Source organism: Micromonospora sp. WMMD558 (assembly GCF_049315255.1).
Lineage (GTDB): Bacteria > Actinomycetota > Actinomycetes > Mycobacteriales > Micromonosporaceae > Micromonospora.
This window is the reverse complement of record NZ_CP186061.1, coordinates 3973606-4885310: the sequence shown is the minus strand read 5'-3', so window position 1 is coordinate 4885310 and position 911705 is coordinate 3973606. Positions and strand designations below refer to the sequence as shown.

The window sequence follows — 911705 nt, the reverse complement described above, 5'->3', positions numbered from 1 at the left end:
TGGTGGAGGACGGGCTGATCGAGTGCGGGTACGGCAGCTGGGAGGGGCAGCCGCTGAAGAAGCTGGCGAAGGAGCCGCTGTGGCCCGTCGTCCAGCAGCATCCCAGCGCGGCGGTCTTCCCCGGGGGTGAGGCGATGGCCGCCATGGCGGCGCGGGCGGTCGCCTCGGTACGGGCCTGGGACGCCCGGGTGACCGCCGAGCACGGCGCCGAGGCGGTGTGGCTGGCCTGCACCCACGGCGATGTGATCAAGGCGATCGTGGCCGACGCGCTCGGCGTACACCTGGATCTCTTCCAGCGCATCGTCGCGGACCCGGCGTCGGTCACGGCGATCCGTTACACGCCGTTGCGGCCGTTCCTGGTCCGGCTCAACGACACCGGCGGCGACCTGGCGGCGCTGGTCCCGCCGCCGCGGAAGCGGCGCCGGCGGACGCCGCGCGCGGCCGACTCGGACGCGGCGGTCGGCGGGGGAGCGGGAACGACCGCGCGGTGACGGCCCGCCGGGGCGGCCGCGCACCGGGGACGCGCCCGAGCCCCTCGTGTGCCGCGCTGGGCGATTCGGGTCGGTGGGGTGCGCGCTGCGTGGGCGCGCCGGATAGGGTCGAGGCATGACCCACCAGGTGCACGCCTTCGAGCCGCCGGAGCGGTTCGTCGCCGGGACCGTCGGGCCGCCGGGGGATCGGACGTTCTTCCTCCAGGCGCGCGGCGGCGGCCGGCTGGTCAGCGTCGCGCTGGAGAAGGTCCAGGTCTCGCTGCTGGCCGAGAAGCTGGAGGAGCTGCTCTCCGAGGCGCAGCGCCGGTTCGGGGTGAAGGTTCCCGAGCCCAGCGCCACGCTCGGCGACAACGACCCGCTGGACACGCCGGTCGACGAGGAGTTCCGGGTCGGCACGCTGGGGCTGGCCTTCGACGTCGACACCGAGACGGTGGTGATCGAGGCGATCGCCGTCGGCGAGACCGAGGCCGAGGTCGAGCTGGGCGAGCCGGACGACGAGGAGTCCGACGACGACGAGGAGCCGGACGACGACCTGGACCGGCTCCGGGTGCGGCTGACGCCGGAGGCGACCCGGCAGTTCATCGAGCGCGCCCGGCGGGTGGTCAACGCCGGCCGTCCGCCCTGCCCGCTGTGCGGCCAGCCGCTCGACCCCGCGGGTCACCTCTGCCCGCGCCACAACGGTTACCACCGGTGACCTCGTCCGACCTGCAACCCCGCCAGGACGGCGACGCCGCGCTCCGGCTGCTCCGGGACGGCATGCTCGACCTGGAGGGCCGGCTGGTCGACGCGTCGAACACCACGCTGCGGGGCGTGCTGACCCTGGACGGGGTGACCGCCCGCTGTGTCTACAAGCCGGTCCGGGGTGAGCGCCCGCTCTGGGACTTCCCCGACGGCACCCTCGCCGGCCGGGAGGTCGCCGCGTACCTGGTGTCCCGTGCCACCGGATGGGATCTGGTGCCGCCGACGGTGCTCCGGGACGGCCCGCTGGGCCCGGGTTCCTGCCAGCTCTGGATCGACGAGCCGGCCGAGGGTGAGCCGTTGGTCGGGTTCGTGCCGGTTGACGCGCTGCCGCCCCGCTGGTTCCCGATCGCGGCGGCCCGGGACGACGACGGCACCCCGTACGCCCTCGCGCACGCCGACGACCCGCGGCTGGCCCGCCTCGCCGTGCTCGACGCGGTGATCAACAACGGCGACCGGAAGGGCGGCCACGTGCTGCTCGGCGCGGACGACCGGATCTACGGGGTGGACCACGGTGTGAGCTTCCACGTGGAGGAGAAGCTGCGGACGGTCCTGTGGGGCTGGGCGGGTCGAGAGTTGCCGCCGGACGTGGTGGAGGTGCTCGACGCGCTCGCCGGCCGGGTCGCCGGTGATCTCGGCGAGGAGTTGGGCGAGCACCTCACCCTCGGCGAGGTCGCCGAACTGGCCGCCCGGATCGAGCGGCTGCGCGCCACGGGCCGGTTCCCGCAGCCGCCGCAGGACTGGCCGGCGGTGCCCTGGCCGCCCATGTGAGCGATGTCGCCTTGATCACCGGTGGCGCGGCCCGGGGCTGCCCGTCGGCTGGTTAGGCTGGCGGTCATGGAGTCTTGGGTGGGGCATGAGGTGCCACGGCTGCCCGGCAGGGGCGGCCCGCTGTCGTTGTTCGACTCGGCGCGGCAGGGCGCGGCGCCCAGCACCCCGACCGGCACAGGCACGATGTACGTCTGCGGCATCACCCCGTACGACGCCACCCACCTCGGCCACGCCGCCACCATGATCACTTTCGACCTGGTGCAGCGGCTGTGGCGGGACGCGGGGCTCGACGTCACGTATGTGCAGAACGTCACCGACATCGACGACCCGCTGCTGGAGCGCGCCGCCCGGGACGGCGAGGACTGGAAGGTCCTCGCGATGCGGGAGACCGCCCTGTTCCGGGAGGACATGGAGGCGCTGCGGATCATCCCGCCGGCGCACTACGTCGGGGCCGTGGAGTCGATCCCGGACATCGCCGAGAAGGTTCTCGTCCTGCTCAAGGAGGGTGCCGCGTACCGGCTGGACGACGGCACCGGTGACATCTACTTCGACATCTCCGCCGCGCCCCGCTTCGGGTACGAGTCCAACCTGACCCGGGAGCAGATGCTGGAGATCTTCCCCGAGCGCGGCGGCGACCCGGACCGGGCCGGCAAGCGCGACCCGCTCGACCCGCTGCTGTGGCGCGGCGCCCGGGAGGGCGAGCCGTCCTGGCCCGGCGGTGACCTGGGCCCGGGTCGTCCCGGCTGGCACATCGAGTGCGCGGTCATCGCGCTCAACCTGCTCGGCGACCGGATCGACGTGCAGGGCGGCGGCAACGACCTGATCTTCCCGCACCACGAGTGCTCCGCCGCGCACGCCGAGCGGCTGACCGGCGAGGCGCCGTTCGCCGGCCACTACGTGCACGCCGGCATGATCGGCCTGGACGGCGAGAAGATGTCGAAGTCCCGCGGCAACCTGGTCTTCGTGTCCCGGCTGCGGGCCGACAAGGTGGATCCGATGGCGGTCCGGCTGGCCCTGATGAGCGGACACTACCGCAGCGACCGGTCGTGGACCGACGACCTGCTCGCCGTCTCGCAGGAGCGGCTGGCCCGGTGGCGGCGGGCCGCCGCCGCGCCGTCCGGGCCGTCCGGCGCGGCCCTTCTGACCGGGGTACGCGAGCGCCTCGCCGACGATCTCGACACCCCCGGTGCGCTCGCTCTGGCCGACGCCTGGGCCGATCAGGCGCTCGCCGGCACCGGCGACGACCCGGCGGCCCCGGCCCTGTTCACGCAGACGGTGGACGCCCTCCTCGGCATCCGGCTGTAGCCGTCTGCGGGCCGGCCGCCCTCGCGCCGCCCGGGCCTCAGCCGAGGACCAGGCCGGGGTCCGGGTCCGGGTCCGGGTTCGGGGCGGGGACGCGGTACTCCTCGGTCAGCGTGGTGACCGGACCGGGCCAGGTCGCCTGGGCGACCTCGATCGGTCTGTGGCGTCCGTCGTAGGCGACGTGCAGCAGGTGCAGCACCGGTGTGTCGGGGCGGATCTGGAGGATCTCCGCCTCCTCCCGGCTGGGTTGGCGGGCGCTGATCGTGTCGGTGGCGGTGACGTACCGCCGGCCGGTCGCCTCCTCGGCCTCCTGGTAGAGCGGCCGGCCGAACGCCTCGGCCCGCTCCAGCGAGGTGCCGGCGGTGTCGGCGGGCAGGAACCAGGAGGCGCCGACCTCGACCGGGGAGTCCTCGGTGCGGACCAGGTGCCGGCGGCAGAGCAGGTCGGTGCCGTCGGCGACCCCGAACGCGTCGGCGACCTCGGGCGGGGCAGGAGCCCGGCCGACGGAGAGGAGCTGCTGCCGGTACCGGGCGGCCAGGTCGGTGTGGTAGCCGCGGAAGCCGCCGTACCGGCCCCGGGAGAGGCGGTTGAGGCGGCGCCGGGTGCCGCGGACGTACGTACCCGAGCCGGGTTTGGTGATCAGGATGCCCTCGACGCGCAGCTGGTCGACGGCGCGCTGCACGGTCTGCTTCGCGACGCCGAACATCTCGGCGATGGCCGGGATGGACGGCAGCCGTTCGCCCGGCCCCCAGTCGCCGCGGCGCACCTGGGCCTTGAGCTGCGCGGCGATCTGCCGGTGCGGGAACTCGGCCGCGCCGGGGTTGATCTGCATACCCGCCTCCTCGATCACAGCTAGGTTCCTAGGATGCCCTACGCGGTGTGAGCCGCGCCACCCGTGACACACGCTGTGCGGCCCGCCCGCCCCGACCAGGGGGAGCAGCGCGCAGACGAACCGGTGGCAGGGAACGAAACGGGCCCCGGAACGGATCCGGGGCCCGGTCAGCGGACGAGCGTCACCAGGAGCCGGCGGTGGGGCCGGCGGAACCGCCACGGCGGCGCAGGTACTTCTCGAACTCCTGGGCGATCTCGTCCCCGGTCAGCGGGGTGATGCCGGCGTCGCCGACCCGTTCCTCCAGCTCGCGGACGTACTCGCCGAGCTCGGCGTCCTGCTCGGCCGCGCTGCGCACCCGCTGCTCCCACTCGGCGGCCTCCTCCGCGAGGTCGGCCATCGGGACCGGCAGGTCGAGCACCTCCTCGACGCGGTGCAGCAGGGCGAGGGTGGCCTTCGGGCAGGGCGGGTTGTTGGCGTAGTGCGGCACGTGCACCCAGAACGACACCGCGTCCACCTCGGCGCGGGTGCACGCGTCGTGCAGCACCCCGACGATGCCGGTCGGGCCGTCGTAACGGGTGGGCGTGAGCTGGTAGCGCTGGGCGGCGTCCTTGTCGGAGGCGCTCCCGCTGATCGGCAGCGGCCGGGTGTACGGCACGTCGGCCAGCAGCGCGCCGAGCAGGACCACCCGCTCGACCTCTAGGCTGTGGCAGATCTCCAGCACCTGCTCGCAGAAGGTGCGCCAGCGCATGCTGGGCTCGATGCCCCGGATCAGCACCACGTCCCGTTCCGTGCCGGCCGGGCTGGCGACCATGAAGCGGGTGGTCGGCCACTCCACCCGGCGGGTCTCCCCGTCCGACATGGTGATGGTGGGACGGCTGACCTGGAAGTCGTAGAAGTCCTCCGGGTCCAGCTCGGTGACCGGCCGGGCCTGCCACACCTGCTCCAGGTGCTCCACGGCCGCGGTCGACGCGTCGGCGGCGTCGTTCCAGCCCTCGAAGGCGGCGATGGCCACGGGGGACCGCAGCACCGGCAGTCCGTCGAACTCGGTCATGCCGTCACCTCGCCCTGCTCGTCGGGGACGGCGCCGGAGTGGTTTCCGGCCGGCCGCCCGCCGTGCACGGTGGTGTCGCTGTAGTCCCTCACGTCCGTCAGCCTACGTGCCGGGACCGGACCCGGCCCGTCGGCCGCGCCGGTCGTGCCCGCCGCCGGCCGGCCATACCGTAACGAACCGGTCCGGGGTGATCCCGGTGACAGTATGTGGGACCGGCGAGCCGGGTTCGACCACGCCGCGACCGGTCGCACTAACCTGAACCTGTGCGGATCTCTTTCCTCGACGCCCTGGCGGACCGGATCCTGATCGCCGACGGGGCGATGGGGACGATGCTGCACGCGGCGGACCTGACCCTCGACGACTTCGACGGCCTTGAGGGCTGCAACGAGATCCTCAACGTGACCAGGCCGGACGTCGTCCGCGGGGTGCACGAGGCGTACCTGGCCGCGGGCGCGGACTGCGTGGAGACCAACACCTTCGGCGCGAACCTGCCGAACCTCGCCGAGTACGGCATCGAGGGGCGCATCCGCGAGCTGTCCGAGGCGGGCGCCCGGCTGGCCCGCGCGGCCGCCGACGGGTACGCCACGCCGGAGCAGCCCCGTTTCGTCCTCGGCTCGATCGGCCCCGGCACGAAGCTGCCCACCCTCGGGCACGCCGCGTACGCGTCGCTGCGGGACGCGTACCAGGAGAACGCCGCCGGTCTGATCGCCGGGGGCTCGGACGCGCTGATCGTCGAGACCTGCCAGGACCTGCTCCAGGTCAAGGCGGCGGTGGTGGGCTCGAAGCGGGCGATGGTCGAGTTGGGCCGGCAGGTGCCGATCATCTGCCACGTCGCCGTGGAGACGACCGGCACGATGCTGCTGGGCAGCGAGATCGGCGCGGCGCTGACCGCGATCGAGCCGCTCGGTGTGGACCTGATCGGCCTGAACTGCTCGACCGGCCCGGCGGAAATGGGCGAGCACCTGCGCTACCTGTCGCAGCACGCGCGGGTCCCGCTGTCGGTGATGCCGAACGCCGGCCTGCCGGTGCTGACCTCCGAGGGCGCGTACTTCCCGCTGACCCCGGTCGAGATGGCCGACGCCCTGGAGCGCTTCGTCGCCGACTACGGCGTCTCGCTGGTCGGTGGCTGCTGCGGCAGCACCCCGGAGCACATCCGGGTCCTCGTGGAGCGGCTGCGTGGCCGTACGCCGGTGGCCCGGGAGCCGCGGCCGGAGCCGGGCGTCTCGTCGATCTACCACCACGTGCCGTTCGCGCAGGACGCCAGCGTGCTGATGGTGGGGGAGCGGACCAACGCCAACGGCTCCAAGGCGTTCCGGGAAGCGATGATCGCCGGTGACTGGCAGGCGTGCGTGGAGATCGCCCGCGGCCAGGCCCGGGACGGCTCCCACCTGCTGGACCTCTGCGTCGACTACGTGGGTCGCGACGGCACGCGGGACATGCGGGAGCTGGCCGGCCGGTTCGCGACCGCCTCCACCCTGCCGATCATGCTCGACTCCACCGAGCCGGGGGTGGTCGAGGCCGGGTTGGAGATGCTCGGCGGCCGGTGCGTGGTCAACTCGGTGAACTTCGAGGACGGCGACGGCCCCGACTCCCGCTACGCGCGGGTGATGCCGGTCGTCAAGGAGCACGGGGCCGCCGTGGTCGCGCTGCTCATCGACGAGGAGGGCCAGGCCCGCACCCGGGAGTGGAAGGTCCGGGTCGCCTCGCGGCTGATCGAGGACCTGACCGGCCGCTGGGGGATGTCGCGGTCGGACATCCTCATCGACGCGCTGACCTTCCCGATCGCCACCGGTCAGGAGGAGACCCGCCGCGACGGCATCGAGACGATCGAGGCCATCCGGGAGATCGCCGCCCGGTACCCGGGGGTGAACTTCACGCTGGGCATCTCCAACGTCTCGTTCGGTCTCAACCCGGCGGCGCGGCAGGTGCTCAACTCGGTGTTCCTGCACGAGTGCGTGCAGGCCGGGCTCACCTCGGCGATCGTGCACGCCAGCAAGATCCTGCCGATGTCGAAGATCCCCGAGCAGCAGCGGGAGGTCGCGCTCGACCTGGTCTACGACCGGCGCCGCGAGGGGTACGACCCGGTGCAGCGCTTCATCGAGCTGTTCGAGGGCGTCGACGCCGCGTCGGCGCGCGCCAGTCGGGCGGAGGAGCTCGCGGCCCTGCCGCTGGACGAGCGGCTCAAGCGGCGGATCATCGACGGGGAGCGCAACGGCCTGGAGGCCGACCTGGACACGGCCATGGCCGAGGGCCGGTCGCCGCTGTCCATCATCAACGACATCCTGCTGGACGGGATGAAGGTCGTCGGTGAGCTGTTCGGCTCCGGCCAGATGCAGTTGCCGTTCGTGCTCCAGTCCGCCGAGGTGATGAAGACCGCGGTGGCCTACCTGGAACCGCACATGGAGAAGGCCGACGACGGCGGCAAGGGCCGCATCGTGCTCGCCACGGTGAAGGGCGACGTGCACGACATCGGCAAGAACCTGGTGGACATCATCCTGTCCAACAACGGCTACGAGGTGGTGAACATCGGCATCAAGCAGCCGATCAACGCCATCCTCGACGCCGCCGAGCAGCACCGCGCCGACGCGATCGGCATGTCCGGGCTGCTGGTCAAGAGCACGGTCATCATGAAGGAGAACCTGGTCGAGATGGCTTCGCGCGGGGTCGCGGAGCGGTGGCCGGTCCTGCTCGGCGGGGCGGCGCTGACCCGGGCGTACGTGGAGGACGACCTGCGGTCGATGTTCCCCGGGCAGGTGCACTACGCGCGGGACGCGTTCGAGGGGCTGTCCCTGATGGACCGGGTGATGGCGGCGAAGCGTGGTGGCGCGCCCGTGGTCGACGCGGAGCGGGAGGCCGCTCTCGCCGCCCGCCGGGCCCGCCGGGAGCGGCAGCGGGCCGTCGTCACCGAGTCGCTGCCCGAGCTGCACGACTCGTCGGTCCGCTCCGACGTGGCGGTCGACGTGGAGGTGCCCACCCCGCCGTTCCTCGGTACGCGGGTGGTCAAGGGCGTTCCGCTGGCCGACTACGCGGCGCTGCTCGACGAGCGGGCCACGTTCCTCGGTCAGTGGGGGCTGCGCGGCGCGCGGGGCGGGCAGGGGCCGTCCTACGAGGAGCTGGTGGAGACCGAGGGCCGGCCGCGGCTGCGCTACTGGCTGGACCGGCTGATCGCCGACCAGGTCCTCGAAGCGGCCGTCGTGTACGGCTACTTCCCGGCGTACTCCGAGGGCAACGACCTGGTGGTGCTGGACGAGAACGGCCACTCCGAGCGGGCCCGCTTCTCGTTCCCCCGGCAGCGGCAGGAGCGGCGGCTCTGCCTCGCGGACTTCTTCCGCCCGCGGGGCGACGAGTTGGACGTGGTGGCGTTGCAGCTGGTCACCGTCGGCCAGCCGATGAGCGAATACACGGCGAAGCTGTTCGCCCGCAACGAGTACCGCGACTACCTGGAGGTGCACGGCCTGTCCGTGCAGCTCACCGAGGCCCTCGCCGAGTACTGGCACCGGCGGGTCCGCGCCGAGCTGACCCTGCCCGGCGGGCGTACGGTGGCCGACGACGACCCGGCGGACCTGGCCGGGTTGCTGCGTACCGACTACCGCGGCTGCCGGTACGCGTTCGGCTACCCGGCCTGCCCCGACCTGGAGGACCGCGCCAAGATCGTGGACCTGCTGGGGGCGGAGCGGATCGGTGTGCAGCTGTCCGAGGAGTTCCAGCTCGTCCCGGAGCAGGCCACCGACGCGATCGTGGTCCACCACCCGGAGGCGAGCTACTTCAACGCCAAGTGACGCCGTCACCCTTCCTGGACTGCGTCAACACCTCCGGCTAGCTCGTACGAGCGGCAGTTGCGCCCAAGGCCTTTCCTCGGTCACGTTGCTCCGCCAGGCTTGCGCCGGGCGGGGGCTGATCGACGGACCGCCAGCCGTCAGTCACACTGAGGGGCGCGTGCGGAGGCCGCTAGGCGATGGTTGGGCGATCGAGATGTCCGGTGCGTGGACGCGGGAGCGCACCGAAGACGGTGTCGCGACGTGGCGGGCGCCCGGCCGCACGATGCGGGTCTCGCCCGGAGCTCCGTGGCGGTGCGCCGACGGTGCCGACATCATCGCTTCGCTCGATGCCGAACTTGCCGCCGAACCCTCGATAACTCGATCCAGCGCAGGTTGCGACCGTACGATGCGTCGGTGATCCAGCAGACGAAGCGTCACCGCCGCGCCCGGTGTTGGCGGCGCTGACGGTCCTGGTCGCGGGCTACCCCACGGCCGTAGCTTGTGGACGGTGGACCGACGCCGCTGGCGTCACCGCCAGCCTGATCGCCGCAGCCATTGCCGCCGGGTTGACATGAATAGGACCGTCGGGGATATTCCTAGCGGCATGCCGGCGTACGGGGCGGAGAAGGCGAAGCCTTGGAAATCCACCCGGACACCGGCCTCCGCGTCGTAGGTACGGACGAGGTTTGGACACATGATCAGTCGCACCGTCGATTTCGCCAAACACCACACTCCCAATTCGATGCGTATCGTGGCGCGACGGGCGCAGCTCGAAGCACGCAACGCCAAAGTGCGGCTCACCGTCCCAGTGGACACCCGATGCGAGTATGACAACGTTTATCACTGCACGGTGCGCAAGACGGGCAGCCAGTGGATAAAGGCCCTCTTCAGCGATCCCACGGTGTATCGCTACTCCGGCTTGTTGCCCTACGATCCGCGCTTCTACAAGCGCCGATCCCTGCCTGTCGTCCCGCCTGGACGCGCGGCCCTGGCCCTCTTCCACTCCTACCCACGCTTCCAGGACATTGCGAAGCCCGGTACCTACCGCGCGTTCTTCGTGATCCGGGACCCGCGCGACATCGTCGTTTCCAGCTACTTCTCCCTTCGGAACTCCCACGCGCCGATGGGCGACATACCGCAGGCGCGGAAGATTCTGCAGGAGAAGCCGATGAAGGAAGGGCTGCTGTTCGTCATCAGTCGCCTCTCCGAGAGATACCTCTTCAAGCAGCTCCGGTCGTGGGCGGTTGCTCCGAGTTCCGAGACCTTCCGCCTGTTCCGGTATGAAGACCTGACCGGCGAGCGTCAGCTCGACGAGGTGGATCAGCTGATGCGGCACTGCGGGATCGCCCTGCCACCATCCGAACTGGAGGCCCTCGTCTCCCGCTACAGCTTCTCGAAGATGCGGAAGGACCGGCAGAGTCCGGGGCGGATCTCCCACTACCGGAAGGGTAAGGCCGGCGATTGGCGAAATCACTTCGATGACGAGATCCATGAGGCCTTCACCGCGGCGACGGGCGATCTCGTGGAGGTTCTTGGCTACCCTGCGCGTGACCGCTCTTCGTGAGCCGGCGCCGATGTGCGCGAGACGCCCTACAAGCGAGGGTCGCTACCAGCGGTCGCCCTTCGTCGGCCAGGTGGCCAACGCCGCCAGGACGGCACATGGAAACAGGCAGCCCAGCAGACAGCACAGCGGCATGGCGACCATCCAGAACAAGCCCTCCACGAGCTGGATGCTAGCGCTCGCTCAAGGAGCTGCGGCGCCTACCCGCATGGGTGGTATCGCCGGTGCGGGCGGCGGAACCGTGACGCCCCGGCGCGGATCGTGCGCTTCGCACGCCGGCGTCGGGGCTCGTACGGCTGCGCTACACCGGGCGTCAATCGGACGTGACGTCGACGTGCTTGACGTCCGCCATGTAGCGCGCGGCGGCCGCGGCGGCCTCGTCCGGCGTGCTGCCCTCTTCGCGGGCGTGCATGTACGCGGCGTACCAGTCCCACCAGTCGTGCGGTGGCGCGGCCACCTCGAACGAGCCGTGACGATCGGCTGCCTCGTGCAGCAGCGTCGCGAGCGAGTCGATGTCCATGGTCAACCGTCCTGTTCCCGACCCGGTGGCCGGGTCGTGATCTCCTGGAGCAGCCAGCGTCGGGCGGGGGGCGTACTTCGCTCGGCCGGAGGATGGACGGTTCGTGGAGCTCAGCTCCCACCCTGACCTGGCAGCCATCCTGGCGCAGCTCGGCCTGATGCCCTGACGCCGGTACGGAAGCGGCGCCGCGGGCGCTGACGCCGGCCTCATCCGACGAGGACGAGCGCGTCGCCCTTCCGGCCCTCGACGCCCTCCGCCGTCCGCCTCGGCGCCCGGTTGGCGAAGTGGTCCGTCAGGGCCGAGCGGACCTGCGAGAGTACCGGGAGGTACGGCTCGTGGCCCGGGTCGGCCCGGTCGACGTCGACCGGGTCGAAGCCGGCCCAGCTGACGAAGGCGGTGAAGCTGACGTCGGGCACGGGAATCCGGGCCGGATGGGCCGCCAGCGGGATGCCCTCCCCGTCGCAGAGCACCAGCTCGGTGCCGAAGCCCGCGCTCCACTCGACAATCTCGAGCGTCGGGTCTCCGGCGGGGTGCGGGCGGTCCAGCGGGATCTCGCGGGTATGCCTGTCCGCCTCGAAGGTCATGGAACGCCTGCCTCGGTTGCTGTCTGGTTTGTCCGGTTTATCAAGCCTCCGTCATCACCCGGTCCAACTCGCCGAGAAGTCCCCGCGTCACTCGTTCGGGGGACGCCCCGGGGACGCGGTGCGGCGGCCGGATGGTGGCCGGCAGGACCTCGGCGACGGGGAGTCAGCTCCCAGCGGCGGCCGGGAATTCACGCCCCCGACCAGTGGGCACATGATCAAATTTGCTGGCAGTGTTGACGGCATGACCGCGCTGCGATCCCGCCTGACCGACTGGACCGTCGCCGTACCGTTGCTCGCGGTCCTGGTGCTCACCCTGACCTGGAACCGCAAGCTCGCGGGCCCGCTCGTCCTGGTGGTCGCGGTGCTGCTGGCCGGCGCGGTGCTCGCGGCCGTCCACCACGCCGAGGTGGTCGCCCACAAGGTGGGGGAGCCGTACGGGTCGCTGGTCCTCGCGGTGGCGGTGACCGTGATCGAGGTCGCCCTGATCGTCACGTTGATGATCAGCGGCGGGGAGCAGGCCCAGTCCCTCGCCCGGGACACCGTCTTCGCCGCCGTCATGATCACCTGCAACGGGATCCTCGGCCTGTCACTGCTGCTCGGCGCGCTGCGCCGACGGGTGGCGGTGTTCAACTCCGAGGGCACCGGCGGGGCCCTGGCGACGGTGGCGACGCTGGCGGTGCTCAGTCTCGTCGTGCCGAACTTCACCACCAGCCGGCCCGGCCCGCAGTTCAGCCCCGCCCAGCTCGCCTTCGCCGCCGTGGCGTCCCTGGCGCTCTACGGGCTGTTCGTGATGGTGCAGACCGGCCGGCACCGCGACTACTTCCTGCCGGTCACCGCCGACCGGCGACCGGTCGACGCCGACGGGCACGCCGAGCCGCCCTCCACCCGCACCGCCCTGCTCAGCCTCGGCCTGCTGCTCGTCGCCCTGGTCGCCGTCGTCGGCGACGCCAAGACCGTCTCGCCGACCATCGAGGCCGTCGTCGCCCGGGTGAACCTGCCGCAGTCCTTCGTCGGTGTGGTCATCGCGCTCCTAGTGCTGCTCCCCGAGACGCTCGCCGCGACCCGCGCCGCCCGGCGCGACCGCGTGCAGATCAGCCTCAACCTGGCGCTGGGCTCGGCGATGGCGAGCATCGGCCTGACCATCCCGGCGATCGCGCTCGCGTCGATCTGGCTGGAGGGGCCGCTGCTGCTCGGCCTCGGCGGCACCCAGATGACCCTGCTCGCCCTCACCGTCGTGACCGGGGTGTTGACGGTCGTGCCCGGCCGCGCCACCGTGCTCCAGGGCGGCGTGCACCTGGTGCTGCTCGCCGCGTTCGTCTTCCTCGCCGCCAGCCCCTGATCCGGGCGCCGGGCCGGGGCGCGGCGCTGTCAGGGCGTGCGGCGGTCGGCGCGGGCGTGCAGGTAGCGCTGCTGCGCCAGGTTCGTCGACCGTTCCGCCGCCGACAGGTACGCCGCCCGGGCGGCGTCGCGGTCGCCGAGCATCTCCAGCAGGTGTGCGCGGACGGCCGGCAGCCTCGGGTCGTCGCCCAGCCGTCCCTGCGCGGCCAGCGCCTCCACCCGCGACAGCCCCTCCCGAGGGCCGCGGCTCATCGCCACCGCCACCGCGTGGTTCAGCGCCACCACCGGGCTGTCCGACATCCCCGTCAGCACCTCGTACAGGGCCGTGATCTGCGCCCAGTCGGTGTCGGCCGCGCTCGGCGCCTCGTCGTGCAGGGCGGCGATCGCGGCCTGCACCTGGTACGGCCCGACCGGCCCGCGGGGAAGCGCGGCACTGACCAGGGCGACCCCCTCGGCGATCTGGTCGGCCCTCCACCGGCTACGGTCCTGCTCCGCCATCGGCACCAGCTCGCCGGCCGGCCCGACCCGCGCGGGCGCCCGCGCGTCGGTCAGCAGCATCAGCGCCAGCAACCCCGCCGCCTCCGGGTCGTCGGGCAGCAGCCGGTGCAGCAGGCGGGCCAGGCGGATCGCCTCGGCGCAGAGGTCGGTGCGCAGCAGAGCCGGCCCGGTCGTGGCCGCGTACCCCTCGTTGAAGATCAGGTAGAGCACGTGGCGGACGGCCGCGAGCCGGGCGTCCCGCTCGGGCCCGGCGGGCATCCGGAACGGCACGCCGCTGTCGCGGATGCTCTGCTTCCCACGGCTGATCCGCCGGGTCATCGTGGCCTCCGGCACCAGAAACGCACGGGCCACCTCGGCGGTGGTCAACCCACCCACCGCCCGCAGCGTCAGCGCGATCTGCGACGCCGGCGACAACGCGGGATGGCAGCAGAGCAGGAGCAACACCAGCGTGTCGTCGCCGCCGGCGGCATCCGTGTCCGCGGGCGGTGCCAGCCGGTCGGCGGGCAGCACCCACCGCGCCACCGCGTCCTCGCGGCGCCGGCGCGCCTGCTCGCGGCGGAGCAGGTCGGTCAGCCGCCGCGCGGCCACCGTGACCAGCCAGGCCTTCGGATCATCGGGTACGCCGTCGCGCGGCCACCGCTCCGCGGCCGCGATCAGCGCCTCCTGGGTGGCGTCCTCGGCGGTGTCGAAATGACCGAACCGGCGGACCAGCGCGCCGAGGACCTGCGGCGCCAGGCTGCGCAGCAGGCCCTCGGCGGGCTCGCCGGTCACCGCGCCCACCTCAACCGTCGAGATCCTCGATGCCCTCGGCGACCGGGCGGACGTCCACGTACTCGCCGGGGGCGTCCGGGTTCACGAACTGGGCGGCGATCTCGATCGCCCGGTCGAGGCTCGCGCAGTCGACCACGGTGAAACCGGCAAGCACCTCCTGCGTCTCCGGGTACGGACCGTCGGTCACCACCGGCACACCGCCGTCGAGCTGGACGCGGCGGGCGTGCGCGGGCGCGACCAGGCCCTGCGCGTCGACCAGCTCACCGGACGCGACCAGCTTCTCGTGGACCGCCCCCATGTGGGCGTGCATCGCGGCGACCTGCTCGGCCGACATCGGCGGCCTGCCACCCGGCCGGCCGGCCATCGCGTCGTAGTCCTGCTGCGAGCCGTACAGCAGAATCATGTACTTCATGGTGTCTCTCCTCGCCCGACGCCGGTCGGCGCCGCTCACCAGAGACGTCGAAGCCGCCGCCGCCGACCGGACATCGGAGACGGTGGTCGCCGAGGGTACGGCACCACGGCCGCGACCGGTGCCGTCCGGCGCGGGTCGCTGAACCGTCCGGGCGCCCCCGGCGTAGATACCTGCGATCGGCATGACGCGCGTACCGCCGGGGTACAGCACGCCGCATCGCCGACGCCGGGGAGGGCGCAGTGACGACGCGGACGGGACGACGGCGCGGACCCTCGCTGGTGGGCCTGACGGTGGCCCTGGTGGCGTCGGCCGGCTGCGTGGTGGGCGGAGCCTCCGAACCCGGGGGAGCGCCGCCGCCCGAACGGCCCGCATCATCGGGTACGCCCGGCGCGCAGTCCACCCGCGCCGACGGTACGACCAGCGTCGAGGAGTTCCAGCAGGACGTCGCCGACGCACGGAGCATCGCCGAACGGTACTGGTCGGCGCAGTTCCGCGCCTCGGGGCAGGCATTCCAACCGATCCGCCGCGTCCTCCCGTACCGCCGCAGCGGCGAAGTGAGCTGCGGTGGGCAGGAGATCCCCCGCAACAACGCGGTCTACTGCTCGGCCAGCGACTACATCGCGTACGACGTCAACTGGTCCCTCGGCGCGTTCCGCCAGATCGGCGACGCGTTCGTGTTCTACCTGCTCGGCCACGAGTACGCCCACGGCATCCAGACCCGCCTCGGCATCCGCTACAACTTCACCATCCAGCAGGAACTGCAGGCCGACTGCATGGCCGGCGCGTTCCTCGGCGACTCCGTACGGTCGGGGACGCTGCGCCTCGACGACGGCGACCTGGAGGAGTTCCGGGAAGGGCTGCTCGCCGTCGGCGACGACCCGAACCAGCCCTGGTTCGCCGAGGATTCCCACGGCACCGCCGAGCAGCGCACCGACGCGTTCTTCCGCGGCTACGAGAAGTCCCTGGACGCCTGCGACCTGACGTAGCGGCGGCACGGTGGTGACGCCGGGGTGCCGGCCAGCGGCGTAGGTCACTGCAGGCGTGGACCGTCGGCGCCGGCCGGGCGAGGGCTGCAAGGATCAGCGGGTACGCCGACCTGTGAGGAGCCCCCACTGAGCAGCCACCACCCCGCCGCCGTGCTCTTCGACATGGACGGGACGCTGGTCGACAGCGAGAAGCTGTGGGACGTCGCGCTGCGGGAGCTGGCGGCCGAGTACGGCGGGGTCCTGTCCGCGCCGGCCCGCCTGGCGATGGTCGGCACCAGCATGGCCGCGTCGATGAGGATCCTCCACGACGACCTGGGCCAGCCGGAGCGCGACCCGGAGGCGAGCGCCGCGTGGATCAACGCCCGGATCCTGGAGTTGTTCCGCACCGGGCTGCGCTGGCGGCCGGGCGCGCTGGCCCTGCTGGGCGCCGTCCGTACGGCGGGCATCCCCACCGCCCTGGTCACCTCGAGCGGCCGGGCGCTCGTCGAGGTCGCGCTCGACACCCTCGGGCGGGACAGCTTCGACGCCGTGGTGTGCGGTGACGAGGTGGACGCCGCGAAGCCGCACCCGGAGCCCTACCTGACGGCGGCCCGGCTGCTGGACGTGCCGATCGAACGATGTGTGGCGATCGAGGACTCCCCGACCGGCGTCGCCAGTGCCCTCGCCGCCGGCGCGGCGGTGCTCGCGGTGCCGGCGGAGGCGCCGCTGGAGCCGCGCGACGGCGTACACCAGCTGGAGAGCCTGACGGCCGCGGACCTGGAACTGCTCGCGGCGCTGCTCGGCGAACCGCCGGCCTGACGCGGCCCGCGCCCCGTCCACCGGACCGTGCAGCGGGAAGGGCCCCTGCTCCACCAGACAGGCGGAGCGGGGGCCCTTCCTCGGTGCCTCAGTCGTGGGCGATGGCGCCCAGGACGTCGATGCGGGCGGCGCGGATGGCCGGCAGGACGGCGGCGACCACCCCGACGACGGCACCGAGGCCGAGCATCACGCCCATGTCGCCCCACGGCAGCACGAGGTCGGTGATGCCCTCGTCCCGCAGCGCCTCCACCACGGCGGCGCCCAGGCCGGTGCCGACGGCGATGCCGAGCAACGCCCCGAACACCGAGATCACCACCGCCTCCACGGTGATCATCCGCATGGTCTGGGCCCGGCGCAGGCCGATCGCCCGCAGCAGGCCCAGCTCGCGGGTGCGCTCCAGCACCGACAGCGCGAGCGTGTTGACGATGCCCAGCACCGCGATCACGATGGCCAGCGCCAGCAGGATCTGGATCATCCTGAGCAGCCCGTCGAGCTGACCGGTCTGCTGCTCGATGAACGCGTCCCGGTCGGCCACCGACACCTCCGGGCTGTCCGCCAGCAGCGTCTCCACCTGCGGGAGCACATCGGCGCTCGCGGTGCCGGGGGAGAGCTGGATGAAGCCCATGATCGGCTGCGGGACGGTGAAGTCCCGCGTCGCCTCGACCGGCAGCGTCACCGGGTCGAGGAACTCGGCGCTCTGGTAGATGCCGCTGACCGTGTACGTCCGCGGTTCGCCCCGGGCCAGTTGGACCGGCACGGTGGACCCGACCGTGAGGTTGCGGGACTTCGCGACGTCCGAGCTGACCAGCATCTGGTCCGGCCCGAGCCGGCTGATGTCGCCGGCGGTGGCCTTGGCCTCGAAGATCGGGCCCAGCGCCGCCACGTCGCTGCTCGCGCCCACCCAGGTGCGCTCGTCGCCGACCTGGGCCATGTCGCCGTACGTGCCGTCGACGAGCGTCACCCCGGGGATCGCCTTGATCTTCTCCAGGACGGCGGGGTCGAAGCTCGGCGGCCGGGGGCCGCTCTGCGCCCCGGCGATCACCAACTCGGCGTTGATCGTGTCCTGGGCCAGCTTGCCGATGCTGCCCTTCGCCGAGTCGAGGATCACCGTGACCCCGGTGACCAGGGCGATGCCGACCATCAGCGCGGCGGCCGTGATCGCGGTGCGGCGCGGGTTGCGCCCGGAGTTCAGCCGGCCCAGCTTGCCCGGCACCGACCAGGAGAACAGCGCGCCGAGCAGGCTCACCACCGGCCGGCTGATCAGCGGCGTCAGCAGCGCCACCCCGATGAAGGCGAACAGCACACCGCCGAGGATGGTGGCGAGGGTGTTGTCGCCGGCGTGCCCACCCAGACCGACGAACAGCAGGGTGGCACCGATCGCGGTGACGGCCGAGCCGGCCACGGTGACCTTGGTGAGCGGCCGGTCCGGTGTCGCCACGTCCTGCATCGCGGCGATCGGCGGGATCCGCGACGCCCGCAGGGCCGGCAGCAGCGCCGCCACCACGGTGATGACCAGACCGACCCCGAACGCGCCGATCACGGCGGCGGCCGGTACGCCGATCCCGGCGAGGGTGAGCCCACCGGCGAGGTTGCCGAACAGGTACGCCAGCAGCGCGCCGATGCCGATGCCGGCGCCCAGGCCGAGCACCGAGGCGATCAGGCCGACCGCCACCGCCTCCAGGACCACCGAACCGATGATCTGCCGGCGACCGGCGCCGATGGCCCGCATCAACGCCAGCTCGCGGGTGCGCTGCGCCACGATGATCGAGAAAGTGTTGAGGATCAGGAACGTGCCGACCAGCAGCGCCACCGCGGCGAAGCCGAGCAGGATCCGGTTGAAGAAGGACAGGCCCTCCTTCAGCCCCGCGGACGCGTCGGCGGACAGCTGCTCACCGGTCTTCACCTCGTAGCCGGCGCCGAGGGCGGTCGCGACGTCGTCGCGCAGCTTCTCGGCCGACACGCCGTCGGCGGCGGTGACCGTGATGTTGGTGAACACGTCCGGCGCGCCGAGCATCAGCCGCTGCGACACCGGCGTCGTGAACATGACCTCGTTGACGCCGCCGATGGAGTCGCGGCCCCCGCTGTAGCCGAAGACGCCGACCAGGGTGAACTCCTGCTTCGGCTGAAGGGTCAGCACGCCGACCCGGTCGCCGACGGACACCCGGGCCGCCTTGGCCAGGGCGGCGTTGACGACGATCTCGTTATCCGCGCGCGGCTCCCGGCCTTCGCGAAGCTGCACCAGGTCGCTCTCGCCGACCCAGTTCTCACCGAGCTGAGGCGGCCCGAACGAGGCGACGACCTTGCCGTTGCTGCCGATCAGCCGCGCGCCGTCGGCGGCCACGATCCCGGTGGCCTCGTCCACGCCGGGCACCGCCCGGACCCGCTCCACCGCCGAGGCCGGCACCGGCGCCGCCACCTGCTCGCCCTCGAACTCGCTCAGCTCCACCTTCGGCTTCGCGGCGACGTTGACGTCCACCCCCTCGTACGCGTCGGCGAAGACCGCGTCGAAGGACCGGCCGAGGGTGTCGGTGAGCACGAACGCGCCCGAGACGAACATGACGCCGAGCACCACCGCCAACCCGGACAGGATCAGCCGGAGCTTGCGCGCCAGCAGGCTCTTGAGGGTTGCCCGGAACATCAGTTGCCCACCTCGGCCGGGGTGTCCAGCTTCTTCATCGTGTCCAGCACCGTCTCCGCGGTGGGCTCGACCAGCTCGGACACGATCTGCCCGTCGGCGAGGAAGACCACCCGGTCGGCGTACGCGGCGGCCGTCGGGTCGTGGGTGACCATGACGATGGTCTGCCCGTACTCGCGTACCGAGCGGCGCAGGAAGCCCAGCACCTCCGCGCCGGCCCGGGAGTCGAGGTTGCCGGTCGGCTCGTCGGCGAAGATCACGTCGGGCCGGGCGACCAGCGCCCGCGCGCACGCCACCCGCTGCTGCTGCCCGCCGGACAGCTGCGCCGGCCGGTGCCCCAGCCGGTCCCGCAGGCCCACCGTGTCGATCACGGTGTCGTACCAGGCCGGGTCCGGCTTGCGGCCGGCGATCGACAGCGGCAGCAGGATGTTCTCCTTGGCGGTCAGCGTCGGCAGCAGGTTGAACTGCTGGAAGATGAACCCGACCTTGTCGCGGCGCAGCTTCGTCAGCCCCGCGTCGCCGAGCCCGGTGACCGTGGTGTCGCCGATCGACACCGTGCCCCGGGTCACCGAGTCCAGCCCCGCCAGGCAGTGCATCAGCGTCGACTTGCCGGAGCCGGACGGGCCCATGATCGCGGTGAACCGGCCCCGCTCGAACTCGCAGCTGACCCCGCGCAGCGCGATCACCTGCGCCTCGCCGCTGCCGTACACCTTCCACACGTCGCTCGCGCGGGCCGCGGCCTGCGCCTGACGGCCTACCGTCGCGGTCACGTCATCTTCCTCTCGTCGTCCGAAACGCACCGCCCCCGCTGGTCCGGCGCGTAACCAATCTTCGGCGCTCTCCGCCGCGGGTCCGTCCGACTCCGGGTGGAGCCGTGGCGGATTTCGGGCTGCGGGTGCCCCCGACCGCCACTCAGGGTTGCCCCTGATCCGGTGACCGGTCGAGCCGATTTCCCGGCGGTCGAGACCGATCCTGAACAGTGACGTCGCGTGAGGGTCAACCCCGCCGCGCCGTCGTTGGTCACGGTAGGTGGCGACCGCAACGTCGCCGTCCCGCCGGTGGACCCTCACCGGTACGCCGGTCACCCGCCCCGGGCGGACCGCCCGCTACGCGCGGGGACGAACCAGACCCGACTCGTACGCGAGCACCACCGCCTGCACCCGGTCCCGCAGACCGAGCTTGGTCAGCACGTGACCGACGTGCGTCTTGACGGTGGTCTCGCTGACCGACAGCGCCCGGGCGATCTCCGCGTTCGACAGGCCGCGGGCGACCTGCACCAGCACCTCGCGCTCCCGGTCGGTCAACGTGTCGAGCACCCGCGGCGGGGCCGCCGCCGGGTCGGGCAGCAGACCGGCGAACCGGTCCAACAGCCGGCCGAGGATCCGCGGGGCGACCACCGCGTCCCCGGCGGCGACCGCCCGGATCGCCGACACCAGGTCCGCCGCCGGCACATCCTTGGCCAGGAAGCCGCGCGCCCCCGCGCGCAGCGCGCCCACCACGTACTCGTCGAGGTCGAACGTGGTGAGGACCAGCACCCGCACCGGCAGCCGGGACTCGACGATGGCGCGGGTCGCGGACACCCCGTCCAGCCGCGGCATCCGCACGTCCATCAGCACCACGTCGGGCAGCAGCCGGCGGGACAGCTCCACCGCCTCCACGCCGTCGCCGGCCTCGGCGACGACGTCGAAGTCCTCCTCGGCGCCGAGCACCATCCGGAAACCGGTGCGCAGCAGCGGCTGGTCGTCGGCGATCAGGATGCGCACCGGCCGCCGTACCGCGGCCTGCCGCCCCGGGTCGGTGCCGGCGGCGCCGGAGGCCGTCACTCGTCCGCACCCGGCGGCGCCGGACGGGACCGGGCGTCGCGCAGCGGGTCGGCGGCGGCCGGGGCGGCCGGGAACGGCGGCGGCGTGCCCCCGAAGCTGGGGCACAGCGCCTGGTGGTTGCACCAGTCGCACAGCCGGCTCGGTCGAGGGCGGAAGTCCTGCGCGGCGGTGGCCGCCTCGATCGCCCGCCACAGCGCCACCACCGTGCGCTCGAAGCGCACCAACTCGTCGGCGTCCGGCGCGTAGTCGCAGACCTCGCCGTCGCGCAGGTAGAGCAGGCGCAGCACCCGCGGCACCACCCCGCGGGTGCGCCACAGCACCAGGGCGTAGAACTTCAACTGGAACAGCGCCCGCGCCTCGAACGCCTCCCGCGGCGCGCCACCGGTCTTGTAGTCGACCACCCGCAGCGCGCCGTCCGGCGCCACGTCGAGGCGGTCCAGGTAGCCCCGGATGAGCAGTTCCTCGTCGACGACCGCGGAGATCAGACTCTCCCGCTCGGCCGGCTCCAGCCGGCGCGGATCCTCCACCGCGAAGTAACCCTCCAGCAGCGCCGCCGCCGACCGGAGGAACCCCGACCGGGCGGCCTCGTCGCCGTCGGCGAACAGACCGGCCAGCTCCGGCTGCTCGGTGACCAGCCGCTCCCACTGCGGGGCCACGAGGTCGCCGGCGGCGGCCGGGGTGCGCCCGGCCGCCGGCAGGTCGAACAGCCGCTCCAGCACCGCGTGGACCAGCGTGCCCCGCGCCTGCTCCACGCTGGGCCGCTCGGGCAGCCGGTCGATGCTGCGGAACCGGTAGAGCAGCGGGCAGGTCTTGAAATCCGCCGCGCGCGACGGGGACAGCGACGCCCGCACCGTGGCCGGCACCTCCGCCGGGAGCGGGGGCTGCTGCGTCGTCACCGGATCCGCCGTCATGTCCGGAAAGGGTAGGGCACCGGTCCGACACCGCCGCCGTCGCCGCTCCGGCACATGATCCGCGCCGCGTAGCATCGGGCCGGTGGAGCAGAAGACGCGACCGTCCCGCCGGCCGGACGGGCGCCTCGGGCTGACCGTCGGCCGGGTGTTCGGGGTGCCGCTGCACCTCAGCGCGTCGATGGTGCTGCTCGCGCTGGTCGTCACCGTGCTGTACGCGGAGTTCGCCCGCGACCAGCTGCAGCTGTCGCAGGCCGGCGGCTACCTCATCGGCCTCGGTTTCGTCGTCTCCCTGCTCGGCTCGGTGCTGCTGCACGAGCTCGGCCACGCCCTCACCGCCCGGCGGTACGGCATCGGCGTACGCGGAATCACCCTGGAACTGCTCGGCGGCTACACCGAGATGGACCGCGACGCCCCGTCGCCCCGGGTCGACCTGCTGGTGTCCCTGGCGGGGCCGGCCGTCTCCGCCGTGCTCGGCGCGGCCGCCGTCGCCGCCACCCTGGCCCTGCCCGACGGCACCCTGGTCAACCAGCTCGCCTTCCAGCTCGCGGTCAGCAACGTCATCGTCGCGGTGTTCAACATCCTGCCGGGGCTGCCGCTCGACGGCGGCCGGGCGCTGCGGGCCGCCGTCTGGGCGGTCACCCGGGACCGGCACCGGGGCACCGAGGTGGCCGGCTGGGTGGGGCGCGCCGTCGCCGTCGGCACCGCCGCGCTGGTCGCCCTGCTCACCCTCACCCGCCAGCTGGCGCCGCTCGCCCTGCCGTTGATGCTGCTGGTCGCGTTCACCCTGTGGCGGGGCGCCGGGCAGTCCATCCGGGTGGCCCGGGTCAGCCGGCGGTTCCCGCTCATCGACCTGTCCCGGCTGGCCCGGCCCGTCGTCACCGTCCCCACCGGCACGCCCCTCGCCGAGGCGCAGCGCCGCCGCGACGGCACCGACCCGGGCGCCGCGCTGCTCGTCACCGACTCCGCCGGCCGCCCGCTCGCCCTGGTCGACCCGGCCACCGCGGCGGCCGTACCGACGGAACGCCGTCCCTGGGTGGCGGTCGACACGGTGTCCCGCTCGCTGGCCGGCCTGCCGGCCATGCCGGTCGGCCTCGACGGGCACCAGGTGATGGAGACCGTCCAGCACCACCCGGGCGCACAGTACGTGGTGACCTCAGGCGAAGATGTCGTCGGCATCCTGCACATCGTGGATCTGGCTCAGCTGCTCGAACCTCACCGGAAGATGAACACGTGACCGCAACTCCCTCCGCCGTACCCGCCGACCAGCACACCCCGACGCCGCCCCCGGTCCACCGCGGGCCGTTCCGGCCCGGCGACCGGGTGCAGCTGACCGACCCGAAGGGGCGGATGCACACGGTCACGCTGGAACCGGGCAAGGAGTTCCACACCCACCGCGGCATCCTCAAGCACGACGCCCTGATCGGCCAGCCGGACGGCAGCGTCGTCACCACCGCCGGCGGCGGCACCGCCTTCCTCGCCCTGCGGCCGCTGCTCGCCGACTACGTGCTGTCCATGCCCCGCGGCGCCCAGGTCATCTACCCGAAGGACTCCGCACAGATCGTCGCCATGGGCGACATCTTCCCCGGCGCCAAGGTGCTGGAGGCGGGCGCCGGTTCCGGCGCGCTCAGCTGCTCCCTGCTGCGCGCCGTCGGGCCCACCGGCGAACTGCACTCGTGGGAGCTGCGCGACGACTTCGCCCAGATCGCCCGGCGCAACGTCGAGGCCTTCTTCAACGGCCCGCACCCGGCCTGGCGGCTGCACGTCGGCGACGTCGCGACCAACCCGGAGACCGGCTTCGACCGGATCATCCTCGACATGCTGACCCCCTGGGAGACCCTCGACATGGTCGAGCGGGCCCTGCTGCCCGGCGGCGTGTTCATCGGGTACGTCGCCACCACCCCGCAGCTGTCCGAGCTGGTGGAGGCGCTGCGCGAGCGCGGCGGCTGGACCGAGCCGCGGGCGTGGGAGTCCCTGGTGCGGGACTGGCACGCCGAGGGCCTGGCGGTCCGCCCCGACCACCGCATGATCGCCCACACCGCGTTCCTGGTGTCCGCGCGTAAGCTCGCCCCCGGGGTCACCGCCCCGCCGCGCCGCCGCAAGCCCAGCAAGGGCACCGAGGCGTACGTCCAGCGCCGCACGGCACTGCGCGAGGCGGAGGCCGCCCGGGCCGCGGCCGCCGCCCAGGCCGCCGGAGCGGAGCCCCGCCAGGCGGAGACGGAGCAGCCGTGACGGCGGCGGCGGGCGGCTGGGAATGACGGAACGGACGCCGGTCGGTGCGGACCGGCGCGAGTGCGGGGAGGCGGTATGAACCGGCCGGGCTTCGGCGGCGGCGACCTGCCGGCGGTGTTCCCGGACTGGTCGCCGTACCAGGACCTCGAGTCCGCCGCCCGGGCCTACCTGCGCGACCCGGACATCGCCCTCGAAGCGCTCGGCGGGGTGCTCCGCGGCGCCTCCGTGCTCGGGTTCACCCTGGAACGCTTCGTCAACGAGGTCAACGGCGTCTGGCAGGAGGTCGTCGTCTGCGACGGCAGCCGGCTGATCCTCTGGCACGGCGAGGACGTCCCGCCCGGCGAGGGCCCGCCCGGCTCGATGACGTCGTCGCTGCGGGTGGTGCCGGTCTCCTCGGTCACCGAGGTCGGCTGCCGGCGCCGCCTCACCCGCGACGAGGACGGCACGGTGCGCGTCGACAGCATCGACGTCTACCTGCTGCTGACCTCGCTGGACGAGTCGCCGGCCAGCGAGGAGGCGACCGGCGCGCCCCGGCACGACGCACTGCGCTTCGGCAAGACCCTCGACGACGGCGGAGCCGGGCAGATCGCCCGGCTGGAGGAGTTCGCCCGGCTGGTCGCCTCGGTGGTCGGCCGGCCGATGCTCTGAGGCGTACCTCCTCGGTCTGCGGTGACCCGGACCGGAGCGGACCCGGTCACCGCGGGCGCCGGCGTCAGTCCTCGGCGTCCGGGCCGGCCACCTCGACGCCGTCGCTGCCGCGCACGACGTGGATGCACTCGCCCGGGCACTCCTTCGCGGAGTCGATCACCTCGAGACGCAGGTGCTCCGGCACGTCCACCCGGCCGCCCGGGGCCTGCACCAGCTCACCGTCGGGACCCTTGACGTACGCAAGGCCGTCGATGTCGAACTCGAACACCTCCGGGGCGTACTGCACGCACAGCCCGTCGCCCGTGCACAGGTCCTGATCAACCCAGACCTGCAGCTGGTCGGTCGCGACCTCGGCCACCGGCGCACCCCCCATGTTCTCCCGTCCCACGCCTCGACGGTACCCGAACGCCCGGACCGGCCCCCGCGCCCACCCTTGGCGATCAAGGTTCGGTGACGAGGGCGTTGCGTGGGACCGAATCGGCCTCATAGCGGCTAGTGTTAGGTCAGAACGTTCAAGCCCCCCGGGGAGGTGGGACGTGGCACGCAGCGACGACGCGGACTCGCGCGCCGCACGGTGGGAGAAGGAGGCCCACGATCTCTCCACGCAGGTCGCGTTCCTTCAAGAGGAACTCGCTCTGGTGCGGCGCAAGTTGACCGAAAGCCCCCGACACGTCCGGCAGCTCGAAGAGCGGCTGGCGGCCACCCAGGCTCAGTTGGCGCGGCTGACCGAGAACAACGACCGGCTCGTGAGTACCCTCAAGGAGGCTCGCGCGCAGATCGTGACGCTCAAGGAGGAGATCGACCGCCTCGCCCAGCCGCCGAGTGGCTACGGGGTCTTCCTGGCGCGGCACGACGACGGCACGGTGGACGTGTTCACCGGTGGCCGCAAGCTCCGGGTGGCCGTCTCACCCTCACTCGACGTGGACGAGCTGCGCCGCGGGCAGGAAGTCCTGCTCAACGACGCCCTCAACATCGTCGACGCGTTCGGCTACGAGCGGGTCGGCGAGGTCGTGATGCTCAAGGAGGTGCTCGCCGGCCCCGGCGGCACCGCGGGCGACCGCGCCCTCGTGGTCTCCCACTCCGACGAGGAACGCATCGTGCACCTCGCGGAGACCCTGATCGGCACCTCGATCCGGGCCGGCGACTCGCTCATGATCGAGCCACGCTCGGCGTACGCGTACGAGCGGATCCCGAAGAGCGAGGTCGAGGAGCTGGTCCTGGAGGAGGTGCCCGACGTCGACTACACCGACATCGGCGGCCTCCACGCGCAGATCGAGCAGATCCGCGACGCGGTGGAACTGCCGTTCCTGCACGCCGACCTGTTCCGCGAGCACCAGCTCCGGCCGCCGAAGGGCATCCTGCTCTACGGTCCGCCCGGCTGCGGCAAGACGCTGATCGCCAAGGCGGTGGCCAACTCGCTGGCCAAGAAGATCGCCGAGCGGCGCGGCGAGGAGAAGCACACCAGCTTCTTTCTCAACATCAAGGGCCCGGAGCTGCTCAACAAGTACGTCGGCGAGACCGAGCGGCACATCCGGCTGATCTTCCAGCGGGCCCGGGAGAAGGCCGGCGAGGGCACGCCGGTCATCGTGTTCTTCGACGAGATGGACTCGGTGTTCCGCACCCGCGGCTCCGGTGTCTCCTCGGACGTGGAGAACACCATCGTCCCGCAGCTGCTCAGCGAGATCGACGGCGTCGAGGGCCTGGAGAACGTCATCGTCATCGGCGCCTCCAACCGGGAGGACATGATCGACCCGGCCATCCTGCGCCCCGGCCGGCTCGACGTGAAGATCAAGATCGAGCGGCCGGACGCCGAGGCGGCCAAGGACATCTTCTCCAAGTACATCCTCCCCGGGCTGCCCCTGCACCCGGACGACCTGGCCGAGCACGGTGGCGACCCTCAGGCCACCGTGGCGGCGATGATCGACGCGGTCGTCCTGCGGATGTACTCGGAGACCGAGGAGAACCGCTTCCTCGAGGTCACGTACGCCAACGGCGACAAGGAAGTCCTCTACTTCAAGGACTTCAACTCCGGCGCGATGATCCAGAACATCGTCGACCGGGGCAAGAAGATGGCCATCAAGGAGTTCCTCACCTCCGGTCGCAAGGGCCTGCGCCTGCAGCACCTCCTCGACGCCTGCGTCGACGAGTTCCGCGAGAACGAGGACCTGCCCAACACCACCAACCCCGACGACTGGGCCCGCATCTCCGGCAAGAAGGGCGAGCGGATCGTCTACATCCGCACGCTCGTCTCCGGCGGCAAGGGCGCCGAGGCGGGCCGGTCCATCGAGACCGCCAGCAACACCGGCCAGTACCTCTGACAACGGCACGACGAGGGCCCGGGGCGCGCGAGCATCCCGGGCCCTCACCCGTCACCGGGCGCGCCCACGCCGGACAGCCGCGTCACCATCGGTGGTGGCGCCGACTACGCTCGACTGCGGGACCGGTCGGGCGAGCGAAGCAGGTAGGTCGATGAGCGTAAGACGGATCATGGGCACCGAGGTCGAGTACGGCATCTCCGTGCCCGGCCAGGCCGGGGCCAACCCCATGGTCACCTCCTCCCAGGTGGTCAACGCCTACGGGGCGCGCCCGGAACTCAACCGGGGCGGCCGGGCCCGCTGGGACTACGAGGAGGAGTCCCCGCTGCGCGACGCGCGCGGCTTCACCTACTCCGGCGCCGCGTACGACCCCGCCGAGGCCCTCGCCGACGAGGACCTCGGGCTGGCCAACGTGATACTCACCAACGGCGCGCGGCTCTACGTCGACCACGCACACCCCGAGTACTCCACCCCCGAGGTCACCAACCCTCGGGACCTGGTGCGCTGGGACAAGGCCGGCGAGCGGGTGATGGCCGAGGCCGCGCGCCGCGCCGCCACCATCCCCGGCACCCACCCCATCCACCTGTACAAGAACAACACCGACAACAAGGGCGCCAGCTACGGCGCCCACGAGAACTACCTGATGCGGCGGCAGACCCCGTTCGCCGACATCGTCGCGTACCTGACGCCGTTCTTCGTCACCCGGCAGATCTTCGCCGGCGCCGGCCGGGTGGGCATCGGGCAGGACGGCGGGCAGAGCGGCTTCCAGATCTCCCAGCGCGCCGACTTCTTCGAGGTCGAGGTGGGCCTGGAGACCACCCTCAAGCGGCCCATCATCAACACCCGGGACGAGCCGCACGCCGACGCCGACAAGTACCGGCGGCTGCACGTCATCATCGGCGACGCCAACCTGTCGGAGATCTCGACGTACCTGAAGGTCGGCACGACCGCGCTGATCCTCACCATGATCGAGGAGAAGGCGCTCGGCCCCGACCTCGGCATCGCCGACCCGGTCAGCGAACTACGCGCCGTCAGCCACGACCCGTCGCTCACCCACCTCATGCGACTGCGCGACGGCCGGCGGCTCACCGCACTCGACGTGCAGTGGGCCTACTACGAGCGGGTGCGTTCCTTCGTGGACGACCGGTACGGCGCCGACGTGGACGAGCAGACCGCCGACGTGCTCGCCCGCTGGGAGAGCGTCCTGGACCGGCTCGGCCGGGACGTCATGCTCTGCGCCGACGAACTCGACTGGGTGGCGAAGCTGCGGCTGCTGGAGGGCTACCGGGAGCGGGAGAAGCTCGGCTGGGGCTCCCACAAGCTGCAACTGGTCGACCTGCAGTATTCGGACGTCCGGCCGGAGAAGGGCCTCTACCACCGGCTGGTCTCCCGCGGCGCCATGAAGACCCTCCTGCCGGAGGAGGAGACGCGGACGGCGATGACCGAGCCGCCGGAGGACACCCGCGCCTACTTCCGGGGCCGTTGCCTCGCCCAGTACGCCTCCGAGGTCGTCGCCGCGAGCTGGGACTCGGTCATCTTCGACGTCGGCCGCGAGTCGCTGGTGCGGGTGCCGATGATGGAGCCGGAACGCGGCACCCGCAAGCACGTCGGCGCGTTGTTCGACCGCTGCGAGAGCGCGAAGGATCTGCTGGAGACCCTGACCGGCGGCTGAGCCGTCACCGCCGTGCTGCCCGAAAGCCCGTCGTGTGCCGCGAGCCGGCGCGCGACGGGCTTTTCGTCGCCCGCGCGAGGTAAGTTTCTCGCAGACGATCGTGGAGGAGGCAGCCATGGCCACTCGTGACAGCGGCGGGCAGTCGCAGACCGGGAAGTCCCGGCAGGGCGAGGAGATCGAGGACGTCGCGACCGAGGCGAACCCGGAGGTCGCCGAGCGGCACGCCGAGATCACCGAGGACGTCGACGACCTGCTCGACGAGATCGACTCCGTCCTCGAAGAGAACGCAGAAGAGTTCGTGCGAGGTTACGTACAAAAGGGAGGCCAGTGATCATTTAGGGTAAATCGGACATGCCGCTTTCCTCGGATGATCAGGACGGGCGACGGCGCTGCCGTGACTGCGGGGAATGGAAGCCGCTCGCGGACTTCTGCGCGAGCAGCAAGCGCCCCAGCGGTCGCGGTAGCTACTGCAAGCCGTGCTTCAACCAACGCTCCAAGGCCAGCTATGCCAAGCGGGTGAAGGCGAAGCAGGGCCGAGATGTGAAACAGGCCCGGGAAGTCCCGGAAGGGCATCGCTTCTGCGCGGACTGTGGAACTGTCAAGCCCGTGGTCGACTTCCCCCGCAATCGATCGGACAGCTCGGGCTACGCCACCTACTGCAAGCCCTGTCACAACAGCCGCACCCGGGAGGTCAGGCAGCGGCTGTACGGCGGCAGCCGGGAGTACCACCTGCGGCGCCGCTACGGGGTCGGGCAGAAGGAGTTCGACGAGCTGCTCGCGGAGCAGGGCGGGGTCTGCGCCATCTGCGGCGTGGAAGATCCGCAACACCTGGACCACGATCATCGCACCGGATGGGTGCGCGGGATACTCTGCTTCAACTGTAATGGTGGTCTTGGCCAGTTCCGGGACAGTCCGGAGAGGCTGGCCAGGGCGATCACGTACCTGAGAGGAACCACGTGGCAGCGGGTTTTGATCCATCCGGGCGTCTTCCAGATGTGTTCACCAACGCGGGGACGTCCTCCTTCACAGCGTTCCTGAGCAAGGTGGCCCCCGAGATGCTGCCCGGTCGTCGGCCGCTGCCGCCGGGCATGGCCGCCGACCTGGCGCCGCACGCCACCACGATCGTGGCGATCTCGGCGGTCGGCGGCGTGGTGATGGCCGGCGACCGGCGCGCCACGATGGGCAACCTGATCGCCCAGCGGGACATCGAGAAGGTGCACCCGGCGGACGCGTACTCGCTGGTGGGCATCGCGGGCACCGCCGGCATCGGCATCGAGCTGATGCGACTGTTCCAGGTGGAGCTGGAGCACTACGAGAAGATCGAGGGCGCGATGCTCTCGCTCGACGGCAAGGCCAACCGGCTGGCGTCGATGATCCGCGGCAACCTGGGCGCCGCGATGCAGGGCCTGGCCGTGATCCCGCTGTTCGCGGGCTTCGACCTGGCCGCGACCGACCCGGCGAGGGCGGGCCGGATCTTCAGCTTCGACGTGACCGGCGGCCCGTACGAGGAGACCGGCTACGACGCGATCGGCTCCGGCTCGCTGTTCGCGCGGTCGGCCCTGAAGAAGCGGTTCCGGGCCGGGCTGTCGATCGACGACGCGGTCCGCCTGGCGGTGGAGGCGCTGTACGACGCGGCCGACGACGACACCGCGACCGGCGGCCCGGACCTGACCCGGCGGATCTACCCGGTGGTGATGACCGCGACGGCGGAGGGCACGCACCGGCTCACCGACGCCGAGACGGCGGCGATCGCCGAGAGCGTGGTCTCCGGCCGCATGGAGAACCCGGGCGGCTGAGGCCGTCCCACCCGACAGCAGTCCCCAGCACAGCGCCGTAAGGAGAACCGCCGCCGTGGCCATGCAGTTCTACGCCTCGCCCGAGCAGATCATGCGCGACCGCTCCGAGCTGGCCCGCAAGGGCATCGCCCGGGGGCGCAGCGCGGTGGTCCTGAGTTACGCCGGCGGGGTGCTCTTCGTCGCGGAGAACCTGTCCAGCGCCCTGCACAAGGTCAGCGAGATCTACGACCGGATCGGCTTCGCCGCCGTGGGCCGGTACAACGAGTTCGAGAACCTGCGGCGGGCCGGCGTACGGATGGCCGACCTGAACGGGCTGAGCTACGACCGGCGGGACGTGACCGGCCGGGCGCTGGCGAACGCGTTCGCGCAGACCCTCGGTGCGATCTTCACGGAGCAGTCGAAGCCGTTCGAGGTGGAGATCTGCGTTGCCGAGGTCGGCACGACGCCGGAGGACGACGAGCTGTACCGGCTGACGTACGACGGCTCGGTCAACGACGAGCCGGGCCGGATGGCGATGGGCGGGCAGGCCGAGGCGATCACCGGCGTGCTGAAGTCGAACCACCGTCCGGACATGTCCCTGGGCGAGGCGGTGAAGGTGGCGGTGCAGGCGCTGGGCAGTGTCGGCGGTGAGGGCGGGGCGTCGCGCACGATCGCGGCCAACCAGCTGGAGGTGGCGGTCCTGGACCGCAGCCGGGTGGGGCGAACCTTCCGGCGGATCACCGGGGACGCGCTGACCGCCCTGCTCGACGGCGGCAAGGCCGAGGAGCCGCCGGCGCGGCCGGAAACCCCGACGGTGCCGACCGAGGCGGCGCACAAGCCGACCACCTCCGCGGGTTCGGCCGACCTGGAGGGCCAGGAGCCGGAGCGCCCGGAGTCCTGAGCGTCGACGCGGGGGAGCGGCGGCCGGGTACGGCGCGCGCAGCCCGGCCCGGCGCGGTCCGCGCACAACCTGGCCCCGCGCCGTCCGCGCGCAGCCCGGCCGCGCACAACCCGGCCCCGCGCAGCCCGGCGCGGTCGCGCAGGCCGGCGCGGTCGCGCAGGCCGGCGCGGTCGCGCAGGCCGGCGCGGTCGCGCAGGCCGCGTGTGCTCACGCCTTGACGAGCGGCTCCCACCAGGCCCGGTTGTCCCGGTACCAGTCGATGGTCGCGGCGAGCCCCGCGTCGAAGTCGACGGTGGGCGCCCAGCCGAGCTCGCGGCGGCTGGTGGTGGTGTCGAGTGCGTAGCGCCGGTCGTGGCCCTTGCGGTCGGGCACCGGCGTCACCCGGTCCCAGCCGGCGTCGAACGCGGCGAGCAGCCGCGCGGTGAGGTCGCGGTTGCTGAGTTCGGTGCCGCCGCCGAGGTGGTAGACGCCGCCGGGTCGGCCGGCCTGCTGGGCGCGGACGATGCCGTGGCAGTGGTCGTCGACGTGCAGCCAGTCGCGGACGTTGCCGCCGTCGCCGTACAGCGGCAGCGGGCGGCCGTCGAGGAGGTTGGTGACGAAGAGGGGGATCACCTTCTCCGGGTGCTGGTAGGGGCCGTAGGTGTTGGCGCCGCGGGTGATGACCACGTCGAGGCCGTGGGTGCGGTGGTAGGCGAGGGTGAGCAGGTCGGCGGCGGCCTTGGAGGCGGAGTACGGGGAGCTGGGGTCCAGCGGCGCGGACGGCGGCCAGCAGCCGTGGTCGATGGAGCCGTACACCTCGTCGGTGGAGACGTGCACGAACCGGTGGGTGCCGTGCCGCAGGGCGGCGTCGAGCAGGGTCTGGGTGCCGACGACGTTGGTGGTGACGAAGGGCGCTGCGCCGGTGATGGAGCGGTCCACGTGCGACTCGGCGGCGAGGTGGACGATCACGTCGTGCCCGGCGACGATGTCGTCGACGAGGTCGGGGTCGCGGACGTCGCCGTGGACGACGTGCAGCCGGGGGTCGTCGCGGACCGGGTCGAGGCTGCCGTCGGTGCCGGCGTACGTGAACGAGTCGAGCACGGTGACCCGGTCCGGCGGCAGGGTGGGCTCGGCGCCGTCGAGCAGGCGCCGCACGTACGCCGAGCCGATGAACCCGGCGCCGCCGGTGACGAGGATCCTCACGGTTCGCACCGTACCTCCGGGGCGGGGGTGGCCCGGACGGAGCCGGCGGACGCGGGCGGGCGCCGCGTGGGACGGGCGTGGCGAGCGCTGCCCATGTGGGGCGTCGGGCGGCTAATGTCTCATCATGGAGCGGCGAATCTTCGGCCTCGAGACCGAGTACGGCGTCACCTGCACCTATCGCGGGCAGCGCCGGCTTTCCCCCGACGAGGTCGCGCGGTACCTGTTCCGGCGGGTGGTGTCGTGGGGCCGGTCGAGCAACGTGTTCCTGCGCAACGGGGCCCGGTTGTACCTGGACGTGGGTTCGCACCCGGAGTACGCGACGCCGGAGTGCGACTCGGTGGTGGACCTGGTCGCGCACGACCGGGCCGGTGAGCGGATCCTGGAGGGGCTGCTCGTCGACGCGGAGAAGCGGCTGCACGACGAGGGCATCGCGGGCGAGATCTACCTGTTCAAGAACAACACCGACTCGGCCGGCAACTCGTACGGCTGCCACGAGAACTACCTGGTGTCGCGGCACGGTGAGTTCGGCCGGCTGGCCGACGTGCTGATCCCGTTCCTGGTGACCCGGCAGTTGATCTGCGGGGCGGGGAAGGTGCTGCAGACGCCGCGCGGGGCGGTGTACTGCCTGTCGCAGCGGGCGGAGCACATCTGGGAGGGTGTGTCCTCGGCGACCACCCGCAGTCGTCCGATCATCAACACGCGGGACGAGCCGCACGCGGACGCGGAGCGTTACCGGCGGCTGCACGTGATCGTCGGCGACTCGAACATGAACGAGGTCACCACGCTGCTGAAGGTCGGCACGGCGGACATCGTGCTGCGGATGATCGAGGCCGGCGTGGTGATGCGGGACCTGACGCTGGAGAACCCGATCCGGGCGATCCGCGAGGTGTCGCACGACATCACCGGGCGGCGGAAGGTGCGGCTGGCGTCCGGCAAGGAGGTCAGCGCGCTGGAGATCCAGCAGGAGTACCTGGCGAAGGCGACGGAGTTCGTGGAGCGGCGCGGCGGCGACCAGCCCGCGAAGCGGGTGGTGGAGCTGTGGGGCCGGGTGCTGCGGGCGGTGGAGACCGGTGACCTGGAGCCGGTGGCCCGGGAGATCGACTGGGTGACGAAGCTGCGGCTGATCGAGCGTTACCAGCGCAAGCACGACCTGCCGCTGTCGCACCCGAGGGTGGCGCAGATGGACCTGGCGTACCACGACCTGCGCCGTGGTCGGGGCCTGTACGGGCTGCTGGAGCGGCGGGGCGAGGTGGACCGGGTGGCGACGGACCCGGAGATCTTCGAGGCGAAGGAGACGCCGCCGCAGACGACGCGGGCGCGGCTGCGGGGCGAGTTCATCCGGCACGCCCAGGAGAAGCGGCGGGACTTCACCGTCGACTGGGTGCACCTGAAGCTGAACGACCAGGCGCAGCGCACGGTGCTGTGCAAGGACCCGTTCCGGGCGTACGACGAGCGGGTGGAACGGCTGATCGCCAGCATGTGACCGGTGGCGGGTCGGTTCGGGACGGTGTGCGTGGTCCCGGGCGGCCCGCCGGGTAGGCTGTCGGCGCCATGATGCCTACCGAACCGGCCGGTCCGGGCTCCGAGAAGCAGAGCTGGGCCGAGCGCCGCCGCCAGAAGATCCGCGAGGAGATCGAGCGTAACCGTCGCGGGGAGTACACGGTGCCCACCTGGGTGCTGGCGCTCGCGCTGGCGTTGATCGTGGGCGCCTGGGTGGCGATCGTGGTCTTCGCCTGATTCGTCCTGCGGGCAACTCACTTCACCCGGCAGGCGCCGGGCGCTCAGTCCAGCAGACCGGCGGCGTGGCGGCCGGCCGCGGCCGCGGCGAGGAAGTAGGCGCGGTCGGCGTCCAGGCCCCGGCCCATCGTGGACAGCGGCACCGGGCTCGCCCGCAGGGCGGCGTCGAGCCCGTCGACCGGCACCCGGACCACGGCGTGTCGGGCCGTGAGGGGCGCCAGCGCCGCGTCGACCGCGCCGGCCAGCGCCGGGTCGAGGCCGTCGGGCACGATCAGCTCCGCGCGGGCCAGGGCCACCCGACCGTACGCGGTGAGGCTGTGGTGGGACACGCCGAGGTGCCGGGGTCGGGGGTCGGCGTCGGAGATGCGCAGCGACCCGATCGGCCGCCCGCCCAGCGCGGCGACCGCGTTCACCGCCTCGCCGACGGCGACGCCGGAGAATCCCCAGCGGGTGCCGGTACCGAGGTTGCCCGGACCCTGGGCGACGACCGCCACGTCCGCGCGCAGCACGTGCCGGGCGGCGAGCAGCCCGGTGTGCAGCGTGCTGGCCTCCAGGTCCCCGCCGAACGCCTGCCCGACGCTGACCGTGCCGGCCAGGCGGCCGCGCAGCCCGGCGAGGGTGCGGGAGAACCAGGCCGGCAGCGCGCCACCATCGGTGAGCAGGTACGCCACCCGGGCGTCGGGGGCGTCGGCGTGGATCCCGGCGAGGACCGCCGGTAGGGCGGAGTGCAGGTCGGCGGTGACCACCGGCAGCCCGGCCAGGTCGTCGGCGTCGGCCAGGACCGCCCGGTGCGGCGACGCCTCCTCGTCCACGCCGAGCAGGATCGGCTGCAACGGCGTGTAGCGGGCCTTGACCAGGTGGCCGGCGTCGCGGTTGTCGGCCGGTGCGGGCGGGTCCGGCGGCAGCCGGTCGGGCAGGGCCACGACGAGGGCGTACCCGCCGGTGCCGAGGCCCATCAGCAGCGCCCCGGCGTTGAGCAGCACGCGGTCGCCGACCTGCGGCCGGCCGACCAGGTCGGGGTACGCGAGGGCCCGCATCGCCGTGCCGTCGCCGAGCGCGACGTCCAGCTCGACCGCGCCGGTCCACTCGCGCCGCAGCGCCGTCACGGTTCCCGCCCGCCATCGCACCATGCGGTGGACGCTAGCGGTCACGGTCGGGGTGACCGGTGCCCGGGGTGGCGGTCGGGTCGGTGAAGGCGTAGCGGATCTCGGTCCCGCGCTCCGGTGCCGCCACGCGGTCACCCGGCTGCGGTCACACGTCGGGTGACGACCGTGACGCGCGACGCGTGGGGTACACGTGTTCGGCGTGCCGGCTGCTAGCGTCTACCGCGTGTCGCGGACCCGCACCGAACGCCTGGTCAACCTGGTGATCTGTCTGCTGTCCACGCGACGGTTCCTGACCGCCGCGCAGATCGCCGCGACCGTGCCCGGCTACGAGCACGATCCGCACGACGCGCGGGACCACGAGGCGTTCCAGCGCAAGTTCGAACGGGACAAGGCCGAGCTGCGTGAGCTGGGCGTCCCGTTGGAGACCGGGACGGCCAGCGCGTTCGACGTCGAGCCCGGCTACCGGATCGCCCGGCGGGAGTACGCGCTGCCCGACATCCCCCTCGAACCGGACGAGGCCGCGGCGGTGGGCATCGCCGCGCGGCTCTGGCAGCACGCGGGCCTGGCCGCCGCGGCCTCCTCGGGGCTGGCGAAGCTGCGCGCCGCCGGCGTCGACGTGGACCCGCAGGCCACCCTCGGCCTGGAGCCGATGGTGACGGTCGACCCGGCCTTCGCGCCGCTCACCGCCGCCGCGCGGGACCGCCGCGAGGTGAGCTTCGACTACCGCGTCCCGGACCGCGACGAGCCGTCCCGCCGCCGGCTGCAGCCGTGGGGTGTGGTCTGCTGGCGGGGCCGGTGGTACGTGGTTGGCCACGACCTGGACCGGGCGGCGACCCGCTGCTTCCGCCTCTCCCGGGTGGTGGGAGCGGTGCGGGTGACCGGCCGTCCGGGGGCGTTCGAGCCGCCGGCCCGGGTCGACCTGATCAGTCACGTCGCCCGCTGGTCCGGCCCGGTCGAGCGCACCGGCCGCGCCACGGTCCTCGCCGCCCCCGGCCGGGCCGCCGGGCTGCGCCGCTGGGCGGTGGGGACGAGCTCCGGGCCGGACGGTGACCGGCTGGTCCTGCCGTACGCCGACCCGGACTTCCTCGCCAACCAGCTCGTCGGGTACGGGCCGGACGTGCGGGTGCTCGACCCGCCGGAGGTGCGGGAGGCGGTCATCCAGCGGTTGAAGGAGATCGCCGCCCGCCACGACGACGTGGCCGTCGCCGGGGGTGCCCGGTGACCCGGCCCGCCGCCCGCGGCGGCTCCCGCACGTCCGCCGACCGGCTGGCCCGGCTGCTCAACCTCGTTCCGTATCTGCTGGCCCGCCCGGGCATCGCGATCGCCGAGGCGGCCGCCGACCTGGGCGTCACCGAGCGGCAGCTGCGGGAGGACCTGGAGCTGCTGTGGGTGTGCGGGCTGCCCGGGTACGGCCCGGGTGACCTGATCGACATGGCGTTCGACGGTGACCGGGTGACGATCACCTACGACGCGGGGATCGACCGGCCGCTGCGGCTCACCCCGGACGAGGCGCTCGCCCTGGTCGTGGCGCTGCGGATGCTCGCCGAGACGCCGGGCGTGGCCAACCGGGAGGCCGTGGAGCGTGCCCTGGCCAAGATCGAGAACGCGGCGGGTGACCTGGTGGGCGCTCCGGTGGCCGTACGGCTGCCGGCCGACACCCGCAAGGTGGCGGAGCTGCGGGCGGCGGTGGAGAGCGGTCGGGCGCTGCGGATCACCTACTACACGGCCGCGCGGGACGAGACGACCGACCGGGTGGTCGACCCGTTGCGGATGCTGATGGTCGGTGGCCGGGGGTACGTGGAGGCGTGGTGCCGCCGGGCCGAGGGGATGCGCCTGTTCCGGGCCGACCGCATCGACGCGGTGACGCTGCTGGACGAGCCGGCCCGGGTGCCACCGCAGGCGCGCCCGCACGACCTCACCGAGGGCGTCTTCCGGCCCTCGCCGGACCTGCCGCTGGTCACCCTGCGGATCGGCCGCGGCGAGCGGTGGATCACCGAGTACTACCCGTGCGAGCGGGTCGAGGAGGGCGACGGGGACCAGTGGCTGGTGTCGCTGCGGGTCACCGACCTGGCCTGGGCGCGCCGGTTCGTGCTGGGCCTCGGCCCGGACGTCACCGTGGTCGCCCCGGCCGAGCTGGCCACCCAGGTGCACGCGGCGGCGGTCGCGGCCCTCGACGCGTACGCGACGCCACCGCCCCCGCGGGACCCCGCCGACCCGCCGGCGGCCGACCCGGCGGTGGCGGCCCCCACCCAGTAGGCTGGCCGCCGTGGTGACGTGGATCGTGGTCGCGCTGGTGCTGGTCCCGCTCGTGCTGTTCGGCCTGGCCGTCCGCCCGGTCGTGGCCCGGCTGCCCCGGCTGCGCCGCGCCGCCCTCGCCCTGCAGCGACGCGCCGGTGAGGCGGAGGCCCTCCAGGAGGCCGCCGAGGCTCTCCAGGCCCGGGCCGAGGCGCTGCAGGAGCGGCTGGACACCACGCAGCGCCGGCTCGCCGTGATCAAGGCGAAGCGCGGCGGCTGATCGATCTTTGCCGCGATCCTGCACGATTGCGCCCTGTTCCGCGCACGGATTGGCACGTTCCGGCGGTTGACGGGACATCGTGGGTTGGTCAAGACTTCACCGGGCCGGGACGATCCCTCACCGCCCGGCGGGTGGCAACGTCCCACGACGCACGTACGATGGGCTGCGGTACCACCCCTGCCCGACACAGAGCGACTGGAGCTTCCCATGGGTGCCCTCAAGCCGTGGCACATCGCCGTACTCGTGGTCGTGCTGATCCTGCTCTTCGGCGCGAAGCGGCTCCCCGACGCGGCCCGTTCGCTGGGCCGTTCGCTGCGGATCATCAAGGCCGAGACCAAGAGCCTGCAGGACGACGACCGCGACCTGGCCGAGAAGGCCGACGCGCAGGCCGGCTACCAGCCGCTGCCGCCGCAGGCGCACCAGGCGCCGCAGGCCCAGTACGGTCAGCAGGCCCAGTACGGTCAGCAGGCGCCCCACCAGGCCCCGCCGCAGCAGCCGGTCGTCGACCCGGTGCAGCGCGTCCGCGACCACTGACCGAAGGCCCCGACCACCGTGGCCTTCGCCCTGCGCAAACGCGGCCCGAGCAAGTTCGAGCGGGCCGCGGACGGCTCGATGACGCTGATCGAGCACATCCGTGAGCTGCGCAACCGGCTGTTCCGGGCGTCGCTGGCGATCCTGGTCGGCTTCGGCTTCGGCATCTGGCTCGCCGGCCCGGTGCTCAACATCCTCAAGAAGCCGTACTGCGATCTGGACGCGGCGCGCCTGACCAACGGGGCGTGCAACTTCGTCCAGCTCGGCCCGGCCGATCTGTTCCTGCTCAACCTGAAGATCGGTCTCTGGGTCGGCCTGATCATCGCCGCGCCGATCTGGCTCTACCAGCTGTGGGCGTTCATCGCGCCCGGTCTGCACCGGCACGAGCGGCGGTACGCGTACGTCTTCACCGGGCTGGCGGCGCCGCTGTTCGCCGCCGGCGCGGTGCTGGCGTACTTCGTCACCGCCAAGGGCCTGGAGTTCCTGCTGGACATCTCCGGCAGCGATATCAACACCACCCTGGACATCACCCGGTACGTCTCGTTCGTCACGAACCTGATCCTGCTGTTCGGGGTGGCGTTCGAGTTCCCGCTCATCGTCCTGATGCTCAACTTCGTGGGCATCGCCAGCGCGAAGCGGCTGCTGAGCTGGTGGCGGGTGGCGGTGTTCGTCTTCTTCGCCTTCGCGGCGGTGGTGACTCCCACCCCGGACCCGTTCGGCATGACGGCGCTGGCCATCTGCCTGTGCGCGCTGTACTTCGCCGCGGTCGGCGTCGCGTTCCTCAACGACCGGCGCAAGGGACGCGGCAAGGAGGTCTACGCCGGCATCGGCGACGACGAGGTGTCGCCGTTGGAGTTCGACGCCGCGCCGGTCGAGGCGGGGCAGCGGGTCGAGGCGAGCGCCCCGATCGCCGCCCCGGAGCCGATCGCGAAGCCGACACCGATCGACCGCCGCTACGACGACATGACCTGACCGCGCCGGCGGCACCGGTGACGACACGAGCCCCCGCCCGGGGCTCGTGTCGTTTTCGTTGGAGAAGGCCGTGGTGCCCTCGACGCGTGGCGGTTGGGTCCATAGCGCAGCAGCGCTCCGCCGTCAGCCATCAGTCGGCAATCCGTCACGAGGCATTCGCAAGCCGCCACCGGGTTATCAGGTCACTACGATGTGTCGACGTGCCCGACGAGGGAGGTCACCCACGTGCGTCGTTGGACGTTCCGCCCTCCGTCCGTCACCGCGCGGGCCGCACCCGCACCGCTGCGGCGTGGGTTGCCCGTCGCCCGGATGGCCGTGCTGCTGGGTGCCGCCGCCGGGGCCTTCTTCCTGAGCGCGCTGCTCGGCGCCGACCCGGCCACCGCCGGGGACCGGACCGGCGCCACCCCGAACACCATTCCCACGCCGGCCGTCGCCACCCTGCTTGAACGAGCCGTGGACGCGGTCGACCCGCCCGGCCCACCTCCCGCACGGCGCGGAACCGGCAGACCGCCGACGGAGGCCGGCGAAGGGGACCGGGACCGCGTCCTGACCTCGACCGGCCGGCGGGGCCGGTCGCCCGGGCGTGCGGGCGTCGCCGGGGCCGACCCCGCGACGGCCACCGACCTTCTCGCCGCCCGGGCGGCCCGGGTGACGCGGGGCCTGCCCAGGGACCGGGACGACGCGCGCGGCCAGCGCCGCGGGGACGAGCGGAAGCGGGACCGGTCCGGGGCCGGCGCGGTACCCGTGGAGGCGTCGGCCGTCGTTCGGCCGGTGACCACGAAGGCGCGAGCCGTCCTGAAGCCCGCGGTCACCGGGGGAGCGACCGTCGTCGGACCGCTGGTGCACACGGCCCGGTCCACGACGGCCGGCGTGCTGACCCGGGTCACCGGGGTGGTCGGCGTCGCCGTTCCGGTTCTCGCCACGAGTCCCGTCCACCCGGGAGAACCCTCGTCGCCTCGCGTCACCGTCCCGGACGCGCCGACTCCTGCCGCCGCGTCGGGTGCGGTGCCGCCCGCCCTCCCGGGCCCGGCGCGGCCCGCCGCGGGGACGACCGGACCGGAGGGTGCCGCGCACCGTCCGCCGCGGGTCGCAGGGTCCCCGCTCGCCCCCGCGCCGGCCTCGGACGGGGGGACGTGGTGCCCCGAGCCGTCCGGCGAGACGTCCGCCGGGACGGTGCCCCGCCCGGCGGCCCCGCCGCCCGGCGCGCCGACCGCTCCGGACGACGACTGCGCCACCACCACGGACGGCGGCGGGCCGGCGTCCCCGCCGGCTGTCGCCGCGGAGCGCCCGACGCGAGCCGCTCGCGCGCCCGTACGCCCGTCGGTGGCGCCCGGTGACCGGCTCGCGGGAACGGACGCGCGGCCCGGCTGAGTCCCGGCGGACCCGCCCGTGCGGTCGTTGCGGCCCTCCGGCCGCTCCGCCCGGTGCGTGGTCGCTCAGGTCCCGTGACCGTCGTGACCGTCGGCGTGTCGCGGGACGGGACCCAGTTCGTCCGCGCGGCTGCCCGAGCGGTCCCGTCAACGGGACCGACCGGTTGCCGCGCAACCCCGAGATCGGAGCTTGCGTTGATCCGCGTTGTCGTTTCGGAGGCGATGGGCCTGCTGCGCACCGCGCTGTGCGCCGCCCTGTCCAGTGAGGAGGACATCGAGGTCACCGCCGAGGTGACCGACGTGGCGGACCTGCCCGGCGTGGTACGCCGGCACCGGCCCGACGTGGTGCTCGTGGACCTGGCGCCGGACGTACCGCCGCCGGTCGAGGTCGTCGCCGAGATCACCGGGGTGGCGCCCGACACGGCGGTGCTGGCCATGGACAGCCGGTGGAGCCCGGCCTCGGTCGGGGACCTGCTGGCGGCCGGCGCGCGGGGCCTGGTGGGCAAGGACACCCCGTTGCCGGCGCTGGTCGGTGCCGTCCGCGAGTTGGCGGCCGGGGGGAAGGTCATCGACGCGGCGGCTGCGGTGACGGCGCTGCATCCACCGTCCAGCCCGCTGACCCGTCGGGAGGTGGAGGTGCTGCGGGTGGCCGCGGAGGGGCTGCCGGTGAAGGAGATGGCTCGCCGGCTCTATCTGGCGCACGGCACGGTGCGCAACCACCTGTCGGCGATCATGCGGAAGACCGGCGCCCGGAACCGCATGGAGGCGGTGTGGCGGGCCCGGCGCGACGGCTGGATGTAGCGGTCCGGTCAGCGGTCCGGGCGGGACCGCCCGGACCGCGGCCCGCACCGTCCGGATGGGACGGTGCGGGCCGCGTCACCGAGCGGTACCCGGCGGTACGTGTTTGAATGCTGACGGCCCGTGATCGACCAGACCATGCTCGGGAGGCCCGGTGATCCGAACGCTGCTCGCGCTCGACGGTGCCCTGGTCCGGGGTGCGCTGTCACTCGTGATCGCCGCCGAGGAGGACATCAGCGTGGTGGCGGAGCTGGACCGGGGCGACGACATCTCGCCGGCGGTCCACGCGCAGCGCCCCGATGTGGCAGTCGTCGACCTCGACCTCGTCACCGGGGCCGCAACGGTGGGGCAGTGCCCCCTGCTGGTGCTCGCCGACCGCCGCCGCGCGGCCAGCCTGCACCGGGTCCTCGTGCCGGGGCGGACCGTCGGCATCCTCGGCTGCGACGTCGCCCCGCAGCGGGTCGTGGACGGGATCCGGCGGCTGGCCCGGCGGGAGTCCGTCGTCGACGCCGACCTGGTGCTGGCCGCGCTCACCGCGGACAGCCCGCTGACCATCCGGGAGACCGAGATCCTGGATCTCACCGCGGCCGGGGCGCCGGTCGTGGAGGTCGCCCGGGCACTCGGCCTCGCCCCGGGGACCGTACGCAACCACCTCCGGCGGATCACCCGCAAGGCGGGCGCGCGGACCAGGGTGGAGGCGGTACGGGTGGCCCGCGAGGCCGGCTGGATCTGACGGCGCTGGGGCGGGTCAGACCCGGCCCAGCGCGACGTCGGCAGCGGGCGCCACGTCCTCCCAGTGACCGACCAGTTCCCGGTAGGCGGGCGAGCGCCGCAGCAGGTCGTCGTGGGAGCCCACGAGCGGCCGGTCGCCGTCGAACACCAGCACCCGGCGGGCCCGGGTCGCCGAGCTGATCCGGTGCGCGACGACCACCAGGGTGCCGGGCCGACGGGCGAAGGCGTGTTCGACGGTCGCCTCCAGCGTCGGGTCCAGGTGGCACGTCGCCTCGTCGAGGATCACCAGCGGCGCCGGGGCGAGGTAGGCCCGGACCGCGGCGACGAGCTGCCGTTCCCCGGCGGACAGGGCGCCCGGGTCGATGTGGGCGGCGAGGCCGCCGAGGCGGGTGACCAGGGGACGGGCCCCGAGGGCGTCCACCGCGGCCGCCACGGTCGCCTGGTCCGCCTCCGGGTGGAGGTAGCGGAGGTTCCCGGCCAGGGAGCCGCTGCGGACGTACGCCTCCTGCGGCACCAGCACCCGCAGCCGGGCCAGCGCGCCGGGCGGGGTGCCGGCGACCGGCACGCCGGCCAGGTGCACCGTGCCGGACTCCGGCGGCACCAGGCCGGCGACCAGGGCGGCCAGGGTGGACTTGCCGGCACCGCTCGGGCCCACCACCGCCAGGTGCTCGCCGGTGGCCACCGTGAGGCTGAAGTCCGCCAGGACGGGTCGGGCGTGCGGGCCGTACCGGAAGGTCAGGCCGCGGAGCCGGATCGCCGGCGGCGCGGCGGCGTCGACGGCGGAGCACGGCGCCGGGTCGGGCCCGGCCGGGGTCCCGCCGGCGGCCGGCGGCGCGGGCGCCGACCGCGGCAGCGGGCAGGTGCGCAGGATGCGGTCCAGGGTGACCGCGTAGCGCAGGCCTCCGCCGCCGACGCCCTGCACCACCGCGTGCAGCGCGGGTTGCAGGCCGGTGGTGACATAGACCAGCGCGCCCAGTACGGCGCCGGTGCTCAGCCCCTGCCACACCAGCCAGGGAGCGGCCAGCACCAGCACCGCCACCGGCAACCAGCCGCCCAACCCGAGGCTGAGGCTGCGCAGCGCCGCCATCCGGGCCAGCGTCCGTTCCGCCCCGGCCAGCGCGGTCACCCGCCGGTCCACCCCCGCCACGACCCGGTCCTGCGCGCCGCAGGCGACGACGTCGCGGTGACCGGCGAGCGCGGACGCCGCCGACCGGCCGAGTTCCTCGCCGGCGGTCACCTGGGCCCGCTGGTGTGCCACCATCGCCGGCAGCGCCGCCCCGAACACGGCCAGCCCGGCCACCAGCGGCACGGCCACCGCCGCGGCCAGCGGCGGCGCCAGGGCGAGCAGGCCGAGCAGGGCGGCGCCGGCGGTGAACAGGAACCCGCGGACCACCAGCACCAGCCCGCCGAAGGTGTCCCGGACGACCTCCACCTGGTGGGTCAGCCGGGCCACGGCGGCGCTGTCCGGCCGGCCGCCGGCCCGCGTGGCGTCGTGCAGGGCGGCGTCCACGACCCGGGCGGCCAACTCGTCGCGGAACGGTTCCACGACCGCGCCGAGGCTGCGGTACACCCGTCCGGTGGCGGCCGCGCCGACCAGCACCGCCACGGCGAGCCCGCCCAGCCAGGTCAGGCCGGTCGCGAACTGGCCGGCCAGGAAGCCGCGGTCGACGGCGCGGGCCACGAGCAGCCCGCCGAGCAGCGCCGGCAGCGACTCCACCACCGACCAGGCGGCGAGCCGGCCCAGCGCCCGGCGTCGGGCGCGCAGCGCCGCCCAGGTCGTCACCCGCACGCCGGAGCGGCTCACCGGGCGTTCCCGCCGGGTGCGAACACCGCCCGGTAGTCCGGGTCGGCCCACAGCCGCCGGTGCGGTGCCAGCGCACGGAGCCGGCCCCCGTCGAGCCAGGCGACCAGGTCGGCCGCCGCCGCCGTCCGCGCCCGGTGGGTCACCACGAGTCGGGTTCGGTCGCCGCCGCCGTCCGCCACCGCCCGGGCGATCCGGTGTTCCGTGGCGGTGTCCAGGCTGGACGTCGCGTCGTCGAGGACGAGCAGCCGTTCGGCGGGGTACGCGCGGGCCAGCCCGAGCCGTTGCGCCTCGCCGCCGGACAGCGGCGCGTCCACCAGCCGGGTGCGGTACCCGTCGGGCAGCCGGGCGACCACGTCGGCGACCTGCGCCGCACGTGCCGCGGCGAGGACCGCCGTCGTGGCCGGGGCGCCGCCGTCGGGCGGTCGTGCCGACGCGCCGGGCAGGGCGAGCCCGATCGCGTCGTGCACCGTCTCGCCGACCAGGGCCGGACGGTCGAAGGCGTGCCCGACGGCCCGGCGCAGCGCGGCCCGGCGCAGCCGGCGCAGCGGCACCCCGTCGAGCAGCACCTCACCGGCGTCCGGGTCGTACAGCCTGCCGGCCACCGCCGCGAGGGTCGACTTGCCGGCGCCGGACGGCCCGACGACGGCCACCATGGCGCCGGCCGGGACGGTCAGGTCCACGCCGTCCAGGACGGGGCGTCCGTCCTCGGTACGCACGCGGACGTCCCGCAGCCGCAGTTCCCCGCGGCCGGGTGGCAGCGGGTCGGGGCCGTCGAGGCGTACCGGGTGGGCCAGCGGCTCGGCGATCCGGCCGGCCGCCGCCCGGCTGCGGACCAGCCGGTGCAGGGTGGCCAGCACCGCACCCAGCCCGGCACCGAGGGCCGCGTACTGCACCGCGGCGACCAGTTGGCCGGGGGTGAGCCACCCGGCGGTGAGCGCGTACCCGCCGGTGGCCACGACGGCCACCTGCAGCAGCGGCCCGACGGCGGCGGTGCGGGCGCTCGCCCTGGCCAGCAGCCGCCAGCCGAGCAGGCCGTACCCGTTCAGTTCGGGTAGGGCGGCCAGCACGCGGGCGCGTTCCCGGTCGACGGTGGCGGCTGCGGCGATGGTGCGGGCGCCGGTGAGCGCCTCCAACAGCCGGCCGGCGATCGTCCCCAGCACCCGCTGGTAGCCGGCGACGGCGGCGGAGGCGTCGGTGACGAAGGCGCGCATGAGGACCGTGAGCAGGGCCAGCCCGGCGAGCAGGGTGACACCGAGCAGCGGTTCGATGAGGGTGAGCGCCACCACGCTGCCGAGCGGGGGCAGGAGCGCGACCACGCCCAGCACCACCGCGGGGCCGGCCTGCCCGGCGTCCGCGGCCTGGGAGACGAGCCGGCCGACCAGGTCGCCCACCGGGTACCGGCGGACGGTCCGTACGTCGGCGGCGAACAGGTGGCGCAGCAGGCGCCGGCGCAGCAGCGCGGTGGCCCGGGCCGTGCCGTACCCGGTGCCGAGGTCCCCGACGGTGTCGGTGACCATCAGGACGGCGACCAGGCCGCAGGCCACGGCCGGCCACCAGGCGGAGCCGTCTCCGCCGACGGCGGCGTCGACGGCGAGCCCCAGCGCCGCGGGGAGCGCCAGTTCGGCGGCGGCGCCGGTGAGCGCGACCGCCCCGAGCACGACGGTCCACCCGCCGCCGTCGCGGACGACGCGGCGCAGCAGCCGGTCGGCGCCGGTCGGCGTCGTCCCCATCGGACCCTCCCTTTCGTACGTGCGGCCCTGGACGGGTACGTCTACCCGTCCAGGGCCTCGCGTGTCGACCTGGTCAGTTGCAGGTCGTGACGGACAGCGAGCTGTCGCCGCAGAGCAGCAGGCTCGCCCGGCTACCGCCACCGGTGCGGTCGGCGGGGGCCATCTCCAGGCCCTGGAGGTCGAGGAGCGCCATGTCGTGTCACCTCCTTCCGTGCTGGTCGGTCGGGTCGGTCACCCTCGTGGTGACGAGGGGGTCTGGGGCACGCCCGCCAGGGGCGTGAGGAACGGCAGGGCCGCCGGTGCGTAGCGCCGCGCGGTTGCCAGCGCCAGCAGCACGCCGGCCGTGCCGGTGCCGAGGTCCATGGACAGGCGCAGCAACTGCTCGCCGGGGAACGCGGTGCCGTCCCGGAAGGGCAGGGCGTGCCACGCGAGCCGCTCCACCTGGGCGTCCGTCTCGCGCCGCCGCTGCGGATCGTCGGGGTACGCCGCGAGGTAGGCGACGATGCCGGCTCGGCCGGCGAAGAGGCCCGACTGCGCGTAGAACGGGGACCGGGCGGCGCGGCGCACGCCGGCGCTGGCCTCGGCGAACCGCTCGTCGGCGCGGTGCCGCAGGAACTGGTCGAGCACGAGCCCGATGCCGACGCTGCCCTGCCCGAGGTAGGGCATGGTTCGCCAGCCCTCGTTGACCTCCAGCGCGCCGTCCGGCCGGACCACGCAGCGGCGCAGGTCCTGGCGTAGGGCGGTCGCGGCGTGGTCCAGCAGGGCCGGGTCGCCGGTCAGCTCGTGGAGCCGCACCATCAGCAGCGCCGGCCCGGTCCGGCCGCGCAGCAGCCCGGCGTACGGGTGCCGCCCGCCGCTGACGTCCGGCCCGGGATCGTCGGCGAGCCGGTCGACGACCCGCTCGGCGGCCTGCCAGGCCGCGTCGCGCAGCGCCGGCTCGCCGGTGCGGCCGGCCAGTTCGGCGAGGTTGAGCGCGATCCCGGACAGGCCGCTCGCGAGGCTGTGGTCGAGGCCGGTCAGCGGCTCGCGGAGGCAGATGTCGAGCACGTCGAGGGCGTCCTGCCGGCGGCCGAGCAGTTCCAGGGCGTACGCGACGCCGTGCAGCCCGTCGTAGAAGCCGCACCGGGTACCGGGCGCGGGAGCCGTGGCCCGGCGGACCAGCCATCGCTCGTGGTCCGGCCGGCGTCCGGCGCCGCTGACGTGCAGCGCGTAGAGGACCCCGGCCGCGCCATGCGCCAGGTTGAGGCCGCCGCTGCGGAACTGCTCGATGTCGCCGGGGAAGAGTCGGTCGTCGCGGTCCGGTGTCGCGCTGGCGAGGACCGCCCGGGCGAGCCGGTGCCGATGGGGCGCCTCGACGCCGACGGTGAGGTCCGGTGCGTCGTCGGTGGCGGCGGTGGGCCCGCCGAGGATCTCCGCGACCGCGGCGTCGAGGCGGTCCTTCGGCACCGGGAAGTGCGCGGCGATGACGTCGGCGAGGTGCGCTGCCTTGCCGGGCGCCAGGCGGACGAGTTGGGTCAGCGGCAGGAACAACGCCAGGTGCAGGCAGGCCAGGGCGTACCGGTCGACGGCCGGTCCGGTCCGGTCCCGGGGTGCGGCGAAGCCCTGGTTGCGCAGGCCCGGCCGGCGGTGCCCGTCGATCGGGGCGGCGACCTCGAAGTCGACCAGCGCGATCCGGTCGTCCGGGCGGACCATGACGTTGAACAGGTGCAGGTCGCCGTAGACGAGGCCGCGCTCGTGGATGGCCCGGAGCACCTCCTCGACCTGCCGGTGGACGTCCAGCGCCCACCGGGTGTAGTCGGCGCGGTCGGCGTCCGTGGCGTCGGCGTCGATCAGCGGGTACCGGTCGACCAGGACCTTGTTCAGCGGGCGGCCCTCGATGAACTCCAGGGCGAGGAACCGGTGCTCCCCGAGGGTGAACTCGTCGTGCACCCGGGGCACCTGTGGCAGGTCGGCGAGCCGGCGCAGCGCGTCGGCCTCCCGGGCCAGTCGGGCGACCGCGTCGGTGCCGTCGGCGTCCAGGCCGGCGTGCGGGCGGGCCTCCTTGAGCACCACCTGCGTGTCGGTACGCAGGTCACGGCCGACGTAGAGCCCGCCACCGTTGGAGAAGTGGATGACCTTCTCGATCCGGTACGGCACCTCGTCGGTGCTGGTGGCGTTGCGCGCGGCCAGGTGCGGGCCGAGGAACTCGGGCAGCGTCACCCAGGACGGCACGTGGAAGACGGGGTCCCGGCGGTCGGGGACGAGCGTGCCGGTGTCGTCCTCGATCGCGGGGACCACCTGACCGTCGGGGGAGTGGCAGTATCGGGCGGCGAAGCCGCCGTAGCGCACGTACACCGGGCCGGTGCCGTGGCGCAGGTCGCTGAGGATGTACGGGCCGGTTTCGCCGGCGAGCAGATCGTCGAGTTCCTTGCAGACGAGTTCCAGCTCCGCGTCGTCGCGGGGGTAGACGGTGACGAACTTGCCGCTGGCCGCGCGGGAGGCGTACTTGGAGTTGCGCAGCAGCAGGGTGCGTGGGCCGCGGAGGAACTTGAAGGACAGACCGCGCGGGACACAGTAGTCCCACACGGTGTCGAGCACGCGCTCGGCGTTGGTCAGGGTCGCCGTCACGTGGATCTTCCAGCCCTGCTGTGGCAGCGTGCCGCCGTCCGGGGCGTAGATCAGCCAGTCGTCCAGCGACTCCGAACGCCAGCCGTCGGGCACGGGCCGTCGGGCCGCGGTGAAGGTGGGCTGCTCGACGGCGCTGCCGAGCGTGTCGTAGAACAGCCGGTCGGCGGCGCAGTAGCTGTCGTAACGATCGTCCACCGTGACCACTCCCTCCGCTGTTCGGCCGATCCCTCGGTTCTGCTGGCGGATATGAGTCTGTCCGTTCGGGGAATGGCGGATCCAGTGCGATCGGTCATGACGATGGATGCGTGCCGCACGGTCGGTCGTGACAAAAGTCAGATGCGCGTGGGACAGCGGCACGTACGCGCCAGTCACCGATCCCGGAAGCGGCGCCGGCCCGGCAGGCGACCCCCGTACGGCGATGCCCGGTCGGCCGGCCGGCCGGCGCGGAGGGCCCGCACCGGCGGGTACGGTGCTCGCCGTGACCGCAGCCGATCACCCATCCGCCGCCGACGGGCCCGTCGCCGTCCTCGCCAACCCCACCGCCGGCCGGGGACGCCACCGGGGGCTGCTGCCCCAGGTGCTGGAGCGGCTCGCGGCCGCCGGGCGGCCGGTGCGGGTGCTGGACGCGCGCAGCGCGGTGCAGGCGCAGGCGGCCTGTCACGAGGCGGTGGGGGAGGGGGCGTCGGCCCTGGTCGCGGTCGGCGGCGACGGCACCGTCCACCTGGCCCTGCAGGCGGTGGCCGGTACGTCCGTGCCGTTCGGTGCGGTGCCGGCGGGAACCGGCAACGACTTCGCCGTCGACACCGGCTTCCCGGCCGACCCGCTCGCGGCGGCCGACCTGATCGCGGCGGCGGTGCGCGAGAGGCGGTCCCACCCGGTCGATCTCGCCCGGATCGCCGCCGCCGACGGCACCCACCGCTGGTACGGGGCGGTGCTGGCGGCGGGCTTCGACGCGATCGTCAACGAGCGGGCCAACCGGATGCGCTGGCCGCGCGGCCCGCGCCGCTACGACCTGGCGATCCTGCTGGAACTGGCCCGGCTGCGGCCCCGCCGCTACACGCTGCGCCTGGACGGGGAGACCCACGAGACCGACGCCGTCCTGGTGGCCGTCGGCAACTGCCCCACGTACGGCGGCGGTATGCGGATCTGTCCCGCCGCCGACCCGACCGACGGGCTGCTCGACGTCGTGGTGGGCGGGCGGTTCGACCGGCGCACCCTCATGCGGGTCAAGCCACGCATCTACGAGGGCACACACGTCGAGCACCCGCTGGTGCGCAGCTACCGGGCGCGGACCGTGGAGGTGGCCGCGGAGGGCATCACCACGTACGCCGACGGCGAGCGGGCGATCGACCTTCCGGTGACCATCACCGCGGTGCCGGGTGCGGTGCGGCTGCTGCGCTGACCCGGACCGCGCCGACACTGGCCGCGATCACCAGGCCGATCGCCAGCACCTCGGCGACGGTCAACGCCTGCCGCAGCACCAGCCAGCCGGCCAGCGCGGCGATGGCCGGACCGAGGCTCATCAGCACGGCGAAGGTCGCGGTGGGCAGCCGGCGCAGGGCGAACAGCTCCATGGTGTACGGCACCACCGAGGAGAGCAGCGCGACCGTCCCGCCCAGCGCCAGCACCACCGGGTCCAGCAGTGCGGCACCGGCGTCGGCCACCCCGATCGGCAGGGTGAGCAGGGCGGCGACGGTCAGCGCCAGGGCCAGGCCGTCGGCGCCCGGGAAGCGGCGCCCGACCCGGGCGCTGAGCACGATGTAGGCCGCCCACATGGCGCCCGCGCCGAGCGCGAGAGCGGCGCCGACCGGGTCGAGCCGGTCGAAGCCGCCCTGGCCGAGCAGCGCCACCCCGGCGAGGGCGAGCAGCGCGCAGGCCCAGCTGGCCGCACGGCGGGCGGTGAACACCGACAGCGCCAGCGGGCCGAGCACCTCCAGGGTCACCGCCGGGCCCAGTGGGATGCGTTCGATGGCCTGGTAGAACAGCGAGTTCATGCCGGCCAGCGCCACACCGAACGCGGCGGCCGCCGCCCAGTCGCCCCGGCCGTGCCCGCGCAGTCGGGGCCGGCACACCGCCAGCAGCAGCACGGCGCCCACGGTCAGCCGCAGCGTCACCGCCCCGGCGACCCCCGAGCGGGGGAAGAGCAGGGCGGCGACGGCCGACCCGAACTGCACCGACAGCGCCCCGCCGAGCACCAGTCCCACCGGGCCGAGGCCGCCGCGCGGCCGGGTGGGGACGTGGCCGGGCGTCGGCCGGTCGGGGAGCAGCGTGTCGGTCACACCTCCGACGCTAGGAGCCGCCGGCGGCGTACGGAAATGCCGGTCCGGGTCTGCTTATGCTTCCAGGTCATGACCGTGGAGCTGCGTCACCTGCGGGCCTTCCTCGCCATCGCCGAGGAGGGCAGCATCACCCGCGCGGCGGTGCGGCTCCGGGTCACCCAGCCCGCGCTGTCCCGCACGCTGCGCCAGCTCGAAAACCACCTCGGCGTACGCCTGGTCGACCGCTCCACCCACCACCTGGAGCTCACGGCCGTGGGCCGGGCGTACCGCGACCGCGCCGCCGCGGCGGTGGCGGGCGTCGACGACGTGCTCGACCCGCTCCACGTCGGCGGCCGGCCGATCCGGCTCGGGCACGCCTGGTCGGCGCTGGGCGAGCACACCGTCGCCCTGCTGCGCCGGTGGCGGAACGCGCACCCGGAGACACCGCTGGAGCTGCTGCGCATCGACGAGCGCAGCGCCGGCCTGGCCCAGGGCAGGGTCGACGTCGCCGTGCTGCGGCAGCCGGTCGACCTGCCCGGTGTGCGGGCGCTGCGGCTGCTCTCCGAACCGCGGCTCGCCACCGTGCCCGCGGACAGCCCGCTGGCCGGGCGGGCCAGCCTGACCCTGGCCGACCTGGTGGACCAGCCGATCGCGGTGAACGTCGAGACCGGCACCACCACGCTGGACCTGTGGCCCGCCGGCCACGCTCCCACCGCCGTGGTCCAGGTCGCCAACACCGACGACTGGCTGGCGGCGATCAGCGCCGGCCGGGCCGTGGGGGTGACGACCTCGGCGACCGCCGCCATGTACCCCAGCCCGGCGGTGGCCTACCTGCCGTTGACGGACGCTCCGGAGGTGACCGTCCTGCTGGCCTGGCGCGAGCCGCCCGGCCACCCGGCCGTTCCCGACCTGGTGGCGCTCGCCGGGGAGACCGTGGGCGGGTGAGCGCCCGCCGGGGCCTCGGGCGACGCCGCCGCAGGGGCCAGCGGCCCGGTGCACCGCCGACGTCGACGCGAGCAGCAGCCCGGCTCCGGTCCGGCCGCTGCCGGCGCGGGCCTCAGCCGGGGCCGGCCAGGTCGAGCACCGCGCCGAGGCCGTTGCGGCGGCCGGCGTCGGCGGCCGGGAGCACCAGCACCGCACAGCCGGCGGCCACCGCGCCGGCGTCGGCCGGGGTGTCGCCGACCATCAGGGCGCGCTCCGGGTCGACGCCCAGCATCCCGCACGCCCGCAGGAAGATCCCCGGGTCGGGCTTGCACCGGCCCACCTCGTACGACAGGGCGAACGCGTCCACGAGGTCGGTGAGGTCCCAGGCGTCGAAGAGCGGCCGGATGTCGAACCCGATGTTGCTGACCACGCCCACCCGTACCCCGGCGGCCCGCAGCGCGGCCAGCGTGGGTGCGGTGTCCGGATACGGCACCCAGCCCTCGGGCACCAGCAGCCGCTCGTAGAGCGCGTCGGCGAGCCCGTCGATGCCCGCGTCGACGGTCGCCGCGAGACCGGTGTACGCGCCACGGTGTGCGTGCGGGTACAGGTCCCGGTCGGCCCACAGCTCGGCCAGCGCGGGCGGCACCCGGGCCGGCAGCGGGCCGCCGGCCCGCCCGGCGGTGAGCAGCCGGTCGGCCAGCGCGGTCGCCCGGACCCGGTCCAGCGTCACCCCGCACGCCGAGGCCGCCGCGGTCACCCAGTCGCGGGCCTCCTCCACCTGGGCGAGGGTGCCGTGGAAGTCGAAGAGCACCCCGTCCACGGGCCGGCGGGACGCCGCGCGGTCGTCGGCGCTGCCCGGGGCGGGTGTCTGGGCGGGTTCGGTACGGTCCGGCACGCCGTGCACCCTACCCATCGCCCCGGAGGGCCCCGGACCGGACGGCCTTGTCGGGTGTCCGGCGACGGCACGCACTAATCTTGGTCACATGTCGAGCCCCGCCGAGCGGTACGCCGCGGCGCGCCGCCGGGCCGCGCAGGCCTCCCAGTTCCCCGCGCTGGGCGAGTTCGCCCTCGACCTGGGGTTCGACCTCGACGACTTCCAACGGGAGGCGTGTCAGGCGTTGGAGCGCGGCAGCGGCGTGCTGGTGTGCGCGCCCACCGGCGCCGGCAAGACCGTGGTGGGCGAGTTCGCCGTCCACCTGGCGCTGCGCGGCGGGCCGGCGGCGTCCGGCGGGGGCGCCGAGGGTCCCGCCCAGCGGAAGTGCTTCTACACCACGCCGATCAAGGCCCTGTCGAACCAGAAGTACCACGACCTGGTCGACCGCTACGGCGCCGAGCAGGTCGGGCTGCTCACCGGCGACAACGCCATCAACGGCGACGCGCCCGTGGTGGTGATGACCACCGAGGTCCTGCGCAACATGCTCTACGCCGGCTCGACCACCCTCGAGGGCCTGGCGTACGTGGTGATGGACGAGGTGCACTACCTCGCCGACCGGTTCCGTGGCGGCGTGTGGGAAGAGGTGATCATCCACCTGCCCGCCTCGGTCACCCTGGTCTCGCTGTCGGCGACGGTGTCCAACGCCGAGGAGTTCGCCGACTGGCTGGTGACCGTACGCGGTGAGACGGCGGTCGTGGTCAGCGAGCACCGGCCGGTGCCGCTGTGGCAGCACATGCTGGTCGGCAAGCGGATGTTCGACCTGTTCCACGACGCCGACGCCGCCCGCAAGCACGACGTGCACCCGGAACTGCTGCGCTACACCCGGGACACGGTGCGCCGGCTCGAGCTCGGCGAGGGGCGCAGTGCCGGGCCGGGCGGGGGTCGCCGCGGGCCGCGCTGGCGGGGGCCGCTGCGCCCGGACATCGTCGACCGCCTCGACCGGGAGGGCCTGCTCCCGGCCATCCTGTTCATCTTCAGCCGGGCCGGCTGTGACGCCGCCGTGCAGCAGTGCCTCGCCGCCGGGCTGCGGCTCACCAACCCGGAGGAGCGGGCGGAGATCCGGCGGGTGGTCGAGAGCCGGGTCACCGCGATCCCCGGCGAGGACCTGTCGGTGCTCGGCTACTGGGAGTGGCTCGACGGGCTGGAGCGGGGCCTCGCGGCGCACCACGCCGGCATGCTGCCCGCGTTCAAGGAGGTCGTCGAGGAGCTGTTCGTCCGTGGCCTGGTGAAGGCGGTGTTCGCCACCGAGACACTCGCGCTGGGCATCAACATGCCGGCCCGGTGCGTGGTCCTGGAGCGGCTGGTGAAGTACAACGGCGAGGCGCACGTCGACCTCACGCCGGGGGAGTACACGCAGCTCACCGGCCGTGCCGGCCGTCGCGGTATCGACGTGGAGGGGCACGCCGTCGTGGTGTGGTCCCCGGAGACCGACCCCCGGCACGTGGCCGGTCTGGCGTCGACCCGCACGTACCCGCTGCGGTCCAGCTTCCGGCCGTCGTACAACATGGCGGTCAACCTGGTCGGGACGGTCGGCGCGGAGCCGGCGCGGGCGCTGCTCGAGTCGAGCTTCGCCCAGTTCCAGGCGGACCGGTCGGTGGTCGGCCTGGCGCGGCAGGTGCAGCGCAACACCGAGACCATCGAGGCGTACGGCGCGGAGGCGGCCTGCCACCACGGCGACTTCGACGAGTACTTCGCGTTGCGCGTGGCGATCGCCGACCGGGAGCGCGCCCTCGCGCGGCAGGGGCAGACCCAGCGCAAGGCGGCGGCGGTCGCGTCGCTGGAGCGGCTGCGGGTCGGCGACGTGATCCGGGTGCCGTCGGGCCGGCGGGCCGGCCTCGCGGTGGTGCTGGACCCGGCGACCGGCGGCTTCGGCGAGCCGCGCCCGCTGGTGCTCACCCAGGACCGGTGGGCCGGCCGGGTCAGCCCGGGCGACTTCACCACCCCGGCCGAGGTGCTGGCCCGCATCCGCGTCCCGAAGCACTTCAACCACCGCTCGCCGGCCGCGCGGCGGGACCTGGCCGCCGAGGTCAGCGGCACCGGCCTGGATCGGCACGCCGGCCGCCGGGGCGGCCGGTCCCGGCAGGCCACGGGGGACGACGACCGCCTCACCCAGCTCCGCGCCGAGCTGCGGCGGCACCCCTGCCACGCCTGTCCCGACCGGGAGGAGCACGCCCGCTGGGCGGAGCGCCGCCGGCGGCTCGAGAAGGACACCGAGGAGCTTCGGCAGCGGGTGGCCGGTCGGACCGGTTCACTCGCCCGCACGTTCGACCGGATCGTCGCGCTGCTCACCGCCCGCGGGTACCTCGCCCCCGACGGGACGGTCACCGACGCGGGCCGGATGCTGGGCCGGATCTGGACGGAGGCCGACCTGCTGGTGGCCGAGTGCCTGCGCCGGGGCGTCTGGGACGGGCTCAGTCCGGCCGAGCTGGCGGCTGCGGTGTCGGTGGTGGTCTTCGAGGCCCGCCGCGACGTCGACGAGCGGGCGTCGTTGCCCCGGGGCGCGGTGGCCGAGGCGGTCGACGCGACGCTCAAGCTGTGGAGCGAGATCGAGGCCGACGAGGCGGCCCGGGGCCTGGCCGTGACGCGGGAACCCGACCTGGGCTTCGCCTGGCCGATCTACCGGTGGGCGCGGGGCGAGGCCCTGGCGAAGGTGCTCGCCAGCGGGCACGAGATCGACGGCGAGATGCCGGCCGGCGACTTCGTCCGCTGGGCCCGGCAGGTGGTGGACCTGCTCGGCCAGCTCGCCGACTCCGGTGGCGCGTCGGCGGAGGTACGGTCCACCGCCCGGCAGGCCATCGCCGCCGTCAACCGGGGTGTGCTGGCCTACCACGCCAGGGCCTGACCGTCACGCCCCGTGGTTGCCTGCTGGCAATCGACGCATCGCTGCGTCACTGCGGCGGCACCGCGCGAAGTGTCCCGTCATCGATGTTGCGGCTGGTGGGGACGGTCCCCGATCATGGCCGGAGGCGCTAAGTTACGCGCCGGTATCCGGTCTGGGGGGCGACGGGCGTGGCGGAGATCAACCACTTCGAGTACGGGTGGATCACACCCGCCCTGAGTTACGCGCTGTCCGTGCTGGGCTCGTTCCTCGGCCTCGTCTGCGCCGGTCGGATCCGGACGGCGGCCACCGTGGGCCAGCGGGCCTGGTGGGGCACGCTCTCCGCCTTCGCCCTCGGCGGCACGGCGATCTGGACGATGCATTTCATGGCCATGCTCGGCTTCGCGGTCGAGGGCACCCGGATCCGGTACGACGTGCCGATCACCGCGGCGAGCGCCGCCTTCGCCGTGGTGGCCGTCGGCATCGGCCTGGCCATCGCCGGCACCGGGCGGGCGTCCGCGCCACGGATCCTCGCCGGCGGCCTGTTCACCGGCGCGGGTGTCGCGGCGATGCACTACACCGGCATGGCGGCGATGCGGCTCAACGGCCGGCTCGGCTACGACCAGCCGCGTGTCGTGGCCTCGGTCGTCATCGCTGTCGTCGCGGCGACCGTCGCGCTGTGGCTGGCCGTGACGGTGCGTCGCACCCTGGCGCTCATCGCCTCCGCGCTGGTCATGGGCGCCGCCGTGAACGGCATGCACTTCACCGGGATGAGCGCCCTCTCCGTGCACCTGCACGACACCCAGCGCGAGGTCGCCGGCGCGGAGGTGGGGACGCTGCTGGTGCCGATCGTCCTGGCCGTGGTCCTCGTGGTGGTCGGCCTGGTGTACGCGCTGCTCGCCGCCCCGACCGACGAGGACCGGGCGGCGACCGCGTACCTGGACGCCCGCCGGGCGCCGCGGGCGGAGCCGGTCGGAGCGGAGTCGACGGTGACGCCCGACCCGGTGGGCCTACGGGCGCGCTCCACGCTGGCCCGGCCGGGCACCCCGTTCCCGTCCCGCCGGGACCGCGGCCCGCGCTGACCGCCTGGTCGACGCGCCGGCCCGTCGACAGGCCGGCGCACCGGCACATCGGCGGCCCGGCGCGACCGGCGACCCGGGGGCCCGGCCCGGTCAGCCGGTGCGGGTGGCGAGGGCGTCGACCAGCCGGCGGGCGGAACCGGCCAGATTCCACCGCTCGGCGAGCTCGAGCAGTCGCTGCGGATCGGCCGGCGCGGACGGCAGGTCGGTGGGCAGGTCGGGCAGCGGCACGTCGAGGGCCACCCGGACCACCTTCGGGGCGACGGCCAGGTAGTCCCGGGCGGCGGCGAGCTTCGTCCGCAGCCCCGGCGCGAAGCCGGAGCCGGGGTCGGCCAGGGCGGCGAGGATGCCGTCGATGTCGCCGTACCGGTCGACGAGGCGGGCGGCGGTCTTCTCCCCGACGCCCGGCACGCCGGGCAGCCCGTCGCTGGGGTCGCCGCGCAGGGCGGCGAAGTCGGCGTACCGGGCGGCGGGCACCCCGTAACGGGAGCGCACGGCGGTGTCGTCGCAGTCCTCCAGTTTGGCCACGCCCCGCCCGACGTAGAGCAGCCGGACACCCCGGGCGTCGTCGACCAGCTGGAACAGATCCCGGTCGCCGGAGACCACCTCGACCGGGCCGGGCTGGGTGACCGACAACGTGCCGAGCACGTCGTCGGCCTCGTACCCGGCGGCGCCGACGGTGGTGATGCCCAGGGCGTCGAGCACGTCGAGGATCACCGGCACCTGCGGGGTGAGGGTGTCGGGCACCACCTCGCCGCCCTCCGGCGCGACCCGGTGCGCCTTGTACGACGGCAGCAGCGCCACCCGCCAGTCGGGTCGCCAGTCGTGGTCCATCGCGCAGACCATCCGGCCTGGCCGCCGGGTGCGGATCAGGGACGCCAGCATGTCCAGGAAACCGCGCACGGCGTTGACCGGCTGACCGTCGGCGGTGGTCGCGGCGGACTCGGGAATGCCGAAGTACGCCCGGAAGTAGAGGCTGGGCGAGTCGACGAGCATGATCGGGGCTGTCACGCCCGACAGCGTGGCACACCGCACCGACGTCCGGGCGGACGCCGGCGTCGGTGGCGGGTCAGCCCCGGTCCCGGTAGAGGGTGTCCCGCCGGGCCACGTACTGCACCCCGTAACTGGCCAGCAGCAGCAGGAGGGCCACCACCACCTCGACCCAGGCGGCGACGCCGTCGGCGATGGTGAGCCCGATGACGAGCAGCACCAGACCGGCGAGGGCGAGGACACCGGACCAGAGCAGCCGCCGCCGGCGCGTCTCGGCGCGGTCGCTGCCTGCCACGGTCGTCACTCCCTTCGTCCGGTCACGGTCTGTCCCGAGGCTATCGGCGCCCCGGCACCGGCGTGCCGGAACGCGCCAAGGTCGCCGCGCCGGCCGGCCACCGCCGTCGGTGGGGCTGCGGCACCCGCTGCGGACGGGCAGAATCGGCCGGGTGAGTGCGCCGCGTCCCCGCCTGCGATTGACCACGGTCAACCTGGACACGCCCGATCCGGCGGCGCTCGCCCGGTTCTACGCCCGGCTGCTCGGTTGGGAGACCGCCGTCGAGGAGGCGGACGACGTGGTCCTCCGCGCCCCCGACGGCGGGGTGGGCCTCTCGTTCCAGCGGGAGCGCCGCTACGTGCCGCCGACCTGGCCGGCCGAGGCGGGCCGGCAGCAGATGATGGCGCACCTGGAGATCGGGGTCGACGACCTGGCGGCGGCGCAGGCCCACGCGGTCGCCTGCGGCGCGACGGTCGCGCCGTGGCAGCCGCAGGACGACGTCCGGGTCTGCCTGGATCCGGACGGTCATCCGTTCTGCCTGTGGCTGATGTCGTGATCCCGCGCCGACCCGCCCGGCCGCGGCCGGGCTGAGCCGAACGAGCGTTAAGCTGAGCGGGTGGGAATCGACGAGCTGTACCCGCCGGCCCGGCTGGCCGCCGCGCAGCGCGCCACCGCCGCCGCCGGCCTGGACGCGCTGCTGCTCAGCCCCGGGTCGGACCTGCGCTACCTGACCGGCTACGACGCGCACGCCGGTGAGCGGCTGACCCTGCTGGTGCTGCCCGCCGAGGGGGAGCCGACCCTGATCGTGCCCACCCTGGAACGCCCCGCCGCCGAGGCGTCCCCGGCACCGGCCACCGGCGTCCACATCGTCGACCACGCCGACGGCACCGACCCGTACCCCCTCGTCACGGCCGCCCTCGGCGGGCCGGTCGCCGCGGTCGGCCTGGCCGACCGGATGTGGGCGGAGCAGGTCCTGGCGCTGCGCGCCGCGCTCCCGGGCGCGAGCCAGCGGCTCGCCTCCGAGGTGCTCCGCGAGCTGCGCATCCGCAAGTCCCCGGCCGAGGTGGCGGCCCTCGCCGAGGCCGGCGCCGCGATCGACGCGGTGCACGAGCGGATGGGGGAGTGGCTGCGGCCGGGGCGGACGGAGAGCGAGGTGGCCGCCGACATCGCCGCGGCGATCCGGGCGGCCGGGCACGTCACCGTCGACTTCGTCATCGTCGCCGCGGGCCCGAACGGCGCGAGCCCGCACCACGGCACCTCGGACCGGCCGGTCGGCGCGGGCGAGCCGGTGGTGGTGGACATCGGCGGCACGATGCCGTCGGGGTACCGCTCGGACTGCACCCGCACCTACGTCGCCGGCGGGCCCGCCCCGGCGGAGTTCACCGACTACTACGCGGTGCTGCACGCCGCCCAGCGTGCCGCCGTCGCCGCGGTACGCCCCGGGGTCAGCGCCGAGGCGGTCGACGCCGCCGCCCGCGACCTGATCGCCGGCGCCGGCTACGGCGACGCGTTCCTGCACCGCACCGGCCACGGCATCGGGCTGGACGGCCACGAGGAGCCGTACGTGGTGACCGGAAACAGCCGGGCGCTGGAGCCGGGCATGGCCTTCTCGATCGAACCCGGGATCTACCTCGCCGGGCGGCACGGCGCCCGTATCGAGGACATCGTCGTCTGCACGACGGACGGCGTACAACGGCTCAACACCACACCAACGGAGCTCACCGCGCTTTGACATCGTCCACCGCTCTGAAGGGCGGGGATCCCCTCGGTCACCCGTGGGGGTTCCTGCTTCACCGGGTCGTGCCTTCACCGCTTACGCGGGCCGGGTCTTACCGTCCCTCCACAGGCGTTTTACCTCTCCGCCAGCCCGGCGGCGAGGATGTTCCTGGCGGCGTTCACATCTCGGTCGTGTACGGCATTGCAGCCGGCGCACGTCCAGGCGCGGACGCTGAGGGTGAGGGTGGTGTTGATCCGTCCGCATGCCGAGCAGGTCTTGGACGAGGGCAGCCACCGGTCGACGGCGATCAGCGTCCGCCCGTACCAGGCAGCTTTGTACTCCAGCATGCTTCGCAACTGCGACCATCCCGCGTCGGAGATGGCGCGGGCCAGGCTGTGGTTGCGCATCATGTTGCGCACGCTGAGGTCTTCGATCACGACCGTTTGGTTCTCGCGGACGAGTCGAGTGCTCAGCTTGTGCAGCTGATCCCGTCGCCGATCGACGATACGGGCGTTGATGCGGGCGACCTTGAGGCGGGCTTTGGCCCGGTTCGCGGAGCCCTTCTGCTTGCGGGCCAGCGCCCGCTGCGCCTTGGTCAGCTTGCATCGGTCGGCGCGTTCGTGCCGCGGGTTGGCGATCTTCTCGCCGGTGGAGAGGGTTACCAGGCTGGTGAGGCCCGCGTCCATCCCGACCGCGACATCCGTGACAGGCAGGTGTTCGACGGTGGTCTCGACCAGGATGGACACGAACCAGCGGCCGGCGGAGTCGCGGGACACGGTGACTGTGGACGGCTGCGCCCCTTCGGGCAGGGGCCGGGACCACACGATGTCCAGTGGCAGGGCCATCTTGGCGAGGGTGAGGTGCCCGTCCCGCCAGCGGAACGCCGAGCGGGTGTACTCGGCCGACGCCCGGGACTTGCGTTTGGACTTGAACCGCGGATACCGCGCCCGCTTCTCCCAGAACGCCACGAACCCGGTTTGCAGGTGCCGCAACGCCTGTTGCAACGGAACGGAGCTGACCTCGTTGAGGAAGGCCAGATCGTCGGTGCGTTTCCACTCGGTCAGCCACGCCGACGTGTGCACGTATGTGGTGCGCTGCCGGTCTACCGTCCACGCCCGGGTGCGCGCCTCCAACGCCCGGTTGTACACCAAGCGCACACAGCCGAACGTCCGGATCAGCTGTTCGGCCTGCTCCGGCGAGGGATAGAAGCGGTACTTGTATGCCCGCTTCACCACCTCACCCACACCTCACATTCTAACAATCGTCCATACAGAACGATCACTGAAGGGAGGGAGCGGCGTTTCCTCCCGCGCCTCAAGGCGAGGGGATCCACGCCGCGCCCCCGATGACTGTCGACCGGATCCTCCCCACCGACGAGGCCCACGACCTGCTGGACCTCGCCACCGAACTCGCCGACCGGGAACTCGCCCCCAGGGCCGCCGGCTTCGAGGAGCGCGCCGAGTTCCCCCGGGAGGTGCTGCGCACCCTCGGCCGGGCCGGCCTGCTGGGCCTGCCCTACCCGGAGGAGTACGGCGGCGCCGCCCAGCCGTACGAGGTGTACCTCCAGGTGCTCGAGATCCTGGCCAGCCGGTGGCTCGCGGTCGCCGAGGCGGTCAGCGTGCACACCCTGTCCTGCTACCCCCTCGCCCAGTTCGGCACCGACGAGCAGCGCAAGCTGCTGCCCGACATGATCGGCGGGGAGCTGCTGGGCGCGTACTGCCTGTCGGAGCCGCAGGGCGGGTCGGACGCCGCCGCCCTGACCACGAAGGCCGTGCGCGACGGCGACGCGTACGTCGTCACCGGCACCAAGGCGTGGATCACGCACGCCCGCGTCGCCGACTTCTACAACATCTTCTGCCGCACCGGCGGTCCCGGGCCGAAGGGCATCTCCTGCCTGCTCGCCGACCGGGCCACGCCCGGCATCCACCCGCAGGCGGCGGAGCGGACGATGGGCCTGCACGCCTCGCCGGTGGCGCAGATCGCCTTCGACGACGCGCGGGTGCCCGCCGACCGGCTGCTCGGCGGGGAGGGGGCGGGCTTCACCATCGCCATGTCCGCGCTGGACTCGGGCCGGCTCGGCATCGCGGCGTGCGCGGTCGGTCTCGCCCAGGCGGCGCTGGACTACGCGGTCGGGTACGCGAAGGAGCGGCACCAGTTCGGCCGGGCGATCATCGACTTCCAGGGGCTGGGCTTCACGCTCGCCGACCACGCCACCCAGATCTCGGCCGCGCGGGCGCTGATGCTGGCCGCGGCGCGGCTGCGCGACGCCGGCCGGCCGTACTCGATCGAGGCGGCCAAGGCGAAGCTGTTCGCCACGGACGTGGCGATGCGGGTGACCACCGACGCGGTGCAGGTGCTCGGCGGCGCCGGCTACGTCAGCGACCATCCGGTCGAGCGGTACATGCGCGAGGCGAAGGTGCTCCAGATCGTCGAGGGCACCAACCAGATCCAGCGCCTGGTGATCTCCCGCGCGCTGGCGAAGGGCTGACGGAAACCCGGGGGCCGGCGGCCTGCCGACCCCCGGGTTCGCCCTAGGCGGCGGCGCTCCGCTGCTCCATGGGTCGGCGGCGGAGCGTGGGATCGGCCACCGCGGGCCGGGGGAAGGCGGCGTTCGGGCGGTACAGGTCCAGGCCCGGGGGCACGATCTCGTCGATGCGGTCCAGGACGGCGTCGTCCAGCCGGAGTGACGCCCCGGCCAGCAGGTCGTCGAGTTGCCGGCGGGTTCGCGGCCCGAGGATGGCCGAGGTGACGCCCGGGTGGGCGACGGTGAAGGCGACGGCGAGCTGCGGCAGCGTGCAGCCGATGTCGTCAGCCAGCTCGACGAGTTGCTCCACCGCGTCGAACTTCGCGGCGTTCTGCGGATTCGACGGGTCGAACTGAGCCGGCCGCAGCGCGGGACGCCCGGACGAAAGATCGACCGCCTGGTCCCGGCGGTGCCGGCCGGTGAGGAAGCCGAAGGCCAGGGGACTCCAGACGAGGACGCCCATGCCGTACCGCTGGCACACCGGCAGCACGTCGGCCTCGATGCCCCGGGCCAGGATCGAGTACGGCGGTTGCTCGGTGCGGAACCGGTGGAGCGCGCGACGCTCGGCGACGTGGTGCGACTCGACGATCTCCTCGGCGGGGAAGGTCGAGCAGCCGAAGGCGCGGATCTTGCCCTGGCGGACGAGGTCGGTGAGCGCGGACAGCGTCTCCTCGACATCCGTCGTCGGGTCTGGTCGATGGACCTGATACAGGTCGATCCAGTCGGTCCGCAGACGCCGCAGGCTCTCCTCGACGGCCTGCATGATCCACCGCCGGGAGTTGCCACCCCGGTTGACGCCTTCACCCATCGGGAAGTGCACCTTGGTGGCGAGCACCACGTCGTCGCGCCGGCCCTTCAACGCGGTGCCGACGATCTCCTCGGACTCGCCGGCGGAGTACATGTCGGCGGTGTCCACGAAGTTGACGCCCTGGTCGAGGGCGGCGTGGATGATCGCGGCACAGTCGGCATGGTCGGGGTTTCCGACGGCGCCGAACATCATCGTTCCGAGGCAGTGCACGCTCACCTTGATGCCGGTGCCACCGAGCGGTCGGTATCGCATGGTCATGACGGCGGACGGTAGAAGCTGGAGTCGGCTCTAGGTCAAGCTCGCCGCAGCTTCTATGCTCGTCGCCATGTCCGCCGCCTCCCCGAGCCTGAGCATCGGCCAGGTCGCCCGGCGTACCGGGCTGAGCGAGCACACGCTGCGCTTCTACGAGCGGGAGGGCCTGTTCCTCAGCCCGATCCGCCGCAGTTCCCTTGGTCGACGGGTGTACGGCGAGGACGACGTGGAGTGGCTGACGGTCTGCACGATCCTGCGCGCGTCGGGGATGCCGCTGCCGGTGATCCGCCGATACACGGACCTGGTGCGGCAGGGGACCGGCACCGAAGGGGAGCGGCTGGAGCTGCTGCGGGATCACCAGGAACGGGTCCGCGCGCAGGTGAGCCAGTTGGACCGGTGCCTGGACCTCATCCGCTTCAAGATCGGGGTGTACGAGGACCACCTGGGCCGGCAGGTGGCCACCACCGCGGACGAGCGGGAGGCCGGGTGACGGCGGCGGCCGGGCGAACGGCGCTCCCGATCGCAGACCCGGTCCATGTAGGTTGACTGCCGTGGAGGAGATCGACCGTGCCATCGTCGCCGCGCTGACCGCCGACGGCCGGCTGTCGTACACCGACCTTGCGGAGAAGGTGGGCCTGTCGGTGTCCGCCGTGCACCAGCGGGTCCGCCGGTTGGAGCAGCGCGGTGTGATCAAGGGGTACGCGGCCCGCGTCTCCTTCGAGGCGCTGGACCTGCCGTTGACGGCGTTCGTGGCGATCCGCCCGTTCGATCCGTCGCAGCCGGACGACGCGCCGGAGCGGCTGGCCCACCTGCCGGAGATCGACTCCTGCTACTCGGTGGCGGGGGAGGACTTCTACCTGCTGCTGGTGCGGGTGGCCGGCCCGCAGGACCTGGAGCGGGTGCTTCAGGAGATCCGCACGTCGGCGAACGTGACGACCCGTACGACGGTGGTGCTGTCCACGCCGTACGAGAACCGGCCGCCGAAGATCAGTGGCGAGCCGCCGTCTCGGCCGCGGGCCCGGGTGGCGGGGGAGGCGGCTGGTTCCACCGCAGGATGACCTGCCGGCCGTGCTCGTGACCGAGGACGCTGACGGTGGCGGTGTCGAGCCGCAGCCGGCCGCCGGCGACGGGCGGCAGGCCGATCCACCGGGCGCCGGCGACGCGCAGGCTGTGGGCGTGGCCGACGAGCGCGACCGGGCCGTGGTCGAGCAGCGGGGTGACCCGCTCGAGGACCCGGTCCAGCCGGGCGGCCACCTGGTCGGGTGACTCGCCGCCGGGGGCGCCGTCGGTCCAGATCGACCAGTCCGGCCGGTCCTCGCGGATCTCGGCGGTGGTGCGGCCCTCGTACTCGCCGTAGTGCCATTCGGCGAGGTCCTCGTCGACGCGGGTGCCGGTGAGGCCGGCGAGCTGGGCGGTGCGCAGGGCCCGGGTGCGCGGACTGGTGCGCACCGCGGCGAACCGCCGGCCGGCGAGGAGTTCGCCGAGCGCGCGGGCCTGCCGCTCGCCGTCGGGGGTCAGCGCGAGATCGGTGTACGAGGTGTGCCGGTGGCTGGCGCTCCAGGTCGTCTCGCCGTGCCGGATGAGGAGGATCTCGCCCATTCGTCCAGTCAACCACTCGTTCCGGCAGGTGCGCACCGCGACGCTATCAAACTATCTTCCTAGGATGCCCTACGCGGGGTGCGGCCGGTCACGACGACCCGGCATGTCCACGGCGACGGCGGGAACCCGCTATGGAAGGCCGGACTCGACCGAGGGGAGCGGACGATGGGCTTCACCGACAAGGCCAGGAACAAGGTCGACGAGATGACCGGCGTCGCGAAGGAACGCATCGGCGACGCGACGCACAACGAGCGGATGCGTTCCGAGGGCGCCACGCAACAGGACGCCGCGCGGGCCCGGCAGACGGGCGAGCAGGCCCGGCCGGCGGGTCGCGACATCAAGGAGTGACGACGAGCAGGATCAGGCCGGGCGCGACGGCGCGGCCACCCGCTGACGCGGGGCACGGCGGACCCCGGGGCGACGTCCCGGGGTCCGTCGTCGTGTCCGAGGTACCCGGACGCCGGCTCACCGTCGGGCGGTAGGGTCGCTGTCCGTGACCGTGGCGCGTTCCCTGGTGTTGTTCGTGCTGGCCGCGTTGGCCGAGATCGGTGGCGCGTGGCTGGTGTGGCAGGGCTGGCGGGAGCACCGGGGCCTGTGGTGGGTGGCGGCGGGGGTGCTGGCGCTGGGCGCGTACGGGTTCGTGGCGACGTTCCAGCCGGACCCGCACTTCGGGCGGATCCTGGCCGCGTACGGGGGCGTGTTCGTGGCGGGTTCGCTGGTGTGGGGGGTGCTGGTGGACGGGTTCCGCCCGGACCGGTGGGACCTGGTGGGCGCGGCGATCTGCCTGGTGGGTGTCGCGGTGATCATGTACGCGCCGCGGGGCTGACCGGCACGGCGGGGCGGTGCCCGTCGATCCGCAGCATCACGATCATCAGCACGATCACGACGGCCAGGTGCAGGGCGGAGTTGACGGCCGCGCCGACCGGGGTGGTGGCCAGGACCAGCGCGGCGGTGGCGAGGCGGCTGCCGGTACGCGCGACGCCGAGGCTGTGGCGGATGTCGGCGATGGCGGTGAGGAACAGGGCCACGCCGGCGGTGAGCGCGAGCGCGGCGGGCCAGCCGGCGGGGTTGTCGGGGTGGGCCACCACGGCGTGCAGGCCGGTGGCGGTGGCGATGATGCCGAGCAGCAGCACGAAGTGGGTGAGGATGTAGGCGCGGGCGGACATGCGGCTTCGGGCTGCCTCGTCGGCGCGGTCGAGGGCCGCTTCGCTGGCTGCGGTGTCGGTGAAGTAGGTCCACCAGAGCGCGGCGGGGAGGGCGAGGGCCATCACGACGGCGCCGGCGATGGCGGGGCTGATGTGGTCCAGCGGGGCGCCCATGCCGATGGCGGCGACGGTCTCACCGAGGGCCACGATGACGAGCAGGCCGTGCCGTTCGACGAAGTGGGCGGGGCGGATGTGGAAGCTCGCGGCACTGCCGAGCCAGGAGTGGCCGGGCAGCAGGTAGGGCAGGACGGTCTGGGTGAAGATGGCGGTGACCCACAGGATCGGCACGATCGGCCCGGTGAGCAGGCCGGCGGCGAGGATGAGCGCGGCGCCGCCGAGGTTGTAGGGGGCGAATCGGCGGACGGCGGGCCGGGCGGTGCTACGGCTGAACAGGCCGACGTGGACGCTGACCACGATCAGGTAGCCGATGCCGAAGAGCAGGCCGCTGCCGGCGAAGGCGTCGGGGACGGCGATGGCGGTGAGCAGGAAGCCGCCCATGCCGCCGAAGAGGAGGAGCTTGCGGGCGGGGCGGTGGGGTGGGACGTGGTTGGTCAGCCAGACGTAGCCGCTGTAGAGGTACCAGAGCAGGCCGAGGATCAGGACGGTCCGGCCGGCGCCGGTCCAGTCGAGGTCGTGTTCGAGCAGGTTGGCGAGCTGAACGACGGTGAGGACGAAGACGACGTCGAAGAAGATTTCGACGGGGGTGGCGCGCTCGGCGGTGTCGGTGTCCCGGGGTTGGTTCCCCATGGCGCGACGCTAACGGCTGGTGGGGCCTCCGGCGGTGGAAATGGCGTCACCCCCGGGCCGGCGGTGGGCTCGGGGGTGACGGGTGGTGCGGTTCAGTCGTTGCGGTGGGCGTGCCACCAGGCCTGGCCGGCCTCGGGCAGGGTGTCGATCGGGTCGTAGTAGGCGTACCGCTTGTTGAGGGCCTCCAGGTCGGCGGACTCGATGGAGGTGCGGTAGTTCTTGGTCCAGTAGGAGATGCCGCGGTCGCGGTCGTACTCGGTGAGCATGTGGACCCAGCGCTTGCCGACGAAGGGGACGTCGCAGACGATGCGCGGGGTGGCGTAGCCGGGCAGGTAGCCCATGATGTCGTGCTGGAGTTGCTGGGCGTGCCAGACGGGGACCCGCCAGTGTTCGGCGTTGGGGATCATGTCGCACATGTAGAAGTAGTACGGCAGGATGCCCGCCTCGCCTTGGAGGGCGAAGCAGAGGTCGAGCAGGTCGGGGGCGGTGGCGTTGACGCCGCGCATGAGGACGCCCTGGTTGCGGACGTCGCGGACGCCGACGTCGAGGGCGGTCTGGGCGGCCTTGGCGACCAGCGGGGTGAGCGACTGGGCGTGGTTGACGTGGGTGTGGATGGCGAGGTTGACGCCGCGTCGGGCGGCGGTGCGGGCGACCCGTTCGAGGCCCTCGACCACGTCGGGCTGGAGCCAGTGCTGGGGGAGGCCCATGAGGGCCTTGGTGGCGAGGCGGATGTCGCGGACGGTCTCGATGTCGAGGAGCCGCATCAGGTAGGACTCGAGGTTGCGCCACGGCACGTTGGCGACGTCGCCGCCGGAGACGACGACGTCGCGGACGCCGGGGTGGGCCTTGAGGTAGGTGATGTGGGCGTCGTAGCGGTCGACGGGCTTGAGGGTGAGTTTGAGCTTGTCGACGGCGGGGGTGGAGTTGCCGACGAGGTCCATGCGGGTGCAGTGGCCGCAGTACTGCGGGCAGGTGGAGAGCAGTTCGGCGAGGACCTTGGTGGGGTAGCGGTGGGTGAGGCCTTCGGCGACCCACATGTCGTGCTCGTGGAGGCTGTCGCGGCTGGCGTAGGGGTGTGAGGGCCAGTCGGTGCGCCGGTCGGAGGCGACGGGGATCATGTAGCGCCGGATGGGGTCGGCGTAGAGGGCCTCGGTGGTCATGGGCGCGAACGGCACCATGGTGTTGAGCATCTGGGGTGGCACCAGCATGGACATGGTGGCCAGGTTCTTCTGATCGGTCTCGAGGTCGGCGTAGAAGGTCTCGTCGACGAGGTCGCCGAGGACGGCGCGGAGCTGCTTGATGTTCTTGACGCAGTTGACGCGTTGCCACTGCGCGCTCTCCCACTGGTCGCGGGTGATGTGGCGCCAGCCGGGGAAGCGGGTCCAGTCGGGTTCGACGAGGGGGGCGCGGCGGTACTCGTACGGCTGGCCGGCGGTGGGGGTGGGTGCCGGCGCGTGCTGGGGCGCGGGGATGGCCTCCACCGGGTGGGTCTGGGTCACGGCCCCTCCTCGTGGGTGTGGTGCGGGCGATCAGTGGTCCCGTACGCTACTGGAAAATATCCGGTCAACAAACTAGTCTGCCGGAAGTTTTCCCGCTACGCGAGCCCTGTCCGGGGCTTCGAGCGGCCGGACAGGGAGGTCGGCGTGACGTCACCGGTGGGTCTGCACCGCGTTCTGGAGCCGGCGGGGGTGCTGCCGCAGGCGGCGTGGCGGCTCGACGCGAGTCCGCAGATCGCGCCGAACGAGGTGCGGATCCGGGTGCAGCGGCTGAACCTGGACGCCGCGAGCTTCCGGCAGTTGTCGGAGAAGCACGGCGGGGACGGGGAGAAGGTCCGTGCCGAGGTGCTGGAGATCGTGTCGACCCGGGGGAAGATGCAGAACCCGGTGACCGGGTCCGGCGGCATGCTGATCGGCACCGTCGACGAGGTGGGCCGCCGGTCGCCGCTGGGCCTGCGGGCGGGGGACCGGGTGGCGACGCTGGTGTCGCTGACCCTGACGCCGCTGACCATCACCGACGGGCTGGCCCGGTGGGACGGGCGCAGCGAGCAGGTGCCGTGTGACGGGTACGCGATCCTGTTCGCCCGGTCGATCGCGGCGGTGCTGCCGGCTGATCTGCACCCGGAGCTGTCCCTGGCCGTGCTGGACGTGTGCGGGGCGCCGGCGCTGACCGCGCGGGTGGTGGAGGGGTACGTGGCCGGCCGGGCGCGCGAGGGGGATGCCCGGCCGGTCAGCGTGGCGGTGATCGGTGGTGCCGGTAAGAGCGGGTCGCTGTCGCTCGCGGCGGCGCGGCGGGCCGGCGCCGGCCGTACGGTCGGGGTGGTTCCGGTGGACGCGGAGCGGGACGCGCTGGCGGCGGCCGGGGTGGCGGACGTGGTGGCGGTGGCCGACGCCCGGGATCCGGTGGCGTTGTCGACGGCGGTGACGTCGGCGCTGGCGGCGCCGGCGGACGTGACCGTGGTGTGCGTGGACGTGCCGGGGTGCGAGCACGGGGCGGTCCTGGCGACCGCCGACGGCGGCACGGTGGTGTTCTTCTCGATGGCGACGAGTTTCGCGGCGGCGGCGTTGGGCGCGGAGGGTCTGGCGGCGGACGTGACGATGCTGGTGGGCAACGGGTACGTGCCGGGCCACGCGGAGTTCGCGCTGGATCTGCTGCGTGCCGAGCCGGGGGTGCGCCGGCTGTTCGAGGCGCGGTTGGCGGCAGACTGAGTGCCATGACGAACCCCTCGACTCTGTACCGCGGCGGTGTGCTGCACTGCCCCGCCGACCCGAGCGCGACGGCTCTGCTGGTGTCCGGTGGCCGGATCTCCTGGTTGGGGTCGGACGCGGACGCGCCGTCCGCCGACCGGGTGGTGGACCTGGCGGGGGCGTTGGTGACGCCGGCGTTCGTGGACGCGCACGTGCACGCCACGGACACGGGGCTGGCGTTGTCGGGGCTGGACGTGTCCGCGGTGCGTTCGGCGGCGGAGCTGCTGGAGGCGGTGGCGGCGTTCGCGGAGGGGCTGCCGGCGGACGCGGTGGTGCTGGGGCACGGCTGGGACGAGTCGAGGTGGGCGGTGCCGCGGCCGCCGGACGCCGACGAGGTGGACCGGGCGGCCGGTGGGCGGCGGGTGTACCTGTCGCAGGCGTCGATCCATTCGGCGCTGGTGTCGCGGGCGTTGCTGGCGGCGTGCCCGGAGGTGGTGGCCGCGGCGGGGTACGACGGGTCGGGGTGGCTGCGGCGGGACGCGCACCACGTGGTGCGGGCGGCGGCGTTCGGGTCGGTGACGCGGGCGCAGCGGGTCGCGGCGCAGCGGAGGGCGTTGGAGCACGCGGCGTCGTTGGGCGTCGCGGCGGTGCACGAGTGCGGGGGGCCGGAGATCTCCGACGAGGAGGACTTCACCGGTCTGCTGGCGATCTCCGGTGCGGGGGTGCCGGAGGTGTACGGGTACTGGGGTGAGCTGAGCGGCGCGGCGCGGGCGCGGGAGCTGGGTGCGGTGGGCGCCGGTGGGGACCTGTTCGCGGACGGGGCGTTGGGGGCGCGGACGGCGCACGTGTCGGCGGCGTACCGGGACGGTGACGGGTGCGGGCACGGGTACCTGACGGCCGGGCAGGTGCGTGACCACCTGCTGGACTGCGCGGCGCACGGCCTGCAGGGCGGGTTCCACGCGATCGGGGACGCGGCGATCTCGACGGTGCTGGACGGGTTCGCGGCGGCGGCGGAGAAGCTGGGCACGGACCGGGTGCGGGCGGCGCGGCACCGGGTGGAGCACGCGGAGATCATGAGCAAGCGGCTGATCGCCGGGTTCGTGGAGTACGGGGTCGTCGCGTCGATGCAGCCGGCGTTCGACCGGTTGTGGGGTGGGGCGGGCCGCATGTACGAGTCGCGGTTGGGCCTTGCCCGGTCGCTGGAGTCGAACCCGATGGGGGCGATGCACTCGGTGGGGGTGGCGTTGGCGTTCGGGTCGGATTCGCCGGTGACGCCGCTGGACCCGTGGGGGTCGGTGCGGGCGGCGGCGGCGCACCACAACCCGGCGCAGCGGATGAGTGTGCGGGCGGCGTTCGCCGCGCACACCCGCGGCGGGTGGCGGGCGGTGCACCTGGACGCCGAGGGGGTCCTCGCGTTGGGTGCGCCGGCGACGTTCGCGGTGTGGGACACCCCGGTCGGGGTGGAGCGGGGGCTGCCGGTGTTGCAGTCCGACGACCCGGAGGCGCGCGGTCCGGAGGACCCGACGCCGCTGCCGGTGTGCCGGCGCACGGTGCTGCGCGGTGAGGTGATCTATGAGGAAGGGTCGTCGTGAGTGAGGGAACCACCCGTCGTGCCGGCGCCGAGCGGAGCGAGGTGACGGCGTGACGTCCAAGCTTGATCTGGATCCGGCGCTGGTGGCGCGGGCGCGGACCCTCGCGGCCCGCGCCGGTGCGCCGGTGGTGGAGCTGGCGCGCAGCCACACGACGGTGTCGGTGGAGCGGGCGGTGCTGCGGCTGGCCGGGGTGGCCGGCGCGGACCCGGACGGCATCCCGTGGGTGAACCGCCTGGTGGACGCGGTGGTGGCCGACGTGGGTCTGGGGCACGGGGTGGCGGTGCCGGTGTTCGACGCCCTGGCCCGGGAGCAGATCACCGACGTGACGCTGCTGGCGCAGAAGGCCGCCGCCGGGTCGGTGCGGTTCGCGGTGCCGACCGGGAGGGCGGCCACCGCCGCGCGGCGGGCGGCCCGCCGGGCGGTCGCCGCGGGGATCCGGCGGATCGACCGGCGGCGGGCCGAGCGGGACCGCCTGGTGAAGCGGTACGGGGATCCGGCGCAGCGGCCGTGGATCTACCTGATCGTGGCGACCGGGGACATCTACGAGGACATCCCGCAGGCGCAGGCCGCCGCACGGGCCGGGGCGGACGTGATCGCGGTGATCCGGTCCACCGGGCAGTCGCTGCTGGACTACGTGCCCGAGGGCGCGACCCGGGAGGGGTTCGCCGGCACGTACGCGACGCAGGAGAACTTCCGGCTGATGCGGGCGGCGCTGGACGAGTCGTCGCGGGAGCTGGGCCGGTACGTGCGGCTGACGAACTACGCGTCGGGGCTGTGCATGCCGGAGATGGCGACCCTGGCCGGTCTGGAACGCCTCGACATGATGCTCAACGACTCGATGTACGGGATCCTGTTCCGGGACATCAATCCGATCCGGACGTTCGTCGACCAGCGGTTCTCCCGGCAGGTGCACGCCCGGGCGGGGATCATCATCAACACCGGTGAGGACAACTACCTCACCACCGCGGACGCGGTGGACGAGGCGCACACGGTGACGGTGTCGCAGCTGCTCAACGAGTACTTCGCGCACGAGGCCGGGTTGGCGGACTGGCAGTTGGGGCTGGGGCACGCGTTCGAGATCAACCCGGACCTGCCGGAGTCGTTGCGGTTGGAGTTGGCGCACGCGCTGCTGGCGCGGGAGCTGTTCCCGGACGCGCCGCTGAAGTGGATGCCGCCGACGAAGCACATGACCGGTGACGTGTTCCGCGGCAACCTGCTCGACGGGTTCTTCAACCTGGTCGGCACCATGACCGGGCAGGGCATCCTGCTGGTCGGCATGATGACCGAGGCGGTGGTGACGCCGTGGTTGTCCGACCGGGACATCGCCCTGCAGAACGTGCGCTACGTGCTGGGCGCGGCGGGCGGGCTGCACGAGGACTTCGTCCCCGCGTCGGGCGGGTTCATCCAGCAGCGCGCCCACCGGGTCCTCGGCGAGGCGGTGGACCTGCTGGAGCGCATCGGTGAGCAGTCGCTGCTCACCGCGATCGCCGAGGGCACGTTCGGGATCATGAAGCGGCCCGCCGACCGGGGCAAGGGCCTCGACGGGGTCGCCCGGCACGAGGCCGACTACTACAACCCGGCCACCGACATCCTGGAGGCGGCGGCGTGAGCGCGGCTGCGGAGAAGAAGGTCGTCCGGCCGTACGGGGACACCACCGGCGACGGCATGGTGCAGGTGTCGTTCACGCTGCCGGTGCCGCACGACAAGCGGGCCGAGGGCGCGGCGGTCCAGCTCGCCGGGAAGATGGGCATCGACCCGGCGATGCTGGTGCACGCCAAGCAGATGGGCGACGGGTTCACCTTCTTCGTCGTGTACGGGCGGGTGAACCACCTGGTGGACCTGTCCGCGGTGCAGGTGATGGAGCGCGACTACCCGCTGCTGTCCGCGAAGGACGTCAACGCCGTCGTCAAGGGGAAGCTGCGGCGCAAGCTGTCGGTGGTGGGGGCGTGCATCGGCACCGACGCGCACACCGTCGGCATCGACGCGATCCTCAACGTCAAGGGCATCGCGGGGGAGAAGGGCCTGGAGTACTACCGGGAGCTGAAGGTCACCAACCTCGGCGCCCAGGTGAGTGTGCCGGAGCTGGTGGAGGCCGCCCGCGCCGAGCGGGCCGACGCGGTGCTGGTGTCGCAGGTGGTCACGCAGCGCGACGCGCACCTGCACAACACGCGGGAGATGTCGGCGGCGTTCCGGGAGGCCATGCCGGCGGGGAAGCGGCCGCTGCTGATCGTCGGCGGGCCCCGGTTCGACGAGACGATGGCCGGTGAGCTGGGTGTGGACCGGATCTTCGGTCGGGGCACCACCCCGGGCGAGGTGGCGTCCTACCTGGTCCACGCGTTGATCGAGAACAGGACGGTGAAGGCATGAGCGACCCTCGGCTCGGGGTGACGGTGACGCACCGGCGGTACGTGCCCTACTCGCACGCCCACTACGCGGGGAACCTGGTCGACGGGGCGTACGCGCTGGGCCTGTTCGGGGACGTCGCGACGGAGGTGTGCATCCGCACCGACGGCGACGAGGGCCTGTTCGCCTCCTACTCGGACGTGCAGTTCCGGGCGCCGATGCGGGCCGGGGACGTGCTGGAGGTGACGGCCACGGTGACCCGGGTGGGGACCCGCAGCCGCACCATCGACTTCGCGGCGCGGGTGGTGTGCCGGGGCCGCCCCGACCGGGGCGAGTCCGCGGCCGAGGTGTGCGACCCGCCGATCGTGGCGGTCACCGCCACCGGCACCGTGGTCGTCCCCCCGGCGGCGTGAACGTCGCCGTCTGCGCCGACGTCGGCTCCACGTACACGAAGGTGGCGGTGGTCGACCTCGACGGCGGCCGGCTCGTCGCGGCGGCGGCCGCCCCCACCACCGTCACCAGCGACGTGCTGCACGGCCTCGACGCGGCCGTCGCCGCGGCCACCGCCGGCCTGCCCGCCCGCGACGCGCCTTGGTACGTCTGCTCGTCCGCCGGTGGCGGGCTGCGGCTGGCGGTCGTCGGGTACGAGCACCTCGTCACCGCGCAGGCGGGCCGGCGGGTCGGCCTGTCCGCCGGGGCGAACGTGGTGCACGTGGCCGCCGGCCGGCTCGGCGCCGCCGACCTGGCGGCGCTGCGGGCCGCAAGGCCCGACGTGGTGCTGCTCGTCGGCGGCACCGACGGCGGCGACGCGGACACCCTCACCCACAACGCGACCCGGCTGGCGAAGGCCCGCTGGCGGGTGCCGGTGGTGCTCGCCGGCAACGTCGACGTCCGCGACGACCTGCACGCCCTGCTCGCCGCCGCGAAGGTGCCGGTCACGGCCGCCGACAACGTGCTGCCCCGCATCGGGGTGCTCGCGCCCGCCGGCGCGCGGGCGGCGATCCGGGAGGTGTTCCTGCGGCACGTCATCGGCGGCAAGCGGCTGTCCCGCGGCCCCCGCTTCCCGCGGCTGGTGCGGGCCGCCACCCCCGACGCGGTGCTCACCGGGGTGGAGGTGCTCGCCGACACCCTCGGCGGGGACCTCGCCGTCGTCGACGTCGGCGGCGCCACCACCGACGTGTACTCGGTGCTCACCCCCGACGAGCGGGAGTCCGGCCCGGCGCGGCAGGTCGCCGGCAGCCTGTGGCGGGCCCGCACCGTGGAGGGTGACCTGGGGATGCGGTGGAGCGCCCCCGGGGTGGTGCGGGCGGCCGTGGAGGAACGGCTCGTCGACCCGGCCGAGGCGGACGGTCTCGCCGGCGCCGCCCACGCGCGGGCGGCCGATCCCGGTTTCCTGCCCGGCGACGCGGCCGAGCGGACGGTCGACGCCCGGATCGCCGCCCTCGCGGCGACGGTGGCCGTCCGCCGCCACGCGCGCGGCGCGGCCACCGGGGAACGCGCCGGCCGGGACCTGCGGGAGGTGAAGCTGCTCGTCGGCTCCGGCGGGGTGTTGCGGCACGCCCCGGCCGCCGACGCCGCCGCCGTGCTGGCCGCGGTGCTCGCCGACCACGCCGGCGGGTGGCCGCTGCCGCGCGCCGCCCGGCCCGTCGTCGACGCCGACTACGTCCTGGCCGCCGCCGGGCTGCTCGCCGCCGACCACCCGGCCGCGGCCCGCGCCCTCGCGCTGCGGGTGCAAGCAGGGGCCCCCTGTTAACGCCTGGCGTTGTACAAGGGGCCCCTGTTAACACCCGGCTGGCCCGGCGGTCAGCTCCGTCCGCCGGGCGGGCCCGTCACAGCGAGCCGCGCCGCCACGGGCCGGTGATCGCGAACGTGATGCCGGGGCTCTGCACGTTGACGAACAGCCAGTTGCCGTTCTTCGGTTCGAACGTCGACCCGCACCACTCCGACCCCGAGTAGTCGCCGGCCGGCACCGACTTACCGGCCACCCCGCCGGCCGGGACCACCACCTGGTTCAGGGCGAACGGGAAGATCTCCCCGTCGGTGGTGAGGCCGTGCAGGTACTCGCCGGAGCTGCCGTCCTCGCACAGCACGATCCCGCCGCGGGGGCTGACGCAGATGTTGTCCGGGTTGTTCAGCACCGCCGCGTCGGGGGAAGCGAACAGCACCCGCATCCGCTCGGCCGCCGGGTCGTACTCGAACACCTGCCCCTGCCCGGCCGGGCCGCCGCTGGTCGACACGATGTAGACGCGCTCGTTGCCGTACCAGGCGCCCTCCAGGCGGCGGAACACCGCGGCGCCCTTCGCCGCACCCTGCAGCACCGGCGGCACCTCGCCCGGCGCGTAGTCCGGGTTGTCGATCGTCACCCACGTCAGGTCCCGGTACTGCGTGCCGGTGCCGTCGGCGTACGTGGAGTACGAGGAGCCGTCGGCGGTGGGGATCACCAGCATCTGCAGCACCCCGCCCGCGGCCAGCTCGCCCCGGCTGGCGGGCAGGAACCGGTACAGGCCCGACGGGGTGGCGTCCTCGGTGAGGTAGACGATGCCGGTCGCCGGGTCCACGGCCACCGCCTCGTGGCTGAACCGGCCCATCTGCCGCAGCGGACGCGGGTCGCCCTTGCCGGTGTGCGGCACCTCGAACACGTACCCGTGGCGGGTGCCGTCCGGGCCGACCTCGGTGGTCTCCTCACACGTCAGCCACGTCCCCCACGGGGTGGGACCGCCGGCGCAGTTGCGGATCGTCCCGGACAGCGTCGCCCACGAGCCGAGGAACTGCCCGGCGTCCGGGTCGAACACCACCGTGGTCGTGCCGCCGGTGGCGGCCGGGTTGTAGGCGGGAGTGGTGAACGCGCCGGTGTAGCCGCCGCGCTCGTGGTTGCGGACCAGCGACACGAGGCCGTCCGGGCGGCGGAACGCGGCCATGCCGTCGTGCGCGCCGGGCGTGCGGATGCCGTCGGACATCAGGTCACCGGTCCAGCCGTAGCTCACGTACTCGAAGCCGCGGGGCAGGCGCAGCAGCTCCAACCCGGTGGCGGCGTCCTTCACCGGGTACAGCGGGCCGTAGTCGGGGCTGGCGGGCAGCTTGGACAGGGGGGCGGCGCCGGCGGTGCGGGCGCCGAGGGCGTCCAGCGGGCCGAGCGCCGCCAGCGCCGCGGCGGTCACCCCGCCGCGCAGCAGTCCCCGCCGGTCCGTTCCGTGCACAGGTGTCACATCGACCTCCAGTGTTCGGGTGCGTCGGCCCCGACGCTAGGAGCGGCGGCGACGGCCGTCACCGGATGCGGTGTGAACCTCAGCTGAACGCCACCCCAGCGCCGGGCGACGGGACTCGCCGACACGACACGCCGGTGTGGCCTCCGCGACTCGTCGGGGGTGGGTTGACAGCGCCCCGGGGGGAGCACGTACCGTCTTTGAGTCCTACTACGGGAAGCGGCTGTTGTTCGCTTCGTCCCTTCGTCCGCTGGCCGAGCGACACGAGCATTTCGTCGCGGCGGCCAGGTCCAGCGGGCGGGGGTCGGCGGGGCGGCGCGAACCGGCCGCGGTTACCGGTGTACGGGCAGGATGAGGGGCACGGCCAGTAGACAACGGCCAGGCGGGGGCAGCCAGTCCAGCGCCGGGTCGGTCCGAAGGTCGGCGCGCCGCATCCTCGCCCCACCGGCCGGGAAGGGCCTGGGAGCATCGGGGCGCGGCGCGAGCCGCGCCCCGATTTCGTTTCTCCGGGCAACCGGTCGGCCGGGACGTACGCGACACCCACCGCCACGGACTCCGAGTGGATCAACATGGGCGGGTAGCCTTCGGCCCGTGATCGTGGTGAGGTGCCGGTGACGACCGTGGAGACGACCCAGGAGCAGGCCGCGCGGACGCGTCCCGCCGTGGCGCCGCCCCGCCCGCTGCCGCTGCCGGTGGCCGTGGCGGCGGCGGTCGCCGGGGGAGCGGCGATGCTGGTCGCGTTCCCCCCGTACGGGCTGTGGCCGCTCGCGCCGCTCGGGGTGGCCCTGCTGGCCGCGGCGGCGCACCGACGGCGGTTGCGCGCCGGCGCCGGGCTGGGCTTCCTGACCGGGGTGGCGCTGTTCGCGCCGATGCTCAGCTGGACCAACCTGCACACCGGCTACCTGCCGTGGGTGCTGCTGTCGCTGCTGCAGGCGGGCTACCTGGCGCTGCTCGGCGCGGCCACCGCCTGGGTGTCCCCCCTCGCCGACCGTGTCCGGTGGGCGTGGCCCGCGCTGACCGGGTTGCTGTGGGTGGCGCAGGAGGCGCTGCGCGACCGCACCCCGTTCGGCGGGTTCCCGTGGGGCCGGCTGGCGTTCAGCCAGGACGACTCCCCGCTGTTGCGGCTGGCCGCGCTGGGCGGCGCGCCGCTGGTCACCTTCGCGGTCGCGCTGACCGGCGGGTTCCTCGTCGCCGCCGCCTGGTGGTGGCAGGAGCCGCGCCGCCGGCCGGCCGGCGAGCGGCGGTGGGCGCCGGTCGCCGTGGTGGCCGCCGCCGCGCTGGCCGTACCGGCCGGTGGGCTGCTCGTGCCGGTCGGCGCCGCCGCTGGCGGCGACCCGGTGACCGTCGCGATCGTGCAGGGCAACGTGCCCCGGCTCGGGTTGGATTTCAACGCCCAGCGCCAGGCGGTGCTCGACAACCACGTCGACGCCACCGTCGACCTCGCCGCCCAGGTCACCGCCGGCGCCCGGCCCCGCCCCGACCTGGTGGTGTGGCCGGAGAACTCCAGCGACATCGACCCGCTGCGCGACGCGGGCGCCGGCGCCCGGATCCAGGTGGCCGCCGACGCGATCGACGCGCCGATCCTCGTCGGCGCGGTGCTGCGCGGCCCCGGTCCGGGGCAGGTGCGCAACGCGGGGCTGCTGTGGCGGCCGGGCACCGGCCCGGACCTGGAGCAGCTGTACACCAAGCGGCACCCCGTGCCGTTCGCCGAGTACGTGCCCATGCGCGACCTCGCCCGCATGGTCAGCGAGCAGGTCGACCGGGTCCGGTCCGACTTCGTGCCCGGCAGCACGCCCGGCGTGCTGCGGACCGGTCCCGCCGTGCTCGGTGACGTCATCTGCTTCGAGGTCGCCTACGACGAGGTCGTCCGCGACACCGTCACCGCAGGCGCGCAGCTGCTGGTGGTGCAGACCAACAACGCCACCTTCGACGTGGCCGAGGCGCGCCAGCAGTTGGCCATGGTGCGGCTGCGGGCCGTCGAGCACGGCCGGCCGGCGCTGATGGCCTCCACGGTCGGGGTGTCCGGGTTCGTCTCCCCGGACGGGCGGGTAAGCGACGCCACCGGGTTCAACACCCGCGCGGTCGTGGTGCGCGAGCTGCGCCTCGCCGACGGGCGCACGCCGGCCACCCGGGTCGGACTGTGGCCGGAGGTGGCGCTGACCGCCCTGGCGGTGGCGGCCCTCGCGGTCGCCGGGACACGGCGCCGGCGGGAGCGCGCCGCGGGCGACTGACGCCCCGGGCCGGCTGACGCCCCCGGCCGTGGCCGGGGCGGCGGCCGGAACCCCGGCGGAGGGGGAATGCGACGGTGGGCGACGAGACCGGTCACCCCGGGGTGGGGCGGGTGCTCGTGGTGATCCCGACCTACAACGAGGTGGACAACCTTCGTCAGGTCGTGCGGCGGGTGCGCCGGACGGCGCCGGCGGTGGACGTCCTCGTCGCCGACGACGACAGCCCCGACGGCACCGGGGCGGTCGCCGACGCCCTCGCCGGCACCGACCCGCGGGTGCACGTCCTGCACCGGCGGGGCGAACGCGGCCTCGGCGCGGCGTACCTGGCGGGTTTCGCGTGGGCCCGCGAACGCGGCTACGACGCCGTGGTGGAGATGGACGCCGACGGTTCCCACGCCCCGGAGGACCTGCCGGCGCTGCTGGCCGCCGCCCGCGACGCCGACGTGGTGATCGGGTCGCGGTGGGCCCGCGGGGCGCGGGTGCTCAACTGGCCGCTGCGGCGGCTGCTGCTGTCGCGCGGCGGCAACCTGTACGCGCGGCTGGCCCTGGGCGTGCCCGTGTCCGACGCCACCGGCGGGTACCGGGTGTACCGGCTCAGCGCCCTGGACGCCATCGACCTGGGGTCGGTGTGTTCGCAGGGGTACTCGTTCCAGGTGGAGCTGGCCCACCTCGCCCACCGGGCCGGTGTCCGCATCGTGGAGGTGCCGATCACGTTCGCCGAGCGGGAACACGGCAGCAGCAAGATGAGCCCGCGGATCGTGGCGGAGGCGCTGTGGCGGGTCACCCGGTGGGCGGTGGCCGACCGGCGGCAGGCCGTACGCCGGGGACTGCACGGCACCCCCACCGGCCAGGTGCGGTGGCCGTAGCGAGCCCGGGGCGGCGGTCGCCGGGTCCGTGGCGTGCGTGTCATGCTGGATGGGCGTGGACGACGCCCCCGGGGCCGGGCGACAGCCGGCGGAGACCGACATTCGGGGGTGCCGCTACCGAGCGGGTGAGGTGAGATGCGCCGAGGACTGAGGTTCGTCCCGTTGGCCCTGTTGCTGGCGGTCGTCGCGGAGCTGGCGGTGTTCGTGGCCGTCGGGCGGGCCGTCGGGTTCGGAGTGGCGGTGCTGGCGGTGTTCGCCGCGTCGCTGCTGGGGTTGGTGCTGCTGCGCCGCGAGGGCATGCGCGCCTGGCGGGGCTTCCGGTCCGCCGCGCAGGCCGCGCAGCCGCCGGGCCGGCAGGTCACCGACGGGCTCGTCGGCCTGGCCGGTGCGCTGCTGCTGGCCACGCCGGGCCTGCTCAGCGGCGCGCTGGGCCTGCTGCTGCTGGTGCCGCCGGTGCGGCGGCTGGCCCGGTCCGGGGTGCAACGCGCCACGGAGCGCCGGGTGTCGTCGATGGTCGCCGGTGACCTGTTCGGCCCGCGCCGGGTCCGGGTCCACCGTGGCACGCCGCAGCCGCCGCCCACCGCCGAGCCGACCGTGGTCGACGGCGGGCGGGCCATCGAGGGGGAGATCGTCGAGCCCCGCCAGGGCTGACCGCACACGAAACGGCGCCCCCGGGGGATTCCTCCCCGGGGGCGCCGTGTGTCCGGTGCCGCTCAGGCGCGACCGCGGCGGGTGCGGACCTCCTGCAGCCGCTCGGCGAGGATGTCCTCCAGCTCGGCGATCGACCGCCGCTCCAGCAGCATGTCCCAGTGGGTACGCGGCGGCTTGGCCTTCTTCTGCTCCGGCTCGCTGCCGTCGACCAGGCGGGCAACGCTGCCGTCGAACTTGCACTCCCAGGTCGTGGGGACCTCGGCGTCGACGGCGAACGGCACCTCGAACTGGTGGCCCTTGGCGCACAGGTACTCGCGGGTCTGACGCGGCGCGAGCTCCGTGTTGCGGTCGGACTCGTAGCTGACCGCCCCGAGGCGGCTACCGCGCAGCATGCGCTCGCCCATGATCGTCTTCCCCTCGTTCGTGGTGCTGTCTTCTGGTGTAACGGTTCGTGTCCGCCGGGCCATTCCCGCCCGCGGCGCGGTGCCGGGTCGCAGGCGGGCCGGTCCAAGGGTAGCCGGCCATGACGACCGCCCGGCGGGGTCGTCCCCGGCCGGGCCGAAACGGTGGAGTGTTTCCGCTGTCGACGGGGATGTTAGCCGCCCCAGCGACTGCGGAGGATGTCATGGCCCGTGACACGCCGGTCGCCGCCCGACCACCCGCCGGGCGGACCTTCCTCGGTCACCCGCCGGCCCTGGCCACGCTGTTCCTCACCGAGATGTGGGAGCGGTTCAGCTTCTACGGCATGCGGGCCATCCTCGTGCTCTACCTGACCGCGTCGCTCGCCGACGAGGGGCAGGGCATGGGGGAGTCCACCGCCAACGCCGTCTACGGCACCTACAACGCGATGGTCTACCTGATGGCGCTGCCCGGCGGCTGGGTGGCCGACCGGCTCATCGGCGCCCGCCGCAGCGTGCTGTGGGGCGGCGTGGTCATCGCCGCCGGCCACTACGTGATGGCGATCCCCACCCGGTGGAGCGTCTTCGCCGGCATGACCCTCATCGTGCTCGGCACCGGCCTGCTCAAACCCAACATCTCCACCATGGTCGGTGACCTGTACGACCGGGACTCGCCGCGCCGCGACGCCGGCTTCGCCATCTTCTACATGGGCATCAACCTGGGCGCGTTCATCGCGCCGCTGATCTGCGGGTTCCTCGGCGAGAAGGTCAACTGGCACCTGGGGTTCGGGGCGGCGGCCGTCGGCATGACCTTCGGTGTCCTGCAGTACGTGCTGGGCCGACGCGGCCTCGGCGACGCCGGCGCCCGTCCGGCCGACCCGCTGCTCGGCGCCGACCGCCGTCGCGCCCTGACTCGCATCGGCATCGCGGCCGCCGGCGTGGCGCTGGTGGTGGCCGCGCTCGCGCTGGCCGGGCTGTTCACCGTCGACACCGTCGTCAACCTGCTCACCGCCGTCACCGTGCTCGTCACCGTCGGCTACTTCGCCCGGATCATGGTCGACCGGGAACTCAGTCCCACCGAACGCAGCCGGATGAAGGCGTACGTGTGGCTGTTCGTCTTCGCCGCCGCGTTCTGGCTCATCTACGACCAGGCCGGATCGGTGCTCAACGTCTTCGCCGCCGACAACACCGACCGGACCGTCGCCGGGTTCACCTTCCCCGCATCCTGGCTCCAATCGGTCAACCCGATCCTGATCATCATCGGGGCGCCGCTGGCCGCGCTGCTGTGGACACGCCTCGGCCACCGCGTCTCCACCCCGCTGAAGTTCGCCGTGGGCCTGGTGCTCAACGGTCTGTCGTTCGTGCTGATGGCCGCCGCCGCGCAGGCCGCCGTCGGCGGCGACCTGGTCTCGCCGTGGTGGCTGGTGGCCGTGTACGCGATCCAGGTCGCCGGTGAACTGGCGCTGAGCCCGGTCGGTCTGTCCGCCACCACGAAGCTGGCGCCGGTCAAGTACGCCAGCCAGATGATGGGCCTGTGGTTCCTCGCCACCGCCGTCGGCGACGCCATCGGCGGTCAGGTCGCCCGGCTGGCCGAGACGTGGGCGGCGCCGACCTACTTCCTGACCTTCGGACTGGCGTCGGTGGCCCTCGGTCTGGGCGCGGTCATGTTCACCCGGCACATCCGCGGCCTGATGGTCGGCATCCACTGACCCCGCCCGGGCCGCCGCCCGGTCAGCGGGTCGGGGTGGGCGGCAGCGGCAGCGGCAACCCCGGCAGCCCGTCGATGCTGGTCGCCACGTGCTCCTTGCCGGTGAAGTAGGCGTCCAGTGAGGCGTCGTCCTCCCGGGCGAACCGCCGCGCATGCAGATCCCGGTCGGCGTCGTACGTCATGAACGGCACCGCGTATCCGCACGTGTCCCGGATCAGTTCCGCCCGCACCACGATGATCGCCCGCAGCCCGTGCAGCGTGGTGTCGATGTCGGGGAAGTGGCCGATCAGGTCCCGCCACCGCGGGTCGTCGCGGAACACCGGCTCGCCCCGCCCGTGCACCCGCACGATGTTCGGCGGGCCGGTGAACGCGCACCACATCAGCGTGATCCGGCCGTTCTCCCGCAGGTGGGCGACGGTCTCGGCGTTGCTGCCGGCGAAGTCCAGGTACGCCACCGTGCGCTCGTCCAGGACGGCCCACGAGCCGCGCAGCCCCTTCGGGGACAGGTTCACCGTGCCGTCGGCGGCCAGCGGCGCGGTCGCCGTGAAGAACATCGGCTGGTCCTCGATGAACGTCCGCAGCCGACCGTCGATGCGCTCGTACGTCTTTCCCATGCCGCCATCGTCCTCCCCGCCGGTCGGGCCCCGCTGCCCCGCCGGTCGTGACGCCGGTCGCCACCGGCCGAGGGCTTCGCGTTCCGCGCCGACCACCGTCCACCGGCGGACGACGGTCAGCCGGCCGGTGTCGCGGCCTCGCGGCGGGCCAGGGCGGCGGCCAGGTGGCCGACCTGGTCGGCCAGCTGGGCGACGCGCCGGTGCGCCTCGTCCCGGTCGGTTTCGGCGGCGCGCAGCCGTACCGTCAGCTCCTCCAGCCGGCCCTCGGCGGCGGCCGCGGCCTGCCGGGTCGCGGCCAGCTCGGCGCGCAGCGCCTCCCGCGCCTCGGCGAGCGCCGCCGCGTCCGCGCGGGCCCGCTCGGCGTCCGCCGCCACCTGCCGGCGCTCCGCCTCGGCCCGGTCCCGGTCGACCACCGCCCGCTCGCGGACCTGCACCGCCGCGTCGGCCTCGGCTCGTGCGCGCCCGGCCTCCGTCCTGGCCCGGTCCGTGTCGGCCCGCGCCTGCGCGACCTCCTCCCGGGCCTGTGCGGCCTGCTGGCGCGCCTGCGCCCCCTCCTCCCGGGCCTGCGCGGCCTCCGCGCGGTGGTGCTGCGCCGCCTCGACCGCCTCGGCCGCCGCCCGGGTGGCCCGGTCGGCGTCGGCGCGGGCGGCGTCGCGTTCCCCGGCGAGGTCGGCGGCGCGCCGCCGCTCGGCCTCCAGGTCGGCGCGCAGCGTCCGCAGCTCCGCCCGCGCGGCGTCGCGGTCCCGCTCCGCCTGGACCCGCAGCGCCTCGGCGGCGCCGGCCTCCCGGCGCGCGGCGTCCCGAGCCTGCTCGGCCCGGTCGGCCCGCGCCACGGCCGCGGTGGCCTCCTCGGCGGCCCGCCCGGCGTCGGCGCGGGCGGCGTCCCGCTCGGCCGCGGCGGCCCGCGCCGACTCCCGGGCGCGGACGGCGGACGCGGCGGCGTCCTCCGCGTCGCGGCGCGCCTCGTCCCGCTCGGTCTGCGCCGCCGCCACCTGCGTGGCCGCGTCGGCGCGTGCCTGGGCGAGCTGCCGCTCCACCCCGACCGGCGACAGTTCGGCGTGCAGCGCCTCGGTCAGGGTCTCCACGATCTGGTCGAGCCGGTCCACCGCCTCCCAGGTGCGGGCCACCTGCCCGGGCAGGCCCGGGGCGTTGCGGTGGCGCATCCGGCCGTTGCGGGCGGCCCGCTGGCAGGCGCCGTCGTTGTCCCGGCAGTAGCGGAACGGCCGGCCCGCGCCGGCCCGCTGCGGCACCTGCCGACCACAGTGGGCGCAGGGACGGGTGTCGGTGAGGGCGGCCTGCTCGTCCATGGGACCGGAAGTGTAGTCCGGCCCGGCGGTCACGCCCGTGCGGTGGACGCCCCCGGCGGTCGCACCGGGCGTACCGCCGGCACGCGGCGTCCCGCGCCCGGTCCCGGAGCGGGCGGAGCCGGCCGCCGGCCCGGGCGCCGGTGCGACGACCGGGCCGGCGGGCCGCTCACACCACTTCGAACTGCGCCATCATGCCGGCCTGGGCGTGCTCCAGGAAGTGGCAGTGGTAGACGTAGCGGCCGGTGAACCCCGTGAAGGTCGCCTGCACGCGGACGGTCGACCCGGGCGGCACCGCCACCGTGTCCTTCAGCCCGGCCTCGCCGGGCCCGGGCGGCACACCGTCGCGGTCGAGCACCCGGAACTGCACCAGGTGCAGGTGCAGGTTGTGGGTGATGCCGAAGGCCGTGTCGGCGTTGGTGACCCGCCAGATCTCGGTGCTGCCGAGGGGGATCCGGGCGTCGACGCGGGCCGCGTCGAACACCTGGCCGTTGATCGTGAATGTGGTCGAGCCCGGGTTGAAGCTGAGGGTCACGTCACGGACCGTGGTCGCCGTGCCCAGTGGCGGCAGCGCGCGCAGCCGGTCCGGCAGCCGGCTGTCGTCGTCCGCCTCGGCGGCCACGTCGAAGGCGAGCACCGGACCGGACGTGTCCTCCAGCACCAGCCGGGTGCCGACCGGCTGCTGCCGGAAGTCCACGACGATCTCGGCGCGTTCCGCCGGGGTCAGGGACAGCTCGGACCGCGGCACCGGCGCCGGCAGCAACCCGCCGTCGCTGGCGATCTGCACCAGGTCCGCGCCGGCCAGGGCCAGGCGGAAGATCCGGTGCGCGGAGGCGTTGAGCAGCCGCAGCCGGTAGCGGCGGGCGGCCACCCGCAGCACCGGCTGGGGCTTGCCGTTGACCAGGATCGTCCGCCGGTCGGCCCACCGCGCCGGGTCGAACACCAGTGTGCCGTCGTCGCCCACCAGCGCGTCACGCAGCATGATCGGGATGTCGTACCGGCCGGAGGGCAGCCGCAGGTCCCGCTCGGCGTCGTCGTCGATCAGGTAGAACCCGTGCAGACCACGGTAGACGTGCTCGGCCTCCATGTGGTGGCTGTGGTCGTGGTACCACAGCGTCGCCCCACGCTGGCGGTTCGGGTAGTGGTAGGCGCGCCAACCACCCGGCGTGATCGCGTCCGACGGGTGTCCGTCGCTGGACGCGGGCACGACACCACCGTGCAGGTGCACGTTCGTCGCGTGGTGCATCTCGTTGCGTACGCGCACCACCGCCGGCCGTCCACGCCTCGCGCGGATGGTGGGGCCGACGAACCGCCCGTTGTAGCCGAGAACCGGGGTGGTCAGCCCCGGCACGATCTCCGTCGTGGTGTGCCGCACGGCCACGTCGTAGACCTCCATTCCGCCTAGGACGGCGGTCGGGCGCAGCACCGGCGGCACCGGCATCGGGACGGTGAACGGGTCGACCGCCGCCGCCCGACCGGCTCCGCCGCCACCGGCGCCGTGGTGGTGGTGCGCGGTGTGCGTGGCGCGCCCGGACGTCGTCCGGCCACCGCAGCCCGGCAGCAGGACCGCACCCCCGGCGGCCAGACCACCGAGGGTGATGAGGCGTCGTCTGTCCACTGTCTGCTCCTCCCCCTGGGTGCCCGGCACCCGCTCACGATGAGGCGCCGGTCGGGCCGGTGGCTCCCGGCTCGACCGGCCGCGGGCGATGCAACCAACCGGCGCCCGTTGCGCACTCGACGCGCGCTCGGGCTCGCTGCTGGAGCGGTACGCGCCCGGCTCCCGGGACCGCGTCCCGCCCGCCCCACCACGTCCCGCCGCGTCCCTGCCCCGCCGTGTTCGCGGTCCGCCCTGTTCCCGGCCTGCCGGCAAGGGCCGGCTGACCCTCGGTGTCGAGGCGCGCCGCCTCCCGCGCCCACGCGCCGTCGGTCCTGCCTCGGCGTCGTGGAATCCTCCCGGGCCGCGTGGTTTGTCCAGGTGACAATCGCAAGATCGACGAGGGTGGGGCGGGTTGCGGCTGGACGGGGACCGCGCGCGTGCGCGCTACCGTGGTCGGGGAGGTGGGGCCGGGTGGAGGCACGGTGGGAGGCGACGGTCGAGGCGCAGATCCGCGCCGCTCAGGAGCGGGGCGAGTTCGACAACCTGCCCGGCGCCGGCAGGCCCATTCCCGGCCGCGACCAGCCGTACGACGAGTCGTGGTGGATCAAGAGCTTCCTGGAGCGGGAGGCGCTGCCCACCGACCTGCTGCTGCCGACGCCGCTGCAACTGCGCCGCCGGATCGAGCGGGTGCCCGACGAGGTGCGGGACCTGCCCACGGAGGAGGCGGTCCGCGGGTACGTCGGCGCGCTCAATGCGCAGATCGTCGCCTGGCTGCGCACACCCACCGGCCCGCAGGTCGTCGTGCGGCCGGTCAACGTCGACGAGGTGGTCCGCCGCTGGCGCGCGGAGCGGCAGCAGGCCGCCATCCGTCCGGCGCCGCCGACGGTGGCCACGGCCCGGGCGCGGCCGACCCGACGGTGGTGGCGCCTGCCGTGGCGCCCCCGCGCGGCAGCCTGACGACGCCTCGGCGAACTGCGACGGAGCGGCCCGCTGCGGGACGGGCCCGCGCCCGTCCCGCAGCGGTTCCGGTCACAACTGCCGGTAGTAGACCGCGATCGGAAGCTCCGTGCAGCCGAGCCGCTCGTACAGAGCCCGCGCCGGCGCGTGGAACGGGTCGCTGCCGGTGCCGATCTCGACCACCTCGGCACCCAGGGCCCGCAGCTCGTCGAAGGCGTGTTCGCAGAGCGCCGTGCCCAGGTGGTGCCGGCGGTACGCGGCCGACACGGCGAGGATCGTGACGGTCCCGTTGCGCCGGGCCGGATCGACGCTCCAGGCCACGTACCCGGCGATGGTTCCGTCGATCTCGGCGACCGCGACGTGCCGGTGTTCCTCGGGGGCGTGCAGCCCGGCGAGTTGCGTTCGGTAGTCGTCCCGCCAGGCACCGTGCTGGTTGGCGAAGATCACCTCGCCCACCAGGGGACGGAAGTAGTCCTCGTAGAACGGCCGGAACGTCTCGATGGTCAGGTTGGTCAGGGGTGCCAGGTCGTCCTGGCGGAACGCGCGGATGCGCATGGAAGTGCACCTCGTCACTGGAGGAATGAAGCCGGACAGAAAGGCGTCATCCGGGCCCCGCGCGGCCGGTCACAGCGGCGCGCGGCGGCCCTCAGCGGCGGGTACGCCCGGCGGCGAAGCACTCCATGCGCGCCAGTCTACGGGACGGCGGCGGTGCCGCTACCGGCTCCGTACGGCCATCCGCACGCCGTACCCGACGGCGGCGAGGACGAGCACGGCGCCCAGGAGCTGGAGGCCCGGCGAGTCGTCGGACTCCCCGTAGACGACCGCGGCGACGCCGATCGCGACGGCGAGGATGGCGAGGAGGTACTTCATGGGGTGCCCCTTCGAAAGACCGGCGCGCAGCGACGCGGGATGCATCACACGCATATATCGACTATCACCCGTTACCTATCGAATGTCAATCGATTCCGTCATCCCTGAGGCGTACGCGGCGGTCGGTGATGCCGTCGCGGAACCGGAGACGGTCAGCTCCGGCGGTCCGCGCGGGAGCCGTAGGCCGGGCCGAACACGACCAGGAGCGTGAGGTCCTCGGTGACGTCCACGAAGCGGTGTTCCTCGCCGGCCGGGACGAAGATCACCGCGCCGGGACCGACGTGCGCCTCGCCGTCCGGCGTCACGATCCGGGCCCGCCCCGCGGTCACCAGGTAGATCTCGTCCTCGGTGTGCGGGCTCTGGTCGTCGACACCGCCGGCCGGGATGCGGTACGTACCGACGGACAGGTCCGGCACCCGCAGGTGCTCGGCCCAGTCGTTGGCGGCCGCCTCAGCCGGCTCCGCCCACTCACCGGCACCTTTGATGATCTGCATGGCGGCGACCCTATCCACCGGTCCGCTCCGGCCGCGCCGGCCACCGACGCACCGGTGGTCTGCGGTGGACGGACCCTCCACAGGCACCAGACGGCGGCAACGGCACCGAAGGGCGTGGGGTCACTGCACGGCCGCGCGCCAGGTCCACGACGTGCGCCGGGGCCGTCCCGGCAGCTCACCTCGCCCGGTGCACCACAGCAGCACCTGCGGCGCCGGCCCGTCCGGGGCGTCCGGGAAGAGGCGGTGCAGCACGGCCCTGCTCAGGTCCTCCGGTGGCATCCACGGCACCCCGAGCCCGCGCGTGAGGTCGTAGGTGTGCAGGACGGTCTCGGCCACTCCCATCGCCGCGAAGCCCTCCGGGTCGCACGGCCCCCAGTGCCAGGCCCGCACCTGCGGCCCGGCCGTCTCCACGGCGGCGCGCAGCAGCGCCCCGCAGGCCGTCACCACCGCCAGGACCTCGGCCGGGCCGGCGGCGGGGGAGACCAGCAGGTCGTACGGCAGGTAGCTGGAGTGCGGGCGGCCGGCGACCTGACCGGCGTACGCCATCAGGTCGTGCGCCACGTGAGCGGCGGTCGTCCAGCAGCTCCACTCGAGGTCACCGGCGCGAACCGACCAGTCCCTGTCGGTGTGCGGGCCGAGCAGGGCGGTCATCTCCGCCACGGCGCGGGTGACGTCGGTGCCGGTTGTCACGATCACCGCCCGACCGTGGCACAGCGGCGCGGGACCTGCAATCCGTCGTGCCGGCCGGCATCATCCACTGCGGACTCCGGCACGGCCGGGGTCGACCCGCCGGGGTCGGGACGACGCGACGGGGCTGCGCCGCACCCGGTGATCCGGGTAGCCTCGGCCCGTGACTGCCGGGTCGGCCTTTGGCCACGAGCGGACAGGGCACCCGGCGATTCGATGACGCCGGGGCGGGCCCGCGCCCCGCCCGATCTCCCCGCCACCCTCCTGGGTTCTCCGCGTACCAGTTCGTCTTCGCGCCGCCGAAGCGGCGCCGCTCCTCCGTGCCCGCCGACGGATCGGCCGGCACGCCATGTCCGCTCAGGAAAGCAGCGTATGCCCAACGACTTCAACCAGCAGATCATCGACGAGTTCCGGACCAACGCCGGCCGGGTGCGCGGGCCCTTCGAGGGCGCCCGCCTGATCCTGCTCACCACCACCGGGGCGCGGTCCGGCGCCCCGCACACGACCCCGGTCGGCTACCTGCCCGACGGCGGGGAGCGCATCCTCGTGATCGCCTCCGCCGGCGGCGCCGACCGCCATCCCGACTGGTTCCACAACCTGGTCGCCGACCCGACGGTCACCGTCGAGGACGGCGTCTTCACCTATCCTGCCCGGGCCGAGGTGCTCACCGGCGTCGACCGGGACCAGGTCTTCGCCCGCGCGGTGGAGGCCGATCCGGGCTGGGCCGCGTACCAGGCGAAGACCGAGCGGGTCATCCCGGTGGTGGCCCTCCACCCGCAGGACGCCGGTCCGCCGGCAGCGGCGTCCTGGGGCGCGGCGCTGCGGCTCATCCACGACGCGTTCCGGCGCGAACTGGCGCTGATCCGCGACGAGGTCGAACGGTCCGGCGCGACGCTCGGTGCGCAGCTACGGGTGAACTGCCTGACCCTCTGCGGGGGCCTGCACGCCCACCACACGCACGAGGATGCCGGCATGTTCGTCGGCATCGGCGCGCAGCGCCCCGACTTGGCCGACGTGCTCGACCGGCTCCGCACCGAGCACCGGCGGGTGGCCGAGCTGGTGGGCGAACTCCAGCAGGCGGTCACCACCACGGTCACCGACCGCGACGAGGTCCGCGAGCGGGTCGCGCGCCTCGTGGCCGAAGTGGAGGCCCATCTGGCGTACGAGGAGGAGCAGCTCATCCCCGTCCTCGACACCGCTTGACCACTCCGTCGCCCCGGAACCCGAGGAGGCCTGCCCGAGGGGGCAGGCCTCCTCGGTGTTTCACCCGAGCCGGGTTCCGTCGGCCCGCACCCGGTTTATCGAAATACCGGCAACATCAATCCGACAAACACCCGGGACAAAAGGGATAGATTCGCCGTACATCATAATGTCTGTTCTTGTGCATAAGCCCGCAGGCTGGTGTAAGCGCGGGCCCGTCGCGGGGCGCGGCTCAACACGGTGGTCAGGCGGGCGCGGCGGCGTCTTTCGGCCGGTCGGCGCCGATCAGGAGAAAGTTCGCCGCCCGCTGGTGGTAGGCGTCGAGGAACGCCGCCTCGATGCCCGTGCGGTGCTGCGAGTGGGTGCGCAACTCCCAGTAGGGAATGGCCTCGGCGGTGAGGTCGACGACCCGGTACGGGACGAGCCCGTTCGCGGCCAGCGCCGCGAAGTAGGTGCTGCGACGGTGCATGTGGCAGCCGTAGTGGCGGTCGATGCGCGCGGTGTCCGCCGTCGGCCCGGTCAGGTCGTCGACGCACCAGGTGATGAGGACGTACCGGCCGCCGGGGCGCAGGATCCGAGCGAACTCGCGGTACAGCTCGAACAGGTCGACGTACATGGTGGTCTCGTTGGTCACGATCGCGTCGAAGGACGCGGAAGGCAAGCCGGTGCGCAGCATGTTGCGCAGGTGGAAGCGCACGCTGTCGGCGCAACCGCGCCGCTGCGCCAGGTGGGTGGCGAACTCGACCTGGTAGCGGGAGATGGTCAGGCCGTCCACCTGGCAGCCGAACCGGTCGTGCAGCATGAAGGCGGTGCCGCCGCGGCCCGACCCGCCGTCCAGCAGCCGATCCTCGGCGCAGACCGGGGCCAGGGTGTCCAGGATGCGCTCGGTCTGCTGGTTCTCCAGCCGGTGCAGTTCGGCGAGGACGGCGGTCTCGCGGTCCGCTGCCGGCAGGTCGAGGATCGCGCGGTCGAAGTCGCCCACGCCGTAGTGGTGGTGGATCACGCCGTCCTCCGCGCCGAGGAGCAGGTTGATCTGGTCGTCTCGTTTGGTGTCCCAGTACCGGGCGACGGCGGCCTCGTACTCGGTGACGATGGCCGCGGGGGGATCGGTCAGCGGTGTCGACATGGTTACTCCTTCGAAGGTCCGGATTCCCGGCGAAGGAGCGCCGATGCCGTGTCGTAGTCGCTGACCTCGTACATGTTCCACACGAAGAGCGTGTGCGCCCACAGGAAGCGGGTCAGCGTGGCGAGCGCGGACGGTGCCGTTCGCCGGGCAGCGTCGAGGTGCGCGAGATCGGCGGCGCAGGTCTCGCGGAGGCGCTGGCGGGCGGCCTGTTCGGCGGCCGCGTCGCCGAGGCCCCGGGCGGTGAGGTCACGCTGCAGCAGCCAGACCGCGTTGAGCGTGCCCTCCTCCCGCTCGCGGGCGGCCGACCGCAGGTCGTTGGCCAGCCGGAAGCAGCGCGCCGCGGTGTCGATCACCGGATCGAGCGCGGCGAAGCTGTCCGCCGCGGCCGGCTCGTCGGCGAGGATCGCCGCCGTGACGGTGTACGGGCGTACGGAGATCGTCGTCATGCCGTTGCGCAGGTACGTGTCGTAGCCGGGCTGGTCCGCCGGTGTCCCGGCGGCGCTCCAGCGCCGCTCCCGCAGCATCCCCCGGACGATGTCCGCCATCCCGGCCCGCCACCGGCGCGCGAACCGCGGGTACAGCGGGTAGCGGCTCAGGTCACCGCGGATCGACCCGTACGCGGCCAGTAGCGCGTCGTCGTCGGCCGGGAGTTGACCCGCGAAGCGACGCGCCCAGGTGTCGACCCGCTCGTCCGGAACCGCCCGGTCGTCGAAGACGTCGTCCACTCCGAAGATCCACAGCCACCATCGCGTCAGGAGCCCGAGTTCGGTGACGCGCAGGTGGGGCATGGCGACGGTGGAGACCAGCGCGCAGGCGGCGGTGACGGAGGGGCGGCGCACGATCGGGTACTCGGTCAACCAGGCGTCACAGCGCGCGGTCACCTCCCGCGCACGGTCGAGGAGGCGTCCGTGGTCGGCCACCGGTACGAATGCCAGCAGACCGCTGGCCAGCTGCGGCACCACCGCTCCTCGACGCTGGCCCGGCCGCGCCCGGCGACCGGGCTGTTCATCCGCCGGTCCTCAGTCTGCGCGCCCGGACCGCCCGGCTCAGCCCCCCGAACGGTCACGCTCCGTCGCCGTACGGCCGTGCCGGTCGGGGATCGCGCACCAGCTCGAACGCAGACCGGCCGGGTGGCGCGGCGCCCGGTGCCCACCGAGGGTCAGCCGCCGGCCCGCCCCTCCGCGACCAGGGCAGCCTGGCGCTCGCGCCAGCGCCGCTGCGCCGCACGGTTGCAGATCCGGCAGACCCGGCGGTAGCGACCCGTCCCCGGGTCGGTCTCCCGGTCGTGTCCGTTGCGGCACTGCGGCCGCTGGGTGCGTTCGCGGCAGTTCTGCGCATGGCTGAGCTGGCGGAGATGGGTCGGCTCGATGCAGTCCGGCACCGCGCAGTCGTGGCGGACCTCGAGCGTGGGATCGTAGTCGCCGACGAACACCACGTACGCCGCGACGTGCGCCCAGGCCCGGCCGGCGAGTTTCTGGTACACACCGCGTCGGCTGCCGTAGCCCCGCACCACGAGACACCCGTTGTCGAGACGGACGGCGCGGTTCAGCAGGTACGCCCGGAGGGTGTCCTCGGTGAAGTGTCGGGAGAGGCCGTTGATCTGGGACAGCACAGCATCAGGGTAGGAGTCGGGGACGACGATCGGCGCTCAGGTGCGGGCGCCGCCGAGGCCGAGCAGCACCGCCAGCCCCAGGGCGGAACGCGGGGCGTACGGGACCCGCCACAGCCCGCCGTGCGCGGCCGCGTACGCCTCGTCCTGCCACGGATGCGAGTGGGTGGGGCCGCCGCCGGTGCGCAGGTCGTGCACGAGCAGCGCGGCCATCAGCGTGTTGCTCGTCGCCGGGTCGAACACCTCGATGCCGAACCGGTGGGCGCCGGCGTAGGCGGCGGCGAGCGCCCGGTTGCGCAGCACCGAGCGGGTGCGCGTGGGCGGGGCCACGGTGAACGACACGGTCGTGCCGGCGTCGCGCGCCACCGCGGCCCGCCAGCGTTGCAGGCGCTTGGCGAGGGCGTAGTTCGGGCCCTGCTGCGGCACGAGGCTGTCGTTGACGCCCGGGTCGGCGTCCGGGGGGTAGTTGCGGTGCAGCAGGCGCCCGCCGGAGGCGACCCGCAGCGCGCGGCGCGCCACACCCCGCCGTGCGTAGCCGCGTTCGGCGTGGGCGACCGCGTCGCCCGGCACCGCGAACACGTCGGTCGGGGTGGCGAGGAACGCCAGCGCCAGGTCGGGGCGCCGCTGGTGGAGGTGGCGGGTTAGGGCGTCGACGGCCATCGCGACCCGGACGTTGGTCGCCCCGTCGGCGTACACGTAGTTGCCGAGGACGAGCCGGCCGTCGACGCCGTCGAGCCACCGCGCGACCTGCGGGAGCCGGTGCAGCAGGTCGAGGCCCGCGCCGGCGGCGAGGGCGGTGTCGTCGTCGGCGTCGGTGCCGGGCCGGACCGGCAGGTGCAGCCGCCCGCCGTGGCGACGGGCCGTCGCCAGTACGCGTCGCCAGAGTTCCGGGCGGGGCAGGTCGACCGCCACCACGTCGCCGCCCCAGCGCAGCACCGACGGCAACGGGCCCATCTCGGCGCCCGCGCCGAGCACCACGATCCGCTGGTCGCGCAGGTCCAGCCAGTCCGGGTTCGCGAGCACCGCGCCGACGGCCTCGGCGCAGGACGGCTCGATGACGCCGGCGCCCACCCAGGCGTCGAGGCGGCGGCGCAGGTCGTCGCCGCGCAGCCGCCCACCCCGGTACGGCAGGGAGAACTCCCGTTCCACCGGGCCGCCCCCGGTCACCGTGGCGGTCTGCGGCGGCTCGTGGTCGTCGGGTGCGACGGCGGCGTCGTCCAGGCTCGTCTCGTGGCCGTCGGGGTCGACGTACCGCATCCGCTCGTGCAGGGACGCGAGGCCGTCACGGGCGATGGTGAGCGCGGCGTCGCGGCTGAGCAGCCCGGCCTCGACCAGGCGGCGGAAGTGGACGAGGTAGCCGTGCCGCCAGTTCGTCTCGTGTTCGGCCGCGCGGGCCCCCACCGGGTCGACGGCGCGCAGCGCGTCGGCGACGACCGCCCGGCCCAGGGCCGAGGTGCTGCGCCCCGCGCCGGTACGCGGGAAGACGACCCCGGTCGGACCCTCCACGGACACGGCACCCTCCCTGCCTCGGTCGCCCGGCGGGCACCGGGCACGGGTGCCACTCTGCCGCATACGACCGCGGCCCGCCGGAGCGGGACCGCCGGCGGGAGCGGACAATGAGCCGGTGACCCTTCCGTTCCCATCGCCCACCGTGCCGGCCGCGGACCGCCGTGAGGTGTTCCTGCGCTACCTGGACTACTTCCGGGAGAGCCTGATCGCCAAGGTCGAGGCGCTGCCCGGGCCGGAGCTGCGCCGCAGCCGGGTCGCGTCGGGCTGGACGCCGCTGGAGCTGGTCAAGCACCTTCGGCATGTGGAGCGGCGGTGGATCGAGTGGGGTTTCCAGGGCCGCGCGGTGAACGAGCCGTGGGGCGACCGGCGCGACGACCGCTGGTACGTGGCACCGGAGGAGGACCGCGACGGTCTGGTCGCCGGGCTGCGGGACCAGGGCGCGTACACCCGCGCGGCGGTCGAGGCCGCCGATCTGGACGCGGTCGGAGCGCCCGGACCGCGGTGGGACGGCGCGGAGCCGGCGACGCTGGAGCGGGTGCTGTTCCACCTGGTGCAGGAGTACGCCCGCCACCTCGGGCACCTCGATATCGTCGCCGAGATCGCCAGCGGGCCGGTGGGGGAGTGACGGTCGGCTGACCGGCGCGGGCGACGCGCGGTCAGCCGGCGTGGCGGACCTCGGCGTCCCAGCACGGGCGCGGTCGAGCCGGGCACGCACCGCAACGACAGCAGGGGCAACCTGGTCCGACGAACGACCCAGGGCAGCACGGTATGAGGTTGTGAAGACATGATCTCTCTGGACCTGACACGAGGCCGAAGGACGCGCGGCCTCGAACGCTGTAGGACCGGGCGCACGAGGGCAGCCCGGCAGAACCGACGGGAGCGTCGGCTACCGGTGAGCGGAAGAAGGTGTCAGGTCTGGAGAGCAGGCGGGGTCACGCGGTTCGTCCTCTGTCCTCACTGTGACGGGCCGCGGGCAACCTACGGGAACGCGGAAGGACGGCTCAAACGGTTTTCCGACCGAACGCCGGTGAGCCGGCAAGGCTCCGCGTCAGCCGGGGGTCAGGACGCAGAACTCGTTGCCCTCGGGGTCGGCGAGGCACGTCCACGGCACATCGCCCTGGCCGACGTCGACGCCGGTGGCCCCGAGAGCCGTCAGCCGGGCCACCTCGGCCGCTTGATCATCACCGGGGTGCGGCATCAGGTCGAGATGGACGCGGTTCCACACGGTCTGCACGCCGGACGTGCGAAGGAACTCCAGGTACGGCCCGACACCCTTGGCCGACCGCAGCCGCGCATGGTCATCGGTCACCTCGTGCAGCGCCCAGTCCAGCGTCTCGCCCCAGAACCGGGCCATGGCCCGCGGATCCGCGCAGTCGACCACCACCGCGGCGATCGGCCCGGTGTCCCGGTAGATCTCCCGAGGCTCCAACACGCAGAACACGTTGCCCTCCGGGTCGGCCAGGACCGTCCACGGGACATCGCCCTGGCCCACATCCGCGGGCGTCGCACCGAGATCCTTCAGGCGCGCGACCAACTCCGCCTGGTGGGCCGCCGAGGTGGTGGCGAGGTCGAGGTGCACGCGGTACTTCACCGTTTCGGGGTCCGGGACGGTGACGACGTCGACGCAGACGGCGGCGGGGTCGGGCCAGGTGAAGCCCACGGGCTCGACGTTGGTCACCCCCGGTCCCTCGCGGGAAACACCCCAGCCCAGCGCCTCCGCCCAGAACCGGCCGAGGGCTGAGTCGTCCCGGGCCTTGACATTCACCTGAACGAGTCGCAGCGCCATGCCACCCACCCTATGCCCAGGTGGACGAGGTCACCGACAGCGAGCGGCCGGGGCGGGCGTCGCTGGCGCCGACTGTGCACCATGGGGCGATGAGCAACGAGCCGATCGACCTGGCGACCGCGTTCGCCGCCTTCGACCAGCTGTGGAGCCCGCGCATCGTCACCCGCGTCAACGACTACGACGTCCGGATCGCGAAGGTGGCGGGGGAGCACGTGTGGCACGCCCACGACGACACCGACGAGTTCTTCCTCGTCCTGGACGGCGAGTTGCGCATCGCGCTGCGCGACGGCGAGGGTGGCGCGGAGCGGGAGGTGGTCCTGCGCACGGGCGCGGTGCACGTGGTGCCGCGGGGGGTGCAGCACCGGCCGTCATCGCCGGGCGGCGCGTCGATCCTGATGTTCGAGCCGACGGGGACGTCCAGCGTCGGGGACCGGCACGACCCGGTGCCGGACCACGTCGACGCCACCACCGGCCACGTCCTGTAGGGCCGGTCACCGCGCGGCCGGCCGGCGCCGGCCGCGCGGCACCGACGGGGGTGTCCACGTCAGACGCCGTACGCCCGGCACCACGGCGCTGCCGAGGCAGGCGAGCGCGACGAGTCCGGCTGCGGTCAGCAGGGGGGCGCCGGGTCCCCAGGCGTCGGCGGCGAGCGGTGCGAGGGCGTATCCCAGCGGCACCGCACCGAGGGACGCGAGCCAGTCGTAGGAGGTGGCGCGGGCGAGCACGCGCGGTGGAAAGTGGGCCTGCACCACGGTCGCCCACACCGGGTTGAGGTAGCCCAGCGCGGCCAGCGCGACGCCGTAGGCGGCGATGACCAGCGGGGCCGGCGCGGCGGCGGCGAGGAGCACGAGCGGGATGGCGTAGCTGGCCAGGCCGACGTTGGCGGCCAGCACCGGCCGGCGCGGCCGTACCCGGGTGGCCAGTAGCGACCCCGCCAGCATCCCGACCGCCCCGGCCTGCAGCAGCAGGACCCAGACGTGTTCGCCGCCGAGCTTCCGTACGGCGATCGCCGGGCCGAGGGTGGTCAGGACGGCGGCGGCGCCGTTCCAGGCGCCGTGGCCGACGAGACTGACGACGAACCAGTCGCGGGCGCGCACCTCGCGCCACCCCTCCCGCAGGTCAGTCAGGACCGACCGCCGGGGCGCCGTCACGTGCGGGACGCGGGCGGCGGCGAGTAGGAGCGCACTGAGCCCGAATGTGGCGGCGTCGAGGACGAACGCCCAGGCCGGCCCGGCAGCCCAGATCAGCGCGCCGGCCAGGGCCGGGCCGGCGAGCCGGCTGGCGTTGCCGGTCGCCGCGAGCAGGGCGTTGGCCTGCTGGCGCTGCGCCGGCCCGACGGCGCCGGCGACCAGGGGCGCGGCGGTGGGCAGCGCGAATCCCCCGGCGGCGCCGCTCGCCGCGGCCGCTGCGGCGATGGTGGTCAGCGACGGATCGGCGGCCAGTTCCAGGGCGACAACGAGCTGCGCCGCGCCGCGGACGACGTCGGCGAGGACGGCCACCCGCCGCGCGTCGAACCGGTCGGCGAGTACGCCGCCGACCGGGAGCAGGAGCAGCCGGGGCAGCATCGCGCACGCCAGGACGAGGGCCAGCGCCGCGGCGGACCCCGTGGCGCGGAGGACGGCGAGGGCGAGGGCGGCGGGGACCACGGCGTCGCCGACCGCGGAGACGGTACGAGCGAGGAAGATCAGCCGGAACGCGGGCTGTCGCAGGGGGTGGCTCACACCCGCCGACGATATTTCGTCGTCGAACATTTCGACAGCGAATATTTCGTCGTTGACGTACGCTGTGCGGCGTGACGCCTGAGGACGGTATCGACCGGCACGTGCGGCGGTGGATGGGCGTGCTGCCCGACATCGATCCGGACGTCGAGGGCCCGGTCAGCCGCATGCAGTTCCTCACCCGGCACCTGCGGTCGGTCAAGGAACGAGCGCTGGCGGAGCGGAACCTGCAGGGTCACGAGTACGACACGCTGCACGCCCTGGCCGGCCGCGGGGGCCGCGCCGCACCGTCGGATCTCGCCCGCGATCTGGCCGTGGCGCCCGCCTCGGTCACCGCTCGGGTGGACGGGTTGCTGCGGCGGGGGTTCGTGCGCCGCGTGCCGTCCGACACGGACCGCAGGCGGGTCGACGTCGAGCTGACCGACCCGGGCCGCGCGGCCTGGCTCGGCGCCATGGCGGTGCGCGGGGGCGAGGAACGCCGCCTGCTCGGCGCCCTCGACGCCGACGAGCGACGGGTCCTGTCCGATCTGCTGCGCCGGGTGGTGCTGCGGGCCGAGGAACCGCCGGCCTGAGCGGCGCCGGCGATATCGCCTGGCGGGACGCGTACGCCGCTGGCAGGGTGACCGGCATGACTGCGCAGGTGCTGGCGGGGGCGCTCGCCGACGACGGACGACGACGCGTGTTCGCGGCGATCGTGCTGGGGGCCACGGACCGCGCGGCGGTCGCGGCCCGCAGTGGGCTGGCCGGCCGGGAGGTCGTCACCGCGCTGCGCCGGCTGCGCGACGCGGGCCTGGTCACCGGCGACGACGGCGACCTGGCGATCGACGGCGGGTGGCTGCGGGAAGCGGCCCGGAGCGCACCACCGCCGACGGACGCCGAGCGGCCGGTGGCGGCGGGCGAGCGGGTCCTGCGGACCTTCCTCCGTGACGGCGTCCTGGTCGGACTGCCGGCGCAGCGGAGCCGACGTCGGGTGCTGCTGGAGCACATCGCCGGGTCGTTCGAGCCGGGGGAGCGGTATCCGGAGCGCGCGGTCGACGAGGCGCTGCGCGGCTGGTGCGCCGCGGGCGGGTCGGACCACGTGACGCTGCGGCGGTACCTGGTCGACGAGGGGCTGCTGGCGCGGGAGCGGGGCGTGTACTGGCGGGCGGGTTGACCGTCAGCGCGGAAGATGATCCCGCTCGGGATGGTCTTGTTAGCCTCGGGGAATGTCCTCGTGCTCGCCGGACGGCGCCCCCGACCTGTTGTTCCTGCTCTCCTGGGCGACCCACGCGCTGCTGGCCGAGCAGGCGGAGGGCCTGGCGGAGCTGGGCATCTCACCGCGGGCGCACCTGGTGCTGTTGCGCGCCGGGTCGGGGAAGCTGACCCAACGCCAGATCGGCGAGCTGTGCGGTATCGACAAGACCACGATGGTGGTGACGCTGGACCAGTTGGAGGCGGCCGGGCTGGCCCGGCGGCGCCCGTCGCCGACCGACCGGCGGGCGCGCCTGGTGGAGGTGACGCCGCAGGGCCGGGCGGTGCTCGGCCGGGCGCAGGAGATCGCCGCCGGCATCCAGCGGGACGTGCTCGCCGGCCTGCCCGAGGCGGACCGGGCGGCGTTTCTCCGGTCGATCGAGGCCCTGGTGCGGGGACGGCTCGCGGCCGCCGGACCGTGCGGGCCGGGTAGCCGCCCCGATTGGTTGGGCAGCAGATAGTCCTGCACGAGACGATCTGCTACGGTCGCGTTGTCTCGTCACGTCGACCGAGGAGCCGCCATGAGCGCCACCGCCCGTCCCGCGATCGCCGCCCTGTCCACCACCCGCCGCCGCGGTCTCGCCGTCGCCGCCGCCGTCGCCGCCTGCGTCCTGATCTGGCTCGTCGGCCGCCTGTCGGGCGTCGACTTCACGGTCAAGAACCCCGGCCAGCCGGAGATGGTCATCGGGCTCGCGCCGGTGGTCCTCGTCTCCTTCCTGGCGTCCCTGCTCGGATGGGGCGTGCTCGCGCTCCTGGAGCGCCTCACGCGCCGCCGGGCCACCGTGGTCTGGACCGTTCTCGCGGTGCTCGTCGCCCTGGTCTCGCTCGCCCCGGTGGCCGCCACCGACGCCACGGCCGGCGCGAAGGTCACCCTCGGCGCGATGCACCTCGCGGTGGCGGCGGTGCTGGTCGCCCTGCTGCCGAGCCGGGCCCGCTGACCCTCCCACCCGGCAACTGTTCCTGGGCGACACCCTCGACACCGACAAACTGGAGGCCGGGTACGACAACGGCGTCCTCACGCTGCGCATCCCGGTGGCCGAGCGGGCGAAGCCGCGCCGGGTGACCGTCACCGCCGGCGGCAACGGCCGCAAGCAGATCAGCGCCTGAGCCGGGCGGGACACCAGCGGGACGGCCGTCCGGGCCGTCCCGCTCGCGTGTGTGCGACGACACCGGCAGGGCGCGCCTCCGAGCGTTTCCCCGGCCGTGCTGAGAACCTTTCGCACATGCTCCACTCCGACGCCCCGGTGCGGCACCGACCGTCGCCGCGACCGGCACTGCCCGCCGGCCCGGCCGACTTCACCGAGGCGTGGCTGCGTAACCGGCGGCTGAGCGAGCACACCCGCGACGCGTACCGGCGGGACGTCGCCAGTTGGCTCACCTGGTGCGCCGAGCGCGACCTGGATCCGCTGCGCGCGACGTTCCTGCATGTCAACGAGTACGCCCGCACACTGGAGTCGACCCTCGCCGCGCGCACCGGTAAACCGCTCACCCCGGCCACCGTCGCCCGCAAACTCTCCGCCCTGTCCAGCTGGTACGACTTCCTGGTCAAGCTGCGTGCCGTCGACGCGAACCCGGTGGCCGGCGCGGACCGGCCCCGCATCGACCGGGACCACTCGGCGACGGTCGGGCTCACCCCGGAGGAGGTCGACGCGCTGCTCACCGCGGCCGAGGCCGCCACCGGCCCGACCGCCGCCCGCAACCGGGCGGTGATCGCCCTGCTCGCCGACCTCGGACTGCGGGTGGGGGAGCTCGTCTCGCTGGACGTCGCCGACCTGGGCGCCGAACGCGGTCACCGCAGCGTCCGGTTCGTCGGCAAGGGGGGCAAGGCCCGCCGCCGCGCGCTGACGCCGGGCACCGCGTACGCGGTGGACGTGTACCTGGCGCAGCGGGCGGCCGGCCACGGCGTGCCGGTGCACCAGCTGACCGGCCCGCTCCTGGTCACCGCGACCGGCGCCCGCCTCGACCGGCACTCGGTGTTCCGGCTGGTGCGCCGCCTCGCCCGGGAGGCCGGCATCGCGGCCTGGGCGCGGCTGTCACCGCACTCGCTGCGGCACTCCTTCGCCACCACCGCCCGCGCCGAGGGTGTGCCGCTGGAGGACGTGCAGGACGCGATGGGCCACGCCGACCCGCGTACCACCCGCCGCTACGACCGGGACCGGTACAACCTCGACCGGGACCCCGCGTACGTGATCTGGGCGGCCCGCTCCCGCCGCCGCGGCTGACGCCGGCCGGGCGACGCACGGGCCCCCGTCAGCCGCGACCGTCGAGACGCCACACGGTCACCCGCCCGTCGACGCGGCACACCAGGCGGGTCACCGCCGCACGGCACTCCCGGGTCCCCGGCGGCAGCACACCGCGTACCCGGGGACCGTCCGGGCCGACCACACCCACCAACAGCCGCTCCCGGTCGGCGGCGGGACGCAACAGCACCAGCGGCTCGGCCGGGCGCCGCCCCGGCACGGCCCGCCACGCACCGCCGTCCGGCCACGTCCACGCCGGCGCTCCGGTGTCCGGCCGCAGCGCCCACCGCGTGCGCCCGAGGTGCAGGCAGAGCAGGCCGGCGCAGCGGCGCACGGTCAGCTCGCCGCCGGGCAACGGCCGCTGCCAACGGGCCGTGAAGGCGGGCAGGTCGAAACCGGTCAGCACCGGGCCCGCCGCGGTGGGATGGCGCAGGACGAGCCGGCCGCCGACCACCTGCGGGTTGTCCGGGGCGTAGTCGGCCGGCGGCAGGCGCCCCTCACCCAGCGCGGCGCCGCCGCGCGCGTCGTGCACCCGGGCCAGCCCGCTGTCGTGCACCAGCAGCACCCGCGCCGGCGCCTCCGGCAGCACCGTCACCACCGCGGTGGACGGGACCGGCACGGTCCACCGGGTCCGCCCGGTGGCCGGGTCGACGCCCCGCACCGCGCCCTCGACCCGCCGGCCCGGCTCGATGGCGCTGCGGACCTCCGTCACCGCGATCGCCTGGTCCCCGGCGGCGTACACCCGGTCGGGGCGCCGCCAGCGCTGCTGCCCGGTGGCCGCGTCGCGGGCGGTGGTGGCGGTGGCCTGCCCGACCTGGCCGCGTTCCACGATCAGCAGCAGCCCGGCGGTGGACTCGGCGGACCAGCCGGCGGCGACGGACACCCGCGCGCGCCAGCGGGGTGCCCGGTCCGGGGCCGCGGCGTCGTACGCGGCCAGCTCCGGCGGGTCCACCACCAGCACCGAATCCCCGGCGACCAGCACGGTGCCGCTCACCGGCACCGGTGGCCCGACGGCGGACGGCAACGCCGCCACGGGAGCGGCCGGCCCGAGCAGCAGCAGGCAACCGGCGGCCACCGCCAGCGCCGACTCCCCCCGGTGGGGCCGGGCCCGGCGGGGGACGTCCGCACCGGGCGCGCCCCGCTCGTCGCCCAGCTCGATCAGCGCCGCCACCGGGGATCCGCTCATCGTCGCCACCCCCGGCGCGCCTCGGACCGCGGCCGGCGTGTGCCGGACGGGCGCAGCCGCCGGTCCGGTGTCGGCGGGGTGCCGGACGGGCACCGCTGCGCGGGGCGGCTCATCGGCGGGCTCCTGGGCACGTGTCCGGGGCTTGCGCCGACGGTAGACGATCCGGTGACGACCGCGACAGGGGCCGACTTCCTGCGCGCGGGCCGGCCCGTTGCCTACGGTCGACGGGTGGGCGCTGAGCAGCCGTGGAGCCGGCCGGCCCGGCCGCGCCGACCGGTGCGCGCCGGGCTGGTGTTTGCCGGTGTCGGCGTCGCGCTGTGCTGCGTCGGCGTCGCCGGCCTCGGCGCCCGGAACCTGCAGGTGGTCACGCAGGCCAGCGGCCCGGTGCGGGAGACCGCCGACGGATTCCTGCGGTCGGTGACCGCCGGCGACACCGACGGCGCGTACGACCGGCTGTGCGCCGACGCCCGCACCCGCTGGAGCCAGCTCGGTTTCACCAGCTGGGTCCGCACCCCGCCGACGGTCAGCGACTACGAGATCCTCGACGTGTCGGTCGCCACCCGCCGCGGCCGTCCCCAGGGCACGGTCACCGTGCGGCTCACCCGCGACAGCGGCACCACCGAGCAGCGGGAGATGACCGTGGTGAAGGAGGACGGTGGCTGGCGGGTGTGCGGCGACCCCTACTGACGCGGCCGGCCCGGCACCGGCTGCGCGGTCAGGCCGGCACCGGCTGCGCGGTCAGGCCGGCACCGGCTCGCCCGCCTCGACCAGCCGGCCGTCGCGCAGCACCAGCACCCGGTCGGCCAGCTCCATCAGCGTCGGGTCGTGGGTGGCCACCAGAGCGGTCATCCCCCGGGCGTGCACGAGCGCCCGCAGCAGATCCATCACCGACCGGCCGGTCTCCGAGTCGAGCTGACCGGTCGGCTCGTCGGCGACCAGCAGCGGCGGGTCGTTGGCCAGCGCGCGGGCGATCGCCACGCGCTGCTGCTGCCCGCCGGACATCTCGTACGGGCGCTGCGCCGCGTGCCCCCCGAGGCCGACCAGTTCCAGCAGCACCGCCACCCGCTGCTCCCGTTCGGCGGCGGGCACCTTCGCCAGGCGCATCGGCATCCCGACGTTCTCCGCCGCGGACAGGATCGGGATCAGCCCGAACGACTGGAACACGAAACCGATGGTGTCCCGGCGCAGCTCCAGCAGTTCCCGCTCGCCGGCGGAGGTCACCTCGTGCCCGGCGACGTGGATCCGCCCGGCGGTGGGCGTGTCCAGGCCGCCGATCAGGTTGAGCAGGGTCGTCTTGCCGGCGCCGGAGCGGCCCCGGATGGCCACCAGCTCCCCGCGGCCGGCGGTGAAGGACACCTCGCGCACGGCGTGCACCACCCGGTCGCCGCTGCCGTAGTCGCGGCTGACCCCCTCGACGCGTACCAGCTCGTCGCCCATCACTTGTCCTCCGTCCTCGGGTCCACGCCGGGCCGCACCTGCACGTGGTCCGGCTCCAGGTTGAGCCGCACCCGATCGCGCAGCGCCAGGGCGTCGACGAACGCCGCCGGCAGCTGCATGCGGCCGGCCCGGTCCAGCACCGCGTACTCCTCGGTGACCAGTTCCTCGACACCGTCGGCGCCGATGCGGGACGAGCGGTGCACCTCCGAGGCGGTGCGGCCGTCGCGGATCGCCACCGTCCGGCGGACCTGGGAGGCGACCTGGTGGTCGTGGGTGACCACCACGATCGTGACGCCGAGCTCGGCGTTGATGGTGCGCAGCGCGGCGAACACCTCCCCGGCGGTCGCCTCGTCCAGCTCCCCGGTCGGCTCGTCGGCGAACAGCACCTCCGGGTCGTTGGCGACGGCCACCGCGATCGCGCAGCGCTGCTGCTCACCGCCGCTCATCTGCCCCGGCCGGCGGTCCGCGCAGTAGCCCACCCCGACCAGGTCCAGCAGCTCGTCCGCGCGCCGGCGCAGCCCCCGCCCGCGCCGCCCGGCCAGCCGCATCGGCAGCTCCACGTTCTCCCGCGCGGTCAGGTACGGCAGCAGGTTGCGTCCGGTCTGCTGCCACACGAACCCGACGGTGTGGCGGCGGTAGCGCAGCCGCTTCTTCGCCGACATGGTGAGCAGGTCGTAGCCGGCGACGCGGGCGATGCCGGCGGTCGGCACGTCCAGCCCGGACAGGATGTTCAGCACGGTCGACTTGCCCGACCCGGACGCGCCGACGATGGCGACCAGCTCGCCCCGGTCGACCACCAGGTCCAGCCCCTGCAACGCGACGACCTCGACGCCCTCGGTGGTGAAGATGCGGACCAGCCCGTCGCAGACGATGTGCCCGCGCAGCCGGTCGGCGCCACCGGCGCGGGCGGCGGCGCGTTCCGCCGCCCGCCGTTGCAGCGTCGCGAGGTCCGGTGCCTTCTCCTCGACCGCAGTCATGAGTTCTCCTCTCCCACCCGGAGCACCTCACCGAGACGCATCCGGCGGTTCGCCAGATTCTCCACGGCCAGCCCGGCCAGCAGGCCGACCGCCACCAGGGCCAGCACCCCGCCCACCACCAGCGGGTCCAGGTGGTCCCGCACGGCCACCCCGGGGGTGAACGCCGACAGCCCGAGGGAATCCCCGAGCAGTCGCGGCAGCGCCACCCCGACCGTCGCTCCGGCCACCGCCGCGACGACCACCAGCGGCACGAGTTCGTACACCAGCAGCCGCCGCCCCTGAGCACCGGACAGCCCCATCGTGCGCAGCCGGGACAGCACCCGGCCCCGGCCCGCGGCGTCGGCGACCACCGCGAACCCGACCGCGAGCAGCGCCAGCGCGGTGCCGCCGGCCGCGCCCGCCGCGAACGCCAAGGTGAGCACCTCGTTGGCGCCGGTGCGGTCCAGCCCTTCCCGGTACGCCTCCCAGGTCTGCAGCCGCGCCGGCAGCTCCGGCCGGTTCACCTCGGCGCCGAGCACCGCCGCCTGCCAGGATCGCTGCTCGTCGTCGGCGACCTGCACCAGCCGGGACACGTCGATGTCCGTCCCGGCGATCAGATACCGGTTGGGAACGATCGGGGTGGCCGCGTACTCGGGCAACGCCTGCCACGGCAGGACCACGAACCGTTCGCTGCCCAGCCCCACCCCGGGGAACTGCTCCGCCACGGCGGCGACGCTGAACTCGTAGAGCCGGTTCTGCACGTCGGCCGCCCCGCCGCCGGCGAGCAGCTTCGCGACCTGCGGGGAGACCACCGCCGGCACCGGCCCGTCGCCGCGTGCGGCGGCGCGCAGCGCGGCGGGCACGTCGACGTCAACGCCGCTGCGCTGCGCCACCCGGGCGAACGCGGGCGCGTCGACCACCAGCACCCGGGCCTGGCCGAGCAGCCGTGCCCGCGGGCCGGCGTCCGAGAGCACCCGCCGGTTGGACTCCGCCCACACCCGCGCCACCTCCTCCACACCGGACACGCGAGCCAGCCGCTCGGCGCTGTCCGGCGCGAAGGCGTACCCGGTCAGCCACGCGTCGCCCGGCACGGTCAGGGTGCTGGCCCGGTCCCGTGCCTCGTCCACGGTGGTGGCCACCACCGCTCCGAACACCCCGGTGCTCACCGCGACGATCAGCACCGCGAGCGGTCCGAGGGTCACCGGCGCGCCCCGGCCGGCGCGCGCCGCCCCGAGGAACAGCAGGGCACCGCGGGCCCGTGCGGCCACCCGATCCACCAGCCGCAGCGGCCACGGCAGCACCCGCAGCGCGACCAGCGCCGCGGCGACCGCCACCAGCACCGGCACCGAGGACAGGTAGGCGTCCACGCCGTCGGCGGCGATGAGCCCGCGGCGACGCAGCAGCAGCACCCCGGCCACCGCCACCAGCAGCACGGTCGCCTCCACCGTCAACCGCCGCGCCGACGGCCGGGCCCGGGTCAGGTCCTTACGCGCGGCGACGACGCCGATCCGCCGGTGCCCGGCCATCGCCAGCACCGGCACCACCCCGGCGGTGAGCAGCGCCAGCAGCAGCAGAAGCGGCCAGGTGACGCCGTCGGCCCGGCCCGGCACCTGGGCGCCGACGAGGACGCCGGCCAGCACCGCGACGGGTTGCACGAGCACCGCCTCGGCCAGGGTCCAGCCGCCGATGCCGGCCAGCGCGGCGCCGCGGGCACGCAGCAGCGCCAACTCGTCGTGGCGGCGTTGCACCGCGAGCCGGGCCGCCAGGACGATGAGCCCCAGCAGGCTGGCCACCAGGCCGGCCTGCACGACGGCGAGCAGCCCCCGCGCCGAACGCAGCTGCTCGGTGAACCGGGTCAGTACCACGTCCAGCGAGGTGGCCACGGCGCTGGACCGCTCGAACTCGGTGCGCCGGGCCTGGCCCACGGCCGAGATGACCGCCGGGAGGTCGGACGCGTCCAACCGCCGCTCGTCGATCCGGTACCGCCAGCCGTAGCTCACCTCGGTGGTGTTCTGCCTGGCCACGGCGTCGATGCCGGCCCAGTCGGTGACCGCGACGGCCAGGTACGGATCACCGTCGTTCTGTGGCGCCACCGGGTCCAGGGCCAGCTTCAGACCTTCCCAGGCCGGGTCGCTGCCGTCGCGGGCGGCGAAGACTCCGGACACCACGGCCTGGGCGGGTGTACCGCCCCGGGAGCCGGTGAACCGGATCGGCGTGCCGGGCCGCAGGGCGAGCAGCTCGGCGACCGGCTCGGAGACGGCGACCTGGGCCTGCCCGCGGGTGGAGGCGGGCCACCGCCCGGCCCGCAGCACCGCGGCCTCCTGCAGGCCGGTCTGGGCGTACAGGCCGATCTGTTTGGGGGCGCCGCCGTTCATCGGCGGGCTGTCGCCGGTCGCGATCAGGCGGTCGGGGTTGAACGCGGCGAAGTACCAGCTCGGGCCGACCAGCCGGGGTAGCGGCTGCGGCAGGGCGGCCGCGTACCGGTTCAGGTCGCGCTCACCGGCGGCGGCGGCGAACGAGCTGTCCGGCAGCGTGGTGGTGACGATCGACAGATCGCGGACCAGGTACGGCTCGGCGGCGACGTCCGCGCGCAGCGCCCGGTCGGCGTAGTGGTTGACCAGCCGGGGGGTGGCGGTGAGCAGCACCGCCGCCACCAGCCCCAGCCCGGCCAGCAGGCCCGCGTGCGCGGCCAGCACCCGCAGCCGCCGCACCACCCTCCCCGCCATCATCGCTCCTCCCCGATGCGCAGCTGGCTGCCGGCCAGGCGGCGTCGCATGGTCAACGAGACGGCCGCGCTGAAGGCCAGCGCGAGCAGCAGCAGGCCGACGCCGGTGGCGACGATCGGCGGCCAGTCCACGTGCAGCAGCGGCGGCGGGTCGGGTCGCTGCGCCGCGGGGGTGAGGATCACCAGCGGGGCCATCGTCGCGGCGACACCCACCCCGACGAACAGGCCGACCAGCACGCCCATCCCGGCCAGGAGCCCCTGTTCGGCCAGGAGCGAGCGGGCCACCAGGCGGTGTCCGGCGCCGAGCGTGTGCAGGACCGCCAGTTCGGTGGCGCGCCGGCGGGCGGTCGCACTGACGTCCACGGCGACGCCGACCGCGGCGAGCAGCACCGCGGCCAGGGCCGCGGCGAACAACGCCCCCCGCGCGCCGACGCCGAACGGTTCCCGTGCCAGCTCGGCGGTGATCCGCCCCCGGTCGAGGACGGTCAGGCCGCCGAGCGCGCCGACGGCCGTCGCCGCCTGCTCGCGCTGTGCCGGCCGGACCGTCAGCCACCACTCCTGCGGTGATCGGACGAGGCCGTTGCTGTGGAACACCCGGGTGCTCAGTGACGGTAGGTCGACCAGGAAGGCGGCCCTCTCGGTGCCGCCCGGAACCGACTCCGCGACGTCGACGAAGCGGACGTCGACCTCGGTGCCACCGAGGACGAGCCGGGTCTGCGCGCCGACGTCGAGCCGCAGAGCGGCGAGCGCCGGCGGGGTGGCCACCACGGGCACCGGCTTCGCCGCTACGGGCGGTGCGATGGCGAACTGGACCGCCGACAGGCCGCCGATACTCCACGCGCCGGCCTGCGCGCTGCGCGTGTAGTGGACGGTCAGCCCGTCACCGTCGGCGTTGTAGCTGGCGACGGGCCCGCCCCGGTTCAGCACCTGCCACCTCCCGGCGCCGCCGAGGTCGACCCTGGTGCCCGTCGTGGCATCGGTGCCGGCCCGGAGGTCGGTCAGCCGCCAGTCCACGGACGCCGCCGGGGAACCCACCGTCTCGGCGGTGAAGCCGGCCAGCCGCCACGGGCCGGCACCGGCCGGAAGGTCCACGGAGAACCGGACCGGCTCGCCGGCCGGGACGTCGGCGAGCAACAACCGCCGGTGCCCGCCGTGCGGCTCGACGAGCACGGCGTGGCTGCGCACCCGCGCGGTCAGGTCGCTGCCCTGCACCAGCAGCTGGCCGGTGAGCGTACGGGCGCCGGCGGGCAGTTCGGCGTGTGGGGCGGTGACCCGAGCCCGCCCGAGGTCGCCGAACAGCTCGGTGGCCGAACCGCCGGCCAGGTCCGGGCGCATCCGCACCACCGGTTCGGCGGCGCCGGCGTCCCAGGCCACCACCGACGCCGGCGCGTTGTCCGGCCCGATCCGGATCGTCTCCCGCCAGGTCGCCAGGACCGCCTCGACGCCGGGTACCGCGGCGAACTGGTCGGCCCGGTCGTCCGGGGCGGACCCGTTGAGCTCGGTCAACCGCAGGTCGGCGCCGACGCGGTGGCCGGCCTGGTCGTCGAGCGACTGCTGCGAGGTGCTGCTGAGGGTCCAGGCGAGGGTGGCGACCGCGACGGCGAGGGCGAGCAGCAGCACCGGGCCGGCGTGCGGGCGTCGCCCCGCCTGCCAGGTGCCGAGGATGGTGGCGGTCCAGGGTTTGCGGTCCACCCACCGCTCGGCCAGCCGGGTCAGCGGCGGCAGCAGCCGCAGGGCGAGCACCGCGCCGGCCAGCACGCCGATGGTGGGCGCGGCGGCCAGCAGCGGGTCCACGTCCAGGGCACCGGAGCGGCTGCGGGACAGCGGCGACGAGTACTGGCGCAGCTGATACCAGCTCAGGACGGCCAGTGCCACCAGTACGACGTCGACGCCGGCGCGCTGGACCAGGCCGCGGCGGCTGGGCCGGGACCGGCTGGCCAGGTCGGCGACGTAGGTGCCGCCGCCGCGCAGGCTGGGCACCAGCATGGCCACCAGGCAGCCGGCGGCGGCGAGGGCCGCGACCGGCCACAGCGGGCCGGTCAGGGTGGCGCCCGGCCCCGCCGACACCGCGGCCAGGGCGGGCACCCGTTCGGCGTACGCGAGCAGCCGCGCCGCCAGCGGGGGTGCCAGCACGGCGGCGGGCAGGACGACCAGCGCCGCCTCCCGGGCGGCGAGCCCGGCGAGTTGGGCTCGGGCGGCGCCCCGGGCGCGCAGCAGCGCGGTCTCCGCACGGCGGTGCTCGGTGAGCAGCAGCGCGACGAGCAGCAGCGCGTACCCGCCGAGCACGACCACCAGCAGCATGGGGGTGACCAGGGCGGACCGCCCGACCAGGGTGGCCCGTTGCAGGCGCTGCACCAGGTCGTCGAGGGTGGTGAGGGCGGTGCCGGAGTCGCCGAGGCCGGCCTCGCGGGGCGCGGTGGCGGCGACCCTGGTGACGCCGTCGGCGAGCCGGTCGAGGGCGGCGCCGCCGGTGACACCGCGCAGGTCCGGCTCGACCAGCCACCCGGCGGAGGCGTTGGTGCGGAAACCGGCGAGGAAGTCGTCGCGGTGCACGGTGAACGGTCCGTACGTGGCCGACTGGGGCAGGGTGCCGGTGGCCGCCTCCGGAGCGAGCCGCCAGTACGTGTCGGCCGGGTCGATGGGCGTGAACAGGCCCACCACGGTGACCTGGGTGACCCGGCCGGTGAAGCCGTCGGTGACCGGAACCCGGTCGCCGACGTCGACGCCCAGCACCGCGGCGGCGGGCGCGGCGAGGGCGGCCTGCACCGGGCCGGCGCCCGGTTGCGGCCAGGCGCCGGCGGTGAGCCGGGCGTGCGCGGCCAGGTCGTCGAGGAACATCACCGACGCGTAGACGGTTCCGCCCGCGTCGCCGACCGCCGAGCCGGTGTCGCCGCGCAACTGGCGGCCGGCGGCGTACCCGGCGGCGGTCACCGTCGGGTCCAGGCCGGGCAGGTGCGCGGTGACGTGCTCCCGCAGGGTGGTGTCCCGCTCCCGCAGGGCCTCGGCGGTGCCGCCGGCCGGGCCGCGGACCAGGATCGACCGTTCCTCGGCGGTGGCCTCGGTCAGCACGCTGGCGGTGCCGGAGGCGACGACGTCGTCGTTGTAGGCGGCGAGGCCGGTGAGGGCGGCGGTGGCCACCAGGGTCGCCCCGGCCGCGGCGAGGAGCAGTCCCCTGGCCCCGCGGGCCCGTCGTAACGCGAGCCTCATGTCGTGGTGTACCCCCCGTACGCGCAGGGCGGGGCGGCGCCGGTCGCCGTCCCGTCGTGCGTGAGAGGGGCGAGGGTTCCGGAAAGGTTCGCGCCGTGATCAAACCGTGTCCAACGCGGTCCGCCCCGGCGCCGGGTCAGCGCGGGCCGAGGTCCCCCGCGCGGTAGTGGCGGCGGCAGAGCACCTGGTAGCGGACCTCGGCGGTGTCGACGGTGTCGCCGATGACGACCTGGGCGCCCTCCCGGACCACCCGGCCGTCGACCACGCGGGCGTTGAGCAGCCCTTCCCGGCCGCACCAGCACAACACCTCGACCTGGATGCGGGCCACCTGGTCGGCGAGTTCGAACAGCCGCTGCGCGGCGGGGAACAGGCACGACCGGAAGTCGGTGGCCAGGCCGAACGCGTACACGTCGACGTCGTAGCTGTCGACGAGCTCGGCCATCTGCTCGACGTGCGCGACGCTGTAGAAGCTCGCCTCGTCGCAGATGAGGTAGTCGACGCGGACGCCCTCGGCCCATGTGTCGCGTACCAGGGTGCGCAGGTCCAGGTCGTCGGTGACCTCGACGGCCTCGTGGGCCAGCCCGATGCGGGTGGTGACCTGCGGGCCAAGCGACCGGTCGATGCGGGTGGTGACGAGGCCCCGGCGGCCCTGCCGGGCGTGGTTGTGGTTCATCTGCAACGCCATGGTGGACTTGCCGCAGTCCATCGGCCCCCAGTAGAACCGCAGCGCCGCGGCGTGCAGCGGGCGCCCGTCGACGGCACGGGCGGCGGCGCAGCTGGCGGGTTGCTCGTCGGGGCCGGGCAGCGGGCGTGCCAGGCAGGTCGGGGCAGCGGCGTCGTCGGTCACGGTCGGGCAGCATAATCCATCGACGGTCCTCGTTCGGCCGCATGATCCAGTTCGGGCCGCGCCGGGGTGCGGTCCGCGCGGGTCCGGTCCCGGTCCTCCGTCTGCCCCTACAGCACGCGCGGCGGCGTGTTCCCGGCGGCCACGATCGCCCGGCGCATCGGCACCGCCAGCAGCAGTACGAACCCGACCACGAAGAAGATCAGCAGGGAGACCAGGCCCACCCGGTAGGAGTTGGTGAGCTGGAACACCAGGCCGAACGCCAGCGGCCCCAGCCAGCTCGTGCCCTTGTCGCTGATCTCGTAGAAGCCGTAGTACTCGCCCTCCCGGCCGGCGGGGATGAGCTGGCTGAACAGCGACCGGCTCAGCGCCTGGCTGCCGCCGAGCACCAGGCCGATGGCCGCGCCGAGGGCCATGAACGGCAGCGGCGCCTCGGCGGGCAGCCGGAACGCGCCGAGGATCACGCCGGTCCACAGCACCAGGCTCAGCAGGACGGTCTTCCACGCGCCGATGCGCCGGGCGAGCGCGCCGAGCAGCAGCGCGCCACCGAAGGCGAGGAACTGCACCAGCAGGATGGTGACGATCAGCGTGCTCTGCCCCAGCCGCAGCTCCTCGGTGCCGTACTGGCTGGCCAGGGCGATCACGGTCTGGATGCCGTCGTTGTAGACCAGGAACGCCAGCAGGAAGAACAGCGTCAGCGGGTACGCCTTCAGCTGCCGCAGCGTACGCCCGAGCTGCCGGAACCCGTCGGTGAGGACGTTGCCGCCGCCGTGCAGCGCGGCCGGCGTGGGGTGCTCCCGCAGCCAGCGCAGCGGTACCAGAGTGAACAGCGCCCACCACAGCCCGGCCGACACGATGGACCAGCGGGCCAGGTCCAGGGTGCGTTCCGGCTGCCCGTTGTCGAGGCTCTGCACGGCGACCAGGTTCAGCGCGAGCAGCAGGCCGCCGCCGAGGTAGCCCAGGGCCCAGCCGCGGCTGGAGATGCCGTCGCGGTCGTCGGGGCCGCCGAGTTGCGGCAGGAACGAGTTGTAGACGACCACGCCGGCGCCGAAGGCGATGTTGGCGACGAGGAACAGGGCGCCGCCGAGCAGGTACCGGTCGCCGGTGACGAACAGCATCGCCACGGTGGCGCCGGCGCCGGTGAACGCCGCCGCGGCCAGCAGCCGCTTCTTGTGCACCGACCGGTCGGCGACCGCCCCGACCACCGGCAGCACGAACACGGTGAGGAACACCGACAGCGACACCAGGTACGGGAAGTACGACCCGGCCGCCACCTTGATCCCCAGCGGGTACACGTGCCCGGAGCAGGTGTCCGCGCCCAGTTCGCAGCCGGCGGCGAGCTCGGTGACCGTGGTGAGGAACGGCCCGAGAAACACGGTGATGACGGTGGTGGAGAACGCCGACATCGCCCAGTCGTAGAAGTACCAGCCGGTGCGTTCGCGACGGGTGCTCGACGGTGCGGGAACGTCGTCCACGGTGGTGGCGGGGAAGGTGGCCATCGCGGTCCTTCGGGCGGGTCAGGCGGCCCAGTGGCCGCGGCTGCGGTAGACGTCGCGCAGCACGCCGACGTGATCGGTCATGATGCCATCCACGCCGAGGTCCAGTAACTCGTGCATCTCGGCAGGTTCGTCGATCGTCCAGACATGCACCTGCAGCCCGATGCGGTGGCAGTAGGCGAGGAACCGCCGGTCGGTCACCCGTACCCGCCCGTACCGGACCGGCACCTGCGCGGCGACCACCGACTCCGGCAGCCGCAGCGGCCGGCCGGTCAGTGACGCCATGCGCAGCCGGGCCACGCCGCGCATGCCGAGGCTGGTGGCCACCCGTCCCTGCGTGAGCGCCCGCATCCGGGTCAGTCGGGCGTCGCTGAACGAGGCCAGCAGCACCCGGTCCGCGGCGCCGGACCGGGTCACGGTCGTCACGGCCGGCTCGACGCCCCGGTCGGCCTTGACGTCGACGTTGAACCGCACCTGCGGCCACGCGTCGAGCACCTCGTCCAGCCGCGGCACCACCGCCTCCCCGCCGACCCGCACCGTCGCCAGGTCGGCCCACCGCAGGTCGGCGATGCGGCCGGCCTCGCCGGTGACCCGCCGCAGCGTGGCGTCGTGGAAGATCACCGCGACGCCGTCGGCGGTGGCGTGCACGTCGGTCTCGACGTACCGGTAGCCGAGTTCGACGGCCCGGGCGAACGCCGCGGCGGTGTTCTCGTCGCCGTCGGCGGCGCCGCCGCGGTGGGCGAACGCGAGGGGCGCGGGCGCGTCCAGGTAGGGGTGCGGGGCGGTCAACACGCGAGGGAGTATGCCGGGCGCCGGCGGCGCGCCGGTGACCGGCCGGCGGCCGGGACGTGACGCCGCGGCCGCCGCGGTAACTGCCGCATGTCGGACAGTAACGATCACGATGGCTGCGCCGCCGACGATGATGGGCGCATGGTCTCGTGGACGCCGTCCGGGCCGGGCCGCGCGGAGCCGCCGACCCCACCCGGCCCGCTCACCAGAGCACCGCTGGATCCGCTGCCACCGCCCGCGGTGCCACCGGCACCGCCGCCGGGCGGCGGGCTCCCGCTCGCCGCCCGGGTGGTCGTGCTGCTGGTCCTGGCGGCCGGCAACCCGTGGGTGTCCCGGCCGCTGACCGAGTGGCGCTTCGACCTGTCGGACGCCGAGGGCTTCGCCGCGCTCGTCGCCGCCCCGGGCGAGATGATCCTGTCCGCGCTGCTCGCACTGCGCTGGGAGGTGCGGATCACCGACGACCGCCAGCTGCCGTTCTGGCTGGCGCAGAACGCCCGGACGCTGGTGTTCGTCCTGGTCACGGTGTGGCTGCTGCGCCGGCTGGCCGCCGCCGTACCGGCGCCGTCGCCGGTGCACCGCGCGCTGGCCGTGTTCGCCGCGCCGGTGGCCGGCGGCGCGCTGGCGGCCGCCGGCGGAGTCGTCCTGCTCGTGCTGCTGGGCGCGGGTGACGTCTACGGCTACGACCGGCCGCAGTACGTGCGGGGCGCGCTGGCCGACGGGGTGCACGCCGGCTTCGTGCTGGGTGTGTTCCTGGCGTGGGTGCTGCCCCTGTTGCGGCCGGCCCCGACCGGTGACCCTGCGACAGTGGAACGGAGGTGACGCGCATGCTCCGGGAGGACGTGCGGCCGAAGCGGACGGCCGCTGCGCCGGAGGCGGGCAGTGAGGCGACCCGCTACCTGTGCGCGGCCGCGCACACCGACGAGGCCTTCGCCGAGCGGGCGCTGGCCGAGGTGCTCGAGGACGACCTGCGCGCCGTCGCGCCGTCGGTGGGTTTCGACCTGACGTCGGTGCTGCGGCACTGCCTGCACGCCCGCGGTCGACGCGTCCGTCGGGACGGGTGGCTGCTGCTCGCCGGCGGCGCCGCGGTGCTGCTCTCGCCGCTGTGGACCCTGCTGGCCGGCGCGGCGATGGTGCTCGGCACGCGGCTGGCCCCGTTCCGGCCGACCCGGCAGGGTGCGCTCGGGCCGGTGCTTGCCCTGGTCTCGGTGGCGTTGATCGCGTTGATGTTGCTGGTGCAGCTGCAGGGCGTGGCCGGCGCGGAGCAGGAGCGGACCGGGCTGCCCGGTTGGCTGGTCGGCCGGCCGGTGCTGGCCCTGCCGTTCGGCGTGGTCGCCTACCTGGTGGTCGTGGTCCACCTGCTGGGCACCCGGCGGCTGCTGGTGACCCGGCTCCGGCGCGGCCGGTTCCGCCCGGCGTCCCCGGACACCTCCCGCGACGGCCGGTACGCCGCCCGGCTGGCCGCCGTCGACGAGGCGCAGCGGGGCAACGTCACGGTCTACAGCGGGTACGTCCCGTTCGTGGGGCACGGCACGCCGGTGGCCGGGTGGTCGTTCGCCCTGCCGATCGTGCCGGCCGGGCCCGGGTCGGTGCTGCCCGCTGCGCCGGCCGGGGCCGCCGCGGCGGACGAGCCGGTGCCGTTCGCGGTGCTGGACCTGATCGACCATGTCCGGTCGCGGCTGGCGGCGGTGGGGCGGGACGGCCCGGACGCCGACCGGCTGCCGGACCTGCTGCTGGAGGACCGGATCTTCGTCGGGGGGCGGATGCTCACCGACGACGCGCGCCTGCTGCCCGACCGGGAGCGGACGCCGCGGCAGCACTGGACCGACGAGGAGGTCCGCCGGGTGGCCGCCCGTCCCCGGGGCGCGGCCCGGCACTACCTGTGCGCGCTGGTGCCGTCCTGGGGCGGCGAGGTGGTGGCCGGCACCTTCCTGCACTTCTCCACCGACGGCCGGGTGCTCTACCTGGAGTGCGCACGCACTCTGGTGGAGCCGCCGAGGTGGGAGCACCACGACGTGGACCGGCTGACCGAGTGGCTGCCGGCGAGCCAGTTCGCGCAGCTGCTCGCCAGCGGCGCGGAGGGGCTGCTGCGGACGGCGCTCGGCGCGCCGCTGCGGTTGACCGGGGACGCGGTGCGGGTGCTGCGCCACCACCGCAGGCGGGCGCGGGCACGGCGGCTGGCCCGGGAGGATCTCGGCTACGACTACGGGGCCCGGGCCGGCGTGCGGGAGTTGGCGGCCGGGTCCGGCTACCACAACTACTTCCAGGTGCTGGACGCCGCCAAGCACCTGAAGGTGGTGGAACGGCACGTGCTGGCCGCCATCGTGGACTTCCTCGACGAGCGGGGCGTGGACACCGCCGAGTTCCGCAGCCGGCAGACCATGATCCTCAACCAGGGGGTGATCCAGACCGGCGGGCTCAGTGTGGTCGGTAACCAGGCGGTGGGCACGGGAGCTCGGGCCGAGCAGCGGGCGGAGCAGGTGCCCGCGCCGCGCGGTGGGCGGCCCCGCAGCGAGTGAGGACGGGACATGACGGAGATCAACTACGGGATCCAGCAGTCGGGCGGGGTCAGCCAGGTGGGCAACCAGGCGGTCGGCCCCGGGGCGTACGCGTCCGGGGGGAGCCTGCACGCCACGGCGCCGGCGGCGGTCGACGTGGCGGCCCTGGTGCGGCAGCTGGTGGAGCTCGTCGACCGGCACCGCGGTGACCTGCCGGAGCCGGCCGTGGCGGTGGCGGCGCAGGTGCGCGAGGAACTGTCCCGCCCGGATCCGCGGCCGGCGCGGGTCGAGGCGTTGCTGCACCGCCTCGCCGCCCTCGCCGCGCCGGTCGCACCGGTCGCGGCTGCCGTGACCGAGGTGGTCAGGGCGGTCCAGGCGGCCTGAGGGCGAGCCGGTCCACGCCGGCCGCGAGCCGCGCACGCCGGGCCACCGGCAGGAAGGTGGACGGCGGTCAGCGGCGGCGGCGGTGGGCGCGGCTGGTGTCGACGGGCCGCCCGGGGTCGACGTGGCGGGGCCGGTCGGGCTCGTCCGGCCGCAGCGGCGCCAGGATGTCGGTGATCGCGTCGATGATCCGGTCGGTGCCGCGGCGGGCGGCGCCCGGCGTGCCGTACGTCAGGTCGGTGAGCACGACCGGCGCGCCGAAGTGCACCCGCACCACCGGCCGGCGCAGCAGAGCCCGGGCGATGCCGGGCAGCAGGCCCTTCGGGGTGCGGTAGGGGAGCACCTCGTGCGAGCCCCACTGGGCGACCGGGAGCACCGGTGCGCCGCAGGCGAGGGCGAGGCGGGCGACGCCGGTCTTGCCGCGCTCGGGCCACAGGCCGGGATCCAGGCCGATCCGCCCCTCCGGGTAGACGAGGATCGCCGATCCGCCGGCCACCGCCGCGGCGGCGTCGTCGAGGGCCTTGTGCACGGCGCTGGTGCCCCGTTCGACGCGGATGTGCCCGGCGCGGCGCATCGCCGCCCCGACGACCGGGGCGCGGAACAGCCCGCCGGTGGCCATGAACCGCGGGGCGACGCCGGCGGCGCGGGTCGCGGCGGCCAGCACGATCGGGTCGAACGGGCTGATGTGGTTGGCGGCCAGCACGAGGGGGCCGCGGCGCAGGTGCGCCGGCACCTCCCCGGTGACCTCCAGCCGGGCCAGGGCGCCGACCGCGGCGCGGGCGAGCAGTTGGGCGGCCCGCCAGATCAGTGGCGGGCGCCAGCGGGAGTGCGTGGTGTCCATCAGCGCGCAATGGTCGCACGCGAGGGGGTGAGGACGGGTCCCGCCCCGGGCCGACCGGCCGGGGTGATCAAGGTCATTGGTCCCGGACCGCTTCGGGCCCCTCGACCCTGCCGAAACGCCTACGACGAGCAGTAGTATTTACTACGTCTCGTAGTACGCATGGCTGGGGGTTTCCAGGTGGACGCGTTGGACGTCGCCCGCTGGCAGTTCGGTGTCACCACCGTCTACCACTTCCTCTTCGTCCCGCTGACCATCGGCCTGTCCGTGCTGGTCGCCATCCTCCAGACCCTGTGGCACCGCACCGGCGACGAGAAGTACCTCAAGCTCACCAAGTTCTACGGCAAGCTCTTCCTGATCAACTTCGCGATGGGCGTGGTCACCGGCATCGTGCAGGAGTTCCAGTTCGGCATGAACTGGAGCGACTACTCCCGCTTCGTCGGCGACGTCTTCGGCTCGTTCCTCGCCATCGAGGCCCTCGTGGCGTTCTTCCTCGAGTCCACCTTCATCGGCCTGTGGATCTTCGGATGGGACCGGTTGCCCAAACGGCTGCACCTCGCCAGCATCTGGGCCGCCGCCATCGGCACCAACCTGTCGGCGTACTTCATCCTCGCCGCGAACTCGTTCATGCAGAACCCGGTCGGCTACCGCGTCAACCCCGAGTCCGGCCGCGCCGAGCTGACCGACTTCGTCGCCGTGCTCACCAACAAGGTCGCCCTGATCACCTTCCCGCACACGATCGCCGGGGCATTCCTCGTCGCCGGGTCGCTGCTGGTCGCCGTGGCCCTGTGGCACCTGATCCGCAACCGCGGCTCCGCCGACACCCCCGCCTACCGGTTCGCCGCCAAGTTCGGATCCTGGGTGACGCTGGTCGCCGCCGCCGCGGTCGTCATCACCGGCGACATCCAAGGCAAGATCATGACCCAGGTGCAGCCGATGAAGATGGCCGCCGCCGAGGGCCTGTACGCCACCGAGAGCCCCGCCTCGTTCTCCGTGCTCACCGTCGGCAGCCTCGACGGCACGCGGGAGCTGTTCGCCATCAAGATCCCGTACCTGCTGTCGTACCTCGGCACCGGCGACCCCAACGGCACCGTGCAGGGCATCAACGACCTGCAGGCCCAGTACACCGCCCAGTACGGCGCCGGCAGCTACACCCCGATCATCCCGGTCACCTACTGGAGCTTCCGGTTCATGATCGCCTTCGGGTTGGCCGCCGCCGCGATCGCCCTGCTGGTGCTCTGGACGCACCGCAAGGGCCGCACCCCCACCAGCCGGTGGCTGCTGCGCGCCGGCCTGGTCATGCCGCTGCTGCCCCTGGTCGCCAACTCCTTCGGCTGGATCTTCACCGAGATGGGCCGCCAGCCGTGGATCGTCTTCGGCGAGATGCTCACCCGCGACGGCGTCTCCCGCAGCGTGTCGCTGGCCGAGGTCCTCACCTCGTTCACCGCCTTCACGCTCATCTACGCCACCCTCGCCGTCGTCGAGTTCAAGCTGCTCGTCCGCTACGCCCGGGCGGGCGTACCCGACCTGACCCCGGCCCCCGAGCCCGACGACACCGACGACGCCGAGCGCCCGCTCGCCTTCGCCTACTGACCCGGAGCCCCACGTGGAACTGACGACCGTCTGGTTTCTCCTCGTCGCCGTCCTCTTCACCGGCTACTTCATCCTCGAAGGCTTCGACTTCGGCGTCGGCATGCTGCTGCCCGTCCTCGGCCGCGACGACCGCGAACGCCGCGTCCTCATCAACACCATCGGCCCGGTCTGGGACGGCAACGAGGTGTGGCTGATCACCGCCGGCGGCGCCATGTTCGCCGCGTTCCCCGAGTGGTACGCCACCCTGTTCTCCGGCTTCTACCTGCCGCTGCTGCTCATCCTGCTCGCCCTGATCGCCCGCGGCGTGGCCTTCGAGTACCGCCACAAGCGCCCCGAGGCGTCCTGGAAGCGCCGCTGGGACGCCGCCATCTTCTGGGGCTCCCTGCTGCCGGCGGTCCTGTGGGGCGTCGCGTTCGCCAACATCCTGCGCGGCGTGCCGCTGACCGCCGACCACGAGTACGCCGGCGGCCTGTTCGATCTGCTCCACCCGTACGCCCTGCTCGGCGGCGCCACCACCCTCGCGCTGTTCCTCACCCACGGCGCCGTGTTCATCGCCCTCAAGACCGTCGGCGACGTCCGCGAGCGCGCCGGCGCCCTCGCGGTGCGCCTCGGCGTGGCCACCGCCGTGCTCGCGGTCGCGTTCCTCACCTGGACGCTGACGATCCGCTCCAGCGCCGCCGCCGTCGTCCTCGCCGTCGGCGCCGCCCTGGCGCTGGTCGGTGGTCTCGCCGCCGCCCGGGTACGCCGGGAGGGCTGGGCCTTCACCGGCACCGCCGTGGCGATCGGCCTGGCCGTGGCGACCCTGTTCGCGGCGCTGTTCCCGAACGTCCTGCCCTCCACGCTGGACGCCGCCGGCACGCTGACCGCGGCCAACGCCGCCTCCACCCCCTACACCCTGAAGATCATGACCTGGGTGGCGGTGGTGTTCACCCCCGTCGTGCTCGCCTACCAGGGCTGGACGTACTGGGTGTTCCGCAAGCGCATCGGCGTCGCGCACATTCCGCAGCACTGACCGAACGCCCCGGCCCGCCACGGCGGCGGGCCGGGACGCTCGTCGCGGCGGCAGCGGCCTGGGAGGTGTCCGCCGGGCCTACGCTGGGGCGGTGAGCGGGGACGTGTGGACGGACTTCGTCAGCGGTGCGACGCCGGTCGTCGGCGCGCCGATGGCCGGGGGCGCCACCACGTGCGCCCTGGTGTCGGCCGTCGCGGCGGCCGGCGGCTTCGGCTTCGTCGCGGCCGGCTACAAGACCCCCGAGGCGGTCGCCGCCGAGCTGGCCGAGCTGCGGGCGGCCGGCACGCCGTGCGGGGTGAACCTGTTCGTGCCCGGCCCGCCCGAGATCGGCGAGGCGGAGTTCCGCCGGTACGCCGGCCAGATCGCCGCCGAGGGCGGACCGTACGGCCTCGACCTGGCCGCCGCCCCGCTGCTGCACGACGACGACCACTGGCGCGACAAGATCGACCTGCTGCTGGCCGACCCGGTGCCAGTGGCCAGCTTCACCTTCGGCCTGCCCGACCCGGCGCACCGACGAGAGCGGAGCGAGCCGCACCCACCGCGACGCCGTCGCCGACGCGGCCCGCACCACACCGTGATCACCCGCGCCTTCACCGGCCGGCCCGCCCGGGGCCTGCGCAACGGCTTCGTCGAGCGGTACGAGGCCACGGCGCCGCTGGGCTACCCGGCGGTGCACCACCTCACCCGGGGCATGCGGGCGGCCGCCGCCGCGGCGGGCGACCCCGACCGGCTGCACCTGTGGGCCGGCACCGGCTACCGCAGCGCCAGCACCGGACCGGCCGGCGCCGTCGTCGACCGGCTCGCCGCCGCCCTCTGACCCCGGTGGTCGTCTCCCGGCCGGCGGCATCGCGGCTGCCCGGAGCGCCGATCGACCCGATGCCAGCGGCATCGGGTCGATCTTCCGGACCGGGGACGTCTGGTGGCCCGTCACACCGGCCCGGCAGACTGGGCCCATGCGCGAGCACCACTACCGCACCACCGTCACGTGGGCCGGCAACCGCGGCACCGGCACCAGCGGCTACCGCGACTACGACCGCGACCACCTGGTCACCGCGGACGGCCCGCCGCCCATCCCCGGCAGTTCCGACCCCACCTTCCGGGGCGACCCGGCCCGCTGGAACCCGGAACAGCTGCTCGTCGCGTCGCTGGCCCAGTGCCACATGCTGTGGTACCTGCACCTGTGCGCCGAGGCCGGTGTCGTCGTCACCGACTACACCGACACCGCGTCGGGCACCATGGCCGCAGGCCGGTTCACCGACGTGGTCCTGCGTCCCACGGTCACCGTGGCACGGCCGGACATGGTCGAGACCGCCACGGCGCTGCACGCCGACGCCCACCGCGCCTGCTTCATCGCCAACTCGGTGAACTTCCCCGTCCGGCACGAGCCCGCCGTCACGGCAGCGGCCTGACCGGATGGGCGGCGGGCAGGCCCACGTCAGCCCCCGACGGTGCCGAACTCCGGCGCGCCCGCGTGGTCGTAGGTCAGCATCGTCACCCCGCTGCCGGAGGTCCGGCTGTCGGTCAGCCACAGCCCGGCCGGCGGCACTGCGTCGGCGAACAGGCGCCGGCCGCGTCCGAGCACGACCGGGAAGATGAGCAGACGGTACGTGTCGATCAGCCCCTCGCGCATCAACGACTGCGCGAGGGCGCCGCTGCCGTGCACCTGAAGCTCCCGGCCCGGGCGGCGCTTCAGGTCGCCGACCGCCGTCGCCAGGTCGCCGGTCAGCCGCTGCGTTCCCGGCCAGGTCAGCTCGTCGCCGCGGGTGGTGGCGACGTGCTTGGGCAGCCGGTTCAGCGGCCCGGCGATCGGGTCCCGCGGGTCGGTGACCTGCGGCCACCAGGCGGCGAAGATGTCGTACGTGCGGCGGCCGAGGAGGAACCCGTCGGCGTGGGTGAAGACCTCGCCCATGTACGCGCCGAGCGAGTCGTCGAAGAGCGGCGCCCCCCAGCCGCCCAGGTCGAACCCGCCGCTGCGGTCCTCGTCCGGCCCACCCGGCGCCTGTATGACGCCGTCCAGGGTCAGGAACGTGGTGATCGTGAGTCGCATCGTGACGTCTCCCTCGGGATCGGGCCGGCCCGCGCCGGCTCTCACCTTCCCGACGGCTGAACGAGCCACGAACCGACATCAACGCCGGTGACTCACGTCACAACGATCCGTCGCCGTGCCGCGCACGCTGTCGTCAGCCGGCCTCCCGCAGCTCCGCCAGCCGCGCCTCCACCTCCGCCAGCTCCGCCCGCAGCTTCTCCGCCTGCCGCTCCGCGTCGGCCCGCTCGGCCGCGAGGATCTGCTCGACCGCCTCGTGTACACCCGGCACGTCCACCAGCGCGACCATGCGCAGCGCCTCCGCCGGCTTCACCACGTACGGCTTGGCGAGGACCTTCGCGCCCTGCTGCGCCGCGACCGTCCACTCGCCCTCGGCGTACGCCAGCGTCACCGTCAGCCCCGCGGGCCCCTTCGGCTTGGCGGCCTTCACCGCCCGCCGCGCCGGCTTCGCCGCCTCCACCTGCGGCGCCGCCTCCGGCTCGGCGCGACGCGGCGCCGGCGGCGCCGGAGTGTCCAACACGAACTCCGGCTCCGCCGGCGCCGCCGGCTCCTCGGTGGGCTTCGGCTCCGCCGCCTTGCGGCCCGCGCCGCGCGGCGCCACCGCCAGGTCGGCGGGGGAGAAGGGCAACTCGTCGCGCCCGAACCGCACCACCACGAACTCGTCCGACACCGCCGGGTCGGTCAACGACACCACCTGACCCACCTGCCCGGCGATCTGACCCGCCGCCGCCGTGAACACCACCCTCGGCTTCCGGCCCGCGGCCAGCGCCTCCCGGATGCCCGCCACCTCCTCGGTGGACAAACCCTGCCCTGTCATCACGCCCTCTTCCGTACACCTGTCCGACAGCAGCCCTTGATACCAGCCGGCTGCGACAGGCCGACGATCAACCCCCCAGCGCCCGCAACGCCCGGTCCGCGTGGTCGTTCATGCTGACCTCCGAGTGGATCACCTCGATCACCCGCCGGTCGGTCCCGATCACGAACGTCATCCGCCGCGTGCTCAACGGGCCCAGCGGCAGCCGCCGCCGCACCCCGAACCGCCCCGCCACCGCACCGTCGACGTCCGACAACAGCGGATAGTCGAACCCGTGCAACCGGGAGAACTCCGCCTGCCGCGCCACCGGATCCCGGCTGATCCCCACCCGCTGCGCGCCCACCGCGGCGAACTCCGCCGCCAGGTCCCGGAAGTGGCAGCTCTCCGCCGTGCACCCGCGCGTCATCGCCGCCGGGTAGAAGAACAGCACCACCGGCCCGGACGCCAGGAACTCCGACAGCCGCCGCATCCGACCCGTCTCGTCCGGCAGTTCGAAGTCCTCGACCACCTCACCGACCGCGACCACCACACCCACCTCCACCCAATAGCCGTCCACGCGAGCCTAGGCGATCATCCCCACACCGCCGCCACCTCGTCGACCACCGCCGCCGCCTGCGCCCGTCCCGCCCGCGCCGCGCCGGCCCGCCGGGCCGGGTCCAGCACGTTGCGGCCGATCGCCGTCCGGGCGCCCGCGTCCGGCATCACCACCGCCACCTGCGCCCCGTCCGCCCGCAGCGCCGCCACCTGAACCGACAACCGCGGCATCGGCCCGAACGCCGCCGCCATCGGCGCCAGCACCACCACCCGTTCCGCGCCCGCCGCCAGGTCCGCGTTCACCGCCGACCGCATGCCCCCGTCCATGTACCGCCGCCCGCCGACCGTCACCGGCGGCCACACACCCGGCACCGCACAGCTCGCCCCCACCGCGTCCACCAGCGACACCCCCGAATCGGCGTCGAACACCACGAACTCGCCCGTCGCCACGTCCACCGCCGTCACCAGCAACCGCCGCGGCGGCCAACCACGCGTCGGCAACCGAGACTCGATCACCGCCCGCCGGGACTGCTCCGACGGCGTACGCGCCGCGACCGCCATCGCCCCGATCCGCGCCCGCGCCGCCACCGGATCCCGGGTCACGCCGCCCGCCCACACCAGCCGCGCCAGCGCCGGCCACCCCAGCCGCGCCGCCACCTCACCGCCGGCCGGGCGCAGCTGCGCCGCGTACAGGTCCTCGACCGGTACGCCCGAGCACACCTGCGCGCCCACCACCGAGCCCGCCGACGTCCCCACCACCAGGTCGGCCGCGGCCACCTCGACGCCCCGCTCGGCCAACCCGGCGAGCAGCCCGAGCTCCCACGCCACCCCGGTGACCCCACCGCCGCCCAGCACCAACGCCCGTGACACGCGCCACCTCCTCCGCAAGCTGCCGGTCACGGTAACGTCGGGCATCCGCGCGGACCAGGGGAGAGGGCATTGAATCCCGTCACCGTCATCACCGGCGGCAGCCGCGGCATCGGCGCCGCCACCGCCCGCCGCCTCGCCCACGCCGGCCACCACGTCGCCTTCTCCTACCGCCGCGACCGCACCGCCGCAGAGAAGGTGCTCGCCGACCTGCACGCCACCGGGGTACGCGCCGTCGCCATCCCCGCCGACACCCGCGACCCCGACCAGATCACCGCCCTGTTCGACGCCGCCGCCGACCTCGGCCCGGTCACCGGCCTGGTCAACAACGCCGGCGTCACCAGCCCCATCGGCCCCTTCGTCGACCTCGACCCGGGCGACCTGCGCCACGTCGTCGACGTCAACCTCGTCGGCTACATCCTCGCCGCCCAGCAGGCCGCCCGACGGATGAGCACCGGCGGCGCGATCGTCAACGTCTCCTCCGTCGCCGCGACCCTCGGCAGCCCCGGCGAGTACGTCCACTACGCCGCCGTGAAGGCCGCCACCGACACCCTCACCGTGGGCCTGGCCAAGGAACTCGCCCCCCGCGGCATCCGCGTCAACGCCGTTGCCCCCGGCATCATCCGCACCGAGATCCACGCCCTGTCCGGTCAACCCGACCGTCCCGACCGCGCCGCCGCCCGCATCCCGCTCGGCCGCCCCGGGGAACCCGACGAGGTCGCCGCCGCCATCGCCTGGCTGCTCGGCCCGGACGCCAGCTACACCACCGGCACCGTCCTGCGGGTCGGCGGCGGCCTCTGACGGGCGGCAGTCCCCCTCTTCGTTCTCGCCCGGGTTGGCGGTCGCGCCGACGTCGGGTGACCCACGTCGCCCCCATGGCATTGCAGTCGCATCGTGAACCGGATACGGTCAGATGCAGTGCAGTCGTATTGCAAAATTCTGGGGGAGGCGTCCCATGCAGGTCGTTCCGCTGTCCGACATCACCGCCGACATGGCGGACCTCGTCGGCGGCAAAGCAGCCGGCCTGGGGGAACTGATCCACCACGGCGAACACGTCCCACCCGGCTTCTGCATCACCACCGACGCCCTGACCGGCGACCTCCCGGCCGCGGAGATCACCGACGCGTACCGCCACCTCGGCGGCGGCCCCGTCGCCGTACGCTCCAGCGCCACCGCCGAGGACCTGCCCGACGCCAGCTTCGCCGGCCAGCAGGACACCCTCCTCGACGTCACCGGCGACGCCGGCCTCCTCGCCGCCGTCGACGCCTGCCGGGCCTCCCTGCACGGCCCCCGCGCCACCGCCTACCGCGACGCCCACCACATCGACCACGACACCGTCCGGATGGCCGTCGTCGTGCAACGCATGGTCGCCCCCACGGTCTCCGGCGTCCTCTTCACCGCCAACCCGCTGACCGGCAACCGCACCCAGATGCTGGTCGACGCCGCCCCCGGCCTCGGCACCGCCGTCGTCGACGGCGCCACCACCGTCGACCACTACCTCCTCGACGGACCCGACCACCACGACACCGGCTGCCTCACCCCGGCGCAACTGGCCGAACTCCACGCCCTCGGCCAGCGCCTCCAGCACCACCTCGGCAGCCCACAGGACGTCGAGTGGGCGTACGACCACGACGGCACCCTCTGGGTGCTCCAGTCCCGACCCATCACCACCCTGTTCCCACCGCCCCCACCCACCGACAAGCCCGAACCCCGCGTCTACCTCGAATTCGGCCACGTCCAAGGCATGCTCCAGCCCGTCACCCCGATGGGCATGTCGTCGCTCAAGGCGGTCATCGCCGCCATGCTCGCCGCCCTCGGCGTCCGCGTCGACATCGTCGACATCGGCGGGCGCCTCTACGGCGACCTCACCGACCAGGCCCGCGACCCCGCCACCCGCAAACGGCTGGTCAAACTCCTGGCCGTCGACTTCGGACCCCGGGCCCAGGCCGTCATGCAACACGTCCTCGCCGACCCCCGCTTCGCCCCGCAACCCCGGCGCACCCGCACCGCCGGCGGCCCCACCGCCCGCACCGCCGGCCGCGCCGCCAGCGGCGTCCTGCGGGCCCTCACCCGCCCCGACACCGCCCGCGAACGCATGCTCGACGCCATCGACCGGATCCGCCGCACCTGCGCCGCGCCCACCGACCTGACCACCCCCGCCGACCGGCTCCGCTTCGTCCGCGACCAGGACACCACCGACAGCCCCAACGAGATCATCTGGCCCATCATGGCCGGCATGCTCGCCGCCGCCCTGCCCCCGTACCTGCTCAAGGGCATCGCCGCACCCGGCGAGATCCACACCGTCCTGGGCGGCATGCCGCACAACGTCACCATCGAGATGGACCTCGCGCTGTGGCACGTCGCCCAGCACGCCACCGACCACCGCCGGCTCCTGCTCGACACCCCACCGGCGGAACTCACCGCCCGCCACCGGCAGGGCACCCTGCCCGACATCGGCCTGGACCGGTTCCTCGACACCTACGGCCACCGCGGCGTCGCCGAAGTCGACCTCGGCGTGCCCCGCTGGGAGGAGGACCCGACACCCGTCTTCGCCATGCTCGCCAACTACCTGCGCCTCACCGACCCCGACCAGGCCCCCGACCGACGGTTCGCCCGCGCCGCCGCCACCGCCGAGGCCACCCTCACCGACCTCGCCACCCGCGCCCGCCGCCGACGGCCCGTCCGCGGCCGCCTCGCCGTGTTCCTGCTGCGCCGCGCCCGCGCCCTCGCCGGCCTGCGGGAGGCCGGCAAGTTCGCCGGCCTCTACCGCCTCCGGGAGATGCGCCGGCAACTGCTGCACATCGGCGCCGACCTGACCGACGCGAAACTGCTGGACCGGCCCGACGACGTCATGTTCCTCACCCTCGACGAGGTGCACGACGCCGTCCACCACGGCACCGACCACCGGGACACCGTCACCGCCCGCGCCGCCACCCACCGCCGCGAACTGCGCCGCCGCACCATTCCGGTGGCGCTGCTCTCCGACGGCACCGACCTGGAGACCGTCCTGCCGGCCGCCCCCGCCGCCGAAGGCACGCTGCGCGGCGTCGGCGCCGCACCCGGCCGGATCACCGGCCCCGCCCGCATCGTCCACGACCCGGCCACCGCCCGCATCGAACCCGGCGACGTCATCGTCGCCGCGACCACCGACCCCGGCTGGACGCCGCTGTTCCTCACCGCCGCCGGCCTGGTCACCGAGACCGGCGCCGTCATGGCCCACGGACCCACCGTCGCCCGCGAGTACGGCATCCCCGCCGTCATCTGCGTCCCCGACGCCACCCGCGCGATCACCGACGGGCAACTCGTCACCGTCGACGGCGCCGCCGGCACCGTCACCGCGCTCCGTCCCGGTGCGACCGCACCGTGAAAGCATCGACACCATGCCGAAGAAGGTGGACCCCCGGCAACGCCGGACACTCATCGCCGACGCGCTGATGCGGGTCGCCGCCGAGCAGGGACTGGAAGCCGTCAGCCTGCGCCACGTCGCCGCGGCGGCCGGCGTCTCGGCCGGAATGGTGCAGCACTACTTCCGCACCAAGGACGAGATGATGACCTTCGCCCTGTCCGTCGTCCGCGACCGCAGCCAGGCCCGGGTGACCGACGCGGTCACCGCCCTCGGCGACCGACCCGCACCACGGCACCTGCTCCGGGCGATGATCTCCGCGCTGCTGCCGCTCGACGAGCAGTCCCGCGACGACGGCCGCGTCGCACTGGCGTTCCTCGCCTACACCGCCGTACGGCCGGAGACCGCCGCGACCCTGCGCGAGGACAACGCGCAGATGGTCGCCTTCGTCGCCGGCCTCCTCCCGAGCCCGCGCGCCGACGACGCCGCGGCCGGCCTGCTCGCGCTCATGGAGGGCCTCGGCGTCCAACTCCTCAGTGGCAACTACACCCCGCAGCAGGCGCTGCGCGCACTGGACCACCACCTCGACCTGATCTTCGAACCGGCGGCAGGGGAGAGGCACCCGATCAGCCCGAGGTGAGGAAATCCCGCCCCACCGCGCCGCTCACCGTCCTGGGGGCACAGCGTCATCCGGTCCTGGCGCCGACCCGGGCCACCCGCTCACCGCCGGCCGACCCGGCGTCGACCAGAACGCCGGGATTCAACACCCAGGACGGGTCCAACGCGGCCTTCGCCGCCCGCAGCGCCAGCGCCACCGGATCCGGGCGCTGCCGGTCGTACCAGGGACGATGGTCGCGGCCGACCGCGTGGTGATGGGTGATCGTGCCGCCCGCGGCGAGCAGCGCCTCGGACACGGCGTGCTTGATCTGGTCCCACTGCGCGAGCATGCCGTCCCACCGGCCCGCCGCGTAGACACCGAAGTAGGGGGCCGGCCCGTCCGGGTAGACGTGCGTGAACCGGCAGGTGACCACACCGGTCGCGCCGACCTCGGCCAGCGCCGCGCCGGCCGCGTCCAGCACCGCCGCGCGCAGCGCCGGGTAGCGGTCCCAGGTGCAGGCGGTCTCGAACGTCTCCACGATCATCGACCGCGCGGCGAGCGCGTCCCGCTGGTACGGCATCCGCAAGAACGACGACCGCCACGTGTCCACGGCGCCGCCACCCCGCCCACCGGACACGTCGCCGTGCCGGGGCGGCTCCGGCAACGTCCCGCCGTGGTCGCGGCACAGCTCGACAGCCCGGTCCAGCGCCGCTGCGACCGGATGGTCGGCCGACTCGAAGCCCAGCACCAGCACCCCTCCGCCGGTGGCGGCGCCCGCGTTGAGCAGGGCCTCCGCCGGGTCGAGCAGCCGGCAGTTGCTCGGGTGCAGCCCGGACTGGGCGACCGCCCGGGTGGCCCCGACCGCCGCATCGTGGTCGTCGAAGTGCACCGCCGCGTCCGCCCGCCAGCGCGGCCGGTCCTGCAGGCGCAGCCACGCCTCGGTGACGACCCCCAGCGCACCCTCCGAGCCGAGGAAGAGCCGGTCAGGTGACGGCCCCGCGCCGGAGGCGGGCAGCCGCCGGGACTGGCTGACACCCGACGGGGTGACCACCCGCAGCGACTCCACCAGGTCGTCGATGTGCGTGAGGACGGTCGCGTAGTGCCCGCCCGCCCGGGTGGCCAGCCAGCCGCCCACCGTGGAGAACTCGAACGACTGCGGGAAATGCCGCAACGTCACGTCGTGCGGGCGTAGCCGCTCCTCCAGCGCCGGGCCGAACACCCCGGCCTGGATGCGCGCCGCCCGGCTGGTCCGGTCGACCTCCAACACCCGGTCGAGCCGGCCGAGGTCGAGACTGACCGCGCCGGAATAGCCGTCGTGCACCCGCGGCTCCACACCGCCCACCACCGACGAGCCGCCCCCGTAGGGGATCACCGCGACCCCGTCCCGCGCGCACCAGTCCAGCACGTCGACGACGTCCTGTTCCGACGCCGGGCGGACGACCAGGTCCGGTGGGTGCCGCACGTCGCCGTGCAGGTTCCGGACGACGTCCCGGAACGCCTTGCCGTGCGCGTGGGCGGCCCGGTCGGTCGGCTCGGTCGAGCACAGACGCGCCAACGACGCCGGCGGGACGACCCGGGACGGCCGCAGACCCAGCTCCGCCACCGGCGGCGGATCGTGCCGGGTCAGATCGGCCTCGGGCAGCACCGCGCGCACCCGGCCGGTCAACGCGTCGGCCTCCGCGCCGCTCACCGCGTCCTCGACGTGGCCCCAACCCCACCACGAACGGTGCTTGCCGACCATCCGGCCTCCCCGCCGTCAACCAGCCCGACTCGCCGTAACCTACTCGACCGACGGCGCAGCCGGTGGCCGCGTCTCCGGCGGCAGGAGCGGTGTCAGACCACCTCGAGGTTGGCCATCATGCCCATGTCCTCGTGTTCGGCGTTGTGGCAGTGGAAGAGGTAACGGCCGCGGTAACCGTCGAAACGGGTGATGATCTCCGCCGATTCGCCCGGCCGCAGCGCGACGGTGTCCTTGAGGCCCGCGTCGTGGGGCAGCGGCGGCCGGCCGCTGCGCGAGAGGATCCGGAAGCCGACCAGGTGCAGGTGCACGGGGTGGTGGACGTCGGCGACCAGCCGCCACACCTCCACCTCCCCGAGACCGACGGTGACGTCGGAACGAGCCGGGTCGAACGGAATCCCGTCGATCACCCATCCATGATCGCCGTGCAGGCGACCGGCGCGGAAGGAGAAGTCGCGCACCCTGACGGCGTCCGACCGCCGCCAGGCCGGCAGATCGCCCGACAGGACGCGGGGGATGCGGCTGCCGTCGGCGGCCTTGCGCGCCACCCGGAAGGCCATCACCTCGCGGGTACGCCCGGAGCCCAGCCGGTTGACCACTCTGACGCGACCGCCGACCGGGACACCGGAGAAGTCGATGACCACGTCGTAACGCTCGGCCGGCGCGATCGGCAGCACACGATGGGTGACCGGCGCCGCCAGCAGCCCCTGGTCGGCGCCGACCTGGACGAGATCGAGCCGACGCCCGTCGTCGCTCACCGCTTCGAGCTCGTAGTGCCGGGCGTTGGAGGCGTTCAGGATCCGCAACCGGTAGCGAACCGCGTCCACCTCGTGCACCGGCCACGGGGCGCCGTTGACCAGGATCACGTCACCGAGGACCCCGCCGAGATAGGGCTCGCGAACGCCCAGCCGCCCGCGCAGCGTCGGGTCGAGGGCGGGGTAGTCGAGACCGCCGTCAGCGGCGAACGAACGGTCCATGATCACGAGGGGCAGTTCGCGCCGCCCCGCGGGCAGACCGAGCGCGTCCTCGGCGTCGTCCCGGACGATCTGCAGCCCGGCCAGCCCCCGCCAGATCGCGGGAGCGGTGAAGTCCATCCGATGGTCGTGGTACCACAGCAGCGCCGGCCGCTGCTCCAACGGGAAGGTGTAGTCGCGCGTCAGCCGGGTCACCACGGCCCGCGGATCGTGGTGCATGCCGTGCCCGCTGCCGTGCCCACCGTGGCCGCGGTGGTGCCCGCCGTGGCCGGGATCCGGCCAGCCCTCGGGAAGGACCAGGTCCGTCGGATACCCGTCGGACGCCGCCGGGGTGCGTCCGCCGTGCAGGTGCACGACGGTCGGCACGGGCAACTCGTTGCGGTGGGTCACGGTGACCGGCCGGCCGCTGCGCGACTCGATCGTCGGCCCCGGGAAGGTCCCCTCGTACGTCCACACCGGCGTCCTGACACCCGGCAGGATCTCCACCGTCGCCTCCCGCTGGGTGATCTCGTAACGGTCGGCACCGCCCGCCGTGCTGACCGGCTTCAACACGGCGGGAATCGGCAGCGGCACCTGGAACGGCGGCGGTAGCGGTATGGCGCTGCGCAGCAGCGCACCCGTGACCGCCGGCCGGCGGGCCATCGCGGCCGACGCCGACAGCCCGGTGACCGCCATCAACCCGAGCGTCCCACCGATGCCCAGCATCCGCCGCCTGGTCATGCCGGAGCCCACGTCGTGCTCACCCATCGCGGGCCTCCCGCCGCAGGAGGGGCCGACGCCAGACCGCGATGAACTGCACGACGAGCGCGGCGACGGTCATCACGCCCAGCGGGATGTGCAGCCACAGCGCGCCGTCCAAACCGGCGAGATACTGCCCCGTCTCGGCCGCCACCACCGCCGTCGTGGCCAGGAACGGCCAGACCTGACGCAGCCGCACCCACACCACGACCGCCGCGATGACCTGCAGGTAGCCGATGGAGGTGACCACGTCGGCGCCGACCACGTGCCAGCGCAGGCTGTCGAAATCACCGGTCAGATACACCCCGGCGAACACCGGCTGGCCGACGATCGCCACCACGTGCGCGCTGACGACGGCCCGCAGCACCCACCCGGCGCGGCCCGTCCGACCGACGGCCTCCGGCCGAGCCGGCGCGACCGGGCGGAACCTGTTGGCCGCGGTGGCCATGGGATGTCCTCCTCACGTTGTCCTCGATGCGGGAACACCACCACGTTATGACCTGGAGGGTTATCCTGCCCAAGACGAATATTGCTATGACGTTATGTCGTTGGAGGCATGACGGACACGACGGCGGGCACCGCCGCCACCCGGGACGCGCACGAACGAGGAGAGCCGTCATCGACCTGCACACGCTCAGGCAGTTCCTCGTGGTGGCCCGGCTGGAACACCTCAACCGCGCGGCCGACGAACTCCACGTCGCCCAGCCGTCACTGAGCCGCACCATCGCCCGGCTGGAGAGCGAGCTCGGCACGCCCCTGTTCGACCGTGCCGGCCGGCTCCGGCTGAACGACGCCGGCAAACTCTTCCGCGACTACGTCGAACGGTCCCTCGGCGAGCTCGACGCGGGGCGGCGGGCCGTCGCCGAGGCCGCCAGCGAGGGCCTCGGCACCGTGCGACTGGCGTCGGAGACCTTCCTCGCCCTCGCCCGGCCGCTCGCGGCGTTCCGGCGGGCCCACCCCTCCATCGAGGTCGAACTGCACCAGATGGCCGCCGGTGACATGGCCCGCCACCTGCGCGCCCAGGACGTCGACCTCTGCGTCGCCACCCAGCCGATCCCCGCCGAGGGCCTGCAAGCGGTCCAACTGCTCGACGAAGCGGTGTGGCTGGCCACGCCGCTCGACCACCCGCTGGCGGCGCGCACCTCGGTCGGCGTCGACGACCTCGCCGACCAGCCCTTCATCACCACCCGCCAGGGGCACTGGCAACGCCGGCTCCTCGACCACCTCTTCGCCGCACGGGGCCGCACACCGAAGATCGTCTGTGAAGGCGACGAGCCCGCCGCCATCCAGGCCCTGATCGTCGCCGGGCTCGGCGTCGGTCTCGCCCCCGCCATCGCCCGCCGGGCCCCCAGTTCTTCCACCGTCGCCTGGGTGGCCGTCGACAGCCCCGACTCCCGTCGCACCCTCACCCTGCTCTGGGGGACCGGCAACCATCTCTCGACCGCCGCCCGCCTGATGCGCAGCACGATCACCGGCTGGGACTGGATCGCCGGAGAACCGTGAGCTGACCCGGACGGGTGTTCCCGGCCGGTCGGGCGCGCCGGTCGGCCAGCCGCCGACCTGCCGGTCGAGGACGGGTTCCGCCTGAACGACCTCGACCCACTAAGCATTCGATAATGTACATTATGTCAAGTAAACCGGATCGGCCCTCCCTCAGGGAGCGGTACGTGCGGTGCGACGACCGGCAGCCAGCGGTCTTCCTTGGCGACCGCCGCCACGTGACCGTCGGCGCTGGGTAGCCGCACGGCGAACTCGTCGCCGAGGCGGAACGTGCGGTTGTCCCAGCCCTGCCGGGCGACGGGTGTGACCGTCAGGTCGCTCCACTGCGGAAACTGCGCCCGGACGAGGTCGCGTACGAGTTCCCCGTCGATGTCGACCATGGCTGGAGTCGTCCGGCTCGACTCGGACGTCCAACCGTTTGCGCCGCGCCTCGGCGGGGCGCTGCCGGAACCGTCTGCTCCCCTGCCCGCTCCCTCCCGAACGCGAAAACCATGCATAATACTGCTTATGCATGACAAAGCGGACGAACCGGTAATGCGGCTGATCGAGGAGTTCCTGACCGACCGCACCACCCGCAAGCCCTCCCCGCACACCCTCGAGGCGTACCGTCGGGACCTGCGGACGGTGGCGGCCCTCGCGGTCGAGGAGGCCACCCCTCCCCTCCCCCTCGACGTCCTGCCCGTCGCCGCCCTCACCCCCCGGGTCCTGCGGGCGGCGTTCGCGCGGTTCGCCGCTCCCCGCTCCGCCGCGTCGGTGCACCGGGCGTGGTCCACCTGGAACAGCTTCTTCTCGTTCCTGGTCGCCGACGGGATCGTCGCCGGCAATCCGATGCCGGCGGTGGGGCGGCCCCGCGCACCGCTCCCCCGGCCCAAGCCGCTGCGCGGCGCGGACACCCCGGAGCAGTTGCTGGCGGCGGTGGCCCGGGCCGACGGGCGGCAACGCGACCCGTGGCCCGAACGGGATCTGGCGGTGCTGGCCCTCGCCCTGTGCGCGGGGCTGCGGCTGTCCGAGCTGCTGGCGCTGCGGGTGGCGTCGCTCGCCGGGCGGGCCGGTGAGCGGCGGCTCGACGTGGCCGGCAAGGGTGGGCGGCCGCGGGTGGTGCCGGTGGAGCCGGAGTTGGACGTGGTGCTGGCGGACCATCTGGACAGTCGCCGGCGCCGGTTCGGCGCCCGCAGCGTACGCCCCGACTCGCCGTTGCTGGTGGACCGGCGGGGTGAGGCGTTGCGCCGGGGTGGGTTGCAGTACCTGGTGGACTCCTGTTACCGGCGGGCGGGGATCGGTGACCGGGTGCCGCGGGGGGCGCGGCTGCACGCGTTGCGGCACACGTTCGCGACGCGGTTGGCGGAGGACGGGGCGAGCGCGGCGGAGATCATGCGGTTGCTGGGGCACGCGTCGTTGGCGTCGTCGCAGGCGTACATCGAGGTGACGGCGGGTCAGCAGCGGGCGGCGGTGCGGGCGAACCGCACGTACCGGGCGTTGGCGGGGTTGCTGCCGGCTCAGGACGGGGGCGGCTGAGCGGATCGCCGGGAGGATGGTGGTGGCGGATGCGCTGGCCGGGCGGGGTGTGGCAGGCTGGGCCCGGACGCGACTGGCGGCACCGGGGATGGGAGTGACCATCGGGGAGCTCGTCGCGGAAGGTCGACCGCCTGGGCCTTCCGCGGGGCGAGGTGACCCATGTCCCGATCGACGACGACGGCCCGGCTGTTGCCGGGTGGGCCGGTGGCGGATCAGGTGCTGGCCGAGGTGGCCGGGGATGTGCGGGCGTTGCGGGCGGTGGGGGTGACGCCGTCGTTGGCGACGGTGCTGGTCGGTGACGACGACGCGAGCGCCGGCTACATCCGGATCAAGCAGCGGCAGGCGGCGGAGTTGGGGTTCGCGTCGCCGCATGTGCATCTGCCGGCGTCGGCGTCGCAGGCGGACCTGCACGCGGTGTTGGCGGACTTCAGCGCCGACCGGGCCGTGCACGGGGTGCTGGTGCAGCATCCGATCCCGGCGCGGTTGGACTACGACCGGGCGGTGGAGGTGCTGGACCCGGACAAGGACGTGGACGGGATGCACCCGGTGAACATGGGGCGGCTGGCGTTGGGGTTGCCGGGGCCGTTGCCGTGCACGCCGGCGGGCATCGAGGCGTTGCTGGCGTACCACGGGGTGCCGGTGGCGGGCCGGGAGGTGGTGGTCCTGGGCCGGGGTGCGACGTTGGGCCGGCCGCTGGCGATGCTGCTGGCGCAGAAGCGGCCGACGGCGAACGCGGCGGTGACGGTGGTGCACACCGGGGTGGCGGACTGGCCGCGGTACACGCGGCGGGCGGACATCCTGGTGGCGGCGGCGGGGGTTCCGGGGATCGTGCGGCCGGAGCACGTGCGTCCGGGTGCGGTTGCGGTACGAGGGGCGGCGGTTGCTGCCGGATGTGGACGAGTCGTGCGCGGAGGTGGCGGGGGCGATCACGCCCCGGGTCGGTGGGGTGGGGCCGACGACGGTGGCGATGCTGTTCCGCAACGCGGTGCGCGCCGCCCGCCGGGCCGCCCGGCCGGCCACCGCGGGTTAGCCGAGGTCGACCACGAGTGGCCGGTGGTCGGAGATGGTCGACAGGGGTGTGCGGACGGCGGTGACCGGCGGGAGCAGGTCGAGGCCCTGCCGGTCGGCGAGGACGTGGTCGAGTTGGACGCGGGGCTGGCCGGCCGGGTAGGTGGGGCGGCGGCCGAGGGGGCGCCAGCCGCTGATCAGGCGGGCGGCTCCGGCGGGCAGGTTGAGGTCGCCGAGGAGGATCCGCGGCGCGGGCAGGGTGCGCAGCGCGCGGACGGTCTGCCGGAGCTGCCTGGCGTTCCAGCCGGGGACGAACGACAGGTGGGTGGCGGCGACGGTGAGCGGGCCGCGGGGGGTGTCGAGGACGGCGGCGAGCACGACGCGGGGTTCGTCGTGCAGCAGGACGAGCCCGCCGCCGGGGCCCGGCACGTACACCGGTGAGCGGACCGGCGCGGGTTTCAGGCGGGTGACCCGCCACTTGGTGACGGGGTGGCGGCTGACCAGGCCGATGCCGTAGCAGGGTTCGCCGTGGCCGTCGTCGTCGTGGGTGAGCGGTCGGAACTGTTCGCCGGGGGTGCCGACGACGGCGGCGGCGAAGCGGTGTTCGGGGGCGCCGAGGGCGCGGGCGGCGATGGCGGTCAGGTCGAGCTTGCCGCTGCGGCTCTGGTCGCGGTCGACCTCCTGCAGGGCGAGGACGTCGGCGTCGAGGGCGTTGACGGCGGCGGTGAGCCGGTCGGGGTCGACCAGCCCGTCGGTGAGGGACCGGCCGTGCAGGAGGTTGAAGGTGGCCAGGCGCACCTGGTCACTGTATGCCGCCGTGGCATGGTTGCCGGGTGCTGAAGGTGCTGGTGTGTTCGGGGCTGGTGTTCGTGGCGGTGGGCTCGGTCGGGGTGTGGTTGCGGCGGCGTCGCGGCCGGTGACGGGGCCCGCGGGGGGGCGGTGAGGCTGGCCACAGCGGTTCCGCGTCGTGGGGCGGGGGTGGGCAGAATGGCCGCCCGTGGACCTGGACCCCTTTTCGCTGACCGCCCTGCTCGCCGTCGCCGCGATGGCGGGGTGGGTGGACGCGGTGGTCGGTGGTGGGGGTCTGTTGCTGTTGCCGGCGTTGCTGGTGGGGGCGCCGGGGATGCCGGTGGCCACGGCGTTGGGTACGAACAAGCTGGCGGCTGTCGCGGGGACGGCGACGGCGGCGGTGACGTACGCCCGGCGCACGAAGCTGGACTGGGCGGTGGCGGGCCCGGCGGCGGGCCTGGCGGTGTTGTGCGCGGGTGTGGGGGCGGCGTTGGCCGGGGCGGTGCCGGCGTCGGCGTACCGGCCGGTGGTGCTGGCGGTGCTGGTGGCGGTGGCCGTGTTCGTGGTGGCGCGGCCGCGGTTGGGGGTGGTGGCGCAGCCGCACCGGCGTACCCGGGCCCGGATGGTGGTGGCGGTGGCGGTTGCCGGGGTGGGCATCGCGCTGTACGACGGTCTGGTGGGGCCGGGGACGGGCACGTTCCTGGTGTTGGCGTTCACGGCGCTGGTGGGCGCGGACTTCGTGCACGGGTCGGCGATGGCGAAGATCGTCAATGCGGGCACGAATCTGGGTGCGCTGGTGGTGTTCGCCGCGACCGGGCACGTGTGGTGGCTGCTCGGGGCGGCGATGGCGGTGTGCAACATCGCCGGGGCGGTGCTGGGGGCGCGGATGGCGCTGCGCCGCGGGTCCGGGTTCGTGCGTGGGGTGCTGCTGGTGGTGGTGCTGGCGCTGGTGGGCAGGCTCGGGTACGACCAGTGGTTGGCGGGCTGAGCGGCGGGGCGGGCGGTCGCTGACCCGCGCCGGGTGGCCGGGCACCGGGCGTGTGATCATCGGCGGGTGGCGGTGCGGGCGGAACACGACCGGGCGGTGCTGGCGGACCTGCTGGGCGCGGATCCGGTGTTGCACGCGTACCAGTTGGGTGATCTGGACGACTTCTTCTGGCCGTACACGTCGTGGTTCCGCCGTGGGGAGGCGGTGGCGCTGCTGTACCACGGGGCGGTGCCGGCGACGTTGCTGGCGTTCGCCCCGCCGGCGGGGTTGGCGGGGCTGGCGGCGCTGCTCGGTGACCTGGCGCCGGTGTTGCCGGCGCGCTTGTACGCGCACCTGTCCCCCGGTCTGGAGGCGGCGTTGGCGGGCGCGTTCACGGTGGGGGCGAGCGGCGGCCACCTGAAGATGGCGTTGACCGACCCGGTGCGTCTGGCGGCGGTGCCGCCGGCCGGGGTGGTGCTGGGCGCGGCGGATCTGCCGGCGCTGCGGGCGCTGTACGCGGAGGCGTATCCGGGCAACTGGTTCGATCCCCGGATGGTGGACACCGGCCAGTACGTGGGGGTGCGCGACGGCGGTGGCCTTGTCGCGGTGGCCGGGGTGCACGTGTGGTCGCCGCGCTACCGGGTGGCTGCGGTCGGGAACGTGACCACCCATCCGCGGGCGCGGGGTCGGGGCCTGGGGGCGGCGGTGGTGGCGGCGTTGTGCCGGCGGCTGCGGTCCTCGGTGGAGCATGTGACGTTGAACGTGCGGGCGGACAACGGGCCGGCGGTGCGGTTGTACGAGCGGCTCGGTTTCACCCGCGTCGCCGACTACGGGGAGTTCACGCTGACCGGGCGTTGACGCCCCGCCGGGTGGGTCGTGGCCCGGCGCCGGGGGTCGTGTGCTACCGGCGCGCGTCGAAGCGGCCGGCGCGGATCTCCCGCAGGGCCCGGCGGCGGGTGTCGCCGCGCAGCGTGTCCACGTAGAGGCGGCCGGCGAGGTGGTCGGTCTCGTGTTGCAGGGCGCGGGCGAGGAACCCGGAGCCGGTGATGGTCAGCGGTTCGCCGTGCTGGTCGACGCCGTGCGCGGTGGCGTGCATGGCGCGCGGGGTCGGGAAGTACAGGCCGGGGATGGACAGGCAGCCCTCGTCGTCGTCCTGGAGTTCCTCGGACAGTTCCAGCGTCGGGTTGATCAGGTGGCCGCGGTGCCCGTCGGCGTCGTAGACGAACACCTGGGCGCTGACGCCGATCTGCGGGGCGGCGACGCCGGCCCGGCCGGGCGCGCCGAGCAGGGTGTCCATCAGGTCGGTGACCAGGGCGCGCAGTTCGGCGTCGAAGGTGGTGACCGGCTCGGCGGGGGTTCGCAGCACCGGGTCGCCGATGATCCGGATCGGGCGCATCGTCATGCGGGCAAGGTTATCGGTCGGCCCCGGCGGCGCTCGCCGGCCCGCCGCTGTCGGTGGGTCGGTGGCGGACGAGGACCTCGATGCCGTCGAGGATGCGGGCCAGGCCGAAGTCGAACGCCCGCTGCGGGTCGCCGGCGGCCTGGTACTCCTGCCCCGCGGCGGTGCCGACGCGGGCGGCGAGCGGGAACCGGCGCGGGTCGAGGGCCTTCTCCAGGTACGGGGCGTGCGCCGCCCACCACTGCTGCTCGGTCATGCCGGTGCTGGCGGCGGCCTGGGCGGCCTCCACGGCGCTGCGGACCGCGCCGTGGACGAACCCGTCGACGAGGGTGACGACGGCGTCCATCTCCAGGTCGGTCAGGCCGATTCCGTCGACCGCGCGCAGCTCCTGCTCGTAGCGGGCGATCAGGTGTGGGCCCAGCGGGGGGCGGGTGGTGGCGACCTGCAACAGCCACGGGTGCCGCAGGTAGCGGGCCCAGTTGTCCCGGGCGACCCGCTCCAGGCGGGCCCGCCAGCCGGCGCCCGGGTCGTCGGTCGCGGCGTCGACGGTCTCCCCGTGGACGGTGTCGAGCATGACGTCGAGGAGTTCACCCTTGCCCGGCACGTACGTGTAGAGGCTCATCGTGCCGACGCCGAGGCGTTCGGCGACGCGCCGCATGGACAGGGCGGCGAGCCCTTCGGTGTCGGCGACGTCGATGGCCGCCCGGACGATGCGGTCGACGGACAGGTCGGGCCGGCCCCTGCGGCTCACCCGCTCCCGGGTCCGCCACAGCAGGGCGAGGCTGCGGGCGGGATCGCCGGTGCCGCTGTACTCGGTCGTCACGCCGATCACCCTACCGTCCGCCGTACCGTATGATGTACCGTACGGCGTACGGAAACCGAGGATCGGGGGTGCGGATGCCAACGGCGATCGACGCGCAGGGGCTGCGCAAGCGGTACGGCGACACGCGGGCGCTGGACGGGCTGGACCTGACCGTCCCCGCCGGCGGGGTGTGCGGGCTGCTCGGCCCGAACGGGGCGGGCAAGACCACGACGGTGCGGATCCTCACCACCCTGCTGCGCCCGGACGCGGGCCGCGCCACCGTCGCCGGCGCCGACGTACTGCGCCACCCCGACCGGGTCCGCGCGCGCATCGGCCTGGTCGGTCAGCACGCCGCCGTCGACGAGGTGCTCAGCGGCCGGCAGAACCTGGTGCTCTTCGCGCGCCTGCACCACCTGCCGATCTCCCGGGCGCGGGCACGGGCGGCGGAACTGCTCGACCGGTTCGACCTCGCCGACGCCGCCGACCGGCCGGTCGGCACGTACTCCGGCGGCATGCGCCGTCGGCTCGACCTGGCCGCCGGGCTGATCCTCGACCCGCCGGTGCTCGTCCTCGACGAGCCCACCACCGGCCTGGACCCGCGGGCGCGGGCGCAGGTGTGGGACGCCGTGCGCGGGCTCGCCGCGGCCGGCACCACCGTGCTGCTGACCACGCAGTACCTGGAGGAGGCCGACCAGTTGGCCGACACCCTGCGGGTCGTCGACCGGGGCCGGGTGATCGCCGCCGGCACCCCGGACGAGTTGAAGACCGCGCTCGGCGGTGACCGCGTCGACGTGGTGCTGTCCCGCCCCGACGATCTGGACCGGGCGGTACGCCTCGTCGCCGTCGCCGTCGGCGCGGCACCCGACGTCGACCCGGCGGCGCTGCGGCTCAGCGTGCCCGTCACGCGGCGGGTCACGGCTCTCGCCGCCGTGCTGCGGGCGCTCGACGACGCGGGGCTCGCCGCGGCGGACGTCGCGGTGCGCCGCCCCACCCTCGACGAGGTGTACCTGCGGCTCACCGCCCGGGACGCCCCCGACACCGACCGGACGGTGACCGTGTGACGACCCTGCCCGCACAGCGGCTGCGCTTCGCCGTCTCCGACAGCCTGGTGCTCACCGGCCGCGCGCTCGCACACGCGGTCCGCCAACCGGTGCCGGTGCTGGTCGGGCTGCTCTTCCCGGTGCTGCTGGTGCTGATGTTCGGCTACCTGTTCGGCGGCGCGATGACCGTGCCCGGCGGCGGTGACTACCGGGAGTTCCTGCTGCCCGGCATGTTCGCCATGACGATGGTCTTCGGCATCGAGGCCACCTACACGGCGGTGGCCACCGACGCCGCCCGAGGCGTCACCGACCGGTTCCGGACGCTGCCGATGGCGCCGTCGGCGGTGGTCACCGGCCGGGCCGCCGCCGACCTGCTCCACTCGGCGGCCGGCCTGGCCGTGATGCTCGCCTGCGGGTTGGCCGTCGGCTGGCAGTGGCGGGCCGGGCCGGCGCGGGCGCTGGCCGCGGTGGGACTGCTCCTGCTGCTGCGCTTCGCGCTGATCTGGGTCGGCATCCACCTGGCGTTGGTGCTGCGCCGCCCCGAGTCGGTGGTCGCGTTGCAGATCCTGGTGTGGCCGGTCGGGTTCACCTCCAACGCGTTCGTGGCACCCGACACGATGCCGGGCTGGCTCGCGGCGCTCGCCGGGTGGAACCCGCTGTCGGCCACCGTCGCGGCCTGCCGGGAGTTGTTCGGCAACCCGGGCTGGGGCGGCGACACGTTCGCCGCGCAGCACGCCGTCGCCCTCGCCGTCGCCTGGCCGCTGCTGCTGATCGCGGTGTTCCTGCCGCTGTCCGTGCGCCGCTACCACCGGTCGGGCCGGTGACGCGACGGCATGCCGCCCGCCGACCGCGACGGCGACTTCGCCGACGCGTACGCGCGCCTGGAACTGCTGGAGGCTGCCGGCCACGGCACCGGCCCGGGCATGGCCGACGGGGTCCGCGCCGCCCTGGACGAGTTCGCCCTGGACGAGTTGGCCCGGCCGCGCTGAACGGCGCTCCCCGCCGCGACGCCGGGTGCCGTCACGGCCGCTATGGAGCTGAGCCGTCGACGACATCACAGCCGAGGCGGCCCGAACCGTTCACGACATCAGTTCCACAGCGGGCCGGGCCACGGGTCCGTCCGGGAACGGCGCCGACGGACCTGCGCCGGTGAGACGGCGTGGAACCGGCGAGGGCGCCACCGGCCGGCAAGGGCGTCACCGGCCGGCGAGGGTGGCGCGGACCGGTCCGGTCTTGGCGGCGGCCTCGGCGACCTCGGCGTCCGGGTCGCTGCCCCACGTGATGCCGCCGCCGGCCCACACGTGCAGCCGCTCGGCGTCGGCGGCGGCGGTGCGGATGGTCAGGCCCAGGTCGACCCGGCCCGCGGCGACCCAACCCAGCGCGCCCATGCTGGCGCCCCGACCGACCGGTTCCAGGGCGGCGAGGTGCTCCAGGGCGGCGAGCTTCGGCGCGCCGGTGACCGACCCGCCGGGGCAGACGGCCCGGAGCAGGTCGGCCAGGCCCAGGCCGTCGGCGACGGCCGACGACACGGTGGACTCGGCCTGCCACAGGTCGCACCAGCGGCGTACGGCGAACAGCTCGTCCACCCGGACGCTGCCGGTGCGGGCGACGCGGGCCAGGTCGTTGCGTTCCAGGTCGACGATCATGACGTGTTCGGCGCGTTCCTTCGCGCTGGCCAGCAGCTCGGCGCGGCCGGCGGCGGTGGCCGGGCGGGTGCCCTTGATGGGTCGGGTGAGCACCCGTCCGCCGGTGACCTCCACCAGGGTCTCCGGGGAGGCGCAGCCGATCGCCCAGCCGGCGCCGGCCAGGGTGCCGCCGTAGCGGGCGCCGGGCAGCGCGCCCAGGCGGGCGAGGGCCGGCAGCGGGTCGCCGGTGTAGGGGGCGGCGGCGTGCCCGACGAGGTTGACCTGGTAGACGTCGCCGCGGCCGATGGCGTCGCGGACGGCGCGGACGGCGTCGGCGTGCTGCCGCGGCGTCCAGCTCTCCGCCCACGTTCCGAGCCACCAGCCGGCGGCCGGCCGGCGCGCGGGGGCGGCGGCCGCGGCGTGCCGGTAGACGACGACCGCGACCTCGGGCAGCGCCGGGGCCGGGTTCGGGGCGCCCACGGCGCCGCCGGCGATGGCCGCGCCGGCGGCGGCGGAGACGTACAGGGCGGCCCCGCACACCCCGCCGGGGCGGTGGGCGGGGGCCGGGCGGGCGAGGTCGTCCAGGTGGAGGCCGTGGGCGGCGAGGAAGGCCTGCGCGGTCGCGGCCGGGTCGCCGCCGTCGGCGGGCCGCCATTCCCAGCGGGCCGACTCGACGAGGGTACGGCGACAGCCGGCCGGCGCCCCCGGCACATCGACCACTACCCGTGGGAGCGTTTCCACGCCGTCTGGCCCAATCTGCCTCGTCCGTTCAGCGGATTTCGTGTCTCGCACGCGCGTACCTGCTCGATGCCGGCCACTTTCGCTTGGTACTGTGCGTCACTGGTCATGTGAACCATGACACAGTGCCCCCACAGTCCGGAGAACCCGATGTGCCAGCACCAACCCACCTGCCCCTCCGCTGAAGCGACCGACCGGGACGCCGCCAAGGCCATCGCCTGTTTCCCTGAGCAGGGCTGGAGCCTGCTCTGCAACGGGGTCATCGTCTTCGAGGACACCGGCGAGCTGCTTCCCGACGGCCGCACCATCGCCCCGCACCGCGGCCCCGCCCGCCACGCCCTCGTCGCCTGACCGACCACTCAGCGTAACGTTCCTGTTCACGCCGGCTTCAGGCTAGTCCCCCGGTCCGGGACCAGTGGCGGCGGAGTCGACGTGAGCGGCCGGGGCGGCCCACGACCGCCCCGGCGGCACCCTCGTCAGCTCTCGAACGCCTCCGGCGCCGGGCACGAGCAGACCAGGTTCCGGTCGCCGTACGCGCCGTCGATACGACGCACCGGCGGCCAGTACTTCCCCGCCCGCTCGGCGGCCGGGTAGGCGCCCACCGACCGCGGGTACGGGTGCGGCCACTCGTCGGCCGACACCATCGCCGCCGTGTGCGGCGCGTTCGCCAGGGGGTTGTCCCCGGCCGGCCACTCCCCCGACCCCACCTTGTCGATCTCCGCCCGGATCGCGATCATCGCGTCGCAGAACCGGTCCAGCTCGGCCAGGTCCTCGCTCTCGGTCGGCTCCACCATCAGCGTCCCCGCCACCGGGAACGACATCGTCGGCGCGTGGAACCCGTAGTCGATCAGCCGCTTCGCCACGTCGTCGACGCTCACCCCGGTCGCCTTCGTCAGCGGCCGCAGGTCCAGGATGCACTCGTGGGCGACGAGGCCCTTGTTGCCCGCGTACAGCACCGGGAAGTGCCCGCGCAGCCGCGCCGCCACGTAGTTCGCCGCGAGCACCGCCACCCCGGTGGCCCGGGTCAGCCCGGACGCGCCCATCATCCGCAGGTACGCCCACGGGATCGGCAGGATGCCCGCCGACCCGTACCGGGCCGCGGAGATCGCCGGCCGGCCCTCGGCGGCGGTGAGCGGGTCGCCGGGCAGGAACGGCGCCAGGTGCGCCCGCACCGCCACCGGACCCACCCCGGGGCCGCCGCCGCCGTGCGGGATGCAGAACGTCTTGTGCAGGTTCAGGTGTGACACGTCCGCGCCGAACGTGCCCGGCTTGGCGAACCCGACCAGGGCGTTGAGGTTCGCCCCGTCCACGTACACCTGGCCGCCGGCGTCGTGGACCTTCGCGCACAGCGACGCGATCCCCGTCTCGTACACGCCGTGCGTCGACGGGTACGTCACCATGATCGCGGCGAGCGCGTCCCGATGCTTGTCGATCTTCGCGTCGAGGTCGACCAGGTCGACGTTGCCGTCGGCGTCGCAGCCGACCACGACCACCCGCATGCCCGCCATCACCGCCGACGCGGCGTTGGTGCCGTGCGCCGATGACGGGATCAGGCACACCTCCCGGTGCCCCTCGCCGCGGGAGCGGTGGTACGCGCGGATCGCCAGCAGCCCGGCCAGCTCACCCTGCGAGCCGGCGTTGGGCTGCACGCTGACCGCGTCGTAGCCGGTCACCTCGGCCAGCCAGCCCTCCAGCTGGGCGATCATCTCCCGGTAGCCGGCGGTCTGCGACGGCGGCGCGAACGGGTGGATGTGCGCGAACTCCGCCCAGCTCACCGGCTCCATCTCGGTGGTGGCGTTGAGCTTCATCGTGCACGACCCCAGCGGGATCATGCCCCGGTCCAGGGCGTAGTCGAAGTCGGCCAGGCGCCGCAGGTAGCGCAGCATCGCCGTCTCCGAGTGGTGGGTGCGGAACACCGGGTGGGTGAGGAAGTCACTCGTGCGGGACAGGCCCGCCGGCAGCGCCGCGTCCAGGTCGCCGGTGAACGCCGGCACCCCGAACGCCGTCCACACCTGCTCCAGGTGGCCGGTCGTGGTGGTCTCGTCGCAGGAGATCCCGACCCGGTCGGCGTCGACCAGCCGCAGGTTCACGCCGCGCCGCGCGGCGGCCGCGACGACGTCGGCGGCCCGGCCGGGCACGGTCGCGGTGACGGTGTCGAAGAACGCGACGTCCGCGACGCCGACGCCGCCGGCGCGCAGCCCGGCCGCGAGCCGCGCCGCCATCTCGTGGGTACGCGCCGCGATCGCCCGCAGCCCGTCCGGGCCGTGGTACACGGCGTACATGCCGGCCATCACCGCGAGCAGCACCTGCGCGGTGCAGATGTTGCTGGTCGCCTTCTCCCGCCGGATGTGCTGCTCACGGGTCTGCAACGCCAGCCGGTAGGCCGGGTTGCCGTCGACGTCCCGGGACACGCCGACCAGCCGGCCGGGCAGCACCCGCTCGAGGCCCGCGCGCACCGCCAGGTAACCGGCGTGCGGCCCACCGAACCCCATCGGTACGCCGAACCGCTGGGTGGTGCCGGCGGCGATGTCGGCGCCGATCTCGCCCGGCGGGCGCAGCAGGGTCAGCGCGAGCAGGTCCGCGGCCACGGTCACCAGCGCGCCGGCGGCGTGGGCGGCGTCGACCAGGCGGGAATGGTCCCGTACCGCCCCGGACGCGCCCGGGTACTGCAGGTGCAGGCCGAAGAACTCCGCCGGCAGCTCCTCGGTGTCCAGGTCGACCACGCGCACGTCGATGCCGAGCGGCTCCGCCCGGCCGGTGATCACCGCGACGGTCTGCGGCAGGGCGTCCGCGTCGACCACGTACACCGGGCTGGTGCTCTTCGAGGCGCGGCGGGCGAGGGTCATCGCCTCGGCCGCGGCGGTGCCCTCGTCGAGCATGGAGGCGTTCGCGGTGGCCAGCCCGGTCAGGTCGGTGACCATCGTCTGGAAGTTCAGCAGCGCCTCGAGGCGGCCCTGGCTGATCTCCGGCTGGTACGGCGTGTACGCCGTGTACCAGGCCGGGTTCTCCAGCACGTTGCGGCGGATCACCGCCGGGGTGCGGGTGCCGTGGTAGCCGAGCCCGATCATGGACACGGCGACGGTGTTGCGGGCGGCCAGGGCGCGCAGCTCGGCGAGCGCGTCGTGCTCGCTGGCCGGCGCCGGCAGGTCGAGGGTGCCGTGCCAGCGGATCACCTCGGGGATCGCCGCGTCCATCAGCTCGTCGACGGAGCCGTAGCCGACGACCTCCAGCATCCGGCGCTCGTCGTCCGGGTCGGGGCCGATGTGGCGGGCGGCGAACTGCTCTGCGGTCATGGGCTGCGCTCCCGGGGGGCGAGGTCGACAGGTCGCCCTCCCCCTCTGTCGCGCCCACGGGCGCTCCACAGTGCCTGCCCACGCGGTCCTTTTGCCTGAGAGGTTCCGGGGAGGATTTGCCCCTTCGGCGCCGCCCCGGGTGGTTGCGGGCGGTCTCTCCCACGTGGGTGCTACCGGCATGGTCAACGCTACCAGCGGGCAGGAATCCCGCGCCCGCGTCCCCCGGCCGCCGCGCCCCCGGGCTAGGACGCGACGGGCGTCACACCCGCCGGCGCGGGCGTGGCGGCGCGGTCGGCGAGCGCCGGCAGCAGCCGGCCCAGCGGCGCGTCCACCGTCAGCGCCGCGTACGCGTCGCCGCGGGTCGGGCCCTGGTTGACGATCGCGACCGGGATGCCCAGCTTCGCCGCCCGCAGCACGAACCGCCGCCCCGACATCACCGTCAACGACGATCCCAGCACCAGCAGCAGCCGCGCGGACTCCACCAGCGCGAAGCAGCGGGCCACCCGCGGCGCGGGCACCGTCTCGCCGAAGAACACCACGTCGGGTTTCAGCATGCCGGTGCGGCACACCGTGCAGTCGACGGTCCGGAACCGGGTCACCGCCGCGTCGGCGAGGTCCACGTCACCGTCGGGGTTGACCGCCGCCACCCGCGCGTCGAAGCCCGGGTTGGCCTCGGTCAGCCGCCGATCCACCTCCTCCCGAGAGGTGCCGTTGCCGCAGTCCAGGCAGACCACCTCGTCGAGGCGGCCGTGCAGCTCCACCACCCCGGCGCTGCCCGCCGCGGTGTGCAGGCCGTCGACGTTCTGGGTGATGATCCCGTCGACCAGGCCGGCGTGCTGCAGGCGGGCCACCGCCCGGTGGCCGTCGTTCGGGGCGGCCCGGGCGATCGTCCGCCATCCCAGGTGGCTGCGCGCCCAGTAGCGCCGCCGCGCCGCCGGGTCGCCGGTGAACGCCTGGTACGTCATCGGGGTGTGCCGGCGGGCCGCGCCGCTGGGCCCCCGGTAGTCGGGGATGCCCGACTCGGTGGACAGGCCCGCCCCGCTGAGCACCACCACCCCACCGCCGCCGACCAGGCGCGCCAGGGGGTCGACCATCTCCTGCGTCACGCACCAATGCTGCCTCACCAGCCGCTCCGCCGCCCACGCGCGGCCCGGCCGGTCAGGACGCCCGGCTGCGGGCAACCCCGGCGCCGGCCCGCGCCGCCCGGTTCGCGCCCGAGTTGAGGGTTCAGCCCTCCGCCACCCGCAAACCACCGGCAAAAGCCTCAAAAAGGAGTTCAATGAGAAACTTGAAGGTGTGAACGCCGACGAGATGACCCGCCACATCCTGGACACCTGCGACGGTGTCACCGCCCTCGAAGCCACCGGTGACCGGTTCTTCGTCTACGACCCGCGCGGCGACCTTCCCCCCGAGCGGCAGCTTCCGTTCGCGACGATCGTCACCGGCGACCACTACGACACCGTGTCCGACCTGAGCCGGCCGGGCGCCTACCGGCTCAACATCGGGCTCACCCGCGCCGGCTACTCGGCGCTGTTCGGCGCCGCCCCGTCCCGCCGCGACGAGCGGGGCGTCCTGGACACCGGTGCCGACCACGCGGCGACGGACACCCTGATGCCGCACCCGATCTACGCCTCCCAGCACTGGGTGAGCGTGGTCGACCCCGGCGAGGCGACCCTGCCGGCGGTGCGGACGTTGCTGGCCGAGGCGTACGCCTTCGCCGCCCGCAAGTACGCCAACCGGCGAACCCGACGCTCACCGGCCTGACGCCGGCCCCGGCGTGGGGGCCGGCCTGACGCCGGCCCCGGCGTGGGGGCCGGCCGGACGCCGGACCCCACGCCGGATCACCGCTGACCGTGGCGGGGCAACGCACCCTGCCCGGCACCCGCGGCGACCGCCGGGGCGTCCTGCGCCAGCCGCTGCATCGTCCGCGCCAGGTGCTCGCTGCCGTCGTCGAGGTGCCGCGCCGCCGCCTGCATGTGCGAGATCATCATCTCGCCGTAGATGCGCAGCGCCTCCCGGGCCGCCACCGAGTCGTCGAAGCTCGCACCCGCCGACGCGCGGTACTCCTGCACCGCCCGCTCCGCCTCCTGCCGGGCCTCCTCCGCCGCCGCCCGCACGTAGCTCTCGTACTGCGTCCGGGCGTACTCGGCGACCCGCCGGGCGTAGTCGTGCGCCTGGGCGATGATCTGCTCGGCCTCCCGCTGCGCCGCCGACAGCAGGTTCACCTCCTTGGCCGCCGGCACCGCCGCCGCCCCCGCGCTCGGCAGCACCCCGTGCCGGTGCAGCTCCAGGTGGTCGTTGAGCCGCTCGTTCTCCGCCCGCAGGTGCGCGATCTGCGACGCCAGCAGATCCAACTCGTCGGCCACCTGCACCCGGAACCGGTCCACGTCGGCGTTGTCGTAGCCCCGGCGGGTGAACGAGGCGGAGCCGAACTCCCACCGCCGCACCCGGTCCGAGGTCATCCGCACCTGCACACCACCGGCGACGTGCACACCGTCGTACCGACTGATCTGGCTCGTGCTCACCGTACCCGCCCTTCGTTCGTCACTGCGGGGCTCGCGACCGCACTCCTCGGGCTCACGGGACCTGCCTCCCATCGCCGGCCGCCGGGGCCGCCGCCTGCTGCACCGCCGTCCGCCACGACGGGCCGTACCAGTGCGCGCCCAACCCCTCGTGGTGCAGCTGCCCGGCGTGGTAGCCGGCGCGGCCCAGGGCCGTCACCGCGTGCGACACCATGTCGTCGGAGCCGCACACGAACACGTGCCGGGACCGCCAGTCGCCGTCCGCGAGAGCCCGGTCCACCGGGTACGTGAACGCCTCCGGCCGGCGCACGTCCATGCCGACCACGTAGGTCACCGACAGCCACGGATGCGACGACGCCAGCTTGTCGATGGCGTCGCTGTCGTAGAACTCCGTCCGCGACCGCGCCCCCACGTACAGGTCGACCCGCCGCCGGGAACCCTCCGCCGCGACCTGCTCCACCAACGCCTTCACCGGCGCCCAGCCGGTGCCGCCGGCCAGCAGCAGCAGGTCCGCCGACCCCGCCGAGGCCAGCGTCAACCGGTCACCGACCGGCGACGACAGGTGGATCTGGTCGCCGGTCGTGCACCCGTACACCAGACGGGACGACACCGCGCCACCTGGCGCGGCCCGCACGTGCAGCTCCACGGTGCCGTCGCTGCGGGGGGCGTTCGCCGGCGAGTAGTACCGCCACGACCGCACCGACGGGTGCGACACCCCGATCGACTGCCCGGGATCGAACGGCAGCAGGTACTGCGGACGCAACGTCAGCACCGCCACGTCGAACGCCCGCCGCTCGTGGGCGACGATCTCCGCCACCCACCACGGCGGGTTCACCGCCTCCGCGGCCTGCGCGCCGTCCATCATCACCTTCGACACCAGCCCGTACGCGCCGGCCCAGTCCTGAGCCAGCTCGTCGGTCCACTGGTCGGCCAGGAAGTGCCGCAACGTGGCCAGCAACGCCTCACCCACCGCCGGGTAGTGCTCGGCGCGGACGGCGAACTTGCGGTGGTCCGCGCCGAGGTCGGTGAGGAACCCGACCAGCCGGTCCACCTGGTCCACGTTCGACACGACGTGCCCCAGCGCGGTCACCAGCCGGTCCCGCTGCCCCGCCATGTTCGTCGGGAACATCTGGCGGGTCTCCGGATGCGCCAGGAACAGTGTGGAATAGAAGTAGAGCGGCACCTGGTCGCCGTGCGCGGCGACCAGGGACCAGCTCTGCTTGAGCCGGGCGACGTCCACGCTCAGACGCTCGCCCGGGTCCCGCCGGCCACCACCTGGTTCTTCACCTGGGCCAGCACCGCCTGCACGTCGGCGATGATGTCGCCCGGCACACCCAGCTCGGTCAGCGTGTCGGTGAGGTGGCCACCCACCAGCGCGTAGTGCGCGGACGGGATGTTCAACGGCTGGTGCGCCTCGGCCAGGCCCCGCCCGGCGTACTCGTTCGGCCCGCCCAGCACCACCGTCAGCATCAGCACCATGTGCCGCCGCTGAGCCGGCATGTCCACATCGGTGAAGTAGCCGGCCAGCTCCGGGTCGGCGAGAACCTTGTCGTAGAACAGATCCACGGCCGCCTTGACCGAACCGGCACCGCCGATCCGCTCGTAGTGGGAGGTGGGGGCGGTCTCTTCGGTAACCGTCACGGTCGATTCCTTCCGTGGTGAGGGGCGCGCGCTGGGGTCGGCGCGTAAGGGGTCACGCCCGCCCGCTCCGGCGCGTCGTCCACAAACGGCGCCCGGCGCCAAGGTGGGCCGTGACGGACCATAGCGCGTCGCACGCGCGCGGTCACGGCCGCCCTATCGGATTCCCGACAACAGGCGGCCACACAGCGTGATATAACGCCCCACGAACAGTCGACAATGGGCGATCACCCGCACGCGGACCGTCACCGCCCCGCGCCGCCCTCCACCCTGGACATGACAATCCCGTCGACCGCAACTCGCGGCGTCACCGGCGGTTCTCTCCACCGGCCAGCACCCACCGACCGCCCCACCCACACCACCACCACGCCGACCCGCACACCCGCCGACGACAACCCGCAGTAGTCACCAGACACCAAAACGCCCGGGCGCGTCACACCCGCCCGGGCCCACCACCACAACCGCGGAAACCGTCAACCCGCCCGACGCCGCGCCCGGCGCGCCGCCAACTCGTCACCCACCACGTCCGCCGCCGCCGGCGCCGCCGGCTCCACACCCACCGGCTCCCCGCCGGCCGGCTCGGACGGCAGATGCGACAACGACCCCAGGATCTCCTTGAACGCGCCACCGATCGCGATGCCGAACACCCCCTGACCGCCCTGCAACAGGTCGACCACCTCCTCCGGCGACCGGCACTCGTACACCGTCGTCCCGTCCGAGATCAACGTGATGCCCGCCAGATCCTCCACACCCCGCGACCGCAACGCCTCGATCGCCTTCCGGATGTTCTGCAAGGACACCCCGGCGTCCAGCAACCGCTTCACGACCTTCAGCACCACCAGGTCCCGGAACGAGTACAACCGCTGCGTCCCCGAACCCGACGCGTCCCGCACACTCGGCACCACCAGACCCGTCCGAGCCCAGTAGTCCAACTGCCGGTAACTGATGCCCACCGCGTGGCACGCCGTCACACCCCGGTAGCCCACCGCGCCGTCACCGTCCGTCGCCGACAGCGGCGCACCCTGCTCCGTACCCGAATCGGGATCCCGCGGCTCCTGCATCCGGACAACCTCCCCGCCCGTGCGGTGACACGTCGATTCCGGGACGCGCACCCCTCGATACGGCAACCCTAACGCCGCACCGGACGGTTACCACGCAACAACAGCCCCGACACGCCGCAGCCACCACACCACCACACCTGTCGTCACACACCGTGACGACAGGTGGTCGCGGTCAGCCGGCGAAATCCTCCGGACGCACCTGCTCCAGGAACTCGCGGAACTTCTCCACCTCGTCCTCCTGCTCGTCCGGAATCACGATCCCGGCCTCACTGAGGACCTCCTCGGCACAACGAATGGGAGCACCCACCCGCAACGCCAACGCGATGGAATCACTCGGCCGCGCCGACACCCGCACCCCGTCACCGATCAACAGGTCGGCGTAGAACACGTTCTCCTTCAACTCCGTGATCTCCACCGCCCGCAACGGCGCCTTCAACGCCGCCAACACATCCCGCAGAAGATCATGCGTCAACGGGCGCGCCGGCTTGACCCCCTGCTGCTCGTAAGCGATCGCCGTCGCCTCGACCGCGCCGATCCAGATCGGCAGATAGCGGTCCCCCTCGACCTCCCTGAGCAGGACGATCGGCTGGTTGCTCGGCAGCTCCACCCGAACCCCGACCACGCTCAGCTCGCGCACCGCCGCCTCCGTGTCGTTGTCACCTACGCCGCACCGCGCCCTTTCCTGCACGGTACACGGACCGCGACACGGCCGTCCCACGCGCTGCAAGCGCCACGCCCGCGCCAGAAAGGGGTTACCCCGGCAAGCCTACGGCACGCTTCCCCGCACAGATCTTTCCGCACGGACCCCGCTCACCGGCCCAACGTCGACCGCAACCCCACCCGCACCAACGCCGCATGCAACTGCTGCGACAACGCCACCAACTCCCGCGCCGTCTCCGCCGCCCGCGCCCGCGCCGCCGGATCACTCTGCCGCGCCAACGGCGCCACCAACTGCGCGAACAGACCCACCTCACGGTCCGCCGCCGACCGGTACCCCCGAAGGTGCCGCGGCTCCAACCCGTACGCCGCCAGACCCGCCACCGCCCGCGCGATGATCAACGCGTCCCCGTCGTACCAACCCGGCGGATCCGACACCACCACACCGAGCCGCTCCAACTCCACCAACGTCGACTCGTCGAGCCCGCTGCGCGCCACCAACTCGGCCCGGCCCAGCCGCACCCCCGGCGACTCGACCTCCGGCTCCCGCCCCGGCACCTCACCACCGGGACCCACCGCCACCAACTGCGGCCGCGACCGACCCGGCGACTCACCCGTCGCGTCCCACTCCGCCAACTGATCACGGATCACCCGCAACGGCAGGAACTGGTCCCGCTGCGCGGTCAACACGAACCGCAGCCGGGCCACATCGTCCCAGCTGTACTTCCGGTACCCCGCCGCCGTCCGCTGCGGCTCCACCAGGCCCTCAGCCTCGAGGAACCGCAGCTTCGACAACGTCGTGTCCGGAAAATCCACCCGCAACTGGGCCAGCACCTCGCCGATACTCATCAACGGCTGCGTACGGGCCGACCCCGGCGCGGCGGACGCCGCAGGCTCGTTCACCCCCGGCCGGCCTCCTCCGGCCGCGGACCGGCGATGAACACCACCCGGAACTTACCGATCTGCACCTCGTCACCGTTGCTCAACGTGGCCGCCTCGACCCGCTCACGATTCACGTACGTGCCGTTCAAGCTCCCCACGTCGCGCACCGTGAACGTCCCACCATCCCGGTGGAACTCGGCATGCCGCCGCGACACCGTCACGTCGTCGAGGAAGATGTCACTGTCCGGATGCCGCCCACTCGTCGTCACATCGTGGTCCAACAGGAACCGGGCACCCGCGTTCGGACCCCGCCGGACCACCAGCAGCGCCATCCCCGGCGGCAACGAACCCGACATGCGGCTCGGCACCACATCGGTGTCCGGCCCCTCCAGGACCTCGTCGAGCGAACCGAGATTGAGCGTCGAAGTGACGTCGAGTGGGGGGAACTCGTCGTCTGGGCGCGTCATGGGACCACCTCACGGATCAGTTGCGTCGGCGTACGGGAATGGCGGGTCTGGCCGCCGGGCAGTCTCTCACCCGGCGGCTGGCTCCCCGTGCCAGGGAAGGCAATTCCGCAACGCTCAACTATCGGATTCTCGGTCGACTGGGCGAGCCTAGCCAGCGCCGAAATGCAGGGCAACCGGACGCGCGGACCAACCGCCGCACCGGCAACGGACACCCTCAGCTCTCGGTGAGCTCGCGGTACCCGCTCGCCGACAGCAGCCCGTCCACCGCCGCCGGATCGTCCGGGGTGATCTCCACCAGCCAACCCGCACCGTACGGATCAGTGTTGACCACCTCGGGAGTGTCGCCGAGCGCCTCGTTGCGCGCCGACACCGTCCCACTCAGCGGGGCGTAGATCTCCGACACGCTCTTCGTCGACTCGATCTCACCCAACGACTCGCCAGCCGTCACCACCGCCCCCACCTCGGGCAGCTGGACGTACACGATGTCACCCAGCGCGTCCTGCGCGAAGTGCGTGATGCCGACCCGGACAGCGCCGTCGCCACCACCCGCCACCCACTCGTGCTCGGCGGTATACCGCAGATCCTCAGGAATCACCAGACGCGTCCTTCATCCCATCGGTGCACCGGCCCCCGCGGGGAAACCGGCGCCGGCCGCGCCGGTCAGGAGACCGGACGGGCGTGTTCCAGCTTGATCGGCGCGTGCAGCGCCGAAACCTCGGCGACCTCACGATCCTCGACGATCACCGTACCGCCGTCACCCGCGACCGTCGCCACCACCCCGCCCGGAATGTTCAACGCCGTACGCATCGTCGCCGGATCCCCGATCACCGTGATCGTGTACGGGCCCGTCAACCGCCGCCCGTCCACCACCAACGACCCGTTCTCCCCGTCCAGGAAGAACGTCGACGCGATGATCCGCACCGTCGCCCGGTCCCCACCGGAGATCTGCATCGCCTCCGCGCCCGCGCCACGCAACTCCTGCACCGCGTCCAGCACCCGCGATGCCGAGATCGGCTTCCCGCCACCGGCCTGGAACCGCACCGACAAACCCGGCCCCGTCGCCGGCAGCGTCCCCGCCAGGATCCCCAGCTCGTCCGCCCGCCGGCCCGCCTCCGCCAACGCCGCCTGCCGACCCTGCTCACCCGAACGCAACTGCCGCTGGCTCTCCTCCAACGTCGCGATGTCCTGCCGCAGCCGAACCTCCCGAGCGTTCAGGTCGTACAGGATCCGCACCAGGTCCTCCTGGCGCGCCGCCGACGTCGTCGGATCCGCCGACGTCGTCCGCAACTGCTCCACCAGCGTGAACCCCAGCAACGCCAGCAGCACCGCGATCATCAGCGTCGCCGAACTCACCCGCCGCCCCGCACCGGCCGCCCGGTCACCCCCGGCCGGCTCCGCCGCACCCGCCGCCGACAGATCCACCGTCAGCTCGTCACCGCCCGACGCCGCCGGCTCCTCCCCCGGCGCCACCTCCCGCTCCGGGGCGGCCTCCGGCACCAACGGGCTCAACTCGTCCGGATCCGGCGCCTCCGGCCGCGGATCCGGCTCCCCCGCCGGACCCGACGGACGCCGCGGACCCGCCGGCTGCGGCCAACCGGTACCCGTCTCGGTGTGCTCGTCGCTGCTCATCACCAACAACCTACGCCCGGAACAGGTGCCGGCGGATCGCCGCCACGTTCCCGAAGATCCGCACCCCCAGCACGACCACCACACCCGTCGACAGCTGGCTGCCCACGCCCAACTGGTCCCCCAGGTACACGATCAGACCCGCCACCAGCACGTTCGAGATGAACGACACCACGAACTGCTTGTCGTCGAAGATCCGGTCCAGCTTGGCCCGCACCCCGCCGAACACCGCGTCCAACGCCGCCACCACGGCGATCGGCAGGTACGGCTGCAGCGCCGCCGGCACCGTCGGGTCGAGCCACAACCCGAGCCCGACACCCGCGAGCAACGCCAACACCGCGATCATCGACTACCTCCGGAGGGGCTGGGAGACGTCCCCGAACCGGACGCCCCCGGACTGACCGACCGACCCGACGGCGTCGGACTCGGGCTGGGCGGCGGCTGCGCGTAGCGTAGCCGCGGCTCCGGAGCGGCCGGCAACGTGAGGTCCTCGGCGTCACGGATCCCGAACGACAAGCCCGTGTCCTCGGCCACCTTCCGCATCGTCGACGCGCTCCGGCCCCGCTCGTACCGCTCCCGCATCTCCTCCGGCCCGATCGCCGACACCTCGTACGGCCCCGTCACCGGCCGGAAGTCCACCAGGATCGCCTGCCCCGCCTGCCGGATCGTCGACGTCGCCGTCAACCGCTGACCGTTGATCGCGATCGCCTCCGCGCCCGCCGCCCACAGGTCGTTCGCGACCCCCTGCAGGTCGGTGTAGATCACCTTCGACGGCCCCACGTCCGCGTCGGGCACCGCGTCCTCGTCCGGCGGCGCGTCGGCCAGCCGCACCACGACGCCGTCACCACGCACCCGGCCCATCCCCGTGCCCGCCTCGAGGTTGCGCAGCCGCGCCGCCTCCGAACCGCCCAGCGCCGCGGCCCGCAACCGGGCCACCTCCGCCCGTAGCTCGTCGGCCCGCTCGGACAGGCCGTCGGTCTCCGTCTCCCGCTGCTTGATCTGCTGCACCAGACCCTCCCGGGCCTGGGTGCGCCCCGGCGCCTCCGCCACCGTCTGCCGGTACGCCACCGCGAACAGGAAACCCAGCACCAGCAGGACGACCACAGCCACCGACCGCGCCGACCAGTCCCGCCACCCCGCCGGCGACGCCTCCCGCCGGCGCTCCGCCGCGTCCGCGTACCCCGGATCGAGCGGGTTGCGGAACAGTTCGGTCAGGAAGTCCGGCGCGTACACCCGCGCCGTGCGCTGCGGGCTCTCCGTCGGCGTGCCGGTCATCGCCTCGCCTCCCGCACCAGCCGGCTTGCCTGCACCACGTACATCCCGCCGGCCACCCAGTAGAGCACCAGGCCCCACCATGCCAGCCCCCAGCCGATCGCGCCGGCCGCCGTCGCCGCGGCCGGTACCGCCGCCGCGAGCAGCAGGATCGGGAACGCGGCCAGCAGCAGGAACGTGGCCGTCTTGCCGACGTAGTGCACCGGCGGCGGCCCGTACCCGTGACGCCGCAGCACGGCGAGCGACCCCACCAGAAGCAGCTCCCGGGCCAGCAGCGCCACGGTGAACTGCCACGGCACCACCTCGCGGGCGGTGAACGCCAGCAGCGTGGCCAGGATGTAGAGCCGGTCGGCGAGCGGGTCCAGCAGCTCGCCCAGCCGGCTCACCTGGCCGAGCCGGCGGGCGATCCAGCCGTCCACCCAGTCCGTGGTGCCGCCGACGGCCAGCACCACGATCGCCGCCACGTCGGCGCGCGGCACCAGCAGCAGGTACAGGAACAGTGGGACACCGAGCAGCCGGACGAAGCTGATCAGGTTGGGCAGGGTGAGGATTTGGTCGCCCGCACCGGCGGAGGCTCGCGGATGCCCTGCCCGAGCCGGCCGACGCGACACCGAACCTCCTCCGCGACGCGCTCCGGCGCCCGGCCGGGACCGGACGGTGCGGAGGCTCGTACGCGCTCTCGGGCCGGCTGCGACCGGCTCCCCCTGCGGCCCCGGGCCCGGGGCCGACTTCCGACGCGGCCCGTGATCACGTGGGATCACGGGCCGGGTGAGTTGCGCTGCCACTATATCTGCCCTGTCGCGCCCGTTCGGGTCTCCGGTGCCGGCCCTGTCGCGCGCTCGTGGGTGTGGTGGGCGCCACATCGCGTAGAGCGTCCTAGGACGGTAGTCGAGGATGGGATCACGCCGAGCGGACGGCTACCTCCGGTGCCGGCTCGGCGGCCGACGCCGCCGCCCGGCTGAACGCCAGCAACGCGACGAGCAACTCCTGCTGCACCCGGCCCGGCATCCGGTCGAGCACCGCCTGTACGGCTCGGTGCCGGCGGTCCCGCACCTCGCACAGCAGCGCCTCCGCCGCGGGCGTCGGCACCAGCCGCACCTCCCGCCGGTCGCGCGGGTCCCCCACCCGCCGCAGCAGGCCGGTGGCCTCCAGCCGGTCGCACAGCCGGCTCGCCGACGACGGCACGACGTCCAGCAGCTCCGCCAGCCCGTTGACGTTGGTGTCCGGTCGACTGCTGAGCAGCGACAGCACCCGCAGCTGCGTCGGCGAGACGGTCAGCTGCTGCCGGGAGACCGCCGAGTCCAGCACACCCACGAGGGCTTCCGCCGCCCCGTCGATGGCCGCCGCCAGATCCGGAGAACGCTCCACCCGCTGTCTCCTGCGATTGTCCCGCTCGGGTCGGCGCCACCGGCGCGGCGCCCGCCCTCATTCCACGTCCCGACTGCCGAACCCGCGCCAGTCCAGGCAGACCACCACCGCGTCGTCCCGCAGGGCCGCCTCGTCGTGCCACCCGCGCAACTCGCGCATCACCGTACCAACCGCCTCCGGTGGCGGTTGCAACCGCGCCGCGCGCATCGCCCGGCCCATCTCACGGTCCCCGTACCGGCCCCGCCCGGCCGGATCGGCCGCCCACACGCCGTCGCTGACCACGAACAGCCGGTCCCCCGGTTCCAGGTCGACCTCCTGCACGTCGTAGCGGGTCTCGCCGAACATGCCCAGCGGCAGCTGCTGCTCCAGGTCGATCCGGGAGAGCGTGCCGCCGCGCAGGCGCAGCAGGTGCGGCGAGCCGGCGTCGACGGCCCGCAGCCGGCCGGAGCCGGTGTCCAGCTCCAACAGCAGCGTGGCGACGTGCCGCAGGCCCCGATGCTGGTGGAAGACGGTGTCCGAGGCCAGCTCCGCCTGCTCCACCAGACCCTCGCCGGAGCGGCGCGCGTTGCGCAGGGCGTTCACCGTCACGGCCGTGAGCACCGCCGCCGCGAGTCCGACGCCGGAACCGTCCAGCACCGTCACGGTCAGCCGCTCACCGTCCACCGACCAGTCGAAGTGGTCACCGGCCACCGTGTACGCCGGCTCCAACTGGCCGGCGAGCTGGAACGCGTCGTGGGTCACGCTGCGGCCGGGCAGCAGCTCCCACTGCAACTCGGCGGCCATGCTGAGGCGCTCGCGCCGGCGGACCCGGTGGTAGCGGTCGGTGCCGCGGTCCGCAGCCCGCAGCGCCGTCGCCAGCTCACCGGCGATCTCCGACGCCTGGTCGACCACCCCCGGCCCGACCGGGCCCGGCAGCTCGACCAGCAGCACCCCGACCCGCTCCCCCCACGCCGTCAGCGGCAGGTACCACCGGCACCGGCCGGCCGCGTCCTGCTCGCTGATCGCCTGCTGGCTGCTGAAGCACCGCCGCACCAGACCCCGCCGGTCGGGTGGGCCGCCGTCGCCCACCGGCCACAGGCCGCCCAGCCGGTAGTCCGCGATGAACACGGCCGTCCGCGTCGCGCCGAGCCCGGAGCGGATCGCCCGGTCGGCGGCCTCCACCAGCCCGTCCGGCCGGGCGGCACGGAGCGCGCGCGACACCAGGCCCAGCGGGTCCGACATGGTTCCCTCCGAACAACACTTGCAGCAGGGCAAGCATCATACGGAGACGGCGACCCGCCGCGGTGCCCGGTATCGGCGTGGCCGGCCGACACCGTCACCACCTGCGTCAGTCCTCGCCGCGCACGGCCACCCCGCCGTGGAAGGCGTCCGGCACCGCCGCCGGTGTTCCGTCGGGCCGCCAGTGCGTGATCGGCACGATCCCGTCGGTGGTGGGCGTCCACCGGCCGAGCAACGGGCGGAACGCCGCCGGCGCCCGCATCCGGAAAGCCGGCCCCATCATCGCCAGGGCCCGGGGGTACCCGGCCAGCTCCTCGGTGTCGAAGTCCACCGCGAGCAGGCTGCCCGGTGGCGTCGCCTCGTACAGCTCGTCGAGGGTGCGGGCCAGCGTCTCGTCGTCGAGGAACGCGGCCAGGCCCAGGAAGACCACGCCGACCGGTCTGCGTCCCCACCCCGGCACGAACCGGTGCAGCTGCGCCGGGTCGACGGTGCCGATGTCCGTCGCGTCGCCGAAGCCGTAGCCGGCCCGGTCGCTGTCGGCCAGGATCCGCTGGCCGAGCCGGATGGTGACCGGGTCGACGTCGGTGTAGAGCACCGTCGCGTCCGGGGCGGCCTCGTGTACGTTGCCCCTCGTGGGCACACCCGCCCCGAAGACCAGGAACCCGTCCACCCCCTCGGCGGCCATCGACCGCACCGCCCGGCCGAGGAAGGCGCGCAGCTCCCGGAACACCGGCGCGCACGGCCCGTACGCCGACTCGAAGGCCCGGGCGGCGGCGACGTCGACCGGGAAGTGGTGCTCCCCGCCGAGCCAGTGGTCGATCATCCGTGCGGTGCTCGGCTGGTCGGGTTCCTCAACCATCGACGACGCTCCCTCCCCGGTGGTCGTCGCCAGCGTACCCACCGTCCGGTCTGGGCGGTATCGCCGCGCGACCGTACGGTGACGGCGATACTGGCCCCGGAGGTGAGCGGGTGAACTCGGCCAACAGCGCGGCGGTGGTGGTCGGCGTGGACGGCTCGGAGCCGTCCCTACGCGCCGTCCGTCTGGCGGCCGTCGAGGCGGCCCGCCGCGACCGCCCCCTACGCGTCGTCCACGGATTCATCTGGCCGCTGCTGAACGTGCCGGTGGACGCGCCCGCCGGCGGCCCGCCCGGCGCGGGAATCCGCCACCAGGCCGAGCAGCTGGTCGCGGCGGCCGTCGCCGAGGCCAGGGCGGCCGTGCCGGACCTGCGCGTGTCCGGCGAGATCATCGACGGGGAAGCCGCCGCGGTCCTGGTCGGCGAGTCGCCGACCGCGGTGATGATCGTGCTGGGCGACCGGGGACTCGGCGGGTTCACGGCCCTGGTGGTCGGCTCCGTCGCGGTGCAGGTCGCCACGTACGCCGACTGTCCGATCCTGGTCGCCCGCGGCAGCGACCGCTCCGACGGACCGGTCGTCGTCGGCGTGGACGGCTCCGAGGTGTCCCGCCTGGCCGTCGAGTTCGCGGCGGAGGAGGCCGCGCTGCGCGGCGCCGAGCTGGTCGCGCTGCACGCCTACCGGCACCCGGTCTCCACCGGCCCCGGCGACATGCAGCCCCTGGTGTACGACGAGAGCGACCTGCGCGACGAGGAGAAGCGGGTGCTCGCCGAGTCCGTCGCGGGGCTCGGCGACCGGTGGCCGGACCTGACCGTCCGCCGGGCCACCGCCCACGGCCGCCCGGCGCGGATGCTCACCGAGGCGTCCCGGCAGGCGCAACTGCTCGTCGTCGGCGGGCGGGGCCGCAGCGAGTTGAGCGGCCTGCTGCTGGGCTCGGTGAGCCACTCCGCGCTGCACCACGCCGACTGCCCGGTCGCCGTCGTCCGCGCGCCACACTGACCGGTCCGGCGCCGCGACGTCGGCACCCGCCCGGGCACGGTTGACCGGCGCACCGACGGGTAGACCAGCCCGGTACGCCAACGGCGAGGACGACCGGAGGAGGCAGCGATGCCAGGACCACGGCCGGGCAGCAACGCGTACGACAAGCAGCGCGCACGCATGCGGAACGCGATCGACGATTCCGGACGGCGGGTGTCGGACCAGAAGGCGGACGACGTCGCCAACCGGATCCTCCAGCAGGACCGGGGCCAGCGAGGCGTGGTCCGCGGCGAGCGGATCTACGGGCCGAAGAGCGAGCGGGAAGCCGGCGACCCGACGTGAGGGCGGCGGACCTGGCCGACGGGGCGATCGCCGGCGCGGTCGGCAGCACGGCCCTGAACGCGGTCACCTACCTGGACATGACGCTGCGGGCCCGGCCGGCCAGCAGCAGCCCCGAGGAGAGCGCCCGCCGCGTCGCCCAGGTGGCGCACGTCGACCTCGGGCCCGAGGCCCGGGCGGCCAACCGCCGCTCGGGCCTCGGCGCCCTGCTCGGCTACGGCCTGGGCGTCACCGCCGGAATCGGGTTCGCTCTGCTGGCCCGGGGCCGGCGCATGCCGCTGCCACTGGCCAGCGGGGTGCTCGGCGGCGGGGTGATGACCATGTCGGACGGGTCGTTGGCCGCGCTCGGCGTCACCGATCCGCGCACCTGGAGCCGGACCGACTGGCTGTCCGACCTCATCCCGCACCTGGCGTTCGGTCTGGCGGCGGCGGCCACCTGGAACCGGCTCCGGTCGCCGCGCCGCTGACCGGCCCGGAATCGCCCGCGCCGCCCGTCCCCAGCTGGGAGCGGGCGGCGCGGGTGTGTGCCGGCGGTCAGCTCTCGTCCTCGGCCACCGGTTCCGCTGCGGGGCCGTACGGGGAGATCTGCCCCTTGGGCACCGGACGTCCCTCGTCACCCCGCGAGGAGCCCCGGTTGAGCGGGTGGCCCTTCGGCCCGGGCCCCTTGTTGTCCTGGACGTTCGAGCCCCGGGCGTTGCGCCGGAACTCCTGCTGCTGCGGGTTCGTCACGGGATGTCTCCTTCCGCGTGGGCGGCGGCGCACGGCGTACGCCGCCTCCCCGACCGGGTACCCGCCGCCACCGGCGCCATTCCGGTCCCGCCGTCCCCCGGCAGGGCTAACGCCGCACCGGCCGGGTACCCCCGCGCGATGGGCGATGACCGCAGGACGGCACGGGTGCTGCTGGAGCGGGGCGGGCGCACGTACGCCGAGGAGGCCGGTGTCCGACTGGCCGACCGGCCGGGGCCGCTCTACCAGTTGCTGGTGCTGGCCACCCTGCTCAGCACCCGGATCCGGGCGTGCGTGGCGGTGGCCGCCGCCCGGGAGCTGTTCGCCGCCGGCTACCGCACCCCGCAGGCGATGCGGGCGGCGAGCTGGCAGGACCGGGTCGACGCCCTCGGTCGGGGCCACTACCGCCGGTACGACGAGCGGACCGCCACGATGCTCGGCGACGGCGCACGGCTCTGCCTGGACCGCTGGCACGGCGACCTGCGCCGGATGCACCGCGAGGGGCAGGGGCAGCCGGCCCGGTTGCGCCGCCTGCTGACCGAGTTCCCCGGCATCGGGCCCACCGGGGCGGACATCTTCCTGCGCGAGGCCCAGGCGGTGTGGCCGGACCTGCGCCCGTACGCCGACCGGCGCGCCCTGAGCGGGGCGCGGCGGCTGGGCCTGCCCCACGACCCGGAGCGGCTCGCCGGGCTGGTCGACGACGGGGACTTCGGCCGCCTCGCGTCGGCCCTGGTACGGGTGGCCCTCGGCGAGGAGCCCGCCGGCGAGGTCGCGCGGGCGGCGGGCCGGTGAGCTGCTGCATGGACGCGGGGCGGCTCACTTCGCCGCGTTGTTCCCCGGCTTGGTCAGGTGCCACACGAGCAGGGCCGCGAGCACGGCGAGCACCACCAGGCCGCCGGAGATCCCCTCCCCGTCCTCCGCGTCGCTGCCGCTCATGCCGAAGTAGATCACCGCGAGGCCGGCCAGCACGGTGAGGGCGGTGCGCAATCCTCGGTCCTTCACATTCAGCGACGGTAGACCGGTAGCGCGGGCGTACGGGGTTGAATGCCGCAATTCACCCCGATCGGGGGTCTCAGTCGACCTCCAGGTCGTCGAGAGAGATCTTGTGGCTCATCAGCCACCGGGCCAACGCCGTCATCCCGAACAGCCACAGCGGCGCGGACTCGGTGGTGCCGTTGGTGGCGAAGATGGCGAAGCGCAGGTCCGGCGCCCGGTACGCCTCGATCCGCCACTTGTGCTGCTTGTCCCGCCAGACCGCCGAAGGGTCCATGGCCCGACGCTAGGCGACTGCCACCCCCGGCGGGGCCGGTTACGCCCGCTCCGCCGTCGGCCACGCCGCTACCGCCCGACGACGATGCGGCTGTCCCCCGGCAGCCGCCGGGTCACACCCCGCCGGTCCAGCAACTCCAGCAGGGGCACGGCCACCCGCCGGGTCGTGTCCAGCGCCTGCCGCGCGGTGCTGAGCGTGAACGGCTGCGGCAGCCCGGCCAGCACCCGGACGGCGTCGTCGAGCGCGCCGGGCGGCAACACCACGTTGTCGGCCAGCCGCAGCAGCGCCCCCGCCCGCACGGCCGCGCCGATCTCCCGCGGCCCCAGCCCCAGATCGGCCAGGTGGTCCGCCTCCGGGGCCCGGAACGGGTGCCCGGCGTACGCGGCGCGCACCCGCGCGACGGCACGCGCCACCGGCTCGGGCAACACGTCGGCCGCCGCGGCGGTGACCCGCCCCGCGTGCAGCCGCAGCGGGGGCCGCACCAGGGCCGCGACCAGCGCCCGCTCGGGCAGGTCGAGGCGCTGCCGCAGCAGCTCGACCGGGGCGCCCGGTTCCAGTGGGTGCGCGGTCGCGTACCGGTCGACCTCCTCGGCCAGGCGGGTGCCGAGCCGCCGCCAGTGCGCCGGGTCGGCGTGCCAGTCCCCGGCGACCGGCCGGCCCGCCGGTGCGACGCCCATCCGGGTGAGGTCGCCGGCCCGGGCCAGCTTGCGGCGGCGCAGCTCGCCGGCGAGGTCGGGCCGACCGTCCAGGCTGGCCAGTACGGCCGCCCGCGCGGCGGCCGCGCCGCGACGGGCCAGCGGCGGGGGCGCCACATCGAGCACGGTCACGCCGCCGGCGACGTGGTGGCGGCCCGGATCGCGCAGCAGCGCCCGGTCGCCGACCAGCAGCGGCAGCGGGCGGGCCAGCCGCAGCCGGGCGGTGTCCGTACCGAGCGGGCGGACCCGGGCGGGCACGGCGGCGGAACCGACATGCAGGGTGAGGGTGGCCGGCAGGCCGGCGGCCGGGTCGCCGGTCACCCGGACGTCGAACAGGTCGGTGCGGTGGAACCGGCCCGCCGCGAGCAGCGCGTCGCCCCGGCCGAACCGCTCGCGGGGCGTGCCGCGCAGGTTGACCGCCACCCGGGCGACGGCGGCGACCTCCGCGCGGGCGACGCCGAGGCAGTGCAGCCCGCGGACCCGGACCGCCTCACCGGTCGCCGCGCATTCCAGCTCGTCCCCGACGGCGAGCCGGCCGGCGCCCAGGGTCCCGGTCACCACGGTCCCGCTGCCCCGGACGGTGAAGCTGCGGTCCACCCAGAGCCGCACCGGGGCGTCCGCCACCGGGGCGGGGAGGGCACCGGCCAGCCGGTCCAGGGCCGCCCGGAGCTCCGGCAGCCCGGCGCCGGTCACCGCGCTCACCGCCACCGCGTCGACGGCGCGCAGCGACGTGCCGGCCAGCTGGTGCCGCGCCTGCGCCAGCGCCGGCCCCGGCTCGGCCAGGTCCGCGCGGGTCACCACCAGCAGCCCGTACGACACGCCCAGCGCGTCCAGCGACGCCAGGTGCTCGGCCGACTGGGGCATCCAGCCCTCGTCGGCGGCGACGACCACCAGCGCCGCCGGCACCGGGCCAACCCCGGCGAGCATGTTCGGCACGAACCGCTCGTGCCCGGGCACGTCGACGAACGCGACCGTCCGCCCGGACGGCAGGGCGGTCCACGCGAACCCGAGGTCGATCGTCATGCCCCGCCGGCGCTCCTCGGCCCACCGGTCCGGCTCCATCCCGGTCAGTGCCCGCACCAGCGTGGACTTGCCGTGGTCGACGTGCCCGGCGGTGGCCACCACGAACATGGTCAGCCGTCCGTGGGGACGCGCAGCACGGCGGCGCGGACGGTGTCGTCGGCGTCGGCGGGGACGCAGCGCAGGTCCAGCAGCAGCCGGCCGTGGGCCACCCGCCCGAGCACCGGCGGCTGCCCGGTGCGCAGCGGGTACGCGTACGACTCGGGCAGGCTCAGCGCCCACGAGGCCAGCTCCACGCCGGGAGCGCCGCCCCCGCCGACCACGGCGACGGCCGGTACCACCTCGGCCTTGCACCCGTCGGCGGCGAGGGCGTCCCGTAACCGCTCGGTGCGGGCCCGCAGCGCCGCCGGCTCGGCGTGCAGCGCCGCCCGGGTGGGTGTCACCGGGTCGGCGAGGGTGGCGCCCAGCGCCGCCAGGGTCACCTTGTCCACCCGCAGTGCCCGGGCCAGGGGGTGGCGGCGCAGCCGCCGCACCAGGCCGGCGTCGCCGAGCAACAACCCGGCCTGCGGCCCGCCGAGCAACTTGTCGCCGCTGGCCGTCACCAGCGCCGCTCCGTCGCGCAGCGTGGACGCGGCGTCCGGCTCGTCGGGCAGCAGCGGGTCGGGGACGAGCAGGCCGGAGCCGATGTCGGCGACGACCGGCACCCCGAGGGTGGCCAGCGCGCGCACCGGCACCGTCGAGGTGAAACCGCTGACCTGGAAGTTCGACGGGTGCACCTTGAGCACGAAGCCGGTGTCCGGCCCCAGCGCGGCGGTGTAGTCGTCGAGGTGGGTACGGTTGGTGGTGCCCACCTCGCGCAGCCGCGCGCCGGTGCTCACCAGCAGGTCCGGCAGGCGGAAGCCGTCGCCGATCTCCACCAGTTCGCCCCGGCTGACCACGATCTCCCGGCCGGCGGCGAGCGCGGTGGCGGCGAGCACCAGCGCGGCGGCGCCGTTGTTGACCACGTGCACCGCCCCGGCGTCGGGGACCGCGGCGGCGAGCGCGTCGAGGGCGTCCCGGCCGCGCCGGGCCCGCCGGCCGGTGGCCAGGTCGAGTTCGACGTCGGTGTGCCCGGCGGCGGCCACCACCGCGGCGACGGCCGCCGGCGACAGCGGCGCGCGGCCGAGGTTGGTGTGCAGCACGACCCCGGTCGCGTTGAGCACCGCCCGCGGCGCCGGGGCGGGGAGAGCCGCCAGCGCGGCGTCGCGTACCCCCTCGGGGGTTGTCTCGCCCCGCCGCGCCTGCTCCTGCGCCCGGCGCACGGCCGCCTTCACCCGGTCCCGGCCGTGGGTGGCGACGGCGGCGGCGACCCGCGGGTCGGCCAGCAGCGTGTCGGTGCGCGGCACCCGCCGGCGTGGATCGGCGCTGCCGTCGGCTGTCACGTCAACTCCCACCGTGCTTGGCGGAGACGGACGGGAATCGAACCCGCCTGGCCCGGGTCCCGGACCACACCGGTTTTGAAGACCGGGAGGGGCACCAGCCGCCTGAACGCCTCCACGCAGCATTTGACCACAGCGCGGCCCGCCGCGGCCCGCCGGGCGGCGGTGCCCGCCCGAGCGGACCGTCGCAGCCGGCCGTCCGGGCCGCACCGGCTCGGCGGGCTACCGTCGGCGAACTCGCACTGGCCGGGCGGCCGTCACCGGCTGGGCGTGTCGGCACTGGCTCGGCGGGCCGTCACCGGTCGGCGTCGCCGGTCTCCGCCCGCCGCCGCGCGACCCGTTCCCGCTGCGGCACCACCGTGTACTTCGGATCGCGCGCCGAGGCGACCCCGCCGTAGAAGATCCCGAACCGGGTGGCCACCGACCCGGCGAGCAGCGCGACCCCGGACGCCACGGAGGCGATCCGGCTGCGCCGGCCGAGCAGCGCCCCGGCAGCCCCGGCGACGGTCAGCGCCCGCGCCGCGCGCAGCAGCCGGCCGGGCCGGCCCGTCGTGTAGGGCTCGCTGAGCAGCCCGAGCCGTGTCTCCACGCGGTGCGAGCCGTACAGTTCGAGGGCCGCGCCGGCCACCGCCAGCCGGCGGGCCGGGCCGGCCTCGTGCGGCGGCGCGGCGACCAGACCGACGCCGGCACCGCTGGCCAGGGCGCTGCCCGCGAAGATGACCGGCAGTTCCGGGTACGCCTCGTGCCACGACGGCACGGCCGTGTCGGCGAGCAGCACCCCGGTGTACGTGGCCAGGGCGGGCGCCGTCGCCGCCGCGGCCAGCCCGGCGGCGTGCCCCACCGGCGGCAGCACCCGGCGCACCACTCCGGGAACCCCGCGCCGGGGCAGCCACGGGGCGGCCTCGGCGACCGCCGCGAGCCCGGCCGCCGGCCCGTACGCGGTGAGGATCCACGTGCCGACCGACATCGGCGAGGTCGGCTTCGCCACCCGCAGCATGTGGTGGAACCGCTCCGGCCGGCCCAGGTCCTTGACGAGGAAGACCGCGCTGGCGGTGACCGCGGCCAACGCGGTGACCCGCCCGGCCCGCCGTAGCACCGGCCGGCCGGTGAGCTGCCCGCCGGCGGCCAGCAGCGACGACCCGGCCGCCACGCCACCGGTGAACAGGTACGCGGCGATGTCCCACGTCCACACCGGCGGCTTGAGGATGGGCCGGCCGTAGTAGGAGGTGAACTCGGCCTCCGGGACGGCCAGGTCCCGGTAGCGGCGGAACCGGTCACCGACCGGGCGGTCCGGACTCACGAGGACCCTCCGACGAACGCGGCGACGGCCGCCGCCGCCATGGCCAGGGCGGCCAGGCCGGCCCGCTTCCACATCCGCGGCAGGTCCCGCGTCGTCACCACCGGGTCAGGAGGCAGCCCGTACACCTCCGGCTCGTCCAGCAGCAGGAAGAACGCGCCGTCGCCGCCCACGCCGTCGGTCGGGTCGTGCCCGTAGAGCCGCGCCTCCGGCACCCCCCGCTCGTGCAGGGTGGCGACCCGGGCGGCCGCCCGCTCCCGCAGCTCGTCCAGCGGGCCGTACTGGATGGACTCGGTGGGGCAGGCCTGGGCGCAGGCCGGGGTCTTCCCGGCGCCGATCCGGTCGTAGCAGAGCGTGCACTTCCACGCCCGACCGTCGTCCTTACGCCGGTCGATCACCCCGTACGGGCACGCCGAGACGCAGTAGCCGCAGCCGTTGCAGATGTCCTCCTGCACCACCACCGTGCCGAACTCGGTGCGGAACAGCGCGCCGGTCGGGCAGACGTCCAGGCAGCCCGCGTGCGTGCAGTGCTTGCACACGTCGGACATCATCAGCCAGCGGAAGTCGGTACGCCCCTCGGCGCTGCCGGTGCGGCCGGGCGGGCGCGCCGCCGGCATGCCGAGGAACCGCGTCCCGTGGCGCTCCGCCCCACCGGCCCCGCTGCTCGTCGCCATCCGGGCGGCCGCCTCGGACGAGCCCGGTGGCACGCCCGGGTCGGTGCCGGTGTCGTTCGGGCTGCCGGCGGCGACGGCCGCCGACGCGGAGCTCACCGCGGCCCCGGTCGGGTTGCCCGCGAACGGCGGCGTCCGGTGCCCGGCCGGCCGGGGCTGCTCGATGAACGCCACGTGCCGCCACGAGTTCGCGGTCAGCGCGCCGGTGTTGTCGTACGACATGCCGAGCAGGTCGAAACCGGATGCGGGCACGCCGTTCCACTCCTTGCAGGCCACCTCGCAGGCCTTGCAGCCGATGCAGACGCTCGTGTCGGTGAAAAAGCCCATCCGTGGTGGCGCCGCGGTCCACCCGGCGTCCGCGGCGGGGTCGAGCGGCCCGTGGAGGCTGTCGCCCTCCAACATCGTCATACCTGCCCCCCGTCCGTGCCGGCGTCGGTGGTGACGATCGGCACGCTCCGCTCCCCGGTCAACCCGGCCCGACGCTGATACTCGGCGACCAGGTGGAGCAGCGGCGGCCCGGTGGGCCGCCGGCCCGGTCGGATGTCGCAGGTACCCACCTTGCTCTCCTGGATGAGCACGTTCGGGTCGAGGCTGATCCCGAACAGGTCGTTGACCGAATCGCCGGTCACCATCCCCTGACGGCCGAAGTGGTACGGCAACCAGACCTGGTGGATCACCCGGCCCTCGACCCGCAGCGGTGTGAGCCGGTCGGTCACCAGCACCTTGGCCTCGATCACCGCGCGACCGCTGACCAGGTGCGCCCAGCTCAGGTGCGCCAGCCCGACCTCGACGGCCAGCTCCGGCGACACCTCCACGAACATCTCCGGCTGCAACTCGGCCAGCGGCCGGACGAACCGGCTCATCCCACCGGCGGTGTGGTGCTCGGTGAGCCGGCTGACGGTGAACACGTACGGGTAGACCTGGCTGTGCGGCTCCGGCGGGCTGGGATTGATCCGGTTCACCGGATGGTGGTAGATCTTGCGCATCGGGTTGCCCTGCTGCCCGTACATCAGGTTGCGCATCGGCGACTCGGGCGGTTCGTAGTGCGTCGGCAACGGCCCGTCGAGGACGCCGCTGGGCGCGTACAGCCAGCCCTTGCCGTCCCCCTGCATGATGAACGCGTCGTCGCCGGAGATCGCCTCCACACCCGCGGCACCCGGCGGCGGCCGGTACGACGGCGGCTTCGTCCGCTCGAAGTCCGGCACGTCGTAGCCGGTCCACTCGCCCTTGCCGGCGTCCCACCAGACGTACTTCTTGCGCTCGCTCCACGGCCGACCCTCCGGGTCGGCGGAGGCACGGTTGTAGAGGGTGCGCCGGTTCGCCGGCCAGGCCCAGCCCCACTCGGCGGCCACCCAGTCCTGCTCGTGCCGCGGCTTGCGGCGCGCGGCCTGGTTGACCCCGTCCTGGTAGACGCCGGTGTAGATCCAGCAGCCGATCGCGGTGGAACCGTCGTCGCGGGCCTCGGTGAACGACGGCAACAGACGGCCGGTGGCCACCTCGTACCCGTTGATCTCGCGCAGCACCGCGTCGGCGCTCGGCTCCGCGTGCGGACCGTGCGTGGGGTAGTCCCACGCGAGGTCCAGCAGGGCCCGGTCGCGCGGCTTGTCGGAGCCGGCCAGCCGCTCCCGCAGCCGCCGCCCCAGGTGGTAGAAGAACCACAACTCCGAGCGGGCGTCACCCGGCGGCTCGACCGCCTTCTCCCGCCACTGCAGCACCCGCTGGGTCTGCGTGAAGGTGCCCTCCTTCTCCACATGCGACGCGGCCGGCAGGAAGAAGACCTCGGTGCGGCACTCCTCCGGCACGATCTCACCGGTCTCCACCTCCGGGCTGTTCCGCCAGAACGTCGCGCTCTCGATCATGAACAGGTCGCGGACCACCAGCCAGTCGAGGTTCGCCATGCCGAGGCGCTGCGCCTTGCCGTGCGCCGAGCCGACCGCCGGGTTCTGACCGAGCAGGAAGTACCCCTTGACCTTGCCGTCGATCATGTTCAGCACCTGCTGGTACGTGCCGTGATCGCCGGTCATCCGCGGCAGGTAGCCGTAACAGAAGTCGTTCTCCGGCGTCGCCGCGTCCCCCCAGTACGCCTTGAGCAGGCTGGCGGCGTACGCCCGCGCGTTCGCCCAGTAGCCCTTCTGCCCCGGGTGGCGGATGCTGTCCACCCACTGCTGGAAGGTGGGGTGACTGGCGTGGTGCGGCATCGGCAGGTAGCCGGGAAGCAGGTTGAACAGCGTCGGGATGTCCGTCGAGCCCTGGATGCTGGCGTGCCCCCGCAGCGCCAGGACGCCGCCACCGGGTCGCCCCACGTTGCCCAGCAGCAACTGGATGATCGCCCCGGTACGGATGTACTGCACGCCGACACTGTGCTGCGTCCAGCCCACCGAGTAGACGAGCGCGCCGGTCCGCTCCCGCCCGGAGTTCTCCGTCCAGGCCCGGGCCAGCTCGAGGAACTTCTCCTGCGGGACGCCGCAGACCCGCTCCACCATCTCCGGCGTGTAGCGGGCGAAGTGACGCTTGAGGATCTGGTAGACGCAACGCGGATGCTGCAACGTCTCGTCCCGCATGGCGACGGCCGCCACCGGCATACCGTGCGACTCGTGGCGCAGGCCGGCAGCGCTGTCCCGCTCCCGGCCCGTGTCCTCGATCCCGCCGTCCCGCTCCTGGCCCGCGTACTGCCAGGTGGTCTGGTCGTACGCGCGCGTCTCCCGGCTGAAGCCCGAGAAGAGCCCGTCCAGGTCCTCGGCGTCGACGAAGTGCTCGCTGACGACCGTCGCCGCATTGGTGTAAGCCAGCACGTACTCCCGGAAGTCAAGCTCGTTCTCCAGGATGTAGCGCACCACCCCGCCGAGCAGGGCGATGTCGGTGCCCGCGCGGATCGGCAGGTACGTGTCGGCGAGCGCGCTGGTGCGGGTGAACCGCGGATCGACGTGGAAGACCTTCGCGCCGCGCTTCTTCGCCTCCATCACCCACTGGAAGCCCACCGGATGGGCCTCGGCCATGTTCGAACCCTGGATGACGATGACGTCAGAGCGCGAGAGCGCCTGCTGGAAATCCGTCGCCCCACCGCGACCGAAGCTGGTCCCCAGACCGGGGACGGTGGCGGAGTGTCAAATGCGCGCCTGGTTCTCGATCTGGAGCGCCCCCATCGCGGTGAACAACTTCTTGATGAGGTAATTCTCCTCGTTGTCCAGGGTCGCCCCGCCCAGGCTGGAGATGCCCAGCGTCCGGTTCAACGGCCGGCCCTCGCTGTCGACGTCCTCCCAGGTCTGCTCACGGGCGGCGAGGACCCGGTCGGCGATCATGTCGAGCGCGACGTCGAGATCCAGATCCTCCCACTCCGTGCCGTACGGCCGGCGGTAACGGACCTTCGTCTCCCGCAACGGACTCGTGACCAGGCTCTTGCTGGCCGAACCCTTCGGGCAGAGCCGGCCGCGGGAGATCGGGCTGTCCGCGTCGCCCTCGATCTGGACGACCTGCTCGTCCTTGACGTAGACCCGCTGCCCACAGCCAACCGCGCAGTACGGACACACCGAGCGGGCCACCCGGTCCGCGGTCTCCGTGCGGGCGGTCAGCTCCGCCGATCGCTTCGACTGCGCCGCGGCACCCCGGCCGAGCGGATCGGTGCCGGTGAGCTGCCGGTAGACCGGCCAGCCCTCGATGAAGGTCCGCAGACCCACCGCGCCACCCCCTCCCGGCGCCGACCCCGACCCCTCGAACCTTAGGGCAGCCGACCGACACTCGCGACCCCGACCACCGCGATTACCTCGGATACCGGGACCGCCCGGGCCGGGCGGGGTTTCCTGCTGTGGAGGCAGTGCCGCCCCCGAGCCCGGTGTGGGCTCGGGGGCGGCGCTGGGGTGTCGGTGTGCAGGTCGCCTCTCGGCGAGTGGCGCGTGGCGGCTCCAGCCGGACTGGTATTCCGCGACGGCATTTAAGGTGAGGCCCGGGGACACTGGACACACCGACACCCGACTCAACACGCTACCCCGCCCTCCTGTTCCACCCACCCCGGTGACCACGACCACGTCCGGCGCGGGGGTGCGGATACACCGCTGGCCGGCACCCGGATTTCGGGTGCCGGCCAGCGGCTTGGTTCCCCCTGTCGAGGAAAGACTGTGGGTCAGTTGTTCCAGTGCTCGGCGACGAGGTCGGCGGCCTGGGTCTCCCACTGGGCGTAGTGGAACGGGTAGGCCGACACCTGCACCGTCTGGGCGGCCTTGGTCAGCGGCATGTCCTGCCAACCGTCGACCTGCTTGAGACCCTTCAGGAACGCCAGCGTGGAGTACTCGGGGTCGGTGATCTGCTCGACCGTGCCCCACCCGCTGGACGGGCGCTGCTGGAACAGGCCCTGCGAGTCGTGGTCGTTGCGCTCACCCAGGTGACCCAGGTTGACCAGCTTCGACTCCTGCAACGCGGTGGCGATGGCCACCACGGCGGCCCGCTCGTCCATGTCGGCCTTCTTCGTCGCCGCGATGATCGCCTTCACATTCGCGACCTGCTCGTCGTCCAGGTCGACACGCGACTGCTTGCCCTGCACACCGTGCGGAATCAGCTTGCCGGTGTCGGGCTTGTCGGCCAGCACCGTGGCGGCGACCGGCTTCGACTCCACCACGGGGGCGGCGTGAGCGGGGCCGGCGAACACACCGGTGGCGAACGCCAGACCAGCAACACCCAGAACGCTCTTACGCAGCATCGTGTTCATCACCAAGCTCCATTCGGGGGATCGACACCACCACCACGAGGGGGACCACGGCGGGGTGCGAGCACCACTCAGGCACTCGAAAGACTTCGGGGGATCCCGTCCACGGCCCAGGGGGTGGACCAGACGGGGTGCAACCAAGACCGGCAACCCGGGGGATCCGCAGGCCACACCCTGCGGGGTGGGCGGCGCTCGTGATGCCGGGACCAGATGTAACGACCGCCGGCCCGCCATCATTCCGGGGCCGCTCGCCCTGCCATCAAGGCGGGGCGCTGCTCGATCGTCCAGGTGATGTAACGACCCCGCCCCCGCCCCCATTCCACCCCCACCATGCCGCCGACCACCCCCAAACCAGACACCCGGGCCTGACACGGCACAGACCAACCGGACATACCACCCAGCCGGCGCAGGGGACGCATCGAGATCATGGAAGAATTCGGCCCCTCCAGGGGCCAAACCCTTCCAAGATCTCGCCACGGAACAGGGCTGAGCCGACACCACCCACCCGGCCAGTCTGGCGTTACGCTGACACCATGCAGGGCCTCTCCCCCACGGCAGCCGGCGTGCCCCATCAGGCACGGCCCGGCCGACCCGCTGTGGTGGCCCGTACGCTCGCCGAGCTGGCCGGCCCGACCCGGGGCGTCGTCGAGCTGCCGGTACGGCTGATGTGGTGCCCGGACCGCCGCTTCGACCTGGGCGACCCGGACCAGTTGCTGTGGATGTACGAGAACGTCCTGCGGGAGACCACCCGCACCGACGATCTTCGCGATCTGATCAACGGCCGGACGTTGCGACGGGTGTGGCGGTTGCTCAACCTGCCGCGAGGCGTACGCCAGGCGTGGGAGAGCCGTCACCCCGGTCTCCGTACGGCGTGACCACCGCGCACCTGCACGGGTTCTACCGGGAGGTGGCCCGGCTGGCTCTGTCGGCGGCCGGGCCGCACCGGTTCGTGCTGGGCGGTGGCGTGGCGTGGGCGGCCCACGGGCTGGTGACCCGCCCGACCGAGGACGTGGACCTGTTCGCCGACGTCGAGGGGGCCGCCGCGGCAGCGGCCGGGGACGTCCGGGTGGCGTTGGAGCGCGCCGGTTTCGTCGTGGAGGACGCGGATCCGGACAGTGAGCTGGCCGGGCTGTTCGACGGCTTCGACCGGGATCTGCGGGACTTCGTGGTGAGCCGGGACGGGCGGCAGCTGCGGCTCAGTCTGGCCCGCCTCGACCGGCACCGCAGCCCGGTCGTGATGGACCTCGGCCCGGTGATGGACGTCCGGGACCTGATGGCCAGCAAGACCGCCGCCCTGGTGAACCGGCGCGAGGTCCGGGACTACATCGACGTGGCGGCGGCCCTCGACCGGCACGACGTCGCCGAGTTGCTGGCGCTCGCCTGGCAGCTCGACCCTGGCCTGGACCCGGCGGACGTCCGCGACGCCGGCCGCTACCTCGACCGGCTGCCGGACGCCCGCTTCGCCCGCTACGGCCTGGGGGCCGCCCGCGTCGCGCACGTCCGCAGCCGCTTCACCACCTGGCCCCGCTGACCGTCCACCCGCGTCGGCCAGCGCCAACCTGACGCCGCCCACCGCACCCGGGAGCCGCAGACCCGAGGACGCGGCGGTCGGCGTCCTCCTCCTCGCCGAGGTACGAGCGGCTCCGGGGTCATCTCCCCTACCCTGGCCGGCCGGCCGGCCGGCCGGAAACGGATGACGGGAGCACCGAGGGAGCCGCCCCGCCGCGGCTCGGGTCAGGCGCCGTGCCGCAGGTCCCAGCGGTGCGGGTCGTCCGGCTCCGGGCGGTCCCGACGCGGCTCGGTCTCGGTCAGCTCGACCCGCTCCTCCGGGCGGGCCGCCGGGGGCAGCTCGCCGAACCGGGCGTGCCGCAGGAAGGTGTACTCGTCGTCGGTGAACGGCGGCTCACTCATCGGGCGCCTCCCTCGTCGGCATTCATTCTCCGCCCGTCCCTGGTCGCCTGGCCAGCCGTGATCCCGGGCGCTGGCCAGGCGGTGAATTCCTGCCCCGTCACACCGCGTAGAGCGTCCTAGGATCCTATGGGAAAGGAGCGTGCGGGGAGGCGGTCCACCAGCGCCAGCGCGGCCCGCACCGGCATCCGGGCCAACGTCTCGTCGAAGCTCGCCCGCCCCTGACAGAACCGCACGAACATCCGCCAGCCCGGTGGAGTCGCGAGCAGCGCGTGGAAGACCTCCGGCCGGCGGGTGAACGCGTCGAGGAGGCGGTGCCCGGCACGCATCGACGGCACCAACACCTCGGCGACCCCCCGCTCGTACCCCGGCAGGTCGTCGGCGACCACCGCCGCGCCGGCCAGCGCGCCGGAGCGCAGCGCGTAGCTGATGCCCTCCCGGCTCCACGGCTCCAGCAGACCGGCCGCGTCACCCGCCACGAGCACCCGCCCCCGACGCACCGGCGAATCCTCACGGCGACAGCGGGTGAGGTGGCCGGAGTCGTGCACCGGCTCCACACCCGACAGACCCAGCCGCTCCACGAACGACCGCAGGTACGCCCGGGTCCGCTCCCCCGCCCCCCGCGCCGCGATCACCCCCACCGTGAGCAGATCGCCCTTCGGGAACACCCACGCGTACGAGCCGGGCAGCGGCCCCCAGTCCAGCAGCACGCGGCCCCGCCAGCGCGCCTGCTCCGCCGGCGGCACCGGCAGCTCCAACTCCAGCCCCAGGTCCACCTGCCGGTGGCGGACACCCACGTGCCGGGCGGTCACCCCGGAGGACCCGTCGGCGCCGATCACCGTACGGGCGGTCACCGCCTCCCCGCCGGCGAGCCGCAGGCGTACCCCCTCGGGAACCTCCTCGACCGCGCGGACCGCGACCCGCTGGCGCAGCTCCGCCCCGGCGGCGACCGCGGCCGCCCGCAGCCGGTCGTCGAACTCCTCCCGGCGCACCATCGTCACCAGCGGCCCCTCGTCGTGACGGCGGGTGAACCGGCTCCGCCCGTCCCGGGTGAACGTCACCCGGTCCACCCGGTCGTGCGCCGGCACCTCTACCCGGTCGCCCACCACGGCAAGGGACGTGCCGATCAGGCCGCCGCCGCAGGTCTTGTACCGCGGATGCGCGGCACGCTCCACCACCAGCGTGCGGACACCCGCGCGGGCGGCCACGTTCGCGGCGGACAGGCCCGCCGGACCCCCGCCCACCACCGCGAGATCCCAGAAGGTCACCGCTGCAGCCTAGGGCCTGTCCGGCCGATCATGTCGAGCCGAGGCGAGGTCGAAACGGCCCGTCACACGGGACCGGCGCGGCACCCCACACCGCCCGATCGGGTGGGCATCTTCGGTCACCCGCCGGGTAACCGCGGCGCAGGCCGCCTGCACCGTGGGCGGGTACCGAAGGAGGACGACATGCAGCAGGTGCAACTGTCGGAGGTCGAGGAACGGGTGTACGACGCGGTCGCGACCCTCGAAGCGCGTGGCCAGGTCCCCTACCCCGACCTCATCGCCGAGGAGACCGGGCTGACCGAGGAGCAGCTCCGCGCACCCCTGCACCAGCTCACCCAGAAGAACCTCCTGCACCGCGAGGACTCGCCCATGGCCGGCCTGGACTTCGGCCCGCGGTTCTGCGCGCAGCAGCTTGCGTGACGCTTCACCACCCGGGCTCGGGGTAGCGGTCAGCGTATGCGTGATCGTCCGTCTCCGGGCCCGACGGCACGCCCCGCCGGCGACCCGCCACCCGGGCACCGGCGGCGCTGGCCGGCCCTCGGAGTCGGTCTCGTCGCCGCCTTCATGACACTGCTCGACGTCAGCATCGTCAACGTCGCCGTCCCGTCGATGGAGCGCGCACTCGGAGCGTCCCCGAGCGACCTCCAGTGGGTGCTGTCCGGGTACGCGCTGACCTTCGGGCTGGTGCTCGTGCCCGCCGGCCGGTTCGGCGACGCGCACGGCCGGCGTACCGCCTTCGTCGTCGGCATCACCCTGTTCACCGTCACCAGCGCCGCCGCCGGCCTGGCACCCTCCCCCGCCTGGCTGGTCGCCGCCCGCCTGCTCCAGGGCGCCGCCGCCGGGGTGGTCAACCCGCAGGTCACCGGGCTGATCCAGGAACTGTTCCAGGGCCCCGAACGGGCCCGGCCGTTCGGGCTGCTCGGCGCGACCATCGGTATCTCCACCGCCGTCGGCCCCCTCCTCGGCGGCCTGCTCATCCACGTCGGCGGCACCGAACACGGCTGGCGGTGGGTGTTCTTCGTCAACGTGCCCGTCGGCGTCCTCGCCGTCGCCCTCGGCTGGCGGCTGCTCCCCCACCGACCGCGGGGCCGCCCCGACCACCGGCGGCTGGACCCGTTCGGCGTGGTGCTGCTCGGGATCGGCGTGCTGCTCGTCCTGCTGCCCCTGGTACAGCAGCAGTGGCGCAACCCGGCCAGGTGGCTGCTCGTACCGGCCGGGCTGCTCGCGCTGGCCGCCTTCGCCGGATGGGAACGGTGGTACGCCCGCCGCCGCGAGCCGCTGTTCGACCTGCGGCTGTTCGGCGTCCGATCGTACGGGCTGGGCGCGCTCATCGCGCTGATCTACTTCGGCGGCTTCACCGCCATCTTCTTCGTCTTCACCCTGTACCTCCAGAACGGCCTCGGCTACAGCGCGCTCGTCGCCGGCCTGGCCATCACCCCGTTCGCCCTGGGCTCGGCCGCCGCGTCCGCCATCGGCGGCCGGATCGTCAACCGGTACGGCCGACCCCTCGTCGCGGTCGGGCTCCTCGCCGTCGTCGGCGGCCTGCTCAGCGTCGTCCTCGCGCTGGACCGGGTCCCCGCCGGCGTACCCGTACCGTGGTGGACCGCCGCACCGCTGCTGCTGGCCGGTCTCGGTAGCGGCCTGGTGATCGCGCCCAACCAGACCCTCACCCTCTCCCAGGTCCCGGTCCGTCAGGCGGGCAGTGGAGCGGGCATGCTCCAGACCGGGCAACGCATCGGCTCCGCCGCCGGCATCGCCGCCGTCGGCTCCACCTTCTTCTCCGCCCTCGCCGCGAGCGGCGGCGACTGGTCGGTCGCCTTCCGGAACTCACTGCTGATCGCCAGCGGCACCATCGCGCTCGCGCTGGTCGCGGCCCTCGTCGACATCCTCCGCAGCCGCCGGGGCTGAGCTCTTTCCGGGGGTACGCCGGCCGGCCGGTTCAGCTCTTCAGGGGTACGGGCGGGGTTTCCTGCTGTGGAGGCAGTGCCGCCCCCGAGCCCGGTGTGGGCTCGGGGGCGGCGCTGGGGTGTCGGTGTGCAGGTCGCCTCTCGGCGAGTGGCGCGTGGCGGCTCCAGCCGGACTGGTATTCCGCGACGGCATTTAAGGTGAGGCCCGGGGACACTGGACACACCGACACCCGACTCAACACGCTACCCCGCCCTCCTGTTCCACCCACCCCGGTGACCACGACCACGTCCGGCGCGGGGGTGCGGATACACCGCTGGCCGGCACCCGGATTTCGGGTGCCGGCCAGCGGCTTGGTTCCCCCTGTCGAGGAAAGACTGTGGGTCAGTTGTTCCAGTGCTCGGCGACGAGGTCGGCGGCCTGGGTCTCCCACTGGGCGTAGTGGAACGGGTACGCCGACACCTGCACCGTCTGGGCGGCCTTGGTCAGCGGCATGTCCTGCCAACCGTCGACCTGCTTGAGACCCTTCAGGAACGCCAGCGTGGAGTACTCGGGGTCGGTGATCTGCTCGACCGTGCCCCACCCGCTGGACGGGCGCTGCTGGAACAGGCCCTGCGAGTCGTGGTCGTTGCGCTCACCCAGGTGACCCAGGTTGACCAGCTTCGACTCCTGCAACGCGGTGGCGATGGCCACCACGGCGGCCCGCTCGTCCATGTCGGCCTTCTTCGTCGCCGCGATGATCGCCTTCACATTCGCGACCTGCTCGTCGTCCAGGTCGACACGCGACTGCTTGCCCTGCACACCGTGCGGAATCAGCTTGCCGGTGTCGGGCTTGTCGGCCTGCACGGCGGCGGCGAGCGACGTGGTGCCGACCGTGCCGGCGGTGGTGGTGTCGTGGTTCAGCGGGCCGGCGGCGAGACCACCGGCGACGGCCAGACCAGCGATACCGAGAACGCTCTTACGCAGCATCGTGTTCATGATCAAGCTCCATTCGGGGGAAGACGCCACCCGCCACAGGGGGATCGGGCGTGGTGACGCAAGCACCGTCCGGCGCTCACAGACATTCGGGGGATGATCACCAGTCCCAAGGGGGGCGGGCAGGTGGTGCCGGGACCAGATGTAACGACCAGGCGGCCGCCATCATTCCGGCCGGCCCGAGGGGCCGCATCCACCCGCTCGGGGCGGGGCCCTGCTCGATCGTCCAGGTGATGTAACGACCCCGCCCCCGCCCCCATTCCACCCCCACGATGCCGCCGACCACACCCCCAAAACCCGACACCCGGCCTGACACGGCACAGACCAACCGGACACACCGCCCAGCACGCGCAGGTGACGCACCGAGATCACGGAAGAATTCGGCCCCTCCAGGGGCCAAACCCTTCCAAGAATCCCACCCCGCGGAACTGCACCACCCACCGCAACCGCCTAGCCGAGCCGAGCGAGGAGCGCGACCGTCCAGAGCAGACGGACGCCGGACACGGCAATTACGAACCCCGATGGAAAGACTGGAGAACACTGGCCGTGCGGGGCAGCGGACGGGGCGTACTTGACGGTAGACACATAGACCATGACGAACACCCTCGACCGTCGTACCCTCCTGCGTGTCGCCGGCGCCTCAGCCGGCACGGCCGTGCTCGCCGGCGCCACCCTCGCCGGCCCGGCCCAGGCCGCCGGCGGCGCGTTCCGACACGGCGTGGCCTCCGGTGACCCCCTGCCCGACGGCGTCCTGCTCTGGACCCGGCTCACCCCCACCGAGGAATCGCAGCCGGGCTCCGGTGTCGGCCCGGACGTCACGGTGGCCTGGCAGGTGGCCGCCGACCCGGACTTCGCGTCGGTGGCCGCGCAGGGGACGCTGGTGACCGGTCCCGCCCGTGACCACACCGTCAAGGTGGCGGTCAGCGGGCTGGCGGCGGCCACGACGTACTGGTTCCGCTTCGGCTACGCCGGAGCCTGGTCGCCCATCGGTCGCACGATGACCGCCCCGGCGGCGGACGCCGAGATCGACCGGCTGCGACTGGGCGTGGTGTCCTGTTCGAACTGGGAGGCGGGGTACTTCGCGGCGTACCGGCACCTGGCCGAGCGGGGCGACCTCAACCTGGTGGTGCACCTCGGCGACTACCTGTACGAGTACGGCACCGGTGAGTTCGCCGCCGGGGACACGGTGGTGCGGCCGGTCCGTCCGGCGCACGAGACCCTGACGTTGCAGGACTACCGGATCCGGCACGCGCTCTACAAGAGCGACCCGGATCTGCAGGCCCTGCACGCGGCGGTGCCCTGGGCGATCACCTGGGACGACCACGAGGTGGCCAACGACCAGTGGTCGGGTGGGGCGGAGAACCACACACCGGGCACCGAGGGCAGCTTCACCGACCGGGTGGCGGCGGCGCGCCAGGCGTACACGGAGTGGATGCCGGTGCGCACCGGCGCGGACGGTGCCATCTACCGGCGGCTGCGCTTCGGCCGGCTCGCCGACCTGTCCATGCTGGACCTGCGTACGTACCGGTCGCAGCAGGCCTCGGGGGTGGCGGTCGACGACCCGCGGCGGACCCTCACCGGCGACGCGCAGATGGCGTGGCTGAAGGCGGGCCTGGCGTCGTCGGACGCGCGCTGGAAGCTGGTCGGCAACCCGGTGATGATCTCCCGGCTGGACGTGGGCGCCCTGCCGGCGTGGCTGTTGGGGCCGCTGGGCACGCTGCTGGGCATCCCGCAGAACGGGGCGGTGCTCAACACCGACCAGTGGGACGGGTACAACGCCGACCGCAACGAACTGATCGACCACCTGCGGTCGAACGGCACGAAGGACGTCGTCTTCCTGACCGGTGACATCCATACGTCCTGGGCGAACGAGGTGACCACCAGGTCGACCGGGCTCAGCGACCCGGCCGCCGCCGAGTTCGTGGTGCCGTCGGTGACCAGCGACAACGTCAACGACTTCCTGGGCCTGCCGGCGGGTAACGCGCTCAGCGCCCTGGGTGCGGGCCTGATCCGCTCCACCAACCCGCACGTGCGGTGGACGGAGCTGGACGGGCACGGCTACGGCGTGCTGGAGGTGACCCGGCAGCGCTGCCGGATGGACTGGTACCACCTGGCCGACCGGACGCGCGCCGCGACCGGTAGCCGCTGGGTGGCGGGGTGGTCGGTGGCCGCCGGCTCGGCGCGGCTGCGCCGGGAGAGCGCGCCGCTGGTCTGACGACGAGGACATGACGAACCGGCCGGCCCCGTTCGGGGACCGGCCGGTTCGTCATGCGGTCGTCACCAGTTCTGGGCGACGATGTCGGCCGCCTGCTCCTCCCACTGCGCGTAGTGGAAGGGGTACGCCGAGACCTGCACCGTCTGCGCGGCGGTGGTCAGCGGCAGGTCCTGCCAGCCGTCGACGTTCTTCAGCGCCTCGAAGAACGCCGTGGAGGCGTACTCCGGGTCGGTGATCTGCTCGGGCGAGCCCCAACCCGACGACGGACGCTGCTGGAACAGGCCCTGCGAATCGTGGTCGTTGTACATGCCCAGGTGGCCCAGGTTGTACAGCTTCGACTCCTGCAGCGCGGTGGCGATGCCGATGACCGCGCCACGCTCGCCGACGCCGGTCTTCTTGGCGACCTTGATGATCTCCTTGGCGTTCTCCCGCTGGGCGCCGTCGAGCGGTACGCGCGACTGGGCGCCCTGCACGCCGTGCGGAATCAGCTCCTCGCGGGTCGGCTTGCCCGCCCGCGGCTTGTCGGTGGTGCCGCCGGTCGTCAGGCCCGACTCGACGGGCACGTCGGACGTGCCCGGCCCGGAGTCGCCCGGCTTGGCGCTCTTGCCGGTGGCCAGTTCGATGGCGGCCACGGCACCCGCGTGCGGGCCGCTGGTGATGGGTGCGGCCACTGCCGACGGGGCGACGGCCAGGGCGCCGATGGCGGCGACGCCGGCCACGCTGAGCGCGACCTTGCGGTTCGGTTCCTTCGTGATGGCCGGAAGCCATCCGGCGATCTTCTGGTGCGAGTCCTTCGCGATGGCCGGGAGCCATCCAGTGAAGTCGTACTTCACGATGTGCCCTTTCGGTCAGGCGAAGCGCTCCGGAATGAGCACTCCATGGGGGAACTGCCACGCCGGAGGGGTTTGAGTTCCGGCAGTACGGGGGACACAACCCGGTTGGGCAGGTGGTCATTCCGGGGAACCAGCTTCGGCGACGGGTCTGCGGTCCAGGTCACGCCGAGTTTCCGACATCCGGTCGGCGACGGCGCAGAGGACGACAGACCGGCCGGGCGCAGGCCTCACCGGCCATCACGCCCGAGGGTGGGTCGGAACCGGACACCGAGCGCGCCCGTGCCGAATCGGGGCGGGAGTGTACCCGGAACCGGTGCTCCCGGACGGCCTCCGAGCACCGCCGAACGCCGGGGCTAGAGTGGGGACTCGACCGGGAGGCGAGGACGGTGACCACTGGGGCCGTGGTCGGCCAGGTCGACCTGGGTGACCACATCTGCTGGACGCACGACGACGAGACCAGCGGTCTCGACGCCGTGGCCTGGTTCGTCCCCACCGGTCTCCCGCGGGACCAGAACGTCCGCTGTCTCCTCGGTGCGCCCGGCCCGGGGAGGGTCCTGGCCGCCGTACGCGAGCGGGGCGCGGGGATGGCGTCGTGACGGGGACGTTGCCGGCTCAGGACGAGTTCGTCCACGAGGGGTTGTTCTACCGCGACACCGACGCGCTGGTCGCCGGCCTGGTGCCGTTCGTCGCCGGCGGTCTGGCCGCCGGGGAACCGGTCCTGGTGGCGATGCCCCGCGCCCACCTGGACCTCGTCCACGACGCCGTCGCGGAGCCGGACGCGGTGTGCTGGGCGGACATGGCCGACGCCGGGCGCAACCCGGGGCGGATCATCCCGTGGGTGTTGCAGGCGTTCGTCGACCGGCACCCCGGCCGGCGGGTACGCATCGTCGGCGAGCCGATCTGGGTCGGGCGCAGCGCCGCCGAGTACCCGGCGTGCGCCCAGCACGAGGCCATGATCAACCGGGCCTTCACCGGCCGAGCCGCCACGATCCTGTGCCCGTACGACGCGGCGGGCCTCGACGACACCGCCCTGGCCGACGCGTACGCCACCCATCCGGTGCTCGTCGACGCCGCCGGCCGCCGGTCGAGTCCCGCGTACGCCCCGTCGGACGTGGTGGCCCGCTACAACGCGCCGCTGCAGGCGCCGGCCGAGCCGGTCGACGTCCGCGCGTACCACGTGGACACGCTGCCCGAGCTGCGCCGCTTCGTGGCTTCCCGGGCGGCGGTGGCCGGCCTCGCCGCGGACCGGGTGGCGGACCTGCAGATCGCCGTCACGGAGCTGGCTGCCAACAGCGTCGCCCACGGGGGCGGCAGCGGTGTGCTCCGCGTGTGGACGAGCCCCGAGCACCTGGTGTGCGAGATCCACGACGGCGGCTGGCTGAGCGATCCCCTCGCGGGCCGGCTGACCCCGGCGAGCGACGGCATCGGCGGCCGGGGTCTGGTGATCGTCCACGCCCTCTGTGACCTGGTACGCGTGCACACCACGCCGGCCGGCACCTCGGTACGCCTGCACATGCGGCGCCCGCTCTGACGCCGGCGCCGGAACGCCCCGGCACACCCGCGACCGCCGCGCCGGAACGCCCGGCCACGGCCCGCGACCGACGCGTGTGCCGTTCAGTGCCCGCGGGCCACCCACTCCTCCAGGTGCGGTGCCTCGGCCCCGACGGTGGTGCTCGCGCCGTGCCCGGTGTGCACGATCGTCTCCGGTGGCAGCGTGAACAGCAGGTTCCGGACCGAGCGGATGATCGTGCCGAAGTCGCTGTACGAACGCCCGGTGGCGCCCGGCCCGCCGGCGAACAGGGTGTCGCCGGTGAACACCACGCCGAGCGCCGGCACGTGGAAGCTGCACGCGCCGGGGCTGTGCCCGGGGGTGTGCAGCACGAGCACACTGGTGCCCGCCACCTCGACGGTCGCACCGTCGCGCAGCTCCCCACCCGGCGGCTCGTCCGGGTGCACGAGATCCCACAGGACCCGGTCGGCGGGGTGCAGGAGCACGGGCGCGCCGGTCGCCCGGGCCAGCGCAGGCGCCACGCGGACGTGGTCGTCGTGCGCGTGGGTGGCGAGGATGGCCCGCACCCGGCGATCGCCGACGACGGCGAGGATCGCGTCGACGTCGTGCGGCGCGTCCACGACGACGCACTCGGTGTCGTCGCCGAGCACCCACACGTTGTTGTCGACGTCGAACGTCTGCCCGTCGAGGGAGAAGGTGCCGGCGGTGACGGTGTGGTCGACCCGGGCGGCCATCAGAAGACCACCACCGAGCGGAGCACGTCACCCCGGTGCATGCGGGCGAAGGCCTCCTCCACCTGGTCCAGTGCGATCTCCTCGGTGACGAACGCGTCCAGGTCGAGCCGGCCCTGCAGGTAGAGCTGGGTGAGCGTCGGGAAGTCGCGGCTCGGCAGGCAGTCGCCGTACCAGCTGGACTTGAGCGCGCCGCCGCGTCCGAACACGTCCAGCAGCGGCACCTCGACCGTCATCTCCGGGGTGGGCACGCCGACCAGCACGACCGTGCCGGCGAGGTCACGGGCGTAGAACGCCTGCTTCCACGTCTCCGGCCGGCCGACCGCCTCGATGACCACGTCGGCGCCGACACCGCCGGTCGCGGCGCGGATCGCCTCCACCACGTCCTGCTTCGTGGCGTCGACGGTGTGGGTGGCGCCGAAGCGGCGGGCCCAGTCGAGCTTCCGGGCGTCGGTGTCCACCGCGATGATGGTGGTGGCGCCGGCCAGGGTGGCCCCGGCGATGGCCGCGTCGCCGACGCCGCCACAGCCGATCACGGCCACGGAGTCGCCGCGGGTGACGCCGCCGGTGTTCATCGCCGCACCGAGGCCGGCCATGACGCCGCAGCCGAGCAGGCCCACCGCCGCCGGCCGGGCCGCCGGGTCGACCTTGGTGCACTGTCCCGCGTGGACGAGGGTCTTCTCGGCGAAGGCGCCGATCCCGAGGGCCGGGGCGAGTTCGGTGCCGTCGGTGAGCGTCATCCTGCGGGTCGCGTTGTGGGTGGCGAAGCAGTACCACGGGCGACCCCGGCGACAGGCCCGGCACACCCCGCAGACGGCCCGCCAGTTGAGCACCACGAAGTCGCCGGGCGCGACGGAGTCGACGCCGGCACCGACCTGCTCGACGATGCCGGCCGCCTCGTGCCCGAGCAGGAAGGGGTAGTCGTCGTTGATCCCGCCCTCGCGGTAGTGCAGGTCGGTGTGGCAGACCCCGCAGGACAGGACGCGGACCACCGCCTCGCCCGGCCCGGGATCCGGCACCACGATCGTCGTCACCTCGACCGGCGCGCCCTTGCTGCGGGAGATGACTCCCCGGACCTGCTGGCTCACGATCTCCTCCTGCTCCGCGGCGTCGCCCGCCGCCGGTCGACAGACGCGGTGCCCCGGCACCGCCGATCACGCTTCCGGGTGAAAATACCGCCGAAGTTCCCGATCGTCGTGGCGGCGCGGGGGTTAGCGCCACCGGTGCGGGGTAGGCGGGCGCACGGTTCGATCGTCCGACGGGAGTGGGCCATGAAGGTCAGCCATGTGCCGCTGCGGGTCAGCATCGGCGCGTTCATCCTCAACTCGGGGTTGAGCAAGCGGGGACTGGAGGGCGAAGCCGCTCAGGGCATGCACGGGATGGCCGTGGGAGCCGTCCCGCAGCTCCGGCAGCTCGACCCGGACCGGTTCGCCCGGCTGCTCTCCCGGGCCGAGACCGCGCTGGGGGTCGCACTGCTCACGCCGTTCGTCCCGTCGGTGCTGGCCGGTCTGGGTCTGGCCGCGTTCGGCGCCGGCCTGGTGCAGCTCTATCTCAAGACGCCCGGGATGCGCGAGGCCGGCAGCCTGAAGCCCACCCAGCAGGGCATCGGTCTGGCCAAGGACTCCTGGCTGCTCGGGGCCGGCCTGACCCTGGTCCTCGACGACCTCATCCTCCGCCGCCGGTTCAGCTGAGCACCGGACCGGACGCATCCCTGCCGGCCGCCGGTCAGGAGGTCGCCGGCGCGACGGCCGGCGCCGGGGCGGCCTGCTCGGCGGCGTGGCGACGCCGGGCGGCGTTGCGCCAGCGCAGCACCTGCACCGCTCCGAGCGCCCAGAGCGCGTACTGCACGCCGAAAGCCCAGCGGAACGCGGTCAGGTCGGGTGTGCCGCGCCCGCCGGGAGTGGCCAGGTCGAGAACCACGCCGACCGCGAGGACGAGGCCGATCGAGGCGACGAAGCCGCCGACGTTGACGATGCCGGCGGCGCTGCCGATCCGGTTGACCGGATTGAAGGTGCGGGCGTAGTCGAAGCCGATCATCGAGCCCGGGCCGTTGACGGCCAGGACCAGTACCAGGGTCACCAGCAGCCAGTCCGGCGCGCGGCCCGGCCAGGCGAGCACGACCGTCCAGACCGCCGCGGTGGCGCCGGTGATGGCGAAGACCAGCACCGAGCGACGGTACGGGTGCCGGGCGCACAGGTGCGCGATCACCGGCCCGGACAGCAGCGTCGCGACCGTCATGAGGGTGAGCAGCGAGGCGGCCGCGGTGGGGCTGAGGCCCTGTCCCTGCACCAGGAACGGATACCCCCAGAGCAGGGCGAACACCGCGCCGGAGAACTGGGTGACGAAGTGCGTCCAGAGCCCGAGTCGGGTGCCGGGCTGGGCCCAGGCCGCGCCGAGCTCCCGGCGCACGGCGGCGAGGGTGGGGGTCGGGCCGGTCGCGGTCTCCCGGTGCGGTGTGTCCCGGACGGCGGCGACCACCATCACCAGCACGGTCGCGCCGACCGCGGCGGCGACGAGGAAGGCGGTGGTCCAGCCCGCGCGGTGCAGCAACGCCACCAGGGGTACGGCGCCGAGGATCGCCCCGAGCTGCCCGAGCGTGCCGGTCAGCTGGGTCACCAGCGGGTTGCGGCGTCCGGGGAACCAGAACGCCACGATCCGCAGCACGCTGATGAAGGTCGTCGCGTCGCCCAACCCGACCAGCATCCGGGCCAGCACCGCGAGGCGGACGTCGGTGGCGAGGGCGAAGCAGAGCTGACCGGCGAGCATCAGCGCACCACCGGCGATCAGCAGCCGGCGGGAGCCGAACCGGTCGAGGAGCACCCCGACCGGCACCTGCATCGCCGCGTACACCGCGAGCTGGGCGACGGAGAACGTGGCCAGCGCCGCGGCGTTGATGTGGAACCGTTCCACGGCGTCGACGCCGGTGACCCCGAGCGAGCTGCGGTGGAACACCGCCGCCACGTACGCGGTCAGGGCCACCCCCCAGACCAGCGCGGCGGAGCGACGGGGCACGACCGGGCCGGCGGCGACCGGCAGGATCACCGCAGTGTCCGCGCGATCTCCCTCGGGCGCCGAGGGATGCGTCATGCCTCCATGATGCGGCCGGGTCGTCCGTCGAGGTACGCCGCCCACCGGGACGGTGGCTCAGGCCACGCCGGTGCGCGGAGCGGCCCGTCCGACGGCGACGTCAGGACGGCGCCGTTTCCCGCACGAGCAGTCCGTCCGGGTCGACGGCGACGGGGCCGGCGAAGGGTGCGCCGAACCCGCCGAGCAGGTCGGCGAACCAGCGGGCGTCGTCCGGGCCGGCGCGCTCCAACCGCAGCCGCCGCATCCGCACCGGGACGGCCCGCAGTCGGCGCAGCCGGCCGGTCGCCCAATCGAGCGTGGGCAGCCACAGCAGGCGCAACTGCGGCCGGTACGCCTCGTACCCGCCGATGCCCTCGTAGTCGTCGACGAGGTCGCCGCAGCCGTAGAGGACGAGGCGGTCCCGGTACACCTCGACGGGGCGCGGGTGGTGGGAGGAGTGCCCGTGCACCACGTCCACGCCCGCGTCGACGAGGCGGCGGGCGAAGGCCACATGTTCGGGCGGCACGTCGTACCCCCAGTTGGTGCCCCAGTGCACGGAGACCACGACCCGGTCCCTGGGCCGCGCTTCGGCGGCGATCCGGGCGGCCAGGGCTTCCGCCGACGCGGCCGACACCTCGGGCAGGTACGCGACGCCCGCCCGGTCGTCGCTCGCCGCCCAGTGCGGCGGCACGCCGCTCGACGGCGCGGCCACGGACCAGACCAGCAGGCGGCCGTCGGTGCGGCGCACCACGGCGGGCCGCCAGGCGGCGGTGGCGTCCGGCCCGGCGCCGGCGGTCGCCACCCCGGCTCCGGCGAGCGCGTCCAGGGTGTCGGCGAGACCCACCGGCCCGAAGTCGAGGCAGTGGTTGTTGCCCAGCACGCAGACGTCGAGCCGCGCGGCGGTCAGTGCGGCGACGTTCGCCGGGTGCATCCGGTAGTGGACGCCCTTCGTCGGGTCGTGCGTCCCCCGCCCGGTCACGGCGGTCTCCAGGTTGACGATCCGCACGTCCGGGGCCGCCGCGTCGAGCAGGCCGAGCGCGTCCCCCCAGAGCCGGTGCGGTGGCGCCGGCCTCGGGACGGGTCCGTTGGCGGCCTCGGCGAGGGCCACGTACTCGCGGGCGTCGCGCACCGCCGCCTCCCGCAGATCCGGCGGGGCCGGCCGGGCCAGGACCGCGTCGACGCCGCGGCCGGTCATCACGTCGCCGCCGAGCAGCAGCGTCAGGTCGCCCATCCGGTCCGTGTTCCCCGCCCGGCCGCGCCCTCACCTGCCGCATGGACACGTCGCCCGCGCGGTGGCAGGGCCGCCGATTCGCCCGTCACCTGCCGCTGCCGGCGGGCCGGAACCGGGCCGGGCGGCACCGGATCGAGGCGCGCAACCGGGTGCTGACCGCCGCCCTGCGACGCCCCACCGGCATGGTGCTGCGCGCGGCGGCCGGCGCCTCGCGGGACCCGGCCGGCGAGCGGGCAGCGGTCGCCGCGGCGGCGCCGGCGGCGAACTGACCCGGCGCGTCGGCGGGCCGCCGTAAGGTGGGGACGGAGCGTCGGCAGCGCCGGGCCCGCCGCGGCCTCGTCCGGCGCGCCCCGCACGCCGGACCGCCCGACGCTGTCGGCGGCGGGGCCGCCCGGCGCTGTCGAACCGTAGGGCCGGGGCCCGCAGTACCGCGAGGAGACCGGGGTGACCACGACGGGCACGCTGCGGCCGTGGTACCGGCCGATGCGGGCCCGCCGGCGCGAGGAGGAGCACCGCGGGACGACCCCGCTGGAGCTCTTCTTCGACCTCTGTTTCGTGGTCGCGGTGGCCCAGGCCGCGGACAACCTGCACCACGACGTGTCGGCGGACCACGTCGGCCACGCGGTGGGCAGCTACCTGATGGTGTTCTTCGCCATCTGGTGGGCGTGGATGAACTTCACCTGGTTCGCCTCCGCGTACGACACCGACGACGACGTCTACCGGATCACCACCCTGGTGCAGATCAGCGGTGCGCTGATGCTGGCCGCCGGGGTGCCCCGGGCGTTCACCGAGGGCGACTTCAGCACCATCACGTACGGGTACGTGGTGATGCGCCTCGCGGCCGTCTCGCAGTGGATGCGGGCGGCGGCCGGTGACCCCGGCCATCGGGCGGCCGACCTCCGGTACGGGATCGGCGTCAGCCTGGTGCAGGCGGGCTGGCTGCTGCGGCTGCTGCTCCCCGACGACCTGCGGGTGGCCTCCTTCGTCGTGCTGACCGCGGCCGACCTGCTCGTGCCGGCGATCGCCGAGCGGCCCGGCATGACGCCGTGGCACCCCCGCCACATAGCCGAGCGGTACGGGCTGTTCACCCTGATCGTGCTGGGCGAGGTGGTGCTGGCGACCTCGCTGGCCGTGCAGACCGGGGTGGACGCCGGTGACACGGGGCTGTGGCGTCTCGCGGCGGCCGGCGCGGTGATCGTCTTCGCGCTGTGGTGGCTCTACTTCGACCGCGAGATCCAGGTGCCCACCCGGTTGTCCCGCAGCTTGACCTGGGGCTACGGCCACTACCTGATCTTCGCGGGCATCGCCGCCGTCGACGCCGGGCTCGGGGTGGCCGTGGACCACGAGCGCCACCTCGGGAACGTCGGCGGGACGATGGTGGGGTACGCGGTGGGCGTGCCGGTGGCCGTTTTCCTGGTCACCGTCTGGATGCTGCGCATCTGGGGGCAGCAGCGTGCCGCGGTGGTGGTGGCGTTCCCGGTGACCGCGGCGCTGGTGCTGCTCGTCCCGCTGGCTCCGGGATCGGTCTACCTGGTGGCGGCGCTGCTCGTCGGGCTGGTCGCGGTCACCGTGCTGGTCCGGCAACGGGAGATCCGGGCAGCGTCATGACCGGGCGGCGTCGCTGTCGCCCGGGGCCTCGGCCGGGGAGCCCTCCGCCCAGAAGTCGACCAGCAGGCGGTGGAACTCCTCCGCGCGTTCGATCTGCGGCATGTGCCCGCAGTCGTTGAACAGGTGGGTGCGGGCGCGGGGCAGGCGCGTCCGGGTGTGGGCTCACTCCGCGGAGGGTGCCGAGGTGGTGCGCGGTCTCCAGCATCACCCGCGCGGCGTGCGGCTGGCGGGCGACCTCCAGGGCGTACGCGATGCGCTCGGCGGTGGCGAACGCCGCATCGTGGAAGAGGGCGCGTTCGGCGCGGCGGGCCGACCACCGGCTGGGTCGCAGCAGAAGCCGGCCGAACGGGCGCAGCGCGAGCAGCCGCAGCAGGATCGTCACCTCCTTGCCGAAGCCGAGGCTGGCCACCCGGGCCGGTTCGGTGGCCGCGAACTGCATGGCCACCGCCCCGCCGAGGGAGTTGCCGACCAGGTGCACCGGCCGGTCGACGCCGACCACGTCCAGGTAGCGGCCGACGAAGCCGGCCAGCTCGGGCAGCGTGTAGGGCGCCGTCATCGGCAGCGAGCCGCCGTACCCGGGCAGGTCGACGCTGTGCACCCGGAACCGCTGCGCGAGCCGTTCGTGCAGGTCGTCGAAGTCGCGCATGGTCCGCCCGATGCCGTGCAGCAGGAGCACCGGCGGGCCGTCACCGTCGACGCGGTGGCAGACCCGCCGTCCGGCGACGGTGACGTGGCGGGGGCGGGGGCGGGCCGGGGAGGCGGGTTCCGTGGTGCTCACGCGCGGTCTCCCGCCGGGTCGGTCGCCGGCGCCGCCTCCGGTTGCCGGGCGGCCGGGACCGGTGGGGACGACGTGGTGAGGCGGCGGGCCGGGTCGCCGGCGGCGCGGTTCAGCCCGACCCGCAGGAACTTCCCGTGTGCGGCCGGCGCGATCCGGGCCAGCAGGTCGGGCAGCTTCGCCGACCAGCCGATGAGGACGCGGCCGCGGCGCCGCTCGACGCCGCGCAGGATCACCTCGGCGGCCTTCGCGGGCGGAATGCTGAGCAGCTTGTCGAACTGCCGCCGGCCCTCCTCGTACTCCTCGACAGAGACGCCGCTGCCGACGCGGGCGTTCTCGGTGATCCGGGTGGCGATCCCGCCCGGGTGCACGGAGGTGACGCCGATGCCGTCGTCGGCCAGTTCGTGACGCAGCACCTCGGTGAAGCCGCGCACGGCGAACTTGCTGGCCGAGTACGCGGCCTGGCCGGGCGGCCCGATCAGCCCGAAGAGGCTGGAGACGTTGACCAGGTGGGAACCGGGCTCCGCCTTCAGGGCCGGCAGCAGCGCGTGGGTGAGCTGCACGACCGCCCGGAAGTTGATGTCGACGACCCACTGGAACTCGTCCAGGGTCACCTGGTCGAAGCGGCCGCCCAGGGCGACGCCGGCGTTGTTGACCAGCAGCCGGATCCGGGGGTGCCGGGTCCGGACGTCCTCGGCCACCCGGGTGGTCGCGGCGGCGTCGGCGAGGTCCACGACGTGCGTGTCGACCTGCCGGTCCGGGTGGGCGGCGCGGATCGCGGCCACCACGGCGTCGAGGCGCCGCGCGTCGCGGTCGAGCAGGACCAGGTCGCTGCCGCGGCGGGCCAGCCCGTGGGCGAGCGCCTCGCCGATCCCGCTGGCGGCGCCGGTGACCACGGCGGTCGCGGCGGTGAAGTCGAACCTACGCACGGACGGTGCTCCTCTCCGGCGTGCCGGCCCTGGAGAACCGGACGCCCTGGTCGGTGAGCCGGCCGTACCGCATCAGCAGCACGTCCCGGGGGTAGTTCTGGTACAGCCGCCACGGCGCCCGGGCCCCCTGCCTGGGCAGCGCGTCGACGCTGCGCAGCACGTACCCGGCGGTCAGGTCGATGATCGGGTGCAGGTCGCCGTCGGGCGGCGGCAGCGGCGTGACGACCTGCTGGCCGGTGCGGTCCAGGTGCGCGAGCAGCCGGCACACGTACGTGGCGACGAGGTCGGCCTTCAACGTCCAGGAGGCGTTGGTGTAGCCGATGGTCATCGCGAAGTTGGGGACGCCGGAGAGCATCATGCCCTTGTAGGCCACGGTGGCGGCGGGGTCGACGTCCTCGCCGTCCACGGTGAGCACGGTGTCGCCGAGGGCGAGCAGGTTGAGCCCGGTGGCGGTGACGATGACGTCGGCCGCGAGCTGCTCCCCCGACGCGAGCCGGACGCCGGTCTCGGTGACGGTCTCGATGGTGTCGGTGACGATGGACGCCCGGCCCCGCCGGATCGCGGCGAACAGGTCGCCGTCGGGCACCACGCACAGGCGCTGGTCCCACGGGTCGTAGCGGGGCGAGAAGTGCCGGTCGACGTCGTACCCCACCGGCAGCCGGCCCCGCGCGGCCCGGCGCAGCAGGCGCTTCACCAGCGTGGGCGCACGGCGGCTGAGTTGGAAGTTCGCGGTGGCGAGCAGGACGTTCTTCCACCGGACCAGCGGGTAGACGGCCCGCTCGGGCAGGACGCGGCGCAGCGCGCCGGCGACCACGTCGCGCGAGGGCAGCGCCATGACGTACGTGGGTGAGCGCTGGAGCATGGTGACGTGGGCGGCCTGCTCGGCCAGCGCGGGCACGAGCGTCACCGCCGTGGCGCCGCTGCCGATCACGACGATCCGCTTGCCGGCGTGGTCGAGGTCGTCGGGCCAGTGCTGCGGGTGCACGATCCGCCCGGTGAACCGGTCCGCGCCGGGAAGGTCGGGGGTGTAGCCCTCGTCGTAGCGGTAGTAGCCGGCGCAGGTGTGGAGGAACGAGCAGGTCAGCCGGACGTCCTCGCCGGTGTCGGTGCGGTGCGCGTGGACGGTCCAGCGGGCGGTGGTGCTGTCCCACTCGGCGCGGACCACCCGGTGGTGGAACCGGATGTGCTCGGTGACGCCGTACTCGCGGGCGGTCTCCCGGACGTACTCGCGGATGGCGGGCCCGTCGGCGATCGCCTTCGGGTTGGTCCACGGCCTGAACGAGTAGCCGAGGGTGAACATGTCCGAGTCCGACCGGATGCCCGGGTAGCGGAACAGGTCCCAGGTGCCGCCGATCGCGCCTCGGGCCTCCAGCACCGCGTACGTCTTCTCCGGACAGTTGCGCCGCAGGTGGCACGCGGCGCCGACGCCGGAGAGGCCGGCACCGACGATGAGCACGTCGACGTGGTCGGTGGTGGCCATGTCGTCTCCCGTGACGAGGCGGTGGTGCCGGACACTATCCACCGGCGTCGACACGCGTCAACACCCCGTTGAGAACAATCGACACCCTGTCGAGCGGGTGTAACATCCACGGTCATGACGCCCATCGCGACCTCGTCCCCCCGGGGTCGCCGCACGGCGCGGTCCGCCGGGGACGACCGGGAGTCGGCCATCCTCGCCACCGCCGAGCGGCTGCTCGGTGAGCGGCCGTTCGCCGACATCTCGATCGACGACCTGGCCCGGGGCGCCGGGATCTCCCGGCCCACCTTCTACTTCTACTTCCCGTCGAAGGACGCCGTCCTGCTGACCCTGCTCGACCGGGTCATCGAGGAGGCCAACGCGGCCGCCGGCCACGTGCTGGACCGGCTCGCCGAGAACCCGCGCGCCCGGTGGCGGGAGCTGATCGACCGGTTCCACGAGACGTTCGGCGGCCACCGGGCGGTGGTGCTGGCCTGCGCCCAGGTGCGCGGCACCAACGGGGAGGTGCGCCGGCTCTGGGCGACGGTCATGGAGGGATGGGTCCAGGCCATCGAGGCGGCGATCGACGCGGAACGGAAGCGCGGCGCGGCCCCGGACGGGCTGCCCGCCCGGGACCTCGCCATCGCGTTGAACTCGATGAACGAGCGCGTCTGGTACGCGACGTTCGCCGGCGACGGCCCCGCCGTCGCCGAGCCGGACGTGGTCGCCGTCCTTCTCGACGTCTGGCTCGCGGCGATCTACCGCAACGCCACGCCCCCGCCCGCCGGAGGCCCGACGCCCAGCGGCGGACTCAGTCCGACGCCCGGGTGAGGTCCAGGAAGTCGAAGTCGCCCATCACCACCCCACCGTCCCCTCGGCCCGCGTGTCGGCGACGTACGCCTCGACGTCCGGCCGGTCGGGCGCGAGCACGTGCCGGATCCAGGCGGCCCGCTCGTGCTCCAGCATCCCCAGCTCCCACACACAGCCCACCACCGGACGGCGCATCTCCACGAAGTGCGTCGGGTCGTCGTCCGGGCAGCCGATCGCCGGTTGGCCCGCCTCGGCGACGTGCGCCTCCACCACGTTGTCGAAGAACCAGGTGTACGCGAGCAGGTAGGCCCCGGTGTCCGCACCCCGGTGCAGCACCACCCAGCTCACCGGTGGGGTCCCGTCGGCGCCGGCGGGCGGCAGCAGGCGGGGCAGGAAGGCGTACGCCGCCCGCTCCACCTCCGGTTCGAGCGGGCGTTCCGGCTGATCGATGTGGTAGCGCTTGACCCGCCGCCCGGCGACCGTGATCGGTGCCGGCACGCGGAGTTCCTTGTCGCGAAATGCCATGCCGGGACGGTACGAGGGGTCCACTGACACGTACTGTCAGTGGAGTGCGGGCCAGTCGACTCCTCTCCCTGCTGTTGCTGCTCCAGACGCACGGCCGGATGACCGCCGCGCAGCTCGCGAAGCGGCTGGAGGTCTCCGTCCGCACGGTCTACCGCGACGTCGAGTCCCTGCACTCGGCCGGCATCCCGCTGTACGGGGAGGCCGGGCACGCCGGGGGCTACCAGCTCGTCGACGGGTGGCGCACCCGGCTGACCGGGCTGACCGCCGAGGAGGCGGAGCGGCTCTTCCTGGCCGGCCTGCCCGGGCCGGCGGCCGAGCTGGGCTACGGAGCGGTGGTCGCCACCGTGCAACGGAAACTGCACGCCGCCCTGCCGTCCGCGCTGGCCGACCGCGCGGCGCGCCTTCAGCAGCGCTTCCACCTGGACACGCCCGGTTGGTACGCCGACGGCGACGGCTCGCCGCACCTGGCGGAGGTGGCGGAGGCGGTGTGGCGGCAGCGCCGGGTGGCGGTGCGCTACCGCAGCTGGAACGGGGAGGCCGAGCGGACGCTGGAGCCGTACGGCCTGGTCCTCAAGGGCGGCCGGTGGTACGTGGTGGCCGCCCGCCCGGGGCGGGACGGTGCGGCCACCTACCGGGTCAGCCAGATCCTCGCGCTGACCCCGCTGGACGAGGAGTTCGACCGGCCCGCCGGGTTCGACCTGCCGGCCTGGTGGCGGGCGCACGTGGTGCGCTTCCGGGCCGGGCTGCACCGCGACGAGGCCACGATCCGGCTCTCGCCCCGCGGCCGGGAACGGCTACGGGAGATCGCCAGCGACGTGGTGGTCGCCGCCGCCGAGGGGTCCGCCGGCCCGCCGGACGACGCGGGCTGGGTGACCGCGACGGTGCCGATCGAGTCGCTCACCCACGCGCACGGTGATCTGCTGCGCCTCGGCGCCGACGTGGAGGTGCTGTCCCCGCCCGAGCTGCGGGCCCGCCTGGCGGCCACCGCCGCCGAGCTGGCCGCGCTCTACGCCACGAGCATCGGGGCGGCCGTCGTCACCGGGTCGGAGATCCGGGCGGCCGTCACCGGGTCCTCCGTGGCCGGCTGACGCCGGGCGACGCCACTCCGGGCCGGGTCAACCGAGCGGCACCTGGACAGCGACGTCGTGCTTCGGATAGTTCTGATCCACCTGGTCCGGGCCGTACTTCGCGCGGAACATCGCCACGATGTGCTCGACCCGGTCCGGGTCGGTGATCGGCGTGGCCGGACCGTTCACCGCGGTGCCGTTGGCGGACACCTCGATCATCGGGGTCTTCCGGACGTTCTTGTACCAGTCGCTGTCCGACCCGGTGATCGGCACCAGGAACATGCTCTGCTCCTCCTGCACGAACCACACCGGGTGGGAGATCTGCCGGCCGGTCTTCCGGCCGGTCACGGTGATCTCGACCTCCTGCTCGCCGGCGAAAGCGTCCCTGGCCGCCTCCATGCTCACGCTGGCTCTCCCGTCCTCGGACCTGCTCCTGCTGCCAGGCTATGGACCCGGAGTCCCGGTTGCCGGCGAATCCGTGCCGCTGGCATCGCGGATTCCCCGGCCCGGAAGACCCCGGTGCCCCCCGGCACGGGGTTGATCACACGCCAGCAGTCGATCATCAGCGCGAACGGAGGACATCACCGAGGACGGCGAGGCCCTCCTCGATGGCGGTGGCCGGGTTGGCCGCGTACCCGAGGACCAGGCCGGGCGGGCCGGGTCGCTGCCGGTGCCAGGAGAGCGGCTGGACCTTGACGCCGCGCTCCAGCGCCGCGGTCGCCAGGTCGGTGTCCGGCACGTCCCCGGTCAGGGTGACGGTCAGGTGCAGCCCGGCCGCCGCGCCGTGCACGGTCGCGCCGGGCAGGTGGCGAACGATCGCGGCGATCATCGCGTCCCGCCGCCGGACGTGCCGGCGGCGCAGCAGCCGCAGCTGCCGCTCCAGCGCGCCGGAGGTCATCAACTCGGCGAGCACGAGCTGCGGCAGCACGGCGTTGCCCAGATCGGCGTTGCGTCTCGCGTCGACCACGTCCGCCCGGTGGCGGGCGGGCACGAGCAGCCAGCCGATCCGCAGCGCCGGGGCGAGCAGCTTCGACACGCTGCCGGCGTAGCAGACGCTCTCCGGCAGCGCCGCGCGCAGCGCCGGCACGGGGGGCCGGTCGTAGCGGTGCTCGGCGTCGTAGTCGTCCTCGATGACCAGACCACCGTCCCGCGTCCAGGCGGCGAGCTGCCGGCGGCGGTCCCCGTCCAGCACCACCCCGGTCGGGAACTGGTGGGCCGGGGTGAGCATCACCGCCGGCGCGCCACAGGCGACCAGGTCGGCCACCCGCAGGCCGGCCGCGTCGACCGGGACCGCCGGGGTCTCCACCCGCCAGTTGTTGAGGTGCTGGCGGACGCCGAGCGACCCCGGGTCCTCCACCGCGACCCGGGTGATGCCGACGTCGCGAAGCGCCTGGGCCAGCAGGCCGAGCGCCTGCGAGACGCCGGTGGTGACGATGACGTCGGCCGGGTCGACGGTGACACCCCGGTAGCGCGCGAGCCAGGCGGCGACGGCCCGCCGCAACGCCGGCGCGCCGCGCGGGTCGCCGTAGCCGAAGTCCGACGCGACGAGGTGCCGCAGCACGGCCCGCTCGGCGCGCAGCCAGGCCGCACGGGGAAAGGCGGCCAGGTCGGGTACGCCGGGCGTCAGGTCGATGCGGGCGGGTGCCGCGCGTACCGCGTCGAAGATGTCCGTGCCGGGAGCCGGCGGGAACGGTCGGGCCGGGACCGGCGCGGCGGCCGGGACCGGGGTCGGCGGCACGGCCGGCGCCGCGACCACCACCGTGCCCGCGCGCCCCCGGCCGGCCACATGCCCCTCCTCCACCATCCGCTGGTACGCCTCGACGACGACGCCCCGGGAGACACCGAGGTCGGCGGCGAGGACGCGGGTGGCGGGAAGGCGACCGCCGACGGGGATCCGCCCGTCGGCGATGGCGGCGCGCAGCCGACCGGCGAGCCAGTCCGCGCGGCCGCCGGGCGGGGCGTCAGTGACGTCGAGGTGCAGGAAGTCGGAGCCGGCGACGGACGAATTGGTCCTTCCGTCGAGGGCCGGTTTGGCTCTGCTCACCGGACCATCCTGCCCGGCAGGGTGGGCACATGACCATCGCCTTCCTGGTGACCACCCTGGTCGTGGTCGCCACCCCCGGTGCCGGGGTGCTGTTCACCCTCTCCGCCGCGCTGTCCGGAGGCCGCCGCGCCGCCCTGGTCGCCGCGTTCGCCTGCACGGTCGGCATCGTGCCGCACCTCGCGGCGGCGGTGACCGGGCTGGCCGCCCTGCTGCACTCCAGCGCGCTCGCCTTCGCGCTGCTGAAGTACCTCGGCGTCGCGTACCTGCTCTGGCTGGCCGTCGCGACGCTGCGCGACCGGGGCGCGATCGCCGCCACCGGGCAGCCGGTGCCCCGGTCGGCGGCCCGGATGGTGGGGTCGGCGGTGCTGCTGAACCTGCTCAACCCCAAGCTGACGATCTTCTTCGTGGCGTTCCTGCCGCAGTTCGTCGACCCGGACCGGCCGGGGGCGGTGCCCGCGATGCTCGGGCTGAGCGCCGTGTTCATGCTGGTGAGCCTGGTCGTGTTCGCGGCCTACGGGCTCTGCGCCGCCGCCGTCCGCCGGCACGTGCTGGACCGTCCCCGCGTCGCCGACTGGCTGCGCCGGGGCGTCGCCGGCTCCTTCCTCGCGCTGGGCCTGCTGCTGGCCCGCGCCGACGCCTGACCGGAGGTTCACGGTGTACTTCCAGCACTCGCCGCGGATCCGGGCGGAGCACCCCGACCTCGTCGTCGGCGTCCTGTACGCGGAGGGCGTGGCCGGCGAGCCGCGGGGCGACCTGCCCGTCGCCGACCTGCACGCGCGGGCGCGGGAGCGGCTCGCCACCGGGAGCGAGGGCGGCTTCCCGGAGATCCAGGCGTGGCGGCGGGCGTTCGCCCGGATGGGCCTGGCCCCGACCCGCTACCGCTGCGCCTCGGAGTCCCTGCTGCGGCGGCTGCGCACCGAGGGTGCCCTGCCCGTGCTGCACCCACTGGTGGACCTGGGCAACGCGGTGTCCGCGGCGTACGCGATCCCGGTCGGGATCCTCGACGTCGACCAGGTCACCGGCGGCATCGAGGTGCGGCACGCCCGGGGCGACGAACGGTACCTGACGTTCACGGGGGTCGAGGAGCACCCCGACCCGGGTGAGGTCGTCTTCGCCGACGAGATCGGGCGGGCGCACGCGCGGCGCTGGACCAACCGGCAGAGCGGCTGGTCGGCGGTGCGCGACGGCACCGGCCGCGTCCTCGTCGTGGTCGAGGCGATGCACGACGGCGCCGACCGGGACGTGCCCCGGCTGCTGGACACCCTGGCCGGGGAGCTGGCGCGCGGCTGGGGCGTGGCGGCACGGCGCGCGCTGCTCAGCGCGGCGACGCCCCGGTTCGCGGCCTGACCGCCAGGGCCGGTGTGATGACGGTCGCACCGCCGTCGACCGGGCCGTCCGCGGGACCGCCGGCGGCCGCCTCGCGGAGCAGGTCGAGGTGACCGAGGTGGCGGGCGGTCTCGGCGACGAGGTGGTGCAGGATCCACCGCAGCGTGTGCCGGCCGTTCGCCGCCACGTCGTCCAGGCCGTGGGCGGCGACCACCTCGTCGCAGCGGCGCGACTCGGCCACGTACGCCTCCACGAGCTCGGGCAGCGGCACCCGGTCCGGGGTGGGTGGCACACCCAGGTCGTCGGTGTCCAGGCCGAACGCGGCCAGGTCCTTCTCACCGGCGAACCACCGTCGCAGCCAGCACCGCTCGACGTCACGCAGGTGGCAGACCAGCCGGGGGACGGTCAGGCCGTTGGGCGTGGCGACCCGGCGGGCGTCCTCCGGGAAGTCGGCGACGCCGCACACCACCTGGTCGCGCTGGCGTTGCAGGAAGACCAGCAGCATCTCCCGCTCGTCGGCCGCGTACGTCCTCAGCGACATGTCACTCCTCCTCGGGTGGGATCGATTCGCCGGGTCTCCGGCACCGGTAGCCGGGGACGGTCTCACCGAACCAGCCGTTGACGCTGGCCAGCCCCCGGTCGTTGAGCTGGGCGTCGTGGATCGCGACCGTGCGGGCCGCGCCCGCCGCGACCGCGAAGTCGATCGCCTCGGTGAGCTTCAGCCATGACGCCTGCGCGGGAACGAGCAGCGTGTGCACCGGCCGGCCGGGCGGGTGCAGCGAGTCCCCCGGGTGGTAGACGGCGTCCTCCACCAGGTAGCCCAGGTTGGCGCAGGCCGGCTGGCCACCGTGGATGGTCGCGTGCCGGCCACCGGTGGCGGTGACTGCGAACCCCGCCGCGTCGAAGCGCTGCCCGGCGCCGACCCGGGTCACCGGCAGCGGCGTGGACGCGGGCAGCCGGGCCCCCTCCGGGGCGAAGACCGGCACGCCCAGGCCGGCCAGCCGCAGCACGTCGATGTGGTCGGTGTGCTCGTGGGTGACCAGCACCGCGTCGGCGCCGGCCAGCGCCACCGGCTCGCTCCAGGTGCCCGGGTCGATCACGAGCACCCGCCCGTCGTGCTCGATCCGGACACAGGAGTGGGTGAACTTGGTGATCCGCATCGGCCGACCGTACGCCGCCGCGGCGCGGTGGCCGGCGCGGGCCGCGTCAGCCATGCCCGGCGTGGGCGCTGTGCGCGGGCGGGCGGCCCGGTCGCTGGCCCGGCTCGACGACCACGAACTGGCCCATCATCCCGGCGTCCTCGTGGTACAGCAGGTGGCAGTGGTACATGTACGGCACGTCCGGGTCACTGTGGTCGGTGAAGCGCATCGCGACCCGGACCGGTCGCTGGGGTGCCAGGTAGACGGTGTCCTTCCAGCCGGCGAGTTCCGGCGGCGGGGCCGCCCCGGCGACGGAGAGCACCTGGAACTGCACGTCGTGGACGTGGAAGTTGTGCGGGGTGCCGTCGATGTTGACCACCTCCCACACCTCGGTGGTGTCCCGGGTGGCGGCGAAGTCGATGCGGTCCATGGACATCGACTGGCCGTTGATGGCGCGGCCGGCGAACTCCAGGCGGCGGGTCACGCTCGCCGAGCCGGGGTCGATCCGTTCCATCGGGACCAGCGTGCCGGGCACCGCCGGTGACGGGGTGAGCCGGTCGGCGGCCCGCAGTTGCAGCACGTCGAAGCGGTCCCGGCCGCCGGCGAACCGGTCGGCGAGAAAACCGGCGCCCAGGTCCGGGGCGATGCTGCGCAGGGTGACCCGCTCCCCCGGCTCGACGGTCACCACGATCTCGGCGCGCTCGCCGGGCGACAGTTGCACCCGGGTGAGCCGGGCCGGGCGGGCCAGCAGCCCGCCGTCGCTGGCGATCAGGTCGAACGGCCGGTCGTCGGCGAAGCCGAAGTTGTACAGCCGGGCGGTGGAGCCGTTGAGCAGCCGCAGCCGTACCCGCTCGGTCGTCACGTCGAGGTAGGGCCCGACCGTGCCGTTGACCAGCAGCGTGTCACCGAGCACCCCGATCGCGTTGATCATGTTGCGGGTCTTGCGGAACTGCCCGTCGCCGGAGAAGCTCCGGTCCTGCACGATCACCGGGACGTCGTCGACCCCGTAGCGCCGGGGCAGCGGCAACGCGGCCTCCCGGTCGTCGTCGACGAGGAACAGGCCGGCGAGGCCGCGGTAGACGTGGTCCTCCGTCTCGCCGTGCGGATGCGGGTGGTACCAGAGTGTCGCGGCCGGCTGGTCGACCGTCCACGTGGGCGACCAGGTGGCGCCGGGCCGGATCATCTGGTGGGGACCACCGTCCATCCGCGCCGGCAGGTGCATGCCGTGCCAGTGCACGCTGGTGCGGCCGGTCAGCCGGTTGACCACGTTGACCACGACCTGCTCGCCACGCCGGGCGCGCAGGGTGGGCCCGAGGTAGTCACCGTCGAAGCCGGCGGTGCGGGTCAACCGGCCGTCACCGTGGAAATCCCGTCGCCCGTCGCGGGCGAGCAGGTCGAAGACCCGCCGCCCGCGCTCGTCGACCCGCGACTCGGCGAGGGGCGGGACGGCCAGCGGCCGGGTGAACTCGACCTGGTCGACGGTGTCGGTGCCGGCCCGGCTGTACGCCCAGCCACCGGCCGCCACCCCGCCGCAGCAGAGGACGAGACTGACGGCGAGCAGGCCGAGCAGGAGCCGGACCAGGGGTCGTCGTCGGGCGGCCACGATGGCACCTCCAGTAGCGTCGGTACCTGTAGTCTCCCTTCCTATCCGCCGGACGGCCAGCCCATCGGCCCGAAATCCGGGGTTCTCTCCGGGATGCCCCGGAGGGCAACCCGCCCCACCGGGCGTCGGGGTGCCGGATGATCGGGGTGTGGATTCCCGACCGGAGCACGGCCACCGGTGCGTCCCGCACACCGCGGACGTGCGCATCGAGGCGTGGGCACCGACCCGGGAGACGTGCGTGGCGGAGGCGGTCACCGCCCTGGTGGACAGTTTCACCGACCCGGCCGCGGCCCTCCCGGAGGCCGAACGGGAGTTCCACGCCCCGCCCGCCGACGACCAGGACCTGCTGGTGGACGTGCTCGACGAGGTGATCTTCCGGATGGACACGGTCGGGGAGCTGCCGCTGCGCACCGAGGTCACCGACGACGGCGACGGCGGGTTGCGGGTGCGCTGGCACACGGTCAGCACCGACGGGGTGGAGTTGATCGGCGCCGTCCCCAAGGCGGTCGCCCTGCACGAACTGCGGTTCGGCCCGGACGGTTCGGGCTGGTCCTGCGCGGTGACCCTCGACGTGTGAGGCGCCGCGCGACCACCCACCGGCGGTACGAGAACCCGCCGGTCAGCCCTTGACCACGCCGATCGGGACCACGCGGGCCACCTTGCGGCACAGCCCCGCCCCCTCGGCCGCCGCGACCACCGCCGACACGTCCTTGTACGCCGCCGGCATCTCCTCGGCCAGCCCACGTCGGGAGGCACCGCGTACCGCGATGTCCTGGTCCTCCAGCTGGCGGCGCGGGTCGTGGCCGCGCTCGGCCTTGACCGCCTGCTTGCGGCTCTGCACCCGGCCCGCGCCGTGGCAGGTGGACGCGAACGCGGGCGAGCCGGCCACCCCGGTGAGGACGTACGAACCGGTGCCCATCGAGCCCGGAATCAGCACCGGCTGCCCGGCGTCCCGCAGGTCGGCCGGGAGTTCCGGGTGCCCCGGCGGCAACGCCCGGGTCGCGCCCTTGCGGTGGACGCAGAGGCGCCGGGAGTCCCCGTCGGTCCCGTGGGTCTCGATCTTCGCGAGGTTGTGCGAGATGTCGTACACCAGGTCGAGGCTGCTGCCGGTGACCCGGCGGAAGACCGTACGGGCGGCGTGGGCGAGCAGTTGCCGGTTGGCCCGCGCGTAATTGGCGGCGGCGGCCATCGCGCCGAGGTAGGCGCGTCCCTCGTGGGAGTCGACCGGGGCGCAGGCGAGCTGGCGGTCCGGCACGTGGATGCCGTGCTGGCGCATCACCTTCTCCATCCGCCGGACGTAGTCGGTGCAGATCTGGTGGCCCAGGCCCCGGGAGCCGCTGTGGATCATGACGGTCACCTGGCCCGGCCGCAGGCCGAACGCGGTGGCCACCGTTTCGTCGTAGACCTCCTCGACCGCCTGCACCTCCAGGAAGTGGTTGCCCGACCCGAGGCTGCCCACCTGGCGCGCGCCCCGCTCGATGGCCCGCTCGCTCACCTGCGCCGGGTTCGCGTCGTCCACCGCGCCGTAGTCCTCGCAGCGCTCCAGGTCCCGCTCCACACCGAAGCCGCGCTCGACCGCGTACCGGGACCCGCCGCGCAGCACCGCGTCGAGTTCCGCACCCTTCGACAGGTGCCACACCGCGCCCTTGCCCATCCCGCGCGGGGTCGACTCCCCCAGGCCGTCCATCACGGCGTCGAGCTTCGGGCGCAGCCCGGCGAGGTCGAGGTCGGCGGCGAGCAGCCGGACGCCGCAGGAGATGTCGAAACCCACCCCACCCGGCGAGACCACCCCGCCGTGCTCGACGTCGGTGGCCGCGACCCCGCCGATCGGGAAGCCGTAGCCCCAGTGGATGTCGGGCATGGCGTACGAGGCGTCGACGATGCCCGGCAGGGTGGCGACGTTGGCCACCTGCTCCAGCGACTTGTCCGCCCCGGCGTCGGGCAGCAGCGACTCGGACGCGAACACCACCCCCGGCACCCGCATCGGGTCGTGCCGGTCGATGCGGAAGCGGTACGGCGACTCCTCGACCAACTCCATCCGCGCGACCTACCCGGTGCGGCGGGTGTTACACGCCGGCAGGACGGCCGGTCAGGCGGGGTCGACGCGGGTGACGGCGACCGTCTGGGCGAGGTCCTCCCGGTCTCCGCAGCCGGCCGGGAGCGGCGCGATCGTGCCCCGCACGGTCACCCGGGCGCCCGGGCGCAGCGCCGCCGCGGCGTCGCCGCTCAGGGCCCACCGCCGCTCACCGACCAGCAGCATGGTGCACTCGCCGGCGCGCTCCACCGTGCCGGTGAGGGTACGGGCGCCGAAGGGCAACGGGCCGGGCAGCTCACCCGTGCCGGACGGGACCGGCGCGGCTGACGGACCGCCGGGCGGCCCGGACGGTCCGGGTCGGGCGGTGGCGGCCGGGCCGGACGGGGCCGGGGGCGTACCGGCGGCCGACGGGCCGGACGCACCGGGCTGCGGGACATCCGGTGCGGACGAGCAGGCGCTCAGCCAGCACAGCAGGCCGACGGCGGTCAGCAGGACCGATGTTCTTCGCATGACGTCAACCTCCGCCACATGGGACGCGCTGGCAACCCGGGCGGTTCCCGCCGGTCAGAGCCGGTAGAAGCCCCGGTACCGGCGGACCAGCCGCCACTGCACGACCACCGCCGCCACGGTCAGCAGGATCATCACCAGCGTCGCGGCGGCGGCGTAGCCGTAGCGCAGGTACTCGAACCCGGTGCGGTAGATGAACAGGGACAGGTACGTGGTGGCGTACGGAGGTGGGCCGCCGTCGGTGACCACGAACGCCGGCACGAACGAGAAGTGCAGGCTCGCGACGGCGTCCCGCACCGCCAGCAGGGCGAGCACCGGCGCCATCAGCGGCAGCGTGACCCGACGGAACACGTCCCAGCCGGTGGCGTCCTCCAGCGCGGCCATCTCGTACACGTCGCGGGGCAGCGCCCGCCGGGCGGCCAGCAGCACCACGAACGTCTCCCCCATCGTGAAGACGCTCATCAGGATGATCGCCGCGCGGGCGTCGGTCGGGTCGGTCAGCCACTGCGGCGGCGTGCGGCCCAGGGCGGTCAGCCCGTTCTCCCCGCCGACCCGCAGCACCTGGTTGATCGGGCCGTACAGGGGGTTGAACAGCCACAGCCAGAGCAGGCCGTACGCGATCTCCGGCACCGCGGTGGGCAGCACGGCGGCCGCGCGGGCGGTGCCGACCCCGAACGCCCGGCGGTGCAGCAGCAGCGCCAGGCCGAGGGCGAGCAGCACCCGCAGGGGTACGGCCACCAGCGCGAACACCAGCGAGTTGGTCAGCGACACCCGGAACACCGGGTCGTCGACCAGCGCGACGAGATTGTCCAGCCCCACCCACCTCGGCGGGTTCACCAGGTCGTACTCGGTGAACGCCAGGGCGAGGGTGACGGCCGCCGGCAGCAGCACCAGCCCGACCAGGCCGACCAGGTACGGCGCCAGCATCAACGCCAACTGCCGCCGGGAGCGGGTGTCCGGCCGAGCCCGCCGCGCCCGCGAATCCGGCTCGCTCCGGGCGCTCACCGTGCCGTCCTCGCTCGTGACCGCCGGGCTCACCAGCCCCGGCTCACTCGGCGCGCTCACGGGGCGTACCGGAGACCGGAGTCGGCGTGGAAGACGTGGGTGTCCGCCCAGTCGACCCCGACCTGGACGGCCGCGCCCCGCTCGGGGCGGCGGGCGGCCGGCACCCGGGCGACCACCGGCTGCCCCGACGCGAGGGTGAGGTACGCGTACGCGTCCTCGCCGACCACCTCGACCCGGGCGACGGTGGCCGCCGCCCCCTCCGCCGGGTCGAGGGCGACCGCCTCGGGCCGGAACCCGATCTGGAGGCCGCCCGCCGGCACGCCCGGCGGGGCGTCCCCGGCGGGGCGGACCGGGCCGTCGGCGGGAAGCAGGTTCATCGCCGGGGAGCCGACGAACCGGGCCACGAAGGTGCTCGCCGGGGCCCGCCAGATCTCGTCGGGGCTGCCGACCTGCTCGACCCGGCCGTCGCGCAGCACCGCGATCCGGTCGGCCAGCACCAGCGCCTCGGTCTGGTCGTGGGTGACGTGCACCATCGTGGCGCCGAGCCGGTCGTGCAGGGCGCGCAACTCGGCGCGCATCTCGACGCGCAGGGCGAGGTCGAGGTTGGACAGCGGCTCGTCGAGCAGGAAGACGTCCGGCTCGCGCACCAACGCCCGGGCCAGGGCGACCCGCTGCCGCTCCCCGCCGGAGAGCTGCCCCGGTCGCCGGTCCAGCAGTCCGGCGCAGCCGACCGTCTCGGCCGCCGCCCGGGCCCGCTCCCGGGCCACCGCCCGTGGCGTGTCCCGGACCTCCAGGCCGAAGGCGATGTTCTCGGCGACCGTGAGGTGTGGGAAGAGGGCGTACGACTGGAAGACCATGGACACGTTGCGCCGGCCGGGACGGTCGGAGGTGACGTCCCGGCCGGCGATCCGGACGCGGCCGGCGGTGACCGGCTCCAGGCCGGCCACCACCCGCAGCACCGTCGACTTTCCCGCCCCGGACGGGCCGAGGACCACGAGGAGCTCGCCCCGGGCCACGGTCAGGTCCACCTCGTGCAGGACGGTGGCGCCGCGGTAGGCGGCCGACACCCCGTCCAGGGTCAGACCGGGTTCGCTCACCCGTGCTCACCGCGGGCGAACAGCGGGCGGGTCTGCTGGTCCAGGTCGCGGATGACGTCGTCCAGCCGGTCGCCCCGGTACAGGGCGTTCTCCAGGATCCCGTACGTCACGTCCTCGATCTCCGGCCAGGTGGAGACGGTGGGCAGGGCCCGGACGGTGGGGATCGTGTCGAGGAACACCTTGGCGCTGCGCGGCGGCTGGGACGGGCCGAGGAACGCCGGGGACTGCGACACGCCGATGTGCGACGGGACGGTCCGGCCGGTGGCGGCGATGATCCGCTGTCCCTCCTCGGAGATGGCGAACTCCAGGAACCGCCACGCGGCGTCCTTCCGCTTCGCGCCCCGGGTCATGCAGTACGCGTCGGAGTGCAGCACCCCGACCTGCTTCTGGTACACCGGCAGCGGGGCGACGTCCCACTCGAAGTCGGTGATCGAACGGAACGTGGTGGTGGAGCGGCGCGACGACATCAGCATCGCCAGCCGCCCGTTGGCGAAGCGGGACTCGTCGTCCTCGGCCTCGACCTCCTCGTCGGTGGGCACCACCCCGTACGCCTGGCGGAGGTCCACCAGGTTCTTCAGCGCCTCCCGGGCGACCGGGGTGTCCAGGGTGAGCCGGGTCGGCTTGTCGGGGTCGTCGACGATCTCACCGTTGGCGGACCAGACGAACGGGGCGACGCGGATGATCGACGGCTCGATGCCGAGCCCGTGCACGGCCGGCCGGGCGGCGGCGCCCTCGCTCTCGGTGCCCTTGACCACCACGCCCCGGGAGTCACGGGTCATCGCGATGGCGGTGCCGACCATGTCGTTCCAGGTCCAGCCGGCCTTGGGCTCGGGCACCCCGTACTTCGCGAACAGGGTGCGGTTGTAGTAGACGGCCAGGCTCGAAACGTTCTGCGGCAGGCAGAGCTGCTTGCCGCCCCACTTGAAGGCGTCCATCGCCACCGGGTAGTAGTCGGCCGGGTCGATCGCCTCGGAGCCGGCGATGCGCTCGTCCAGCGGCTCCACCACGTTCTTCGCGGCGAACTGGCCGTAGAAGCGGTAGTTCATCAGGAACAGGTCCGGCGGAGCGCCCCCGGCGACCGAGGTGGCGAGCCGGGCCAGCAGGTCCTTGCGGTCGCTCGCCTCGACCAGCTGCACGTCCGTGCCCGGGCGGGCCTTCCGGTACGCCTCGGTGAGGGTGCGGTACGCGGCCAGCTCCTCGGGAGCGCCGAAGACGAGCAGCCGCACCGGACCCGACTCGTCCTTCGACGATCCGGAGCCGGTGCCGCAGCCGGTGGCGAGCAGCGTGCCGGACAGCAGCAGGGCGAGCAGCGTCTTCGGTCTCATGGGCGGTCCCGTCCCGTCGGATCGTCGTGGTGCAGGAAACGGCGCTGGGCGAGCACGAACACCAGCAGGGCCGGCACGGTGGCGAGGACCGCCCCGGCGAGGAACACCGGGAAGTTCGTCGGGTCCAGCACCGACAGCGAGCGCAGCGCCAGCGGCAGGGTGAACAGGTCGCGGTCGTACACGTAGATCAGTGGGTCGAGAAAATTCGACCAGGTCAGCACGAAGGTGAGGGCGGTGAGCGCGGCGGTGACCGGGCGGACCAGCGGGAGGGCGACCCGCCACCAGATTCGCATGGGTGAGAGGTCCTCCACCAGGCAGGCGTCGTACAGGTCCCGCGGCAGTGCCCGGAAGGCCAGGTAGTAGACCAGGACGTACAGCGGCGAGGTGCCGAGCAGCGCCGGGGCGATCAACGGCACCAGGGTATCGGTCAGGCCGAGCGCGCGGAAGATCGCGAACCGGGGCACGAGCAGCGCGGTGGCCGGCACCATCAGGGCGACCAGCGAGGCGGCGACGACGGTGGCGGTGGTGCGCGGGGCCAGCCGGGCCAGCGCGAACCCGGCGAGCGCGGCCACGAGCACGCTCAGCGGCACGGCGACGACCGCGACGAGCACCGAGTTGAGCGAGGCGCGCAGCAGCCCGCCGATCTCCAGGGCCTGTTCGTAACCGGCGGTGGAGACCGGGTCCGGGACCAGCCGCGGCGTCGGTGACGGCGGCAGACCGGGCTCGGTGAGCGAGCCGGAGAGCAGGAGCAGCAGCGGCGGGACGAACACGAGGATGACGAACGCCGCGCCGAGGGTACGCCAGGCACGGCCGGCCGCCCCGGGCAGCGGTGGGGGGCCGCTCGCGCGGCCCCCCACCCGGTTGGTGCCTTTGATGGTCTACCTACTTCAGCTTGAGCTGCCAGGCGCCGAGACCGTGCGAGGCGGCGTAGAGGATCCGCTTGCCCGGCACGATGGTGAGCCCGGCGACCTCGACGTTCGGCATGCCACCGGCCGCCTTGGTCCAACTGGTCGAGCCCTTGGCCAGGCGCAGGACCCCGAAGTCGGTGGACGCGTACAGGTCACCGGTGACGTCGTCCCGGACCAGGTCGGTGATCGGCTGGTCGCCGAAGTTGTACGACCGGTCGGTCCAGGTCGCCGTCGCACCGGCCACCTTCACCTCGAACGCGTGGCCGAGCGTGGTCGGGGTGTTCGAGTTGAAACCGCTGTAGGACACCCACGCCCGGGCCGGGTCGGCCGGGTCGACGTGGATGCTCGTGACGAAGCGGCCCGGCGTGCTGGCGTTGTCGATCCGGGTCCAGGTCACCGCGGAGGCCGGCTCGGCGTCGACGTTCTGGGTGACGAAGACCCGACCGGTGCTGGTGGCCGCGTACGCGGTCGACGAGTTGGAGTCGACCCGCTGCACCACCGAGACGGCACCGCCGGCCCGGTCGCCCCAGGCGGCGTCGGTGAGCCGGGTGGTGCCCAGCTCCGCCCAGTCACCGCACTGGGCCTCGAAGGTACCGGTCCAGGTGTTGCAGATCCGGTTGGCCTCCTCCAGGGTCCGGTCACCCAGGCCGAAGGTCTTGGTGCGGTAGACGGTCCGGGCGGTGCCGGCGAACATCGTGCCGCTGACCTTCGGGTCGGAGATCACCGGGGCGTAGAACAGGTTGCCCGGCTGGCCGTAGATCGGGTCCGCGGTCCAGATCCAGTCGGCGATGTCACCGTTGTCGAAGTTCACCTCGGGCGACACGTCGAAGAAGGTGTGGAAGCGGAACTCCGGCTTGCCGACGTCGAAGCCGGAGGCGCCACCGTCACCGATCATCGTGTTGACCCAGCGCCGGCGCTCGCCCTTGTTCTCCCAGGTGCCGTTGTCCTGCGTGCCACCCTGGAGCAGGTTCACGTCGTGCGGACTGACCGACAGGCTGATGAACTGCAGCGTGTTCATGCCCTTGTTGACGCCCTCCAGCTTGGCGGGGATCTTCGAGAGCATCTGCTTGCAGCGGTCCTTCTGGGCCTGGGTGGTGAGGTTGCGGTCCGGGTTGTCGCACCAGGCCGAGCGGTCGACGAACTGGCCGGTGGAGCGCATGATGCCGCCGTCGTTGGCCTCGAAGAACTGGAACGGGTTGCGCGGGTTGGTCACCAGCGCGTGCTGGTCCGGGTGCAGGCCGTTCGGGTGCAGCTCGTCGGTGCCGTCGTAGGTCATGTCGGTGCCGCTGACTCCGGCGTCGGTGGAGAGGATGACCGCCCGCTTGTGGGCGACCGTCTCGCCGTAGACGTAGGAGCCACCGGTGTAGACGACGTCGGGGTGCCCGGCCGGGGTGTGCACGAACACGTCGTACCAGCACTGGCCGGTGCACTGGTTGTAGGTGGCGAAGCCCGGGTCGGCCGGGTTCGAGCTGGTCAGGTCGGTGAAGGTGGGCGCGCCGGCGGCCACGTCGTCGCTGCGGAACAGCCGCGAGTACGGGTTGCCGATGTTGCCCTCGTAGACGTACATCCGGGTCTTGCCGTTGGGCAGGGCGGTGACGTCGATCGCGGCGCGGGTCTGGAAGACCGCCGGGTTCAGCGAGGTCTTGATCTGCGTCCAGGTGGCGCCGGCGTCCGGGGAACGCCAGACACCGCGGGCGTACGACGAGGCGTACACGATGTTGGAGTTCTTCGGGTCGAGCTTGACGTAGCGGACGCCGCGCGGGGAGCAGGCGGCGGTGTTCGCGTACTCGGCGGCGCTGCCGGTGCAGTCGGCGGCGTTGGCCGAGCCGTTGTGGAGGAAGGTCCAGTTCTTGCCGCCGTCGGTGGTCTTGTACAGGCCCCACTTCTCGGCGTCCGGCACCGGCCGGGTCACGCCGGTGCAGCAGGAGCTGGACATGCCGCGCAGCGCGATGGTGGTGGCGACGTACATGGTCTTCGGGTCGCCCGGCTTGATGGTGATCTCGGCGATGCCCTTGCCGGAGAGCACGTCCTTACCGAGCGGACTCGACCAGGTCAGACCGCCGTTGGTGGACTTGTAGAGGCCGACGCCGGCGACGCAGCCGGAGCCGCAGGTGTTCGCCTCGCCGGTGCCGACGTAGATCGTCAGGCCGGTCTTGTCGTTACGGTCGATCTTGACCGAGCCGGCCGCGTTGATCCCCAGCGGGCCGCCCAGATAGAACCACTTCGGCTCGGCGGCGAGAATGTTCAACGTTCCCCAGACACCGCCGCCGGCCGGGGTCGCGTACGCCCGGCAGAGCAGCTGGTTGCAGTCCGGGCTGATGTCCAGCGAGGTGACCCGCCCGCCCGCCACGTACTCGTTGGGCACGTAGTTGAAGGCGTTGCGGAACTCGGTGAACGGGTACAACGCCTCGCTGGGGCCGACGCTGGTCCAGCGCTGGCTGCCCCGGAACCGCTTCTCCGCCGCCGCGTACGCGGCCTTGGCACGATCCACCTCGGCGATGCTGATGTCGTTCGCCGGGTATGCCCGCTCCAGGAACTCCTGCTGGGCGGCGCCGCCCGGGCCGTCCGGGGACATGCCGTCGTTGCCGGGCGCCGCCCGCCGCAGCCGCTCCAGATGGGCGCCCAGGGCGTTGGGCATCTCGCCGTCCCCGACCGCCGCGGCGGCCGGCACCTCGGCGCCGGTGAAGTGGATGCCCGCGGCACCCGTCGTCGCCACGAGAGCGGCGACCGCTAGTCCTGCGAGTAGATGGCGACGTCTGCGCTTCACGAGGGTTCCTCCAGGAAAAGAGGCGTCGCCGCAGCGCGGCACCCAGGATTGGCGACCGTCGCTGGCAGCGTCCATGCAGGAGAATGTCAGAGGGTGATCGGGGACACAATCCTCTGCGTCGATTGAGTTCACAAATGATTGTCGTCGGGCCCGCGGCCCGGCGTGCCGGTGGGACGGCCCGGGGACGCGCGGGAGGTCGCCGCCGTGGTCGAGCCCACGTAACACTCCGTTACGCGGCGGGTTCACAGTGTCCACCTAGGGTGGTCGGCGGCCCGGTCACACGACGGCCGGGCCGACGACCGGCCCCTACCCGGGGCCTCGACGGAAGGACACACGATGCCCCTCGCCCAGCGGATCGCCGCGCTCTCCGCAGCGGCCGTCCTCGGCACGACCGCGCTCACCGTCGCGGCCACCCCCGCCCACGCCGCCCCCACCGGGCAGACCACCTCCGTGCTGCTGCTGAGCGTCGTCCCGCACACCACCGGCGCGCCCCGGGCCGCCGCGCTGCGGTGCGAGCCGACCGGCGGCACCCACCCGTACGCCACGTCCGCCTGCCAGGACGTCGCCGCGGTCGACGGCGACCTGGCCGCGCTGAGCGTCAACACCGGCCTCTGCACCCTGGAGTACGCCCCGGTGACCGTCCGGGCGGTCGGGTTCTGGCGGAACCGTCCGGTGTCGTACGCCGAGACCTTCGGCAACCGCTGCGAACTGCTGCGCGAGACCGGTTCCCTCTTCGCCTTCTGATTCCCGCCGCGCGGCGCCCGCTCCCCCGGGCGCCGCGCGGCCCCTCCCGGGCCTGACCTCAAGCACCGTGCAGGTCGCATGGCGGCATGACGGCCCCGGAGGGAGCCGCGCTCTTCCACGATCTCCCGACGTCCGTCCAGGTCCCGCCGAGTGGGAGAATGGGGCGTTCGTTCGGCAACCCTCAGCAGGAGAAGACGGTCAGCGTGTCGGAAACCGGCCCGGAGAGGCTGCGCGCCGACTGTTCCCGGTGCGTCGGGCTCTGCTGCGTGGCCCCGGCGTTCGCGGCCTCGGCGGACTTCGCGATCGACAAGCCGGCCGGCCGGCCCTGCCCGCACCTGGGGTCGGACTCCCGCTGCGGCATCCACGCGCACCTGCGCGACCGCGGCTTCCCGGGCTGCACCGTCTTCGACTGCTTCGGCGCCGGCCAGCGGGTGACCCGGGTGACGTTCGGCGGACGGGACTGGCGGGACGACGCCGCGACCGCACGGGCGATGTTCGACACCTTCGCCGCCGTACGACCGCTGCACGAGCTGCTCTGGTACCTGACCGAGGCGCTGGCGCTGGACCCGCCACCGGACCTGCGCGCGGCGCTGGCGGACGCGCTCGCCGAGACCGACCGGCTGGCCGGCGGCGACCCGGACACGCTGCGGGCGCTGGACGTCGACGCGCACCGGGGACGGGTCAACCCGTTGCTGTCCCGCGCCGGGGACCACGCGCGCGCCCGGGGCGGCCGACCCGGCCCGGACCGGCGCGGGGCCGCCCTGTTCGGCGCGGACCTGCGGACCGTGAACCTGCGGCGGGCGAACCTGCGCGGGGCGCTGCTGATCGGTGCCGACCTGCGGGGTGTGCACCTGGGCGGCGCCGACCTGACCGGCGCGGACCTGCGCGGAGCCGACCTGCGCGGGGCCGACCTGTCCGCGAGCCTGTTCGTGCACCAGTCCCAGCTCGACGCGGCACGTGGTGACCGGCACACCGTCCTGCCACCGGGGCGTACCCGCCCCGCGCACTGGACGGCGCTGCCGCTGACCCCGGTCCCCCGCCGCCGGCCGACCGCGGCGCGGCGCCGCCCTCGCTGACCGCCCCCACCGCGACCGGTCGACGTCCACGTTTCCACCGGGAAGGGCCGGGTAGGCGGTGCGGGACACGGTCACCATCGCCGACGGGGAGGCACGGGCGTGGGATACCGAGTGCGGCAGGGTGAGCAGCCGGTCGATCCGGAGCACGCCGAGGACGAGGCCGGTCAGGCCCGGCTGGTCCAGGTCGACGCGGACACCGACGTGCCGCCGCCGGACGGGACGACGACGAAACCGGACATCGTGACCGAGGACGACGGGTCCGGCGTGGCCGGGGGGTCCTCGGGCAGCAGCAGCGGCGGGTCCGGCATGCCGGGCCACCCGGACGCCGCCCGCTGACGTTTCCGTCGAGCCTGACGGGGCAGGAGAGCGCCATGACCGACCAACACCGTTTCGACCTGGCCGACACCGACGAGCCGGACGGCGCCACCGCGATGGAGGCGTCGCTGCGGCCGCCGGGTGAGTCCCTGCACACCACCGAGGACGTCGGCGACGACTTCGAGGACCTGCCCGCCGAGGACCGGCGGTCGGCGCGGGAGGTCAGCCGCGCCGGGTACGACGTGGCGGAGGTCTCCGGCACCACCGACCCGAACCGGGAGTGAGGCCGGGCCGCGCGGCGCGGCCCGGCTCAGCGCCCGGTGTGACAGAGGAGGCAGGTCACCCGGCCGGCTCGGTCGCGGGACTCGCACCGGCCGGGGCCGCCGTTCCGGCGACCGGCGCGGGCTCGCCGGGAGCGGTGAGGGGTCCGGTTTCGGGGAAGTGGCAGGCGGTGGCCTGCCGGCCGCCGTCGCGGGGGGTGAGGTCGGGTTCCTGGGTGGCGCAGATGTCGCGGGCTTTCCAGCAGCGGGTGCGGAAGCGGCAGCCCGACGGCGGGTCCAGGGGTGTGGGCACGTCGCCGGACAGGCGGATGCGCCCGGCCGGGCCGAGCCGGGTCACGTCCGGGATCGCCGACAGCAGGGCCCGCGTGTAGGGGTGCTGGGGGCGTTCGTAGATGTCGGTGCGGTCGCCGATCTCCACCACCCGGCCCAGGTACATCACCGCGACCCGGTGGCAGAAGTGCCGCACCACGGCCAGGTCGTGGGCGATGAACACGAACGCCAGCCCCAGGTCGCGTTGCAGGTCACGCAGCAGGTTGACCACCTGCGCCTGGATCGAGACGTCCAACGCCGACACCGGCTCGTCAGCCACGATCAGCCTCGGCTGCAACGCCAGCGCGCGGGCGATACCGATGCGCTGCCGCTGCCCGCCGGAGAACTCGTGCGGATACCGGTTGTAGTGCTCCGGGTTCAACCCCACCAGTTCCAGCAGCTCCCGCACCCGGGCCCTGGTCCCGCCGGGCGGGGTGATCCGGTTGACCTGCAACGGCATCGCCACGATCCGCCCCACCGTGTGCCGCGGGTTCAACGACGCGTACGGGTCCTGGAAGATGATCTGCAGCTGCTGCCGCAACGGCCGCAACCCACGCCGACCCAGATGCGTGATGTCCCGCCCCGCGAACTCGATCGACCCGGCGGTCGGCTCCAACAACCGCACCAACATCCGACCCGTCGTCGTCTTCCCACACCCGGACTCCCCCACCAGACCCAGCGTCTCCCCAGCCCGCACCTCGAAGTCCACCCCGTCGACCGCGCGCACCAACCCCGCCGCCCGCAACCCCGTCCGCACCGGGAAATGCTTGGTCAACCCCCGCACCCGCAACAACGGCTCCTGGTCCTGCGCCACCCGCACGACCTGCTCCGGCACGCTCATCGCGCCACCCCCACCTCGGCGACCTCGTCACGGTAGATGTGCTGCCGCTCGGCCTCCGGCAAGTGGCAGGCCACCAGGTGCCCCCGCTCCCGCACCTGCCGCAGCTCCGGCACCTCGCTGAACGAGCGGTTCCCGTTGCGGCCCGCGTAGCGGCAGCGGGGATGGAACGCACACCCCGACGGCAGATTGATCAACGACGGCGGATTGCCCGGGATCGGCACCAGGTCCGCCGCCGCGTCACCGTGCAACGACGGCACGCTCGACAACAACCCCCACGTGTACGGATGCTGCGGCCGCCGCAACACCTGCTCCACACCCCCGTGCTCCACCCCCCGACCGCCGTACATCACCAACACCTCATCCGCCACCTGGGACACCACCCCCAGGTCATGCGTGATCAAAACGATCGCCGACCGGAACTCCGCCTGCAGATCCGCGAGGAGATCCAGAATCTGCGCCTGCACCGTCACATCCAACGCCGTCGTCGGCTCATCCGCGATCACCAGATCCGGATCGTTCACCAACGCCATCGCGATCATCGCCCGCTGCCGCATCCCACCCGAAAACTCATGCGGGTACTGCTCGAACCGGCGCCCCGGCTGCGGAATCCCCACCCGGCCCAGCATGTCCACCGCCCGCCGCCGCGCCTCCCGCCGCCCGGCATCCGGATGATGCACCCGGTACGCCTCAGCGATCTGCCGCCCCACCGAGTAGTACGGATGCAACGCCGACAACGGATCCTGGAAGACCATCGCCATGTCCCGGCCCCGCAACCGGCGCACCTCCTCTTCGGACATCCGCACGAGGTCGCGTCCGGCGAGCAGGATCCGCCCGGAGAGCCGGGTGCGGCGGGGGTCGTGCAGGCCGAGGATCGCCAGGGACGTCACGCTCTTGCCGGATCCGGACTCGCCGACGATGCCGAGGGTGCGCCCCTGCTCGACGGCGAACGACACCCCGTCGACCGCCCGGACCACGCCGTCGGCGGTGTCGAACCACACCCGCAGGTCCTCCACCTGGAGGTAGGGGCCGGACCGGTGGCCGGCCGGCACGGTGCTGGTGGTCATTTGGTCTCTCCTCGTCAGCTCAGTCGCACCCGTGGGTCGATGACCGCGTACAGCACGTCGACGACGATGTTGGCGATCACGATGAAGATGGCGGCCAGCAGCACGGTGGCCATGACCACCGGCAGGTTCAGGTACTGCACCGCCTCGACGGTGGCCTTGCCGAGCCCTTGCAGGCCGAAGATGGTCTCGGTGATGAACGTGCCGCCCAGCGCGGTGCCGATGTCGAGGCCGGCGATGGTCACGATCGGGGTGATCGCCGCCCGCAGGGCGTGCCGGGTGTGCACCCGGCGCAGCGGCAGGCCCTTGGCGCGGGCGGTCCGGACGAAGTCCTCGGACAGGGTCTCCAGCATCTGCGCCCGGGACAGCCGGGCGTACAGCGCCGAGTTGAGGAAGCCCAGGGTCATCCAGGGCAACAGGAGGCCGAGCGCCCACTTCGCCGGGTTCTCGGTCAGTGGCGTGTAGGTCGGGAAGGGCAGCAGGCCGGTCGCGTACACGAGCAGGTAGAGCAGGATGAGGCCGAAGAAGTAGACCTGCATGGAGGCGCCGGCGAGGCTGACCCCGATGGCGAGGCGGTCGAAGACCGTGCCGCGGCGCAGCGCGGAGATCATGCCGAGGGTCACGCCGAGCAGGATCCAGATGGCGGCCGCGCCGAAGACGATGCTGAAGGTGACCGGGGCGCGCTGGGTGACGATCTCGGTCACCGGCTGGTCGTTGCGGAACGAGTACCCCAGGCAGGGCGCCGGGCACTCGCGTTCGAAGTCGCCCGAGCCGAAGGTACGGCCGACGAAGATCCCGCTGACGAAGTTGGTGTACTGCTCCGGCAGCGGGTCACGGATGCCCAGCCGCTCCTCCACCTGGGCGATGTCCTCGGCGGTGCAGTTCTTGCCGCACATCACCTTGGCCGGGCTGCTGGGCACCGCGAAGAAGAGCCCGAAGGTGACCAGGCTGATGACGATGAGGGTGACGACCGCGACGAGCAGCCGCCGGACGATGAAACGGAGCATCCGTCGAACCTCTCGGGCTGCGGGTGGGGAGCGGACGAGCCGCTCCCCACCCGGGATGTCACTGCTTGACGTGGATGGTGTTGACCTGGATGGCGCCGAAGGCGTCGCTGAGGAAGGCGTTGCCGACCTTGGAGCCGTGCAGCACGTACGTGGCGTCGTAGTAGACCGGGATGACCGGCACGAACTCACGCATGATCTTTTCGTCGAGCTTCATCCACTCCGCGTCCTGTTCGGCCGCGGGCAGCTTCCGCACCCGGTCGATCTCGGCGCTGATACCCGCGTCGTTGAGGTAGGACAGGTTCTGGTTGCCCTCCGGCCCGATCTCCCGGCCGTCGTACAGCGGCGGGATGATGGTCGAGCCGGTCGGCCAGTCGGAGCCCCAACCACCGAGGTACAGGTCGTACGGGTTGTTCTTCCGGCCGACCTCGTCGTAGTAGCTCGACGACTCGATCGACTTCATGGTGATCTTGAAGCCCCGCTCGGTGAGGCTCTTCCGGATCGCCTCGGCCTGCTGGGTGCGCAGCTCGGTGTTGGCGTGTGCCAGCACCAGCTCCGGCGTCCGCCCGCCCAGCAGATCCTTCGCCTTCTGCGCGTCACCGGTGGGCGGCACGCCGAAGGCGTCGTACTGCTTGAACCCGGCCGTCGTGGGCGACATGAGCGTGGTGGCTGGCGTGCCGGCGGCCTGGCCGCCGATCGCCTTGAGCGCCGCGTCCTTGTCCACCGCGTAGTTCAGCGCCTTGCGGATGTTGAGGTCGGTGACCCGCTGGGTGTTGATGTTGAGCACCCAGGTGTACTGCGTCGGGCCCTTGACCACCCGCTCGGCCACCGGGCCGGTCGTGGTCCGGGACAGCACCGCGGGCGGCACGTCGGTCCAGGTGAACGCGGTCTGGTCGGCGGGGGCGTCGGCGACGAGACGCTCGGCGATCTGTGCCGCCTCCAGGCCGAACGTGAACCGGAAGCCGTCCGGGTACGCGGTGCGCAGCGGGTCGCTGTCCGGGTCCCAGTTCGGGTTGCGCTCGAGCTCCAGCGCCACGTCCCGCTGGTAGGACTTCACCTTGTACGGCCCGGAGGAGAAGGGCCGCAGGTCGTAGTTGGTCTTCGTGTCCTTCGCCGCGGGCACCGGCGCGGTGGTGGCCATCGCGGCGGCGTACGGCATGTCGCAGTGCGGCTCGGGGAAGGTGAACCGGATCGTCTTGTCGTCCGGCGTCTCCACCCCGTCCGGCGCCGGTTTGCCGCCGTCGTACGGCCCCTTGTAGGTGGCGTTGTACTCGCCGCCGGGGTAGAGCCACTGCTGGATGTAGTGGGGTCCCTCGTTGAGCTGCGGGGCGAACGACCGCGCGACACCGTGCGCGACGTCCTTCGAGGTGACCGGCGAGCCGTCCTCGTACTTCAGCCCGTCGCGGAGGGTGAACTCCCAGACCTTGCAGTCGCCGTTGACGTCCTTGCCGGGATCCCGGGCCAGGTCGCCGACGAGGAGCATCTCGCCGGTGCCGTTCTCCTTGTAGCCGGTCAGGGACCGGTAGATGAGGCCGGTGGTCAACTGCTGGACGTTGACGTAGTTGCGGGCCGGGTCGAGGTGCTCGAAGTCGAATTCCCGCAGGACGGTGATGGTCCCGCCCTTGGTGGCGCCCTCGACGGCCTTCGCCGGGCCCTGGTTGTCGGCCGCCTCGTACGAGATTGAGCCGGTCTGGGTCTTCGCTTCCTCGTTGCCGTTGCCGGTGCCGCCGTCCTCGGTGGTCCGGGTGCATCCCGTGGCGACCAGCGCCACGGACAGGACACCGATCGACAGTGTCCGGATCTTTCTACGCACGGTGCTTCTCCCTTCTTGCCCGGCCCGGGCCGCGCGAGGCCCGCCGTCCGCCGGGCGAACGGTTGGTGATCGGATTTCGGTTACCGGGTGGACCGGGGGTCCAGGGCGTCCCGCAGCGCGTCACCGAAGAGGTTGAACGCCAGGACGAGAATGAAGATCGTCAATCCGGGAAAGAGCGTGTACCACGGGTCGCTCGCCACGTAGCCGATGCTGTTGTAGATCATGCGACCCAGGTCCGGGGTGGGTTCGGTGACGCCGATGTTGACGAACGCCAGGGCCGCCTCGATGGCGATGAACTGCGGCACGTTCAGCGACAGCGTGACCAGGATCGGCGCCCAGATGTTCGGCAGGAACTGGCGCAGCAGGAGGTGGCCGGTCCCGGCGCCGGCGGCCCGCGCCGCGTCGACGAACTCCCGCTCCCGCAGCGAGATGACCTGGCCACGAACCAGCCGCGCCGTGTACGTCCAGCTGAACAGCCCGAACGTGGCCACGATGAGGGCGATCCGGAAACTCGGGGGCGGCGCCTCCCGCTCGGTGAAGAAGCGGTCCTCGACGATCGGGATGACGGCGAGGGCGAAGATGAGGAACGGAAAGGCCAGGGTCACGTCGATGAACCAGTTGACGAGACCGTCGAGCCAGCCCCGGGCGTACCCCGCGACGACGCCGACGGCCACCCCGATCAGCGACGCCAGCAACGCCGAGACGAAAGCGATGAACAATGACGTACGCAGGCCGTAGACCAGTTGCATGAGGATGTCCCGACCGCTGCCCGGTTCGAGTCCGAGCAAATGGTCGGCACTGATCCCGCCGGCGTAACCGAGCGGCATCCCGAAATCGTTCAACCGGTCGACGAACTTGTCCGTCGGATCGATGCCGGTGAGCCACTTCAGCAGCGGGGCGGCGAGCGCCACGACCATGGCGACGACCAGCGTGACCGCGCTGAGCAGGGCGGTCCGGTCCCGCTTGAGCCGGAGCCAGGCGAGCTCGCCGGGTGAACGGCCGACGATGTCACGGTTTGCGGCGCCGGCCGGGGTGTCGGCGGGCGAGTTCACCTCCGCCACCGGCTCGGTCGGCTCCCCCGCCAGGGAGAGGGACGGCGGGTGGGACATGTCGCTCATCGCGGGCCCCTTCGTCTGCGGAACTGCCATCTGCGCCGACGATAAGCGAATTCGAAAGGGCGAAAAGAATCGTTCGGATAACGGCCGGATCGGTTGTCATGCATCCACAACGGTTTGGCAACGGCACCGGCTCCTTGCCGTAACGGGGCCCTTCCGTTGTCATCCGTTCGGTCAGATCCGGGTCAATGCGCAACGCGACGACCACGGCAGCGGTTGTCATCCGCGCATTTCATTTCCATGTCGGTTCCTCGACGCCGGGCCGCGGGAAAGCCGGCCGACGACCACGAGGGCCGGCGACGGTGTCAGCCGTCGGAGCGGGAGGCCCGGATCGGCGGGGCGCCCGTGACGGGCGGAGGTACGGTCCACGTCGCCCGGCGGCGGGACGGCACCAGGCGGTCCCGGAGCCGGGCGGCGGCGTCACCGGCGGTCGCGGCGACCATCGGCAGCAGGCGCGTGGAGCTCATCACCGCGACCTCCTCGGCCGGCGTGGTGGCGCCGTCGAGGAAACGCAGCACCCGCTCCGGCGGGTTGCGGTCGAACAGCCGGTCGAAGAAGTCGGGGCCGCCCACGCCGCCCCGGTCCAGCGCCCGCAGCGCGACCGCGTCCATCCACAGGTGACGGCGGGGGTACGCGGGCGCCGGCACCGGCGGCCGGCCGGCGCCCAGCGCACGGGCCACCTGGTCGGCCTGGCGGTGCATGGCGGAGAACGTGAAGCCGGTGGACGGGCGGGTGGCGCCGCCGGCGGTGCCGAGGCGTACCACCCGGAGCGAGGGCCGGGGCTCGAACGGGCCGTCGGTCATCGGGATCACCCCGTTCTCGACCTCCCGCACGGTCAGCCGGGCCGGATCCAGGCCCAGCAGATCCCGGTACGCCACCAGCGCCGCGTCGTAACCGGAGTCGGTGAGCAGGCCGGGGGTGAACTCGGTGTACTCCACGAGCGCGTACCGGTCACTGACCGGAAGCACGTACCCGAAGGAGACGCCCCGCGCCGGCTGCGGGGTGCGGAAGTCCATCAGCACCGCCCGCCGCGGGTCGAACACCGGCCGGTCGGCCGCCACCCACCACCCCCGGAAGTGCTGGAGCCAGTTGGTGCGCCCCGGCCGCCGGGGCGGGCGGGGCCGTGAGTCGAGCACCCAGGACGCCCGGAACGTCGACCCGGCCGCGTGCACGGTGACGCGTTCGCCGTCGTCGTCGAGGGCCTCCGCCGGGGCGACGACGCGGATCACGTCGAGGCGCTGCTCGGCGGCGGCAGCCCGGTCGTAGACCGGGCCCGAGCGCAGCATGGCGTACCGCAGCGGGGTGAGGTCCAGGACGCGGCGCCGCGCCGGCGTCGCCACCTCTACCTGCGACCAGCTCGCCGCGAGCAGCGGATCGAGGTCGTCGTCGGGCCGGCCCCAGAACGCCCAGGTGCGGTCCTGGCCGCGGCGGTGCACCGGGTCGACGACCGCGACCCGCAGGCCGCGCACGCGGTGCCGGTCGAGGGCGGCAAGCACGAGCGACGCGGCGCCCCCGCCGCCGACCAGGGCGAGGTCGACGTCGACGGGCGCGGCGGTGTGCACCCGTCCACGCTGCCACACGGACGCCGGGGGCCGACCGACGGCCTTGGTCCACTCGATGCCGGCGGCTTCGCGCGGTCCGGCGGTACCGACACCGCCGGGCCGGCGGCATCGGGTCATTCCGGGCCATCGGCCCACGGGTGACCGCCCGGCCCCGGGCGGCATCGACCGGAGCAAGCCACGCGCACGCCCCGTCCCGGCATATCCGCTGCTGCCTCCGCCTCGCGGGTGGACACGTGACGGCAACGAGGATTTCTCATTTTCACCGGATCGAGGGCCCAACCCTCCTAGTGTTGGGCACACCGGTGCTAGTCGCGGAGTTGGCCACCCGAACGACGTCCCACCCAACTGCGGACGAAGAGTGAGGGAAGACGCGTATGAAGGCGAAGACAGTCCTCGTGTCGGCGGCGGTCGGCGTCGGCCTCGGCACGCTCCTGCTGCCCGGCGCCGCGTGGGCGGAGACGACCGTGTCGCCGGCCACCACACCGGCGGGCGGGACGATCGTGTCGCCGGCCACCACCCCGGTGGGCGGAACGGTCATCCTCACCGCCACCACCTGCAACCCGAAGTCCGGCGACGCGATCTTCCGCGTCACCGGCCCCAACCGTGACATCAACGTCCGCTCCACCACGGCCGCGGCCGGCGGCGGGCTCAGCGCGGAACTCTTCACCGCCGGCTTCACGCTCGGCACGTACACGGTGACCGCAACCTGCGGCGACGGAAGCGCCGCCGGCACGGCCACGTTCACGGTCACCCCGATCGGCGGTGCCCAGGCCGGGGGCGGCACGCCCGGTGACCGCACCGGCTCCGTCGCCGCGGGGGTCGCGCTCCTCGGCTCCGCGGCCGGCGGCGCGCTCATCCTGGCCCGCCGCCGCCGGCACGCGGTCACCGCCGCGACCGGCTGAACCGGGCCCGTCCATCCCTGGATACGGGTGCCCGCCCGGCGAGCCGCCGGCGCGGGCACCCGGGCGACGCGCGTACGGAGGTGGGAGGTGTCCCGACGCCGGCCCGGCTGGGCGGTCCGAGTCGTCGCCCTGCTCGCCGCCGCCGGACTGGGCCTGCTGACCAGCGGACTTCCGGCGTCCCCGCCCCGGCCCCGGCCGGGCGACGCCCCGGCCGGCGCGCGCCCCGCGACCCCGCTGCCGCCCCTGCCCCGGGCCGAACCCGTCGAGGTCCGCATCCCGTCGATCGGGGTGCGGGCGCGGCTCGTACCGGTCGGCGCCGACGCCCGCGGGGAACTCGAGGTGCCGCCGCTGGACCGGCCGGGCATCGCCGGGTGGTACCGACACGGCGTCACGCCCGGCGAGACCGGCAACGCCGTCGTCGTCGGCCACGTCGACACCACCGCCGGTCCGGCGGTCTTCTTCGACCTGGGGCGGCTGCGCCCCGGTGACACCGTCCGGATCGCCCGCGCCGACCGGAGCGTCGCCACCTTCGCCGTCGACGGCGTCGCCGCGTACCCGAAGGAACGGTTCCCCACCGCCCTGGTCTACGGCCCGAGTACCGCCGCCGGCCTGCGCCTCGTCACCTGCGGCGGCCGCTTCGACCCCGACCGCCGCAGCTACGTCGACAACGTGATCGTCTCCGCCACCCGGGTGCCGTGATCCGGAGCGGGCCCTCCCCGCCCAACGGCCTCAGTCGTCGTCCTTCTCCTCGTCCTGCTTCTCGTCGTCCTTGTCGTCCTTTTTGCCATCCTTCTTGTCGTCGTCCTTCTCGGCCGGGGTGTTCTGGCCGGCCACGGAGAGCACGGAGCCACAGGTCGCGCCGTCGAGCTGGAACCGGCCCGGCAGGGAGTTCACACCCCGGTAGGTCCCCTCCACGGTCGCCGTACGGGACGTCGCCGCCGGCAGCTCACCGATTCGCGCCTGCACCGAGTTGCCCGCCTGCCGCCAACCACCGGGTGAGCCCCGTAGGAGCCGCTGTTCACCGGGGAGGGCGAAGGTGAGCCGGCCGGCGCGGAACGGGACGGTTCCGGTGTTGGCGACGCTGACCGCCGCGGCGAACCGGCCGTCGGCGGCCCGACGGACGGTGTATTCGACGGTGCACTCCGGCGCGCGCTCTCCCAGCGCCGCCACGGCCGCCGGCGGGGCAGCCAGCGTCCGGTCTGCCCGGCCGGTGTCAGCCGAGAACGGCGCCGCCACCACGACGCCGGCGGCCACCAGGGCGGCGGCACCGGTGCCCGCGACAGCCGCCCGCCGGGCGGACGGCATGTGCCGCCAGCGACGCAGCGGCGCGTCCAGGGGGCGGCCCGCCCACCAGGCCGCAGCGGCGGCGACCCGGCCCGGCAGGTCCACCGCGGTACGGGTCCGGGTGGCCGCACCGGCGTCGCCGGCCTGGGGCAGCAGGAGGGTGGCGGGAGCCAGGCCCGCCACGGAACCGAGGGCCTCCGCGACGTCGGCCGCCAAAGGGCGCCGGTCCGGGTCCTTGTCCAGGCATCGCCGGCACAGGTCACCCACCTCGGGCGGCAGGTCGGCGATCCCCGGCAGTGGCGCCGGCTCCTGGTAGCGGTGGGCGGTCAGCATCTGTGTGGTGGTGGCGGCCTGCCACGGCAGCCGGCCGGCCAGGGCGCGGTACAGCAGCAGGCCGAGGGCGTACACGTCGGTGGCGGGCCGTACGGCGCCGCGCTCCAACCGCTCCGGCGCCAGGTACGCCGGCGTGCCGTACAACTGGCCGCCGGCCTCGGACTCCCCCGACGTCGCCGAGATGCCGAAGTCGACCAGCCGCACCCCGGCGCCGGCGACCACCACGTTGCCGGGTGTGACATCACGGTGGACCACACCCTGTTCGTGTGCCGCGGCGAGCGCGGCGGCGACCTGGGCGCCGATCAGCACGGCCACCCGCCACGGCAACGCGCCGCCGGTGAGCAGCTCCGCCAGCGACCGCCCCTCGACCACCTCCATCACCACGTACGGCAACGGGGCACCGTCGCCGGTCGCGTCGCCGTAGTCGTACACGGCCACGATGTTCGGATGGCGCAGCCGGGCGGCCGCGCGGGCCTCCGCGCGAATGCGGTCCAGCAGCTGCGGGTCGGCGGCCAGGTCGGACGAGAGCACCTTGACCGCGACGTCCCGCCCCAGCACCTCGTCGTGGGCCCGCCAGACCACCGACATGCCGCCCGCGCCCAGCCGCTCCCGCAGCCGGTACCGCCCGCCCAGCAGAGATCCGGTGTCCATAATCCGTAGCGATGCCCACCGGGCACCTGCGGAAAACACCGGCAGCCGCCGGCTACCCGGGACGACCACGCCACCCCTGGCCGGCCACGCTCTCCTCCGCGCGGAAAGATGACCACCATGGCGAAGCGTGGAGAGCGGGCCGGCCCGGTCGGAACCTGCCCGTGCGGCTCGGGCATGCCCTACCCGGAGTGCTGCGGCCGGCTGCACCGGGGCGAGGTCGACGCGCCGACCGCCGAGACGCTCATGCGCTCCCGCTACTCCGCCTTCGCGGTCGGGGACGCCGCGTACCTGCTGCGCACCTGGCACTCCTCCACCCGCCCGGCGCGGCTGCGGCTGGACCCGGACGAGCGCTGGACCGGCCTGGAGATCGTCGACACCGAGCGGGGCGGCCTGTTCGACACGACCGGCACGGTGGAGTTCCGGGCGCACCACCGGGAGCGCGGCCGGCCGGGCACGCTGACCGAGCGCAGCCGGTTCGTCCGGGAGGACGGCCGCTGGGTCTACCTGGACGGCGAGACGCGCTGACGGCCGGGAAGTACACGGACCCGGGTGGTGCGGCGACGGGTGTCCGACCACCCGGTCGGGGCGCTAGGATGGGGCCGGCGCCGTCCTGCGCCACACCTCCCTCCCGGTGCTCACGCCACCGGCCTCGCGGAGGCAAAGGGGGCCTGAGCCCTCGGGACGCACCACCACGTGCCCCACTCCGGCGGGGTCGGCGGGAGCGTGAGTCCCTGCGACCGTGCCGTTGACAGGGAGCATGTGATGACCAATCAGCGCGCCTTCAAGGCCCGGGTCCGCGCCCGGATGGACAAGACCGGCGAGAGCTACACCACCGCCCGCCGGCACCTGCTGGCCCGGATGCCCGCCGCCCCGGCCGAACCGCCCGCCGTCGTCGCACCCGGAACCGAACCTCCGGCCGTCGACCTTGGCGGCGAAACCCCGGCCGTCGAACCGCCTGCCACAGCGCCCGCCCCCGGCAGCGCCGCCGGCGGGCCGGCCGAACCGCCGGCCACGCCGGTCGAGGCAGCGCCGGCCCGTGCCGGCACGGCCGGGCAGGTGGCCCGGATCCCGGACGCCCTGCTGCGCGAGCGCACCGGGCGGGGCTGGGAGGAGTGGTTCGGCCTGCTCGACGAGTGGGGCGGGACCGAACACACCCACACCGAGATCGCCCGCTGGCTGGTGGCCGTCCACGAGGTGCCGGGCTGGTGGGCGCAGACCGTCACCGTCGGGTACGAGCAGTCGCGCGGCCTGCGCGCCCCCGGCCAGCAGCGCGGCGGCGCGTACTCGGCCGGGGGCAGCCGCACGGTGGCCGTGCCGGTGGACCGCCTGTTCGCCGCGTTCGCCGACGAGACGCTACGCCGCCGCTGGCTGCCCGACGTCGACGTGCGGGTGCGTACCGCCACCGCGCCGAAGACGTTCCGCGCCGACTGGGCGGGCGGCCCGACCCGGATCGTGGTCGGGTTCGTGCCGGCCGGCGACACGAAGTCCCGGCTGTCCGTGCTGCACGAGAAGGTCGGCAGCGCGGAGCGGGCGGCGGAGCTCAAGGCGTACTGGCGGGAGCGGCTCGACGCGCTCAAGCAGCTCCTCGAGACGGAGGGAGACCGACGGTGACGCGCGGGCCGGCCGCCGGTCAGCCGGCCCGCGCCACGGTCAGCCGACCGGGCGGTCAGCGGGCCCGGGTGGTGGGCGAGGCTCGCCGGGCCCGATCGGCCGCCATCAGCAGGGCCATGACGAGGTACGGGCCCGCGGCCACCGCGAACGCGACACCGTTGCCGGCGGCGGTGGCGAGCAGCCCGTACGTGGCGTAGACGGCGATGATCGTCACGTCGGTCGCCATGCCGGCCAGCGACGTGACCGTCGCCCGGCTCGGGCCGGTGATCCGGGCCTGGAGCCGGGCGTCGGCCAGCACGGTCGCCAGTTGGAAGCCGCCGAAGGCGGCACCGACCAGCACGAACCCGACCGGCTGGCCGAGCAGCGCGCCCACGGCCAGCGCGGCGGCCGACCCGGCGAGCAGGCCGCCGTAGCCCCGGCGGCCGAGCCGCTCCCCCGCCGGGGCGAGCAGGCCACCGACCGCCACCCCGACCCAGGTGAGCAGGAGCAGCAGCGGCACGACCGGCTCGGACACACCGGTGTCCCGGGCCAGCAGGGGGGTGTACTCGTCGAGCGCGCCCCACACCGCGGCGACCGCGGCGACGAGCAGCACCGCCGCCCGGACCCGCCGGTCGGCGTGCGCCTCGGCGAGCCCGGCCCGCAGGCTGCCCCACCAGCCGAGGTCATCGTCGCAGTCCGTGCCGCCCGACTGGCCGGACCGGCCGAAACCGTCGGAACCACCGGAGTCGCGGGAACCGCCGGAACCACCGGCAACGCCGGAGCGGGCGGAACCGCCGGGCGGACCGGAGCCGGCGTGGTCGGCACCGGGGTCGCGGTGCTCCGGCAGGCGGGTGGCGACCGCGGCGGCGAGCAGGCACGCGAGGACGCTCGCCGCCCCCACGGCCGGGTAGCCGCCGACGGCCAGCACCGGCGCGGCCAGCACGATGGACGCCAGCACGCCGACGGTCTCCGCGGTGCGGGCCCGGCCGATGACGCGCGCGTACCGGCCGGCCGCGCCGAGGTGGTCGAGTTCGGTGTAGACCAGCGCCTCCAGCGCGCCGGAGGCGAGCGCCCCACCGGCGCCCCAGAGCAGGAAACCGGCGGCGAACGCCGGGTACGACGGGACGAGCACCCAGAGGGCGAACCCGGCGGCGGTCACCAGCGGCGCGAGACTGAGCAGCAGCCGCCGCGAGAGCGCGTCCGCGAGCGCGCCGGAGGGGACCTCCAGCAGGATGCCGCTCGCCGACCAGATGACGAACAGGGTGGAGATCTGCCAGACCGACAGGCCGGTGTCGGCGAAGAGCAGCGCGTAGACCGGATAGAGCAGCACGAGGTCGCGCAGGCCCGCGTACGCGTAGAGGGTCGCCGCGAGCCGGCGGACCCGGCGGTCGGGCCGCCGGACGGTGATGGGGGTCATGGAACCTTCCCGTGGGGTGAGAGTGGACGCCGGACGTACGGCGGCCACGGCGGCCCACGGGACGGGCTCTCAGCGGTGGATCAACATCGCCACGTCATGCCGGTGATGCTAGACGGCCCCGGCGCGGGCGACCACACGGTTCGGGGCGGGATCCGTCGTGGATCCCGCCCCGAACACCGGCCGGTCAGCGGCGGAACTTCTCGCTGTCCGCCGGCGGGATGACCACCGTCGCCTCGACGTCGTCGGCCGCCGGTTGCGCCGGTCGCGACGGGACCGGGGTGGCGTCGGCGTCACCGGCACGCGGCACGGGCACGGTTGGGTCGGCGTCGGTCGTCGCCCTCGGCACGACCTGCGTGGCGTCGGCACCGGCACCCAGGTGCGCCTCGGTGTCCCGGCGTCCCGCCTGGTAGGCGCGGGCGTGGGTGGCGATGGCGTGGGACTCCTGCTCCGCCCGGGTCAGCCACGACTCCCAGCGGCTCTGCATCGGACGGACCAGGCCGCCGCCGACCCCGACGACGAGAATGCCGCCGACGGTGGCGAGCACGGCCACGAGCACCGGGGTGGTGATCGCGGTGGCGACGCCGATCTGGTTCAGCGCGGCGATCACGCCGAGGCCGAGGATGAAGACGTACGCGATGGTGGCCAGGATCCGCCCGTACGACAGGCCGCCCAGGGCGCCGCTGACGATGTCGCGGACCGCGTTGGCGATCGCGGCCGCCACCACCACGATCACGATCGCCACGAACGCCCGCGGCAGCCAGGCGATCACGCCGGCGATCAGGTCGGAGATCGGGTTCGGGCCCCAGATGCCGAAGGCGATCTGGAGCGTCACCAGCAGGATCGCGTAGTAGACGAGCTTGGCCACGAGGTCGCTGGCGTCGTAGCGGGAGCGGGCGAGCGCGCGGCGGATGCCGCCACGCTCGACGGCCCGGTCGAAGCCGACCCGCTCCAGCACCTTGTCGACGATCTTGAGGGCTGCCTTGGCGACCAGCCAACCGACCACCAGGATGGCCACGAAGGCGAGGGCCTTGGGCAGGAAGAGCAGCACCGAGCGGAGGGCGTCCCCCGCCGCGTCACCAATGTTCTCTCTCATCGAGTTCCTCCAGGGGCATGCGGTTCGTCCGCCCGACCTACCCCTGGCGCCGACGCGAGAAACCCCGGCGTCAGCGGCGGCAGGCGTAGCTGACCTCCGTCCGCGCCTGCGCCGGCGCGGGCTCGGTGATGTTGACCGTCGCCGTCTCGGTGGTGCGGCCGACCCCGGCGAACGACCACCGCAGCGTCAGGTCCACGGTGCGCTGGCCGCGGCCGACCCGTTCGGTGAGCACCGCGCCCGGCGCGCTGCCGGAGCGCAGCCACTGGTAGCGGATCTCGCCCGCCCGGCCGTTGGTCGTCACCGTGGCGACCACGTCGACGGTGACGTCGCAGCGGTCACCGGCCGGCTCGGGCACCGCCACGGTCACCCCGTTGATCTCCAGTGGACGGAACTGCTGCCACAGGTAGAGCCCGACGACCGCCACCAGCACCAGGGTGAGCAGGGCGGACAGCACCGACGTCACGCGCCGCCACAGCGGGCGGCGGCGCGGCGGTGGCGCGGGCGACGGCCAGGCCGGGGCGGACAGCGGCGCGGCGGGCACACCGGGGCCGAACCGCACCTCGCCGCCCGTCGGGGACGGCCGGGTGTCCGGGGTACGCGCGCCGCCACGGGAGGCGGGCCGGCCGGTGCGCCCGCCGAAGACGGTTCCCGGTCCGGTGGCTGCGGTGCCCTCCCCCGCCGCGGTGGCGGTCGACTCCCCACCCGGTGCCGCAGCGGTCGAACTCCAGGTGGCCGCGGCGGTCGTCGGCTCCCACGTCGGCGCGGCGGCGGTCGTGGTCTCCCAGGTCGGGGCGGCGGCGAGGTGGACCGTGCGCTCGTCGGCCGGTTCCGGCGCGCGCAGGTGCACGGTCGCCTCGCCCTGGTGCACGGTCGCCTCGCCGTCGTACGCGGTCCACCCGCCGGCGCGCAGATCCGTCGTCGGCTCCTCGGGAGGCCGGCGCGCGGCGGGCGGGGCGGCCGACAGGTGCAGGGTCAGCTGACCCTCCGGGCCCGGCGCGGGGACGAACCGGGTCGTGGCCGCGTCCGGCGCCAGCCGGGCCGTGGCCTCGTCGCCGCCCAGGCGCACGGTCGCGTCCGCCGCGTCGAGGTGGGTGGTCGGCTCGTCCGGCGCGGGTGGACCGCCCAGGTGCACGGTCGCGCCGTCGTCGGGTGTCCACCCGCCCGGCGTCGTCCGGTCGTCCGGCTGGGTCACGGCAGCCCGCCTCCTGTCGGTGTGCCGGGCGTCAGCCCGGGGTGCAGTACGGGTAGAGCGTCACGTACACCGGGCCGCCCTCCGCCGAGGTGTTACCGGCCCGGTCGGTCGCGACCACCCGGACCGGGATGCGCGTGCTGTCGGCCGGCCGGGGCAGGTCGCCGAGCACGCCGGTGAACACGCCCCGCCCGGCGGCGCTCATCGTGACCTCGGTGGTGCGGTTGTCCAGCGTGTACCGCAGGCGTACCCGCAGGTCCCCGGCGGCGGTCCGGTCGTCGGAGGCGGTGGCGGTGACGGTGCTCGCGGTGGGCCCGTACGGGCAGCCCTTCGGGTCGAGCTGGGTGGGGCTGGCGCCGACCTTCCCGACCGTCGGGGCGGTCGTGTCCGGTGGGGGCGGCGGGCTGGTGGACGTGGTGGGCGGGGGTGCCGGCGGGGTGGTCGCCGGGGCGGTCGTCGCCGGGGCGCCCGGCGTGGTCGGGTCACCCGGCGCGCCCGGGGTGCCGGTCGCGCCACCGGTCGGCGCCGCCGTCGTGGGGCCGGCGGTCACCGTGGAGGTGGCCGTCGGGTCGGGCGTCGCGGTCGGCGCCCCGGGCGCGGCGCCCGGAGCCGTCGTGACGACGGTGTCGGCGGTGGGCTTCGCGTCGGCCGTCGCGCCGGGCGCCGAGTCCTCCCGGGCGGCGTAGCTCAACCCGGCACCGCCCAGCACGACGGCCGCCGCCACGACGCCGGCCACCAGGGCAGGGCGGGCCCGGCCGCCGCGCAGCCACCCCCACCGGCCGGTGCCCGAACTCAACGTCGTGGTCGCCACGCTGGTGGCGCCGCCGGTGCCGTCGCGGAACGGGAAGAGCGCGGCGAGCAGGGCGGCCCGGCGGGCCAGCTCGCGCAGGCCGCGCTCCTCCCACTCCGGCCCGTACGCGTCCGCCGCCACCTGTTCCAGGGCGGCGAGGAAGACCTCCGCCGGCTGGGGACGCTCGTCCGGGCGCTTCGCCATGCCGTGCCGCAGCAGGTCGTGCACCGGCGCCGGGGCCGGGTCGGTGGGGATCGGCTCCTCCGCGTGCTGCCGGCGCAGCGTGAACAGGTCCCGCCCGTCGTACGGGGGCCGGCCGGTCAGGCACTCGTAGAAGGTGGCGGTCGCGGCGTAGATGTCGCAGGCCGGGCTGGCCGGCGCGCCGGTCCACTGCTCAGGCGCCATGTAGCGGGGTGTCCCGGAGACGGCGGCGCCGGAGCCGGTGCCGGCCGGCAGGGCGATCCCGAAGTCGGCGAGCTTGCTGGCGCCCTCGGCGGTGACCAGCACGTTCTCCGGTTTGTAGTCCCGGTGCACCACGCCACGGGCGTGCGCCGCGCCGAGCCCCGCCAGGGATCCCTTGAGGACGACCAGCGCCGCCTCGGGCGTGGTGGCGCCGTTGGCGCGCAGCATCTGGCGCAGGGAGACACCGTTGACCAGTTCCATGACGATGGCCGCGCCGCCGGGCGACTCGACGTACTCGTAGAGGCGCGACACGTGCGGGTTGTCGATCTCGGCCAGCACGCGGGCCTCGGTGCGGAACGCGTCCCGGAACGACGGGGCGTCGCCGACCGCGCCGGTCAGGTACTTGATCGCCACCGGCGTGCCCGTCGCGTCGTGGACGGCGAGGTCGACCCGCCCGGACGCGCCCACGCCGAGCTGCCGCACGGGCGTGTAGCCGGAGACCTGCCAGCCGGTCACGCCAACCCCTCCTCCGACCCGGCAGGACGGGTCACCCGCCCGCCCCGCTGCTCATTGTGGTCGGGCCGGCGGGCCGGGCCATCGGCGCATCGGTTGCTTCCCCGGCCCGGACGTCGGGCCGGGGCCGCCCCGGGGACCGGGCTCCCGGGATCATGGTCGGTTACGGACACGGCCCAGTGGTAGCAGGTACCCGCAAGCTCACCGGCCGGTGACCGGGGTGGGACGGCGCGCGTCGTACCTCCACGGCGGGGGCCGGGAGTGACCCGTCGGACCCCGCCCGCCCGGTCTACCGGCGCGGGCCGCCGTCGCCGCGGTGACCGTCGCCGGGCAGCGGGCCCACCGGCTCCGCCACGACCTCGCCCTGGTCGGCGGACGTGGTACGCGCGTACTTGTCGAAGAAGCGCAGCAACTCCACCGGGAACGGCATCACCAGCGTGCTGTTCTTCTCCGCGGCCACGTCCGACACGGTCTGCAGCAGCCGCAACTGGTACGCCCCCGGGGTGCCGGCCATCATCCGGGACGCGTCGGCCAGTCGCCGGGACGCCTGGTACTCACCGTCGGCGGCGATGACCCGCGCCCGCCGGTCCCGCTCGGCCTCGGCCTGGCGGGACATCGAGCGCTTCATCCCCTCCGGCAACGCGACGTCCTTGACCTCGACCCGCTCGATGTTCAGCCCCCACGGCTCCTCGGTCGGGGCGTCGATCACCGACTTGAGGTCGGCGTTGACCCTGTCCCGGTCGGAGAGGAGGATGTCCAGGTCCACCTTGCCGATGACCGACCGCAGCGCGGTCTGCGAGATCTGCAGCACCGCCGCCGGGTACTGGCGCACGTTCACCAGGGCCTTCACCGGGTCCACGACGCGGTAGTAGACCACCGCGTCCACGGTGACGGTCACGTTGTCGCGGGTGATGACGCCCTGCGACGGCACGTCGATCACCGTGGTCTGCATGCTGACCCGGACCATCCGGTCCGCGACGGGGATGATCAGCCGTAGGCCGGGCTGCCGGACGGGCTGCACCACGCGGCCGAACCGGAACACGACACCGCGCTGGTACTGCTGCACGATCCGGATGCTCAGCACGCCGAGCAGCACCAGGACCGCAAGCGCGATCACCACGCCGATGACACCGCCTACCATGAAACCCCCGATCGGTACGCCTCCGCGGCGGCCCTTTCCCGCTGCGGGGCGGAATAGTCCTCGGGAAACCGGCCGGGTCACGCGTGGGAGTCGAGCAGCCGGTCGAGGTTCACGGCGGTGCTGATCAGCGACAGGTGGCTGAAGGCCTGCGGGAAGTTGCCGGTCTGCTCGCCGCTGGCCGCGATCTCCTCGGAGTAGAGGCCGAGCGGGCTGGCGTAGGTGAACATCTTCTCGAGGGTCAGCCGGGCGTCGTCGAGCCGGCCGGACTCGGCGAGGGCCTGGACGTACCAGAACGTGCACATGGTGAAGGTGCTCTCGCTGCCGGCCAGGCCGTCCAGTGCCGCCTCCGGGTTGTAGCGGTAGACGAGGCTGTCGGAGACGAGCTCGGCGTCCATGGCGCGCAGGGTCGACTGCCACATCGGGTCGGTCGGCGACACGAAGCCGACGGCGGGCATGGCGAGCAGCGCCGCGTCCAGCACCTCGGTGCCGTAGTGCTGGACGAACGCCTGGCGGCCGGGGCGGAACCCCCTCGCCATGATCTGGTGGTAGATGTCGTCGCGGACGGCCGTCCAGCGGTTCGTGTCGCCGGGGCGTCCGTGCCGGTGCGCGAGCCGGACGGCCCGGTCGAGGGCGACCCAGGACATCAGCCGCCCGTACGTGAAGTCGTGCCGGCCACCGCGGGTCTCCCAGATCCCGTCCTCGGGCTGGTCCCAGTTGTCGCAGAGCCAGTCCACCAGGCGCGCGGTGTTCCGCCAGCCCTCGTGGCCCGGCTGCAGTCCCTGGCCGTCGGCGACGTGGAGAGCGTTGAGCGCCTCCCCGTAGATGTCGAGTTGCAGCTGGTTGGCGGCACCGTTGCCCACCCGCACCGGCGCCGAGCCGCGGTAGCCCTCGAAGTGGTCGAGCATTTCCTCGGCGAGGTCCGGTGAGCCGTCGACGCGGTACATGATCTGCAGTGGTCGATCGCTCTCCCCGGCGTCCCGGACTCGGTCGTTGACCCAGCGCATGTACTGCATCGCCTCGTCCTTGAAGCCCAGGCACAGGAGCGAGTGCACCGAGAAGGACGCGTCGCGGATCCAGGTGTAGCGGTAGTCCCAGTTGCGGACGCCGCCGATGTGCTCGGGCAGCCCCGCGGTGGGGGCGGCGATCAGCGCCCCGGTGGGCGCGTACGTCATGAGCTTGAGGGTCATCGCGGACCGCTCCACCATCTCCCGCCAGCGGCCGGTGTACCGGGAGCGGCCCAGCCAGCGCCGCCAGAAGTCGCGGGTCTCCTCGAGCAGCTCCCGCGCCTCGCCGGGGCTGTAGGCGCCGGGCGGATCCGGCGATTCGCCGGTCTCCAGGTGGATGCCCCCGGCCTCGCCCTCGTGCAGGGTGGCGATGAGACACAGGCCGTCCTCGCTGCGCCGGCGTTCGTGCTCCTCGGACAGCCGTTCCGCGTAGCGGATGGGACTCAGGGCGAGGGAGAGCGTGGAACTGCGCAGGATGCTGCCGTTGGGGTGCACCTCGAGCTGGTAGGCATCACGGCCGTAGTTGAACCGGGGCCGGCAGTCGAGCCGGAACCGCATGCTGCCCCGAACCATGCGGAGCAGCCGCACCAGGCGGTGCCGGTCGGTCGGTCGGTCTCCCGCCACCGGCATGAAGTCCACCAGCTCACCCACGCCGTCCGCGCTCATGAACCGGGTGATCAGGATCGCCGTGCCGGGCAGGTAGAGCTGCTTGCTCACGTAGTCGACGCCGTCCGGCACGATCTGGAAGTAGCCACCCCGGTGCCGGTCCAGCAGTCCGCCGAAGATGCTCGGCGAGTCGAACCGCGGGGCGCAGAACCAGTCGATCGTGCCGTCCATGCTCACCAGCGCCGCGGTCTGCAGGTCGCCGATCAGCCCGTGCGCCTCCACGGCAGGGTACGAGTCCACCCGACCTCCCCAGGTCCCTTTCCGACCGCGCGACTACCCCCGACCTCGCCCGGCACACCTCGCATCGGGTCCGGGCACGGAAGCCGGCGCGAGCCGGTCCGGGCTCGGGCCAGCGGCCGGAGATTGGATCTCGCTCCGCCACCGCTGTCCGTCCCTACGATGGGTGCTCGACCGCCCCGAGGGAGGACGTCGGATGCCGGAGCCGTTCACCGACCTGTCCACGCCGCTGGTGGCCGACGCGTGCGTACGGCTGGGGGTGCCGCTGCGGGCCGCGCCCGCCGGGATCCGGCCGGTCGTCGCCGGCCAGCGCCTCGCGGGGCGGGTGCTGCCGGTCCGCCACCACGGAAGCGTGGACGTGTTCCTGGAGGCGTACACCCGGGCGGCGCCCGGTGAGGTGCTGGTGATCGACAACGCCGGGCGGACGGACGAGGCGTGCGTGGGTGACCTGGCGGTGCTGGAGGCCGCGGCGGCCGGGGTCGCCGGGCTGGTGGTGTGGGGCCTGCACCGCGACACCCCCGAGCTGGTGGAGATCGGCGTGCCGGTCTTCAGCTACGGCGCCCTGCCGCTGGGCCCGATGCGACTCGACGACCGGGATCCCGAGACGCTGACCAGCGCCCGGGTCGGCCCGCACGTGGTCGACGGCGCGGACCTGGTGCTGGCGGACGACGACGGGGTGCTGTTCGTCCCGGCCGCCCGGGCCGAGGAGGTGTCCGCGACCGCCGAGCGGATCCGCCGCACCGAGCGCGTCCAGGCCCAACGCATCCGGGCCGGCGAGACGCTGCGGGAGCAGACCGCCTTCGCGGAGTACCTGGCCCGCCGCGACGCCGACCCGGGGTACACGTTCCGGGCGCACCTGCGCCGGGTCGGCGGGGCCATCGAGGAGTGACGAATCCGCAGGCCCGGCGGCACGTGAGGGTGGTCATAACGGCTGGACGGCGGATCGTCACGCGCTGCTAGTGTCGGTCCAGGTCATGAGCGCCAGCGTGAAGCCCCGGCTTGCTGGCCGGCAACCCTCGTCCACGTAGGGGTGCCCCGGGTGAGGACCGGGCACCGGAGCGGGCTCCGGTGCAAGCGTGGCCTGGCACCCCAGGTCAGCACCGACCTGGAGGAGAGCCGTGTCCGTCCGCACCGTCGCCCCGCCAGCCCTGACCCGGCGTCGTCACGTCGACATGATGCGGGTCTGCAGCGCCGCGTGTAGCTGAGCGCCCCACTCCCTCGCACCGAACCATCCCAGCGGTCCGCCCACCGGCGCACCGCCGGCGGCGCACGCCCGTGCCCGCCCGGACAACCCTCTCGGAGACACCTGTGCGATTCCTTCCTGCCCTGACCCGGGCCGCCGCCCTCGCCGTCGCCGCCGTCCTCGGCGCCGCCACCCTCACCGCCTGCGGCGGTGACGACGCCACCGGCTCGGCGAACAACCCGTACGGCCTGCTCCAGCCCGGCGTGCTGCGGGCCGGCACGCTCACCGACGCACCGCCGAACGTCTACCTGAAGGACGGGACGTTCACCGGTTTCGACAACGACCTGCTGGTCGCGGCGGCCGACCGGATCGGCCTGAAGGTGGAGTTCGTCGGCACCGACTTCTCGGCGCTGCTCGCCCAGGTGGCGAACCGCAAGTTCGATGTCGGAAGCTCGTCGATCACCATCACCGAGGCGCGGAAGAGGACCGTCGACTTCGGCAACGGCTACGACTTCGGCTACTTCGGACTCGACGTACCGGCCGGCTCCACCATCACCGGCTTCGACCAGCTCGAGGGCAGGCGGGTGGTGGTCGTCCAGGGCACCGTGCAGGACGACTACGCCACCCGTAAGGGCCTCGACCCGGTGCGGGTGCCGGACTACAACGGCGCGATCAACCAGCTCAAGGCGGGCACCGCCGACGCGTGGATCGCCCCGGCGGAGATCGGCGACGCGTCCGCCGTGGAGAGCAACGGCAAGATCAGGGTGGCGGCCAAGGAGCTCAGCCCGGCCCCGACCGCGTACGCGTTCGCCAAGGACAACGACAAGCTGCGCGCGGCCCTCGACAAGGCGCTCGACGAGGTCATCGCCGACGGCACCTGGAGCCGGCTGCAGCAGCAGTACTACCCCGGCCGACCGATCCCGCCGGACTTCAAGCCCGGCAGCGGCACGGTACCGGTCGGCTGACAAGGAAGGGCCCCTTGTTAACGCCTGGCGAGGTGAAGGGGCCCCTTCTTAACAGGAGAGAGCGAGCGGGGCGGTAGGAGAGGCGACTGATGGATCCGTTGAGCACCCTGTGGGAGACCTTCTTCGACTGGGACTCCATGCGCGAGGCGCTGCCCGAGATGCTGACCGTCGGGCTGCCCAACACGCTGATCCTGGCGGTCTCCGCCGCCCTGCTCGGCTCGGTGCTGGGCATGCTGCTGGCGGTCGCGGGCATCTCGCGTACGCGATGGTTGCGCTGGCCGGCCCGCGTCTACACCGACGTCTTCCGCGGCCTGCCGGCGGCGGCGACGATCCTCCTGATCGGCGTCGGGCTGGCGCCACTGGGGATGGAGGTGTGGGGCCCGAACCCGTACCCGCTCGGCATCCTGGCGCTGTCGCTGATCGCGGCGGCGTACATCGGGGAGATCTTCCGGTCCGGCATCCAGTCGGTGGAGGCCGCCCAACTGGACGCCGCCCGGGCCCTCGGCTTCTCGTGGGCCGAGGCGATGCGGGTGGTGATCATCCCGCAGGGCGTCCGCCGCGTGCTGCCCGCGTGGGTCAACCAGCTCATCGCGCTGATCAAGGACTCCAGCCTGGTGTACTTCCTCGGCCTGCTGGCCAGCCAGCGGGAGCTGTTCCGGATCGGGCAGGACTACGCGGCGAACACCGGCAACCAGTCGGCGCTGCTGCTGGCCGGCCTGTTCTACCTGGCGCTGACCGTGCCGTTGACCCATGCGGTCAACTGGATCGACCGGCGGCTGCGGCACGGGCGTCCGGCCGGCCCACCCGGTGACGAGGACGGCGACCTGGCGCCCGCCGGCGCGGTGGAGGGGAGCCCCCGATGAGTACGTCGGTCAGTGTGAGCCTCCGCGACGTGCACCTCGCGTTCGGCGCGAACCGCGTGCTGCGCGGCGTCGACCTGGATGTGCCGCGCGGGGCGACCGCCTGCGTGATCGGCCCGTCGGGCTCCGGCAAGTCCACGTTGCTGCGGACGGTCAACCGGCTGATCGAGCCGGACCGCGGTGACGTGCTCCTCGACGGCCGCAGCGTGCTGGGCGACGACCCGGACCGGTTGCGGCAGCGGGTCGGCATGGTGTTCCAGCAGTTCAACCTGTTCCCGCACATGAGCGTGCTGCGCAACGTCACCCTCGCGCTCCGGCGGATCCGGAAGCTGTCCGAGGACGAGGCCGTCGCGGTGGCCCGGCACGAGTTGGACCGGGTCGGCCTCGCCGCCAAGGCGGACGCGCGGCCGGCGCAGCTCTCCGGCGGGCAGCAGCAGCGGGTCGCCATCGCCCGCGCGCTGGCGCTGCAGCCGCAGGTGATGCTCTTCGACGAGGCGACGTCGGCGTTGGACCCCGAGCTGGTCAAGGGCGTGCTGTCGCTGATGGCGGAGCTGTCCGCGGGGGGCATGACGATGGTGGTGGTCACCCACGAGATGGGCTTCGCCCGCGAGGTGGCCGACACGGTGGCCTTCATGGACCGGGGCGTGGTGCTGGAGGCGGGGCCACCGGCCGCGGTGTTCGATTCCGCCCGGCATCCGCGCCTGCGCCGGTTCCTCTCCCAGGTCCTCTGACGAGGGTCCGATCGGCACAGGACCTAGCGCTGCCGGCGTCCTGGCAATATTCTCCACCTCACGCCCGGCCTTTGGAGCTGGTTTTCACGCGGCTCACTCCCACCCCCGCGTGCCGGGCGCGGAGGAGATGCCATGCACGTCGAGCAGAGCGAACTGGACCGACGCACGCTGCTGCGGGCCGGCCTCGGCGCCGCCACCGTGGCGGTCGTCGGCAGTGAACTCGCCTTCCCGGCCACCGCCCACGCCGACCCGGGCGCCGACCTGGACTGGATCTACAGCTGCGACGAGTGGGGCGCCCGGCCACCCAAGGACCCCCTGGTGGTCAGCGCGATCCCGACCAACAAGATCATCGTGCACCACATGGCGTTCCCGAACGTCACCGACTACAGCGAGGCGCAGGCCATCAAGCTGGCCCGCGACTGCCAGAACCTGCACATCGACGGCAACGGCTGGTCCGACACCGGCCAGCATTTCACCGTCAGCCGCGGCGGGTACGTCCTGGAGGGACGGCGGGGCAGCCTGGAACGGCTCCAGGCCGGTGACCGGCAGATGGTCTCCGCGCACTGCCCGGGCGAGAACGGCCGCGCCATCGGCATCGAGAACGAGGGCACGTACGTCACCGAGACGCCGCCCGAGGTGCTGCTCGACTCGCTGGTCCGGCTCTGCACGACCATCTGCCGGCAGTACGGGCTGCACGCACACGACATCTTCGGCCACTGGGACTTCCGCAACACGCTGTGCCCCGGCGCCGCCTTCTACCGACAGTTCCCGATGCTGCGCCGCCGGGTCTTCGCCGAGCTCGGCACCGACCTGGCCGACGTGCCGGCCCGCCGCTGGCCGGACCTGTGGCGGTTCGTCGGGTCGCCGTCGGTGCGGGTGGTGCAGTACCTGCTCGCCCACCGCGGGTACGCGGTGACCCCGACCAGCGTCTTCGACGCGGCCACCGTCGCCGCCGTGCAGGACTGGCAGGCACGCAACGGCATCCCGGTCGACGTCGACGCCACCCTCACCACGCCCACCTGGGAGACCCTCGCGCCCGAGCTGGACCAGCACGCCGCCGGCCTGCCGGTCGCCGCGGTGCAGTTCATCCTCAACGCCAAGGGGTACGCCGAGGTCACCGTCACCGGCGAGTTCGACCACGTCACCAGGAAGGCCGTCAAAGACGTGCAGGGGCTGCACCGCCTGCCGCACAACGGCAAGGTCGACACCAACACGTGGTGCGTGCTGGTGGGCGGCTCGGTCCGCCAGTCCTACCGCTGACGGCCTCCGCTCCGCGGTGGAGGTGGTCGACCACCTCCACCGCGCCGGCGGCGACGCGAGGGGCGCACGCGTCGTTGCCCGGTACCCGGTCGTTGCCACGGTGAGGCTGGCTACGACCTAGGAGGGTGTGCCCGTGCAGACCAAGCTGAACCCGTACCTCAACTTTCCCGGCACGGCGCGGCAGGCGATGGACTTCTACCAGAGCGTCTTCGGCGGGAGCCTGAACCAGAGCACGTTCGGCGAGTTCGGCAACGACGACCCGGCGCTGAAGGACAAGATCATGCACGCCATGCTGGAGGCGTCGAACGGCATCACGCTGATGGCGTCCGACATCGCCCCCGGGATGGAACACCAACCCGGCACCAACATCGCCATCAGCCTCAGCGGCGACGACGGTGACGAGCTGCGCGGCTACTGGAACAAGCTGTCGGCCAGCGGCACCGTCACCATGCCGTTGGAGAAGCAGGTGTGGGGCGACGAGTACGGCATGTGCGTGGACGGCTTCAGCATCGGTTGGATGGTGAACATCACCGCGCCGACGCCCTGACGGTCCGCCGTCCGCCCGAATCGCAACCGACGTCAGGCGATCTTCCCGGAAGGAGATCGCCTGGCGTCGTTCTACCCAAACGATTGTTCCGCCGAATTCAACCAAGTGTTCGGCGTACGCAAGCTCGGGCTCCCCCAGCTCTTCACGTACGTCCACGGTGAGGTGGCGCCGACCGGTGCCGAGGAGCCACGGCTCTGGGCGATCGGCCCGCTGGTGCTGGTCTTCCTCATCACTGCAGGCGGCCAAACGCATCAGCCGGACGCTGGAGCTGGTGGGAGGGCCATCCGCGGGTTCTTCACGCCCGCCGCACCGTCGGCCGGCATCACGGCGACCCAACTCGGCGGGCTCCGGCTTCACCGCCCTCGCCTCCGGCGATGAACTGGTACGGGATCAACGGCCGAGCCCTACGCTGGACGCCATGCAGGACGCCGCCCCCCACGGTGCCGAGGTGCCCTCCCGCGAAGCGATCCTCGACGCCGCCACGGCACTGATGGCGCAGCTCGGCTACGCCGGTACCTCCATCTCGAAGATCTCCGCCGCCTCCGGGTCACCGGCCAGCTCGATCTACTGGCACTTCGGCAACAAGGACGGGATCTACCTCGCCGTGCTCCGCCGCGCCCGCCAGCACCTCGTCAACTCGCTTCCGGGAACCCCGGCCGGCGACACGGTGGACGAGCGGCTCACCGCGTTCCTCGACGGCGCCAGCGCCGCGTTCGAGCAGCACCCACACGACCTACGGATACTGCTCGATCTCGGCATGCTGGAGCAGGGCACCGGCGCCGCGGCCATCGCTGAGCTAGGGCAGTACCGGCTTGCCCTGCGGCAGTGGGCCGCCGAATCGCTCGGCCACGTCTTCGGCGTCGCCGACCGCCCGGCCGTCGCCGAGGAACTCGCCCGTTTCATGCTCAGCGTGGTCGGCGGGACCGCGATCGCGCGCTGGTTCGACGGTCCGGTGACGTCGCTGCCCGTACCGCAGCTGCGCGTCGCCCTGCTGGCCCTCGCCCGCCATCACCGACTCCCAGGGTTGGACGAAGGTCCGCCGTAGGCGGAGCCGTTGGAGGCCCAACCACGCGCGCAGCCACCCGACCGGTCGTAGAACACGGTCGAGTGTCGGGCGTCCATGGTCACCTGCGCCGCATTGGGCTTCGGAGTCGTGGCCAGTGCCCCTGGCGGTTCCTCCCGCCGAACCGCGACGCCTCACATCCATTGACATCAGTCGTTGCGCTGGCCATCCTGAACGAGCAGGTTACTGAACGGTCACTATCCATACGCGTCCGCATATGGACCGATTTTGTCAGCAGGACCGGCCCAACGAAGGAGGACACGATGTTCCTGCGCAGACTGACGCTGACGGTGGCCGCTGCGGTCGCCGTCGCCGGCACCTCGGTCGCCGGCATCCCCGTGGCGAGCGCCACGGACAGTGGCGAGCAGCAGGCCGCGGTGACCGAGACGAGGACCATCCGGTACCAGGTGAACAGCGTGACCGACGCGCCGGACAGCGCCCCCGGCGACGGACGCTGCCGGGCCGACAACGGTGGCTGCACCCTTCGGGCCGCGGTGATGGAGGCCAACGCCACCTCCGGATCGACCATCGTGATCCCGGCCGGGCGGTACACCCTGAGCATCCCGCCGCGCGGCGTGCCGTTCACCGACTACACGCTCGCCGACGCCGCACACGGCAACCTCAAGGTGATGGCGCCGACCACCATCGTCGGCGCCGGCCTCGACAGCACGGTCATCGACGGTGGTCGCATCGACCGGGTCTTCACCGTGCGCCGCCCGGCCACGATCTCCGGTCTCACCGTCACCGGCGGCGTCGCGACGCCGCTCGCCGGGGCCGAGAGCTACTCCGCTGGCGGGGGCGTGCTGAACACCTCCGAGCTGACGATGGAACGGGTGCGGGTCACCGGGAACACCGCGGGCTTCGGTGGCGGCGTCTTCAACACCCCGACCAGCTCGTTCATCCTGCGCGACAGCCTGGTGGACCTCAACGAGGCCGGTGAGGCCGGCGGCATCCGGTTCGATTCAGACGGGCTGGTCGAACGGGCGACGATCACCCGTAACCGGGTCGTCAACCCGCACGATCCCACCCGACCCGGCGAGCTGGCCGGCCTCGGCGGCGGCATCGACGTACGTGGTCCCGGGATCACCGTGGTCGGCTCGCGGGTGACCGACAACTACGCCGAGGACGGGGGAGGCGGCATCAACATCACGCTCGCGTACGTACCCGGTCCGGAGGTGCCGGTGGGCCCTGGCCGGGTCGAACTGCAGGACTCCGTCGTCACCGGCAACACCCGCGCGGGCGGGCCGAGCGACTGCCGAGCGGTGCTGGCCAGGATCGTCGACCTTGGCGGCAACACCGACTCCGACGGCAGCTGCACCTGATACGACGAGCCGCCGCGCCCGGCCGATCCGCAACGCACGGCTCGACCGGCCCGCCAGGTTCAGCCGGGCGTGGCGCCACCGATCGCTTAGGCAGCCTGGAGCGACTCCCGCACCCTGCGTCTGCCGTCGGGCGAGGTGAAGGCGAGCGTCCGGTCGATCGCGTCGCGCAGGTCGAGCTGTCCGCCGATCGCGTTCTCCCAGAGCGGCGTGTTGGCGTCCTCGTGGTCGGCGAGCCACACCGTGGCGCCCGAGTTGCGGGCGTTGATCGTCATCTTCGCGTCGGTCGGGCAGTCCACGGGACGCTGCCGTCGACTCCAGTTGCGCGGCCGGCGGACCGCGAGTGGTGGGCGGTCGGACCCGCACCCCCGTTTGACCGGGCACGATCGCGGAAAGAGTGGCGGGCATGAACTGGGCCCGTCGAGCCGTACCCGCCGCCGTCACCGCCGTGGCCGCTCTCGCCGCGCGCGACCTGCTGCAACGTGACCACGCGCTGCTGCGGAACTTCCCGGTCCTCGGTCGCGCCCGCTACCTGCTGGAGTCGATCGGGCCGGAGCTGCGCCAGTACATCGTGGCCGGCAACAACGAGGAGCGGCCGTTCACGCGCGACCAGCGACGCTGGGTGTACGCGTCGGCGAAGGAGCAGAACAACTACTTCGGGTTCGGCACGGACAACGACATCGAGTACACCCCCGGGTACCCGATCATCAAGCACCGCACGTTCGGCCGGGCGGTGCCGCCGTCGTCCCCCGGCGCCGGGCACGACGTCACGCTCCCCTGCGCGAAGGTGCTCGGCGCCGCCCGGGGCCGGGCCCGCGCGTTCCGTCCGGAGTCGGTGGTCAACATCTCCGGCATGAGCTTCGGCTCCCTCTCGGGCAGGGCGGTCGAGGCGCTGAACCGGGGCGCCGCCCTGGCCGGCTGCCTGCACAACACCGGTGAGGGCGGGCTGTCGCCGTACCACCGCAAGGGCGGTGACCTGGTCTTCCAGATCGGCACCGCGTACTTCGGCTGCCGCGACGAGCACGGCCGGTTCAGCCTGGAACGGCTCAAGGACCTGGTCGCCGGCGCGCCGGTCAAGGCGCTGGAGATCAAGCTCAGCCAGGGCGCGAAGCCGAGCCTCGGCGGCCTGCTGCCGGCGGCGAAGGTGTCCGCCGAGATCGCCGCGACCCGCGGAATCGCCCAGGGTCGGGACTGCGTCAGCCCGTCGCGGCACGCCGAGTTCTCCGACTGCGACAGCCTCCTGGACTGGGTGGAACTGCTCGCCGCCGAGACCGGCCTGCCGGTGGGCATCAAGTCCGCGGTCGGCGACCTCGGCTTCTGGGAGGAGCTGACCACGCTGATGCGCGACACCGGGCGCGGCGTGGACTTCGTGACGGTCGACGGCGGCGAGGGCGGCACGGGCGCCGCGCCCTTGATCTTCACCGACTCGGTGTCGTTGCCGTTCCAGCAGGGCTTCTCGCGGGTCCACCGGGTCTTCGCCGAGCGGGGCCTGCACGAGCAGGTCGTCTTCGTCGGCGCGGGCAAGCTCGGCCTGCCGGACAACGCCGTGGTGGCGTTCGCCCTCGGCGCCGACATGGTGAACGTCGGCCGTGAGGCGATGCTGGCCATCGGCTGCATCCAGGCCCAGAAGTGCCACACCGACACCTGCCCCACCGGCGTCGCCACCCAGAACGCGTGGCTGGCCCGGGGCCTCGACCCCGCCCGCAAGTCGGTGCGGGCCGCGAACTACATCCGTACGTTGCGGCGCGACCTGATGAAGGTGGCCGAGGCGTGCGGCGTCGAGCACCCCGGGCTGATCGACACGGGCTCGGTCGAGGTCCTCGACGGGCGTACCGCCTCCACCCCGCTGGACCAGGTGTACGGGTACCGCCCCGGGTGGGGACTCCCGTCGGCCGCCGACCGGGCCGAGATCGTCCGGCTGATGACGGCCGAGGCGCCGCAGGGCAGCAGCGCACCCCCCTCCCCGACCGCGGTGGGCTGACCACGAAAAATCGCGGGCGCCGCCGGGCGGGTCTCGCCTACGGTGACGCGGTGCTGATCCGACGTGAGTCCCCCGCCGACATCGCCGCCATCCACGCCGTACACGCCGCCGCGTTCGCGGACCCGCAGCGGCCGGACGCCGTACCGGTGGAGGCCGCCCTGGTCGACGCGCTGCGCGCCGACGCCGGCTGGCTGCCGGCGCTCTCCCTGGTCGCCGTCGTCGACGGCGAGGTGGTGGGGCACGTCGTGGCCACCCGTGGGCACGTCGACGGCGAGCCGGTCGCACTGGGGCTCGGGCCGCTCGGGGTGCTGCCGGTCCGGCAGCGGCGCGGGGTCGGGTCGGCGCTGATGCACGCCGTGCTCGGCGCCGCCGACGCGCTCGACGAGCCGCTCGTGGTGCTCCTCGGCCACCTCGACTACTACCCGCGGTTCGGGTTCCGCCCCGCGGTCGACCTGGGCGTCACCCCGCCGGTGCCGGCGTGGGGCGCCCACTTCCAGGCCCGCCCGATGACGGCCTGGCGGGACACCATCAAGGGCGAGTTCGCGTACGCGGCTCCGTTCGCGGACCTGTAGGCCCCGGCTCCGCGCTCCGCGCGGCTTCCGGGCGCGTGGTCCGGGCCCCTACAGTGGACGGTGCCCGGTCGGACACGGGCGGTCGTGGAGGGCTGGATGCGTCCGGAGTCGGACCGATCTCTGCTGGTCGACCTCGCCAGGCCGGTCGTCGACCGGTTCTCGCCCGGCGAGACGGAGCTGTTCCCACTGCTCAGCGAGGCGCACTTCGCCGATCCCCGTGCGTACGCCGAACCGGAACGGCGCGGTGGCCCGCTGACGTTCGGGGTGCCCGAGGTGCTCGTGCTGCTGACGCCGGTCGCCCTGGCGGCGATGACCGAGGCGGTGCGGTACGTCGCGGAGCGCGCGATGCGCAAGGGGCACCAGGTCACCTCGGCGGCACTGCGGCGGGTCTTCCGGGGCCGTCCCGACGGGCCGGCGGAGGCGCCGCCGCTGGAGTTGACCGCGCAGGAGTGGGCCGAGGTGCGGGGGATCGTCGAGCGGGTCGCGGTGCGCGGTGGCGTCGAGCCTGAACGCGCCGCCATGATCGCCGACGCCGTGGTCGGGCAGGGACGGCTCGGCGGCGAGACGCGCTGACCGCCGTGGCGCCCACGACCGGTCACCGTGTGGCCCCCGGCGCGGCGGCCGTGTACTTCGCCCTGCTGGTGGGCGCGGTCCTCGCCACCAGCGTGGTCGTCTTCTTCAGCGTCGCCCTCTCCCCCTCGATCCGCATGGAGGCCGTCCAGGCCCGTCTGGCCGAGTGCGCGGCCACGTTGGACGCCGACGCCGCCCGACTCGCCGCCGAAGGCACGCTGGACGCGCCCGGGCAACGCGAGGCGCTGACCGCGGACTTCCGGTCCTGCCTGCGGCCGGCGTACGCCGCACCGCTCACGGCGGTCGCCGCCGGGCTCGGGCTGCTGACGGTGGTGGCCCTCACCCTCTACCTCGCCCATCCCTGGTGGATCGTGCGGCGGGACCGCTCGACGCGGCTCACGCCGGACCTGGTTCCGGGACTGGCGCACGACCTGGCGCGGTTGAGCCGGGACCTGGGGCTGGCCCGGGCGCCCGAGTGGCGCCTCGTGCCGCACCGGGGCGCGCCGAGCGGCCAGGCGTTCGGTCTACCGGGCCGGCGGCGGATCCACCTCGGCGCTGGACTGCTGGTGCTACGGGCCACCGATCGGCCGGCGTTCCGTGCCGTTGTGGCACACGAGCTTGCGCACCTGCGTAACCGGGACGTGGACCTGACGTACCTGACCATCTCGATCTGGCGGGCGTTCCTGTTCGTGGCGGTGCTGCCGCCGCTGCTCGTGCTGCTTCTGTTCACCACGTCCCGTGGGTGGACGTGGCGCAGCCCGGTGGACGCGCTGGCGGGCAACGCGCGCCTGCTCGGCGCGATGCTCGCCCTCACCTGCCTGGTCTACCTGCTGCGCAACTCCGTGTTGCGGGCACGTGAGACGTACGCCGACGCGGTGGCCGCCTCCGTCGGCGGAACGGGCGCCGCGCTGTCCGCCATCCTCCAACGCCAACCGGCGCCGCGACGGTGGCTCGCCCGGTGGGGCACCCACCCGCGGCCCCACGACCGGCTTCGCGCCATCCGTGGTCCGGCGACGACGCTGACGTCCACACACTGGGACCTGGTCGCCGCCGGTCTCCCCTCGGGAGTGCTGACCGCGAACCTGGTTGCCGTGGCGGGCGGCGCGCTGGGGCTCGATCCGGTGCTCGGCACCGCCCTGCTCGCCCTGGTGGTCGGTTCGGTGCTGGCAGCCCTGCTCGCCCTGACGGTCTGGCGAGCGGCACGAGGGACGACCGTGGGAACCGGGCAGTCACGTCGGGTCCCCTTCTGGTTCACCAGCGGGACGGTCCTGGCCGGGTCCTTCATGGCGGGCACACAGGTGTCGGTGGTCGCAGTGACCGGGACGCCGGGATCGATCGGCGGTTCCGGCCTGGCTTCCACGCTCGTCGCAGGACTGTTGCTGACGGTCGCGGCGGTGGTGCTGGCCGCGTGGGCCGACTCGACCTCCCGCGCAACGTGGCTCCACGCGACGGCCCACCTGGCCGATCCCTCCGTCGAGGCGGCCGCGAGCGACGCCAGCGTGGCCGGAGCGAATCCGAGGGCTGCCTCGGTCGGCCCCGGCCGGCCGGCACGCTGGGCGTTGGCGGCGACGCTGGCCGCTGCCGGGTTGGCCGGTGCGGCGGCACTCGCCGTCTGGCTGCCGTTCAGCACGGTGCGCTTCGGGTTCGCGATCGACTGGGGACCGCCACCGGCCGACGGTGCCGGCTGGTACGCGACGGTCGGGCGGCTGAGCACCGCCGATCTCGGTCCGGCGTACCGGTTCGTGTACAACCCGCTCACCCTGCTGGCCCTGACCGCGCTATGGCTGGTTCCGGCGACGCTGGCAGGACGCGCCGGCCGGGGGACGATTCTGTGGCGGTCCGGGCTGGTCGGGCTCGGCGGCGGCGCGGTCGTGGCGGTCGTGGGCGCGGTGCTGCCGGTGGCCGCCGGAGTGGTCGTTCCGGTCGGCGTGCGCCAGGCTGTCCCGGAGCCCGACGAGATCTCGTTCGGCGCGGTCGTGGACAACTCCACGATCGCGGTCGGCTCCCTGGTGGTGGCGATCGCGATGGCGGTGGTGGTGGCCGGCCGGGGTCCGCTGCGACCGGCCCGCGCGCTGCTCGCCGCGACGGTGGCCACGGCGGCCGCCACCGCCGCGATCTGGTGGGTGGCGGGCCCCGTGCGCTGCCTGACCGGCGTAGGGCTGTGCCGGGAGGCGGTGGATCTCGACGCCATGTCCCGGACGGCGCTCTGGATCCTCGTGCAGGGGCTCCTCGTGGCGGTGCCGCTGGTGCTGGCGGCGGCCGTGGCCGGTGCTCGCCGCCGGGCACCCGGTGGCCCGACGCCACCGGCGACGACCGGCGGCGACCCGCCGACGGCACCGGCCACGACGGGTAGCGACGCGCCGGCGGGGCACCGCCGGACCGGGACGGCCAGGGTGGTCGCCCTGCTCGTCCTGCTCGCGGTGATCACCACGCTGGTCTGGGGCATCCGGACGTCCGCCTACGAGACGTGGTTGCGCGGCACCTTCGGCTGACCCGCCCCCGCCGATCCGACCGGCACCCGCCCGACCGGTCCCGCCCCAGCTGGGAGACTGGACGGGCGTCTGGAGGTTCCGGGTGCTGGCTGTCGGGAGGTCGCCGTGGCGGTGGACGTGGTGTCGGAGGTCGTCATCGACCGTCCGGTCGCCCGGGTGGCGGCGTTCGCCGGCGACCCGGCGAACGCTCCGGCCTGGTACGTGAACATCGGGTCGGTGGAGTGGCTGACGCCCCCGCCGCCGCGGGTCGGCTCGCGGGTGGCGTTCGTGGCGCAGTTCCTCGGCCGTCGGCTGGCCTACACGTACGAGATCGTCGACCTGGTGCCCGACGACCGGTTGGTGATGCGCACGGCGGAGGGCCCCTTCCCGATGGAGACCACCTACCGCTGGGAAGCGCTGGACGGCGGCCGCACCCGCATGACGCTGCGCAACCGGGGCGAGCCGAGCGGTTTCGCCTCGATCGCCGCCCCGGTGCTGGCCGGGGCGATGCGCCGGGCGAACCGCAAGGACCTGGCACGGCTCAAGGGCCTGCTGGAACGACCGGAGCGGTGAGCGGCGGCGTACCGGCAGGTCGCTGCACGAATTAGCACATGCGTGCGAACATGGGTGCGTGTCGACCGAGGCCACCGTCCTGCACGCCGATCTGGACGCGTTCTACGCGTCGGTGGAGCAGCGGGACGACCCACGCCTGCGCGGCCGGCCGGTCATCGTCGGCGGCGGCGTGGTGCTCGCCTGCAGCTACGAGGCCAAGGCGCGGGGTGTCCGCAGCGCGATGAACGGCCGGCAGGCCCGCCGGCTCTGCCCCGACGCGGTCGTGGTGCCGCCCCGGATGGCGGCGTACACGGCGGCCAGCCGCGCGGTGTTCGAGATCTTCCGGCACACCACGCCGCTGGTGGAGGGGCTCTCGGTCGACGAGGCGTTCCTCGAGGTGGGCGGCCTGCGCCGGCTGGCGGGTCCACCGGCCGACATCGCCGTCCGGCTGCGCCGGGAGGTCCGCGAGCAGGTCGGCCTGCCGATCACGGTCGGCGTCGCCCGGACGAAATTCCTCGCCAAGGTGGCCAGCGGCGTCGCCAAGCCCGACGGGCTTCTTGTCGTTCCACCCGGGCAGGAACTGGCGTTCCTGCACCCGTTGCCGGTCGAGCGGCTGTGGGGCGTGGGCCCGGTGACGGCGGCGAAGCTGCGCGAGCGGGGCGTCTGCACCGTCGGTCAGGTGGCCCGGCTCGGGGAGGCGACGCTGGTGACGCTGCTCGGCGCGGGAGCCGGCCGGCACCTGCACGCGCTGGCGCACAACCGCGACCCGCGGCCGGTGCAGGTGGGGCGCCGGCGGTCGTCGATGGGCGCGCAGCACGCCCTCGGCCGCGGCCCGCACTCCCCTGCCGACCTGGACGCGATCCTTTCCGGCCTGGTGGACCGGGTGACCCGCCGGATGCGGGCGGCCGCCCGCTCGGGGCGGACCATGATGCTGCGGCTGCGCTTCGCCGACTACACGCGGGCGACCCGCTCGCACACGATCGGCAAGGCGACGGCGGACACGGCGCCGCTGCTGGCCACCGCGCGGTCGCTGCTGCGGGCGGCGCTGCCGGAGATCGAGCGGCGAGGCGTTACGCTGATCGGCGTCTCGGTCGGCAACCTGGACGACGCCCCGGTCCAGCCGCCGTTGCCGTTCGACCGCGACCCGGGAGCCGACCTGGACGCCGCCGTGGACGCGGTGCGCAGCCGCTTCGGCTCGGCCGCGCTGACCCGGGCGACCCTGCTCGGCCGGGACCCCGGCGTGGAGATGCCGCTGCTGCCCGACTGACGGTCAACGGGCAGGCCGGGCGGCAGACTGAGGTCATGCCGCGATCGGCCGGCCCTTCCGACAGCGATCCCGCCCGTCCGCCCCTGTCGGCGTGGCGGTTCGTGCTCTGGTTCGGTGTCGTGGCGATGCTCGCCGACATCGTTTACGAGGGCGCGCGGTCGATCACCGGCCCGCTCCTGGCCGGCCTGGGGGCGAGCGCACTGACGGTGGGCGTCATCACCGGCGTGGGCGAGGCGTCCGCGCTGGTGCTGCGGTTGGTGTCCGGGCCGCTGGCGGACCGTACCGGCCGTTTCTGGGCGTGGGCCCTCGCCGGGTACGGGCTCACCGTCGTGAGCGTCCCGCTGCTGGGCGTCGCCTCGGTGGTCTGGGTGGCCGGGACGCTGGTCGTCGCGGAACGGGTGGGCAAGGCAATCCGCCAGCCGGCCAAGGACACGCTGCTCTCCCACGCCGCCGCCGTGACCGGTCGCGGTCGCGGTTTCGCGGCGCACGAGGCACTGGACCAGGCGGGAGCGCTGGTCGGGCCGCTGGCCGTGGCCGCCGTGCTGGCGGCGAGCGGCGGCGACTACGGGCCGGCGCTGCTCGCGCTCGCGGTGCCGGGAGCGCTCACTCTCATCGTCCTGGTGTGGTTGCGGATGCGGGTTCCGCACCCGACCCGCTACGAGAGCGGCGGGCCCCCCGAGCGGCCGCGACGGCGGGACCGGGCGGCGCCGCGGGAGGCGAGCCGACTGCCGGGCAGGTTCTGGGTGTACGCCGCCTTCGCGGGGCTGACCATGACCGGCTTCGCCACGTTCGGGGTGCTCTCCTTCCACCTGGTGGAGGCGGACCTGCTGCCCGCGACGGCGGTGCCGGTGCTCTACGCCGCCGCGATGGTCGTTGACGCGGTCGCCGCCGTCGCCACCGGGTGGGCGTACGACCGGTACGGCGCGCGGATCCTGGTCGTCCTGCCGATCGTGGCCGCCACCGTCCCCGCGCTCGCCTTCTCCCCCACGGTCGGGCCGGCGGTGGCCGGCGTGCTGGTGTGGGGCGCCGTGCTCGGCGTGCAGGAGTCGACGTTGAAGGCCACCGTCGCGGATCTGGTGGGTCCGGGCCGGCGCGCGACGGCGTACGGCGTCTTCGGAGCGGTGGTCGGCGTCGCGGCGGCCGTGGGTGGCGCGCTGACCGGCGGGCTGTACGAGACGTCCGTGCCGCTGCTCGTGGCGGTGACCGCGACGGTCCAGGCGGTCGCGCTGGGCGTGCTGGTGACCGTCCTGCGCCGGGACCGGGTCGGCTCGCCGCGCCGGGGCGGTGTCGGAGGTGCGGGTTGACGTGCGGACGTGACCGGACCTGGGGATGTCCCGCCCGAGCTTCTCGACCGGCTGCGACAGATCTGTCTCGGCCTGCCCCAGGCGTGCTGCCCGGGTGCCACCCCCGGTGCCTCCGGGCGACCCCGCCCGCTGAGGCAGCGGGTGGCGGGGGCTCCGATCGACGCGCCCGCGACGGCGGTCGGTCACGGTTCGTACGCCGTCAGGCGGCCGACGGTCCCCCAGTCGGTCGGGCTTCCGGCCCGTGTGTCGTACCGCCGGAACCCCGCCGTGTCCGCTCTCGTTACGTGACCGCGAGCCCCGGCCGCCCTCCCGGCGGCGACGCTCGGCGGAGGTGAGCGGTGTCGGAACGTCACGATCCGGTGACTCCCGCGTGGGTATGCCGGGACTGCGGGCAGAGTTGGCCGTGCCCGACCCGCCGCCAGTTGCTGCTCCGGGAGTACGGGCCGCAGCCGGCCAACCTCAGTGTCTACCTGGCGGCCTGCCTGACCGCCGCCACCGCGGACCTGCGGTCGCCGCCGGCCGCCCTGCGGGAGCGGTTCCTCGGCTGGATCCCGCACCCGCGCCACCGCGCGTTCTGAATTGTCGGTTCCCGGTCGGGCGCCTGCTGAACAACCACGATGACCGTGCCCGCCGACGGGTACCGGATTTGTCACACAACCGTCATGCGGCCGAAGGGTGACCGCGAATCCGGGCCGGCAGGTTGTGGGCTGAACGGAAGCGTCGCGGGCCCGACGGAGGCGGCGACACCGTACCCGGTGAGCCCGCAGCTGAAGGAGGGACCGGCACGATGACGGTCGTCCGGGGCGACGAGCGAACGACACTGGTCTGCGACATCTGCGGGGACACGGTCGTCGAAACGGGAGGCGGCCCGGCGGACGGTGGCGTGGTCTGGACCATGGTCGCCGACCACGGCTGGAGCGGCTCACCCCTCGCCGACGGCCCCCACCGATGCGCCCACTGCACCATGGCGGCGAGGTCCGGCCACGCGGTGCCGGACGGGCCGGGGACCGGCGGGATCCTCGGAATCGACCACCGTGGGGACGCGACCGTGATCACGTGCGCGGGCGACATCGACGTCGACGGCGAGGACACCATGCGCACCGCCCTGCGCCACGCGACCGACATGGGCGGGCACGTCGTCGTGGATCTCACCCACGTGCACCTGATCGACTCGACCGGGCTGGGCCTGCTGGTCCGCGCGCACCGCGACGCCGCCGCCCGCGGCGCCACCGTGAGCCTCGCCGCGCCGTCGCCGTTCCTCCGCACCGTCCTGCGGACGCTACGCCTCGACGGGATGTTCCCGGTGTACGACAGCCGCGCCGAAGCGGTCGCCCAGCTGAGCGGGCGGGCCGGGTCCGCGGCGTCCGGGGGCCGGCCCTGATCCCGAGCAACGAGCCCCGCTTCGGCCTGGAGGTCCCCGTGGCGTCGATGTCGATCACCGTGACCATCCTGTCCGCCGGCGTCGTGGTCCTGGTACTACGGGGCGGCATGCGCGGCGCGGACGTCGACACCCTCCGCGACGCGCTGCACCGGGTGCTGCGCGACCGGCCCCGGGAGGTGCACCTCGACCTCTCCGGCGTGGTCGACGTCGAGCCGTCCGCCGCCGCCGCCGTCACCGCCGCCGCCCTCGAGGCGGAGCGGACCGGGACGATGGTGCGGGTCGTCCATGCCTCCCCGCCGGTACGGCAGCGGATGACGACGGCCGGCGCGGACGGTCTGCTGCGCTGACGGTTTGCCGGCGGGACGGGCGGGAACGCCAGGGTCCGGGCGGCACGAGCGCGTCCTTGTGCCGCAGCCGACACGGGGAGGGTGACATGGGTGACCGCGAACGGCTCCACGACCTGCGCCAGAAGGCCCACGACGCGGGCATCGAGGGCAACTCGAAGATGACCGAGGACCAGCTCCGCGACGCGTTGCGCCGGGTCGGCAGGGGCGCCGACCCGCAGCTGGCCAAGCAGCAGGCCAAGCGCTGACGGTACGGCACGTCCCGCGCCGGTCCGGTACCCGAGGCGGCGCGGGACGTCGTGCCCGGATCAGCTCATCGTCGCCAGCAGGTCCCGGCATGCCTGCTCGCAGGCGCGGCAAGCGTCGGCGCAGATCCGGCAGTGCTCGTGCCGGTCCGCGTGCCGGGCGCACTCGTCGCCACACGCCCGGCAGGCGGTCGCGCACGCCTCCAGCAGGCTGCGGCTGATGTTCGCGTCGTACCCGGTGTGCCGGGACAGGACCCGTGCCGTCGTGGTGCACACGTCGGCGCAGTCCAGGTTGGTGCGAACGCACTTCGCCAGTTCGGCGACCATGTCCTCGCTCAGGCAGGCGTCGGCGCAGGCGGTGCAGGCCTGCGCGCAGTCGTTGAGGGCGTCGATCACCGCGGCCAGCTTCTTACGGTCCAGGTTGATCGACTTCGGGTAACTCTCCAGCATCGGCATGGTGGTGCCGGTCATGGCTTCTCCTCTCGGGATCGTCGTCTCAACGTCGTACCCCTTCCCTCACGCCGCACTCCCGGACGTCCGGGAGCCCCCAGCGGTGACGGACGGCTCGACCGACGTCGGTGGCAGCGCGGGCGGTGGGGGCTCGGCAGCTTCGGACGACGTGGTGGTTCGCGGGGTGGGCGTCGGTTCCGCCGTCACCGGCGGCTCGGACGTGGCCGACGGCTCCGCCGTCACCGGCGGCACCGACGTGGCCGGCGGATCCGACGGCGGCGGATCGGACGGCGGCGGCCCACTCGTCGGCGGCGCGGTGGTCGGCGGGTCCGACGGCGGCGTCGGCGTCGGCGCGGCGCCGGACGGAGTGGTCACCGACGGTGACGGCGGCACGGGCGCCCCGCCCGCTCCGCGACCACTGCTCCGGGCGCCGCCCGCCGGTGGCCCGCCGGCGGAGCCCCGGCCGGCCGTCTCCGTCGGCGCCGCCGCCGGGACGGCCGCGACGGACGGGAGCACGGACGTCCGGACGTGCGTGCCCGTGCGGTCGCAGACGACGTCGCCCACCGTGAACCGGCGGGGTGGCTCGTGTCCACCGGTGTCCGCCCGGCCGTGCAGCGTCGCGGTCAGGTCCCCTCCCGGTACGGGCGGCTCGGCGAGGCGGAGCGTCACCCGCCGCTCGTCCCGGGTCCAGGCGGCGCCGACGACGTCGAGGAGCCGCTGCCCCTCCGGAAGGGTGAAGGTCAGCGTGCGGTGCTGCGTGCCCGGACCGCCGATACCCGTCACGGTGATCCGTGCCGTGAAGCCGCCGTCGGCTCCCTGCTGCGCCAGGTAGCGGGTTCGACAGCCGGCCCCGGACGGGGCCGGGTCGGCGGATCGGTCCTCGGCGGTGACCAGTCCCGGCAACAGCCCGGCGAGCGCGGCGGCCGCCGCGGCGGGAGCCGCGAGGCGAACGCCACGGCGTACGCCTCGCGCCGGCCGGCTCGCGACCCGCGGGCGCGCGCGCCGGGTGGGGCCCGGGACGGTCCGGGCGGGCACCGCGGGTCGGGCACCACCGGCCGTCGGGTCCACCGCCACGGTCGTCCCGGTGAGCGGCCCGAGCGCCGCCGCCAACTCCGCCGCTGTCGGCCGCCGGCCGGGATCCGTCTCCAGGCACGCGCGGACCAGCTCCACGTGGGGCGCCGCGAGCCCCGGGAGGGCGACGCTGGCTGCCGGTTCGTGGGGGGCCCGCTCCGGCACCTGACCGGTGAGGCACTCGGCGAGGACGACGCCGAGCGCGAACACGTCGCCCGCCGGTGCCGCCTCCGCGCCGGCCGCCTGCTCCGGCGGCAGGTAGGCCGGCGTACCCCAGACCAGCCCGTCCGGGTCCGCCACGTCCTCGCCCACGCCGGCGGCGATTCCGAAGTCGACGACCTTCACCCCGCTTCGGGTGAGCATGATGTTGCCGGGCTTGACGTCGCGGTGCACCACGCCGTGCGCGTGGGCGGCGGCGAGGGCCGCCGCCACCTGCCGACCGGCCCGCAGCACCTCCGGTGCCGGGAGCGGCCCGTCACCGCGGAGCCGGGCGGCCAGGGTCCGCCCGTCGACGAACTCCATCACCAGGAACGGAGTGGGGGTGCGGGTCAGGTGCCACTGCTCGCCGTAGTCGTAGACCCGGGCGACGTTCGGGTGGTCGAAACGGGCGGCGGCCAACGCCTCATGGCGGATCCGGTCCCGGGCCGCCGGGTCGCCCAGCAACGCCGACGACAACAGCTTCACCGCCACGGTACGCTGCAACCGCAGGTCGTAGCCGCGCCAGACGGTCGCCATGCCTCCCCGGCCGACCGGCTCGTCGAGCCGGTAACGCCGTTGCAGACAACGCACCGCCCTGCCCCCTCCCGGTCCGGCACCCTCGCGGGCGCCGTGTCGCTGTCGGTCGACATCGGAGCCGGAGCCCCGGTCGACCATCGCGCTACCCGGCCCCCGGCCGGCGAAAACTCCGATCGGGAGCCCGCCCGGTGTTGTCACACGACCGTCACGTTGCCGCGCGACGGCCGTCACACCTCGGAGCGTTCCTGGTGACAGGAGCACTGTCGACGGTCACGACGAAGGCAGGTGATCACCATGGTCGGGCAGCACGGCGTCCGCCGCGCGGCGATCGCCGCGGGACTGGTCGCCGCCCTGCTGTCGGGCGGCTGCTCCCGGGACCCCGGCCCCGAACCGCCGCAGCGGCCCTCCAGCACCAGCCCGCCGAGCACGCTCGCCCGTGCCGCCGTCGGCGACCGGCTCACCGTGACCGCCGCCGTCGAGCGGGTCATCGACGAGGGCGCGATCGTCGTCCGGGACGTCGACCTGAGCGACGGCCCACTGCTCGTGCTGACCCGGCAGGCCGTCGAGGCGACGCCACCGCAGCTGGTCACCGTCGAGGGAACCGTCATCCTGTTCTCGTCCGGCGACCTCGCCGCGGAGTTCGCCCCGCACCCGTACCGCGCGTTCGACGGAAAGAAGGCGCTGGCGGCCGGGACCGTCACCGTGTGGCGGTGACGATCCGTCTCCGGCGGCCACTGCTCCCGAGCCCGTCATCCGTGCCAACCGGCCCTGCCCGCAGCGGGCCGACCGACGGCACGCGCGACACCCGATGGCGTCGCAGACGGCGGATTCCCGCGCCGGGCCCCCGGGCGGGGCATAGCGTGGGCAGGGACGCGACCGGACCGGAGGGAGAGTGCCGTGACCGAGCCGGAGGAGGGCCGGGAGAAGAGCCCGAAGACCGACCGGGTGCTGTTCTCGCCCGACGGAGACCCGCACCACACCGTGGCCCAGGCACCCCAGCCGGACGAGCATCTGGAGGTGACGGTCACGCACGACGACCGCACCGACGTCGTCGACGACGAACAGTCATGACGGTCACGCGTCCGGATGCTTCTCCAGCGTCGACGCGGAGTAGTGGATGGTCTGCGCCACCGGCAGGCCGTCCGGCCGACTTCTGACCGAGCCGGTCAGCGCAGGCGGTCGGCTGTGGTGAAACCGCCCCTGGGCCAGCATCGCGGACGGAAACTGACCGGGTGAGCGTTCCGCCGCCCCTCCGCCGCTCGCGGTGGCTCATGCCGGTGGCACCCGGCAGCCGGGTCACCCGGCTGGAGCTGTTCTACGACCTGATCTTCGTCTTCGCGTTCCTCAACGTGACCGGTCTCGTGTCCCGGGAACTGACCCCCGTCTCCGTGCTGTCCGGCACGATCGTCCTGGCGCTGCTCTGGTTCTGCTGGACCGGGTTCGCGTCGCTCGGCAACGTCGTCCGCGCCGACCACGGGTTCCTGCCGCCGCTCGGCTTCGGCATCATGGCGGCGGCGTTCATCCTGGCGATCACCATTCCACAGGCGTTCATCGACCAACCCGACGACCTGCCCGGCCCGGTGGTGTTCGCGGTCTCCTACCTGGCCGTACGCGGCCTCACGTCGGCCGGGTTCCTCTACGTGCTCAGCCGGGCGGGCCGTTCCCGCCGGCAACTGGTCGTCATCACCGCCCCGGCGGTGCTGGCCGCCCTGCTGGTCGGGCTGGCCGCCACCGCGCCCTGGTGGGTTCCGGCCGACGCGGTCCTCGCCGCACGCCTGACGTTGTGGGGCGCCGCCCTGCTGGTCGAGTACTCGGTCGGCCTGTTCCTGCCGTACGCCCGCTGGGGGGTCGCCTCGGCGGGACACTGGGCGGAGCGGCACGCCCTGATCATCCTGATCGCCCTCGGTGAGGCGGTCATCGCGCTGGGGCTGGGACCGGGCCGCTTCGACCGGCTCGCCCTGACCGGGCCGGTCATCACCGGCTCCATCCTCGGCATCGCGTTGCTCGCCGCGATGTGGTGGTTGCACTTCGACACCCTCGCGCCCAGTGTCGAGCATGCGATGCACGGCACCCGGGGCCCGAGCCGGATACCCCTGGCCCGGGACGTCTTCACCTACCTGCACCTGCTGGTCCTGGTCGGAATCGTGATGACCGCGCTCGGGCTCAAGCTCGTGCTCGAGGAGGTCGCCGCGCCCGGCGTCGAACCGCTGCCGGGGCCCAGCGCCGTCACCCTGTACGGCGGCGTCGGCCTCTTTCTCCTTGCCGACGCGCTCGTCGCCGCGCGCACCTTCCGCCGGTTCCGGCGCTCCAATCTCGTCGCCGCGGCGGCACTGGCTGTGCTGGTCGTGCCGGCGACCCTGGTCACCCCGCTCATCGCGCTGGGCGTGCTCGTCGTCTTCTCCGGCGTCGTCGCCCTGGTCCAGCGGTTCACCGGAGCGGACGCCCGCGAGCGGATCAAGGACTCGGTCCGCCAGGAGGAGCGGGTGACCGAGAGGGCGCTCAGCGAGTGGCGCTGCCAGCATCTCTGACCGCTACCGCCCCTCGTCGCGCACATCGGCGAGACTGCTGCCGTCGCCGAGGCCGCTGCGGGTGATGACGCTGAGGCTGCCGTCCGTCTCCAGGACCACCGCCGCGAGTTGACCGAGGTCGCCGGCGCCCTGGCTGCGGGCGGCCTGCCGGATCTCACTCTCCGCCACCCGGACCCGGCGCATGGTGTCGTACCGTGGCCGCCCGTCCCGCAGCAGCATGGTCGGCCGGGCCTTCAGCAGCCGCTGCGACGGGGGCCAGCGGACGGCGAGCAGGGCGACCGCGTACTGCAACGCCACCAGCAGGGCCAGCGCGAGGATCCCCTCGACCAGCGAGACGTCCCGCGACAGCAGTATCGTCGCCAGCGTCGAGCCCAATGCCACCGTGACGACGAGGTCGAACGCGTTGAGCTTGGACAGTGTCCGTTTCCCGGACACCCGCAGGATGACCACCAGTGCCGGATAGAAGAGCACGGCGACGAGGAGCAGGCGCAGCAGGTCGGCGGGGTTCTTCAACACCATCCCCGGGAGCTACCCCACACGTGCGGCGGTATCCGCCCCACGCGCCGGATCCGGTCAGCCGGTGGCCCACGCGGAGGTCGGCTGCAGGACGGCCTCCCGCAGGGCCTCCGTGCGCCACCGGGTCACCTCCTGGTACTCCGGATCGGCGACCATCCGGCTGAAGGCCGTACGGCTCGGGTAGCGCACCAGCAGCACCGCGTCCCAGGCCTGGCCCTCCTCGGCCACCAGGGCCGGGCCACCGTCTCCGGCGTAGAGCACCTCGCCGCCGTACCGCGGCAGGAACGTCTCCCGCAGCGCCGCGGCGTACCGCTCGTACGACTCCCGCCCGCCGTCGGCGAAGCGCAGGAGGTTGAGCATCACCACCGGCTCTTCAGGGGTGGCTGCCAGGAACTGCTTCAGATCGCGACCGGTCGGGTCGACTGCCATCAGTGCGCCTCCAGTCCGCTGTCCGGGTGGCGATCATCAGACCACAGGTCACCGGCGGTCGAAAAGGGAGCCGGCGCGGTGGTTGTCGGCCCCCCGATGACGGGTAGGGCGGACGGAGCAATGCCTCCACGTGCCGGATGAAACTCCTATATCGTCGCAAATTAGTGCTGCCACTGACCGTGCCCGGAAGACGAGGAAACCATGGCAGATCGAGGGCGCCGGAGTTTCGCCCGCCCCTGGAAGCGCCGTCCCGCCGGCCGCGCCGGGCGACGGTTCGGAGCCGTCGTGCGGATGGTCGCGGCGCTGGTGCTGGCCGGCGGCGCGTACACGGTGTTCGCGCCCCAGGCGCAAGCGCAGGAGGAGCCGCGGTTGAGTGCCGCCGCGGCGGAGGGTGAGGCGCTGTTCGAGGTCGGCTGCATCACCTGCCACGGTCGCTCCGCCGGCGGCGTGGAGGGACGGGGACCGAGCCTGATCAACGTGGGTGGGGCTTCGGTGGAGTTCCAGGTGGGCAGCGGCCGGATGCCGCTGGCCCGGCAGGAGGCACAGGCACAGCGCAAACCCGAGCTGTACACCGACGAGCAGGTGCGCCAGCTGGCCGCGTACATCGACTCGCTGGGGGTCGGCCCGGTGGTGCCGGACGACGTGGACGCCCTGGTCAAGGACGCGAACCTCGCCCGCGGCGGTGAGCTGTTCCGGATCAACTGTTCGCAGTGCCACGCGTTCGGTGGCGGTGGCGGGGCCCTGTCGTCGGGCAAGTACGCGCCGAGCCTCTACCCGGCGAGCGACCGGATCATCTACGCGGCGATGCTCAGCGGGCCGCAGAACATGCCGGTGTTCGGCGACACCACGCTGACCCCGGACCAGAAGGCGGACATCATCGCCTACATCCAGCAGGTGATCCAGACCGACACCGACCCCGGCGGGTTCGACCTCGGGCGGTACGGTCCCTCCACCGAGGGCCTGGCGGTCTTCCTGGTCGGCATCGTCGCGCTGGTCTTCGCCAGCCTGTGGATCGCGGGCAAGTCGTGAGCGAGCACGTGACCCAGCAACAGCGGGGGGCGGTCGACGTCAACGACCGGTCGCTGTCGCGCTTCGACATCGTCCGGGAAGGCGCCCGCCGCGACGACATCGAGATCGTCCACTACGAGCCGCAGGTCGTGTCCGGCTCGAAGGCCGAGCGCCGGCTGGTACGGATCGTCGCGGCGCTGTTCCTGATCGCCGGGCTGGCGGCGACCGCGTTCCTCGCGGTCTACATCTGGTGGCCGTGGCGCTACCGGCTGGTCGCCGACATCGAGGAGTACTACACGCCGCTGCTCGGGGCGACCCTGGGCATCGCGCTGCTGGGTGTCGGCTTCGGCGTTCTCGTGTGGGGCAAGAAGCTACTGCCCAAGGAGGTGTCCATCCAGGACCGGCACGAGGGCGCCGTGTCCCCCGACGAGCAGCGCATCACCGGTCAGACCATGCTCTACATGGCCGACGAACTCGGCGTGCGGCGTCGACCGCTGCTCGGAGTCTCGCTGCTCGCCGGGCTCGTCCCCGTCGGCGCGGTCGTCGCCGCACCACTGGTCGGCGGCCTCATCCGCGACCCGCACACCGGCCGGGAGCTGTACCAGACCGGCTTCGCGCCCGCCGACGAGCAGGGCGCCATCACCCGCGTCCGCCTGGTCCGCGAGGACGGGCGTCCCGTGCGCCCCTCCGACCTGCTCGCCGGCGGCCAGGTCACCGTCTTCCCCGGCATCCCGCACGGCGTCAGCAACCAGTACGCCGACTCGGTGACGCTGCTCATCCACCTGCGCGCCGAGGACGCGATCACCGCCCGCCTCAACAACCGCGACGCCGGCAAGGTCGACTGGATGTGGGGCAACTACATCGCCTACTCGAAGATCTGCACCCACGCCGGCTGCCCCGCCAGCCTCTACGAACAGCAGACCAACCGGCTGCTCTGCCCCTGCCACCAGTCCCAGTTCCTCATCACGAACAACGCCGAACCCGTCTTCGGCCCGGCCAACCGCCGCCTGCCCCAACTCCCGATCGAGGTGGACGAGGAGGGTTTCTTCGTCGCCACCGCCGACTACCAGGAGCCGATCGGCCCCGACTTCTGGGAGCGCCCCTGACCGCGCCGCCGGCCGGCGGCCGGCGGACGTCCGGCGCCGGTCACCCGTCCGGTGGGCACAGCCGGTTGCTGACGTCGTGGACGTCCGCGGCACCCCAGGCGAGGGTGTGGGCGTGGGCGCTCACGTCGGCCGAGCTGACCGTCCCCTCCAGGATGACCACCCGGTTCTGCACCTCGATGCAGATGCGCTCGTGGCGCAGCACCGGATCCCGCTGCATCTGCTCGAGCAGCCGGCAGGCCAACCGGGCGTCCTCCGAGGCGGGGGTGTTCTGGAACAGCGATGGCAGGTCGTCGGGGAAGAACCAGGGGTACGTCACGACTCACTCCTCACGTCTCGTTGACCTGCGGAGAGCCCTACCCCCCACGCTTCGCCGTCAATACGACAAAGTCGTGACGATTCGCGCCCGCGACGGTGACGAGTCACCGCGGCCCGCACCGGCCACCGCCGGACCGACCACCGCCACCCGCTGACGCCGTGCCCACCCACCGCCGGCCCCTGCCGCCCACCCGGCTCCCCGGATGACCGGCCGTCGGGGCGACCAGCGGTCCCGCGACGCCGTCCTCAACGGTCTCGCCCGGCGGCTGGACAAGCCGATGGGCGCCCTCGGCGTGCTCTTCCTGCTGGTCGTGCTCGGACAGTCACTCGCCCGGCACCCCACCCTGTCCACCGCCCTGACCGTCACCAGCTGGGTCCTGTGGGCGGTGTTCGTGGCCGAGTTCGCCCTGCGCGCCTGGCTCGCCCGGCACCACCCCCGCGCCTTCTGGCGCCGCAACTGGTGGCAGGTCATCTTCCTCGCCGTACCGTTCCTGCGGTTCGCCCGGGCCGCCGCCACCCTGCGCGCCACCCGCGCCGGCGGCGTCATCACCGCCGCCGTCCGCGGCTCCCGCTCCGCCGGACGCCTGCTCACCGACCGGCTCGCCTGGCTGGCGATCATCACCACCACGGTCATCCTGTCCGTCGGGCAGTTGCTCGTTCTCACCGGCTCCTACCGGACGTACGGGCAGGCGCTGCACGACGTCGCCCTCACCACCATCACGGGCGAGCCGCTCACCGCCACCGACCCGCTCGCCCAGGTCGTCGAACTGGCGCTCGCGGTCTACTCGGTGGTCGTCTTCGCCACCCTGGCCGGAGCGCTGGGAGCCTTCTTCCTCAGCTCGGAACGGCAGCGGGACGAGGGTGACCGGGAGCAGCGGGAGTGACGGCCGGCGGCACCGCCCCGTCCGGGCGGTACGTCGTACGCCGGGCGGGACCGTCCCGCGTACGCCAGGATCAGGGCGTGACGCCCGGGATCTGGACGCCGTGAGTCGGCCCCGCAACCCTGCGGCGCTGGCCGCCGAGGTGCTGGCCAGCTTCTGGCTGCTGCCGGCGGTCTGCGCCGTGGGGGCGGTGGCGGCGGCGATCGGCCTGTCGGTGCTGGAGCTGCACCTGGACCTCCCCGTCGAGTGGCTCCTGCCCGGCGGGCCGGCCGGCGCCCGGTCGCTGCTGTCGTCGATCATCACCGCGATGATCTCCTTCACGGCGCTGGTCTTCTCCATCACGGTCGTGGCCTTGCAACTCGCCAGCAGCCAGTACTCGCCCCGGGTGCTGCGCACCTTCCTGCAGGACCGGACCATCCAGGCGACGCTGGGCACGTTCGTCGCGACCTTCCTGTTCGCGATGGTCGTCCTCGCCGCGCTGCCGGCCCGGGACGAGCAGCGGCTGCCGGAGTTGTCGCTCGCCGTCTCGATGTCGCTCGTCCTGGGCAGCAGCGGGATGTTCATCTACTACCTGCACCACATCACCACCGTGATGCGGGTGTCGCACATCATCGCGTCGATCGGCGCGCAGACGCGCCGGACCATCGAGCGACACCTGCCGGACGACGAACACCCGCCCCTGCGGGTCACCGGCGACGTCGTACAGGTCCTGCCGGCTCCGGTGCCGGGCATGGTCACCGACGTCGACGTCGCCCGGCTCGCCCGGCTGGCCCGGGAACACGGCTGCGCCATCTCGGTCGTCCCCACACCGGGCGATTTCGTGGTCGCGGGCGCGCCGCTCTTCCGCGCGCACCGGTGTCCGGGCGACGAACCTCGCCCGCTGCCCGCCGATCGCGCCGCACGCACGGTGACCATCGGTGTGGAACGCACCCCGGGTCAGGACGTCGGATTCGGCTTTCGGCAACTCGCCGACATCGCCGAGCGGGCCCTCTCCCCCGCCTCGAACGACGTCACCACCGCGACCCGCGCCGTACAGGAGGCCCACGACCTGCTCCGCCGGCTCGCCACCCGCCCCGAGCGGGCCCGCACGGTCCGCGACGACGACGGAACCGTCCGGGTACAGGTGAACAGCCTGCCGTTCGACACGTACCTGGCGATGATCGTCGACGACGTGCGCGCGACCGCGGGCCCGCAGCCACGGATCACCCGCCTGCTGGACGCACTCCTCGACGACCTGTACGCCGTCGCGCTGCCCACCCACCGGCCCGCGATCCGGCGTCGCATGCCGCACGGGTGACGCACACCGGCGACCACCGACGAGGCCCTCCGCCGCCTCACGACGGCGGCGTCGTCCGGGGCGGCGGCACGGGGCGGGCGGCGGCATCCTCGGTCGGCGTGCCGTCCGGCGATTCGAGGCGCTGGCGCAGCGCCGCGATCTCCCGCCGCAGCGCGGCGATGTCCTCGGCGGTGGCGACGGGTTGCTGGCCGCGGCCGGAGACCCGGTCGACGATCCAGGTGGCGAGGGAGCCGGTCACGAAACCGATCAGCCCGATACCGCCGATCATCAGGCCGACCGCCACGAACCGTCCCTCGGTCGTGACCGGGTAGAAGTCGCCGTATCCGACCGTGGTGATGGTCACGGCCGCCCACCACAGGGCGTCCCCGTAGCTGGTGATGGAGGAGTCCGGGGCGTACCGCTCGGCGTCGAGGACCGCCAGGGCCGCGACCACCACCAGCAGCAGGGTGGTCGCCGCCACGTAGACGCCGAGCCGGCCGCGGACCCAGATCTCGGTACGCCGGCTCAGCGTGAGCACGACCGTCACCAACCGCAACGCCCGCAGCGGGCGGAGCACCGGCAGGAGCAGCACCGCGAGATCGAACAGGTGCTCGCGGACGAACCGCCGTCGATCCGGCTGCTGAACGAAGCGGACACCGATGTCGAGCCAGAACAGCAGCCAGATGGCGAGGGTCGTCAGCTGGCAGGCGCGCCTCCAGCCCGCCCCGAGCTGCGGATCCAGGATCGGCGCCGCGTACGCCGCCAGGAACACCAGGGAGAGAACGGTCAACGGCAGCGCGGTCACCCGCTCCCAGCGGGTGGTCCGCACCGCCGGTGAGCCGGTGGAGCCGGCATTTCCCATGGTCACCCCTCCGACCATAAATGCGTGTATCCGTGCAATCATTGGCCGGTGCGACTCTACGTGGAGCCGGCGGAGTCCCCGACGGCGGTGGACGAGGGCCTCGTGGATGCCCTGGCGGCACTGAGCCGATCGCTGGTCGGCATCACCGTCCGCTCGCTCGGGGTCCTGGACGTCGACCTCACGATGTCGCAGTACCGGACCCTCGTCCTCCTCGCGTCCCGGGGGCCGGTCCGGGTCGTCGACCTCGCCGTGGCGCTGCAGGTCCACCCGTCCACCGTCACCCGGACCTGTGACCGCCTGGTCCGTCGCGGTCTGGTGGCACGGCGACCGGGCGAGAGCGACCGGCGGGTTTCCTGGCTCAGCCTCACGACGGCGGGCAAGGACATCGTCGGCGCGGTGATCCAGCACCGCACCGCCGAGATCCGGCGCCTGGTGGCGACGACCGGGGTGCGGGCCGGCGGCGGGCTGAGGGAATCGGTCGAGGCACTGGTGGCGGCAGCCGGCGAACCGGACGAACGACAGTGGCGACGGCACTGGGAACGATGCGCCGGGCCGCCCGCACCGCCGACATGAGCGTGCCACTCGAATGGGCCTTCCGACGCGACTTCCGCGCCGGCTCCACCCGGATCGTGCTCGCCGGTGGCTGCCCGCCCGACGCGGAACCGCTGCTGACCGCCGTCCTGCGGGACGGCGACGTCGACGCCCCGCTGGACCTCGTCATCGACCTGCGGGACCTTCCCACCGTCGCGGTCGCGTCAGCCGGCACGGTGATCGCCCCCTGGGCGGCCGCCCGCGCCGGCGGGCCGGTCCTGACCGTCGAGCCGCCGACGCACGCCGCCGGCCTGCTGCCGGCCGGCCCCGGTCGGGATCCGAAAGGGGCACCTGGCCGCCGCCGGGCCCACCTGAACCTGCCCGCGCACCCGGATTCCCCCGCCGCCGCGCGCCGACTCGTCGCCGACCGCTGTCGGGCGTGGGGTCGCCCGGGGATGATGGAGCGCGCCGTCATTGTCACGTCCGAGCTCGTCAGCAACGCCGTGGAACACGCCGGCACCGAGCTCGACGTCACGCTGGTGGAGCAGGCAGGGGCGGTGCGGGTGAGTGTGCGGGACCGCGCCGCCGACCGCCCGGACCCGGCCGCAAACGGGAACCTGCTCGCCGAGCGGGGCCGTGGCATCCCCATCGTCGCGGCCCTCGCCTCCGACTGGGGCTTCGTGACCGTCGGCGACGGCAAGACGACCTGGGCCGTCGTCGGGGGCGACCTTCCGGCCGACGGGTGACCTGGGGCGCGTCCGGACCGCACCGGGACGGCCGGATGTTGCGCCGCAGCATGCGCCGGGAGCTGGTCACCGAGGAGGAGCTGTACGCCAACCCCGACCACCCGGGCGCCGGCGGCGAGGAAGTCGGCGGCGTTGGTGGCGTCGATCCCGCCGGTCGCCACGAAGCGCAGGTCGGGCAGCGGTCCGGCGACCGCCCGTTTTGGAACCGGTTCGTCGGCCGGGACAAGGTGCTGCTGATCGGCTCGTCCAACACCGTCGGCCCGGACGTCGGGCGGCTGAACGTGACCCTGCACCACAACCTCTTCGACGGGGTCCGCCAACGCCTGCCCCGGGTCCGCTTCGGCCAGGTCGACGTCTACAACAACCACTACCGGCTGGCCGGCGACGGGTTCGCCTACGCGATCGGGATCGGCGTGCGGTCGGCGGTGCACGTCGAGCGCAACGCCTTCACCCTCGGCGCGGGGATCACCGCCGCCGACCTGCTCCACGACTGGGGCGGCACCGCGGTCACCACCCGCGGCAACGTCGTCGACCCGGCCGACGGCCCGGCCCGCCCGGTGGACCTGGCGGCCGCCTACAACGCCGCCCACGACCCCGACCTGGCACCCGACGCCGGGTGGACGCCCACCCTGCGCCACGGCCCGGTGCTGCCGGCCGTGGCCGTGCCGTACGTCGTCGGGGCGTTCGCCGGCGCCGACCGCCTGCTGCCCTGACCACCCTCCCGTCCACACCGTGGTAACCGGTCACGGCGGTGTCCGGCGGCCGCCGGGCACCGCCGTAACCCGGACGGGTGGCCGGACGGCGTTCCCGGCCGCCCGCCGCCCCCGCGTCCCTAAGGTTCGACAGGTGTCGTGGGAAAACGGGGAGACCGGCATGTCGGCCTACCCGGCAATCGAGGATCACGGTCTCATCGGGGACCTGCAGACCGCCGCCCTGGTCACCCGCAACGGCACCATCGACTGGTTCTGCGCGCCCCGGTTCGACTCGCCGAGCATCTTCGGGGCGCTGCTGGACCGCCGGCGCGGCGGGTACTTCTCGATCGTGCCGGACGGGGTGCGGTACATCAGCAAGCAGCTCTACCTGCCGGACACGCCGATTCTCATCACCCGCTTCATCAGCGCGGACGGCGTCAGCGAGATCGTCGACTTCATGCCGGTGACCGGCGAGCGGCCCACCGACCAGCACCGGATCATCCGGACCATCAACATGGTGCGGGGCAGCATGCGGTTCCGCGCCGAGTGCTGCCCCCGCTTCGACTACGGCCGGGAGCGGCACGAGTTGGACGTGCACGCGGACGGTGCCGTCTTCCGGAGCCCGTCGGCCACCCTGACGCTGCACACCTCCCATCCCGACGGCCGGCTGATCCCGATCGAGAACCTGCAGAACCTCGACGGGGACCTGATCGCCTTCACCACCCTGCAGGAGGGTGACACGGGCGCGATCGTCATGGAGACCGCCGGCACCCAGGCGCCCCGCCGCTTCAGCCGGGAAGAGGTCCAGGCGCTGTTCGAGTTCACCCGCGACTACTGGCGCCAGTGGCTCGACCGGTCCCGGTACACCGGGCGGTGGCGGGAGATGGTGGAACGGTCGGCGATCACCCTCAAGCTCATGACGTACGCGCCGACCGGCGCCATGATCGCCGCACCGACCGCCTCCCTGCCCGAGGAGATCGGGGGCACCCGCAACTGGGACTACCGCTACACCTGGATCCGCGACACCTCGTTCTCGGTGCACGCCCTGCTCGGGCTGGGCTTCACCGAGGAGGCGGCCCGGTACACCAACTGGCTCGACGAGCGCATCCGCGAGGCCGGCGACCACGCGGCACCTCTCAAGATCATGTACCGGGTGGACGGCTCGTCCGACCTGCACGAGGAGGTCCTCGACCACCTGGAGGGGTACATGGGGTCGGGGCCGGTCCGGATCGGCAACGGCGCCGCCGACCAGCTCCAGCTCGACATCCACGGCGAGGCCCTGGACGCCATGCTCTTCGCCGACGAGCAGGGCATCCGCGCCTCGCACCAGGTGTGGCGCAGCACCGTCCGGATGGTCGACTGGCTCTGCGACAACTGGGACCAGCCGGACGCGGGCATCTGGGAGAGCCGCAGCCACCCCCGTGACTACACCTTCGGCCGCCTGATGTCCTGGGTGGCCATGGACCGGGCGATCCGCCTCTCCGCCCGCCACGGCCGCCCCGGCGACGTGTCCCGCTGGGTCCGCGAACGGGACGCGATCTACAACCAGATCATGTTGCGGGGGTACGACTGGAACCGCCGCTCCTTCGTCCAGGCGTACGGGGAGCACGTCCTCGACGCCGCCCTGCTCATCATGCCGTCGGTCGGGTTCGTCACCCCGAGCGACCCGCTGTGGCAGTCCACCTTGCAGGCCATCGACCGGGACCTGGTCTCCGACAGCCTCGTGCACCGGTACAAGCCCTCCGAGGCGCCGGACGGGCTCCCCGGCGACGAGGGCACGTTCAACATGTGCACCTTCTGGTACGTCGCCGCCCTGGCCTGCTCCGGGCGACTCGACGACGCCCTGCTCACGTTCGAGAAGATGTTCACCTTCAGCAACCACCTGCGCCTCTACGCGGAGGAGATCGCCCTCACCGGCCAGCAGATCGGCAACTTCCCGCAGGCGTTCAGCCATCTCTCCCTGATCACCACGGCCCTGGCGCTCAACGACATGCTCGACGCCCGCAACCGGCGGGGGTGACCGGCGCTCACTCCACGTCGGTGTGGTTGTCGGTCCACCGGCCGCCCACCGGCGGGGTGTCCAGGCGCAGCGCGCCGTCGGCGTTGCCGGCGAGGTCGTTGTCCTCGATCCGGCAGGCCACGCAGCTGCCCCGCCCGGTGATCCACAGGCCGTACGTCTGGGTTCCGGCGCCGGTGTCCCACACCCGGTTGCCCCGTACGGTCGCCGAATCGAGCGGGGCGTTGACGGTGATCCCGGCGCGGACCGGCGGCGGGGCGGGCAGCTCGTACCGGCTGCCGGGCTCCGGCACCGCTTCGTTCCACCCGCTGGCGGCGTCCGGCCGTACCTCGGCGAGGCTGAGCTCGGTGGCGCTGTTGCCGGCGACCACGGCCGTCCGCCCGCCGACGTGGACGACCTTGCCCCGGTGACCGTCCGGTGGCCAGGTAGCGCCGACGTCGGTCACCGTCCTGCGCCCGTACCGCACGGAGGCTCCCGACCCGCTCGTGGCGGGGGCGCAGCGGCGGCCGTTGTCGCGGATCCGGTTGCCGACCAGGAAGGCGTCGACCATCGGCCGGTCGACCCGGACGGCGTCGAGACCGTTGTCGGCGAGGTCGTTGCCGTCGACCACGACGGACACGGCCGGACCCCGGTAGCCGTTGCCCAGGTCGTGCTCGTGGAAGCCGTACCCGCCGTTGCCGCTGATCCGGTTTCCCCGGATCGTGTACGGGCCCGGCGTGTTTCCCATGCTGATGCCGTCGCCGACGTTGCGGTCGATGACGCAGTCGGTGAGGATCCCGCCGCGGCCGGCGACGCCGGCGGTGCCGTTGGCGGAGACGTCGAAGCCCGCCTCCAGGTTGCCGGTCAGCGTGCAGGCGGAGACGACGAGACCGTCGGCGCCCCAGTCGGAGATGCCGAAGCGGTTGGCCTGGCTGTGGCAGCCGACGATGCGGTAGCCGCGCGGCGGCGTCCAGTCCGGCTTCTGGAGTTCCAGGAAGATCCCGTTGGTGCCGTTGCCCAGCGTGGTGCAGTTGGCGATGGTGCAGCGCTCGATCTCGCCCCACCCGCCGACGCCGATGCCGATGCCCGCACCACCCATCTGGAGGCCGTTGTCCAGGCGGCCGCAGCCGATCACGACCACCCCGTCGATCAGCGTGTCCTGGAGGAAGTCGCAGCCCAGGCCGGTGGCGCCGGTGTGGTGGATGTAGAGGTTGCGGAACACTCCCCGCACGACGTACTGCAGGCCCAGGCCCTTGGCGAGGTAGCTGTACTCGGTCATCGCCACGCCCGAGCCGTCGATCTCGAAGTCGGCGAACGTGCACTCGGCGATGTGCCGGTCCCGGTCCGCGCCGTGCTGCACCGTGGTCCAGAAGGCGAGCGGCACCGGGTCGGACCGGTTGCCCTCGTTGCTGAGCAGGAAGCGGGTCGCCGCCGGGCCGGCCCCGATGAGTGACACGCCGCTGCGCCACACCGTGCCGGCGTCCCGGATCGCGTAGATCCCGGGCGGGCAGTAGATCACCCGGGCCCGTCCGTCGGCCGCGTACCCCTCGCCGAGCCGGTCCACCAGCGCCGCCAGGGCCGGCTGGTCGTTGGTCACCCCGTCCCCGCGCAGCCCGTGGTCCCGGGCGTCGCACCAGAGGGGCGCCCCGGCCACGGGCGTGAGCCGCTTCGGCACCGCGGTGGACAGACCCTGGTGGGACACGGCGTGCTCCTCCGACCGTCGATCGGCTGTCGGGCGCCGCCCGCGTTCCCGTTGCCGGCCCCGGGAAACCCGTCAGGCCGCACGCGCGCGGAAGGCCGAGCCGGCGAGCGACGCCACGGCGAGGACGACGAGCCCGGTCCCGGCCGTGACGAGCGGGATGACGTCGACCGCACCGAACCGGGCGCAGAGGCTGCCCAGGGCCGAGCCGGCGAGGATCCCGACCTGGAAGAGGATGCTGTGCAGGGCGCTGGCGGTCTCCGCCCGCCCGCCGTCGACCCGGCGCAGGACGGCGAGCGCGGTGAGGACCGCGAGCAGCGAGAACGACGCGCCGGAGAGGACCAGCAGCGCCGCGCCCGGCACCGTGGCGCCCGCCCGGCTGCTCAGCCACAGCGCCGCCGGCACCACGGTGAACGCCGCCGCGGCCACCCGTACGCTGGCGACCGGCCCGGCGTCGGCGAGCCGGCCCCCGGCCGCGCTGCCGGCCACCGACGCGATCCCGTAGCAGAGCAGGACGAGCGAGAGGCCGGCGTCCCGGACGCCGAGTTCGCGGTCGGCGTACGGCGCCAGGTAGGTGAAGAACGCGAAGTGCCCGGCGACGGCGAGCAGGGTGACGGCCAGGACGGTTGGCAGCCCGGCCGTGCGCAGCGTGACGGCCAGCCGGCCGTCGGTGCCCGGGCCCCGGTCGCCGGGCAGCGCCGGCAGCGTCCGGGCGAGGACCCCGGCGAGGGCGAGCGAGGCGACGACGACGGTCGCCGCGGCGGCGCGCCATCCCCACGCCTGGCCGACGAGGGTGACCAGGGGGGTCCCGACCACCAGGGCGCTGGCCCCGCCGACCGCGACCCGGCTGCCCGCGCGGCCCTGGCGGTGCGGGGCGGCGAGGCGGGTCGCCACCGGCATCGCGACCGCGAAGTAGACGCCGTGCGCGGCCGCCGACACGCACCGCCCGGCCATCAGGACGGCGACGGTCGGCGCCAGCGCGGTGACGAGGTGCCCGAGCGCGAAGGTGGCGGCGCAGGCGACCAGGACCCGGCGCCGGTCCCAGCGGGCGAGCAGCCGGGTCAGCGGTACGGCGGTGGCCGCCGCGACGGCGGCGTAGAGAGCCACCGAGAGACCGACCACGCTCGGCGCGGCGGGCAGGTCCGCGGCGATCTGCCCGAGCAGTCCCACCGGCAGCGTCTCACCGGTGACGAGGGCGAAGGCGGTCGCCGCGAGGACGAACGCCGCGATCCCGTCCCGTGCGGCGGGCCGGTCGGCCGGCCGGTGGTGCGGGGAGGTGACCGCGGGGGCGGCTGCGCTCATGCCGTTCCTTTCGGCGCGCGCCCGGCGCGGCAGCGGCCACGGTCGTGCCCCCGGGAGCGGGTGTCGACCGGTCGCCGCGTCGCGGCCCGATCATCATGCGGCCGCCAGCGTCTCACGCCCGCCGCGGGCACCCGGAACGCGGCTCCGGCGGTGTGCGCGGGCACACCGCCGGAGACCGCATCCGCGCCCGGCGGTGTGCGACCGACCGCCGGGCAGCCGCGTCAGGCGGCGAGCGCCACCGGCGGCACCACGTCCGGTACGCCCAGGCGGACGGCGTCTGCGGCCTCGTCGTCGGCCTGCTCGTGCGCCGCCCGCTCGGCGTGCACCCGGGCCACGTAGTGGGCGACCTCCCGGTCGACCCGCTCGGCGTCCCAGCCGAGCACCGGCGCCATCAGCTCGGCGGCCGGGCGGGCGGCGGCGAGCCCGCGGTCGAAGGTCTCGATCGAGATGTGCGTACGCCGGGTGAGCACGTCCTCCAGGTGCAGGGCGCCCTCGGCGGACGCCGCGTAGACGATCTCCACGCGCAGGTAGTCGTCGGCGCCGTCGAGCGGCTCGGCCAGCGCCGGGTCCTCCCGCAGCAGGTCCAGCACCTCGTCGACGGCGGCGCCGTGGCGGCGCAGCAGGTGCTCGACCCGCTCGGCGGACAGGCCGTGCTGCCGGGCGATCCGGCGGCGCTGGTTCCACCGGGCGACGTAGCCCTCGGCCCCGTGCAGCGGCACCCGGTCGGTGCACGAGGCGGGGACGCCCTCGCCGAGACCGCGCACCGCCTCGTCGACCGCGTCCCGCGCCATCACCCGGTACGTCGTGTACTTGCCGCCGGCGACCATGACCAGTCCCGGCACCGGGCTGGCCACGGTGTGCTCCCGGGACAGCTTGGCCGTGGCGTCGGAGTGCCCGGACAGCAGCGGGCGCAGGCCCGCGTACACGCCCTCGACGTCGTCGCGGGTCAGCGGGGTGGCCAGGACCTCGTTGACCCGCTCCAGCAGGTAGTCGATGTCGCGGCTGGTGGCGGCGGGGTGCGCCTTGTCCAGGTCCCAGTCGGTGTCGGTGGTGCCGATCAGCCAGTGCCGGCCCCACGGGATCACGAACAGGACGCTGGTCTCGGTGCGCAGGATCAGGCCGGTGGTGGAGTGGATCCGGTCGCGGGGCACCACCAGGTGGATGCCCTTCGACGCGCGGACCTGCACCGGGCCGCGCTCGCCGACGAGTGCCTGGATGTCGTCGGTCCACACGCCGGTGGCGTTGATGACCTGCCGGGCGCGGACCTCGAAGACCCGGTCGGTCTCCAGGTCGTGCACCCGCGCCCCGATGACCCGGTCGCCGTCGCGCAGGAAGCCCACGACGCGGGCCCGGGACAGCGGGTGGGCGCCGTGCGCCGCGGCGGTGCGGACCAGGCAGGTCACCAGCCGGGCGTCGTCGACCTGGGCGTCGTAGTACTGCAACGCGCCGACCAGCGCCTCCGGCCGCAGCGACGGGCAGGCGCGGACCGCGCCGCGCCGGGTGAGGTGCCGGTGGGCCGGTACGCCGCGGGCGTGGTTGCCGGAGAGGCTCATCGTGTCGTAGAGCAGGACGCCGGCTCCCGCGTACAGCCGCTCCCACCCGCGGTGGCGCAGCGGGTAGAGGAACGGCACCGGGCGGACCAGGTGCGGGGCGAGCCGTTGCAGCAGCAGGCCGCGCTCGCGCAGCGCCTCGCGGACCAGGCCGAAGTCGAGCATCTCCAGGTAGCGCAGGCCGCCGTGGATCAGCTTGCTGGAGCGGCTGGACGTGCCGCTGGCCCAGTCGCGGGCCTCGACGAGCCCGACCGACAGGCCCCGGGTGACGGCGTCGAGGGCGCAGCCGGCGCCGGTGACGCCGCCGCCGACCACCAGGACGTCCAGTTCCTGACCGCTGCTGAGCGCGGCCAGGGACCGCTCGCGGGCGGCCGGTGACAGTGTCGCGGAGTGCATGCGTTCGTTCTCCTGTTTCTGGGCGGCCGGCGCGGACGTCGGCCGGTCCGGGCGGCCGGCGGGGGACGCCGGCCGCCCGGTCCTCGGGTGGGGGTGTTGCTGATCAGTCGACGTCGACCCAGTCGAGGGTGCGCTGGACCGCCTTCTTCCAGCGGCCGTAGCCGTTCTCGCGCTGCTCGGGCGACCAGCTGGGCTGCCAGCGCCGGCTCTCGTTCCAGTTCTCCCGCAGCTCGTCGGTGTTCTTCCAGAAACCGACGGCGAGGCCGGCGGCGTACGCGGCGCCGAGCGCGGTGGTCTCGGCGACCACCGGCCGGCTCACCGGCACGCCGAGGATGTCGGCCTGCATCTGCATGCACAGGTCGTTGACGGTGACGCCGCCGTCGACCTTGAGGACGTCCAGGGGCACCCCGGAGTCCTTCTCCATGGCCTCGGCCACGTCCCGGCTCTGGTAGCAGATGGACTCCAGCGTGGCCCGGGCGATGTGGGCGTCGGTGTTGAACCGGGACAGCCCGACGATCGCGCCGCGGGCGTCGGAGCGCCAGTACGGGGCGAACAGCCCCGAGAACGCCGGTACGAAGTACACGCCGCCGTTGTCCTCGACCTGGCGGGCGAGGATCTCGCTCTGCGCCGCCGTGCTGATGATCTTGAGCTGGTCGCGCAGCCACTGCACCGCCGACCCGGTGACCGCGATGGAGCCCTCCAGGGCGTACACCGGGGCGTCGGTGCCGAACTGGTAGCACACCGTGGTGAGCAGGCCGGCCTTGGACCGGACGATCTCGGTGCCGGTGTTGAGCAGCATGAAGTTGCCGGTGCCGTACGTGTTCTTGGCCTCGCCGGGGGCGAAGCAGACCTGCCCGACGGTGGCGGCCTGCTGGTCGCCGAGGTCCCCGGTGAGCGGGACCGGGCCGGTGAACGGGCCGTGCGGCGCGGTGGTCCCGTACGTGTTCGGGTCCGACGACGGCCGGATCTGCGGCAGCATGGCGCGCGGGATGCCGAAGAACGACAGCAGCTCGTCGTCCCAGTCCAGCGTCTCCAGGTTCATCAGCATGGTGCGGCTGGCGTTGGTGGGGTCGGTGACGTGCACCCCGCCCTCGGTGCCGCCGGTGAGGTTCCACAGCAGCCAGGTGTCGGTGTTGCCGAAGATCGCCTCACCGCGCTCGGCGTCCTCCCGGACCCCCTCGACGTTCTCCAGGATCCACTGGATCTTGCCGCCGGAGAAGTAGGTCGCCGGCGGCAGGCCGGCCTTGCGCCGGATGACATCGCCCTTGCCCTCGCGCTCCAGCGCGGAGGCGATCCGGTCGGTCCGGGTGTCCTGCCAGACGATGGCGTTGTAGTAGGGGCGGCCGGTGCGGCGGTTCCACACGACGGTGGTCTCGCGCTGGTTGGTGATGCCCAGTGCGGCGAGGTCGGCGGCGCTGAGGCCGCGCTCGTTCATCGCGGTCTGGATGACGGTCTGGGTCCGCTCCCAGATCTCCAGCGGGTTGTGCTCGACCCAGCCGGCCTGCGGCAGGATCTGCTGGTGCTCGAGCTGGTGGCGGCCGATCTCGTTGCCACCGTGGTCGAAGATCATGAAGCGGGTGCTGGTGGTGCCCTGGTCCACCGCGCCGACGAAGTCAGCCATGCGGGAGGTCTCCTCTGCGGGTCGTAGGGGGATGTGTCGATCAGACGCGGGCGGGCTCGGGCTCCGCAACCGTCTCGGTGGCGAGAGTGCCCGGCTCCGGCTCGTCGCTCGGCAGGAACCGGCCGATGAGCAGCTCGTAGAGGCCGGCGCCGAGAACACCGCCGACGAGCGGCCCGACGATGGGCACCCAGAAGTACGGATATCCGCCGGCGTCCTGGAACGCCGTCTCGTACCCGGTCAGGAACGACGCGAGGCGGGGGCCGAAGTCACGGGCGGGGTTGATCGCGTAGCCGGCGTTGACCGCGAAGGCCATGCCGATCGCGACGACGATCAGGCCGACGATCAGCGGGGCGAGGTTGGAACCGGGCAGGGAGTTGCGGGCGTCGGTGACGGCGAGCACGAGGAACAGGAGGATCGCCGTACCGATGATCTGGTCGCGCAGCGCGCCCCACTCGGTGACGCCGGCGCCCGGCAGGGTGGAGAAGACGCCCTGACTCTTGCTGGTGAGGCCCGGGTCGAACCGGGACAGCACCTCGCTGTAGTTCCAGCGGATGATCAGGGCCGCGACGAACGCGCCGGCGGTCTGGGCCAGCGCGTACGGCATGACCTTGCGCCAGGAGAAGCCCTTGAAGACGGCGAGGGCGAGGGTCACCGCGGGGTTGAGGTGGGCGCCGCTGATCCGGCCGGCGACGTAGACGCCGAGGGTCACGCCGAGGCCCCAGGCCCAGGCGATGCTGTCGAACTCGCCGGTGCCGGCGGCGGCGACCTGGGCGACGACGCCCACGCCGAACAGGATCAGGATGGCGGTGCCGGCGAACTCGGCGGCAAGTTCGCCGAGCAGGCCCGGCGCTCTCAATCGCTGTGTCATGGTGCCTCCAGGGGGGTGGCGGCCCTCCGCTAGCAGGGGGACGGGCGGAGGGCCGGTCGGTGTCGGCGAGGTGTCGGACGTCGCCGTGCGGTGAACCGTAGGAAACGCAGGAAGGCGGGTCAACGAACCCCGGTCGACAATGTCGAACACTGTTGCGATGGCCCGAACGCGATTAGCATTCCGGCCCATGCCGGGTCAGGTGCAGTCCATCGCACGTGCCGCGGCGATCCTCCGCCTGCTGGCCAGCAGTTCCGGCCGGCTCGGCATCGGAGAGATCGCCCGCTCCCTCGACCTGCCCAAGGGCACGGCGCACGGCATCGTGCGCACCCTCCAGGACGTCGGGTTCGTGGAGCAGGACAAGACCTCCGGCAAGTACCAGCTCGGCGCCGCCCTGCTGCACCTCGGCACGAGCTACCTCGACGTCAACGAACTCCGCTCCCGCTCCATCAACTGGGCGGACCCCCTCGCCGCGCGCAGCGGCGAGGCAGTCCGCATCGGCACCCTGCTGGACGGCAAGGTGCTGGTGGTCCACCACGTGTTCCGCCCCGACGACACCCTCCAGACCCTGGACGTCGGGTCGCTGCTGCCCCCGCACGCCACCGCGCTCGGCAAGGTCCTGCTCGCCTACGACGTGGGCGCCGCCAACACGGTCATGCAGGGCGAGCCCGAGCCCTACACCCGCCGCACCCTGGTCACCGCACGGGCCCTCACCCGGGCCCTCAGCGAGATCCGGGACAACGGCTGGGGAGCCGAGATCGAGGAGATGACCCCCGGCAAGGCCGGTATCGCCGCGCCGATCCGCGGCTACGGCGGCCTGGTCGTGGGCGCGATCGGGCTCTCCGGTCCGGTGGACCGCATCTGCGACGGATCGGGAGTCCCCCGCCCGACCCTCGTCACGTACGTCCGCGACGCCGCCCGCGCGGTGTCCCGTGATCTCGGCGCCGCGCGCTGGTGATCAGCCCACCCCACCACCCGGCTTCACGAAGGACGCGCCATGACCGAGAGCTACGTCGTCGCCATCGACCAGGGAACGACCTCCACCCGCTGCATCGTGTTCGACCGCCGCGGCAACCTCGTCTCGGTGGCCCAGCGGGAGCACCAGCAGCACTTCCCCCGGCCCGGCTGGGTGGAGCACGACGCCGCGGAGATCTGGCGCAACGTGGGCCGGGTCGTCCCCCGCGCCCTCGCCCAGGCCGGCGTCACCGCCGACCAGATCGCCGCGATCGGCATCGCCAACCAGCGCGAGAGCACGATCGTCTGGGATCGGCGCACCGGCGTCCCGGTGGCGCCCGCGATCATCTGGCAGGACACCCGCACCGACGCGGTGGTGGAGACCCTGACCCGCTCCCCCGGCGCCGAGGACGTCCAGCGGCTCTGCGGGCTGCCACTGACCACGTACTTCTCCGGGCCGAAGCTGCGCTGGCTGCTCGACCACACGCCCGGCCTCGCCGAGCGGGCCGAGCGCGGTGAGGTGCTCTTCGGGACGATGGAGAGCTGGCTGATCTGGAACCTCACCGGCGGCCCGGACGGCGGCCTGCACCTGACCGACGTCACCAACGCCAGCCGCACCATGCTGATGGACCTGCGGACCCTCGACTGGCACCCGGACCTGCTGGCCTTCTTCGGTGTCCCCGCCGCCATGCTGCCCGAGATCCGCTCCTCCTCCGAGGTGTACGGCACCGCCACGACCGTCCTGCCGGGCGTCCGGATCGCGGCGGCCCTCGGCGACCAGCAGGCGGCCCTGTTCGGGCAGACCTGCTTCGCCCCCGGCGACGCCAAGTGCACCTACGGCACCGGCAGTTTCCTGCTGCTCAACACCGGCGCCGAGCCGGTGCACTCCAGTCACGGGCTGCTCACCACCGTCGGCTACCGGATCGGCGACGAGCCCGCCGTGTACGCCCTCGAAGGGTCCATCGCGATCACCGGGTCCCTGGTGCAGTGGTTCCGCGACCGGCTGGAGCTGATCAGCACCGCGCCGGAGATCGAGACCCTCGCCCGGACGGTCGACGACAACGGCGGCTGCTACATCGTGCCCGCCTTCTCGGGGCTGTTCGCGCCGCACTGGCGCAGCGAGGCGCGCGGGGTGATCGTCGGGCTGACCTCGTACATCACCAAGGGGCACCTGGCCCGCGCGGTGCTGGAGGCGACCGGCTGGCAGACCCGCGAGGTGGTCGACGCGATGAACGCCGACTCCGGGCTGGAGCTGACGGCCCTGCGGGTGGACGGCGGGATGACCGCGAACAACCTGCTGATGCAGTTCGTCGCGGACGTGCTCGCCGTGCCGGTGGTACGCCCGATGGTGGCCGAGACGGTCTCCCTCGGCGCCGCGTACGCGGCCGGGCTCGCGGTCGGGTACTGGCCCGACCTGGAGGGCCTGCGCCGCAACTGGCACCTCGCCGCCCGGTGGACGCCGGAGATGGACGCCACGGTCCGCGACCAGGAGCGGGAGAACTGGCAGCGCGCCGTCGAGCGGACCTTCGGGTGGATCAAGCCCGAGGCCCGGGCCGCGAACGGCTGACCCGGTGCCATGGCCGTGCCGCGCCTGTCACCGGGCCTCGCAGATCCGGCCGGTCATCGCCGGATCACCCTCCCGGCCGGCGGCCCAGATCGGGTTCACGTCGAGGATGAGCGGCGGCGCCTGCCAGGCGGCGCTGAACCGTTGCACCACCTCGTACCCCCCGAGGGGTTGGGCGACCGGCTCGCCGGCGAGGAAGTGGATGGACTGTTCGTAGACGTCGTCCCGGTTGAGGAGGCCGCCGTGCAGGGCCGGAACCTCGACGACCGGAACGTCCGTGTACTCGCCGGGCGGCGCCTCGGCCGCGCCGACCAGGGGCAGGAAGGCGATGATGCGGACGCCGGGAACCGGGCAGAGGATGCGGTTGCGGTAGAAGGGCGCCTCGGCGATGACGGACCGGATGAACGGCTCGTCCGGTCCGGTGTCGATCTCGCTGACCAGGTTCGTGACGGCGGCGATGCCGCGCAGCTCCCAGCCGGCCACCACGCCCCACCCTTGGTGCCAGGGTGGCGGGTAGTAGGCGCGGCCGGGCCAGATCAGCGGGCTGTACAACAGCACCGCCGCCACCGGCCCGGGGGCGAGCTTGTCGAGGTATGTCCGGATCACCAGCGCGCCCTCGCTCTCCCCGGCGAGAGCGATCGGCCGGCCGGTCCGCTGGTGCAGCGCCTCGACCTGCTGCCCCAGCAGGGCCGCGCTGGAGTCCAGCGAACGGTGGGTCGCCTCCGGCCGGTACGGCAACGGCCGGCCGGAGCCGTCGATGCCGGCGTACGAGAAGCGTTCCACCCGCGGGTCGACCGGTGGCTGCCCGTCCCAGCTCGACTCGAAGCCGGCCAGGACGATCACCGCGTAGGGCACCCGGTCCGGGAGCGGGTACCGGACGAGCGGCGGGGTCCACGCCCCCCTCGTCCCCGCCGCGAGTCCGACCAGCGGTGGGACTCCCACCGCGGCGACCATGGTGAGCACGATCGCGATCGGCGCCACCGGCACCCGTGCCCAGTGGGCTGGCTCGTGCTGGACGGCCGCCCGCACCGTCCGCCGCCACAACAGTCCGTTGACCACACCGGCCAGACCCGCCACGAGGATCCGCGACCAGCCCGGCACGCTCACGATCACGGCGCTGGCAATGGTGAGCACCAGGAAGTTCAGCAGCGACCAGCCGAGGAGCCGGGCCGACGGCAGTCCCCGCCACCAGTGCTGGACGACCCCCGCCCGCTGGAGGAACGGCGCGATGACCAGCATCGGAACCACCGATGCGAACAGGTACCAGGAGAGCGCCACCGCGGAGAACGCGACGGAGATGGCCGCCCACGGCGAGATGATCAGGATGGCGATCGCCGCGACCTCCAGGTTGCGCAGCACCAGCCAGCGCCACGACGGGCGATCCAGCTCCGCCGGCCAGGCCAGTGCCGTCAGGCCGGCGGACAGCACGCCCCGCACGACGACAGCGACCACCAGGCCGAGCAGGAACATCGCCCACGAGTTGTGGTAGACGAGCAGCCAGCGCAGGTCGTGGTACGAGTCGTACGGCCAGACGGCGGTGGCCTGCGGAGCCAGCGGCTGCGCGGCGAAGAACCCGAGGCCCAGCAGGGCGCCCATCTCCAGCATCGGCGGCACCGCGGCCAGCAGCAGCAGCGCGGGGCCGCGACGGGAGCCGGCCATGGTGACGTGCATTGTCCGTAGGATGCCCGGTCGCGGTTACCGTGCGTGCAGCTTCCCGGCAACAGGTCTTGACGGTGACCTGCGGCACACCATTCAATGTGCAGGTGGCACGGTGCCACGTCGGAGCGGCCTCGCCACGGGACTCCGCCACTTCGACCGGTTTCGCTCTGGCGTCACCCGGCGGCACCCGCCGGGTGCGGTAGGTGCGGGGGGCAATCGGTGAACGAGCGCCGCCGACGCATGCGGCTCAGTGCGGCCCTGCACGTCGTCTCGCACGGGGTCGCCGTCCTGTACTGCCTTCTCACCCTGGACCAGCCGCACCGGGGCAAGATGCTGGTGATGTACGGCTGCGGCATGGCGGGCGGCGCGGTGGGCCTGTGGGCCGCGCGGCGGGTGACCACGAAAGCGGCCGGCTACCGCACCTCCGGCGTCATCATGATGGTCACCCTCGTCGCACTGGCGCTGGGTTCACACTGGGACGGCGGCGCGGCCGCACCCGCCGCCCTGGGTTTCGTGACCACCGTGGTCTTCGTGGCCACCCAGACTCCCGGCCTGCGGCTCATGATCGCGCTCGAGGTGCTCACCCTCGGGACGTACGTGGGGGTCGCCGCCGTCGGCGAGCCGATGCGGCCCGGCCACCTCTTCATCAACGTCGCCGGGATGATCGTGCTGATCTCGGTCTGCTCCACGCAGGCCCGCAAGGTCGCCCGGCAGCGCTCCCAGCTCCGCGCTCTCGCGACCCTGGATCCGCTCACCGGCGCGCTGAACCGGCGCGGACTGGCGGAGTTCGCCTCCACCCTGTTCGTTCCCCGGTGCCGCCCCGGCCCGTCCCTGCTCTGCCTGGACCTCGACGACTTCAAGCTCGTCAACGACCGGTACGGGCACGCGGCCGGTGACCAGCTGCTCCAGACGACGGTGGCGGCGGTCCGCCGGACGGTCCGCCCGGACGACGTGGTCGCCCGGATCGGCGGCGACGAGTTCGTCGTCGTCCTGGTCGAGGCCGACGCGGCGACCGCGCAGGCGGTGGCGGCCCGGGTCGACGCGGCGGTGGGCCAGCAGGCCGGTGTCAGCATCGGCTGGGCCACCGCCCCGTACGACGGGACGACGCTGGAGTCGTTGATGCACGCCGCCGACCAACGCCTCTACCGGGTCAAGCAGGAGAAGCACCGGGCCACCGGCACCCACCTGCCGTCCCGTCAGCCGGACACCCTCGGCGTGCTCCCGTAGGCGCCGCGGTCGGAGGCGGGTCTAGAGTGAGGCCACGGGCGGGAACTGCCCGCACCGGCCGGTGATCGCAGCACCGCCGAGGGGGGACCGTGAGCGACCCTGCGCCTCGCAGCCGCGCCCCGGGCGTCGGGGCCGACGGCGGGCCGGCGCACGGCGAGCGGCCTCCCGACCGGTCCGACGTGTCCCCTGCGACGGTGGTGGCCGCGGGTCCCGAGGCCGTGCACGCACAGCTGAGCGGTCGCTACGGTCGCCTGCGGATCAGCAGCGGCGGCGGGCCCCACGTCCTGCGGCTCGCCGAATCCCGGCTCGGCCCGGTCCGCCTGGACCGGCTGGTGTTCCAGATGCACTTCGACGCGGACGTCGAGCCGCCGGGCGCCGTCCACGTCGGGCTGCTCACCTCGGGAGCGATCAGCTTCCGCTCGGCCGTCGGCCCCGAGCGGGCCCTCCGCCCCGGGGACGTCTTCCTGCCGGCGCCACCCGACCAGCCGTACACCGCCCGGGTGCGCGACGCCGCCGCCCACGTGGCGGTGTTCACCACCGACCTGGCCGACCAGGTCGCCGAGACCGCGCCCGGCCGGGCGCCGGAGCCGGTGCGCTTCCTCGACCTCCGCCCGGTGTCCGCGGAAGCCGCCGCCGCGTGGCGGCGCACCTTCGCCTACGTCCGGGGCGAGGTCCTGACCATCCCGGAGGTGGCGGCCAACCCGCTGCTGGTCGGCAACGCGGCGCGGCTGCTCGTCGCGGCCACCCTGTCCGCCTTCCCCACCACCGCGCTGACCGAACCCACCATCGAGGACCGGCGGGACGCCGGCGTGTGGGCGTTACGCCGGGCCGTCGCGTTCATCGACGACCACGCCGCCCTCGACATCAGCGTCGCCGACATCGCCGCGGCGGCCCGGGTGAGCATCCGGGCGGTGCAGCTGGCCTTTCGGCGTCACCTCGACACGACTCCGACCGCCTACCTGCGGTGGGCCCGTCTCGATCACGCGCACCGGGAGCTGCGGGACGCCGACCCGGGCACGACCACGGTGGGCGCGGTGGCGGCCCGCTGGGGGTTCTCCAGTCACAGTCGCTTCACCGGGCTGTACCGGGCCGAGTTCGGCGTCCCTCCGAGCCGGACCCTGCGGGCCTGACCGGTCGGGCGCGTCGCGCTAGTACCGGGCGCGCGGCAGCCAGCCCAGGAACCGGTTGCGGGCCCGGGCCACCGGGAGTGCGGGGAGGTCCTCGACCGCGGCGAACAGGCAGGATCCGAGGTAGACGGCGAGGCCGGTGCTGGCGCCGCCGTACTCGGCGAGCAGCTGGCTCTGCTTGGTGGCGCAGGGCCACTCCTCGCCGCAGCCGCCGCACGTCCAGCTCGGCGTGTCCGGCAGGTGTTCCGGCGGCCGGGCCGGTCGGTACCGTCGCGACGCGCCGTTGCGCTTTCCCGGGCCGGGACGCGCCGGCCCGGCGTTGGGTGAGCTCTGCTCCTCCGGTGCCAGGCGCCGCCGGACCGTGCTGAGCAGCGCGCCCACCCGGATCAGCGCGTCCGGCCCCACCCGGTGCGGCAGCAGGACGGTGAGCAGGTGGTGTCCGAGGGCGTCGAACACGGCACGGGTCAGGCCCAGCTCGGCGCAGAGCTCCGACAGCCGGTCCGGCCGCGGTGGCCGGTCGGAGCGCAGCACGTCGGCCAGGACGTCCCGTAAGCAGGCCTGCACCTCGCCGGCACGGGTGTCGACCGCACCGACACCGCGGTCGAGGGTCAGTCGGCGCACCGTCTCCGCCGCCGTCGCCCGGGCGATCCGCGTGGTGTCGCTGATGTCCACTGTTCTCACCCCGTTCGTTCGTCCACCGGGGACGACGCGCCGTGTCCACGGTGCCCGGCCAGCGGTCGGACGGGTACGGACCTGGCATGGGTCCCGGCCAAGATTCACTGGTCGCCGACGACGGTAGCTAGCCCGCCGGGCGCGGCCGGCTAGCCCGTTTGCGAAGGAGGAACGCCGACCGGGCCACGGTGGGGGAATCCGGGCCGGTCCACGGCGGGAAAACGCTATCCCCCGCAGTCGTCGGACCGTACACTCCACCACAGGGCGTTGCGCCCGGCGAAATTCCCGCTGCCGCTGGACACACCGGTTGCTCAATCCGCGGGAGGCGGAGTGAGTACGCAGGAAGCCGTCATCCACCGCTTCGACAGCCGCGATCCCGACCTGATCCACGACCACCTCGCGGCGTCGTACGGCACCCGGCTCCGGATCGAGGCCGGCGACGGGCCGTACCGCCTGCGACACCACCGCGTCGACCTCGGTGCGGTACGCCTCGACGACACCGCCCACTCCGGCGACCTGCGAATCGACGCCGAGCCCCTCGGCACGCTGGTCGTCTGCGAGACGGTCACCGCGAGGGTCAGCCGGACCTGCGCCGGCGCCGAGCACCGGTTCACGCCCGGGGACACCTTCCTGGCAGCGCCGCCCGAGCGCGCCCACTCCGTACGCTGGCAGGTCGGCGCGGTCGCGGTGTGCGTCCTGGACCTCGGCCTGCTGGCCAGGGCGACCGGCACGGCGACGCCGCTGCGCTTCGACGTCCTCACGGCCGCCCCGCCGCACCTCGCCCGGCACTGGCGGACAACCGTCGCCTACCTGCGGGAGGCCGTCCTGGCGAACCCGGAGGCCGCCGGCCAACCGCTGGTGACGGGCGCGGCGATCCGCATGGTCGCCGCGGCCGCGGCGACCGCCTTCGGCGGAGCCGCCGGGCTGGCCGCGACCGGCGAGGACCGCCGGGACGCCGGCGTCGCCACGGTCCGCCGTGCGGTCGCCTTCATGGAGGAGCACGCGCACGAGGACATCGGCGCGGCGGACATCGCCGCGGCGGCCCGGGTCTCCCCCCGCGCCGTGCAACTCGCCTTCCGTACCCATCTCGACATCACGCCGATGGCGCACCTGCGCGGGATCCGGCTGTACCGGGCCCATCAGGACCTGCTGCGGGCCGACCCGGAGCGGGAGACCGTCGCCCGCATCGCCCACCGCTGGGGCTTCGTCAGCCACAGCCGATTCACCGCCCGGTACCGGGCCACCTTCGGCGTGCCGCCCAGCCGGACCCTGCACACCTGACCGCGCCGCCGGTCGGCGGTGTCGCACGCCCACCGGCCGGACCGGCGACCAGGGCGAATCGACGTGTCAGCGGACGCTCACGGTGATCTTGTCGAAGTCGGGTGCCGGCCCGTGCGGATTGAACATCCGCACCGAGTTGGCGCCGGGTCGCAGCGTCATCGTGACGGTCGTGCTGTCGACCGTGCTCCACCCGCCGGTGTCCGGGAAGGTCAGGACGATGGGCGACCCGCCGTTGACGCTGATGTGCCCGACCCGCGGGCCCTCACCGTTGACGAAGGTGATCGTCACGGTGGCCGTGCCGCCCGCCCGGGCGGTCACGCCGTTGAACTGCAACGCCCCCATGTCACGGCCGACGTAGCCCACCTTCTTCTGCCCGGAGCAGCCGGAGCAGGTGAAGGTCCGGGTGCCCGCCAGCCCGTTCACCGGCGACTCCGCCTCGTACGCCGTGGTCACCACCGGCGGTGCGGCCGGGGCGGCGGGCGGCGGTGCGGCCGACGGGCGCGCCGTGGACGACGACGGAGACCGGGACGGCGGGGTCGACCGGTTCTCCACTGATCCCACGCGCACGTCCCTCCCGGCCGGGGACGCCGGAGTGGACGCTCCGGCGGCGCCCTCACCCGCGCCGGCCGAGGCGGACGATTCCGGGGCGGACGTGACGACGCCGGCCCCGGGGCCGGGATCCGCCCCCGTGGACGGTCCACCGTCGACGCCCGCCGTCCGGGCCGCCAGTGCCAGTACGACGATCAGGTAGCCGACCCCCACCACCGCCAGCAGGCGGACCGGCCCGATCCGCCAGACCCCGTCCTGGTCGCGTCCATGCCGTGGGCGCACGTCGTCCTCCCCCTCGCCGCTGTCGCCTCGACACCGGCGCACGACTGTGACCGGTGACACAGGATTGTATGGGCATTGGAGCCGATTTGACCGCCCGCACGTCCCGTTCCCGATCATCGTCACAGCGGGTTCCGGCCTGGTTGCCGAACCCTTCCACGGTGATGGCGCCGCGGTCCCGAGTTCCGTCACCCGACGGCCGCGTTCCCCCGGCCCGAGCAGGGGCCGAAGGTCCCGGCCGGGGCGGGACCGGTGGCACACCGGGAAGCGGACCAGCGCCCCTGCCGACCGTCCGTCGATCGCGGTGGAATCGATGTGTGCCCACCGGGGGCACATCGGAGGACGAGAGGACGTGGACGCCATGACCGCGATTGCCGAGCGGCAGATCCCGAAGGTGACCGCTCCGGCGGTCGGTATCGACAACACGCGGACGACGACCGCCGGCACCGCCGCGCGGTACGTGTTCGCGGGTGTCCGGCTGGCCCTCGGCTGGACGTTCCTGTGGGCGTTCGTCGACAAGGTGTTCGGGCTCGGCTTCGCCACCCCCACCGAACGGGCCTGGCTCAACGGCGGCAACCCCACCAAAGGCTTCCTGAGCGGCGCCGAAGGACCCTTCGCCGGCATCTACCACGACCTCGCCGGCACCGCCTTCGCCAACTGGACCTTCCTGCTCGGCCTGCTCGGCATCGGCCTGGCCCTCACCCTCGGCATCGGCATGCGCATCGCCGCCGCCACCGGCGCCACCCTCTACGTCATGATGTGGTCGGTCGCCCTGCCCCCACAGACCAACCCGTTCCTGGACGAACACCTGACCCTCGCCGCCGTCCTGGTCGGCCTCACCCTCATCGGCGCCGGCCGGACCCTCGGCCTCGGCGCCACCTGGGAGAAGCTGCCCATCGTGCGGAGGCTGCCCTTCCTGAAGTGACGGGACGGCGTACCCGGAGGGGCCCCGCTACGGCGGGGCCCCTCCGCGTCGTCCGACCCCTTTCGCCCGCACCGCGGCCGAGAACCTGTTGCCATCCGTCGCCGTCGATGGCAGAGTATCGTCCATCCGAAGTGGATGAGCCACTGATCCAATCCGAGGACGGACGCCGTGACCACGACCCGGATCGCCCACGACAGCCTCGTCGACGCCCTGGTCAACCGGATCCGCGACGACGTGCTGGCTCGCCGGTACCCGGCCGGCAGCCGGCTCCCGCCGGAGCGCGACCTGGCCGCGTCGTACGGCGTCACCCGCACCTCGCTCAAGCACGCGCTCGTGCGCCTCGCCCAGGCGGGGCTGCTGGAGACCCGGCACGGAGTCGGCACGGTGGTGCTGGACTACCGCCGCCACGGCGGTCCCGACCTCCTGCCGATGCTGCTGACGCACGCGCTGGGCGAGGGCACGGACGGCCGCTGGCTGGTCGAGGTGTTCGAGGTACGCCAGGAGGTCGGCGCCCTCGTCGCGGCGCGGGCCGCCGCGCACCGCGGCGCCGACCAGGCGGACGCGCTGCGGGCGCAGCTGGCGGCCGTGACCGCCGCCCGGGACGCCGACGCCGCCCAGCTCGCCGAGGCCGAGGTGCACCGGATGCTCGCGGCGGCGGCCGGCAACCGGGTGTACGAGCTGCTCGTCAATTCCCTGCTGAAGGCCTACCTGGAGGTGCGGTCGTTGTTCCGGGCGCCGTTCGCGGACCCGGCGGTGGCGGGTGCCCGGCTGGCACCGCTCGTCGACGCCGTCTGCGCCGGCGCCCCGGACGCCGCGCGGACCGCCGCCGAGGAGTACCTGGCCCGGACGCGGGAGCTGATGCTCGGCCGGTGACCGCGTCGCCATCCACCGCACGTGCCGACCGCCCGCTCGATCCCGATCGCGAGGAGTGTGGGACATGGAGGACCTGCTGGCATCCCGGTGGCGCGGTCAGCCCGGCCGCAAGGAGGTGTGGTACACGACCATCACCGACCCGGCGACCGGGACCGGCGTCTGGCTGCACCACGAACTGGTCGCCCCCACCGACGACGCCACCCCGTACGCGCACGGGCTCGTCGGGGTGTTCCCCCCGGACGGAAGGCCGGTGCTGCGTCACCTGCCGCGTGCGCCGTGGCGGCCCGACGGCGCGGTCTTCGCCAGTGGCGACGTCCGGATGACCCGCGACCGGTTCACCGGGCACGTCGACGACGTCTCGTGGGACGTGTCCTGGCGGGACGGCGGCCGTCCCATCTACACGTTCCCGCGCTGGGCGTGGCACCGGGAGCTGCTTCCGGCGGCGCAGGTCGTGCCGGCGCCGAGGGCGCTGCACCACGGCGAGGTGCGCTACGGCGACCGTGTCGTACGCCTGACCGACGCCCCCGGTGCGACCGGCCGCATCTTCGGGCACGGCATGGCGCGCCGCTGGTCCTGGTTGCACGCCGACCTCGGCGGCGGCGACGTGCTGGAGATCGTGGCCGCGGTGGCCCGCCGCCGCGGCTGGCGGCACCTGCCCGTCCTGCCGTTCGTCCGGCTCCGGATCGACGGCGTGGACTGGCCCGGTGGTGACCCGCTGCTGGCCGCGCTGCGGTTTCGCGGGGTGCTCGCACTTCCGGAGTGGCGGGTGCGCGGCCGGCACGGGGACCGGCGGCTGTCGGTGACGGTGCGGCAGCACGCCGACCGGACGCTCAGCGTGCCGTACACCGACCCGGACGGGTCGCGGTGCGTCTGCCACAACTCCGAGCGCGCCGACGCCGAGATCCTGCTGGAGACGCGCGCCGGTGGCGGCGACTGGCGACCCGAGCGCCGGTGGCGCCTGCACGGTACGGCGCACGCCGAGGTCGGTCTGCGCTGAGCCGCACCCTCCACGCCGACCACTCCGCTCGGCCACGGTGGCTGAGCCACTGAGCCAGCCGCCCGCCCACCGTCTTCCGAAAGGGGTCGAACGCCCATGCGCCGTACCGTCGCCACCCTCGCCTGCGCCGCCGTCCTGCTCGCCGTCACGCCCGGGGTCGGCCGGGCCGGCACCGCACCGCCCGCCACCGTCCACTCCCCCACCGCCGGCGACACCGTCGGCGGGTACACGCCTCCGCCGTTCGGCGCGGGCTGCGTCGTCCACCGCTTCGGCGAGGGAGAGTGGCCGCCGGTCCGGCTGTGGTTCACCGACCCGCTCTGCGTCGAGTACGAGAAGCGGGACATCACCGCCGACAACGGCGGAGCCCTGCGCTTCCTGCTGGCCGAGCCGTCCCGGTTCGCCCTCGCCGCCACCACCTGCCGGTACTGGCAGCAGGACCACTGGAGCGTCCAGCGCAGCCGGGGAGCCACCCCGCTGGTCGCCTGGGACGGCAGCTACTGGTTCGACCGCCGGGCCCGCCTCGCCGCCCTGCGGTTGACCAACTTCCGCGTCGCCGGGCGCACCGCCGGCGTCGGCGACGTGGTCGCCGCCCTCGCCGACGACCACCCGGAGCTGGCCCGCGCCCTGGCCCGGTACGGCGCGTCCCCCGGCGAGACCGGGCTCGCCGTGACGCTGCCCCACAGCCCCTGGTGCGGCACCTCGTGAAGCGCCGCCGGCTGTTCACCGCCGCGCTGGCCGGTGCCGCGCTGCCCCTGATCGGCGGGGCGGCACCGGCCGCGGCGGCCCTGCCCGCGTCCACCGTGGACACCCTCGACGCGTTCACCGACACCCTGATCCCCGGTGCGAAGCGGTTTCCCGGGGACGTGGCCGTCGCCGGGGTGGCCACCGGGCCGGGCGGAGCCGACGCCGGGTTCCTGACCCTGCTCACCGATCCGCGCGTCGGCGCGCGGCCGCTGCTCCCCGCCGTCGCCGCCCTGCTCAACGCCCGCGCCTGGGGCTACGCGCTCAGCCAGGGCAGCTGGCCGACGCCCCGGCTGCCCGCGTTCGTGGCGTTGTCGTACCGGCACCGGTCGGCCGTGGTGGCCCGCCTCTTCCAGCGCGACGACCCGGACCGCGACCTGTGGGCCGTGCTGGCGCTGGCCTCCGGCCTGGCCTTCGACGCGGCGGCGCACCTGCCCACCGCGCAGGCCGTCCGCGACCGGCACCCCGGGCTGGCGGTGCTGCGCTTCCCGCCGCCCGATCCGGACGGGTTCTGGCGCCACCCCGAGTCCTCCTACCGGCTGGTGCTGGCCGACCGGCACCCCGACACCACACCCGAGGGGAACCCGCGATGACGGAACGCTGCGACGTGGCGGTGATCGGCTCCGGATTCGGCGGCGCCATCCCCGCCTACTACACCGCCGCCGCCGGCGCCCGGACCGTCGTGCTGGAACGGGGGCCGTACGTCTCGGCGGCCGACGTGCGGCACAGCATGCAGCTCGGCAGCGTCGGGCGGATCGTCGACGCCATCGAGGGCGACGGCCTGACCGTCATCGCCGGCAACTGCGTCGGCGGGTCGAGCGTGGTCTACTTCGCCGCCTCGCTGCGTGCCCCCACGGTCACCTTCGAGCGGACCGGCAGCACGGGGCGGCGGCTGTGGCCGGCCGCCCTCAGCCGCGCCACGCTGGATCCCTGGTACCGCCGGGTCGAGGCCGCGCTCCCCGTGACGACGCCCGACTGGCCGGATGTCTCCTACGCCGGCGGGGTCTTCGCCGCCGCGTGCCGGCACACCGGCCACACCGCCAATCCCGTTCCCCTCGCGGTCGACCTGCCCCGCTGCACGAACTGCAACTGGATGTTGTCCGGCTGCCACGTCGACGCCAAACGGTCCATGCTGCTCAGCTACCTCCCGGCGGCGACGGCGCACGGCGCGGACGTCCGGCCGCTGCACGAGGTGCAGACCATCTCCCCGGCGAGCACGCCCGGTCACCGGTACCGCGTCACCTACACGGTGGTGGACCCGGACGACTACCGGATCGTCAGGTCGACCGGGTGCCTGGAGGCGCGCGTCGTCGTGCTGGCGGCGGGCGCGGTGGGGACGCCCGTGCTGCTCCGGCGGTCCGCTCCCCTGCTCGGCGGCGTGCCCGCGGCGGTCGGCCGGTACCTGTCCGGCAACGGGGACCGGATCACCGTCGCCGACGTCTCCGAGGCCGCCGTCGCCGATCTGCTCGACCTGCGCCGCGGTCCCGGCGGCGCGTACGACGCCCATCACATCGGACGGGCGATCACCGCGATGACGTACGACCACCTGGACGGCGGGCGGCCCGAGTTCGAGCGGTTCGGTCTCCAGCAGCTCGCGTTCCCGGCGCTGACGAACCTGTTGGCGGGCGCGCCCGGGTGGTACGGGGTGGCGAAGAAGGAGCTGCGCTCCCGGTGGCGGTCCTGGCTGACCGTCCTCGCCATGACCGAGGACGACAACGAGGGCACCTTCGGCGTACCGCCGCTGACCGGGTCGTTCACCCGGGTCACGAACGGGCTGGGGCTGGGCGGCTTCTCGTACGCCCCCACCGCCGCCACCCGTGACGGGTGGGCCCGCGCCGACGCGACCGTCCGCCGCATCTTCGGGGGCGGCCTGGCGACCGTCCATCCGTGGACGGCGGAGGTCGGCGGGGCGGTCACCGCCCATCCCCTGGGCAGTTGCCGCCTCGGGGACGACCCGGCGACCTCCGCGCTCACCCCCGACCACGTGCTACGCGGCCATCCCGATCTGTTCGTCACGGACGCCTCGGCGGTGCCGGCCGCGCTGACCGTCAACCCGTCGCTCACGATCGCCGCACTGGCCGAACGGGCCAGCGAGACGGTCCTGGCGCGGCTCGCCGCCCTGGGCGTGGCGCCGCGCCGGAAGATCCCCCCACCCGGTTGAGACCGACGATAGGTCGCAAACCGGTCGTGGCTCGCCGTACCGTTCAAACCTCGCGCTTTCTCCAATCGGAGCGGGCCGGTCGCAGGTGCCGTTACGGTGCGTGACGTGGCACCTTTTCGCATCGTCGCCGTGACGTTGAGCGCCCTCCTCGTGTCGCCCGTCGGCGCGGCCGTGACCCGGACCCGGGCGGTGGCCGCGCCGCACCGACCCTGCCCCACTGTGGAGCCACCCGCGCGCCCGCCCGCCACACCGTCACCGCCGCCGGTCGACCCGAACCACCGGGCGATCGGCGGGGAGGGGCTGGCGACCCCGGGGCTCGCCGCACCCCGGGATGCGCCGAGGCCGCCGGCCGTGACCGCCACCTCCTGGGTGGTGGCCGACCTGGACAGCGGCCGGGTGCTGGGTGGCTGCGGACCCCACGAGCACCGGACGCCGGCCAGCGTGCAGAAACTGCTGCTGGCCGCGGCCCTGATGCCCCGCCTCGACCCGACCGAGGTGGTCGAGGTGAAGCGGGAGGACCTGCGCGACCTCGATCCGGAGAGCTCGCTGATGGGGGTGGCCGCGGGCGGCCGGTACTCGGTCCAGGACCTGTGGTTGGGGTTGCTCCTCGAATCCGGGAACGACGCGGCCAACGTACTGGCCCGGCTCGGCGGGGGCGCCGCCGGACGGCCCGGCGGGGTGCAGGCGATGAACGACGAGGCGCGCCGGCTGCGGGCGTACCAGACCCACGCCGCGACACCGTCCGGCCTGGACGGTCCCGGCCAGTACACCAGCGCGTACGACCTCGCGCTCATCACCCGGGCGGCGTTCGCGCGGGAGGACTTCCGGAGGTACATGGCGACCCGCGCGACGCAGGTCCCCGAACAGCGGGGACGCGGCACCCTCGCGATCACGAACGACAACGCCCTCCTGGGCCGCTACCCCGGGATGCTCGCGGGCAAGACCGGCTTCACCGACCTGGCCCGGCAGACGTACGTCGGGGTGGCCGAACGCGACGGACGACGGCTCGCCGTGACCCTGCTTGGCGCGGAGACCGCGCCGCTGGGCAGCCTGGGCGAGGCGACCGCCCTGCTCAACTGGGGATTCGGCCTCCCTCCCGACGCCTCCGTCGGCCGCCTGGTCGCCCCAGACGAAAAGGACAAAGACGACCGGGTCGTCATCGCCGCCGGGGACGGACGCGGTGGGGGCGGTGACTCGTCGTCGCTGTCGCCGCCGTTCCTGCTCGGCCTCGGCGCCGCCATCCTGCTGAGCGTCGTGCTCGGGGCGACGACGTTCCGGCGACGGAACACGCGTCTTCCATCCGCGCCCCGCGCGACAGCAGACGCGGAGGACTAGGCTGGCCGCATCAGATGCTTGCCGGTGCCCACCGAGCGCCGCGCCAGCTCCGCGAGCGGGCTACGAGCCACCGCTGTCGGTGTCAGTGATCCCAGCCGAGTCGGTTGCGCAGCGCCGTCACCCCGCGCCGCGGAAAGCCGGGATCCTCGTCGAACTCGCTCTCGGCCAGCTCGAGCAGGGAACGGGCGGCGGACTCGACATCGCGCTCCAGCGCGTCGGCGATCGCCCGGCCGGCAGCGGGATACACCTGCTCGAAGCGCCGGAACGGATCCAGGTCGTCCAGTCGATGGCCGGCGCCGGCCGGCCGGGCCAACCGCCAGGCGGTAAGTAGGTGACCGACCGCGACCGTCCGGACGAGTTGGCTGGCGACCAGCACCTCACCCCGACGACACCGCCCCACCCCCACCAGCAGCACCGCGACGAACAGGCCAAACTCCCGATCGGCGCGGGCCGACCGGCCAGGCTTCGGGCGAGCCGCCACCCGGGCGAAGGCCTCGGCGACCCCGTCGCGGTCCAGGACCACCTCGTAGGCGTTGGCGTGCCACGATTCAAGCCCGGCCAGCGACGTGACGCCGAACTCCAGCAGGTGGCCGTCGTCGTAGACGACCTTGAAGCCGTCGTGTTCTTCTCGGAGAATGAGGGCGATGTGGGCTGCATCGGGCAGCCAGCTCGGGTCGCCACGCAGCCGCTCCTCGGCACCGTCCACCGTGACCACGGCGAAGTCGTGGTCACTCCACTCGTCGACCCGTTCGCGCGCCGCGGTCGAACCCATGAAGACGAGTCCCTGGACGTCGGCTCGGGCCACGAGGTTGTCGCGCAGCCGAGCGCCGAACCGAATGAACCGGTCGAGCCCCGGGGACGGTCGTGCTCGGTTGTCTGTCACGCGCTGCCTCCTGCAGGCACTCTCTCTGTCGGCACTCGACGTCACCCCACCCGGCGGTAGACCGGGATTTCGTCCAGCGGCGCCGGACGGTCCAGCTCGACTGGACCCGTGTGCCGCTCGCCGGTGAAGAAGTCCTCCCACTCCCCCGGCGGTAGCCATACCGGCCATGTGCGGGCACCGGGTTCGGTGACCGGAGCCACCAGGAGGTCGTCGCCGAGCTGCCACTGCTGCGGCCAGTCCCAGACCCGCTTGTCGTCCGGGTGGTCGAAGAACAGTGGCCGCATCAGGGGCTTGCCCGTCTGGACCGACCGTTGCGCCTGCTCCACCAGGTACGGCACGAGTTCCTCGCGCAGCCGGGCGAACCGCCGAAAGACGTCGAGCACCCGCGGTTCCCCAGTTCGCGCCGCGATGTTCCAGGGCGTACGGTCCACCAGGGGCTCACGGTGGTGGTTGAACTCGGAGTGGTACTGCATGACCGGGGAGAAGCAGGCCGCCGCCGCCGAGCGCAGGTAGAGCTCCGCGTCGGGGATGTCGCCGGAGAATCCGGCAAGGTCCCAACCCCAGAAGAAGATGCCGCCGACACCGGCGGTCAGGCCGGCGGTGATCGAGGCGCGGTAGGCCTCCCACGTGGAGTCCTCGTCGCCCGCCCAGTGCACGGGGAAGGCTGCCGATCCGGTGAACCCGGCCCGGCTGAACGTGACGCCCTCGGTCCCCGCCGACTTCATCAGCTCGTGGTAGGCGGCGGCGTAGCGGACCGGGAACAGGTTGTTCCCCTGGTCACCGCGTGATCCGTCGAAGTACCGCAGATCGTGACCCCACGGGTGCTCGCCGCCGTCGGTCTTGAAGCCGTCAACGCCGAGCTCCTCGACCAGGTAGCGCCGCTTGTCCAGCCACCAACGCCGGGCCTGCGGGTTGGTCCAGTCGGGCAACAACGCCCCGGGGAACCACCAGCCCCGGTTACGGTGCGGCGATCCGTCCGCCTCGCGAACGGCGTACCCGCGCTCGGCCAGGATGGTGAGGTCGGCGGCGAGCTGGCCGTCGTCGCCGCGGTCGGTGGGGATCAGCGGGATCTGCCACAGCAGCACCTTCACACCGGCCTCGTGCAGTTCGTCGATCATCGCCTTCGGGTCGGGCCAGGCCCCGTCGGCGGGGAACTCGAAGTCGGCGAGGCGGTGGGGTGCGCCGTCCGGGTGCACCTCGTAGCGCGCGTCGCGGAAGGCCACGAAGGTGGCCTCGTCGCTCCAGGCCTCGATGACGATCGCGCCGACCGGAATGCCCTCGGCGAGGCTGCGACGCACCTCGGCGAGCACCCGGGTCTGGGTGTTCCACTCGTTCCCACTCATCCAGGGCCGGAACACCCAGGCCGGTGGGATCGGGGGCTGCCCGGTCTCGGTGAGGAACGTCCGCACGACCTCGGCCGGCTCGCCGGTGTAGAGGTGCAATGGCAGCACGGGCGTCGCGGGGTCGACCTCGGCCTCGACGAGGATCCGGTCCGGCCGCGAGGCGCCGACGTCGTACCAGGTACGTCGGCTGGTCACCACGTGGAAGCCCCAGCCGCCGCCGACGACCACGGCGAACGGCATCGGTAGGTAGGTGCGGTGCCCCTGCCGCTTGTACTGCTCGAACACCGTGGCGTCGAGCACGTGGCCGCGCTGGTCGAGCGCGTGGTACCGCTCGCCGAATCCGACCACGTGCGCACCCTCGGCGAGCCGGAGCGCGAAGCGTACCCGCCGGGGTCCGTCGCTGCCGGTCAGCCATTCGACGCTGCCGGGGTCCAGGACGGCGGCGCCGCCGGGATCGCGCACCTCCAGCCGTCCGCCGGCACCTTGCCAGACCAGCGGCCGCACCGGGAAGGCGGCCGTCCGGACCGCACCGCCCGCCGAGGTCCGGCCGACGACGGTGTACGCGTCATCCGTGTCCGTCGTCGCCCGGGCGATCCACGCCGTGCGGCCACCGGTGTCCGGGGTGGCCGCGGCGGCGGAAGCCAGGTGACCCGTCGAGCCGGTCGGCGGAGCGGCGGGCGCCCCGAAGTCCAGGGTCACCGTGGCCGGGTCGACACGCTCGGCGGGCACCTGCGTGCCGTCACCGAACTCGACCCGGACCTCGGTCACGTCCGGGTCGGTGAGCACCCGGATCTCGTACTCCTCACCGCGCAGCGGATAGACGGGAACCCGCTGGTCCAGGTCGTGTCGATAGGGGTGCCCGGTCCCGACGGGGCGATGGCTGATCACGGCGTCACTCACAGTCCGACCTCCACGGCAAGCGTGACGAACATGGCGTGCGACCACAGCAGGGGCGTGGCCACGGGCCCCCAGCGCTCGGTCCACTCGGCGATGTGTTCGGGCCGCTGGGTGTGGCTGCTGACCTGCTCGGGCAGGTGGCCCTCGGGGGTTGCCTGGGCGGCGATCCACTCCAGCCGCTGTCGGGCCGCCTCGGTCCGGCCGGTACGCGCCTCGTGCCAGCCCAGCCAGGCGGTGAGGATCAGCCACTCTCCGCCGCCGTAGAAGGTGTCGCCGAGGTAGCGGTAGACGCCACCACGCAGCAGCTGGTCGCGTACCTCCTCGTAGGTGCGCTCGGCGACCGTGCTGCCGGGGTCGACCACGTCGAAGGGAGTCAGGCAGGCCAGGAGGCTGCCGTCGACGGCGGTGCCGCCCAACCACTTGGTGAGGTGCCCGTCCGCGGTGCCCTCGGCGGCGACCAGGGCCTCGAACTCGCTCACCCTCGCGGCGGCGGCAGCAGCGCGAGCGGCGGCGAGCAGCGGCTCACCGTGCTCGTCGCGGGCGGGGACGACCGCGCGCAGCCCGGCCAGCACCGCGCCCAGCGTCGCGACGTGCCGGTGCTCCGCGTGCTCCTCCCACCAGTCGTAGCAGGGCCGGTCGCCGAACGCGATCAGGTAGTCGACCGTGGCGGTCACGGCCGGCCGGTAGGCGGCGAGCGGCCGCCCGTGCCGTGCCGCGTGCTCGACGAGCATCCACAGCCAGGTGCCGTAGCCGTCGAGCTGGAAGTTCCACCAGGGCTCGTCGCCGTCGGCGCCGTCCAGTGTGTAACGGGTCGGCAGCATCTCGTCGGCGCCGATGTCCTCCCCGCGCTCGGCGCGGGCGACGAGGTCGGCGATCCCACCGGCGCGGGCGTCGATCACCGTGGCGCACCAGCGGAGGAAACTGTCGGCGCTGTCGGCCCGACCGGCCCGGCTCATGGCGTCGGCGATGAAGGCGCCGTCGCGAAGCCAGCTGTAGCGGTAGACGGGGTAGTCGGGGCTGGCCGGGTAGGCGCCGGACGGATGCTGGTGTGCCTCGATGAGGGTGAGGCTGGACTCGACGAGCGTACGCAGGTCGGACCGTGCGGCGATGGGCACGGGTTCCTCCAGGAGGTGTCGGTATGGTCGTGCGCGGGGCGCGGCCGAGTGCGGAACGGCCGCGCCCCGCTGGTTCCCACTACTTGATGAGGGCGGTCACCGCGGCCGCCGCCTCGTCCAGTGCCGCCTGCGGGCTGGCCTGGCCGGATGCGGCCTTCTCCAGTGCCTGGGTGACGATGTCCTGCATCTTCGACTGCTGGGCGTCGAGCACCGGCGGGAGCGCGATGTCCGCCAGCGCGTCGAAGACGGCCTTACGGTTGGCCGGCGGCGTCTGCTTCAGGTAGGTGTCGAACGCGGCCTGGTCGTTGACCGCCGGCAGTTCCCAGTTGGAGGCGAGCCGGGTCTCCACAGCCGTCTGCGAGGTGCCGAGGAACCGGGCCCACTTCCAGGCCGCGGTGGCCTTCTTCGTCTTCGCGGACACGGCCGTGGCGTTCATGAAGACCGCGTTCGCCTTGCCGGTGTTGCCCGGCTCGGTGACGATGTCGAAGTCCAGACCGGGCGTGCTCGCGAGCTTGGCGATCTGCCAGATCCCGTTGTGCCACATGGCCAGCTTGCCGCTGGTGAACAGGGCGGTGTCGTAGTCGGCCTTGCCACCGATCTCGGCCACGGTGGGCTGCACGGTGCCCGGCTTGCTCAACAGCCACTGCGCCGACTCGAGGCCCTTGGCGTCGTTGAAGGTCGCCTTCTTGCCGTCCGCGGAGAGGAACGACCCGCCGTTCTGCGCGAGCGCCTTGTAGAACTCGTGGAAGGTGACCGGTTGGTAGTCGCCGTAGATGCCCTTGGCCTTGTCGGTCAGCTTCTCCGCCGCCGCCCGCTCGTCGGCCCAGGTCCAGTCCGCCGTCGGGTACGCGACGCCGGCCGCGTCGAAGAGCTTCTTGTTGTAGAAGAGCACCACGTCGGAGAACGTCGAGGGCACCGCGTAGAGCTTGCCCTTGAACTGGAAGGCTTCCCGCGCCTTCGGGTAGAGCCGGTTCGCGTCGTAGTCCTTGTCGGCCTTGGCCGGTTCGTCGAGCGGCAGCAGCGCGCCGGCCCGGGCGTACGTCACGAAGTTCTCGTAGTTGAGCTCGAACGTGTCCGGCGCCGTGCCGCCCGCGATCGCCGTCTGCAGCTTGGTGAAGTAGTCGTCGTACGCGGCCGTCTGCACCTGCACGGTGATGCCCGGGTTCTGCTTCTCGAACTCGGCCTTGATCGCGTCCAGGTCCTTCAGGTGGTCGGGCGCGGCCGAGAAGGTGAAGTAGGTGACGGTGCCGGTGGCGCCATCCTCCGCGCCGCCGGACGCGTCCTGCCCGCACGCGGCGAGCAGGCTCACCGTGGCGATCGCCCCGGCCGCGGCCGCCAGAACTCGTCTTCTCGTGGTCATCGGATCTCTCCTTCGGGGGTGGTGGGTGGTGGAGGAGCTAGGACTTGACGCCGGTGAAGGCGATGCCCTGCACGACGTAGCGCTGAGCGAAGACGTAGAGCGCGAGGATCGGCAGCACCGACAGGGTCGAGCCGGCCATGACCACGTTCCAGGCGGTGCTGTACCGCCCCTGCAGCAGCGACAGGCCGACCGGCAGGGTCATGTGTGCCTCCGTCTGCGCGATCACCAGCGGCCAGAGGAACGCGTTCCAGCTGGACATGAAGGCGAAGACGGCGAACGTGGCCAGCGCCGGCGTCACCAGCGGCAGCAGCACCTGCGCGAAGACCCGCAGGTGCCCCGCCCCGTCGACGTACGCCGCTTCGTCCAACTCCTTGGGCAGTGCCAGGAAGGCCTGTCGGAGCATGAACACCCCGAAGCTGGAGACCATCGTGGGCAGCAGGAGCCCGGCGTAGCTGTCGACCAGCCCGAGGTAGCGCATCTCGATGAACAGCGGGACGATGATCACCTGCATCGGGATCATCATCGTGGCGAGGTAGAGCACGAACACCAGGCCGCTGCCGCGGAAGCGAAGGCGGCTGAACGCGTACGCGGCGGTCGCGCTGGTGACGAGTTGCAGCAGGGTGGAGACGACGGCGACGCCGACGCTGTTGGCGGCGAAACGCCAGAACGGGAAGGCCTGGCCGAGCCGCTCGTAGGGCTCGACGGTGGGCGGGTCGGGCAGCAGGGGTGTGTCCACCCGGCCGAGCTGCGCGTCGCCGGTGAGCGAGGTGGCCAGCATCCACGCGAACGGCCCAAGCATCGCCACCGCACCGAGCGTGAGCGCGACGTACCGGAGGATCTTCCTACTCATAGTGCACCCACCTGCGCTGCAGCCGAAGCTGGGCCAGGGTGATCAGGAGGATCACCGCGAAGAGGACGATGCTCATGGCGGAGGCGTAACCGACCCGGCCGTACGAGAAGGCGTAGCTGACGATCTGCTCGACCACGACACTGGACGCGCCGCCCGGCCCGCCTTCGGTCATCACCCACACCTGGTCGAAGACCTGAAATCCGTTGATCATGCTGATCACGGTGACGAAGAACAGCGACGGGGAGAGCATCGGCAGGGTGATGCTGCGCAGTTTGCGCCACACGCCGGCGCCATCGAGCGAGGCTGCCTCCACCACGTCGCGCGGAATGGCCTGCAGACCCGCCAACAGGATCACGGCGACGAACCCGACGTCCTTCCAGACGGAGGCGAGCACCACCGAGGGCATCGCCCAGTCCGGGTCGGTCCACCACCCGGGTCCGGTCACGCCGAACGCGCCGAGGATCCGGTTGACCAGGCCGTCGGCCGGGTTGAGCAGCCACTTCCACAGCAGCGACACGGCGACCCAGCTGCTGATGACCGGCAGGAAGAACGTGGCCCGGTAGAGGGTCATCGCGGGGAGCTTGGCGTCCAGCAGCAGCGCGACGGCGAGCCCACAGACCAGCACCAGCGGCAGGTAGCCGACCAGATAGGCCAGGGTGTGGCCGAGCGCGGCATGGAACTCGGCGTCGCCCAGCAGTTCGGTGTAGTTGTCCAACCCGACGAACGTCGGCACGCCGATCAGGTTCCAGTCCTGCAGGCTCACCCACGCGGTGCCGAGCATCGGGCCGATCCAGAAGCCCAGTAGCAGGAGGAGACTCGGGGCGAGGAAGCCGGCCGCCGCCAGGGCCGTGCGCAGTCGCCGGCGGGCGCCGGGCCGACGACGCGGCGGGGTCGGCCCATCCGGCCGCACCGTGCGTCGGAGGGTGGTGGCGGTACGCGGTGCGGTCACTGGGTCACCTCGGCGCCGGGAAAGGCCGCCAGCCGTGCCCGTATCGCGTCGGCGTGCGGCTCCGCGTCCATCGTGAAGGGCGCCCGGAGCACCAGGGCGGCGGCGCCCAGCGCCCACTTCGTGTCGTCCCACGGGTCGACGTGCACACTGACCCCGTCGGCCATCGGCGGGAACATGCCGGCGCGCAGGGCGGTGAGGAAGCCGTCGGCGAGGTGCGTCCAGGCCAGGGTTCCCTCGCCGCTGACCAGGATCGCCTGCGGGTCGAGCACGGTGGCCAACCCGGCGGCGATGGTGCCGAGGCGGGCTCCGGCGGCACGGTAGACGGCTCGCGCGCCGGCGTGCCCGTCGTCCGCTGCCGTCCGCAGGTCGGCCGGACCGGCGTCCGGTCCGACGGCACCGGTCTCGCGCGCCCGCTCGACGAGCGCGGCGTCGCAGACGTACGTCTCCAAGCAGCCGCGCTTGCCGCAGTGGCAGGGCGGTCCGTCGGGGTCGATCGGCAGGTGCCCGAGTTCGCCCGCCGCGCCGTGCCCGCCGCGGCGCAGGTCACCGGCGGAGACGACGGCCGCGCCGACGCCCTGTCCGAGGGTGATGGTCAGGAAGTCCTCGTACGGCCGGCCCAGGCCGTACAGGTGCTCGTACGCCGCCAGGGTGTTGACGTCGTTGTCCACGAGCACCGGCACGTCGAGCAGCTGGCTCAGGTAGTCGCGCAGCGGCATGTGCCGCCAGCCCAGCAGGGGTGCCTCCACCAGGCCGGTGCGGCTGTCGACGAAACCGGGCACCCCGAGCCCGACCCCGAGCAGCGGTGCGTCCCCGACGGCGGTCACGTGCGGCGCGAGCAGCTCGGACAGGGCGTCGAACGGGTTGACGGCGGTCTGGTCGAACGGTGCGGAGAACGTGTCCAGAACGGTTCCGTCAAGGTCGGCGCGTACGCCGGTGAGCCGACCGGCGGCGACCTTGACCCCGATCGCGTGCGCGGCCGGGCCCACCACCGCGAGCAGCTCACTGGGGCGCCCGCCCCGCGGAATCCCGTCGTCGACCTTCCGGATGACCCCGGCCTCGATGAGCGAGCGGGTGACCGCGGTGACGGTCGGCGGGCTGAGGCCGAGCCGCCGAGCGATGTCGGCTCGTGAGATCGGCCCTTGTCGACCGATCAGGGCGAGCACGGCGACCCGGTTGATGTCCCGCAGGCGCGGCCCCGACGTCGCAGCCGTCATGGCCCACTTCCTTTCACCGCTAAATTCGGTGTCCTAACAAAGGTTCTGAAGTCAGAAGGCGGAAGTCAAGGTCCGTGACCAGACCGAGACCATCGGCGGCGACCCGGCGACCTGCGCGATACCGGGCGCCGCCAGCGGCGACGCGACGAGCCGAGCCATGCGGCCAACCAGGCCGCCACAATCACCCATCCGGGGGTCGCTGGCGCTAGGATCCCGCGACGTGAATCCCGTACGCATTCCCTGGCCCCGGGTCCGGAAGATCGCCGTCTGGACCGTGGCGGTCCTGCTGGTGCTGGTCCTCGTGCTCGCCGTCGCCGCCGTCTGGGCGGTGCGCCGCTCGTTCCCCCAGCACGACGGAACCCTGCGGCTCTCCGGGCTCTCCGCCCCGGTCACCGTGCACCGCGACGACCACGGGATTCCCCAGGTGTACGCGAAGAGCGCCGACGACCTGTTCCGCGCCCAGGGTTACCTGCACGCGCAGGACCGGTTCTGGGAGATGGACTTCCGCCGCCACGTCACCGCCGGCCGGCTCGCCGAACTCTTCGGCTCCAGCCAGGTCGAGACCGACATCTACCTGCGCACCATGGGCTGGCGCCGGGTCGCCGAGCAGGAGTGGCAGATCCTCGCGCCGGACACGAAGCGTCACCTGCAGGCGTACGCCGACGGCGTGAACGCCTGGCTTGCCGACCACGACGGGGGCCGGGCGAGCCTGGAGTACACCGTCCTCGGCCTGCAGAACCCGGACTACACGGTGGAGACGTGGAGCCCGGTGGACAGCCTCGCCTGGCTCAAGGCGATGGCGTGGGACCTGCGCGGCAACATGGAGACGGAGATCGCCCGCGCGGCCCTGCTCGCCGCGGGTCTGACCCGCCAGCAGGTCGAGGAGCTGTACCCCGCGTACCCGTACGACCGGAACACCCCGATCGTCACCGGCGGCGGCATCGTGGCCGGCGCGTTCGACCAGCAGGCCGGACCGGCGACGCCGCCGAACCCGGCGGCCGGCGGCGGCACCGGCGGCGGCACGGCCGCCGGCGGCGTCGACGTCACCGGGCCGGGCGGCGACGCGACCACCGCGCGGACGCTCACGGCGATGGCCGACGGCCTGTCCCGGCTCCCGATCATGCTCGGCAACGGCGGCCAGGGCATCGGCTCGAACTCGTGGGTCGTCGGTGGCGGTCTCACCGCCACCGGCAAGCCGATCCTGGCCAACGACCCCCACCTGAGCCCCACCATGCCCGGCATCTGGTACCAGATGGGCCTGCACTGCGAGTGCGGCTTCCACGCCGCCGGGTTCACGTTCTCCGGGGTGCCCGGAGTCGTCATCGGCCACAACGCCCGGATCGCGTGGGGCTTCACCAACCTCGACCCGGACGTGACCGACCTGTACCTGGAGCGGGTGGACGGCGACCGGGTGCAGGTCGACGGGGAGTGGCGGCCGCTCCAGACCCGCGCCGAGACCATCAAGGTCGCCGGCGGCCGGGACGTGTCGATCACCGTACGCGCGTCCGGGCACGGGCCACTGCTGTCCGACGCGTCGGCGGCTCTGCGGGACATCGGCGTCGCGCCGCCGGTCGACCCGGCGGGCTCGCCCGCGCCGGTCGCCGCCGCCCCCCAGCCCTCCCCCGGCCGACCGGCGACCGGCGGCGACCAGCGGGACGGGTACGCGGTCGCCCTGAGCTGGACCGCCCTCCGCCCGGGCCGGACCGCCGACGCCCTCTTCGCGCTCAACACCGCCACGAACTGGACCGAGTTCCGCGCCGCCGCCGCGCTGTTCGAGGTGCCCGCGCAGAACATCGTCTACGCCGACGTCGACGGCAACATCGGCTACCAGTCCCCCGGCCGCATCCCGGTCCGCGGCAAGGGCGACGGGCGGTGGATGGCGCCCGGCTGGGACTCGGCGTACGACTGGAAGGGGTTCATCCCCTTCGCCGAGCTGCCCAGCGTCCTCAACCCGACCGACGGCTACCTGGTCACCGCGAACCAGGCCGTCGTCGGCCCCACCTACCAGCGCTTCCTGACCAGCGACTGGTCGTACGGCTACCGCAGCCAGCGCATCCGCGACCTGATCGGCTCGGCCCGCGACGCCGGGAAGATCACCGTCGAGGACCTGCGACGGATGCAGTTCGACAACCGCAACGGCTTCGCGCCGACGCTCGTACCGGCGGTCGTCGCCGCCCTCGGCACCGGCGATCCGTCCGACCTGTCCCGCGTCGCCGCCACCGAGTTGTGGAAGGACTGGGACTTCCAGCAGCCGGCCGAGGGCGCGGCCGGCAGCACCGAGGGGCGCGGCTCGGCGGCTGCCGCCTACTACAACGCGACGTGGCGGCACCTGCTCGCGGCGACCTTCGACGAGCTTCCCGAGGACAACCGGCCCGACGGCGGCGACCGGTGGTACGAGGTGGTCCGGGGGCTGCTCGCCCAGCCGGAGTCGCCGTGGTGGGACCGCCGGGACACCCCGCAGGTCGAGCGCCGCGACGACATCCTGCGGTCGGCCGCCGGCGAGGCCGCCACCGAGCTGCGGCGCGACCAGGGCGACCGGCCGGCCGACTGGCGGTGGGGCCGCATGCACACCCTGACCGTGCGGAACCAGACCTTCGGCACGTCGGGCATCGGGCCGGTCGAGTGGCTGTTCAACGCCGACCCGGTCGGTGTGTCGGGTGGCGACGCGATCGTCAACGCGACCGGCTGGGACGCCGCCGACGGGTACGAGGTCGACGCCGTCCCGTCCATGCGGATGATCGTCGACCTGGCCGACCTGGACGAGTCCCGCTGGATCCAGCTCACCGGCAACTCCGGGCACGCCTTCCACCCGAACTACGACGACCAGCTCGAGCTGTGGCGTACCGGCCGTACCCTGCCCATGCGCTGGGACCGGACCACCGTCGAAGCCGAGGCGGCCCGGACGCTCATCCTGCAGCCGTGACCATCCGGGTCCGCCGCTGAGGCGTCCCGCACGCGTTCGTGCGGGTGCGGGACGCCGTCCTCGGCGCCGAACCCACCGGCCCGGGCCGCAACACGCACGGGACGGCACGCAGCGCGACCGGTTGGTAACGTGGCGGCGACCTCGGCGGTCGGTGTGCCGGCGTGCCGGGTGTGCCGTTGTTCGGTGGGTCCCGGGGAGGGTCGTGTGTGGGCGGACGAGGCTGCGCTGGACGCGGCGGGGCGCCGGCTCGACGAGTGGGAGTCGGCCGTCGCCGACCGAGCGGCGAAAGCGAAAGCCCTGTCGGAGCGGGTTCGGGCGCTGACCGGCACCGCGTCCAGTCCGGACCGGATGGTCGAGGTCACCGTCGACGCCGCCGGCTCCCTGACCGACCTGTGGTTGGACGAGCGTGTCCGGCAGCAGTCCGCGGCCCGCACGGCTCAGCAGATCCTGGCGACCACCCGGGCCGCGCACGCCGACCTGCTGCGCCAGGTCACCGCCGCGGCGTCCGACACCCTCGGCGACGGGGACCCGGCCGCCGAGGCGGTCGTCGACTCGTACCGCCGGCGGCGGGACACCGACCCGGGTTCACCGGATGCCCGCCGGTGACGGCATCCAGGTCGACCCCGACGACCTGAGGGTGCACGCCGCCCGCCTCGACCGCCAGGCCGACAGCATCGACACCGCCGGCCACGCCGGCCAGCACGTCCGGCTCGGCGCCGACGCGTACGGGCAGCTCTGCGCGGTCATGCCGGCCCTGCTCGACGGCCTGCAACGCGTCCTCGTCGACGGCGTGGGCACGGCGGCCGGATCCGTCCGCGACACCGCCGACCGGCTCCGCACCAGCGCCGACCGCTACCGGGCCTCCGACGCCCGCGCCTCCCGGCAGCTGGACCGAATCCGCCCGTGACGGCGAGCCCCCTGGTCGCCACCGCGGCCGACACCCCGCCCAGCGCCTGGGCCGGCGTCTGGATCTGCGAGGACATCGAACTCGTCGCCCAGGGCATCCGCACCGGGAGTTGGGTCGACGGCAGCCTCGGCGTCGTCAGCGCCGGCCTCGACGCCCTCGCCCTCGTCTCCGACCCCGCCGGCGCCCTGCTCCAGTACGGCATCGCCTGGCTCATCGAACACGTCAGACCGCTCAGCGCGGCCCTCGACTGGCTCGCCGGCGACCCGGCCCAGATCACCGCCCACGCCCAGACGTGGCGCAACGTCGCCGCGTCGCTCCGCGAGGAGGCCGCCGACCTGGCCCGCGCGGTCCGCACCGACGTGGCCGGCTGGGGCGGTGCCGCCGGCCCCGCCTACCGCACCTGGGCCGCCGAGCAGCAGCAGGCCATCGGCGGCCTGGCCGCGGGCGCCGACGCGATGGCCGCGATCACCGAGGGCAGCGCCGGCCTGGTCGCCGCCGTCCGGCTCCTGGTCCGCGACGCCATCGCCACCTGCGTCTCGCGGCTGACCGTGTACGCGGTCGAACTCCTGGCCACCGGCGGGCTGGCGGCACCACTGGTCGTCGAACAGGTCACCACCACGGTGGCGTCCTGGGCCGCCCGCATCGCGAAACTGCTCCGTGCCCTGCTGACCAGCCTCCGCCGCCTCATCCCCGACATCCGCCGCCTCGCCGGCCTCATCGAAAAACTCAAGCAGGCCCTCAGCCGGCTCAGGTCCGGCCCGACCGGATCGAGCAAGGGTCCGCCAGACCCTGAAGTTCCTCGCGAGCCCTCTCCAACGGGAGTAGGCGACGAGCAGCGCGTTCGAGAGCTCGGTATGGATCCGGCGACCGGTCGGTTCCGACCAGGCGAAGCAGAGACGGCGGTCAGGCTGGAGCGGGAACTCGGCGTCACGCTGAGCCGCGCCCCGGCGGACTCGTCGGCCGACTGGGTCGACGGCGCTGGTCGCACCTATGATGCTGTCGGCAACTTCCCAAGCCAGTTCTTCGACCGGCAGTGGCCCCAGCTCCAGTACCAGATTCAGCGGCACCTGGACAAGGCTGATTTCGTGCCGGTCGACGTCTCCAGGTTCTCGCCTGAGCAGATCGCCATTCTCAAGCAGTTCATAGCGGACCGGAACCTGGGTCCGCGGGTCTTCATCGTGGGGGATTGATGGCTGGTCTCATCGTGCTCAAGCCCGGAGTCGACTGGACGGCATCGGGTGGGCTCTTCGATTGGACGTTGGAGTTCCTGATCTCGCGTCTCTCCGACCGTCAAGCCGCCGACAGTCTCCAGGAGATCATCGACAACAACCTCGGTTCACTGTGGGTCGCGGACATGCCGACCCGTGTTCAGCACGAGATCATCGGCCATTGGCGCGACGGCCTGATTGCGGCAGGCGAGCGCGAACTGCCGGACACCGAGCACAAGACGGCTGTCATCCATCGTCTACAGGAGTTGGTAGACGCGACCTACCTCGCCTACCCGAACAGCTTCCCCCGACGCGTGGACCCCAGGTAGCCGGAGGGCCGTACATCTCCTGGCCGGTGTGGCTGGCAGGGTTCCAACATCCAGTCCAACGAGACCACACCCGGGGCGAGTACGCCTGGGTATGGTCGTGGGTGTGATCAATGGCGCGCACGTGGTGATCTACAGCCGGGACGCCGAGGCGGACCGGGCCTTCTTCCGGGATGTGCTGGGCTATCCGCACGTCGACGCGGGCGGCGGGTGGCTGATCTTCAAGTTGCCGCCGGCCGAGGTCGCGGTGCACCCCGCGGAATCCACCTCGCACGAGTTCTTCCTGATGTGCGACGACGTCGCCGCGACCGTTACCGACCTGACCGCCAAGGGGGTCGAGTTCACCCAGCCGGTCAGCGACGAGGGCTGGGGGCTGATGACCGTGCTCCGGCTGCCCGGCGGCGGCGAGCTGGGCCTGTACGAGCCGCGCCACGCCAGGGCGTACGAACTCTGACGACCGCCACGACCCATCCCGGGTTGGTCACACGCTTTTCACGGACCGTTCGGCCGGCCGTCGCGCGTACGCGGGTGGCGGTGGTTTCCATCGACCTGTGACAACCTCCTCGACACGCGTGAAGGCGGCAGCGTTCGCCACGACGGCGTTCGTGCTCCTCTCGACCGGCCCGGCGGTCGCCGCGGACCGGACCGGCCACGACGGCGTACGCCGTGGCGCGCCCTGCGGAATGGACGCCTCTCTGGTCGGCTTCTCGGACCGCCTCGACAAGGCGACCTTCCAGGACACCAGCGTGTCCGGCCTGTCCGCGCTGGCGCTGACCGGCCGCTCCGGCGCGCTGGCCCTCGTGGACAACGTCGGCACGACACCCGCCCGGGTGTACGGTCTGGACCTGGCCACGGACCGGCGTGGCGTCTCGGTGGGCGTGCGCGGTGTCACGGTGCTGAAGCGTCCGGACGGGACGCCGTACACCGGGGCGGACTTCGACGGCGAGGGCCTGGTCGCGGAGCGCGGTGGCAGCATCCTGGCCAGCTCGGAATCCGAGCCGTCGATCCGGCGGTTCCGGCTCTCCGACGGGCGGCAGACCGCGATGTTCGAGGTGCCGGCCCGGTTCCGGGTCGCGCCCGCCGGTCAGGCCGCGGCGAACCAGACCTTCGAGGCGCTCGCCGCCACGCCCGACCACCGGGTGCTCTACGCCGGCATGGAGGGGCCGCTGTCCGCCGACGGCCGCGACAGCCAGGGCCGCGGGCTGCAGCGCATCCTCCGGTACGACGGCCGCGAGGGCCGCGCCTACACCCCGACCACGCAGTACGCGTACCGCACGGACCCGGGGCTGGGTCTGGTGGAGCTGGTGGCGCTGGGCGGTGACCAGTTGCTCGCCCTGGAGCGTGGCTTCACCGCCGGCGTCGGCAACACGGTTCGGGTGTACCGGGTCTCCGCCACCGGCGTGCCGGACGTGTCCGGCGTGGAGTCCCTGGCCGCGCTGACCGATCCGCGCGCCTGGCTGGGCAAGCAACTCCTGGTGGACGTCGTCGACTGCCCGCCGTCCGGCGCCACCGCCAAGCAGCCGCAGCCGAATCCGTTGCTGGACAACGTCGAGGGCATGGCGCTGGGTGGCCGGCTGCCCGGCGGGCGGCAGCTGCTCTATCTCGTCTCCGACGACAACGCCAACCCGGCCCAGACCACCCGGGTGTACGCGCTGAGCGTCGCGCTGCGGCCGGAGCCGGAACTGACCGACCGGGCGCTGCTGTCGGCCACCGCGTACCAGCCGGGTCCGGTCTCCGGCACGCAGCTCGCGCCCACGCCGGTGAACGGGGTCACGCCGCCGTTCCCGGGCCAGCCCGTCCCGGGCTTCTCCGCGGTCATCCCGTTGCGGCCCGGCGACCGCTCCGGCGGCCGGCTGCTCGCCATGCCGGACAACGGCTTCGGCGCCAAGAACAACTCGGCCGACTTCCTGCTGCGGGCGTACGACATCGAGCCCCGGTACCGGACCGGCGAGGTGCTCGTACGTGGCTTCCTCAGCTTTCGCGACCCGGACCGGAAGGTGCCCTTCCCGATCGTCAACGACGGCACCGCGGACCGGCTGCTGACCGGCGCCGACTTCGACATCGAGTCGCTCGCCCGGGATGCCCGCGGCGACCTGTGGATCGGCGACGAGTTCGGCCCGTACCTGATCCGCACCGACCGGACCGGCAAGGTGCTCCAGGCGCCGATTCCGCTGCCGGACGGGGCCAGGTCCCCGCAGTCGCCGGACCTGGCCCGGGGCGAGACGCCGACCGTTCCGGCCAGCCGCGGCTTCGAGGCGATGGCGGCCAGCCGGGACGGGTGGACCCTCTACCCGATCCTCGAAGGGGCGAAGACCGACGACCCCGACCAGCGTCGTCGCGTCGTGTACGAGTTCGACGTCCGCGCCAACCGGTACACCGGCCGCACGTGGTCGTTCCGGGTGGACGATGCGTCCCTCGTCGTGGGGGACGCGGCGCTGCTCGACGGTCGGCGGCTGCTGCTCATCGAGCGGGACAACGCGATGGGCCCCCAGTCGCTGGTGAAGCGGCTGGTGGTCACCGACCTCGACGCCGCGGCGGCGGACGGGACGCTTCCCCGCCGCACCGCCGTGGACCTGATGCGGATCGCCGACCCCGACGGCGTCTCCACGCCGGCGCGGCCCGGCGAGTACGGCGTCGGAGCGCTCTTCTCCTTTCCGCTCCAGTCCGTCGAGTCGGTGCTACCGCTGGCCGGTGACCGGGTGCTCGTGGCCAACGACAACAACTTCCCGGGCAACGACGGCCGGATCCCCGGCCGGGCCGACGACACCGAGCTGATCGTCCTCGACGTGCCCGGCCTGCGGTAGGTCCCTCCCGCCTCCGAGATCAGGGCGTCCCTCGGTCGGTTCCCGCGGCCGGTGGACGCCCTGGTCCGTTCGGCGCCACCGGAACACCGGCCCCGGCGACCGCCGGAGGCCGGGACATTGTCCGACACATCGAAGTGCACTACTATCTAGGCAATTTGATCAGCCCTTCGGCGATAAGCCGACGAAGAACCCGGAAACCCGGCCGGCAACCCCTGAAGACTGTGGAAATCCCGAGGAACACCCGCCACTCCAGCAGACGTCGAGCCGATCCGACCAGGCTCGGGGCCACGTCCGTCGGTCCCCGCCACCCGCAGGCCAGCCAATTTCGATGCCTGACCGCAACCATTGGTCATCGAATCGAAATAGGAGTGAAACAGGGCATCCGCACGATTGGTCGAGGACGTCGGAAATTGTCCTGAGTGGATGGGGCGGAAAGGGGGCGGCGATGCCGAGAATTCCGGCCGCGTCCCTGGTAATCGGCATCGCATCCTCGCCGGCCGAACGCAGACAGCTCGCACAGCTGCTCGGCGGGACCGAGGCGTTCCTGATCGTCTCCAGCGTCGACCAGGCACGCGAGTTCCTCGACATGCCCGGGACGCCCCACGCCGCGACGGCCACCACTCCCGTTCCGGCCCTGATCGCCGAGACCGTCGAGGAAGCGGCCGAGCCACCGCCACCCGTGCTGACCATCGACTCCAACCGCCGGGTGCTGCGCTGGCTGGATCGCGAGATCGAACTGACTCCGCTGGAGCACGATCTCCTGCTGTGCCTGGTCGGCGCGTCGGGTCAGGTCTGGACCTACGAACGGCTGCACCTCGAGGTCTGGGGCAACGCGCACCTCGGCCGCGGCTCCGACATGCACTCGGTGGTGCGCCGGGTACGCCGCAAGCTGACCCGGTTGGGGGCCACGGCGACGATCGACGCGGTCCGCGGGGTCGGCTACCGCCTCGCCCCGACCTGACCGCCCGTCCCCCGCCACGGTCCACCATCCCACCGTCGAAGGTGGCCGGCCCGCCCGGTCGAAACCAGGCGGGCCGGATGTGTCAACAACCGGTCACGAGTCAGCAGCGGATGGGCGACAGCGCGAAGTCCTCCACGGTGGGTGTGCTGGTGTTGATCCTCGTCTGACGGGTCTGGGGCTTCCAGCCGTCCTTGGCGACGATCATCGTCATCGGGTTGTTCCGACGGTCCATCCAGTAGGCGTACCTGCCCTGCGCGTCGGTGGCGAACGTCCACGACATCGCCCACGAGTCGATCTGGACCACCGCACCGGGGATCGGTGCGGTGGCGCCCTGGCAGCTCGTTCCGGTGACCGTGCCCATCAACTTGCCCCAGGTCGTCGGAGGCTGCACGGTCATCGTCACCGACACCGGCGGCACCGGGTACGGCGTGTTCTCCTTGATCGACACCGACCCGGAGTAGGTGCCGGGCTGGTCGACGTTCGCCGTCATCCCGACGGTGACCGTGACCTTCTCACCGGGCGCCAGCGTGGCCGCCGTCTTGTCGATCGTCATCCAGCTGACGTCGGCGGCACCCTCGGCGCACTCCTCGAACCCGGGCAGCGCCTCGCTGTCCGGCGTCGCGTTGAACTGGCCGGACGAGCCGCCGACCTTGTAGAAGCCGCACGCCGCGCCACCGCGGTACCGCGCCGTGTTGGCGTTCGGCAGGTCGGACCAGGCGTTGGTGCCCGGGTCGTAGGCGAAGCCGGCGTTGGTGATGGCACCGGCCTGCACACCGCCCACCACCAGCAGCTTGCCGTTCGCCACGGCGAACGAGCTGGCCCAACTGTCGGCCGGCGCGTCAGCGACGGCGGTCCAGGTGTTGGCGGCCGGGTCGAAGGCGTAGCTGGCCTTCTGCGCCGCGGACCCGTCGTTGCCGCCGGTGCAGAAGACGACCCCGTCGATGCCGCCGCAGGAGAGGAAGGCCACCGACTTCGGGTAGTCGGGCAGCGTCTCCCACCGGTCGCCGGCCGGGTCGTACCGGAGGACGTCGTTCGACATCGGCGTGCAACTCGCCGTCGTACAACCACCGATGGCGTACAGCTTGCCGTCGACGACCGCCTGCCCGGCGGCGGACCGCGGCGCGGGGTTGTCGGCCCGCTCCGACCAGGAGTTCGCCGCCGGGTCGTACGACCAGGTGGTGGCGTCGGGGCCGGACGTCCCCCAGCCGCCGGTCGCGATGATCTTCCCGTCCAGGACGCCCACCGTCATGGCGTTGCGCGCACCCGGGAGATCGGCGATCGGCGACCAGGCCAACGCGACCGGGTCGTAGACGAAGTTCTTCGTCGTGGACGCCGATCCGTTGCCGCCGGCGATCGAGTACACCTTGCCGTCCAGGTTCACCACCCGGTTGTCCATCACGTTCGCCGGGTAGTCGGCGACGTCCGTCCACGGCTCGGCCTGCGGGCCGATTGCGGCCGACGCACCCGACGCCGACATGCCGGACGCCCTCGCCGCGAACGACGTCGGCACGGTGAGCCGCTGCTCCGCTGCGCCGCTGGACCCGAGCACCTGCTGCCTGCTCATCCGGGACCCGTCGGCCCGGAGGAGTTCGAATCCGCCGTCACGCTCTGCGAACTCGACGGTGACGGGCGCCCCGCCGGTGTTGGTCACGGTGAAGGTCTTGTTGACCTTGCCGGTGGGCATCCGGACCGTCCCGCTCACCGCCGCCGGCTGCACCGACAGCCGTCCGGCCGCGAGCCGGAAGGTGACCGCCGTCGCCCAGTCGGCCTGCACGTCGACCTGCTTGCGCTGGCTGACGTAGTTGCCGGCCGTCGCCGTGAACGGGTGCGTGCCGGTCAGCGAGGAGAACATCCAGAAGAAGCCGTCGGCCACCCCGGGGTCGTCCGGGGTCGCCACGGTGGTCGCCTTCTCCGCCGGCCGGTCGTCGCTGGTGACCGTGGCACCGTTGACGTAGCCGTTGTCGTTGCGGTCCCGGACGTGGCCGAGCACCAGACCGCCGTTGACCGGCTCGCAGCTGACCTGGCTGCCGATCAGGACGTTGTCGACCTGCCACCACCACTCGAACGAGGCGTCGTAGTAGTGGAACCGGACCCGGACCTCCGCCTGGCCCGCGGCCTGCGGAATCGGGATGTCGGTCACCCGCGGCCCCCGGACGTCGGCCGCCTGCCGGAGCACGTTGGTCCAGGTGGTACCGCCGTCGATGCTGAGGTCGACATCCGCGCGGTCCGGGCCCAGGTGGTTGAAGTCCTGGTTGAACCGGATCACGGGTGCCGTCACGGCGGTCAGGTCGACGACCGGGCTGACGAGCGAGGTGTCCTGCCGCCCACCGGTCCCGTAGTCGTCGCTGTCGATGATCGCGAAGTTGCCGGTGCCGCCGGTCAGGTTGCCGCGGTCGCCGTCGTCGGTGAACTTCCAGACCTGACCCGTCCCGGCGTGGTCCACCACGGACCAACCGGCCGGCGCGGCGGTGCCGTCGAACGTCTCGTACTCGCCGTCCGAGCCGTACCGGTATCCCGGCGCCGTCGTACACGCGGTGATCTTCACCGGTACGGCGACGTTGTTGACCACGTTGCGCGAACCGACCACGACCTCCTCGGTCACCGTCTGGTAGCCGGGGTACTGCGGCTCGACCTTCAGGCTGTACGTCGCCCCGGCCGGGAGGCTGAAGCTGTACCGGCCGTTGACGGGCGTGGTGTAGTCCGACACACCGGACGGACCCTCGACGGTCACCTTCGCGTAGAGCGGCCAGCCGTGTCCGGAGCCGTCGGTGACCGTTCCGCTGACGGTGACGCTGGGTACCGCCGTCAGCGCGACGGTGACGGTCGTCGTCGCGTCCTCGGTGACCGTCGCCGGCACCGTCCTGCTCGCGTACCCGAAGGCCGTCACGGCGACCTGGTAGTCGCCGACCGGCAGGAGGGACGAGAACGTCCCGTCGCTCCCGGTGGTCAGCTGGCGGCTGGCCGGACCGGTCAGGGTGACCGTGGCGTCCGCGACCGGGTTGCCGGTGCCCGCGTCCGTCACGGTGCCGGCCAGGGTGCCGGTGTCGCCGATCGGGGCGGTGTCGAGCAGCGCGAGCGCGTCCAGCCGGCCCTCGCCGAACACGTTGTTGTCGTCGGTCGTGCCGCCGCACTGGGCGTCCGCCTTGTCGACGGCCGAGTTGTCCAGCAGTGCGCGCGTGGCCGCGACGTCACCGACCAGCGCCGGCGCCGCCGACCACAGCAGCGCGATCGCGCCCGCGAGGTGCGGTGCCGCCATCGAGGTGCCGTTGAAGCTGGCGTACGCGCTGCCCGGAACGCTCGACCGGACGTTCACGCCGGGGGCGGCGATGTTGGGCTTGATCTCGCCGTCCTGCCCGGCACCCCGGCTCGAGAAGCTGGCGATGTTGTTGTTGACGTCGTACGCGCCGGCCGAGTAGTTGCCGATCCGGCTGCCCGGCGAGCCGCTGGTCTGGCAGGCCGAGCCGTTGTTGCCGTTGGACCAGGTGCCGAAGATGCCCGACGCGGCCCAGGCGTTGGTGACGTCCTCCATGAACGGGTCGTTGGACGGCGTCCGGGTTCCCCACGAGTTGTTGATGATGTTCGGACGCTTGCTGGCATCGGGGTTCTGGCCGCTGAGGTCGGTCGGCTCGAGCATCCACTGGCCGGAGGAGACCAGGGCGGCGTCACTGGGGCAGCAGCCGTTCGCCGCGATCCACCTGACGTCCGGTGCGACGCCGATCTGGTTCGCCCCGTCGGCGCCGGCCATCGTGCCCATCGTGTGGGTGCCGTGGCCGTCGCCGTCACAGGGCGCGGCGGCGCAGGTCCCGGCGGCGTCGAACCAGTTGTAGTTGTGGTCGAACGTGCCGTCCCCGTTGTTGCCACGGTAGGAGGCCACGAGGGCCGGGTGGTCGAACTGGACCCCGGTGTCGATGTTCGCCACCGTGATGCCCGCACCCTTGACGCCGTACCGGGACCAGACGTCGTCGGCGTTGATGTTGGCGATGCCCCATTCGAGGGCGTTCACCGTCTTCTCGTCGGCCCCGTCGGTGACCTCGGGCACCTTGTAGTCGACCGGGGCGTACAGGCCCTCGACCTCGGCGTGGGCGGCGAAGTTCTGCGCCATCGCCAGGGAACCGCTGCTGACCTTGATGGCGTTGGTCGCCCAGAAGGTCTGGTACTTCGCGCCCGCGCCGTCGAGTTCGGCCCGGACCTTGGCCTGGCTCTCGGCGGCGGTCTTCTTCAGGGCGTCCGCGACCGCGGTGCCCCGCTCGGCCCAGTCCTCGACCGCGCCGGCCGGGCCCAGATCCGCCCGGTCCGTGAAGCGGATCCAGAAGTCGCCCTCGCTCTTCGCCTGGAACTGTTTCGCCAGTTCCGGCCGGATCTTGTCGGCTGGTGCGGCCGCCCCTGCCCCCGCCGGCGCGGCCTGCGCGCCCCCGCCGGTGGTGACCAAGCCTGTCGCGACGAGGACCATCGCCGCGCCGGCGCTCACCAGTGATCTGGCGACGCGCCTCCTGTGTGGACGTCTGAACATCGGTGCTGCCTCCTCCAGAACGACCCAGGATCGGATGAGCCATGGTGGAGGGTGCAGGGCGCCTCTGCCGTTCGGATGAACCGGACCGACCCCCCCTGCTGCCCCCAGGCGCCGCGCGGGTCACGCCGGCTGCCCGTCTGGACACTATGATCGAAAAGAAAGGACGATCAAGCACGTGCGGTAAGCAACTTGTCGCTAACAGTTGATGGGTTGAGGGCAGCGCTGCCGATTGTTGTCACGCACATGACGACGTTGGGCAGGATCTGCCCTTCGTTTCCAGGTGGGTGCTGTGGGGGCGCACGACGAACGCACGGTGCCGGGCGGGTCCGATCCGCCCGGGGAAGCTTTCCCGCTGGTGATCGCGGTGACGTCGTCGCCGGCCGAGCGGATCCGGCTCGCAGAACGCCTCGACGGCGTCGCGCCGCTCCTGCTGGTGGCCGATCTCGACGAGCTCCGCAGATTGATCACGGCTCCACGGCAGCCGCCGACGGCGTCGTCCACGCCGGGAGCAGCCGCCACCGCGCCCGAGGCGGTCGACGACACGCTGCTTCTCGACTCAGCTCGATCGACCGTGCGCTGTCGGGGCCGGGAGATCGTCCTGACCAGACTTGAGCACGACCTGATGGCCTGCCTGACCACCGAGCCGATCCAGGTCTGGACCTACACCGCGCTGCACCGGTCGGTGTGGCACGACGAAGGGCTGCAGCGCAAGGCGGACGTGCAGTCCCTGGTGAAGCGGCTGCGGCGCAAGCTCAACCAGCTCGGCACCGGCGTGACGATCGACGCCGTGCGCGGTGTGGGGTTCCGGCTGAGCGAGCACCACGAACCGAAGGTGAGCGGAGCATGACGCCTGCCTGACGAGGGCGAGCGTGTTCCCGGGTGTGCTGATCCAGCCGGCAGTCAGACCATCAACGGACGGGCCGCGCGGGGGTGGCCGAGCCAGGCCGGCTACTGCCGGCCCCGGTCACGGCTCCCGGGGCACCGGCTGGGCCAGGGCTTGCAGTTCCGTCGGCAGCTGCGCCAACGCGTCCTCGAACTCGCCGTGGCCGACCACGCGGGGCAGGGTCTGCAGGACGGCTTCGACGCCCCGCTCTGCGAGGTCCTGATCCACCCCGGCGCGCTCCCCCACCCGCCGCAGGAACTCGTCGTACGCGAAGACCTCCGGCTCCTCCGTGCCCTTGACCAGGCAGTCGCGCAGCTCGTACGCGACGTGGTCGGCCAGCTCCGCCGCCTCGCCACCGCTGATCCGCTCGGCGAGGGTGCGCAGGGTGGCCTCGGTCAGGGATCGCGCCGTGTCCGACGCAACGCCCGCCCGTGCGGCGACCTTCTCGAAGAACTGCAGCTCAGCCATGCCCCGTCCTTCCGTCTGGAACGCGGCTGGCTACCCGGAGCCACCGGTCACAAACGGCGGGGGTCGTCCCGGGATCAGGCCCGGCCCATCTCGGCGAGGATTCCGGTGCCCTGACCGAGCTCGATCAGGTAGCCGTCGGGATCTCGCAGGTAGCACCGGATCTCGACGCCGTGGTCCTTCGGCTCGGTGAGGAACTCCCCGCCCCGCGACCGCCACTGCTCGTAGACGGCGTGGACATCGGTGACCCGGATGTTCATCGCGCCGCTGAGCGTGCGCGGGTCCGGCGGCGCCTGGGCCTGTACGTCCGGCTTGTCGTCCGTCGGCCCGCCCTCGTCGTTGAGCACGATGTAGCTGTTGTGGAACCGCAGGATCGCCGGCTGGCGGTCCCGCACCACCGTCGCTCCCAGCACCCGCCGGTAGAACTCCCGTGACCGGTCCACGTCCCGCACGATCAGCAGATGCGTGAGCACCAGCCCGCCCTCGGGCTGGAAGTAGTCCGGCGCCTCGCTGGCCATCCGTACCTCCCCGGTCCGACCGGGTCGGGGCGTACCCGCCGGAGACGCCCGCACACCCCCTCAGGGCCGTCCGGCCGTCACAGGTTGTGGCGGTCGTCGGCCGGCAGGCGCGGCGGCTCCGGGGGCTCGGGAGACTGGCCGGGCTGCCCCAGCTGCGCGACGTGGGTCGGGTCGAGGACGCGCGACAGGAAGGAGCGGGTCCGTTCGTGCCGCGGCGCGCCGAGCACCTCCTGCGGCGGTCCCTGCTCGACCACGACGCCGCCGTCCATGAACACGACGCGGTCGGCGACGTCCCGGGCGAACGCCATCTCGTGGGTGACCACCATCATCGTCATGCCGTCCTCCGCGAGCGTCCGCATGACGGTGAGCACGTCGCCGACGAGTTCCGGGTCGAGCGCCGAGGTCGGCTCGTCGAAGAGCATCAGCTCGGGTTCCATCGACAGCGACCGGGCGATGGCCGCGCGCTGCTGCTGCCCGCCGGAGAGCTGAGCCGGGAACGCGCCGGCCTTGTCGGCGAGGCCGACCCGCTCCAGGTTCTCCCGCGCGATCCGCTCGGCCTCGGCGCGGCGGCGCCGGAGCACCCGGCGCTGGGCGATGGTGAGGTTGTCCAGCACGGTCAGGTGCGGGAAGAGGTTGAACGACTGGAAGACCATGCCGATGCCGCGGCGTACCGAGTCGATCTCGACGTCCGGATCGGTCATCTCGATGCCGTTCACCCAGATCTTGCCGGCGGTCGGCTCCTCCAGCAGGTTGACGCAGCGCAGCAGCGTCGACTTGCCGGAACCGGACGGCCCGATGACGCAGACCACCTCGCCGTGGCCGACCTCGAAGTCGATGCCCTTGAGCACTTCGAGCGGGCCGAAGGACTTGTGCAGGTCGCGGATCTCGACGGCGGGCCGGGATCGGGTTGTCGTCATGCGGGTCACCGGGCCTTGGCGTAGCGGAGTTCGAGGCGCCGTACCACCTGGGACAGCGGCAGGGTGATGATCAGGTAGGTGAAGCCGGCCACCAGCAGCGGCGTGGCGTTCACCCGGTCGTTCAGCGTGTCCCGGCCGAACTTGGTGATCTCGATGGTCGACGCCGTCACGCCCAGCACGTAGGCGAGCGACGAGTCCTTGGTGAGCAGGATGAGTTCGTTCGTCAGCGGCGGGATCACGATCCGGAACGCCTGCGGGATGACGATGGTGCGCATCGCGGTGAAGTGGGACATGCCGAGGGTGCGCGCCGCCTCCATCTGTCCCTTCGGCACCGCCTGGATGCCGGCCCGGATGGTCTCCGCCATGTACGCCGCGGCGGTCAACCCGAGGCCGATCGCGATCGAACCGAACACGCCGCCCGGGATCTCCCGCTCCGGGAAGGCGATGGGAATGCCGTACCCGACGAGGAAGAGCACCAGCAGCGCGGGCAGGCCCCGGAACAGCTCGATGTACGCCGTCGCCACCCAGCGGTACGGAGCCACCCGGGACAGCCGCATCAGGGCGAGAACGGTGCCGAACACCAGGCCGAAGGCGAACGCGCCCAACGTGTAGAGGATCGTGTTCCGCAGGGCGACGGTGATGATCGTCGGGAACATCGACTCGATGATGTCGACGCGGAAGAACGCGTCGCGCAGCCTGCCCCAGTCCGCGGCGTAGACCACCGCCGCGAGGACGGCGACGAAGGCCAGGTACTGCAGCCAGAGGGACAGCCGCTCCCGTTGGCGGCGTCGCAGCTTCACGATTCGATGCTCCTCGCCCACGCGGAGGGCGCGCGCCACGCGCGCGCCCTCCTGCCACCCGGTTCGGTCACTTGGCCGGCTGCTTGCCGATCCACTTCGCGTAGATCGTGTCGTACGAGCCGTCCTGCCGGGCCTTGGTCAGCACCTCGTTGATCTTCTTGAGCAGCTCCGGGTTGCCGTCCTTCTTCACCGAGAACCCGTACTGCTCGCCGGTGTCGAACTCCGCGGTCACCTCGAACCCGCCCGGGTTCTCCTTGATGTACTCGGTCCAGACCGGCAGGTCGTTGACGGCGGCCTCGACCTGGCCGTTGGCGAGGGCCTGCTGCAGGGCGGCGAGGTCCTCGAACTCGACGAGCTGGAGGCCCTTCTCCTGCTCGAACTTCTTGGCGTAGTCACGGCCGGTGGTGGCCGCCTGGATGCCGAGCTTCTTGCCCCGGAGGTCGTCGAGCGACTTGTACGGCTTGCCGGTCTTGACCAGAAGCGCCTGGGTTGCGTCGAAGTACGGATCCGAGAAGTCCATCACCTTCTGCCGTTCCTCGGTGATGGTCATGCCGGCGGCGGCCGCGTCGCACTTGCCGGTGTTCAGGTCCTGGCCGGACTTGATCCCCTCGAACGGGGTGTCGACGATCGTCTGCTCGACGCCCAGCTCCTTGGCGACCAGGTCCATCACGTCGACGTCGAACCCGACCACCTTGCCGCTGGCGTCCTTCGACTGGAACGGCGCGTACGGCAGGTGCGTGCAGACGGTCAGCTTGCCCTTCTCGATGAGCTTGACCCCGTTCGCCTGGACCTCGCTCTCGTCCTTCTTGGCGCAACCGGCGGCGCTCAAAGCGAGCGCGGCGACCGCCACGACGAGTCCTGCCTTGCGGACCGACCTCTGCAAAGTCACGCTGCGTCCCTCCGATTCAGCCCCCGTGTGACGGGCAGCCAGCGTTCTGCACGTACGTGTGTGACAGGCGACGCTACCTCGATCCGGGAAGTCGCACCAAGATCACGGCGGTCGTTTGGCCGGAGCGTTACCCGTCACACTCGGTGAACCGGGCGTTCTGGACACATCCGGACGGCAGCCGACCCGGGCGGGGCGAGCGCGGGCCGCCGGTCCGGGGCGTGTGAGGATGCGCGCATGCGTGCGGTGATCTTCGACGAGTTCGGTGCCCGGCCCGAGGTCCGCGACGTCCCGGACCCGGAGCCGCCGGCCGGGGGCGTGGTCATCCGGGTCGAGGCGACCGGACTGTGCCGCAGCGACTGGCACGGCTGGCACGGCCACGATCCCGACATCCGGCTGCCGCACGTCCCCGGCCACGAGTACGCGGGCGTCGTCGCGGCGGTCGGCGCCGGCGTACGAGGATGGCGGGCCGGCGACCGGGTCACCGTGCCCTTCGTCTGCGCCTGCGGGCGCTGCCCGGCCTGCCAGGCGGGCGACCAGCAGGTCTGCGAGCGGCAGACGCAGCCCGGATTCACCCACTGGGGGTCGTTCGCCGAGTACGTGGCGGTGCGCGACGCCGATGTCAACCTGGTCCGCCTCCCCGACGAGCTGGACCACCCGGTCGCGGCCGCCCTCGGCTGCCGCTTCGCCACCGCGTTCCGGGCCGTGGTCGGCCAGGGACGGGTGGCCGCGGGCGAGTGGGTGGCGGTGCACGGCTGCGGTGGAGTGGGGCTGTCCGCGGTGATGATCGCGGCGGCGTGCGGCGCGCAGGTGGTGGCCGTCGACATCGCCCCGGGCGCACTCGACCTGGCCCGGAGCTGCGGGGCCAGCGTCTGCCTGGACGGCAGCGCCCTCGCCGGGCCCGGCGCGGTGGCGGCGGCCGTCCGCGAGACGACCGGCGGCGGCGCCCACCTGTCGCTGGACGCGTTGGGCAGTCACGCCACCTGCACCGCCTCGATCGAGAGCCTGCGGCGGCGCGGACGGCACGTGCAGGTCGGGCTCCTCCCCCCGGCCCAGGGCCGCCCGGCCCTGCCGATGGAGCTGGTGATCGCGTACGAGCTGGAGCTGCTGGGCAGCCACGGCATGGCCGCGCACGCCTACCCGGAGCTGCTGCGGCTGGTCACCTCGGGTGTCCTGCGCCCCGCCGACCTGATCACCCGCACCATCGGCCTCGCCGAGGTGCCCGAGGCGCTGGCGACGATGGATCGGCCCGGCCCCGGCGGGATGTGCCTCATCGACCCTCGCTGAGAGCCGCACAACCCGCCCTGAAGACCGTCAACCCAGACGGCGGCATCACCCCCCGGCCCACGCCGGTCGCGGCAGAGACGCCGGGCGGCTCGGTGTCCGTCAACGCCAACGCCTGGTCACGGTCATCGTCGTCGCTGAGTGGTCATCTCCCGAGATGGGTGAAGGCGGCCCACGCGAGCGGCTCCGCGTTGTCCCGACGACCACATTGGGCCGCGAGTTCGGCCGGCATACCGTGGGGTGGCTTCCGGTCCGGATCGAGCATCCACAACTGGGCCCGGTGCAGTGCCTCCGCCGGCGGGCATCCCTCCTCGTACACGAAGTGATGCACGAGGTACATCAGCAGTGACGTGCCGACGTCCGGCACCGACCACAGGGACCCGAAGACCGTGTGGGCCCCCGCTGCCAGGAAGGCGGTGGCCAGGCTGAAGGCCTCGTCGTGATTCCCGCCGGTCAGGTTCGTCGTACAGGCAGCGAGGAACACCTGACCGAGCTCGAGCGCGGCGATTCGGGACACCTCGAGCAACTGCCGCGCGGGCAGCTGCCCTCCGGACAGCATCAGGTGAGAGTCCGCCGGCCTCGTTGGATCGACACGGCCGTGGCAGGCGAGGTGCAGCAGGGACGGACCGGACTGAACGGCCCGGATCCACTCCAGCACGTTGTCCGGATGGGCGATCCCGTCCGGGCCCTCGGCGGGTCCACCGAGGTACCGACCGTCGGGATGGAACCGCTGGTGGATCGCGCGTGCCTCGACGCCGGCGAAGGGCAGGTCGCCGAGCGGGTCCCCGACCACGAGGGCCGACCGGACCGGACGGGCCGGTCGGGCGGCCGCAGCGCACAGCATCCGGGCCGAGGGGCTGTAGGAGATGATCAGGTCGTGCACGGCGTACCGACGGCCGGACGGCGTATTCCGGTAGGCGGCGTGCCAGGGAACGAGGCCGAGGACACCCATCGGGATGAGAACCAGCCGGGCCGGGCGCGTGGTCCGCATCGCTCCCGTTTCGGCGACGAGCTGGGCCATGGCCGCCCGCCACGCCCACCGGCACAGATCGTCGATCCGGGCGCCCGCCAGCGGCGCAGCCGCTCCGCCGACCGGTCCGGCGTCCCGCTCCCCGGCGTCCCGTCCTCGGCCGGTGACACCTCTGCCCAGAGCGGCGTGCAGCAGCTTCTGGACCGGTGAGTTGTCGCCGACGACGAGATCGGGGAGCTCGACCACGTCGATCTCCCCGGCCGCGGGTACGACGACAGCCAGACCCGGCACCGGTTCGGCGGCCGGGACAAGGTAGACCAGCGCATCCACCTCCAACTCGGTCAGCGCCTCACGGATCTCGCCGACACGGACCTGCGCCAGTGGGCCCTCGATGGCCACACCGGCGCTCTCCAGGGCACGCAGCACGCGCGGTCGCAGGTCGTCGGGAACCTCGCCGGCGGAGAGGACCGCACCGAGGACGTCACCGGTGATCTGGTCGCGCCCCAAACCAGCGGTCTGCCGCCACTCCTCGGCGAGGTCGGGCCGCCCGGCGTCCCTGAGCAGGTCGACCACCGTGCGGGACGCGGTGGCGGCGTGCAGGACGAGGCCGCGTCCCGCGTCCAGGGCGGTGACCAGGTCCTCGTCAGCCTGGTCCTGCAGGCACCACCGCACCACGGTGGTCGCGTCGGCGGTGGCCTCGCGGGCGGTGTCCATGGCGTGGTCGGTGCCGGCCTGCAGGAGCACTTTCCGGGCGTGCCCGTGCAGGGCGGCGAGCCCGAGCCGCCGGGTCCGGGCCCGATCCGGGTCGCCGGCCCGGCGCAGCGCCTGCGCCTGATCGCGGATCATCCCGGTCCACAGGGGATGCTCGGGCCCGCCGGATTCCGTCGCCGCCTCCCCCATCAGGCGGGCGGCGCGGGCGGCGGCGGCGCGGTCCCCGAGCCCGATCGCCTGGGCGAGTTCGGCCCGTGCGGCGAGCGTCAGCGCCGCCAACCGAACGGTGTGCCCCGGCTCCAGCCGGCCGGCGAGTTTGGCCAGGTGATCGGCCCAGCGCCGGAGAAGGAGAAGGTCCCCGCGCCGGACGGCGGCGGCCACCTGAGTGGTTCCGGTCACCACCGCGGTGGCCAGCGTGAGGTGTGTCAGCGGCCCGGCGGGCAGGGGCGGCGGTGGCTGCGGCCGCACCTGCCCCTCCCCGGTGATGACCGCGGCGATGTCCTGGCAGGCCTGGACGACCGGTCCCAGCACCCGGGCCCGGTTGCGCGACGGGCCGAGCCGGCGCCAGAGCGCGAGCATCCGGTCGCGCGCCTCGCGCATGCCGTCGAGGTCGCCTTCCGAGCCAAGCCTGGCCGCCTCCATCGCCGCCGACAGCACCGCCGACTCGGCGACCAACGCGGCGGCCGGGCCCTTGTCGCCGGAGTTGACCGCGAGGTCGCCGGCCAGAGCGCGGGCGGCGCGGTAGCCCCGCAGGTCGCCCGTGCCGGCGGCCCTGGCCTGCAGGGCGAACGGCAGGATCGCTCGCAGGCGGTCGCCGTGGGCCTTGGCGAACGTTTCGTCCTTGCCGGCCCGGAGCAGGGCCGTGATGCCGTCCGAGTCGCGGCTCGCCGTACTGGAATCCGCATACTGCTCCAGTATCCCCTCCGCCGCGTCCAGCAACCCGGCGAAGCCGGGCGGCGGATCATCGCCGATCGCCCGGCCGACCGCGAGCAGGTGGCGCAGTCTCGGCAGATCGACGTGGTCCGCCGCCTCACCGAAGTGCGAGAACTCGGCGTAGACCAGTACGGCGGCGAGAACGCCACGTTGGTGGGCTGTGGCGGCATGGTCGTCATCCAACGCGCCGTCCGCCTCGTCCAGCGCGTGACGTAACTGGCGAAGACTGGAGGTCGCGGAGCTGTCGTCCCGGGCGACGTCGTGCTCCAGCGCCTCGTTCGCGACCACCACCCGGGCGGCGTGTGCCGCCAGGATGTCCTCGGCCGTGCCGCCGATGGCGAGGGCCTGGTCCAGACATCGAGCGGCGGCGTCGAGGCTGCCCGGTGCGCGGGCGAGTTGCCAGTTCAGCCGATGGACCTCCCCGAGCTGCCGCCACACCGGTCCCGGATCCTCGGTCGGCGACAGGGCTTGCTCGAAGAGCGCGATCGCCTCGGGGAGCCCGGCCGGGTCGTCAGTCCTGATCGCTCCGCTGTGCAGCAACTCGGCGAGGCTGACCAAAATGCTTGGATCAGGATCGTGGTCGCGAATCGTGCGCCAGCAGGCGATCGCCCGGGCAAAGTCGGCCGGATCCTCGTCGAGGTCCCAGAGCGCGGTGTACGCGGTGGCCTGACTGTGGTGGAGGCGGAGCCAGCCCGGTTGATCGGGCCCGCAGGCAGCGAGGGCGCGTTCCGCCGAGCGCACGGCCAACTGCACGTAGGCCCGGTCCTTCCGGAGGCCGGCCACCTCGAGGTAGGCCGCTGCCAGGTCGGCGGAGGCGACAGCGAAGTACGGGGTGGTGTCCGGCGTGAGCTGGTCGAGGGCGGCGGAGAGCGCGGCGACACCCCGGTCCAGGTCCGGCTCCCGCTCCCCACCGTCGTCGTACCGGGCCAGCAGCCCCATCCCGAGGAGCAGCTGGGCGTAGGCGGCCAGGTCGGTGGCCGCCGGGTTGACCTGGACGGCCTCCATCGCCGTCACCGCCTCGTGCGCGTCGGCCGCGGCGGCCTGCGGGGTCCGTCCGTCGTCCAGCCACCGCGACCGGAGCCGGTCCCAGATCGTCTCCAGCAACTCCACCGCCACGACGTCGCGCTCGGGGTCGTCCGGCGGCCGTCCCTGGTACGCGGCGGTCAGGTGGGAGACGGCCCGCTCGTGGTCGGCCCGAGCGTCCGTGAGCCGGGCCCGTTCGGCGTACGCCGTGCCGAGCGCCCACAGCCAGTTCACCGTCTGGTCGTGCTCCGGGACGGCGGCCAATGCGGAGTCCAGGTTGGCGATGGCGGCGGAGAGGACATCGTCGTCCGGATCGAGCTCGTAGCGTTCCAGGTACGCCTGCCCGAGCATCGCGGTCAGCTGCGCGACGTCGGCGTCGGGCGGGGGATCCGAAACGAGCGCCGTCAGGTGGGCGATCCAATCGTCGAGCGACGGCTCGCTCACGCTGCTCTCCGATGTCACCGGCTCATCCCTGGCGCCTGGGGCGCATGGTCCGCCGGCACCTCGGTCACCACCGGCACGGCCAGGGTGATCCAGTCACACGCGCTTCCCTCGACAGCACCGGCGTCCCGGTGCACGGCCGCGAGACCCAGCCGTCCCAGCAGGCCGGTCACGGCGAGTGGGGCCCGCGTCCGGCCCGGCCAGGCGTATTCCACCGCGGGCAGCTCGAACGGGGACGAGCTGAACTCCTCCTCGGCGGCGAGCAGGATGAACCAGTCACGCGTGGTCGCTCCCGCTTCCACCCGGCTGTCGGCGGGGAGCCGCAGTTCGACCGGGCGCCCGTACAGCGCCGCACCGACGCACCCGGGTGCGACGTGGGCCCCGGGGAAGAGACCGGCGTGGACCCGGTGCCGTTCGGTGATGTCCAGCAGAACGTAGAACAGGCGGCGATCGCTGTCGTTGCGCAACCGGACGAAGATCGTCGGCGGCACCCATCGTCCCTGCTCCCACCGGTACCGCACGTGCACCGCGCCGTCCCCACCGGGACGCAGTGGCGGTCGGTGCGCCGGTACGGTCAGCTCGCTGGGGCGGGCTTCGACGAGTTCCATGGACACCGCGCCCGCCAACGAGGACACCGGGTTCACCAGAGCCTTGACCGCGTGCGTCCGGGCCAGGTGTTCGAGCGCCGCGGCAACGCGCCGGCCGCCGTCCCGACCGACGTCCGTCAGATCGCCGCAGAGCAGAGCGCCGTCGGCACCGCGGATGCGCACCCGGTCCGGCTCGTGGGCATCCACGAGCAGTTCCGACGTCCGCCCTCCGTCGTCGCCGTCGACCGGTCGCACATGCGGCGAGGGCCCGCCACCAGGTCCCGCCGATGCCAGCGCCGCCAGCACCCGCTCCGCCGTCGGCCGATGTCCGCCATCGACCCCGACCGTGACCGTTGGCGTGGAGACCCGGCTGAGGACAACCGGGTACTGACGATCGTCGTCCGGTTCCCAGCCGATCGGCCGGACGACGCTGCGTTCGGGGTGGACCTGCACGACGCGCGCCTCGCGCAGCTCCGAACCGGGTACGGCCACCCGCACGTCATCGTCGAAGCCGACCGACAGCCCGTGGCAGGAGCCGACATCGATCTCCCACTCGCAGCGGGTTCGGCGCATGCGCATCCCGGTGGCCGACGGCGTGATGTGGCCGCCCAGGAACGGCTGGTCGGCGATGCCGGGCGGGACCGGTTCCAACTGCGGCACCTGCTGGTACACCTGACGCTCCACCTCGCACCGCGCCGCAGCCAGCAACTCTCGGTAGGTTGCCGACGGACCGAGCCGACGCATGGCGTTCAGCAGAGACCAGCTGAACAGGCCGTGCGACCGTCCCTCCGCCCACGTCTCCCCCGCGGTTTCGAACGACCGGCAGGCCGTCAGCACGACATGTTCCGTCCAGGGCCGGGCCGCGGCACGGCGCAGCTCCGGAAGCAGCGACTCGATCGACGGTGCGGTCTTGAGCGCCGGTACCGAGCGGACAGTGTTGCGGGTGGCGCCGAACGAATGGCAGCTGTCCAGGACGACCGCCAGATGACAACCGGTCGCGGCGACCTCGGCCAGCAGCAGGGACAGCTCCTTGTCGTACAGGTCAGGCACCTCGTCGTGCCGGCTGTCGTGGCACAGCAGCGTCTGCATCTCTCCGGTCGGCTCCAGGTGCCACAACTCGTCGGGCACCGGCGCCCGGGAGCCGTGGCCGCTGAACCAGAACAGCGCCGTGTCACCGGGTCCGGCCTGCCCCAGGTGGTCCCGGACCGCACCGATGACCGCCTCCCGGGTGGCGTCCTCGTTGATGAGCGGCAGGATGGCCGGCGGCTCGTCCCCTCCGGCGCGTACGCGCAGGAACTCCGCCACCACGGACACGTCGTTGCCGCATCCCCAGAGTGGCGTGACGGCCCGGTAGCGGTCGATCCCGACCAGCAGAGCGAAGACCCGCTTCGTCATGAGTCCTCCCCTGTCGGTACGTGGAGCCAGCAGTGCTCGACGAACTGCTTCTCGGGCAGCTCGATCGTGATCTCGGTGAACTGGTCGGGCAGTGGAGGCACCACGGAGTGCCGGATGACGTCCCGGTACAGCACGTCCGGCACGCCCACAACGAAGTCGACCCCGGGGTTGTCCCGCAACGCTGCCCGCAGCGGCGGGCTGTCGAGGATCCGGTGCACGGCGATCGCCGAGGCGCCGACCCACCCACTGTCGGCCGGCTTCATCAGCCCACGATGCAGGGCGACCCTCAGCCGCACCCGCTCCGCTGGGCTCAGTCCCTGATTCGTCCGAAGCAACGCCTCGGCCAGACCGCCCATCAAGCAGGGAATCACCGCGGACTCGTCGATCCCGACGGGCAGGACGGCGAACTGTCCGTCGCCCTGCGCCTGTACCGCCACCGCCGACTCGTCGAGACGGGCGGCGCGTCGCGCGTCGGCGAGCGCCCGTACCAGCCAGGACTGTGTCCGCTCCGCGAGGTGGTTGGGCCGTCCGCTGTAGCTCGCCACGTCGGCCGCCATGCACAGTCGCACGGCCGCCGCGGTCGGTTCGACGTGACCCGGCAGCGGCTCACGGAACACGACCGCGTCCTGCAAGGTCGCCTGGCGCCGGACAGACCGGTCCCGCCACGTCCCTACCGTGTCGACACGCAGCCCGATGCGCCCGGACAGTTCCGGGACCGACGCCGGCACCTCGACCAACGCGTGCATGCCGTACGTCAGCGGTAGGAACATCCGGCCGGACGGGTCCTCGTACGTCCAGCCGAAGCGGTGCCGATGCGTGCCGAACGACCAGGCCCGGGGTCGGCCGGTCCGCGGGGCCATGCGGACCAGCCATCCGGGACGAGCGGCGCTGGCCATGACCGCGCGGTCGGCGGCGACGGTCACCGGTCGCGGCGGCCCCGTGCCATAGCTCAGCCCGAGCGCTCCTCCGTCGCTGTCGAGCCGTACCGCGACGGCCTCCTCCGCGTCCAGACTCACCTCGAAGCGGACCGACGTGTAGCGCCTGCCCTCGGCCAACTCGTCCAGGTCGAACGCGACCAGCATGCCGTAGTAGTGCCGGCCGGTCGCCAGGGCGCGCAGCCGCAGCGGGGCCGGCAGGTCCTCGGCCGGCACCGGGAAGAGCAGGGGACGCCCGCAGCTGACCGCCCCGAGACCGAACGGCGAGTCCGGCTCGTCGGGATCACGGGACTGGCTCGGCAGCAACGCCGAACGGGCCAGCACGTCGGATGGCCGCAACCGCTCGTCCCCGGACGACGCCCAATCGTCACCGGTCATCGGTCCTCCAACTGGCTCAGGCCGTTCCGCAGCAGCCGGTGGCCGCCTCCACGGTCGTTCAGATCGCGCAACGACGCCGTGTTCAGGGGTGCGCGACGAGGAATTGCCAGACCGGCCGGCAGCCTGCATCGCACGTCCGTCGACGAATGTCGCGTACGCGTTATCGTCACGGGCCCGGCCATCCCGACTTTTGCGCCGAGTCCGTAAATCCCCATCGACGGGGCTCCGATCATTGCCGAGGCGCCCGACAGTTGACCGCAACTGTCGCCCACCTGACAGACACACCATTCGGTCGGTCGGACCGTCATCCACCATTCCGTGCACGTCCCCACGATCGCCCGAGCCGTGAATGGGAATCCCGTACTAATCCGGGATCGTCCGGATCGGCCGGTGTCAGGCTCGGACCAGACGACGCAGGCGAAGGAGCGACAGTGGGTCCACAGACGAGACCAGCCCCGGCCCGATCGGTGACCTCCGGCCGGACGGCGGGCCACCGGGTCGTTGCGGGTGCACGCCCGGTGTCGCAGACTTGCCGGGTCAACGGCGGTTCGCACAGGCTTGGCGAGGTGGGAGTGGACGGTGTCACGCGGCGCCCGGACGCCCCACCGGCCAAGGGGTTCCTCGCCCGACTGCCGGTCGCGGTCCGACGGGAGCTGCTCGGACGGGGCCGTCGCTGCCGGTACGAGCCGGGCGAGCGGCTGCTTCTCGAGGGCGGCACCGACACCCACGTCGTCCTGCTGACCAGTGGCTTCGTGAAGGTGACCAACAACGTCGAGGGCGTCGAGGCGTTGGTGGCGATCCGCGGCGCCGGCGACATCGTGGGAGAGGCCGCCGCTCTCGCCGAACAGCCCCGCATGGCAAGCGTGACCGCCTGCGGCGTGGTGATCGGCCATCTGGTCACCGCCGAGGCGTTTCGGCACGTCCTCGGTAGACATCCGGACGCCGCCCGGCTCGTCACGACGACGGTGGCCGAGCGACTGCGCTGGGCGAACCAGCGCCGTGCCGACTTCGTCGCCTACCCGGCGGAGGTGCGGGTCGCTCGGGTCCTGGTCGAGATCGCCGGGACGTACGGGCGGCAGGCCGACGACGGAAGCGTGGTCATCGACGTACCGCTGAGCCAGCCGGAACTGGCGACCATGATCGGCGCCGCGGAGGCCACCGTCCACAAGGCACTGCGTGCGCTGCGCGACGACCGGCTCATCCGCTCCGGGTACCGCCGGATCGACGTCCTGGATCCGCAGGCCCTGCGGCGGATGGCTCACGAGCCTCCCGACCTGACCGCATAGCCGAAAGTCTCTCCTGGCCGGATGATCGGCGCCGGACGGACGCGTTATCTGATAACCGTTCGGTCGATCCTTTAATCCCTTCGGTCGACGCGACGACCGGGCCTTCACAGCAAACATTCAGAACACCGCTATTACATCCCTTGTCATTTCTCGCTCTCCTCGCAGGACCGTCCACGGGATCACCCGTGAAGGACGACCCCGCCGCAGGAGTCCCGGAAATGCGGCGGTATCCCTCCCCGATATCTGAGCCGAACCGGAGAACCATGTCCGATCTCAGCGCGCTTCGCAGCGATATCCGCGCCACCCAACGCATGGTGCTCAACCTCGGGAATGCCCTCAACGAGGTGGGGACGCAGGTCGACGCCATCGGGCAGGAGCAGCAGGCCACGCGACATGACCTCCTCGCCCTCCGCGCCGCGTTCACCCGCTTCGCCGAGCAGGCCGAACGCACCGCCAACGTCCATCGCGCCGAGACGGCCATCGGCACCCTCAAGAACGACATCGAGCACCAGTTCGGCCACCACAAGGTGGTTCGCCGCACCGCGGTGGGCATGCTGCAATCCTTCGACCTCGGGCTGGTGAGTGAGGACACCGTCCGGGCCGTCGGTGAACAGCTGATGGTGCAGACTCCCCGCTACTGGCTGGCCCCCGTGCTGGTCGCGCTGGCAGCCTGGGCGGGGGATGACCCTGAGCTGTGCGTCCGGGCGGTGGAGGAGGCGTACCGACGCTCGCCAGACCGCACCGCACTGCTGATGACGCTGGTGCTACGGCGGCAGGGACGACGATCCAGTGCCGTGCGGTGGCTGCGCCACTACCTCGACGCGCAGGACCCGGCAGCGCTCAACCGCGAGTTCGCGGTCATCCTGGAGGCGATCGCACAGGGTGCCTTCGGCCCGGCCGGCCTGGAACTCGTCCGGGACCGCCTCGACGCCTGGCGCAGCACGTTGCTCGACGACGAGGCGGCCACCCTCGCCCAGGTCAACCGCTGGCGCCAGGAGATGGAGACACATGTCCGGCCCGGCGGCGTCGAGAACGACTTCCCGCGCCTGGCCGTGGCGTCACCGCAGTGGCCGCAGCTGCACCGGGCGCTGGCCTGCGCCGAGGCACACCAGTCGATCATCGACCGGTACACCGGCCTGATGAAGGCGGAGGCACCGTCGAGCAGCCGCATCGAGGACGCCATCGACGACATCCTCGACCGCCTGGTCGAGGAGTACGACCTCGAGGAACTGCCGCTACGCCGGGAACTCGCGGCCAAGGAGGCGATCGTGGCGGCCGGTGGTGACCTCGAGGAGGCGGCACGGACGGCGGGCCTGCAGTCCACCGGCCTGGAGGATACCCGGGACTACCTGACGATCCAGACCGAGTCCGCGCTCGATGCCGACCGCATCGGTGTGTCGACACAGACCCAGCGACTGGCCGTCGCGTTCTGCCACGACTGGATGCGACAGTCCCATGCGGCGTTCACCCGCGACTACCGCCTCGGTGTGCCCGCGACGGTGGAGGCGACGTTCGACCTGGCCGGCAGCGTCGGCCTGCCCGCGTTCAAGCCGCCGCGCTGGACCGGTTCCTTCGAGCGGCCGATGGACGTACTGGAACAGTCCTTGAGCAGGCACTGGGACCGGTACGCCGAACCGTTCGTGGCGAGCCTGGCCTTCGACTGGCGCAAGCGGATCATCGCACCGGCGGTGGTGCTGTTCCTCGTCCTGCTGGTCGTCTCGGCCGTCGGCAACGTGGGGTGGGGTCTCCTGGTCGCGCTCGCGGGCGGTCTGGTCTGGGGCCTGGTGCTGAAGTCCCAGGCCGACAACGCGGCCGCCGAGCAGGAGAAGGCCCGGGCCCGGGTGGCCGAGGCCAAGAAGACGTCGCTGGTCACGCTACGGGCAACCGGAGCCGAACTCACCGACTGGACGAGTCGGTTCAGCGCGGCGGACGGCAAGGAGACCGAGGTGAAGGTCCTCATCGCCGACCTCGCCACGGCAGGTGCCCCGAGCAGCCGACACGAGCGTCGTGCGATGGGTCGGATCGAGGAGGAGTGACATGGCACCGTCTGACCGTACACAGGAGCCCGCGGCGTCGGCCCCGGCAGAGTCCAGCGAGGCCGACGCCGTTCCCTGGGCCCGAGCGCCGGTCCCGCCTCGCCAGCGGACCACGAGCCGCGCCCGGAGAATCGCCGAAGAGCTTCCCGACTGGGAGCCGATGCCGCCGGGCGAAATCATCGTCCGTCGTCCTCGTCAGGGCTGACGTGGTCGTGAAGGGCAGCGGCTACCAGGAGTGGGCCACGTTCCTGGAGCGATGGCAGGCCGGGCAGGCGCGCGATCCCTCCGGGCTGCCCACACTGGCCGAGCACGACTACCCGGCGGACGGCTGGGCCCGCCTCGTACGCCGGATCACCGAGGCCCTGGCTCGCCGGTTGCAGGCGTGGGCCGACGGACTGCTGAGTGCCATGGACTCGGCCCGGGACGAGTTCGAGGTGGCGCGGGCACTGACCCAGGCACGGCACGGCCTCGCGTCCATCCGGGCGGTCGCGGGTCACCCCGGGCTGCCGGAACGACTGTCCCGGCAACTGCGCGACGCCGTGGACGAGGAGATCCGCTCGGCCCAGCAGGCGTTGGAGGACGGCGTCGAGGCGGCGCGCCGCGCCGGGGTCGATGACCGGCTGGCCCAGACCCGGCTACGCACCTTCCGCGACAACCCGCTCACCGTCGCCGATCCCCCGGCGCCCTTCCGCGCGGACGGCTGGGCCACCGACCCGACCCGACCGGCTCGCCGACGGGTCATCGTCGATCCCCGCCCGACCCAACCTGAGGAGTAGCGTGTCCCACTACGACGAGGCCCGCCGGGACCTCGAGAGTTACATTGCCGCCCGGGTCCCGCTCATCGGCATCCGCAGCGCCGAGCAGGCGCGCGCGATCCGCCTCATGCGAGAGGTCGCGGGAAGCCCGCGCCGCGCCAACCTGCCCTTCTGGATCTATACCCGGGCCACCGGCCTCCGGGACCTGCGGACCAACAGCCCGGTGCAGGAGGACCGGTCCCTGGTCGCCGCCATGGAGTTCGCCGCGGCCCAGCTCACCCGGCGGGCGCAGGCGACGATGGTCTTCGTCGAGCCGGACGACCTCAGCGGCGACTCGCCGGTCACCCGACACATCGCGGAACTCGCCCGGCTCGCCGACGACCAGTCCGGCAGCGTCGTCCTGATCACGGACACACCGCTCTGGAGCGGCCTGCAACGCCTCGGCATGAGCGTCTCGCTGGACCCGCCCAACGCCGCCGAGATGTACGACATCGTGGTCGACTTCCTCAAGGAGCAGCAGGGGGCCGTCACCATCGACTGGACCGAGCCGGACGCGCGGCGGGTGGCGGACTTCCTCGTCGGCGTGCCGGAGGGTACCGCCGTCAACGTCCTCGCGACCATGGCCGCGACCGGACGGTTGCGGCGGGAGGACGTCGACCGCCTCGCCGAGATCAAGGACAAGCACTTCTCCGACCTCGCCGGCTTGGAGCGCATCCCCATGAACCGGGCCGACCACGAGATCGGCGGACTGACCAACCTACGCGCCTGGCTGGACCGCCGGCACCAGGTCATGCTCTCCGACCTCCGGGGCACCGGGCTTCGCCCGCCCCGGGGTGTGCTGCTGGTCGGCGTACCCGGCTGCGGCAAGTCGCTCTCCGCCAAGGCCGTGGCCGCCCAGTGGCGCCTGCCCCTCTACCGGCTCGACTTCGCCGCCATCCTCGGGATGTACGTGGGCCAGTCCGAGGCCCGGTTGCGTGAGGCGCTGGACATGGCCGACCGGACGGCGCCCTGCGTCCTCTGGATCGACGAGATCGAGAAGGGCCTGGCCGGGCAGTACGACTCCACCGGCGTCGGTCGCCGCATGGTCGGGCAGTTCCTGTTCTGGCTGCAGGAGTCACAGTCCCGGGTGTTCGTCGTGGCCACCTCCAACGACGTCCGCTCGCTACCGCCGGAACTGCTGCGCAAGGGCCGCTTCGACGAACTCTTCTTCGTCGACCTGCCCGACGACGCCGACCGGGCGGAGATCATCCGGCTCTACCACCGGCGCTACGTCGGCGAGGAGCCGGCCCAGGACCTGCTGGATCGGCTGGTCACTCTCTCCGAGGGCTTCGCCGGCTCCGACATCGAGTCCGCCCTCGGAGAGGTGGGGTACGAGGTGCTGGTGAGCGGAGACAGAGCTGTCCGAGCCGAGTTCATCGTCGACACCTTCGTCAACACCATCCCGCTCAGCCGCACCCATCCGGAGGAGGTCGCCGAGATCCGCGCGTGGGGTCGGGACCGGGCGATACCGGCCGGCGCGACGGGCTCCACCGGCTCACCTGCCGCCGGCGCCCGCCGTCGGGTGATCGTGCCGGGCGACGCGTGACGGGAGGCGCGAGATGAGCAGTGACAAGCAACCCGACGGTGGCCCCATCTGGAACGCCCGTGCCCTGGTCGGCGACCTCGCCGACGAGCTGCCACCGACCACGCCGGCGAAGACGTCGGCACCGGGAGCAGCGGCAACAGCTGGAGCGTCCCCCGCACGCTCCGGCCCTGCCGGAACCAGGCCCACGAGCCGCCCGGGCCCCGTCGCAGCCGACACGGCCGAGGGGAGCACCCGCCCGACCGTGAGTGTCGCCGACACCCACGACGCGCCGGAACGCGCCGAGCCGCTCGTACGGGGTGGCTGGGTGAGCGGCGAGGTGATCCCGCCGACGAGCGGGAACTCGTTGCGGACGGCAACCATGCTGGCCGGAATCGCCCTGCTGGCGGTGCTCGCGGTGCTCATAGGGGCGGCCGTGGCGAGCGGCGGCGACGACCATACCGATCGGTCGTCCTCGGGTGCGGCCCCGGAGGAGCTACGCGACCTTCCTCCCGAGGGCGACAGTGTGGCACAGAGCTGGGCGGAGCCGAGCATCTCCGCCACCGAGGCCAGCGACCCGGAGGAAGAGGCGCTGTCGGCCCTGCAGAACCTCAACCGCCAGGACCTGCCGACGGTTTCCCTCGACGGCCGGTACGCGGCTCAGCTCGCGTCCAAGACGGTGGGCATCGTGGACCCCCACCAGGTCGCGGCCAACGGATCGCACACCTTCTACGCGCAGGACATCCTGGTCGAGCACACGCAGCTGCGGCAGGAGCTCAGCGGCGACGCCACGATCGTCCTTCTGCTGAGCACCGACTACGGGCGGCAGCAGTTGTACGAGGGTCAGCCGCTCTGGGTCACCTTCGCTCTCGTACCGGATTCCTCGAAGGAGGCGGTCGGGGCGTGGTGCGCGGCGCGGTTCCCGCAGATCACCGGGTCCGCGTTGGAGAACCGGTGCGTGCCACGTCGGCTGAATCCGCCCGGCAGCGTCGGCTGACATTCCGATATGAATGACGGAATCGTGTTACGCCGACGTCTCGGACACCGCCTCGATGATGCGCAGGTCGCGTTCGGCACCGTCGGCGAGCGCCCGCAGCGCCTCCTGGTAGGCGGGGCTGTGGTAGGCGGCGATCGCCGCGTCGACGCTGTCGAACTCGATCAGCGTCGTGCGCTCCACGATCCCGGACTCGAACACGTGAGCCGGTAGCCCCCGCGCCAGGAACCGGCCGCCCGCCGCGCGCATCGCCGGCCCGGCCAGCTCGACGTAGGCGGCCAGCTTCTCCTGATCGGTTATCGACCGGAAGGTGTTGATCCAGTAGGCCTTCGCCATCGTCTCAGTCTCCTGTTCGCTGCCACGCCGTGAGGAGCCTAGCGCGCAGTGGGGAGTCCAGGGATCTTGTCCCGGCTGTCCGCCGGGCACAGCCCTCTACGTCCGGGCGGTGGCGATCGTGGCTGACGTGTGCCCGCCCTCCGCCGGTCACCTCCGCCGTAGCTCGCGGAGGATCTCGACGCACTCCGCGTATGCCTTGTCGTCGGCGTAGCCGGAGTGTCCGAGCGTGGCCGGATAACAGCTGTCCCCCGCCGTCCTGGCGAACGCCGGGTCGATGATCCGCCGGTCGACGTCCTGCTGGGCACCCGCGGTCCCCTCGCCGGCCCCCTGCTCGCTGCCTGCCTCGACCGGTGTGACGTCGCTCAGGATCCACCCGCCGATCGGGTCGCTGGGCCGGTAGAGGTTGCGCCACGGCCAGCGGGCGCGGGCGCGGTCCGTGATGTCCAGCGGCCGGCCCATCAGGAGGGCGCCGGTACGGCGCAACGCGGTCGGCCCGAAGTACGCGGGAAAGAAGCGCGCGTAGAGCCGACGCAGCGGACTGCCGTAGGTGAGCAGGGCGACCCGCGCGCTCTCCGCGTAGGTGAGTTGCATGACCACAGCCGCCCCGATGACGGTGCCCTGGGAGTGGCAGGACAGCAGGACGCGACCGCCGCAGGTGCAGCCCAGGTACGCGATGCGCCGGATCAGATCCGGGACCGCCCGCTCGGCGTAGCAGGGGGGCGCGAGTGGATGCGTCGCGCGCGGCCAGAACGTGCCGACGTCCCACAGGACGCCGACGGTGCGGCGGAACCGCGGGTTGCGGTACGCCTGGCGCCCGACATAGAGGAGGCTTGCCGCGAAGCCACCGACCAGCAGGTCGCCGATGTTGACCGCCCAGCGCGCGTGTTCGTAGACCCAGTCGCGGTCGAACAGGTAACCGATCACGCCGGCTGCGGTCAGGGCCGCGAGCAGGACGACGAAGGCACCGCCGACCCGCCCACCCACGTCGCTGACGGTTGCGCGGGACCAGGTGGCGGCGATGTGGCGGGCGCGTCGCAGCGTCTCCGCGTGTTGCGGCACGTCGGGAGTCCGGAGAACGTTCGCAACCGTCTCCGGCGGGTAGGCCGGGACGACGTGGTCTCGCAGCATCCGGTCGGTGCTGCGCCGCACCCACCACAGTGCGACACCCGCCAGCAGCAGGGCCGTCGCCGCCACGGGGACCGCCATCGCCGCTCCCCAGAAGTACACCAGTGGGACGACGATGGCGTCGGAGGAACGATCGGTCGGCGCCGGCTTGCCCACGACATGGGCCACCGCGAGGGCGAAGCCGGCGGCGAAGGCGCCGGCGAGCGCCACAGCGAACATCATCAGCGCGCAGGTCGCCAGACCGGACCACGCCGGTGGCTGTTCCGCCGCCGAGCTCGCGCGTCGTGTCCGGGCACGATGCGTCAGCAGGAGGACCAGCATGGCCAGCAGCAGGACGACCTGCGCGGCAACCAGCACCTGGACCGCCCCCGTGAGCCACGGCAGCTGCGAACGTGCCTCACCCGGCACGCGCACCGGCGCGTTGACGTCGCGCTGCCAGACCAGCACCGCGCCGAGAACGGTCACGCCCAGGGCCAGCCACGGCAGGAGGGTGTAGAGGTCCCGCCGGTCGTCGTGTGCACCGTCCCGGTCCGGCCGGGGGCGGTCGTTGCGGAGGCAGACCAGCACCACGGTCAGTCCGAGCAGGCCCAGCGCCAGCCAGAACAGGACAATCGCGGCCCCGGTGGCAACGCCGGGCTGCGCGGCGCGAAGGCTCCGACCCGGACCGGCGAAGGGCGCGAGCAGGAGGACGCCGGCCAGCGCGAAGCCGGCCGCGACGTGAGCCGCACGCAACCGGCGCACCTGGCTGCCGCCATTCCACATCCGGCGGTCCTCCAACGGCGTCCGGTCCTGCTCCTCGGAGGCGGCCGGCGGTACGTTCGCGGCTTCCAGTTGCCGCCACGTCTTGTTCGCCAGCCACCACAACAGGCCGACGACGGCCAGTGGCAGCGCGGCGGTCACGGCCATGCGCCGCCCCGGCAGGTCGAGCCACGGCCAGGACAGGAAGCCCAGCCACGCGACCCGGTCCGTGCAGTCCCGCGCCGGACGCACACACTGCCATCCGAAGAAGTCCACGGAGACCAGGACGACGGCCAGGACGAGGGTCAGCGTTATCGACAGCGCGAACAGCCGCAGGAGCACCTCCGCCGAACGCCGGGCACCCCGGCGCCCGTCGTGAGCGGGCGGCAACGCGAAGAAGGCCACGTTCACCAGCAGGAACGGCGTGAGCAGCAGCCACAGCGCCCGCTGCCCGCTGCCCGCGGTCAGCCCGCCCCAGGAGTACGCCTCCAGCCGCTCGTCCGCCGTGTCGGCGGAGGTCTGCCTCGCTTCCCACTGCCGGCGGTAGAAGCCCGCCTCGGCATCTCCCGCCACCCGCGCCACGTGCGGGTGTGCCAGCATGCGCTCCGGCGAGGTTCCGGACACCCCGTGAACCCGTAGTTCGGTCCAGCCACCGCCGTCCCGGTTCACGTAGCCGCCCATGTCCCACCTCCGGCGCTACCGCAACTCATGCCCTCTCTAACGGACGGCGCCGGAACCGGCAGTCACCCAGCGGACACCGAACCGCGAACGGTGTCGCCGATGAAGGGTCCACCGGGAGGCGCTGGGCGGGCGACGGCCGTCAGCCGAGGGTGACGCCTCCATCCGTGGAGCGTGGCTGCGGCAGGTCGACCTCCGCCGCGGCCCGGGGCTGCGGGGGTTCTACCTCGCCGCCGGGCGCGACGGCCCCCGCCGGCTGAGGCTCCGGTTCGACCGTCGCGGGCGCCTCGGCCCGGACGATCGCCTCGTCGACCCGGTCGAGCAGCGCGGACCGGTCGCGGATCCACGCCGGCAGCCAGAACCGCACCACCTCCGGCCAGCCCATGATCGTACGCAGCAGCGTGGGCGCCGAGTCGCGGTCGGCGACCGTGGGGCGCGCGCCCCAGTCGGGGCCGTCGAGCATGACGGCGACCTGCCACCGGGGCGAGCCGGGCCGGCGTACGGCGATGTCCACAGTGAAGTCGGACAGGCCGTGCGAGGTACGGACCTCGTGGCCACGGTCCCGCAGCGCCGCGGCCACCTCGTCGCGGATCCGGCTGCGCCGCTCGGTGCGGTCGGTGGCCAGGTCGCCGAGGCGGTCGGCGCCGGCGGCGGCCATCTCGCAGTACGCCCGCAGGTGCTGGGTGCCCACGGCCGAGGTACGGGACAGGTCGATGTCCGACGGGTCGAAGGACGAGAACACCACGACCTGGCGTCGGGCCCGGGTGATGGCCACGTTGAGCCGACGCTCGCCGCCGGCCTGGCTGAGCGGGCCGAAGTTCAGCGGGAGCTGGCCGGTGTCCGGGTTGGTGGAGAAGGCCAGGGAGAACAGGACCACGTCCCGCTCGTCGCCCTGCACGTTCTCCAGGTTCTTGACGAAGATCGGCTCCGCGACGGCACCGGACAGGTGCTCCCGGATGACCGGATCGGTGCTGTCCTCCAGCAGGTTGAGGATGAGGTCCCGCTGCTGGATGTTGAAGGTGACCACGCCGATGGACTGGCCGGTGGTGGCCGGGTCGTGCAGGCGCCGGGTGATGTCCGCGAGGATGGCCCGCGCCTCGACCTCGTTGGTCCGCGAGCCGCCGCGGTCGTACTGGCCGTCGACCCGCCGCCAGGTGATGCCGGCCGAGTCCCCGGCGCCGGGCGACGGGAGGCTGGAGAGCTTGCTGTCGTAGTAGTAGCGGTTCGAGAACGCGATGAGCGACTCGTCGTGACTGCGGTAGTGCCACGACAGCCACCGCTGCGGCAGTCCCGACTCGACGGCCTCGCTGAGGATGCTCTCCAGGTCCTCGAGGACCGGGCCGTCGCCGTCCTCGATCTCGTCGGTGGTGTGGCTGGCCTGCATGATGCTGGTCGGCGGCATCTGCCGGGAGTCACCGACGACCACGACGGCGCTCCCCCGGCCCATCGCGCCGATCGCCTCGGCGACGCGGATCTGCGACGCCTCGTCGAAGATGACCAGGTCGAACCGCTGGCTTCCGGGGGCCAGGAAATTCGCCGCCGAGGCGGGGCTGACCAGCACGCAGGGGGTCAACGCCAGCACCGCGTCCGGGTACAGCTCGAACAGTTCCCGGAACGATCTGCCGCCCCGCTTGCGGCGTAGTTCGGCGGCGAAGTCGGCGAAGCGGCCGCGCCGGTCGGTCGGGCTGAACGGGCGGCGGCGCACCAGCACCGACGGCAGGCGCTCGGGCAGCGCCGACCGCAGCTCACCGGCGGCCGTCTCGAACTGGGCGATCTCGTCGTCGTGCAGCTCCGGGTCGAAGTACTGCAGGCCGCCGGCGCGTACCCGCTCGGCGAGGGACGCCGCCGCGACTCCCCGGCGGTAGGCCTCCTCGGCGAGCCGCGCGATGACCTCGGCGCGGAGCAGCTGGTCCCGGTACTCGGTGAGGCCGGCCGAGGTGAGCACGTCGGCGTGGGTCAGGACGGTAGCCCACCGGCGCAGCGGGAACAGCTCCTCGGTCCGCAGCTCGTCCAGCCACGCCGCGCCGTCCCGCTGCCAGGTGTCGACCCAGTGCCCGCCGGCCGCCCACAGCGCCAGCTCCGGCTCTCCGGAACGCAGCACCCCACGCCAGGCTCGCCACCGGGAGGCGACCCGGTCCAGGAGGGTCGCCTCGACGTCGGTGACCCCGCGCTGGAAAAGGTCCCAGGCCTGCGGATGCCGAGCCAGCAGCGCCCGGCTGGCCCGGACGGCCTCGATCGCCTCCGCCAGCCGCTCCTGCGCGTCGGCGTTCGTCGGCTGCCACGCCGGCAACCGCAGCCCGCCGAGCGCCACCGCGTGCTGGTGCAGCGCGGCGGCCTGTGCTTGCGCGGCGACCAGGCGGCCGATGGTCACCTCAACCCGATCGACGTCGAGCGTCGCGCCGGCGACCAGGTAAACGGCCAGCTTGTCGACGACGGCCTGCCGGCGCTTGCGCTTGCCGAACAGCTTCTTCGCCGCCTCCTCCGCCTCGGCATGCCAGGCGGTCAGCTCGGGGCGGGCGTACACGTCCGGCCGGAAGGCGGCGAGCTCACCGGCGAAGCCCTGGTGGAAGGCGGCCAGGTCCGCCTGGAGCCGGGCCGCCGCCTCGTCCCACCGCCGGTCGCCGGCGCGCAGGGTCGTCTCCCGGTCCGGGAGCATTCCGCGTACGGCGAGCCAGGCGCCCGCCTGCAGCTCGGTGACCGTCTCCGGGGCGGGCAGTGTGCGCAGCAGCCCGACCAGGTGGGGGTGCGCGGCCAGGTCGTCCCGGAGGCGTTCCAGCTCGGCGGCGATCTCGGTGACGGCGGCGCCGTGCAGCCCGTCGAGGGTGCGGCACCCGCTGAGCGCCCAGGGGTGCTCGGGCCGGACGCGCGCCGAGCGGGCGGCGGCCGGGAACTCCCGCAGGGTCGTCTCGACCTGGGCGCGTACCTCGTCGGGCGCGTGCAGGTAGCTCACCGGGATCGGGGCGACCGGGCCGTCCCCGTACGCGAGGACCTGCTCGTAGGCCGACCAGAGCGACATCCCGACGGGGTTGGCGGTGTGGACCTGGGTCGGGTACTCCACCAGCGGCGCGAGGCGTGTCCGGTAGGCGGTCTCGACGGCCGTCCACGTGCCGTCACCGCCGTGGTCGTACTGGTCGAGTGCGTCGCGGAGCTGCTGGCGGATCGCGTTGAGGGACTGTTTGCGCCCGTGCAGGTCGAGGGCGAACGGCCCGAGGCCGATCTGCTTGAGCCGGCGCTTCACGACCTCCAGGGCCGCCTGCTTCTCGGCGACGAACAGCACCGACCGGCCGGCGGTGACCGCCCGGGCGATCATGTTCGTGATGGTCTGCGACTTGCCCGTGCCGGGCGGGCCTTCCAGGACGAAGGACTGGCCGCGCTCGGCCATCACGATGGCCTGCATCTGGGAGCCGTCGGCGGGGATCGGCAGGTGCAGCTCCGCCTCGTCGACGAGGTGTTCGGCGTCGGGGCGGGCCGGGTCGTCGAAGGTGGCGCCCGAGGATTCCACCAGATGCCGGACGACCGGGTTCTCCAGGAACCGGGGCCAGTGGTCGCCGAGGTCCCGCCACATCTGGAAGGTGGAGAACTGCAGCAACCGCAGGCTGGCGGTTTCGTCGATGCGGTAGTTCAGCCGGTTGTCGACCAGCCCGGTGTTGATCGCCGCGAGGGTCTTGGCGATGTCGATGCCGTGCTCGTCGAGGACCGGCTGCTCCAGCTCCGGGATCCGGACGCCGTGCTTGACCCGCAGCCACTCGACCAGGCAGTGGTTGGGGCTGGCGACCTCGGTGCCGTCGATGACCAGCGCGTACGGGCGGCGGCCGGTGCCGCCCTCGATGCGTACCGGCAGGAGGAACAGCGGCGCGTACGCCTCTCCCCCGGTCGTCTTGGTGTGCACCAGCGTGCCGATGGTCAGGTAGAGGTAGTTGCTGCCGGTCTCCTGCTCCATCGTGCGCGCCTCGCGCTGGAGCGCCCGCATGACCGTCTTGTAGCGGGCCTCGGTGACGGTGCCGTAGACCCGGCGGTCGGTGCGCAGCTCGCTGGTCAGGACCTCGGCGTCGAGGTCCTGCGCCCGGCGCGCACCGGCCAGCTCGTGGACCTGGCTGATGTCGTCCTGCGGGATGACCTGCACCTGGCGGCCGTCGTGGATGAGGTCGTCGAGGAGAGCGAGGGCGCCGGCCGGTACGTGCAGGTCCAGGCCACGGCCCCGCTTGGGCAGGTTGAGCAGCGGGTTGCGCAGGCTCAGGTCGAGCAGGGACTTCCGCCACTGCTGGATGCGCGCCGGCGAGCCGTCGGGCTGCTGCGGCACCTCGTCGCCCTCGTCGGCGAGCTGGCGCAGCTTGGCCGCGGCGACACCCGGCGGAAGGTCGAGGGACGCGGCGGCGGTGTCGGTGGTCGTCTCGGCGTCGACCGGGGCGGGGGCGACCAGTTCGTCGGCCGACGGCAGCGGCCGGATGCCGGAGCGGTGTGCGAGGTGGACGTCGACGACGCCCTGCAGGCGTTGGCCCTCGCCGCGGAAGTGGCCGAGCCCGACCCGTACCGCCTCGGTGAAGGTCGCCGACTGCGCGCCTGGCCCGATGCGGGTCAGCTCGACCGGCACCGCCCGGCCCGAGTCGACCATCGAGATCAGCAGGTTCGTCTCGGTCACCGCGGCGGAGCCGAGCCGCTCCTCCTCCAGCAGGAAGCCGCCGAGGGCGTGTCCCTCGCTGATGAAGACGAGCGGGTGCAGCCCGGCCGCCTCCAGGCAGGCGGCGTACGTGACGGCCAGGTCGAGGCAGTTGCCGAGCCGCCCGTCGAGCACGGCGGCCGTCGTCCGCACCTTCTGGCCGCTGTTCTCGAACGACGCCGGCAGCGTCTGGTAGGTGATCTCCAGTTGGCGTAGCGCCTCGTACACGGCGCCGGCGATCAGCGCCGCCCGTTCCGAGCCGTCCTGGTAGCCCTGCAGCGAGCCGGAGCCGGTACGCGCCAGCAGGATCTGCGCCGCCGCCCGCAGCACCGCCTCCACCGCCCGGGTGTTCGGCTGCACGAATGCCGCCAGGCTGTCGTAGAGGGCCGGGCTGTTGAACCACTCGTTGTGCGCCAGCACTCTCGACGGGGCGTTCAGCCTCAGCGTCTCGTCGCCTGCCTCGACGGTGAGGCGGTAGTCGACCGGGAACGCCTCGTCAGTGCGGTACAGCAGTGCGCGGTCCGGCGTGACGTCGCGGAAGTCGTCCCAGCCGGTGCTCGCGCCGGGCCGCAGCGGCGTGGTGAGCGTGCGCGTCCAGGGCTCGGTGAGCGCGCCGTCCGGGCCGAGCATCTCCAGCGTCAGCGTCACGTCCGACAACGGCACCGGGCTGCGGTTGACCAGCGTGAGGTGGCGGACCAGCGGCACCCGGTTGTGCACCAGGGCGGCGTTGATCGCCGGCTGCACCAGCAAGGCGACGGCGAGCTGGTCGTCGTCGGCGGTGAACTGCGCGAAGACGCTGTCGGACATGGGCGTTTCTCCAGACGAGGAGACCAGGAATCGCCAGCCTAACGGTCAGCCCACCGGCGGACGGGTCCCCGGCCGTATGCCGATCTTGTATGTCGTACGCCTCGGGCAGGATGTGCGGCATGACGACGCACCACCAGCGCGGCTCAGCATGACCGTCATCGACAAGGTCGCCTGGATCCGGTTGGAGAACGGCGCGATCCTCAGTTCCCGCTCCCGAGGCAAGGACGTCTACTACCTCCCGGGCGGAAAGCGCGAACCCGGTGAGAGCGACCTCGACACGCTCACCCGCGAGATCCGCGAGGAACTGAGCGTCGGCATCGTCGTCGACAGCGCCGAACACCTCGGGACCTTCCAGGCCCAGGCGCACGGGCACCCGGACGGCGCGATCGTGCGGATGACCTGCTACACGGCCGACTACCGAGGCGCCCTCCAGCCGGACAGCGAGATCGAGGAGATCGCCTGGCTCACCTACCGCGACCGGGACCGCGTCTCCCCGGTCGACCAGCTCATTTTCGACCATCTCCACGAGTCGGGACGCCTCAGCTGAACGCCGGACCCCGCGGTTCGCGCATCAGCGGATGCAGTCACCGACGATCGCGCCTATGACAGCCCGTTCAGGGAGTAGGCGCCGGCGGTGACGCGGTCGGGGAGCCGGTATCCGTGTCACCGGTCGGCTCCGGCGTCGGTTCGACCGTCGTCGCGGTGGGTGCCGCAGAGGTGCGGGCCGTGGCCGACGGCGTCGCACCTCGGCTGCTCGACGGTCCCGGGGCAGGTTCGGAGGCGCGGGCGGGCGTGGTGAGGTCCGGATCAGGCCGCGCGCTCCGCGCCCCGCTCGGAGCGTTCACAGGGTCACCCCCGACGGAGTCTGGCCCAGACGTGACAACGGAGGGCGATGGCCCATCGGACGGGCCGGGTGACCACCCGGTGCGATCAGCGAACACCACGGCAGCCGCCGCGGTGGCCAGAAGGGCGAGCACGACGGCGGTGATCCCACGCCACGCGCCTCGGCCGGGCCGCCGTGCCGCTTCCTTTGATCGGGTCGCTGCGGCACGGGCGGCTTCCGGCGCGGCCGGAGCCACCGCCGCGAGGGCGGGGGCCGTCGGCGAGGCGGGCGAGCCGGAGACTGCCTCCGCGGTGGCGGCCATGGCCGCGGCGGTCGGGAAACGATGATCGGGGTCCCTGGCCATCGCGGTGGCGACGAGGTGGCGTACGGCCGTCGGGACGTCGTCGGGCAGCGGGGGCGGCTCCTCGTCGAGGCGGCGCAGGGCCACGGCGACCGGGTTCTCGCCCGGGAACGGCGGATGGCCGGCGAGGCAGTGATAGGCCACCGCCCCCAGGGCATAGATGTCGGCGGCTGGAGCGATCGCGTTCCGGGACAGTTGCTCCGGCGCCATGTAGAGGGCGGTGCCCACAACCTGGTTCGCCGCCGTCAGACTCGTCGCTTCCGGGGAGTGGGCGATGCCGAAGTCGACGAGAACGACGTGTCCGTCCGGCTCGATGATCAGGTTGCCCGGCTTCACGTCCCGGTGGACCACGCCGACGTCGTGGGCGGCCTGCAGGGCGCGGGCGGTCTGCGCCACGATCGACAGCGTCTCGGCGGTACCCAGCCGACCGAGCTCGGCGATGCGGTCCGACAACGGCTGGCCCTGCACGTACGCCATCACGATGTAGGCGAGCCCGGACGCGCCGGGCAGGGGCGCTTCGCCGTAGTCGTAGACCTCCGCGACATTCGGATGCCGCAGCGCGGCCATGGCCCGCGCCTCGCGCCGGAAACGCTCACCGGCGCTGGCCTCCTCGAGGAACCGCGTGTGCAACATCTTGACGGCCACGGTCCGGTTGAGCGTCTCGTCGACAGCTCGCCACACCTCGCCCATGCCGCCGGCAGCGATCCGATCGGCCAGGCGGTAGCGGTCTCCGATCAGGTCCCCTACGTCTGGCATCCGATTCCCCTACCCCCGGCGCTGGTTTCCTACGCGTGGGCGTTTAGGCGGAGCCGCTCGACGCGGCCCCGCCTCCGGATCGTTGTGCCGGGTGACGCTCAGCTCAGACCGAAGGCCGGGGTGATCGTCTGCGAGACGCCGTTGCCGGCGCTGTCCCGGGCGGTGGTGTACAGCGCGACGAAGGCACCAGCACCCGGGGGCGTGATCAGCCGGCGCGCAGCTCGGCCGCCGTGCTGCCGGTCCGCTGGCGGAGCAGAACCCGCAGCGTGTGGGCGTGCTCGTACCCGACTCTCCGGGCGATCGCGTCCAGCGACAGGTCCGTGGTCCGCAGCAGGTGGGTGGCCTGTTCGACCCGGAGGTCCTGGATGAAGCGCACCGGGGAGACGCCGAGGTTGCGCCGTACGATGCGCTGGAGGGTGCGTTCGCTGACGCCCAGCGCGTCGGCGGCGTCCGGGATGCTGATCGGCTCCGACAGGTGCGTCCGGGCCCAGCGCTCGAACGCGGCCACGGTCGGATCGCTCTGGGCGAGCGCGCTGGGGATCGTGTACGCCGACTGGGACGGACGTTCGTCGACCACGAGGTACCGCGCCACGAGGTCGGCCAGCGCGGGGCTGCTCATCCGGACCACCGCCAGCGCGAGGTCGACGTGCCCGAAGGCGGCTCCCGCGGTCAGCACGCCGTCGGACATGCTCACCATCCGCGACTCGTCGAGGGTGACCGCCGGATAACGCTTCCGGAAGACCGGCGCGAGCCACCAACTGGTGGTGGCGCGCCGCCCGTCGAGCACGCCGGACTCGGCGAGCAGGAACGTGCCGGTGCAGGCCGAGGCGACCGGAACGTTGCGACCGCGTACCTCGGCCACCAGTCGGCGTACGGCCGCCGACTCGGGTCCCGACGCGTGCGCGAGGAGGGCGTCGGGCCGGCGCTCGGCGAGCGCCGGCACGAGCAGCAGATCCACGGCCCTGGCCTCGGCGATCGGCAGCGTGGAGATCACGTGGCCGGCCCCGGTGCGTACCCGGCGGCGGAAGCCGACCGTGCTGACCTGCCAGGCCGGCGGGGGCTGCGGGATCTCCCCGCGCATGGCGTTCGCCCCGTCGAGCACGTCGAGCAGGGCCGAGATGCCCGAGTCGAAGACCCCGTCGTACGCCAGGACCGCCAGCTTCATGGCGGGAACCGTATCAGAGCTGTCGTTTCCGACACTGTGGGTGAGCTGCTCGCGTGACTAGCTTTGCTGACGTCCCCGCTGCACCACGACGAAGCATTCGAAAGGATTCGCCATGACGATCGGACTGCTCGCCCGGATCGAGGCCAAGCCCGAGTACGCCGACGACGTCGAGACCCTGCTGCGCGACGCGCTGCAGCTCGCCCGGGAGGAGGACCACACCGTCACCTGGTTCGCGTTCCGGCTGGACGCCACCAGCTTCGGGGTCTTCGACACGTTCGCGGACGAGCAGGGCCGCACCCGCCACCTGCAGGGCCGGATCGCGGCGGCGCTGACCGAGGCGGCCGGCACCATGCTCGCCTCGCCGCCGGACATCCGCTCGGTGGACGTCCTGGCGGCCAAGCTTCCCTGATCCCCTTCCGCTTCCCGATCGAAGCCGCGACCGGCGGCAGCACAGGCAAGGAGAGACAGATGGCAACCCCTTCGGCGCGCTCACGGGTCCACACCTGGCTGCCGCCGGTCGCCCCGACCGCGGTCGCCGGCCGCTCCGGCATCGAGGCGCTCCGCCTTAACCTGTCCGGTGACCTGCCCGCCGCCCCCATCAGCGGCACCCTCGGGTTCCAGCTCACCGAGGTCGCCGAGGGGCGGTGGCCGTCTTCGAGGGCGAACCCGGCGAGCACCTGCTCAACCCGATGGGCACGGTCCACGGCGGCTTCCTGGCCACACTGCTCGACTCGGCGCTGGGCAGCGCGGTGCTGACCATGCTCGCCCCCGGCCGCACCTACACCACCGTGCAACTCGGCGTACACCTGGTTCGGCCGGTGCTCCCCGACACCCCGACCCTTCGCTGCGAGGCCACGGCCGTGCACGTCGGTCGCACCACCGCGACGGCGCAGGGACACGTCGTGGGCGCGGCGGACGGCAGACTGTACGCGCACGGCACGGCGACCTGCGCCGTCCTGACGCTACCGGCGGGAAGCTGAGGAGCCGAGCCATGGCAACCACCGTCGTCAACCTGAAGGGCCATCGCGACGACCCGGCGTACGCCGACGTGGTCTACGTCGGACGCGCCATGTACCGCGGCGGCTGGCGGCTGCCGGCCTCCCCGCTGTCCAGCCCGTACCGCCCCAGCCCGTACCGCCCCGGCCCGGACGGCAGCCGGGACGAGGTCGTCGAGAAGTACCGGGCGTACCTGCTCGGCCGCCCCGACCTCCTCGCCCTCCTCCCCGACCTGCGCGGGCGCCGGCTCGGCTGCTGGTGCGTGCCCGAGCGCTGTCACGCCGAGGTGATCGCGGAACTCGCCGACTCACCGCCGACGTCCGTCTAGTCGACGTGGTCTCCTCGGGCGCGGTGTGGAAGTGGAAGTCCGTCACGCCGCTTCGGGCGGCCGACCGGCGGCACGTCCCGGCGGGTGGGCTCGTGCCCGGCCTGGCCGCCGGGCCGCAAACCGAAGGCGGGGCCGCTGGACGCGGCCCCGCCTCTGGCGTGTTCCGTCGGGTGACGCTCAGCGCAGGCCGAAGGCCCGGGTGATCGTCTGCGACACGGTGTTGCCGGCGCTGTCCCGGGCGGTGGTGCGCAGCGTGACGAAGGACGCGGACTTCGGCGCCTTGAGGCTCGTCCGCCAGCCGTCCCCGTCCCGGGTCAGCGCGGTGCGCTGCCAGGTCGCCCCATCGTCGTACGACACCTCGACGGTGACCGCGCGGATCCCGGCCGTCACACCGGGCAGGTGCGAGGCCGTGACCGTCAGCCTGCCGTTGCGGGCCGCCCGGCCCGCCACGTCGGTCTCCACCCCGTAGTCGAGCTGGATCAGCGGCAGCGTCTCGGCGGACTCGGCGCCCGTGGCCGCGGAGGTGAAGCTCCACTCGGTCAGCGTCCGCCGCGAGTACGGGTTCGCCCAGTCGGCCCGGTCGTTGTCGACGACCAGCCGGTACGGCAGCCGCTCGGCGGAAAGCCCGGTGACCGGCAGGAACTCGGCGTTCCCCCAGCGCAGCTCCCGCTCGCCCTGGTAGAGCGTCGCCCGGTTGCGGACGTCCCAGTTGCCGTGGGCGTCCCCGACGTGGCCGGAGCCCGAGTCGCCCCAGCCGGGCACGGGGATGTAGACCGCGTCGAGGTACCGCACCGGCAGACCGTCGAGGGGTCCCATCCGGGGCCGGTGGATCGGACCGAACCAGCTCACCCGGCTGGTCTGGCGTGCCGGGTAGCGAAGGACGGTGATCGAGGCCTGCCCGGTCTCGCCGTTGATGCCGGCGCTTTCGTACCAGTCGACGCCGGCGGTGACCCAGTCGGTCCGCTCGCCCTGTGCGGGTGCCGTGAGTTCATTCCCGACGATCCAGCCGTGCCAGAGGTCGGCGCGGAACTCCCTGGCCTTGCCGGGCCGGTGGTTGCGGAAGGAGACATCCACCCGGGCCAGGTCGCGGTGGTCCACGCGCCAGGTCGGGTCGGTGGGGACCGCACCCTTCCAGTGCCGCACCACGTCGTAGAGGTACTCGGTGGTGGGGTTCGAGTCGACCGTCAGCTCGACCCGGCCCCGGTCGCGCGCCTCGATCAGCGAGGCGCCCTGGTCGGCGTTGAGGGTCGCCACCGTCAGCGGGGCCGGGCTCTCCGGGGTCCACGGTGTCTCGTCCCACGGCTGCAGCCGACCGATCCCGTCGCCCGCGACCAGGAGCAGGAGCGCGCCCGCCGCGGCTGCGGCCTCGGCCTGCTGGCGGATCTCGATGGTGTCGCTGCGGCGGACGACCACGGCCTTGCCGCGCACGTCGTGCCGAGCCAGTACTCCGGTCGAACCGTCGCCGGCGTAGACCGCCGTCAGCTTGCGGGTGCCCTTCGGCAGCGGCGCGGCACCGCGCTTGACCAGCAGGTCGTGATAGGTCTCCGAGCCGGTGCCCACGGTCAGTGCCGGCTGTTCCAGCCGGAAGCGGGCCCCGAACTCGAACTCGCCGTCGGTGACCTTGGTGCCGGTCGGCAGCGCCCACAGGCTGTCGTACGACTCGTTCGGGAGCGTCGAGCTCTCCACGAGGCTGTCGCCGTACGACCGGTGGACGTCCAACCGCATCCCGAGGGGGCTGCCCTGCCGCGGCACGTGCGCCTTGATCTGCCGGGCCTGCCGGGCGTCCAGGGTGACGGTGCGGTCCCGGTCCAACTCGACGTCGGTGAAGCTGAGCAGCGCCATGCCGAGTGAGCGCGGACCGTTGGCACCCTGGACGTCGGCGTCGAGCCAGCCGCTGTAGCTGCCGGGGGGCAGCCGTAGGGTGGCGGTGCCGGCCTCGTCGAGGTGGATCGCGGTGAAGAGCTCCCGTGCGGTGATGAGGACCCTGCCGGAGGCGGGCCGACCGGAGCGGTCCTTGGCGACGATCGTCAGGTTCTGCCGCTGGCCTTCCTTGCCGGCGCCGATCAGCGTCCGGGCGCGGACCACACCTGCCGCGTCGGTGGCGGTGATCATGCCGCTGAATTCCTGGTCGGCCGCGAGCCGGTCCATCTGGGCGGTGAGCGTCACCGTGGCGGTGCCGTTCGCGGGTACGGTCACCCGGTCGGCGGAGAGGGTGAAGAGGCCGGCCGGGGCACCGGCGACGTCGACCGCCAGAGCCAGCTCCACCGGCGCGTCCCCGACGTTGGTGTACGTCACCTGCTTGGTGTCGATCTTGCCCGGCTCGTGCGGCCAGTACTGGAAGCCGGAGTACGCGCTGACGGTGGCGAAGACCGTCGCGTCCACCGCCGCGGCGACGTCGAGCCGTCCGGCACCCGCCTGGTAGGGGGTGTACGCCTTGGTGGCCTTGACGCTGCTGACCAGTGCCTCCTTGAGCCGCTGGCCGGTCCAGTCGGGATGCGCGGCGGCCAGCAGAGCGGCGGCGCCGGCCACGTGCGGGGTCGCCATCGAGGTGCCGCTCATCAACCGGTAGTGGCCGGAGCCGCCCCGGCCGAGTTGCGAGCGGGCGGCGAGGATGTCGACACCGGGCGCGGTGATCTCCGGTTTCAACCCGCCGTCGGTTCGCGGGCCCTGGCTGGAGAAGTCGGCGAGCGCGTCGTTGCCGTCGACCGCGCCGACCGTCAGGGCGGCGTCCGCGGTGCCGGGCGTGCCGACGGTGCGCGGGCCGCTGTTGCCGGCGGCCACGACGAACAAGGCGCCGGTTTCGGCGCTGAGCGTGTTGACCGCCACGCTCATCGGGTCGGTGCCGTCGGTGCCGGCGCCGCCCAGGCTCATGTTGATGATTCTGGCCTTCGCCTGGCGGGCGGCCCACTCCATGCCGGCGAGGATGAAGGACTCCTGTCCGCGGCCTTCCGAGTCGAGCACCTTGCCGATGTGCAGCCGGGCGCCGGGGGCCACGCCGCGCTCCTTGCCGTCCGAGGCGGCACCGGTGCCGGCGATCGTCGAGGCGACGTGCGTACCGTGGCCGTTGTAGTCGTCGACGTACTCCTCCCACGGCACGAAACTGGTGGTGGCGTCGATCTGCCCGGCGAGATCGGGGTGGCCGGGGTCCACGCCGCTGTCCAGGACCGCGACCTTCACCCCGGTGGCGGTGTTCCCCCGCGCCCAGACCTGCGGTGCGCCGATCTGCGCCGTCGAGTCCGCCAGGGTGGCGGTCACCTTTCCGTCGAGCCAGATCCTGGCGATGCCGCCGGCGAAGGTCGGGGTGCCGGAGCGCCGGGCCTCTGTGCCGGCAGATGTGGCGGTCAACGCCGACCAGAACGCCGGGGCCTGGTCGCGATCCTGGGTGACGGCCGCGCCCCGCACGCTCTCCAGCCGACGTACGAGGGTCGAGCCGGCCAGCGTCGCGGTGCTGCGGGAGCGGGCGGCGGCGTCGGTGTACTGGACGATCAGCGGCAACCGGTCGACGCGCGTGTCGTCGTAGCCGTCGGCGAGGAGCCGGGTCACGTTGAACAGGCGCTGGTCCAGCACCCCGGCCGTGACGTAGGGCAGGGCGGCGTCGGGGTAGACGTACGTCGAGCCGTCCATGACCACGCGGTGGAAGCTGGCGCTGGTCCCGTACGCACCCGTGACGGAGTGGACGGCGCGACCGCCGGCCGCGGCGACGGTGACCTTGTCACCGGTGATCAGGGTGACGGTGCGCGTACCGCCGTGTGACGGCGGCGGGACGGCGGTGCCGGAGGGCGGCACCGGGCCGGCCGGGCCGGTCGGCGCGGCACCCGTGGCCGGCGTGCCGGCCAGCGTCAGGGCGGTGACCACGCCGAGCGCGATCAGCCCCGACCTGCGGTTGGGTAAAGGACGCAAGGAGGCCCCTTCCTGGGTCAGCGGAGCATGTCGATGTGACAGGATCTTGCGAGCCGGCACCGGTCACAGCAACGCGTTCGACTGGCGCAGTTGGGCCATGACCCACACGTGCCAGCGCAGACCCCCGCCGGGAGGTCATCGAGAAGTACCGGGCGTACCTGCTCGGCCGCCCCGACCTCCTCGCCCTCCTCCCCGACCTGCGCGGACGCCGGCTCGGCTGCTGGTGCGTGCCGGAGCGCTGCCACGCCGAGGTGATCGCGGAACTCGCCGACTCACCGCCGCCGTCCATCCACCCGGAGCGACTCGAGGGATGGTCTACGCCGGTGACCCGACGATCTGGCGGACGACCGGTGGCCTGTCCCCGGTGACGGCGTGGTGCCCAGCGGTCACGACCGCTCAGCGGTCGCCGCCCGGACGATGCCGGACCAGCCCCCCAGCTCGGCGGAGAGCCGTCGGCGGATCAGCGCTTCGCTGGGACGACCGGTGGACCGAGCCCACGAGGCGTAGCCCTGAATGGTGACCCGGCCGACGGTGCGGGCGTACTCGGCGACGGCAGCCAGGAGGTCGTCAGCCGTGTACGCCGTGTCCCCGGCCCGGGTCGCAGCCGGGACGACGACATCGGTCGCTCGGCGGCGGTAGAGCTGAGCCGGTCGTCCCGGCCCACTCCGGTCGACGTGTTCGGTGCCCTCGATCTTGTCGTCGACGAATCGACGGAAGGCGTCCTTGTGGCTGGCCCGGCCGTCGACGGCGTCGTGGATCTGCTGCAGTTGGCGGATGGTGAAGTGCTCGTTCAGCAGCCGGTCCGGATCGGCCGCGTCGCGGTAGCGGGCCCGCAGGTCGTCCACGGCCCGGGCGAGGATCACCTCATGGTCGGCGGGCAGCGTGGCCTGGCCCTCGGGCAGTGGCGGGCGGTGGCCGTCCGGCGGGGCCACAGGCGCGAGGTGGAGATCGGGCCGCTCCTCGACCTGCCGACTGATCCGGTCGTACGGAACGGTGTCGGCGTGCGCGACCGAGATGACCCACCCCCGGGGGTCCCGGTCGGGGTCGTCGAAGACGTGCAGCTGTCGAGGGGCGAGCCCGGCAATGCCGCACTTGTCGTGCAGCAGCCGTAGCACGGTCTGGGCCAGCCGCTCCCGTTCGTGCACGAAGGTGCCGGGCAGCGCCCATCGGCTGCCGGCCAGGGGCTCGTCCCGCCGTACCAGCAGGGCCGCGAGTTGGCCGGTGTGCGGTGTCACCGTCATCAGTGCGACGTCCACCGCGAGCGACGGACGAGGGTAGTCGACGAGCCGGCGGCCCTGGCTGTCGCGCCATGCGGATTGAGCGTCGGACTTCACGCCACCACCTTATCTTGCCTACCACGAAAACTCCTGTTAGCTTTACCGCGCCGAACGAGATAAGTACCAACAGGAGGCTTCGATGACCGCTCTGCCCGCCCTGCACCTGGGCGCCCCGACGCAGGCCGGACCGCTCACCGTCTTCCCGGTGTGGACGGATGCCCCGATCGCGCCGGCCGCCTGCCGCACCTCCCTGCCGGCGGACGCCCGGATCGACGAACTGCCGACCCCGGTGGTCGGGACGTTGCGGGTCAGCAACCCGGGCGGCACTCCCCTGCTGCTGCTGGAAGGCGCGCTACTCGACGGTGGATGGCAGCACCGCGTGGTGACGCGCAGCGTGCTGGTCGACGCCCAGGGACAGCGGGACGTGCAGGTCGCCTGCGTCGAGCAGAACCGATGGGCGGGCGGCAAGATCCAGCGCCTCGCCCGACACCGCGCGCCGCTCGCCGTACGCGGTGCGTTGCACGGCCTGCGCGCGGAGACCCCCGGCCGCGGGACGGAGGTCGACCAGAGCGACGTGTGGCGGCGGGTGACTCGCTACGAGCGCGATCTGGGCAACTCGCCGACCTCGTCCCTCGTGGACCTGCAGAACCGCCAGGCGGCGGAGTTGGCGGCGATCCTCAGCACGACCTGTCCGCTGTACGGGCAGCGTGGCGTGCTCATCGGTGCGGCCGGTCACCCGGTGCTGCTGGAGGTCTTCGACGACCCGCAGACGCTGGTCGAGCAGTGGGAAGCCCTACTGTCGGCGGTGGCCCTGGACGCGCGCCTGGCGCCGCCGCAGCCCACTCCCGGGCGCCGGGCGCGCGCGTTCGTGCAGCGGCTCACCGCGGCACCGGTCCGGTCGACCAGCATGGGCGGCAGGGCGGTCGCCCTCGGTGCGGACGCGGACAAGCTGCTGTCGGCTCGGGGTATCGCCCTCGGCAACCGGCTGCTGCACCTCGCGGCCGTGAACGCGAAGCATCAGTTCGTGCTCGCCGCGTGAGCGTTCTTACCGGGGATCCGGCCCGTCGTACGGTGGCTCCTCGTAGCCGTCGATGATCTCGGGGCCGTAGTCGGGGCCCCAGTCGGAGAACCTGCTTGGTTCCCGCCGAGGCGCAGCCGGCTTCCCGATTGCCGGTTCGTCGTCCGGACGCGGTCGCTCAGTGGGCACGACCGCACGCTAGCGGATACGTATGCCGATCTTGAAAGTCGTACCCCTCAGGCAGGATGTGCGCCATGACGACGCACCACCCGACCACCCGGCGCCTGGTCTACGGCCACGCCACCCATCACGACTGCCTCGCCTTCGCCGACGCCGACACCGCGACCGAGGAGGGCGCGGAGATCAGGGCGCTCGCCGCCGCGCGTACGTGGGGCGAGGCTCGGCAGGTCCAGATGACGCACCTGGACAACCCCGCCGGCCCCGAGTGCTACGAGCCGGAGGACTACGCCGACGACGAGCCCTTCGACATCACCGAGGTGGGCGCGGTCGTGGAGGGGTACTGGCCCCCGATGGTCACGACGCGGGCGTTCGACGTGCTGCCGGAGGACCTGCAGGACCAGTACGGCAAAGTCGTGTCCACGGTGCACAACGGTGAGTACCTCGAGATTCCGCTCGACCGCGAGGGTGAACTTGTCGTGGAGTTGCGTGAGAGTGGCTACGAGGTGACCCGCGACGACGACCTCATCAACCTGCTCGACGGCTCCAACCTGGGCTCGCTCGCCGAGTAAGGTTTTACCGGCGGCCACCGGAGCTGGCACACTTCCCCGCCGTGACGATCATGCGTACCCGAGCGGCACAGACCGCGGCTGCGAGCGCCATGCTGCCCGTCCTGCTGCTCAGCGGGTGTGCCGGCAGCGAGCAGCCGACGGCCGTGCCGTCACCCAGCCCGATTCGCACCGTGCCGGCTGACCTCTGCGACCGCATCGACTACACGCTCGCCAACCCTGCCTTCCGCGAGGCGATGCCCATTCCGCCAGCGGACGATGACCGGGGCCCGAACTTCCGCTGCAGTCAGGGATACTTCGGCGGGGATGGGTACGCGGGTGGGTTTGTCTTCGTGCGGGTGCAAACCTTCGACAGCCCTGGCGACGCCCGAACCGTGTTCGAGGGTGCCGCTCCGACAGGTACTGCAGAACCATTCCAGGGCGGCTCCGAGATCGTCGCGGATGCGGTCCGCTACCAGCAGCTCTCGGGAACGGTCGAGGTCTTGGACGCGAACGTGATCATGGAGGTTCAGTTGACCGCGCCAGGCCAGGTGAGCGACGAGCAGGCCGCACAGTTCACGCCGGCATCGGTCCAGATCGCGCTTCAGGCATTGGAGCTGATCCGCCGGTCATGACGCCCTCCCAGCGGCGGTGTCACGGGCTGAGCGGGATTCAGATCTCAGGATGCACCGCGGAGAAGGGACGGCAATGAACGCTCTGCTGCGGTGGAAACTCGCCGGGCCGTTGATCGGGCTGAGCCTGCTGCTGGCCATCCCGGCCGGGTACGGCACGGTCGCCTGGTGGTCGTTGCAGGGCACCGGGTACCGGGTGCTGAGCGTCATCATCTGTCTCGTCCTCGCCGCGCAACTGGGCGTGGCATTCTCCATCGGCGTGCGGCCGGGCAAGGACGTGCCCTGGATCAGGATCGGGCTGGTCGTCCTCGGCATCCTGCTGACCTGCGGCCTGGCCCGACTCCGCGGCGAATTCTGACTAACCCGCTCCGGCTGGCGCAGGGAACTCGCCTTGCCGGCGAAATCTTGTCGCCGGCCCAGGACGGCACTGTCCTCGTCGTACTCCCCGCCAGCGGCGGTGTCCCAGCCGACCGATCACGCGGAGTGGGAGATCGGCAGCCGACACAAACGGCGGAGGGGCTTCTGAACGACCGGCCCTGCAACAGCAACTCTTCCTCTACCAGGATCGAGGCTCAACGTACGCGGGCAGGACGGGGGCCAGGGCGTGGTCGACGACGACCTTCGGTACGAGCCGCCACAGCATCGCTTCGACTGGTTGGTGCAACTCGAGCCAGCGACGTGCCTCGTCGTCGGTGAGGTACCTGCGAGCGATCGGGATGTGGTGAGCGGGCTCGCCGGCGAGGTACGCGAAGCGCCGGCGAACTCCCTGGTCCGGCTGCTCCACGCAGGCACGTACGCCTTCAAGCGCGCCGGTTCGTGGCATGCCGCAGTCATCACGTCTGGCGGGGAGCCGGCGCGGCCTGAAAGCGCTCGCTCGCGGTACACCGAGGACGGACACCTGGTGCACGCCGGCATCGTGTACGAAGCCCTGTGGCCGGGAGCCGAGGCGTTCGCTGGGCGGGCGAAGTTTCGGCGCGGCGACATGGTTCGCACCAGGAGCGGCGCCGGCGGTATCGGCCGCGTGAAGGAGGCCGTGGCGCTGGCCGGCACCTATCAGTATCAGGTGGACCTGCACGGCGAGATCAAACGCTACAACGAAGACTCCCTCGTCCTGGTGGTCGGCGACCCGCGGGACCCCGCCTTCTGGCTGTCGCAGCCACCGGTCGGCGCCGAGGATCTGTCCCTCACCCTGACCTGGACGAAGCTGCGTCACCCGCTGACGGACACGTTGTACTCGTTTGCCTCCAGCAAGACCGTGTTTCGGGCGTATCAGTTCAAACCCGTGCTGAAAGTGCTGAACGGATCATCGGGGCGGCTGCTCATTGCCGATGAGGTGGGTCTCGGCAAGACGATTGAGGCGGGGCTCATCTGGAGCGAGTTGGAGCAGCGGTCTCGACTTGACCGGGTTCTTGTCGTCGCACCCGCGGTGCTGACCCTCAAGTGGAAGGCGGAGATGGGACGGCGATTCGATCGCCAGCTCGAGATTCTCCGACCGCGCGACCTCGCTGAGTTCGCCGAGCGACTGGGAGACGGCGACGAGCCGAGCCTGCACGGCGTCGTTTCGCTCGAGTCACTGCGCGGCGCCGATGGCGTCCTGGAGCAGCTCAACAACCTTCACCCGCGGTTCGACCTTGTCATCGTCGACGAGGCCCACTACCTGCGGAACCGGGAGAGCAAGTCGCACGCTCTCGGACGACTTCTCGCCGACTGGTCCGACTACCTGATCTTCCTCTCCGCGACGCCACTCAACCTCGGCAACAACGACCTGTTCAACCTGACGAGCCTGCTCGACGAAGGCCACTTCGGTGATCGCGCCGTCTTCGAGGCCCAACTGGCGCCGAACCAGATCCTGAACGACGTCGCCCGGTCGCTGCTCCATGAGGGGCGCAAGACACCGCGGCAGCTATTGCGCCGCCTGTCGGATCTGGACGCGCTCCAGTTCGGCGCGGCGATCACCGACCGCCCGGACTATGGCCTGCTCCGTTCGCTGTTCGATGTCGACCGGCCACTCGACCATGACGAAGTGGCCCGGTCCCGGCGGCTCCTCTCCGACCTCAACGTGCTCGGTGGCGTCCTGACCCGCACCCGTAAGGCGGAAGTGCCTGACCAGAAGGCAATACGCGAGGCTCGCAACATCAACGTGGTGTGGACCGAGCAGGAGCAGGCGTACTACGACGCGGTCTACGCCTGGTACATGAGCCGGGCGCTGGAGATGAACACTCCCCCAGGCTTTGCGATGCAGATGCCGCTACGGCAGGCCGCCAGCTGCATCCCGGCCTCACAGCAGTTGATCCGGGAGCGCAACCCGGAGCATTTCTGGCAGGAGGTCGACGACCCGGAGGAGGAGATCGCGGCCGACGTGGCGGGCCTGCTGGACGTCCCGACGCTCGCCGTGCCGCTACGGGTCGACAGCAAGTACGACCAGCTCCTCGCCGAGCTGCTCAAGGTCCGCGCCGCAGGCCTTCGGCAGGTGATGATCTTTTCGTTCTTCCGCCGCACTCTCGGCTACCTCGCAGGACGCCTGCAGGAGCATTTCAAGGTTCGGGTCATGCACGGTGGCGTCCCGATGCCCGAGCGGGAAGCGATCATGCGGCAGTTCCGCGACGGACAGTTCGAGATCCTGCTGCTCAGCGAAGTCGGCTCGGAGGGTCTGGACTTCGAATTCTGCAACGTACTGGTGAACTACGACCTGCCGTGGAACCCGATGCGGGTTGAGCAGCGCATCGGACGTCTGGACCGGTTCGGCCAGGAGCACGAGAAGATCTTCATCTACAACATGCACGTGCCGGGGACGATCGAGACCGACATCTTCCAGCGGCTCTACTACCGGATCGGGGTGTTCGAGAGCTCCATCGGCGAGCTGGAGCCGATCCTGCGTGAGCAACTCGGCGACATCACCAAACAGCTTCTCGACCCGAGACTCGACGCGGCCGGCCGACGGCGGGAGGTCGACCGGATCGCAGTGGCGATGCAGCAGCGGTCCCACGAGATCGAAGAGCTGCGCGCATCGCAGGCTCAGCTGTCCGGCCTCGACGGCCTGCTGATCGAGGGATTCACGGAGTCCGGACCCGGCAACGGCCGCTTCATCGGTGCCGCCGAGATCCAGCGGCTGCTCGACAAGCTCTTTCAGCGGCTTGGCGGTAAGCGGCGCAAGCCCGACAAGAACGGCATCTTCCATGTGATCGGTTCGAGAGACCTGGCAGAGCGGCTGCGGTCCAGCCGAGTGGGTGACGGCGGCAGCCGACTCACCCGGTCGAAGCTCGCCGCCTTGCTGCAGAACGGGACGCCGCTGGAGTGTACGTTCCAGCCGGAGACGGCGAGCAAGTACGACGCCGAACTGCTGTCGGGCAGGCATCCACTGGTGAAACTCGCCTTGGAAGTGCTCGACGACGAGACGTTGGACCTGCGACGGTACGGCTCCATGGCAGTGCCTGGGCTACCGCCGGGGAAGCGGTACCTGGTGACGATCGACCTCGCTGAGACGACCGGCCTACGCAAGTTGCTCGAACTCTGGGCGACAGCAATCGACCTCGACACGCGCCAACCGAATCCCGATGTGGGGGATGCCATCCTCACCGCCCTGGCGGAGGGTCGGCTCACCGACGGCCGGATGACCCCACTCGGTAACTTGAAGGAGGTGTGGCTCCAGGCCCAGGAACACCTCGCGGTACGGCACCGCGAAATCGAGCGGCTCCGTCAGCAGGAGAACGCAGCGTTGGTGGAGGGGCGGATCCGGGCGCGCGAGGGCTCCCTGGACCTTCAGATCCAGAAGACCCGGGAAACTCTTCAGCAGCTGCACTTCGACAATCGGGGGCCGAGCATTGTCCGGCTGAATGAGGGGCGGCTGCGCAACCTGCACGCCCGGCGTGCCGAGATCCGGCACGAGCTGACCGCCCGTAAGGAGCTCGAGATATCGCTGACCGCGGTCGCCGTCGCCCTCATCGAATCGGCGGAGCCCACTCCTTCTCCATGTACCACGGAGTAGGCGGCGTCGGGGTCACCTCTTCGACGCTGCGCAGCACCAACTGCGCGTGGTCACGGCCACGGATCACCGGCCAGCGGTCGACCCGCATGTGCACCCGCTTGCCGGAGCCGTGCCGGATCAGGATGCGGCCGTCGCAGTAGAGCTTGAACCCCATATTGCGGCCGAACGTCAGGCTCACACCGTCCATGGTCTGGCCGTCGAACTTCAGCCCGAGCGGTTCGCCGGTCGTCGCGCGTACCCGCAGCCGGCCGGTGCCGTGCTGCGGGCCGGGGAAGTCCCGGCCGTGGCGCTCGTAGCCGAGGTCGGACTGCCCGTTCAACACCTGCCACGGCTCGTAGAACGGGGTGTACGCGGCATAGAGGGTCTCCTGCCGGACCTGCCCGTTCTCCTCCCACTCGACGACGAAATCGAAGCCGGGGCGGTGCAGGTTGAGCCGTTCGTAGCCGGCGGTGTCAGCGAGACCGGCCACGATCGCCTCGTCGGGCTCCACACCCGCGTTGTCGAACACCTGCGCGTTCGCGAAGAGCGCGCCGATGCGCCGCTCGACGTACGGAATGCGGCTCATCCCACCGGCGAGCAGCACGTAGTCGATGTCACGGCTCAGCTCCGCCGGCCCCAACGCGCGCAGCTCAGATGGCGACCGATTGCCCCGCTCGGTCAGCCGGGCGGCGCGCAGCGCAGCCCAGACCAGCTGCTCAGCGGCGTCCATCTGGGGTCGGAAAGCATCCTCCAACTGCTCACGGGTGTAGGTGAGAACAGGCACGCGCCCGATCCCCCGCGAGGGCAGCACAACGCGGTGCTCCGAGAGCCGGGACAGGTTCACCTTGGCATCACGGGCCGCGCGAAGCACGAGCGCCCGCATCAGCTCCGGATGTGCAACCGCCTCGACATCGAAGCCGCGCCCGCCAAGGTCCTCGAAAAGGTCGCGGGCGATCGCGTGGTCGAGCATGTCGCCGGCGTACGCGGTGCCCAGCGCGGTGAGCACCGACACCTCCGGGTGGGCGCCGCCGACGATGTCCAGCACGGCGATGTCGAGGGTGCCGCCACCCATGTCGAAGACGAGCAATCGGCCCTCGGGGCGCTCTCCGTAGGCCAGGAACCGGTGGGTCACCCAGGCGATGCCGGCGGCGATGGGTTCGTCGACCAGGGCCGAGTCCTCGGCCGGGAGGCCTGCTTTTGCCGCCAGGTCGAGCAGGCGTTGCCGCTGCAGCCCATCCCACATCGCCGGGCAGCCCAGTCGCAGCTCGCGATCGGAGGTGAGCGGTTCACCGGCTTGAGCCGCTCGCTCCCCGATCTCGGCGAGCACCGCGATGATGACCTCGTCCGCCGAAACCGCCCGCGGCCCGTTCGGGCCGGGCAGCGAGACGGTCTCCGTGTTCTGGGTGATGGCCCGCTTGACAGACCGGATCACCTGGTCGCTCGGCAGTGCGTCGGCGTCCTCGCCGATCAGCAGCGTCTCGCCGCGGTAGCCCGCCACGGACGGAAACCACCGTGTGGTACGGCCCAACGGCGCGATCTCCACCGGCCGGCGACCCGCCCGAGTCGCCACCAGCGACGTGGACGTGCCGAAGTCGACCCCGACGGCGTGGCCGTGGGCTCCCCCCATGAGTGCTCCTAGGTCGTCGTCACCAGCGCCTTCTCGATGAGGACGTCCTCACCGGACGGGCACCAGCGGTATCCAGGTCGGATGACCGTAACCGCGTCCTCCCTGCCCGGGGCACCGACGATGGGCTCGTGGGTAGTCGGATCAAAGGCCAGTTTCTGGCCGGCCTGGCCGACGGGTTCGAGTGCCTGCGCGGACACTAGTGCCCGTACCCGTTCCACGAGCACCTCCGGGGCTGTCTGTTCGGCGGCAAGCTCCTCCACCTCTGCGGCAAGATCGGCCAGCGACCGGATGATATCGATCTGAATCTGCCGGTCCTGAGCCGAGCGGAGCGATGCCGCCTGGCGGTGCTCCGCGCGCAGGCTCTCCTCCAGCCGGTCGCACCGGTCCGCGAGCGCGGCTGCCCGCCGTTCCGCCGCCTCGACCCGCTGCTCGGCGGCCGCCACGTCCGCGTGTGCCCGCTCCACGTCTTGGCGCAACGCCTCAATTCGACGTTCCTGAGCCAAGGCGCCGACCAGTCCGGCCACTACCTGGTCGTCGCCGGCCACGCGCCGGAAGGCGGCGGCCAGGCCGTCCGCCGGCAGGTTCGACACGAACTCGCCCGGCAACCCGAGCAGGAAGCCGAGCCTGGTCCGGGACGTCACCCGGGACAGCTCCCGGGCCACGAGCGGGCCGACGTACTGCTCGACGATCTCGGGACGAGAGGTGACGCCCCCCAGAGGGCCCGTCGCGCATTCGGCGAGGGCGTCAACGGTCACGCCCTCCCACCATTCCGGCGACAGCAGGGCCTTGCTCCGGAACTTCGCAATGGCGGCGAGCAGGGCGGCGCGGCCGCCGTCTCGACTCAGCGGCAGGTGCGCCACCGCCTGCGCGAGTCCGGTGAGATCAAGACCCGTACGCTCGTCGCGCGACAGGGCCGGCAGGAGGCGACCGAGCGCGCCAGCGGCCGCGTCGAGGACGGGGATGTCCTGCTCGCGCCGCGCCGATGCAACGGCGATGATGAGGGAAATCAGGGCTGCAGCGGCTGACCCGGGCAGGTCGTCGACCGCCGACGCGCGCCGGAGCAGCCAGGCGGCGGCTGCGAGAACCCCAGGTTCCGGTTCCGCGTACCCACGGAACTCCTCGGCAGCAGCGGCGAGGACCGGTTCGACGACAGACCCCGCGATGGGCTTGCGCCGGCGGGTGCCGTCGATTGCTGCCGACTGGCGCGGCAGCGCGAGCAACAAGCTCTCCGCCACTTCACGGTCGTGCTCGGTGAGTGCGCCGAGGAAGTCATCGATCCGCTGGCTGTCAGCCTCGCCGAACCGGGCGCCGGTCGCCAGCGGCCGCAACACGTAGTCCCGCAGCTTGGCTGGGTGCACATCGCCGATGAGGTCGGCGATCCGCTCGGCGAGGGACGGTTGCGCTGCCCGTGGGAGGACTTCCTTCGGAGCTGCCTTGCCGACCGGGGACTCCTGGCCCGGCGGCGCCGCGGCGGGCTCCGTCGAGACTGACTCGACGGGCGCCGGATCGCTCGCGTCCAGCCCGACAAGGTCACTTCCGGCGGCGCCGTCGCCGACGACTGTCTCCGAAATCGGCGTTTGCTCGGCGACCCCGTCATCAGACGTGTGCGTAGCAGGCGCGGGGGTCGTTTCGGGGACCGCTTCCGAGCCAGTGGTTGCTGCCGCGACAGTGTCGGCTGCCTCGTCATCGGGCCCGATCCATTTGTAGGTGCGCCCCGTACCCCTGCCCTCCTGGTGCACCTGGTCGCACTTGTCGATCGCACGCTTAGCAGCCGGCCAGGCCTTCTTGACCGCCTGGCTATCGAGGCCCAACCCGCAGAGCTCTTCTGTGATCCGCTTGACGGTCATCGCGGAACGCTGTTCCCGGAGCAGACGCAGGATGAAGTCGGTCGAGCCCTCAGCGAACGAGGCCCGTAGCGGTTGCGGATCGACCAGGAACTGATGACGTAGAGAACCCCGCCGCGCCCACCGATACTGCCCGCCAACCTGCAGCTCTTCCTCCTCGCCGCTGTCCTCCCAGCGGACGCGGTATCGACCGTTGCCTCCCGACAGCACCACGCCGACCAGTGCCCGCCCGTTACGCCGAAATGACTGCCGGACGACGACCTCAGCTCGCTCCACGGCTGAGACTTTAGACCGGGTGCCGAGGCGGCCTCGATCGGCTCGGCAGGTGAACATGCACCGGTCAGGAGGCCGACCGCAGCACATACCGACCGCGCGCCCGGCACCCGGCCCCACATCCAGCGATGATCGTGAGCGGGGCAGAACATGCGCCGTGACCAGCACCTCTTCCTTCCGCCAGCCCCAGCTACCTCGCAAGCTCATGTACGGGCACGCCAGGGCCCACGACTGCCTCGCCTTCGCCGACGCGGACACCGCCGCCGAGGAGGCCGCCGAAATCACGGCGATCGCCTCCGCCCGTACCCGGGCGAAGCACGCAGGATTTCGGTCCATCACACCTGGAACCCGGCCGGGGACGAATACGTCGGCAACGATGAGCACGGCGATCACAACCCGTTCGACATCAACGATGTCGGTTCGGTGAGCGATGGGGACTGGCCCGAGATGGTGACGAGTCGGGCGCTCACTCTCCTGCCGAGGGACCTCCGGGCGCGACTCGCCAAGAGCGTTCCCACCGCGCTCAACGGCGACTACCTGGAGATCCCTCTCACCGCCGAGATTGAACTTGTGGCCGCCCTACAGGAACGCGGCTTTGAGGTGACCCGCGACGACGACCTCATCAATCAGTTGGACGGCTACGCATTCCTGTATGCCTAACGCCGTCGGATTCCAGCGCGGTGGTCGGCTCCGGGATTTCTAGGGCACCTGAAGGGCCTGGTCGCCACTTTCGCGGACGAGACAGGTCCGCCGCAGTCCTGCGGCGGATCTCCTTGAGCGACACGAAGTCTCCGGTACGTGCGTCCTCCGTATGCCAGAAGTCGAGCCCATCCGTCGCCTTGGTCGTCGGCGGGACGTCGGGGCCGTGCACGTCGATTTTCACCGCCTCCCCTGCGCCGGATGGCGAGGTGAAGGGCCGGCGACCGTAGCGAATGTTGCCATCGGCAAGGAGCTCGGCTTGGTAGTGCTGCCCGAAGTACTTGGCGACGAGAATGGAGCCCGGTCGTAGGCGACCTACCGCGATCATGTCGGTGAGGTGCAGCTTCCGCTCTTCCGGGCTCACCCGTGGCTTGCCTGGGCGGGCCGTTGCCGTAGTGCGGAACGGTGGACGCTGCGCCTCGGCCGCCCCCACGTCGGCTCGGTGCGTCGGGGCGGCCGAGTGCGCGGCTGGCGCCCGAGCCGGTCCAGCGGTGAACGGGACAGTCGCTGCGGGAAAGTCGAAGGTGGCCCTCGCCCGTAGGAGACTGAGCCGAATCTCCTCTCGGCTCAGTCTCGGCAACCGACGGTAGAGCAACGCGACGAGTTGGGGCAGCTGCTCCTCCCTGAACAGGTCAACTAGTGCGGCATGCACCTGCCGGTCGACGAAGAAGCCCGGCCAGAGTTCGGAGATCCGGTTGTCCCGCATGTTCGCCTTGCTGAGCAGCGACAACAGCTCGAGCGTGCCGTCACTGTCGTCTTCAAGGCGAACGCTGCGGAACAGCTTCTGCTCGACCGGCCCGGCCACGCGCGCGTTGTAGACGCGCCACTCGGCCCCGTCTGTCAGCGCCACCCACTCCACACCTGCCTCGGCGGCGTCGGTCATCAGATGGGCAGCGGAGCGCGGATCATCAAGATCGTCGCCAAGGCCCCGGGCCTTGATGAACAGCCGAGGCGTGCGCAGCAAGAGCAAGGCGTAGTCCACCGAACTGTCACCGTTGCCTGGCAGATACCCGCGCTGCACCTCGTCCGGGTCGAGCACGTCCCAACCGAGTGCGGCGATGACCGGCTCGATCAGGCCGGCCTTCGTGTACTGTTCGCCGACCTGCTGCGCGGTTCGCCGGTACCGTTCCAACCGTTCAACGCACTGCTTGACGACGTCCCGTAGCTCCGTCACTTACCGTCACACTCCCAGCGCCTTGCGGGCGAGTTCGCGCCACTTCGGGACGTCGACGCCGTTCAGGTCGTCGGTGGTGACCAACGTTCCGCGCGGGCCGCCGCCCTCCTCGTACGGCAGGACGCCGTTGCGGGCGTACCAGGCCTTCTTCTCCGCCCACTTCGTCGCGTACCGGGGGTCGGTGAGCATGCCGAGGTGTTCCCAGTAGACCGTGTCGCCGAGGTCGGTCTCGATGGTGAAGTCCGGCCGGACCGTCCGGCCGTCCTCGCCGGTGAACGGCTCCTCGTACCGGTAGACGGCATTCAGCTGCCGAAGCAGGTTGGCAATGATCACTTCACTCTTGCTGCGTACCAGCTCCCCACCGTCGGTGCGGTGCACCAGGCCACGGTCGATGACGGTCCCGTCGACCTGTATCGGCTGAGACGGCACAAAGAGGTTCGTCAGGCGGCCGGCTGTGTCGGACCATACCGCCGAGCTGTACGTCGCGACCTCGTTCAGGTCGGCCTCGTGCAGCAGGATCACCTTCCTGCTCTGCCGGGTCAGCGCGGTGTAGAGCAACTCGCGACTCAGGCCCGCGCCGTCGGCGGGCAGAACGACGATCGTGATCCCGAACTCGCTGCCCTGCGCTTTGTGGATGGTAATGGCCCAAGCGAGTTCCAGCATCGCCGCCCGGTCGTTGTCGGACCAGTCGTAGTAGTCGTACCTGACACCCGCTCGTCCGCTGAACTCGACCTCCGTCTTCCAGGGCCGCTTGACCCACTGCGAGCGGGTCTGGCCCACCACCACGCCGAGCTCGCCGTTGGCAACGAACAGTTCCGCATCCTTCGGGTAGACCCCCGACTCGCGGAACGTGTGGTTACGGATGTTGATCACCTTGTCGCCGACGACGATCCGTTCCGGCCCGATCGGTTTGGCGTTGTAGCGGTTCAGCCCGGTCGCCTGCGCCAGCGCCTTCGCCCCGAAGGCATCCTTGAGCGCCCGATTGATCTCGGTGGTGCCCCAGCCCCGACCGCGCACCGGGGACAGGATCTGCCAGGCATCGGCCTTGGCCCCGGACCCCTTCGGGAAGTACAGGTTGCCCTTGCCGGAGACCTGGCCGCCGTAGCTGCGGCCGAAGGCGCCTGCGAGGTCCTCGTCGGAGACTTCCCGGAGCTCCTCGACCTCCTCCCGAAGCACGGAGAGCAGGGTGCTGAACATGCTGGGCCGCTGGTACCGGACCGCGCGCAGCGTGGCCATGTTCTCTCCGGAACGCAACCGCTCCCAGATGAGATCGGCCGCCGGGGACAGCTCGCCGTCGGCGAACCAGCTCGCCAGGACCAGGTCGTCACGTTCATCGCCGGTCTGCCGGCGTGGGATCGTGAGTTCGGCGTAGCCGGGCGCGCACCGCGGGAAGACGGTGGTGATGTCCTCGGGCGCGAGCCGCCGTACGATGTCAACGAAAGGCCGACCGGCCCCAATCGGCGGAAGCTGCCGCGGGTCACCGACGAGAACCAGCCGCTGTACGCCGGCGACCGCGTCGAGGAGTGCACCCAGCTGTTCCTCGGTGAGCATCGAGGCCTCGTCGACGACCACAGTCTTGTAGTTCGTCGCGCGGCTCTGGGGATCCCCGGTGATCAGGTACCGCTCGCGCTGCGGGTTGTACCGTCCCGTCCTGATCAAAAACTGCGCGAGGGTGACGGCGTCCGACTCAACCCGGTGCGCCAGCTGCACGCGGGCCTTGCCGGTGGGGGCGACCAGCAGGACTCCCCCGGCGGCGACGGGTTCGGTGTGCCGCAGCACCTTCAACAGGGTGGTCTTGCCGGTTCCCGCCGGCCCGATGAGCACGCTGATCCGCGACGAGTACAGCGTCTTCAGGGCGGCGACCTTCTCCGCCCGCGCCCGCACCTCGGCGTCCCGCTCGTCGGCCGTCAGGTCGCCCTTGATCTCGCCGAGGGCGTCCCCGAGCCGCGCGGCGAAGTCCGGTTCGCCACCGAGCGCTGTGGCCTTCGCCCGCTGCTCCACCCGGTCCCGGATCAGTCGGCCCACCGCCGCCAACTCGGTGAGCTGCAGCGCCGGTGCGCTGTCCGGCAGCAGCACCCCCGTCAGTGGCGAGTCCGGTGGCAACGTCCCGGCCGAGAGGTGGTGCGCGTCGAGGACGTCGGCGCTGACCGGGCACGGCGCGCTCAGCCCATGCTCGGCACGGTCGCGGATGTGGTTGACCAGGTCGGCCTGCGGGCGCAGCGTGTGCCCCGCGACCTTCTCCCGCTGCAACTCGTCGATGAGGAGCGCCTGTACGCGCCGCGCGTCGAGCCCGTCGTCCATCGCCGTCGGCTTGGCCAGCGGGTACGCGGAGGCGATCTTCGCGTCGGGGAAACAGCCCCGGTCGATGACGGAGAACGGTACGGCCTCCTGCTGGTCGCGGTCGGTCTCGAACAGCAGGTACGGGTTGGCGATGATGGCGTCGTCGGTCAGCGCCGGGTCGCGCTGCTCGACCACGAAGAAGCGCTCGGCCTGCTCTCGGGTGAGCGAGAACCGGCTCAGGAGTTGGAGCAGCTCCCGCCGCTCGGGCTTCAGCGCCTGCCAGGTCTTTCGCAGGCTCGGCGTCAGGTGTGTGGCCGCGGTGATGCCGAGCCGATCGGGGTCGGCCATTGCCTCCTCGAGCGTTGGCCAGGGATCCGCATCGGGACCGGCCGCCGCCGCGACCATGTGCGCGAAGGTGACGGACTGCCGTACGCCGAACGCCGCGAGGACGCTGGCGAGGCCGGGACGAGGCCCGCGGAGCTTCCACAGCCGGTTGAGCTGCCCCTCCAGCCAGTCGAACCCGAGCGGGCCGGCGGCGTCGCCGAGGATCCTCTCCACGTTGCGGCCGGCGGCCTGCAGGGCGAGCAGCGCGTCGATGGCGAGGTCATGACTGACGTGCTCGGTGACGTACGAGAAGGCGACCCACCCCGCTTCGGGTGCGTAGGCCAAGGCGTCGCCGATGTCGACGCCGTCGGTGTCGCGGGCGGCCAGCAGCGCCTGGTACGGCAGCAGGAAGCCCTGCTGCTGGTTCGGGCGCAGCGAGTGCTCAATGGTGGTCTCCCACATCTGCGCCGGGAACCGCTCGCCGCCCCGGCTGCGGTAAGCGCCGGTGGGCGTGACCTTGGCGACCGTCGCCGCCCCGACCAGCAGGCGGCGCGAGTCGTCGGTGAGCGGGCTGTGCTTGGCGTAGAAGAAGACGAGACTGCGGTCGGGCTGCACGGTGTCGAAGAAGGCGTCGAGCAGGCTCTTCTGGTTGTCGCCGTGCATCACCCAGTTGATGTTCTTCCAACCGGTGATCGCGTCGACCTGCTCCTCAAGCTCCGTCTGCAGGCCGATCTGGCGCTCCTCGCCGATCTTCTGAGCGTCGTCCCGGGACATCCACCGGAACGGCACCGCCTGGGCCGAGTACGGCGGAAGCGGCTGCGGCGTGGGCAGGAAGGTGGCGAACCCCTGGTTCTTGTCGGTGAACGGGTGGACGCGCTGAAACTGGATGGGGCGCGGCGACATGAAGGTGGCGCGCTCGGCGACGCACGGTGGCGCGTCGGCGAGCGAGAGTTCGGCAATCGGTTTGCCTGCCAGGCTCTGCTCCTGCTGGTCGCGCCGGTTGTGGCCGATGTTCGGCAACAGCACGCACGTGCCGTTGCCGCGCGGATCGTGGCACACCGTGCCGTTCCAACCCCCGTCGTGCCACGGCACGCGGATGGAGATGTGCTCGATCGGCCGGACCGGCTCCCCCATGGACGCTCCTCCTGTTGGATGTGCGATCAAACCTGCCGGGAGTCCGTCGTGCGTGGAATCGGTCGTGCGGTCGAACCAACCGGGTCATCGGTCCCGAGACAGCCGGTTGAGTGTCCTGCTGGCCTCGTGCCGCCGGCCCGCGCTGAGCTGCAGCAGCCCGATGTCCCGCTGCAGGTCGGTGATCCGCGTGTCGTCGCCGTCGATGAGCGGTTGGACGTCGCGCAGCAACTCCTCCAGCTTCCGCAGCGCCCGGTTGCCGTCGCCGATGCGGCTGTAGCAGGTGGCCTCCCGCTTCCGGCAGTGCAACAGCCGGTCAAGGTTCTCGCTCACGCCGAGATCGTCCGCGATGTCGGCGTACGCCCGAGCTGCGTTCGGGTAGTCGCCGTCGTCGAACCACCTGTCGGCGAGCTGCAGTCGGCGCTCGAGTCCGGACCCGTCCTGGGCGGGGCTCTCGCCCTCGGGCGGCGGATCGACGCTGGGTGGTGCGGTGGGCTGCGACGTTGCCGGTGCGGGCGCCGCCGCGGCCGATGGTACGTCGGTGAACACCCGGCTCAGCACGTCGGCGTACATCCGGACGGGGCTGCGCTGCGACGGCGGGTGGAGCGCGCCCGGCAGCTGCCCCAACTCGCGGACGAAGGGCCGCAGGCGTTGGTGGACGACGGCCGCGTCGACCGGTCGGTCCTCAGGGTTCTTCGCCAGCAGATCGAGCACGAGCCGTTCCAGCGTGGCCGGCACGTCGGCGCGTACCTCACGCAGCGCCGGCGGCGGCTCGTGGACGTGCTGGTTCATGAGGAGGTAGGTCGTGGACCCGTCGAACGGCCGCTCACCGGCGAGCATCTCGTGCAGCGTGCAGCCCAACGCGTAGAGGTCGCAGGCGGGACCGGGCTCGGTCCCGCCGAGGAACTGCTCCGGCGCCATGTAGGCGAGCGTTCCCGGGTTCTGATCGCTATGGGTGATCCTGGAGAAGCCGGGAACTGCGGAAGCGACCGCCAGACCAAAGTCGAGCACCTTGACCGCGCCGTTCGGCTCGAGCATCAGGTTGGCCGGCTTCAGATCACGATGCACCAGGCCGGCCTCGTGGGCGGCGACGAGTACGGAACAGACCTGTGCCGCGATCGCCGCCGACCAGCCGATCGGCAGCGGCGCCTGTTCCGCGATCAGGTCGGCGACGGTGATGCCGCGGATCCGCTGCATCACCAGGAAGGGACGTCCGTCCTGCTCGCCCCAGTCGTAGACCGCCGGTACGCCCGGATGCTCCAACCGGGCCATGATGCGGGACTCACGTCGGAACCGCCGTACAAGAGCTTCATCGTTCCGGTCGTCCTGCAACCGGATGAACTTGGCCGCGATCTCCCGGTCGAGCGTGGTGTCGCGACCGAACCAGACCTGCCCCATCGCGCCGCCGGGGACCGGCAACGGCTCCAGCTCGTAGCGACCGTTCAGCTGAGTGCCGGTCACAGTTCAGACCTCGCGTCCGAGCAACACGTGCACCGCCAGGCGCGGGCACTTACCGACATCGAATAGCACTCGCTCGACGACGTCCGGCTCGGTCTGCCACTCCTGAGCCCAGTTGCGGGCAAGCTCGAGGTACGTCTCGTAGTCGGCAACTGAGTTCCCGCGCAGGTCGAGCCCGCACAGCATCCTCAGCGCGTCACGGACCACGCGGTCGAAAATGAGCGGCCGGAGCTGGTCCACCGCGCTGAGGTAGCCGGCGAAGTATAGGAACTTCGTGAAGAAGGACGGACCGACACCGTTTACATACAACCGCCCGCCCGGCAGCAGCGCGGCGTACGCGGGGAAAGGACCCTCATCTTGTAGGAGACGCGCGGCAGCAGCCAACCGATTCGCGACAACCTCGAAAGCGTCCGCCCATGACCTGGTGCGCAGCCTTATCCGTCGGTTGCCGCTTCCCCAGACCGTCGCCGCGACGAAGGTGTGGGCTGCCGCGACTGGTTCAGTTGCGCGGCGGCCGATCACATGCACGAGGGTTCGATCTATGGTCGATCCTGCCTCCTCGAGTTCGCGCGGCCACCACCGACTGTCCGCCGAGAGCGCGTCCTGCCACAACTGTGGGTCGAACTCCGTGGTCTGGCGTTCAACCCAACGGAGGCGGTCCGGGGGAAGACCGCGGAACGGCAGCGGATGACTGCTTGCCGGGCTGCTCATGCCATATCCGCTTCACGGAACCACAGCGCGTAGACCGCGTCGGCGACGCTGCCTGAGGCAACGGGCGCGTCCAATTCAACTGCTCCACCCGCGCTCTCGACGGCCCTCCGCACTTCCGAAAACCGGCGCGGCCGAAGGTTCGGATCTCTGACGAAAAACGCCACCGGCCGGTCCCGCCGGTTCCCCGGCTCGACGCGGACGACTACCGCAGGTGGCCATGCCGACGCGTTGCCATGAGGCTCTTCACGGTCAGGTGCCAGAGTCACCAGGACCAGAACGTGACCGGGGAGTACCTTTCGCTCATCACCGCGGCGGAGACGCCACCAGTTGACCTCCGCGCCGTGGCCGTGCCGTCGCTTGACCTGTTGGAACGTCTCCTCCGCAGCCCGACTCAAGCCGTCGTCCGTGGGAACGCTCGTACCGATCCATAAGGGTTTGGCCCGGTTGGGAGTTGGCATTCGGCGTGTAGGGATACGGGGAGTACGGCGCGGCTCGCGGTACACCTTCCTTGCGTGGGCAAGCCACTCGTCGTCGATTTCGTCCGCGAGCCCAACCCAGATGTCGAGTTGTTCACTGACCGCGTCACATACTGTCTCGTCGTCGGTGACGATCGCTGCCTCGTCCAGGACGTCGCGTGAGCTCTCCGAGGCGTTGGCCGATCCAACCACAGCTGTGCGATAGCCCCGCGCCTTGTGAAGAAGGATGACCTTTGCATGTAGGTCGGGAAGGGACCATACCTCGACGCCCATCTTCCGCCACGCCTCTATGGCATCGGGATGGACAGCGCCAGCAGCCAGTGACGCGTCACTGCCGTTGACGACGAGGATGTCGTCCCGCTGGAGCCGCAGTATCTGTGGTGCAGTTCGACCTGCAAACGCGATGGCTACCCGCCGACGCGTTGCACGATCGATTTGTCGCTGCAGGTCATCCCATACGCGGCCAGCGAGAAACTCCACCGCAGCATTATGGACATCACGGACCCAGCCAGACCAGGGTGCGTTTGGTTGTTCAGCGAGCGCCGGCCGTGAACGCCAGGAACGGGCTGGGCTGTCCGCTCCAGGACACGTGCAGCGCCTCCCGTGCCCGCGTACTCGCCACGAACAGCAGGCACCGCTCCCGGAGCAGGTCGCTCTCGTGCTGCATCGGATCCACCTCGGACGGCGTAACCTCCTTCGCGAAGGGCACCGACCGCGCCGTGACACCGACCACCGCCACGCACCGGAACTCGAGCCCCTTCATCGCGTGCATGGTGGCGAGCCGCACCCCATCGACGTCCGCGCCGGGCTGGTCCCGCACCCGCACAGCCGGGATCCCGGCGGCGGCCAACTCCTCCTGCACATCGCCCAGTGTGGTGTTGAACCGAGCGCACACCGCGATCTCACTCGCCGCTACACCTTGCTCCAGCCACTCCCCCACCCGCTCCACGAGCGCCGCGATCTCGGCCTGGCTCGTCGGGTACCCGGCGGCGTGCGGCCGCTTGCCGTGCAACAGCGACCGGTAGCCGGCGAGGCTGTCGTCACCGTCGCCGCCGAGGTCCTCGATCCGCGTCCCGACGAGTACGCCGGTCGACCAGGACAGGATCTCCTCGGTGCTGCGGTAGTTGACCCGCAGCCGGCTGCTGCGCCCGGTGACGGAGATGCCGAGGGCGCTGAGCGAAACCCGCGAGTCGTAGATCCGCTGGTGCGGATCTCCGGTGATGAAGAGGTCGTCCGGGCCGGGTGCCACGGCGGCCCGCAGCACCCGCCACTGCGCGGGATGCAGGTCCTGCGCCTCGTCGACCACGACGTGGTCGTACCCGTGGTCGGTGAGGTCGGCGTTGCCGAGCAGCTGTGCCGCTCGCGCGCAGATCTGCAGGTGGGTTGCGGTGCCGGCGGCTGACAGCTCCTTCTGGAACATGTCCACGGCGTCCCACACCCGGTCGCGCTGGCGCGGGCCGAGCGCCGACCCTCTCCCCCGCCGGCTGGCTGCGCGGTACTCCTCGCGGCTCTGCACGTTGTGGGCGAGTATCACGTGCCGGAACTCCTGGGCGAGGAACTGCTCGGTCCAGGGCAGGTTCAGCCTCCGGCACACCCGCCGCCAGACCTGCCGCTCGTCCACGTCGCCGATCGGGGTCGGCACACGCCCGGCGAGGGCCCGCACGGTGCGGTGCGCGAAGCCGTTCACCGTGGTCACTTCCACCCGCGCCAGCTGCTCGTCGTCGTCGTCGTCGAGGAGCAGCGCCAGGTTCTCCCGCAGGGTCGCGGCCAGGGCATTGGTGTACGTGGTCAGCAGCACCCGGCTGTCGGGCGTACGGGAGAGCAGGTGCTTGACCCGGTGCAGCGCCACCACCGTCTTGCCCGTGCCGGGCCCGCCCGTCACCTGGGCCGGCCCGTTGTAGGAGACCCGGTACGCGACCCGCCGCTGCGACGGGTGGAGGAACACCCGCCAGGCGGCGAAGGGCTTGTCGAGGATCTCGGCGAGCTCGTCGGGCCGGGTCACCAGCGTAATGCGGTTGGCGGTGTTGGCGATCGCCACGGCCAGGCTCTCGCTCGGCTCCGGCGTCGCGTCCGCCGGCCGGCGTTCGGCGACGACGTCGCGGTAGACCTCGTCCGGCGTGAAGCCCTCGGCGAGGTACTGCAGCACCTCGAACTGGTCCTCGGGCAGCAGCGTGCCGAACGCGTCCAGCTGACGCTTGTCGATGATCGTGCGTACCGCCCGCAGCACCTGGTCGTCGATGCCGAGGTGCCGCAGCACCGTGTCGGAGTAGCGAGCGAAGAGCAGGCTCGGCGCCTCCGCCGCGGCCTTCTCCAGCGCCGGGGTGAGCTGCTCGATGGCGACGACGTTGCGGACCTCCAGCGCCCGCGTCGCCGTGTTCACCGTGTAGAGCCGCTTCGCAGCCCAGGTGTACGCGTCGTCGTGCGGCACGACGTTGAGCAGCAGGAACGTGTCGCTGCCGTCGTCGGGCGCCAGCACCACCCCGCGCCAGAAGTCCGTGACCCGAATGGTTCGCATCCGCGGGTCCCGCGCGTTGTTCACCGACTCCAGGTGCAGGCCCTTGTCGGCGTGCAGCTCGGCGATGCTGAGCTGCTGGAACTTCTCCATCGCCTTGCGTACGCCGGCCTTGACCGGCTTCTCCAGGACGTCGTAGCTCTGCCAGAAGCTGTTGGCCAAGGCGAGCTGCGGCACGGCGCGACCTCCTGTGTCTAGGCAAGGGCGGTGGGTGCGACCCTACCGTTCGCCTGCGCCGCGAGGTTGGCCGCAGCACACCGGCGCCACAGTCGAAGTGGTCGTGACTAAGCCAAGCTAAATCTCGATCACTGCGTCCGGGTTCGCCCAGACGGAGCGCAGTTCTACGATGTTGTTGAGGGGAGAGTTCTTGGCGACCTCGACGATCCCGGTGACGCATGCGTGGATGGTTTCTGCGTCGCGGTCCTCGATAGCCTTGTCGAGCCTCGTGAAGAAGGCTCGATGCAGTTCGCGACGCTCCTCAAAAACGCGATCCAGGTAGTCCCGCAACCCTTGACTCGCGGCGCTGATTCTGGCGATCTCCTTGTCGCGTTCAGCTACGATCCGGGCGCGCTCTGTCATGTTGGCGTCGATACGCTTAGCAACATCGACAATTGCCATGAGGTACTGGGCCGCGTCTGCGGTGGTGGCCATCCGGCCCACCGCTTCAACGACGATGTTCGGGCGGGTGTCAGGCATTGGGGTGCTCCGGGTTGTAGTTGCGGTACTTGACCACCAGAAATTCGCCGTTGGGGTCGAGCGTCAGATCTGGATTCACGACGGGCGCTGCGCCGACTTCGCCGACACCCTTCACGACGAGGAGCACCGCTTGTAGGCGGTGCGCATGATCATCGTTGTCGAGGTCAAACCCGCCGGGCTCGCGCTCAACCTGTTCCAGGTAGTCGATCGTTTCCCCTGCGCACCTCACCAGCCCCGCCAGAACGTCCTGCATCTCGCCGACCCGCTTGTCGATGCCGCGAAACAGTTCGTTGCGCTGGTTGTATTTGGCGACTGCTTCCTGGACGTCTGCATCGTACTTAGCGACTGCCTTGTCGGCGTCAGACTTCGACTTGATCATCAAGCCTACGCTGAGCGCGACCGCCGGGACCGCGGTGATGATGTTGAGCCGGAGTACGCCTGCTGCGATACCCCCGCCTCCGGCCGCCTTGGCCCCGCCTCCAATCGCCGCGAGGGTTGCGTTTTGTGCTGCTGCGCCGCTCAGCGTCTTGATCGCAGTTCCGGTAGATGCCGTGGCTACCTTCGCTACGGTTGCATAGGCGGCACCACTAAGGCCGCCTCCGGCGGCGGCCGACACAATACCGTTCATCGCGGCCGCGATTTCGCCGGGACTCGAGACGTCGGGCGATACGTCGATCTCCCGTTTTTCGGGCGTCTCTCCCTCCTCGATGATTTGGCGTTCACGCATCCGCAACTGGCGCTCGTTGCGTTCTGCAAAGGCTTTGATCCGGGGCATCACAATGTCGAGGGCGGACTTTTGATGCTCACCCAGCGTTGTCAACTTCGCAGAGGTGGAGTCAGCGGCGGCTCGGTGCTTCGCGTACTCATCATCGTGGTGGGCCTGCAGGTCTTCCATCTTCTTCTTCGCCTGATTCTCGATAACCTTGTTACCCACAAAGTTGGCGACCGCTGTTCCCGCGGCAACGGCCACGAGAACCACAGGAAACGGCATGACCCACCTCGACACTCAATCGTTGTTTCCGCGGCTCACACCCTAGCAGTGGTTGCCCACTGTGCACCGGCTCGCAGGAGCCCGCAAAAGTCGTAGGCTGTCCGCCTTGATCCGGTTGACATAGGAGCGCCCTTTAAAATCACCCAAATGGCCGAGTCCCAGGTGTTGCCGAGCAGCTAGCCGCTCTCCCCGCCCGCCAGGTTTCCACGTACGTCATTGAGGCGCTGCCGCCGTCGGATATCCGACGGTATACGGGCCACATTGCAGGCGGCAGGCCACGGCGAGTTCCCGTACGACCCGATCGGCGCCGCGCAGCGGCTGGCCGCCCATCGGCAGCACGGCCGTGCACCGGCAGGCTCGTGCCGGCCACCCAGCATGGGTAGCGCTGGCCAACCAGGCCAGTCATCACCTCGCGGCCCAACCAGATCCGCGTCGCCCTCGGCGATGGCTGGAGACCTGATGACCTCACCGCTACCTGTCAGCCTGCGGTCGCAGCGCGGCGACCCGGGCCAGCACCGGCCGGAACGCAGCATCCTGACCGTCCGGCCCGATCGCGACGCCTTCGAGCCACACCCACTCTCCGTGGTACCACTCGCTGAGGTCCGGCCGGACCCGGACGATCCGGAGCCGGAGCGGACCGTCGGCGTACCGGTAGTCGGACTCGGCGAGCTGGACCACGTCCCCGGGGACGACGGACACGCACGGGACGACCGGCACCCGGGCCACCGCCGCCGGCGCCACCTCGGCGGGGCCTTGCGGGCGCGCCGCCGGCCGCGGTCCGGTCCCGGCGGCCAGCGCCGCCCGTCGCGCCCGCAGGATCAGCCGGTTGCGGATCTGCGCGGGCGACAGGTCGGAGACATTCATCGCCAGTACGTCCGCAGGCAGCGCACGATGATCGTGTCGGCCCAGGCAGCCCGGGGGCAGGTGCCGTCGGCGCGGCAGTCCGGGCATTTCCTGGTACGGGGATCCTCGGTGGGGCTCCGCCAGTGCACCTCGACCACCCGGTTCGCACGAGCGAGCTGAGCAGGCGTCACGAAAAGTTCGTCGTCCGGGTCCGGCCGGGCGGACCAGGCCGGCTCACCGCCGGGCGGCGCCTTGTCGGCCGGCGTCGGGAACCTCCCCCGGTTCCGCTTGCCTCGCCGGTCCGGTTCATAGCGGCCCGCGCGCTGGTTCCGCGCCGAGGAGGCCGGCCGCTCCTCGGGCCGCTCGTAGACGAGCGCGCCGTCGCACCGCCAGGTCACCCGCAGCTCCGGTACGACGTGTTCGACCACCAGCCGCCGAAACCGCCCCGGCACGTCACCGTCCGGCACCGCCTGCCCGGTCAGGTCGATCACGACCGTGCGAGGCCGCAGGAACCACTTCCATCGCCTGCCCATATCCCCTCCCCGGCTACCGTCCCGGTCGAGGCGAGCCTAGCACGCCTATAAAGCCTGTAAAGATAGGAAGGGGTTCCTTTATATGACCTCGGGGCTGGCTGCTTCCCTGATCACATGCCGTATGCCCAGCCGCTTTGGCGCCAGATCAGGGAGGATCTCCGCGCCAAGATTCGGGCCGGCATCTACCCACCGGGAAGCAAGCTTCCGTCGGCTCGGCTCCTCGCCGAGGAGTACGACACGAGCCATGTGACGGTTCGACGCGCCCTGGACTCCATGATCGAGCTTGGCGAACTCGTCGGCCGCATGGGAATCGGCGCCTTCGTCTCTGATACCTCAGACCGAGATTCGTAACCGCGAAACCGGCCCCAGGAAGTTACTCCCGGGGCGAGCCGCGAAGACGCTATCCCGCTGTCGCTGGGGCCGGGTTGGCTGGGTGTCGAGGACCGTGCCCCGGCGGCGGGGCAAGGGTCGACGTGTAGGTCTCTCCGTCAACCAGCGGGTTTGTCAGGCTGACGCCGGCAGCAGCCATCCGGTCGTACTCGGCAAGGATCAGCTCCTTGGTCCGGTACGTGCCGCACTTCGCCTCATCTTTACGCTTGACGATCGGGAACGTCTCCATGATGTAGTCCACATCAATTCGCGAGATGCCATAAAGGTGGAAGAAAAGAGCGTCCAACTCGGCTCGGATGATTGATCGACGGGTCTCGCTCCAGCAAAAGGGCTTACCGTTGTCGCCTAGATCACGGCTGAAATGCATCATGTCATCTGCTGTAAAAATCAGCTCTAGAACGCGATGCTTGATGAAGGAAACGTGAGGAAGGAGGGTCTCAGGCGAAGGGATGGGCAGCTGTCTCCAAATGAATTTGCTCATACTCGTTCCGCCAACCTTTTGGCGACTCACAAAGTCACACACAAAGGAGGCCTGGCATGCGTATAGGCCTGCTAGATAGCTGGCGTCAAGGGACGACAGCATGAGGGGGATCTTGTTTCCGACAGCCGACAGCGGAAGCAATGTAGGGATTGCTGTCCGGTCATCGGTTGCGCGAGCAATTTCGCGCCATCCAAGCAGCCAGCCCCTCCGCCAACCCTTCCGCGCAAGCTTCTCCGCCACCTCGCGCTCTTCAACCCAATACCGAGGAAGGGCGAGAGTAGCTGGATTTCGCTTCTCCGATTCGCCGAAATCTCGTACGGCACCCGTTTGCTCGTAAGTGGCCCAGCGGTGATCGTAATGGTGGGCCATCTTCCCTTCGTATAGCGGGAGCATTCGCCTTTCACCCCTACAAAAGGCGTTGCTCCTGAGCATCCATCCTGCGGAATCTAGCTCGCCCGATGAGTGGAAGAGGAAGGAGTCATGGGACATATGGAACATATCCATGAAGGACGCCCTCCACGGGTTGCCGGCTGGGTCACCCTCCTTGAGTAAGACGGGGAAGCGACGGTAGGCATCAAGGGTGATTTCTACGTCACGGCGGGAGCGGAAGACGGGGCAGGTACCGGTGTTCGGATTGAGCAGAGCGATCTCCCCGGGGGTGAGGGTGAACGCATTGTCAGGGTCGTCGAGTTCCGCCGGATCGTGCAGAAAGAACGCGAGGCGAATAGCCAACTCCCGGAGGCTTTCTCCGGTTAGCGCAAGGATGCTGAACTTGAATGAACGATGCACCTCTGGGAACAGGGGTGCAGCATTCTCAAAGTCGTAAACCGCCGCGATCGAGCCGGTCCGCACAAGGTCATTGAAGAAGTATTGCGTCCTAGCGTCAGTTGCGACTCCCGTGGGGACGATGATGCCAGCACGCCCGCGTGACCCAAGCAAGAGGCGAGCTGTCTCCGAGAAAACCGCGTAGGTATTTAGGTTCCCTTGACCCGTGAGCGGAGCACGGCCTGATCGCCGCAGGAAGTGACTCTCGGCGTAGACCCCACGTTTGGCCGCTGAGTACTCGTTGTACAGCGGAAGCGTATCAGGGTCCTCCTGGAGTGCGGCAATCAGCCTCTTTCGGGCGTCCGTCTTCGATGCTGCAGCGATCGCAGGTGAGCGCCGCGCAAAGAACTCTTGCTCCTTAAGTTCCACATTTTCCCACGGCGGATTTCCCAGTACACAATCGAAGCCGCCCGCCCAGCCCGTCGCACTTGATGCACCTTGGCCGTCCCCTGGGACCGAGAAAACCTCCGGGAACTCGAGATGCCAGTGAAAGAAGCGGTATTGGTGACGAAGGCGGATGATCTCGTCGTGGGTTGCCATCGATGCGCCATGCACCGTCGGGTCGTCGAGTGAGCGGAAAATGCCGTGCGTGACTGCCCTTGGCGCATCTGACTTCTTTATCCACATGAATGCAGCGCACCAGGCATCCGCGAGGTGGAGAGCGTTGACGTAATCGGAGGACTTGGCCCACCTCGCATACGCCGCCGCCTGGTCCCGGACATCACGAAGGGTGCCGGGGGCCGCAGCCGTGATGCGCCGCACGGTGGAAGCGAAGGCAGCGTTGGCTACCTTCATGGCGTCATCCTCAATGTCGAAGAGGCTTGACTGGCCTCGGCGTTCCTCGGCGTTGAGCTTCTCGAGCACCTTGGCGTGCTTCTTATCATCGCCCTCTGTGGGGATGAACGCCTCGTCGGGAACTCCCCCCTTGAGCAGTGCGGGCGTGGCGCCGATCAGCGCGTTGCCGCACTTCACGTGCGCGTCGAGGAAGCTCAGCGGCTTGCCCGGCTCCAAGGCCTCCATCCAGAGCGACACCTTGGCCAGTTCGACGGCCATCGGGTTGAGGTCGACGCCGTAGATGCAGCGGGCGACGACCTCATGAAGGGCGTGGCGGACCGCGTCGACGGTCGGTTCGGGGTTCCGCTCACGGACGGCGGCGACCCGCTTGGCGATCCGCCGGGCGGCGGCGACGAGGAAATGCCCGGAGCCGCAGGCCGGATCGCAGACGGTGAGCGACAGCAGCTCGTTGACGATCGCGTCGTTCGGTTCGGGCTGCCCGGCCGCCGTGGCGGCCTGCTCGCCACGCTTGACCGCGTCCTCGATCACGGGGTCGAGCGCCGAGTCGAGCAGGCAATCGATCAGCGAGGACGGGGTGTAGTAGGAGCCGGTGGTCTTGCGGGTGTTGCCGGCGAGTTCGACCAGTTCGAAGGTGCGGTCCACAGCGCTGTGCTTCGGCACCAGTTCCAGCAGCGACTCGTAGATCGAGCCCAGCTCCTCGGCGTCCAGGTTGCGGTAGTCGACCGAACGCCACCGGCGCGAGCCGGCGTCCCGCACCAGCGACAGGTGCCGGACCGCCGTCAACAGGTAGTCGTTCGACAGCGACAGGTCCTTCAGCGGCTTGTCAGCAACCTCGTCGTAGTCAAACAGGCCACCGAGGCCGGGCAGGCCCAGCTCCGGACGGCCGTTCTCGTCGCCGAGCGCGTCGAGGACGACCCGCAGCGCCTGGTAGAGGTCGCTGTGCGTGGTACCCCGGCGGCGCCGCGCCTGCGTCCGCAGCCGGGCGGACGAGAAGTACGCGGCGTACCGTTCGCGGGCCTGCTCGCCGGCGTCGGGGTGGTGCAGCGCGTCGCGGTCCTCGGCGACGAAGAGGAAGAGCAGCCGGTAGACCAGGCGCAGCAGGGCGTTGTGGAGGGCCTGCGGGTCGACGTTCTCCCGCAGCGCGGCGTTGTCGGGGTGACGCAGGAAGCCGGTGCCGAGCGCGGTGATCGCCTCCTGGACACCCTTGCGGAGCTGGTCAAGTGCCCGGGTGCCGGCGGTGATCGCCTCGGTGCGCCACTTCTCCAGCCAGCACGTCGACGGCGCCGCCCCCTCGGCGACCTCGAAGCGAGACACGTGCAGTAGCCGATACAGCAGAACGAACTCGCTGAACAGCTCGCCGTCGAAGATCGCCTCCAGGTCGAACTCGACGTACGCGGCGGTGGCGAGTGCGCTGGAGTCGCGCAGCAGCCGCAGCTGCCGGCCGTTGGTGAGCACCCCCCACAGGTGGGCCTCGGAGCGGTTCAGCAGCTCCTGCACGAGCGACTGCGGCGGCACGCTGCCCGCGCCGGCCGGCCGCTTGTCCGGCGCCGCGTTCCACGGAGCCAGGTGGATCGGCACGTGGTTCCAGCGGTGGCTGATCGCGAACGTCTTGGCACCGTCGTCCGAGGTGATGCCGGTGACGCCGAGCGCGGTCAGCCGGCCAAAGCCGAGCTCCGCGAAGAGCGGCTCCAGCCACTGCGTGACCGCCAAGCCGGTCGGGTCGGCGGGAGTCTCGGCCTCCGGAGCGACGGGGAGCCGGTCGCGCAGCTCCTTCCAGACCGACTTTAGGTAGTCCCAGTGCCGCTCAGCGTCGTCGCGGACCGACCGGGAGCCGATCACCCGGTAGTCGGCGGGCTTGGCGCCGCTGACGTCCTTGCCCTCGGCGATCCGGACCAGCATGTCGGCGGGGATCAGCCCGCCGATGGTGTGGACGGCGGAGAAGACCTGGTTGCGGGCGGTGGCGGACATCAGGCGTTGCCTCCGGCGGGGGTGGAAGCGGGCAGGTAGACGTAGGCGCCGAGGATGTCGGCGGGCTTCTGCGCGGTGACGGTGAGGCCGCGGACGATCTCACCGGCCGCGCTGCGCACCCGGCGGTGCGAGGCGAGCAGGTCGGCGGCCAACTCTTCGCCGTACGCCTCGAGGTGGTCGGTCACTTCGGGCAGCCCGTCGAGGATCCGGCTCATGGTGCGCTCGCCGAAGTCCGGGTCGGTGTTCTCGTCGGCGGTCGCGTCGAGCAGCCGCAGCGCGTCGTCGGTGGGCAGCCAGGTGGCGTTGGCTGGTGCGCCGGCGAAGGCGAGCAGCCGGGCGTCCTCGGCGACGATCTGCCGGGTTCCGGTGCGGGACGGCAGGGTGAGGTGGAAGCGGTAGCGGACCAGCAGCAGCGTGGTGCGGCCGGTGACCGCACGGGTCCGGATGACGCCGCAGCGGCGGGCCGGGCGCGATCCGGTGATCTGGTCGTCCAAGGCGGCGTTGAGGACGTACCCGGCGAGCGCCACCACGGCCGGGTCGGTGCGGACCAGGGCGGCCTCGCCACGCGCGACGGCCGCCGTGGTATTGAACGGGACCTTGCGGCCCTGCTCGACGTCGCCGCCGAGCACCGGGGCGAGCGCGTCGCGGAGCCCGGCGGGGGCGCCGCTCACATCGACGGTGAAGTCCCCGGTCCCGCCCGGTTCGTCGCGCAGCACGCCGTCGAGTGCGCGCAGCGCCTGGCGTACGAAGTCGCGGATCTCGGCGGCGCGGCCGAGCGTGTCGCGGATCGCGGCGACCTCCCGGGCCACCTCGTCCGGGCGGATGGTGTGCTGGGCGAACCGGGACCGGGACGTCTTCTCCTTCTCGGCGGCGGACTGCCACTCGGTCGCCAGCGCGGCGGCCTTCTTGTCGATCGCGCGGTACTCCTCGACGTCGAAGAGGCTGCCCTGTTCCTGCTCCTGGCCGCGTAGCAGCAGCCACTCGACGATCGCGTCGGTCACGCCCTGCGAGGCGGCGTCGGGGACGGAGACGGAGACGCCGAGGTCCTTGCGGATCTGCCGGTGCTTGCGGATCAGTACGTCGAGGACCTTGCCGTCGATGCCGTTGTCGCTGCCCCAGAGGGTGATGACCCGGACCACGTCGCGCTTCTGACCGTACCGGTCGACCCGGCCCTCCCGCTGGTCGTGCCGGGTGGGGTTCCAGGCGAGGTCGTAGTGGACGACGGCGTCGAAGTGGTGCTGGAGGTTGACGCCTTCGGAGAGGCAGTCGGTGGCGATCAGGACGCGGCGGGCGGCCGGGTCGTCGCCGGCCGCCTCGGCGAGTTCCTCGATGCGCTGCAGGCGCTGCTGCGGGGAGAGGGTGCCGGTGACGGCGCGTACCACGGTCTTCTTGCCGAGCGCGCCCTCCAGGTGCTCGGCGACGTACTCGGCGGTGGGGATGTAGCGGCAGAAGACGATCGGGTGGTAGCCCTCCTTGAGCAGGTCCTTGAGGTGCTTGACCAGGGCAGCCAGTTTCTTGTCCTCGGCCGGTCCCTCCAGCTGGGCCGCCCGGTCGGCGAGTTCGGCGAGCCGCCGGCCCGCGTCGACCTCCACACCACCGGCCTCGGCGCCGGGGGCGACGTCCAGCCCTTCCAGCGCGTCCGCTTCGGAGAAGTCGCTGGTCAGTGGAGCGCCGAGCCGGTCGGCCTCCTCGGCGGTGACGGCGGTCGCGGTCGCCGAGCGGGTGCGCAGGGTCTGCGCGGCGGCGCGCGGCGAGGAGACCAGGGAGCGCAGCAGGGCAATTGCCGACCACCAGGCGATCCGGGCCTCTCGCCGGCCCCGGCTGTCCGCGGCGGTCACCCGCTCGCTGGCGTACGCGATGGCGTCGTTGAGCAGCGCCCGGTAGGCCGGGGAGAGTTTGTAGGTCTCGTCCTTGAACTCCCGGTCGGACGGGAAGGCTGTCTCCTGGGCGAGGCTGTCGTCGGCCAGGCCGTCTTCCTTGGTGAGGTACTGCCGCACGTCGGCGCGCTTGCGGTGCACGAAGTGCTGGGCGAGCATCCGCCGGCCGGCCTCCGAGCCGAGGTCGACGGTGGCGAGTTCGGGCCGGACCAGGCCGAGCAGGTTGCGAAAGGCGCTCTCCTTGCCGCTGTGCGGGGTCGCCGTGACCAGCAGCAGGTGCCGCTCGGGGTCGGCGGCGACCCGCTGCAGCAGCTCGAAGCGGAGCTGGTTCTGGGCGGAGGTGTTGTCGTCGGCGGCGACGCAGGTGTGCGCCTCGTCGACGATGACCAGGTCCGGGCAGTGGCGGACGAAGTCGTCGCGGTGCCGGGTGGACTTGATGAAGTCCATGGAGACGATGACGTGCGGGTGCTTGTCGAACAGCGACTGGCCCAGGTCCAGCCCGCGCTCCAGCTTGGACACCGTGGAGGCCAGCACCAGCTCGGCGTCGATGCCGAACTTCGTACGCAGCTCGGCCTGCCACTGCTCGGCCAGGGCCGGCGAGCAGAGCACGGCCAGCTTGCTGGCGCTCCCCTGCGCAAGCAGCTCGCTGGCGATCAGGCCGGCCTCGACGGTCTTGCCGATACCGACGTCGTCGGAGATCAGCATCCGCACGGTCCGCTGCCGCAGCGCCATCAGCAGCGGCACGAGCTGGTAGGCCCGCGGCTCGACGGCGATCCCGGCGAGCGAGCGGAACGGGCCGGCGCCGGAGCGGAAGCCGATCCGCAGCGCGGAGCGGAGCAGGCTCGCCGCGTACGCGTCGCCCAGGTCGGACGGCGTCGGCGGCGCGAACTCGGCGCTCTTCACCTGCTCGAAGGCGGGGAAGACGGCGGCGATGTCGTCGTCGGCGCCGCCCAGCGGTCGCAGGACCAGCATGTCGGGGGCGCTCTCGGGCAGCACGACCCAGTCGCGGCCCCGGGCGGAGACCAGCGTTCCGGCGCTGAAGGTGGTCATGAGGCTGTTCCTCGCGTCGTCATCGTGAGCGGCGGTGGGGTGGTCAGGCGCTGGTGCCGAAATAGCGCTTGTTCTTGGCGGCGATCGCGGACCAATCGGCGTCGTACGGGAACCGCACGACGTCCCAGCCCATGTCGAACAGGCGTTCCTCCGCCTCGCGGTCGCGTTCGGCGACCGACTCGTGCTCGTGGACCGGTCCGTCGACGAACACCGCCACGTTCGCCCCGGGCAGGCGGTAGACGTAGTCGGGACGGGCCAGCGCCTCGGTCACGAAGACCTGCGTGTCGTCCGGCAGCCGCAGGCCGCGCTCCTTCAGCCAGGCGATCAGCTTCCCCTCCAGCTTGGTGTCCGACTGGGCGGTGAGCCGGGCCAGCTGCTCCGTCCGGGACTCGCCCTCGCCGGTGGTTCGCGCCGCCGCAGCGGCGAACCGCAGCAGCAGGTCGCGGACCAGGTGCCGGTTGATCGAGTGGTGGTTGAGCTGGTTGCCGTAGGTCAGCAGGCACTCGTAGCAGCCCCAGGCGCAGGACCGGTCCTTGTGCGGTCCGCCCCGGTCGGTGCCGTCCGGGTCGAAGTGGCAGATGTCCAGCGCCGTGGCGGCAGCGCGGGCCAGCGCCGCCGGATCCGACTGCATGAGCCGGAGTACGCCCGCTCCGCCCTCGGCCGCCTCGGTGAAGAGCATCCGGTCGCGGGGACCGTCGTCCGGCGGAAGCAGCTCGGTGGTGAGTTCCGAGTCCTCCAGCTCGAAGGCCGCCTCGATGCCGCGTTCCAGCGCGTACATCAGGGTGAGCGCGACGTCGTGCTCCAGCGGCTCGTCGAGCTTGAGGACGAGGATGTTGCGGCGGTCCTCGACGTACGGGATGACCCGCTTCTTGCGCCGCTTCTCGTTGCCGTCGGCGTCGACCACGGGCATCTCGCTGGAGTCGCCGGACGCCTCGCCGGCGTCGCGTTCGTTCATCCACCGCCCGTCCGCCGGGTCGAGCCAGAACCCGTCGGGCTCGTCCTGCTTGGCACGGACTCGGCCGACGTTGGTGATGCGCACAGTGGCCGAGTCACCGTACGACAGGGTGGCGAGCCGGTCGTCGCCGTCCGCGACAGTGGCGTCCTGCCGGCCGGACCGAGCGCCGTGGTCCTGGAAGCGGTACGACGTCACAAGCCGGAAGCCCGCCCGGCGCCGCTCCTCCTCGTCGGAGGAGATCCGTTCCCGGCGCTTGGTGTAGACGGTGTGCAGGTGCAGTAGGCCGTAGGTGGTGTCGCCGAGCGGTTCGTCGCACATCTCGCAGCGGACGGCGCCGCCTCGGGCGTCGTGGTGGTAGCCGCAACTGGTGCAGCGCCGGGCCTGGCTCGTCACCACCTCGCCGGCCGCGTCCGGCGGCAACTGGATGCGGGTGACCTGGTAGCGGGCGCCCTCGTGGTAGATGAGCGCGCCCGGGCCGAACTCCCGGATGGCCAGAAAGCGAGGGCGCTGCAGGTAGTCGCCCTCACCCGACCGTCGGCCGGTGGTCGGCACGTACGCGGCCAGCGGCAGGCGCGGGAACGAGTAGCCCGGCAGGAAGCCCTCGCTGGCCAGGTAGCGGTACGGGTTGAAGTCCGACAGCACCGACCGGTTCTCCACCGTCTCGTTCTTGAGCAGGTTGAGCTGCGTCTCGGCCTCCTTGCGCCGGCCGACGGCGATCCGGCGGTCACGCTCGGAGAGGGTGTGGTCGAGGACGCGACGGTTCTGCTCGGCCTGGTCGACGAGCGCCGCCTTGAACAGGTCCCGCCAGCGGTCGAACGCCTGGTTGAACCGCTCCGGCGTGGTCCGGACCGTGTCCTCGATCCAGTTGTCGTCCCACCAGGTCGACTGCTCGAACTCGGGCACCAGCGCGGCGAACACCCGCCGGGCCGCCGCCATCGCGCGCTCCTGCGCATGCGAGTCGCGCAGCGCCGCCTCGATGTGGTCGTGCAGCTTCAACGCCGGGTCGGGGCGGCGGCTGTCCTCGAGGTAGGCGATGTCGATCGTCTCGGGGATCGCCCGGCCCAGCTTGAGGCCCGCCTCGGCCAGCCAGATCGCGTGCACGTGCGAGCGCACCAGGTCCTCGTTGGCCAGGTCCAGCCGAGGGGGTGCCACCGCCCCGGCCACCATCCGCTCGGAGCGCCGGAAGTAGTACTGGTCGTGGCTGTTTCCGGTGGCGCAGTAGGTGGTGACCAGCGCCGGCTGCCCCGACCGTCCGGCGCGGCCGCTGCGCTGCGCGTAGTTCGCCGGGGTCGGCGGGACGTTGCGCATCATGACGGCGTTGAGCTCGGAGATGTCGACGCCGAGTTCCATCGTCGGCGAGCAGTAGAGCAGCTTCAGCTCGGCCCTGCGGAAGGCCTCCTCCCGCCGCTCCCGCTCCATGGGGTCGACCTGGGCCGTGTGTTCCCGGGCGGTCAGCCCGGCGAGGGTTCCGGCCGCCGTCTTGTACAGCTCCCGGAAGAAGGTGTTGACCCGCGGCCCGTCGCCGCTGGCATACGTCCGCGTCAGCGGGTCGTGGCTGCCGGTCTCGCCCGTCCCGGCCCGCCAGATGAGCGCGCCCGCCGAGACCTGGTAGCCGGTCACCGGGGTGCCGGCCGAACGCCGGTACCGGCCCGCGCGTTCCGGCACCTGTACCACCTCGGTGACCTGGCCGCCTCGCTTGAGTACCTCCAGCAGGTCGGCGATCAGCTCCTGGGCGTCGTTCCACGACAGCTCGGGGAAGTGCACTCTGCGCAGGTACTTGCCGAACTTGCCTCGACCGGAGAGGAACAGGTTCGACCGGTCCAGGCCCCGACCCGAAGGCTGCGGGTAGGCCGCGCCGACCTTCGGCTTGTCGCCGGCGGACAGCACCCAGGGGTCGACGAGGCGTTCCTCGCTGGCCCGCTGGAGCGAGTCGAAGTCGTCGCGGAAGTACTGGACGTCGATCGCCAGCCCGCGGCGCATCTCGTCCAGCAGCACCCGCATCATCTCTTCGCGGTCCTCCGGCTCCGCGTCGCGCAGCTTCTCGTGGGTGCCTGCCCAGCGGTCCTGCCGTTCGGCGATCCACGCGAGATCCCGATAGTCGATTTTCAGGAGACCGGTCTGCTCCAGGTTCGGCATCGTGATGCGCCAGCCGCGCTCGAGGTCGAGATAGAGCCGGAACGCGACGACGTCCCGCAGGGTCTTCGCCGCCAGGCTGGCCAGCGACGGTGGGAGGTCGGCTTCCCGCGCGTAGTCGCCGAGGCTCAGTCCGAGCGCGGCGGTGACCCGAGCGGCGAGTTCCTCGTGCGTGATGCCGTCCTTGCCCGCCTCGACCACCGCCCGGTAGAGGGCGCCGCGCAGCTGCGTGACCTGCACGAAGTCGTTGAAGTGGCCGGCCTGGAGCGAGGCGTCCTGGCGGTTGTCGACGAAGGTGAGCAGCTTGCGCGCCTTCTTGTTCAACGCCTCCGGCGGCGCCTGCATCAGCGACCGGACGATCGACGCCGACACCAGCGAGGTCGCCGAGGAGCGGCCCTCCTGGTCCAGCGTGGCGAGCTTGGCGAAGTCCTTCCCCCGGGTCTGCTCGTAGCTCACACCGCAGTGCAGGCAGAAGAGGAACGGGGACGGGATGAAGGCAGCCTTCAGGTCGCCGTGCCCCTCCCAGCCCTGCGGGTTCACGGTGATCGCCTGGGGCAGCCGCTGACGGTAGGAGCTCTTGACCACTTCGCGCCCGCCGGCGTCGACCTCCAGCCACGATTCGGGGACCCGGCGGGCCTCGATCGCCTCCTCCTCATGCGCCGGCCACGGGCGGTCGGAGTCGATGTAGAGGTAGCCGTCGTCGCCGCGGCCACCGGTCGCGGCGGTGTCCCGGCGGGGCGCGTACACGACCTTGCCGTCCTTCTCGGACCGCCACACGGTCAGGTACTCCTGCCCGCACTCACGGCAGAAGGCCAGCGGCAAGAGGATCTTGCCGTCCGAGCCCGGCAGGACGAGCTGGTACTCGCGGGTGAGATGCCGGGTGAGCCCGTCCTCGAGGGTGACGTAGACGGTGTCGCCCTTGGAGAGGAACTGGTGCAGCCGGAACGCGAAGAGCGGACGCTCCGTGCGCGGGTGCCGAGCTTCGGAACCGGCCTTGAGGGTGGCCCGGATCGCCTGGGCGCAGTCAGCGGCGGTCAGGCCGCTCACCCGCGCCAGTTCCAGGGCGGCATCCTCGATCTTGGCCGGCTTCTGCCGAACGAGCTGGCCGGTGACCGGATCGGTGGCGAGCCCGAACCGGGTCTCGATCCAGCGGGCCAGCGGGTCCTCAACCAGATCCGCGTACGCCCGCGGAGCGCCCGGCGCCCGCAGCCGCTCCACCGGCACGCTGTCTGGTGCCTCAGCCGTGGCCCGGATCAATGTCTCGCCGATGACGTTGCCGCTGCTGACCTCGGTGCCGAAGAGGGTGGTGGCTACCCGTGCGACCGCCTCGCGCTGGTCGTCGAGGGTGCCCTCGGTCGACATGGTGGCGGAGGTCCCGATGCACTGCAGGTCGGTCGCCTGGCAGGCCTCCCGGACCCGCCGGATCAGCAGGGCGACGTCCGCACCCTGCCGGCCGCGGTAGGTGTGCAGCTCGTCGAAGACCAGGAACTCCAGCCCTCGGGCCATCTTGATGAGCGACCGGCGGTCGTCCGGCCTGGTCAGCATCAGCTCGAGCATCACGTAGTTCGTGAGCAGGATGTCCGGCGGGTTGTCGCGGATCTCCTTGCGCCGCTCGTCGCTCTCCTGCCCGGTGTACCGGGCGTAGGTCACCGGCTCACGGCCCGGCCCGTACCCGTCGCAGAGGTACTTGTCGAGTTCCTTGAGCTGGCTGTTGGCGAGCGCGTTCATCGGGTAGACGATGATCGCGCGGACGCGCTTCTGGGCCTTCGCGCCCTCCTGCTCGCGCGCCTTGAGCACCTTGTCCACGATCGGAACGATGTACGACAGGGACTTGCCGGAGCCGGTGCCGGTGGTGAGGACGTAGGAAGCGCCGGACTGGGCCTTCTCAATGGCCTCGCGCTGGTGCCGGTGCAGGGTGAGCGGTCGCCCGTCGCAGTCCGTGCCGCCCTCGGTCTTGTTCGCCTGGAAGATGCGCGCACACTCCCGATGCAGCACGCCCTCGTTGACGAGTTCGAGCATCGTGCCGCCGGAGGCGAAGAACGGGTTCAGCGACAGCCACGGGTCGGGCCACTGCGACTTCGCGTCGAGGTCGCGCTCGACGAAGTCGGCGATCCGGTCGTCGCGGATGATCGTGCCGCCTTCGGTGAAGGCCCGGTAGTCGGCGATCAGCCGTCGGTGCACTCCGAACACGTCCATGCCGGAGGCCGGGCCGGTCATGACCGTAGGCTCGGGAGCCGCGGGTCGGGTGGTGGCGGCACCGATGGTGTAGGCACTGCGGAAGTGAGCGACCGGGTTGTAGTCGTCCCAGCCGGGGACCTTGTCATCCCCCTTCGCCAGCGGCAGCAGCGTTTCGCGGACGGCCACGGCGTCCTCCGGCCGCTCCGCCGGGTCCTTGGCGAGCAGGCGTTCGATGAGCCGTTCCAGGCTCGGCGGGACATCCGACCGCAGCAAGCGCACCGGTGGCGGCGGCTCCTCCAGGTGCTTCTGCCCCACCTCGTGTGCCGAGCCGCTGTGGAACGGCGGCACACCGGTCAGCAACTCGAACAGGACACAGCCCAGCGCGTACAGGTCGGCGGCCTGGGTGACCGCTGAGGCCCGGAACTGCTCGGGGGCCATGTAGCGGGCGGTCCCCACCGTGACGCCGGTGCTGGTGAGCCGCTCGGCCTCGTCGGCGTCGACGATCCGACCCATGCCGAAGTCGAGAACTTTGACGAGGCCACGACGCAGGAGCATCACGTTCGACGGCTTGAGGTCGCGGTGGATGACCCCGGCGGTGTGTGCCGCGGCGAGAGCGTCGGCGATCTGGGCGCCCAGCGCGGCCACCCACGTGATCGGCAGTTGTGGCTGCTCGGAGATCAGGTCGTGCAGCCCCTGGCCGTCGAGGAACTCCATGGCGATGTACGGCAGGCCGGAGGAGTCGACGCCGCCGGCGATCGAACGCGGCAGGTTGGGGTGGGTGAGCCGGCGCATGATGCGGGTCTCACGCTCGAACCGCTGCACTGCCTTGCTGTCGGCGCTCGAATCAATGACCGCGCCAGTCCGGCTGCGGAGGATCAGCTTGACCGCGACCACCCGGTCTGGCGAGCCCTCCGGCGCCTGAAGGTCCTCCGCCCGGTGGACCTCTCCCATGTTGCCCCGGCCCAGTGCGTTCAGCAGCCGGAACCTGTTCGCCACCAGTTCCTTATCCACGGCCATTCCCCACGTCCCCACTAGCCGCCGTTTGTCCACCTGCCCTACGAGACACCGCTCGTGTCAGGGTCCGCCTCCGCAGTCCACGTCCCCTCGCCCGCTCCTAAGAATTCCGCGAAGCAAGGAGTATGCCTGGCGACCTCCAACGCCGTAGTCCTCCACTCGGCTAAATGATCAAACCGACCCTCACGGACCGTTCCCCCAACTCGTTCATGTGGTTCGGCTGGAGGCGCGAGCGCCGCCTCGCTCCGTCGGGTCCCGGGTCGCCCGCCCTCTTGGCCTGTCAAATTTCCGCGTATGCTCCCGAACCGCCCCGTCGGTGTCGGGTATCCGACGCCGCATGGCCTCATCGGTTGCCGCCCTCCGGCCGGAGGCCGCCTTGGGCGAGGCCGTCGGCGGTGAGCTGTGCCAGCTCCGCCCCCAGCGTCGCCGCCTGCCGCATCGCCGACTCGAACGCGTCGAGCCGCCGGAACGCCTCCCCGTGCGCCCGCTGCTCGTCCAGCGGCAGCCGCCGCACCAGCGCCCGACGGATGTCGAACCGCAGCGTCCCCGACAGGCTCGACGCCTGCTTCTCGTTCGCCGTGTTGCGCAGTTGTCCGGCCAGGAACCACGGATCCAGCGCCGCCGGATTGGGCCGCAGCAGGTACATGTTCGGACCGAGCACCGCATTCTCGTCGGCGATGACGCGGGCGGTGATCCGGCGAGCCACCACCGGCACGACGACATCTCCCGGCACGAGCCGGATCGGCTCCCCCGCCGGCTGGTCGCCGCGTGACGACGGCCCGGTCCCCTCGATCACGTCCCGCGCGTGCAGCACCGGAAGCTCCGACTCCCCATCGGTGTCGCGCGCCGCCCGTACCGGCCCGAGCAGCTGCAACGCTCCCGTGCGGGCCAGCTCTGCGACCGGCACGGCCGGTGATGTCGCCCCGTCGGGTGTGGGCGTGACCTGCGGGATCAGCGCCGGCAGGTCCCGCACGACGGCGGCGAGCCGCTCTCTGGTGCGGACCATCTGCTCTCCTGTCCGCTCGCCCCCGCCGGCGGGTTGGCGGCGGGCGGGCGTGAGGTCGACCTCCTCGTCGAGCAGTTCGATGACCGGAACCGCGCGGGCGAAGCCGGCCTCCTCGACGTCCACCTCCGGGGCGGCGGTGAAGGCCTCCCAGGTGGCGAGGATCCGGGGCGCCAGCTCCGCCAGGTCGCCGTCGGCGGCGTCGACCAGCAGGGTCCGCGCCGGTGGCGGCGCGTCCGGGGCGGGGCGTCGCAGCACCCACAGATGAAGGGGTACGCCGTGCGGCGCGGCCACCCCGCTGGGCAGCGCGATGACGGCCCGGAGCGCGCCGCGGCGCAGCAGCTCGGCGCGGATCCGCCGGCCGGTGCGGCGCCCCGCCGCGGTGGGTGGCATGAGAAGTACGGCGTGCCCGCCGGCGTTCAGGTGTGCCAGGCAGTGCTGCGCCCAGGCCAGCTCCGGTTCGGTACGCGGTGGCACCCCGCCGTACTCCCAGCGCGGGTCGTAGCTGAGCTCCTCGTGCCCCCAGGTGGTGACCCCGAACGGCGGGTGGCAGACCACCGCGTCGAAGGTGTGGCCGGGGAAGGCGTCGGCGCGTAACGAGTCACCGGGGCGGACGTCGCCGGGGACCTCACGTAGCGCGAGCCACAGCCCGGCGAGGGTGGCGAGGTCCTGGTCGAGCTCCTGCCCGTACGCCTCGGTGCAGCCGGCGCGGACCGCGGCCCGCAGAGTGGCGCCGGAGCCGGCGGCCGGGTCGAGGATGGTGCCGCCGTCGGCACCGGCGAGCCGAACCATGAGGTCGGCCAGCTCGTCCGGTGTGGCCCAGGGGCGTCCGGGGGCGGGCGCGGAGAAGCGTTGCCACAGCTCGTCGAACGCGGCCGGTGGCGTGAGCTCGTCGGCGAGGGCGTCGATGTCCGGCAGCAGCGGCTTGACGGCCGGGTCGACCGCCACACGTTTCCCGGCGCGCTGTCGACTCAAAAGCTGGGCGCCGACGCTGGCGAGCGCGGCCGCTGGGCTCTCGGTGACCGCGGCGAGGTGCCGCCAGAGTCGCTCGGCGCGGGACAGCTCGGGAAGCTTGCCCTGCTCGCGTAGCCACGTCTCGACCTCGCCGAGGTCGAACTCGGGGCTGGCCGCCGTGCCGCCGACCGGGCTCGGGAAGTCCGGGTGGCGTTTGCGCCAGTTGCTGACGGCGGCGCGGCCGACCCCGGCGAGCCGGGCGATCTCCGCCGCCGTGATAGTCGGGTTCACCTGCACCTCCGCAGTGTGTCACACATGTCAAGCATCATGCTTGTTGACAGTGTTCACGGCTCATGCTCTTATTGACGCCGCAACGTTCACACCAGGAGGACAACGATGCGCAAGACCACCACGTTCGCCCTGTTCGCCACCGCCCTCATCGCGCTGGGCTGCGGCGCCGGCGCCACCGACGAGGCCGGCAGCTCCGGCGGCAGCGACACCGCCGCCAAGGGCGAGGACAAGCCCAAGACGGCGAAGATCGGCCAGGCCGCCCGGGACGGGAAGTTCGAGTTCACCGTGAAGTCGAACAAGTGCGGCGTCGCCAAGGTTGGCTCCGACCTGCTCGGCGACAAGGCCCAGGGCCAGTTCTGCCTGGTCACGGTCAGCGTCAAGAACATCGGCAAGGAACCGCAGACGCTGATCGACAGCAGCCAGAAGGCGTACGCCGCCGACGGCACGGAGTACTCCACCGACTCGGAGGCGGCGATCTACGCCAACAAGGACCAGCAGACCCTGTTCGCCGAGATCAACCCCGGCAACCAGGTGACCGGCGTCCTCGTCTTCGACATTCCGAAGAAGGTCAAGCTCGCCAAGCTCGAGCTGCACGACTCGCCCTTCTCCGGCGGCGTCACCGTCGCGCTGAGCTGACCCTCCCTATCCCACGCCGGGGCGGGCCGATCACGGTCCGCCCCCCAGTTACCCGACTCAGTTCACGGAGGGAGCACGAGTCATGAAGGATCCCACCCGTCCGCACGCCCCAGCCGAGGCCACGCCTTCGCCGAGCGCGGCCGATCTCGGTGAGCCGGCCGACCCGGAGGGCGCGCGCGTGGGCGGGAGGCGCAACGGGAAGCTGCTGGTAGCGGTGGCGGCGACCGCCGTGCTGTTCATCGGCGCCGGAGCCGCAGCCGCTCTCACTGGCGACTCCCGAGACGAGGGCGAAGCCGAGCCGAAGCCGTCCCGACTCGCCGCTGCCCGGGAGGCGTGCAGCCCCGGCGACAGTCTCTACGCGCAACTGGGTGACGACGGTAGGACCCTGACGCTTCAAGGCGCTGGCGAGGAAACCCGGGGCCTTGAATACAACATCCTCAAGTGCTACTGGCGAGCGCTCGATGTTCCGGACGCGATCGTCGCGGAGATCGGTGCCACCCGTGCACTCGACGGCCGGCAAAACGGCGAGTGGGACACGATGCGCGCCTCCTGGAGCTACCACCCGGATGACGGGCTCCAGATGGTCTTCACCACCTCCGAGTGATCGCACGGCCCGCCAACCCAGGTCCTTCCGCAAGAAGAACGGACAACGGTCCTTCGCGATCACGGTGCCGTGAAGCGCTGGCGCGAGCGGCTTCCTTCTTACCCTCCCCGCAGTCCGCAACAGGAGAAATCGCCATGAATGATCAAGGCAATCCGAGTCCCGAACACCCAGCCGAGCCGACTGTCCCCGCGCCGCAGATCCCCTATCCGCCGGTCAACCCCGCGGCGCCCTCGCCGGGTACGTCCCTCCCGCCGGGAGCCACGCTCCCGGGAGCCGCCATGCCGGGCAAGCGCTCCAACACGCGTGCCTGGCTGGTCGGCGGTCTCGCCCTCGTCGTCGCCCTCTGCTGCGGCGGTGCCGTCATCGGCGCGGTCGGTGGCGACGACCCGGAAGAGACCGCCGCCGCCAGCACGTCGCCGTCGGCCAGTCCGACCAGCGCCGCTCCCACCACGGCGGCGCCGACGTCCGCCGCCCCTACCACGGCCGCTCCCACGACGACCGCCCCGGAACCCACGACGCCTCCGCCGGCGCCCAAGCCGAAGGTGATCAAGGGCCGCGGCGACGACGTCGTCCGCATCGCCGAGCTGACCGACCTGGCCGTCATCAAGTTCACGTGCAAATGCTCCAGTAACACGATCCTGCGCAGCGACGGCGACGGCCTGCTCGTCAACGAGATCGGCTCGTACAACGGGAAGCGGTGGATCAACCTCGAGGATGGTTCGCTGACCACTCAGTTCGAGGTGGAGGCGTCTGGGTCGTGGACCTTGACGATCGGCACGGTGGACCAGATGGCCACCAAGGCCTTCTCCGGGAAGGCCGCCGGCAAGGGCGATGACGTGGTGGTCCTGGGCGGTGACGCCGCCGCCGCGAAGATCACCCACTCCCGCGGTGACTCGAACTTCGTCATCCACGCCTACTCGATGGAGACCGGTGAGGGCGGCCTGCTGGTCAACGAGATCGGTGGTTACTCCGGCGTCCGTCCTCTGGAGGCGCCCGCTCTCGTCCAGATCACCGCAGACGGCAACTGGACCATCGCGCCGGCCTGATCCGTCTGCGACATCAGCTCCAAAGCGCCGGGCGAGCACACTCTCTCGCCCGGCGCCCCTCCCCCATCCCCCGCGAGACGTCAGGAGGCGTCGTGCGTCCCGATGAGTTCCTGCGCGCCCTCGACCTGCTCCCCGCTCCCCTGCACGGTCGCACCGTCGCGCTGCGCCACTACGCCCGGCCGACCCGCTGCGAACACTGCCAGCGCATCGGCGACGCCGTGCGGCTGGCCCTCACCGCCGCGCACTGGGACGAGCTCGACTCGGCTCGGCAGCTGATCGACGCCGCGGAGGAGCAGGCCGTGCGGCACGGCTCGGCGTGCCTGCCGCGGTCAAACGACCAGCTCGGTCGCGGCCGGGTCGGGCGGTGGGCGGGGGCGTCCGCGCCGCTGGTCGCCGCGACCGACGCGAGCTGGAAGGGGCGTGTCGGCGGCATCGCGTACGTCGTCAGCGACGGTCACTACGGCCTGCGCGGCCGGGGCACCGGCCCGCTCGACCCGACCGGGTCGTCCCGGGTGCTGATCAACGAGCTGCGCGCGGTCGACTTCCTGCTCTCCGGGTACGAGGACGCACCGGCGGGGATGACCGTGCTGCTGGACAACCTGACCGCTCTGCGGTACCTGCACCGCTGGCAGGCCGGCCGGACCGAGGCGATGCCGAGCGGCTACAGCCTGCGCCCGCGCCGGTCGGCACCCCAACCCACCCTCGTCCGGCTGGCGGAGCAGGTGAGCCGGCGGCCGGACCTGTCCTTCGCCCATGTGAAGGGGCACGCCGGCCACGCGCTCAACGAGGCCGCGGACGCCCTGTCGCACATGGCGCGGCGCCGCCTCACCGAAACCTTCGACGTACGCCCGCGCGCCCAGGCCCTGGTCGACGCGTTCCTACACGACTGGCACGCCACGTGCTGACCACATCCGACTCCACCACGGGGAGAGCAATGTCGACGAACCACAGCCCGAAGCCACAGCCCGAAGACGTGTCCGGCACCGACGACCAGGACGTGCTCGGCGTGGGTGCGTACCAGATCATGACCCGCCGGTACGTGGAGCGGCGGATCGCCGAGCTGCCCGCGGGCCCCGGCGAGACCGAGGCCCGACTGCGTGGCCTGCTGGACATCTTCGAGGACATCACCGCCAAGGGCCATCCCGAGCCCTTGAGACTGCTGGCGGCCGTGCTGGGCATACCGGTCGACACGCTCGTCACCCACCTGCGGGCCGCCGGCCGTCCGTGGGGTGAGTCCCGGTGACCTACCAGCCGCCGCGCTACGAACCCACCCCGCCGGTTTCCGGCCCGCCCAACCCCTCCTTCCCCCTCCACCCGCGACGGTGCAAGGTTCGGCCACGGCATGGCCGTCGCCGGTCTGGTCCTGGGCTACGTCTTCGTCGGCCCGATGATCGCCTTCACCATCCTGATGTTCTTCGGCGGCGCCCTGAGCGCGGCCACCCCCTGAGGCCCGCGTACCGATGGCTCACTGACAGATCGCCGGAGCTTCCGTCGTCGGACGGAAGGTGACGACCAGGTCGCCGGTATCCGAGGTGAAGCGCAACGTCTCCGTGGTCAGCAGGCGCATCGTGCCGGAGATCTCCCCGTCGTACCGCATCACCGTGGGATCGTTCGGATCAGGCCGCGCCCCCGGGTCGTCCACCGGGTGCGCCGCCTTCCACCGGCGGCCACGGAACTCGGTGACGTCGATCCCGCAGTGCGTCGAGAGGGTGACCGCATAGTCCCGACCGGTCTCGGCGTCGGCCGGCGCCGGCGCTGGTTCCGACGCGCCCTTCCGCTCGGCACACCCGGCCGCCGCCATTGTCAGCGCCGTCAGTAATGACGCTGCGGCGAGGGCGACGACACGGGAGTCACGCACTGCCATGGGTCACGTCCTTCCACTACTTTCCGTGACGATATCGCGGGCCGCGCAACGGCGAGACGACGGAGGGCCGAGCGGATCGAGCAGCGTAGACGGTGGTTACGGCGCCATCATGGAGACTTTCGTCGGTGCGGAGAAAAGTTGCACCGTCGATGATGAAAGCTATGGACATCCAGGTATGTCTTTTGTAGCGTCGACGCGTACCGATGTGTTTCGTCGCGATGGAGCCCCAGGTCGAGCAGCGGCTCGGCCGGGCCTGACCGCGGTCGGGTAATCGGCACCGAACACCCGACCGTCCCGTACGTGATCCGTCCCCCACTCCCAGAAACGTCCGCCTGTCGCCCAGCCCGGTAGCGACGCCACCGACCGACCCGGCCGGCCGCGCACCGCAGCCCCGTGCGACGGGCGGCTCGACCCTGCCCGGGAGGAACCGTCGCCGACAGAGGAACGAGCAGGACCTGCCCCGACCCCAGTCCCGAGCACAAGGAGAGGCAGATGGAACGACGACTCGCGCTCGCCGTAGCGGGCCTGACGACCCTGGCGCTCGCCGCCACCCCCACCGTCGCGACGGCCGCCCCGACGGCCGCGCCGCCGGACAGCGCCTTCCAGAAGGTCACCCTCAACGACACCCCGGGCGAGCCGATGGACCTCGCCGTGCTGCCCGACAATCGGGTGCTGCACGTGACCCGCCCCGGTGAGGTCTGGCTGCACCACCCCGCCACCGGCCGCAACACCCTCGCCGCGACGTTGGACGTCTACCGGCACGACGAGGAGGGCCTGCAGAACGTCGCGATCGACCCGAACTTCGGCAGGGCCGGCAACAACTGGGTGTACCTGTACTACTCGCCGCCGATGGACACCCCGGTCGACGACCCCTCGACGCCGGACGTCAACGAGGGCGACGCGCCGGCCTGGGGCACGGTTGCGGACTTCGAGCGCTTCGAGGGAGTCATCCGGCTCTCCCGGTTCCGGTTCGTCAAGGACAAGCTGGACCTGACGACCGAGCAGCGGATCCTCGACGTGCCGGTCGACCGGGGCATCTGCTGCCACGTCGGCGGGGACATCGCCTTCGACGCCAGGGGCAACCTGTACCTGTCCACCGGGGACGACACCAACCCGTTCGAGTCCGGCGGATACGCGCCGATCGACGAACGCGCGGGCCGCAACCCGGCGTACGACGCGCAGCGCACCTCGGCCAACACCAACGACCTGCGCGGCAAGATCCTACGCATCAAGGTGGGCCGGAACGGCTCGTACACCATCCCGGACGGCAACCTGTTCCCGAAGGGCACGCCCGGCACCCGGCCCGAGGTCTACCTGATGGGCCTGCGCAACCCGTTCCGCATCGAGCTGAACCGCGAGACCGGGGACCTCTACGTCGCCGACTACTCGCCGGACGCCGGTGAGCCCGACCCGTCGCGGGGACCGGCCGGGCACGGCAAGTGGCTCGCGGCGCGGAAGGCCGGCAACTACGGCTGGCCGTACTGCGCCACGGCGGAGCTGCCCTACCGGGACTACGACTTCGCAACCGGCGCCTCCGGGGAGAGCTTCAGCTGCGCGGCGCCGATCAACGAGTCGCCGAACAACACCGGCCTTCGGAAGCTGCCGCCGGTGGAGCAGCCGCAGGTGTGGTACAGCTACGGCACCTCGGAGCGATTCCCGGAGCTGGGCACCGGCGGCATCGGCCCGATGGCCGGTCCGGCGTACGACTTCGACCGGCGGACGACGCGGGGACGCAACCCGGTCGCGTGGCCGGCGTACCACGACGGGAAGCCGCTGTTCCACGAGTGGACCCGGGACTACGTGAAGGCGTTCCAGCTGAACCGCCGCGGCGACCTGACCGGGATCGAGCCGGTGCTGCCCTCCGTCACCATCGACAACCCGATGGACCTGGAGTTCGGCCCGGACGGCGCGCTCTACGTCCTCGAGTACGGCGACGGCTACTTCAGCGAGAACCCGGACGCGCAGCTGGCCCGGATCGACCACACCGGCTGGACCGGCAACCACACCCCGGTCCCCCGGGTCTCGGCCACGCCCACCGACGGGCTCGCGCCGTTGACCGTCGCCTTCTCCAGCGCGGGTACCAGAGACGAGGACGGCGATCGGCTGACGTACGAGTGGTACCTCGACGACGACGACCGGGTGGACTCGCGCGCGGCGAACCCGACGTTCACGTACCGGGAGAACGGCCTCTACGACGCCACCTTGAAGGTGACCGACCGGAGCGGACTGTCGGCCTCCGCGTCGGTCCGGATCGTCGTCGGCAACGCCACGCCCGTGGTGGAGCTGGTCAATCCGGTCGAGGGCCAGGCCTTCGCCTTCGGCGACACGGTGGAGTTCGAGGTACGGGTGACCGACGACCAGCCGGTGGACTGCGCGCGGGTCAGCGTCACGTACATCCTCGGTCACGACGACCACGGGCACCCGCAGACCACCGCGAACGGCTGCACCGGTTCGATCCAGACCACGGTGCCGTCCGGCCACGACCCGGAGCACGACAACCTGACGGGCGTCTTCGTCGCCTCCTACACCGACGCCGGTGGGGACGGGCTGCCCGCCCTGACCGGTAGCGACCAGGTCGTTCTGGTTCCCACCATCAGCCACTGAGACATCGAAGGGGCCACCATGTGTTACGGATACGACGGCACGGCCGCGCTGCGGCAGTCCCTCGGCCGACGGAGCCTGCTACGCGGCTCGCTGGCGACCCTCGCCGGCGTCGGGCTGGCGTCCGGCGTCGGGGCGACCAGCGCGGCGGCCAGCGCAGACCACCGGGGACGGCGACCCGTGCCCCCGGGCCTGATCAGCATTCAGTTGTGGACGGTGCGCGACGCGCTCTGGGGTTCGCCCGGGTACGACGCCACGCTCACCCACCTCGCCCGGATCGGCTACCCGCGGGTGGAGCTGGCGCTCGGCTACTTCGGGCGTGCCGCCGCCCAGCTGCGCCAGTTCCTGGACGGCATCGGCGTCAAGGCCAGCTCCAGCCACGACGGGATCAGCGCCGACGCCGCCGCCCTGGACGAGAAGATCGAGAACGCGCTCACCCTGGGCCAGCGGTTCATGGTCGTGCCGTACCTGAACTCGACCAGCGAGGACGACTGGAAGCGCTGGGCGGAGCAGATGAACGTCGAGGCCGCCGCGGCCCGGGCGGCCGGCCTGCGCTACGGCTACCACAACCACGCCCATGAGTTCACCATCGACTTCGGGAACGGCCGGCGCCCCTGGGACGTGCTGACCGAGGAGCTCGACCCGAGGCTCGTCCACCTGGAGATCGACATCTACTGGGCGGTGACCGGCGGCATCGAGTCCGGCGACGGGGTTTCCGACCCCGAGGGGTTCACGCTGGACGTCATCCGCTCCGCGCCGCAGCGCGTCCTGCAGTACCACGTCAAGGACCGGCACGAGTCGACCGGCGACATGGCCGACCTGGGCACGGGGATGATCGACTTCGCCCGGATCTTCCGGAAGCACTCGGTGCTCGAGTACATCGTCGAGAACGACACCCCAGATGTGACGCCGCAGCGGACCGCCGAGGTCGGCTACCGCTACCTGCGCAAGCTGCGGTACTGACGAACCGGGGAGCGCAGCGTCGACGGACACCGGGGCCGGCGTCCGGTCGTCGGCGCTCGTGGCGTGCTGGTCACGAGCGCCGGCGATCCGGAACTGCCGGCCCCGGTGTTCGTTGCAGCCCAGCAGGGGGATTGCCGCCACTCGTTGACAGCGCAAGAATCGACCACGTTCGTGCCATGCCTCGGATGACCGCCGCGGTTGCGGTGGTCCACGGCAACGGAGATGCGTATGCAGGTTCCGGCACCTTTCGCCTACGAGCGAGCGACGAGCGTCGAGAACGCGATCGAGCTACTGACGAGACACGGCCCCGAGGCGCGCGTGGTCGCCGGCGGGCACAGCCTGATTCCGATGATGAAGCTGCGGCTGGCACGGCCGGACGCGCTGGTCGACATCAACGACCTCCGCGAGTTGTCGTACGTGCGCGTCCAGGGGGACGAGCTGTGCATCGGCGCGCTGACCCGGCACAGCGAGCTGCTCGAGTCCGCCGTCGCCGGTGAGCACTTCCCGATCTTCCACGACGCGGAGCGGGTGATCGCCGACCCGGTGGTCCGCAACTTCGGCACGGTCGGCGGCTCGCTGTGCCAGGCCGACCCGTCGGAGGATCTGTCCGCCGTGTTCGCCGCGGTGCACGCCACCGCCGTGCTGCGCGGGCCCGACGGCACCCGTACGGTTCCCGTCCGGCAACTCCACCGTGGACCGTATGAGACGGTGCTCGCGCCGCAGGAACTGCTGGTTGAGCTGTGTGTGCCGATCCGGGGTGGCGGCGGGAGCGCGTACGAGAAGGTGGAGCGCCGGGTCGGCGACTACCCGGTCGCGGCCGCCGGCGCGGTGCTGTGGCTCTCCGGCGACTCCATCGCCGATGCGGGCGTCGGCCTGACCGCCGTCGGCGCCCCGCACTTCGTGTCGCCGCAGGCGGAGGCGGTGCTGCGCGGCGCGTCGGCGACCGAGGAGACCTTCGTCGCGGCCGGCCGGGCCGCGGCGGCGGAGTGCAGCCCGGTCGCCGACCAGCGCGGCCCGGAGGACTACAAGCGGCACCTGGCGGCGGAACTGACCACGCGCGCGCTGCGCCGGGCAGCCGCCCGCGCCCGGGGCGAGGAGGGCTGACGTGCGGATCACGGTCAACGTCAACGGGGTCGACGAGACCCGCGAGGTGGAGCCGCGCCTACTGCTCGTGCACTTCCTGCGCGAGACGTTGGGCCTGACCGGCACCCACTGGGGTTGCGACACGTCCAACTGCGGCACCTGCGTGGTGCTGCTGGACGGTCGGCCGGTCAAGTCGTGCACGGTGCTGGCCGTGATGGCGGCCGGGCACGAGGTGCGTACGGTCGAGAGCCTGGAGCGCGACGGGCAGCTCGACCCGGTGCAGCAGGGCTTCATGGAGTGTCACGGCCTGCAGTGCGGCTTCTGCACGCCGGGCATGCTGATGACCTCCCGGGCGCTGCTCGACCGTGACCCGGACCCGTCGGAGCAGCGGATCCGCGAGGCGATCTCCGGCCAGCTGTGCCGGTGCACCGGGTACGAGAACATCGTGCGCTCGGTCCGCTGGGCCGCCGCGCACCAAGCCACGGCGGGCACGGGCGAGGCCACGGCAGACTCGGTGCCCACCCCGCGGGACGCCGCCGACGAGAGCGCCCAGGAGGTGCCGGCATGACGGTCATGGAGGAACGCGCGACGGTCGGCTTCGGCCGGACGCTGCGCAAGGAGGACGCCCGGTTCCTGCGCGGCCGGGGCACGTACGTCGACGACGTGCGGCTGCCGGGCATGCTGCACGGCGCGATGCTGCGCAGCCCGTTCGCGCACGCGCGCATCGTGTCGATCGACACCTCCGCCGCGGAGGCGCACCCGAAGGTGAAGGCGGTCGTCACCGGGGAGACCCTGAAGGGTCTCAACCTGGCCTGGATGCCCACCCTGTCGTACGACGTGCAGGCCGTGCTCGCCACCGACAAGGTGCGCTACCAGGGTCAGGAGGTCGCGTTCGTCATCGCGGAGGACCACTACTCGGCGCGGGACGCGGTCGAGCTGATCGAGGTGGAGTACGAGCCGCTGACGCCGGTCGTGGACGCGAAGCGGGCGCTGGACCCGGACGCGCCGGTGATCCGCGACGACCTCGAGGACCGCACGACGAACCACATCTTCGACTGGGAGGCCGGCGACCGGGCCAGGACCGACGACGTGTTCGCGCGCGCCGACGTGGTGGTGGCGCAGGACATCCTCTACCCGCGGGTGCACCCGGCGCCGCTGGAGACGTGCGGCGCGGTGGCCGACTTCGACAAGGTCACCGGGAAGCTGACGATGTGGACGACCACGCAGGCGCCGCACGCGCACCGCACCGTGTACGCGCTCGTCGCCGGACTGCCCGAGCACAAGATCCGGATCATCTCGCCGGACATCGGCGGCGGCTTCGGCGGCAAGGTGGGCATCTACCCGGGGTACGTGCTGGCGGTCGTCGGCTCGATCGTCAGCGGGAAGCCGGTGAAGTGGGTGGAGGACCGCTCCGAACACCTGATGAGCACGGCCTTCGCCCGTGACTACCACATGCGTGGCGAGATCGCGGCCACCCGGGACGGCAGGATCCTCGGCGTACGCGTGAACGTGCTGGCCGACCACGGCGCGTTCAACGCGACCGCGCAGCCGACCAAGTTTCCGGCCGGGTTCTTCCACGTCTTCACCGGTTCCTACGACCTGGAGGCGGCGCACTGCAAGGTCACCGGCGTCTACACGAACAAGGCGCCGGGCGGCGTGGCGTACGCCTGCTCGTTCCGCATCACCGAGGCGGTCTACCTGGTCGAGCGGATCGTCGACGTGCTCGCGTACGAGCTGGACATGGACCCGGCCGAGCTGCGCATGAAGAACCTGATCCGGCCGGAGCAGTTCCCGTACACCTGCGCGACCGGGTGGGAGTACGACTCCGGCGACTACCCGAAGGCGCTGCGGCTGGCCATGGACATGGCCGGGTACGACGAGCTGCGGCGCGAGCAGGCGGCGAAGCTGGCCCACCGGGAGGCGCACGGGCGCGGCTCGCTGACCGGCATCGGCGTCGCCTTCTTCACCGAGGCGGTCGGCGCGGGGCCGCGCAAGCACATGGACATCCTCGGGCTGGGCATGGCCGACGGCGCCGAACTGCGGGTGCACCCGACCGGCAAGGCGGTGCTGCGCATCTCGGTGCAGACCCAGGGGCAGGGCCACGAGACGACGTTCGCGCAGATCGTCGGGCACGAGCTGGGACTGCCGACCGAGGACATCGAGGTGGTGCACGGCGACACCGACCAGACCCCGTTCGGCCTGGGCACGTACGGCTCGCGATCGACGCCGGTGTCCGGCGCCGCCACCGCGATCGTGGCCCGCAAGGTCCGTGAACGCGCGAAGATCGTCGCCTCGGCGATGCTGGAGGTCTCCCCCGACGACCTCGAGTGGGAATCCGGCCGCTGGCAGGTGCGCGGCGACCCGGAGCAGGGCAAGACGATGCAGGAGATCGCGATGGCCGCGCACTCCAACCTGGAGCTGCCGGAGGGCATCGAGGGCCACCTCGACGCGACCACCGTCTACAACCCGCCCAACCTGACCTACCCGTTCGGGGCGTACATCTGCGTGGTGGACGTCGACCCGGACACCGGGCAGGTCAAGGTGCGCCGATTCGTCGCGGTCGACGACTGCGGCGTACGGATCAACCCCATGATCGTCGAGGGCCAGGTGCACGGTGGCCTCGCCGACGGCGTCGGCATGGCGCTGATGCAGGTGATGGCGTTCGACCCGGACGGCAACCACCTCGGCGCGTCGTTCATGGACTACCTGCTGCCCACCGCGATGGAGTGCCCGTCCTGGGAGCTCGGCGAGACGGTCACGCCGTCGCCGCACCACCCGATCGGGGCGAAGGGCGTGGGCGAGTCCGCGACCGTCGGTTCGCCCTGCGCGGTGGTGAACGCGGTCCTGGACGCGCTCAAGCCGTTCGGGGTCCGGCACGCCGACATGCCGCTCACCCCGGCCAACGTGTGGTCGACGATCCAGGGCCGGCCGCTGCGGACGGACCTGGCGCTCACATGACACCGGTCGACCTGTTCGCGAGGGCGGACGGGCTGCGCGCCCAGCGCACCCCGTTCGTCCTCGCGACCGTTGTCCGGGCCGAGCGACCGACCAGCGCGAAGCCGGGCTACCGGGCGATCGTCCTGCCGGACGGGACGATCGAGGGCTTCGTGGGCGGGGCCTGCGCCGAGTCGACCGTCCGGCTGCAGAGCCTGAGACTGCTGCGGACGGGCGAGTCGACCCTGCTGCGGGTCACCCCGGGGGCCGCCGCCGAGCAGGCGCCCGCCGAGGGCATGGTCGTCGTGGACAACCCGTGCCTGTCCGGTGGCACGCTGGACATCTTCCTGGAGGCGGTCGTGCCCGCGCCGCTCGTACACGTCTTCGGCGACACCCCCATCGCGCGAGCGGTCGCGGAGGTCGGGGCGGCCGCCGGGTACGCCGTCACACGGAGCACGGACCCGGCCGCGCCGATCCCGCCGGACACGGTCGGCGTCGTCGTCGCCGCCCATGGGCACGACGAGGAGGCGGTGCTCCGCGCCGCGGTGCACGCCGACGTGCCGTACGTCGCGCTCGTGGCGAGTCGTCAGCGTGGCCCCACGGTGCTGGCCGGGGCCGACCTGCCGGCCGACCTCGCCGCCCGCGTGCGGAGCCCGGCGGGATTGGACATCGGCGCCCGCACGCCCGGCGACGTCGCGCTGTCGGTACTGGCGGAGCTCGTGCAGGTGCGGGCGTCGACGCCCGGGGAGGCGACGGTGCCGGCGCAACGCCACGGCGACGACCACGACGACCACGAGCAGGCCGCCGGACCCGGGAACAGGGCACTGCTCACGGTGCTCGACCCGGCCACGGCGGTCGATCCCGTCTGCGGCATGAGTGTGGCGGTCGGCCCGGCCAGCCTTCATCTGGAGCGCGCCGGGCGGACTTGGTACTTCTGCGCCGCCGGGTGCCGCAGAGCCTTCGCCGCCGATCCGGGCCGGTACGACGGATGACGCGGCCAACCGACGTCGACGCGTTGCGCACCGGTCTCGACTCCGTCGGCTACCTCGCCGACGAGTCACTCGCCACCGCCCTGTTCCTCGCCGTCCGGATGAGCCAGCCCATCCTGCTCGAGGGCGAACCCGGGGTCGGCAAGACCGAAGCGGCCAAGGCGCTCGCGGCCGCGCTGGACACCCGGCTCGTCCGGCTCCAGTGTTACGAGGGGCTGACCGCCGCCGAGGCGCTGTACGAGTGGAACTACCCGCGCCAGCTCCTCGCGATCCGCCTCGCCGAGGCGGGCGGTGCGGCGCTGCGCGAGGCCGACCTCTTCACCGACGAGTACCTGCTGGCCCGGCCGCTGCTCACCGCGCTCGACCACCCCGGGCCCCGCCCCGCCGTGCTGCTCATCGACGAGGTGGACCGCGCCGACGACGAGTTCGAGGCATTCCTGCTCGAACTGCTGGCCGAGTCGACCGTGACGATCCCGGAACTGGGCACCCGTCGCGCCGCCGTTCCCCCGGTCGCCGTTCTCACCTCCAACCGCACCCGCGACCTGCACGACGCGCTCAAGCGCCGCTGCCTCTACCACTGGATCGCCTACCCCGATCCCCAACGGGTCGCGGAGATCGTCCGCCGGCGGGTGCCCGGCGTGGGCGATCCGCTGGCCGACCAGGTGGCGGCGGCGGTCCGCCGGATGCGCGCGCTCGACCTGTACAAGCCGCCCGGCGTCGCCGAGGCGATCAGCTGGGCCGCCGCGTTGCAGGTGCTCGGCATCGGCACGCTCGACGCGACGGCCGCCGCGCGGACGCTCGCCACCGTCGTCAAGTACGACGAGGACCTGGCGACCGTACGCCAGGCGGGGCTCGCCGGGCTGGTCGGCGATGCCTGACCTGGCCGCTCGCGGACCGGCCGACCTCGCGCTCCTGGTGGCCCGGTTCGGCGCGGCGCTGCACGCCGCCGGGTTGCCCGTCGGGCCGGACCGGAGTGAGCGCTTCGCTCGCGCGGTCCTGCTGGTCCGGCCCACGACGACCCGTGCGCTCTACTGGTGCGCCACGGCCACGCTGGTGGGCGATCGGGGCGACCTGCCGGTCTTCGACCGCGTCTTCGACCTCGTCTTCGGCGGCCTCGCCGACCCCGGAGAGCAGCGCGGGGACGCCGGCAACGCCGAGCCCCCGGCGCCCGGCACGGCACCGACCCCGCCCGCACCGGCCCGGCAGCCCCGCCCACCCGGCGGCCAGCCGTGGTTCGCCGATCGCGGTCACCAGGGCGACCGCGCGGCCAGCGAAATCCCCCACCCCGCGCTCGCCGCCGCCACCGAGCGGCTGGCCGAGCGGGACTTCGCCGACCTCTCCCCCGACGAACTGGTCCGGCTGGTCGAGCTGATGCGCCGGCTGCGGGTGGCCACGCCGCTCCGGCGCACCCGGCGCCGGTCGCCGGCCGCCCGCGGCTCCACCGTCGACCTGCGGGCAACGCTGCGGCACGCCCGCCGAACGGCCGGGCACCCGGTAAGGCTGCACCGCCGACGACCCCACCGCCGGCCGCGCCGCCTCGTGGTGCTCTGCGACATCTCCGGCTCGATGGCGCCGTACGCCCGGGCCATGCTCCAACTGCTCTACTGCGCGGCCGGGGGCGCCAGCGCCGAGGTGTTCACGTTCGCCACCCGGCTGACCCGGCTGACCCGGCTGCTCGGCCGCACCAGCGCGGCGCAAGCTCTCGACCGGGCCGGGCGGGCGGCGCCCGACTGGTCCGGCGGCACGCGCATCGGTGCGACGCTGAAGGAGTTCAACGACCGGTACGGGGCGCGCGGCGTCGCCCGTGGCGCCGTCGTGCTGGTCGTCTCCGACGGCTGGGACACCGGCGACCCCGCGCAGCTCCGCCGGGAGATGGCCCGGCTCTCGCGGCTCGCGTACCGGATCGTGTGGGCCAATCCCCGCACGAAGAGCGCGCGGTACCAGCCGCTCGTCGGTGGGATGGCCGCGGCCTGGCCGTACTGCGATGCGGTGGTCAGCGCCCACGACATCGCGGCCCTGGACGACCTGCTCGACGCACTCGCCGAGCCCGCCGCCCGGCGGTCGCGGTGAGCGGCGTCGTGGGTCTCGTGCTGGCCGCCGGCGCCGGACGTCGCATCGGTGGGCCGAAGGCACTGCTGCGCCTGCGCGGCACGCCACTCGCGGAGCGTGCGGTGCAGGTCGCCCGCGACGGCGGCTGCGCCCCGGTCGTGGTCGTCCTCGGCGCAGCGGCCGACCGGGTACGCGCCGCCGCCGACCTGACCGCGGCGACCGTGGTCGTGAACCCGGCCTGGGAGAGCGGACTCGCCTCCTCGCTTCGCGCGGGACTGGCCGCGCTCGCCGATACCGACGCCGCGGCGGCGCTGGTCCTGCTCGTCGATACCCCGGGCATCGGCCCGGAGGCGGTGCGACGCGTCGCGGCGCACGGCGACGAGCGGGCCCTCGCGTGCGCGACGTACGGCGGTCGCCGCAGTCATCCCATGCTGCTCGGCCGGGCGCACTGGGCCGGCATCGCCGCGGGCGCGGCCGGCGACGTGGGCGCCCGCCGGTACCTGCGCGCCGCCGGTACGGCGGTGATGGAGGTGCCCTGCGACGGCGTCGCCGACCCGACCGATGTGGACACCGCCGACGACGCCCGGCGGTACGGCATCGCCCCTGGTGGCGCGGCGCCGTGGGGGCCATAGTGATACTTGTGTCGTCAACTACCGCCGGAGGACGATGAGCATGCGCGACGTGCTCGGTGATCTCCTGGACTGGTGGCGCGCGGACCAGCCGGTCGCGATGGCGACCGTCGTCGGCACCTGGCACAGCGCACCCCGACCACCCGGTGCGGCGATGCTCGTCGGCCCCGACGGCACAGCGGTCGGCAGCGTCTCCGGCGGCTGCGTCGAGGCCGCCGTCTACGACCTCGGCCTTGCGGTGACCGAGTCCGGCGCGCCGCGGCTCGCCCGGTACGGCGTGAGCGACGACGACGCGTTCGAGGTGGGACTGACCTGCGGCGGCACCATCGAGATCTTCGTCGAACGCGTCGACCGCGCGTCGTACCCGGAGCTCGACCAGGTGGCGGAGGCGATCGCGGCGGGCCGACCGGTCGCGGTGGCAACGCTGGTCCGCGGCGACGCGGACCGGCTCGGCCGGCGGCTGGTCGTCTGGCCCGACCGGGTCGCCGGCGGCCTCGGCTCGCGCCGGCTCGACGACGCCGTGACCGACGACGTCCGCGGCATGGTGGCCGCCGGACGGACCGGTCCGCTGCGGTACGGCTCCGACGGCGAGCGCCTCGGCGACGAGCTGACGGTGTTCGTCGCCTCGTTCACACCGCCCCCGCGGATGATCGTCTTCGGGGCGATCGACTTCGCGGCGGCGCTCGCCCGCACCGGCGACTTCCTCGGGTACCGGGTCACGGTGTGCGACGCCCGGCCGGTCTTCGCCACCGCCCGCCGGTTCCCCGGTGCCGAGGTCGTGGTCGACTGGCCGCACCGCTACCTGACCGGCGAGATCGACGCGGGACGGGTCGATCCGCGCACCGTCGTGTGCGTGCTCACCCACGACCCGAAGTTCGACGTCCCGGCGCTGCGCGTCGCCCTCGGGCATCCCTTCGCGTACGTCGGTGCGATGGGCTCGCGACGCACGCACACGGACCGCGTCGCCCGGCTCCGGGCCGAAGGGGTGTCGCCGGAGCAGCTTGCCCGGCTCGCCTCGCCGATCGGGCTGGACCTGGGGGCGCGCACACCTGAGGAGACCGCGGTGAGCATCGCCGCGGAGATCATCGGCGCCCGATGGGGCGGCACCGGCCACCGACTGTCCGAGCTGGACGGTTCCATTCACGAGAACCTGGATCGGTACTGATGCAACTCGAACACCACTTCGTCGTGGCAGCACCCGTCGACCGCGCCTGGGAGGTGCTGCAGGATCTGGAACGGATCGTTCCGTGCATGCCGGGCGCGGCGCTCACCTCCCACGAGGGCGACGAGTTCACCGGCACCGTCCGCGTGAAGCTCGGCCCGATGGTCATGACGTTCGCCGGCCGGGGCCGTTTCGTCGAGCGCGACGACGCGGCGCGCCGGATGGTGATCGAGGCGTCCGGCCGCGACACCAAGGGGGCCGGATCGGCGTCGGCGACGGTCGCCGCCACCCTGCGCGCCGACGGCGACGCCACCGCCGTCGCCGTGCTCACCGACCTGACGATCAGCGGTCGGGTGGCCCAGCTCGGTCGCGGGATGATCGCGGACGTGAGCAGCCGGCTGCTCGACGAGTTCACCGCCTGCCTCGCCGGACAACTCGCGCCGACGCCGGCCCCCGTCGCCTCGGCCGCCGCGCCGTCGGCCGCCGCCTCCGCCGATCCGTCGGCGGATGTCGCCGAGGCCCCGCCCGCACAGGCCGCCGGCCAGCCGGCCATGCCGACCGCCCACCCCGTTGCAGCCGCCGGCCAGCCGGCCGCGCCAGCCGCCTCGCCGGTGGCGTCCGCCGGTGCCCGGCCGGCCGCGGCCCTCGACCCTCCGGGACCCGGCGCGGTGGTCCCCGCCCCGCGCGGTCCCGTCGAACCGATCGACCTGCTCGGCGTCACCGGCGTACGGGCGACGGCTCGCCGCCTCGCGCCGCACGTCGTGACGTTCCTGCTCGGCGGGGCCGTGGGCGCGGTGCTGGGAGTGTGGCTGGCTCGACAGTGAGGCGCGGCAAACCACCGGAGGCGGCCGTCCGGACCGGGCCGGACGGCCGCCGTGTGGTTCGTCAGCGGTTGCCGCGGACCCGACGGACGGTGTCGCGGTACCAGAGCGCGCTGCGCTTCGGCGTGCGCCGCTGGGTGTCGTAATCGACCCGGACGATGCCGAACCGCTTGTCGTAGCCGTACGCCCACTCGAAGTTGTCCAGCAGCGACCAGGCGAAGTAGCCCCGCACGTCCGCCCCGGCCTGGCGGGCCCGGGCCACCGCGCGCAGGTGCTCGGCCAGGTAGGCCACCCGGTCGTCGTCGGCCACGAAGCCGTCGGCGTCCGGCTGGTCGTCGAAGGCGGCGCCGTTCTCGGTGATCACCAGCGGCACGCCCGGGTAGTCGCGGCCGAGCCGGACCAGCAGGTCGGTGAACGAGTCCGGCACGATCTCCCAGTCCATCGCGGTGCGGGGCAGGTCCCGGCGGACCACCCGCCGCACCGGCCGGCCCTCGTCGTCCCGCTCGCGCCCCTGCTCGTCCACGCCGGAGAAGAGCTGCCCGAAGTAGAAGTTGACGCCGAGCACGTCGATCGGGCTGGAGATGACGTCCAGGTCGCCCTCCCGCACCGGGATGCGTACCCCGTCGCGGGCCAGGTCGGCCACCACGTCCTCCGGGTACCGGCCGTGGATCAGCGGGTCGAGGTAGAGCCGGTTACCGAGGCCGTCGGCGGCGCGGGCGGCGTCCCGGTCCGCCGCGCTGTCGGTGACCGGGTCGGCCGTGGCCAGGTTGACGGTGATGCCGAGTTCCAGCGGCCGGGTGGCCGCCGCCCGCAGCCGCCCCGCCGCCAGCCCGTGGCCGAGCAGCAGGTGGTGGGCGGCGGCGATCGCGTCGCCCAGGTCGCGCCGGCCGGGCGCGTGCAGGCCGTACGCGTACCCGAGCATGGCCGAGCACCACGGCTCGTTCAGCGTGGTCCACGTCCGTACCCGGTCGCCGAGCGCGTCGAAGACCAGCTCCGCGTAGTCGGCGAACCGGTAGGCGGTGTCCCGGGCCGGCCAGCCGCCGGCGTCCTCCAGCTCCTGCGGCAGGTCCCAGTGGTACAGCGTGACCCACGGGTCGACTCCCCGGCCGAGCAGTTCGTCGACGAGCCGGTCGTAGAAGGCGAGCCCGGCGGCGTTGGCCGGCCCCCGCCCGCCGGGCTGCACCCGCGGCCAGGCCACCGAGAAGCGGTACGTGTCCAGGCCGAGGTCGGCGATGAGGGCCACGTCCTGCGGCATCCGGTGGTAGTGGTCGCACGCCACGTCGCCGTTGTCACCGTTCACCACCGCGCCGGGGACCCGGCAGAAGGTGTCCCAGATGGACGCCGTGCGACCGTCCTCGGCGACCGCGCCCTCGATCTGGTACGACGAGGTCGCCACACCCCACCGGAACGTCGGTGGCAGCGTGTCGATCGGGTCGGCCTCGGTCGACGTCGCCGGGCTGGTGGGGATGCTGTCCATGGTTCTCCTCGCGGTCGCGGACGGTGGGTCGGAATCGGGCGTGCGGGCGTCCGCCGGGCCGGGGTGGCTCACCGGGTCACCACGTCGGCGGCGGGGTGCAGCCAGCAGGCGACGGTGCGGCCCGGGTGGTCGTCGACGGGTGCGCCGAGGACGGGAAGCGCGTTGTCGCAGGGGGTGAACGCTCGGGGGCACCGCGGGTGGAAGGCGCAACCGGCCGGCATGGCGCGCAGGTCCGGCGGGGAGCCGGGGATGCCGGCGAGCTCGCGCCGCGGCCCGCGCAGCGCCGGGAAGGAGTGCAGCAACCCCTCGGTGTACGGGTGCAGGGCGGCCCGGTACAGCTGCGCCGCCGGTGCCTCCTCGACGATCCGTCCGCCGTACATGATGGCGATCCGGTCGGAGAACTCGACCAGCAGGGACAGGTCGTGGGTGATGAACAGCACCGCGAAGCCGAGCCGCTCGCGCAGCTCGGCGAGCTGACCGAGGATCTGCCGCTGCATGACGACGTCGAGCGCCGTCGTCGGCTCGTCCATGATGACGATCTGGGGTTCCAGCGCCAGCGCCATACCGATCATGACGCGCTGGCGCATGCCGCCGGAGAGCTGGTGCGGGTAGCTGTCCATCCGGTCGGCCGAGATGCCGACCAGCTTGAGCAGTTCGCGGGCGCGGGCGAGCCGGGCCGGAGCGCTCATGCTCGGCTCGTGCGCCTTGATGACGTCGAGTAGCTGGGTGGAGATCCGGTGGACCGGGTTGAGCGAGTTCATCGCCCCCTGGAACACGATCGACGTCTCCGCCCAGCGGAAGCGGCGCAGTTCGGCGGGGGAGAGCGCCATGATGTCGATCGGTTCGCCGTCGGTCGGGTGGTAGCGGACGGATCCGCCGCGGATCACGCCGGGCGGCGGCAGCAGCCGGGTGATCCCGTACGCCAGGGTGGACTTGCCGCTGCCGCTCTCGCCGGCCAGCCCCAGCACCTCGCCGCGGCGCAGGGTGAGGTCGACGTCCCGGACCGCGCGCACGGCCTGGTCGCCGATCCCGTAGTCGACGTTGAGGCCCTTGATCTCCAGGACCGGTCGCGTCATCGAGGACCACCCTTCCGGTCGGTGCTGCTGAGGACGACCGCGTCGACCGGGACCGGCGGCGGGGCCGCCGCCGGCGGGTCGAGTACGGGGGTGAATCCGACCCGCATCTTCACGGTGTGCCCGGACGCGGTGCGGATCCGGGTCCGGCCGCTGCTGCGCAGGCGGGGACTGACGAACTCGTCGATGCCGAAGTTGATCAGAGCGAGCGCGGTGCCCAGCAGCGCGATGGCCAGGCCGGCGGGCACGAACCACCACCACGCCCCCTGCGCGAGGGCCTGCTGGCCCTGCGCCCAGAACAGGATGGTGCCCCAGTTCCACGACGTGATCGACGAGATGCCGATGAACGCCAGGGTGATCTCCGACATCACCGCGAAGATGACGGTGCCGACGAAGCCGGACGCGATGATCGCGGTGAGGTTCGGCAGGATCTCGAAGAGGATGATCCGCCAGGTCCGCTCGCCGGTGGCACGGGCCGCCTCGACGTAGTCGCGGCGGCGCAGCGACAGCGTCTGCGCGCGGAGCACCCGGGCCCCCCACGCCCACGAGGTGAGGCCGATGATGAGCGCGACCAGGGTGTCGCTGGCCCGCTCCACGATCGACGTGATGATGATGATCAGCGGCAGTGCCGGGATCACCAGGAACACGTTGGACAGGGCCGACAGGCCCTCGTCGGCCACCCCGGAGAGGTAGCCGGAGGTCACGCCGATGAGGATGGACAGGAGCGTCGCGATCACGCCGGCGATCAGGCCCACGACGACGACGCTTCGGGTGCCGACCAGGATCTGGCTGAAGATGTCCTGGCCGAGGTGGGTGGTGCCGAACCAGTGCTCCGCCGACGGCGCCTGCAGGACGTCGCTGCTCCGGGCGCTCGGGTCGTACGGCGCCACCCACGGCCCGATGATCGCGAAGAGGCCGTACACGGCCAGGACGACCAGGCCGGTCGCGACCTTGGCGTTGGCGATGAACCGGAACCGGCGCCGCTTCGCCCGGCCCGGCGCGGCCGACGGCTGGGCCATGGCTCCCTGGCCGGGGATGACCTGCTCGATGCTCGACGGTGAGAATGTCATCGCTCAGCTCTTTCGGGTCCGCGGGTCGAGGAGCAGGTACGCGACGTCGGCGAGCAGGTTCGCGACCAGCACGGAGATCGTGATGATCAGGAAGATCCCCTGCATCAGCGGGTAGTCCTTGGCGCCGACCGCCTGGAAGAGCTGGTACCCGAGCCCCGGGTAGGAGAAGACGATCTCCACCAGCAGGGTGCCGCCGACGATGAACCCGAGCGACAGCGCGAAACCCGAGACGTTGGGCAGCAGCGCGTTGCGGGCCGCGTAGCTGAGCGCCACCCGCCGCTCCGACAGGCCCTTCGCGTGGGCGACCGTGATGTAGTCCTCCGAGGAGACGGTGACCATCATGTTGCGCATGCTGAGGATCCACCCGCTCATCGAGGAGACCAGGATGGTGGCGGCGGGCAGGATGCTGTGCTGGATGGCGCTCGGGATGAAGTACTGGTCGAACGCCGGCACGAGGCCCGGCTCGTAGCCGCCGGAGGACGGGAAGAAGCTCCCCGGCCCGGCGAACAGGGCGATCGCGACGAGGCCCAGCCAGAAGTACGGGATCGAGGAGAGGAACGTGGTGGCCGGCAGCAGGGCGTCGATCCACGAGCCGCGCCGCCAGCCGGCGCCGACACCGAGCGCGGTGCCGAGCAGGAAGCTGACGATCGTGGTGACGCCGACCAGGCCGACGGTCCACGGCAGGCTGTCGCCGATCACCGTCGACACCGGCGTCGGGAAGAACGTGAAGGACAGGCCGAGGTCGCCCTGGACGAGCTGTTTCCAGTAGTCGACGTACTGCTCCCAGACGCTGTCGTTGTCGTCCAGGCCGAACAGGACGCGAAGCGATTCGATGGCGTCGGCGCTGATCCGGCCCTGGTTGCGGGAGATGAGGGACTGGACCGGGTCGCCGGGGATCAACCGTGGGATGAAGAAGTTGAGGGTGATGGCCGCCCACGCCGTGAACAGGTAGAAGGCCACGCGCTGCAGCAGGAACCTCATCGGGCGTCCCCCACGGTGGCGGTGCCGTCCCGGCGAGCCGGCGGCACGGTCGGGTCGGCGTCGGGCGCGGCGGAGCCGGGGCCCTCGGCGGCGACCGTGGCCGGGTCGTAGAGCCAGCACGCCGCCCAGTGGCCGGGCCGGTCGCCGATGGTGTGCCGGGGCGGCAGGTCGACGGTGCAGCGGGGCATGACGTGCGGGCACCGGGGGTGGAAGCGGCAGCCGGCGGGTGGGCTGATCAGGCTCGGCGGCTCGCCGTGGCCGCGGTCCGCCCCGCCGACGTCGGCGCCGCCGTCGCCGGTGATCCGGTCGGGGTCCGGCGCCGACCCGATGAGCAGCCGGGTGTACGGGTGGGCCGGGTTCTGGGTGACGGTCTCGCTGTCGCCGCCCTCGACCATGCGGCCGGCGTACATGACGATCGTCTCGTCGGCGAAGTAGCGGGCCGAGGCGATGTCGTGGGTGATGTAGAGGACGGCGAGGTCGAGCCGCTCCTTGAGGTCCCGCAGCAGGTTGAGCACCCCGAGGCGGATGGAGACGTCCAGCATGGACACCGGCTCGTCGGCGAGGAGCACCTCCGGGTCGGCCCCGAGCGCCCGGGCGATCGCGACGCGTTGCCGCTGGCCGCCGGAGAGCTCGTGCGGGAACGCGTCCAGGTAGCGCTCGGGCGGTGTGAGGCTGACCCGGGTGAGCAGGTCGGCGAGGGCCTTGTCCAGGTCCTCGGCGGTGCGCCCGGCGTTGCCGTGGATCCGCAGCGACCGGGTGAGGTGGTAGCGGACGGTGTGCACCGGGTTCAGCGACGCGAACGGGTCCTGCAGGATCAGTTGGACGCGCCGCACGTACGCCCGGAACGCGCGCCCGCCGCGGACCCGGGTCGACGTGCCGTGCAGGCGGAGGTCGCCGGCGGTGCGCGGGTAGAGCTGGGCCAGCAGCCGGGCCACCGTGGACTTGCCGGAGCCGGACTCTCCGACCAGCGCGGTCACCTGGCCCCGGCGCAGCACGAACGAGACGTCGTCGACGGCGTGGACGGCGGCCGTCGATCGGGTGAGAAGGTCACGCAGCCGCCTGCGGACGGGGAAATGCTTGGTCAGGCCGACGGCCTCCAGCACCACCTCGTTGACCGGCGCCTCCGCGCTGTCGCTCAACGTCATGGCGAGTTCCTGTCTTGGGGTGGGTGTGGGTGCCCCTCCCCGGCCGGCAGTGGCCGGGGAGGGGCACCCGAGGGGATCAGCTGTTGGCGGGCCTGAGGTGCAGGACCACGTCCACCGCGTTGGGCTGGGTGGGCTGCATCGCGCCGTACGGGTTCGAGTCGTCGGGCCACCCGACCCAGTTCTTCGTGCTGTACGCGCCACCGATGTTGTCCGCGCCGACCGGGATCATCGGCATCTGCTCGACGAAGATCTTCTGCAGCGTGTTCATCGCGGTGGTCCGCGCGGCCTCGTCGGTCGCGTTCGCGTACGCCTTCAGGGCCTCGGTCGCCTGCGGGTTGTTGAAGCGGCCGAAGTTGCCCGCCGGGGAGGCGGTGCCGATCGGCTTCAGCACCCGGCCGTCCATGACGGTCCGGTAGATGTCGTACGGCGTGGCGCCGCCCTCGGTCCACCGGAAGGTCGCGTCGAAGTTGCCCTGCTCGACGTTGCGGAACCAGGCGTCCTGGTTGGCCTTGTCGATCGTGGCGGCGATGCCGATCTTGGACAGGTTGTCCTTCACGATCTCCAGGCTGGTCTGGTAGTCGGACCAGCCGGCCGGGTCGGTGAGGGTCAGCGTGACGGCCTTGCCGGTCCGGTCCTTGAGGGTGTTGCCCTCCAGCTTGTAGCCGGCGCCGGTGAGCAGCGCCTTGGCGCCCTCGACGTCGACCTTGTGCTCCTGGCCCTTGAACTCGGGGGCGATGAACGGGTCACCGGCGGGGCTGGGCAGGCCGGTCACGCTCTTCACCAGCGGGTGGAAGTACGCGGCCTCCGCCGTGGTGAAGATGTCCTCGCGGTCGATGACCATGTTCATCGCGCGCCGCAGCGCCGGGTCGTCGAACGGCTTCTTCGTGGTGTTGATGTAGAGGCCGTGGATGCCGAGGATCGCCGGCGCCCACACCTTGTGGTTGGCCGGGTCCTTGTCGACGAAGACGGCCTTGTAGTTGGGGATGAAGACGAAGCTCCACTCCGACTCGCCGTTGGCGAGGGCGGTGGTCTGCGCGCTGTTGTCGGTGTACGACGTGAAGCGCAGCTCCTTGACCTTCGGCAGGTCCTGCCAGTAGCCGCTCTCCCGGACGGTCAGGGTGGTGGTGGCCGGGGTGAACGACTTCAACGTGTACGGGCCGCTGCCGACCGGCTGCTTGACCTGGTCGGTCGTCGGGTCGCTGATCTTCTCCCAGATGTGCTTGGGCACGATCGGCACCCGCCACAGGACCTTCTGCTGGTTGACGAACTGCGGGCTGGAGGTCTTGATGGTGACCTCGTTGCCGCTGGCGGTCGCCTCGGTGTAGGGCACGCCCTGGTCGTTCAGCGCCGGGTACTTCTTGACCAGGTTGTACGTGAAGGCGACGTCCTCCGCCGTGACCTTCTGACCGTCGGACCAGGTGGCGTTGTCCCGGATGGTGACCTTGACGGAGGTGTAGTCCGCCGACCACTCGGCCTTGGTGGCCAGCCACGGCTTCATCGGGTCGGCCGGCTTCACCGGGTTCCACATCATCAGCGGCTCGTAGATCTGCCACCGGTAGCCCAGCGAGGCGGCGGCCGACGTGGTGAGGAACGGGTTGTGGTTCTCGGCCTGCGGGCCGTTCGGCATGCCGACGTTGAGCACGGTGGCCGCCGGGCCGTTGTTCTTGTTCGCGTTCGGGCTGTCGCCGCAGGCGGCGAGGGCCGTGGCCACCGTGCCGGCCAGCACGATGGTGAGGAGCCGTCGTCTTCTCATGGAGGTCTCCCTCGATGCGGGGGTGTGGTGGATGGAGGGTGTGCGGTGGTGCCACCGGAGGGCGGGGCCCGCCGGCGTCGTCGGTGCGGGACAGCGTCAGGTGCCGTTGGTCGAGGCGCGCACGGTGAGTCCGGTGGGGATGACGATGGGACTGTCGGGCAGCGGGGTGCCGTCGAGGTGGGAGATGAGGGTGCGGGCCGCCGCCTCCCCCATTTCCCGCAACGGCTGGCGTACGGAACTCAGCGGCGGGTGGGTGTGTCCCGCCAGGGGCAGGTCGTCGAAGCCGACGACCGCGACGTCGGCCGGCACCCGTCGACCCGCGTCCATGAGGGCCTGCAGGGCGCCGGCGGCGGACAGGTCGTTGTGGGCGAAGACCGCGTCGAACGGCACGCCTGCGGCGAGCAGGCGCTGCACCGCCGCCCGGCCGCACTCGAAGGTGAAGTCGCCGTCCACGACGAGATCCGGGTCGATCGGCAACCCGGCCTCGGCGTAGCACTCGGCGAACCCGGCCGACCGCTCCTCCGTGCACCCGAACTGGGGCACGCCGGTGATGACGAGTGGTCGCCGCCGCCCGAGTTCCAGCAGGTGCGCCGCCGCGGCGCGGGCACCGGCGTGGTTGGTCGTCCGCACCGAGGGGAAGCGCGGCCGGTGGACCCGGTCGTCGATGAGGATGACCGGCAGGCCCTGCTCGTGCAGGGCGGTGATGTGGTCCAGCGTGCCCTCCGGCTCCACCACCAGCAGGCCGTCGAAGGACTTGGCCGACACCTGGGAGGTGAACCGCCGCATCGACTCGTCGCCCCGGTTGCAGGTGAACAGCAGCAGGGCGTACCCCTCGTCCTCGACCACGTCGACCGCGCCCTGGAGCACCTCACCCATCCAGGGCCAGGTCAGGGCGGGCACGAGCATCCCGACGACCCGGGTCCGGCCGCGGGCCAACCCGACCGCCCGCGCGCTGGGCACGTAGCCGAGGTCCGAGATGACCGCGCGGACCCGGTCCGCGGTGCTCTGGTCCACCTCGCCCTTGCCGTTGAGCACCCGGGAGACGGTCGTCTTGCTCACGCCCGCCCGGCTGGCGACGTCGGCGATGGTGATGGGCACGTGACACTCCACGGGGTGTGTGGAACCGGTTCCGGAACCGGTTGCGGAACCGGTTCCGTCGCAGTCAAGCGGAGTGACGCCGGTCACGTCAATAACGGGCGAGTAACGAATGGTTAGGTTTCCTTCCGGTGCCGCCACCGGCCGGCAGCGCCTAGTCTCGGCGCATGGCGCGGTACTACGACGTACACCCGGACAACCCGCAGCCCCGGATCCTGCGGCAGGTGGTCGACCTGATCCGGGACGGCGGCCTGATCGCGTACCCGACCGACTCGTGCTTCGCGCTCGGTTGCCAACTGGGCAACCGCGACGGGCTGGACCGGATCCGCGAGATCCGGCACCTCGACGAACGGCACCACTTCACGCTGGTGTGCCGGGATTTCGCGCAGCTCGGCCAGTTCGTGCACGTCAGCAACTCGGTCTTCCGCCTGGTCAAGGCGTCCACGCCGGGCAGCTACACGTTCATCCTGCCGGCAACCAAGGAGGTGCCGCGCCGGATGCTGCACCCGCGCAAGCGCACGGTCGGTGTCCGCGTACCCGATCACACCGTCACCCAGGCGCTGCTGGCCGAACTCGGCGAGCCGCTGGTGTCGAGCACCCTGGTCCTGCCCGGTGAGGACGAGCCGCTGACCCAGGGCTGGGAAATCAAGGAACGGCTGGACCACCTCCTCGACGCGGTCGTCGACGCCGGCGACTGCGGCAAGGAGCCGACCACGGTGGTCGACCTGTCACAGGACGAGCCGGAGATCCTGCGCCGGGGAGCCGGCGACCCCTCCCGCTTCGAGTGACGGGGCGTAGGCTGGCTGGCGTGGATCAAGAGGATCGCATTGCCCTGTTCCTCGACTACGAGAACCTCGCGTTGGGCGTACGCGACCACGGCAACGGAGTCGCCTTCGACTTCCGTCCCATCGCCGACGCCCTCGCCGAGCGGGGGCGGGTGGTGGTGCGCCGCGCGTACGCCGACTGGTCGTTCTTCGACGAGGACCGCCGGATGCTCACCCGGTCCCACGTCGAACTCATCGAGATACCGCAGCGGATGGGCGCGTCCCGCAAGAACGCCGCCGACATCAAGATGTCCGTCGACGCCGTCGAGTTGGCCTTCGAGCGCGAGTACATCTCCACGTTCGTGATCTGCACCGGTGACAGTGACTTCACGCCGCTGGTGCACAAGCTCCGCGAACTCAACAAGCGCGTCATCGGCGTGGGCGTCGAGAAGTCCACCTCGGCCCTGCTCCCGCCCGCCTGCGACGAATTCCTCTACTACGACCGGCTCGAGGGCGTCGACATCCCGTCGCCCCGCGTCCGGCGCGGCCGTCCCGCCCGGTTGCCGAGCCCCGAGCCGCTGCGAGTGGAACCGGAGCCCGAGCCGCAGCCGGAGGTCGAGGAACCCGCACGGGACGTGGAGACCCTGTCGGCCCTCGTGGCGCAGACCGTGGCGGGCCTTCAGGGCAGCTCCGGTGGCGAGGTGACCGCCTCGCGCCTGAAGCGCACCCTGCTCCGGAAGGACCCGACGTTCAGCGAGTCGGACTACGGGTTCCGCACGTTCGGTGAACTGCTGCGGCACCTCGCCGACCGCAACGTGGTGGAGCTGGCCGAGGGCCCGGCCAAGGGCGACCCGGAGGTGTCCCTACCCGAGCACGGCGAACGGGAGGAGGCCTTCGGGCTGGTCCGCTCCGTGGTCCGGGACCTGACCGGCGGCGACGGCACCGTGCCCCTGTCCGGCCTCAAGAACGCCCTGCGCCGGGCGAAGCCCGACTTCAGCGAGAAGAAGCTCGGCTACCGCAGCTTCCTCCAGTTCTGCCGGGCCGCCGCCACCAGCGGAGCCGTCGAGCTGCGGTGGAGCCCCGAAACCGACGACTATCTCCTCACCGCCGCGCAGTCATGAAAGACCTTCCGCGGACCGGCTGGCCAGGTCGTAGGCGGCGAGGACGACGCGCCCCCGGGGCGAGATCCGGTACCCGGTGCCGAGGCTCTCGGTCAGGCCGAGCTCCTTCAGCCGCCGCACCTGGCGCTTGAAGGTGTCGGTGGGCCAGCCGAGTTCGACAGCCAGATCAGGCGCCCGGACCGCGGGTCGCCGCAGAATCGCCCGTAGGACGGGCAGCACCCACGGCCCCCGCTGCGCCTGGTCGTCCATGCGTCGGAGCGCGGCCACCACACCCGCGAGTTCCGCCGATTCCAGTTGGTCCTGCTCGCGCAGCCGGTTCCGGGGATCCGGACCGGCGTGGCGGATACCGATGCGGTAGATGTCGCCGCCGGGCCGGCCGGCGAGGAAGGTCAACAGGCTGTCGCGCGATTCGAACCCGGCCCGCCGCGCGTCCTCGGGGTCGATCTCCTCCGGCTGGACGACACCTACCGAGGTGATCTCGACGAGGCCGATCAGGGTGCGCAGCCGGGTGCCGGGCCGCACTCTCGGTCTGGTCCACCGCCGGAACGCCAGCGTCACGTCGCCTCGTTCCACGGCCTCCAGGGTCGTGGCGGGAAACAGCATGCTGACCTCGATTCGGACCGTGGTTGGATGGCGGGATGCAGTTCACGGTGATCGACGTGCCCGAGCGGGAGCGGTTCGAGGCACGGGACGAGACGGGCGTGACGGCCGGGCTGGTCACCTATCAGCTCACCGGCACCATCATCGCCTACACCCACACCGAGGTTGCTCCGGAGTTCGAGGGCCGGGGTGTCGGATCGACCCTGGCCCGCGCGGTGATGGACGACGCTCGGGCGAAACGGCGGACGGTCGTGCCGATCTGCCCCTTCCTCAGTGAGTGGCTGGGCAAGCACCCGGGGTACGACGACATCGTGGTCCGGTCGACGCGCAAGGTGAAGTAGCCCCGACTCGTGCTGTGACACACGGCGCACCGTCGCGGTCCCCCGCCCGGCGGCGTGGTGCCTAGGGTCGGGGCATGAGCGTCGATGAGGTGCGGGACTGGCTCCGCGAGCGCGGAGCCGACCGGATCGACCATCCCGGTGGGAGCCTGTACGCGCACCTGTGTCGGGTGCGGGAGCGCCTCGCCGCTCTCGGCTGCGACGCCGACGTGCAACTGGCGGGCCTGACGCACGCCGTCTACGGCACGGACGGCTTCGACGTGGCACTCCTCGACCGGACCGGCCGGGCCACGCTGCGCGACCTCGTCGGCGACGAGGCGGCGGACCTGGTGTACCGGTACGGGGCGTGCGACCGCCGGCGCACCTGGCGGGGGCTCGCGACGACGGGCGCGGTGTACGACCGGTTCACCGGTCAGGTGACCACGCTGCGGGGCGAGCACCTGCGATCCTTCGTCGACCTGAGCGTCGTCAACGAGCTGGACGTCGTCGAGCAGGATCCCTCCGTCCTCGACACTCACGGGGCGTTCTTCCACGACCTGTTCGCCGCCTGGGCTCCGGCCATGTCGCCACCGGTCGCGAGTGAGGTGACCCGAGTCTTCGGTAGTCGGAGAAGTGGTGCCGCTGGGCAATGATCCACCGACCGCGCCACCGATGGTGTCCAGATCCCGCCAGACGACCAGCGGCCGCCACGGAAGGCTTCGGGATGCCACCACGCGCAACCGCAAGGAGAATCCGTGCTTCCGAAGGTGTCCCCCGCCCTGTCGACAGCGGCCGAGACGTTCGCCGCCCTGCACCGCCCCGGCGACCCGCTGTTGCTGCCCAACGCCTGGGACGTCGGGTCGGCCGTCGCGATCGTCGACGCGGGAGCCAGGGCGATCGCCACGACGAGCGCCGGCGTCGCCTGGTCGCTCGGCGTACCCGACGGCGCCGACCTCGGACCTGACCGCGCCGCGGCGGCGGTCGAGCGCATCGTGGCCGCGGTCGGCGTACCGGTCTCCGCCGACATCGAGGCCGGGTACGGCGCGGAGCCCGACGCCGTCGCGGCGACCGTCACCGCCGTCATCGGCGCGGGCGCCGTCGGCGTGAACCTGGAGGATCGGAGCGGCCACCCGGACGCGCCCCTGTTCACCCCGACCGAACAGGCGGAACGGCTCGCCGCCGCCCGTGCCGCCGCGAGCCGGCTCGGCGTCCGGCTGTGGATCAACGCACGGACCGACATCTTCCTCGCCGGAGTCGGCCCGGCGGAGCGCCGCCTGGACGACGCCCTCGAACGCGCCGAGCGGTACGCCGCGGCGGGCGCGGACAGCCTCTTCGTACCCGGACTGCTCGACCCGACGGCGCTCGCCGAGTTGGCCGCCGGGCCGCTGCCGATCGCCGTTATGGCCGGGGCGGGCGCCCCGCCGGTGGCCGACCTCGCCGCCGCCGGCGTCGCCCGGATCAGTCTCGGTTCCGCGATCGTGCAGGCGGCCTACGCGGTCGCCGCCCGCGCGGCGGCCGAACTGCTGTCGACGGGCACGTACGGGTCGGTCGCCGAGACGGTCGCGTACGGCGAGATGAACACCGCGCTCGCCGCCGGCTCGCGCTGACCCGAAGCCCTCATGGCGCCGCCGGGTGGGGCGACCGGGCACGCCCGGTCGCCCCACCCGGCCGTCCGCGCCCCGCGTTGACCTACGGCCGGATGTCCAGGGCGCCGATCAGACCGTCGCGGATCGTGAACCGGTGCCGCAGCCGGACCGGGCTGCCCGGGAACGTGCCGGTGACCAGCGCCGTCACCACGAAGGTGTCCCCCGCCTCCGCCACGACCTCCTCCGGCACGGCGTCGTAGTCGTACTCGGCCGCGGTCCGCTGACGCCAGGCCCGGATCGCCGCCGGGCCGTCGTGGAGCCCGTCCTCGTCGGCGACGGTCGCGTTGTCGGTGAAACAGGCGACGAAGGCGTCGATGTCGCGTTCGCCGATGACGCGGTAGTAACGGGCGATCACATCGGGAACGGTGGTGGTCATGTGTCTCTCCTCAACTCGCAGTGCGGGAGCACGCCGGTGCGGCGGTGGGCGCCCCGTCAGTCGCCGAGCCGCCCGTCGGCGAGCCGCAGCCACCGGTCCACCCCGATCTCGGCGAGGAACCGCTCGTCGTGGCTGACTACCACGAACGCACCCCGGTACGCCTTGAGGGCGCTCTCGAGTTGCCCCACGCTGACCAGGTCCAGGTTGTTGGTCGGCTCGTCGAGCAGCAGCAGGTGCGGTGCCGGTTGCGCGTACAGCACGCAGGCGAGCGTGGCGCGCAGCAGCTCGCCGCCGGAGAGGGCGCCGACCGGTAGCTGAGCGCGGGCGCCGCGGAACAGGAAGCGGGCCAGCAGGGTCATCCGTTCGGCCTGCGGCCGGTCCGGGGCGTACGCGGCGAGGTTCTCCGCGACGGTGCGGCCGGGGTCGAGCAGGTCGAGGCGCTGGGACAGGTACGCCACCCGTCCCCCGGCCCGGCGCACCGCACCCGACTCCGGGGTGAGGGAACCCTCGACCAGGCGCAGCAGGGTCGACTTGCCGGCGCCGTTGGGGCCGGTGAGAGCGATGCGCTCGGGTCCCCGGACGGTCAGGTCGACGCCGTCGTCGGCGAAGAGCCTCCGGACCTGCATCCGCTCCCCCACGAACAGGGTGCGGCCGGCGGGGACGGTGGTGTCGGGCAGGTCCAGCGTGAGGACGGCGTCGTCGCGGAGGGCGCGGCTGGCCTCGTCGAGGCGGGCCTGAGCCTCGCCGACCCGGTTGGCGTGCGTGTCCTGGGCCCGTCCGGCCGACTCCTGCGCGCTGCGCTTGAGACCGCCGGCGACGATGCGGGGCAGGCCCGCGTTCTTGAGGTTCCGGGCGGCGTTGCTGGCGCGGCGTTCGGCCCGCTCGCGGGCCTGCTGCAGCTCCCGCTTCTCCCGCTTGACCTCCAGCTCGGCGCTGCGGACCGTCCGCTCGGCGGTCGCCCGGGCGGCCTGCGCGGCCTCCTCGTACGCGCTGAAGGTGCCGCCGAAGAACGACACCGACCCCCGGTCGAGCTCGGCGATGCGGTCCATCCGGTCCAGCAGCGCCCGGTCGTGGCTGACCACCAGCAGGCAGCCGGGCCAGTCGTCGAGCGCTGCGTACAGGCGGTGCCGGGCGTCGAGGTCGAGGTTGTTGGTGGGCTCGTCGAGCAGCAGCACGTCGGGCCGCTTCAGCAGTTGCGCGGCGAGGCCGAGGGAGACGACCTGGCCGCCGCTGAGCGTACGCAGGCGACGGTGGAGCGCGACGTCGGCGAGGCCGAGCCGGTCCAGCTCGTGGCGGGTGCGCTCCTCGACGTCCCAGTCGTCGCCGACGGTGGTGAAGTGCTCCTCGGCGGCGTCGCCGGCCTCGATGGCGTGCAGGGCGCGCAGCACGGCGTCGACGCCGAGCACCTCGGCGACGGTCAGCTCACCGTCGAGCGGCAGGGTCTGCGGCAGGTAGCCGAGCACGCCGTCGACGGTGACGGTGCCGCCGGTCGGTGCCAGCTCGCCGGCGATCAGCCGTAGCAGGGTGCTCTTGCCGGCGCCGTTGGGCGCGACGAGGCCGGTGCGGCCGGGTGGCACGGTGACGGACAGGTCCTGGAGGACGGGGGTGTCGTCCGGCCAGGAAAACGACAGGTGGGAACAGACGACGCAGGCGTCGGACATCGGACGGATCCTCGGGGCGAGACGGACGGGCGATGGTCGCCCGGATGACGCCGGGGGGCGGGCGCCGGCGCGCCCGCGGGTGGGGTCACCCGGAGATGTCGTCGTCCCCGATGAGCATGTCGAACTCCTCGATCCGGTCAGCGCCGTCAACCCTAACAGCGCGCCCGGTGATCGCCCACGCCTTTCCGCCGCGTCGGCTGGCCGGCCCCCGGACGGCCGGCCGGCCGACGCGGGCGACGGTCAGCCGAAGTCGGCGGCCGTGAACTCCTTGCGCTCCACCAGCACCAGCCAGTTGCCGGAGTTGTCCCGGGCCACCGCCTCCACCCCGTACGGGCGCTCGGCCGGCTCCTGGAGGAACTCGACGCCCTTGCTCCGCAGCTCGTCGTAGGTCTTGCGGCAGTCGTCGACGCCCATGCCGAGGCCGAACAGCCCGCCCTCGTCCTGCGCGCGGCGGACCGTCTCGGCCAGTTCCGGCGACAGCGGTGGCCCGGGCAGGGTCAGGTGCACCTCCAGCTCGGGCTGGCTGGGGTGCTTGACGGTGCACCAGCGGTACGAGCCGTCGGCCAGGGTGATGTCGGTGTGCTCCTCGAAGCCGAGGACGTCGATGTAGAAGGCCTTGGCGGCGTCGATGTCCTTGACGAAGACGCTGGTGATGGAGACGTGGGTAATCATGGGGCCAGGTTAGGAAGGATCCCCCGGCGGCGGCTTCTCCTCGCTTGCGGACGCGCCGCGCCGTTCCGCCAGCCCCCACATGAAGACGAAGCAGCCCGGGATGTGGGGTGCGCCGGCCCGGGCCCAGCGGCGCTGGAAGTCCCGGGGCGTCTCCCCCACGATCCCCCGGAACCGGCTGCTGAACGAGCCGAGGCTGGCGAAGCCGACCGCGTGGCAGACCTCGGTGACCGTCAGGTTGGTGGCGCGCAGCAGGTCCTGCGCCCGTTCGATGCGCCGGCGGGACAGGTACGCCGCCGGCGACACCCCGTACGTGATCGTGAAGAGGCGCTGGAAGTGGAACCTGCTGAGACCGGCGACCGCCGCCACGGTCGCGAGGTCCAACGGCTCGGTGTAGTGGCGGTCGATGTGGTCACGGGCCCGCCGCAGGTGGACAAGCAGGTCACCCGGGGCGCGGCGGGGCGGTGTACTCATCACCGCCCAGCCTAGGTCCGATCACGCCGCCGGAGCCGGGTGGGCCGGTCGCTCCGCCACACCGCCGACCTGGAGTCGTCACGGCGACACCGTCGGTGGAGCATTCGGGCGAACGGGTACCCGATCCGGGCGGCCGGACGCTAGGGTCCGCCCGTGCACGTCAACACCGAGATCGTCGAGTCGCTCAAGGCGGATCCCGCCGCCGCCGCGCTCCGCCGGTCGCTCGAGCTCTCCTACGGCGATCCGGCCCGGGCGGCGGCGATGGACCGCTTCTACGCCCAGTTCGTCGGCGCCGGTGACCTGGTCATCGACGTCGGCGCCCACGTGGGCGACCGGACCGGCAGCTTCCGCCGCCTGGGCGCACGGGTGGTCGCGGTGGAGCCGCAGCCACTGTGCGCGCGGGCCATCCGGGCCCTCTACGGCGGGGACGACCAGGTCGTCCTGGTCGAGGCGGCGTGCGGCGCGACCACCGGGCTGCTCGAACTCCACGTCAACTCCGCCAACCCCACCGTGTCGACCGCGTCGCCGCAGTTCATCCAGGCGGCGGACGGCGCCGACGGATGGCGGCAGGAGATCTGGGACGCGCGGCTCGACGTGCCGTCCACCACCCTCGACGCCCTCGTCGCGGAGCACGGCGTACCGGCGTTCGTGAAGGTGGACGTGGAGGGCTTCGAGGACGCCGTGCTGGCCGGGCTGACCCGCGTCCTCCCGGCGCTGTCGTTCGAGTTCACCACCATCGAGCGGGCCGTCGCCCGCCGCGCCCTCGACCGCGCCGCCGCGCTCGGCTTCACCCGTTTCAACCTCGCCATCGGCGACACCATGGGGCTGGCCGAACCGTCGTGGATGTCCGCGACCGCGCTGGCGGCGGTCCTGGACGCCCTTCCCCACGCCGCGAACTCCGGCGACGTGTACTGCCTGCCTTGACGTTCTCCCCGCCCTAAAGGACGGGGATTCCCTCCGCGCTGCGCGCGGAACACGCGGCGCCCGGGTGGATTACCGCTTCCCTGCGCACCGCCGGCACGAGTGCCGGTCTTACGTGCGCTCCACGGTCGTTTAGGCTCTCCGCCCGTCCGGCGGCGAGCACGTTGATGGCGGCGTTGACGTCCCGGTCGTGGGCTGCTCCACAGGGGCAGTCCCACGATCGGACATTTAACGCAATCTTCTCGTTGATCCGTCCGCAGTCGGAGCACATCCGGGTGGACGGGAAAAACCGATCTACCCGGGCAAAGGTGCGCCCGTACCGAGCGGCCTTGTACTCCAACATTGCGGTGAAGCTGGCCCAACCGGCATCGTGCACCGATGTGGCGAGCCTCGTCCGGCCGAGACCGACTACGCACAGGTCTTCGACGTACACCGCTTGGTTGTCGCGGATGATCGCCGTGGACAGCTTGTGCTGCCAGTCGCGCCGGGTGTCGGTCACCCGGGCATGCGCCCGCGCGACCTTGACGACGGCCTTCTTCCGGTTCTGACTGCCTCGCTGCTTGCGGGACAGGTCCTGCTGCAACCGCTTGAGCTTCCGTGCGGCGCGGCGCAGGAACTTCGGCGCGGCCACCTTCGTGCCGTCCGACAGCACCGCGAAGTGCGTCAAGCCCAGGTCGACGCCGATCTCCGAGTCCACCTCGGGGAGCGGTTCGTCCGTCGTGGTCACCACGAACGAGGCGAAGTACCTCCCGGCCGCGTCCTTCACGAGCGTCACGCTGGACGGGTCGGCCGGCAGCTCGCGGGACCAGCGGACGTCCAGGTCGCCAATCTTCGGCAGCCGGAGCCGACCGTTGTCCAGCACCTTGAACCGGGCGTTGGCGGTGAACCGGATCGCCTGCCGGTTGTCCTTGCGCGACCGAAACCGCGGCGGCGCCACCTTGCGACCCTTGCGCTTGCCGGTGACCGAGGCGAAGAAGTTGCGGTACGCGGTGTTCAGGTCGGCCAACGCCTGCTGCAAGACGACCGCAGAGACCTCGCCCAGCCACGCCCGCTGCGGCGTCGTCTTGGCCTGGGTAATGACCTGCTTGGACAAATCCCCGTCCGAGACGTATGGCAGGCCCTCGGCTCGCGCCTCCTGCCGTACGCGCAGCGCGTCGTTGAACACCACCCGAGCACAGCCGAACGACCGCGCCAGCGCCTCGCGCTGGGCTGCGTCCGGGTACACCCGGTAGTTGTAACGAAGCTGCACGATCGCACCGTACCGTTGGTTTATGGCTGATCTCGAACGGAGCACTGACGCGCACTCTGGTAGCGGTCACGTAGCGGGCTCGGGCTGGGCGGGCACCGGCGGGCGGGCGACCGGCGCCGCGTCGTAGCCGGCGGCCTGGAGGGTGAACAGGTCGGCGTACCGGCCGCCGGCGGCGATCAGCTCGTCGTGCGTGCCGGACTCGACCAGGGCGCCCTCGTGCAGGACGAAGATGCGGTCGGCGTGGCGGACGTTGGCCAGCCGGTGCGTGATGAGGATCGTCGTCGCCCGACCGTGCCGGTCCCGGATGGCCTGGAAGAGGGCGTCCTCGGCGCGCGGGTCGAGGGCCGAGGACGGCTCGTCCATGATCAGCAGGTCGGCGTCGCGGAGGAACCCGCGGGCGGCCGTGATCCGCTGCCACTGCCCACCGGAGAGGTCCTGCCCCTTGGCGAACGTGCGGTCGAGCAGCGTCTCGTACCCGTACGGCAGGCCTTTGATCATCTCGTGGGCGGCCGCGCGGGCGGCGGCGGACTCGATCCGGTCCTGACGCGCCTCGCGGTCGACGTCGCCGACGGCGATGTTGGTGGCGGCGGTGAACGGCCACCTGTGGTACTCCTGCGTGACGACCGCGATGCGCGCGCGGACCCGCGCGAGGTCCCACTCCGCGACGGGGCGGCCGTTCCACTCCACGGCGCCGCCCGTGGGGGTCCGCAGGGTGGCGATCATCGCGGCGAGGGTGGTCTTGCCGGACCCGTTCTCCCCGACGAACGCGACCGTCTGCCCGGCGCGGATGGCGAGGGTGACGCCGTCGACGGCGGGCGTGTCCCGCTCCGGGTAGTGCAGGGTCACCCCCCGGACGGCGACCTCGCGCAGCGGGCCCGGGGCCGGCCGCGGCGTGCCGGCCGGGTCCGGCAGGTACGCGGCGGCGCGCGCCATGAAGCCGGTGTAGTCGCCGAAGTGCTGGCCCTCGGTGTAGACGGCGTCGATCTGGAAGGTGACCGTGCTGAGCGACCGTTGCGCGGCCTGGACGGCGATCACGCAGGTCGCCGCCGCGGCGAGCGGGATCTGCCCCTCGATCAGCAGGAGCCCCAGCAGAACGTAGACGACGGCGGTGGCCAGGCCGCCGACCAGCGCGCCGACGGCGGTGGTCGTGGTGACCCGGCGGGCCAGGGCGAGCTGGATGCCGGTCTCGGTGTCCATGACCCGGTCGTACTGGTCGAGCAGGAACTGGCGCAGCCCGTACGACCGCAGCTCCGGCGCGGACGCCCGCTCGGCCATCAACCGGTGCAGGATCCACAGGCGACGGCGGCGGACCGAGCCGGCGATGTACGTCCGGTACCGCAGGTGCCCGGCGCGCAGCGCCGCCCACGCGTTGGGCACCGTCGCGACCAGCAGCGCGACGAGCAGCAGCGGGTGGATGACCAGCACCGCTACCGCCACCGCGAGCAGCCCCACCAGGCCGGCGATCAGGTTCATCGAGGACTGCACGAGCGAGATCGCCGAGTCGGTGCCCCGGGTGGCACGCTCCATGTCGTCGGCGAACGCGTCGGCGTCGAACGCGTCCAGCCGTACCGCGGTGGTGACCTCGAAGAGGCCACGCTCGACCTCCCGGTCGACCCGGGGCGTGAGGCCGTTGACCGCGTACCCGGTGGCGATGCCCAGGCCGGCGCGGATCCCGGTCACGGCGGCCAGGACGGCGAGCGCCGGCAGCGCGGCGAGCACCTTGTCCGCGGTCGGGCCGCCGGCGAACAGTTCCACCAGCGCCCGTTGCGTGGCGAGCAGCCCGCCGGCGGCCATCGCGCCGGCCCCGATCGTCGCGACGGCCACCACCGACGTGCGGAGCCGGTCGGCCCGCCAGCTGATCGCCACGGCCTGGGCGACCAGCCGTGGCAGCTCGGCGAACACGGCGAACAGCCCCGCCTCGGCGCGGGCTCGCACGCCGGTCTCCCACCACATCGTGCGCAGCTCCGGCAGCACGGACTCGGGCTGGCTCACGGCGGGACGGTCGCGGGTGGACGATGACACGGGCGCCTCCTCCTCGTGATGGAAACATCACCGATGGTGGCAGGAGGATGCGTCAAACCCGTGCCGGAGGAAGGCGGTTCGCACCGCCTGTCGGATGCCGGTCAGCAGGCGGACAGCGGTGCGCCGGCACTACCCGTGGCAACGTCCGTCACCTGGCCCCCGTGCGGCCGGTCCGCTTGCTTCCGAACGACTCCATGGTGGTCGCCTTCCGTGCCGGCGCCTTCTTCCGCGCCGCCGTCGTCGCCGGCGCCTTCTTCGCCGTGGCCTTCGTCGCGGGCGTCCGCTTCGCCGGCGGCGCCGTCCTCGCCGTGGCCTTCGTCCCGGGCGCCTTCTTCGCGACGGCCTTGGTCGCCTTCCTGGCCACCGCCGCCTTCTCGGTCGGCCGGCGGGTCGGGGCGGCCGTGGCCGAGGTGGCCTTCGTCCGCGCGACGCGGGTCGTGGTCGGGGTCGGCTTCTCACCCGCGGACTTGGCCGCGGTCGCTCCGGTGGCGCGCTTGGTGGCGGTCGCGACCTTCTTGGCCGCCGCCCTCCGACTCATCGGGGCCTTCTTCGCCCCGGTGGCCTTCCTGGCCCCGGTCGGCCTGCTGCCCGCCGGGCTCGCGCTCCTGCCGTCGGCCATCCTCACTCCTCCTCGGCGACTCGCCCGCCACGTCGGCGCCCCGCCGGCAGCCGGGCGCTACGAAACGGCGTCCCACCGACGGTCGCGTCCGCCCGGTCTTCCCGCCGGCCAGGTGGGCAAACGTCACCGGCCGGCATCCCGGGTCCCGTCGGCGGCCCTCGGCCCGGCCCGACGCTCATGGTGCGATTCCGGACGGATTGACACGCACGGTCGTACGGACTGCACTGGTGGTGACGGTGGGCGCCGGCCGCGGATCTGCCGGTGACGCCGCGGGAGACACCGGAGGCGATCATGGACGTCTCGCCTGCCCGACGGCCGCAGGACGCGCAGACGGTACGCCGGCTCCGGCTCGGCATCGGCGTCGTCGGCGTCCTCCTGCCAATCCTGCTGGTCGTCGGCCATTCGCTGGTCAGCGGCCGGTTCGCGCTCCTCAGCTCGCTCAGCGCGTACTACTACACCGAGCTGCGGGACGTCTTCGTCGGCAGTCTGTGCGCGATCGGCGTCTTCCTGATCTCCTACCGGCACCGGAGGCTCGACGACCTGCTCAGCACCGTCGCCGGCGGGCTGGCGATCGCGGTCGCCCTGTTCCCGGCCGCGACGCAGCAACCCGGTTCGGCGATCACCTCGAACGACGTGCTCGTCGGCCGGGTGCACCAGGTCGCGGCCGCGGCGCTCTTCGTCATCCTGGCGATCTTCTGCATCGTGCTGTTCCCCCGCCGCGATCCGCGTGAGGCGCACGGCCGGGTGCGCCGCGGCCTGTACCACGCCTGCGGCGGCCTCATCCTCTGCGCGATCGCGGTCGCCGTGGCGAGCAACGCGCTTCCGGACCCGACCCGGGACGCGCTCCGGCCGCTGTTCTGGTGCGAGGTGGTCGCCGTACTCGCGTTCGGTGTCGCGTGGTTCGCCAAGGGCGAGGCGTTGTTCGGCGCCGACGGTCAGTAGGTACCGGCGGCACCGACCCGCGCGGCCACCCGCTCGTGCAGCGCGGCCAGCCCGGGGCTGACCGTGGCGGTGAGCGGCTCCGGCTCCGCCAGCCGCCGCGCCGGCCCGGGAAGCCAGGCCAGGTCGGCGTCGAAGCGTTCCCGCGCGGCGCGGACCGCGGCGGCCGGGTCGGCGGCGTCGAGCCGGCGCCCGCCGCGCATGACCGGTACCAGCAGCGGCTCGCGCCCCGGCGGTGGCGGCTCCTCGCGCAGCCCGACGATGTCCCCGCCGGCGCCGGCGCGGTCCCGGAAGACCTGCTTGGCGGCCGGGAGGGTGGCCTTCCCCGGCGACAACTTGAGCACCGGCCGGTCGCCGTAGGCGACCAGCTTGTAGGCGCTGTCCAGGGACGGGGCGTCGTAGGAGACCCCCATCTTCGTGCCGACGCCGTACGCGTCGATCGGCGCGCCGGCGGCGACCAGTCCCGCGATGACGTCCTCGTCGAGGCTGCCGCTGGCCACGATCTGCACCTGGGCCAGCCCCGCCGCGTCGAGGATCGCGCGGGCCTCGCGGGCGAGGGCGGCGAGGTCTCCCGAGTCCAGCCGGACGCCGAGCGGCCCGGTCAGGCCCAGCTCCGTGATGACGTCGACGGCGGCCCGCACCCCGGCGGGCGTGTCGTAGGTGTCGACGAGGAAGATCGGGTTGACCGGGAAGTCCGCGGCGAAGGCCCGGAACGCCGCCCGCTCGTCGGGGAACGCCTCGACGTACGAGTGGGCCATCGTGCCGGACGGTCGCAGCCCGTACCGGCGGGCGGCCTCGACGTGGCTGGTCGCGGCGAAGCCGGCGATCGCGGACGCCCGCGCCACGCCGGCACCCGCCTCCACCCCGTGGGTACGGCGGAACGCGAAGTCGACCAGCTGCGCGCCGCCGGCGGCGAGACGGCAGCGGGCCGCCTTGCTGGCCACCGTGGTCTGGAAGGTGACCACGTTCAGCAGGCCCGTCTCGACCAGCTGCGCCTCGGCGATCGGCGCCGTCACCTCGAGCAGCGGCTCGTCGGCGAACACCACCCGCCCCTCCGGCACGGCCCACACGTCACCGGTGAACCGCAGCACCGACAGCGCCGCCAGGGTCGGGGTGTCGAACCCGACGACGTCGCGCAGGTACGCCACGTCGTCGTCGTCGAACGCGAACGTCTCCAGGAACGTCAGCGCCTCGTCGAGCCCGGCGGCGACCAGGAAGCCCCGCCGGTGCGGCAGCCGGCGGGCGAAGAGGCTGAACGTGGCCCGGTCCGTCATGTCCCGGCGCACGTAGCTGGCGGCCATGCGCAGCTCGTACAGGTCGGTCAGCAGCCCGGTCATGTCACCTCCTCGCCCGCCGCCGTGCGGGGCGGCCCGGAACGCGTCACGCCCCCACTGTGGTGGACCCGGCGCCGGCGTGTACCGGAAACGCCACATCCACCGGGGCCCGGCGGGCTGGCTCACCGGGTGGGCAGGTCCGCCGGGGCGGTGCGTAACGGACGGGCCTGGCCGGGCGCTCTTCGCGGGTGTAGACAGAGAACTGATCATGACGGTGTGCCGCGCGCCCCGTCGACGGTGGAGGGCGGGGGGAGGGCCAGGTGCAGGGCGAGCTGCAACGGATCGTCGACGCCGTCGCCGCCCACGCCGGCCGCCCGGCGCTGATCGAGGACCGGCGGCAGCGGGTCGTGGTCTACAGCGAGCAGACCGGGCTGATGGACGAGGTCCGGCGGGCGTCCATCCTCCGCCGGCAGACCACGCCGGAGGTGATCGCCTGGCTCCGCGAGTTCGGCATCGCCGACGCCCGGACGCCGGTGCGTACCCCGGCCCACCCCGGGCTGGACCTGCTGCCCCGCCTCTGCGTGCCGGTGCGCCACGACGACCTGCTCCTCGGCTTCGTCTGGTTCATCGACCCCGACGGCACCATGGCCGACGTCGACCTGGCGGCGACGGGGCTGCTCAAGGAGCTGTCCCTCGCGCTGTACCGGGAGAACCTGCTCGGCGAGCTGGCCGCGCAGAGCGAGACCGAGGCGGCGCGGACGCTGCTCGCCGACAGCCCGGAGACCCGTGACCAGGCGGTCCGGACGCTGCTGGAAGCGGGCATGATCGCCGCGGACGGCCCGACCGCCGCGCTCGTCGCCCGGCTCGTCGCGCCCCGGGAGCGGCAGCCGGACGAGCGGGCCCGGATCGCGCTGGAGCAGTCGCTGGTGGCCGCCCGGCGGCGGGCCGGCATCCGCGAGGCGCTGCACCTGGTCCGCCACGACCACGGGGTGTTGCTGCTGCCCGCCGAGCCGGCCGCCGGACGGCCCACGCCGGAGGCCGCGGCCCGGCACCTCGACGACGACCTGCGGCAGGTCACCCGCGCCCTCGGCTCGGTCGAACGGACCGTGGTCGGCGTCGGCCGGACCCGGCCGCGCCTCGTCGACGCGGTCGAGTCGTACGCCGAGGCGCTGCACGCCGCGCGGGTCGGCGCGCGGCTGCCGGCGCTCGGCCGCGTGGTCCCCTGGTCGGGCCTGGGCGTCTACCGGGTGCTGGCCCGGATCGACGAGCACCACCTCGACGTGGCGGACGTCCATCCCGGACTGGCCCGGCTGCTGGACGCTCCGGGCAACCAGGCGCTGCTCGCGACGCTGGAGCGGTACCTGGACCTGGCCGGCAACGCCCACGCCACGGCGGCGCAGCTCCGGCTGCACCGCACGACGCTGTACTACCGGCTGCAACGCATCGAGGAGCTCGCCGGCACCGACCTCAAGGACGGGGGCGAGCGGCTCTGCCTGCACCTGGCGCTGAAGCTGGCGCGGCTGACCGGTCACGACCGGCCGGCGGAGTGAGCGGGCGGATGCGACAGGCGTAGCAACTCGGATCCGAGATCTTCGACAGGTGCCCGATGACCCCGGGTCGGCGGGGTTCGTAGGTTCGGCGGAACCCGAAGGACAGGGGGTGGTGCGGTGGCCGGGCGGTGGCTCGGGCGGTACCTGGTGCCCGCCCTCGTCGCGGCGCTGTTCGCCGCCCCGCTGTGGTTCATGGTGGTCGGCTCCCTGCGGCCCGCCGGCTCCCCACCGCCCCGCACGCTGGAGCTGTGGCCGGCCGAGCCCACGACGGCCGCGTACGAGCGCCTGCCGGAACTGGTCCCGCTGTTCCGCTACCTGGCGAATTCCGCGCTGGTCGTGGCGCTGGCCGTCCCGCTGACCGTGCTGGTCGCGTCGCTGACCGGCTTCGGGTTGCGGCTGCTGCCCCGCCCGGCCCGCCGGCGGGCGCTGCTCGGGCTGCTGGTGCTGCTGCTGGTGCCGGTCACCGCCGTGTGGGCCACCCGCTTCGAGCTGTTCCGGCTGGCCGGGGTGGTCGACACGTACCTGCCGCTGCTGGCCCCGGCGTTGCTCGCCGTCAGCCCGTTCCTGGTCCTGCTGTACGCGTGGAGCTTCGGCGGCGTACCGGACAGCCAGTTGCACGCCGCCCGCCTGGAAGGCGCCGGATGGCTCACCATCTGGCGGCGGCTGGCGCTGCCGCAGGTCAAGCCCGCGACCCTCGCCGTGGCGGTGCTCGCCTTCACCTTCCACTGGGCCAACTTCATCGACCCGCTGCTGTACCTGACCAGCGGCGACCGTTACACGTGGCCGCTCGGGCTGCGGTTCCTGCTGCTGCTCAACCCCACCGACTGGCCGCTGCTGATGGCCGGCTGCGTGGTCGCGACCGCGCCGTGCGTGCTGGTGTTCCTGCTGGCACAGCGGATCCTGCTGTCCGACGACCCCCTCGCCGCACTCCGAGCGAAAGGACGCCGATGACCCCCAGCTGGCGACGCGCGTGCGCGGCCCTGGCCTCCGTACTGCTGATCGGCAGCGGGTGCACCTCCGGCGCCGCCGAGGACCGGGCCGGCATCACCGTGGTGCTGTTCGGCGACGCCGAGGAGGTCGCCGGTTACCGCACCCTGGTCGCCGGCTTCACCGCGGCCAACCCGGACGTCGACGTGACCCTCTCCCCCGTGGCCACCCAGGACGAGCTGATGGCGCGGCTCACCACGTCGTTCGCGGGCGGCCGGCCGCCGGACGTCTTCCTGCTGAACTACCGCCGGTACGGGCAGTTCGCCGCGCAGGGCGCGATCGAGCCGGTGCAGTCCTACCTGGACGCCAGCAGCGCGATCAAGGAGAGCGACTTCAGCCCGCGGGCCCTGGACGCGTTCCGGTTCGACGGCAGGGCGCTCACCTGCCTGCCGCAGAACCTGTCCTCGCTGGTCGTCTACTGGAACGCCGACCTGTTCCGGGCCGCCGGCGTCCCGGCGCCGGCCGCCGGCTGGACGTGGGACGACCTCCTCGCCGCCGCGAAGGCGCTCACCCGCGACGGCCGGTACGGGGTGGGCGTCGAGCCGTCGATCGCCCGGCTCGCACCCTTCGTCTGGTCCAACCGGGGTGAACTGGTCGACGACCCGACCCGGCCGACCGCGCTGACCCTGCGCGGCGACCCGGCCACCCGGAAGGCCGTGGACTGGTTCCTCGACCTGCAACTGCGACACCGGGTCGTGCCGCCGGACGCCGAGGAGCAGAGCGAGTCCAGCGAGGCGCGTTTCCTGCGCGGCACCCTCGGCATGTACCTGAGCAGCCGGGTCGCCGTGCCGACCCTGCGCACCATCGACGGCTTCACCTGGGACGCGGCGCCGCTGCCGGTCGCCCCCGGCGGCGTACCGGCGTCCATCCTGCACAGCGACGCGTACTGCATGAGCGCCGGCCTGCCGGACCACCGTCCGGCGTGGCGGTTCATCGAGTACGCGATGGGCGCCGCCGGGCAGCGCACGCTCGCCGAGTCCGGCCGGACCGTCCCGTCCCGACTCGACGTCGCCGGCTCCCCCGCGTTCCTCGACCCGGCGAAGCCGCCGCGGTCGTCGCGGGTCTACCTCGACGCCGAGCCGCACCTGCGGGCCACCCCGCGCACCGCCACCTGGGCCCGCGTCGAGAAGGAGGCGGACGTGCTGCTGGAGGAGGTGTTCTACGGCCGGGTCGACCGGGAGGAGGGGCTGCGCCGGCTGGAGACGACCGTCCGCCCGTTGTTCACCCTGCCGGTGAGCAAGTGAGCGGGCTACGTGGCGTCATCCGGCTGGAGGGGCTGACCCGCTCGTACGGGCGGACCACCGCCGTCGACGGCGTCGACCTGGAGGTGCGGGCCGGGGAACTGGTCACCCTCGTCGGGCCGTCCGGGTCGGGTAAGTCGACGATCCTGCGGCTGATCGCCGGCCTGGACCGGCCGGACGGCGGCCGGGTCCTGGTCGACGGCGTGGACGTGGCCGGGGTGCCGCCGCACCGGCGGGCGGTGGCGATGGTCTTCCAGGACTACGCGCTCTTCCCGCACCTCACCGTCCACGGCAACCTGACGTTCGGGCCGCGCGTCCGCCGGGTACCGCGCGCCGAGGCCGACCGGCGGGCCCGCGCCGCCGCCGAGCGGCTCGGCATCGGCGACCTGCTGGACCGCTACCCCGACCAGATGTCCGGCGGGCAGCGGCAGCGGGTCGCGCTGGCCCGGGCGCTGCTGCGCGACCCCAGCGTCTACCTGCTCGACGAGCCCCTCGCGAGCCTGGACGCGCCGCTGCGCTTCGCCACCCGCGCCGACCTGCTCGCCCTGCACCGGGAACTGCGCACGACCACCGTCCACGTCACGCACGACCAGCACGAGGCGATGACCCTCGGCGACCGGGTGGTCGTCCTCGCCGACGGGCGCGTCCGGCAGGTGGGCCCACCCCAGCAGGTGTACGACGAGCCGGCCGACACGTTCGTCGCCGGGTTCCTCGGCAGCCCGCCGATGAACCTGGTGAGCGGCGGCGGTGTGCTCGGCGGCGACCCGGGCCTGACGCTCGGCGTACGTCCGGAGGACCTCACGCTCGACGGCGACGGACCGGTGGTCGCGACCGTCGAGGCGGTCGAGGCGCTGGGCAGCGAGGCGATCCTGCTGACCCGCTGCCCGGACGGCACCCGGCTCACCGTCCGCACCGGCCCCCGCCCGGGCGTCGCCCCCGGCGACGAGGTGCGGCTGCGCGCCGACCGGCTGCACCGGTTCGACGCGGCCACCGGGCGGCGCCGGTGAGCCGCCCCCGGCCACCGCTGACCGGCTGGGCGTTCCTCGCCCCGTACGCGGTCGCGGTGGCCCTGCTGGTCGCGGTGCCGGCGCTGCTCAACGTGGGGTACGCGGTCACCGACCACACCGGGTTGACCCGCGACCCACGGTTCGTGGGGCTGGCCAACGTACGGCGGATGCTCGACGACGGGTTCCTGCTCGACAGCCTGCGCGCCTCGCTGGTCCACGTGGCGCTCGCGGTGCCGGTGCGGTTCCTCGCCGCGGTGGGGCTCGGTCTGCTGCTCGCCGCCCCGCGCCCCGGCGGCCGCTGGTTCCGCACCGCCGTCTACCTGCCCACGGTCATCCCCGACGTGGCGCTCGCGGTGCTGTTCCTGTGGGTGCTCAACCCGCTGTACGGTCCGCTCAACCAGGTGCTCGGCCTGTTCGGGCATCCCGGCTTCACCTGGCTCGCCGACCCGACCACCGCCCGGGTGGGCGTGGTGCTGATGCTGGCGTTCCCGATCGGCGAGGGGTTCGTCGTGGTCCTCGCCGCCCGCCGGCTGCTCGACGGCCGGCTGTACGAGGCGGCGGCCCTGGAGGGGTGCGGGCCGTTCGGGCAGCTGCGCCGGATCACCCTGCCGCTGCTGGCGCCGGTGCTGCTGCTGCTGGCCGTCCGGGACACCGTCCTCACGTTGCAGGTGAACTTCGTGCCGGCGTACGTGCTCACCGACGGCCGGCCCGCCAACGCCACCCTCTACCTGCCCGTCTACATCTTCGACCAGGTCTTCGAGTTCTCCGGATTCGCGTACGGCTCGCTGCTCACCATCCTGCTGACGCTGGTCACCGCCGTGATCATCACCGGCCTGCTGCTCGCCGTCCGGCGGTGGCGGGTGCTGCGCTGACCGTGACATCCTTGCTGCCCATGAGACTCCGGGCCCTCGGTGCCGTCGCCGTCCTCGCCGTGCTGGCCGGATGCGGCGGCACGGCGGAGGCGCCGGCCGGTGGCAACCGGGACCTGCTGGCCAACCTGCCGAGTTGCGACCGGGTGCCGCTGGACCAGGAGCCGGAGGTGGCCGCGGACGTGCCCGGCCTCGTCCTGCCCGACGGGGCCCGGGTGACCAGCGTGGTCGTGCAGGGCGCGCTGACCAGCGTGGAAGCCACCGTCCGGATGTCCCCGCTGGACGTCCGCGCCCACTACGAACAGCGCACCGACGTCGACCTGCTGCGCATCGAGGACGAGATCTTCGAGACCGAGGTCCTCGCGCGGGCACGCGACCGGCGCATGTACCTGCGGGCCACCGCCCTCTGCGCCGACGGCACCACGCTCACCGCGATGGTCGCCCCGGACTCCGACGACGCGGGCCTCCCCGAGTTCCGCACCGGCTGACGGCCTCGACACCTGTCCTAACCGGGCGGCCCGTTTCCCGACAGATGATCGGTGACGTTCACCGATGCGCTGTCTAGCGTGCGCAGACAGGACCGTCCGCGTACGGACAGGAGAGCCCCATGACCCTCACCCTCGCCCGAAGTCGTCGCGGGCTGACGGCGACGGCGCTGCTGGCGCTGACCGCCACGGTCGCGCTGACGGCGTCGTCCAGCCCGCCACCGCCCGCGCAACCCTCGCTGGCCACGAGTTCCCCCACCGGCCCCATGGAACTCCCCGACGAGTGGATGACCGCTCAGCGGATGAGTGACGGCAGCACCGACCTGTCCGCCGCCAAGTACGCCCGCGCCCGCGGCGAGGCCAACCAGCTCGCCGCCCGGACCCGCAGCGTCTACCGGCCGCTGGCCGAACGGGACTGGTCCTTCTTCGGGCCCACCGACATCGGCGGCCGGGTGGTCGACATCGCGGTGGACCCGCAGGTGCCCGACCAGGTGTTCGTCGCCGCCGCCTCCGGCGGCGTGTGGAGGTCCGGCGACGCCGGCGCCACCTTCACCTCGGTGTGGCCGGACGGCTGGGGCCAGGCGATCGGCGCGGTGGCCATGACCAGCAACGGCGTCCTCTTCGCGGGCACCGGCGAGGCCCAGCCCGGCGGCGGCTCCATCACCTTCGGCGGCGACGGTGTCTACCGCTCCACCGACCGGGGCGCCACCTGGGAGCGGGTCGGCCTGGCCGACAGCCACGCCATCGCCCGCTTCGCGATCGACCCGGGCAACGAGGACCGGATCTTCGCGGCGGCCAGCGGCAACCTGTTCGTCCCCGGCGGCGAGCGCGGTGTCTACCTCACCGAGGACGGCGGCGACAATTGGCGGCAGGTCCTGGCCCCGCCGAACGCGACCACCGGCGCCACCGAGGTCCTCATCGACCCGAGCAACCCCGCCCGGGTGTACGCGGCCATGTGGGACCACCTGCGCGAGCCGAACCAGCGCACCTACGGCGGCCCCGGCTCCAGCCTCTGGCGCTCCGACGACGGCGGACGGACCTGGGCCCGGATGACCACCGGCCTGCCCACCGACGCCGACCAGGGCCGCTGGGGCCTGGCGCTCGCCCCGAGCAACCCGAAGCGCCTGTACGCGTACGTGGGCACCGCCCTCGGCCCGTTCCGGGCGTTCTACCGCTCGGACGACGGCGGCGACACCTGGACGCAGACCCCGGTCACCGCCGGGCAGGCGTCCCAGTCGACGTTCAGCTGGTGGTTCGGCAAGCTCTTCGTCGACCCGGCCGAGCAGAACCACGTCTTCCTCATGGGCGTCAACCTCATGCGCTCCACCAACGGCGCACAGAGCTTCTCCCCGGTCGGCGGCGTCCACGCCGACCAGCACGCCATGCGCTGGGACCCGAAGGTGCCCGGCCGGGTCTACCTCGGCAACGACGGCGGCTTCTACCGTTCCGAGGCCAACGGCGCCGGTAGCTGGGTGAAGGCCACCGACGAGCGGTACACCCAGTTCTACACCGTCGACGTGGCGCAGACCGACCCGCGCCTGAAGGTCGGCGGCACGCAGGACAACGGCTGCAACCGCGGCTACAACGGGGCCGGCGGGCCGTGGGACCCGATCGGCTGCGGTGACGGCCTCCAGACGCTCATCCACCCGGAGAACCCGAACATCGTCTTCGGGTGCAGCCAGTACGGCTCCTGCTACCGGTCGGAGAACGCCGGCGCCAGCCCGCGCGCGCCGATCGGCGCCGGCCAGACCACCTCCCAGCGACGCAACTGGCTCACCCCGCTGCAGTTCGACCCGAGCGACCCGAACGTCATGTACTACGCCGGCAACATCGTCAACCGGTCGACGGACAACGGTCGCACCTGGACCGCGATCAGCCCCGACCTCACCGGCGGCGGCCCCAACGACCCGGCCGGCTACCCGTGGGGCACGATCACCACGATCGCGGCCGCACCGACCGACGGCGACACCCTGTACGCCGGCACCGACGACGGCAAGCTCTGGTGGACGCACGACCTCGGCCGGAGCTGGAACGAGGTCGACCCGGCCCAGCTCCCCGGCACCTGGGTCACCCGCGTCGCGGTGCATCCCACCGACGCGAACATCGCGTACGCGACGTTCTCCGGCTTCCGCTCCGGCAGCGACCGGCCGCACGTGATGCTGACCCGTGACGGTGGCCGGACCTGGACCGACATCGGGCGCGGGCTGCCCGACGCGCCGGTCAACTCGGTGGTCCCGACCGCCGACGGGCTGCTGCTGGTCGGCACGGACGTCGGTGTGTTCGTGTCGGCGTGGAACGGCGGTGAGTGGGCGACGCTCGGCGCGGACCTGCCGAAGGCGGCGGTCATGTACCTGCGGTGGCACGAGCCGACCCGCCAGCTGACGGCGGCGACGTTCGGCCGGGGCATCCACGACATCACGGTGCCGCGCTGCCCGGCGGCGTCCACGAAGCTGCCCCTGAAGCAGCCGGGGGTCGGTGTGGTGGGCGTGCTGTCGTCCTGCCGCGCCGGCTGACCGGCCACGGAGGCCACCTCCCCGTCGGGGGAGGTGGCCTCCGTGCGTCGATGGCCGGCGTCGCGCCTCAGCGCAGCCGCCGGGCGGGGAATCGCACCGGCGGGTCGGCGATCGCGTCCTGGGCGGCGACCAGCTGGAGCTCCCGGGTGCCCGCCGCGAGTGTCGCCTCGAAAACGGCGAAGATCGACGACGTGGTGCGCTCCAGGGCCGTCGCGGGCGAGGCGGCCGTCGACAGGTGCGCGAGGTACAGGGCCGCGGTGACGTCGCCGCCGCCGTTCGGGCTGATCGGCAGCAGCGGTGTGGTCACCGCCCAGGCGCCCTCGTCGGACACGGCCACCATCTCCAGCGACCCCTCCGGCACGTCCCCGTGGAGCACGCTCGTGACGAGCACGTGCCGCGGCCCGGTCGCCCGCACCGCGTCCACCGCCTCCAGCACCTCGTCCAGGGACGTGGTCGTGCGGCCGGCCAGGAAGTCCAGCTCGAACTGGTTCGGCGTGATGACGTCCGCGCGCGGGACGACCACGTCCCGCAGGTACTCCGGGATGCCCGGCCGGACGAACATGCCACGGCCGACGTCACCCATCACCGGGTCGCAGCAGTAGACGGCGTCCGGGTTGGCCGTCTTCACCAGGGTCACCGCGTCGAGGATCACCGCGCCCATCGCCGGGTCGCCCTGGTAGCCCGACAGCACCGCGTCGGCGTCCCCCAGGACCCCACGGTCCGCGATGCCCGCGATCACCTCGGCGACGTCGGCCGGCGCGAGCAGCGGCCCGCGCCACGCGCCGTACCCGGTGTGGTTGGAGAAGTGCACGGTCAGCACCGGCCAGACCTCGTGCCCGAGACGCTGGAGGGGGAAGACGGCGGCGGAGTTGCCGACGTGGCCGTACGCCACCGACGACTGGATGGACAGGATCCTCACCGGCCCATCATGGCGGTTGCCACCGCGGCCGTACGCACGACCCGGCCCGCCGCCCTCAGCCCCGGGACGCCCGCCCGGTCCGGCCGGCCGTGACCCGCCGCGCCGACCTGCCCGTTTACGGGTGCCGGTAACGGGTGAAGGTAGGGTCAGTACCAGCTCATGAGGGGGGCCCCACCATGTCCGACACCAGCCACGACCGGGCTGACCGCCACGACCGCCCGGACGAGGTGACCGACCCGCTGCTGTGGGGGCTCGCCCTCGACGTGGCCGACGCGCACCAGCCCGACCAGGGCGGGGCCGACTGCGTCAACCTGCTCTGCGCCGGCCACGGCTGGCCCTGCGCCGCCTGGGAGAACGCCCAGCGCGCGCTGCAGATGGCCCAGGCGTCGCCCGAGCAGCGGCCGGCGACCGCCCCGGCCGACCGGTCGGACGACGCGCTGACCGGATGGTCACCGGTGCCCGCGCGCCAGCTGCGCCCGGCCGCTCCGGCGCCGGCGAGCCGCACCGGCGCCGCCGCCTGACGCCGCGCTGACCAGCGACGACGCAGCCCGGCCGTCGACCGGAATCGATCGGAGGTCGGGCCGATGGAAGTTCCATCACGGACCGCCCTGACGGTGTCCTTTCCGACAGATCCGGCGGGTTGTCGAACTGGCGGATGGCGGCGTGACCGACCCGACCGTTAGGCTCAACTGCCGAGTGGAGTCGTTCACCGCCGATCAATCATCTTCGCTCTGGGCCGACGTGACGGATATTCGCTGGTCAGCAGCACCGGAAGGCAGGCTGGAGTGGGCCGAGCAGAGGAGCCTGGGACCGAAATCGCCTATCGCGCGGACAGCAAGCGACTGGCGTTCGAGGTCTCGGGTGCGCCGGACGGACACCCGGTCTTCCTGATGCACGGCACACCGGGCAGCCGCAAGGGGCCGAAGCCGCGCGGCATCGTTCTGTACCGGTTGGGCGTGAAACTGATCACCTACGACCGGCCCGGCTACGGCGGGTCCGACCGGGTCGAGGGCCGCGACGTGGCCGAAGCCGCACGCGACGTGGAGGTCATCGCCGACCATCTCGAACTGCCCCGGTTCGCCGTCGCCGGCCGGTCCGGCGGCGGTCCGCACGCCCTCGCCTGCGCCGCCGACCCGGCGCTGCGCCACCGGATCACCCGCGTGGCGGCGCTGGTCGGGTTCGCCCCGTCCGACGCGCCCGAGCTGGACTGGTTCGCCGGGATGAACGACGACAACCTCAACGGCTTCGGCGCCGGCCGCTCCGACACGTCGGCCGTGGTGGAGGAGATCCGCCGCCGGGCGCAGCGGGCCAGCGAGGACCCGCGGCACCTGCTGGAGGACCTCATGGCGCAGATGACCATGGCGGACCGGCGGGCGGTGCGGGATCCGGCGCTGCGGAGAATGCTCGCCGACACCTTCGAGGACGCGTTACGCGCCGGCCCGTACGGGTGGATCGACGACGTGCTCGCGCTCCGCCGGGACTGGAAGTTCGACCTCGGCCTGATCGACACGTCGACGACCAGGGTGAAGCTCTGGCACGGCGCCGAGGACACCTTCGCCCCGGTCGGCCACACCCACTGGCTGGCGTCCCGCATCCCCGGCGCGGAGCTGGAGGTGCAGGCCGACGCGGCGCACTTCGACGCGATGGAGGAGCTGCCGCGCATCCTGCGCTGGCTCACCGCCGACGACGACGCGGTGGCGGTGAGCCGCGACCTGCTGATCGGGGCCCGTCCCGGTCAGTAGGGGTGCGGGTCGAGCACCCGCCGCACGTACCGTCCCTCCCGCAGGTTCACCACGCTCGGGTGGTGCTGCCCGATCCGGTTCGCCAGCCGGTCCGCGAGCCGCATCCGCTCGATGCTGCCGGCGCCGCCGGTCGCGGTCTGCTCGGCGACCGCCAGGTTTCCCCGCCCGCGGAGCGTGTCCGGATGGTCCTCACCCAGGGTCTCGCGCAGCCGGCCGACGACGATGCGCAGCTGCTCCCGCCCGGCCTCCAGCTCGCCGTGCAGGATCGTGAAGACGGCGAGGTTGTTGGCGACCGCCATGGTCAGCGGGTGGGTGCCGCCCAGCGCCGCGGTGACCGCCGCCGCCGTCCGCGCCGCCAGCTCCCGGGCCGGCACCACCTCACCGGCGTCCCACATCGCCACACTGCGGTTGTTGCGGCATACCAGCACGTACGGGTGCCCCTCGCCGAAGACCTGCGCGAACTGCTCCTCGGTCTCGGTCAGCTCGAGGCGGGCCCGCTCCCCCTCGCCCTGCAGCATCAGGTTCGCCGCGCGGGACAGGCGGCTGAACAGGGTGTCCGGGTTGAGCGGGCCGAACCCGGTGAGCAGATGCTCGTACGCGTCGTCGAGCAGCCGCGCCGCCTCGGCGATCTCGCCGGTGCTGCGCAGCGACGCGGCGAGGTTCGTCTGCGCGGTGAGCACGTTGCGGGACTGGTCGCCGAACAGGTTGCGGTACCCGGCCACCACCGTCTGGAGCAACGCCACCGACCCCTCGTAGTCACCGGCCTCCCGCAGGTCCCGCGCCAGGTTGTTGGCGGTGAGCAGGGTGCGCGGGTGGTCCGGCCCGAGCACCACCCGCAGCCGGCGGTAGGTGGCCTCGTCGCCGTCGAGGGCCCGCCGGAAGTCACCCATCAGCCGGTAGGACGCGGCCAGGTTGTTCGCGGCGGTCAGGGTACGGCGGTGGTCCTCGCCGAACACCTCCACCGAGGCGGCGTACGTGCGCAGGTCCCGTTCCAGCGCGTCCGAGTAGCGGCCGATGGCCCGCAGGTCGCCACCGTAGCCGCCCGCCGTCATCAGGGTGTACGGGTGGCTGGACCCGATCAGCTTCTCCTGCGCGCCGAGCGTCTCCTCGTCGAGACGGCGGGCGTCGTCGAACCGGCCGAGGCCGCGCAGCAGGTTGGCCCGGTTGAACCGCAGGTGCAGCAGCTGCACCTGCAACGCCCGATGGTCCGGCGTGTCCGGGGCGAGCTGGGCCAGCAGCCGCGACCAGGCGGCGTCGGCCTGCTCGGCGTACCGGTGGCCCTGCGCGTACCCGCCGTTGAGGTAGATGTAGCGAATCCGGTCGATGATGAGCTGACGCACGTCGTCGTCGGGCGAGGAGAGCGCGTCGGCGCCGTCGAGGTGCGGCCAGAGCAGACGCAGCCGCGCCTGGGCGGCCGGATCCTCCACCTCACCTGACGGGCGGGAGCCGGCGAGGATGCGGTGCACGTCCTGCTTCACGCCGGCCAGTTCGTCGGGCGTCATCCGGGCGCGCAGCGCCGCCTGGAGCAGCCGGTGCACCTGGACCTGCTGGGCGTGCAGGTCGACCTTGACCAGGGCGAGGCGGTTGATGCGCTGCACGAGCGCGGCGGCGATGTCCCGCTCGGAGACGCGGTCGGCCACCCGGGCGGCCACCACCGGGTCGTGCGCCGCGATGACCTTGGCGACCTGGTCGCTGTAGAGCAGCTCCAGGGAGATCTCCGGGGCGAGCACCGACGCGAGCTGCAGCAGCCGGTACGCGCCTGCCGACCCCTCCCGCAACCGCTGGAGGGAGAAGTCCCAGATGTCCTCCGCCGGGCCGGTGCGCTCCAGGCCGGTCAGGTAGTCGGCGACCGGGGTGCCGGTGTCGGCCAGCCACGCGCCGGCCATCGCCACGAAGATCGGCACGTTCTCGACCGCGTCGGCGACCTGCTCCGCCTCACCTTCCGTGATCGACCGCTCGCCGACGCGGGCCCGCAGGTGCGCGACGCTCTCCGCCCGCTGGAACGCCTCGACGTCCAACGCCCGGGCCAGGTCGCCCCAGTCCGGGTTGCGGGTGGTGACCAGCACATGCCCGACGCCCTGCGGCAGGTAGTCGCGGACGTGCTCGTACTGGTCGACGTTGTCGAACACGAGCAGCCACTGCTCGGGCGGACCGCCGTCCGGGCGGCGCTCGGGGCGGCTGAGCCGCTGCCGCACCGCCCGCGTCATCTCCGGGATGGTGGGCTGCCGGGGCAGGCCCAGCTCGGCGCCGAGGTCGGCCACCCGGACGTCGACGAACTGCGGCGGGTCCGCCTGGACCCACCAGATGACGTCGTACGCGCCGCGGAAGCGGTGCGCGTACTCGATCGCCAGCTGCGTCTTGCCGATGCCCGGACCACCGCGCAACGCCACCGGGATGCCGATGCTGCCGGCGGCCTTCAGCTCCTCCCGGAGCTGGCGCAGCAGCTCCTCCCGGCCGGTGAACCGCAGGTTGCGGCTGGGCGGGTTGAACACCGGCGCCCGGGAGCCCGGGTAGCGGGCGGCGCGCACCACCGGACGGCCGTGGCCGGGCGGCGGGGTCACCCCGACCAGCTGCACGAGCCGGTCGACGGCCTCCTCGGAGGCCAGCTCGTGCAGCGACACCCAGCTGCCGATCGGGGCGTCCGGCGAGGGGGTGGTGCTGTCCACGTACACGATCAGTGCCGCGCCCGACCGGCGCGGATCGACCTGCTCGTCGTGTGCGGCCCGGTAGGAGCGGGAGACCAGCGTGACGTCACGGGTCACCGTGCCGGCCCGCACCGGCGACAGGTCGTCCACCGCCGCCGTGGCCACCCGCAGGTCCACGGCCGTGAGCACGGCCTGCACCCACTCCGCCCAGGCCTGGTCCTGCGGGACGTGTCGCAGCACGATCAGCTCGTCGGCCACGGCCGGCTTGCGCTCGAAGCGGGCGACGGTACGCCGGCGCAGCGCCTCGTCCATCCGCGGCAGCGCGGCGAACCGGCCACCGGTGATGTGACCCGTCAACGTCTCGTACGCGGACAGCAGGGTGGTGCGGCCGCCCGGGATGTCGCCGAAGGTGGCGAGGGTCTCCTCGTACGCGTAGTAGGCCCGGTAGGGCACCTCGACGGTGAGCCAGTACTCGCGCCGCTCGGCGTCGGTCATCCCGCCGGGGAGCCCGGCGAAGCGCTGCATCGCCACCGCCCGGCCGGCGTCGGCCTTGCCCTTCTCCCCCTCGTCCACCCGCATCGGCACCGGCAGCACCCGCCGGGCCCGCCGCCCCTCGTAGCCGCGGACCCGGGCGGCGACCGTGGCGGCGCCGTCGATGCCCTGGTCGCTCAGCGTGAAGCAGTCGACCAGCACGTCCGGCAGGTGGATGGTGCAGATCTCGGCGACGTCGCTGATGCCGGTGCGGCTGTCGATCAACGTCCAGTCGTAGTGGCGCTTCATGTCCTCGCGCAGCGCGTCGAAAAACAGCGCCCCGCCCAGCCGGTTGTAGAAGTTGTCCCAGTTCAGGCCGGTGACGCTGCTCGCGTAGTCCGGGTTGTGCCGGCCGGCGAGCAGCAGGTCGAGGCTGCCGCCGCCGGGGAACTCCCAGTTGACGGAGAACGCGTACTTCTGCACCTTGGCCAGGTGGCGGTGCCAGTCGCTGGGCCGGGACTCCACCGGCTCGGCGAGCCCGGCGGCCTCGGCCTCCCGGCGGCGCTTCAAATTCGCCCACTCGTACTCGACGATCAGGTCCATCACGCCGCCGGTGGAGGCGACCTGCTCGTGGTCGAGGAACGGCGTGAAGAACCGGTGCAGCCCCGGTGACTCCAGGTCCCAGTCGGCGACGAGGACCCGCTGGCCGTTCGCGGCCAGGATCCAGGCCGTGTTCGCCAGGGCCATCGTGCGGCCGGTGCCGCCCTTGTACGAGTAGAAGGTGACGACCTGACCGTCGCGCCGTTCCGTCATCGGTCCTCTCCTCGTCGCCGCTGGTCGGATGGGTCGGTCGGGCGCAGGCTGGGCCGCGGTGCGCCCGGGGTGTCCTGCGGGTAGAGCGGGCCGTGCCGGAGGAACTGCTTCCGTGCCTCGATCACCAGCAGCGGCGCGCTGCGCTCGAACTCGTCCACGCCGTGGACCGGCCGCACCTCCGGGAACCGGGCCTCGCGCAGCGCGGCGTCGATCTCGTCGGCCCCCGCCGCCCGGGCCGTCCCACCGGGTGCGGCGTCGGCGCCGGCCACGACCAGCGGCACGACCCAGCGCGGCAGCCCGGCGACCGCCTCCCGGACCGCCGCCGCGCCCAGCTCGGCGTCGATCAGCAGGACGGTCGGGCTGTCCGGGGCGTGGTCGCGGGCGCCGGCGAACTCGACGACCCGGGTCGGCAGCCCCAACCGTTGCGCGGTGGCGGCCACGTAGTCGGCGATCGTCAGCACGTGCCGCCCGGCGAACGGCCGCCACTGCCGCCCGTCCGGCCCGGCGAGCGCGGTGACGACCAGCGCCGGGTCACCACGGTCCTCCACCCGGGCGGCGCCCAGCGGGGCGGCCCGCGAGCGGCGCAGCGGCGCGGTCTCGGTCACCGCGATGATCCGCTCGGCGAGGGCGCTGAGCACCAGGTCGTACTGCCGCCGGTAGGCGCTGAGCTTGCACAGTGCCCGCAGCCCGTTCTCCGCGTACTCGGTGGGGCCGCCGACCAGCTCCACCGCCTCGGCCATCTCCGGCCGGTCGTCCCAGGGCGGAAAGGGGATCCACAGCACCGGCAGGATGTGCCGGCCCGCGTCGGCCGGCGGCAGCAGGCCCAGCCGGGACCGGAAGGCGGCCCGCTCGCCGACGGCCCAGGCGTTGCTGAAGTAGTTGGGCGAGTAGAGCGGCACGAAGACGTGGGTGAGGCTGAGCGCGTCGGTGAGCGCCTGCTTCAGGTCGGCGCCGGGGGCCACGAGCCCGTCGAAGAACCCGATGTCGAGGTCGCCGGCGCGGCGCGCGCCCCGCTGCACGGCGGCGTGCAGGTCCTGGAAGAACCGGCTGACCCAGTAGTCCGTGTCCGGACGGGCCGCCGCCGACAGCGGCACCGAATGGGCGTAGCTGAGGAAGAAGTACGTCTCCCGGCCGGCGCGGGAGCCGCTGGTGTCAGTCCAGCTCATCGCCGGCCTCCTCGAACCCCTCGCCGAGCTCCTCGATGCGCGACACGTACGGCTCGACCCAGTGCGTGTCCACCGCACGCACCACCCGCTGCGCGAGCCGCCACACCACCGCGTCGTACGCGTCCTTGCCGTTGCGGCCCAGGCTGAGCAGGCCGTAGATGCCCTCCTGCTGGTACTGCGGGGCGATGTCCGGCGGCAGCCCGGTCGGGGAGAACATCTGCCGCCGCCGGATCGCGTCCGGCAGGTGGCGGCGGCCCATCACCGACCAGTTCACCGGGATGATCGGCCGCTCCCCCGGGGTCGCCCGCGCGTCCGGGCGGCGCACCTGCCGGCGGCGCACGAACGCGTTCCACTCGCGGGCGCACCAGACGCTGCGCAGGTACTGCGGGGAGATCAGCGGAATGAAGACCTGACAGTGGCCGGTGGCGAAGGCCAGGTCGTCCGCCCACACCTGGCCGCCGTCGAGGACCCGGTCGAGGAAGCCGGCGGTGCTGCCCGCCGGCAGGCCCAGCAGCTCCGACACGTGGTCGGAGAGGTCGACGTAGAGCTGGAACACCTTCTGGTTGGTGTCCCGGGGCGGCTCGGCCGGCCGCTGCTTGGCCCGGGCGTAGCTGAGGAAGAACACGGGGGCGCGCGGGTCGACCCGGAACTCCTCCTCGCTCACCCGCCGCTCCCGTCCGAAGGGGACACTCCCGCGGCACCACAGTATCGGCAGTGGCAAACCCGGAGCCGCCCTCGTGTCCGGTGCCCGCTCATCCACCGGCCGGCGAAGTCGACGGCCGCACGCACCGGCAGCAGCCGGCCGGTGCCGGCGCCGACCCGGCCGCGCCGCACCTCCGGCCGGCGGTCCAGCGCCGCGCCGATCCGGGCGAAGTCGGAGTCGTCGAGATCGAGGGCGAGGAAGTCGCGCCGGACCCGGCGGCCCGCCTCGTCCCGGACGTAGCAGCGGTACGGACGTGAGGCGGGCGGTGGGTCGAGGCGGTACTCGGCGAGGTGGAAGGCCGTGCACGTGGCGTAGTCGACGCCGAGCAGCAGCACCAGGGCGTCGGCGGCGTACAGGGCCGCCTGCGGGGACCGCTCGCCCAGGTGGCACTCCAGGTCGTGGACGGCGGTCAGGGCGGCGGCGGCCGGGCCGAGCGCCGCGAAGGACGTCTGCGGGTGCCGGCTGCGCACGGCCCCGGGCTGCCGTCGCACGTGCTCGGCGAGCGCTCCCATGCCCTCGGACGGGCTGCGGTCCGGGTCGAACGGCGGGATCCGGGCCTCCACCGCGGCCGCCTCGCGCGCGGTCAGGCCGGCAACGGCGGTGCGGAACGCCGGCGACGTGTTCGAGTTGCCGGCGGTCTGCGTCGGCACCACCACCGTCCCGGCCGGGCCGAGCACGTCGCACAGGGCTGCCAGCACGGCCGCCGGGCCGCCCGCGACCGGCCCGATCCGGCGCAGCGACGCGTGGACCAGCACGGTCGCGCCGATCGGCAGGCCCAACGCCCGCAGGTCGGCGGCCAGCCCGGCGCGCCCGACGGTCATGACCAGCTGTCCACCGTGGCGCGCATCCGGGCGGCGAACCGCTCCCCCGCCGGTGTCAGCACCCCCAGCCCGAGCAGGGCGTCGAGCGCGCCGTCGGTCCAGTCGCGGTACCGGCGGTGGTGGGCGGCGGCCTCCGCGCCCGGCCGCCGGCGCCACACGTCCGCGACGCCGAGGTGCGCGTACGTGCCGTGCAGCACGCCCTCCACCGGACGCGGGTCGTTCCGCCACGGCACGGTGAGCAGCCGGGAGTCCCGCCGGTCGACCAGTTCGCAGACGTCGAGCACCCCGTCGAGCTTCAGGTGCTGCACCTCGTGGACGAGCAGCACGGCGAGGGCCGCGTCGTCGGGGACCGGCGTGACGGCGACGGCGCCGAAGGCGGACGCGGCGGCGGCGCTGCGCTGGCGGCCCCGCCGGTCCGGCCGCACCGGGACGACCGCGCGCAGCAGCGCCCGCACCCCGGGGGCGTACGCCTGCGCCTCGGCGTCGATCCGGCCCACCGCCGCGGTGAGGTGGGCGGCCCACCGGGCGGCGGCGTCGGCGGCCAGCCGCGGCGCGACCACGAGATCCTGGTAGCTGTCCCGGTACGGGTCGGTGTCCTCGATCAGCACGTCGGCTGCGCCGGCGCGGCGCACCGGGCGCCAGACGGATGTCTCCTCGCCGGGCCGGACGTCGACGGACCGCCCGGCCCCGCGCACCCGGAAACCCCCGTCCACCGTGGTCAGCAGGACGGGACCGGGCAGCTCCGGCAGGGCGAGCGCCCCGAGGGTGGGCAGGGCGAGCACGCCGTCGCGGACCGGCACGTCCAGGTCGACGCGGGCATTCGCGCGGACCGCCGCCGCCGCGGCCACCGCCGCGAGGCGAGCGACGTCGGCCAGCGCCGGCCGTTCCAGACACCGGTGCGCCCAGCGGCGGACGAACGGGTGGCCCAACACGTCCCGTACCGCCCCCGGCGCGGTGACGTCCAGGTCGACCAGCTGCTCCCAGGCCGCCGCCGCGACCGGGTGCCCGGCCGTGGCCGGGCTGAGCGCGACCAGCAACGCCCGGGTCTTGGCCAGGTGGACGGCGGCGAGCTGGCGGACCGAGGCGTCGGTGCCGTGGCCGGTGCCGAGGTCGTCGAGCACCTTCGGGGCCAGCTCGTCGGGCCCGCCGTCGTCGTCGGCCGGCTCGCCCGCCGGGTCGGCGCGGTCGGCGGCTTGGTCGACGCGGCCGCCCGCTGCTGATCGACTCGATGCCGGCGGCATCGCGGCATCCGGACCGCCCGGACCGGCCGATGCCGCCGGCATCGCGGCGGACCCGGCCGGGCGGGCCGGTGGCGAGGGTGGGCCGCCGGTGACGCCCTCGATCAGGTGGGCCAGGTCGGCGCAGTAGACCGACGGGTTGTCGAAGCCGGTGCCCGGACGGTACCGGTGGGCGAACAGGCCGCCGCCGCACTGGCGGACGACCGGGCAGGCGCGGCAGGTGGCGGAGAGGCCGGCGAGCCCGGCCTGCCGGACGGCGACCATCGGGTGGGCGGCGACCACGTCGACCGGATGCGTGAAGACGTCCAGGCCGGTGGCCGGCGCACCGTCGTACGCGGACTTGAGCGAATCGACCTGCTCGTAGCTGCCGTCGGTCTCGACGACCGCCAGGTCGGCGGCGGCCAGCCCGACCGCCTCGGTGCGGGTGACGCCGCCCGCGGCGGTGGCCAGCAGCGAATCCAGCAGCCGGATCGGCACCGGTCGCCCGTCGGCCGTCCAGGCCCGGTGCACGGCGAGCAGCCAGTCGGCGTACGGGGTGGGGACGCCGGCGGGGCGCGGCGGGGGGCGCTCCCAGTTGGCGTGCGGCAGGAGGAAGTCGATGTGCGGCGGGTCCTCGGCGAGCAGCGCCCGGTAGACGGCGACGGGATCGTTGGCGAGGTCGACCGTGCAGAGCAGCCCGGCGTAGCACGGCCGGAACTCGGGGCGGCGCAGCAGCGCCAGCGCCCGCAGCACCTTGGCGTGGCTGCTCGCGCCGGAGGCGTACCGGCGGTGGCGGTCGTTGGCGACCCGGTCGCCGTCGAGGGAGATGCCGACCGCGACGCCGTGGGTGGCGAGCACCTCGGCGATCTCCTCGGTGAGCAGCACGCCGTTGGACTGCATGCGCAGGTCCAGCCGGGTCACCGGGTCGAGCCGGCCGCGCAGCTCGGCGGCGGTGGCCGCCAGCCCGGCGGCACCGGCGAGCAGCGGCTCACCGCCGTGCAGCACCACCCGCACGGCGTCGAGCCGGTGCGCGACCGCGTGCTCGGCGATGCGCCGGGCGGCGGCGGCCACCGTGGTGGGGGCCATGGTGTGCGGCTGGCGGCGCCAGGACTGGTCGGGATGCTCGTAGACGTAGCAGTGGTCGCAGGACAGGTCGCACCGGCTGACGATCTTGAGAACGAACTGACTCAGCGCTACGGCCGACGCGGGCCGTCCGGGCGTCGCGGGCTCACCGGCCTCAGATCGAAGAGCCGAAGGCTGCGACATCGACGCGGGCCGGCTGGTCCACGGTGCGGGTGTCGGGCAGCGCCACGGTGCGGGCGCGGGAGAGCGGAATCTTGCCGAGCGGAGTGCGCCGGAGATCGGCCAGCGGAGCGGTGGTCGTCGACCGGCCTGCGTTGCGATCCACGTGAGTCCCCCCATCGGACTTGTGGGTCAGCGGGAGCCACCCGGGACGGCGGCCCTAGACAACTGTCGATGAGTCTACAACACGCCGAGTAGTCTCAGCGGCGCGGTACGCCATCTTCTTCAAGGGTTCTCGCCATCCAGACCTCATTGGACAGTGCGATGAGACGTTCCGCCTCGGCCACGACCGCGTCGTCGTCGGCCCAGCCGTCCCCGTCCCGCCGGGCGCGGAGCAGCCGGACGAGCTGGTCGGCGGTGCGCGCGTACTCGATCTGCTGGTGCTCGTACTGCTGGGCCGCGCCGTACCCCACCACCGCCGTCGTCACCGTGGCGACGACGCCCACCCACGCGGCGAGGCCGAGCCCGTCCCCGAGCACGCCGACCACCGCGGAGAGCACCGCGCCGCCCGCGGTCAGGCCCGTCGTGACCACCCGGACCCGGCGGGCGGCGGCGCCCGTCCGGCGGGCCTCCGGCAGGTAGTACCGCTCGACCTGCCGGTCCACCCGCCGCAGCAGGTACGACGGGACGTCCGACACCTCCGGCAGGGGTCGGGACCGCGGTGCGACGTCGACCGTGTGCCCGACCAGGTCACCCGCCTCGTCCACGATCGCGTCCGCGCGGCTGAGCAGCACCGCGTCGCGGTCCGGCCCCCGGTACGGGGCGACCCCGGCGAGGTGGCGGTGCACCTCGGCCTTCAGCGACTCGGCGACCGACCGCAGCCGCGTCCAGACCTGCACCGGCTCACGGGCCGTCGACCGGGCGGCCAACGGAACGAGGCCGAACGCCGCGGCGGCGATGATGGCCAACGCCCGGCTCGCCGCCAGGTGCACGCCGCCGAGCTGCGCGGCGGCGGTGGCGGCCACGGCGGCGACCACGGTCAGGCCGGCGACCAGACGGCGGCCCCGGACGATGCGTCGCCGCGCCGCGTCCGCCGCCCGGGACCACACACCCTGCTGCTGCCAGACCGTGTCGAGCACGGCTGGTGGATCGACGGTCGACACTCCCCGAATGGTAGGGCACCCGGTCCGCTCCCCCGGCCGCGCGAGCACCTTGCGCTCTGGCTGCCGGCCACCGGCCGCACCGACGACGATCCGCCGCCGGCGACGTCACCGCTCCGACGCGTGCGGGCAGCAGACGGTCAGCGCGCCGGGCACCACGCGGACCTTGAGCTTCGTCACCGCACCCCGGGCACCGCCGTCCAGCTCGTACGTCCGGGGCGCGGCGAGCCTGACCCGCACCCGGCGGCCCCGGGTGATGCGCACGAACGGGGATTCCGCGGAGCGGCCGGCCGCCATCCGGCCGAGCGTCCGCGCCCAGTCGACCGCACCGTTCGCGGTCGACACCCCGATCTCCAGGGCGCCGTCGTCCGGGCGGGCGTCGTCGAACGCCGGGATGCCGCCGGTGATCGTGCCGACGTTGCCGAACAGCACGCAGCTCGCCTCGCCGTCGAACCACTCGGCGCCGTCGACCGTGATCCGGGTGGGTACCAGTTCGCCCCGTACGTGCCGCAGCCCGGTCCACAGGTAGGCGATCCGGCCGAGCTGGCCCTTGAGCTTCCGGTCGGCCTCCCGGATCAGGTCGCCGTCGAAGCCGGCGCCGGCCATCACCGCGAAGTGTTCGCCGTTGAGCTTCCCCAGGTCGAGGGCGCGACGCGGGCCGTGCAGACCGATCCGGACGGCCTCCGGCAGGTCCGCCGGGATGCCCAGGTTCGCGGCGAAGAGGTTCGCCGTGCCGGCGGGCAGGATCGCCATGGGCGTGCCGGTGCCGGCGAGGGTGTCGGCGCAGCGCTGCACCATCCCGTCACCGCCCCACACGAAGACCAGGTCGGCACCCTTCTTCAGCGCCTTGCGCACCTTCTTCGGGGCCTTGCGGCTCTTCGGCACCTCGTACCAGATCAGGTCGTCGACGCCCGCCGCAATCAGGTCGGCGCGCAGGGCGTCCAGGCCGCCCCCGAGGGTCTTCTTCCGGTGCGCGACGACCGCGACCGTGCCGACGCCGGTCCCGGTCGGCGTTGCGGCGCGCTCCGCCGTACTCATGCTCATGCCCGCCGGTGTTACCCAACCGGCGTGATTCCCATGCTGGCCACGGAGGCCGCCCGATCCGCTTCACGCCTCCTCCGGGGCACGCGGACCGTGGCCTTCGGGCTGCCGCGCGATCCATACCTGACCTCGACGGCTTCCCGTCGCGGCCAACTGTGCGACGGCCGCCGGCAACCACGGAAAAGGCGTTAATCTCCTGACCGCTTTCCGACAGGAATGACGACTGCGGCAAATGCGAGAGGACTGGTCACACCGCCGACGAAGGGGCTGCGGCGGTCGAGCATCCGACAACGTAACAGAATTCGCAATTGTCTGGGATCTACTCCCATTGCCCATCGCTCGACGAGACAAATTCCGCAACAACTCGCCGAGCATTGCCAACGGGAAGGGAACGACATTGCCCAGAAAAAGAGACGCACTGATCGTCGCGGGGCTCGCCCTGGCGCTCAGTGTGGCCGGCGTGGGTCCGGCTCAGGCCGCACCCACCCCCGACGCCGGCGCCACCACCACCTTCCGCCTGGCAGCCGTCGGCGGCATCACCGACAGTTGGATCGTCCTGCTCAAGGACGGCAACCGGGAGCCTGCGCGTCGTGCCGGTGAGCGGTTGGCGGCCCGGCACCACGGCAGTGTGAAGCACGTCCTCACGTCGCTGAACGGCTTCACGACGCGCATGTCGGCCGCCGACGCGCGGGCGCTCAGCAAGGACCCGGCGGTCGCGCTCGTCGAGCAGGACGCCAGGATCGCCGGTACGGACGTCCAGCCGAGCCCCACGTCGTGGGGGCTGGACCGCATCGACCAGCCACGGCTGCCGCTCAACAGCGCCTACACCTACCCGAACACCGGCGCGGGCGTGCACGCGTACGTCCTGGACAGCGGCATCCGCTCCACCCACAACGACTTCGGCGGCCGGGCCACCCGGGACGCGGACTTCGTCGGTGACGGGCAGAACGGCAACGACTGCCACGGGCACGGCACACACGTCGCCGGCACGGTCGGCGGCGCGGCGCACGGCGTGGCCAAGGGCGTCCGGATACACGCCGTCCGGGTGCTGAACTGCGCGAACAGCGGGCAGTGGTCGTGGTTCGTGTCCGGCGTCGACTGGGTCATCGCCAACGGGGCCCGGCCGGCGGTCATCAACGCCAGCCTCGGCGGCGGCGGCAACACCGCGGCCGACGCCGCCGTGAACCGGGCGGTCACCGCCGGCATCCCGGTCGTCGTCGCGGCCGGCAACGACAACGCCGACGCCTGCGGTTTCTCCCCCGCCCGGGTCCCGGCGGCGATCACCGTCGCGAACGCGACCTCGGCCGACGCCCGGTCCGGCACCTCGAACTTCGGCCGGTGCGTGGACCTGTTCGCGCCCGGGGCGGGCATCACCTCCGCCGGCATTGCCAGCGACACCGCCACCGCGGTGTTCTCCGGCACCTCCATGGCGTCGCCGCACGTGGCCGGCACGGCGGCGAAGATCCGCCAGCGCAGTCCGTCGAGCACGCCCGCGCAGATCGCCACGATGATCATCAACGAGTCCACCCCCGGCGTCATCACCGACGCCCGCCCGGAGACGCCGAACCGGATGCTGTTCTCCGGCAACGACGGCTTCGGCAGCAGCCACGGCGACTTCAACGGCGACGGCCGGGAGGACATCGCGACCTTCACCCGGGGTGGCGCCGGTGACGTCTACGTCGCCCTGTCGAATGGCTCCTCCTTCGTCGGCACGTCGGTGAAGTGGCACGACAACTTCGCCTTCGGCACCGAGTTGCCGCTCGTCGGGGACTTCAACGGCGACAACCGCGACGACATCGCCACCTTCACCCGCGGGGCCGCCGCCGACGTCTACGTCGCCCTCTCCAACGGCTCGTCGTTCGTCGGCACCGCCGTCAAGTGGCACGACTTCTTCGCCGTCGGCTCGGAGATCCCGGTCGTCGGGGACTTCAACGGCGACAACCGCGACGACATCGCCACCTTCACCCGCGGGGCCGCCGCCGACGTCTACGTCGCCCTCTCCAACGGCTCGTCGTTCGTGGGCACGAGCATCAAGTGGCACGACTTCTTCGCCGTCGGCTGGGAGATCCCCATGGTCGGCGACTTCAACGGCGACAACCGCGACGACATCGTCACCTTCACCCGCAGCGGCAGCGCCGACGCGTACGTGGCCCTGTCCAACGGCTCCTCGTTCGTGGGCACGAGCGTGAAGTGGCACGACTTCTTCGCCGTCGGCTCGGAGATCCCGACCGTCGGCGACTTCAACGGCGACAACCGCGACGACATCGCCACCTTCACCCGGGGCTCCACCGGCGACGTGTACGTGGCGCTGTCCAACGGCTCGTCCTTCGTGGGCACGAGCGTGAAGTGGCACGACTCGTTCGCCTACGGCAGCGAGGTGCCGGGTGCCGGTGACTACACCGGCGACGGCCGCGACGATCTGGTGGTCTTCACCCGGGGCTCGGCGGCGGACGCCTTCGTCGCCCGGTCCACCGGCTCGTCGTTCGTCGGCACCGGCGTGAAGTGGCACGACTTCTTCGCCGTCGGCACCGAGATCCCGATGCCCGGCGTGCTCTGGTAGCAGCAACGGCCGTGGGCTCCAGGCGCCGCCTGGAGCCCACCGCTCGCGCGGAGGCGGTGACCGGGCAGAGTCGACAGCGCCCGCCGGACGCTGGCAAGGTGGCGGCAGTGCGCCTGAAGCGGCCCGGCAGCGGGGAGGCCAGAGATTGATCGCTCGACCAGGGCCGAGGCGGGAAACAAGGTTCCAGAGCGACCGGTTCACGTCCTGGCGGCAGGTCCAGAGCGGCCTCTGGGTACCGCCCCCTGCCGTCGAGCAGCACGGTGACCAGGACGAGCCGTCCCTGCCGGCGGATGACCGTGGCGATCCAGCTGGTGCCCGTACCAGGTCGGAGAGGGACGCACTTCCGGGCCCCGCGCTCGTCCGAAGGCGACAGCGCGACGGTGGCCGCCAACGCACCATAGCGAAGCGACAGCTGGTCGCCCTGGCACTACTGCTGTTGGTGACTGCCACCGCGAGCGGTGTCGGCTACGGGAGAGTGGCCTACCGGTCCGCACCGATCCAGGAGAACAGTGGTAGTCCGACCTACGTCGCCGACGTCCCGGCAAAGATCGAGTCGCTCTCCTTCGACGTGGCCATTGGCGACACGATTACCACCACAACCATCACGTTGACCCTCGCCGACTGGTCGCCGGGTGAGCCGCTGACCCTCAGTTCACCTACCGGAGACAAGGTTGACGTCGTCAGGCTGAACGCGCGGGCGGACGACGGCAGGTCGATCGGTTCTGACGGCTGGCGACATGTCGGTACGCCCGGACTCGGCGAGCGGGACGAGTCATATCTCGTACTCGTCCCGCAGACGCTGCCGGCACCGTCCCAGGTCTCGGTCAGCCTCCGGAACGGCAGCCTGTCCCACTCCAGCCAGTACAGGTTTGTACGCACAGCGCGTATCGACGTCGCCGGCGAGCGCGGATCGGCGGCATCCGCTGGCGGCACCGTCTCCGTCCACACAGGCGCCTACAAGGTGGACCGCTTCGAGACGGACGGCGTAAGCCGGCCGGGCGAGTCCGAAGGTTCGATCACCAGGTACTCGCTGACCTCGTCTCGGGTGCCCGGCGCCAACGAGGACCGGCTTCCCGTACCCGCGGTGTCGATCGACCTCGTGGACGTAGAGCGGGAGCGTACGCGGGAGCCGGACCTGCTCGTCCTCGGCGCGGTCCTCGGTATGGCGGGAGCACTGGTCATCGAGATCCTGCTGACCACGGCCTACCTGAGCACGTCGAGAGCGTCAGCCGCGCGCGACTCGTAACGGCCGCCGGGGGGCCGTCCCGTCATCGCGCCGCGCACAGATCGCCTGCACCGATGCGGGCGATGGTGTCCCTCGGGCCGAGGCCCGTGGCGAAGCCCCTGACCGAGTGCTCCCCGACCGCGTCGGTTTCCACCCACCATTCGGGACCGAGGCTGGTCTCCGTCAGAACGAAGTTCCGGCCGTACAATTCGCGAGCCCTCGCCACGGTGTCGCCGAGGCGCAGTCCCTGGTCCGTCGACGCCTTCCCAACGTCCCAGGCGACAGGGGTGATCGGATCATCCGCCCGGGGACCGAAGAGGTAACCGGCCAGCCCGCGGTCGTTGAAGACGAGCACCACTCCGTCCCAGGCGAGGATCCTCGACGTCGCGGAGCTTTCGCAGACCATCTCGCGGACCTCCTCCGGACCCCAGCGCTCACGCAACCGCCCGCTGGCCTGTTCAATGGAGTCGCCGAACTCGGCGAGCGAGAATCCGTCATCGCTCAGCGTCAACCGATCCCGGTCGGCGGGCTCCTCGTCACCATGCAGCAGCGAACAGCCGGAACCGGTCAGGACCAGGAAGATCAGGAGGGCGGCGGCTGCGGCCCGCGTACGTCGTCGAGCACCAACCTCATTCATCGATGTGCCTCCTCGGCACGGCACGAGGATCCAGATATCTCAGTCTATGGACGGCGCGCGGCGGTGGCGGTCGCGCCGCTCGTACCAGCCGGTCCGGAGAGCGGATGGGCGGTGGCGCGCCGGTTCCGGCACCGCCACGTCCTGACGGCGACGCTGGCGCTCACCGGCGGCGTTCCCGTCCTGCTGGTCGTCGCCCCGAGCCGCGTCACGGCCGTGGTCGTCGTGGTCACCACCAGCGCGTCGTTCGCCGTCCTCAACGTCGCCGCGCTGTCGCTCCGGCAGCGGCTCGTACCCGACGGGCTGCTCGGCCGGGTCGTGGCCGCCTCCCGCACGCTCACCTACAGCTGCACGGCCCTCGGGGCCCTCGCCGGCGGCGTACTCGCCGCCCGGGCCGGCCTGGTCGCGCCGTTCCTGCTCAGCGGCGCCGTCGCCGTCGTGGCGACGGCCGGCTGGTGGGTGGCGTCCCGGCGGAGCACCGCGACCTGACGCCGGGGACGCCGCCATCGCGGCGTCCCCGCCGCCGGTCAGAGGGTACGGGCGAGGCGCTCGGCGAGGATCCGGGTGAACCGGGACGGGTCGGCCAGTTCCCCGCCCTCGGCGAGCAGCGCCATGCCGTACAGCAGCTCGGCGGTCTCGGTCAGCGACTCCTCGGTGCCGCCCTGCTCGCGGGCCTTGCGCAGGCCGCTCACCAGCGGATGGGCCGGGTTCAGCTCGAGGATCCGCTTGACCTGCGGCACCTCGTGGCCCATCGCCCGGTACATCTTCTCCAGCGTGGGCGTGAGGTCGTGGGCGTCGCCGACGACGCAGGCCGGGGAGGTGGTCAGCCGGGACGACAGGCGGACCTCCTTGACCTGGTCGGCGAGGGCGCCGCTCAGCCAGGTGAGCAGGTCGGCGTACTCGGTGCGCTGCCGCTCCCGCTCGGCCTCGGCCTCCTTCTTCTCCTCCTCGGTGTCCAGGTCGACCTGGCCCTTGGCGATCGAGCGCAGCGTCTTCCCGTCGTACTCGCCGACCCGCTCCACCCACACCTCGTCGACCGGGTCGGTGAGCAGCAGCACCTCGTAGCCCTTGGCGCGGAACGCCTCCATGTGCGGCGAATTCTCGATGGTGGCGCGGTTCTCGCCGGTGGCGTAGTAGATGTCGGTCTGGCCGTCCTTCATCCGGCCGACGTAGCCGGCGAGGTCGGTCGGCTCGGCGGCGTCGTGGGTCGAGGCGACCGACAGGATCTCCAGGAGGGTGTCCCGGTTCTCCGTGTCGTCGATCAGGCCCTCCTTGACCGCGGCGCCGAACTCGGCCCAGAAGGTGCGGTACTTCTCCGGCTGGTCGGCCTTGAGGTCCTTGACCGTGGCGAGGACCTTCTTCACCAGGCGACGACGGACGACCTGGATCTGCCGGTCCTGCTGGAGGATCTCCCGGGAGATGTTCAGCGACAGGTCGTGCGCGTCGACCACGCCCTTGACGAAGCGCAGGTACCCCGGCATCAGCGCCTCGCAGTCGTCCATGATGAAGACGCGCTTGACGTAGAGCTGTACGCCGCGTCGGCCCTGCGGGGCGAACAGGTCGAGCGGGGCGTGCGAGGGCAGAAAGAGCAGCGCCTCGTACTCGAAGGTCCCCTCACCCCGCATGTGCACGATCTCGAGCGGGTCGGCCCAGTCGTGGCTGACGTGCTTGTAGAACTCGTGGTACTCGGCCGGCTCGACCTCGTCGCGGGGCCGCGCCCACAGCGCCTTCATCGAGTTGAGGGTGGCCACCTCGGTGGTGGGCTCGCCGCCGTCCGCGCCGGGCCGCTCGACGGCCATCCGGATGGGGTGGGCGATGAAGTCGGAGTACCGCTTGACGATCTGCCGGATGGTCCACTCGGCGGTGTAGTCGTGCAGGTTGTCGTCGGTGTCGGCCGGCTTGAGGTGCAGGGTGACGGCGGTGCCCTGCGGCGCGTCCTCGACCGGGGCGATCGTGTACGTGCCCTCGCCGGTCGACTCCCAGCGGGTGCCGCCGGTCTCCCCCGCCCGGCGGGTGACCAGCTCGACCCGGTCGGCGACCATGAACGCGGCGTAGAAGCCGACGCCGAACTGGCCGATCAGCTCCTGCGAGGCGCCGGCGTCGGTCGACTCGCGCAGCTTGCGCAGCAGCTCGGCGGTGCCCGACTTGGCGATCGTGCCGATCACCTGGACGACCTCGTCCCGGGACATGCCGACGCCGTTGTCCCGCACCGTCAGGGTGCGCGCCGCCTTGTCGACCTCGATGGCGATGTGCAGGTCGGACGTGTCGACCTGGAGATCCTTGTCGACCAGCGACGCGAGGCGCAGCTTGTCCAGCGCGTCCGACGCGTTCGAGATCAGCTCCCGCAGGAAGACGTCCTTGTTCGAGTAGATCGAGTGGACCATCAGCTGGAGCAGCTGACGGGCCTCGGCCTGGAACTCCAACGTCTCGGTGCTCACACCGTGTCCTTTCGTCCGCGCAGCCGGTGCCGGGGCGCGCCGGCCCGGGCCGGCGCGTTCCGAAGGGGTTCGCCGAAAGGATACGAGCACCTCACGGAGGGCGACCCGACACCCGTGCCCTCACACCGCCAGGGCGGCCCGGACCGCGGCGCTCGCGCCGGCGCCGGCGTCGCCGGCCGACGTCACCCGACCGGATTCCAGCACGTGGTAGCGGTCGGCCACCCGCAGCGCGAAGCCCAGGTGCTGCTCGACGAGCAGCACACTGATGCCGGCCTGCCGAGTGAGCCCGACGATCCGGTCCTGGATCTCGGTCACCACGGACGGCTGGATGCCCTCGGTCGGCTCGTCGAGCATCAGCAGCCGGGGCCGGGTGATCAGGGCCCGGGCCAGGGCGAGCTGCTGCCGCTGCCCGCCGGAGAGCAGGCCGGCGCGTCGCCGCAGCAGCGGCCGCAACGCGGGGAAGAGGTCCAGCACGTCGGCGGTGGCTGCCGCGCCGTCGCGCCGCCCGTCGGCCACCAGTCGCAGGTTCTCCCCCGCCGTCAGGTGCGGGAAGCACTGCTGCCCCTGCGGCACGTACGCCAGCCCGCGCGCCACCCGCCGGTGCGGGGCGAGCCGGGTGACGTCCTCGCCGTCCAGCTCGACTGTGCCGGCGTGCGGACGCAGCAGCCCGGCGGCCACCCGCAGCAGGGTGCTCTTGCCGGCCCCGTTGTGACCGAGCACGGCGACCACGCCGTCGGTGGGCACCGCCAGGTCGACGCCGTGCAGCACCCGGCTGTGGCCGTACCCGGCGGACACCCCGCACAGTGCCAGCATCACGCCTCACCTCCGCTCGAACCGCTGTCGACCGGGTGGCCGAGGTAGACCTCCTGCACCCGGGGGTCGGCCTGCACCTGCGCCACGGTGCCCTCGCTGAGCACCCGGCCGGCGTGCAGCACGGTGACCGTCCGGGCGAAGCGGCGCAGGAAGTCCATGTCGTGCTCGATTACCACCACCGTGCGGTCGCGGCTCACCGTCTCCAGCAGAGCGCCGGTGGCGTCGCGCTCCTCGTGGCTCATCCCGGCGACCGGTTCGTCCAGGAGCAGCAACTTCGCGTCCTGCATCAGCAGCATCCCGATCTCCAGCCACTGCTTCTGGCCGTGGGCGAGGGTGCCGGCGAGCCGGTCGGCGTGCCCGGCCAACCCGACGGTGTCCAGCGCCGCGGCCACCTCGTCCGGCACCCCGCGCCGCCGCCGGGCCAGCGTCGCCCAGCTCCGCCGCGCTCCGGCCGCGATGTCGAGGTTCTGCAGGACGGACAGCTCCTCGAAGACCGACGCGGTCTGGAAGGTCCGACCCACCCCGAGGCGGCTGATCCGGTGCACCGGCCGGCCCAGCAGCTCGTGTACACCGAAGCGCACCGAGCCGGTGGCCCGAGCCAGCCCGGTGACCGCGTCGACCAGGGTGGTCTTGCCGGCCCCGTTGGGACCGATGAGGAACCGGATGTCCCCGGGCGATACCTCCAGGCTCACCCCGTCGACGGCGGTGAAACCGTCGAAGCTGACCCGCAGGTCGCGGATCACCAGCCCGTCCGGCCCGCTCACGCCGCCGCCTCCGTCCGGCGCCGGCGCAGCCGGGTCAGCGGCCCGCCGCCGGTGCCGCGCCGGCGGCTGCACAGCGCCGCCAGGCCACCCGGAAGGAACGCCACGACCAGCACGAACAGGCCGCCCTGCAGGTACGTCCAGGTGCCCGGGAACCGCTCGGACAGGGCGGTCCGCGCCCACGCCACCGCGACTGCGCCGAGCACCGGGCCGAGCAGGGTGGCCCGACCGCCGACGGCGACGCCGATGACGAACTCGATGGACGGGACGATCCCGATCAGCGCCGGCGAGATGATGCCGACCGCCGGGACGAACAGCGCCCCGGCCAGGCCGGCCATGCCGGCGGCGGTCACGTAGGCGACCAGCTTGACGGTGGCCGGGTCGTAGCCGAGGAAACGGACCCGCTCCTCGCCGTCGCGGACCGCGACCAGCAGTTCGCCGTAGCGGCTCTGGATCAGCTGGCGGGCCAGCCACAGCAGCGCCAGCAGGGCGGCGGCGATGAGGAAGTAGACCGTCCGCTGGTTGACCGGGTCGTCCAGGTCGTAGCCGAAGAAGCCCTGGATGTCGGTGAGCCCGTTGGTGCCTCCGGTGGTGCCCTGCTGGCCGATCAGCAGGATCACCATGGCGGCGGCCAGCGCCTGGCTGAGGATGGCGAAGTACGCGCCGCGTACCCGCCGCCGGAACACCAGCGACCCGAGCCCGAAGGCGACCGCCATCGGCAGCAGCACCGTCGCCGGCAGGGCGAACCACGGGCTGGCGAACGGACGCCACCACAGCGGCAGCTCGTCGAGTTGCCCGTACAGCTGCATGAAGTCGGGCATCTGGCCCGGACCCGCGTCGGCGAGCTTGAGGTGCATGGCCATCGCGTAGCCGCCGAGTCCGAAGAAGACGCCCTGGCCGAGGGTGAGCAGGCCGCCGCGGCCCCAGGCGATGCCGATGCCGATCGCCACCATGGCCAGGCACAGGTACTTGGCCAGCAGCGACAGCCGGAAGTCGGACAGCGCCAGCGGCGCGGCGGCGAACAGCAGGACGGCGCCGAGCGCGAACCCGACGGCGGTCCGCAGCCGGCCGGCGCGGCGGCCGCGGCCGGGGCGTGGGCCGGCGGCCGGGGCGGCGTCGACGGCGGTGGTGGCGGGCGGTCCGGCGAGGGCGGTCATGCCAGGCTCCTGGTACGCAGGGTGAACAGGCCCTGGGGGCGCCACTGGAGGAACGCGACGATGGCGATGAACACCATCACCTTGGCGACGCTCAGGGTGGTGAGGTACTCGCCGGTGGCCTGGAGGACGCCGAGCGCGAACGCCACGATCACGCTGCCCTTGAGCTGGCCGATCCCGCCGACCACGACGACCAGGAAGGCGTCGATGATGAGGTTGGTGCCCATGGTGGGCCCGATCGGGCCGAGCAGGGTGAGCGCGACGCCGGCGACACCGGCCAGGCCGGAGCCGACGAAGAAGGTGATCCGGTCCACCCGGGCGGTGGGGATGCCGGAGACGGCGGCGAGGTCGCGGTTCTGCACGACGGCGCGGATCCGCCGGCCAAGCGGGGTGAGTCGCAGCGCCAGGGTCAGCGCCGCCACGGCGGCCAGCGCCAGGACGAGGATGAACACGCGGTTGTTCGCGACGGTCACCCCGCCGGGCAGCGCGACGTTGCCGGTGAGCGGCTCCGGTGCGCGGGTCTGTACGTTGGGGCTGCCGAAGACGTCCCGGGCAAGTTGCTGGAGGATCAGCGACACGCCCCACGTGACCAGCAGGGTGTCCAGCGGGCGGGCGTAGAGGCGGCGGATCAGCAGCGCCTCCAGCAGCACGCCCATCGCGCCGGCCACCACGAACGCGACCGGCAGCGCGACCAGCAACGACCAACCGGCGCCGGTGATGATCTGCTGCAGGACGTAGGTGGTGTAGGCGCCGGCCATGATGAACTCGCCGTGGGCCATGTTGATCACATTCATCTGGCCGAAGGTCAGCGCGAGGCCGAGCGCGATGAGCAGCAGCACCGCGCCGATGCTGATGCCGGTGAAGAGTTGGCCGAAGAGGACTGTCACGGTGCGCACTCCGAACGGGTGGGGTGGCCCGGGCGGCAGGGCCGCCGCCCGGGCCACGTCGGTCAGCTCAGGCCGCTCGCCCAGGGGTAGCTCTTGAGGTACGGGTCCGGCTCGATCGGCTGGCCGGAGTTCCACACCTCGGTGATCAGCCCGTCCGCGCCGATCTTGCCGATCCGGGCGGTCTTGGCGATGTGCTGGGTGGTGCCGTCGACGGTGACCAGGCCCTCCGGCGCCTCGAAGGTGATGCCGTCGGCGGCGGCGCGCACCTTCTCCACGTCGAAGCTGCCGGCCTTCTCGACCATCGCCTTCCACAGGTGGACCGAGACGTACGCGGCCTCCATCGGGTCGCTGGTCGGCTTGTCCGCGCCGTACTTCTTCTTGTACGCGGCCACGAACTTCTCGTTCGCCGCGCCCGGCGTGGTCTGGTAGTAGTTCCAGGCCGTCAGCTGGTCCTTGAGGTACTGCGTGCCGATGCCCTTGACCTCCTCCTCGGCGATCGACACCGACACCACCGGCAGGCTGGCGGCGGTGAGCCCGGCGGAGGTGTACTCCTTGAAGAAGGCGACGTTGCTGTCCCCGTTCAGCGTGTTGAAGACGGCGTTCGCGCCGGACGATTTCACCTTGTTGACGATCGTGCCGAACTCGGTGGACCCGAGCGGGGCGTAGTCCTCCCCGGAGACGGTCATTCCGTTCGCTTCCGCGTACGCCTTGATGATTTTGTTGGCCGTCCGCGGGAAGACGTAGTCGCTGCCCACGAGGTAGACCGACTTCACGCCCTGGGCCTTGAGGTAGTCGAGCCCGGGAACGATCTGCTGGTTTGTGGTCGCGCCGGTGTAGAAGATGTACGGCGACTGTTCCAGGCCCTCGTACTGGACGGGATAGAACAGCAGTGCCTTGTTCTTCTCGAAGACCGGCTTGACCGCCTTGCGGCTGGCCGAGGTCCAGCAGCCGAAGACCGCGGCGACCCGGTCCTGGCTGATCAGTTTCTCCGCCTTCTCGGCGAAGGTGGGCCAGTCCGAGGCGCCGTCCTCGCCGACCGGCTCGATCTTCTTGCCGAGGACCCCGCCGGCGGCGTTGATTTCCTCGACGGCGAGCAGGATCGCGTCTCGGACGGTGACCTCGCTGATCGCCATGGTGCCGGAGAGCGAGTTGAGCAGTCCGACCTTCACCGTGTCGCCAGAGACGTCGGCGCTGACGCCCGCGGCGGTGTCGGTGTCGGTGGTCTTGCTGCCGCACGCGGCCAAGGCGGCCGCGGCGACCAGGGTCATGGCACCCGCCAGGATGCGGCGGCCCCGGATCAGTGACATCGGTTCTCCTTGCACAGAAGCGTGGAGCAGCGGTCTGGTGCGCCGATCAGTTGTCGGCGATCGTTTCGGCGATGTCGTGGTTGACGTCGGTGTCGCGGTGCGGTCCGTTGTGGATGGTGTCGGCGGCGAGCGGTCGGCGGGTGGACACCGGCCGGGCGCCGCGCATCGGATATCGGGCAGGGAAAGCTTCGATCCGCTTCGTTGCGCGGATGTTTCCCGCTCCTCAATTGACTGTTTCCGATCGCCTTCGGATCGGCACGAAGAATGCCGGCGCCACGCCGACGGAAAATCGGCGTACGGGCACCGGCATGCAAATTCCCGACGCTCTCGGCGGCAATTACCGCCTCGCGTCACGGCGCGCGTGAATTCCGGATCCATCCTGGATGCTTCACGCAGGAAGCATCTTAGGCGGCCGATGGGTCGGCCTGTCAAGGCACCCGGGTCACAGCTCGGCCAGGACGGTGAAGTCCAGCCTGTCCGCCTCGGCCAGGTAGATGCGCTGGCGGACGTGCCGGCGCCGCAGGCGCAGCTCGCCGCGCGGCCCGTCGTACGACACCACGTCGGCGGACGCCTCCACCGCGCGTACGTCCAGCGTGCCGGCCTTCGCGATCAGCGCGGCGAGCAGCATGACCCCCTCGTAGCAGGACTCCCCCAGGCTGCCCAGCGGCGGCGCCTCCACCCCGAACCGCCGCCCGAACGCGCCGTGGAAGTCCAGGTTCTCCGGGGTGACCAGGCCGGCGAAGAAGCCGGCCGTGCTGAACAGCCGCCGGGTGGCGGTCGCCCCGCTGGCCAGCAGCATGTTCTCGTCCATCAACGTGCTCAGGCGCAGGCACCGCTGGTCCAGACCGGACCGCGCGAACGCCCGGTTGAAGCGCACCGCGTCCGCGCCGACCAGGAGCATCAGCACCGTGTCGGCGTCGCTGCGCTCGATCCGGCCCAGCACCTCGGCGAACGCGTGCGTCTCCAGGGGCAGGAAGTGCTGCCCGACGACGCGGCCGCCGCTGCGCAGTGCGTACCGCCGGGCCGCCCGCGCCGTCCGTCGCGGCCACACGTAGTCGTTGCCCACCACGAACCAGCGCCGCGCCCCCAGCTCGCCGGCGAGCAGCCGCATCGCGGGCCAGAGCTGCGCGTCCGGCGTCTCGCTGGTGAGGAAGACCCCTTCGGTACGCTCGCCGCCCTCGTACAGTGCCGTGTAGACGTACGGCACGCGGTGCGCGATGCGCGGGGCGACCGCCTGGCGCACCGAGGAGATGTGCCATCCGGTGACGCCCTGCACGGCGCCCACCGAGACCAGCGCCTCCACCTCGGCGGCCACCTCGGCCGGGGGCGCGCCGCCGTCCACCGGCACCAGCCGCAGTTCCCGGCCCAGCACCCCGCCGCGGCGGTTCACCTCCTCCACCGCGAGCTGCGCGCACAGCTCGCAGCTCGGCCCGAACATGCCGGCCGGCCCGCGCATCGGGTAGACCAGCGCGACGCCGACCACGTCCCGGTCGACGGTGAGCCAGGACGCCCCGGCGGTGCGGCGCTCCCCCGCCCACGGGCGCCCGGACCCCGGAACCGGTGCGGACATGAACATATGGTGGCCGTACGCCATCGGCGCTGACCAGCGCTCCCCACCCAGCGGGACGGCTCGGTACGATGGCGGAGCCACCGCCAGGCGGGAGAGCCATGTCTGACCGTCCCGGAACGCCAGCCGACCTGCTTCGGCTGCTCACCCGCGCCGAACGCCTCCTGTCGCACCGAGTCGGCGCGCTCCTCGCCGCCGAGTCGCTCAGCATCGAGGCGTGGCGCGTGCTCTGCCTGCTCTCCGACGGCCTCGGCCACCCGATGACCGAGGTGGCCGCCGAGGCGTCCCTGCCCCCGGGCACGCTGACCAAGCTGGTCGACCAGCTCGTCGACCGCAACCTGGTGTTCCGCCGGGTCGACCCGCTCGACCGGCGCCGCATCCGCGCGTACCTGACCGCCCGGGGGCGGCGCGAGCACGAGCGCGTCGACGGGTTGGTCCGCGCCAACCTGGCCGAGCTGGCCACCTCCGCCAACGCCGACCTGGCCCGCCACCTCGACGCCCTGATCGGCCGGTTGGACCCGGCCCGCCGCCCCGTCCCGGCCACCGCCTGACCGTCAGGCTTCGGTTTCCCGGCTCATCCGGGCCGGTGAACTGAGTCCTCTCCGTCCCGGATCGCGTTCCGTACCTCCTCATTCGCCGACGTCGGGTCGTAACCGGTGGCGCGGAGCAGGTCGCTCGCGGCGGTGCGGAGCTGGGTCACCACCGCATCTCCGAAGTCGTTGACTCCCCGGGCTCGGGCTCGTCCGGCCGCCTGCACCGCATCGCGTACCTTCTGCTTGGTCCCCTCGGGGGGACGCCCGGCCCGGTGCTCGCGGCGCAGCGACTCGACCCCGTCGGCGAGGTGGCCGACGCCCACGGACAGGTCGGGTTGGATCGGCTCGTCGTACTGCAGCGCCAGCGCCGACCGGCGGGCCAGCCCTCGACTGTGTTCGATGACCCGCTCCAGGTAGACGGTCGCGTGGGCGAAGCGCTCCACATCCTGGCGGCGCCGCCAGCGCGCCGGCGCCAGGCTGACCACCTCTTCGGCGCCGCTGAGCGCCTGGTGCATCCGGTCGAGGTCGGGTCCCAGGCCGCGGAGCGTGTCCAGCGCCCGGACCGCCCGCTGCTGATCGTGGGTCGCCAGCGCTGAGCTGACCTCCCTCAGCTGGTCGGCGAGGCACCCGTAGATCGGGGCCGCGTCGCGGTCGAGGATCCGCATCGGGTTGATCGGCAGCAGCAACATGACCACCACGAGTCCGACGGCGCTGCCGACCGCCGCCTCGACGATCCTCGGCCATTCGAGGTTCTGCTGCGCCGGTGCCAGGGTCGCCAGCAGCACCGCCGTACCGCCGGCCTGCCCGACGGCCGACCCGCTGCCCCCGAACAGCAGGAGCGTGGTCAGGATGGCGCAGGCGACAACGAAACCGGTCTGCCAGAAGCCGGTACCCAGAAGTGTCAGCAGGAAGTCGGTGGTGACGATACCCAGTCCGACGCCGAGCAGCAGTTCGCCGGTGCGGCGGGCACGCTGGCCGAGCGCGGCGACGATCGTACCCACCGCGGCGGAGGGCGCGAAGACCGGCGAGGAGTTGCCCAGCACGTCGTGGCCGATCCACCAGGCCAGCGCGGCGGCGAGCCCCGCCTGCAGAGAGATCACCAGAGCGACCTCGAGCTGGTGCAGCCGCAGCCGACCCGCCTGGCCACCTCGACCCCGGGCCCGGCCCGCGGCGACCTTCACCTGCTCAGCCCCGCGATCGAGCCGGGACCGGTCAACGTGTCGCCGGTGGTCGTCAGCACTCACCGACCACTCGTACCATGCGGCGGTCCACGGAGTCCGGCCAACCGAGGAGGCCACCACAGGTGACGATCGCCGTGTGCCCGCGGGCGGATCAGATCGGCGGCGTCAGGCTCTCCCGCAGGGTGTGCGCGTCTCGGGCCGTCGCGGTCCACAGGGTGGCCCGGCCGCCGGCCAGCGGCAGCCGGGCGACGGCCCCGCCCACGGTCACCAGGGGCGGCCCGGCCGGCCGGCCCGGATCCACCACCAGCAGTGTGCCGGTGGCCGGCGCGCCGTCGAGCACGGCCGGCCCGGACCAGCCGGGCGCGTCCGGCCCGACCGCGAGGGACTGCCGCAGCAGGGGACGGCCCCCGTGGTCCACGCTGGTGCGGACAACCGCGTCGCCGGACGGCTCGCCGTGCCGGCCGCAGACCAGCTCGTCCCGCCAGAGCAGCGTCCCACCGTCGGCCACCTCGACGCTGGAGTCCGCGACGTGCGCGCAGCCGGCCACCGCGACCAGCTGCTCGGGCAGCCAGTGCAGGCTGGCGCCGGCCGCCACACTCGCCCGGACCCGCATCCGGGAGACGGCGCCGGGGTGGCCGGGCTGGGCCACCGAGGCGGCCACCGTGTGCACCCGGACCGCCGCGCCAGGCCCCACCTCGACGTCGAGCCGCAGGTCGTCGCCGGCGAGCGGCCCGGCCGCCCCGCCGACGACGTACACCGTCACGCCACCGCCCCGGCCGGGCACCTGGCGCAGCAGCACCGGGGGTTCCCCGCGCAGCTCCGGCAGGATGGTGCGACCGCGACCGTCGGTCCGGGCGACCAGCCGGGCGGTGGCCCGCATCAGGCCGGTCCGGCGGGCACGGCGACGGACACCCGGTGGTGCGCCACCTCGTGACGGATCCAGTTGGCGACCCGCACGGCCAGCGGGTCCTGTGCGATGGAGAGGAACACCGTGGGCAGGTCGCCCCGCCGGGCCCGGGCGTCCCGGTCCATCACGGACAGATCCGCGCCGACCATCGGCGCCAGGTCGGTCTTGTTGATGACCAGCAGGTCGGCGGCGGTCACCCCCGGCCCGCCCTTGCGGGGCACCTTGTCCCCGCCGGCCACGTCGACCACGAAGATCTGCCGGTCCACGAGGCCCCGGCTGAAGGTGGCGGTCAGGTTGTCCCCGCCGCTCTCCACCAGCACCAGGTCCAGCGGGCCGACCGCCTCGGCCAGCTCGTCGACGGCGTCCAGGTTCGCACCGATGTCGTCGCGGATCGCGGTGTGCGGGCAGCAGCCGGTCTCCACCGCGCGGATCCGCGCCGGGTCGAGCACCCCGGCCCGCTTGAGGAAGTCGGCGTCCTCGGTGGTGTAGATGTCGTTGGTGACCACGCCCAGCCGCAGTTCGCCGGCGAAGGCCCGACAGAGCGCCGCGACCAGGGCGGTCTTGCCGGAGCCGACCGGTCCGCCGATGCCGACCCGCAGCGCACGGCCGGCGGGGGCGAGCGGCGCGTGCGGGTCGACGCCGGGCTCGGGATGGGTGTGCGGAACGGACTCGTCGTGCTCGATCTCAGGACGCAAAGAGACGCACCTCCCAGGTGGCGTGGACTTCGGCATGGATGTCGGCGAGCGGCGCGGCGGCGGCCGGCAGCTCCGCCGGCGGGCCGTCGGCGGCCCGCCCCGCGTCGGCGGCGGTGGCGTCGCAGGCGCCCGCCAGGGTGACCAGCAACGCCTGGACCTGGTACGGGTCGAGGCCGAGCAGCCGCACCCCGGCGCTGGCCGCACCGGTCACCGTCCCGTAGGCGGCGGCCAGCGCGGTGTCGGCCCGGCTCAGCCCGGCGGCAGCGCCGAGCAGCCCGAACACCAGCGGCTGGTGCGGGCCCACGCCGCCACCCGGCAGGTCGCCGAACGGGGCGTCCGGCCAGATCGCCCGCCCGGCGCGCAGCAGCGCCCGGCCCTGCCGGCGGGACACCGTCCGCAGCGCCGGTGCGGCGGTACGCGCGTCCAGCTCGGCGTCCAGCACGGCCAGGACGGCCGCCCGGTCGCCGGCCGGGACGGCCCGGTGCGCCGCCGCCGCGAACGCCGCGCCGACCAGCCCCGCGGTGGCGAGCCGACCGCGCAGGAACGCCGCGAGGGTGGCCAGGTCGGTGACCCGACCGGCGGCGACGGCCGCCTCCAGGCCACCGGAGTGGGCGTGCGCCCCGGCGGGGAAACGCCCGTCGGCGAGGAGCAGGAGCAGGCTGCGCGTGCCCATCAGAACAGGAAGTACCGCTGGGACATCGGCAGCTCCGGCACCGGATCCGGCTCCACCACCGCCCCGTCGACGCGGACGGTGAAGGTGTCCGGATCCACCTCGATGTGCGGCATCGCACCGTTGTTCGGCAGGTCGGCCTTGCCCCGCGACCGCACGTCGGCCACCGGGACGACCCGCCGCCGTACGTCCAGCCGCAGCCCGGCGTCGAGCGCGGCCGGCGCCACGAAGGCGAGGCTGGTGGCGGCGGGCGCCACGCCGTAGCCGCCGAACATCGGGCGCGGCAGCATCGGCTGCGGCGTCGGGATCGACGCGTTCGCGTCGCCCATCTGGGCGTACGCGATGAAGCCGCCCTTGAGCACCAGGTGCGGGCGGACGCCGAAGAAGGCCGGATCCCACAGCACCAGGTCGGCGAGCTTGCCCGGCTCGACCGAGCCGATCTCACCGTCCAGGCCGTTCGCCATGGCCGCGCAGACGGTGTACTTCGCGACGTACCGCCGGGCCCGGTGGTTGTCCGCCGCGCCGTCGCCGGGCAGCGCGCCGACCCGGGCCTTCATGACGTGCGCGCTCTGCCAGGTCCGCAGGATCACCTCCCCGACGCGCCCCATCGCCTGCGCGTCCGAGCCGATGATCGAGATCGCGCCCAGGTCGTGCAGCAGGTCCTCGGCGGCCATCGTGGACGGTCGGATCCGGCTCTCGGCGAACGCCAGGTCCTCCGGCACCGCCGGATTGAGGTGGTGGCAGACCATCAGCATGTCCAGGTGCTCGGCCAGGGTGTTGCGGGTGTACGGGCGGGTCGGGTTGGTCGACGACGGCAGCACGTTCGGCTCGCCGGCCACGGTGATGATGTCCGGCGCGTGGCCGCCGCCGGCCCCCTCGGTGTGGTACGAGTGGATGGCCCGCCCGCCGATCGCCCGCAGCGTGTCGGCCACGAAACCGGCCTCGTTGAGGGTGTCGGTGTGGATCGAGACCTGCACGCCGGAGGCGTCGGCCACCCGCAGGCAGGCGTCGATCGCGGCGGGCGTCGTGCCCCAGTCCTCGTGCAGCTTGAAGCCGCCGGCCCCGGCCCGCAACTGCTCCCACAGCGCCTCGGTGGAGACCGTGTTGCCCTTGCCGAGCAGCAGCACGTTCACCGGGAACGCGTCGAGGGCCTCGTGCATCCGGGCCAGGTGCCAGGCGTTCGGGGTGACCGTGGTGGCCCGGGTGCCCTCGGCCGGCCCGGTGCCCCCGCCGACCAGGGTGGTGATGCCGCTGGCGAGGGCCTCGGTGACGATCTGCGGGCAGATGAAGTGGACGTGGGTGTCGACCGCCCCGGCGGTGAGGATGCGACCGTTGCCTGCGATCACCTCGGTCGCCGGACCGATCACCAGGTCGGGATGGACACCGTCCATGGTGTCCGGGTTGCCGGCGCGGCCCAGCGCCACGATCCGCCCGTCGCGGACACCCACGTCGGCCTTGACCACGCCCCAGTGGTCCAGCACCACCGCACCCGTGATCACCGTGTCGAGGGCGCCCTCCGCGCGGGTCGCCCGGGACTGGCCCATCGACTCGCGGATGACCTTGCCGCCGCCGAAGACGGCCTCGTCGCCGCCGGCACAGTGGTCCTGCTCCACCTCGATCAGCAGGTTGGTGTCGGCCAGCCGGATCCGGTCACCGGTGGTCGGCCCGTACAGGGCGACGTACCGGTCCCGTGCGACCGCGCTCATGCGGTGGGCCCTCCGTTCGTACCGTCGGAGCGGTCGTCGGAGTCGGCGGCGCGACCCCGGGCGCGGCCGTCGAGCGGGCCGGCGCAGGCACCCCGCAGGCCGGGCACGACCCGCGCGCCGCCCAGCGGGACCAGGTCGACCTCCCGGCTGACACCCGGTTCGAAGCGCACCGACGTCCCCGCCGGCACCGCCAGCCGGTGCCCCCAGGCGGCGGCCCGGTCGAAGCGCAGCGCCGGATTCGCCTCCGCGAAGTGGTAGTGCGACCCCACCTGCACCGGGCGATCGGCGGTGTTGACGACGAGCAGGGTGGTCACCGGCCGCCCGGCGTTGATCTCGACCGGACCGGGAGCGGGCAGGACCTCGCCCGGGATCACGGGATCGGGTGGTGCACCGTCACCAGCTTGGTGCCGTCCGGGAACGTCGCCTCCACCTGCACCTCCCTCAGCAGCTCGGGGACGCCGTCCTGCACGTCGTCCCGGCCGAGGACGGTGCGCCCGGCGGACATGAGGTCGACCACGGTGCTGCCGTCGCGGGCCCCCTCCAGCAGGAAGGCGGTGATCACCGCGACGGCCTCGGGGTAGTTGAGTCGCAGGCCACGGTCGCGCCGCCGGCGCGCGACGTCGGCCGCGACGTGGACGAGCAGGTGGTCCTGCTCGTGCGGGGTGAGATACACGGGTGCTCCCGGTGGGGTCGGTGCGTCCCGGCCCGGAACCGGGCGCACGGCGCCCAGGGCTCACGAGCTGGGGATCACACGGACGCTGACCGGCGCCGGCGGGACGATCCCGGGACTCCACCATCCCGGGCCGCTTACGCGCCACCCAGCGGTCGTCGGCTGCGGACCGCACCGCGCCACCGCTGAGCAGACCGTAGAGGATGCGTGGCCGGCGGAGCAACCAGCGGAATGCGCAGGACCGGGTGACTCGTCGCCGGCATCCGGCCGATGGCCGGTCCGGAGCATTGAGTTGACCTGCGTGGCCTGTCCGGTCGGTAACGCCGTGGCCGGGTGGAAGGAAGGGCCCCTGCTTAACGCCTCGCGTTGTAGAAGGGGCCCTTCCTAACACCTCAGGCGGCTGAGCCCGGCCGGCGGCCAGGCTCCGGTCACGAGGGCCGGTTGCGCTCCTGGCTGAGGCGCTCGTCGAGGCGGCCCAGCTCGTAGATGGCGTTGAGGTCGGTCGGCAGCCGGGACACGTTGTCCGGTGCCGGCTCCGGGTCCGGGCCGGTGGGACCAGGCGCGGCGGCGGAGCGTTCCGGCGCCACCGGGGCTCCGGCTGGGACCCTGCGCCGCCGCAGGGCCAGCAGCACCGGTACGGCCGCCACGCCGACGGCGAGGGCGTACACGAGGAGCCGGCCGGTTTCGCCGCCGCTGTCCACCGCCGGACCCGGCAGTGCCTCCGGCGGATCGCTCGCGGCCGACCCGGTCGGCGTCGGCTCACCCGGGGCGCGGACGCCCGCGCCGCCGCCGGTGCGGCCCGGCACCGCGTGAGCACCGTCGGAAGTGGGCGCTGCCGGCTGGGCCGAGGCCGTCGCTGCCGGCTCCCCGGAGGTCCCGGGCGCCGAGGGCGTGCCGGCGCTCGGCGTGGCACCCGGCGACGGGCTGCTGCCACCGTCGAGCAGATCGCCCACCAGCCCCCCGACTCCGCCGAGCAGACCCCCGACCACCCCGCCAGAGGGCGACGGCTCGGGCGAGACGGAGGGCGTCGGGGCGGGAGCGAGCGCCAGGGTGAGAGCGAGCGCGGCCACGGCAGGCATGTTCACCTCGGAGGGATCGGGCGTGGTCCGCACCGTACCGCACTCCGTGAGCGGACGGTGACACCACACCGGCCCTCCGGGGCGTTAAGAAGGGCCCCTTCTACAACGCGATGCGTTAAGAAGGGGCCCTTCCTTACCGTCAGGCGGGGAGGCCGCCGACCTGGGTGTTGATCCAGGAGCGGATCGACGGCAGGTCACCGTAGATGGACGGGCCGGTGGCGCAGGTCGCGTTGTTGTTGCCCGACCGGCTGGTCGCGCCGATCAGGTTCCACACACCGCCGATCCGGCGCACCTGCGGGCCGCCGGAGTCGCCGTAGCAGGCGCCGGAGTTGCCGCCGGTGTTGTTGGTGCAGATCTCGTACGGACCGTTGATGCCGATGCAGCGGCTGTCCGACACGATCGAGGTGTCCAGCTCGTGCGCGATGGTCGGCGCGGAGCCGCAGCCCCGGTTCGGGCAGGTCAGGCCCCAGCCGATGATGCGGGTGGCGGTGCCGACCGCACCGGAGGTCGTCGGGATCGGCGCCGGGGCGTACGAGACCGAGCTGGACAGGGCCAGCAACTTGACGTCGATCGTCGGGTGGCTGACCGAGCGGCTGACCCGGACCACCGTTCCGCCGCTGGTGCGGTTGACGCTGCCGACGCGCACCGAGGACGGCGTCGGGCAGTGCCGTGCGGTGACCACCCAGTTCGCCTTGATCAGCGTGCCGGTGCAGCCGGACGTGTAGACCAGCCACGGGTAGTTCTCGGTGGCCGGCCGCCCGCCCACCACCAACGGCGTGACATCGTCGGAACCCCAGGTGAAGGTGCCGGTGGTCACCGTCGCGCGGCTGCCGGCGAACAGTGAGTTCACCCGCGAGGCCTCGGCGCTGCTGGGGTACGCGTTGCGGCACGAGACCGGTGCGCTGCTGCCGGACATGAGGTCGGAGCAGAGGCCGGTACGCCGGTCGGGCAGGCCGAGGATGTGGCCGAACTCGTGGCTCGCGATGCGCGTGCGGTCGTACCCCTGGTTCACCGCGGTCCAGCCCATCCAGATGCGGCCGGAGCCGAGTCCGGTGACCTGGGCGCGCGGCCACCCGCTGTCGACGTAGATGGTGACGTTGCCCGGCGTACGCGGGACCAGCCGGACGTTGCTGACCGAGCTGTTCCAGATCTGGGCGGCCTGGTCGAAGTTCGTGCGGAACTCGCCGGCCCGGCTCGCGTCGTAGTAGACGGTGCGGGCGGCGGAGGCCGGCGCACCGGTGGCGACCTGCACCCCGGCCGCCGCGAGCACCGCCGCCAGCACGGCTCCGGCCGCGCGCAGCAGTTGTCGTCTGAGCATCTCACTCCCCTGTCGTCGGCGGCAGCGCCGCCATCCATCGATGTACGTGGATGTTAGATCGACCTACGCCGATGTCCCGACATAGCGGAAGAGTCATACCGGCCGACGCGCCCTGGTCCACGCGCGCCCACCCGCAGCGGGCCCCACTCACTGTTACGTGGCCGTTACGCCACGGCGAAGGTGGCGTGGCGCACCGCCGCCACGGTGAAACCGGGTCCCGCGAGAAGCGCGACCGACGACACCGGGACCGGCGACGACGCCGGACCGTCGGCATCCCGGCGGTGGGCCGGGAACAGCCACGAACGGCAGGAGGAGACAGATGCGGATCAAAAGTGGACTCATGGTCCTGGTGGTCGTACTCACCGGACTGGTCGCCGGCGCGGGCACCGGCACGGCCGCGCCGACCGGCACGACGAAGGCGGCGGCGACGGGCTCGCCGTACTGCGGGATCACCTGGGGCAGCCTGACCAAGTCGGCGGGTTCGCTGAGCACCGCCCCACTGGTCGACGTGCGGACCGGGCGGCACGACTGCTACGACCGGGTGGTCTTCGAGTTCGCCGGCCCGGTGACCGGCTACACGGTCGCCTACGGCGAGACCTGGACCGAAGGCGAAGGACTGCCGCTGTCGCCGTACACCGCCGGGGACGAACTGCTGCGGGTCTCGTTGCAGGCCCCCGCGTACGACGACGAGCACGTCGCCACCGTCCCGTACCGGGTCGGCGAGCACACCGCCAACCTGCTGCGCCACCGCACGCTGCGCGACGTCGTGTTCGGCGGCAGCTTCGAGGGCTACACCACCTTCGCGGTCGGGGTGCGGGCACGGCTGCCGTTCCGGGTGTTCGTCCTGGCCGGCCCCGGTACGCACAGCCGGATCGTCCTCGACGTGGCCCACCAGTGGCAGGAGTGACGACGGCGGAGGGTCCGGCGCCGCCCGGACCCTCCACACCGGCCGTTTCGCCAGGTCAGCCGGGGCCCCAGCGGGGCTACGCTCAGCGCATGGAAGGCCGGGTGCTGGTCGTCGAGGACGATGCCTCCATCCGTGAGGTCACCGCCCTCGGCCTACGGCGCGCCGGCTTCCGGGTGGACACCGCCGTCGACGGCCGGTCGGGGCTCGCGGCGTGGCGCGCCCGGCCGGTCGACCTGATCGTCCTGGACGTCATGCTGCCCGGCCTGGACGGCTTCGAGGTCTGCCGGGAGATCCGGCGGACCAGCCAGGTCCCGATCCTCATGCTGACCGCCCGGACGGACACCATCGACGTGGTCGTCGGCCTCGAATGCGGGGCCGACGACTACCTACGCAAACCCTTCGACCTGCCGGAACTGGTCGCCCGGGTCCGCTCGGTGCTCCGGCGGGCCACCACCGCGCCGGCCCCCGGCACCATCGAGATCGGTGGGCTGGAGATCGACCCGGCCAGCTTCGTCGCCCGCAAGGACGGGCGGGACCTCGCGCTGACCGCCACCGAGTTCCGGCTGCTCCTGGAGCTGGCCCGCCGGCCCGGCCAGGTCTTCACCCGGGAACTCCTGCTGGAACGGGTGTGGAACCACGACTTCCTCGGCGACTCCCGGCTGGTCGACGTGGCGGTGCAGCGGCTGCGCGCCAAGGTCGAGGACGACCCGGCGAACCCCCGGCTGGTCCGGACCGTCCGGGGCGCCGGCTACAAGTTGTCACCGACGTGAGGGAGGTGCCCGGTGCGGACAGCGGACCCGGTCGTCCCCGGTCGCCTGCGGCGCCGGCTGACCGTCGCGTTCGTCCTCGTCGCCGGTGTCTCCGCCGGGCTGCTCGCCGGCGGGTCGTACGCGCTGCTGCGCCAGGCCCGCTTCGACGCCTCGGTGCAGCAGGCCGCCGCCGACGCCCGCTACCAACTGGTGCTCGCCGGGCAGTTCGTGCCGCTGACCGCGCAGCGCCGGGCCGACCTGCTCACCAGCTTCGAGCGCAGCGGCCGGCACGTGGTCCTCGTCGACGGCGAGGCGTACCCCTCGAACCCGTCGTACGCGCCGGCGCCGGGCGCGGGGCTGCGGGCGACCGTGGCGGCCGGCCAGCTCGGCTACGAGCGGTCGGCGCCGCAGGCCCGACCCCGGCTGCTGGTGGTCGGCGGTCGCGTCCCCGGCTCGACCGCCGAGCTGTACGTGGTCACCGTGGAGGACGACATCGCCGCCGGCCTCGACCAGCTCCGTACCGCCCTGCTCGCCGGCTGGGTGCTGGTCGTGCTGCTCGCCGCCGCGGTGGGGCACACCCTCGCCCGCCGCACCCTCGACCCGGTCGGCCGGGCCAGCCGGGCCGCCCGCGCGCTCACCGAAGGGCTGCTCGCCACGCGGCTGCCGGTACGCGGCCGGGACGAGTTCAGCGTCTGGGCGGCCTCGTTCAACGAGATGGCCGAGGCGCTCCAGGACCGGATCGAGGCCCTGTCCCGGGCGCAGGCCCGGGAGCGGCGGTTCACCGCCGACGTCGCACACGAGCTGCGTACCCCGGTCACCGCCCTGGTGGCCGCGGCCTCGCTGCTCGGCGACCACCTGGACCGGCTGCCCGACGACGCCCGGCGCGCCGGGGAGCTGCTCGTCACCGACGTGGTCCGGTTGCGCCGGCTGGTCGAGGACCTGATGGAGATCTCCCGCCTGGACGCGGGGCGGGAGGCGCTCGCCGTGACCACCGTGGACCCGGCCGCCCTGCTGCGGTCGATCCTGCGGGCGCGTGGCTGGGCGGACCAGGTGACGGTCGACGCGGCGCCCGTCGACCTGCGCACCGATCCCCGCCGGCTGGAACGGGTCGTCGCGAACCTGGTCGCCAACGCGGTCGAGCACGGCGGCGGCCACGTGCGGGTGGGCGTCCACCGTGCCGGCCCGGAGGTCGTCTTCGACGTCACCGACCAGGGTCCGGGCATCCCCGCCGAGCACCTGCCCCGGCTGTTCGAACGCTTCTACAAGGTCGATCCGGCCCGCTCCGGGCGCGGCAGCGGGCTCGGCCTCGCGATCGCGTGGGAGAACGCCCGCCTGCTCGCCGGCCGGTTGAGCGTGTCGAGCGTCCCCGGCGCCGGTACGACCTTCCGGCTGGCGGTCCCGCAGGCGCCGCCCGACGCCGCCGGGCCACCGCACGAGACCGGGCCCGCGAGAGACAGCGTGCCGCGGAGCCGCGGCGACATCGCGCCGGCCGACGCGATCGGGAAGGCCGGCACGCGACAGGAGAGAGCGCAGCCGGGAGGTGCGCCATGAGGCGAGGTGCGATCGCGCTGACCGTCGCCGCCCTGCTCGCCGTCGGTGGCTGCGCCGAGCCCCGGTCCGGCTCGCTGGGGCCGGCACCGACCGCGGCGCCGCCGGCCGCGTCGACCCCGCCCGGCGCCGTCACCCCCGCGCCGTCGAGCACCGGCCCGGGCCCGACCGGCCCCTCCGGCCCCGGTGCGGCCACCACGCCGCCGGCTCCGACCGGCCCCACGGCAGCGCCGACCGGCACGGTCACGATCGAGCTGTGGTACGTCCGCGACGGCCGGATCGCCCCGACACGGCGTACCCGTCCGGCCACCGTGGCCACGTCCCGCCTCGCGCTGACCGAACTGGCGACCGGGCCGACCGCGGCCGAGCGCGCCACCGGCCTGGCCACCCTGGTGCCCGCCGGCACCGAGGTCAGCCGGATCGCGGACGGGACCGCCGTGCTCGGGGTGCTGCCGACCACGGGCGGGCCGGCGGCGGTCCGGCTGCGCGAGGCCCAGGTGGTCTGGACGCTCACCCAGTTCCCCACCGTGCGGCGGGTCCGCTTCGGCACCGCAGGCCCGGTCGACCGCACCGACTACGCCGACCTGCTGCCACCGATCGTCGTGACCACGCCCCTCATCGGTGCGCGGGTCACCAGTCCGGTCACGGTCGCCGGAACCGCCGACGTGTTCGAGGCGACGGTCAGCGTCCGCGTCCTCGACGCCGGCGGCCGGGAGATCGCCACCACGTTCACCACCGCCACCTGCGGCACCGGCTGCCGGGGCGACTACCGGGTGGCGGTGAGCTACCGCGTCGACCGGGAACAGGCCGGCACCGTCGAGGTGTACGAGGTGTCCCCGGCCGACGGCTCACGGACCAAGGTCGTGGCGGTCCCCGTACGCCTCACGCCCCGCCGCTGAGCCGGGTGGACTCGTCTCGGTTGAAGATGCCCCGGGCTCAGCTGTCATCGGCCAGCTCTGAAAGTTCCACCAACGGCAGCCTTTCGGCCAACCCGGTCCACCCTGCTCGTCGAGCGGTGCGGAAACGGTGGCAGAGACAGCAAACAACGTCACACTTCGCAATTTCCGCCATGAGCCGGCTCTTGCCAATGCCGTTTCGCGCCTCCGCGATCGAGAAAGACTTCACCTCGCCCTCGCGGTGGTCAAATTCCATAGCAAAGAACGGAAACTCCATGCCGCAGTCAGCGCAGGGTATGGCCTTGAGCTTTGCTAGCATCTCGGCGCGTTCTCGACGGCGCCTTGCGTTTCTCCGCCTGTAGACATCCCTGTTGTTCTCGTACCATCGACGCCGCGCCGCGCGTGCAGCTTCAGGATTCCTGCCGACGCCGGTGCCGTGATTCCAGCCCTGCCCCTTGAAGTGGGAGACGTCTAGCCCCAGATGTTCCGTCCTGGCCTTGAGAGCCCGGAATGAATTTCCCCCGGTACTGATACGCAGTCGCAGGGCGACTTGCCGCCAGGAGGTGACCGCGGCTATTGCTTCCTTGAGGTCCTCGTCGTTCCACCGAGGCTTAACGCCAGGCATGCCCTCCCCCGGGTTGAAGTTGGTGTCACTGTGGACATCGACGCCGCGATCGCTAGGCCCGATGCTAGACAACAACCATGAATAGTTCAGCCCGCATCACCGGTCCGTGTGGATTACTTGCGCCGCCGCCCCAAGCAGGAGTCGGACAAGGTCTCTCCGGTTTTGTGGACCGCCGCTCTCTCCGCTGAGCCAATGCGGGCGGCCGGCGCCCGCCCCCCGACGGGCGCCGGCACGGTGTGTCAGCCCTTCACGCAGACCACCTGCTTGAGGTGCGCCACCACCTCGACCAGGTCCTCCTGCTGCGCCATCACCTCGGTGATGTCCTTGTACGCGCCCGGGATCTCGTCGACCACCCCGGCGTCCTTGCGGCACTCGACGCCGGCGGTCTGCGCGGCCAGGTCGGCGGTGCTGTACGTCCGCTTCGCCTGGGCCCGCGACATCCGCCGCCCCGCGCCGTGGGACGCCGAGTGGTACGCGTCCGGGTTGCCCCGTCCCCGCACGATGTACGAGCCGGTCCCCATGGAGCCGGGGATGATGCCCAGCTCGCCCCGGCCCGCCCGGATCGCCCCCTTGCGGGTGACCAGCAGGTCGACCCCGTCGTAGGTCTCCTCCGCCACGTAGTTGTGATGGCAGCTCACCGGCTCGTCGTACCGCACCTGCGGGAACCGCTCGCGGACGACCTCGCAGAGCACGGCGAGCATGACCGCCCGGTTGCGCCGCGCGTACTCCTGCGCCCACCACAGGTCCCGGCGGTACGCGTCCATCTCCGGCGTGCCGGCGAGGAACACCGCAAGGTCCCGGTCGGGCAGGTCGGCGTTGTGCGGCAGGTGCCGCGCCACCGCCATGTGCCGCTCGGCCAGTTCCTTGCCGATGTTCCGCGACCCGGAGTGCAGCATCAGCCAGACCCGGCCGGCGTCCGCGCCACCCTGCTCCAGGCAGACCTCCACGAAGTGGTTGCCGCCACCGAGGGTGCCCATCTGCCGCCGCGCCCGGGTCTCCAGCTGGGCCACCCGGCGGTCCAGGTCACCGAACCGCCGCCAGAAGTCGTCCCACCCGCGCTGCTCCAGCCCGCGGATCCGCCGCGGATCCACCGCGTCGTCGCGCTGGGCGAAGCCGACCGGAATCGCCGCCTCGATCGCGGACCGGAGGTCGGCCAGGTCGTCCGGCAGGTCGTCCGCGGTGAGCGAGGTCCGGACCGCGGACATGCCGCAACCGATGTCCACACCGACCGCGGCCGGCGACACGGCCTGCCGCATGGCGATGACCGAACCGACGGTGGCGCCCTTGCCGAAGTGGACATCCGGCATGACGGCCACGCCCTCGACCCAGGGCAGCGCACCGATGTTGCGCAGCTGGCGGGCCGCCTGCGGCTCGATGCCGTATGGGTCGGTCCAGACCCGGACCGGCGCGCGGGTGCCCGCCAGCGGGGTGAAGCCCATCGTCGTCTCCTCGTGTCGTGAAACTGTTAAGAGGGGACCCTTCCGCTACCGGAGGCGTTAACAAGGGGCCCTTCCTTACACCTCGGGCAGGAAAAAGCCGCCCGGACCCGGTGGGGTGGGCGGCGGTGGGCTCCCTCGGCTCGGTGCGGGCTCGCGGCGAGGACCCTACGGCCGGCGTGGGGTGACCGCAATGGATATTGGCCGGGCCGGCGGCGATAGGGTCGTGCCCATGCGGACCAAGCAGGAGCTGGGCGCGGCCATCCGGCGGGACCGGCGGGCCGCGCTGGTCATCAACGCCCGCTCCCGGCGGGGTCGGCAGCACTACGAGCGGGCACGGGCGCGGCTGGTCGAGTCCGGTTTCGACCTGCTCGGCACGTACCCGGTCGACCGGCCCGGGCAGTTGGAGGAGAGCCTCGCCGAGGCGGTCGGCCTCGGGCCGGACCTGCTCGTCGCCGGCGGCGGCGACGGCACGCTGAGCACCGCCGCGCGGCTGCTCGCGCACCGGGACGTCGCGCTCGGCGTGCTGCCGCTGGGCACCACCAACAACTTCGCCCGCACGCTCGGCCTCCCGCTCGACCTGGACGCGGCCGTCGCGGTGCTCACCGACGGGAAGGTGGTCGACGTCGACCTCGGGCTGGTGGGCAACCTGCGGTTCGCCAACCACGTCGGCGTGGGCCTGTCCGCCGACGTGATGGCCAGCACGCCGCCGCGGCTCAAGCGGCTCGGCGGCCGGCTCGCGTACCCGGCGACGGCCCTGGCGCTGCTGGCCCGCCACCGTCCGCTGCGGGCCAAGGTGCGGGCCGAGGGGCGGGAGCACGAGTTCGTCACCCACCAGCTGTACGTGGCCAACGGCGGCTTCCACGCGGGCCGGCCGATCACGGCGGACGCGAACGCGGACGACCGGTTGCTGGTCGCGTACCCGGTGGGCGGTCCACACCGGCGCGACCTGCTGCGCGACACCGCCCGCAACGCGGCGACCGGGCACCGCCGCACCCTGGGTGACGATCCGTTCCTCGCGGTGGGTCAACTCTGGCTGGAGACGGACCGGCCGGCGCCGGTGGAGGTCGACGGCGAGTTGTACGGCGAGACCCCGATCCGGATCGGCCTGGACGCCAACGCGTTGCGGGTGGTGGCAGCCGCCGACAGCGCCGACCGCTGAACCGCGCCGTACCGGCTAGGCGTCGGTGCCCGTGGCCCGAAGGATGCGCCCGCCACCCCGGCGTGCACCGCGTAGCATCGGCTGCCGTGGCCCTGCTGCGCGTTGACTTCCACTCCGACGTCCTCGGCCTCTCGACGTCGATGACGGTGATCCTGCCGCAGCGCACGGCCTCGCAGATCGGCATGGCCGGCGTCGCGCCGGCCGGTGACCCGCCGGTGCTCTACCTGCTGCACGGCCTCACCGACGACGACACGATCTGGCTGCGGCGCACGTCGATCGAGCGGTACGTGGCGCCGCTCGGCCTGGCCGTGGTGATGCCCCAGGCGGGGCGCAGCTTCTACCGCGACGAGGAGCACGGCAACCGGTACTGGACGTTCCTCACCGAGGAACTGCCGGCGGTCTGCGACGACTTCTTCCGCCTGTCCCGCCGGCCGGAGGACACGTACGTCGCCGGCCTGTCGATGGGCGGGTACGGGGCGGTGAAGTGGGCGCTGCGCCACCCGGACCGGTTCGCGGCGGCGGCGAGCCTGTCCGGCGCGCTGAACGTGGCCAGCCGCCGGCACCACCCCACCCGGCCGGTCGACCCCGGCGTGTGGCACACGGTGTTCGGGGAGCGCGCGGTCGCCGGCACCGACGACGACACGGTGGCGCTGCTCGACCGGTACGCGGGCGGGCCGGCGCTCTACGTCGCCTGCGGCACGGACGACTTCCTGTACGAGGACAGCCTGCGCTTCGTCGACGTCGCCCGCGCGCGGGGTGTGCCGCTGACCGTGGACTTCTCCCCCGGCGACCACGACTGGGCGTACTGGGACGCGAAGATCCAGGACGTGCTCGCCTGGCTGCCGCTGCGCGAGCGGCCCACCGGCTGAGCGAGCGGCCGGCTGAGCGAGCGGCCGGGTGAGCCGCCGGCGGCGTGCGCAGGCGGAGCGGTCGGCGGTGGCCGGCCGACGTCGTGCCCGGTTCCACCGTTCGGCCGCCGGTTGACCGCAGGCGCTACGCTGACCGGCGGTGTGCCGGGAAGTCTGGTCGGCGAGTCGTGAGCCCCGACGACCCCGGGAGGCTGCCGTGAGCGCACCCGCCATCCGCACCGAACGCCTGACCAAGCGGTACGGCCCCCTGGCCGCCCTCGACGGCCTGGACCTGACCGTTTCCGCCGGCGAGGTCTTCGGCTTCCTCGGCCCGAACGGCGCCGGGAAGTCCACCACCATTCGGCTGCTGCTCGGGCTGGCCCGGCCGACCTCCGGTCGGGCCTGGATCTTCGACGTCGACGCCGCCGACGTCGCCGCCGCGCACCAGCGGCTCGCGTACGTGCCGGCCGACGTGGCGCTCTGGCCGCGCCTGACCGGAGCGGAGGTGCTGGAGCTGCTCGGTGCCGTCGGCCCGGGCGTCGACCGGGCCTACCGGAGTGAGCTGGTGGAGCGGTTCGCGCTCGACCTGTCGAAGCCGGCCGGCACCTACTCGACCGGCAACCGCCAGAAGGTCGCGCTTGTCGCCGCGTTCGCCACCCGCGCCCCGCTGCTGGTCCTCGACGAGCCCACCAGCGGGTTGGACCCGCTGATGGAGCGCGAGTTCCGGCGGGCGGTGGCCGACGCCCGCGCTGACGGGCGGACGGTGTTTCTCTGCTCCCACCAGCTCGCCGAGGTGGAGGCGGTCTGCGACCGGGTGGGGATCCTCCGCGCCGGGCGCCTGGTGGACGTGGCGGCGGTGCCGGACCTCCGGGCCCTGCACCGCACCGAGGTCCAGGTCCGGTTCGCCGGCCCGGTCCCGGATCTCACGGACGTTCCGGGCGTGCAGGCGGTGGAGGGCACCGGCGAGGGGGCCGTGCGGTTCACCCTGAGCGGGCCGCCGGGTCCGGCGCTGCGGCAGATCGCGGCGGCCGAGGTCAGCGCGGTGAGCATGCGGGAACCCTCCCTGGAGGAGATCTTCCTCGACTACTACGGGGAGGACCGGTGACCACCGTGGCGGCGCGGGCCGTCACCAGTTTGGCGGCGCGCCAGGTCCGGCGCGGCGCGCTGGTCGTCCTCGCCGTCACGGCCGGCATGTCCGCCCTGGTCGCCGCCACGTACGAGAGCACCATGGGCACCGAGGCCGATGCGGCGGCGCTGGCCGCCCTGGCGGAGAACCCGGCGATCCGCACCCTGTTCGGCGAGCCCGTGGCGCTGAATACCCCCGGCGGCTTCGCCGTCTGGCGCACCGGCACGGTGCTCGCTGTCCTGCTGTCGGTGTGGGGGCTGCTCGCCGCCACCCGGATCACCCGGGGCGAGGAGGAGTCCGGCCGGTGGGGTCTCCTGCTCGCCGGGCGGCTGGCCCTGCCGACCGTGCTGCGCCGGCACCTGCTCGTCCTGGCCGTGGTGATGGTGGCCGTCGGCGCGGCCGTCACCGGCGCGCTCACCGCCGTCGGCACCCCGGCCTCCGGGGCCGTACTGCACGGCGCCGGTCTCGCCCTGGCCGGGATGTTCGCGGTCGCGCTGGCCGCTCTCGCCGCCCAGGTGTTCCCCACCCGGGCGGGGGCGACCGGTGCCACGGTGGCGGTGCTCGGCGTCGGGCTGCTGGCGCGGATGGTGGGTGACGGGGTGGAGGCGCTGGCCTGGTTGCGGTGGCTGTCGCCGTTCGGGCTGCTGGCGCTGACCCGGCCGTATCTGGACGACCGGGCGTTGCCGCTGGTGGTGCTGGGTGCCGCCGCGGTCGCGGTCGCGGCGGCGGCGGTGCTCGTCGCCGGGCGCCGGGACGTCGGCGGCGGGCTGCTGACCGGCGCCACCGGGCGGGCGCCGCGGCTGCGCCTGCTCCGCTCGGTGCCGGCGTTCGCCCTGCGCCGGTCGCTACGCCCGCTCGCCGGTTGGGCGGCCGGTGTGGGCGCGTACTTCCTGCTGATCGGTGTGGTCGCGACGTCGATGACGCGGTTCCTCAGCGACAATCCGCGCTTCGCCGATCTGGCCGCCCAGGCCGGCTTCTCCGGGTTGGGCAGCGTCCGCGGATACGCGGCCACCCTGTTCGCCCTGCTCGCCGTGCCGGTCGGCACCTTCGCCGCGGTCCGCCTGGCCGCCTTCGCCACGGCGGAGGTGGAGCGGCGGTTGACCCCCCTGTACGCCCTCCCGGTCACCCGGCTGCGGGTGCTGGGTGCCGAGGTGGCCACCGTCCTGGCCGGGTCGGTGGTGCTCCTCGCCGTCGCGGCGGCGACCACCTGGGCCGGGGCGGCGGTCGTCGACGCGGACCTGCCGCCGGGGGCGGCGCTGGCCGGCACGCTGAACGTCCTGCCGGTCGTGCTGCTGTGCCTGGGCGCCGCGGTGCTGGCCGTCGGGTGGGCTCCCCGGGCGGTGGCCGCCCTCGGCGCCCTGCCCGCCGCCGGCGGTTTCCTGCTCCAGGTCGTCGCGGACAGCGTCGGCGGACCCGCGTGGGTGGCTGACCTGTCGCCGTTCGCGCATCTCGCGGCCGTTCCCGCCACCGGGCCGAACTGGCCGGCGGCGCTCACGATGGCCGGCCTGGCGCTGGTCGCCGCCGGCGTGGGCGCCGCCGGCCTCCGGCGGCGGGACCTGCGTGGCTGAGCCGGGCGGCACCCCGCCGGCGGGGCCCGGCCCGGCCCCGCCGGTCGATCCGGCGGGCAGCGGGGCGAGGTGGGTACGCAGGAACCGCAGCGCGGCCACGTCGTCGTCGACGCCGCCCGCCTCGTGGCCGTTGTACCGCCACACCGACAGCTCGCTGGGGCCGCGCCAGGCGTTGACGGCGGCGAAGACCGTCGACGGCGGCACGATGTCGTCCATCAGCGCGACGGAGAAGCGGGCCGGCAGCCGGCAGCGCCGGGCGAAGTTCACCCCGTCGACGTAGGCGAGGGTGGCGAGCACCCGGTCCTCGGCGTCGCGGTGGACCGCCAGGTAGTCGCGGATCTCCCGGTACGGGTAGGCGTCGGTGCTGACCACGGCGTGCGGGATGTCGCAGAGGAACGGCACCCCGGGCCACGACCGCCCGCACCCCCGGCGCCAGGGCGGCGGCGGCCAGCGCCAGCCCGCGGGCAGCCGGAGCCGGAGCCAGGCCCGCACGGGCTGGCCCGCGTACCCGGCGAAGGTCACGTCGTACACCTCGACGGTCGTCAGCCCGGTCGCCACCGGCTCGGCCCGGACCGGCCATCCGGCCAGCCGGGCCGCGCCGATGGTGTCGGCCCAGAAGAGGTCGAAGTCCTCCGGGTCGGTGACGGCGCCACGGTGGGCCCGCAGCCGCTCCTCCGGGACGTCGGTGTACACGCCGGTCAACCGGCCGCCGGGGCGGGCGTCACCGTGAAGCCGGGGTGCAGGGCACGGCGGTGGTCGACGTGCCGGGCCGGGCCGTGCAGGCTGACGGCCGCGACCAGCCGCGGGTCGGTGCTGGACGCCGCGAGCCGCAGCTCGAGCGCGCCCGGCTCGACGACACGGCGCCCGTCACGCCCGGTGAACGCGAACAGGTCGGCCGGCACGGTGACCTCGACCCGGCACGCCGCGCCGGGTTCGAGGGGGATCCGGCGGTAGCCGACCAGTCGCTGCACGGGCTGCACGACGGACGCCACCGGGTCGTGGGCGTAGACCTGCACGACCTCGCTCCCCGCGCGGTCGCCGGTGTTGGCCAGGGTGAAGTGCAGCCGCAGCTCGCCGTCGGTGGCCGCCGCCGGCACGTCCACCACCAGGTCGGTCCAGGCGAAGGTGGTGTACGTCAGGCCGTGACCGAAGCCGTACGCCGGCGTCGGGTCGACGTTGGACACCCCGTTCGCCTGCCCCAGCCGGGGGCTCAGGTAGGTGGACGGCTGCGCGCCCGGCCGGCGCGGCACGCTCACCGGCAGCCGCCCGGACGGGTCGACCCGGCCACTGAGGACACCGGCGATCGCCGGGGTGCCCTCCTCGCCGGGGAAGAACGACTGCACGACCGCGGCGGCCTCGTCGACGGCGCGACCCAGCGCGTACGGGCGGCCGGCCAGCAGTGTCACCACCACCGGCGTGCCGGTGTCGAGGAGCGCGTCGAGCAGCCGCTGCTGCGCCCCGGGCAGGGCCAGCGACTCCGCGTCGCAGCCCTCGCCGCTGGTGCCGCGGCCGAACAGCCCGGCCCGGTCGCCGAGGGCCGCGATCACCACGTCGGCGTCGCGGGCCGCCGCGACCGCGGCCGGCACCCCGGTGACGTCGTCGCCGTCGACCGCGACCCCGGTCACGGTGACCAGCTCGCTGTCCGGGAACTCGCGGCGCAGAGCCTCCGCCAGGGTGGGCAGGTCGATGCCGAGCGGCACCTCCGGGTGGTGCGCCCCGACGTGGGCGGGGAACGAGTAGCAGCCGAGCACGGCGGTGCGCTGCCGCGCCTGCGGGCCGACCAGCGCGAGGCGCGCCGGCCGGTGCAGCGGCAGGGTGCCGTCGTTCGCGAGCAGGACGACGGCCCGCTCGGCGACCTCGCGGGCGAGGGCCCGGTTGGCCGGCGGGTCGAGGTCGAGGCGGCCCCGCAGGGCGTCCGGGTCGGCGAGATCGGTCCCGGCCAGGGCCGGCGGCACCGGGCTCCAGTCGGGGTCGAGGAGACCGAGCTGCGCCTTCTGCCGCAGCACCCGGCGTACCGCGCGGTCGACCAGGGCCTCCGGCACCCGGCCGGCGTCGAGCGCCTCCCGCAGGGGCGCGCCGAACGTGCGGACCGTGGGCAGCTCGACGTCCACGCCGGCGGCGAGGGCCGCCGCGGCGGCCTCGTCCCAGCTGCCGGCCACACCCTGCGTGGTGCGCAGGAAGGCGATGCCGAAGTAGTCGGCCACCACCGTGCCGTCGAAGCCCCACGTTTCCCGTAGCAGCCCGGTCAGCAGCGCCTCGTCGGCCGTCGACGGCACGCCGTCGGTGTCGGTGTACGCGGCCATCACCGACCGGACGCCGCTCTCCCGGATCGCCATCTCGAACGGCGGGAGCATCACGTCGGCGCGCTCGCGGATGCCCATCCCCACCGGGGCGTGGTTGCGGCCGCCCCGGGATGCGGAGTAGCCCACGAAGTGCTTGAGGGTTGCCACCACCCCGGCCGACTCGAGGCCCTGCACGTACGCGGTGCCGATGGTGCCGACCAGGTACGGGTCCTCGCCGATGGTCTCCTCCACCCGGCCCCAGCGGGCGTCGCGCACCACGTCGAGGACCGGTGCGAGGCCCTGGTGCACGCCGACCCGGCGCAGGTCGGCGCCGATCGTGGTGGCCATCCGGCGGATCAGGTCGGGGTCGAAGGTGGCCCCCCAGGACAGCGGCACCGGGTACGCGGTCGCGCCCCACGCGGCGAAGCCGGCGAGGCACTCCTCGTGGGCCACCGCCGGGATGCCGAAGCGGTTGGCGGCCACGATCCGTTGCTGCGTGCGCAGCAGCGACAGCGCGCCGAGCGCCGGGTCGACCGGCGCGGTGCCGAACGGGCGGGTGAGCTGGCCGAGCCCCACGTCCAGCAGGCCGTCGAGGTCGACCGGTTCCTCCATCTCGTGCTGGTGGGGGGCGACCTCGCCGCCGTCGGCGGACGCGCCGACCCACACGCCGTACAGCTGGGCGAGCTTCTCCGGCAGGGTCATCGCGGCGACCAGCGCGTCGACGCGGGTGTCGATGTCGAGGGCGGGGTCGGCCCAGGTGGCGGCGCCGGATTCGATGTCCAGGGTCACGTGGCGGTCACTTTCCCCCCACGCCCATCAGGCCCTGGATGAGGGCCCGGCGGGCGGTCAGGTACACGAGCAGGACCGGCACCATGGACAGCACCACCGCGGCCATCAGCCCGGGGATGTCGATGCCGTACTGCGTCTGGAAGTTGTACAGGCCAAGGGTGATGACCTTGGTCGAGTCGGACTGGGTGAGCACGAGCGGGAAGAGGAAGCCGTTCCACGCCTGGAGGGCGGAGAAGACGGCGATGGTGGAGATGCCGCCCCGGGACAGGGGCAGCACCAGGCGCAGGAAGACCCGGGTCGGCGTCGCGCCGTCGATGGCCATCGCCTCGTACAGGTCCGGGGTGATGTCCCGCATGGCGCCGCTGAGGATCAGCGCGCAGATCGGCAGGGCGAACGCGGCCGTGGGCAGGATGACGCCGAGCAGGTTGTCGTAGAGGCCGGTCGTGCTGATCAGGTAGAAGATCGGTACGACGACCGCGTGCGCGGGGATCGCCAGGCCGAGCAGGAACAGCCGGAACACGTGCCCGGTGAGGCGGCTGCGGCTGCGCACGATGGCGTACGCGAGCGGCGTGACGAGCAGCAGCACGATCGCCACCACGCTGGCGGTCACCACGATGGTGTTCAGGAAGTAGCGCCCGAAGCCCTGGGCGAACACCCCGGTGTAGTTGTCGAGGGTGAAGGTGTCCGGCAGGGAGATCGGGCCGTTGTCGCCGTAACCCTCGCGGGTCTGCACGGTGATCGACAGCATGACGTAGATCGGCACGCCGACGACGAGCAGCCAGGCGACCGCGCCGATCCCGGCGAGCCAGTTCGGACGGTGCCGCGTCACAGCCCCTCCAAGGTGGAGCGCATCTTGTCGTAGCCGGAGGCCCGGACCATGATCAGCGAGATGACCGTGGCCGACACGACCAGCAGCAGGGCGATGGCGGCGCCGGCGCCGAAGTCGAAGCTGCGGAACGCCTGCTGGTACATGTAGTAGGCGGTGATGGTGGTGTCGGTGCCCGGCCCGCCCTGGGTGAGGATGAGGACGGTCTCGAAGGTGGTCAGCCCGCCGACCACCATGATGACCAACGAGGTGATCATCGCGTTGCGCAGTTGGGGCAGCGTGACGTGCCAGAACTGGTGCCACCGTCCGGCCCCGTCGATCTCGGCCGCCTGGTAGAGCACCGCCGGGATGGCGCGGGCCGCGCCCTGGTAGATCAGCGCGTGGAACGGGATGTACTGCCAGCTGGCCACGAAGACCAGGACGGCGAGCGCACCGGCCCGGCTGCCGAAGAGGTTGCCGTCGCCGAAGAGCCAGCGCGCCTGGCCGGGCACGCCGAAGTTCGGGTCGAGCAGTGCCCGCCACAGCACCGACACGGCGGTGGCGGACAGCAGCAGCGGCAGGAAGAAGATCGCCGACAGCACCGCCCGGTTGCGCTGCCGGCCTGCGGCCCAGACACCGGTGAGCAGGCTGAGCGGGGTCTGCACGGCCACGCCGAGAGCGGTGAGCAGCAGGCTGAGCCAGAGGCTGTCGATCATCACCGGGTCGTCGGCCAACCGCCGCCAGTTGGCGAGGCCCACGTACTCGACGTCGCCGATGCCGGCCCAGCTGGTGAGGGACAGGACGACCACCAGGACCAGCGGGACGAGCGCGAAGAAGGCGAAGAACAGCGTGGCGGGCAGGGCCCAGGCGAAGCCCGGGCGGGCGAGCATCACCCCGCCGCCCGGGCGTCGCACGGCCCGCCGCTCCCCGGTGGTGGCCCGGGGCGCGAGGGTGGTGGCGGCCATCCGTCAGCCGGCCTGGAGCGACTGCATGGCCTTGATGAAGCCGTCGGCGTCCATCCGCCCGTTGGTGTACTGCTGCACCGCCTGGTGGATGGTGGTGGTGGCGGCCGGCGGGTACGCCTGGTCCCAGGAGAGCTGGAACGACGGCGCCTGCTTCACCAACTCGAACTGGAACTTCGAGTACTCCGGGTTCCCCGCGGTGTCGAGGAACTTCTCGGTGTTGACGGTGGTGGGCAGGTTGCCGATGCCGAGCTGCGCCTGGACGAACTCGTCGGAGTACATGAGCTTGAGGAACTCGGCCACGGCCTCCGGGTGCTTGGTCTTCTTCAGCACCGAGTAGAAGTTGTTGGTGTTGCCCGCCACGTTGCGCGGGTCGCCCTTGCCGCCGGGGATGCTGGGGAAGGCGGTCCACCCGAGGTCGTTCTTGGCGAACTCCGGCTTGGAGTCCTGGTGGGTGGAGTACGCCCACGAGCCCATCAGCTCGAAACCGGCCTTGCCGGTGGCCAGCAGGGTCGGCGAGCCCTGGTCGGTCCACTTCACGGAGTCGAAGTTGGTGCCGAAGGCGCCGGCGTCGGTGAGCTGGCGCATCAGGTCGAGGGCCCGGCGGCTCTCGGCGCTCTCCCAGACGCTCTTGTCACCGCCGAGCGCCGAGCGGAACAGCTCGGGGCCGGCCACCCGGTCGTAGAGGTACTGGTACCACATCTGGGTCGGCCACCGGTCGCCGCCGCCGAGCGCGATCGGGGTGATCTTCTTGGCCTTGAGGACGTTGACCGCGTTGAGCAGGTCGTCCCAGGTCTTCGGCGGCGTGAGCCCCGCGTCGGCGAGGACCTTCTTGTTGTGGAAGAGCAGCACCGGCTGCGTGCCCCGCATCGGGATCCCGTACGCCTTGCCGTCGACCACGGCGCTGTCGAACACCGAGGGCAGGAAGTTCTCCTTCAGACCCGGGTCCTTGGCGATCATGTCGTCGAGCGGTAGGAGCAGGTCGGCCTTGACGAACGGCGCGATGCTGCCGCCGCCCCAGTTGAAGAACACGTCCGGCGCCTGGTTGGTGTTGATGATCGTCTGGAGCTTCGTCTGGTAGTCGGCGCCGGGGATGGTGTCCAGGACGGCCTTGACCTTCGAGGTCTTGTTGAACGTCTCGACGATCTGCGTCTCCACCTTGTTGGTGGCGTCGCCGTACACCAGGATGCGGATCTGGTCCGCTTCACCGCCCGCGTCGTCGCCACCGCAGGCGGCCAGCGGCAGTGTCAGGGCGAGGGCGGCGCCGACCGCGACGGCGCGGGCGAGCCGCGATCGTAGTCTCATATCGAGGCCTTTCGTTGGTGGGGGTTGGGGGTGGGCGGACCGAAAGGTGTCCGATAAACTTCCGGAACGTTTCCGTAACTTGCTCGCACGCTAGAACCGCCCCGGCATGTCGTCAACCCCCATCCGTGGGGCAAGATGACCGTGGGACGGGCGAGCCGTTCCGGAGCTGCGGTGATGCCTGGCCGGTCTTCCCGGTCGGTGAAGGAGGCGCGGGTGGACACGGACGAGGGACGCAGGGTGACCATCACCGCGATCGCGCGGGAGGCCGGCGTCTCGGTGCCGACCGTCTCCCGGGTGCTCAACGGACGGTCCGACGTGGCACCGGAGACCCGGGAGCGCGTCGAGGAACTGCTGCGCCATCACGGCTACCGGCGGCCGGGCAACCGCACCGTGCACCGCGCCGGCCTGCTCGACCTGGTCTTCAACGACCTGGACAGCCCCTGGGCCGTGGAGATCATCCGGGGTGTCGAGGACGTCGGGCACGGCGCCGGCGTCGGCACCGTCGTCTCGGCGATCCACCGCCAGCCGGCATCCGCCCGGCAGTGGTTGCAGAACCTGCGGGCCCGGGCCACCGACGGCGTCATCTTCGTGACCTCGCACCTGAGCCCGCCGCTGCACGCGCAACTGCGCCGGCTCAACGTGCCGGTGGTGGTGGTCGACCCGGCCGGTGTTCCGGCCACCGACGTGCCGACGGTCGGCGCGACCAACTGGGCGGGCGGGCTCGCCGCCACCGAGCACCTGCTCTCCCTGGGGCACCGGCGGATCGGCTTCGTCGCCGGCCCGCCGCACCTGCTGTGCAGCCGGGCCCGCCTGGACGGGCACCGCGCCGCGCTGGAGGCGGCCGGGGTGGCGGTGGACGACCGCCTGGTACGGCCCGGGGACTTCTACCACGCCTCCGGATTCGCCGCCGGGACGGCCCTGCTCGACCTCGACGACCCGCCGACGGCGATCTTCGCGGCCAGCGACCAGATGGCGTTCGGGGTGTACGAGGCGATCCGCCGCCGGGGCCGGCGCGTGCCGGACGACGTCAGCGTGGTCGGCTTCGACGACCTGCCCGAGGCCCGGTGGGCGTCGCCGCCGCTGACCACCGTCCGCCAGCCCCTCGTCGAGATGGGGCGGCTGGCGGCGCGGACGGCGCTGCGGCTGGCGCAGGGCGAGACCATCGACTCACCCCGGGTGGAGCTCGCCACCGAGCTCGTCGTCCGGGACAGCTCCGCCCCTCCACCGGGTTCCTGAGCCCTCCCCACCCCGCCGGAACGCTTCCGGTAGAGCGACGGAACTTTCGGCGGTCAGGCGCGGCGCCGGCCCCGGCGGCGTCTCCGGGGTGACCGGGCCGAGCGCACCACCAGCGTCAGCAGGCCGGCCAGCCCGGCCACCGCCGCGACGATCAGCGGCCCCGGCCCGGTCAGCCCCTCGGGGAGCGGATCACCGGCGGCCACCCGACGGGCGGCGTCCCCGGCGGCCGGTGGCGCGGCGGACGCCGCGGCGTCCAGCTCACCCGGCTCGACCAGCCGGCCGACGGCGGCGTCCCGGGGCAGGGCGAAGCCCCAGTCGAGCAGGGCGGCACCCTGCTCCCAGCCCCGGGCGGGTCGGGACTCGGCGCCCAGCACCGTGACGACGAGCCGCCGGCCGTTCCGCTCGGCCGCTCCCACGTACGTGTGGCGGGCCAGGTCGGTGAAGCCCGTCTTGCCGCCGAGGGCACCCGGGTAGCGGCGGATGAGCGGGTTCTCGTTCTGGATCTGGAAACCCTTCGTGCGGGGCCGGCTCTGCGCGGGGATCTGGTGCGTCCCGGTCAGCGCGTACCGCCGGAAGGTGGGGTCGGCGAAGCAGACCCGGGCGATCAGGGCGAGGTCGTACGCGCTGGTGAACTGCCCCCGCCCGTCCAGTCCGGACGGGGTGACCGCATGCGTCTGCCGGGCGCCCAGGTGGCGGGCGAGTTCGTTCATCGCCCGGACGCCGCCGGCCCGGCCGTCGGCGCCGCCGCCGAGGCGGGCGAGCACGTTCGCCGCCTCGTTCCCGGACTGGAGCAGCAGGCCGAGCCAGACCGTCTCGACCCGGTAGCGCCCGCCGACGACCAGGCCGACCGCCGAGGAGCCCGGTTCGATGTCGAGGTCCTCCCGGGTCACGGTGACGACCTGCTCCGGATCGAGGCGCGGCAGCACGGCGGCGGCCAGCAGCAACTTCTGCACGCTCGCCGGGGTGGCGTGCTCGTGCGGGCCGCAGGCGCCCAGCACCTGTCCCGTGTCCAGGTCGGCGACGAGCCACGACGTCGCGGTCACGCCCGGCGGCCGGGGCGCGCCGGACGGGACGACGAGGCCCTCGGTGGCCAGCGCCGCCCCGCCCACCGCCCGGTCCTCGGCGACCGCCGGGGGCGGCGTCGGGCGGGGCGGACGCGACGGCGCGGGCGCCGGCACGGCCACCCGCGGGCACGGCACATCGGGGGCGACGGCGGTACGCCCCGGCGCGGCCGCGGCCGCCGTGGGGACCGCGACCGGCAGGAGAAGGGTGCTCGCAGCAGCCGCCAGCAGCCGAACTCTCATGTCCTCCGACTCCCTCGTCGACAAGATCACGTCAGACCCTAGTTGACACGGCCGCCGGCCGGGAGGGGTTCAGTCGGGTCACCGATCGGCGTCGACCGGCCGCGCGTCGCGGGTGGCGACGAGGCTCCACCCGATCGACACGGCGAGGGTCACCACGATGACGCCGAGGGTCACCGGGATGGGCAGCTTGCCGACCGGCGTCTCGGAGAGGATCAGCTTCACGCCGGCGAAGGCGAGCAGCACCGCCAGCCCGTAGTGCAGCTTGGTGAACCGGCGCAGCAGCCCGGCGAGGCAGAAGTAGAGGCTGCGCAGGCCCAGCACGGCGAAGGCGTTCGCGGTCCAGACGATGAACGTGCTGGTGGTGATGGCGAGGACGGCGGCGACCGAGTCGATGGCGAAGATGAGGTCGGTCGCCTCGACCGCGATCAGGACGACGAACAGCAGGGTGGCGACACGCCGGCCGTCGACGCGGGTGAAGAACCGCTCGCCGTGGTAGCGGGGATCGGTCGGGATCATCCGGCGGACCAGCCGCACCACCAGGTTGCGCTCGGGGTGGACCTCCTCGTCGTGGCGGAAGGCCATCTTCCAGCCGGTCCAGACGAGGAACGCGCCGAAGACGTACGCCGTCCAGAAGAACGTCTCCAGCAGTTCGGCGCCGACGAAGATGAACACCAGCCGGAATCCGAGCGCGCCGACCACGCCCCAGAAGAGCACCTTGTGCTGGTACGCGGCCGGGACCGCGAAGTACGTGAAGACGAGCGCGAAGACGAAGACGTTGTCGACCGAGAGCGCCTTCTCGATCAGGTAACCCGCGTAGTAGGCGCCGGCCGCCTCGTCGCCCTGCCACCACCACAGCAGGATGCCGAAGGCGAGGCCGGCCGCGACCCAGACGGCGGACCAGACCGCCGCCTCGCGGAACTCGATGACGTGGTTGTCCCGGTGCAGAAACAGGTCGACCGCGAGCATCAGCGCGATGCCGGCGGTCAGCGCCAGCCAGGCCCACCACGGAACGGACAGGGACATCCCGACTCCCCTCGACCGGCCGGCGCGGATCGCCGGCGTTCCGGCCGACGGTCTCCCCGGACCGCCGGCGCGGCGGCCCGCGCCGCCGGGGCCGCCAGCCCCGTGGCACGGCACGGAACGGGCGGCGCCGTACTGACGGCGGCGCGTCGGTGTCGGGTACTCCCCATCGAACTACGCATCATTATTCACGAAACGCAGTTCGCTTGTCTAGCGTCCGGACGGGGCCTCCGCCAACGGGCGCTTCAGGTGGTAGCGGTGCACCTCGGTGCTGCCCTGCACGTTGTTCACGTCCTCGGCCGCGGAGACCAGCTCCCACCCCTCACGCCCGACGCGGTTGAGGTGGGCGATCGCGGTGTCGCCGTACGCCGTGACGTCCCGGCGCGTCCCGTCGGGGGCGTACCAGATGAAGCTGACGTGGAAATTGCGGCCCTGCCCCTGATAGCGGCGGACCAGAAGGGCGTACTCCCAGGTGACCATGGCCATCATTATGAGTGTCCACCGAGGACGGCGGAACGCAGGCGGTAACGCATTGCCGTGCGGTGAACGCGGTGTGTCAACCGACCGGGACGGAGACGCCCCGGCGGGCCGACTCGTCGGCGACGAGCGCGGCCAACCGGTCCAGGCCGACGTCGATCTCGGCCGGGGTGACGGCGCTGACCGACAGCCGCAGCGCGTGGACCGGCGTGCCGTCGTCGTAGAAGTGCGCCATCGGCGTCCACAGCACCCCGAACTCGCGGGCCGAGCGGTGCAGCAGGGCGTCGTCGACCGGGAACGGCACGGTCACCACCACGAAGAAGCCGCCGGTGGGCACGGTCCACCGCACCGGCGACCCGGCCGGGAAGCGCCGCCCCAGGCCGTCGACCAAATGATGGAGGTTCCGGGTGTACGCGGCCCGCTCCCGGACGGTGGCGGCGACCAGGCTGCACCCGTGCTCCAACAGCGCACCCCCGACCACCGCCTGGGCGATCGGCGAGGTGTTCACCGTGACCATGCTCTTGATCTTGGCGAGCTGGTCGGCGAACAGGCCCACCGTGCCGTCCGCACCGGCCACCCGCTGGTCGGCCACCACGTAGCCCACCCGCGCGCCGGGCAGCACCGTCTTCGCGAACGAGCCCAGGTAGACCACCCGGCGAGCGGTGTCGAGCGCCTTGAGCGTGGGCAGCCGCCGGGCGTCCCCCGCCGGGAAGAGACCGTACGGGTTGTCCTCGACCAGCAGCAGGTCCTCCTCGGCGGCCAGGTCCAGCAACGCGCGCCGCCCGGCCACGCCGATGCTCGTCCCCGAGGGGTTGGCGAAGTCCGGCATCAGGTAGCAGGCGCGCGGGCGCAGCCCCTCGGCCCGGGCGCGCCGCACCTCGGCACGCAGGTCACCCGCGTCCACCCCGGACGGCCCGCCGGCCACCGGGCGCACCGGCAGGTCCAGCAGCCGCGCCGCCCCGGTGAGCCCCACGTACGTCGGTGCGACGGCGAGCACCACGTCGTCCGGGCCGGCGCGCAGGGCCCGCAGCACCAGGAACATCGCCTCCTGGCACCCGACCGTCACGACGAGGGCCTCCGGGTCGACCGTCAGCCCCTCGTCGACGGCGAGGTTGCGGGCGACCAGGTGGTGGACGATCCCCTTGGTCCGCCCGTACTGGAGCAGGGTGCGGTGGACCTGCTCCGGGGTCTGCCCGAGGTCGTCGGCGAGGTGCCGGCGGAAGGTGTCCAGGTGCCGGTGCAGCGCCGCGACGTCGAAGAACTCCTCGTACGGCCGCCCGGCGGCCAGCGACACCGCATCCGGGTAGTGCTGCGCCACCTCGTTGAGGAAGTTCATCGAGTTCAGCGCGGCGTCGTCGAGGGCCGGGTGCAGGTCGGCCACGTGCAGGTCCACGGTCATGCGCACTCCACCGTCGTCGTCCGCAGGTCCCGGGCCTCCGCCGGGTCGGCGCAGCCGGCCAGCGCGAGCGCGTCCCGGAACTCGCCGGCCAGCAGCGACAGCGCGGTCTCGGCGCCGGAGCGGCCCCCGGCGGCGAGCGCCCAGAGCATCGGGCGGCCCACCAGCACGCCGTGCGCGCCGAGGGCGAGCGCGCGCAACACGTCGACGCCGCCCCGGACACCGCTGTCGAGCAGCACCTCGCACCGGCCGGCAACCGCCTCGACCACCCCGGGCAGCGCGGCGGCACTCGCCGGTGCGCCGTCGAGCTGCCGCCCGCCGTGGTTGGAGACCACCACCGCGTCCACCCCGGCCTCCGCCGCGCGGACGGCGTCGCGCGGGTCGAGGACGCCCTTCACCACCAGCGGGACCGGGGTACGCTCGCGCAGCCAGTCCAGGTCGGCCCAGGTCACCGCCGGCGCGAAGACCTCGCCGGTGTGGGCGGCGACGGCGGACACGCCCGGGGTGGCGGCGTGCGCCAGGTCGTCCCGGCCGGCGGGCAGGTTCGCGGCGATGACGTGCGGCGGGATGGCGAACGAGTTGCGCACGTCGCGCAGCCGGCGGCCGAGGATCGGCACGTCCACGGTGAGCACCAGCGCGGCGCAGCCCGCCGCCCGGGCCCGGTCCAGCAGGTCGGTGACGAGCCCCCGGTCGCGCAGCCAGTAGAGCTGGAACCAGACCGTCCCGCCGGCGGCGGCGATCTCCCCGATCGGCGCGCTGCTCAACGTGCTCGCCACGTACGGGACGCCGGCGGCACCGGCCGCGCCGGCGAGCGCGGTCTCCCCGTCGGGGTGCAGCAGCCGCTGGTACGCCATCGGTGCGACCGCCACCGGCAGCGCGTGGGTGGCGCCGAGCAGCCGAGCCTCGGTGCGCGGGGTGGCCACGCCGCGCAGCACGCGGGGCAGCACGCCGACCCGGTCCAGGGCGCGACGGTTCGCCGCGAGCGTGGTCTCGGCGCCGCTGCCGCCGTCGACGAAGTCCCATACCTCCGGCGGTAGCACCGCCCGCGCCAGGTCCGCGAAGTCGGCGAGTCCGGCGGGGGCGGGTGGCTCGCCCAGCGGCACGTCCGGCTTCGACAGGGACGTCTCAGACATCGCCGGTCACCGTCCCGGCCGGGGCCGCCACCGCCGGTTCCGTGAGCCCGAACCGCTCGCGCAGGAACGCGGCGGCCTCGTCCTGGGCGCGCCGGCCGTCGTCGAAGGTGCCGGGCATCGCGAAGAAACCGTGGACCATCCCGGCGTACCGGGTGCGGGTCGTCGGCACTCCGGCGTCGCGGAGCCGGTCGGCGTACCGCTCGCCCTCGTCCCGCAGCGGGTCGTGCTCGGCGGTCACCACCAGCGCCGGCGGCAGCCCGCCCAGGTGGTCGGCGAGCAGGGGCGAGGCGAGCGGGTCCCGGGCGTCGGCCGGGTCGGCCAGGTAGTGCGACCGGTACCAGGCGACCGAGCGCCGGTTGAACAGCAGCGGGTCGTCGTCACCGGCCGGCTCGGCGGTCTGGTCGGTGTTCGGGTAGACCAGCAGCTGCGCCGCCAGCCGGGGACCGGTGTCGCGGGCCAGCAGGGTGACCGCGGCGGCGAGGTTCCCGCCCGCGCTGTCCCCGCCGACGGCGAGGCGTTCCGGGTCGGCGCCGAACTGCGCCGGGTGCGCGGCGACGAAACGGAGCGCCGCGTGGCAGTCGTGCACGGCCGCCGGGAACGGGGCCTCGGGGGCGAGCCGGTAGCCGACGGTGACCACCTGGCACGGCACGGCGTTGGCCAGCCGCCGGCAGATCCCGTCGGCGGTGTCGACGCTGCCCAGCGTCCACCCGCCGCCGAAGAACCAGAGCAGGGTGGGCAGCGGTCCCGGGCCGGCCGGGCGGTGGATCCGGACCGGCACGTCGCCCGCCGGGCCGGGAACGTGCGTGTCGCGTACCTCGTGCACCGGTTCGACCACGCCGGAGCCGGCGCGGATCGCGGCGAGGTCGGCGGCGCGCGCCTCGGCGAGGGTCTGGGTGTACAGCGGTGGCGTGCCGGCGGCCGCCCGGGCGGCCCGGTACGCCACGGCCTGGGGATGCAGGCTCACGGTCGCTCCTCTCCCCCGGTGCCGACCAGGAGCTTGTCGATGCCGCGCAGGAACAGGCTGCCGCTGTAGGTCGGTGGCTCCTCGACGCGCAGCCGGGGGAAGCGGGACAGCAGCCGGGGCAGCGCCAGCCGCCCCTCCAGGCGGGACACGGCGGCGCCGAGGCAGTAGTGCGGGCCGATGCCGAACGCCAGCGACGGCGGGCCGGGGCGGCGCGGGTCGAAGCGGTCCGGGTCGGGAAACCGGGCCGGGTCGCGGTTGGCCGCGGCGAGGACGAGCAGGACGTTCTGGTCGCGGGCGACCGGCACGCCGCCGAGTACGGCGTCGCGCGGCGCGGCCCGGGCCAGGAAGTGCACCGGCGCCTCCAGCCGCAGGATCTCGTCGACGGCGCCCGCGGTCAGCTCCGGGTCGCCGGGCAGCGCGGCGGCCACCTCGGGGTGGGCCAGCAGCAGCGGCAGGCCGTTGCTGAACATGTAGACGGTGGTGACGAAGCTGGCGTTGAACAGCACGATCAGGTTGCTGATCAGCTCGTCCTCGGTCAACTCGACACCGCCGGCGTCGACCGCATCCACGAGTCCGCTGATCAGGTCCTCCCCCGGGTTGCGACGGCGGTGGGCCAGCAGGTCCGCGTAGAAGGCGCGCAGCTCGGCGCCGGCGGTGTTGGCGGCGGCGAGCCGCTGCGGGGTCTTGCCGGCCACGTCCAGGAACTCGTCGATCCGGTCGACCCGCTCCCGGTACCAGGCCAGGTCGGCCTCGGGGATGCCGATGAACTCCGCCATCACCCGGGCCGGCAGCGGGTACGCGAAGTCGGCGACGAAGTCGGTTCCGCCGCTCCCGGTGTCGGCCATGCCGTCCAGCAGTTCGTCGGCGACCCGGAGGATCGCCGGTTCGAGCGCGCCGAGCCGGCGCGGGGTGAAGGCGCCGGCGAACACGTGCCGCATCCGGCCGTGGTCCGGCGGGTTGACGAACATCATCGACGTCTGGAAGGTCCGCAGGATCTCCTGTTCCTCCCAGCCCGGTGGGGGCTGCTTGTACCACTCCGGGTCCCGCAGGACCGCGTCGACGAGGTCGTAGCCGACCGCCACGGCGGCGATCGCCCGGTGCTCCGGGCGGGGCGGCAGCGCGGTGATCGGCCCCAGCCCGTGCAGCCCGGCGTAGATCGGATACGGGTCCTGCCGGCCCTCGTCGCTGTAGAGACGGGTCAGCAACTGCTGGACGTCCACCATGGATGCTCCTCCCCAGGATGCGGTGGTGCGGGCGGCGGGCTCCCCCGCCGCCCGCACCGGGGGTCAAAGGCCGAGCAGGCGCAACGGCACGGCGTTCGCCATCGCCTGGTTGCCGGCGTCGTTCGGGTGGATGTGATCCCCCGAGTCGTACGCGGGCAGCAGCCGGCTGGGCTGCGCCGGGTCGCGCAGCACTTGGTCGAAGTCCAGCAGCCCGTCGAACTCGGTGCTGCTTCGCAGGTACGCGTTCACCGCCTGCCGGGTCGCCTCCTTCTCCGGCGTCCACACGCCCGGGTTGCCGTGGCCCTCGTACGGGGTGAGGGTGGCCACGAGGCTGCGCAGGCCGCGCGCCTTCACCTGCTGGTTGATCTGCCGCAGCGAGGCGATGACCGCGTCGGCGGAGTCGCCCGACATCCAGATGTCGTTGATTCCCAGGTGGGTGATCACCGTCCGGGCGTCGGTCTGGGCGAACACGTCCTCGTCGAGCCGGGCCAGCGCGTTCGGCCCCAGCTCGTGGTAGCCGGGGAAGCCGCCGGCGCCCGGCTCCGGGCCCTCGTGGTTGAGCCGGTTGCCGGCGAGGCTGGCGTTCAGCACGCCCGGGGTGCGGACGTCGGGGCGGGCGTCGATGAGCCGGTCGGCGAGCAGGTCCGGCCAGCGCTTGTTGGCGTTGACGGTGCTGCCGTTGCCGTCGGCGATCGAGTCACCGAAGACCACCACCGAGCCGGGGCTGTGCCGGCGTTGCACGTCGATGCCGGACAGGAAGAACCAGCAGCAGTTCGGCCGGATGGTGAAGCCGGCGCCGTCGGCGGCCGACGTGAGGTCGGTGGCGCCGATGAAGTTGGTCTGCCGGGACTGGCCGTGGAAGGTCACCGGGCCGGTCGGGGTCGGGAAGTGGACGGTGAGCACCAGGTCCTGCTGATCCCCGATCGGGAAGGCGATCGGGTCGCTGAGCAGCTCGGCGCCGCGGTTCATGGTCGCCGAGGTGGCGCCGCCGAAGGTCAGCTCGCGCAGCGTCGCGGGGTCGATGTCGGACACGTCGTCGGGGGTGCCGGTGTTCGGACGGGCGATGGTCGCGCGGCCGACCTTGACGGCCTGCTCGCCGTACATGTTGCTGAGCCGGACCCGCAGGACCGGCCCACCGACGGTGGTGTGCACGACCATGCGGACGCTCTGGTTGTTGAGGCCGGTGTTGGTCAGGCCGGTCGCGTTGCCGCGGGTGACCGCGGTCGCCCAACTGGCCGCCCAGGTCGTCCGGCCGCGCTCCGTCCCGGTGGACGACGGACCGGCGCTGGCCACCACGGCGGGGGTGCCCGCCACCAGCAGCGCCGCCGCGGCGGTGACGACATGCCATCTCTTCGGGGTCGACATTGAACCTCCATCGTCGGCAGCCCAGAACCCCGTCCGTCGACGGCGTTCACCTGGGCGATGGTCCGGAACCTAGCCGCCGCCGCTGACGGGCGTCAATCGACCTGATCGACGTGATCAAATGTCCCGCCGGGGCCCGCCGGAGGCCCCTTCGGCTCCTGTCCGTCCTCGCCCGGTCACCCTAGGCTGCGGGTGGCAGCGCGGTCGCCGCAGCCGCGCACGCCGTTTCCGCACCACGCGGCGTGCGAGGATGGGGGTGTCCGGATGACCGACCGACCACAGCCGGGGTACGTGCACCGCGCGCTGGACCTGTTCGCCGGGTACGGCGACCGCGAGGCCCTCGTCGGCGGCGGGCGCCGGCTCACCTACACCGACGTGCACACCGCGGTACGCGGGTTCGCCGCCACGCTGGTCCGGCACGGCGTACGCCCCGGCGACGCGGTGCTCGTGTCGCTCGGCAACCCGGTCGAGGCACCGCTGATCCAACTCGCCCTGCACCTGCTGGGCTGCCGGACCATGTGGGTCGCCCCGGTCACCTCCCGCCGGGAGATCGACGAGTTCGTCCGGCTGGCCCGCCCCGACGCCCTCGTCCACGACCCCCGCGACCCGGCGAACGTGGGCACCGAGCTGGCCGCCGGGCTGGCGGGCGTACCCGTGCTGGGCCTCGGCGCCGACCTGGACCTGACGGCCGGCCCCGACGCGTCCGCGCTTCCCGTCGACGTGCCGGTGCCGGAGTCGTTCCTCCAGACCTCCGGCACCACCGGCACCCCGAAGCTGGTGCACCACCGGGAGAGCTTCTACGCGCAGATCCTCGCCCTCGCCGCGGACTTCCGCGCCGCCGGGTTCCCGCTGCTGCGGCACCTGTCGTACTCGCCGATGTGGCTGGCCAGCGGCCAGATCACGACACTGTTCAACCTGTTCACCGGGGGCGTGCTGTTCCCGCGGGACGGGTGGGACGCGACGGCGTTCGTCCGCACCGTCCCGGCCGAGCGGATCACCTCCACCTTCGTCACCCCGCCGATGCTGTACGAGGTGCTCGACCACCCCGACCTGCCCGGCGCCGACTTCTCGTCGATGTTCATGTTCAACGTGGGCGCCGGGCCCGCCGCCCCCGCCCGGCTGCGGCAGGCGATCGCGCGCTTCGGCCCGGTGCTGCGCATCGTGTACGGCCTCAGCGAGGCGGTCGTCGTCACCGCCCAGCCGGGGCTCACCGAGGACCCGACCCATCCGGAGCGGCTGCGCTCCTGCGGGAAGCCGTACGGCGACGTACGGATCGAGATCCGGGCCGAGGACGGCACGGTGCTGCCCACCGGTGTGGACGGCGAGGTGTGGGTGCACACGGCGCTGCGCTTCGCCGGCTACCACGGGCAGCCCGAGCTGACCGCCGACACGCTGGTCGACGGCTGGGTCCGCACCCGCGACATCGGGCACCTCGACGCCGACGGCTACCTCTACCTGGTCGACCGGCTCCAGGACCGGATCCTCACCCGGCAGCGCAGCTGGCCGATCTACTCCCGGCCGATCGAGGACGCGCTCGCCGCGCACCCCGCCGTCCGCGCCGCCGCGGTGATCGGCGTGCCCGACGAGGTGGCCGGCGAACTGCCGTACGCGTACGTCGTGCCCGCGCCCGGCGCGGCGGTGACCGGCGCCGAGCTGATCGACCTGGTCACCGCGACGCTCAGCGACACCTGGGCGCCGGGTGGCGTGGCGTTCGTCGACGCGCTGCCGCTGAACCGGTCGAACAAGGTGGACAAGCGGGCGCTGCGCGCCCGGTACGCGGCGGACCACCCGTCGGCCGTCGAGCATCCGGAGGCCTCGATCGGCAGCCGCGCGTGACCGCCCGGCGGGAACTGGTCGCCCTGGTCGGCGCCGACCTGCTGTCCAACCTGGGTAGCCGGATCTCGGTCGTCGCCATCCCCTGGCTGGTGCTGGAGACGACCGGCAGCCCGACGAAGATGGGGCTGGTCGCGGCTGCCGAGACGCTGCCGTATCTGCTCTCCAGCGCGCTCGGGCCGCCGCTGGCCGACCGGATCGGGCTGCGCCGCACCTCGATCCTCGCGGACGTGGGCAGCGCCGGCCTGATGGTGGCCGTGGCACTCACCCCCTGGATCGGCTTCGGCGCCCTGGTCGCCCTGGTCGCCGTGGTGGGCACGCTGCGCGGCGTCGGCGACCGGATCAAGCACGTCATGTTCCGCCCGGTCGCCGAGGCCGCCGGTGTGAAGCTGATCCGGCTGACCTCGGTCTACGACGGGCTGGGCCGGGTGGTCACCCTGCTCGGGGCCGGCCTGGGCGGGCTGCTCATCTGGTGGTTCGGGGTGACCTGGGCGATCCTCATCGACGCGGCGAGCTTCGCCGTCTGCGCGCTGATCGTGGCGGCGCTGGTCCGCCCGCCGGCACCGGCCGGCGCCCCGGCCACCGCCACCCAGGGCTACCTACGGGCGCTCGGCGGCGGCTTCCGCTACCTCGGGCGGGACCACACGCTGCTCGGCATGCTGCTGGTGATCTCGGCACTCAACATGGTGGTGAACGCGAGCATCGCCGTGTACATCCCGCTGTGGGTGGCCGACGTGCTGGGCACCCCGGCCGGGCTGGGGCTGGTGCTCGGGGCGTTCTCGGCCGGCGCGCTGCTGGGGAACCTCCTGTTCACCGCGCTCGGCCCCCGGCTGCGCCGCGACCTGACGTTCGCGGTCGGTGCGGCCGTCAGCGGCCCACCCCGGCTGCTGGTGCTGGCGCTCAGCGACGACCTGTCGGTGGTGCTCGCCGTGACGTTCGTGTCCGGCATCGGCATCGCCGTGGTCAACCCGCTGCTCGGGGTGGCGCTGTACGAGCGGCCCCCGGCCGACCTGCAGACCCGGGTGATCGGGCTGGCCGGTTCGCTGGCGTTCGCCGGGCTGCCGCTGGGCGCTCTGCTCGGCGGCTGGTCGGTCACCGCCCTGGGCCTCGGGCCGGCGCTGGTGGCGGCGGCGCTGTTCACGCTCGTCGTCACGGCCGTGCCCCTGGCGACCGCGCTCCGCCCGCAACCCCGCCCCGCGCCTGCCGAGGTGTGAGGAGTCGGCCACCCGCGTCCAGTTGCGCCAGTCCCCCTGGCGGTGTCTTGTGGCCAACACCGCGAACGAGAGAGGGACAGCATGACGGAGAACATCATGGTGCGGCGCGGCGGTGCACTCTTCGTGCAGAAGGCGAGGGGTTATCGGCCGCGTGTGGATGGGCGGCTGCTAGCGGTTACCTCGGCGCGCAGGGCCGCCGTAAAGATGGACACGGTTGTCGACATCGCAGTCCGGTTCGCCGCTCAGAAACCGGTCGTGTGCAACATCGCCGTTGCTCACATGGAGCACCCAGTCCTCGTAGTACCAGCTGGGGTCGCACGCGCAGTCGGTGAACCGGAACCGGAAGTTGGCTCTATACCTGCCGACCTGCCCGTGCGTGAGGGTGAACAGCTGAGTCGACACTCCCGTCCGGGGAAACGCCGCCCCGCCGGGCAGGCGCTCGACGGTTACCGCCGAGCCGTCGAAGGTGAGCCACAGAGTGAGGCTGCGGGCGATGCTCACGCCGCCGGCCAGTACGTCGGCGCGTCGTGCGTAGCTGGCGGCCTCATCAGCCAGGACGTCATGGACCACAACATCGCCTGTTGGCAACGGCGCAGGAAGTATCAACGGGCGGTTGAGTCCTCGACGGGCGTCGGCCTGTGGCGCACCGCGCCCAGTCGCGCTCCATCGCACGCGCACCCGCTGGATGACGATCACGCCCAGACCATGGCTCACGGGCTGCACGTCGCGCCAGCCGATATCCGCTTATGCGGCGATCCGATCGTTACAGATCGTTACGGTGGCAGGCGCCGCTGGCGCACGATCATGCCGAGAAGAGTGCTCCTGCGCATCGAGTTCTTGCGATCACGGGGGAAGTTGGGATGACGCGAAACCGTAGAGCGAAAAATGATCACGGCTCTGTGCCATACGCCGCGCCTGAATGATTCTGTGCAGCGATCCGAGCACGCCAGAAGCTTGCGGCATCCTGGCCATCCTGCATTGCGACGAACTCGTCCGTCCTGATCGCCAGAGCTGTGGCGGGTAGTGTGCCTTCGACGAAAGACTCGAGACCACGGTTGAGGGCGCTGCCGGCGAGGAAGTCAGCATACTCACGGACGGACTGCACCACCGCGAAGCTCGCGGGGTTTCCGTGGACCAACGCGTTGCGAACGCGGCGGCGGCGCGCTTCGAGCACTTCGCCCTCGGCAGTGTACTCCTGGATGAGGGTGCTGTAGGTGGCGTGATCGCCGACGCTCGTGAACATTCGCGCGATCCAGGCGCGCTCATGCTCAAGGCGGCACAGCGACAGGAAGTCATCGGCTCGATCGGCAAGAAGCAGGATCCACGGCTGCTTCGGTCGGCTGGAAAACCATTCACGCGTGAGCTCGGTGAGCAGCTCGTCGCGCCGACCACCGCCGAACAGGCACATCCCCGCTGCGCGCCGAAGATCCGTGAGCCATCGGGTATGCGGCCAGCGCTCTCCGAGCAGTGCGAAGAGATCGTTTGGGTCCATGGCCGCATGTGCAGCGATGTGCTGCACCACTCGGTCCGAGAGCGGGATTACGCTGCTGATGTCGGCTTCCGACGGCTTCCGCAGCGCCATATCGCGGCTGAAAGGGTGATCGGCTGTCGTCTGCACTTCGATAGCCGCAGCCAGGAACCTGGGGAGTTCTGATCGGGCAAGTGCCTCGGCGATGCGCGGTCCATGTTGTTCGATCGCCTCAGCGGTAATCCCAGCTCCGTAGTAGTCGTCGGGAAAACCGGTCTCACCCCAGACGGCCAAGAAGCCGGCGGAGCCGGGTTTCCCCGACCGAATGACGGCGTGCTGAGCTAGCCGCGGACGGATCCCGCCAGCGCTGTGGATCGACACATTCAGGATGGTGTCCACGATGTCGACGGCGCGCGAGACTGCACCGCAGCTGTCGTGTTGCCGAGGTCGACGCGCACAAGGATGTCGACGTCGGACTCCTCGTCAACCAACTTCGCAACCTGGAATATGAGGCCGTCCCGGACCAGTTCCGAGAGCTCTGCCTTGTGGGCGAAGTCCTGCCCGTCAGGCTCAGCGTTCGGAACGGCCCAGTGCGCGTCGAGGAAGGACACACGCCCGGCAGAAAGATGAAGATGAATAGGTCCGCGGTAGCCCAACCAGACGGCGATCGGTTCGACCTGGGCGGGTGTGCCGACGAAGGCGCGCGCGTTCGTCAGCCGCTGATCGAGGGGCACATCCTTCTCGCCGATGGGGATATCGTTAGGGTCGCGGCCGAAGGCCACGATCGACACCAGATCGCGGAAGGCCGCCTCGGCGCTGAGACCCCGCCGCTGCAGCTGCTCGAACAGAAGCTCAGCGATAGGGCGATACTCTCGCCGCGCCAGGGTCCGATCCTGCGCGGTCACGACCAGGTCGTCCCAGCTGGCGCGTACCGCATCGTCCGAGTCGAGCTTTGCGAGGAGCTCGCGTGCGGTGGAGAGCAGGTTTGTCCAGGCCGTGTCAGTACGAGTGCCGGGCGGCTGGGCGAGCACCGCCGGGGGGCTCGTGGAGAGCTGCAATAGGACTGCTCGAAATGCGGCGAGCTTCCCTGCGATGTGATTGCTGAGGGTTGCGCCAACCGCGCCTACCGACTCGTCGAGGTCTAACAGGAGAGAGCGGCGGTTGGCGGGCTTTTTCCACGCGTCGGTGCCGCTAGCAAGCTCGACCCACTCGGCGATCTCCTCGACGATGACCGTGAGCGGCAGAACGCTGCTGAGGCCATGATGGCGGTCGAGCGAGGAGACCAAGGACTTCAGCCAATCCGGATCGTCATCGGACCAGTGGTCGCTGACGTTGTAGTCGATCATCATGGGCGCTCCGATCACAGGAGTGTTGCCACGACGATGACACGGCTGTCGTAGCTGTAGTCACCACGGTAGCCACCACCGCACGTCAAGATCGAGTTTGGCGCGCACTGATCTGCCGCCGATCGTGCGCAAAGGGCCGTCGGTGAGTCGTCATGCTCGGTGAGAGCCCGCCTGACCCGCCGGCATCCTGACTGCCGATGAGCGTGCGTGTCGGATCCGGCCAAGGCGAGAGACGACGGCGGCATCCGTGACGAAGCTCGGTGCCGAGCACAGATGCCACCGTCGTGCTGCTCAGCGAGGTGCCTGTCCTACCTGCCGAGAACGTTCCGGTCCGATAGATGCCGATAGTCAGTTGCGGTAGCGGTAAAGGATCCGGCCGCGGTCGAGGTCGTACGGGCTGATTTCCACGAGCACGCGGTCAAACGGCAGGATCTTGATGTAGTTCTTCCGGATCTTCCCGCTGATGTGCGCCAGCACCTTGTGCCCGTTCTGGAGTTCCACTCTGAAGGTGGCGTCGCGAAGACACTCGAGAACGGTGCCCTCAAGTTGGATGCCGCCGTTAGCTTTGACCATGTTTCCTAGTACTCCGTTCGAGGATGGTCGGGTCGAGGAGAGGACATCAACGGAGCACCAACTCCAGATTGCTGCCCGCACGCCGGGCGCCGACGCCTTCGAACAGCGCGATCGCTGCGCCGTTGGACTGGTTGACATCCGCCGACGCCGTCGCGATCCCGCGCCGGTGGGCCGAACCCAGCACCTCGGCCAGTAACGCCCGAGCGATACCTCGGCGGCGCTGATCGGACCGGACCGCGATCAGACCGATCCGTGGTTGCCGCGGAAGCGGCGCTACGCGTACCAATCCCACATATTGATCCGACCATGCCGCCACGGCATACGTCGCCGGGTCCGGTCGGGGAGGGCCGTCCGGACCGGACAACACCTCCGCCGGCATCTCCTGCCATCCGACAGTGGCTTCGATCTCGTCGCGGATGACGCGGTCCAATGCGCGGAGCGGAGCCTCCTCGGCCTCGCCAACGGCCAACGTTGTCACGCCCCGTGGCGGTGGCGCCGAGGCGAGTCCCGTGATCCGCGGGTCGGTGGGCACGACGTACTCCCACTCGCGGCGGCGGGGCGCGAAGCCCGCTCGCTCCCACTGGAGCACCAGGTCGAGGTCGGCCTCGTCAACGACGGTGTACAGCGGCCTCGGCAGGTCCGCCAGCATGGCGTCGGCAAGCCGGTCGAACACCACATCGTGCCACGCGTCGATGCTGAGGAAGAGCCGCCCGTCGGGACGGTGGGATACCTCGCCGCGGCCGACCACCTGGTCGTCCTCCAGAGCGTGCCATTGCCGCTCCGCGATCCGCGTGATGGCAACGGCATGCTCGCCCGTGCCGTTAAACAGGTGCGCAGAATCCATAGGGTGTCGCCTCTCGGGAGTGCCTTGTCCAGACGCTCCCGGGCGACACCTGCATCAATCGCCCGACCGTGACGACGAGGGGAGCACCCACATCGATACAACGTTCACGGTGCTCACCTCCTCGCGCAATGCCACGGCCGGACGCCAGGCTATCGGCGCGCACGGTGTCCCGTCTACTGCTTAACCGCTGACCAACCGACCTCGCCAGTGCACTCTTCTGCCGCGAAGCGCTCGTCACCCAAGTGCCGTCGGCGCCGGTCGCTGGCATCCGAATGTGCCGATGATCGGGCGTCCAGAGAGAATCGGGCATGCCCCACGCCACGATCGCAACGGTGACGATGAAGACGCACATGCCCTCCGAGGTCGCCCGATTCTGGCGAGACCTCCTCGGCTATCGGCTCGCACCGAACCACAGCAACTCAGTACTGCTGGTCAGCGATGACGCGCCGGCCCTGCTGATCCAGCCTTCTGTCGAGCAGGTCGAGCCCGGCGCGATCCACCTGGATCTTCGCCCGGAGAATCAAGCGGCCTGTGTGGCGCGTGCGGTCCAATTGGGCGCCGCGCACGTCGGCATCGGGCAGACCGGTGATGAAGGCTGGGTGGTCATGGTGGACCCCGGCGGCAACTTGTTCTGCGTCCTCCAGTCGCGAGCGGACTACCTCCGCTCACTCGCGGAGGACCCCGGGACCCCCACCCGGGTCGGGTGACCAAGCGCTCGCTCATGCCGCTGACCGCGTGCATGAGGGCATCTCAGTGGCCCAGCGCCCCGGGCTGAGTAGTCACTCGGCCCAACAGCGGCGGTCACCTGGTCAGCGGGGCGTTCGCACCCTGGAGGCCGGCAGCCCCTTCCGCTGGGCTGACCGTTCCGAGGTCAGCCAGGCGGTCGCGGGTGGGCGCGGAGGAAGTCCACCACCTGCCGCGCGAACCCGGCGCTGAGGACCGGCAGGTGGCTGCCGCCCGCGACGGTCCAGAGTTCGACGTGCCCACCCGGCCGGCAACCCGCCGCGTAGGCCAGGGTCCGGGTCTCCGTCGCGTCGGGACGCCGGGGTGTCGACTCATCCGTGACGACCAGGTCACGGGCCGGGCCCCGCTGTCCGGGCACGGCGCACCCGTTACGGCGGGCCCAGTCCTCCACCGTTCGCACCGCCCCCGGGTATCCGCCGCCCATCTCGCCACCCTCGTACCGCACGGACGTGTCGGCGTCGCCGTGAATCTGCAGCACCCCCACCGGCCGGGCCGGGCGGCAGTCCGCCGCCGTCAACGGCCCGGCGCCGGCGATGCTGACCACGGCCGCCACCAGGTCGGCGTGGTCGCACGCCATCCGGTGGGCCATGAAGCCCCCGTTGGAGAAGCCGACCACGAAGATCCGCCCGGGATCGACGGTGTAGTGCCGGCGGATCTCCTCGACGATCCCGCGCAGGTACGCGGAGTCGTCCACACCGGTGCCGTCCTGGTCGCAACAGGCGGCGAAGGCGTTCCAGAAGTGCCGGCCTCGGCGGTCGCGCAGCCCCTCGGGCCGCGCGTACAGCATTCCCTCGGCCTCCGCGACCGGCCCGAGCGCGAGGTAGTTCTCGTCCTGGTCCGGGCTACCGCCGAACCCGTGCAGCATGATCAGCAGCGGTGCCGGCCGGCCCGGCCGGTACCCCGGTGGTACGGCCATCCGCACCGGCCGGTCGCCGCCGATCGCGGGTCCGGTCGGCGTGGCGACGCTCGCGGGAGCGGCCGGCGGCGTCGCGGTCCCGGCCGGCGCCGCCGGTGGGCCGGAGCAGGCGGCCAGCACGGTGGCGCTGACCAACAGCGGCAACAGCCGCGTCGAACCCCGCATCGGCGCATGTTAGCCGCGCGAGACCCGGGCGGCCCATCCTCCGAGCAGGTGCCCCCGCTCGACGGCTGGCGAGGGGCCCGCGCGGCTGGTTCGGGCGCGTATGGTCAGGCGCATGGCCACCTGGGACGACGTGCGCCGGATCGCGCTAGCCCTGCCGGAGACGACCGAGGCGCCCTCGTACGACGGGCTGCCCGCCTGGAAGGTGCGGGGCAAGGGCTTCGTGTGGGAACGGCCGCTGCGCCGGGCGGACCTCGACGCGCTCGGCGACGACGCGCCGGACGGGCCGATCCTCGGTGCGCAGGTCCCGGACGTGGGCGCCAAGGAGGCCCTGCTCGCCGACGACCCGACCGTCTACTTCACCACCCCGCACTTCGACGGGTACCCGGCCGTCCTGGTCCGGCTGGACCGCATCGGTGTCGCCGAGCTGACCGAGCTGATCGTGGAGGCCTGGTACGCCCGCGCCCCGAAACGCCTGGCCGCCGCCCACCGTGCCGCCGGTCCCGCACCGTCCTGACGTGCCCCTCCGCTAACCTCGACCCGTGGCACTCGCGGGGGTCCCGGTGGCGGGGCTGGTCTTCGACATGGACGGGACGCTGATCGAGTCGCACGCCGCCGTCCCCGCCGCGTACCGGGCGGCGGTCGTCGCCGGTGGCGGCCGCGAGCACACCGACGAGGAGATCATCGGCGGGTACTCGATCGGTTCTCCGGCTGACCTGCTCACCGCACTGCTCGGCCGGCCCGCGACCGCCGCCGACCTCGCCCGGTACCACGACGAACTCGCCTCGGTCGCCGACCGGGTGACCGTCTACGACGGGGTGGCGGCCCTGCTGGCGGAGGCCGCCCGGCGGGTGCCGGTGGGCCTGTTCACCGGCGCGAGCCACGCCGCCGCGGAGATCCTGCTCGACCGCACCGGCCTGGCGGGGCACTTCACGGTCGTCCTCGGCGGTGACGAGGTCGACCGGCCCAAGCCGGACCCGGCGGGCGTGCTGCTCGCCTGCCGGCGGCTCGGCGTCGAACCGGGGCGGAGCGCGTACGTCGGTGACTCGCCGCTGGACCTGCGGGCCGCCCGGTCCGCGGGTGCCCGGTCCGTCGCGGCGGGCTGGGGCCACCAGTACGACCCGTCGGTCCCCACCGACCTGACCGCCGACCATCCCCGCAACCTGCTGGCCCTGCTGCCCTGACACCCCCGTCAGCCGAAGACCTGGATCGAAGATGGCCATTCTCGATCCAGATCTCGCGAACCTAGACCCCGATCGCGCCGATCGCCTCTTCCGGTGTCGTCACGTGACGTACGCCGGGCACGGGGGTGCCGGTGGCGTCGACGATCCGCCAGCCGCCGAGCGCCACCACGGGAATGCCGCCACGGCGCATCGCCAGCGCCACCTCGCTCACCGTCCCCCAGGAGCCGCCGACGGCGATCACCGCGTCCGCGCTCCACACCAGGATCGCGTTGCGGGCCTGCCCCATGTTGGTGACGACCGTGGCGCTGACGTCGGCGGCCGGCCCGGGGGCGGTGCCGTCGTCGGGGCGTACGCCGATCACCAGGCCGCCCCGGGAGCGCGCGCCGGCGGCGACCGCGGCCATCACCCCGCCACCGCCTCCGCAGAGGACGGTCACGCCGCGCTCGGCGAGCAGCTCCCCCACCCGGCGGGCGTGCGTCAGCTCGACGTCGGTCGCCGCCGCCGGCCCGCACACCGCCACCTGAACCACGGACCCATCATGCCGCCACGGCTGTTATCGAGGGGCCCTTCCGTGCGCTAGCGTCCCGGCATGACATCGACGTTGACCGAGGCGACGGATCCGTACTGTCTGCGGGAGGGCGAGAGCGCGGCGCTGCTGCGCGGGCACCCGTGGCGGCGCTTCGCGGTGCTCGGCGACAGCGTGGCCGAGGGGCTGTGCGAGCCGGTCGACGGCTATCCGGACGTGCAGTGGGCCGACCGGATCGCCGCCGAGCTGCGTGCCGCCGCGCCTCAGCTCGCGTACCTCAACCTCGGCCTGCGCGGGTTGCGGGCGCACGAGGTCCGGGCCACCCAGCTCGGCCCCGCGCTGGACTTCCGGCCCGATCTCGCGCTGGTCGTGTGCGGCGGCAACGACGCGTTCCGGCCCGGGTACGACGCCGACGCGGTGGACGGCGAGTTGGCCGCGATGGTCGAGGCGTTGCGGGCGGCCGGGGCGGACGTCATCACGGTGGGCATGTTCGACGTGTCGTACAGCCCCGCCGTGCCGGAGCAGCACCGCGCCGGCCTCGGCCAACGGATGCGCCGCCTGGCCGCGCACACCCGCGCCCTGGCGGGCCGCCTGGGCACGATCCACGTGCACCTGACCGACCACCCGCTGACCGCCGACCCGTCGATCTACAGCGGCGACGGCCGCCACGGCAGCGCCCGCAGCGACGCGATAGCCGCGGCGGAGACGATCCGCCGCCTGTCGCACCACCTCCGCCCCCGAACCTCCCCCGGCTCCCCGGCCTTCCCCGCCCAGCAGGGTTGACCATGAGGTTGGCGGGGCGACACGCCGTACCGGAGCCCGCTAACCTCATGATCAACGCGGGCGGAGGGGCGTCAGTCCACCACCAGGAGGCCGGAGAGGAGGACGCCGCGGGCCAGGTTGAGCACCCCGTCGCAGCCGGGGAAGCCGGTGCGGATGCAGGCGCCGGCCGGCCGGCGACCGAACAGGTACGGCGCGACGCTGTACGGCACGTCCGCGGAGACCGTCTCCCCGGTCTCGATGTGCACGAAGTCGAGCGGCACGTCGTCGGCCCTGACGTAGTGCTGGAGGACGAACCCGCCCCGCGCGGCGAACCGGCCCACCCCGTCGCGCCAGGTGTCGGCGTCGGTTTCGCGGCCGATCAGCACGTCCACCCCGGCGGAGCCGTCGGCGGGCTTGGCCACCAGGTCGTGCCGGTCGGCCACCGCCCGGTCCACCAGGTCCGGCGTGAGGATCCAGGTGCGCGGCACGTAGCGGTGGACCAGGTCCCGGTCCGCCGCCGGCAGGTCGTCGGCGTCGTCCCAGAGCCACGCGAACACCTGCTTGTTCGCGATAAGCCAGGCCGCGGCTGACACCCACATCGGTACGCTGCCCGCCCGCACCGCCGCCTCCAGGGCGTCCACGCCGGCGCTCGGGGTCACCCGGTTGGGCACGAAGAGCCGGAACACCCCGTCGACCGGGGCGCCCCGCGCGACCAGCCGGCCCGAGGAGTCCCGCGTCACCTGCGACACCGGTGTGATGACCAGGTCCAGCCCGTGCACGGCGGCCCGCTCCACCACCGGCGACAGGAGCCGGAAGAACCGCTCCGGGTCGTCCAGCCCCGGGTACTCGGCGTCGAAGTCGATGAGCATCGCCACCCGGGCGCCGTCGGGCAGGGCCAGGCCGGAGCGGATGGCGGCGAACCGCAGGTCGACGGCCGAGGGGGCCGGTTCCAGCCGGGCGCGGTCGGTGAGCCCACGCCGCCGGTAGACGTCGACGAACCGCCGGACGGTCGTGTCGGCGTCGAACGCGCCGCCGAGGCTGCTGTCGATGTTGTACTCGACCACCCGCGGCACCCCGTCGCTGAGCAGCACGTCGGGCCGGAACGCGGCCAGCAGCCGGTCGCTCAGCGGCTCGGCGTCGTCGAGGAGCCGGGTCTCGCCGTCGGGGACGCCGAGCAGCCGGCGCAGTTCCCCCGCCGTGCCGGCCCGCCGCCGGCCGGCCTCGAACAGGAGCTGGGCCAGCCGGTCGCAGATCGCGTTGAGCACGCCGAGGGTGGTCTCGTCCATCACCGGCGGGCGGGCCAACCGCCACTGCTTGTTGTACGTGGCCCGGCCGTCGAAGATCTCCCGCCAGGATCCGGCCCCGGCGGCCACCAGGTCGGCCCGCAGGTCGGCGGGCAGGTCCAGCCACGCCTGCGCGGCGGACGGCCAGCGGTAGTCGACGTCGGTCATGTGTCATCCGTCCTTCATGACGTGTTGGATGGCGGATCGCAGGTGCTCGCGGCCCGGCTGCACGGCCCGGTCCAGCGCCGGGGCGAAGGGCAGCACCGCCCCGTCGGGGCGGGTGACCCGCCGTGGGGGCGCGTCCAACCGGACCCGCTCGACCACCGTGGCGATGACCTCCCCGGCGATGCCGCAGGACCGGTTGGAGTCGTCGACGACCACCAGCCGCCCGGTGCGGGACACCGACGCGAGCAGGCCGTCCCAGTCGAACGGGTACAGCGTGCGCGGGTCGAACACCTCCACCGACACCTGGTCGGCCAGGTCGTCGGCGACCGCCAGGGCGTCGTGCACCAGGTGCCCGACGGCGACCACCGTGACGTCGTCGCCGGGCCGGCGTACGACGCCCCGACCGAGGGGCACCGGCTGCAACGAAGCGACGTCCACGTCCACCCGGACCTCCATCGCCCCGGCCGGGGCGAACACCACCACCGGGTCGTCGCAGCGGATCGCCGACACCAGCAGCCCGTACGCGTCCGCCGGGGTGGCCGGCACCACGGTGGTCACCCCGACGTGGGCGAACAGGCTGTACGGGTGGTCGGAGTGCTGCCCCGCCCACCCGGTACGCGACCCCGAGCCGGGCACCAGGTAGGTGACCGGCACCGCGCACTGCCCGCCGGTCATCAGCGGGAACTTGTGCGCGTGGTTGACGATCTGCTCGAAGACCAGGAACAGCAGCGACGGGATCTGGAACTCCACCACCGGTCGCGCCCCGGCGAGGGCCGCGCCGGTCGCGAAGCTGGTGAACGCCTGCTCCGACAGCGGGGTGTCGCGGACCCGCTCGGGACCGAAGCGCTTCAGCAGCCCGGCGGTGACGTTCGACGCGGCGACCCGGATGTCCTCCCCGAGCAGGAAGACCTCCTCGTCGCGGGCCAACTCGTCGGCCAGCGCCCGGTTGAGCGCCTTGCGGTACGACAGCCTCGGCATCTACCCACCTCCGGCGCGGGCGGTGAGCCCGCTGGCGTACAGGTGCTCCAACGCGCCGGCCGGGTCGGGCTCGGGGCCGGCCAGGGCGAACGCCACCGCGGCGTCCAGCTCCGCCTCCACCGACGCGTCCACCTCGGCGCGCCGGTCGGGGGGCAGCCGGGAGCCGGCGATGTCCACCGGGTCCCGGGACCGGCCCCGGGCCACCTCCTCCGGCGGTCGGTAGTCGAGGCGTACCGCGTGCTCGAAGGTGTGGTGGGCGTCGAAGCGGTAGGTACGGGCCTCGAGGAACTCGGGGCCGCCCCCGGCGCGCATGCGGGCGACGGCGGCCGCGGTGGCGGCCCGGACCGCCTCCGGGTCCTGACCGTCCACCACCGACGCCGGGATCCCGAACGCCTCGGCCCGGCCGGTGATGCTGCCGGCCACCGCGCCGGCCACCGGCATCGTGGTGGCGTAGCCGTTGTTCTCGCAGACGAACAGCACCGGCACCTGCCACAACGCGGCCAGGTTGAACGCCTCCAGCAGCATGCCCTCGTTGACCGCACCGTCGCCGAGGAAGCTGACCCCGACCAGGTCCTCGCCGCGGCGGCGACGCGCCCAGACGGCGCCGGTGACGATCGCGCCGCCGGCGCCGACGATGGCGTTCGCGCCGAGCACGCCGACGGCGAAGTCGGCGGCGTGCATGGACCCGCCCCGGCCCCGGTTGAGGCCGGTGGCGCGGCCGCACAGCTCCGCCATCATCCGGGCCGGGTCGGCACCCTTGGCGAGCACGTGCCCGTGCCCGCGGTGGGTGCCGGCCACCACGTCGCCGGGGCGCAGCGCCGCGCACACCCCGGCGGCGACGCCCTCCTGACCCAAACACGGGTGGATGCCCCCGACGACGTGGCCGGAGCGGACGAGCTCGATCGCCCGCTCCTCGAACCGGCGGATCAGCCGCACGGTCCGGTAGAGCCGGACCGGGTCGGTCACGCGGACCCCTTGATCACCGTCAGGATGTCGTCCCAGAGGCGAGCCCGGGCGGCCAGGGCGGTGTTGACGGTGTCGGCGCACTCCTGCCACTTCGCGTCGTCGTCGCCGCACAGGTCGGCGAGCATCTGCATCGCCATCGGGGTGTGCTGCTCGCCGTCGACCTCGATGTGCCGCTCCAGGTAGTCGACGAACCTGTGCAGCCGGTGCGTCCGCTCGTTGACGGCGACGACCTGGGTGAACATCTCGGGGATCAGGTCCTCCCGCCCGAACGCGAACGCGGCGGCCTGGCAGTGCACCGGGGTCGTCTCGATGATCCGCCAGGTGGTGGCGGCGAACGCCGCCGACGGGCCGGGCACCCCGGCCTCCACCAGCGACTCGGTGACGGGGCGGCCGGCGCGCAGCAGGTCGACCAGCCGCTCCACCGGCCCGGTGTCGGCGCCGGCCTCCCGCATGCCCTGCACGTACAGCTCGAAGTGGCTGATGTAGCCGTCGCCCAGCTCGTCGCTCTCCTCCACCATGACGATGTCGTTGATGAGGCGGCGGCTGCCGGTGGGGCCGGTCGGGATCCACGGCACCGTCACGCAGGTGAGCTGCCGCTGCAGGGACTTCAGCAGGGACATGAAGTCCCACACCGCGAAGACGTGGTGCTCCATGAAGGTGACGAGGGCCTCGTGGGTGTCCAGGTTGGCGTAGAGCGGGTGCCGCACCACCACGTCCCGGCTGGCGGTCACCGCCTTCTCCAGCCGCTCGATGCCCGGGTGCGTCTTCCCCCAGTCGTAGCGTGACATGACTCAGCCTCCCTGCTGGGCGCGGTGGCGCCAGATGACCGGGCAGTATTCGGGGTCCGCGTAGTCCGGCCGCCCGTCGTGGGTGCGGCGGACCAGCACGTCGTGGTTGTACGCGGCGAGGGTGCCGTCGGAGAGCGGGTACGCCCGCCACGCGTTGTCGCCGTCCTGCAGGTGCAGCGAGACGGCCTGCCGGGGCCGGTCGCTGACGTTCGCACCGCTGCCGTGGTAGGTGCGGCAGTGGTGGAAGCTCATGTGTCCCTTGGGGATCACCATGGGGATCTTGCGGATCTCGGCGCCGTTGTAGGCGGCGTTCTCCGCGAGCATCTCCTCCAGCTGGTCGCGGTCGCGCTCGGCGAAGTGCCGCACCACCGTGTCGTCGGCGCCGATCTCCCGCCAGCGGTGCGAGCCGTCGACCATCGTGATCGTGCCCATCTCCTCCCCGCAGTCGTGGAAGGGGATGAACGCGGTGAGCATCCGCTCCGACGACGAGGACGCCCAGTAGTGCTTGTCGAAGTGCCAGGGCACGATGTTGGACGGCTCACCGTCGATGGGTGGCTTGTAGATCAGCGTGGACTGGAACACCCGGATCTCGTCGGCCTGCGCCAGCCGGGCGGCGACCGCCCCGATCAGCGGCTTGCGCAGGATCGCCCCGAGGCCGTCGTGTTCGTGGTGGACGTAGTCGTTGTGCCGCTGCACCGGCCCCTTCGACGGGTCCCAGTAGGCGAGCTTCGGCGGGCGGACCGGCAGGCGGCGGTCCCGCTCCCCGCCGTAGTACCGGTCGGCGGCCGCGGCGAGGGCGTCCACCTCGTCGTCGGTGAGCAGCTTCTTCGACAGGTACCAGCCGTGCTCGGCGTAGAACGCCACGTCCTCGTCGGACGGGAGCAGCGCCTCCTCCTCGGCGGTCAGCGTCGGGTCGAACTCGGTCGTGGTCATGCCGTCACCCCCTGGGCTGTGGCGGCCGCGACGGCGGGGGTCGCCCCCGCCGCGGCCAGCTCCCGTTCCTTGGCCTCGTAGAGCGCCTTGATGTTGCCGCTGCCGAACGTCCGCGCCCCGCGCCGCTCGATCAGTTCGAGGAAGAGCGTGCGGCGCACGTGCATGGATTCGGTGAAGATCTGCAGCAGTTGGCCGCCGTGGTCGCGGTCGACCAGCACGCCCAGTTCGCGCAGCCGCTCCAGCGGCGCGTCGACCCGGCCCACCCGGGCCTCCAGGGCGTCGTAGTAGCTGCCCGGGGTGCCGGCGAAGCGCACCCCGCGCCGGCGCAGCGTCTCCACCGCGCCGACGATGTCGTCGGTGCGCAGCCCGAGGTGCTGCACCCCGGCGCCGGTGTGCTGGTCGAGGAACGCGTCGATCTGCCCGGCCCGCCGGGCGGTGTCCGGTTCCAGCAGCACCAGCGTCACCCGCTCCGACGGGCTCTGCACCACCGTCGAGTTCATCGCCTGGCCGGCGACCTCGATGTACTCGTGGAAGATCTCGGCGAAGCCGAACACCTCCCGGTACCGCCGGGCCGTCCCGGCGAGCTGCCCCGCCGGCACGCACACCGCCAGGTGGTCGATCTCGGCGAGCAGTTCCTCGCCGGCGTCGTCCTCCGGCGGCAGCATCTCGACCAGGCCCGGCAGGAACTCCCGCCGGTCCCCGCGCCGCTCGACCAGCCGGTGCACCACGTCGCCGAAGCCGTCCACCTCGGCGACGACGACCTCGGCGTCCGCGCCGGTGACGGTGGTCGGCGGCAGCACGCCGGTCGCGCCCCGGGCCAGCAGCTCGGCGTACGCCCCGACGGCGTCGTCGACCTCCAGCGCCACCACGGCGATGCCGTCGCCGTGCCGCTGCACGTACCGCGACGCCGGGTGCTCGGCGGTCAGCCCGGAGGTGAGCACCATCCGGATGTCGGCGTGCCGCAGCAGCAGCGACCGCTGCCCGGCCAGCCCGGTCTCCGGGCCGCCCTGGCCGCAGAGGTGGAGCCCCACCGCCCGGCCGAAGTAGAAGGCGGCCTGCCGGGCGTCCCCCACGTAGAGTTCGATGTGGTCTATCCCACGGATGTCCATGTCCCAGCCCTTCGCACAGTTCCCCCCGTGACTGCCGTGCGGGCGTTCGCGCCCGCTGATTCGTGTGCCGTCACCGCCGCGGCCGGGCGGCCCGCGCGAGCAGGAGGCTCACGTTCTGGCCGCCGAAGCCGAAGGAGTTGGTGAGCGCGTACCCGCTCTCGGTCGCCCGGGGCTCCTTGCGGATGTGGTCGGCCGGGCAGGCCGGATCCGGGTCGTCGAGGTTCCAGGTGGGCGGCAGCAGGCCCCGCCCGAGCGCCAGCGCCGTGGCCGCCGCCTCCAGCGCGCCGGAGGCGCCGAGCAGATGGCCGGTGAGCGCCTTGGTGGAGCTGACCGGCACGCCGTGCTCACCGAAGACCTCGGCCAGTGCCGTGGTCTCGGCGACGTCGCCCAGCTTGGTGCCGGTGCCGTGCGCGTTGACGTAGCCGACCTGCGCCGCCGGCACCCCGCCGCCGGCCAGCGCCCGCCGCATGCACTCCGCCGCGCCGGCGCCGTCCGGCCGCGGCGCGGTCGGGTGGTACGCGTCGGTCGTCACGCCGTAACCGGCGACCTCGGCGTACCCGCTCGCGCCGCGCGCCGCGGCGTGCTCGGCGCTCTCCAGCACCAGCAGCGCCGCCCCCTCGGCGAGCACGAACCCGTTGCGGCGGGTGTCGAACGGGCGGCTCGCGGCCGCCGGGTCGTCCCAGCCCCGGGCGAGCGCCCGGGCGTTGCCGAAGGTGTCGGCGAACGTCGGGAACAGCGGCGCCTCGCTGGCCCCGCAGAGCACCACGTCGGCCTCGCCGGCCCGGATCAGCCGCACCCCGTCGGCGACGGCCTGCGCGCCGGAGGCGCAGGCGGTGCCGACCGACGAGCTGTACCCGCGGATGCCGTACCGGATGGCGATCCGCGCCGACGGCATGTTCGGCAGGATCCCGGTCAGCAGGTACGGGTTGACGGCGGCCCGGCCCCGGGCGGCCCGGGCGAGCACCTGGGCCTCCAGGGTGGCCATCCCGCCGACCCCGCCGACGATCACCGCCGTCCGCTCCGGGGCGACGTCCCGGCCCACCTCGATGCCGGCGTCGGCGAGCGCGTCGGCGGCGGTGAGCAGGGCCAGCACCACGATCCGGTCGAGCACCTTCGTGTCCGGCCCGGACGACACCGTCCTCGGGTCGATGTCGGGCAGCACCCCGGCGACCTCCAGCGAACCCTCCGCCGGGTGCCCCTCGGGCGGCCGGACCAGGCCGGAGCGGCCGGTGCACAGGGCGTCGAAGGTGGCCTCCACGCCGCGTCCCACCGGTGTGAACAGGCCCATCCCGGTGATGACCGCGGTCACGGCAGCTCCTCGGTTCGCGACTGCGGGGCTCGCAACCCCGGCTCACTCCTCGCGCTCACGAGGCCGCCTCGCTGAGGTAGCGCTCCCGCAGGGCGACCTTGCGGACCTTGCCGGTGACGGTGACCGGGATGTCGTCGGAGCGGACCGGCACCACCCGGCGCAGGGTCGCGCCGACGTCGGCGCCGAGCGCGACCCGAACCCGCTCGGTGCGGTCCTCGGCCCCGTCCGCGCCGGCCGCCAGTTCCAGCAGCACGTCGGTGACGACCCGCCCGTCCTCGGCGACGATGACCACCGTGCAGTCGGTGACGTCGGGGCAGGCGGCGAGGATCCGCTCCTCCGACAGCGCGGTGTAGAAGCGCTTCCCGTCGCCGGCGTCGACCGAGTCCACCGCGCGGTCCAGGTGGTAGTAGCGGCCGTCGGCGTCGGCGTACACCAGGTCGCCGGTCAGGTACCAGCCGCGCTGCCGGAACCGGTACGTGGTCGCCGAGTCGTTCCAGTAGCCGCGGAACAGCGACGGCGAGTCGATGCCCAGCCAGCCCACCTCGCCGGTGGGCACCGGGTCGCCGTTCGCGTCCAGCACCGCGACCTTCGTGAAGTGGTACGGGCGGCCGATGCACCGGCCGTACCGGTCGGTGTCGCGGGTGTGGGTGACGTGGAACATCGAGTGCCCCATCTCGGACGAGCCGAGGCCGTCGATGAACACCGACCCCGGCACCCGGGTGACGCCCGCGCGGGTCATCACGTCCCGGGAGCCGACCGCCACCAGGCGGCGGATGTGCGGCTCGTGCGACGAGTCGCCGGTGTTGAACCACAGCCGCACCGACTCCAGGTCGTACCCGGACAGGTCGAACCGGGCCAGCTCCGCCCATGTGACGGAGAAGCCGAACACTCCGTCCGGGCGCCAGCGCTGGATCGCGTCGAGCACCCGCTCACCGCCCTGGTCGGACAGGAGGAACATCTCCGCCCGGTTGCCGAGGGCCTGGTTGACCATGAGCACGGTGGCGGTGTGCGGGGCGGGCAGCGCGTTGAGGATCCGGCTGGTGCCCTGCGCCTGTGGCATGGAGAGCAGGTGCCGCGTCGCGGCGAACAGGCTGGCGTGCGAGTGCAGCACCGCCTTCGGCACTCCGGTGGTGCCGGAGGTGTGGGTGACGACGACCGGGTCGTCGGCATGGTGCCGGTAGTGGGCGGGCGCCGCCGCCGGGTCGCCGGTGCCGGCGTCGGCGGGCGTACCGAGCACCGGCACGCCGAGGTCGTGCCCGGCGAGCAGCGCGGTGTGCGCGTCGTCGGCGAGCACCGCGACGCCGCGCAGCCGGCGGATGTACTCGGCGGCGATCTCCGGCCGCAGCCGGCCGTTCATCAGCGCCGGGATGGCGCCGAGCCGGGTCAGCGCGAGGTAGCTCAGCACCATGTCGGCGGCGGCGGTGGCCCACACGGCCACCGGATCCCGCGGGCCGATCCCGCGCTCGTGCAGCCACGCGGCGCGGGCCGCGACCCGCTCGTCGAGCCGTCCCAGAGTCAGTGGCGTCTCGGCGGGGTGCCCGTCCACCGCGGTGTCGAACGTCAGGCCCGGCCCGTCCGGGTCGGCGCCGTGCGCCAGCACCCGGGCCAGGACGTTGCCCGCGCCGATCAGCTCGTCGGCGGCGAGCACGCCGCGTAGTCCTCTGGTCCTCATGATTCTCCTCCCCCCAGCAACATCGCGACGGCTGAGTCCGCACCGCCGTCCGATGCCGTCTCGATCAGGACCAGCAACGCCGCGTCGGCGTCGCCGTCGTGCAGCAGCAGGTCGGCCTCGGCGAGCCCGGCGGCACGCGGGTCGCCGGCCGGCGCGAGGCAGACCACCGGCCCGCCCAGCCCCCAGCGGGCGGCCACGTGCCCGGCCACGCTGTTCGGCACCGACTGGAAGAAGAACAACGGTCCGGGCCGCCCACCGCCGGCCACGGTGGCGCGCACGTGACCGGCGCTGGCCTCGTCGCCGGTCGCGCTGACCAGCACCACCGCGGTCCGCTCGCCGTCCGGCGCCGGTGCCCGCCCGTACGCCCGGGTCAGGCACCGGTCCGCGACGGCCGCGACCAGCGGGTTGAACGCCGAGTGGACGAACCCCGGCAGCGGCGGCGGCGCGCCGTCCCCGGGCTCGGGCCAGGCCGCCTCGGCGCGCACGGCCGGCGCGGGACGTGCCGTCCCGCCGGGCACCGGCGCCGCACCGGCCCCGCGGCCGGTCGCTCCGGTCATGCGGCCGGTCGCTCCCGTCATGCGGCACCCACCAGCAGGGCGGTGTTGGCGCCGCCGAAGGCGGCGTTGAGGGTGAGCGCGTACCGGGTGGCGGCCGGGCGTGGCGCGTCCCGGATGACGTCCAGCGGGCAGTCCGGGTCGGGACCGAGCCAGCCGGCGTTGACCGGTAGCTTGCCGTGCCGCACCGCCAGCACGGTCACCACCAGTTCCAGCAGCCCGGAGGCCTCCAGGGCGTGCCCGTGCAGGGCTTTGGTGGAGCTGACCGGTGTCCGTTCCGCCGCCGGCCCCAGCGCGGCCCGCAGCGCCGCCGCCTCCGCGGCGTCGCTGTACCCGGTGCCGGTGGCGTTGGCGTTGACGTATCCGATGTCGTCCGCCGACAGCCCCGCCCGGTTCAGCGCGGCGGTGACCGCGCGGGCCAGGCCGCGCCCGGTCGGCTCCGGCTGGCACGGGTGGAAGGCGTCACCGGCGCGGCCCCAGCCGAGCAGGTCCGCCACCGGTCGCCGGGCCACGTCGGCGCGTTCCAGGACGACCGCCGCGACGCCGTCGCCGAGCAGGAGCCCGGTGCGTCCGGCACTGAACGGGCGGACCGCCGTGTCGGTGGCGAGGGCCCGGCCGGCGTCGAAGAGCGCGTACTGGTCGGGCTCGACCAGGTAGCCCGCGGCGACCACGGCCCGGTCGACGTCGCCGCGCCGGATCAGCGCCGCCGCGTCGGCCACCGCGCTGGTCGCCGACACGCAGGCCGTGGTGTACGTCCGCACGTCCGGGAACCCGGTGGCGGTGGCGAGGTCGGCCGCCAGCGCCGGCACGTCCGCCCCGCCGTGCACCGCGAGCAGCAGGGCCGCCCCGGCACGCCGGCCGGTGTCGAGCCCGGCGGACCGGCACGCCGTCTCCACCGCCTCGGCCAGTTCGTCGGCGAGGTCGCCGGCGTCGGGCAGCGTGGCGGCGGCGTCGACCCGGCGCGGCCCGGTGTCGAACCGGCGTACCGGGCGGAACGCGGGGACGCCCGCGAGCACGCCGGCCAACTGCGCTTCGGCGCCCCTGCCGAGGGCGCTGGTGGCGTGCACGGCGGTGATCCGGACGTGGGCCGGCTCAGCCATCGGCGGCGACGGTCAGGGAGGTCCGGAAGACCGCCAGGGCGTCGTCGACGGTGCGGATCCCGGCGAGCTGGTCGTCGGTGAGGTCGAGCCGCCGGTCGTAGCGCTGCTCGACCAGGTGCACGAGCCAGGCCAGCTCCATCGAGCCGATGCGCTCGGGCACGTCGGTGGCCGGTCGGCCGGTGAGTTCGGCGAGCATGGTCACCAGGTCAGCTCGCCCCAGGTCGGGCTGACCGGCCATCAGGACTGGTCGCTCGTCGCCCCGGCGACCCGGTCGGCGACCATCGTGGTGAACTCGCCGACCGTCATCAGGGCCAGCTTCTCCGACTCGTCGTCGGCGAACTTCAGCCCGTACCGGTCCTCGACCCGGACGGCCAGGTCGGCGAGGGCGAGGGACTCCAGGTCCACCCCGGACGGGCCGAGGGTGGTGTCGTCGTCGATGTCCTCCACGTCGTAGTTCATGTCGGCGAGCTGCTCGATGACGAAGGCGCGGACCTCGGTCCTCATGGTTAACCTCTCTCCGTGAGCCAGTTACCGGTGCCCGGTCGGGACACCGTGTACGTGTGGGTCGGCGGGGACGCCGGCGGTCGGCCGGCCCCCGCCGGGCGGCTGCTGCGCCGGGCCGCCGCCGCGCTGCTCGGCCGCCCCGAGGCGGAGTTCGTGGTGGGTCGCCGGCCGGACGGAGGGCCGTCGGTCCGCTCGTCGACCGCCGGGGACGGCGGTTCCGGGCCGGTCGAGGTGCCGGCCAGCGTGAGCCGCACCGACGGGGTCGTGGTGGTCGCCGTGCGGGCGGGCGGGCCGGTCGGCGTGGACGCCGAGTGGTGCCGGCCGCTGCCCGCGCTGGGCCTCGCCGGCCGCTGGTACGACCCCACCGAGGCGGCCTGGCTCGCCGGCCGGCTCCCGTGCGGACGGGAGCGGGACTTCCTGAGGTTGTGGACCGCGAAGGAGGCCGTCGGGAAGGCGCTCGGCATCGGGCTGCGCGACGGTGGCCTGCGCCGGCGCATGCCCGCCCCCGACGGTGCCGGGCCGCTGCTGCGGCCGGTGCCGGGAAACCCCACCGTCCGGGTCGGTCATCCGTGCGCCGCCACCGGCCTGGTGCTGGCGGTCGCGGTCGCCGGCGTGCGGGGTCCGGTGGAGGTCGTCGTCGAGGAGACGGTCGGGCGGGACGGGCAGGCCGTCGGGGCGGTGCAGCGGGCCGGTCACGGCGTCGCCGCCGTCCGCAGCGCGTCCGTCGACCGGACCAGCTTGCCGGTGGTGGTGCGCGGCAGCTGATCGAGCAGGCGCAGGGTACGCGGGCGCTTGTAGCCGGCCAGCCGCTCGGCGAGCAGCTTGTCCAGCACCTCCTCCGACAGCGGCCCGTCCGGTTGCACGTACGCGGTGATGCCGTCGTCCCAGACCACCACGGCGGCGGCGACACCGGGCAGGTCGGCGACGGCTGCCTCCACCTCGGTCAGGTCGACCTTCATGCCGCCGACGGAGACCTGCGAGTCGAGCCGGCCCCGCACGGTGACCAGGCCGGTGTCGGCGTCGACGGTGCCGGCGTCCCGGGTGTGCAGCCACCCGTCGGACCAGCGGCTGTGGTCGGTGAGCCCGACGTACGGGGACGCGGGGCAGCTCACCCACAGCTCGCCGGCCACCTCGCGCACCTCGATGCCGGGGGCCGGCGCGATCGACGGCCGGTGCCGCCCGTACAGGTCGGTGCCGATGACGCCGACCTCGGTCATCCCGTACATGTTGCCCAGCGGCACGCCGAACCGGTCGGTGAAGGCGCGGGCGACGGCCGCCGGCACCAGTTCCCCGCCGGTGGTCATCCGCTTGAACTGCGGCAGTGGGCGGTCCGGCCGGGTGGAGGCGACCAGTCCGATGTGGAACGGCACGCCGAGCACGGTGGCCGGGGTGTCGTCGGCGGCGATCGCGGCGAGCACGGCGTCGCCGCTGAGCCGCTCCGGCGGGACCAGTTCGACGCCCGCGTGCAGCCCGTAGAGCAGGCCGCCGACGAGTCCGAGCACGTGGACCATCGACGGGAGCAGGATGATCCGCTCGCCGGGCAGCGCCACCCCGTCGATGCGGGTGTACCGGTGCACCTCGGCGACCAGGTCGGCGGCGGTGCGGCCGATCACCTTGGACGGGCCGGTGGAGCCGGAGCTGAGCTGGATCACCGCGTGGCCGCTGACCGCCGGGCGGTCGGCGTACGGGGTGACGCCCTCGGTGACGTCGACGAAGACCCGCAGCGCGCCCCCGCCGGTGCGGACCGGCGCCACGACCACCTGCGGGGTGAGCCGCTCCAGCGCGCGGCCCACTTCGTGGTCGGTGAGCCGGTGGTCGAGCAGGATCGCCTGGGCCCCGCTGCGCCACGCGGCGAGCAGGTTCACCACGTACGCCAGCGACGGCGGCATCCGCAGCGCGGCGGCGCCACCGGGACGCAGCCCGGCAGCGGCGAGGCGGCCCTGCGCCTCGGTGACGAGCCGACGCAGCGCGCCCCGGTCGACGGGGTCGGGCAGACGTAGACAAACGTCGGTCGGCCGACCGGTGAACAGAATGTCATCGACCCATCCAGGGTCTGTCGCCTTAGGATCGTCGGTCGAGGGGTCCACGCTCACTGCCGTTCACCGCCCAGCACAAAATTGGGCATCTCTGCCCAAAGGAAGCGATCGTCGGGGTGCTGCGGCAGACCCTACGGCAGGCCTCAGATCCATTGCTAGATGCAAATGGCTAGATCAGAAAGGGCGGCCGGCCGGATTGCCGACAGCCACTTCGCGGGGCAGGATCGGGCGCGTACGCCCGCACAGCGTAACCAACGGATGACACCTCGTGCGTACGGCGTGCCCGGCCAACCGGATGGCCGATGGCGCCGGGCGGATGCCGAGCAGCCGGCCGGCGCCGCGGGACGGGACGTGGTCGCAGGGTCAGGCGGAGGCCAGGGTGGGAGTCTGGGCGTGGATGTGGAAGCGCAGCGAACGGGCGTCGGTGAAGCACTCCCGCATCGGGCGCACCAGGTCCCGGTGCTCGGGGCTGCGTTCCCACGCCTCGAAGTCCGCGAGGCTCACCCACTCGCTGGTGATCAGCCACTGCTCCGGGTCGGTCGCCGACCGGCAGACCTGGTCGACCAGGTGCCCCGGCACCCCGCCGGCGACCAGGTGCCGCACCGCCTCGTACGCGGCCAGGAACGCCGCCGTCCGCTCCTGCGGCACCCGCACCAGGAAGACCACCCGCGCCCGACGCTCGCCGTGCTCGCTCATGCGTCCCCCTCCGTCGGCGCGCCCAGCACAGGGCCAGCGCCGTTCCCCTCCGTCGGCGCGGCCCCGCGCAGGACCAGCGCGCTGTTGAATCCGTCGAAGCCGCGCGCGCAGACCAGCGCGACCCGGCTGCGGGGCCGCCGGCGCGCCCGCAGGAAGTCCAGCTCGCAGCCCGGCGCCACGTCGTCCGGCCCGGCGGACGCCGGCAGCGTGTCGTGGGCGAAGGCGAGCAGCGCGGTCGCCACGTCCAGCGCCGCCCCACCCTGGTGGGCCCGCCCGGTCAGCGGCTTGGCCGTCGTGACCGGGGGCGGCCGGTCGGCGAAGACCGCGCGCAGGGCGGCCGCCTCGCTGCGGTCGTACCGGGCGACGCCGAGCGCGTCGGGCAGCACCACGTCCACCGCGTCGGCGCCGACACCCGCCCGGTCCAGGGCCAGTCGCATCGCCCGGGCGTACTGCGCCGGGTCACCGGCGCTGTCCGGTCCGGTGTGGACGGCGTCGTGGGTGGCGCCCCACCCGGTCACCTCGCCGTAGACCCGGGCGCCGCGCGCCAGCGCGTGCCCCAGCTCCTCCACCACGAAGACCGCGCCGCCCTCGGCCGGCAGGTAGCCGCTCGCCGCGGCGTCGAACGGCCGGTAGGCCCGCTCCGGGTCCGCGACGTCGCTCAGCATCCCGGACGCCAGCTGGCAGGCGAGGGCGTACGGGCTCAGCGGACACTCGGTCGCGCCGGCGATCACCACCGGGGTGCCCCGGCGGACCGCCCGGGCGGCGTGCGCCAGGCTGTCCAGCCCGCCCGCGGTCTCGGCGACCAGCACCCCGCACGGTCCCTTGAACTGGTGGTGGATGGAGAGCTGGCCGACGCTCGCCGCGTAGAACCAGGCGATCGACTGGTACGCCCCGACCGTGCGGGTGGGCCCGCCCCACAGCCGTTGCAGCTCCCGCTGCCCGAACAGGTTCCCGCCCGACGAGCTGGCCAGGGTGACCGCGTAGCCGTACGGGTCGGGGGCCCGGTCGGGCAGCCCGGCGTCGGCCAGGGCGAGCCGGGTCGCCGCGAAACCCAGGTGGGTCCACCGGTCGGTCTGGACGAGCCGGCGGTTGTCGGCGTACGCGGCGGCGTCGAACCCGGGCACCTCCCCGCCGCACCGGGTCGGGTAGCCGGTCGGGTCGAACAGCGTGATCGGGCCGGTGCGGCGGGTGCCGGCGAGCACCGTTCGCCAGTGCGCGTCGGCGCCGATCCCGCTGGGCGCGACCACGCCGATCCCGGTCACCACCGCCCGCGCGGTCACCGTGGCACCCGGCGGAACACCATGGCCGACTGGAAGCCGCCGAACCCGCTGCCCACCGACAGCGCCACGTCGACCGGCAGCTCGCGGGCCTCGTTGGGGACGTAGTCCAGGTCGCACTCGGGGTCGCGGGTGGCCCAGTTCGCCGTCGGCGGCACCACGCCGAACTCGATCGCGAGGGCGCACGCGGCCATCTCGATCGAGCCGATCGCCCCGAGCGAGTGCCCGACCATCGACTTGATCGAGCTGACCGGCACCCGGTACGCGTCCTCACCGAGCGCCCGCTTGAACGCGGCGGTCTCGTGCCGGTCGTTCTGCCGGGTGCCGGAGCCGTGCGCGCTGATGTAGGACACCTGGTCGGGGCGGACGCGGCCCTGCTTGAGGGCGGCGGTGATGGCCAGCCCCATCTCCAGCCCGTCGGGGCGCAGGCCGGTCATGTGGTAGCCGTTGCTGCGGCTGGCGTACCCGGCCACCTCGCAGTAGACGTGCGCACCGCGCCGCCGGGCGTGCTCCGCCTCCTCGACGACCAGCACCGCGGCGCCCTCGGCGAGGACGAAGCCGTGCCGGTCGGCGTCGAACGGGCGGGAGGCGTGGGCCGGGTCGTCGTTGTCCGGGCTGGTCGCCTGGATCGCGTCGAAGGAGGCGACGGTGACCGGGGAGATCGGTGAGTCGGCGGCGCCCGCGAGCACCAGGTCGGCCTCACCGTCGGCGATGAGCTGGTGGGCGTACCCGATGGCGTCGATGCCGGACGTGCAGCCGGTGGAGACCACCTGGGCGGGGCCGTGCAGGCCGTGCCGGCACGCCACGTCGGCGGCGAGGCTGCTCGGCACCAGCGCCTGGTAGAGGTACGGGCCGCCGCGGGCCGCGTCGACCAGCCAGCGCCGTCCGCCGTCGCTGACCGTGACGTACTCCTGTTCCAGCGCCATCGTGCCGCCCACCGCCGTGCCGAGCACCACGCCGGTGCGGTCGCGCTGCGCGTCGGTCAGGTCGAGGCCCGCGTCGGCGACGGCTTCGGCGGCGCAGGCGAGCGCGAACTGCACGTACCGGTCGGCGCGGCGGCGCTCGGCCTCGGTGAGGCCGGCGGCCACCGGGTCGAAGTCGCACTCGGCGGCGATCTGGGAGCGGAACGGCGACGGGTCGAAGAACGTGATCCGCCGGGTCGCGGTACGCCCCTCGGTGATCGCCTTCCAGAACCGGTCCCGGCTGGCGCCGCCGGGGGCGACCACCCCGACACCGGTCACCACCGAGCGGCGCCCGGTCACGACCCGCCCCGCTGCGCGACCAGCTCGGTGTCGACGTGACCGAGTTCCGGGCGGGGGGCGAGGGGACCCAGGTGGAAGACGACCTCGGCGTCCTCGGTGCCGGTGTTGCGCAGCCGGTGCCGGACGTTGACCGGGACGAACAGGGCCTCGCCGGCGGCCAGCGGCACCGCCTCGTCGTCGAGGTCGACGGTGACGGCGCCGCGCGCCACGTACAGGAACTCCTCGCTGTAGGGGTGGTAGTGCTCGGCGACGCGCTCACCGGGGCGCAGCGTGACGACGCCCATGAAGCCGGAGGTGCTGCCGACGGTACGGGGGCCGAGCAGCACCCGCAGCTCCCCACCGCGGCGGGTGTCGGCGGGCACGTCGGCGGCGGCGACCAGTCCCTGGACCTGCTCACTCATCGTGGCCCCCCGCGATCCGCTCGACCTTCTCCTTGATGACCGCGAGCTGCACCGCGCTGTTGGCGTTGATCCGGTCGGTCATCTCGGCGTTGCCGACCGGCGCGGTGGGCCGCATCGCGAAATCCTGCACCCACGTCATCCGGGTGCCGCCCGGCTCCTCGGTGTAGCGCCAGTGGATCCGCATGTACTCGAACGGGCCCGGCTCGACCCGGTGCGCCCGCACCTCGCGGGTGACCGGGTCGGCGGTGCGTTCGCTGACCCAGCTCCACGCGATGCCGTTCTCGTCCGGGTGCATCGTGAGCCGGAACCGCACGGTGTCCCCGTCGCGGTGCAGGATGTCGGCCACCGCGTACTCGGTGAACAGCCGCGGCCAGCCGGCCACGTCGTTGGTGACGTCCCAGACCAGCGGCAGCGGCGCGGCGATGACGATGCTGTTCTCGGTGTGGCCGGGTGGCTCGGCGCGCCGCGCGACCAGGTCCGCCACGGCGGCGATGCTGAGCTGGCCGGTCTGCTCGGGGATCCGCACCTGCCAGCGGTCGGCCACCACGGCGGACAGTTCGAGCAGGGCGAGCGAGTCCATGCCCAGCTCCTCCAGGGAGGCGGCCGGGGCGCGGGCGGCGGCCTCGGCGTCGAGCCCGCAGTGCGTCACCAGGATGTGGGTGATGTCGTCGGTGAGCGGGCGGCCGTGGGTGACGGTCATGGGTTCCTCCTCGGTGCGACGGGCGGGACGGCGAGCAGCTGGTCGACCAGGCCGGTGCAGTAGCGCCCCTTGCGGAAGCCGGCGTGGTCGAGCACGCGGCGGACGAACGGGATGGTGGTGCGGACTCCGGGGCCGGCGACGTCGAACTCGTCGAGCGCGCGTTCCAGCCGGTTCAGCGCCAGTTCCCGGTCCGGCGCCCAGACGGCCACCTTCGCCAGCAGCGAGTCGTAGTGGGGGCCGACGAGGTAGCCGGGGCGTCCGTGGGTGTCGACCCGGGTGAACGGCCCGCCCGGTGGTACGAATCGCTCCAGCCGGCCCGGGGTCGGCGCGAAGTCCCGGTCCGGGTCCTCGACGTTGACCCGGCACTCGATCGCGACGCCGTTCGGGCGGATGTCCTCCTGCCGCCAGCGCAGCGGGACGCCGGCGGCCACGTGCAACTGCTCGTGCACCAGGTCGATGCCGGTGATCATCTCGGTGACCGGGTGCTCGACCTGGATCCGGCAGTTGATCTCCAGGAAGTGGAAGCGTTCCTCCGCGTCGACGAGGAACTCCACGGTGCCGGCGCCGGTGAAGCCGACGTCCAGCGCGCCGCGCAGGGCGCAGTCGGCGATCGCGTCCAGGGTGCCGGCCGACAGCGACGGGGCCGGCGCCTCCTCGACGAGCTTCTGGTGGCGGCGCTGCACCGAGCAGTCCCGGGTGCCCAGGTGCACCCCGTTGCCGTGGGCGTCGCAGAGCACCTGCACCTCCACGTGCCGGGCGCCGGTGAGGTAACGCTCGACGTACACCCGGTCGTCGCCGAAGGCGACCTGGGCGGCGGCGCGGGTCCGCGCGTACGCCCGGGGCAGGTCGGCGGGGGTGTGCACGACGGTCATCCCGCGCCCGCCCCCACCGGCGGCCGCCTTGACGATCACCGGGTAGCCGACCTCGGCGGCCACCCGTGCGGCGTCGGCGGCGGTCGGCGCCGGCGCCACGCTGCCCGGCGGCAGAGGCAGCCCGGCCCGCCGCATCAGCGCCCGGGCCGACGACTTGTCGGCCAGCGCGGACATCACGTGCGGGGGCGGGCCGACGAACGTCAGCCCGTTGTCGGCGCAGATCTCGGCGAAGTCGGCGTCCTCGGAGAGGAACCCGTACCCGGGGTGCACGGCCTGCGCGCCGACCAGGCGGGCGGCCTCGACGATCGCGGCGGCGTTGAGGTAGCTGCGCCGGCTCGCGGCCGGTCCGATCCGGACGGCCTCGTCGGCGAGGCGCACCGCGGCCGAGTCGGCGTCCGCCGTGGAGTAGACGACCGCGGTCCGGATGCCCAGCTCACGGCAGGCGCGCAGGACCCGCAGGGCGATCTCGCCCCGGTTGGCGATGAGCACCTTCCCGAACATCGCCACCACCTCAGGCCGGGTCCAGCGCGAGCAGCGGCTGGTCGTACTCGACCGGTTGACCGTCGACGGCGATGATCTCGGCCACCCGCCCGGCCCGGTCCGCGGTCACCTCGTTCATGAGCTTCATCGCCTCGACGATCCCGACGACCTGGCCCGGGTGGACCCGGTCGCCGACGGCGACGAACGGCGCCGCGCCGGGCTCCGGCGCACGGTAGAAGGTGCCGACGATGGGCGAGCGCACCGCGTGCCGGGCCGGCCCGGCAGCCGGGGACGCCGGCGGTACGGTCGCCGACACCTCGACCGTGGGCGGCAGCGACGCCGGGGGCGGCCGGACGCTCTCCGCCGGCGGGTGCCACTCCACCTCCAGCACCGTGTCGCCGCTGCGCAGCATGACCCGCCGCACCGACCCGTCCAGGTCGGCCACGAGCTCCCGGACGTGCCGGCGCAGCGCGGCCACCGCGCCGGCCGGGGCCGTGTCGACCGCGGCCGTGTCGACCGCGGCCGTGGTGCCCGTCGGGGCCGCGGCGGCGGTGCCGGCGGCGACCGGGCCGGCCGGGGGTCCGCCGGCGGAGGGGGCGCCGGTGCCAGCCGTGACCCTGGTGCCAGAGGGCCGGCCGGCACCGGCGGGTCCGTCGCCCGCGCCGCCGTTCGTCGCGGGCACGCCGACCGGCGCCGTCCCGGCGGTCACCGGGCACCCACCCGGGTGCCGAGGCGCGCGGCACCGAAGCGGCGGAACCGCTGCCGGCGCCGGCGGACCAGGGTGGCGGTGGGCACCTCCAGCAGCGGCAGCAGGTGCGCCAGCACCGCCTCCCGCACCGCCCGCACGGCCGCCGACGGATCCTGGTGCGCGGCCGGCGCCGGCTCGGCCACCAGGGCGTCGACCACGCCGAGGCGGCGCAGGTCCGCACTGGTCAGCCGCAACGCCCGGGCGGCCTGCGGCGCCGCGGACCGGTCCGGCCAGAGGATCGCGGCGCAGCCCTCGGGGCTGATCACCGAGTAGACGGCGTGTTCCAGCATCAGCACCCGGTCGGCGACCGCCAGGGCCAGGGCGCCGCCGCTGCCGCCCTCGCCGGTGACGACGGCGACGACGGGCGTGGGGAGCGTGGTGAGGGTGAGGATGTTCTCCGCGATCGCGGCCGCCTGGCCCTGCTCCTCGGCGCCCACCCCCGGGTCGGCGCCCGGGGTGTCGACGAGGGTGACCACGGGCAGGCCCCACCGGGCGGCGAGGCGCATCAGCCGCAGCGCCTTCCGGTGCCCGGCCGGGCTGGCCATCCCGAAGTTGCGGGCCATCAGCTCGGCCGTGGTGTGTCCCTTCTGGTGGCCGATCACCATGACCGGCCGGCCGCCGAGGTGGGCGGGGCCGCCGACGATCGCCGGGCAGTCCGCGCCCAACCGGTCGCCGTGCAGCTCGACGAAGCCGTCGAACGCCGACTCCAGGTAGTCCAGGGTGGTCGGCCGGCCCGGATGCCGCGCCAGCCGGACCGTCTCCCAGGCGTCCCGTTCGCCGCCGTGGGGCACGCCGGCCGGTGTCGCGTCGACCGGTGGGCGTTCCGGCCGGGGTACGCGGCGACGTGCCCCGCGCTGCTCGCCCCCACCGGTGGTGGCGAGCAGCGCCGCGAGCCGGCCGCGCAGGGCGTGCCGGGGCACCACCATGTCCACCTGGCCGTGCCGCAGCAAAAACTCGGCGGTCTGGAAACCGTCGGGCAGGTCCCGGCCGGTGACCTGGCGGATCACCCGGGGGCCGGCGAAGCCCATCCGGGCGCCGCTCTCGGCGATGACCACGTCGGTGTTGGTGGCGAAGGAGGCGGCGACCCCGCCGTACGTCGGGTCGGTGAGGACGCTGACGCTGGGCACACCGGCCTCCCGCAGCGCCGCGATGGCCTGGCTGACGGTGGCCATCTGCATCAGCGACAGGACGCCCTCCTGCATCCGGGCGCCACCGGAGGCGGTGACGAGGACCAGGGGGACCCGCTCGGCGACGGCCCGTTCGGCGGTCCGGGTGATCAGCTCCCCGACCGCGCAACCCAGGCTGCCGCCGAGGAACCGGAAGTCCATCACCGCCAGCGCGCACGGGTGGCCACCGACGGCGCCGGTGCCGCAGACGACCGCCTCGGCCAGCCCGGTGCCGGCCCGCGCCGCGGCGAGGCGGCGCGGGTACGGCAGGACGTCGACGAAGCCGATCGGGTCCACCGCGGCGGCGCGGTCCGGCAGGGCGGCGAACGACCCCGGATCGACCAGCTGCGCCAGCCGTACGGGCGCGTCGAGCCGGGCGTGCGTGCCGCACTCGGGGCAGACGTCCAGATTGCGCCGCAGCCGCTTGCGGTAGAGCAGGCTGGCGCAGCCGGCGCAGCGCGACCAGAGCTGCTCGTCGCCGGGCGCCGTGGCGGTCACGATCCCGCCCCGGGGGCGTCGAACCGGTAGAAGCAGCGGGCCATCGCGTCGCGCGGTTCCCGCCACGTCGGCAGGTACGGCGAGACGTACGGGCGCAGCCGGTCGCTCACCCGGGCGAACTCGGGGTGGCCCCGGGCCGCCGCCACCGCGCCCTCCCCCGGCAGTTCCGTCTCGAGCAGGTGCACGTACAGGTCGTGCAGCCGGTACAGCGACCGGTGCCGGACCCCGGCCAGGCGGGGCAGCTCGGTCGCGTCGGACTCGGCGAAGATCTCCGCGACGCGCGCCTCGGCGGTCGGGTCGACCTTCGCGACGATCAACGAACGGTCCATGGATGGGCCTCCCCCCACGGCGTCGGGCGCCGTTCGCGCCGGACGCCGACCGAGCCGGACGACTGGCGTCACCCTGTCCCCATCGGCGTCACCGCCGCGTCACCGTCCGGCGCCAAAGCTCGCGCTTCGGTGACGGTGCGTTGACGCTAGCTGTGCATCCGCTGTGGAGTGATCGCGACCGGAGGCGACTATGCGCAGTTCATAACGGGTTTCGCAGCTGTCGACACCACGACCAGTCCATTGACTCAGAGTGACCGTGATTGATAATCTTCGTCACGGTCAGCCCGGCGGCCGTGACGCGCGACGCCGCGCCGCGGCACAGCGCCCCGACACCGGGGTATGGGCAGCCGCGCCGGGAACACCAGTCGAGGATTCTCCGACGAGCGTTCCGCAGGGGGTACGCCGTGGCCGTCGATCCGTCCATGCCGACCGCCGGGCGCCGCGCGGCGGCGCCCATCCGGCTGCACCTGCTGGGCGGGTTCCGGCTGCTGCACGGCGACACCCCGGTGGTGGTGCCGCGCGGCCTGCAACGCGTCCTCGCGCTGGTCGGCCTGCGCCCCGGCGCCACCCGCAGCCATCTGGCCGGGTTGCTGTGGCCGGACGCCCCCGAGGAACGCGCCCTGTCGTCCCTGCGCACCGCCCTGTGGCGGCTACGGCAGGACCCCTGCTGCCCGCTGATCACCAGCGGCGACACGGTACGGCTCGACCCGGTGGTCCGGGTCGACGTCGACGCGCTCGTCGGCACCGCCGCCCGGGTCCGCGACGGCGACGACCCGTGCACCGCCGCCGCGCTCGCCGCCGGCCGCCACGACCTGCTCCCCGGCTGGTACGACGACTGGGTGCTGGCCGAACGCGAGCGGCTGCGGCAGCTACGGCTGCACATGCTGGAAGGGCTGGCCGACCACTACCTCGCCGCGGGCCGGCACGGCGAGGCCCTCGAAGCGGCGCTGGAGGCGATGGCCGCCGAGCCGCTGCGCGAGACACCGCACCGCCTGGTGGTGCGCATCCACCTCGCCGAGGGCAACGCGTTCGAAGCCGTGCACGCGTTCTACGTCTACCGGGACCTGCTGCGGCGGGAACTGCGGCTGGAGCCGTCCGCCACGATGACCGCCCTGCTCGACGAGACCCTCGGGCCGATCCGGCAGGCCAGCCGGGACACCCCGGTACGCCGGCCGGCGGCCGAGCGGGCGGCGCCCCGCGCCCGCTGACCCGCGTCACCGGGCCGGCGGCCGATGTGACGGGCAGGTGACAGCCGTCCGGGCAGCGTGGACCGCACCACCCGGCCCACCGGGCCGGGCACCACCGGCGGAAGGAAGACCATGAGCCGTCTCGTCATCGTCAGCAGGATCATCCCGGGCGCGGAGGGCCGCGTGGCGCAGATCTTCGCCGAGTCCGACGCGACCGAACTGCCGAGCCTGACCGGGGTGACGCACCGGTCCCTGTACTGCCTGCACGACCTGTGCGTCCACCTGATGGAGACCGCGGACGTCGACCCGGACGCCCTCGCCGGCGCCCGCAACCACCCGCTCTACCGGCAGGTCAACGAGCGGCTCTCCGCGCACACCACCCCGTACCTGCCGACCTGGCGCTCGCCCCGCGACGCGATCGCGGGCTGCTTCTACCGTTGGGACGCCGCGGACGCCGCCGCGCCCCGCGTGGCCGGCTGACCCGGGACGCGCGTCGTGTCCACCAGCGGACCGCACGTCCTGGTCGTCGGCGCCGGCACCGGCGGGTTGTGCCTGGCGCAGGGGTTGCGCCGCGCGGGGATCAGCGTGTCCGTCCACGAGCGGTACCGCACCCGCGGCGAGGGACTGCTCGGCTACCGGGTCGGCATCGGGCCGACCGGCAGCCGGGCGCTACGGGAGTGCCTCCCGCCGGAGCTGTTCCGCACCTACCTCGCGACGTGCGCCCGCTCCCCCCGCTACTTCAACGTCATCACCCAGCGGATGCGGCAGACCGCGTCTTTCCCGCTGCGGCCGGACACCGACCCGGTGAACACCGAACGGTCCGTCGCCCGGATGACGCTGCGCCAGGTCCTGCTCACCGGCCTGGAGGACGTCGTGCACTTCGACAAGGCCCTCACCCGGTACGAGCAGCGCGACGACGGCACCGTCACCGCGTACTTCGCCGACGGCAGCAGCGCCGACGGCGACCTGCTGGTGGCCGCGGACGGCACCCACTCGGCGGTCCGCCGCCAGTACCTGCCGCACGCCGTCACCAGGGACGCCGGCACGATCAACATCGCCACCCGGATCCCGCTGACCGACGAGGTGCGGGCGCTGCTGCCCGAACGCGTCGAGAAGGGCATCTCCCTCATCTTCGGCACCGGCGGCATGATGGGCGTCCTGCACGTCATGGAGTTCCCGTGGGACCGCGACGGCAGGCTCAAGGCGGGGCTCGACCCGGCCGACGCGGCGCTGCTCGACGGGTGGCCGGGGCGGGCCCACGACAGTACCCGGGACAACGTCAACCTGGTCATCTGGAGCACCGCCCGGCGGTTCCCGCCCGACGTCATGCAGCGCCGCGGCGAGGAGCTGACCGGGCTCGCCCTGGACCTCACCCGCAACTGGCACCCGCACCTGCGGCGCCTGCTGGCCAGCGCCGACCCGGACAGCGCCCTGCCGATCAAGGTGGCCACCAGCGAGCCGGTTCCACCGTGGAAGAGCAGCACCGTCACCCTGCTCGGCGACGCCATCCACACCATGACACCCGGCCGCGGGGTCGGCGCGAACACCGCCCTGCGGGACGCCGCGCTGCTCTGCCGGCAGCTACGCCTCGCCGCCGCCGGGGAGAAGACGCTGGTGCAGGCGGTCGCCGACTACGAGGCGGTGATGGTGCCGTACGGGTTCGCGCGGGTGGCCGACTCCCTGAACCGCAGCGGCACCAGCGGCGACGACCGCATGTACAAGCCGGTCGTCGGGCGGCTGGCTCTGCTCGGGGCGCGGGGCTACTTCGGCGTCACCAGCCGCGTGCCCCGGCTGGCCCGCCGGTTCGTCGACGACTTCTACACCTACCGGGGCGAGGAGGACTAACACCCCGCGTCGCGTGCGGACCCCGGTCCGGTACCGGGGTCCGCACGCGTGCGCCCGGCGGCGTCCGCCGCCCCCGGGTCCGGCGACGGTGCGTCGCGTCACCGGCACCCCGCGTACAACCCGTCCCACCAGCGGGGCCAGCCGTCGAGCCGTGCTGTCGTACCGACCCACGCATGTGGCAAGCTGCGGCGAGTTTTTGTCGACTGACTCGCGAATCGATAGGGAGGGTCCGCCGTGGCGTGGTCGGACTGGCTGATACTTGTCGTGGCTCTGGCGGTGGGCGTCGCCGCCGGGTGGGCCGTCTTCAGGCGGCGGGGGGCCGCGCCGGCCCCGTCCACGGTGGACGGTGAGCCGACCACCGCCACGACCGCCGTCGTGCACGAGCCCACGCCCGCCGCCACCGCCGACACCGCACGTCCGGACGCGACCGTCGACCCGGCGCCCACGGCGGTCGCCGATCCCACCGTCGACGTGGCGCCCGACGGACGCGCCGACGACGAGCCCGCGCCGGCCCCGGCGTCCACCGCGGTCGCGGACCCGGTCGGCCACGCCGACATGGCGCTGACCGGTGACCCGGTGCCGGCGCCCGAGCACGTCGCGCCGGCCGCCGACGACACCGCGTCGACCGCGCCCGCCGCCGACGGAGCGGAGGTGGCGGTGGTCGCCCCGCGCCCGGCCCCCGAGGCCGAGGACGACACCCGCGACGACGCCGCGCCGGCCCGCCCGGAAGCGACGGTCGCCGCGGCGGCCGCCGAGGCCACGCCCCGGGAGCCGGTCGCGGAGAAGCCCGCCGAGGTCACGCCCGAACCGGCGGTCGCGACGCCGGAGCCGGCGGCCGTGCCGGCGGCTCGCGGTCCGGTGGCCACCCCGCCGGTCCGGCCGAGGGCCGACGCGGAGGCCGCCGACGACTTCCGGCGCATCCAGGGCATCGGGCCGAAGATGGCCGCCGCGCTGCACGCGGCCGGCATTCGGACGTACGAGCAGCTCGCCGCCCTGGACGAGGCGGCGCTGCGGGAGACCATCCGCGCCGCGGGCCTGCGGGCCGCGCCGGGCCTCGCGACGTGGCCGCAGCAGGCGCGGGTCCTGGCGGGCGCGCCCGACGCGGCGAGCGTCCTGCCCGCCGGCGACGGCGAGGACGCCTGACCGACGGCGGTGCCCGGCGGTCCCGAACGGGACCGCCGGGCATTTCGCCCATATATCGCGTAACGCGGCACAGCTCTCGTTACCGTCGGACGAAGGCGGCCGGCCGGCCGCCGATCCCGGTACACAGGAGCAGCCGTGCAGTCCGCCTCGCCGGGGCCGGACCCGCGCCGGGGCGGCCCGCCGCTACGGCACGACGAGTCGCCGCGCCGCGTGACGCTGCTGGAGCTGTTCTTCGACCTCGTCTACGTGGTCGCGCTCGCCCTCATCTCGCGCGGCCTCGTCGAGGAGCTCGACTGGCACCGGGCCGGCCAGGCGCTGGTCATCCTGGCCGCCGTCTGGTGGACCTGGGCCATCACCACGCTGGTCACCGACATGTACGACCCCGAACGCCCCGAGATCAAACTGCTGATCGCGGCGGTCATGTTCGGCGCGCTGCTGATGACCACCGCCATCCCGGAGGCCTTCGGCGCCCGCGGCCTCGTCTTCGCCGGGACGTACGTCGCCATCCACCTCGGCCGGGGCCTGTTCCTCATGCCGGCCGTCCGCCACGACCGGCAGACCCAGAAGCGGGCCGCCCGCATCTTCATCTGGTTCGCCGTCTCGGCGGTGCCGTGGATCGGGGGCGCCTTCGTCTCCGGCGACGGCCGTCTGTTCCTGTGGGCCGGCGCGCTCGCCATCGACTACCTGGGCTTCCGGCTCGCCTACCCGGTCCCCGGGCTCGGCGCGGTCCCCAGCACCCAGCGCAACGTGACCGCCGAACATCTCGCCGAGCGCTACCAGCAGTTCTTCATCATCGCGCTCGGCGACGCCATCCTGACCATCGGCACGATGTTCAGCCTGGAGCAGCACGAGGTCGACAACATCGCCGCGTTCGGGGTGTCGTTCGCCACCACGCTGCTGTTCTGGCGGATCTACGTGCACAAGTCCGGTGAACTTCTCCCGCTCGCGATCGCCACCTCGCGGGAACCGAACAAATTCCTCCACACCGCCCCGTACACACACCTGCTGATGGTCGCCGGGGTGGTGACCACCGCCGCCGGCTTCGACCTGATCCTGCACGAGCCGGAGGGCCGCACGCCGCCGGCCTGGGCGGCCGTCATCCTGGGCGGTCCGGCGCTCTTCCTGGTCGGCCGCTCGATCTTCGAGTACGAGGTGTTCAGCCGGGTGTCGCTGTCCCGTCCGGCCGGGCTGCTGGCCCTGCTCACCGTCGCGCCGGCGGTGCTGTTCCTGCCGGCGTTGTCCGCGGCGGCGGCCGCCATGCTGGTCCTCGCGGGCGTGGCGATCGCCGACCTCCGGCGCAGTTACGGGCGCCCGCCCGAGGCTCCCGCACCGCCGCACTGACGTCACACCAGCACCGCGGCGTACCCCCGTACCCCCAGCCGGCGGCCCGCCGTGGCGCCCAGCCGCACCTGGAGCCCGAGCGGCGCGGCGGCCCTTCGCACATCGTCGACGTGCAGCGAGCCGTGCCGTTCGACGATGAGCACCGGCGGTTCCTCCGGGTCGCCCTCGGGCGCGTGGAACGACAGCACGGTCACCGACGTCGGCAGGTGCCGGGGGTACGCGGCCCGCGCCGCCGCCTCGTCCGGGTGGGCGAGCACCACCAGGTCGGCCGCGCGCGCGAAGTCGGCGGCGATGCCCGCCGCCTTCCAGTGGGCCGGCTCGTCGCCCGCCCCCGGGCGGTGCCGGGAGCGGTTGGCCGAGGTGACGTGCAGGTGATCGGTGCCGGCCTCGGCTACCGCCCGGCGCAGGAACGCGTTCGACGGGCACCGGGCGCCGGGCGCGATCACCTGCACGGTGCGCAGTCCGCGGTCGTGACACGTCAGGTGGGCCGGCAGGCGGTCGGCGGCCGGGCCTCGGAAACCGAACGGTCCCGCGTCCCAGAGCGCGTCCATCAACTGCCGGACCCGGCCCACCGGCAGGCGGTACGGCAACCGTGACCAGTCGAACAGGGCCGCGACGCCGTCGGCGGGGGCGGTGATGCTGCCGACCTGCTCCGACGGGCGTCCCTTGACGACGTTGGCTCGGCGGACCGTGGCCGCGTCGGGGCGCGTGACCAGGGCGTAGAAGTTCCCGAAGGCGGCCGCGACGACGGCACCGTCGGCCACCGCCCGGGCCGCGGCGGCGACGTCCCCCGGGCGGTCGAGGTGCAGGTGCGGTGTCCACACGTCCATCAGTCCTCCAGCGCCGTGCGTTCGGCGGTGGTCGACGCCCCGGCCGGGCTGGGCGTCGAGGCACCGCGTAGGGCCTGTTCGGATGGCTCACCCGAGCGAGCCGAGGCCCAGCCGGGCATGGTCTCGTGGAACAGGCCCTAGCACGTTCTACGCCGGCCGGTGTGCCGGATGGCCCGCTCGGTCGTCGATCCGATAGCAACCGGTGCCGGCCGGCACCCGCGGGGTGCGGTCGCGCACCCACCCGCGGCTGGTCGCCGGCACCGTTAGCCGGGTAACCCGATTGGGTACAAGGGCTCCACCTCGAAACCACCACATCCCTTCGGAGGCACGCGATGCGTGGAACGTCGATATTCGGAGTCCTGGTCGTCATCTGGCTGCTCATCGGCGCGATCGCCGCCGGTCAGCGCGGCTACTACTCGGGTGACGACACCAACTGCGCCGAGGCCGGCACCATCCTGGTGACCATCGTTGCGGGGCCGCTGAACTACATCGGCGCCAACCCGAAGGTCGACTGCGAGCTGCCCGAGCCGTCCGAGTAGGACACCGAGCCTCCGGGCCCGCGCCGATTCGGCGCGGGCCCGCTCCATGTCCGGCACCGACGGCACCAGGTGGACCGGGCGCGATCGGCGTCGGCGGACCGGTTCGTGCTCACCGTCGATCCGGGACAGCGACGACCTGTGGCTCCCGGGGTCACATCGCGTAGTGCTTCCTAGGAGGCTGGGTCATACGGGTTCGCGCCGGGAGACGACGACGTGTCTCCCGGCGCGGATCCCTGATCGTGCCTACCGGAAGCAGTGGGCGACCGGCACCTTGCCCCCCACGCAGTTGGTGGGATTGTTGCCCGAGATCACGGTCTCCCCGTCGACCTTGGCCTGGGTCTTGTCGGCGTGGATGCCGCCGGCCGGCACCCGCGACCGGTTGTCCACGACGGTGCTGCGGTAGAGGGCGAGCCGGCCCATGCTGACCGAGACGCCGCCACCCGTCGATTTCGCCTCGACGGCGTGGTTCCGCGTCACGGCGCTCTCCCGCACCAGCAGGTTCGACTTCACGGCGTGGATGCCGCCGCCGTGGCCGTGGGCGGTGTTGCCCGCCACCACGCTGTCGTCGAGCGGCACCAGCCCCTGGAAGGTGGAGATGCCGCCGCCGTTTCCGGTGGCGGTGTTGTCCCGGACCTCCAGGCCGCGCAAATAGATCAGCGCGTCCGAGTTCGCGATCCCCCCGCCGGTCTGCGCGCTGTTCCCGACGACCTTCGAGTCGGCGACCCGGGTACGGGCCGAGAAGCTCGCCAGTCCGCCGCCCTGCCCCGCCGTGTTGTGGGCGAACGTGCTCGTGCGCACCTCCGCCGCCCCGCGGTAGTTGCCCAGCCCGCCGCCGTACGCCACGGCGCTGTTGTCCTTGAACGTCGACGAGTGAACGGTCAGCACGCCGCCGTTGAGCAGGCCCCCGCCCTTGCCCACGGCACCGGCCGCGTGGTTGTCGATGAACGTGCTGTCCCGCACGACCATGTTGCCGTCGTTGAACAGGGCGCCACCGCCCCCCTCCTTCGAGAAGGACCTGCTGCGCACGACGGTGACCCGCTCGATGACCGCCGACGCCCCGTGCACGACGTGCACCGCGCCGCCCTCGGCGGCGGACCGCCCGTTGACCAGCTCGACGTCGCGCAGCGTCAGCTCCCCGCCGTCGCGCACGGTGAAGAACCGGAACACCTCGGCGTGCGTGGCGCGCTCGATCGTCGCGCCCGCCCCCTCGATGGTCACCGGGTGGTAGATCACCGGCAGCCCCGCCTTGTCGTCGGCCGGGTTGCGCGGCGGCGCCTCGGCGTCGCCCGGGTTCTCCGCCGAGTCCGCCGCCTCCCGCGCGTCGCGGATGCCGCCGTCGTAGTCGTCGGGCTGCTGGAACGCCCCGGTGAGCGTGTACGTGCACTTCGGGGCGAGCCGCAGGGCGCCACCGCCCTCGGCGTTGACCCGCACCAGCGCGCCGATCAGCTTCTTGGTGTCGCATGGAACGGAGACAGCGTCGCGACCGCGGCCGGGGCCGTCCCCCTCCCGCGCGCCCTGCTCGTCCCGGCCGTCCCCGTGGCGGCCGGTCCCGTCCCGGCCCGTCGCCTCCCCGCCGACCGGCTCGCGGCCCGCCCCGTCGCGGCCGCCCTCCTCGTGGGCCCGCTCGTTGCGGACGGTCGACGCGTTCCCGCCGGAGTGCGGCAGGTCCTCGGCCCCGACCGGACCGGCCATGCCGACGAGGCCCGCAGCGCCGGCGACGAGGCTGCCGGCCACCAGCCCACCGGCGAGGAGCCTCCGGGACCGCCGCCGGGACCGCGATGGTCGGCGGCTGTCGTGATACGTGGACATCGAGCTTTCCTGCCTCTCCCTCGTGCCTGACACGGCCGTCCCGATCCGGGCGGCGGGGTGTCGACCACGCGGTCGGCACCGAACGTCACGGTACGGGCAGGAAACGGGCAGAGCGGCGTGTAGGTGAATGAATCACCCATTCGCCTTCATGTTGCGTTCACGGGCAGATACCGGGCAACAGCACCGTCCGGCGTGGGCGGAGGAGGCCGTCAGGCGCCGGCGAGCAGCCGGACCAGCGCATCCGGATCGGTCACCGTCACCGTCAACCCCGGATGCCGCGGCCAGCCGCCCGGCAACAGGGCGGGCACCGGCTCGGCGAAGCGGACGCAGACACCGGCGACCGTGCTGCTGCCGAAGGTGACACCGGCATCGGCGAACGACAGGTGGGGCCCGATCGCCCGCCACCAGCGGTACGGCCCGGCCCGTTCGGCGCCGGTCACGTTCCGCCGTGAGGTCCGCAGCCGCCACGGGCCGAACCGCACGGCCAGTTCGTCGTCGTCCACCTGCAGCCAGGCCGTCGCCGGCCGGACGCCGAGCAGCGCCAGCGCCGGGCGGAACCGCCGGTCGAAGCGGAACGGGAAGCGGTGGACCGGGCCCGTCACGTGCGGCCGTCCCGGCCGGTGCGGCGGCTGTCCCCGGGCCGGGCGGGACGCGGTCGGACGGCGGGTCGGGGTCGGGGTCGGGCGGCGGGCCGCCGGTCCGGGCAGGTCATGGCGCGCACGTACCCGGTGCGGGCCGGCCGACACCCCCCGGGCCGGCCGGCCCACCGAGCCGCTCCCCCACGAGCGGCCGCACCGGGCCCCGTCACCACCGGCCGTTCCCCCGTCGAACGGCCGGGCCCCGTCGTGACCGGGCCTGCCCCACCGGGACGGCTCGGTCCCCCCGCGCTCGCGGCCACCGCCCCGTCCCGCCGGGCCGGACCGGTCGCAAGCCGGACCGCACACCGGCCGCTCCCCCTCGGGCGGCCGGATCGCGTCGCCCCCGCCGTGCCGGCGGGCGGGACGCGTCCCCGCGCTCCGCGCCGCCGCGGAGCGCGGGGACCCCCCGTCCCGGCTACTGCAGGAACGCCCCGAGGGGCGACAGCAGCAACCGGCCGAGCAGGGCGGCGTTGTCGTCCAGCCGCGCCCGCTCGCACTCGTGGGCGGTCGGATCGTGCCGGCACCGCCAGATCTTCTGCGCGTTACGCCAGGCGACGTCGCGGGTGTACTCGACCAGTTCGCCCTGGTACCAGTCGTCGATGTCGCCGTTGAGCATGTCGATCATCAACTGCCACTGGTCCAGGTAACCGCGACGCAGGCCGGGGATCTTGTCCGCGAAGATCTCGTTGATCTTCAGGTAGTCGCGGTGCTGGTCGGTGCCGTCCATCGGCTCCGACTCCAGGCTGTCGAACGTCGTCACCAGGGCGAACGGCAGGTCGTAGTTGATGTGCGCGTTGACCCCCGCGGCGGCCGACGGCAGCGGCCGGGCGTCCGGGCCGCGCATGCGCTCGAACAGGCACGACCACGCCTTCGGGCAGTTCGGGCTGGAGTCGGTCCAGAAGCGCAGCGCGTCGAAGTAACGCGCGGCGAACTCGACGTCCAGCCGGGACAGGAAGACCGGGTCGGCGAACCAGTCGTCGTAGAGACCGTTCAGCACGCTCTCGGTGATGACCAGGTAGAGCTTGTTGAAGTCCGCGAGGGGGCAGCTCTCCTCCAGCGGAGGGAGCCGGACCAGCAGGTCCTGCAACTTCGTGAGGTGGTCCACGACGGCCGGAACATCCGCGGGACGATCGGCGAGCAGGTCGACGATGTCCCGGTGAACGGGCCCCCAAACCGGTTCGGTCATCTCTCCTCCACCTGCTCCCCCCAAGGTCACCTGTCCTGGTGACGGTGCACAGCCTTGCAGCCGACGGCGGTCGGCCGGATCAGTAGAACGACGTATACGTACGTGCGCGCGGAGGGCCGGCGTCCTAGGCGGGGCGGTTGCGCAGGAAGATCGCGCTCGCCTGGACCCGGGTGCGGACGTGCAGCTTGTCGAAGATGTGCGACACGTGCACCCCGATGGTCCGCTCGCTGATGAACAGCCGCTGGCCGATCTCCTTGTTGGTCAGCCCCTCGGCCACCGCCGAGAGCACCTCCCGCTCCCGGGCGGTGAGCACCGCCAGCTCGTCCCCGTCGCACGACGCGGCGGCCGACACGCCGGACGCGGTGTCCCGTTCCTCCAGCGACACTCGCGCCCGCCCGGCCAGGGTCCGGATCTCCGAGGTCAACGGGACCGCGCCCAACCCCTGCGCCACCTGGTACGCCGCCCGCAGCAGCTTTCCGGCGGTGGCGCTGCGGCTGCGCCGGGCGAGCAGCGCCTCGGCCTGACGCAGCCGCGAGTACGCCGCCGGGTACGGATGGTTGCGCCGGTCCCACTCGGCGACCGAGCGCGCCCACAGCTCCGGGTCACTCCCGTCGAGCCGGCTCACCTCGGCGGCGCACAGGGCCAGGAAGGCGTCCACGACGTTGCGGACCGCCGGTGGGGCCGAGGCGCTCTTGCGGGCCACCCGCTCGGCGGCCTCGCGCAGTCGCCGTACCGCCGTCGGGTCGACGTCGACCGTGCGACTGGCGTGCGCCTCCGCCTCGGCGCGCAGGCCGTGCCAGACCAGCGCGGCGAGGATGGTCACGTCGTCGGAGCGGCTCTCGGTCAGGCCGCGCTGCACCGCCTGCCGGGCCAGGTCGTGCCGGCCCTGCCACATCGCCAGCCCGGCGCGCAGGGTGAGCAGCGGGATCACGTGCCGGGCGCCGCCGCCGGCGAGCACCGTGGCCACCGCGTCCAGATCCCGGTCGGCGGCCTCGATGTCGCCGTACCCGACGGAGAGCCGGCAGCGGGCCAGCAGCAACTCGACGGCGTCGGCGCCGGACGGCCGGTGGCGCAGCGCCGCCGCCACCACCTTCTCCGCCTCGGCCCACTGGCCGACCCGGAACAGGCCGTTGGTGGCGATGGCGAGCAGGCGCGTCTCGTACGTGCGGCCCAGCCCCAGCTCGGCGACCCGCTCGGCGCCCCGCCGGGCCACCACGACGCCCTCCTCGAGGACGTTCAGCGGACCGGTGAGCAGCTCGGCCAGGTGCAGGTACGCGCACGCCACGTCCTCCGGGCGGCCGGCCCGCTCGGCGGTCTCCAGCGCCCGCCGGACGGCGGCCAGGCCGGAGTCCGGGTCCTCCAGGTACGCCTCCGAGAAGCCGAGCGCCGCGCTGGCGAGGACGACCTCCGACGTGGAGCCCTCCACCGCCGCGGACAGCTCCAGCGCCTCCCGGGCGCGACGGCCGGCGTCGGCGTACCGCCCGAGGTGCAGCAGCAGCTCGGCCAGGTGCGCGGCCGCGGTGGCCCGCTCACCCGGCGTGCAGTCAGGGTTGTCCAGGGCCCGCTGGTACTCCGCCTCGGCCAGCGCCGACCGGCCGGCCGCCGCCAGGTAGCGGGCCCGGCGGATGTGCAGCGCGCACGCCGGCCGGTCGGCGTCGGAGGCGGCCAGCTCCTCCAGCAGGGCCAGGGCCCGGGCGTGCTCGCCGCAGTGGTGCGCCGCCTCCGCGGCCCGTTCCAGCAGGGTGACCCGGTCCACGGCCGCCCCGGCGGCGGGCGGGTCGGCCAGCTGCAGGGCGGCCGACCAGTGCCGGTGTGCCTCGGCGTAGCCGTGCAGCCGCTCGGCCTCCTCGGCGGCCGCCACCGCGGCCGGCAGGGCCCGGGCGGGCTCGCCGGCCAACCGCCAGTGGTGCGCCAGCCGGGCCTGGTGCAGCTCGTCCGGCGCGGCGGTCAGCGCCTCGGCGTACCGCCGGTGCAGGGCGGCCCGCTCCGCGGGCAGCAGCTCGTGTTCCAGAACCTCGGCGACCAGCCGGTGCCGCAGCCGGTAGCCGTCGTCGGCGCCGACCAGCAGCCGGTGCGCGACCGCCGCCCGGACCGCCTCGATCAGCTCGTCCTCCGGCAGGCGCACCACCTTGGCGAGCAGCCAGTGCTCCACCGGCTCGACACCGGCCGCCACCGCGTGCACGACCGAGTGCGCGTGCTGCGGCAGCGCGTCCACCCGGGACAGGAAGATCTCGCGCACGTTGTCGGAGAGGCCGTCCCGGCCGTCGCGCAGGTCGCGGGCCAGTTCCTCCACCACGAACGGGTTGCCGCCGCTGCGCTGCCAGACCAGGTCGGCGGCGTCGGGCGTCAGGGGCCGGCCGACGACCGCCGCGGCGAGCTGGTCGGTGGCGGCCCGGTCCAGCGGGGCCAGGTCGATCACCTGCACCGTCCGCAGGCGACGCAGCTCGGTGAGCACCCGGCGCAGCGGGTGGGCGCCCTGCAGCGACTCCGCCCGGACGGCCGCCAGCACCGACACCTGCAGGTCGCCCAGGCCGGCCAGCAGGTAGAGCAGGAGCTGCCGGGTGCTCCGGTCGACCCACTGCAGGTCGTCGAGGACGAGCACGAGCGGCCGCCCCTCGGCGATCAGGTGCAGGCCCCGCGAGACCCGCTCCAGCAGCGCCCCGGCGCTGTCCGACCCGGCGGTCTCCTCGGCGAACATCCCGAGCAGCCCGCGCACCGCGGACGCCGTGCGGGCGTGCGAGGCGGTCAACTCGGCGTCGAAGCGGCGCAGGGCCTGGAGCAGCGGATGCAGCGGTGAGGCATCGCCGATGTCCAGGCAGGCGCCGGTGAGCACGAGGGCGCCCGCGTCCCGCAGCCCGGCGCCCACCTCGCGCAGCAGCCGGCTCTTGCCCACCCCGCTCTCACCGGAGAGGAAGACCGCCGCGGTGTGCCCCTGGGCGACGGCCCCGAGCAGCGCGGACCGTACCGCCTTGACCAGGTCGGCCCGGCCGACGAGCGGTGCACCGTCCACATCGCTGGCCATGGCACGCAGCCTAGTCACAGGTCCCCGGACCGTTCTACAGGCCTTTCGGTCCTCTCGTACTCATCGGGTCGACATTGCGACCAAAGGTTGCGGCCGGCGGACATACGTCGTTCTGCCGATCCCCGGTCGGCCCAGGGGTGACAGTCTCCGATCGTCGTCAGCCACCAACCGGGGGGAAGGGCAGGTGCGATGCCCATGTTCACCATCGCCGCTGGTCCGGGGCGCGTCGCGGGGCGGGCCCTCAGCGCGGTCCCGGCGCGTCCCACGCGGTGCTCCGCCGATCCGCCGGACCGCTGGCCGGTGCCGGTGGAGAGACGGACGGTGACCGTCCTCTTCGCCGACATCGTCGGGTCCACGGCGCTGGTCGACCGGCTGGACCCGGAGGACGTCCGGGCGTTGCAGCACGCCTACTTCGACACCGTGGCGGGGGTGCTGGGCCGCTGGCACGGCGTGGTGGAGAAGTACATCGGGGACGCGGTGATGGCCCTGTTCGGCGCGCGCGAGTCCGACGGGTTCGACGCGTACCGGGCGGTGCGCGCCGGGCTGGAGATCCAGCGGTCGCTGGACCGGCGGTCGCTGGTCGGGGGGCCGGCGCTGCGGGTCCGGGTCGGGGTGGCCACCGGCGAGGCGGTGGTGGACCTGGCCGCGACCCGGGACGGGGGGCACGGCACGGCGAGCGGCGCGGTCATCACGCTGGCCGCGCGCCTCCAGGAGTACGCCCCGCCGGGCGGCGTCGCGCTCTGCGCCGCGACCCACCGGGCCACCGACGGGCTGATCGGCCAGCGTCCGGTGCCGCCGGTGGCGGTCGCGGGCAAGGCGCTGCCGCTGGACGTGTGGCACGCCACCGACGTGACCCGGCCCGCGCCCGGCCTGCACGCCGGGCCGCTGATCGGGCGGCGACGGGAACTGGCCACCGTCCGGGACCAGCTCGTGCGGACGGTCCGGGAGCGCCGGCCGCGGTGGGTGTCGCTGGTCGGCCCGGCCGGCAGCGGGCGCAGCCGGCTGCTGCACGAACTGGTCCGGACGGTCGAGGCGGTCGACGGGAACCCGGTCCGCTGGTGCGTCGCGCACTGCCCGCCGTACCCGGCGGAGGCCCTGGCGCCCGTCGCGGACCAGGTCCGTGGCTTCGCCGGCCTCCGCGCGCAGGACACGCCCCCGGTGGTACGCCGGCAGCTCGCCGCCGCCGTGACCGACCTGGTGCCGGCACCGCGCCGGACCGAGGCCGTGTACGCCCTGGAAGGTCTGCTGGCCGCGCCGGACGCCGGGGCCGACGCGCTGCGGGGTGCGGCCGTCTGGCAGGAGTGCCTGCTCGCGCTCGCCGAGCGGCAGCCGGTGGTGGTGGCGGTCGACGACCTCGACCGGGGCGCCCCGGAGCTGGGTCACTTCCTGCACCGGCTGCTCACCGCCGCCCGTACCCGGGCCGTGCCGCTCGCCGTGGTGGCGCTGCACGGTCCGGACCGGGCCGATGCCCGGCCCGGCGACCCGGGGTGCCGGGTTCCGCTGGGCCGGCTGTCCACGATGGAGTCCGGGCGGCTGCTGCGCCACCTGCTGCACCGGGCGGGCCGCCCCGCGCCGCTGGTCGCGGCCCTGCTGCCGTGGGTCGACGGGAATCCGGGGCGGGCCGCGGCCTACGTGGCGGCGCTGCCACCCGACGGGGCGGACCCGGCACGGATGCCGGTGCCCGACCCGGTACGCCGGACCGTCGACACCCGGCTGGACCGGCTCGACGGCCCCCGGCGGGCGGTGCTCATGGCGGTCGCGGCGGCCGGTACGCCCGTCGACGCCGCCGCCGTGGACCACCTGCTCGGCTGGGTGCCCGGCCGGGCGATGGCGGCGCTGCGTGAGCTGGTCGACCGGGGCCTGCTGACCCGACGCCCGGCCGGGTACGCCGTGGGCGACCCGGTGGTCGCCACGGTCGCCACCGCCCGGCTGACCCGGGCGGCCCGATCCGAGCTGCTCGCCCGCGCGGACCAGCGGCGCGGACCGTCCGCCCTCGCCACGGTCGCGCCCGCCGCGCCGACGGCCCGGTCCGCCGAGCCTGGCCCGCGCCCGGTGCCCGCCGACGGCCAGCCACGCCCCGGGTCCGCCGACCCCCGCACCGGTCCGGCATCCACCGGCGGCCATCCGCGCCCCGCGCCCCACGGCCACCCGAATCCGGTCGTCGCCCACCGGACCGGCGACGTGCCGTCCGGACCGGGCCTCCAGCCCGCCCCCGGCCCGGCCGGTCGCCCGCCCGGCCGGCCATCCCAGGCGGGCATTCGTCCGGACACCGCCGGCGCCGGCTCTCCCCGCCTCGCGGCCACCGCCACGTCCCTGGCTGGCCTCATCCCCGCCGCCCCTCGCGACGGCTCCGGCTCCGCCACGGCCACCCCCGGATCCCCGCCCCGCCACACCGCCGCCGCCTGATCGGATACGCCGCAGCGGCACCGCGACCGGCGGTCGTGCCGCTGCCGGGCAGGCGAACAGGGCGCTCAGCGCCACCGGGGCGGCGGACCCGGGGCCCGCGCGGGCCCGGCCGTCAGTGGGGGTCGAGGAAGGCCAGGACCCGCTCCCAGGTGCGTTCGGCGGCGGCCTGGTCGTAGTCGGGCACGTCCGGGTCGGTGTACAGGTGGCCGACGCCCGGGTACCGGTGCACCGTCAGGTCGGCGCCGGCCGTGGTCATCTCCCGCTGCCAGGCGTCGAACTCGTCCGGCGGCTCCCACGGGTCGGGGTCGGCGAGGTGCACGTGCACCGGCAGGCCGGGCCGCACCCCGTCCGGCGCGCCGCTGGCGGCGTGCAGCAGCACCAGCCCCGCGGCGGCGGGACGCTCGCGCAGCATCGCGCCGGCCACGCCGGCGCCCATCGAGAACCCGAGGAACACCGCGTGGGCGGGCAGGTCGCGGACGGCCGCCCGGGCCCGCTCCACGACGACCTCCCAGCCGATCTTGTCCAGCAGCGCGATCCCGTCGTCGACGGTCTCCGCCGCCGGGACGCCGTACAGGTCGGGGGCGATCACCCGGTGCCCGGCGGCGCGCAGCCGGTCGGCGGCGGCGAGCACGGCGGGCCGCAGGCCGTACACGGAGTGGAAGAGCGCGACGTGTCCCATGTGCACATCCTGCCGGACGCCGCCGGGCGCCGCGCCCGGCTCAGGAGCCGTTCAGCGTACGGCTGCGACCCCGGAACTCGGCGACCACCTCGCCGTCGTCGCGGGTGACGGTGACGTCGTAGATGCCGCTGCGGCCGTACCGGGTGCGTTCGGTGGCCCGGGCGACGAGCAGGTCCCCCACGCGGGCCGGCCGGACGAACGTGACGTCACCGCCGGCGGCCACGGTCACCGGGCCGTGGCTGTTGCAGGCCAGCGCGAACGCGGTGTCGGCCAGCAGGAAAACGTACCCGCCGTGGGCGATGGCGTGCCCGTTGACCATCGCGGCGGTGACCCGCATCCGGGCCACCGCCGCGCCGTCGGCGGCCTCGACCAGCTCGATGCCGAGCGCGCGCGAGGCGACGTCGGCGTCGAACATGTCGTACGCGGCGTTGCGCTCCCCCACGTCACCCGCCCCGCCGCTGGTCGACGATCCGGCGCATCTTGCCCATGGACCGCTCCACGCCGTCCGGGTCGAGCACCTCGACCGCCACGCTCACCCCGATGGTGTTCTTGACCAGGCCGACCAGCGCCGCGCCGGCCCGCTCGGCGGACGCCCGGTCGGCGTCCGCCCGCCGCTCGACCCGGACGGTGAGGGTGTCCATCCGCCCCTGCCGGTCGAGGACGCACTGGAAGTGCGGAGACAGCGGGGGCGTACGCAGGATCAGCTCCTCGATCTGGGTCGGGAAGACGTTCACGCCCCGAACGATCATCATGTCGTCGGTCCGGCCGGTGATCTTCTCGATCCGGCGCATCGGCCGGGCGGTGCCGGGCAGCAGCCGGGTGAGGTCCCGGGTGCGGTAGCGGACGACCGGCATCGCCTCCCGGGTGAGCGAGGTGAGGACCAGCTCGCCGCGTTCCCCGTCGGGCAGCACCGCACCGCTGACCGGGTCGATGATCTCCGGGTAGAAGTGGTCCTCCCACAGGTGCAGGCCGTCCTTCGTCTCGACGCACTCGACGGCCACGCCCGGGCCCATGACCTCGGACAGCCCGTAGATGTCGACGGCGTGCATGTCGAGGCGCCGCTCCATCTCGCGGCGCATGTCCTCGGTCCACGGTTCGGCGCCGAAGATCCCGATCCGCAGCGACGTGGAGCGCGGGTCGACGCCCTGCCGTTCCATCTCGTCGACGATGGCGAGCATGTAGCTGGGGGTGACCATGATGACCTCGGGTTGGAGGTCGCGGATCAGCAGCACCTGCCGCTCAGTCATCCCGCCGGAGACCGGGATGACGGTGCAGCCGAGCTCCTCGGCGCCGTAGTGCGCGCCGAGCCCGCCGGTGAAGAGCCCGTACCCGTACGCGACGTGCACCCGGTCCCCGGGGCGGCCCCCGGCGGCCCGGATCGAGCGGGCCATCAGCCGCGCCCAGGTCCGCACGTCCTCCGCCGTGTACCCGACGACGGTGGGCCGGCCGGTGGTGCCGGACGAGGCGTGCAGCCGGGCGACCCGGTCCCGCGGCACGGCGAACATCCCGTACGGGTAGTTGTCGCGCAGCTCCGCCTTGGTGGTGAACGGGAACCGGGCCAGGTCGGCGAGGTCCCGGCAGTCGTCCGGGTGCACGCCGGTGGCCGTGAAGACCCGGCGGTAGTGCGGCACGTGGTCGTACGCGTGCCGCAACGACCGGCGCAGCCGCTCCAGCTGCACCGCCCGCAGCTCGTCGACGCCGGCCCGCTCGATCGGCTCCAGCTCCTCCGAGCGGGGGGTACGGTCCTCCACCACGGCCCTCCTCACGCCTGCCGCTTCGGGCGGAGTCAGCACCGCGCCGATCTTGGTACCGTACGCCCGCTCCGCGCCGGCCACCACCGCCGGCCCGCGTCCGCGTCAGGTCGGTGACGCCGGGCGGCGTCAGAGGTTCCGCGGGTCGAGGTTCCGCTCGCGCAGCAGGGCGTCCAGCTTGGCCTCGATCCGCTCGTCGGACTCGCGGCTCTGGGAGGAACCCCAGTAGTAGAACAGCGCGTCGATCCGGCGGCGGTCGGCGCGGCAACGGGTGCGGCGCGCGGGGCCGGGAAGGACGCCTTCCCGGCCCCGCGCCGATCATCGCAATGCCCATTCTTTCGTAGTTGCAAATTATTGGCAAGAAGGCCTGGACACGGGGCGCCAGGCGTAACTAGCCTTCTCCGCATGGCTCCTTACATTGCGAACGCGGCGGCCTGGCAGGAGAGCTGGGACCGCCAGCAGGAGGCGTACCTACCGGACCGGGAGCACCGCTTCACGGCCATGCTGGACGCCGTCGACGCCGTCCACGACGGCGGTCGCCCGCTGCGCCTGCTCGATCTCGCCGGCGGCACCGGCAGCATCTCGGAGCGGACCCTGCGACGCTTCCCCGACGCGCGGGTGACGCTGGTCGACCTGGACCCGGCGCTGCTCGCCCTGGCCCGGGCAACCCTCGGCGACCGGGTCGCGATCGTCACCGCCGACCTCGGCACGCCGGCCTGGCGGGACGCGCTTCCCCACCACGAGTACGACGCGGTCCTCACCGCCACCGCACTGCACTGGCTGCCCGCGGAGCGCATCACCGCCCTCTACGCCGAGGTACGCGACCTGCTCCGGCCCGGCGGCCTGCTGGCCAACGCCGACCACATGCCGGACGACACGCTGCCCGACCTGACCAAGCGCCTGCTCGACCGGGCCCGGGCGCACCGGGACGCCCGGTACGCCGCCGGCGCCGTACCGTCCTGGTCACAGTGGTGGGACCTGGCGGCGGCCGACCCCGCGTTGGCGCCGCTGGTGGCGGAGCGGCGGCGGATCTACCCGACCGGGCACAGTCCGGAGTGGAACCCGCCGGTCTCCTGGCACCTCGCGGCGCTCACCGGGGCCGGGTTCGGCGAGGTCGGCACGGTGTGGCGAGGCGGTGCCGACGCGGCCGTCGCCGGAGTCCGCTGACCCCGGCCCACGGGCTCGCCCGGCCCACCGGCCCGCCCGGCTCGCCCCGAGCCCGGCCGGCGTGATCCACCCCGTGCCGGCGACATCGGTGATCCACGGCGTCCGGGGGCCGCGATGGCGGCGGCACGGAGTGGATCACGAGGTAGGGTGACCCGGTCCGACGCCGGAGCAGGTGGGAGGGCGGGTGTCCGGTCCGGAGCAGCGGCGTGTCGACCCCGACGTCGACCTGCGCGTACCCGCCGACCGGGCCGAACTGGCCGCCCACCCGGCGGCGGTGCTCGGGGCCGTCGCCGCGGGCGGTGCACTCGGCGCCCTCGCCCGGGCCGGCGTGTCGGCCGCCCTGCCGCACGGCCCGACCGGCTTCCCCTGGGCCACGTTCGCGGTCAACCTGAGCGGCTGCCTGCTGATCGGCGTCCTGATGGCGGTGCTCACCCGGCGTGGCGGGCCGGCCCTGGCCCGGCCGTTCCTCGGCGTCGGGGTGCTCGGCGGCTACACCACGTTCTCCACGTACGCGGTCGACGCGCACCACCTCGTCGTCGCCGGGGCGCCGGCGACGGCCCTGGCGTACCTGGCGGCCACCCTGGTCGGCGCGCTGCTCGCCGTCGCGGCGGGCCACGCCGTCGCCGACCGGCTCGCCGGGCACCGGCCGGCCGCGCCGGTGCGCCGAGACGCCGGAACGCCGGGGGCCGGCCGGTGACCGCACTGCTGATCACACTCGGCGCGGCGGTCGGGGCGCCACTGCGCTACCTCACCGACCGCGCGGTGCAGGCCCGCTTCGGTACGGCGTTCCCCTGGGGCACGCTGACCGTGAACGTGGCCGGCTCCCTGCTGCTCGGGTTCCTCGTGGGGGTCCCGGTCCCGCCGGCGGTCGGCGCGCTGCTCGGCACCGGCCTGTGCGGCGCGCTGACCACGTACTCGACGTTCAGCTACGAGACGTTGCGCCTCGCCCGGACCGGCCGGCGCGGCCGCGCCCTGGTCAACGCCCTGCTCAGCGTGGCAGCGACCGTCACGGCCGCCACCCTGGGCTACGCGCTGGCCCGGGCGCTCCGCTGACCCTCCCTCGGGGCGGCGGGTGGTCCGGACGTGTCGGTCAGGGCCACGACCGGGCCGACCACGAAGACGGCCGGCGGCCCGACGCCGCTGCCGCCGGCGACCGCCCCGATCTCGTCCAGGCGCGCGGCCAGCGACCGCTGCCCGGGGAGCCCGGCGTCCTGCACGGCGAGGACCGGCGTGTCCGGGGCGCGGCCGTGCGCCAGCAGCACCGCGGCGATCGCGTCGACCGTGTCGACGGCCATCAGCAGCACCAGGGTGCCGCGGGCCCGGGCGAGGGCCGCCCAGTCGACCAGCGAGTCCGGGTGTCCGGGCGGCAGGTGTCCGGAGACGACGGTGAACTCGTGCGCCACACCCCGGTGGGTGACCGGCACGCCGGCCAGCGCCGCCGCGGCGGTCGCGCTGCTCACGCCGGGAACGACGGTCACCGGCACCCCGGCGGCCGTGCAGGCCTGGACCTCCTCGTGGCCGCGCCCGAAGACGTACGGGTCGCCGCCCTTGAGCCGGACCACCCGCCGGCCGGCGCGGGCGTGCGTGACCAGGGCGGCGTTGATGGCGTCCTGGCCGACCGACGGTCCCCGGGGCACCTTCGCCGCGTCGACGACGATCACGCCGGGGCGCAGCGCGGCGAGCAGCCCCTGCGGGGCGAGCCGGTCGACCACCACCACGTCGGCGGCGTCGAGCAGCGCCCGACCGCGGACGGTGATGAGGTCGTCGGGCCCCGGCCCGCCGCCCACGACGGCGACGTGCCCGGCAGGCAACGGCGGCTCGTGGTGGTGGTGGCCGCCGACGGGGTGGGCGTGGTGATGGTGGCCGTGCCCGCCGGCCGGGTCGTCGGGGTGGTCGTGGGGGGTCTGCGGCCGGCCCACCTTGTCGGCGAAGCCGGGCATCAGCACCCGGTACGCGCAGGTGTCGCAGTTCATCCGGATGTCGCCGCGGACCGCCTCGGCGTGGCGTTCGAGGATCAGGTCGGCGAGGGCGTCGCAGTCGCCGATCAGGTCGGCCACCCGGACGTCCAACTCCGGGTGGGCGGCGGCGTACGCCCGGGACTGCGCGACGATCCGGTCGGGCAGCACCCCGGCGAAGAGGAAGTACGGGGCGACGACGATCCGCCGGGCACCGAGCCGGCGCAGCCGGTCCAGCACGTCCGGCACGGACGGCTCGGCGAGCGAGATGAAGCCCGGTTCGACGCCGGCGTACCCGCGCCCCTCCCAGAGCAGGCGCGCCACCTTGGCGACCTCCGCGTTGGCGTCCGGGTCGGTGGAGCCGCGCCCGATCAGCGCCACCCAGGTGCCGGCCCGGTCGTCACCGGCCAGGGCGGCGTCGATCCGCTCCTCCAGCGCGGTGTGCAGCAGGGGGTGCGGGCCGAGCGGCCGCCCGTACGCGTACCGGAGACCGGGGTGGCGCTGCTGCTCGCGGGCCAGCGCGGCGGGGATGTCGCCCTTGCCGTGGCCGGCCGCGGTGAGCACCAGCGGCAACGCGACCAGCGACCGGTGGCCCCGGGCGGCCAGCGCACCGACCGCGTCGGTGAGCGGCGGGCGGGACAGCTCGATGAAGCCGCCTTCGACGTCGCCCACCCCCGCGCGGCGGATCCGCTCGACCAGCGCGGCGAACTGGGCCACCCCGGCCGCGCTGCGGGTGCCGTGGCCGACGATGACCAGCGCACCGGCACCTCCGGCACCGGGCCCCACCATCCGGTCGGTTCGTTCGCTCATGCCGCCTCCTCCGCGTAGAGCAGGGCGTTGAGGGCGGCGGCGGCGACCGCCGACCCGCCCTTCTCGCCCCGGTTGGAGACCGCGGGCAGGCCGCTGGCCCGCAACGCGGCCTTGGATTCGGCGGCGCCGACGAACCCGACCGGCAGGCCGACCACCAGCGCCGGCCGCGCGTCGAGGGTGAGCAGCTCCACCAGTGCCGTCGGCGCGCACCCGACCACCCACACCGCGCCTGGACCGACCCGGTGCAGGGCGACCCGCATCGCCGCGGCGGAGCGGGTGATCCCGGCCCGGCGGGCCAGGTCGGCCGTGGCGGCCTCGGCCACCGGGCAGGTGGTCTCCCGGCCGGTGATGCCGGCGGCGACCATCGCCACGTCCGTCACGACCGGGGCGCCGGCGCGCAGCGCGGCCAGCCCGCCGGCCAGGGCCGCCTCGTCGCACACCAGGTCGGTGACGTACTCCAGGTCGGCGCTGGCGTGCACCACCCGCTCGACGACGGCCCGGGTCAGCGGCGGCAGGTGACCGAGGGCGGCGCGTTCCCGCAGGATCCGGTAGGACTCCACCTCGATCGGGTGCACGACCCGGCTCACCGGCCCTCCCCCGCGCCGGGCGCGGCCGGGTGGGCCGTCGCGGCGCTGACCGTGGTCGTTCTCATCGGCTCTCCTCCACCGTGGTCGGGGCCGGTGGCGCGGATGGCGTCCACCGGGCAGATCTCCAGGCATTCCAGGCAGCCGGTGCAGCGGTCGGCGCGGACGACGAGACCGCCGGCCACCGGCCGGATGGCGTGGGTGGGGCAGGTCAGCAGGCAGGCGCCGCAGCCCTGGCAGGCGTCGACCGTCACCGGCGCGCGGCGGTTCATCCGCGCCACCGGTAGCCGCGCGGGGTGACCATCCGGCCGGCGACCACCCGGGTCCGGCTGCTGCCCACGACGACGACGCTGTACATGTCGACCACCGCCGGGTCGAGGGTGGCCAGGGTGGCCAGGTGCACCTGTTCGCCGTCGCGGCTGGCGTTGCGGACCACGCCGACCGGGGTGTCCGGCGGCCGGTGGGCGGCGAGGATCCGCAGCGCCTCCGGCAGCTGCCAGTCGCGGGCGCGGCTGCGCGGGTTGTAGAGCAGGGCAACGAAGTCGCCCTCGGCGGCGGCGGTGACCCGGCGGGTGATGACCTCCCACGGGGTGTGCAGGTCGGACAGGCTCAGGTAGGCGTGGTCGTGGCCGAGCGGCGCCCCGAGCAGGGCCCCGGCGGCGAGGGCGGCGGTCACCCCGGGCACCCCCACCACGTCGATCCGGTCGTCGGCGTACTCCAGGGCGGGGCTCGCCATCGCGTACACGCCGGCGTCGCCGGACCCGATCAGGGCGACCGCGTGGCCGGCGGTGGCCTCGGCGACGGCGGCGCGGGCCCGTTCCTCCTCCGCGCCGAGGCCGCTGGCGAGCACCCGGGTGCCGGGGCGCAGCACGTCGCGGACCTGGTCGACGTACTGGTCCAGGCCCACCACGACGGCGGCCCGCCGCAGTTCGGCCACCGCACGGGGGGTGCGCAGGTCGGGCGCGCCGGGGCCGAGTCCGACGACCGCGAGCCGGCCGCGCGGCGCGTGCCGGGCGACCGCGACGGTCGCCATCGCGGTCGCGGTCTTCGGTACCAGCAGCTCCGCGTCACCGCCGAGCAGCGCCGCGGCCTCCGCGACGCTCGGGGTGCCGACGGCGGCGCGGACCACCTCGCTGGGGTTGGGCACGTCGACCGCCGCCAGCTCCGCCGCCGACCAGGTCACCAGGGGTACGCGCAACGCGTCCGCGGTCGCGCGGATGCCCGCCTCGTCGGCCTTGACGTCGGCGCTGGCCAGGCGGCGCAGGCTCGCCGGGCTGAGGCCGGCCTCGGTGAGCACCCGGTCGAGCAGGCCGCGGACCTCCTCGGCGGGTACGCCCCGGCTGGCCCCGACGCCGGCCACCAGCGACGGCGGCCGGAGCACGGCGGTCCGCCCGTCCAGCGGCACGATCCGGTCGGTGACCAGCAACCGGTACCCGGCCCCGGGTTGACCGCTCCCGTCAGCCGGGCGGACGTTCTCCGGCAGGGCGGGCAGCGGCCAGCTGTCGTCGGCGATCAGCGTGACCGGCTCGCCGTCGAGGATGGCCCGGCTCACGGCCGCGACCGCCCCGTCGACCGACCAGCCCAGGGTGTCGAGCCCGGGCACGCCGACCGCGTCGGTGGCGGTGGTGACCACCGGCGTGGCGTCGAGCAGCGCGCCGACCTCCGCGGCGAGGGCGTTGGCACCGCCGGCGTGCCCGCCGAGCAGCGCGACGGCGTGCCGGGCCGCCTCGTCGACCACGACGACCGCCGGGTCGGTGCGCTTGTCGCCGAGCAGCGGGGCGAGGATCCGCACCGCCGCGCCGGTGGCCAGGAACGCCACGATCCCGTCGCACCGGTTCCAGGTCTCCCGCAGCGCGTCGGCGGCGCTGCCCGCGTCGACCGGCCGGGCGTGCGGCCACGCGTCGGCGAGGATGCGGGCGTGCCGCCGCCCGGCGGCGGTGACGGCGACGAGTCCGATCCGGCGCGGGATCGCGCCGGGGTCAGGGTGGGTCACGGGCGCTCCCCGGTGAGGACGACCACCGGATTGGTGGCGGCGAGGCGGACCGACCCGCCGGGCAGGTCGGCGAGGCGGGCGGCGGACAGTTGGACGCCCTCGACGGCGTAGCCGGCGTCGCGCAGCAGGTTCCGGGCCGGGGCGACCCGGTCCAGCGCGGCGAGCGCGACGACCACCCGCGCCGGGCGGCGGGCCGCGACGGCGGCGAGCACGCCGGTGCCGCCTCCGCCGACGAACACCGCGTCCGGCTCGGGCAGCCCGGCCAGGGCGTCGGGTGCGCCACCGCACACCACCCGCACGTCGACGGCGTGCCGGGCGGCGTTGGCACGGACCAGGTCGGCCGCCGCCGGGTCCCGCTCGACGGCGACGACGGCCGCGCCGAGCAGGGCGCACTCGATGCCCACCGAGCCGCTGCCGGCGCCCACGTCCCACACCAGCCGGCCGAGCCGGGGCCGCAGTCGGGCCACCACGAGGGCGCGTACCTCCGCCTTGCTGATCATGGAGTCGCGGTGGGCGTACGCGCTCTCGGGCAGCGCCCACCCGCCGGCGGGCGCGGCGGCCGGCTGGTTGTCGACGCGCATCCCGTCCGGCGGCTCGCCGACGCTCAGCAGGACGTGCGGGTCGGTCCAGGAGCGCGTGGCGGCCTCCGCCGGGGTGGTCCAGGTGACCCGCTCGGCGCCGGTGCCCAGGTGCTCGGCGACCACCAGGCGGCGGGGCCAGCCGACCAGGCCGGCACCGAGTTCGGCGGCGCCGGCGCCGGGCGCGGTCAGCACCGCGACCAGCGGCAGCGCCCGGGCGGCGTTGAGGGCCGGCCGGGGGTCGCGCCCGTGCGCGGTGACCACGACCGCGCCGTCCCACGGCAGGCCGGCCCGTGCGAACGCGGCGGCCACACTGGACACCGCCGGCAGCACCCGCACCGGCAGGCCGGCCGCCCGCAGCCGCCGCACGATCCCGAAGAGCCCGGGGTCGCCGCTGGCCAGCACCACGGCCGGCGTGGCGGCGGCGACGGCGGCGAGCCGGTCCAGGGCCGGCGCCAGCGGCCCGAGGACCACGGTCTCCGCGCCGGCCGGAACCGGGACGGCGGCGAGGTGCCGGGCCGCACCGACCACGAGTCCCGCCCGGGCGAGCACGCCGGCCGCGGCGGGCGGCGGCGGGTTGCCGGCGGCGTCCACGCCGACCACCGTCACGTGGGGCGGGTCGGCGTCCGGCTCGCCGGCGGCGAGGCCGCGTGGCCCGGCGTCGGCCACGGTCACGGACGTCGTTCCGGCGTCGCCCGGGCGTGCTCCGGCGGCGGTCACCCGGCCCACCGCCCGGACGAGGCGACGACCCGGGAGCCGGTGAAGTCCACCAGGGCCACGTCGACGTCGAGCGCGTCCTCCGCGAACCGCCGCAGCACCGCCCGGACGCGGCGGCAGAGCAGGTCACCGGCGGCGCCGAGCAGGCCGGCGTCCTCCCACAGCTCGTACGCGTGCCGCCCGGTGTTGGCGGCGGTGACGGCGGCGACCAGGTCGGCGTCCCCACCGGCGTCGGCGGTGACCGCGCCGAGCAGCGACAGGTCCACCTTGGAGCGCGTGTAGTGGGTCATCAGCACACCGGCGGCGAGCTTGGCCAGCTTCCCGGCCATCCCGACGAAGACCACCCCGGTCAGGCCGTCGGCGACCGCCGCGGTGACCGCCGCGCCGGTGAAGTCGCCGACCTCCACGAAACACACCTCGGGCAGGTCGGGCAGCAGCGCCCGGGCGGCCCGCTCGGTCCGCCCGCCGGTGCAGAGCACCACGGTCCGCTCGCCCTGGGCCGCCATCACGTGCACCGCCTGCACGACACTCGCCCGCCAGGAGGCGGTGGAGAAGGGACGGACGATCCCGGTCGTACCGAGGATGGAGATGCCGCCCAGGATCCCGAGCCGGCGGTTGGTGGTCCTGCGCGCCATGATCTCGCCGCGCGGGACGCTGATGACCACGCGGACGCCGACGGTCGCCAGGTCGACGACCTCGCCGACGGCCTCGCCGATCATCCGGCGCGGGGTGTCGTTGATCGCCGGCCCGCCGACCGGCAGCCCGAGCCCGGGTTTCGTCACCGTGCCCACCCCCGGCCCGCCCTCCAGGACGAGCCCGGGGACCTCCCGCCAGGCGACCGTGGCGGTCAGTTCCGCGCCGTGGGTGACGTCCGGGTCGTCGCCGGCGTCCTTGACCACCACCGCCTCGGCCCGCGCCGCCCCGCCCGGCGTGCCGGTGGCCGGCGAGAGGTCGCAGCGGGTCACCGGGAAACGCACCCGGCGGCCGGCGGGCAGGCCGATCTCCACCTCACCCTGCGGGACGCCGGTGACCAGCGCGGTCAGCGCGGCCTTCGTGGCCGCCGTCGCGCAGGCGCCGGTGGTCCAGCCGGTACGCAGCGCGGTGGGCCGGACCTTCGCGGTACGCGGCAGGTCCGGCTCGCGCAGCGGCGGCAGGTCGTACGTCATCAGGCCTCGGCGGCCGGCGGCGCGGCGCGGTCGGTGCGGGCCCGGCGCAGCGCGGCCCGGGCGGCCGGCTCGGCGCGGCGGTACGTGTGGAAGTGCCCGGGGTGGTACAGGTGGGAGCGGGTACCGGCAGCGTCCAGCGCCGGCCCGACCAGGAAGAGGGTGTGCTTCCACAGCCGGTGCTCCTTGACCGTGGCCTCCAGGGTGCCGACGGTGCACCGCACCACCAGCTCGTCGGGCCAGGTGGCCTGGTACGCGACGACCGCCGGGGTGTCGGCCGGATACCCGCCGGCGAGCAGTTCGGCCTGCACCTGCCCGGAGCGGGCGGCGGAGAGGAACAGCGCCATCGTGGTTCCGTGCCGGGCGAACTCGCGTACCCGCTCGCCCGCCGGCATCGGCGTCTTGCCGCCCTCGAGGCGGGTGAGGATCACCGACTGGGCCACCTCGGGGATGGTCAGCTCCCGGCCGACGAGCGCGGCGACGGCGGTGAACGAGGAGACGCCGGGGACGACCTCTACCGCCAGGCCGAGCGCCCGGCACAGGTCGAGCTGTTCCTGCATCGCGCCCCACAGGGCCGGGTCGCCGGAGTGGATCCGGGCCACGGTGAGTCCCTCGGCCGCGGCCCGCTCGTAGAGCGGCAGCACCCCCTCGATCGGCAGCTGCGAGGAGTCGACGATCTCGGCGTCCGGCCGGGCGTGAGCGAGCACGTCGGCGTGCACCAGGCTGGCCGCCCACACCACCACGTCGGCGGTGGCGATCACCCGGGCGGCGCGCAGGGTCAGCAGGTCCGCCGCGCCGGGCCCGGCGCCGACGAACCAGACGGTGCCGGTGGTGGTCACAGCTTCCCTCCCCGCCGGTCCCGGCGGGCCGGGACCAGCAGCGTCGACAGGTACGGCACGTCGCCGTCGGCCTCGGCGGCCGGCCCGACCTGTTCGCCGGGCAGGCCGAGCCCGCGGCCGAGCACGGCGTCGGCGAGCCGGCCCTGCCGGCGCAGCTCGGCGAGCAGCTCGGGGTGGCGGCGCCAGCCCTTGTAGGCGACGACCGTGCCGGGGCCGGCGACGGCGTCGGCGAAGAACGCCAGGCCCGCCGTGGCCGGCAGCAGCGTGAGCGGCTCCCGCCCCTCGCACAGCGGGACGCCGCTGCGGGCGGCGAGCTCCTGCATGGCGGTGATGCCGGGGACGGTCTCCACGCTGACCTCCGGCCGCAGCTCCCGCACGGTCTGCGCCAGGTAGCTGAACGTCGAGTACACGTTGGGGTCGCCGATGGTGGCGAAGGCGAGGGCCCGGGCGCCGCCGTCGACGGCGGCCACCACCGCCCGGGCGGCGGCGTCCCACGCCCGCTCCCGGCGGGCGGTCACGCCGCCCCGGTCGTCGAGGGCGAACGGCAGCCGGCGCAGCCGGTCCGGCGGGACGTGCGGCGCGACGGTGGTCTCGGCCCGTCCGGGGGCGGCGGCGCCGTCGGCGTCGAGCCGGTCCAGCACGGGTACGAACACCAGCTCGGCCGCGCGCAGGACGCGTACGGCGCGCAGGGTGAGCAGGTCCGGGTCGCCGGGTCCCACCCCGACCCCGGTCAGCGTGGCGGTCACCGGGCCGCCTCCACCAGCCGCCGGGCCGCGCCGGGGTGACCCGCCCAGTGGGTGTGCAGGTAGGAGGCGTGCACCCGGCCGGCGACGAAGCCGTGGGCGCCGCCGGCCCAGCGCCACGCCGGCCGGTCGCCGTGGCCGGGGTCGGTGGCGGTGCGGTGGAACTCGTGGCCGCGTACCGGGTCGCCGGCGGCGTGCACGGGCGAGTCGGTGGCGGCGACGGCGTCCCGGTAGCCGAGGGTGAGCCGCCCGGTCATCCGGGCGGTCAGGTCGAGCCGGCCGCACATGGGCACCCCGTCCAGCTCCCGCCCCAGGTAGAGCAGCCCGGCGCACTCGGCCACCACGGGCCCGTCGAACGCGGCGAGGTCGGCGCGCAGCCCGGTGTTCGCGGCGAGGGCGTCGACGTGCACCTCGGGAAAGCCGCCGCCGATCACCACCGCGCGGGTGCCGGCCGGCAGCGCCGGGTCGCGCAGCGGGTCGAACGGGACGACGGCCGCGCCGGCGGCGGCGAGCAGTTCGGTCGTCTCCGCGTACGCGAAGGTGAAGGCCGGACCGCCGGCGACCGCGACCACCGGACGCTCCGCTCCGGCGGGGCCGCCGACGGCGGCGGCCGGGTCCCACGCCGGCACGGTCAGCGGCGGGGCGCTGCCGGCCAGGTCGAGGACGGCGTCAAGGTCCACGGTGGACTCGACCAGCGCGGCCAGCGCGTCGACCACGGCGAGCGACTCGGGGGCCCGCTCGGCGACCGGCACCAGCCCCAGGTGGCGCGACGGGGCGGTGACCTCGGCGGCGCGGGTCACCGCCCCCAGCACCGGTACGCCGACCTCGGCCAGGGCGTCGCGCAGCAGGGTCTCGTGGCGGGGCGAGCCGACCCGGTTGAGGATCACCCCGCCGATCCGCACCGCCGGGTCGAACGCGCGCATGCCGAGCACCAGCGCGGCGGCGCTGCGCCCCTGGGCGGTGGTGTCCAGCACCAGCAGCACCGGCGCGTCGAGGAGGCGGGCGACGTGGGCGGTGGAGGCGTACCCCCGGCGGCCGACCGCGCCGTCGTGCAGGCCCATCACGCCCTCGACCACGGCGACGTCGGCGGGGGTGGGGGTGCACGCGCCGTGCCGCAGCAGCGGGGCGATCCGCTCCTCGCCGACCAGCCAGGGGTCGAGGTTGCGGCCGGGCCGGCCGGCGGCGAGTGCATGGTAGCCGGGGTCGATGTAGTCGGGGCCCACCTTGTGCGGGCTGACGGTGCGGCCCCGGCGGCGCAGCGCCGCGAGCAGCCCGGTGGCGACCGTGGTCTTGCCGTGCCCGCTGGCCGGCGCGGCGACGACGACCCGGGGCAGCGCCCACGGTTGCGGGTTCACCACTCGATGCCCTTCTGGCCCTTCTGGCCGGCGTCCATCGGGTGCTTGACCTTGGTCAGCTCGGCCACCAGGTCGGCGGCGGCCATCAGGCGCGGGTCGGCGTCGCGGCCGGTGATGACGACGTGCTGGAAGCCGGGGCGGTCGGCGAGGGTGTCGACCACCTCGGCCACGTCCACCCAGCCCCACTTCATGGGGTAGGTGAACTCGTCGAGGACGTACAGGCCGTACCGCTCGGCGGCCAGGTCGCGCTGGATCTGCCGCCACCCCTCGCGGGCGTCGGCGGCGTGGTCGGCCTCGCCGCCGCGCTGGATCCACGACCAGCCCTCGCCCATCTTGTGCCAGGTGACGGGGGCGCCCTGGCCGGTGCGCTCGTGCACCTCGCCGAGCGCGCGGAAGGCGTTCTCCTCGCCCACCCGCCACTTGGCGCTCTTGACGAACTGGAACACCCCGATCGGCAGCCCGGCCGTCCACGCCCGCAGCGCCAACCCGAACGCGGCGGTGGACTTGCCCTTCATCTGCCCGGTATGGACGATCACCAGCGGCCGGTTCCGCCGCTGCCGGGTGGTCAACCCGTCCGCGGGCACGTGCGACGGCTTCCCCTGTGGCATCAGACGGCGCTCCTGTCGGTGACGGCGGAGATCTTGGCGGATTCCAGCCCCCGCAGGTGCCGTTTGCTGCCAGGATCCGGATCGGCGGTGAGCCGGACGAGGGGTGCGGTGGTCACCCGGTCCAGGGGGTGGTGGTCGGCGTTCAGCTGCGTGGCGAGACGGCGGGCCAGGTTCAGGCGCACCGGGCCGGACTCGCAGTCGACGACGACGCAGGGGGCGCCGGTCGAGCGCAGCACCGCCGCGGCCAGGTCCGACCTGGCCAGCGGGTCCGGGCCGGCGGTGGCGCGGCCGTCGGTGACGACCAGCACCAGGGGGCGCCGCTTCGGGTCACGCAGACGTTCCCGGCGCAGCAGGTCGGCGGCGGCGAGCAGGCCCTCGGCGAGGGGCGTACGGCCACCGGTGGGCAGCTCGGCCAGCCGCGCCGACGCCGCGAGCACCGACGAGGTGGCCGGCAGCAGGGTCCGCGCGCCGGCGCCCCGGAAGGCGACCACCGCGACCTTGTCGCGGCGCTGGTACGCGTCGGTGAGCAGGGCGAGCACCGCGCCCTTGACCGCGCTCATCCGCTGCCGCGCGCCCATCGACCCGCTGGCGTCCACGACGAACAACACCAGGTTGCCCTCGCGCCCCTCGCGGACCGCCTCCCGGACGTCGGCCGGGCGCAACCGCAGCGGACCGTGCTGCCGCCCCCGCGTGGCCTGGTGCGGGGCGGCGGCCCGCACCGTCGCCGGCAGGTGCAGGGCGCCGGGCCGCCCGGCCGGCACGCGCGCGCCGGTCGTCCGGCCCCGCCCGGTCCGGGCCCGCGACCGCCGCCCGGGCACGCCCTCCCCGATGCCGGGCGCGGTGAACAGTCGGGCCCGCAACCCACTCCGGGGTACGGCCACCGCACCGGCCGTCCGGTCGGGACGCATCCGGTCGGACGACCCCGACTCGCGTTCCCGTCCCGACCGGCGTCCACCCCCGTCGCCGTCGGCTGTCGCACGGTCGGCGGGTCCGCCGTCGGCCGGGTCGCCGAGGTCCGGCGGCGCGCCTTCCGCCGGTCCACCGGACCGGTCGGCGCGGGAGCGCGGCGGTTCCCACCACCCGTCGCGGTCGACCGGTGACCGGTCGGCCGTCGCGCCGTGCCCGCGGCCGTCGCCGTGCGCGGATGCGCCGTCGCCGCGGTCATGACCGTCCGGGGTGTCGCCGGCGGGCCGGCCACCCGACCCAGCGTCCGCGGACCACCCGTCGGACCCACCACCACCGGGGCGGGAGTCACCCCCGGGCCCGCCACCCGGGCCGCCGTCCGGCCCGGAACCGCCGGCACCCCGGCCCGCGCCGTCGTCCGGGTCGTCGGGGTGCTCGTCCCGGGCCCGTTGCAGCGCCTCGTCGAGGCGCTTCTCGTCCAGACCCGGCGTGTCGAACGGGTCGCGGCGCCGCCGGTGCGGCAGGGCGAGCCGGGCGGCGACCCGGACGTCCTCCGCAGCCACCCGCTCCCGGCCCTGCCAGGCGGCGTGGGCGACGGCGGTGCGGGCGGTGACGATGTCGGCGCGCATGCCGTCCACGTCGAACGCGGCACACACCTCGGCGATCTGGCGCAGCGCCGCGTCGCTCAGCACCACCCGGTCGAGCCGGGCACGGGCGTCGGCCACCCGGCGGGCGACCGCGGCGTCCGCGTCGGCCCAGCGGGCGGCGAAGCCGGCGGGGTCGGCGTCCGCGGCGAGCCGGCGGCGGACCACCTCCACCCGGACGGCCGGGTCACGGCTGGCGGCCACCTCCACGGTGAGCCCGAACCGGTCCAGCAGCTGGGGTCGCAGCTCCCCCTCCTCCGGGTTCATCGTCCCGACGAGGAGGAAACGGGCGGCGTGGCTGACCGAGACGCCCTCCCGCTCGACGTGGCAACGGCCCATCGCGGCCGCGTCCAGCAGCAGGTCGACCAGATGGTCGTGGAGCAGGTTGACCTCGTCGACGTAGAGCACACCCCGGTGGGCGGCGGCGAGCAGGCCCGGCTCGTACGCGCGTACCCCCTCGGCGAGCGCCTTCTCCAGGTCGAGCGACCCGACGACCCGGTCCTCGGCGGCCCCGACCGGCAACTCGACCAGCGCGGCCGGGCGGTGCTCGGCGACCGGCTCGGCGGGGTGCGGCCCGTCCGGGCAGCCGGGGTCGGGCGCGGCCGGGTCGCAGGCGAAGCGGCAGCCCACCACCCGGTCGACCGGGGGCAGCAGCGCGGCCAGGGCGCGCACGGCGGTGGACTTGGCGGTGCCCTTCTCACCCCGGACGAGCACCCCGCCGATGGCCGGGCTGACCGCGTTGAGCAGCAGGGCGAGCCGCATGTCGTCCATGCCGAGGACCGCGGAGAACGGATAGGTGGTCACCGCGCCGCCCTCCGTTCGCGACTGCGGGGCTCGCAGGCCCGGCTCACTCCTCGCGCTCACCGCTGGTCCTCCAGGTCGCCCTCGCTGGCCAGGTACGTCTCGCGGAGCCGGTCCAGGGTGCCCGGATCGGGCTCGGCCCACAGGCCCCGGTCGGCGGCCTCCAGCAGCCGCTCGGTGATGCCGCGCAGCGCCCACGGGTTCGACGTCTCCAGGAACGCGCGGGTCTCGTCGTCGAACAGGTACGCCTCGGCGAGGCGCTCGTACATCCAGTCGTCCACGACGCCGGCGGTGGCGTCGTAGCCGAACAGGTAGTCCACGGTGGCCGCCAGCTCGAACGCGCCCTTGTAGCCGTGGCGGCGCATCGCGGCGATCCAGCGCGGGTTGACCACCCGGGCGCGGAACACCCGCCGGGTCTCCTCGCCGAGCGTGCGGGTACGGACGTCGTGCGGCATCGCCGAGTCCCCGACGTACGCGGCCGGAGCGGCGCCGGTGAGGTGGCGGACCATCGCCACCATCCCGCCGTGGTACTGGAAGTAGTCGTCGGAGTCGACGATGTCGTGCTCGCGGGTGTCCTGGTTCTTCACGGCGACGGTGATGCGGGCGAAGGAGCGTTCCATGTCGGCGCGCGCCTCCCGCCCGTCGAGTCCGCGCCCGTACGCGTAGCCGCCCCAGACGGCGTACACCTCGGCAAGGTCGGCGTCGCTGCGCCAGTTCCGGGCGTCGATGAGCGGCAGCAGCCCGGCCCCGTACGCCCCCGGCTTCGACCCGAAGATGCGCGCGGTGGCCCGGCGCTCGTCGCCGTGCTCGGCGACGTCGGCGTCCACGTGGGCCTTGACGAAGTTGTCGGCGGCGGGCTCCGCCAGCGCCGCGACCTGCCGGACCGCGTCGTCGATGAGCGCCACGACGTGCGGGAACGCGTCGCGGAAGAAGCCGGAGATGCGGACGGTGACGTCGACGCGGGGCCGGCCCAGCTCGGCGAGGGGCACCACCTCGACGCCGGTGACCCGGCGGGACCGGTCGTCCCACAGCGGCCGGCAGCCGAGCAGCGCCAGCACCTCGGCGATGTCGTCGCCCTGCGTGCGCATCGCGCTGGTGCCCCACACGGTGAGGCCGACCGACCGCGGGTACGCGCCGGTGTCGGCGAGGTGCCGGGCGAGCAGCGAGTCGGCCAGGGCCACACCCACGTCCCAGGCGTTGCGGCTTGGGATGGCCTTCGGGTCGACGGAGTAGAAGTTGCGCCCGGTGGGCAGCACGTTGACCAGGCCGCGGGTGGGCGAGCCGGACGGGCCGGGCGGTACGAAGCCACCTCCGAGCGCGCCCAGCACCCGGTCGATCTCGTCGGTGGTGCGGTCCAGCCGGGGCACCAGTTCGGTGGCGGCGAAACGCAGCACGGCGGCGGCGTCCGGGACCGGCCGGCCGGTGACCTCCTCGACGACGGCATCGGCCTTGCCGGCGTCCCAGCCGAGCGTCTCCATGCCGACCACGAGCCGGCGGGCCAGGCCTTCGACGAGGTCGACGGCGTCGGCGGCGGTGACGGCCGGCCCGTCGACCGCCTCGGTGAGCGCCGCGGGCAGCGCCACCCGCTCGCCCGGCGACGCGAGCAGCGCCTGCTCGTCCAGGCCGTAACCGGCGGCGAGCGCCTGGCGCAGGCCGGGCAGGGCGCGGGCGCCGCCCCAGACCTGCGGGGCGCGCAGCACGGCGAGCACCAGGTTGACCCGCGCCTCGCCGGTCGGCGCGGCGGCCAGCACGTGCAGGCCGTCGCGGATCTGCACGTCCTTGACCTCGCACAGGTACCCGTCGAGGTGCAGCACGAAGTCGTCGAAGTCGTCGGCGGCCGGCATGTCGGCCTGGTGCAGGTCGTGGTGCAGCTCGGCGGCCCGCACCAGGTCCCAGATCTGCCCCTGCACCACCGGCACCTTGGCCGGGTCGAGGGCCTGCACGGTCGCGTACTCGTCGAGGAGCTGTTCCAGCTTCGCGAGGTCCCCGTACGTCTCGGCGCGGGCCATCGGCGGCACCAGGTGGTCGACGACGACGGCGTGGGCGCGGCGCTTGGCCTGCGTACCCTCCCCGGGGTCGTTGACGATGAACGGGTAGACCAGGGGCAGGTCGCCGAGCACGGCGTCCGGGGCGCAGTCGGCGGCCAGCCCGAGGCCCTTGCCGGGCAGCCATTCCAGGGTGCCGTGCTTGCCCAGGTGCACCACGGCGTCGGCGCCGAAGCCGCCGTCCGCGACCGGCGCCGACAGCCAGCGGTACGCGGCCAGGTAGTGGTGGCTCGGCGGCAGGTCCGGGTCGTGGTAGATGGCGACCGGGTTCTCGCCGAAGCCGCGGGGCGGCTGGATCAGCAGCGCCACGTTGCCGAAGCGCAGCCCGGCGAGCACGATGTCGCCGCCGTCGGTGTACAGCTCACCGGGCGGCTCACCCCAGTGCTCCCGCATCGCCTCCCGCAGCTCCGCCGGCACCTCCGCGAACCAGCGCCGGTACGTCTCCCCCGGCACCCGCGCCGACGCGGCGGCGAGCTGCTCCGGGGTGAGCCACTCCACGTCGTGGCCGCCCGCGGCGATGAGGGCGTGGATGAGCGTGTCCCCGTCGTCGGGGACCGGCGCGTCGCCCAGGTGGTATCCGGCGTCGGCGAGGGCGGTGAGCAACCGCACCGCGCTGGCCGGGGTGTCCAGGCCGACGGCGTTGCCGACCCGCGAGTGCTTCGTCGGGTACGAGCTGAGCACCACCGCGAGCCGCTTGTCGGCGTTCGGCACGTGCCGCAGCCGGGCGTGCCGCACGGCGATGCCGGCGACCCGGGCGGCCCGCTCCGGGTCCGGCTCGTACACCGACAGCCCGTCGGCGTCGATCCGTTTGAACGAGAACGGCACGGTGACGATCCGCCCGTCGAACTCGGGGATGGCCACCTGCATGGCCGCGTCCAGCGGGGACAGTCCGGCGTCGCTGCCGGCCCACTGCGCGCGGGTGCTGGTGAGGCAGAGCGCCTGGATCACCGGTACGTCGAGGGCGGCGAGCGCGCCCACGTCCCAGGCGTCCTCGTCGCCGCCGCCGGAGGCGTCGGCGGCGACCGCGCCACCGGCGGCGAGGACCGTGACCAGCAGCGCGTCGCAGCGGGCGAACAGTCCCAGCGGTCCGGCGCCGGCGGTCAGCCCGCGCAGCGAGCCGCAGAAGATCGGCAGGGCGTTGCCGCCGGCCGCCTCGACGGCGTCGGCGAGGGTGTCGACGAACGCGGTGTTGCCGGCCAGGGCGTGCGCCCGGTAGAAGACGATCCCGATGGTCGGCCGGTCCGGGTGGGCCGGCCGGTCGCCGTGGATCCCGTACGCCGGTGTGGGCGCGGGCGGGGCGAAGCCCTCGCCGGTGAGCAGCACCGTGTCGGACAGGAACCGGGCCAGCTGCGCCAGGTTCTCCGGACCGCCTTCCACCAGGTAGGACAGGGCCTCGGTGGCCACTCCGGACGGCACCGTGGAGACCGCCATCAGGTCCGCGTCCGGCACGCTCTCGCCGCCCAGCACGACCGTCGGCACGCCGGAGGCGAGCACCGCGGCCAGGCCGTCCGGCCACGCCGCCCGGCCGCCGAGCAGGCGTACGACGGCCAGGTCGGCGCCGTCGACCAGCGCCGGTACGGCGTCGGCCGCGACCCGGGCCGGGTTGGCCAGGCGGTAGTCGGCGCCGCTCGCGCGGGCGGCGAGCAGGTCGGTGTCGGCGGTGGACAGCAGCAGGATGGGCACGAGGGGGCTCCGGAGAGTGACGCCCGCCCCCCGGGGTGAGGCCGGTCGGGCTGGGGGCGAGGGATGGCTGCTCGGTCAGCGGATGCGGTGGGCCGGCGCGCGGCGCGACGGTGCGCCGGGGCCGGCGGCGAGCGGGCTCGTCAGGCGCGTGGTCGGCGCCGACCGGCCCGGCCGGTCAGGGCGAAGCGACCGGCCGGGCCGGTCGGGGCGACGCGTGCGGAGCGGCTGGGCGTCCGGGCGGGGCGGCGGCGGGCGCGTCGGCACGCGCGGAACGGATACGACGATCGTCGTCGATGGCGGGGACGCTGCGCGTCATCGGGTCCTCCTCGGGTGTCCACGCCCTGGGGTGCACCGACGGCCGAAGTATCCTGGCTCCCGGATCGACGCTCACCCCCGGCCTTCCAACCGCGCACGCGCGGCCGTGACTCGCGAGGGGGGATCGCTCCCCGGTGACAGTGGCGGGACCGCGCCGGAATCGCACCGGCTTCCTTCACTGCCGTCCGGCCGCGAATGCTGCCACACCTCCGACGGCCGGTCAACGCGGCCCACACGTGCCCGACGGTCCAGCTAGGATCGGTGTGATGGCGGACACCGACGGGGCGGCGAGCCCCGCCATCGAGTTCCATCACGTCGCCGGTCGGGTGTGGGCGACCCCTTTCGACCCGGATCCGGCCTGGGTCCGGCCCTCCGTCGCACTGGTCGCGGACGAGCGCGGCAGCGTGCTGGTCGACGCGGGCCAGAGCCCGGCGCACGCCGCCGAGATCCAGGTGGCGCTGCGGGCCGCCGGGCTCCCGGAGCCACGCTGGCTGGTCTACACCCACCACCACTGGGACCACGTGTGGGGCGCCTGCGCCTGGCCCGGCGTGGAGATCGTCGGCCACGTCACCGGCGCCGACCTGCTGCGCGCCGAGGCGGCCCGCCCGTGGAGCACCCGCTACCTGCGGGAGCAGGTCCGCGCCAACCCGCGGCTCGGGCCGAGCTTCCGGGCCCGGGCGCTCGCCGTGGACTGCTGGGACGACTTCGCGGTCCGGCCGCCCACGCGGACGTTCACCGACGGGCTGGACCTGCCCACCGGCGTCCTGGTCCGGCACGTCGGCGGCCACCACGCCCCCGACTCGACCGTGGTGGTCGACCCGGCCTCGGGCGTGCTGCTCCTCGGCGACAGCTGGTACCCGCCGCCGCTGCACCTGCGCTCGCCCGACGACGGGCCGGACCTGGCCCTGGTCCGCCGCCTGCTCACCGACGACGTCGGCTGGTACGTCTCCAGCCACAGCCCGACGATGACCCTCGACGAAGCGCGCGCCGCCGTCGCGGGGTGAGCGCCGGCGGGGCCGGCAGGACAGGCCCTAGCGGGCACGGCGCTCCGGGTGGGCCCGGTTCCAGGCCCGCATGCGCTCCGGGTACCCGGTCTTCGCGGCCTCGTACAACGGCAGGGCGAGCCGGTTCGCGAGGGCCGCCGCCACCCGGGGCGACCCGGTCCGGCGACGGATCCACTCACCGTCGTGGGCGATCGCCACCACCGTCGTGTTCGTCGCGGTCGTCTCCGGTTCCAGGTAGAACTCCACCCCGGTCCGGCTGGCCACGAACGCCTCCAGCGCCGCCAGATCCTCGCGGGTGGCCTCCCGGTCGAGCTTCGTCGCCGGTCCCTCGGACCCCCGGGTACGCGACCGCCGGCTGAACCAGCCCATGTGCGGCTCCCTCCCTCGGCGAACCTCCAGTTCAGCACGGTTTTCTGGCAGTCTCCTGCGAGCCCGGTGTGAGCCCCCTGGGCTAGGGCCTGGGCTAGGCTCGCGCGGATGCGCGAAGCGACCATGGACGCGGCACGGGACAACGCCGCCTGGTGCGACCTGGTGTGCCGCACCCACGGCCTGACCGGGGTGACCGACGCGGACGCCTGGTCGGTGCCGCGCCGCTCGCCGACCTGGTACCCGGACGCGGTCACCCTCCGCCCCGGGGTCGACGCCGCGACGCTGCTCGGCCGCATCGACGCCGGCCCGGGCGCGTCGGTCAAGGACAGCTTCGCCGATCTCGACCTCGCCCGGTTCGGCTTCCGGGTCCTGTTCGACGCGCACTGGATCCACCGACCGGCCGCCGCCGTCCACCGCCCGCCCGCCGCGCCGACGGCCGGCGCCGCCTCCGCTCCGCGGGTTCCCGCGGCACGGCCGGGCTCGCCGCTGACCCGGGTCACCACACCCGGGGGATTGGCCGGGTGGGCGGAGGCGCACGGCGGCGGGCCGCTGTTCCGCCCCGCCCTGCTCGGTGACCCGCGGGTCACCGTCCTGGCCCGCGTCGACGCGGGCGTGGTCGCCGGCGGCGCGGTCCTGCACCACGGTGGACGGGCGGTGGGCGTCTCCAACGTCTTCGCCCGCGCCGTCCCGCCGGAGGAGGTCTGGGCGGGCCTGCCGGGCAGCGCCGCACTGGTCGGCTACGAGTCGGGCGACGACCTGGCCGTCGCGCGATCGGTCGGCTTCCGCCCGGCGGGCCCACTGCGGGTCTGGCTGCGCGACTGACGCCGGCCCGGGCCGGGTCCGGCCGCACGACCGGGCCCGGCGCTCACCGCGACGGACGTCGGTCTCCGCGGCCGGACCGGGCTCGTCGGCCGTCAGTCGGCGGGTCGGCGGGTCACCGGCACCAGCGCGAGGGTCGGCAGCAGCAGGATCGGCACGACGAGCAGGGCGCGCAGCGTACCGACCCGGTCGCCGAGCAGGCCCAGCAGCGGCGGGCCGGCGAGGAAGGCGGTGTAGCCGATCACGGCGACCACGCTCACCCGGGCGGGGGCGCGGTCCTCCTCGTCGGCCGCCGCGCTCATCCCCACCGGGAAGCCGAGCGACGCGCCGAGCCCCCAGAGCGCCACGCCCACGACGGCCACCGGCCCGGAGCCGCCGAGCACCGCGATGCCCGCGCCGAGCACGGCGAGCAGGATCGTCGCGGTCAGCACGCGTACCCGGCCCCACCGGTCGAGGGCGAGGGTGCCGAGGGTACGGCCGAGCGTCATGCCCACGACGAACACCCCGAACACGGCGGCGCCGGCCGCCTCGCTGAGGTCGTACCCGTCGACGAAGGCGACCGCGACCCAGTCGTTGGCGCTGCCCTCGGCGAACGCCATGACCAGCACGAACAGTCCGATGAGCAGGGTCCGGGGCTCGCGCCAGGCGGCGAGCAGCGCGCGGCGGCGCGTCGCCGGCGAGGTGGTGTCGGCGGCCGGCGCCGTCTCGGCGGCCGGCAGGAAGGCCCGGGCCCCGAGCACCGTGCCGGCCAGCACCACCACCGCCGTCAGGGCGAGGTGGACGGACACGGGAACGCCGAGCCGGGCGGCTCCGGCGCCGAGCCCGGCCCCGGCCACCGAGCCGAGGCTCCACGCGGCGTGGAACCGGGGCATGATCGTGCGGGCGAGTCGCCGCTCGACCGCCGCGCCCTCGATGTTCATCGCCACGTCGCAGGTGCCGGAGCCGTAGCCGAGGGCGAACAGGCCGATCGCCACGCCGCCCAGCGAGCCGACCGTCCCGGCGCTGACGCCGGCGACCGCCAGGCCGAGCGCGACGAGCAGGGTCGCCAGCACCACCGTCCGGGCGGTGCCGAGGCGCTGGGCGACCAGACCGGACGTGGGCATCGCCAGGATCGCCCCCGCCGACATGGCGAGCAGCAGCAGCCCGAGGCGACCGGCGGTCAGGTCGAGCCCCTCACGGACCGCCGGCACCCGGGCGAACCAGGAGGCGACGGCGAGGCCGTTGAGGGCGAAGACCACCGCGACACCGGTGCGGGCGGCCCGCACCTGGCGGGGGGTGACGGTCGGGCCGGCCGGGGCGGTGACGCTACTCACGAGCGATGATCCTCTCCTGTGGGAGCGTTCTCCGGGAACCCTCTCACAGCCCGCACCGTCATCACCATCGGCCGTGGCGCCCCTTACCATCCTGCGGGACGACGGCCACCGGGTTTACCGGCGGCCAGCCGGGTAACCGGCCACACCACCCGAGGACGAGGGACGGAAGCCCGTGGCCGAACCCGCGACGCCGCACCGGGTGCCGGAGGAGAGCCCCCGGCACGGCCGGCTCACCGCGCGTCCCGGTCCACCGTCGGTGCGGGCCGCCACCGGGCTGGTTCCGTTGACCGACGCCGCGGGCGACCCCCTCGCCATGGTGTACGCCCCGGAGCCGGCGGACGGCCGGCCGTACCGCCTGGTCCTGCTGCTGCACGGGGCCGGCGGCTCGACCCGGCAGGGCCTCGACCTGCTGCTCCCGGTCGCCGACACGCACCGCCTCCTGCTGGTCGCCCCGCAGGCCGCCGCCAGCAGCTGGGACCTGATCGTGGAGGGCTTCGGCGTCGACGTCCGCCGCATCGACACGCTGCTCACCAGCGTGTTCGCCGGCCACCCCGTCGACCGGGTGGCGTTCGGCGGGTTCTCCGACGGCGCCTCGTACGCCCTCTCCCTGGGCCTGACCAACGGCGACCTGGTCGACGCGGTGGTGGCCTTCTCCCCCGGCTTCGCCGCGCCGCTGGTCACGCACGGCCGGCCGCGGGTGTACGTCTCGCACGGCGTCGCCGACCCGGTCCTGCCGGTCGAGGCGTGCAGCCGGCGGTTGGTGCCCCGGCTGCGCTCGCTGGGCTACGACGTGACCTACCACGAGTTCCCCGACGGGCACGAGGTGCCCGCCGACATCCGGGCCGAGGCCGGTTCCTGGTTGACCGGTGCCTAGCTGTTCGGCCCGGAGCGGTCGGGCACGTCAGACGGTGATGACCACCTTCGCCCGCGCGTGCTCACCTTCGAGGTAGCGGAGGGCCTCGGGCACCTCGTGGAGCGGATAGGTCCGGTCGATGACCGGGGTGAGGCGGCCGGCTTCGGCGTAAGCGCGGAGCGTGTCGAGATGCTGCCGGCCGGGTGCCGTCGTCAGGATGCCGATCCGCTGCCGGACGAAGGGTGCCAGCAGCCGCCCGCGCATGATGAGCCCGATCGGTCCGACGAGGCTGCCGCCGCGGTACACGCCACCGCCGGAGAGCACCAGCGCCCCGGTCGGGGTCAGCGCCCGCCGGAGCGCCGTGAGTGAGCGGTTGCCGACCAGGTCGAACACGACGTCGTGGCGGCGGGTGTCGCGGGTGAAGTCGTCGCGGGTGTAGTCGACGACGTGGTCGGCGCCGAGGGAGCGGACCAGGTCGACGTTGCGGGTGCTGCACACCCCGGTCACGGTCGCGCCGAGCACCTTGGCCAGTTGGACGGCGAGGGTGCCGACGCCGCCGGAGGCGCCGTTGATGAGAACGCGGTGGCCCGGCCCGACCTGCCCGACGTCGCGCAGGCCCAGGAGCGCGGTGGTGCCGGCCAGCGGCAGGGCGGCCGCCTGCTGCGGCGTCAGGTTCGCCGGCCTCGCCGCCAACAGAGTCGCGGGTACCCGGACGTACTCGGCGAACGCGCCGTTGGCATCTCCGAGGTCGCCGAAGACGGCATCGTCCGGGCGCACGTCCCGAACGTCGGTTCCCACGGCCTCGACCCGGCCGGCGAAGTCCCGGCCACGGACGCGCGCCCGGGGCCGTGACCGGCCCAGCGCCAACCGCGCCAGCCGCGGATCGCCACGCATGACGTGCCAGTCGTACGCGTTGAGCGCGGCGGCCTCCACCCGCACGAGCACCTCGTCGGCGGCCGGCACCGGCACGTCGACGTCCGCGAGCGTGAGCGTCTCCGGCGGGCCGTACCGGTCCTGGACGATCGCCTTCATGTCTCCCCTCCCCTGGTGTACGGCGTACACCTTCCATCAGACACGGTAGGTGTACGCCGTACACCCGTCAAGGGGATTAGTGTTCAACCGCCGACGGGAGACGAGGAACGAGATGGCTGAGCAGGCTGAGACGCTGCGCCGGACGCCGCTGAGCCGGGACCGGATCCTGCACGCCGCCGTCGCGCTCGCCGACGAGGCCGGGATCGAGTCCCTCAGCATGCGCAACCTCGCACAGGAGCTGGGCGTCGTGCCGATGGCCCTCTACAAGCACGTGGCCAACAAGGACGAACTGCTCGACGGCATGATCGACGTGGTCGTCGGCGAGATCGACCCGCTCGTGCCCGACACCGACTGGAAGCACACCGTCCGCCGGCGCATCCTCTCGGCGCGGCAGGCGCTACGGCGCCACCCCTGGGCGCCGCTCGCCATCGAGTCGCGGAACATGGCGACGCCGGCCATCCTGGCCTACCTCGACTCGATGGTCGGGACGTTCCGGGCCGGCGGCTTCTCCGCCGACCTCGCGCACCACGTGATGCACGCGATGGGCAGCCGGATCCTGGGCTTCAGCCAGGAGCTGTTCGACGCCGCCCGCGACGCCGGCCGGTCCGGCACGACCAACCCGGACCCGCCGGCGGCCCTGCCGCCGGAGATCGCGGCCCGGTTCCCGCACCTCGCGGAGATCGCCGGGGCGGCGTCCCACGACGGCGCGTCCGTCGTCGGGTCGGGTTGCGACGACCAGTTCGAGTTCGAGTTCGCCCTGGACCTGCTGCTGGACGGCATCGAACGGCTGCACCGGCAGGGCTGGACCTCGGCACGCCGACGCCGGTGAGACCGCCGGCCCTCCCCGGAGCCCGGTGGTCCCGGCACTGGCGGCCCAAACCAGAAGATCCGGCGCCGGCACTCATCGTCGGCGGGAAACCGATCCCGCGACACGCCCGGTTGGCTAGTGCGGTGGTGACGGCGCCTCGGGCGGGCGCCCTCGGGCGCGGATCGCATCGGCTACGGCGATCCCGGCCAGGACAAGGACCGGCGCGATGGCGACGGCCATCGGCGGCAGGAGGGTCACGGCCGGTGCGATCGCCGCCAGCAGGAGCACCCCGATCACGCGAGATCGGGACACTCGGCCGAACACCCCGTACTCGAACATGCCCCGGCCGGCAAGAAACAGTGCGGGCCCGGCGAGCATGACGGCGATCCAGGCCGGCTGTGCATGTCCGAACGGGTGCTCGATGACAAGCTCGACGCCGACGGCGATGGCCACGATGCCCGCGATCATCGTCAGGTGGGCGTACAGCGACCAGATGAGGGCGCGGACCGGATCGGAAGCGGCGGCGAGCGCCTGCGCCAACAGCGCGCCAGCACGGTGGATGTAGATCCACCACAGCAACGCCGTAGTGGCGAACGCGACCACGCCCGCGGCAACCCGGTCGAACTCGAGGCTGCTGCGACTCAGGGCCAGCCCCGTGACCAGGATGGGTTCGCCGAGCGCGATGATGAAGATCTGCCGGTAGCGTTCGGCCTGATGCGCGCCGGAGATCGCATATTCGGCTACCCGCATGTACGCACGCCCCAGCCGCGGCGTGGGGACGCCGAGTGCGAGGGCGATGGCCTCCGCCGCCACCGCCAGCACCCACAGCACCTCACGTGTCGTACCCGGCACGAGCGCGCCCGCGATCCACGGCACCGCGGACACGCCGGACCAGAACAGTGACCGCGCGAAAGCGACCCCCGCCTCGTGGCCCCGCAGCAGGAGCACGACGACGGCGGTGCGACCGACCTGAGTGACGACGTAGGCACCGGCGAAGAACAGGCCCTGCTCGCCGAACGCCTCAGGCAACGCGGCAGCCATCACCAGGGTGCCGAACATCGTCGCCACGACCAGCACCTGGATCACCCGGTGCTCAGAGTCCAACCTGTCCGTGAACCCGGCCGTATGGATCCACACCAACCACAGGGCGAGCAGCAGTACCAGTGTCTGAAGGGCACCGTTCCAGGTCAGATCTTCCAGCAGCTTGTGTGAGAGCGACACGAGCGCGAAAACGAACACCAGGTCGAAGAACAGCTCCAGGAACGTCGCCTGTGGTTCTCCGGGTCGTCGCAGCAGCCCAGCCGCCCCACTCGTCATCCGACCGCCCGTTTCAACCGCTTTGGTCTATCTTGCTGGCAGTTGTACCACAGCGGAGTGGCCCCCGAATCAGGGCGCGATGCGGAGCCGACGGATGTGCCGGTCGTCGTAATCCTCGAAGCGGAACCGCAGGCCGGGGACCGGGCTACCGGGAAAGTCTCCGCTGATCGTGGCGGTCACCACCGCACCGGCCGGGGTCTGCTCGACGTCGGTGATCTCGTACGTCACCAGCGGCACCTCGGCGCGCCAGGCGCGGATGGCGTTGACACCGATGTGCGTCCGCCCCTCGTCCTCGACGACGGCGTCGTCGGCGAAGAGCGCGAAGTACGCCTCGGTGTCCGGCTGGGATGCCAGCGCGAAGTACCGACGGATGATCTCGGGCGCGGATGCGACCTGGGGCATCGGGTGATCTCCTGCAGCGCACGACGGACGTCGCGGGGACGCCGTACAGTTGCTTCCGAACTGGAAGTTAGTCGCTTCGACTTTAGCACCTACCCGCCGGAGGGATGTCCGTGGCAGGCAAGATCCGACTTGAGGACCGCGAGTGCCCGCTGTCGAGCGCGCTCGGGCACGTCGGTGAGTGGTGGACGCTGCTGATCCTTCATGACTGCTTCGACGGCTACACCCGCTTCGATCAGTTCCAGGCCAACCTGCAGATCTCGTCGAGCATCCTGACCAGCCGGCTCAAGGCCCTTACCGAGAGTGGCCTGCTCGAGCGGCGCCGGTACCAGACCCGCCCGGACCGCTACGAGTACGTCCTCACCGAGCTCGGCCGCAGCCTCCGACCGGTGGTCATCGCCCTTGCCGCGTGGGGCAACTCCCGGCTGGACCCGGCGCAACGCAGCATGATCCTGGTCGACAGAGAGACCGGCGTCGAGGCCGATCCAGTCATCGTGGACCGGACGACCGGGCGGCGCCTCGACGGTGACGACTTCGTGTTCACCGCCGGCCCCGCCGCCACTCCGACGATGCGCGCCCGCTACACCAGATCACGTGCTGGTGAGCGAACGGTGTGAAGCGAACCTTCACACCGCTCCGAACCCACCCCACCGGATCATCGCCGCCTCCTCACCCCCCCCGGCGGCGAGCGTAACGGCGCAGGCCGGTCAGGGCTTCCACACCCCGGTCACCGCGGTCGCGGCCGCGTAGCCGGCGAAGTCGCGGGCTGGCCGGCCGAGAACCTGTTCGACGCCGTCGGCCACGTGCGCGTTGCGGCCGTCGAGGACCTCCGTGAACAGGTACGTGAGCAGGCCCGCCACCGCACCGGGGACACCCTCGGCGGCGAGCCGCGCCGCGTACGCCTCGGTGGTGACCGTGGTGAAGCGGACGTCGCGGCCGGTCGCGGCGGCGATCCCGGCGACCGCCTCGGCGAAGGTCAGCGCACGCGGTCCGGTGAGCTCGTAGAGCTGGCCGGCGTGCCCGTCCCCGGTGAGCGCGGCGACCGCGACGTCGGCGATGTCGTCGGCGTCGACGAACGGTTCGGGCACGTCCCCGACGGGCAGGGCGACGACCCCGGCCCGCACCGGGTCGACCAGGTGGCTCTCGCTGAAGTTCTGCTGGAACCAGCTGGCCCGCAGCACCGTGCAGGGCACCCCGGCGGCCCGCACGGCCGCCTCGGCGTGTTCGGCCTCCGGCTCGCCGCGGCCGGAGAGCAGGACGATCCGGCGGACATCATGCGCGGCGGCGCGGCGGGCGAACGCGGCGACGACCTCCGCGCCGCCGGGCGCGGCCAGGTCCGGCTGGTACGTCAGGTAGACCGCCCCGACACCGGCGAGGACCGGGTCCCAGCCGGCCGGGTCGGTCCAGTCGAACGACGGGGTGCCGGCGCGGGAGCCGAGCCGGACCGGGACGTCGAGGTCGGCGAGGCGGTGGGCGACGCGGCGGCCGGTCTTGCCGGTACCGCCGAGGACGAGAGTCGGGTTCGTTGTCATGTGGACAGTCAAGCCGCCGGCGGCGAGACGGTGAATGGTCGAGGATCGTGCTGCCATACGCGGGCGTCTACAGTGCGGGGGTGGATCCGCTCACCGGACTGCTCGACGGGCCCCGGGCCCGAGGCGCCTTCCTGCTGCGGTCGATGCTCGACCCGCCGTTCTCGCTGCGCATCGAGGATCGCGCGCCGCTGACCGTGGTGGCTCTGGTCCGCGGCGACGCCTGGCTGGTGCCGGACGACGGGCCGGCGGTCCGGCTGCACCCCGGCGACGTGGCGGTGCTGCGCGGCCCCGACGGCTACCTGGTGGCCGACGACCCAGCCACCCCGCCGCAGGTGGTGATCCACCCCGGGCAGCGGTGCACCACCATCCACGGCGAATCCCTCGCCGAGAGCATGGCGCTCGGCGTGCGGACCTGGGGCACCAGCCCGACCGGCGCGACCGTGCTGCTGACCGGCACCTACCAGCTGCCCGGCGAGCCGGGCCGGCGGCTGCTCACCGCCCTGCCGCCACTGGTCACGGTGAACGGCGACGACTGGCGCAGCCCCCTCGTAGCGCTGCTCGCCGACGAGGTCACCCGCGACGCCCCCGGTCAGGCGGCCGTCCTCGACCGGCTGCTCGACCTGCTGCTGATCGCCGCGCTGCGGCACTGGTTCGCGCGTCCCGGCGCGGCACCCGCCTGGTACGTGGCCGCCGCCGACCCGGTCGTCGGCCCCGCCCTGCGGCTGCTCCAGAACGACCCGGCCCGGCCCTGGACGGTGGCCACCCTCGCCGCCGAGGTGGGCGTATCCCGGGCCGCCCTGGCCCGCCGCTTCACCGACCTCGTCGGCGAGCCGCCGATGACGTACCTGACCGGCTGGCGGCTGGCGCTCGCCGCCGACCTGCTCCGCGAGCCGGACGCCACGCTCGGCGCGGTGGCCCGCCGGGTCGGCTACGGCAGCCCGTTCGCGCTGAGCACCGCCTTCCGGCGGGTCCGGGGCGTGAGCCCGCGCGACCACCGCCTCGCCGCCGTGGAAGGCTGACCGGCATGACGGAGCGGCACGCGGTCGTGGTGGGTGGCGGGATCGGCGGGCTCGCCGCGGCGGTCGCCCTGCACCGGCACGGCTGGCGGGTGAGCGTCCTCGAACGCGCCCCCCAACTGGGCGAGGTGGGCGCCGGGCTGACCCTGATGACGAACGCGCTGCGCGCGCTCGACGCGCTGGGGCTGGGCGACACGATCCGGTCGCAGGGCGTACCGGACACCCCGGGCGGGCTGCGGACGTCGACCGGGCGGTGGCTGTCCCGGGTGGACGCCGCCGAGATGACCCGGCTCCTCGGCACCACCGCGCTCGGCATCCACCGCGCCGAACTGCACCGCGTCCTGCGCGACGCCCTGCCCACCGGCGCCCTGCACACCGGCTCCGAGGTGACCGACGTCGACCCGGACACCGGCGAGGTGTACCTTCGCGGGTCGGCCGGCCTCCGGGCCGACCTGGTGGTCGGTGCCGACGGGCTGCGCAGCGTCCTCCGCGCCCGGCTCTGGCCCACGACGCCTCCGCCGGCGTACGCCGGCACGACCGCCTGGCGCGCGGTGACCACCGTCGCCCGGCCGGTGCCCACCGCGATCAGCTGGGGTCGCGGCACCGAGTTCGGCATGGTGCCGATCGGCGGCGACCGGATCTACTGGTTCGCGGCGGTCACCGCCCCGCCGGGCCTGACGGTCCCGGACGAACTGGCCGCCGTACGGGACCGGTTCGGCGACTGGCACGACCCGATCCCGGCCCTGCTCGCGGCGACACCACCCGAGTCGGTGCTCCGCACCGACCTGTACCACCTCGCCACGCCACTGCCGTCGTACGTGCGCGGCCGGGTGGCGCTGCTCGGCGACGCCGCGCACGCGATGACCCCGAACCTCGGGCAGGGCGCCGGCCAGGCCATCGAGGACGCGGTGGTGCTCGGCGCGGTCTGCGCCGGCGTGCCGGCCACCGGGGTCCCGGAGGCGCTGCGCGCGTACGACCGGCAGCGCCGGCCCCGCAGCCAGGCGATCGCCCGCGCCTCGTACGGGATGGGGCGGTTCGGCCAGCAGCTGCGCAACCCCGCCGCGATCGCGGTGCGCAACACGCTGATGCGGCTGGTCCCCGCCCGGGTGGCGCTACGCAACATGGCCCGGTACGCCGACTGGCACCCGCCGGCGTCCCGCTGACGGCGCGCGCCGCCGGAGGGCCCGGGTCGCCGATACGGCTCGGGTCCGGGCGACTTTCGCCGGTCGGCGGGCCAGCTCCCCCGCGGGCCGGTCAGGAGACGGCCGGCTCCGCGGCGCCGGCGGCCAGATCGGCGTACGCCGTCGAGTCGAGGAATCGCGCCAGCATGTCGGCGGTGCCCGGCGTGTACGGGCGGCCGTCGCGGACCTCGTCGACGGTGAGGAACACGATCGCCGCGCCCTCACCGAGCACCACGTCCTCCTGCCGCGCCCGGGTGGCGCCGCAGAAGTAGTGCTTGGTCAGGCCCCGCTCCGGCAGCTCCTGCCGGCCGAAGAGCCGGAGCGGACCGGCCGGGGACAGCCCGGTCTCCTCGTGCAGCTCCCGCAGGGCCGTCTCCTCGGGGCTCTCCCCCGGCTCACCGTGCCCGCCGGGCAGGCCCCAGGTGTGCGGGTAGTACGGCGCCTCGCCGTCGCGCAGCTGCATCAGCAGCCGGCCACCCGGATCGACCAGCAGCACGCAGGAGATCGGAACCATGCCGGGCAGCGTAACGGGCCCCACCGACGGTGGGGTTCCGGGACGCGGTGCCGAGAACACGACAGACAACGTCTCCCGGTTCCGGTGCCACCATGGACGCAGGTCCCCGATCCGAGGAGCGGGCCATGGTCGCCGGAATCGTCAGCGCGGTCGTGCACGTCGTCGCGGGCGCCACGCTGGGCGCGCTGGTCGCCGGTCCGGTCGGGCTGTCCGCCGGGGCGGTCGCCGGGCTGATCCCGGGTGCCGTGTTCGGCGGGGCGGTCGCGGCCACCGGGGTCTACCCCCGTGGGCCGCGCGGCGTCGCCCTGTTCCTGGTCGACCACACGTGGAGCCTGCCCAACACCGCCCTCGGCGCGGTCTACCTGGCCCTGCACCTGGCCGCCGGGCACACCCTCGACGCGCCGGGCTGCCGGCACGCCTGCCGGGTCAGCGTCGTCCAGGGCGTGTGGCCCCGGTACGCGACCACCCTCGGCACGGTCTGCGCCGGCAGCAACCCGCGCATCCAGCGCCACGAGGACACCCACATCCTCCAGGCGCGCCTGCTCGGCCCGCTCTACCTGCCGCTGGTCGCCGCCAACTACGTGCTGTTCACCGTCCTGCCCGTCTGGTGGCTCTGGCACGACCACGCGGGCGCCCCGATCGACCGGGTCCGCCGGTACTTCGAGGTGGGCGTCTACCCGCACGTCTGGCACGAGGCGCACGCGTACCGCGTCCAGGGCCGGCCACCCCGCTGAGCCCCGTGGCGCGGGTCGGGTAGAAGTGGGTCATGGAGTTCCCCGCGCACCTCGCCACGATGCCGATGCACGCGATCACCGAGATCCACGGCGAGCCGGGCCTGCTCGCCCGGTTCCGGCTGGAGATCCGTGACTTCGCCGAGGCCGAGCGGGCGCGCCTCACCGACGCCCTCGACCTCGCCGCCCACCTGCACCGCGACGACCGGCGGGTCCGCGAGCCGTACCTCAACCACCTGCTGCGGGTCGCCATCCGGATGCTGCACCACTACGAGGTCCGCGACGTCGACGTCATCGTCGCCGGCCTGCTGCACGACACGGTCGAGGACCACCCGGCCGACCTGGCCGCCCTGGGCGGCGGCCGCGCCGGCACCGACGTCCGCGAGGCCGCGCTGGCCACCCTCGCCGACCGGTTCGGCCCGCGCGTCGCGCGCCTCGTCGCCGCCGTCACCAACCCGGTGTACGACCCCACGCGCGACCGTCACGAGCAGTACCGGGAGCACGTGGCGGCCAGCCTCGACCGGGAACCGTGGGCGCGGGTCATCAAGGTCTCCGACTTCACCGACAACGGGGTCGGCGTGATCCACTCGGTCGGGCCGAAGGTGCCGACCTGGGCGGCGAAGTACCGCCCCCTGGTGCCGGTGCTCCGGGACCTGGTGACCCGGCCGGACACGCCGCTGGCACCGCCGGTGAAGCGGCACATCCTCGACCAGCTCGACCTCGCCGAGGAGCGCTTCAGCGCCATCCTCGACGCCCCGGCGCACCCCAACTGACCGGCGGGAGCGGCTCCGGCACTGCGCGGTCGGCTCGGACCCCACGCGACCGGTGAAGCTGCCTATGCTCTGCGGGGTTTCCCCTGATCATGGGGGTTGGGGACGAGAGAGAGGCTGAATCATGCGTGTGGCACGCGTACTCGTGCCATTGGCCGTCACGGGCATGGTGCTCGCCGGCTGCGGTGAACCGACCACCGGCGGCGCCACCTGGTCGGCTCCGGCGGACGCCGCGTCCGCGGCCGGCAACGGCGTCGCGGACCTGACGGCAGCGGAGATTCTGAGGAAGACGAACGCCGCCCTCAAGAAGGCCGGATCGTTCCGCGTCGAGGGCCAGCGGAAGGACGGAGGCAGCACGCTGTCCATCGACCTCAAGGTCATGGGCGAGGATCTGGCGGGCACGCTCGGCCTGAACGGCCAGCGCATTCAACTGCTGCTGGTCGGCGGTCAGCCGTACTTCAAGGCCAACGAGACCTTCTGGAAGGAGAGCGGCCCGCGGGGCGAAGGCATGGCCCAGCTGATCGGCGACCGGTGGGTCACGGTGGCCCGGGACGACAAGAACTTCGGCAGCCTCTTCACGATCGCCGAGGATGCCGCGAATCTCGCGCCGGACGGAACGGCCACCAAGGGCGAGGCCAAGACCATCGACGCCGGCCCGGCGATCACCCTCATCGACGAATCCGACCGGAGCACGCTGTACGTGGCGACGACCGGTGAGCCGTACCCGCTGCTCATCGTCGGCCCCGACAACCAGGGCCAGTTGGCTTACAGCGAGTTCGGGAAGTCCTTCCCGGACATCAAGAAGCCGGCCGCGGCCGACGTCATCGACTTCAGCAAGCTCTGATCCGACCGTGACGGAGAGCTGACCGTCACGTTCACCAGTCAGGCCCGTACGCCCCGGCGTACGGGCCTGACGGCGTTCACGGCAAGCCCGTTTTGCAGGGCCGCGAAGGTCAGCCCCGCCGCGTTGTCACGCGGCCTTGAACACGGTGTCAAGGTGCCACTCGAGGAACTCTCGGTTGGGGCGGTCGGCGCGACGCTCCGGAAGGGTGATCAGTTCTCCGGCCTTGGCGTAGAACTGGTCGCCATTGCCGAACTCGCTGCGAAGGCGAGGGCTGACTAGCAACCGGTACCTGGGATCGACGCCGAGGTAGCCGCGGTCGAAGAGGGTGTGCACGTCGGATTTGAGGAGAAGCCCGTTGTCCAAGCGATGTTGACCGCCCTTCGGCAGCGGACGGATGTGCGCCGCCTGTAGCACCGGTGCCACCTTGTTGCCGGTGACAGCGCATCGCCGACCGTAGGCCCCCAGCACGACGGCCTTGAAAGCCTGCTGGCCGAGACGCTGCGGCGCCAACCGAGGATCACCGTACACAGGGCCTGGCCGATGCCACGGCTCACTGAGGTCAAGGTCGACTGCGGTGCCGATGAGACGGTGGATCAGTAGCTGGAAGTAGTCCTGCGTCTGAGGATCCGCAAGGTCGTACGTCTTACCTTGCACGACGTTCGACGCGAGACCTTGTGGCGGCGCCACGGTCGCCTCGTCCGGAAAGTAGGTGACGTCGCGGATGAAGATGCAGCCGATGACCGGATCCTCGTCCGATCCGATCGCCTGTTTACGGTAGCGCCCGACGCTCCTGCGCATGTCCGCCACCGTCGCGGCACCGTTGGCTTCGCCAAGCAGTTCCCAAGCTTCGGAGATGCGAAGTGTTGCGAAGCCGCTGAAGAATCCGCCTCCGATGATGCGGTTCAGCGGGTAGTGCGCCTTGAAGAAAAATGGTTCACCAATTGTCAAGGCACGGAAGGCGCCCCCGGACGGTCGCCAGAAGTTGATTTCGTTCAGATGTGGCCGCGCCGCCAGAAAGCGGTACCACCTCTCGTCGGTCACACCAACGTAAGCCCGCACGGGATGATCGTGCCCCTACGTCGATCTTCTCGCCACCGGCTGATCGGCCGAGGCGTTCGACAGATTCGAGGTCACGGCTCCCGCATCCAGAGCTTTGGATCGTTCACGAAGACACCCTTGCCTTGGTGACGCCAGATCACCCGCAGGGCCTCCAGCCGCACGTAGACCTGCTTGACGGTGGACGGGCTGACCTTGTGCGTCGCGGCGAGCTGCGTGATCGAGGGCAGCCTGTCCCCCGGCTTGAGCTTCTTCGCCCTGATGTCGGCGACGATCTCATCGGCGATGCGGATGTAGTCGGCGGTGATCGGCATGACCTTCCCCCTGCGTGGCATGCCAATTCGATCACGCAACGACACCTCGCAACAACTCATCGTTTGACTGAGGTGACTGGGGCAGCTAAGTTGAAGACCGCCTCTCCCCCTTGCGTGGCAACAAGGAGCAGAGGCATCCCCCTGGTCGGGGCGGGTGCGCGTGCCCGTCCCGACCCATCGGACTGCTCCGCTGTCGTACCGCTGAATCGAGCTGCGGCGGCGGAGCGGGCGGGTCGTCCGCGGCCGGCGTGCGGACGACCCGCCCTTCCACACCTACCGACGGAGCCTTCGCTCCCGGCTGCACCGGAAAGGATCGACGTGGCCCAGGTGTACCGAGGTGGCCACCTCCACGGGATCGGCCACCCGGCCCGGCTGACCCCGCACGAGGCGCGGACCCGAGCGTTCGCGCCGCGCCGGCGCGGCGTCGACCCCGATGATGTACGCCAGTTCCAGGCGCTGGTCGCCGACGAGCCGACCGACCTGCACGGGCAGGTCCGCCTGCTCACCGAGGAGAACGACCGGCTCAAGCGGGCGCTGCGCGACTGGCAGACCATGCACGCCCGCGAGTGCCGTCCGCCGAACTCCGGCCCCTGGTGACCGCGCGCCCCTCCCCCGGCGATCTGCTGATCGTCGACGGTCACGCCTCGGTGCAGTTCGCCGGGGACCGCGCCCTGACCTTCCGCGTCGTCTCGGTGTCCGGCCAACCGACGTACCACGGCTGGATCTGGCTGACCGGCTACGTCCTCAACCGGCGCGGCGAGGCGACCGCCAAGCGCGAGATCTACGTCCAACTCGCCGGCCTCCGCCGCACGGCCGAACCGGCGCCACCGCGCGCGGAACGGGCACGGCCAAGTCGGACGCAGCGTGAGCCAGGAACTCTATTTCCTCGACAAGTCGGCGCTCGCCCGCTGGCCCAAGCCCGCGGTAGCCCCCGTGCTTGACGAACTGTCCGAAAGGGGCCTTGTCCATGGCGGACCTCCTGACCGCCGCCACCGCCGAGCGCCACGACGCCACTGTGCTGCACTACGACGGCGATTTCGACATGATCACGGCGATCACCGGTCAGCCGACAACCTGGGTGGTGCCGGCCGGCTCGGCGGACTGACGCCGTGCTTGCGGCTGCGCGCAATGCCGACGGGTGGAGCAGGTTGGGCAGCGCGGCCGACTGCCCCTTGGTAACCCGGCACTTCCCGTCCTGCGGGGGCCGTTGCAGCAGCGAGCCCCGGCAGCGGCCGGGCCGCCTGCGGGTTGACGGCGCGCCTATCGCCGCTGCTGCAGGGCAGCGGTCACCGCCTTCGCGTCGAAGCGGGCCGGGTCGAAGTCGGTCGGCTCATCCAGGTCCAGCCAGGCCAGCCGGTCGCGGTGCTCAGGATGCGTGGGGTCGCCGAGCACGTCCACCAGGTCGGCGTAGCCCCACACGCCGCCGCAGTCCTCCGGAGGCGCGGCCCGCCGTCCGCCGACACAGCGCGGGTACGCCACGGACGCATCCCGGCCGAGGATCTTCTCCACCAGGATGTCGTGTTCCCAGTTGTCCCCGAAGTCGTACGTGTACCGCAGCTTGTCCCCGGCAACGGGGGCGACCTGCTCCAGGCTGACCCGGGAGGCAGCGCGGTGGCCGAGTTCGGCGTCGGGACGGCCGAAGCTGCCGTACCGGGTCTCGAAGACGTGCAGATGGCTGTCGGTCCAACCGAAGGCAACCTGGATCAGCTCGTGCAGCCGGGCGAGGGTGACGTCGGCTGGCACCTCAAGTCGCCGCCAGATCGGTGGGCGGGCCCCGCGCAGGCCCACCTTGATCTGGTAGATCGGTGCCGGGCCGTCGGACTTCCTGCGCTTCGCGGGCAGGCTGGCGAGCCGGCGCTGGGCCGGTACGGGGAAGCCGCCCCGGCGGGGAGCCAGAACTTCGAGCAGCGCGGACATCGAGGCGACGTCCAGCTCGCCGTCGTGGCGCGGAGTCCGCCTGCGACGCCGGGACTCCGGCAGCCACCGGATCCAGCTCCGCAGCAGCAGCGCCAGAGCCTGGTAGCCCGGGCCGTCCTCCTCGCGGAGGTCGTCGAGCACCCCGGGGTCGCCCTCGTCGTGTTCGGCGCGCGCGTCCAGCGCATCCTCCACGGCTCGGCGGAAGTCCGCCGGCCGTAGCTTCTCCTGCGTGACGTCGGCACCGCCGGCGCGCAGGTCGGACAGGAGCCCTTCACGCGCCTCGTCCCACCGGTCGGAGTCGATCAACAGGACCTGACCAGCGGCACCGCAGTCCTGGTCGTCCACGGTGACGAAGACGGCGTTCGCTCGACCGGCCCGGTGGAACCTGCCGGCCAGCAGGAACGTCTCTCCCCACGGACTGACCAGGCGACAGGAGTCCTCGACCGTGACCGGGGCGTCCAGGTCGGCCAGCCACGGTGGTGCGGTGACGCCGGCATCGGCAAGCCGGCCGGCCGCGTCCGCCGCCGCTCGACCGATCTCACCGTGGGCGATTGCCGCGATCGCCGCGAGCATCGCCCGCGCCTCCGGGGTGGCCTTCGCCTCGAACGCCGGCACGAACAGGTCCAGCAGCGCCCGGTCGAAGTCATCGCCCATCGCCGCCCCGGTCGCCAGCAGCATCGCGGCGGCGATCTCCACCTCGATCGGATCCTGCAGGGCGCCGACCGCCTGTGGGAGCAGGTCCTCGACCTCCCCCGGCGTTCCCTGAGCCCCGGAACAGTACGGGCAGTCGCACTCCTCCGGCGCCCGTACGACGGCGAGCGGTGCTCCGCCACGAACTGATCGCCTCTTGCCGTTGCGCCGACGGTTGCGACTCACTGGGCTCACCCACGCATTCTGCCGCAACCCACCGGCGCAACCGCAAGCCGCGACACCCAGAACGGCGCCGTCGTGTCGAACGAACCGACCCCGCAGTCCAGCTTCGGCCAGCCCGGGATGTCCCACGGATGACCGACGACCCCGGGTCGCCGGACCGCGAGCCGCTGCCGGTCCGGTGGCCGACACCTTGTTAACGTGAGCACGCAGCGCTGCCGCACCTGCCGGGCGTCCCCCTCGTACCCGGCACCGACCGCACCGCGCCCCGGCCATCCGCCATCGGGCTGCGGTCCGGTCCGCGGACGAGGGAGGGGGACATGGCCGAGGGTCCACCTGCGGAGGCGACCCCGCCGGACCGGCAAGTCCAGGTCGACCAGGATCGGGACCACGCGTCGGCCGGCACGACTACCGGCCCGGGGCGATCCTGGGCGCGACTGGTCAGGATGTGCCGGCGTCGCACGAAACGACTGGTCGGGGCGTCCCGGCGGCTCTGGGCACGGGTGGCCCCCAGGTCAAAACGGCTCACGGCGCGGCTGGTGCCGGCTGCACAACGTCTGTGGGGGTGGATGCTCTCCGTCGCCCGCAAGGTGGACGCGGCGGCGAAGGAGGGCCCGCCCCCACCCCCACCCGAGGAGCCGATCGAGCGGCGCGAGTCGGCCGGCCCGTTCACCGTGCCAGCGCGGGGGTACGTCTTCGCCTTCAGCGTCCGCGCCGCGTTCACCTGGTCGGCCCAGGGCCTGCGGCCGGAGCAGCTGGCCTGGTACGCGCACTACTTCATGCCGCAGGCGACCCAGCGGCTGACCCGCATCGCCGGTGACCTGGCGCGTACCGTCCCGCCGCACCGGGCGGGCGAGCTGGAGGAACGGTTGCAGCGGGTGCTCGGCCGGCAGGAGCCGTGGTCGTTCGAACGCGGCGGGAGGACAGTGACCTGCCGGCCCGAGGCGTGGGTACGCCTCGACGAGCGGGTCCGGCGGGCCCTCCAGCCGTACTGGGAACGTCTGATCACCCTGGACTGCGAGTACGAGGAGCAGACGCGGCGCGCGCAGTACGCCGAGCGGATCAACCGGCGGTGGGCGGCCATCCTGGACGACCTCGCCGGCGCCGACGTGCCCGAGGACCTGCGCGAGAAGGTGAACCTCGCCCGGAAGCACACGATGGCCGAGCAGCGGACCGCCGCGCAGTGGACGGGCGACCTCCTCCGCCAACGGCGCCGCCAGGAGAACCTCTTCGAACCCTTCACCGAGATCGACCCGACCGCGAAACCCGCGCCGCCGCAGCAGTCCGGCGACACGATGCGGCCGACCGGTCCCGCAACCCGGCCGACCGCCGAGCGCCCGGCCGGACCCGGTACGGGCGACCCGACCTCTGAGTCCGGCTGAGCTGTCAGCACAATCGCTTCCTCGACACAATGGCGGTGACGGGTAAACGACACCGCTTGCCGGCGAATATGGACGACTGTCGCCGATCATCGGCAGGTCCGTCGCCCACATCCACCGCAAGTCGGTTGGTGAATGAAACACGCTCCGGCAGGGTCATAGTCGCTCGACAACTGTCCTATTTGCACTCACTCAGCGAATGCCGAGGTCCGGATATGAGCGAGGTGGTAGCCATTATCGCGACGTTGGTGGTCGGCGGAATCGTGACGGCGGTGCTCTGCGTCGTCGTCCACCGGAAGTGGTCGGCGAACCCCGGCGCCGCCGTGCTGCTCGGCATCATCGGCGTGGCGGCGACGATCCTGCTGGCGACGGTCGCGCGGCCGGTCGAACGATTGTGGGACAGCACGCTCGGTCCCTTGACCTCGGATCCCGAGGTGCTCGCGTCGCCGGTAGCGACCGCGCCCATCCCGTCGACTCCGGCCGCTCCACCGACGACCGGATCGATGAGCCCACCGACGGAAACAGCCTCTCCCAGCCCCGACATCAGCGACGACACCGAAGGAACACCAGACACGTCCGCGACTCCCGACCTGCCGGCGACGCTCTACCTGTCCGAGTACCCCGCCATCAAGAACAACGGCGCACGCGGGACGTTCTCCATGGACGGTGTGGCGTACAGCCAGAGCAAGAAGGTCTACTGCGGTGAGACTCCGTCTGCGTCGGTCTGGTCCGTCGCCGGCTATCAAACGATGGACGCGACCATCGGCATCGCCGACAACGAGAAGCGCGGACTGGGCGTCATCGGGCGAATGTCCTTCCGCAACGAGGACAATCAGGATCTGATTCCGCCGGTCGATGTCTCTCTGGGGTCACCGAAGAAGGTGACCGTGCAGTTGAAGGGCGCCGTCCAGTTGCAGATCGGGTGCGTCGGCAGGGAGCGCGACAGCGGAACCTCGCAAGGCTTGTTCTACGCGGTCCTGGGAGACGCCTACCTGAACCGCTAGGAACCGCTGGCCGCCGACCGCGAGACCCGGTGACCAGTGCCTTCCGGCGCGTATCGGTCACCGGCGGCTGGCGAGGACGGCGAGGGTCACCCGGCGGACCTTGTCGGGTTCGTGGACCAGGCGGCGGTGCGAGAACCGGACGGTCAGGATCCCGGCGGTGGCGAGCAGAGCGTCCCGCCGCAGGTCTATCTCGCGCTGCCGCTGGTTGCCGTGCGTGGCGGCACCGTCGAGCTCGATGTCGACCCGCTCGTGCTCGGCGTACAGGTCGAGGTACACGCTCCGTTGGCCGATCCGCAGTCGGAACTGCCGGTGGAGCTTCGGCATGCCGGGGCCGACGAAGACGTGCTCGTGTCCCCAGATCTCCAGCGGGCTGCGGCAGCCGTCCGCGAGGCGGGTGAGCAGGGTACGCAGCGGGGCACGGCCGGGCAGCCTCGGTAGGGGCGTGAGCGCGGCGCGCAGCCGGTCGGGAGTGGTGAGCCGCTCGTTGACCGCCCTGATCACCGGTCCGTGTCGGTCGGCGAGCGGCAGCAGCGGCCACGAGTCGACCAGCGCCGCCTCGAGCCGGGTCACTGGCAGGTCGTGCCGAATCCGGACGTGCGGAGGATCGAGGCGGAAGCCCTGACGATGGTGCACGATGATGCCGGGCCGGCTACGGAGGCCCGATGCGCTCGGTGTGGTCAGGTGCAGCAGGTCCCCGGGGGCCTGCTGGTACAGGCCCCACACGTCGAGGGCGGTCAAGTGGCTCAGGGCGGCGCGCCCGTCCGCCCAGGCGAGCGCCGCACGGCGGCCGAGCGCCGGGACGAGGCGACCGATGAAAGGCTGGCTGTCGTCATGCCTCGAAACCAGCTCACCGGCCACGTACACCGTGGGCAGGACTCGGACCAGCTGTCCAGACCCGCATGCCCGCCGCAGCGTCCATTCGGGCACGACCTGTCAAGCCAGCGGAGTGGTGACCACCCCGTCGTGAGCCTCGACCAGATCCCGCAGCAGCCCGTCCACGCGTCCGAACCCTGCCGCCCCGACCTCGGCCGAGCAACCGCCACAACCTCGGATCTGTGGACAAGAGCGAGCTGTGGACGACAGCCACGCCCCGGGCCGACGGTGATATGCAAGATCGGATACGCCTGAGCGGCAGGAGGCCCGGCGTGTCGAGTCGGTGAGACGTATTGGATCTTGGCGCACACCTCGACTACCCGGGTTCGCGTCGATCTTCGTCGGTGTTCGCCGGCCCGTCGGACGCCGGTGGCCTGGGCGATGGACCCTACCGGCGTGCGTACTCCGGACGCTCCGAGACCGGTGCGGTTCGTGGCGCTCGGTGACTCGATCACCGTGGGCCTCGGCGACCCGATGCCCGACGGGACGTGGCGTGGGTGGGCAGCGCTGCTCGCCGACGCGGTGGGGCCACCCGGCACGGTCGAGTTCCACAATCTCGCCCGCACCGGCGCGCTCACCGGCGACGTGTTCCGCGACCAGCTGCCGGCCGCCCTCGCGTTGCGCCCGACGGTCGCCGCGGTGGTCGTCGGGGTGAACGACACGCTGCGCGCCCACTTCGACGTGCCGGCGGTCAGCGCGGCGCTGCTGGGCACGGTGGGCGCGCTCAGCCGGGCCGGAGCCGTGGTGCTGACCGCCCGGCTGCCGGAGCCGGGCCGGATGTTCGGGTTGCCGTCGGGGTTGGCCCGGCCCCTGGCGCGACGGATCGCCGCGGTGAACGCGGTCACCGACCACGCGGCAGCGCTGTACGGCACCGTCCACTTCGACGCGGCGACCCACCCGGACACGTACCGGCGGGACATGTGGAGCGTCGACCGGCTGCACCCGAGCGAGCGGGGGCACCGCCTGCTCGCCGGCGCGTACGTGGATCTGCTGCGGGAGCGGGACGTGCCGGTGCACCGACGCCCGGACCCGCGGCCGGGCAACCCGCCGCCGACGCGGGCGGCTCAGCTGGCGTGGTTGGCCGTGAAGGGCACCCGGTGGGTGCGGGACCGCTGCACCGATCTGGTGCCGCAGCTGCTGTGGCTGGCCGCCGCCGAATCCTGGTACTCGCTGCGCGGCCAGGCGAGCCGCCTCGACGAGCACCTCGGCCGGGACCTGGCCGCCGCCCTCGCCGCAGGCACCGGCACCCCGGCCGTCGGTGTCGACCCGACCGCCCACCCCAAGCACCCACCCGCCCCGACCTAGCCACCGAGCGGCCGGAGGCATGCCGCTAGCCGCGACCGCGCGTTAACAGGGGCCCCTTTCACTACCGCAGGCGTTAACAGGGGGCCCTTCCTTCCACCTCAGGTGGGGACGTCGCGGTGGCGGAAGCCGGCCAGGCCGGCGGTGAGCAGCAGCGCACCGACGCCGGTGAGCACCGCGAGGGGCGGGACGGACAGGTCCACCGCCGGCACCGACGGCACGTGCGTGTACGGGGACAGGTTGAGCACCGCCTGCGGCAGGTCCAGCACCGCGCCGAGCTGTCCGAGCAGCAGGAACGCCATCAGCACCGCCCACGACAGCGCCACCGACCAGCGGGGCGCCAGCCCGAGCAGCGCGGTCACCACCCCGGCGACGACGAGCAGCGCCGGCAGCCGCAGCAGTGCCGCCCAGCCCAGCTCCAGGGTGTGCCCGAGCCCGTCGCCGGCCACCAGCCCGTAGCCCAGGCCGGTCGAGACGCCGGCCAGCAGCATCAGCGCCACCGCACCGAGCACCGCGCCGGCGATCTGGGTCAGCAGCCAGCGGTGCCGGCTGACGGCGGTCGCCAGCACCGCCTCCAGGATCCCGTCGGACTCGTCGGCCCGCGTGCGCAGCAGGGCCTGCACGACGTACGCGCCGAGGGTCAGGGCGAACAGCCCGAGCATCGCGGCGAGGAACGCGTCGACGAGGTCGGTCCCGCCGCCCAGCGCGGCGATCGCCTCGGCGGCGGCGGGGTTCTCGGCGATCATGTCGTTGACCTCGTCGGCGGCGACCCCCATCGAGAACCCGAGGATCACCACCGCGACGGCCCAGCCGAGCAGGGCGCCGCGGTGCAGCCGCCAGAGCAGGCCGGTGGGGCTGAGCAGCCCGGCGGCGGCACGGGCGGGACCCCGGCGGGCGGCGAGCAGGCCGGCGCCGAGGTCCCGCCGGCCGGCGAGGGCGAAGGCGGCCGCCACGCCGGCCACCAGCAGCGCGACCGGCAACGCCAGCACCCACCAGCGTTCCCCGCCGAACGCCCGGACCTGGTTGCCCCAGCCGAGTGGGGACAGCCAGGACGGCCAGGCGCTCTCTACCCGCAGGCCGTCCCGCTCGCCGAGGACGTCCCCGGTGGCGCGGAGCAGGAACGCCACGCCGACGGTGGCGGCGGCGAGCGCGTTCGCGCCGCGCGAGGTGACCGACAGCTGGGCGGTGACGGCGGCGACGGCGGTGAAGGCGACACCGACCCCGGCGACGGCTCCGGCGGCGGCGAGCGACCCGGCGAGCGGCAGGCCGGTCGCGGCGAAGGCCAGTCCGAGGAGTACGCCGGACGCCACGTTCGCCGCGACGACGACGAGCAGGGCGGCGGTGAGCAGCGCGTACCGGCCGACGACGGCGGCGCCGAGCAGCTCGGCGCGGCCGGTCTCCTCGTTCTGCCGGGTGTGCCGGACGACGGCGAAGGTGCTGACCAGCGCGGCGAGGACGGCGAGGGTGATGTACGTCTCGGCGACCACGACCGCGCCGAGGTCGACCCCGACGATCGGCCCGTTGAAGGCGCGCGCGACGACGCTGGTGGCGGCGGTCTCGGCGTACTGCATGCGGGACGGCTCGTCCGGGTAGACGCCGGAGACGCTGCCGGCGAGGCCGACGCCGAGCAACGGCGTGCCGAGCACCCAGATGCCCAGCTTGATACGGTCGCGGCGCAGGGCGAGCCGGGCCAGCCGGCCGGTGCCGGTGTACGCGCTCACCGGGTACGCTCCGCGCCGGTCGGGACCCGGCCGTTGGACGCGCCGTCGTAGTGCCGCAGGAACAGCTCCTCGAGGGTCGGCGGGGCGCTGGTGAGGGCGCGGACGCCGAAGCGGACCAGGTGCGCCAGCAGTTCGTCGAGGTGCTCCGGCTCCACCTCGAGGCGGGTGCGGCCGTCGACGGGCCGGACCTCGTGGACGCCGGGCAGCTCCGCCACCCCGGTCAGCGGGTGGGCCGTCTCGACGGTGACCGTGGTGCGGGCGAGGTGCCGCAGCTCGGTGAGGGTGCCGGACTCGACGGTGCGGCCGGCGCGGATGATGCTCACCCGGTCGCAGAGGGCCTCGACCTCGGCGAGGACGTGGCTGGAGAGCAGCACGGTGGCGCCGCCGTCGGTGAGCCGCCGCACCTCCTCCTGGAACACCGCCTCCATGAGCGGGTCGAGCCCGGAGGTCGGCTCGTCGAGGACGTACAGCTCGACGTCGGAGGCGAACGCGGCGACGATCGCGACCTTCTGCCGGTTGCCCTTGGAGTAGGCGCGGCACTTCTTGGTCGGGTCGAGGTCGAACCGGTCCAGCAGTTCGTCGCGGCGGCGCCGGTCCAGCCCGCCGCGCAGCGCGCCGAAGAGGTCGATGGCCTCGCCGCCGGACAGGTTGGGCCACAGGTTCACGTCACCGGGCACGTACGCGAGCCGCCGGTGCAGCGTCACCGCGTCGCGCCAGGGGTCGGCGTCGAGCACCCGCACGTCGCCGGCGTCGCGCCGCAGCAGCCCGAGCAGGACCCGGATGGTGGTGGACTTGCCGGAGCCGTTCGGCCCCAGGAAGCCGTGCACCTCCCCCGCCTCGACCCGCAGGTCGAGCCCGTCGAGCGCGCGGACCGCGCCGAAACTCTTGACCAGGCCGTCGATCGCGATGACGGGCATGGCACCTCCTGTGGCCGCCGGTTCGTCGCACCCAGCGTACTGACCATCGGTCAGCCGGATCAACCCGGCGGTCAGGACGGCGGCTACGCTGGGCGGCATGACCGTCGAGGCGCCGGACGACACTCGGACCCGGATCCTGCGGGTCGCGCTGGACCTGTTCAGCCAGCACGGCTACCAGCGCACCTCGCTGCGGCAGATCGCCGAACGGCTGCGGCTGACCAAGGCGGCGATCCTCTACCACTTCCCCGCCAAGGAGGACCTGCTCACCGCGCTGACCGAGCCGTTGCTGGTGGACCTGGAGATGCTGCTGGACGCCACCGCCGCGCTGCCGCTCCCCCGGGCCCGGGAGGCGCTGCTCGCCGGCTGGGTGGACACGATGCTCACCCACCGCCGCTCGCTCGGCATGCTGTTCCACGACATCGCGATGGTCAGCCGGGGCCGGACGTACCACCGGCTGATGCAGATCGCGATGCGGGCCAACGAGATCGTCGCCGGGCCGGACGCCGGGCGCCGGGAACGGGTCCGCGCCGTGCAGGCGATCGCCATGTGCAGCGACCCGGTCGTCTTCTTCGCCGACGTACCCGAGGAGACCCTGCGCGCCGACATGCTCGACGGCGTACGCCGGCTGCTGGGTGACACCGGCGGCGCGGCGGCCGGGGACGGCGCGCAACCGGCGACGGACGCCGCCCGCGCCGCGCGGCGCGGGCCGGGACGCCCCCGGTCGATGGGGCCGGAGCAGGTCCGCACCGCCCGCCGGCTGCACGCCGCCGGCACCCACTCGGTCGACGACATCGCCGCCGCACTCGGGGTCTCGCGGGCGACGGTGTACCGGCACCTGGACGGGCCCGGAGCGGAATAATGAGACGGGTTTCGCGACGGTTTTGAGACCCGTTTGGTCGCCCCGGCAGCGGGTAGCCGACCCGCCCGTCCTGCGGACGGGACCGGGCCGCGCACGTGGCCCGCGGCCGGCGCGACGGGACGGTGGCGGATGGGTGCGGTGCTCGCCGGGCGGGCGATCCGGCGGCGGACGGGTGGACGCTGATCGTGTGCGGCATCGGCGGGGAGGTACGCCTCGACGGGTCGACACCCGACGCGGAGGCGGTGGCCCGGATGACCGACGCGATGCGGTCCCGGGGGCCGGACGGCGAGGGCCTGTGGAGCGACGGCTGGGTGACCCTCGGGCACCGCCGGCTCACCATCATCGACCTGTCCGACGCCGGCGCCCAGCCGATGGTCCGCGAGGACCTGGGGCTCGCGCTGGTCTTCAACGGCTGCGTCTACAACTACCCCGAGCTGCGCGAGGAGCTACGCGCCGCGGGGCACACCTTCCGCTCCACCAGCGACACCGAGGTGATCCTGGTGGCGTACGCGCAGTGGGGTGAGGCGTTCGTCGACCACCTGGTCGGCATGTTCGCCATCGGGCTCGTCGACCGGGCCCGGCGGCGGCTGGTACTGGCCCGCGACCGGCTCGGCATCAAGCCGCTGTACCTCGCCGAGACACCCGGGCGGCTGCGCTTCGCCTCGACCCTGCCGGCGCTGCTGCGCGGCGGCGACGTCGACACGGGCATCGACCCGGTGGCCCTGCACCACTACCTGTCCTGGCACTCGATCGTGCCCGCGCCCCGGACCGTCCTGCGCGGCGTCCGCAAGCTGCCCCCGGCGACGCTGCGGGTGGTCGAGGCGGACGGGCGCAGCCGGGAGCGGGTGTACTGGCAGCCGGAGTACGTCCGCGATCGCGCCCACGCCGGCATGGACGCCCGGGACTGGCGGGCCGCCGTCGGTGGCGCGCTGCGGACGGCCGTACGGCGGCGGCTGGTCGCCGACGTCCCGGTCGGGGTGCTGCTCTCCGGCGGTCTGGACTCCAGCCTCATCGTGGCGCTGCTCGCCGAGGCCGGCCAGGACCAGCTCCGCACGTTCAGCATCGGCTTCGACAGCCGGGGCGGCGAGGCCGGCGACGAGTTCCACTGGTCCGACCTGGTGGCCGGCGCGTACCGGACCGACCACCACCGCATCCGGCTGGCCGACGACGACCTGGTGCCGGCGGTGCGGGCGACGGTGACCGCGATGACCGAGCCGATGGGCAGCCACGACGTGGTGGCCTTCCACCTGCTGAGCGAGCAGGTGGCGAAACACGTGAAGGTGGCGCAGTCCGGGCAGGGCGCCGACGAGGTCTTCGCCGGGTACGGCTACCACCAGCCCCTCACCGGGGTGCCCCGCGACGGCGCGGCGGCGGCGTTCGCGGCGGCCTTCTTCGACCGCGACCACGCCGAGCTGACCCGGGTGGTCGACCCCGCGTACGCCTGCGACCACGACGCCAGCCGCGACCTGCTCACCGCCGAACTGGCCGCGCCGGGCGCGCAGACCGCGCTGGACGCGGTGCTGCGCCTGGACACCCACCGGATGCTCCCCGACGACCCGGTGAAGCGGGTCGACAGCATGAGCATGGCCTGGGGGCTGGAGGTGCGGACCCCGTTCCTGGACCAGGACCTGGTGGCCCTCGCGGCGGCCTGCCCGCCGGAGCACAAGGTGGCGCAGGGCGGCAAGGGGGTGCTCAAGGAGGTCGCCCGGGAGGTGCTGCCCCCCGAGCTGGTCGACCGCCCGAAGGGCTACTTCCCGGTGCCGGCGCTGCGCAACGTGGACGGCCCGGTGCGTGACCTGGTCGTCGAGGCGTTGCGGGCGCCGGTGGCGCGGGAGCGCGGCCTGTTCCGGCCGGAGTACGTGGCGGAGCTGCTCGCCGACCCGGAGGCGGCGCAGTCGGCGGCCGGCAGCAACAAACTCTGGCAGCTCGGGCTGCTGGAGCTGTGGCTCCAGACGCACGACATCCGCTGAGGTGCAAGGAAGGGCCCCTTGTTAACGCCTGGCGTTGTACAAGGGCCCCCTGCAATCACGCCGCCGGGCGGGTCTGGGCCGCGAGATGGTCCAGCACGGCGCGGACGTCGCAGCCGGTCCGGGCCAGGACGCGGCGCTGCCGGGCCGCGCCGTTGCCGTCGCGGCGGACCCGGTGCAGCTGGTCGAGCACGTACGTCAGGTCGCCGTGCCGCAGCAGCGCGGGCGCGACGGTGGCGAACAGCTCGTCGACCAGGTCCCACGCCGGCCGGGCAAGGCCCGAGCGCAGGTCGATGAGGTCGCCGTCGAGCCCGTCGTGGGCGGCGCGCCAGTGGGCGGCGGAGAGCAGGCAGTCCCGGATCCGGGGGGCGAGGATCCCGTGGCGGACGTCGCCCGCCACGGTCGCGACGAGGGCGCGGACGAGCCCGGCGACGAGCACGGTGTCGTCGACGGTCGGGCAGACGTCGCCCACCCGCACCTCGACCGTGGGGTACGCGACGGACGGGCGGGCGTACCAGTAGACCATCGCTGCGTCCAGCATGATGCCCGCCCGGATCAGCTCCTCGACGGTGGCGTCGTAGTCGGCGACCGACTCGAAGTGCGGGGTGGGGCCGATGCTCGGCCAGCGTTCCAGCTGCATCGACCGCCAGCTCGCGTGCCCCGTGTCCCGGCCGTCGTGCAGCGGCGAGTTGGCGGTGATCGCCTGCACCACCGGCAGCCAGGGGCGCAGGTGGTTGCAGACCTGCACGGCGAGTTCCCGGTCCGGGACACCGACGTGCACGTGGCAGCCGCAGACCGCCGGATCGTGCGCGACCGGCCCGAATCGCCGGGACATCGCGTGGTAGCGGGGTTTGTCCGGCACCGTCCGGTGCGGTTCGTGCACCGGCGTGGCCCCCACGGCGACGAGGCGGGCGCCGGCGGCCTCGGCCGCGTCGGCGGCGGCCCCGCGCAGCGCCACCAGGTGCTCGCGTACCTCGGCGAGCTCGGACGAGACCGGCGTGACCATCTCGACCATGCTGTGCCGGAACTCCTGCCGGCTCTGCTCACGGGCGGCGCCCGACAGCCCGTCGAGCACCTGTCCGGCGACCGGCAGGCTCGCCCCCGTGTCGGGGTCCAGCAACAGGTACTCCTCCTCGACGCCGAGGGTCAGCGTGGTGAGGTCGGGGAGGGTGGGGGCCGGACGGTACGTCATGAGCGGTCGGCGTCCGTTCGTCGGGCGGCGCGCCGGGCGCCGCACTGCCGTGCCTCGGGAGTTCCCGCCCGCCGCGGCGGAAAACGCTCGGGGTCCGCGGCCCGCGTTAAGAAGGGACCCTTCCTCTACCGGAGGCGTTAACAGGGGGCCCTTCCTTGCACCTCGTCCGCCGGGTGGTGAGGTCGTGGCGCACGGCCCCTCCTCGGGCGAGGGCGTACCGGCGGCCCCACGGCACCGACGGTTTCGACAACACCGAGCGACATTTCTCCGGGGGCACGTCGTCCCGGACGTTCCCCGGGAGAAGGACCCTCGCATTCCGGGCGCGGCCACTAGAGTCGACCGGGGGGTGCCGGGGATGTCGGAGGCGACGGAGACGTTCTTCGCCGGGCTCGTCCGGCACGGGCACGAGCGCCTGACCCGCAAGACCTGCGGCTCCATCCGCTTCGACCTGATTCACCCCGACGGGACCGACCACTGGCTGGTGACGATCGACCGGGGCACGGTGCGGGTCACCCGGGAGGCGCGCACGGCCGACACGGTGATCCACGCGGACGAGTCGTTGTTCGAGCGGATGGCCCGCGGCGAGGTCAAGCCCCTCTCCGCCTGGCTACGCAACGACATCACCACCGAGGGCCAGTTCCGGTACGTCGTGCTGCTGGAACGCCTGTTCGCGCCGCCGCCCGGCGCCCGCCACCCGCGCGCCGTCAGCCCGACAGCCTGGGACCGGGCGTGAAGGCCGACCTGGTCCGGATCCTGGACGGCAACATCTTCGTCCTCAGCGAGGAGAACGGCGACATCGCGGCGACCCCGGCGAACCCGTGCGGATTCTTCGACTTCGACACCCGCTTCCTGTCCCGCTGGCGGCTCACCATCAACGGCGAAACGCTGCACCCGCTCGCCGTGCACGAACCGCACTACTTCGAGGCCCGGTTCTTCCTGGTGCCCGGCGTTCCGACCCACTACGTCGACGCGAAGGTGTCGGTCATCCGGGACCGCGTCATCACCGGCGGCAGCTTCCAGGAGACGCTCACCGTCCTCAACCATCGGTCCGAACCGACGGACTACACGGTACGGATCGACGCCGGCAGCGACTTCGTGCCGATCCTCGCGATGCAGCAGCCGCACGGCCCCGCCGGGCGCTTCTACCGCCGGACAGAGAACGGCTCCCTACGCCTGGGCTACCAGCGGGAGCGGTTCCAGCGGGAGACGGTCATCTCCAGCACGGCACCCGCGGACGTCGACGAGAACGGGCTGACCTACCACGTACGGATCGACCGGAACGGGCGGTGGACGACCACTGTGCGGGTCCGGAGCCTGGTTCTCCGCCCGGACGGCGAGGACGTGCGCGAACGGTTGCACCGCCGTCGGCGGCGCGCCGCCGACGAGCTCCGGACCGACCTGGGTCACTGGCTGGCCGAGTCGCCGCGGCTCAGCTGCGACTGGGAGGTCCTGACGACGGCGTGGCGGCGCAGCCTGGTGGACCTCGCCGGCCTGCGGTTCTCGCCGCTGACCCTGCCCGAGGAGGCGATGCCCGCCGCCGGCCTGCCGTGGACCGCCACCATCACCGGCCGGGACAGCATCCTGACGAGCCTGCAGGCCCTCCCGGTCGCTCCGGGGCTCGCCGCCGCGACGCTGCGCATGCTCGGCATCGACCAGGGCGCGGTCCTCGACGACTTCCGCGACGAGGAGCCGGGAAAGATCCTGACCGAGTTCCGGTACGGGGAACGCGCCGCGTTCGAGGAGCGTCCGCAGTCGCCGTACTACGGCAGCGCCGACACCACCCCGTTGTACGTCGTCCTGCTCGACGAGTACGAGCGGTGGACCGGTGACACCGCGCTGGCGCGGGAGTTCGAGGAGGAGGCCCGGGCGGCGTTGCGGTGGATCGAAGAGTACGGCGACATCCGTAACGACGGGTACGTCTGGTACCAGCGCCGCAACAACGACACGGGCCTGCTCAACCAGGGCTGGAAGGACTCTCCCGACGCGGTCTGCTACCGCGACGGGCACCTGCCCGGCCTGCCCCGGGCGACCTGCGAACTTCAGGGGTACGCGTACGACGCGAAGCGGCGGGGCGCCCGGCTGGCCCGCGACGTCTGGGGCGACCCGGCGTACGCCGACCGGTTGGAGCGGGAGGCAGCGGACCTGAAGGTGCGCTTCAACCGGGACTTCTGGCTGGCCGGCGACGGCTACTTCGCGCTCGCCCTCGACAGCGACGGCACCCCGGTCGACGCCCTGTCGTCGAACATCGGGCACCTGCTGTGGAGCGGCATCGTCGACGATTCGCGGGCGGCGTCGGTGGTCGAGCACCTGCTCGGCCCGCGGCTCTTCTCCGGCTGGGGGGTACGCACCCTGGCGGAGGGCCAGGCCCGGTACAACCCGCTCGGCTACCACGTCGGCACCGTGTGGCCCTTCGACAACGCGCTGATCGCCGCCGGGCTGCGCCGGTACGGCTTCCGACGCGAGGCCGGCGTCATCGCGGAGGGGATCATCGCGGCGTCGGCGTACTTCGACGCCCGCCTGCCGGAGGCGTTCGCCGGGTTCGACCGGGAGCGGACCGGTTACCCGGTGCGCTACCCGACGGCGAACAGTCCCCACGCGCTGGCGACGAGCGCGACCTTCATGCTGGTCCGTACGCTGCTCGGACTGGAGCCGTACGGCGAGCACCTGGTGGTGGCCCCCGAGGTGCCGGCGCGGTTCGGTCGCGTCGAACTGCTGGACATTCCCGGCCGCTGGGGCCGGATGGACGCCATCGGCACCGCTCGCGCCGATCATCAGAGCTAGCTTAAATAAGTACTGCCTGATATAAAGGTCCGGTGCACGCGTTCGATGTGCTCGGCGATCCGGTGCGACGCCGGATCCTGGAGCTGCTGGCCGACGGCGAGATGACCGCCGGCGAGCTGGTCGAGGTGGTCCGGGCGGAGTTCGGGATCTCCCAGCCGGCCGTCTCCCAGCATCTGAAGGTGTTGCGCGACAACGGCTTCGCCACCGTCCGCCCGGCCGGCACGCGCCGGCTGTACGCGGTCGACACCCGGCCGCTGCGGGAGGTCGACCAGTGGTTGGAGCATTTCCGCCGGTTCTGGACCAACCCGCTCCAGGCACTGGCCACCGAGCTGGCCCGGGGCCAGCGCGAGCGGCGGCGACGCGAGCCGCCGCCCCCCGACGACAGGAGTGAACGATGATCGACGCCAGCAGCCAGATCAGCGCCGTCCGGCGCCAGCTCGGCCGCCGTGCCCTCGAGGCCGGCGAGGCCCGGGTGATGACGATCAGCCAAACGTACGACGCGTCCCCGGAGGACGTCTGGGACGCCTGCACCAACCCCGAACGCATCCCCCGCTGGTTCCTGCCCGTCTCTGGGGACCTGCGGCTGGGCGGCCGCTACCAGTTGCAGGGCAACGCCGGCGGCACGATCGAACGCTGCGATCCGCCGAAGGGCTTCGCCGCGACCTGGGAGTACGGCGACGAGGTGAGCTGGATCGAGGTGCGGCTCGCCCCGGTCGAGGACGGCCGGACGCGGTTCGAGCTGGACCACATCGCGCACGTCGACGACGACCGCTGGACACAGTTCGGCCCCGGGGCGGTGGGCGTGGGCTGGGACCTGGCGGCGCTCGGCCTCGCCTCGCACCTGGCCGCCGCGGGCGCCGGCGTCACCCCCGAGGAGAGCGAGGCCTGGATGGCCTCCGACGAGGGCCGACGGTTCGTCGCGCTGAGCAGCGAGCAGTGGTACGACGCGAGCGTCGCCGGCGGCACCGACCGGGCCGAGGCCCGGGCCGCGGCCGACCGCACCACCGCCTTCTACACCGGCGCCGAGCAGGCCTGACCCGACAGGTGCCGCCGCGCGGCGGTGTCGCGTACCCGCGGACACCGCCGCGCCCCCGGGAGCGACCGCACGCCCTGCGATGCGACGGGTAACGTGCGACGGCATGACCGCGACGCCGTACTCGCACTGCTCCTACTGCGGCACGGCCTACCCGCCACCGACCGCGTGGCCCCGCGTCTGCGCGGCCTGCGGCGAGACCGTCTGGCGCAATCCGCTGCCGGTGGCGGTGGCGGTGCTGCCGGTGCGCACCGACGCGGGCCTGGGCGTGGTGGTCGTCCGCCGGGACATCGAGCCGGCGCGTGGGCAGCTCGCGCTGCCGGGCGGCTTCATCGAGTACGGCGAGGAGTGGCAGGACGCGCTGGTGCGGGAGCTTCGCGAGGAGACCGGCCTGCTCGCCGACCCGGCCGACGCGACGCTGTTCGCGGTGCACAGCGCCCCGGCGGGCGGCACGATGATGATCTTCGGGGAGTTGTCCGCCCGGCCGGCCGCGACGCTGCCGCCGTCGGCGCCCACCGAGGAGGCGACCGAGTGGCTGGTGCTCACCGAGCCGGTCGAGCTGGCGTTCTCGACCCACACCCGGGTGCTCGCCGACTTCCTCTCCCGGCACGCCGGCTGAACCCGGCGGCTCCGACCGGGCGGCCGGGCAGCGGGCGGGCCGACGGCGCCGGGCCGGCAGGCCGAGCGGGCCGAGCGGCCCGAGCGGCCCGAGCGGGCCGGCCGGGCAGCGGCGGCGGTCAGGCCTCCAGATAACGGGCGGGGACGGTGTCGGTCAACCAGACACCGTTGGCGCTGCGGTAGAAGGCGTGGCCGTCGCGCGCCATGCCGGCCGCGTCGACGGTCAGGACCACGGTCCGGCCGGCGCGCCGGGCCCCCACCCGCCGCGCGGTCTCCACGTCCGGCGAGAGGTGGACGTGGTGCCGGCCGCCCCGGTGCAGCCCGCTCACCCGGATCGAGTCCAGCACGGCGGCGCTGGTGCCGTGGTAGAGCACGGCCGGCGGGTCCACCGGCGACAGCCCGAGATCGACGGGGATCGAGTGCCCCTGGTTGGCCCGGATACGCTCGACGCCGTCCGGGCCGCGCTCCACCGCGAAGCGCTGCTTGTCGTTGCCGGCCACCGCGTCGTCGAGGTCGGCGCGGCGGATGCCCAGAGCGGCGAGGACGTCGTCGACGGGCACCCAGCCGGCGCGGTCCGGGGCCAGCCCGAAGCGGTCCGGACGGTGCCGCAGGGCGAGGGACATCCGCTTGCTCAGCCGGACCAGCCGCGCATCATCCACGCCCGGATTGTGGCCGGACACCCCGGCCCGCCGCCACCCGGATCGGGTATCGGGCGGCAGGCGTGACCGGGCGTCGAACGGGTAGACGGCGCCCACCGCGCGGCCCGGGGCGGCCGTGCCGCCGTACGACGCCTCCGGGGGGCCGATGTCGGACGCGCCAGCACCTCCGGGCGGACGCCCGGACGACGTCGTGGAGCTACGCGTGCACGGCGCCTCCGGCGCCAGCGCGGAACAGGTGCTGAACCGCCCGAACGTCGAGCAGGTCGCCGGTGACCGCAGCGGCGGCTTCTACCGGCCCCGCACCGGCTACCCGGGCACCAGGGGGCCGGGCGGGGTGGTCCTGGAGGCGTACCGCTGGAGCGAGCTGCCGTCGGGCACCGCCGTCCGCACGTTGTCGCTGGTGTTCCTGCTGCCGTTCATGCTCTGCAACGTGGCGTTCTGGATGCGCCCGACCAGCTCCGACGCCTGGGCCCTCACCGTCAAGGGCCTCTGCCGGGTGCTCGCGCTGACCCTCACCGCCCTGTACGTGCTCGCCGTGGCCGGGGTGGCACTGGACCTGGTCGCCTGGAAGTGCATGTCGTCGCCGCAGTGCCTGGCCGAGCGGAGCTGGCTGTCCTGGCTCGGGGGCCGGCCGGTGGGGCTGCGGCTGGCGGTGCTGGCGCTCGTCCCGGCCGCCGCCGTCGGGCTGGTCTGGTGGCTCGGGGCACGGCCGGAGCGGATGTTCGCGTCGTTCCGCGTTCCCCCGACCGTCACCGGCGTGCACCAGCTCACCGCCGTCGGCCAGTGGGACGCCGCGCCGCTGGTCGGGCGGCTGCGCGCGATCCACGTCGCCGCCGCGTTCGGCACGCTGGACGCCGTCCTGCTCACCGCCCGCGTCAACCTCGGGGCCTCGCCCACCACGGTGACGCTCAGCGTCCTGACCTGCGCGGTCCTGGCCACCTGTGTCGTCCTGGTCTGCGCGCATCCGCTGATCGATCAGCCCGGGACGGGGCGGATCGACCGCACGACCCGGGTCCTGCGGACGCTCGCGTGCGGGTTGACCGCGGTGGTCCTGGCCGTGCTCGCGGCCGACCCCGCGCGACCGCCGACCGGCGTTGGGCTGCCCGGGTACGGCGACATGGTGGCCCGGCTCTTCCTCGCGCAGACCGTCCTGCTGCTCGTGCTCTGGCTGGTCGTGCCGCTGTCGCGACGCGGCGGCGGGCCGCCGCTGCGGGCGGTCGGCACGCCCGTGTTCGGTGCGGTGGCGACCGGTCTGGCGGTGGCCTTCTCCGCCGAGCTGGTCTACCGGATGGCGGACTTCCTGGACCGCGACGTCGGGACGGGTGAGCAGTCGGCGACCGGCCCGCCGCTGACGTACAAGTGGGCGATCTTCGCGTTCTTCCTGGCGGTGGTGGCCGCGGCGACGGTCGCCGCCGTGGTGGCCGTCACGTCGCGACCGGCCCGGTGGCAGGCGGCGGGCGCGGCCGTGGCGCGGGACTACCCGGACGCGCCGCCCGAGGCCGGGCGCCGGCTGCGGGAGGTCGAGACGGTCATGGCGCGGGCGCGGTTCACCGAGCGGCTCGTCCCACTCGCGATCACGTACGCCTGGCTCGCCGGCTTCGGCATGGCGACCAGCGCCGTGGGCATGTTCGAGCTGGAGCCCGGCGCGACGCTCGAGCAGTGGTTCGGGTTCCCCGCCGGCCTGGTGCGGTTCGGCCTGCGCTTCGGTAGCTGGGTGATCTTCGGGCTCATCCTCGCCCTGGTCCTGGGCGGCATCTTCGCGTACCGGACGGCCGAGTTCCGCCGCTACGTGGGCGTGCTGTGGGACCTGGGCACGTTCTGGCCCCGGGCGGCGCACCCCTTCGCCCCACCCTGCTACGCCGAACGGGCGGTGCCGGAGCTGAGCCGCCGGATCGCCTGGCTGACCGGCCAGGGGCACCGGGTGCTGCTCACCGGGCACAGCCACGGCTCGGTGCTGCTCGCGGCGACCGTGCTCCAACTCCCACCGGGCGCCGGTGACCGGGTCGCGCTGCTGACGTACGGGTCACCGCTGCGCCGGCTCTACTCCCGGTGGTTCCCGGCGTACGTCGGCGACGAGGTCCTGCGCGAGGTGGGCGAGCGGATCGGTTGGCGCTGGCTCAACCTGTGGCGGGACACCGACCCGATCGGCGGCTGGATGTTCTCCCCGCACCGGCCGGGCGAGCCGCCCACGGTCTACGGGCCGGCGGGAACCGTCGACCGGCGGCTGCGCGACCCGAGCGACGTGGTCATCCCGCCCGACGACAGCGTCCCGCCGCCGATCGTGGGGCACTGGCCGGGCGAGTTCGACCCGCGCTTCGCCAAGGCGGTCCGGGAACTGGCGGACCGGCTGCGGCGGACGGCCTGACCGCACCGGCTGCGGCGGACGGCCTGAGCAGGCGGCATATCCTGCCCGGGTGAGCACCGCCCGGAAGCCCGACCGCACGCTGATCGCCTCGAACAAGAAGGCCCGGCACGACTACACCGTCGTCAAGACGTACGAGGCGGGGATCGTGCTGGCCGGCACGGAGGTCAAGTCGCTGCGCGAGGGACGTGCGTCCCTGGTCGACGCGTTCGCGCAGGAGCGCGACGGCGAACTGATGCTGTACGGCCTGCACATCGCCGAGTACGGCTACGGCACGTGGACCAACCACGCGCCGCGGCGCACCCGCAAGCTGCTGCTGCACCGGGTGGAGATCGACCGGATCCGGGAGAAGCTGCGCGACGGCGGGTTCACCCTGGTGCCGCTGTCGATGTACTTCTCCAACGGCTGGGCCAAGGTGGAGCTGGCGCTGGCCCGGGGCCGGAAGTCGTACGACAAGCGGCAGGCGCTGGCCGAGCGCGACGCGCAGCGGGAGATCGCCCGGGAGCTGGGCCGCCGTCTCAAGGGCCGCCCGCAGCGCCGGAGCTGACCGGGCGCGACTGCTGACGAGGCCGGCGGACGCTGCGGCCCACCCGCCCGCGCGGTCGGCTCCACCGGTCAGGCCCTGGCGCAGTCCGCGCAGGTGCCGAAGATCTCCAGCGTGTGGTCCACGTCGGTGAAGCCGTGCTCGGCCGCCACCTGGTCGGCCCAGCGCTCGACCGCCGGGCCGGCCACCTCGACCGTCCGGCCGCAGGAGCGGCAGACCAGGTGATGGTGGTGGCGGCTCTGGCTGCACCGGCGGAACAACTGCTCGCCGCCGGGCAGCCGGGTGGAGTCGATCTCACCGGCGTCGACCAGCAACTGGAGGGTGCGGTAGACGGTGGTCAGGCCGACCCGGGCGTCGCGGTCGCAGAGCATCCGGTGCAGCTGCTGCGCGGTGTGGAAGCCCTCGACCTCCCGCAGCAGCGCGAGCACCTCGGCACGCTGCCGGGTGTTCCGGGTCACGTTCGGGATCGCCTGCGTCACCGTACTCCCGCCATCTCCGCTGCTCCGACCGCGACCAGCGGTCCCGGACCGACACCTCGCCGGCTGCCCACCATTATGCGCGCCCGGCCGGCGCCCGCCTCACGGCCTGATCCGCACCTTCAGGGCGGTGCGCTCGTCCATCGCCCGGTAGCCGTCCGGCACCCCGTCGAGCGTGACCGTGCGGTCGAAGACCGGCGACGGGTCGATCCGGCCGGCCAGCACGTCGGCGAGCAGCTCCGGAATGTACGCGCGGGCCGGGGCGACGCCGCCGCCGAGCCGCACGTTGCGGCCGAACATCTGGCGGATGTCCACGCCGGCGCTGCCGCCGTGCGGCACGCCCACGTAGCCGACGGCGCCGCCGTCGCGCGCCACCGAGATGGCGGTGCGCATCGACTCCTCGGTGCCGACGGCCTCCAGCACCGCGTGCGCGCCCTGCCCCTTGGTCAGTTCCCGCACCGCCGCGACGGCGGCCTCGCCGCGCTCGGCGACCACGTCGGTGGCGCCGAACCGGCGGGCGATGTCGGTCCGCGCGGTGTGCCGGCCGAGCGCGATGACCTGTTCCGCGCCGAGCCGGCGGGCCGCGAGCACCCCGCACAGCCCGACCGCGCCGTCCCCGACGACAGCCACCGTCGCGCCGGGCCGCACACCGGCGGCGAGGGCGGCGTGGTGCCCGGTGGACATCACGTCGGACAGCGCCAGGATCGCGGTGAGCAGCCGGTCGTCGCCGGCCGCCTCGGCGGGCAGCCGCACCAGCGTGCCGTCGGCGTACGGGACGCGCACCGCCTCGCCCTGGCCGCCGTCCGAGCCGGGCTCACCCCAGAAGCCGCCGTGCGGGCAGGACGTGTGCAGGCCCTCGACGCAGAAGTCGCAGGTGCCGTCCGACCAGACGAACGGCGCCACCACCAGGTCGCCCCGGCGGACCGTGCTCACCTCGGCGCCGGTCTCCTCGACCACGCCGAGGAACTCGTGCCCGATCCGCTGCCCGGGCCGGCGCGCGGCCACCCCCCGGTACGCCCACAGGTCGCTGCCGCAGACGCACGCCTGCACGACCCGGACGACCGCGTCGGTCGGGTTCCGGACGGCGGCGTCGGGCACCTCCTCGACCCGGATGTCGAACGGCGCGTGGATCAGGGTGGCACGCACGGGCTTCCTCCGCTGCTCGGGGCGGCGCCACTGCGCCGTCCGCCGAGGCTAGCGGGACGTCGCGCCGGCCCGACAGACCGTGCCCACCGGCGGTGGCTCTCCTCACCCGGGCCGCGTCGACAGCGGCCGTTGCCGGCGGGCCGGGGTGGGTGTCCGGCGCCGGGCCGGCTGGCGCGTCCGCGGCCCGCCGCACCGCGTCCCCGGCCGGCCAGTCGCCCTATCGCGGATGCCGGGACGGCAGGGGGCTTGAGTGTGCAGCAGCGAGCCGCCATCCATGGTTCCGCTCGTGGATGCGACAGCATATGGTGTCCTCCGTGGCGATGTTCCGGATCGGGGAGGCGGCCGAACTGCTCGGCGTCAGCGCGGACACCGTGCGCCGCTGGGTGGACGCCGGTCGGCTGCGGGCGGTCCGCGACGAGCACGGGCACCGCACGGTCGACGGGGTGGACCTTGCCGCGTTCGCCCGAGCCCAGGCGGCCGACCCGGACGAGCGGGCGGACGCCTCGTCCGCCCGCAACCGGCTGCGCGGCATCGTCGTGAACGTCGTCAAGGACACCGTGATGGCACAGGTCGACATCCAGGCTGGCCCGTTCCGGATCGTCTCGCTGATGAGCCGGGAGGCGGTCGACGAGCTGGACCTGCGGGTCGGGTCCCTCGCGGTCGCGGTGATCAAGTCCACGACGGTGGTGGTGGAGCGCGCCACCCCGGCGGCCGGTCCCCGGGGAAGGCAGGCGTCATGAGAGCACGCGTCGTCCGTACCGTCGCCGTGGCCGTCGCCGCCACGCTCGCCCTGGCCGCCTGCGGAGACGGCGGGTCCACGGGCGCGGGCGGATCCGCCGGGGGTGTGACCGGGACGGTGACCGTGTTCGCCGCCGCGTCGCTGACCGAGTCGTTCACGCGGATCGGCCGGGACTTCGAGGCGGCCAATCCCGGCACCGCCGTGGTCTTCAACTTCGCCGGCAGCTCCGCCCTCGCCACGCAGATCACCGAGGGCGCACCCGCGGACGTCTTCGCCTCCGCCTCGCCGCGCACCATGGCCACCGTCAGGGAGGCCGGCGGCACCGACGGCGAGCCCACCGTCTTCGTCCGCAACCAGCTCGTCGTCGCGGTCGCGCCCGGCAATCCCGAGGGCGTCCGCGGCCTGGCCGACCTGACCCGGCCGGGGCTGAAGGTGGCGCTCTGCGCCGAGCAGGTCCCGTGCGGCGCGGCGGCCCGCACCGCCCTCGACACGGCCCGGGTCACGCTGACCCCGGTCACCCTCGAACAGGACGTGAAGGGGGCACTGTCGAAGGTGCGGCTCGGCGAGGTGGACGCCGCGCTCGTGTACCGCACCGACGCGCGCGCCGCCGGCGCGGACGTGACCGCCGTGGAGTTCCCCGAGTCCGCCCGGGCGGTGAACGACTACCCGATCGCCGTCCTGGCCGACGCCCCGAACCCGGCCGGGGCGCGGGCCTTCGTCGCGTACGTCCGGTCGGCGCCGGGGCAGGCGGTGCTCACCGGGGCCGGGTTCCAGGCGCCGTGACGGTCGCGGGGACCGGGTCGCCGACCGGGCGCGAACGGCGGCCCCTCGGCGTACGCGGGCGGGCGGGCGGCGTACCGGTGGCGCTGCTGCTGCCGGCGGTGCTCGGCCTGGTGTTCCTGGTCCTGCCGCTCGTCGGCCTCCTGGCCCGGACCCCGTGGAGCACCCTGCCGCAGCGGCTCGCCGAGCCGGGGGTACTCACCGCGCTGCGGCTGTCGCTGCTCACCGCCACCCTGGCGACGCTGCTCTGCCTGGTGCTCGGGGTGCCGCTGGCGTGGCTGCTCGCCCGGGTGGAGTTCCCCGGCCGGCGCCTGGTCCGCGCGCTCGTGACCGTGCCGCTGGTGCTCCCGCCGGTGGTCGGCGGCGTGGCGCTGCTGCTGGTGTTCGGGCGGCGCGGCCTGCTGGGTGGCTGGCTCGACTCGACGTTCGGGATCACGCTGCCGTTCACCACCACGGGGGTGGTGCTCGCCGAGGCGTTCGTCGCGATGCCGTTCCTGGTCATCGCGGTGGAGGGCGCGCTGCGCGGCGCCGACCGCCGGTACGAGGAGGCGGCGGCGACTCTCGGCGCGGGCCGCTGGACGACGTTCACCCACGTCACGGTGCCCCTGGTGGCGCCCGGGCTGGCCGCCGGCGCGGTGCTGTGCTGGGCGCGGGCGCTGGGCGAGTTCGGCGCCACGATCACGTTCGCCGGCAACTACCCGGGCCGGACGCAGACCATGCCGCTCGCCGTGTACCTGGCGCTGGAGACGGACGTGCAGTCGGCCGTCGTGCTCAGCCTGATCCTGCTCGTCGTCTCGGTCGCTATCCTGGCCGGCCTGCGCGACCGCTGGATCACCGCGCCGTGACCGCGTGCCTGCTGGACGCGCACCTCGTCGTGGACCGGGGCGGTTTCCGCCTGGACGTGCCGCTGCGCGTGGCGGCCGGCGAGGTGGTGGCGCTGCTCGGCCCGAACGGCGCCGGCAAGACCACCGCCCTGCGGGCGCTCGCCGGCCTCCAGCCGTTGACTGCCGGCCACGTCACCGTCGACGGCGCCGACCTCGACCGCCCCGACCGGCGCGCGTTCACCCCCACCGAACGCCGCTCGGTCGGCGTGGTCTTCCAGGACTACCTGCTCTTCCCGCACCTGAGCGCGCTGGACAACGTGGCCTTCGGGCCGCGCCGGCACGGCGCCGACCGGCGCGCCGCCCGGGGGACGGCCCGCGCCTGGCTGGGCCGGGTGGGGCTGGCCGAGCACGCCCACCGGCGGCCCCGGCAGCTCTCCGGCGGGCAGGCGCAGCGGGTCGCGCTGGCCCGTGCCCTCGCGGTCGCGCCGGCGCTGCTGCTGCTGGACGAACCTCTCGCCGCGCTGGACGCGCGCACCCGGCTGGACACCCGCGCCGAGCTGCACCGGCACCTCGCCGCGCACCCGGGCGCCACGGTGCTGGTCACCCACGACCCGCTGGACGCGCTGGTGCTCGCCGACCGGCTGGTCATCGTGGAGGGTGGCCGGGTGGTGCAGGAGGGCGACGCGGCGAGCGTCACCGCGCGGCCCCGGACCGATTACGTGGCCCGCCTGGTCGGCCTCAACCTGCACCGGGGCCGGGCGGAGGGGCACGCCGTCCGGGTCGCCGACGGGCTCGTCCTCACCGTCGCCGACCGGCTCGACGGGGACGCCTTCGTGGCGTTCCGGCCGTCGGCGGTGGCCCTGCACCCCGCCCGACCGGAGGGCAGCCCGCGCAACACCTGGCCGGCGACCGTGGTGGGCGTGCAGCGGCACGGCGACAACCTGCGCGTCCAACTGGACGGGCCGATCGCGGTCGCCGCCGACGTCACGCCCGCCGCCGCAGCGGCCCTGCGCCTGGTGCCCGGCCAGCCGGTCTGGGCCGCGGTCAAGGCGACGGAGACGCACGCGTACCCGGCGGTGTGAGCCCGGGTGGCCGCGGTGGCCGGCGCGCGGGCATGGCTCCCGGCGGCTCAGCCGGCCAGCAGGTCGGCGTGGGCGGCGCGCAGCCGGGCGAGCGTCGGGTCGGTGCCCGGCGGGATCCGCCGGTCGAGCTCGGCCCACACCTCGGCGAGCGCGGTGGTCACGGCTCGCAGCTCGGCGGCGTGCCGCTGGGCGCCGCGCCGGTGGGCCTCGTCGAGCCGGCGGGCCCAGCCGGCGGTGACGGCGGCGAGGCGGTCCGCGTCGGCGCGGGCCGGCGCGGCGCTGCGGGCGGCGGTGGCCGGGACGATCGCGGCGACCGGCCGGGGATCGCCGTCGCGGGTGAGCAGGGTGACGGTGTCGGTCAGCTCGGCCAGGGCGACGAGCTGGGTGAACCGGGTGCGCGCCTCGCGCAGCGGCAGGGAGCGCGGCCGGCCGGCGTCAGGGGTGAGGGCGGGGACAGCCATGGATGCATGGTGCCGCCCGGGTACGACAGAAACCGTCCATGCCGGAGCCTGGACAACTACAGTTAACAATCCTAATAATTGTGCATCCGTCGATCCGACGGCCCCACGTACCGGGAGGTCCGGATGCGTCGCCCTGCCCGAAATCTGTTGCTGGCCGCCGTCGCGGCCCTCGTCACCGTCGCCGGCACCACGCTGGTCCTGGCCGCGCCCGCCCGGGCGGCCGGTCCCACCGCCACGTTCGTCAAGACCTCCGACTGGGGCACCGGATGGGAGGGGAAGTACACGATCACCAACGGCGGCACGAGCACGCTGACCGGATGGCAGGTCGCCTTCACCCTGCCCACCGGCACCACCCTCGGCTCGTACTGGGACGCCACGGTGAGCAGCTCCGGCGGGCGGCACACGTTCACGAACCGGTCCTGGAACGGCACCGTCGCGCCGGGCGCCTCCGTCTCCTTCGGCTTCCTCGCCACCGGTCCCGGCTCCCCCACCGACTGCACCCTGAACGGCGCGCCGTGCGGAGGCGGCCCGACCAGCCCGCCCACCACCACTCCCCCGCCCACCACCGCGCCACCCACCACGCCGCCGCCGACCACTCCGCCCCCGACCACGCCGCCGCCGACCACCCCGCCACCCGGCGGGTTGCCGAAACACGCTCTGATCGGCTACCTGCACGCGAGCTTCGCCAACGGTTCCGGGTACCTGCGGATGGCCGACGTGCCGGCCGACTGGGACATCATCAACCTCGCCTTCGGCGAGCCCACCAGCGTGACCTCGGGCGACATCCGCTTCCAGCTCTGCCCGGCGGCCGAGTGCCCCGGCGTCGAGACGGAGGCCGAGTTCATCGCGGCGATCCGCGCCAAGCAGCAGCAGGGCAAGAAGGTGCTGCTCTCCATCGGCGGGCAGAACGGCCAGGTCCAGCTCACCACGACCGCCGCCCGGGACACCTTCGTCCGGTCGGTCTCGGCGATCATCGACCGGTACGGCCTGAACGGCCTCGACATCGACTTCGAGGGGCACTCGCTCTACCTGAACGCCGGCGACACCGACTTCCGCAACCCGACCACGCCGGTGATCGTCAACCTGATCGCCGCGATCCGCGCGCTCAAGCAGCGGTACGGCGCGAACTTCGTGCTCACCATGGCGCCCGAGACGTTCTTCGTGCAGCTCGGCTACCAGTTCTACGGGCCGGGCCCGTGGGGCGGCCAGGACCCGCGCGCCGGCTCGTACCTGCCGGTGATCCACGCCCTGCGCAACGACCTCACGGTGCTGCACGTGCAGGACTACAACTCCGGCCCGATCGTCGGGCTCGACAACCAGTACCACACCATGGGCGGCGCCGACTTCCACATCGCGATGACCGACATGCTGCTCGCCGGCTTCCCGGTCGCCGGCAACGCGGACCGCGTCTTCCCCGCCCTGCGCGAGGACCAGGTCGCCTTCGGCGCGCCGTCGTCGGTCAGCGCCGGCAACGGGTACGTGGCGCCGGCGGGCGTGCAGGCCGCCGTCACCTGCCTGGTACGAGGCCAGAGCTGCGGCTCGTACGCCCCGCGCAGCGGCACCAACCCGAACTTCCGGGGACTGATGACCTGGTCGATCAACTGGGACCGGTACTACAACTGGGAGTTCCGGCTCAACCACGGACCGTTCCTCAAGGCCCTGCCCTGACGCACCGGGAGGCGGCTCCGCCCGGAATTCGCTGGGCGGCGCCGCCTCCGCCGCAGGATGATGGCGGGCGATGAGGAGGTCGCCCGTGCCCGGGCCGGTGTCGGCGTCACCGCCCGGCCGCGCCGGGACGTCGCCGCATGTCCTGGTTCCGGCCCTCGACGACGCCGTCCGCGCGGTCGTGCTCGTCGAGGGCGCCAGCGACCGCGTCGCCCTGGAGACGCTCGCCGCCCGGATGGGGCGGGACCTGCCGGCCGAGGGGGTCCGCGTGCTGCCGATGGGCGGCGTGACGAACGTCGGTCACTTCCTCGACGCGCTCGGGCCGCCGGGCCTCGGCCTCCGGCTGGCCGGCCTCTACGACGCGCCGGAGGAGGGCTTCGTCCGGCGCGGCCTGGCCCGCGCCGGGCTCGGCGCCGCCCTCACCCGCGCCGACCTGGCGGCGTACGGCTTCCACGTCTGCGTCGCCGACCTGGAGGACGAACTGATCCGGGCCGCCGGGGTGGACGGGGTCCGGGCGGTCCTCACCGCGGCCGGTGACCTGCACTCGTGGGACCTGTTCCAGCGGCAGCCCGCGCAGCGCGGCCGGCCGGTCGAGGCGCAACTGCGCCGGTTCATCGGCACCCGGTCGGGGCGCAAGGCGGCGTACGCGCGGCTGCTGGTCGACGCGCTGCGCCCGGAGCGGGCGCCCCGGTCACTGCACGCGGTGCTCGACCACCTCTGACCCGCGCGCCCGCCACTCGTCGGCGAGCACCGACCAGACCTCCATGTCGACCCGCCCCTCGCCCACCGGCGCCGGGTAGACCGAGCGCAGCGTGCCGTCGAGGGAGAACCCGAGCCGGCGGGCCACGGCGATGCTGCGGTCGTTGCGCGCGTTGCAGCGCCACTCCACCCGCTGGATGCCGCGTTCCTGGACGGCCCAGTCGACCAGGTGGGTGACCGCCCGGCTGACCAGCCCCCGCCCCTCGGCCGCCGGCTCCAGCCAGCACCCCGCCTCGCAGAGCCCGAGGGCGGCGTCGAAGGACACGAACAGCACCCCACCGACGAGGACGCCCCGGTCCCACAGGCCCCAGATGCCGCCGGCGTCGTGGGCCCAACGGTCGGCGTGGCGCTGGAGCACCGCGCGGGCCGAGTCGAGGTCGGTGGCCACGAACGACGGCCCCACCCAGGGACGGATGTGCTCCCGGGCCCGGTCCAGGTGGGCGAGGAACTCCTCGGCCCGCCAGGGCTCCAGCGGACGCAGGACCACGTCCTCGGTCAACGGCAGCGTGAACACTTGAGACCTCCCCGTGCGGCGGGCTCCCATCCTTGCCGATCATCGGCCGCTGCCGCAGCCGGGTTATCTGCTCGCACGGGAACAGCCCCATCCGGGGTGGTGCCACCGACACCACCCGGCCGCCCGTCGTCACCGCCGGATCTGCGAGGTGATGGTCGGGTCGGTGATCTGCGTGTCCCGGGCGAGCAGCCGCGCCTTGCTGAGGATGACGCCGAGCATCCGGTCGCCCTCGAAGGGAAGGAAGACGCCGGTCGGCCCGGCCTCCACCGCCTGTTTCGGGACGATGCACAGGTACTGGTCGTTGGGGCTCATCAGGATGTTGCCCGACCCGAGGTGGATCTTGTAGTCGCGCAGGTCACCCCGGACTCGCAGGAAGCGGCCGTCCACCTCGCACCGGTCGGCCACCGCCAGCCGAGGCACCAGCCGGGCGAGCAGGTCACGGCGGGTCTCCGCGGTGGCCGACAGCTCGCCGAACCCGTACGAGTGCCAGTACTCGCGGTACCGGCCGGTGGGCCCGCCGTCGGACCAGGTCGGGTCGTTGCCGACGCTCGCCACACCGACGAAGAGGTCGACGTCGCGCATCACCTCGCTGAGCACCAGCGGCGGGACCTGGTCCAGCGGCAGCGGCGCGACCGGACCGGCGCCGCCGCGCACCCACTGCTCGTACCCGCCACCGCCGGCGTGGGCCAGGTTCTCCGGGGCGTGCACCGGGTAGAAGCGCACCTGGTCGGTCACCACGCGCAGGTACGCCCCCGACTCGCTGGTGTCCACGCCGTAGTCGTCGCCGGCGCCCTCGACCCAGAACTCGGCCCGCAGGCCCCACTCGGGCAGCTCCCGCGTCGCCGGCGGGTAGTCGTCGTCGACCATCAGCCGCAGCCGGTTGCGCCAGCCCCGGACCGCGGCGAGCGCGTGGAACTGGTGCTGGCGCAGGACGTGGGCGGCGAACCGGTTCGAGTAGACCCCGGTGCGTTCCTCGGCGGCGGTCAGCAGGTAGACCTCCCGGTGGGCCTGCTTGAACGGCTGCACGACGCCGTGCCGTTCCAGCCACGCGCGCCAGGCCAGGACCTCGGCCACGTCCCGCCCGATCGGGTGCCACAGCGTCACGGCGGCGCCGCCGGTCGCCGTGACCGGGTCGCCGTCGAGGGTGCGCAGCGCGCCGTCGGCGAACCCGCACGGCTGGCCGTCGACCAGCCAGATCAGCCGCCGGCCGAGGGTGCCGACCAGCGGATGGTCGAGGTAGCGGGCGCGCCACGTGGCGTACGGCCAGCTACGCCGGCCGAGGACCTGCCGGTCGAGGCGCTCGGCCTGGGCGGCCAGCATCTTCTCGACGTCCTTGACCGCCGCCTTCAGCTCGCGCAGCTCCTCGGGACGGTCGCGGCGGACGGCCGCCGGCGGGCTCTTCACCACCCGGCCGGCGGCGGTGCGCCAGGTGAGCGACACCGATCCGGCGGTGACGGTCAGCTCGGCCTCGGCGTCGCCGAGCCGCTCCACCCGGCGGCCCACCTCGGTCAGGCCGTACGTCGGCACGGCGAGCTCCTCCACCTCGGCCCGGGACAGGCCGAGGGCCTCGGCGCGCCGGTCCAGCGCCGCGGTCAACTCCTTGAGCGTGCCCTTGTAGGTGACCCGGGTGGCGAGGCGGGCGAGCTGGGCCAGGGCGTCGTCGCCGTCCAGCCGGGCCAGCGCCCACACCGCGGCGTTGGCGACCTTGGGGTTGCGCGGGCCGATGCCGGCGACCTTGCGCAGCGACGTCTCGACCAGGCCACCGAGCGTGCGCGCGGTGGCGGCGTCGGCCGGGCCGTCGACGGCCAGCGCGAGCAGCCACACCAGGCCCCGCAGCGCGGTGGCGTTGTACGGGTCGTACGCGTGGGCGATGTCCGGGTCGTACTCTCCCCGGTCGAGCGGGAAGGTGCGGGGCCGCCAGACCAGCGCCAGCCACCCGGTCACCGTGTCGCGGTACCCGGCCGGCCCCACCTGATCGAGCAGGGACCGGGCCTGCCGCTCCCAGCGGGCCGACGGGCGCGCCGAGGTGGCGGTCAGGGCGTGCCGCACCAGCTCGGGCCAGCCGGCCCCGAGGTCGGGCAGGTCGGCGAGCACCCGGTCGGCCCACGCCTCGCCAGGGCTGAGCAGCGGCGCGTCCACAGTGGCCAGAACGTCGTGCAGCGGGCCGCTGGCGTGGTAGGTCGCCAGCGCCGTGCGGCGGGCCACCGCGACGGCGTGGCCGGGCAGCTCGCCGTCGACCCGCCGCACCTCCCGGCACAGCCGGGCGAGCTGGTCGAGCCGCCAGTACGTCCAACACCGGGACGCGGCGTCGAGCTGCGCGCGAAGGCGCTCATCGGTGGGGGCGCCTGGGCGCAGGGCGGACGGCAGGACGCTCATCAGCCACCCACCAGCGGGACGAGCTTGAGGAAGCACACCTCGGTGCCGACCCGCAGGTCGACCTCGACGTCCAGCTCCTCCACCTGGCGGTCGTCGACGAGCACCACGAACCCGTTGCGGGTGAACGCCTCCACCGCCCGCGCGAACTGCTCGTCGGCGTCCACCCGGCGCCGCTCCCGCATCCGGTAGCCGTTCAGCGTGCGCTCGGTGCCGCCCGGCTGCACCAGCCCCCGGAACACCTCCGGCTGGCGCGCGTTGTGCTCGGCCACCTCCTGGAAGACGCGCCGGCGGATCAGCTCCCGCAGCGGCAGCCGCTCCTCGAAGATCTCCAGATGCCAGGCCTCGTCCCGGGCGCCGGACGTCGTCCCGTCGACGAACCTCACCATCACCATGCCGGGCACAGTAGGGACGCCCACCGACAGATTCCGCGCCGTTCACGGCGGCTCGGCGAGCAGGTAACCCCGTCCGTGCACGGTCCGCAGGTACGGCCTGCCCGGCGTGACGGCGTCCAGCTTGCGCCGGAGGTTGACCATGTGCGCGTCGACGGCCCGGTCCGAGACGTACCGGTCGGCCCCGTACGCGACGTCGATGATCTGCCGTCGACTGTGGACGCGACCGGCCGCCCGCGCCAGCACGACCAGGATCTCGAACTCCCGGGCGGTCAGCTCGACCCGGGCCCCGCCGAGGCGGACCTCCACCGCGCGGGTGTCGATCTCCAGGGCACCGACCCGCAGAACGACGTCCGCACCGGGCGTCGGTGCGCGCCGCAGCAGCGCCCGTACCCGGGCGGCGAACTCGGGAACGGGGTACGGCACGGACAGCACGTCGTCCGCGCCGGCGTCCAGGGCCCGCACCGTCTCGTCGGCGACGCCGACGGTGTCCGGAGTGTCCGGTGACCGGCCGGACGACCCCGCCGGCGGGCCGTCCGCTGCGGGCGGGTCGACGAGGACCAGGATCGGCACGTCCGACCGGGACCGCAGGATGCGGCAGAAGTCGGCTCCGTCCAGCGGGGGCAGCCGCCGCCCGACGACGACCAGGTCCGGGCGCTCCGAGCGCCACCGGTCCAGTCCGCGCCGCGCGTCCGACGCGAGTCCCACCTCGTAGCCGGCCCGCTCCAGGTGCGTCCGCGTGGTCGCGGCCTCCGCCGCGTCGCCCGCCACCACCAGCACGGACCGCCGCCGTCCCGCCCTCCGGCCCGGAAGGACCGTCGCCGGTCCCGCGTTCCGCCCGCCCCGTACCGTCACCATGCGCGCTCCGTCGCCGCCGGGGCCGTCCGGTGGGCCCGGGTCCCGGGGGGTACGGAACCGGGGCCCCGCCGGATCGACACCGGGAGGTGGATCACCCGCCGGCCACCGCCCCGCGATCCGGCGCGGCCGGCGGCATTCCTAGATCAGGTACCGTGAGAGGACCGTCGATGGAGCGAGAGGGGCGGTCATGGCGACCCTGTCGGACGTGGCCCGACGGGCCGGCGTCTCCCCCGCCACCGCGTCGCGGGTCATCAACGGCAGCAGCAAGCCGGTCACCGACGAGCTGCGCGAGCGGGTGCTGCGCGCCGTCGCCGAGTTGCAGTACGTCCCGAACGCGCACGCCCAGTTGCTGGCCCGCCCGCAGCGCACCGCCGTCGGCGTGATCGTGCACGACGTCTCGGACCCGTACTTCGCCGAGGTCACCCGGGGGCTGCAACGGGTCGCCGGTGACCAGGGCCGGCTGCTGATGATCTGCAACAGCTACCGCGACCCGGACCGGGAGCTGGAGTACGTCGAGCTGCTGCGGGGGCAGCAGGTGGCGGCGATCATCCTGGCCGGCTCCGGGTACCACGACGCGGAGTTCACCCGGCGGCTCAACGAGAAGCTGGCCGCGTACGAGGCGACCGGCGGCCGGGTGGCGGTCATCGGGCGGCACGAGCACTCCGGTGACGCGGTGATGCCGGACAACCGCACCGGCGGCTGGCTGCTCGGCACCGAGCTGTGCCGGCTGGGGCACCGGGCGATCGGCGTGGTCGCCGGCCCCGAGGTGCTCACCACCACGACCGACCGGCTCGCCGGGCTGCGCGCCGCGCTCGCCGAGCACGGCCGCGACCTGCCGGAGCGGCGGATCCGGTACGCGGCGTTCGACCGGGACGGCGGGGTCGCCGCGACCGGTGACCTGCTCGACGCGGAGCCGGGGATCACCGCGATCGTGGCGCTCAACGACACGATGGCGATCGGGGCGCTCGCCGCCCTGCGCGCGCGCTCCGTGGCGGTGCCGCGGGAGGTGACGGTGACCGGCTTCGACGACATGCCGATCGCCCGGGACGTCACCCCGGCCCTGACGACGGTCCGGCTGCCGCTGGTGGAGATGGGCGCACGGGCGATGTCGCTGGCGCTGGACGCGGGCGGCCCGGCCCCCCGGGTCGAGGTGCTCGCGGCCGAACTGGTCCGCCGCGACAGCGCGGGCCCGGTCAGATGATGAAGTGCGTCCAGTACGCCAGCCACGCGACGAACAGCGCACCCTGGAGCAGGGCGAGGGCGGCGGTCAACCAGACGTCGACGGTGACCCGCCGGGTCCAGCTGGCGAGCACCAGGGCCACCGGGAAGACCGCCAGCAGGTAGCGCAGCAGGCTCTTGTAGACCGGTGGGCCCATGGACACCGGCACCAGCACCATCATCACGCCGTACACCAGGTAGGGCAGCCCGAGCCGGCGGGCGCCCGCGACCAGGACGGCCAGGACCACGACGGCGATCCAGACCCGCAGGGCGTCGCGCGGTGCCGTTCCGGTGAGGCCGTGCCAGAGCACGCCGAGCGGGTTCTGCACGCGGATGCCCCACCCCTCCTCCTGGGTGTGCTTGTAGGCGAACCAGTCGCCGCCCTGCCACCGGCAGAACGCCATGAAGGCGAGCCAACCGGCGGGCACCAGCAGCAGCGGCCAGCCGGTGCGCAGGTAGGTCCAGAGCGAGCGCGGGTCGAGCCGGTAGCGGTGCTGGCGGAGCAGCACCAGGGCCAGCGGGACGACGACGAAGAACCCGGCCGAGCGGCTCAGCGCCAGGAAGAAGCCGATCACCCCGACCAGCAGCCAGCGCCGGTGCTCCGCGTAGTGGAAGGTGGCCAGGGCGAGGCAGAGGAAGAGCGACTCGGTCAGCGCCGCGTGGAACAGGAACGCGGCCGGCAACAGCACCAGGTAGCGGACGAACCGCCGGGCCGCCGCGTCGCCGCCGTTGTCGCCGTTGTCGCCGTTGTCGCCGGCGCCGCTGCGGTCGGTGCCGTCGCCGAGCAGCCGCTCGCCGAGCCGGTGGGCGTAGTACAGCATGCCGACGAGGGCCGCGTTGGCGACGAGCAGCAGCGCCAGCGCGGTGTCGCCGCCGAGCAGCGGGGCGAGCGGCCGGGCGAGGAACGGGTACAACAGGGGGAAACCGAAGTCCCGCCACGGCTCGTCGAGCGGCTGGCGGGCCAGGTGGTCGTAGAGGAACGAGTCCCAGGCGAACCAGAGCGAGAGCCACCGGTGCGGTGAGACCTCCCGCTGCTGCTGGCGCATCACCGCCTCGTCCGGCGGCGGCGACCACGGGATCTCGTCAAAGGCGGCGAGCGCGACCACGCCGACCAGGCTGAGGACGACCTTCGTGCCGACGAAGACCGCGAGCACGTACGGCCAGGGGGCGGGCACCCGCGCGAGCAGTCCGCGCACCCGCCCCCCGTCGACCATCCGTCCCCCGACCGTCCCCACCACGAACGGTGCCGCGTACCCCGCCCGGGGCCGTCGACACCTGCGGTCGGCAGGTGACATCGCCGCCGGGCCGGGTAAGCGGCCGGCCGTCCGGTCGACGGGGTGTCGACGGGGTACGGAGGCGCGGGCGTATGGGCGACGAGAACGGCACCGTGGTGATCGGTGCGGGTCCGGCGGGGCTGACCGCCGCGTACGAGCTGCTCCGCTGGGGCGCCCCGGTGCGGGTGTTCGAGGCCGACGAGGTGGTCGGCGGGATCAGCCGGACCGTGGAGCGGGACGGGTGGCGCTTCGACATCGGCGGGCACCGCTTCTTCACGAAGGTGTCCCGGGTCGAGGACTTCTGGCACGAGATCCTCCCCGACGAGGACTTCCTGCTCCGGCCCCGGATGAGCCGGATCTACTACCGGGGAGCGCTCTACGACTACCCGCTGAGCGCCGCCAACGCGCTGCGGAACCTGGGTCTGTGGGAGGCCGCCCGGTGCATGGGCTCGTACGCGCGGGCCCGCCTGCGGCCGCCGCGCGACCAGTCGCACTTCGAGGGGTGGGTGTCGGCCCGGTTCGGCTGGCGGCTGTACTCGATCTTCTTCAAGACGTACACCGAAAAGGTCTGGGGTATGCCGGCCGACCGCCTGCAGGCCGACTGGGCGGCGCAGCGGATCAAGAACCTGTCACTGGCCAAGGCCGTCCGCAACGCGGTGCTCCCGAAGCGCAACCGCAAGGACGTGACCAGCCTCATCGAGGAGTTCCAGTACCCGAAGCTGGGTCCCGGAATGATGTGGGAGCGCTGCGCCGAGGTGGTTCGGCGGCGCGGCGGCCGGGTGGCCACCGGCACGTGGGTCACCGCCGTGCACCGGGATCCGGAGCACCGGCGGGCGGTCGCGGTCACCGTCGACGGTGCCGGCGGCCGGCGGACCGAGCCGGCCGACCACGTCGTCTCCTCGATGCCCATCTCCGAGCTGGTGGCCGCGCTGCGGCCGGCGCCACCGCCGGAGGTCCGGGCCGCCGCGGAGGACCTGCGGTACCGGGACTTCCTCACCGTGGCGCTGGTGGTCCCGGCCGAGTTCTCGTTCCCGGACAACTGGATCTACGTGCACGACCCGGGCGTGCAGGTGGGCCGGATCCAGAACTTCGGCTCCTGGTCACCGCACCTCGTGAAGGACGGCCGCACCTGCCTCGGCCTGGAGTACTTCGTCTCGGTGGACGACGAGACGTGGCGGACGCCCGACGCGGACCTGATCGCCTCGGCGACGGCGGAACTGGAGGCGCTGGGGCTGGTGCGCCCGGGCGTCGTCGAGGCCGGCTACGTGGTGCGGATGCCGAAGGCGTACCCGGTCTACGACGAGCGCTACCAGCGCAACGTCGACGTGATCCGGGAGTGGCTGGCCCGCGAGGTGCCGAACGTGCATCCGGTGGGTCGCAACGGCATGCACCGCTACAACAACCAGGACCACTCGATGCTGACGGCGATGCTGACCGCCGAGAACATCGCGCGGGGAGCCCGGCACGACGTCTGGGCGGTCAACGTCGAGCAGGACTACCACGAGGAGACCGCGACACCGGACGGCGACGGCCGTCGCGGCACCGGCCGGGACGCGCCGATGTTGCCGGCGCCGCCGCTGCGCCCCACGGCCACCGTCGGGCTGGCGGCCGACCACGACGGCGGCGCCCCGGCCCACCGGCCGACCGGGGTACGCCCCGGACTCAGCCGCCTGGCGGGCGGCGGCGGCGCCGGCAGCGGCACGCCCGCCCACCGGCCGACCGGGGTACGCCCCGGCTGAGCCGCCGTCGGCGGGGACGCGGACGGCGGCCGGCCCGGGTAGTGTCCGCGGATGCACCCACCGGGAGGAATCCGCTTGCGACCGCGGCGCCCGGCTGCCTAGCGTACGTCCCGATGCGGATCCGAGAGTTCGACGACGCCGACTGGGCTCAGGTGTGGCTGATCGTCGCGGAGGTGGTCCGGGCGGCCGACACCTTCGCGTACGACCCGGGCCTGACCGCCGGGGCCGCGTACCCGATGTGGGTGGAGGCGCCGCCGGGACGGACCGTCGTCGCGGTGGACGGCGGCGCGGTGCTGGGCACCGCGAAGATGGGGACCAACCGCCCCGGTCCGGGCGACCACGTCGCGACGGCGAGTTTCATGGTCGCCCGGGAGGCCCGGGGCCGGGGTGTGGGGACCGCGCTGTGCCGGCACGCGCTGGCCTGGGCCCGCGAGCGGGGGTACGCGGGGATGCAGTTCAACGCGGTGGTGGAGAGCAACGCCCGGGCCGTCGACCTCTACCGGCGGGAGGGTTTCGCGGTGGTGGGCACGGTGCCGGGCGCCTTCCGGCACCCCGAGCGGGGCCGGGTCGGCCTGCACGTCATGTACCGGGAGCTGTGATCCGGAGGCGTGTCCCGGCCGGCGACCTCGCCGGCCGGGACGTTCCCGGGTCAGCCGGCGAGCTTCTTCGCGCCCTTGATGGCGGTGGCCAGGTTCTCCAGCAGCGGCGCGGCGCCCGCGTACGAGAAGCGCGGCACGGCGTCCCAGGGGGTGACCTGGTTGGCCTTGACGGCGGGCAGCTGGGCCCAGGTGGGCTTGGCGGCGAGGTCCTTGGGTTGGAGCGCGGTGCTGCGGTTGTCCAGCAGGATCAGGTCGGCCGGGAACTTCCCGGCGTTCTCCCAGCTGAGCGCCTCGAAGTAGTCGCCGGCCTCCAGCTTGGTGGGCACCACGATGTCGACGCCCAGCTCGGCGAAGAACATGAGGTCGGTGCTGACCTTCGGGTTGGACACGTAGAACAGGTCGGGGCTGCCGGAGCAGGCCATCACCCTGATGCCGGGGTTGGCCTTGACGGCCTGGCGGACCGATTCGGCGGCGGCCTCGAAGCGGGCCTTGGCGTCGGTGACCTTCGCGGCCGACAGGTCGGCGCCGAGGGACTCGGCGAGCTGCGCGTACCGCTCGATGGGCTTGGTCATCGGCACCCGCGCGGTGGTGATCGCGGCGACCGGCGCGAGCGGGACGATCTTGTCCTTGCTCTCGTCCGGGACGTACCAGAGCGCGCCGGGGTCGTACATGTGGGTGACCAGCAGTTCGGGGCGCAGGGCGGCGTACTTCTCCAGGTTGAACTCGCCCCACACGTTGCCCAGGATCTCGACGCCCTCGACGTTGAGGTCGCCGGCCTGCGGGTCCTTGCTGCCGTCGGCGCGCTTGGTCTCGCCGAAGACGCCGACGATCTGCTTGTCGAGCCCGAAGTCGACCAGGGCGGCGGCCACGCCGGTGAAGGCGACCACGCGGGTCGGGCGGGCGACGGCGGTGAGCTTCTCGCCGCGGTCGTCGGTGAACGACCACGGCCCGCTGGAGGTGGCGCCGGCGGACGGGGTGTCGGTGTCGTCCCGGCCGCAGCCGGCGAGGAGGGCGGCCAGGGTGGCGCCGCCGGCGGCGGCGAGCAGGCCGCGACGGGAGAGTCGGCGGGCGGGCACGGGATGCGACATGGCAGGTCTTTCGGTCGGGGGTCGCGATGACCATGGACAGCGGGGGTTAGGTTAACCTAACCTAAGGTGCTGTCAAGCCCCGCCCCGGCGTTCCGCACCACATCGGAGTCCACCCTGTCCGTCACTCATCCACCACTGTCCGATCTCGTGGCGGGCGCCCCGGACGCGCCGTCACGTCGTGGCCGTGCCGCCACGCGGGCCGGCGGGCTGGTGGCCGCCACGCTCGTGCTCGCCACCGTCGCGGTGCTCAGCATCACCGTCGGCGCGAAGTCGCTCCCCCTCGCCGACGTGTGGCGGGGACTGCTCGACCCGGGCGCCGCCGAGTACGCCGTGGTGCACCGCATGCGGCTGCCGCGTACGCTGCTCGGCCTGCTCGCCGGCGTCGCACTCGGCGTGGCCGGCGCGGTCATGCAGGCGCTGACCCGTAACCCGCTCGCGGATCCCGGCCTGCTCGGCATCAACGCCGGCGCCTCGGCGGCGGTGGCCACCGGCACCGCGCTGGTCGGCGTAGCCACCGTCGGGGGGCAGGTCTGGTTCGCGCTGCTCGGCGCCGCCGCCGTCACGGCCGCCGTCTACCTGGTCGGCGGCGGACGCGGCGCCACGCCCGCCCGGCTGGCCCTGGCCGGCGCGGCGCTCAACGCGACGCTCTACTCGTACGTGAGCGCCGTCATGCTGCTCGACACCGCCTCGTTGGAACGGCTGCGGTTCTGGACCGTCGGTTCCCTCGCGAGCGCCAACGCCACCACCGTCGGCACGGTCGCCCCGTTCGCCGGAGCGGGGCTGCTGGTCGCCCTCGCCGTCGCCCGGCCGCTCAACGCGCTCGCGCTCGGCGACGACACCGCCCGCGCACTCGGCGCGCGGCCCGCCCTGGTCCGGGGCGCGGTCATCGTGGCGGTCACCCTGCTCTGCGGGGCCGCGACCGCGGCGTGCGGGCCGATCGTCTTCGTCGGGCTGCTCGTGCCGCACCTGGTCCGCGCGCTCACCGGGCCGGACCTGCGCTGGCTGCTGCCGTACTGCGCGGTGCTCGCGCCGGTGCTCCTGCTCGGGGCCGACGTGGTCGGCCGGGTGCTGAGCCGGCCGGGCGAACTCCAGGTCGGCATGGTGACCGCCGTGCTCGGCGGGCCGCTCTTCCTCTGGCTGGTGCTGCGGGGGCGGGTGGCCCACCCGTGATCGTCCTGCGTACCCCCGGCGGGCTGTCGTTGCGCCTGCGCCCCCGCGCCCTCGCCGTGGGCGCCACCTGCGCCCTGCTCACCCTGGTGGTGGGCGTGCTCGCGCTGGGCAGCGGCGACTACCCGATGAGCGCCGCCGACGTGCTGCGCACCCTGGCCGGCGACGGCACGCCGGCCGAGCACTTCATCGTCCACGAGTTGCGGCTGCCCCGTTTGGTCACCGCCGCCGCCGTCGGCGCCGCGCTGGCGCTGGCCGGCGCGGTCTTCCAGTCGCTGGTCCGCAACCCGCTGGGCAGCCCCGACCTGCTGGGCTTCACCCAGGGCGCGGCCACCGGCGCGCTCGTCGTGGTCGTCGTCGGCGGCACCAGCGCGATGCTGTCCGGCGCCGCGGTGGCCAGCGGCCTCGCCACCGGCGCGCTGGTGTACGCGCTGGCCTGGCGCCGCGGCGTGCACGGGTACCGGCTGGTCCTCGTCGGCATCGGCGTCGCCGCGATCCTCACCGGCGTCAACGGGTGGCTGCTCACCCGCGCCCCGCTGATGGACGCCGCCCGGGCCGTGCTCTGGCTGACCGGCAGCCTCGACGGGCGCGGTTGGACGCACGCCGTACCGCTGCTGGTCGCCCTGGCCGGGCTGGGAACGGTGGTGCTGGCCGCCGCCGGGCCGGCGCTGCGGCTGGTGGAGATGGGCGACGACGCCGCCAGCGCCCTCGGCGTCCCGGTGCAGCGGCTCCGGCTGGCCCTGCTCGCCACCGCGGTGCTGCTGGTGTCCCTCGCGGCGGCAGCCGCCGGGCCGGTCAACTTCGTCGCGCTCACCGCGCCGCACCTGGCCCGGCGGCTCACCCGCGCGCCGGGGCCGAACCTGCTGCCCTCGGCCGCTCTCGGTGCGCTGCTGCTGGTCGCCGCCGACCAGGTGGCGCAGCGCGCCTTCCCCGGCCACCAGCTGCCGGTGGGCGTCGTGACCGGGGTGCTCGGCGGCGGATACCTGGTCTGGCTCCTCGCCAGCGAGCGCCGGGCCGGTCGGCTGTGACGGCCCCGAGCCGGCCGGCCCCGAACGGGCCGGCGGTGACGGCCCCGAACGAGAACGGAGCACCGAGCATGCAGTCCCGGTTGCGCGGCACCGCGATGACCCTCGCGTACGAGCGGCGGACCATCGCCCGCGACCTGACCGTCGACATCCCCGACCACTCCTTCACCGTGGTGATCGGCCCGAACGCGTGCGGCAAGTCCACCCTGCTGCGGGCCCTGTCGCGGCTGCTCAAGCCGGCCGTGGGGGCGGTGCTGCTGGACGGGGAGGACATCCAGCGGCGACCGGCCCGGGCCGTCGCCCGGACCCTCGGCCTGCTGCCGCAGTCGTCGGTCGCGCCGGACGGCATCGGCGTCGCCGAGCTGGTCGCCCGGGGCCGCTACCCGCACCAGGGGCTGCTGCGGCAGTGGTCCCGCGAGGACGAGCGGGTGGTCACCGAGTCGATGGCCGCAACCGGCGTCGCGGACCTCGCCGACCGCGCGGTCGACGAGCTCTCCGGCGGGCAGCGGCAACGGGTGTGGCTGGCGATGGCCCTCGCCCAGCAGACTCCCCTGCTGCTGCTGGACGAGCCGACGACCTATCTGGACATCGCCCACCAGATCGAGATCCTGGACCTCTGCGCACGGCTGCACGAGGAGCAGGGCCGTACGCTGGTCGCGGTGCTCCACGACCTGAACCACGCGGCGCGGTACGCCAGCCACCTGATCGCGATGCGCGACGGGCGGGTGGTCGCGGCCGGCCCGCCCCGGGAGGTGGTGACGGCCGCCCTCGTCGCGGAGGTGTTCGGGCTGCCCTGCCGCGTCATCGACGACCCCGAGACCGGGACCCCGCTGGTCGTACCGGCGGCCCGCCGCCGCACCGCGACCGAGGTCACGGCGTGAGTTGCCCTGTGTCAAGCCATCGCCGGTTGATCTTGGCTGAGCAAGTGTTGGAGGGCTCGGTGCCGGTCGGGGTTGTAGGGGGTGTTGGTGGTCCAGCACTTCCAGATGATGTCGAGCCAGGCGCGGGCGAGGATGCGGACGGCGTGGGGGTGGTCGTGGCCGCGGGCGCGGGCTCGTTGGTAGAGGTTGGCTGCCCAGGGGTTGGCGTGGCGGCTGTCGCCAGCGAAGTCGCAGACGGCGTCGCGGAGTTGTTTGTCCACGGCCCAGCGGAAGGCGACGATGCGGACCTTGCCGGATTCGCGGGTCGACGGGGCGACGCCGGCGAGGCAGGCCAGGGATGCTGGGGTGGGGAATCGGCCGCGGGCGTCGCCGATTTCGGCGAGCAGCCGGGCGGCGCGGACGGTGCCGGAGCGGGGCAGGCTGGTGAAGATGTCCCGGTCGGGGTGCCGGTCGAGGGTGTCGGTGATCTGCTGGTTGAGGGTGTCGATCTGGGCCACGATCGCGGCCAGGGTGGCGAGGTAGGCGCGGGTGATACCGGCCAGGGTCTGTCCGTAGTCGCCGGTGGCGCCGCGAGGCGCGGCGGTGATGCGGGCGTGCAGCACGGCTGGGTCGGTGCGGCCGCTGTAGCTCACGCTCTTGAGCCAGCCGGCCAGGCGTGTGGGCGACAGCCGGTCCAGGGCGTCCTGGGTGGTGAACCGGGTCAGGAACTGCCGGCTGATCGGCGAGTCGATGTCGTTGAACAGCTCGACGGTGCCCGGCAGGGCCGTGGCCAGGTGAGCGCGCAGCTGGTTGGCGACCGCGATGCGGTGGGCGATGAGGTCTTTGCGGGCGCGGCACAGCTTGCGCAGCGCGGTGGTCGGTGGGCTGTCCAGCACGAGCGGGGTCAGCCGTCGCCGGTCGGTGCGTACCGTGTCGGCCAGGACGTAGGCGTCGAACCGGTCGTCCTTGTTCCCGGCCGAGCCGTACCGTCGGCGCAGTGCTTTGACCTGCGAGGGTGGGATCACGTATACGGTCGTGTCGGCGGCCAGCAGCGCATCGACGATCGGGCCGTCCGGGCGTTCGATGCCGACCGCGTCCACCCGATGCCGGTCGAGCAGGTCGATCAGCCGTCTCAGGCCGGTCTTGGTGTATGTCAGCGTCAGCCGCTCCAACGGCTCACCGTCGGCGTCGATGACGCAGACGGCGTAGTCGTCCTTGGCCCAGTCCACCCCGGCCGAGTTCCCTCGCGCCGACGCGGCACTGTCGGTCACACTCATGGTTGCCTCTCCGCTGCGCTACCAGTGGGGAAGCACCTGGCGGTTCCGGGACACCACTGCCGGTCGCTCATTGAGCGGCGCTCGACGGCGCATAGCCCTGTTGCCAGTCGGGGTGTCCCGGGCCGCCGGGCCTCGCAGAACTCACGCTGGACCTCAAAGATCGAGCGAGCTGGGCGATGGCCCGACGGTCACCGGTGCACTCGAACCAACATCAGCTCGAGTGAGACAAGGGTGCACCAATGAGCGCGCGCGCCGAGCACACCCAGGGGCACCGGACCGCCGGGCCCCGCGCCGGCACCGAGCGCGGTGCCCGCGCGGGTGGCCGGGTGTTCCGGGACCGGTGGGGCGTGCCGCACCTGCGGGCCGGCGACCCCGGCTCGCTGGCCCACGCGCAGGGCCGGGTGACCGCCTACGACCGGGCGTGGCAGCTGGAGGTCGAACGGCACCGGTCGCTCGGCGCCAGCGCCGCGTTCCTCGGCGCCGACGCGGTGCCGTGGGACCGGTTCGCCCGGCAGGCCCGCCTCGACGACACCGCCCGGCGGTGCCACGCCCGGCTCGACGAGGCCACCGCCGGCTGGGTGGCCCGGTACGTCGACGGCGTCAACGACGGCCTGGCCGCCGGCGCGGCGCGCGACCCCCGGTTCGCCGCCGTCGGCCTCGCCCCCGGGCGGTGGGAGCCGTGGACCCCGCTGGCGATCTGGCTCACCCACCACGTGCTCTTCGCCGGCTTCCCCACCAAGCTCTGGCGTGAGCACGTCGCCCGGCGGCTCGGCCCGGACGCCGTGACGCTGTTCCACGCCGACGGGCCGACCAGCTCCGGCAGCAACGGCTGGCTGCTCGCCGGGGACCGCACCGCCACCGGCGCCGCGCTGCTGGCCGGCGACCCGCACCGGTACATCGAGGACCCCGGCATCTACCAGCAGATCCGGCTGGCCTGCCCGGAGTACGACGTGGTCGGCCTGGCCGTTCCCGGGGTGCCGGGCGTCGCCCACTTCGGGCACGCCGGCGACGTCGCCTGGGCGATCACCAACGCGATGGCCGACTACCAGGACCTGTACGCCGAGCGGCTGCGCCGCGACGGCGGCGGCGTCGAGGCGTACGGGCCGGACGGCTGGCGCCCCGCGCGGGCCCACACCGAGACGATCACCGTGGCCGGGGGCGACCCGGTCGACGTGGAGGTCGTCGAGACCGACCGGGGACCGGTGGTGGTCGGGGGGCCGGACGCGCCCGAGGCGATCAGCCTCCGCTACCCGCCCCGCGTCACCGGCGAGCTGGGCTTCGCCGCGCTGCCGGCGCTGCTGCGCGCCCGGACCGTCGCCGACGTGGACGCCGCCGTGGACGTGTGGGTGGAGCCGGTCAACGTCGTCCTCGCCGCGGACACCACCGGCGGCCTGCTGCACCGCGCCGCCGGGATGGTGCCCGCGCGCCACCCCGACAACCGCCTGCGTGTGGTGCCCGGTTGGGAGCCCGGGCACGCGTGGCAGGGCTGGCACGCGATGCCCCGCGCCGAGGTGCCCGACGTCGCGGTGATGGCAAACGAACGTGGCGTCTCCACGCCACTGGGGGTGGAGTTCGCGCCCCCGTACCGGGCGCGGCGCATCCGGGACCTGCTCGACGCGTCCCCCGGCTGGACCGCCGGGCGGATGGCCGAGGTGCACACCGACACGTACGCGGCCGCCGCCGGGTCGCTGCTCGCGATCCTGTCCGACCTGGACGGTCTGCCGCCGGAAGCGGCCGCGCTGCGGGACCGGCTGCTGCGCTGGGACCGCCGGATGGCCGCCGACAGCGGGGACGCGGGCGCGTACGCCGCCGTGCGGGCCGCCCTGGTGCGGCGGATCGCCGCCCACCCGGCCCTCGCGGCGCTCGCCGAGCCACCGGCGTACCCGGAGCTGTTCGCGCCCTGGCTGGCGCTGACGCCGCGGGTGGGGACGGCGCTCGGCGCGCTCCTGGCCCCGGGGGTGCTGCCCGGGGCGGACGCGGCGGCGCTCGCCCGGGAGGCGCTCGTGGAGGTCGCCGGCGGCGACCTGGACCCGGCCGTCGGCGGCGCGGGCGCCCGCTGGGGCGCCCGGCACCGGCTCGCCGCGTGGCGGGCCCTGCCCGACGCCGGCCCGGACGGCGGGCCGGAGCTGGACGGGGACCACGACTGCGTGCTCGCGACCTCCAGCGTGCCCGGGATCACCGACCGGTGCCTGCGCGGGCCGGCGGCGCGGTACGCGTGGGACCTGGCGCGGCGCGAGGACAGCCGGTGGGTCGTGCCGCTCGGCGCCGACGGGGTGCCCGGCGCGGCGCACCACACCGACCAGCTCGCGGCGTGGCAGCACGGGGAGCTGCTGCCGGTGGTCACGAACTGGGACGACCTCACCGAGGAGCGGGATGGGTGACGTGGTGTTCGGGCGGGATGTCGCGGGGTTCGGTCGCGTCGAGCTGCGGCCGGTGGAGCCGGACCGTGACGCGGACCTGATCCACGGCTGGGTCAGCCAGGAACGGGCCCGCTTCTGGGGGATGCGCGACGCCGGCCGGGACCGGGTGGCGGAGATCTACCGGTACGTGGACTCCCTCCCCACCCACCACGCCTGGCTGGCGCACCGGGACGGGCGGCCGGTGGCGCTGTTCCAGACGTACGAGCCGGCCGCCGACCCGGTCGGCGAGGTGTACGACGTCCGGCCCGGCGACCACGGCGTGCACCTGCTGATCGGCCCGCCGGCCCACCCCGAGCCCGGCTTCACCGGCCACCTGCTCGGGGTGCTGGTCGCGTTCGTGTTCGCTGACCCGGCGCACCGGCGGATCGTCGCCGAGCCGGACGCCCGCAACGGCCGGGCGGTGGCCCGCCTGCGTCGCAGCGGGTTCGTGGCGGGTCCGCTGGTCGACCTGCCGGACAAGCGGGCCCGGCTGATGTTCCTCGACCGCGGGACGGCCGCTCAGCCGGCGCAGCGGTCGGAGAGCGCGTAGCGCACCAGCGCGACGTCGCCGATCTGGCGGACCTCGGCGACGCGGGCGCGGCGACCGGCGTGCCAGGGGAAGCAGCCGTCGCCGCCGAAGCGCGGGGCGCGGCTGTCGCCCACGAAGAACGGCGCGACCACCAGGTGCAGCTCGTCGGCGAGACCGGCGGTGAGGAACTGGGCGTGCACGCTCGCGCCGCCCTCCACCATCAACCGGCGTACGCCCCGGGCGGCGAGGTCCCCCAGCGCCCGGGTCAGGTCGACCGGCTCCCCGGCGTCGACCACGGTGGCCCGGTCGCCGAGGCGCTCGCGGGTCTTCTCGACCGCGGAGGTCGCGCAGTAGATGAACCGGTCGGTGTCACCGACGGTGAAGAACCGGGCCTCCGGGTCGAGGTCGCCGCAGCCGGTGAGCGTCACCCGCGCCGGCGAGGCCGGCAGACCCCGGGCGACCCGGTCGGCGCGGCGGGCGTCGGAGCGCACCAGCAGGCGCGGGTCGTCCCGGCGGACCGTGCCCGCGCCGACCAGGATCGCGTCGCACCCGGCCCGCACCTCGTCGATCCGGTCCAGGTCGGCCTCGTTGGACAGCACCAACCGCTGGCCGGTGGCGTCGTCGATGTAGCCGTCGATCGAGGCGGCGCAGCTGAGCAGGACGTACGGTCGCTCAGTCATGGACGAGAGGTAGGTCGAGGGCGTGGTCGCCGCGGGTCACCTTCGCGGCCAGGTAGCCGGCGTTCGCCGGGGAGAGGTACACGCCCGTGGGCACCCGCTCGGTGATGGTGACCCCGAGCCGGTGCAGCTGGGCGGCCTTGTCCGGGTTGTTGCTGAGCAGGGCGACCTGCTCCACGCCGAGCGCGGCGAGCATCTGCGCCGCCACCGTGTAGTCCCGCTCGTCCTCGCGGTGGCCGAGCGCGAGGTTCGCGTCGTACGTGTCGAGGCCGGCCTCCTGGAGCGCGTACGCCTCCAGCTTCGCGTACAGGCCGATGCCGCGGCCCTCCTGCCGCAGGTAGAGCAGGTACCCGCCGCTGTCGGCGATCCGCTCGACGGCCTCCCGCAACTGGGGACCGCAGTCGCAGCGCTGGCTGCCGAACACGTCCCCGGTGAGGCACTCGCTGTGCGGGCGGACCAGCGGCACGGGCCGGCGCGTGCCCGCCGGGTCGAGGGGGTGGGCCCGGTCGCCGAGCCCGAACGCCAGGTGCTCCCGCCCGTCGGCCAGGCCCTCGAAGGAGAAGACCCGCGCCGTGGTGGTGTACCCGTCGGGGAAGCGCAGCGGGACGGTGACCTCGGTACGGATCGTGGTGGCGGGCGGTGCGGAATGCATCGGACTCCTTGTCAGACGGTGCCGGCCGGCACGCGGACACGACGGGCCACCAGGACGGCGGCACCGGGAAGGCTCGCGACGAGCACCAGGGCTCCGTACACCGTCGCCGTCGAGACGCCCTCGGCGGCGGAGAGGCCGGCGGCGCCGAACGCCCACGCGGCCACGCCCTCGCGGGGCCCGAAGCCGGCGACGTTCGCCGGCACCCCCATCGCGAGCAGCGCCAGCAGCGTCAACGGCACCAGCAGGGACAGCGGCGCGGTGGAGCCGGCGGTGCGGGCGGCGAGCACGAACGTCGCCAGGTGACCGGCGACCGCGAGCGCGGAGGCGAGCAGCACCCCGCACCAGGTGCGGCGGGCCAGCAGCCCGGCACGGACGTCGGCGACCGCGGCGCCGAGCGCCCGCGCGAAGCGGGACGGCTTGGCCACCGGCAGCGCCCGGGCCAGCAGGAACACGCCGAGCCCGAGCGCGGCGAGGGTCGCCGCCACCGCCGGCAGGTACGGCCGGACCGGGGACGGGAACGCGGCGAGCACCACCACCGCCACCGCGGCGAGCACGACCTGTCCGGCGGTTCGCTCCCACACGACGGCACGGATACCCCGCCCGACGTCGCCGGAATCCCGCCCGTGGCGAACCGCGCGGTGCACGTCGCCGAGGATCCCGCCGGGGAGCGTCGCGTTGAGGAACACCGCCCGGTAGCAGTGCGCCACGGCGGTTCGCAGCGGCAGCCGGACCCCGAGCCCGCCGGCGACCAGGCTCCACCGCCACGCGCAGCACACCGTGGTGAGCACGCCGATGGCCAGCGCCGCCGCCAGCGCGGGGGCGTCGATCAGGCGCAGCCCGTCGAGGAACGGGCCGGCGCCGACCCAGCAGAGGAGCCCGCCGAGCATGCCGACACCGCCCAGCGTCCGGACCCATGCCAGGGCCCGCCCCGAGACCCTCCGGCCCGCCGCGGGTGCGGTGGTCACCGCCGTGTCCATCCGGACCTCCCTCACGATCTTTCCCGTGGGTAGGCACGTACGGCGACGCTCACGGGTTCACCGTAGGCAGGGCGAGCAGGTCGCGGTGGTCGATCAGAACGGTCAGCCGGCCGGCCGCGACGGCGGCGCGCCGGCTCCGCGCGTACGCCCCGACCGGGCCGATCAGCTCCGGCCGCTGCTCGCAGGCCGCGTCGAGCCAGCCGGCGAACCACCCCTCGAACAGGTCCGGTTCCTTCGGGCCGAGCCGCCACGGGCTGGGCCGGAGCACGACGTCGGCGCCGTGCCGGACGAACGCGGCGGCCGCCACGTCGACGGCGTCCGGCCCGAGCAGGGCACGGCCGCCGACGGTACGGCGCTGGTGCTCGTTGAACGCCTCCGCGATCTCGGTGTCGAGGGCGTCGACCGGATCGAACCGCACCCGGCCGACGACGGACAGGGCGAACAGGGCCGGCCGGCCGGCGCAGGCGGCGACGACCCGCTCGACCTCGTCGGCGGTGAGCATGTCCAGCAGCGCGGACGCGGTGACCAGGGAGGCGCCGGCCAGGTCGGCGGCGGTGAGCCGGGTCAGGTCACCGGGGCGGGTCTCGACGGTCACCGGGGCACCGTCGGCGGCGGCCGCGGGCAGGTCGGCGGCGGCGCGGGCGAGCAGACCGGCGTCCCCGTCGTGCAGGATCCAGTGCTGCGGACCGGGCAGCCGCGGGGCGAGCCAGCGGCCCATCGACCCGGTGCCGCAGCCGAGGTCGTGCACGACCAGCGGGGTGCCGGTGAGCCGGGACCGCACCCGGTCGACGAGGTCCGTGGCGCGGGCCGCCGCGTCGGCGGGCTCGCGCAGGGTGAGCCAGTCCGCGAAGCCCGCGGGCAGGTCGACGGTCATGCCGCTCCTTCCAGCGCCGTCGCCAGCGCGGTGGTCGTCGTCGTCCAGTCGTCGAGGGCGGCCCGCCGCTCGCGGGCGGACCGGCGCAGGCGTCCGCGCAGCGCCGGGTCGGTGAGCCAGCGCCGCAGCGCGCCGGCCAGGGCGGCCGGGTCACCGGGGGGCACGAGCAGCCCCGGCGGGGTGCCGTCCGGGGCGCGGCCCAGGGTGTCGGGCAGCCCGCCGGCCGCGGTCGCCAGCACCGGTACGCCACGGGCGAGGGCCTCGGTGACCGCCATGCCGTACGTCTCGATCCGCGACGCCAGCACCAGCAGGTCGGCCGCCGCGTACGCGGCGTCCAGATCGGCCCCGGGGTACGGGCCGGCCAGGTGCACCCGCCCGGCGAGACCCTGGTCGGCGACGCGCCGCCGCAGCCGGTCGACGAACACCGGGTCCCGGGTGAGCGACCCGGCGCAGACGCAGCGCCAGGGCAGGTCGGCGACCCGGGCGAGCGCGTCGACCAGGGTGTCGTGTCCCTTGAGCGGGGTGACCGCCGCGACGCAGAGCAGTTCCCCGCCGGTCGACGAGCCGGCCGCCGGGGGTGCCGGGTCGACGCCGGGCGCGGCGACGTGGATCCGCCCGGCGGGCAGCGCGTACCGGTCGATGAGCCACCGCCGCGTCCAGCCGCTGGTGGTGACGACCGCCGCCGCGCACGCCAGTGCCGCGCGCTCGGCGTCGTGGTCCAGCGGCAGGTGCACGAGCACGACCGGGCGCAGCCGTCCGGCACGCGGCGCGAGGATCTCGGGCACGGCCGAGGCGACCAGGCCGTCGAGCAGGGTGACCGCCCCGTCGGGCAGCGCGTCGAGCACCCGGGCGAGACCGGCCCGGTCGGCCGGCTCCGGGTCCGGCCAGCGACCGGGTACCGGGTGCTCGTGCACGGTCCACCCGGCGGCGGCCAGGCCGTCGAGGACGCGCCGGTCGTACCGGTTGCCTCCGCTCGGTGTGGCCGGGTCGTCGATGTCGCCGGGCAGCACCGCGTGGACGGTGCCCGTCACAGCGACCGTTCGTAGCTGGCCCATGCCACGTGCGACTCGTGCAGGGTCACCGTGATCCCGGCCAGGCCACGCGCACCCTCGCCGAGGTCACCGGCGTGCGCCGCCTCGGCGAGCCGGTCGGCGACGGTGCGGGCGAGCACCTCGGTGGTGGTGTTCACGCCCGCGAACGCCGGCTCGTCGTCGAGGTTGCGGTAGGTCAGTTCGCCCAGCACCGCGCGCAGCCGGTCGGTGGCCCGCCCGATGTCGACCACGATGCCGTCGGCGTCGAGGTCGGCGCGGCGGAAGGTGGCGTCGACGACGAAGGTGGCGCCGTGCAGGCGCTGGGCCGGACCGAACACCTCACCCCGGAAGCTGTGGGCGATCATCATGTGGTCACGGACGGTAACGCTGAACACGGTTAGTCCTCTCCGTCGTAGGTGATGAGGTGGCACAGGGCCGGCAGCCGCCCGGCGGCGAGCCGGGGCAGCACGTCGGGCAGGTCGGCGAAGCGGGACTCCCCGGTGAGCAGCACGTCGAACACCGGATCGGCGAGCAGGTCCAGCGCCAGCGCGAGCCGGTCGGGGTAGCTGCGGCTGCTCCGCCGGGCCGGCGCGATCCGGCCCACCTGGCTGCTGCGCAGGGTGAGCCGCCCGGAGTGGAACTCGCCGCCCAGCGGGAGGGTCACCTCGCGGTCGCCGTACCAGCTCAGCTCCAGCACCGTGCCCTCCGGCGCCACCAGCTCCAGGCAGCGCCGCAGGCCGGCGGAGGTGGCGCTGGCGTGCACCACCAGGTCGCGTCCGCCCGCCGCGTCGGCCGGCGCGGCGAACTCGACGCCGAGGGCCGCGGCCAGCGCCGCCCGCGCCGGGTCGACGTCGACGAGCTGCACCCGTACCCCGGGGAAGCGCGCCGCCAGGGCCGCGACGGTGGCACCGACCATGCCGGCGCCGACCACGGTTATCCGGTCGCCGACCAGCGGCGGCGCGTCCCACAGCGCGTTCACCGCGGTCTCCACCGTGCCGGCCAGCACCGCGCGGGCCGCCGGAACGCCGTCGGGTACGACCGCCACCGCGTCGACCGGGACCACGTACGCGGTCTGGTGCGGGTGCAGGCAGAACACGGTGCGCCCGCGCAGGTCCTCCGGCCCCTCCTCGACCACGCCCACGCTGAGGTAGCCGTACTTGACCGGCGCCGGGAAGTCTCCCTCCTGGAACGGGGCGCGCATCGCCGCGTACTGGCCGGTGGGGACGCCGCCGTTGAACACCAGCGTCTCGGTGCCGCGGCTCACGCCGGAGTACCGCGCCCGGACGAGCACCTCGCCGGGGCCGGGGGCGGGCAGCGGCGCCGGCCGGATCTCCCCCTGGCCGGGTGTCCGCAGCCAGAAGGCCCGGGCCGTCCGTGTCACCGGCTGCTCCTTTCCGCGTCCGGGCGAACCGGACCGTCGTTTCATGCGTACTACCCAGTCAGGGAGTTGTCGATCATAGACACGGAGGCACGGTGGCCACGGTTCGAAACGGTCCGCTGATCGGGCTGGGCGTCCAGATTGTCCTGCTGGCCGGGCTCGCCGGGACGGTCGGTCTCGGCCCCACCGGCTGGTTCGCCGGCCTCGGGTACGGGCTGGCGGTGTGCCTGACGCTGCTCGTGGGCCTGCACCGGGCGGGGGTGACCGCTCTCGGGCCGGCCGACCGGGTGACCCTGGGCCGGGCGGTGCTCGTCGGCGCGGTCACCGCGCTGGTCGCCGACGGGTTCGCCGGCCGGCCGGTGCCGATCGGGCTGTTCACCGTCCTCACCGCGGTGGCCCTCGCGTTGGACGCCGTGGACGGGTACGTGGCCCGGCGCACCGGCACGGCCAGCGCGCTCGGCGCCCGGTTCGACATGGAGATCGACAGCATCCTCGTCGCCGTGCTCAGCCTGCACGTGGCGCCGGCGGTCGGGGTCTGGGTGCTCGCCCTCGGCGCGATGCGGTACCTGTTCGTCGCCGCCGGCTGGGCGCTGCCCTGGATGTGCCGGCCGCTGCCACCCCGGTACTGGCGCAAGGTCACCGCGGCGGCGCTGGGCGTGCTGCTGCTGGTCGCCGCGTCGCGGGTGCTGCCGCCGCCGGCCGCGGTGGCGCTGCTCGTCGGGGCGCTGGCGCTCCAGGTGGAGTCGTTCGGTCGGGACGTGCTCTGGCTGTGGCGGCGCCGCTCCGCGCCGGTCCCCACGCCGGCCACGGCACCCGTCGGGCAGCCCGCGATGCCGGTCGCCGGCGCGCCGCTGCCGGGCGTGCCGGTGGGCGCGGGCCGGCCGGCGGCGCGCCGGGAACTCGTCGCCGTCCACGACTGACCGAGGAGCACCGTGCAGAACGACGAGAACACCGCGCGGCCCGACGAGAACACCGCGCGGCCCGACGAGAGCAGCGCGCGGCCCGACGAGAGCAGCGCGCGGCCCGACGGGAGCACCGTCCCGGTCGACGAGCCAGGCACGGGGCGTACCCCGGGGCAGGTGGACCGGCCGGCGCGGTGGCGGCGGGTCGTGGGGTGGCTGGCCACCGCGGTGGCCGTGGCGCTGGTGCTGGTCGCCCTGGGCGCGCCGCACCGACCGGGCCACCTGACGCCCGCCGCGCTGGTCCGGATCCCCCTGGAGGGTCTGGTGCTGGCGGCGGTCCTGCTCGCCCTGCCCACCCGGGCCCGCCGCCCGGTGGCGACGCTGGCCGGGGTGGCGCTCGGGCTGCTGGTGGTCCTCAAGGCCGCCGACCTCGGCTTCGGCTCGGCGCTCGGCCGGCCGTTCGACCTGGTGCTCGACTGGGCGCTGCTCGACGAGGCGTTCACCTTCGTGAGCGGTTCGGTCGGGCGGGCCGGCGCCGTCGCCGCCGCCGTCGGCGCCGTGCTGCTGGCCGTCGGGCTGCTCGCCACCCTGACCTGGGCGACCCGGCGGCTGTGCCGGCTGCTGGCCGGCCACCCGGACCGGTCCCGCCGCGCGCTGGCGGCGCTGGTGGTGCTCTGGCTCGTCGGCGCCGCCGCCGGGGTGCGGATCGCGCCGGCCGGGCCGGTGGCCGACGCCTCCGCGACCGTGCTGGTCAACGCGCACGCCCTGCAGGTGCAGGCGCGGCTGCGCGACCGGGCGGTGTTCGCCGGTGAGGTCGACGCCGACCCGTACGGCGACGCGCCCGGCGACCGGCTGCTCACCGCGCTGCGCGGGAAGGACGTGCTGGTCGCCTTCGTCGAGAGCTACGGGCGCGACGCGGTGCAGGAGGAGGAGTTCGCCAACGTCGGCGTGGTGCTCGACCAGGGGCAACGTCGGCTGTCCGCGGCCGGCTACGGCACCCGCAGCGCGTTCCTCACCTCGCCCACCACCGGCGGCGGCAGCTGGCTGGCCCACGCCACGTTGCTCTCCGGCCTGTGGATCGACAACGACCAACGCCACCGTACGCTGCTGGCCAGCGACCGCAGCACCCTCGGCACCGCCTTCCAGCGGGCCGGCTGGCGGACGGTCGGCGTGATGCCTGCGGCCAACCAGGCGTGGCCCGAGGGGGCGTTCTACGACTACGAGCAGTTCTACGACGAGCACAGCCTCGGCTACCGGGGCCCGCGGTTCAGCTTCGCCCCGATGCCCGACCAGTACACCCTGTCGGTGTTCCACCAGCGGGAACGCACCGCCACGGACCGGCGGCCGGTGATGGCCGAGCTGGCCCTGATCTCCAGCCACTCCCCCTGGACGCACATCCCCCGGCTGCTGGACTGGAACGCGCTCGGCGACGGCAGCGTGTTCCGCGACGCCACCGAGCGCAGCTCGTCCAAGCAGCCCCGGCTGGGTTACCGGCGGTCGATCGAGTACACGCTGGGCGCCCTCACCTCGTACGTCCAGCGGTACGGCGGCGACAACCTGGTGCTGATCGTGGTCGGTGACCACCAGCCCGCGCCGATCGTCACCGGCCCGGACGCCAGCCAGGACGTGCCGATCCACCTCATCACGCGGGACCGGGCGGTGCTCGACCGGATCGCCGGCTGGAACTGGCAGGACGGCCTACGGCCGGGACCCGACGCGCCGGTGTGGCGGATGGACACCTTCCGGGACCGCTTCCTCACCACGTTCTCCCCCGGCCTCGACCCGCGCGCAGCGGCGGCCGGCCCGCCCGGCTGATCCCGGCGCCGGCCCCGTCGTCACCGTCAGGGGCGGCGGAGGACGGCGAACCGGCGGCCGTCCCGGTCGGCCACCTCGTGCACCGCGAGGCCGACCGCGGCGGCCACCGCCGGCAGCGCCCGCTCGTCGAGCCGGGCCCACCGGAACCACGGGCCCCGCCGGGACACGCCGTCGACCGTCCGGTACGCGAGATGGCTGACGCCGCGCCACAGGCCGGGGCCGGCCGGTTCCACCTCCACCACGACGGTGCCGCGCGGGCGGAGGAGGTCCCGGCAGCGGCGCAGCAGGGCGACCGGGTCGCCGCCGATGCCGATGTTGCCGTCGATCAGCAGCACGTGCGCCCAGCGCCCCTCGCCGGGCAGCGGGTCGAACACGTCCCGGCGCAGCGCGACCGCGCCGCGGGCCCGGGTACGGCGGACGGCCTCGGCGCACACGTCGAGCCCGACGGCCGTCACACCGGCCTCCACCAGCGCGCGGGTGACCCGGCCCGGCCCGCAGCCGACGTCCAGGGTGGGGCCGGCGCAGCGGCGCAGGACCGCCCGCAGCGCCGGCTCCGCCGCCGCGTGCCAGCGGTCGACCGGCAGGCGGGTCCGCCGCCCGTGGGTGTCGACCAGCCAGTGCGTCCCGGTCGGGGTGGTGAGCGCCGCCGCGAAGCCGGCGGCGTCCGGGTCGGTGGCGAGGGCGGTCACCGCCGTGTCCCGACCGTCTCCGGGTCCGGCCGGACGGCGTGGACCTGCCGCGCGAACCGGCTGCCCGGCAGCATCGCCGCCACGGCCAGCGCGTCGGCCCACTCGTCGACGTCCCGGAGCACCGGCAGCGGCTGAACGCGCAGGCGGCACGCGGCCAGTGCCTCGACGGTGCGTCGCCCGGTCAGCGGGGTGGACATGGGCACGTCCCGCAGGGCGGTCGCGTGTCGGGGATCGCGCAGGCCCAGGCCCCACCAGCCACCGTCGACCGCGGGGCCGAGCAGCGCGTCCGCGCCGGCCAGGCGCCGCGCCGCCGCGCCGAGCAGGACCGGGGACACCTGCGGCGTGTCCATGCCGATCTGGAGCACCGGCCGGCCGGGGTACGCGGCCGCGATGTCCGCGTACGCGGCGGCGAGCCGGTCGCCCAGCCCGGCGCCACGCTGCGGCAGGACCGTCCAGCCGGTGACGGCGGTCCGCAGCGCGTCGGCGGCCACGCCGTCGGCGAGCCGCCCGTGCAGGGCGAGCACCGGGGTCACGCCGGGGGTCGCCGCGACCGCGGCGAGCGTGTCGCGCAGCGCGGCGGCGGCGACCCGGGCCGCCTGGTCGGGGGTGGCGGGCGGGCACAGCCGGGTCTTCACCGCGCCCGGCACCGGCGCCTTCGCCACGACCAGCAGGACGGTCACCGGGTGCCGCCCATGCTGCGCAGCACGCCGGCGAAGTCGCGGGTCGCCCGCAGGGTGCCGCGCACGGAGCCGGAGACCTTCGAGCGGGTGCCGGCGGCGCGCGGCGCGTACGTGACGTCCAGTTCCCGGATGCGCCAACCCGCGGCGGCCGCCCGGACCAGCAGTTCGAGCGGGTAGCCGAAGGCCCGGTCGGTGACGCCGAGGCCGAGCAGCGCCTCGCGCCGCGCCACCCGGATCGGGCTCAGGTCGCGCAGCGGGACGCCACGCTGGCGCAGCAGCGCCGCGATCAGCGCGGTGCCGGCGCGGGCGTGCCACGGCCAGGCGGACGCCGACACGGGCCGGCGGCGGCCCACCGCGAGGTCGGCCGAGCCGTCCGCCACCGGGGCCACCAGGGCCGGCAGCTCCGCCGGGTCGAACGAACCGTCCGCGTCCAGGACGCACACCAGTTCGGTCTCGGCGGCGAGGAGCCCGGTGTGGACGGCGGCGCCGTAGCCGCGGCGGGGTTCGTGCACCACCCGGGCGCCGAGCCGGGCGGCCACCTCGGGCGACCCGTCCCGCGACCCGTTGTCCACCATGAGCGCCCGGTACCCGGGCGGCAGCGCGGCGAGGACGCCCGGCAGCGCCGCAGCCTCGTCCAGGCACGGCAGGACCACGTCGATCTGTGTGGACATGCCTCGACGCTAGGGCGGCGGCGGACCCGCGGCGGCCGGAACGTGCTTACAGATCGCTTACCGGGGGACAGATTCTTACCGACCGGTGACGGGACGCCGCTTCGCCTGCGCCACCGCGTCGCAGCCCGTACCGTGCGGTCGTTGTGACGTCCACACCGACACGAACCGCCGCCGCCCCCGCGGCGCCCGCCCGCCGGGGCCGCGCCGACCTGGTGGTGCTCGCCGTGGAGGCGGCGCTGCTGGCGGCCGCCGTGGTGGTGGGCGCGGTGCTCAACGCCCGGGGTTCGGGCCTGCACGCGGACGCCGCTCCGGCCTACGCCACCTGGCGTCCGCACGTCGGCTGGGGTACGCCGGCGGTGGTGCTGGTCGCCGTGGTGGTGCTGGTCTGGGGCGTTCCGTGGGCGCGGACCGCCCGCTGGGGCCGGCTGCTCTTCGCCGGCTGGCTGGCCTCGGTGGCGTGGACGCTCGCGCTGGCCCTGGTGGACGGCTGGTCGGCCGGTCTCGCCGAGCGGCTGACCACGCAGGCGGAGTACCTGCACGAGGTGCCCCGGGTCACCGACGTGTCCGCCGTGCTGGCCGGTTTCACCGGGCGGATCCTCGACTTCCAGCCGGACTCGTGGTCGACGCACACGGCCGGGCACCCGCCCGGGGCGCTGCTGGTCTTCGTGTGGCTCGACCGGGTCGGGCTGGGCGGCGGCGCGGTGGCCGGCCTGGTGTGCGTCCTGGCCGGCGCGACGGTTGCGGTGTCGGTGCCGGTGACCCTGCGGGCGCTGGGAGCCGACGGCGCCGCCCGGGCCCTGGTGCCGTTCCTGGTGCTGCTGCCGGGCGCGGTCTGGGTGGGGGCGTCGGCGGACGGGCTGTTCGCCGGGGTGGTGGCCGCCGGCCTGGCGCTGCTCGCGACCGGCGGCCGGTGGACGGCCTTCGCCGGCGGGCTCGTGCTGGGCTTCGCGCTGCACCTGTCGTACGGGTTCGTGCTGGTCGGGTTGCTGGCGGTGGCCGTGCTGGCGGTGCGGGCCCGGGACGGGTGGGCAGCGCTGGCCGCCGCCCTCGCCGGGGTCGCCGCCGTCGTGGTGGCGTTCACCACCGCCGGGTTCTGGTGGTGGGACGGCTACCGCCTGGTGGTCGAGCGCTACTACCAGGGGTGGGCGGCCGATCGCCCGTACGGCTACTGGGTGTGGGCGAACCTGGCCGCGCTGCTGCTGTCCGCCGGGCCGGCGGTGGGGCCGGCGCTGCGCCGGGCGCTGGTGGCCGCCGTCGGGCCGGTTCGTGGCGCGCTCGCGCGGCTCGCGGCCGGGTCGGCCGACGGCGGGGTGATCGCCGGGCCCGCGGGGCGGATCGGGCGTGCCGCGCGGTGGTGGTCGGCGATGGCGGGTGCCGTCCGGGGCGCGGGACCGGTCGTCGTGCTCCCGGTGGCCGCGGCGCTGGCGGTCGTGGCGGCGGACCTGTCCGGGCTGAGCAAGGCGGAGGTGGAGCGGATCTGGCTGCCGTTCGCGGTGTGGCTGCTGGTGGCCGTCGCGCACCTGCCGGCACGTACCCACCGGTGGTGGCTCGCCGGGCAGGCAGTGACCGCCGTGGCGGTCAACCACCTGCTGTTCACGGTCAGCTGACGGTCGCGGCGTCCGGCGGTGTGCGCCGGCTGCGACAGCGCAGGATGCGCCATGCCGTGCCGGCGCCCCGCCCGGGCATCGCGCCGGCCGGTCAGGCCGGCAGGGCGGACGGCTCCGCCGCCACGGCGGGCTCGGACGGGGCGGCCGGGGACGGCCCACCGGCGGGCACGGCGGCCGGTTCCCGCAGCGGGTCGCGGGCGAACGCGGCGACGCCCTCGGCGAAGCCGACCCGGGCGGTGTAGCCGAGGAGGCCGGCGGCGCGGCGCGGGTCGGCGACGACGTGGCGGACGTCGGCGGCGCGGGCACCGCCGACCACGAGGGGCGCGGGACCGCCCATCGCCGCGGCGAGGGTGGTCGCGAGTTCGCCGACGGTGTGCGGCTCGCCGGAGCAGACGTTGACCGGCACCAGGCCCTCCGGCGCCGGGGCGGTCAGCGCCAGCAGGTTGGCCCGCGCCACGTCGGTGACGTGCACGAAGTCGCGGCGCTGGCGGCCGTCCTCCAGCACGCGGGGCGCCCGCCCGGCCGCCAGCGCCGAGCGGAAGATCGAGGCCACGCCCGCGTACGGGGTGTCGCGGGGCATCCGGGGGCCGTAGACGTTGTGGTAGCGCAGCGCCCACACCCCGCCGCCGGTCTGCCGGGCCCAGGCGGCGGCCAGGTGCTCCTGCGCCAGCTTGGTGGCCGCGTACGTGCTGCGGGGATCGAGGGGCGCGTCCTCCGGCACCAGGGCCGGGGTGAGTGGACGGTGGCAGGCGGGGCAGGTCGGGTCGTACCGGCCGGCGGCCAGGTCGGCGGGGCGGCGCGGAGCGGGGCGGACGACGCCGTGGGCGGCGCACCGGTACGTCCCCTCCCCGTAGACGACCATCGAACTGGCCAGCACCAGCCGGGTCACGCCGGCCCGGTGCATGGCGGCGAGCAGCACGGCGGTGCCGTGGTCGTTGTGGCTGGTGTACGCCGGGGCGTCGGACGGGTCGAGGCCGTGCCCGACCATGGCGGCCTGGTGGCAGACGGCGTCCACGTCGCGCAGCAGCCGGTCCAGCAGCGCCGCGTCGCGGACGTCGCCGACCACCGGCCGGTGCGTCCGGGACCAGACCGGCAGCCCGGCCCCGTGCGCCTGCGGGAGCAGCGCGTCCAGGCCGACCACGTCGTGCCCCTCGGCGACCGCCAGGTCGACGACGTGCGACCCGACGAAGCCGGCCGCGCCGGTGACGAGTATGCGCATTCCGGTCACGCTAGGCCGGCCGGGCGCGGCGGCCCGGGTGTTCGGCCGGACCGTCACGACTTCGTAAGACCGACCCACCGGACGGGGGACCCCGCGTCGGCGCGTAAGCGGCTCGTAATGCCGCAACCGGGGCCGGGCCGTCCGCGCCCGGTCTAGCGTCGCGGTGGAGACCCGGCCACAGTGAGGAGCGCCCATGCCCGGGGACGGTGACGGCAGGCCCGCCGGCGAGCGGGAGTACGGCTTTCCCGCGCCGCTGTGGCGTGCCCTCGCCCGGCACCGGCCGCCCGGCGCCGGGGCCGTGACGCGGGGCTGGCGCAGCCCGCTGCGCGGGCCGTGGCTGACGGCCGTGTACGGCGCCGTGCTGCTCGTCGGGCTGCCCCTGGTGTTCCTCACCGGGCTGCTCGATTACCTCGCCTACGGGCCGCAGTTCGGGCAGGCGTTCCCGCGCGACGTGGGCTGGCTGCGGCTGCCCCAGGTCGACTGGCCCACCCGCCCGTCCTGGCTGTTCCGGGTCACCCAGGGGCTGCACGTGACCCTCGGGATCATGCTGATCCCGGTGGTGCTGGCCAAGCTGTGGTCGGTGATCCCGAAGCTGTTCGACTGGCCGCCCGCCCGCTCGGTGGCGCAGGTCCTCGAACGGCTCTCCCTGCTCCTGCTGGTCGGCGGGATCCTCTTCGAGATCGCCACCGGCCTGCTCAACATCCATTACGCGTACCTGTTCGGTTTCGACTTCTACACCGCGCACTACTTCGGCGCGTGGGTGTTCGTCGCGGCCCTGGTGGCGCACGTGTCGCTCAAGCTGCCGAGGATGCTCTCCGCGCTGCGGTCCCGGCGGCCGGCCGACGAGGCGCGGACCGGCACGGCGGCCACCCGGCCGGAGCCACCCGACCCGGACGGCCTGGTGGCCCCGGCGCCCGGCCCGGCGACGGTCAGCCGGCGCGGCGCGGTCGCTCTCGTCGGCGGGGGCGCGCTGCTGCTCGGCGCGCTGACCGTCGGGCAGAGCCTGGACGGCCCGCTGCGGCGCACCGCGCTGCTGCTGCCCCGGGGGCAGGACCCGGGCAGCGGCCCGAACGCCTTCCCGGTCAACCGCACCGCCGCGGCGGCCGGCATCTCCGCCGAGGACGCCGGCCCGAGCTGGCGGCTGTCCCTGCGCGGTGGTGGCCGCGAGGTCACCCTGGACCGGCCGGCCCTGCTCGCCATGGCCCAGCACACCGCGCGCCTGCCGATCGCCTGCGTGGAAGGGTGGTCCACCCTGCAGACCTGGACCGGTGTGCCGTTGCGGGACCTCGCCGCGCTGGTCGGGGTGACCGACCCGGCCGCCGCGCACGTCCGCAGCTTGGAGCAGGGCGGCCTGTTCGACCAGGCCACGCTCCAGGCCAACCAGGTCCTCGATGGGGACTCGCTGCTGGCGCTGCGGGTCAACGGCGTGGACCTGTCCGCCGACCACGGGTACCCGGCCCGGGTCATCGTGCCGGCCCTGCCCGGCGTGCACTGCACCAAGTGGGTCGCCGCCATCGACTTCCGGACCGATGGCTGAGCGGGTGGCGCGGCTCCGCGCGGCGTACGGGGCCGGGGCGCGGCACCTGCTGGTGCTGCTGGCCTGCTTCGCGGTCACCGGCTGGGTGGCGCTGCGGCTGGCCGGCGAGGCGGACGCGGTGCGGATGCTGATCTGGTTCCTCGGCGCCGTCGTGGCCCACGACCTGGTGCTGTTCCCGGTCTACGCCACGGTGGACCGGGCGCTGCGGCGGGTCGTCGGGGCGCGCCGCCGTGCCCTGCTCAACCACGTCCGCGTCCCCGCCCTCGCCTCGGCGCTGGTGTTCCTCGTGTACCTGCCCGGGATCCTCGGCCTCGGCGGCACCACCTACCGGTCGGCGACCGGCCGGGAACCGACCCCGCTGCTGGGCCGCTGGCTGGCGCTGAGTGCGCTGTTCTTCCTGGCCAGCGCGGTCGCGTACGCCGTCAGGCGGTGGCGCCGGCGGTAGGCCCGGGCCGGCTGACCGTCCCGCTCAGCCCGGAGGCTGGTCCACCGGGCAGGCGTACGCGGTGCGGGCGCCCAGCTCCCACACCCGGACCGCCGCCCCGCACCGGCGGCAGGTGTTCCGCTTGTACACCCAGCGTTCGTCCGGCGCGGCCGGGTCGCTCACCACCTGCCCGGCGTCCCGCCCGAGCGCGAGGTGCCGCACCGCGAGCGCCCACAGCTCGCCGGCGGTGCGCGGCGGCACGCCCCGCCGGTCCGGGTCGAGACCGGCGAGGAACAGCAGCTCCGCCCGCCAGGCGTTGCCGATGCCGGCCCACACCGCCTGGTCCAGCAGGGCCGCGCCGACCGCGCCGCGGGCCGCCGACAGCCGGCGTACCGCCTCGTCGGGGTCGGCGTCACCGCGCAGCGGGTCGGGGCCGAGCGAGTCCCGCAGGGCCCGCACCCGCTCCGGCGCGAGCGGTTCGCACCGTACGGGCGCGATCAGGTCGTACGCCGCCCGGTCACCGGCGAGGCGGACCCGGACACCCGGCCGGGGCGGTACGGCGGAATCGTCGTGGCGCAGGAAGAGGCCGCGCATGCCGAGGTGCACGTGCAGGGTGGGTGCGCCGTCGACGTGGTAGAGCAGGTGCTTGCCGTACGCCTCGACCGACCGCAGCGTCCGCCCGTCGTACGGCCGGGGGTCGAACCGGCCCTGCGGGCTGGACACGGCGAGCACCTGCCCGGCGAGCGCGGCGTCCTGCTCGCGCGCGTACCGGTGGACGAGGTGTCCCTCGGGCACGTCAGCGGACCGGGGCCGATGCTGCGGACATGCCGGCGGATACCCGGCGCGTCGGGGCGGAAACGCCCGGATCATCTCGGCGTGGATTGAACGACCCGGGTCCGGCAGCCGTACGTCCGGGTGGAGGGAGATGCCCATGAAGCGGATGACCCCGATGCTCACCCTGGCGACCGGGACCGTGCTCGCGGCCGTGCTGTTCACGATGAGTGCCCAGGCGGCACCACCGGCGCCGGCAGCGGGCGCGGGCGCGGGACAGGCGAACGCCGCCGCGCCACCGGGCGCCGCGCCCGGGGCGGCTCCGGACGCCCCCGGCGCCCCCGGGGCGCCCGCCGACGAGCCCGCCACGCCGGGCGCCCAGCCGGCTGCCACGTCGCCACCGCCGTCCCCGCCCGCCGCGTCGCCGGCACCGGGGACCGCCGCGGTGGACGGCACGTGGACCGGCCACCTCGACGGCGGCGCCACGATCGCCCTGACGGTCCGGCAGGGCAAGGCGGTCGCGTACGTCTGCGACGGCCGCAGCCTGGAGATCTGGCTTCGCGGCACGGTGACGGGCAAGGAGCTGGACCTCACCGGCAAGGACGGCGCGCGGCTCACCGGCACGGTCGAGGGTGACCGGGTCCGCGGCGAGGTACGCGTCGGCGACAAGCGGTGGGCGTTCACCGCCACCGCGACCGGTGGCACGTCCCCGGCGCTGTACCGGGCCACGGCGCAGGTCCGCGACGCCGGGGTCGACGGCGGTTGGATCCTGCTCGCCGACGGCACCCAGGTCGGTGTGGTGACGTGGAACGGGAAGCCGGTTGCCGCGCCGCCGCTGGACCCGGCCTTCGGCACCACGATCGTCAACGGCGTCACGATCACCGCCGTACCGGTGTTCCCCGACGCCCCGGCGGGCCGGTGATGGCGGACCACCGCCGGGGCGGCACGCACGCGCTGCCCGATCTGGACGACGGTCCGGCCGTCCAGGTGCTGCCGGACCCGTACGCGGACCCGCCCGCCCCCGCGCCGCGCGCCTCGCTCGTCGTGCCGCTGCTGGTCGGCGCGGCGGTCGCGGTGGCGCTCGGCGTCTACGGCCGTACGCACACCCCGACCGGGATCGCGGTCAACGTGGCCGGCTTCTCCGGCCCGCAGACGGTGAAGGTGTGGCTCGGGACCGGCGCGGCGTTCTTCGCCGTGGTGCAGCTGCTGTCGGCGCTGGCGATGTGGGGCCGGCTGGGCCGCGTAACCGCGTCCTGGGCCGGCGGCGCGCACCGCTGGTCCGGGCGGATCGCCTTCCTGCTGGCCGTGCCGGTCGCGGTGCACTGCCTCTACGCGCTCGGCTTCGCCGACCACGACCTGCGCACGCTCGCCCACTCGGTGTTCGGCTGCTTCTTCTTCGGCGCGTTCACCACCAAGATGCTGGCGCTGCCCCGCCGGGGGCTCGCCGGCTGGGTCCTCCCGGTCGTCGGTGGTGTGGTCTTCACCGTGCTGATGCTGGTCTGGTTGACCTCGTCGGTCTGGTACTTCACGACGTTCGGGTTCCAGCGGTGACGCGGGCCCCATCCGGAGAGGACACGCCCATGAACGAGGACGCGGGCACCGCGTCACGGCGGGCCGTGCTGGCGGGCACCGGGGCGGCCGGCGTCACCGCGGTGCTGGCCGGCTGCCAGACGTACGGGGCGGCGTCCGCCCCGGCTCCGGCGGCTCCGGCGGCTCCCGTCGCCCCGGCGGCGACCGGGACGGCGGGGCCGCCCCCGGCGGGCGGGGAGGGTGCCGCTCCCGCGCTGGCCCGCCTGGCCGACATCCCGGTCGGGGGTGGACGCATCTTCGCCGAGCGGGGGGTGGTGCTGACCCAGCCGACGGCCGGCACGGTCAAGGCCTTCTCGGCGACGTGCACGCACGCCGGCTGCACGGTCAGCTCGGTCGCCGACGGCACGATCGTGTGCGCCTGCCACAACAGTCGGTTCGACATCGCCGACGGCTCGGTCCGCGGCGGCCCGGCCGGCTCCCCGCTGCCGCCCGCCGCGGTGACGGTCGACGGCGACGCCGTCCGCCTGGCCTGACCGGCGGCGGCTCAGGCCGGGTCGGCGCGGCCGATCCGCCAGTAGCCCATGAAGGCCACCGCCCGCCGGTCCAGCCCACGCTCGCTGACCAGGTGCCGGCGCAGCGTACGGATGACGCCGGCCTCACCGGCCAGCCACGCGTACACGGGCACCGGGGCGGCCGGCGTCGGGACCTCCCAGAGGATCTCCGCGTCGACGTCGACGTCGGCGACCGGTTCCTCGGCCCCGCCCGCCGCTCCGGCGAGCAGGTCGGTCGCCGCGGCCGACACCGCCGGCACCAGCCGCGACCCGTACGCGTCGCCGCCGCGGGCGAGCCAGCTCACCGTGACACCCGCGGGTGCGGTCACCGGCAGCACGTCGTCGGCCTCGGGCACCTCCAGCAGGACCCGCCCCGCGGCGGTCGCCGGCAACCGCTCCAGGATGGCGCAGATCGCCGGGACGGCCGTCTCGTCGCCGGCCAGCAGCAGGTGCCCGGCGGCGGGCGGGCGGAACTCGATGCCGCCGTGGTCGCCGTCGAAGCCCGCGTCGGGGCCGAGGATCGCGATGCCGTCGCCGGGTCGTACGCGACGCGCCCAGCGGGTCGCCGGGCCGCCGTCGCCGTGCAGGACGAGGTCGACGTCCACCTCGGACAGCTCCGGCCGGACCGCCCGGACGGTGTAGGTGCGGATCGGGTTGCGCTCGTGCTCGGGCAGGGCCCGCCACCGCGCGTACCAGTCCGGGCCCTCCGGCAGCCGCGCCCCGCGCTCGCCCGGCAGCGGGAACGCCAGCTTGATCCGCTGGTCGTAGCCGTTGTCGGCGAACCGGTCCAGGTCCGGCCCGGTGAAGGTGACCCGCACGAACGACGGGCTGAGCCGGTGTACCGCGCGGACCTCGACGGTGAACATCCGCCACGGTGCGACGGGCAGGGTCTGGGTCATGGTGCCTCTCTCGGACGGGCGCTACCGCGCGGCGGCGGCGGTGGCACGGGATCGCCACAGCAGCCAGACGAAGTACGGGGTGCCGATGATGGCCGTCACCAGGCCGGCCGGGATCTGGGCGGGGGCGATGACGGTGCGGCCGAGGGTGTCGGCGACGCTGACCAGGACGGCGCCGAGCAGCGCGGCGACCGGCAGCACCCGGGCGTGCCGCCCGCCGACGAGCGCGCGGGCGGCGTGCGGGGCGACCAGGCCGACGAAGCCGATCACACCGACGGCGGAGACGGCGGTCGACGTGAGCAGGGCCGCCGCGCCGAGCGCGACGAGGCGGGTGCGTTCCAGCCGTACGCCGAGCACCCGAGGCGTGTCGTCGTCGAGGGCCAGCAGGTCCAGCTCGCGCCGGGCGGCCACGACCGCCGGGGTGAGCACCAGCAGGGCGATCGCCACCGGAAGCACCTGGGCCGCGGTGCGGCCGTACGTCGAGCCGGAGAGCCAGGTCAGCGCCTTGCCGGTGTTCCACGGGTCGAACGCGACGATCAGGAAGGTGATCACCGCCATGCCGCCCTGCCAGGCGCCGAACCCGATGAGGACCAGCCGGTCGGAGCTGAGCCCGCCGCGCCAGGCGGCGCCGTAGACCAGGGCGAACGCCAGGATCGCGCCGAGGCCCGCGACGCCGGAGACGGCCCACACCCCGGCCAGCGGCACGAAGGTGAGCAGCGCGACCGCGCCGAGCCCGGCCCCGGCGGTGATGCCGAGGATGCCCGGCTCCGCGAGCGGGTTGCGGCAGACCGCCTGCACGGTGGTGCCGGCGACCGCGAGCGCCGCGCCGGCCAGCACCGCCGCGGCGACCCGCGGCCACCGCTGGTCCAGCACGAACGTGTACGCCGGTCCGGTTCGGCCCTGGAACCAGTTGACGATGTCGCCGAAGAGCACCCAGGTGTCCCCGGCGAGCATGCCGACGGACACCGCCACGACGGCGGCCACCGCGGCGACGGCGACGACGGTCCGGTGGAAGGCGCCGGAGCGGACGGCGGCGTGGCCGCCGGGCGGTCGGCGGGTGGGTCCGGCGTCCCGGTGCCGGCGGGCGAGCCAGATGAGGACGGCCGCCCCGAGCAGCGTGGTGACCACGCCGGTGGGGATGTCCACGCCCGCCTGGCCGCCCATGACGGCGCGCAGCAGGACGTCCGAGCCGAGCACGATGGCCGCGCCGGCGATGCCGGACAGCGGCAGCAGGGCGCGGTGCCGGTGTACGCCGGGCACCACCGGCCCGAGCAGGCGGACGATGACCGGGGCGCAGAGGCCGACGAAGCCGACCGGCCCGGTCAGGGTGACCGCGGCGGCGGACAGCAGCACGGCGAGCACGGTGACGACGAGCCGGGTACGCCGCACGTCGAGCCCGAGGACGGTCGCGGTGTCGTCGCCGAGGGCGAGGATGTCGAGGCGGTGGCCGAGCAGCAGCAGTGCGACGACGGCGGCCAGCATCACCGGGGCGAGCTGGGTCAGCGCGACCAGGTCGCTCTGGACTAGCGAGCCGTTGCCCCACGCGAACAGCCCGATGGTGGCCTGCTCGAAGAGGAGCAGCAGGAGCATCGTCAGCGAGCTGAGGGCGAGCGCGGTGGCCGACCCGGCGAGGATGAGCCGGGTGGTGCCGGCCTGCCCGCCCGCTGACATCGCCATCACCAGGGTCGCCGCCGCGAGGCCGCCACCGAAGGCGAGTGCGCCGGCCGGTAGGGCGGGCAGCGCGATGCCGAACGCGGCGACGGAGACGATGGCCAGGTGGGCGCCCGCGTTGACGGCGAGCGTGTCCGGCGAGGCGAGCGGGTTGCGGGCGATCGACTGGAGGGCGGCGCCGGCGAAGCCCAGGGCCACGCCGATGGCGAGCCCGGCGAGCAGCCGTGGGATGCGGGACGCCACCAGCACCCGGGCGGCCTCGTCGTCGCCGCCGGTGACCAGGCGCAGCAGGTCGAGGGCGCCGACGGTGGAGGTGCCCTGGGTGATATGCACCGCGGCGACCACGAGCAGGAGCAGGGTCGCGGCGGCGAAGGCCCCGGTGAGGCGGGGGACGGAGGGCCGCCCGGCCGGAGCCGGCCGGGTGGCCGGCTCCGGGCGCGGGGGTGCGGACAGCTGGGTCACACCGTGTAGGTCTTCACGAGCTGGTCGATGTACTGCTTGCCGGAGAGCGGCCCGCCGAAGGTCCAGATCCCGTCCGGCATCTTGTGCAGGTTGCCCTTCTGCACGAACGGCAGGGACTTCCAGACGGCGTTGCCGGCGAGGCCGTCGGCGAAGACGTCGGTGCCGTCCGAGGCGTTGTAGAAGAAGTGCAGGTTCGGGTCCTTGAGGACGGTCAGCCCCTCGACGTCGGTCTGGCCCAGGCCCCACACCTCGTCGGTCTTGCCGGTCCAGGCGTTGGTCAGGCCGAGCTGGATGCCGAGCTGGGAGACCAGCGAGCCCTGACCGAACATCCGGATGCTGACCGTGCTGCCCTCCTTCCAGCCGTCCGCGATGGCGAACGGCCGGCCGGCCGCGCCGGCGTCGGCGATCTTCTTCTTGCCGTCGGCGAGGGCGGCGTCGAAGTCGGCGAGCAGCTTCTCCGCCTCGGTGGTCTTGCCGACGGCGGTGGCGATCATGTTCAGGTCCGACCGCATCCGGCCGAGGTTGTCCTTCGCGTCGCTGCCCTTGGTCACGATGACCGGGACGTACTTCTCCAACTGGGCGACGAGGGCACCGCCCCGGTCGTCCTCCATCACGACGAGGTCCGGCTGGAGGGCGACGACGGAGTCGACGCTGGGCTCGGAGCGGGTGCCGACGTCCTTGACCGACGAGTCGAGCTTGGCGGCGGTCACCCAGGTGGCGTAGCCCTTCGTGTCGGCGACGCCGACCGGCATGACGCCGAGGCTGACGAGCATCTCGACCTCACCCCACTCCAGGCCCACGACCTTGGTGGCCGGGGCCTTCAGGGTGACGGCCTTGCCGCGGCTGTCGGTGACGGTGACCGGGCCGGCGGCGGCGGAGCTGGTGGCCGCGGGGGTGGCGGTGTTCTCGGTGGTGCCGCAGGCGCTGAGCAGCAGCGCGGCCGCGGCGGCGAGCAGCGCGGTGACACGGGTACGGGTCATGGAGGTTTCTTTCTCGGGTAGTGACGGTTCAGCCGGGCACCCGGCTGGTGTGCCGGCCGACCGGGCGGGTGGAGAGCAGGCCGGTGACGGGGTCGGTGGTGACCTCGACGCGGATGCCGTAGGTGGCGCTGAGGTCCTCCTCGGTGAGCACGTCGACGGGCGCGCCGGTCGCGCGGACCCGTCCGGCGTGCAGGAGCACCACCTCGTCGGCGACGGCCGCGGCCTGGTTGAGGTCGTGCAGCACCACGCCGACCGCGACGTCGTGCTCGTCGGCGAGGTCCCGGACCAGGTCGAGGATCTCCACCTGGTACCGGAGGTCGAGGAAGGTCGTGGGCTCGTCGAGCAGCAGCACGGGGGTGTCCTGGGCCAGGCAGGTGGCCAGCCACACCCGTTGGAGCTCGCCGCCGGAGAGCTCGTCGACCGGCCGGTCGGCCATCGCGGCGACGCCGGTGACGGTCATGGCGCGGCCGACGGCGGCGGGGCCGTCGGGGTCGTCGGCCCGCCAGCGCCCGCGGTACGGGTGGCGGCCGTAGCCGACCACGTCGCGCACGGTGACCCCGCTGGGCACCGGTCGGCTCTGGGCGAGCAGGGTGACCCGGCGGGCGAACTCCCGGGCGGGCAGGCCGGCGGCGTCCCCGCCGTCGGCCAGCAGCACCTGGCCACCGCCGACCGGGTGCAGCCGGGCCAGTGCGCGCAGCAGTGTGGACTTGCCGCTGCCGTTGGGGCCGACGAGGGCGGTCACCGTGCCGGGGCGGAGCGCGATGGACGCGCCGTGCACCACGGTCGCTCCGTGGTAACCCAGGCTCAGCTCCACGCCGCGAAGGCGGGGCGTTGCGGCGCTCGACCGCACTGCACTCGACATGCGGTTAGGTTAGCCTTACCTGATCAAGTGTCAAGACGCGGGGGGTCCTCGCGGTCCGAACGTCCGGGTCCGGCCGACCACCTCGCCACCTCTGCGTGCCGACAGGTGGGGCAGGGGTTCAACCCGTTCACCGACGGCGGTAGCGTGTCGCCACATCGTTGCCCGTGGGGCGGTCCCTCCCCGGCGTGGCGTTCGCGATCGTACGGAGGATGCAGCATGTCCCACGGCGACGAGCCGTTCGCGGTCCGCGACGACAACACGTCGCGGCCCACCTTCGACACCGCGCTGCGCGGCTACGACAAGCGGCAGGTGGACCGGCACCTCGACCAGCTCGACGGCGAGCTGGTCCGGACGGCGGCCGACCGCGACGAGGCGCGCTCCCGGCTGGACGCCCTGTCCGAGCAGGTCGGGCAGCTCGAGGCGGAGGTCGCCGAGCTGCGCGAACGGCCGGCGCGGGTCGACCGGGCCGCGTTCCGCGACCTCGGCCCGATGGTCGAGCAGATCCTGGCGCTGGCCGAGCGGCAGGCCGAGGTGATCGGGGAGGCCGCCGCAACCCGGGCGGCCGAGCTGGAGGCCGCGGCGGAGAAGGCACTCACCGACGCGCGGGAGCACGCGGCGCGTACCCTCCGCGAGTTCGAGGAGGAGCTGGCCGCGCGCCGCGCCACGCAGGAGAAGGTGGACGAGGAGCGGCGCGCCGCCGCCCAGGCCGAGCTGGCCGAGATCCGGGCCGCGGCCGAGCAGCTGCGGGAGGCCGGGGAGGCCGCCCACGAGCGGGCCCGGCAGGAGGCGAACCGCATCGAGGAGCAGAGCGCCCAGAAGATCGAGCAGGCCCGGGCCGAGGCCGAGGCGTTCCTGACCTCCGCGCGGACCCAGATCCAGCAGGAGGTGCAGGCCGCGCGTAGCCGTACGCAGGAGGAGCTGACGCGCTGGCAGGCCACCGTGGAGCGGGAGCTGAACGACCGGCGCACCGCCGCCGAGCAGGAGCTGACCGAGCAGAATGCCGCCGCCGAGCGGGAGCTGGCCGCGCAGCGCACCGCCGCCGAGCAGGAGATCGCCACGCTCATCGCCGAGGCGCAGCAGTACGCCGCCAAGGTCCGCCAGCGCGCTGACGAGCAGGCCACCACCCACCAGCAGCAGCTCGCCACGGTGCAGCAGAGCGTCCGGGACCGCCGGGAGACGCTCACCCGGCTCCAGTCCGAGTTGGAGACCACCCAGCAGCAGCTCGAACAGGTCCGCCAGGAGGGGGACACCACCGAGCGGGAGCTGGTCACGGTGCGCCAGCGTCTCGGCGAGACCCGGCGGGAGCTGGCCGACCAGTTGCACCGGCTGGAGGAGGCCCGACGGGCGGCGGACTCCGCCGAGACGCACGCCAAGGAGGTGCGGGCGCGGGTCAAGCGGGAGGCGAAGCGGGTGGCCGACCTGGCCGCGGCGGCGGTGATGGCGGCCGCCGGCGGTGGCGAGACGGCCGAGTACCCGCAGGTGGTCGCGCGTACCGGCAGCGAACCCGCGCCCGCCGGACGACTTGCGGGGGACTCGCCGGCCGAGGCGGGTGCCCACCGGGCGCCGGACGAGACCCCGGGACCGGCCGGCGACGAGCCGGCCGGCGCCGAGCGACCGTCCGGGGAGGAGTCGGCGGCGCCGGATCCGGCCGGCGCGAAGGAGACGGTGGCCGCCGGCGGCTGAGCGACGCCGGGCCGCGACGACGTGACCCACCCGAACGGCCGCGCCGGCTTCCGGATCGGCCGTTCGGCTCATGGGGTACGGCGATTGGTGGACCGGCGTACGCCGTTGCGTGCCGGCCGTCTTCGGCCGGACGGCGAGCGGCGGTCCTTTTCCGACGACGCCGGTACGACGGCGAGAATCGCCAACGGCCGGCGCGGAGTTCCACCCTCCCCGACACCGGCCCGGGGAATTCCCCAGCGTTAGCGCCAACCCCACCCGGGGCGGGCGCAGCGGGCGGCCGAGGGCATTTCCCGGGGCGCGGATCGGCCACGAAAAGCGACCCGGCATTCACGCTCGGCGTTCGCCGGCCACCCCGGCGCGACGGCCCGAGCCCCCGAGTCGATCTTCTCTGAGATTGCGCCACTGGTTCGGTATCGAACACGCTCCGCTATGGAAGTTGCGCATCCGAGTGACGACGGTTGCCGGCGTGGTGGGTGAGGGCCATCCGCCGCAGCGCGGTCAACGCCACGTCCAGGAGGACGAGGCGGGCGGTCAGGCGCATGCACGCCTCCGCGTCCGGCGGGTCGGCCGGCACGTCCGTGGCCTCGTACGCACCCAGCTCCCGCGCGGCCTCGGCGTACGCGTCGAACACCTCGACCCCGTCCGACCAGCCGAGCCGCCGCAGCATCGCCAGCACCTGGGCGAGCGTCCGCCGTTCCGCCGCGTCGTCGTCCACCTGCCAGCCCAGCCGCTCGACGTATCCGTCGACCTCGCGGCGCACGTCATCCTCCCCGTCCACGGCCGGCATCGCCGCCACCGTGGCGTTGATCACCGTACACAGTCCACGGAGTGGACGGCCCCGCGAGTCGATCGCCGCCAGCACCTCGCGCACGTCCGAGATCCCGAGCCGACCGGGGCCGGTGAGGACCTGGATGAACCGCAGGCGGGCGAGGTGTTCCTCGGCGTACTCGGCCTGGTTGCGACCGGTGCGCACGCCGGGCTGGAGTAGCCCCTCACGCAGGTAGAACTTGATTGTCGGGACGGACAGGCCGCTCTGCTTGCTGAGCTCCGAAATGCGCATCTAATTCCATTACACTCGCCGCCGACCTCGCACGCCATAGTGTCCCACAGCGGCCGACCGGCAGCGCGAGCGCCGATCGGAGAGCAACTCTACATGCACACATGGCGACCCGGAAGTGTGTCGTGGACACCAGTGATTACCACTGTCGACCGGCCCGTCCGGCGGCCCTGGGATTCTCATTCTTGCCGGTTACGAAGCGTTACCGGCGGCCGGCCGACACCTGGCAGGACGTTGCCGCACACAATCGTCTCGGCTAATATCCATTCCGTTCTGACCTGCCTGTCCAGGTGCCTGAGGAGTTTATTGAACGGACGCCGACAGCCATTGAATGACTGACTGAACGTCCAGATCCGCAACCAGGCCGGTCACTCCAGAAACCGCTGGAGAAAGAACGCGCCCCGACATCGGACGATTCGCCCGACCGGCGACCGAAAATGTCGGCACAATGCGTTCGACGGTACTGGGCAACCATTTTCGACAAACCTGGGGGAGACGAAACGTGTCGCACACTGTCGAGAAAGTTGCCGAGCGTGTCATCGAGTTGATGCACAATGATCTGAGCAGGCAACTCACCATTGACGAAATGGCACGCACCGCCATGTTCAGCAAATTCCACTTCTCCCGCATCTTCCAGAGGGCGACCGGGGTGACCCCGGCGCGCTTCCTGTCGGCGCTGCGCCTGCAGCGCGCGAAGCAGCTGCTGGTCTCCACGTCCATGACGGTCGCGGACATCAGCATCCAGGTCGGGTACACCAGCGTGGGGACCTTCAGCTCGCGGTTCAGCCGCAGTGTCGGCCTCTCCCCCACCACCTACCGGCGGCTGGGAGGCTTCACGCCACAGGTACCGGTCATGGACCACGCCCTGCCGGAGTCGGCCACCGGGTCGGTGAGCGGTGCCATCCGGGCCTCGTCGTCCCACGAGCCCGCCCTCATCTTCGCGGGGCTGTTCCCGGACCGGATCCCCGAGGGGCGTCCGGTCCGGTGCGCGATCATGCGGGAGCCCGGCCGGCTGCACCTCGACCGGGTGCCCGAGGGCGAGTGGTACCTGCTCGCCCACTCGGTCGCCGGCAACGATCCGGAGGGCTCCCTGGCCGAGCCGTACCCGGCCTGCGTCGGCAGCGTGGGGCCGTTGACGGTGCGACGTGGCATCGTCACGCGGTCCCGCGACCTCCAGCTCTCGCCGACCCGCTCGGTCGACCCGCCGGTGCTGCTGGCCCTGCTCGACGTCCGCCGCGCGGCGGTGCACGAACAGAGCCGGCGGGAACTGGCCGGAGCGGCCGCCTGAGCGGCCGCGCGACCCGCCTGCCCGACGGGACGCCGGTGGGGTCCACAGGGGACCCGGCCGGCGTCCCGCCGCGTACCCGGCACACCGCCGGGCACGGCGGTGTGCCCGACCGGGCGGCACCACGGCCACGGCGACGTCGTCGCCCGGCCGGCACGCGCGACGAATGGGCGGGTGCCTGCGCACCCGCCCACCCGTCGCGCCGACTCAGATCGCCGGCTGGACCGTCATCGACAGGCCGCCCCGCACCCGCAGCGACAGCATCGGCTCGGCCACCACCCGCTGTCCGGCCGGGGCCACCAGCGCGAACTCCCGCGACACCATCGCCACCACGAACACGGCCTCCATCAGGCCCAGGTGGTTGCCGACGCAGAACCTCGGCCCGGCACCGAACGGCACGTACGCGTACCGGGGCCGGTCCGCCGTCGCCTCCGGGTCGAACCGCGCCGGGTCGAACCGCTCCGGCTCCGGCCAGAACGCCGGGTGCCGGTGCAGGGTGTACGGGCAGATCAGCACGTCCGCGCCGGCCGGCACCCGATACCCGTCCACGACGTCGGCGCCGCGCGCCCGGCGGGACAGCATCCACACCGGCGGGTAGAGCCGCATCGCCTCGCTGACCACCATCTTCGTGTACGTCAGTCGGGCCAGGTCGGCGTACTCGGGAGGCCGGTCGCCGAGCACCTCGACCGCCTCCTCGCGCAGCCGCCGCCGTACCCACGGATGCCGGTCTACCAGGTGGAAGGTCCAGCCGAGCGTGCTCGCGGTGGTCTCGTGACCGGCCAGCAGCAGCGTCACCAGTTCGTCGCGCATCCGCTGCCGGGCCACCCGGGGATCCGGTTCGTCGCGGGTGGAGGCGATCAGCCGGGACAGCGCGTCGTCGGCGCCCGCCACGTCGCCGCGGGCGGTCCGGTCGGCGACCAGCCGGCCGACGATCCGCTCGAGTTCCCGGCGGGCCCGCCGGAACCGCAGCTGCTGCGGCAGCGGCACCCACATCGGCACCATGCTCATCGAGGCCATCTCGAACATGGCCTGGTTCTGCATCTCCTCGAAGGCCGCCCCGACGGTCGTGAACGCGTCGAGGTCGGCGTCGAGCAGCGTCCGGCCGAGGACGCCGAGGGTCAGCGCGGTGAACTCGTCGGTCAGGTTCACCACGCCCGCGCCGCGGCGGGCCCGCAGCCGGGCGATGAGCCGCTCGGCCTCCTCCGCCACCGCGTGGGCCTGGCCGGCGATGCGCTTGGCCTGGAACACCGGCTGGATCACCCGCCGCTGCTTGCGCCACAGCTCGCCCTCGCTGGTCAGCAGGCCGTCGCCGAGCGCCCGCCGGGCGTGCACGAGCCCGAGCCCCTTGGTGTAGTTCTGACTGTTGTCGGCCAGGACGTGCTTGGCGTGGTCGGGGTGGTTGAAGAAGTACAGCGCGCGGGGCCCGGCCCCGAGCCGGACGGCGTCGCCGTAGCGGGCGGCGGAGGTCATCAGACCCAGCCGGTCCCGGCCGAGCTGCCACAGCGACCGCAGGAGGGCGGGGCCGGTCGGCCCGGGATAGGTCCGGCCGGCCGCCACCAGCGTCACGTCGCCACCCCGCTCGGTTCGGCCGCGACGCGGCGGAAGCGGCCCCGGAGGAACAGCACCGGATCGTCGTCGCCGCGCCGCTCGGCCGACAGCAGCCGCCCCGTGACGATGCTGTGGTCGCCGCCGTCGTACACCTGCCAGACGGCGCACTCGAACCGGGCCAGCGCGCCGTCGATCAGCGGCGTCCCGGTCACCCGGCCCGGCGTCCACTCCACCGTGTCGAACTGGGCCGCGCCCAGCGGGCGCCGGCGGTCGGCGAAGTGCCGGGCCACCTTCTCCTGGTCGTCGGCGAGGACGGAGACGCCGAAGACCCCGCTGGCGAGGAGCCGGTCGTGCATGACGGCCCGGCGGTCCACGCAGACCAGCACCAGCGGCGGGTCGAGGGAGACCGACGTGAACGAGTTGGCCGTCATGCCGTGCGGCAGCGGGCCACCGACCGACACCACCGTCACCCCGGTCGCGAAGGTCCCGAACGCCCCGCGCAGCCCGTCCGGGTCGGTGGCCGCGACGGGTGTCACCTGGTCGATGCTCATCAGGTCCTCCTGGTTCCGGCCGGTTGCGCCCCGGTCGGGGCGCGGTACGGGCGCAGGGCCCGCACCAGCGCCTCCGGCACACGCGCCGGCCGGGTCCGAGTGTTCGGTCCCCGCATGCAGGCCACCCGCTGCCGGCCCCGGGCGACGAGCGTGCTGCCGCCGCCCGGGTCGAGCCGGACGTAGTCGAAGCTGAACTCCAGCTGCGTCTGGGCGAGGTCGACCAGCCGCATCCGGATGGACAACTCGTCGAAGGCGGTGATCTCGGCGAAGAACTCGCAGTCGACCTTCAGGGTGAACAGCTTCAGGTCGTCGCGGACGTCGGCGAGCACCTCCGGGGCGCGCTCGTGGAGGAACATCTCCCGGCACCGGCCCTGCCAGCGCAGGTAGTTGACGTAGTAGACGTTGCCGACGAGGTTGGTCTCCTCGAACCCGACGATGTGCCGGTACTCGTAGTAGTCGCCCATCGCGCGTCACCCGTCCTTTCCGGTCAGCACCGCGAAGACCACCGGCGCGGCCTGGTCGCGCAGGGTCGCCGGCGCGGTGGCGATCCGCAGGTCCCCGGAGGCGAGCAGCACCCGCCCGTCGCCGGTGGAGTGCAGCGCCAGCGGCGAGCGCTGCGGCAGCCCCGCCTTCTGGAGGCACTCCGTCGCCGTCCAGACCCGGGTCGCCGCGACGGCGAGATCCTCGCCGGTCTCGGCGGCGACCAGGTCGGCCAGGCCCCGGTTCGGGCCGAGCAGCCCGTCCCACTCCGGTGCCGGGCGGGCCGTCACCGGCTCCACGTCGCAACCGAGCGGGCCGGGGCCGACCACGCAGAAGGTGAGCCCCGCGCCGTGCGCCGCGGACACCTGCCGGTCGCCGTCGACCTCGGGGCGCCCGTCGGGCCGGTACCGCACGTCGACCGCGCGGCCGAAGGCCCGGCCGGCGGCGCGGGCGGTGCGGCCCCGACCGGCGGCGCCGGCACCGCCGTCGCCGGGGGCGTCGGGCTCGACCGCCACCGCGATCGGGACGCCCAGCAGGTCGCCGAACTCCCGTTCCAGGTACGGCCCGAGCAGCGGCGCCACCCAGCGCAGGTCGCTGCGCTTGCGGACGGCCTGCAACCGCAGCCCGTCCCAGCGCTCCAGGACCCGCCCGTCGGCGTCCCGCACGGCGATGTCGTAGACGTAGGTGTCCCCGTCGCGGCTGCGTTCGCGGGCGCAGTAGCGCACCTCCCCCGCCGCCGCCAGGGCCGCCCCGCCGGGGTGGACCCGCTCGATGCCGGCGGGCAACAACGTGGCGTGCGGGACGCACACCTGGTTGCCGTGCATCAGCGCGTCCCGCACGCCGGGGTCGCCGAGGATCAGCTCGGCCGGCAGGAAGCCGGCGAACCAGTCCGTGTCGGGGTGCACCGCGAGGTCCGCGTCGACGTCCCGGGCGGCGGCGCGGTGGTAGCGGCGCAGCCGCTGGAACCGCCGCCCCTGGAACAGGACGTCGCCGTACAGGTCCCGGTCCGGCGCCAGCGGGACGTCCGGCAGCCCGGGCCCGACCTGCTCGGGCGGGCCGTCCGGCGCCGGGGCGTCGGTGAAGCGCAGGCGGGCGCGGAAGTGGTCGGCGGCGAAGCCGGTCTCCGCGCTGCGGATGCTCACCTGCACCGTGTCGTCGTCGGTCACGACCGCGGCGATCCGGACGGTGGTGCTGCCGTCCGGCGGCACCACGATCGGCCGGGCGAACTCCGCCGCCTCGATCAACGGGACCGACCGGCGACCGGTCAGCGCGGTCGCGACCTGGGCCATCGCCTCCATGCCGAACACGGCCGGGAAGAGCAGGTTGCCGTCGAGCAGGTGGTCGGGAAGGTAACGGTCGGTGTCCGCGCTGAGCGTGGTCTCGGAGACCAGTTCGACGCCGGGGTAGTGGACCGGCAGCCGGTCGACGAAACGCAGCAGCGGCAGGTCGGGCACGTGGTGCCGGACCGTGTCGATGCCCTGCGTACGGCCGCTGACGACGACGACCGGCGGGGCGTCCGCGTCGACCAGCAGCCGGCGCATGATCGCCACGCCCTGGTCGAGCGTGATCGGCGTGACGCCGTCGCGTTCGAGGGCTTCGACCACCGACAGCCGCTCCCCCATCCCGGCCCCCGACCAGACCGACCACTCCAGACAGAGCGTGCGGCACTCCGGGTGGTGGCGGCCGAACTCGGTGGTGAGGTCCGCGAGCCAGTCGTTGGCCATCGCGTAGTGCGCCTCGCCGCGCAGGCCGCTGCGACCGATGATGCTGCCGAACGTGATGAGCGCCTTCAACCGGCCGGTGTCGACCGCGTCCAGCACCGCCCGCAGGCCGTCGATCTTCGGCGCGAACGTCCGCCGGACCGCGTCCCGGTCGAGGTTGGTGAGCGCGGCCGGCTCGTTGCGGCCGGCGCCGTGCAGCACGCCGGTGACCGGGCCGAGCGCGGCCGTCACCTCGGCCACCGCCGCCCGGACCTGCCCGGCGTCGGTGACGTCGGCGCGGGCGTAGTGGACGGTGAGCCCCTGCTCGCTCATCCGTCGCAGGTTCGCGGCCAGCTCCTCGTCGGCGGCCGGGTCGGAGCGGCCGAGCACGGCCAGCCGCGCCCCGGTGTCGCGGGCCACCACGATGGCGCACTCCGCGGTGATGCCCTTGCCGCCGCCGGTGACCAGCAGCACGTCACCGCCGTCCAGCGGCGGCACCGGCCGCGCCGCTCGTACCGGCATGGCCCGCAGGGTCGGGACGAGCCGCCGTCCCTGCTCGTCGTGGTGGACCTCGGCGAACTCCTCGGTGGCGGCGACCTCGGCCAGCACCCGCTCGGCGGCCACGCCGTCGGTCGGGACGTGCACGACGGTCACCCGGAGCTGGGGTGCCTCCAACCGGAGCGTCTTGGCCAGGCCGGCCGCGCCGCGCCCGCGCTCGACGACGACGAACCGGTCGCCGAGCTGGCCGGTCAGGGCGGCCCGGGCACCCTGGAGGGCGAGGTCCAGGTGTTCCTCCTGGCAGTCGGCGGGCAGGCAGACCAGCACGCCGGAGCCGACCCGGCCGCGTTCGAGGCCACGCCGCAGCTTCTCGGCGAGCGGGTCGCCGTCCGGCGCGTACACCCGCCAGTGGCCGTTCTCCTCGGCCGGGCCGCGCGCGGGCAGTGGCACCGGGTCCAGGTCCAGCCGGAACGGCCGGGACCACGGCGCGGCGCCGGCCACCACCGGCCGCTGCTCGGCGTCGGCCGGGCGGGCCGTCCGGTGCAGCTCGTCGAACGCTTCCGCCAGCTCCCGCAGGGTGGCGGTGGCGAAGTTCGTCGGCGTCTCGGCGGCACCGATGCCGAGCTGCTGGGCGGCCTGGTTGACCACCTGGCCGACGGTGATCGAGCTGAGGTGCAGGTCGTCGAGGAGCCGGCTGTCGTCGCGCACCATCTCCAGCGGCAGCTCCGCCCGTTCGGCGGCCAGCCGGCGCAGCAGTTCCAGGCCGGACTCGCCGCTCCCGGCCGGTGCGGCGGGCTCGGTCTCGACCGGCGCCCCCGCCGCGACGGGGCGGACGTCGACGGTGGGAGCCGCCTCGCACGGGCTGGCGAAGAAGCTGAACTGCTGGCCGAGCTGCACGGGCCGGATGAGCCGGCCGTGGAACAGGCCCGGGTGGACGTCCGCGGCGCCGGTGACGTACGCGGCCGCGACCACCCGCAGCAGGCCGGTCAGCGACTCGTCGTCGGTGTCCAGCGCCACGGCCGGCACGTCGGTCACCGCGGCGGCCAGGCCGCTGAGCACCCGGCCGGGGCCGACCTCGACGAACAGGTCGATGTCCTTCGCGGCGAGGGCGACGGCCTGCGCGAAGAGCACCGGGTCGGTGATCTGCCGGTGCAGCAGCGCCGGGACGTCGGTGTCCGGGGCGAGCACCTCGCCGGTGACGGTGGAGACCACCGGCTCGCGTACCGGTCCGAAGTGTTCCTCGGCCAGCCGCTCGCCGAAGGCCGCGGCGGCGGGTGCCACCAGCGGGGAGTGGAACGCGTGCGACACGGACAGCCGGGTGGCGTTGATGCCGGCGTCCTTCGCGGCCCGGCTCACCGCCTCGACGGCGTCGACCGGTCCGGCGACCACCGTCTGCTGCGGGCCGTTGTAGCCGGCGACGACCACGTCGTGGCCGGGCAGCAGGCCGGCCACCGCGTCCGGCGAGGCGGCCAGGCTGGCCATGGTGCCGGAGGCGCTGTGCTCGGCCATGGTGCGCCCGCGTACGGCGGCGACCCGCAGCAGGGTCTCCCCGTCCATGGCGCCCGCCCAGTGCAGGGCGGACAGCTCGCCGAGGCTGTGCCCGACGGCCACCCGCGCCTCGACCCCCAGGTCGGACAGGACCCGCAGGCCGGCCATGGACCCGGTGACGATGCGGGGCTGGGCGACCGCGGTGGCCACCATGTCGCCGCTGGTCGGGAGGGCGGCCCGCTCGTACACGTCCTCGGCCCGGCCGAACCGGCGGCGCAGGGCGCCGCCGCTGGTGCCGCGGCCGGAACCCTGGCCGGGGAAGAGGAAGCCGATGCGGCCCTCCTCGACCACGTGCCCGCAGAACGCCCGCCCGTCGGCGGTGAGCAGCCGGGTCTCGCCGGCGTCCAGGGCGTCCCGGACGCGCCGCAGCTGGCGCTCCGCGTCCTCCGGCGAGGAGGCCACGACCGCCGCCCGGTACGGCCGGTCCTGCAGCTCCCGGTGCAGGGTGGCGGCCAGGTCGCCGAGCTGGGCGTACGCCACCTGGGGGACGAAGTCCAGCAGCTGCTGCACCCGGTCGCGCAGTAGGCCGGCCGACTCGGCGTCGACGGCGAGCAGCTCGGCGTCCTGCACCGAGCGGCTCAGGTTGCGGGTGCGGCTGTCCATCCTGGTGCGCCGCTTCGGTTCCCGCTTGTCCAACACCACGTGGGTGTTGATGCCGCCGAAGCCCATCGCGGTGATGCCGGCGCGTACCGGGGTGTCCCCCGGCCAGGGTTCGGCCCGGCGCAGCACCCGCAGCGCGGCGTCGTCGGCGGTGAGCAGCTCGTGCGGGTCGACGCAGCCGATCGCTGGCGGGATCATCTCGTGGTGCACCGCCATGGCGGCCTTGATGAGGCCGGCGACGCCGGCGGCCGCCTTGGTGTGGCCGATCATCCCCTTCACGGAGCTGATCGCGGCCTTCGGAGCGCGCGGGTCGGCCGCCCGGCGGGCCAGCGAGAGGGCCTTCAGCTCGGTGGCGTCGCCGACGGCGGTGCCGGTGCCGTGCCCTTCGAACAGGCCGACGGTGTCGATCCCGAACCCGGCCCGCTCGTACGCGCGGCGCAGCGCGAGCTGGTAGCCGTTGACCTCGGGGCGGGTGATGCCGCCCTTGCCGTCGGAGGAGATGCCCCAGCCGGCGATGGTGGCGTAGACGCGGTGCCCGGCGTCGAGGGCGTCCCGCTCGCGCATCAGCACGATCATCCCGCAGCCCTCGCCCGGCCAGAAGCCGTTGGACCTGCGGTCGTAGACGCGCATCTCGTCGCGGGCCAGCGCGCCGGTCTTGGCGAAGCCAATGATCTCGAAGGGGTCGATCGAGATGTCCACGCCGCCGGCCACCGCCACGTCGACCTCGCCGTCGAGCAGGGTCTTGCAGGCGGTGGCGACGGAGAGCAGGGAGGACGAGCAGGCGCCGTCCACCGTGTACCCGCCGCCCTTGAGGTCGAAGTGGTTGCAGATCCGGCCGGCGATGGTGTTGGACAGGCCACCGGCCAGGGTGTCCTCGTCGATGCCGGGGAACGGCGCCTTGTAGCGGGCCTCGAAGTCGGCCAGGAACGCGGCCAGCTGGTCGTCGTCCCAGTCCTGCTCCTTGAGCGCGGCGGCCACCATGCGCTGCACGTACGGCCACCGCAGCCGCAGCTGGTTGGCGCGGGAGAACTCGCCGGTGAGGCTGTTGCCGACCACGACGCAGGTGCGTTCGCGGGGCAGCCCCTCGGCCATCGGGAAACCGGCGTCGGCGAGCGCCATGGCGGCGACGTCCAGCGCCAGCCAGTGGGTGAGGTCGGTGGACCGGTACGTGCTGCCGGCGATCTTGTAGGCGATCCGGTCGAACTCGTACCCCTCGATGACGGCGGCGGTACGGGCGTAGAAGCGGTCCGGTGTCGCCGGGTCCGGGTCCCAGTAGTCGTCGAGCCGCATCCGCACGTCCGGTAGGCGGCGGAAGGCGCGGCGGCCGGCGACGGCGTTCTCCCACAGCTCGCCTGGGGAGGTGGCGTCGGGGTAACGGTTGGCCATCCCGACGATGGCGATCCTGCTCATGCCGGCACGACCTCCTTGCCGTGTTCGGGGGCGGCGACGACGGGTACGGTCGGCGCCCGGGTGACGGACGGGCCCGCCTGGGCATCGCGGCGTTCGCGGGCCTGGTTGACGAAGTGCAGCGCCCAGTGGAAGCCGCCGCGGGCGAGGCACACCAGGGCGGTGGCGAAGAAGATCCCGTACGCGATGCCGGCGCCGGTGAGGAGGCCGTAGACGACGGCGACGCCGGCGCCGAAGGCGAACTGGGCGGCGGGCGGGGACGGGCTGGTCCCCGGGTCGGTGACCATGTAGTTGGTGAACAGCACGAACGCGGTGCCGGTCATCATGGCGAGCGCCCCGGTGATCGAGACGTCCAGCACGACGCCGCGGATGACGGCCTGGAGGACGAAGAAGGACACCCAGCCCGCGATGAGCCACATGCGACCGGTCAGCTTCCCGTTGATCATGGTGCCGCCGACGATGATGATCGCCGGCACGAACCAGTCCCAGAAGCCGGTGATGTGCTCGGTGAAGTGGTAGGGCGGGGCGATGCTGGCCCACGGGAAGAGCAGCAGGATCACCGCGATGCCGAAGTTCGACGGGTTCATGTAGTGCCGCATCCGGCCCTTGAAGGGGGCGCGGAGGACCCACTTGGCGCCGATCGCGACCGCCACGCCGAAGATCAGCACCAGGATCTGGTCGTTGACGTAGATCAGCATGTTCATCGCGAGGCTGGTGATGTGCGCCGGGTAGAGGAACTGGACCAGCCCGCGCAGCCCGTTGCCGAGGTAGCGTGGCCGGCGGCCCTCCGCCCGGGCGCCCACCGCCTCCAGGACGATCTCGATCGAGTAGCCGGTCGCCAGGGCGACGAACGGCCACAGCCAGGGCTGCTCGAAGCCCAGCACGGTGTAGCCGAAGATGTTGAACACCGTGATCGAGATCGCGAAGTTGCGCAGCGCCGTGATCACCTTGGGGTCGTGGCGGGGCGCTGCGGTCGGGGTCGCGGTCATGTCGCTCACCTCTCCTGGGCCTGGGAGCCGAGCCGCAGCGTGTGCCAGCCCGGGGTCAACTGAAGTTCCTGCTGCCGGACCTGCCCGGTGCGGTCGCGCCACCGCAGGTCCACCCGGACCGGGCCGGTGACGTCCCGGCCCAGACCGACGTGCGCCTCGTGGCTGCGCTTGCCGGAGTGGCCGCTGCCGCCGTCGACGCGGGTGATGAAGGTCCGCCCGTCGGCGGTGGTCACCCGCACCTGGGCGCCCACCACCGGTGAGCCCGGTGCCGGCAGCCCGGCGTCGGCCGGCGCGGCCGGGCCGTCGTGGATCAGCCGGAGCCCGAGGAACGCGCCGGGCGACGGGCTCTGGTTGTGGTAGAAGACCGGCTCGTCCCACTGCCGGGCCACCGCGAAGTCCAGCCGGCCGTCGCCGTCGGCGTCACCGGTGGCGATGCCGCGGGTGGGCACCGGAATGTCGAGGCCCAGTTCGCCGGCGAGGTTCACGTACCGGCCGTCCGGGCCCTTGGCGAAGAAGTGCAGCCGCTGGCTGCCACCGATGTCGTCGCCGGCGTTGACGTTCGGCCACCACAGCGGGTGCCGCAGCAGCTCGTCGTTGGCGGTGGCCAGCTCCTGGAGCTGGGGCCAGCGGTTCACGTCGCCCTTGACGAAGCCGGTGGTCTGGGCGACGACCAGCTCGCCGCCGTTGTCGAAATCGGCCAGCTTGGCGTCCCAGCCCCAACCCGACCAGGCGAGGCCGAGCGGCGCGCTCCGGTCGGTGTACGGGGCGCGGCCCGCGGTGAACTGCCGGCGCAGGTCGGCGTCGTCCTTCGCCGTGTCGATGAAGGCGAAGTGGCTCTCCTCGATGCCGAAGGAGGTCGTGATGTTGCTGACGAACATGTCGTACCGGCCGTCGCGGTCCAGGTCGCCGAAGTCGACGCCCATGCCCTTGAACGAGTCGACGCCGATCCGCTTGGACTTGGGGACCAGGGCGCGGCCGACCGCGCTCTCCACCAGCGCGAACCTGATGTTGCCCGGGGTGGAACGGTTGTGCAGCAGCCGGTCCGGGCCGAAGTCGTGCGCGACGTACAGCTCGGGCAACTGGTCGCCGTCGAGGTCGTTGGCGCCGGCCGCGAGGGCCCAGCCCTTGGACGCCGCGAACGGCAGGACGTTCTCGACCAGCTCGTAGGTGGCCGTCGGGGTGGCGCCGCCGGTGCCCCCGGTGAAGCGGAGGACGTAGTCCTCGCCGCCGTTGACGCCGTGGGACATCGAGTCGTTCATCTGCACCCCGCCCTTGACGGTGTCGTCGAGGACGGCGCTGTGCGGGAAGTAGTTGCCGACGAAGATGTCCACGTGACCGTCGCCGTCGAAGTCGTCGACCGCGACGGCGTTGGTGTTCCACAGCGGGCCCTCGTACCGGGCGGGGTTGCCGGGCACCAGCTCGGTCGGCTGGTACGCGGCGGCGGAGAGCCCGGTGACGCCGGCCTTCGCGAGGTAGAGGATCGGCGTCCGGCCCCACAGGTAGACCAGCAGGTCCGTCCGGCCGTCCTCGTTGAAGTCCCCGGGCACGCAGCCCATCGGCGCCATCGGCGTGGTCATCGGCAGGGGGTCCGGGCGCAGCGCGAACGGCGCGTACCGGTCGCCGCCGCGGCCGGGAACCGGCGTGACGCTCACCTGGTCGGTGCGGGGGTCGGTGACGCAGAGGTCGTTGGCGAGGCCGTCGCCGTCGAGGTCGTTCATGGCGATCGCGGAGCCGACCGACGAGATCCACGCGTCGATCTTCTTGTAGTCCTGGTTGACCCGGCGGATGGTCTGCTGCGGGAAACCGCCCGGCAGCGAGACCGTCGTCGGCGCGAACCGGTACCGGTCCGCCAGGTCCTCCCGCTCGTCGGCCGAGGCGTACGGCAGCCGGGAGGCGAAGAACAGGCCCACCATCAGCACGAGGGCCAGCACCCCGGCCAGCTGGCGGCGCAGCCATCCCACTGTCATCGACATCTGTCAGTTCCTTCCGATCACGACGAACTCGTCCGCCACCGCCTGCCGCCAGACCTCGTACGCGGGCGGCCCGCCCGGCACCTCGCCGGACGGCCGGCGCAGGTAGGCCAGGTCGGCGGCCTCGGCCACGCTCATGCCGCACAGCGCCCGCGTGGCCACCTCGTTGTGCGGGACCACGAGCCCCGCCCGGACCCGGGCCGACGCGGCGAAGACGCTGCCCTGGGAGACCTGCGTGCGGTGCTCACCGGCGCGCTGCCAGAACGCCCGCAGCTCCTCCTCGTCGGCACCGCCGGCGTACGTGGCCGCCAGGCCGGCGCCGCTGTACAGGTCCGCCCGGCGCTCCGGCGCGAAGCCCTCGATGGTCTCGGTGACCCGCTCGGCGTCGGTGCCGCAGACGAACCACAGCGCCCGGCCGATGCCCTGGTCGATCGCCCGGTCGGCGTAGCCCCGGTGGGCGCCGCCGGGCGGCCACGGGAAGGCCGGCTCCCGGTACTGGCCGTGCACGTACCGGTCGGTGGCGAAGTACGCCTGGTGGAAGCCGTAGCCATCCAGCGCCAGCCAACGCAGCAGCGGGTCGGGCGCGGCCAGCGTCCGCCAGCGGAACCGGGGCAGCCGGGCCATCGCCCAGCCCACCCCGACGTACGCCATGTACACGTGGGAATCGCCAGGGCCGGTGAGGAACCGCGCCACGTGCCGGCTCCGGCCGGGCAACGCGTCGAGCACCGCCAGAGCCATCGCCGCGCCCTCGTACGCGAACCCGCGAAATCGCGTCGGGATCTGGTCGAGCCGCTGCGACAACGGACCGTGCTCGGGCGTCTCGGCGGCATATGAATAGCCGGTGAGAAAGGTACGCCCGATCGTTTCGAGCAATTCCCGCGCCGCCGGATCCTTGGCCTTGAATCCGCGCACGTCGAGGTTCGTGGCGGACATGTCGGGCGTGAGAATGCGACGTCTCAGCGTACGCCAGGCACTGGTCACGGTCTCCCCCAACCGAGGACGCGCTCGTCCTCTGACGACTGTGGATGAAATGCTGCCAGCGGTCGACGTGTCATGTCTTCTTCGACTGTGCGAATTGGAGAAACGACCTCTGGCAATTGTTTCGGAAGCGGAAAGTGCCGGTACCCACCAATGCGCGGGCGTCGTCGCCAATGGCGGCGGACGCGGCGCGGTCAACCGCGCGCCGACGCCGCGTGGAATCGCGCCCGCACCCGGCTCCGCCAGATCTCGTACGGCGGCACCAGCCCCTCGGCGGCACCGGAGACGGCCACCTCGTCGGCGAACTCCGCGGCCGCCTCCACGGTCATCCCGGTCAGCCCGAGCAGGGCCGCGCGGGTGTGCTCCGGGACGCACCCGGACCAGGAGCGGGCCTTCGCCGCGAACACCGCGCCCTGGGCGAGGTCCGGCGCGTGCTCGCCGGCGGCACGGTGCAGCGGCCCGGCGTCGCAGCCGCCCGCGAACGTGGCCGCGAGGCCGACGCCGCTCCACAGGTCCGGGTGCCGGTCGGCGGCGAACCGGCCGACCGCCGCCGCCACGTCGGGAACGTGTCCACCGTGGATGAACCACAGGGCACGGCCGATCCCCTGGTCCACCGCGCGGGGGAAGTACTCCGCCGCGCCCTGCCACGGGTACCGGGCGAGCCGCTCCTGCCGGTCGACGACCCGGGCGGTGTCGAAGTAGGCCCGGTCGAAGCCGTACCCGTCGACGGCCAGCCAGCTCATCGTCGGGTGGTACGGGATGCCGGTCAGGTCCGGCAGCACGTTGCGCCAGAGGATCCGCGGGAGCCGGGCCATGGCGAAGCCGATGCCGATGTACGCCAGGAACACGTGCGGCCGCCCGGGCCCGAGCAGGAGCGAGCGGGTGCGGTCGGACCGGCCCGGCATGACGTCCAGCACGGTGCACGCCATCGTGGCGCCCTCGTACGCGAAGCCGCGCAGTTCCTCGTCCACCAGTTCCAGGCGCCGTTCCAGCTCCCACTGCTCGCGGGTGTCGACGCCCCACTCGAAGCCGCAGATCACCGCCCGGGGCACCGCCTCCAGCCGCTCGGTGGTCGCCGACGGTGTCGCCGGGAAGCCCCGCCGCCGGAACGAGACCTCGGCCAGGGCCGGCGCCAGCAGCAGGCGGCGCACGGAACCGACTGCGGTTGCCATGGATCCTCCCCGGGATCGGTGGCGGGCGGCGCACCGGGGCGCCCGCCGTTGCGGAACCGGTCAGCGGCCGGCGAGGCGCGCCCGCGGCACGTGGTGACTGCCCACCCGGCGGGCCGCCACGAAGCTCGCCCAGGCGGCCGCCTCCACCAGGCTGCGGTCGTCGGGGTGGTGGGCGCGGAACTCCCCCACCACCTCCTCGTCGACCTGGTAGGAGGCGAGCGCGGTGAGCAGGGCGAGACGGCCGGCGGCACGGTCGGCGGCGGGCAGGTCGGCGACCAGGTCCTCGCACCACTGCCGGCCGAGCCCGGTCTCCTCGCCGCGCCAGTCGTCCAGTCGGCGGAGCACCCGGTCGCGCACCGCCGGTGCGAGCGTCCGCTCGCCGGCCGCCTCGAAGGCGGCGTAGGAGCGGGCCACGGCCGCGGCCACCGTCGGGTTGCCGGCGGCCCACCGGGCGTCGGCGGGCAGGTCCGCCGGCGGCAGCAGGGGCAGCGAGCGGCCCGGCGGGTACGGCTCACGCAGCGTCGGCCGGAGCAGCCGGCTGATGCCCTGCTTGAGCCGGCGCCGGGCGGCCGGCCCCAGGCCCGGCGGCAGCAGGAAGTTGGCGAGGAAGACGTTGACCATGCGGGTCAGGTAGTGGAAGGAGACCAGCACGCCGACCAGCTCGGGGCGGTCCGCCTCCTCGAACGGGGCGTCGGCGGCGCCCGGCAGGTCGGCGAGGTGCGCCGACCGGGCCCAGCCGGCCACCTGCCGGACCGCGTCGTCGCGCACCTGCTCGACCCGGTCGGCGACGATCGCCTCGGCGTCACCCGCGTCGCTCAGGTCGTACATGCCGGTGCTGTGCATGTCCGCGCAGTACGGGCAGATGTTCGCCACCGAGACGGCGGCGGCGACCGCCTCCTTCGCCAGGCGGCCGGCACGGCCGGTGGCCAGCAGGGGTTCCCGCATGAGCATCCAGTACGCGGCCAGGACCGGCGGCGCCGGCGAGTGCAGCAGCACCGGAGGACTGACGATGCGCTGCTCCTCGGCGGCCTGGGCGTAGACCGCACCGACCGCCCCCGCGGCCTCCGGCGCGGGCACCGGCCGGACGTACCTGACCTGGCGCTGGACGACCGACGAGACCACCCGTCCGGCAACCATTGCCTGCCTCCCCTGTGTTCGCCAACGGACCACGGCACGGTGGCACGACCGCACGGCGACGGTGTGTAACGACGTACTCACCCAAGGATGCGGGATCGTCCCCCCGGTGTGGATATTCCAGATTGCGCAGCCCGGTCGACTGTGGACGGTGCTGGTCGAACGCCGCACGTTGCGAGAACACCCGCCACCGTCCGCCCGCCGATAATCGCCGGACGGGCCGCACACCGGAGGAGGTCACGATGACGGTGCTGGTGACCGGGGGTACGGGCTTCGTCGGGTCGCATTCGGTGGCGGCGCTGCTCGCCGCCGGGCACCGGGTGCGCCTGCTGGTCCGGGACCCCGCGCGGGTCCCGGTGGCGTTGGAGCCGCTGGGGATCGGGCCGGCGGCGGTCGAGGTGGTCACCGGCGACGTGACCGACCCGGACGCGGTGGCCGCCGCCGTCCGCGGTTGCGCCGCGGCGCTGCACGCCGCGTCGGTCTACAGCTTCGACACCCGCGACCACGCCCGGATGCGGGCGGTCAACGTCCGCGGCACCGAGCTGGTGCTCGGGGCCGCCGTCGCCGCCGGCCTGGACCCGGTGGTGCACGTCTCCAGCTTCGGTGCCCTGGTGCCGGCCCGCCGGACACCGATCACCCCGGACGCCGAGGTGGGCACGCCCCGGGAGACGTACCTGGACAGCAAGGCACGGGCCGACCGGGTCGCCCGGCGGCACCAGGCCGAGGGCGCGCCGGTCGTCGTGACGTACCCGCTGGCGGCGCTCGGGCCGCACGACCCGCACCTGGGCGACCAGACCGCCCGACTGCGCAACGCCCTGCGCGGGCTGATGCCGCTGTGGCCGCGGGGCGGCTTCCCGGTCGGCGACGTACGGGACGTGGCCCGGCTGCACGCGGCGGTGTTGGAGCCGGGGCGGGGCCCGCGCCGGTACCTGGGCCCGGGTCGCTACGTGGACACGCGGGAGTACCTGGACGTGCTCCGCCGGGTCACCGGCCGGGCGCTGCCGGCGGTACGCCTGCCGGCCGCCGCGATGCTGCCGGTGGGCCTGCTGGCCGGGCTGGTGCAGCGCGTCACGCCGGTCCACCTGCCCGCCGAGTACGGCGCCATCTACACCTGCGCGGTGGCCGGGCCGGTGGACACCACCGCCACCGACCGGCTGCTGGACGGCGCGGCCGTGCCGTTCGAGCGGACCGTCGCCGACACGGTGTCCTGGCTGGCCGCGACCGGCCGGATCAGCCCGCGCCAGGCCGGTCGGCTGGCCGCCGCCGCGCCCCCGCCATCCGGGCGCCCAGCCGCCGGGCCGCGGTGAGGCTGGCCCAGGCGGTCACGGCGAGCAGGTCCGCGTCGCCCGGCACCCGGCGCCGGTGGTCGTCCACCACGTCGTCGTCGACCTGGTAGGAGGCCATCGCGGTGAGCAGCGCCAGCCGCGCCGTGGGCCGGTACGCCGGCGGCAGCCCGACCACGGCGTCGCCGACCCAGGCCCGGCTGATGCCCGGCGGGCTCCCGTCCCAGTCGGCGATCCGCTCCCCCACCAGGTCCCGCACGGCGGCCGGGACGGCGGCCCCGGCCAGCTCGTCCACCGCCGCGGACGCCCGCGCGATCGCCGCCCCGACGGTCGGATGCCCGGCCGCCCAGTCGAGGTCCGGCGGGAGCGGCGCGGGCGGCAGCAGGTCCAGCGCGGTGCCGGGGCGGGACTCGCGGCGGGCGGCCGGGCCCATCATCGCGCCGAGGAGACGGCGGGCCCCGCCGCGCAGGCGGCCGGGCACGGCCGGCGGCAGCGGCGAGCCGTCCAGGAAGACGTTCACCATCCGGTTCAGGTAGTGGAACGCCACCGCGACGCCGACCAGCTCGGGGACCTGCTCGGCGGGGAACGGCGGCGGGTCCCCGGTTACCGGTCCCCGCGCCCAGCGCACCAGGTCACGGACGGCGGGGTCGGTGACGGCGTCGACGCGGTCGGCGGCGACCGCGGCGGCGTCCGGCCCGCGGACCAGGCCGTGCAGCGTGGAGGTGTGCACGTCGACGCAGTACGGGCAGGCGTTGCCGAGGGAGACCGCCGCGGCGACCGCCTCCCGGGCGGCGCGGGTGCAGCGGCCCCGGGCCACCAGCGTCTCGCGCAGGATCACCCAGGCCGCGGCCAGCGCCCGCGGCTGCGGCGCGTGCAGCGCCACCGGCGGGGCGAGGACGCCGAACTCGCGCTCCAGCGGGTCGTACACCCGGCGCACGGCGGGCGGCGCCGACGCTGGGGCGACCGGGCGGACGTACCGCACCCGCCCCAGCGAGCGGCGGACGGCGGCCCGGGCGAACCTGTTGACCACGGTGCCCTCCTCGTTGTGGTCGCCCGCCGGTGGATGGACGCTCGGCGGGGCACGACGCCGGGGCGCGGGCCGGCGGGGTCGGGGACAGCGACCCCGCCGACCCCGCCGGCCTACCGGGCGGCCCGGCCGCCGACCAGGGGCAGCACCGCGTCCCGGCCGGCGGTCGCGCCGTCCGGGGCGGGCGCGCCGTACCGCACCGCGACGCCGCGCTGCCGGGCCGCCTCGACGATGGCGGGGACGGCCCGCTCGGCCAGCGCGGCGATGGTCATGGCCGGGTTCACCGTCAGCGCACCCGGCACCGCCGAGCCGTCGGTGACGAAGATGCCGGGGTGGCTGCGCAGCTCGTGCCGGTCGTCCAGGGCCGAGGTTGCCGGGTCGTCGCCGATGCGGCAGGACGCCAGCGGGTGCACGGTGTACGCGCCGACCACGTCGTTGGTCCACGGCATGACGCGGGCCAGGCCGTCGCGTTCGAGGATGTCCCGCACCTCGGCGTCGGAGGCGGCCCACCCGCGCAGCGTGTTCTCGGTGGGCCGGTAGCGCAGCGCCCCCCGGCCCAGCATCTGCTGGGAGACCCGGACGGCGTTGCCGGTGGGCGGCGGCGGGCCGAAGACGCCCTCGTTGTCGTCCTCGCTCATCGTGAAGATGGTCAACCAGGACTTCCAGTGGCGCAGCAGTTCCTTCTTCTCCGCGCCGAACCAGGTGGGCCCGGTCGCGTCCGGCACCTGGGCGAGGATGGTGCCGAAGCCGGGCGGGAAGTAGAGCTGCTCCAGCGAGTAGCGGAGGTACTCCGGCAGCGACCCGTCGAGCCGGTCCCAGGTGGCCACGCAGGGCCCCTTGCCGATCTGGTACGCCTCGTACGGCACCCCGTCGGAGCGGCTGAGCCCCAGCACCTCACGCACCCGGTCCTCGTCGACGACCGCCGTGTTCAGCCGCTCCCCGTTGCCGGAGAAGTAGCGGCCGACGGCGGCCGGCATCGGGCCGAGCGTGTCGGCGGAGCGTTGCAGGATCACCGGGGTTGCCCCGGCGCCCGCGGCGAGCACCACGATCTTCGCGTCGATCGCGCCGCCGCCCACCTCGACCCGGTAGTCGACGTCGTCGACCACGGTGTAGTGCAGGCGGTAGCCGCCGGCGTCGGTCCGCTCCAGCCGCTGCACCTCGTGCAGCGGCCGGATCCGGGCGCCGTGCGCGATCGCGGCCGGCAGGTAGTTGAGCAGCAGCGAGCGCTTGGCGTCGAACCGGCAGCCGGACATCATCCAGTTGCAGTTGACGCACCGTTCGTTGTCGATCGCCACCGGCACCGGGTTGGCGGTACGCCCGGCGTGGTGGCAGGCCGCCGCCCACAGGCCGCCCGCGTACGGCACGTCCGGCCAGTCCTGCCGGGTGACGGGCAGCGCCTCGGCGACCCGGTCGTACCAGGGTTCGAGGGTGTCGCGGCTGATGGCGGCGGGCCACATGCGCCGGCCGATGCTGCCGTGCCGCTCGAAGACGAAACGCGGCGCGCGCGGCATCGCGGCGAAGTAGACGACGCTGCCGCCGCCGACGCAGTTGCCGGCCAGCACGCTCATGCCGTCGCCGATGGTGAAGTCGAAGGCCCGGGTGGAGGACGCGCCGAACTTGAAGTCCTGGTCGAAGTCCTGCCCGGTCAGCCACGGCCCGCGCTCCAGCACCACCACGCGGGCGCCGCCGGCGGCCAGGTGGTACGCGGTGATCGCGCCGCCGAACCCGCTGCCCACCACCACGACGTCGGTGCTCTCGATGGCCGTCATGCCGGGCTCCCTGAGGGTGTCGTGTCGGGGTGGGGGTGGGCGAGCTGCCGGCCGTAGGAGAACTCCGGGAAGCGCCACAGGCCGTCCGCCTGCGGCGGCTTGAAGCCCATCGTCGTCATCCCGGGATGCCCGGCGGCGAGCGCGTCGACGGTGTGCAGGTGCGCCGCGGCGTCGAAGGCGATCGTGCTGAACATCGCCACGCTGACCCAGATGTCCCGCTCGGGATGGGTGGGTGCGGTCAGCCGCGCGACAAGTTCGGTGCGGTCGGGGAAGGAGAGCGCGACGAACGGCGGCACCGCGGGGTCGAGGCTCAGACCGCGCTCGGCCGCGTACCCGCCGGCGTGCCCGTTGAGCGCCTCGGCGAGGTTGTCCAGCGCGGGAGCCATGCCGCCCTCGTCGGTGCGGAGCACCGCGACGGCCCCGGAGGCGACCGCGCCGCCACCGATGGCCGCGCCGGCCACGGTGACGTCACCGGGGAAGCGCTTCTCCCCCGGCAGAATGGTGTCGGCGAATGCTTCGAACGTCATTGTCGTCACGTCGTCCTGGGCGCTGTCGTGCACGGGTCATCCCTCCTTTCACATGCGTCGGGATCAGGCGACGGGAGAACCGGTCCGGGTGGCCGGACAGCGCCGGGGCGGAACGTGACTGACGGCCGGGAGCAGCACGGCCGATTCCGCGCCCACGGCACCGTTCTCCGCGGCTACAGCTTGCGCCCGCCGCTCGTGGGACGCATCTTCGGACGTGCGCAGCCGGCGGTCGCCCCGGGCCCACCGAAAGGCTCCCGGGGCTCGTGACGAACCGGCGAAAATTGCGATGGGAATTGCGCGGCGACCGTTGCGGGAAACTGCGCAAATTCGAAGAAGAACCGGTTCGGAAGCGTCGATAGCCTGGCCGGGAAAGCACTAGCCAGGAGGGACGGATTCCGCATGACCACCGTCAGCAGCACCTCGCGTCGGGAGGGTCTCATCCACCGGCTCAACGGGCGGCACCACCGGGCGGCGCTCACCGCCTACCTGGCCATCGTGATCGGACACTGGGCCGAGCACCTGGTGCAGGCGTACCAGATCTGGGTGCTGGGCATGCCCCGGCCGCAGTCCCGCGGCGTCCTCGGGCAGTGGTTCCCGTGGCTGGTGAGCTCGGAATGGCTGCACTACGGCTACGCGCTGGTCATGCTGGTCGGCCTGTTCCTGCTGCGGCCCGGCTTCACCGGCCGCTCACGCACCTGGTGGACGGTGGCGCTGGCGCTTCAGTTCTGGCACCACATCGAGCACCTGCTGCTGTTCGTGCAGGCGCAGACCGGGACGTACCTGTTCGGCCAGGCGGTGCCCACCAGCGTCGTCCAACTGCTCGTCGGCCGGGTCGAGCTGCACCTGTTCTACAACAGCGTGGTCTTCATCCCGATGGTGATCGCGATGTACCGGCACCTGCGCCCGTCCGACCCGGAGCTGCACGCGGCGTCGTGCAGTTGCCTGGCGGCGCAGAAGCGCGCCCTGGGCGTGCCGGCGGCGCCGGCCCCGGCCTGATGGGCCGGGTCACGCGCGTCCTGGCGGTCGTCGCCCTGGCCGCGCTCGCCGTCCCGGCGACACCGGGAGCCGCCCGTGCCGACGAGGGACTCGCCGGCCCGGCTGACGCCCGCGCCGACGAGCGGCTCGCCGGCAGTGACCCGGCCGCCGGGGCGGCTCTCGCGACGGCGCCGGCGGCGGTCGAGCTGACCTTCGCCGGCGAGCCGGACCTCGCCGACTCCCACGTCACGGTCCTCGACGGCGACGCGGCCGTGGTGAGCACCGGGGAACCGCAGCGGGCGGGGCGGCGGACACTACGGCAGCCGCTCGCCGCCGGGCTGACCGGAGACCTGACCGTCGCCTGGCACGTCGGCCTCCGCGACGGCGGCCAGAGCCGCGGGACGCTGCGGTTCAGCGTCGGAACCGGCCGCCCGCCGGCACCGGCCGGGCCGGCGCTCGACCGGGCCACGGCCGAACTCCTGGACACCCACGCGCACCGCATCGACCCGCTCAGCGCGGTGCTGCTCCTCGTCAACGCGGTGGTGGTCCTGGGCGCCGTCACCCTTCTGGCGGTCCGTGACCCGCGCCGCCCGCGGGCCTGGCGCCTGCCGGCCGAGTTCGGCGGGCCGCCGACCAGCCCAGGGGCGGAGCCGGGCGAGCCCGGGCCCGCCCACCTCGACAGCCGGACGACCGGAAGGGGTACGACGTGACCGATCAGCAGCAGGACGTGATGGCCGCCCTGGTGGCCGAGGGTAGGGAGGTCGACGGGCTGGTGGCCGGGTTGGCCCCCGAGCGGTGGGCGTTGCCGACCCCCGCTCCGGGGTGGACGGTCGCGCACCAGATCGCCCATCTGGCGGCCACCTTCCGCCTGGCCGGGATGGCGGCGGCCCAGCCGGACGCCTTCACGGCGGTGGTGTCCCGGCTCAGCGGCGACTTCAACGGCAACGTGGAGGCGGCCCTGTCGGAGTACCTGGCCGACCCGCCGGAGGTGCTGCTGGAGCGGTGGCGTGCCGAGCGGACCACCGCCGAGAAGGCCCTCGCCGCGGTGCCGCCCACCCAGTTGGTGCCGTGGCTGGTGCGGCCGCTGCCGCCGGCTGTCCTCGCCGCCGCGGGGATGATGGAGCTGTTCGGGCACGGGCAGGACATCGCCGACGCGCTCCAGGTCCGCCGCACGCCGACCGACCGGATCGGGCACCTGGTCGGCTTCGCCGTCCGCACCTGGGACTTCGGCTACCTGGCCCGGGGGCTCACGCCACCGGAGGCGGCCCTGCGCTTCGAGCTGACCGCGCCGTCCGGTCGGGTGTGGACCTTCGGCCCGGAGGACGCGACGGAGACGGTGACCGGCCCGGCGTGGGACTTCTGCCTGCTGGTCTGCCGACGCCGCCACCGGGACGACCTGGCGCTGCGGGCGACCGGCGCGGTCGCCGACCACTGGCTGGACATCGCCCAGGCCTACCGCGGGCCGGCCGGCCCGGGCCGGGAGCCGGGCCAGTTCGCCGAGCTGGACCGGCGCTGACCGGGCCCGGCGCAGGAGGGTGGGGCGGCCCGGCCACGGGCGGGCCGCCCCGACCCGCCGGCCCGGCCACGGGTGGCGCGGCGCCCCGGCCCGCCGGGCCACGGGTGGCGGCGATCAGCGGCGGGCGGCGGAGGGCCGCTCGACCGGGCCCGCCGACGGCTCGGGCGACCGGCGTAGCGCGCGCAGCAGCAGCGGCACCGGCAGCACCGCCACCACACCGGTGGCCACGGCGAGCACCGCGAAGCCGCCGGCCGCCAGCACCGCGCCCGCCGCCACGCTGGCCACCGCCGAGGCGGTCCAGACCACGGCGTCGACGCCGCCCTGCACCCGGGTCCGGTACGCCGGATCGAGCGCGCCGGTGAGCTGGCTGCTGCCACCGACGAACGTGAGGTTCCAGCCGAGCCCGAGCAGGAAGAGAGCCACGTTCAACCGGGCCAGCCCCGGAGCCGGGCCGACGGACGCGAGCAGCACCGACACGACGAGCACGCCGACGCCGGTCAGCGACGCCACCAGCCCGCCGAACCGGTCGGCCAGCTGCCCGCTCAGCGGGGCGAGCCCGAACATGCCGACCAGGTGGAAGGTGAGCACGAGCCCGACGGCGCCCAGACCGTGGTGGTGGTCGTGCATGTACAGCGGGGTCATCGTCATCAGCGTCACCATGGCCACCTGGCCCGCCACCATCGCGCTCAGCGCGGTCACCACGGCCGGCTGCCGCCACACGGTGCCGGGGACCCGGCCGGCCGGCCGGCTCCGCGCCTGGATCCGCAGCCGGGGCAGGGCCGCCGAGGCGGCCAGCGCGCCGGCCGCGGCCACCATGGCGACCAGGAACGGCCCGGTCAGCGCGGGCAGTCCGGCGGCGGCCGCGCCCGCGCTGCTGGGCTGCATCAGGTTCGGGCCGATGATGGCGCCGACCGTGCCGATCCAGACGACCAGGCCGACCACGAACCCCCGGCGGTGCGGCGGGTACAGCTCCGCCGCGCAGTAGCGGGACAGTTGCGCGCCCCCGTTGCCCACGCCGAGCAGCACCATGCCGAGGAGGAACGGGACCATCGCGCCGGCGACGACGGCGTACCCGGCGACGGCGGCGCCGAGCAGCGCCACCGCGTACCCGGCGGTGAGGGCGAGGCGGGTGCCGCGCCGGCTCATCAACGCGGCCAGCCCCAGCGTGCCGGCGGCGGTGCCGACCACGCCGGCGGCGTTGGGTACGCCGCTCCAGGCGGCGCTGAGGCGGTCCGCGCCGATCAACGTGGCGACCGTGCTCGCCCCCACCATGGAGGTGTTGGTGATGGCGACCCCACCGATCAGCGCCGCCGTCGACCGCCCGCGTGCGGTGATGTCCGTCGATTCGCTCATGACTGCCTACCTTGCACCAGGAGGGCGACCGGCAGCCACCCCAGGACGTCCGACACGCGCAGGTGCGGCGTGTCGTGGCGCTGCCCGGTGAGCACGTCGGTCCATCCGGCGCCGGGCAGCGTGAGCAGGGTGTCGCGCCAGCCGCCGGCCGCCGCGAGACCGACCGGCAGCCGGGTGGCGACCGCCGCCAGGCCGGGCGCCCGGTGGAAGCCGACCAGGTGCGCCCGGGCCGGCCCCTCGGCGCTCACCGGGCGGTAGCCGCGGAACAGCTCCGGGCGGGACCGGCGCAGCCCCAGGGTCCGGGCGGTGAGCAGCAGCTTGGCCGCCCCCGTCTCGTCCACCGGCGGCAACCAGCCCGCCTCGATCCGGTCGAGCAGCCGCCGCCGCAGCGCGAAGTCGACTGGCCGGCGGTTGTCCGGGTCGACCAGGGAGTGGTCCCACAGTTCGGTGCCCTGGTAGACGTCGGGAACACCGGGACCGGCGAGCTGGAGCAGCTTCTGCCCCAGGGCGTTGGACCAGCCGGGCGGGGCGATCCGGCCCACGAACTCGGCCACCTCGGCCAGCAGCTCCCGGTGGGCGGCGACCCGGCGCGGCCAGTCCCGGACCAGCCCCTCGTACGCCGGGTCCGGACGCAGCCAGTCGGTGCGTGTCCGCATCTCCCGGACGACCTTGAGCAGGTGGTCGGCGAGCCGGTCCACGCCGATCGGCCACGCCCCGACCAGGGTCTGCCAGGCCAGCGGCTCGACCGCCGGGTCGCCGACCGGGCAGCGGGCGGACCAGCGCCGGACCCGTCCGGCCCACTCGCCGGGCAGCTCGCTGAGGACGGCCAGCCGTGCGCGCACGTCCTCGGCGCGCTTGGTGTCGTGCGTGGACAGCGTCGTCATCGTCGCGGGCCGGGCCGCCTCCCGGGCGGCGTTGGCGGCGTGGAACTCCGCCGGGGGCACGCCGAACCGGTCCGGGTCGCCGCCGACCTCGCCGAGCGCCACGAGCGCCTGGTGCCGGTAGAAGGCGGTGTCCTCGACGCCCTTGGCGCTCACCGCGCCGGTGCTCTGCTGGAAGCGGACCGCCAGCGGGCCCGCCGGGCGGGCCACCATCTCGTCGCGCAGGCGCCGGGCCGGCCCGGCCAGCCGGGGGTGCTCCCGGGCCACCGTGGTGACCGCCTCGTCCAGCGTCCAGCGGTGCGCGGGCAGGTAGGCGCGGTACGCCGGCATCGCGACCAGCAGCTCGCGGACCAGGTCGGTCACCGCCTCGGCGGGCTGCTCCGGCAGCACCGCCCGGGCCGCCGCCACGATCCGGTGGGTCTCCGCCACGAGGAGGGTGTCGACGACGTGCCGGCGGGCCGCCCGCGCCACCGCCGGGAACCGGGTCCGGCCGGCGGGCCCCGCGGCGGCGGCCAGGCCGTCGCGCCCGCCGGGGTCGACGAACACCCCGCAGATCTCCCGCAGCGCCTCGTACCCGGTCGTGCCGTCGACCGGCCAGGTCGCCGGCAGGTTCTCGCCGACCGCGACCACCTTCTCCACCACGATCCAGGCGTGCGGGGCGGCCGCCCGCAGCCGGCGCAGGTACCCGGTCGGGTCGGCCAGCCCGTCCGGGTGGTCGATCCGCAGCCCGGTGACCTCCCCGTCGGCGATCCAGCGCAGTGGCAGCGCGTGCACCGCGTCGAACACCTCGTCCCGCTCGGTACGCAGGCAGGCCAGCGTGTCGATGTTGAAGAACCGGCGGTACGTCAGCTCGGCGACCCCCCGGCGCCAGCCGACGAGGCGGTAGTGCTGCCGCGCGTGCACCTCCCCGACCGGACCGGTCCCGGTGCCGGGGGCGAGCGGGAACCGGTGCTCGTGGTAGGTCAGGGTGTCGTCGACGACCTTCAGGTCCCGCTCGGCGGCCGCCCCGCCGTCGCCGTCGTCGGCGAGGACCGGCAGCAGCAGCGGCCCGGCCGACCAGTCGACGTCGAAGTACCCGGCGTACGGGGAGCCGGGCCCGCGCCGCAGCACGTCCCACCACCACGGGTTCGCGGCGGCGTCGGCGACGCCCATGTGGTTGCACACCACGTCCACGACCAGGCCGAGCCCGGCCCGGCGGAGCCGGTCGACGAGCTCGCGCCGGCCGGCCTCACCACCCCGGTCGGGGTCCACTTCGAAGGGGTCGGTGAGGTCGTACCCGTGGTCGGAGCCCGGCGTGGCGGCCAGCAGCGGCGACGTGTAGACGGCGCCGACGCCGAGCCGGTCCAGGTAGTCGACCAGGCCGGCGGCGTCGGTCAGGGTGAACCGGGGCGAGACCTGCAGTCGGTAGGTGCTGGTCGGCGCGGCCATCAGCCGGTGAACCCGCTCGGCCGCCGGCTGGCCGCCCGCCGGTCCCGCCCGTACGTCTCGGTGAGCCGGCGCAGCCGGAACTCCAGCCCGGGGCTGAGCGCCCGGGGTGGCAGCCGCCACGTCCAGTTGCCGTCGGTGCGGCCGGGAACGTTGAGACGCGCCTCCGAGCCGAGTTCCAGCAGGTCCTGCACCGGCAGCACGGCGAGGTACGCCACCGAGCCGAACACCGCCCGCGCCATCGACCAGCAGATGCCGTCGGCGATGCCGCCGAGGTAGCGCTCCACGCGGGACCGCTCGTCGGCGCTGCGCTCGGCCCACCAGCCCAGCGTGGTGTCGTTGTCGTGGGTGCCCGGGTAGGCGACGCAGTCGACCGGGTGGTGGTGCGGCAGGTGCTGGTTCTCGTCGCCGCCGAACGCGAACTGGACCAGGCGCATGCCGGGGATGCCGGCGTCGACGCGCAGGTGCTGCACCTCGGCGGAGGCGGGCCCGAGGTCCTCGGCCAGCAGGGTCACGTCACCGAGGTCCTTGCGGAGCCGCTGGAACAGCGCCAGGCCCGGCCCGTCGCGCCAGGACCCGTCGCCGGCCCGGCCGGGCACCGGGACGGCCCAGTAGCGCAGGAAACCCCGGAAGTGGTCCAGCCGCACCATGTCGTACCACTCGGTCATCCGCCGGACCCGCGCCACCCACCAGGCGAAGTCGTCGGCGGCCATCCGGTCCCACCGGTAGAGCGCGTTGCCCCAGACCTGCCCCTCGTGGCTGAACTCGTCGGGCGGGAAGCCGGCCACGGCGACGGGCCGGCCGTCGGCGTCGAGGTCGAACAGGTCCGGGCGGGACCAGGTCTCGACGCTGTCGACGCCCGGGAACATCGCGATGTCGCCGATCAGCTCGACGCCCAGCGCGGCGGCCCGGGCGCGGACCGCCCCGAAGTGCCGGGCGAACAGGTACTGCTCGAACCGGTACCGGTCGAGGTCGTCGGCGGCGCTCTCGTCGAGCCGGGCCAGGGCGGCCGGGTCCCGGCGCGCCAGCGGCCCCGGCCACCGCGTCCACGGGCCGCCGTGGCGGTCCCGCAGCACCATGAACCGGGCGTAGTCGTCGAGCCAGCCGGCCTGGTCCCGGCAGAACGCACGGTAGTCGGCGGTGGGGGTGAAGGCCGCGTGCGCCCGGGCCAGGAGCCGCCGCTTCACGGCGAGGGCCCCCGGATAGTCGACCCGCTCCCCCGGCAGCTCCGGCTCGGCGCCCAGGTCCGCGGCGTCGAGCAGGCCGTCGTCGCGCAGCCGGTCCACGCTGACGTAGAGCGGGCTGCCGGCCAGCGTCGCCGGCGACTGGTACGGGCAGCCCTCCGCGCCGACCGGGTTCAGCGGGAGCAGCTGCCACACCGACTGCTCGGCCGCGGCCAGGAACTCCAGCCACTCCTCGGCGGCGGGACCCAGCTCGCCGATGCCGTACCGCCCGGGAAGGGAGCTGGGGTGCAGAAGGATCCCGCTGCGTCGGGTCAGCATGGCGCGTGTCGTCCTCTCGGTCGTCAGGGCGGTGCGGTCAGTCGGCGGGGCGGTAGAGGGCCTCGTACCGCCGCGCCGCGTCGTCCCAGGTGAACCGGGCCCGCATGCCCCGGTCGCGCAGCGCCGCCCAGCCGGCGGTGTCGGCGTGCCGGGTGACCGCCGCGCGGACGGCGGCGACCAGGTCGGCCGGCCGGTCCCCGTCGTACGCGATGCCCAGCCCGGACTCGCCGATCGTCTCGGCCATGCCGCCGACCCGGCGCACCACCGGAACCGAGCCGTAGCGCAGGGCGATCAGCGGCGCCAGGCCGCACGGCTCGTAGCGGGACGGCGCGAGGAAGGCGTCCGATCCGGCGTACGCGAGGCGGGCGGCCGCCTCACCGCTGTCCGGGTGGAAGGCGACGCCCGGGTGCCAGCGGGCGGCCCGGACGAACGCCCGCTCGTACCCGGCGCCCGTGCCGACCACGACGAGTTGGATGCCGAGCGCGGCGATCTCGTCGATGCCCTCCAGCAGCGCCTCGACGCCCTTCTGCGGCACCAGCCGGCCGACGAACGCGAACAGCGGCACGTCCGGGTCGACCGGCAGGCCGCTGGCCCGCTGCAACGCCGCCCGGTCCACCGCCTTGCCGGCCAGGTCGTCGACGTCGTAACGGGCCGGGAGGAAGCGGTCCGTCGACGGGTCGAAATGGTGGTAGTCGACCCCGTTGAGGATGCCGTGGTAGTCGCCGCCCCGGGAGCGCAGCAGATGGTGCAGCCCCGAGCCGTGCGCCGGGGTGAGCGTCTCGTCGCGGTAGCGCGGGCTGACGGTGGTGACCGCGTCGGCGTACCGGATGCCCTGGGCCAGCAGGTTGCCGGTGCCGTAGCCGGTCAGACCCAGCTCGGTGGCCTTGTCGTACGGGAAGAGTCCCTGGTAGGCGAGGTTGTGGATGGTCAGCACCGAGCGGGGCGCGGCGGGTCGCCGGCGCAGCTCGGCGGGGACGTGGCCGACGTGCCAGTCGTTGCAGTGCACCGCGTCCGGCCGGTGGCCGGGGTGGGTGGCCAGTTCGGCGACCGCGCGGGAGAAGAGCACGAACGAGGCCAGGTGGCGCTCCACGTACCCCTCGGGCCGTTCCCAGTCCGGGTGCGTGTCGGAGCCGAGCGTGAGGTACCGGACCCCGTCGTGGTCGCCCAGGTCGGTGACGTGGAAGCGGGCTCGGACCCGGCCGGCCGCCACCGGCACCGTCCCGACCGGACGGCCGGCGGGCAGGCCGGCGTACCCGGGGAGGACCAGGTCGACCCGGTGCCCGCGCGCGGCGAGCGCCTTCGGCAGCGCCTGGGCGACGTCACCGAGCCCGCCGACCTTGACCAGCGGAGCCACCTCCGACGTGGCGAAGAGAACCCGCAGCGGGGTGCTCACCGGCGTACCCCCGGAACGGTCGACGCCGGGTGGAGCCCGCGCCCGGGCGCAGACCCCGGTGGGCCCGCCGGCGCGGGCGGGGCGGCTCGGAGCAGGACGGCGGCCGTCCCGGCCACGTCCAGGCGGACGCCGCCGGGGACCGGCGCGACGCGCAGCGCGGCGACGGCGGGCGCGGTCCACGTGGCGCCCGCGGCCGTCAGGCCCTCCTCCGCGCCGACCGCCACGCTCGCGGCGCCGGCGGCCGTCGCCGCGCGGACGCCCCCGGAGGAGTCCTCGACCACGAGGCAGTCGGCCGGGTCCAGGCCCAGCCGTTCGGCGCCGAGCCGGTAGCAGTCCGGGGCGGGCTTGCCCCGGGGCGTCTCCCCCCAGGTCACCGTCGCGGTGAACGCGCCGGCCAGGCCGAGCTCGCGGACCACCCGCCGGGCCCGCCGGTCGGACGCCCCGGTCACCAGCGCCATCGGCAGGCCCGCGTCGCGCAGCGCGCCGACCAGCGCCACCGCACCGGGTACGGCGACGAAGTCCAGCGCCGGCTCGGCCTCACGCACCTGGCGCAGCACGTCCTGCCGGTCGGCCTCGGGCAGGTCCCCGAAGAGCGTCGCGACGGTGTGCTCGGGCGCGCAGCCGAGCACGTCACGCCGGATCGCCGCCGGGTCGGGCCAGCGCCCGTACCCGGCGGCGATCCGGCGCCACAGCCCCACGACGGCCCGGCTCGAGTCGATGAGGACTCCGTCCAGGTCCCACAGGACACCGGCGAACTCGCGCATGCTCACCCGGCCCCGCCCGCGACGGCGGGCAGGATGACGAGCACGTCGCCGTCGTTGGTGCGGGTGTCGAGCAGCCCGCTCTCGCGGACGTCGACGTCGTTGACGTACAGGTTGACGAACCGGCGCAGCCGACCGTCGTCGGTGACCAGCCGGGAGTGCAGGCCCGGGTGCCGGGCGGCCAGGTCGGACAGGACGTCGGCGAGGGTCGCGCCGTCCGCGGTGACCTGTCTGTCGCCGCTCGTGAACTGCCGGAAGACCGTCGGGACGGTCACGTGCACGGCCACGGATGCTCCTCTCAGGTGGTGGGGATCTCGTCGCCGGGCATCGCGCCGGCGAGGTACGACAGCCGGCCGGCCGCTACGGCGTGCCGCATGGCGGCGGCCATGGTCAGCGGCTCCTTCGCCTGGACCAGGGCGGTGTTGACCAGCACCGCCGCCGCGCCCGACTCCATCGCGAGGGTGACGTGCCGGGCACTGCCCAGGCCGCCCTCGACCACCACCGGGATGCCGACCTCGTCGATGATCCGGCGGATCGGCGCCGGGTCGGGCACGCCCCGGCCGGAGGCGACCGGCGCGGCCATCACCCGCAGCGCCGAGCAGCCGAGCGACTCCAGTGCGCGGGCGGTGTCCAGGTCGGGCAGGATGAACGGCAGCACCTCGTAGCCGGCCTCGCGCAGCCGGCCGGTGGTCTGGACGGTCGCCCGGTTGTCGGGCAGGTTGGTGCCGTCGCGCACGTCGAGCTTGAACACCTCGATGCCGTACGAGTCGTGCAGGATCTCGACGGTCCGCCACGCGCTGTCGGCGGACCGGGCGAAGGACGTGGTGCCGACCCACAGGTAGCGGTCCAGCGGCAGTTCGTCGTCCAGGTCGGACAGCAGGAGGCTGGACCGGCGGTTGTCCGGGTCGACGGTGGTGATGAAGATCTGCGACCCGGTCACCTCCAGCACCTGCCGGACCACGGTGGGCTCGGTGTACTGCTCGATGCCGACGAGGAGCCGGGAGGTGAGTTCGCGGCCGCCCAGCACCAGCCACGGCTCCGTCAGATCCCGCTCCGGCAACGTCTCCACGGACAAGGGGACACCTTTCTGTCGCGGCCACCGGCGGGGTGACCGGTCGGGGGCGGCGGTACGCGGCCGGCGGACGCCGGCCGCGTCGGTCCCGCGCGCTCTCGGGGAAGGGGTGGGCTCAGCCCTTGACCGGGCTGGACTGGTACGACAGGACCCGCCAGTCACCGTCGGCACGGACGGAGACGAACGTGATCCGGCTGGACCGTTCGGGGGCGACCTCGTCCTCACCGACCAGCAGGAAGCCGCCCTCGGCCACCATGAAGGCGCAGTCGGCGTGCAGCAGCTTGATCTCGACCGGCTCGAAGCGCAGCCGCGAGCCCTTGTACGGGCCGGCGAACGCCTCGGCGAGCCAGGACCGGATCTCCTCCCGGCCCTTCAACTGCTCGTCGCCCATCAGCATGCTGCCGTTGTCGGTGAACATGGCGGCGACGGCGTCGGCGTCGCCCGCGTCCCAGTTGGCACGGACCCGCAGCGGGGCCGTCAGCGAGTGGCCCTCCTCGCCGTTGCTGTAGGCGCCGTAGTTGGTGGCCCACTGCTTGGCCTGGGTGACCAGCGACGCTGCCTTGGTGGTCATGTCTGCTCCTCGCGGGATGCACCGGCGCGGGGCGCCGGGTCGGTGGACACGGGGTGTGGGTCAGCCGGCGGTCAACGCCGCCTCGACCGGGGCGGGGACACCCCGGAGCAGGTCGGCGGCCTTCTCGCCGATGGCGATGGTCGCGGCGTTCGGGTTGCCGCTGACCAGGCGCGGCATCACCGAGGCGTCGGCGACGCGGAGCCCGTCGACGCCGAGCACGCGCAGCTCCGCGTCGACGACCGCGCCCATGGCGCAGGTGCCGGCCGGGTGGTAGATCGAGTGCGCGTACCGGCGGACGTAGTCGCGCAGGTCGGCGTCGGACTCCGAGGCCGGCGGCCGGTACGGCCGCTCGGTGTACGGCGAGAGCGCCGGCTGCCGGGCGATGTCGAGCCCGATGCGCAGCGCCGCCACCGCGTCGTCCAGATCGGACTCCTCGGCGAAGTAGTTGTGGATGATCTTGGGTTTCGCCGTCGGGTCGTCCAGGGCCAGCAGCACACTGCCCCGGCTGCGCGGGGCGAGCATCGACGGGCCGTACGACAGGGCGTGGTCGGTGGGCGTGCCCAGCCCGTTGTCGGCGAACATGACCGGCGCGGCGAGGAACTCCACGTCCGGCGCGGGCAGGCCGTCGCGGGTACGGACGAACCCGCCCGCCTCCGGCCCGTTCGAGGTGAGCGGCCCCCGGCCCTCGGTCATGAACTGCTCCAGGTGCTCCGGCGTGCCGGCGGCGAGCAGGCTGACCGGGTGCGAGTGGGCGTAGATCAGCGGCACCAGGACGTGATCCTGGAGGTTCTGCCCGACCTGCGGCTGGTCCAGCACGACGGGCAGGCCCAGCGCGGTCAGCAGCGCCGCCGGCCCGATGCCGGAGAGCATCAGCAGCTGCGGCGAGTTGTACGCCCCGGCGGAGAGCACCACCTCGCGCTCGGCACGGATCTCGACGTCCTCGCCGAGCCGCTGGCCGACCACGCCGACCGCGCGGCCGTTCTCGACGAGCACCCGGTGCACCTGGAGGTTCGTCTCGACGGTGAGGTTGGGCCGGTCGGCGGCCGGGTGCAGGAAGGCGGTGGCGGTGCTGCACCGCCGGCCGTCCCGCTGGGTGAGCTGGAACAGGCCGAAGCCGTCCTGCTCGGCGCCGTTGAAGTCGTCGTTGGCGCCGAAGCCGGCCTCCTGCGCCGCCGCCACGAAGGCCGCGGACATCGGGTTGCGGGCCCGGCCCTCGGAGACGGCGAGCGGCCCGCCGACCCCGTGGTACGCCGACTCGCCCCGCTCGTTGTCCTCGGAGCGCTTGAAGTACGGCAGCAGCTCGTCGTAGCGCCACCCGGGCTGGTCCCAGCCGTCGAAGTCGGAGCGGTGACCACGGATGTAGATCATCGTGTTGATCGAGCTGGTGCCGCCGAGCACCCGGCCGCGGGGCAGGTAGATCCGGCGGCGGTTCAGGTGCGGCTCGTCGTGCGTGTCGTAGTCCCAGTCCAGCTGGGTGCGGAACAGCCGGCCGAACGCCACCGGGACGTGCACGTTCTGCGCCGTGTCCGCCGGGCCGGCCTCGATCAGGCAGACCCGGACGTCGGGATCCTCGCTCAGTCGCGCAGCCAGCACGCAGCCCGCCGAACCGGCGCCCACGATCACGTAGTCGTACATCCACCCCTCCTCGTCGCCGGGCCGCCAGGCGGGCCGCCGGCGCGGCGTGCTGCGGGAGCCGGCCGCCGGTGCCACCGGCGGCCGGCCCGATGTCAGATGTAGAGGCTGTTGGGCTCCAGGCCGCAGAGCACCCGGCCGTAGAGCTCGTAGTTGGTGTGCGGGGTCATCAGGGCGTGCAGGTTGACCGTCTGCACGTCGCGGGCGATCCGCTGGATCGGCACCGAGCTGTAGATCGAGGAGCCGCCGCTGGCCATCGCCAGCACGTCCACCGCGGCCCGGCCGAGCTGGCAGACCGCGCCGACGTCGGCCCGGGAGCGGGCCCGCTCCTCCACCGTCCACGGCTGCCCGGAGCGGCCCTTCTCGTCGACCAGCGCGGTGACCCGGTGGGCGTGGAACTCGGCCTGGTCGGTCCGGAGCGTGGCCTCGGCCACCTGGAGGTGGGTCACCGGCGCGTCGGCCTGGCTGTCGTAACTGGTGTACGTGATCTTCCGGCCGGGCAGCCGCTCCAGGAACGCCTCGCGGGCGGCCCGGGCCAGGCCGAGCACCGTGCCGACCGACGAGGCGGCGGCGACGCCGAGCAGCGGCGCCCGCCACACCGGCGAGTCGGCGTTGCGCGCGGACGCGTACTGCCCCTGCAGGACCGCCGGCAACGGCAGCACCCGCTCGGCGGGTACGAAGACGTCCCGCGCCACGGTGGTGACGCTGCCCGAGCCGCGCATCCCGGCGGTGTGCCAGTCGTCGACGATCTCCAGGTCGGTCATCGGCACGAGCATCATCACCGGCATCGGCGTGCCGTCCGGCGCCGCGCCCATCGCGATGATCTCCTGCCACTGGCTGTGCCAGGCGCCGCTGATGAAACCCCACTGCCCGTTGAGCAGCACCCCGCCCGGGCGGGGCTCGGCGTTGCCGGTCGGGCTGAGCGTGCCGCAGACACGGACGTCGGGCGTGGTGAAGACCTCGTCCTGGACCTCGTCCGGGAACATCCCCACCATCCAGCCGGGGATCCACCACACCGAGGCGGTCCAGGCGGCGGAGCCGTCGCCGCGGGCCAGGTGGGCGGCCACGTCGCAGAGGGTGCGGGTGTCCGACTCGTACCCCCCGTAGCGGCGGGGGACCCGCATGCGGAACACGCCCGCGTCGCCCATCGCCTCGACGACCTCGTCGTGCAGGCGGCGGTTCTCCTCGGACCAGCCCGCGTGCTTCTGCAACAGGGGCACCAGCTCGGCCGCGCGGCGCACCAGCTCCGGGCCGGGCACTGTCTGGGTGACGTCCACCCTGACCTCCTCGCAAGTCGTCGTGTTCGGCGGTTCCGCCCACCCCGGGGCACGGTGCGTGCCGGGTCGCGGGGTGTGCCACGGGTCGGCGACCCGGTACGGCGTGGTCCCCGGCACGGGCGGCGGAACGGACCCGGTCGGCCGGTCCTGACGTGCCCCGGGTGCCCTTGGCATCGTCTGCGGCGCACGCGGAGCCCCGCATCTTTCGAAGTGCGGTGTTGCCGGTGCCGTCGGCCGGCCCAGGAGGGCGACCACCGCCCGGTAGCGCAATCACAAAGATGCGTTGAGTGACGGGCCCCGGCCACGATTCAGGGAGCGATCACCACCGGTACCCGGCGTGGTCCCGGCCGCCGGCCGGCCCCCGCCGCACCCGAGGGAAGGGAACACCCCATGTCCACGACCACGCAGGCCACCCGGCCCGACCTCGACGCCTACTACGGCCCCTTCACCAGCGAGAAGGAGAAGGAGGTGCTGGGCGTTCCGCTGCGCCTGGTCGGCGCCTGGAGCCGCAACGACGCCGCCGGTGTGGCCGACACGTTCACCGACGACGGCATCCTCATCCTCCCCGGCGACGTGTTCAAGAAGGGTCGCGACGAGATCTTCTCGTTCATGGCCGCCGCCTACGCCGGCCCGTTCAAGGGCACCGGCGTGACCGGCAACCCGGTCGACGTGCGCTTCGTCAACGACGACGTCGCCCTGCTGCGCACCCACGGCGGCATCCTCGCCCCGGGCGAGACCGAGATCGCGCCCGAGCTGGCCGTCCGCTCCACCTGGGTCTGCGTCAGGCGCGACGGCGAGTGGAAGCTCGCCGGCTACCAGAACAGCCCCCGTGGCGCCGGCGCCACGCTGCGCTGGTGACTCCCGCCCGACATCCCGCGAGGAGCGCATCATGACCACCACAGCGACGACGCGGTGGGGCGACGCGACGCAGATCCTCGGCGCCGCCGGCGTCACCGAGGATCCCGCCTACGTCCGCGACTTCCCCAGCGCCGAGGAACGGGCGATCCTGGCCGTCCCGCAGCTCATCCAGGCGGCGTGGAAGGCCAACGACGCCGACCTCTTCGCCGACATCTTCGCCGAGAACGGCAGCCTGCTGATGGGCGACGAGCAGCTGACCAGCCGCGAGGAGATCCGCGCGTACATGGCCAAGGGGTTCGGCGGCCCCTACCGGGGCGCGTACGTCAAGGGTTACCCGGTCGCCCTGCGGATGCTGCACCCGGACGCCGCGATGGTGGTCACCGGCGGCGGCATCATCCTGGCCGGCGAGAGCGGCATCGCGCCCGACCGCCACATCCGCGCCACCTGGATCATCGTCCGCCGCGAGGGCGAGCGCCCGCAGTTGCTGTCCCACCAGAGCAGCCCCGTCACCGGCTGACCGGCGGGGCCGGCCCGTCCCGGGCCGGCCCCGCCCGCCGTCCACCCACCCACGATCGAGGAGTCTTCCGATGTCGACCGAGTCCGTGGAGCGGCCCTCACCGGCCCGGATGTACGACTACTTCCTGCACGGCACGAACAACTACCCGGTGGACCGGGTGGCGGCGGAGGCGGTGATCGGCCGGGTCGGTCAGACGCTGACCCGGGACGTGGTCTGGGAGAACCGCCGCTTCCTCGGTCGTGTCGTGCGGTACCTGGCGGCCGAGTGCGGGATCCGGCAGTTCATCGACGTGGGCGCCGGGCTGCCGAGCCAGGAGAACACGCACCAGGTGGCGCAGCGGGCGGTGACCGCCCCGCGGGTCATCTACGTCGACAACGACCCCGCGGTGGCCGAACACGGCACGCGGCTGCTCACCGAGCAGGAACGGGCCAACACCGCCATCCTGACCGCCGACCTGCGCGACCCCGCCGCGATCCTCGACCACCCGGACACGAAGGCGCTGATCGACTTCTCGGAGCCGGTCGCCGTGCTGTTCGTCGCGGTCTTCCACTTCGTCCGCGACAGCGAGGACCCGGCGTCGATCCTCCGCGCGTTCCGGGACCGGATGGCGCCCGGCTCGTACCTGGCGCTGTCCCACCTCGCGGTGGAGGGCTCGCCGGCCGAGGAACGCGCGCTGATGGAGGAGAGCTACCGCAACGCCACCGCGCCGATGGTCTACCGGTCGACCGCGGCCATCCGCGGGCTGTTCGACGGCTTCGTCCTCGTGCCGCCGGGCCTGGTGCCGACCGGCCGGTGGCGGCCCGACGAGCCGGACGCCCCGTCGACCGAGCGGATGTACGCCGGCGTGGGACGCAAGCCCTGACGCCACCCGCAGACCATCCGGCCCCGCACACCCGAGGAGAGACATGCGCGTCGTCTTCGCCCTGTGGCCGAACCCGGCCCACCTGTACCCGCTGGTCCCGCTCGCCTGGGCGATGCAGAGCGCCGGGCACGAGGTCCGCGTCGCCTCCCATCCGATACTGGCCGACAGCACGAAGGCCGTCGGGCTGACCCCGGTCGCGGTCGGCGACCCGCAGCTCATGCCGATGGGTCCCGGCCGGCCGCAGCCGCGCAGCGTCAAGGAGCGGCTCGACCGGATCACCGCCGCGCTGGACCTCTCGCCGGCCGACAAGGACGTCTGGGACGTCTTCTACCAGTTCATGCTCCCGTCCATGTGGGACTTCCACCCGGTCGGCTCGACCGCCGCCGACCCGCACCCGGTCCTCGACGACCTGGTGGAGTTCACCCGCGCGTGGCAGCCCGACCTGGTGCTGTGGGACCCGTGCTTCCCGGCCGGGGCGGTGGCGGCGCGGGCCGCCGGCGCGGCGCACGCCCGGCTGCTGTGGGGCCTGGACTACTTCGCGTCCACGATGGACCGTTTCGCCGAACGGGCCGCGCGCCCGGGCCCCGGCCCGGAGGCCAACCCGCTGGTCGAGACGATGCGCCCGGGTGCCGAGCGGCACGGCCTGGACGTCGACGACGAGCTGCTGCTGGGCCAGTGGACGGTCGACCCCACGCCGGCCGGCGTACGGCTGCCGACCAGCGTCCGGACGGTGCCGGTGCGGTGGGTGCCCTTCGCGGCGCAGGAGGCGCTGCCGCACTGGCTGCACCGGCGCCCCGAACGGCCCCGGGTCGCGCTGTCCCTGGGCCTGTCGCAGCGGATGTACTTCAAGGGCGGCTGGGACCACGTTCCCGGGTTGCTCCGGATGGTCGCCGACCTCGACGTCGAGGTGGTCGCCACGCTGAACGCCGACCAGCTGGCCGGGATCCCCGAGCTGCCGGAGAACGTCCGGGCGCTGGACTACCTGCCCCTCACCCAGCTGCTGCCGTCCTGCGCCGCCCTCGTGCACCACGGGGGCATGGGCACGTTCGCCAGCGCGGCCGCGCTGCGGGTGCCACAACTGATCACCGACTCGGACGACGACAACGGCATGATCACGATCGAGGCCGACGGCCTGGAGTGGTCGATGGCGACCAAGCACATCGAGTCGTCGGTGACCGCCCGGTGCGTGGCGCAGCGGGGCGCCGGCCTGGTCCTGGACATCAAGAACCTGTCCGTGGAGGCGATGCAGAAACAGCTGGTCCGGGTGCTGGACGAGCCGTCGTTCCGGGAGGGCGCGGACTCGCTGTACGAGGACCTGCTCGCCACGCCGAGCCCGACCGAGATCGTGCCCGTGCTGGAGAAGCTGACCCGGCGGCACCGGGCCTGACCCCGCCGGCCCGGCGGCACCGGGCCTGACCCCGGCCCGACCCTCCCCCGGCGGCGCCCCGCGCGTGCGACGCCGCCGGGGCGACCCGTCGCGCCCTGAGCGCCCTGTCGCGCGCGGGCCGATCCGCGCCCGTCCCGCCGCCGGCGGACCAGCCCGCCCCGACCACCCGGAGAACCGATGATCAACGTCTTCCAGCCGACGCTGGGCGCGGCGGAGCTCGACGCCGTGCGCGACGTGTTCGACAGCAACTGGCTGGGGCACGGGCCGCGCACCCGGCAGTTCGAGCGGGAGTTCGCCGAGCACGCCGGGTTGGCGCCGGAGCGGACCATCTTCATCACCTCGGCCACCGCCGGTCTCTTCCTCGCCGTGGAACTGCTGGGCCTCGGGCCGGGCGACGACGTGGTGCTGCCGTCGATCAGCTTCGTCGGGGCGGCCAACGCGATCGCGGCCGCCGGCGCCCGGCCGGTCTTCTGCGATGTCGCCCCGCACACCCTCAACCCGACCGTCACCGACGTGGAGCGGGCGCTCACCCCCGCCACCAAGGCGGTGATCGTGCTGCACTACGGCGGCGTGCCGGGCGAGGTGGCGGCGATCGCCGAGCTGTGCCGGCAGCGCCGGCTGGCACTGGTGGAGGACGCGGCGTGCGCCGTCGCGTCCACCGTCGACGGCCGCGCCTGCGGCAGCTTCGGCGACATCGCCATGTGGAGCTTCGACGCGATGAAGATCCTCGTCACCGGCGACGGCGGGATGCTGCACGTGCGGGACGACGAGCTGGCCCGGCGGGCGCACCGGCTGGCGTACCACGGCCTCGAACACGCCAGCGGCTTCTCCGCCGCCGGCAAGGGCGTGCCGCACCGCTGGTGGGAGCTCACGGTCCGGGAGTACGGCCGCCGGGTCGTCGGCAACGACCTGACCGCCGCGATCGGCCTGGTCCAGCTGCACCGGCTGCCGGATTTCGTGGCCCGCCGGCGGGAGATCGCCGGGACGTACGACCGGCTGCTGGCCGACGCCGAGGGGGTCCGGCTCCCACCGCCGGTGCCCGACGGCCAGGTCAGCTCGCACTACTTCCACTGGGTCCAGCTCGACCCGGCGATCCGCGACCAGGTGGCGGCGGACCTGCTGGACCTCGGGATCTACACCACCTTCCGGTACGCGCCGCTGCACCGGGTGCCCGCGTACGGCGACGGCGGGCACCTGCCCGGCGCCGACGAGGCGGCGCGGACCACTCTCCTCCTACCGATGCACCAGGGGTTGACCGATGCAGACGTACGAACGGTGGCGGACAGCCTGCGCAAGTCCGTCGACCAGCGACAGGCCGCGGCCGGTGGCTGACCGGACGGCCGGGCGCTCCCGAGGGCGGGCCAGGTGAAGGCCCTGGTGCTCGCCGGCGGCTCCGGCACCCGGCTGCGCCCGCTGACCTACTCGATGCCCAAGCAGCTCGTGCCGGTGGGCAACCGGCCGGTGCTGGAGCACGTGCTGGACGCGGTCCGCGCCGCCGGCGTGACCGACGTCGGGGTGGTGGTGGGCGGCTGGGCCGAGCAGATCGCCGACGCCCTCGGCGACGGCTCCCGGCTGGGCGTACGGCTGACGTACCTGCGCCAGGACCAGCCGCGTGGCCTGGCCGACTGCGTCCGGGTGGGCCGCCGGTTCCTCGGTGACGACGACTTCCTCATGTACCTCGGCGACGTCATGCTGCCCGACGGCGTGGCCCGGTACGCCGACGAGTTCCGCGCCCGCCGGCCGGCCGCGCACGTGCTCGTGCACAAAGTGGCCGACCCGCGCGCCTTCGGCGTCGTCGAACTGGGCCCGGACGGGGCCGTACGGCGGCTGGTGGAGAAGCCCCGGCACCCGCGCAGCGACCTCGCCCTCGTCGGGGTCTACTTCTTCACCTCGGCGGTGCACGCCGCGGTCGACGCGATCACCCCGAGCGGCCGGGGCGAGCTGGAGATCACCGACGCCGTGCAGTGGCTGGTCGGTGCCGGCGCGGACGTCCGCGCCAGCGAGTACCACGGCTACTGGCGGGACACCGGCCGGGTGGAGGACCTGCTGGCCTGCAACCGGCACCTGCTCGACGGCCTGGCCCGCGAGGTGGCCGGTCAGGTGGACGCCGCCAGTGAGCTGACCGGACCGGTGGTGGTGGCGCCCGGCGCCCGGGTGGTCGCCTCCCGCGTGGAGGGGCCGGTGGTGATCGGCGCGGACACCGTCGTCCAGGGCTGCCGCATCGGGCCGCACACCGCGATCGGCCGCGGCTGCCGGCTCACCGACGCCGAGGTGACCGACTCGATCGTCCTGGAGGGCGCCTCCATCACCGCCGTCCGGGGCCTGCAGGGCTCGTTGATCGGCCGGTCCGCCACGGTCCGTCCCGGCCCGACGACCGGCAGCCGGCTGGTCGTCGGCGACCACACCCGGGTCGAGATCGCCGCATGACCGGCGCCGGCCACCCGGCCGCCCGCCGCCGGGCCGAATCCGCAAGGGAGATGCGATGAGCGACGAACAGAAGGCGTTGCTGCTGGACAGCGTCCGCAAGTACCACCAGGAGATCCAGGAGGAGCGGCCCTTCGTTCCCGGCGTGACGGAGATCTGGCCGTCCGGCGCGGTGCTGGGGGTCGAGGAACGGGTGGCGCTGGTCGAGGCCGCGCTGGACCTGCGTATCGCGGCCGGGCGCAACGCCCGCAGGTTCGAGTCCGCGTTCGCGCGCAAGCTGCGGGTCCGCAAGGCGCACCTGTGCAACTCCGGGTCGTCGGCGAACCTGCTCGCGGTCTCGGCGCTCACGTCGCCGCAGCTCGGCGACCGGCGGCTGCGGCGCGGGGACGAGGTGATCACCGTCGCCGCCGGGTTCCCCACCACCGTCAACCCGATCCTGCAGAACGGGCTGGTGCCGGTCTTCGTCGACATCGAGCTGGGCACCTACAACGCCACCGTGGAGCGGGTCGCCGCGGCGATCGGCCCGAAGACCCGGGCGATCATCCTCGCGCACGCGGTCGGCAACCCGTTCCCGGTCGCCGAGATGGCCGAGCTGGCCAAGGAGCACCGCCTGTTCCTCGTCGAGGACAACTGCGACGCGGTCGGGTCGTTCTACGACGGCCGGCCCACCGGCAGCTTCGGTGACCTGGCGACGGCGAGCTTCTACCCCGCCCACCACATGACGATGGGTGAGGGCGGCTGCGTGGTGACCTCCAACCTGGTGCTCGCGCGGGTGGTGGAGTCGCTGCGGGACTGGGGACGCGACTGCTGGTGCGCGCCCGGCGAGAGCAACACCTGCATGAAGCGCTTCGAGCACCGGATGGGCTCGCTGCCTGACGGCTACGACCACAAGTACATCTACTCGCACGTCGGGTACAACCTGAAGACCACCGACCTCCAGGCCGCCCTTGGGCTCGCCCAGCTGGCCCGGGTCGACGAGTTCTGCGCGTCGCGCCGGCACAACTGGCGGCGGCTGCGCGACGGCCTCGACGGCGTGCCGCACCTGCTGCTGCCGGAGGCCACGCCGCGCAGCGACCCGAGCTGGTACGGCTTCGTCATCACCGTCGTCCCGGGAGCGCCGTTCACCGTTCCGGAGCTGGTGGACTTCCTGGAGGAGCGGAAGATCGGCACGCGGCGGCTGTTCGCCGGCAACCTGACCCGCCACCCCGCGTACGCCGGCCAGCCCTACCGGGTGGTGGGCGAGCTGACCAACAGCGACATCGTCACCAGCCAGACCTTCCACGTCGGCGTCTACCCCGGCCTCACCGACGAGATGATCGACTACGTCGTCTCGTCGATCCGGGAGTTCGTCAAGACCTACGGGTGACCGGCCGGCCCGTCGGGGCCGGCCGGCATCCTGATTGGAGCCTGAGATGGGTGTTCTGACCGACCGACGAGACCCACGGGTGGCGGTCATCGGCCTCGGCTACGTCGGGGCCTGCATCGCGGCGGTGCTGGCCGAGCGGGGCCTCGACGTGGCCGGTGTGGACGTCGACCCGCACCTGGTCGACGAGCTGCGCCGCGGGCACTGCCGTTTCGAGGAGCCCGACCTCGCGGGCCTGCTCCGGGCGGGTGTCGACACGGGCCGGCTGCGGGTCGGCACCGACTACGCGGCGGTCGCCGACGCCGACGTCGTCCTGGTGACCGTCGGCACCCCGGTACGGCTGGACGGGTCGCTCGCCGACGACCAGTTGCGCGGCGCCTGCGTGGAGCTGAGCCGCCACCTGCGCCGCGGCCAGCTGGTGGTGGTCAAGAGCACCGTCCCGCCCGGCACCACCCGGGACTTCGTGCTGCCGCTGCTCGCCGGCGGCGGGCTGGTCGGCGGCACCGACTTCGGGCTGGCGTTCACGCCGGAGCGGCTCGCCGAGGGCACGGCGCTGCGGGAGCTGCGGACCTTCCCCATCGTCGCGGGCGGCCTCGACGCCGGCAGCACCCGGGACGCGGAGACGTTCTGGCGGCGCGCGCTGGGCGTCGACGTGATCCCGGTGGAGTCGCTGGAGGCCGCGGAGATCGTCAAGCTCGCCGACAACTGGTGGATCGACCTCAACATCGCCCTCGCCAACGAGCTGGCCAAGTTCAGCGCGCTGTACGAGGTGGACGTGCTGGAGGTCATCCAGGCCGCGAACGGCATCCCGAAGGGCACCGGCACCATCAACATCCTGCTGCCCAGCGTCGGGGTGGGCGGTTCCTGCCTGACCAAGGACCCGTGGATGGTCTGGCACTCGGCGCAGCAGCGGGGCCTGGAGATCCTGACGGCGCCGGCCGGGCGACGGGTGAACGCCGGGATGCCCGCGTACACCGCGCGGTTGATCCTCGACGAGTTGGCCGCGCTCGGCCGCCCCGCCCGTGGGGCGCGGGTGGCGGTGCTCGGCCTGGCCTTCAAGAACGACACCGGGGACCTGCGCGCCACGCCGGTGCTGCCGGCGGTCGAGGCGCTGCGGGAGGCCGGGTGCGCGGTGCGCCTGCACGACCCGCTGGTCGACCCGGACGAGACCGAGAAGCTGTTCGGCCTGCGCCCGGTGGCGGACCTCGACGACGCCGTACGGGACGCGGACTGCGTCGCGGTGCTGGCGCACCACCGGCCGTTCGCCGGGATCGACTTCGCCGCGCTGCCGGTCACCCGCCCGTGCCTGGTGCTCGACGGGCGGGCCTACTACAGCCGGGAGCGGATCGCCGAGCTACGGGCGGCCGGCTTCCACTACCGGGGGATCGGCCGGTGAGCGCGCGGGTCGTGGTGACCGGCGGGTACGGATTCATCGGCGCCCACCTGGTGGAGCGGCTGGTGGCGCGGGGCGACGAGGTGACCGTCGTCGACGGCGCGCCCCCGGCGACGGGACGTCCGGCGTGGGCCGGGCAGGTCCGGTTCGTGCAGGCCGACGTCCGGGACGCCGGGCGGCTCGCCGAGGCGATCGCCCCGGGCGTCGACGTGGTCTACCACCTGGCCGCCGTGGTCGGCGTGGACCAGTACCTCGCCCGGCCGCTGGACGTCATCGACATCAACGTCACCGGCACGCGTACCGTGCTGGACCTGGCCTGCCGGGCGGACGCCCGGGTGCTGCTCGCCAGCACCAGCGAGGTGTTCGGCAAGAACCCGGCGGTGCCGTGGCGGGAGGACGACGACCGGGTGCTCGGCGCGACGTCGGCGGACCGCTGGACGTACTCGACGAGCAAGGCGCTCACCGAGCACCTCGCGTACGCCTTCGGCCGGCAGCACGGGCTGGCCGCGACGATCGTACGGTACTTCAACGTCTACGGTCCCCGGCAGCGGCCGGCGTACCTGGTCAGCCGCTCGGTGCACCGGGCGCTGAACGGCCGGCCGGTGGTCGTCTACGACCGCGGCCGGCAGACGCGCTGCTTCACGTTCGTCGACGACGCGGTCGCCGGCACGCTCGCCGCGGCGGACCGTCCGGAGGCCGTCGGCGAGTCGTTCAACATCGGCAGCATGGTGGAGAACACCATCGCCGAGGTGGTGGAGCTGATCGGCGCCCTGACCGGCGGCGCCGCCCGGTCCGACGTGGACACCCGGGCGGTGCTCGGCACCGCCTACGAGGACCTGGCCCGCCGCATCCCGGACACCACCCGGGCCCGGACGATGCTCGACTGGAAGTGCGAGGTGCCGCTGCGCGACGGCCTGGCCCGCACGGTCGGGTGGGCCCGGGACAACCCGTGGTGGCTCGCCCTGCCCGACACCGGGGCATCCTGACCCGACAGACCAACCGTCGCCGCCCGTCCCCGTTCCGGGGCCGGGCGGCGACAGCGCGTTGACCAGGAGGCATTCGGACCGGCTCCCGCCGCCGGAGGACGCGAGACCTCATGGTCAACGGACGCGGGCCCCTCGGGGCCCAGCGGCGCGCACGGCGGCCGGGGTGCGGGGGGCGGCGCCCCGGCCACCGTGCGCGGTCGGTGGGGCTACTGCCGCGCGGGCTCCGGGGAGCCGCCGGTGCCGGCCGCCGGTTCCCCGCTCCCCTGCGCCGCGTCGGCCGACGGCTGCTCCGCCGTCGGGCGGACCCGCCGCAGCAGCAGCGCCGAGAGCACGGCGAGGAGCACGGCCAGCCCGGCGCTCACCACGCCCGCCGCGTTGAAGCCACTCGTGAACGCCTCCCGGGCCGCCTCCAGCAGTGCCGCGCCGGTCTGCTCGGGCAGCTGGCCGACGACCGCGCTCGCGCCGGCGAGGGACTCCTCGGCCGCCTCGCTGACCTCGCCCGGCAGGCCGGCGGGGACGGCGGGGGCCACCTCGCCGCGGTAGACCGCCGTGCCGACGCTGCCCAGCAGCGCGACGCCGAGCGCGACACCCAGTTCGGTGCTGGTCTCGGACATCGACGACGCGGAGCCGGCCCGCTCGGGCGGCGCCGCACCGATGATCAGGTCGGTGCCCAGCACGGCTCCCGGGCCGAAGCCGAGGTAGACGATCACCAGACCGGTGACCGCCAGCCCGAGCCCGCCGGCGCTGCCCACCAGGCCGATCAGCGCGTAGCCGACCGCGGCGATCGCCATGCCGCCGGCCACCACGTAGCCCGGCGCGACGCGCTGCGCGATCATCGGCGCCAGCATCGACCCGATCAGCATGGACACCGCGTACGGCAGCATCCAGAGACCGGCGCGCAGGGGCGAGAGTCCCTCGACGAGCTGGGCGTACTGGGCGAAGAGCAGCGCGATGCCGCCGATGGTGGCCCCGCCGATCAGCATGATGAGCAGCGCGGCGCTGAAGGTGCGGTTGGCGAACAGGCGCACGTCCAGCAGCGGGTGGGCGAGCCGGCGCTGCCGGTGGACGAAGGCCACGCCGATCACCAGCCCGACCACCATGGCCAGCAGCGGCGGCGCCCCGAACCCGTCCTTGGCCAGCTCCTTGAGGCCCCAGACCACCGGCAGCACGGTGGCCAGACTGAGGGCGACGCTCACCAGGTCGAGACGGCCGGCGTCGGGGTTGCGGTACTCGGGCAGCAGCGCCGGCGCGGCGATCAGGAGCACGACCATCACCGGTACGCCGAGCAGGAACACCGAGCCCCACCAGAACCCCTCGAGCAGGGCGCCGCCGATCAGCGGCCCGATGATCGAGCCGATCATGAAGCAGCTCATCCAGATGCCGATGGCCATGGTGCGCTGCTGCGCGTTGCGGAACATGTTGCTGATCAGCGACAGGGTCGACGGCATCAGCGTCGCACCGGCGACGCCCAGCAGCGCCCGCGTGGCGATCAGCATCTCGGCGCTGGTGGAGTACGCGGCGACGACGGAAGCCACGCCGAAGGCGGCCGCACCGATCATCAGCAGCCGCCGCCGGCCGATCCGGTCGCCGAGGGTGCCCATCGTGACCAGGAACCCGGCGATCATGAAACCGTAGATGTCCATGATCCACAGCAGCTGGGCGGCGTCCGGCGCCAGGTCGGCGCTCAGGTGCGGCAGCGCCAGGTAGAGCACGTTGAGGTCGAGCGCCAGCAGCAGCGTGGGCAGGGCGAGCACCGCGAGCCCGACCCACTCCCGCCGGCCGGCCCGGGGCCCGGCCTCGCTCTCGTTGACGTCCATCATGGTCCTTTCCGTCCGGGGTACGCGGAACCGCGCGGCCTACTTGTCGTAGTCGTCGTGCAGCCGCCACCAGCTGTACGGCGTGGTCTGCGGCCGCCCGTCCGGGGTGTCCTCCCAGGTCTCCTGGCGACCCAGCGGGGTCAGGTCGAGGAACGTCCAGTTGCTGCCGAGGGCCTCCACGCCGCGGGCGGTGGTGAAGTACGTGCGGTACACGTCGTCGCCGTCGCGCAGGAAGACACTGAGACCGAAGGACTCCCCCGCCTCCGACGTCAGCCCGAGGTCAGCGTTGAAGTCGGTGCCGTAGGACGAGTACCAGGGCACCGTCCAGCCCATGCGCTCCTGGAAGGGCGTGATCTCGGCCAGCGGGGCCCGCGAGACCAGGGCGAGCGTGGTGTCCCGGGCGTTGAGGTGGGCCGGATGCCCGAGGTTGTCGACGAACATCGAGCAGCCCTCGCAGCGGTGCGCCGAGCCCGGCGTGAACATGAAGTGGTAGACGACGAGCTGCCGTCGCCCCTCGAACACGTCGGCCAGGCGGGCCTTCCCGGCCGGGCCCTCGAAGACGTACTCCTTCTCGATCCGCGTCATCGGCAGCCGGCGGCGCTCGGCGGCGAGCGCGTCCCGGGCCCGGGTCGCCTCCTTCTCCTTGACCAGCAGCCGCTCGCGCGCGGCCTGCCACTCCTCCGACGACACGACCGGTGGCAGGTTCATGATCTCTCTCCGTCCGTGGTGTGAAAGCGTCCTGGGGGGGGTGCCGGCGGCCGGCCGCGCACGCGCGCGGGTCACGGCGAGGGGACGTGGCCCGTGCGGGGGACCCACGACCGGCCGTGGTCCGGCACCCTGGTCCACCCTGTCCGGCGCCCCTCTCGGTCCACTCCCGGTCCACTCGCGGTCGCCGCCGGTGACGTGACGGCCTGTCGCCGGAGCGCTGCGTTACGGTGACACCATGCGTTTCGGGCTCCTCGGTCCGCTGGGCGTCTGGACGACGGACGGCGCGCCGGTCACCGTGCCCGATCTGAAGGTCCGTGTCCTGCTCGCCGCCCTGCTGGTCCACGAGGGCCGTCCCGCGTCGGTCGACCGGCTGGTGGAGGACGTCTGGCGGGACCGTCCACCGGCCAACCCCACCGGGGCGCTCCAGACGAAGGTCTGGCAGCTGCGCCGCGCCTTGAACGCCGCCGAGCCCGGTGCCCGGGACCGGGTGGTCTCCCACTCCCCGGGGTATCTGCTGCGCACCGACCCGGACCCGACCGACGCCGAGCGGTTCACGGCGCTGGTGGAGCGGGCCGCCGGCACGACCGGTCCGGACGCGCGGGTGGCCCTCCTCGACGAGGCGCTCGGTCTGTGGCGCGGCCCGGTGCTGGCCGACTTCCCGGAAGCCCCGTTCGTCACGGCGCTGGCCGTCCGGCTCGACGAGCAGCGGTTGGCCGCCACCGAGGACCGGGCCGAGGCCCGGCTCGCGCTGGGCGAGCACCACCTGCTCACCGGGGAACTCGCCGACCTGGTGACGCGTCACCCGTACCGGGAACGCCTGCGCGCGCTGCACCTGCGGGCGCTGTACCGGGCGGGCCGGCAGGGCGAGGCCCTGGACCGCTACGAGCGGTTCCGCCGGCGGCTCGCCGACGAGCTGGGCGTGGACCCGGGCCCCGAGCTGGTCGCCCTGCACCGGGCGATCCTGTCGCACGACCCGGCGCTGCTCGCCCCGCCGGCGACGACCGGCGCGGTCACCGTCGCGCCGGCCCCGGCGGGCGCCGCGCACCCGGCGGGGGTACGCGGCAACCTGCCCGCCCCGCTGACCGACCTGGTGGGCCGGGAGGAGGCGGTACGGGACATCCACGGCCTGCTCGACGCCGCCCGGCTGGTGACCCTGGTCGGCTCGGGCGGGGTGGGCAAGACCCGCCTGGCGGTCGAGGCGGCCCACCGGCTCGTCGGGGCGTACCCGGACGGGGTGTGGCTGGTCGAGCTGGCGGCGCTGCGCCGCGCCGGCCCGGCGGCGCTGGCCGGGTCGGTCCTCGCGGTGCTCGGCGTCCGCGAGAGCGTGGACCTCGCCCCCGCCACGCCGGCCGAGCACCTGGTGGAGGCCCTGCGCGGTCGCCGGCTCCTGCTGGTGCTGGACAACTGCGAGCACGTCGTCGAGGCGGTCGCCGAGCTGGCGGACCGGGTGCTGCGGCACGCGCCGGACGTCCGCCTGCTGGCCACCAGCCAGGAGCCGCTGGGCGTCGCCGGGGAGCAGGTCTGCGCCGTACCGCCGCTGGCCCTGCCGGACCCGGCGGTCAGCGACCCGGCGGTGCTCGCCCGGGCCAGCGCGGTCCGGCTCTTCGTCACCCGCGCGGGCGCCGCCGCGCCCGCCTTCGCGCTCGACGAGGGGAACGCCCGGGACGTCGCCGAGCTGTGCCACCGGCTCGACGGCATCCCGCTCGCGCTGGAACTGGCCGCGACCCGGGTCCGGTCCCTGGGGGTCCGCGGCCTGCTGACCCGGCTCGACGACCGGTTCCGGGTGCTGACCAGCGGGCACCGCGGCGCGCCGCCCCGCCAGCAGACCCTCCGCGCGATGATCGACTGGAGCTGGGAGCTGCTCGGCGAGCCCGAGCAGGTGGTGCTGCGGCGGTTGGCGGTGCACGCGGACGGCTGCGCGTTGGAGGCCGCCGAGGCGGTGTGCGCCGACGACCGCCTCCCCGCCGACCAGGTGCTCGACCTGCTGGCCCGGCTGGTCGACCGCTCGCTGGTGGTGATGGCCGAGCTGCCGGGCGGGCCGCGGTACCGGCTGCTGGAGTCGGTGGCCGCGTACTGCGCCGAGCGGCTGCGCGAGGCCGACGAGGTGGCTTCCGTCCGCCGCCGCCACCGGCGGTACTACACGGCGCTGGCCCGCCGCGCCGACGAGGCGCTGCGCGGTCCCGAGCAACGGCAGTGGCTGACCCGGCTCGACCAGGAGACCGCCAACCTGCGCCACGCGCTGGACGGCGCGGTCGCCGACCGGGACGCGGCCGGGGCGCTGGAGCTGACCACCGCGCTGGCCTGGTACGGCTACCTGCGCGGGCGGCTGCGGGAGGCACGCCGGTCGATCGAGACCGCCCTGGGCGTGCCCGGCCCCGCCCCGGAGCCGCTGCGGTCGGCCGCAGCCTGCTGGCAGGCCGGGCTGGCGCTGCTGGAGGGCGGCGGTGACCACGCCCCGCTGGTCGCCCCGGCGCTCGCCGGCTGGCCGGCCGGCGCGGACCCGGCGGCTCGGTCGCGGGCGGTCTGCTTCCTCGGGCTCGCCCTGCTCAACACCGGCGACGTGGCCGGCAGCACCGCGCTCGTCGACGAGGTCCTGCCGGAGTTCGAACGGCTCGGCGACCGGTGGGGCGTGGCCACCGCGCTGAGCCTGCGGGCCAACCAGGCACAGGCCCGGGGCGAGCTGGCCGCGGTCCGCCGCGACGCCGAACGCGCCGTGGCCCTCTTCCGGGAACTGGGTGACCGGTGGGGCCAGTTGCAGGCGTCCTTCCCGCTCAGCTCCCGCGCGGAGGCGACCGGGGACTACGCGGAGGCGGCCCGGCTGCACCGCGAGAGCCTGCGGATGGCCGAGGAGCTCGGGCTGTGGCTGGAGGCGGCGGACCGCCTCTCCGGCCTGGGCCGCATCGCCCTGCTCGCCGGCGACTACGACGGGGCACGGGAGTTCCACGAGCGGGCGCTGCGGCTGGCCGCCGAGCAGAACTGCAAGCCCGCCGAGCTGTACGCGCAGATCGGTCTGGGGCTCGGGGCCCGCCGGGAGGGCCGCCTCGCCGAAGCGGAGGGGCTGCTGCGCGGCGTGCTGGAGTGGACCCGGCAGCCGGGCCTGGACGCCGAGGTGGTGCGGGCGCTGCTCCTGGCGGAGCTGGGGTTCGTCGCCGAGCTGCGGCAGGCCGCGACCGCCGCGCACGACCTGCACGCCGAGTCGTTCGCCCTGGCCACCGCCATCGGGGATCCGCGGGCGCAGGCGCTGGCGTTGGAGGGGCTCGCCGGGGCGGCGGCCGTCGACGGCCGCCCCGGGGACGCGGCCCGGCTGCTCGGCGCGGCGGCGGTGGCGCGGGCCTCGGTGGGCGCGCCGCTGCCGGACGGGGAGCGCGGGGACGTCGACCGGATCACCGCCGCCGCCCGCGCCGCGCTTGGCGCCGCGGCGTTCGCCGAGGAGTTCGACCGGGGCACGACGCTGCGGCCGGACCAGGCCTACCGGTCGGTGTCGGCCACCGCCGGCCGTCCGGCCTGACCGGCCGGGCGGCACGCCGCCGCCCGGCCCGGTCCCGGCAGCCCGCTGTCAGCCGTCGGCGGTGCCCTTCGAGTTCTGGTACGCCGCGATGTGCCACCGCCCGTCCCGCCGCACCACCGTGGACGTGGCGAGGAAGCCACGCTCGGGGACGATCCCGCTCTCGCCCTCCAGCAGCACGCTGCCCCGCGTCACCAGCAGGGCGATGTCGGCGGTGAGGAACCGTACGTCGAGCGGCTCGACGTACACCCGCATCCCCGCGTACGGGCCGGCGAACCCGGCGGCCATGAACGCGCGGATCCCGTCCCGGCCCTTCATGTACGAGTCACCGATGAGGGTCCCGTCCTCGGTGAAGATCGCCGCGAAGCCGTCGGCGTCGTTGGCCGCCCAGGCTGCCATGATGCGGTTCGCCACGTCCCGCACCGCGGCCTCGTCGGTCAGCACGGCGGTGTCGCCTGCGGACATGTCCTACCTCCTCGTGGTCCCACCGGCACGCCCGGCGGCGTGGGTGCGTCTCAACAGGTGATCCGGGCGTCCGGCGAGGTCAGGTAGCCCATCATGTTGGGATCCCAGACGACCGCCCGGTACGTCCAGGTGCCGCTGCCCCGGCAGGCGAAGTCGAGCCGGTTGACGGTGCCCGGGTCCATCCAGCGCTCCAGCACGGTCCGCCAGCCGGTGTCGGTCGACTGCCAGCGCATCAGCCAGAAAATCGCGTAGACCGTGCAACCGTTGGTCGCCACGCTGCGTACCGACACGCCGGTCGGGCTCAGGGTCGGGGTGCTCGGGGCGGTCACGCACGTCGCCGGCGCGGTGTCCGCCCGCGCCGGGGCGGGGCCGAGGGTGGCCGTCGCCGACGCGCACACGGCAACGAGAGCGGCGGACGCGACCCGGATGGAGACGCTCATGGTTTCCTCCTCAACGGTCCCGCTCACGGGACGCGTACCGGTAGGCGTCGACGATCGTCTGCTCCAGCCGGTTGCCGTCGGTGTCCACGAGGACGGCCCGCACCGACAGCGACGCCGCGCCCGGCGGGGTGGCCACCACGGCCCGGTAGCCGGCTCCGCCCGCAGGCACCACGCGCGCCGGCCGCCACGTGCGGCCCGCGTCGCCGGAGACCTCGACGGCGAGTTCCCGTACGGCACCGACCCGGGCCTGCGGCTGGGACATCACCGTCACCGGCAGCACGGTCACCGGTCCCGGACGCACCCGGTTGTGGTCGTCGACCGGCGGCGCGTACCGGACGGCCCAGAGCGGGAACGACTCGCCCGCCTCCCCCGCCGTGTCGGAGCGGAACGTCCACACCGAGTCCACCCGCGTCGACAGGTCGGAGAAGGACGGCCGGGTCGTCCGCTTCTCCACCCGGAACGTGCCGGGGCCGGGCGGGACCTCCGTCTCGAGGTTCCCGGCGCCGGAGCGGGCCAGCAGCACCCCGTCGCGGTAGAGCAGGGTGGACGCGGTGTCGGTGAGTGAGCCGCCCCGGTGGGAGTCCTGGTCGGAGTACATCGGGACGCCGAACCAGACGGTGTCGCCGCGCCGGCCGGCGTGGCCCGCGAAGTCGAACATCGGCCCGAACACCGCGGCGTTCCACCGGTCGGTGTACCGGTGGCCGGCCCGGTAGCTCCGGTAGCCCTGCCCGAGGGCGGTGACCTCGGTGGGTAGCCCGCCCGGCCCGGGGACGTTCTCACCGAAGGCGCCGCTCCACTGGGTGTCGCCCGCGTCGAGCAGGTGGACGGTGCGGGCCGGCAGGCGGAACGGCAGCAGGGCGGCCAGCGTCCCGGTCACGCCGGGAGCCGTCGCGAAGTGGGCCTTGGTGGCGGGCCGGCCGGGCACCTGCGCGACCAGCCGGGTGTCGACGGCGGCGAGGTCGCCCTCGGCGACGGTGCGGTCGAGGCCGGTGAAGAAGCCGCCGGGGCGGGTGTCCAGCAGGCCGTACGTGTACGGGGTGTCCGCGAAGTCGCCGCGTGGCCCGGGCACCCCCCAGGTGGAGGCGAGGTAACCGGTCATCCGCGTGGCGTCGACGTCGCCGCCGATCTGCCCGGCGTACAGGCCGTCGAAGCCGTCCGCCGCCAGCGACAGGGTGAACCCGGGGCGGTCGCCGTCGCGCCGCTCGAAGCCGAGGTCCACCAGGGCGGTACGGGCGTCGGGCCGGGGCACGGAGGTGCGTACCGGCGCCGATCGCCGCGCGTCGACGGTCACCGTGGCGTCCCGGTCGAGGACCAGCTCGGGCTGGACCAGCCGGTGCCAGGTGGAGTCGGTGTCGCCGAAGTCGACCACGTCGGCGACCAGGACGTACGTCCCCCGGGGCAGCTCGGCGGAGGATGTGCCGGCCGCGTCGCTCAGCACCGCCCGGACGTCGCCGGTGAGGTCGAGGACCATCGTCTCGGCGACACTGCTCGCCCGTCCGTCCGGGCCGAGGTGGCGCACCGTCAGCGTGTGGGTCTCGGCCGCCGGTCCCGCACCGCCCGACGCGCTGGTGCTCGCGGGCCCGGACGCACCGCCGGACGTCGCGTCGCTCCCCTGCCCGGACGCGCCGCCCGACGTGGCGGTGCTCCCCGGGCCGGGGGCCGGGGCGGCCGGGGTGTGCAGCCGGATCCGGGCGAGGTGCGCCCGCTGGGAACGGATCGCCGCCCACGCCGCCGGGGCGGCCGACTTCGTGACGGTCACCGCACCCGCGTGCGGCAGGCGGGCGGTGGTGCGCAGACCGGGCCCGGTGAGTCCGGCCGCCGGGTCGGCGCCGCGTCGGGTGACGAGCAGCGGCAGCCCGGGGCTGCGCGCGTCGTCGTAGCCCGCGCGGACCAGTTCGGTGACGTCGAACAGCCGCCGGTCCAGCAGGCCGGCGGTGACGAGCGGACGCGCGTCCTCGGGGAGCACGAGCTGCCGGCCGCCCGCGCGGAGGGTGGTGAACCGGATCCCGGCCCGGCCGGCGCCCGGCGTGACGGTCACCTGCGCGCCGTCCGCCGAGGCGGTGACCCGGTCGCCGGTGAGCAGCGTGACGGTGTGCCGGGCCGGCGCCGTGGACGGCGGGCCGGCCGGCGCGGGACGGGCGGCCCCCGACCCGCCGGCGTCCGCCGCCGTCCCCCCGCTGTCCGCACCGGACCGCACGGCTTCCCGACCGGACGGGGCAGCTTGAGCCGGTGGGGCCGGCAGCGCCAGGACGGCGGCCAGCAGGACGGGGACCAGTGCCCGCCCGGTCCCGCGACCTGGTCGACCTGTGCCGTCCGGTGACCGCTCCCCACCCACGTCCCGTACCTCCGCGTTCGACCGGCCGCCGGGCGGCGCACGCCGGGCGGTGACTGGTTTCCCTCGTCCGCATCGTTCTCCGGCCGTCCCACGGCGCGCATCTTCCACCGTGCGCTCTCCCGGGCCCGCGCCGTCGGCTGCGCACGGTGGAAGATGCGCCGTACCGCGCGGCGGCCGGACGATCCCACGGTGTGGAGGGCGGATGCGAGGGAGCCTCCGCGACGACCAGGCGGCCGTGACCACTCAGGTGGGCGTGTCCGCGGTGAGGAGCCGGTGATGACGGCGGTACGCGAGGACCGAACAGACAGACGCGCGAGGATCTTCTTCCCGGAGCTGGAGGGACTACGCGGGATCGCCGCCGTGCTGGTCATGCTGACCCACGTCGCGCTCACCACCGGCGTGATCGCCTCCGACATGTACGGCGCGCCCGGCAACCCGGTCGCCGGGCCGGTGCTGAACACGATGGACGTCAGCGTGCCGATCTTCTTCGTCCTGTCCGGGCTGGTGCTCTACCGCCCGCTCGCCCTGGCCACGCTCACCGATCGGCCGGCGACGCCGCTGCGGCCGTACCTCTGGCGGCGGGCGCTGCGGATCGTGCCCGCGTACTGGGTGCTGACGGTCGTCGCGCTGGTGGTGCTGAACGCCGACGCCGTGGACGGGCCACGGGACGTCCTGTTCCCCCTGCTGGTGCTCCAGGTCTACGACCCGGCGACGATGCCGACGGGCATGGAGCAGACGTGGAGCCTCGCCACCGAGGTCGCGTTCTACCTCACGCTTCCGCTGGTGGCGTGGGCGCTGCGCCGGTGGGCGCGTCGGGTCACCGACCCGGCCGCGCGGGTACGGCGGATCGTCCTGCCGCTGGGCGGCGTCGTGCTCGTCGGCGCCGCCTTCGCCGCCTACCACCACCTGCCGTCCATGGGCGCCTTCCCGGCCCAGCATTTGTGGCCCACCGAGTACGTGGGCTACCTGGCGGCCGGCATGGTCCTGGCGACCCTGTCGGCGGTCGCCGAGGTGGCACCCGAGCGGCAGCCGGCGGTGTACCGGTTCCTCGGCCGCTTCCCCGGCGTGGCGTGGCTCGGTGCGCTGGCCGCGTACGCGCTGGCCTGCTCGCCGGTCAGCGGCCCGAACGAGATGAACTACCCGCCGCTCGGCGCGGCCATGGTCGACCACACCCTCTACCTGGCGATCGCGGTGCTGGCGGTGGCACCGCTGGCCCTGCCGACCGGGCGTCCCCGGTACATGCGCGCCGTGCTGTCGAACCCGGTGGTGGCCTTCCTCGGCCGGATCTCCTACGGGGTCTTCCTCTGGCACGTCTTCCACCTGTGGCTCTTCTTCGGCCTCACCGGCACGCCGCTGGGGACGGGCAACTTCTGGCTGGTGACGGCGACGATCCTCGGCGCCAGCGTGGTGACGGCGACGGCGAGCTGGTTCCTCGTCGAGCGGCCGGCCATGCGGCTGCGGCCCCGGCTGGGCCGCGCCCCGGTCGATCCCGGCGCGGAAGCGCCGCGGACGGTGCCGGAGCAGCCGGCCGTCTCTGACGCGCTGCCCGGTTGGGCCACCGGGACGGCCACGCCGGTCGCGCCGGTCGCGCCGGTCACGTCGGCGAACTGACCACACCGGACCGGCGGTACGCGGGCGGAGGGTCCGCCCGGTGGGAACGGAGGGAGAGGCGATGAGCGGGACCCCGAGGGACCGGGCGGTCGTCCTGGGCGCAAGCATGGCCGGCCTGTTCGCCGCGAAGGTGCTCGCGGAGGCGTACCGGGAGGTGGTCCTGGTGGACCGGGACCGGTTGGCCGACGGGACGGCCCCGCGCCGCGGGGTCCCGCAGGGCCGGCACCTGCACGGGCTGCTCGCCCGCGGGCAGCGGGCCATCGAGGAGATCTTCCCGGGCTTCACCGCCGAACTGACCGCCTCGGGCATGCGCTCCGGTGACCTGGGCACCCGGATCCGCTGGTACTTCGACGGCCGCCGCCTGGCGCCGGCGGAGACCGGCCTGCTGGTGGTCGGGGGCTGGCGGCCGGGGATCGAGGCCCTGGCGCGGCGTAAGGTCCTCGGCCTGTCCGGGGTACGGCTGATCGACGGCACCGACGTCGTCGCGCCGGTCGCCGCCACGGACGGCACCCGGATCACCGGCGTCCGGATCCACCGCCGGGACGCGGGCACCCCGGAGGTGCTCGACGCCGACCTGGTGGTGGACGCGACGGGCCGCGGCTCGCGGACCCCGACCTGGCTGGCCGAGCTGGGGTACCCGGCGGTTCCGGAGGAGCGGGTCAAGATCGGGCTGACGTACACGAGCGCCCGGTTCCGGTTCCGCGACGACCCGTTCCACGGCGACGTCTCGATCAACCCGGTCGCCACGCCGGCCCACCCGCGCGGGGCGTTCCTGGCCACGCTCGGCGAGAACCGGGGGCTGCTCTCGCTGACCGGCGTCCTCGGCGACGAGCCGCCGACCGACCGGGACGGCTTCCTCGCGTACGCGCAGTCGCTGCCGGTGCCCGACGTCATCGACGCGGTACGGGACGCCGAGTTCCTCGACGAGCCGGTCTCCTTCCGGTTCCCGGCGAGCGTCCGCCGGCGGTACGAGCGGCTGCCCCGCGTACCCGACGGGCTGCTCGTGGTCGGCGACGCGCTGTGCACCTTCAACCCCGTCTACGGCCAGGGCATGACGGTCGCCGCGCTGGAGGCGCTGCTGCTGCGCCGGCACCTGGCCGCCACGGCGGCACCGCGTCCGGGCCGGTTCTTCGCCGACGTCGCCCGGCTCCTGGACGCGCCGTGGGAGGTCGCGGCGGGCGGCGACCTCGCCCACCCCGGTGCCGAGGGCCGGCGTGGCCTGATGGTGCGGATCGCCAACAGTTACCTGGCGCGGGTGCAGGCCGCGGCCACCAGGGACGCGCGGGTCACCGAGGCGTTCCTGCGGGTGGCCGGCCTCATCGACCCGCCCCAGGCGATCATGCGGCCGTCGGTGATGTGGCGGGTCCTGCGCCGGGGCGGCCGGCCGGCGGCGCCGGTCCGCGGCGCCGCGACCGCCGTCCGCCCGACTGCCGACGACCGCGGATGAAACCGCCCGACGGTCCCCCGCGGGGACCTCAGCCGGGGCGGGTCAGCTCGGCGTAGTCGGCGGCGGTGAGGGGCGCCAGCGACAGCGACCCGTCGGCGCGGGGCACCCCGAGCGGCTGCCCGTCGCGCAGGAACGACACCGAGTCGACCTCCGCGCGGGCGGTCAGGGTGCACACGATCTGTCCGAAGGCGAGGATCTCGTCGCTGCGACCGATCTCGTCGCCCGCCTCGGGCACCTCGACCTCGGCCCGGGCGCCGGCGAGCCGCACACCCGCCACGGTGACCCCGCCGGGCAGCGCGGTGGTCAGGCCGTTGTCGCGCTCGGCCTGGTTCGGGCCGGCGAGCAGGTGCTGGAGTTGCTCGTCCAACGTCGGCGGCGTGTCGATCCGCCGGACCACGGGCACGAGGCGGTCGTCCCGGAGGAAGCACAGCACCTCGTCCACCTGACCGGCCGGCACGGTCGAGGTGGCCGTGCCCGGTGTGGGGAACGGACCGGGCGGCACCTCCACGGCGCGTGGCCCGTCGTCGGTGGGGACGCCGCAGCCGGCGAGGAGCAGGGCGAGCAGGACGGCCGCCGCCGCGCGCGCGGTCACCCGACGCTCCCGGGCAGCTCCACCCGGAAGCGGGCGCCACCGCCGGGCCGGTCCCCCACCGTCGCGCGCCCGCCGTGCGCGGCGGCGTGCTGCGCGACGATGGCCAGGCCGAGGCCGGTGCCGTCGGTCCCGGCGCGGGCGTGGGCGGCGCGACCGCGGACGAAGCGGTCGAAGATGCCGTCGCGGTCCTCCTCCGGTACGCCCGCGCCCGCGTCGTCCACCTCGATCACGCCGGTGCCGGCGTCGACCGACAGGCGCACCGCGACCGGACCGCCGCCGTACCGGTCCGCGTTGTCGAGCAGGTTCACCAGCAGCTGCTCGGTACGCCGCCGGTCGACCCGCCAGTCGGCCGGCGTGTCCGGCTCGACCCGCACCAGGTCCTCGGGGAGCGCCCGGGTGCGGCACACCTCGCGGGCGAGCGCCGCCACGTCCACGTGTTCCCGCTGTGCGGGCTGGTCGGCGCGGGCGAGCTCGATGAGGTCGTTGACGAGTTGCTGGAAGCGGTCGATCTCGTCGGCCACCAGCCCCGCCGCGGTGGCCGTCCGTTCGTCGTGGTGATCGCGGCGCCTGGTGAGGACGCTCGCCGCGGCGGAGAGGGTCTGCAGCGGCGAGCGCAGCTCGTGGCTCACGTCGGCGGCGAAGCGGCGGTCCCGCTCGATCCGCCGGGCCAGTTGGTCGACCATGTCGTTGAACGAGGTCGACAGCCGGGTCAGGTCGGGGTCGGTGGCCGGGGCCAGGCGGGTGGTGAAGTCCCCGGCGGCGATCTTCTCGGCGGCGTCCGCGACCGCCGTCAACGGGCGCAGGCTGTGCCGCGTCGCGTACCAGCCGAAGGCCGCGCCGGACCCGGCCACCATGATCGCCACGGCGGTCAGCGCCAGGGCGAGCACCTGGAAGGTCTCCTCCAGCTCGCGCAGCGAGGTCAGCTCGTAGTAGGTCGCCCGCTCGGACAGCGGCACACCGACCAGCAGGGTGGGCTGCCCGGCCAGCCGGACCCGCTGCACCGCGGGCCGGCCGGCGCGCACCCGCTCGTGCAGCGCCTCGGGGACGCCGGTGGCGGCGGTTTCCGCGGTCCGCGCGTACCAGGAGCCGTCCAGGTGCAGCAGCGGGCGTCGGGCGCTGCCGGTGTCCAGTGACCGCAGCACCTCGGCGACGTCGGGTCGCTCGGTGTCCAGCCCGGTACGCACCACCGCCGCGTCGAAGTACGCCGCCCGCACCGCGGTGCGTTCCCGCTCGTCCAGCAGGGACCGCCGGGTCAGGTCGTACGAGATCAACGCCATCGACGCGGCCAGCAGCGCGGCGCCGACGGCGAACCCGGCGGTCACCCGCGCGCGGAGCCCGAGCCGTCTCATCGCTGCAGCTTGTAGCCGAGCCCGCGCAGGGTGACCAGGTGCCGCGGGTTGCCCGGTTCCGCCTCGATCTTCTGCCGCAGCCGCCCGACGTGCACGTCGACGAGGCGCTCGTCGCCGGTGTCGTACCCCCAGACCCGCTGGAGCAGCTGCTGCCGGGACAGCACCCGGCCGGCGTGCTCGGCGAGCTCGCAGAGCAGCCGGAACTCGGTCCGGGTCAGCGGCACCGGCTGCCCCGCCCGGCGTACCTCCCCCGCGTCGGGGCTGATCTCCAGGTCACCGATGACCTGCACCGGCACCGGTCCGGTCAGGGCCCGAGCCCGGCGGCGCAGCGCCCGCAGCCGGGCCGACAGCTCCTTGATCGCGACCGGCTTGACCACGTAGTCGTCGGCGCCGGCCTCCAGCGCGGCGACGATGTCGTGGGTGTCGTCCCGGGCGCTGACCACCACGATCGGGACGTCGTCGTCCCGCCGCAGCTGCCGGATGCACTCGAACCCGTCGATGCCCGGCAGCATCAGGTCGACCAGCACGTAGTCCGCGGGCTCCGAACGCTGGAGGCGCAGCCCCTCCTCGGCGGTCGCCGCGCCGCGCGCGGCGTACCCCTCCTCCTCCAGCGCGAGCAGCAGCGCCAGCCGGATGCGGTCGTCGTCCTCGATCACCAGTACGGCCGTCATACCGGAATCATCCCTGCCACCAGGGCAGGTGCCCACCTCCGGTGTCCCGCCGGGGAATTTGTCACACGACTGTCATGCAACTGCGCCGGCCGCTACAAGAGCCCCTTGAAGGGTGAAGGACATGCCCGAAGGGACGCGACGATGACCGGCGACGCACTCGTCCACGCCCTCGTCGTCGGCCTCGCCGTCGGCGCGTTCGGGCGGCTCGTCCTGCCCGGGCGGCCGGTCGCCCCGGTTTGGCTGACCCTGGCGGTGGGCGTCGGCGCCGCCCTGCTCGGCACCATCAGCGCCCGGGTCGCCGGGGTCGACGTCGCCGCACCCAGCCCGCTCCGGCTGGCTGTCCAGGCCGGCTTCGCCGGCACCGCGGTCCTGCTCGCCCTCGTCACGGCGGGACGGGCCCCGCGCCCGACAGGCCACGCCACGACCCGGTGGCGATCCGCCATCGACCCGACCACGGTGCCGGCGGACCAGGAAGGGAAGGGCCGATGACCGTCGTGCCGGACGAGCACGTGATGACCCTGATCTGCGACGGCTGCGGCGACACGGCCGCGAGCACCGCCGTCGTCCTGCCCGACGCCGAGGTCGTCTGGACCCTGGTGTCCGAGCACGGGTGGACCGGATCCCCGTTCGCGACCGGCCCGCACCGGTGCCCACGCTGCACTCCCCTCCCCACCCCCGGTTCGGCGGCGGCCGGCCCGCACCCCCTCGGGATCGACGACCTCGACGAGGTCGACGATCCGGTGCCGGCCGCCGCCGAGGCGGAGACCGACGCGCTGCGCGCGGCACTGGCCGCGGCGGAGGAACACGCCGGCCGGGTGACGGTCGACCTCTCCACCGTCGAGCACATCGACTCGGCCGGCCTCGGGCTGCTGGTCCGCGCCCGGCAGGAGGCCCGCCAGCGGGGCATGGAGCTGTGCCTGCACGCCCCCTCCCGGTTCGTGCTGACCGTGCTGCACACGATGCGTCTGCAGGCCGCGTTTCCGGTGGTTCCGCCCCGGTCCGGCAGCGCCACCGAGCCCGAGGTGCTTGTCTGAGCGGAGCGCCGCGCCGCCCGGTGCCCGGCGGCACCGCGCCCCCCGAACCAAGGATGAGGACACCGACATGGTCATGCCCTGGCCCCTGCCCGAGAACGACCCGTTCCACCCGGCGTGGGACCCGCCGCAGCCGGACGACGAGGACACGCGACTGGCGGCGCTGGCCGCGCAGCGGCTCAGCATCGACTGGTCGACCCGCCGTCAGCAGATCACGGTGACGGTGCAGAACCGGGTGGTGATCCTCGCCGGCACGGTCGCCGATGTGCAGGCCCGCAAGACCGCCGGGGAACTCGTCTGGGACGTGCCCGGCGTCGCCGACGTCTGCAACACTCTCCGGGTGGTGGAGCGGCGCCGCCGTTGACGCCGGGGCGGCTGTAGGACTCCTGGGCCGGTCGGGTCCTGCCCGCGCCGCGCGCGCCGCCGTGCCGTCCGATTGCCGACACCTTCCACTGTGGTGGGTCGTCCCTAGAATGGGACATGGCCCGGCCCCGGATCACCAGCGCCCTGCTCGACGTGCTCGGGCTCCTGCTCGAGGCGTGGGATCAACAGACCGAGGTGCACGGCTGGCAGATCATGCGGTCGGTGCGGCGCTCGGGCCCGACCGTCTACGCGGTGCTCGACCAGCTGGAGGACGCCGGCTGGATCACCGGCTCGTGGGAGCGGCGGGCCGCCGACTCACCGGTCCGACCACGGCGGCGGTACTACCGCCTGACCCCGAGCGGCGCCGAGGCCGCCCGTCGCGAGGTCCCGGCGCCGGTCCGGACGCCGCCGGCGCGCCCCCGCCCGGCTCCCGGCTTCGGCCGCGACGCACACCCCACGCCGGCGGGCTGACCCGGTGGGCACGGTCGAGGTCGTCCTGGCGCTGGTGCTGGGGCTGATCGTCAACGAGATGACCGACCTGTCGCCGTGGCTCGGCCGCAAGCTGGTCACCTGGTCGGCCCGGCTGCACTACCCGGACGACCACGAGCGGGCGGAGATCCGCGCCGAGGAGCACGCGGCCATCATCAACGAGCGGCCCGGCAAGCTCTTCAAGCTCGGCACCGGGCTGGGGTTCCTCGCCGACGCCGTACTCACCCGGCTGCGCCGGCTCGCCGGCCGGGAGCCCGGCGGAGAGGTGGCCGACGACCTGCTGGGCGCCCGGCGGGTCCTCCCGCTGGAGGACGAACCGACCCCCGGCGTCGCCCGGTACCTGTTCCCGACCGAGCGGTACCGGGGCGAGTGGCGCCGGCACTGGATCCACCCGGTGAAGAGCGTCGGCGTCGTCGCGGTCTACGCCGTCCTCGGCGTGCTGGTCGCCCAGCAACGCGTCAACCCCCGCTACACGGGCTGGGTCATCGCCGCGGTGCTGGTGGGCGCGGTGCTGCTGACCGCGCACCGCGTCCTGGGCTGGCACCTGGGCCGGTTCGTGATCACGAACAAGCGGCTGATGTCGACCGAAGGCGTGTTCGTCCGCCGGGTGGGCATGATCCCGCTGCTGCGGGTGACCGACATGCGCTACGTCCAGTCCCCGCTCGGCCGACTGCTCAACTACGGCACCTTCCAGTTGGAGTCGGCGAGCCGGCGCAACGTCCTGCGCCGGGTGGTGGACCTGCCCAACCCCAACGAGCTCTACCTGCGCCTGGTCGAGGAGATGTACGAACCGGACGCGGTGGAGGCCCGGCTGGGCGTCGACGTGACGGACCGCGACGCCGAGGACCTGTCCGACCTGGAGCTCGCCCTCGGCCACGGGACCGGGCCGCAGTGGCACGACGGCGTCACCTCTGCGGACGCGCCCCGGCTCGACGTGGTCGACCCGGCGGCGGTACGCCGCGAGGTGGTCCTCCGGGTGGCCGATCTGACCGCCCAGCTGACGGCGCTGACCGAGGCGATCAGCCGGCTGGAGCCCCCGCCGGCCGGGCCCGCCGGGCACGGCGACCCGGACGCGTCGGTCGCCACGGAGGAGACATCTCCGGCCGGTCCCGCCGAAGCGCCGGTCACGCGGCCGGTCCTGCGTCCCCGGCGGCCCCGCGCCGACCCGCTTCCGAACACCGGCGACTGACGGACGGGTCGCGCGGGGTGAGGCCGGCCCGGAGACGCTGCGTCGTCTCCGGGCCGGCCCGTCGCTCAGAGGTCCACCCGGCCCGGGTCGGCGTCCGGCTCCGTCACGAGGCGGAGCAGGCCAGGTCGGTCGGGGCGGTGCCCGCGCCGATGCCGGTGAACCCGAAGGTGGTGCTGGCCCCGGCGGCGAGCGTGCCGTTGTACGGCTCGTTGGTCACGGTGTTCGCGCCGCCGGACGTGGTCAGCCTGCCGTTCCACAGTGCGGAGATGGCGGTGCCGATGGGGTTGGTCCAGGTGACCCGCCACGTGCTGGTCGGGCCGGTGCCGGTGTTCCTGACCGCGACCTGCCCCTGGAAGCCACCCTGCCAGGAGTTGGTCACCGTCCACGTCGCCGCGCACCCGGCGCCGCCACCGCCACCGGCCGGCGTGGTGAACGTCCGGCCCGCCGACGACGCCGACGCGTTGCCGGCGGCGTCGCGCGCCCGCACGCTGACGGTGTACGCGGTCCCGGCGGCGAGGTCGGTGGCCCGGTAGGTGGTGCCGGTGACGGTGGCGACGACGGTGGCCGGCCCGGACCCGACCGCCCGCAGCACGTCGTACCCCGTGACGCCGACGTTGTCGGTGGCGGCGGCCCAGGTCAGCGTGGCACCGGTGGCGGTCAGGTCGCTGACGGTCGGCTGCCCCGGAGCGGTCGGCGCGACGGTGTCGCTCCCGCCGCCTGCGTACCGCTCGGCCAGGCTGATGCCGGTGGTGGAGGCGGCGCCGCCCAGGCGCACCTGGTGGTCGAGGCTGACGAACCTGCCGTTGTGCTGCCACAGGACCGGCTTGAGGATCTGGTTGTACTTCGTCTCGTCCCAACTGGTCCAGTCGTCGCGCAGCAGGCCGCCGGTGTCGCCCGAGTTCGGGTTGAGACACCAGAACGTGTGGTGGATGCCGTACTCGCCCATCATGTCGCGCAGCGCCGCCATCCACCTGTCCTGCCGGGCGTCCTGGCCGAGCCGGCCGCCCCACTCGCCGACGAGCAGCGGCGCGGTCCCGTTCTCGTGGAGGTAGAGCCAGTTCGGCCGCCACACGTCGCTGATCAGGGAGTTCTTGTCGAAGTCCTGCTGGAACCAGGGCTGCTCGAACACCAGGGGCCCGTAGTCGTGCGGGGAGTAGACGAGCTGGTCCTGGTGCGCGCCGAGGTTAACCGGGTGCTCGGCGACGCCGCGAAGGTTTCCGCCCCACCAGTTGTAGTGGTAGTTGGGACTGAGGTCCGGGTCGGTGTTCGGCGAGTTCCACGTCTCACCTGCGCGCGGGTAGACCTCGATCCCCTCGCAGAGGATCAGCAGGTTCGGGTTGACGGCGAGGATCCGCCGGCCGGCCGTCTCGCAGGCGTACTTGAAGTTGTCCTGGTCGGTGCTGGAGTCCCACTTGGCGCGCGGCGGCTGGTTCGGCGTGCCGTGCGGTTCGTTCTTGATGTCCATCGCGACGATCGTGTCGTTGGTTTTGTAGCGGTCGGTGACCCATTCCCAGCCCTGGTAGAACAGTTCCGGCGTGATCGTGCCCTTCCACCACACCGGGTAGACGTGACCGGAGTTGTCGGCCTCGGCGCTGTGCACGTCGAGCATGACCTTCAGGCCGTACTTCTCGCACAGCTGCAACCAGTGGTCGAAGACCTGGAGGTTGTTCTTGCCTGCCAGCTCGGGGTTGACGTACGTGTTGACGTTCGGGACGACCGTCTGGCCGGCCTTCCACTCCAGCAGGAGCTGGGTGGAGATCGGCACCCGGACGATGTTGATGCCGCGTTCGGCCATCTGTCGGGTGATGGTCTCGATGTTGGCCGACCACAGGCCGTGGAAGACGCGCTCGGAGGCGTTGAAGCCGAACCAGTTGACCCCGGTCAACCACACCTGGTTGCCGGCCTCGTCGACGATCCGGTTGCCGTCGGTGTGCAGCCAGTCGGCGGTGGGTGCGGCGGCGACGAGGGGGGCGGGGGTGTCGGGCGCGGCGACCGCGACCGTCGCCGGGGCGGTCAGGCCGACGGCGGCGCAGGCCGCCACGATGGCGGCCCGCGTGCGTGCGCTTACAGGCATGTCCTGTCCTTCTCTGGTGGGGTGGAAGGCCGGATCGCCCGCCCGGTACGGCGATCCGAATCGATGGGAGCGCTTCCACAGAGGTTAGGGCGTTGTGCCGGCCAAGGGAAGGACGATCTCGCCGACGGTCCGGGATGGACGGCTTCGCGACCGCCCGACCGGCGCCGACCGTGCCCCCTGACCGCCGGGGCCCGCCGGCGCTCGGCGGCGGTTGATCCGGTCGGCCGTCCGGGACGTACCGGTGGAGGGGCGGGCAGCGTTCGGTACGGTACGCTACCGCCCGATCACTACGACGAATCGTCGTGGCCGGCGGCGGGCGCCGGGACGGGCGCGGGAGGTGTCGATGGCGGACGACGACGCGGAGGTCACCGCGTGGGCCCTCGCCGCGGGGCGGGGGGACCGCGACGCCGCGGCCCGGTTCGTCCGGGCGACGCAGCAGCAGGTCCGCCGCTTCCTCGGCGCGCTGGTGTCCCCCGCCGAGGCCGACGACCTGGCGCAGGAGACGTTCCTGCGGGCGGTGCGGTCGTTGCCGTCGTTCGCCGGCCGGTCCACGGCACGCACCTGGCTGCTCGCCATCGCCCGCCGGGTCGCGGTCGACCACGTCCGCGCCGCGACGGTTCGCCCACGGACGGTGCCCATGTCCGACTTCTACGACGCCCCGGACCCGGCACGCAGCGGGTTCGACCGGCAGGTGGCCCTGGAGCAGCTCGTCGCGGCGCTGCCGGCCGAGCGACGGGAGGCGTTCGTCGCCACCCAGATCCTCGGCCTGTCCTACGGCGAGGCGGCGGAGGTGTGCGACTGCCCGGTCGGCACCATCCGCTCCCGGGTGGCACGGGCCCGCGAGGACCTGGTGGCCGCAGCCGAAGGCCGGCCGGGCGCGCGCCGGGGCGGCGGCACGGCCGGCTGAACGCGGCTCTGGGCCGTCCCGACGGTGGGAGTCCCCGGGCGGCGTCCGGAAAGTGCCGGGAACCGTCGCCGCCGCCGGTCCGACTACCGGTACATGGGGTGTGAGCAGTGGCGCGAGGTGCTGTCGGCGCAGCTCGACGGCGAGGAGACGCCGGCCGAGCGGGCGGCGGCCGAGGCGCATCTGAGTGGCTGTGGTGACTGCCGGTCGTGGTTCGACCGGGCCGCGGCGGTGACGCGGCGGGCCCGACTGTCGGTGCCGCTGCCCGGCACGGATCTCACCGACGCGGTCCTGGCCGCCCTACCCGCGCCCGCTCCCCGCCGGCGGCGGGGCCGCCTCGTGCTCGGCCTGCGGGCGGTGCTGGGTCTGATCGGCGCACTCCAGCTGCTGCTCGGGCTGGTGCAGATCGGTCGCGGCGCGGCCGGCGCGCACGTCCACACCGCCGGTACGGTGGGCGCGGGGCACCTGTGGCACGAGTCGGCGGCGTGGAACGTCGCGGTGGGCGCCGGTTTCCTGTTCGTCGCGGCCCGCCGTACTCCCCCGACCGGCCTGGTGCCGATGCTGAGCGCCTTCGTCGGCACGTTGCTCCTGCTGTCGGTCAACGATCTCGTGCTCGGGCGGGTGGACGGCAGCCGGCTGGTCAGCCACGCGTTCCTCCTCGCCGGGTACGCCGTCGTCGTCGCCCTGTCCCGCCCCCGCCTGCGTCCCGGCGGCCCGGCCCGACGCGGACGCGGCGGCGACGGACCGCGCTGGCGTCTCGACGCCGACGAGCCGGCCGAGGTCCCGCGGCTGCGGCTCGTCCCGCCGCCGTACCCGGGATCCGCTCACCTCCCCGACCGCCGTGCGGCGTGATCATTATCGGACACAAGATCGGCTAGTCCGGGGCGCGCTGCACGGCCTCCCGGTCTGGGCGCTGCGGCTCGGCGTCCCGCTCGTCGTCGCCCTCGGTTGGCCGCTGCCCTGGTTCGGCGGCACCCTCGTCGCGTTCCTCGTGGTGGACGCCGTCCTGGGCGTCGTCGCCCGACGGCACGGACGTCCCCTGCCCGTGGGGTCCGACGTCGACTGACTGTGCCCTCCGGCGGCACGGATGAGGCGATTCGGCGGCCGGCTCCCGGCGGGGCCGGCCGCCGACCCTTCCCTTCCGTGGCGAAATCCGTCAGGCTTAGCTCCAATCATCGAAGGTTTTCGACATTGGAGGTGCTGGATGGGTAAGCGGTGGACCGGCCTGCTCGCGACCGCGCTGCTGACGCTCGGCGTGCTGCTGCCGGCAGCGCCGGCGGCGGCCGCACCGACGTTCAAGGTGCCCTTCCCGTGCGGCCAGTCCTGGTCCGGGCAGACCCGCACCAACCACAGCCCGGCGTACGCGGTGGACTTCAACCGGACCGACGACCTCGGCGACCCGGTGGTGGCCAGCGCACCCGGCACCGTCGACCGGGTGACCGACCTCGGCGGCACCAGCTACGGCAAGTACGTCCGGATCAACCACGGCAACGGTTACAGCACCTACTACGCGCACCTCAACGGCTTCAACGTCTCGGTCGGACAGACCGTCGGCTACGGCAAGGTCATCGGCTGGGTCGGCAGCACCGGCGGCTCCACCGGCCCGCACCTGCACTACGAGCAGCGGCTCAACGGCAGCGACATCCAGGTCCGCTTCAACGGGACCCTGGCCCTCTACTGGGGCACGAAGACGTACACCAGCGACAACGGCTGCGGCGGCGGCACCGCGACCGGCACCGTCAACACCAGCGGCACCCCGCTGACGGTCCGTTCCGGCCCCGGCACCGGGTACGACGCGGTCGGCACCGTCGCCGACGGCGCCACCGTCACCATCCGGTGCCAGACCAGCGGCACCACCGTCACCGGCACGTACGGCACCAGCTCCATCTGGGACCGGATCGGCGCCGGCCGGTACATCGCCGACGCGTACGTCTACACCGGCCACGACGGGTACATCCCGAACGTGCCGCGTTGCTGACGAAAGCGGTTAGGAAGGGTCCCTTGTACAACGCCAGGCGTTAACAGGGGGCCCTTCCTTTCCGTCAGGCTCCCACCTTGGTGTAGCCGCGTAGGAGGTCGCGGGCGATGATCAGGCGCTGCATCTCGTCGGTGCCCTCGAAGATGCGGTAGAGGCGCACCTGCCGGTACCAGCGTTCGATCGGCAGTTCCCGGGTGTAGCCCATGCCGCCGTGGATCTGGAGCACCCGGTCCACCACCCGGTTGACCATCCCCGCGCCGTACAGCTTCGCCATGGAGGAGGCGTGCCGGGGGTCGAGACCGGCGTCGACCGTCCACGCGGCGCGCAGCACCAGCCAGCGGGCCGCCTCCAGCTCGGTCTCGGAGTCGGCGATCATCCACTGGATCGCCTGGTTGGTGCCGATCTTCGCGCCGAACGTCTCGCGCGTGTTGGCGTACTCGATGGCCATCTGCAGCGCCCGCTCGGCGATGCCGAGCGCGTGCGACGGGATGGTGTAACGGCCCTTGCCGATCCACTCCATGCCGAGCGTGAAGCCCTGGCCGACGTCGCCGAGGATGTTGCGGTGCGGCACGCGTACGGCGTCGAAGACCAGCGACGCCGGCCCGCCCTCGCCCATGGTCTGGATGAACTCCGACCGCCAGCCCATCGCCCGGTCCACCAGGAACGCGGTGGCACCGCCGTTGCGGGCGCCCCGGTCCGGGTCCGTCACCGCCACGACGATCGCGAAGTCGGCGTCGTTGCCGTTGGTGATGAAGGTCTTCTCGCCGTCGAGGATCCAGTCGTCACCGTCGCGCCGCGCGCGCAGCTTGATGTTCGCCGCGTCCGAGCCGGCACCCGGCTCGGTGATGGCGAAGCAGGAGACCCGCTCCCCCTCGATGGTCGGGACGAGGAACTCCTTCTTCTGCTCCTCGCTGGCGTGGAAGAGGATGTTGTCCGCCTCCCCGCCGAAACGGAACGGCACGAACGACCGGCCCAGCTCGGTCCAGATCAGCGCCTGGGTGACCGCGGGCAGGTCCATCCCGCCGTACTCCTCCGGGGTGGCCAGCCCCCAGAAGCCGAACCGACGCGCCTTGAGCTGCAGCTCCCGCAGCTCGCTGCGTTCCAGGCCGGGCTGGTGGGCCCGCTCACGGCGCAGCACCTCCTGCTCCAGCGGCATCACCTCCCGGCGGATGAAGTCGCGGGCGGTGTCCCGGATGGCCCGCTGCTCGTCCGAGAGCGCGAAGTCCATGTCCCCTCCTGGTCCTCTGTGGTGCGCGTACGGTCGTAAGCCCTGGTCTAGAAGGCGTTGACGCCGGTGAGCGCCCGGCCGATGAGCAGTTGCTGGATCTGACTGGTGCCCTCGTAGAGGGTGGCGACGCGGGCGTCGCGCAGGTACTTGCCGACCGGGTACTCGTCGATGTAGCCGTACCCGCCGAACACCTGGATCGCGTCGTTGGCCGCGCGGACGGCGGCCTCGCTGGCGAACAGCTTGGCCATCGACGCCTCGGTGGCGAACGGCTCGCCCCGGTCGATCAGGTCGGCGACCCGCCAGACGAGCAGGCGCGCGGCGGCGGTGTCGACCGCGATGCCGGCGAGGAGCTGCTGCACGAGCTGGTGCCCGGCGATGGGCTTGCCGAACTGGGTGCGCTGGCCGGCGTAGCCGACGGCGGCGTCCAGGCAGCCCTGCGCGATGCCGACGCACCCGGCGGCGACGGACATCCGCCCCTTGGCGAGGGTGGCGAGCGCCAGCCGGAAGCCGCCGCCCTCGTCCCCGAGGCGGGCGGTGTCGGGGACCCGGACCTCGTCGAGGACGAGTTCCGCGGTGGCCTGCCCGCGCAGGCCGAGCTTGCCGTGGATCTCCCGACGGGTGAGGCCGGGGGTGCCGGTCGGCAGCAGGAACGCCGTGATCCCGCGGTGTCCGGGGCCGCCGGTACGGGCGAAGAGGAGCGCGACGTCGGCGGTGGTGCCGTTGGTGATGAACGTCTTCCGGCCGGTGATCAGCCAGGTGTCGCCGTCGCGGACCGCTCGCGTGGTCAGGGCGGCGGCATCCGAGCCGCTGTCCGGCTCGGTCAACGCGAAGCAGCCCAGCGCGGCGCCGGAGCAGAGTGCGGGCAGCCACCGCTGCCGCTGCTCGGGCGTGCCGTGCGCGGCGATCGACTTGGCGACCAGCCCGAGCGAGACCGAGACGATGCCGCGTACGGCGGAGTCGCCGCGCCCGAGCTCTTCGAGGACCAGGCAGTACGAGAGGTGGTCCCCGCCGGATCCGCCGTGCTCCTCGGGGATGGTCAGCCCGAGGAAGCCGACCTCGCCGAGCTTGCCGACGATGCCGCGGTCGACCGACTCGCGGCGGTCCCACGTGACGGCGTGCGGCACCACCTCACGGTCGACGAAGTCGGCGGCCAGCCGGCGGACCGCCGCCTGCTCGGCGGAGAGGTGAAGGTCCATGCACGGTAAACTAGCGGTGCAAGTTTTCGGCTGTCCAGACCTGGGTGTGGCAAAGTCCCCGGCGGACCACCGAGCAGAGGAGGACGGACATGCCCCGGCCGCGGCAGGCGCTGCTCACCCGGCAGCGGATCGTCGAGGCCGCCGCCGCGCTGATCGACGCCGAGGGGCTGGCGGCGTTCTCCACCCGCCGTCTCGCCGCCGAGCTCGGGGTACGCGGACCCTCGCTGTACAACCACTTCGCCACGAAGGACGAGATCCTCGACGCCGTCGCCGACAGCGTCACCGGCCAGGTGGACGTGTCGTTCTTCGGCCACGTCGACTGGCGGGAGGCGCTGCGCCGCTGGGGGCACTCCTACCGGGCCGCGCTGGCGGCCCACCCGCACATCGTGCCGTACCTCGCCCAGGGCCCGGGCCGGCGGCACGCCGCCCTGGCCATGGCCGACGCCGTGTACGGAGGGCTGGTCGAGGCGGGGTGGCCGCCGGCCCGGGCCACCCACATCGGCGCACTCATGCGGTACTTCGTGGCCGGCTCGGCGCTCGGCTCGTTCGCCCGCGGCTTCGTCGAGGACCCGTCGGTCTACGCCGACCAGTATCCGCACCTCACCCAGGCCCACCGCCTCGCCGAGCACCAGCAGCAGGTCGACGAGGGCGCCTTCGGCCTCGGCCTGGACGCGCTGATCGACGGCCTGTCCCGCACGTACGAGCGGACCGTGGGGCCACTTCCGCCTCTCCCGCCGGCCGCCGAACCGTACTAGAGTCGAAACTTGCACTGCTAGTTTTGGGCGACGTGAGGGGCTTGATGGATCTCGCACGGACCGACATCTACCTCGACGGCCACTGGGTCACGGCGTCCCCCGGACCGACCATCGAGGTCCACAACCCGACGACCGAGCAGGTCGTCGCGACCGTACCGGCCGGCACGCCGGCCGACGTGGACCGGGCCGTCGCCGCCGCCCGGGCCGCCTTCGACGGCTGGGCCGCCACCGCGCCGGCCGACCGCGCGGCCCGCCTCGACCGGCTGCACGCCGCCCTGACCGCCCGCGCCGACGAGATCGCCCGGACCGTCGCGCTGGAGCTGGGCACCCCGCTCAAGGTGGCCACCCGGGTGCAGGCCGGCCTGCCGCTGACCGTGCTGCGCAGCTACGTCGACCTGGCCGGGCACCCGCCGGCGCCGGCGACCGTCGGCAACTCCCTCGTCGTCCGGGAACCGGTCGGCGTGGTCGGCGCCATCACCCCGTGGAACTACCCGCTGCACCAGGTCATGGCCAAGCTCGCGCCCGCGCTCGCCGCCGGGTGCACGGTGGTGCTCAAGCCCAGCGAGCTGACGCCGCTGACGGCGTACCTGCTCTTCGACGCGATCGACGAGGCCGGCTTCCCACCCGGCGTGGTCAACCTTGTCCCCGGCACCGGCCCGGTGGTCGGTGAGGCCATCGCCGCGCACCCGGACGTCGACATGGTCTCGTTCACCGGCTCCACCGCAACCGGCCGGCGCATCGCGCACCTGGCCGCCGACCGGATCGCCCGGGTCGCCCTGGAGCTGGGCGGCAAGTCGGCCAACGTGATCCTCGACGACGCGGACCTGGCGACCGCGGTGAAGGTCGGCGTCGGCAACGCGTTCCTCAACTCCGGTCAGACCTGCACGGCGTGGACGCGGATGCTGGTGCACCGCGACCGGTACGACGAGGCGCTCGCGCTGGCGGCGAAGGCCGCCGACGGCTACCGGCTCGGCGATCCCTCTGACCCGGCCACCCGGCTCGGCCCGCTCGTCTCGGCGGCGCAGCGGGACCGGGTCCGCGACCATGTCGCCCGGGGCCTGGCCGACGGGGGTCGCCTCGTCGCCGGCGGACCGGACGCGCCCCTGCCCGAGCGGGGCTGGTTCGTCGCCCCCACGGTGATCGCGGACGTCGACCCGGACAGCGCGCTCGCCCAGGAGGAGGTCTTCGGACCGGTCCTGGCCGTCATCCCGGTCGACGACGACGAGCACGCCGTCGCGGTCGCCAACAACTCGCGGTACGGCCTGGCCGGCGCCGTCTGGTCCGGCGACGAGGAGCGGGCCCTCGCGGTGGCCCGGCGGATGCGCACCGGCGCGGTCGACGTCAACGGCGCCCCGTTCAACCCGCTCGCCCCGTTCGGCGGCTACAAGCAGTCCGGCCTCGGCCGGGAGCTGGGCACCTACGGGCTGGAGGAGTTCCTGCAGACCAAGGCGATCCAGCGATGAGGGCGCTGGTCGTGCGGGAGGTCGGCGGCACGCCGCGCGTCGAGCAGGTCGAGCCGCCGGCCCTGGCCCCCGGGCGGGTACGCGTCGACGTCCGCGCCGCCGGCGTGTGCCACTCCGACCTGTCCATGGTGGACGGCACCCTGAAGCCGCCGTACCCGCTGGTGCTCGGGCACGAGGCGGCCGGCGTGGTGGTCGAGGTCGGCGACGGCGTACGCCGCGTGGCCCCGGGCGACCACGTCGTGCTGAACTGGGCCCCGCCCTGCCGCGACTGCTGGCACTGCGGGCACGGGGAGCCGTGGCTGTGCGACCGGTCCGGCGGACCGGCCGTGCCCGGCGGCCGGACGTCGTCCGGGGAGCCGCTGCACGTCACCCTCGGCCTGGGCGCCCTCGCCGAGCAGGTGGTGGTGCCGGAGCAGGCGGTGATCCGGGTGCCGGCCGAGCTGCCCTTCGAGGCGGCGGCGCTGCTGGGCTGCGCCGTGCTGACCGGCGTCGGCGCGGTACACCGCACGGCGGGCGTGGCCCCGGGCGACTCGGTGGCCGTGATCGGTCTCGGCGGGGTCGGCCTGTCGGCGGTCTCCGCCGCCCGGGCGGCCGGCGCCGATCCGGTCGTCGCGGTGGACGTGTCGCCCGCCAAGGCGGAGCTGGCCCGGGCGGCCGGCGCCACCGACTTCCTCCTCGGCGACGAGACGCTCAGCCGGGCGATCCGCGGCCTGACCGGCGGGCGCGGCGTCGACCACGCGCTGGAGTGCGTCGGACGCGGCACCACCATCCGCGCCGCCTGGCGGGCCGCCCGCCGGGGCGGCCAGGTGATCGTGGTGGGCATGGGGTCGAACGACGACGTCGTCGGCCTCAGCGCCCTGGACATCTTCCACTCGGCACGGACGCTGCGGTCCTCGGTATACGGCTCCTCCGACCCGGACCGGGACGTCCCCGAGCTGGCCCGGGCGGTGCTCGACGACACGCTGGACCTCGCCCCCCTGATCTCCGACCGGGTCACCCTGGACGGCGCCCCGGCGGCGTTCGACCGGATGGCCCGCGGCGAGGGCGCCCGGACGGTGGTGCTGTTCGACTAGGTCGACGATGGCGCATTCGTCGTCGTCATCGAGCGGCTCGGTCCCCCCGGATCCGGCGAGCACCCCGTGCTTGGTCGCGAGAGTGCGGATCTCCTCCCACGACATGCGGGCCATCTGGACGGGGTCGCCGGTCGCGGGTGCTGCGTCGGCGAGGTGGGAACCGGGCTGGCTGGCGATGAGCATGCATACGCCGGGCGGGAGGTCGATGGCGGCAAGCTGATCAACTAGCAGGCGGGAGGGGTCAATCTGCTGGCCGGTACGCCGGCCCAGGACCCGGTCGACATGGTCGAGACCGTCGATGATGAGAAGCCCGCTCTGCCCGGGCCGCGCTTCGCGGCATGCCTGGACTGCGATGGCGAGCTGCGAGTTGTTCGCACCGCCAGGATTTGCCGACACCGGGTTCGCCGGTAACGACGACGCGGCCGCCAGCGGGGGCGCGATGACCCGGTAACTAGCGGGTCGCGGCGCGGGCGGCGGTGTCGATGAGGTCCGCCACCGGGCCGGGTTGGGAGACGGCCACGGCGTGGGACGCGTCGATCTCGACCGTCGTGGATCCGGCCCGTTCGGCCATGAAGCGCTGCGCCGCCAACGGGATGGTCAGGTCCTGGCTGGTGATCATGGTCCAGGATGGGATGGTCTTCCAGGCGGCCCTGGTCGCCGTCTCCTCCAGGGCGGACGCCGCGATGGGCCGCTGGGTGGCCGCCATCAGTTCGGTGATATCCGGGGCGACGTCGGCGGCGAACACGTGCCGGAACTTGTCCTGCTGGATGTACAGGTCGGTGCCAGTGCCGCCGCCCGGCAGGGGCAGCGGCACGGGGTGGAGGGCTGCGCCGAGCTCGGCTCCGGGGAACTTGGCCGCCAACTCGCCCGTGCTCTCGCCGACGTCCGGGCTGAAACTGGCGACGTACACCAGGGCCTGGACGCCCTGGGCGCCGTCGGCAGCCTCGCTCATCACCGATCCGCCGTACGAATGGCCGGCGATCACGACCGGCTCGGACCGGCTGTCCAGGACGGCACGCAGGTAGTCGGCGTCCTCCTTGAGGCCGCGCAGCGGGTTGGCGACGGCGATGACCGGGTAGCCCCGACGCTTGAGGGACCTGACCACCTCGTTCCAGCTCGACGACTCTGCGAATGCGCCGTGGACCAGCAGGATGGTGGGAAATTCTGCTTGTCGAGCTGACCTGTCAGGACCGGCGTCCATCGGCACTCCTTTCGTGGTCCGCCGCCGTCGCTGCGCGCGTGCTGGCGGGAAGCGGCCGCGCCGAGAGGACGGCGGTTCGCTGGTGGGCCGGGTACTGGGCCGCACGGAGACCGCCAACATGCAACATGTAGCACGAAGGAGGCTGCCGGCGGCCAGCATCCAGAAAGGCCGGGCGTGGTTGCTGGTCGGGGTGGCTGCCGCGGACACCCCTTCCGAAGTGGGTGCTAGGGTCGAAGCAACTAGCTTCTAGTTCAGAAGAAGCTGGGCCGCCCGGCGCGGCCGCCCGATCAGCGGAGACTTTCCCGGTAGCCCGTTCGCCGGCCTGCGATACCGCTTCGAGGACTACGACGACCGTCAGATCCGTCGGCTCCGGATCGCACCCTGATCATGTCCCGGCGTACTGGCTGCGGCGCGTGACGTGGCCACCAGATACGCCGAACGCGCATCTCTACCGGGCCAGCCTGGTCCTGATCGCGGCCATCATCTGGCTTCCGTGACCGACACCGGCTGCCCTATACGGCCACCCGGCGTGAGCCGACGAACCAGGCATCCGATCCCACATCAATCGGTTCATCGATCCTTGGCTGCACGATCGCGGCGATCTCTACCGTCAACGGCCACATGTCCATGACCCAACCCTCAGGCGTCACGTCAACGTGTGCGCGCAGTGGCCCCACGACCTCTGGTGGCAGGTCCCAGGACCGCTCCAGCAAGCCGTCCGCACCGAACGTCTCCACCATGTTGACCACGACCACGGCTGAACTCTAGTTACAGCTCACGTCACCTGACTCCATGATCGGCAGGACACGCCCTAGGCGGCCGCGTCGCGTTCGGCTGCGCGGATGGCATCGTCGGTGACCCGGAGCATGCCGAGCAGCAGGGCGAGCGCCAGCGTACCCATGATGGCGAACACCGCACGGAGGCCGAACATCTCGGCCAGCAGACCGCCGGTGGCGGCGCCGAACGGCAAGGTGCCCCAGGCGATCAGCCGGTAGCCGCTGTTGACCCGCCCGAGGAGACGGTCCGGGGTGATCCGCTGGCGCAGCGACACCGTGATCACGTTCCAGGCGGCGAGCAGGATCCCACCGCCGAAGTAGACCGCGCCCAGCGCGAACGGGTCGGTGATCAGCGCCGGCGCGCCGACGACCACGGCCATGGCGACCACCGACACGCCGAGCGCGCGGGCCCGGCCGAGCCTGCGCTCGATCCACCCGGCGAGGAGCGATCCGAGCACGATGCCGGCGGCGACGGTGGTCAGGAAGATCCCGTACCCGGGCTCGGTGAGCCCCATCGCCGAGTCCGGGCCGACCGCGTGGAGCACCAGCACCCCGAAGATGGCGTTCGTGGCGAAGTTGCCGCCACCGACCATCATGGCCAGCGTCCGCAGGAGCCGGTGCCGCCACAGGAACCGCAGCCCCTCCGCGATGTCGGACCGTAGGGTGCTCGGCGCGTCCCGCTCGACCCGGAACCGACCGCTCACGAAGAGCAGCGCGGCGACGGCGAGGGCCCAGAGCCCCGCCGGCCCGGCCAGGGCGAGGGCCGCCCCACCGGCCACCAGGAAGCCCGCCAGCGGTGGGCCGATGAACTGGTTGGCCGTCAGTTCGGCGGCGTGCAGCCGCCCGTTCGCCCGGGGCAGCAGCTCGCGCGGGACGACCTGCGGCAGGATCGACTGGGCCGAGGTGTCGTAGAGGGTTTCGGCGGCGCCGACGCCGAACGCCACCGCGTAGAGCAGCCAGATCGAGCCGGTGTCGAAGGCCACCGCCAGTGCCAGTGCCCCGAGAAGCGCCGCGCGCAGTGTGTTGGCGGCCAGCATCGCCCGGCGCCGGTCCAGCCGGTCGACGAGCGCACCGGCCGGCAGCGCGAAGAGCAGCCACGGCAGGCTGAACGCCGCCGCCACCCCGGCGACCAGCGCCGGCGAGTCGGTGTAGCCGATGGCGACCAGCGGCAGGGCGATCTTGACGATGCCGTCGGCGAGGTTCGACACCGCCGACGCCGACCAGAGCCGCCAGTAGTTGCCGCCCAGCCCGGCCGGGGCGGGGCCGGGCACCGCCGCCGGATCCGTGCGTAGTGGTTCCCCGACCCCCGTCATGTGACCGAGGATGGCAGAACTGCCGCGCCCTGTCTGTCCCGGTGCCGGATGCTCACCGCAGCCAGCCGAGGAAGCGTCGGTGCAGCACCCCCGCCGGCACCCACGTCAGGTCGTTCGAGGCGCGCACCAGTTGGGCACCGAGGTAGAGAGCCAGGGATATCGGAGCGCCGTCGAACTCCGCGCGCAGCTCCCGCTGCCGGCTCCGGCAGGGCCAGGGCGCGTCGCAGCCGCCGCACGTCCAGATCGGCAGCACCGGGCCGTGCGTCGTCATGCGCGGCCTCCGAGCAACGCCGCCGTCAGCGACCGCGCCCGCCGGCTGGTCGCCCAGTCCACCTGCCAGCACGGGTACGGCGCGAGCCGCGCCCACCACGCCCGACAGCCGATGCACATCCCATCGAGGCCACGCAGATGCACGGCCAGGATGCCCTTCTCCTGGTCCCTCACCGCTCCTCCCCCGGCCAATGCGCACCACTGATCGGAATGCGATGCCGGACGCGGCAAGGCAGCTCAGCGCCACAGCGGCAGACCCATCGCCACCGCCTCCAGGACCACACCGGCCGGTGCCGTCGCGCCAAGGTCATCGCGGCTGCGACCAGGTACTCCGCGTAGGACACCCGACGCATCGTCGCGGGCGGATTCCGTTTCATCCGGTCCGCCTGTTCAGCTCGCGCCGACCGGGCCGACGGGTTGGAACTCCACAGATGAACGCCATGCCAGCACCGTCCCGCTGAGCGCGGGTCGGCGGCCATGTCGGCCGGTCATGTCACGGTGACATGACCCTTCTCGACCCGCCCCGATTCCCGGCCTAGGCTCCCGGGCAGACACCTTGAGTAATCACTTGGCGACGCGCGGGAGCTGACGTGCTGATCGATCCCCTTCGGATCCCAGCGGACGTATGGTCCGACAGGGTCGTCTGTGAGTCGCTGAGCAGACGGGACATCGGGGGGTTGTTTCGCAGACTCAGTCGACTAACCGGCGCGAGTCAGACCCGGATCGGCGCTGCCGTCGGCTTGGAGCAAGGCTATGTCAGTCGCGTCGTGGCCGGCCGGAAGATCAGCTCCATTGAGGTGCTCGAACGGATAGCCACGGGACTTGAGATGCCCGACGAGTCTCGGGTGGCGCTGGGCCTGGCACCGACGCGGTGGCCATGTCACCACGACATGGCTCGCACTGCGGAGCAGCGGCAGAGTGACACCCCGGTCGACCGATGCTGGCGCGACGACCTGCGCGCCGCTGTACGGCTGTGGGAAGGCGACGTGAACCGCAGAGACATGGTCCGCCAGACGGCTTTCGCCTCGGCGAGTTACACCCTCCCCGCGCTGCGCTGGTTCACCGCACCGTCCGGGCCGCCGGTCAACACGTCCGGCCGTCGCGCCGTCGGTCAACCCGACATCGACACCATCCGTGAGATGTCCGCGACCTACCGCCGGCTCGACAACCACTACGGCGGCGGTCATGCCCGCGACACCGTGGCACGCTATCTCCACCAGGAGGTCACTCCGCTGCTGACCGACGGCCAGTACGACTCGACAACAGGGCGCAGCTTGCTCAGCGCGACCGCCGAGCTGACCCAGCTCGCGGGATGGCAGGCGTACGACGTGGCAGAGCACGGCACCGCCCAGCGCTACCTGACCCTGGCCCTGGACCTCGCCCGCGCCGCCGACGATGCCGGCCTCGGCGCGGAGATCCTGGCCGCGATGAGCCACCAGGCTACCTACCTCGGCCATGCCGCCATCGGCATCGACCTCGCCCGCGCCGCGAGACAGGCCGCCCGACGTGTCGGGCTGGCAGCCCTGACCGCCGAAGCGTACGCGACGGAAGCCCACGCCCATGCAACGGCCCGCGACGAGAAGGCCTGTGCGACCGCCCTGCACCATGCCGAACGAACCCTCGACCGAGCCGATCGCAGCGGCAACCCGCAGTGGCTGGGCTACTTCGACGAGGCCTACCTTTCCGCGAAGTTCGCCCACTGCTTCCATGCCCTGGGCAAGGCGTCGCTCTCTGAACGCTTCGCCAGCCGGTCGCTCAAGATGGACGAGCGTTACGTCCGCGGCAAAGCGTTCAACCTCGCTCTGCTCGCGTCCGTGCAGGCGCAACGAGGAGAGCCGGAACGCGCCTGCGCGATCGGCACGGAAGCACTGACGCTCACCGCCCAACTTCGCTCGTCGCGAGCCGTCCGCTACGTACGGGACCTCCAAGCCCGGCTCACGCCACACCGGACTCGACCCGTCGTACGACAGTTCATCGCGCGAGTCGACACCGCCCTCGGCACCCGGCGGTGATCACTACAGCTCGCCGCGCGCCTCCCGGGCGATTAGCTCCAGCACCGCGATCACTGTGCCCGCGCCGGCGATTTCACCGCTGTACACCAGCTCACGCGCCTCGACGAGCGGAATCCAGGCGACCTGCTCCGCTTCGTTGACATCCGTCGGCGCCCCGATGTGCTTCGCGCTCCGCGACAGAAACAGCAGATTCTCCGCGTCGGCCGAGCCGACCCACGGCTGGAAGGTCAACAACGGCTCGACATCACCTGGGCGCCAACCGGTCTCCTCCTCGACCTCCCGGGCCGCACAGACCGCCGGCTCTTCCTCGTCGTCGACGTAGCCGCCGGGCAACTCCCACACCCAGCGGTCAAAGACGAAGCGGTGTCGTCGCATCAGAAGCAAGCGTTGGCGATCATCAAGAACAGCGACCATCGCCGAACGGGGCGCACGGATCACGTACTGCTCGAACCGGACGCCATCTGGCAACTCCACCGACGCGATGCTCAACCGCGCCCGCCGGGTGTCATCCACCACCCGCTCGCCGTGGATCGTCCACCGGGTCAACTTCGCCATCCGGCCAGTATCGAGGCCCACAGGTTGCCACACCAACCTCCCGTCCAGAGCTGGTTTGCTGGTTCGGTGGCCCGCTCAGGGCCGCAAGCTCACCGCCTCACCGAGACGGCGCTCGACGGACAACCCCTCACCCGGCTCAATTCGCCTGCGCAGACGCACCAGCGAGGTCGGCGCGGGTGAGCAGCGCTCGCAGGTCGATGCCCTCCGCCGCCAGCGCCTCCGCACCGCCTTCCTGGCGGTCGATCACGCAGACGGCGGCGTCGACGTGAGCACCGAGACGGCGAAGCTCCCTCGCCGAGAGCACCACCTGACCGCCGGAGGTCACCACGTCCTCCACGACGAGCACCTGCCGTCCAGCCACCTCCGCCCCCTCGGCCAGCCGGGCGGTGCCGTACGCCTTCGCCGCCTTGCGCACGAAGGCGCAGGGCAACCCGGTGTGCCGCCCGAGCGCGGTCACCACGGCGATACCGCCCATCTCCAGGCCGGCCAGCACCTCCGTGCCGGCGGGCACCAGCGCGGCCATCTGTTCGGCCAGGGCGTCCAGCAGGATCGGGTCCGCCTCGAACTGGTACTTGTCGAAGTACTCGCTGGCGGTGCGCCCTGACCGTAGTACGAACTCCCCCGTCAGGCGGGACTTCTGGCTGACCTGACGCGCTAGATCATCGAGCTTCACCGGAAGATCGTGACACGGTCGGTCCTGCCGGAAGAACTAGCCCAGTACGCGGGCCAGTTCGGTGCGGGAGCGGACGCCCAGCCGGTGGAAGATGTTGCGCAGGTGGTGGTCGACGGTGCGGGTGGACAGGAACAGCTGGGTGGCGACCTCCCGGTTGGTGGCGCCGGAGGCGACCAGGTGCGCGATGCGCAACTGCTGACCGGTGAGCAACTTCGCCGCCGCCCGGGCCGGCGCGCCGACGGACTCCCCCGCCGCCCGCAGTTCCGCGGTGGCCTGTTCCGCCCACGTGCCCGCTCCGAGCAGGGTGAACGCCTGGCGGGCGCGGTGCAGGTGGGGCCGGGCGTCGCGGGGTCGCCGGCTGTGACGCAGTTCCCGGCCGAAGAGTAGTTCGGTCCGGGCTCGCTCGAAGGTCGCGGAGTCGGCCGGGTGCAGCCGCAGCGCCCTTCGGAACTGCTCCTCCGCCTCGGCGCTGCCGCGCGGCGCCAGCAGCGCGTGGCACCGTGCGGACAGGGCCCGGCGGGACGGGCTGGCCGTACTGCCGGCCCAGCGGTCGAAGACGGCGAGCGCGGCGCGGGCCTGCGGATGGTGGCCGACGTGGGCGGCGGCCTCCACCAGGTGGGGCGTGGCCATCACCTGGACGAGGACCTGGCCACGGCCGGTGCCGGGACGTGCCAGCGAGGTGAGGCGGTCGGCGGCGTCGGCGTACCGGCCGTCGGCCAGGTCGAGCACCGCCAGCGCCCACCGGGTGAGGGCGTACGGGCGGCTGCCGGGCGCGGCGGTGTCGCCGATCTCGGCGACGTGTCGCAGACTGGTGTCCCGGTCGTCCCGCAGGGCGGCGAGAACGGCCAGCAGGCCCAGGTGCACGGCGGCGCAGGTGTGCTGACCGCTGGCCCGGGCCACGCGCAGCCCTTCCCGGCAGCTGTCCGCCGCGGCGTCGTGCCGGCCCAGCCAGTACTCCGTCATCGCCCGCAGCTCCAGGGCTCGGGGCAGCTGGGACAGGTCCCCGGCGGCGCGGGCCAGGTCGACGGCGCGGTCGGCCAGCCGGTGTGCCGCGGCGTCCACGGCCACCAGCAGGCCGGCCACCGCCGCGCCGGTCAGCGCGGTCGGCGTGAGCGCGTCCCCGGTGAGCCGTCCACCGAGGACGACGGCGCGGCGCAGCAGTGGTCCGCCCTGCTCGTGCTCGCCGCGCAGGGTGGCGGCCACCCCGGCGATGAGCGCGGTCATGAGTTCCGCCCCCGGTGGGTGGCCGTCGCGGTGCAGCGCGGACATCCGGCGCGCCACGTCGGCGTAGCGGTAGTGGTCGCCCGAGAAGCAGATGGCTTCGCCGGCGCGGACGAGACCGAGCAGGGCCTCGGCGCGGTCGGTGGCGGCGATCGCCTCGGTAGCGGCCAGCAGGGTGGTGACCGCGGCGGCCGGGGCGTCGCACCGTAGCTGCAGCTCGCCGCGCAGCAGGCCGGCCGCGGCGGTCACGACCGGGTGGGCCGGGGTGGACGGCAGCCGGCGGAGCACCTGCCGGGCCGTGTCGGGGTCGCCGCCCCGCCAGGCGTACCGGGCTGCGGTGACCAGGCGGGCGGCCGCCTGGACCGGATCGTCGCTGAGGTCCGCCGCGTGCCGCAGGGCCGCCGCGGCGGTCGCCCAGCCGTCCCCGCCGTCGGCCGCCGCCGTTTCGAGTTCCGCGGCGAGCCGCGGGTCGGGGCCGTCCGCGACCGCGGCGAGGTGCAGGGCCCGCCGCAGCCGCCGGCCGTCGAGCGCCCTGGCCAGCAGCAGGTGGGCCGCGCGCCGTTCGGCGAACGGGACGACGACCTGCACCATCGTCCGGGCCAGCGGACTGGGGAAGGTCACGCCGGCCGGGCCGGTACGGACCAGGCCGGCGGCTTCGGCCGGTGCGAGGGCGTCGACGGTCGTGCCGGCCGCCCGGGTGGCCCGGACCAGGGTGGCGGGGTCATCGTCCCCGTCGAGGGCGGCCAGGAGCAGCACCTGCCGGCTGTCCGGGGGCAGGCGGTCCAGCCGGGCACGGTACGCGGAGCCCAGCGCGCCGCCCGCCGGTGGTGCGGCGGGCAGCGGCTCCTCGCCCTGCCTCTGGCCGGGGGTGAGCACGTCGACGAGGTCCGCGAGGGCCTGCGGGTTTCCGCCACCGACCGTCGCCAGCACGGCGGTCACCGGCGCCGGCAGTCCGGGGCACCGGTCGGCGAGTGCCGCCCGGCTGTTCCGCTCGTCGAGTGGGCGGAGCCGGTGAGCGGGGATGCCGCCGGCTGCGGCGTCGGTGTCGGCGGCGAGCAGGAGGGTGACCGGCAGGCGGTGCAGGCGGCGGGCGACGACGGCCAGCGTCTCGGCGGTCTGCCGGTCGCCGGAGTCGACGTCGTCCACCGTGCACAGCAGCGGACGGTCGCGCGCGGCGGCGGCGAGCAGGCCGAGCACGGCCATGGACAGGGCCAGCCGCTCGTCGGCCGGACACCCGCCGCCGGCCAGGGCGCGCCGCAGCACCCGCCGCTGCCGCTCCGGCAGCGTGGCGGCCCGGTCGAGGACGGGATCGAGGAGGCGCTGCAACCCGGCGTACGGCAGGGTGGCCTCGTCGGCGAGCCCGGCGGCGGTGAGGACGGCCCGGTCCCCGGCGTGGTGCCGGGCGTACGCCAGCAGCGCACTGCGCCCCGACCCCGGCTCACCGTGGACCAGCAGCGCTCCCCCATCCGGGCCGTCGAGCAGCCGCCGGATCGCCCGGCACTCGTGGTCCCGACCGCGCAGCACGGTTATTTGCACTGTCGATGCAGTAACCATGCATCCAGTTTTACCAATCGGTAACCGCTCGGAAAAGAGCGTCGTGCCGGTCAGTCGGCGACGGCCGCCAGCAGGGCGCCCACCGTGCGCGCCATCACCGCCCTGGCCTGGTCCACGCCGAGCCCCAGGCCGTCGCGCAGCATCGACCAGGTCCCCCACGTGCTCACCGCCACGACGGCGTTCACCACCTGCTCGCGGCCCGCGCCGGCCCGGTCCAGCTCGACGGCGAACAGCGCCTCGACCTCGTCGCGGACCCGGTCGATGTGCTTGAGCCGGTTGCGGTGCAGCTGCGCGGACAGCGGTTCCCGCATCTGGGCGGCGCGCGCCGAGGGCGCGATGAGCTGGAGCAGCTTGGCCCGCTGCCGGCTGTACGCGTCGACCCGCTTGGCCAGTGGTAGCTCGGTCGAGATCGGCCGCCACGCGGCGTCCTGCTGCCGGAGCACCTCTTCACCGCTCGCCTCGAAGAGGGTCTCCATGTCCTTGAAGTTGGTCCAGAGCGTGCGCAGCGAGATGCCGGCGCGCTCGGCGATGCGCTCCCCGGTCGGCCGCAGGTCACCCTCGGAGATCAGGGCGAGGTGCGCCTCGACGATCGCGGCCCGGGTGCGTTCGGCCCGGGCCGTACGCCCGTCGACCCGGCCCGGCGCCTCGGCCCCGCCCATTCCCGCCCGCCTCCTTCACCGCGGCCTGGTCTCGCCCGCACGCCGAGTGTAGACGTGCGGTTACTCACGATCCGGTGGCTGACACCGGGCCCGGCCCGACCCTCCCAGCGAGCGGTGGCCGGTGGCAGGTGGGCCGGCCGGCGGGGCCGTGCGCCGGCCCCGCCCCGGCCGCGACCGGATCAGGTGGTCGGCACGCCGTTGGCCGGCGGTGCCACCGCGGGGGCGGTGTACTCGTTCACCGCCCCGTCGCCCTCGTCGGTCTCGTACGCGGGCCCGAAGTAGGCCTGCACTCCCCCGCTCACCCGGGTGAGCCGGCCCCCGCCGTAGCCGGAGTGGTCGGTGGCGGAGAACCGCAGCGGAGCGAGCCCGGGGCCCTGGTAGCCACCCTTGCGGACGGCCTCGGTCAGCGACTCGCGGGTGAGGTCCCTGCCGGCGGCGAGGAGCACCTGGACGAAGAGGTACCCCACGGCCATGCCGTACACGGTGTTGCCGTCGAACGGCGCGTTCCCGTTGTGGTCCCGGTTCACCTTCGTGAACAGCTGGATCCACGGGTTGGTCGTGTCGTTCTGCATCGGCAGGTAGTTGATGCCGACCATGCCGTCCAGCAGGCCGGCGGCGTCGCCGAGCTGCTTGGCGAGGGTCGGGTGGTCGGCGCCGACGTTGGACACCACCCACTGCGGCCGGAAGCCGAGCCGGGCGGCGGTGCCGATGGACAGGGCGGTGAAGCCCGGCACCGTGGCGAGGACGACCACCTCGCAGCCGGCCGCCTTCAACGCGCCGATCTGGGGCGCCACGTTGGTGTTGCTGACCACGTAGTCCTGGCGGGCCACGACGGGGCCGCCGAGCACCTTCTCCACCCCGGCGAGGCTGTCCCGGCCGAAGTCGTCGTTCTGGCCGAGGAAGCAGACCTTCTTCCCGGGCAGGGTGGTCTTCACGTGGTGGGCGAGGATCTTGCCCTCGACCGTGTAGTCGGGGTTGAAGCCGAACGTGTTCGGGTAGCGGTCGGGCTGGTCCCAGCTGCGGCTGCCGGAGGCGACGAAGAGGTCGGGGACCCGGTTGGTGTGCAGGAAGTCGAGCACGCCGCTGTGGGTCGGGGTGCCGAGGCCGTTGAGGACGGCGAAGACCTTGTCCTGGAGGACGAGCTGGCGGACGACCTGCTGGGTGTTCGCCGGGTTGTACCCGTCGTCCATGACCTTGTAGGTGATCTTGCGACCGTGCACGCCGCCGTTGGCGTTGACGTAGTCGAAGTACGCCTTGGTCGCCGGCGCGATCTTGGAGTAGCCGGCCGAGGCCGGGCCGGTGAGCGGCATGTGGGTGCCGACGACCACCTCGGTGTCGGTGACGCCCGGGACCGGCCCACGGCCGGCGGACCCGCCGTCGTTCCCGCCGCAGGCCGCCGCGCTGAGCAGCAGGGTGATGGAGGTGGCGATCGCGAGACCGCGTCGTGCGATGCGTCGCATGGGGTACCGACCTTTCTCGGCCAGGGTGGATGGTGTGGTGGGTGGATGAGGTGCGCCCGGCCGGGGCCGGACGGGTGGTCAGCGCCGCCCCGCCCGCCACCGGTCCCGCAGGGTGCGGGCGAGGCGGGACAGCAGGCCCTGCACGCCGCCGGGTGCGGCGATCATGACGACGACCAGCGTGCTCCCGAAGATCGCCAGCGGGAGGTTGCCCTCCAGGCGCTGCGCCGCCGCCGGCGAGAGCGTCAGCAGGTCGGTCAGGGTGTGCGTCAGGTCGGGCAGGGCGACCAGCAGGGCAGCGCCCCACAGCGCGCCGGCCAGCCGGCCGAGGCCGCCGATGACGACGGCCATCAGCAGGAACAGCGACAGCGTCAGCGAGAACGCGCCGGGCGAGACGCTCTGCGCGAGCACGGCGAGCAGGGCGCCGCCCAGCCCGGCCCCGGCGGCGCTGACCACGAAGGCGAGGACCTGGGTCCGGGCGACGTGGATCCCGGCGAGGCGGGCCGCGATCTCGTCGTCGCGTACCGCCCGGAAGGTGCGGCCGTACCGGCTGCGGACCAGGTTCGCCAGCAGCACCAGGCAGAGCAGCGTCGCCGACCCGGCGACCCAGAGCTGCCACCGCTCGTACGGGAAGTACGGGCCGAGCGCCGCCGGTGGCGGTGCGACCGGGACGGGCAGCCCCTGCTCGCCGTTGAGGACGCCGTCGAAGGTGACGGTCAGGGCCGGTACCACGACCGCGACCGCCAGGGTGACGCCGGCCAGGTAGGGGCCGCGCAACCGGGCGGCGGCCACGCCCACGACGGCGCCGACCGCGACGCTGGTGGCCACCGCCGCCACCAGGGACACGACCAGCAACCCGCCGCCGGTTCGGCCGCGGTCGGCGAAGGCGTCCTGCGTCAGGGCGACCGTGTACGCGCCGACCGCCATCAGCGCGCCGTGCCCGAGTGAGAGCTGGCCGTTCAGTCCGGTGAGGATGGTCAGCCCGGCGGTCGCGCAGAGGTAGGCGGCGACCGTGGCGAGCTGGAAGTTCCGGAACGGTTCGAGGCCGTAACTGACCGCCAGCAGTGCCGACGCGGCGACGGCCGCGAGCCCGAGGTGGCGCAGCAGGGTCGGGACGCGCCGCCCCTCCGGCCGGCCCTCGGGACGGGGCGCCCGGGTCGCGGGTGGGGCCGCCACCCCGGTGGCGCTCACACCCGCCTCGCGGTGACCGGGGCGAACAGGCCGCCGGGGCGGACCAGTAGCACTGCCAGGAGCAGCACCAGCACCGCGAGGGGGATGAGGTCGCCGCCGGCGTAGCCGCTGACGTACGACAGCAGCAGCCCGACCCCGACGCCGCCGACGATCGCGCCGGGCGGGCTGTCCAGCCCGCCCACCACGGCGGCGGTGAACGCCGAGACGAAGACCAGGTCCATGGCGTGCGGGTGCAGGCCCAGCTCGGTCGGGATGACGAGCATGCCGGCCAGGGCGCCGACACCGGACGCGAGCGCCCAGCCGAGCGTGAGCATGCCGCCGACGTTCACCCCGAGCAGGCGGGAGACCTCGGGAGCGAACGCCGCGGCCCGCATCCGCAGGCCCACCGCGGTCCGGGTGAAGATCCAGGCGAGCGCGGCGCCGACCGTCCCGACGGCGGCGAAGACGAAGACGTCGTACGGCGACAGGACGGCCAGACCGCCGACGGTCAGGGCGCTGCGGCTGAACGGAGCCGCCGCCGGCCGGAACTCGTTGCCGTACACCATGCCGAGGACGGCCTGGATCAGCAGGACCAGCCCGAGCGCGACGATCACCGGGTTGAGCGGCGAGCGGTGGTCGACGAAGCGCATGACGGCGACGTCGACGACCGCGCCGAGGAGCAGGCCGACGGCGAGCGCGGCGACGAACCCGAGCCAGTACGAGCCGGTCGCGGCCGAGACGCTGTAGGCGGCGTACGCGGCGGCGACGGCCATCGCCCCCTGGGCGAAGTTGACGATCCGCGCGGCCCGCCAGATGAGCACCAGGGCCAGCGCGAACGCGGCGTAGACCGCTCCCCTCGACAGGCCGTCGAGGGTGAGGAAGACGAAGCGGTCCAACGGGCCTCCTTGTCGGCGGTGGTCAGAATCCGAGGTACGCGTGGCGCAGGTCGGCGTCGTCGCGGAGCCGGGCGGCCGGCGCGGTGGTGACGACCCGGCCGAGGGACATCACGACGCCGTGGTCGGCGACGCCGAGGGCGCTGCGGACGTTCTGTTCGACGAGCAGCACGGCCAGCCCGGTGCGGTCGCGCAGTTGCCGCAGCAGGGTCATGGTCTGGGCGACCACCCGCGGCGCCAGGCCGAGCGAGGGTTCGTCGAGCAGCAGCAGGCGGGGCCGGCCGACCAGCGCGCGGCCGAGGGCGAGCATCTGCCGTTCGCCGCCGGAGAGTTGGTGGCCGAGGTGCCGCCGGCGCCGGGCCAGCGGCTCGAACAACTGGTAGACCTCGTCGTGGGCGCGGGCTGCGTCCGCCCGGTCCCGCCGCCACAGCCCGCCGAGGCGCAGGTTCTCCTCGACGGTGAGTTCGCCGATCACGCCACGTCCCTCGGGGACGTGCGCCAGGCCGCGCCGGACGAGCTGCTCGACGGGGGTGCCGCGCAGGTCCTCGCCGTCGAGGAGGATCCGACCGGCGGTGGGGCGCAGCATGCCGGAGAGGGCGCGCAGCAGGGTGGTCTTGCCGGCTCCGTTGGCGCCCACGACGGCCACGATGGCGCCGGCCGGCACGCGCAGGTCGACAGCGTGCAGCACCGGCGCCGCCCCGTACCCGGCCACCAGGCCCCGCACGGCGAGCAGGTCGGTGCCGGGCTGCGCACTCGCGGCGGTCATGCCGCCGCCTCGTCGACGGCCGCGCCGAGGTACGCGTCGGCGACGGCCGGGTCGTCGCGGATCGCCTCGGGCGTGCCGGTGGCGACCACCCGGCCGAAGTCCAGGACGACGATCTCGTCGCACACCGACATCACCAGGTCCATGTGGTGTTCCACCAGCAGCACCGCGCACGGGTCGGTGTCGCGGTGGGGCAGCTCCCGGATCAGCTCCGCCAGCTCGGCGATGTCCTCGCCACCGAGGCCGCCGGCGGGCTCGTCGAGCAGGAGCAGCCGGGGGCGGGCGGCGAGCGCGCGGGCCAGGGCGACCCGTTGGCGTACGGCGAACGGCAGGGTCCCGGGTACGGCGTCGGCGTACCCGGCGACGCCGAGCGTGTCGAGGACGGCCAGGGCGTGCCGGCGCAGCCGGCGCTCGTCCCGGTCGCTGCGGGGCAGGCCGAGAAGCGCGGCGAGGAACCCGGCCCGGGCCGCGTGGGAGGCACCGGCCACGACGTTCTCCAGGACGGTGAGCCCGGCGAACAGGCCGGTCCCCTGGAGGGTGCGGGAGATTCCGAGCCGGGTGAGCCGGTGCGGCCGGGGCCGGAACGGACGGCCGTCGAGGGTGAGGCTGCCCTCGTGCGGGCCGACGAAGCCACAGAGGACGTTGAACAGCGTCGTCTTACCGGCTCCGTTCGGACCGATCACGCCGACCACCTGGCCGGGGGCCACCCGCAGCGAGACGTCGTCGAGGGCGGTGAGGCCTCCGAAGCGCACCCCGACGTGGTGCAGCGCAAGCCCTTGCTCCATCGCCCATCCCTCGCATCGGGGTCCCGATTATTACACTGGCAGTGTATGTTTCTCGGCCTGACCGTCAAGCCCGTCGCCGCCAGAAGGCCTCGTGAGGCCAGGAAGTTGCACTGCTAATGCGTCTAGCCGTCATCAGCGACCGGGGCGGAAGAGCCGGTCGGCGACGTGCCGGGGCGGCCGCACACCGGCGACCGCCCCGGAGCACGTTCAGGAGTGCGGACAGGTGTTCCGGTACTCCTCGATGGCGAACCCGGTCGGGCCCGGGCAGAGGAACGGCTCGTAGCGGGTGTCGTTGTCGACGAACCGCTTCAACCACGCCACCATCTGCCGGGCCATGGGCGTGTTGGTCGTCTGCGGGAAGAAGTGGTCCGCGCCGTTGAGCTCCAGGTACGCCTTCTCCGACGAGGACGGGATGCTGGCGTAGAACGGCTCGGAGTGCGAGGAGACCGACGCGATGCTGTCGTACTCGCCGCCGATGATCAGCGTCGGTACGCGCACCTCCGACCAGGTCTTGTCCAGGTTCCACGGGGCGAGCGGCACCGCGGCCTGCAACGACGGCCGGTCCGCCGCGGCCTCCAGGCTGCCGCCGCCGCCCATCGAGTGCCCGGCCACCGCGAGCCGGGTGGCGTCGATCCGGCCCCGCACCGAACTGCGCTCAGTGAGCCAGTCCAGCGCCGCGAGCAGTTGGGCGCCCCGGCTGGCCGGCTGGTCGAAGCGGCTGTTGGTCTCGATGCCGACGACCACGAAGCCGTGCGAGGCGATCCGCGGCCCGAGCCAACTGAGGCTGGACCACGAGGCGGTGTAGCCGGGCGAGATGGCGATCGCCCCGAAGGTGCCCTCGCTGGTGCTGGTCGGGTAGTAGACGACCCCGCCGCCGAAGCCGCTGACGCTCAGCGACGAGACGCTGAACGACGAGGTGGCGAAGGGGCCGCGGCTGGCCTCCAGGATCGCGGTGGTCGGCGCCGGGCCGCGCTCGTACGGGTTCTCGGCGGCCTGCGCGCCGGCCGGGACGGCCAGGGCACCACCGACGGCGAGGACGGCCGCGACGGCCACCCTCGTCAGGGCGGACACGGAGGTACGGGTACGGGTGGTGGTGGGTGATCGCACGTCGGGTACTCCCTGCTGAGGGTTGGAGTGTTATCGACGTACGTCAGTCTTTGGCCTGGTCGCCGACGCCACATCGGCAAAATCACCGGTCCCCGGGGGGACGGCGCCGGGCAGGCCGGGACGCTCGGGGTGGCCGGTGGCCGGCCGCCCCGGACCGCTGGTCCGGACTACCTCAGCGGATCAGGCGGAGGCCGGTGAGCGTCCGGTCGTGTGCCGGGAACGCCTCCGCCGTGCGCGGTGCGTAGATCCACGTGCGCAGCGAGTCGGCGGCGGTGTCCACCTCCACCAGCCGGACCGGGTTGGTCCGTCGGGAGTGGAACGCCTGGAGGAACGAGTGGATCCGGTTGCCGTGCACGCCGGTGTCGACCCGGTACGCGGCGCTGCCGGTGTGACCGGAGAAGACGAGGCGGACGTTCGGGTAGCGCGAGATCAGGTTGTCGAACAGGTACTGCGGGCTGGTGGACCCGTGGGCCGGGCTGCGCCCGATCGTGCCGTCGGCCTCCAGGTAGTGGTGCGTGACGACGACGACGTTGTGCCTCGGGTTGGCGGCGACGACGTTCCGGGCCCAGGCGACCGCCGCCCGGCGCGGCCACGGCTCCAGGGTCAGCACCAGCCACCGCACGCCGCCGGCCTCGTAGGTCGCGTACGCGTTGTCGACCTTGCCGGCCTCGAACTGGCCCCGGACGGCGCCGAAGCGGTCCGCGGTGAAGTACCGGTTGAACACCGTGGTGTCGCGCAGCAACGGCCCGGCGGGGCTGCGCCGCTTGCCGTCCGGGCCGTAGACCTGGCCGTCGTGGTTGCCGACCGCGAGGGAGTACGGCAGCCGGGCCCTCTCCAGCGGTCGCAGCGCGTCCCGGGCGCGGGTGTACTGCACGTGGTCGGGGGTGTCGAAGTTGACCACGTCGCCGATGTGGGTGACGAACCGCAGGTCCAACGCGGAGCGGTTGGCGACCAGCCAGTCGGAGCGTTGCCGGAACCGGGGGTCGTCCGCTCTCAGCACCTCCTCCTGGGTGTCCGGCACGACCGCGAACCCGAACCGGGTGTCGGCGGCGGCCCGGAGGGTGCCGGTCGGCAGCGTGGACGGTGGCGACTCGACCGCGTTGGCGACGCCCGCGAGGCCGCCCGCCGTCAGCACCACGACGGCCGCCACGATGGTCCGCGTTATCCGCATCGGACACCTCCCACCAGGTCACCGGCGGTCGCCGGCTCCCGGGGATGCTACGGCAGGCCGCCGGCCGCACCCCGGAACCCCGCCATGACCGTGCGTGGTGGGCGTGTCCACGAAGAGTAGTCAGGTTTCGCGGCGGCCCGCCGCTACCGACCGGCGGGAATGAGGTCCGGCGCGAACCGGAACGAGACGGCCTCCATCAGCGGCTTCCGCTTGGTGTTCTGGAAGGCGGCGATCCGCCAGCCGCCGTCGGCGGTGCGGACGAGCACGTAGGTCTGCACCTTGGTCAGTTTGCCCGGGCGGTCGCCCTTGTAGATCTCGCCGCGACCGGTGACCACGGCGGTGTCCGGCCCGAAGAACCGGAGGTCGAGGATCTCGTCGGCGAGCTTCGTTCCCTTGACGAACCTGGTGAACAGCGCCCGGTGGCTCGCCACGATGTCACGCCGCCCCCGGTAGTGCGTGCCGACCCAGGTGACGTACGTGGCGTCCTCGGTGAAGAGCCGCCCGTACGCCTCGGCGTCCTGCCGGTTCCACGCGTCCACCAGCGCGCCGATGACGGAGGTGACGGCGGTACGGTCGTCAGGCATGATCCCTCCAAGGTGTCTGCACAGAAACAGTATCTGCGCGCATGCAGATAATAGGAGGAGGTCCATCGGCATGGCAAGGCAGTCCTGGGACGAGCGGCACGCCATCTTCCGGCGGTACCTCGACGCGGTCGGCCTGCACGGGATGGCCGGGGCCGAAGCGGCCGGGCTGCACCCGTCGGAGTGGCACGCGCTCAGCGTCATCACGTTGGAGGGACCGCTCACGTCCGGCGACCTGTCCACCCGGATCGGGCTGACCACCGGCGCCACCACCCGCCTCATCGACCGGCTGGAACGCGCCGGCTACGCCCGCCGCACGGCGGACCCCACCGACCGCCGAAAGGTGGTCGTGGCGCCCGTCCCCGAAGCCCTCGGGCGCATCGACGAGGTCGTGAGCCCGGCGCGCGAACGGATCGCCGAGGTGCTCACCGCGTACACGCCGGAGCAGCTCGACGTCCTGTTCGACTACTTCGAGCGGGCCGCACCCGCGTTCCGCGCCGCCACCCGGCAGATCCGTACCCGGCCCCGCCGCTGACCTCCGACCGCCGGACGGATCAGTGGCCGCGGTAGAGCGCCTCGACGTCCGACCGGAAGCGCTCCTCGACGACGCCGCGCTTGATCTTCAGGGTCGGGGTCAGTTCGCCGTCGGCCTCGGTGAAGTCGCGCGGCAGGATGGCGAAGGTCTTGACCTGCTCGGCCCGGGACACGGTCTGGTTGGCCTGGTCGACCGCCTCCTGGATCTCGCCGCGCAGCGCGGGGTCGTCCCGCAGGTCGGCGACCGAGGCGTCCGGCCGGCCGTGGGCGGACCGCCACCGCGGCCACGCCTGCGCATCGATGGTGACCAGCGCGGCCACGTACGGTCGATCGTCGCCGACGAGCATGCACTGGCTGACCAGCGGATGGGCGCGGACGGCCTCCTCGATCGGCGCGGGTGCGATGTTCTTGCCGGCCGCCGTCACGATGATCTCCTTCTTGCGGCCGGTGAGCCGGAGGAAGCCGTCGGGGTCGAGGCTGCCGAGGTCACCGGTGCGAAGCCACCCGTCCGGCGTGAAGGTGTCCCGGGTGGCGTCCGGGTTGTTCCAGTACCCCGGGAACACCACGTCGCCGTGCGCCAGCACCTCGCCGTCGTCGGCGACCCGGATCTCCACGCCGGGCAGCGGTCGGCCGACGGTGCCGATCCGCTGCGCCGACGGCAGGTTCGCCGTGAGGGCGGGCGACGTCTCGGTGAGGCCGTACCCCTCCAGGACCTGGATTCCCGCACCCCGGAAGAAGTGCCCCACCCGCTCGCCGAGGGGTGCGCCGCCGACGATCGCCGTCCGACACCGCCCGCCGAGCGCCGCCCGCAGCTTCCGATACGCCAGCAGGTCGAACACGGCCCGGGCCAGCCGCAGCAGCGGGTTCGGCCCGCGCGGCCGGTCGAGGGCCCGGCTGTACCGCACCGCCACCCGGTCGGCGAGGGCGAACAGCCGGCCGCGCCGCGCGTCCTCGGCCTTCTGCCGGGCCCGGTTGTACATCTTCTCGAAGACGCGCGGCACCGCCAGGATGAACGTCGGCCGGTGCCGGCGCAGCTGCTCCAGCACCCCGGCGACGTCGGCGCTGTGCACCATGGTCGCGCGACTCTGCACCACCCCCACCTGGATCAACCGGGCGAACATGTGCGCCAGCGGCAGGAACAGCACCGTCGACGCCCCGGGGTACAGCAGCCGCGACAGCGCCGCGACCGCGGCGGTCACGTCGCAGTGGATGTTGCGGTGCGTCAGCACGCAACCCTTCGGGCGCCCCGTCGTGCCGCTGGTGTAGACGATCGTGGCGACGTCACCGCCGGTCACCCGCTTGCGCCGGTCGTCGATCCGCGTGTCGTCGACGGTGCGCCCCTGGCCGGCGAGGGCGATCAGGTCACCGGCGTCGATCTGCCACACGTCACGCAGCGCCGGAAGGCCGTGCCGCAGGGCGGCGACCATCTCCCCGTGGCTCGCCGACTCCACCACGGCGCCCATCGCGCCCGAATCCGACAGGATCCAACCGACCTGGTCCGAGCTGGCCGTCTCGTACACCGGCACCGGCACCGCCCCGATCGCCCACAGGGCGTAGTCGACCAGGGTCCACTCGTACCGGGTACGGCTCATCAGCACGATCCGGTCACCGTGGCCCACGCCGGCGGCAACGAAACCGCGCGCCAGCGTGAGGACGTCGTCCCGGAACTGCTCGCACGTCACCGGCAGGTCGCCACCCTGCACCGACCGCGGCGCGGGCCACGCGCGCGACACCGGCGCGGGGCGTACGAACTGCACCGCCTGCGGAGCCTCCCGGGCGTTGACCCACACACGCTCCGCCAGCCCCGGCACCACCGCCCCGACGTCCAGCGGCGCGACAGCGACGTCCTGCACGTCGACCCCCCACCAGCTGCGCTCCCGGCACACCGGACACGGCAGCCGGCCGTACGGTCATGCTGCCGCCGCCACCGGCCCGGGCGGCGGCTATCGGCGAAACCCGCCCCGGCCACGGGGACGCGTGGTAGAAGGCCCCACCGGCCCGAGCTCAGATCGCGACCGCCGCCGACACCTTCCACTCGCCGTCGACCGGGACCAGGGTGAGCACCACCCGGTTCTGGTCGACCTTCTCCCCGGCCGTGGTGACGTTGCGCCGGTACTGGTTGAGGTACACCAGCAGCTCGACCCGGGCCGGGCCGGCCGTGACCACGCCGGCCGAGGACACCTCCGCCAGCACGACCGCCTGCTGCTTCACAGCCGTCTGCTGCAACGCGGCGGTGGTCCGCGCGTACTCGTCGGCGAAGGGCCCGGTGACGAAGCCGCGGCCGTTCGCCACGCTCTCGTCGAACGTGCGGTGGTCGTACGAGAAGATCGCCTTCGCCGCGGCCGGGGCGACCGCCAGGGCCTGCCTCGCGGCGGTGTCGGTGCGGGTGCCGGCACGGTCCCGCTGCCAGCCGACGGCGGCGGTGCCGGCGGCCAGCGCGATCGCCACCGCCAGCGCCGGCACCAGGGACAGGCGGCGGCCCCGGCGCCACGGCCGGAGATTCCGGATGCGCATATGTCCTCCCAAGGTCGGCGCCGGTGTCACCCGACGAACTGCAGACGGGACACCAGCCACTGACCCGAGCCCCGGTCGTGGACCAGGTCCAGCTGGATCCGGTAGTGCGCCGCCCGGCCGGCGGGCGCCTTCGCGTTCTTGACGGTGGCGTCCACGGCGACCAGCACGACCGCCCGGCGGCGGTCACCGGTGACCAGGCCGGCCCGCAACACGGAACCCCGCGACTCGACCTTGTTCTCCACCACCGCCGTCCGGACCTGCGCCTGGCCCCGGGTGAACTCGTCCTTGAACTCGCCGGTCGCCCCGTCCACAATCCGCTGGAGGTCGCGGTCCACACTGGCCGCGCTCACCGACACGAAGTCGACGCTGGTCTGCTTGGCGGCGGCGAGCGCGCCCTGGCGGGCCTCCTCCAGCGCCCGGTGCCCGTACCAGCGGTGGCCGTACAGGCCGGCGAGGGCGAGGGACCCGGCGAGCAGGGCGACGAGCAGCCCGACCAGGAGGCGACGGCGGCCGGGACCCGCGGACGCCGGGGCCAAGTCGCCCGCCGCCGCGGGATCGTCGCCGGGCGCGTCGGCCGCCTCGAGCCGGTCCTCGACCCGCTCCGGATCGGCGGGCCCGGTCGGGACGCCGCCGACCGCCGCGTCCTCGGCCGGCTCCTGGTCGATTCGCTCGAGCACGTCCTCGATCGGCGTCCGCACCGACCGCAGGACCACCCGGCGCTGGGCGGGCCGCCCGGCCGCACCGGACCTGCTTCCCTTGATCACCTTCAGCGTGCGGTCCCTCCGGGTCGGCACGGCAACCTCCTTCGATCGGTCCGTCACGGGGTCACCCCGGCGAGCAGCAGGTGCTTCCACGACTGGTCCCCCGCCATCCGGTACTGGCCGCCGGCCGCGCCGAACTGCAACGGCCGCCCGTCGCTGCCGAGCACCAGCCCGGTCGCCGGGTCGAATCCCGCCGCGTACGCGGGCGGCGGGGCGGCGGGGGCCGGAGCCGGCCGGCCGCCCGCCCGTGGCGCGTTGGCCGACCCGCGTACGCCCGCCCCGGCCGCCCGGTCCTTCGCGCTGCACTGCCGGCCGCCGTCGCCGTACCGGCAGGGCGGCGGGTCGTTCGCGTTGAGCACCAGGCCGAGGTGGGCGGTGCCGTCGCCCGGCGTGACCGTGAAGCCGCCCGAGACGGTGATCGGGTAGACGACCAGCAGGTGCTCGATGTTCGGCAGCCGTCGGGCGGCGATGCCGTTGACGGTGACGAGGTTTCCGAGCAGCGTGCCGACGGTCGGTTCCAGTCCCCGCAGCAGCGCGGTGACCTCGGTGGCGGCGGGCGGTCCGACGGCGAGCAGCCGGCGCAGGTCGGGATCGGCGGCCCGGACGGTGGCGGCGAGCGCCGCCAGGTCGGCGGCCCAGCGGCGCAGGGCCTCCGCCGACTCGGCCTGGGTCTGGAGGACGGTCCGGCCGTCGCGGATCAGCGCGAGGGTCTCCGGCAGCGCGGCGGTGGCGTCGGCGAGCAGCGCGTCGCCGGCGTCGAGGAGCCGCGCCAGCGCCGCCTCGTTGCCCTCGAACGCGGTGCCGAGTTCCGTGATCACCACGGCCAGGTCCTCGGGGCCGACCGACCGGACCAGCGCGTCCAGGTTCGTCAGGAGCACCTCGGGCGGCAGCGGCACGCCGGTCCGGTCGGCCGGGATCACCGCCCCGTCGCGCAGGTACGGCCCGCCGTCGCGCTCCGGCCGCAGGTCGACGTACTGCTCTCCGACGGCGGAGCGCTGGGCGACCACCGCACGGAGGTCGTCGGGGATCCGTACGCCGCGGTCGATCCGCAGGTCGGCGCGGACACCGCCGTCGCGCAGCTCGACGGCGGTGACCCGGCCGACGGGAACACCCCGGTAGGTGACCGGTGCGTGGGGGAAGATCCCCCCGGCCCGGACGAGGTCGAGGTGGACGCGGTACCCACCGCCCAGCAGCGTGTCACCGAGCCCGACGTAGCGCAGGCCCACGTAGGCGACGCCGAGCAGGCTGACCACCACGAACGCGAGCACCTTGAGCCGGGTCGACCGTCCGATCACGGCAGCAGCCCCCCTCCGAGGACGTCCGGCAGGTCGCCGACCTGGCCGAGGATCTCGCCGGTGACCGGGAGCAGGCAGTCGGCGGTGAGGACGGTTCCGGCGGGCAGTTCCGTCCCTTCGGGAAACGCCGTTCCGGCCGGCACCAGTCCCTTGGGGAGGACCAGCCCGCCGACGGGCACCGGCGAACCCGGCTTGAGCAGCGTGCAGCCCTCGGGCAGCAGGCACTTCGCCGACGGGACCCAGGTCGCCGGGAAGTTGTCCGGGTCGGGCAGGCACTCGGTCAGGGGCAGGTCGAGGTTCCCCGTGCCGCCGGGCTTCGGCACGGGGACGCCGCCCGGGGGGCGTGGTGCAGCCGGCTGGCCCGGCCGGGCGGCCGGGCGGGCGGGCGGCGGGGCCGCCGCCACCAGGTTGGCCAGGATGCCGGCCGCGTCCAGGTCGGCGGTCACGGCCAGGTTGACGAAGTCCCCGACGATCGCGCCGGTGACGTTCGGCGGGAACGGGTACGACAGCATGAAGTCGAGGGACTTCGGCAGGTCGTCGCCGGCGCGCACCAGCTGTTCCAGGATCGGTTTCAGGGCCTTCAGACTGGCCACGGTGTCCGCGCGGCTGCTCTCGACCACCCGGGTGCCGACCCGCCCGAGGTCGCCGAGCGCGGTGAGGACGCCGGTGAGCTGGGCCCGCTGCTCCTCCAGCACGGTCAGGCCGGGGGCCAGCGAGTCGACTGCGGCACCGATCACCTGCTGCTGGCGGGCCAGCCGGCCGGTCAGCCGGTCGAGCGCCTCGACGGCCCGGACGATGTCGGTCTTCTGCCGCTCCAGGCCGCCGATGAAGGTGTCGAGCTGCCGCAGCGCGTCCCGCACCGCCGGCTCCCGCCCGTCGAGGGCCGTGGCGAGTTCCTGGTTGATGGTGCGCAACTGGGCCAGGCCGCCACCGTTGAGCAGCAGGCCGAGGGCGGCGAGCACCTCCTCGACCTCGACGCCCCGGGTGGTGCGGGACAGCGGGATGACATCGCCGTCGGCGAGGGCACCGGTGGCGGGCGGGCCGGACGGCGGGGCCACCGTCACGTACTTCTCCCCCAGCAGGCTGCTCTGCCGGACGGCGGCGGTGGCGTTGGCCGGGAGTCGGACGTCGGCGTCGAGGCGGAGAACGACCTGCGCGGTCCAGCCGGACAGCGAGATCCTCTCGACGCTGCCCACCGTGACGTCATCCACCTTCACGGCCGCCTGGGGCACCAGGTCCAGCACGTCGCGGAACTCGGCGGTGACGCGGTAGCCGCGGCCGTCGGGCGCTCCGCCGGGCAGCGGCAGTTCGGTCACCTCGGGCAACCCGCAGCCGGCGGGCAGCAGTGCCACGGCCAGGGTGGCGGCCAGGGTGCGGCGCATCCGGCGGGTCATGCCGGCCCCCGCAGGATGCCGCCGAGGGTGAGGTCGGGGCCGCCCGGCGCGGGCGACGGCACCGCCGCGCCGGGCGCCACCGGTGAGGGTGTGGCCGGTGGCGCCGGGCGGGTCGCGCCGGGCGGCAGCTTGAGCAGCTTCCGGAGCTGATCGGTCATCGGAAGCTTGCGGGCGTGCAGGGTCTGCGCGAGGGCGGTGCACGTCGCGGGCACCGTCGCGGGCGTCTGGTCGACCAGGAGGGAACAGACGAAGCTGGCGGGATCGTAGGGACCGAGGACGTTGTCCCGGGTGTCCAGCGTTCCGGACCGGGGGTTGTAGGCCAGCGCCAGGTTGTTCAGCGCGAGCGGGGCGACGTCGAGGATGTCGATGACGGCCTGCTGTTGGCGGACCAGCACGCCGGTGACGTCCGCCAGGGCGGCGACGTCGGCGGTCAGCAGGTCGCGGTTCTGCCGGACGAAGGTGGTGACGTCGGCGAGCGCGGTCGCCAGGTTGCGCAACGCGGCGGCGAGCTCGTCCCGCTCGCCGGCCAGTTGCGCGGCCACCTCGGCCAGTTGCCGGTTGAACGCCCGGACCTGCTGGTCGCTGCGGGCCAGGGCGGTGGTGAAGCGTTGCAGGTTGGCCACCGAGCCGAAGAGGTCCTGCCGCCCGTCGGCGAGCGTGGTCAACGCCTGGGAGAGCCCGTCGAGGGTGTCGTGCAGCTCGTCGCCGTTGCCCTCCAGGTTGGCACGGCCGGTGGCGACGAGATCGGACAGGGCGCCGTCGGCGTTGGCGCCCCGCGGACCGAGCGCACGGTTGAAGTCGTCGAGCGCCCGGTAGATGTCGTCGATCTCCATCGGGGTGGCGGTGCGCTCGACGGGTATCTCGGCGCCGTCGGCGAGCACGGCGCCGCCGGCGTACGCGGGGGTGAGCTGCACGTAGCGGTCGCTGACCACGCTGGGCGGCACGACCACGGCCTGCGCGCCGGCCGGCACCTGCACCTCCCGGTCGTAGCGCATGGTCACCCGGACCGTGCGGCCCTGCGGTCGCACCTCGACCACCTCGCCGACGCGGACGCCGAGCACCCGCACGTCGGAACCCGGGTGCACGCCGACCGTGCCGGTGAACTGGGCGACGAGCCGGCGGGGCGGCGTACCGGGACGCAGCACCGCGACGGCGGCGGCCACGGTGACCAGCACGGTCGCGGCGGCGACCGGCCGGCGCCAGCGGCGTACGGTGTCGGGCATCAGCGTCCTCCCGTCGTGGGCTGGAACGGCTGGACGAGCCCCTGCACGTACGAGTCGAACCACCGTCCGTTGCCGACCACGTTGGCGAAGGCGCTGACGAACGGCGCCATCCGCTGGACGGTCAGTTCGAGGTCGTCCCGGTTGCGTTGCAGGATGGCGACCACGTCCCGCAGCTGGCGCAGGGCCGGACCGAGCTGGGCCTGGTTGTCGGCGACCAGACCGGACAGCTGGGTGGCCAGGTCGTTGGTGCCGACGAGCAGCTCGTGGATGGCGTCCCGGCGGCGCCGCACCTCCGCCAGGAGCGCCTCGCCGTCGGTGACCAGCGCGCGGAACTCCTCGTCCCGGGTCGCGAGCACGTCGGTGACCGTCCGGGCGCGGGCCAGCAGCGAGCGCAGTTCGGCGTCGCGGTCGGCGACGGTACGGGAGAGCCGGGACAGCCCGACCAGCGAGGCGTTGACCGTGCCGGGGGTGTCGGCGAACGTCTCCGACAGGGTGGCGAAGGCGGCGGCGAGCTGGTCAGTGTCGATCGTGTCGAGGGTGTCGGCGAGGCCGGTGACGGCCTGCACCACGTCGAACGGCGCGGCGGTGCGCTCGAGGGGGATCTGCGCGCCCTCGGGCAGCCGTCCCCCGCCGTCGGGCGCCAGCGCCAGGTACTTCTGCCCCAGCACCGTCTTGATCCGGATCGTCGCCGCGGTCCGGTCGCCGAGGCGTACGCCGTCGTCGTCGACACGGAAGCGGACCCGCACGTACGGGCGGGTGTCCCGGGCCAGTTCCACGGCGGTGACCTTGCCGACGCGCACGCCGGCGACGCGGACCTCGTTGCCCACCGCCAGCCCACTGGCGTCGGTGAACGCCGCCTGGTAGGCGCGCCCGGTCAGCGCCGCGAGCCGGTCCAGCTGGAAGGCGCCGAGCAGGGTGGCGCCGACCAACGCGAGGCCGACGGCGCCCACGGCGACGGGATTGCGTTCCCGGAACGGTCTCATCGGCTGCCTCCGGTCGCGCACCGGGCGGCCGGGGCGCTGAACGTCACGGGATTCAGGGTCTGCCCGCCGGCCGTGACCCGGCCGTCGAAGTCACAGAGGTAGAAGTTGAACCACGACCCGTACGAGGCGACCCGGGTCAGCGACTGGTACCGGTCGGGGAGCCGGCCGAGGGTGCCGTCGATGACGGCCGCGTTGCGGTTGAGGGTGCCGGCGAGCGTGTCGAGGGCCCGGATGTCGGCCGCCAGGGGTGGTCGCGCGTCCTCCAGCAGCGCCGACGTGGCGGTGGTGAGGTCGCCGATGCTGACCAGCGCCTCGCCGATCGCGGTCCGGTCGGCCGACAGTCCCGAGACGAACTGCTGCAGCTGCCGGATCGCCTGGTCGAGTTCGCGGTCGCGGGTGGCGAGGGTGCCGAGGACGGTGTTGAGGTTGGTGACGACCCGGCCGATGACGGCGTCCCGGTCGGCGAGCGTGTTGGTCAGCGACGCGGTGCGGTCCAGCAGGCTCGTGACGGTGCCGCCCTCCCCCTGGAGCACCTGGATGATCTCGTGGGCGAGCTTGTTGACGTCCTGCGGGTCGAGCGCGGTGAACAGTGGACGGAACCCGTTGAACAGCACGGTCAGGTCCAGCGCGGGAGTGGTCTGCCCGATCGGGATGAGCCCGCCGGGTCGCAGCGGCCGGCGGTCGCCGGGGCCCTCGGTCAGCGCCAGGTAGCGCTGGCCGACCAGGTTGCGGTAGCGGATCTTGGCGCGGACGCCGGTGGCCAGCGGAACGTCGTCGCGGACGGTGAAGGACACCTCGGCGACGGTGTTGTCGACCACCCGGATGCCGCGGACCTGTCCGACCCGGACGCCCGCGATACGCACGTCGTCGCCGGGCAGCAGCCCGGTGGCGTCGGTGAACCGGGCGCGGTAGGTGGGGCCGCCGGCCGGGAACGCGCCGAGGGTCTGCGCGAGCAGGGCGGTGAGCAGCAGCGTCACGGCGGCGAAGAGGCTCAGCTTGAGCAGCGAGGCGGTGGTCTTCCCGGTCATCGCGTGTTCACCACCGCGCCGCGCAGCAGCGGACCCCACAGCAGGACCGCGATGTCGGGCACCTCCACCGGCGGGGTGCCGGTGACGGCGCCGACGATGGGGCCGACGAGGTCCTGCTCCTCCGTCGTGCCGGCGCGTCCCATCTCGACCGGAGCGGCCGGGGCGGCGGCGCCCGGAGCCGGTACGCCGACCGGCAGGAGCGGGCGGGGACGGTCGCCGGAGTAGTCGTACCCGTCGTCGATCGGCACCTCGGGGGCGGGCGTCCCCGGTCGGGGCAGCCCGTGGCAGTCCGGTCCGCCGCCGGCGCCGTAGACCGGCTCGTCGCGCCCGCGCTCGTACTTGCCGCCGTCCCGGGTGACCTCCAGGGTGATGCGCATCCGCCCGCCCGCGAACACCTCCTCGACCCGCGGTTGCAGGGCGACCAGCCCTCGCATCAGGCACGGGTACTCGGGGGCGTATGCGGCGAGCAGTTCCAGGACCGGCCGGCTGACCTGGCCGAGCCGGATGAGCTGGTCGCCGTGCCGGTCGAGGAACCCCCGGGTGACGTCGGCGGTGCCGGTGGTCCCGGCCAGGAACGCCGCGAGCTGGCCGCGCTGGTCGGTGACGGTACGGGCGGTGACGGTCACGTCCCGCAGCAGCGCCAGCAGGTCGGGCAGCGCCGCGTCGTACCCGTCGAGGACGACGGCGAGCGTCCGGATGTCCTCCTCGATGGTGGGCAGGGCGGGGTTGAGCTGCTTCAGGTAGGCGGCGAGCCGGTCGAGGTTCGCGCCGAGCTGCTCGCCGCGGCCGTCGAGGGCGGCGGCCAGCGCGCCGAGCGTCACGGCCAGCTGGTCGGGGCGGACGGCCTGGAGCAGGGGCAGCGCCTCGTCGAGGACCCGTTCCAGCTCGACGGCGGTACGGCTGCGGTCCTGGGTGATGACGGCGCCGTCGCGGATCGGTCCGGCGCTGGTCGCCTCGGGCGGAACCAGCTCGACGTACCGCTCGCCGAAGAGCGTCTTCGGCAGCAGGCGGGCGGTCACGTCGGCGGGGATCCGCCGGGTCAGGGCCGGGTCGAGCGCCAACCGCAGGGTGGCCCCGCCGCCGTCGCTGCGCACGGAACGCACGTCGCCGACGACGACGCCGCGTACCTTGACGTCGGCGCCGTCGCTGAGCTGCAACCCGGCGCGGTCGGTGTGCAGGGTGACCCAGGCGACCGGCGTGAAGGCCCGGTGGTAGTGGAGGACGGAGGCGGTCAGCGCCGCGGTCAGCACGGCGATGAAGACGACGCCGAGGATGCGATTCTTCATGGTCACCCCGCGATCCGGACGGTGGTGGTCGCGCCCCAGATGGCCAGCGACAGGAAGAAGTCCACGATGTTGACGGCCACGATGGCCAGGCGGACGGCGCGGCCGACGGCGATGCCCACGCCGGCCGGCCCGCCGCTGGCGGTGTAGCCGTAGTAGCAGTGGACCAGGACGACGATCACGCTGAAGACCAGCACCTTGCCGAAGGACCACAGCACGTCCCCGGGCGGCAGGAACAGGTGGAAGTAGTAGTCGTACGTGCCGGCCGACTGCCCGAAGTAGGACACCGCGATGGTCCGGGTGGCGAGGTAGCTGGAGAGCAGCCCGATCACGTACAGCGGGACGACCGCGATGAACCCGGCGATCATCCGGGTGGTGACCAGGAACGGCAGCGAGGGCACCGCCATCACCTCCAGCGCGTCGACCTCCTCGGAGATGCGCATCGCGCCGAGCTGTGCGGTGAACCCGCAGCCCACCGTCGCCGACAGGGCCAGCGCCGCCACCAGGGGCGAGATCTCCCGGGTGTTGAAGTACGCGGAAATGAAGCCGGTGAAGGCGCTGCTGCCGATCTGGTTGAGCGCCTGGTAGCCCTGGAGTCCCACCTCGGTGCCGGTGAAGAAGGTGAGGAAGCAGATGACGCCCACCGTCCCACCGAGCACCGCCAGCGCCCCGGTACCGAAGCTGACCTCGGCGAGGAGGCGGACGACCTCCCGCTTGTACCGGCGTACGGTGCGCGGCGTCCAGGCGAACGCCCGCACGTAGAAGGCGAGCTGCCCGCCGAGGTCGTCGAGGTGTCGCAGCGCCGGCACGTCAGCTCCCCTTCTGCGGTACGACCTGGAAGTACACGGCGGTGACCACGAAGTTCAGGGCGAACAGCGCCATGAACGTGAGCACGACGCTCTGGTTCACCGCGTCGCCGACGCCCTTCGGGCCGCCCTTGGCGGTCATTCCCTTGTAGGAGGCGATCAGCGCGGCGGCGGCGCCGAACAGCAGCGCCTTCACCTCGCCCACCAGCAGGTCGGGCAGTTGTCCGAGGGCCTGGAAGCTGGCCAGGTACGCGCCCGGCGTGCCGCCCTGCATGACCACGTTGAACAGGTAGCCGCCGCTGACCCCGACGACGCTGACCAGGCCGTTGAGCAGCACGGCCACCAGCATCGAGGCGAGCACGCGCGGCACCACCAGCCGGTGGATCGGGTCGATGCCGAGCACCTGCATCGCGTCGAGCTCCTCCCGGATGCGGCGGGAGCCGAGGTCGGCGCAGATCGCGGAGCCACCGGCGCCGGCGATCACCAGCGCGGTCACGATCGGCCCGGCCTCGCGGACGACGGCCAGGACCGACGCGGCGCCGGTGAAGGACTGCGCGCCGAGCTGGCGTACCAGGGAGCCGAGCTGGAGCGCGATCACCGCGCCGAACGGGATCGAGACGAGCGCCGCCGGCAGGATCGACACCGAGCTGATGAACCAGGCCTGCTGGACGAACTCGCGGACCTGCACGGGTCGCCGGCCCAGTCCCCGGAGGGTGTCCAGGCAGAAGGCGAAGAAGTGGCCGGTCTCGCGCAGGACCGCCGTGCCGCTCATCCGGGCGCCCCGTCGCGGGTGAGGACCGGCGGTTCGAGGCTCGGCCGGCCGTCCGGCCCGGCGAAGGAGCCGGGCGGCGGGACGACACCGTGGTCGCGGCACCACTGGCCGGGTGGTCGTTCGGCTCGCCGCCGCCGCCCGTCGGACGGTTGGAGCTGCGGCGGGATGGGTGGCAGCGGCGGCAGCTCGGCACCGGCCTGCGCCTCGGCCCGCAACTCCTCGGCGTCCTTCTCCTCGGCCATGCCGATCGGGCCGATCCGCTGGGCGTTGAGGAACTGCCGCACCACCGGCTCGGTGCTGGACAGCAGCATCTCCCGGGGCCCGAACATGGCCAGGTGACCGTGGTAGATCAGGCCGATGTTGTCCGGGACCGTCCGGGCGGTGTTGATGTCGTGGGTGACGATCAGGAACGTCGCCTCGGTCCGCTGGTTGAGGTCGATGATGAGCTGGTTCAGGTAGGCGGTGCGGACCGGGTCGAGCCCGGAGTCGGGTTCGTCGAAGAGCACGATCTGCGGGTCGAGGACGAGCGCCCGGGCCAGCCCGGCCCGCTTGCGCATCCCGCCGGAGATCTCCCCCGGCAGCTTCTTCTCGGCGCCGACCAGGCCCACCATGTCGAGCTTCTCGGTGACCACCGTCCGGATCTCCGACTCCGACCGGCGGGTGTGCTCGCGCAGCGGGAAGGCCACGTTGTCGTAGATGGTCATCGAGCCGAACAGCGCGCCGTCCTGGAACAGGACGCCGAACAGCTTCCGCACCTCGTACAGCTCGCGCTCCGGCAGCCGGGGCAGGTTGCGGCCCTCGATCAGGATGTCCCCCCGGTCGGGCCGGAGCAGCCCCACCAGGGTCTTGAGGAACACCGACTTCCCGGTGCCGGACGGGCCGAGCAGCACCGAGATCTCGCCGGCCGGCAGGGTCAGGCTGATGTCCGACCAGACCGGCTGACCACCGAAGGACTTCGTCAGTCCCCGTACGGCCACTTCGACGCCCACGTCGCCTCCCCACCTCGCTACTGGAGACATCGCGGCCGTCGGCCCGAACGCAACAACTACTTTGCGCAGCCATGCGGCCACCCTGGTCGGGCTAGGCAAACCGGGCCGGGCTCGATAGCGTGCCGGTTAACTCGCCGGTAACAGAGGTGTCTTCCAATCCGATGACGACGACGACCGAGCCCGAGGCCGAGCTCGTCCGCCGGGCGGCCCGCCGTGACAGCGCCGCCGTCGCGGCGTTGCTCGCCGGCCTCCGCCCGGGGCTGGTGCGCTACTGCCGGGCCCGGCTGGGCCGCATCGGCGGGGCGTACACCACCGCGGACGACGTCGCCCAGGAGATCTGCCTCGCGGTGCTGCGGGCCCTGCCGAACTACCGGGATCAGGGGCGGCCGTTCTCGGCGTTCGTCTACGCCATCGCCGCGCACAAGGTCGCCGACGCCCACCGCGCCGCCGTACGCGCCGCCACCGTCACGGCCGACGACGCGCCACCGGAGCACCCGGACGCGGATCCGGGCCCGGAGCAGCGGGCGGTCGCCACCGACCTGGCCCGCCGGCTGTCCGAGCTGCTCGACCGGCTGCCCGAGATGCAGCGCGAGATCGTCCTCCTCCGGGTCGCGGTCGGGCTCTCCGCCGACGAGGTGGGCACGATCGTCGGGATGACGGCGGCGGCGGTACGGATGGCCCAGTCCCGGGCGCTGGCCCGCCTCCGTACCCTGGCAGGCGACGCGTTTGGCGAGGTGGCGGCATGAGCGGGCGGACGCCGGAGAGCGGCGGCGAGATCGACCTGGCGGCGATCGCCCGGGACGACGAGCTGCTCGACGCGCTCGGCCGCGGTGACCCGGCGCCGGAGGGGGACGACCTCGCCACCATGCTGGCCGCCTGGCGTGACGACCTCGGCGACGCGGTCGACGAGCAGCCGGTCCGCCCCGCGGTGCCCGCGCTCCCGCCGGCGTCGCCCCGACGGGTACGGCTCGGACGGCCGCTCGTCCGGGTCGCGGCCGCCGCCGTCGTGCTCGCCGGCGTCGTCACCGGGCTCGGGATCGGCAGCCGCGAGGCGGGGCCGAGCAGTCCGTTGTGGGCGCTGACCCAGGTGCTGCACCCGGAGCGGGCCGAGGTCCGGCTGATCGAGGACACGATCCGGCAGGCCCGGTCCGCCCTCGCCGCCGGCCGCCCGGACGAGGCACGGAACCTGCTCGACGAGGCACGGCGGCGCCTCGCGTCGGTCGACGACCCGTCCACCGCCCGCCGCCTCGCCGCGGAGATCGACGCGCTGCGCCCCGCGCCGGCCGGCACGGTGCCGACGCCCGCGGCCCCCGGCCCGTCGCCCACGCCGACCACGACGTCGCCGTCGCCCCCGGGCGGCACCGGACCGCAGGCACCGACGTCGACGCCGCCGCCGTCGCCACGGCCGTCCTCGTCGCCGCTGGTCGTGGTGCCGTTGCCCGAACTGCCGGTCCTGCCGGACCTGAGTGCGGATCCGGCCGAGTCGTCGCTGCCCGGGCTGCCGCTGCCCACCCTGGACCTCCTCGGTTAGGGCCGGGGGTCGACGTCCTCGGTCGAGGGCCTCGCCAACCGACCCTGGGCCCCTCCACATCGCACGCACCGCACCCGTCCATCATCGACGCTCCGTGACGATCAGCGACGTGGCGCAACCCCGGCCGACGGCGCCGGCGGCGGCCTGCCCACCCCCGCCAGAACGCTCTTGACCTGCGCATTGTCGGGTCTTGACACTTGGTGGCCACGCGTGCGGGTGATATGACTTGAGTACCGGCCACCAACGACGCGAGCCGTCACATCCCGTTACCGCGCGAGCCGACCCTTCGGAGCAGGCCGAGCGGCGGCGGATCCGGCGGGAGGAGCCGCGGTGCCGAAGATGCGGATCTGGCGTAACCGACAGCCGTTCCAGAACGCGGTCGTCGTCACCGCTCCCGTGTGCGGCGTCCTGATGATCACCCTGGAGGTCCGCCCACCGTCGGTGGAGGTGGCCATGCCGGGGCCGGTTCGCCTGGGCTGGGAGCTCGGGCTGGTCGTGGCCGGGCTGGTCGGGCTCGCCGGGCTGCTGTGGCCGGGCCGGTGTTCCACCGCTCTGGGCATCGAACTGGCGTCGATGCTGATGCTCGGCACCCTCGCGGGCATGTACGCGGTCTCGCTGGCGGCGTTCTCCGGCCGGATGGCCGTCGCGGCCGCGTCGTTCGTCACCGCGGTGGCGATCGGGTCGTGGTGGCGGTCGGCGGAGATCGTGCGTGACCTCCGTGCCCTGGCCCGGCCGCGGCAACCTTATCCCGGCAACACCTTCGGCAGGCTCCCGTGACACCCTCGCCCGCGACCAACGCCGCTCCCCACTGGGTGCAGATCGTGCTGTCGGTCCTCGGCGTCCTCGGTGGTGCCGGCGGCCTGGCCGCCATCGCCGCCGTGATGGTGCAGCGCGGCAAGTTCCGGGCCGAGGCGGCGGACATGCTCACCGACACCGCCCTGACGCTGGTGCAGCCGATGCGCGCGCGGGTGACCGAACTGGAGGCGGAGGCACAGTCCGCACGGGAACTGCTGCGGGCGTCCGACGAACGGGCCCGCCGGCTCCAGCTGACGGTGGCCGAACTCCGCGCGATGCTCGACCGCTGGTACGCGCTGATCTTCGCGCCGGACGCGACCATCCGTGCCATCCGGTACGCGGTCCGCGAGGACCGGCGCAAGCTCGACCGGTAGCGACGGCCCGGCGGACGGCACCGCCGGCGCGGGTGTCGTGGCGGCGCGGCTCAGCCCTGTCGGGCCTTCTGTCGCGGATCGGCCTTGTTGATGACGTAGACCCGACCGCGACGGCGCACCACGATCGAGTTCATCTTCCTCGTCAACGAACGCAGCGAGCTGCGGACCTTCATCGTGGTCCACCCCTTCCCGGCGGCTGCCGACACTCCGGCCGCGTGGCGTGCTGCGGCCGCTCGACGCGTACCCGGAGCCGAATCGGCCATGCGTCCCGGACGCCGGCCGGACATGCATTGGTAACAGTCTTGACAGATGTTTCGGGCATCGACAGACTTCGCTCAGGAGAGCGCTCTCAGGCCCCTCTCCACGGTGACGGCGCGCCGCGGTGGAGGCCCGTGCACAGACCGACGTCCACCACCGACCACGGAGATCCCCATGCGCAGAGCCCGTCCCCTCGGGCGGCGACTGCTCGTCGCCGCCGTCGCCGCCGTCACACTCGCCGCGTCCCTCGTCCTGCCAGCGCCCGCCGGCCCGGCCACAGCCGCCATCGGCGGGATCACCTGGCAGGACGAGTTCAACGCCCCCGCCGGCACGCCGGTCGACCAGAGCCGGTGGCGGTTCGACATCGGCGGCCACGGCTGGGGCAACAACGAACGGCAGTACTACACCAACAGCACCAGCAACGCCGTGCACGACGGCCAGGGCAACCTCGTCATCACGGCACGCCGCGAGAACCCGGCCAACTACCAGTGCCACTACGGCCGGTGCGAGTACACCTCCGCCCGACTGCTCACCGCCGCCACGTTCACCCAGGCGTACGGCCGCTTCGAGGCCCGCATCAAAGTCCCGCGCGGGCAGGGCATCTGGCCCGCGTTCTGGATGCTCGGCAACGACATGGGCAGCGTCGGCTGGCCGGCCGCCGGCGAGATCGACATCATGGAGAACATCGGCCGGGAGCCGAACACGGTCTACGGCACCATCCACGGCCCGGGGTACTCCGGCGGTGGGGGCATCACCGGCAGCCGCACCATCGGCCAGCCGCTGGCCGACGCCTTCCACACCTACCGGGTGGACTGGGAGCCCAACTCGATCATCTGGTACCTCGACGGCGTCGAGTACCACCGCGTCGACCCGAGCCGGCTCGGGGGTAACCGGTGGGTGTTCGACCACCCGTTCTTCATGATCCTGAACGTGGCGGTCGGCGGAAACTGGCCCGGCTACCCGGACGCCTCGACCCAGTTCCCGCAGCAGATGCTCGTCGACTACGTCCGCGTCTCGGGCTACACCTCGGGCGGCGGCACCACCACGCGCATCCGTGGCCAGCACAGCGGCCGCTGCGTCGACATTCCCGGCGCGAACCCGGTCGAGGGCGCCAAGCTGCAGATCTGGGACTGCAACACCACCGCCGCCCAGGCGTGGACGTTCGCCACCGACGGCACGGTGCGGGCCATGGGCAAGTGCATGGACCCGGCGTGGGCCGGCACGGCGAACGGTACCGAGGTCAACCTGGTCAGCTGCAACGGAAACCCGGCGCAACGGTTCACCCTCAACGGCTCGGGCGACCTCGTCAACCTCAGCTCCAACCGGTGCGTGGACGTCCGGGACTGGGTCAGCGCCAACGGCGGCCGGCTCCAGTTGTGGGACTGCACCGGCGGCGCCAACCAGAAGTGGTCCCGCGCCTGACCGGGACGGTGATCGGGCCCTCCGCGCGGAGGGCCCGATCCGTCGCGCCACCGGGCGGCCGGCAGGTCGTGAAGCGGACAGTTCCTGACCAGCGGTCGCCGCGGGCCGCAACGGCGCGCCGGTGAATGACATCATGTCCCCGAACGGCCACGGTCGCCGTTCAGGGAGGGCGAGCTGCCGCATGGCGCGTTTCGAGGCGACGACGTCCAGCGACGCCGGGCGTGTCACGGTCTGGTTGTCCGGCGAGTGCGACCTCGCCGTCCGCGAGCGGTTGACGTCCGTGCTGCTGGCGGCGGTGGCCGACAGCCCCGTCGTGGTGGTCGACGCGGCCGGCCTGGACTTCCTCGACTCCAGCGGCGTGCACGGCCTGGTCACCGCCCACCACGCGGCACTCGCCGCCGGCGGCCGGCTGTACGTGGTCAACGCCGTCGGCGGTGTCGCGCGCGTCCTGGACCTCACCGGGGTGGGCGAGCTGCTGCGCCAACCGGCGGACGATCACGGTTCGGAGCAGCGGTGACCAGCGGCCGACCGGCGCGCGACGCCGCCCACCACCAGCTCGCGGCACCCTCGCCCCCGGCCGAGTCGATGCCGTACGCCCGACCGGAGGACCTGGCGGCCGTACGCGCGTTCGTCCGCGCCCGGGCGCTCGCCGGCGGCCTCTCCCCCACCCGGGTCGACCTGCTCGGGCTGGCGGTCAGCGAGCTGGCGACGAACACGTTGCAGCACACCGAGGGCGGTGGCCTGGTACGCGTGTGGACGGCGGCCGACGACGTGGTCTGCGACGTCGTGGACCGGGGCGGCCTGCGCAGCGTCGCCGGGGAGATGCCCGCGGCCGACGCCATCCGGGGGCGGGGCCTGGCGATCGTCGCCCGCATCTGCGACGAGGTGACGGTCTCGGCGAGTCCGGAGGGCACCCTGGTACGCGTCCGCTTCCGCCGGTGACGACGGTCAGGGCAGCACGCGGACGGCCAGGGTGCAGGTGTCGTCGTCGGGGCTGGGCCGGTGCAGCACCTCGCGCAGCCGCGGCAGGGTTTGCGGGCCCGGCTCCCGGGACACGGCCGACAGCCCCCTGAGCACCGGGGCGAGCAGGTCCGGATTGTCGCCCACCCGGCGCTCGACAAGCCCGTCGGTGTAGAACAGCAGCAGGTCGTCACCGCGCAACCGGACGGTGGCCACCGGGTAGGCGGCGCCCGCGTCCGCCCCGAGCAGCAGCCCGGCCGGCCGGTCCAGTTCGCTCGTCGCCCCGGCCCGGGACAGCAGCGGAGCCATGTGACCCGCCCGCGCCCAGGACAGCGTACGGCTCGCCGGGGCGTACAGTCCGACCACGGCGGTGCCGGTGACGGCCAGCTGACCGCAGAGCCGGTTCATGTGACCGAGCAGCACCCCGGGGTCGCGGATGCCGATCGACAGCCAGGCCACCAGCGCGTACCGCAGGTGGGCCATGCCGCTGGCCGCGTCCAGGCCGTGCCCCGCGACGTCGCCCACCGCCAGCGCGACCAGCCCGTCCGGCAGGGTCTGCGCGTGGTACCAGTCGCCACCCACCCGGACGGCGCTCTCCGCCGGCAGGTAACCGACGAGCACCTCCAGCCCGGCGAGCGGGAACGGCTCGCGGGGTACGGGTTGGATGAGATTCTGCAACTGTCCGGCGAGGCGATGCTCCGCCAGCGCGGTCATCTCCCGGCTGCGCAACTGGTCGCTGAGCCGCTCGATGGCGGTCTGCGAGTCCACCCGGGCCGTCACGTCCTGCACCACGGCGTAGACCTTCACCGGGGCGCGGTCGGCGTCGCGCGCCACGTCGGACAGGATCCGCAGGTGCTTCACCGTGTCGCCGGTGTGGAACCGGACGGTGACATCCGAGGCCACGCCGCTGTCCATCGTCTGCCAGGCCGCCTCCCGCAGCCCCACGTCCTCGGCGACGACGGCGGCCGCCTGCTCGGCCCGGGACATCGGCCCCAGAGCCGGGTCCCGGTCGAAGATCCGGTACATGCCCGGCGACCATTCGCTGAGGCCGGTCACCAGGTCGTACTCGGCCCAGCCCAGGCTGCCCAGGAGCTCCGTACGCTCCAGCCGGCGCCGGGACTCGTCGAGGCGCTGCCACCACACCAGCAGTCCACCCAGGACCCGGTGCACGCTGACGTCGAACATCGAGTCGGCGACCACACCGGCCTGCCGGCCCTCGTACCGGAAGCCGGGCAGGCGGTCCGGCACGCCGGTGGCCAGAACCTGGAGGTACGCCTTCCACAGCGGTCCGCCGACCATCGTGGGATACAGCTCGCTGAGCAGCGACCCCACCCGGCCGGCGCCCCGGCCGTAGACGTCGCGCGCCTTGTCACTGGTCGCCGCGATCCGGAAGTCGACGACCTGGTCGTCGGGCCCCGCCACCGGCAGCAGCCACGTGCAGCCGGCGGGGATCGCCGCCAGCACCTGCCGGACGGCCGCCACGATCGGCTCGTCCAGCGACGGCGGCGCCACCCCGGTGGGTCCGGTCCGCAGGGCATCGTCTGCCATGCGCGCAGCCTAACCACTCCCCGCGCCGGCCAGCGGGCGCGCCGTTCCGGGGGCGACCGCGACGGGTCAGACGGCGCGCGGAAGCCACCATTCCCACACCGGCGGGAACCGCACGATCCGGTCGTCGTCCGCCCCCGAACGCCGCCGCGCCGTCACCGGGACACCCCGCCCGCAGACGGCGCGGGGGCGTTCGGGGGCGGATCGGTGGTGGACCAGCCCAGGCCGGTGGGTTCGCCGCGTGGCGTGCCCGGCCCTACCGGTCCAGCAGCGCCCGCAGGGCCTTGACGACCTCGGCGGGCGCCTCCTCCGCCATGAAGTGGCCGCAGGTGACGGTGGTGTGCCGCAGGTCGGGCGCCCACGCGCGCCAGCGGGCGGCGGCGTCGAAGCCGAGGGCGGCTCCCCAGTCCTGCTGCAGGACGGTCACCGGCATCCGCAGGCGGGTGCCGGCGGCGCGGTCGGCGACGTCGTGCTCGACGTCGACGCCGGCGGACGCCCGGTAGTCGGCGACGATGGACGGCACCGCCGCCCGGGAGGCCGCCAGGTACGCGTCCCGCACGTCCGCCGGGATGGTGTCCGGGTCACGCGTCCACACGTCCAGGAAGTGACCGAAGAAGGCGTCGGGGCTGGCCCCGATCAGCTGCTCGGGCAGGCCGGGAGGTTGCGCCATCAGGTAGAGGTGGAAGCCGATCGCGGCGGAGGTGCCGCGCATCACCTCCCACATGTCCAGCGTCGGCAGGACGTCCAGCGCGGCGAGGTGGGTGACCACGTCGGGGTGGTCCAGACCGGCGCGGACGGCGACCAGGGCTCCCCGGTCGTGGCCGGCCAGGGCGAAGCGGTCGTGGCCCAGCGCGCGGGCGAGGGCGACCACGTCCGCGGCCATCGTGCGCTTCGAGTAGACCGACCGGTCGGTCGCCGCGGGCTTGTCGCTCTCGCCGTACCCCCGCAGGTCGGGGCAGATCACGGTGTGGTCGGCGGCGAGGTCGGCGGCCACGTGCCGCCACATGAGGTGGGTCTGCGGAAAGCCGTGCAGCAGGACGACGGGGCTGCCGGAGCCGCCGACCGCCGCGTGGAGCGTCATGCCGTCGCCGACCGTGACGCGCTGGTGGTCGAAACCTTCGATCCTCGGCTTCACCGGGGACACCTCTCTGCTCGGGATCGTGTCGGAGGCCGGCGCGGTGCCGGCCGGGATCGACACTGCCCCCGGGGGATGAGCAGCCGATGAGCGTCGGATGAGTGCCGTGACCAGCGCCGGGCGCACCGATCGGCGGCGCATAGGGTGGGTGCCATGACCGGGCTGGCAGGGGCACCGGCGGTGACGTTCCGGGTGCTGGGGCCGCTGGAGGTGGCCGACCGGCGGGGACCCGTACCCCTCAAGGGCCCGCGGCAGCGGGCGGTGCTGGCCCGCCTGCTGGTGGCCCGGGGCCGGGTCGTGCCGGTCGACCGGCTCGTCGGCGACCTGTGGGAGACGCCCGGGGACGGCGCCGTCGCCGCGATCCGCACCTTCGTCGCGGACCTGCGCCGGGCACTCGAGCCCGGGCGCCCGGCACGGCAGCCGGGGCGGCTGCTGGTGACCACGCCGCCCGGGTACCTGCTCCGGGTACCGGCCGACGCCGTGGACGCGTGGCGGTTCGAGGCGGCCGTCACCGGGTCGGGCCGGTCGCTGGCCGAGGGGGACGCGGCGTCGGCGGCGGACCACCTGGCCGAGGCCCTGGCCTGGTGGCGGGGGCCGGCGTACGCGGAGTTCGCCGACACCCCCTGGGCGCGCGGCGAGATCAACCGGCTGGACGAGCTGCGGATGCTGGCGACGGAACGGCGCGGCGAGGCCCTGTTGGCGCTGGGGCGGTCCGCCGAGGCGGCCGTCGAGTTGGAGCAGCACGTCAGCGCCCGCCCGTTACGCGAGGACGCGTGGCGGTTGTGGGCCACCGCGCTGTACCGGTCGGGTCGGCAGGCGGACGCGCTGGCGGCGCTGCGCCGCGCCCGCGAGACCCTGGCGGCGGAGCTGGGCCTGGATCCGAGCCGCCGGCTGCGCCGGTTGGAGACCGACATCCTGACCCAGGCGCCCGGCCTGGACCTCCCCACGCCGGCAGCCGGGACCGGTCGGGTCACCACGACCGTGCCCGCCACCGGCACCCCGGCGGGCGCGCCGGCCGGCGCCGGCCGGCCGGGCGGGCTGGTGGGCCGGGACGCGGAGCAGGCCCGGCTCCGCCAGGCGGCCGAGGACGTCGTCCGCGGGCGCCGGCCGGCGATCGCCCTGCTCTCCGGCGGCCCCGGGGCGGGCAAGACGGCCCTGGCCGAAGCGCTCACCGCGCGGCTGGGACCCGCCGGCTGGGCCACCGCCTGGGGCCGGAACCCGGAGTACGAGGGCGCGCCGGCGGCCTGGCCGTGGACCCAGGTCGCCGAGGCGCTGGCGCCCGAGGTGCCCGACGGGCCCACCGTCGTGTCGCACGCCGACGATCCGGCGCTGGCCCGGTTCCGGCGACACCGCGCCGCCGTGGCGCTCGTGACGGCGGCGGCCGCGCGGAGACCGGTCCTCCTGGTCCTCGACGACCTGCACCGGGCCGACGAGGACACCCTCGACCTGCTGGCCGCGCTGCTGACCGAGCCGGAGCCGGTCACCGGTCCGGTGCTCGTTGTCGGAGTCTTCCGCGCCACCGGGATCGGGCCGGGGCTGACCGCCACGCTGGCCCGGCTCGCCCGGATCGAACCCGTCCGGGTGTACCTCGACGGCCTCGACGAGCCGGCCACCGGGGACCTCGCCCGGGCCGTGACCGGGGCCGACGTCGCCCCGTCCACCGTGCGGCTGCTGCACCGGCGCACCGGCGGCAACCCGTTCTACGTCCGGGAACTGGCGCGGCTGCTCGCCGCCGAAGGAACGGCGGCGCTGGACATCGTCCCGGCCGGTGTCCGCGACGTCGTCCGGCACCGGCTGGCCCAGCTGCCCGAGGCGGCGCGGACGGTGCTGAGGCAGGCCTCCGTCCTCGGCCGGGACCTGGATCCGGAGATCCTCACCGCGCTGGCCGGGGACGAGACGGTGGTCCTGGACGCGGTCGACGCCGCCGTCCGCGCCGACCTGCTGACCGAGCGGGGCACCGAGGGACGGTTGCGGTTCACCCACGTCCTGGTGCGGGACACCCTGTACGGCGACGTGTCCGCGCCGCGGCGTGCCCGTTGGCACACCGCCGCCGGTGAGGCCGTCGAACGCCTGCACCCGGGCGACGTCACCACGCTCGCCCACCACTTCGCCCGGGCCGGCACCCGCGCCACCGCCGCACGCGCCGCCCGGTACGCCGCCGCCGCGGCGGAACGCGCCGAACGGCTGTCGCGCCCGCACCAGGCGACCCGCTGGTGGCAGGAGGCGCTCGCCGCCCAGCAGCGGATCGGCGGCGACGACCCGGGCGCCCGGCTGGCGTCGTTGACGGGACTGGGCCGCACGCTCGCCGTGACCGGACATCTGGCCGAGGCGCGCCGGCACCGCGCCGCCGCCCTCACCGACGCCGAGCGGACCGGCGACCCGGAGCTGACCGCCCGGGTGCTCACCGCCTTCGACGTGCCGGCGATCTGGACCCGCAACGACGACGAGGACCTGTCCCGGCGCGTTGTCGAGGCCATCGGGCCGGCCCTGGCCGCCCTGCCCGCCGACCGGGCCGAACAGCGCAGCCGCCTCCTGAGCACGCTCGCCCTGGAGGTACGGGGCACCACCGGTGACCGGGGACGCCGCGCCGCCGACGAGGCCGAGGCCGTCGCCCGACGCCTGGGGAACCCGTCGCTGCTGGCGTACGCCCTCAACGCCCGCTTCATGCACACGTTCGCCCGGACCGGCCTGGCCCCGCAGCGGGCCGCCGTCGGGGCGGAACTGGTCGACCTGTCGCGCCGCCACGAGCTGGTGACGTTCGAGGTCCTGGGTCATCTCGTCCTGCTCCAGGCGCGGTGCGCGCTGGCCGACCTCGACGCCGCCGACGCCCACGCCGACGCCGCCGACCGGCTCGCTGACCGCTACGACCTGCCGCTGGTCGGCGTGTTCACCCGCTGGTACACCGCGCTGCGGCTCGCCGTCACCGGGGACGTGGCGGCGGCGGAGACCGCGTACCGGGCCGCCGAGCCGGGCCTGCGGTCCGCCGGCATGTCCGGTATGGACGACGGCCTGCTGCCCCTGGCGCTGCTGTCGCTGCGCCTGGCCGGCCCGGTCACCGCCGAGGTGGACCCGCTGCGGGTGCACGCGGACGAGTGGCGGGGGTACGCGTGGGGGCCGCACGAACCGTGGGTCCGCCCGCTGACGCTGCTCGCCGCCGAGCGTCCCGCCGGCGCCGCCGACGCGCTGCGCGCGCTGCCGGAGTCGCCGCACGACCTGCTCCGCGAGGCGCGGCTCTGCCTCGCCGCCCGGGCCGCGCTCATCCTGGACGACCGCGCCGCGATGCGACGGACGTACGCCGACCTGCTCCCCGCCGCCGACGAACTGGCCGGCGCCGGCTGCGGCCTGCTCACCCTCGGCCCGGTCGCCGACCATCTCGCGGCCCTGGCCGCCGCGCTGGGGCGGCCCGACGAGGCCGCCGACCACCGCCGGTCCGCCGCCGCGGTGACGGCCCGGGTGGCCGGTGCCGCTCCCCGCGCGGCGACGGCCGGCTGAGCCGGTTCCGGATCACACCGAGACGCGGCACCGGACCGTTCTCCGAACCGAGCACTGTGGAAGAAGCACGACCGGTGACCGGAAACCTACGGTGGGGACGGCACGTGAGGTCGAGGCAGGCCCGGCGGCGGGTGCCGGTCCGGGACCGGGGAGGAGCCCACGGTGACCCGGTACGTCGAAGAGGTCGATGGCCCGGCGAGGCGGGCGGACCAGCCACCACGCACGCCGGGCCGGACCGGTACCCGGCCGCCCGCCCCCCGCTGGTGGCGACGGCCGTGGGTGGTGCCGCTGGTGGTGCTCAACGCCGCCTTCCTCCTGTTCGTCCTGCCGCCGTACCTGGGCCTCGACCCGAGCCGGTCCCGGGTCGTGCTGAACGAGGACTTCCCGGCCCACTACGCGGTCGTGGTGGCGCACATCTTCTTCGGCACGATCGCACTGGTGACGGTGTGCCTGCAGGTGTGGCCCTGGCTGCGGCAGCGGTACCCGGCCGTGCACCGGACCAGCGGGCGGCTCTACGTGATCGCCGGTGCGGTCCCCTCCGCCCTGCTCGGGCTCGCCCTCATGCCGTTCGCCGCGGTACCGGTCGGGCTGCTCGGCAGTGCGCTGGCGGCCGTGGGGTGGATCGTCACGAGCCTGGTCGGCCTGCACATGGCCCGCCGGCGACGCTTCACGGAACACCGCCGCTGGATGGCGTACAGCATCGCCTTCGCCCTGCAGACGCTGTGGGGACGGATCTTCGTCCTGACGTCCGCGCTGACCGGGGTCACCGTGAACCCGATCGTCCTGGGCGAGGCGGCCGGTTGGCTCAGCTGGCTGGTGAACCTGGCCGTCGCGCACTGGTGGGTGCGTCGCACCGCCCGGCCGCCCCGCCCCGCGTTCAGTTGAGACTTAGGCGAACCGCCAGCGGGTCACGTTGAAGCCGGCCTCCTTGTCCATGCCGATCACCTTCGCCGGAGTCACCTCGTAGACGACGTACGGCGCCGGGCCGATGCCGTCGCCGTCCAGTCCACCGTCGACGACGGTCACCGGCCAGCCGTGCTTTGTCCCGTAGCCGTCGGCCACCCGTTCCAGGGTCTCCTTGTCGGTGACCCGGGACGCGGTGCCCTCGATCGAGAGATCGAGGTCGGGCCCGGCGGCGGTGAGGACGCACTGCGGGTTGGCGGCCAGGTTCCGGACCTTCTGGGCGGACTCGCTGGAGCAGAAGTACATGGCGCCGTCCAGCCACATCCCGAGCAGCGGCACGGCGTGCGGCCGGCCGTCCGGCCGGACGGTGGACAGGTAGAACTCGCCCGCCTCCGCCAGCCGTTCGTGCGCCCGGGACCAGGGCGTCGGCGTGGAGCCCTCGCTGGCGAAGGACGGTTCCGCGACCGGCTCACGGTCGACCATGGGTTCCCCTTTCGTTGACGATGACAGGTGATGGGATCAGCACGCAGAGTAACCCGGCCGTTCGGCCGCCGCATAACGGCGGGCCGCCGGCGCGGGCGCGCCCCGGCGGACCGCGCGGGGCACGCCGGGGCGTCGGTGGAGGGTCCGAGGTCAGCAGGCGATCACCACGTCCGGGGACGCCAGGTAACCCATCATGTTCGGGTCCCACATGACGGACCGGTAGGTGTGCGGGCCGGTTCCCCGGCAGTCGACGTCGAGCCGCGCCGTCGTGTGCGGCTCCATCCACCGCTCCAGCACCGTCCGCCACCCGCCGGGCTCGTAGCGCAGCAGCCAGAAGACCGCGTACGAGCTGCACGTGTTGTGGGCGGTGCTGCGCACGAACCCGCCGAGCGGTGTCTTCGCCGGGGTGCTCGGCGCGGCCGCGCAGGTGGCCGCCCCGGGTGCCTCGGCTGCCGTGGTCGCCGCGTCCACCGCCGGCCCCGCGTACGCCGCGGCGGGCGCGCCACCGAGGGCGAGCGCGGCGGTCAGCGACGCCACCGTCACCACTCTCCGGATGTCCGTCATGACCCTGCTCCTTCGTCCAGCCGGTGCACTCCCCGCGGGCCGGCACGGGTGTCCGCGCGCCCGCCCGCGGGGCGTCACCGGACCAACGGGTACGCGTCGACGATGGTCTGCGTCAGGCGGTTGCCGTGGGAGTCGACGAGCGTCGCGCGCAGCGACACGCTCGCGGCGTTCGACGGGGTGCGGAAGACCGCCCGGTACGCCCGGTCGCCCGCCGGTACCACCAGCGCCGACCGCCAGGTGCGTCCCTGGTCCCCGGAGACCTGGACGGTCAGCCGCCGCACGGTGCCCACCCGCGCCTCGGGCTGGGCGATCAACGTGACCGGCAGGACGGTCACCGGCATCGCCCGGGACCGATTGCGATCGTCGACCGTCGGCGCGTACCGGACCACCCAGATGGGCAGCCACTCGGTGCCCGCACCGGATCCCTCCGACCGGAAGGTCCAGGTCGCGTCGATCCTGGTGGAGAGCCCGGAGATGGACGGCCGGGTGGTCCGCTTCTCCACCCGGAAGGCCGCCGGCCCCGGCGCCACGGTCGCCGTCACGTCGACCGCGGCCGACTCGCCGACGAGCCGGTCGCCGCGGTAGAGGCGGGTGGACGCCGAGTCGGTGAGCGAACCGCCACGGTGGCCGTCCTGGTCAGAGAAGATCGGGACGCCGAACCACATCCGGTCACCCTGCCGGCCCGCGTGGCCGGCGAAGTCGAGGAGCGGCCCGAAGGCGGCCGCGTTCCAGCGGTCGGAGTGCACCCGGCCGGCCTGGTAGGTCTGGTAGCCCTGGCCGAGCGCGGTCACCTCCGCCGGCAGCCCGTTCCCGTCGGGGCGGTTCTCCCCGAACGCGGCACTCCACTCCACCGGGCTCGCGTCGAGGCGGTGTGTCACCCGGGCCGGCAGGTCGTACGGCAGCAGCGAGCCGACCGTGCCGGTGACGCCCGGGGCGATCGAGAACAACGACTTGGTCGCCTGCCGCCCCGGCACCTGCTGGTTGAGCCGGGAGTTCACGGTCGCCAGGCCCGCGTCCGACACCGTCCGTCGGAAACCGGTGAAGAAGCTGCCCCGCCGGGTGTTCAGCAGGCCGTAGGTGAACGGGCTGTTCCGGAAGTCGCCGCGGGCGCCGGGGACCGCCCAGGTCGAGGAGAGGTAGGAGGTCAGTTCCTCGGGGGCGACCTCGGGGCCGAGGTGCCCGGCGTGCAGCCCGGCGAAGTCGTCGGCGATCAGCGAGAGCCGGAACCCGGCGCCGTCGGCCGCCGGCCGGTCGAATCCGAGTTCGACCAGCACCGGGCGGGCCTCGGCCCGTGGCACGGTGGTGGTCACCGGCGCCGCCCGGCGGGCGTCGACGGTCACGGTGGCGTCCCGGTCCAGGGTGAGCCGGGGCTGCACCAGGCGGTACCAGGGGGCGTCCGGCCGTCCGAAGTCGACCACGTCGCCCACGAGGACGTAGTCGCCCTTCGGCAGCCGTGCCGTGGCGGTGTCCCCGGTCCCGTGCAGGACGGCCCGGATCTCCCCGGCCCGATCGAACACGGTGGTCTCGGCCCGGGTCGTCGGCCGCCCGGCGGCGTCGAGGTGCGCGACGGTGAGCTGATGGGTCTCCGTGTCCTGCGCCGGGGAGGCGGGCCTCCGGCCGGTGACGCCGGCGGGCGACGTGGCCGGGTCGGCCTGGGGTGCGTCCAGCGAGATGCGCCGGGCGGCGCCCGAGGTGATCGCGTGCCACGCCCGGCCCGCGTCGGACTTCGCCAGCACGGCGGCGGTGGCGCCGGACGCGTCCGGACGGCGGACCGCCCGCACGCCGGGCAGGTCGGCGCCGTCGCCGGCCACGACCAGCGGCAGGTCGGCGCGGCGGGCGTCGTGGTAACCCGCCCGGACCAGGCCCGTCACGTCGAACAGCCGGCGGTCCAGCAGCCCGCCGGTCACCAGCGGGCGGGCGTCCTCCGGTACGACGTACCGGTGCTCGCCGGTGCCGTAGCTGCTGAAGCGGATGCCGTCCCGCCCGGGCGCCCGGGTGACGGTGACCCGCGTTCCGTCGGCGGAGGTGCGGACCCGGTCGCCGGTGATCAGGGTGACCTCGTGCGTCGGTTGTACGTGGCCGGGCGCGGTGGCCGGCGCCGCCGGGCCGGGCGGCGGAGCGGCGGGGCGCGCGCCGGCCGGTGCCGGCTGCCCGCCGAGCAGCAGGGCGACGGCCGACCCGACGGCGACCAGCCGCCCCGCCAGCGTGATCCCCGTTCGCCGGGCCGGGGCCGGTTGCGGTGTGCCACGCACGTGTCTGCCCTCCGATGTGGGTCGCACGGTCCTTCGGATCTGGCGGTGTCCGGTGGTCCGCCCCGGACACTGAGGATCCTGGTCGCTCCGCGCGGGGGGCCGCATCTCCCGACGTGCGCTCTCCGACCGGCGGTATGAGCCAATCGATATTGATTAAATTCTATTGAAGTTCGTTACGTTGACGCTGCCTGCCGGACCGGCCGGTGCCGGGGCCGTGGGGAGCGGCCCCGGACCGGCTCAACCCCGAAAGGCACCGGGGCCCGCCGCCGCGCCCCTGACCCCGAGGGCGCGACCGGCGGGGCACGGCCACACCGTCCCGCCCGCGGCGTCACCCCCACGCCGCGGCCGCTCCCGAGGAGGCCATGAATGAGACGAAGCCTCGCCGCCGTGGCAGCAGCCGTCCTGCTGCCCGCCGGCGCCATCGCCGTCGCGGTGCCGTCCGCCGCCACGGCGTCGCCCGCCACCACCACGAGCACCGCCGCACCGGCCGAGGCGGCGTCGTCGGAGATGCTCGCCGCGATGCAGCGCGACCTCGGCCTGACCGCCGACGCGGCCCGCACCCGCATCGCCCGCGACGAGAAGGGCAGCCGCACGGACGCCAGCCTGCGCCGGTCGCTCGGTTCCGCGTACGCCGGCGGCTGGCTGACCCCCGACGGCCTCGTCGTCGCCGTCACCGGCGCGGCGGCGGCCGACCGGGTGAAGGCCGCCGGAGCGCGGGCGACGATCGTCGGCCGCAGCGGGGTCCAACTCGACCGGGTCAAGTCGACGCTGGACCGCCACGCCGCGAAGGCGCCCGCCGAGTCGGTCCCCGGCTGGTACGTCGACGTCACCACCAACACCGTCGTGGTGCTCGCCCGCGGCGACACCCGGGCCGCCACGGCGTTCGTGCGGGCGAGCCGGGTCGACGCCGCCGCGATCCGGGTCGTCCGCACCACCGAGGCCCCGCGGACGTTCTACGACGTCCGCGGCGGCGACGCGTACTACATGGGCGGCGGACGCTGCTCGGTCGGCTTCTCGGTGACCGGCGGGTTCGTCACCGCCGGGCACTGCGGCACCACCGGCACCGCCACCCAGGGCTACAACCAGGTGTCCCAGGGCACCTTCCGCGGGTCGTCGTTCCCCGGCAACGACTACGCGTGGGTGCAGACCAACTCGAACTGGACCCCGCAGCCCTGGGTGAACAACTACTCCGGCGGCAACGTCACGGTGGCCGGCTCCACCGAGGCCGCGGTCGGCGCGGCGATCTGCCGCTCCGGTTCGACCACCGGCTGGCGCTGCGGCTCGGTCCAGGCCAAGAACCAGACCGTCAACTACCCGCAGGGTACGGTCACCGGCCTGACCCGCACCAACGCCTGCGCCGAGCCGGGCGACTCCGGCGGGTCGTGGCTGTCCGGGCAGCAGGCGCAGGGCGTCACCTCCGGCGGCTCCGGCAACTGCAGCTCCGGCGGGACCACCTACTTCCAGCCGCTCAACGAGATCCTTTCGGTGTACGGCCTGACGCTGCGCACCAGCGGTGGCGGCGAGCCGCCGCCGCCGACCGGCTGCACCGGCTACGAGGCCACCTACACCGGCAGCATCTCCTCGGGGCAGAGCCGCTACCAGCCGAACGGCAGCTACTACTACTCGTCCGTCTCCGGCACCCACCGCGGTTGCCTCGACGGGCCGACCGGGGTCGACTTCGACCTCTACCTGCAGAAGTGGAACGGGTCGACGTGGGTCGACGTGGCCGGCTCGTACAGCCCCGGACCGGACGAGACGATCAGCTACAACGGCACCGCGGGCTACTACCGCTTCGAGGTGCACGCGTACAGCGGTTCCGGCAGCTACACGCTGGGCATCACCAACCCCTGACCGGCACTCCGCCGCCGGCCCGTCCGGACGGCGACGCCGGTGACGGCGGGGCGTGGATCCTCCGATCCGCGCCCCGCCGCTCTGCCGGTCGGCGGTTGCCGCTCGCCGAGCGCTCGCCGTTCCGGTTCGGGGCGGCCCGTTTGCCGACGTCGCCGCCGGGAACTCAGCGGGCCCGTCCGAGAGGAAGGCCGCACGGTGAACGACAACGAGTTCCTCGCCCTGGTGGCGACCCGGTCCGGGATGTCGTCGGAGCAGGCCACCGCCGTCACACGGGCCACCCTGACCACGCTGGCCGAACGGATCGACGGCGGCGAGGCACGTGACCTGGCCAGCCAGCTCCCCGCCGGGCTGCGGGCGTACGCCTTCGGCGGCAGCGAGACCGGCGAGCGGTTCGGGCTCGACGTGTTCGTCGAACGGGTCAGTGGCCGCGCCGACGTCGACGTCGACCGCGCCCGGGACGGGGTGACGGCCGTCTTCGACGTCCTCCGGGACGCCCTCGGTCCCACCGGGTACGAGCAGGTGGTCACCCAGTTGCCCGCGGAGTACGGCGACGTCGCCGACCAGACCGCGCCGTACGCCCGGCGGCAGGCCTGACCGGGGGCCGGGATGACGACCGATCGGGAGGACATCGACCCGGTGCCCACGGCCACGGCGGCGGACGCCCAGGAGCAACGGCAGGACGAGACGGAGGTGGGCCCCGCCGACGCGGTGACGGACGCCGTGCCGGAGGCGTCCGAGGCGGACCTGGCCGAGCAGGGCGCGCTGCCGCCGCCCAGCGCCGGGGCCGGCCTGGCCGACGCCGCCGGAGGCGATGTCACCCCGGCGGACGCCCAGGAACAGAACCTGGAGATCCCGACGCCCGACGAGGACCGCCGGGACTGACCGCCCGGGTACGGCGCCGTTCACCGCCGTGCGCCGCTCCTTCTCGGTGCGCGCGCCGCCCGCGCCGGTCGCCGTTCCCGGCCGCACCGGCACGCCGTGGTGCCGGCACGCCGCGCCCGGACATTCAGACTCCGGTGCAGGCGGCCTCACCCACCCGGCACGCCTCCGGCCCGGCCGGTTGGGTGCCGCGGACGTCGAAGGTGAAGGTCACGGACCCTCCCGCCGGTACCGGAGGACCCGAGAAGGTGGCCTCCGCCCCCTCCTGCCGCCAGGTGGCACCGTCGGCGTCGACGACGGCGGCGTCGCGGGCCAGGGTCACCACCACGGTCCAGGCGGCGGAAGTGGCGCCGGGGTTGGTCACCTCCACCTCGCCCGTCCATCCGAGGATCCGCTTCGAGCTTGTCTCGTAGCGGGCGGTCAGCCGGACCGCCGGGGACGCGCTGACCGACGGGCTCGGTGTCGCGCTCTTCGTGGGTGTGGCCCGGGGCCGGGCGGCCCGACTGGTCGCGCCGGTGGTGGGGCGCGACGGCGCGGACACCGCCGACGGCCGTGCGTCCGACGGCCCGGCGCTGAGTGTGGGTGCGGGATCGGCGAGGGCGCCGGCCGGTCGCGGGTCGGCCGGTGCGAGCGCCCACAGCGCCACCCCGGCAACGAGCGTGCCGGCGGCCGCGACGGCGATCGTCGCCCACCGGCGGCGTGACCGCGCGGCCACCACCGGGCCGGCCGGGGCTCCGCCCGGAACCTGCGGGCCGCCGACCGCGTCGCCGGCCCGCAGGTCCACCTCCCGGAAGGCCAGCCAGTCGAGGATGGCGGGCAGGCGGACGCCCAGGGCCTGCTGGTAGCACCGCTCGCGGTCGGTGCGCAGGGTGGTCGACCAGGCGCCGTACTCGAGGACCTCGCGCACCGTCAACCGGCAGCCGGCGCTGGTAGGGGTGACGGTGCAGGTGACCTCGCTCCGCCGACCGGCCTCGTGCCACCGCATCGCCAGGCGCCGCGGCGGCTGGCGGTCCAGCACGGTCACGTCGACGGCGGCCTCGAAGCCCGGCAGGTTGCCGGTGCTGAGCCGGGGGCCCGCCAGCGCTCCGGACGGGACCTCGACGTCGGCGAACCAGCGGCCGACCACCTCCGCGTCGGCCAGCGCCTGCCAGACCCGCGTGGGCGGGTGGAACAGCTCGCCGTCGACCTCGATCTCGATCACCGTCGGAATGTACGCCCCGGCGGCGGCCGGCGGTTCCGAGGGCGGACCGCGGGCGGCGTCGTTCCGCCCGTCCACCCGGGACCTGGCATCCGGACCTTTCGGAATTAACGCCGTGTGACGTGTCCTTCCTGGAGCGTGACGGGTTGTATCACGTGTGACGACATCAACGGTCATCGAAGACCGGCGACCGGCGGAGGCCGCCCGATGGCGGACCACCTGGGCGCGCCTGGAGGACGACCGGCGGCGGCAGGCGTACGACGAAGCGACCTCGGCCTGGCAACGACATCACGACCACCTGGTACGGCTGCGGGCCGAGGCGGCCGACTTCCACGGCTGCCGACCCCCGGCCGCCGGCCTGCCGGTGGAGTTCGAGGACGGCGAGGTCGTCCACCGGGTCGTGCCGGCGGCGCAGCTGGTCGAGGTCTCGGCACGGCACTCCCCCGGCCTCCCGGTCCCCGGGCTGACGACCGGCGTCCGCCCCGGGGCGTTCGGGCGGAGGACCCCACGTGGCCTGCGGGTCCTCGACGCCGGCGCGGTCGTGGTGACCGATCGACGGGTGACGTTCTCGGGCCGGCACGGCGACCGCGAGTGGCGGTTCACCGCCGTCTCCGGGCTCGCGCACCACCCTGACGCCCCGCTGTCCCTGCTGCACACGGTCGACGGCCGTCGCCTCGCCGGTCTCCTGGCTCCGCCGGTGTCGGTGCTGAACGCCCGCTTCTATCTCACCCTCGCGTTCGCCGGCGCCACCGGGCGGCGCAGCGCGGTCGCCGCCGAGGTCGACGACCTCCTCGCCGCCCACGAGGCGGCCCGGCCGACGGCACCACCGCCCGCGCGACCGGCGGACGCGCCGCTGACCGCCCTGCGGCCGGACCGCCGGGCGGGCAACGTGCTCGCCATGGCGGTGACCGTCGTCGCGTTGGGCGCCGGCGCCTTCGGCTCCGCGCCGACCGGCGAGCCGTACCGTGCGGAGGCCGGCGCCGCCGGACCGCCCGCCGCCGAACCGTCCCTCGGTGAGCCGCCCGCCGCCGCCGAACCGTCCCGCCCCGCCGATCCGGTGACCCCGACGACCGGCCCGTCGCCGAGCACCGCTCCCGCCGCGACGCCGGTCGTCCACTCCGGACGGGGATCCGCGCCCGCCGCGTCGGGGACGCCGAGGGCTCCGCAGACCGCCGCACATCCGACGACCGGGAGCCACGGGCCGGGGCCGGCTCCCACCGTCCGCCCGACCACCGGTCCGGCTCCCACCGCCCCGGCACCGACCACGGCACCCCCGCCGGGTACGGCACCGTCGCCGACCACCGCTCCACAGCCGGACGCTCCCCAGTTGATCACCGTGTGCCTGGGCCCGATCGCACTTCCGTTGGTGGACCCGCTCCTCTGCCCGCAGGCGCCGGCCTGACCGACCGGCGTTCCTCTTCCTTCGCAGCGGCGGGCACCGGAACCCACGACGCCGGGGCCGCGGAGTCGGATCAGCGACAGTTCGCCGTCCACACCGTCCGGAGCCCCGGTCAGATGACCGCTGAGCTGGTCTTTCGCACCATCCGCGTGGCTATAGTCGAGGTGTCGCCCAGCGTCGGTCGGCGGACAGGTTCGACGCCCGGTGGAGGTGCGGCGTGGAAGCGTTCTTCGGCAGATACGGCAAGGCAATCGCCGCGATCGCGTTCGCGGCCCTCACCGCCCTGTACGCGACATCCTCCGGCGACGGCGTCGTCGACCCGGACGAGTGGATCGCGATCGCGATCGCCGCCGCCAGCGCGGTCGGCGTGTACGTCGTACCGCTGGCGCCGCAGTACCGGTGGACGAAGACGGCCGTCGCCGCGCTGCTGGCCGGCCTTCAGGTTCTCGCCACGGTGATCCTGGGCGGCGTGGACGCCAACGAGTGGCTGCTGATCGCCATCGCGATCGGGCAGGCGTTGGGCGTCGCCGCCGCACCGGCGACGTCGGACAACGGCGTCACCAGCCGCGTTCGGCCGGCTCCGCCCGCGGCACCCGGCCCGGTGACGGGCACCTGACCCGCGGCCCCGTTCGGGACGGGGAGTCCACCGGGAACGACCTCGGCGCGATACATCATTGTCAATCTATTGACACATGTTGTTAACGGCTGGACGCTGGGAGAGCGCTCTCTCAGCCCGTTCCGCCACCCCGAGGAGTTGCCGTGGGCATCCGAAGAAGACTCCTGGCCGCACTCTCCGCTCTGGTCGCCGCCGTTCCGGTGACCGCCGCCGCGTCCCCCGCCCTGGCGGTCGGCCCCGCGCTGCTGCCGGTCACCGTCACCAACAGCACCGGCCGCGGCGAGGCCGTCCACCTCTACGTGATCGGCACCCAGCTCGCCACCGGACGCCTGGGCTACGTCAACCAGGCCGGCACCTTCGCCCCCTGGTCCGGCGGGCAGGTTCCGCCGGCGCCGGCGCCGGACGCCTCGATCCCGGGACCCGGCACCGGGGGCACCACCACCATCCGCTTTCCGCGCGGCTTCTCCGGCCGCGTCTACTTCTCCTTCGGCGAGAAGCTCAGGTTCTTCCTGACCCCCGACGGTCTCGTGCAGCCCGCGCCGTGGGCGCCCGGGGACGCCAACCGCGACATTCTCTTCGACTGGAGCGAGTTCACCTACAACGACGCCGGGCTGTGGCTCAACAGCTCGCAGGTGGACATGTTCGCCGTGCCCCACGCGGTCACCGTCACCGGTGCCGACGGCGTCACCAGGCGCACCGGCGACGTGGTGGCCAACGGCCGCACCGCCATCATCGACGGCATCCGGTCCCAGCCGGGCTGGGCGAACACCATTCACACCCGCTCCGACGGAGCGGTGCTGCGCGTGCTGGCTCCCGGTAAGGCGGCCGGAGCCGGCCTGTTCAGCACCACCTACCTGGACCCGTACATCGCGTCGGCCTGGAACGCGTACACCACCAGGACGCTGACCGTCGTGCCGTTCGCGAACCAGCCGCACATCCGCTACTTCGGGCGGACCTCCGGCACCGTCATGACCTTCACCAACGGCTCCGGCCAGGTGGTCGCCGCCTTCAACCGGCCCTCGTCGGCCAGCGTGTGGGGCTGCGACGGCGACCTGCCCGCGCCGAACGACCAGGTGGTCGGCCCCATCTCCCGTACGCTGTGCGCCGCGCTGAACCGGGGCACCCTCGGCACCATCGACACGCAGCCCAGCACCAACCCGGCCGAGTTCTACCGCAACAACCCGACCAACCACTACGCCCGCGTCATCCACGCCAACATGGTCGACGGCAAGGCGTACGCCTTCGCCTTCGACGACGTGGGCGCGTTCGAGTCGCTGGTCCACGACGGCGACCCCCGCTCCGCCGGCCTGATCCTCAGCCCGTTCGGCGCGGGCGGGCCGGGCGGCCCCGGCAGCGGGGTCCCGCTGGTGAGCAACTGGAACAACAAGTGCATCGACGTGCCCAGCTCCAACTTCAGCGACCGGGTGCCGCTGCAGACATGGGGCTGCAACGGCACCGACGCGCAGAAGTGGACGTTCACCGGCAGCGCCGTGCAGAGCCGGAACAACAAATGCATGGACGTCGACGGCGGCGCGACCGGCAACGGCGCGGTCATCCAGCTCTACACCTGCAACGGCACCGGCGCGCAGCAGTTCACGCTGACCGCCGGCGGCGACCTGGTCAACCTGCGCGCCAACCGGTGCGTCGACATCAAGGACTGGAACGGCGCCGACGGCGCCCGACTCCAGCTCTGGGACTGCGCCGGCACCGCCAACCAGAAGTGGCGCAAGGGTTGAGCCCGCACGGGCAGGCAGAACGAGTGGGAGCTCTCCCAGGGACACCACCGGGTCGCGGCGCCAACCAGGTGCGGCGCGTGCCGGCTGACGCCCGCGCCCGCCCCCGTCCGCGGCACGGACGGGGGCCGGCCACGGACGCCGCAACTATCCGGCCCCGATGGGCTTTCCCGCTCCGGTACCGGGTAATCGGTGCCACCCCGCCGCCGCGGTCAGGACGCCGCCGCCGGGGCGGGCGCAGGGATCCCACCCGGGACCGCGGGAAGGAGCGGGTCATGGAGTACGAGCAGTTGATCGCCACCGTACGACGTCGCGCCGGGCTGAGCGACGAGGAGGCCGAGCGGTCCGTGCGGGCCGTCCTGTCGACGCTCGGCGAGCGGCTCGCCGGCCGCGAGGCCGACCACCTCGCGGCCCAGCTACCCGACCGACTCGACCAGTTCGTCACCCGCAACCCGCAGGGACGACGGTGGGACGTCGGCGAGTTCCTGCGGATCGTCGGCCGACGGGAGCAGTGCGCGGACGCCGACCTGGTACGCCAGCACGCCCAGGCCGTCCTGGTCACCGTCGCCGAGGCGCTCGACGACGACGAACGCGCCAGCCTGCTCGCCCAGCTTCCCGGCGGCATCATCGACCTCTTCGGTGTCCCCGCGCCGCGCGGCTGACCATCACCGGCGCAGCGGCACGTGCCGATACACTTGCCCCAGCCGGATTCGGGGCGGGTGCATGGCTGGTCGTTCGTACCGCATTCTCCGGCGAGTCATGGCCGGCGTGTGCCTGGTCTCGGTGGCGGCGCTGCCCGCCGGATCGTCGGTCGCCGGCCCGGCCGGCGCCACCTCGGTGCGGGTGCTCCAGATGAACCTGTGCAACAGCGGCATGGCCGGCTGCTACACGGGCCGGTCGGTGGCCGAGGCCAGCCGCGTGATCCGGGTCGAGAAGCCCGGTCTGGTCGCTCTCAACGAGGTCTGTGCGGACGACGTGGCCGCGCTCGAGCGGACGATGGCGGGCGTCCACGCCGGCGGTACCGTCGTCGCGGCCTTCCGGGCCGCCCGCAACCGCCGGACCGGTGGCCCGTACCGGTGCCTGAACGGCGAGGAGTACGGCGTCGGGCTGCTGGCGCACATCCCGGCGCCGTACCGTGGCCACACCGTGCACAGCGGGATCTACCCCATGCAGGACGCGGCGGACCCCGAGGAGCGGGCCTGGCTCTGCGTCGACGCCACCAGCGCCCTCTCCGCCTGCACCACCCACCTGGCGTACACCAGCCCGGTCCTGGCGCTCGCCCAGTGCGCCTACCTGCTCGGCACGGCCATCCCGCTCGTGCGCCTCCGCGACCCCCGCCAGCCCGCCGTCGTGTCCGGCGACCTCAACCTGCGGCACGGCGGCTCGCCCGACGTACGGTCCTGCGTCCCGTCGGACTACCTGCACAGCCACGACGGCGCGGTGCAGCAGCTCATGGCGACCGGCGGTCTGGCCGTCCACTCCAGTCGGTCGGTCGGCATGGGCGGGACCACCGACCATCCGAGCTTCCTGGTCACCCTCACGGTCGGTCGTGGGCGGAGCCGGGCCCACTGACAGGTCAGCCCAGCGGTGGCTGCGGGGTGACACCGCGCGTCGCGTAGTAGCAACCGGTCGTGGGCAGGCTGGTCGCGGCCGGCGGGGTGACGCCGTCGTAGATCGCGAGAAGGAAGGCCTGCGGGCACCGCCGGGTGCTGCCGGTGCGGATGCCGAAGTGCAGGTGCGGTCCGGTGGAGTTGCCGGTGTTGCCGGTCAGGCCGATCTGCTGTCCGGGTGAGACGGACGCGCCGCTGCCGACCGACCAGGACGAGAAGTGGCAGTAGGTGTAGACCGCCCCGTCGACGCCGGTGAGGTTGACGCCCCGGCCGCAGGAGCTGTCGTCGATGATGGTCACGGTTCCGGCCCGTACGGCGTAGGCGGGTGTCCCGGTGCCGACCGGCAGGTCGATCGCCGGGTAGTCGTGGTGCGGGTCGTCGTACTCGCTGCGCGGCAGTGCGCTCTTCGGCACGGGCAGGGAGAACGCGGGGCTGCCGGTGGTGGAGGTGACGCGGACGGCGTCCGCGACGACGTAGCCGGTGCCGCCGGTCCAGCGGCTGACCCCGACCACGTCGCGGTCGCCGGCGGCCAGGGTGAAGGTGCCGAGGGCGACCCAGCGTCCACCGCTGGCCCGCTGGTCGACGGTCACGCTCTGGTTGCCGCTGCTCGTCGCCACGACGAACGGGGTGGCGTTGTTGTATCCGGGGTCCGCCGGGTACCACACCTCGACCAGGTGCGGGCCGGTCGCGGCGACGGCCGCACGGAACCAGGCGACGTCGCTCGCTCCGGTGTACGGGGTGGCGAACCGATAGTCCGCCCCGTACCTCTGGCTCGACCAGGAGGACGTACCCCAGTTGGCGCTGGCGGTGAAGCGGCCGGCGGTCGCGTTGTCCACGGTGACCGTCGCGGCGGACGCGGACCCGGCCGGGGCGAGCAGGACGAGCGGGACCGCGGCGAGCGCCGTGACCAGGGAACGCAGGGTTGCGGTGAGTCTCATGACGATCCTCCGCGAGGTCGAGGACGCAGGGTACGGCGGGCGCCGGACCGCTCTGGCGACCATCAGGTGCAGGCACGATACATCTCGACACACGTCGATGTCGATAGTTGCCCGCGCGCCTCAGCGTCGCGAAGGTTTTCGCCGCGCTCCGACGCCGGGTCAGCGCTCGGCGGCGAGGGCGAGGACGTCCCGCGCCACGGGCAGCGCCGCCTCCCGGTGTGCCGGGACGAGTCCGATGCGGGTGCGCCGGTCGAGCAGGTCGTCGACGGTGAGGGCGAGCTCGTGCCGGGCCGCCCAGAGCAGTTCGGCGCCGGTGACCGGGATGTCGGGACCGATCGGCCGGCGGAGGTGGGCCGGCGCCTCGGCCAGCACGCCGACCGCTTCGGTGCCGTACCGCTGGACGAGCCGGCGCGGCGCGGGAACCCGGGCCAGCTGGGCCCGGCTGGCGGCGCCGGGCAATGGGAGGCGGCGGGTCCGGCAGGAGCCGGCGGTCAGGCCCCGGCGGCGGACGGCGGTGTCCACCGCGTCCTGCGCCATCCGGCGGTAGGTGGTGAGCTTCCCGCCGACGACGCTGATGATCCCGTCCGGGTCGTCGATGACGGCGTGCCGCCGGGACAGGTCGGCGGTCCGGGCGTCGGCATCGGCGAGCAGCGGCCGCACCCCGGCGTACGCACCGAGGACGTCGTCGGGTCGCAGGGGCTGGTCGAGGACGCTGTTGAGCACGTCGAGCAGGAAGGCGATGTCGGCGTCGGTGGGTTGCGGCACGTCGGGGACGGGCCCGTCCACCGGTTCGTCCGTCAGCCCGGCGTAGACCAGACCGTCGGTCTGGGGCAGGGCGAAGACGTAGCGGGTGAACTCGCCGGGCACCGGGATGGTCAGCCCGGCCCAGAGCCCGCCCAGCCGGGCGGCGGACAGGACGATGTGGGCGCCCCGGGACGGGCGCAGGCGGACGTGCGGGGTCAGGTCGCTCGCCCACACACCGGTCGCGTTGACCACGGCGCGCGCGGCCACGTGCAGGCGGGAACCGGTGCGGGTGTCCTCGATGGTGGCGCCGTCGCGGTGCAGCTCGACGGCCCGGCAGCGGGACAGCACCCGGGCGGATCGCGCGGCGGCCGCGCGGGCCAGGCCGACCACGAGCCGGGCGTCGTCGCAGAGCTGACCGTCCCAGGACAGGTGCGCCCCGCGGAGCCCGGCCGGACGCAGCGCGGGCGCCATCGCGGTCGCCTCGGCCGGCCCGAGCCGGCGGGCCCGGGGCAGGGTCCGGCGGGAGGTGCCGGCACAGGCGCGGAGCAGGTCGCCGGCACGCAGGCCGGCCGCCGCCGCGCGATCCTGCCACCCGGTGGTGTACCGGGTGGCCGGCAGCAGCATCGGCAGCGGCCGGGTCAGGTGCGGGGCGGTGCGGGTCAGCAGGACGTGCCGCTCGGTGGCGCTCTCGTACGCGACGCCGACCTGGCCGTGGGCGAGGTAGCGCAGGCCGCCGTGGACGAGCTTGGAGCTCCAGCGGGACGTGCCGTGGGCCAGGTCCTCGGCGTCGACGGCCACCACGGACAGGCCGCGGCTCGCCGCGTCGAGCGCCACCCCGGCGCCGGTGACGCCGAGCCCGACGACGAGGACGTCGACCGGGGTGCCGCCGGCCAGCTCCGCCAGCTCCCGCTCACGGCGTACGCCGGTCAGCGATGCGTCCACGACCCCTCCTTGCGATTGAGTGACGTTTGATGTCACTCTGTCACACATGGATGTGCGAGGGGAAGCGTCGTCCGCCGGCTGGGCCCGATGGGGCACGGCGACGAACGCGAAGGTGCTGCCGGACTCCGCCGCGAAGCTGCTGGCGCAGGTGCTCGACCTGACGCCTCCGCCGCCGCCGGTGCCGCTGGCGGCGGCGGTGCCGGAGTGCGAACTGGACGCCGCGGTCCTCGACGCCCTGCGGCAGGTGGTCGGCGACGGGCACGTCCTCACCGCCGCCGAGGCGCGGGCACGGCACGCGTCCGGCATGTCGACGCCCGACCTGCTGCGGGACCGGCGCGGCCAGGTGCGACCGGCCCCGCAGGCCGTGGTCCGGCCGGCCGACCACGCCGAGGTGGTGTCCCTTCTCGACGTCTGTTCCCGGCACCAGGTGGCGGTGGTGCCCTTCGGCGGCGGCACCTCGGTCGTGGGCGGGTTGACGCCCACCGCGCCCCGGCACGTGACCGTCGACCTGGGCCGGCTGGACGCGCTGGTCGCCGTCGACCCGGTGTCGCGGACGGCGGTCCTGCAGGCCGGGGTGCGCGCCCCGCGCGCCGCGGACCTCCTCGCCGAGCACGGGTTCACCCTCGGCCACGTCCCGCAGTCCTACGAGTACGCCACCATCGGCGGCTTCGCCGCCACCCGGTCGTCCGGGCAGGCGTCGGCCGGCTACGGCCGCTTCGACGACATGGTGACGGCGCTGACCGTCGCCACCCCCCGCGGCACCGTCCGGGTGGGCCGCGCGCCCGCCTCGGCCGCCGGTCCCGACCTGCGGCAGCTCTTCCTGGGCAGCGAGGGGACGCTCGGCATCATCACCGACGTGACGCTGCGGGTGCGCCCCCTGCCGGCGCGGTCGCACTACGAGGGCTGGCGGTTCGAGTCGTTCGCCGCCGGCCTGCACGCCGTGCGGCGGCTGGCGCAGGACGGGCCGCGGCCCACGGTGCTGCGGCTGTCCGACGAGGTCGAGACGATGATCGGGGCCACCGGCTCCGGCCGCTCGGAGGGGGGCTGCCTGCTGGTCGCCGGGTACGAGGGCGAGGACGTCCAGCCCACCGTCGAGGCGGCCGCCGGTGTCCTGGCCGCACACGGGGGCACGCCGCTGGGCCCGGAGGCGGGGCGGCAGTGGAAACGGCACCGCTTCGACGCCCCGTACCTGCGGGACGCACTGCTGGACGCGGGGGCGTTCGCGGAGACCCTGGAGACCGCCGCGTACTGGTCGGCGGTGCCGGCGGTGCACGACCGGGTCCGGCAGGCCATCCTCGACGCGCTGCCGGACGGGGCCCTGGTGCTGGCCCACATCTCCCACGTCTACGAGACCGGCGCGTCGCTCTACTTCACCGTGATCTGCTCCCCCGGCCCCGACCCGATCGGCCGCTGGCACACCGCGAAGGCGGCGGCCAGTGACGCGATCGCCGCCGCCGGCGCCACGATCACCCACCACCACGGCGTCGGCGCGGACCACCGACCCTGGTACGCCGCCGAGATCGGCGACGTCGCGGTGGACCTGCTCCGGGCGGTCAAGGGGCACCTGGACCCGGCCGGCATCCTCAACCCCGGCATCCTGGTGCCGTGAGGTGCGCGCCTTCGCCGTGATCCTCGGGCCGGCCGCGCGCCGAGGACTGTCCCGCCTGATGCCGGTGGCCCACCGGCTCCGCGCCGCCGGCGCCCGGATCCGGGTCGAGTACACGCAGACCGCCACGGAGGCCCGGCGACACGCCGCCACGGCGGTGCAGGGTGGTGAGGTCGTCGTCGCCGCCGGGGGCGACGGCACGATCCGCCTGCTCGCCGGCGCGGTCGCCGACGCCGGCGGCCTGCTCGGCGTCGTCCCGGCCGGGCGCGGCAACGACCTCGCCCGCCAGCTGGCGTTGCCGCACTCCCCCGACGCGGTCGCCGACCTGCTGCTGCACGGCCCGACCCGGCACCTCGACGTGCTCCGCGTCGCCGGGCAGACGATCGTCGGCAGCGTCTACGCCGGCCTCGACGCGGCGGCCAACGAACTGGCCAACCGGTCCCGACTACCCGCCTCGCTGGTGTACCCCACCACCGGGCTGCGCGCGCTGCTGCGCTGGCCGCGCACCCGGTACACGATCACCGTCGACGGCCGCACCGAGGAGGTGTACGCGTACACGGTGGTCGCCGCCAACTGCGGCTACTACGGCGGCGGACTGCACGTCGCCCCCGCGGCGCGGCCCGACGACGGAGCGCTGGACGTGGTCGTGATCGGACACGCCACCAAGCTGCTGTTCCCGGTGGCGCTCCGGCGGATGCGCACCGGCCGGCACGTCGGGCTCCCGCAGGTCACCACCTACCGCGGCAGGTCGGTCACGGTCCACGCCGACCGCCCGGTGGCCGTGTACGGCGACGGCGACCCCGTCGGCCGGGTGGACCGGTTGCACGTCGAGGTCCGTCCGCGGGCCCTTCGGATCATCGCCTAGCTGCCCGTGCACGCCGGCGCGAGCCGCACCGCGTCGTACGTTCGGCGGCCGCGACGTCGTTCACGGTCACCCGATTCCACTGTGCTGGGGATAGCGGGCACCGTTGACGGTGACCCGCAGCGTGTACACGCTGGTCCCCGCGGTGACGAACAGGTGGTTGCGCTTGGGTCCGCCGAACGTGAGGTTGGCGACGGATTCCGGCAGCAACAGCTTGCCGATGAGGGTGCCATCGGGGTCGAAGCAGTGCACGCCGTCCCAGGCGGCAGCCCAGACCCGTCCGGCGTCGTCCAACCGGAGCCCGTCGAAGCGTCCGTTGTCGCACTCGGCGAAGACCTTCCCACCGGACAGGGTGCCGTCGGCGGTGACGTCGAAGACGCGGATGTGGCTGGGTTCCTGCCGGGTGTCCGCGATGAAGAGTCGCTGCTCGTCGGGGGAGAAGGCCAGGCCGTTCGGTCGGCAGAAGTCGTCGGCGACCACCCGCAGCTCGCCGGTTGCCGGGTCGAGGCGGAACACGTGGCAGGCGCCGCCGAACTCGCTGTCGCCCTGGTTGCCCTCGTAGTCGCTGAAGATGCCGTAGGTCGGGTCGGTGAACCAGACCGTGCCGTCCGCGCGGACGACCACGTCGTTGGGGCTGTTGAGCCGCTTGCCCTGGTACCGGTCAGCCAGGACGGTGATCGTGCCGTCGTGCTCGGTGCGGGTGACCCGTCGGTTGCCCTGCTCGCAGGTGATCAGCCGGCCTTGCCGGTCGACGGTGTTGCCGTTGGCGTAACCGGAGCAGTGGCGGAAGACGCCGACGGCGCCGGTGGTCTCGTCCCAGCGCAGCAGCCGGTCGTTGGGGATGTCGCTCCACACCAGGTAGCGCCCGGCCGGGCAGTACGCCGGGCCCTCGGTCTTGCGCGAGCCGGTGTGGAGGCGTTCGACGACGAAGTCGCCGTTGACGTACTGGAAGCGTTCGTCGAGCACCTGGAACTGGGCGGGAATGGTCTCGGCCACCTGAGGCTCCTCACCTGAGCGGAGTACTGTTCGGCAGAACGCTAACATCGCCGAACCTGATATGGTCAACACGCGAGTTGGCCGGTTCACGTTCTAAGGGAGTGGGGCGCAGTGGACGAGGTAGACCGGGCACTGCTCGCGGAGTTGCAGGCCGACGCCACGCAGGCGTACGCGGCCCTCGGCAAGGTGGTCGGGCTGTCGGCGGGGTCAACCCACGAGCGGGTACGCAAGCTGCGCGAACGTGGGGTCATCCGACGTACCACTGTCGACGTCGATCCAGCCGCCGTCGGCCGTGGCGTGCTGGCGTTCGTCATGCTCCAGGCCAACGCCTGGATGGGCGACCCACCGACCCGGGACGCTCTCGCGGCCATCCCCCAGATCCAGGAGGCCCACATCATCGCCGGGTCCGCGTCGCTGTTGGTGAAGATCCGCACCTCGACCCCGGAGGAGCTCCAGGCGGTGCTGCGCCGCCTCTTCGACGTCGAGGGTGTCACCGGCACCCAGACCATCGTCGCGCTCGAGACGTTCTTCGAACGACCAATGAACGTCACCGATCTGGACGCCGGCCCGACCGCCGGTCAGCCATCGCGGCCCGCGAACACGTAGGATCCGCGACGCGGCCGCGCACCCACCACGGACCCCGGCGCCAGTCCTAGCTAGTCCGGTCGCAGGTAGCCGTCGACCAGCCGGGCCAGTTCCTGGTCGAACTCGGTGGCCGGCACGGTGTCGGCGACCGTGCGGACGGAGAGCACGAAGGACTGCGTCGTCAGGAAGACCGCACGGGCCATGACACCGGCGTCGCCGGACCGGATCGAGCCGTCCGTGCGACCGTCGGCCAGGGCCGCCGCCAGGAACCGCAGCATCTCGTCCTGGCCGTTGCCGCGCCGGTCGAGAAGGTACGGGAGCAGCACCTCGGGATCGACGTCCCGGATCTTGCAGAGCAGCGGGTGCTCCCGCAGCAGTCGCGCACCCGCCACCACCCGTGCCACCACGCGCGCCCGGGCCGGCCCCTCACCCTCGTCGGCCGCGGTGGCCATCAGCACCTGGTGCCACTCGCGGCTCATCAGGTCGCCGATGAGCGACTGCACGTCCGGCCAGCGCCGGTAGACGGTCATCCGCGAGACCCCGGCACGTCGCGCCACGTCCGTCAACGTCGTGCGACGGACGCCGTAGGCGAGGACGCAGTCCCGGGCGGCGTCCAGGACCCCGTCGTCGATGCCGCGCTCCCCGGACTGGCTCACCTCCACCACGCGGAATGTCTACCACGCGCCCACCCGCGCCGGGCACCGGCGGGGCGCGGCTCCCCGGGACGCGCCGCGCCCTGCCGGATCAGCGCTCCGCTCGCGACGCCTCGGTGATGTACCCGTGACGTCGACGGCGGACGATGGGTCGTATGCAGTTCACCCGACGGGGGCTTCTCGGCGTGACCGCGGCCGGAATGACCGGCCTGGCGGCCGGCTGCGAGCCGGCCGGGCGGGAGTCCGCCGCCCCACCGGCCGCCGCCCCACCGGCACTCGATCCGGCGAGCTGGGTCAGCGTTCAGGCGCAGTTCGCGATCGAACGGGCCAGCGCGCACCTGGCCACCTTCGTCTTCGCGCCCCATCCCGCGCCGGTCCGCGCCGCCGTCGCCGCGCACCGCGACGGGCTGGACCGGGACGCGACGGGTTACCTGGCGGCCAACGAGGAACGGCTCGACACCGCCGCCCTGGCGGCGGCCGCCGGGCACCTCGGGACACGCCCCGACCAGATCGCCCTGACCGACTCGACCACGATGGGTCTCGGCCTGGTCTACACCGCCGTACGGCTGCGGCCCGGTGAAGAGGTCCTGACCACCGAGCACGACTTCTACGCCACGCACGAGTCGCTGCGGCTGCGGGCCCAGCGCGACGGCGTCACCGTCCGCCGGGTGCGCCTCTACCGGGACCCGGCGGCGACCAGCGTCGACGAGGTGGTCGGCAACCTCGCGGCGGCGGTCACCCCGCGCACCCGGGTCGTCGCGCTGACCTGGGTGCACTCCAGCACCGGCGTGAAGCTGCCGATCCGGCAGCTCGCCGAGGCCGTCCGCGCCCGCAGCCCCGAGGCACTGGTCTGTGTGGACGGGGTGCACGGCTTCGGCGCCGAGGCCGCCACCCCCGATCAGCTCGGCTGCGACGTGCTCGTCTCCGGCTGTCACAAGTGGCTGCTCGGGCCGCGCGGCACCGGCCTGGTCTGGGGCAGCGACCGGGCGTGGGCCCGGATGACAGCGGTGATCCCTCCTTTCGACGGACGCAGCATCGGCCACTGGCTGTCCGCCGGCGCGGGTGCACCGGCGATACCGGGCGGCCCGGCGCACACGCCCGGGGGCTACCACACCTTCGAGCACCGGTGGGCGCTGGCCGAGGCGTTCGACCTGCACCGCCGGATCGGCCCGGAGCGGGTCGCCGCGCGGACCCGCGAACTGGCCGACCGGCTCAAGGGCGGCCTGGCGGGCATCCGCGGCGTGCGGCTGGTCACGCCACGCTCCGCCGACCTGTCCGCGGGCATCGTCTGCTGCGCCGTCGCCGACCTGCCGGTGGGCGAGGTGGTCGGTCGGCTGTACGCCGCCGGCGTGATCGCCAGCAGCACGCCGTACAACCCGTCGTACGTGCGGTTCGGCGCGACCATCGCCAACAGCGAGGCGGACGTCGACGCGGCGCTGGCGGCGGTTCGCGGGCTGATGTGAGGGGACACCCCGCCGGCGTCGAGGGTGCACCACCAGCGGCGCCGTGACGCCCGGCGGGGCACCGGACCGCCCCGCCGGGCGGATCGTCAGCGGCCCCGCTTGGCGCGGCAGATCTCCACCGGCACGGCCGGCGCGCCGTCGACCGGCGCCGGGTCCTCCGGGGTGGCGGCGATCCCGCCGGCCGCGATCCGGTCCAGGGTGGCCAGTCCGGCCTCGTCGACCGTGCCGAAGACGGTGTAGTTGGGGCGCAGCGCCGAGTCGGACTGCACCAGGAAGAACTGGCTGCCGTTGGTGTCCGGGCCGGCGTTCGCCATCGCGAGGGTGCCCCGGACGTAGAGCCGGCGGACCCCGGTCGGGTCGGTCGGCGCCGGCGGCAGGTCGGTCGGCAGCTCATCGGCGTACCGGTAGCCGGGGCCGCCGGAGCCGGTGCCGGACGGGTCGCCGCACTGCAGCACCTTGAGGGTCGGGTACGCGGTGAGCCGGTGGCAGGTGGTCCGGTCGTAGAACCGGTGCCGGACCAGGTGCAGGAAGCTCTGCACGGTGCACGGCGCCTGCTCCCGGTCGAGGGTCAGCCCGATCGGGCCCTGGTTGGTCCGCAGGGTGACCCGGACGGTGCCGTGGTCGGGCGTGCGCCGCGGGTCGGGTGGCAGCGGCACCGGCCGGGCCGCCGGCTCCTCCGGCGTCGGCGTGTACGCGCACGGCCCCTTCGTGGGCGTCGTCGCGCTGGGCATCGTCGCGGTGGGTGGCGCGGCGATGGCGGCGGTGCCGCCCGCGGCGACCAGCGCGGCGGACACCACCGCGACGCCGGCGAGGCGGGACAGCAGCGGCGGAGCGGCGTGCGCTCGGGTTTCGCTCGGCACGTGGATCCTCCCTGGACTCGTGGCACCAGAAAGATCGGAGTCTATGGATCCGGCGCCGCGATGTCGATCGATGCGGCGGCAGGTTTCCGGACCACGGTGTAGCGGCGGACCCGTTCCGCGGCCGGCGGTTCGCGCGGGCTCCGTCGGGCGCCGACGCGTGGCTGTGTCGATCCCCGACAGCGATCGGTGAGCGGGAGCGCTTTCAGGCCGCGGTCGGCGCCGGAGCCCGCCGCGTCCCGAGCGGGAAGGGACGGGCCAGTAGCCCGGCGAGCCCCCGCGGATGGAAGGCGCCCGGCACGAGCACGGCGCACGCGAGCAGTCCCGGCAGCACCCCGAGGGTGTGCAGCGCGATGCTGACGACGGCCGCCGTGCCGAGCCCGAGGCTGACGGCCACGGCCAGCAGCAGGCCCACCGCCCGCACCCGGCCGAGCCCGTCGCCGGCCCACCAACCCGCCTGGAGCCACAGCATCGTCGGGAGCAGGACCGCCCCCATGCCGTACAGCGTGAGGGCCACCGGGCTGGTGAGGAACGCGAGCGGGTCGACCGAGCCCGCCTGCCAGGCCGCGGTGGTGGGGGCGAAGAACCGGCGGTACCCGGTGCCGTCCCAGCCGTACGCCAACACGAAGAACATCGCGAAGTAGCCCAACGGCATCTGCAGCCAGGAGAGATACCGGTGCCCGCGGCGCCACAGGTGCCGGGCCACGGCGTACCCGACGATGCCCTGGGTCACGTTGGTGACCGCGAAGGCGGCGACCAACCAGGCCGGCAGGTCGGCGGGCGCGACCGCCGCGTGCATGGTCTCCCAGCCGGTGAACTGCCACAGCAGCCACAACCCGCTGGGGGCGAAGAGACACGCCAGGAACAGCACCGTCGTGGTGAACCGACGGTCGGACAACAGGGGGCGGACCGGTTCGGCGGCGGCCGCCCGGGCGGCCGCCGCGCCGAAACCCGCGCCGATCGCGTAGGACCAGAAGACGTCAACCTGGACCATGCTCACTCCCTCCGGGCTCACCGTGCCGGGCGACTCCGTCGAACATCAGCGCGACCACGGCGCGTATCCACCGGTCGCGCAGGGGCCGCGGATCGTCGGTCCGCGTGACCTGGGCGGCGCCCTCGAAGATCATTCCGTTGATCACCCGCGCGGTCGTGTCGACGTCCAGCTCGGGGCGCAGGAACCCCTTGGCAATCCCGTTGCGGAGGTACGCCGCGGTGTACTCGGCGAACGTCTCGTGGGCGGCGTGCAGGCGCTCCCGCAGGTCGTCGTCGACGGCGCCGAGGTCGTGGAAGACCAGGCGGCCGAGCGCCCGATCGGCCGCGAACAGGTCGTACAGCCGGTGGCCGATCCGCTCCACCTGCGCCCGGTACTCGGCCAGGGAGCCGGTGGCCGTCGCGTCCTCCGCCGTGACCACCGCGGCGATCCGCTCGAGCGCCCGGTCCAGCACCGCGGCGGCGACGTCGCGCTTGTTCTCGAAGTACCGGTACACCGTGCCGTGACCGATGCCCAGCTCTCCCGCGACGTCGGCGATGCCGGCGGCGGCGTAGCCCTTGCGGGCGAAGACCGAGTGGGCGGCGTCGACGATGGACTGCCGGCGGTGGGGGTCGACGGTTCGGGCCATGGAGGAATGACACGTCATTCCGTTACGCCGCACAACCCCACGGCTGGGCACGAGGGGCACGGCGCGCGGCTGACCTGGGCCCTCGGCGAAGGCGGTCACGCCATCCGCCAAAACTCGCACCCGAACCGGGACGCCGCGCCAACTTTTAACAAAGTTAATTGATAGCCTCCCATCAATCGATGAGGAGGTACGCCATGGGACTTCGACGGGCGATTCCCGCCCTTGTTGCCGGCGCGGCGCTGGTCGCCGCCGTCGCGGCGCTGCCGCGGGCCGCCAGCTTAGCGGCGGCCACGGACGCGCCGAGCACGACGCTGGCCGCCTGCACGGCACCGGCCTGGGCGGAAGGGGTCAGCTACGCCGTCGGCAGCCGGGTGACCTACGCCGGCCGGTCGTACCAGGCGCTGGTGGCGCACACCCCACCGCCCGGCGCCGGCTGGAACCCGGCCGCCACCCCGTCGCTCTGGACCGACCTCGGGGCGTGCGACGGTACGCCACCGCCCTCCCCCACCCCGACGCCCACCGCCACGCCCAGACCCACGCCCACGCCGACCGCAACGCCCACGCCGCCCGGTCCCGACACCTGCGCCGGCAAGCCCAAGCCGGCCGGCAAGGTGCTCCAGGGCTACTGGGAGAACTGGGACGGCGCGGCGAACGGCGTCCACCCGCCGCTGGGCTGGATCCCGATCACCGATTCGCGCATCCCCGCGCACGGCTACAACGTCATCAACGCGGCGTTCCCGGTGATCCGCGCCGACGGCACCGTGCTGTGGGAGGACGGGATGGACGCCACGGTGCGGGTGCCCACCCCCACCGAGATGTGCCGGGCCAAGGCCGCCGGCCTGACCATCCTGATGTCGATCGGCGGCGCCACCGCCGGGATCGACCTCAGCTCGGCGGCGGTCGCCGACCGGTTCGTCGCGACCGTCGTGCCGATCCTCAAGCGGTACAACTTCGACGGCATCGACATCGACATCGAGACCGGTCTCACCGGCAGCGGGAACATCACCCAACTGTCCACATCGCAGGCGAACCTGATCCGGATCATCGACGGGGTGCTCGCGCAGATGCCACCCACCTTCGGCCTCACCATGGCGCCGGAGACGGCGTACGTCACCGGCGGCAGCGTGACCTACGGGTCGATCTGGGGCGCGTACCTGCCGATCATCAAACGGTACGCCGACAACGGCCGGCTCTGGTGGCTGAACATGCAGTACTACAACGGCAGCATGTACGGCTGCTCCGGTGACTCGTACCCGGCCGGCACGGTGCAGGGCTTCGTCGCCCAGACCGACTGCCTCAACGCCGGCCTGGTGATCCAGGGCACGACCATCCGCGTCCCGTACGACAAGCAGGTGCCCGGCCTGCCGGCACAGCCCGGCGCCGGTGGCGGCTGGATGGCCCCGTCGACGGTGGCCCAGGCGTGGAACACCTACCGGGGTGGCCTGAAGGGCTTGATGACCTGGTCACTGAACTGGGACGGCTCGAAGGGCTGGACGTTCGGCGACAACGTCAAGGCCCTCCAGGGCCGCTGACCGGGTGGGGGCGGCTGCCGGGTTCCGCGCGGAACCCCGGCAGCCGCCCGACGCGGCGCCCGCCGAGCGGGCGCCCCGGTCAACGCGCGCGCAGTTTGGCGCGCAGGGCACCGAGAATCAGGCCCGGTGTGGCCAGCGTCCCGGGGTGCTCCCGCATGGAGACGACCTCGTTGAACCGCCGCGCGATCCCCACGTCCGTGACGGTGGCGTCGATGATCTGCCTGCTGACCCAACTGGACAACCGGTAGCCGCGCGGGTAGGGCCCGTCGACGTGCGGCAGGGCCAGGTCGGCGGAGGTCGACAGCGACCAGGCGGCGTCGACGACGACCTTCTGCAGGGCGAAGAACCGGTGTGCGGGCACGGCCGGATCCGGGTGCGACCGCAGGTACATCGAGAGGCAGGCCGCGTGCAGCGCCGCCGCGGTCATCCCCTGCCCGTACACCGGGTTGAACGACGCGACCGCGTCGCCGACGCTGACGAGCCCGGCCGGGAACCGCGTCAGCGCGTGGAACTCGCGCCGCCGGCTGTCGGTATGGCGGTAGGTCCGCACGTCGCCGAGCATCTCGCAACCGGCGACCTCGCCGAACTCCGGTGGAAGCTGCTGCCGCAGCCGGCGTACGAAGTCCTCGGCGGTGTGCCCGGGGCGGTTGTCCCCGTAACCGGCCATCATGGCCATCCACCGGCCGTCCTCGATCGCGAAGAACGCCGCGCCGGCCACGTCCGCCGAGACCCACGGGCTGTTCAGGGCCATGACGACCGTGAGATCCGGGTGCGTCTCGCGACGTCGGAACAGCGCCGTCGCGTAATTGAGGTGCACGGTCATCCGCCGCGTCACGGGCCGGTCCCAGCCGGCCTCCTCCAGCCACCCGGACAGCCGGCTCGAACGCCCCATGGCGTCCACCACGAAGTCACCGCTCTCGACCCCGGACGCGCCACCGACGTCGCAGCGGACCCCGGTCGTCACGGCACCGTCGAACACGAGACCCGTGGCGCGGGCACGGACGGTCTTGACGTTGGGCAGTCGGAGCACCTGCTGACGAATCAGCCCTTCCAGGAGGGGCCGGCTGCCGGCCAGGCTGTCGGCCTCGTCGGGTACGACGACCTTCAGCCGGCCGTCGAGGTAGGTCCGCCGCGCCACGGGCGGAGCCTCTACGGCGCCCTCCGCGATCGCCCGGTCCCGAAATCCGGGAAACAGCCGCTCGAACTGGAGCAGGCCGCCGGGCAGCAGCGCGTGCAACTGCGTCCCCTGCGGCACGCCTGGCCGCCAGCCGGCCACGTGCAGGTCGTCACGGTCGATGATGACGACGCTCTCGGCGTGATCGGACAGAACCCGGGCGGCCATCAGCCCGGCGACACTGCCGCCGATCACCACGGCCTTGTTCACTACCGGCGAGGGCTGGTCGGGCGGTCGAACCGCGCTCAGCGCGGCGAACACCCGGGCCGGCGAGAGGGACATCGTGCTCTCCAAAGGGGACGAGGTGTGGTGCCGTGCCGCCGCGCTGCCCGCCGCCGGTTGCGGGCGGAGCGGCGGCACGGGTCCGGTCACATGCCGTCCGACGATCCTCGCACGATCGTCGGGCACTTCCCGTACCCGTCCACGAGGTGGTCCGGTGCGAGTCGCGGCGCAGGTCGCGGCCCGCCTGGTCGGCGGACCCAAATCTCGGAATGTGGATCGACAAGACGGCTCACATCGTGGAACATCTATCTTCATGACCACCGGTTCCACCGACGCGCTGCCACCCACCGCGATCGCCGGGCGTGACGACGTTCCCGCCACCGCAGACTCCGGCCGGTGGGGCCGCTGGCGGTGGCTGCGGCACGAGTGGACGGTGGCGGTGCTCGGCGGGCTGCTGCTGGCGGTCGTGCTGACCTGGCCGACGCTGCGCCATCCGGCGAGCACGGTCCCCGGCGACATCGCCGACCCGACCCTGCAGGCGTGGCAGCTCGCCTGGGGCGGGCACGCCCTGCTCCACGACCCGTCCGGCCTGTGGCACTCGAACACGTTCTTCCCCGAGCGGTACACGTACGCGTACAGCGACACGCTGCTCGGGTACGCCCCGGCGGGGATGCTCGGCTCGGGTTTCGAGGCCGCCCTGGTCCGCTACAACGTGATGTACGTGCTGGTGCACGCGCTGGCGTTCGTCGGGGCGTACGCGTTGGTCCGCCAGCTCGGCGCGGGCCGGTGGGGCGGGGCGCTCGCCGGGCTCGCGTGGGCGTTCGCGCCGTGGCGTCTCGCGCACGCCGGTCACCTGAACATCCTGTCCAGCGGTGGGATCGCGTTGTGCCTGGCGATGCTGGCCCGCGGCCACGGCTGGTCGCTGCGGCACGGGTACCGGCCGGAACGGCGACGGCCGGGCTGGGCGCTGGCGGGGTGGCTCGTCGCCGCCTGGCAGGTCAGCCTGGGCTTCGCCATCGGGCTGCCGCTGGTGTACCTCCTGCTCGCCGGGGTGCTGGTCGCGGCCGGCGGGTACGGCTGGTCGTGGTGGCGGCGGAGGCAACGACCGGCGTTCGGCCGGCGGCTGCTGGTCGCGGACCTGGCCGGCGGTGCCGTCTTCGGGTCGGTGACGCTGCTGCTGGGCCTCGTCTACCTGCGGGTCGTGAACCTCAATCCGCAGGCCGAGCGGACGCTGGACTGGACGACGCACTTCTCGCCACCGCTGATCGGGTTCGTCACCGCCCCGGCGGATTCGTGGCTCTGGGGCGAGCGGCACGCCGCCGCCCGGGACCAGTTGACCTGGCCGCCGGAGATGGCGTTGCTGCCCGGGATGACCCTGCTCGGGCTGGCCGGGGCGGGGCTGTTCCTCTCGGTGTACCCGGCCCGGCGGCGGATCGCGGTCGGGCTCGGCGTGCTCGGCACGGTGCTGCTGGGCCTGGGCGCCACCCTCGGTGGCGACGGAGATCCGGGCTACCTGACGCTGTCCGAGCACCTGCCCGGGTGGGACGCGCTGCGCACGCCGGGCCGGATGATGCACTGGACGAGCCTGCTGCTGGCGGTGCTGGCGGCGGGCGCGGTGACGGCGCTCGCCGGGGAGGTGCGGCGATGGTCGGCCCGCTGGTCACGGCTCCTGGCGCCGGTGGTCCTGCTGACCCCGCTGGCCCTCGTCGGCGTGGAGGCAATCAACCGGACCCCGCATCCGGAGGTGCCGCCGCCGCCGGCCGCGATGCGTACGGCGGCGGAGCCCGCGCTGGTGCTGCCCGCCGGCGGCGCGCTCGACCTGATCTACATGGCGTGGACGACCGACGGCTTCCCCCGGGTGACGAACGGGCTGGCCGGTTTCGAGCCCGCCACCCAGGCGCGTACCCGGGCCGCCACGGCCGCCTTCCCCGACCCGGGCAGCGTGGCGTACCTGCGGAGCATCGGGGTGCGGTCCGTGGTGGCCCTGCCCGGCTGGGCCGCCGGGACGCCCTGGGAGGGCATCGCGTCCCGGCCGGTCGACGGGCTGGGCATCACCCGGGAGGACATCGACGGTGTGCTGGTCTATCAGCTGTGACCCCGGTGCCGGGCCGCGCGGCGGCCGGGCCTCCTCGGGCCAGGCGGGGTGACGGACGTGCGCCTGTCGGTCGTGGTGCCCTGCTACAACGAGGAAGCCTCGGTGGAACGGCTGCACGCGGCGGTGACCGCCGCGATCGCGGAACTGTCCGACGTGGACCTCGAGATGGTGTACGTCGACGACGGCAGCGCGGACGGCACCCTCGCGGCGCTGCGCCGGCTCGCCGCCGCCGACCCGTCCGTGTGCTACACGTCGCTGAGCCGGAACTTCGGCAAGGAGGCGGCGATGCTGGCCGGCCTGGAGCGGGCCAGCGGGGACGCGGTCGTCATCATTGACGCCGACCTGCAGCATCCGCCACGGTTGCTGCCGCACATGGTGGCGTTGTACCGGCAGGGTTTCGACCAGGTGATCGCCCGCCGGGACCGGCACGGCGACCGGCTCCTGCGGATGCTGGCCTCGCGCTCCTTCTACCGGCTGGTCAACTGGTGGATCGACGTGCGGCTCCTGGACGGGGCCGGCGACTTCCGGCTGCTGTCCCGGCTCGCGGTGGACGCGGTGCTGGCGATGCCGGAGTACAACCGGTTCTCCAAGGGGCTGTTCTCCTGGATCGGCTTCCGCACGGTGGTGGTCGCGCACCGCAACGAGTCCCGGCGGGCGGGCCGGAGCAGGTGGACGTTCGGCACGCTGTTCAACTACGCGTTCGACGGGCTGCTGTCGTTCAACAACCGGCCGCTCCGGTTGGCCATCTACGGCGGCCTGTCCCTCACGCTGATCGCGGTGGTGTACATGGCGTGGGTCGTCGCGGACGCCGTCAGCAAGGGAATCGACGTCCCCGGCTACACCACGATCATCGTCAGCGTGATCGGTCTCGGCGGCCTCCAGATGACGATCCTGGGCGTGATCGGCGAGTACATCGGCCGGATCTACTACGAGACCAAGCGCCGACCCCACTACCTGGTCCAGGAGACCGAGGACCTCTCCCGGCAGCGTCCACTCCGTCGCGCCGCCGGCGAGTCGGTGGTCGGTGGCCTGCCGGTCGCACCGGCGGGCGACGCCCCGGCTCAACCGGAGATCGGCTGAGCCGGGGTGCCCGGATGGCCGGCAGCCGGCGACCGTCAGGTGCGGGGTGCGGCGACGGCGGCCTGGGCGTCGACGACGCCCCAGCCGTACAGCGGCGTGTAGACGCCGCGCAGCCCCAGCAGTGGGGTACGGGCGGTCGACATCAGCACCGAGTACACGTTGTCGAGGCTGCGCTGCTGGGCGAAGAGCAGCGCCGCCACACCCGCCACGTACGGCGTGGCCATCGACGTGCCCGCGTACGCGTCGTAGTCGCCCTGCCCGCAGCCGGCCGAGCCGGTGCCCCTCGGGACGGTGGACCACACGTCGTCGTCGCAGTCGAGCGTGCCGGCGCCCCCCGGTGCGGCGACCGCCCTCAGGTCGAGCTTCACGCCCAGGTTGGCGTAGGCCGCCTTCACCTCGTTCCGGTCGGTGGCGGTGACGCAGAGCGCGCCCGCCTCCCAGGCCGGGGTCGCGCACAGCGGTGACGTCTCGTTGCCGGCGGCGGCGATGACGGCGACCCCCTTCGTCCGGGCGTACGCGATCGCCTCGGTCGCCGCCGACTCGAGCCCGGTCAGGGTGAGGGCCTGGGTGCCGGGCAGCGCGCCGAGACTGAGGTTGACCACCTTGGCGCCGTGGTCGACCGCGTACCGGATGCCGGCGGCGATGTCGGCGAAGCTGCCACTGCCCGCCGCCAGCACCTTGATCGGCATGATCTTCGCGCCGGGGGCGGCTCCCGCGATGCCGACCCCGTTGCCGGCGGCCGCGGCGGCGATGCCCGCCACGTGGGTACCGTGCTCGTCCGAGGCGTCGGGCGCGCCGTCGGGACCGCGCCAGTCGCCGTCGCCGCACGGGGCCGGGCCGCAGTCGATGAACGTGGCGCCGGGCACCAGCTTGGAGCTCAGGTCGGGGTGCCCGAGGTCGACGCCGGTGTCGACGACCGCGATCACCACACCCGCGCCGGTGCTGGTCCGCCAGGCCTGTTCGGCGTGGATCTGCCGCAGACCCCACTGCTTGTCGTACAACGGATCGTTGACTGTCCCGCTCGCGGGGGTGGCGGCGGCGGCCACGAGCACGGTGGCCACCGCGGTGCCGGCGAGTAACCGGGCGATCGGCATGAGACGTCTCCTCAGATGCGACAGCACGTCATCTATGAATCGGAGATCACGCGCGAGACGCAACAGCCACGACGGATGCCGCCGTGCGGCCCGTTCGGGACGCTCCCCGCCGGGCCGCGCACCGACGCCCCTGACCGGCGGGTCAGGCCGGGACGGGGTGGTCCGCCTCGAAGCGGGCGCGGGTCAGGAAGGCCAGCTGGGCACGCTTGTCCGGCATGTCGACCTCGGAGCCGAAGGTGAACCCCTCGGCCGCCAACCGGCGCAGGGCGACCTGGTTGCGGATGTCCGGCTCCACGACGATCCGCTGCGCGGCCGGATCACGGAACAGGAACCGGGCGAGCGCCGGGCCGACGGCGGTGGTCAGGCCACGGGCGTAGCGGCGGCCCGGGTTGAGGAGCAGGTGCATCCCGACGTCGCCGGGCTGGACCGGGTAGCGCTCGCCGACCGGGTCCGCCTCCGGCTGGTAGGTCTGGAACAGCCCGACCGGCTCGTCGTCGACCATGATCAGGTACGCGTGGTGCGTCGGCAGGCTGTCGACGAACGCGTAGATCTCGCGCACCTGGTCGAGGGTGTGCGTTCCCATCCCCCAGAACGAGTTGCGGGGCTGGGTGACCCAGCCGTGCACCAGTTCGGCGTCCCGGTCGGGCTCCAGGGTCACGAGCGACAACTCGCCGAGACCGGCGATCTTCTCCTGGTATGTCATGGCGCGCTGTCCTTAGCTACGGGTGCGAACGGGCCAGGCCGTGGGTGCCGGTCGGTCGCCGGCCCGCGGCGGCGACTCCGCGCACATCGCCATCGACCTGGCTCGACATCGCTGCGCGTCGCGGTGGGTGACACGCGCCTTCCGTCGATCACTCAACTTAGGCTAACCTGCCCTAACTGAGGTTGACCTTACCTGGAGGGGTGCGTGAAACGGAACTGGGAGGCCCTGGTCCTGAAGGCCATGGGAGGCCGGGACTTTCGGCTGACCGTGCTGGGTTCGGAGTCGATCGACGGGCACTACCAGCGGCTGCTCCTCGACGGTGGCGGCCTGCTGGACGCCTGCGGCGTCCACCCCACGATGTGGATCCGGCTCTGGTTCGACAACGACGGCCGGGCGCACCAGCGCGCGTACACGCTGGTGGACCCCGACCCGGCCACCGGTCGGTTCAGCCTCGAGTTCGCCATCCACGACGGCTGCGCGGCCCGGTGGGCCACCACCGCGCAGGTCGGGGACACCATCGACGCGACCGTGCAGGGCACCGCGTTCAGCCTGCCGGAGCCGGCGCCCGAGCACCTCTACCTGATCGGCGACGCGGCCTCCCTGCCCGCGGTGAACAGCCTGCTCGACGCCGGCTCCGACATCCCCGCGACGGTCTGGCTGGAGTACGCCCACGAGGGCGAGAAGGCACTCGCGCCGCGCGCCCGGGCGCATCACGACGTCACCTGGCTGCCCCGGCGGGAGGCCGGGCAGCACCTGGTCGACGCAGTCTGCGCCGCCCTGCCCGCCAGCGACTCGGCCCACTACTGGGTGGCGTGCGAGGCGGCCAGCACGCGCACCATCACCCGGCACATCCGGCGATCCCTGGGCGTCGGCAAGCACCAGGTCACCTCCCTCGGCTACTGGCGAGCCACGTGACCGGGCGTCTCGGCACCCTGACCGCGCTGTACGTCACGCAGTACCTCGGCATCGGGTTCATCACGGTCGGCTTGACCGCCATCCTGCGCGACGGCGGCACGTCGCTGGAAACCCTGGCGCTGCTCCAGATCGTCGGCCTGATCTGGCCGGTCAAGTTCCTCTGGGCGCCGATCCTCGACCGCTACGGGTCCCGGCACCGGGGCCACTACCGGTCCTGGCTGCTGGTACTCCAGGCGGCGCTGGTGCTGGCACTGCTGGCGCTGCTGCCGTTCTCCCGTCCCGCCGAGCAACTCGGCCCGGTCGTCGCGATCTGCGCCGCGTTCGTCTTCTTCTCCGCCACGCAGGACATCGCGGTGGACGCGGTCGCCGTCCGGCTGTTGAGCGAGTCGGCCCGGGGCACCGGAAACGGCATCCAGGTGGCCGCGAGCTACCTGGGCAACCTGCTCGGGGGCGGCGCCTGTGTGCTGGTCTACGACCGGTTCGGGTGGGTGTCGGCGGTCGGTCTCCTGGCCGTCCTGACCGCGGTCGGGCTGCTGGTGGTGTGGCGGTTCCGGGAGCCGGCCCGCACCGACCGGGTGGCCGGGGTCGGCACGGCGTACCGGGCGCTGCTGTCGGTGTTCGGCCAGCCCGGATGCCGGTGGTGGACCTTCGGCGTGGTACCGCTGGTCTACGTCGGCGCGGGCATGGCGTACGCCCTGATCACGCCCGCACTGGTGGACGCCGGCTGGTCGCTGGGCCGGATCGGCGTGGTGACCGGTGTGGTGACCAGCGTGCCCGCCATCGTCGCCGGCCTGCTGGCGGGAGTCGGGATCGCGCGGTTCGGGCGTGGCGGCGTGCTGGTGGCCGGCGGGGTGGCCCTGGCGCTGTCGACGGTGCTGCTGCTCCCGCTGATGAACGGTCACGTGCCGCTGGCCGGGACGGTCGCCGCCCTCTGCTTCTTCCTGGCGGCGTACACCATCGCCAACGTCGTGCTCTACACGGTCAACATGGACTATTCGCGGCCGGGGACGGGCGGCACCGACTTCACCGTGCTGTCGTCGTTCGGGCTGGTCTGCTCGTTCGTGGCGGCCTCCGCGGGTCTCGCGGCCGCCGGCGGGTTCGGCTACCCGGCGGTGGCGGTCGCGTCCATCGTGCTGGTGGCGGCCGGCGTCGCTCTCGGCCTCGCGCACCAGCGGCGGTTCCGGCGCCCGCCCGCTTCCACGCCGGGGACGCCCGGCGAGCCGTCGACGGTGGGCGACCCGGCGATTGTGGCGTGAACCTCGCCCCCACCACCTTGATCTCGACTTAGGTTAGGCTAACCTAACCTTGGGCGGCGCCAGTCGCCGCACCTGTGTCCACTTTGACCGCTGAGGACCTGCATGAGCCTGACCGGAAGCACGCTCGACAGCTCGCCGACCGGGGCGGGGCCGGACCTGTCCGCCGCTCGGGCCCACCTGTTCAACGCCGGATCGGTCGCGCACTACCGACGCGCGCTGACCCAGGGCATGGACCGGGTGGCCGACCGGGTGGCCGGCGCGGACCGGCCGTTCACCGGCGTCACGCCGGACACGCTGGCTCCCCTGATCGCCGGCATCGACCTGGACCGGCCGCTGCACGACACCGACGCCGCCCTCGACGAACTGCACGACGTCTGGCTGCGGGACGCGGTGTGGTTCCACCACCCGCGCTACCTGGCACACCTCAACTGCCCGGTGGTGATCCCGGCGCTGCTCGGCGAGGCCGTCCTCAGCGCCGTGAACTCCTCACTGGACACCTGGGACCAGAGTGCCGGCGCGACGCTGATGGAGCGGCGGCTGATCGAGTGGACGACGGGGCGGATCGGCCTCGGCGCCGCCGCCGACGGCGTGTTCACCAGTGGTGGCACCCAGTCGAACCTCCAGGCGATGCTGCTGGCCCGCGAGGAGGCGTACCGGCGGGTGGTGGGCGGCGCCACCGCCCGCCCGGCCCGCACGGAGGTGCTGGCCCGCCTGCGGATCATCACCTCCGCCGCCGGTCACTTCAGCGTGCAGAAGGCCGCCAAGCTGCTCGGCCTGGGCGCGGACGCGGTGCTCACCGTCCCCACCGACGCCGGGCGCCGGATGCGCACCGACGAGCTGGCCCGGACCATCGACCGCTGCCGGCGGGAGGACCTGGTGGTGATGGCGGTCGTCGCCACCGCCGGCACCACCGACTTCGGCACCATCGACCCGCTGCCGGAGATCGCCGACATCTGCACGGCGGCCGGTGTGTGGCTGCACGTCGACGCCGCGTACGGGTGCGGGCTCCTGGTCTCCCCCACCCGCCGGCACCTCCTCGACGGCATCGAGCGGGCCGACTCGGTGACGGTCGACTACCACAAGTCGTTCTTCCAGCCGGTCAGCTCCAGCGCCCTGCTCGTGCGTGACGGCCGGGTGCTGCGCCACGCCACCTGGCACGCCGACTACCTCAACCCGGCCCGCGCGGTCGAGCAGGGCATCCCCAACCAGGTCGACAAGAGCATCCAGACCACCCGCCGCTTCGACGCGTGCAAGCTCTGGCTGACCCTGCGGATCATGGGGCCGGACGCCATCGGGGCGCTCTTCGACCAGGTCGTCGACCTCGCGGCCGAGGCGTGGCGGCTGCTGGACGCCGATCCCCGCTTCGAAGTGGCAGCCCGGTCGCAGTTGAGCACCGTGGTCTTCCGCTACGTCCCGCCCGGGGCCGGGCCGGGCCTCGTCGACGACGCCAACCTGCACGCCCGGGACGCCCTGGCCGCCTCCGGCGCGGCCCTGGTCGCCGGCACCAAGGTGGACGGTGCCCACTACCTGAAGTTCACCCTGCTCAACCCCGAAACCAGCGTGGACGACATCGCCCACGTTCTCGACCTCATCGCCGACCACGCCGCCTGGTACGCGCAGACCACGGCCGCCGCCGAACTGTCCTGCCCGGTCGGCTGACACCCGCGCTTGGAGACCCGATGTCGACCCACGACTTCATCGCCATCGGGCTGGGCCCGTACAACCTGGGCCTGGCCTGCCTCACCGCACCGATCGACGACCTCGACGGGGTGTTCCTGGAGACCCGGGACGGCTTCGACTGGCATCCCGGGATGCTGCTCGAGTCGACCCGGCTGCAGACGCCGTTCATGGCCGATCTGGTCACCCTCGCCGACCCGACCTCGCCGTACTCCTTCCTCAACTACCTGAAGGAGAGCGGGCGACTCTACCCGTTCTACATCCGGGAGAGCTTCTTCCCCCTGCGCGCCGAGTACAACGACTACTGCCGGTGGGCCGCCGCGAAGCTGCCGAACCTGCGGTTCGGGCACACCGTCACCGCCGTGGAGTACGACGAGGCCGACGACCGCTACGTGGTGCACGCCGACACGGCCGACGGCACCGCCACCTACCGGGCCCGCCACCTGGTGCTCGGCACCGGAACCCCGCCGTACGTTCCGGACGCCTGCGCGGGTCTCGGCGGCGACCTGATCCACAACTCCCGGTACCTCGACAGCCGGGACGCGCTGCGGGCCAAGCGGAGCATCACGGTCGTCGGCAGCGGGCAGAGCGCCGCCGAGATCTACCACGACCTGCTCACCGACATCGACACGTACGGCTACCAGCTCAACTGGGTCACCCGGTCGCCCCGGTTCTTCCCGCTGGAGTACACCAAGCTCACCCTGGAGATGACCTCACCGGACTACGTGGACTACTTCCACGCCCTGCCGGAGCAGACCCGCTACCGGCTGGAGTCCGACCAGAAGGGCCTGTTCAAGGGGATCAACTCCGACCTGATCAACGACATCTACGACCTGCTCTACGCCCGCAGCCTCGACGGCCCGGTGCGGACCCGCCTGCTGACCAACACCGAGCTGACCAGCGCCGCCCACGACGCCTCGACCGGCCGGTACCACCTGGGTCTGCGCAACGTCGAGCAGGGGCGGGACTTCACCCTGGACACCGAGGGCCTGGTCCTGGCCACCGGCTACCACTACCGGGTCCCCGAGTTCCTGGAGCCGGTCCGCGACCGGCTCCGCTGGGACTCCCACGGCCGCTTCGACGTCGCCCGCAACTACAGCATCGACCACACCGGCCGCGTCTTCCTCCAGAACGCGGGCACCCACACCCACAGCATCACGTCGCCCGACCTCGGCATGGGCCCGTACCGCAACTCGTGGATCATCCGCGAGCTGACCGGCCGCGAGCACTACCCGATCGAGAAGGCCATCGCCTTCCAGGAGTTCGGTGCGCCCGCGGGGGCGATGTCATGACCGTGTTCACACGGCACGACGACCGGCTCGGGGAGTTCGCGCTGCGCCCCCTCGACGCCGACGCCGACGCGGCGCTGCTGCACGGCTGGGTCACCCATCCCAAGGCCGCGTTCTGGCTGATGCAGGACGCCGACGTGGCGGCGGTCGCCGAGGAGTACCGGAGGATCGCCGCCCACCCGCACCACGAGGCGTACCTGGGTCTGTGGCGCGGCGCCCCCGCCTTCCTCGCCGAACGGTACGACCCCGCCCGGGTCGAGCTCGTCGGCCGGTACGACGCCGCGGACGGCGACGTCGGCATGCACTTCCTCTGCGCCCCCACCGACACCCCGGTGAGCGGCTTCACCCGCGCGGTGATCACGACCGTCATGGCCTGGCTCTTCGCCGACCCGGCGGCCCGGCGGGTCGTCGTCGAGCCCGATGTCCGCAACACCGCGGTGCACGCGCTCAACGCCGCCGTGGGCTTCACCGTCGTGGGCCCGATCCGCAAGCCCGAGAAGGAGGCCCTGCTCAGCGTCTGCACCCGCGAGCAGTTCCTGGCCGCGACCCGAGGAGGGGTGCCCGCGTGAAGGCCACCGCATCCGTGGACCATCTGACCCCCGACGCCTGGGCCACGGCCAACCGGCTGCTGGTGCGCAAGGCACTCGCCGAGTTCGCCCACGAACGTCTCATCACCCCCGAGCCGGCCGGCGCCGGGCGGTGGGTGGTCCGCAGCGACGACGGCACGGTGGCGTACCGGTTCGCCGCCCGGCGCCTCGCCCTCGACCACTGGCAGGTCGACGCCGACAGCATCAGCCGGCACCGCGACGGCGACGAGCTGCCGCTGGACGCCGTCGACCTCTGTCTCGACCTGCGCGACGCGCTCGGCCTCACCGACGCGATCCTGCCGGTGTACCTGGAGGAGATCACCTCCACGCTCGCCGGCACCGCGTACAAGCTCGGCAAGCCCCCGGTGAGCGCCGCCGAACTCGCCCGGGCGGACTTCCAGGCCGTGGAGACCGGCATGACCGAGGGGCACCCGTGCTTCGTGGCCAACAACGGCCGCATCGGGTTCGGGGTGCACGAGTACCACCGCTACGCCCCGGAGGCCGCGGCGCCCGTCCGGCTGCTGTGGCTGGCCGCCCACCGCGACCACACCACCTTCACCTGCGCGGCCGACCTGGACTACGACACGCTGGTGCGGGCCGAGCTGGACGCCGACACGGTCGACCGCTTCGCGGGTGCCCTCACCGGCCTCGGCCTGGACCCGGCCGACTACCTGCTCATCCCGGTGCACCCGTGGCAGTGGTGGAACAAGCTGGCGGTCACCTTCGCCGGCGAGGTCGCCCGCCGCCGGCTGGTCTGCCTGGGCGAGGGACCGGACGAGTACCTCGCCCAGCAGTCGATCCGCACGTTCTTCAACGTCACGGAGCCGACGAGGCACTACGTCAAGACCGCGCTGTCGGTCCTGAACATGGGCTTCATGCGCGGCCTGTCCGCCGCGTACATGGAGGCGACGCCGGCCATCAACGACTGGCTCGCCGACCTGATCGACAACGACCCCGTACTCAAGCGGACCCGGCTGTCGATCATTCGGGAGCGGGCCGCGGTCGGTTACCGGCACCGCCAGTACGAGGCCGCCACCGACCGCTACTCCCCGTACCGGAAGATGCTGGCCGCGCTCTGGCGGGAGAGCCCGGTCGCCGGCCTGGAGCCCGGCCGCCGGCTCGCCACCATGGCCTCGCTCCTGCACGTCGACCGTGACGGCCGCTCGCTCGCCGCCGCGCTGGTCGCCGAGTCCGGGCTGGCGCCGACGGTGTGGCTGCGCCGCTACCTGGATGCCTACCTGGTGCCGCTGCTGCACAGCCTCTACGCGTACGACCTGGCCTTCATGCCGCACGGCGAGAACGTCATCCTCGTCCTGCGCGACGGCGCGGTCGAACGGGTGGTCTTCAAGGACATCGCCGAGGAGATCGTGGTGATGAACCCGGAGGCGGACCTGCCGGAGCCGGTACGCCGGATCCGGGCCACCATCCCGGAGGACGAGAAGATCCTGTCCATCTTCACCGACGTCTTCGACTGCTTCCTCCGCCACCTCGCCGCCATCCTGGACACCGACGGGACCATCGTCGAGGAGGACTTCTGGCGGACGGTCGCCGAGTGCGCGCTCGACTACGCCGACAGCGTCCCGCACCTGGCCGACCGGCTGCGCCGCCACGACCTGTTCGCCGAGGAGTTCACGCTGTCCTGCCTCAACCGGCTCCAGCTGCGCAACAACCAGCAGATGGTCGACCTGGCCGACCCGTCGGCCGCGCTCCAGTTCGCCGGCACCCTGGCCAACCCGCTCGCCCCCTTCGCGCCGACCCGATGAACGCCGATTCGGTGGCCGCCGCGGCGGCCGGCCCGGCGAACCACGCCGGACCGGCCGCCGGCCCGTCGGGCGACGCGCCACCCCGGTCCCCCACCCGGTGGCTGATCCTGGCCGTGCTCTGTCTGGCCCAACTCGTCGTGGTGCTGGACAACACGGTCCTGACCGTGGCGGTGCCGGTGCTCACCACCGAGCTGGGTGCCAGCACCGCCGACGTGCAGTGGATCATCAACGCGTACGCGCTGGTGCTGTCCGGGTTGCTGCTCAGCGCCGGCAGCGCCGCCGACCGGTACGGGCGGCGCCGGATGCTGCTCGCCGGGCTTGTCCTGTTCGGCCTCGGCTCGCTCGCCGCCGGGCTCGCCGGTTCCGGCAGCCAGTTGATCGCCGCCCGCGCGGGCATGGGTGTCGGCGGCGCCCTGCTGGTCACCGCCACCCTCGCGGTCGCGATGCAGGTCTTCGACGCAGCCGAGCGGTCCCGCGCGATCGGCATCTGGGCGGCCACCAGCGCGCTGGGTTTCGCGGCCGGGCCACCGATCGGCGGCGCCGTGCTCGCGCACCTGCCCTGGGGTGCCATCTTCCTGATGAACATCCCGATCGTGCTGGTCTGCCTTCTCGTCGGCCGGGTGCTGATACCCGAGTCGCGGGGTCCGGCCGGCGGACGGCTCGACGTGGGTGGGGTGGTGCTGTCCACCGCCGGCCTGACCGCGGTCGTCTGGTCGATCATCTCCGGACCGGAGCGGGGGTGGGCATCGGCCGAGGTGCTCGGCGCGGGCGCTGCCGGCGTGCTCCTGCTGGGGCTCTTCGTCCACTGGGAGCGGCGGGTCCCCGACCCGATGCTCGACATGCACTTCTTCCGGGACCGCCGCTTCGTCGGCGCGATCTCCGGGGTCGTCCTGATCACCTTCGGTGCCACCGGCGCGCTGTTCCTGCTCACCCAGCACCTGCAGTTCGTCCGCGGCTACCCCGCCTGGGAGGCGGGTCTGCGGATGGCGCCGTTCGCGCTGTCCATCGTGCTGCTCAACGTCACCGGCGCCGCCGCGGTGGCGATCCGTCGGCTCGGGTTGCCGGCCGCCATCGCGGTCGGCATGACGCTGCTCGCGGCCGGTCTCCTGCTCGTCACCCACGCCCCCGCCGACGGCTACGCGGTGCTGCTCGGTGGGCTGCTCGTCATGGGTACGGGCTGCGCGCTGGCGAACCCGGCGATCGTCGAGGCGGTGATGAGCGCCATCCCGGCACAGAAGGCCGGCGCCGGGGCCGGTGTCGACGGCACCATGACCGAGGTCGGGAGCAGCCTCGGCATCGCCGTGCTGGGCGCCGTGCTGAACGCCCGGTTCACCGCCCTGCTGCCGGCCGCGCTGGTCGGCGCCGGATCGTTCCCGGCGGCCCTCGCCGCCGCCGGCTCCGGTGCGGACCGTGAAGCCGTCACCGTCGCCTTCGCCGCCGCGCTGGAGACCGGCCAGACGGTGGGCGCCGCCGCCGTCCTGGTCGGCGGCCTGGTCGCCGCCGGACTGCTGCGCCGGGCGGAGCGGTCCGGCTCGCCCGACCACGCCGTCGCGCCGCCACCCGTCGCGCCGTCGGGCGTCGCGCCGTCGGGCGTCGTGCCGGCGGCTGACGGCTGACGGCTGACCGGGACACACCCGACAGAAGCTCGCAGACCAGGAACATTAGGGTAGGCTGCCCTAACCAGCATGATCGGCCAGTCGACGGAGGCGGGATGCGGCTGTACCTCACCGCGCTCAACCCCACCGACGCCGTCCTGGAAGGATTCCTCCCGGCGGCCGCCTCACTCGGACTGCCGGTCACCGTGCTGACCGACCGGCCCGAGCAGTGGCCCGCCGGCACACCGGTTGCCCGGTGCGCCGTCCGCGACGCGGCCGCCGTCGTCACGGCGGCGGTCCGACCCGCGGCGCTGCTGTCCAACAGCGATCACCTCCAGGAACCGACCGCGATCGCCGCCCGCAAGCTCGGCCTGCCCGGCAAGGACCCCGACGCCGCCCGGCTCTGCAAGGACAAGGCCGCGGCCCGCCGGGCTGTCGCCGCCGCCGGGCTCGACCTGGTCCGCGCCGTCGCCGTCGACCCCGGCACGGCACCCGACGTGCCGGAGGCGATGTTCCCCGCCGTGGTCAAGCCCCGCGACGGCGTCGCGAGCGAGGACGCCTATCTGGTGACCGACCCCGGCGAGCTGGCCGCGCGGATCGACGGGATCCGCCGCCGCCGGCCCGAGGTCGCGCTGGTGGTCGAGGAGTACCTGGCCGGTGAGCTGCGGACGTACGACACCCTCGGCGACGCCGCCGGCCTCGCCGTCCTCGGCGGGTGGCACACCGGCCTCGGCCCGCCACCGACGTTCACCGAGACGACCCTCGACTGGTCTCCCCCGGCGGAACGGGACGACGTCGAGCTACGGGCCCGGCTCGACGTGCTCGGCGTACGCTTCGGCGCCTGCCACACCGAGTACGTCGTCCAGGACGGCCGAGTGCGGCTGATCGAGGTGAACTACCGCCTGATCGGCGACCGGATGGACCTGATCCTCGCCGAACTGCTCGGCGTGCCGCTGTTCGAACACGTCATCCGGCTGCACCTCGCTGAGCCGCTGACCGCCCTCGACCTGCCCGTACCGGCCGCGGTCGCCCGGCACGCCCGCGTCGAGTACGTCTGCGCCGACCGGTCCGGCCGGCTCACCGCCGCTCCCGGCCGGCTGGACACCGTCCGGGACGGCGTCCGGCTGGCCTGCCGGCCCCTGCGCGAAGTGGGCCGGACCGCCGACCGCACCGGCACCAACCGCGACTACCTCGCGGCGCTGCACGCCATCGGCCCCGACCGGGAGACCGTCCGGACCGCGCTGGCCGCCTTCCGACGCGGCCTGCGGTGGACGATCGTCGCATGACCGACGACAGCGAACGGCAGGTTTTCCGCCGGGTGCTCGACGCCCTGCTGCGCGAGGACCACCTCGGCCTGTCCAGCCGCGGCCGACAGGACGGCCCCGGCTGGTGGGCGGTGCGGCACCCGGCCGGGCTGCTGCGCATCCCGGTCCGCGCGGACGGTTTCCAGCAGGCCCTCCGCAGCGCCGCGCCCGTGCTGCACGTCCTCGCCGAGGGGACCGTCCGCGACGTGGACACCGTGGACGGTCTCCTGGCACTGCTCGCCCCGCCGGACGACCCGGAGGCCGAATCCGGCTGGGCGGCGTTCACCGTCGAGTGCCGGGCCGACCTCGCGGCCCGCCGGCTCGCCGCCGGGGCCCGGCGGCGGGTGCTCGCCGCCGTCGCGGCCGAACGCGCGGCAACCCCCGCCGGCATGCCGGCGGCGCTGCTCGACGACGTGCTCGCCGCGTACGCCGGCCATCCGGTCTACCCCACCGACCGCTGCCGGCACGGGCTCGGTGACGAAGAACTACACCGCTACGCCCCCGAACACGCACCCCGCTTCACCCTGCGCTGGTACGCCGCCCGCGCCGGGGCGGTGCGGCTCACCGGCGACCTGCCCGACTGGTGGCCGCCGGCGCGGCGGCCCGACCGAGTGCTGATGCCGGTGCACCCGCTCACCGCGGAACGCTACCGGCTGCCGGCGACCGACCGGCCGGCGATCACCGTACGGCCCACCCTCTCCATGCGGACCGTGGCGCTCGCGCAGGACCCGTACACCCATCTGAAGCTGCCGCTGCCGACCGCGACCCTCGGCGCGCGGAACCGACGGACCCTGCATCCCGACACTCTCGCCGACGGCGCGGCGGTCGCCGGGCTGCTCGACCGGATCGCCGGCGCGGAACCGGCCTTCGCCGGCCGGATCCGGCACGCCGACGAGGGCACCTACGGTGCCGCGGGCGGCGACGAGCGGCTCAGCTTCCTGCTCCGCCGCTTCCCGCGCGACCTGGCCGGGGTCCGGGTGGTGCCGGTCGCGGCCCTCGCCGCGCCCGATCCGCAGGCGGGCACCGTGCTCGAACGGCTCGGCGAGCCGGTGGCAGTCGTGGAGTCCTACCTGGACCTGCTGCTCGACTGGCACGTGTGCCTCTGGCTACGGTACGGGGTGGCCCTCGAGGCCCACCCGCAGAACATTCACCTGCTGGTGCATCCGGACGGGACGGTCGGCCTGCTCTACAAGGACAACGACGGCGCGCGGCTGGACCCGCGCCATCGCGGGCCCGACGGACCACCGCTGCGGGACGGGCGGATGTGGGCACGCGATCCGCAGGAGCTGGCCGACGTGTTCATCACCATCACCCTGCACCTGGCCGCGGCGGCACCCCTGCTCGCCCTCGCCGCGCGCGGGCTGCCCGTACCGTCGCCGGCCGCCGCGCTGGCACCGAGGCTGGCGGCGGCCCGCGACCGCTGGGGCGACGGGCCGGCGGCACGGTTCTTCACCGAGCGGGTGTTACGCGCCGCCCGACTTCCGGTCAAGGCGATGCTCACCGCCGGCACCCTGTTACCGAAGCAGCGGCTCGGCTGCGCCGACGTCAACAAGTACTACCGGCGTACCGGCCCGAACTACCTGCGGGAGACGCCATGACGGACACGGTGTCGCGACCTGGGCAGTGCCTCGACACCGACCGGCGCGCCGACCTGGCCGCCGCCCACGCCGTCCTCGGCTGCCTGGTACGCGAGATCGCCCTGCCCGACGGCGACGTGACCGTGGGCGGGGGCGCGGTGGTGCTGCGGCTACGGAACTCCGACGCGACGCTGCGCTGCGCCACCGCCCGGGTGTCACCGCTCGGCGCGCACCGCTACGCCGGCCCGGTGCAGCTGCGGCTCGGCGGCGACCGGTGGACGGACGTGGACGCGGGCCGGCTGGCCGGGCTGGTCGCCGCGGAACTCACCGCCCGCACCGGCCGGACGAACGACGAGTTCGTCCGGCAGGTGCGGGCCAGCCGGGACGCGGTGACCCGGCTGCTGGCCGATCGGCCGGACCGGGATCCCACCCCCACCGGGGAGCCCGCCGTCGACGCGTACGTGGAATCCGAACAGTCGCTGCTCTTCGGCCACCCGTACCATCCCGCCCCCAAGTGGCGCAGCGGCGACCCGGACAGCTGGCGGGCGTACGCGCCGGAGCTTCGCTCCGCGTTCCGGCTGCACTGGCTCGCGGTGCCGGACGACCTGGTCGCGGGCGCCGGGCCGTTCGATGCGCTGCTGGCGGGCCTCGACCCCCCGCGCCCGCCGGCCGGGCACCGGGTGCTGCCCGTACATCCCTGGCAGCTGGCGCTGGTTCCGCCGGCACATCCCCGGGTCCGCCGGCTGGGCCCGGCCGGCGTCCCGGTACGCCCGACGGCGAGCGTCCGCACCCTCTACGCCCCCGAGGCCGACCTGTTCGTCAAGGCCAGCCTGCACGTGCGGATCACCAACTGCCTGCGCAAGAACGCGCGGTACGAGCTCACCGGAGCGGTCGCCCTGACCGAGCTGCTGTCCCGCCTGCCCATGCCGCCCGGGGTCGCGCTGCTCGCCGAGCCCGCCTATCGCACGGTCGACGCTCCGGACGCCGACGAGGCGTACGGCACGATCCTGCGCACCGGCCTGCGCCCCCACCTGGAGCCGGGGGACACCCCGTTGCTGGCGGCGGCGCTGGCCGCCACGCCGCTCCCGGTGGCGGACCCGGTGACCTGGTGGCGGGCGTACGTCGGGCTGCTGGTGCCGGCGGTGCTGCGCAGCTGGCTCCGGCACGGCGTCGTGCACGAGGCGCACCTGCAGAACGTGGTCGCGGTGCTCGACGCCGAACGCCGCCCGGTGCGGATGCTGCTGCGCGACCTGGAGGGGGTCAAGCTGGACACGAGCCGGTGGGCCGGCTGGCCCGCCGGCGTCCCGTCGCAGGCCGCGTATGGGCCCCGGGACGCCCGCCGCCGCGTCGTCTACTGCCTGTTCGTCAACCACCTGGCCGGGATCTGCGGCGCGCTCGCCGACGCGCGGCCGGGCATCGAGCCGCTGCTGTGGCGGGAGGTCGGTGCGGTGGTCGAGGCGGTGGCCGCCGACCTCGGCGATCCTCCCGAACTGCGTGCGCTGCTGCGCGGCGAGCCACTGGTGGCCAAGGCGAACCTCCTGGTCCGGTGGCGGCGCGACGCCGACCGCGCCGCGCCGTTCGTGCCGGTGCCGAACCCGTTCGGTGGACCGCGGTGACCCGGCCGGTGTACGTGCACGACCTCGACGGGCTGGCCGCGCACGTCCGGTCCGTCCGGGCCGCCCTGCCGCGCCGGGTCGAGCTGCTGTACGCCGTCAAGGCGAACCCGGACCCGGGTGTGCTGCGGACCCTCGCTCCGGTCGTCGACGGGTTCGAGACGGCCAGCCGCGGCGAGCTGCGGCGGATGGCCGAGGTGCTGCCCGGACTGGTGCCGGCCGCGTACGCCGGGCCCGGCAAGACCGACGAGGACCTCGCCGCCGCCCTGGCCGCCGGGGTGGACCGCGTCCACGTCGAGTCGCCGGCCGAGCTGCGCCGCCTCGGCGCGCTGGCCGCCGCGGCGGGCACGTCCGCCCGGGTGCTGCTCCGGGTGAACCTCCCGGTGGCCGCCCCCGGGGCGAGCCTGGTCATGGGCGGCGGGCCCAGCCCGTTCGGGATGGACCCGGCCGACGCGGTGGAGTGCGTCCGCCGTCCGCCCACCGGCGTCGAGGTGCGGGGCGTCCACGCCCACCTGGCCAGCGGGCTGGACGCCGCGCTCGCCGGGGCGGTCGCCGCCGCCGTGGTCCGCTGGTCGGTCGCCGAGGTGGGGGCCGCGGAGGTCGACGTGGGCGGCGGCATGGCCGTCGACTACGCCGACCCGGCGGCACGGTTCGACTGGGTGGGCTACAGCCGGGCGCTGGCGGACGTCCTCGACGCACACCCGCGGCTGCGGCTGCGCGTCGAGCCGGGGCGGTCGGTGACCGCCTACTGCGGGGCGTACCTCGCCGAGGTGGTCGACGTGAAGCGCTCGCACGGCGAGTGGTTCGTGGTGGTGGAGGGCGGCACGCACCACCTGCGCACGCCCGCGGCGAAGGGGCATCCGCAACCGTTCACGGTGCACCGTCGGCGGGACGCCGACGGTGCCCGCACCGACGGCGGGCCGGTCACCGTGGTCGGGCAGCTCTGCACCCCCAGGGACGTCCTGTCCCGGTCGACCACGGCGGGGCCGATCGGTGTGGGGGACGTGCTGGTCTTCGCCATGGCCGGGGCGTACGCCTGGAACATCAGCCACCGGGACTTCCTGCTGCACGAGCCGCCGGAGTTCCGGACCGGCGACCCGCACCGGGTGGCCGCCGAGTGGGCCGCCCGACCGTCCCGGTCCTGACCGGGCCGCCGGTGAGCCTCAGCGGCTCACGCCGGCGGCTTCGCCGGCCCGGCCAGTACCGACCGCCAGTGCCGCCACCGCTGAGCCGGGGACGTCAACACGCAGTCACCGCACGTTCCGCCGCCCGGAATGCGGTAGTAGAGGCAGCAGTTTCGCCGCACCAGGAACCACCGGACCCGGTTCGGATCCGGCCGGACCAGGGTGCCGGTGCCGGCAAGCGGCGGCAGCTCCAGCGCCCCCGCCAGGACCGCGCCGGCCCGCTCGGCGTGCGCCGGCGCGGCATCGGCGAGCACCCCGGCAGCGCCCGCCAGGGCGGAGGCGACGTTGCCCCACAGGACCTGCGGTGACAGTCGGAACCGGGCTCGGAATGCGTCCAGCAGCAGCCGCACCGGGCCCTGCGCCGCGGTCTCGACCAGCGCCGCCGAGACCGAACGATCGTCCAGGTCACCGGTGGGCAGCACGTCGAGCGGGCCGTGCGCGAGCGGCCAGGGCCCGGCTGTGGGTGGACGCCACCAGAGGTCTTCCGAGCCCGCGAGCGGCAGGGCACCACCCACGACAGCCGCCCCGAGCGGCGGGGACACCAGCCGCGCCGCCAGGCCCAGGAAGGTGACCGACGCGACGACGCGCACCGGTACGGCGTCCGCCGGCAGATCGCACCGCGTACGCAGCGTGGTGGCCGCCGCGTCCACCCGCTCGGCGAGGACGTCGCCGTCGAGCAGCTCGGTCAGTGGCCGCCAGCCCGCCCGGTCGGACCACGGGGACCAGGCGAAGAAGGGGCCCAGCACGGAGGCCGCCGCCAGCGCCTGCCGGGCGTCGCGTGGTTCGGACGGCGGTCGCGGCGGCGCTGCCACCTACCGGCCGGCGGCCACGGGCACCGGCTGCCGCGACAGGCGTGCGCCCCGCTCGGCCATCAGGCCGAAGACCAGACCGAGCGTCGTCCACACGACGAGTTGGGTGCCCAGCGACGCCAGCCGGAAGTTCCAGAGCAGGATCGGCGAGAAGCCTTCCGGGACCTCCTCGATCGAGGGCAGCAGCGCCAGCGCGAGCCCGACGACCAGGACGAACGCGCCGGCTCCGACGAGGCCCGCGTTCCAGGTGCCGAGCCGGGCGACCTGCGCTCGGCCGAGGTATCCGCCGAGCGCCACCCCGGCGAGCGCGATCACCATCATCAGGAAGAACAGCGAGGTGCGTCGACCGATGGTGTCGGGGTCGCCGGTCGCCGGCGGGTTGGCCGGGTACTTGAGCCACGGCACCAGCGCGACCACCACGAACCCGGTGAGCGCGACCAGCACCGCGGTCGCCCGCGGGCCGAACCGACCGATCCGCCCGTAGGCGGCGGCGAACACCATCGCGAAGATCCCGCCGAGGGCGACGGCGTAGATGAGCGACGCGGTGAGCAGGCCGACGGTGCTCTGCACCGTCCGGCTGATGCCCTCCGGCTCGCCGGCCACGGCCGGCTCCGGTGCGGCGTTGGCCTCCTCGAATGCGATCGCCTGGTCGATCGGACCTTCACCGACGAAGTAGGCGAACACGAATGCCAGGAGTCCGGCGGCGAGGCCGGCGAGCATGCCGCGGACGAGCAGGGCGCGGGGTGACAGCATGGTTTCGGACCCGCCCGTCAGTGGCAGGGGAAGCCGAGCAGGTGACGGCCGTCGTGCACGAACTCGTGCACGTTCGCACCGCTGACCACCTGGAAGACACCCTGCTCGGTGCCGACGAAGTAGAGCAGCACGAGGGCCAGCACCGTGCCGAAGAGCAGCCACGGCTGCAGCTCACGCCACGGAATGGCGACGGGCGGGGTGACCGGGCGGGGCAGGGCGGAAGACGGGCTGGACACGGGCAACCTCCTCGGGATCACGCGTCCCACAACGGGTTCCAGTGACGGTGGCGGGTCTGACTTCCGCGTCACCCCTTGCCTACCGGGTGGACGCGGTCACAGTGGCGCGACCGTGCCGGAATTGCACCGGCTTCCGCACACATCGTCGCCCCGGACGCTACGGTCGGCGACGCCACAATGTCAACTGTGGCCTCGCCGACCGCCGAGGGCCCGACCCCACTCCCCCGCCGAGCTGGCCGCTCTCCTCGCCCACGCGGAGCCGACGGCCGGCGCCGACCCGGCGGGGCCGTGACGGTCAGCTCCGCAGGCCGACCGGTGGGCCGAACCGGACCGGGACACCCGGCGAGTAGAGCACGCTGACCGGATGCGCCGTCGGCGGCGGAAGCCCGGCGGCGGTGACCAGCTCGTCGTCCAGATGCAGCAGCTCGGCCCGGTGCAACGGCCAGCGGGGGTGCCAGTTCGGCAGGTGCAGGGTGCGGCCCCACGCCCGGGTGTGCAGACCCCACCGGGCGGTGACGAAGTGCTCCAGCGGGGTCGGGTCGACGACCCGCTCGCCCACCCGGACCGCCATCCGGCTCGTCGTGCCGGCCGGACCGGGCCAGCGGCGCCGGAGCCGGTACGTGAGACGGTCACCATCGCGGTCCAGGCGCATCGCCGACCAGAGGTACGGCAGCCGCAGTGTCGCCCGGGCGACCAGCACCGGAACCAACCGGGACGCGTCGAGCGAGCGGAACACCACGGCACGCCGGCCGGTGTCGTCGACCGAGTACAGCCGCACGTTGGTCTCCCAGAAGGTGCCGAAGTACGGCACCCCCGGCCCTCGGCCCAGGCCCAGCCCCACCATGCGGAAGCCGATCAGACCGACGTAGGTCGAACCGTCCATCATGTCCGGTCGGGTGCCGGGCGGCAGCAGGGGCGCCACCAGATCCGGTGCGACCGCCCAGTGCAGGAAGGTGAGATCGTCCCAGCGCTGCCGCAGGATCGCTCGCGGAAACGCCTGCTCGGGCGCGCAGTCGACCGGCTCGATGTGCACACGTCCATCCTGCCCTGGGTGGGCGCCGCCGGGACGTACCGTGCCGGCCGGCTCCACCGCGAGGCGGCGGGACCGGTTGCCGGCTGCGGTCACGCCGCCGTGGTTCGTTGCCGGTGGGTGGCGTCGGCGTGGGGACGGCGGGCGGCGACGAATCCGAAGACGGCGGCGGTGAAGAACATCACGGTGCCGTAGATGGCCGGCGGCATGGCGATGTCGTTGTTGCCGAGCAGGGCCGGGCTCAGCGCGATCGTGATGGCCAGGGTCGCGTTGTGGATGCCGATCTCGAACGAGGACGCGACGGCTTCCCGGTGCCCGACGCCGGACAGGCGCGGCGCCGCGTACCCGATGGCCAGGCTGACCAGGTTGAACAGCAGGGCGACGAGGCCGACGGCGCCGACGGCGGCGGCGAGCTCGTCCTTGATGCCGATCACCGCGCCGGTGAGCACCACGACGAGGACCACGATGGAGAGAATCTTCACGGGGCGCTGCATGCGCGCGGCGAAGTCGGGACGGTGCCGGCGGACGGCCATCCCGATCGAGATCGGGATGAGGACCAGCGCGAACACCTGGAAGACCTTGTCGAACTGGAGGCCGATCGAGCTGTCCGAGCCGATGAACGCGGCCACGGACAGGTTGACGATCAGGGGCAGGGTGAACAGCGCGAGCACCGAGTTGACGGCGGTCAGGGTGACGTTGAGCGCGACGTTGCCCTTGAACAGGTGACTGTAGAGGCTGGCCGTGCTGCCGCCGGGCGAGGCGGCGAGCAGCATCATCCCGACCGCCAGCTCCGCGCGCAGGCCGGCGGCGACCACCAGGCCCAGGCAGATGACCGGCAGGACCAGCATCTGGCAGACCAGGGAGACGAGGACGGCCCGGGGGTAGGTCACGACGCGACGGAAGTCGTCCACGGTGAGGGTGAGCCCGAGACCGAGCATGACGATGCCCAGGGCGACGGGGAACAGCACGATCGACAAGCCGGTACTCATGGCGGTGGCCTCCTGATCGCGGTAGGCGAACGACCCCCGGATCGTCACACCGGGGCGGCGCGACCGTCATCTCGTGATGTGCGCACTCCGCGACGCCCGCCCGGGCCGGCGGCCCCGGCCCGGCCGGTTGGCCGGGCCGGGGCCGGCGTGCCGTCAGTGGCAGTGCCCGGCGTTCGCGGTGACCCCCTCGTACCGGTCGTGGTGGGGGAACTCGTTGACGTACCGCTGCCGGCCCAGCGGCGTCAGGTCCAGGTAGTGGTAGGTGGTGAGCACCGCGTCGAGACCGCGGCCGTACGTCGAGTAGGTGTGCAGGACCCGGTCGTCCGCGTCGGCGACGAAGACGCTCAGCCCGTGCGCCTCGCCGTGCAGGTGGTGCGCCAGCCCCTCCCGCTCCAGGGTCGCGCGGTCCTTGTAGTTGTACGCCACCGGCGCCACCGCCTCGTCGAGGGTGACGTGGAAGTCGTAGTTGAAGTCGCTGCCGTGGGACGAGTACCAGGGGAAGGTCCAGCCCATGCGGTCCTTGAACGGAGCGATGGACGACAGCGGCGCGCGGGAGACGGCGACGAACGTGGTGTCACCGGCGTGCAGGTGCGCGAGGTGGCCCAGGTTGTCGACCAGGAACGAGCAGCTCGTGCACCCCTCGCTCCAGCTCGGGTCGAACATGAAGTGGTAGACGACGAGCTGCCGTCGTCCCTCGAACATGTCGCGGAGCCGTACCGGCCCGTCCGGTCCCGCGAACCGGTAGTCCTTCTCGACGACGACGGCCGGCATCCGGCGACGCAGCGCGGTCACCTCGTCCCGCAGCCGGGTGAGGTGCTTCTCCCGGTCGAGCAGCTCCGTGCGGACGGCCAGCCACTCCTCCTGCGACACGACCTTCAGATCATCCATGTGCGGCACACCCTTCCGATCCAGGGAGAGTCACCATCACAGCACGGTCGGTGAAGGTCCGGGAATGCGCGGTCGTGCGGTGTCGATGGCCGCGGCCGGCCTACCGCGGCGGGGGTGACGCGGAGCCGAACCCCGTGTCGAGGTCCGGCCGGCCGGGCATCGGCGGGCCGTCCTGCGCACCGCGGGCGAGCCGGCTGTTGCGGCGGCTGTACAGGAAGTAGACGAACAGTCCCAGGACCATCCAGGCGACGAAGCGCAGCCAGGTCTCCACGGTGAGGAACAGCATCAGCACGACGCAGGCGACGATCGCGAGGACCGGTATCACCGGCCCCCAGGGCACGCGGAAGCCGCGCGGCAGGTCCGGGCGGGTACGGCGCAGCAGGATGACCGCCGCGGCGACGAGAACGAACGCGAACAGGGTGCCGATGTTGACCAGCTCGGCGAGTTCCTCCAGCGGGACGAACCCGGCGAGCACGGCCACCAGGAGGCCCACGATGACGGTGATGCGGTGCGGGGTGCCGTAGCGCGGATGCACCCGGCTCAACCAGCGCGGCAGCAACCCGTCCCGGCTCATGGCGAACGCGACCCGGCTCTGACCCAGCATAAGGATCATGACCACGGTGGTCAGTCCGGCGAGAGCGCCCAAGGTGATCAGGTTGGCGAAGAAGGGCTGGCCGACCGCCTGGAACGCCGCGGCCAGCGGTGCCGCCGTGTCCAGCTCGGCGTAGTTCTGCATGCCCACCACCACCAGCGAGACGGCGACGTAGAGCGCGGTGCAGATCGCCAGCGAACCGAGGATTCCGCGGGGCAGGTCACGCTGCGGCACCCGGGTCTCCTCCGCCGCGGTGGCCACGATGTCGAAGCCGATGAACGCGAAGAACACGAGTGCCGCCGCGGCGAAGATGCCGCTGACGCCGAAGTTGGCCGGCGCCTGCCCGAAGATGGCCTCCAGCAGGGTTGCCTCGGCGCCGGTTCCGCCCGCCGCCGGCTGGGCCGGCGGGACGAACGGCACGTAGTTGTCGCCCTTCAGGAAGAACAGCCCGGCGGCGATCACGAAGAGCACCACCGCCACCTTGATGGCGACCACCACGGCGTTCACCCGGGACGAGATCTTGATGCCGGCGACCAGGACCGCGGTGAGGAGCAGCACGATGAGCGTGGCGGGCAGGTTGAACACGCCGCCCTCGCCGCCGGTGACGGCGGCGGGCAGCGTCACCCCGAGCGTCTCCAGGAGCACCGCGAGGTACTGCGACCAGCCCACCGCCACCACGGCTCCGGCCAGCACGAACTCGAGGATGAGGTCCCAGCCGATGATCCACGCGACCAGTTCGCCGAGCGCCGCGTACGAGTAGGTGTAGGCGCTGCCCGCGACCGGGACCGTGGACGCGAACTCCGCGTAGCACAGCGCCGCCAGCGCGCAGGCGACACCGGCCAGGACGAACGACAGCGCCACCGCCGGTCCGGCGGACCGGTTGGCGGCCACGCCGGTGAGCACGAAGATGCCCGTACCGATGATCACGCCGACGCCGAAGACGGTGAGGTCCAGTGCCGACAGCTCCTTGCGGAGCTGGTGCTCCGGCTGCTCGGTGTCCCGGATCGACTGCTCGACCGATTTCCTGCGCAAGAGGCTCACGACCCGACCACCTCACCGTTCCAGAGCGACTGACGACTGCCCACCGGCTAACGACTGACCCGGGAAACTGGAAACTAACTAGACCTCGACCCCGGGGATGCGGTGACCCGGCTGCGAACCGTTGGTGGGTTCTGTGGTCGCCGGCGGCACGATTGCGGCGGCCAAGGCGCGGATCTCCGGGGCCATCGTCGCGGCGGCCGGTTCGCGGCGCAGTTCGCGCAGCAGCCCGGCGACCATGCCGACCATCACGAACAGGAACGGCAGTGCGGCGAGGATGGTCAGCGACTGCAGGGCGGACAGCCCGCCGGCGAGCAGCAGCACCGCGGCCACCAGCCCGGTGAGGACGCCCCACAGGGCGACCAACCAACTCTTCGGCTCGATGGTGCCGCGGGACGAGAGGGTGCCCATCACGACCGACGCGGCGTCGGCGCCGCTGACGAAGAAGAGCGCCACCAGCACCATCACCAGGATGGCGGTGACGGTGAAGAGCGGGAACTCGCGCAGGACCGCGAAGAGCGCGGCCTCCGGGCTCTCCGCCACCGCGGCTGACAGGTCGGTGCCGCCGAGCTGCAGGTCGATGGCGGTCCCGCCGAACACCGAGAACCAGACGAAGCTGACCAGGCTCGGGATGGCCACCACACCGAGCACGAACTGGCGGATGGTGCGGCCCCGGGAGATGCGGGCGATGAAGGCGCCGACGAACGGGGTCCAGGAGATCCACCAGGCCCAGTAGAAGATCGTCCAGCCCGCCATCCACTCCTCGCCGCCGAATGCTCCGGTGCGGAAGCTCATCGGGATGAGGTCGTACAGGTAGCCTCCGGTCGACGCGGTGAGCGTGTTGAGGACGAAGACCGTCGGGCCCACCACGAGCAGGAAGAACAGCAACGCCACCGCGAGCACCATGTTGGTGTTCGACAGGAACTGGATGCCGCGCTTAACGCCGGTGACGGCGGAGACGACGAACGCCACGGTGAGGACCGCGATGATGCCGATCGCCAGCGGAGTGGACTTCGGCACGTTCCAGAGGTTCGTCAGGCCGCTGTTGATCTGAAGGGCCCCGAGGCCGAGGGAGACCGCGGACCCGACCAGCGTCGCGAAGATCGCGAAGATGTCGATGGCCTTGCCCGCGCCCCGCTCGGCGCGCTCGCCGATGAGCGGGACGAAGGTGCTGCTGATCAGGCCCCGGCGACCCTTGCGGAACGTGAAGTAGGCGAGCGACAGGCCGACCACGGAGTAGATCGCCCACGGGTGCAGCGCCCAGTGGAAGAACGAGTACTCCATGGCCACGCGGGCGGCCTGCTGGGAGTTCGGTTCGGTGAGACCCCGCGGCGGCGTACCCAGGTGAGACAGTGGTTCGGCGGCGCCCCAGAACATGAGTCCGATGCCCATGCCCGCGCTGAACATCATCGCCACCCAGGAGACGGTGGAGAACTCGGGCTTCTCGTCGTCCCGGCCGAGCTTGACGCGGCCGTACCGGCTCAGCGCCAGCCAGACCGACAGCACCACGAAGGCGGCGCTGGCCAGCACGAAGACCCAGCCGAACGCCCTGACCACCCAGTCGAGCGCCGCGCTCGTCACCGACGCCAGGTTGTCGGTTGCGACGATGCCCCACAGGACGAAGAGCACGGTCACCGCAGCGGCGATGCCGAGCACCGTCCGGTCGACGTCCCGCTGGCCGCTCTCCGGCTGGGCCGCGTCGCCCGGCGGGATGTCGTTCTCACTCGCCGCACGTGTGGCAGGCACCGCCATGGTCTGTGGACCTCCTTGATGTTCGGTGACAAGGCGGCCACCACTCTCGGTGTCGATCTTTGAGCTGGACCTGCTATTCCATGACAGTTGCGTGACAGGGCTGGTGCGCAACCAGCACGAATCGGTCAGCCCGGCCGCGCGCGGTGACGGTTCACACTGCTGCCCCTCCGCGGAACGCGGTTACGCGTGGCGCCGCACAACAGCGAAACTGCGACTGTCCGTGGTCGGGGGGCGGGCCGTCCTGTGTTTCTGAGTCACCGCCGGGCGCCGTGGGGTGACGCGTCGGCACGACCGCACCCCGGCGGGGCCGCCTGAGCTGCCGGGACGATAGCGTCGGGGGCGATGTCTACCCCGTCCGGACCGGCCAGCCTGACCAGGGCCGAACGTGCCATCGATGCCCGCTTCCGCGCGATCCTGGCGCGGCTGCCCCGGAACGGGCCGGCCGGCTGGCTGACCGAGTTCGCCGTCTTCGGGCTGAAGCAGGCCTGGGCGTGCGTGTTCGGTGCGGCGATGCTGGCGGTCATCCTCGCGGCGCACCTGTGGTACCCGGACGACGCGGCACTGGCCCGCAACGACGTCCTCACTCTCGCCGCGGTCGCCATCCAGGTCGCCATGGTGGCCGGACGCCTGGAGACCCTGCGCGAACTGCGGGTGGTGGTTCTGTTCCACGTCGTCGGCACGGTGATGGAACTGTTCAAGACCCACGTCGGCTCGTGGACCTACGAGCCGGACGGCGTGCTGCGGCTCGGTGGGGTGCCGCTGTTCAGCGGCTTCATGTACGCCGCCGTCGGCTCCTACATGGTCCGGGTCAACCGGCTGTTCGACCTGCGTTTCGTGCGCTACCCGAGGCGCTGGGTGACAGCTGTCGTGGCGGCGGCCATCTATGCCAACTTCTTCACCAACCACTACCTCCACGACATCCGATGGCTGCTCATCGCCGCCGTCGCGCTGGTGTTCGGGCGGTGTGTCATGCAGTTCCGCATCTTCCGGTTCCGCTGGCGCATGCCGCTGCTGCTGGCCTTCCTCCTCGTCGCCTTCTTCATCTGGCTCGCGGAGAACATCGCCACCTGGTCGAACGCGTGGCTCTACCCGAGCCAGGTGGGCGGTTGGCAGCCGGTTTCGGCGGCGAAGCTCGCGTCGTGGTTCCTCCTCATGATCATCTCGGTGGTGCTGGTCACCTGGATCGCACCGCCGCAGCCGCCCGACGACGGGCAACCGGCAGCGGCGGACGCCGACGCGGCTCAGCCCGCCCCCGTCCTACCGACAGGCTGAGCCGGTCGGCGGGCGTACCGCCGCCGACCGGCCGGCGGACGGTCACCGGTCAGGTGTGGCCGTTCCGCCTCGCCGCCGCCTGGCGGCGCAGTTCGTGGCGCGCCAGGGCGTTCCTGTGCACCTCGTCGGGTCCGTCGGCGAAGCGCAGCGTGCGAATGCCGGCGTACGCGGCCGCCAGCGGGAAATCCTGCGAGAGGCCGGCGGCACCGTGCACCTGGATGGCCTTGTCGAGAATCCACTGGACCGTCCCCGGAGTGGCGATCTTGATGGCCTGGATCTCGGTGTGGGCACCCTTGTTGCCGACGGTGTCCATCAGCCAGGCCGTCTTGAGCACGAGCAGGCGCAGCTGCTCGATCCGCACCCGGGACTCGGCGATCCACTCCCGGATCACCCCCTGCTCGGCCAGGGGCCGGCCGAACGCGGTCCGCTGCTCGGCGCGGGCACACATCAGCTCGACGGCCTGCTCGGCGAGGCCGATGGAGCGCATGCAGTGGTGGATGCGGCCGGGGCCGAGCCGGGCCTGGGCGATCGCGAACCCGTCGCCCTCGGCACCGATCAGGTTCTCCACCGGCACCCGGACGTCGTGGAACTCCAGCTCGGCGTGCCCGCCGTGGTCGTGGTCGTCGTACCCCAGCACCGCCATGCCCCGCTTGATCTCCAGGCCGGGCGTGTCCCGCGGGACCAGCACCATGGACTGCTGACGGTGCCGCTCGCCGCTCGGGTCGGTCTTGCCCATCACGATGAAGATCCGGGCGTTGGGGTTCATCGCGCCGGTGATCCACCACTTGCGTCCGTTGATCACGTACTGGTCGCCGTCCCGCTCGATGCGGGTGGAGATGTTCGTGGCGTCCGAGGACGCCACGTCCGGCTCGGTCATCGCGAACGACGACCGGATCTCACCGTTCAGCAGGGGCTCCAGCCACTGCTTGCGCTGCTGCTCGGTGCCGAACATCGCCAGCACCTCCATGTTGCCGGTGTCCGGTGCGGCGCAGTTGAGGGCGGCGGGCCCGAGCGGGCTACGCCCGGTGATCTCCGCCAGCGGGGCGTACTGCAGATTGGTCAGCCCGGCCCCGTGCTCGCCCGGCAGGAAGAGGTTCCACAGCCCGCGCTCCCTCGCGGCGGCGCGCAGCTCCGCGAGTACCGGCGCCGAATCCCAGGCCCACCGGTCGTCGAGCTGCCCGAGCTGTTCGCGGAAGATCGGCTCGGCGGGGCGGATGTGGCTGGCCATGAAGTCCAGGAGGTTGTCGCGCAGCCCTTCGGTCCTGGGGTCCAGGTTGAAGTCCATCAGTGCTCCTTCAGGTAGGTCAGGCCGGCGTCGAGCAGTACCTCGGTGACCTCGCCGAGGCGCTCGAAGCCGGTGCCGACGGTCTGCCCGCGCAGGTGGCGGTAGTGGATGCCCTCGCAGATCGCGGCGAGCTTGAAGGCCGCCAGGCCGAGGTGGAAGCCGAGTGGTGGGAGGGGGTCGGTGCTGCGGATGGCGTACCGGTCGAGTATCTCGTCCTCGGTGAGGAAGCCGGGCGCGGAGGAGGCGTCGGCCATCGCCTCGCCGACGAGTCGGCCGACCCGCTGGTAGAGCACCAGCAGGGCCAGGTCGGTCAGCGGGTCGCCGAGGGTGGCCATCTCCCAGTCGATGACCGCATCGATCCGGTCGTGATCGTCGGTGAGGACGTTGTCGAGGCGGTAGTCGCCGTGGACGATGCCCGGCGCCGACGCGCTCGGCACGGCGGACGTCAGGCGGGCGTGCAGCTCGTCGGCGGCCGGCAGGTCGCGGCAGTACGACGCGTCGAGCTGTCTCCTCCAGCGGCTCACCTGCCGGGCGAGGAAGCCCTCCGGCCGGCCGAAGTCGGCCAGCCCCACGGCCGCCGGGTCGACCGCGTGCAGGGCGGCGAGGGTGTCGACGAGGCGGGTCGAGACCACCCGGGTGCGTTCCGCGCCGAGCCGTTCCAGTTCGGCAGCGTGCCGGTACGCCGTACCGGCGACCCGTTCCATCACGTAGAACGGCGCACCCAGCACGTCGACGTCCGAGCAGAGCCCGTAGGTCGCCGGCACCGGCACGTCGGTGGCCCGCAGCGCCGACATGACCCGGTACTCGCGGGCCATGTCGTGCGCCGTGGACAGCACGTGACCCAGTGGCGGCCGCCGGACGATCCAGGTCGTCCGTCCGTCCCCGACCTCGTAGGTGAGGTTGGACTTCCCACCGGCGATCAGCCGCGCGGTCAGGCCGCCGCCCGCCCCGGGCACCGACGCGGCGAACCAGTCCGCGAGCCGGGCCAGGTCCAGGCCCGGTGGTTCCTGTGGTGGGGTACGGGTCACGGGACCAGGATGCTGACGGTCTCGACCACGCAGGCGGGCTTGTCGGCGCCGGCCAGCTCGACCGTCACCTTCGCGGTCAGCTGGTAACCGCCGCCGCCGGGCACCAGCGACAGCAGTTCTACGCCGGCACGCACCGACGAGTCGACGGGGACCGGAGCGGGGAAGCGGAGCTTGTTGGCGCCGTAGTTGACCCCCATGCTCACCCCCTCGACCTTGTACACCTGCCAGACCAGCATCGGCACCAGCGACAGGGTGAGGTAGCCGTGGGCGATGGTGCCGCCGAACGGGCTGCGGGCCGCCTTGACGGGGTCGACGTGGATCCACTGGCGGTCACCGGTCGCCTCGGCGAAGGCGTCGATCTGCTGCTGGCTGACGGTGTGCCAGGCGGAGTAGCCGAGGTGCGTGCCGACGGCCCGCTCGAGTTCCTCGATGCCCTGGAAGACCTTCATCGTCACTCCCTCCCGCTCAGGCCTTCGGCCCGCCGGCGACGTACAGCACCTGACCGGAGACGAAACCCGCGCCCTCGCTGACGAGGAACGACACGGCGTGCGCGATGTCCTCGGGCGTGCCGGTGCGGGCGACCGGGATCTGCGCCGCGGCGCCCTTCTTGAAGTCGTCGAACGGCACGCCGAGCCGCGCCGCGGTCGCGGCGGTCATCTCCGTCTCGATGAAGCCGGGGGCGATCGCGTTGACGGTGACACCGAACTTCCCGAGTTCCAGGGCGAGGGTCTTGGTGAAGCCCTGCAGCCCGGCCTTGGCGGCCGCGTAGTTGGCCTGCCCGCGGTTGCCCAGCGCGGACGTGCTGGACAGGTTGACGATCCGCCCCCAGCCGGCCCTGGTCAGGTAGCCCTGGACGGCGCGGGTGACGAGGAACGAGCCACGCAGGTGCACGTTCATGACCGCGTCCCAGTCGTCGGCGGTCATCTTGAACAGCAGATTGTCCCGGGTGATGCCGGCGTTGTTGACCAGGACGGCGGGCTCCCCCAACTCCTCGGCGATCCGGTCCACGGCCGCCCCCACGGCCTGCTCGTCGGCGACGTCGGCGCCGACGGCCAGGGCCCGGCCGCCGCCGGCCTCGATCTGCTCGACGACCGGCTTGCACGCCGCTTCGTCCAGGTCCACCACGGCGACGGCGAAGCCGTCCCGCGCGAGCCGCTTCGCGACGCCGGCACCGATGCCACGGGCCGCTCCGGTGACGACGGCGGTACGGGTGATGGTCATGGGTCAACTCCTCACTGGGTGGGGGATGTGGCAGGGAAGGACGGTCACGAGACGTACACCACCCGGCCGACCGTGACGCCGTCGGCGAGCCGCTGGATCCACTCGGCCGCGCCGGCGAGCGGGAGGCGCTCGCTGACCAGTGGCCGTACGGCGCCCTGGTCGGCCAGCGCGGTGAGGGCCCGATGGCATTCGCCGACCGCCGCCGGGTCGTAGCGGTGGTAGAGGCCCCAGTGCAGGCCGACGATGGAGTAGTTCTTCACCAGGGCGTGGTTGAGCGCGGCGGACTGGATCCGGCCACCGGCGAAGCCGACCACGAGGATCCGCCCCTCGAACGCGACGCACTTGGTCGACCGCTGGTAGGTCTCGCCACCGACCGGGTCGTACACGACGTCGGCGCCCCGGCCACCGGTCTCGGCCCTGACCACCTCGACGAAGTCCTCGTCGTGACGGTCCACGACCACGTCGGCGCCGAGCGCGCGGGCGACCGCCGCCTTCTCCGGACCGCCCACGACGCCGATCACCCGGGCACCGGCCGCCCTGCCGAGCTGGACGGCGGCGCTGCCGACTCCGCCGGCCGCCGCGTGGACCAGCAGCGTCTCGCCCGCGCGCAGGCCGGCCCGGCGGTGCAGGCCGAACCAGCCGGTCTGGTACCCGATGTAGAGCGAAGCCGCCTCGGCGTCGTCGAGCGCGGCGGGCGCGGGAAACGTCGTCGCCGCCTCCAGCACCGCGAGTTCCGCGAACCCGCCGGACGGCAGCGCCGCGCCGCCGAGCACCCGGTCGCCGACGGTGAATCCGTCCACCCCCTCGCCGAGGGCGACGACCTCGCCGCACAGCTCGACGCCGGGGGTGAACGGGAGCTGCGGCTTGACCTGGTACTCGCCGCGGCACATGAGGACGTCCGGGAAGTTCGCCGGACAGGCCCGCACCTTCACCACGAGCTGGCCGGGACCCGGCTCCGGGTCGGCCACGTCGTCGAGCCGCAGCACGTCCCGGGGCTCGCCGAGCGCGGCCACCCGCCATGCCTTCATCACAGCACCCCCTGGTCCTCGAACTGTCGCTGGATCCGGTTCATGCCGTTGAGCCACCGGTCGGTGTCGGTGGCGCGGTGCACGTAGTAGTCGGCCACCCGGGGATGCGGCAGGACGAGGAACCGGTCGTCGTGGAGGGCCCGCCACGTCGCCTCGGCCACGTCCTCCGGGGAGAGCGCCCCGTCGTGGCTGAGCATCTCCTGCAGCGGCCCGGCGTTCTCGAACATCCGGGTGCGCACGCCCTGCGGGCAGATGGCCTGCACCACGATCCCCCGGTGCCGGTACGTGGCCGACAGCCACTCGGCGAACGCCACGCAGGCGTGCTTGCTGACCGAGTACGCCGGATTCCCGATCGCCGTGAGCAGCCCGGCCGCGGACGCGGTCACGACGAACCGGCCCGAACCACGCGACACCCAGCTGGGCATCAGCAGCCGCGCGGCCCGCACGTGCGCCATCACGTTCACCTCGTGGCTGGCGGCCCACTCCTCCTCGCCGGCCCCGAGCCCCCGGCCCCGCTCGATCCCGGCGTTCCCGAACCACATGTCGATGCCGCCGAGGTGGTCGCGTGCCGCCTCGACCAGCGCGGCGACGCCCTGCTCGCCGGCGGCGTCGCCCGGAGCGGCGTGACCGCCGATCTCGTCGGCCACCTGGACGGCCGCGTCGGCGTCGAGGTCGTTCACCACGACCCGCGCTCCCTCGGCCGCGAGTCGGACGGCCAGGGCCCGGCCGATGCCGTGGCCGGCGCCGGTGACGACGACGCCCTGGTCCCGTACCGGCATCAGACACCTCCGGTCAGGGTGAGGCCACCGTCGAGGACCAGCAGCTGGCCGGTGATCCAGGCGGCGTCCTCCGACAGCAGGAACGCGACGGCGCCGGCGACGTCCTCGGCGACACCGAGCCGCTTCAGCGGGTACGCGGCCGCCACCTGTTCCTCCCGCCCCTCGTAGAGGGCGGTGGCGAACCTCGTCTTGACGACGGCCGGGGCGACGGCGTTCACCCGGACGTCCGGGGCGAGCTCCACGGCGAGCTGTTGGGTGAGGTGGGTGAGCATCGCCTTGGTGGCGCCGTAGAACCCGATGCCCGGCGCGGGACGGACACCGGCCACCGAGGAGACGTTGACGACGGCGCCGCCGTGCCCCTTCATCCAGACCCGGTGGACCTGCTGCACCCACGACAGGGTGGCCAGGCAGTTCACCTCGAAGACCTTGCGGGCCGCCGCGGGGTCCAGTTCGACCATCGGGCCGTACGCCGGGTTGATGCCGGTGTTGTTGACCAGCAGGTCGGCGCTGCCGAAGGTGTCGACGGCGCGGGCCACGACCTCGGCCTGGTGGTCGGTGTCGTCCGCGTGGCCGGCGACGGCGAGGGCGTGCTCGGGGCCCAGCCGGGCGACCGCCTCGTCGAGCGCCTCCCGCTTGCGGGCGGTGAGGACGACCTTGGCGCCGTCGGCGACCAGCCGCTCGGCGATGGCCAGCCCGATGCCCCGGCTCGCGCCGGTGACGATCGCGGTCCGTCCAGCGAACCTTGCGGGCGTCGGTGCTACTCCGTTGCGAGGTGTGGTCACGACACGGCTCCGAGGTTACTAAGCGCTTGCTTAGGATACATTTGATGGAGTGTGCGGCAGCGCCCCAGCCGCCGTCAACAGCCCGGACCCCGGCGACGTGGTATCAATGCCCGGCGAGGTTCGGGCAGGAAGGATGGCCGCGTTGACCGACACCGCCGAACTCTCCCGCGCCGACGCGACCCGTGCGCGACTGCTCGAGGCGGCCGTCTCCGCGTTCGCCGAGAAGGGCTTCCACGGCACGACGACCCGCGACATCGCCGCCGCGGCAGGGCTGAGCCCGGCCGCGCTCTACGTGCACCACAAGTCGAAGGAGGAGCTCCTCTACCTGATCTCACGATCAGGGCACGACCACGTGCTCCGGTTGGTGCGGGACGCCGCCGCGTCGTCCGACGACCCGGCCACCGCGCTACGGCGGCTGGTCCACGACTTCGTGGTCGTCCACGCCCGGGACCACATCAGCACCCGCGTCGTCAACTACGAGCTGACCGCGCTCAACCCCGAGCACCTCGCCGAGATCCGCGCCGTCCGGCACGGCATCGAGCAGGCGATCCGCCAGCTCATCGAGAGGGGCGTCGCCGCCGGGGTCTTCGACACGCCCGACCCGCGGATGGCGGGCGCCGCGCTGATGTCGCTCGGCGTCGACCTCGGCCGGTGGTACCGCGACGAGGGCGGCTGGAGCCCCGAGCACATCGCCGAGCAGTACGCCGAGATGGCGCTGCGCATCGTCGGCGCCCGCTGAGACCCGGGACCGAGGCACCCGCCTCCCGCCACCCCGACGCGCCGCCGGTTTCTTGATGCATTCAAGAGAAAAGTGGAGCATACTGCGCATCATGGCCACGACGGCGGAGTTCGAGCGCATGCTACGCGGCGCCGCGCTCCGCGTGACCCGGCCACGGCTGGCGGTGCTGGACGCGGTGCACCAGCATCCGCACGCCGACACCGACTCGATCATCCGTGCCGTGCGCGGGGACCTTCCCGAGGTGTCCCACCAGGCCGTGTACGACGTGCTGCGGGCGCTGACGGCCGCGGGTCTGGTACGGCGCATCCAGCCAGCCGGATCCGTGGCCCGCTACGAGTCGCGGGTCGGGGACAACCACCACCACCTCGTGTGCCGCTTGTGCGGTGCCATCACCGACGTCGACTGTGCCGTCGGTGGGGCGCCCTGCCTGACCGCGTCCGACGACCAGGGCTTCTCGATCGACGAGGCCGAGGTCACCTACTGGGGCGTCTGTCCCGGGTGCGTCGCGGCACCGGCAGCCAGTTGACCGGACAAGAGACAAGACAGGAGATGGACCGACGTGCCTGAGCACGGCAGCGAGAGCGAGAACCCGGCAATCCCCTCCCCGACCCCCAAGCCAGACCGGCGACCGCAGACCAACCAGGACTGGTGGCCAAATCAGCTGAACCTTCAGGTTCTCCACCAGCACTCGCCCCGGGCGAACCCGCTGGGCGAGGACTTCAGCTACCCGGAAGAGTTCAAGAAACTCGACGTCGAGGCGCTGAAGCGGGACATCTTCGAGGTCATGACGACGTCCCAGGACTGGTGGCCCGCCGACTACGGCCACTACGGGCCGCTCTTCATCCGGATGAGCTGGCACTCCGCCGGCACGTACCGGATCGAGGACGGCCGCGGCGGCGGTGGCGACGGCGCCCAGCGCTTCGCCCCGCTCAACAGCTGGCCGGACAACGCGAACCTGGACAAGGCACGCCGGCTGCTCTGGCCGGTCAAGCAGAAGTACGGGCAGAGCATCTCCTGGGCCGACCTCCTCGTCTTCGCCGGCAACTGCGCGCTGGAGTCGATGGGGTTCCGGACGTTCGGATTCGGCTTCGGGCGCGAGGACGTCTGGGAGCCCGAGGAGGTCTTCTGGGGACCGGAGGACACCTGGCTCGGCGACGAGCGCTACAGCGGCGACCGGGAGCTCTCCGGTCCGCTGGGCGCCGTGCAGATGGGCCTGATCTACGTGAACCCGGAGGGGCCCAACGGCACCCCGGATCCCCTCGCCGCCGCCCGGGACATCCGCGAGACGTTCCGCCGGATGGCGATGAACGACGAGGAGACCGTCGCCCTCATCGCCGGCGGTCACACGTTCGGCAAGACCCACGGCGCCGCCCGGGCCGACGAGTACGTCGGCCCCGAGCCCGAGGGCGCCCCGCTCGAGGAGCAGGGTCTGGGCTGGCGGAACACCTTCGGCTCCGGCAAGGGCAAGGACACGATCACCAGCGGCCTCGAAGGCGCGTGGACCCCCACCCCGATCACGTGGGACAACAGCTTCTTCGAGACCCTGTTCGGCTTCGAGTGGGAGCTCTGCGAGAGCCCCGCCGGCGCGAAGCAGTGGAAACCGAAGGACGGGGCCGCCGCGGACGCCGTGCCCGGCGCCCACGACCCCTCGGTCCGGTACGCCCCGATGATGGCGACGACCGACCTCGCGCTGCGCATGGACCCGACGTACGAGCAGATCTCCCGGCGCTTCATGGCGAACCCGGACCAGTTCGCGGAGGCCTTCGCCAAGGCCTGGTACAAGCTCCTGCACCGCGACATGGGACCGGTGTCGCGCTACCTCGGCCCGTGGGTCCCGGAGCCGCAGCTGTGGCAGGACCCGGTCCCGGCGGTCGACCACGAGCTGGTCACCGACGAGGACGTGGCCGCCCTCAAGCGCCAGCTCCTCGCCTCGGGGCTGTCCGTCGCGCAGTTGGTCCGCACGGCGTGGGCGGCGGCGGCGAGCTTCCGCGGCACCGACATGCGCGGCGGGGCCAACGGGGCCCGGATCCGCCTCGAACCGCAGCGGAACTGGGAGGTCAACGACCCGGCCGAACTCGCCACGGTGCTGCCGACGCTGGAGCGGATCCAGCAGGAGTTCACCAGCGCCCAGTCCGGCGGGAAGAAGGTCTCGCTCGCCGACCTGATCGTCCTCGGCGGGTGCGCGGGCGTCGAGCAGGCGGCCCGGAACGCCGGGCACGACATCACGGTCCCGTTCGCGCCGGGGCGTACGGACGCCTCGCAGGAGCAGACCGACGTCGAGTCCTTCCGGGTGCTCGAGCCGAAGGCGGACGGGTTCCGCAACTACGTCCGGGCGGGTGGCAAGCTGCCGCCGGAGACCCTGCTGCTGGACCGGGCCAACCTGCTGAACCTGACCGCCCCCGAGATGACGGTCCTCATCGGCGGCATGCGGGCCCTGAACGCCAACGTGGGGCAGACGCCGCACGGCGTCTTCACCGACCGGCCGGAGACGTTGACGAACGACTTCTTCGTCAACCTGCTCGACAACACCACGGAGTGGAAGGCGTCCACCTCCGCGCAGAACGTGTTCGAGGGCCGGGACCGCGCCACCGGGAAGGTCAAGTGGACGGCCACCGCCGTCGACCTGGTCTTCGGTGCGAACTCCCAGCTCCGAGCCATCGCCGAGGTCTACGGCGGTCACGACGCGCAGGGGAGGTTCGTCCAGGACTTCGTCACGGCGTGGGTCAAGGTCATGAACCTGGACCGGTACGACCTCGCCTGATCCCGAAGCGGCGGGCCCCGGTCACCGATGTGGCCGGGGCCTCCTCGTGCCCGGATCACTCCTCGCCGGCTCCGGCCCTCGCCGGGCCCGACCGGCGGGTGCCGTCGACGTACCGCCTAGGGTGGCGGCATGCCAGGCCCTGATCCGTCCGCCGGCGACTCGGTGGCGCAGAATCCGCTCACCCGGCTGACGCTGGCCGACCTCCGGCGGCGCACCAGTGTGAAGTGGCGCATGCACCCGCCCGACGTGCTCCCCCTCTGGGTGGCGGAGATGGACGTACCCCTCGCCCCCGCCGTGGCCGACGCGCTCCGCCACGCGATCGACCTCGGCGACACCGGGTACGCGCACGGCACGGCGTACGCCGAGGCGCTCGGCGACTTCGCCGCCGGCCGGTGGGAGTGGCACGACTTCCGCGTCGACCGCACGACCGTGGTGGCCGACGTGATGACGGGCATCGTCGAGGTGCTCCGGCTCGTGACCGACCCCGGCGACGCGGTGGTGGTGTGCTCCCCCGTCTACCCGCCCTTCTACGCGTTCGTCAGCCACGCCGACCGGCGGGTGATCGAAGCGCCGCTGGGGCCGGACCTGCGCATGGACGTCGCCGCTCTCGACGAGGCCTTCCGCCGCGCGCGGACGTACGGCCGCCGGCCGGCGTTCCTGATATGCAACCCGCACAACCCGACCGGCGTCGTCCACCGCCGCGACGAACTCGAGGCCGTCGCCGAGGCGGCCGGCCGGCACGGCGTACGGGTGATCTCCGACGAGATCCACGCTCCGCTGGTGCTGTCCGGGGCGCGCTTCACCCCGTACCTCACGGTGGCCGGCGCCGAGAACGCGTTCGCCCTGATCTCCGCCTCGAAGGCGTGGAACCTCGCCGGCCTCAAGGCGGCGCTCGCCGTCGCCGGGCCACGGGCAGCCGCCGACCTGAGCCGGATGCCGGAGGAGGTCAGCCACGGGCCCAGCCACCTGGGCGTCATCGCGCACACCGCCGCGTTCCGCGCCGGCGGACCGTGGCTCGACCTCGTCCTCGACGGCCTGGACGCCAACCGCACGGCGCTGGAGACGCTGCTGGCGCAGCACGCGCCGGCCATCCGGTACCACCGCCCCGAGGGCACCTACCTCGCCTGGCTGGACTGCACGGCGCTGGGCATCGACTCCGGGCGGCCGACCGGCGAACCGGGCGTCGCCAGCGACATCGCCGGGCCCGCGAAGATGTTCCTCGACCGGGCCCGGGTCGTCCTCAGTTCCGGGCACGTCTTCGGCACCGGCGGGGCCGGCTTCGTACGCCTCAACTTCGCCACCTCGCCCGCGATCCTCACCGACGCCGTGACCCGGATGGGCCGGGCGGTCGAGACGCACCACGCGTCGGCCGGCTGAAGTCACCATCTCGACACACCTCTACCCCACCGCCTGCCGCGCCACGAACACTTCCGGTATGGAGAACAGCGAGCGTGAGCGCACGGACGAGCGTTTCGAGAAGGTGGCCGAGCAGACCTCCGAGACCGTGACCCACGCGGCCTCGGTGCTCGAGGAGGAACTCGCGGCGGGCATGGCCAGCGCGCGGCGGCTCGAGGAGCGGCTCAGCGCCAACCGCAGGGTGGACCCGGAGGCGTTCGACGAACTGGTAGGGCGGGTGCGCACGGACGGGCACGCGCTGATCGACACCGTGGTCGGGCAGCTGAAGACGTCGGACGACCAGCGTGGCGAGGTCATCCGCCGGTACACCTCCGACGCGCACGACGCGCTGGACACCGTACTCAACCTCGCGCGACTGCTGCCGGACATGGCGAACGGGCTCGCCGACCGGCTCACGCCGCCGGCCCGGCAGGACCCGACGCCGTCGGACAGGTGAGCGGGCGATGGCGTCGACCACCGGCCTGGCCGGTGGGCGCGTCGAGCACATCCTGGAGCGCTACCGGACGCTCGTGATCGGCGCGCTGCTCAACGACCTGCCCTCGGGCGGGCCACGCTACCTCTACGACCTGGTGGCCGAGTACCCACGGCGGTGGGGCAAGGGGCTGCGCGCCGCGCTGTGCCTCGCGACCTGCCGGGCGTTCGGCGGTGCGACGCCGGTGGGGCTCAACGCCGCCGTGACCGTGGAGCTGTTCCACAACGCGTTCCTCATCCACGACGACATCCAGGACGAGAGCGAGCGGCGGCGCGGGGCACCAACGCTGCACGCCGAGTACGGGGTCGGCGTCGCCCTCAACGTCGGCAACATGACGAACCTGCTGGCGCTGCAACGGCTCGCCGCCAACCGCGAGGCGCTCGGCTCGGGCATCGCGTGGCGGCTGTTCGAGGAGACCGAGCTGATGCTGCGCCACTCGTTGGAGGGGCAGGCGATCGAGATCGGCTGGATCCGCGACAACGTCTGCGACCTGGACGCCGACGACTACTACCGGATGTGCCTGAAGAAGACCTCCTGGTACACGTGCATCTATCCGTGCCGGACCGGAGTCCTCGCCGCCACCGGGCGGCACGACGCGGTCGACATCCTGGACCGCTACGGCTGGTACCTGGGCGCGGCGTTCCAGATCCAGGACGACGCGCTCAACCTGACCGGCGACTACGCCCGGTACGGCAAGGAGATCGCGGGTGACCTCTGGGAGGGCAAGCGCACCCTGATCCTCATCGACTTCATGCGGAGGTGCACCGGCGACGAACGCGAACGGCTGGTCGGGTTCCTGAGCCGGACCCGGACGCAACGCACGGCGGCGGAGGTGCGCTGGCTGCACGGGCGACTCCTCGCGTACGACTGTGTCGAGTCCGCGCGCCGCAGCGCGCGGGAGCTGGCCGCGGCCGCACGGCGTGAAGGCCAACGGGCGCTGGGCGCGGCGGCCGAGACCGAGGACGGACGGTTCCTGCTCGACCTGACCGAGTACGTCGTGGAGCGCAGCCGGTAGACGACCGGCGCCCCGAAGCCGGACGCGAGGCTCGACGAACCAGGCCGGACGCGGCCCGGTCATGGCCCGACCGCGGGCGGAAGGTCGACGACGCGGGTCGCCAGGCGAGTCATCAGCGCGGGATCGTGGGTGATGAGGAGGACTCCGGCGTGGTGCCGCCGCTGGTAGTCGGTGACGACGGTGGCGAGATGGGCCTGGGTGGAGGCGTCCAGCATGGCGGTGGCCTCGTCGCAGAGCAGGTAACCGGGCCGGTGCACGAGCGCCCGGGCCAGGCAGGCGCGTTGCAGCTGTCCGTCGCTGACCGCGTGCGGGCGGCGGGTGAGCAGGTCCGGGGTGAGGCCGACGAGGTCGGCCAGCTCCGCCACCCGGGCCCGTGCCTCGCTCGTCGGGGTGCCGGTGGCGCATAGCGGCTCGGCGACGATGTCGGCGAGGCTGAGCCGCGGGTCGGTGGCGGCGCGCGGGCTCTGGAAGAGGATCGCGACCCGGGTACGGATCGCGGCCGGCAGCCGGTGCCGGGCTCCCGCCAGGGGCACGCCGTCGAGGGTGACGTGCCCGGCGTCGGGCGCGTGCAGCAGGGCGAGGACGCGGGCGAGGGTGGACTTGCCGCTGCCGGACGGCCCGCGCAGCCCGACCGTCTCGCCGCGGGCGACGTGCAGGTCGACGCGGTCGAGGACGCGTTGCCGGCGGTACGAGACGGTGACCGCCCGGGCGGCGAGCGCGGCGGCGGTCATGCCGTCACCGGGTGGTGACAGGCGACCCGGCCGGAGCCGTCCGCGCGCAGGCCGGGCAGGGAGCGGCAGGTGTCGGTGGCGCGGTCGCACCGGGGGGCGAAGGCGCAGCCGTCGGGCAGGGCGGTGAGCATCGGCGGGTGGCCGGGGACGGGTCGGAAGGCGCGGTCGGGCAGGGCGTCGAGGAGCCCGGCGGTGTAGGGGTGGGCCGGGGCGTCGAACAGGGCGCCGGTGGGGCGGTGTTCGACGATGCGGCTGGCGTACATGACGGCGACGGTGTCGGCGACACGGCGGGCGGCGGCGAGGTCGTGGGTGATGAGCAGGACGGTGCCGCCGGTGTCGCAGCGGCGGCGCAGGAGTTCCAGGGTGTGGTCGGCCAGGGGACGGTCGAGGCCGGTGGTCGGTTCGTCGGCGAGCAGGAGCGCCGGGTCGGGGGCGAGGGCGAGAGCGGTGGCCAGGCGCTGGGCCATGCCGCCGGACAGTTCGTGGGGGTAGCGGTGCAGGTCGGCGGGGTCCAGGCCGACGTCGGCGGCGAGCCGGTCGGCGGCGGCGGGCGCGTCGCGGCGGGTGTGACCGTGCGCGCGCAGCGTCTCCTCCAGCAGCCGCCGTCCGGTGCGGACCGGGGTGAGCGCGGTGGCGGGGCTCTGCGGTACGAGACCGACGACGCGTCCGCGCACTGTACGGGCGAGGTGCCGTTCACCGCAGCCGGTCAGGTCGACGGGGTCTCCGGTGTGCGGGCGCAGGCGCGCGTGGCCGGTGACGGTGGCGTTGCCGGGCAGCAGGCCCAGCAGCGCGTGAGCGAGCACGGACTTGCCGCACCCGGACTCCCCGACCACGGCGAGGAGCTCGCCGGGTTGAAGGGTGAGGTGCAGGTCGGTGACGGCGTGGACGGTGGCGTCGGGGAGACGGAACCGGACGGTCAGTCCGTCGATCTCCAGAAGTGGCGGGCGGCGGCCGGTGCCGGTCCCGGTCGTGGCGAGGGGCGCGGTGGTGGTCACAGGTTCAGCTCCGCTCGTACGCGGGGGTCGAGGCGGTCACGCCACCGGCCGGTCAGGGTGGCCAGGGCGAGGGTGACCGCGACGAGGGCGAGGCCGGGGACGATGCTGGCCCACCAGGCGCCGGTGAGCAGGGACCGCTGCCCGTCGTTGATCATGTTGCCGATGGAGGCGAGGTGCGGGGGCAGGCCGAGACCGAGGAAGGACAGGGCGGTCTCGTGCCAGACCGCGTGCGGGACCATCAGGGTGGTCGCCAACGCGAGCCGGGGCAGCACGTGCGGGAGCAGGTGGCGGGTGAGGACGCGGGCCCGGCCGGCACCGCCGGAGATCGCCGCGTCGACGAAGGGCCGGGTGCGCAGGCTGAGCAGCTCGGAGCGGACGATGCGGGCGGTCGACAGCCAGTGGGTCAGCCCGATGGACAGGATCACCGCCCCGAGGCTGGGTCGCAGCATCGCGACGACGAAGATGCCCAGCAGAAGGTGCGGCAGCGCGGCGATCGTGTCGACGACGCGCATCAGCACCCGGTCCACCGTACCGCCGACGGTGCCGGCGACCGCGCCGACGAGGCCGCCGATGACGGTGGCCACCAGCGCGGCGACCGCGCCGACGAGCAGGGAGACGCGCAGGCCGTAGAGGCTGCGGTGGGCGACGTCGCGGCCCAGGTCGTCGGTGCCGGCCGGGTGCTGCCAGGAGGGGGCGAGCCGGACGCGGGACAGGTCCACGGCGCTCTGGTCCAGCGGCCAGAGGACGGGGGCGAGCAGGCAGGCGGCGAACGCCACGGCGAGCACGCCGGCCGCGACCGTGGCCCCGGTGCCACCGGAGCGCCGCCGCCACCGTCGGGCGCGAGCGGGCAGGGCGAGGTCAGTCATCGAGGCGTACCCGGGGATCGGCGGCGGTGTAGGCGAGGTCGGTGGCGAGGTTCGCGGCCAGCACCACGACGGTGGTGGCGAGTGTGGTGGCGGCCAGCAGCGGGAAGTCGGCGCCGAGCGCGGCCTGCACGGTGACCGCCCCGACGCCGGGCAGGGAGAACACGGTCTCCACCAGCACGGCGCCACCGACCAGCTCGGGCAGGTGGGTGCCGACCAGGGTGAGGAACGGCAGCAGCGCGGTGCGCAGCGCGTGGCCGAACAGGACGGTGCGGCCGGGCAGGCCGCGGGCGCGCGCGGCGAGGACGTGGTCGTCGCGGAGGCTCTCCGCGACGGCGTCGCGGATGAACAGCACGAACCACGGCGCCTGGGAGACCGCCAGCACGGTCACGGGCAGGATCAGGTGCCGCGCCACGTCCGCGGGATCCGTGCCGGTGCTCCGGATGTCGGTGAGCCCGCCGGCGGGAAGCCAGCCGAGGGCGAGGGCGAACACGGCGATCGCCGCGAGCCCGATCCAGAACACCGGCATCGACTGGACGGCGTACGCGGTGGCGCGCAGCGCGCGGTCGAACCAGCCGCCGCGCCGGTACGCGGCGAGGGTGCCCAGCAGCACGCTCGCCACCAGCACCAGGGCGAGCGCGGTGCCGACGAGCAGCAACGTCCAGCCGGCGCGGGCGGCGAGGACCGAGGTGACCGGCTCGTGCCGGCTGGTCGACCAGCCCAGGTCGCCGTGGAGCAGGTTGCCGACCCAGCGGGCGTACTGCACCGGCAGCGGGTCGTCGACGCCCCAGTTGGCGCGGATCTGGGCGAGGTTCTCCTCGCTGGTGGTGAAAGCGGCGGCGCCGGCGTACTGCTGGGCGGGGTCGATCGGGGAGGCGGCGCCGAGGGCGAACATCCCCATGCTGGTCGCGGCCAGCACGGGTACGGCGACCAGGGTCCGGCGGCGGATCACCGCGCCGGCGCCGGCCCACCGCCGCCGCCCGTCCCGGACCCGCGCCGGGGGTGCCGTGTCGACCGGTGACGTGGTGGTGGTCACGGCTTCGTCGTCCAGGTGTGGACGTTCCACCAGAGGCTGTTGGCCACGTCGTGCTCGTGCGGCTCCACCCGCGGCGTCACACCCGCCACCGTGTCCTTCACGACGTAGGTGTGCTGCAGGTAGGTGAGGAAGACCCACGGCACGTCGGCGGCGAGCTGCTTCTGGAAGGTCGCGTACGCGGCCTTGCGGGCCGCCGGATCGGTGCTGTCGCGGCCGTCCTGCAACGCGTTGTCCACCACGGCCGACCGGTACGAGCCGGGGTTGAAGAAGCCCTGCCCGGCGAAGGCGGAGCTGAACAGCTTGTAGGAGACGAAGTCCGGGTCGTACGGGGTGCCGTAGCCCATCATCAGCGCGTCGGTCTTCATCCGGGGGGTGATCGCGTCCCAGGTCAGCCCCTCCGGCGTGACCTTGACGCCGACCTTCTTCGCGTCGGCGGTGACCGCGAGGGCGAGTTCCTTGCGCAGGCTGTCGCTGGCCGGGTACATCAGCGTGAACGCGGCCGGCCGGCCGGCCTTGACCCGGATGCCGTCCGGACCGGGCTTCCACCCGGCGGCGTCCAGGATGGCGGTCGCGGCGGCCGGGTCGGCCGTGGCCGCGCCGACGACGGACGGCTCGGCGAACTCCGACGACGGTGGCACCGGCCCGAACGCCGGTTCCCCGGCCCCGCCGAGCACACCGGTCACCATCGCCCGCCGGTCCACCGCCGCGGTCAGCGCCCGCCGCACGGCGGGATCACCGGTCACCGGGTTGCCCATCGGCAGCATCACCCCGCGGTAGTCGGCGGTGGGTACCCGCTGCACCCGGTAGCCGCCCTGCCCGTCGAACCCGGCGGCCAGCTTGGGCGCCAGCTCGGCCGCGTCGAACTCGCCGGCCCGCATCCGCTGGGCGCGGACGTTGTCGTCGGCGACGAACGCCACCACCACACCGGAGTTGGCGGGCCGGCCGCCCCAGTAGGTTTCGTTGGCCGCCAGCACGAGCCGGTCCCCCGGCGTCCACGACGTCACCCGGTACGGGCCGGTGCCCACCGGCTTCCGGTTGAACTCCGCCTTGTTGACGTCCTGGCCGGCGAACGCCTTCGCGGGGACGATGCCCAGCGCCAGGCGCTGGAGGAACGGCGCGTACGCGTACTTCAGCGTGAAGACCACGGTGGACGGGTCCGGCGCGACGACGGAGGCGAGCATGTCCAGATCCGAGCGCAGCGTCGAGTCGACCTTCGGGTCCAGCACCGCCTGGTAGGTGAACACGACGTCCTGCGCGGTGAGCGGGCTGCCGTCGTGGAACAGCACCCCCTCACGCAGCTTGGCGGTGACCGTCCTGCCGTCCGCCGACACGGCCGGCAGCTCGCGGGCCAGGGCCGGAACGATCTGGTTGCGGGCGTCCCGGGCGACCAGACCGTCGAAGATCAGCGAGCCACCGTCCACGCCGTAGTTCAGCACCGGGTTCAGCGTGTCCGGCTCCCCCGCCGTCGCCACCACGACGGTGCCGGCGCCGTCGGACCCACCGGAGGGCGTCGCCGACGACGAACAACCGGCGACGGCGAGGACGGCGGCGACGGCCGCCGCCGTCACACGCGCGGACATGCGCTTACCCATTTGACGTGCTCCCGAGGTTGTGCGGTGCGGTGCGGTGCGGCCCGCTGATGCCAGCGTTACGCAGTTGCCATATCTTCGCAATAGCCTCGGGAGTCGCGATCATCGGGTCGCCGGTCGCCGCGAACTGAGACGCGACGATCCGCCAGCGGAACGCGTGGTACGGGCAGGTGCCCGGGGAGGCAGCTAGTGCGGTGTCCACTTACGTTTGCCGGGTTGGTGGCTGTGGGGATTTGTCGTACGGGTGGTGTTGGCTCGGCCTCATGCCACGTCGTCGTGATCCGGGCGCGCCGCGGGTTGTGCATCGCACTGCGCGTGTCGCGTTGAGGTTGACGTCGGGGCAGCGGCGGCGGTGTTTTGGGTTGTTGCGTTCGGCTGGTGACGTGTGGGCGTGCGTGCTGGAGATCAACTCGTGGAGGCGCCGCCGCCGCGATGCGCCGCTGGCCGGCTATCAGGAGTTGTGTCGGGAGTTGGCGGCGGCCGGGCCGGGCACGTTTGGCGAGTTGGACACGACCGGTGCCCGGTCGGTGTTGCGGCGGTTCTCGGATGCGTGGTTCGCGGCGGCGAAACGTCGCGCGGCGGGTGAGGTGTCGGCCCGGTTTCCGCGTCGGCGGCGTCGGTTGGTGCCGGTGCGCTGGTATCACGGCACCTTCACGATCGAGGGGCGTCGGGTGCGTATCCCGGCTGCCAAGCGCATGCCGCCGTTGCGGGTTCGGCTGGCGCGAAACCTGCCGTATCCGGTCGAGCAGGTCCGTTCGATCACCCTGCTGTGCGACGGTGGTCGCCTGTTCCTCGACGTCACCGCCGAAGTCCCGATCGCCACCTACCCGCCCGGTGAGGAACCGGACCCACACCGGGTGGCCGGCGTGGATCTGGGGATCATCCACCCGTTCGCGGTCGCCGGCTGCGACGGCGAAGGGCTGCTGGTGTCCGGGCGGGTGATCCGCGCCGAGCACCGCATGCACCTGGCCGACACCAAGGCCCGCCGCCGCGCCGTCACGCGGCGGGCCCCGAAACCGGGTGAGAAGGGGTCACGGCGGTGGCGACAGTACCGCCGCCGGGCCCGGGCGGTGCAGGGGCGGCATCGGCGGCGGGTCCGCCAGGCCCAGCACGAAGCCGCGGCAACGGTCATCGGCTGGGCGCAGCAACGGCGGGCCGGGGTGCTGCACGTCGGCGACCCCCGCGGTGTGCTCGACATCCCGGCCGGGCGGCGGCACAACCTGCGGCTGCGCCAATGGCAGATCGGCCGGCTCCTGCAGATCCTGACCGACAAGGCCACCCTGGCCGGGATCACCGTCCGGCTGGTCGACGAGCGAGGCACCTCCTCCACCTGCCCCACCTGCGGCAGACGGGTACCCAAACCACGTGGACGGACGTTGTCCTGCCCGCACTGCACCTACTCCGGGCACCGCGACCTCGTCGCGGCCGCCACCATCGCCGCCCGCACCCCGGGCGGCGGACCCACCACCACGGCAGCACCCGTGCTGCCGGAGGTGGTCACGCACCGTCGAGCCGGCCGGCACCTCCCCGGCGCCGGCCGGTCCCGACGTGACCCCCGCCGCCCAACGATGGCGGCGCGAGGATCAGTTGGCCCGCGGAGGCCCGCCCCACCACCCGGTGGGGAGTCGCTCGCCCACCCGGCGAGGATCCACAGCATCCACCGGATTACCCGGTGAACGTTAGTGGACACCGCACTAGGCGCCGACGTAGGCCGCGAGATGCTCGCCGGTGAGGGTGGAGCGGGCCGCGACCAGATCGGCGGGGGTGCCCTCGAAGACGATCCGGCCGCCGTCGTGGCCGGCGCCCGGGCCGAGGTCGATGATCCAGTCGGCGTGCGCCATGACCGCCTGGTGGTGCTCGATGACGATCACCGACTTGCCCGAGTCGACGAGCCGGTCGAGCAGACCGAGCAACTGCTCGACGTCGGCGAGGTGGAGGCCGCTGGTCGGCTCGTCGAGGACGTAGACGCCGCCCCTGTCGGCCATGTGGGTGGCCAGCTTGAGCCGCTGCCGCTCGCCGCCGGACAGCGTGGTGAGCGGCTGGCCGAGGCTGAGGTAGCCGAGCCCGACGTCGGCCATCCGGGACAGGACCGCGTGGGCCGCCGGGGTCTTCGCCGCGCCGGACCCGAAGAACTCGGTCGCCTCGGTCACCGACATCGCGAGCACCTCGCTGATGTCCTTGCCGCCGAACAGATAGGTGAGCACCTCCGCCTGGAACCGCTTGCCGCCGCAGTCCTCGCAGACGGTCGTGACCCCGGCCATCACCCCCAGGTCGGTGTAGATGACGCCCGCGCCGTTGCAGGTGGGGCAGGCACCCTCGGAGTTGGCGCTGAACAGCGCCGGCTTCACGCCGTTGGCCTTGGCGAACGCCTTACGGATCGGGTCGAGGAGTCCGGTGTACGTCGCCGGGTTGCTCCGCCGCGAGCCGCGGATGGGCGTCTGGTCGACCGACACGACCCCGGCGGAGGCGGGGATCGATCCGTGGATCAGTGAGCTCTTGCCGGAGCCGGCGACGCCGGTGACGACGCACAGCACCCCGAGCGGGATGTCGACGTCGACGTCCCGGAGGTTGTGGGTCGCGGCGCCGCGGATCTCCAGCGTGCCGCTCGGCTTCCGGACCGACTCCTTCAGGGCGGCCCGGTCGTCGAAGTGGCGGCCGGTGACGGTGCCGCTGGCCCGCAGGCCCTCGACGGTGCCCTCGAAGCAGACGGTGCCGCCCGCGGTTCCGGCGCCGGGGCCCAGGTCGACGACGTGGTCGGCGATCTCGATCGCCTCCGGCTTGTGCTCCACGACCAGCACCGTGTTGCCCTTGTCCCGCAGCCGCAGCAGCAGGTCGTTCATCCGCCGGATGTCGTGCGGGTGCAGCCCGACGGTGGGCTCGTCGAAGACGTAGGTGACGTCGGTGAGCGAGGAGCCGAGGTGGCGGATCATCTTGACGCGCTGCGCCTCGCCGCCCGACAGCGTGCCCGACGGCCGGTCGAGCGAGAGGTAGCCCAGCCCGATCTCCACGAACGAGTCGAGGGTCCGCACCAGCCTGGTGAGCAACGGCGCCACCGACGGCTCGTCGAGGCCACGGGCCCAGTCGGCCAGGTCGCTGATCTGCAGCGCGCAGACGTCGGCGATGTTCCGCCCGTCGATCCTCGACGAACGCGCCTCCGCGCTGAGCCGGGTCCCGTCGCACTCGGGGCAGGTCGTGAACGTCACCGCCCGCTCGACGAAGGCGCGGATGTGCGGCTGCATCGCCTCGACGTCCTTGGACAGGAACGACTTCTGGATCGTCGGGATGAGCCCCGTGTACGTCAGGTTGATCCCGTCGACCTTGATCTTGGTCGGCTCCTTGTGGAGCAGGTCGTGCAGTTCCCTCTTGGTGTACCTGCGGATCGGCTTGTCGGGGTCGAAGTAGCCGGACCCGCGGAAGATGCGGCCGTACCAGCCGTCCATGCTGTAGCCGGGGATGGTGAGCGCGCCCTCGTTCAGCGACTTGCTGTCGTCGTACAGCGCGGTCAGGTCGAAGTCGGTGACCGATCCGGTGCCCTCGCAGCGCGGACACATGCCGCCGAGACGGTTGAAGGTGACCTTCTCGGTCCTGGTCCTGCCGGGGCCGCGCTCCACGGTGACCCCACCACTGGCCCGGACCGAGGGGACGTTGAACGAGTAGGCGTTGGGCCCGCCGATGTGTGGCTGTCCGAGCCGGCTGAACAGGATGCGGAGCATCGCGTTGGCGTCGGTGGCGGTGCCGACGGTGGAGCGGGGGTTGGCACCCATCCGCTCCTGGTCGACGATGATCGCGGTGGTCAGCCCTTCCAGCACGTCGACCTCGGGCCGGGTCAGCGTCGGCATGAAGCCCTGCACGAACGCGCTGTAGGTCTCATTGATCATCCGCTGCGACTCCGCGGCGATCGTGCCGAACACCAGCGAACTCTTGCCGGAGCCGGACACGCCCGTGAACACCGTGAGCCGGCGCTTCGGGATCTCGACGCTGACGTCCTTGAGGTTGTTCACCCGCGCGCCGAGCACGCGGATCAGGTCGTGGCTGTCCGCGGCGTGCGTCGTCGGCGGCTGCGTCCTCGTGGCCTTGCTCATCGTGTCTCCATCTGTGACGCGGGGCCGCCGTCGCGGACGGCGACCAGGGCACCGCCGCCGACGTCGCGGCCGTGCCCCAGGGCGCCGTCCGTGCGGATCACCGGACGGCTCAGCCCAGCTCCTGGATGCGGATCATGTTGCCCGCCGGGTCGCGGAACGCGCAGTCGCGGACGCCGTACGGCTGATCGGTCGGCTCCTGGACCACCTCGGCGCCGCTGGCCGCCAGCTTCGCGAAGGTGCCGTCGACGTCGGCGGTGGCCAGGTTGACGCCGAAGTAGCTGCCCTTGGCCATCAACTCGAGGATGGTGCGGCGCTCGTCGTCGGTGAGACCGGGGGTGGCGGTCGGCGGGTGCAGGACGACGGACGTGTCGGGCTGGCCGGCCGGGCCGACCGTGATCCAGCGCATCCCCTGGTGTCCGACGTCGCCGCGGACCTCGAAGCCGAGGGTGTCGCGGTAGAAGGCCAGGGAGGCGTCCGGGTCGGTGTGCGGAAGGAAGCTGGCGTGGATGGTGAGGTTCATGGCGGTCACGCTAGTTGCGGCTCGTCGGCCGGGGCTTCTCGATTCCTGACCGGTCTGGTCACCTGCTTCGCCACGCACGGCGGCATCCCCGCCGTCGCGCGCGCCGCCTGCTCCCGGTAGACGCTGGGCGGCACACCGACCAGCTCGGTGAAGCGGGTGCTGAAGGTGCCCAGCGACGAGCAGCCGACCGTGAAACAGACCTCCGTGACGCTGAGGTCACCGCGACGCAGCAGCGCCATCGCGCGCTCGATGCGCCGCGTCATCAGGTACGCGTACGGCGACTCCCCGTAGGCCAGCCGGAACTGGCGGCTGAGGTGCCCGGCCGACATGTTCACGCCGCGGGCCAGCGCCTCGACGTCCAGCGGCTGCGCGTACTCCCGGTCGATCCGGTCCCGGACGCGACGCAGCAGCGCCAGGTCGCGCAGGCGCTGCGGGGTGGCGGATCGGCCGGTCACGCGCACGATCGTGCCACGTCGCGCGGACATTGCCCAGGTAGCCGGCGCCGGTGTCCCCGTACCGTCCCGCGGCCGGTCCGCACGACGTGACCACGTCGCGCGGACCGGCCGGCGCCGTGGCGCCTCGCCCGCGGCCGGGGTCAGCGTCCGAGCCACTCCCGGTACGTGGTGGGCGCCACGACAGCGCCTTCCTTCGCGATGAGCACGTCACCCGGTACGGCGGCGAACATGCCGGCGCTGTCGTCGGTCGTGACGGTCCGCTGGTCACCGCGCGCGGCCAGCGTGATCCTGCCCAGCTCGTCGAGGGTGAAGACCTCGGGGCCGCCGACGTTCCGGGTGCCCTGAAGTGGGGCGCCCAGGCTGACATCCGCGACGGCCTGTGCCACGTCGGCCGCGGCCATGGGCTGGACCGGGGTGGCGGGCAGGCGGACGGTGTCGTCGTCGGCGGTCCAGGAGAGCACCGCGTCGACGAACTCGAAGAATTGGGTGGCCCGGACGATCGAGTACGGCAGCCGGCTCGACTTGAGAATCTCCTCCTGGAGGACCTTGGCGCGGTAGTAGGCGAGGTCGGGGACCTGGTCGACGCCGACGATGGAGAGGACGACCGTGTGACCGACGCCCTCCTGCCGGGCGGCCGCCAGCAGGTTGTCCATCGTCGTCTGGAAGAACCCGGCCGACGCCTCGTCGAAGGTCGGCGAGTTCGTCAGGTTGACGAGGACCTCGGCGCCCCGCAGCGCCTCCGGCACGCCCGCTCCGGTGAGCAGGTCGACCCCCGTGGACGGCGAGTGGGGCACCGCCTCGTGTCCGGCCGCCTGAGCGATTTTGACCACCTGTGAGCCGATCAGCCCGGTCCCACCCATGACAGCGATCTTCATGTCGTACACCTTCCCAGGGTTCTTCCCATTTAACCGGTTTGCCCCGGTCGGCTGGAATTCTCCCGCGCCTAAACTCGGACCCGTCCTGTCCGGATACCATACTCGGACACAGGATGGCCGAGTATTCGGGTGGCTAAGGTGGGGCGATGAGGATGTCCGGCGGTGTCGAGTGGGCACTGCACTGCTGCGTCGTCCTCACCGCCAGCAAGGAACCGGTGCCCGCCGCCACGCTCGCGCAGCTGCACGACGTGTCCGGCAGCTACCTGGCCAAGCAGTTGCAGGCCCTGTCCCGCGCCGGCCTCATCCACTCGGCGCAGGGGAAGTCCGGCGGCTACGTGCTGACCCGGGCCGCGGAGAGCATCACGGTGCTCGACGTGGTCCAGGCCGTCGACGGCCCGGCGCCCGCCTTCGTCTGCACGGAGATCCGTCAGCGCGGCCCGTTGGCGGCCCCGGCCGCCGCCTGCACGGCGCCCTGCCCGATCGCGCGGGCGATGGGAGCGGCGGAGGAGGCCTGGCGGCAGGCGCTCGCGACGGTCACGATCGCCGATCTCGCTCGCGACGTCACCGCCGACTACGGCCCCGAGGTCATGCCCGGCATACAGGCCTGGCTCACGGGCAGCAGGAAGACCGCCTGACCGGCTCGGACGTCGCGACGACCGGCACCGGGTCTGCCCAGGGTTAGTGCCGGTCGGGCCGGGTAGACGCGTCTGCCACGCGGGCGGTCCGGGGACCATCCTCGGACCCCGTCCGCGTTTGGGACTGCCGAGATGTTCTCGGAGGGTCGATGTCAGACGGGCCAGCGGGACCGCGCGGGCCGGCGCGGCCGGATGACGTGGTCGAGCTGCGGGTGCACGGGGTCTCCGCCCCGAGCGCCGCCCAGGTGCTGGCCCGCCCGCTCGTGCACCAGGTCGCGGGGGATCGCAGCGCGGGCTTCTTCCGGCCCCGACCCCCCTGCGCGGAGGTCACCGGCCCGAGCGGGCTGACGACCGTCGAGGCGTACCGGTGGAGTGACCTGCCCTCCGGCACCGCGGTCCGGACCCTGTCGCTGCTGTTCCTGCTGCCGTTCATGCTGCTCAACGTGGCGGTCTGGATGCGACCGGGAGACCCGCCCTCCGACGCCGTGGTCAGGTCCCTGTGCCGGGTGCTGGGCCTCTCCCTGACCGTGCTCTTCGTGCTGGCCGCCGCCGGCATCGCGCTGGATCTGGTCGCCTGGCAGTGCATGTCGTCCCCGGCCTGCCTGTCCGGCCGCAACTGGTTGTCCTGGCTGGGTGAGCGACCGGCCGGGTTGCGGTTGGCGGTGCTCTCGCTGGTCCCGGCCGCCGCCATCGGTCTGATCTGGTGGGGCAGCACCCGCCCGGGACGGGCGTTCACCGCGTTCCGTCCGCCGGAAGGCACGGCGTCCCGGCACCCGCTCAGCACAGTCGGCCAGTGGGAGGCCGAGCCGCTGGTGGGACGGTTGCGCTCCATCCACATCGCTGCCGCGTTCGCCACCCTGGACGTCAGCCTGCTCGCGGCGCGGGCGGCACAGGGCGCCTCGGCCGCCACCGTCGTGTTGGCGGTGGCAACGGCAGCCGTCCTGGCGACCTGTGTCGTCCTGCTCTGCACTCCCCCGCTGATCGATCAGGCACCCGCGAACCGGCAGCTCGACCGGGCCGCCCGCGTGCTGCGGATGATCGCCATCGGTCTCACGATCGTGGTCCCCGCCCACCTTCTCGCCGCGCCGACGCGCTGGCACGAAGGGGGTGGCCTGCCCGGCTACGGGTCGACCCTCACCTGCCTGTTCGTCGCTCACTTCGGGCTGCTGGCCGCCCTGGCGGCCGTGCTGCTGTTCAGCCGGGGCCGGCAGCCGGGTCGCCAGCCGCTCATCGGGCTCGGCACGCTGGCGGCCGCGGCCACCGCCACCGGTATCGCGGTCGCGTTCTCCGCCGAGATCGTCCACGTGGCGGCCGACTTCCTGGACCGCAGCGCGGCAACCGCCGAAGGCATGGTCCCCCGCGCGCCCCGGGCGTACACCTGGGCGATCTACGGGTTCTTCCGGGCGGCGCTGATCACGCTGGTCGTCGCCGGCCTGGTGACCCTGATCTCCCGGCCCGGCCGCTCGCGCACGGCGGCCGCGATCGTCGCGCGCGACTTCCCGGACGCCCCCGCGGAGGCCATGCCCCGGCTGCGGCAGGTGCAGCAGGCGATCGTCCGGGCCCGCTTCACCGAACGGCTGTTCCCGCTCGCCGTGCTCTACGCCGGCCTCATCGGGCTCGGCGCGGCAACCACCGCGATCGACCTGCTGGCGCTGTATCCCGGCGACGCCCTCGAGCGGAACGTCCAGGTGCCCGCCGGCCTGGTCGACTTCGCCATCCGGTTGGGCGGCTACACGATCGCGGCGACCATGCTCGGCCTGGTCGTCGGCGGAATCTTCGCCTACCGGACCGCCGCGTTCCGGCGCTACGTCGGCGTCCTCTGGGACCTGGCCACCTTCTGGCCCCGCGCCGCCCATCCCTTCGCGCCGCCCTGCTACGCCGAACGGGCCGTGCCGGAGCTGGCACGACGCATCACCTACCTGGTCGGAAGCGGCAACGCGGTCCTGATCGCCGGGTACAGCCACGGCTCGGTACTGGTCGCCGCCACGATCCTCCAACTGCCGCCCCAGGTCAGCGGCCGGGTCGCCCTGCTCACCTACTGCTCACCACTGCGCCGGTTCTACGCTCGCCTCTTCCCGGCCTACATCGACGACGACATGATGCAGGAGGTGGGTGATCGGGTCGGCTGGCGATGGCTGAACCTGTGGCGCGACACCGACGGCATCGGCGGCTGGATCTTCTCGCCCCACCGGCCGGACGAGCCGGTCACCGTGACCGGTCCGAGCGCGACGGTGGACCGCCGCCTGCGGGACCCCAGCGACCTGGTGGCCCCACCCGGCGACAGCGTCCCCCCACCGATCAAGGGACACTGGCCCTACGAGGACGAGCCCTTCACCGAGGCGACCAGGGAGCTGGCCGAGCGTCTCCGCGAGCCGACGGATCCCGGGCCGGATCCGGCCGACCGGGCCGGACCATGAGTTCCGACGCGACGAGGTGACCGGGCCGCCGCCGTTACGGCCGTGCGCCGCGCAGCGACAGGGGCTCCGGTGGGTGCCGTCGGGCACGGGCCGCGTCGGCGGCGGCGACGCCGGCGAGTACGGCGGTCGCGGCGACACCGGACAGCAGCGGCGGCACGTGCGGCATCGCGGGTGCCAGGGCGGCCAACGCGAGCAGCCCGGTCAGCCGGCTCCGGGAGACGCGGGCGAAGACCACGTACTCGAAGGTGGCCCGCCCGGCGAGGAACAGCGCGGGACCGCCGAGCACGACGGCGGCCCAGGCCGGCCGACTGTGCCCGAGTGGGTGCGCGATGACGAGTTCGGCGCCTACGGACGTGACCACGACGCCGGCCACCATGGCCAGGTGGGTGTGGAAAGCGAATCGCGCGCGCCGGGCCGGGTCGGGGGCCGCGGCGATGGCCGCGGACAGCAACTCCCCGGCGCGGAAGATGTAGATCCGCCACAGCAGCACGGCAGTGGTGATCGACACGAGGAAGGCCACGGTCCGGTGGCCGGTGAAGGCGGTGCCGCGCATCGTCAGCCCGGCCAACAGGATCAACTCACCCAGCGCGATGATGTAGAACTGCCGGTACCGCTCGGCCAGATGCTCGGCGGCGCTCGGCAGCTGAGCGGCGGGCGTGCGGCCGATCCGGGGCGTGGGGTGCCGCAACACGTACGCGGTGTAGTCCAGGGCCACCGCCAGGGTCCACAACGCACCGCGCGCCGGACCGTGCACGAGCGCCCCGGCGAGCCACGGCAGCGCGGACAGGCCGAACCAGAACAGTCCCCGGATCGTGCTGCGTCGAAGGTCGTGACCCCGCAGAGCGACCACCAGGAAAAGGTCGCGACCGATGTGGATGGCGACGTACACACCTGCGAAGACCAGGCCCTGCGCACCGAACGCGTCCGGTAGCGCGACCGCCATGATCAGGGCGCCGACCATCATCGCGATGGTCAGCATCTGGATCGCGGGGCGGTGCGGGTCGAACAACTCGGTGATCCACGCCGTGGTGAACCAGACCCACCACACGGCCAGCAGCAACACCGACGCCTGGAAGGCACCGCTCCACGTGAGGTGCTGGACCAGCGCGTACGAGAGCTGCGCGAGCGCGAAGACGAAAGCCAGGTCGAAGAACAGCTCCAGGAATGTCGCCTGCGACGCCCCGGGCCGCCGCAACAGCCCGTCCGCCCTGCTGGTCGTCATGCGCTCGCCTGTCCTGCCGGTTCCGCCCGGGCAGAAGCAGTAATACCACGCTTGTCAGAGCTACCACCGCAAACCGGAGGAACGACCGGCGAGGCGTCGACGGTCTGGACGAGGACGCCCCAGCGGAGCAGGCGCCGCAGGACCGCTTCGTGCGGGGACGGGCGGGAACGCCCCAGGTTCGGGCCGGCGGCGTACAGGTTGGTCATCGTGGTGCCCGGGTGGGCGACGTTGCTGCTGATGCCCCAGCCGGCGGCCCGGCTGCGGCGGTCCAGTTCGAGGCCGAAGTGCAGGGTGGCCAGCTTCGAGAGGTTGTACGCCCGGACCGCCGAGTACTTCCGCTCGCCCTGCAGGTCCGTCCAGTCGATCTTGGCGTAGCGGGCCGCGCTGCTCGACATCGTGGTGACCCGCGCCTGCCCGGCCCGCAGCAGCGGCAGCAGGCCGGCGGTCAGCGCCACGTGGCCGATGTGGTTCGTCCCGAACTGCAGTTCCATGCCGTCCCGGGTGACGTGCCGGGTCGGCGGGGCCATCACCCCGGCATTGTTGATCAGGATGTGGACGGGGCGACCCTCGTCGCGCATCCCGTCGGTGAACGCCCGGATCGAGGCGAGTGAGGCGAGGTCGAGGTTCCGGACGGAGACGGTGCTCCCGGGCGCCGCCGCCCGTACCGTCTCGGCCGCCGCGGCACCTTTGTCCGGGTTGCGGACCGGAAGTACCCCCTCGGCGCCGGAACCCACCGTCACACCGGCGTCGGCGGGCAGCCAGGTCACGCGTATCCAGGGATCGAGAGGCCCTGGATGTCGGTGCCCGCTTCGTCGCTTGAGCTCACCGACGGGCGCACGGCAGACTCGGGGCATGACGCGAGGCACCGCCCTGGTCCGGCGACCCAGCGCCCGGCTGGCCGAAGGGCTGGTCACCCACATCGAGCGCACGGACGTGGAGGTCGAGCGAGCCCGGCGTCAGCACGACGCGTACCGGGCCGCGCTCGCCGACGCCGGCTGGCAGGTGCGCGAGGTCTCCCCCGCCGACCACTGCCCCGACTCGGTGTTCGTCGAGGACACCGTCGTGGTCTGCGACGACCTCGCGGTGATCACCCGGCCGGGAGCGCCGCAGCGCCGCCCGGAGACCGCCGGCAGCGAGAAGGCGGTACGCGAGGCCGGGCTGGAGGTCGTGCGCGTCGCGGCTCCCGGGACGCTGGACGGCGGCGACGTGCTGCAGGTCGGCAGCACCGTGTACGTGGGCGAAGGGGGCCGCACCAACGGCGAGGGCATCGCCCAGCTGGGTGCGCACCTGGCGACCCGCGGGCGTACGGTGCTCCCGGTTCCGCTGCGCGACGTGCTGCACCTCAAGTCGGCGGTGACCGCACTGCCCGACGGCACCCTGCTCGCGCTGCCCGACCTGTTCGACACAACCGGGCTCCGCCACCCGCTGCGCGCGGTGCAGGAGGAGGCCGGCTGCCACGTCGTACCGCTCGGTGACGACCTCGTGCTGCTCGCCGCGTCGGCGCCGCGCACCGCGGCGCTCGTGGCGGACCTCGGCTTCACGCCGGTCGTCGTCGACATCAGCGAGTACGAGAAGCTCGAAGGCTGCGTCACCTGCCTGAGCGTGCTGATCCCCCGGGCCTGACCTCCGTCCACCTCGTCGACGCGAGCAACGCAGTGGTGCGGGAGCGCGCCGCGGTGGGGCTGGCCGGGCTGGAGCGGCGCCCGGCCGAGGCCGGATCGATCAGGAAGAGAGAAGCCCTGGCCCGGGAGCCGCGCCTAGCATGATCGTCATGGACATCACCATTCACACGAGCTTTCTCCCGCATGACGACCCGGAGGCGTCGTTGGCCTTCTACCGCGACGCCCTCGGCTTCGAGGTCCGCAGCGACGTCGGGCAGGGCAATATGCGCTGGATCACGGTCGGCCCCGCCGGTCAGCCCGACACGTCCATCCTGCTGGCGCCGCCGGCCGCCGACCCCGGCGTCACCGAGGACGAGCGCCGCACCATCGCCCGGATGATGGCCAAGGGCACCTACGGCTGGATCCTGCTCGCCACCCGGAACCTCGACGAGACGTTCGACAAGGTGCAGGCCGCCGACGCCGAGGTGGTCCAGGAGCCGACCGAGCAGCCGTACGGAATCCGCGACTGCGCCTTCCGCGATCCCGCCGGCAACCTGGTGCGCATCCAGGAGCTTCGCTGAGCCAGGAGGTCTCTCATGTGTCACCCCTCGTGGGGGCGCGCACGCGCCGAGGCGCAGCGCCTCGGCGACCTCGCGCGGCAACCGCCCTCTGCTGTGTCACCGCCAGCCGCTCGGCCCGGCCGCCGGTCCGGAGACGGCAGCCGGGTGGACCCGAACGATGACCGACGGAGCCCGTCCCGTGGAGGACGGGCTCTGTCTCAGCCGATTCCGTAACGCTCGCGCGCCTCCTGAACGGTCTCGGGCTTGACCTCGCCGCGCCGGGCCAGGGCCGCGAGGGCCGCGACCACGACCGACTGCGGGTCGACCCCGAAGTGACGACGGACGGCCTCGCGGGTGTCGGAGAGGCCGAAGCCGTCGGTGCCGATCGAATGCCAGTCCTGCGGCACCCACTGGCTGATCTGGTCCGGGACGGCCCGCATCCAGTCGCTGACGGCGAGCACCGGTCCAGGTGCGCCGTCCAGCGCCCGGGTGACGTAGGGGATCCGGTCCTCGCCCTTGAGCAGCGCCGCGTCACAGTCCAGGGCGTCGCGGCGCAGTTCGCTCCAGGAGGTGACGGACCACAGGTCGGCCGCCACGTTCCAGTCGGCGGCGAGCAGCCGCTGGGCCTCCAGGGCCCAGTGGATGGCGGTGCCGGAGGCGAGCAGTTGCAGACGCGGGGCGTCCGCCGCCACCTGCCGCGTGTCCGCCTCCCGGAACCGGTAGATGCCCTTGAGGATGCCCTCCTCGACGGCCGGGCCCGGCGGCATGGGCGGCTGGATCTTCGCCTCGTTGTAGACGGTGAGGTAGTAGAAGATGTCCTCCGCCTCCGGCCCGTACATCCGGCGTAGACCGTCGCGGACGATCACGGCGATCTCGTAGGCGAACGCCGGGTCGTAGGCGATCGCCGCCGGGTTGGTGGAGGCGATCAGGTGGGAGTGGCCGTCCGCGTGTTGCAGGCCCTCGCCGGTCATGGTCGTCCGGCCGGCGGTGGCACCGATGAGGAAGCCACGTCCGAGCTGGTCGGCGAGCGCCCACATCTGGTCGGCGGTCCGCTGCCAGCCGAACATGGCGTAGAAGATGTAGAAGGGGATCATCGGCTCGCCGTGGGTCGCGTACGACGTGGCGGCGGCGGTGAAGTCGGCCATCGAACCGGCCTCGGTGATGCCCTCGTTGAGGATCTGCCCGTTCGTGGCTTCCTTGTAGTACAGGAGCGTGTCGCGGTCGACCGGGTCGTAGGTCTGGCCGCGCGGCGAGTAGATCCCGGCCGTCGGGAAGAGCGACTCCATGCCGAAGGTACGCGCCTCGTCCGGGACGATCGGCACCCAGCGCCGGCCGGTCTCCGGATCCCGCATCAGGTCCTTGACCAGGCGGACGAAGGCCATGGTCGTCGCGATCTCCTGGTTGCCGGATCCCTTGGCCAGGGTTTCGAAGGGCTTGGCGGGCGGCCGGGGCAGCGCCACCGGGTGGACCCGGCGGGCCGGGGCCGGTCCGCCCAGCGTGGCCCGACGCTCGTGGAGATAGCGGACCTCCGGCGAGTCGGCGCCCGGGTGGGCGTACGGCATCACCTCGTCGTCGAGCCGGTGGTCGGGAATGGGGAGTTCGAGGCGGTCGCGCAGCGCGCGGAACTCGTCACCGGTCAGCTTCTTCATCTGGTGGTTGGCGTTGCGTGACTCGAAGCCGGAGCCGAGCGTCCAACCCTTGACCGTCTGCGCGAGGATCACGGTCGGCGCGCCCCGGTGCTCGACCGCGGCCCGGTAGGCGGCGTACACCTTGCGTGGCTCGTGGCCCGCCCGCGAGGAGTGGAAGCACTCGGCGATCTTGGCGTCGGTGAGCACCTTCGCCATCTCGACGAGCGCCGGGTCGGCGCCGAAGAAGTGGTCCCGGATGTAGGCGACGTCCCGGGCGGCGTACGTCTGGAACTGCCCGTCGGGGACCTCGCGCAGCCGGCGTACGAGCGCGCCCGTGGTGTCGAGCGCGAACAGGTCGTCCCAGGCGGTGCCCCACAGCGACTTGACCACGTTCCAGCCCGCCGCGCGGAACTGGGCCTCCAGCTCCTGGACGATCTTGGAGTTGGCGCGTACCGGCCCGTCGAGCCGCTGGAGGTTGGCGTTGACGACGAAGGTGAGGTTGTCCAGGCCTTCGCGACCGGCGAGGGCGAGTGCGGCGGTCGACTCGGGCTCGTCCATCTCGCCGTCGCCGAGGAACGCCCACACCCGCGAGGCGGAGGTGTCCTTGATGCCACGGTGCTGCAGATAGCGGTTGAACCGTGCCTGGTAGACCGCCGACAGCGGACCCAGGCCCATCGACACGGTCGGGAACTCCCACAGCCACGGGAGCCGGCGCGGGTGCGGGTAGGAGGGGAGGCCGTCGCCGCCCGCCTCCTGCCGGAACCGGTCGAGGTGGCCCTCGGTGAGCCGCCCGTCCAGGAAGGCGCGGGCGTAGATGCCGGGCGCGGCATGGCCCTGGATGTAGAGCTGGTCGCCGGAGCCGTCGGCCTCCTTACCCCGGAAGAAGTGCTGGAAGCCGATCTCGTAGAGCCAGGCGGCGGAGGCGAAGGTGGCGATGTGGCCGCCCAGGCCCCGGCGGCTGCCGCGGCTCACCATCGCGGCGGCGTTCCAGCGGTTCCAGGCGGTGATGCGCCGCTCCATCTCCTCGTCGCCGGGGAACTCCGGCTCGGCGGCGGTCGGGATGGTGTTGAGGTACTCGGTCTCCAGCAGCTTGGGCAGCACGAGGCCGGAGCGCTCGGCGTGTTCGACAGTGCGGCGCACCAGGTACGAGGCGCGGTTCGGCCCGGCCGCCGCGGTGACGGCGTCGAGCGAGGCCGCCCACTCGGCGGTCTCCTCGGGGTCGCGGTCCGGGATCTGATCGAGGGCGCTCGGCTGGTTACGTCCGATGTCGGTCATTGCGGGTCACCTTCCGACGGTTCCGGACCTCCCGCCGGCAGGGCGGGAGGTCGACACGATGGGACTGGGGGAGCTGCCGGCCGGGGATACTCCGGCCGGCAGCTCCCGGCGACGGGACGTGGGAGTACTAGGACCTGGGAGCGCCGGACGCGTGCGCGTCCCGGTACGGGGCCAGGAACGTGGTCAGCGTGGCCAGCATCTCGTCCGGGGCCTGCTCGGCGAGCCAGTGCCCGGCACCGGGGATGACCACGGTCCGCACGTCGTTCGCGGCGGCCTCCATCGCGTGGCCGGCGTGGTCACCCCAGCTCTTCTCGCCGCCGATGCCGAGCACCGGCATCGTCAGCGGCAGGGTCTTGCGCTGCTCGTTCTGCGCCAGGGTGGCGTCCCACGCCCGGTACAGCCCGAAGCTGCCCCGCAGCACCTCCGGATCCGAGTACACGCCGACGTAGTACTTCACGACGTGCTCCGGCAGCGGCTCGCCACCCTGGATCGCGAACTCGTAGCCGTAGAAGATGTCCTCCCGGCCCCGGACCAGCTTCTCGGTCAACTCGTCGTCGACCCGGTTGAACGGGATGTGCCACACCCGGTTGTTGACCGCCGCCGGCACGAACAGCGGCGGCGCCGGCGCCACCCCGGGCGGCCCCGGGATCTCGGCGAGGGCCACCCGCTCGACCCGGTGCGGATAGTCCGCGGCCAGGGCGTACCCGATGATGTAGCCGGTGTCGTGGCCGACCACGGCGAACCGCTCGTGACCCAACGCGTCCATCAACGCCGCCAGGTCGTTGGCCAGCGTCGCGCTGTCGTAGCCGTCCCGAGGCTTGTCGGTCAGCCCGATGCCCCGCTGGTCCGGCACGATGACCGTGAAGTCCCGCGCCAGGGCCGGCATCACCAGACGCCACGCGTACCAGTTCTCCGGCCACCCGTGCACCAGCAGCAACGGCGGACCCTCACCACCGACCACCACATGCTGGCGAATCCCACCGGCCTCCACGTACCGGCTGGTGAACGTGTCGGTGAACCCGGCCGGAAGCTGCGGCGCCTGCGAAACCGAGCCGGGGCCCTCCGCGAGGGGGAACCGGCTGAAAGATGAACTCACGACGTCTCCTTCTCACCACACTCGGCGAATCGGTACCGGATCGGTGCTTCGTCCTGCGCCTTTCGGCTTCGTCGGCGAGCTGCCCCGCCCTGTTCACCATCAAGGACCAGGTGACCCTGGGATCCGTGACAGCCCGGCCCGACGCCCAGATGGCGATTCGAATCACGGAACGGGTATGCCGGTCGCTGAGGCGGCAACCGGCACGCTGGAATCAGGTGGACGACAAGAATCCGACACTACCGACAGCCCGTGACTTGTGGGAGGAAAGGGACGTCATGCCCCACGGCGAGGTCTTGACGGATGCGGTGCGGGCCTTCGACGCCGTCCGGCCCCGCCTGTTCGGCATCGCATACCGGATGCTCGGCACCGTCCAGGACGCCGAGGACACCGTCCAGGACACCTGGCTGCGGTGGCAGCACGCGGACCGGAGCGCGGTGCGGGACGCGACAGCCTTCCTCGTCACCACGACGACCAGGCTCGCCCTGAACGCGGCCACATCGGCGCGTGCCCGGCGGGAGTCCTACGTCGGCCCGTGGCTTCCCGAGCCCGTCCAGACGTCGCTCGACCCGGCGGACCGAGCGGAGCAGGGCGAAGCCGTCGGCCTCGCGTTGCTCCTCCTGCTGCAGCGACTGACCCCGACCGAGCGCGCCGTGTACGTGCTACGCGAGGCCTTCGACTACTCCTTCCGGCAGATCGCCGAGGTCCTCGACATCACCGAGGCGAACGCCCGGCAACTCGGGCGCCGGGCGCGTACGCACCTCGCGGAGGAACGGCACATGCCGGTCGCCCCCGCCGATCACGGCCGGCTGCTCCACGCCTTCCTCGGCGCCGCCCGCTCCGGCGATCTCGGCCGGCTGGAGAAACTGCTCGTGAACGACGTCGTCTCCTACGCCGACAGCGGTGGCCTCGTCAGCGCGGCACGGGTGCCGGTCACCGGCAGCGCCAACGTCGCCCGCTACCTCGTCGGTCTCGTGCGAAAGTACGGCGCGGGCGTCTCGCTGGACGTCGTCGAGTCCAACGGCCAGGAAGCCGTCCTCGTCCGCCGGGCGGGGTCCGCCGTCGCGCTCTGCGCGATCGATGCGTCGCCCGAGGGGATCGCCCGGGTGTTGATCATCCTCAACCCGGCCAAACTCGCCCGGTTCGGCCCGCACGCCGTCTTGTGATCCACATCACCCCGCTTCACGGCCGGCGTTAGCCCCCTCGTCTCGTGGTTGTCATCACCGCGAGAAGGAGCAGGGACATGAACAGGATCGTGATTCTCGGCGCGGGGTACGCGGGCATGGCCGCGACCGTCAGCCTGGCCGCTCGCACCGCCCGCCGCGACGACGTGCACATCACCGTCGTCAACGCGGACGATCGGTTCACCGAGCGCCTGCGGTTGCACCAGACCGCCTCCGGGCAGCAGTTGGCCGACCTGCGCATCCGGCACCTGCTGGACGGCACCGGGGTGGAGTTCGTGCGCGGCTGGGTCACCGGCGTGGACGCCGACGCGCGTACCGTCCGCATCGACGACGGGCGGTCGCTGGAGTACGACCGACTGGTCTACGCGCTCGGCGCGGTCGCCGACACCGCCGCCGTGCCCGGTGTGGACGACCATGCGTACACCTTGAACAGCGCGTACGACGCCGAACTCCTGGCGCGGCGGCTGGCCGACCTGGGCACCGGAACCCTGGCCGTGTGCGGCGGCGGGCTGACCGGCGTCGAGGCGGCGGCCGAGATCGCCGAACGGTACCCCGACCTGGACGTGATGCTCGTCGGCCGGCAGGAGCCGGGGTCGACGATGGGACCGAAGGCGAAGGCGTACGTGCGAGGCGCGCTCGCGCGGCTCGGCGTACGCGTCCTGAGCGGCGTCGAGATCGCCAAGGTGCGGCCCGAGGCGGTGGATCTCGCCGGTGGGGACAGCGTCCCGGCCGACGTGGTGCTGTGGACCAGCGGGGTGCGGGTGTCGCCGTTGGCGGCCGCGGCGGGTCTGCGGGTCGACGAGCGGGGCCGGATCGTCACCGACCACGCGCTGCGGTCGGTGTCGCATCCGCAGGTGTACGCGATCGGTGACGCGGCCGCCATCCGGCAGCGCTACGGGACCATGCACGGCACCTGCCAGAGCGGCATGCCGACCGGCGTGCACGCCGCGCTGTCGATCGCGCGGGAGCTGACCGGCCGGCGGCCGGGACGGTTCCGGTTCGGCTATCTCCACGCCCCGGTCAGCCTGGGCCGGCGCGACGCGGTCGTCCAGTTCACCCGTCCCGACGACAGCCCCGGGAGGCTCTGCCTGACCGGCCGCGCGGCGGTCTGGTACAAGGAGACGGTGAGCTCGTCGCCGTGGCCGTCGTTCGCCCGGCTGAAGACGTTCCCGTCGGCGGGCTCGTTCGCGTGGCGTCGCGGCGGCCGGTACACGCGATGACGTCCGACCCGCGCGGGCAGGTGTTCGACGACCATCGGAACCTGCTGTTCTCCGTGGCCTACCGCGTCCTCGGCACCGCGGCCGATGCCGAGGACGCGGTCCAGGACGCCTGGTTGAGGTGGTCGGCGGCCGACCGGTCGCAGGTGGCCGACCCCAAGGCGTATCTGGTGCGGATCGTGTCGAACCTGGCACTCGACCGGTTGCGGTCGGCCCGGGCCCGGCGGGAGACGTACGTCGGCCCGTGGCTTCCCGAGCCGATCCTGACCAGCACCGACACCGCCGACGACGTGGCCGCCACGGACGCGCTGTCGATGGCCCTGCTCGTGGTGCTGGAGACGCTGACCCCGCTGGAGCGCGCGGTGTTCGTGCTGACGGAGGCCTTCGGCTTCAGCTACGCCGAGATCGCCGAGGCCGTCGAGCGCTCGGAGGACGCCGTACGCCAGGCCGGGCACCGCGCCCGCAGGCACGTGCAGGCCCGGCGGCCCCGCTTCCCGGCCGACCGCGCGCGGCAGACGCAGGTCACCGAGCGCTTCCTCGCCGCCGCCACCGGCGGCGACATCAACATGCTGATGCAGATGCTCGCGCCGGACGTGACGCTGTGGACCGACGGTGGCGGCAAGGTCCGCCAGGCCATGCACCCGGTCACCGGCGCGGACCGGGTCGCCGCCTGGTTCGCGGGTATCGCGACCCGCCCCTACCAGGGCGTGGAGCCCGCCGACATGGTCGTCGAGCTGGTCGAGCTGAACGGCCGGCCGGGCATCGTGTTCAGCGGCGGTGGCCGCGTCATCGCCACGCTGACCCTCGACCTCGACGAGGACGGCCACATCGCGGGCATCCACAACGTGGCCAACCCCGACAAGCTCCACGCCGTCGCCGCCCGGACCGTCCACCGCCTCGAAACCGGCCCCTGACCAGGTCCGCGGACCCGACGGAGGCGGCGCGGCCGGGGACGGCATAGCCAAAAACTCTTGTGGGGTTCCTACAAACGGCACCGCGAAGGGTTCGGCGGTTACGACATGGCGCTGCCGGCCGGCAGGCGGAAGGGTGATCACTGCCGGAGGCCCGGGGGGTCGCGGCGCGTACCTGTGGGTCTACCGGAGGGGTCGGACGGGTGTTCAGCCGTGTCGCCATCGTCAACCGTGGTGAGGCCGCGATGCGGCTCATCCACGCGGTCCGGGAGCTGGCCGCGGAGACCGGGTCCCGGATCGAGACCGTCGCCCTCCACACCGACGTCGACCGTACCGCCACCTTCGTGCGGGAGGCGGACATCGCCTACGACCTCGGTCCCGCGTCCGCGCGCCCGTACCTGGACCTGAAGACGCTGGAGCGCGCGCTGGTCGAGACCGGCGCCGACGCCGCGTGGGTCGGTTGGGGCTTCGTCGCCGAGGACCCGGCGTTCGCGGAGCTGTGCGAGAAGGTCGGGGTGACCTTCGTCGGGCCGAGCCCGGAGGCCATGCGCAAGCTCGGCGACAAGATCGGCGCGAAGCTGATCGCCGAGGAGGTCGGCGTACCGGTCGCGCCGTGGAGCCGGGGAGCGGTCGAGACCCTGGACGCCGCCCGCGCCGCGGCGGCCGAGATCGGCTACCCGCTGATGCTGAAGGCGACCGCGGGCGGCGGCGGGCGCGGCATCCGCGTGATCACCAACGAGGCCGAGCTCGCCGACGCGTACGAGCGCACCAGCCAGGAGGCGGCGCGGGCGTTCGGCAGCGGCGTCGTGTTCCTGGAACGCCTGGTCACCGGCGCCCGGCACGTCGAGGTCCAGGTGATCGCCGACGGCCAGGGCACCGCCTGGGCGCTCGGGGTCCGGGACTGCTCGGTGCAGCGGCGCAACCAGAAGGTCATCGAGGAGTCGGCGTCGCCGGTGCTCAGCCCGGCGCAGGCGGCCGAGCTCAAGGCGTCGGCCGAGCGGCTCGCCGTCGCGGTCGGATACCGGGGCGCCGCGACCGTCGAGTTCCTCTACCACCCCGGTGACCGGCTGTTCGCGTTCCTCGAGGTCAACACCCGCCTCCAGGTCGAGCACCCGATCACCGAGCTGACCACCGGGTTCGACCTGGTCAAGGCGCAGCTGCACGTCGCCGCGGGCGGCCGGCTCGACGGCGAGCCGCCGGTGGAGCGCGGGCACGCCATCGAGGCCCGGCTCAACGCCGAGGACCCCGACCGCGACTTCGCGCCCTCCCCCGGCCGTATCGCGCGGCTGGACCTGCCCGCCGGGCCGGGCATCCGCGTGGACACGGGTGTCAGCGAGGGTGACACCATCCCCGCCGACTTCGACTCGATGATCGCGAAGATCATCGCCTACGGTCGCGACCGCGACGAGGCGCTCGGCAGGCTGCGCCGGGCGATGCAGAACACCACCGTGATCATCGAGGGTGGCGCGACGAACAAGAGCTTCGTGCTCGACCTGCTCGACCAGCCCGAGGTGATCGACGCCAGCGCGGACACCGGCTGGATCGACCGCGTCCGCGGGCAGGGCGGGCTCGCCACCCACCGGCACTCCGCCGTCGCACTGGCGGCCGCCGCCGTCGAGGCGTACGAGGAGGAGGAACGCGTCGAGCGGCAGCGGCTGCTGTCGACGGCGTCCGGCGGTCGCCCGCAGGTGCAGCACCAGAGCGGCCGGCCGCTGGACCTCAAGCTGCGTGGCGTCGGGTACCGCCTGCGCGTGGCACGCGTCGGCGCGCACCGGTTCCGCGTCGGCCTCGAGGCGGGCGGCGACGTCCGCACCGCCGACGTCACGCTCGACCGCTTCGACCGGCACACCGGGCAGATCGCCGTCAACGGCGTCACGTACCGCCTGCTCACCGGGACGCACGGGCCGATCCACCTGGTCGAGGTGAACGGCGTGACGCACCGGGTCGGCCGCGACGAGGGCGGCGTCGTCCGCTCTCCCATGCCGGCCCTGGTCGTCGCCACGCCACTGGCAATCGGCGCCGAGGTCGAGGCGGGCGCGCCGGTGCTGGTGCTGGAAGCGATGAAGATGGAGACGGTGCTGCGGGCGCCGTTCCGGGCGCGGCTGAAGGAGTGCGCCGTCTCCGTGGGCAGCCAGGTGGAGGCCGGCGCGCCGCTGCTGCGGCTGGAGCCGCTCGCCGACGAGGGCGCCGAGGCCGTGGCCGCCGGGCCCGCCGGGTCGGTCGAGCTGGACCTGCCCGCCGCGCCCGAGGACGTACCGGCGCGCATGCGCGCCCGGCGCGGCCAGGAGGATCTGCGCGGCCTGCTGCTCGGCTTCGACGTCGACCCGCACGACGACCGTCGGGTGCTCGACGACTACCTCGCCGCCCGGCGGGCGGCCGCCGAGGACGGCCACCGGCCGCTGGCCGAGGAGCTCGACCTGGTCGACGTCTTCGCCGACCTCGCCGAGCTGAGCCGCAACCGGCCCACGGGCGAGGACGGCGGTGTCGGGAGCCAGGTCCACAGCGCCCGCGAGTACTTCCACACCTACCTGCAGAGCCTCGACGTCGAGCGGGCCGGGTTGCCGAGCGCGTTCCAGGCCAGGCTCGCCAAGGCGCTCGGGCACTACGAGGTCACCGACCTCGAGCGCTGCCCCGAGCTGGAAGCCGCCGTGTTCCGGATCTTCCTCGCCCAGCAACGCGCGTCCGCCGACGCCACGGTCATCGCGACGCTGCTGCGCGCGTGGCTGCGGGAGCCGCCGCCGGACGAGACGCTGCGTGAGCCCGCCGGCCTCGCGTTGGAGCGGCTGGTCGCCGCGACGCAGGTCCGCTTCCCCGTGGTCGCCGACCTCGCCCGCGGCGTGGTGTTCGCCTGGTTCGCCCAGCCGCTGCTGCGCCGCAACCGCGCCCGCGTCTACGCCCAGGTCCGCGGGCACCTGCGTCACCTGGACGCAGACCCGGACGCCCCGGACCGCGCCGAGCGCATCGCGGAGATGGTCCGCAGCACCGAGCCGTTGGTGCGGCTGCTCGGCCAGCGGCTGATCCGCGACCACCTCGACAACACGGTCATGCTGGAGGTGCTGACCCGGCGCTACTACGGCAACAAGGCGCTCACCAGCGTCCGCGCCCGCACGACCGCCGGCTGCACGTTCGTGGTCGCCGAGCGTACCGACTCGACCGTGGTCTCCGCCGCGGTGGGTTTCGACGCGCTCGCCGGCGCGCTGCGCGGGCTCGCCGAACTGGCCGGCGGCGAGGATTCCATCGACGCCGACATCTACCTCGCCTGGGAGAACCAGCCGGAGGACTTCGACGCGATGGCGGCCGCGCTGCTCGAGGTCATCGCCGCGCACCCGCTGCCGCGCCAGGTACGCCGGGTCACCACCACCGTCGCGGGCCGAGGTGGAGCGGTGATGCACCACCACTTCACGTTCCGCCCCACCGGCGCGGGGATGAGCGAGGAACGGCTGATCCGCGGCCTGCACCCGTACATCGCGCAGCGGATGCAGCTGGAGCGGCTGCACAAGTTCGACCTCACCCGGCTGCCGTCGTCGGACGAGGAGGTCTACCTCTTCCAGTGCGTGGCGCGGGAGAACCCGTCCGACGAACGCCTCGTCGCGTTCGCGCAGGTGCGCGACCTGACTGAACTGCGCGAGCACGACGGGCGACTGGTCGCGCTGCCGACGACCGAGGACGCCGTCGCGGCGTGCCTCGACTCGATCCGCCGCGCCCGGTCGCGGCGACCGTCGAAGACCCGCTTCAACACCAACCGGGTCGTGATCTACGTCTGGCCGCCGAGCGAGCTCACCCGCGAGGAGATGGAGATGATCGCCGGGCGGGTGCGCCCGACGACCGCGGGCGCCGGGCTGGAGGAGATCCTGTTCATCGCGCGGCAGCGCGACCCGAAGACCGGCGAGCTGACCAAGATCGGCGTACGGATCTCCTTCGACGTCACCGGCGGCGCCGAGCTGGCCATCGGCGAGCCGCCGATCGAGCCGGTCGAGCCCCTCGACGACTACCGGCTGAAGGTGCTGCGGGCGAGCGCCCGCAACACGGTGTACCCGTACGAGCTGACCCGCCTGCTCGGCGACTTCGTCGAGCACGACCTCGACGACGACCACGCGCTGGTGCCGGTCGACCGGCCCAAGGGGCGCAACAGCGCGGCGATCGTCGCCGGCGTGGCCACCACGCCGACGCGGCGGCACCCGCAGGGGGTCACCCGGGTCGTCCTGCTCGGTGACCCGACGAAGTCGCTCGGCGCGTTGTCGGAGCCGGAGTGCCGCCGGGTGATCGCCGCACTGGACCTGGCGGAGCGGATGCGGGTGCCGCTGGAGTGGTACGCGCTGTCCGCCGGCGCCCGGATCTCCATGACGTCCGGCACGGAGAACATGGACTGGGTGGCGGCGGCGCTGAAGCGGATCGTCGAGTTCACCCAGGACGGTGGCGAGATCAACATCGTGGTCGCGGGCATCAACGTCGGCGCGCAGCCGTACTGGAACGCCGAGGCGACGATGCTCATGCACACCAAGGGTGTCCTGGTGATGACCCCGGACTCGGCGATGGTGCTCACCGGCAAGCAGTCGCTCGACTTCTCCGGCGGCGTGTCCGCCGAGGACAACTTCGGCATCGGCGGCTACGACCGGGTGATGGGGCCGAACGGCCAGGCGCAGTACTGGGCACCGGACCTGCCCGCCGCGCGGGACGTGCTGATGGCGCACTACGACCACACGTACGTCGCGCCCGGCGAGGACGCGCCGCGGCGAGCGACCACCGTCGACCCCGTCGACCGCGACATCTCCGACTTTCCGCACGACGTGGCCGGCAGCGACTTCACGACCGTCGGCGAGATCTTCTCCACCGCGGCCAATCCGGACCGGAAGAAGCCGTTCGACATCCGGACCGTGATGCGGGCACTCTCCGACCAGGACCACCCGGTGCTGGAACGCTGGGCCGGCATGGCCGACGCGGAGACCGCGGTGGTGCAGGACGCGCACCTCGGCGGCATCCCGGTGTGCCTGCTGGGCATCGAGTCCCGGTCGGTGCCGCGGCGCGGCTTCCCGCCCACCGACGGCCCCGACACCTACACCGCGGGCACGCTGTTCCCGAGGTCGTCGAAGAAGGCCGCGCGGGCGATCAACGCGGCCAGCGGCAACCGGCCGCTGGTGGTGCTGGCGAACCTGTCCGGCTTCGACGGGTCACCCGAATCGATGCGGAAGCTGCAACTGGAGTACGGCGCCGAGATCGGCCGCGCCATCGTGAACTTCCGCGGGCCCATCGTGTTCTGCGTGATCTCGCGCTACCACGGCGGCGCGTTCGTGGTGTTCTCGAAGGCGCTGAACCCCAACATGACGGTGTTGGCGCTGGAAGGCTCGTTCGCCTCGGTGCTCGGCGGCGCTCCCGCCGCCGCGGTGGTGTTCTCCCGCGACGTCGACGCCCGCACGGCGACCGATCCGCGCGTGCGGGACCTGGAGGCCCGCGCCGCGGCCGCCTCCGGCGCCGACCGCGCCGCGCTGACCGCGGAACTCGACGAACTCCGCTCGTCGGTCCGCGCGGAGAAGCTCGGCGAGGTGGCCACGGAGTTCGACCGGGTGCACGACATCCAGCGCGCTGTCGAGGTCGGCTCCGTCGACGCCGTCGTCCGCGCCGCCGAACTCCGGCCCCGCATCATCGAGGCCATCGAGTCACCTCTGCGGTGACCGGTGTCTGCTCATCCGTGCCGGTGTCTGCTCATCCGTGCCAGGAGCGCCACAGCGCGGCGTAGGCGCCACCGGCACGGATGAGCTCGTCGTGGCTGCCGAGTTCGGTGATCCGGCCGTCCTCCAGCACCGCCACCCGGTCGGCGTCGTGCGCGGTGTTGAGGCGGTGCGCGACGGCGATGACGGTACGGCCGGTCACGACGGTGGCGAGCGCCCGCTCGGTACGCCGGGCGGTTGTCGGATCGAGCGCGGCGGTCGCCTCGTCGAGGACCAGGATGTCCGGGTCGGCGAGGACGAGCCTGGCCAGCGCGAGCTGTTGCGCCTCGGCGGCACCGAGTTCGCGGCCACCGTCGCCGACGTGCGTGTCGAGGCCGTCGGGCAGGTCGGCGTACCAGTCGGCGCCGACGGCCACCAGCGCGGAGCGCATCTGCCCGTCGGCCGCGCCCGGCGCGGCGAAGGCGAGGTTGTCGCGCAGCGAGCCGATGAAGACGTGGTGCTCCTGCGTGACGAGGGCGATCCGGCGGCGCCGCTCGGCCGGGTCCAGGTCGGTGACCGGGCGGTCGCCCAGTCGCACCACACCCTCGCGCGGCGCGTCGATGCCGGCGAGCAACCGGGCGAGGGTGGACTTCCCGGCGCCTGAGGGGCCGACGACGGCGAGCCGTTCGCCAGGGCGTACGTCGAGGTCGATCCCGTGCAGCACGTCATGGCCGTCGGCGTACGAGAATCTCGCGCCGCGCACCACGAGCCGCTGTCCGGCGGGCTCGGACGCGGCGCCCCGTGGTTCCGGTACGCCGACCGCGGCCGGGGCGACCGTGCCGGAGCGGGACGGGTTCCCCGGCGCCTTCTCCGGGCCGACACCGAGCACGCGAGCGAACGAGGCGAGGCCGCGTTGCGCCTGCTCCATCCACTGCAGCAGCCGGTCCAGGGGGTCGATCGCCTGCTGGAGATAGAGCGCGGCGGCGACCACCTCACCGAGCGTCACTGTGCCTCTGGGCAGGAAGAAGCCGCCGACCAGCAGGACCGCGGCGATCGGCAGCGGGTAGCTCGCCTCCACCACCGGGAAGAAGACGGACCGCAGGGCCAGGGTCGCCCGGCGGGTTGCCCACACGCGGCCGATGCGCCGCGTGCCGTACCCGACGCGGTCGCCGCCGAGACGGAGCGCCTCGACGGTGCGGGCGCCCTCCGCGGTCGTGGTCAGCGCCTCGGTCAGCTCGGCGGTCGCGGCCCCCTCGGCGAGGTACGCCGGCCTGGCGCGACGCAGATACCAGCGGGTCACCGCGACGATCGACGGCAGCCCGGCCAGGGCGACCAGGCCGAGCAGCGGGTGCAGCAGGAAGATCGCGCCGAAGAGGAGCGACAGTTGCGCCGAGGCGATGACGATGACCGGCACCACGTCACGGACGGTGGTCCCGACGGTCGTCACGTCGACCGAGCTGCGGGTGGCGAGGTCGCCGGTGCCGGCGCGCTCGACGAGCGAGACGGGCAGGTCGAGCGTCCGCGAGACGAACTCCTCACGCAGCCGGGCCACGGCACGTTCGCCGAAGCGGTGGCCGGCGTACTGGGCGTACCGGGTGAGCAGCCCCTGGGCCAGCACGCAGATGCCGATCGCCAACGCGAGGCGGTCCACGGCGGCGGCGCCGGCGCCCGCGGCGACCTCGTCCACGATCGTGCCCAGCAGCCACGGTGCGGCGAGCCCCGCGATCGCGGCGGCACCGTGCAGCAGCAGCACGACGGCGACGGCGCGGCGGTCGCGGGCGATGAGGTCCAGCGCGGCCCGCCGGACGACGGCCCGGTCCGCGACGGGGAGGCCGCTCACCGCACTGCCCCGTCGACGTCGGCGGACGCGCTGTCCCGGGACACCAGCGCCCGGTACCCCGGGTCCCGGTCGAGCAGCTCGACGTGGGTGCCGGCGGCCACGATCCGGCCCTCGCGCAGGTACGCGACCGTGTCGGCGCACCCGAGCAGCAGCGGTGACGTGGCCAGCACGATCGTTGTCCGCCCGGCCCGCGCCGCCTGGAGCCGCTGGGCGATGCGCGCCTCGGTGTGCGCGTCCACGGCCGACGTCGGGTCGACCAGGATCAGCACGTCCGGTTCGGCGAGCAGGGCCCGGGCCAGGCGTACGCGTTGTCGCTGGCCGCCGGAGAGGCTGCGGGCACGGGTGCCGATCGGCGTGGCGAGCCCGTCCGGCAGGGCGTCGACCACGTCCTCGGCCGACGCCGTCCGCAGGGCAGCTCCGATGTCGGCGTCGCCGATGCCCGCCCGGGTGCGCAGTATCTCCCGCAGCGTCCCGGCGAAGACGTAGGAGTCGTGGTCGGCGACGAGGATCCCGGCGCGCACGTCGTCGAGCGCGATCCTGGCCAGCGGTACGCCGCCCCAGGTCACGTCGCTGGCGACGAACCGCCCGAGGCGGTCGGCCAGCGCCACGGCCTCGGCCGGGTCGTCGGCGGCGACGGCGAGCAGCCGCCCGGCGGGTGCCGTCAACCCGGTGGCGGGATCGTGCAGGTCGGCGTGGCCGTCCGGCGGGGGCGGGACGGTCGTTCCGATCGCCCGCGACGGCGGCGCGGCGTCGTCCGGAGTCAGGTTGAGCAGGGCGACGATCCGCCGGGCGGCGACCCGGCCGCGGATCAGCTGGTAGCCGCCCTCCAGCAGGAACCAGACCGGCACGATGAGGACCGCCACGTACCCGTAGACGGCGATCATCTGCCCGATCGTGATGTCGCCGTCGGCGGCCATCCGCGCCGCCAGCCAGACCACGGCGGCCAGGAAGAGACCCGGGATGACGATCGTCAGCGCCTCGATCCAGCTGTTCACGGCGCCGACCCGGTACCCCTCGGCCAGCAGTTGCCGGGACCGGGCCGCGTACCGGCCGGCGAACAAGCCGCGCCCACCGACGCCGGCGAGGACGCGCAGCCCGGCGACGATGTCGCCGGCGCGGGTGGTGAGGAGGCCCTGCTGGTGCCGGTAGACCGACTCGACCCGTTCGAGGCGGCGCAGCAGCGGCCCCACGACCACCACCATCGCGGGCACTCCGAGCAGCACGAACAGCGCGAGGAGCGGGGACACCGACCACAGCAGGACGGCGACGAACGCGTACGCGAGGACCGCGCCCACGCCGGGCCCGGTCATCGTCAGCACCGCCGACGTGTGCGTGATGTCGGCGCCGCCGACGGTGGCCACGTCCCCGGCGGCGAGCCTGCGTGGCAGCACCGCGCCGATCCGGGACAGGTGTCGCAGCAGGACGGCGGCGGAGCGGGCCGACGCGTCCTCCCGGACGAACGTCATCGTGCGGTGCCGCATGATGCCCAGGTACGCCAGGCCCACTCCCGCCACGACGATCGCGGCCACCCACGACAGCAGTGCCCGGTGGTCGGAGGCGCGCAACCCGTCGTCGATGGCGCGGGCGACGAGGTACGGCCGGACCGCCAACCCGAGCATCCAGGCCGTGCCGATCAGGCCTCCGCGCAGCACCCGCCACGGCTGGCAGCGGACGAGCCACCAGATGTACCACATCGGCCCCCTCGTGTCCGGCACGCCAGGCTCGGGGTGAGGGAGCTGTGGGGGCACCCGCCCAGATTACCGATCACGGTCGCCGGCGGATGCCCCGCTCGCGAATGCATCGACAGCCGTCTCTAGCGCGAACGACGCCCAGGTGGTAGGAATCTGCCAAGGGTTTGATCGGGTATGAAATTTCCTACCGAGGGGGCGTCGATGAGGATGCGAAGGATCATGGCCAGCCTCATGGCCGTGGCCGGTCTGGCCGCCTCGGCCACACCGACCTCGGCGGCCCCGTCGGACGAACGGGCCGTCAGCTACCGCGGCTACCGCCTGACGGTGCCCGCCGGTTGGCAGGTCGTCGACCTGTCCACCGACCCGCACGCGTGCGTCCGGTTCGACCGGCCCACCGTCTACCTCGGCCATCCGGGCGACGAGCCCTGGTGCCCCACCCGGCTCGCCGGGCGAACGGCAGGACTGATCATCGAGCCCATCGACTCGGTCACCGCGGACCGGCTCACCGCGGACACCGCGATCACGAACAGCGGAACGGCGACCGCGGGCAACCCGGTGTCCCGCGACGGAACGATCCAGATCGCCGTGCGCGACGCGGGCGTGCTCGTCACCGCCCTGCACACGCCGGACACCGAGCCGGTGGTCCGCCGGGTCCTCGCCGCCGCCCGGCTGGGCCCGGACGCCAGGCCGGCGCCGACGGGCCCGGTTCGCACCGACGCGGGACCCGCCACGGCGACGCCGTCGGCGGCGTCCGGCCCGCAGCCGGGCACCTACACCGGCAAGGGCTTCGACACGTGCACCGCCCCGTCGCAGTCCACGATGGATGCCTGGCGGAACGCCTCGCCCTACCGGGCGATCGGCATCTACATCAGCGGCTCCAGCCGCTCCTGCACCCAGGCCAACCTGACCGCGAGCTGGGTGACCAACCAGACCGGCAACGGCTGGCACCTCATTCCCATCGAACTCGACCGCCAGGCGCCGTGCGGCACCCGTACGCCGAAGATGTCGTACGACCCGGCCACGGCCCGGTCCGAGGGTGCGACCCGGGCGACCGCCGCGGTGAGCGCGGCCCAGGCGCTGGGCATCCCCGCCGGGAGCGTGATCTACAACGACATCGAGCACTACCCGTCGAGTGAGTCGTGCAAGGCGGCCGTGCTGTCGTACCTGTCCGGCTGGACCGACCGGCTCCACGCGCTCGGCTACCTCTCGGGCATGTACTCCAGCGGATCCTCCGGGGTCCGGGACCTGTGCGACGCCTACCACGACAGCCGCTACACCCGCGTCGACCACCTCTTCTTCGCCTGGTGGAACGGGGTGGCCGACACCGACGCCGGCGACTACTGCCCGGACGCCCACTACGCCGCCCGGCAGCGCATCCACCAGTACACCGGTGACAGCTACGAGACCTGGGGCGGCGTACGGATCTACATCGACCGGGACTACCTCGACGTCTCGACCGGCACCCCGCCACCGCCGGACGGGTTCGACAGCACGATCGACAACACCACCACGGGGCGGTTCACGGCGAGCGCGAACTGGGGCACGTCGACGTACTCCGGCCAGCGGCACGGCGCCGACTACCGGTTCGCCACCCCGACCCCCACCAGCGACGTCGCCTGGTTCCGGGCGGCCCTACCGGAGACGGGCTCCTACCAGGTGTCGGTCTGGTACCCGGCCGACCCGGGCTACAACGACTCGACCCCGTACGTCGTGGCCACCGCGAACGGCAGCCAGACGGTACGGGTGAACCAGCGCCTCAACGGCGGCCGGTGGGTGTCGCTCGGCGTGTTCACCCTCTCCGCGGGCGACCGCAACACGGTGGGGGTGAGCCGGTGGACCAGCGGCACCGGCTACGTCATCGCCGACGCCGTCCGCATCACCCGCGTCTGACGGTGCCCACCGGTTCATCCGTTTGCCGCGGCATCCCGCGCCCGTTGCGCCGGCACGGCACTCGCCCGGTTGCCGCCCGCGCGCTTCGCGGCGTACATCGCGCGGTCGGCGTGTGCGAGGGTCTCGGCGACCACGTACGCGGGACCGCTGGCGACCCCGACGCTGACCCGTGTCCGGCAGGTCGTCATGCCGGCTACCGCGTCGACGGTCCGCCGGGCGACGTGCGCGGCGGCCGCGGAGTCGGCGCCCGGAAGGATGGCGACGAACTCGTCCCCGCCCAGCCGGGCCACGAAATCCCCCTTGCGGACGCTGGCCGTGAGCACCTGCGCGACGGCCCGCAGCACGTCGTCGCCGGTGGCGTGCCCCAGCGAGTCGTTGATGTGCTTGAACCGGTCGATGTCCACGGTCAGCACCGCGACGCAGTCGCCGGCTGCGGCGCCGGCGGGCAGGTTCCGCAGGAAGTTGTCGAGACCACGGCGGTTCGCCACCCCGGTCAGTGGGTCGGTCTGCGCCGCCCGCTCGGCCTGCTCGTGCTGCCACCGCAGGACGTCGTACGAGTGCATGGTGACCGCCGTGTGCAGCCAGCGGTGCCGCTGGCGCCACAGCAGCTCCGCGAGCGCGTCTCCGTAGGTGAGCCCCGGTGCGGCGTCGCGCGACCCGTTGGCCGCGAGCAGCACCGCGTGTGTCCGGTGCAGCGCCGCCGTGACCAGCCAGTCGGTGTCGGGCGACAGGGCGGCGACGGCGGTCTCGATGACGCGCAGGGCCTCGTCCGGGCGCCCCGAGCGGCTGAGCGCGACGGCGTGGAAGGGCCGGCACAGCAGCAGTTCCTGCTGCTGCTCCTGCAGGCCGTGGGTCCGTAGCAGCGCCATGTACCGGGGAATGTCGGCCGCCGCGCCGGCCGGGTCCTGGCGGTCGGCGCGGGCGCACGCCGCGTACAGCAACGCCGAGAGCCGCCACACCTCCGCCTTGGGCCCGCTGGCCTCCGCCGCCGCCCGCACCGCGTACTGCTCGGCGGCGGTGGTGTGCTGCTCGGCCTCGGCGACCTGACCGACCTGGTACAGCTCCAGTGCCCACATCAGGTTGAGCTCCGCCAGGTTGCACAGCCACATCGCGCGGTTGCCGTTGTCCGGGTACGACACCCGGCGGGTCGCCTCGTAGGCCGCCTGGAACTGGGGTTCGGCCAGCTCGTAGAGGCGCAGCTGCGCGTACCCGATCGCGATCCCGGTGTGCGCGTTGCCGGCGATCACCGGGTCCGGTTCGCCGGCGAGCAGGGCGGTCTCCGCGCTGACGAGGTCCCGTAGCACCGCCTCGATGTCGTACTCGGCGATGTCCTGGTCGCCGAGGCGCAGCCGCCGGTTGGCGCGCAGCGACAGCGCGCAGGAACGCCACCCGACGCTGTGCTCGCGGTCGGCGGCGGCCAGCATCAGGTCGGCGGCGGCGACGGCGGCCGGCAGGTCCCCCAACCGGGTCAACGCCACGACGCGGGCGAAGTGCATCGCCGCCGGACCGTCGCAGATCTCTCCGGTGGCTTCGCGGAGCGCCGACTCGGCAGCCGCCAGCACCTGCGCCGCGCCGCCGGCCTGTGCCTCCTCGAGGAGGCACAGCGCCCGGAGGGTCATGTCGTCCATGCGGTCGCCTCCGCACCGCCAGGGAAGAAACAGCCCGATGTTACGGTAATCGATCCGATTCGAGGAGCCGCAGCCGTCCCTCGCACCGGCGAGCAGCCCGCGAGCCGCTGCCTCGGCGGCCGTCACCGGGACATTCGATCAGGTCCGTGGGCCGCCGGCACCACTACGATGCGAGCGTGGCTCGCGTTGCCCCGCCGTCGCCGACGCGCTCGCCTCCCGCGGCCTGCCGCGTCCGGTCGTCGACACGGCCGCGCCGACGTCACCTGCCACGGCCGCGACCACCCCGCGGCCCGCCGCCGGCGCGCCGGCCACCTCCCGGCCGGCCACCGGCAGCCGGACCGCCCCAGCCCCGGACCTCTCCGCCGTGACCACGCTGCGAGCGGGCGTGCTCGCCACCCTGACCAGGGCGCCGGAGTCGTACCGGCTCAGCGTCCGCGGGACCGAGTTGGCCGTCGAGGGCAGCGACGTCGGTGGCACCGCGGCCGGACTGTACCGGCTCGCCGACCGGATCCGCTCCGGCACCGAGGCGCTCCCCGCCGCCGACGCCGATCGGCTGGTCACACCCCGGCTCGGCCTGCGGCTGACCGACGCCGGCTCGGTGGGCCGCGAGCCCGACCCCGCCGCCTTCGCCGCCGGCGACGACTACAACCTGAACACCGACGTGGTCCGGGAGGCGCTGCGGCCGCGGGCGCCGTGGGTGGACGCCGACGCGGTGGCCCGCATCGACGCGCAGTTCCGGCAGTTCGTCGACCATTCGGTGAGCCAGGGCTACAACGCCGTCGTGGGGGTACGCCGCCGTCGCCGGTGCCACCCTCACCGCCGTCGGCCTGCTGCTGTCGCTCGGCCGCCGCCGGCCGGCGGCCTGACCGCCGCTGTCGCCGGCGGACCCGGGGAACGCATCGGCGGGCTGGGCGCGCCCCCGGGGTGGGGCGGTCGGCGGCGGCTGCCTACCGCTCCGCCGGCCGCCGGCCCCGGGTCGACACGAACTGGTACGACATCACGGCGAACGCCGGGTCCCGCAGCAGCCTGCGGAACGCCTCCAGTTGGCCGGCCGACAGGCCCGCGTCGAGCAGTTCGGGCTCCAGCTGGCGGGAGTTCGTCCCGTACAGCGACGCCCCGGTCGAGCCTCCGGGCCAGCTCCGTGAGTGGGTCACCGTGTCGACGTCGACGAGGCCGGCGCCCACCAGCTCGGCGTGCACGTCCTGCGCCCAGGCCAGGTCCGCGCCGTGGGTCTGCAGAACGCCGAGCATGGCGTCGGTCACCTGGGCGAAGAGCTTCGCCGCGTCGTCGTTGGGCGCGGTCAGCACCCGCAGCGGCGCGGTGCAGTCGAACTCCTCGACCACCAACCACCCGCCCGGGGCCAGCGCGCCGGCCAGGGTGGCCAGCACCCGCCGCCGCTCCGGCAGGTGCAGCAGCACCAGCCGGGCGTGGACCAGGTCGAACGCGTCGCCGGGCGGTGGGTCGCTGCGCACGTCGTGCCGGCGTACGTCGAGATTGGCGGCCGGGGCGAGGTGCGTGGTGTCGATGTCGGTCGCCAGCACCCGGCCCGCCGGACCGACCGCCCGGGCCATGCTGCGGGCCACCGAGCCGCCGCCGGCGCCGACCTCCCAGCACACGGCGCCCGGAGCGAGCACCGGCGGGGCGATCCGACGAGCCGTCACCGGATCCAGGAACGACTCCAGGGCCCGCAGTTGGGGCACCGCCTCCGGGGAGCCGTTGTCGAAGGTGTACCCGCTGTCACGGATGCCGGTCGGCATGATGACTCACTCCTGTCCACGGTTGTCGGGTCGGGTACGCGGGATCTGCCCAGAGCCCGGGCACCGGCCGGGGAGCCGGCGGCTCCGCGACCGCGGCGACGCTGAGCATCGCCGCCAGCGCGCCCGGGTCGGTCCGGGCCTCGCTCGCCGGCCGGTCGTAGACCACCCGGCCGTACTCGAGCACCGCGATCCGGTCCGCGACCTCGATGGCGTGCTCTAGCTGCTGCTCCACCAGCAGCACGGTCAGCCCGGTGCGGGCCAGGACGCCGACCAGGTCCCGCACCCGGGCCGCCAGGTCGGGGGCGAGGCCCTCGCACGGCTCGTCGAGCAGCAGCACCCGGGGCTGGCCGAGCAGGGCGCGGGCGATCGCCAGCATCTGCTGCTCGCCGCCGGACAACTGGTCGCCACGATGGCGCAGCCGGGTCGCCAACCGTGGCAGCAGCTCCAGGATCCGGGTGACCGTCCACCCCTCGCCGCCGGGCGTCGCGGCTCGCCACGGCGCCGCGGCCAGGACCAGGTGTTCGGCCACGGTCAGCCGGGAGAAGACCCGCCGGCCCTGCGGGACGAGACCGACCCCGGACCGGGCGATCCGGTGCGGCTGCCGGCCGGCCACCTGCACACCGCCGATCTCGATCCGCCCGCCGTACGGCCGCACCAACCCGGCGACGGTGTGCACGAGGGTGCTCTTGCCGGCGCCGTTGCGGCCCACCACCGCCAGGACGGTGCCGGCCGCCACGTCGAGGCTCACCTCGTGCAGCACGATCCCACCGGCGTAGCCGGCGCAGAGCTGCTCCATCCGCAGCATCAGGCCATCCCTTCCGCGTAGGCCCGGCGCACCGGACCGGAGGCACGGATCTCGGCCGGCGTCCCGGTGGCCAACGTCCGGCCGTCCCGCAGCACGGTCACCGTGTCGCAGAGCGCGTACACCAGGTCCAGCCGGTGCTCCACCAGCAGCACCGCGACGGCGCGGGGCAGCGCCCGCAGGAACCCCACCAGCCGCTCGACCTCGACGCCGGACAGCCCCGCGGCCGGTTCGTCGAGCAGCAGCAGTCGGGGCCGGCCGGCCAGCGCCATGGCGATCTCCAACTGGCGGCGCTGGCCGTGGGCGAGCCGGCCAGCGGGGATCCCGCCGAGCTCCGGCAGGCCCACCCGCTCCAGCAGGGTCGTCGCGGTGCGCTCGGCGGCCCGCCGCCGCCCGCCCGGTCGCCACCGGTCGGCGCGCACCGCGTGGGGCAGCGCGGCGACCACGACGTTCTCGATCGCGGTCAGCGTCGACCAGACGGCGGGGCGCTGGTGGATCCGGCCGATCCCCCGCCTCGACCGGGCGGCCGGGCCGAGCCGGGTGACGTCCCGGCCGGCGAGGAGCACCCGTCCCCCGCCCGCCGGGGTCGACCCGCCGAGCACGTCGAGCAGCGTGGTCTTACCGGCCCCGTTGGGCCCGATCAGGGCGTGCCGCTGGCCGTGGTCGATCCGCAGGTCGACGCCGTCCAGCGCGGCCAGGGCGCCGTAGCGCACGGTCACACCCCGGGCCGACAGCAGCGGTGTCATGCCCGGGCTCCCGTCGGTGCGGGCCGGTCCCGGCGGGGCCGTCGGGCCACGAGGTCCGGGAACAGCCGCCCGCGCACCGCCGGCCGCCGGTGACCGTTGCCGGGCAGCAGGTGGACGGTGACCACGAAGGCCAGTCCCAGCACGAGGGGCGCCTGCCCGGGGAGCACGCCGAACAGCCAGTCCCGGGCGGCGATGACGATCACGGCTCCGACCAGGGCGCCGCCGACCGACGCCGTACCGCCGATCACCACGCCGAGCAGCAGCAGGGCGGAGGTGTCGAAACCGAAGTCGGCCGGCGAGACGTACCGCTGGGCCACCACCAGCACGGAGCCCGCGGCGCCCGCGACCGCCCCCGCGGCGACGTGGACGCCAGCGACGTGGACCGGTACCCGGTGCCCGCTGGCCCGCAGCCGCGCCTCGTCGTCCCGGCCGGCCCGCAGCAACAGCCCGACCCGGGTACGCAGGACCAGCAGCACCACGCCGACCAGCACCACGACGATCGCCAGCGTGTAGAGGTAGCGGGCCCGGTCGGTGGCCAGCACCGGCAACCCCCACAACGGACGGACGGCCGGGACGCCGGCGAGCCCGTCCGTCCCGCCGGTCACCGACCGCCACCGCCCGGCGACGGTGACCACGAGTTCGCCGACCGCCAGGGTGATCATCAGGACCACCACCCCCCGCGCGGACACCACCAGCGGGACGGTCATCGCGGCCAGCGCCGCGCCCGCCGCCGCCGCGACGGCGAGGTGCACCACGCCGACGTCGGAGAGCTGACTGCCGACGACGGCGCTGGCGTAGGCGCCCGCCGCGTAGGGCGCGGTCTGCCCCAGGGTCGGCAGCCCGGCGACGCCGGTGAGCAGGGCGACGCTGACCCCGACCAGGCCGAGCGCCAAGGTACGGGCGAGCAGCGCCGCGGTGTAGTCGTCGACGGCCCACGGTGCCAGCACCAGCGCGGCCAGGACGACCACGGCGACGCCGCGCCGCAGGGCGCCGACGGCCTCCTCCCTCACGTCGTCCTCCGGGCCGGGGCCAGGCGCCGCGCCCGCACCGCGAGCACCGCCGCCATGGCGGCGAAGAGCAGGAACGGGGCGGCGGACGGGGCGAGCGCGACGCCCAGGGTCTGGACCTGCCCGACGGCGAGGGCGGCGAGCAGGGTGCCGGTCATCGACCCGAGCCCGCCGAGGACGACGATGACCAGGGACAGCAGCAGCACCACGTCGGCGGTGTCCGGCCCGGGTCCGATGATCGGCGCGCCCAGCACGCCCGCCGCGCCGGCCAGGGCCCCGGCGACGGTGAGCACGCCCACCCGGATCCAGGCCGGGCTCACCCCCAGGACGGCCACCATCTCCGCGTCGTCGACGGCCGCGCGGACCAGCATCCCGGCCCGGGTACGGCGCACCGCGAGGTGCAGCAGGCCGGCGAGCAGCGCGGCGACGACGATGAAGACCAGCCGGTACGCCGCATAGCGGTGGCCGGCGACGACCACCGTCCCGTCCAGCGCGGCGGGTACGCGCACCGGCGGATCGTCCGGCCCGAACGCCCCGACGAGCAGGCTCCCGCCGGCCAGCGCCACCCCGAACGTCAGCAGCGCCTGGGTGAGGTGGTTACCCGCGGCGACCCGGGTGAGCAGCACGGCGACCAGCGCGCCGGCCGCGGTCGCGGCGACGACCCCGACCGCCAGCGCCAGGACCAGACTCGGCCAGCCACCGTCCAGCAGCGCGGCGGCGGTGTAGCCGCCGATCGCGTAGAGGGTGCCGTGCGCCAGGTTCAGAATGCCGGCGACGCCGAAGCTGAGCACCAACCCCGCCGCCGCGACGAACAGCAGCAGTCCGTAGGCCACCCCGTCCAGGGCCGGCACGACGTACGGGTCGAACCGGAGCGCCACCGCGGTCACCCGCCGACGGTGGCGAGGTCGTCCACGACGGTGTTGGACAGCGCCCGGCCGTCCTGGCGCACCTGGCGCAGATACCACTTCTGCACGGGCGCGTGGGTGCTCGGTGAGAACTGCCAGCTGCCGCGCGGACTGGCGATCTGGCCGAGCTGGCCGATGGCCGCGTTGATGCTCTCCGGGGTCGGATCGTCCCCGGCGGCGGCGATGGCCCGGTCCAGCACCGCCGCGGCGTCGTACGAGGCCATCGCGTACGTCGTCGGGGAGCCGTCCTTCGTGGCCTTCCAGGCCGCCACGAAGGCCCGGTTCTCCGCGTTGTCGAGGTCGGGCGAGTAGTTGAGCACCGAGTAGATGTCGCGGGCGGCCTCGCCCTGCGCCTGCAGGACACCGCCCTCGGTCAGGAAGCCGGCGGCGTAGAGGGGCAGGTCCTTGATCTCCGACTGGGCGTACTGCTTGACGAAGTCGACGGCCGCGCTGCCGGCGTAGAAGGTGTAGACGGCGTCCGCGCCCGAGGCCTTGATCCGCGCGAAGTACGGGGTGAAGTTGGTGGTCGTCGGGAACGGGGTGAAGGTGGTCCTGCCGTCGGGGTTGGCCAGGGTGCCACCGGCCTTCACGAACGTGTCGGTGAAGCCGCGCAGCTCGTCCCAGCCGCCCTGGTAGTCCGGGCCGATCGCGTAGACGCTGCCCTCGACGTTGTCGCGCACGTGCTGGGCGATCGCCTCCCCCGGCTCGTCGGAGAGGTAGGAGGTGTGCCAGATCCGGGACACGTCCTTCAGCTCCGGACGCCCGTTCGAGCCGACCAGCGGCACCCGGGTCTCGTTGAGCAGCGGGTAGACCGCGGCCACCGAACCGCCACCGACGATGCCGGTGAGCGCGACCACCCGGTCCTGTTTGAGCAGCTTCGTCGCGGCGGGCACCGCGGTGGCCGCGCCGTTGCCTTCGTCGGCGACCACGAGTTCCACCGAGCGACCGCCGAGCTTGCCGTCGTGCGTGGACAGGTAGAGCTCGAAACCGTCGCGGATATCCTTGCCGACCGCCTGGTACGTGCCGGACAGGGAGGCCAGCAGGCCGATCTTGACCGGTCCGCTTGACGAGGCGCCGCGCTCGCCGTCGGCACAGCCGGACGCGGCGAGCAGGATCAGGGCGAGCAGCGCCGCGGTGCGGGCACGGCGGCGCCGCGGGGTGGTCAGTGACATCTTCTCTCCTGGGGAAGGGGTGGAGTTCCGGCGTGCGGGCGCCGGGGTGTCAGCGGCTGCGGCTGAGCGCCGCCGGGGTCAGCGCGTCGCCGATGCGGTTCGCCAGCTCGGTCATCTCGTAGGAGACCTTGCCGACATCGCACCGCGGGTCGGCGAGCACGAGCAGGGAGGCGCCGTCGTTGAAGGCCATGGAGAACATGAAGCCGCCCTCCAGCTGGGTGACGTTGGAGATCACCGCGCCCGCGCCGAAGAACGCCGCCGCGCCGCGCAGGAGGCTCACCAGCCCACTGCCGGTCGCCGCCAGCTGGTCGGCCCGGTCCGGCGGAAGGCCGCGGGTGGCGGCCACCATGAGGCCGTCGCTGGAGATGGCGATCGCATGGCTGACCTCGGTGGCGCGCTCGGCGAAGGCGTCCAGCAGCCAGCCGAGATCCTGTTGGTCGGTCACGTGCACTCCCTGTCGGATCAGTTGTTGACCAGGTTGGGCCGGCGGCCGGCGACTCCCCGCGCGTACGCGGCCATCGCGCTGGCCACCTGGGTCGGGTCGCGGTACTCGGAGCGCTGCTGGGGCACCGTGACGCCGCCCGGCACCAGCAGCCGTTGCGGCTGCCGCCGGGGCAGGCCGGCGGAGGTGGTGTCGGTGACCTCTGGCGGGTGGGCACGGGCGGCCGTGCGCCAGGCGTCGTCGGCGGGGCTCGCCCACGGTGTCCCGTCGGCCCCGTCGGGGCGGTCGGCCTGGAACCACTGGTTCGTCTGCTGGAAGATGCGGAGCTCCTCGGTCGGCGCGTCGCCCCGCCCGGGCGGCGTCGGCGCGGGCCGGAAGACCGGCGCCGCTGGCAGCACCCGGTCGCTCACCGCTCTCCCGGCCTGCGGCTGTGGGCCTGGCCGGTGGGCCGGCGGCGCGACGGCGGCCCGCGCCGCGCGCCGGGACGGTCGAGCGGGCGTGAGCAGGAACTCCTCCGGCGGCATCGGCCGGATCATCGTTCCCGGGAGCGCCGCCTCGGCGATGGTGCCGCGGCGGGGACCGGGGCGGAGTTGGACGGCCACGCCCAGCCGCGCGGCGAGTTGCCCCACGACGACCAGCCCCATCGCCCGCACGGCGGCGACGTCGATGGCGGGCGGGCGGGCGAGCAGGTCGTTGAGCTGCTGGCGACGTTGCGGGGACAGCCCCACGCCCTCGTCGCTGATCTGGACGATCACCCGGTCGCCCAGGCTGCGTCCGGTCACCCACGTCTCGGTGTCCGGCGGGGAGTACCCGGTGGCGTTGTCCATCAGCTCGGCCAGCAGGTGCACGATCTCGTCGACGGTCCCGGCCGCGACCGCGACGTCGCCGTCGACCATGCCGAGGCGGATCCTGGCGTAGTGCTCGATCTGGCTCTGCGCGGCCTGGAGCACGTGTTGCAGCGGTACGTCGTGCCGCCGCACCCGCCCGACGCCGACCCCGCCGAGCACCAGCAGGCTGGCGTTGATCCGCCCCATGCGGGTGGCCAGGTTGTCCAGCGTGTACAGCTGGTGCAGCCGCTCGGGGTCGGTCTCGTCCTGCTCGACCTTGTCGACCTGGGCGAGCACCGCGTCGACCAGCCGCTGCTCCCGGCGGCTGAGGTGGATGAAGATGTCGGCGGTGTTGGCCCGCATGACGGCCTGCTCGGCCGCGGTACGCACGGCCGCCCGGTGCACCGCGCTGAACGCCTCCCCCACCTCGCCGATCTCGTCGTCGCTGGACGGTTCCAGGGCGTCGGCGGCCTGCCGGCGGGCCAGGTCGTCCGGGTCCACCGAGGAGCTGTCCGGCTGCTGGAGGCGGGCCACGACCTGCGGCAGCCGCTCGAAGGCGACCTGGTTCGCGGCGTCCCGCAGCCGGTGCAGCCGCCGGGTGATCTGCCGCGCCACCGCCCAGGTGACCAGCGCGGTGAGCAGCAGGGCCACCAGTGCGGCGGCGGCCTCCACGACCGTGCGTCGGCGTTGGTCCGCGTGCGCGGCCCGGATGTCGTCGAGCACCGCCGCGTCGACCCGGTGGCGCAGCTCGGCCAGGCGGACGGTCCACTGCTGGGTCGCGGCGACCCAGGTGCCGAGGTCCAGCCGGAGCCGGCTCCCGGACCGGGTTCTGGACACCTCGTCCTGCATCCGTTGCAGCAGCAGGGCGTCCTCGCCGCTGCCGGCCTGCGCCCACCAGCCCCGCCAGTCGGGCCGGGCGAGCGCGAGGAAGGACAGGCTGGACTCGGTGAAGCCCGCCCGGGCGGCCGTGATGTCCTGCTGCACGGCGGGGGTCAGCTGATCGGCCGCGACCGCCCGCAGGACGGCGACCTGCTGCTGGCCGACCGCCTCGGCGGCCTTGGACAGCGCCGCGGAGGCTCGGATGCCGTCCGCGATCGAAGGGTTGACCACCCCGAGGGTGACGCTCTCGCGCAGGCTGAACAGGTCGGCGATGGCGATCCGGTAGCTGAAGGTCATCGCCGACACCGAGGCGTGTTCCGCCGTCCGCACCTGCGCACGCAACGGCGGCAGGCTGGCCAGGGCCGCGTCGACCCGCAGCAGGACGGCCTGGTCGGTGGCGGGCGCGGCGGGCATCCGCGCCCGTTGCCGCTGGTAGCGGGCGACGGCGTCGTCGGTCGCGGCGGTGACGTCGGCGAAGGCCTCCTGCTGCTCGGGCGCGCCCCGGGTCAGCAGGTCGGCGGCGGCGATGCGCTCGTGCTGCAACCGGTGGGCCAGGTCGCCGGCCTCGGCGCCGAGTTGTGCCAGGAGCCCGAGATCGCTCGCGCGGGTGGTCTGGCGGGCGCTCTCGGTCAGTGCCAGCCCGGCGAAGCCCATCACCGCGACCAGCGGGGCCGCCACGATCAGCCGCAGCCGGCCGGCTATCTTCCAGCCGCGGCGGCGCGTCGGGTAGGGTCGGGCCGCGTGGGACCTCGTGCTCGACGCCAAGAGTGACTCCTGCACTTCATCTACGAAGGTCTGTGTGCAGATTGCCGTTTGCACGTCTCATTGCGCCGGAACCTGTGCTCGGAGACCAGACCTGACGGTGGTACAAACAGCCCGTACCAGCATCTGTACCCAGAGTCAGGCAGCGCTGAAGGGACACTTCCCCAGGTCCGGTGTACTCCCGGGCGAGGGTCAGCGCTGGTCGGCCGACCGGCGCGGCGGTCCGCCGGTCTCCGGCTGGCCGAGCACCTGGCCGATCAGCTCCCGCAACTCGTCGATGGCGGCCGCCACGACCGCCTCCGGGTTGCGCGCGTCCCGCAGGTGGACCGGCGCGGCACCGTCCGGGTCCGCCCGCGGTGTCTCCCCGGCCCGGGGCCCGCGCCGACCATCCGCGGCCAACTGCTCGGCCGCGACCTGCGGCCACAACGCCGCCAGCCGGCCCCCGGTGCCGAGCACCTCGTCGCAGCGGACGGCGAACTCCTGACTGCCGTACCGGCGGCCGGACTCGACCGCGGCGACCGTCTCCCGGCTGAACCGGACCCGCTCCGCCAGCGCCCGCTGGGTCAGCCCCTGCCGGGTCCGCCAGCCGCGCAGTTCGGAGCGGAACCGATGGCTGGCGTCGGAGGGTGCGGCGCTCGACGGTGGCGTGCGGTCCATGTGCTCACCTTCACGACGCCGGCTCGGCATCGGCGTCAGACCGAGGTTGGGCGATGACTGGGCGTTCGCAGGGGACAATTCTTAACCCACGGATCAACGGGTGTGAAGACGTGACTGCGCTGAGTGTTCGCCCGGCGGGGGTGGACGGTTGCTCGGGACGACCCGGCGGATCCGGCGCGGACGGTGCGTGCCCGCAGGCCGGCGGCGGTCGCCCGATCCGGCCCGGTCGCCCGGTCGACGCCCCGTGCGGCAGCATGCGTCAGGCCGCCGGCCGCTCGACGCCGGACGCCGTCCGGCTGCCGGACGGCCGTGCCGTGTCGATGACCACCGGCAGGCCGCGGTGCGCGCGGAACGCGAGGTTGGGCTGGTACGAACGGCGGTGGCCGGTCGCCAGCCGCAGGCCGGGAAGGGCCGCGGCGAGCCGGTCCAGCGCGATCCCGGCCTCCAGTCGAGCGAGTGCGGCGCCGATGCAGAAGTGCGGCCCGTGCCCGAAGGAGAGATGGTCGCCGGCGTCGGGCCGGGCGGGGTCGAACCGGTCCGCCCGGGCGAACACCGCCGGGTCCCGGTTCGCCGCGCCGATCAGCAGCAGGCAGCGCGCCCCCGCCGGGATGGTGACACCGCCCATGAGGACCGGTCGGGTGGTCACCCGCAGCCAACCGTCGATGGCGGGCGCGTACCGCAACGTCTCGGTGAGAAACCCGGGAATCAGCCCCGGGTCCTCGGTCAGCGCCCGCCACCGGCCCGGACTGGACAGCGCCTGGTCCAGCGCGTGGGCGAGCAGCCCGGCCGTGGTCTCGTGCCCCGCCACCAGGAGGTTGAACACGATGCTCGACACCTCGGCCACGGTGAGCACCTCGTCGTCACCGTCGCGGTACGCCAGCAACCGGCCGACGTGGTCGTCGCCGTACCGGCCGCCGTCGAGCCGGCGGCCGACGAACTGCTGGCAGTAGCGCCAGAACTCCAGCAGCCCCTGCGCCAGCCGAACCTGTTCGGCCGGGTCCGGCCTCCCCCAGATCAGCGCGATCTGCCCGTCCGCCCAGGCCCGGACCCGCCCGATGTCCCCCTCCGGCACGCCGAGGATGTCGAGCAGGACCAGCAGGGGCAGCTCGGTGGTGAAGTCCGGGACGAGGTCGGCCCGGCCGCCGTCCCGGGCGACGAGCCGGGACACCAGTTCGTCGACCCGGCGCCGCACGATCGCGCCGTACCGCCGCTCCACCCGGTCCGGGGTGTTGGCGAAGGTCGCCCGCAGCGCCCGCCGGGTCCGGGGGTGCACCGGCGGGTCGGCGGCGGCCGTCGTGGGCGGCGCGTCGATCCGCATGACGACGTCCATCGCCTCCGGGCAGACGTCGTAGACCGGCGCGAGGGTGAGCGCGTTGCCGAAGGCCCCGGCGTCGCTCAGCGCCCGGCGCACGTCCGCGTGCCTGGTGATCAACCACAGCCCCAGCTCGTCGTCGTGATGCACCCCGCCGGGCACGTCGAGGAGCTGCCGCCAGACCTGCGCCGGATCGGCGAGATACGCACCGGCGAACGGATTCAACCGCATGACCGCCTCCTGACTGTCGAATATCGGATTCGACGCAGCATCCGGACGGTCCTGATCGCCGCCGGACACCTTCACGGTGCGCGAACGACCGAATCAAGTCAAGAATTGTCCTTGTCGGTGAATGTCGATTGGGAATTGCGACTCCGTGACATTGCACATTTCCTTGCCCACCTGCAAATTGCGGCCCGCCGCTTGCGCGGTGAAACCGCCTATGAGCAGCGCAAACGACCCAGCAACCCGGGGTTCGCGCCAGCGCCCGAACATCGCGGTTCCACCCGCAACGGTCCGGGTGTCACCGAGAGGCGGACCTGTCCACGGCCTCTCGTTGTCATTCGCGGCCACGACGGCGCGGCCACGCCCGCATCGCATTCTGGGGACGCGCGCGTCCATTGTCTCGGCCGCGCATCCGCCGCTGCCATTGTCGGGAACAAGCTCCGGCAATACTCCACGGCGTCTGTCGGGCCGGCACGCGGGGCAGCGACCGGAGCGACCTCCCCCGAACCTTGCCCTTACCTGACTCGAACATCGGCGGACTAGCGTTGCTGCACATGACTGAGCGGGAAGCCGTCGCACATCTGCTGCGTCGCGCCACCTTCGGCCCGACGGCCGGGGAGGTGGACGCGGCGGAGCGGGCCGGCGTGGCGGCCACTCTGGACTCACTGCTCGCCCCGCCCGGCGCCGACCGGGGAACGGCAGCGACCCCGCTACCTGCGCTGGGCCCGGACCCGTACGCGGAACTGGCCGACAAGCCGACCCGGGAGCAGCGGCAGGCGGCCAACCGGGAGCGACGCGAGCAGGTGCTGCGGCTGTCCGGCTGGTGGCTGGACCGTATGGTCGCTGCCGACGACCAGGCGGGCGAGAAGTTGCTGTTCTTCTGGCACGGCCACTGGGCGACCAGCGTACGCAAGGTCCGGTCCGCGCCGCTGATGCTGCGGCACCTGGAAACGCTACGCCGGCACGGGCGCGGTCCGCTGGACGCGCTGGTGACCGCGATGGTGCGCGATCCCGCCCTGATCCTCTGGTTGGACGGCCACAGGAACACCCGGAAGGCGCCGAACGAGAACCTGGCCCGCGAGCTGATGGAGCTCTTCACGCTCGGCATCGGCGGCGGCTACACCGAGACGGATGTGAGGGAGGGCGCCCGGGCGCTCACCGGCTGGGTGGTGGACCGCCGCACCGGGGCGGCCCGGTTCACCCCGCGCCGGCACGACCCGGGGCCGAAGACCATCCTCGGGGTCACCGGCGACCTCGACGCCACGGCGTACGCCCGGCTGCTGGCCAGCCGTCCGGAGGCCGCGCGGTTCGTCGCGAGCCGGCTGTGGTTCCGGTACGCCGGCCCGCAGGTGCCCGCACCGGCCGACCTCGCCGGCCCGGACACCGTCGGTACGCTGCGCCGGGTGTTCACCGCGCCAGCCTTCGCGCAGAGCCCGGGCACCCTCGTCAAGCAGCCCGTCGAGTGGCTGGTCGGGGCGCTACGTCAGCTCGGCGTCCGCCCCTCCACCCTGCCGGAGCAGCGACGCCGGCAGCTGCTCGCCGGCTTGGAGGCGATGGACCAGGTACCCCTGCGCCCGCCGAGTGTCGGCGGTTGGCCGGCGGGCGGCGCCTGGTTGACCACCTCGTCGTTGCAGGCTCGACTCCGCTCGGCGAACCTGCTGGCCGCCGTCGCCGCCCCCGCCGCGCTGGACCGTCTCGCCGCCGCGCCGCCGGACGGCCGGCTCGACGCGCTCGCCCGGCTGCTCGTCGTGGACAGCTGGAGCGACCGCACCCGGGCCGCCCTGACGCCGCTGGCCGGTGAGCCACGGCAGCTACTGGCCGCCGGCCTGGTCAGTCCCGAATACACCGTCAGCTGAGCCGGAGGAAGCCCGATGGACGCCCTGACCCGACGACGGTTCCTCCTGGCGAGCGGGGTGGTCGGCGCGACCGCGCTCGCGGCCGGCGCCGCCGCGTACCGCCTGGACGACCTGTTCGCCACCGCCGGCGACCGCGACCCGGACGCCGCCACGCTGGTCCTGGTCACCCTGTACGGCGGCAACGACGGTCTCAACACGGTCGTCCCGTACACCGATCCGGCGTATTACTCCGCCCGTCCCGAACTGGCCTACTCCGCCGAGCAGGTGAAGCGGCTCGACGACACGGTGGGCCTCAACCCGGCGCTGGGCGGGCTGCACCGTCTGCACGGCGAGGGCCGGCTCGCGGTGGTCCGGGGTGTCGGCTACCCGAAGCCGGACCGCAGCCACTTCCGGTCGATGGACATCTGGCACACCGCCCAGCCGGCGCGCCCCGGCACCACAGGGTGGCTCGGTCGGTGGCTGGACCGCGCCGGCGGCGACCCCCGACTCGCGGTGTCGTTCGAGCCGGCCCTGCCCCCGCTGCTCGCCGGTGAGCGCGCGGCGGGTGCCTCGGTGCCGGTGACCGAGCGAAAGGCGGCGCGCGGCCTGCCCGAGCCGGTCCTCGCCGCGCTCGCCGCCACCGAATCGGGCGAATCGGCGGCCCGGGCCCGGGCCGCCGCCTGCTTCGCCGACCTGCTGTCGGTCGACGAGATGGTGCGCACGGTGCACGACGCCGCCGGCACCGACGAGCCGGAGGCGGACGGCGAGGCCGGCCCCGCCACCGCGACCGGGGGTGCCCGCACTCCGCTCGACGCCCAGCTCGACCTCGTCGCGCAGTGCGTCGAGGCCGGGGTGATGACTCGGGTCTTCTCGGTCTCGCTCGGCGGCTTCGACACGCACGCCGACGAGAAGCAGTTGCAGGAGGTGCTGCTCGGCCAGGTGGACCGCGCGGTGACCGCCTTTGTGGACCGGATGGCGCGGAGCGGGGCCGGCCGGAAGGTCGTGGTGGCCGTGTACTCCGAGTTCGGGCGCCGGGTGCGTGCCAACGCCTCCGACGGCACCGACCACGGCACCGCCTCCGACGTGCTGCTGCTCGGGTCGGCGGTGCGCGGCGGAGTGCACGGCGAGGCACCCAGCCTCACCGACCTGGACGACGGGGACCTCACGTTCACCACCGACTTTCGGGACGTCTACGCCACCCTGCTGGAGCAGGTTCTGGAGACCGACCCGGGTGCGGTGCTGGACGGCTGGCGTGGCCGGCTGGCCGGCGTCGTGTGACCGTGCGGCCCCGACCGGACCGGCACGGTCTCCGACGGGGCATCGCACATGAACCGACCATCGGTGGGTAACGGTCGGCGATGGCACGGTATACCAAGCCCGATCTCCGGGAGCAGATCAAGGAAGAGATCAAGGCATCGGACAAGGGCGGCCGGCCCGGACAGTGGTCGGCCCGCAAGTCGCAGCTGCTCACCCAGGAGTACAAACGGCGCGGAGGTGGCTTCCAAGGCCCGAAGGACGAGCGGCAGAAGTCGCTGCAGCGGTGGGGCAGCGAGAACTGGCAGACCAAGGAAGGCGACACCCGGGCGCGGCGGGACGGCGAGACCCGCCGCTACCTTCCGGAGCAGGCCTGGAAGCGGCTCTCACCCGAGGAGCGACGCGCGACCGACGCCAAGAAGCGCAGGGAGTCGAGGTCGGGCCGGCAGTACGTGCCCAACACCGGGCCGGCCAAGCGCGCCCGCCGGAACGCCACGTCCGCGGGGAGGCTGTCCGAGCTGACGGTCGCCGAGGCGAGCAAGCTCGTCCACGGCCTGGACACCCGCCAGCTCAAGGCGGCCCTGGAGCGGGAACGCGGCGGCAAGGCCCGCAAGACCCTGATCCAGCGGCTCCAGTCGGAGCTCAACCGCCGCTGACCTGGCGGTTGGGGTGCCGCGCCCGCAACCCGTGACGACGAACTCGACCCGACCGGCGACGCGGGTCCGGGTCGCGTGGGGCCCGGACCCCCGGCTCACCGGTCACGACCACGACACCTGGGGGGACGGGTAGAAGTCCACCTCCTGCAGGCGCCACCGCGGCGCCTGCGCCCCCAGTCGGGTCCGGAACGACTCCCAGTCGTGGCTGGCCGCCTGCGACCAGCCGAGTTCGGCGATCGCGGGCAGGCGCGGGAAGGCCATGTACTCGATGTCGTCCAGGCTGCGCAGCGTCTCCGACCACAGCGGCGCCTCGACGCCGAGGATCGCGTCTTCGCCGACGCCCGTCACGCGGTGCGCCGGGTCCCAGCCGTACGCGTCGCGCACCTCGATGTAGCCGGCCCACCGCAGGCCCAGGCGGGTGGTGGCGTCGTACTTCATGTCGAGGTAGGCCTTGCTCGCCGGCGACATGATCACCTTGTTGCCCCGGGCGGCGGCCTCGGCCAGCACGTCGTCGGTCGTGCCGGTACCCCAGAACTGGGCCACGACGTCGGTCGGCGGGTCCACCTGCACGATCTCGTTCCAGCCCGAGGTGCGCTTGCCGTACTTCGCGACGAGCGGCAGCACGCGCTCCATGAACGTGCGGTAGTCCTCGTCCGTGGTCGCGTGCGCCTCGTCGCCGCCGATGTGCAGGAACGGCCCGGGCGTGATCGCCGCGACCTCGCGGATGACGTCCTCGACGAACCGGTAGGTCAACTCGTCGTCGATGCACAGGGAGCTGTAGCCGACCGCCATGTCGGTACGGGGCGGCGGCGCGATTCCGTCGCAGTTGAGTTCGGGGTACGTCGACTGGGCGGCGTTGGTGTGCCCCGGCATGTCGATCTCGGGAACGATCGTGATGTGCCGCTCGGCGGCGTGGGCCACCACGGCCTGGTAGTCGGCCTTGGTGAGGTACCCGGGCCCGGCACCGTCGACGCCGGTGCCCGGACCGCCGCCGACGGTGGCGAGCCGGGGCCAGGAGTCGATCTGGATCCGCCAGCCCTGGTCGTCGGTGAGATGGAGGTGCAGATAGTTGATCTTGTACTGGCTCAGCAGGTCCACGTACGCCGTGATCTCGTCGACGGTGTGGAAGTGTCGAGCCAGGTCGAGCATCGCCCCCCGGTACGCGAAGCGCGGATAGTCCACGATCCGCCCGCCGGGCACCGACCAGGTGACCCGCTGCCGTTCGGACGCCTCGATCCGGGCGGGCAGCAGTTGCCGCAGCGTCTGCGTGCCGGCGAACAGCCCGGCCGCCGTGTTCGCCCGGATCGTCACGCCCCGCCGGGTGACGTCGAGCTGGTATCCCTCCGGGCCGACGCGCCCGTCCGCGCCCTCCATGACCAGGGCGATCTCCGGCAGCGGCGTCGAGCGGACCGGCAGTACCGGCAGCGGGTAGCCGGTCGCGGGGCGCAGCGTCTCGGCGAGTTGCCGCCCCACCCGCCAGGCGGGGACCGAGCCGGGCGACGTGCGGATGACGGTGTGCGGGCCGAGCGTGAACGTGCCCCGGGCGTCGGGGCGGGTCTCGACGGGCGCGGGGACCACATCGCTCAGCTGCCGGACCGGGGCGGCCACGGCCGGGGCCACCGGGAGGACGAACGGCAGTCCGAGTACGGCCACGGCCAGCAGGCGGGTCATGGTGTTTCGCCGACGCACGAGTACCTCCAGGGTCGCGGCAATCGATACAGGTCGATCGATCAGCACGCTACCCGCGCGGTGCGCATCCTGTAAACCTTCCTTACAGTAAGGTCTCCGAACGTCCGCCGGGTGGGCGCGACCCGGCGTCCGGTCGGGATTCGCCTACTCCTCCTCGGCGAACACGACGTCGCGGCGCTTGCGGATGGTCGGGAGGAGGGCGACGACGAGCGCTGCCACGGTCAGGGCCAGCAGCACCGCGGAGATCGGTCGGGTCAGGAAGACCGACGAGTCGCCGCGGGAGATGATGAGCGCGCGCCGCAGGTTCTCCTCCAGCAGCGGTCCGAGGACGAAGCCGAGCAGCAGGGGCGCCGGTTCGCAGCCGCACTTGATCAGGATGTACCCCAGCAGCCCGAAGAACACGATCGCGTAGACGTCGTACGGGTTGAAGCTCAGCGAGTAGGTGCCGATCGCGGCGAACAGAATGATCATGGGGAACAGCACCCGGTACGGGATGCGCAGCATGCGCACCCAGACGCCGATCAGCGGCAGGTTCAGCAGCACGAGGAGCACGTTGCCGATCCACATCGACGCGATCAGGCCCCAGAACAGCGCCGGCTCGTCGGCGAGGACGTTCGGGCCGGGGGTGATGCCGTGCACGATGAACGCGCCGACCATCAGCGCCATCACCGGATGGGCGGGCAGGCCCAGGGTCAGCAGCGGGATGAACGACGTCTGCGCGGCGGCGTTGTTCGCCGACTCGGGGCCGGCGACGCCCTCGATCGCGCCGCGCCCGAACTCCTGCTGCCGCTTCGAGATCCGCTTCTCCACGGCGTAGGAGGTGAACGAGGCCAGCACGTGGCCACCGCCGGGCAGCACGCCCAGCGCGGCGCCGAGACCGGTGCCCCGCAGGATCGGGCCGGCGATCCGGCGCCGGTCCTCGCGGGTCGGCCAGAGGTTCCGCACCTTGCCGACGATGGCCGTGCGGCCCTGCTCGTTCTCCAGGTTGCGCAGGATCTCCGCCACCCCGAACATGCCGACGGCCACCGACACGAAATCGATGCCGCCGTACAACTCGCGCTGGTCGAAGACGAACCGGGGCGTGCCGGTGTAGATGTCCTGACCGACCGTGCCGAACAGGACGCCGAGCGCGATCATCGCCAGCGCCTTGAGCACCGAGCCACGCGCCAGCGCGATCGACACGATCAGGCCGAGCAGCACCAGCGAGAAGTAGTCCGCCGGGCCGAACTGCAACGCGACGCGGGCCAGCGGTGGGGCCGCGACGGCCAGCACGACCGTGGCCAGGGTGCCCGCGACGAAGGACCCGATCGCGGCGGCGGCCAGCGCCGGTCCGGCCCGACCCTGCCGGGCCATCTCGTGACCGTCGAGCGCGGTGACCGCCGCCGACGACTCACCGGGCAGGTTGATCAGGATGGCCGTCGTCGAGCCGCCGTACTGTGCGCCGTAGTAGATGCCGGCCAGCATGATCAGCGCCGTCACCGGCTCGAAGTTGAACGTGATCGGCAGCAGCATCGCCACCGTCGCCGTCGGTCCGATGCCGGGCAGCACGCCGACCGCCGTGCCGAGCAGCACGCCCACGAAACAGTAGAGGACGTTCTGGACCAGGAAGGCGGTCGAGAAGCCCAGCACGAGGTTGTCGAGAAGGTCCATGCCTCAATCCGGGTGGCGCGTCAGAACGACAGCCAGGGACCCCACAGCGGGATCCGCAACTGGAGGCCGACGACGAAGATGAGCGTGCTGGCCACGGTCAACCCGGCGGCCACGACCACGGCCGTGCGCAGTCGCACCTGTCGGCTGGCCAGGGTGGAGAGGAGGGCGGTCACCGCCGCCGTGGGCACGAACCCGAGCTTCCGGAAGCTGTATCCGAAGAACACGACCGCGACCACGATGACGGCGACCGCCCGCCAGGGCACCACCCCGAACGGGAGCGCCTCGCCCGCGACGAGCCCCTTGCCGACGATCGCCAGGCCGAGAGCGGCCAGGATCACGCCGAGCACCAGCGGGAAGTAGCCGGGACCCATCCGCAGCGGGGTGCCCAGCTCGTAGCTGAGCGACCCCACCACGAATGCGCCGCCGACGAGGACGAAGATTCCTCCGGCCAGAACGTCCGGAAGGGACCGTCGGCGTTCCACCTCAGGAGGCCTTGACCCCGGCGTCGGCGATGATCTTCGCCCAGGTGCCGAGCTGCTCCTCGAGGTGCGCCCGGTGTGCCTGCGGGGTCGCGTCCGCCGCCGGGACGGGCGCGGTGCCCAGCTTCGCCATCTGGTCGATCACCGCCTGGTCGGCGAGCGCCGCCGTCAGCGCCTCGGACAGCTTCTGGACGACGTCCTGCGGTGTGCCCTTCGGGGCGTACAGGCCGTGCCAGACGCTGACCTGGAGCTGGGGCAGCCCCGCTTCGGCGGTGGTGGGCAGGTCGGGCAGGCTCTTCACGCGCTCCGGGGTGGTGACCGCGTACGCCTTGACCTTGCCCCCGGAGATCTGGCCGCTGGTGTTAGTCGTCTGGTCACACATGAAGTCGACCTGGCCGCCGACGAGGTCCGTCAGCGCGGGGCCGGTCCCCTCGTACGGGACCTCCTGGAGCTTGACACCGGCGGCGTGCTGGAACAGCAGGCCGCACAGGTGGGACGCGGCGCCGATGCCGGCGTTGGCGAGGGTGACCTCGTTGGCGTTCGCCTTCACGTGGCTCACCAGGTCCTGGAGAGTCGTGGGCGGGAAGTCCCGGCGGGCGACGATGGTCATCGGCACCTCGGTGACGAGCCCGATCGTCTCGAAGTCCTCGAGCGGCTGGTAACCCAGGTTCTGGTAAAGGGCGGGCGCCGTGGACATGCCGATGTGGTGCATGAGCACGGTGTAGCCGTCGGGCTCGGCCCGCGCGACCTCGCCGGCGCCGACCGTGCCACCCGCCCCCTCGACGTTCTGTACGACGATCTTGGCGCCCAGCTTCGCGGCCATCGGCTCGGCGATCATGCGGGTGACGGTGTCCGTCGGACCGCCGGCGCTGAACGGCACGACGAACGTGATGTTCCGGTCCGGGTAGTTCCCGGCGTCGCCGCCGCTGCCGCCGTTGCCGGAACAGGCGGCCAGGAGCGCAACGGCGCCGATCGCGGCGATCATCCGCGCGGCGGCCCGGTGCCTGGTCGTTGTCATGTCGGGGCCTCCTCGTCAGCGCATGCGCACTCGTCCGTGAGTGCGCCGCCCCAGTCTCGACCGGCGGGGACGCGGATGGTGTCAGAGGAATCCCAAGAACTGGAGGGCTTACACGAGCGTCGATCGGGCTCGTACAATTCGCCGGTATGCGGATCACCGTCATCGAGGATGACGACCGTGTGGCGCGGGGTCTGGTGACCGTCCTGGCCCAGGCGGGCTTCGAGGTCCACCGCGTCGCCACCGCCGCGGCGGCCCTGCGGGCCGCTCCGTCCGACGTGGTCCTCGTCGACCTGGGCCTGCCCGACGGCGACGGCCTCGACGTGATCCGCAGGCTGCGCGACCGCCCGGCGACCGCCGTCATCGCCGTGACGGCGCGCTCGGAGGAGCACGAGCGGGTCCGTGGCCTGCGCGCCGGCGCCGACGACTACATCGTGAAGCCGTTCGGCATCCCGGAGTTGCTGGCCCGGATCGACGCCGTCCTGCGGCGCACCCGGGCCGCTCGTGCCCTGAGCCGCCCCGACGAGCCGCTCGTCCTGGGTCCGATGCGGGTCGGCGTCGGCACCCGCGAGGTCACCGTCGACGGCACGCCCGTGACGCTGACCCGCAAGGAGTTCGAGCTGCTCCTGCTGCTGGCCCGGCGTGCGCCGAACGTGGTGAGCCGCGACGTCATCCTCGACCAGATCTGGGGCGCGACCTGGGAGGCGTCGAGCCGCACCCTGGACACCCACATCGCGGCGTTGCGGCACAAGCTCGGGCCGGCCGTGCTCATCCGCACGATCCACGGGGTCGGCTATCGGCTCCTGGCCGACCAGCCGGAGCTGATCGGCTGACGTGCCGTGCACCGTCGCCTGCTCGTCGTCCTGGTGCCCCTCGCGGTGCTGCTCGTGGCGGCGCTCGGGGTGCCGCTCAGCGTCACCGTGGCCGAGCGGGAGATGCAGGAGACGTACGTCGACCGGCTGGGCGACGTCGGCCGGTTCGCGTCGCTCGCCGAGACCGCGCTGGCGACCGGGCGGACCGAGGCGCTCAACCAGGCGCTGGTGCGCTACCACGAGCTGTACGGCATCCCGGTCGCGCTGATCGACACGTCCGGCACGGTGCTGCTCGGACCAGGCCGTGCGTACCAGGAGGCGGCGCGGGCCGAGCCGGAGTTGCCCCGGATCGTGACGGCGGCGCTGGCCGGGTCGAGGTCCGAACCATCCGGGGAATGGGCGCCGTGGGACGACTCGGCCCTCGTGGTCGCGGAGCCCGTGGGCCGGGACAGCGAGGTCGTCGGCGCCGTCGTGACGATCTCCGACCTGTCGAGGACGCGCGACCGCATCCTCGTGCGCTGGGCCCAGCTCGCCGGGCTCGGGCTGCTGCCGCTGATAGCGCTGGTGGCCGTCGCGTGGCCGGTGTCGGCGTGGGTGCTGCGACCCGTCCGGGAGCTGGACGCGGCGAGCTCGCGGATCTCGCGGGGCGACCTGACGATCCGGGCGGACGCCGAGGCCGGCCCGGTCGAGCTGCGGCGGCTGACGGAGTCGTTCAACACCATGATGGACGCGGTCGAGAACGCCGTGCAGCGGCAGCGGGCGTTCGTGTCCGACGCGTCGCACCAGTTGCGCAATCCGCTGACCAGCCTCCGGCTCGCGGTGGAGAGTCTGGAACCGCACCTGCGTCCGGCCGGTGCCGGGCGGCAGGTGTACGACGTCGCCGTCGACGAGCTGAAGGCGATGCAGCGGATGCTGAACTCGCTACAGGCCAGCGCGCGGATGGAGAGCATGCGGACGGCGTCGCCGGTGGACCTCGACGCGGTAATGGCGACCCGGGTGGACCGGTGGCGGGCGTTGACGGCGGCAGCGGGGCAGACACTGGCGGTCGACGTGCCGCCGGGGCTGCGGCTGCTGGAGCCGCCGGGCGGGCTGGGCAGCGTCCTGGACGAGCTGGTCAGCAACGCGTTGCGGCTGTCCGACGCTCAACTGGTGGAGGTGAACGCCCGGGTCGTCCCCGGCGCGGCGGACGCCGGACGCGGCAACGGCCCGACGGCCGGAGGCATGGTCACCATCGCCGTCCGTGACGACGGCCAGGGCCTCGACGTCTCCGAGCGGGCCCAGGCGCTCGGACGGTTCTGGCGGTCGCCGCGGCACCAGAACGTGCCCGGCACCGGGCTGGGACTGGCGATCTGCGCCGACCTGGTCGGGGCTGCCGGGGGCGCGCTGCGGCTGGAGGAGGGCCTGCCGCGTCCGGACGGGTCCGGGCACGGATTCGCCGCCGTGATCACGTTGCCGGTCGTTCCCCGGGTGGCGTCGCCGGCCGCCCCGGCTCCGACCCCGGTCTGAGCGGGCCCGGCCGCGCCGCTCCCCCCACGTCAGCGCTTACGGTCGCGGAACCAGGCGGCCGCGCCCGGATGGAGCGGGACCGATCCCGTGGAGATCCCGGTACGCACGTTGATCTGCCACGCTTCCGGAACGGCCTCGGCGTCGTCCCGGCTCGCGGAGGTGATCGTGCGGGTGTGCGTGAAGATCGTGTCGGTGATGGCGTGGACCAGGTCGTCGGGCAGGTCGTCACGCACCAGGAGCACGTTCGGCACGGCGACGGTGCGGGTGGCCGGGACGCCGGCGTAGGCGGTCGCGGGGATCACCGCCGGAGCGTACGGACCCGGGTACGCCGTGAAGAGCGCGTCCGCCTGTGCGTCCAACGGGATCAGCCGGACCGGGTGCCGCTGCGCCAGCTCCGTGACGGCGGGGGTCGGGACGCCGGTCAGGGAGAACATCGCGTCGATCTCGCCGTCGCGCAGGGCCGCCGCCGATTCGGCCTGGCTGAGGTACCGACCGTCGGCGCTCACCGGGCCGAGCTCCAGGACCCGCAGCGACGTGAACTCGGTCCCCGAGTCGCGCGCACCGAGGGAGACTCTCCTGCCCTGCAGGTCCCGGAACGTGTCGATCGCCGAACCGGCCAGCACCACGAGGTGCAGGTGACTGTCGTAGAGCCGGCAGATCGCCGAGAGCCCCTCGGGTGCGCTGCCGTCGGTCCTGATCAGCGCGTCCAGGCTCGTCAGCCCGAGGTGCACCTCGCCGGCCAGCAGCATCCGGATGTTGTCGGTGGACGCCCCGCTCGGCACGGTGGTCACCGTGACCCCGGGCACCTGCTCGGCGATGTGGTCGGCCAGCGCACCACCGATGCGCCGGTAGACCGCCCCCGCCGGCCCGGTGGCCAGTCGCAGGTGAACCTCGTCGACGTCGGGCCGCCGGGAGCACCCGGCGAGCAGCCCTCCGGCGGCCACCAGCACCACCCGCCGGCTGAACCGGACCTCCAGGTTCAGCGCCATGCCGAGATGATACGGACGGGGGTCGATCGAGGCCGCCGCGCGCCTCAGGCGGCGTAGCGGGCAGCCAGGTCCACCGTCCGCCGGGCGGCGGCCACCATCGCGCGGTCGGCGAACCGGCCGTCCGGCAGCACCACCGTTCCCGAGTCCCGGGTCTGCGCCTCGGCCACGGCGGCCAGCAGTTCCTCGGCCCGGGCCACGTCCCGCTCGGCGGGGCGGAACGCCTCGGCGATCACCGGCAGTTGGCGGGGATGGATGGCGGCCCGGCCCAGGAGGCCGAGGCGCCGGCCGACCGCGCAGGAGGCGGCCAGTCCGTCGGTGTCGGTGACGTTCGCGTACACCGACATGGCCGGCGGGGCGAGGGCGGCCGCGCGGGCGGCGACCACCACCCGCGAGCGCGCCCAGGCCAACCCGGCCTCGTCGTCGACACCCAGGTCCGACCGGAGGTCGGCCTCACCGAGCCCGACCGAGGCGACCGCCGGGTGGGCGGTGGCGATGGCGTACGCCGCCTCCAGGCCGAGCGCCGACTCGATCAGCGGGTGCAGCGGGGTGTCCACCCGGGCGGCCAGCGCGGCCACGCTCGCCGGTGACTCGACCTTCGGCAGCCGCAACCCGGCCAGCCCGGGGCGGCCGGCGACCGCGGTCAGGTCGGCGTCGAGCTCCGGGCCGGTCAGTTCGTTGACCCGTACCTGCACCGGCAGCGGGTGCGGCTCGGCGAGGAACTCGGCGACCGCGTCCCGGGCGTA

At 73.6% G+C, this 911705-nt stretch carries 820 protein-coding genes, 1 tRNA gene, 9 pseudogenes and 5 riboswitches (2 of these 835 only partly in view); of the genes and pseudogenes, 374 read left to right on the top strand and 456 right to left on the bottom strand.

Annotated elements, in window-relative coordinates:
• The 4 genes from ACN26Y_RS23180 to mshC all read left to right on the top strand — a co-directional run.
• Positions 1-491, top strand: the 3' portion of a protein-coding gene (locus tag ACN26Y_RS23180; RefSeq protein WP_155332304.1) for an MSMEG_4193 family putative phosphomutase. Its footprint begins 226 nt before the window's first position; the window shows 491 of its 717 coding nt (coding positions 227-717); its start codon lies off the left edge, out of view; its stop codon occupies positions 489-491.
• A gap of 115 nt (positions 492-606) precedes the next feature.
• Positions 607-1185 carry a DUF3090 domain-containing protein gene (locus tag ACN26Y_RS23175; RefSeq protein ID WP_155332303.1) on the top strand — a complete coding sequence of 193 codons (579 nt, stop codon included), beginning with the start codon at positions 607-609 and terminating at the stop codon, positions 1183-1185.
• Positions 1182-2000: an SCO1664 family protein gene (locus tag ACN26Y_RS23170; protein ID WP_422733512.1), complete on the top strand. Its 819-nt coding sequence runs from the start codon at positions 1182-1184 to the stop codon at positions 1998-2000. The genes ACN26Y_RS23175 and ACN26Y_RS23170 overlap by 4 nt, the downstream gene beginning before the upstream one ends.
• A gap of 66 nt (positions 2001-2066) precedes the next feature.
• Positions 2067-3305: a cysteine--1-D-myo-inosityl 2-amino-2-deoxy-alpha-D-glucopyranoside ligase gene (gene mshC / locus ACN26Y_RS23165; protein ID WP_155332301.1), complete on the top strand. Its 1239-nt coding sequence runs from the start codon at positions 2067-2069 to the stop codon at positions 3303-3305.
• 37 nt (positions 3306-3342) lie between these two features.
• Here mshC and ACN26Y_RS23160 read toward each other — a convergent pair whose 3' ends face one another.
• Positions 3343-4134 carry a GntR family transcriptional regulator gene (locus ACN26Y_RS23160; RefSeq protein ID WP_155332300.1) on the bottom strand — a complete coding sequence of 264 codons (792 nt, stop codon included), beginning with the start codon at positions 4132-4134 and terminating at the stop codon, positions 3343-3345.
• 181 nt (positions 4135-4315) lie between these two features.
• The gene (locus ACN26Y_RS23155) at positions 4316-5185 is read right to left on the bottom strand and encodes a PAC2 family protein (protein ID WP_155332299.1); all 870 of its coding nucleotides are present in this window, start codon (positions 5183-5185) and stop codon (positions 4316-4318) included.
• A gap of 263 nt (positions 5186-5448) precedes the next feature.
• Between ACN26Y_RS23155 and metH the strand changes: the two genes are divergently transcribed.
• Positions 5449-8964, top strand: coding sequence for a methionine synthase (gene metH / locus ACN26Y_RS23150; protein WP_422733511.1), 3516 nt, complete (start codon positions 5449-5451; stop codon positions 8962-8964).
• Positions 8965-9637: 673 nt separating this feature from the next.
• The gene (locus tag ACN26Y_RS23145; RefSeq protein WP_155332297.1) at positions 9638-10507 is read left to right on the top strand and encodes a sulfotransferase domain-containing protein; all 870 of its coding nucleotides are present in this window, start codon (positions 9638-9640) and stop codon (positions 10505-10507) included.
• A gap of 310 nt (positions 10508-10817) precedes the next feature.
• Here ACN26Y_RS23145 and ACN26Y_RS23140 read toward each other — a convergent pair whose 3' ends face one another.
• Positions 10818-11024: a bleomycin resistance protein gene (locus ACN26Y_RS23140; protein ID WP_155332296.1), complete on the bottom strand. Its 207-nt coding sequence runs from the start codon at positions 11022-11024 to the stop codon at positions 10818-10820.
• Between the two features lie 206 nt (positions 11025-11230).
• On the bottom strand, positions 11231-11608 hold the full coding sequence (locus tag ACN26Y_RS23135) for a hypothetical protein (protein ID WP_155332295.1): 378 nt from the start codon (positions 11606-11608) through the stop codon (positions 11231-11233).
• Positions 11609-11849: 241 nt separating this feature from the next.
• On the opposite strand from ACN26Y_RS23135, the gene ACN26Y_RS23130 reads away from it, so the two are divergent.
• Positions 11850-12947 (top strand): calcium:proton antiporter, encoded by a 1098-nt coding sequence (locus tag ACN26Y_RS23130; protein ID WP_155332294.1) that lies wholly within the window; start codon positions 11850-11852, stop codon positions 12945-12947.
• Between the two features lie 29 nt (positions 12948-12976).
• Here ACN26Y_RS23130 and ACN26Y_RS23125 read toward each other — a convergent pair whose 3' ends face one another.
• Together ACN26Y_RS23125 and ACN26Y_RS23120 are read right to left on the bottom strand one after the other, a co-directional pair.
• Positions 12977-14215 carry an RNA polymerase sigma factor gene (locus ACN26Y_RS23125; protein WP_422733510.1) on the bottom strand — a complete coding sequence of 413 codons (1239 nt, stop codon included), beginning with the start codon at positions 14213-14215 and terminating at the stop codon, positions 12977-12979.
• Between the two features lie 10 nt (positions 14216-14225).
• Complete coding sequence (locus ACN26Y_RS23120; protein WP_155332292.1) at positions 14226-14627, bottom strand: YciI family protein; 402 nt, start codon at positions 14625-14627, stop codon at positions 14226-14228.
• Positions 14628-14866: 239 nt separating this feature from the next.
• Here ACN26Y_RS23120 and ACN26Y_RS23115 point away from each other — a divergent pair, with 239 nt between their 5' ends.
• Complete coding sequence (locus ACN26Y_RS23115) at positions 14867-15613, top strand: neutral zinc metallopeptidase (protein ID WP_422733509.1); 747 nt, start codon at positions 14867-14869, stop codon at positions 15611-15613.
• Positions 15614-15763: 150 nt separating this feature from the next.
• Complete coding sequence (locus ACN26Y_RS23110) at positions 15764-16411, top strand: HAD family hydrolase (protein ID WP_155332290.1); 648 nt, start codon at positions 15764-15766, stop codon at positions 16409-16411.
• Positions 16412-16499: 88 nt separating this feature from the next.
• Here the strand turns inward: ACN26Y_RS23110 and ACN26Y_RS23105 are convergent, their stop codons facing one another.
• The 4 genes from ACN26Y_RS23105 to ACN26Y_RS23090 all read right to left on the bottom strand — a co-directional run bounded on the left by ACN26Y_RS23105 (position 16500) and on the right by ACN26Y_RS23090 (position 21780).
• Positions 16500-19049: an ABC transporter permease gene (locus ACN26Y_RS23105; protein WP_155332289.1), complete on the bottom strand. Its 2550-nt coding sequence runs from the start codon at positions 19047-19049 to the stop codon at positions 16500-16502.
• Positions 19049-19816 (bottom strand): ABC transporter ATP-binding protein, encoded by a 768-nt coding sequence (locus ACN26Y_RS23100; RefSeq protein WP_155332288.1) that lies wholly within the window; start codon positions 19814-19816, stop codon positions 19049-19051. The genes ACN26Y_RS23105 and ACN26Y_RS23100 overlap by 1 nt, the downstream gene beginning before the upstream one ends.
• Before the next feature lie 336 nt (positions 19817-20152).
• Positions 20153-20869: a response regulator gene (locus tag ACN26Y_RS23095; protein ID WP_155332287.1), complete on the bottom strand. Its 717-nt coding sequence runs from the start codon at positions 20867-20869 to the stop codon at positions 20153-20155.
• Positions 20866-21780 (bottom strand): RecB family exonuclease, encoded by a 915-nt coding sequence (locus ACN26Y_RS23090; RefSeq protein WP_155332286.1) that lies wholly within the window; start codon positions 21778-21780, stop codon positions 20866-20868. The genes ACN26Y_RS23095 and ACN26Y_RS23090 overlap by 4 nt, the downstream gene beginning before the upstream one ends.
• 178 nt (positions 21781-21958) lie before the next feature.
• Between ACN26Y_RS23090 and ACN26Y_RS23085 the strand changes: the two genes are divergently transcribed.
• From ACN26Y_RS23085 to ACN26Y_RS23075, 3 genes are all read left to right on the top strand, one after another.
• Positions 21959-23014: a M50 family metallopeptidase gene (locus ACN26Y_RS23085; RefSeq protein WP_155334258.1), complete on the top strand. Its 1056-nt coding sequence runs from the start codon at positions 21959-21961 to the stop codon at positions 23012-23014.
• The gene (locus ACN26Y_RS23080) at positions 23011-24009 is read left to right on the top strand and encodes a tRNA (adenine-N1)-methyltransferase (protein WP_155332285.1); all 999 of its coding nucleotides are present in this window, start codon (positions 23011-23013) and stop codon (positions 24007-24009) included. The genes ACN26Y_RS23085 and ACN26Y_RS23080 overlap by 4 nt, the downstream gene beginning before the upstream one ends.
• A gap of 75 nt (positions 24010-24084) precedes the next feature.
• Positions 24085-24657: a hypothetical protein gene (locus ACN26Y_RS23075; RefSeq protein WP_155332284.1), complete on the top strand. Its 573-nt coding sequence runs from the start codon at positions 24085-24087 to the stop codon at positions 24655-24657.
• A gap of 64 nt (positions 24658-24721) precedes the next feature.
• Here ACN26Y_RS23075 and ACN26Y_RS23070 read toward each other — a convergent pair whose 3' ends face one another.
• Positions 24722-25015 carry a ferredoxin gene (locus ACN26Y_RS23070; RefSeq protein ID WP_155334257.1) on the bottom strand — a complete coding sequence of 98 codons (294 nt, stop codon included), beginning with the start codon at positions 25013-25015 and terminating at the stop codon, positions 24722-24724.
• A gap of 178 nt (positions 25016-25193) precedes the next feature.
• Between ACN26Y_RS23070 and arc the strand changes: the two genes are divergently transcribed.
• The 6 genes from arc to prcA all read left to right on the top strand — a co-directional run bounded on the left by arc (position 25194) and on the right by prcA (position 31320).
• The gene (arc, locus tag ACN26Y_RS23065; RefSeq protein ID WP_155332283.1) at positions 25194-26975 is read left to right on the top strand and encodes a proteasome ATPase; all 1782 of its coding nucleotides are present in this window, start codon (positions 25194-25196) and stop codon (positions 26973-26975) included.
• A gap of 151 nt (positions 26976-27126) precedes the next feature.
• The gene (gene dop / locus ACN26Y_RS23060; RefSeq protein ID WP_155332282.1) at positions 27127-28644 is read left to right on the top strand and encodes a depupylase/deamidase Dop; all 1518 of its coding nucleotides are present in this window, start codon (positions 27127-27129) and stop codon (positions 28642-28644) included.
• 115 nt (positions 28645-28759) lie between these two features.
• On the top strand, positions 28760-28975 hold the full coding sequence (locus ACN26Y_RS23055) for a ubiquitin-like protein Pup (protein WP_155332281.1): 216 nt from the start codon (positions 28760-28762) through the stop codon (positions 28973-28975).
• Between the two features lie 20 nt (positions 28976-28995).
• The gene (locus tag ACN26Y_RS23050) at positions 28996-29682 is read left to right on the top strand and encodes an endonuclease VII domain-containing protein (RefSeq protein ID WP_422733508.1); all 687 of its coding nucleotides are present in this window, start codon (positions 28996-28998) and stop codon (positions 29680-29682) included.
• Positions 29601-30440, top strand: a complete 840-nt coding sequence (gene prcB, locus ACN26Y_RS23045) for a proteasome subunit beta (protein WP_196255670.1) — start codon at positions 29601-29603, stop codon at positions 30438-30440. Before ACN26Y_RS23050 ends, prcB begins: the two co-directional genes overlap by 82 nt.
• Positions 30441-30495: 55 nt before the next feature.
• Positions 30496-31320, top strand: coding sequence for a proteasome subunit alpha (gene prcA, locus ACN26Y_RS23040; RefSeq protein ID WP_422733507.1), 825 nt, complete (start codon positions 30496-30498; stop codon positions 31318-31320).
• Between the two features lie 207 nt (positions 31321-31527).
• Here prcA and rfbB read toward each other — a convergent pair whose 3' ends face one another.
• The gene (gene rfbB, locus ACN26Y_RS23035) at positions 31528-32502 is read right to left on the bottom strand and encodes a dTDP-glucose 4,6-dehydratase (protein ID WP_422733506.1); all 975 of its coding nucleotides are present in this window, start codon (positions 32500-32502) and stop codon (positions 31528-31530) included.
• Between the two features lie 124 nt (positions 32503-32626).
• On the opposite strand from rfbB, the gene pafA reads away from it, so the two are divergent.
• Both pafA and ACN26Y_RS23025 read left to right on the top strand, forming a co-directional pair.
• A complete protein-coding gene (gene pafA / locus ACN26Y_RS23030) occupies positions 32627-33985 on the top strand; it encodes a Pup--protein ligase (RefSeq protein WP_155332276.1) in 1359 nt (452 codons plus the stop codon).
• A 68-nt stretch (positions 33986-34053) separates the two neighbouring features.
• Positions 34054-34239 (top strand): hypothetical protein, encoded by a 186-nt coding sequence (locus ACN26Y_RS23025; protein WP_155332275.1) that lies wholly within the window; start codon positions 34054-34056, stop codon positions 34237-34239.
• 44 nt (positions 34240-34283) lie between these two features.
• Here the strand turns inward: ACN26Y_RS23025 and ACN26Y_RS23020 are convergent, their stop codons facing one another.
• On the bottom strand, positions 34284-35369 hold the full coding sequence (locus tag ACN26Y_RS23020) for a DUF3866 family protein (RefSeq protein ID WP_155332274.1): 1086 nt from the start codon (positions 35367-35369) through the stop codon (positions 34284-34286).
• Positions 35370-35568: 199 nt separating this feature from the next.
• Here ACN26Y_RS23020 and ACN26Y_RS23015 point away from each other — a divergent pair, with 199 nt between their 5' ends.
• The 8 genes from ACN26Y_RS23015 (at position 35569) to ACN26Y_RS22980 (ending at position 42264) form a co-directional block, all read left to right on the top strand.
• Complete coding sequence (locus tag ACN26Y_RS23015) at positions 35569-36567, top strand: helix-turn-helix transcriptional regulator (protein WP_155332273.1); 999 nt, start codon at positions 35569-35571, stop codon at positions 36565-36567.
• A complete protein-coding gene (locus ACN26Y_RS23010) occupies positions 36564-37601 on the top strand; it encodes a helix-turn-helix transcriptional regulator (RefSeq protein ID WP_422733505.1) in 1038 nt (345 codons plus the stop codon). The genes ACN26Y_RS23015 and ACN26Y_RS23010 overlap by 4 nt, the downstream gene beginning before the upstream one ends.
• A gap of 10 nt (positions 37602-37611) precedes the next feature.
• Entirely contained in the window at positions 37612-37860 is a 249-nt protein-coding gene (locus ACN26Y_RS23005) for a hypothetical protein (protein ID WP_155332271.1), read from the top strand.
• Positions 37861-38067: 207 nt separating this feature from the next.
• Positions 38068-38394, top strand: a complete 327-nt coding sequence (tatA, locus tag ACN26Y_RS23000; protein ID WP_155332270.1) for a Sec-independent protein translocase subunit TatA — start codon at positions 38068-38070, stop codon at positions 38392-38394.
• 18 nt (positions 38395-38412) lie between these two features.
• Positions 38413-39363, top strand: a complete 951-nt coding sequence (gene tatC, locus ACN26Y_RS22995) for a twin-arginine translocase subunit TatC (protein ID WP_422733504.1) — start codon at positions 38413-38415, stop codon at positions 39361-39363.
• Between the two features lie 225 nt (positions 39364-39588).
• Positions 39589-40734 carry a hypothetical protein gene (locus ACN26Y_RS22990; protein ID WP_422733503.1) on the top strand — a complete coding sequence of 382 codons (1146 nt, stop codon included), beginning with the start codon at positions 39589-39591 and terminating at the stop codon, positions 40732-40734.
• 194 nt (positions 40735-40928) lie between these two features.
• Positions 40929-41534, top strand: a complete 606-nt coding sequence (locus ACN26Y_RS22985) for a response regulator transcription factor (protein WP_230688725.1) — start codon at positions 40929-40931, stop codon at positions 41532-41534.
• A gap of 151 nt (positions 41535-41685) precedes the next feature.
• Positions 41686-42264, top strand: coding sequence for a response regulator transcription factor (locus ACN26Y_RS22980; RefSeq protein WP_155332267.1), 579 nt, complete (start codon positions 41686-41688; stop codon positions 42262-42264).
• A gap of 15 nt (positions 42265-42279) precedes the next feature.
• Here ACN26Y_RS22980 and ACN26Y_RS22975 read toward each other — a convergent pair whose 3' ends face one another.
• The 4 genes from ACN26Y_RS22975 to lanKC form a co-directional block, all read right to left on the bottom strand.
• A complete protein-coding gene (locus ACN26Y_RS22975) occupies positions 42280-44067 on the bottom strand; it encodes an ATP-binding cassette domain-containing protein (protein ID WP_422733502.1) in 1788 nt (595 codons plus the stop codon).
• A complete protein-coding gene (locus ACN26Y_RS22970; RefSeq protein WP_422733501.1) occupies positions 44064-45797 on the bottom strand; it encodes an ATP-binding cassette domain-containing protein in 1734 nt (577 codons plus the stop codon). The genes ACN26Y_RS22975 and ACN26Y_RS22970 overlap by 4 nt, the downstream gene beginning before the upstream one ends.
• Before the next feature lie 73 nt (positions 45798-45870).
• Positions 45871-45990: a SapB/AmfS family lanthipeptide gene (locus ACN26Y_RS22965; RefSeq protein WP_013734295.1), complete on the bottom strand. Its 120-nt coding sequence runs from the start codon at positions 45988-45990 to the stop codon at positions 45871-45873.
• A 38-nt stretch (positions 45991-46028) separates the two neighbouring features.
• A complete protein-coding gene (gene lanKC / locus ACN26Y_RS22960; RefSeq protein WP_422733500.1) occupies positions 46029-48599 on the bottom strand; it encodes a class III lanthionine synthetase LanKC in 2571 nt (856 codons plus the stop codon).
• A gap of 274 nt (positions 48600-48873) precedes the next feature.
• Between lanKC and ACN26Y_RS22955 the strand changes: the two genes are divergently transcribed.
• The gene (locus tag ACN26Y_RS22955; RefSeq protein WP_370463366.1) at positions 48874-49806 is read left to right on the top strand and encodes a diacylglycerol kinase; all 933 of its coding nucleotides are present in this window, start codon (positions 48874-48876) and stop codon (positions 49804-49806) included.
• On the opposite strand, the gene ACN26Y_RS22950 is transcribed toward ACN26Y_RS22955, so the two are convergent.
• Entirely contained in the window at positions 49769-50683 is a 915-nt protein-coding gene (locus ACN26Y_RS22950; RefSeq protein ID WP_155332262.1) for an EamA family transporter, read from the bottom strand. The two genes, ACN26Y_RS22955 and ACN26Y_RS22950, sit on opposite strands and share 38 nt — an antisense overlap.
• A 69-nt stretch (positions 50684-50752) precedes the next feature.
• Here ACN26Y_RS22950 and ACN26Y_RS22945 point away from each other — a divergent pair, with 69 nt between their 5' ends.
• The gene (locus ACN26Y_RS22945) at positions 50753-51607 is read left to right on the top strand and encodes a LysR substrate-binding domain-containing protein (RefSeq protein WP_422733499.1); all 855 of its coding nucleotides are present in this window, start codon (positions 50753-50755) and stop codon (positions 51605-51607) included.
• 112 nt (positions 51608-51719) lie between these two features.
• Here the strand turns inward: ACN26Y_RS22945 and ACN26Y_RS22940 are convergent, their stop codons facing one another.
• Positions 51720-52481 (bottom strand): HAD family hydrolase, encoded by a 762-nt coding sequence (locus ACN26Y_RS22940; protein WP_196255669.1) that lies wholly within the window; start codon positions 52479-52481, stop codon positions 51720-51722.
• 88 nt (positions 52482-52569) lie between these two features.
• Here ACN26Y_RS22940 and ACN26Y_RS22935 point away from each other — a divergent pair, with 88 nt between their 5' ends.
• Positions 52570-55362, top strand: a complete 2793-nt coding sequence (locus ACN26Y_RS22935) for a DEAD/DEAH box helicase (protein WP_155332259.1) — start codon at positions 52570-52572, stop codon at positions 55360-55362.
• Positions 55363-55529: 167 nt separating this feature from the next.
• On the top strand, positions 55530-56420 hold the full coding sequence (locus ACN26Y_RS22930) for an MHYT domain-containing protein (protein WP_155332258.1): 891 nt from the start codon (positions 55530-55532) through the stop codon (positions 56418-56420).
• A gap of 90 nt (positions 56421-56510) precedes the next feature.
• Here the strand turns inward: ACN26Y_RS22930 and ACN26Y_RS22925 are convergent, their stop codons facing one another.
• Together ACN26Y_RS22925 and ACN26Y_RS22920 are read right to left on the bottom strand one after the other, a co-directional pair.
• A complete protein-coding gene (locus ACN26Y_RS22925) occupies positions 56511-57428 on the bottom strand; it encodes a 5'-3' exonuclease (protein ID WP_155332257.1) in 918 nt (305 codons plus the stop codon).
• 58 nt (positions 57429-57486) lie between these two features.
• Positions 57487-57702, bottom strand: a complete 216-nt coding sequence (locus tag ACN26Y_RS22920) for a hypothetical protein (protein ID WP_155332256.1) — start codon at positions 57700-57702, stop codon at positions 57487-57489.
• A gap of 151 nt (positions 57703-57853) precedes the next feature.
• Here ACN26Y_RS22920 and ACN26Y_RS22915 point away from each other — a divergent pair, with 151 nt between their 5' ends.
• Both ACN26Y_RS22915 and ACN26Y_RS22910 read left to right on the top strand, forming a co-directional pair.
• Positions 57854-58237 (top strand): VOC family protein, encoded by a 384-nt coding sequence (locus tag ACN26Y_RS22915; protein WP_155332255.1) that lies wholly within the window; start codon positions 57854-57856, stop codon positions 58235-58237.
• Positions 58238-58297: 60 nt separating this feature from the next.
• Complete coding sequence (locus ACN26Y_RS22910; RefSeq protein WP_155332254.1) at positions 58298-59413, top strand: M24 family metallopeptidase; 1116 nt, start codon at positions 58298-58300, stop codon at positions 59411-59413.
• A gap of 119 nt (positions 59414-59532) precedes the next feature.
• On the opposite strand, the gene ACN26Y_RS22905 is transcribed toward ACN26Y_RS22910, so the two are convergent.
• Complete coding sequence (locus ACN26Y_RS22905; protein WP_155332253.1) at positions 59533-60642, bottom strand: RNA-guided endonuclease InsQ/TnpB family protein; 1110 nt, start codon at positions 60640-60642, stop codon at positions 59533-59535.
• 101 nt (positions 60643-60743) lie between these two features.
• Here ACN26Y_RS22905 and ACN26Y_RS22900 point away from each other — a divergent pair, with 101 nt between their 5' ends.
• Positions 60744-61886 (top strand): acyl-CoA dehydrogenase family protein, encoded by a 1143-nt coding sequence (locus tag ACN26Y_RS22900; RefSeq protein WP_155332252.1) that lies wholly within the window; start codon positions 60744-60746, stop codon positions 61884-61886.
• 43 nt (positions 61887-61929) lie between these two features.
• Here ACN26Y_RS22900 and ACN26Y_RS22895 read toward each other — a convergent pair whose 3' ends face one another.
• Complete coding sequence (locus ACN26Y_RS22895) at positions 61930-62982, bottom strand: aldo/keto reductase (protein WP_155334255.1); 1053 nt, start codon at positions 62980-62982, stop codon at positions 61930-61932.
• Positions 62983-63055: 73 nt separating this feature from the next.
• Here ACN26Y_RS22895 and ACN26Y_RS22890 point away from each other — a divergent pair, with 73 nt between their 5' ends.
• Together ACN26Y_RS22890 and ACN26Y_RS22885 are read left to right on the top strand one after the other, a co-directional pair.
• The gene (locus tag ACN26Y_RS22890; RefSeq protein ID WP_155332251.1) at positions 63056-63472 is read left to right on the top strand and encodes a MerR family transcriptional regulator; all 417 of its coding nucleotides are present in this window, start codon (positions 63056-63058) and stop codon (positions 63470-63472) included.
• 61 nt (positions 63473-63533) lie between these two features.
• Entirely contained in the window at positions 63534-64040 is a 507-nt protein-coding gene (locus ACN26Y_RS22885; protein ID WP_155332250.1) for an Lrp/AsnC family transcriptional regulator, read from the top strand.
• Here the strand turns inward: ACN26Y_RS22885 and ACN26Y_RS22880 are convergent.
• Positions 63970-64581 carry a histidine phosphatase family protein gene (locus ACN26Y_RS22880; RefSeq protein WP_422733498.1) on the bottom strand — a complete coding sequence of 204 codons (612 nt, stop codon included), beginning with the start codon at positions 64579-64581 and terminating at the stop codon, positions 63970-63972. The genes ACN26Y_RS22885 and ACN26Y_RS22880 overlap by 71 nt on opposite strands.
• Before the next feature lie 165 nt (positions 64582-64746).
• On the opposite strand from ACN26Y_RS22880, the gene ACN26Y_RS22875 reads away from it, so the two are divergent.
• Both ACN26Y_RS22875 and ACN26Y_RS22870 read left to right on the top strand, forming a co-directional pair.
• Positions 64747-64929, top strand: coding sequence for a CsbD family protein (locus tag ACN26Y_RS22875; protein ID WP_155332248.1), 183 nt, complete (start codon positions 64747-64749; stop codon positions 64927-64929).
• A gap of 145 nt (positions 64930-65074) precedes the next feature.
• Entirely contained in the window at positions 65075-65407 is a 333-nt protein-coding gene (locus ACN26Y_RS22870) for a YnfA family protein (protein ID WP_155332247.1), read from the top strand.
• Here the strand turns inward: ACN26Y_RS22870 and ACN26Y_RS22865 are convergent.
• Together ACN26Y_RS22865 and ACN26Y_RS22860 are read right to left on the bottom strand one after the other, a co-directional pair.
• Positions 65385-66533: a low temperature requirement protein A gene (locus ACN26Y_RS22865; protein WP_422733497.1), complete on the bottom strand. Its 1149-nt coding sequence runs from the start codon at positions 66531-66533 to the stop codon at positions 65385-65387. The two genes, ACN26Y_RS22870 and ACN26Y_RS22865, sit on opposite strands and share 23 nt — an antisense overlap.
• A 92-nt stretch (positions 66534-66625) precedes the next feature.
• Positions 66626-68032, bottom strand: a complete 1407-nt coding sequence (locus ACN26Y_RS22860; RefSeq protein ID WP_422733496.1) for a KamA family radical SAM protein — start codon at positions 68030-68032, stop codon at positions 66626-66628.
• 156 nt (positions 68033-68188) lie between these two features.
• On the opposite strand from ACN26Y_RS22860, the gene ACN26Y_RS22855 reads away from it, so the two are divergent.
• From ACN26Y_RS22855 to ACN26Y_RS22830, 6 genes are read left to right on the top strand one after another with little or no spacing between them, the layout of a single operon-like run.
• Entirely contained in the window at positions 68189-69238 is a 1050-nt protein-coding gene (locus ACN26Y_RS22855) for a zinc-binding alcohol dehydrogenase (RefSeq protein WP_196255934.1), read from the top strand.
• A 5-nt stretch (positions 69239-69243) separates the two neighbouring features.
• A complete protein-coding gene (locus ACN26Y_RS22850) occupies positions 69244-70809 on the top strand; it encodes an amidohydrolase (protein ID WP_155332243.1) in 1566 nt (521 codons plus the stop codon).
• A 49-nt stretch (positions 70810-70858) separates the two neighbouring features.
• Positions 70859-72418 (top strand): lysine 5,6-aminomutase subunit alpha, encoded by a 1560-nt coding sequence (locus tag ACN26Y_RS22845; RefSeq protein WP_422733495.1) that lies wholly within the window; start codon positions 70859-70861, stop codon positions 72416-72418.
• The gene (locus tag ACN26Y_RS22840; protein ID WP_155332241.1) at positions 72415-73176 is read left to right on the top strand and encodes an OAM dimerization domain-containing protein; all 762 of its coding nucleotides are present in this window, start codon (positions 72415-72417) and stop codon (positions 73174-73176) included. Before ACN26Y_RS22845 ends, ACN26Y_RS22840 begins: the two co-directional genes overlap by 4 nt.
• The gene (locus tag ACN26Y_RS22835) at positions 73173-73565 is read left to right on the top strand and encodes a hotdog domain-containing protein (RefSeq protein ID WP_155332240.1); all 393 of its coding nucleotides are present in this window, start codon (positions 73173-73175) and stop codon (positions 73563-73565) included. The genes ACN26Y_RS22840 and ACN26Y_RS22835 overlap by 4 nt, the downstream gene beginning before the upstream one ends.
• On the top strand, positions 73562-74905 hold the full coding sequence (locus ACN26Y_RS22830; RefSeq protein WP_422733494.1) for a glutamate mutase L: 1344 nt from the start codon (positions 73562-73564) through the stop codon (positions 74903-74905). Before ACN26Y_RS22835 ends, ACN26Y_RS22830 begins: the two co-directional genes overlap by 4 nt.
• A gap of 76 nt (positions 74906-74981) precedes the next feature.
• On the opposite strand, the gene ACN26Y_RS22825 is transcribed toward ACN26Y_RS22830, so the two are convergent.
• Positions 74982-76358 carry a PhoX family protein gene (locus tag ACN26Y_RS22825; protein ID WP_422733493.1) on the bottom strand — a complete coding sequence of 459 codons (1377 nt, stop codon included), beginning with the start codon at positions 76356-76358 and terminating at the stop codon, positions 74982-74984.
• Positions 76359-76946: 588 nt separating this feature from the next.
• On the opposite strand from ACN26Y_RS22825, the pseudogene lnt reads away from it, so the two are divergent.
• From lnt to ACN26Y_RS22810, 3 genes and pseudogenes are all read left to right on the top strand, one after another.
• Positions 76947-78586 (top strand): annotated as a pseudogene (gene lnt, locus ACN26Y_RS22820) (apolipoprotein N-acyltransferase).
• Between the two features lie 74 nt (positions 78587-78660).
• Positions 78661-79449, top strand: coding sequence for a polyprenol monophosphomannose synthase (locus tag ACN26Y_RS22815; RefSeq protein ID WP_155332237.1), 789 nt, complete (start codon positions 78661-78663; stop codon positions 79447-79449).
• 135 nt (positions 79450-79584) lie between these two features.
• The gene (locus tag ACN26Y_RS22810; RefSeq protein WP_155332236.1) at positions 79585-80100 is read left to right on the top strand and encodes an FxsA family protein; all 516 of its coding nucleotides are present in this window, start codon (positions 79585-79587) and stop codon (positions 80098-80100) included.
• A gap of 62 nt (positions 80101-80162) precedes the next feature.
• On the opposite strand, the gene ACN26Y_RS22805 is transcribed toward ACN26Y_RS22810, so the two are convergent.
• Positions 80163-80504, bottom strand: coding sequence for an RNA polymerase-binding protein RbpA (locus ACN26Y_RS22805; protein WP_046564157.1), 342 nt, complete (start codon positions 80502-80504; stop codon positions 80163-80165).
• Positions 80505-80725: 221 nt separating this feature from the next.
• On the opposite strand from ACN26Y_RS22805, the gene ACN26Y_RS22800 reads away from it, so the two are divergent.
• The gene (locus ACN26Y_RS22800) at positions 80726-82207 is read left to right on the top strand and encodes a peptide MFS transporter (protein WP_155332235.1); all 1482 of its coding nucleotides are present in this window, start codon (positions 80726-80728) and stop codon (positions 82205-82207) included.
• A 22-nt stretch (positions 82208-82229) separates the two neighbouring features.
• Here the strand turns inward: ACN26Y_RS22800 and ACN26Y_RS22795 are convergent, their stop codons facing one another.
• The 3 genes from ACN26Y_RS22795 to ACN26Y_RS22785 form a co-directional block, all read right to left on the bottom strand.
• Positions 82230-82820, bottom strand: coding sequence for a pyridoxamine 5'-phosphate oxidase family protein (locus tag ACN26Y_RS22795; RefSeq protein ID WP_155332234.1), 591 nt, complete (start codon positions 82818-82820; stop codon positions 82230-82232).
• Positions 82821-82936: 116 nt separating this feature from the next.
• Positions 82937-84127, bottom strand: coding sequence for a hypothetical protein (locus ACN26Y_RS22790; RefSeq protein WP_422733492.1), 1191 nt, complete (start codon positions 84125-84127; stop codon positions 82937-82939).
• Between the two features lie 166 nt (positions 84128-84293).
• Positions 84294-85742: a multicopper oxidase family protein gene (locus ACN26Y_RS22785; protein WP_230688723.1), complete on the bottom strand. Its 1449-nt coding sequence runs from the start codon at positions 85740-85742 to the stop codon at positions 84294-84296.
• Between the two features lie 450 nt (positions 85743-86192).
• Between ACN26Y_RS22785 and ACN26Y_RS22780 the strand changes: the two genes are divergently transcribed.
• The gene (locus ACN26Y_RS22780; RefSeq protein WP_366599081.1) at positions 86193-86678 is read left to right on the top strand and encodes a DUF1992 domain-containing protein; all 486 of its coding nucleotides are present in this window, start codon (positions 86193-86195) and stop codon (positions 86676-86678) included.
• 72 nt (positions 86679-86750) lie between these two features.
• Here ACN26Y_RS22780 and ACN26Y_RS22775 read toward each other — a convergent pair whose 3' ends face one another.
• The 4 genes from ACN26Y_RS22775 to ACN26Y_RS22760 all read right to left on the bottom strand — a co-directional run bounded on the left by ACN26Y_RS22775 (position 86751) and on the right by ACN26Y_RS22760 (position 88738).
• Positions 86751-87233, bottom strand: coding sequence for a GNAT family N-acetyltransferase (locus ACN26Y_RS22775; RefSeq protein WP_366599080.1), 483 nt, complete (start codon positions 87231-87233; stop codon positions 86751-86753).
• A gap of 159 nt (positions 87234-87392) precedes the next feature.
• On the bottom strand, positions 87393-87548 hold the full coding sequence (locus ACN26Y_RS22770; RefSeq protein ID WP_196255667.1) for a hypothetical protein: 156 nt from the start codon (positions 87546-87548) through the stop codon (positions 87393-87395).
• A 152-nt stretch (positions 87549-87700) separates the two neighbouring features.
• Complete coding sequence (locus ACN26Y_RS22765) at positions 87701-88042, bottom strand: cupin domain-containing protein (protein WP_422733491.1); 342 nt, start codon at positions 88040-88042, stop codon at positions 87701-87703.
• Between the two features lie 120 nt (positions 88043-88162).
• Complete coding sequence (locus tag ACN26Y_RS22760; RefSeq protein WP_155332230.1) at positions 88163-88738, bottom strand: DinB family protein; 576 nt, start codon at positions 88736-88738, stop codon at positions 88163-88165.
• A 363-nt stretch (positions 88739-89101) separates the two neighbouring features.
• On the opposite strand from ACN26Y_RS22760, the gene ACN26Y_RS22755 reads away from it, so the two are divergent.
• Positions 89102-89932 (top strand): nitroreductase/quinone reductase family protein, encoded by an 831-nt coding sequence (locus ACN26Y_RS22755; RefSeq protein ID WP_155332229.1) that lies wholly within the window; start codon positions 89102-89104, stop codon positions 89930-89932.
• A gap of 241 nt (positions 89933-90173) precedes the next feature.
• On the opposite strand, the gene ACN26Y_RS22750 is transcribed toward ACN26Y_RS22755, so the two are convergent.
• From ACN26Y_RS22750 to ACN26Y_RS22735, 4 genes are all read right to left on the bottom strand, one after another.
• Positions 90174-91055: an SAM-dependent methyltransferase gene (locus ACN26Y_RS22750; RefSeq protein ID WP_422733490.1), complete on the bottom strand. Its 882-nt coding sequence runs from the start codon at positions 91053-91055 to the stop codon at positions 90174-90176.
• Between the two features lie 2 nt (positions 91056-91057).
• Positions 91058-92014: a terpene synthase family protein gene (locus ACN26Y_RS22745; RefSeq protein WP_422733489.1), complete on the bottom strand. Its 957-nt coding sequence runs from the start codon at positions 92012-92014 to the stop codon at positions 91058-91060.
• Between the two features lie 200 nt (positions 92015-92214).
• The gene (locus ACN26Y_RS22740) at positions 92215-92667 is read right to left on the bottom strand and encodes an HNH endonuclease (protein ID WP_155332226.1); all 453 of its coding nucleotides are present in this window, start codon (positions 92665-92667) and stop codon (positions 92215-92217) included.
• A gap of 36 nt (positions 92668-92703) precedes the next feature.
• Positions 92704-94176, bottom strand: a complete 1473-nt coding sequence (locus ACN26Y_RS22735; RefSeq protein WP_230688721.1) for a hypothetical protein — start codon at positions 94174-94176, stop codon at positions 92704-92706.
• A 112-nt stretch (positions 94177-94288) separates the two neighbouring features.
• Here ACN26Y_RS22735 and ACN26Y_RS22730 point away from each other — a divergent pair, with 112 nt between their 5' ends.
• Complete coding sequence (locus ACN26Y_RS22730; RefSeq protein WP_155332225.1) at positions 94289-94798, top strand: DinB family protein; 510 nt, start codon at positions 94289-94291, stop codon at positions 94796-94798.
• 423 nt (positions 94799-95221) lie between these two features.
• Here the strand turns inward: ACN26Y_RS22730 and ACN26Y_RS22725 are convergent, their stop codons facing one another.
• Complete coding sequence (locus tag ACN26Y_RS22725) at positions 95222-95959, bottom strand: VOC family protein (protein ID WP_422733488.1); 738 nt, start codon at positions 95957-95959, stop codon at positions 95222-95224.
• Positions 95960-96048: 89 nt separating this feature from the next.
• On the opposite strand from ACN26Y_RS22725, the gene ACN26Y_RS22720 reads away from it, so the two are divergent.
• On the top strand, positions 96049-96444 hold the full coding sequence (locus ACN26Y_RS22720) for a cupin domain-containing protein (protein WP_155332223.1): 396 nt from the start codon (positions 96049-96051) through the stop codon (positions 96442-96444).
• A gap of 6 nt (positions 96445-96450) precedes the next feature.
• Here ACN26Y_RS22720 and ACN26Y_RS22715 read toward each other — a convergent pair whose 3' ends face one another.
• Positions 96451-97680, bottom strand: a complete 1230-nt coding sequence (locus tag ACN26Y_RS22715) for an MFS transporter (RefSeq protein ID WP_155332222.1) — start codon at positions 97678-97680, stop codon at positions 96451-96453.
• A 71-nt stretch (positions 97681-97751) separates the two neighbouring features.
• Here ACN26Y_RS22715 and ACN26Y_RS22710 point away from each other — a divergent pair, with 71 nt between their 5' ends.
• The 6 genes and pseudogenes from ACN26Y_RS22710 to ACN26Y_RS22685 all read left to right on the top strand — a co-directional run bounded on the left by ACN26Y_RS22710 (position 97752) and on the right by ACN26Y_RS22685 (position 101129).
• On the top strand, positions 97752-98249 hold the full coding sequence (locus tag ACN26Y_RS22710; RefSeq protein ID WP_230688720.1) for a MarR family winged helix-turn-helix transcriptional regulator: 498 nt from the start codon (positions 97752-97754) through the stop codon (positions 98247-98249).
• Positions 98250-98305: 56 nt separating this feature from the next.
• Complete coding sequence (locus ACN26Y_RS22705) at positions 98306-98830, top strand: DUF2087 domain-containing protein (RefSeq protein WP_422733487.1); 525 nt, start codon at positions 98306-98308, stop codon at positions 98828-98830.
• Positions 98831-98882: 52 nt separating this feature from the next.
• A complete protein-coding gene (locus ACN26Y_RS22700) occupies positions 98883-99368 on the top strand; it encodes a MarR family winged helix-turn-helix transcriptional regulator (RefSeq protein ID WP_155332220.1) in 486 nt (161 codons plus the stop codon).
• Positions 99369-99428: 60 nt separating this feature from the next.
• A complete protein-coding gene (locus ACN26Y_RS22695; protein ID WP_155332219.1) occupies positions 99429-99845 on the top strand; it encodes a DUF6069 family protein in 417 nt (138 codons plus the stop codon).
• A 7-nt stretch (positions 99846-99852) separates the two neighbouring features.
• Positions 99853-100014, top strand: a pseudogene (locus ACN26Y_RS22690) (Hsp20/alpha crystallin family protein); the annotation flags it as partial.
• A gap of 116 nt (positions 100015-100130) precedes the next feature.
• Entirely contained in the window at positions 100131-101129 is a 999-nt protein-coding gene (locus ACN26Y_RS22685) for a tyrosine-type recombinase/integrase (protein ID WP_155332218.1), read from the top strand.
• A gap of 28 nt (positions 101130-101157) precedes the next feature.
• On the opposite strand, the gene ACN26Y_RS22680 is transcribed toward ACN26Y_RS22685, so the two are convergent.
• Positions 101158-102333: a PQQ-binding-like beta-propeller repeat protein gene (locus ACN26Y_RS22680; RefSeq protein ID WP_155332217.1), complete on the bottom strand. Its 1176-nt coding sequence runs from the start codon at positions 102331-102333 to the stop codon at positions 101158-101160.
• A gap of 228 nt (positions 102334-102561) precedes the next feature.
• Between ACN26Y_RS22680 and ACN26Y_RS22675 the strand changes: the two genes are divergently transcribed.
• A complete protein-coding gene (locus tag ACN26Y_RS22675; protein ID WP_155332216.1) occupies positions 102562-103020 on the top strand; it encodes a DUF4878 domain-containing protein in 459 nt (152 codons plus the stop codon).
• A 51-nt stretch (positions 103021-103071) separates the two neighbouring features.
• Here the strand turns inward: ACN26Y_RS22675 and ACN26Y_RS22670 are convergent, their stop codons facing one another.
• From ACN26Y_RS22670 to ACN26Y_RS22640, 7 genes are all read right to left on the bottom strand, one after another.
• Entirely contained in the window at positions 103072-103770 is a 699-nt protein-coding gene (locus tag ACN26Y_RS22670) for an ABC transporter ATP-binding protein (RefSeq protein ID WP_155332215.1), read from the bottom strand.
• Positions 103770-104747 (bottom strand): ABC transporter ATP-binding protein, encoded by a 978-nt coding sequence (locus ACN26Y_RS22665; protein WP_155332214.1) that lies wholly within the window; start codon positions 104745-104747, stop codon positions 103770-103772. The genes ACN26Y_RS22670 and ACN26Y_RS22665 overlap by 1 nt, the downstream gene beginning before the upstream one ends.
• The gene (locus ACN26Y_RS22660) at positions 104744-107452 is read right to left on the bottom strand and encodes an ABC transporter permease (RefSeq protein ID WP_155332213.1); all 2709 of its coding nucleotides are present in this window, start codon (positions 107450-107452) and stop codon (positions 104744-104746) included. Before ACN26Y_RS22660 ends, ACN26Y_RS22665 begins: the two co-directional genes overlap by 4 nt.
• Complete coding sequence (locus ACN26Y_RS22655; protein WP_422733486.1) at positions 107452-110658, bottom strand: FtsX-like permease family protein; 3207 nt, start codon at positions 110656-110658, stop codon at positions 107452-107454. The genes ACN26Y_RS22660 and ACN26Y_RS22655 overlap by 1 nt, the downstream gene beginning before the upstream one ends.
• Before the next feature lie 136 nt (positions 110659-110794).
• Positions 110795-111505, bottom strand: coding sequence for a thymidine kinase (locus tag ACN26Y_RS22650; protein WP_422733485.1), 711 nt, complete (start codon positions 111503-111505; stop codon positions 110795-110797).
• 107 nt (positions 111506-111612) lie between these two features.
• Complete coding sequence (locus ACN26Y_RS22645) at positions 111613-113001, bottom strand: MFS transporter (protein ID WP_155332210.1); 1389 nt, start codon at positions 112999-113001, stop codon at positions 111613-111615.
• 18 nt (positions 113002-113019) lie between these two features.
• A complete protein-coding gene (locus ACN26Y_RS22640; protein ID WP_155332209.1) occupies positions 113020-113790 on the bottom strand; it encodes a glycerophosphodiester phosphodiesterase in 771 nt (256 codons plus the stop codon).
• A 138-nt stretch (positions 113791-113928) separates the two neighbouring features.
• Between ACN26Y_RS22640 and ACN26Y_RS22635 the strand changes: the two genes are divergently transcribed.
• From ACN26Y_RS22635 to ACN26Y_RS22625, 3 genes are read left to right on the top strand one after another with little or no spacing between them, the layout of a single operon-like run.
• Complete coding sequence (locus ACN26Y_RS22635) at positions 113929-114606, top strand: hypothetical protein (protein WP_155332208.1); 678 nt, start codon at positions 113929-113931, stop codon at positions 114604-114606.
• A 5-nt stretch (positions 114607-114611) separates the two neighbouring features.
• Entirely contained in the window at positions 114612-116303 is a 1692-nt protein-coding gene (locus ACN26Y_RS22630) for a hypothetical protein (protein ID WP_155332207.1), read from the top strand.
• A 9-nt stretch (positions 116304-116312) separates the two neighbouring features.
• Entirely contained in the window at positions 116313-116666 is a 354-nt protein-coding gene (locus tag ACN26Y_RS22625; protein WP_155332206.1) for a hypothetical protein, read from the top strand.
• Between the two features lie 67 nt (positions 116667-116733).
• On the opposite strand, the gene ACN26Y_RS22620 is transcribed toward ACN26Y_RS22625, so the two are convergent.
• Positions 116734-117504: a lysophospholipid acyltransferase family protein gene (locus ACN26Y_RS22620; RefSeq protein ID WP_422733484.1), complete on the bottom strand. Its 771-nt coding sequence runs from the start codon at positions 117502-117504 to the stop codon at positions 116734-116736.
• A gap of 177 nt (positions 117505-117681) precedes the next feature.
• Here ACN26Y_RS22620 and ACN26Y_RS22615 point away from each other — a divergent pair, with 177 nt between their 5' ends.
• The 4 genes from ACN26Y_RS22615 (at position 117682) to ACN26Y_RS22600 (ending at position 121515) form a co-directional block, all read left to right on the top strand.
• Positions 117682-119094: a cytochrome ubiquinol oxidase subunit I gene (locus ACN26Y_RS22615; RefSeq protein WP_155334250.1), complete on the top strand. Its 1413-nt coding sequence runs from the start codon at positions 117682-117684 to the stop codon at positions 119092-119094.
• Positions 119095-119107: 13 nt separating this feature from the next.
• Positions 119108-120106 (top strand): cytochrome d ubiquinol oxidase subunit II, encoded by a 999-nt coding sequence (cydB, locus tag ACN26Y_RS22610; protein ID WP_155332204.1) that lies wholly within the window; start codon positions 119108-119110, stop codon positions 120104-120106.
• A gap of 91 nt (positions 120107-120197) precedes the next feature.
• Positions 120198-120923 carry a nitronate monooxygenase gene (locus ACN26Y_RS22605; protein WP_422733483.1) on the top strand — a complete coding sequence of 242 codons (726 nt, stop codon included), beginning with the start codon at positions 120198-120200 and terminating at the stop codon, positions 120921-120923.
• A 136-nt stretch (positions 120924-121059) separates the two neighbouring features.
• Positions 121060-121515, top strand: coding sequence for an OsmC family protein (locus ACN26Y_RS22600; RefSeq protein WP_155332203.1), 456 nt, complete (start codon positions 121060-121062; stop codon positions 121513-121515).
• 26 nt (positions 121516-121541) lie between these two features.
• Here the strand turns inward: ACN26Y_RS22600 and ACN26Y_RS22595 are convergent, their stop codons facing one another.
• The 4 genes from ACN26Y_RS22595 to ACN26Y_RS22580 all read right to left on the bottom strand — a co-directional run bounded on the left by ACN26Y_RS22595 (position 121542) and on the right by ACN26Y_RS22580 (position 124368).
• Positions 121542-122153, bottom strand: a complete 612-nt coding sequence (locus ACN26Y_RS22595) for a dihydrofolate reductase family protein (protein ID WP_155332202.1) — start codon at positions 122151-122153, stop codon at positions 121542-121544.
• A gap of 133 nt (positions 122154-122286) precedes the next feature.
• Positions 122287-122967 carry a hypothetical protein gene (locus ACN26Y_RS22590; RefSeq protein WP_155332201.1) on the bottom strand — a complete coding sequence of 227 codons (681 nt, stop codon included), beginning with the start codon at positions 122965-122967 and terminating at the stop codon, positions 122287-122289.
• A gap of 67 nt (positions 122968-123034) precedes the next feature.
• The gene (locus ACN26Y_RS22585) at positions 123035-123520 is read right to left on the bottom strand and encodes a peroxiredoxin (RefSeq protein WP_422733482.1); all 486 of its coding nucleotides are present in this window, start codon (positions 123518-123520) and stop codon (positions 123035-123037) included.
• Between the two features lie 14 nt (positions 123521-123534).
• Positions 123535-124368, bottom strand: a complete 834-nt coding sequence (locus tag ACN26Y_RS22580) for a patatin-like phospholipase family protein (protein WP_155332200.1) — start codon at positions 124366-124368, stop codon at positions 123535-123537.
• Positions 124369-124437: 69 nt separating this feature from the next.
• Between ACN26Y_RS22580 and ACN26Y_RS22575 the strand changes: the two genes are divergently transcribed.
• The 3 genes from ACN26Y_RS22575 (at position 124438) to ACN26Y_RS22565 (ending at position 128348) form a co-directional block, all read left to right on the top strand.
• Positions 124438-125166, top strand: coding sequence for an SDR family oxidoreductase (locus ACN26Y_RS22575; RefSeq protein ID WP_422733481.1), 729 nt, complete (start codon positions 124438-124440; stop codon positions 125164-125166).
• Between the two features lie 154 nt (positions 125167-125320).
• Positions 125321-127732, top strand: coding sequence for a PEP/pyruvate-binding domain-containing protein (locus ACN26Y_RS22570; protein WP_422733480.1), 2412 nt, complete (start codon positions 125321-125323; stop codon positions 127730-127732).
• Between the two features lie 13 nt (positions 127733-127745).
• Positions 127746-128348: a TetR/AcrR family transcriptional regulator gene (locus ACN26Y_RS22565; protein ID WP_155332197.1), complete on the top strand. Its 603-nt coding sequence runs from the start codon at positions 127746-127748 to the stop codon at positions 128346-128348.
• A gap of 46 nt (positions 128349-128394) precedes the next feature.
• On the opposite strand, the gene ACN26Y_RS22560 is transcribed toward ACN26Y_RS22565, so the two are convergent.
• The 3 genes from ACN26Y_RS22560 to ACN26Y_RS22550 form a co-directional block, all read right to left on the bottom strand.
• A complete protein-coding gene (locus ACN26Y_RS22560) occupies positions 128395-130047 on the bottom strand; it encodes an FAD-binding oxidoreductase (protein ID WP_366599048.1) in 1653 nt (550 codons plus the stop codon).
• A 92-nt stretch (positions 130048-130139) separates the two neighbouring features.
• Positions 130140-131765, bottom strand: a complete 1626-nt coding sequence (locus ACN26Y_RS22555) for a multicopper oxidase family protein (RefSeq protein ID WP_230688718.1) — start codon at positions 131763-131765, stop codon at positions 130140-130142.
• Entirely contained in the window at positions 131758-132204 is a 447-nt protein-coding gene (locus tag ACN26Y_RS22550; protein WP_230688717.1) for a hypothetical protein, read from the bottom strand. Before ACN26Y_RS22550 ends, ACN26Y_RS22555 begins: the two co-directional genes overlap by 8 nt.
• Before the next feature lie 26 nt (positions 132205-132230).
• On the opposite strand from ACN26Y_RS22550, the gene ACN26Y_RS22545 reads away from it, so the two are divergent.
• Positions 132231-133259: a LysR family transcriptional regulator gene (locus ACN26Y_RS22545; protein WP_422733479.1), complete on the top strand. Its 1029-nt coding sequence runs from the start codon at positions 132231-132233 to the stop codon at positions 133257-133259.
• 125 nt (positions 133260-133384) lie between these two features.
• Here ACN26Y_RS22545 and ACN26Y_RS22540 read toward each other — a convergent pair whose 3' ends face one another.
• Positions 133385-133636, bottom strand: coding sequence for a phosphotransferase (locus tag ACN26Y_RS22540; RefSeq protein WP_155332195.1), 252 nt, complete (start codon positions 133634-133636; stop codon positions 133385-133387).
• Between the two features lie 127 nt (positions 133637-133763).
• Between ACN26Y_RS22540 and ACN26Y_RS22535 the strand changes: the two genes are divergently transcribed.
• Together ACN26Y_RS22535 and ACN26Y_RS22530 are read left to right on the top strand one after the other, a co-directional pair.
• Positions 133764-134771, top strand: coding sequence for a tyrosine-type recombinase/integrase (locus ACN26Y_RS22535; protein ID WP_155332194.1), 1008 nt, complete (start codon positions 133764-133766; stop codon positions 134769-134771).
• A 62-nt stretch (positions 134772-134833) separates the two neighbouring features.
• Positions 134834-134915, top strand: a riboswitch (ZMP/ZTP riboswitch).
• A gap of 15 nt (positions 134916-134930) precedes the next feature.
• Positions 134931-135801: pseudogene (locus ACN26Y_RS22530) on the top strand (bifunctional 5,10-methylenetetrahydrofolate dehydrogenase/5,10-methenyltetrahydrofolate cyclohydrolase).
• Here ACN26Y_RS22530 and ACN26Y_RS22525 read toward each other — a convergent pair.
• On the bottom strand, positions 135798-136577 hold the full coding sequence (locus ACN26Y_RS22525; protein WP_155332192.1) for an endonuclease/exonuclease/phosphatase family protein: 780 nt from the start codon (positions 136575-136577) through the stop codon (positions 135798-135800). The pseudogene ACN26Y_RS22530 and the gene ACN26Y_RS22525 sit on opposite strands and share 4 nt — an antisense overlap.
• A 205-nt stretch (positions 136578-136782) precedes the next feature.
• Between ACN26Y_RS22525 and ACN26Y_RS22520 the strand changes: the two genes are divergently transcribed.
• The 3 genes and pseudogenes from ACN26Y_RS22520 to ACN26Y_RS22510 all read left to right on the top strand — a co-directional run bounded on the left by ACN26Y_RS22520 (position 136783) and on the right by ACN26Y_RS22510 (position 138393).
• Complete coding sequence (locus ACN26Y_RS22520) at positions 136783-137556, top strand: sulfite exporter TauE/SafE family protein (RefSeq protein WP_422734965.1); 774 nt, start codon at positions 136783-136785, stop codon at positions 137554-137556.
• A 261-nt stretch (positions 137557-137817) separates the two neighbouring features.
• A pseudogene (locus ACN26Y_RS22515) lies at positions 137818-137919 on the top strand (GNAT family N-acetyltransferase); the annotation flags it as partial.
• 39 nt (positions 137920-137958) lie between these two features.
• The gene (locus tag ACN26Y_RS22510) at positions 137959-138393 is read left to right on the top strand and encodes a GNAT family N-acetyltransferase (RefSeq protein ID WP_370463364.1); all 435 of its coding nucleotides are present in this window, start codon (positions 137959-137961) and stop codon (positions 138391-138393) included.
• 43 nt (positions 138394-138436) lie between these two features.
• On the opposite strand, the gene def is transcribed toward ACN26Y_RS22510, so the two are convergent.
• Positions 138437-138937, bottom strand: coding sequence for a peptide deformylase (gene def, locus ACN26Y_RS22505; protein ID WP_155332190.1), 501 nt, complete (start codon positions 138935-138937; stop codon positions 138437-138439).
• A gap of 10 nt (positions 138938-138947) precedes the next feature.
• The gene (locus ACN26Y_RS22500; RefSeq protein WP_155332189.1) at positions 138948-139757 is read right to left on the bottom strand and encodes a TetR/AcrR family transcriptional regulator; all 810 of its coding nucleotides are present in this window, start codon (positions 139755-139757) and stop codon (positions 138948-138950) included.
• A 74-nt stretch (positions 139758-139831) separates the two neighbouring features.
• On the opposite strand from ACN26Y_RS22500, the gene ACN26Y_RS22495 reads away from it, so the two are divergent.
• Genes ACN26Y_RS22495 through ACN26Y_RS22485 form a run of 3 tightly spaced genes read left to right on the top strand, consistent with a single transcriptional unit; the run spans position 139832 to position 141765 of the window.
• Positions 139832-140797 (top strand): ATP-binding cassette domain-containing protein, encoded by a 966-nt coding sequence (locus tag ACN26Y_RS22495; protein ID WP_366599039.1) that lies wholly within the window; start codon positions 139832-139834, stop codon positions 140795-140797.
• Positions 140794-141600: an ABC transporter permease gene (locus ACN26Y_RS22490; RefSeq protein WP_155332188.1), complete on the top strand. Its 807-nt coding sequence runs from the start codon at positions 140794-140796 to the stop codon at positions 141598-141600. The genes ACN26Y_RS22495 and ACN26Y_RS22490 overlap by 4 nt, the downstream gene beginning before the upstream one ends.
• A 9-nt stretch (positions 141601-141609) precedes the next feature.
• Complete coding sequence (locus tag ACN26Y_RS22485; RefSeq protein WP_422733478.1) at positions 141610-141765, top strand: hypothetical protein; 156 nt, start codon at positions 141610-141612, stop codon at positions 141763-141765.
• 207 nt (positions 141766-141972) lie between these two features.
• Here the strand turns inward: ACN26Y_RS22485 and ACN26Y_RS22480 are convergent, their stop codons facing one another.
• Positions 141973-143121: a chorismate-binding protein gene (locus tag ACN26Y_RS22480; RefSeq protein WP_422733477.1), complete on the bottom strand. Its 1149-nt coding sequence runs from the start codon at positions 143119-143121 to the stop codon at positions 141973-141975.
• 168 nt (positions 143122-143289) lie between these two features.
• On the opposite strand from ACN26Y_RS22480, the gene ACN26Y_RS22475 reads away from it, so the two are divergent.
• Complete coding sequence (locus ACN26Y_RS22475; RefSeq protein ID WP_155332186.1) at positions 143290-143490, top strand: DUF5999 family protein; 201 nt, start codon at positions 143290-143292, stop codon at positions 143488-143490.
• A 125-nt stretch (positions 143491-143615) separates the two neighbouring features.
• Here the strand turns inward: ACN26Y_RS22475 and gcvP are convergent, their stop codons facing one another.
• Entirely contained in the window at positions 143616-146432 is a 2817-nt protein-coding gene (gene gcvP / locus ACN26Y_RS22470; RefSeq protein ID WP_422733476.1) for an aminomethyl-transferring glycine dehydrogenase, read from the bottom strand.
• A gap of 73 nt (positions 146433-146505) precedes the next feature.
• Positions 146506-146604, bottom strand: a riboswitch (glycine riboswitch).
• Positions 146605-146674: 70 nt separating this feature from the next.
• The gene (locus ACN26Y_RS22465) at positions 146675-147526 is read right to left on the bottom strand and encodes an NAD-dependent protein deacetylase (RefSeq protein WP_422734964.1); all 852 of its coding nucleotides are present in this window, start codon (positions 147524-147526) and stop codon (positions 146675-146677) included.
• A gap of 202 nt (positions 147527-147728) precedes the next feature.
• On the opposite strand from ACN26Y_RS22465, the gene ACN26Y_RS22460 reads away from it, so the two are divergent.
• A complete protein-coding gene (locus ACN26Y_RS22460; protein ID WP_155332184.1) occupies positions 147729-148196 on the top strand; it encodes a DUF6194 family protein in 468 nt (155 codons plus the stop codon).
• A 77-nt stretch (positions 148197-148273) separates the two neighbouring features.
• Here ACN26Y_RS22460 and ACN26Y_RS22455 read toward each other — a convergent pair whose 3' ends face one another.
• The 15 genes from ACN26Y_RS22455 to ACN26Y_RS22385 all read right to left on the bottom strand — a co-directional run bounded on the left by ACN26Y_RS22455 (position 148274) and on the right by ACN26Y_RS22385 (position 160002).
• Positions 148274-148957 (bottom strand): DivIVA domain-containing protein, encoded by a 684-nt coding sequence (locus tag ACN26Y_RS22455; RefSeq protein WP_305070143.1) that lies wholly within the window; start codon positions 148955-148957, stop codon positions 148274-148276.
• Positions 148958-149009: 52 nt separating this feature from the next.
• Positions 149010-150194, bottom strand: a complete 1185-nt coding sequence (locus ACN26Y_RS22450) for a globin domain-containing protein (protein WP_155332182.1) — start codon at positions 150192-150194, stop codon at positions 149010-149012.
• A gap of 2 nt (positions 150195-150196) precedes the next feature.
• Positions 150197-150595, bottom strand: a complete 399-nt coding sequence (locus ACN26Y_RS22445; protein WP_155332181.1) for a group I truncated hemoglobin — start codon at positions 150593-150595, stop codon at positions 150197-150199.
• A 470-nt stretch (positions 150596-151065) separates the two neighbouring features.
• The gene (locus ACN26Y_RS22440; protein ID WP_155332180.1) at positions 151066-151653 is read right to left on the bottom strand and encodes a MerR family transcriptional regulator; all 588 of its coding nucleotides are present in this window, start codon (positions 151651-151653) and stop codon (positions 151066-151068) included.
• Between the two features lie 172 nt (positions 151654-151825).
• On the bottom strand, positions 151826-152290 hold the full coding sequence (locus tag ACN26Y_RS22435) for a bifunctional nuclease family protein (protein ID WP_089014393.1): 465 nt from the start codon (positions 152288-152290) through the stop codon (positions 151826-151828).
• A 173-nt stretch (positions 152291-152463) separates the two neighbouring features.
• Positions 152464-153159 carry a MerR family transcriptional regulator gene (locus ACN26Y_RS22430; protein ID WP_196255663.1) on the bottom strand — a complete coding sequence of 232 codons (696 nt, stop codon included), beginning with the start codon at positions 153157-153159 and terminating at the stop codon, positions 152464-152466.
• A 50-nt stretch (positions 153160-153209) separates the two neighbouring features.
• On the bottom strand, positions 153210-153659 hold the full coding sequence (gene odhI, locus ACN26Y_RS22425) for an oxoglutarate dehydrogenase inhibitor Odhl (protein ID WP_046570336.1): 450 nt from the start codon (positions 153657-153659) through the stop codon (positions 153210-153212).
• Between the two features lie 214 nt (positions 153660-153873).
• Complete coding sequence (gcvH, locus tag ACN26Y_RS22420) at positions 153874-154254, bottom strand: glycine cleavage system protein GcvH (RefSeq protein ID WP_155332178.1); 381 nt, start codon at positions 154252-154254, stop codon at positions 153874-153876.
• Positions 154255-154319: 65 nt separating this feature from the next.
• A complete protein-coding gene (locus tag ACN26Y_RS22415; RefSeq protein ID WP_155332177.1) occupies positions 154320-155288 on the bottom strand; it encodes a DUF881 domain-containing protein in 969 nt (322 codons plus the stop codon).
• A gap of 10 nt (positions 155289-155298) precedes the next feature.
• The gene (locus ACN26Y_RS22410) at positions 155299-155631 is read right to left on the bottom strand and encodes a small basic family protein (protein ID WP_155332176.1); all 333 of its coding nucleotides are present in this window, start codon (positions 155629-155631) and stop codon (positions 155299-155301) included.
• Positions 155628-156560 carry a DUF881 domain-containing protein gene (locus ACN26Y_RS22405; RefSeq protein ID WP_155332175.1) on the bottom strand — a complete coding sequence of 311 codons (933 nt, stop codon included), beginning with the start codon at positions 156558-156560 and terminating at the stop codon, positions 155628-155630. The genes ACN26Y_RS22410 and ACN26Y_RS22405 overlap by 4 nt, the downstream gene beginning before the upstream one ends.
• The gene (locus ACN26Y_RS22400) at positions 156557-157168 is read right to left on the bottom strand and encodes a CDP-alcohol phosphatidyltransferase family protein (protein WP_155332174.1); all 612 of its coding nucleotides are present in this window, start codon (positions 157166-157168) and stop codon (positions 156557-156559) included. Before ACN26Y_RS22400 ends, ACN26Y_RS22405 begins: the two co-directional genes overlap by 4 nt.
• 289 nt (positions 157169-157457) lie before the next feature.
• Complete coding sequence (locus tag ACN26Y_RS22395; RefSeq protein WP_155332173.1) at positions 157458-157925, bottom strand: MarR family transcriptional regulator; 468 nt, start codon at positions 157923-157925, stop codon at positions 157458-157460.
• A 57-nt stretch (positions 157926-157982) separates the two neighbouring features.
• Positions 157983-159146 carry a PP2C family protein-serine/threonine phosphatase gene (locus ACN26Y_RS22390; protein WP_155332172.1) on the bottom strand — a complete coding sequence of 388 codons (1164 nt, stop codon included), beginning with the start codon at positions 159144-159146 and terminating at the stop codon, positions 157983-157985.
• A gap of 106 nt (positions 159147-159252) precedes the next feature.
• Positions 159253-160002, bottom strand: coding sequence for an SAM-dependent methyltransferase (locus ACN26Y_RS22385; protein ID WP_155332171.1), 750 nt, complete (start codon positions 160000-160002; stop codon positions 159253-159255).
• A gap of 110 nt (positions 160003-160112) precedes the next feature.
• Between ACN26Y_RS22385 and ACN26Y_RS22380 the strand changes: the two genes are divergently transcribed.
• From ACN26Y_RS22380 to ACN26Y_RS22370, 3 genes are all read left to right on the top strand, one after another.
• The gene (locus tag ACN26Y_RS22380) at positions 160113-160994 is read left to right on the top strand and encodes a universal stress protein (RefSeq protein WP_155332170.1); all 882 of its coding nucleotides are present in this window, start codon (positions 160113-160115) and stop codon (positions 160992-160994) included.
• A gap of 108 nt (positions 160995-161102) precedes the next feature.
• Positions 161103-161315 (top strand): phosphatidylethanolamine-binding protein, encoded by a 213-nt coding sequence (locus tag ACN26Y_RS22375; protein ID WP_155332169.1) that lies wholly within the window; start codon positions 161103-161105, stop codon positions 161313-161315.
• The gene (locus tag ACN26Y_RS22370; RefSeq protein WP_155332168.1) at positions 161312-161779 is read left to right on the top strand and encodes a hypothetical protein; all 468 of its coding nucleotides are present in this window, start codon (positions 161312-161314) and stop codon (positions 161777-161779) included. Before ACN26Y_RS22375 ends, ACN26Y_RS22370 begins: the two co-directional genes overlap by 4 nt.
• Before the next feature lie 67 nt (positions 161780-161846).
• Here the strand turns inward: ACN26Y_RS22370 and ACN26Y_RS22365 are convergent, their stop codons facing one another.
• Positions 161847-162041 carry a hypothetical protein gene (locus tag ACN26Y_RS22365; protein WP_155332167.1) on the bottom strand — a complete coding sequence of 65 codons (195 nt, stop codon included), beginning with the start codon at positions 162039-162041 and terminating at the stop codon, positions 161847-161849.
• Positions 162042-162179: 138 nt separating this feature from the next.
• On the opposite strand from ACN26Y_RS22365, the gene ACN26Y_RS22360 reads away from it, so the two are divergent.
• Positions 162180-162830: a hypothetical protein gene (locus ACN26Y_RS22360; protein ID WP_155332166.1), complete on the top strand. Its 651-nt coding sequence runs from the start codon at positions 162180-162182 to the stop codon at positions 162828-162830.
• Between the two features lie 24 nt (positions 162831-162854).
• Here the strand turns inward: ACN26Y_RS22360 and ACN26Y_RS22355 are convergent, their stop codons facing one another.
• The 9 genes from ACN26Y_RS22355 to ACN26Y_RS22315 all read right to left on the bottom strand — a co-directional run bounded on the left by ACN26Y_RS22355 (position 162855) and on the right by ACN26Y_RS22315 (position 173108).
• Positions 162855-163025 carry an amidophosphoribosyltransferase gene (locus ACN26Y_RS22355; RefSeq protein ID WP_155334241.1) on the bottom strand — a complete coding sequence of 57 codons (171 nt, stop codon included), beginning with the start codon at positions 163023-163025 and terminating at the stop codon, positions 162855-162857.
• 85 nt (positions 163026-163110) lie between these two features.
• Positions 163111-163308 (bottom strand): hypothetical protein, encoded by a 198-nt coding sequence (locus ACN26Y_RS22350; RefSeq protein WP_155332165.1) that lies wholly within the window; start codon positions 163306-163308, stop codon positions 163111-163113.
• A gap of 68 nt (positions 163309-163376) precedes the next feature.
• The gene (selB, locus tag ACN26Y_RS22345; protein ID WP_155332164.1) at positions 163377-165134 is read right to left on the bottom strand and encodes a selenocysteine-specific translation elongation factor; all 1758 of its coding nucleotides are present in this window, start codon (positions 165132-165134) and stop codon (positions 163377-163379) included.
• Positions 165135-165136: 2 nt separating this feature from the next.
• Positions 165137-166444 (bottom strand): L-seryl-tRNA(Sec) selenium transferase, encoded by a 1308-nt coding sequence (gene selA, locus ACN26Y_RS22340; protein WP_155332163.1) that lies wholly within the window; start codon positions 166442-166444, stop codon positions 165137-165139.
• 18 nt (positions 166445-166462) lie between these two features.
• Positions 166463-166558 (bottom strand) — tRNA-Sec (locus ACN26Y_RS22335).
• 178 nt (positions 166559-166736) lie between these two features.
• Entirely contained in the window at positions 166737-167741 is a 1005-nt protein-coding gene (nrfD, locus tag ACN26Y_RS22330; RefSeq protein WP_155332162.1) for an NrfD/PsrC family molybdoenzyme membrane anchor subunit, read from the bottom strand.
• Positions 167738-168811 (bottom strand): 4Fe-4S dicluster domain-containing protein, encoded by a 1074-nt coding sequence (locus tag ACN26Y_RS22325; protein WP_155334240.1) that lies wholly within the window; start codon positions 168809-168811, stop codon positions 167738-167740. Before ACN26Y_RS22325 ends, nrfD begins: the two co-directional genes overlap by 4 nt.
• Positions 168812-168813: 2 nt before the next feature.
• The gene (gene fdh / locus ACN26Y_RS22320; RefSeq protein ID WP_422733475.1) at positions 168814-172083 is read right to left on the bottom strand and encodes a formate dehydrogenase; all 3270 of its coding nucleotides are present in this window, start codon (positions 172081-172083) and stop codon (positions 168814-168816) included.
• Positions 172084-172526: 443 nt separating this feature from the next.
• Positions 172527-173108: a hypothetical protein gene (locus ACN26Y_RS22315; protein WP_422733474.1), complete on the bottom strand. Its 582-nt coding sequence runs from the start codon at positions 173106-173108 to the stop codon at positions 172527-172529.
• 530 nt (positions 173109-173638) lie between these two features.
• Between ACN26Y_RS22315 and ACN26Y_RS22310 the strand changes: the two genes are divergently transcribed.
• Together ACN26Y_RS22310 and ACN26Y_RS22305 are read left to right on the top strand one after the other, a co-directional pair.
• Positions 173639-173980 carry a hypothetical protein gene (locus ACN26Y_RS22310; protein WP_155332158.1) on the top strand — a complete coding sequence of 114 codons (342 nt, stop codon included), beginning with the start codon at positions 173639-173641 and terminating at the stop codon, positions 173978-173980.
• Positions 173977-174636 (top strand): nucleotidyl transferase AbiEii/AbiGii toxin family protein, encoded by a 660-nt coding sequence (locus ACN26Y_RS22305; RefSeq protein WP_230688715.1) that lies wholly within the window; start codon positions 173977-173979, stop codon positions 174634-174636. Before ACN26Y_RS22310 ends, ACN26Y_RS22305 begins: the two co-directional genes overlap by 4 nt.
• A 203-nt stretch (positions 174637-174839) precedes the next feature.
• Here ACN26Y_RS22305 and ACN26Y_RS22300 read toward each other — a convergent pair whose 3' ends face one another.
• Together ACN26Y_RS22300 and ACN26Y_RS22295 are read right to left on the bottom strand one after the other, a co-directional pair.
• Positions 174840-175016 carry a hypothetical protein gene (locus ACN26Y_RS22300; protein ID WP_196255662.1) on the bottom strand — a complete coding sequence of 59 codons (177 nt, stop codon included), beginning with the start codon at positions 175014-175016 and terminating at the stop codon, positions 174840-174842.
• 116 nt (positions 175017-175132) lie between these two features.
• Entirely contained in the window at positions 175133-176281 is a 1149-nt protein-coding gene (locus ACN26Y_RS22295) for a geranylgeranyl reductase family protein (RefSeq protein ID WP_422733473.1), read from the bottom strand.
• 180 nt (positions 176282-176461) lie between these two features.
• On the opposite strand from ACN26Y_RS22295, the gene ACN26Y_RS22290 reads away from it, so the two are divergent.
• Complete coding sequence (locus tag ACN26Y_RS22290; protein WP_155332155.1) at positions 176462-176698, top strand: hypothetical protein; 237 nt, start codon at positions 176462-176464, stop codon at positions 176696-176698.
• Positions 176699-176734: 36 nt separating this feature from the next.
• Positions 176735-178186, top strand: coding sequence for an MFS transporter (locus tag ACN26Y_RS22285; RefSeq protein ID WP_422733472.1), 1452 nt, complete (start codon positions 176735-176737; stop codon positions 178184-178186).
• A gap of 381 nt (positions 178187-178567) precedes the next feature.
• On the opposite strand, the gene ACN26Y_RS22280 is transcribed toward ACN26Y_RS22285, so the two are convergent.
• Positions 178568-179161, bottom strand: coding sequence for a hypothetical protein (locus ACN26Y_RS22280; protein WP_422733471.1), 594 nt, complete (start codon positions 179159-179161; stop codon positions 178568-178570).
• 589 nt (positions 179162-179750) lie between these two features.
• Between ACN26Y_RS22280 and ACN26Y_RS22275 the strand changes: the two genes are divergently transcribed.
• Positions 179751-181373, top strand: a complete 1623-nt coding sequence (locus tag ACN26Y_RS22275; protein WP_155332152.1) for an alkaline phosphatase D family protein — start codon at positions 179751-179753, stop codon at positions 181371-181373.
• Positions 181374-181435: 62 nt separating this feature from the next.
• Here the strand turns inward: ACN26Y_RS22275 and ACN26Y_RS22270 are convergent, their stop codons facing one another.
• Positions 181436-182206, bottom strand: a complete 771-nt coding sequence (locus ACN26Y_RS22270) for a hypothetical protein (protein WP_155332150.1) — start codon at positions 182204-182206, stop codon at positions 181436-181438.
• Positions 182207-182592: 386 nt separating this feature from the next.
• Between ACN26Y_RS22270 and ACN26Y_RS22265 the strand changes: the two genes are divergently transcribed.
• Entirely contained in the window at positions 182593-182802 is a 210-nt protein-coding gene (locus tag ACN26Y_RS22265) for a hypothetical protein (protein WP_155332149.1), read from the top strand.
• Positions 182799-183737, top strand: a complete 939-nt coding sequence (locus ACN26Y_RS22260) for an anti-sigma factor RsbA family regulatory protein (RefSeq protein ID WP_422733470.1) — start codon at positions 182799-182801, stop codon at positions 183735-183737. The genes ACN26Y_RS22265 and ACN26Y_RS22260 overlap by 4 nt, the downstream gene beginning before the upstream one ends.
• Positions 183738-183820: 83 nt before the next feature.
• On the opposite strand, the gene ACN26Y_RS22255 is transcribed toward ACN26Y_RS22260, so the two are convergent.
• Complete coding sequence (locus ACN26Y_RS22255) at positions 183821-184450, bottom strand: MBL fold metallo-hydrolase (protein ID WP_155332147.1); 630 nt, start codon at positions 184448-184450, stop codon at positions 183821-183823.
• Positions 184450-185535, bottom strand: a complete 1086-nt coding sequence (locus ACN26Y_RS22250) for an S-(hydroxymethyl)mycothiol dehydrogenase (RefSeq protein ID WP_366603502.1) — start codon at positions 185533-185535, stop codon at positions 184450-184452. Before ACN26Y_RS22250 ends, ACN26Y_RS22255 begins: the two co-directional genes overlap by 1 nt.
• A gap of 183 nt (positions 185536-185718) precedes the next feature.
• Between ACN26Y_RS22250 and ACN26Y_RS22245 the strand changes: the two genes are divergently transcribed.
• On the top strand, positions 185719-186138 hold the full coding sequence (locus ACN26Y_RS22245) for a hypothetical protein (protein WP_155332145.1): 420 nt from the start codon (positions 185719-185721) through the stop codon (positions 186136-186138).
• Between the two features lie 34 nt (positions 186139-186172).
• Here the strand turns inward: ACN26Y_RS22245 and ACN26Y_RS22240 are convergent, their stop codons facing one another.
• Positions 186173-187534, bottom strand: a complete 1362-nt coding sequence (locus tag ACN26Y_RS22240) for an MFS transporter (protein ID WP_155332144.1) — start codon at positions 187532-187534, stop codon at positions 186173-186175.
• A gap of 100 nt (positions 187535-187634) precedes the next feature.
• A complete protein-coding gene (locus ACN26Y_RS22235) occupies positions 187635-188744 on the bottom strand; it encodes a CapA family protein (RefSeq protein WP_422733469.1) in 1110 nt (369 codons plus the stop codon).
• Between the two features lie 41 nt (positions 188745-188785).
• Here ACN26Y_RS22235 and ACN26Y_RS22230 point away from each other — a divergent pair, with 41 nt between their 5' ends.
• Both ACN26Y_RS22230 and ACN26Y_RS22225 read left to right on the top strand, forming a co-directional pair.
• On the top strand, positions 188786-189013 hold the full coding sequence (locus ACN26Y_RS22230; RefSeq protein WP_155332142.1) for a hypothetical protein: 228 nt from the start codon (positions 188786-188788) through the stop codon (positions 189011-189013).
• A gap of 175 nt (positions 189014-189188) precedes the next feature.
• A complete protein-coding gene (locus ACN26Y_RS22225) occupies positions 189189-190352 on the top strand; it encodes a low temperature requirement protein A (RefSeq protein ID WP_422733468.1) in 1164 nt (387 codons plus the stop codon).
• On the opposite strand, the gene ACN26Y_RS22220 is transcribed toward ACN26Y_RS22225, so the two are convergent.
• Genes ACN26Y_RS22220 through ACN26Y_RS22210 form a run of 3 tightly spaced genes read right to left on the bottom strand, consistent with a single transcriptional unit; the run spans position 190309 to position 193536 of the window.
• Positions 190309-191130 (bottom strand): alpha/beta fold hydrolase, encoded by an 822-nt coding sequence (locus ACN26Y_RS22220; protein ID WP_422733467.1) that lies wholly within the window; start codon positions 191128-191130, stop codon positions 190309-190311. The two genes, ACN26Y_RS22225 and ACN26Y_RS22220, sit on opposite strands and share 44 nt — an antisense overlap.
• The gene (locus tag ACN26Y_RS22215) at positions 191127-192056 is read right to left on the bottom strand and encodes an SDR family NAD(P)-dependent oxidoreductase (protein WP_422733466.1); all 930 of its coding nucleotides are present in this window, start codon (positions 192054-192056) and stop codon (positions 191127-191129) included. The genes ACN26Y_RS22220 and ACN26Y_RS22215 overlap by 4 nt, the downstream gene beginning before the upstream one ends.
• Complete coding sequence (locus tag ACN26Y_RS22210) at positions 192049-193536, bottom strand: flavin-containing monooxygenase (RefSeq protein WP_422733465.1); 1488 nt, start codon at positions 193534-193536, stop codon at positions 192049-192051. The genes ACN26Y_RS22215 and ACN26Y_RS22210 overlap by 8 nt, the downstream gene beginning before the upstream one ends.
• A gap of 114 nt (positions 193537-193650) precedes the next feature.
• Here ACN26Y_RS22210 and ACN26Y_RS22205 point away from each other — a divergent pair, with 114 nt between their 5' ends.
• On the top strand, positions 193651-194343 hold the full coding sequence (locus ACN26Y_RS22205) for a TetR/AcrR family transcriptional regulator (protein ID WP_155332138.1): 693 nt from the start codon (positions 193651-193653) through the stop codon (positions 194341-194343).
• 24 nt (positions 194344-194367) lie between these two features.
• On the opposite strand, the gene ACN26Y_RS22200 is transcribed toward ACN26Y_RS22205, so the two are convergent.
• Positions 194368-194847, bottom strand: a complete 480-nt coding sequence (locus ACN26Y_RS22200; RefSeq protein WP_155332137.1) for a hypothetical protein — start codon at positions 194845-194847, stop codon at positions 194368-194370.
• A 44-nt stretch (positions 194848-194891) separates the two neighbouring features.
• Between ACN26Y_RS22200 and ACN26Y_RS22195 the strand changes: the two genes are divergently transcribed.
• Positions 194892-195935, top strand: coding sequence for a helix-turn-helix transcriptional regulator (locus ACN26Y_RS22195; protein ID WP_155332136.1), 1044 nt, complete (start codon positions 194892-194894; stop codon positions 195933-195935).
• A 27-nt stretch (positions 195936-195962) separates the two neighbouring features.
• Here ACN26Y_RS22195 and ACN26Y_RS22190 read toward each other — a convergent pair whose 3' ends face one another.
• Both ACN26Y_RS22190 and ACN26Y_RS22185 read right to left on the bottom strand, forming a co-directional pair.
• Entirely contained in the window at positions 195963-196313 is a 351-nt protein-coding gene (locus ACN26Y_RS22190) for a nitroreductase/quinone reductase family protein (RefSeq protein ID WP_155334238.1), read from the bottom strand.
• A 163-nt stretch (positions 196314-196476) separates the two neighbouring features.
• On the bottom strand, positions 196477-197958 hold the full coding sequence (locus ACN26Y_RS22185; protein WP_422733464.1) for a PLP-dependent aminotransferase family protein: 1482 nt from the start codon (positions 197956-197958) through the stop codon (positions 196477-196479).
• Between the two features lie 29 nt (positions 197959-197987).
• On the opposite strand from ACN26Y_RS22185, the gene ACN26Y_RS22180 reads away from it, so the two are divergent.
• Together ACN26Y_RS22180 and ACN26Y_RS22175 are read left to right on the top strand one after the other, a co-directional pair.
• Positions 197988-198599 carry a LysE family translocator gene (locus tag ACN26Y_RS22180; protein WP_422733463.1) on the top strand — a complete coding sequence of 204 codons (612 nt, stop codon included), beginning with the start codon at positions 197988-197990 and terminating at the stop codon, positions 198597-198599.
• A gap of 13 nt (positions 198600-198612) precedes the next feature.
• Complete coding sequence (locus ACN26Y_RS22175) at positions 198613-199305, top strand: B3/4 domain-containing protein (protein WP_422733462.1); 693 nt, start codon at positions 198613-198615, stop codon at positions 199303-199305.
• On the opposite strand, the gene ACN26Y_RS22170 is transcribed toward ACN26Y_RS22175, so the two are convergent.
• The 3 genes from ACN26Y_RS22170 to ACN26Y_RS22160 are packed head-to-tail and all read right to left on the bottom strand — an operon-like array spanning position 199274 to position 202026.
• The gene (locus tag ACN26Y_RS22170; protein WP_422733461.1) at positions 199274-199825 is read right to left on the bottom strand and encodes a DUF664 domain-containing protein; all 552 of its coding nucleotides are present in this window, start codon (positions 199823-199825) and stop codon (positions 199274-199276) included. The genes ACN26Y_RS22175 and ACN26Y_RS22170 overlap by 32 nt on opposite strands.
• Before the next feature lies 1 nt (position 199826).
• Positions 199827-200444, bottom strand: coding sequence for an MBL fold metallo-hydrolase (locus tag ACN26Y_RS22165; RefSeq protein WP_422733460.1), 618 nt, complete (start codon positions 200442-200444; stop codon positions 199827-199829).
• 46 nt (positions 200445-200490) lie between these two features.
• Positions 200491-202026, bottom strand: a complete 1536-nt coding sequence (locus ACN26Y_RS22160) for a multicopper oxidase family protein (protein ID WP_422733459.1) — start codon at positions 202024-202026, stop codon at positions 200491-200493.
• Positions 202027-202174: 148 nt separating this feature from the next.
• On the opposite strand from ACN26Y_RS22160, the gene ACN26Y_RS22155 reads away from it, so the two are divergent.
• Complete coding sequence (locus ACN26Y_RS22155) at positions 202175-202603, top strand: archease (RefSeq protein ID WP_196255963.1); 429 nt, start codon at positions 202175-202177, stop codon at positions 202601-202603.
• A gap of 42 nt (positions 202604-202645) precedes the next feature.
• On the opposite strand, the gene ACN26Y_RS22150 is transcribed toward ACN26Y_RS22155, so the two are convergent.
• The 7 genes from ACN26Y_RS22150 to ACN26Y_RS22120 all read right to left on the bottom strand — a co-directional run bounded on the left by ACN26Y_RS22150 (position 202646) and on the right by ACN26Y_RS22120 (position 211670).
• Entirely contained in the window at positions 202646-204064 is a 1419-nt protein-coding gene (locus ACN26Y_RS22150; protein ID WP_155332128.1) for an RtcB family protein, read from the bottom strand.
• 51 nt (positions 204065-204115) lie between these two features.
• Positions 204116-204571 (bottom strand): DUF5818 domain-containing protein, encoded by a 456-nt coding sequence (locus tag ACN26Y_RS22145; protein ID WP_155332127.1) that lies wholly within the window; start codon positions 204569-204571, stop codon positions 204116-204118.
• A 54-nt stretch (positions 204572-204625) separates the two neighbouring features.
• A complete protein-coding gene (locus tag ACN26Y_RS22140) occupies positions 204626-205495 on the bottom strand; it encodes a carbohydrate ABC transporter permease (protein ID WP_422734963.1) in 870 nt (289 codons plus the stop codon).
• Between the two features lie 134 nt (positions 205496-205629).
• Positions 205630-206670 (bottom strand): ABC transporter ATP-binding protein, encoded by a 1041-nt coding sequence (locus tag ACN26Y_RS22135; protein ID WP_155332126.1) that lies wholly within the window; start codon positions 206668-206670, stop codon positions 205630-205632.
• Positions 206667-207995 carry an ABC transporter substrate-binding protein gene (locus tag ACN26Y_RS22130; protein WP_422733458.1) on the bottom strand — a complete coding sequence of 443 codons (1329 nt, stop codon included), beginning with the start codon at positions 207993-207995 and terminating at the stop codon, positions 206667-206669. Before ACN26Y_RS22130 ends, ACN26Y_RS22135 begins: the two co-directional genes overlap by 4 nt.
• On the bottom strand, positions 207992-208852 hold the full coding sequence (locus ACN26Y_RS22125) for a carbohydrate ABC transporter permease (RefSeq protein WP_155332124.1): 861 nt from the start codon (positions 208850-208852) through the stop codon (positions 207992-207994). The genes ACN26Y_RS22130 and ACN26Y_RS22125 overlap by 4 nt, the downstream gene beginning before the upstream one ends.
• 25 nt (positions 208853-208877) lie before the next feature.
• Positions 208878-211670, bottom strand: a complete 2793-nt coding sequence (locus tag ACN26Y_RS22120) for an exo-alpha-sialidase (protein ID WP_422733457.1) — start codon at positions 211668-211670, stop codon at positions 208878-208880.
• A 336-nt stretch (positions 211671-212006) separates the two neighbouring features.
• On the opposite strand from ACN26Y_RS22120, the gene ACN26Y_RS22115 reads away from it, so the two are divergent.
• The 4 genes from ACN26Y_RS22115 to ACN26Y_RS22100 all read left to right on the top strand — a co-directional run bounded on the left by ACN26Y_RS22115 (position 212007) and on the right by ACN26Y_RS22100 (position 214089).
• Positions 212007-212414: an SSI family serine proteinase inhibitor gene (locus tag ACN26Y_RS22115; protein WP_155332122.1), complete on the top strand. Its 408-nt coding sequence runs from the start codon at positions 212007-212009 to the stop codon at positions 212412-212414.
• Between the two features lie 203 nt (positions 212415-212617).
• Positions 212618-213490, top strand: a complete 873-nt coding sequence (locus ACN26Y_RS22110) for a pentapeptide repeat-containing protein (RefSeq protein WP_422734962.1) — start codon at positions 212618-212620, stop codon at positions 213488-213490.
• A 99-nt stretch (positions 213491-213589) separates the two neighbouring features.
• Positions 213590-213826, top strand: a complete 237-nt coding sequence (locus ACN26Y_RS22105) for a preprotein translocase YidC (RefSeq protein WP_155332121.1) — start codon at positions 213590-213592, stop codon at positions 213824-213826.
• A gap of 35 nt (positions 213827-213861) precedes the next feature.
• Positions 213862-214089, top strand: coding sequence for a hypothetical protein (locus tag ACN26Y_RS22100; protein ID WP_155332120.1), 228 nt, complete (start codon positions 213862-213864; stop codon positions 214087-214089).
• 55 nt (positions 214090-214144) lie between these two features.
• Here the strand turns inward: ACN26Y_RS22100 and ACN26Y_RS22095 are convergent, their stop codons facing one another.
• From ACN26Y_RS22095 to ACN26Y_RS22070, 6 genes are all read right to left on the bottom strand, one after another.
• Complete coding sequence (locus tag ACN26Y_RS22095; protein WP_155332119.1) at positions 214145-215236, bottom strand: ABC transporter ATP-binding protein; 1092 nt, start codon at positions 215234-215236, stop codon at positions 214145-214147.
• Positions 215233-216300, bottom strand: coding sequence for an ABC transporter ATP-binding protein (locus ACN26Y_RS22090; protein WP_422733456.1), 1068 nt, complete (start codon positions 216298-216300; stop codon positions 215233-215235). Before ACN26Y_RS22090 ends, ACN26Y_RS22095 begins: the two co-directional genes overlap by 4 nt.
• A gap of 14 nt (positions 216301-216314) precedes the next feature.
• Positions 216315-217304 carry an ABC transporter permease gene (locus ACN26Y_RS22085; protein WP_155332117.1) on the bottom strand — a complete coding sequence of 330 codons (990 nt, stop codon included), beginning with the start codon at positions 217302-217304 and terminating at the stop codon, positions 216315-216317.
• 58 nt (positions 217305-217362) lie between these two features.
• Positions 217363-219114, bottom strand: a complete 1752-nt coding sequence (locus tag ACN26Y_RS22080; protein ID WP_155332116.1) for an ABC transporter substrate-binding protein — start codon at positions 219112-219114, stop codon at positions 217363-217365.
• 80 nt (positions 219115-219194) lie between these two features.
• Positions 219195-220232: an ABC transporter permease gene (locus ACN26Y_RS22075; protein WP_422733455.1), complete on the bottom strand. Its 1038-nt coding sequence runs from the start codon at positions 220230-220232 to the stop codon at positions 219195-219197.
• Between the two features lie 302 nt (positions 220233-220534).
• Positions 220535-221791: a lycopene cyclase family protein gene (locus ACN26Y_RS22070; RefSeq protein ID WP_422733454.1), complete on the bottom strand. Its 1257-nt coding sequence runs from the start codon at positions 221789-221791 to the stop codon at positions 220535-220537.
• 374 nt (positions 221792-222165) lie between these two features.
• On the opposite strand from ACN26Y_RS22070, the gene ACN26Y_RS22065 reads away from it, so the two are divergent.
• Positions 222166-222693 (top strand): hypothetical protein, encoded by a 528-nt coding sequence (locus ACN26Y_RS22065; RefSeq protein ID WP_155332114.1) that lies wholly within the window; start codon positions 222166-222168, stop codon positions 222691-222693.
• 87 nt (positions 222694-222780) lie between these two features.
• Positions 222781-223392 carry a class F sortase gene (locus tag ACN26Y_RS22060; RefSeq protein ID WP_155332113.1) on the top strand — a complete coding sequence of 204 codons (612 nt, stop codon included), beginning with the start codon at positions 222781-222783 and terminating at the stop codon, positions 223390-223392.
• Between the two features lie 30 nt (positions 223393-223422).
• On the opposite strand, the gene ACN26Y_RS22055 is transcribed toward ACN26Y_RS22060, so the two are convergent.
• Complete coding sequence (locus ACN26Y_RS22055; RefSeq protein WP_422733453.1) at positions 223423-224961, bottom strand: serine/threonine-protein kinase; 1539 nt, start codon at positions 224959-224961, stop codon at positions 223423-223425.
• A gap of 117 nt (positions 224962-225078) precedes the next feature.
• On the opposite strand from ACN26Y_RS22055, the gene ACN26Y_RS22050 reads away from it, so the two are divergent.
• Positions 225079-225486: a YchJ family protein gene (locus tag ACN26Y_RS22050; RefSeq protein WP_155332111.1), complete on the top strand. Its 408-nt coding sequence runs from the start codon at positions 225079-225081 to the stop codon at positions 225484-225486.
• A gap of 237 nt (positions 225487-225723) precedes the next feature.
• Entirely contained in the window at positions 225724-226572 is an 849-nt protein-coding gene (locus ACN26Y_RS22045) for a hypothetical protein (protein WP_196255660.1), read from the top strand.
• A gap of 55 nt (positions 226573-226627) precedes the next feature.
• Here the strand turns inward: ACN26Y_RS22045 and ACN26Y_RS22040 are convergent, their stop codons facing one another.
• The 6 genes from ACN26Y_RS22040 to ACN26Y_RS22015 all read right to left on the bottom strand — a co-directional run bounded on the left by ACN26Y_RS22040 (position 226628) and on the right by ACN26Y_RS22015 (position 235006).
• Positions 226628-227968 (bottom strand): MFS transporter, encoded by a 1341-nt coding sequence (locus ACN26Y_RS22040; RefSeq protein WP_155332110.1) that lies wholly within the window; start codon positions 227966-227968, stop codon positions 226628-226630.
• Positions 227969-228152: 184 nt separating this feature from the next.
• Positions 228153-229061 (bottom strand): mechanosensitive ion channel family protein, encoded by a 909-nt coding sequence (locus tag ACN26Y_RS22035; protein WP_155332109.1) that lies wholly within the window; start codon positions 229059-229061, stop codon positions 228153-228155.
• Between the two features lie 70 nt (positions 229062-229131).
• The gene (locus tag ACN26Y_RS22030; protein WP_422733452.1) at positions 229132-230253 is read right to left on the bottom strand and encodes a hypothetical protein; all 1122 of its coding nucleotides are present in this window, start codon (positions 230251-230253) and stop codon (positions 229132-229134) included.
• 31 nt (positions 230254-230284) lie between these two features.
• On the bottom strand, positions 230285-231958 hold the full coding sequence (locus tag ACN26Y_RS22025) for a protein kinase domain-containing protein (protein WP_422733451.1): 1674 nt from the start codon (positions 231956-231958) through the stop codon (positions 230285-230287).
• Positions 231959-232244: 286 nt separating this feature from the next.
• Positions 232245-233096 (bottom strand): slipin family protein, encoded by an 852-nt coding sequence (locus ACN26Y_RS22020; protein ID WP_422733450.1) that lies wholly within the window; start codon positions 233094-233096, stop codon positions 232245-232247.
• A 77-nt stretch (positions 233097-233173) separates the two neighbouring features.
• Positions 233174-235006, bottom strand: coding sequence for a glycoside hydrolase family 15 protein (locus tag ACN26Y_RS22015; protein ID WP_155332106.1), 1833 nt, complete (start codon positions 235004-235006; stop codon positions 233174-233176).
• 193 nt (positions 235007-235199) lie between these two features.
• Between ACN26Y_RS22015 and ACN26Y_RS22010 the strand changes: the two genes are divergently transcribed.
• From ACN26Y_RS22010 to ACN26Y_RS21975, 8 genes are all read left to right on the top strand, one after another.
• Complete coding sequence (locus tag ACN26Y_RS22010) at positions 235200-235892, top strand: RraA family protein (RefSeq protein ID WP_155332105.1); 693 nt, start codon at positions 235200-235202, stop codon at positions 235890-235892.
• Positions 235893-235973: 81 nt separating this feature from the next.
• A riboswitch (SAM riboswitch) is annotated at positions 235974-236086 on the top strand.
• A gap of 225 nt (positions 236087-236311) precedes the next feature.
• The gene (locus tag ACN26Y_RS22005; RefSeq protein ID WP_422733449.1) at positions 236312-237151 is read left to right on the top strand and encodes an ABC transporter substrate-binding protein; all 840 of its coding nucleotides are present in this window, start codon (positions 236312-236314) and stop codon (positions 237149-237151) included.
• 89 nt (positions 237152-237240) lie between these two features.
• Positions 237241-238014, top strand: coding sequence for an amino acid ABC transporter permease (locus ACN26Y_RS22000; RefSeq protein ID WP_422733448.1), 774 nt, complete (start codon positions 237241-237243; stop codon positions 238012-238014).
• Positions 238011-238742 carry an amino acid ABC transporter ATP-binding protein gene (locus ACN26Y_RS21995; RefSeq protein WP_422733447.1) on the top strand — a complete coding sequence of 244 codons (732 nt, stop codon included), beginning with the start codon at positions 238011-238013 and terminating at the stop codon, positions 238740-238742. The genes ACN26Y_RS22000 and ACN26Y_RS21995 overlap by 4 nt, the downstream gene beginning before the upstream one ends.
• 132 nt (positions 238743-238874) lie before the next feature.
• The gene (locus ACN26Y_RS21990; RefSeq protein ID WP_422733446.1) at positions 238875-240002 is read left to right on the top strand and encodes a peptidoglycan recognition protein family protein; all 1128 of its coding nucleotides are present in this window, start codon (positions 238875-238877) and stop codon (positions 240000-240002) included.
• A gap of 133 nt (positions 240003-240135) precedes the next feature.
• Positions 240136-240549: a VOC family protein gene (locus ACN26Y_RS21985; RefSeq protein ID WP_155332100.1), complete on the top strand. Its 414-nt coding sequence runs from the start codon at positions 240136-240138 to the stop codon at positions 240547-240549.
• Between the two features lie 418 nt (positions 240550-240967).
• A complete protein-coding gene (locus ACN26Y_RS21980) occupies positions 240968-241594 on the top strand; it encodes a TetR/AcrR family transcriptional regulator (protein ID WP_155332099.1) in 627 nt (208 codons plus the stop codon).
• 281 nt (positions 241595-241875) lie between these two features.
• Positions 241876-242934, top strand: coding sequence for a CSLREA domain-containing protein (locus ACN26Y_RS21975; protein ID WP_422733445.1), 1059 nt, complete (start codon positions 241876-241878; stop codon positions 242932-242934).
• Between the two features lie 86 nt (positions 242935-243020).
• Here ACN26Y_RS21975 and ACN26Y_RS21970 read toward each other — a convergent pair whose 3' ends face one another.
• Positions 243021-243230, bottom strand: a complete 210-nt coding sequence (locus ACN26Y_RS21970; protein WP_422733444.1) for a hypothetical protein — start codon at positions 243228-243230, stop codon at positions 243021-243023.
• A gap of 107 nt (positions 243231-243337) precedes the next feature.
• Between ACN26Y_RS21970 and ACN26Y_RS21965 the strand changes: the two genes are divergently transcribed.
• From ACN26Y_RS21965 to ACN26Y_RS21915, 11 genes are all read left to right on the top strand, one after another.
• Positions 243338-244912, top strand: coding sequence for an FMN-binding glutamate synthase family protein (locus tag ACN26Y_RS21965; protein WP_155332097.1), 1575 nt, complete (start codon positions 243338-243340; stop codon positions 244910-244912).
• Positions 244913-244962: 50 nt separating this feature from the next.
• Complete coding sequence (locus ACN26Y_RS21960) at positions 244963-245484, top strand: GNAT family N-acetyltransferase (RefSeq protein ID WP_155332096.1); 522 nt, start codon at positions 244963-244965, stop codon at positions 245482-245484.
• Positions 245485-245580: 96 nt separating this feature from the next.
• Complete coding sequence (locus ACN26Y_RS21955) at positions 245581-246057, top strand: hypothetical protein (RefSeq protein WP_196255659.1); 477 nt, start codon at positions 245581-245583, stop codon at positions 246055-246057.
• A gap of 5 nt (positions 246058-246062) precedes the next feature.
• On the top strand, positions 246063-248546 hold the full coding sequence (locus ACN26Y_RS21950) for a M48 family metalloprotease (RefSeq protein ID WP_155332094.1): 2484 nt from the start codon (positions 246063-246065) through the stop codon (positions 248544-248546).
• A gap of 105 nt (positions 248547-248651) precedes the next feature.
• Positions 248652-249098 (top strand): SRPBCC family protein, encoded by a 447-nt coding sequence (locus ACN26Y_RS21945; protein WP_155332093.1) that lies wholly within the window; start codon positions 248652-248654, stop codon positions 249096-249098.
• 58 nt (positions 249099-249156) lie between these two features.
• A complete protein-coding gene (dinB, locus tag ACN26Y_RS21940) occupies positions 249157-250344 on the top strand; it encodes a DNA polymerase IV (RefSeq protein ID WP_422733443.1) in 1188 nt (395 codons plus the stop codon).
• A 35-nt stretch (positions 250345-250379) separates the two neighbouring features.
• Positions 250380-251648 carry an MFS transporter gene (locus tag ACN26Y_RS21935; protein WP_155332091.1) on the top strand — a complete coding sequence of 423 codons (1269 nt, stop codon included), beginning with the start codon at positions 250380-250382 and terminating at the stop codon, positions 251646-251648.
• A gap of 338 nt (positions 251649-251986) precedes the next feature.
• Positions 251987-252226, top strand: coding sequence for a hypothetical protein (locus tag ACN26Y_RS21930; RefSeq protein ID WP_155332090.1), 240 nt, complete (start codon positions 251987-251989; stop codon positions 252224-252226).
• A gap of 209 nt (positions 252227-252435) precedes the next feature.
• Positions 252436-253029, top strand: coding sequence for an STAS domain-containing protein (locus tag ACN26Y_RS21925; RefSeq protein ID WP_155332089.1), 594 nt, complete (start codon positions 252436-252438; stop codon positions 253027-253029).
• 47 nt (positions 253030-253076) lie between these two features.
• A complete protein-coding gene (locus ACN26Y_RS21920; RefSeq protein ID WP_155332088.1) occupies positions 253077-253376 on the top strand; it encodes an STAS domain-containing protein in 300 nt (99 codons plus the stop codon).
• Between the two features lie 86 nt (positions 253377-253462).
• On the top strand, positions 253463-253621 hold the full coding sequence (locus tag ACN26Y_RS21915) for a hypothetical protein (protein WP_155332087.1): 159 nt from the start codon (positions 253463-253465) through the stop codon (positions 253619-253621).
• A 60-nt stretch (positions 253622-253681) separates the two neighbouring features.
• On the opposite strand, the gene ACN26Y_RS21910 is transcribed toward ACN26Y_RS21915, so the two are convergent.
• Both ACN26Y_RS21910 and ACN26Y_RS21905 read right to left on the bottom strand, forming a co-directional pair.
• Positions 253682-254089, bottom strand: coding sequence for a four-helix bundle copper-binding protein (locus tag ACN26Y_RS21910; protein ID WP_155332086.1), 408 nt, complete (start codon positions 254087-254089; stop codon positions 253682-253684).
• 45 nt (positions 254090-254134) lie between these two features.
• A complete protein-coding gene (locus tag ACN26Y_RS21905; protein WP_422733442.1) occupies positions 254135-255928 on the bottom strand; it encodes a serine/threonine-protein kinase in 1794 nt (597 codons plus the stop codon).
• Positions 255929-256168: 240 nt separating this feature from the next.
• Between ACN26Y_RS21905 and ACN26Y_RS21900 the strand changes: the two genes are divergently transcribed.
• The 3 genes from ACN26Y_RS21900 to ACN26Y_RS21890 all read left to right on the top strand — a co-directional run bounded on the left by ACN26Y_RS21900 (position 256169) and on the right by ACN26Y_RS21890 (position 258402).
• Positions 256169-256588, top strand: coding sequence for a hypothetical protein (locus tag ACN26Y_RS21900; RefSeq protein ID WP_422733441.1), 420 nt, complete (start codon positions 256169-256171; stop codon positions 256586-256588).
• Positions 256589-256771: 183 nt separating this feature from the next.
• Positions 256772-256945: a hypothetical protein gene (locus tag ACN26Y_RS21895; RefSeq protein ID WP_196255657.1), complete on the top strand. Its 174-nt coding sequence runs from the start codon at positions 256772-256774 to the stop codon at positions 256943-256945.
• A 161-nt stretch (positions 256946-257106) separates the two neighbouring features.
• Positions 257107-258402 (top strand): low temperature requirement protein A, encoded by a 1296-nt coding sequence (locus ACN26Y_RS21890; RefSeq protein WP_422733440.1) that lies wholly within the window; start codon positions 257107-257109, stop codon positions 258400-258402.
• Positions 258403-258405: 3 nt separating this feature from the next.
• Here ACN26Y_RS21890 and ACN26Y_RS21885 read toward each other — a convergent pair whose 3' ends face one another.
• On the bottom strand, positions 258406-258921 hold the full coding sequence (locus ACN26Y_RS21885; protein WP_422733439.1) for a DUF421 domain-containing protein: 516 nt from the start codon (positions 258919-258921) through the stop codon (positions 258406-258408).
• A 54-nt stretch (positions 258922-258975) separates the two neighbouring features.
• Positions 258976-259347 (bottom strand): DUF1330 domain-containing protein, encoded by a 372-nt coding sequence (locus ACN26Y_RS21880; RefSeq protein ID WP_422733438.1) that lies wholly within the window; start codon positions 259345-259347, stop codon positions 258976-258978.
• Between the two features lie 201 nt (positions 259348-259548).
• Between ACN26Y_RS21880 and ACN26Y_RS21875 the strand changes: the two genes are divergently transcribed.
• Positions 259549-260376 (top strand): c-type cytochrome, encoded by an 828-nt coding sequence (locus tag ACN26Y_RS21875; protein ID WP_155332080.1) that lies wholly within the window; start codon positions 259549-259551, stop codon positions 260374-260376.
• A complete protein-coding gene (locus ACN26Y_RS21870) occupies positions 260373-261461 on the top strand; it encodes a ubiquinol-cytochrome c reductase iron-sulfur subunit (protein WP_422733437.1) in 1089 nt (362 codons plus the stop codon). The genes ACN26Y_RS21875 and ACN26Y_RS21870 overlap by 4 nt, the downstream gene beginning before the upstream one ends.
• 40 nt (positions 261462-261501) lie before the next feature.
• On the opposite strand, the gene ACN26Y_RS21865 is transcribed toward ACN26Y_RS21870, so the two are convergent.
• The gene (locus ACN26Y_RS21865; protein WP_366601579.1) at positions 261502-261777 is read right to left on the bottom strand and encodes a BON domain-containing protein; all 276 of its coding nucleotides are present in this window, start codon (positions 261775-261777) and stop codon (positions 261502-261504) included.
• 202 nt (positions 261778-261979) lie between these two features.
• Between ACN26Y_RS21865 and ACN26Y_RS21860 the strand changes: the two genes are divergently transcribed.
• Both ACN26Y_RS21860 and ACN26Y_RS21855 read left to right on the top strand, forming a co-directional pair.
• Complete coding sequence (locus tag ACN26Y_RS21860) at positions 261980-262660, top strand: hypothetical protein (RefSeq protein ID WP_422733436.1); 681 nt, start codon at positions 261980-261982, stop codon at positions 262658-262660.
• A 100-nt stretch (positions 262661-262760) separates the two neighbouring features.
• A complete protein-coding gene (locus tag ACN26Y_RS21855; protein ID WP_422733435.1) occupies positions 262761-263954 on the top strand; it encodes a DUF2254 domain-containing protein in 1194 nt (397 codons plus the stop codon).
• Between the two features lie 37 nt (positions 263955-263991).
• On the opposite strand, the gene ACN26Y_RS21850 is transcribed toward ACN26Y_RS21855, so the two are convergent.
• Positions 263992-264795 carry a potassium channel family protein gene (locus ACN26Y_RS21850; RefSeq protein ID WP_155334234.1) on the bottom strand — a complete coding sequence of 268 codons (804 nt, stop codon included), beginning with the start codon at positions 264793-264795 and terminating at the stop codon, positions 263992-263994.
• Positions 264796-264843: 48 nt separating this feature from the next.
• Here ACN26Y_RS21850 and ACN26Y_RS21845 point away from each other — a divergent pair, with 48 nt between their 5' ends.
• The 4 genes from ACN26Y_RS21845 (at position 264844) to ACN26Y_RS21830 (ending at position 268784) form a co-directional block, all read left to right on the top strand.
• A complete protein-coding gene (locus ACN26Y_RS21845; protein ID WP_422733434.1) occupies positions 264844-265368 on the top strand; it encodes a MarR family winged helix-turn-helix transcriptional regulator in 525 nt (174 codons plus the stop codon).
• Positions 265317-266072, top strand: a complete 756-nt coding sequence (locus ACN26Y_RS21840; RefSeq protein WP_422733433.1) for an ATP-binding protein — start codon at positions 265317-265319, stop codon at positions 266070-266072. The genes ACN26Y_RS21845 and ACN26Y_RS21840 overlap by 52 nt, the downstream gene beginning before the upstream one ends.
• A gap of 35 nt (positions 266073-266107) precedes the next feature.
• Positions 266108-266785, top strand: coding sequence for a hypothetical protein (locus tag ACN26Y_RS21835; protein WP_230688709.1), 678 nt, complete (start codon positions 266108-266110; stop codon positions 266783-266785).
• Between the two features lie 160 nt (positions 266786-266945).
• Positions 266946-268784 (top strand): glycoside hydrolase family 15 protein, encoded by a 1839-nt coding sequence (locus ACN26Y_RS21830; protein ID WP_155334233.1) that lies wholly within the window; start codon positions 266946-266948, stop codon positions 268782-268784.
• Positions 268785-268791: 7 nt separating this feature from the next.
• On the opposite strand, the gene ACN26Y_RS21825 is transcribed toward ACN26Y_RS21830, so the two are convergent.
• The 5 genes from ACN26Y_RS21825 to ACN26Y_RS21805 all read right to left on the bottom strand — a co-directional run bounded on the left by ACN26Y_RS21825 (position 268792) and on the right by ACN26Y_RS21805 (position 276196).
• A complete protein-coding gene (locus ACN26Y_RS21825) occupies positions 268792-270462 on the bottom strand; it encodes a right-handed parallel beta-helix repeat-containing protein (protein WP_155332073.1) in 1671 nt (556 codons plus the stop codon).
• Between the two features lie 72 nt (positions 270463-270534).
• Positions 270535-271761: an MFS transporter gene (locus ACN26Y_RS21820; RefSeq protein ID WP_155332072.1), complete on the bottom strand. Its 1227-nt coding sequence runs from the start codon at positions 271759-271761 to the stop codon at positions 270535-270537.
• 221 nt (positions 271762-271982) lie between these two features.
• The gene (locus ACN26Y_RS21815; protein WP_155332071.1) at positions 271983-273707 is read right to left on the bottom strand and encodes a glycerol-3-phosphate dehydrogenase/oxidase; all 1725 of its coding nucleotides are present in this window, start codon (positions 273705-273707) and stop codon (positions 271983-271985) included.
• 103 nt (positions 273708-273810) lie between these two features.
• Positions 273811-275328: a glycerol kinase GlpK gene (glpK, locus tag ACN26Y_RS21810; RefSeq protein ID WP_155332070.1), complete on the bottom strand. Its 1518-nt coding sequence runs from the start codon at positions 275326-275328 to the stop codon at positions 273811-273813.
• 40 nt (positions 275329-275368) lie between these two features.
• On the bottom strand, positions 275369-276196 hold the full coding sequence (locus ACN26Y_RS21805; RefSeq protein ID WP_155332069.1) for an MIP/aquaporin family protein: 828 nt from the start codon (positions 276194-276196) through the stop codon (positions 275369-275371).
• A 187-nt stretch (positions 276197-276383) separates the two neighbouring features.
• On the opposite strand from ACN26Y_RS21805, the gene ACN26Y_RS21800 reads away from it, so the two are divergent.
• On the top strand, positions 276384-277151 hold the full coding sequence (locus tag ACN26Y_RS21800) for an IclR family transcriptional regulator (protein ID WP_155332068.1): 768 nt from the start codon (positions 276384-276386) through the stop codon (positions 277149-277151).
• Between the two features lie 39 nt (positions 277152-277190).
• Positions 277191-278714, top strand: coding sequence for a glycerol kinase GlpK (glpK, locus tag ACN26Y_RS21795; protein ID WP_155332067.1), 1524 nt, complete (start codon positions 277191-277193; stop codon positions 278712-278714).
• Positions 278715-278741: 27 nt separating this feature from the next.
• Here the strand turns inward: glpK (ACN26Y_RS21795) and ACN26Y_RS21790 are convergent, their stop codons facing one another.
• Positions 278742-280382 carry a hypothetical protein gene (locus ACN26Y_RS21790; protein ID WP_155332066.1) on the bottom strand — a complete coding sequence of 547 codons (1641 nt, stop codon included), beginning with the start codon at positions 280380-280382 and terminating at the stop codon, positions 278742-278744.
• A 228-nt stretch (positions 280383-280610) separates the two neighbouring features.
• Between ACN26Y_RS21790 and ACN26Y_RS21785 the strand changes: the two genes are divergently transcribed.
• The gene (locus ACN26Y_RS21785) at positions 280611-281597 is read left to right on the top strand and encodes a GGDEF domain-containing protein (protein WP_422733432.1); all 987 of its coding nucleotides are present in this window, start codon (positions 280611-280613) and stop codon (positions 281595-281597) included.
• A gap of 89 nt (positions 281598-281686) precedes the next feature.
• On the top strand, positions 281687-282727 hold the full coding sequence (locus ACN26Y_RS21780; protein ID WP_155332064.1) for a helix-turn-helix transcriptional regulator: 1041 nt from the start codon (positions 281687-281689) through the stop codon (positions 282725-282727).
• An 18-nt stretch (positions 282728-282745) separates the two neighbouring features.
• On the opposite strand, the gene ACN26Y_RS21775 is transcribed toward ACN26Y_RS21780, so the two are convergent.
• Positions 282746-283396: a hypothetical protein gene (locus ACN26Y_RS21775; protein ID WP_230688708.1), complete on the bottom strand. Its 651-nt coding sequence runs from the start codon at positions 283394-283396 to the stop codon at positions 282746-282748.
• Positions 283397-283726: 330 nt separating this feature from the next.
• Here ACN26Y_RS21775 and ACN26Y_RS21770 point away from each other — a divergent pair, with 330 nt between their 5' ends.
• The gene (locus ACN26Y_RS21770; protein ID WP_155332063.1) at positions 283727-284677 is read left to right on the top strand and encodes a helix-turn-helix transcriptional regulator; all 951 of its coding nucleotides are present in this window, start codon (positions 283727-283729) and stop codon (positions 284675-284677) included.
• Positions 284678-284743: 66 nt separating this feature from the next.
• Here the strand turns inward: ACN26Y_RS21770 and ACN26Y_RS21765 are convergent, their stop codons facing one another.
• The gene (locus ACN26Y_RS21765; RefSeq protein WP_422733431.1) at positions 284744-285508 is read right to left on the bottom strand and encodes a hypothetical protein; all 765 of its coding nucleotides are present in this window, start codon (positions 285506-285508) and stop codon (positions 284744-284746) included.
• Between the two features lie 358 nt (positions 285509-285866).
• On the opposite strand from ACN26Y_RS21765, the gene ACN26Y_RS21760 reads away from it, so the two are divergent.
• From ACN26Y_RS21760 to ACN26Y_RS21730, 7 genes are all read left to right on the top strand, one after another.
• Complete coding sequence (locus ACN26Y_RS21760; RefSeq protein ID WP_155332061.1) at positions 285867-286430, top strand: hypothetical protein; 564 nt, start codon at positions 285867-285869, stop codon at positions 286428-286430.
• A gap of 168 nt (positions 286431-286598) precedes the next feature.
• Complete coding sequence (locus ACN26Y_RS21755; RefSeq protein ID WP_230688707.1) at positions 286599-287303, top strand: FadR/GntR family transcriptional regulator; 705 nt, start codon at positions 286599-286601, stop codon at positions 287301-287303.
• Positions 287304-287367: 64 nt separating this feature from the next.
• Complete coding sequence (locus ACN26Y_RS21750; protein WP_155332060.1) at positions 287368-288300, top strand: hypothetical protein; 933 nt, start codon at positions 287368-287370, stop codon at positions 288298-288300.
• A 96-nt stretch (positions 288301-288396) separates the two neighbouring features.
• A complete protein-coding gene (locus ACN26Y_RS21745) occupies positions 288397-289005 on the top strand; it encodes a hypothetical protein (protein ID WP_422733430.1) in 609 nt (202 codons plus the stop codon).
• Positions 288990-289634: a DUF5987 family protein gene (locus ACN26Y_RS21740; RefSeq protein ID WP_230688706.1), complete on the top strand. Its 645-nt coding sequence runs from the start codon at positions 288990-288992 to the stop codon at positions 289632-289634. The genes ACN26Y_RS21745 and ACN26Y_RS21740 overlap by 16 nt, the downstream gene beginning before the upstream one ends.
• Positions 289631-291202 (top strand): GMC family oxidoreductase N-terminal domain-containing protein, encoded by a 1572-nt coding sequence (locus ACN26Y_RS21735; protein WP_422733429.1) that lies wholly within the window; start codon positions 289631-289633, stop codon positions 291200-291202. The genes ACN26Y_RS21740 and ACN26Y_RS21735 overlap by 4 nt, the downstream gene beginning before the upstream one ends.
• 96 nt (positions 291203-291298) lie before the next feature.
• Positions 291299-292537: a D-alanyl-D-alanine carboxypeptidase family protein gene (locus tag ACN26Y_RS21730; protein WP_422733428.1), complete on the top strand. Its 1239-nt coding sequence runs from the start codon at positions 291299-291301 to the stop codon at positions 292535-292537.
• Positions 292538-292619: 82 nt separating this feature from the next.
• On the opposite strand, the gene ACN26Y_RS21725 is transcribed toward ACN26Y_RS21730, so the two are convergent.
• The 7 genes from ACN26Y_RS21725 to ACN26Y_RS21695 all read right to left on the bottom strand — a co-directional run bounded on the left by ACN26Y_RS21725 (position 292620) and on the right by ACN26Y_RS21695 (position 301148).
• Positions 292620-293420, bottom strand: a complete 801-nt coding sequence (locus ACN26Y_RS21725; RefSeq protein WP_422733427.1) for a hypothetical protein — start codon at positions 293418-293420, stop codon at positions 292620-292622.
• A 41-nt stretch (positions 293421-293461) separates the two neighbouring features.
• Positions 293462-295663: a TIM-barrel domain-containing protein gene (locus tag ACN26Y_RS21720; RefSeq protein ID WP_422733426.1), complete on the bottom strand. Its 2202-nt coding sequence runs from the start codon at positions 295661-295663 to the stop codon at positions 293462-293464.
• A complete protein-coding gene (locus tag ACN26Y_RS21715; protein WP_422733425.1) occupies positions 295660-296775 on the bottom strand; it encodes a glycoside hydrolase family 15 protein in 1116 nt (371 codons plus the stop codon). The genes ACN26Y_RS21720 and ACN26Y_RS21715 overlap by 4 nt, the downstream gene beginning before the upstream one ends.
• A 79-nt stretch (positions 296776-296854) precedes the next feature.
• Entirely contained in the window at positions 296855-298135 is a 1281-nt protein-coding gene (locus ACN26Y_RS21710; protein ID WP_422733424.1) for an ABC transporter substrate-binding protein, read from the bottom strand.
• A 37-nt stretch (positions 298136-298172) separates the two neighbouring features.
• The gene (locus ACN26Y_RS21705; RefSeq protein ID WP_155332054.1) at positions 298173-298985 is read right to left on the bottom strand and encodes a carbohydrate ABC transporter permease; all 813 of its coding nucleotides are present in this window, start codon (positions 298983-298985) and stop codon (positions 298173-298175) included.
• The gene (locus ACN26Y_RS21700) at positions 298978-299934 is read right to left on the bottom strand and encodes a carbohydrate ABC transporter permease (protein WP_230688703.1); all 957 of its coding nucleotides are present in this window, start codon (positions 299932-299934) and stop codon (positions 298978-298980) included. The genes ACN26Y_RS21705 and ACN26Y_RS21700 overlap by 8 nt, the downstream gene beginning before the upstream one ends.
• Positions 299931-301148 (bottom strand): ROK family transcriptional regulator, encoded by a 1218-nt coding sequence (locus ACN26Y_RS21695; RefSeq protein ID WP_155332053.1) that lies wholly within the window; start codon positions 301146-301148, stop codon positions 299931-299933. The genes ACN26Y_RS21700 and ACN26Y_RS21695 overlap by 4 nt, the downstream gene beginning before the upstream one ends.
• A 220-nt stretch (positions 301149-301368) precedes the next feature.
• On the opposite strand from ACN26Y_RS21695, the gene ACN26Y_RS21690 reads away from it, so the two are divergent.
• From ACN26Y_RS21690 to ACN26Y_RS21655, 8 genes are all read left to right on the top strand, one after another.
• On the top strand, positions 301369-304071 hold the full coding sequence (locus tag ACN26Y_RS21690) for a penicillin acylase family protein (RefSeq protein WP_422733423.1): 2703 nt from the start codon (positions 301369-301371) through the stop codon (positions 304069-304071).
• Positions 304072-304275: 204 nt separating this feature from the next.
• Positions 304276-304677: a YbaB/EbfC family nucleoid-associated protein gene (locus ACN26Y_RS21685; protein WP_155332051.1), complete on the top strand. Its 402-nt coding sequence runs from the start codon at positions 304276-304278 to the stop codon at positions 304675-304677.
• Positions 304664-304978 carry a type VII secretion target gene (locus tag ACN26Y_RS21680; RefSeq protein ID WP_422733422.1) on the top strand — a complete coding sequence of 105 codons (315 nt, stop codon included), beginning with the start codon at positions 304664-304666 and terminating at the stop codon, positions 304976-304978. Before ACN26Y_RS21685 ends, ACN26Y_RS21680 begins: the two co-directional genes overlap by 14 nt.
• The gene (locus ACN26Y_RS21675; RefSeq protein ID WP_422733421.1) at positions 304975-306168 is read left to right on the top strand and encodes a WXG100 family type VII secretion target; all 1194 of its coding nucleotides are present in this window, start codon (positions 304975-304977) and stop codon (positions 306166-306168) included. Before ACN26Y_RS21680 ends, ACN26Y_RS21675 begins: the two co-directional genes overlap by 4 nt.
• Positions 306168-306515 carry a hypothetical protein gene (locus ACN26Y_RS21670; protein ID WP_366601635.1) on the top strand — a complete coding sequence of 116 codons (348 nt, stop codon included), beginning with the start codon at positions 306168-306170 and terminating at the stop codon, positions 306513-306515. Before ACN26Y_RS21675 ends, ACN26Y_RS21670 begins: the two co-directional genes overlap by 1 nt.
• Before the next feature lie 97 nt (positions 306516-306612).
• On the top strand, positions 306613-306966 hold the full coding sequence (locus ACN26Y_RS21665) for a VOC family protein (RefSeq protein ID WP_422733420.1): 354 nt from the start codon (positions 306613-306615) through the stop codon (positions 306964-306966).
• A 118-nt stretch (positions 306967-307084) separates the two neighbouring features.
• Positions 307085-309316 (top strand): esterase-like activity of phytase family protein, encoded by a 2232-nt coding sequence (locus ACN26Y_RS21660; protein WP_422733419.1) that lies wholly within the window; start codon positions 307085-307087, stop codon positions 309314-309316.
• Between the two features lie 445 nt (positions 309317-309761).
• Positions 309762-310277 (top strand): winged helix-turn-helix domain-containing protein, encoded by a 516-nt coding sequence (locus ACN26Y_RS21655; RefSeq protein ID WP_422733418.1) that lies wholly within the window; start codon positions 309762-309764, stop codon positions 310275-310277.
• Between the two features lie 100 nt (positions 310278-310377).
• Here the strand turns inward: ACN26Y_RS21655 and ACN26Y_RS21650 are convergent, their stop codons facing one another.
• Positions 310378-314745 (bottom strand): S8 family serine peptidase, encoded by a 4368-nt coding sequence (locus ACN26Y_RS21650; RefSeq protein WP_422733417.1) that lies wholly within the window; start codon positions 314743-314745, stop codon positions 310378-310380.
• 331 nt (positions 314746-315076) lie between these two features.
• Here ACN26Y_RS21650 and ACN26Y_RS21645 point away from each other — a divergent pair, with 331 nt between their 5' ends.
• Positions 315077-315634 carry a winged helix-turn-helix domain-containing protein gene (locus tag ACN26Y_RS21645; protein ID WP_422733416.1) on the top strand — a complete coding sequence of 186 codons (558 nt, stop codon included), beginning with the start codon at positions 315077-315079 and terminating at the stop codon, positions 315632-315634.
• A 117-nt stretch (positions 315635-315751) separates the two neighbouring features.
• Here ACN26Y_RS21645 and ACN26Y_RS21640 read toward each other — a convergent pair whose 3' ends face one another.
• The 5 genes from ACN26Y_RS21640 to ACN26Y_RS21620 form a co-directional block, all read right to left on the bottom strand.
• Entirely contained in the window at positions 315752-316138 is a 387-nt protein-coding gene (locus ACN26Y_RS21640) for a DUF2267 domain-containing protein (protein ID WP_155332044.1), read from the bottom strand.
• A gap of 74 nt (positions 316139-316212) precedes the next feature.
• On the bottom strand, positions 316213-316653 hold the full coding sequence (locus ACN26Y_RS21635) for a VOC family protein (RefSeq protein ID WP_422733415.1): 441 nt from the start codon (positions 316651-316653) through the stop codon (positions 316213-316215).
• 77 nt (positions 316654-316730) lie between these two features.
• Positions 316731-317570 carry an amino acid ABC transporter ATP-binding protein gene (locus ACN26Y_RS21630; protein WP_422733414.1) on the bottom strand — a complete coding sequence of 280 codons (840 nt, stop codon included), beginning with the start codon at positions 317568-317570 and terminating at the stop codon, positions 316731-316733.
• A 5-nt stretch (positions 317571-317575) separates the two neighbouring features.
• Positions 317576-318370 (bottom strand): amino acid ABC transporter permease, encoded by a 795-nt coding sequence (locus ACN26Y_RS21625; RefSeq protein WP_155332041.1) that lies wholly within the window; start codon positions 318368-318370, stop codon positions 317576-317578.
• A gap of 67 nt (positions 318371-318437) precedes the next feature.
• Positions 318438-319259 (bottom strand): basic amino acid ABC transporter substrate-binding protein, encoded by an 822-nt coding sequence (locus ACN26Y_RS21620; protein WP_422733413.1) that lies wholly within the window; start codon positions 319257-319259, stop codon positions 318438-318440.
• 234 nt (positions 319260-319493) lie between these two features.
• Here ACN26Y_RS21620 and ACN26Y_RS21615 point away from each other — a divergent pair, with 234 nt between their 5' ends.
• Positions 319494-320543 carry a zinc-dependent alcohol dehydrogenase family protein gene (locus tag ACN26Y_RS21615; protein WP_422733412.1) on the top strand — a complete coding sequence of 350 codons (1050 nt, stop codon included), beginning with the start codon at positions 319494-319496 and terminating at the stop codon, positions 320541-320543.
• A 142-nt stretch (positions 320544-320685) separates the two neighbouring features.
• Here ACN26Y_RS21615 and ACN26Y_RS21610 read toward each other — a convergent pair whose 3' ends face one another.
• The 3 genes from ACN26Y_RS21610 to ACN26Y_RS21600 are packed head-to-tail and all read right to left on the bottom strand — an operon-like array spanning position 320686 to position 327913.
• A complete protein-coding gene (locus tag ACN26Y_RS21610) occupies positions 320686-324621 on the bottom strand; it encodes a CHAT domain-containing protein (protein WP_422733411.1) in 3936 nt (1311 codons plus the stop codon).
• Positions 324622-324635: 14 nt separating this feature from the next.
• On the bottom strand, positions 324636-326600 hold the full coding sequence (locus ACN26Y_RS21605) for a caspase family protein (protein ID WP_422733410.1): 1965 nt from the start codon (positions 326598-326600) through the stop codon (positions 324636-324638).
• Positions 326597-327913, bottom strand: a complete 1317-nt coding sequence (locus ACN26Y_RS21600; protein WP_422733409.1) for a hypothetical protein — start codon at positions 327911-327913, stop codon at positions 326597-326599. Before ACN26Y_RS21600 ends, ACN26Y_RS21605 begins: the two co-directional genes overlap by 4 nt.
• Positions 327914-328479: 566 nt before the next feature.
• On the opposite strand from ACN26Y_RS21600, the gene ACN26Y_RS21595 reads away from it, so the two are divergent.
• The 5 genes from ACN26Y_RS21595 to ACN26Y_RS21575 all read left to right on the top strand — a co-directional run bounded on the left by ACN26Y_RS21595 (position 328480) and on the right by ACN26Y_RS21575 (position 334548).
• Positions 328480-329199, top strand: a complete 720-nt coding sequence (locus tag ACN26Y_RS21595; protein ID WP_422733408.1) for a Crp/Fnr family transcriptional regulator — start codon at positions 328480-328482, stop codon at positions 329197-329199.
• A 263-nt stretch (positions 329200-329462) separates the two neighbouring features.
• Positions 329463-331235, top strand: coding sequence for a hypothetical protein (locus ACN26Y_RS21590; RefSeq protein WP_422733407.1), 1773 nt, complete (start codon positions 329463-329465; stop codon positions 331233-331235).
• Positions 331236-331441: 206 nt separating this feature from the next.
• Positions 331442-332011 (top strand): hypothetical protein, encoded by a 570-nt coding sequence (locus ACN26Y_RS21585; protein WP_422733406.1) that lies wholly within the window; start codon positions 331442-331444, stop codon positions 332009-332011.
• Position 332012: 1 nt separating this feature from the next.
• The gene (locus ACN26Y_RS21580) at positions 332013-333575 is read left to right on the top strand and encodes an AAA family ATPase (RefSeq protein WP_422733405.1); all 1563 of its coding nucleotides are present in this window, start codon (positions 332013-332015) and stop codon (positions 333573-333575) included.
• 241 nt (positions 333576-333816) lie between these two features.
• Complete coding sequence (locus ACN26Y_RS21575; protein WP_422733404.1) at positions 333817-334548, top strand: hypothetical protein; 732 nt, start codon at positions 333817-333819, stop codon at positions 334546-334548.
• A gap of 27 nt (positions 334549-334575) precedes the next feature.
• On the opposite strand, the gene ACN26Y_RS21570 is transcribed toward ACN26Y_RS21575, so the two are convergent.
• From ACN26Y_RS21570 to ACN26Y_RS21560, 3 genes are all read right to left on the bottom strand, one after another.
• The gene (locus ACN26Y_RS21570; RefSeq protein WP_422733403.1) at positions 334576-334881 is read right to left on the bottom strand and encodes a DUF1330 domain-containing protein; all 306 of its coding nucleotides are present in this window, start codon (positions 334879-334881) and stop codon (positions 334576-334578) included.
• Positions 334882-335028: 147 nt separating this feature from the next.
• Positions 335029-337425, bottom strand: a complete 2397-nt coding sequence (locus ACN26Y_RS21565; protein ID WP_422733402.1) for a hypothetical protein — start codon at positions 337423-337425, stop codon at positions 335029-335031.
• A 139-nt stretch (positions 337426-337564) separates the two neighbouring features.
• Complete coding sequence (locus ACN26Y_RS21560; RefSeq protein WP_422733401.1) at positions 337565-342886, bottom strand: DUF4011 domain-containing protein; 5322 nt, start codon at positions 342884-342886, stop codon at positions 337565-337567.
• Positions 342887-343034: 148 nt separating this feature from the next.
• Between ACN26Y_RS21560 and ACN26Y_RS21555 the strand changes: the two genes are divergently transcribed.
• Positions 343035-343433: an NUDIX hydrolase gene (locus tag ACN26Y_RS21555; protein WP_422733400.1), complete on the top strand. Its 399-nt coding sequence runs from the start codon at positions 343035-343037 to the stop codon at positions 343431-343433.
• A 67-nt stretch (positions 343434-343500) separates the two neighbouring features.
• On the opposite strand, the gene ACN26Y_RS21550 is transcribed toward ACN26Y_RS21555, so the two are convergent.
• Together ACN26Y_RS21550 and ACN26Y_RS21545 are read right to left on the bottom strand one after the other, a co-directional pair.
• A complete protein-coding gene (locus ACN26Y_RS21550; RefSeq protein WP_422733399.1) occupies positions 343501-344826 on the bottom strand; it encodes a protein kinase domain-containing protein in 1326 nt (441 codons plus the stop codon).
• Positions 344827-345031: 205 nt separating this feature from the next.
• A complete protein-coding gene (locus ACN26Y_RS21545) occupies positions 345032-345991 on the bottom strand; it encodes a GlxA family transcriptional regulator (protein ID WP_422733398.1) in 960 nt (319 codons plus the stop codon).
• A gap of 112 nt (positions 345992-346103) precedes the next feature.
• Here ACN26Y_RS21545 and ACN26Y_RS21540 point away from each other — a divergent pair, with 112 nt between their 5' ends.
• The 3 genes from ACN26Y_RS21540 (at position 346104) to ACN26Y_RS21530 (ending at position 347315) form a co-directional block, all read left to right on the top strand.
• Entirely contained in the window at positions 346104-346400 is a 297-nt protein-coding gene (locus ACN26Y_RS21540; protein WP_422733397.1) for a putative quinol monooxygenase, read from the top strand.
• Positions 346401-346635: 235 nt separating this feature from the next.
• Complete coding sequence (locus tag ACN26Y_RS21535) at positions 346636-346971, top strand: PaaI family thioesterase (RefSeq protein WP_422733396.1); 336 nt, start codon at positions 346636-346638, stop codon at positions 346969-346971.
• 11 nt (positions 346972-346982) lie between these two features.
• Positions 346983-347315, top strand: a complete 333-nt coding sequence (locus ACN26Y_RS21530; protein ID WP_422733395.1) for a DUF4326 domain-containing protein — start codon at positions 346983-346985, stop codon at positions 347313-347315.
• A gap of 177 nt (positions 347316-347492) precedes the next feature.
• Here ACN26Y_RS21530 and ACN26Y_RS21525 read toward each other — a convergent pair whose 3' ends face one another.
• The gene (locus tag ACN26Y_RS21525; protein ID WP_422733394.1) at positions 347493-351215 is read right to left on the bottom strand and encodes a S8 family serine peptidase; all 3723 of its coding nucleotides are present in this window, start codon (positions 351213-351215) and stop codon (positions 347493-347495) included.
• Between the two features lie 131 nt (positions 351216-351346).
• Here ACN26Y_RS21525 and ACN26Y_RS21520 point away from each other — a divergent pair.
• Positions 351347-351583: pseudogene (locus ACN26Y_RS21520) on the top strand (DUF4326 domain-containing protein); the annotation flags it as partial.
• Between the two features lie 18 nt (positions 351584-351601).
• Here ACN26Y_RS21520 and ACN26Y_RS21515 read toward each other — a convergent pair.
• Complete coding sequence (locus ACN26Y_RS21515) at positions 351602-352549, bottom strand: NUDIX hydrolase (protein WP_422733393.1); 948 nt, start codon at positions 352547-352549, stop codon at positions 351602-351604.
• Positions 352550-352631: 82 nt separating this feature from the next.
• Between ACN26Y_RS21515 and ACN26Y_RS21510 the strand changes: the two genes are divergently transcribed.
• From ACN26Y_RS21510 to ACN26Y_RS21490, 5 genes are all read left to right on the top strand, one after another.
• Positions 352632-353531, top strand: a complete 900-nt coding sequence (locus tag ACN26Y_RS21510) for an ARPP-1 family domain-containing protein (protein WP_422733392.1) — start codon at positions 352632-352634, stop codon at positions 353529-353531.
• A gap of 233 nt (positions 353532-353764) precedes the next feature.
• On the top strand, positions 353765-354259 hold the full coding sequence (locus ACN26Y_RS21505; protein ID WP_422733391.1) for a hypothetical protein: 495 nt from the start codon (positions 353765-353767) through the stop codon (positions 354257-354259).
• 41 nt (positions 354260-354300) lie between these two features.
• A complete protein-coding gene (locus tag ACN26Y_RS21500) occupies positions 354301-354870 on the top strand; it encodes a hypothetical protein (RefSeq protein WP_422733390.1) in 570 nt (189 codons plus the stop codon).
• A 73-nt stretch (positions 354871-354943) separates the two neighbouring features.
• Entirely contained in the window at positions 354944-355225 is a 282-nt protein-coding gene (locus ACN26Y_RS21495; RefSeq protein ID WP_422733389.1) for a hypothetical protein, read from the top strand.
• Positions 355226-355471: 246 nt separating this feature from the next.
• The gene (locus tag ACN26Y_RS21490) at positions 355472-358852 is read left to right on the top strand and encodes a DEAD/DEAH box helicase (protein WP_422733388.1); all 3381 of its coding nucleotides are present in this window, start codon (positions 355472-355474) and stop codon (positions 358850-358852) included.
• Here ACN26Y_RS21490 and ACN26Y_RS21485 read toward each other — a convergent pair.
• Together ACN26Y_RS21485 and ACN26Y_RS21480 are read right to left on the bottom strand one after the other, a co-directional pair.
• The gene (locus ACN26Y_RS21485) at positions 358806-360458 is read right to left on the bottom strand and encodes an Hsp70 family protein (RefSeq protein ID WP_422733387.1); all 1653 of its coding nucleotides are present in this window, start codon (positions 360456-360458) and stop codon (positions 358806-358808) included. The genes ACN26Y_RS21490 and ACN26Y_RS21485 overlap by 47 nt on opposite strands.
• An 8-nt stretch (positions 360459-360466) precedes the next feature.
• Positions 360467-362578, bottom strand: coding sequence for a hypothetical protein (locus ACN26Y_RS21480; protein ID WP_422733386.1), 2112 nt, complete (start codon positions 362576-362578; stop codon positions 360467-360469).
• Between the two features lie 420 nt (positions 362579-362998).
• Here ACN26Y_RS21480 and ACN26Y_RS21475 point away from each other — a divergent pair, with 420 nt between their 5' ends.
• Entirely contained in the window at positions 362999-363235 is a 237-nt protein-coding gene (locus ACN26Y_RS21475; RefSeq protein ID WP_422733385.1) for a hypothetical protein, read from the top strand.
• Here the strand turns inward: ACN26Y_RS21475 and ACN26Y_RS21470 are convergent.
• The 10 genes from ACN26Y_RS21470 to ACN26Y_RS21425 all read right to left on the bottom strand — a co-directional run bounded on the left by ACN26Y_RS21470 (position 363198) and on the right by ACN26Y_RS21425 (position 376403).
• A complete protein-coding gene (locus tag ACN26Y_RS21470; protein ID WP_422733384.1) occupies positions 363198-364448 on the bottom strand; it encodes a hypothetical protein in 1251 nt (416 codons plus the stop codon). The genes ACN26Y_RS21475 and ACN26Y_RS21470 overlap by 38 nt on opposite strands.
• 6 nt (positions 364449-364454) lie before the next feature.
• Positions 364455-368186, bottom strand: a complete 3732-nt coding sequence (locus tag ACN26Y_RS21465) for an ATP-dependent DNA helicase (RefSeq protein ID WP_422733383.1) — start codon at positions 368184-368186, stop codon at positions 364455-364457.
• Between the two features lie 84 nt (positions 368187-368270).
• Positions 368271-369644 (bottom strand): serine/threonine-protein kinase, encoded by a 1374-nt coding sequence (locus tag ACN26Y_RS21460; protein WP_422733382.1) that lies wholly within the window; start codon positions 369642-369644, stop codon positions 368271-368273.
• 3 nt (positions 369645-369647) lie between these two features.
• Positions 369648-370352, bottom strand: a complete 705-nt coding sequence (locus ACN26Y_RS21455) for a hypothetical protein (RefSeq protein ID WP_422733381.1) — start codon at positions 370350-370352, stop codon at positions 369648-369650.
• Positions 370349-371308, bottom strand: coding sequence for a hypothetical protein (locus tag ACN26Y_RS21450; RefSeq protein ID WP_422733380.1), 960 nt, complete (start codon positions 371306-371308; stop codon positions 370349-370351). Before ACN26Y_RS21450 ends, ACN26Y_RS21455 begins: the two co-directional genes overlap by 4 nt.
• 52 nt (positions 371309-371360) lie before the next feature.
• Positions 371361-373517, bottom strand: a complete 2157-nt coding sequence (locus tag ACN26Y_RS21445; protein ID WP_422733379.1) for a UvrD-helicase domain-containing protein — start codon at positions 373515-373517, stop codon at positions 371361-371363.
• Between the two features lie 117 nt (positions 373518-373634).
• Positions 373635-374036: a hypothetical protein gene (locus ACN26Y_RS21440; protein WP_422733378.1), complete on the bottom strand. Its 402-nt coding sequence runs from the start codon at positions 374034-374036 to the stop codon at positions 373635-373637.
• Entirely contained in the window at positions 374029-375027 is a 999-nt protein-coding gene (locus ACN26Y_RS21435; protein ID WP_422733377.1) for a hypothetical protein, read from the bottom strand. Before ACN26Y_RS21435 ends, ACN26Y_RS21440 begins: the two co-directional genes overlap by 8 nt.
• Before the next feature lie 471 nt (positions 375028-375498).
• On the bottom strand, positions 375499-375891 hold the full coding sequence (locus ACN26Y_RS21430; RefSeq protein WP_422733376.1) for a hypothetical protein: 393 nt from the start codon (positions 375889-375891) through the stop codon (positions 375499-375501).
• Positions 375888-376403 carry a hypothetical protein gene (locus tag ACN26Y_RS21425; RefSeq protein WP_422733375.1) on the bottom strand — a complete coding sequence of 172 codons (516 nt, stop codon included), beginning with the start codon at positions 376401-376403 and terminating at the stop codon, positions 375888-375890. The genes ACN26Y_RS21430 and ACN26Y_RS21425 overlap by 4 nt, the downstream gene beginning before the upstream one ends.
• Before the next feature lie 114 nt (positions 376404-376517).
• On the opposite strand from ACN26Y_RS21425, the gene ACN26Y_RS21420 reads away from it, so the two are divergent.
• Complete coding sequence (locus ACN26Y_RS21420; RefSeq protein ID WP_422733374.1) at positions 376518-376754, top strand: GntR family transcriptional regulator; 237 nt, start codon at positions 376518-376520, stop codon at positions 376752-376754.
• 49 nt (positions 376755-376803) lie between these two features.
• Here the strand turns inward: ACN26Y_RS21420 and ACN26Y_RS21415 are convergent, their stop codons facing one another.
• The 4 genes from ACN26Y_RS21415 to ACN26Y_RS21400 all read right to left on the bottom strand — a co-directional run bounded on the left by ACN26Y_RS21415 (position 376804) and on the right by ACN26Y_RS21400 (position 392317).
• Positions 376804-380862 (bottom strand): Eco57I restriction-modification methylase domain-containing protein, encoded by a 4059-nt coding sequence (locus tag ACN26Y_RS21415; protein WP_422733373.1) that lies wholly within the window; start codon positions 380860-380862, stop codon positions 376804-376806.
• Positions 380862-383789: a DEAD/DEAH box helicase gene (locus ACN26Y_RS21410; RefSeq protein ID WP_422733372.1), complete on the bottom strand. Its 2928-nt coding sequence runs from the start codon at positions 383787-383789 to the stop codon at positions 380862-380864. Before ACN26Y_RS21410 ends, ACN26Y_RS21415 begins: the two co-directional genes overlap by 1 nt.
• 43 nt (positions 383790-383832) lie before the next feature.
• A complete protein-coding gene (locus ACN26Y_RS21405) occupies positions 383833-390072 on the bottom strand; it encodes a protein kinase domain-containing protein (protein WP_422733371.1) in 6240 nt (2079 codons plus the stop codon).
• Between the two features lie 340 nt (positions 390073-390412).
• On the bottom strand, positions 390413-392317 hold the full coding sequence (locus ACN26Y_RS21400) for an N-6 DNA methylase (protein ID WP_422733370.1): 1905 nt from the start codon (positions 392315-392317) through the stop codon (positions 390413-390415).
• A 105-nt stretch (positions 392318-392422) separates the two neighbouring features.
• Here ACN26Y_RS21400 and ACN26Y_RS21395 point away from each other — a divergent pair, with 105 nt between their 5' ends.
• The 5 genes from ACN26Y_RS21395 to ACN26Y_RS21375 all read left to right on the top strand — a co-directional run bounded on the left by ACN26Y_RS21395 (position 392423) and on the right by ACN26Y_RS21375 (position 395846).
• Positions 392423-392953, top strand: a complete 531-nt coding sequence (locus ACN26Y_RS21395; RefSeq protein ID WP_366603043.1) for a DUF4352 domain-containing protein — start codon at positions 392423-392425, stop codon at positions 392951-392953.
• Positions 392954-393035: 82 nt separating this feature from the next.
• Positions 393036-393557 (top strand): hypothetical protein, encoded by a 522-nt coding sequence (locus tag ACN26Y_RS21390; protein ID WP_422733369.1) that lies wholly within the window; start codon positions 393036-393038, stop codon positions 393555-393557.
• 278 nt (positions 393558-393835) lie between these two features.
• The gene (locus ACN26Y_RS21385; RefSeq protein WP_366603047.1) at positions 393836-394603 is read left to right on the top strand and encodes a hypothetical protein; all 768 of its coding nucleotides are present in this window, start codon (positions 393836-393838) and stop codon (positions 394601-394603) included.
• A 92-nt stretch (positions 394604-394695) separates the two neighbouring features.
• On the top strand, positions 394696-395508 hold the full coding sequence (locus ACN26Y_RS21380) for a ribonuclease HI (protein WP_422733368.1): 813 nt from the start codon (positions 394696-394698) through the stop codon (positions 395506-395508).
• Between the two features lie 29 nt (positions 395509-395537).
• Positions 395538-395846, top strand: coding sequence for a hypothetical protein (locus ACN26Y_RS21375; protein WP_422733367.1), 309 nt, complete (start codon positions 395538-395540; stop codon positions 395844-395846).
• Positions 395847-396068: 222 nt separating this feature from the next.
• Here ACN26Y_RS21375 and ACN26Y_RS21370 read toward each other — a convergent pair whose 3' ends face one another.
• A complete protein-coding gene (locus ACN26Y_RS21370) occupies positions 396069-396467 on the bottom strand; it encodes a hypothetical protein (protein WP_422733366.1) in 399 nt (132 codons plus the stop codon).
• 492 nt (positions 396468-396959) lie between these two features.
• Between ACN26Y_RS21370 and ACN26Y_RS21365 the strand changes: the two genes are divergently transcribed.
• The 11 genes from ACN26Y_RS21365 (at position 396960) to ACN26Y_RS21315 (ending at position 409701) form a co-directional block, all read left to right on the top strand.
• Positions 396960-399071 carry a PQQ-dependent sugar dehydrogenase gene (locus ACN26Y_RS21365; RefSeq protein WP_422733365.1) on the top strand — a complete coding sequence of 704 codons (2112 nt, stop codon included), beginning with the start codon at positions 396960-396962 and terminating at the stop codon, positions 399069-399071.
• 18 nt (positions 399072-399089) lie between these two features.
• On the top strand, positions 399090-400031 hold the full coding sequence (locus ACN26Y_RS21360) for a sugar phosphate isomerase/epimerase family protein (protein ID WP_422733364.1): 942 nt from the start codon (positions 399090-399092) through the stop codon (positions 400029-400031).
• 222 nt (positions 400032-400253) lie between these two features.
• Positions 400254-401135 carry an FAD binding domain-containing protein gene (locus tag ACN26Y_RS21355; protein ID WP_422733363.1) on the top strand — a complete coding sequence of 294 codons (882 nt, stop codon included), beginning with the start codon at positions 400254-400256 and terminating at the stop codon, positions 401133-401135.
• Position 401136: 1 nt separating this feature from the next.
• A complete protein-coding gene (locus ACN26Y_RS21350) occupies positions 401137-401682 on the top strand; it encodes a (2Fe-2S)-binding protein (RefSeq protein ID WP_422733362.1) in 546 nt (181 codons plus the stop codon).
• Entirely contained in the window at positions 401679-404072 is a 2394-nt protein-coding gene (locus ACN26Y_RS21345) for an aerobic carbon-monoxide dehydrogenase large subunit (RefSeq protein ID WP_422733361.1), read from the top strand. The genes ACN26Y_RS21350 and ACN26Y_RS21345 overlap by 4 nt, the downstream gene beginning before the upstream one ends.
• A complete protein-coding gene (locus tag ACN26Y_RS21340; protein ID WP_155331994.1) occupies positions 404069-405040 on the top strand; it encodes an XdhC family protein in 972 nt (323 codons plus the stop codon). The genes ACN26Y_RS21345 and ACN26Y_RS21340 overlap by 4 nt, the downstream gene beginning before the upstream one ends.
• Positions 405037-405915 carry an AAA family ATPase gene (locus ACN26Y_RS21335; RefSeq protein WP_155331993.1) on the top strand — a complete coding sequence of 293 codons (879 nt, stop codon included), beginning with the start codon at positions 405037-405039 and terminating at the stop codon, positions 405913-405915. Before ACN26Y_RS21340 ends, ACN26Y_RS21335 begins: the two co-directional genes overlap by 4 nt.
• Positions 405908-407107 (top strand): vWA domain-containing protein, encoded by a 1200-nt coding sequence (locus tag ACN26Y_RS21330; RefSeq protein WP_422733360.1) that lies wholly within the window; start codon positions 405908-405910, stop codon positions 407105-407107. The genes ACN26Y_RS21335 and ACN26Y_RS21330 overlap by 8 nt, the downstream gene beginning before the upstream one ends.
• Complete coding sequence (locus tag ACN26Y_RS21325) at positions 407104-407718, top strand: nucleotidyltransferase family protein (RefSeq protein ID WP_422733359.1); 615 nt, start codon at positions 407104-407106, stop codon at positions 407716-407718. The genes ACN26Y_RS21330 and ACN26Y_RS21325 overlap by 4 nt, the downstream gene beginning before the upstream one ends.
• A 40-nt stretch (positions 407719-407758) precedes the next feature.
• A complete protein-coding gene (locus ACN26Y_RS21320; RefSeq protein ID WP_155334218.1) occupies positions 407759-408880 on the top strand; it encodes an XdhC family protein in 1122 nt (373 codons plus the stop codon).
• The gene (locus tag ACN26Y_RS21315) at positions 408880-409701 is read left to right on the top strand and encodes an SRPBCC family protein (RefSeq protein ID WP_422733358.1); all 822 of its coding nucleotides are present in this window, start codon (positions 408880-408882) and stop codon (positions 409699-409701) included. The genes ACN26Y_RS21320 and ACN26Y_RS21315 overlap by 1 nt, the downstream gene beginning before the upstream one ends.
• 61 nt (positions 409702-409762) lie before the next feature.
• Here the strand turns inward: ACN26Y_RS21315 and ACN26Y_RS21310 are convergent, their stop codons facing one another.
• The 7 genes from ACN26Y_RS21310 to ACN26Y_RS21280 all read right to left on the bottom strand — a co-directional run bounded on the left by ACN26Y_RS21310 (position 409763) and on the right by ACN26Y_RS21280 (position 418295).
• Positions 409763-411175, bottom strand: a complete 1413-nt coding sequence (locus tag ACN26Y_RS21310) for a GH1 family beta-glucosidase (protein ID WP_422733357.1) — start codon at positions 411173-411175, stop codon at positions 409763-409765.
• A 68-nt stretch (positions 411176-411243) separates the two neighbouring features.
• On the bottom strand, positions 411244-412251 hold the full coding sequence (locus ACN26Y_RS21305; protein WP_155331989.1) for an ABC transporter ATP-binding protein: 1008 nt from the start codon (positions 412249-412251) through the stop codon (positions 411244-411246).
• Entirely contained in the window at positions 412248-413318 is a 1071-nt protein-coding gene (locus tag ACN26Y_RS21300) for an ABC transporter permease (RefSeq protein ID WP_196255646.1), read from the bottom strand. The genes ACN26Y_RS21305 and ACN26Y_RS21300 overlap by 4 nt, the downstream gene beginning before the upstream one ends.
• Before the next feature lie 3 nt (positions 413319-413321).
• On the bottom strand, positions 413322-414299 hold the full coding sequence (locus ACN26Y_RS21295; RefSeq protein ID WP_155331988.1) for an ABC transporter permease: 978 nt from the start codon (positions 414297-414299) through the stop codon (positions 413322-413324).
• Complete coding sequence (locus tag ACN26Y_RS21290; protein WP_155331987.1) at positions 414296-415444, bottom strand: ABC transporter ATP-binding protein; 1149 nt, start codon at positions 415442-415444, stop codon at positions 414296-414298. Before ACN26Y_RS21290 ends, ACN26Y_RS21295 begins: the two co-directional genes overlap by 4 nt.
• 76 nt (positions 415445-415520) lie before the next feature.
• Positions 415521-417197 (bottom strand): ABC transporter substrate-binding protein, encoded by a 1677-nt coding sequence (locus ACN26Y_RS21285; RefSeq protein ID WP_155331986.1) that lies wholly within the window; start codon positions 417195-417197, stop codon positions 415521-415523.
• A gap of 96 nt (positions 417198-417293) precedes the next feature.
• Positions 417294-418295: a LacI family DNA-binding transcriptional regulator gene (locus tag ACN26Y_RS21280; RefSeq protein ID WP_155331985.1), complete on the bottom strand. Its 1002-nt coding sequence runs from the start codon at positions 418293-418295 to the stop codon at positions 417294-417296.
• 164 nt (positions 418296-418459) lie between these two features.
• Here ACN26Y_RS21280 and ACN26Y_RS21275 point away from each other — a divergent pair, with 164 nt between their 5' ends.
• On the top strand, positions 418460-419080 hold the full coding sequence (locus ACN26Y_RS21275) for an L-threonylcarbamoyladenylate synthase (RefSeq protein WP_155331984.1): 621 nt from the start codon (positions 418460-418462) through the stop codon (positions 419078-419080).
• A 20-nt stretch (positions 419081-419100) separates the two neighbouring features.
• Positions 419101-420177, top strand: coding sequence for an NYN domain-containing protein (locus tag ACN26Y_RS21270; protein WP_155331983.1), 1077 nt, complete (start codon positions 419101-419103; stop codon positions 420175-420177).
• Here the strand turns inward: ACN26Y_RS21270 and ACN26Y_RS21265 are convergent.
• Positions 420172-420780, bottom strand: a complete 609-nt coding sequence (locus tag ACN26Y_RS21265) for a hypothetical protein (RefSeq protein ID WP_155331982.1) — start codon at positions 420778-420780, stop codon at positions 420172-420174. The genes ACN26Y_RS21270 and ACN26Y_RS21265 overlap by 6 nt on opposite strands.
• Before the next feature lie 35 nt (positions 420781-420815).
• Here ACN26Y_RS21265 and ACN26Y_RS21260 point away from each other — a divergent pair, with 35 nt between their 5' ends.
• From ACN26Y_RS21260 to ACN26Y_RS21250, 3 genes are all read left to right on the top strand, one after another.
• Positions 420816-421118: a GNAT family N-acetyltransferase gene (locus tag ACN26Y_RS21260; protein ID WP_155331981.1), complete on the top strand. Its 303-nt coding sequence runs from the start codon at positions 420816-420818 to the stop codon at positions 421116-421118.
• 74 nt (positions 421119-421192) lie between these two features.
• Positions 421193-421747: a DUF6817 domain-containing protein gene (locus tag ACN26Y_RS21255; RefSeq protein WP_422733356.1), complete on the top strand. Its 555-nt coding sequence runs from the start codon at positions 421193-421195 to the stop codon at positions 421745-421747.
• A 102-nt stretch (positions 421748-421849) separates the two neighbouring features.
• Positions 421850-422701: an isocitrate lyase/PEP mutase family protein gene (locus ACN26Y_RS21250; protein WP_422733355.1), complete on the top strand. Its 852-nt coding sequence runs from the start codon at positions 421850-421852 to the stop codon at positions 422699-422701.
• 82 nt (positions 422702-422783) lie between these two features.
• On the opposite strand, the gene ACN26Y_RS21245 is transcribed toward ACN26Y_RS21250, so the two are convergent.
• The 4 genes from ACN26Y_RS21245 to ACN26Y_RS21230 all read right to left on the bottom strand — a co-directional run bounded on the left by ACN26Y_RS21245 (position 422784) and on the right by ACN26Y_RS21230 (position 425920).
• The gene (locus ACN26Y_RS21245) at positions 422784-423116 is read right to left on the bottom strand and encodes a nuclear transport factor 2 family protein (protein ID WP_422733354.1); all 333 of its coding nucleotides are present in this window, start codon (positions 423114-423116) and stop codon (positions 422784-422786) included.
• A 56-nt stretch (positions 423117-423172) separates the two neighbouring features.
• On the bottom strand, positions 423173-424777 hold the full coding sequence (locus tag ACN26Y_RS21240; RefSeq protein WP_155331977.1) for an ABC-F family ATP-binding cassette domain-containing protein: 1605 nt from the start codon (positions 424775-424777) through the stop codon (positions 423173-423175).
• Between the two features lie 240 nt (positions 424778-425017).
• Positions 425018-425449 (bottom strand): VOC family protein, encoded by a 432-nt coding sequence (locus ACN26Y_RS21235; RefSeq protein ID WP_155331976.1) that lies wholly within the window; start codon positions 425447-425449, stop codon positions 425018-425020.
• Positions 425450-425458: 9 nt separating this feature from the next.
• Positions 425459-425920, bottom strand: a complete 462-nt coding sequence (locus ACN26Y_RS21230; protein ID WP_155331975.1) for a helix-turn-helix domain-containing protein — start codon at positions 425918-425920, stop codon at positions 425459-425461.
• A gap of 153 nt (positions 425921-426073) precedes the next feature.
• Here ACN26Y_RS21230 and ACN26Y_RS21225 point away from each other — a divergent pair, with 153 nt between their 5' ends.
• Entirely contained in the window at positions 426074-426844 is a 771-nt protein-coding gene (locus ACN26Y_RS21225; protein WP_155331974.1) for an FkbM family methyltransferase, read from the top strand.
• A gap of 13 nt (positions 426845-426857) precedes the next feature.
• On the opposite strand, the gene ACN26Y_RS21220 is transcribed toward ACN26Y_RS21225, so the two are convergent.
• The 3 genes from ACN26Y_RS21220 to ACN26Y_RS21210 form a co-directional block, all read right to left on the bottom strand.
• Positions 426858-428090 (bottom strand): RNA-guided endonuclease InsQ/TnpB family protein, encoded by a 1233-nt coding sequence (locus tag ACN26Y_RS21220; RefSeq protein WP_155331973.1) that lies wholly within the window; start codon positions 428088-428090, stop codon positions 426858-426860.
• A gap of 66 nt (positions 428091-428156) precedes the next feature.
• Positions 428157-430043: an ABC transporter ATP-binding protein gene (locus ACN26Y_RS21215; protein ID WP_422734961.1), complete on the bottom strand. Its 1887-nt coding sequence runs from the start codon at positions 430041-430043 to the stop codon at positions 428157-428159.
• 217 nt (positions 430044-430260) lie between these two features.
• Positions 430261-430650: a hypothetical protein gene (locus tag ACN26Y_RS21210; RefSeq protein WP_422733353.1), complete on the bottom strand. Its 390-nt coding sequence runs from the start codon at positions 430648-430650 to the stop codon at positions 430261-430263.
• A 372-nt stretch (positions 430651-431022) separates the two neighbouring features.
• Between ACN26Y_RS21210 and ACN26Y_RS21205 the strand changes: the two genes are divergently transcribed.
• On the top strand, positions 431023-431673 hold the full coding sequence (locus ACN26Y_RS21205) for a DUF998 domain-containing protein (RefSeq protein WP_422733352.1): 651 nt from the start codon (positions 431023-431025) through the stop codon (positions 431671-431673).
• Here ACN26Y_RS21205 and ACN26Y_RS21200 read toward each other — a convergent pair.
• On the bottom strand, positions 431667-433007 hold the full coding sequence (locus tag ACN26Y_RS21200) for a nicotinate phosphoribosyltransferase (protein WP_155331970.1): 1341 nt from the start codon (positions 433005-433007) through the stop codon (positions 431667-431669). The genes ACN26Y_RS21205 and ACN26Y_RS21200 overlap by 7 nt on opposite strands.
• A gap of 257 nt (positions 433008-433264) precedes the next feature.
• Here ACN26Y_RS21200 and ACN26Y_RS21195 point away from each other — a divergent pair, with 257 nt between their 5' ends.
• The 7 genes from ACN26Y_RS21195 to ACN26Y_RS21165 all read left to right on the top strand — a co-directional run bounded on the left by ACN26Y_RS21195 (position 433265) and on the right by ACN26Y_RS21165 (position 441596).
• Positions 433265-434494, top strand: a complete 1230-nt coding sequence (locus ACN26Y_RS21195; protein ID WP_155331969.1) for a PucR family transcriptional regulator — start codon at positions 433265-433267, stop codon at positions 434492-434494.
• A 117-nt stretch (positions 434495-434611) separates the two neighbouring features.
• Positions 434612-435445 carry a carbohydrate ABC transporter permease gene (locus ACN26Y_RS21190; RefSeq protein ID WP_155331968.1) on the top strand — a complete coding sequence of 278 codons (834 nt, stop codon included), beginning with the start codon at positions 434612-434614 and terminating at the stop codon, positions 435443-435445.
• Positions 435442-436725, top strand: coding sequence for an ABC transporter substrate-binding protein (locus tag ACN26Y_RS21185; protein WP_422733351.1), 1284 nt, complete (start codon positions 435442-435444; stop codon positions 436723-436725). The genes ACN26Y_RS21190 and ACN26Y_RS21185 overlap by 4 nt, the downstream gene beginning before the upstream one ends.
• Positions 436722-437729, top strand: a complete 1008-nt coding sequence (locus ACN26Y_RS21180) for an ABC transporter ATP-binding protein (RefSeq protein ID WP_422733350.1) — start codon at positions 436722-436724, stop codon at positions 437727-437729. The genes ACN26Y_RS21185 and ACN26Y_RS21180 overlap by 4 nt, the downstream gene beginning before the upstream one ends.
• Complete coding sequence (locus tag ACN26Y_RS21175) at positions 437726-438601, top strand: carbohydrate ABC transporter permease (protein ID WP_155331965.1); 876 nt, start codon at positions 437726-437728, stop codon at positions 438599-438601. Before ACN26Y_RS21180 ends, ACN26Y_RS21175 begins: the two co-directional genes overlap by 4 nt.
• 20 nt (positions 438602-438621) lie before the next feature.
• Positions 438622-439086: a hypothetical protein gene (locus ACN26Y_RS21170; RefSeq protein ID WP_366603100.1), complete on the top strand. Its 465-nt coding sequence runs from the start codon at positions 438622-438624 to the stop codon at positions 439084-439086.
• A 119-nt stretch (positions 439087-439205) separates the two neighbouring features.
• Positions 439206-441596 carry a WD40/YVTN/BNR-like repeat-containing protein gene (locus ACN26Y_RS21165; RefSeq protein WP_422733349.1) on the top strand — a complete coding sequence of 797 codons (2391 nt, stop codon included), beginning with the start codon at positions 439206-439208 and terminating at the stop codon, positions 441594-441596.
• Positions 441597-441663: 67 nt separating this feature from the next.
• Here ACN26Y_RS21165 and pdxY read toward each other — a convergent pair whose 3' ends face one another.
• On the bottom strand, positions 441664-442515 hold the full coding sequence (gene pdxY, locus ACN26Y_RS21160; RefSeq protein WP_422733348.1) for a pyridoxal kinase PdxY: 852 nt from the start codon (positions 442513-442515) through the stop codon (positions 441664-441666).
• Positions 442516-442691: 176 nt separating this feature from the next.
• On the opposite strand from pdxY, the gene ACN26Y_RS21155 reads away from it, so the two are divergent.
• A complete protein-coding gene (locus tag ACN26Y_RS21155) occupies positions 442692-443036 on the top strand; it encodes a hypothetical protein (RefSeq protein ID WP_230688687.1) in 345 nt (114 codons plus the stop codon).
• Between the two features lie 264 nt (positions 443037-443300).
• A complete protein-coding gene (locus tag ACN26Y_RS21150) occupies positions 443301-444257 on the top strand; it encodes an alpha/beta fold hydrolase (protein WP_155331962.1) in 957 nt (318 codons plus the stop codon).
• On the opposite strand, the gene fxsT is transcribed toward ACN26Y_RS21150, so the two are convergent.
• The 8 genes from fxsT to ACN26Y_RS21110 form a co-directional block, all read right to left on the bottom strand.
• Entirely contained in the window at positions 444251-448186 is a 3936-nt protein-coding gene (fxsT, locus tag ACN26Y_RS21145; RefSeq protein ID WP_422733347.1) for an FxSxx-COOH system tetratricopeptide repeat protein, read from the bottom strand. The genes ACN26Y_RS21150 and fxsT overlap by 7 nt on opposite strands.
• Positions 448183-449352, bottom strand: a complete 1170-nt coding sequence (locus ACN26Y_RS21140) for a TIR-like protein FxsC (RefSeq protein WP_155331960.1) — start codon at positions 449350-449352, stop codon at positions 448183-448185. The genes fxsT and ACN26Y_RS21140 overlap by 4 nt, the downstream gene beginning before the upstream one ends.
• Positions 449339-450016: a TIR-like protein FxsC gene (locus ACN26Y_RS21135; RefSeq protein WP_155331959.1), complete on the bottom strand. Its 678-nt coding sequence runs from the start codon at positions 450014-450016 to the stop codon at positions 449339-449341. Before ACN26Y_RS21135 ends, ACN26Y_RS21140 begins: the two co-directional genes overlap by 14 nt.
• Positions 450013-450876 carry an aminoglycoside N(3)-acetyltransferase gene (locus tag ACN26Y_RS21130; protein ID WP_155331958.1) on the bottom strand — a complete coding sequence of 288 codons (864 nt, stop codon included), beginning with the start codon at positions 450874-450876 and terminating at the stop codon, positions 450013-450015. Before ACN26Y_RS21130 ends, ACN26Y_RS21135 begins: the two co-directional genes overlap by 4 nt.
• On the bottom strand, positions 450873-453359 hold the full coding sequence (locus ACN26Y_RS21125; protein WP_422733346.1) for an FxsB family cyclophane-forming radical SAM/SPASM peptide maturase: 2487 nt from the start codon (positions 453357-453359) through the stop codon (positions 450873-450875). The genes ACN26Y_RS21130 and ACN26Y_RS21125 overlap by 4 nt, the downstream gene beginning before the upstream one ends.
• On the bottom strand, positions 453331-453531 hold the full coding sequence (locus ACN26Y_RS21120) for an FXSXX-COOH protein (protein WP_155331956.1): 201 nt from the start codon (positions 453529-453531) through the stop codon (positions 453331-453333). The genes ACN26Y_RS21125 and ACN26Y_RS21120 overlap by 29 nt, the downstream gene beginning before the upstream one ends.
• Before the next feature lie 64 nt (positions 453532-453595).
• On the bottom strand, positions 453596-454498 hold the full coding sequence (locus tag ACN26Y_RS21115; RefSeq protein WP_155331955.1) for a DUF4231 domain-containing protein: 903 nt from the start codon (positions 454496-454498) through the stop codon (positions 453596-453598).
• A gap of 105 nt (positions 454499-454603) precedes the next feature.
• Positions 454604-455539, bottom strand: a complete 936-nt coding sequence (locus tag ACN26Y_RS21110; protein ID WP_422733345.1) for a diacylglycerol/lipid kinase family protein — start codon at positions 455537-455539, stop codon at positions 454604-454606.
• A gap of 394 nt (positions 455540-455933) precedes the next feature.
• Here ACN26Y_RS21110 and ACN26Y_RS21105 point away from each other — a divergent pair, with 394 nt between their 5' ends.
• Positions 455934-458096 carry a S8 family serine peptidase gene (locus ACN26Y_RS21105; protein ID WP_422733344.1) on the top strand — a complete coding sequence of 721 codons (2163 nt, stop codon included), beginning with the start codon at positions 455934-455936 and terminating at the stop codon, positions 458094-458096.
• A 439-nt stretch (positions 458097-458535) separates the two neighbouring features.
• On the top strand, positions 458536-459342 hold the full coding sequence (locus ACN26Y_RS21100; protein ID WP_422733343.1) for a hypothetical protein: 807 nt from the start codon (positions 458536-458538) through the stop codon (positions 459340-459342).
• A gap of 22 nt (positions 459343-459364) precedes the next feature.
• Here the strand turns inward: ACN26Y_RS21100 and ACN26Y_RS21095 are convergent, their stop codons facing one another.
• Positions 459365-459958, bottom strand: a complete 594-nt coding sequence (locus ACN26Y_RS21095; protein ID WP_422733342.1) for a hypothetical protein — start codon at positions 459956-459958, stop codon at positions 459365-459367.
• 111 nt (positions 459959-460069) lie between these two features.
• Between ACN26Y_RS21095 and ACN26Y_RS21090 the strand changes: the two genes are divergently transcribed.
• A complete protein-coding gene (locus ACN26Y_RS21090; protein WP_422733341.1) occupies positions 460070-460444 on the top strand; it encodes a hypothetical protein in 375 nt (124 codons plus the stop codon).
• 38 nt (positions 460445-460482) lie between these two features.
• Here the strand turns inward: ACN26Y_RS21090 and htpG are convergent, their stop codons facing one another.
• The 7 genes from htpG to ACN26Y_RS21055 form a co-directional block, all read right to left on the bottom strand.
• Positions 460483-462393 (bottom strand): molecular chaperone HtpG, encoded by a 1911-nt coding sequence (gene htpG, locus ACN26Y_RS21085; protein ID WP_422733340.1) that lies wholly within the window; start codon positions 462391-462393, stop codon positions 460483-460485.
• Between the two features lie 120 nt (positions 462394-462513).
• The gene (gene urtE, locus ACN26Y_RS21080) at positions 462514-463206 is read right to left on the bottom strand and encodes an urea ABC transporter ATP-binding subunit UrtE (protein WP_422733339.1); all 693 of its coding nucleotides are present in this window, start codon (positions 463204-463206) and stop codon (positions 462514-462516) included.
• Entirely contained in the window at positions 463206-463970 is a 765-nt protein-coding gene (urtD, locus tag ACN26Y_RS21075) for an urea ABC transporter ATP-binding protein UrtD (protein WP_422733338.1), read from the bottom strand. Before urtD ends, urtE begins: the two co-directional genes overlap by 1 nt.
• A complete protein-coding gene (gene urtC / locus ACN26Y_RS21070; RefSeq protein ID WP_422733337.1) occupies positions 463967-465124 on the bottom strand; it encodes an urea ABC transporter permease subunit UrtC in 1158 nt (385 codons plus the stop codon). Before urtC ends, urtD begins: the two co-directional genes overlap by 4 nt.
• Positions 465121-466008, bottom strand: a complete 888-nt coding sequence (gene urtB, locus ACN26Y_RS21065) for an urea ABC transporter permease subunit UrtB (protein ID WP_155331947.1) — start codon at positions 466006-466008, stop codon at positions 465121-465123. Before urtB ends, urtC begins: the two co-directional genes overlap by 4 nt.
• Before the next feature lie 62 nt (positions 466009-466070).
• Positions 466071-467315: an urea ABC transporter substrate-binding protein gene (gene urtA / locus ACN26Y_RS21060; RefSeq protein WP_155331946.1), complete on the bottom strand. Its 1245-nt coding sequence runs from the start codon at positions 467313-467315 to the stop codon at positions 466071-466073.
• 442 nt (positions 467316-467757) lie between these two features.
• Positions 467758-468885 carry a substrate-binding domain-containing protein gene (locus tag ACN26Y_RS21055; RefSeq protein ID WP_422733336.1) on the bottom strand — a complete coding sequence of 376 codons (1128 nt, stop codon included), beginning with the start codon at positions 468883-468885 and terminating at the stop codon, positions 467758-467760.
• A gap of 98 nt (positions 468886-468983) precedes the next feature.
• On the opposite strand from ACN26Y_RS21055, the gene ACN26Y_RS21050 reads away from it, so the two are divergent.
• Positions 468984-469433 (top strand): MarR family winged helix-turn-helix transcriptional regulator, encoded by a 450-nt coding sequence (locus ACN26Y_RS21050; RefSeq protein WP_155331944.1) that lies wholly within the window; start codon positions 468984-468986, stop codon positions 469431-469433.
• Positions 469434-469456: 23 nt separating this feature from the next.
• On the opposite strand, the gene ACN26Y_RS21045 is transcribed toward ACN26Y_RS21050, so the two are convergent.
• From ACN26Y_RS21045 to ACN26Y_RS21005, 9 genes are all read right to left on the bottom strand, one after another.
• Complete coding sequence (locus ACN26Y_RS21045; RefSeq protein ID WP_230688683.1) at positions 469457-470515, bottom strand: FUSC family protein; 1059 nt, start codon at positions 470513-470515, stop codon at positions 469457-469459.
• Positions 470516-470747: 232 nt separating this feature from the next.
• Entirely contained in the window at positions 470748-471476 is a 729-nt protein-coding gene (locus tag ACN26Y_RS21040) for an urease accessory protein UreD (RefSeq protein WP_422733335.1), read from the bottom strand.
• Complete coding sequence (gene ureG / locus ACN26Y_RS21035; protein ID WP_370463264.1) at positions 471476-472234, bottom strand: urease accessory protein UreG; 759 nt, start codon at positions 472232-472234, stop codon at positions 471476-471478. The genes ACN26Y_RS21040 and ureG overlap by 1 nt, the downstream gene beginning before the upstream one ends.
• Positions 472188-472871 (bottom strand): urease accessory protein UreF, encoded by a 684-nt coding sequence (locus tag ACN26Y_RS21030; protein WP_155331941.1) that lies wholly within the window; start codon positions 472869-472871, stop codon positions 472188-472190. The genes ureG and ACN26Y_RS21030 overlap by 47 nt, the downstream gene beginning before the upstream one ends.
• On the bottom strand, positions 472871-474574 hold the full coding sequence (locus ACN26Y_RS21025; protein WP_422733334.1) for an urease subunit alpha: 1704 nt from the start codon (positions 474572-474574) through the stop codon (positions 472871-472873). The genes ACN26Y_RS21030 and ACN26Y_RS21025 overlap by 1 nt, the downstream gene beginning before the upstream one ends.
• Positions 474571-474948, bottom strand: a complete 378-nt coding sequence (locus tag ACN26Y_RS21020) for an urease subunit beta (protein WP_155331939.1) — start codon at positions 474946-474948, stop codon at positions 474571-474573. Before ACN26Y_RS21020 ends, ACN26Y_RS21025 begins: the two co-directional genes overlap by 4 nt.
• Positions 474945-475247, bottom strand: a complete 303-nt coding sequence (locus tag ACN26Y_RS21015; protein ID WP_422733333.1) for an urease subunit gamma — start codon at positions 475245-475247, stop codon at positions 474945-474947. The genes ACN26Y_RS21020 and ACN26Y_RS21015 overlap by 4 nt, the downstream gene beginning before the upstream one ends.
• Positions 475248-475672: 425 nt before the next feature.
• Positions 475673-476314, bottom strand: coding sequence for a hypothetical protein (locus ACN26Y_RS21010; RefSeq protein ID WP_155331937.1), 642 nt, complete (start codon positions 476312-476314; stop codon positions 475673-475675).
• Positions 476315-476462: 148 nt separating this feature from the next.
• Positions 476463-477641, bottom strand: coding sequence for a snapalysin family zinc-dependent metalloprotease (locus tag ACN26Y_RS21005; protein ID WP_155331936.1), 1179 nt, complete (start codon positions 477639-477641; stop codon positions 476463-476465).
• Between the two features lie 319 nt (positions 477642-477960).
• On the opposite strand from ACN26Y_RS21005, the gene ACN26Y_RS21000 reads away from it, so the two are divergent.
• The 4 genes from ACN26Y_RS21000 to ACN26Y_RS20985 all read left to right on the top strand — a co-directional run bounded on the left by ACN26Y_RS21000 (position 477961) and on the right by ACN26Y_RS20985 (position 481744).
• A complete protein-coding gene (locus ACN26Y_RS21000) occupies positions 477961-478548 on the top strand; it encodes an AMIN-like domain-containing (lipo)protein (protein ID WP_196255644.1) in 588 nt (195 codons plus the stop codon).
• Positions 478549-478637: 89 nt separating this feature from the next.
• Positions 478638-479318 carry a response regulator transcription factor gene (locus ACN26Y_RS20995; protein WP_155331935.1) on the top strand — a complete coding sequence of 227 codons (681 nt, stop codon included), beginning with the start codon at positions 478638-478640 and terminating at the stop codon, positions 479316-479318.
• A gap of 12 nt (positions 479319-479330) precedes the next feature.
• The gene (locus ACN26Y_RS20990) at positions 479331-480848 is read left to right on the top strand and encodes a sensor histidine kinase (protein WP_155331934.1); all 1518 of its coding nucleotides are present in this window, start codon (positions 479331-479333) and stop codon (positions 480846-480848) included.
• Positions 480845-481744, top strand: coding sequence for a Gmad2 immunoglobulin-like domain-containing protein (locus ACN26Y_RS20985; RefSeq protein WP_155331933.1), 900 nt, complete (start codon positions 480845-480847; stop codon positions 481742-481744). Before ACN26Y_RS20990 ends, ACN26Y_RS20985 begins: the two co-directional genes overlap by 4 nt.
• Before the next feature lie 37 nt (positions 481745-481781).
• Here ACN26Y_RS20985 and ACN26Y_RS20980 read toward each other — a convergent pair whose 3' ends face one another.
• Entirely contained in the window at positions 481782-482018 is a 237-nt protein-coding gene (locus ACN26Y_RS20980) for a hypothetical protein (RefSeq protein ID WP_422733332.1), read from the bottom strand.
• Between the two features lie 587 nt (positions 482019-482605).
• Positions 482606-483805 carry an RtcB family protein gene (locus ACN26Y_RS20975; RefSeq protein WP_155331931.1) on the bottom strand — a complete coding sequence of 400 codons (1200 nt, stop codon included), beginning with the start codon at positions 483803-483805 and terminating at the stop codon, positions 482606-482608.
• Between the two features lie 229 nt (positions 483806-484034).
• Between ACN26Y_RS20975 and ACN26Y_RS20970 the strand changes: the two genes are divergently transcribed.
• From ACN26Y_RS20970 to ACN26Y_RS20955, 4 genes are all read left to right on the top strand, one after another.
• Positions 484035-484964, top strand: a complete 930-nt coding sequence (locus tag ACN26Y_RS20970; RefSeq protein WP_155331930.1) for a diacylglycerol/lipid kinase family protein — start codon at positions 484035-484037, stop codon at positions 484962-484964.
• 86 nt (positions 484965-485050) lie between these two features.
• A complete protein-coding gene (locus tag ACN26Y_RS20965) occupies positions 485051-485833 on the top strand; it encodes an alpha/beta hydrolase (RefSeq protein ID WP_155331929.1) in 783 nt (260 codons plus the stop codon).
• Positions 485834-486029: 196 nt separating this feature from the next.
• Positions 486030-486917, top strand: a complete 888-nt coding sequence (locus ACN26Y_RS20960; protein ID WP_230688682.1) for an ABC transporter ATP-binding protein — start codon at positions 486030-486032, stop codon at positions 486915-486917.
• Positions 486914-488506: a polyketide antibiotic transporter gene (locus ACN26Y_RS20955; protein ID WP_155331928.1), complete on the top strand. Its 1593-nt coding sequence runs from the start codon at positions 486914-486916 to the stop codon at positions 488504-488506. Before ACN26Y_RS20960 ends, ACN26Y_RS20955 begins: the two co-directional genes overlap by 4 nt.
• Positions 488507-488641: 135 nt before the next feature.
• Here ACN26Y_RS20955 and ACN26Y_RS20950 read toward each other — a convergent pair.
• The 5 genes and pseudogenes from ACN26Y_RS20950 to ACN26Y_RS20930 all read right to left on the bottom strand — a co-directional run.
• Positions 488642-489199, bottom strand: a pseudogene (locus ACN26Y_RS20950) (acetylxylan esterase); the annotation flags it as partial.
• Between the two features lie 5 nt (positions 489200-489204).
• Positions 489205-491577: a beta-glucosidase family protein gene (locus ACN26Y_RS20945; RefSeq protein ID WP_230688681.1), complete on the bottom strand. Its 2373-nt coding sequence runs from the start codon at positions 491575-491577 to the stop codon at positions 489205-489207.
• 7 nt (positions 491578-491584) lie between these two features.
• Complete coding sequence (locus ACN26Y_RS20940) at positions 491585-492406, bottom strand: carbohydrate ABC transporter permease (RefSeq protein ID WP_230688680.1); 822 nt, start codon at positions 492404-492406, stop codon at positions 491585-491587.
• On the bottom strand, positions 492403-493347 hold the full coding sequence (locus ACN26Y_RS20935) for a carbohydrate ABC transporter permease (RefSeq protein WP_422733331.1): 945 nt from the start codon (positions 493345-493347) through the stop codon (positions 492403-492405). The genes ACN26Y_RS20940 and ACN26Y_RS20935 overlap by 4 nt, the downstream gene beginning before the upstream one ends.
• Before the next feature lie 3 nt (positions 493348-493350).
• Positions 493351-494649 (bottom strand): ABC transporter substrate-binding protein, encoded by a 1299-nt coding sequence (locus ACN26Y_RS20930; RefSeq protein ID WP_155331926.1) that lies wholly within the window; start codon positions 494647-494649, stop codon positions 493351-493353.
• A 174-nt stretch (positions 494650-494823) separates the two neighbouring features.
• Here ACN26Y_RS20930 and ACN26Y_RS20925 point away from each other — a divergent pair, with 174 nt between their 5' ends.
• On the top strand, positions 494824-495885 hold the full coding sequence (locus tag ACN26Y_RS20925) for a LacI family DNA-binding transcriptional regulator (protein WP_370463263.1): 1062 nt from the start codon (positions 494824-494826) through the stop codon (positions 495883-495885).
• Between the two features lie 53 nt (positions 495886-495938).
• Here the strand turns inward: ACN26Y_RS20925 and ACN26Y_RS20920 are convergent, their stop codons facing one another.
• From ACN26Y_RS20920 to ACN26Y_RS20885, 8 genes are all read right to left on the bottom strand, one after another.
• Positions 495939-497189 carry a D-alanyl-D-alanine carboxypeptidase family protein gene (locus tag ACN26Y_RS20920; RefSeq protein WP_155331924.1) on the bottom strand — a complete coding sequence of 417 codons (1251 nt, stop codon included), beginning with the start codon at positions 497187-497189 and terminating at the stop codon, positions 495939-495941.
• Between the two features lie 78 nt (positions 497190-497267).
• On the bottom strand, positions 497268-498206 hold the full coding sequence (locus ACN26Y_RS20915; RefSeq protein WP_422734960.1) for a TerC family protein: 939 nt from the start codon (positions 498204-498206) through the stop codon (positions 497268-497270).
• Between the two features lie 213 nt (positions 498207-498419).
• Positions 498420-498698 carry a hypothetical protein gene (locus ACN26Y_RS20910; protein WP_155331923.1) on the bottom strand — a complete coding sequence of 93 codons (279 nt, stop codon included), beginning with the start codon at positions 498696-498698 and terminating at the stop codon, positions 498420-498422.
• 67 nt (positions 498699-498765) lie between these two features.
• Complete coding sequence (locus ACN26Y_RS20905; RefSeq protein WP_422734959.1) at positions 498766-500139, bottom strand: PLP-dependent aminotransferase family protein; 1374 nt, start codon at positions 500137-500139, stop codon at positions 498766-498768.
• Complete coding sequence (locus ACN26Y_RS20900; protein ID WP_422733330.1) at positions 500082-501215, bottom strand: alpha-hydroxy acid oxidase; 1134 nt, start codon at positions 501213-501215, stop codon at positions 500082-500084. Before ACN26Y_RS20900 ends, ACN26Y_RS20905 begins: the two co-directional genes overlap by 58 nt.
• Complete coding sequence (locus tag ACN26Y_RS20895) at positions 501208-502179, bottom strand: alpha/beta hydrolase (RefSeq protein WP_422733329.1); 972 nt, start codon at positions 502177-502179, stop codon at positions 501208-501210. Before ACN26Y_RS20895 ends, ACN26Y_RS20900 begins: the two co-directional genes overlap by 8 nt.
• The gene (locus tag ACN26Y_RS20890) at positions 502176-503402 is read right to left on the bottom strand and encodes a cytochrome P450 (protein WP_422733328.1); all 1227 of its coding nucleotides are present in this window, start codon (positions 503400-503402) and stop codon (positions 502176-502178) included. Before ACN26Y_RS20890 ends, ACN26Y_RS20895 begins: the two co-directional genes overlap by 4 nt.
• A 63-nt stretch (positions 503403-503465) precedes the next feature.
• On the bottom strand, positions 503466-504767 hold the full coding sequence (locus tag ACN26Y_RS20885) for an SGNH/GDSL hydrolase family protein (protein WP_155331919.1): 1302 nt from the start codon (positions 504765-504767) through the stop codon (positions 503466-503468).
• A 261-nt stretch (positions 504768-505028) separates the two neighbouring features.
• Here ACN26Y_RS20885 and ACN26Y_RS20880 point away from each other — a divergent pair, with 261 nt between their 5' ends.
• On the top strand, positions 505029-506600 hold the full coding sequence (locus tag ACN26Y_RS20880; RefSeq protein WP_155331918.1) for a class I adenylate-forming enzyme family protein: 1572 nt from the start codon (positions 505029-505031) through the stop codon (positions 506598-506600).
• Positions 506597-507811 carry an MFS transporter gene (locus ACN26Y_RS20875; protein WP_155331917.1) on the top strand — a complete coding sequence of 405 codons (1215 nt, stop codon included), beginning with the start codon at positions 506597-506599 and terminating at the stop codon, positions 507809-507811. The genes ACN26Y_RS20880 and ACN26Y_RS20875 overlap by 4 nt, the downstream gene beginning before the upstream one ends.
• A gap of 168 nt (positions 507812-507979) precedes the next feature.
• Here the strand turns inward: ACN26Y_RS20875 and ACN26Y_RS20870 are convergent, their stop codons facing one another.
• From ACN26Y_RS20870 to ACN26Y_RS20850, 5 genes are all read right to left on the bottom strand, one after another.
• Positions 507980-508507, bottom strand: coding sequence for a hypothetical protein (locus ACN26Y_RS20870; protein WP_230688679.1), 528 nt, complete (start codon positions 508505-508507; stop codon positions 507980-507982).
• 193 nt (positions 508508-508700) lie between these two features.
• Positions 508701-509678 carry a hypothetical protein gene (locus ACN26Y_RS20865; protein ID WP_422733327.1) on the bottom strand — a complete coding sequence of 326 codons (978 nt, stop codon included), beginning with the start codon at positions 509676-509678 and terminating at the stop codon, positions 508701-508703.
• A complete protein-coding gene (locus ACN26Y_RS20860) occupies positions 509663-510628 on the bottom strand; it encodes a hypothetical protein (RefSeq protein WP_422733326.1) in 966 nt (321 codons plus the stop codon). The genes ACN26Y_RS20865 and ACN26Y_RS20860 overlap by 16 nt, the downstream gene beginning before the upstream one ends.
• Before the next feature lie 345 nt (positions 510629-510973).
• On the bottom strand, positions 510974-511198 hold the full coding sequence (gene infA / locus ACN26Y_RS20855; protein WP_155331914.1) for a translation initiation factor IF-1: 225 nt from the start codon (positions 511196-511198) through the stop codon (positions 510974-510976).
• A 46-nt stretch (positions 511199-511244) separates the two neighbouring features.
• On the bottom strand, positions 511245-512042 hold the full coding sequence (locus ACN26Y_RS20850; RefSeq protein WP_155331913.1) for a GNAT family N-acetyltransferase: 798 nt from the start codon (positions 512040-512042) through the stop codon (positions 511245-511247).
• 338 nt (positions 512043-512380) lie between these two features.
• Here ACN26Y_RS20850 and ACN26Y_RS20845 point away from each other — a divergent pair, with 338 nt between their 5' ends.
• Positions 512381-512749, top strand: a complete 369-nt coding sequence (locus ACN26Y_RS20845) for a VOC family protein (RefSeq protein WP_230689085.1) — start codon at positions 512381-512383, stop codon at positions 512747-512749.
• Between the two features lie 164 nt (positions 512750-512913).
• Here the strand turns inward: ACN26Y_RS20845 and ACN26Y_RS20840 are convergent, their stop codons facing one another.
• A complete protein-coding gene (locus tag ACN26Y_RS20840; protein WP_155331911.1) occupies positions 512914-513867 on the bottom strand; it encodes an alpha/beta hydrolase family esterase in 954 nt (317 codons plus the stop codon).
• A 112-nt stretch (positions 513868-513979) separates the two neighbouring features.
• On the opposite strand from ACN26Y_RS20840, the gene ACN26Y_RS20835 reads away from it, so the two are divergent.
• Both ACN26Y_RS20835 and ACN26Y_RS20830 read left to right on the top strand, forming a co-directional pair.
• Complete coding sequence (locus ACN26Y_RS20835; protein WP_155331910.1) at positions 513980-514381, top strand: MmcQ/YjbR family DNA-binding protein; 402 nt, start codon at positions 513980-513982, stop codon at positions 514379-514381.
• 25 nt (positions 514382-514406) lie between these two features.
• Positions 514407-515048: an HAD family hydrolase gene (locus ACN26Y_RS20830; protein ID WP_230688676.1), complete on the top strand. Its 642-nt coding sequence runs from the start codon at positions 514407-514409 to the stop codon at positions 515046-515048.
• 61 nt (positions 515049-515109) lie between these two features.
• Here ACN26Y_RS20830 and ACN26Y_RS20825 read toward each other — a convergent pair whose 3' ends face one another.
• Positions 515110-515577, bottom strand: coding sequence for a dethiobiotin synthetase (locus ACN26Y_RS20825; protein WP_422733325.1), 468 nt, complete (start codon positions 515575-515577; stop codon positions 515110-515112).
• 60 nt (positions 515578-515637) lie between these two features.
• Between ACN26Y_RS20825 and ACN26Y_RS20820 the strand changes: the two genes are divergently transcribed.
• A complete protein-coding gene (locus ACN26Y_RS20820; RefSeq protein ID WP_422733324.1) occupies positions 515638-516357 on the top strand; it encodes an SGNH/GDSL hydrolase family protein in 720 nt (239 codons plus the stop codon).
• 71 nt (positions 516358-516428) lie between these two features.
• On the opposite strand, the gene ACN26Y_RS20815 is transcribed toward ACN26Y_RS20820, so the two are convergent.
• The 12 genes from ACN26Y_RS20815 to ACN26Y_RS20760 form a co-directional block, all read right to left on the bottom strand.
• On the bottom strand, positions 516429-517787 hold the full coding sequence (locus ACN26Y_RS20815; RefSeq protein ID WP_422733323.1) for a hypothetical protein: 1359 nt from the start codon (positions 517785-517787) through the stop codon (positions 516429-516431).
• 3 nt (positions 517788-517790) lie between these two features.
• Complete coding sequence (locus ACN26Y_RS20810) at positions 517791-518762, bottom strand: alpha-ketoacid dehydrogenase subunit beta (protein WP_422733322.1); 972 nt, start codon at positions 518760-518762, stop codon at positions 517791-517793.
• The gene (locus ACN26Y_RS20805) at positions 518763-519728 is read right to left on the bottom strand and encodes a thiamine pyrophosphate-dependent dehydrogenase E1 component subunit alpha (RefSeq protein WP_422733321.1); all 966 of its coding nucleotides are present in this window, start codon (positions 519726-519728) and stop codon (positions 518763-518765) included. It lies immediately after the preceding gene.
• Complete coding sequence (locus tag ACN26Y_RS20800) at positions 519725-520516, bottom strand: DUF3050 domain-containing protein (protein WP_155331906.1); 792 nt, start codon at positions 520514-520516, stop codon at positions 519725-519727. Before ACN26Y_RS20800 ends, ACN26Y_RS20805 begins: the two co-directional genes overlap by 4 nt.
• A gap of 3 nt (positions 520517-520519) precedes the next feature.
• Complete coding sequence (locus ACN26Y_RS20795) at positions 520520-521449, bottom strand: phytanoyl-CoA dioxygenase family protein (RefSeq protein ID WP_155331905.1); 930 nt, start codon at positions 521447-521449, stop codon at positions 520520-520522.
• Complete coding sequence (hppD, locus tag ACN26Y_RS20790; protein ID WP_155331904.1) at positions 521446-522558, bottom strand: 4-hydroxyphenylpyruvate dioxygenase; 1113 nt, start codon at positions 522556-522558, stop codon at positions 521446-521448. The genes ACN26Y_RS20795 and hppD overlap by 4 nt, the downstream gene beginning before the upstream one ends.
• A 70-nt stretch (positions 522559-522628) precedes the next feature.
• Positions 522629-523867, bottom strand: coding sequence for a beta-ketoacyl-[acyl-carrier-protein] synthase family protein (locus ACN26Y_RS20785; protein WP_155331903.1), 1239 nt, complete (start codon positions 523865-523867; stop codon positions 522629-522631).
• 55 nt (positions 523868-523922) lie between these two features.
• Positions 523923-525539 carry a class I adenylate-forming enzyme family protein gene (locus ACN26Y_RS20780; protein WP_422733320.1) on the bottom strand — a complete coding sequence of 539 codons (1617 nt, stop codon included), beginning with the start codon at positions 525537-525539 and terminating at the stop codon, positions 523923-523925.
• A complete protein-coding gene (locus tag ACN26Y_RS20775) occupies positions 525536-526096 on the bottom strand; it encodes a beta-ketoacyl synthase chain length factor (protein ID WP_422733319.1) in 561 nt (186 codons plus the stop codon). Before ACN26Y_RS20775 ends, ACN26Y_RS20780 begins: the two co-directional genes overlap by 4 nt.
• A gap of 17 nt (positions 526097-526113) precedes the next feature.
• The gene (locus ACN26Y_RS20770) at positions 526114-527193 is read right to left on the bottom strand and encodes a beta-ketoacyl-[acyl-carrier-protein] synthase family protein (protein ID WP_155331901.1); all 1080 of its coding nucleotides are present in this window, start codon (positions 527191-527193) and stop codon (positions 526114-526116) included.
• Positions 527186-527431, bottom strand: coding sequence for an acyl carrier protein (locus ACN26Y_RS20765; protein WP_155331900.1), 246 nt, complete (start codon positions 527429-527431; stop codon positions 527186-527188). The genes ACN26Y_RS20770 and ACN26Y_RS20765 overlap by 8 nt, the downstream gene beginning before the upstream one ends.
• Positions 527431-527697, bottom strand: coding sequence for an acyl carrier protein (locus ACN26Y_RS20760; protein WP_155331899.1), 267 nt, complete (start codon positions 527695-527697; stop codon positions 527431-527433). The genes ACN26Y_RS20765 and ACN26Y_RS20760 overlap by 1 nt, the downstream gene beginning before the upstream one ends.
• Before the next feature lie 15 nt (positions 527698-527712).
• Between ACN26Y_RS20760 and ACN26Y_RS20755 the strand changes: the two genes are divergently transcribed.
• Positions 527713-528462 (top strand): 4'-phosphopantetheinyl transferase family protein, encoded by a 750-nt coding sequence (locus ACN26Y_RS20755; RefSeq protein ID WP_422733318.1) that lies wholly within the window; start codon positions 527713-527715, stop codon positions 528460-528462.
• Here the strand turns inward: ACN26Y_RS20755 and ACN26Y_RS20750 are convergent.
• The 10 genes from ACN26Y_RS20750 to ACN26Y_RS20705 all read right to left on the bottom strand — a co-directional run bounded on the left by ACN26Y_RS20750 (position 528390) and on the right by ACN26Y_RS20705 (position 538162).
• Positions 528390-529790, bottom strand: a complete 1401-nt coding sequence (locus ACN26Y_RS20750; protein ID WP_155331897.1) for a class I adenylate-forming enzyme family protein — start codon at positions 529788-529790, stop codon at positions 528390-528392. The genes ACN26Y_RS20755 and ACN26Y_RS20750 overlap by 73 nt on opposite strands.
• A gap of 306 nt (positions 529791-530096) precedes the next feature.
• Positions 530097-530429 (bottom strand): antibiotic biosynthesis monooxygenase family protein, encoded by a 333-nt coding sequence (locus ACN26Y_RS20745; protein ID WP_155331896.1) that lies wholly within the window; start codon positions 530427-530429, stop codon positions 530097-530099.
• Positions 530426-531709, bottom strand: a complete 1284-nt coding sequence (locus ACN26Y_RS20740; RefSeq protein ID WP_155331895.1) for a beta-ketoacyl synthase N-terminal-like domain-containing protein — start codon at positions 531707-531709, stop codon at positions 530426-530428. Before ACN26Y_RS20740 ends, ACN26Y_RS20745 begins: the two co-directional genes overlap by 4 nt.
• Positions 531706-532968, bottom strand: coding sequence for a beta-ketoacyl-[acyl-carrier-protein] synthase family protein (locus ACN26Y_RS20735; RefSeq protein ID WP_155331894.1), 1263 nt, complete (start codon positions 532966-532968; stop codon positions 531706-531708). Before ACN26Y_RS20735 ends, ACN26Y_RS20740 begins: the two co-directional genes overlap by 4 nt.
• Positions 532965-533369, bottom strand: a complete 405-nt coding sequence (locus tag ACN26Y_RS20730; protein WP_155331893.1) for a cupin domain-containing protein — start codon at positions 533367-533369, stop codon at positions 532965-532967. The genes ACN26Y_RS20735 and ACN26Y_RS20730 overlap by 4 nt, the downstream gene beginning before the upstream one ends.
• Positions 533362-534069: an SRPBCC family protein gene (locus tag ACN26Y_RS20725; protein WP_422733317.1), complete on the bottom strand. Its 708-nt coding sequence runs from the start codon at positions 534067-534069 to the stop codon at positions 533362-533364. The genes ACN26Y_RS20730 and ACN26Y_RS20725 overlap by 8 nt, the downstream gene beginning before the upstream one ends.
• Positions 534066-535442 carry an acetyl-CoA carboxylase biotin carboxylase subunit gene (locus ACN26Y_RS20720; protein ID WP_155331891.1) on the bottom strand — a complete coding sequence of 459 codons (1377 nt, stop codon included), beginning with the start codon at positions 535440-535442 and terminating at the stop codon, positions 534066-534068. Before ACN26Y_RS20720 ends, ACN26Y_RS20725 begins: the two co-directional genes overlap by 4 nt.
• Before the next feature lie 10 nt (positions 535443-535452).
• On the bottom strand, positions 535453-536130 hold the full coding sequence (gene accB / locus ACN26Y_RS20715; protein WP_230688674.1) for an acetyl-CoA carboxylase biotin carboxyl carrier protein: 678 nt from the start codon (positions 536128-536130) through the stop codon (positions 535453-535455).
• Complete coding sequence (locus ACN26Y_RS20710; protein WP_155331890.1) at positions 536127-537833, bottom strand: acetyl-CoA carboxylase carboxyltransferase subunit alpha; 1707 nt, start codon at positions 537831-537833, stop codon at positions 536127-536129. Before ACN26Y_RS20710 ends, accB begins: the two co-directional genes overlap by 4 nt.
• Entirely contained in the window at positions 537830-538162 is a 333-nt protein-coding gene (locus ACN26Y_RS20705) for a TcmI family type II polyketide cyclase (protein WP_155331889.1), read from the bottom strand. Before ACN26Y_RS20705 ends, ACN26Y_RS20710 begins: the two co-directional genes overlap by 4 nt.
• A gap of 404 nt (positions 538163-538566) precedes the next feature.
• On the opposite strand from ACN26Y_RS20705, the gene ACN26Y_RS20700 reads away from it, so the two are divergent.
• The 5 genes from ACN26Y_RS20700 to ACN26Y_RS20680 all read left to right on the top strand — a co-directional run bounded on the left by ACN26Y_RS20700 (position 538567) and on the right by ACN26Y_RS20680 (position 543678).
• On the top strand, positions 538567-539370 hold the full coding sequence (locus tag ACN26Y_RS20700) for an AfsR/SARP family transcriptional regulator (protein WP_155331888.1): 804 nt from the start codon (positions 538567-538569) through the stop codon (positions 539368-539370).
• Between the two features lie 111 nt (positions 539371-539481).
• Complete coding sequence (locus tag ACN26Y_RS20695) at positions 539482-539829, top strand: TcmI family type II polyketide cyclase (protein ID WP_155331887.1); 348 nt, start codon at positions 539482-539484, stop codon at positions 539827-539829.
• Between the two features lie 15 nt (positions 539830-539844).
• A complete protein-coding gene (locus ACN26Y_RS20690) occupies positions 539845-541194 on the top strand; it encodes an FAD-dependent oxidoreductase (protein ID WP_155331886.1) in 1350 nt (449 codons plus the stop codon).
• A 375-nt stretch (positions 541195-541569) separates the two neighbouring features.
• Entirely contained in the window at positions 541570-542337 is a 768-nt protein-coding gene (locus tag ACN26Y_RS20685) for a helix-hairpin-helix domain-containing protein (RefSeq protein ID WP_370463363.1), read from the top strand.
• A 135-nt stretch (positions 542338-542472) separates the two neighbouring features.
• A complete protein-coding gene (locus tag ACN26Y_RS20680; protein WP_155331884.1) occupies positions 542473-543678 on the top strand; it encodes a low temperature requirement protein A in 1206 nt (401 codons plus the stop codon).
• Positions 543679-543680: 2 nt separating this feature from the next.
• Here the strand turns inward: ACN26Y_RS20680 and ACN26Y_RS20675 are convergent, their stop codons facing one another.
• Entirely contained in the window at positions 543681-544508 is an 828-nt protein-coding gene (locus tag ACN26Y_RS20675; protein ID WP_155331883.1) for a hypothetical protein, read from the bottom strand.
• Between the two features lie 332 nt (positions 544509-544840).
• Here ACN26Y_RS20675 and ACN26Y_RS20670 point away from each other — a divergent pair, with 332 nt between their 5' ends.
• Positions 544841-545047: a hypothetical protein gene (locus tag ACN26Y_RS20670; protein ID WP_155331882.1), complete on the top strand. Its 207-nt coding sequence runs from the start codon at positions 544841-544843 to the stop codon at positions 545045-545047.
• Positions 545048-545290: 243 nt separating this feature from the next.
• Here the strand turns inward: ACN26Y_RS20670 and ACN26Y_RS20665 are convergent, their stop codons facing one another.
• The 4 genes from ACN26Y_RS20665 to ACN26Y_RS20650 form a co-directional block, all read right to left on the bottom strand.
• Positions 545291-546856: a hypothetical protein gene (locus ACN26Y_RS20665; RefSeq protein ID WP_155331881.1), complete on the bottom strand. Its 1566-nt coding sequence runs from the start codon at positions 546854-546856 to the stop codon at positions 545291-545293.
• Positions 546857-547065: 209 nt separating this feature from the next.
• On the bottom strand, positions 547066-547458 hold the full coding sequence (locus ACN26Y_RS20660) for a hypothetical protein (RefSeq protein WP_155331880.1): 393 nt from the start codon (positions 547456-547458) through the stop codon (positions 547066-547068).
• Positions 547459-547909: 451 nt separating this feature from the next.
• Positions 547910-548680 carry a DUF5995 family protein gene (locus tag ACN26Y_RS20655; protein ID WP_155331879.1) on the bottom strand — a complete coding sequence of 257 codons (771 nt, stop codon included), beginning with the start codon at positions 548678-548680 and terminating at the stop codon, positions 547910-547912.
• A 124-nt stretch (positions 548681-548804) separates the two neighbouring features.
• On the bottom strand, positions 548805-551702 hold the full coding sequence (locus ACN26Y_RS20650; RefSeq protein ID WP_155331878.1) for a helix-turn-helix transcriptional regulator: 2898 nt from the start codon (positions 551700-551702) through the stop codon (positions 548805-548807).
• 321 nt (positions 551703-552023) lie between these two features.
• Here ACN26Y_RS20650 and ACN26Y_RS20645 point away from each other — a divergent pair, with 321 nt between their 5' ends.
• The gene (locus tag ACN26Y_RS20645; protein WP_422733316.1) at positions 552024-554108 is read left to right on the top strand and encodes an AAA family ATPase; all 2085 of its coding nucleotides are present in this window, start codon (positions 552024-552026) and stop codon (positions 554106-554108) included.
• Positions 554109-554220: 112 nt separating this feature from the next.
• Here the strand turns inward: ACN26Y_RS20645 and ACN26Y_RS20640 are convergent, their stop codons facing one another.
• Genes ACN26Y_RS20640 through paaK form a run of 3 tightly spaced genes read right to left on the bottom strand, consistent with a single transcriptional unit; the run spans position 554221 to position 556538 of the window.
• Positions 554221-554787 (bottom strand): dienelactone hydrolase family protein, encoded by a 567-nt coding sequence (locus tag ACN26Y_RS20640; RefSeq protein ID WP_155331877.1) that lies wholly within the window; start codon positions 554785-554787, stop codon positions 554221-554223.
• Positions 554788-554827: 40 nt separating this feature from the next.
• Positions 554828-555202, bottom strand: coding sequence for a hydroxyphenylacetyl-CoA thioesterase PaaI (gene paaI, locus ACN26Y_RS20635; protein ID WP_155334198.1), 375 nt, complete (start codon positions 555200-555202; stop codon positions 554828-554830).
• Positions 555203-555230: 28 nt separating this feature from the next.
• The gene (gene paaK, locus ACN26Y_RS20630; RefSeq protein WP_422733315.1) at positions 555231-556538 is read right to left on the bottom strand and encodes a phenylacetate--CoA ligase PaaK; all 1308 of its coding nucleotides are present in this window, start codon (positions 556536-556538) and stop codon (positions 555231-555233) included.
• A 405-nt stretch (positions 556539-556943) separates the two neighbouring features.
• On the opposite strand from paaK, the gene ACN26Y_RS20625 reads away from it, so the two are divergent.
• From ACN26Y_RS20625 to crcB, 3 genes are all read left to right on the top strand, one after another.
• Entirely contained in the window at positions 556944-557705 is a 762-nt protein-coding gene (locus tag ACN26Y_RS20625) for a class I SAM-dependent methyltransferase (protein WP_155331875.1), read from the top strand.
• A 172-nt stretch (positions 557706-557877) separates the two neighbouring features.
• Positions 557878-558402 (top strand): FluC/FEX family fluoride channel, encoded by a 525-nt coding sequence (locus tag ACN26Y_RS20620; protein ID WP_155331874.1) that lies wholly within the window; start codon positions 557878-557880, stop codon positions 558400-558402.
• On the top strand, positions 558399-558758 hold the full coding sequence (gene crcB, locus ACN26Y_RS20615; protein ID WP_155331873.1) for a fluoride efflux transporter CrcB: 360 nt from the start codon (positions 558399-558401) through the stop codon (positions 558756-558758). The genes ACN26Y_RS20620 and crcB overlap by 4 nt, the downstream gene beginning before the upstream one ends.
• Here crcB and cobA read toward each other — a convergent pair.
• The 12 genes and pseudogenes from cobA to cobN form a co-directional block, all read right to left on the bottom strand.
• Complete coding sequence (cobA, locus tag ACN26Y_RS20610; protein WP_422733314.1) at positions 558731-560470, bottom strand: uroporphyrinogen-III C-methyltransferase; 1740 nt, start codon at positions 560468-560470, stop codon at positions 558731-558733. The two genes, crcB and cobA, sit on opposite strands and share 28 nt — an antisense overlap.
• The gene (locus ACN26Y_RS20605) at positions 560467-561057 is read right to left on the bottom strand and encodes a precorrin-8X methylmutase (protein ID WP_422733313.1); all 591 of its coding nucleotides are present in this window, start codon (positions 561055-561057) and stop codon (positions 560467-560469) included. Before ACN26Y_RS20605 ends, cobA begins: the two co-directional genes overlap by 4 nt.
• Positions 561054-561326, bottom strand: coding sequence for a DUF362 domain-containing protein (locus ACN26Y_RS20600; RefSeq protein ID WP_366602328.1), 273 nt, complete (start codon positions 561324-561326; stop codon positions 561054-561056). The genes ACN26Y_RS20605 and ACN26Y_RS20600 overlap by 4 nt, the downstream gene beginning before the upstream one ends.
• Entirely contained in the window at positions 561323-563047 is a 1725-nt protein-coding gene (gene cobJ / locus ACN26Y_RS20595) for a precorrin-3B C(17)-methyltransferase (RefSeq protein ID WP_422733312.1), read from the bottom strand. The genes ACN26Y_RS20600 and cobJ overlap by 4 nt, the downstream gene beginning before the upstream one ends.
• The gene (cbiE, locus tag ACN26Y_RS20590; RefSeq protein WP_422734958.1) at positions 563044-564294 is read right to left on the bottom strand and encodes a precorrin-6y C5,15-methyltransferase (decarboxylating) subunit CbiE; all 1251 of its coding nucleotides are present in this window, start codon (positions 564292-564294) and stop codon (positions 563044-563046) included. Before cbiE ends, cobJ begins: the two co-directional genes overlap by 4 nt.
• Positions 564295-564341: 47 nt before the next feature.
• A complete protein-coding gene (locus tag ACN26Y_RS20585; protein WP_422733311.1) occupies positions 564342-565508 on the bottom strand; it encodes a cobalt-precorrin-5B (C(1))-methyltransferase in 1167 nt (388 codons plus the stop codon).
• The gene (cobM, locus tag ACN26Y_RS20580; protein ID WP_155331867.1) at positions 565508-566344 is read right to left on the bottom strand and encodes a precorrin-4 C(11)-methyltransferase; all 837 of its coding nucleotides are present in this window, start codon (positions 566342-566344) and stop codon (positions 565508-565510) included. The genes ACN26Y_RS20585 and cobM overlap by 1 nt, the downstream gene beginning before the upstream one ends.
• Positions 566341-567090, bottom strand: a complete 750-nt coding sequence (gene cobI, locus ACN26Y_RS20575; RefSeq protein ID WP_155331866.1) for a precorrin-2 C(20)-methyltransferase — start codon at positions 567088-567090, stop codon at positions 566341-566343. The genes cobM and cobI overlap by 4 nt, the downstream gene beginning before the upstream one ends.
• Positions 567087-568445 (bottom strand): cobyrinate a,c-diamide synthase, encoded by a 1359-nt coding sequence (locus tag ACN26Y_RS20570; protein WP_422733310.1) that lies wholly within the window; start codon positions 568443-568445, stop codon positions 567087-567089. Before ACN26Y_RS20570 ends, cobI begins: the two co-directional genes overlap by 4 nt.
• The gene (cobO, locus tag ACN26Y_RS20565; RefSeq protein WP_422733309.1) at positions 568439-569050 is read right to left on the bottom strand and encodes a cob(I)yrinic acid a,c-diamide adenosyltransferase; all 612 of its coding nucleotides are present in this window, start codon (positions 569048-569050) and stop codon (positions 568439-568441) included. The genes ACN26Y_RS20570 and cobO overlap by 7 nt, the downstream gene beginning before the upstream one ends.
• A complete protein-coding gene (locus tag ACN26Y_RS20560) occupies positions 569050-571461 on the bottom strand; it encodes a VWA domain-containing protein (protein ID WP_422733308.1) in 2412 nt (803 codons plus the stop codon). Before ACN26Y_RS20560 ends, cobO begins: the two co-directional genes overlap by 1 nt.
• A pseudogene (gene cobN, locus ACN26Y_RS20555) lies at positions 571458-575132 on the bottom strand (cobaltochelatase subunit CobN); the annotation flags it as partial. The gene ACN26Y_RS20560 and the pseudogene cobN, both read right to left, overlap by 4 nt.
• Positions 575133-575487: 355 nt before the next feature.
• Positions 575488-575617: riboswitch (cobalamin riboswitch) on the bottom strand.
• A gap of 90 nt (positions 575618-575707) precedes the next feature.
• Here cobN and ACN26Y_RS20550 point away from each other — a divergent pair.
• Complete coding sequence (locus tag ACN26Y_RS20550; protein ID WP_422733307.1) at positions 575708-576445, top strand: MBL fold metallo-hydrolase; 738 nt, start codon at positions 575708-575710, stop codon at positions 576443-576445.
• Between the two features lie 27 nt (positions 576446-576472).
• Here ACN26Y_RS20550 and ACN26Y_RS20545 read toward each other — a convergent pair whose 3' ends face one another.
• Positions 576473-576814 carry a hypothetical protein gene (locus tag ACN26Y_RS20545; protein WP_155331861.1) on the bottom strand — a complete coding sequence of 114 codons (342 nt, stop codon included), beginning with the start codon at positions 576812-576814 and terminating at the stop codon, positions 576473-576475.
• Between the two features lie 108 nt (positions 576815-576922).
• Between ACN26Y_RS20545 and ACN26Y_RS20540 the strand changes: the two genes are divergently transcribed.
• On the top strand, positions 576923-577636 hold the full coding sequence (locus ACN26Y_RS20540; RefSeq protein WP_422733306.1) for a hypothetical protein: 714 nt from the start codon (positions 576923-576925) through the stop codon (positions 577634-577636).
• 92 nt (positions 577637-577728) lie between these two features.
• Here ACN26Y_RS20540 and ACN26Y_RS20535 read toward each other — a convergent pair whose 3' ends face one another.
• Positions 577729-578946 carry an MFS transporter gene (locus ACN26Y_RS20535; RefSeq protein ID WP_155331859.1) on the bottom strand — a complete coding sequence of 406 codons (1218 nt, stop codon included), beginning with the start codon at positions 578944-578946 and terminating at the stop codon, positions 577729-577731.
• 172 nt (positions 578947-579118) lie between these two features.
• Between ACN26Y_RS20535 and ACN26Y_RS20530 the strand changes: the two genes are divergently transcribed.
• Positions 579119-579820 carry an alpha/beta hydrolase gene (locus ACN26Y_RS20530; protein WP_422733305.1) on the top strand — a complete coding sequence of 234 codons (702 nt, stop codon included), beginning with the start codon at positions 579119-579121 and terminating at the stop codon, positions 579818-579820.
• 27 nt (positions 579821-579847) lie between these two features.
• Here ACN26Y_RS20530 and ACN26Y_RS20525 read toward each other — a convergent pair whose 3' ends face one another.
• A complete protein-coding gene (locus tag ACN26Y_RS20525) occupies positions 579848-580831 on the bottom strand; it encodes an NAD(P)-dependent alcohol dehydrogenase (RefSeq protein ID WP_155331858.1) in 984 nt (327 codons plus the stop codon).
• Between the two features lie 112 nt (positions 580832-580943).
• Between ACN26Y_RS20525 and ACN26Y_RS20520 the strand changes: the two genes are divergently transcribed.
• Complete coding sequence (locus ACN26Y_RS20520; RefSeq protein WP_155331857.1) at positions 580944-581660, top strand: TetR/AcrR family transcriptional regulator; 717 nt, start codon at positions 580944-580946, stop codon at positions 581658-581660.
• 114 nt (positions 581661-581774) lie between these two features.
• Here ACN26Y_RS20520 and ACN26Y_RS20515 read toward each other — a convergent pair whose 3' ends face one another.
• The gene (locus tag ACN26Y_RS20515; protein ID WP_422733304.1) at positions 581775-582956 is read right to left on the bottom strand and encodes a low temperature requirement protein A; all 1182 of its coding nucleotides are present in this window, start codon (positions 582954-582956) and stop codon (positions 581775-581777) included.
• A gap of 69 nt (positions 582957-583025) precedes the next feature.
• Positions 583026-583358, bottom strand: coding sequence for a nuclear transport factor 2 family protein (locus ACN26Y_RS20510; protein WP_422733303.1), 333 nt, complete (start codon positions 583356-583358; stop codon positions 583026-583028).
• Positions 583359-583468: 110 nt separating this feature from the next.
• Here ACN26Y_RS20510 and ACN26Y_RS20505 point away from each other — a divergent pair, with 110 nt between their 5' ends.
• Complete coding sequence (locus ACN26Y_RS20505; protein ID WP_155331854.1) at positions 583469-583972, top strand: winged helix-turn-helix transcriptional regulator; 504 nt, start codon at positions 583469-583471, stop codon at positions 583970-583972.
• 90 nt (positions 583973-584062) lie between these two features.
• Here ACN26Y_RS20505 and ACN26Y_RS20500 read toward each other — a convergent pair whose 3' ends face one another.
• Complete coding sequence (locus tag ACN26Y_RS20500; protein ID WP_422733302.1) at positions 584063-584887, bottom strand: NmrA family NAD(P)-binding protein; 825 nt, start codon at positions 584885-584887, stop codon at positions 584063-584065.
• An 80-nt stretch (positions 584888-584967) separates the two neighbouring features.
• Here ACN26Y_RS20500 and ACN26Y_RS20495 point away from each other — a divergent pair, with 80 nt between their 5' ends.
• Both ACN26Y_RS20495 and ACN26Y_RS20490 read left to right on the top strand, forming a co-directional pair.
• Positions 584968-585906: an AraC family transcriptional regulator gene (locus ACN26Y_RS20495; RefSeq protein ID WP_422733301.1), complete on the top strand. Its 939-nt coding sequence runs from the start codon at positions 584968-584970 to the stop codon at positions 585904-585906.
• Between the two features lie 5 nt (positions 585907-585911).
• Entirely contained in the window at positions 585912-587066 is a 1155-nt protein-coding gene (locus ACN26Y_RS20490; RefSeq protein WP_422733300.1) for an FAD-dependent monooxygenase, read from the top strand.
• Between the two features lie 91 nt (positions 587067-587157).
• Here the strand turns inward: ACN26Y_RS20490 and ACN26Y_RS20485 are convergent, their stop codons facing one another.
• Entirely contained in the window at positions 587158-587598 is a 441-nt protein-coding gene (locus tag ACN26Y_RS20485) for an NUDIX domain-containing protein (protein ID WP_422733299.1), read from the bottom strand.
• A gap of 125 nt (positions 587599-587723) precedes the next feature.
• On the opposite strand from ACN26Y_RS20485, the gene ACN26Y_RS20480 reads away from it, so the two are divergent.
• From ACN26Y_RS20480 to ACN26Y_RS20470, 3 genes are all read left to right on the top strand, one after another.
• Complete coding sequence (locus tag ACN26Y_RS20480; RefSeq protein WP_422733298.1) at positions 587724-588332, top strand: glycine zipper family protein; 609 nt, start codon at positions 587724-587726, stop codon at positions 588330-588332.
• Positions 588333-588364: 32 nt separating this feature from the next.
• Positions 588365-589102, top strand: a complete 738-nt coding sequence (locus ACN26Y_RS20475) for an HD domain-containing protein (RefSeq protein ID WP_155331849.1) — start codon at positions 588365-588367, stop codon at positions 589100-589102.
• 121 nt (positions 589103-589223) lie between these two features.
• Positions 589224-589943, top strand: coding sequence for a hypothetical protein (locus tag ACN26Y_RS20470; RefSeq protein WP_155331848.1), 720 nt, complete (start codon positions 589224-589226; stop codon positions 589941-589943).
• Between the two features lie 126 nt (positions 589944-590069).
• Here ACN26Y_RS20470 and ACN26Y_RS20465 read toward each other — a convergent pair whose 3' ends face one another.
• Both ACN26Y_RS20465 and ACN26Y_RS20460 read right to left on the bottom strand, forming a co-directional pair.
• Positions 590070-591002 (bottom strand): HNH endonuclease, encoded by a 933-nt coding sequence (locus ACN26Y_RS20465; RefSeq protein WP_422733297.1) that lies wholly within the window; start codon positions 591000-591002, stop codon positions 590070-590072.
• Positions 591003-591073: 71 nt separating this feature from the next.
• Positions 591074-591313: a winged helix-turn-helix domain-containing protein gene (locus tag ACN26Y_RS20460; protein ID WP_366602369.1), complete on the bottom strand. Its 240-nt coding sequence runs from the start codon at positions 591311-591313 to the stop codon at positions 591074-591076.
• Between the two features lie 318 nt (positions 591314-591631).
• On the opposite strand from ACN26Y_RS20460, the gene ACN26Y_RS20455 reads away from it, so the two are divergent.
• The 3 genes from ACN26Y_RS20455 to ACN26Y_RS20445 are packed head-to-tail and all read left to right on the top strand — an operon-like array spanning position 591632 to position 592418.
• Entirely contained in the window at positions 591632-591910 is a 279-nt protein-coding gene (locus ACN26Y_RS20455) for a cell division protein DivIVA (RefSeq protein ID WP_422733296.1), read from the top strand.
• The gene (locus tag ACN26Y_RS20450) at positions 591907-592254 is read left to right on the top strand and encodes a hypothetical protein (RefSeq protein WP_422733295.1); all 348 of its coding nucleotides are present in this window, start codon (positions 591907-591909) and stop codon (positions 592252-592254) included. Before ACN26Y_RS20455 ends, ACN26Y_RS20450 begins: the two co-directional genes overlap by 4 nt.
• A gap of 26 nt (positions 592255-592280) precedes the next feature.
• Positions 592281-592418 carry a hypothetical protein gene (locus ACN26Y_RS20445; protein ID WP_422733293.1) on the top strand — a complete coding sequence of 46 codons (138 nt, stop codon included), beginning with the start codon at positions 592281-592283 and terminating at the stop codon, positions 592416-592418.
• Positions 592419-592573: 155 nt separating this feature from the next.
• Here the strand turns inward: ACN26Y_RS20445 and ACN26Y_RS20440 are convergent, their stop codons facing one another.
• Positions 592574-594106, bottom strand: a complete 1533-nt coding sequence (locus ACN26Y_RS20440; RefSeq protein ID WP_155331826.1) for a plasmid pRiA4b ORF-3 family protein — start codon at positions 594104-594106, stop codon at positions 592574-592576.
• A gap of 314 nt (positions 594107-594420) precedes the next feature.
• Between ACN26Y_RS20440 and ACN26Y_RS20435 the strand changes: the two are divergent.
• A pseudogene (locus ACN26Y_RS20435) lies at positions 594421-595311 on the top strand (hypothetical protein); the annotation flags it as partial.
• Positions 595312-595694: 383 nt separating this feature from the next.
• Positions 595695-596483, top strand: coding sequence for a hypothetical protein (locus ACN26Y_RS20430; RefSeq protein ID WP_422733291.1), 789 nt, complete (start codon positions 595695-595697; stop codon positions 596481-596483).
• 57 nt (positions 596484-596540) lie between these two features.
• Here the strand turns inward: ACN26Y_RS20430 and ACN26Y_RS20425 are convergent, their stop codons facing one another.
• Entirely contained in the window at positions 596541-597221 is a 681-nt protein-coding gene (locus ACN26Y_RS20425) for a DUF559 domain-containing protein (protein WP_422733290.1), read from the bottom strand.
• 531 nt (positions 597222-597752) lie between these two features.
• Between ACN26Y_RS20425 and ACN26Y_RS20420 the strand changes: the two genes are divergently transcribed.
• The gene (locus ACN26Y_RS20420) at positions 597753-598661 is read left to right on the top strand and encodes an SGNH/GDSL hydrolase family protein (protein WP_366602381.1); all 909 of its coding nucleotides are present in this window, start codon (positions 597753-597755) and stop codon (positions 598659-598661) included.
• A 98-nt stretch (positions 598662-598759) separates the two neighbouring features.
• On the opposite strand, the gene ACN26Y_RS20415 is transcribed toward ACN26Y_RS20420, so the two are convergent.
• Positions 598760-600379: an ABC transporter permease gene (locus tag ACN26Y_RS20415; protein WP_422733289.1), complete on the bottom strand. Its 1620-nt coding sequence runs from the start codon at positions 600377-600379 to the stop codon at positions 598760-598762.
• Positions 600376-601296, bottom strand: a complete 921-nt coding sequence (locus ACN26Y_RS20410) for an ABC transporter ATP-binding protein (RefSeq protein WP_155331822.1) — start codon at positions 601294-601296, stop codon at positions 600376-600378. Before ACN26Y_RS20410 ends, ACN26Y_RS20415 begins: the two co-directional genes overlap by 4 nt.
• Before the next feature lie 97 nt (positions 601297-601393).
• Here ACN26Y_RS20410 and ACN26Y_RS20405 point away from each other — a divergent pair, with 97 nt between their 5' ends.
• Positions 601394-602155, top strand: coding sequence for a TetR family transcriptional regulator (locus ACN26Y_RS20405; RefSeq protein ID WP_155331821.1), 762 nt, complete (start codon positions 601394-601396; stop codon positions 602153-602155).
• 185 nt (positions 602156-602340) lie between these two features.
• Positions 602341-604125 carry an N-acetylglutaminylglutamine amidotransferase gene (locus tag ACN26Y_RS20400; RefSeq protein WP_422734957.1) on the top strand — a complete coding sequence of 595 codons (1785 nt, stop codon included), beginning with the start codon at positions 602341-602343 and terminating at the stop codon, positions 604123-604125.
• Between the two features lie 55 nt (positions 604126-604180).
• Here ACN26Y_RS20400 and ACN26Y_RS20395 read toward each other — a convergent pair whose 3' ends face one another.
• On the bottom strand, positions 604181-605314 hold the full coding sequence (locus ACN26Y_RS20395) for a carboxylate-amine ligase (protein ID WP_422733288.1): 1134 nt from the start codon (positions 605312-605314) through the stop codon (positions 604181-604183).
• 355 nt (positions 605315-605669) lie between these two features.
• Between ACN26Y_RS20395 and ACN26Y_RS20390 the strand changes: the two genes are divergently transcribed.
• From ACN26Y_RS20390 to ACN26Y_RS20370, 5 genes are all read left to right on the top strand, one after another.
• Positions 605670-606047 carry an SCP2 sterol-binding domain-containing protein gene (locus ACN26Y_RS20390; protein ID WP_422733287.1) on the top strand — a complete coding sequence of 126 codons (378 nt, stop codon included), beginning with the start codon at positions 605670-605672 and terminating at the stop codon, positions 606045-606047.
• Positions 606044-608095, top strand: coding sequence for a glycogen debranching N-terminal domain-containing protein (locus ACN26Y_RS20385; protein WP_422733286.1), 2052 nt, complete (start codon positions 606044-606046; stop codon positions 608093-608095). Before ACN26Y_RS20390 ends, ACN26Y_RS20385 begins: the two co-directional genes overlap by 4 nt.
• A gap of 32 nt (positions 608096-608127) precedes the next feature.
• Complete coding sequence (locus tag ACN26Y_RS20380) at positions 608128-608493, top strand: ArsR/SmtB family transcription factor (RefSeq protein ID WP_155331817.1); 366 nt, start codon at positions 608128-608130, stop codon at positions 608491-608493.
• Positions 608490-609131 (top strand): SRPBCC family protein, encoded by a 642-nt coding sequence (locus tag ACN26Y_RS20375; RefSeq protein ID WP_422733285.1) that lies wholly within the window; start codon positions 608490-608492, stop codon positions 609129-609131. The genes ACN26Y_RS20380 and ACN26Y_RS20375 overlap by 4 nt, the downstream gene beginning before the upstream one ends.
• 103 nt (positions 609132-609234) lie before the next feature.
• Positions 609235-609747 (top strand): NUDIX domain-containing protein, encoded by a 513-nt coding sequence (locus tag ACN26Y_RS20370; RefSeq protein WP_155331815.1) that lies wholly within the window; start codon positions 609235-609237, stop codon positions 609745-609747.
• Between the two features lie 118 nt (positions 609748-609865).
• Here the strand turns inward: ACN26Y_RS20370 and ACN26Y_RS20365 are convergent, their stop codons facing one another.
• Positions 609866-610405, bottom strand: a complete 540-nt coding sequence (locus tag ACN26Y_RS20365; protein ID WP_155331814.1) for an RNA 2'-phosphotransferase — start codon at positions 610403-610405, stop codon at positions 609866-609868.
• A gap of 190 nt (positions 610406-610595) precedes the next feature.
• Here ACN26Y_RS20365 and ACN26Y_RS20360 point away from each other — a divergent pair, with 190 nt between their 5' ends.
• Both ACN26Y_RS20360 and smpB read left to right on the top strand, forming a co-directional pair.
• Positions 610596-612770 (top strand): hypothetical protein, encoded by a 2175-nt coding sequence (locus ACN26Y_RS20360; protein ID WP_422733284.1) that lies wholly within the window; start codon positions 610596-610598, stop codon positions 612768-612770.
• Positions 612771-612819: 49 nt separating this feature from the next.
• Positions 612820-613314 carry an SsrA-binding protein SmpB gene (gene smpB / locus ACN26Y_RS20355; RefSeq protein WP_155331812.1) on the top strand — a complete coding sequence of 165 codons (495 nt, stop codon included), beginning with the start codon at positions 612820-612822 and terminating at the stop codon, positions 613312-613314.
• A gap of 68 nt (positions 613315-613382) precedes the next feature.
• Here the strand turns inward: smpB and ACN26Y_RS20350 are convergent, their stop codons facing one another.
• Positions 613383-613790, bottom strand: coding sequence for a Fur family transcriptional regulator (locus tag ACN26Y_RS20350; protein WP_155331811.1), 408 nt, complete (start codon positions 613788-613790; stop codon positions 613383-613385).
• 99 nt (positions 613791-613889) lie between these two features.
• On the bottom strand, positions 613890-614933 hold the full coding sequence (locus ACN26Y_RS20345) for a zinc-dependent alcohol dehydrogenase family protein (RefSeq protein ID WP_155331810.1): 1044 nt from the start codon (positions 614931-614933) through the stop codon (positions 613890-613892).
• Positions 614934-615247: 314 nt separating this feature from the next.
• On the opposite strand from ACN26Y_RS20345, the gene ACN26Y_RS20340 reads away from it, so the two are divergent.
• Genes ACN26Y_RS20340 through ACN26Y_RS20325 form a run of 4 tightly spaced genes read left to right on the top strand, consistent with a single transcriptional unit; the run spans position 615248 to position 618358 of the window.
• Positions 615248-615673 carry a TOBE domain-containing protein gene (locus ACN26Y_RS20340; protein ID WP_155331809.1) on the top strand — a complete coding sequence of 142 codons (426 nt, stop codon included), beginning with the start codon at positions 615248-615250 and terminating at the stop codon, positions 615671-615673.
• Complete coding sequence (modA, locus tag ACN26Y_RS20335) at positions 615670-616455, top strand: molybdate ABC transporter substrate-binding protein (RefSeq protein WP_422733283.1); 786 nt, start codon at positions 615670-615672, stop codon at positions 616453-616455. Before ACN26Y_RS20340 ends, modA begins: the two co-directional genes overlap by 4 nt.
• Positions 616452-617297 carry an ABC transporter permease gene (locus tag ACN26Y_RS20330; protein ID WP_422733282.1) on the top strand — a complete coding sequence of 282 codons (846 nt, stop codon included), beginning with the start codon at positions 616452-616454 and terminating at the stop codon, positions 617295-617297. Before modA ends, ACN26Y_RS20330 begins: the two co-directional genes overlap by 4 nt.
• Positions 617294-618358 carry an ABC transporter ATP-binding protein gene (locus ACN26Y_RS20325; protein WP_422733281.1) on the top strand — a complete coding sequence of 355 codons (1065 nt, stop codon included), beginning with the start codon at positions 617294-617296 and terminating at the stop codon, positions 618356-618358. The genes ACN26Y_RS20330 and ACN26Y_RS20325 overlap by 4 nt, the downstream gene beginning before the upstream one ends.
• Before the next feature lie 47 nt (positions 618359-618405).
• On the opposite strand, the gene ACN26Y_RS20320 is transcribed toward ACN26Y_RS20325, so the two are convergent.
• Positions 618406-618819, bottom strand: a complete 414-nt coding sequence (locus tag ACN26Y_RS20320; protein ID WP_422733280.1) for a type II toxin-antitoxin system Phd/YefM family antitoxin — start codon at positions 618817-618819, stop codon at positions 618406-618408.
• Between the two features lie 144 nt (positions 618820-618963).
• On the opposite strand from ACN26Y_RS20320, the gene ACN26Y_RS20315 reads away from it, so the two are divergent.
• The gene (locus ACN26Y_RS20315) at positions 618964-620487 is read left to right on the top strand and encodes a chitinase (RefSeq protein ID WP_422734956.1); all 1524 of its coding nucleotides are present in this window, start codon (positions 618964-618966) and stop codon (positions 620485-620487) included.
• 85 nt (positions 620488-620572) lie between these two features.
• On the top strand, positions 620573-621205 hold the full coding sequence (locus ACN26Y_RS20310; protein ID WP_422733279.1) for a TOPRIM nucleotidyl transferase/hydrolase domain-containing protein: 633 nt from the start codon (positions 620573-620575) through the stop codon (positions 621203-621205).
• On the opposite strand, the gene ACN26Y_RS20305 is transcribed toward ACN26Y_RS20310, so the two are convergent.
• From ACN26Y_RS20305 to ACN26Y_RS20290, 4 genes are all read right to left on the bottom strand, one after another.
• Positions 621176-621757, bottom strand: a complete 582-nt coding sequence (locus ACN26Y_RS20305; RefSeq protein WP_155331804.1) for a GNAT family N-acetyltransferase — start codon at positions 621755-621757, stop codon at positions 621176-621178. The genes ACN26Y_RS20310 and ACN26Y_RS20305 overlap by 30 nt on opposite strands.
• Positions 621758-621886: 129 nt before the next feature.
• A complete protein-coding gene (locus tag ACN26Y_RS20300) occupies positions 621887-624133 on the bottom strand; it encodes a DUF4132 domain-containing protein (RefSeq protein ID WP_422733278.1) in 2247 nt (748 codons plus the stop codon).
• Entirely contained in the window at positions 624133-624525 is a 393-nt protein-coding gene (locus ACN26Y_RS20295; RefSeq protein WP_422733277.1) for a hypothetical protein, read from the bottom strand. Before ACN26Y_RS20295 ends, ACN26Y_RS20300 begins: the two co-directional genes overlap by 1 nt.
• 42 nt (positions 624526-624567) lie before the next feature.
• Positions 624568-625302 carry a response regulator transcription factor gene (locus ACN26Y_RS20290; protein WP_422733276.1) on the bottom strand — a complete coding sequence of 245 codons (735 nt, stop codon included), beginning with the start codon at positions 625300-625302 and terminating at the stop codon, positions 624568-624570.
• Between the two features lie 265 nt (positions 625303-625567).
• Between ACN26Y_RS20290 and ACN26Y_RS20285 the strand changes: the two genes are divergently transcribed.
• The gene (locus tag ACN26Y_RS20285) at positions 625568-626581 is read left to right on the top strand and encodes a LacI family DNA-binding transcriptional regulator (RefSeq protein WP_366602422.1); all 1014 of its coding nucleotides are present in this window, start codon (positions 625568-625570) and stop codon (positions 626579-626581) included.
• Here the strand turns inward: ACN26Y_RS20285 and ACN26Y_RS20280 are convergent.
• Positions 626574-627794, bottom strand: a complete 1221-nt coding sequence (locus ACN26Y_RS20280) for a hypothetical protein (RefSeq protein WP_230688659.1) — start codon at positions 627792-627794, stop codon at positions 626574-626576. The genes ACN26Y_RS20285 and ACN26Y_RS20280 overlap by 8 nt on opposite strands.
• A 170-nt stretch (positions 627795-627964) precedes the next feature.
• Between ACN26Y_RS20280 and ACN26Y_RS20275 the strand changes: the two genes are divergently transcribed.
• Both ACN26Y_RS20275 and ACN26Y_RS20270 read left to right on the top strand, forming a co-directional pair.
• Positions 627965-629611 carry an NAD(P)/FAD-dependent oxidoreductase gene (locus ACN26Y_RS20275; protein ID WP_230688658.1) on the top strand — a complete coding sequence of 549 codons (1647 nt, stop codon included), beginning with the start codon at positions 627965-627967 and terminating at the stop codon, positions 629609-629611.
• Positions 629612-629724: 113 nt separating this feature from the next.
• Complete coding sequence (locus tag ACN26Y_RS20270; RefSeq protein ID WP_155331798.1) at positions 629725-630210, top strand: GNAT family N-acetyltransferase; 486 nt, start codon at positions 629725-629727, stop codon at positions 630208-630210.
• A 50-nt stretch (positions 630211-630260) separates the two neighbouring features.
• On the opposite strand, the gene ACN26Y_RS20265 is transcribed toward ACN26Y_RS20270, so the two are convergent.
• On the bottom strand, positions 630261-631298 hold the full coding sequence (locus ACN26Y_RS20265) for an ABC transporter substrate-binding protein (RefSeq protein ID WP_155331797.1): 1038 nt from the start codon (positions 631296-631298) through the stop codon (positions 630261-630263).
• Between the two features lie 66 nt (positions 631299-631364).
• Here ACN26Y_RS20265 and ACN26Y_RS20260 point away from each other — a divergent pair, with 66 nt between their 5' ends.
• From ACN26Y_RS20260 to ACN26Y_RS20250, 3 genes are all read left to right on the top strand, one after another.
• Positions 631365-632468: a FecCD family ABC transporter permease gene (locus tag ACN26Y_RS20260; protein ID WP_155331796.1), complete on the top strand. Its 1104-nt coding sequence runs from the start codon at positions 631365-631367 to the stop codon at positions 632466-632468.
• Positions 632465-633493: a FecCD family ABC transporter permease gene (locus ACN26Y_RS20255; RefSeq protein ID WP_155331795.1), complete on the top strand. Its 1029-nt coding sequence runs from the start codon at positions 632465-632467 to the stop codon at positions 633491-633493. Before ACN26Y_RS20260 ends, ACN26Y_RS20255 begins: the two co-directional genes overlap by 4 nt.
• 68 nt (positions 633494-633561) lie before the next feature.
• Complete coding sequence (locus ACN26Y_RS20250; RefSeq protein WP_155331794.1) at positions 633562-634371, top strand: ABC transporter ATP-binding protein; 810 nt, start codon at positions 633562-633564, stop codon at positions 634369-634371.
• An 11-nt stretch (positions 634372-634382) separates the two neighbouring features.
• Here ACN26Y_RS20250 and ACN26Y_RS20245 read toward each other — a convergent pair whose 3' ends face one another.
• Positions 634383-635627: an IS110 family transposase gene (locus ACN26Y_RS20245; protein WP_155329394.1), complete on the bottom strand. Its 1245-nt coding sequence runs from the start codon at positions 635625-635627 to the stop codon at positions 634383-634385.
• A gap of 239 nt (positions 635628-635866) precedes the next feature.
• Here ACN26Y_RS20245 and ACN26Y_RS20240 point away from each other — a divergent pair, with 239 nt between their 5' ends.
• Entirely contained in the window at positions 635867-638008 is a 2142-nt protein-coding gene (locus ACN26Y_RS20240; RefSeq protein ID WP_422733275.1) for a penicillin acylase family protein, read from the top strand.
• Positions 638001-638576, top strand: a complete 576-nt coding sequence (locus ACN26Y_RS20235) for a GNAT family N-acetyltransferase (protein WP_422733274.1) — start codon at positions 638001-638003, stop codon at positions 638574-638576. The genes ACN26Y_RS20240 and ACN26Y_RS20235 overlap by 8 nt, the downstream gene beginning before the upstream one ends.
• On the opposite strand, the gene ACN26Y_RS20230 is transcribed toward ACN26Y_RS20235, so the two are convergent.
• From ACN26Y_RS20230 to ACN26Y_RS20200, 7 genes are read right to left on the bottom strand one after another with little or no spacing between them, the layout of a single operon-like run.
• On the bottom strand, positions 638546-639235 hold the full coding sequence (locus ACN26Y_RS20230) for a RibD family protein (RefSeq protein WP_422733273.1): 690 nt from the start codon (positions 639233-639235) through the stop codon (positions 638546-638548). The genes ACN26Y_RS20235 and ACN26Y_RS20230 overlap by 31 nt on opposite strands.
• Entirely contained in the window at positions 639228-639884 is a 657-nt protein-coding gene (locus tag ACN26Y_RS20225) for a GTP cyclohydrolase II (RefSeq protein WP_155331790.1), read from the bottom strand. Before ACN26Y_RS20225 ends, ACN26Y_RS20230 begins: the two co-directional genes overlap by 8 nt.
• 11 nt (positions 639885-639895) lie before the next feature.
• The gene (locus ACN26Y_RS20220; protein ID WP_422733272.1) at positions 639896-640861 is read right to left on the bottom strand and encodes a lysylphosphatidylglycerol synthase transmembrane domain-containing protein; all 966 of its coding nucleotides are present in this window, start codon (positions 640859-640861) and stop codon (positions 639896-639898) included.
• A gap of 49 nt (positions 640862-640910) precedes the next feature.
• On the bottom strand, positions 640911-641735 hold the full coding sequence (locus ACN26Y_RS20215; protein ID WP_422733271.1) for a methyltransferase domain-containing protein: 825 nt from the start codon (positions 641733-641735) through the stop codon (positions 640911-640913).
• Positions 641732-642766: a glycosyltransferase family 4 protein gene (locus ACN26Y_RS20210; protein WP_155331787.1), complete on the bottom strand. Its 1035-nt coding sequence runs from the start codon at positions 642764-642766 to the stop codon at positions 641732-641734. The genes ACN26Y_RS20215 and ACN26Y_RS20210 overlap by 4 nt, the downstream gene beginning before the upstream one ends.
• Positions 642763-643161, bottom strand: a complete 399-nt coding sequence (locus ACN26Y_RS20205) for a 6-pyruvoyl trahydropterin synthase family protein (RefSeq protein WP_155331786.1) — start codon at positions 643159-643161, stop codon at positions 642763-642765. The genes ACN26Y_RS20210 and ACN26Y_RS20205 overlap by 4 nt, the downstream gene beginning before the upstream one ends.
• A gap of 2 nt (positions 643162-643163) precedes the next feature.
• Positions 643164-644147 (bottom strand): zinc-dependent alcohol dehydrogenase, encoded by a 984-nt coding sequence (locus tag ACN26Y_RS20200; RefSeq protein ID WP_422733270.1) that lies wholly within the window; start codon positions 644145-644147, stop codon positions 643164-643166.
• Positions 644148-644239: 92 nt separating this feature from the next.
• Between ACN26Y_RS20200 and ACN26Y_RS20195 the strand changes: the two are divergent.
• A pseudogene (locus ACN26Y_RS20195) lies at positions 644240-644971 on the top strand (CDP-alcohol phosphatidyltransferase family protein); the annotation flags it as partial.
• Between the two features lie 105 nt (positions 644972-645076).
• Entirely contained in the window at positions 645077-646861 is a 1785-nt protein-coding gene (locus ACN26Y_RS20190; RefSeq protein ID WP_370463259.1) for a hypothetical protein, read from the top strand.
• A 26-nt stretch (positions 646862-646887) separates the two neighbouring features.
• Here the strand turns inward: ACN26Y_RS20190 and ACN26Y_RS20185 are convergent, their stop codons facing one another.
• Genes ACN26Y_RS20185 through ACN26Y_RS20175 form a run of 3 tightly spaced genes read right to left on the bottom strand, consistent with a single transcriptional unit; the run spans position 646888 to position 648901 of the window.
• Positions 646888-647550 carry a class I SAM-dependent methyltransferase gene (locus ACN26Y_RS20185; RefSeq protein ID WP_155331783.1) on the bottom strand — a complete coding sequence of 221 codons (663 nt, stop codon included), beginning with the start codon at positions 647548-647550 and terminating at the stop codon, positions 646888-646890.
• Positions 647547-648230: a TIGR04282 family arsenosugar biosynthesis glycosyltransferase gene (locus ACN26Y_RS20180; RefSeq protein ID WP_155331782.1), complete on the bottom strand. Its 684-nt coding sequence runs from the start codon at positions 648228-648230 to the stop codon at positions 647547-647549. The genes ACN26Y_RS20185 and ACN26Y_RS20180 overlap by 4 nt, the downstream gene beginning before the upstream one ends.
• The gene (locus tag ACN26Y_RS20175; protein ID WP_422733269.1) at positions 648227-648901 is read right to left on the bottom strand and encodes a glycosyltransferase family 2 protein; all 675 of its coding nucleotides are present in this window, start codon (positions 648899-648901) and stop codon (positions 648227-648229) included. Before ACN26Y_RS20175 ends, ACN26Y_RS20180 begins: the two co-directional genes overlap by 4 nt.
• A gap of 143 nt (positions 648902-649044) precedes the next feature.
• On the opposite strand from ACN26Y_RS20175, the gene ACN26Y_RS20170 reads away from it, so the two are divergent.
• Positions 649045-650508: a hypothetical protein gene (locus ACN26Y_RS20170; protein ID WP_422733268.1), complete on the top strand. Its 1464-nt coding sequence runs from the start codon at positions 649045-649047 to the stop codon at positions 650506-650508.
• A gap of 91 nt (positions 650509-650599) precedes the next feature.
• On the opposite strand, the gene ACN26Y_RS20165 is transcribed toward ACN26Y_RS20170, so the two are convergent.
• The gene (locus tag ACN26Y_RS20165) at positions 650600-651727 is read right to left on the bottom strand and encodes an NAD-dependent epimerase/dehydratase family protein (RefSeq protein ID WP_422733267.1); all 1128 of its coding nucleotides are present in this window, start codon (positions 651725-651727) and stop codon (positions 650600-650602) included.
• A gap of 193 nt (positions 651728-651920) precedes the next feature.
• Here ACN26Y_RS20165 and ACN26Y_RS20160 point away from each other — a divergent pair, with 193 nt between their 5' ends.
• Positions 651921-653264: a molybdopterin-dependent oxidoreductase gene (locus ACN26Y_RS20160; protein WP_422733266.1), complete on the top strand. Its 1344-nt coding sequence runs from the start codon at positions 651921-651923 to the stop codon at positions 653262-653264.
• The gene (locus ACN26Y_RS20155; protein WP_155331777.1) at positions 653257-653709 is read left to right on the top strand and encodes a hypothetical protein; all 453 of its coding nucleotides are present in this window, start codon (positions 653257-653259) and stop codon (positions 653707-653709) included. The genes ACN26Y_RS20160 and ACN26Y_RS20155 overlap by 8 nt, the downstream gene beginning before the upstream one ends.
• A gap of 24 nt (positions 653710-653733) precedes the next feature.
• Here the strand turns inward: ACN26Y_RS20155 and ACN26Y_RS20150 are convergent, their stop codons facing one another.
• Positions 653734-654483, bottom strand: coding sequence for a DNA-formamidopyrimidine glycosylase family protein (locus ACN26Y_RS20150; RefSeq protein WP_422733265.1), 750 nt, complete (start codon positions 654481-654483; stop codon positions 653734-653736).
• A gap of 136 nt (positions 654484-654619) precedes the next feature.
• Here ACN26Y_RS20150 and ACN26Y_RS20145 point away from each other — a divergent pair, with 136 nt between their 5' ends.
• The 3 genes from ACN26Y_RS20145 to ACN26Y_RS20135 are packed head-to-tail and all read left to right on the top strand — an operon-like array spanning position 654620 to position 656522.
• Positions 654620-655381 (top strand): hypothetical protein, encoded by a 762-nt coding sequence (locus ACN26Y_RS20145; protein ID WP_155331775.1) that lies wholly within the window; start codon positions 654620-654622, stop codon positions 655379-655381.
• Positions 655381-656010: a DUF6529 family protein gene (locus tag ACN26Y_RS20140; protein ID WP_230688657.1), complete on the top strand. Its 630-nt coding sequence runs from the start codon at positions 655381-655383 to the stop codon at positions 656008-656010. Before ACN26Y_RS20145 ends, ACN26Y_RS20140 begins: the two co-directional genes overlap by 1 nt.
• Before the next feature lie 29 nt (positions 656011-656039).
• Positions 656040-656522 (top strand): Rieske (2Fe-2S) protein, encoded by a 483-nt coding sequence (locus ACN26Y_RS20135; protein WP_155331774.1) that lies wholly within the window; start codon positions 656040-656042, stop codon positions 656520-656522.
• Between the two features lie 11 nt (positions 656523-656533).
• On the opposite strand, the gene ACN26Y_RS20130 is transcribed toward ACN26Y_RS20135, so the two are convergent.
• Genes ACN26Y_RS20130 through ACN26Y_RS20115 form a run of 4 tightly spaced genes read right to left on the bottom strand, consistent with a single transcriptional unit; the run spans position 656534 to position 661411 of the window.
• Positions 656534-657439, bottom strand: coding sequence for a siderophore-interacting protein (locus ACN26Y_RS20130; RefSeq protein WP_155331773.1), 906 nt, complete (start codon positions 657437-657439; stop codon positions 656534-656536).
• A gap of 21 nt (positions 657440-657460) precedes the next feature.
• Positions 657461-659560 carry an iron ABC transporter permease gene (locus tag ACN26Y_RS20125; RefSeq protein ID WP_422734955.1) on the bottom strand — a complete coding sequence of 700 codons (2100 nt, stop codon included), beginning with the start codon at positions 659558-659560 and terminating at the stop codon, positions 657461-657463.
• A gap of 5 nt (positions 659561-659565) precedes the next feature.
• A complete protein-coding gene (locus tag ACN26Y_RS20120; RefSeq protein ID WP_422733264.1) occupies positions 659566-660549 on the bottom strand; it encodes an ABC transporter substrate-binding protein in 984 nt (327 codons plus the stop codon).
• Between the two features lie 28 nt (positions 660550-660577).
• On the bottom strand, positions 660578-661411 hold the full coding sequence (locus tag ACN26Y_RS20115) for an ABC transporter ATP-binding protein (protein ID WP_155331771.1): 834 nt from the start codon (positions 661409-661411) through the stop codon (positions 660578-660580).
• 216 nt (positions 661412-661627) lie between these two features.
• Between ACN26Y_RS20115 and ACN26Y_RS20110 the strand changes: the two genes are divergently transcribed.
• A complete protein-coding gene (locus tag ACN26Y_RS20110) occupies positions 661628-663094 on the top strand; it encodes a DivIVA domain-containing protein (RefSeq protein WP_155331770.1) in 1467 nt (488 codons plus the stop codon).
• A 427-nt stretch (positions 663095-663521) separates the two neighbouring features.
• Here ACN26Y_RS20110 and ACN26Y_RS20105 read toward each other — a convergent pair whose 3' ends face one another.
• On the bottom strand, positions 663522-664154 hold the full coding sequence (locus ACN26Y_RS20105) for a MerR family transcriptional regulator (protein ID WP_155331769.1): 633 nt from the start codon (positions 664152-664154) through the stop codon (positions 663522-663524).
• Between the two features lie 499 nt (positions 664155-664653).
• Between ACN26Y_RS20105 and ACN26Y_RS20100 the strand changes: the two genes are divergently transcribed.
• A complete protein-coding gene (locus ACN26Y_RS20100; RefSeq protein WP_422733263.1) occupies positions 664654-665439 on the top strand; it encodes a helix-turn-helix domain-containing protein in 786 nt (261 codons plus the stop codon).
• A 204-nt stretch (positions 665440-665643) separates the two neighbouring features.
• Here ACN26Y_RS20100 and ACN26Y_RS20095 read toward each other — a convergent pair whose 3' ends face one another.
• The 9 genes from ACN26Y_RS20095 to ACN26Y_RS20055 form a co-directional block, all read right to left on the bottom strand.
• The gene (locus ACN26Y_RS20095; protein WP_155331767.1) at positions 665644-667002 is read right to left on the bottom strand and encodes a cytochrome P450; all 1359 of its coding nucleotides are present in this window, start codon (positions 667000-667002) and stop codon (positions 665644-665646) included.
• Complete coding sequence (locus ACN26Y_RS20090) at positions 666999-667535, bottom strand: flavin reductase family protein (protein ID WP_155331766.1); 537 nt, start codon at positions 667533-667535, stop codon at positions 666999-667001. Before ACN26Y_RS20090 ends, ACN26Y_RS20095 begins: the two co-directional genes overlap by 4 nt.
• Complete coding sequence (locus tag ACN26Y_RS20085) at positions 667535-667999, bottom strand: acyl-CoA thioesterase (RefSeq protein ID WP_155331765.1); 465 nt, start codon at positions 667997-667999, stop codon at positions 667535-667537. The genes ACN26Y_RS20090 and ACN26Y_RS20085 overlap by 1 nt, the downstream gene beginning before the upstream one ends.
• A 6-nt stretch (positions 668000-668005) precedes the next feature.
• On the bottom strand, positions 668006-673771 hold the full coding sequence (locus tag ACN26Y_RS20080; RefSeq protein ID WP_422733262.1) for an SDR family NAD(P)-dependent oxidoreductase: 5766 nt from the start codon (positions 673769-673771) through the stop codon (positions 668006-668008).
• Positions 673768-674757 (bottom strand): enediyne biosynthesis protein, encoded by a 990-nt coding sequence (locus ACN26Y_RS20075; RefSeq protein ID WP_155331763.1) that lies wholly within the window; start codon positions 674755-674757, stop codon positions 673768-673770. Before ACN26Y_RS20075 ends, ACN26Y_RS20080 begins: the two co-directional genes overlap by 4 nt.
• Positions 674758-674762: 5 nt before the next feature.
• Positions 674763-676730 (bottom strand): CRTAC1 family protein, encoded by a 1968-nt coding sequence (locus ACN26Y_RS20070; protein ID WP_155331762.1) that lies wholly within the window; start codon positions 676728-676730, stop codon positions 674763-674765.
• Positions 676731-676733: 3 nt separating this feature from the next.
• Positions 676734-677708 carry a DUF1702 family protein gene (locus ACN26Y_RS20065; RefSeq protein WP_422733261.1) on the bottom strand — a complete coding sequence of 325 codons (975 nt, stop codon included), beginning with the start codon at positions 677706-677708 and terminating at the stop codon, positions 676734-676736.
• A 191-nt stretch (positions 677709-677899) separates the two neighbouring features.
• Complete coding sequence (locus ACN26Y_RS20060) at positions 677900-678877, bottom strand: DUF1702 family protein (protein ID WP_155331761.1); 978 nt, start codon at positions 678875-678877, stop codon at positions 677900-677902.
• A gap of 60 nt (positions 678878-678937) precedes the next feature.
• Positions 678938-680014 (bottom strand): carboxymuconolactone decarboxylase family protein, encoded by a 1077-nt coding sequence (locus ACN26Y_RS20055; protein ID WP_155331760.1) that lies wholly within the window; start codon positions 680012-680014, stop codon positions 678938-678940.
• A gap of 239 nt (positions 680015-680253) precedes the next feature.
• Here ACN26Y_RS20055 and ACN26Y_RS20050 point away from each other — a divergent pair, with 239 nt between their 5' ends.
• A complete protein-coding gene (locus tag ACN26Y_RS20050) occupies positions 680254-681318 on the top strand; it encodes an NAD-dependent epimerase/dehydratase family protein (RefSeq protein ID WP_155331759.1) in 1065 nt (354 codons plus the stop codon).
• Here the strand turns inward: ACN26Y_RS20050 and ACN26Y_RS20045 are convergent.
• From ACN26Y_RS20045 to ACN26Y_RS20035, 3 genes are all read right to left on the bottom strand, one after another.
• Positions 681242-682324, bottom strand: coding sequence for a carboxymuconolactone decarboxylase family protein (locus ACN26Y_RS20045; protein WP_422733260.1), 1083 nt, complete (start codon positions 682322-682324; stop codon positions 681242-681244). The genes ACN26Y_RS20050 and ACN26Y_RS20045 overlap by 77 nt on opposite strands.
• Before the next feature lie 110 nt (positions 682325-682434).
• Positions 682435-684090 carry an FAD-dependent oxidoreductase gene (locus ACN26Y_RS20040; RefSeq protein ID WP_155331757.1) on the bottom strand — a complete coding sequence of 552 codons (1656 nt, stop codon included), beginning with the start codon at positions 684088-684090 and terminating at the stop codon, positions 682435-682437.
• Positions 684087-684617, bottom strand: a complete 531-nt coding sequence (locus ACN26Y_RS20035; protein ID WP_196255927.1) for a DUF5987 family protein — start codon at positions 684615-684617, stop codon at positions 684087-684089. Before ACN26Y_RS20035 ends, ACN26Y_RS20040 begins: the two co-directional genes overlap by 4 nt.
• Before the next feature lie 399 nt (positions 684618-685016).
• Between ACN26Y_RS20035 and ACN26Y_RS20030 the strand changes: the two genes are divergently transcribed.
• The 3 genes from ACN26Y_RS20030 to ACN26Y_RS20020 are packed head-to-tail and all read left to right on the top strand — an operon-like array spanning position 685017 to position 687108.
• Positions 685017-685613, top strand: a complete 597-nt coding sequence (locus ACN26Y_RS20030; protein WP_196255636.1) for a hypothetical protein — start codon at positions 685017-685019, stop codon at positions 685611-685613.
• Positions 685613-686302: a copper resistance CopC family protein gene (locus ACN26Y_RS20025; RefSeq protein WP_196255635.1), complete on the top strand. Its 690-nt coding sequence runs from the start codon at positions 685613-685615 to the stop codon at positions 686300-686302. Before ACN26Y_RS20030 ends, ACN26Y_RS20025 begins: the two co-directional genes overlap by 1 nt.
• A 20-nt stretch (positions 686303-686322) precedes the next feature.
• Positions 686323-687108, top strand: a complete 786-nt coding sequence (locus ACN26Y_RS20020) for a TIGR03084 family metal-binding protein (RefSeq protein ID WP_155334185.1) — start codon at positions 686323-686325, stop codon at positions 687106-687108.
• A 114-nt stretch (positions 687109-687222) separates the two neighbouring features.
• Here the strand turns inward: ACN26Y_RS20020 and ACN26Y_RS20015 are convergent, their stop codons facing one another.
• From ACN26Y_RS20015 to ACN26Y_RS19970, 10 genes are all read right to left on the bottom strand, one after another.
• On the bottom strand, positions 687223-688461 hold the full coding sequence (locus tag ACN26Y_RS20015) for an MFS transporter (protein ID WP_422733259.1): 1239 nt from the start codon (positions 688459-688461) through the stop codon (positions 687223-687225).
• Complete coding sequence (gene treY, locus ACN26Y_RS20010; protein WP_422733258.1) at positions 688458-690770, bottom strand: malto-oligosyltrehalose synthase; 2313 nt, start codon at positions 690768-690770, stop codon at positions 688458-688460. Before treY ends, ACN26Y_RS20015 begins: the two co-directional genes overlap by 4 nt.
• Complete coding sequence (gene malQ, locus ACN26Y_RS20005) at positions 690770-692269, bottom strand: 4-alpha-glucanotransferase (protein ID WP_155331752.1); 1500 nt, start codon at positions 692267-692269, stop codon at positions 690770-690772. The genes treY and malQ overlap by 1 nt, the downstream gene beginning before the upstream one ends.
• A gap of 37 nt (positions 692270-692306) precedes the next feature.
• The gene (locus tag ACN26Y_RS20000) at positions 692307-693662 is read right to left on the bottom strand and encodes a glycogen synthase (protein WP_422733257.1); all 1356 of its coding nucleotides are present in this window, start codon (positions 693660-693662) and stop codon (positions 692307-692309) included.
• Positions 693659-694426 carry an HAD family hydrolase gene (locus tag ACN26Y_RS19995; protein ID WP_422734954.1) on the bottom strand — a complete coding sequence of 256 codons (768 nt, stop codon included), beginning with the start codon at positions 694424-694426 and terminating at the stop codon, positions 693659-693661. The genes ACN26Y_RS20000 and ACN26Y_RS19995 overlap by 4 nt, the downstream gene beginning before the upstream one ends.
• A 2-nt stretch (positions 694427-694428) precedes the next feature.
• Positions 694429-694710 (bottom strand): MoaD/ThiS family protein, encoded by a 282-nt coding sequence (locus ACN26Y_RS19990; protein WP_155331749.1) that lies wholly within the window; start codon positions 694708-694710, stop codon positions 694429-694431.
• Between the two features lie 11 nt (positions 694711-694721).
• The gene (locus ACN26Y_RS19985; RefSeq protein WP_230689081.1) at positions 694722-695492 is read right to left on the bottom strand and encodes a HisA/HisF-related TIM barrel protein; all 771 of its coding nucleotides are present in this window, start codon (positions 695490-695492) and stop codon (positions 694722-694724) included.
• Positions 695493-695610: 118 nt separating this feature from the next.
• Entirely contained in the window at positions 695611-696066 is a 456-nt protein-coding gene (locus ACN26Y_RS19980; protein WP_155331747.1) for an SgcJ/EcaC family oxidoreductase, read from the bottom strand.
• Positions 696067-696126: 60 nt separating this feature from the next.
• Complete coding sequence (locus ACN26Y_RS19975) at positions 696127-697701, bottom strand: GMC family oxidoreductase (RefSeq protein ID WP_155331746.1); 1575 nt, start codon at positions 697699-697701, stop codon at positions 696127-696129.
• A gap of 92 nt (positions 697702-697793) precedes the next feature.
• Positions 697794-698975 (bottom strand): acyl-CoA dehydrogenase family protein, encoded by a 1182-nt coding sequence (locus tag ACN26Y_RS19970; RefSeq protein WP_155331745.1) that lies wholly within the window; start codon positions 698973-698975, stop codon positions 697794-697796.
• A 390-nt stretch (positions 698976-699365) separates the two neighbouring features.
• Here ACN26Y_RS19970 and ACN26Y_RS19965 point away from each other — a divergent pair, with 390 nt between their 5' ends.
• From ACN26Y_RS19965 to ACN26Y_RS19925, 9 genes are all read left to right on the top strand, one after another.
• Complete coding sequence (locus ACN26Y_RS19965) at positions 699366-699833, top strand: SgcJ/EcaC family oxidoreductase (RefSeq protein ID WP_155331744.1); 468 nt, start codon at positions 699366-699368, stop codon at positions 699831-699833.
• Positions 699834-699864: 31 nt separating this feature from the next.
• Positions 699865-700350, top strand: a complete 486-nt coding sequence (locus ACN26Y_RS19960) for an SgcJ/EcaC family oxidoreductase (RefSeq protein WP_155331743.1) — start codon at positions 699865-699867, stop codon at positions 700348-700350.
• A gap of 70 nt (positions 700351-700420) precedes the next feature.
• The gene (locus ACN26Y_RS19955; RefSeq protein ID WP_155331742.1) at positions 700421-701212 is read left to right on the top strand and encodes an SAM-dependent methyltransferase; all 792 of its coding nucleotides are present in this window, start codon (positions 700421-700423) and stop codon (positions 701210-701212) included.
• A gap of 43 nt (positions 701213-701255) precedes the next feature.
• Complete coding sequence (locus ACN26Y_RS19950; protein ID WP_422733256.1) at positions 701256-702599, top strand: nucleotide disphospho-sugar-binding domain-containing protein; 1344 nt, start codon at positions 701256-701258, stop codon at positions 702597-702599.
• Positions 702600-702776: 177 nt separating this feature from the next.
• Positions 702777-703931 carry a DegT/DnrJ/EryC1/StrS family aminotransferase gene (locus ACN26Y_RS19945; protein ID WP_422733255.1) on the top strand — a complete coding sequence of 385 codons (1155 nt, stop codon included), beginning with the start codon at positions 702777-702779 and terminating at the stop codon, positions 703929-703931.
• 33 nt (positions 703932-703964) lie between these two features.
• Positions 703965-705026, top strand: coding sequence for a glucose-1-phosphate thymidylyltransferase (locus ACN26Y_RS19940; protein ID WP_155331739.1), 1062 nt, complete (start codon positions 703965-703967; stop codon positions 705024-705026).
• Between the two features lie 55 nt (positions 705027-705081).
• Positions 705082-706389 carry a lipopolysaccharide biosynthesis protein RfbH gene (gene rfbH, locus ACN26Y_RS19935; RefSeq protein ID WP_422733254.1) on the top strand — a complete coding sequence of 436 codons (1308 nt, stop codon included), beginning with the start codon at positions 705082-705084 and terminating at the stop codon, positions 706387-706389.
• A gap of 46 nt (positions 706390-706435) precedes the next feature.
• The gene (locus ACN26Y_RS19930) at positions 706436-707782 is read left to right on the top strand and encodes a nucleotide sugar dehydrogenase (RefSeq protein WP_422733253.1); all 1347 of its coding nucleotides are present in this window, start codon (positions 706436-706438) and stop codon (positions 707780-707782) included.
• Positions 707779-708765 carry an NAD-dependent epimerase/dehydratase family protein gene (locus ACN26Y_RS19925; protein WP_366600498.1) on the top strand — a complete coding sequence of 329 codons (987 nt, stop codon included), beginning with the start codon at positions 707779-707781 and terminating at the stop codon, positions 708763-708765. Before ACN26Y_RS19930 ends, ACN26Y_RS19925 begins: the two co-directional genes overlap by 4 nt.
• A gap of 206 nt (positions 708766-708971) precedes the next feature.
• On the opposite strand, the gene ACN26Y_RS19920 is transcribed toward ACN26Y_RS19925, so the two are convergent.
• Both ACN26Y_RS19920 and ACN26Y_RS19915 read right to left on the bottom strand, forming a co-directional pair.
• Positions 708972-710585: an MFS transporter gene (locus ACN26Y_RS19920; protein WP_370463258.1), complete on the bottom strand. Its 1614-nt coding sequence runs from the start codon at positions 710583-710585 to the stop codon at positions 708972-708974.
• A 36-nt stretch (positions 710586-710621) separates the two neighbouring features.
• Positions 710622-711290, bottom strand: a complete 669-nt coding sequence (locus tag ACN26Y_RS19915; protein WP_155331735.1) for a DUF899 domain-containing protein — start codon at positions 711288-711290, stop codon at positions 710622-710624.
• Positions 711291-711525: 235 nt separating this feature from the next.
• On the opposite strand from ACN26Y_RS19915, the gene ACN26Y_RS19910 reads away from it, so the two are divergent.
• Positions 711526-714798 (top strand): BTAD domain-containing putative transcriptional regulator, encoded by a 3273-nt coding sequence (locus ACN26Y_RS19910; protein ID WP_422733252.1) that lies wholly within the window; start codon positions 711526-711528, stop codon positions 714796-714798.
• Positions 714799-714846: 48 nt separating this feature from the next.
• Here ACN26Y_RS19910 and ACN26Y_RS19905 read toward each other — a convergent pair whose 3' ends face one another.
• The 3 genes from ACN26Y_RS19905 to ACN26Y_RS19895 are packed head-to-tail and all read right to left on the bottom strand — an operon-like array spanning position 714847 to position 718035.
• The gene (locus ACN26Y_RS19905; protein WP_422733251.1) at positions 714847-715260 is read right to left on the bottom strand and encodes an SgcJ/EcaC family oxidoreductase; all 414 of its coding nucleotides are present in this window, start codon (positions 715258-715260) and stop codon (positions 714847-714849) included.
• A 50-nt stretch (positions 715261-715310) separates the two neighbouring features.
• Positions 715311-715700: a hypothetical protein gene (locus ACN26Y_RS19900; RefSeq protein WP_422733250.1), complete on the bottom strand. Its 390-nt coding sequence runs from the start codon at positions 715698-715700 to the stop codon at positions 715311-715313.
• A gap of 10 nt (positions 715701-715710) precedes the next feature.
• A complete protein-coding gene (locus ACN26Y_RS19895) occupies positions 715711-718035 on the bottom strand; it encodes a hypothetical protein (protein WP_422733249.1) in 2325 nt (774 codons plus the stop codon).
• Between the two features lie 276 nt (positions 718036-718311).
• Here ACN26Y_RS19895 and ACN26Y_RS19890 point away from each other — a divergent pair, with 276 nt between their 5' ends.
• The gene (locus ACN26Y_RS19890) at positions 718312-719646 is read left to right on the top strand and encodes an acyltransferase family protein (RefSeq protein WP_196255633.1); all 1335 of its coding nucleotides are present in this window, start codon (positions 718312-718314) and stop codon (positions 719644-719646) included.
• A 61-nt stretch (positions 719647-719707) separates the two neighbouring features.
• Positions 719708-721093 (top strand): NAD(P)/FAD-dependent oxidoreductase, encoded by a 1386-nt coding sequence (locus ACN26Y_RS19885; RefSeq protein WP_422733248.1) that lies wholly within the window; start codon positions 719708-719710, stop codon positions 721091-721093.
• Between the two features lie 28 nt (positions 721094-721121).
• Here the strand turns inward: ACN26Y_RS19885 and ACN26Y_RS19880 are convergent, their stop codons facing one another.
• From ACN26Y_RS19880 to ACN26Y_RS19870, 3 genes are read right to left on the bottom strand one after another with little or no spacing between them, the layout of a single operon-like run.
• A complete protein-coding gene (locus ACN26Y_RS19880) occupies positions 721122-721685 on the bottom strand; it encodes a GerMN domain-containing protein (protein ID WP_422733247.1) in 564 nt (187 codons plus the stop codon).
• The gene (locus ACN26Y_RS19875) at positions 721682-723034 is read right to left on the bottom strand and encodes a sensor histidine kinase (protein WP_422733246.1); all 1353 of its coding nucleotides are present in this window, start codon (positions 723032-723034) and stop codon (positions 721682-721684) included. The genes ACN26Y_RS19880 and ACN26Y_RS19875 overlap by 4 nt, the downstream gene beginning before the upstream one ends.
• Positions 723031-723705, bottom strand: coding sequence for a response regulator transcription factor (locus ACN26Y_RS19870; RefSeq protein ID WP_155331726.1), 675 nt, complete (start codon positions 723703-723705; stop codon positions 723031-723033). The genes ACN26Y_RS19875 and ACN26Y_RS19870 overlap by 4 nt, the downstream gene beginning before the upstream one ends.
• Before the next feature lie 141 nt (positions 723706-723846).
• Between ACN26Y_RS19870 and ACN26Y_RS19865 the strand changes: the two genes are divergently transcribed.
• The 5 genes from ACN26Y_RS19865 to ACN26Y_RS19845 all read left to right on the top strand — a co-directional run bounded on the left by ACN26Y_RS19865 (position 723847) and on the right by ACN26Y_RS19845 (position 726777).
• Entirely contained in the window at positions 723847-724194 is a 348-nt protein-coding gene (locus ACN26Y_RS19865; RefSeq protein ID WP_155331725.1) for a hypothetical protein, read from the top strand.
• Complete coding sequence (locus tag ACN26Y_RS19860; protein ID WP_155331724.1) at positions 724191-724739, top strand: STAS domain-containing protein; 549 nt, start codon at positions 724191-724193, stop codon at positions 724737-724739. The genes ACN26Y_RS19865 and ACN26Y_RS19860 overlap by 4 nt, the downstream gene beginning before the upstream one ends.
• 67 nt (positions 724740-724806) lie before the next feature.
• On the top strand, positions 724807-725100 hold the full coding sequence (locus ACN26Y_RS19855) for a BON domain-containing protein (protein ID WP_155331723.1): 294 nt from the start codon (positions 724807-724809) through the stop codon (positions 725098-725100).
• A 116-nt stretch (positions 725101-725216) separates the two neighbouring features.
• Positions 725217-725570, top strand: a complete 354-nt coding sequence (locus ACN26Y_RS19850) for a PadR family transcriptional regulator (protein ID WP_155331722.1) — start codon at positions 725217-725219, stop codon at positions 725568-725570.
• A gap of 4 nt (positions 725571-725574) precedes the next feature.
• Complete coding sequence (locus ACN26Y_RS19845; protein WP_422733245.1) at positions 725575-726777, top strand: PH domain-containing protein; 1203 nt, start codon at positions 725575-725577, stop codon at positions 726775-726777.
• Positions 726778-726880: 103 nt separating this feature from the next.
• On the opposite strand, the gene ACN26Y_RS19840 is transcribed toward ACN26Y_RS19845, so the two are convergent.
• The gene (locus tag ACN26Y_RS19840) at positions 726881-728851 is read right to left on the bottom strand and encodes a cellulase family glycosylhydrolase (RefSeq protein ID WP_422733244.1); all 1971 of its coding nucleotides are present in this window, start codon (positions 728849-728851) and stop codon (positions 726881-726883) included.
• A 343-nt stretch (positions 728852-729194) separates the two neighbouring features.
• Here ACN26Y_RS19840 and ACN26Y_RS19835 point away from each other — a divergent pair, with 343 nt between their 5' ends.
• Together ACN26Y_RS19835 and ACN26Y_RS19830 are read left to right on the top strand one after the other, a co-directional pair.
• Complete coding sequence (locus tag ACN26Y_RS19835) at positions 729195-729758, top strand: sigma-70 family RNA polymerase sigma factor (RefSeq protein ID WP_366600482.1); 564 nt, start codon at positions 729195-729197, stop codon at positions 729756-729758.
• A gap of 93 nt (positions 729759-729851) precedes the next feature.
• Positions 729852-730607: a zf-HC2 domain-containing protein gene (locus ACN26Y_RS19830; protein ID WP_155331719.1), complete on the top strand. Its 756-nt coding sequence runs from the start codon at positions 729852-729854 to the stop codon at positions 730605-730607.
• A gap of 22 nt (positions 730608-730629) precedes the next feature.
• Here ACN26Y_RS19830 and ACN26Y_RS19825 read toward each other — a convergent pair whose 3' ends face one another.
• Complete coding sequence (locus tag ACN26Y_RS19825; protein WP_155331718.1) at positions 730630-730785, bottom strand: hypothetical protein; 156 nt, start codon at positions 730783-730785, stop codon at positions 730630-730632.
• A gap of 174 nt (positions 730786-730959) precedes the next feature.
• On the opposite strand from ACN26Y_RS19825, the gene ACN26Y_RS19820 reads away from it, so the two are divergent.
• Complete coding sequence (locus tag ACN26Y_RS19820; RefSeq protein ID WP_155331717.1) at positions 730960-731733, top strand: M23 family metallopeptidase; 774 nt, start codon at positions 730960-730962, stop codon at positions 731731-731733.
• Between the two features lie 64 nt (positions 731734-731797).
• Here the strand turns inward: ACN26Y_RS19820 and ACN26Y_RS19815 are convergent, their stop codons facing one another.
• Entirely contained in the window at positions 731798-732961 is a 1164-nt protein-coding gene (locus tag ACN26Y_RS19815) for an acyl-CoA dehydrogenase family protein (RefSeq protein ID WP_155331716.1), read from the bottom strand.
• A 47-nt stretch (positions 732962-733008) separates the two neighbouring features.
• A complete protein-coding gene (locus ACN26Y_RS19810) occupies positions 733009-734157 on the bottom strand; it encodes an acyl-CoA dehydrogenase family protein (RefSeq protein ID WP_422733243.1) in 1149 nt (382 codons plus the stop codon).
• An 89-nt stretch (positions 734158-734246) separates the two neighbouring features.
• Here ACN26Y_RS19810 and ACN26Y_RS19805 point away from each other — a divergent pair, with 89 nt between their 5' ends.
• Genes ACN26Y_RS19805 through ACN26Y_RS19795 form a run of 3 tightly spaced genes read left to right on the top strand, consistent with a single transcriptional unit; the run spans position 734247 to position 737448 of the window.
• Positions 734247-734912 carry a TetR/AcrR family transcriptional regulator gene (locus tag ACN26Y_RS19805; protein WP_155331714.1) on the top strand — a complete coding sequence of 222 codons (666 nt, stop codon included), beginning with the start codon at positions 734247-734249 and terminating at the stop codon, positions 734910-734912.
• A 44-nt stretch (positions 734913-734956) separates the two neighbouring features.
• Positions 734957-736375 carry an aldehyde dehydrogenase family protein gene (locus ACN26Y_RS19800; RefSeq protein WP_155331713.1) on the top strand — a complete coding sequence of 473 codons (1419 nt, stop codon included), beginning with the start codon at positions 734957-734959 and terminating at the stop codon, positions 736373-736375.
• Positions 736372-737448, top strand: a complete 1077-nt coding sequence (locus ACN26Y_RS19795; protein WP_155331712.1) for an alcohol dehydrogenase catalytic domain-containing protein — start codon at positions 736372-736374, stop codon at positions 737446-737448. The genes ACN26Y_RS19800 and ACN26Y_RS19795 overlap by 4 nt, the downstream gene beginning before the upstream one ends.
• Positions 737449-737899: 451 nt before the next feature.
• On the opposite strand, the gene ACN26Y_RS19790 is transcribed toward ACN26Y_RS19795, so the two are convergent.
• The 5 genes from ACN26Y_RS19790 to ACN26Y_RS19770 form a co-directional block, all read right to left on the bottom strand.
• A complete protein-coding gene (locus tag ACN26Y_RS19790; protein ID WP_422733242.1) occupies positions 737900-738649 on the bottom strand; it encodes an alpha/beta fold hydrolase in 750 nt (249 codons plus the stop codon).
• A 512-nt stretch (positions 738650-739161) separates the two neighbouring features.
• Positions 739162-739404 (bottom strand): hypothetical protein, encoded by a 243-nt coding sequence (locus ACN26Y_RS19785; protein WP_422733241.1) that lies wholly within the window; start codon positions 739402-739404, stop codon positions 739162-739164.
• 56 nt (positions 739405-739460) lie between these two features.
• Positions 739461-740738 (bottom strand): MFS transporter, encoded by a 1278-nt coding sequence (locus ACN26Y_RS19780; protein WP_422733240.1) that lies wholly within the window; start codon positions 740736-740738, stop codon positions 739461-739463.
• A gap of 52 nt (positions 740739-740790) precedes the next feature.
• Positions 740791-741009 carry a hypothetical protein gene (locus tag ACN26Y_RS19775; protein WP_422733239.1) on the bottom strand — a complete coding sequence of 73 codons (219 nt, stop codon included), beginning with the start codon at positions 741007-741009 and terminating at the stop codon, positions 740791-740793.
• Positions 741006-741182, bottom strand: a complete 177-nt coding sequence (locus ACN26Y_RS19770; protein WP_422733238.1) for a hypothetical protein — start codon at positions 741180-741182, stop codon at positions 741006-741008. The genes ACN26Y_RS19775 and ACN26Y_RS19770 overlap by 4 nt, the downstream gene beginning before the upstream one ends.
• Before the next feature lie 416 nt (positions 741183-741598).
• On the opposite strand from ACN26Y_RS19770, the gene ACN26Y_RS19765 reads away from it, so the two are divergent.
• Complete coding sequence (locus ACN26Y_RS19765; RefSeq protein WP_422733237.1) at positions 741599-743020, top strand: helix-turn-helix domain-containing protein; 1422 nt, start codon at positions 741599-741601, stop codon at positions 743018-743020.
• A 3-nt stretch (positions 743021-743023) separates the two neighbouring features.
• On the opposite strand, the gene ACN26Y_RS19760 is transcribed toward ACN26Y_RS19765, so the two are convergent.
• The 12 genes from ACN26Y_RS19760 to ACN26Y_RS19705 all read right to left on the bottom strand — a co-directional run bounded on the left by ACN26Y_RS19760 (position 743024) and on the right by ACN26Y_RS19705 (position 755612).
• Positions 743024-743575 (bottom strand): NUDIX hydrolase, encoded by a 552-nt coding sequence (locus ACN26Y_RS19760; RefSeq protein WP_422733236.1) that lies wholly within the window; start codon positions 743573-743575, stop codon positions 743024-743026.
• A 136-nt stretch (positions 743576-743711) separates the two neighbouring features.
• A complete protein-coding gene (locus ACN26Y_RS19755) occupies positions 743712-744248 on the bottom strand; it encodes an orotate phosphoribosyltransferase (protein WP_422733235.1) in 537 nt (178 codons plus the stop codon).
• Between the two features lie 36 nt (positions 744249-744284).
• Positions 744285-746993 (bottom strand): AAA family ATPase, encoded by a 2709-nt coding sequence (locus ACN26Y_RS19750; protein ID WP_422733234.1) that lies wholly within the window; start codon positions 746991-746993, stop codon positions 744285-744287.
• Between the two features lie 80 nt (positions 746994-747073).
• Entirely contained in the window at positions 747074-747682 is a 609-nt protein-coding gene (locus ACN26Y_RS19745; protein ID WP_155331705.1) for a TetR/AcrR family transcriptional regulator, read from the bottom strand.
• A gap of 179 nt (positions 747683-747861) precedes the next feature.
• On the bottom strand, positions 747862-749142 hold the full coding sequence (locus ACN26Y_RS19740) for an ABC transporter substrate-binding protein (RefSeq protein WP_155331704.1): 1281 nt from the start codon (positions 749140-749142) through the stop codon (positions 747862-747864).
• Between the two features lie 78 nt (positions 749143-749220).
• The gene (locus ACN26Y_RS19735; RefSeq protein WP_155331703.1) at positions 749221-750330 is read right to left on the bottom strand and encodes a branched-chain amino acid ABC transporter permease; all 1110 of its coding nucleotides are present in this window, start codon (positions 750328-750330) and stop codon (positions 749221-749223) included.
• Entirely contained in the window at positions 750327-751205 is an 879-nt protein-coding gene (locus tag ACN26Y_RS19730) for a branched-chain amino acid ABC transporter permease (RefSeq protein ID WP_155331702.1), read from the bottom strand. The genes ACN26Y_RS19735 and ACN26Y_RS19730 overlap by 4 nt, the downstream gene beginning before the upstream one ends.
• A 22-nt stretch (positions 751206-751227) precedes the next feature.
• Positions 751228-751968: an ABC transporter ATP-binding protein gene (locus ACN26Y_RS19725; RefSeq protein ID WP_422733233.1), complete on the bottom strand. Its 741-nt coding sequence runs from the start codon at positions 751966-751968 to the stop codon at positions 751228-751230.
• Positions 751965-752750: an ABC transporter ATP-binding protein gene (locus tag ACN26Y_RS19720; RefSeq protein ID WP_155331700.1), complete on the bottom strand. Its 786-nt coding sequence runs from the start codon at positions 752748-752750 to the stop codon at positions 751965-751967. Before ACN26Y_RS19720 ends, ACN26Y_RS19725 begins: the two co-directional genes overlap by 4 nt.
• Before the next feature lie 207 nt (positions 752751-752957).
• Entirely contained in the window at positions 752958-753857 is a 900-nt protein-coding gene (locus ACN26Y_RS19715) for an alpha/beta hydrolase family protein (RefSeq protein WP_155331699.1), read from the bottom strand.
• Positions 753858-754029: 172 nt separating this feature from the next.
• The gene (locus ACN26Y_RS19710) at positions 754030-755028 is read right to left on the bottom strand and encodes a metallophosphoesterase (RefSeq protein ID WP_155331698.1); all 999 of its coding nucleotides are present in this window, start codon (positions 755026-755028) and stop codon (positions 754030-754032) included.
• 143 nt (positions 755029-755171) lie between these two features.
• Complete coding sequence (locus ACN26Y_RS19705; protein ID WP_155331697.1) at positions 755172-755612, bottom strand: SgcJ/EcaC family oxidoreductase; 441 nt, start codon at positions 755610-755612, stop codon at positions 755172-755174.
• Between the two features lie 70 nt (positions 755613-755682).
• Here ACN26Y_RS19705 and ACN26Y_RS19700 point away from each other — a divergent pair, with 70 nt between their 5' ends.
• Positions 755683-756144 (top strand): MarR family winged helix-turn-helix transcriptional regulator, encoded by a 462-nt coding sequence (locus tag ACN26Y_RS19700; protein WP_155331696.1) that lies wholly within the window; start codon positions 755683-755685, stop codon positions 756142-756144.
• Between the two features lie 19 nt (positions 756145-756163).
• Here the strand turns inward: ACN26Y_RS19700 and ACN26Y_RS19695 are convergent, their stop codons facing one another.
• The 12 genes from ACN26Y_RS19695 to ACN26Y_RS19640 all read right to left on the bottom strand — a co-directional run bounded on the left by ACN26Y_RS19695 (position 756164) and on the right by ACN26Y_RS19640 (position 769191).
• Positions 756164-757996, bottom strand: a complete 1833-nt coding sequence (locus tag ACN26Y_RS19695; protein ID WP_155331695.1) for an AMP-dependent synthetase/ligase — start codon at positions 757994-757996, stop codon at positions 756164-756166.
• A 151-nt stretch (positions 757997-758147) separates the two neighbouring features.
• Positions 758148-758657 (bottom strand): hypothetical protein, encoded by a 510-nt coding sequence (locus ACN26Y_RS19690; RefSeq protein WP_155331694.1) that lies wholly within the window; start codon positions 758655-758657, stop codon positions 758148-758150.
• 26 nt (positions 758658-758683) lie between these two features.
• Positions 758684-759451, bottom strand: coding sequence for a hypothetical protein (locus tag ACN26Y_RS19685; RefSeq protein WP_155331693.1), 768 nt, complete (start codon positions 759449-759451; stop codon positions 758684-758686).
• A 23-nt stretch (positions 759452-759474) separates the two neighbouring features.
• Positions 759475-760713, bottom strand: a complete 1239-nt coding sequence (locus ACN26Y_RS19680) for an MlaD family protein (protein WP_422733232.1) — start codon at positions 760711-760713, stop codon at positions 759475-759477.
• Complete coding sequence (locus tag ACN26Y_RS19675) at positions 760710-762107, bottom strand: MCE family protein (protein WP_422733231.1); 1398 nt, start codon at positions 762105-762107, stop codon at positions 760710-760712. Before ACN26Y_RS19675 ends, ACN26Y_RS19680 begins: the two co-directional genes overlap by 4 nt.
• Entirely contained in the window at positions 762104-763330 is a 1227-nt protein-coding gene (locus ACN26Y_RS19670; RefSeq protein WP_155331690.1) for an MCE family protein, read from the bottom strand. The genes ACN26Y_RS19675 and ACN26Y_RS19670 overlap by 4 nt, the downstream gene beginning before the upstream one ends.
• Positions 763330-764313, bottom strand: coding sequence for an MCE family protein (locus tag ACN26Y_RS19665; RefSeq protein ID WP_155331689.1), 984 nt, complete (start codon positions 764311-764313; stop codon positions 763330-763332). The genes ACN26Y_RS19670 and ACN26Y_RS19665 overlap by 1 nt, the downstream gene beginning before the upstream one ends.
• The gene (locus ACN26Y_RS19660) at positions 764310-765341 is read right to left on the bottom strand and encodes an MCE family protein (RefSeq protein ID WP_155331688.1); all 1032 of its coding nucleotides are present in this window, start codon (positions 765339-765341) and stop codon (positions 764310-764312) included. Before ACN26Y_RS19660 ends, ACN26Y_RS19665 begins: the two co-directional genes overlap by 4 nt.
• Positions 765338-766627, bottom strand: a complete 1290-nt coding sequence (locus tag ACN26Y_RS19655) for an MCE family protein (protein ID WP_422734953.1) — start codon at positions 766625-766627, stop codon at positions 765338-765340. The genes ACN26Y_RS19660 and ACN26Y_RS19655 overlap by 4 nt, the downstream gene beginning before the upstream one ends.
• Positions 766628-766629: 2 nt before the next feature.
• The gene (locus tag ACN26Y_RS19650; RefSeq protein ID WP_196255924.1) at positions 766630-767424 is read right to left on the bottom strand and encodes an MlaE family ABC transporter permease; all 795 of its coding nucleotides are present in this window, start codon (positions 767422-767424) and stop codon (positions 766630-766632) included.
• Between the two features lie 10 nt (positions 767425-767434).
• Entirely contained in the window at positions 767435-768202 is a 768-nt protein-coding gene (locus tag ACN26Y_RS19645) for an MlaE family ABC transporter permease (protein ID WP_155331686.1), read from the bottom strand.
• Positions 768199-769191 carry an ABC transporter ATP-binding protein gene (locus ACN26Y_RS19640; RefSeq protein WP_155331685.1) on the bottom strand — a complete coding sequence of 331 codons (993 nt, stop codon included), beginning with the start codon at positions 769189-769191 and terminating at the stop codon, positions 768199-768201. Before ACN26Y_RS19640 ends, ACN26Y_RS19645 begins: the two co-directional genes overlap by 4 nt.
• 161 nt (positions 769192-769352) lie before the next feature.
• Between ACN26Y_RS19640 and shbA the strand changes: the two genes are divergently transcribed.
• From shbA to ACN26Y_RS19620, 4 genes are all read left to right on the top strand, one after another.
• Positions 769353-769937 (top strand): RNA polymerase sigma factor ShbA, encoded by a 585-nt coding sequence (gene shbA, locus ACN26Y_RS19635; protein WP_155331684.1) that lies wholly within the window; start codon positions 769353-769355, stop codon positions 769935-769937.
• Entirely contained in the window at positions 769934-770722 is a 789-nt protein-coding gene (locus ACN26Y_RS19630) for an anti-sigma-D factor RsdA (protein WP_422733230.1), read from the top strand. The genes shbA and ACN26Y_RS19630 overlap by 4 nt, the downstream gene beginning before the upstream one ends.
• 330 nt (positions 770723-771052) lie before the next feature.
• Positions 771053-771499, top strand: a complete 447-nt coding sequence (locus ACN26Y_RS19625) for a hypothetical protein (RefSeq protein ID WP_422733229.1) — start codon at positions 771053-771055, stop codon at positions 771497-771499.
• 44 nt (positions 771500-771543) lie between these two features.
• Positions 771544-771891 carry a hypothetical protein gene (locus ACN26Y_RS19620; RefSeq protein WP_155334181.1) on the top strand — a complete coding sequence of 116 codons (348 nt, stop codon included), beginning with the start codon at positions 771544-771546 and terminating at the stop codon, positions 771889-771891.
• Positions 771892-771941: 50 nt separating this feature from the next.
• On the opposite strand, the gene rpmJ is transcribed toward ACN26Y_RS19620, so the two are convergent.
• Complete coding sequence (gene rpmJ, locus ACN26Y_RS19615) at positions 771942-772064, bottom strand: 50S ribosomal protein L36 (RefSeq protein ID WP_155331681.1); 123 nt, start codon at positions 772062-772064, stop codon at positions 771942-771944.
• A gap of 259 nt (positions 772065-772323) precedes the next feature.
• Between rpmJ and ACN26Y_RS19610 the strand changes: the two genes are divergently transcribed.
• The 3 genes from ACN26Y_RS19610 (at position 772324) to ACN26Y_RS19600 (ending at position 774513) form a co-directional block, all read left to right on the top strand.
• Positions 772324-773571 (top strand): family 16 glycosylhydrolase, encoded by a 1248-nt coding sequence (locus ACN26Y_RS19610; protein WP_422733228.1) that lies wholly within the window; start codon positions 772324-772326, stop codon positions 773569-773571.
• Between the two features lie 181 nt (positions 773572-773752).
• Positions 773753-774088, top strand: a complete 336-nt coding sequence (locus ACN26Y_RS19605) for an STAS domain-containing protein (protein ID WP_155331679.1) — start codon at positions 773753-773755, stop codon at positions 774086-774088.
• Complete coding sequence (locus ACN26Y_RS19600) at positions 774085-774513, top strand: ATP-binding protein (protein ID WP_230688652.1); 429 nt, start codon at positions 774085-774087, stop codon at positions 774511-774513. The genes ACN26Y_RS19605 and ACN26Y_RS19600 overlap by 4 nt, the downstream gene beginning before the upstream one ends.
• Positions 774514-774519: 6 nt before the next feature.
• Here ACN26Y_RS19600 and ACN26Y_RS19595 read toward each other — a convergent pair whose 3' ends face one another.
• Together ACN26Y_RS19595 and ACN26Y_RS19590 are read right to left on the bottom strand one after the other, a co-directional pair.
• Positions 774520-776079, bottom strand: a complete 1560-nt coding sequence (locus ACN26Y_RS19595; protein WP_422733227.1) for a PP2C family protein-serine/threonine phosphatase — start codon at positions 776077-776079, stop codon at positions 774520-774522.
• A 253-nt stretch (positions 776080-776332) separates the two neighbouring features.
• Entirely contained in the window at positions 776333-777157 is an 825-nt protein-coding gene (locus tag ACN26Y_RS19590) for an alpha/beta fold hydrolase (RefSeq protein ID WP_422734952.1), read from the bottom strand.
• Between the two features lie 207 nt (positions 777158-777364).
• Here ACN26Y_RS19590 and ACN26Y_RS19585 point away from each other — a divergent pair, with 207 nt between their 5' ends.
• Positions 777365-780703 carry a BTAD domain-containing putative transcriptional regulator gene (locus ACN26Y_RS19585; protein ID WP_422733226.1) on the top strand — a complete coding sequence of 1113 codons (3339 nt, stop codon included), beginning with the start codon at positions 777365-777367 and terminating at the stop codon, positions 780701-780703.
• Positions 780704-780865: 162 nt separating this feature from the next.
• Positions 780866-781588 carry a DUF2306 domain-containing protein gene (locus ACN26Y_RS19580; protein ID WP_422733225.1) on the top strand — a complete coding sequence of 241 codons (723 nt, stop codon included), beginning with the start codon at positions 780866-780868 and terminating at the stop codon, positions 781586-781588.
• 3 nt (positions 781589-781591) lie between these two features.
• Here ACN26Y_RS19580 and ACN26Y_RS19575 read toward each other — a convergent pair whose 3' ends face one another.
• From ACN26Y_RS19575 to ACN26Y_RS19565, 3 genes are all read right to left on the bottom strand, one after another.
• Positions 781592-782089, bottom strand: coding sequence for a pyridoxamine 5'-phosphate oxidase family protein (locus ACN26Y_RS19575; protein ID WP_155331676.1), 498 nt, complete (start codon positions 782087-782089; stop codon positions 781592-781594).
• A 150-nt stretch (positions 782090-782239) separates the two neighbouring features.
• A complete protein-coding gene (locus ACN26Y_RS19570) occupies positions 782240-782653 on the bottom strand; it encodes a hypothetical protein (RefSeq protein WP_155331675.1) in 414 nt (137 codons plus the stop codon).
• 74 nt (positions 782654-782727) lie between these two features.
• A complete protein-coding gene (locus ACN26Y_RS19565; RefSeq protein ID WP_422733224.1) occupies positions 782728-784905 on the bottom strand; it encodes a hypothetical protein in 2178 nt (725 codons plus the stop codon).
• Between the two features lie 366 nt (positions 784906-785271).
• Between ACN26Y_RS19565 and ACN26Y_RS19560 the strand changes: the two genes are divergently transcribed.
• The 3 genes from ACN26Y_RS19560 to ACN26Y_RS19550 all read left to right on the top strand — a co-directional run bounded on the left by ACN26Y_RS19560 (position 785272) and on the right by ACN26Y_RS19550 (position 787638).
• Positions 785272-786756: a S1 family peptidase gene (locus ACN26Y_RS19560; RefSeq protein ID WP_422733223.1), complete on the top strand. Its 1485-nt coding sequence runs from the start codon at positions 785272-785274 to the stop codon at positions 786754-786756.
• Positions 786757-786951: 195 nt separating this feature from the next.
• Positions 786952-787350 (top strand): DUF2267 domain-containing protein, encoded by a 399-nt coding sequence (locus ACN26Y_RS19555; RefSeq protein ID WP_155331673.1) that lies wholly within the window; start codon positions 786952-786954, stop codon positions 787348-787350.
• Positions 787351-787362: 12 nt separating this feature from the next.
• Positions 787363-787638 carry a hypothetical protein gene (locus tag ACN26Y_RS19550; RefSeq protein WP_155331672.1) on the top strand — a complete coding sequence of 92 codons (276 nt, stop codon included), beginning with the start codon at positions 787363-787365 and terminating at the stop codon, positions 787636-787638.
• A gap of 124 nt (positions 787639-787762) precedes the next feature.
• On the opposite strand, the gene ACN26Y_RS19545 is transcribed toward ACN26Y_RS19550, so the two are convergent.
• Complete coding sequence (locus ACN26Y_RS19545; protein WP_422733222.1) at positions 787763-788836, bottom strand: SRPBCC domain-containing protein; 1074 nt, start codon at positions 788834-788836, stop codon at positions 787763-787765.
• 154 nt (positions 788837-788990) lie between these two features.
• Between ACN26Y_RS19545 and ACN26Y_RS19540 the strand changes: the two genes are divergently transcribed.
• The 5 genes from ACN26Y_RS19540 (at position 788991) to ACN26Y_RS19520 (ending at position 794153) form a co-directional block, all read left to right on the top strand.
• The gene (locus ACN26Y_RS19540) at positions 788991-790235 is read left to right on the top strand and encodes a hypothetical protein (protein ID WP_422733221.1); all 1245 of its coding nucleotides are present in this window, start codon (positions 788991-788993) and stop codon (positions 790233-790235) included.
• A gap of 214 nt (positions 790236-790449) precedes the next feature.
• A complete protein-coding gene (locus ACN26Y_RS19535; RefSeq protein WP_155331669.1) occupies positions 790450-790848 on the top strand; it encodes a hypothetical protein in 399 nt (132 codons plus the stop codon).
• 143 nt (positions 790849-790991) lie between these two features.
• On the top strand, positions 790992-792584 hold the full coding sequence (locus ACN26Y_RS19530) for a beta-1,3-glucanase family protein (protein ID WP_422733220.1): 1593 nt from the start codon (positions 790992-790994) through the stop codon (positions 792582-792584).
• Positions 792585-792856: 272 nt separating this feature from the next.
• Complete coding sequence (locus ACN26Y_RS19525; RefSeq protein ID WP_155331667.1) at positions 792857-793243, top strand: DUF2267 domain-containing protein; 387 nt, start codon at positions 792857-792859, stop codon at positions 793241-793243.
• A gap of 97 nt (positions 793244-793340) precedes the next feature.
• On the top strand, positions 793341-794153 hold the full coding sequence (locus ACN26Y_RS19520; protein ID WP_366600426.1) for an endonuclease/exonuclease/phosphatase family protein: 813 nt from the start codon (positions 793341-793343) through the stop codon (positions 794151-794153).
• A 4-nt stretch (positions 794154-794157) separates the two neighbouring features.
• Here the strand turns inward: ACN26Y_RS19520 and ACN26Y_RS19515 are convergent, their stop codons facing one another.
• Positions 794158-795129 carry a peptidoglycan DD-metalloendopeptidase family protein gene (locus tag ACN26Y_RS19515; RefSeq protein WP_422733219.1) on the bottom strand — a complete coding sequence of 324 codons (972 nt, stop codon included), beginning with the start codon at positions 795127-795129 and terminating at the stop codon, positions 794158-794160.
• Positions 795130-795288: 159 nt separating this feature from the next.
• Positions 795289-796815: a glycerol-3-phosphate dehydrogenase/oxidase gene (locus tag ACN26Y_RS19510; RefSeq protein WP_422733218.1), complete on the bottom strand. Its 1527-nt coding sequence runs from the start codon at positions 796813-796815 to the stop codon at positions 795289-795291.
• A gap of 46 nt (positions 796816-796861) precedes the next feature.
• Here ACN26Y_RS19510 and ACN26Y_RS19505 point away from each other — a divergent pair, with 46 nt between their 5' ends.
• Both ACN26Y_RS19505 and ACN26Y_RS19500 read left to right on the top strand, forming a co-directional pair.
• A complete protein-coding gene (locus ACN26Y_RS19505; RefSeq protein ID WP_422733217.1) occupies positions 796862-798424 on the top strand; it encodes an FAD-binding oxidoreductase in 1563 nt (520 codons plus the stop codon).
• A gap of 1 nt (position 798425) precedes the next feature.
• Entirely contained in the window at positions 798426-799286 is an 861-nt protein-coding gene (locus tag ACN26Y_RS19500) for a diacylglycerol/lipid kinase family protein (protein ID WP_422733216.1), read from the top strand.
• A gap of 66 nt (positions 799287-799352) precedes the next feature.
• On the opposite strand, the gene ACN26Y_RS19495 is transcribed toward ACN26Y_RS19500, so the two are convergent.
• A complete protein-coding gene (locus ACN26Y_RS19495; RefSeq protein WP_422733215.1) occupies positions 799353-800279 on the bottom strand; it encodes an SMP-30/gluconolactonase/LRE family protein in 927 nt (308 codons plus the stop codon).
• Positions 800280-800390: 111 nt separating this feature from the next.
• Here ACN26Y_RS19495 and ACN26Y_RS19490 point away from each other — a divergent pair, with 111 nt between their 5' ends.
• Entirely contained in the window at positions 800391-800885 is a 495-nt protein-coding gene (locus ACN26Y_RS19490; RefSeq protein WP_155331662.1) for an Lrp/AsnC family transcriptional regulator, read from the top strand.
• Between the two features lie 50 nt (positions 800886-800935).
• Here ACN26Y_RS19490 and ACN26Y_RS19485 read toward each other — a convergent pair whose 3' ends face one another.
• The gene (locus tag ACN26Y_RS19485; protein WP_155331661.1) at positions 800936-801529 is read right to left on the bottom strand and encodes a TetR/AcrR family transcriptional regulator; all 594 of its coding nucleotides are present in this window, start codon (positions 801527-801529) and stop codon (positions 800936-800938) included.
• Positions 801530-801672: 143 nt separating this feature from the next.
• Here ACN26Y_RS19485 and ACN26Y_RS19480 point away from each other — a divergent pair, with 143 nt between their 5' ends.
• Positions 801673-802980, top strand: coding sequence for an aminotransferase class V-fold PLP-dependent enzyme (locus ACN26Y_RS19480; RefSeq protein ID WP_422733214.1), 1308 nt, complete (start codon positions 801673-801675; stop codon positions 802978-802980).
• An 86-nt stretch (positions 802981-803066) separates the two neighbouring features.
• Here the strand turns inward: ACN26Y_RS19480 and ACN26Y_RS19475 are convergent, their stop codons facing one another.
• From ACN26Y_RS19475 to ACN26Y_RS19465, 3 genes are all read right to left on the bottom strand, one after another.
• A complete protein-coding gene (locus tag ACN26Y_RS19475; protein ID WP_422733213.1) occupies positions 803067-803840 on the bottom strand; it encodes a peptidylprolyl isomerase in 774 nt (257 codons plus the stop codon).
• Between the two features lie 202 nt (positions 803841-804042).
• Positions 804043-804831, bottom strand: coding sequence for a hypothetical protein (locus tag ACN26Y_RS19470; protein ID WP_155331658.1), 789 nt, complete (start codon positions 804829-804831; stop codon positions 804043-804045).
• Positions 804818-805456, bottom strand: a complete 639-nt coding sequence (locus tag ACN26Y_RS19465; RefSeq protein WP_196255630.1) for a TetR/AcrR family transcriptional regulator — start codon at positions 805454-805456, stop codon at positions 804818-804820. The genes ACN26Y_RS19470 and ACN26Y_RS19465 overlap by 14 nt, the downstream gene beginning before the upstream one ends.
• A 194-nt stretch (positions 805457-805650) precedes the next feature.
• Between ACN26Y_RS19465 and ACN26Y_RS19460 the strand changes: the two genes are divergently transcribed.
• Positions 805651-806988, top strand: coding sequence for a carbohydrate-binding protein (locus tag ACN26Y_RS19460; protein WP_422733212.1), 1338 nt, complete (start codon positions 805651-805653; stop codon positions 806986-806988).
• Between the two features lie 79 nt (positions 806989-807067).
• On the opposite strand, the gene ACN26Y_RS19455 is transcribed toward ACN26Y_RS19460, so the two are convergent.
• Entirely contained in the window at positions 807068-808444 is a 1377-nt protein-coding gene (locus tag ACN26Y_RS19455; RefSeq protein ID WP_196255629.1) for an FAD-dependent oxidoreductase, read from the bottom strand.
• 253 nt (positions 808445-808697) lie between these two features.
• On the opposite strand from ACN26Y_RS19455, the gene ACN26Y_RS19450 reads away from it, so the two are divergent.
• Complete coding sequence (locus ACN26Y_RS19450) at positions 808698-810479, top strand: hypothetical protein (RefSeq protein WP_422733211.1); 1782 nt, start codon at positions 808698-808700, stop codon at positions 810477-810479.
• A 48-nt stretch (positions 810480-810527) separates the two neighbouring features.
• Positions 810528-811559, top strand: coding sequence for a glycosyltransferase family 2 protein (locus ACN26Y_RS19445; protein ID WP_422733210.1), 1032 nt, complete (start codon positions 810528-810530; stop codon positions 811557-811559).
• Between the two features lie 35 nt (positions 811560-811594).
• On the opposite strand, the gene ACN26Y_RS19440 is transcribed toward ACN26Y_RS19445, so the two are convergent.
• The gene (locus tag ACN26Y_RS19440) at positions 811595-812653 is read right to left on the bottom strand and encodes a S8 family serine peptidase (protein WP_422733209.1); all 1059 of its coding nucleotides are present in this window, start codon (positions 812651-812653) and stop codon (positions 811595-811597) included.
• Positions 812654-812795: 142 nt separating this feature from the next.
• The gene (locus ACN26Y_RS19435) at positions 812796-813356 is read right to left on the bottom strand and encodes a GNAT family N-acetyltransferase (protein ID WP_155331653.1); all 561 of its coding nucleotides are present in this window, start codon (positions 813354-813356) and stop codon (positions 812796-812798) included.
• A 204-nt stretch (positions 813357-813560) separates the two neighbouring features.
• Between ACN26Y_RS19435 and ACN26Y_RS19430 the strand changes: the two genes are divergently transcribed.
• The 11 genes from ACN26Y_RS19430 (at position 813561) to ACN26Y_RS19380 (ending at position 828077) form a co-directional block, all read left to right on the top strand.
• Positions 813561-814271: a siderophore-interacting protein gene (locus ACN26Y_RS19430; RefSeq protein WP_422733208.1), complete on the top strand. Its 711-nt coding sequence runs from the start codon at positions 813561-813563 to the stop codon at positions 814269-814271.
• Entirely contained in the window at positions 814268-815527 is a 1260-nt protein-coding gene (locus ACN26Y_RS19425) for an MFS transporter (protein WP_422733207.1), read from the top strand. Before ACN26Y_RS19430 ends, ACN26Y_RS19425 begins: the two co-directional genes overlap by 4 nt.
• 102 nt (positions 815528-815629) lie before the next feature.
• Complete coding sequence (locus ACN26Y_RS19420; protein WP_155331650.1) at positions 815630-817186, top strand: pyridoxal phosphate-dependent decarboxylase family protein; 1557 nt, start codon at positions 815630-815632, stop codon at positions 817184-817186.
• Between the two features lie 20 nt (positions 817187-817206).
• Positions 817207-818496 carry a lysine N(6)-hydroxylase/L-ornithine N(5)-oxygenase family protein gene (locus tag ACN26Y_RS19415; protein WP_155331649.1) on the top strand — a complete coding sequence of 430 codons (1290 nt, stop codon included), beginning with the start codon at positions 817207-817209 and terminating at the stop codon, positions 818494-818496.
• Positions 818493-819062: a GNAT family N-acetyltransferase gene (locus ACN26Y_RS19410; protein WP_422733206.1), complete on the top strand. Its 570-nt coding sequence runs from the start codon at positions 818493-818495 to the stop codon at positions 819060-819062. Before ACN26Y_RS19415 ends, ACN26Y_RS19410 begins: the two co-directional genes overlap by 4 nt.
• Entirely contained in the window at positions 819059-820843 is a 1785-nt protein-coding gene (locus ACN26Y_RS19405; protein ID WP_422733205.1) for an IucA/IucC family protein, read from the top strand. The genes ACN26Y_RS19410 and ACN26Y_RS19405 overlap by 4 nt, the downstream gene beginning before the upstream one ends.
• Complete coding sequence (locus ACN26Y_RS19400) at positions 820840-822459, top strand: MFS transporter (protein WP_422733204.1); 1620 nt, start codon at positions 820840-820842, stop codon at positions 822457-822459. The genes ACN26Y_RS19405 and ACN26Y_RS19400 overlap by 4 nt, the downstream gene beginning before the upstream one ends.
• Positions 822460-822554: 95 nt before the next feature.
• Complete coding sequence (locus ACN26Y_RS19395) at positions 822555-823724, top strand: ATP-grasp domain-containing protein (RefSeq protein ID WP_422733203.1); 1170 nt, start codon at positions 822555-822557, stop codon at positions 823722-823724.
• The gene (locus tag ACN26Y_RS19390) at positions 823721-825340 is read left to right on the top strand and encodes an IucA/IucC family protein (RefSeq protein WP_422733202.1); all 1620 of its coding nucleotides are present in this window, start codon (positions 823721-823723) and stop codon (positions 825338-825340) included. Before ACN26Y_RS19395 ends, ACN26Y_RS19390 begins: the two co-directional genes overlap by 4 nt.
• Positions 825337-826935 (top strand): IucA/IucC family protein, encoded by a 1599-nt coding sequence (locus ACN26Y_RS19385; RefSeq protein WP_422733201.1) that lies wholly within the window; start codon positions 825337-825339, stop codon positions 826933-826935. Before ACN26Y_RS19390 ends, ACN26Y_RS19385 begins: the two co-directional genes overlap by 4 nt.
• Positions 826932-828077 carry an alanine racemase gene (locus ACN26Y_RS19380; RefSeq protein ID WP_422733200.1) on the top strand — a complete coding sequence of 382 codons (1146 nt, stop codon included), beginning with the start codon at positions 826932-826934 and terminating at the stop codon, positions 828075-828077. The genes ACN26Y_RS19385 and ACN26Y_RS19380 overlap by 4 nt, the downstream gene beginning before the upstream one ends.
• Positions 828078-828103: 26 nt before the next feature.
• Here ACN26Y_RS19380 and ACN26Y_RS19375 read toward each other — a convergent pair whose 3' ends face one another.
• The 8 genes from ACN26Y_RS19375 to ACN26Y_RS19340 form a co-directional block, all read right to left on the bottom strand.
• Entirely contained in the window at positions 828104-828862 is a 759-nt protein-coding gene (locus ACN26Y_RS19375; RefSeq protein ID WP_422733199.1) for a (2Fe-2S)-binding protein, read from the bottom strand.
• A gap of 66 nt (positions 828863-828928) precedes the next feature.
• The gene (locus ACN26Y_RS19370; RefSeq protein WP_155331641.1) at positions 828929-829678 is read right to left on the bottom strand and encodes a CbtA family protein; all 750 of its coding nucleotides are present in this window, start codon (positions 829676-829678) and stop codon (positions 828929-828931) included.
• 17 nt (positions 829679-829695) lie between these two features.
• Positions 829696-829914 (bottom strand): CbtB domain-containing protein, encoded by a 219-nt coding sequence (locus ACN26Y_RS19365; RefSeq protein WP_155331640.1) that lies wholly within the window; start codon positions 829912-829914, stop codon positions 829696-829698.
• Between the two features lie 32 nt (positions 829915-829946).
• Positions 829947-830106, bottom strand: a riboswitch (cobalamin riboswitch).
• Positions 830107-830209: 103 nt separating this feature from the next.
• On the bottom strand, positions 830210-830947 hold the full coding sequence (locus ACN26Y_RS19360) for a YqjF family protein (protein ID WP_155331639.1): 738 nt from the start codon (positions 830945-830947) through the stop codon (positions 830210-830212).
• Between the two features lie 89 nt (positions 830948-831036).
• Positions 831037-831933 (bottom strand): bile acid:sodium symporter family protein, encoded by an 897-nt coding sequence (locus ACN26Y_RS19355; RefSeq protein WP_422733198.1) that lies wholly within the window; start codon positions 831931-831933, stop codon positions 831037-831039.
• 153 nt (positions 831934-832086) lie between these two features.
• The gene (locus ACN26Y_RS19350; RefSeq protein ID WP_422733197.1) at positions 832087-832821 is read right to left on the bottom strand and encodes a DUF899 domain-containing protein; all 735 of its coding nucleotides are present in this window, start codon (positions 832819-832821) and stop codon (positions 832087-832089) included.
• Between the two features lie 100 nt (positions 832822-832921).
• Entirely contained in the window at positions 832922-834454 is a 1533-nt protein-coding gene (locus tag ACN26Y_RS19345) for an amino acid permease (RefSeq protein WP_155331636.1), read from the bottom strand.
• 78 nt (positions 834455-834532) lie between these two features.
• Complete coding sequence (locus ACN26Y_RS19340) at positions 834533-836197, bottom strand: BCCT family transporter (RefSeq protein ID WP_230688646.1); 1665 nt, start codon at positions 836195-836197, stop codon at positions 834533-834535.
• A gap of 348 nt (positions 836198-836545) precedes the next feature.
• Here ACN26Y_RS19340 and ACN26Y_RS19335 point away from each other — a divergent pair, with 348 nt between their 5' ends.
• Positions 836546-837475, top strand: a complete 930-nt coding sequence (locus ACN26Y_RS19335) for a DUF817 domain-containing protein (RefSeq protein ID WP_422733196.1) — start codon at positions 836546-836548, stop codon at positions 837473-837475.
• A gap of 49 nt (positions 837476-837524) precedes the next feature.
• Here ACN26Y_RS19335 and ACN26Y_RS19330 read toward each other — a convergent pair whose 3' ends face one another.
• Genes ACN26Y_RS19330 through ACN26Y_RS19300 form a run of 7 tightly spaced genes read right to left on the bottom strand, consistent with a single transcriptional unit; the run spans position 837525 to position 843598 of the window.
• The gene (locus ACN26Y_RS19330; RefSeq protein ID WP_155331634.1) at positions 837525-838760 is read right to left on the bottom strand and encodes an acyl-CoA dehydrogenase family protein; all 1236 of its coding nucleotides are present in this window, start codon (positions 838758-838760) and stop codon (positions 837525-837527) included.
• Complete coding sequence (locus ACN26Y_RS19325) at positions 838760-839788, bottom strand: phosphotransferase family protein (protein WP_422733195.1); 1029 nt, start codon at positions 839786-839788, stop codon at positions 838760-838762. The genes ACN26Y_RS19330 and ACN26Y_RS19325 overlap by 1 nt, the downstream gene beginning before the upstream one ends.
• The gene (locus ACN26Y_RS19320) at positions 839785-840237 is read right to left on the bottom strand and encodes a MaoC family dehydratase (protein WP_155331632.1); all 453 of its coding nucleotides are present in this window, start codon (positions 840235-840237) and stop codon (positions 839785-839787) included. Before ACN26Y_RS19320 ends, ACN26Y_RS19325 begins: the two co-directional genes overlap by 4 nt.
• 16 nt (positions 840238-840253) lie before the next feature.
• Positions 840254-841009, bottom strand: a complete 756-nt coding sequence (gene fabG / locus ACN26Y_RS19315) for a 3-oxoacyl-ACP reductase FabG (protein ID WP_155331631.1) — start codon at positions 841007-841009, stop codon at positions 840254-840256.
• A gap of 44 nt (positions 841010-841053) precedes the next feature.
• Positions 841054-842037, bottom strand: a complete 984-nt coding sequence (locus ACN26Y_RS19310; RefSeq protein ID WP_422733194.1) for an NADPH:quinone oxidoreductase family protein — start codon at positions 842035-842037, stop codon at positions 841054-841056.
• Positions 842037-842816: an SDR family NAD(P)-dependent oxidoreductase gene (locus ACN26Y_RS19305; protein ID WP_422733193.1), complete on the bottom strand. Its 780-nt coding sequence runs from the start codon at positions 842814-842816 to the stop codon at positions 842037-842039. The genes ACN26Y_RS19310 and ACN26Y_RS19305 overlap by 1 nt, the downstream gene beginning before the upstream one ends.
• A complete protein-coding gene (locus ACN26Y_RS19300) occupies positions 842816-843598 on the bottom strand; it encodes an SDR family oxidoreductase (protein ID WP_422733192.1) in 783 nt (260 codons plus the stop codon). The genes ACN26Y_RS19305 and ACN26Y_RS19300 overlap by 1 nt, the downstream gene beginning before the upstream one ends.
• A gap of 133 nt (positions 843599-843731) precedes the next feature.
• On the opposite strand from ACN26Y_RS19300, the gene ACN26Y_RS19295 reads away from it, so the two are divergent.
• The 6 genes from ACN26Y_RS19295 to ACN26Y_RS19270 all read left to right on the top strand — a co-directional run bounded on the left by ACN26Y_RS19295 (position 843732) and on the right by ACN26Y_RS19270 (position 850001).
• Positions 843732-844337, top strand: a complete 606-nt coding sequence (locus tag ACN26Y_RS19295; RefSeq protein ID WP_422733191.1) for a TetR family transcriptional regulator — start codon at positions 843732-843734, stop codon at positions 844335-844337.
• 91 nt (positions 844338-844428) lie between these two features.
• On the top strand, positions 844429-844863 hold the full coding sequence (locus ACN26Y_RS19290) for a Fur family transcriptional regulator (RefSeq protein ID WP_155331626.1): 435 nt from the start codon (positions 844429-844431) through the stop codon (positions 844861-844863).
• Between the two features lie 33 nt (positions 844864-844896).
• Positions 844897-847098, top strand: a complete 2202-nt coding sequence (katG, locus tag ACN26Y_RS19285) for a catalase/peroxidase HPI (protein WP_155331625.1) — start codon at positions 844897-844899, stop codon at positions 847096-847098.
• Between the two features lie 129 nt (positions 847099-847227).
• Positions 847228-848475, top strand: a complete 1248-nt coding sequence (locus tag ACN26Y_RS19280; protein WP_422733190.1) for a MalY/PatB family protein — start codon at positions 847228-847230, stop codon at positions 848473-848475.
• Positions 848476-848533: 58 nt separating this feature from the next.
• Entirely contained in the window at positions 848534-848950 is a 417-nt protein-coding gene (locus tag ACN26Y_RS19275) for a hypothetical protein (RefSeq protein WP_155331623.1), read from the top strand.
• A gap of 7 nt (positions 848951-848957) precedes the next feature.
• A complete protein-coding gene (locus ACN26Y_RS19270; RefSeq protein WP_422733189.1) occupies positions 848958-850001 on the top strand; it encodes a polyprenyl synthetase family protein in 1044 nt (347 codons plus the stop codon).
• 59 nt (positions 850002-850060) lie between these two features.
• Here the strand turns inward: ACN26Y_RS19270 and ACN26Y_RS19265 are convergent, their stop codons facing one another.
• The 5 genes from ACN26Y_RS19265 to ACN26Y_RS19245 are packed head-to-tail and all read right to left on the bottom strand — an operon-like array spanning position 850061 to position 855206.
• On the bottom strand, positions 850061-850732 hold the full coding sequence (locus ACN26Y_RS19265; protein WP_155331621.1) for an ABC transporter ATP-binding protein: 672 nt from the start codon (positions 850730-850732) through the stop codon (positions 850061-850063).
• Positions 850729-851727, bottom strand: a complete 999-nt coding sequence (locus tag ACN26Y_RS19260; protein WP_366599595.1) for an ABC transporter ATP-binding protein — start codon at positions 851725-851727, stop codon at positions 850729-850731. The genes ACN26Y_RS19265 and ACN26Y_RS19260 overlap by 4 nt, the downstream gene beginning before the upstream one ends.
• Positions 851724-852593, bottom strand: coding sequence for an ABC transporter permease (locus tag ACN26Y_RS19255; RefSeq protein ID WP_155331619.1), 870 nt, complete (start codon positions 852591-852593; stop codon positions 851724-851726). Before ACN26Y_RS19255 ends, ACN26Y_RS19260 begins: the two co-directional genes overlap by 4 nt.
• Positions 852586-853656, bottom strand: coding sequence for an ABC transporter permease (locus tag ACN26Y_RS19250; protein ID WP_422733188.1), 1071 nt, complete (start codon positions 853654-853656; stop codon positions 852586-852588). The genes ACN26Y_RS19255 and ACN26Y_RS19250 overlap by 8 nt, the downstream gene beginning before the upstream one ends.
• A complete protein-coding gene (locus ACN26Y_RS19245; RefSeq protein WP_422733187.1) occupies positions 853623-855206 on the bottom strand; it encodes an ABC transporter substrate-binding protein in 1584 nt (527 codons plus the stop codon). The genes ACN26Y_RS19250 and ACN26Y_RS19245 overlap by 34 nt, the downstream gene beginning before the upstream one ends.
• Before the next feature lie 272 nt (positions 855207-855478).
• On the opposite strand from ACN26Y_RS19245, the gene ACN26Y_RS19240 reads away from it, so the two are divergent.
• Positions 855479-856891, top strand: coding sequence for an RNA-guided endonuclease InsQ/TnpB family protein (locus tag ACN26Y_RS19240; protein ID WP_422733186.1), 1413 nt, complete (start codon positions 855479-855481; stop codon positions 856889-856891).
• A gap of 18 nt (positions 856892-856909) precedes the next feature.
• On the opposite strand, the gene ACN26Y_RS19235 is transcribed toward ACN26Y_RS19240, so the two are convergent.
• The 4 genes from ACN26Y_RS19235 to ACN26Y_RS19220 all read right to left on the bottom strand — a co-directional run bounded on the left by ACN26Y_RS19235 (position 856910) and on the right by ACN26Y_RS19220 (position 861147).
• Positions 856910-859297 (bottom strand): ATP-binding cassette domain-containing protein, encoded by a 2388-nt coding sequence (locus ACN26Y_RS19235; RefSeq protein ID WP_155331616.1) that lies wholly within the window; start codon positions 859295-859297, stop codon positions 856910-856912.
• Between the two features lie 109 nt (positions 859298-859406).
• Positions 859407-859817, bottom strand: coding sequence for a VOC family protein (locus ACN26Y_RS19230; RefSeq protein ID WP_155331615.1), 411 nt, complete (start codon positions 859815-859817; stop codon positions 859407-859409).
• Between the two features lie 5 nt (positions 859818-859822).
• Positions 859823-860302, bottom strand: coding sequence for a helix-turn-helix transcriptional regulator (locus ACN26Y_RS19225; RefSeq protein ID WP_196255626.1), 480 nt, complete (start codon positions 860300-860302; stop codon positions 859823-859825).
• A 110-nt stretch (positions 860303-860412) separates the two neighbouring features.
• Positions 860413-861147, bottom strand: coding sequence for an SDR family oxidoreductase (locus ACN26Y_RS19220; protein WP_155331613.1), 735 nt, complete (start codon positions 861145-861147; stop codon positions 860413-860415).
• Between the two features lie 146 nt (positions 861148-861293).
• Between ACN26Y_RS19220 and ACN26Y_RS19215 the strand changes: the two genes are divergently transcribed.
• Together ACN26Y_RS19215 and ACN26Y_RS19210 are read left to right on the top strand one after the other, a co-directional pair.
• Positions 861294-861782: an RrF2 family transcriptional regulator gene (locus tag ACN26Y_RS19215; protein WP_422733185.1), complete on the top strand. Its 489-nt coding sequence runs from the start codon at positions 861294-861296 to the stop codon at positions 861780-861782.
• Between the two features lie 149 nt (positions 861783-861931).
• Positions 861932-864199 (top strand): hypothetical protein, encoded by a 2268-nt coding sequence (locus tag ACN26Y_RS19210; RefSeq protein WP_422733184.1) that lies wholly within the window; start codon positions 861932-861934, stop codon positions 864197-864199.
• A 34-nt stretch (positions 864200-864233) separates the two neighbouring features.
• Here ACN26Y_RS19210 and ACN26Y_RS19205 read toward each other — a convergent pair whose 3' ends face one another.
• Together ACN26Y_RS19205 and ACN26Y_RS19200 are read right to left on the bottom strand one after the other, a co-directional pair.
• Positions 864234-865421 carry a low temperature requirement protein A gene (locus ACN26Y_RS19205; RefSeq protein WP_155331610.1) on the bottom strand — a complete coding sequence of 396 codons (1188 nt, stop codon included), beginning with the start codon at positions 865419-865421 and terminating at the stop codon, positions 864234-864236.
• Positions 865418-866188 carry an SDR family oxidoreductase gene (locus ACN26Y_RS19200; protein WP_230688643.1) on the bottom strand — a complete coding sequence of 257 codons (771 nt, stop codon included), beginning with the start codon at positions 866186-866188 and terminating at the stop codon, positions 865418-865420. The genes ACN26Y_RS19205 and ACN26Y_RS19200 overlap by 4 nt, the downstream gene beginning before the upstream one ends.
• Before the next feature lie 85 nt (positions 866189-866273).
• Between ACN26Y_RS19200 and ddaH the strand changes: the two genes are divergently transcribed.
• Both ddaH and ACN26Y_RS19190 read left to right on the top strand, forming a co-directional pair.
• Entirely contained in the window at positions 866274-867044 is a 771-nt protein-coding gene (ddaH, locus tag ACN26Y_RS19195) for a dimethylargininase (protein ID WP_422733183.1), read from the top strand.
• A 148-nt stretch (positions 867045-867192) separates the two neighbouring features.
• Positions 867193-867603, top strand: a complete 411-nt coding sequence (locus ACN26Y_RS19190) for a VOC family protein (protein WP_155331607.1) — start codon at positions 867193-867195, stop codon at positions 867601-867603.
• 197 nt (positions 867604-867800) lie between these two features.
• On the opposite strand, the gene aceE is transcribed toward ACN26Y_RS19190, so the two are convergent.
• Both aceE and ACN26Y_RS19180 read right to left on the bottom strand, forming a co-directional pair.
• Entirely contained in the window at positions 867801-870485 is a 2685-nt protein-coding gene (aceE, locus tag ACN26Y_RS19185; RefSeq protein WP_155331606.1) for a pyruvate dehydrogenase (acetyl-transferring), homodimeric type, read from the bottom strand.
• Positions 870486-870612: 127 nt separating this feature from the next.
• Complete coding sequence (locus ACN26Y_RS19180; protein WP_155331605.1) at positions 870613-871581, bottom strand: alpha/beta fold hydrolase; 969 nt, start codon at positions 871579-871581, stop codon at positions 870613-870615.
• 275 nt (positions 871582-871856) lie between these two features.
• Between ACN26Y_RS19180 and ACN26Y_RS19175 the strand changes: the two genes are divergently transcribed.
• The 4 genes from ACN26Y_RS19175 (at position 871857) to ACN26Y_RS19160 (ending at position 880559) form a co-directional block, all read left to right on the top strand.
• Positions 871857-872744, top strand: a complete 888-nt coding sequence (locus tag ACN26Y_RS19175; protein WP_155331604.1) for an RNA polymerase sigma-70 factor — start codon at positions 871857-871859, stop codon at positions 872742-872744.
• 77 nt (positions 872745-872821) lie between these two features.
• Positions 872822-873982, top strand: coding sequence for an NAD(P)/FAD-dependent oxidoreductase (locus ACN26Y_RS19170; RefSeq protein ID WP_422733182.1), 1161 nt, complete (start codon positions 872822-872824; stop codon positions 873980-873982).
• Positions 873979-874893 (top strand): RNA polymerase sigma-70 factor, encoded by a 915-nt coding sequence (locus ACN26Y_RS19165; RefSeq protein ID WP_155331602.1) that lies wholly within the window; start codon positions 873979-873981, stop codon positions 874891-874893. The genes ACN26Y_RS19170 and ACN26Y_RS19165 overlap by 4 nt, the downstream gene beginning before the upstream one ends.
• Positions 874894-875093: 200 nt before the next feature.
• Complete coding sequence (locus tag ACN26Y_RS19160; protein ID WP_422733181.1) at positions 875094-880559, top strand: carboxyl transferase domain-containing protein; 5466 nt, start codon at positions 875094-875096, stop codon at positions 880557-880559.
• A 31-nt stretch (positions 880560-880590) separates the two neighbouring features.
• Here the strand turns inward: ACN26Y_RS19160 and ACN26Y_RS19155 are convergent, their stop codons facing one another.
• Entirely contained in the window at positions 880591-882375 is a 1785-nt protein-coding gene (locus tag ACN26Y_RS19155; RefSeq protein ID WP_422733180.1) for an ABC transporter ATP-binding protein, read from the bottom strand.
• Positions 882372-884069, bottom strand: a complete 1698-nt coding sequence (locus ACN26Y_RS19150) for an ABC transporter ATP-binding protein (RefSeq protein ID WP_422733179.1) — start codon at positions 884067-884069, stop codon at positions 882372-882374. The genes ACN26Y_RS19155 and ACN26Y_RS19150 overlap by 4 nt, the downstream gene beginning before the upstream one ends.
• 198 nt (positions 884070-884267) lie before the next feature.
• Here ACN26Y_RS19150 and ACN26Y_RS19145 point away from each other — a divergent pair, with 198 nt between their 5' ends.
• Entirely contained in the window at positions 884268-885956 is a 1689-nt protein-coding gene (locus tag ACN26Y_RS19145) for a glycoside hydrolase domain-containing protein (protein ID WP_422733178.1), read from the top strand.
• 14 nt (positions 885957-885970) lie between these two features.
• Here ACN26Y_RS19145 and ACN26Y_RS19140 read toward each other — a convergent pair whose 3' ends face one another.
• The 11 genes from ACN26Y_RS19140 to ACN26Y_RS19090 all read right to left on the bottom strand — a co-directional run bounded on the left by ACN26Y_RS19140 (position 885971) and on the right by ACN26Y_RS19090 (position 899083).
• Positions 885971-887584 (bottom strand): GGDEF domain-containing protein, encoded by a 1614-nt coding sequence (locus ACN26Y_RS19140; protein ID WP_155331598.1) that lies wholly within the window; start codon positions 887582-887584, stop codon positions 885971-885973.
• 947 nt (positions 887585-888531) lie between these two features.
• Positions 888532-889341: a methyltransferase domain-containing protein gene (locus ACN26Y_RS19135; RefSeq protein ID WP_155331597.1), complete on the bottom strand. Its 810-nt coding sequence runs from the start codon at positions 889339-889341 to the stop codon at positions 888532-888534.
• Complete coding sequence (locus tag ACN26Y_RS19130) at positions 889322-890146, bottom strand: ABC transporter ATP-binding protein (RefSeq protein WP_155331596.1); 825 nt, start codon at positions 890144-890146, stop codon at positions 889322-889324. The genes ACN26Y_RS19135 and ACN26Y_RS19130 overlap by 20 nt, the downstream gene beginning before the upstream one ends.
• Positions 890146-890889: an ABC transporter ATP-binding protein gene (locus ACN26Y_RS19125; RefSeq protein WP_422733177.1), complete on the bottom strand. Its 744-nt coding sequence runs from the start codon at positions 890887-890889 to the stop codon at positions 890146-890148. The genes ACN26Y_RS19130 and ACN26Y_RS19125 overlap by 1 nt, the downstream gene beginning before the upstream one ends.
• The gene (locus tag ACN26Y_RS19120; RefSeq protein ID WP_422733176.1) at positions 890886-891899 is read right to left on the bottom strand and encodes a branched-chain amino acid ABC transporter permease; all 1014 of its coding nucleotides are present in this window, start codon (positions 891897-891899) and stop codon (positions 890886-890888) included. The genes ACN26Y_RS19125 and ACN26Y_RS19120 overlap by 4 nt, the downstream gene beginning before the upstream one ends.
• Positions 891896-892783 carry a branched-chain amino acid ABC transporter permease gene (locus ACN26Y_RS19115; RefSeq protein WP_155331593.1) on the bottom strand — a complete coding sequence of 296 codons (888 nt, stop codon included), beginning with the start codon at positions 892781-892783 and terminating at the stop codon, positions 891896-891898. Before ACN26Y_RS19115 ends, ACN26Y_RS19120 begins: the two co-directional genes overlap by 4 nt.
• Positions 892780-893973 (bottom strand): ABC transporter substrate-binding protein, encoded by a 1194-nt coding sequence (locus ACN26Y_RS19110; RefSeq protein ID WP_155331592.1) that lies wholly within the window; start codon positions 893971-893973, stop codon positions 892780-892782. Before ACN26Y_RS19110 ends, ACN26Y_RS19115 begins: the two co-directional genes overlap by 4 nt.
• A gap of 49 nt (positions 893974-894022) precedes the next feature.
• Entirely contained in the window at positions 894023-894418 is a 396-nt protein-coding gene (locus ACN26Y_RS19105) for a roadblock/LC7 domain-containing protein (RefSeq protein WP_155331591.1), read from the bottom strand.
• A 17-nt stretch (positions 894419-894435) separates the two neighbouring features.
• Positions 894436-896886: a nitrate- and nitrite sensing domain-containing protein gene (locus ACN26Y_RS19100; protein WP_422733175.1), complete on the bottom strand. Its 2451-nt coding sequence runs from the start codon at positions 896884-896886 to the stop codon at positions 894436-894438.
• A gap of 189 nt (positions 896887-897075) precedes the next feature.
• Positions 897076-897540, bottom strand: coding sequence for a helix-turn-helix transcriptional regulator (locus ACN26Y_RS19095; protein ID WP_155331589.1), 465 nt, complete (start codon positions 897538-897540; stop codon positions 897076-897078).
• Positions 897541-897799: 259 nt separating this feature from the next.
• Positions 897800-899083: a cytochrome P450 gene (locus tag ACN26Y_RS19090; RefSeq protein WP_422733174.1), complete on the bottom strand. Its 1284-nt coding sequence runs from the start codon at positions 899081-899083 to the stop codon at positions 897800-897802.
• A gap of 548 nt (positions 899084-899631) precedes the next feature.
• On the opposite strand from ACN26Y_RS19090, the gene ACN26Y_RS19085 reads away from it, so the two are divergent.
• From ACN26Y_RS19085 to ACN26Y_RS19075, 3 genes are all read left to right on the top strand, one after another.
• Positions 899632-900933 carry a DUF1800 domain-containing protein gene (locus ACN26Y_RS19085; protein ID WP_422733173.1) on the top strand — a complete coding sequence of 434 codons (1302 nt, stop codon included), beginning with the start codon at positions 899632-899634 and terminating at the stop codon, positions 900931-900933.
• A gap of 15 nt (positions 900934-900948) precedes the next feature.
• Positions 900949-902190, top strand: a complete 1242-nt coding sequence (locus tag ACN26Y_RS19080) for a DUF1501 domain-containing protein (RefSeq protein WP_155331586.1) — start codon at positions 900949-900951, stop codon at positions 902188-902190.
• An 80-nt stretch (positions 902191-902270) separates the two neighbouring features.
• Entirely contained in the window at positions 902271-902822 is a 552-nt protein-coding gene (locus tag ACN26Y_RS19075; RefSeq protein WP_155331585.1) for a DUF5872 domain-containing protein, read from the top strand.
• A gap of 102 nt (positions 902823-902924) precedes the next feature.
• Here ACN26Y_RS19075 and ACN26Y_RS19070 read toward each other — a convergent pair whose 3' ends face one another.
• The 4 genes from ACN26Y_RS19070 to ACN26Y_RS19055 all read right to left on the bottom strand — a co-directional run bounded on the left by ACN26Y_RS19070 (position 902925) and on the right by ACN26Y_RS19055 (position 907658).
• Complete coding sequence (locus ACN26Y_RS19070; protein ID WP_422733172.1) at positions 902925-904511, bottom strand: beta-N-acetylhexosaminidase; 1587 nt, start codon at positions 904509-904511, stop codon at positions 902925-902927.
• A 144-nt stretch (positions 904512-904655) separates the two neighbouring features.
• Positions 904656-906161: a tripartite tricarboxylate transporter permease gene (locus tag ACN26Y_RS19065; protein ID WP_155331584.1), complete on the bottom strand. Its 1506-nt coding sequence runs from the start codon at positions 906159-906161 to the stop codon at positions 904656-904658.
• Positions 906162-906181: 20 nt separating this feature from the next.
• On the bottom strand, positions 906182-906643 hold the full coding sequence (locus ACN26Y_RS19060) for a tripartite tricarboxylate transporter TctB family protein (protein WP_422733171.1): 462 nt from the start codon (positions 906641-906643) through the stop codon (positions 906182-906184).
• 1 nt (position 906644) lies between these two features.
• Entirely contained in the window at positions 906645-907658 is a 1014-nt protein-coding gene (locus ACN26Y_RS19055) for a tripartite tricarboxylate transporter substrate-binding protein (protein ID WP_422733170.1), read from the bottom strand.
• A 146-nt stretch (positions 907659-907804) separates the two neighbouring features.
• On the opposite strand from ACN26Y_RS19055, the gene ACN26Y_RS19050 reads away from it, so the two are divergent.
• Both ACN26Y_RS19050 and ACN26Y_RS19045 read left to right on the top strand, forming a co-directional pair.
• Positions 907805-908488 carry a response regulator transcription factor gene (locus tag ACN26Y_RS19050; RefSeq protein WP_155331582.1) on the top strand — a complete coding sequence of 228 codons (684 nt, stop codon included), beginning with the start codon at positions 907805-907807 and terminating at the stop codon, positions 908486-908488.
• Between the two features lie 6 nt (positions 908489-908494).
• Entirely contained in the window at positions 908495-909973 is a 1479-nt protein-coding gene (locus tag ACN26Y_RS19045) for an ATP-binding protein (protein WP_422733169.1), read from the top strand.
• A gap of 29 nt (positions 909974-910002) precedes the next feature.
• On the opposite strand, the gene ACN26Y_RS19040 is transcribed toward ACN26Y_RS19045, so the two are convergent.
• Both ACN26Y_RS19040 and ACN26Y_RS19035 read right to left on the bottom strand, forming a co-directional pair.
• Positions 910003-910962 carry a TAXI family TRAP transporter solute-binding subunit gene (locus ACN26Y_RS19040; protein WP_155331580.1) on the bottom strand — a complete coding sequence of 320 codons (960 nt, stop codon included), beginning with the start codon at positions 910960-910962 and terminating at the stop codon, positions 910003-910005.
• Between the two features lie 44 nt (positions 910963-911006).
• Positions 911007-911705, bottom strand: partial view of an HpcH/HpaI aldolase/citrate lyase family protein gene (locus ACN26Y_RS19035; RefSeq protein WP_422733168.1) — the 3' portion only. It continues 123 nt past the right edge of the window; 699 of the gene's 822 nt are visible here — the last part of the coding sequence; its start codon lies beyond the right edge, outside the window — the gene reads right to left on this strand; it ends in the stop codon at positions 911007-911009.

Coding starts and splice junctions, on each gene's coding strand:
- ACN26Y_RS23175 (WP_155332303.1), top strand. CDS start 607: ATGACCCACCAGGTGCACGCCTTCGAGCCGCCGGAGCGGTTCGTCGCC.
- mshC (WP_155332301.1), top strand. CDS start 2,067: ATGGAGTCTTGGGTGGGGCATGAGGTGCCACGGCTGCCCGGCAGGGGC.
- ACN26Y_RS23160 (WP_155332300.1), bottom strand. CDS start 4,134: ATGCAGATCAACCCCGGCGCGGCCGAGTTCCCGCACCGGCAGATCGCC.
- ACN26Y_RS23155 (WP_155332299.1), bottom strand. CDS start 5,185: ATGACCGAGTTCGACGGACTGCCGGTGCTGCGGTCCCCCGTGGCCATC.
- ACN26Y_RS23145 (WP_155332297.1), top strand. CDS start 9,638: ATGATCAGTCGCACCGTCGATTTCGCCAAACACCACACTCCCAATTCG.
- ACN26Y_RS23140 (WP_155332296.1), bottom strand. CDS start 11,024: ATGGACATCGACTCGCTCGCGACGCTGCTGCACGAGGCAGCCGATCGT.
- ACN26Y_RS23135 (WP_155332295.1), bottom strand. CDS start 11,608: ATGACCTTCGAGGCGGACAGGCATACCCGCGAGATCCCGCTGGACCGC.
- ACN26Y_RS23130 (WP_155332294.1), top strand. CDS start 11,850: ATGACCGCGCTGCGATCCCGCCTGACCGACTGGACCGTCGCCGTACCG.
- ACN26Y_RS23120 (WP_155332292.1), bottom strand. CDS start 14,627: ATGAAGTACATGATTCTGCTGTACGGCTCGCAGCAGGACTACGACGCG.
- ACN26Y_RS23105 (WP_155332289.1), bottom strand. CDS start 19,049: ATGTTCCGGGCAACCCTCAAGAGCCTGCTGGCGCGCAAGCTCCGGCTG.
- ACN26Y_RS23090 (WP_155332286.1), bottom strand. CDS start 21,780: ATGACGGCGGATCCGGTGACGACGCAGCAGCCCCCGCTCCCGGCGGAG.
- ACN26Y_RS23085 (WP_155334258.1), top strand. CDS start 21,959: ATGGTGCTGCTCGCGCTGGTCGTCACCGTGCTGTACGCGGAGTTCGCC.
- ACN26Y_RS23075 (WP_155332284.1), top strand. CDS start 24,085: ATGAACCGGCCGGGCTTCGGCGGCGGCGACCTGCCGGCGGTGTTCCCG.
- dop (WP_155332282.1), top strand. CDS start 27,127: ATGAGCGTAAGACGGATCATGGGCACCGAGGTCGAGTACGGCATCTCC.
- ACN26Y_RS23055 (WP_155332281.1), top strand. CDS start 28,760: ATGGCCACTCGTGACAGCGGCGGGCAGTCGCAGACCGGGAAGTCCCGG.
- ACN26Y_RS23050 (WP_422733508.1), top strand. CDS start 28,996: ATGCCGCTTTCCTCGGATGATCAGGACGGGCGACGGCGCTGCCGTGAC.
- pafA (WP_155332276.1), top strand. CDS start 32,627: ATGGAGCGGCGAATCTTCGGCCTCGAGACCGAGTACGGCGTCACCTGC.
- ACN26Y_RS23025 (WP_155332275.1), top strand. CDS start 34,054: ATGATGCCTACCGAACCGGCCGGTCCGGGCTCCGAGAAGCAGAGCTGG.
- ACN26Y_RS23020 (WP_155332274.1), bottom strand. CDS start 35,369: ATGGTGCGATGGCGGGCGGGAACCGTGACGGCGCTGCGGCGCGAGTGG.
- tatA (WP_155332270.1), top strand. CDS start 38,068: ATGGGTGCCCTCAAGCCGTGGCACATCGCCGTACTCGTGGTCGTGCTG.
- ACN26Y_RS22970 (WP_422733501.1), bottom strand. CDS start 45,797: ATGGGGACGACGCCGACCGGCGCCGACCGGCTGCTGCGCCGCGTCGTC.
- ACN26Y_RS22965 (WP_013734295.1), bottom strand. CDS start 45,990: ATGGCGCTCCTCGACCTCCAGGGCCTGGAGATGGCCCCCGCCGACCGC.
- ACN26Y_RS22945 (WP_422733499.1), top strand. CDS start 50,753: ATGACCGTGGAGCTGCGTCACCTGCGGGCCTTCCTCGCCATCGCCGAG.
- ACN26Y_RS22935 (WP_155332259.1), top strand. CDS start 52,570: ATGTCGAGCCCCGCCGAGCGGTACGCCGCGGCGCGCCGCCGGGCCGCG.
- ACN26Y_RS22900 (WP_155332252.1), top strand. CDS start 60,744: ATGACTGTCGACCGGATCCTCCCCACCGACGAGGCCCACGACCTGCTG.
- ACN26Y_RS22895 (WP_155334255.1), bottom strand. CDS start 62,982: ATGCGATACCGACCGCTCGGTGGCACCGGCATCAAGGTGAGCGTGCAC.
- ACN26Y_RS22890 (WP_155332251.1), top strand. CDS start 63,056: ATGTCCGCCGCCTCCCCGAGCCTGAGCATCGGCCAGGTCGCCCGGCGT.
- ACN26Y_RS22880 (WP_422733498.1), bottom strand. CDS start 64,581: ATGGGCGAGATCCTCCTCATCCGGCACGGCGAGACGACCTGGAGCGCC.
- ACN26Y_RS22875 (WP_155332248.1), top strand. CDS start 64,747: ATGGGCTTCACCGACAAGGCCAGGAACAAGGTCGACGAGATGACCGGC.
- ACN26Y_RS22865 (WP_422733497.1), bottom strand. CDS start 66,533: ATGGGGAACCAACCCCGGGACACCGACACCGCCGAGCGCGCCACCCCC.
- ACN26Y_RS22850 (WP_155332243.1), top strand. CDS start 69,244: ATGACGAACCCCTCGACTCTGTACCGCGGCGGTGTGCTGCACTGCCCC.
- ACN26Y_RS22835 (WP_155332240.1), top strand. CDS start 73,173: ATGAGCGACCCTCGGCTCGGGGTGACGGTGACGCACCGGCGGTACGTG.
- ACN26Y_RS22810 (WP_155332236.1), top strand. CDS start 79,585: ATGCGCCGAGGACTGAGGTTCGTCCCGTTGGCCCTGTTGCTGGCGGTC.
- ACN26Y_RS22805 (WP_046564157.1), bottom strand. CDS start 80,504: ATGGGCGAGCGCATGCTGCGCGGTAGCCGCCTCGGGGCGGTCAGCTAC.
- ACN26Y_RS22800 (WP_155332235.1), top strand. CDS start 80,726: ATGGCCCGTGACACGCCGGTCGCCGCCCGACCACCCGCCGGGCGGACC.
- ACN26Y_RS22795 (WP_155332234.1), bottom strand. CDS start 82,820: ATGGGAAAGACGTACGAGCGCATCGACGGTCGGCTGCGGACGTTCATC.
- ACN26Y_RS22790 (WP_422733492.1), bottom strand. CDS start 84,127: ATGGACGAGCAGGCCGCCCTCACCGACACCCGTCCCTGCGCCCACTGT.
- ACN26Y_RS22775 (WP_366599080.1), bottom strand. CDS start 87,233: ATGCGCATCCGCGCGTTCCGCCAGGACGACCTGGCACCCCTGACCAAC.
- ACN26Y_RS22770 (WP_196255667.1), bottom strand. CDS start 87,548: ATGAAGTACCTCCTCGCCATCCTCGCCGTCGCGATCGGCGTCGCCGCG.
- ACN26Y_RS22765 (WP_422733491.1), bottom strand. CDS start 88,042: ATGCAGATCATCAAAGGTGCCGGTGAGTGGGCGGAGCCGGCTGAGGCG.
- ACN26Y_RS22755 (WP_155332229.1), top strand. CDS start 89,102: ATGCCCAACGACTTCAACCAGCAGATCATCGACGAGTTCCGGACCAAC.
- ACN26Y_RS22750 (WP_422733490.1), bottom strand. CDS start 91,055: ATGTCGACACCGCTGACCGATCCCCCCGCGGCCATCGTCACCGAGTAC.
- ACN26Y_RS22725 (WP_422733488.1), bottom strand. CDS start 95,959: ATGGCGCTGCGACTCGTTCAGGTGAATGTCAAGGCCCGGGACGACTCA.
- ACN26Y_RS22720 (WP_155332223.1), top strand. CDS start 96,049: ATGAGCAACGAGCCGATCGACCTGGCGACCGCGTTCGCCGCCTTCGAC.
- ACN26Y_RS22705 (WP_422733487.1), top strand. CDS start 98,306: ATGACTGCGCAGGTGCTGGCGGGGGCGCTCGCCGACGACGGACGACGA.
- ACN26Y_RS22700 (WP_155332220.1), top strand. CDS start 98,883: ATGTCCTCGTGCTCGCCGGACGGCGCCCCCGACCTGTTGTTCCTGCTC.
- ACN26Y_RS22695 (WP_155332219.1), top strand. CDS start 99,429: ATGAGCGCCACCGCCCGTCCCGCGATCGCCGCCCTGTCCACCACCCGC.
- ACN26Y_RS22685 (WP_155332218.1), top strand. CDS start 100,131: ATGCTCCACTCCGACGCCCCGGTGCGGCACCGACCGTCGCCGCGACCG.
- ACN26Y_RS22680 (WP_155332217.1), bottom strand. CDS start 102,333: ATGAGCGGATCCCCGGTGGCGGCGCTGATCGAGCTGGGCGACGAGCGG.
- ACN26Y_RS22670 (WP_155332215.1), bottom strand. CDS start 103,770: ATGGGCGACGAGCTGGTACGCGTCGAGGGGGTCAGCCGCGACTACGGC.
- ACN26Y_RS22665 (WP_155332214.1), bottom strand. CDS start 104,747: ATGACTGCGGTCGAGGAGAAGGCACCGGACCTCGCGACGCTGCAACGG.
- ACN26Y_RS22660 (WP_155332213.1), bottom strand. CDS start 107,452: ATGGCGGGGAGGGTGGTGCGGCGGCTGCGGGTGCTGGCCGCGCACGCG.
- ACN26Y_RS22655 (WP_422733486.1), bottom strand. CDS start 110,658: ATGAGGCTCGCGTTACGACGGGCCCGCGGGGCCAGGGGACTGCTCCTC.
- ACN26Y_RS22645 (WP_155332210.1), bottom strand. CDS start 113,001: ATGGCCACCTTCCCCGCCACCACCGTGGACGACGTTCCCGCACCGTCG.
- ACN26Y_RS22635 (WP_155332208.1), top strand. CDS start 113,929: ATGGTCTCGTGGACGCCGTCCGGGCCGGGCCGCGCGGAGCCGCCGACC.
- ACN26Y_RS22630 (WP_155332207.1), top strand. CDS start 114,612: ATGCTCCGGGAGGACGTGCGGCCGAAGCGGACGGCCGCTGCGCCGGAG.
- ACN26Y_RS22625 (WP_155332206.1), top strand. CDS start 116,313: ATGACGGAGATCAACTACGGGATCCAGCAGTCGGGCGGGGTCAGCCAG.
- ACN26Y_RS22620 (WP_422733484.1), bottom strand. CDS start 117,504: ATGGACACCACGCACTCCCGCTGGCGCCCGCCACTGATCTGGCGGGCC.
- ACN26Y_RS22600 (WP_155332203.1), top strand. CDS start 121,060: ATGCGCGAGCACCACTACCGCACCACCGTCACGTGGGCCGGCAACCGC.
- ACN26Y_RS22595 (WP_155332202.1), bottom strand. CDS start 122,153: ATGCGACTCACGATCACCACGTTCCTGACCCTGGACGGCGTCATACAG.
- ACN26Y_RS22590 (WP_155332201.1), bottom strand. CDS start 122,967: ATGACAGGGCAGGGTTTGTCCACCGAGGAGGTGGCGGGCATCCGGGAG.
- ACN26Y_RS22570 (WP_422733480.1), top strand. CDS start 125,321: ATGCAGGTCGTTCCGCTGTCCGACATCACCGCCGACATGGCGGACCTC.
- ACN26Y_RS22565 (WP_155332197.1), top strand. CDS start 127,746: ATGCCGAAGAAGGTGGACCCCCGGCAACGCCGGACACTCATCGCCGAC.
- ACN26Y_RS22560 (WP_366599048.1), bottom strand. CDS start 130,047: ATGGTCGGCAAGCACCGTTCGTGGTGGGGTTGGGGCCACGTCGAGGAC.
- ACN26Y_RS22555 (WP_230688718.1), bottom strand. CDS start 131,765: ATGGGTGAGCACGACGTGGGCTCCGGCATGACCAGGCGGCGGATGCTG.
- ACN26Y_RS22550 (WP_230688717.1), bottom strand. CDS start 132,204: ATGGCCACCGCGGCCAACAGGTTCCGCCCGGTCGCGCCGGCTCGGCCG.
- ACN26Y_RS22545 (WP_422733479.1), top strand. CDS start 132,231: ATGCGGGAACACCACCACGTTATGACCTGGAGGGTTATCCTGCCCAAG.
- ACN26Y_RS22540 (WP_155332195.1), bottom strand. CDS start 133,636: ATGGTCGACATCGACGGGGAACTCGTACGCGACCTCGTCCGGGCGCAG.
- ACN26Y_RS22535 (WP_155332194.1), top strand. CDS start 133,764: ATGCATGACAAAGCGGACGAACCGGTAATGCGGCTGATCGAGGAGTTC.
- ACN26Y_RS22510 (WP_370463364.1), top strand. CDS start 137,959: ATGGCGTTGACCGACCCGGTGCGTCTGGCGGCGGTGCCGCCGGCCGGG.
- def (WP_155332190.1), bottom strand. CDS start 138,937: ATGACGATGCGCCCGATCCGGATCATCGGCGACCCGGTGCTGCGAACC.
- ACN26Y_RS22495 (WP_366599039.1), top strand. CDS start 139,832: ATGCCAACGGCGATCGACGCGCAGGGGCTGCGCAAGCGGTACGGCGAC.
- ACN26Y_RS22485 (WP_422733478.1), top strand. CDS start 141,610: ATGCCGCCCGCCGACCGCGACGGCGACTTCGCCGACGCGTACGCGCGC.
- ACN26Y_RS22475 (WP_155332186.1), top strand. CDS start 143,290: ATGTGCCAGCACCAACCCACCTGCCCCTCCGCTGAAGCGACCGACCGG.
- gcvP (WP_422733476.1), bottom strand. CDS start 146,432: ATGACCGCAGAGCAGTTCGCCGCCCGCCACATCGGCCCCGACCCGGAC.
- ACN26Y_RS22465 (WP_422734964.1), bottom strand. CDS start 147,526: ATGGTCGACCCCCTGGCGCGCCTGGTCGGCGGCGGTGGGGTGGTGGTG.
- ACN26Y_RS22440 (WP_155332180.1), bottom strand. CDS start 151,653: ATGCAGGAGCCGCGGGATCCCGATTCGGGTACGGAGCAGGGTGCGCCG.
- ACN26Y_RS22430 (WP_196255663.1), bottom strand. CDS start 153,159: ATGAGTATCGGCGAGGTGCTGGCCCAGTTGCGGGTGGATTTTCCGGAC.
- odhI (WP_046570336.1), bottom strand. CDS start 153,659: ATGACGCGCCCAGACGACGAGTTCCCCCCACTCGACGTCACTTCGACG.
- ACN26Y_RS22415 (WP_155332177.1), bottom strand. CDS start 155,288: ATGAGCAGCGACGAGCACACCGAGACGGGTACCGGTTGGCCGCAGCCG.
- ACN26Y_RS22410 (WP_155332176.1), bottom strand. CDS start 155,631: ATGATCGCGGTGTTGGCGTTGCTCGCGGGTGTCGGGCTCGGGTTGTGG.
- ACN26Y_RS22405 (WP_155332175.1), bottom strand. CDS start 156,560: ATGACCGGCACGCCGACGGAGAGCCCGCAGCGCACGGCGCGGGTGTAC.
- ACN26Y_RS22390 (WP_155332172.1), bottom strand. CDS start 159,146: ATGTCGGACCCGCTGGGCCTGGTGTCGCGCGCGCTCCGTGCCGCCCGG.
- ACN26Y_RS22385 (WP_155332171.1), bottom strand. CDS start 160,002: ATGGTTGAGGAACCCGACCAGCCGAGCACCGCACGGATGATCGACCAC.
- ACN26Y_RS22375 (WP_155332169.1), top strand. CDS start 161,103: ATGCCAGGACCACGGCCGGGCAGCAACGCGTACGACAAGCAGCGCGCA.
- ACN26Y_RS22360 (WP_155332166.1), top strand. CDS start 162,180: ATGGGCGATGACCGCAGGACGGCACGGGTGCTGCTGGAGCGGGGCGGG.
- ACN26Y_RS22350 (WP_155332165.1), bottom strand. CDS start 163,308: ATGGACCCTTCGGCGGTCTGGCGGGACAAGCAGCACAAGTGGCGGATC.
- selB (WP_155332164.1), bottom strand. CDS start 165,134: ATGTTCGTGGTGGCCACCGCCGGGCACGTCGACCACGGCAAGTCCACG.
- ACN26Y_RS22325 (WP_155334240.1), bottom strand. CDS start 168,811: ATGTTGGAGGGCGACAGCCTCCACGGGCCGCTCGACCCCGCCGCGGAC.
- ACN26Y_RS22315 (WP_422733474.1), bottom strand. CDS start 173,108: ATGAACACGATGCTGCGTAAGAGCGTTCTGGGTGTTGCTGGTCTGGCG.
- ACN26Y_RS22310 (WP_155332158.1), top strand. CDS start 173,639: ATGCAGGGCCTCTCCCCCACGGCAGCCGGCGTGCCCCATCAGGCACGG.
- ACN26Y_RS22300 (WP_196255662.1), bottom strand. CDS start 175,016: ATGAGTGAGCCGCCGTTCACCGACGACGAGTACACCTTCCTGCGGCAC.
- ACN26Y_RS22290 (WP_155332155.1), top strand. CDS start 176,462: ATGCAGCAGGTGCAACTGTCGGAGGTCGAGGAACGGGTGTACGACGCG.
- ACN26Y_RS22285 (WP_422733472.1), top strand. CDS start 176,735: ATGCGTGATCGTCCGTCTCCGGGCCCGACGGCACGCCCCGCCGGCGAC.
- ACN26Y_RS22280 (WP_422733471.1), bottom strand. CDS start 179,161: ATGAACACGATGCTGCGTAAGAGCGTTCTCGGTATCGCTGGTCTGGCC.
- ACN26Y_RS22275 (WP_155332152.1), top strand. CDS start 179,751: ATGACGAACACCCTCGACCGTCGTACCCTCCTGCGTGTCGCCGGCGCC.
- ACN26Y_RS22255 (WP_155332147.1), bottom strand. CDS start 184,450: ATGGCCGCCCGGGTCGACCACACCGTCACCGCCGGCACCTTCTCCCTC.
- ACN26Y_RS22245 (WP_155332145.1), top strand. CDS start 185,719: ATGAAGGTCAGCCATGTGCCGCTGCGGGTCAGCATCGGCGCGTTCATC.
- ACN26Y_RS22240 (WP_155332144.1), bottom strand. CDS start 187,534: ATGACGCATCCCTCGGCGCCCGAGGGAGATCGCGCGGACACTGCGGTG.
- ACN26Y_RS22235 (WP_422733469.1), bottom strand. CDS start 188,744: ATGGGCGACCTGACGCTGCTGCTCGGCGGCGACGTGATGACCGGCCGC.
- ACN26Y_RS22230 (WP_155332142.1), top strand. CDS start 188,786: ATGGACACGTCGCCCGCGCGGTGGCAGGGCCGCCGATTCGCCCGTCAC.
- ACN26Y_RS22210 (WP_422733465.1), bottom strand. CDS start 193,536: ATGGCCACCACCGACCACGTCGACGTGCTCATCGTCGGTGCCGGCCTC.
- ACN26Y_RS22205 (WP_155332138.1), top strand. CDS start 193,651: ATGACGCCCATCGCGACCTCGTCCCCCCGGGGTCGCCGCACGGCGCGG.
- ACN26Y_RS22200 (WP_155332137.1), bottom strand. CDS start 194,847: ATGGCATTTCGCGACAAGGAACTCCGCGTGCCGGCACCGATCACGGTC.
- ACN26Y_RS22190 (WP_155334238.1), bottom strand. CDS start 196,313: ATGGAGGCGGCCAGGGACGCTTTCGCCGGCGAGCAGGAGGTCGAGATC.
- ACN26Y_RS22180 (WP_422733463.1), top strand. CDS start 197,988: ATGACCATCGCCTTCCTGGTGACCACCCTGGTCGTGGTCGCCACCCCC.
- ACN26Y_RS22170 (WP_422733461.1), bottom strand. CDS start 199,825: ATGTCGCTGAGGACGTACGCGGCCGACGAGCGGGAGATGCTGCTGGTC.
- ACN26Y_RS22165 (WP_422733460.1), bottom strand. CDS start 200,444: ATGCGGATCACCAAGTTCACCCACTCCTGTGTCCGGATCGAGCACGAC.
- ACN26Y_RS22150 (WP_155332128.1), bottom strand. CDS start 204,064: ATGGAGTTGGTCGAGGAGTCGCCGTACCGCTTCCGCATCGACCGGCAC.
- ACN26Y_RS22145 (WP_155332127.1), bottom strand. CDS start 204,571: ATGCGAAGAACATCGGTCCTGCTGACCGCCGTCGGCCTGCTGTGCTGG.
- ACN26Y_RS22140 (WP_422734963.1), bottom strand. CDS start 205,495: ATGCTGGCGCCGTACCTGGTCGGCCTGGTCGGGCTGGTGCTGCTGCCG.
- ACN26Y_RS22130 (WP_422733458.1), bottom strand. CDS start 207,995: ATGAGACCGAAGACGCTGCTCGCCCTGCTGCTGTCCGGCACGCTGCTC.
- ACN26Y_RS22115 (WP_155332122.1), top strand. CDS start 212,007: ATGCCCCTCGCCCAGCGGATCGCCGCGCTCTCCGCAGCGGCCGTCCTC.
- ACN26Y_RS22100 (WP_155332120.1), top strand. CDS start 213,862: ATGACCGACCAACACCGTTTCGACCTGGCCGACACCGACGAGCCGGAC.
- ACN26Y_RS22095 (WP_155332119.1), bottom strand. CDS start 215,236: ATGAGCGTGCCGGAGCAGGTCGTGCGGGTGGCGCAGGACCAGGAGCCG.
- ACN26Y_RS22090 (WP_422733456.1), bottom strand. CDS start 216,300: ATGACCACCAGCACCGTGCCGGCCGGCCACCGGTCCGGCCCCTACCTC.
- ACN26Y_RS22085 (WP_155332117.1), bottom strand. CDS start 217,304: ATGCTCCGTTTCATCGTCCGGCGGCTGCTCGTCGCGGTCGTCACCCTC.
- ACN26Y_RS22075 (WP_422733455.1), bottom strand. CDS start 220,232: ATGAGCGACATGTCCCACCCGCCGTCCCTCTCCCTGGCGGGGGAGCCG.
- ACN26Y_RS22065 (WP_155332114.1), top strand. CDS start 222,166: ATGAAGGCGAAGACAGTCCTCGTGTCGGCGGCGGTCGGCGTCGGCCTC.
- ACN26Y_RS22055 (WP_422733453.1), bottom strand. CDS start 224,961: ATGGACACCGGATCTCTGCTGGGCGGGCGGTACCGGCTGCGGGAGCGG.
- ACN26Y_RS22050 (WP_155332111.1), top strand. CDS start 225,079: ATGGCGAAGCGTGGAGAGCGGGCCGGCCCGGTCGGAACCTGCCCGTGC.
- ACN26Y_RS22045 (WP_196255660.1), top strand. CDS start 225,724: ATGACCAATCAGCGCGCCTTCAAGGCCCGGGTCCGCGCCCGGATGGAC.
- ACN26Y_RS22040 (WP_155332110.1), bottom strand. CDS start 227,968: ATGACCCCCATCACCGTCCGGCGGCCCGACCGCCGGGTCCGCCGGCTC.
- ACN26Y_RS22035 (WP_155332109.1), bottom strand. CDS start 229,061: ATGAGAGAGAACATTGGTGACGCGGCGGGGGACGCCCTCCGCTCGGTG.
- ACN26Y_RS22020 (WP_422733450.1), bottom strand. CDS start 233,096: ATGGTAGGCGGTGTCATCGGCGTGGTGATCGCGCTTGCGGTCCTGGTG.
- ACN26Y_RS22010 (WP_155332105.1), top strand. CDS start 235,200: ATGCCGGAGCCGTTCACCGACCTGTCCACGCCGCTGGTGGCCGACGCG.
- ACN26Y_RS22000 (WP_422733448.1), top strand. CDS start 237,241: ATGGATCCGTTGAGCACCCTGTGGGAGACCTTCTTCGACTGGGACTCC.
- ACN26Y_RS21995 (WP_422733447.1), top strand. CDS start 238,011: ATGAGTACGTCGGTCAGTGTGAGCCTCCGCGACGTGCACCTCGCGTTC.
- ACN26Y_RS21990 (WP_422733446.1), top strand. CDS start 238,875: ATGCACGTCGAGCAGAGCGAACTGGACCGACGCACGCTGCTGCGGGCC.
- ACN26Y_RS21980 (WP_155332099.1), top strand. CDS start 240,968: ATGCAGGACGCCGCCCCCCACGGTGCCGAGGTGCCCTCCCGCGAAGCG.
- ACN26Y_RS21975 (WP_422733445.1), top strand. CDS start 241,876: ATGTTCCTGCGCAGACTGACGCTGACGGTGGCCGCTGCGGTCGCCGTC.
- ACN26Y_RS21965 (WP_155332097.1), top strand. CDS start 243,338: ATGAACTGGGCCCGTCGAGCCGTACCCGCCGCCGTCACCGCCGTGGCC.
- ACN26Y_RS21955 (WP_196255659.1), top strand. CDS start 245,581: ATGCGTCCGGAGTCGGACCGATCTCTGCTGGTCGACCTCGCCAGGCCG.
- ACN26Y_RS21935 (WP_155332091.1), top strand. CDS start 250,380: ATGCCGCGATCGGCCGGCCCTTCCGACAGCGATCCCGCCCGTCCGCCC.
- ACN26Y_RS21925 (WP_155332089.1), top strand. CDS start 252,436: ATGACGGTCGTCCGGGGCGACGAGCGAACGACACTGGTCTGCGACATC.
- ACN26Y_RS21920 (WP_155332088.1), top strand. CDS start 253,077: ATGTCGATCACCGTGACCATCCTGTCCGCCGGCGTCGTGGTCCTGGTA.
- ACN26Y_RS21915 (WP_155332087.1), top strand. CDS start 253,463: ATGGGTGACCGCGAACGGCTCCACGACCTGCGCCAGAAGGCCCACGAC.
- ACN26Y_RS21910 (WP_155332086.1), bottom strand. CDS start 254,089: ATGACCGGCACCACCATGCCGATGCTGGAGAGTTACCCGAAGTCGATC.
- ACN26Y_RS21900 (WP_422733441.1), top strand. CDS start 256,169: ATGGTCGGGCAGCACGGCGTCCGCCGCGCGGCGATCGCCGCGGGACTG.
- ACN26Y_RS21885 (WP_422733439.1), bottom strand. CDS start 258,921: ATGGTGTTGAAGAACCCCGCCGACCTGCTGCGCCTGCTCCTCGTCGCC.
- ACN26Y_RS21880 (WP_422733438.1), bottom strand. CDS start 259,347: ATGGCAGTCGACCCGACCGGTCGCGATCTGAAGCAGTTCCTGGCAGCC.
- ACN26Y_RS21875 (WP_155332080.1), top strand. CDS start 259,549: ATGGCAGATCGAGGGCGCCGGAGTTTCGCCCGCCCCTGGAAGCGCCGT.
- ACN26Y_RS21860 (WP_422733436.1), top strand. CDS start 261,980: ATGACCGGCCGTCGGGGCGACCAGCGGTCCCGCGACGCCGTCCTCAAC.
- ACN26Y_RS21850 (WP_155334234.1), bottom strand. CDS start 264,795: ATGGGAAATGCCGGCTCCACCGGCTCACCGGCGGTGCGGACCACCCGC.
- ACN26Y_RS21835 (WP_230688709.1), top strand. CDS start 266,108: ATGTTGCGCCGCAGCATGCGCCGGGAGCTGGTCACCGAGGAGGAGCTG.
- ACN26Y_RS21830 (WP_155334233.1), top strand. CDS start 266,946: ATGTCGGCCTACCCGGCAATCGAGGATCACGGTCTCATCGGGGACCTG.
- ACN26Y_RS21820 (WP_155332072.1), bottom strand. CDS start 271,761: ATGAGCGCAGCCGCCCCCGCGGTCACCTCCCCGCACCACCGGCCGGCC.
- ACN26Y_RS21815 (WP_155332071.1), bottom strand. CDS start 273,707: ATGCACTCCGCGACACTGTCACCGGCCGCCCGCGAGCGGTCCCTGGCC.
- glpK (WP_155332070.1), bottom strand. CDS start 275,328: ATGGCTGACTTCGTCGGCGCGGTGGACCAGGGCACCACCAGCACCCGC.
- ACN26Y_RS21805 (WP_155332069.1), bottom strand. CDS start 276,196: ATGACACAGCGATTGAGAGCGCCGGGCCTGCTCGGCGAACTTGCCGCC.
- ACN26Y_RS21800 (WP_155332068.1), top strand. CDS start 276,384: ATGCCGGGTCAGGTGCAGTCCATCGCACGTGCCGCGGCGATCCTCCGC.
- glpK (WP_155332067.1), top strand. CDS start 277,191: ATGACCGAGAGCTACGTCGTCGCCATCGACCAGGGAACGACCTCCACC.
- ACN26Y_RS21790 (WP_155332066.1), bottom strand. CDS start 280,382: ATGCACGTCACCATGGCCGGCTCCCGTCGCGGCCCCGCGCTGCTGCTG.
- ACN26Y_RS21785 (WP_422733432.1), top strand. CDS start 280,611: ATGCGGCTCAGTGCGGCCCTGCACGTCGTCTCGCACGGGGTCGCCGTC.
- ACN26Y_RS21760 (WP_155332061.1), top strand. CDS start 285,867: ATGACCGCGATTGCCGAGCGGCAGATCCCGAAGGTGACCGCTCCGGCG.
- ACN26Y_RS21750 (WP_155332060.1), top strand. CDS start 287,368: ATGGAGGACCTGCTGGCATCCCGGTGGCGCGGTCAGCCCGGCCGCAAG.
- ACN26Y_RS21745 (WP_422733430.1), top strand. CDS start 288,397: ATGCGCCGTACCGTCGCCACCCTCGCCTGCGCCGCCGTCCTGCTCGCC.
- ACN26Y_RS21735 (WP_422733429.1), top strand. CDS start 289,631: ATGACGGAACGCTGCGACGTGGCGGTGATCGGCTCCGGATTCGGCGGC.
- ACN26Y_RS21710 (WP_422733424.1), bottom strand. CDS start 298,135: ATGACCACGAGAAGACGAGTTCTGGCGGCCGCGGCCGGGGCGATCGCC.
- ACN26Y_RS21705 (WP_155332054.1), bottom strand. CDS start 298,985: ATGAGTAGGAAGATCCTCCGGTACGTCGCGCTCACGCTCGGTGCGGTG.
- ACN26Y_RS21695 (WP_155332053.1), bottom strand. CDS start 301,148: ATGACGGCTGCGACGTCGGGGCCGCGCCTGCGGGACATCAACCGGGTC.
- ACN26Y_RS21680 (WP_422733422.1), top strand. CDS start 304,664: ATGCCCGCCGGTGACGGCATCCAGGTCGACCCCGACGACCTGAGGGTG.
- ACN26Y_RS21670 (WP_366601635.1), top strand. CDS start 306,168: ATGGCTGGTCTCATCGTGCTCAAGCCCGGAGTCGACTGGACGGCATCG.
- ACN26Y_RS21655 (WP_422733418.1), top strand. CDS start 309,762: ATGCCGAGAATTCCGGCCGCGTCCCTGGTAATCGGCATCGCATCCTCG.
- ACN26Y_RS21640 (WP_155332044.1), bottom strand. CDS start 316,138: ATGGCTGAGCTGCAGTTCTTCGAGAAGGTCGCCGCACGGGCGGGCGTT.
- ACN26Y_RS21635 (WP_422733415.1), bottom strand. CDS start 316,653: ATGGCCAGCGAGGCGCCGGACTACTTCCAGCCCGAGGGCGGGCTGGTG.
- ACN26Y_RS21630 (WP_422733414.1), bottom strand. CDS start 317,570: ATGACGACAACCCGATCCCGGCCCGCCGTCGAGATCCGCGACCTGCAC.
- ACN26Y_RS21615 (WP_422733412.1), top strand. CDS start 319,494: ATGCGTGCGGTGATCTTCGACGAGTTCGGTGCCCGGCCCGAGGTCCGC.
- ACN26Y_RS21605 (WP_422733410.1), bottom strand. CDS start 326,600: ATGACGAAGCGGGTCTTCGCTCTGCTGGTCGGGATCGACCGCTACCGG.
- ACN26Y_RS21600 (WP_422733409.1), bottom strand. CDS start 327,913: ATGACCGGTGACGATTGGGCGTCGTCCGGGGACGAGCGGTTGCGGCCA.
- ACN26Y_RS21590 (WP_422733407.1), top strand. CDS start 329,463: ATGTCCGATCTCAGCGCGCTTCGCAGCGATATCCGCGCCACCCAACGC.
- ACN26Y_RS21570 (WP_422733403.1), bottom strand. CDS start 334,881: ATGGCGAAGGCCTACTGGATCAACACCTTCCGGTCGATAACCGATCAG.
- ACN26Y_RS21565 (WP_422733402.1), bottom strand. CDS start 337,425: ATGGGCGGCTACGTGAACCGGGACGGCGGTGGCTGGACCGAACTACGG.
- ACN26Y_RS21560 (WP_422733401.1), bottom strand. CDS start 342,886: ATGTCCGACAGCGTCTTCGCGCAGTTCACCGCCGACGACGACCAGCTC.
- ACN26Y_RS21555 (WP_422733400.1), top strand. CDS start 343,035: ATGACCGTCATCGACAAGGTCGCCTGGATCCGGTTGGAGAACGGCGCG.
- ACN26Y_RS21550 (WP_422733399.1), bottom strand. CDS start 344,826: ATGCCAGACGTAGGGGACCTGATCGGAGACCGCTACCGCCTGGCCGAT.
- ACN26Y_RS21545 (WP_422733398.1), bottom strand. CDS start 345,991: ATGAAGCTGGCGGTCCTGGCGTACGACGGGGTCTTCGACTCGGGCATC.
- ACN26Y_RS21540 (WP_422733397.1), top strand. CDS start 346,104: ATGACGATCGGACTGCTCGCCCGGATCGAGGCCAAGCCCGAGTACGCC.
- ACN26Y_RS21530 (WP_422733395.1), top strand. CDS start 346,983: ATGGCAACCACCGTCGTCAACCTGAAGGGCCATCGCGACGACCCGGCG.
- ACN26Y_RS21510 (WP_422733392.1), top strand. CDS start 352,632: ATGACCGCTCTGCCCGCCCTGCACCTGGGCGCCCCGACGCAGGCCGGA.
- ACN26Y_RS21505 (WP_422733391.1), top strand. CDS start 353,765: ATGACGACGCACCACCCGACCACCCGGCGCCTGGTCTACGGCCACGCC.
- ACN26Y_RS21495 (WP_422733389.1), top strand. CDS start 354,944: ATGAACGCTCTGCTGCGGTGGAAACTCGCCGGGCCGTTGATCGGGCTG.
- ACN26Y_RS21485 (WP_422733387.1), bottom strand. CDS start 360,458: ATGGGGGGAGCCCACGGCCACGCCGTCGGGGTCGACTTCGGCACGTCC.
- ACN26Y_RS21465 (WP_422733383.1), bottom strand. CDS start 368,186: ATGGGGGAGCCGGTCCGGCCGATCGAGCACATCTCCATCCGCGTGCCG.
- ACN26Y_RS21455 (WP_422733381.1), bottom strand. CDS start 370,352: ATGAGCAGCCCGGCAAGCAGTCATCCGCTGCCGTTCCGCGGTCTTCCC.
- ACN26Y_RS21440 (WP_422733378.1), bottom strand. CDS start 374,036: ATGCCTGACACCCGCCCGAACATCGTCGTTGAAGCGGTGGGCCGGATG.
- ACN26Y_RS21435 (WP_422733377.1), bottom strand. CDS start 375,027: ATGCCGTTTCCTGTGGTTCTCGTGGCCGTTGCCGCGGGAACAGCGGTC.
- ACN26Y_RS21430 (WP_422733376.1), bottom strand. CDS start 375,891: ATGAATGTCTCCGACCTGTCGCCCGCGCAGATCCGCAACCGGCTGATC.
- ACN26Y_RS21425 (WP_422733375.1), bottom strand. CDS start 376,403: ATGGGCAGGCGATGGAAGTGGTTCCTGCGGCCTCGCACGGTCGTGATC.
- ACN26Y_RS21420 (WP_422733374.1), top strand. CDS start 376,518: ATGCCGTATGCCCAGCCGCTTTGGCGCCAGATCAGGGAGGATCTCCGC.
- ACN26Y_RS21415 (WP_422733373.1), bottom strand. CDS start 380,862: ATGTCCGCCACCGCCCGCAACCAGGTCTTCTCCGCCGTCCACACCATC.
- ACN26Y_RS21410 (WP_422733372.1), bottom strand. CDS start 383,789: ATGACCACCTTCAGCGCCGGAACGCTGGTCTCCGCCCGGGGCCGCGAC.
- ACN26Y_RS21405 (WP_422733371.1), bottom strand. CDS start 390,072: ATGGCCGTGGATAAGGAACTGGTGGCGAACAGGTTCCGGCTGCTGAAC.
- ACN26Y_RS21395 (WP_366603043.1), top strand. CDS start 392,423: ATGCGCAAGACCACCACGTTCGCCCTGTTCGCCACCGCCCTCATCGCG.
- ACN26Y_RS21390 (WP_422733369.1), top strand. CDS start 393,036: ATGAAGGATCCCACCCGTCCGCACGCCCCAGCCGAGGCCACGCCTTCG.
- ACN26Y_RS21385 (WP_366603047.1), top strand. CDS start 393,836: ATGCCGGGCAAGCGCTCCAACACGCGTGCCTGGCTGGTCGGCGGTCTC.
- ACN26Y_RS21375 (WP_422733367.1), top strand. CDS start 395,538: ATGTCGACGAACCACAGCCCGAAGCCACAGCCCGAAGACGTGTCCGGC.
- ACN26Y_RS21370 (WP_422733366.1), bottom strand. CDS start 396,467: ATGGCAGTGCGTGACTCCCGTGTCGTCGCCCTCGCCGCAGCGTCATTA.
- ACN26Y_RS21365 (WP_422733365.1), top strand. CDS start 396,960: ATGGAACGACGACTCGCGCTCGCCGTAGCGGGCCTGACGACCCTGGCG.
- ACN26Y_RS21360 (WP_422733364.1), top strand. CDS start 399,090: ATGTGTTACGGATACGACGGCACGGCCGCGCTGCGGCAGTCCCTCGGC.
- ACN26Y_RS21355 (WP_422733363.1), top strand. CDS start 400,254: ATGCGTATGCAGGTTCCGGCACCTTTCGCCTACGAGCGAGCGACGAGC.
- ACN26Y_RS21345 (WP_422733361.1), top strand. CDS start 401,679: ATGACGGTCATGGAGGAACGCGCGACGGTCGGCTTCGGCCGGACGCTG.
- ACN26Y_RS21340 (WP_155331994.1), top strand. CDS start 404,069: ATGACACCGGTCGACCTGTTCGCGAGGGCGGACGGGCTGCGCGCCCAG.
- ACN26Y_RS21335 (WP_155331993.1), top strand. CDS start 405,037: ATGACGCGGCCAACCGACGTCGACGCGTTGCGCACCGGTCTCGACTCC.
- ACN26Y_RS21330 (WP_422733360.1), top strand. CDS start 405,908: ATGCCTGACCTGGCCGCTCGCGGACCGGCCGACCTCGCGCTCCTGGTG.
- ACN26Y_RS21320 (WP_155334218.1), top strand. CDS start 407,759: ATGCGCGACGTGCTCGGTGATCTCCTGGACTGGTGGCGCGCGGACCAG.
- ACN26Y_RS21315 (WP_422733358.1), top strand. CDS start 408,880: ATGCAACTCGAACACCACTTCGTCGTGGCAGCACCCGTCGACCGCGCC.
- ACN26Y_RS21310 (WP_422733357.1), bottom strand. CDS start 411,175: ATGGACAGCATCCCCACCAGCCCGGCGACGTCGACCGAGGCCGACCCG.
- ACN26Y_RS21305 (WP_155331989.1), bottom strand. CDS start 412,251: ATGACGCGACCGGTCCTGGAGATCAAGGGCCTCAACGTCGACTACGGG.
- ACN26Y_RS21300 (WP_196255646.1), bottom strand. CDS start 413,318: ATGACATTCTCACCGTCGAGCATCGAGCAGGTCATCCCCGGCCAGGGA.
- ACN26Y_RS21295 (WP_155331988.1), bottom strand. CDS start 414,299: ATGAGGTTCCTGCTGCAGCGCGTGGCCTTCTACCTGTTCACGGCGTGG.
- ACN26Y_RS21290 (WP_155331987.1), bottom strand. CDS start 415,444: ATGACGTTGAGCGACAGCGCGGAGGCGCCGGTCAACGAGGTGGTGCTG.
- ACN26Y_RS21285 (WP_155331986.1), bottom strand. CDS start 417,197: ATGAGAAGACGACGGCTCCTCACCATCGTGCTGGCCGGCACGGTGGCC.
- ACN26Y_RS21275 (WP_155331984.1), top strand. CDS start 418,460: ATGGCGCGGTACTACGACGTACACCCGGACAACCCGCAGCCCCGGATC.
- ACN26Y_RS21265 (WP_155331982.1), bottom strand. CDS start 420,780: ATGCTGTTTCCCGCCACGACCCTGGAGGCCGTGGAACGAGGCGACGTG.
- ACN26Y_RS21260 (WP_155331981.1), top strand. CDS start 420,816: ATGCAGTTCACGGTGATCGACGTGCCCGAGCGGGAGCGGTTCGAGGCA.
- ACN26Y_RS21255 (WP_422733356.1), top strand. CDS start 421,193: ATGAGCGTCGATGAGGTGCGGGACTGGCTCCGCGAGCGCGGAGCCGAC.
- ACN26Y_RS21245 (WP_422733354.1), bottom strand. CDS start 423,116: ATGACCACCACCGTTCCCGATGTGATCGCCCGTTACTACCGCGTCATC.
- ACN26Y_RS21240 (WP_155331977.1), bottom strand. CDS start 424,777: ATGTCCGACGCCTGCGTCGTCTGTTCCCACCTGTCGTTTTCCTGGCCG.
- ACN26Y_RS21235 (WP_155331976.1), bottom strand. CDS start 425,449: ATGATTACCCACGTCTCCATCACCAGCGTCTTCGTCAAGGACATCGAC.
- ACN26Y_RS21230 (WP_155331975.1), bottom strand. CDS start 425,920: ATGAGTACACCGCCCCGCCGCGCCCCGGGTGACCTGCTTGTCCACCTG.
- ACN26Y_RS21215 (WP_422734961.1), bottom strand. CDS start 430,043: ATGTGGTGGGAGACCGGCGTGCGAGCCCGCGCCGAGGCGGGGCTGTTC.
- ACN26Y_RS21210 (WP_422733353.1), bottom strand. CDS start 430,650: ATGAGTCGGAGGGCGGCGGCCAAGAAGGTCGCGACCGCCACCAAGCGC.
- ACN26Y_RS21205 (WP_422733352.1), top strand. CDS start 431,023: ATGGACGTCTCGCCTGCCCGACGGCCGCAGGACGCGCAGACGGTACGC.
- ACN26Y_RS21200 (WP_155331970.1), bottom strand. CDS start 433,007: ATGACCGGGCTGCTGACCGACCTGTACGAGCTGCGCATGGCCGCCAGC.
- ACN26Y_RS21185 (WP_422733351.1), top strand. CDS start 435,442: ATGACCCCCAGCTGGCGACGCGCGTGCGCGGCCCTGGCCTCCGTACTG.
- ACN26Y_RS21170 (WP_366603100.1), top strand. CDS start 438,622: ATGAGACTCCGGGCCCTCGGTGCCGTCGCCGTCCTCGCCGTGCTGGCC.
- ACN26Y_RS21165 (WP_422733349.1), top strand. CDS start 439,206: ATGACCCTCACCCTCGCCCGAAGTCGTCGCGGGCTGACGGCGACGGCG.
- ACN26Y_RS21155 (WP_230688687.1), top strand. CDS start 442,692: ATGTCCGACACCAGCCACGACCGGGCTGACCGCCACGACCGCCCGGAC.
- fxsT (WP_422733347.1), bottom strand. CDS start 448,186: ATGACGGAACGGCGCGACGGTCAGGTCGTCACCTTCTACTCGTACAAG.
- ACN26Y_RS21140 (WP_155331960.1), bottom strand. CDS start 449,352: ATGAGCTGGACTGACACCAGCGGCTCCCGCGCCGGCCGGGAGACGTAC.
- ACN26Y_RS21130 (WP_155331958.1), bottom strand. CDS start 450,876: ATGACCGTCGGGCGCGCCGGGCTGGCCGCCGACCTGCGGGCGTTGGGC.
- ACN26Y_RS21125 (WP_422733346.1), bottom strand. CDS start 453,359: ATGTCGCAGCCTTCGGCTCTTCGATCTGAGGCCGGTGAGCCCGCGACG.
- ACN26Y_RS21110 (WP_422733345.1), bottom strand. CDS start 455,539: ATGAGCATGAGTACGGCGGAGCGCGCCGCAACGCCGACCGGGACCGGC.
- ACN26Y_RS21095 (WP_422733342.1), bottom strand. CDS start 459,958: ATGAATGAGGTTGGTGCTCGACGACGTACGCGGGCCGCAGCCGCCGCC.
- urtE (WP_422733339.1), bottom strand. CDS start 463,206: ATGCTGGCACTGTGCGGGGTGTCCGCCGGGTACGGCCACAGCCGGGTG.
- urtC (WP_422733337.1), bottom strand. CDS start 465,124: ATGACCGCCCTCGCCGGACCGCCCGCCACCACCGCCGTCGACGCCGCC.
- urtA (WP_155331946.1), bottom strand. CDS start 467,315: ATGTCACTGATCCGGGGCCGCCGCATCCTGGCGGGTGCCATGACCCTG.
- ACN26Y_RS21055 (WP_422733336.1), bottom strand. CDS start 468,885: ATGTCCGCACCGGTTCCGGGGTCCGGGCGCCCGTGGGCGGGGGAGCGC.
- ACN26Y_RS21050 (WP_155331944.1), top strand. CDS start 468,984: ATGTCTGACCGTCCCGGAACGCCAGCCGACCTGCTTCGGCTGCTCACC.
- ACN26Y_RS21040 (WP_422733335.1), bottom strand. CDS start 471,476: ATGCGGGCCACCGCCCGGCTGGTCGCCCGGACCGACGGTCGCGGTCGC.
- ureG (WP_370463264.1), bottom strand. CDS start 472,234: ATGCCGAAGTCCACGCCACCTGGGAGGTGCGTCTCTTTGCGTCCTGAG.
- ACN26Y_RS21030 (WP_155331941.1), bottom strand. CDS start 472,871: ATGGGCACGCGCAGCCTGCTCCTGCTCCTCGCCGACGGGCGTTTCCCC.
- ACN26Y_RS21025 (WP_422733334.1), bottom strand. CDS start 474,574: ATGAGCGCGGTCGCACGGGACCGGTACGTCGCCCTGTACGGGCCGACC.
- ACN26Y_RS21005 (WP_155331936.1), bottom strand. CDS start 477,641: ATGCTCAGACGACAACTGCTGCGCGCGGCCGGAGCCGTGCTGGCGGCG.
- ACN26Y_RS21000 (WP_196255644.1), top strand. CDS start 477,961: ATGCGGATCAAAAGTGGACTCATGGTCCTGGTGGTCGTACTCACCGGA.
- ACN26Y_RS20995 (WP_155331935.1), top strand. CDS start 478,638: ATGGAAGGCCGGGTGCTGGTCGTCGAGGACGATGCCTCCATCCGTGAG.
- ACN26Y_RS20985 (WP_155331933.1), top strand. CDS start 480,845: ATGAGGCGAGGTGCGATCGCGCTGACCGTCGCCGCCCTGCTCGCCGTC.
- ACN26Y_RS20980 (WP_422733332.1), bottom strand. CDS start 482,018: ATGGAGTTTCCGTTCTTTGCTATGGAATTTGACCACCGCGAGGGCGAG.
- ACN26Y_RS20975 (WP_155331931.1), bottom strand. CDS start 483,805: ATGGGCTTCACCCCGCTGGCGGGCACCCGCGCGCCGGTCCGGGTCTGG.
- ACN26Y_RS20970 (WP_155331930.1), top strand. CDS start 484,035: ATGCGGACCAAGCAGGAGCTGGGCGCGGCCATCCGGCGGGACCGGCGG.
- ACN26Y_RS20935 (WP_422733331.1), bottom strand. CDS start 493,347: ATGGCCGCCACCACCCTCGCGCCCCGGGCCACCACCGGGGAGCGGCGG.
- ACN26Y_RS20930 (WP_155331926.1), bottom strand. CDS start 494,649: ATGAGACTACGATCGCGGCTCGCCCGCGCCGTCGCGGTCGGCGCCGCC.
- ACN26Y_RS20925 (WP_370463263.1), top strand. CDS start 494,824: ATGCCTGGCCGGTCTTCCCGGTCGGTGAAGGAGGCGCGGGTGGACACG.
- ACN26Y_RS20920 (WP_155331924.1), bottom strand. CDS start 497,189: ATGAGAGTTCGGCTGCTGGCGGCTGCTGCGAGCACCCTTCTCCTGCCG.
- ACN26Y_RS20910 (WP_155331923.1), bottom strand. CDS start 498,698: ATGATGGCCATGGTCACCTGGGAGTACGCCCTTCTGGTCCGCCGCTAT.
- ACN26Y_RS20900 (WP_422733330.1), bottom strand. CDS start 501,215: ATGTCTGAGACGTCCCTGTCGAAGCCGGACGTGCCGCTGGGCGAGCCA.
- ACN26Y_RS20890 (WP_422733328.1), bottom strand. CDS start 503,402: ATGGTGGACGTCCAGCAGTTGCTGACCCGTCTCTACAGCGACGAGGGC.
- ACN26Y_RS20885 (WP_155331919.1), bottom strand. CDS start 504,767: ATGTCGACCCCGAAGAGATGGCATGTCGTCACCGCCGCGGCGGCGCTG.
- ACN26Y_RS20880 (WP_155331918.1), top strand. CDS start 505,029: ATGACCGACCGACCACAGCCGGGGTACGTGCACCGCGCGCTGGACCTG.
- ACN26Y_RS20860 (WP_422733326.1), bottom strand. CDS start 510,628: ATGATGATCGACTACAACGTCAGCGACCACTGGTCCGATGACGATCCG.
- infA (WP_155331914.1), bottom strand. CDS start 511,198: ATGGTCAAAGCTAACGGCGGCATCCAACTTGAGGGCACCGTTCTCGAG.
- ACN26Y_RS20850 (WP_155331913.1), bottom strand. CDS start 512,042: ATGGATTCTGCGCACCTGTTTAACGGCACGGGCGAGCATGCCGTTGCC.
- ACN26Y_RS20845 (WP_230689085.1), top strand. CDS start 512,381: ATGAAGACGCACATGCCCTCCGAGGTCGCCCGATTCTGGCGAGACCTC.
- ACN26Y_RS20840 (WP_155331911.1), bottom strand. CDS start 513,867: ATGCGGGGTTCGACGCGGCTGTTGCCGCTGTTGGTCAGCGCCACCGTG.
- ACN26Y_RS20835 (WP_155331910.1), top strand. CDS start 513,980: ATGGCCACCTGGGACGACGTGCGCCGGATCGCGCTAGCCCTGCCGGAG.
- ACN26Y_RS20820 (WP_422733324.1), top strand. CDS start 515,638: ATGACATCGACGTTGACCGAGGCGACGGATCCGTACTGTCTGCGGGAG.
- ACN26Y_RS20815 (WP_422733323.1), bottom strand. CDS start 517,787: ATGACCGACGTCGACTACCGCTGGCCGTCCGCCGCGCAGGCGTGGCTG.
- ACN26Y_RS20810 (WP_422733322.1), bottom strand. CDS start 518,762: ATGCCGAGGCTGTCGTACCGCAAGGCGCTCAACCGGGCGCTGGCCGAC.
- ACN26Y_RS20800 (WP_155331906.1), bottom strand. CDS start 520,516: ATGTCACGCTACGACTGGGGGAAGACGCACCCGGGCATCGAGCGGCTG.
- ACN26Y_RS20795 (WP_155331905.1), bottom strand. CDS start 521,449: ATGACCACGACCGAGTTCGACCCGACGCTGACCGCCGAGGAGGAGGCG.
- hppD (WP_155331904.1), bottom strand. CDS start 522,558: ATGGACATCCGTGGGATAGACCACATCGAACTCTACGTGGGGGACGCC.
- ACN26Y_RS20780 (WP_422733320.1), bottom strand. CDS start 525,539: ATGAGGACCAGAGGACTACGCGGCGTGCTCGCCGCCGACGAGCTGATC.
- ACN26Y_RS20775 (WP_422733319.1), bottom strand. CDS start 526,096: ATGACCGGAGCGACCGGCCGCGGGGCCGGTGCGGCGCCGGTGCCCGGC.
- ACN26Y_RS20770 (WP_155331901.1), bottom strand. CDS start 527,193: ATGGCTGAGCCGGCCCACGTCCGGATCACCGCCGTGCACGCCACCAGC.
- ACN26Y_RS20765 (WP_155331900.1), bottom strand. CDS start 527,431: ATGGCCGGTCAGCCCGACCTGGGGCGAGCTGACCTGGTGACCATGCTC.
- ACN26Y_RS20760 (WP_155331899.1), bottom strand. CDS start 527,697: ATGAGGACCGAGGTCCGCGCCTTCGTCATCGAGCAGCTCGCCGACATG.
- ACN26Y_RS20745 (WP_155331896.1), bottom strand. CDS start 530,429: ATGAGCGAGCACGGCGAGCGTCGGGCGCGGGTGGTCTTCCTGGTGCGG.
- ACN26Y_RS20730 (WP_155331893.1), bottom strand. CDS start 533,369: ATGAGTGAGCAGGTCCAGGGACTGGTCGCCGCCGCCGACGTGCCCGCC.
- ACN26Y_RS20725 (WP_422733317.1), bottom strand. CDS start 534,069: ATGACCGTCACCCACGGCCGCCCGCTCACCGACGACATCACCCACATC.
- ACN26Y_RS20720 (WP_155331891.1), bottom strand. CDS start 535,442: ATGTTCGGGAAGGTGCTCATCGCCAACCGGGGCGAGATCGCCCTGCGG.
- ACN26Y_RS20705 (WP_155331889.1), bottom strand. CDS start 538,162: ATGGACCGTTCGTTGATCGTCGCGAAGGTCGACCCGACCGCCGAGGCG.
- ACN26Y_RS20695 (WP_155331887.1), top strand. CDS start 539,482: ATGAGCCGTCTCGTCATCGTCAGCAGGATCATCCCGGGCGCGGAGGGC.
- ACN26Y_RS20675 (WP_155331883.1), bottom strand. CDS start 544,508: ATGGACGTGTGGACACCGCACCTGCACCTCGACCGCCCGGGGGACGTC.
- ACN26Y_RS20670 (WP_155331882.1), top strand. CDS start 544,841: ATGCGTGGAACGTCGATATTCGGAGTCCTGGTCGTCATCTGGCTGCTC.
- ACN26Y_RS20665 (WP_155331881.1), bottom strand. CDS start 546,856: ATGTCCACGTATCACGACAGCCGCCGACCATCGCGGTCCCGGCGGCGG.
- ACN26Y_RS20655 (WP_155331879.1), bottom strand. CDS start 548,680: ATGACCGAACCGGTTTGGGGGCCCGTTCACCGGGACATCGTCGACCTG.
- ACN26Y_RS20650 (WP_155331878.1), bottom strand. CDS start 551,702: ATGGCCAGCGATGTGGACGGTGCACCGCTCGTCGGCCGGGCCGACCTG.
- ACN26Y_RS20640 (WP_155331877.1), bottom strand. CDS start 554,787: ATGGGACACGTCGCGCTCTTCCACTCCGTGTACGGCCTGCGGCCCGCC.
- paaI (WP_155334198.1), bottom strand. CDS start 555,202: ATGTTCGACGCCGACGTCGCCTCGCGCGCGCTCGGCATCGAGCTGGTC.
- ACN26Y_RS20625 (WP_155331875.1), top strand. CDS start 556,944: ATGGCTCCTTACATTGCGAACGCGGCGGCCTGGCAGGAGAGCTGGGAC.
- cobA (WP_422733314.1), bottom strand. CDS start 560,470: ATGAGCGAACGAACCGACCGGATGGTGGGGCCCGGTGCCGGAGGTGCC.
- ACN26Y_RS20600 (WP_366602328.1), bottom strand. CDS start 561,326: ATGAACCGCCGCGCGCCGGTGACGGTCGACGCCTGCCAGGGCTGCGGC.
- ACN26Y_RS20585 (WP_422733311.1), bottom strand. CDS start 565,508: ATGACGTACGACCTGCCGCCGCTGCGCGAGCCGGACCTGCCGCGTACC.
- cobO (WP_422733309.1), bottom strand. CDS start 569,050: ATGCCACAGGGGAAGCCGTCGCACGTGCCCGCGGACGGGTTGACCACC.
- ACN26Y_RS20550 (WP_422733307.1), top strand. CDS start 575,708: ATGGCGGACACCGACGGGGCGGCGAGCCCCGCCATCGAGTTCCATCAC.
- ACN26Y_RS20545 (WP_155331861.1), bottom strand. CDS start 576,814: ATGGGCTGGTTCAGCCGGCGGTCGCGTACCCGGGGGTCCGAGGGACCG.
- ACN26Y_RS20540 (WP_422733306.1), top strand. CDS start 576,923: ATGCGCGAAGCGACCATGGACGCGGCACGGGACAACGCCGCCTGGTGC.
- ACN26Y_RS20525 (WP_155331858.1), bottom strand. CDS start 580,831: ATGAAGGCGATCGTCCAGGACCGGTACGGCCCGCCGGAGACGCTCACG.
- ACN26Y_RS20520 (WP_155331857.1), top strand. CDS start 580,944: ATGGCTGAGCAGGCTGAGACGCTGCGCCGGACGCCGCTGAGCCGGGAC.
- ACN26Y_RS20515 (WP_422733304.1), bottom strand. CDS start 582,956: ATGACGAGTGGGGCGGCTGGGCTGCTGCGACGACCCGGAGAACCACAG.
- ACN26Y_RS20510 (WP_422733303.1), bottom strand. CDS start 583,358: ATGCCCCAGGTCGCATCCGCGCCCGAGATCATCCGTCGGTACTTCGCG.
- ACN26Y_RS20500 (WP_422733302.1), bottom strand. CDS start 584,887: ATGACAACGAACCCGACTCTCGTCCTCGGCGGTACCGGCAAGACCGGC.
- ACN26Y_RS20490 (WP_422733300.1), top strand. CDS start 585,912: ATGACGGAGCGGCACGCGGTCGTGGTGGGTGGCGGGATCGGCGGGCTC.
- ACN26Y_RS20485 (WP_422733299.1), bottom strand. CDS start 587,598: ATGGTTCCGATCTCCTGCGTGCTGCTGGTCGATCCGGGTGGCCGGCTG.
- ACN26Y_RS20480 (WP_422733298.1), top strand. CDS start 587,724: ATGGTCGCCGGAATCGTCAGCGCGGTCGTGCACGTCGTCGCGGGCGCC.
- ACN26Y_RS20475 (WP_155331849.1), top strand. CDS start 588,365: ATGGAGTTCCCCGCGCACCTCGCCACGATGCCGATGCACGCGATCACC.
- ACN26Y_RS20470 (WP_155331848.1), top strand. CDS start 589,224: ATGCGTGTGGCACGCGTACTCGTGCCATTGGCCGTCACGGGCATGGTG.
- ACN26Y_RS20460 (WP_366602369.1), bottom strand. CDS start 591,313: ATGCCGATCACCGCCGACTACATCCGCATCGCCGATGAGATCGTCGCC.
- ACN26Y_RS20445 (WP_422733293.1), top strand. CDS start 592,281: ATGGCGGACCTCCTGACCGCCGCCACCGCCGAGCGCCACGACGCCACT.
- ACN26Y_RS20430 (WP_422733291.1), top strand. CDS start 595,695: ATGAGCGAGGTGGTAGCCATTATCGCGACGTTGGTGGTCGGCGGAATC.
- ACN26Y_RS20410 (WP_155331822.1), bottom strand. CDS start 601,296: ATGCCCGTCATCGCGATCGACGGCCTGGTCAAGAGTTTCGGCGCGGTC.
- ACN26Y_RS20405 (WP_155331821.1), top strand. CDS start 601,394: ATGACCGTCGAGGCGCCGGACGACACTCGGACCCGGATCCTGCGGGTC.
- ACN26Y_RS20395 (WP_422733288.1), bottom strand. CDS start 605,314: ATGACGTACCGTCCGGCCCCCACCCTCCCCGACCTCACCACGCTGACC.
- ACN26Y_RS20390 (WP_422733287.1), top strand. CDS start 605,670: ATGTCGGAGGCGACGGAGACGTTCTTCGCCGGGCTCGTCCGGCACGGG.
- ACN26Y_RS20375 (WP_422733285.1), top strand. CDS start 608,490: ATGATCGACGCCAGCAGCCAGATCAGCGCCGTCCGGCGCCAGCTCGGC.
- ACN26Y_RS20370 (WP_155331815.1), top strand. CDS start 609,235: ATGACCGCGACGCCGTACTCGCACTGCTCCTACTGCGGCACGGCCTAC.
- modA (WP_422733283.1), top strand. CDS start 615,670: ATGAGAGCACGCGTCGTCCGTACCGTCGCCGTGGCCGTCGCCGCCACG.
- ACN26Y_RS20320 (WP_422733280.1), bottom strand. CDS start 618,819: ATGGCTGTCCCCGCCCTCACCCCTGACGCCGGCCGGCCGCGCTCCCTG.
- ACN26Y_RS20300 (WP_422733278.1), bottom strand. CDS start 624,133: ATGAGCGTCCTGCCGTCCGCCCTGCGCCCAGGCGCCCCCACCGATGAG.
- ACN26Y_RS20295 (WP_422733277.1), bottom strand. CDS start 624,525: ATGGTGATGGTGAGGTTCGTCGACGGGACGACGTCCGGCGCCCGGGAC.
- ACN26Y_RS20285 (WP_366602422.1), top strand. CDS start 625,568: ATGGCGACCCTGTCGGACGTGGCCCGACGGGCCGGCGTCTCCCCCGCC.
- ACN26Y_RS20275 (WP_230688658.1), top strand. CDS start 627,965: ATGGGCGACGAGAACGGCACCGTGGTGATCGGTGCGGGTCCGGCGGGG.
- ACN26Y_RS20270 (WP_155331798.1), top strand. CDS start 629,725: ATGCGGATCCGAGAGTTCGACGACGCCGACTGGGCTCAGGTGTGGCTG.
- ACN26Y_RS20265 (WP_155331797.1), bottom strand. CDS start 631,298: ATGTCGCATCCCGTGCCCGCCCGCCGACTCTCCCGTCGCGGCCTGCTC.
- ACN26Y_RS20250 (WP_155331794.1), top strand. CDS start 633,562: ATGCAGTCCCGGTTGCGCGGCACCGCGATGACCCTCGCGTACGAGCGG.
- ACN26Y_RS20245 (WP_155329394.1), bottom strand. CDS start 635,627: ATGAGTGTGACCGACAGTGCCGCGTCGGCGCGAGGGAACTCGGCCGGG.
- ACN26Y_RS20240 (WP_422733275.1), top strand. CDS start 635,867: ATGAGCGCGCGCGCCGAGCACACCCAGGGGCACCGGACCGCCGGGCCC.
- ACN26Y_RS20235 (WP_422733274.1), top strand. CDS start 638,001: ATGGGTGACGTGGTGTTCGGGCGGGATGTCGCGGGGTTCGGTCGCGTC.
- ACN26Y_RS20230 (WP_422733273.1), bottom strand. CDS start 639,235: ATGACTGAGCGACCGTACGTCCTGCTCAGCTGCGCCGCCTCGATCGAC.
- ACN26Y_RS20225 (WP_155331790.1), bottom strand. CDS start 639,884: ATGCATTCCGCACCGCCCGCCACCACGATCCGTACCGAGGTCACCGTC.
- ACN26Y_RS20220 (WP_422733272.1), bottom strand. CDS start 640,861: ATGGACACGGCGGTGACCACCGCACCCGCGGCGGGCCGGAGGGTCTCG.
- ACN26Y_RS20215 (WP_422733271.1), bottom strand. CDS start 641,735: ATGACCGTCGACCTGCCCGCGGGCTTCGCGGACTGGCTCACCCTGCGC.
- ACN26Y_RS20175 (WP_422733269.1), bottom strand. CDS start 648,901: ATGTCCACACAGATCGACGTGGTCCTGCCGTGCCTGGACGAGGCTGCG.
- ACN26Y_RS20165 (WP_422733267.1), bottom strand. CDS start 651,727: ATGCGCATACTCGTCACCGGCGCGGCCGGCTTCGTCGGGTCGCACGTC.
- ACN26Y_RS20160 (WP_422733266.1), top strand. CDS start 651,921: ATGCCCGGGGACGGTGACGGCAGGCCCGCCGGCGAGCGGGAGTACGGC.
- ACN26Y_RS20155 (WP_155331777.1), top strand. CDS start 653,257: ATGGCTGAGCGGGTGGCGCGGCTCCGCGCGGCGTACGGGGCCGGGGCG.
- ACN26Y_RS20145 (WP_155331775.1), top strand. CDS start 654,620: ATGAAGCGGATGACCCCGATGCTCACCCTGGCGACCGGGACCGTGCTC.
- ACN26Y_RS20140 (WP_230688657.1), top strand. CDS start 655,381: ATGGCGGACCACCGCCGGGGCGGCACGCACGCGCTGCCCGATCTGGAC.
- ACN26Y_RS20135 (WP_155331774.1), top strand. CDS start 656,040: ATGAACGAGGACGCGGGCACCGCGTCACGGCGGGCCGTGCTGGCGGGC.
- ACN26Y_RS20130 (WP_155331773.1), bottom strand. CDS start 657,439: ATGACCCAGACCCTGCCCGTCGCACCGTGGCGGATGTTCACCGTCGAG.
- ACN26Y_RS20120 (WP_422733264.1), bottom strand. CDS start 660,549: ATGACCCGTACCCGTGTCACCGCGCTGCTCGCCGCCGCGGCCGCGCTG.
- ACN26Y_RS20115 (WP_155331771.1), bottom strand. CDS start 661,411: ATGTCGAGTGCAGTGCGGTCGAGCGCCGCAACGCCCCGCCTTCGCGGC.
- ACN26Y_RS20110 (WP_155331770.1), top strand. CDS start 661,628: ATGTCCCACGGCGACGAGCCGTTCGCGGTCCGCGACGACAACACGTCG.
- ACN26Y_RS20105 (WP_155331769.1), bottom strand. CDS start 664,154: ATGCGCATTTCGGAGCTCAGCAAGCAGAGCGGCCTGTCCGTCCCGACA.
- ACN26Y_RS20090 (WP_155331766.1), bottom strand. CDS start 667,535: ATGAGCATCGACCAGGTGACACCCGTCGCGGCCACCGACCCGGACGGG.
- ACN26Y_RS20085 (WP_155331765.1), bottom strand. CDS start 667,999: ATGGGCGACTACTACGAGTACCGGCACATCGTCGGGTTCGAGGAGACC.
- ACN26Y_RS20080 (WP_422733262.1), bottom strand. CDS start 673,771: ATGAGCAGGATCGCCATCGTCGGGATGGCCAACCGTTACCCCGACGCC.
- ACN26Y_RS20075 (WP_155331763.1), bottom strand. CDS start 674,757: ATGACCGCGACCCCGACCGCAGCGCCCCGCCACGACCCCAAGGTGATC.
- ACN26Y_RS20070 (WP_155331762.1), bottom strand. CDS start 676,730: ATGTCGATGACAGTGGGATGGCTGCGCCGCCAGCTGGCCGGGGTGCTG.
- ACN26Y_RS20060 (WP_155331761.1), bottom strand. CDS start 678,877: ATGGCAACCGCAGTCGGTTCCGTGCGCCGCCTGCTGCTGGCGCCGGCC.
- ACN26Y_RS20055 (WP_155331760.1), bottom strand. CDS start 680,014: ATGGTTGCCGGACGGGTGGTCTCGTCGGTCGTCCAGCGCCAGGTCAGG.
- ACN26Y_RS20050 (WP_155331759.1), top strand. CDS start 680,254: ATGACGGTGCTGGTGACCGGGGGTACGGGCTTCGTCGGGTCGCATTCG.
- ACN26Y_RS20040 (WP_155331757.1), bottom strand. CDS start 684,090: ATGACGGCCATCGAGAGCACCGACGTCGTGGTGGTGGGCAGCGGGTTC.
- ACN26Y_RS20035 (WP_196255927.1), bottom strand. CDS start 684,617: ATGACGTTCGAAGCATTCGCCGACACCATTCTGCCGGGGGAGAAGCGC.
- ACN26Y_RS20030 (WP_196255636.1), top strand. CDS start 685,017: ATGACCACCGTCAGCAGCACCTCGCGTCGGGAGGGTCTCATCCACCGG.
- ACN26Y_RS20025 (WP_196255635.1), top strand. CDS start 685,613: ATGGGCCGGGTCACGCGCGTCCTGGCGGTCGTCGCCCTGGCCGCGCTC.
- ACN26Y_RS20020 (WP_155334185.1), top strand. CDS start 686,323: ATGGCCGCCCTGGTGGCCGAGGGTAGGGAGGTCGACGGGCTGGTGGCC.
- ACN26Y_RS20015 (WP_422733259.1), bottom strand. CDS start 688,461: ATGAGCGAATCGACGGACATCACCGCACGCGGGCGGTCGACGGCGGCG.
- treY (WP_422733258.1), bottom strand. CDS start 690,770: ATGGCCGCGCCGACCAGCACCTACCGACTGCAGGTCTCGCCCCGGTTC.
- malQ (WP_155331752.1), bottom strand. CDS start 692,269: ATGCTGACCCGACGCAGCGGGATCCTTCTGCACCCCAGCTCCCTTCCC.
- ACN26Y_RS19995 (WP_422734954.1), bottom strand. CDS start 694,426: ATGCGCGAGTTCGCCGGTGTCCTGTGGGACCTGGACGGAGTCCTCATC.
- ACN26Y_RS19980 (WP_155331747.1), bottom strand. CDS start 696,066: ATGACCACCAAGGCAGCGTCGCTGGTCACCCAGGCCAAGCAGTGGGCC.
- ACN26Y_RS19975 (WP_155331746.1), bottom strand. CDS start 697,701: ATGTACGACTACGTGATCGTGGGCGCCGGTTCGGCGGGCTGCGTGCTG.
- ACN26Y_RS19965 (WP_155331744.1), top strand. CDS start 699,366: ATGTCCACGACCACGCAGGCCACCCGGCCCGACCTCGACGCCTACTAC.
- ACN26Y_RS19960 (WP_155331743.1), top strand. CDS start 699,865: ATGACCACCACAGCGACGACGCGGTGGGGCGACGCGACGCAGATCCTC.
- ACN26Y_RS19955 (WP_155331742.1), top strand. CDS start 700,421: ATGTCGACCGAGTCCGTGGAGCGGCCCTCACCGGCCCGGATGTACGAC.
- ACN26Y_RS19950 (WP_422733256.1), top strand. CDS start 701,256: ATGCGCGTCGTCTTCGCCCTGTGGCCGAACCCGGCCCACCTGTACCCG.
- ACN26Y_RS19945 (WP_422733255.1), top strand. CDS start 702,777: ATGATCAACGTCTTCCAGCCGACGCTGGGCGCGGCGGAGCTCGACGCC.
- rfbH (WP_422733254.1), top strand. CDS start 705,082: ATGAGCGACGAACAGAAGGCGTTGCTGCTGGACAGCGTCCGCAAGTAC.
- ACN26Y_RS19930 (WP_422733253.1), top strand. CDS start 706,436: ATGGGTGTTCTGACCGACCGACGAGACCCACGGGTGGCGGTCATCGGC.
- ACN26Y_RS19920 (WP_370463258.1), bottom strand. CDS start 710,585: ATGATGGACGTCAACGAGAGCGAGGCCGGGCCCCGGGCCGGCCGGCGG.
- ACN26Y_RS19915 (WP_155331735.1), bottom strand. CDS start 711,290: ATGAACCTGCCACCGGTCGTGTCGTCGGAGGAGTGGCAGGCCGCGCGC.
- ACN26Y_RS19910 (WP_422733252.1), top strand. CDS start 711,526: ATGCGTTTCGGGCTCCTCGGTCCGCTGGGCGTCTGGACGACGGACGGC.
- ACN26Y_RS19905 (WP_422733251.1), bottom strand. CDS start 715,260: ATGTCCGCAGGCGACACCGCCGTGCTGACCGACGAGGCCGCGGTGCGG.
- ACN26Y_RS19900 (WP_422733250.1), bottom strand. CDS start 715,700: ATGAGCGTCTCCATCCGGGTCGCGTCCGCCGCTCTCGTTGCCGTGTGC.
- ACN26Y_RS19890 (WP_196255633.1), top strand. CDS start 718,312: ATGACGGCGGTACGCGAGGACCGAACAGACAGACGCGCGAGGATCTTC.
- ACN26Y_RS19885 (WP_422733248.1), top strand. CDS start 719,708: ATGAGCGGGACCCCGAGGGACCGGGCGGTCGTCCTGGGCGCAAGCATG.
- ACN26Y_RS19875 (WP_422733246.1), bottom strand. CDS start 723,034: ATGAGACGGCTCGGGCTCCGCGCGCGGGTGACCGCCGGGTTCGCCGTC.
- ACN26Y_RS19870 (WP_155331726.1), bottom strand. CDS start 723,705: ATGACGGCCGTACTGGTGATCGAGGACGACGACCGCATCCGGCTGGCG.
- ACN26Y_RS19865 (WP_155331725.1), top strand. CDS start 723,847: ATGACCGGCGACGCACTCGTCCACGCCCTCGTCGTCGGCCTCGCCGTC.
- ACN26Y_RS19860 (WP_155331724.1), top strand. CDS start 724,191: ATGACCGTCGTGCCGGACGAGCACGTGATGACCCTGATCTGCGACGGC.
- ACN26Y_RS19855 (WP_155331723.1), top strand. CDS start 724,807: ATGGTCATGCCCTGGCCCCTGCCCGAGAACGACCCGTTCCACCCGGCG.
- ACN26Y_RS19850 (WP_155331722.1), top strand. CDS start 725,217: ATGGCCCGGCCCCGGATCACCAGCGCCCTGCTCGACGTGCTCGGGCTC.
- ACN26Y_RS19840 (WP_422733244.1), bottom strand. CDS start 728,851: ATGCCTGTAAGCGCACGCACGCGGGCCGCCATCGTGGCGGCCTGCGCC.
- ACN26Y_RS19835 (WP_366600482.1), top strand. CDS start 729,195: ATGGCGGACGACGACGCGGAGGTCACCGCGTGGGCCCTCGCCGCGGGG.
- ACN26Y_RS19830 (WP_155331719.1), top strand. CDS start 729,852: ATGGGGTGTGAGCAGTGGCGCGAGGTGCTGTCGGCGCAGCTCGACGGC.
- ACN26Y_RS19820 (WP_155331717.1), top strand. CDS start 730,960: ATGGGTAAGCGGTGGACCGGCCTGCTCGCGACCGCGCTGCTGACGCTC.
- ACN26Y_RS19815 (WP_155331716.1), bottom strand. CDS start 732,961: ATGGACTTCGCGCTCTCGGACGAGCAGCGGGCCATCCGGGACACCGCC.
- ACN26Y_RS19810 (WP_422733243.1), bottom strand. CDS start 734,157: ATGGACCTTCACCTCTCCGCCGAGCAGGCGGCGGTCCGCCGGCTGGCC.
- ACN26Y_RS19805 (WP_155331714.1), top strand. CDS start 734,247: ATGCCCCGGCCGCGGCAGGCGCTGCTCACCCGGCAGCGGATCGTCGAG.
- ACN26Y_RS19800 (WP_155331713.1), top strand. CDS start 734,957: ATGGATCTCGCACGGACCGACATCTACCTCGACGGCCACTGGGTCACG.
- ACN26Y_RS19795 (WP_155331712.1), top strand. CDS start 736,372: ATGAGGGCGCTGGTCGTGCGGGAGGTCGGCGGCACGCCGCGCGTCGAG.
- ACN26Y_RS19790 (WP_422733242.1), bottom strand. CDS start 738,649: ATGGACGCCGGTCCTGACAGGTCAGCTCGACAAGCAGAATTTCCCACC.
- ACN26Y_RS19780 (WP_422733240.1), bottom strand. CDS start 740,738: ATGACGGGGGTCGGGGAACCACTACGCACGGATCCGGCGGCGGTGCCC.
- ACN26Y_RS19775 (WP_422733239.1), bottom strand. CDS start 741,009: ATGACGACGCACGGCCCGGTGCTGCCGATCTGGACGTGCGGCGGCTGC.
- ACN26Y_RS19760 (WP_422733236.1), bottom strand. CDS start 743,575: ATGGCGAAGTTGACCCGGTGGACGATCCACGGCGAGCGGGTGGTGGAT.
- ACN26Y_RS19745 (WP_155331705.1), bottom strand. CDS start 747,682: ATGGGCGGGGCCGAGGCGCCGGGCCGGGTCGACGGGCGTACGGCCCGG.
- ACN26Y_RS19740 (WP_155331704.1), bottom strand. CDS start 749,142: ATGCGACGCATCGCACGACGCGGTCTCGCGATCGCCACCTCCATCACC.
- ACN26Y_RS19725 (WP_422733233.1), bottom strand. CDS start 751,968: ATGACCGCCGCGAGTGCGCAGCCCGGCACCGACCTGCTCGCCGTGCGG.
- ACN26Y_RS19720 (WP_155331700.1), bottom strand. CDS start 752,750: ATGGAGCAAGGGCTTGCGCTGCACCACGTCGGGGTGCGCTTCGGAGGC.
- ACN26Y_RS19710 (WP_155331698.1), bottom strand. CDS start 755,028: ATGCGGATAACGCGGACCATCGTGGCGGCCGTCGTGGTGCTGACGGCG.
- ACN26Y_RS19705 (WP_155331697.1), bottom strand. CDS start 755,612: ATGCCTGACGACCGTACCGCCGTCACCTCCGTCATCGGCGCGCTGGTG.
- ACN26Y_RS19700 (WP_155331696.1), top strand. CDS start 755,683: ATGGCAAGGCAGTCCTGGGACGAGCGGCACGCCATCTTCCGGCGGTAC.
- ACN26Y_RS19690 (WP_155331694.1), bottom strand. CDS start 758,657: ATGCGCATCCGGAATCTCCGGCCGTGGCGCCGGGGCCGCCGCCTGTCC.
- ACN26Y_RS19675 (WP_422733231.1), bottom strand. CDS start 762,107: ATGACCCGCCGGATGCGCCGCACCCTGGCCGCCACCCTGGCCGTGGCA.
- ACN26Y_RS19670 (WP_155331690.1), bottom strand. CDS start 763,330: ATGCCCGACACCGTACGCCGCTGGCGCCGGCCGGTCGCCGCCGCGACC.
- ACN26Y_RS19665 (WP_155331689.1), bottom strand. CDS start 764,313: ATGAGACCGTTCCGGGAACGCAATCCCGTCGCCGTGGGCGCCGTCGGC.
- ACN26Y_RS19660 (WP_155331688.1), bottom strand. CDS start 765,341: ATGACCGGGAAGACCACCGCCTCGCTGCTCAAGCTGAGCCTCTTCGCC.
- ACN26Y_RS19655 (WP_422734953.1), bottom strand. CDS start 766,627: ATGAAGAATCGCATCCTCGGCGTCGTCTTCATCGCCGTGCTGACCGCG.
- ACN26Y_RS19645 (WP_155331686.1), bottom strand. CDS start 768,202: ATGAGCGGCACGGCGGTCCTGCGCGAGACCGGCCACTTCTTCGCCTTC.
- shbA (WP_155331684.1), top strand. CDS start 769,353: ATGACGACGACGACCGAGCCCGAGGCCGAGCTCGTCCGCCGGGCGGCC.
- ACN26Y_RS19630 (WP_422733230.1), top strand. CDS start 769,934: ATGAGCGGGCGGACGCCGGAGAGCGGCGGCGAGATCGACCTGGCGGCG.
- rpmJ (WP_155331681.1), bottom strand. CDS start 772,064: ATGAAGGTCCGCAGCTCGCTGCGTTCGTTGACGAGGAAGATGAACTCG.
- ACN26Y_RS19610 (WP_422733228.1), top strand. CDS start 772,324: ATGCGCAGAGCCCGTCCCCTCGGGCGGCGACTGCTCGTCGCCGCCGTC.
- ACN26Y_RS19605 (WP_155331679.1), top strand. CDS start 773,753: ATGGCGCGTTTCGAGGCGACGACGTCCAGCGACGCCGGGCGTGTCACG.
- ACN26Y_RS19595 (WP_422733227.1), bottom strand. CDS start 776,079: ATGGCAGACGATGCCCTGCGGACCGGACCCACCGGGGTGGCGCCGCCG.
- ACN26Y_RS19590 (WP_422734952.1), bottom strand. CDS start 777,157: ATGACGCTCCACGCGGCGGTCGGCGGCTCCGGCAGCCCCGTCGTCCTG.
- ACN26Y_RS19585 (WP_422733226.1), top strand. CDS start 777,365: ATGACCGGGCTGGCAGGGGCACCGGCGGTGACGTTCCGGGTGCTGGGG.
- ACN26Y_RS19575 (WP_155331676.1), bottom strand. CDS start 782,089: ATGGTCGACCGTGAGCCGGTCGCGGAACCGTCCTTCGCCAGCGAGGGC.
- ACN26Y_RS19570 (WP_155331675.1), bottom strand. CDS start 782,653: ATGACGGACATCCGGAGAGTGGTGACGGTGGCGTCGCTGACCGCCGCG.
- ACN26Y_RS19560 (WP_422733223.1), top strand. CDS start 785,272: ATGAGACGAAGCCTCGCCGCCGTGGCAGCAGCCGTCCTGCTGCCCGCC.
- ACN26Y_RS19550 (WP_155331672.1), top strand. CDS start 787,363: ATGACGACCGATCGGGAGGACATCGACCCGGTGCCCACGGCCACGGCG.
- ACN26Y_RS19525 (WP_155331667.1), top strand. CDS start 792,857: ATGGAGTACGAGCAGTTGATCGCCACCGTACGACGTCGCGCCGGGCTG.
- ACN26Y_RS19520 (WP_366600426.1), top strand. CDS start 793,341: ATGGCCGGCGTGTGCCTGGTCTCGGTGGCGGCGCTGCCCGCCGGATCG.
- ACN26Y_RS19515 (WP_422733219.1), bottom strand. CDS start 795,129: ATGAGACTCACCGCAACCCTGCGTTCCCTGGTCACGGCGCTCGCCGCG.
- ACN26Y_RS19505 (WP_422733217.1), top strand. CDS start 796,862: ATGGATGTGCGAGGGGAAGCGTCGTCCGCCGGCTGGGCCCGATGGGGC.
- ACN26Y_RS19480 (WP_422733214.1), top strand. CDS start 801,673: ATGCAGTTCACCCGACGGGGGCTTCTCGGCGTGACCGCGGCCGGAATG.
- ACN26Y_RS19470 (WP_155331658.1), bottom strand. CDS start 804,831: ATGGTCCAGGTTGACGTCTTCTGGTCCTACGCGATCGGCGCGGGTTTC.
- ACN26Y_RS19465 (WP_196255630.1), bottom strand. CDS start 805,456: ATGGCCCGAACCGTCGACCCCCACCGCCGGCAGTCCATCGTCGACGCC.
- ACN26Y_RS19460 (WP_422733212.1), top strand. CDS start 805,651: ATGGGACTTCGACGGGCGATTCCCGCCCTTGTTGCCGGCGCGGCGCTG.
- ACN26Y_RS19455 (WP_196255629.1), bottom strand. CDS start 808,444: ATGTCCCTCTCGCCGGCCCGGGTGTTCGCCGCGCTGAGCGCGGTTCGA.
- ACN26Y_RS19450 (WP_422733211.1), top strand. CDS start 808,698: ATGACCACCGGTTCCACCGACGCGCTGCCACCCACCGCGATCGCCGGG.
- ACN26Y_RS19440 (WP_422733209.1), bottom strand. CDS start 812,653: ATGCCGATCGCCCGGTTACTCGCCGGCACCGCGGTGGCCACCGTGCTC.
- ACN26Y_RS19435 (WP_155331653.1), bottom strand. CDS start 813,356: ATGACATACCAGGAGAAGATCGCCGGTCTCGGCGAGTTGTCGCTCGTG.
- ACN26Y_RS19420 (WP_155331650.1), top strand. CDS start 815,630: ATGAGCCTGACCGGAAGCACGCTCGACAGCTCGCCGACCGGGGCGGGG.
- ACN26Y_RS19415 (WP_155331649.1), top strand. CDS start 817,207: ATGTCGACCCACGACTTCATCGCCATCGGGCTGGGCCCGTACAACCTG.
- ACN26Y_RS19410 (WP_422733206.1), top strand. CDS start 818,493: ATGACCGTGTTCACACGGCACGACGACCGGCTCGGGGAGTTCGCGCTG.
- ACN26Y_RS19400 (WP_422733204.1), top strand. CDS start 820,840: ATGAACGCCGATTCGGTGGCCGCCGCGGCGGCCGGCCCGGCGAACCAC.
- ACN26Y_RS19395 (WP_422733203.1), top strand. CDS start 822,555: ATGCGGCTGTACCTCACCGCGCTCAACCCCACCGACGCCGTCCTGGAA.
- ACN26Y_RS19390 (WP_422733202.1), top strand. CDS start 823,721: ATGACCGACGACAGCGAACGGCAGGTTTTCCGCCGGGTGCTCGACGCC.
- ACN26Y_RS19385 (WP_422733201.1), top strand. CDS start 825,337: ATGACGGACACGGTGTCGCGACCTGGGCAGTGCCTCGACACCGACCGG.
- ACN26Y_RS19370 (WP_155331641.1), bottom strand. CDS start 829,678: ATGCTGTCACCCCGCGCCCTGCTCGTCCGCGGCATGCTCGCCGGCCTC.
- ACN26Y_RS19355 (WP_422733198.1), bottom strand. CDS start 831,933: ATGAGTACCGGCTTGTCGATCGTGCTGTTCCCCGTCGCCCTGGGCATC.
- ACN26Y_RS19350 (WP_422733197.1), bottom strand. CDS start 832,821: ATGGATGATCTGAAGGTCGTGTCGCAGGAGGAGTGGCTGGCCGTCCGC.
- ACN26Y_RS19335 (WP_422733196.1), top strand. CDS start 836,546: ATGTCTACCCCGTCCGGACCGGCCAGCCTGACCAGGGCCGAACGTGCC.
- ACN26Y_RS19330 (WP_155331634.1), bottom strand. CDS start 838,760: ATGGACTTCAACCTGGACCCCAGGACCGAAGGGCTGCGCGACAACCTC.
- ACN26Y_RS19320 (WP_155331632.1), bottom strand. CDS start 840,237: ATGAAGGTCTTCCAGGGCATCGAGGAACTCGAGCGGGCCGTCGGCACG.
- fabG (WP_155331631.1), bottom strand. CDS start 841,009: ATGACCATCACCCGTACCGCCGTCGTCACCGGAGCGGCCCGTGGCATC.
- ACN26Y_RS19310 (WP_422733194.1), bottom strand. CDS start 842,037: ATGAAGGCATGGCGGGTGGCCGCGCTCGGCGAGCCCCGGGACGTGCTG.
- ACN26Y_RS19305 (WP_422733193.1), bottom strand. CDS start 842,816: ATGCCGGTACGGGACCAGGGCGTCGTCGTCACCGGCGCCGGCCACGGC.
- ACN26Y_RS19295 (WP_422733191.1), top strand. CDS start 843,732: ATGGCCGCGTTGACCGACACCGCCGAACTCTCCCGCGCCGACGCGACC.
- ACN26Y_RS19290 (WP_155331626.1), top strand. CDS start 844,429: ATGGCCACGACGGCGGAGTTCGAGCGCATGCTACGCGGCGCCGCGCTC.
- ACN26Y_RS19280 (WP_422733190.1), top strand. CDS start 847,228: ATGCCAGGCCCTGATCCGTCCGCCGGCGACTCGGTGGCGCAGAATCCG.
- ACN26Y_RS19275 (WP_155331623.1), top strand. CDS start 848,534: ATGGAGAACAGCGAGCGTGAGCGCACGGACGAGCGTTTCGAGAAGGTG.
- ACN26Y_RS19270 (WP_422733189.1), top strand. CDS start 848,958: ATGGCGTCGACCACCGGCCTGGCCGGTGGGCGCGTCGAGCACATCCTG.
- ACN26Y_RS19265 (WP_155331621.1), bottom strand. CDS start 850,732: ATGACCGCCGCCGCGCTCGCCGCCCGGGCGGTCACCGTCTCGTACCGC.
- ACN26Y_RS19255 (WP_155331619.1), bottom strand. CDS start 852,593: ATGACTGACCTCGCCCTGCCCGCTCGCGCCCGACGGTGGCGGCGGCGC.
- ACN26Y_RS19245 (WP_422733187.1), bottom strand. CDS start 855,206: ATGTCCGCGCGTGTGACGGCGGCGGCCGTCGCCGCCGTCCTCGCCGTC.
- ACN26Y_RS19240 (WP_422733186.1), top strand. CDS start 855,479: ATGCCACGTCGTCGTGATCCGGGCGCGCCGCGGGTTGTGCATCGCACT.
- ACN26Y_RS19235 (WP_155331616.1), bottom strand. CDS start 859,297: ATGAGCAAGGCCACGAGGACGCAGCCGCCGACGACGCACGCCGCGGAC.
- ACN26Y_RS19230 (WP_155331615.1), bottom strand. CDS start 859,817: ATGAACCTCACCATCCACGCCAGCTTCCTTCCGCACACCGACCCGGAC.
- ACN26Y_RS19225 (WP_196255626.1), bottom strand. CDS start 860,302: ATGTCCGCGCGACGTGGCACGATCGTGCGCGTGACCGGCCGATCCGCC.
- ACN26Y_RS19220 (WP_155331613.1), bottom strand. CDS start 861,147: ATGAAGATCGCTGTCATGGGTGGGACCGGGCTGATCGGCTCACAGGTG.
- ACN26Y_RS19215 (WP_422733185.1), top strand. CDS start 861,294: ATGAGGATGTCCGGCGGTGTCGAGTGGGCACTGCACTGCTGCGTCGTC.
- ACN26Y_RS19210 (WP_422733184.1), top strand. CDS start 861,932: ATGTCAGACGGGCCAGCGGGACCGCGCGGGCCGGCGCGGCCGGATGAC.
- ACN26Y_RS19205 (WP_155331610.1), bottom strand. CDS start 865,421: ATGACGACCAGCAGGGCGGACGGGCTGTTGCGGCGGCCCGGGGCGTCG.
- ddaH (WP_422733183.1), top strand. CDS start 866,274: ATGACGCGAGGCACCGCCCTGGTCCGGCGACCCAGCGCCCGGCTGGCC.
- ACN26Y_RS19190 (WP_155331607.1), top strand. CDS start 867,193: ATGGACATCACCATTCACACGAGCTTTCTCCCGCATGACGACCCGGAG.
- aceE (WP_155331606.1), bottom strand. CDS start 870,485: ATGACCGACATCGGACGTAACCAGCCGAGCGCCCTCGATCAGATCCCG.
- ACN26Y_RS19175 (WP_155331604.1), top strand. CDS start 871,857: ATGCCCCACGGCGAGGTCTTGACGGATGCGGTGCGGGCCTTCGACGCC.
- ACN26Y_RS19170 (WP_422733182.1), top strand. CDS start 872,822: ATGAACAGGATCGTGATTCTCGGCGCGGGGTACGCGGGCATGGCCGCG.
- ACN26Y_RS19165 (WP_155331602.1), top strand. CDS start 873,979: ATGACGTCCGACCCGCGCGGGCAGGTGTTCGACGACCATCGGAACCTG.
- ACN26Y_RS19150 (WP_422733179.1), bottom strand. CDS start 884,069: ATGTGGTACATCTGGTGGCTCGTCCGCTGCCAGCCGTGGCGGGTGCTG.
- ACN26Y_RS19145 (WP_422733178.1), top strand. CDS start 884,268: ATGAGGATGCGAAGGATCATGGCCAGCCTCATGGCCGTGGCCGGTCTG.
- ACN26Y_RS19140 (WP_155331598.1), bottom strand. CDS start 887,584: ATGGACGACATGACCCTCCGGGCGCTGTGCCTCCTCGAGGAGGCACAG.
- ACN26Y_RS19135 (WP_155331597.1), bottom strand. CDS start 889,341: ATGCCGACCGGCATCCGTGACAGCGGGTACACCTTCGACAACGGCTCC.
- ACN26Y_RS19130 (WP_155331596.1), bottom strand. CDS start 890,146: ATGCTGCGGATGGAGCAGCTCTGCGCCGGCTACGCCGGTGGGATCGTG.
- ACN26Y_RS19125 (WP_422733177.1), bottom strand. CDS start 890,889: ATGACACCGCTGCTGTCGGCCCGGGGTGTGACCGTGCGCTACGGCGCC.
- ACN26Y_RS19110 (WP_155331592.1), bottom strand. CDS start 893,973: ATGTCACTGACCACCCCGCGGCGCCGCCGTGCCCGCACCGCGGCGCTG.
- ACN26Y_RS19095 (WP_155331589.1), bottom strand. CDS start 897,540: ATGGACCGCACGCCACCGTCGAGCGCCGCACCCTCCGACGCCAGCCAT.
- ACN26Y_RS19090 (WP_422733174.1), bottom strand. CDS start 899,083: ATGCGGTTGAATCCGTTCGCCGGTGCGTATCTCGCCGATCCGGCGCAG.
- ACN26Y_RS19085 (WP_422733173.1), top strand. CDS start 899,632: ATGACTGAGCGGGAAGCCGTCGCACATCTGCTGCGTCGCGCCACCTTC.
- ACN26Y_RS19080 (WP_155331586.1), top strand. CDS start 900,949: ATGGACGCCCTGACCCGACGACGGTTCCTCCTGGCGAGCGGGGTGGTC.
- ACN26Y_RS19075 (WP_155331585.1), top strand. CDS start 902,271: ATGGCACGGTATACCAAGCCCGATCTCCGGGAGCAGATCAAGGAAGAG.
- ACN26Y_RS19065 (WP_155331584.1), bottom strand. CDS start 906,161: ATGGACCTTCTCGACAACCTCGTGCTGGGCTTCTCGACCGCCTTCCTG.
- ACN26Y_RS19055 (WP_422733170.1), bottom strand. CDS start 907,658: ATGACAACGACCAGGCACCGGGCCGCCGCGCGGATGATCGCCGCGATC.
- ACN26Y_RS19050 (WP_155331582.1), top strand. CDS start 907,805: ATGCGGATCACCGTCATCGAGGATGACGACCGTGTGGCGCGGGGTCTG.
- ACN26Y_RS19040 (WP_155331580.1), bottom strand. CDS start 910,962: ATGGCGCTGAACCTGGAGGTCCGGTTCAGCCGGCGGGTGGTGCTGGTG.